General features: G+C 60.3%; 770 protein-coding genes, 16 tRNA genes, 3 rRNA genes, 3 pseudogenes and 1 riboswitch (2 of these 793 cut by a window edge). Of the genes and pseudogenes, 296 read left to right on the plus strand and 496 right to left on the minus strand.

Annotated elements, in window-relative coordinates; translation table 11 throughout:
* From fliT to AAGQ88_RS18735, 24 genes are all read right to left on the minus strand, one after another.
* Window positions 1-134: the start of a flagellar protein FliT gene (gene fliT, locus AAGQ88_RS18620; RefSeq protein WP_285425855.1), read on the minus strand. Its footprint begins 163 nt before the window's first position; the window shows 134 of its 297 coding nt (coding positions 1-134); the start codon lies at window positions 132-134; its stop codon lies off the left edge, out of view.
* A 10-nt stretch (window positions 135-144) separates the two neighbouring features.
* Window positions 145-540, minus strand: coding sequence for a flagellar export chaperone FliS (gene fliS / locus AAGQ88_RS18625; protein WP_093459678.1), 396 nt, complete (start codon window positions 538-540; stop codon window positions 145-147).
* A 123-nt stretch (window positions 541-663) separates the two neighbouring features.
* Window positions 664-2,100, minus strand: a complete 1,437-nt coding sequence (gene fliD, locus AAGQ88_RS18630) for a flagellar filament capping protein FliD (protein WP_342653209.1) — start codon at window positions 2,098-2,100, stop codon at window positions 664-666.
* 76 nt (window positions 2,101-2,176) lie between these two features.
* Window positions 2,177-2,557 carry a flagellar protein FlaG gene (locus AAGQ88_RS18635; RefSeq protein WP_342653210.1) on the minus strand — a complete coding sequence of 127 codons (381 nt, stop codon included), beginning with the start codon at window positions 2,555-2,557 and terminating at the stop codon, window positions 2,177-2,179.
* 73 nt (window positions 2,558-2,630) lie between these two features.
* Window positions 2,631-3,479, minus strand: coding sequence for a flagellin domain-containing protein (locus AAGQ88_RS18640; protein WP_342653211.1), 849 nt, complete (start codon window positions 3,477-3,479; stop codon window positions 2,631-2,633).
* 293 nt (window positions 3,480-3,772) lie between these two features.
* Window positions 3,773-4,906, minus strand: coding sequence for a flagellin (locus AAGQ88_RS18645; protein WP_342653212.1), 1,134 nt, complete (start codon window positions 4,904-4,906; stop codon window positions 3,773-3,775).
* 351 nt (window positions 4,907-5,257) lie between these two features.
* Window positions 5,258-5,500, minus strand: coding sequence for a hypothetical protein (locus AAGQ88_RS18650; protein ID WP_342653213.1), 243 nt, complete (start codon window positions 5,498-5,500; stop codon window positions 5,258-5,260).
* 9 nt (window positions 5,501-5,509) lie between these two features.
* The gene (locus AAGQ88_RS18655) at window positions 5,510-5,803 is read right to left on the minus strand and encodes a hypothetical protein (RefSeq protein ID WP_342653214.1); all 294 of its coding nucleotides are present in this window, start codon (window positions 5,801-5,803) and stop codon (window positions 5,510-5,512) included.
* Window positions 5,800-7,095: a 6-hydroxymethylpterin diphosphokinase MptE-like protein gene (locus AAGQ88_RS18660; RefSeq protein WP_342653215.1), complete on the minus strand. Its 1,296-nt coding sequence runs from the start codon at window positions 7,093-7,095 to the stop codon at window positions 5,800-5,802. The genes AAGQ88_RS18655 and AAGQ88_RS18660 overlap by 4 nt, the downstream gene beginning before the upstream one ends.
* 78 nt (window positions 7,096-7,173) lie before the next feature.
* Complete coding sequence (locus AAGQ88_RS18665) at window positions 7,174-8,106, minus strand: ketoacyl-ACP synthase III (protein ID WP_177182061.1); 933 nt, start codon at window positions 8,104-8,106, stop codon at window positions 7,174-7,176.
* 332 nt (window positions 8,107-8,438) lie between these two features.
* The gene (gene pseI, locus AAGQ88_RS18670; protein ID WP_342653216.1) at window positions 8,439-9,491 is read right to left on the minus strand and encodes a pseudaminic acid synthase; all 1,053 of its coding nucleotides are present in this window, start codon (window positions 9,489-9,491) and stop codon (window positions 8,439-8,441) included.
* Window positions 9,492-9,580: 89 nt separating this feature from the next.
* Window positions 9,581-10,651: a UDP-2,4-diacetamido-2,4,6-trideoxy-beta-L-altropyranose hydrolase gene (gene pseG / locus AAGQ88_RS18675; protein ID WP_342653217.1), complete on the minus strand. Its 1,071-nt coding sequence runs from the start codon at window positions 10,649-10,651 to the stop codon at window positions 9,581-9,583.
* Window positions 10,651-11,397 (minus strand): pseudaminic acid cytidylyltransferase, encoded by a 747-nt coding sequence (pseF, locus tag AAGQ88_RS18680; protein ID WP_342653218.1) that lies wholly within the window; start codon window positions 11,395-11,397, stop codon window positions 10,651-10,653. Before pseF ends, pseG begins: the two co-directional genes overlap by 1 nt.
* An 11-nt stretch (window positions 11,398-11,408) precedes the next feature.
* On the minus strand, window positions 11,409-12,575 hold the full coding sequence (gene pseC / locus AAGQ88_RS18685) for a UDP-4-amino-4,6-dideoxy-N-acetyl-beta-L-altrosamine transaminase (RefSeq protein WP_342653219.1): 1,167 nt from the start codon (window positions 12,573-12,575) through the stop codon (window positions 11,409-11,411).
* Window positions 12,572-13,573: a UDP-N-acetylglucosamine 4,6-dehydratase (inverting) gene (gene pseB / locus AAGQ88_RS18690; protein ID WP_285425840.1), complete on the minus strand. Its 1,002-nt coding sequence runs from the start codon at window positions 13,571-13,573 to the stop codon at window positions 12,572-12,574. Before pseB ends, pseC begins: the two co-directional genes overlap by 4 nt.
* A gap of 24 nt (window positions 13,574-13,597) precedes the next feature.
* Window positions 13,598-16,525, minus strand: a complete 2,928-nt coding sequence (locus AAGQ88_RS18695; RefSeq protein ID WP_342653220.1) for a TIGR00180 family glycosyltransferase — start codon at window positions 16,523-16,525, stop codon at window positions 13,598-13,600.
* A gap of 393 nt (window positions 16,526-16,918) precedes the next feature.
* Window positions 16,919-20,518 carry a glycosyltransferase gene (locus tag AAGQ88_RS18700; RefSeq protein WP_342653221.1) on the minus strand — a complete coding sequence of 1,200 codons (3,600 nt, stop codon included), beginning with the start codon at window positions 20,516-20,518 and terminating at the stop codon, window positions 16,919-16,921.
* A 123-nt stretch (window positions 20,519-20,641) separates the two neighbouring features.
* Complete coding sequence (locus tag AAGQ88_RS18705) at window positions 20,642-22,246, minus strand: flagellar hook-associated protein 3 (protein ID WP_342653222.1); 1,605 nt, start codon at window positions 22,244-22,246, stop codon at window positions 20,642-20,644.
* Between the two features lie 13 nt (window positions 22,247-22,259).
* Window positions 22,260-24,278, minus strand: coding sequence for a flagellar hook-associated protein FlgK (gene flgK / locus AAGQ88_RS18710; RefSeq protein WP_342653223.1), 2,019 nt, complete (start codon window positions 24,276-24,278; stop codon window positions 22,260-22,262).
* A gap of 10 nt (window positions 24,279-24,288) precedes the next feature.
* A complete protein-coding gene (gene flgJ / locus AAGQ88_RS18715; RefSeq protein WP_342653224.1) occupies window positions 24,289-25,560 on the minus strand; it encodes a flagellar assembly peptidoglycan hydrolase FlgJ in 1,272 nt (423 codons plus the stop codon).
* A gap of 10 nt (window positions 25,561-25,570) precedes the next feature.
* Window positions 25,571-26,680 (minus strand): flagellar basal body P-ring protein FlgI, encoded by a 1,110-nt coding sequence (locus AAGQ88_RS18720; protein ID WP_093459732.1) that lies wholly within the window; start codon window positions 26,678-26,680, stop codon window positions 25,571-25,573.
* Window positions 26,681-26,693: 13 nt separating this feature from the next.
* Window positions 26,694-27,407, minus strand: a complete 714-nt coding sequence (gene flgH / locus AAGQ88_RS18725; RefSeq protein WP_285425827.1) for a flagellar basal body L-ring protein FlgH — start codon at window positions 27,405-27,407, stop codon at window positions 26,694-26,696.
* Between the two features lie 120 nt (window positions 27,408-27,527).
* The gene (gene flgG, locus AAGQ88_RS18730; RefSeq protein WP_093459735.1) at window positions 27,528-28,316 is read right to left on the minus strand and encodes a flagellar basal-body rod protein FlgG; all 789 of its coding nucleotides are present in this window, start codon (window positions 28,314-28,316) and stop codon (window positions 27,528-27,530) included.
* Window positions 28,317-28,363: 47 nt separating this feature from the next.
* Complete coding sequence (locus tag AAGQ88_RS18735) at window positions 28,364-29,104, minus strand: flagellar basal body rod protein FlgF (protein WP_285425826.1); 741 nt, start codon at window positions 29,102-29,104, stop codon at window positions 28,364-28,366.
* A gap of 270 nt (window positions 29,105-29,374) precedes the next feature.
* On the opposite strand from AAGQ88_RS18735, the gene AAGQ88_RS18740 reads away from it, so the two are divergent.
* Window positions 29,375-29,554, plus strand: coding sequence for a hypothetical protein (locus AAGQ88_RS18740; protein WP_342655902.1), 180 nt, complete (start codon window positions 29,375-29,377; stop codon window positions 29,552-29,554).
* A 49-nt stretch (window positions 29,555-29,603) separates the two neighbouring features.
* Here the strand turns inward: AAGQ88_RS18740 and AAGQ88_RS18745 are convergent, their stop codons facing one another.
* The 7 genes from AAGQ88_RS18745 to AAGQ88_RS18775 all read right to left on the minus strand — a co-directional run bounded on the left by AAGQ88_RS18745 (window position 29,604) and on the right by AAGQ88_RS18775 (window position 36,810).
* Window positions 29,604-31,415 (minus strand): flagellar hook protein FlgE, encoded by a 1,812-nt coding sequence (locus AAGQ88_RS18745; RefSeq protein ID WP_342653225.1) that lies wholly within the window; start codon window positions 31,413-31,415, stop codon window positions 29,604-29,606.
* A gap of 275 nt (window positions 31,416-31,690) precedes the next feature.
* Window positions 31,691-33,016 carry a flagellar hook protein FlgE gene (gene flgE / locus AAGQ88_RS18750; protein ID WP_285425824.1) on the minus strand — a complete coding sequence of 442 codons (1,326 nt, stop codon included), beginning with the start codon at window positions 33,014-33,016 and terminating at the stop codon, window positions 31,691-31,693.
* Window positions 33,017-33,044: 28 nt separating this feature from the next.
* Complete coding sequence (flgD, locus tag AAGQ88_RS18755; RefSeq protein WP_285425823.1) at window positions 33,045-33,740, minus strand: flagellar hook assembly protein FlgD; 696 nt, start codon at window positions 33,738-33,740, stop codon at window positions 33,045-33,047.
* Between the two features lie 15 nt (window positions 33,741-33,755).
* Window positions 33,756-34,199, minus strand: a complete 444-nt coding sequence (gene flgC, locus AAGQ88_RS18760; RefSeq protein ID WP_342653226.1) for a flagellar basal body rod protein FlgC — start codon at window positions 34,197-34,199, stop codon at window positions 33,756-33,758.
* Window positions 34,200-34,202: 3 nt separating this feature from the next.
* Complete coding sequence (flgB, locus tag AAGQ88_RS18765) at window positions 34,203-34,610, minus strand: flagellar basal body rod protein FlgB (RefSeq protein WP_093459755.1); 408 nt, start codon at window positions 34,608-34,610, stop codon at window positions 34,203-34,205.
* Window positions 34,611-35,004: 394 nt separating this feature from the next.
* Window positions 35,005-35,832: a protein-glutamate O-methyltransferase CheR gene (gene cheR / locus AAGQ88_RS18770; RefSeq protein WP_285425822.1), complete on the minus strand. Its 828-nt coding sequence runs from the start codon at window positions 35,830-35,832 to the stop codon at window positions 35,005-35,007.
* 45 nt (window positions 35,833-35,877) lie between these two features.
* Window positions 35,878-36,810: a chemotaxis protein CheV gene (locus AAGQ88_RS18775; RefSeq protein WP_285425986.1), complete on the minus strand. Its 933-nt coding sequence runs from the start codon at window positions 36,808-36,810 to the stop codon at window positions 35,878-35,880.
* A gap of 77 nt (window positions 36,811-36,887) precedes the next feature.
* Between AAGQ88_RS18775 and flgA the strand changes: the two genes are divergently transcribed.
* From flgA to AAGQ88_RS18795, 4 genes are all read left to right on the plus strand, one after another.
* Window positions 36,888-37,649, plus strand: a complete 762-nt coding sequence (gene flgA, locus AAGQ88_RS18780; RefSeq protein WP_177182062.1) for a flagellar basal body P-ring formation chaperone FlgA — start codon at window positions 36,888-36,890, stop codon at window positions 37,647-37,649.
* A 160-nt stretch (window positions 37,650-37,809) separates the two neighbouring features.
* Complete coding sequence (gene flgM / locus AAGQ88_RS18785) at window positions 37,810-38,127, plus strand: flagellar biosynthesis anti-sigma factor FlgM (RefSeq protein WP_285425821.1); 318 nt, start codon at window positions 37,810-37,812, stop codon at window positions 38,125-38,127.
* A gap of 49 nt (window positions 38,128-38,176) precedes the next feature.
* Window positions 38,177-38,644: a flagellar protein FlgN gene (locus AAGQ88_RS18790; protein WP_285425820.1), complete on the plus strand. Its 468-nt coding sequence runs from the start codon at window positions 38,177-38,179 to the stop codon at window positions 38,642-38,644.
* 81 nt (window positions 38,645-38,725) lie between these two features.
* A complete protein-coding gene (locus tag AAGQ88_RS18795) occupies window positions 38,726-39,466 on the plus strand; it encodes a flagellar brake protein (RefSeq protein ID WP_285425819.1) in 741 nt (246 codons plus the stop codon).
* A 329-nt stretch (window positions 39,467-39,795) separates the two neighbouring features.
* Here the strand turns inward: AAGQ88_RS18795 and AAGQ88_RS18800 are convergent, their stop codons facing one another.
* Both AAGQ88_RS18800 and AAGQ88_RS18805 read right to left on the minus strand, forming a co-directional pair.
* Window positions 39,796-41,268 carry an MFS transporter gene (locus AAGQ88_RS18800; RefSeq protein WP_342653227.1) on the minus strand — a complete coding sequence of 491 codons (1,473 nt, stop codon included), beginning with the start codon at window positions 41,266-41,268 and terminating at the stop codon, window positions 39,796-39,798.
* A 230-nt stretch (window positions 41,269-41,498) separates the two neighbouring features.
* Window positions 41,499-42,740 carry a glutamine synthetase family protein gene (locus tag AAGQ88_RS18805; RefSeq protein ID WP_342655840.1) on the minus strand — a complete coding sequence of 414 codons (1,242 nt, stop codon included), beginning with the start codon at window positions 42,738-42,740 and terminating at the stop codon, window positions 41,499-41,501.
* 84 nt (window positions 42,741-42,824) lie between these two features.
* Between AAGQ88_RS18805 and AAGQ88_RS18810 the strand changes: the two genes are divergently transcribed.
* From AAGQ88_RS18810 to AAGQ88_RS18825, 4 genes are all read left to right on the plus strand, one after another.
* A complete protein-coding gene (locus AAGQ88_RS18810) occupies window positions 42,825-43,157 on the plus strand; it encodes a hypothetical protein (protein ID WP_342653228.1) in 333 nt (110 codons plus the stop codon).
* Window positions 43,158-43,189: 32 nt separating this feature from the next.
* A complete protein-coding gene (locus AAGQ88_RS18815; RefSeq protein WP_342653229.1) occupies window positions 43,190-45,058 on the plus strand; it encodes a CDP-glycerol glycerophosphotransferase family protein in 1,869 nt (622 codons plus the stop codon).
* Entirely contained in the window at window positions 45,055-45,459 is a 405-nt protein-coding gene (tagD, locus tag AAGQ88_RS18820) for a glycerol-3-phosphate cytidylyltransferase (protein ID WP_342653230.1), read from the plus strand. Before AAGQ88_RS18815 ends, tagD begins: the two co-directional genes overlap by 4 nt.
* Before the next feature lie 100 nt (window positions 45,460-45,559).
* Window positions 45,560-49,114, plus strand: a complete 3,555-nt coding sequence (locus tag AAGQ88_RS18825; protein ID WP_342653231.1) for a glycosyltransferase — start codon at window positions 45,560-45,562, stop codon at window positions 49,112-49,114.
* A 48-nt stretch (window positions 49,115-49,162) separates the two neighbouring features.
* On the opposite strand, the gene AAGQ88_RS18830 is transcribed toward AAGQ88_RS18825, so the two are convergent.
* A complete protein-coding gene (locus tag AAGQ88_RS18830; RefSeq protein ID WP_342653232.1) occupies window positions 49,163-50,179 on the minus strand; it encodes an AraC family transcriptional regulator ligand-binding domain-containing protein in 1,017 nt (338 codons plus the stop codon).
* A 190-nt stretch (window positions 50,180-50,369) separates the two neighbouring features.
* Here AAGQ88_RS18830 and AAGQ88_RS18835 point away from each other — a divergent pair, with 190 nt between their 5' ends.
* Both AAGQ88_RS18835 and AAGQ88_RS18840 read left to right on the plus strand, forming a co-directional pair.
* Complete coding sequence (locus AAGQ88_RS18835) at window positions 50,370-51,554, plus strand: acetyl-CoA C-acyltransferase family protein (protein WP_342653233.1); 1,185 nt, start codon at window positions 50,370-50,372, stop codon at window positions 51,552-51,554.
* Between the two features lie 14 nt (window positions 51,555-51,568).
* On the plus strand, window positions 51,569-52,420 hold the full coding sequence (locus AAGQ88_RS18840) for a 3-hydroxybutyryl-CoA dehydrogenase (RefSeq protein ID WP_342653234.1): 852 nt from the start codon (window positions 51,569-51,571) through the stop codon (window positions 52,418-52,420).
* A 119-nt stretch (window positions 52,421-52,539) separates the two neighbouring features.
* On the opposite strand, the gene AAGQ88_RS18845 is transcribed toward AAGQ88_RS18840, so the two are convergent.
* From AAGQ88_RS18845 to AAGQ88_RS18885, 9 genes are all read right to left on the minus strand, one after another.
* Window positions 52,540-54,921 (minus strand): RND family transporter, encoded by a 2,382-nt coding sequence (locus AAGQ88_RS18845; protein ID WP_285426321.1) that lies wholly within the window; start codon window positions 54,919-54,921, stop codon window positions 52,540-52,542.
* A 27-nt stretch (window positions 54,922-54,948) separates the two neighbouring features.
* Window positions 54,949-56,049, minus strand: a complete 1,101-nt coding sequence (locus AAGQ88_RS18850) for a YCF48-related protein (RefSeq protein WP_342653235.1) — start codon at window positions 56,047-56,049, stop codon at window positions 54,949-54,951.
* 512 nt (window positions 56,050-56,561) lie between these two features.
* Entirely contained in the window at window positions 56,562-57,521 is a 960-nt protein-coding gene (locus AAGQ88_RS18855; RefSeq protein ID WP_342653236.1) for an omptin family outer membrane protease, read from the minus strand.
* Window positions 57,522-57,817: 296 nt separating this feature from the next.
* The gene (gene pepN, locus AAGQ88_RS18860) at window positions 57,818-60,484 is read right to left on the minus strand and encodes an aminopeptidase N (protein WP_342653237.1); all 2,667 of its coding nucleotides are present in this window, start codon (window positions 60,482-60,484) and stop codon (window positions 57,818-57,820) included.
* A 32-nt stretch (window positions 60,485-60,516) separates the two neighbouring features.
* Window positions 60,517-61,347, minus strand: coding sequence for a DUF2797 domain-containing protein (locus AAGQ88_RS18865; protein ID WP_285426339.1), 831 nt, complete (start codon window positions 61,345-61,347; stop codon window positions 60,517-60,519).
* Complete coding sequence (locus AAGQ88_RS18870; RefSeq protein ID WP_093459806.1) at window positions 61,344-61,604, minus strand: DUF1315 family protein; 261 nt, start codon at window positions 61,602-61,604, stop codon at window positions 61,344-61,346. The genes AAGQ88_RS18865 and AAGQ88_RS18870 overlap by 4 nt, the downstream gene beginning before the upstream one ends.
* Before the next feature lie 29 nt (window positions 61,605-61,633).
* Window positions 61,634-62,506, minus strand: coding sequence for a rhomboid family intramembrane serine protease (locus tag AAGQ88_RS18875; RefSeq protein ID WP_342653238.1), 873 nt, complete (start codon window positions 62,504-62,506; stop codon window positions 61,634-61,636).
* Window positions 62,503-63,474: a metallophosphoesterase gene (locus AAGQ88_RS18880; RefSeq protein WP_285426326.1), complete on the minus strand. Its 972-nt coding sequence runs from the start codon at window positions 63,472-63,474 to the stop codon at window positions 62,503-62,505. Before AAGQ88_RS18880 ends, AAGQ88_RS18875 begins: the two co-directional genes overlap by 4 nt.
* The gene (locus AAGQ88_RS18885; protein ID WP_093459812.1) at window positions 63,474-64,364 is read right to left on the minus strand and encodes an NAD(+) kinase; all 891 of its coding nucleotides are present in this window, start codon (window positions 64,362-64,364) and stop codon (window positions 63,474-63,476) included. Before AAGQ88_RS18885 ends, AAGQ88_RS18880 begins: the two co-directional genes overlap by 1 nt.
* A gap of 181 nt (window positions 64,365-64,545) precedes the next feature.
* Between AAGQ88_RS18885 and AAGQ88_RS18890 the strand changes: the two genes are divergently transcribed.
* Complete coding sequence (locus tag AAGQ88_RS18890) at window positions 64,546-65,544, plus strand: DUF1853 family protein (RefSeq protein ID WP_342653239.1); 999 nt, start codon at window positions 64,546-64,548, stop codon at window positions 65,542-65,544.
* On the opposite strand, the gene AAGQ88_RS18895 is transcribed toward AAGQ88_RS18890, so the two are convergent.
* From AAGQ88_RS18895 to AAGQ88_RS18920, 6 genes are all read right to left on the minus strand, one after another.
* Window positions 65,507-66,790: an arsenic transporter gene (locus tag AAGQ88_RS18895; protein ID WP_342655841.1), complete on the minus strand. Its 1,284-nt coding sequence runs from the start codon at window positions 66,788-66,790 to the stop codon at window positions 65,507-65,509. The two genes, AAGQ88_RS18890 and AAGQ88_RS18895, sit on opposite strands and share 38 nt — an antisense overlap.
* The gene (locus tag AAGQ88_RS18900) at window positions 66,790-67,995 is read right to left on the minus strand and encodes an MFS transporter (protein WP_342653240.1); all 1,206 of its coding nucleotides are present in this window, start codon (window positions 67,993-67,995) and stop codon (window positions 66,790-66,792) included. The genes AAGQ88_RS18895 and AAGQ88_RS18900 overlap by 1 nt, the downstream gene beginning before the upstream one ends.
* Before the next feature lie 242 nt (window positions 67,996-68,237).
* A complete protein-coding gene (locus AAGQ88_RS18905) occupies window positions 68,238-69,578 on the minus strand; it encodes an MFS transporter (protein ID WP_342653241.1) in 1,341 nt (446 codons plus the stop codon).
* 282 nt (window positions 69,579-69,860) lie between these two features.
* Entirely contained in the window at window positions 69,861-70,766 is a 906-nt protein-coding gene (locus AAGQ88_RS18910; RefSeq protein ID WP_342653242.1) for a pyridoxal-phosphate dependent enzyme, read from the minus strand.
* A 548-nt stretch (window positions 70,767-71,314) separates the two neighbouring features.
* Window positions 71,315-73,354 carry an NADPH-dependent 2,4-dienoyl-CoA reductase gene (locus AAGQ88_RS18915; protein WP_342653243.1) on the minus strand — a complete coding sequence of 680 codons (2,040 nt, stop codon included), beginning with the start codon at window positions 73,352-73,354 and terminating at the stop codon, window positions 71,315-71,317.
* Window positions 73,355-73,606: 252 nt separating this feature from the next.
* Window positions 73,607-74,434, minus strand: coding sequence for an alpha/beta hydrolase (locus AAGQ88_RS18920; protein ID WP_342655842.1), 828 nt, complete (start codon window positions 74,432-74,434; stop codon window positions 73,607-73,609).
* A 508-nt stretch (window positions 74,435-74,942) separates the two neighbouring features.
* Here AAGQ88_RS18920 and AAGQ88_RS18925 point away from each other — a divergent pair.
* Window positions 74,943-76,034, plus strand: a complete 1,092-nt coding sequence (locus tag AAGQ88_RS18925; protein ID WP_342653244.1) for an SLAC1 anion channel family protein — start codon at window positions 74,943-74,945, stop codon at window positions 76,032-76,034.
* A 121-nt stretch (window positions 76,035-76,155) separates the two neighbouring features.
* Here AAGQ88_RS18925 and AAGQ88_RS18930 read toward each other — a convergent pair whose 3' ends face one another.
* The 3 genes from AAGQ88_RS18930 to AAGQ88_RS18940 are packed head-to-tail and all read right to left on the minus strand — an operon-like array spanning window position 76,156 to window position 79,745.
* The gene (locus AAGQ88_RS18930; protein WP_342653245.1) at window positions 76,156-77,790 is read right to left on the minus strand and encodes a GMC family oxidoreductase; all 1,635 of its coding nucleotides are present in this window, start codon (window positions 77,788-77,790) and stop codon (window positions 76,156-76,158) included.
* Window positions 77,787-78,329 (minus strand): sugar dehydrogenase complex small subunit, encoded by a 543-nt coding sequence (locus AAGQ88_RS18935; protein ID WP_342653246.1) that lies wholly within the window; start codon window positions 78,327-78,329, stop codon window positions 77,787-77,789. Before AAGQ88_RS18935 ends, AAGQ88_RS18930 begins: the two co-directional genes overlap by 4 nt.
* A gap of 15 nt (window positions 78,330-78,344) precedes the next feature.
* On the minus strand, window positions 78,345-79,745 hold the full coding sequence (locus tag AAGQ88_RS18940; RefSeq protein WP_342653247.1) for a cytochrome c: 1,401 nt from the start codon (window positions 79,743-79,745) through the stop codon (window positions 78,345-78,347).
* A gap of 594 nt (window positions 79,746-80,339) precedes the next feature.
* Between AAGQ88_RS18940 and AAGQ88_RS18945 the strand changes: the two genes are divergently transcribed.
* From AAGQ88_RS18945 to ilvA, 4 genes are all read left to right on the plus strand, one after another.
* Window positions 80,340-81,980, plus strand: coding sequence for a methyl-accepting chemotaxis protein (locus AAGQ88_RS18945; RefSeq protein WP_342653248.1), 1,641 nt, complete (start codon window positions 80,340-80,342; stop codon window positions 81,978-81,980).
* Window positions 81,981-82,206: 226 nt separating this feature from the next.
* Window positions 82,207-83,358 (plus strand): carbon-nitrogen hydrolase family protein, encoded by a 1,152-nt coding sequence (locus AAGQ88_RS18950; RefSeq protein WP_342653249.1) that lies wholly within the window; start codon window positions 82,207-82,209, stop codon window positions 83,356-83,358.
* A 3-nt stretch (window positions 83,359-83,361) separates the two neighbouring features.
* A complete protein-coding gene (locus AAGQ88_RS18955) occupies window positions 83,362-84,402 on the plus strand; it encodes an AraC family transcriptional regulator (RefSeq protein ID WP_342653250.1) in 1,041 nt (346 codons plus the stop codon).
* Between the two features lie 750 nt (window positions 84,403-85,152).
* Window positions 85,153-86,667, plus strand: a complete 1,515-nt coding sequence (gene ilvA / locus AAGQ88_RS18960) for a threonine ammonia-lyase, biosynthetic (protein WP_342655843.1) — start codon at window positions 85,153-85,155, stop codon at window positions 86,665-86,667.
* 391 nt (window positions 86,668-87,058) lie between these two features.
* Here ilvA and AAGQ88_RS18965 read toward each other — a convergent pair whose 3' ends face one another.
* From AAGQ88_RS18965 to AAGQ88_RS19125, 33 genes are all read right to left on the minus strand, one after another.
* Window positions 87,059-87,931: a DUF2242 domain-containing protein gene (locus tag AAGQ88_RS18965; RefSeq protein WP_285426807.1), complete on the minus strand. Its 873-nt coding sequence runs from the start codon at window positions 87,929-87,931 to the stop codon at window positions 87,059-87,061.
* A 262-nt stretch (window positions 87,932-88,193) separates the two neighbouring features.
* Entirely contained in the window at window positions 88,194-89,459 is a 1,266-nt protein-coding gene (locus tag AAGQ88_RS18970; protein WP_342653251.1) for a 3-phosphoshikimate 1-carboxyvinyltransferase, read from the minus strand.
* Between the two features lie 129 nt (window positions 89,460-89,588).
* Complete coding sequence (locus AAGQ88_RS18975; protein ID WP_342653252.1) at window positions 89,589-90,542, minus strand: NAD-dependent epimerase/dehydratase family protein; 954 nt, start codon at window positions 90,540-90,542, stop codon at window positions 89,589-89,591.
* Between the two features lie 147 nt (window positions 90,543-90,689).
* Window positions 90,690-90,766, minus strand: a tRNA-Asp gene (locus tag AAGQ88_RS18980).
* A gap of 130 nt (window positions 90,767-90,896) precedes the next feature.
* Window positions 90,897-90,973: transfer RNA gene (locus tag AAGQ88_RS18985), tRNA-Asp, on the minus strand.
* A gap of 65 nt (window positions 90,974-91,038) precedes the next feature.
* Window positions 91,039-91,114, minus strand: a tRNA-Val gene (locus tag AAGQ88_RS18990).
* Between the two features lie 187 nt (window positions 91,115-91,301).
* On the minus strand, window positions 91,302-92,081 hold the full coding sequence (locus tag AAGQ88_RS18995; RefSeq protein ID WP_342653253.1) for an SDR family oxidoreductase: 780 nt from the start codon (window positions 92,079-92,081) through the stop codon (window positions 91,302-91,304).
* Window positions 92,082-92,102: 21 nt separating this feature from the next.
* The gene (locus tag AAGQ88_RS19000; protein WP_342653254.1) at window positions 92,103-93,314 is read right to left on the minus strand and encodes an O-succinylhomoserine sulfhydrylase; all 1,212 of its coding nucleotides are present in this window, start codon (window positions 93,312-93,314) and stop codon (window positions 92,103-92,105) included.
* A gap of 21 nt (window positions 93,315-93,335) precedes the next feature.
* Window positions 93,336-94,844 (minus strand): amidophosphoribosyltransferase, encoded by a 1,509-nt coding sequence (gene purF / locus AAGQ88_RS19005; RefSeq protein WP_093469336.1) that lies wholly within the window; start codon window positions 94,842-94,844, stop codon window positions 93,336-93,338.
* 12 nt (window positions 94,845-94,856) lie between these two features.
* Entirely contained in the window at window positions 94,857-95,444 is a 588-nt protein-coding gene (locus tag AAGQ88_RS19010) for a CvpA family protein (protein ID WP_342653255.1), read from the minus strand.
* A 245-nt stretch (window positions 95,445-95,689) separates the two neighbouring features.
* Entirely contained in the window at window positions 95,690-96,373 is a 684-nt protein-coding gene (locus tag AAGQ88_RS19015) for an SPOR domain-containing protein (protein WP_342653256.1), read from the minus strand.
* A 3-nt stretch (window positions 96,374-96,376) separates the two neighbouring features.
* Window positions 96,377-97,663, minus strand: coding sequence for a bifunctional tetrahydrofolate synthase/dihydrofolate synthase (gene folC / locus AAGQ88_RS19020; protein ID WP_342653257.1), 1,287 nt, complete (start codon window positions 97,661-97,663; stop codon window positions 96,377-96,379).
* Window positions 97,660-98,580, minus strand: coding sequence for an acetyl-CoA carboxylase, carboxyltransferase subunit beta (accD, locus tag AAGQ88_RS19025; RefSeq protein ID WP_093469348.1), 921 nt, complete (start codon window positions 98,578-98,580; stop codon window positions 97,660-97,662). Before accD ends, folC begins: the two co-directional genes overlap by 4 nt.
* Before the next feature lie 285 nt (window positions 98,581-98,865).
* A complete protein-coding gene (locus AAGQ88_RS19030; RefSeq protein ID WP_285426815.1) occupies window positions 98,866-99,486 on the minus strand; it encodes a phosphoribosylanthranilate isomerase in 621 nt (206 codons plus the stop codon).
* A gap of 59 nt (window positions 99,487-99,545) precedes the next feature.
* The gene (truA, locus tag AAGQ88_RS19035; protein WP_342655844.1) at window positions 99,546-100,370 is read right to left on the minus strand and encodes a tRNA pseudouridine(38-40) synthase TruA; all 825 of its coding nucleotides are present in this window, start codon (window positions 100,368-100,370) and stop codon (window positions 99,546-99,548) included.
* Between the two features lie 192 nt (window positions 100,371-100,562).
* Window positions 100,563-103,349, minus strand: a complete 2,787-nt coding sequence (locus tag AAGQ88_RS19040) for a FimV/HubP family polar landmark protein (protein WP_342653258.1) — start codon at window positions 103,347-103,349, stop codon at window positions 100,563-100,565.
* Window positions 103,350-103,465: 116 nt separating this feature from the next.
* On the minus strand, window positions 103,466-104,476 hold the full coding sequence (locus tag AAGQ88_RS19045; RefSeq protein ID WP_342653259.1) for an aspartate-semialdehyde dehydrogenase: 1,011 nt from the start codon (window positions 104,474-104,476) through the stop codon (window positions 103,466-103,468).
* A gap of 99 nt (window positions 104,477-104,575) precedes the next feature.
* Window positions 104,576-105,139, minus strand: coding sequence for a DUF1285 domain-containing protein (locus AAGQ88_RS19050; protein ID WP_342653260.1), 564 nt, complete (start codon window positions 105,137-105,139; stop codon window positions 104,576-104,578).
* A gap of 10 nt (window positions 105,140-105,149) precedes the next feature.
* Complete coding sequence (locus tag AAGQ88_RS19055; RefSeq protein ID WP_093469367.1) at window positions 105,150-105,755, minus strand: DUF4823 domain-containing protein; 606 nt, start codon at window positions 105,753-105,755, stop codon at window positions 105,150-105,152.
* A 190-nt stretch (window positions 105,756-105,945) separates the two neighbouring features.
* Window positions 105,946-106,608: a TetR/AcrR family transcriptional regulator gene (locus AAGQ88_RS19060; protein WP_342653261.1), complete on the minus strand. Its 663-nt coding sequence runs from the start codon at window positions 106,606-106,608 to the stop codon at window positions 105,946-105,948.
* Between the two features lie 529 nt (window positions 106,609-107,137).
* Entirely contained in the window at window positions 107,138-107,935 is a 798-nt protein-coding gene (locus AAGQ88_RS19065; protein WP_342653262.1) for a TatD family hydrolase, read from the minus strand.
* 15 nt (window positions 107,936-107,950) lie between these two features.
* Window positions 107,951-108,307 carry a PilZ domain-containing protein gene (locus tag AAGQ88_RS19070; protein WP_037011754.1) on the minus strand — a complete coding sequence of 119 codons (357 nt, stop codon included), beginning with the start codon at window positions 108,305-108,307 and terminating at the stop codon, window positions 107,951-107,953.
* 41 nt (window positions 108,308-108,348) lie between these two features.
* Window positions 108,349-109,335 (minus strand): DNA polymerase III subunit delta', encoded by a 987-nt coding sequence (locus AAGQ88_RS19075; protein WP_342653263.1) that lies wholly within the window; start codon window positions 109,333-109,335, stop codon window positions 108,349-108,351.
* Window positions 109,328-109,972, minus strand: a complete 645-nt coding sequence (tmk, locus tag AAGQ88_RS19080) for a dTMP kinase (protein WP_285426822.1) — start codon at window positions 109,970-109,972, stop codon at window positions 109,328-109,330. The genes AAGQ88_RS19075 and tmk overlap by 8 nt, the downstream gene beginning before the upstream one ends.
* 19 nt (window positions 109,973-109,991) lie before the next feature.
* The gene (gene mltG, locus AAGQ88_RS19085; RefSeq protein WP_342653264.1) at window positions 109,992-111,269 is read right to left on the minus strand and encodes an endolytic transglycosylase MltG; all 1,278 of its coding nucleotides are present in this window, start codon (window positions 111,267-111,269) and stop codon (window positions 109,992-109,994) included.
* A gap of 3 nt (window positions 111,270-111,272) precedes the next feature.
* Window positions 111,273-112,091, minus strand: a complete 819-nt coding sequence (gene pabC / locus AAGQ88_RS19090; protein WP_342653265.1) for an aminodeoxychorismate lyase — start codon at window positions 112,089-112,091, stop codon at window positions 111,273-111,275.
* Complete coding sequence (gene fabF, locus AAGQ88_RS19095; RefSeq protein WP_093469629.1) at window positions 112,088-113,332, minus strand: beta-ketoacyl-ACP synthase II; 1,245 nt, start codon at window positions 113,330-113,332, stop codon at window positions 112,088-112,090. The genes pabC and fabF overlap by 4 nt, the downstream gene beginning before the upstream one ends.
* 107 nt (window positions 113,333-113,439) lie before the next feature.
* Window positions 113,440-113,676: an acyl carrier protein gene (gene acpP / locus AAGQ88_RS19100; RefSeq protein ID WP_016973676.1), complete on the minus strand. Its 237-nt coding sequence runs from the start codon at window positions 113,674-113,676 to the stop codon at window positions 113,440-113,442.
* Between the two features lie 186 nt (window positions 113,677-113,862).
* Window positions 113,863-114,600 (minus strand): 3-oxoacyl-ACP reductase FabG, encoded by a 738-nt coding sequence (gene fabG, locus AAGQ88_RS19105; protein ID WP_285426825.1) that lies wholly within the window; start codon window positions 114,598-114,600, stop codon window positions 113,863-113,865.
* 13 nt (window positions 114,601-114,613) lie between these two features.
* Window positions 114,614-115,552: an ACP S-malonyltransferase gene (gene fabD, locus AAGQ88_RS19110; RefSeq protein WP_285426826.1), complete on the minus strand. Its 939-nt coding sequence runs from the start codon at window positions 115,550-115,552 to the stop codon at window positions 114,614-114,616.
* Window positions 115,553-115,692: 140 nt separating this feature from the next.
* Window positions 115,693-116,700, minus strand: a complete 1,008-nt coding sequence (gene plsX, locus AAGQ88_RS19115) for a phosphate acyltransferase PlsX (protein WP_342653266.1) — start codon at window positions 116,698-116,700, stop codon at window positions 115,693-115,695.
* Window positions 116,701-116,704: 4 nt separating this feature from the next.
* The gene (rpmF, locus tag AAGQ88_RS19120; protein ID WP_003179396.1) at window positions 116,705-116,887 is read right to left on the minus strand and encodes a 50S ribosomal protein L32; all 183 of its coding nucleotides are present in this window, start codon (window positions 116,885-116,887) and stop codon (window positions 116,705-116,707) included.
* A 13-nt stretch (window positions 116,888-116,900) separates the two neighbouring features.
* Complete coding sequence (locus AAGQ88_RS19125; protein WP_093469643.1) at window positions 116,901-117,428, minus strand: YceD family protein; 528 nt, start codon at window positions 117,426-117,428, stop codon at window positions 116,901-116,903.
* Between the two features lie 106 nt (window positions 117,429-117,534).
* On the opposite strand from AAGQ88_RS19125, the gene AAGQ88_RS19130 reads away from it, so the two are divergent.
* Window positions 117,535-118,113, plus strand: a complete 579-nt coding sequence (locus tag AAGQ88_RS19130) for a nucleoside triphosphate pyrophosphatase (RefSeq protein WP_342653267.1) — start codon at window positions 117,535-117,537, stop codon at window positions 118,111-118,113.
* Window positions 118,114-118,179: 66 nt separating this feature from the next.
* On the opposite strand, the gene sppA is transcribed toward AAGQ88_RS19130, so the two are convergent.
* Genes sppA through rluC form a run of 3 tightly spaced genes read right to left on the minus strand, consistent with a single transcriptional unit; the run spans window position 118,180 to window position 120,815 of the window.
* The gene (gene sppA, locus AAGQ88_RS19135; protein ID WP_342653268.1) at window positions 118,180-119,181 is read right to left on the minus strand and encodes a signal peptide peptidase SppA; all 1,002 of its coding nucleotides are present in this window, start codon (window positions 119,179-119,181) and stop codon (window positions 118,180-118,182) included.
* Between the two features lie 7 nt (window positions 119,182-119,188).
* Entirely contained in the window at window positions 119,189-119,869 is a 681-nt protein-coding gene (locus tag AAGQ88_RS19140) for an HAD-IA family hydrolase (protein WP_342653269.1), read from the minus strand.
* On the minus strand, window positions 119,859-120,815 hold the full coding sequence (gene rluC, locus AAGQ88_RS19145) for a 23S rRNA pseudouridine(955/2504/2580) synthase RluC (RefSeq protein WP_342653270.1): 957 nt from the start codon (window positions 120,813-120,815) through the stop codon (window positions 119,859-119,861). Before rluC ends, AAGQ88_RS19140 begins: the two co-directional genes overlap by 11 nt.
* Before the next feature lie 715 nt (window positions 120,816-121,530).
* On the opposite strand from rluC, the gene rne reads away from it, so the two are divergent.
* Window positions 121,531-124,875, plus strand: a complete 3,345-nt coding sequence (gene rne, locus AAGQ88_RS19150) for a ribonuclease E (protein WP_342653271.1) — start codon at window positions 121,531-121,533, stop codon at window positions 124,873-124,875.
* A 75-nt stretch (window positions 124,876-124,950) separates the two neighbouring features.
* Here rne and AAGQ88_RS19155 read toward each other — a convergent pair whose 3' ends face one another.
* The 8 genes from AAGQ88_RS19155 to AAGQ88_RS19190 form a co-directional block, all read right to left on the minus strand.
* A complete protein-coding gene (locus AAGQ88_RS19155; RefSeq protein ID WP_342653272.1) occupies window positions 124,951-125,541 on the minus strand; it encodes a nucleotidyltransferase family protein in 591 nt (196 codons plus the stop codon).
* A 69-nt stretch (window positions 125,542-125,610) separates the two neighbouring features.
* Window positions 125,611-126,630, minus strand: coding sequence for a UDP-N-acetylmuramate dehydrogenase (gene murB, locus AAGQ88_RS19160; protein ID WP_342653273.1), 1,020 nt, complete (start codon window positions 126,628-126,630; stop codon window positions 125,611-125,613).
* Between the two features lie 46 nt (window positions 126,631-126,676).
* A complete protein-coding gene (gene kdsB, locus AAGQ88_RS19165) occupies window positions 126,677-127,441 on the minus strand; it encodes a 3-deoxy-manno-octulosonate cytidylyltransferase (protein ID WP_093469667.1) in 765 nt (254 codons plus the stop codon).
* A complete protein-coding gene (locus AAGQ88_RS19170; RefSeq protein ID WP_003174668.1) occupies window positions 127,438-127,623 on the minus strand; it encodes a Trm112 family protein in 186 nt (61 codons plus the stop codon). The genes kdsB and AAGQ88_RS19170 overlap by 4 nt, the downstream gene beginning before the upstream one ends.
* 17 nt (window positions 127,624-127,640) lie before the next feature.
* Window positions 127,641-128,636, minus strand: coding sequence for a tetraacyldisaccharide 4'-kinase (gene lpxK / locus AAGQ88_RS19175; protein WP_342653274.1), 996 nt, complete (start codon window positions 128,634-128,636; stop codon window positions 127,641-127,643).
* Entirely contained in the window at window positions 128,636-129,067 is a 432-nt protein-coding gene (locus AAGQ88_RS19180) for a biopolymer transporter ExbD (RefSeq protein ID WP_093469673.1), read from the minus strand. Before AAGQ88_RS19180 ends, lpxK begins: the two co-directional genes overlap by 1 nt.
* Window positions 129,064-129,738, minus strand: coding sequence for a MotA/TolQ/ExbB proton channel family protein (locus AAGQ88_RS19185; RefSeq protein ID WP_093469676.1), 675 nt, complete (start codon window positions 129,736-129,738; stop codon window positions 129,064-129,066). The genes AAGQ88_RS19180 and AAGQ88_RS19185 overlap by 4 nt, the downstream gene beginning before the upstream one ends.
* Window positions 129,739-129,833: 95 nt before the next feature.
* Window positions 129,834-132,050, minus strand: coding sequence for a DNA internalization-related competence protein ComEC/Rec2 (locus tag AAGQ88_RS19190; RefSeq protein WP_342653275.1), 2,217 nt, complete (start codon window positions 132,048-132,050; stop codon window positions 129,834-129,836).
* 153 nt (window positions 132,051-132,203) lie between these two features.
* Between AAGQ88_RS19190 and AAGQ88_RS19195 the strand changes: the two genes are divergently transcribed.
* Entirely contained in the window at window positions 132,204-132,725 is a 522-nt protein-coding gene (locus AAGQ88_RS19195) for a DUF2062 domain-containing protein (RefSeq protein WP_342653276.1), read from the plus strand.
* 147 nt (window positions 132,726-132,872) lie between these two features.
* On the opposite strand, the gene AAGQ88_RS19200 is transcribed toward AAGQ88_RS19195, so the two are convergent.
* The 3 genes from AAGQ88_RS19200 to AAGQ88_RS19210 all read right to left on the minus strand — a co-directional run bounded on the left by AAGQ88_RS19200 (window position 132,873) and on the right by AAGQ88_RS19210 (window position 135,376).
* Window positions 132,873-133,652 (minus strand): ABC transporter permease, encoded by a 780-nt coding sequence (locus AAGQ88_RS19200; RefSeq protein WP_093464120.1) that lies wholly within the window; start codon window positions 133,650-133,652, stop codon window positions 132,873-132,875.
* Window positions 133,649-134,581, minus strand: a complete 933-nt coding sequence (locus AAGQ88_RS19205) for an ABC transporter ATP-binding protein (protein ID WP_093464117.1) — start codon at window positions 134,579-134,581, stop codon at window positions 133,649-133,651. Before AAGQ88_RS19205 ends, AAGQ88_RS19200 begins: the two co-directional genes overlap by 4 nt.
* Before the next feature lie 171 nt (window positions 134,582-134,752).
* Window positions 134,753-135,376 carry a glutathione S-transferase gene (locus AAGQ88_RS19210; RefSeq protein WP_342653277.1) on the minus strand — a complete coding sequence of 208 codons (624 nt, stop codon included), beginning with the start codon at window positions 135,374-135,376 and terminating at the stop codon, window positions 134,753-134,755.
* 306 nt (window positions 135,377-135,682) lie between these two features.
* Between AAGQ88_RS19210 and AAGQ88_RS19215 the strand changes: the two genes are divergently transcribed.
* Window positions 135,683-138,127, plus strand: a complete 2,445-nt coding sequence (locus AAGQ88_RS19215; RefSeq protein WP_342653278.1) for an acyl-CoA dehydrogenase — start codon at window positions 135,683-135,685, stop codon at window positions 138,125-138,127.
* A gap of 54 nt (window positions 138,128-138,181) precedes the next feature.
* Here AAGQ88_RS19215 and AAGQ88_RS19220 read toward each other — a convergent pair whose 3' ends face one another.
* The 5 genes from AAGQ88_RS19220 to miaE form a co-directional block, all read right to left on the minus strand.
* Window positions 138,182-139,714 (minus strand): DHA2 family efflux MFS transporter permease subunit, encoded by a 1,533-nt coding sequence (locus AAGQ88_RS19220; protein WP_285426008.1) that lies wholly within the window; start codon window positions 139,712-139,714, stop codon window positions 138,182-138,184.
* 52 nt (window positions 139,715-139,766) lie between these two features.
* Entirely contained in the window at window positions 139,767-141,044 is a 1,278-nt protein-coding gene (locus AAGQ88_RS19225; RefSeq protein WP_342653279.1) for an HlyD family efflux transporter periplasmic adaptor subunit, read from the minus strand.
* Window positions 141,045-141,054: 10 nt separating this feature from the next.
* The gene (locus tag AAGQ88_RS19230; RefSeq protein ID WP_342653280.1) at window positions 141,055-142,551 is read right to left on the minus strand and encodes an efflux transporter outer membrane subunit; all 1,497 of its coding nucleotides are present in this window, start codon (window positions 142,549-142,551) and stop codon (window positions 141,055-141,057) included.
* Window positions 142,548-143,021, minus strand: coding sequence for a MarR family transcriptional regulator (locus AAGQ88_RS19235; RefSeq protein ID WP_093464101.1), 474 nt, complete (start codon window positions 143,019-143,021; stop codon window positions 142,548-142,550). The genes AAGQ88_RS19230 and AAGQ88_RS19235 overlap by 4 nt, the downstream gene beginning before the upstream one ends.
* A gap of 205 nt (window positions 143,022-143,226) precedes the next feature.
* Complete coding sequence (gene miaE, locus AAGQ88_RS19240) at window positions 143,227-143,835, minus strand: tRNA isopentenyl-2-thiomethyl-A-37 hydroxylase MiaE (protein WP_285426011.1); 609 nt, start codon at window positions 143,833-143,835, stop codon at window positions 143,227-143,229.
* A gap of 217 nt (window positions 143,836-144,052) precedes the next feature.
* Here miaE and AAGQ88_RS19245 point away from each other — a divergent pair, with 217 nt between their 5' ends.
* Window positions 144,053-144,928: a universal stress protein gene (locus AAGQ88_RS19245; RefSeq protein ID WP_342653281.1), complete on the plus strand. Its 876-nt coding sequence runs from the start codon at window positions 144,053-144,055 to the stop codon at window positions 144,926-144,928.
* Window positions 144,929-144,985: 57 nt separating this feature from the next.
* Here AAGQ88_RS19245 and AAGQ88_RS19250 read toward each other — a convergent pair whose 3' ends face one another.
* On the minus strand, window positions 144,986-145,459 hold the full coding sequence (locus tag AAGQ88_RS19250) for a DUF1289 domain-containing protein (RefSeq protein WP_093464099.1): 474 nt from the start codon (window positions 145,457-145,459) through the stop codon (window positions 144,986-144,988).
* 406 nt (window positions 145,460-145,865) lie between these two features.
* On the opposite strand from AAGQ88_RS19250, the gene acnB reads away from it, so the two are divergent.
* A complete protein-coding gene (acnB, locus tag AAGQ88_RS19255; RefSeq protein ID WP_285426013.1) occupies window positions 145,866-148,466 on the plus strand; it encodes a bifunctional aconitate hydratase 2/2-methylisocitrate dehydratase in 2,601 nt (866 codons plus the stop codon).
* Between the two features lie 85 nt (window positions 148,467-148,551).
* Here acnB and AAGQ88_RS19260 read toward each other — a convergent pair whose 3' ends face one another.
* The 4 genes from AAGQ88_RS19260 to AAGQ88_RS19275 all read right to left on the minus strand — a co-directional run bounded on the left by AAGQ88_RS19260 (window position 148,552) and on the right by AAGQ88_RS19275 (window position 158,679).
* On the minus strand, window positions 148,552-148,935 hold the full coding sequence (locus tag AAGQ88_RS19260) for a hypothetical protein (RefSeq protein ID WP_342653282.1): 384 nt from the start codon (window positions 148,933-148,935) through the stop codon (window positions 148,552-148,554).
* A 42-nt stretch (window positions 148,936-148,977) separates the two neighbouring features.
* Window positions 148,978-149,301, minus strand: a complete 324-nt coding sequence (locus tag AAGQ88_RS19265) for a hypothetical protein (protein WP_342653283.1) — start codon at window positions 149,299-149,301, stop codon at window positions 148,978-148,980.
* A 1-nt stretch (window position 149,302) separates the two neighbouring features.
* The gene (locus AAGQ88_RS19270; protein ID WP_342653284.1) at window positions 149,303-153,571 is read right to left on the minus strand and encodes an RHS repeat-associated core domain-containing protein; all 4,269 of its coding nucleotides are present in this window, start codon (window positions 153,569-153,571) and stop codon (window positions 149,303-149,305) included.
* 251 nt (window positions 153,572-153,822) lie between these two features.
* Window positions 153,823-158,679 carry an NAD-glutamate dehydrogenase gene (locus AAGQ88_RS19275; protein WP_342653285.1) on the minus strand — a complete coding sequence of 1,619 codons (4,857 nt, stop codon included), beginning with the start codon at window positions 158,677-158,679 and terminating at the stop codon, window positions 153,823-153,825.
* A 575-nt stretch (window positions 158,680-159,254) separates the two neighbouring features.
* Between AAGQ88_RS19275 and AAGQ88_RS19280 the strand changes: the two genes are divergently transcribed.
* The 11 genes from AAGQ88_RS19280 to AAGQ88_RS19330 all read left to right on the plus strand — a co-directional run bounded on the left by AAGQ88_RS19280 (window position 159,255) and on the right by AAGQ88_RS19330 (window position 173,100).
* Window positions 159,255-159,614, plus strand: a complete 360-nt coding sequence (locus AAGQ88_RS19280) for a hypothetical protein (protein WP_342653286.1) — start codon at window positions 159,255-159,257, stop codon at window positions 159,612-159,614.
* Between the two features lie 314 nt (window positions 159,615-159,928).
* Entirely contained in the window at window positions 159,929-160,888 is a 960-nt protein-coding gene (locus AAGQ88_RS19285; RefSeq protein ID WP_037013687.1) for a MoxR family ATPase, read from the plus strand.
* A gap of 4 nt (window positions 160,889-160,892) precedes the next feature.
* A complete protein-coding gene (locus AAGQ88_RS19290) occupies window positions 160,893-161,837 on the plus strand; it encodes a DUF58 domain-containing protein (protein ID WP_285426021.1) in 945 nt (314 codons plus the stop codon).
* Window positions 161,834-162,328: a DUF4381 domain-containing protein gene (locus tag AAGQ88_RS19295; RefSeq protein WP_093464081.1), complete on the plus strand. Its 495-nt coding sequence runs from the start codon at window positions 161,834-161,836 to the stop codon at window positions 162,326-162,328. The genes AAGQ88_RS19290 and AAGQ88_RS19295 overlap by 4 nt, the downstream gene beginning before the upstream one ends.
* Window positions 162,321-163,388: a VWA domain-containing protein gene (locus AAGQ88_RS19300; protein ID WP_342653287.1), complete on the plus strand. Its 1,068-nt coding sequence runs from the start codon at window positions 162,321-162,323 to the stop codon at window positions 163,386-163,388. Before AAGQ88_RS19295 ends, AAGQ88_RS19300 begins: the two co-directional genes overlap by 8 nt.
* An 8-nt stretch (window positions 163,389-163,396) precedes the next feature.
* Complete coding sequence (locus AAGQ88_RS19305) at window positions 163,397-165,115, plus strand: VWA domain-containing protein (RefSeq protein ID WP_342655845.1); 1,719 nt, start codon at window positions 163,397-163,399, stop codon at window positions 165,113-165,115.
* Complete coding sequence (locus AAGQ88_RS19310; protein WP_342653288.1) at window positions 165,112-166,794, plus strand: BatD family protein; 1,683 nt, start codon at window positions 165,112-165,114, stop codon at window positions 166,792-166,794. The genes AAGQ88_RS19305 and AAGQ88_RS19310 overlap by 4 nt, the downstream gene beginning before the upstream one ends.
* Window positions 166,795-166,981: 187 nt before the next feature.
* Window positions 166,982-168,223 carry an exonuclease SbcCD subunit D C-terminal domain-containing protein gene (locus AAGQ88_RS19315; protein ID WP_342653289.1) on the plus strand — a complete coding sequence of 414 codons (1,242 nt, stop codon included), beginning with the start codon at window positions 166,982-166,984 and terminating at the stop codon, window positions 168,221-168,223.
* The gene (locus AAGQ88_RS19320; protein WP_342653290.1) at window positions 168,220-171,867 is read left to right on the plus strand and encodes an AAA family ATPase; all 3,648 of its coding nucleotides are present in this window, start codon (window positions 168,220-168,222) and stop codon (window positions 171,865-171,867) included. Before AAGQ88_RS19315 ends, AAGQ88_RS19320 begins: the two co-directional genes overlap by 4 nt.
* Before the next feature lie 98 nt (window positions 171,868-171,965).
* Complete coding sequence (locus AAGQ88_RS19325) at window positions 171,966-172,469, plus strand: peptidylprolyl isomerase (RefSeq protein WP_285426026.1); 504 nt, start codon at window positions 171,966-171,968, stop codon at window positions 172,467-172,469.
* 70 nt (window positions 172,470-172,539) lie between these two features.
* Complete coding sequence (locus AAGQ88_RS19330; protein ID WP_342655846.1) at window positions 172,540-173,100, plus strand: glutathione S-transferase; 561 nt, start codon at window positions 172,540-172,542, stop codon at window positions 173,098-173,100.
* 3 nt (window positions 173,101-173,103) lie between these two features.
* Here AAGQ88_RS19330 and AAGQ88_RS19335 read toward each other — a convergent pair whose 3' ends face one another.
* From AAGQ88_RS19335 to AAGQ88_RS19375, 9 genes are all read right to left on the minus strand, one after another.
* Window positions 173,104-173,334: a hypothetical protein gene (locus AAGQ88_RS19335; protein ID WP_093464064.1), complete on the minus strand. Its 231-nt coding sequence runs from the start codon at window positions 173,332-173,334 to the stop codon at window positions 173,104-173,106.
* Window positions 173,331-173,522 carry a hypothetical protein gene (locus AAGQ88_RS19340; RefSeq protein ID WP_342653291.1) on the minus strand — a complete coding sequence of 64 codons (192 nt, stop codon included), beginning with the start codon at window positions 173,520-173,522 and terminating at the stop codon, window positions 173,331-173,333. The genes AAGQ88_RS19335 and AAGQ88_RS19340 overlap by 4 nt, the downstream gene beginning before the upstream one ends.
* 518 nt (window positions 173,523-174,040) lie before the next feature.
* Complete coding sequence (locus AAGQ88_RS19345) at window positions 174,041-174,223, minus strand: hypothetical protein (RefSeq protein WP_062390227.1); 183 nt, start codon at window positions 174,221-174,223, stop codon at window positions 174,041-174,043.
* Between the two features lie 189 nt (window positions 174,224-174,412).
* A complete protein-coding gene (locus AAGQ88_RS19350; protein WP_342653292.1) occupies window positions 174,413-175,579 on the minus strand; it encodes a lactonase family protein in 1,167 nt (388 codons plus the stop codon).
* A gap of 134 nt (window positions 175,580-175,713) precedes the next feature.
* On the minus strand, window positions 175,714-176,013 hold the full coding sequence (locus AAGQ88_RS19355; RefSeq protein WP_342653293.1) for a DUF5629 family protein: 300 nt from the start codon (window positions 176,011-176,013) through the stop codon (window positions 175,714-175,716).
* Window positions 176,014-176,137: 124 nt separating this feature from the next.
* On the minus strand, window positions 176,138-177,463 hold the full coding sequence (locus AAGQ88_RS19360) for an MFS transporter (RefSeq protein WP_342653294.1): 1,326 nt from the start codon (window positions 177,461-177,463) through the stop codon (window positions 176,138-176,140).
* Between the two features lie 85 nt (window positions 177,464-177,548).
* The gene (locus tag AAGQ88_RS19365; protein ID WP_342653295.1) at window positions 177,549-179,132 is read right to left on the minus strand and encodes an aldehyde dehydrogenase (NADP(+)); all 1,584 of its coding nucleotides are present in this window, start codon (window positions 179,130-179,132) and stop codon (window positions 177,549-177,551) included.
* Between the two features lie 200 nt (window positions 179,133-179,332).
* A complete protein-coding gene (gene araD1, locus AAGQ88_RS19370; RefSeq protein WP_093464049.1) occupies window positions 179,333-180,325 on the minus strand; it encodes an AraD1 family protein in 993 nt (330 codons plus the stop codon).
* A 134-nt stretch (window positions 180,326-180,459) separates the two neighbouring features.
* Window positions 180,460-181,776, minus strand: coding sequence for an MFS transporter (locus AAGQ88_RS19375; protein WP_342653296.1), 1,317 nt, complete (start codon window positions 181,774-181,776; stop codon window positions 180,460-180,462).
* Between the two features lie 219 nt (window positions 181,777-181,995).
* On the opposite strand from AAGQ88_RS19375, the gene AAGQ88_RS19380 reads away from it, so the two are divergent.
* Window positions 181,996-183,750, plus strand: a complete 1,755-nt coding sequence (locus tag AAGQ88_RS19380; protein WP_342653297.1) for an IlvD/Edd family dehydratase — start codon at window positions 181,996-181,998, stop codon at window positions 183,748-183,750.
* A 194-nt stretch (window positions 183,751-183,944) separates the two neighbouring features.
* Window positions 183,945-184,667: a FadR/GntR family transcriptional regulator gene (locus AAGQ88_RS19385; protein WP_285426036.1), complete on the plus strand. Its 723-nt coding sequence runs from the start codon at window positions 183,945-183,947 to the stop codon at window positions 184,665-184,667.
* 87 nt (window positions 184,668-184,754) lie between these two features.
* Here the strand turns inward: AAGQ88_RS19385 and AAGQ88_RS19390 are convergent, their stop codons facing one another.
* Together AAGQ88_RS19390 and AAGQ88_RS19395 are read right to left on the minus strand one after the other, a co-directional pair.
* On the minus strand, window positions 184,755-185,447 hold the full coding sequence (locus tag AAGQ88_RS19390) for a HAMP domain-containing sensor histidine kinase (RefSeq protein WP_342653298.1): 693 nt from the start codon (window positions 185,445-185,447) through the stop codon (window positions 184,755-184,757).
* Window positions 185,444-187,048, minus strand: a complete 1,605-nt coding sequence (locus AAGQ88_RS19395) for a response regulator (protein WP_285426038.1) — start codon at window positions 187,046-187,048, stop codon at window positions 185,444-185,446. Before AAGQ88_RS19395 ends, AAGQ88_RS19390 begins: the two co-directional genes overlap by 4 nt.
* 470 nt (window positions 187,049-187,518) lie before the next feature.
* On the opposite strand from AAGQ88_RS19395, the gene AAGQ88_RS19400 reads away from it, so the two are divergent.
* Both AAGQ88_RS19400 and mqo read left to right on the plus strand, forming a co-directional pair.
* Complete coding sequence (locus tag AAGQ88_RS19400) at window positions 187,519-189,159, plus strand: methyl-accepting chemotaxis protein (protein ID WP_342653299.1); 1,641 nt, start codon at window positions 187,519-187,521, stop codon at window positions 189,157-189,159.
* Between the two features lie 399 nt (window positions 189,160-189,558).
* Window positions 189,559-191,196: a malate dehydrogenase (quinone) gene (gene mqo, locus AAGQ88_RS19405; RefSeq protein ID WP_342653300.1), complete on the plus strand. Its 1,638-nt coding sequence runs from the start codon at window positions 189,559-189,561 to the stop codon at window positions 191,194-191,196.
* Window positions 191,197-191,353: 157 nt separating this feature from the next.
* On the opposite strand, the gene AAGQ88_RS19410 is transcribed toward mqo, so the two are convergent.
* A tRNA-Arg gene (locus AAGQ88_RS19410) sits at window positions 191,354-191,430 on the minus strand.
* A gap of 314 nt (window positions 191,431-191,744) precedes the next feature.
* Between AAGQ88_RS19410 and AAGQ88_RS19415 the strand changes: the two genes are divergently transcribed.
* From AAGQ88_RS19415 to AAGQ88_RS19425, 3 genes are all read left to right on the plus strand, one after another.
* Complete coding sequence (locus AAGQ88_RS19415) at window positions 191,745-191,978, plus strand: hypothetical protein (RefSeq protein ID WP_285426041.1); 234 nt, start codon at window positions 191,745-191,747, stop codon at window positions 191,976-191,978.
* A gap of 51 nt (window positions 191,979-192,029) precedes the next feature.
* A complete protein-coding gene (locus tag AAGQ88_RS19420; protein ID WP_342653301.1) occupies window positions 192,030-192,227 on the plus strand; it encodes a PA3371 family protein in 198 nt (65 codons plus the stop codon).
* A gap of 459 nt (window positions 192,228-192,686) precedes the next feature.
* Window positions 192,687-193,013: an Arc family DNA-binding protein gene (locus tag AAGQ88_RS19425; protein WP_093464019.1), complete on the plus strand. Its 327-nt coding sequence runs from the start codon at window positions 192,687-192,689 to the stop codon at window positions 193,011-193,013.
* Window positions 193,014-193,141: 128 nt separating this feature from the next.
* On the opposite strand, the gene mgtE is transcribed toward AAGQ88_RS19425, so the two are convergent.
* Window positions 193,142-194,584 carry a magnesium transporter gene (gene mgtE, locus AAGQ88_RS19430; protein WP_093464016.1) on the minus strand — a complete coding sequence of 481 codons (1,443 nt, stop codon included), beginning with the start codon at window positions 194,582-194,584 and terminating at the stop codon, window positions 193,142-193,144.
* A gap of 374 nt (window positions 194,585-194,958) precedes the next feature.
* Here mgtE and AAGQ88_RS19435 point away from each other — a divergent pair, with 374 nt between their 5' ends.
* Window positions 194,959-195,390 (plus strand): DUF4124 domain-containing protein, encoded by a 432-nt coding sequence (locus AAGQ88_RS19435; protein WP_342653302.1) that lies wholly within the window; start codon window positions 194,959-194,961, stop codon window positions 195,388-195,390.
* 41 nt (window positions 195,391-195,431) lie between these two features.
* Here AAGQ88_RS19435 and AAGQ88_RS19440 read toward each other — a convergent pair.
* From AAGQ88_RS19440 to ltaE, 7 genes are all read right to left on the minus strand, one after another.
* A tRNA-Arg gene (locus AAGQ88_RS19440) sits at window positions 195,432-195,508 on the minus strand.
* A 135-nt stretch (window positions 195,509-195,643) separates the two neighbouring features.
* A tRNA-Arg gene (locus AAGQ88_RS19445) sits at window positions 195,644-195,720 on the minus strand.
* A 107-nt stretch (window positions 195,721-195,827) separates the two neighbouring features.
* A tRNA-Ser gene (locus AAGQ88_RS19450) sits at window positions 195,828-195,918 on the minus strand.
* A 62-nt stretch (window positions 195,919-195,980) separates the two neighbouring features.
* Entirely contained in the window at window positions 195,981-196,169 is a 189-nt protein-coding gene (csrA, locus tag AAGQ88_RS19455; RefSeq protein ID WP_020290522.1) for a carbon storage regulator CsrA, read from the minus strand.
* Window positions 196,170-196,350: 181 nt separating this feature from the next.
* Window positions 196,351-197,583: an aspartate kinase gene (locus tag AAGQ88_RS19460; protein WP_093464006.1), complete on the minus strand. Its 1,233-nt coding sequence runs from the start codon at window positions 197,581-197,583 to the stop codon at window positions 196,351-196,353.
* 93 nt (window positions 197,584-197,676) lie between these two features.
* Complete coding sequence (alaS, locus tag AAGQ88_RS19465) at window positions 197,677-200,301, minus strand: alanine--tRNA ligase (protein WP_342653303.1); 2,625 nt, start codon at window positions 200,299-200,301, stop codon at window positions 197,677-197,679.
* A 156-nt stretch (window positions 200,302-200,457) separates the two neighbouring features.
* Window positions 200,458-201,462: a low-specificity L-threonine aldolase gene (ltaE, locus tag AAGQ88_RS19470; protein ID WP_342653304.1), complete on the minus strand. Its 1,005-nt coding sequence runs from the start codon at window positions 201,460-201,462 to the stop codon at window positions 200,458-200,460.
* 183 nt (window positions 201,463-201,645) lie between these two features.
* A riboswitch (FMN riboswitch) is annotated at window positions 201,646-201,935 on the plus strand.
* A 128-nt stretch (window positions 201,936-202,063) separates the two neighbouring features.
* On the opposite strand from ltaE, the gene AAGQ88_RS19475 reads away from it, so the two are divergent.
* Window positions 202,064-202,558 (plus strand): 6,7-dimethyl-8-ribityllumazine synthase, encoded by a 495-nt coding sequence (locus AAGQ88_RS19475; RefSeq protein ID WP_285423283.1) that lies wholly within the window; start codon window positions 202,064-202,066, stop codon window positions 202,556-202,558.
* Window positions 202,559-202,710: 152 nt separating this feature from the next.
* Here AAGQ88_RS19475 and astE read toward each other — a convergent pair whose 3' ends face one another.
* The 14 genes from astE to acs form a co-directional block, all read right to left on the minus strand.
* Entirely contained in the window at window positions 202,711-203,718 is a 1,008-nt protein-coding gene (gene astE, locus AAGQ88_RS19480; protein ID WP_285423284.1) for a succinylglutamate desuccinylase, read from the minus strand.
* Window positions 203,719-203,733: 15 nt separating this feature from the next.
* Window positions 203,734-204,024, minus strand: a complete 291-nt coding sequence (locus AAGQ88_RS19485; protein WP_093463991.1) for a topoisomerase II — start codon at window positions 204,022-204,024, stop codon at window positions 203,734-203,736.
* A 78-nt stretch (window positions 204,025-204,102) separates the two neighbouring features.
* Window positions 204,103-205,449, minus strand: coding sequence for an N-succinylarginine dihydrolase (astB, locus tag AAGQ88_RS19490; protein ID WP_342653305.1), 1,347 nt, complete (start codon window positions 205,447-205,449; stop codon window positions 204,103-204,105).
* 201 nt (window positions 205,450-205,650) lie between these two features.
* Window positions 205,651-207,129 (minus strand): succinylglutamate-semialdehyde dehydrogenase, encoded by a 1,479-nt coding sequence (gene astD / locus AAGQ88_RS19495; protein WP_342653306.1) that lies wholly within the window; start codon window positions 207,127-207,129, stop codon window positions 205,651-205,653.
* On the minus strand, window positions 207,126-208,151 hold the full coding sequence (astA, locus tag AAGQ88_RS19500) for an arginine N-succinyltransferase (protein ID WP_093463981.1): 1,026 nt from the start codon (window positions 208,149-208,151) through the stop codon (window positions 207,126-207,128). Before astA ends, astD begins: the two co-directional genes overlap by 4 nt.
* A 99-nt stretch (window positions 208,152-208,250) precedes the next feature.
* Window positions 208,251-209,282 carry an arginine/ornithine succinyltransferase subunit alpha gene (aruF, locus tag AAGQ88_RS19505; protein WP_285423288.1) on the minus strand — a complete coding sequence of 344 codons (1,032 nt, stop codon included), beginning with the start codon at window positions 209,280-209,282 and terminating at the stop codon, window positions 208,251-208,253.
* A gap of 185 nt (window positions 209,283-209,467) precedes the next feature.
* Window positions 209,468-210,688 (minus strand): aspartate aminotransferase family protein, encoded by a 1,221-nt coding sequence (locus AAGQ88_RS19510; RefSeq protein ID WP_342653307.1) that lies wholly within the window; start codon window positions 210,686-210,688, stop codon window positions 209,468-209,470.
* 595 nt (window positions 210,689-211,283) lie between these two features.
* Entirely contained in the window at window positions 211,284-212,267 is a 984-nt protein-coding gene (argR, locus tag AAGQ88_RS19515; protein ID WP_285423290.1) for a transcriptional regulator ArgR, read from the minus strand.
* 150 nt (window positions 212,268-212,417) lie between these two features.
* Window positions 212,418-213,182, minus strand: coding sequence for an ATP-binding cassette domain-containing protein (locus AAGQ88_RS19520; RefSeq protein WP_093463969.1), 765 nt, complete (start codon window positions 213,180-213,182; stop codon window positions 212,418-212,420).
* Window positions 213,183-213,203: 21 nt separating this feature from the next.
* On the minus strand, window positions 213,204-214,316 hold the full coding sequence (locus AAGQ88_RS19525) for a succinylglutamate desuccinylase/aspartoacylase family protein (RefSeq protein WP_342653308.1): 1,113 nt from the start codon (window positions 214,314-214,316) through the stop codon (window positions 213,204-213,206).
* A gap of 1 nt (window position 214,317) precedes the next feature.
* Window positions 214,318-215,016 (minus strand): ABC transporter permease, encoded by a 699-nt coding sequence (locus AAGQ88_RS19530; protein ID WP_093463963.1) that lies wholly within the window; start codon window positions 215,014-215,016, stop codon window positions 214,318-214,320.
* Window positions 215,013-215,702, minus strand: a complete 690-nt coding sequence (locus AAGQ88_RS19535; protein ID WP_285423292.1) for an ABC transporter permease — start codon at window positions 215,700-215,702, stop codon at window positions 215,013-215,015. Before AAGQ88_RS19535 ends, AAGQ88_RS19530 begins: the two co-directional genes overlap by 4 nt.
* Before the next feature lie 91 nt (window positions 215,703-215,793).
* Window positions 215,794-216,570 carry an ABC transporter substrate-binding protein gene (locus AAGQ88_RS19540; RefSeq protein ID WP_285423293.1) on the minus strand — a complete coding sequence of 259 codons (777 nt, stop codon included), beginning with the start codon at window positions 216,568-216,570 and terminating at the stop codon, window positions 215,794-215,796.
* Window positions 216,571-217,717: 1,147 nt separating this feature from the next.
* Window positions 217,718-219,673, minus strand: a complete 1,956-nt coding sequence (acs, locus tag AAGQ88_RS19545; RefSeq protein WP_285423294.1) for an acetate--CoA ligase — start codon at window positions 219,671-219,673, stop codon at window positions 217,718-217,720.
* A 451-nt stretch (window positions 219,674-220,124) separates the two neighbouring features.
* Between acs and AAGQ88_RS19550 the strand changes: the two genes are divergently transcribed.
* Together AAGQ88_RS19550 and AAGQ88_RS19555 are read left to right on the plus strand one after the other, a co-directional pair.
* Entirely contained in the window at window positions 220,125-220,391 is a 267-nt protein-coding gene (locus AAGQ88_RS19550) for a DUF2790 domain-containing protein (RefSeq protein ID WP_093463948.1), read from the plus strand.
* Between the two features lie 269 nt (window positions 220,392-220,660).
* Window positions 220,661-225,085 (plus strand): deaminase domain-containing protein, encoded by a 4,425-nt coding sequence (locus tag AAGQ88_RS19555; protein WP_342653309.1) that lies wholly within the window; start codon window positions 220,661-220,663, stop codon window positions 225,083-225,085.
* 101 nt (window positions 225,086-225,186) lie between these two features.
* Here the strand turns inward: AAGQ88_RS19555 and AAGQ88_RS19560 are convergent, their stop codons facing one another.
* Window positions 225,187-226,752, minus strand: coding sequence for a sigma-54-dependent transcriptional regulator (locus tag AAGQ88_RS19560; RefSeq protein ID WP_342653310.1), 1,566 nt, complete (start codon window positions 226,750-226,752; stop codon window positions 225,187-225,189).
* A gap of 274 nt (window positions 226,753-227,026) precedes the next feature.
* Here AAGQ88_RS19560 and phhA point away from each other — a divergent pair, with 274 nt between their 5' ends.
* From phhA to AAGQ88_RS19585, 5 genes are all read left to right on the plus strand, one after another.
* The gene (gene phhA / locus AAGQ88_RS19565; protein ID WP_285423297.1) at window positions 227,027-227,815 is read left to right on the plus strand and encodes a phenylalanine 4-monooxygenase; all 789 of its coding nucleotides are present in this window, start codon (window positions 227,027-227,029) and stop codon (window positions 227,813-227,815) included.
* 15 nt (window positions 227,816-227,830) lie between these two features.
* Window positions 227,831-228,199, plus strand: a complete 369-nt coding sequence (locus AAGQ88_RS19570; protein WP_342653311.1) for a 4a-hydroxytetrahydrobiopterin dehydratase — start codon at window positions 227,831-227,833, stop codon at window positions 228,197-228,199.
* The gene (locus AAGQ88_RS19575; RefSeq protein ID WP_342653312.1) at window positions 228,200-229,399 is read left to right on the plus strand and encodes an amino acid aminotransferase; all 1,200 of its coding nucleotides are present in this window, start codon (window positions 228,200-228,202) and stop codon (window positions 229,397-229,399) included.
* A 437-nt stretch (window positions 229,400-229,836) separates the two neighbouring features.
* Window positions 229,837-230,022, plus strand: coding sequence for a hypothetical protein (locus AAGQ88_RS19580; RefSeq protein ID WP_342653313.1), 186 nt, complete (start codon window positions 229,837-229,839; stop codon window positions 230,020-230,022).
* A gap of 249 nt (window positions 230,023-230,271) precedes the next feature.
* Window positions 230,272-231,486: an MFS transporter gene (locus AAGQ88_RS19585; RefSeq protein ID WP_342653314.1), complete on the plus strand. Its 1,215-nt coding sequence runs from the start codon at window positions 230,272-230,274 to the stop codon at window positions 231,484-231,486.
* Between the two features lie 48 nt (window positions 231,487-231,534).
* Here AAGQ88_RS19585 and arfB read toward each other — a convergent pair whose 3' ends face one another.
* Together arfB and AAGQ88_RS19595 are read right to left on the minus strand one after the other, a co-directional pair.
* On the minus strand, window positions 231,535-231,948 hold the full coding sequence (gene arfB / locus AAGQ88_RS19590) for an alternative ribosome rescue aminoacyl-tRNA hydrolase ArfB (protein WP_285423301.1): 414 nt from the start codon (window positions 231,946-231,948) through the stop codon (window positions 231,535-231,537).
* A 172-nt stretch (window positions 231,949-232,120) separates the two neighbouring features.
* On the minus strand, window positions 232,121-233,545 hold the full coding sequence (locus AAGQ88_RS19595) for an amino acid permease (protein WP_342653315.1): 1,425 nt from the start codon (window positions 233,543-233,545) through the stop codon (window positions 232,121-232,123).
* Between the two features lie 539 nt (window positions 233,546-234,084).
* Here AAGQ88_RS19595 and AAGQ88_RS19600 point away from each other — a divergent pair.
* Together AAGQ88_RS19600 and AAGQ88_RS19605 are read left to right on the plus strand one after the other, a co-directional pair.
* On the plus strand, window positions 234,085-234,222 hold the full coding sequence (locus AAGQ88_RS19600) for a hypothetical protein (RefSeq protein ID WP_177182133.1): 138 nt from the start codon (window positions 234,085-234,087) through the stop codon (window positions 234,220-234,222).
* Between the two features lie 70 nt (window positions 234,223-234,292).
* On the plus strand, window positions 234,293-235,267 hold the full coding sequence (locus AAGQ88_RS19605) for a leucyl aminopeptidase (RefSeq protein WP_342653316.1): 975 nt from the start codon (window positions 234,293-234,295) through the stop codon (window positions 235,265-235,267).
* A 58-nt stretch (window positions 235,268-235,325) separates the two neighbouring features.
* Here the strand turns inward: AAGQ88_RS19605 and rluB are convergent, their stop codons facing one another.
* The 6 genes from rluB to AAGQ88_RS19635 all read right to left on the minus strand — a co-directional run bounded on the left by rluB (window position 235,326) and on the right by AAGQ88_RS19635 (window position 240,283).
* Complete coding sequence (gene rluB, locus AAGQ88_RS19610) at window positions 235,326-236,540, minus strand: 23S rRNA pseudouridine(2605) synthase RluB (protein WP_285423304.1); 1,215 nt, start codon at window positions 236,538-236,540, stop codon at window positions 235,326-235,328.
* A 210-nt stretch (window positions 236,541-236,750) separates the two neighbouring features.
* Window positions 236,751-236,939 (minus strand): DUF1289 domain-containing protein, encoded by a 189-nt coding sequence (locus AAGQ88_RS19615; RefSeq protein WP_285423305.1) that lies wholly within the window; start codon window positions 236,937-236,939, stop codon window positions 236,751-236,753.
* 216 nt (window positions 236,940-237,155) lie between these two features.
* On the minus strand, window positions 237,156-237,947 hold the full coding sequence (scpB, locus tag AAGQ88_RS19620) for an SMC-Scp complex subunit ScpB (RefSeq protein ID WP_285423306.1): 792 nt from the start codon (window positions 237,945-237,947) through the stop codon (window positions 237,156-237,158).
* Between the two features lie 11 nt (window positions 237,948-237,958).
* Window positions 237,959-238,657 carry a ScpA family protein gene (locus AAGQ88_RS19625; protein WP_177182143.1) on the minus strand — a complete coding sequence of 233 codons (699 nt, stop codon included), beginning with the start codon at window positions 238,655-238,657 and terminating at the stop codon, window positions 237,959-237,961.
* 116 nt (window positions 238,658-238,773) lie between these two features.
* Entirely contained in the window at window positions 238,774-239,406 is a 633-nt protein-coding gene (locus AAGQ88_RS19630) for an L-threonylcarbamoyladenylate synthase (RefSeq protein WP_285423307.1), read from the minus strand.
* A 13-nt stretch (window positions 239,407-239,419) separates the two neighbouring features.
* Entirely contained in the window at window positions 239,420-240,283 is an 864-nt protein-coding gene (locus AAGQ88_RS19635; RefSeq protein ID WP_285423308.1) for a PHP domain-containing protein, read from the minus strand.
* A gap of 65 nt (window positions 240,284-240,348) precedes the next feature.
* On the opposite strand from AAGQ88_RS19635, the gene AAGQ88_RS19640 reads away from it, so the two are divergent.
* The 6 genes from AAGQ88_RS19640 (at window position 240,349) to AAGQ88_RS19665 (ending at window position 244,644) form a co-directional block, all read left to right on the plus strand.
* Window positions 240,349-240,957 carry a septation protein A gene (locus tag AAGQ88_RS19640; RefSeq protein WP_285423309.1) on the plus strand — a complete coding sequence of 203 codons (609 nt, stop codon included), beginning with the start codon at window positions 240,349-240,351 and terminating at the stop codon, window positions 240,955-240,957.
* 1 nt (window position 240,958) lies between these two features.
* Window positions 240,959-241,258, plus strand: a complete 300-nt coding sequence (locus AAGQ88_RS19645; RefSeq protein ID WP_285423310.1) for a YciI family protein — start codon at window positions 240,959-240,961, stop codon at window positions 241,256-241,258.
* Between the two features lie 150 nt (window positions 241,259-241,408).
* Complete coding sequence (locus AAGQ88_RS19650; RefSeq protein ID WP_342653317.1) at window positions 241,409-241,828, plus strand: translation initiation factor 2; 420 nt, start codon at window positions 241,409-241,411, stop codon at window positions 241,826-241,828.
* A 7-nt stretch (window positions 241,829-241,835) separates the two neighbouring features.
* Window positions 241,836-242,513, plus strand: a complete 678-nt coding sequence (locus tag AAGQ88_RS19655; protein ID WP_285423312.1) for a response regulator transcription factor — start codon at window positions 241,836-241,838, stop codon at window positions 242,511-242,513.
* A 247-nt stretch (window positions 242,514-242,760) separates the two neighbouring features.
* A complete protein-coding gene (locus AAGQ88_RS19660) occupies window positions 242,761-243,204 on the plus strand; it encodes a Spy/CpxP family protein refolding chaperone (RefSeq protein WP_342653318.1) in 444 nt (147 codons plus the stop codon).
* A gap of 102 nt (window positions 243,205-243,306) precedes the next feature.
* Window positions 243,307-244,644, plus strand: coding sequence for a HAMP domain-containing sensor histidine kinase (locus AAGQ88_RS19665; protein ID WP_285423314.1), 1,338 nt, complete (start codon window positions 243,307-243,309; stop codon window positions 244,642-244,644).
* A gap of 107 nt (window positions 244,645-244,751) precedes the next feature.
* On the opposite strand, the gene AAGQ88_RS19670 is transcribed toward AAGQ88_RS19665, so the two are convergent.
* Window positions 244,752-245,312 (minus strand): nitroreductase family protein, encoded by a 561-nt coding sequence (locus AAGQ88_RS19670; RefSeq protein ID WP_285423315.1) that lies wholly within the window; start codon window positions 245,310-245,312, stop codon window positions 244,752-244,754.
* A gap of 175 nt (window positions 245,313-245,487) precedes the next feature.
* Here AAGQ88_RS19670 and AAGQ88_RS19675 point away from each other — a divergent pair, with 175 nt between their 5' ends.
* Window positions 245,488-246,942: a TrkH family potassium uptake protein gene (locus AAGQ88_RS19675; protein WP_285423316.1), complete on the plus strand. Its 1,455-nt coding sequence runs from the start codon at window positions 245,488-245,490 to the stop codon at window positions 246,940-246,942.
* Between the two features lie 61 nt (window positions 246,943-247,003).
* Here AAGQ88_RS19675 and AAGQ88_RS19680 read toward each other — a convergent pair whose 3' ends face one another.
* Window positions 247,004-248,011 carry an AraC family transcriptional regulator gene (locus AAGQ88_RS19680; RefSeq protein ID WP_285423317.1) on the minus strand — a complete coding sequence of 336 codons (1,008 nt, stop codon included), beginning with the start codon at window positions 248,009-248,011 and terminating at the stop codon, window positions 247,004-247,006.
* A gap of 135 nt (window positions 248,012-248,146) precedes the next feature.
* On the opposite strand from AAGQ88_RS19680, the gene AAGQ88_RS19685 reads away from it, so the two are divergent.
* Window positions 248,147-248,458 (plus strand): DUF962 domain-containing protein, encoded by a 312-nt coding sequence (locus AAGQ88_RS19685; RefSeq protein WP_342655847.1) that lies wholly within the window; start codon window positions 248,147-248,149, stop codon window positions 248,456-248,458.
* A gap of 60 nt (window positions 248,459-248,518) precedes the next feature.
* Here AAGQ88_RS19685 and AAGQ88_RS19690 read toward each other — a convergent pair whose 3' ends face one another.
* The 6 genes from AAGQ88_RS19690 to recQ all read right to left on the minus strand — a co-directional run bounded on the left by AAGQ88_RS19690 (window position 248,519) and on the right by recQ (window position 256,045).
* Complete coding sequence (locus AAGQ88_RS19690) at window positions 248,519-249,337, minus strand: UDP-2,3-diacylglucosamine diphosphatase (protein WP_342653319.1); 819 nt, start codon at window positions 249,335-249,337, stop codon at window positions 248,519-248,521.
* 138 nt (window positions 249,338-249,475) lie between these two features.
* A complete protein-coding gene (locus tag AAGQ88_RS19695; protein WP_342653320.1) occupies window positions 249,476-250,375 on the minus strand; it encodes a bestrophin family ion channel in 900 nt (299 codons plus the stop codon).
* Between the two features lie 104 nt (window positions 250,376-250,479).
* Entirely contained in the window at window positions 250,480-250,776 is a 297-nt protein-coding gene (locus AAGQ88_RS19700) for a SelT/SelW/SelH family protein (RefSeq protein ID WP_342653321.1), read from the minus strand.
* Window positions 250,777-250,778: 2 nt separating this feature from the next.
* On the minus strand, window positions 250,779-253,007 hold the full coding sequence (locus tag AAGQ88_RS19705) for a LysM peptidoglycan-binding domain-containing protein (RefSeq protein ID WP_342655848.1): 2,229 nt from the start codon (window positions 253,005-253,007) through the stop codon (window positions 250,779-250,781).
* A 270-nt stretch (window positions 253,008-253,277) separates the two neighbouring features.
* On the minus strand, window positions 253,278-253,712 hold the full coding sequence (locus AAGQ88_RS19710) for a MarR family transcriptional regulator (protein ID WP_093463877.1): 435 nt from the start codon (window positions 253,710-253,712) through the stop codon (window positions 253,278-253,280).
* A gap of 206 nt (window positions 253,713-253,918) precedes the next feature.
* Entirely contained in the window at window positions 253,919-256,045 is a 2,127-nt protein-coding gene (gene recQ, locus AAGQ88_RS19715) for a DNA helicase RecQ (RefSeq protein WP_285423321.1), read from the minus strand.
* Between the two features lie 210 nt (window positions 256,046-256,255).
* Between recQ and AAGQ88_RS19720 the strand changes: the two genes are divergently transcribed.
* Window positions 256,256-256,843, plus strand: coding sequence for a YecA family protein (locus AAGQ88_RS19720; protein WP_285423322.1), 588 nt, complete (start codon window positions 256,256-256,258; stop codon window positions 256,841-256,843).
* A gap of 10 nt (window positions 256,844-256,853) precedes the next feature.
* Window positions 256,854-257,267, plus strand: a complete 414-nt coding sequence (locus AAGQ88_RS19725; RefSeq protein ID WP_342653322.1) for a YbaN family protein — start codon at window positions 256,854-256,856, stop codon at window positions 257,265-257,267.
* 1,121 nt (window positions 257,268-258,388) lie between these two features.
* On the opposite strand, the gene AAGQ88_RS19730 is transcribed toward AAGQ88_RS19725, so the two are convergent.
* Window positions 258,389-263,350: a retention module-containing protein gene (locus tag AAGQ88_RS19730; protein WP_342653323.1), complete on the minus strand. Its 4,962-nt coding sequence runs from the start codon at window positions 263,348-263,350 to the stop codon at window positions 258,389-258,391.
* A 421-nt stretch (window positions 263,351-263,771) separates the two neighbouring features.
* On the opposite strand from AAGQ88_RS19730, the gene AAGQ88_RS19735 reads away from it, so the two are divergent.
* Genes AAGQ88_RS19735 through AAGQ88_RS19745 form a run of 3 tightly spaced genes read left to right on the plus strand, consistent with a single transcriptional unit; the run spans window position 263,772 to window position 268,681 of the window.
* Window positions 263,772-265,127 (plus strand): TolC family outer membrane protein, encoded by a 1,356-nt coding sequence (locus tag AAGQ88_RS19735; protein ID WP_285423325.1) that lies wholly within the window; start codon window positions 263,772-263,774, stop codon window positions 265,125-265,127.
* Window positions 265,128-265,159: 32 nt separating this feature from the next.
* Entirely contained in the window at window positions 265,160-267,325 is a 2,166-nt protein-coding gene (locus AAGQ88_RS19740) for a type I secretion system permease/ATPase (protein WP_342655849.1), read from the plus strand.
* Window positions 267,326-267,337: 12 nt separating this feature from the next.
* On the plus strand, window positions 267,338-268,681 hold the full coding sequence (locus AAGQ88_RS19745; RefSeq protein ID WP_342653324.1) for an HlyD family type I secretion periplasmic adaptor subunit: 1,344 nt from the start codon (window positions 267,338-267,340) through the stop codon (window positions 268,679-268,681).
* A 139-nt stretch (window positions 268,682-268,820) separates the two neighbouring features.
* On the opposite strand, the gene pap is transcribed toward AAGQ88_RS19745, so the two are convergent.
* Both pap and AAGQ88_RS19755 read right to left on the minus strand, forming a co-directional pair.
* On the minus strand, window positions 268,821-270,323 hold the full coding sequence (gene pap, locus AAGQ88_RS19750; protein ID WP_285423327.1) for a polyphosphate:AMP phosphotransferase: 1,503 nt from the start codon (window positions 270,321-270,323) through the stop codon (window positions 268,821-268,823).
* 156 nt (window positions 270,324-270,479) lie between these two features.
* Window positions 270,480-274,817, minus strand: a complete 4,338-nt coding sequence (locus AAGQ88_RS19755; protein WP_342653325.1) for a DUF6543 domain-containing protein — start codon at window positions 274,815-274,817, stop codon at window positions 270,480-270,482.
* Between the two features lie 144 nt (window positions 274,818-274,961).
* On the opposite strand from AAGQ88_RS19755, the gene mnmC reads away from it, so the two are divergent.
* From mnmC to AAGQ88_RS19795, 8 genes are all read left to right on the plus strand, one after another.
* Window positions 274,962-276,938: a bifunctional tRNA (5-methylaminomethyl-2-thiouridine)(34)-methyltransferase MnmD/FAD-dependent 5-carboxymethylaminomethyl-2-thiouridine(34) oxidoreductase MnmC gene (gene mnmC, locus AAGQ88_RS19760; protein WP_342653326.1), complete on the plus strand. Its 1,977-nt coding sequence runs from the start codon at window positions 274,962-274,964 to the stop codon at window positions 276,936-276,938.
* Window positions 276,939-277,498: 560 nt separating this feature from the next.
* The gene (locus AAGQ88_RS19765; protein WP_342653327.1) at window positions 277,499-278,167 is read left to right on the plus strand and encodes an ABC transporter ATP-binding protein; all 669 of its coding nucleotides are present in this window, start codon (window positions 277,499-277,501) and stop codon (window positions 278,165-278,167) included.
* A gap of 1 nt (window position 278,168) precedes the next feature.
* Window positions 278,169-280,649 carry an ABC transporter permease gene (locus tag AAGQ88_RS19770; RefSeq protein ID WP_342653328.1) on the plus strand — a complete coding sequence of 827 codons (2,481 nt, stop codon included), beginning with the start codon at window positions 278,169-278,171 and terminating at the stop codon, window positions 280,647-280,649.
* On the plus strand, window positions 280,639-281,727 hold the full coding sequence (locus AAGQ88_RS19775) for a lipocalin-like domain-containing protein (RefSeq protein WP_342653329.1): 1,089 nt from the start codon (window positions 280,639-280,641) through the stop codon (window positions 281,725-281,727). Before AAGQ88_RS19770 ends, AAGQ88_RS19775 begins: the two co-directional genes overlap by 11 nt.
* Before the next feature lie 396 nt (window positions 281,728-282,123).
* Window positions 282,124-283,896, plus strand: a complete 1,773-nt coding sequence (locus AAGQ88_RS19780) for an N-acetylglutaminylglutamine amidotransferase (RefSeq protein WP_285426647.1) — start codon at window positions 282,124-282,126, stop codon at window positions 283,894-283,896.
* 3 nt (window positions 283,897-283,899) lie between these two features.
* The gene (ngg, locus tag AAGQ88_RS19785; RefSeq protein ID WP_342653330.1) at window positions 283,900-285,648 is read left to right on the plus strand and encodes an N-acetylglutaminylglutamine synthetase; all 1,749 of its coding nucleotides are present in this window, start codon (window positions 283,900-283,902) and stop codon (window positions 285,646-285,648) included.
* A gap of 104 nt (window positions 285,649-285,752) precedes the next feature.
* The gene (locus AAGQ88_RS19790) at window positions 285,753-286,940 is read left to right on the plus strand and encodes an osmoprotectant NAGGN system M42 family peptidase (RefSeq protein WP_285426649.1); all 1,188 of its coding nucleotides are present in this window, start codon (window positions 285,753-285,755) and stop codon (window positions 286,938-286,940) included.
* A 162-nt stretch (window positions 286,941-287,102) separates the two neighbouring features.
* Window positions 287,103-287,333, plus strand: coding sequence for a YheU family protein (locus AAGQ88_RS19795; RefSeq protein WP_093463826.1), 231 nt, complete (start codon window positions 287,103-287,105; stop codon window positions 287,331-287,333).
* 9 nt (window positions 287,334-287,342) lie between these two features.
* On the opposite strand, the gene csrA (AAGQ88_RS19800) is transcribed toward AAGQ88_RS19795, so the two are convergent.
* The 3 genes from csrA (AAGQ88_RS19800) to AAGQ88_RS19810 all read right to left on the minus strand — a co-directional run bounded on the left by csrA (AAGQ88_RS19800) (window position 287,343) and on the right by AAGQ88_RS19810 (window position 288,967).
* Window positions 287,343-287,540, minus strand: coding sequence for a carbon storage regulator CsrA (csrA, locus tag AAGQ88_RS19800; protein WP_285426650.1), 198 nt, complete (start codon window positions 287,538-287,540; stop codon window positions 287,343-287,345).
* A 206-nt stretch (window positions 287,541-287,746) separates the two neighbouring features.
* A complete protein-coding gene (locus AAGQ88_RS19805) occupies window positions 287,747-288,082 on the minus strand; it encodes a YnfA family protein (RefSeq protein WP_342653331.1) in 336 nt (111 codons plus the stop codon).
* A 69-nt stretch (window positions 288,083-288,151) separates the two neighbouring features.
* On the minus strand, window positions 288,152-288,967 hold the full coding sequence (locus AAGQ88_RS19810) for an SDR family oxidoreductase (RefSeq protein WP_342653332.1): 816 nt from the start codon (window positions 288,965-288,967) through the stop codon (window positions 288,152-288,154).
* A 513-nt stretch (window positions 288,968-289,480) separates the two neighbouring features.
* Here AAGQ88_RS19810 and AAGQ88_RS19815 point away from each other — a divergent pair.
* Window positions 289,481-289,639: a DUF3309 family protein gene (locus AAGQ88_RS19815; RefSeq protein WP_342653333.1), complete on the plus strand. Its 159-nt coding sequence runs from the start codon at window positions 289,481-289,483 to the stop codon at window positions 289,637-289,639.
* A gap of 96 nt (window positions 289,640-289,735) precedes the next feature.
* On the opposite strand, the gene AAGQ88_RS19820 is transcribed toward AAGQ88_RS19815, so the two are convergent.
* The 4 genes from AAGQ88_RS19820 to AAGQ88_RS19835 all read right to left on the minus strand — a co-directional run bounded on the left by AAGQ88_RS19820 (window position 289,736) and on the right by AAGQ88_RS19835 (window position 293,299).
* A complete protein-coding gene (locus AAGQ88_RS19820; protein WP_342653334.1) occupies window positions 289,736-289,978 on the minus strand; it encodes an acyl carrier protein in 243 nt (80 codons plus the stop codon).
* A gap of 205 nt (window positions 289,979-290,183) precedes the next feature.
* On the minus strand, window positions 290,184-291,842 hold the full coding sequence (locus tag AAGQ88_RS19825) for a cation acetate symporter (RefSeq protein ID WP_285426653.1): 1,659 nt from the start codon (window positions 291,840-291,842) through the stop codon (window positions 290,184-290,186).
* Window positions 291,839-292,150: a DUF485 domain-containing protein gene (locus AAGQ88_RS19830; protein ID WP_093463813.1), complete on the minus strand. Its 312-nt coding sequence runs from the start codon at window positions 292,148-292,150 to the stop codon at window positions 291,839-291,841. Before AAGQ88_RS19830 ends, AAGQ88_RS19825 begins: the two co-directional genes overlap by 4 nt.
* A 291-nt stretch (window positions 292,151-292,441) precedes the next feature.
* Window positions 292,442-293,299 (minus strand): glycine betaine ABC transporter substrate-binding protein, encoded by an 858-nt coding sequence (locus AAGQ88_RS19835; protein WP_342653335.1) that lies wholly within the window; start codon window positions 293,297-293,299, stop codon window positions 292,442-292,444.
* Window positions 293,300-293,799: 500 nt separating this feature from the next.
* On the opposite strand from AAGQ88_RS19835, the gene AAGQ88_RS19840 reads away from it, so the two are divergent.
* Window positions 293,800-295,404, plus strand: a complete 1,605-nt coding sequence (locus AAGQ88_RS19840) for a glycosyl hydrolase family 17 protein (RefSeq protein WP_342653336.1) — start codon at window positions 293,800-293,802, stop codon at window positions 295,402-295,404.
* A gap of 641 nt (window positions 295,405-296,045) precedes the next feature.
* Here the strand turns inward: AAGQ88_RS19840 and AAGQ88_RS19845 are convergent.
* On the minus strand, window positions 296,046-296,405 hold the full coding sequence (locus AAGQ88_RS19845; protein ID WP_342653337.1) for a hypothetical protein: 360 nt from the start codon (window positions 296,403-296,405) through the stop codon (window positions 296,046-296,048).
* Between the two features lie 239 nt (window positions 296,406-296,644).
* On the opposite strand from AAGQ88_RS19845, the gene AAGQ88_RS19850 reads away from it, so the two are divergent.
* The 3 genes from AAGQ88_RS19850 to AAGQ88_RS19860 all read left to right on the plus strand — a co-directional run bounded on the left by AAGQ88_RS19850 (window position 296,645) and on the right by AAGQ88_RS19860 (window position 299,808).
* Window positions 296,645-297,943, plus strand: a complete 1,299-nt coding sequence (locus AAGQ88_RS19850) for a serine/threonine protein kinase (RefSeq protein ID WP_285426659.1) — start codon at window positions 296,645-296,647, stop codon at window positions 297,941-297,943.
* The gene (locus tag AAGQ88_RS19855) at window positions 297,936-298,739 is read left to right on the plus strand and encodes a VacJ family lipoprotein (RefSeq protein WP_093463801.1); all 804 of its coding nucleotides are present in this window, start codon (window positions 297,936-297,938) and stop codon (window positions 298,737-298,739) included. The genes AAGQ88_RS19850 and AAGQ88_RS19855 overlap by 8 nt, the downstream gene beginning before the upstream one ends.
* Before the next feature lie 214 nt (window positions 298,740-298,953).
* Complete coding sequence (locus AAGQ88_RS19860) at window positions 298,954-299,808, plus strand: pirin family protein (RefSeq protein WP_342653338.1); 855 nt, start codon at window positions 298,954-298,956, stop codon at window positions 299,806-299,808.
* Between the two features lie 167 nt (window positions 299,809-299,975).
* Here the strand turns inward: AAGQ88_RS19860 and AAGQ88_RS19865 are convergent, their stop codons facing one another.
* Window positions 299,976-301,223, minus strand: a complete 1,248-nt coding sequence (locus AAGQ88_RS19865) for a patatin-like phospholipase family protein (protein WP_342653339.1) — start codon at window positions 301,221-301,223, stop codon at window positions 299,976-299,978.
* 13 nt (window positions 301,224-301,236) lie between these two features.
* Complete coding sequence (locus AAGQ88_RS19870) at window positions 301,237-302,169, minus strand: lipid A biosynthesis lauroyl acyltransferase (protein ID WP_342653340.1); 933 nt, start codon at window positions 302,167-302,169, stop codon at window positions 301,237-301,239.
* 145 nt (window positions 302,170-302,314) lie between these two features.
* On the opposite strand from AAGQ88_RS19870, the gene minC reads away from it, so the two are divergent.
* The 6 genes from minC (at window position 302,315) to AAGQ88_RS19900 (ending at window position 309,700) form a co-directional block, all read left to right on the plus strand.
* Window positions 302,315-303,061, plus strand: a complete 747-nt coding sequence (minC, locus tag AAGQ88_RS19875; RefSeq protein WP_342653341.1) for a septum site-determining protein MinC — start codon at window positions 302,315-302,317, stop codon at window positions 303,059-303,061.
* A 338-nt stretch (window positions 303,062-303,399) separates the two neighbouring features.
* Complete coding sequence (minD, locus tag AAGQ88_RS19880; protein WP_093463790.1) at window positions 303,400-304,212, plus strand: septum site-determining protein MinD; 813 nt, start codon at window positions 303,400-303,402, stop codon at window positions 304,210-304,212.
* Complete coding sequence (gene minE / locus AAGQ88_RS19885; protein ID WP_037013831.1) at window positions 304,212-304,466, plus strand: cell division topological specificity factor MinE; 255 nt, start codon at window positions 304,212-304,214, stop codon at window positions 304,464-304,466. The genes minD and minE overlap by 1 nt, the downstream gene beginning before the upstream one ends.
* A 129-nt stretch (window positions 304,467-304,595) precedes the next feature.
* Window positions 304,596-305,231 (plus strand): pseudouridine synthase, encoded by a 636-nt coding sequence (locus AAGQ88_RS19890; protein ID WP_342653342.1) that lies wholly within the window; start codon window positions 304,596-304,598, stop codon window positions 305,229-305,231.
* A gap of 799 nt (window positions 305,232-306,030) precedes the next feature.
* On the plus strand, window positions 306,031-307,320 hold the full coding sequence (locus AAGQ88_RS19895) for a M18 family aminopeptidase (RefSeq protein ID WP_093463786.1): 1,290 nt from the start codon (window positions 306,031-306,033) through the stop codon (window positions 307,318-307,320).
* Window positions 307,321-307,510: 190 nt separating this feature from the next.
* Window positions 307,511-309,700: a mechanosensitive ion channel family protein gene (locus AAGQ88_RS19900; RefSeq protein ID WP_285426665.1), complete on the plus strand. Its 2,190-nt coding sequence runs from the start codon at window positions 307,511-307,513 to the stop codon at window positions 309,698-309,700.
* Window positions 309,701-309,793: 93 nt separating this feature from the next.
* On the opposite strand, the gene AAGQ88_RS19905 is transcribed toward AAGQ88_RS19900, so the two are convergent.
* Window positions 309,794-310,702 (minus strand): glycine betaine ABC transporter substrate-binding protein, encoded by a 909-nt coding sequence (locus tag AAGQ88_RS19905; RefSeq protein ID WP_285426666.1) that lies wholly within the window; start codon window positions 310,700-310,702, stop codon window positions 309,794-309,796.
* 216 nt (window positions 310,703-310,918) lie between these two features.
* Here AAGQ88_RS19905 and AAGQ88_RS19910 point away from each other — a divergent pair, with 216 nt between their 5' ends.
* Window positions 310,919-312,955 carry an NADH:flavin oxidoreductase gene (locus tag AAGQ88_RS19910; protein WP_342653343.1) on the plus strand — a complete coding sequence of 679 codons (2,037 nt, stop codon included), beginning with the start codon at window positions 310,919-310,921 and terminating at the stop codon, window positions 312,953-312,955.
* 23 nt (window positions 312,956-312,978) lie between these two features.
* Here AAGQ88_RS19910 and AAGQ88_RS19915 read toward each other — a convergent pair whose 3' ends face one another.
* A complete protein-coding gene (locus tag AAGQ88_RS19915; protein WP_342653344.1) occupies window positions 312,979-313,758 on the minus strand; it encodes a pyrroline-5-carboxylate reductase dimerization domain-containing protein in 780 nt (259 codons plus the stop codon).
* Window positions 313,748-314,452 (minus strand): TetR/AcrR family transcriptional regulator, encoded by a 705-nt coding sequence (locus tag AAGQ88_RS19920; protein WP_342653345.1) that lies wholly within the window; start codon window positions 314,450-314,452, stop codon window positions 313,748-313,750. The genes AAGQ88_RS19915 and AAGQ88_RS19920 overlap by 11 nt, the downstream gene beginning before the upstream one ends.
* A gap of 280 nt (window positions 314,453-314,732) precedes the next feature.
* On the opposite strand from AAGQ88_RS19920, the gene AAGQ88_RS19925 reads away from it, so the two are divergent.
* Window positions 314,733-317,114: a hypothetical protein gene (locus AAGQ88_RS19925; protein ID WP_342653346.1), complete on the plus strand. Its 2,382-nt coding sequence runs from the start codon at window positions 314,733-314,735 to the stop codon at window positions 317,112-317,114.
* Window positions 317,115-317,273: 159 nt separating this feature from the next.
* Here the strand turns inward: AAGQ88_RS19925 and phnR are convergent, their stop codons facing one another.
* Window positions 317,274-317,993, minus strand: a complete 720-nt coding sequence (phnR, locus tag AAGQ88_RS19930) for a phosphonate utilization transcriptional regulator PhnR (RefSeq protein ID WP_342653347.1) — start codon at window positions 317,991-317,993, stop codon at window positions 317,274-317,276.
* 372 nt (window positions 317,994-318,365) lie between these two features.
* On the opposite strand from phnR, the gene AAGQ88_RS19935 reads away from it, so the two are divergent.
* The 9 genes from AAGQ88_RS19935 to AAGQ88_RS19975 all read left to right on the plus strand — a co-directional run bounded on the left by AAGQ88_RS19935 (window position 318,366) and on the right by AAGQ88_RS19975 (window position 335,372).
* Window positions 318,366-319,442 carry an ABC transporter substrate-binding protein gene (locus AAGQ88_RS19935; protein WP_342653348.1) on the plus strand — a complete coding sequence of 359 codons (1,077 nt, stop codon included), beginning with the start codon at window positions 318,366-318,368 and terminating at the stop codon, window positions 319,440-319,442.
* A 151-nt stretch (window positions 319,443-319,593) separates the two neighbouring features.
* On the plus strand, window positions 319,594-320,400 hold the full coding sequence (locus AAGQ88_RS19940; RefSeq protein ID WP_342653349.1) for an alkaline phosphatase family protein: 807 nt from the start codon (window positions 319,594-319,596) through the stop codon (window positions 320,398-320,400).
* Window positions 320,397-321,239, plus strand: a complete 843-nt coding sequence (locus tag AAGQ88_RS19945; protein ID WP_093463768.1) for an ABC transporter permease subunit — start codon at window positions 320,397-320,399, stop codon at window positions 321,237-321,239. Before AAGQ88_RS19940 ends, AAGQ88_RS19945 begins: the two co-directional genes overlap by 4 nt.
* Window positions 321,226-322,023, plus strand: coding sequence for an ABC transporter permease (locus AAGQ88_RS19950; protein ID WP_093463765.1), 798 nt, complete (start codon window positions 321,226-321,228; stop codon window positions 322,021-322,023). Before AAGQ88_RS19945 ends, AAGQ88_RS19950 begins: the two co-directional genes overlap by 14 nt.
* Window position 322,024: 1 nt before the next feature.
* Window positions 322,025-323,014 (plus strand): ABC transporter ATP-binding protein, encoded by a 990-nt coding sequence (locus AAGQ88_RS19955; RefSeq protein WP_342653350.1) that lies wholly within the window; start codon window positions 322,025-322,027, stop codon window positions 323,012-323,014.
* 185 nt (window positions 323,015-323,199) lie between these two features.
* The gene (locus tag AAGQ88_RS19960; protein ID WP_342653351.1) at window positions 323,200-323,853 is read left to right on the plus strand and encodes an HAD family hydrolase; all 654 of its coding nucleotides are present in this window, start codon (window positions 323,200-323,202) and stop codon (window positions 323,851-323,853) included.
* Window positions 323,854-324,030: 177 nt separating this feature from the next.
* Window positions 324,031-329,139, plus strand: coding sequence for an Ig-like domain-containing protein (locus tag AAGQ88_RS19965; RefSeq protein WP_342653352.1), 5,109 nt, complete (start codon window positions 324,031-324,033; stop codon window positions 329,137-329,139).
* A gap of 77 nt (window positions 329,140-329,216) precedes the next feature.
* Window positions 329,217-330,836 (plus strand): hypothetical protein, encoded by a 1,620-nt coding sequence (locus AAGQ88_RS19970; RefSeq protein ID WP_342653353.1) that lies wholly within the window; start codon window positions 329,217-329,219, stop codon window positions 330,834-330,836.
* A 33-nt stretch (window positions 330,837-330,869) separates the two neighbouring features.
* Window positions 330,870-335,372, plus strand: a complete 4,503-nt coding sequence (locus AAGQ88_RS19975) for a hypothetical protein (RefSeq protein WP_342653354.1) — start codon at window positions 330,870-330,872, stop codon at window positions 335,370-335,372.
* 60 nt (window positions 335,373-335,432) lie between these two features.
* Here AAGQ88_RS19975 and AAGQ88_RS19980 read toward each other — a convergent pair whose 3' ends face one another.
* From AAGQ88_RS19980 to AAGQ88_RS19995, 4 genes are all read right to left on the minus strand, one after another.
* Window positions 335,433-337,868 carry an autotransporter outer membrane beta-barrel domain-containing protein gene (locus tag AAGQ88_RS19980; protein ID WP_342653355.1) on the minus strand — a complete coding sequence of 812 codons (2,436 nt, stop codon included), beginning with the start codon at window positions 337,866-337,868 and terminating at the stop codon, window positions 335,433-335,435.
* Window positions 337,869-338,100: 232 nt separating this feature from the next.
* A complete protein-coding gene (locus AAGQ88_RS19985; protein WP_342653356.1) occupies window positions 338,101-340,182 on the minus strand; it encodes a hypothetical protein in 2,082 nt (693 codons plus the stop codon).
* A 66-nt stretch (window positions 340,183-340,248) separates the two neighbouring features.
* The gene (locus AAGQ88_RS19990; RefSeq protein ID WP_342653357.1) at window positions 340,249-341,574 is read right to left on the minus strand and encodes a hypothetical protein; all 1,326 of its coding nucleotides are present in this window, start codon (window positions 341,572-341,574) and stop codon (window positions 340,249-340,251) included.
* Between the two features lie 181 nt (window positions 341,575-341,755).
* Window positions 341,756-342,718, minus strand: a complete 963-nt coding sequence (locus tag AAGQ88_RS19995; RefSeq protein ID WP_342653358.1) for a zinc-binding dehydrogenase — start codon at window positions 342,716-342,718, stop codon at window positions 341,756-341,758.
* A 156-nt stretch (window positions 342,719-342,874) separates the two neighbouring features.
* Between AAGQ88_RS19995 and AAGQ88_RS20000 the strand changes: the two genes are divergently transcribed.
* Together AAGQ88_RS20000 and AAGQ88_RS20005 are read left to right on the plus strand one after the other, a co-directional pair.
* Entirely contained in the window at window positions 342,875-344,956 is a 2,082-nt protein-coding gene (locus AAGQ88_RS20000; RefSeq protein WP_342653359.1) for a carboxy terminal-processing peptidase, read from the plus strand.
* A gap of 247 nt (window positions 344,957-345,203) precedes the next feature.
* Window positions 345,204-346,997, plus strand: coding sequence for a bifunctional diguanylate cyclase/phosphodiesterase (locus AAGQ88_RS20005; RefSeq protein WP_285426708.1), 1,794 nt, complete (start codon window positions 345,204-345,206; stop codon window positions 346,995-346,997).
* A gap of 240 nt (window positions 346,998-347,237) precedes the next feature.
* Here AAGQ88_RS20005 and AAGQ88_RS20010 read toward each other — a convergent pair whose 3' ends face one another.
* The 4 genes from AAGQ88_RS20010 to AAGQ88_RS20025 form a co-directional block, all read right to left on the minus strand.
* Window positions 347,238-347,615 (minus strand): hypothetical protein, encoded by a 378-nt coding sequence (locus tag AAGQ88_RS20010; protein WP_285426707.1) that lies wholly within the window; start codon window positions 347,613-347,615, stop codon window positions 347,238-347,240.
* Complete coding sequence (locus tag AAGQ88_RS20015; RefSeq protein WP_342653360.1) at window positions 347,612-347,956, minus strand: helix-turn-helix transcriptional regulator; 345 nt, start codon at window positions 347,954-347,956, stop codon at window positions 347,612-347,614. Before AAGQ88_RS20015 ends, AAGQ88_RS20010 begins: the two co-directional genes overlap by 4 nt.
* Before the next feature lie 223 nt (window positions 347,957-348,179).
* The gene (locus tag AAGQ88_RS20020; protein ID WP_285426705.1) at window positions 348,180-348,629 is read right to left on the minus strand and encodes a YkvA family protein; all 450 of its coding nucleotides are present in this window, start codon (window positions 348,627-348,629) and stop codon (window positions 348,180-348,182) included.
* Between the two features lie 413 nt (window positions 348,630-349,042).
* Window positions 349,043-349,828, minus strand: coding sequence for an FKBP-type peptidyl-prolyl cis-trans isomerase (locus tag AAGQ88_RS20025; protein WP_285426704.1), 786 nt, complete (start codon window positions 349,826-349,828; stop codon window positions 349,043-349,045).
* Window positions 349,829-350,221: 393 nt separating this feature from the next.
* Here AAGQ88_RS20025 and AAGQ88_RS20030 point away from each other — a divergent pair, with 393 nt between their 5' ends.
* The 8 genes from AAGQ88_RS20030 (at window position 350,222) to AAGQ88_RS20065 (ending at window position 359,264) form a co-directional block, all read left to right on the plus strand.
* Window positions 350,222-351,271, plus strand: coding sequence for an ABC transporter substrate-binding protein (locus AAGQ88_RS20030; protein WP_342653361.1), 1,050 nt, complete (start codon window positions 350,222-350,224; stop codon window positions 351,269-351,271).
* A gap of 12 nt (window positions 351,272-351,283) precedes the next feature.
* A complete protein-coding gene (locus AAGQ88_RS20035; RefSeq protein ID WP_285426702.1) occupies window positions 351,284-352,210 on the plus strand; it encodes an ABC transporter permease in 927 nt (308 codons plus the stop codon).
* The gene (locus tag AAGQ88_RS20040; protein WP_285426701.1) at window positions 352,210-353,007 is read left to right on the plus strand and encodes an ABC transporter permease; all 798 of its coding nucleotides are present in this window, start codon (window positions 352,210-352,212) and stop codon (window positions 353,005-353,007) included. Before AAGQ88_RS20035 ends, AAGQ88_RS20040 begins: the two co-directional genes overlap by 1 nt.
* Before the next feature lie 443 nt (window positions 353,008-353,450).
* Complete coding sequence (locus tag AAGQ88_RS20045; protein WP_093463706.1) at window positions 353,451-354,911, plus strand: NAD-dependent succinate-semialdehyde dehydrogenase; 1,461 nt, start codon at window positions 353,451-353,453, stop codon at window positions 354,909-354,911.
* Window positions 354,912-355,060: 149 nt separating this feature from the next.
* Window positions 355,061-356,149 (plus strand): ABC transporter ATP-binding protein, encoded by a 1,089-nt coding sequence (locus AAGQ88_RS20050; protein ID WP_342653362.1) that lies wholly within the window; start codon window positions 355,061-355,063, stop codon window positions 356,147-356,149.
* A 516-nt stretch (window positions 356,150-356,665) separates the two neighbouring features.
* Complete coding sequence (gene gabT, locus AAGQ88_RS20055) at window positions 356,666-357,955, plus strand: 4-aminobutyrate--2-oxoglutarate transaminase (protein ID WP_285426699.1); 1,290 nt, start codon at window positions 356,666-356,668, stop codon at window positions 357,953-357,955.
* Between the two features lie 92 nt (window positions 357,956-358,047).
* Window positions 358,048-358,734 (plus strand): hypothetical protein, encoded by a 687-nt coding sequence (locus AAGQ88_RS20060; protein ID WP_285426698.1) that lies wholly within the window; start codon window positions 358,048-358,050, stop codon window positions 358,732-358,734.
* 38 nt (window positions 358,735-358,772) lie between these two features.
* Window positions 358,773-359,264, plus strand: coding sequence for a winged helix-turn-helix transcriptional regulator (locus AAGQ88_RS20065; RefSeq protein WP_342653363.1), 492 nt, complete (start codon window positions 358,773-358,775; stop codon window positions 359,262-359,264).
* 198 nt (window positions 359,265-359,462) lie between these two features.
* On the opposite strand, the gene AAGQ88_RS20070 is transcribed toward AAGQ88_RS20065, so the two are convergent.
* From AAGQ88_RS20070 to AAGQ88_RS20085, 4 genes are all read right to left on the minus strand, one after another.
* Window positions 359,463-360,173: a cupin domain-containing protein gene (locus AAGQ88_RS20070; protein ID WP_342653364.1), complete on the minus strand. Its 711-nt coding sequence runs from the start codon at window positions 360,171-360,173 to the stop codon at window positions 359,463-359,465.
* Between the two features lie 15 nt (window positions 360,174-360,188).
* On the minus strand, window positions 360,189-361,472 hold the full coding sequence (locus AAGQ88_RS20075) for an FAD-binding oxidoreductase (protein WP_342653365.1): 1,284 nt from the start codon (window positions 361,470-361,472) through the stop codon (window positions 360,189-360,191).
* Between the two features lie 59 nt (window positions 361,473-361,531).
* Window positions 361,532-362,239, minus strand: coding sequence for an HAD-IA family hydrolase (locus AAGQ88_RS20080; protein ID WP_342653366.1), 708 nt, complete (start codon window positions 362,237-362,239; stop codon window positions 361,532-361,534).
* Window positions 362,240-362,404: 165 nt separating this feature from the next.
* Window positions 362,405-363,352 carry a LysR family transcriptional regulator gene (locus AAGQ88_RS20085; protein WP_342653367.1) on the minus strand — a complete coding sequence of 316 codons (948 nt, stop codon included), beginning with the start codon at window positions 363,350-363,352 and terminating at the stop codon, window positions 362,405-362,407.
* A gap of 149 nt (window positions 363,353-363,501) precedes the next feature.
* On the opposite strand from AAGQ88_RS20085, the gene AAGQ88_RS20090 reads away from it, so the two are divergent.
* Window positions 363,502-364,929: an aldehyde dehydrogenase family protein gene (locus AAGQ88_RS20090; RefSeq protein ID WP_342653368.1), complete on the plus strand. Its 1,428-nt coding sequence runs from the start codon at window positions 363,502-363,504 to the stop codon at window positions 364,927-364,929.
* A gap of 55 nt (window positions 364,930-364,984) precedes the next feature.
* On the opposite strand, the gene AAGQ88_RS20095 is transcribed toward AAGQ88_RS20090, so the two are convergent.
* From AAGQ88_RS20095 to AAGQ88_RS20105, 3 genes are all read right to left on the minus strand, one after another.
* The gene (locus AAGQ88_RS20095; RefSeq protein ID WP_342653369.1) at window positions 364,985-366,709 is read right to left on the minus strand and encodes a GMC family oxidoreductase N-terminal domain-containing protein; all 1,725 of its coding nucleotides are present in this window, start codon (window positions 366,707-366,709) and stop codon (window positions 364,985-364,987) included.
* Window positions 366,710-366,724: 15 nt separating this feature from the next.
* On the minus strand, window positions 366,725-367,777 hold the full coding sequence (locus AAGQ88_RS20100; protein WP_342653370.1) for an ABC transporter substrate-binding protein: 1,053 nt from the start codon (window positions 367,775-367,777) through the stop codon (window positions 366,725-366,727).
* A gap of 210 nt (window positions 367,778-367,987) precedes the next feature.
* The gene (locus tag AAGQ88_RS20105) at window positions 367,988-368,905 is read right to left on the minus strand and encodes a LysR substrate-binding domain-containing protein (RefSeq protein WP_342653371.1); all 918 of its coding nucleotides are present in this window, start codon (window positions 368,903-368,905) and stop codon (window positions 367,988-367,990) included.
* Between the two features lie 121 nt (window positions 368,906-369,026).
* Here AAGQ88_RS20105 and AAGQ88_RS20110 point away from each other — a divergent pair, with 121 nt between their 5' ends.
* Window positions 369,027-370,106, plus strand: a complete 1,080-nt coding sequence (locus AAGQ88_RS20110) for a tartrate dehydrogenase (protein WP_342653372.1) — start codon at window positions 369,027-369,029, stop codon at window positions 370,104-370,106.
* Between the two features lie 105 nt (window positions 370,107-370,211).
* Window positions 370,212-371,138, plus strand: a complete 927-nt coding sequence (locus tag AAGQ88_RS20115; protein ID WP_342653373.1) for a glyoxylate/hydroxypyruvate reductase A — start codon at window positions 370,212-370,214, stop codon at window positions 371,136-371,138.
* Between the two features lie 218 nt (window positions 371,139-371,356).
* Here the strand turns inward: AAGQ88_RS20115 and AAGQ88_RS20120 are convergent, their stop codons facing one another.
* Window positions 371,357-375,190, minus strand: a complete 3,834-nt coding sequence (locus AAGQ88_RS20120; protein ID WP_342653374.1) for a bifunctional nitrate reductase/sulfite reductase flavoprotein subunit alpha — start codon at window positions 375,188-375,190, stop codon at window positions 371,357-371,359.
* A 693-nt stretch (window positions 375,191-375,883) separates the two neighbouring features.
* Between AAGQ88_RS20120 and nirB the strand changes: the two genes are divergently transcribed.
* Window positions 375,884-378,445 (plus strand): nitrite reductase large subunit NirB, encoded by a 2,562-nt coding sequence (gene nirB, locus AAGQ88_RS20125; protein WP_342653375.1) that lies wholly within the window; start codon window positions 375,884-375,886, stop codon window positions 378,443-378,445.
* Window positions 378,442-378,819 carry a nitrite reductase small subunit NirD gene (gene nirD, locus AAGQ88_RS20130; protein ID WP_285426685.1) on the plus strand — a complete coding sequence of 126 codons (378 nt, stop codon included), beginning with the start codon at window positions 378,442-378,444 and terminating at the stop codon, window positions 378,817-378,819. The genes nirB and nirD overlap by 4 nt, the downstream gene beginning before the upstream one ends.
* A 213-nt stretch (window positions 378,820-379,032) precedes the next feature.
* On the opposite strand, the gene AAGQ88_RS20135 is transcribed toward nirD, so the two are convergent.
* Both AAGQ88_RS20135 and AAGQ88_RS20140 read right to left on the minus strand, forming a co-directional pair.
* Window positions 379,033-379,109 (minus strand) — tRNA-Asp (locus AAGQ88_RS20135).
* A gap of 20 nt (window positions 379,110-379,129) precedes the next feature.
* Window positions 379,130-379,205, minus strand: a tRNA-Val gene (locus AAGQ88_RS20140).
* A 160-nt stretch (window positions 379,206-379,365) separates the two neighbouring features.
* Here AAGQ88_RS20140 and rdgC point away from each other — a divergent pair.
* Window positions 379,366-380,286: a recombination-associated protein RdgC gene (rdgC, locus tag AAGQ88_RS20145; protein ID WP_093463655.1), complete on the plus strand. Its 921-nt coding sequence runs from the start codon at window positions 379,366-379,368 to the stop codon at window positions 380,284-380,286.
* A 111-nt stretch (window positions 380,287-380,397) separates the two neighbouring features.
* Complete coding sequence (locus tag AAGQ88_RS20150) at window positions 380,398-381,363, plus strand: bile acid:sodium symporter family protein (RefSeq protein ID WP_342653376.1); 966 nt, start codon at window positions 380,398-380,400, stop codon at window positions 381,361-381,363.
* Window positions 381,364-381,533: 170 nt separating this feature from the next.
* Here the strand turns inward: AAGQ88_RS20150 and AAGQ88_RS20155 are convergent, their stop codons facing one another.
* Together AAGQ88_RS20155 and AAGQ88_RS20160 are read right to left on the minus strand one after the other, a co-directional pair.
* Window positions 381,534-383,408, minus strand: coding sequence for an MFS transporter (locus tag AAGQ88_RS20155; RefSeq protein ID WP_342653377.1), 1,875 nt, complete (start codon window positions 383,406-383,408; stop codon window positions 381,534-381,536).
* A 151-nt stretch (window positions 383,409-383,559) separates the two neighbouring features.
* A complete protein-coding gene (locus tag AAGQ88_RS20160; RefSeq protein ID WP_342653378.1) occupies window positions 383,560-384,705 on the minus strand; it encodes a TDT family transporter in 1,146 nt (381 codons plus the stop codon).
* A gap of 271 nt (window positions 384,706-384,976) precedes the next feature.
* Between AAGQ88_RS20160 and AAGQ88_RS20165 the strand changes: the two genes are divergently transcribed.
* The gene (locus AAGQ88_RS20165; RefSeq protein WP_342653379.1) at window positions 384,977-388,450 is read left to right on the plus strand and encodes a NahK/ErcS family hybrid sensor histidine kinase/response regulator; all 3,474 of its coding nucleotides are present in this window, start codon (window positions 384,977-384,979) and stop codon (window positions 388,448-388,450) included.
* A gap of 47 nt (window positions 388,451-388,497) precedes the next feature.
* On the opposite strand, the gene AAGQ88_RS20170 is transcribed toward AAGQ88_RS20165, so the two are convergent.
* The 4 genes from AAGQ88_RS20170 to cysK all read right to left on the minus strand — a co-directional run bounded on the left by AAGQ88_RS20170 (window position 388,498) and on the right by cysK (window position 393,378).
* Entirely contained in the window at window positions 388,498-389,352 is an 855-nt protein-coding gene (locus AAGQ88_RS20170; protein WP_285426680.1) for a DMT family transporter, read from the minus strand.
* Between the two features lie 425 nt (window positions 389,353-389,777).
* Window positions 389,778-391,043: an OprD family porin gene (locus AAGQ88_RS20175; protein ID WP_342655850.1), complete on the minus strand. Its 1,266-nt coding sequence runs from the start codon at window positions 391,041-391,043 to the stop codon at window positions 389,778-389,780.
* Window positions 391,044-391,279: 236 nt separating this feature from the next.
* Window positions 391,280-392,218 (minus strand): aspartyl/asparaginyl beta-hydroxylase domain-containing protein, encoded by a 939-nt coding sequence (locus AAGQ88_RS20180; RefSeq protein WP_285426679.1) that lies wholly within the window; start codon window positions 392,216-392,218, stop codon window positions 391,280-391,282.
* 185 nt (window positions 392,219-392,403) lie between these two features.
* On the minus strand, window positions 392,404-393,378 hold the full coding sequence (cysK, locus tag AAGQ88_RS20185) for a cysteine synthase A (protein ID WP_093463629.1): 975 nt from the start codon (window positions 393,376-393,378) through the stop codon (window positions 392,404-392,406).
* Window positions 393,379-393,505: 127 nt separating this feature from the next.
* Here cysK and AAGQ88_RS20190 point away from each other — a divergent pair, with 127 nt between their 5' ends.
* From AAGQ88_RS20190 to AAGQ88_RS20200, 3 genes are all read left to right on the plus strand, one after another.
* Window positions 393,506-394,582, plus strand: a complete 1,077-nt coding sequence (locus AAGQ88_RS20190; protein ID WP_342653380.1) for a DUF748 domain-containing protein — start codon at window positions 393,506-393,508, stop codon at window positions 394,580-394,582.
* Between the two features lie 227 nt (window positions 394,583-394,809).
* Window positions 394,810-395,655 carry a MoxR family ATPase gene (locus AAGQ88_RS20195; protein ID WP_285426676.1) on the plus strand — a complete coding sequence of 282 codons (846 nt, stop codon included), beginning with the start codon at window positions 394,810-394,812 and terminating at the stop codon, window positions 395,653-395,655.
* A gap of 27 nt (window positions 395,656-395,682) precedes the next feature.
* The gene (locus tag AAGQ88_RS20200; RefSeq protein ID WP_285426675.1) at window positions 395,683-396,861 is read left to right on the plus strand and encodes a VWA domain-containing protein; all 1,179 of its coding nucleotides are present in this window, start codon (window positions 395,683-395,685) and stop codon (window positions 396,859-396,861) included.
* A gap of 95 nt (window positions 396,862-396,956) precedes the next feature.
* Here AAGQ88_RS20200 and AAGQ88_RS20205 read toward each other — a convergent pair whose 3' ends face one another.
* From AAGQ88_RS20205 to AAGQ88_RS20230, 6 genes are all read right to left on the minus strand, one after another.
* On the minus strand, window positions 396,957-397,883 hold the full coding sequence (locus AAGQ88_RS20205; protein WP_342653381.1) for a biotin-dependent carboxyltransferase family protein: 927 nt from the start codon (window positions 397,881-397,883) through the stop codon (window positions 396,957-396,959).
* Window positions 397,880-398,584, minus strand: a complete 705-nt coding sequence (locus AAGQ88_RS20210) for an allophanate hydrolase subunit 1 (protein ID WP_342653382.1) — start codon at window positions 398,582-398,584, stop codon at window positions 397,880-397,882. Before AAGQ88_RS20210 ends, AAGQ88_RS20205 begins: the two co-directional genes overlap by 4 nt.
* Entirely contained in the window at window positions 398,581-399,333 is a 753-nt protein-coding gene (locus tag AAGQ88_RS20215; protein ID WP_342653383.1) for a 5-oxoprolinase subunit PxpA, read from the minus strand. The genes AAGQ88_RS20210 and AAGQ88_RS20215 overlap by 4 nt, the downstream gene beginning before the upstream one ends.
* A gap of 1,153 nt (window positions 399,334-400,486) precedes the next feature.
* A complete protein-coding gene (locus tag AAGQ88_RS20220; RefSeq protein ID WP_342653384.1) occupies window positions 400,487-401,011 on the minus strand; it encodes a DUF2937 family protein in 525 nt (174 codons plus the stop codon).
* 13 nt (window positions 401,012-401,024) lie between these two features.
* Window positions 401,025-401,798, minus strand: a complete 774-nt coding sequence (locus AAGQ88_RS20225) for a class II glutamine amidotransferase (RefSeq protein WP_342653385.1) — start codon at window positions 401,796-401,798, stop codon at window positions 401,025-401,027.
* 130 nt (window positions 401,799-401,928) lie between these two features.
* Entirely contained in the window at window positions 401,929-402,441 is a 513-nt protein-coding gene (locus AAGQ88_RS20230) for an MFS transporter (protein WP_342653386.1), read from the minus strand.
* Window positions 402,442-402,580: 139 nt separating this feature from the next.
* On the opposite strand from AAGQ88_RS20230, the gene AAGQ88_RS20235 reads away from it, so the two are divergent.
* Both AAGQ88_RS20235 and AAGQ88_RS20240 read left to right on the plus strand, forming a co-directional pair.
* Window positions 402,581-404,638, plus strand: a complete 2,058-nt coding sequence (locus AAGQ88_RS20235; RefSeq protein WP_342653387.1) for a S9 family peptidase — start codon at window positions 402,581-402,583, stop codon at window positions 404,636-404,638.
* A gap of 115 nt (window positions 404,639-404,753) precedes the next feature.
* Window positions 404,754-405,227 carry a cyclic nucleotide-binding domain-containing protein gene (locus AAGQ88_RS20240; protein ID WP_285422309.1) on the plus strand — a complete coding sequence of 158 codons (474 nt, stop codon included), beginning with the start codon at window positions 404,754-404,756 and terminating at the stop codon, window positions 405,225-405,227.
* Window positions 405,228-405,533: 306 nt separating this feature from the next.
* Here the strand turns inward: AAGQ88_RS20240 and AAGQ88_RS20245 are convergent, their stop codons facing one another.
* Window positions 405,534-405,821, minus strand: a complete 288-nt coding sequence (locus tag AAGQ88_RS20245) for a hypothetical protein (RefSeq protein ID WP_285422310.1) — start codon at window positions 405,819-405,821, stop codon at window positions 405,534-405,536.
* 107 nt (window positions 405,822-405,928) lie between these two features.
* Here AAGQ88_RS20245 and AAGQ88_RS20250 point away from each other — a divergent pair, with 107 nt between their 5' ends.
* The 4 genes from AAGQ88_RS20250 to AAGQ88_RS20265 all read left to right on the plus strand — a co-directional run bounded on the left by AAGQ88_RS20250 (window position 405,929) and on the right by AAGQ88_RS20265 (window position 408,143).
* Window positions 405,929-406,615, plus strand: a complete 687-nt coding sequence (locus tag AAGQ88_RS20250) for an MnmC family methyltransferase (RefSeq protein ID WP_342653388.1) — start codon at window positions 405,929-405,931, stop codon at window positions 406,613-406,615.
* A 58-nt stretch (window positions 406,616-406,673) separates the two neighbouring features.
* Complete coding sequence (locus AAGQ88_RS20255; protein WP_081565959.1) at window positions 406,674-407,045, plus strand: YajD family HNH nuclease; 372 nt, start codon at window positions 406,674-406,676, stop codon at window positions 407,043-407,045.
* A gap of 154 nt (window positions 407,046-407,199) precedes the next feature.
* On the plus strand, window positions 407,200-407,688 hold the full coding sequence (locus tag AAGQ88_RS20260) for an RNA methyltransferase (RefSeq protein WP_342653389.1): 489 nt from the start codon (window positions 407,200-407,202) through the stop codon (window positions 407,686-407,688).
* 83 nt (window positions 407,689-407,771) lie between these two features.
* A complete protein-coding gene (locus AAGQ88_RS20265) occupies window positions 407,772-408,143 on the plus strand; it encodes a DUF2892 domain-containing protein (RefSeq protein ID WP_342653390.1) in 372 nt (123 codons plus the stop codon).
* 130 nt (window positions 408,144-408,273) lie between these two features.
* Here the strand turns inward: AAGQ88_RS20265 and AAGQ88_RS20270 are convergent, their stop codons facing one another.
* On the minus strand, window positions 408,274-408,723 hold the full coding sequence (locus tag AAGQ88_RS20270) for a YcgN family cysteine cluster protein (protein WP_342653391.1): 450 nt from the start codon (window positions 408,721-408,723) through the stop codon (window positions 408,274-408,276).
* A 294-nt stretch (window positions 408,724-409,017) separates the two neighbouring features.
* On the opposite strand from AAGQ88_RS20270, the gene AAGQ88_RS20275 reads away from it, so the two are divergent.
* Window positions 409,018-409,611: a nitroreductase family protein gene (locus tag AAGQ88_RS20275; RefSeq protein ID WP_285422315.1), complete on the plus strand. Its 594-nt coding sequence runs from the start codon at window positions 409,018-409,020 to the stop codon at window positions 409,609-409,611.
* Between the two features lie 70 nt (window positions 409,612-409,681).
* Here the strand turns inward: AAGQ88_RS20275 and AAGQ88_RS20280 are convergent, their stop codons facing one another.
* The 8 genes from AAGQ88_RS20280 to AAGQ88_RS20315 all read right to left on the minus strand — a co-directional run bounded on the left by AAGQ88_RS20280 (window position 409,682) and on the right by AAGQ88_RS20315 (window position 418,968).
* Complete coding sequence (locus AAGQ88_RS20280) at window positions 409,682-410,614, minus strand: D-2-hydroxyacid dehydrogenase (RefSeq protein WP_342653392.1); 933 nt, start codon at window positions 410,612-410,614, stop codon at window positions 409,682-409,684.
* A gap of 132 nt (window positions 410,615-410,746) precedes the next feature.
* Window positions 410,747-411,040 carry a YcgL domain-containing protein gene (locus AAGQ88_RS20285; RefSeq protein ID WP_093463565.1) on the minus strand — a complete coding sequence of 98 codons (294 nt, stop codon included), beginning with the start codon at window positions 411,038-411,040 and terminating at the stop codon, window positions 410,747-410,749.
* Window positions 411,037-412,170 (minus strand): ribonuclease D, encoded by a 1,134-nt coding sequence (gene rnd, locus AAGQ88_RS20290; protein WP_342653393.1) that lies wholly within the window; start codon window positions 412,168-412,170, stop codon window positions 411,037-411,039. Before rnd ends, AAGQ88_RS20285 begins: the two co-directional genes overlap by 4 nt.
* A gap of 133 nt (window positions 412,171-412,303) precedes the next feature.
* Entirely contained in the window at window positions 412,304-412,963 is a 660-nt protein-coding gene (locus AAGQ88_RS20295) for a class I SAM-dependent methyltransferase (protein WP_342653394.1), read from the minus strand.
* Window positions 412,956-414,605 (minus strand): phosphoethanolamine--lipid A transferase, encoded by a 1,650-nt coding sequence (locus AAGQ88_RS20300; protein ID WP_342653395.1) that lies wholly within the window; start codon window positions 414,603-414,605, stop codon window positions 412,956-412,958. The genes AAGQ88_RS20295 and AAGQ88_RS20300 overlap by 8 nt, the downstream gene beginning before the upstream one ends.
* A gap of 263 nt (window positions 414,606-414,868) precedes the next feature.
* Entirely contained in the window at window positions 414,869-416,539 is a 1,671-nt protein-coding gene (locus tag AAGQ88_RS20305; protein WP_342653396.1) for a GMC family oxidoreductase N-terminal domain-containing protein, read from the minus strand.
* A gap of 155 nt (window positions 416,540-416,694) precedes the next feature.
* Complete coding sequence (locus AAGQ88_RS20310) at window positions 416,695-418,383, minus strand: NAD-dependent malic enzyme (RefSeq protein ID WP_342653397.1); 1,689 nt, start codon at window positions 418,381-418,383, stop codon at window positions 416,695-416,697.
* Window positions 418,384-418,668: 285 nt separating this feature from the next.
* Entirely contained in the window at window positions 418,669-418,968 is a 300-nt protein-coding gene (locus tag AAGQ88_RS20315) for a hypothetical protein (RefSeq protein WP_285422321.1), read from the minus strand.
* A gap of 220 nt (window positions 418,969-419,188) precedes the next feature.
* On the opposite strand from AAGQ88_RS20315, the gene AAGQ88_RS20320 reads away from it, so the two are divergent.
* A complete protein-coding gene (locus AAGQ88_RS20320) occupies window positions 419,189-419,431 on the plus strand; it encodes a DUF6555 family protein (RefSeq protein WP_342653398.1) in 243 nt (80 codons plus the stop codon).
* Here the strand turns inward: AAGQ88_RS20320 and AAGQ88_RS20325 are convergent.
* Window positions 419,415-419,540: pseudogene (locus tag AAGQ88_RS20325) on the minus strand (HepT-like ribonuclease domain-containing protein); the annotation flags it as partial. The gene AAGQ88_RS20320 and the pseudogene AAGQ88_RS20325 sit on opposite strands and share 17 nt — an antisense overlap.
* On the opposite strand from AAGQ88_RS20325, the pseudogene AAGQ88_RS20330 reads away from it, so the two are divergent.
* Window positions 419,539-419,678: pseudogene (locus AAGQ88_RS20330) on the plus strand (transposase domain-containing protein); the annotation flags it as partial. The pseudogenes AAGQ88_RS20325 and AAGQ88_RS20330 overlap by 2 nt on opposite strands.
* Before the next feature lie 30 nt (window positions 419,679-419,708).
* Here the strand turns inward: AAGQ88_RS20330 and AAGQ88_RS20335 are convergent.
* Window positions 419,709-420,665 (minus strand): AraC family transcriptional regulator, encoded by a 957-nt coding sequence (locus tag AAGQ88_RS20335; protein ID WP_342653399.1) that lies wholly within the window; start codon window positions 420,663-420,665, stop codon window positions 419,709-419,711.
* Between the two features lie 113 nt (window positions 420,666-420,778).
* Here AAGQ88_RS20335 and AAGQ88_RS20340 point away from each other — a divergent pair, with 113 nt between their 5' ends.
* The 5 genes from AAGQ88_RS20340 (at window position 420,779) to AAGQ88_RS20360 (ending at window position 426,828) form a co-directional block, all read left to right on the plus strand.
* A complete protein-coding gene (locus tag AAGQ88_RS20340; RefSeq protein ID WP_342653400.1) occupies window positions 420,779-421,702 on the plus strand; it encodes an alpha/beta hydrolase in 924 nt (307 codons plus the stop codon).
* A 768-nt stretch (window positions 421,703-422,470) separates the two neighbouring features.
* Window positions 422,471-423,595: a DUF6538 domain-containing protein gene (locus tag AAGQ88_RS20345; protein ID WP_342653401.1), complete on the plus strand. Its 1,125-nt coding sequence runs from the start codon at window positions 422,471-422,473 to the stop codon at window positions 423,593-423,595.
* Window positions 423,596-423,603: 8 nt separating this feature from the next.
* Window positions 423,604-423,999, plus strand: a complete 396-nt coding sequence (locus tag AAGQ88_RS20350) for a hypothetical protein (protein WP_342653402.1) — start codon at window positions 423,604-423,606, stop codon at window positions 423,997-423,999.
* A 470-nt stretch (window positions 424,000-424,469) separates the two neighbouring features.
* Window positions 424,470-425,684 carry an ImmA/IrrE family metallo-endopeptidase gene (locus AAGQ88_RS20355; protein ID WP_342653403.1) on the plus strand — a complete coding sequence of 405 codons (1,215 nt, stop codon included), beginning with the start codon at window positions 424,470-424,472 and terminating at the stop codon, window positions 425,682-425,684.
* A gap of 10 nt (window positions 425,685-425,694) precedes the next feature.
* Window positions 425,695-426,828 (plus strand): beta family protein, encoded by a 1,134-nt coding sequence (locus tag AAGQ88_RS20360; protein ID WP_342653404.1) that lies wholly within the window; start codon window positions 425,695-425,697, stop codon window positions 426,826-426,828.
* A gap of 35 nt (window positions 426,829-426,863) precedes the next feature.
* Here the strand turns inward: AAGQ88_RS20360 and AAGQ88_RS20365 are convergent, their stop codons facing one another.
* Window positions 426,864-427,433, minus strand: a complete 570-nt coding sequence (locus AAGQ88_RS20365) for a recombinase family protein (protein WP_342653405.1) — start codon at window positions 427,431-427,433, stop codon at window positions 426,864-426,866.
* Between the two features lie 532 nt (window positions 427,434-427,965).
* Window positions 427,966-428,220, minus strand: coding sequence for a helix-turn-helix transcriptional regulator (locus AAGQ88_RS20370; protein WP_342653406.1), 255 nt, complete (start codon window positions 428,218-428,220; stop codon window positions 427,966-427,968).
* A gap of 117 nt (window positions 428,221-428,337) precedes the next feature.
* Between AAGQ88_RS20370 and AAGQ88_RS20375 the strand changes: the two genes are divergently transcribed.
* The gene (locus tag AAGQ88_RS20375; RefSeq protein ID WP_342653407.1) at window positions 428,338-428,538 is read left to right on the plus strand and encodes a hypothetical protein; all 201 of its coding nucleotides are present in this window, start codon (window positions 428,338-428,340) and stop codon (window positions 428,536-428,538) included.
* Window positions 428,539-428,583: 45 nt separating this feature from the next.
* Window positions 428,584-429,132 carry a hypothetical protein gene (locus AAGQ88_RS20380; protein WP_342653408.1) on the plus strand — a complete coding sequence of 183 codons (549 nt, stop codon included), beginning with the start codon at window positions 428,584-428,586 and terminating at the stop codon, window positions 429,130-429,132.
* A 179-nt stretch (window positions 429,133-429,311) separates the two neighbouring features.
* Here the strand turns inward: AAGQ88_RS20380 and AAGQ88_RS20385 are convergent, their stop codons facing one another.
* From AAGQ88_RS20385 to dapA, 8 genes are all read right to left on the minus strand, one after another.
* Window positions 429,312-430,001 carry a hypothetical protein gene (locus tag AAGQ88_RS20385; protein WP_342653409.1) on the minus strand — a complete coding sequence of 230 codons (690 nt, stop codon included), beginning with the start codon at window positions 429,999-430,001 and terminating at the stop codon, window positions 429,312-429,314.
* 713 nt (window positions 430,002-430,714) lie between these two features.
* Window positions 430,715-431,386 carry a hypothetical protein gene (locus tag AAGQ88_RS20390; protein WP_342653410.1) on the minus strand — a complete coding sequence of 224 codons (672 nt, stop codon included), beginning with the start codon at window positions 431,384-431,386 and terminating at the stop codon, window positions 430,715-430,717.
* Window positions 431,376-432,179 (minus strand): hypothetical protein, encoded by an 804-nt coding sequence (locus AAGQ88_RS20395; RefSeq protein ID WP_342653411.1) that lies wholly within the window; start codon window positions 432,177-432,179, stop codon window positions 431,376-431,378. The genes AAGQ88_RS20390 and AAGQ88_RS20395 overlap by 11 nt, the downstream gene beginning before the upstream one ends.
* A gap of 343 nt (window positions 432,180-432,522) precedes the next feature.
* Window positions 432,523-432,612 (minus strand) — tRNA-Ser (locus tag AAGQ88_RS20400).
* Between the two features lie 92 nt (window positions 432,613-432,704).
* Window positions 432,705-433,418, minus strand: a complete 714-nt coding sequence (purC, locus tag AAGQ88_RS20405) for a phosphoribosylaminoimidazolesuccinocarboxamide synthase (protein WP_120125462.1) — start codon at window positions 433,416-433,418, stop codon at window positions 432,705-432,707.
* Window positions 433,419-433,467: 49 nt separating this feature from the next.
* On the minus strand, window positions 433,468-434,226 hold the full coding sequence (locus AAGQ88_RS20410; RefSeq protein ID WP_093463536.1) for an MBL fold metallo-hydrolase: 759 nt from the start codon (window positions 434,224-434,226) through the stop codon (window positions 433,468-433,470).
* The gene (bamC, locus tag AAGQ88_RS20415; RefSeq protein WP_285422325.1) at window positions 434,227-435,333 is read right to left on the minus strand and encodes an outer membrane protein assembly factor BamC; all 1,107 of its coding nucleotides are present in this window, start codon (window positions 435,331-435,333) and stop codon (window positions 434,227-434,229) included.
* A 17-nt stretch (window positions 435,334-435,350) separates the two neighbouring features.
* On the minus strand, window positions 435,351-436,229 hold the full coding sequence (dapA, locus tag AAGQ88_RS20420) for a 4-hydroxy-tetrahydrodipicolinate synthase (protein WP_093463532.1): 879 nt from the start codon (window positions 436,227-436,229) through the stop codon (window positions 435,351-435,353).
* Between the two features lie 312 nt (window positions 436,230-436,541).
* Here dapA and AAGQ88_RS20425 point away from each other — a divergent pair, with 312 nt between their 5' ends.
* Both AAGQ88_RS20425 and AAGQ88_RS20430 read left to right on the plus strand, forming a co-directional pair.
* Window positions 436,542-437,105: a glycine cleavage system protein R gene (locus AAGQ88_RS20425; protein WP_093463530.1), complete on the plus strand. Its 564-nt coding sequence runs from the start codon at window positions 436,542-436,544 to the stop codon at window positions 437,103-437,105.
* A gap of 9 nt (window positions 437,106-437,114) precedes the next feature.
* Complete coding sequence (locus tag AAGQ88_RS20430) at window positions 437,115-437,588, plus strand: peroxiredoxin (protein WP_342653412.1); 474 nt, start codon at window positions 437,115-437,117, stop codon at window positions 437,586-437,588.
* A 187-nt stretch (window positions 437,589-437,775) separates the two neighbouring features.
* Here AAGQ88_RS20430 and AAGQ88_RS20435 read toward each other — a convergent pair whose 3' ends face one another.
* Both AAGQ88_RS20435 and AAGQ88_RS20440 read right to left on the minus strand, forming a co-directional pair.
* Window positions 437,776-438,846: an AI-2E family transporter gene (locus AAGQ88_RS20435; protein WP_093463526.1), complete on the minus strand. Its 1,071-nt coding sequence runs from the start codon at window positions 438,844-438,846 to the stop codon at window positions 437,776-437,778.
* A 34-nt stretch (window positions 438,847-438,880) separates the two neighbouring features.
* Window positions 438,881-439,132, minus strand: coding sequence for a sulfurtransferase TusA family protein (locus AAGQ88_RS20440; RefSeq protein WP_093463524.1), 252 nt, complete (start codon window positions 439,130-439,132; stop codon window positions 438,881-438,883).
* 150 nt (window positions 439,133-439,282) lie between these two features.
* Between AAGQ88_RS20440 and AAGQ88_RS20445 the strand changes: the two genes are divergently transcribed.
* Window positions 439,283-440,719: a M48 family metalloprotease gene (locus AAGQ88_RS20445; protein WP_285422328.1), complete on the plus strand. Its 1,437-nt coding sequence runs from the start codon at window positions 439,283-439,285 to the stop codon at window positions 440,717-440,719.
* 74 nt (window positions 440,720-440,793) lie between these two features.
* Here AAGQ88_RS20445 and nadA read toward each other — a convergent pair whose 3' ends face one another.
* The 18 genes from nadA to AAGQ88_RS20535 all read right to left on the minus strand — a co-directional run bounded on the left by nadA (window position 440,794) and on the right by AAGQ88_RS20535 (window position 455,995).
* Window positions 440,794-441,852: a quinolinate synthase NadA gene (gene nadA / locus AAGQ88_RS20450; protein WP_285422329.1), complete on the minus strand. Its 1,059-nt coding sequence runs from the start codon at window positions 441,850-441,852 to the stop codon at window positions 440,794-440,796.
* 397 nt (window positions 441,853-442,249) lie between these two features.
* Window positions 442,250-442,325, minus strand: a tRNA-Lys gene (locus AAGQ88_RS20455).
* Between the two features lie 63 nt (window positions 442,326-442,388).
* A complete protein-coding gene (gene queC / locus AAGQ88_RS20460) occupies window positions 442,389-443,063 on the minus strand; it encodes a 7-cyano-7-deazaguanine synthase QueC (RefSeq protein ID WP_285422330.1) in 675 nt (224 codons plus the stop codon).
* Between the two features lie 16 nt (window positions 443,064-443,079).
* Window positions 443,080-443,727, minus strand: coding sequence for a 7-carboxy-7-deazaguanine synthase QueE (gene queE, locus AAGQ88_RS20465; protein ID WP_285422331.1), 648 nt, complete (start codon window positions 443,725-443,727; stop codon window positions 443,080-443,082).
* Between the two features lie 178 nt (window positions 443,728-443,905).
* The gene (gene ybgF, locus AAGQ88_RS20470) at window positions 443,906-444,733 is read right to left on the minus strand and encodes a tol-pal system protein YbgF (RefSeq protein ID WP_342653413.1); all 828 of its coding nucleotides are present in this window, start codon (window positions 444,731-444,733) and stop codon (window positions 443,906-443,908) included.
* A gap of 6 nt (window positions 444,734-444,739) precedes the next feature.
* Window positions 444,740-445,240, minus strand: a complete 501-nt coding sequence (gene pal, locus AAGQ88_RS20475) for a peptidoglycan-associated lipoprotein Pal (protein ID WP_093463507.1) — start codon at window positions 445,238-445,240, stop codon at window positions 444,740-444,742.
* A gap of 52 nt (window positions 445,241-445,292) precedes the next feature.
* Window positions 445,293-446,573, minus strand: coding sequence for a Tol-Pal system beta propeller repeat protein TolB (tolB, locus tag AAGQ88_RS20480; RefSeq protein WP_256214515.1), 1,281 nt, complete (start codon window positions 446,571-446,573; stop codon window positions 445,293-445,295).
* Between the two features lie 17 nt (window positions 446,574-446,590).
* Window positions 446,591-447,661 (minus strand): cell envelope integrity protein TolA, encoded by a 1,071-nt coding sequence (gene tolA, locus AAGQ88_RS20485; RefSeq protein ID WP_342653414.1) that lies wholly within the window; start codon window positions 447,659-447,661, stop codon window positions 446,591-446,593.
* Window positions 447,661-448,116, minus strand: coding sequence for a protein TolR (gene tolR / locus AAGQ88_RS20490; protein WP_177182142.1), 456 nt, complete (start codon window positions 448,114-448,116; stop codon window positions 447,661-447,663). Before tolR ends, tolA begins: the two co-directional genes overlap by 1 nt.
* Before the next feature lie 23 nt (window positions 448,117-448,139).
* Window positions 448,140-448,835, minus strand: a complete 696-nt coding sequence (tolQ, locus tag AAGQ88_RS20495; protein ID WP_074752669.1) for a protein TolQ — start codon at window positions 448,833-448,835, stop codon at window positions 448,140-448,142.
* Window positions 448,825-449,295 (minus strand): tol-pal system-associated acyl-CoA thioesterase, encoded by a 471-nt coding sequence (gene ybgC / locus AAGQ88_RS20500; RefSeq protein WP_093463495.1) that lies wholly within the window; start codon window positions 449,293-449,295, stop codon window positions 448,825-448,827. Before ybgC ends, tolQ begins: the two co-directional genes overlap by 11 nt.
* A 139-nt stretch (window positions 449,296-449,434) precedes the next feature.
* Entirely contained in the window at window positions 449,435-450,487 is a 1,053-nt protein-coding gene (gene ruvB, locus AAGQ88_RS20505) for a Holliday junction branch migration DNA helicase RuvB (protein WP_093463492.1), read from the minus strand.
* On the minus strand, window positions 450,488-451,096 hold the full coding sequence (gene ruvA / locus AAGQ88_RS20510) for a Holliday junction branch migration protein RuvA (protein ID WP_093463489.1): 609 nt from the start codon (window positions 451,094-451,096) through the stop codon (window positions 450,488-450,490). It abuts the gene before it with no gap.
* 114 nt (window positions 451,097-451,210) lie between these two features.
* A complete protein-coding gene (gene ruvC / locus AAGQ88_RS20515; protein WP_093463486.1) occupies window positions 451,211-451,735 on the minus strand; it encodes a crossover junction endodeoxyribonuclease RuvC in 525 nt (174 codons plus the stop codon).
* Between the two features lie 126 nt (window positions 451,736-451,861).
* A complete protein-coding gene (locus tag AAGQ88_RS20520; protein WP_093463483.1) occupies window positions 451,862-452,608 on the minus strand; it encodes a YebC/PmpR family DNA-binding transcriptional regulator in 747 nt (248 codons plus the stop codon).
* 128 nt (window positions 452,609-452,736) lie between these two features.
* Window positions 452,737-454,512 carry an aspartate--tRNA ligase gene (gene aspS / locus AAGQ88_RS20525; RefSeq protein WP_093463480.1) on the minus strand — a complete coding sequence of 592 codons (1,776 nt, stop codon included), beginning with the start codon at window positions 454,510-454,512 and terminating at the stop codon, window positions 452,737-452,739.
* Window positions 454,513-454,789: 277 nt separating this feature from the next.
* Complete coding sequence (locus AAGQ88_RS20530; RefSeq protein ID WP_093463478.1) at window positions 454,790-455,131, minus strand: ribbon-helix-helix domain-containing protein; 342 nt, start codon at window positions 455,129-455,131, stop codon at window positions 454,790-454,792.
* A 390-nt stretch (window positions 455,132-455,521) separates the two neighbouring features.
* Entirely contained in the window at window positions 455,522-455,995 is a 474-nt protein-coding gene (locus AAGQ88_RS20535; protein ID WP_093463475.1) for a Dps family protein, read from the minus strand.
* Window positions 455,996-456,433: 438 nt separating this feature from the next.
* On the opposite strand from AAGQ88_RS20535, the gene AAGQ88_RS20540 reads away from it, so the two are divergent.
* Window positions 456,434-457,039 carry a cold-shock protein gene (locus tag AAGQ88_RS20540; protein ID WP_285422334.1) on the plus strand — a complete coding sequence of 202 codons (606 nt, stop codon included), beginning with the start codon at window positions 456,434-456,436 and terminating at the stop codon, window positions 457,037-457,039.
* 59 nt (window positions 457,040-457,098) lie between these two features.
* Here AAGQ88_RS20540 and AAGQ88_RS20545 read toward each other — a convergent pair whose 3' ends face one another.
* Together AAGQ88_RS20545 and AAGQ88_RS20550 are read right to left on the minus strand one after the other, a co-directional pair.
* Complete coding sequence (locus tag AAGQ88_RS20545; protein WP_093463471.1) at window positions 457,099-457,305, minus strand: SlyX family protein; 207 nt, start codon at window positions 457,303-457,305, stop codon at window positions 457,099-457,101.
* The gene (locus AAGQ88_RS20550; RefSeq protein ID WP_342653415.1) at window positions 457,302-457,733 is read right to left on the minus strand and encodes an HIT domain-containing protein; all 432 of its coding nucleotides are present in this window, start codon (window positions 457,731-457,733) and stop codon (window positions 457,302-457,304) included. Before AAGQ88_RS20550 ends, AAGQ88_RS20545 begins: the two co-directional genes overlap by 4 nt.
* 997 nt (window positions 457,734-458,730) lie before the next feature.
* On the opposite strand from AAGQ88_RS20550, the gene AAGQ88_RS20555 reads away from it, so the two are divergent.
* The 3 genes from AAGQ88_RS20555 (at window position 458,731) to AAGQ88_RS20565 (ending at window position 462,998) form a co-directional block, all read left to right on the plus strand.
* The gene (locus AAGQ88_RS20555) at window positions 458,731-460,065 is read left to right on the plus strand and encodes an OprD family porin (RefSeq protein WP_285422336.1); all 1,335 of its coding nucleotides are present in this window, start codon (window positions 458,731-458,733) and stop codon (window positions 460,063-460,065) included.
* A gap of 173 nt (window positions 460,066-460,238) precedes the next feature.
* A complete protein-coding gene (locus AAGQ88_RS20560) occupies window positions 460,239-461,954 on the plus strand; it encodes a proline--tRNA ligase (RefSeq protein WP_093463464.1) in 1,716 nt (571 codons plus the stop codon).
* 87 nt (window positions 461,955-462,041) lie between these two features.
* Window positions 462,042-462,998, plus strand: a complete 957-nt coding sequence (locus tag AAGQ88_RS20565; protein ID WP_285422338.1) for a hypothetical protein — start codon at window positions 462,042-462,044, stop codon at window positions 462,996-462,998.
* Between the two features lie 4 nt (window positions 462,999-463,002).
* On the opposite strand, the gene dinB is transcribed toward AAGQ88_RS20565, so the two are convergent.
* On the minus strand, window positions 463,003-464,061 hold the full coding sequence (gene dinB / locus AAGQ88_RS20570; protein ID WP_342653416.1) for a DNA polymerase IV: 1,059 nt from the start codon (window positions 464,059-464,061) through the stop codon (window positions 463,003-463,005).
* 257 nt (window positions 464,062-464,318) lie between these two features.
* Between dinB and AAGQ88_RS20575 the strand changes: the two genes are divergently transcribed.
* The 4 genes from AAGQ88_RS20575 to AAGQ88_RS20590 all read left to right on the plus strand — a co-directional run bounded on the left by AAGQ88_RS20575 (window position 464,319) and on the right by AAGQ88_RS20590 (window position 468,999).
* A tRNA-Met gene (locus AAGQ88_RS20575) sits at window positions 464,319-464,395 on the plus strand.
* 257 nt (window positions 464,396-464,652) lie between these two features.
* A tRNA-Met gene (locus AAGQ88_RS20580) sits at window positions 464,653-464,729 on the plus strand.
* A 332-nt stretch (window positions 464,730-465,061) separates the two neighbouring features.
* A complete protein-coding gene (mprF, locus tag AAGQ88_RS20585) occupies window positions 465,062-467,707 on the plus strand; it encodes a bifunctional lysylphosphatidylglycerol flippase/synthetase MprF (RefSeq protein ID WP_342653417.1) in 2,646 nt (881 codons plus the stop codon).
* Window positions 467,707-468,999, plus strand: a complete 1,293-nt coding sequence (locus AAGQ88_RS20590; protein ID WP_285422341.1) for an AcvB/VirJ family lysyl-phosphatidylglycerol hydrolase — start codon at window positions 467,707-467,709, stop codon at window positions 468,997-468,999. The genes mprF and AAGQ88_RS20590 overlap by 1 nt, the downstream gene beginning before the upstream one ends.
* 104 nt (window positions 469,000-469,103) lie before the next feature.
* Here AAGQ88_RS20590 and AAGQ88_RS20595 read toward each other — a convergent pair whose 3' ends face one another.
* On the minus strand, window positions 469,104-471,002 hold the full coding sequence (locus AAGQ88_RS20595) for a potassium transporter Kup (protein WP_285422342.1): 1,899 nt from the start codon (window positions 471,000-471,002) through the stop codon (window positions 469,104-469,106).
* Between the two features lie 283 nt (window positions 471,003-471,285).
* Here AAGQ88_RS20595 and rimO point away from each other — a divergent pair, with 283 nt between their 5' ends.
* Window positions 471,286-472,611: a 30S ribosomal protein S12 methylthiotransferase RimO gene (rimO, locus tag AAGQ88_RS20600; protein WP_285422575.1), complete on the plus strand. Its 1,326-nt coding sequence runs from the start codon at window positions 471,286-471,288 to the stop codon at window positions 472,609-472,611.
* A gap of 115 nt (window positions 472,612-472,726) precedes the next feature.
* On the plus strand, window positions 472,727-473,182 hold the full coding sequence (locus AAGQ88_RS20605) for a GNAT family N-acetyltransferase (RefSeq protein ID WP_342653418.1): 456 nt from the start codon (window positions 472,727-472,729) through the stop codon (window positions 473,180-473,182).
* Window positions 473,183-473,507: 325 nt separating this feature from the next.
* On the opposite strand, the gene AAGQ88_RS20610 is transcribed toward AAGQ88_RS20605, so the two are convergent.
* Window positions 473,508-474,503, minus strand: a complete 996-nt coding sequence (locus AAGQ88_RS20610; RefSeq protein WP_342653419.1) for an alpha/beta hydrolase — start codon at window positions 474,501-474,503, stop codon at window positions 473,508-473,510.
* Window positions 474,504-474,666: 163 nt separating this feature from the next.
* Here AAGQ88_RS20610 and AAGQ88_RS20615 point away from each other — a divergent pair, with 163 nt between their 5' ends.
* The 3 genes from AAGQ88_RS20615 to tsaA all read left to right on the plus strand — a co-directional run bounded on the left by AAGQ88_RS20615 (window position 474,667) and on the right by tsaA (window position 476,642).
* Window positions 474,667-475,377 carry an rRNA pseudouridine synthase gene (locus tag AAGQ88_RS20615; protein WP_342653420.1) on the plus strand — a complete coding sequence of 237 codons (711 nt, stop codon included), beginning with the start codon at window positions 474,667-474,669 and terminating at the stop codon, window positions 475,375-475,377.
* Between the two features lie 67 nt (window positions 475,378-475,444).
* A complete protein-coding gene (locus AAGQ88_RS20620) occupies window positions 475,445-475,906 on the plus strand; it encodes a DUF1456 family protein (RefSeq protein WP_093463434.1) in 462 nt (153 codons plus the stop codon).
* 31 nt (window positions 475,907-475,937) lie between these two features.
* Window positions 475,938-476,642, plus strand: a complete 705-nt coding sequence (tsaA, locus tag AAGQ88_RS20625; RefSeq protein WP_342653421.1) for a tRNA (N6-threonylcarbamoyladenosine(37)-N6)-methyltransferase TrmO — start codon at window positions 475,938-475,940, stop codon at window positions 476,640-476,642.
* A gap of 297 nt (window positions 476,643-476,939) precedes the next feature.
* Here the strand turns inward: tsaA and fpr are convergent, their stop codons facing one another.
* The gene (fpr, locus tag AAGQ88_RS20630) at window positions 476,940-477,719 is read right to left on the minus strand and encodes a ferredoxin-NADP reductase (protein WP_002554680.1); all 780 of its coding nucleotides are present in this window, start codon (window positions 477,717-477,719) and stop codon (window positions 476,940-476,942) included.
* Window positions 477,720-477,841: 122 nt separating this feature from the next.
* Between fpr and AAGQ88_RS20635 the strand changes: the two genes are divergently transcribed.
* On the plus strand, window positions 477,842-478,768 hold the full coding sequence (locus tag AAGQ88_RS20635) for a LysR family transcriptional regulator (protein ID WP_285422347.1): 927 nt from the start codon (window positions 477,842-477,844) through the stop codon (window positions 478,766-478,768).
* Between the two features lie 56 nt (window positions 478,769-478,824).
* On the opposite strand, the gene AAGQ88_RS20640 is transcribed toward AAGQ88_RS20635, so the two are convergent.
* Window positions 478,825-479,193, minus strand: coding sequence for a diacylglycerol kinase (locus AAGQ88_RS20640; RefSeq protein ID WP_285422348.1), 369 nt, complete (start codon window positions 479,191-479,193; stop codon window positions 478,825-478,827).
* A gap of 101 nt (window positions 479,194-479,294) precedes the next feature.
* Window positions 479,295-479,942, minus strand: a complete 648-nt coding sequence (erdR, locus tag AAGQ88_RS20645; RefSeq protein ID WP_342653422.1) for a response regulator transcription factor ErdR — start codon at window positions 479,940-479,942, stop codon at window positions 479,295-479,297.
* A 226-nt stretch (window positions 479,943-480,168) separates the two neighbouring features.
* Here erdR and AAGQ88_RS20650 point away from each other — a divergent pair, with 226 nt between their 5' ends.
* The gene (locus AAGQ88_RS20650) at window positions 480,169-481,053 is read left to right on the plus strand and encodes a DMT family transporter (protein WP_342653423.1); all 885 of its coding nucleotides are present in this window, start codon (window positions 480,169-480,171) and stop codon (window positions 481,051-481,053) included.
* Window positions 481,054-481,065: 12 nt separating this feature from the next.
* Here AAGQ88_RS20650 and AAGQ88_RS20655 read toward each other — a convergent pair whose 3' ends face one another.
* On the minus strand, window positions 481,066-481,776 hold the full coding sequence (locus AAGQ88_RS20655) for a tRNA-uridine aminocarboxypropyltransferase (RefSeq protein WP_342653424.1): 711 nt from the start codon (window positions 481,774-481,776) through the stop codon (window positions 481,066-481,068).
* A gap of 237 nt (window positions 481,777-482,013) precedes the next feature.
* On the opposite strand from AAGQ88_RS20655, the gene AAGQ88_RS20660 reads away from it, so the two are divergent.
* Window positions 482,014-482,439: a quorum-sensing-regulated virulence factor family protein gene (locus AAGQ88_RS20660; protein WP_342653425.1), complete on the plus strand. Its 426-nt coding sequence runs from the start codon at window positions 482,014-482,016 to the stop codon at window positions 482,437-482,439.
* A gap of 9 nt (window positions 482,440-482,448) precedes the next feature.
* Here AAGQ88_RS20660 and AAGQ88_RS20665 read toward each other — a convergent pair whose 3' ends face one another.
* On the minus strand, window positions 482,449-482,640 hold the full coding sequence (locus tag AAGQ88_RS20665) for a hypothetical protein (RefSeq protein WP_342653426.1): 192 nt from the start codon (window positions 482,638-482,640) through the stop codon (window positions 482,449-482,451).
* Between the two features lie 465 nt (window positions 482,641-483,105).
* On the opposite strand from AAGQ88_RS20665, the gene AAGQ88_RS20670 reads away from it, so the two are divergent.
* The gene (locus tag AAGQ88_RS20670) at window positions 483,106-484,218 is read left to right on the plus strand and encodes an LOG family protein (RefSeq protein ID WP_342653427.1); all 1,113 of its coding nucleotides are present in this window, start codon (window positions 483,106-483,108) and stop codon (window positions 484,216-484,218) included.
* A gap of 33 nt (window positions 484,219-484,251) precedes the next feature.
* On the opposite strand, the gene recX is transcribed toward AAGQ88_RS20670, so the two are convergent.
* The 4 genes from recX to AAGQ88_RS20690 form a co-directional block, all read right to left on the minus strand.
* Entirely contained in the window at window positions 484,252-484,722 is a 471-nt protein-coding gene (gene recX, locus AAGQ88_RS20675; protein ID WP_342653428.1) for a recombination regulator RecX, read from the minus strand.
* 8 nt (window positions 484,723-484,730) lie between these two features.
* Entirely contained in the window at window positions 484,731-485,795 is a 1,065-nt protein-coding gene (recA, locus tag AAGQ88_RS20680; RefSeq protein WP_093463404.1) for a recombinase RecA, read from the minus strand.
* A gap of 85 nt (window positions 485,796-485,880) precedes the next feature.
* Window positions 485,881-486,381: a CinA family protein gene (locus tag AAGQ88_RS20685; protein WP_342653429.1), complete on the minus strand. Its 501-nt coding sequence runs from the start codon at window positions 486,379-486,381 to the stop codon at window positions 485,881-485,883.
* A 100-nt stretch (window positions 486,382-486,481) separates the two neighbouring features.
* A complete protein-coding gene (locus AAGQ88_RS20690; protein ID WP_256214505.1) occupies window positions 486,482-486,613 on the minus strand; it encodes a hypothetical protein in 132 nt (43 codons plus the stop codon).
* A gap of 260 nt (window positions 486,614-486,873) precedes the next feature.
* On the opposite strand from AAGQ88_RS20690, the gene mutS reads away from it, so the two are divergent.
* Window positions 486,874-489,441, plus strand: coding sequence for a DNA mismatch repair protein MutS (mutS, locus tag AAGQ88_RS20695; protein WP_342655851.1), 2,568 nt, complete (start codon window positions 486,874-486,876; stop codon window positions 489,439-489,441).
* A 241-nt stretch (window positions 489,442-489,682) separates the two neighbouring features.
* Window positions 489,683-490,006, plus strand: a complete 324-nt coding sequence (gene fdxA / locus AAGQ88_RS20700; protein ID WP_285422357.1) for a ferredoxin FdxA — start codon at window positions 489,683-489,685, stop codon at window positions 490,004-490,006.
* A 570-nt stretch (window positions 490,007-490,576) separates the two neighbouring features.
* Here the strand turns inward: fdxA and rpoS are convergent.
* From rpoS to AAGQ88_RS20740, 8 genes are all read right to left on the minus strand, one after another.
* Window positions 490,577-491,581, minus strand: a complete 1,005-nt coding sequence (gene rpoS, locus AAGQ88_RS20705) for an RNA polymerase sigma factor RpoS (protein WP_285422358.1) — start codon at window positions 491,579-491,581, stop codon at window positions 490,577-490,579.
* Window positions 491,582-491,685: 104 nt separating this feature from the next.
* Window positions 491,686-492,588 carry a peptidoglycan DD-metalloendopeptidase family protein gene (locus AAGQ88_RS20710; RefSeq protein ID WP_093463389.1) on the minus strand — a complete coding sequence of 301 codons (903 nt, stop codon included), beginning with the start codon at window positions 492,586-492,588 and terminating at the stop codon, window positions 491,686-491,688.
* 190 nt (window positions 492,589-492,778) lie between these two features.
* Window positions 492,779-493,414, minus strand: coding sequence for a protein-L-isoaspartate(D-aspartate) O-methyltransferase (locus tag AAGQ88_RS20715; protein ID WP_177182139.1), 636 nt, complete (start codon window positions 493,412-493,414; stop codon window positions 492,779-492,781).
* Between the two features lie 41 nt (window positions 493,415-493,455).
* The gene (gene surE / locus AAGQ88_RS20720) at window positions 493,456-494,205 is read right to left on the minus strand and encodes a 5'/3'-nucleotidase SurE (protein WP_342653430.1); all 750 of its coding nucleotides are present in this window, start codon (window positions 494,203-494,205) and stop codon (window positions 493,456-493,458) included.
* Entirely contained in the window at window positions 494,193-495,251 is a 1,059-nt protein-coding gene (gene truD, locus AAGQ88_RS20725) for a tRNA pseudouridine(13) synthase TruD (protein WP_342653431.1), read from the minus strand. Before truD ends, surE begins: the two co-directional genes overlap by 13 nt.
* Window positions 495,248-495,721 carry a 2-C-methyl-D-erythritol 2,4-cyclodiphosphate synthase gene (gene ispF / locus AAGQ88_RS20730; protein ID WP_285422361.1) on the minus strand — a complete coding sequence of 158 codons (474 nt, stop codon included), beginning with the start codon at window positions 495,719-495,721 and terminating at the stop codon, window positions 495,248-495,250. Before ispF ends, truD begins: the two co-directional genes overlap by 4 nt.
* Before the next feature lie 52 nt (window positions 495,722-495,773).
* Window positions 495,774-496,619 carry an S-formylglutathione hydrolase gene (gene fghA / locus AAGQ88_RS20735; protein WP_285422362.1) on the minus strand — a complete coding sequence of 282 codons (846 nt, stop codon included), beginning with the start codon at window positions 496,617-496,619 and terminating at the stop codon, window positions 495,774-495,776.
* A gap of 100 nt (window positions 496,620-496,719) precedes the next feature.
* Window positions 496,720-497,832 carry an S-(hydroxymethyl)glutathione dehydrogenase/class III alcohol dehydrogenase gene (locus tag AAGQ88_RS20740; protein ID WP_093463370.1) on the minus strand — a complete coding sequence of 371 codons (1,113 nt, stop codon included), beginning with the start codon at window positions 497,830-497,832 and terminating at the stop codon, window positions 496,720-496,722.
* A gap of 103 nt (window positions 497,833-497,935) precedes the next feature.
* On the opposite strand from AAGQ88_RS20740, the gene AAGQ88_RS20745 reads away from it, so the two are divergent.
* A complete protein-coding gene (locus AAGQ88_RS20745) occupies window positions 497,936-498,829 on the plus strand; it encodes a LysR family transcriptional regulator (RefSeq protein WP_342653432.1) in 894 nt (297 codons plus the stop codon).
* A gap of 45 nt (window positions 498,830-498,874) precedes the next feature.
* Here AAGQ88_RS20745 and ispD read toward each other — a convergent pair whose 3' ends face one another.
* The 23 genes from ispD to rpsB form a co-directional block, all read right to left on the minus strand.
* The gene (gene ispD / locus AAGQ88_RS20750; protein WP_342653433.1) at window positions 498,875-499,585 is read right to left on the minus strand and encodes a 2-C-methyl-D-erythritol 4-phosphate cytidylyltransferase; all 711 of its coding nucleotides are present in this window, start codon (window positions 499,583-499,585) and stop codon (window positions 498,875-498,877) included.
* 10 nt (window positions 499,586-499,595) lie between these two features.
* The gene (ftsB, locus tag AAGQ88_RS20755; RefSeq protein WP_093464171.1) at window positions 499,596-499,874 is read right to left on the minus strand and encodes a cell division protein FtsB; all 279 of its coding nucleotides are present in this window, start codon (window positions 499,872-499,874) and stop codon (window positions 499,596-499,598) included.
* 158 nt (window positions 499,875-500,032) lie between these two features.
* Window positions 500,033-501,319: a phosphopyruvate hydratase gene (eno, locus tag AAGQ88_RS20760; protein WP_093463361.1), complete on the minus strand. Its 1,287-nt coding sequence runs from the start codon at window positions 501,317-501,319 to the stop codon at window positions 500,033-500,035.
* Between the two features lie 171 nt (window positions 501,320-501,490).
* Entirely contained in the window at window positions 501,491-502,348 is an 858-nt protein-coding gene (gene kdsA, locus AAGQ88_RS20765; protein ID WP_093463358.1) for a 3-deoxy-8-phosphooctulonate synthase, read from the minus strand.
* 15 nt (window positions 502,349-502,363) lie between these two features.
* Window positions 502,364-503,995: a CTP synthase gene (locus AAGQ88_RS20770; RefSeq protein ID WP_093463355.1), complete on the minus strand. Its 1,632-nt coding sequence runs from the start codon at window positions 503,993-503,995 to the stop codon at window positions 502,364-502,366.
* Window positions 503,996-504,266: 271 nt separating this feature from the next.
* The gene (gene tilS, locus AAGQ88_RS20775) at window positions 504,267-505,601 is read right to left on the minus strand and encodes a tRNA lysidine(34) synthetase TilS (protein ID WP_342653434.1); all 1,335 of its coding nucleotides are present in this window, start codon (window positions 505,599-505,601) and stop codon (window positions 504,267-504,269) included.
* A 46-nt stretch (window positions 505,602-505,647) separates the two neighbouring features.
* A complete protein-coding gene (gene accA / locus AAGQ88_RS20780) occupies window positions 505,648-506,595 on the minus strand; it encodes an acetyl-CoA carboxylase carboxyl transferase subunit alpha (RefSeq protein ID WP_093463349.1) in 948 nt (315 codons plus the stop codon).
* A 115-nt stretch (window positions 506,596-506,710) separates the two neighbouring features.
* On the minus strand, window positions 506,711-510,232 hold the full coding sequence (dnaE, locus tag AAGQ88_RS20785) for a DNA polymerase III subunit alpha (protein ID WP_342653435.1): 3,522 nt from the start codon (window positions 510,230-510,232) through the stop codon (window positions 506,711-506,713).
* 225 nt (window positions 510,233-510,457) lie between these two features.
* Window positions 510,458-511,099, minus strand: a complete 642-nt coding sequence (rnhB, locus tag AAGQ88_RS20790; RefSeq protein ID WP_285422367.1) for a ribonuclease HII — start codon at window positions 511,097-511,099, stop codon at window positions 510,458-510,460.
* An 11-nt stretch (window positions 511,100-511,110) separates the two neighbouring features.
* A complete protein-coding gene (lpxB, locus tag AAGQ88_RS20795; protein ID WP_342655852.1) occupies window positions 511,111-512,250 on the minus strand; it encodes a lipid-A-disaccharide synthase in 1,140 nt (379 codons plus the stop codon).
* Window positions 512,250-513,026 carry an acyl-ACP--UDP-N-acetylglucosamine O-acyltransferase gene (gene lpxA / locus AAGQ88_RS20800; protein WP_093463337.1) on the minus strand — a complete coding sequence of 259 codons (777 nt, stop codon included), beginning with the start codon at window positions 513,024-513,026 and terminating at the stop codon, window positions 512,250-512,252. Before lpxA ends, lpxB begins: the two co-directional genes overlap by 1 nt.
* On the minus strand, window positions 513,023-513,463 hold the full coding sequence (gene fabZ, locus AAGQ88_RS20805; protein WP_093463334.1) for a 3-hydroxyacyl-ACP dehydratase FabZ: 441 nt from the start codon (window positions 513,461-513,463) through the stop codon (window positions 513,023-513,025). Before fabZ ends, lpxA begins: the two co-directional genes overlap by 4 nt.
* Before the next feature lie 107 nt (window positions 513,464-513,570).
* Window positions 513,571-514,626: a UDP-3-O-(3-hydroxymyristoyl)glucosamine N-acyltransferase gene (gene lpxD / locus AAGQ88_RS20810; RefSeq protein WP_342653436.1), complete on the minus strand. Its 1,056-nt coding sequence runs from the start codon at window positions 514,624-514,626 to the stop codon at window positions 513,571-513,573.
* 4 nt (window positions 514,627-514,630) lie between these two features.
* Entirely contained in the window at window positions 514,631-515,134 is a 504-nt protein-coding gene (locus AAGQ88_RS20815; protein WP_093463328.1) for an OmpH family outer membrane protein, read from the minus strand.
* Between the two features lie 46 nt (window positions 515,135-515,180).
* On the minus strand, window positions 515,181-517,553 hold the full coding sequence (bamA, locus tag AAGQ88_RS20820; RefSeq protein ID WP_342653437.1) for an outer membrane protein assembly factor BamA: 2,373 nt from the start codon (window positions 517,551-517,553) through the stop codon (window positions 515,181-515,183).
* Between the two features lie 75 nt (window positions 517,554-517,628).
* On the minus strand, window positions 517,629-518,981 hold the full coding sequence (rseP, locus tag AAGQ88_RS20825) for a sigma E protease regulator RseP (protein WP_342653438.1): 1,353 nt from the start codon (window positions 518,979-518,981) through the stop codon (window positions 517,629-517,631).
* 93 nt (window positions 518,982-519,074) lie between these two features.
* Window positions 519,075-520,265 (minus strand): 1-deoxy-D-xylulose-5-phosphate reductoisomerase, encoded by a 1,191-nt coding sequence (ispC, locus tag AAGQ88_RS20830; RefSeq protein WP_342653439.1) that lies wholly within the window; start codon window positions 520,263-520,265, stop codon window positions 519,075-519,077.
* Window positions 520,262-521,080, minus strand: a complete 819-nt coding sequence (locus tag AAGQ88_RS20835) for a phosphatidate cytidylyltransferase (protein WP_342653440.1) — start codon at window positions 521,078-521,080, stop codon at window positions 520,262-520,264. Before AAGQ88_RS20835 ends, ispC begins: the two co-directional genes overlap by 4 nt.
* Window positions 521,080-521,835 carry a polyprenyl diphosphate synthase gene (uppS, locus tag AAGQ88_RS20840; protein WP_093463314.1) on the minus strand — a complete coding sequence of 252 codons (756 nt, stop codon included), beginning with the start codon at window positions 521,833-521,835 and terminating at the stop codon, window positions 521,080-521,082. Before uppS ends, AAGQ88_RS20835 begins: the two co-directional genes overlap by 1 nt.
* Before the next feature lie 17 nt (window positions 521,836-521,852).
* Window positions 521,853-522,410: a ribosome recycling factor gene (gene frr, locus AAGQ88_RS20845; protein ID WP_093463311.1), complete on the minus strand. Its 558-nt coding sequence runs from the start codon at window positions 522,408-522,410 to the stop codon at window positions 521,853-521,855.
* The gene (pyrH, locus tag AAGQ88_RS20850) at window positions 522,407-523,150 is read right to left on the minus strand and encodes a UMP kinase (protein WP_011059526.1); all 744 of its coding nucleotides are present in this window, start codon (window positions 523,148-523,150) and stop codon (window positions 522,407-522,409) included. The genes frr and pyrH overlap by 4 nt, the downstream gene beginning before the upstream one ends.
* A 201-nt stretch (window positions 523,151-523,351) precedes the next feature.
* Window positions 523,352-524,215 (minus strand): translation elongation factor Ts, encoded by an 864-nt coding sequence (gene tsf, locus AAGQ88_RS20855; RefSeq protein ID WP_285422373.1) that lies wholly within the window; start codon window positions 524,213-524,215, stop codon window positions 523,352-523,354.
* Between the two features lie 186 nt (window positions 524,216-524,401).
* Window positions 524,402-525,142 (minus strand): 30S ribosomal protein S2, encoded by a 741-nt coding sequence (gene rpsB, locus AAGQ88_RS20860; protein ID WP_074752735.1) that lies wholly within the window; start codon window positions 525,140-525,142, stop codon window positions 524,402-524,404.
* A gap of 338 nt (window positions 525,143-525,480) precedes the next feature.
* On the opposite strand from rpsB, the gene map reads away from it, so the two are divergent.
* The 3 genes from map to dapC all read left to right on the plus strand — a co-directional run bounded on the left by map (window position 525,481) and on the right by dapC (window position 530,290).
* Entirely contained in the window at window positions 525,481-526,263 is a 783-nt protein-coding gene (map, locus tag AAGQ88_RS20865; protein WP_285422374.1) for a type I methionyl aminopeptidase, read from the plus strand.
* A gap of 51 nt (window positions 526,264-526,314) precedes the next feature.
* Window positions 526,315-529,014, plus strand: a complete 2,700-nt coding sequence (locus AAGQ88_RS20870; RefSeq protein ID WP_285422375.1) for a [protein-PII] uridylyltransferase — start codon at window positions 526,315-526,317, stop codon at window positions 529,012-529,014.
* 82 nt (window positions 529,015-529,096) lie between these two features.
* Window positions 529,097-530,290 (plus strand): succinyldiaminopimelate transaminase, encoded by a 1,194-nt coding sequence (gene dapC / locus AAGQ88_RS20875; protein ID WP_342653441.1) that lies wholly within the window; start codon window positions 529,097-529,099, stop codon window positions 530,288-530,290.
* 149 nt (window positions 530,291-530,439) lie between these two features.
* Here dapC and AAGQ88_RS20880 read toward each other — a convergent pair whose 3' ends face one another.
* Window positions 530,440-532,086, minus strand: a complete 1,647-nt coding sequence (locus AAGQ88_RS20880; RefSeq protein WP_285422377.1) for a Na+/H+ antiporter — start codon at window positions 532,084-532,086, stop codon at window positions 530,440-530,442.
* A gap of 230 nt (window positions 532,087-532,316) precedes the next feature.
* On the opposite strand from AAGQ88_RS20880, the gene AAGQ88_RS20885 reads away from it, so the two are divergent.
* The 4 genes from AAGQ88_RS20885 to AAGQ88_RS20900 all read left to right on the plus strand — a co-directional run bounded on the left by AAGQ88_RS20885 (window position 532,317) and on the right by AAGQ88_RS20900 (window position 535,476).
* Window positions 532,317-532,679 (plus strand): ArsC family reductase, encoded by a 363-nt coding sequence (locus AAGQ88_RS20885; protein WP_285422378.1) that lies wholly within the window; start codon window positions 532,317-532,319, stop codon window positions 532,677-532,679.
* Window positions 532,680-532,710: 31 nt separating this feature from the next.
* Window positions 532,711-533,745, plus strand: coding sequence for a 2,3,4,5-tetrahydropyridine-2,6-dicarboxylate N-succinyltransferase (dapD, locus tag AAGQ88_RS20890; RefSeq protein ID WP_093463290.1), 1,035 nt, complete (start codon window positions 532,711-532,713; stop codon window positions 533,743-533,745).
* Between the two features lie 124 nt (window positions 533,746-533,869).
* Window positions 533,870-535,075 (plus strand): cysteine desulfurase, encoded by a 1,206-nt coding sequence (locus AAGQ88_RS20895; RefSeq protein WP_342653442.1) that lies wholly within the window; start codon window positions 533,870-533,872, stop codon window positions 535,073-535,075.
* Complete coding sequence (locus AAGQ88_RS20900; RefSeq protein ID WP_342653443.1) at window positions 535,072-535,476, plus strand: SufE family protein; 405 nt, start codon at window positions 535,072-535,074, stop codon at window positions 535,474-535,476. Before AAGQ88_RS20895 ends, AAGQ88_RS20900 begins: the two co-directional genes overlap by 4 nt.
* Before the next feature lie 138 nt (window positions 535,477-535,614).
* Here the strand turns inward: AAGQ88_RS20900 and tcdA are convergent, their stop codons facing one another.
* Window positions 535,615-536,445: a tRNA cyclic N6-threonylcarbamoyladenosine(37) synthase TcdA gene (gene tcdA, locus AAGQ88_RS20905; RefSeq protein ID WP_342653444.1), complete on the minus strand. Its 831-nt coding sequence runs from the start codon at window positions 536,443-536,445 to the stop codon at window positions 535,615-535,617.
* A gap of 228 nt (window positions 536,446-536,673) precedes the next feature.
* Between tcdA and AAGQ88_RS20910 the strand changes: the two genes are divergently transcribed.
* The 7 genes from AAGQ88_RS20910 to AAGQ88_RS20940 all read left to right on the plus strand — a co-directional run bounded on the left by AAGQ88_RS20910 (window position 536,674) and on the right by AAGQ88_RS20940 (window position 546,415).
* Window positions 536,674-539,262: a glycosyltransferase gene (locus AAGQ88_RS20910; RefSeq protein ID WP_285422382.1), complete on the plus strand. Its 2,589-nt coding sequence runs from the start codon at window positions 536,674-536,676 to the stop codon at window positions 539,260-539,262.
* A gap of 285 nt (window positions 539,263-539,547) precedes the next feature.
* The gene (gene dapE / locus AAGQ88_RS20915) at window positions 539,548-540,699 is read left to right on the plus strand and encodes a succinyl-diaminopimelate desuccinylase (protein ID WP_342653445.1); all 1,152 of its coding nucleotides are present in this window, start codon (window positions 539,548-539,550) and stop codon (window positions 540,697-540,699) included.
* Window positions 540,699-541,508 (plus strand): putative RNA methyltransferase, encoded by an 810-nt coding sequence (locus AAGQ88_RS20920; RefSeq protein WP_342653446.1) that lies wholly within the window; start codon window positions 540,699-540,701, stop codon window positions 541,506-541,508. The genes dapE and AAGQ88_RS20920 overlap by 1 nt, the downstream gene beginning before the upstream one ends.
* Before the next feature lie 64 nt (window positions 541,509-541,572).
* Window positions 541,573-541,950: a hypothetical protein gene (locus AAGQ88_RS20925; protein WP_285422384.1), complete on the plus strand. Its 378-nt coding sequence runs from the start codon at window positions 541,573-541,575 to the stop codon at window positions 541,948-541,950.
* Window positions 541,951-542,729: 779 nt separating this feature from the next.
* Window positions 542,730-545,222: a glycerol-3-phosphate 1-O-acyltransferase PlsB gene (gene plsB / locus AAGQ88_RS20930; RefSeq protein ID WP_342653447.1), complete on the plus strand. Its 2,493-nt coding sequence runs from the start codon at window positions 542,730-542,732 to the stop codon at window positions 545,220-545,222.
* A 64-nt stretch (window positions 545,223-545,286) separates the two neighbouring features.
* A complete protein-coding gene (locus tag AAGQ88_RS20935; RefSeq protein WP_342653448.1) occupies window positions 545,287-545,685 on the plus strand; it encodes a YbaY family lipoprotein in 399 nt (132 codons plus the stop codon).
* Between the two features lie 40 nt (window positions 545,686-545,725).
* Window positions 545,726-546,415 (plus strand): DUF4197 domain-containing protein, encoded by a 690-nt coding sequence (locus AAGQ88_RS20940; RefSeq protein ID WP_285422386.1) that lies wholly within the window; start codon window positions 545,726-545,728, stop codon window positions 546,413-546,415.
* Window positions 546,416-546,569: 154 nt separating this feature from the next.
* On the opposite strand, the gene AAGQ88_RS20945 is transcribed toward AAGQ88_RS20940, so the two are convergent.
* Entirely contained in the window at window positions 546,570-549,650 is a 3,081-nt protein-coding gene (locus AAGQ88_RS20945) for an efflux RND transporter permease subunit (RefSeq protein ID WP_342653449.1), read from the minus strand.
* 5 nt (window positions 549,651-549,655) lie between these two features.
* Window positions 549,656-550,768, minus strand: coding sequence for an efflux RND transporter periplasmic adaptor subunit (locus AAGQ88_RS20950; protein WP_342653450.1), 1,113 nt, complete (start codon window positions 550,766-550,768; stop codon window positions 549,656-549,658).
* Window positions 550,769-550,874: 106 nt separating this feature from the next.
* Between AAGQ88_RS20950 and AAGQ88_RS20955 the strand changes: the two genes are divergently transcribed.
* On the plus strand, window positions 550,875-551,510 hold the full coding sequence (locus AAGQ88_RS20955; protein WP_285422389.1) for a TetR/AcrR family transcriptional regulator: 636 nt from the start codon (window positions 550,875-550,877) through the stop codon (window positions 551,508-551,510).
* 115 nt (window positions 551,511-551,625) lie between these two features.
* Here AAGQ88_RS20955 and AAGQ88_RS20960 read toward each other — a convergent pair whose 3' ends face one another.
* Window positions 551,626-552,408 (minus strand): class I SAM-dependent methyltransferase, encoded by a 783-nt coding sequence (locus AAGQ88_RS20960; RefSeq protein ID WP_285422390.1) that lies wholly within the window; start codon window positions 552,406-552,408, stop codon window positions 551,626-551,628.
* Between the two features lie 98 nt (window positions 552,409-552,506).
* On the opposite strand from AAGQ88_RS20960, the gene AAGQ88_RS20965 reads away from it, so the two are divergent.
* Complete coding sequence (locus AAGQ88_RS20965) at window positions 552,507-553,133, plus strand: energy transducer TonB (protein WP_342653451.1); 627 nt, start codon at window positions 552,507-552,509, stop codon at window positions 553,131-553,133.
* Window positions 553,134-553,183: 50 nt separating this feature from the next.
* Here AAGQ88_RS20965 and AAGQ88_RS20970 read toward each other — a convergent pair whose 3' ends face one another.
* From AAGQ88_RS20970 to ppc, 6 genes are all read right to left on the minus strand, one after another.
* On the minus strand, window positions 553,184-553,882 hold the full coding sequence (locus AAGQ88_RS20970; RefSeq protein WP_342653452.1) for an extensin family protein: 699 nt from the start codon (window positions 553,880-553,882) through the stop codon (window positions 553,184-553,186).
* 41 nt (window positions 553,883-553,923) lie between these two features.
* Window positions 553,924-554,796, minus strand: a complete 873-nt coding sequence (locus AAGQ88_RS20975) for a DUF72 domain-containing protein (protein ID WP_342653453.1) — start codon at window positions 554,794-554,796, stop codon at window positions 553,924-553,926.
* Entirely contained in the window at window positions 554,793-555,083 is a 291-nt protein-coding gene (locus AAGQ88_RS20980) for a hypothetical protein (RefSeq protein ID WP_093464167.1), read from the minus strand. Before AAGQ88_RS20980 ends, AAGQ88_RS20975 begins: the two co-directional genes overlap by 4 nt.
* 277 nt (window positions 555,084-555,360) lie before the next feature.
* Window positions 555,361-556,035: a tRNA (adenosine(37)-N6)-threonylcarbamoyltransferase complex dimerization subunit type 1 TsaB gene (gene tsaB, locus AAGQ88_RS20985; RefSeq protein ID WP_285422394.1), complete on the minus strand. Its 675-nt coding sequence runs from the start codon at window positions 556,033-556,035 to the stop codon at window positions 555,361-555,363.
* A 105-nt stretch (window positions 556,036-556,140) separates the two neighbouring features.
* Window positions 556,141-556,788 carry an adenylate kinase gene (gene adk, locus AAGQ88_RS20990; protein WP_093463235.1) on the minus strand — a complete coding sequence of 216 codons (648 nt, stop codon included), beginning with the start codon at window positions 556,786-556,788 and terminating at the stop codon, window positions 556,141-556,143.
* A gap of 286 nt (window positions 556,789-557,074) precedes the next feature.
* Entirely contained in the window at window positions 557,075-559,711 is a 2,637-nt protein-coding gene (gene ppc / locus AAGQ88_RS20995) for a phosphoenolpyruvate carboxylase (RefSeq protein ID WP_342653454.1), read from the minus strand.
* Between the two features lie 231 nt (window positions 559,712-559,942).
* On the opposite strand from ppc, the gene AAGQ88_RS21000 reads away from it, so the two are divergent.
* From AAGQ88_RS21000 to AAGQ88_RS21010, 3 genes are all read left to right on the plus strand, one after another.
* Window positions 559,943-560,287, plus strand: a complete 345-nt coding sequence (locus AAGQ88_RS21000; protein WP_342653455.1) for a pilin assembly protein — start codon at window positions 559,943-559,945, stop codon at window positions 560,285-560,287.
* 282 nt (window positions 560,288-560,569) lie between these two features.
* The gene (locus AAGQ88_RS21005; protein ID WP_093463226.1) at window positions 560,570-560,995 is read left to right on the plus strand and encodes a DUF4398 domain-containing protein; all 426 of its coding nucleotides are present in this window, start codon (window positions 560,570-560,572) and stop codon (window positions 560,993-560,995) included.
* Window positions 560,996-561,043: 48 nt separating this feature from the next.
* Window positions 561,044-561,826 (plus strand): OmpA family protein, encoded by a 783-nt coding sequence (locus AAGQ88_RS21010; protein WP_285422397.1) that lies wholly within the window; start codon window positions 561,044-561,046, stop codon window positions 561,824-561,826.
* 193 nt (window positions 561,827-562,019) lie between these two features.
* On the opposite strand, the gene AAGQ88_RS21015 is transcribed toward AAGQ88_RS21010, so the two are convergent.
* The 15 genes from AAGQ88_RS21015 to AAGQ88_RS21085 all read right to left on the minus strand — a co-directional run bounded on the left by AAGQ88_RS21015 (window position 562,020) and on the right by AAGQ88_RS21085 (window position 578,699).
* Complete coding sequence (locus AAGQ88_RS21015) at window positions 562,020-562,346, minus strand: hypothetical protein (protein ID WP_342653456.1); 327 nt, start codon at window positions 562,344-562,346, stop codon at window positions 562,020-562,022.
* Window positions 562,343-563,278, minus strand: coding sequence for an alpha/beta hydrolase (locus AAGQ88_RS21020; RefSeq protein ID WP_342653457.1), 936 nt, complete (start codon window positions 563,276-563,278; stop codon window positions 562,343-562,345). The genes AAGQ88_RS21015 and AAGQ88_RS21020 overlap by 4 nt, the downstream gene beginning before the upstream one ends.
* Before the next feature lie 128 nt (window positions 563,279-563,406).
* On the minus strand, window positions 563,407-564,684 hold the full coding sequence (locus tag AAGQ88_RS21025; protein ID WP_093463217.1) for a flavohemoglobin expression-modulating QEGLA motif protein: 1,278 nt from the start codon (window positions 564,682-564,684) through the stop codon (window positions 563,407-563,409).
* Between the two features lie 25 nt (window positions 564,685-564,709).
* Window positions 564,710-565,273, minus strand: coding sequence for a hypothetical protein (locus tag AAGQ88_RS21030; RefSeq protein WP_342653458.1), 564 nt, complete (start codon window positions 565,271-565,273; stop codon window positions 564,710-564,712).
* 25 nt (window positions 565,274-565,298) lie between these two features.
* A complete protein-coding gene (locus AAGQ88_RS21035) occupies window positions 565,299-566,030 on the minus strand; it encodes a TetR family transcriptional regulator (protein ID WP_342653459.1) in 732 nt (243 codons plus the stop codon).
* A gap of 242 nt (window positions 566,031-566,272) precedes the next feature.
* Window positions 566,273-567,775 (minus strand): lysine--tRNA ligase, encoded by a 1,503-nt coding sequence (gene lysS, locus AAGQ88_RS21040; protein ID WP_285422402.1) that lies wholly within the window; start codon window positions 567,773-567,775, stop codon window positions 566,273-566,275.
* Between the two features lie 105 nt (window positions 567,776-567,880).
* Window positions 567,881-568,976 (minus strand): peptide chain release factor 2 gene (gene prfB / locus AAGQ88_RS21045; RefSeq protein ID WP_143070291.1). Its coding sequence is split into 2 segments (ribosomal slippage): window positions 567,881-568,903 and window positions 568,905-568,976, totalling 1,095 coding nucleotides; the frame shifts between segments, so codons are not numbered across the junction.
* A gap of 116 nt (window positions 568,977-569,092) precedes the next feature.
* Entirely contained in the window at window positions 569,093-570,097 is a 1,005-nt protein-coding gene (locus AAGQ88_RS21050; RefSeq protein ID WP_285422403.1) for a PleD family two-component system response regulator, read from the minus strand.
* 45 nt (window positions 570,098-570,142) lie between these two features.
* Entirely contained in the window at window positions 570,143-571,153 is a 1,011-nt protein-coding gene (locus tag AAGQ88_RS21055) for a chemotaxis response regulator protein-glutamate methylesterase (protein ID WP_342653460.1), read from the minus strand.
* The gene (locus AAGQ88_RS21060; RefSeq protein WP_342653461.1) at window positions 571,150-573,507 is read right to left on the minus strand and encodes a hybrid sensor histidine kinase/response regulator; all 2,358 of its coding nucleotides are present in this window, start codon (window positions 573,505-573,507) and stop codon (window positions 571,150-571,152) included. Before AAGQ88_RS21060 ends, AAGQ88_RS21055 begins: the two co-directional genes overlap by 4 nt.
* Window positions 573,504-574,187, minus strand: a complete 684-nt coding sequence (locus tag AAGQ88_RS21065) for a chemotaxis protein CheW (RefSeq protein ID WP_342653462.1) — start codon at window positions 574,185-574,187, stop codon at window positions 573,504-573,506. Before AAGQ88_RS21065 ends, AAGQ88_RS21060 begins: the two co-directional genes overlap by 4 nt.
* On the minus strand, window positions 574,184-575,482 hold the full coding sequence (locus AAGQ88_RS21070; RefSeq protein WP_342653463.1) for a CheR family methyltransferase: 1,299 nt from the start codon (window positions 575,480-575,482) through the stop codon (window positions 574,184-574,186). The genes AAGQ88_RS21065 and AAGQ88_RS21070 overlap by 4 nt, the downstream gene beginning before the upstream one ends.
* Entirely contained in the window at window positions 575,479-576,015 is a 537-nt protein-coding gene (locus AAGQ88_RS21075; RefSeq protein ID WP_342653464.1) for a chemotaxis protein CheW, read from the minus strand. The genes AAGQ88_RS21070 and AAGQ88_RS21075 overlap by 4 nt, the downstream gene beginning before the upstream one ends.
* 9 nt (window positions 576,016-576,024) lie before the next feature.
* Window positions 576,025-577,647 carry a methyl-accepting chemotaxis protein gene (locus AAGQ88_RS21080; RefSeq protein WP_342653465.1) on the minus strand — a complete coding sequence of 541 codons (1,623 nt, stop codon included), beginning with the start codon at window positions 577,645-577,647 and terminating at the stop codon, window positions 576,025-576,027.
* Between the two features lie 335 nt (window positions 577,648-577,982).
* Window positions 577,983-578,699 (minus strand): tellurite resistance TerB family protein, encoded by a 717-nt coding sequence (locus AAGQ88_RS21085; protein WP_342653466.1) that lies wholly within the window; start codon window positions 578,697-578,699, stop codon window positions 577,983-577,985.
* 178 nt (window positions 578,700-578,877) lie between these two features.
* Here AAGQ88_RS21085 and AAGQ88_RS21090 point away from each other — a divergent pair, with 178 nt between their 5' ends.
* The 8 genes from AAGQ88_RS21090 to AAGQ88_RS21125 all read left to right on the plus strand — a co-directional run bounded on the left by AAGQ88_RS21090 (window position 578,878) and on the right by AAGQ88_RS21125 (window position 590,262).
* The gene (locus AAGQ88_RS21090; RefSeq protein WP_093463181.1) at window positions 578,878-579,792 is read left to right on the plus strand and encodes a LysR substrate-binding domain-containing protein; all 915 of its coding nucleotides are present in this window, start codon (window positions 578,878-578,880) and stop codon (window positions 579,790-579,792) included.
* 249 nt (window positions 579,793-580,041) lie between these two features.
* Entirely contained in the window at window positions 580,042-581,517 is a 1,476-nt protein-coding gene (locus tag AAGQ88_RS21095) for a gamma-aminobutyraldehyde dehydrogenase (protein WP_342653467.1), read from the plus strand.
* Between the two features lie 149 nt (window positions 581,518-581,666).
* Window positions 581,667-582,818, plus strand: a complete 1,152-nt coding sequence (gene ydcS, locus AAGQ88_RS21100; protein WP_342653468.1) for a putative ABC transporter substrate-binding protein YdcS — start codon at window positions 581,667-581,669, stop codon at window positions 582,816-582,818.
* 238 nt (window positions 582,819-583,056) lie between these two features.
* Window positions 583,057-584,106, plus strand: a complete 1,050-nt coding sequence (locus AAGQ88_RS21105; protein ID WP_342653469.1) for an ABC transporter ATP-binding protein — start codon at window positions 583,057-583,059, stop codon at window positions 584,104-584,106.
* A gap of 1 nt (window position 584,107) precedes the next feature.
* Window positions 584,108-585,058, plus strand: a complete 951-nt coding sequence (locus tag AAGQ88_RS21110; protein ID WP_342653470.1) for an ABC transporter permease — start codon at window positions 584,108-584,110, stop codon at window positions 585,056-585,058.
* Window positions 585,048-585,878, plus strand: a complete 831-nt coding sequence (locus AAGQ88_RS21115; protein ID WP_342653471.1) for an ABC transporter permease — start codon at window positions 585,048-585,050, stop codon at window positions 585,876-585,878. The genes AAGQ88_RS21110 and AAGQ88_RS21115 overlap by 11 nt, the downstream gene beginning before the upstream one ends.
* A gap of 213 nt (window positions 585,879-586,091) precedes the next feature.
* On the plus strand, window positions 586,092-587,516 hold the full coding sequence (locus AAGQ88_RS21120; RefSeq protein ID WP_342653472.1) for a gamma-aminobutyraldehyde dehydrogenase: 1,425 nt from the start codon (window positions 586,092-586,094) through the stop codon (window positions 587,514-587,516).
* A 322-nt stretch (window positions 587,517-587,838) separates the two neighbouring features.
* Window positions 587,839-590,262 (plus strand): PAS domain S-box protein, encoded by a 2,424-nt coding sequence (locus tag AAGQ88_RS21125; protein WP_342653473.1) that lies wholly within the window; start codon window positions 587,839-587,841, stop codon window positions 590,260-590,262.
* An 87-nt stretch (window positions 590,263-590,349) separates the two neighbouring features.
* Here the strand turns inward: AAGQ88_RS21125 and AAGQ88_RS21130 are convergent, their stop codons facing one another.
* The 3 genes from AAGQ88_RS21130 to AAGQ88_RS21140 form a co-directional block, all read right to left on the minus strand.
* Window positions 590,350-591,456 (minus strand): NADH:flavin oxidoreductase/NADH oxidase, encoded by a 1,107-nt coding sequence (locus AAGQ88_RS21130; protein ID WP_285422418.1) that lies wholly within the window; start codon window positions 591,454-591,456, stop codon window positions 590,350-590,352.
* Between the two features lie 105 nt (window positions 591,457-591,561).
* Window positions 591,562-593,277 (minus strand): single-stranded-DNA-specific exonuclease RecJ, encoded by a 1,716-nt coding sequence (recJ, locus tag AAGQ88_RS21135; RefSeq protein WP_342653474.1) that lies wholly within the window; start codon window positions 593,275-593,277, stop codon window positions 591,562-591,564.
* A gap of 63 nt (window positions 593,278-593,340) precedes the next feature.
* Window positions 593,341-593,883 (minus strand): YaeQ family protein, encoded by a 543-nt coding sequence (locus tag AAGQ88_RS21140; protein WP_093463158.1) that lies wholly within the window; start codon window positions 593,881-593,883, stop codon window positions 593,341-593,343.
* Window positions 593,884-594,238: 355 nt separating this feature from the next.
* Here AAGQ88_RS21140 and AAGQ88_RS21145 point away from each other — a divergent pair, with 355 nt between their 5' ends.
* Window positions 594,239-595,087, plus strand: a complete 849-nt coding sequence (locus tag AAGQ88_RS21145; RefSeq protein WP_342655853.1) for a TIGR02285 family protein — start codon at window positions 594,239-594,241, stop codon at window positions 595,085-595,087.
* Between the two features lie 175 nt (window positions 595,088-595,262).
* On the opposite strand, the gene AAGQ88_RS21150 is transcribed toward AAGQ88_RS21145, so the two are convergent.
* The 11 genes and pseudogenes from AAGQ88_RS21150 to ffh all read right to left on the minus strand — a co-directional run bounded on the left by AAGQ88_RS21150 (window position 595,263) and on the right by ffh (window position 606,692).
* Window positions 595,263-595,559 (minus strand): DUF3509 domain-containing protein, encoded by a 297-nt coding sequence (locus AAGQ88_RS21150; RefSeq protein WP_093463152.1) that lies wholly within the window; start codon window positions 595,557-595,559, stop codon window positions 595,263-595,265.
* A gap of 313 nt (window positions 595,560-595,872) precedes the next feature.
* Window positions 595,873-598,029: pseudogene (locus tag AAGQ88_RS21155) on the minus strand (transporter substrate-binding domain-containing protein); the annotation flags it as partial.
* A 171-nt stretch (window positions 598,030-598,200) separates the two neighbouring features.
* On the minus strand, window positions 598,201-599,610 hold the full coding sequence (thrC, locus tag AAGQ88_RS21160) for a threonine synthase (protein WP_093463149.1): 1,410 nt from the start codon (window positions 599,608-599,610) through the stop codon (window positions 598,201-598,203).
* A 142-nt stretch (window positions 599,611-599,752) separates the two neighbouring features.
* Window positions 599,753-601,057, minus strand: a complete 1,305-nt coding sequence (locus tag AAGQ88_RS21165; protein WP_093463146.1) for a homoserine dehydrogenase — start codon at window positions 601,055-601,057, stop codon at window positions 599,753-599,755.
* A 134-nt stretch (window positions 601,058-601,191) separates the two neighbouring features.
* Window positions 601,192-601,932: a bifunctional protein-disulfide isomerase/oxidoreductase DsbC gene (gene dsbC, locus AAGQ88_RS21170; protein WP_093463143.1), complete on the minus strand. Its 741-nt coding sequence runs from the start codon at window positions 601,930-601,932 to the stop codon at window positions 601,192-601,194.
* A gap of 168 nt (window positions 601,933-602,100) precedes the next feature.
* Entirely contained in the window at window positions 602,101-602,997 is an 897-nt protein-coding gene (xerD, locus tag AAGQ88_RS21175) for a site-specific tyrosine recombinase XerD (RefSeq protein WP_093463140.1), read from the minus strand.
* Between the two features lie 127 nt (window positions 602,998-603,124).
* Window positions 603,125-603,475 carry a 50S ribosomal protein L19 gene (rplS, locus tag AAGQ88_RS21180; RefSeq protein ID WP_008018567.1) on the minus strand — a complete coding sequence of 117 codons (351 nt, stop codon included), beginning with the start codon at window positions 603,473-603,475 and terminating at the stop codon, window positions 603,125-603,127.
* A gap of 43 nt (window positions 603,476-603,518) precedes the next feature.
* Window positions 603,519-604,271, minus strand: a complete 753-nt coding sequence (gene trmD, locus AAGQ88_RS21185; protein WP_093463137.1) for a tRNA (guanosine(37)-N1)-methyltransferase TrmD — start codon at window positions 604,269-604,271, stop codon at window positions 603,519-603,521.
* Between the two features lie 3 nt (window positions 604,272-604,274).
* On the minus strand, window positions 604,275-604,811 hold the full coding sequence (gene rimM, locus AAGQ88_RS21190; protein ID WP_093463134.1) for a ribosome maturation factor RimM: 537 nt from the start codon (window positions 604,809-604,811) through the stop codon (window positions 604,275-604,277).
* A gap of 5 nt (window positions 604,812-604,816) precedes the next feature.
* Window positions 604,817-605,068, minus strand: coding sequence for a 30S ribosomal protein S16 (rpsP, locus tag AAGQ88_RS21195; protein WP_003185073.1), 252 nt, complete (start codon window positions 605,066-605,068; stop codon window positions 604,817-604,819).
* Window positions 605,069-605,315: 247 nt separating this feature from the next.
* The gene (ffh, locus tag AAGQ88_RS21200; protein WP_093463131.1) at window positions 605,316-606,692 is read right to left on the minus strand and encodes a signal recognition particle protein; all 1,377 of its coding nucleotides are present in this window, start codon (window positions 606,690-606,692) and stop codon (window positions 605,316-605,318) included.
* Window positions 606,693-606,948: 256 nt separating this feature from the next.
* Between ffh and ccsA the strand changes: the two genes are divergently transcribed.
* The 3 genes from ccsA to AAGQ88_RS21215 all read left to right on the plus strand — a co-directional run bounded on the left by ccsA (window position 606,949) and on the right by AAGQ88_RS21215 (window position 610,638).
* Window positions 606,949-607,761 carry a cytochrome c biogenesis protein CcsA gene (ccsA, locus tag AAGQ88_RS21205; protein WP_093463128.1) on the plus strand — a complete coding sequence of 271 codons (813 nt, stop codon included), beginning with the start codon at window positions 606,949-606,951 and terminating at the stop codon, window positions 607,759-607,761.
* Window positions 607,762-607,773: 12 nt separating this feature from the next.
* Entirely contained in the window at window positions 607,774-609,012 is a 1,239-nt protein-coding gene (locus AAGQ88_RS21210) for a transporter associated domain-containing protein (RefSeq protein WP_285422423.1), read from the plus strand.
* Window positions 609,013-609,315: 303 nt separating this feature from the next.
* Window positions 609,316-610,638, plus strand: coding sequence for an MFS transporter (locus AAGQ88_RS21215; RefSeq protein ID WP_285422424.1), 1,323 nt, complete (start codon window positions 609,316-609,318; stop codon window positions 610,636-610,638).
* Window positions 610,639-611,035: 397 nt separating this feature from the next.
* Here the strand turns inward: AAGQ88_RS21215 and purT are convergent, their stop codons facing one another.
* The 4 genes from purT to AAGQ88_RS21235 form a co-directional block, all read right to left on the minus strand.
* Complete coding sequence (gene purT / locus AAGQ88_RS21220) at window positions 611,036-612,217, minus strand: formate-dependent phosphoribosylglycinamide formyltransferase (RefSeq protein ID WP_342653475.1); 1,182 nt, start codon at window positions 612,215-612,217, stop codon at window positions 611,036-611,038.
* 310 nt (window positions 612,218-612,527) lie between these two features.
* Entirely contained in the window at window positions 612,528-612,761 is a 234-nt protein-coding gene (locus AAGQ88_RS21225) for a DUF1289 domain-containing protein (RefSeq protein ID WP_342653476.1), read from the minus strand.
* Window positions 612,761-613,285 (minus strand): gamma carbonic anhydrase family protein, encoded by a 525-nt coding sequence (locus AAGQ88_RS21230; RefSeq protein WP_285422427.1) that lies wholly within the window; start codon window positions 613,283-613,285, stop codon window positions 612,761-612,763. Before AAGQ88_RS21230 ends, AAGQ88_RS21225 begins: the two co-directional genes overlap by 1 nt.
* A 72-nt stretch (window positions 613,286-613,357) precedes the next feature.
* The gene (locus AAGQ88_RS21235; RefSeq protein WP_342653477.1) at window positions 613,358-613,969 is read right to left on the minus strand and encodes a CoA pyrophosphatase; all 612 of its coding nucleotides are present in this window, start codon (window positions 613,967-613,969) and stop codon (window positions 613,358-613,360) included.
* Between the two features lie 159 nt (window positions 613,970-614,128).
* Here AAGQ88_RS21235 and AAGQ88_RS21240 point away from each other — a divergent pair, with 159 nt between their 5' ends.
* From AAGQ88_RS21240 to nagE, 7 genes are all read left to right on the plus strand, one after another.
* Window positions 614,129-614,680, plus strand: a complete 552-nt coding sequence (locus AAGQ88_RS21240) for an NUDIX hydrolase (RefSeq protein WP_285422429.1) — start codon at window positions 614,129-614,131, stop codon at window positions 614,678-614,680.
* A gap of 49 nt (window positions 614,681-614,729) precedes the next feature.
* On the plus strand, window positions 614,730-615,293 hold the full coding sequence (locus tag AAGQ88_RS21245) for a L,D-transpeptidase family protein (protein WP_342653478.1): 564 nt from the start codon (window positions 614,730-614,732) through the stop codon (window positions 615,291-615,293).
* A 230-nt stretch (window positions 615,294-615,523) separates the two neighbouring features.
* A complete protein-coding gene (locus AAGQ88_RS21250; RefSeq protein WP_342653479.1) occupies window positions 615,524-616,255 on the plus strand; it encodes a GntR family transcriptional regulator in 732 nt (243 codons plus the stop codon).
* Between the two features lie 43 nt (window positions 616,256-616,298).
* Window positions 616,299-617,405 (plus strand): N-acetylglucosamine-6-phosphate deacetylase, encoded by a 1,107-nt coding sequence (nagA, locus tag AAGQ88_RS21255; protein ID WP_342653480.1) that lies wholly within the window; start codon window positions 616,299-616,301, stop codon window positions 617,403-617,405.
* Complete coding sequence (locus tag AAGQ88_RS21260) at window positions 617,398-618,408, plus strand: SIS domain-containing protein (RefSeq protein ID WP_342655854.1); 1,011 nt, start codon at window positions 617,398-617,400, stop codon at window positions 618,406-618,408. Before nagA ends, AAGQ88_RS21260 begins: the two co-directional genes overlap by 8 nt.
* A gap of 40 nt (window positions 618,409-618,448) precedes the next feature.
* Entirely contained in the window at window positions 618,449-620,983 is a 2,535-nt protein-coding gene (ptsP, locus tag AAGQ88_RS21265) for a phosphoenolpyruvate--protein phosphotransferase (protein ID WP_342653481.1), read from the plus strand.
* 33 nt (window positions 620,984-621,016) lie between these two features.
* Window positions 621,017-622,702 (plus strand): N-acetylglucosamine-specific PTS transporter subunit IIBC, encoded by a 1,686-nt coding sequence (gene nagE, locus AAGQ88_RS21270; protein ID WP_342653482.1) that lies wholly within the window; start codon window positions 621,017-621,019, stop codon window positions 622,700-622,702.
* 126 nt (window positions 622,703-622,828) lie between these two features.
* Here nagE and AAGQ88_RS21275 read toward each other — a convergent pair whose 3' ends face one another.
* Window positions 622,829-623,140 carry a YqfO family protein gene (locus AAGQ88_RS21275; protein ID WP_342653483.1) on the minus strand — a complete coding sequence of 104 codons (312 nt, stop codon included), beginning with the start codon at window positions 623,138-623,140 and terminating at the stop codon, window positions 622,829-622,831.
* 6 nt (window positions 623,141-623,146) lie between these two features.
* Complete coding sequence (purL, locus tag AAGQ88_RS21280; RefSeq protein ID WP_342653484.1) at window positions 623,147-627,046, minus strand: phosphoribosylformylglycinamidine synthase; 3,900 nt, start codon at window positions 627,044-627,046, stop codon at window positions 623,147-623,149.
* Between the two features lie 214 nt (window positions 627,047-627,260).
* On the opposite strand from purL, the gene mltF reads away from it, so the two are divergent.
* A complete protein-coding gene (gene mltF, locus AAGQ88_RS21285; protein ID WP_285422444.1) occupies window positions 627,261-628,721 on the plus strand; it encodes a membrane-bound lytic murein transglycosylase MltF in 1,461 nt (486 codons plus the stop codon).
* A gap of 83 nt (window positions 628,722-628,804) precedes the next feature.
* Here mltF and tadA read toward each other — a convergent pair whose 3' ends face one another.
* Both tadA and AAGQ88_RS21295 read right to left on the minus strand, forming a co-directional pair.
* Window positions 628,805-629,287, minus strand: a complete 483-nt coding sequence (tadA, locus tag AAGQ88_RS21290) for a tRNA adenosine(34) deaminase TadA (protein ID WP_342653485.1) — start codon at window positions 629,285-629,287, stop codon at window positions 628,805-628,807.
* Window positions 629,287-630,660 (minus strand): multicopper oxidase family protein, encoded by a 1,374-nt coding sequence (locus AAGQ88_RS21295; RefSeq protein ID WP_342653486.1) that lies wholly within the window; start codon window positions 630,658-630,660, stop codon window positions 629,287-629,289. Before AAGQ88_RS21295 ends, tadA begins: the two co-directional genes overlap by 1 nt.
* 172 nt (window positions 630,661-630,832) lie before the next feature.
* Here AAGQ88_RS21295 and AAGQ88_RS21300 point away from each other — a divergent pair, with 172 nt between their 5' ends.
* On the plus strand, window positions 630,833-633,769 hold the full coding sequence (locus tag AAGQ88_RS21300; RefSeq protein WP_342653487.1) for a membrane-targeted effector domain-containing toxin: 2,937 nt from the start codon (window positions 630,833-630,835) through the stop codon (window positions 633,767-633,769).
* Between the two features lie 156 nt (window positions 633,770-633,925).
* Window positions 633,926-634,297, plus strand: coding sequence for a PH domain-containing protein (locus AAGQ88_RS21305; RefSeq protein WP_285422448.1), 372 nt, complete (start codon window positions 633,926-633,928; stop codon window positions 634,295-634,297).
* 89 nt (window positions 634,298-634,386) lie between these two features.
* Here the strand turns inward: AAGQ88_RS21305 and guaA are convergent, their stop codons facing one another.
* From guaA to AAGQ88_RS21325, 4 genes are all read right to left on the minus strand, one after another.
* The gene (gene guaA, locus AAGQ88_RS21310; RefSeq protein ID WP_285422460.1) at window positions 634,387-635,964 is read right to left on the minus strand and encodes a glutamine-hydrolyzing GMP synthase; all 1,578 of its coding nucleotides are present in this window, start codon (window positions 635,962-635,964) and stop codon (window positions 634,387-634,389) included.
* Between the two features lie 100 nt (window positions 635,965-636,064).
* The gene (gene guaB, locus AAGQ88_RS21315; protein WP_285422461.1) at window positions 636,065-637,534 is read right to left on the minus strand and encodes an IMP dehydrogenase; all 1,470 of its coding nucleotides are present in this window, start codon (window positions 637,532-637,534) and stop codon (window positions 636,065-636,067) included.
* A 126-nt stretch (window positions 637,535-637,660) separates the two neighbouring features.
* Window positions 637,661-638,209: a sugar ABC transporter ATPase gene (locus AAGQ88_RS21320; protein WP_285422462.1), complete on the minus strand. Its 549-nt coding sequence runs from the start codon at window positions 638,207-638,209 to the stop codon at window positions 637,661-637,663.
* A 70-nt stretch (window positions 638,210-638,279) separates the two neighbouring features.
* On the minus strand, window positions 638,280-639,065 hold the full coding sequence (locus tag AAGQ88_RS21325; protein WP_342653488.1) for a sulfite exporter TauE/SafE family protein: 786 nt from the start codon (window positions 639,063-639,065) through the stop codon (window positions 638,280-638,282).
* Window positions 639,066-639,260: 195 nt separating this feature from the next.
* Here AAGQ88_RS21325 and xseA point away from each other — a divergent pair, with 195 nt between their 5' ends.
* The 3 genes from xseA to leuA all read left to right on the plus strand — a co-directional run bounded on the left by xseA (window position 639,261) and on the right by leuA (window position 643,587).
* Complete coding sequence (gene xseA, locus AAGQ88_RS21330) at window positions 639,261-640,640, plus strand: exodeoxyribonuclease VII large subunit (protein WP_342655855.1); 1,380 nt, start codon at window positions 639,261-639,263, stop codon at window positions 640,638-640,640.
* 3 nt (window positions 640,641-640,643) lie between these two features.
* Window positions 640,644-641,486 (plus strand): peptidoglycan DD-metalloendopeptidase family protein, encoded by an 843-nt coding sequence (locus AAGQ88_RS21335; protein ID WP_093463060.1) that lies wholly within the window; start codon window positions 640,644-640,646, stop codon window positions 641,484-641,486.
* A gap of 415 nt (window positions 641,487-641,901) precedes the next feature.
* A complete protein-coding gene (gene leuA, locus AAGQ88_RS21340) occupies window positions 641,902-643,587 on the plus strand; it encodes a 2-isopropylmalate synthase (protein WP_342653489.1) in 1,686 nt (561 codons plus the stop codon).
* Window positions 643,588-643,675: 88 nt separating this feature from the next.
* On the opposite strand, the gene AAGQ88_RS21345 is transcribed toward leuA, so the two are convergent.
* The 23 genes from AAGQ88_RS21345 to trmJ all read right to left on the minus strand — a co-directional run bounded on the left by AAGQ88_RS21345 (window position 643,676) and on the right by trmJ (window position 663,533).
* Entirely contained in the window at window positions 643,676-644,083 is a 408-nt protein-coding gene (locus AAGQ88_RS21345) for a hypothetical protein (RefSeq protein ID WP_342653490.1), read from the minus strand.
* A gap of 119 nt (window positions 644,084-644,202) precedes the next feature.
* Window positions 644,203-644,640, minus strand: a complete 438-nt coding sequence (locus tag AAGQ88_RS21350; RefSeq protein ID WP_342653491.1) for a hypothetical protein — start codon at window positions 644,638-644,640, stop codon at window positions 644,203-644,205.
* A gap of 59 nt (window positions 644,641-644,699) precedes the next feature.
* Entirely contained in the window at window positions 644,700-645,491 is a 792-nt protein-coding gene (locus tag AAGQ88_RS21355; protein WP_342653492.1) for an amidohydrolase, read from the minus strand.
* Window positions 645,479-646,627, minus strand: coding sequence for a pyridoxal phosphate-dependent aminotransferase (locus tag AAGQ88_RS21360; RefSeq protein ID WP_342653493.1), 1,149 nt, complete (start codon window positions 646,625-646,627; stop codon window positions 645,479-645,481). Before AAGQ88_RS21360 ends, AAGQ88_RS21355 begins: the two co-directional genes overlap by 13 nt.
* A 119-nt stretch (window positions 646,628-646,746) precedes the next feature.
* Window positions 646,747-648,216 (minus strand): ribosome biogenesis GTPase Der, encoded by a 1,470-nt coding sequence (gene der / locus AAGQ88_RS21365; protein WP_093463045.1) that lies wholly within the window; start codon window positions 648,214-648,216, stop codon window positions 646,747-646,749.
* A 150-nt stretch (window positions 648,217-648,366) separates the two neighbouring features.
* Window positions 648,367-649,518, minus strand: a complete 1,152-nt coding sequence (bamB, locus tag AAGQ88_RS21370) for an outer membrane protein assembly factor BamB (RefSeq protein ID WP_285422469.1) — start codon at window positions 649,516-649,518, stop codon at window positions 648,367-648,369.
* The gene (locus AAGQ88_RS21375) at window positions 649,511-650,152 is read right to left on the minus strand and encodes a tetratricopeptide repeat protein (protein ID WP_285422470.1); all 642 of its coding nucleotides are present in this window, start codon (window positions 650,150-650,152) and stop codon (window positions 649,511-649,513) included. The genes bamB and AAGQ88_RS21375 overlap by 8 nt, the downstream gene beginning before the upstream one ends.
* Before the next feature lie 36 nt (window positions 650,153-650,188).
* Window positions 650,189-651,478 (minus strand): histidine--tRNA ligase, encoded by a 1,290-nt coding sequence (hisS, locus tag AAGQ88_RS21380; RefSeq protein ID WP_342653494.1) that lies wholly within the window; start codon window positions 651,476-651,478, stop codon window positions 650,189-650,191.
* Window positions 651,479-651,499: 21 nt separating this feature from the next.
* Window positions 651,500-652,609 (minus strand): flavodoxin-dependent (E)-4-hydroxy-3-methylbut-2-enyl-diphosphate synthase, encoded by a 1,110-nt coding sequence (gene ispG / locus AAGQ88_RS21385; RefSeq protein ID WP_093463035.1) that lies wholly within the window; start codon window positions 652,607-652,609, stop codon window positions 651,500-651,502.
* A gap of 3 nt (window positions 652,610-652,612) precedes the next feature.
* Entirely contained in the window at window positions 652,613-653,644 is a 1,032-nt protein-coding gene (locus AAGQ88_RS21390) for a RodZ family helix-turn-helix domain-containing protein (protein ID WP_342655856.1), read from the minus strand.
* On the minus strand, window positions 653,644-654,402 hold the full coding sequence (gene pilW / locus AAGQ88_RS21395; RefSeq protein WP_093463027.1) for a type IV pilus biogenesis/stability protein PilW: 759 nt from the start codon (window positions 654,400-654,402) through the stop codon (window positions 653,644-653,646). The genes AAGQ88_RS21390 and pilW overlap by 1 nt, the downstream gene beginning before the upstream one ends.
* A 26-nt stretch (window positions 654,403-654,428) precedes the next feature.
* Window positions 654,429-655,577 (minus strand): 23S rRNA (adenine(2503)-C(2))-methyltransferase RlmN, encoded by a 1,149-nt coding sequence (rlmN, locus tag AAGQ88_RS21400; protein WP_342653495.1) that lies wholly within the window; start codon window positions 655,575-655,577, stop codon window positions 654,429-654,431.
* Window positions 655,578-655,604: 27 nt separating this feature from the next.
* Window positions 655,605-656,030, minus strand: coding sequence for a nucleoside-diphosphate kinase (ndk, locus tag AAGQ88_RS21405; RefSeq protein ID WP_093463021.1), 426 nt, complete (start codon window positions 656,028-656,030; stop codon window positions 655,605-655,607).
* A 90-nt stretch (window positions 656,031-656,120) separates the two neighbouring features.
* Entirely contained in the window at window positions 656,121-656,321 is a 201-nt protein-coding gene (gene iscX, locus AAGQ88_RS21410; RefSeq protein ID WP_342653496.1) for a Fe-S cluster assembly protein IscX, read from the minus strand.
* A 13-nt stretch (window positions 656,322-656,334) separates the two neighbouring features.
* On the minus strand, window positions 656,335-656,676 hold the full coding sequence (fdx, locus tag AAGQ88_RS21415) for an ISC system 2Fe-2S type ferredoxin (protein ID WP_093463015.1): 342 nt from the start codon (window positions 656,674-656,676) through the stop codon (window positions 656,335-656,337).
* 3 nt (window positions 656,677-656,679) lie between these two features.
* Window positions 656,680-658,542, minus strand: a complete 1,863-nt coding sequence (gene hscA / locus AAGQ88_RS21420) for a Fe-S protein assembly chaperone HscA (protein WP_285422474.1) — start codon at window positions 658,540-658,542, stop codon at window positions 656,680-656,682.
* Window positions 658,543-658,588: 46 nt separating this feature from the next.
* Window positions 658,589-659,107, minus strand: a complete 519-nt coding sequence (gene hscB / locus AAGQ88_RS21425; RefSeq protein ID WP_285422475.1) for a co-chaperone HscB — start codon at window positions 659,105-659,107, stop codon at window positions 658,589-658,591.
* Between the two features lie 8 nt (window positions 659,108-659,115).
* Window positions 659,116-659,439 carry an iron-sulfur cluster assembly protein IscA gene (gene iscA, locus AAGQ88_RS21430; RefSeq protein ID WP_093463007.1) on the minus strand — a complete coding sequence of 108 codons (324 nt, stop codon included), beginning with the start codon at window positions 659,437-659,439 and terminating at the stop codon, window positions 659,116-659,118.
* A gap of 51 nt (window positions 659,440-659,490) precedes the next feature.
* Window positions 659,491-659,877, minus strand: a complete 387-nt coding sequence (iscU, locus tag AAGQ88_RS21435; RefSeq protein ID WP_093463004.1) for a Fe-S cluster assembly scaffold IscU — start codon at window positions 659,875-659,877, stop codon at window positions 659,491-659,493.
* 179 nt (window positions 659,878-660,056) lie between these two features.
* Complete coding sequence (locus tag AAGQ88_RS21440; RefSeq protein WP_093463000.1) at window positions 660,057-661,271, minus strand: IscS subfamily cysteine desulfurase; 1,215 nt, start codon at window positions 661,269-661,271, stop codon at window positions 660,057-660,059.
* A 44-nt stretch (window positions 661,272-661,315) separates the two neighbouring features.
* Window positions 661,316-661,807 carry a Fe-S cluster assembly transcriptional regulator IscR gene (iscR, locus tag AAGQ88_RS21445; RefSeq protein ID WP_285422477.1) on the minus strand — a complete coding sequence of 164 codons (492 nt, stop codon included), beginning with the start codon at window positions 661,805-661,807 and terminating at the stop codon, window positions 661,316-661,318.
* Between the two features lie 170 nt (window positions 661,808-661,977).
* Window positions 661,978-662,760, minus strand: a complete 783-nt coding sequence (gene cysE, locus AAGQ88_RS21450; RefSeq protein ID WP_285422478.1) for a serine O-acetyltransferase — start codon at window positions 662,758-662,760, stop codon at window positions 661,978-661,980.
* On the minus strand, window positions 662,760-663,533 hold the full coding sequence (gene trmJ, locus AAGQ88_RS21455; protein ID WP_342653497.1) for a tRNA (cytosine(32)/uridine(32)-2'-O)-methyltransferase TrmJ: 774 nt from the start codon (window positions 663,531-663,533) through the stop codon (window positions 662,760-662,762). The genes cysE and trmJ overlap by 1 nt, the downstream gene beginning before the upstream one ends.
* Before the next feature lie 237 nt (window positions 663,534-663,770).
* Between trmJ and suhB the strand changes: the two genes are divergently transcribed.
* Window positions 663,771-664,586 (plus strand): inositol-phosphate phosphatase, encoded by an 816-nt coding sequence (suhB, locus tag AAGQ88_RS21460; protein ID WP_093462988.1) that lies wholly within the window; start codon window positions 663,771-663,773, stop codon window positions 664,584-664,586.
* Window positions 664,587-664,625: 39 nt separating this feature from the next.
* Here suhB and AAGQ88_RS21465 read toward each other — a convergent pair whose 3' ends face one another.
* Window positions 664,626-665,561 carry a LysR substrate-binding domain-containing protein gene (locus AAGQ88_RS21465; protein WP_342653498.1) on the minus strand — a complete coding sequence of 312 codons (936 nt, stop codon included), beginning with the start codon at window positions 665,559-665,561 and terminating at the stop codon, window positions 664,626-664,628.
* Between the two features lie 135 nt (window positions 665,562-665,696).
* On the opposite strand from AAGQ88_RS21465, the gene AAGQ88_RS21470 reads away from it, so the two are divergent.
* Window positions 665,697-666,941 carry a cation:dicarboxylase symporter family transporter gene (locus AAGQ88_RS21470; RefSeq protein ID WP_342653499.1) on the plus strand — a complete coding sequence of 415 codons (1,245 nt, stop codon included), beginning with the start codon at window positions 665,697-665,699 and terminating at the stop codon, window positions 666,939-666,941.
* Between the two features lie 86 nt (window positions 666,942-667,027).
* Here the strand turns inward: AAGQ88_RS21470 and AAGQ88_RS21475 are convergent, their stop codons facing one another.
* The 8 genes from AAGQ88_RS21475 to queA form a co-directional block, all read right to left on the minus strand.
* Window positions 667,028-668,626, minus strand: coding sequence for an argininosuccinate lyase (locus AAGQ88_RS21475; protein ID WP_342653500.1), 1,599 nt, complete (start codon window positions 668,624-668,626; stop codon window positions 667,028-667,030).
* Window positions 668,627-668,691: 65 nt separating this feature from the next.
* Window positions 668,692-669,936 carry an OprD family porin gene (locus AAGQ88_RS21480; protein WP_342653501.1) on the minus strand — a complete coding sequence of 415 codons (1,245 nt, stop codon included), beginning with the start codon at window positions 669,934-669,936 and terminating at the stop codon, window positions 668,692-668,694.
* 219 nt (window positions 669,937-670,155) lie between these two features.
* Entirely contained in the window at window positions 670,156-670,701 is a 546-nt protein-coding gene (locus AAGQ88_RS21485; protein ID WP_093462975.1) for a glycine zipper 2TM domain-containing protein, read from the minus strand.
* A 115-nt stretch (window positions 670,702-670,816) separates the two neighbouring features.
* Window positions 670,817-671,728: a protein translocase subunit SecF gene (gene secF, locus AAGQ88_RS21490; RefSeq protein ID WP_093462973.1), complete on the minus strand. Its 912-nt coding sequence runs from the start codon at window positions 671,726-671,728 to the stop codon at window positions 670,817-670,819.
* A 9-nt stretch (window positions 671,729-671,737) separates the two neighbouring features.
* Window positions 671,738-673,606, minus strand: coding sequence for a protein translocase subunit SecD (secD, locus tag AAGQ88_RS21495; protein WP_093462970.1), 1,869 nt, complete (start codon window positions 673,604-673,606; stop codon window positions 671,738-671,740).
* A 62-nt stretch (window positions 673,607-673,668) separates the two neighbouring features.
* Window positions 673,669-674,004 carry a preprotein translocase subunit YajC gene (gene yajC / locus AAGQ88_RS21500; protein WP_002552468.1) on the minus strand — a complete coding sequence of 112 codons (336 nt, stop codon included), beginning with the start codon at window positions 674,002-674,004 and terminating at the stop codon, window positions 673,669-673,671.
* A gap of 55 nt (window positions 674,005-674,059) precedes the next feature.
* Complete coding sequence (gene tgt, locus AAGQ88_RS21505; RefSeq protein WP_093462967.1) at window positions 674,060-675,175, minus strand: tRNA guanosine(34) transglycosylase Tgt; 1,116 nt, start codon at window positions 675,173-675,175, stop codon at window positions 674,060-674,062.
* A 14-nt stretch (window positions 675,176-675,189) separates the two neighbouring features.
* Entirely contained in the window at window positions 675,190-676,269 is a 1,080-nt protein-coding gene (gene queA / locus AAGQ88_RS21510; protein ID WP_342653502.1) for a tRNA preQ1(34) S-adenosylmethionine ribosyltransferase-isomerase QueA, read from the minus strand.
* Window positions 676,270-676,377: 108 nt separating this feature from the next.
* Between queA and AAGQ88_RS21515 the strand changes: the two genes are divergently transcribed.
* From AAGQ88_RS21515 to AAGQ88_RS21525, 3 genes are all read left to right on the plus strand, one after another.
* Window positions 676,378-676,462 (plus strand) — tRNA-Leu (locus tag AAGQ88_RS21515).
* A 250-nt stretch (window positions 676,463-676,712) separates the two neighbouring features.
* Window positions 676,713-677,165 (plus strand): hypothetical protein, encoded by a 453-nt coding sequence (locus AAGQ88_RS21520; RefSeq protein WP_342653503.1) that lies wholly within the window; start codon window positions 676,713-676,715, stop codon window positions 677,163-677,165.
* Window positions 677,166-677,173: 8 nt separating this feature from the next.
* Window positions 677,174-677,731, plus strand: a complete 558-nt coding sequence (locus AAGQ88_RS21525; RefSeq protein ID WP_342653504.1) for a hypothetical protein — start codon at window positions 677,174-677,176, stop codon at window positions 677,729-677,731.
* A gap of 983 nt (window positions 677,732-678,714) precedes the next feature.
* Here the strand turns inward: AAGQ88_RS21525 and AAGQ88_RS21530 are convergent.
* Window positions 678,715-679,419 (minus strand): SOS response-associated peptidase family protein, encoded by a 705-nt coding sequence (locus tag AAGQ88_RS21530; RefSeq protein WP_342653505.1) that lies wholly within the window; start codon window positions 679,417-679,419, stop codon window positions 678,715-678,717.
* 98 nt (window positions 679,420-679,517) lie between these two features.
* Between AAGQ88_RS21530 and umuD the strand changes: the two genes are divergently transcribed.
* The 3 genes from umuD to AAGQ88_RS21545 all read left to right on the plus strand — a co-directional run bounded on the left by umuD (window position 679,518) and on the right by AAGQ88_RS21545 (window position 682,826).
* Window positions 679,518-679,949 (plus strand): translesion error-prone DNA polymerase V autoproteolytic subunit, encoded by a 432-nt coding sequence (gene umuD / locus AAGQ88_RS21535; protein ID WP_342655857.1) that lies wholly within the window; start codon window positions 679,518-679,520, stop codon window positions 679,947-679,949.
* Window positions 679,936-681,216: a translesion error-prone DNA polymerase V subunit UmuC gene (gene umuC / locus AAGQ88_RS21540; RefSeq protein WP_342653506.1), complete on the plus strand. Its 1,281-nt coding sequence runs from the start codon at window positions 679,936-679,938 to the stop codon at window positions 681,214-681,216. The genes umuD and umuC overlap by 14 nt, the downstream gene beginning before the upstream one ends.
* Window positions 681,217-681,329: 113 nt before the next feature.
* Window positions 681,330-682,826: a HEPN domain-containing protein gene (locus AAGQ88_RS21545; RefSeq protein WP_342653507.1), complete on the plus strand. Its 1,497-nt coding sequence runs from the start codon at window positions 681,330-681,332 to the stop codon at window positions 682,824-682,826.
* A gap of 39 nt (window positions 682,827-682,865) precedes the next feature.
* Here AAGQ88_RS21545 and AAGQ88_RS21550 read toward each other — a convergent pair whose 3' ends face one another.
* The 23 genes from AAGQ88_RS21550 to AAGQ88_RS21660 form a co-directional block, all read right to left on the minus strand.
* Window positions 682,866-683,837, minus strand: a complete 972-nt coding sequence (locus AAGQ88_RS21550; RefSeq protein ID WP_342653508.1) for a hypothetical protein — start codon at window positions 683,835-683,837, stop codon at window positions 682,866-682,868.
* Complete coding sequence (locus AAGQ88_RS21555) at window positions 683,822-684,520, minus strand: hypothetical protein (RefSeq protein ID WP_342653509.1); 699 nt, start codon at window positions 684,518-684,520, stop codon at window positions 683,822-683,824. Before AAGQ88_RS21555 ends, AAGQ88_RS21550 begins: the two co-directional genes overlap by 16 nt.
* Window positions 684,517-685,047, minus strand: a complete 531-nt coding sequence (locus AAGQ88_RS21560; RefSeq protein WP_342653510.1) for a DNA-binding protein — start codon at window positions 685,045-685,047, stop codon at window positions 684,517-684,519. Before AAGQ88_RS21560 ends, AAGQ88_RS21555 begins: the two co-directional genes overlap by 4 nt.
* Window positions 685,044-685,970 carry a hypothetical protein gene (locus AAGQ88_RS21565; protein ID WP_342653511.1) on the minus strand — a complete coding sequence of 309 codons (927 nt, stop codon included), beginning with the start codon at window positions 685,968-685,970 and terminating at the stop codon, window positions 685,044-685,046. The genes AAGQ88_RS21560 and AAGQ88_RS21565 overlap by 4 nt, the downstream gene beginning before the upstream one ends.
* Window positions 685,967-686,542 (minus strand): hypothetical protein, encoded by a 576-nt coding sequence (locus AAGQ88_RS21570; protein WP_342653512.1) that lies wholly within the window; start codon window positions 686,540-686,542, stop codon window positions 685,967-685,969. Before AAGQ88_RS21570 ends, AAGQ88_RS21565 begins: the two co-directional genes overlap by 4 nt.
* 10 nt (window positions 686,543-686,552) lie before the next feature.
* Complete coding sequence (locus AAGQ88_RS21575) at window positions 686,553-688,118, minus strand: phage tail protein (protein ID WP_342653513.1); 1,566 nt, start codon at window positions 688,116-688,118, stop codon at window positions 686,553-686,555.
* A 9-nt stretch (window positions 688,119-688,127) separates the two neighbouring features.
* On the minus strand, window positions 688,128-688,652 hold the full coding sequence (locus AAGQ88_RS21580; protein ID WP_342653514.1) for a phage tail protein: 525 nt from the start codon (window positions 688,650-688,652) through the stop codon (window positions 688,128-688,130).
* Window positions 688,645-689,820, minus strand: a complete 1,176-nt coding sequence (locus AAGQ88_RS21585) for a baseplate J/gp47 family protein (protein ID WP_342653515.1) — start codon at window positions 689,818-689,820, stop codon at window positions 688,645-688,647. The genes AAGQ88_RS21580 and AAGQ88_RS21585 overlap by 8 nt, the downstream gene beginning before the upstream one ends.
* Window positions 689,817-690,134, minus strand: a complete 318-nt coding sequence (locus tag AAGQ88_RS21590; RefSeq protein ID WP_342653516.1) for a DUF2590 family protein — start codon at window positions 690,132-690,134, stop codon at window positions 689,817-689,819. The genes AAGQ88_RS21585 and AAGQ88_RS21590 overlap by 4 nt, the downstream gene beginning before the upstream one ends.
* Complete coding sequence (locus AAGQ88_RS21595; protein WP_342653517.1) at window positions 690,131-692,104, minus strand: phage tail tape measure protein; 1,974 nt, start codon at window positions 692,102-692,104, stop codon at window positions 690,131-690,133. The genes AAGQ88_RS21590 and AAGQ88_RS21595 overlap by 4 nt, the downstream gene beginning before the upstream one ends.
* A gap of 171 nt (window positions 692,105-692,275) precedes the next feature.
* Complete coding sequence (locus AAGQ88_RS21600; RefSeq protein ID WP_342653518.1) at window positions 692,276-692,566, minus strand: putative phage tail assembly chaperone; 291 nt, start codon at window positions 692,564-692,566, stop codon at window positions 692,276-692,278.
* Window positions 692,563-693,072: a lysis protein gene (locus AAGQ88_RS21605; protein ID WP_342653519.1), complete on the minus strand. Its 510-nt coding sequence runs from the start codon at window positions 693,070-693,072 to the stop codon at window positions 692,563-692,565. The genes AAGQ88_RS21600 and AAGQ88_RS21605 overlap by 4 nt, the downstream gene beginning before the upstream one ends.
* Entirely contained in the window at window positions 693,069-693,593 is a 525-nt protein-coding gene (locus AAGQ88_RS21610; RefSeq protein WP_342653520.1) for a lysozyme, read from the minus strand. Before AAGQ88_RS21610 ends, AAGQ88_RS21605 begins: the two co-directional genes overlap by 4 nt.
* Entirely contained in the window at window positions 693,590-693,796 is a 207-nt protein-coding gene (locus tag AAGQ88_RS21615) for a hypothetical protein (RefSeq protein WP_342653521.1), read from the minus strand. The genes AAGQ88_RS21610 and AAGQ88_RS21615 overlap by 4 nt, the downstream gene beginning before the upstream one ends.
* Window positions 693,793-694,005, minus strand: a complete 213-nt coding sequence (locus tag AAGQ88_RS21620; protein WP_342653522.1) for a TraR/DksA C4-type zinc finger protein — start codon at window positions 694,003-694,005, stop codon at window positions 693,793-693,795. Before AAGQ88_RS21620 ends, AAGQ88_RS21615 begins: the two co-directional genes overlap by 4 nt.
* Window positions 694,005-694,457, minus strand: a complete 453-nt coding sequence (locus AAGQ88_RS21625) for a DUF2597 family protein (RefSeq protein WP_342653523.1) — start codon at window positions 694,455-694,457, stop codon at window positions 694,005-694,007. Before AAGQ88_RS21625 ends, AAGQ88_RS21620 begins: the two co-directional genes overlap by 1 nt.
* A gap of 3 nt (window positions 694,458-694,460) precedes the next feature.
* Window positions 694,461-695,576, minus strand: coding sequence for a DUF2586 domain-containing protein (locus AAGQ88_RS21630; protein WP_342653524.1), 1,116 nt, complete (start codon window positions 695,574-695,576; stop codon window positions 694,461-694,463).
* A gap of 11 nt (window positions 695,577-695,587) precedes the next feature.
* Window positions 695,588-696,268 (minus strand): phage virion morphogenesis protein, encoded by a 681-nt coding sequence (locus AAGQ88_RS21635; RefSeq protein ID WP_342653525.1) that lies wholly within the window; start codon window positions 696,266-696,268, stop codon window positions 695,588-695,590.
* Window positions 696,258-696,701 carry a phage tail protein gene (locus AAGQ88_RS21640; protein WP_342653526.1) on the minus strand — a complete coding sequence of 148 codons (444 nt, stop codon included), beginning with the start codon at window positions 696,699-696,701 and terminating at the stop codon, window positions 696,258-696,260. Before AAGQ88_RS21640 ends, AAGQ88_RS21635 begins: the two co-directional genes overlap by 11 nt.
* The gene (locus AAGQ88_RS21645) at window positions 696,698-697,159 is read right to left on the minus strand and encodes a head completion/stabilization protein (RefSeq protein ID WP_342653527.1); all 462 of its coding nucleotides are present in this window, start codon (window positions 697,157-697,159) and stop codon (window positions 696,698-696,700) included. Before AAGQ88_RS21645 ends, AAGQ88_RS21640 begins: the two co-directional genes overlap by 4 nt.
* Window positions 697,160-697,251: 92 nt before the next feature.
* A complete protein-coding gene (gene gpM / locus AAGQ88_RS21650) occupies window positions 697,252-697,968 on the minus strand; it encodes a phage terminase small subunit (RefSeq protein WP_342653528.1) in 717 nt (238 codons plus the stop codon).
* Window positions 697,965-698,987: a phage major capsid protein, P2 family gene (locus AAGQ88_RS21655; RefSeq protein WP_342653529.1), complete on the minus strand. Its 1,023-nt coding sequence runs from the start codon at window positions 698,985-698,987 to the stop codon at window positions 697,965-697,967. The genes gpM and AAGQ88_RS21655 overlap by 4 nt, the downstream gene beginning before the upstream one ends.
* Before the next feature lies 1 nt (window position 698,988).
* The gene (locus AAGQ88_RS21660) at window positions 698,989-699,921 is read right to left on the minus strand and encodes a GPO family capsid scaffolding protein (protein ID WP_342653530.1); all 933 of its coding nucleotides are present in this window, start codon (window positions 699,919-699,921) and stop codon (window positions 698,989-698,991) included.
* 163 nt (window positions 699,922-700,084) lie between these two features.
* Between AAGQ88_RS21660 and AAGQ88_RS21665 the strand changes: the two genes are divergently transcribed.
* From AAGQ88_RS21665 to AAGQ88_RS21675, 3 genes are all read left to right on the plus strand, one after another.
* The gene (locus AAGQ88_RS21665; protein ID WP_342653531.1) at window positions 700,085-702,148 is read left to right on the plus strand and encodes a terminase family protein; all 2,064 of its coding nucleotides are present in this window, start codon (window positions 700,085-700,087) and stop codon (window positions 702,146-702,148) included.
* Complete coding sequence (locus tag AAGQ88_RS21670) at window positions 702,075-702,938, plus strand: phage portal protein (protein ID WP_342655858.1); 864 nt, start codon at window positions 702,075-702,077, stop codon at window positions 702,936-702,938. Before AAGQ88_RS21665 ends, AAGQ88_RS21670 begins: the two co-directional genes overlap by 74 nt.
* A gap of 66 nt (window positions 702,939-703,004) precedes the next feature.
* On the plus strand, window positions 703,005-703,265 hold the full coding sequence (locus AAGQ88_RS21675) for an ogr/Delta-like zinc finger family protein (protein ID WP_342653532.1): 261 nt from the start codon (window positions 703,005-703,007) through the stop codon (window positions 703,263-703,265).
* 63 nt (window positions 703,266-703,328) lie between these two features.
* On the opposite strand, the gene AAGQ88_RS21680 is transcribed toward AAGQ88_RS21675, so the two are convergent.
* A complete protein-coding gene (locus tag AAGQ88_RS21680) occupies window positions 703,329-703,514 on the minus strand; it encodes a hypothetical protein (RefSeq protein ID WP_342653533.1) in 186 nt (61 codons plus the stop codon).
* A 104-nt stretch (window positions 703,515-703,618) separates the two neighbouring features.
* Window positions 703,619-703,912 (minus strand): helix-turn-helix transcriptional regulator, encoded by a 294-nt coding sequence (locus AAGQ88_RS21685; protein WP_342653534.1) that lies wholly within the window; start codon window positions 703,910-703,912, stop codon window positions 703,619-703,621.
* A gap of 141 nt (window positions 703,913-704,053) precedes the next feature.
* Between AAGQ88_RS21685 and AAGQ88_RS21690 the strand changes: the two genes are divergently transcribed.
* The 8 genes from AAGQ88_RS21690 (at window position 704,054) to AAGQ88_RS21725 (ending at window position 709,132) form a co-directional block, all read left to right on the plus strand.
* Entirely contained in the window at window positions 704,054-704,266 is a 213-nt protein-coding gene (locus AAGQ88_RS21690) for a DNA-binding protein (protein ID WP_342653535.1), read from the plus strand.
* A gap of 29 nt (window positions 704,267-704,295) precedes the next feature.
* Window positions 704,296-704,775, plus strand: coding sequence for a YmfL family putative regulatory protein (locus AAGQ88_RS21695; protein ID WP_342653536.1), 480 nt, complete (start codon window positions 704,296-704,298; stop codon window positions 704,773-704,775).
* A complete protein-coding gene (locus tag AAGQ88_RS21700) occupies window positions 704,772-705,134 on the plus strand; it encodes a hypothetical protein (protein WP_342653537.1) in 363 nt (120 codons plus the stop codon). Before AAGQ88_RS21695 ends, AAGQ88_RS21700 begins: the two co-directional genes overlap by 4 nt.
* 71 nt (window positions 705,135-705,205) lie before the next feature.
* Window positions 705,206-705,445 (plus strand): hypothetical protein, encoded by a 240-nt coding sequence (locus AAGQ88_RS21705; protein ID WP_342653538.1) that lies wholly within the window; start codon window positions 705,206-705,208, stop codon window positions 705,443-705,445.
* Window positions 705,442-708,228, plus strand: a complete 2,787-nt coding sequence (locus tag AAGQ88_RS21710) for a toprim domain-containing protein (RefSeq protein ID WP_342653539.1) — start codon at window positions 705,442-705,444, stop codon at window positions 708,226-708,228. The genes AAGQ88_RS21705 and AAGQ88_RS21710 overlap by 4 nt, the downstream gene beginning before the upstream one ends.
* A gap of 15 nt (window positions 708,229-708,243) precedes the next feature.
* Window positions 708,244-708,549: a hypothetical protein gene (locus AAGQ88_RS21715; RefSeq protein ID WP_342653540.1), complete on the plus strand. Its 306-nt coding sequence runs from the start codon at window positions 708,244-708,246 to the stop codon at window positions 708,547-708,549.
* Window positions 708,550-708,626: 77 nt separating this feature from the next.
* Window positions 708,627-708,890, plus strand: a complete 264-nt coding sequence (locus tag AAGQ88_RS21720; protein ID WP_342653541.1) for a hypothetical protein — start codon at window positions 708,627-708,629, stop codon at window positions 708,888-708,890.
* The gene (locus AAGQ88_RS21725) at window positions 708,887-709,132 is read left to right on the plus strand and encodes a hypothetical protein (RefSeq protein ID WP_342653542.1); all 246 of its coding nucleotides are present in this window, start codon (window positions 708,887-708,889) and stop codon (window positions 709,130-709,132) included. Before AAGQ88_RS21720 ends, AAGQ88_RS21725 begins: the two co-directional genes overlap by 4 nt.
* A gap of 334 nt (window positions 709,133-709,466) precedes the next feature.
* On the opposite strand, the gene AAGQ88_RS21730 is transcribed toward AAGQ88_RS21725, so the two are convergent.
* From AAGQ88_RS21730 to AAGQ88_RS21740, 3 genes are all read right to left on the minus strand, one after another.
* Complete coding sequence (locus tag AAGQ88_RS21730) at window positions 709,467-710,465, minus strand: site-specific integrase (protein WP_342653543.1); 999 nt, start codon at window positions 710,463-710,465, stop codon at window positions 709,467-709,469.
* Window positions 710,466-711,259: 794 nt separating this feature from the next.
* Window positions 711,260-712,105: an RNase A-like domain-containing protein gene (locus AAGQ88_RS21735; protein ID WP_342653544.1), complete on the minus strand. Its 846-nt coding sequence runs from the start codon at window positions 712,103-712,105 to the stop codon at window positions 711,260-711,262.
* Window positions 712,106-712,599: 494 nt separating this feature from the next.
* On the minus strand, window positions 712,600-713,343 hold the full coding sequence (locus tag AAGQ88_RS21740) for an SDR family oxidoreductase (RefSeq protein ID WP_342653545.1): 744 nt from the start codon (window positions 713,341-713,343) through the stop codon (window positions 712,600-712,602).
* Window positions 713,344-713,511: 168 nt separating this feature from the next.
* Here AAGQ88_RS21740 and AAGQ88_RS21745 point away from each other — a divergent pair, with 168 nt between their 5' ends.
* From AAGQ88_RS21745 to AAGQ88_RS21775, 7 genes are all read left to right on the plus strand, one after another.
* Window positions 713,512-714,408: a LysR family transcriptional regulator gene (locus AAGQ88_RS21745; protein WP_342653546.1), complete on the plus strand. Its 897-nt coding sequence runs from the start codon at window positions 713,512-713,514 to the stop codon at window positions 714,406-714,408.
* A gap of 221 nt (window positions 714,409-714,629) precedes the next feature.
* Entirely contained in the window at window positions 714,630-716,075 is a 1,446-nt protein-coding gene (locus AAGQ88_RS21750; protein WP_342653547.1) for an OmpA family protein, read from the plus strand.
* A 24-nt stretch (window positions 716,076-716,099) separates the two neighbouring features.
* A complete protein-coding gene (locus AAGQ88_RS21755) occupies window positions 716,100-717,719 on the plus strand; it encodes a hypothetical protein (protein WP_342653548.1) in 1,620 nt (539 codons plus the stop codon).
* Between the two features lies 1 nt (window position 717,720).
* Window positions 717,721-718,557: a hypothetical protein gene (locus AAGQ88_RS21760; RefSeq protein WP_342653549.1), complete on the plus strand. Its 837-nt coding sequence runs from the start codon at window positions 717,721-717,723 to the stop codon at window positions 718,555-718,557.
* A 170-nt stretch (window positions 718,558-718,727) separates the two neighbouring features.
* Window positions 718,728-719,390 (plus strand): hypothetical protein, encoded by a 663-nt coding sequence (locus AAGQ88_RS21765; protein ID WP_342653550.1) that lies wholly within the window; start codon window positions 718,728-718,730, stop codon window positions 719,388-719,390.
* 138 nt (window positions 719,391-719,528) lie between these two features.
* Entirely contained in the window at window positions 719,529-720,119 is a 591-nt protein-coding gene (locus AAGQ88_RS21770; RefSeq protein ID WP_342653551.1) for a DedA family protein, read from the plus strand.
* 82 nt (window positions 720,120-720,201) lie between these two features.
* The gene (locus AAGQ88_RS21775; protein WP_342653552.1) at window positions 720,202-721,191 is read left to right on the plus strand and encodes an ATPase; all 990 of its coding nucleotides are present in this window, start codon (window positions 720,202-720,204) and stop codon (window positions 721,189-721,191) included.
* Window positions 721,192-721,323: 132 nt separating this feature from the next.
* Here AAGQ88_RS21775 and cyoE read toward each other — a convergent pair whose 3' ends face one another.
* From cyoE to hmpA, 7 genes are all read right to left on the minus strand, one after another.
* The gene (gene cyoE / locus AAGQ88_RS21780) at window positions 721,324-722,214 is read right to left on the minus strand and encodes a heme o synthase (RefSeq protein WP_093462940.1); all 891 of its coding nucleotides are present in this window, start codon (window positions 722,212-722,214) and stop codon (window positions 721,324-721,326) included.
* Window positions 722,215-722,224: 10 nt separating this feature from the next.
* Window positions 722,225-722,557 (minus strand): cytochrome o ubiquinol oxidase subunit IV, encoded by a 333-nt coding sequence (gene cyoD / locus AAGQ88_RS21785; protein WP_093462937.1) that lies wholly within the window; start codon window positions 722,555-722,557, stop codon window positions 722,225-722,227.
* Window positions 722,558-723,190: a cytochrome o ubiquinol oxidase subunit III gene (locus AAGQ88_RS21790; protein ID WP_285422497.1), complete on the minus strand. Its 633-nt coding sequence runs from the start codon at window positions 723,188-723,190 to the stop codon at window positions 722,558-722,560.
* 3 nt (window positions 723,191-723,193) lie between these two features.
* Entirely contained in the window at window positions 723,194-725,212 is a 2,019-nt protein-coding gene (cyoB, locus tag AAGQ88_RS21795; RefSeq protein ID WP_285422498.1) for a cytochrome o ubiquinol oxidase subunit I, read from the minus strand.
* Window positions 725,213-725,215: 3 nt separating this feature from the next.
* Window positions 725,216-726,151, minus strand: coding sequence for a ubiquinol oxidase subunit II (gene cyoA / locus AAGQ88_RS21800; RefSeq protein ID WP_093462928.1), 936 nt, complete (start codon window positions 726,149-726,151; stop codon window positions 725,216-725,218).
* A gap of 469 nt (window positions 726,152-726,620) precedes the next feature.
* Window positions 726,621-727,130, minus strand: coding sequence for a disulfide bond formation protein B (locus AAGQ88_RS21805; protein WP_285422499.1), 510 nt, complete (start codon window positions 727,128-727,130; stop codon window positions 726,621-726,623).
* Window positions 727,131-727,557: 427 nt separating this feature from the next.
* Window positions 727,558-728,739, minus strand: coding sequence for an NO-inducible flavohemoprotein (gene hmpA / locus AAGQ88_RS21810; RefSeq protein WP_342653553.1), 1,182 nt, complete (start codon window positions 728,737-728,739; stop codon window positions 727,558-727,560).
* 290 nt (window positions 728,740-729,029) lie between these two features.
* Between hmpA and AAGQ88_RS21815 the strand changes: the two genes are divergently transcribed.
* The 5 genes from AAGQ88_RS21815 (at window position 729,030) to AAGQ88_RS21835 (ending at window position 732,647) form a co-directional block, all read left to right on the plus strand.
* Window positions 729,030-729,926, plus strand: coding sequence for a chemotaxis protein (locus tag AAGQ88_RS21815; RefSeq protein ID WP_342653554.1), 897 nt, complete (start codon window positions 729,030-729,032; stop codon window positions 729,924-729,926).
* Window positions 729,927-729,967: 41 nt separating this feature from the next.
* Complete coding sequence (locus tag AAGQ88_RS21820) at window positions 729,968-730,429, plus strand: GNAT family N-acetyltransferase (RefSeq protein WP_342653555.1); 462 nt, start codon at window positions 729,968-729,970, stop codon at window positions 730,427-730,429.
* Window positions 730,430-730,475: 46 nt separating this feature from the next.
* On the plus strand, window positions 730,476-730,802 hold the full coding sequence (locus AAGQ88_RS21825; protein ID WP_285422503.1) for a hypothetical protein: 327 nt from the start codon (window positions 730,476-730,478) through the stop codon (window positions 730,800-730,802).
* A 123-nt stretch (window positions 730,803-730,925) separates the two neighbouring features.
* Entirely contained in the window at window positions 730,926-731,675 is a 750-nt protein-coding gene (locus AAGQ88_RS21830; RefSeq protein WP_342653556.1) for a YkgJ family cysteine cluster protein, read from the plus strand.
* 9 nt (window positions 731,676-731,684) lie between these two features.
* Window positions 731,685-732,647: a GlxA family transcriptional regulator gene (locus AAGQ88_RS21835; protein WP_342653557.1), complete on the plus strand. Its 963-nt coding sequence runs from the start codon at window positions 731,685-731,687 to the stop codon at window positions 732,645-732,647.
* A 15-nt stretch (window positions 732,648-732,662) separates the two neighbouring features.
* Here the strand turns inward: AAGQ88_RS21835 and AAGQ88_RS21840 are convergent, their stop codons facing one another.
* The 7 genes from AAGQ88_RS21840 to AAGQ88_RS21870 all read right to left on the minus strand — a co-directional run bounded on the left by AAGQ88_RS21840 (window position 732,663) and on the right by AAGQ88_RS21870 (window position 739,519).
* Window positions 732,663-732,899: a hypothetical protein gene (locus tag AAGQ88_RS21840; protein ID WP_285422506.1), complete on the minus strand. Its 237-nt coding sequence runs from the start codon at window positions 732,897-732,899 to the stop codon at window positions 732,663-732,665.
* 113 nt (window positions 732,900-733,012) lie between these two features.
* Complete coding sequence (locus tag AAGQ88_RS21845; protein ID WP_342653558.1) at window positions 733,013-733,996, minus strand: fimbrial protein; 984 nt, start codon at window positions 733,994-733,996, stop codon at window positions 733,013-733,015.
* Between the two features lie 2 nt (window positions 733,997-733,998).
* Entirely contained in the window at window positions 733,999-734,754 is a 756-nt protein-coding gene (locus AAGQ88_RS21850) for a molecular chaperone (protein ID WP_285422508.1), read from the minus strand.
* Window positions 734,751-737,180: a fimbria/pilus outer membrane usher protein gene (locus tag AAGQ88_RS21855; RefSeq protein WP_342655859.1), complete on the minus strand. Its 2,430-nt coding sequence runs from the start codon at window positions 737,178-737,180 to the stop codon at window positions 734,751-734,753. Before AAGQ88_RS21855 ends, AAGQ88_RS21850 begins: the two co-directional genes overlap by 4 nt.
* 285 nt (window positions 737,181-737,465) lie before the next feature.
* A complete protein-coding gene (locus AAGQ88_RS21860; RefSeq protein ID WP_342653559.1) occupies window positions 737,466-738,209 on the minus strand; it encodes a molecular chaperone in 744 nt (247 codons plus the stop codon).
* A 61-nt stretch (window positions 738,210-738,270) separates the two neighbouring features.
* On the minus strand, window positions 738,271-738,855 hold the full coding sequence (locus AAGQ88_RS21865) for a fimbrial protein (protein WP_285422510.1): 585 nt from the start codon (window positions 738,853-738,855) through the stop codon (window positions 738,271-738,273).
* 334 nt (window positions 738,856-739,189) lie between these two features.
* On the minus strand, window positions 739,190-739,519 hold the full coding sequence (locus AAGQ88_RS21870) for a hypothetical protein (protein ID WP_342653560.1): 330 nt from the start codon (window positions 739,517-739,519) through the stop codon (window positions 739,190-739,192).
* Window positions 739,520-739,819: 300 nt separating this feature from the next.
* Between AAGQ88_RS21870 and AAGQ88_RS21875 the strand changes: the two genes are divergently transcribed.
* From AAGQ88_RS21875 to AAGQ88_RS21890, 4 genes are read left to right on the plus strand one after another with little or no spacing between them, the layout of a single operon-like run.
* Window positions 739,820-740,980, plus strand: coding sequence for an efflux RND transporter periplasmic adaptor subunit (locus AAGQ88_RS21875; RefSeq protein WP_342653561.1), 1,161 nt, complete (start codon window positions 739,820-739,822; stop codon window positions 740,978-740,980).
* A complete protein-coding gene (locus AAGQ88_RS21880) occupies window positions 740,977-744,105 on the plus strand; it encodes a multidrug efflux RND transporter permease subunit (RefSeq protein ID WP_342653562.1) in 3,129 nt (1,042 codons plus the stop codon). The genes AAGQ88_RS21875 and AAGQ88_RS21880 overlap by 4 nt, the downstream gene beginning before the upstream one ends.
* A 25-nt stretch (window positions 744,106-744,130) precedes the next feature.
* Complete coding sequence (locus AAGQ88_RS21885; RefSeq protein WP_093462886.1) at window positions 744,131-744,808, plus strand: heavy metal response regulator transcription factor; 678 nt, start codon at window positions 744,131-744,133, stop codon at window positions 744,806-744,808.
* Window positions 744,798-746,162 carry a heavy metal sensor histidine kinase gene (locus AAGQ88_RS21890; protein ID WP_285422514.1) on the plus strand — a complete coding sequence of 455 codons (1,365 nt, stop codon included), beginning with the start codon at window positions 744,798-744,800 and terminating at the stop codon, window positions 746,160-746,162. Before AAGQ88_RS21885 ends, AAGQ88_RS21890 begins: the two co-directional genes overlap by 11 nt.
* 150 nt (window positions 746,163-746,312) lie before the next feature.
* On the opposite strand, the gene AAGQ88_RS21895 is transcribed toward AAGQ88_RS21890, so the two are convergent.
* Entirely contained in the window at window positions 746,313-746,738 is a 426-nt protein-coding gene (locus tag AAGQ88_RS21895; protein ID WP_342653563.1) for a hypothetical protein, read from the minus strand.
* Between the two features lie 375 nt (window positions 746,739-747,113).
* On the minus strand, window positions 747,114-747,452 hold the full coding sequence (locus AAGQ88_RS21900; RefSeq protein WP_342655860.1) for a zinc ribbon domain-containing protein YjdM: 339 nt from the start codon (window positions 747,450-747,452) through the stop codon (window positions 747,114-747,116).
* A gap of 144 nt (window positions 747,453-747,596) precedes the next feature.
* Here AAGQ88_RS21900 and AAGQ88_RS21905 point away from each other — a divergent pair, with 144 nt between their 5' ends.
* Complete coding sequence (locus AAGQ88_RS21905) at window positions 747,597-748,025, plus strand: DUF1810 domain-containing protein (RefSeq protein WP_342653564.1); 429 nt, start codon at window positions 747,597-747,599, stop codon at window positions 748,023-748,025.
* A gap of 57 nt (window positions 748,026-748,082) precedes the next feature.
* Here the strand turns inward: AAGQ88_RS21905 and AAGQ88_RS21910 are convergent, their stop codons facing one another.
* The 6 genes from AAGQ88_RS21910 to pmbA all read right to left on the minus strand — a co-directional run bounded on the left by AAGQ88_RS21910 (window position 748,083) and on the right by pmbA (window position 753,457).
* Complete coding sequence (locus AAGQ88_RS21910) at window positions 748,083-748,970, minus strand: ZIP family metal transporter (protein ID WP_342653565.1); 888 nt, start codon at window positions 748,968-748,970, stop codon at window positions 748,083-748,085.
* 26 nt (window positions 748,971-748,996) lie between these two features.
* Window positions 748,997-749,608, minus strand: coding sequence for a superoxide dismutase (locus tag AAGQ88_RS21915; protein WP_342653566.1), 612 nt, complete (start codon window positions 749,606-749,608; stop codon window positions 748,997-748,999).
* A 1-nt stretch (window position 749,609) separates the two neighbouring features.
* Window positions 749,610-750,071, minus strand: a complete 462-nt coding sequence (locus tag AAGQ88_RS21920) for a hypothetical protein (protein ID WP_285422518.1) — start codon at window positions 750,069-750,071, stop codon at window positions 749,610-749,612.
* Window positions 750,072-750,112: 41 nt separating this feature from the next.
* Window positions 750,113-751,489 (minus strand): class II fumarate hydratase, encoded by a 1,377-nt coding sequence (locus AAGQ88_RS21925; RefSeq protein ID WP_342653567.1) that lies wholly within the window; start codon window positions 751,487-751,489, stop codon window positions 750,113-750,115.
* On the minus strand, window positions 751,482-751,877 hold the full coding sequence (locus AAGQ88_RS21930) for a FagA protein (protein ID WP_285422520.1): 396 nt from the start codon (window positions 751,875-751,877) through the stop codon (window positions 751,482-751,484). Before AAGQ88_RS21930 ends, AAGQ88_RS21925 begins: the two co-directional genes overlap by 8 nt.
* Before the next feature lie 233 nt (window positions 751,878-752,110).
* Window positions 752,111-753,457, minus strand: coding sequence for a metalloprotease PmbA (gene pmbA, locus AAGQ88_RS21935; protein ID WP_285422521.1), 1,347 nt, complete (start codon window positions 753,455-753,457; stop codon window positions 752,111-752,113).
* Between the two features lie 107 nt (window positions 753,458-753,564).
* Here pmbA and yjgA point away from each other — a divergent pair, with 107 nt between their 5' ends.
* Window positions 753,565-754,086 (plus strand): ribosome biogenesis factor YjgA, encoded by a 522-nt coding sequence (gene yjgA / locus AAGQ88_RS21940; RefSeq protein ID WP_093462861.1) that lies wholly within the window; start codon window positions 753,565-753,567, stop codon window positions 754,084-754,086.
* A gap of 119 nt (window positions 754,087-754,205) precedes the next feature.
* On the opposite strand, the gene tldD is transcribed toward yjgA, so the two are convergent.
* The 8 genes from tldD to mreB all read right to left on the minus strand — a co-directional run bounded on the left by tldD (window position 754,206) and on the right by mreB (window position 765,770).
* Entirely contained in the window at window positions 754,206-755,645 is a 1,440-nt protein-coding gene (gene tldD, locus AAGQ88_RS21945; RefSeq protein WP_342653568.1) for a metalloprotease TldD, read from the minus strand.
* Window positions 755,646-755,647: 2 nt separating this feature from the next.
* Window positions 755,648-756,499: a carbon-nitrogen hydrolase family protein gene (locus AAGQ88_RS21950; protein WP_342653569.1), complete on the minus strand. Its 852-nt coding sequence runs from the start codon at window positions 756,497-756,499 to the stop codon at window positions 755,648-755,650.
* A gap of 172 nt (window positions 756,500-756,671) precedes the next feature.
* Window positions 756,672-760,487, minus strand: coding sequence for a YhdP family protein (locus AAGQ88_RS21955; protein ID WP_342653570.1), 3,816 nt, complete (start codon window positions 760,485-760,487; stop codon window positions 756,672-756,674).
* A gap of 199 nt (window positions 760,488-760,686) precedes the next feature.
* Window positions 760,687-762,144 carry a ribonuclease G gene (rng, locus tag AAGQ88_RS21960; RefSeq protein ID WP_285422524.1) on the minus strand — a complete coding sequence of 486 codons (1,458 nt, stop codon included), beginning with the start codon at window positions 762,142-762,144 and terminating at the stop codon, window positions 760,687-760,689.
* Window positions 762,141-762,752 (minus strand): nucleoside triphosphate pyrophosphatase, encoded by a 612-nt coding sequence (locus AAGQ88_RS21965; protein ID WP_285422525.1) that lies wholly within the window; start codon window positions 762,750-762,752, stop codon window positions 762,141-762,143. The genes rng and AAGQ88_RS21965 overlap by 4 nt, the downstream gene beginning before the upstream one ends.
* A 105-nt stretch (window positions 762,753-762,857) precedes the next feature.
* A complete protein-coding gene (mreD, locus tag AAGQ88_RS21970) occupies window positions 762,858-763,349 on the minus strand; it encodes a rod shape-determining protein MreD (protein ID WP_037012599.1) in 492 nt (163 codons plus the stop codon).
* Entirely contained in the window at window positions 763,349-764,494 is a 1,146-nt protein-coding gene (gene mreC / locus AAGQ88_RS21975; protein ID WP_342655861.1) for a rod shape-determining protein MreC, read from the minus strand. Before mreC ends, mreD begins: the two co-directional genes overlap by 1 nt.
* Window positions 764,495-764,732: 238 nt before the next feature.
* Complete coding sequence (mreB, locus tag AAGQ88_RS21980; RefSeq protein ID WP_020292894.1) at window positions 764,733-765,770, minus strand: rod shape-determining protein MreB; 1,038 nt, start codon at window positions 765,768-765,770, stop codon at window positions 764,733-764,735.
* A gap of 207 nt (window positions 765,771-765,977) precedes the next feature.
* Here mreB and gatC point away from each other — a divergent pair, with 207 nt between their 5' ends.
* From gatC to AAGQ88_RS22005, 5 genes are all read left to right on the plus strand, one after another.
* Window positions 765,978-766,265 carry an Asp-tRNA(Asn)/Glu-tRNA(Gln) amidotransferase subunit GatC gene (gene gatC, locus AAGQ88_RS21985; RefSeq protein WP_093462841.1) on the plus strand — a complete coding sequence of 96 codons (288 nt, stop codon included), beginning with the start codon at window positions 765,978-765,980 and terminating at the stop codon, window positions 766,263-766,265.
* A 15-nt stretch (window positions 766,266-766,280) separates the two neighbouring features.
* Window positions 766,281-767,732 carry an Asp-tRNA(Asn)/Glu-tRNA(Gln) amidotransferase subunit GatA gene (gene gatA / locus AAGQ88_RS21990; protein ID WP_342653571.1) on the plus strand — a complete coding sequence of 484 codons (1,452 nt, stop codon included), beginning with the start codon at window positions 766,281-766,283 and terminating at the stop codon, window positions 767,730-767,732.
* 11 nt (window positions 767,733-767,743) lie between these two features.
* On the plus strand, window positions 767,744-769,189 hold the full coding sequence (gene gatB, locus AAGQ88_RS21995) for an Asp-tRNA(Asn)/Glu-tRNA(Gln) amidotransferase subunit GatB (RefSeq protein WP_093462835.1): 1,446 nt from the start codon (window positions 767,744-767,746) through the stop codon (window positions 769,187-769,189).
* 172 nt (window positions 769,190-769,361) lie between these two features.
* Window positions 769,362-769,736, plus strand: coding sequence for a septal ring lytic transglycosylase RlpA family protein (locus AAGQ88_RS22000; protein WP_093462832.1), 375 nt, complete (start codon window positions 769,362-769,364; stop codon window positions 769,734-769,736).
* Window positions 769,737-769,781: 45 nt separating this feature from the next.
* Window positions 769,782-770,834: a calcium/sodium antiporter gene (locus AAGQ88_RS22005; RefSeq protein WP_342655862.1), complete on the plus strand. Its 1,053-nt coding sequence runs from the start codon at window positions 769,782-769,784 to the stop codon at window positions 770,832-770,834.
* 124 nt (window positions 770,835-770,958) lie between these two features.
* Here AAGQ88_RS22005 and AAGQ88_RS22010 read toward each other — a convergent pair whose 3' ends face one another.
* From AAGQ88_RS22010 to ptsP (AAGQ88_RS22030), 5 genes are all read right to left on the minus strand, one after another.
* Window positions 770,959-771,900: an AEC family transporter gene (locus AAGQ88_RS22010; protein ID WP_285422527.1), complete on the minus strand. Its 942-nt coding sequence runs from the start codon at window positions 771,898-771,900 to the stop codon at window positions 770,959-770,961.
* Window positions 771,901-772,244: 344 nt separating this feature from the next.
* Window positions 772,245-773,804 carry an alkaline phosphatase D family protein gene (locus AAGQ88_RS22015; RefSeq protein WP_093462823.1) on the minus strand — a complete coding sequence of 520 codons (1,560 nt, stop codon included), beginning with the start codon at window positions 773,802-773,804 and terminating at the stop codon, window positions 772,245-772,247.
* Between the two features lie 379 nt (window positions 773,805-774,183).
* Window positions 774,184-775,917: a PTS fructose-like transporter subunit IIB gene (locus tag AAGQ88_RS22020; RefSeq protein WP_342653572.1), complete on the minus strand. Its 1,734-nt coding sequence runs from the start codon at window positions 775,915-775,917 to the stop codon at window positions 774,184-774,186.
* A 16-nt stretch (window positions 775,918-775,933) separates the two neighbouring features.
* Entirely contained in the window at window positions 775,934-776,872 is a 939-nt protein-coding gene (pfkB, locus tag AAGQ88_RS22025; RefSeq protein WP_093462817.1) for a 1-phosphofructokinase, read from the minus strand.
* Entirely contained in the window at window positions 776,872-779,733 is a 2,862-nt protein-coding gene (ptsP, locus tag AAGQ88_RS22030; RefSeq protein ID WP_342653573.1) for a phosphoenolpyruvate--protein phosphotransferase, read from the minus strand. Before ptsP (AAGQ88_RS22030) ends, pfkB begins: the two co-directional genes overlap by 1 nt.
* Before the next feature lie 318 nt (window positions 779,734-780,051).
* Here ptsP (AAGQ88_RS22030) and cra point away from each other — a divergent pair, with 318 nt between their 5' ends.
* The 6 genes from cra to AAGQ88_RS22060 all read left to right on the plus strand — a co-directional run bounded on the left by cra (window position 780,052) and on the right by AAGQ88_RS22060 (window position 784,845).
* Entirely contained in the window at window positions 780,052-781,047 is a 996-nt protein-coding gene (gene cra / locus AAGQ88_RS22035) for a catabolite repressor/activator (RefSeq protein WP_285422532.1), read from the plus strand.
* The gene (locus AAGQ88_RS22040) at window positions 781,044-781,829 is read left to right on the plus strand and encodes a TatD family hydrolase (protein ID WP_342655863.1); all 786 of its coding nucleotides are present in this window, start codon (window positions 781,044-781,046) and stop codon (window positions 781,827-781,829) included. Before cra ends, AAGQ88_RS22040 begins: the two co-directional genes overlap by 4 nt.
* Window positions 781,830-781,923: 94 nt before the next feature.
* The gene (locus AAGQ88_RS22045; protein ID WP_285422533.1) at window positions 781,924-782,352 is read left to right on the plus strand and encodes a low affinity iron permease family protein; all 429 of its coding nucleotides are present in this window, start codon (window positions 781,924-781,926) and stop codon (window positions 782,350-782,352) included.
* Window positions 782,353-782,444: 92 nt separating this feature from the next.
* Window positions 782,445-782,828, plus strand: a complete 384-nt coding sequence (locus AAGQ88_RS22050) for a Rho termination factor N-terminal domain-containing protein (RefSeq protein WP_342653574.1) — start codon at window positions 782,445-782,447, stop codon at window positions 782,826-782,828.
* Window positions 782,829-782,969: 141 nt separating this feature from the next.
* A complete protein-coding gene (locus AAGQ88_RS22055) occupies window positions 782,970-784,091 on the plus strand; it encodes a DUF3182 family protein (RefSeq protein WP_342653575.1) in 1,122 nt (373 codons plus the stop codon).
* Complete coding sequence (locus AAGQ88_RS22060) at window positions 784,075-784,845, plus strand: alpha/beta fold hydrolase (protein WP_093462800.1); 771 nt, start codon at window positions 784,075-784,077, stop codon at window positions 784,843-784,845. Before AAGQ88_RS22055 ends, AAGQ88_RS22060 begins: the two co-directional genes overlap by 17 nt.
* Window positions 784,846-784,924: 79 nt before the next feature.
* On the opposite strand, the gene AAGQ88_RS22065 is transcribed toward AAGQ88_RS22060, so the two are convergent.
* Window positions 784,925-786,136, minus strand: a complete 1,212-nt coding sequence (locus tag AAGQ88_RS22065; RefSeq protein WP_093462795.1) for a zinc-dependent alcohol dehydrogenase — start codon at window positions 786,134-786,136, stop codon at window positions 784,925-784,927.
* A gap of 201 nt (window positions 786,137-786,337) precedes the next feature.
* On the opposite strand from AAGQ88_RS22065, the gene AAGQ88_RS22070 reads away from it, so the two are divergent.
* Window positions 786,338-787,342 carry a 2-dehydropantoate 2-reductase gene (locus tag AAGQ88_RS22070; protein ID WP_342653576.1) on the plus strand — a complete coding sequence of 335 codons (1,005 nt, stop codon included), beginning with the start codon at window positions 786,338-786,340 and terminating at the stop codon, window positions 787,340-787,342.
* 198 nt (window positions 787,343-787,540) lie between these two features.
* Here the strand turns inward: AAGQ88_RS22070 and garD are convergent, their stop codons facing one another.
* The 8 genes from garD to AAGQ88_RS22110 form a co-directional block, all read right to left on the minus strand.
* The gene (garD, locus tag AAGQ88_RS22075; protein WP_285422539.1) at window positions 787,541-789,094 is read right to left on the minus strand and encodes a galactarate dehydratase; all 1,554 of its coding nucleotides are present in this window, start codon (window positions 789,092-789,094) and stop codon (window positions 787,541-787,543) included.
* A 29-nt stretch (window positions 789,095-789,123) separates the two neighbouring features.
* Complete coding sequence (locus AAGQ88_RS22080) at window positions 789,124-790,497, minus strand: MFS transporter (RefSeq protein WP_093462786.1); 1,374 nt, start codon at window positions 790,495-790,497, stop codon at window positions 789,124-789,126.
* A gap of 242 nt (window positions 790,498-790,739) precedes the next feature.
* A complete protein-coding gene (kdgD, locus tag AAGQ88_RS22085; protein ID WP_093462783.1) occupies window positions 790,740-791,651 on the minus strand; it encodes a 5-dehydro-4-deoxyglucarate dehydratase in 912 nt (303 codons plus the stop codon).
* A 359-nt stretch (window positions 791,652-792,010) separates the two neighbouring features.
* Window positions 792,011-792,760, minus strand: coding sequence for a FadR/GntR family transcriptional regulator (locus AAGQ88_RS22090; RefSeq protein WP_093462762.1), 750 nt, complete (start codon window positions 792,758-792,760; stop codon window positions 792,011-792,013).
* Between the two features lie 115 nt (window positions 792,761-792,875).
* Window positions 792,876-794,612, minus strand: coding sequence for an ABC transporter ATP-binding protein/permease (locus AAGQ88_RS22095; RefSeq protein WP_342653577.1), 1,737 nt, complete (start codon window positions 794,610-794,612; stop codon window positions 792,876-792,878).
* A 99-nt stretch (window positions 794,613-794,711) separates the two neighbouring features.
* The gene (locus AAGQ88_RS22100) at window positions 794,712-795,272 is read right to left on the minus strand and encodes a response regulator transcription factor (protein WP_074756039.1); all 561 of its coding nucleotides are present in this window, start codon (window positions 795,270-795,272) and stop codon (window positions 794,712-794,714) included.
* Window positions 795,269-796,528: an ATP-binding protein gene (locus AAGQ88_RS22105; RefSeq protein ID WP_093462759.1), complete on the minus strand. Its 1,260-nt coding sequence runs from the start codon at window positions 796,526-796,528 to the stop codon at window positions 795,269-795,271. Before AAGQ88_RS22105 ends, AAGQ88_RS22100 begins: the two co-directional genes overlap by 4 nt.
* Before the next feature lie 227 nt (window positions 796,529-796,755).
* Window positions 796,756-798,915 (minus strand): HET-C-related protein, encoded by a 2,160-nt coding sequence (locus AAGQ88_RS22110; RefSeq protein WP_342653578.1) that lies wholly within the window; start codon window positions 798,913-798,915, stop codon window positions 796,756-796,758.
* 371 nt (window positions 798,916-799,286) lie between these two features.
* On the opposite strand from AAGQ88_RS22110, the gene AAGQ88_RS22115 reads away from it, so the two are divergent.
* The 10 genes from AAGQ88_RS22115 to AAGQ88_RS22160 all read left to right on the plus strand — a co-directional run bounded on the left by AAGQ88_RS22115 (window position 799,287) and on the right by AAGQ88_RS22160 (window position 813,001).
* Window positions 799,287-800,003 carry an SIMPL domain-containing protein gene (locus AAGQ88_RS22115; RefSeq protein ID WP_342653579.1) on the plus strand — a complete coding sequence of 239 codons (717 nt, stop codon included), beginning with the start codon at window positions 799,287-799,289 and terminating at the stop codon, window positions 800,001-800,003.
* Between the two features lie 272 nt (window positions 800,004-800,275).
* Window positions 800,276-801,874, plus strand: a complete 1,599-nt coding sequence (locus AAGQ88_RS22120) for an ABC transporter substrate-binding protein (RefSeq protein ID WP_342655864.1) — start codon at window positions 800,276-800,278, stop codon at window positions 801,872-801,874.
* Window positions 801,875-802,158: 284 nt separating this feature from the next.
* A complete protein-coding gene (locus AAGQ88_RS22125; RefSeq protein ID WP_285422545.1) occupies window positions 802,159-803,787 on the plus strand; it encodes an ABC transporter substrate-binding protein in 1,629 nt (542 codons plus the stop codon).
* Between the two features lie 327 nt (window positions 803,788-804,114).
* Window positions 804,115-805,716 (plus strand): ABC transporter substrate-binding protein, encoded by a 1,602-nt coding sequence (locus AAGQ88_RS22130; protein WP_342653580.1) that lies wholly within the window; start codon window positions 804,115-804,117, stop codon window positions 805,714-805,716.
* A gap of 156 nt (window positions 805,717-805,872) precedes the next feature.
* Window positions 805,873-807,261, plus strand: a complete 1,389-nt coding sequence (locus tag AAGQ88_RS22135) for an OprD family porin (protein WP_342653581.1) — start codon at window positions 805,873-805,875, stop codon at window positions 807,259-807,261.
* A gap of 88 nt (window positions 807,262-807,349) precedes the next feature.
* Window positions 807,350-808,957, plus strand: coding sequence for an ABC transporter substrate-binding protein (locus AAGQ88_RS22140; RefSeq protein ID WP_285422548.1), 1,608 nt, complete (start codon window positions 807,350-807,352; stop codon window positions 808,955-808,957).
* A gap of 156 nt (window positions 808,958-809,113) precedes the next feature.
* Window positions 809,114-810,124 (plus strand): ABC transporter permease subunit, encoded by a 1,011-nt coding sequence (locus AAGQ88_RS22145; RefSeq protein ID WP_285422549.1) that lies wholly within the window; start codon window positions 809,114-809,116, stop codon window positions 810,122-810,124.
* A gap of 12 nt (window positions 810,125-810,136) precedes the next feature.
* Window positions 810,137-811,048, plus strand: a complete 912-nt coding sequence (locus AAGQ88_RS22150) for an ABC transporter permease subunit (RefSeq protein WP_285422550.1) — start codon at window positions 810,137-810,139, stop codon at window positions 811,046-811,048.
* 10 nt (window positions 811,049-811,058) lie between these two features.
* Entirely contained in the window at window positions 811,059-812,027 is a 969-nt protein-coding gene (locus tag AAGQ88_RS22155) for an oligopeptide/dipeptide ABC transporter ATP-binding protein (protein ID WP_285422551.1), read from the plus strand.
* Window positions 812,027-813,001: a peptide ABC transporter ATP-binding protein gene (locus tag AAGQ88_RS22160; protein WP_285422552.1), complete on the plus strand. Its 975-nt coding sequence runs from the start codon at window positions 812,027-812,029 to the stop codon at window positions 812,999-813,001. The genes AAGQ88_RS22155 and AAGQ88_RS22160 overlap by 1 nt, the downstream gene beginning before the upstream one ends.
* 226 nt (window positions 813,002-813,227) lie before the next feature.
* Here the strand turns inward: AAGQ88_RS22160 and AAGQ88_RS22165 are convergent, their stop codons facing one another.
* Together AAGQ88_RS22165 and AAGQ88_RS22170 are read right to left on the minus strand one after the other, a co-directional pair.
* Window positions 813,228-815,789, minus strand: a complete 2,562-nt coding sequence (locus tag AAGQ88_RS22165) for a sulfite reductase flavoprotein subunit alpha (protein ID WP_342655865.1) — start codon at window positions 815,787-815,789, stop codon at window positions 813,228-813,230.
* Window positions 815,790-816,234: 445 nt separating this feature from the next.
* Window positions 816,235-818,538: a TonB-dependent siderophore receptor gene (locus AAGQ88_RS22170; protein WP_342653582.1), complete on the minus strand. Its 2,304-nt coding sequence runs from the start codon at window positions 818,536-818,538 to the stop codon at window positions 816,235-816,237.
* A gap of 197 nt (window positions 818,539-818,735) precedes the next feature.
* On the opposite strand from AAGQ88_RS22170, the gene AAGQ88_RS22175 reads away from it, so the two are divergent.
* The 6 genes from AAGQ88_RS22175 (at window position 818,736) to AAGQ88_RS22200 (ending at window position 824,750) form a co-directional block, all read left to right on the plus strand.
* Entirely contained in the window at window positions 818,736-819,416 is a 681-nt protein-coding gene (locus AAGQ88_RS22175) for a Fe2+-dependent dioxygenase (RefSeq protein WP_342653583.1), read from the plus strand.
* Between the two features lie 2 nt (window positions 819,417-819,418).
* Complete coding sequence (locus AAGQ88_RS22180) at window positions 819,419-820,213, plus strand: tetratricopeptide repeat protein (RefSeq protein ID WP_342653584.1); 795 nt, start codon at window positions 819,419-819,421, stop codon at window positions 820,211-820,213.
* A 260-nt stretch (window positions 820,214-820,473) separates the two neighbouring features.
* A complete protein-coding gene (locus AAGQ88_RS22185) occupies window positions 820,474-821,661 on the plus strand; it encodes an alpha-xenorhabdolysin family binary toxin subunit A (protein ID WP_342653585.1) in 1,188 nt (395 codons plus the stop codon).
* A gap of 1 nt (window position 821,662) precedes the next feature.
* Window positions 821,663-822,661, plus strand: a complete 999-nt coding sequence (locus AAGQ88_RS22190; RefSeq protein ID WP_342653586.1) for an alpha-xenorhabdolysin family binary toxin subunit B — start codon at window positions 821,663-821,665, stop codon at window positions 822,659-822,661.
* Window positions 822,662-822,788: 127 nt separating this feature from the next.
* Window positions 822,789-823,934, plus strand: a complete 1,146-nt coding sequence (locus AAGQ88_RS22195) for an alpha-xenorhabdolysin family binary toxin subunit A (RefSeq protein ID WP_342653587.1) — start codon at window positions 822,789-822,791, stop codon at window positions 823,932-823,934.
* Between the two features lie 39 nt (window positions 823,935-823,973).
* On the plus strand, window positions 823,974-824,750 hold the full coding sequence (locus tag AAGQ88_RS22200) for a hypothetical protein (protein WP_342653588.1): 777 nt from the start codon (window positions 823,974-823,976) through the stop codon (window positions 824,748-824,750).
* A gap of 54 nt (window positions 824,751-824,804) precedes the next feature.
* Here the strand turns inward: AAGQ88_RS22200 and AAGQ88_RS22205 are convergent, their stop codons facing one another.
* Window positions 824,805-825,968, minus strand: a complete 1,164-nt coding sequence (locus tag AAGQ88_RS22205) for a type III PLP-dependent enzyme (RefSeq protein ID WP_093462711.1) — start codon at window positions 825,966-825,968, stop codon at window positions 824,805-824,807.
* 663 nt (window positions 825,969-826,631) lie between these two features.
* Here AAGQ88_RS22205 and AAGQ88_RS22210 point away from each other — a divergent pair.
* Window positions 826,632-827,882: a DUF2599 domain-containing protein gene (locus AAGQ88_RS22210; RefSeq protein WP_342653589.1), complete on the plus strand. Its 1,251-nt coding sequence runs from the start codon at window positions 826,632-826,634 to the stop codon at window positions 827,880-827,882.
* A gap of 122 nt (window positions 827,883-828,004) precedes the next feature.
* Here the strand turns inward: AAGQ88_RS22210 and AAGQ88_RS22215 are convergent, their stop codons facing one another.
* Genes AAGQ88_RS22215 through AAGQ88_RS22230 form a run of 4 tightly spaced genes read right to left on the minus strand, consistent with a single transcriptional unit; the run spans window position 828,005 to window position 831,505 of the window.
* The gene (locus AAGQ88_RS22215; protein ID WP_342655866.1) at window positions 828,005-829,171 is read right to left on the minus strand and encodes an ABC transporter ATP-binding protein; all 1,167 of its coding nucleotides are present in this window, start codon (window positions 829,169-829,171) and stop codon (window positions 828,005-828,007) included.
* An 11-nt stretch (window positions 829,172-829,182) separates the two neighbouring features.
* Entirely contained in the window at window positions 829,183-829,836 is a 654-nt protein-coding gene (locus tag AAGQ88_RS22220; protein ID WP_285422561.1) for an ABC transporter permease, read from the minus strand.
* Window positions 829,833-830,792 (minus strand): glycine betaine ABC transporter substrate-binding protein, encoded by a 960-nt coding sequence (locus AAGQ88_RS22225; RefSeq protein ID WP_342653590.1) that lies wholly within the window; start codon window positions 830,790-830,792, stop codon window positions 829,833-829,835. The genes AAGQ88_RS22220 and AAGQ88_RS22225 overlap by 4 nt, the downstream gene beginning before the upstream one ends.
* 26 nt (window positions 830,793-830,818) lie before the next feature.
* Complete coding sequence (locus AAGQ88_RS22230) at window positions 830,819-831,505, minus strand: ABC transporter permease (protein WP_342655867.1); 687 nt, start codon at window positions 831,503-831,505, stop codon at window positions 830,819-830,821.
* Window positions 831,506-831,865: 360 nt separating this feature from the next.
* Between AAGQ88_RS22230 and AAGQ88_RS22235 the strand changes: the two genes are divergently transcribed.
* Complete coding sequence (locus tag AAGQ88_RS22235; protein ID WP_285422564.1) at window positions 831,866-833,449, plus strand: peptide chain release factor 3; 1,584 nt, start codon at window positions 831,866-831,868, stop codon at window positions 833,447-833,449.
* 178 nt (window positions 833,450-833,627) lie between these two features.
* Here the strand turns inward: AAGQ88_RS22235 and ggt are convergent, their stop codons facing one another.
* From ggt to AAGQ88_RS22250, 3 genes are all read right to left on the minus strand, one after another.
* Window positions 833,628-835,295 (minus strand): gamma-glutamyltransferase, encoded by a 1,668-nt coding sequence (gene ggt / locus AAGQ88_RS22240; RefSeq protein WP_342653591.1) that lies wholly within the window; start codon window positions 835,293-835,295, stop codon window positions 833,628-833,630.
* A 176-nt stretch (window positions 835,296-835,471) separates the two neighbouring features.
* The gene (locus AAGQ88_RS22245) at window positions 835,472-836,371 is read right to left on the minus strand and encodes an NAD-dependent epimerase/dehydratase family protein (protein ID WP_342653592.1); all 900 of its coding nucleotides are present in this window, start codon (window positions 836,369-836,371) and stop codon (window positions 835,472-835,474) included.
* A 117-nt stretch (window positions 836,372-836,488) separates the two neighbouring features.
* A complete protein-coding gene (locus AAGQ88_RS22250) occupies window positions 836,489-837,397 on the minus strand; it encodes a DMT family transporter (protein ID WP_342655868.1) in 909 nt (302 codons plus the stop codon).
* A 139-nt stretch (window positions 837,398-837,536) separates the two neighbouring features.
* Here AAGQ88_RS22250 and AAGQ88_RS22255 point away from each other — a divergent pair, with 139 nt between their 5' ends.
* Window positions 837,537-838,427, plus strand: coding sequence for a LysR family transcriptional regulator (locus AAGQ88_RS22255; RefSeq protein WP_342653593.1), 891 nt, complete (start codon window positions 837,537-837,539; stop codon window positions 838,425-838,427).
* Window positions 838,428-838,831: 404 nt separating this feature from the next.
* Here the strand turns inward: AAGQ88_RS22255 and AAGQ88_RS22260 are convergent, their stop codons facing one another.
* Both AAGQ88_RS22260 and AAGQ88_RS22265 read right to left on the minus strand, forming a co-directional pair.
* Window positions 838,832-839,728 (minus strand): LysR family transcriptional regulator, encoded by an 897-nt coding sequence (locus tag AAGQ88_RS22260; protein WP_093462687.1) that lies wholly within the window; start codon window positions 839,726-839,728, stop codon window positions 838,832-838,834.
* A gap of 165 nt (window positions 839,729-839,893) precedes the next feature.
* Window positions 839,894-840,478 (minus strand): NAD(P)H-dependent oxidoreductase, encoded by a 585-nt coding sequence (locus AAGQ88_RS22265; protein WP_342653594.1) that lies wholly within the window; start codon window positions 840,476-840,478, stop codon window positions 839,894-839,896.
* A gap of 199 nt (window positions 840,479-840,677) precedes the next feature.
* Here AAGQ88_RS22265 and AAGQ88_RS22270 point away from each other — a divergent pair, with 199 nt between their 5' ends.
* On the plus strand, window positions 840,678-840,992 hold the full coding sequence (locus AAGQ88_RS22270; protein WP_093462681.1) for a putative quinol monooxygenase: 315 nt from the start codon (window positions 840,678-840,680) through the stop codon (window positions 840,990-840,992).
* Between the two features lie 6 nt (window positions 840,993-840,998).
* Here AAGQ88_RS22270 and AAGQ88_RS22275 read toward each other — a convergent pair whose 3' ends face one another.
* Window positions 840,999-841,763 carry a sulfite exporter TauE/SafE family protein gene (locus AAGQ88_RS22275; RefSeq protein ID WP_285422570.1) on the minus strand — a complete coding sequence of 255 codons (765 nt, stop codon included), beginning with the start codon at window positions 841,761-841,763 and terminating at the stop codon, window positions 840,999-841,001.
* 222 nt (window positions 841,764-841,985) lie between these two features.
* On the opposite strand from AAGQ88_RS22275, the gene AAGQ88_RS22280 reads away from it, so the two are divergent.
* From AAGQ88_RS22280 to argH, 4 genes are all read left to right on the plus strand, one after another.
* Window positions 841,986-842,909 (plus strand): LysR substrate-binding domain-containing protein, encoded by a 924-nt coding sequence (locus tag AAGQ88_RS22280; protein WP_342653595.1) that lies wholly within the window; start codon window positions 841,986-841,988, stop codon window positions 842,907-842,909.
* A 60-nt stretch (window positions 842,910-842,969) separates the two neighbouring features.
* Entirely contained in the window at window positions 842,970-843,314 is a 345-nt protein-coding gene (locus tag AAGQ88_RS22285) for a cupin domain-containing protein (protein ID WP_285422572.1), read from the plus strand.
* A 235-nt stretch (window positions 843,315-843,549) separates the two neighbouring features.
* Window positions 843,550-843,804 (plus strand): glutaredoxin 3, encoded by a 255-nt coding sequence (gene grxC / locus AAGQ88_RS22290; RefSeq protein WP_093462672.1) that lies wholly within the window; start codon window positions 843,550-843,552, stop codon window positions 843,802-843,804.
* A gap of 284 nt (window positions 843,805-844,088) precedes the next feature.
* Window positions 844,089-845,516: an argininosuccinate lyase gene (gene argH / locus AAGQ88_RS22295; RefSeq protein WP_342653596.1), complete on the plus strand. Its 1,428-nt coding sequence runs from the start codon at window positions 844,089-844,091 to the stop codon at window positions 845,514-845,516.
* 695 nt (window positions 845,517-846,211) lie between these two features.
* On the opposite strand, the gene mmsB is transcribed toward argH, so the two are convergent.
* The 3 genes from mmsB to AAGQ88_RS22310 all read right to left on the minus strand — a co-directional run bounded on the left by mmsB (window position 846,212) and on the right by AAGQ88_RS22310 (window position 850,236).
* Window positions 846,212-847,099, minus strand: a complete 888-nt coding sequence (mmsB, locus tag AAGQ88_RS22300; RefSeq protein ID WP_285426840.1) for a 3-hydroxyisobutyrate dehydrogenase — start codon at window positions 847,097-847,099, stop codon at window positions 846,212-846,214.
* Window positions 847,100-847,308: 209 nt separating this feature from the next.
* A complete protein-coding gene (locus AAGQ88_RS22305; RefSeq protein WP_342653597.1) occupies window positions 847,309-848,850 on the minus strand; it encodes a CoA-acylating methylmalonate-semialdehyde dehydrogenase in 1,542 nt (513 codons plus the stop codon).
* Between the two features lie 54 nt (window positions 848,851-848,904).
* Window positions 848,905-850,236 (minus strand): MFS transporter, encoded by a 1,332-nt coding sequence (locus AAGQ88_RS22310; RefSeq protein ID WP_285426839.1) that lies wholly within the window; start codon window positions 850,234-850,236, stop codon window positions 848,905-848,907.
* A gap of 294 nt (window positions 850,237-850,530) precedes the next feature.
* On the opposite strand from AAGQ88_RS22310, the gene AAGQ88_RS22315 reads away from it, so the two are divergent.
* The 6 genes from AAGQ88_RS22315 to AAGQ88_RS22340 all read left to right on the plus strand — a co-directional run bounded on the left by AAGQ88_RS22315 (window position 850,531) and on the right by AAGQ88_RS22340 (window position 856,611).
* Complete coding sequence (locus AAGQ88_RS22315; protein ID WP_342653598.1) at window positions 850,531-851,478, plus strand: LysR family transcriptional regulator; 948 nt, start codon at window positions 850,531-850,533, stop codon at window positions 851,476-851,478.
* Between the two features lie 273 nt (window positions 851,479-851,751).
* Window positions 851,752-852,603 carry a TIM barrel protein gene (locus AAGQ88_RS22320; RefSeq protein WP_093462660.1) on the plus strand — a complete coding sequence of 284 codons (852 nt, stop codon included), beginning with the start codon at window positions 851,752-851,754 and terminating at the stop codon, window positions 852,601-852,603.
* A 13-nt stretch (window positions 852,604-852,616) separates the two neighbouring features.
* Window positions 852,617-853,696, plus strand: coding sequence for a 2-oxoglutarate and iron-dependent oxygenase domain-containing protein (locus tag AAGQ88_RS22325; RefSeq protein WP_342653599.1), 1,080 nt, complete (start codon window positions 852,617-852,619; stop codon window positions 853,694-853,696).
* Between the two features lie 59 nt (window positions 853,697-853,755).
* On the plus strand, window positions 853,756-854,571 hold the full coding sequence (locus tag AAGQ88_RS22330) for an ABC transporter substrate-binding protein (protein ID WP_285426836.1): 816 nt from the start codon (window positions 853,756-853,758) through the stop codon (window positions 854,569-854,571).
* Window positions 854,572-854,734: 163 nt separating this feature from the next.
* Window positions 854,735-856,285 carry an amino acid ABC transporter permease/ATP-binding protein gene (locus AAGQ88_RS22335; RefSeq protein WP_342653600.1) on the plus strand — a complete coding sequence of 517 codons (1,551 nt, stop codon included), beginning with the start codon at window positions 854,735-854,737 and terminating at the stop codon, window positions 856,283-856,285.
* A 53-nt stretch (window positions 856,286-856,338) separates the two neighbouring features.
* On the plus strand, window positions 856,339-856,611 hold the full coding sequence (locus tag AAGQ88_RS22340; protein ID WP_342653601.1) for a Rho-binding antiterminator: 273 nt from the start codon (window positions 856,339-856,341) through the stop codon (window positions 856,609-856,611).
* 1,488 nt (window positions 856,612-858,099) lie between these two features.
* On the opposite strand, the gene recD is transcribed toward AAGQ88_RS22340, so the two are convergent.
* The 10 genes from recD to AAGQ88_RS22390 form a co-directional block, all read right to left on the minus strand.
* Window positions 858,100-860,187 (minus strand): exodeoxyribonuclease V subunit alpha, encoded by a 2,088-nt coding sequence (gene recD, locus AAGQ88_RS22345; protein WP_342653602.1) that lies wholly within the window; start codon window positions 860,185-860,187, stop codon window positions 858,100-858,102.
* Window positions 860,184-863,882, minus strand: coding sequence for an exodeoxyribonuclease V subunit beta (gene recB, locus AAGQ88_RS22350; RefSeq protein ID WP_342653603.1), 3,699 nt, complete (start codon window positions 863,880-863,882; stop codon window positions 860,184-860,186). Before recB ends, recD begins: the two co-directional genes overlap by 4 nt.
* On the minus strand, window positions 863,879-867,364 hold the full coding sequence (gene recC, locus AAGQ88_RS22355) for an exodeoxyribonuclease V subunit gamma (protein ID WP_342653604.1): 3,486 nt from the start codon (window positions 867,362-867,364) through the stop codon (window positions 863,879-863,881). The genes recB and recC overlap by 4 nt, the downstream gene beginning before the upstream one ends.
* Before the next feature lie 144 nt (window positions 867,365-867,508).
* Window positions 867,509-867,624: ribosomal RNA gene (gene rrf, locus AAGQ88_RS22360) — 5S ribosomal RNA — on the minus strand.
* A gap of 157 nt (window positions 867,625-867,781) precedes the next feature.
* Window positions 867,782-870,673 (minus strand): 23S ribosomal RNA (locus AAGQ88_RS22365).
* A gap of 256 nt (window positions 870,674-870,929) precedes the next feature.
* A tRNA-Ala gene (locus AAGQ88_RS22370) sits at window positions 870,930-871,005 on the minus strand.
* A gap of 26 nt (window positions 871,006-871,031) precedes the next feature.
* Window positions 871,032-871,108: transfer RNA gene (locus tag AAGQ88_RS22375), tRNA-Ile, on the minus strand.
* A gap of 64 nt (window positions 871,109-871,172) precedes the next feature.
* Window positions 871,173-872,709: ribosomal RNA gene (locus tag AAGQ88_RS22380) — 16S ribosomal RNA — on the minus strand.
* Together the 16S, 23S and 5S rRNA genes with 2 tRNA genes alongside form the textbook arrangement of a ribosomal RNA operon.
* A 582-nt stretch (window positions 872,710-873,291) precedes the next feature.
* On the minus strand, window positions 873,292-874,785 hold the full coding sequence (locus AAGQ88_RS22385; protein ID WP_342653605.1) for a CoA-acylating methylmalonate-semialdehyde dehydrogenase: 1,494 nt from the start codon (window positions 874,783-874,785) through the stop codon (window positions 873,292-873,294).
* A 67-nt stretch (window positions 874,786-874,852) separates the two neighbouring features.
* Complete coding sequence (locus AAGQ88_RS22390) at window positions 874,853-876,199, minus strand: aspartate aminotransferase family protein (protein ID WP_342653606.1); 1,347 nt, start codon at window positions 876,197-876,199, stop codon at window positions 874,853-874,855.
* Window positions 876,200-876,346: 147 nt separating this feature from the next.
* Here AAGQ88_RS22390 and AAGQ88_RS22395 point away from each other — a divergent pair, with 147 nt between their 5' ends.
* The 6 genes from AAGQ88_RS22395 (at window position 876,347) to AAGQ88_RS22420 (ending at window position 883,034) form a co-directional block, all read left to right on the plus strand.
* Window positions 876,347-877,267: a LysR family transcriptional regulator gene (locus tag AAGQ88_RS22395; protein WP_285424977.1), complete on the plus strand. Its 921-nt coding sequence runs from the start codon at window positions 876,347-876,349 to the stop codon at window positions 877,265-877,267.
* Window positions 877,268-877,465: 198 nt separating this feature from the next.
* Window positions 877,466-878,851 (plus strand): nucleobase:cation symporter-2 family protein, encoded by a 1,386-nt coding sequence (locus tag AAGQ88_RS22400; protein WP_342653607.1) that lies wholly within the window; start codon window positions 877,466-877,468, stop codon window positions 878,849-878,851.
* Window positions 878,852-878,935: 84 nt separating this feature from the next.
* Window positions 878,936-879,595 carry a TetR/AcrR family transcriptional regulator gene (locus AAGQ88_RS22405; protein ID WP_285424979.1) on the plus strand — a complete coding sequence of 220 codons (660 nt, stop codon included), beginning with the start codon at window positions 878,936-878,938 and terminating at the stop codon, window positions 879,593-879,595.
* Between the two features lie 30 nt (window positions 879,596-879,625).
* Window positions 879,626-880,228, plus strand: coding sequence for a YigZ family protein (locus AAGQ88_RS22410; RefSeq protein ID WP_342653608.1), 603 nt, complete (start codon window positions 879,626-879,628; stop codon window positions 880,226-880,228).
* A gap of 557 nt (window positions 880,229-880,785) precedes the next feature.
* Complete coding sequence (locus AAGQ88_RS22415; RefSeq protein WP_285424981.1) at window positions 880,786-881,472, plus strand: SDR family oxidoreductase; 687 nt, start codon at window positions 880,786-880,788, stop codon at window positions 881,470-881,472.
* A gap of 206 nt (window positions 881,473-881,678) precedes the next feature.
* Window positions 881,679-883,034 carry an 8-oxoguanine deaminase gene (locus AAGQ88_RS22420; RefSeq protein ID WP_342653609.1) on the plus strand — a complete coding sequence of 452 codons (1,356 nt, stop codon included), beginning with the start codon at window positions 881,679-881,681 and terminating at the stop codon, window positions 883,032-883,034.
* A 67-nt stretch (window positions 883,035-883,101) separates the two neighbouring features.
* Here AAGQ88_RS22420 and AAGQ88_RS22425 read toward each other — a convergent pair whose 3' ends face one another.
* Complete coding sequence (locus AAGQ88_RS22425) at window positions 883,102-884,193, minus strand: calcium:proton antiporter (RefSeq protein ID WP_285424983.1); 1,092 nt, start codon at window positions 884,191-884,193, stop codon at window positions 883,102-883,104.
* A 225-nt stretch (window positions 884,194-884,418) separates the two neighbouring features.
* On the opposite strand from AAGQ88_RS22425, the gene AAGQ88_RS22430 reads away from it, so the two are divergent.
* Complete coding sequence (locus tag AAGQ88_RS22430; protein ID WP_285424984.1) at window positions 884,419-885,372, plus strand: adenosine deaminase; 954 nt, start codon at window positions 884,419-884,421, stop codon at window positions 885,370-885,372.
* A gap of 123 nt (window positions 885,373-885,495) precedes the next feature.
* Here AAGQ88_RS22430 and AAGQ88_RS22435 read toward each other — a convergent pair whose 3' ends face one another.
* Window positions 885,496-886,188: a helix-turn-helix transcriptional regulator gene (locus AAGQ88_RS22435; RefSeq protein ID WP_285424985.1), complete on the minus strand. Its 693-nt coding sequence runs from the start codon at window positions 886,186-886,188 to the stop codon at window positions 885,496-885,498.
* A gap of 715 nt (window positions 886,189-886,903) precedes the next feature.
* Complete coding sequence (locus AAGQ88_RS22440; RefSeq protein WP_342653610.1) at window positions 886,904-888,112, minus strand: Bcr/CflA family multidrug efflux MFS transporter; 1,209 nt, start codon at window positions 888,110-888,112, stop codon at window positions 886,904-886,906.
* A gap of 229 nt (window positions 888,113-888,341) precedes the next feature.
* Between AAGQ88_RS22440 and AAGQ88_RS22445 the strand changes: the two genes are divergently transcribed.
* Window positions 888,342-888,701, plus strand: a complete 360-nt coding sequence (locus tag AAGQ88_RS22445) for a hypothetical protein (RefSeq protein WP_285424987.1) — start codon at window positions 888,342-888,344, stop codon at window positions 888,699-888,701.
* Between the two features lie 86 nt (window positions 888,702-888,787).
* Window positions 888,788-889,285, plus strand: coding sequence for a GreA/GreB family elongation factor (locus AAGQ88_RS22450; RefSeq protein WP_342653611.1), 498 nt, complete (start codon window positions 888,788-888,790; stop codon window positions 889,283-889,285).
* Window positions 889,286-889,480: 195 nt separating this feature from the next.
* Here the strand turns inward: AAGQ88_RS22450 and ettA are convergent, their stop codons facing one another.
* Window positions 889,481-891,145 carry an energy-dependent translational throttle protein EttA gene (gene ettA / locus AAGQ88_RS22455; protein WP_342653612.1) on the minus strand — a complete coding sequence of 555 codons (1,665 nt, stop codon included), beginning with the start codon at window positions 891,143-891,145 and terminating at the stop codon, window positions 889,481-889,483.
* Window positions 891,146-891,625: 480 nt separating this feature from the next.
* On the opposite strand from ettA, the gene AAGQ88_RS22460 reads away from it, so the two are divergent.
* Window positions 891,626-895,360: an EAL domain-containing protein gene (locus AAGQ88_RS22460; RefSeq protein ID WP_342655869.1), complete on the plus strand. Its 3,735-nt coding sequence runs from the start codon at window positions 891,626-891,628 to the stop codon at window positions 895,358-895,360.
* A gap of 225 nt (window positions 895,361-895,585) precedes the next feature.
* Complete coding sequence (gene glyA, locus AAGQ88_RS22465; protein WP_093469797.1) at window positions 895,586-896,839, plus strand: serine hydroxymethyltransferase; 1,254 nt, start codon at window positions 895,586-895,588, stop codon at window positions 896,837-896,839.
* 1,571 nt (window positions 896,840-898,410) lie between these two features.
* On the opposite strand, the gene yjiA is transcribed toward glyA, so the two are convergent.
* From yjiA to AAGQ88_RS22480, 3 genes are all read right to left on the minus strand, one after another.
* Window positions 898,411-899,388: a GTPase gene (yjiA, locus tag AAGQ88_RS22470; protein WP_342653613.1), complete on the minus strand. Its 978-nt coding sequence runs from the start codon at window positions 899,386-899,388 to the stop codon at window positions 898,411-898,413.
* A gap of 148 nt (window positions 899,389-899,536) precedes the next feature.
* Complete coding sequence (locus AAGQ88_RS22475; RefSeq protein ID WP_081566497.1) at window positions 899,537-899,734, minus strand: YbdD/YjiX family protein; 198 nt, start codon at window positions 899,732-899,734, stop codon at window positions 899,537-899,539.
* Window positions 899,735-899,760: 26 nt separating this feature from the next.
* Window positions 899,761-901,830 carry a carbon starvation CstA family protein gene (locus AAGQ88_RS22480; protein WP_342653614.1) on the minus strand — a complete coding sequence of 690 codons (2,070 nt, stop codon included), beginning with the start codon at window positions 901,828-901,830 and terminating at the stop codon, window positions 899,761-899,763.
* Window positions 901,831-901,980: 150 nt separating this feature from the next.
* Between AAGQ88_RS22480 and AAGQ88_RS22485 the strand changes: the two genes are divergently transcribed.
* The gene (locus AAGQ88_RS22485; protein WP_342653615.1) at window positions 901,981-902,349 is read left to right on the plus strand and encodes a PilZ domain-containing protein; all 369 of its coding nucleotides are present in this window, start codon (window positions 901,981-901,983) and stop codon (window positions 902,347-902,349) included.
* 138 nt (window positions 902,350-902,487) lie between these two features.
* Here the strand turns inward: AAGQ88_RS22485 and radA are convergent, their stop codons facing one another.
* Window positions 902,488-903,858 (minus strand): DNA repair protein RadA, encoded by a 1,371-nt coding sequence (gene radA, locus AAGQ88_RS22490; RefSeq protein ID WP_285424994.1) that lies wholly within the window; start codon window positions 903,856-903,858, stop codon window positions 902,488-902,490.
* Window positions 903,859-904,057: 199 nt separating this feature from the next.
* Here radA and mscL point away from each other — a divergent pair, with 199 nt between their 5' ends.
* A complete protein-coding gene (gene mscL / locus AAGQ88_RS22495) occupies window positions 904,058-904,507 on the plus strand; it encodes a large-conductance mechanosensitive channel protein MscL (protein WP_093469787.1) in 450 nt (149 codons plus the stop codon).
* Between the two features lie 160 nt (window positions 904,508-904,667).
* On the opposite strand, the gene AAGQ88_RS22500 is transcribed toward mscL, so the two are convergent.
* On the minus strand, window positions 904,668-905,444 hold the full coding sequence (locus tag AAGQ88_RS22500) for a ferredoxin--NADP reductase (protein ID WP_342653616.1): 777 nt from the start codon (window positions 905,442-905,444) through the stop codon (window positions 904,668-904,670).
* A 322-nt stretch (window positions 905,445-905,766) separates the two neighbouring features.
* On the opposite strand from AAGQ88_RS22500, the gene AAGQ88_RS22505 reads away from it, so the two are divergent.
* A complete protein-coding gene (locus tag AAGQ88_RS22505) occupies window positions 905,767-906,012 on the plus strand; it encodes a helix-turn-helix transcriptional regulator (RefSeq protein ID WP_093469783.1) in 246 nt (81 codons plus the stop codon).
* Window positions 906,013-906,158: 146 nt separating this feature from the next.
* Window positions 906,159-907,283, plus strand: coding sequence for a class I SAM-dependent methyltransferase (locus AAGQ88_RS22510; protein WP_342653617.1), 1,125 nt, complete (start codon window positions 906,159-906,161; stop codon window positions 907,281-907,283).
* 92 nt (window positions 907,284-907,375) lie between these two features.
* Here the strand turns inward: AAGQ88_RS22510 and AAGQ88_RS22515 are convergent, their stop codons facing one another.
* The 8 genes from AAGQ88_RS22515 to AAGQ88_RS22550 all read right to left on the minus strand — a co-directional run bounded on the left by AAGQ88_RS22515 (window position 907,376) and on the right by AAGQ88_RS22550 (window position 916,499).
* Window positions 907,376-907,558: a DUF2474 domain-containing protein gene (locus AAGQ88_RS22515; RefSeq protein WP_285424998.1), complete on the minus strand. Its 183-nt coding sequence runs from the start codon at window positions 907,556-907,558 to the stop codon at window positions 907,376-907,378.
* A gap of 58 nt (window positions 907,559-907,616) precedes the next feature.
* Window positions 907,617-908,624 carry a cytochrome d ubiquinol oxidase subunit II gene (cydB, locus tag AAGQ88_RS22520; RefSeq protein WP_285424999.1) on the minus strand — a complete coding sequence of 336 codons (1,008 nt, stop codon included), beginning with the start codon at window positions 908,622-908,624 and terminating at the stop codon, window positions 907,617-907,619.
* A 3-nt stretch (window positions 908,625-908,627) separates the two neighbouring features.
* Window positions 908,628-910,067, minus strand: a complete 1,440-nt coding sequence (locus AAGQ88_RS22525; RefSeq protein ID WP_285425000.1) for a cytochrome ubiquinol oxidase subunit I — start codon at window positions 910,065-910,067, stop codon at window positions 908,628-908,630.
* Between the two features lie 408 nt (window positions 910,068-910,475).
* Entirely contained in the window at window positions 910,476-911,405 is a 930-nt protein-coding gene (locus AAGQ88_RS22530; protein WP_342653618.1) for an alpha/beta hydrolase, read from the minus strand.
* Window positions 911,406-911,537: 132 nt separating this feature from the next.
* On the minus strand, window positions 911,538-912,479 hold the full coding sequence (gene choX / locus AAGQ88_RS22535) for a choline ABC transporter substrate-binding protein (RefSeq protein WP_342653619.1): 942 nt from the start codon (window positions 912,477-912,479) through the stop codon (window positions 911,538-911,540).
* Window positions 912,480-912,772: 293 nt separating this feature from the next.
* A complete protein-coding gene (locus AAGQ88_RS22540; RefSeq protein ID WP_342653620.1) occupies window positions 912,773-914,980 on the minus strand; it encodes a xanthine dehydrogenase family protein molybdopterin-binding subunit in 2,208 nt (735 codons plus the stop codon).
* 11 nt (window positions 914,981-914,991) lie between these two features.
* Window positions 914,992-915,978 (minus strand): xanthine dehydrogenase family protein subunit M, encoded by a 987-nt coding sequence (locus tag AAGQ88_RS22545; protein WP_342653621.1) that lies wholly within the window; start codon window positions 915,976-915,978, stop codon window positions 914,992-914,994.
* Window positions 915,975-916,499: a (2Fe-2S)-binding protein gene (locus tag AAGQ88_RS22550; RefSeq protein WP_342653622.1), complete on the minus strand. Its 525-nt coding sequence runs from the start codon at window positions 916,497-916,499 to the stop codon at window positions 915,975-915,977. The genes AAGQ88_RS22545 and AAGQ88_RS22550 overlap by 4 nt, the downstream gene beginning before the upstream one ends.
* 252 nt (window positions 916,500-916,751) lie before the next feature.
* Between AAGQ88_RS22550 and AAGQ88_RS22555 the strand changes: the two genes are divergently transcribed.
* The 3 genes from AAGQ88_RS22555 to AAGQ88_RS22565 all read left to right on the plus strand — a co-directional run bounded on the left by AAGQ88_RS22555 (window position 916,752) and on the right by AAGQ88_RS22565 (window position 921,260).
* Complete coding sequence (locus tag AAGQ88_RS22555) at window positions 916,752-918,044, plus strand: NCS2 family permease (protein WP_093469765.1); 1,293 nt, start codon at window positions 916,752-916,754, stop codon at window positions 918,042-918,044.
* Window positions 918,041-919,126 carry a tRNA (uridine(54)-C5)-methyltransferase TrmA gene (trmA, locus tag AAGQ88_RS22560; protein WP_342653623.1) on the plus strand — a complete coding sequence of 362 codons (1,086 nt, stop codon included), beginning with the start codon at window positions 918,041-918,043 and terminating at the stop codon, window positions 919,124-919,126. The genes AAGQ88_RS22555 and trmA overlap by 4 nt, the downstream gene beginning before the upstream one ends.
* 841 nt (window positions 919,127-919,967) lie before the next feature.
* The gene (locus AAGQ88_RS22565; RefSeq protein WP_285425006.1) at window positions 919,968-921,260 is read left to right on the plus strand and encodes an MFS transporter; all 1,293 of its coding nucleotides are present in this window, start codon (window positions 919,968-919,970) and stop codon (window positions 921,258-921,260) included.
* 128 nt (window positions 921,261-921,388) lie between these two features.
* On the opposite strand, the gene araD1 (AAGQ88_RS22570) is transcribed toward AAGQ88_RS22565, so the two are convergent.
* Window positions 921,389-922,384, minus strand: coding sequence for an AraD1 family protein (gene araD1, locus AAGQ88_RS22570; protein WP_342653624.1), 996 nt, complete (start codon window positions 922,382-922,384; stop codon window positions 921,389-921,391).
* A 136-nt stretch (window positions 922,385-922,520) separates the two neighbouring features.
* Window positions 922,521-922,746, minus strand: partial view of an L-rhamnonate dehydratase gene (locus AAGQ88_RS22575; protein WP_342653625.1) — the 3' portion only. Its footprint extends 950 nt past the window's final position; the window shows 226 of its 1,176 coding nt (coding positions 951-1,176); the start codon falls outside the window, past its right edge — the gene reads right to left on this strand; its stop codon occupies window positions 922,521-922,523.

Raw genomic sequence — 922,746 nt, forward strand, 5'->3', positions numbered from 1 at the left:
CCCTGACTGATCACTTCATCGACACAGGCACGGCAGGCCATATCGAGTTGGCCGATTGCCTCCCAATCGCGCTGAGCGAGAGCATCGACCAAGGCCTCACGGGTTTCTTCGATTCGCTTGAGTGCAGCACTCATGGTGATCTCCTTACAGCGCGGGTTGCTGTTCGCCGATCGCATCCCAACCTTCTTTGACGGTCGTCAGCAATTCGCTGACCTCGTCGAGGATGCGTGGATCGGACTTGATGTTGGCCTGGGCCAGACGCTTCATCATGTACACGTACAGATTGTCGACGTGAGCCAGTTCTTCTGCCTGCTTTTCCATATCCAGCCCTTCGCGCAGGCCACCGATGATCTCGATCGCCTTGCCGATGAGGACGCCCTTGGCCGGCACATCCTTGCGACCGATGGCGCCTTTGGCCTGGGCAATGCGATCCAGGCCGGCTTCCATCAGCATTTGTACCAGCCGATGCGGGGTCGCCACGGCGGTCTGGGCTTGTGAGTTGACCTTCTGATACTGCCGAAGGGCTGCCATACGGTTCATGTTCTTACCTCGCACAACTCGAAGTTTTCTATATTCAGGGTATCGACACGGCCCGAAAAAACTTTAAGGCCAGATGCCAAAAACCCGGCACTAGGGCCGGGTCCGGGTTTTCACTCCGCTCTGTCAGCTCTTCTGAGCGTTGAGCGTGTCGAAGAACGACGTGATGCTGTTGGCCGACGCCTTCAACTGACCAACCAGCAAGTCCATGGCGTTGTACTTAGCGGTCAGGGTCGCGGTCAGGGTCGTGACCCGCAGATCCAAGGCAGTCTGTTGATCCTGGAGATTGGACTGCTGCTTGTTGAGGCTGGTCTTGCGCGTATCGAAAATACCGCCGGTCTGGGTGTAGGGCGTGACGGCCGCGTTCATCCGCGCGAGCAGTCCGTTTTTGCCGTCGCCGGTGCCGCTGAACAACTGCTGCACGTCACCGGCCATGCCGTTGGTCATGGCGGTATCGAACTTTTTGCTGTCCAGGGTCAGCTTGCCGTCGCTCTGGCCGGTGGTGATACCCAGCTGCGAGAGCACCGTGACGTTACCACTTGCGCCAGAGGTTACCAGCTCATCACGCAGCGCAGCGAGAATCGAACGCGGCATCGAATCGCCAGTCAGTGCCGCCGGGGTCACGGTTGCACCGGTGGTCGGGTCCGGGGTGTCGCTGATCGTCGCCTTGGTCACCGCACTGACCGCACTCACCACCGCGTTGTATGAATCGACAAATGCCTGGAGGGATGCCTTTAACCCATCGGTGTTGGTGCTGACCGTGACGGTGGTGGTGGAATTGTTGCTGCCAGGCAGCAGCGTCATCGACACACCGCCCAAGGCCTTGTCGATGGTATTGCTCTTGCTGGTCACCGCCAGGCCGTTGATGGTCAGCGAGGCACTGACTGGCGGGTTGCCGATGTAGCCTGCCGAGGCCTTGTCGGTCGGGTCCAGCACAGCGGTGCCATCCATCCGCAGAGCGGTGATGCTGCTGGTGGTCTTGATTTCAGTGCCCGCACCGGTAATGGTCGAACCCAGCACCAGCCGCGATCCGTTGTCATCGGTGATGATGTTGGCACTGATAGCAGTGGTCTTAGTGTCGGCGTTGATCTGTTTGACCACCGACGCCAGCGTTGCGCCTGCAGGAATGGTGTAGGTCTTGGAATTGCCATTTTGACTGATGGTCAGGGAACCAGTCGGAATGGCACTCGTCGATCCGCCGGAGAACGCAGCGCTGGCAACGCTGGAACTGGTAGCGATGTTATTGACCTTGACCGCGTACGTACCCGGCACCGCGGTGTTGTCGGAGGTGACGGTCATTTTGGTGGTGTCGGAAGACGTCGCTGCATAACCGGCGAATTGCAGCGTGCTGGTGGTGCCAACAGGCGGCTTGATCAGCGTCTGGAATGCCGACAACGCCGATTGCAGCGTACCGATGCCGGACAACTGCGTGGTGACCAGTTTGGTCTGGGTGGTGATCTGCGTCTGCTTCGCCAATTTGTCGGAGTTGACTAGGGCACTGACGATATCGCCAATAGCCAGGCCGGACCCGAGGCCGGTTGAAGGGGTAATTGGACTAGCCATGTAAGTCTCCTTTCAGTTTGAGTCGGTCTTTTGACTGTTCACAGCTCAAAATAACCGCGTTCACGTTTCATGCCATTTAAACTTTTGCGTCAAACAACAGGCTGTGTGCGTTCTGCAGACTGTCGGCAATTTTCAGGGCCTCGGCGGACGGCAACTGGCGTACGACCTCACCCGTTTCACTGGCAATCACCTTCACGACGACTTTTCCCGACGCCTCATCGATAGAGAATTCAAGATTACGTCGCACCGACTGAACGAATTTTTCGATTTCCTGCACGGCGGTTTTCAACGCCTGCGAGTTATCTCCGGATCCTGAGTCTTTACTCGACGCCGTATCCGCCTTGCTGGCCGAAGCCGGAACAGTCACGACTTGAGGGACGGCAGCCGGCTTTTCCGCGGCTACAGGCACCGGTTGCACAGCAGCGTAAGACAAGTTCAGCTTTGCGCTAATATCCATGTCCACTCACCTCTCAAAGTAAAAAAGCGGGAGAGTACGCAAGCACACTCCCCCGCCAAAACTCATTCCGATATTACTGAAGCAGTTTCAGTACAGCGGAAGGCAGTTGGTTAGCCTGGGCCAGAACAGCAGTGGAAGCTTGTTGCAGAGTTTGCTGTTTGGTCAGGTTAGCGGTCTCAGCTGCGAAGTCGGTGTCCTGAATACGGCCCAGTGCAGCGGTGGCGTTTTCGTTGACGTTCTGCAGGTTGGAGATGGTGCTGCTCAGACGGTTTTGCGAAGCACCCAGGTTTGCACGGGTGGCGTTGATCGATGCAAGAGCAGCGTCAATTGCGGTGATCGCTTTGTCGATGTTGCCCGAAGCAGTGGCGCTGGTGCCCGAGATCGAGATCGAACCGCTGGCTACCGACAGCGAAGCGGCGTCGAACTTGGAGCTTAGTACCAGATCGATGCGGTTGGCCGAACCTACGTCCGAACCAACTTGCAGGGCCATGGTGCCAGCCGAACCGTCCAGCAGGTTTTTGCCGTTGAGGTTGGTCGACTTCGAGATACGAGTCAGTTCGTCCGACATCTGAGCGAATTCAGCGTTCAGGGCGGTACGGTCAGCAGAACCGTTGGTGTCGTTTCGTGACTGTACAGCCAGTTCACGCATACGCTGCAGAATGTTGGTGGACTCTTGCAGAGCGCCTTCAGCGGTCTGAGCCATCGAGATACCGTCGTTGGCGTTCTTGATTGCTACAGTCTGACCACGGATTTGCGAAGTTTCGCGGGTAGCGATCTGCAGACCAGCGGCGTCGTCTTTGGCGCTGTTGATTTTCAGGCCGGAAGACAGACGGGTCATCGAGGTTGCCAGAGCATCGGAGGACTTGCCCAGGTTCTTCTGAACAGCCAGGGAGGCAACGTTAGTGTTTACGCTTAAAGACATGATGAATTCCTCGTTGGTTGGGTGCTGCGGCTTTCCGGCCCTGGCAACCGCCGGGTGTGGCCTAGAGAACCTTCGTAATGTTTATCGTCGTGGTTGCAAGGAGCTTGAGGCCTTTTTGAAAATTTTTTGCCACCAGAGCGCCACCCCTGCTTTTGACGGGGGTTACACAACGTTTCGGCCCGACCTGCCCAAGCTTTAATCCAGACGCCAAGCCCTTTATTTCCAACGAGTTTTGCCAGGACGCGCCGATGGACGCGCCCCTTTCATGCATGACTCCTATTAGCGCCGAGGCATTACTGCAGCAGCTTAAGCACCGCCGCCGGCAGCTGATTGGCCTGTGCCAGGATGGCGGTCGAGGCTTGTTGGAGGGTTTGTTGTTTGGTCAGCTCGGCGGTTTCAGCTGCGAAGTCAACGTCCTCGATCTGCCCGCGGGAGGCCTCGGCGTTTTTCGTCATGTTTTGCAGGTTCTGAATCGCACTGGTCATACGATTCTGATTTGCACCCAAATCAGCGCGGGCAGCATTGATCTGACTGATCGCTTTATCGATGGACTGGATGGTGTACTCGATATTCTCGATGCGCGCCGCTTTGTTAAGGCTAACGTCCGTTGCCTGAGCGTCAGCCACGGTTTTTTCGGCATCAAATACTGCTTTTTTGGCAGTGTTCAGCGCGTCAAAATCAGCCTGGACCGGCGCCGCAATAGCCGCGAAAGTCGTTTCAGCCGTCACCAGGTCTGCCTTCGCAGTTGTCACCGCATCGGTCATCACCTGCGTCACGGAATTGCTATCGGTGTTTCTCGCACCGGTCCCATCGATTGACAGGGGGGTGTATTGGCCTTTGACGATTGCTTTGGAGCCACTGGTAGTAGCACTTGCTGCCACCGCTGGCCGATCCTCTCGGGCCGCAAAAATCGTCTCGCTGGAGAAGTCATCACTCAGCGAAAGACTGATTTTTTCCGTGGCACCAACATTCGCACCCACTTGAAAACTTAGCTCTCCCGCGCTGCCGTCGAGCAGATTCAATTCTGCCCCGAACGTTGTACCCTTGGCCGTTCGAGACACCTCAGCCGACAATTTTTGAAACTCGAGATTCAGAGCATCTCGCTCTTTCGGTCCTTTATCTCCGTTCGTTGCTTGCAGGGCTATATCGCGCATGCGCTGCAAATTATTCATGGTCTGGTCGAGCGCACCTTCAGCCGATTGAATAATAGAAATGGCAGCGCCTGCATTTCGCATTGCAGCGGTCATTCCGCGAACCTGAGTGGTGAGTCTAGATGCAAGCTGCATCCCCGCAGCATCATCCTTGGCGCTATTGATCCGCAACCCCGAAGACAATCGAGTCATTGCGGTACTCAATGAATCCGAAGAGCGGTTCAAGTTGCGTTGGACAGACAGCGACGCGATATTGGTATTTACGGTTAAAGCCATTTTGGATTCCCTCGTTGATAGAAACGGCAGGCTTTCAGCAAAGCGGGGAAGTCCATTTCTCCCGGAAAACCTACAACTTCTTTATCGACGAGCTCTCATCAGGCTTTAAATAAAACCGGACAGTGAAAGTGTGCCATCACGACAAATGCCGGATAAATAACCGGCTAACTACATGAACGACGGCGAAAATATTTATTTAATGAAAAAAGGCGGCGACAGGGCCTTTAACATTAAACCTATAAAACTCAGCGTAGGAATATTCTTTGATTAAGAATTGCGTGGCGCCAATACTGGTTGTGATGATCAAGCCGCCAACCGGTTTGAAAGATATATTAAAGCCGGAAGAAGTCCTTAATGAATCCGCCGCTTCGCAGGCTTCTGGACCAGTTCCCGGCCTTCGGCACATACGATGCAGCCGGGGGCCACGTCGCGGTTGATGACGCTGACGCCTTGGGCGGCTTCGTCCCGGTACTGATCAATCACCGCGCGCACCTGCAGATCACGCCCGTCCGGCAGCAGATTGCTGATTTGCCGCGAGGTGTAATCCAGCAGCCCTTCGCGACCCAGCACGGGAATGTCGAGTTGTTTACGCATGCAATGTCCTCATTGGAAGGGCGCGCCAGGCGCTGGCGCCGAAGGGTCCGGACCTACGAGCGCCACCCACTCATATTCCAGCCAGTCCGCGACGCCGATCCAGTCTTGCCGTTCCTGGCAGGCAAGTATCGCGCTCAACACCTGCGCCCACGCCTGCTGCGCCGGTAAAGGGCGCTGGACGATCAGGGGCATGGCGGCCTCGATGAGCTCGACCGTCTTGAGCGCCGCCTCGATGTCGCGGCCCAAGCGGAACAGCAACGCGCAGTGCTGGGCATCGCTGACGATGCGGGCTTCGGAAATCATGGCGCGGTCCAGTCCGGGTCGAATTCAGTGCCGACGATCAGTGCGCCGTCACGGCTGGTGTTGAAAAAACGAACCTCGGGGTGCTGAACGATATAGCGCTCGAGCTCGATCAGGTAGCTGCGAAAGTTGAGCTGGGTCCTGACCTTCTCGCCGCGCCCGTCGCGCACCCAGTGCCGGGATATCCCGACCTGCGGGCCGAGGTCGCCATCGTCCCAGCCGGTGTGGGTTTTGTCACCGGGGAAAGCAAAGTCCGCCCCGAACAAGGTGATCTGCGCGGCGCCCATCTTCACGGCCAGATCGATGGCCGGATGGATCACGCTCCCGGCCACGAACAGCTGCGCGCGCGGCACCTGCTGCCGAATCTCCGCGTACAGCGGGCTGCTCGAATATCCGACGTAACGCGGTCCTTGCCAACCGGCGAGCAGTTCGGCGTCGATTCTCGGCAGATACACCAGAGTCATGAGGGCCGAATCATCGGGCGGCAGGTGTCGCGAAGTGATGTTGTGATCGATGCTGACCACCACGTCCGGGACGATACCTTGCCTGCGCAGCGGGACCAGCGCGGTGTCCACGCAGATCAGCAGCGGCCGCTCCGGCAACTGACTCAGCGCTCGCAGGCGCGGCAAGTGCTGCTGCAGGCTGGGGCCCGTCGCAATGACGAACGCGTCCCGACCGGGTTGCGTGCCGAACAGACCCGCGACGTCCGGGTCGGACTCCAGCAGTTTCCTGCCCCGCTCCAGCAGTCGCCGGTTTTCGGGATGACGGGGATCGAAAGGCTGATTGTTGAAGCCGACATGCACCTCGCTCACCAGCCGGTCGCGGATGCGCGCATTGGCGTCGTCGCTGAGTACCAGCTCGGCAGGCAGTGCGAAGAAAGGCAGCCGGATTTCAGGATGGTCAGCCGCGTAATGCAGGCTGATGCGCGGGTCGTCGAGCCAGTCGTCCTGCTCCAGCGACTGCAGCACCAGCATGAACAAGGCGCCGTTGAGGATGTGGACGTGCACCTGATCGGCGGCTGTGGAGGCCAGCAACACACGCTGCAAATCCCCAAGACCAGTGCCGTAGACATGCAACTGCTGGCAGTCTGCCGGCAGGCTTGCCGCCTGTTGCTGCGCTTCCTTGATGCGGTCGTGTCGGCTGGTGAGCTGGATGCCGCCAACACTCAGGGTCGGACTGGGCCCCTCGAGCAGTTCGACGGAGAGCGTCAGGCTCTCTTCGGCGAGCAGACGCTGCATGACATGCGGCCAACGCTGCATCAGGACAGCACAGTTGCGCTGGAAAATGTCGCTCATCAAAGGCGTCCATTCAATGATCGGGCATGACACGAAACGGCGACCTGCCGGTCAGGTCGCCGCTCGGGATGACTCAGTTCACGGACGATAAAGGATCGCCGATCCCCATGACAACCCGACGCCGAAACCACTGACCGCGATGCGCTTCCAGCTGGAGTTGAGCACGTGCTTTTCGAGCAGCAGCGGAATGCTCGACGATACGGTATTGCCGGTCTCCAGCATGTCCTTGACGAATTTCTCGGGCGCCTTGCCGTCCTCGAAGCGACGCGCGACGGCGTCGACGATGGCGGCGCTGCCCTGGTGGATGCAGAAGGCATCGATGTCGCTCGATTGCAGCCCTGAATCACTGAGCAGCTCGTTCAGATGCGCCGGCACCTTGACCAGCGCGAAGTTGAACACCTGGCGACCGTTCATGAAGAACGCGCCATCGGTCGTCTTGAGGAATTCCGCACCCGAGCCGTCGGTGCCAAACATGGATTTGCCCAGCTGCCACGGCGCGTCTTCGCCCAGCCAGGTCGCCGTGGCGGCGTCGCCAAAGAGCATGGTGGTGTTGCGGTCTTCAGGGTCGACGATCTTCGAATAGGGGTCGGCAGTGATCAGCAGGCCGTTTTTCAGACCGGCGGCTTCCATGAAGCCCTTGATCGCATAGATACCGTAGACGTAACCGGAGCAGCCCAGCGAGATATCGAACGCGGCCACGCGGGTGGTCAGACCCAGCTTGTGCTGAACGATGGCGGCGGTGTGCGGCAGCCCTTCCTCGTCGCCGTTCTGAGTGACGACGATCAGCACATCGATGGCGTCGCGGGACAGGCCGGGGTTGTTGGCGAACAGCTGGTTCGCGGCTTCGACGCACAGATCCGAAGTTTCCTGAGCGTCATCCTTGCGTGGCAGAAAAGCAGAACCGATCTTGCCCAGGATGAACTCTTCATCCTTCCCGAATTTGGCACCCTGCGCGTAATTGTCAACGCCGGCTGCAGGCACGTAACTCGCTATGCTTTTAATGCCAATCATCATGGCTTCCCAATAAAAAACTGCTGAACATCACCCGGCGCCCAGAGGCGGGGCATTGAAAATCTGGGGCTTGAGGCCCGAAAAAAAGGCAACGGGAAAGCGACGGCGCGCCCAGAAAGTCTCTGGAATCAGCCTGATGCCTTCACTGCCTGCAAGCACGATACAGTGAAGATGCCCGTTATGACTCATAGGTCACCAAAAGTTTTACAAGCTTTTAGCTGACCGATGAGTGCTGTGCAAGGGCGGATTGGACTTCAGACAGGCAATTGACATGAAGATGTCACGCGATTGTGGCGCAAGCGCATTGCCCTACGGCGCAGGCCCATTGCGCGTCAGCCGATCGCATCCCAGCTCAGTGCCGTGCCGCGCAGCAACGCGTGCCGGGCCTTGCGACCGAGTACGGCATCGATGTGTTTGGGCGCAAGCCCCAGCCCCGGCCGGATGGCGCGCACATTGTCCTTGCTGAAGGCTTCGCCTTCGGCGATGTCGCGCACCACGTAGAGCGAACGACGGTATTGCAGCGACTTCTGTTCTGCCTGGGTGGCGCCGTACTGCACGTGACCCAGGCCTTGCCAGGCACGTTCGGTTTCAGTGACCAGGCTGGCCATTTCTGCAGGTTCCAGCGAGAAACTGGCGTCCACGCCGCCTTCGGCCCGGTCGAGGGTGAAGTGCTTTTCGATGACCGTCGCGCCCATCGCCACCGCGGCCACGGAGACGCCGACGCCCATGGTGTGATCGGACAGCCCGACCTGGCAGCCGAACAGCCCGGCCAGATGCGGGATCGTGCGGATATGGCTGTTGATCGGCGTGGCCGGATACGTGCTGGTGCACTTGAGCAGGACCAGATCCTTGCAGCCCGCTTGCCGCGCGGCGCGCACGCTCTCATCGAGCTCGGCGACGCTGGCCATGCCGGTGGAAATGATCATCGGCTTGCCGGTCGCCGCCACTTTGCGGATCAGCGGGATGTCGGTGTTTTCGAAGCTGGCGATCTTGTAGGCCGGCACATCGAGGCTTTCCAGGAAGTCCACGGCGGTCTCGTCGAACGGCGTGGAAAACGCCAGCAGGCCCAGCTCGCGGGCACGGGCGAAAATCGGTGCGTGCCATTCCCATGGCGTGTGCGCCTGCTCATATAACGCGTACAGCGACGTGCCCGCCCACAGGCTGTTCGGGTCCTTGATGAAGAACTCGCCTTCGGCGATGTCCAGCGTCATCGTGTCGGCGGTGTAGGTCTGCAGCTTCAGCGCGTGGGCGCCCGCCCTGGCCGCAGCTTCGACGATGCGCAGCGCCTGCTCCAGCGACTGATTATGGTTGCCGCTCATCTCGGCAATGATGAAAGGCGGGGCATCGGGACCGACCGTCCGCGATCCGATCTTGAATTGACTCATCGTCGCTCACTCGTGCAATGACGCTCGACCGGCAGCACGCCGGTCAGAAAAATATGTCGGGCAGTGCGCCGCGCGCCCTGCCCTGTCCGTCAGTTATCGGCAGCTGCGGCCAACGCATCAGCGATGCGTCTGGCCCCGCGACCGTCCACCAGCGCGCGGGAACGGTCGGCGTACGCCTGACGCAGCGCAGGATCATCGCGCAAATTCGCTACGGCCGAGGTCAGCCGCTGCGGCGCCAGGTCCTGGTGAGGGCCCAGATACAGGTGCACGCCTGCATCGGCGAGCAGTTGCGCATTGAGCTGCTGATTGTTGGCCACGGAAATGCAAAGGGTCGGCAAACCCAGCGCCGCTCGCTCCCAAGTAGTCCCGCCGCCTGCGCCAATGAACAGATCGGCCTGCTGCATCAGCGAAAAAAAGTCGCTGACCTGGGTGTACAAGCGCCAGCCCGGATGCGCGTCCACCCGTGCACTCATTGTCTGCCAGTGCGGGTTGTGCAGGCCGGCGACGAAATCCACCTGCAAATCGGCAAATCCCTGCAGCGCCAGCATCGTGGCATAGACCTGCCCCGCCGCATCGAAACCACCGAAGTTCACCAACACCCGCTCAACCTTCGGCCTGATCGGGATGGGTTCGCACTGAAACTCGTCGCGCATCAAGGCGAAACGCGGGCCGAGAAAGGTCTGGCATCGCGCGTCAATCCATCGGGCGTAAGGCGTGTCCAGCGCCTGAGCGGTGTAGTTCTGGTCCAGCAGTACATCGACCGCGTGCGGTCGGTTGGCCAGATCGTCGATCGCCATCAGCCGTCTGGCGAAGGGCCGTGCGGCATTTTCCCAGCGCGCGTCCAGCCCGTAGTGATCGACGATCAGCCAGTCGAATTTCGCCACGTCACCCACTTGCGCCGCGAGAGCGTCGATATCCTCTTGCCAGGGCAGGAAAGACTCGATGGTTGCGCCTTGCGACTCCCGCTCATAGCGTTCAGGCAGCGGATAGGTGATGAACGACTGCTCGGCCAACCGCTGAAGCAGATGCCCCGGCAACTGTCGACAGGCGAAGCGCACATCGGCGCCGTCGCAACGCAGCACGTTGGCCAGGGTCACGCAGCGGGCGATATGGCCGCTGCCGATGGTCATCGAGGCGTCGGCGCGGATCAGTACACGCATCAGTCCAGTTCTCCGCCAGCCTTGAGGGCTGCATAAAGGTATTCGGCGCGCAACCAGTCCTGCGGCTCATCGATGTCCTGCACCAGATGCCGGGGCAGGACCACCGGCAGGCTCAGGTCCGAGTAAACCGCGTCGCCACGTAACCAGGCCTCGCTGCGCCCCCAGTAGAACTGCGCCGCATCCTGGTAAGCGGCGGGCAAATCCTGCGAGCGCACGTTGCGAAACTCCGGGTACAACGCCTGCAGGCTGCCCTGCTCGTTGATGGTCAACGCGCGCTGCACCGGGAAGCCGAAGCTGGACACCGCAAACGCGAAGGACTTGTCCGGCGCGCCGTGCAACGCGTCCAGCCCCTGACGCAGAAAACGCGCTTGCAGCAACGGCGCTGTCGCGTAGAGGCAGCAGGTGTAATCGAAGCGCTGCTGCACCGTGCCAATGGCGTGCTGGATGACGGCGACGGTGCCGGTGTGGGCATCGGCGAGGTCGGCCGGGCGCATGAACGGCACCTCGGCACCGTAAGCGCGGGCGACCTCGGCGATGCGCTCGTCGTCAGTGCTGACGATGACCTGATCGAACAGGCCGCTGTTCAACGCCACGCGGATGGACCGCGCGATCATCGGTTCGCCGTTGAAGGGTTTGATGTTCTTGCCGGGAATGCGCTGGCTGCCGCCACGCGCGGGAATGACCGCCAGGGCGCTCCCGACCTTCTTTCCCTGCCAGAGTCGCTCGTGTTCGGTCAGCTCGCGCATGCGCATTCCATTCAGTCAGATTCGACCAACAGTCGCTTGAGCTGGTCGATCACAAAATCGTGTTGTTCGTCAGTCATCGCCGGAAACAGCGGAAGGCTGATGGCCTCGTGGTAATAGGCCTCGGCCTGCGGAAAATCGCCGGGGCGAAATCCAAGGTCGCGATAATACGGCTGCAGATGCACCGGGATGTAGTGAAGGTTGACCCCGACGCCCGCCTCGCGCAAGCCCTCGAACACTTCGCGGTGACTCAGGCGCAGGCGCGCAGTCTGCAGACGCACCACATACAGGTGCCACGCCGACTCGGCGTCGGGCTCGGACGTCGGCAGTTGCAAGGCAAGGCCCGCCAGTCGCGTCTGATAGCGCTCGGCAAGCTGGCGACGTCGGGCGAGAAACCCGTCGAGCTTGTTCAGCTGCGACAGACCGAGCGCCGCCTGCATGTCGGTGATGCGGTAATTGAAACCCAGCTCGATCTGCTGGTAGTACCAGGGGCCGTGGCTCGGTTGGTCCATGTGCGCCGGATCGCGGGTCATGCCGTGGCTGCGCAGGCGCTGTAAACGCTCGGCCAGCTCGGCGCGATTGGTCAGCACCAGCCCGCCCTCGCCAGTGGTGACGATTTTCACCGGGTGGAAGCTGAACACCGTCATGTCAGCGAACTCACCACAGCCCACCGGCCGTCCTGCGTACCGTGCACCGACTGCGTGGGAGGCGTCTTCGATGACCACGAAACCGTAACGACGCGACAGCGCCGCGATCTGGCGCATGTCGCAGCTCTGCCCGGAGAACGCCACCGCGACCAGCACGTTGGGCAGCGTTGCATCACGTTCGGCGGCCTCAAGCTTGAGCGCCAGCGCGTCCACGTCGATGTTCCAGGTGAGCGGATCGATGTCGACGAAATCGACAGCGGCCCCGCAGTAACGCCCGCAGTTGGCTGATGCAAGAAAGGTGTTGGGGCTGGTCCAGAGTCGGTCGCCCGGCCCCAGCCCCGCTGCCAGACAGGCGATGTGCAGGGCCGCCGTCGCGTTGCACACCGCAACGCCATAGCCCGCTTCACACCGCTGCGCCATCGCCGCTTCGAAACGTTCGATGGTCGGCCCCTGGGTCAGCCAGTCGGACTTGAGCACCTCGACCACGGCATCGATGTCCGCCTGATCAAGGCTCTGCTTGCCATACGGAATCATGGCTTGACGTCGGCATGCAGCTCGCCGATCTGGCGGACCGAGAGAAACTCGGGGTTGGTGTCCGAGCGATACTCGAAGTCATCACTCACCGCCTGACCTTTTTCGCCGGTGGCATCGGTGGCGAAATCGGTGTCCACGTTGTTGAAACGGATCGACGGCACGATGGTGTAGTGATCGCCGAACTCCAGCGTCATGCGCGCATCGTCCTGCGGCACCATCAGCTCGTGCAGCTTTTCACCGGGCCGGATGCCGACGATTTTGTGCGGCAGATCGGCGGCCATGGCCTGGGCCAGGTCGACGATGCGCACCGATGGAATCTTCGGTACGAACACTTCGCCGCCGTGCATGCGCTCGAAGCTCTGCATCACGAAATCGACGCCGTGATCCAGGGTGATCCAGAACCGGGTCATGCGCGGATCGGTGATCGGCAACTCGTGAGCGCCGCCCGCGATCAGTTTGTTGAAGAACGGCACGATGGAGCCCCGCGATCCGGCGACGTTGCCGTAGCGCACCACGGCGAAACGCGTCTGCTCTTCGCCGCCGATGTTGTTGGCGGCGACGAACAGTTTGTCGGACAGCAGCTTGGTGGCGCCGTACAGGTTGATCGGGCTGGCCGCCTTGTCGGTGGACAGCGCGATCACTTTCTTCACGCCGTTGGCAATGGCCGCCGCGATGATGTTCTCGGCGCCATTGACGTTGGTGCGGATGAACTCGGTGGGGTTGTACTCCGCCGCCGGCACATGCTTGAGCGCCGCCGCATGCACCACGTAATCAATGCCGCGCATGCCTTGCTGAAGACGCTCGGCATCGCGCACATCACCCAGAAAATAACGCATGCACGGCGCGTTGAATTCCTGTTGCATCTCGTATTGCTTGAGCTCATCGCGAGAGAACACCACCACGCGCCGGGGCTGATAACGCGCCAGCAGCGTGCGGATGAACTGGCGACCGAACGAGCCGGTCGCGCCTGAGATGAACACTGATTTACCGTTGAACATGACTGCGTCCTATACCCACCAGCATCAGGCTGGCAACTGCGCCCATGTCAATCGATCGGCACCACCGAGGACGAATGTCGTACCCTTTTGGGCCAGGTTCTGGTTGTAGGCCTGATCGTGGGCGAAGCTGTCGGCCCACTTGTCACGCAGCGCCGCCAGGGCCGCCGGCGCGTCTGGCACGATGCCCGAGTGAATGACCTGAACCTGCGGCGTCCAGACCGTCATATGCCCGGACTGACCGACTTTCAGGCACAGATCGACGTCGGCGAATGCACCGTCGAAATGCTCATCCAGGCCCTGGACTTGCTCGAACAGCACTTTGCGCACCATCAGGCACGCGCCCGAAACCGCCGAATAGCTCTGCTCCAGCGCCAGACGGTTGAGGTAGCCCGGCGCACTCATGGCCTGGCCTCTGAACGCTGCGCGGATGCCTTGCTGACCGCCTAGCACCAGACCGGCTTGAGTCACCAGGCCTTGGGCATCGGTGAGCTTGACCCCGACCACACCCACTTCCGGGCGCAAGGCCTGATTGAGCAGCGAGCCGATCCAGTTCGGGTTGACCACCTCGGCGTCGCCGGACAACAGCACTAGGTATTCGCCCTTGGCCTGTTGCGCGGCCAGATTGACCAGCGCGGTGGCGGTCGCCACGTTGTCGTCGGTGATGATGCGGGTACGCCCGCCAGGTTTCTGCTGGGTCTTGAGCCAGTTCAGCGTCAGCTCGGACACCTGCTGACCGGCCACCACCAGCACTTCGTAGGCGGTGTAGCGGGTTCGGTGCATGACGCTGTTAAGGCAGCGTTGCAGCGCGGTCAAGTCGTCGTAGGCCTGGACGATGATCGACACCTGAGGACGCTGGTTGTGGCGATAGTCCACCTGCCAGGTGCCCGGCAGAGCCGAACTGACCAGCGCCTGATAACCGCGGGTGTTTAAGTGACGCATCAGAGTCTGCCGCTCGTGATCGTTGTCTTGCACAGGCAACGCATCGCTGATCAGCAGCGGTTCATCCAGATGGGCAAGCCCGGCCAGGCCTTGCTGTTCGATGATGCGCAACAGCAGGTCGAACTCCAGGGCGTCGCTGTAATCGGCCGAGTAGCCGCCCACGCCGAGCAGTACTTCGCGACGAATCAGCCAGTGACGCGCCATCAGGGTCGGGGCACTTTGCAGCAGGTCCAGGTTGAAACCCGGACGCAATACATCGACCAGCGCGCCGTTTTCCAGGCGCTGGATTTCATCGACCGACACCGCATGCAAAGGCCCTGCACCGTGCAGCTCGAGGCCGGCACGCAGCAGGCCGGTCGGGGTGAACGCATCGCCAGCGTGGGCCAGAAGCAGCCAGTCGCAATTGAGCTGTCGAGCGCACTGGTTGAGCTTGTCCACATAATTGCTGGCGCTGACTTTGACAAAGTGCACGGTGTTATTGATCTGGGTCGCCACGGGCGGCTCGCCGATGGTCAGCACGACGATGCGGAAGGCCTTGGAGAAACCTTCGAGCAGGCTGTCCAGGGTCACCTGCAGCTTGTCCATGTCGTCATCCAGATCTAGCAGCAGCAGGCCGAACAATGGACCGCCGTTGTCGCCCGCCAGGTATTCGGTGATTGCCTGGACCTGCGCCGGTTCAGGGCTGCGCGTGGCCAGCCAGTTGAGCAAATGACCCGACTGCATGCCGTCGAGGGCTTGGCGGTGATCGAAGGCTGGCAGGCTCTGCAAACGCTGGTGCCAGTCCTGAACCAGCTGCGCGTCGACCTCCTCGTTCTGGATTAACAGCTCCTGTGCCAAGCTTTTGACGACGCGACGGTTGAATGGGTTGAGCGCCATCGCCGCCCACAGACGGTTGACCACGGTCTCCGGCACGTCGTTATCGTGACCTTGCAGCAATTGTTGCTGGCGAACCCAGACGCCTTCGAGCTGCTCCAGTTGCAGACCACCGGCCGGCAGGCCGTGGATCAGCAATTCAAAGTGGGTCAGCTGATCGAAAAACGCCTGGTTGTAGAACGGCATCTCGACGTATTGGCGCGGCTCGAAACGGCGCTCCGGCGTCGGCGTAGGCTCGGTCCAGTCGGAATGAAACAGACGTTCCAGGACCAGCGCGGTGCTGTTGCGCAGGCTGTCGGCGAGAGTTGCATAACTTTCGTTGACGAATGCCTCGGCCAAAGCCGGGTCAACGTCGGCAATACGCGATAACCGCTCGGCCAGCACGCCAGTGAAGCCGTCGCGCTCTTGCGTGGAGTGGGCATCCTGCCAGATCAATGCCTGGAAGATGCCGCGCTGCACGCCGCGATCGCGGGAGTCGGACTCACGCACTGCGTAAGGGATATCCAGCAGCCGCGCTTTGGCACGCGCCAGCATGTAGAACGCGTGGCCGATTTCCTGCCACTGCTCGCTGGCATCGTGCGGCAATACGCTGAACCACTCCTGCAGCAGCGAGGTGCGCGTAACGGCGTTGAACGGCGGAATGTATTGCGAGAAATATTCCAGCACGCGCTGCTGGCCGCTGGTAGCGCTGTAGTCTTCCTGAACCTTTTTGTCGCGACGCAGGTATTGCACGCCGGTGGCGCTGGCCTCGTACATCAGGCTGTAGCCGTGGCACAGGCCGTAATCGGGCTGGACCTGAAGAAAGTCCACCGCCTGAACCAGGGCGTCATGCACGATGAAGTCGCCGTCGCCTGCAAACAGCATAAAAGGCGTGGTGACATGTGACAGGCCATGGGCGACCCCGGCGGTCATCGCGCTGCTCGTGTACTGCGGCAGGTGCAAGTATTGAGTGGTAGCCGAGGCTTCATCGAGAAAGGCTGGCGCCGTGCTGGAACAATCCAGCACCAGCAATTTGCACGGTATTGTCCGGTAGTGCTGCAGCACCCTGCGCAGGTGGGCTGGCCGGTCCTGAGTGACGACGACGACGGTCAACGAGTCGTTGAGCGTGGACAGACGATCGATGGGCAAAACGTTGTTCATATCCGATTCCTTAAACCCGGCCAATTAGCCTCACGCAGAGAAAACAACATTGATCCGCAGTACGGACAACGCCGACCCAGATCGACAAGTCATCGACACAGGTATGCAGCCGACCGGGCGCCCGCCGCGCAAGCGGCTTGCAAAGGGGGCGCCAGAGAATTGGCTGACTGGGACGGGGTATTGCAGGAAACGCGCCAGCATTTAATCCGTTTGCCGGGCGCAGGCACTGGGTAGGCGTGGCGCTGGCGGGCTCAATCGCGCCGCGGCTGACTAAGCGGCTCGACAGTCAAGCTACAGGCGTGAGCGTGCTCGCGACGCTTGGATGCATTGCCCAGGCGCAGGCCCGAGCTGGCGCCATCGCGAGCACCCCTGCAAGGTTTGCCTTGAGGTCAATCAGTCGGCCAGCCAGCCGTTTACCCAGTGTTGCAGGTTGTCATCACGCAGCATGAAATCGCGACGTACCGCCTCGCGCAGCGCGTCGCCCTGCCGATAGCTGGCATCGGGGTCGGCCAGGTGGCTGCGAATCGCATCCAGCCACTCGGCGGTGCTGTTGGTGATGATTTGAGTGCGTGGCAGATAACCGGTATAGGCCGCTGTCTCGGTGCAAATCACTGGGTAGCCGCACGCGCCGTACTCCAGCAGCCGCAAGTTGCTCTTGCAGTCGTTGAAGATGTGCTGTTCGAGGGGCGCCACGGCTAGGTCCAGATTCAGGCTAGCCAGCTTCTGCGGATAGACCGCCAGGTCGACGATGCCATGGAACTCATGCACGTAAGGCCGCAGCACGTCCGGGCACATGCCGAAAAACACCCAGTGGACCTCGTCCGCCAGTTCGCGGACGACCTCGGCGATGATCTCCAGGTCGCCGCGGTGACTGGTGCCGCCGCCCCAGCCGACACGCGGCTTGCGGGCGGTGCGGCGCTGACTGCTCAGCCCTTCCCAGAGCGCAGGGGTCAGCATGTTGGGGACGACGCGGATGTCATCGTGCATCGACGACAAGGCGTCGGCCAACGGATGCGTGGACACCACCACCCGATCACACAGCGAGATGCCGCGTCGTACCAGACGCTCCATCTCCTTGCTGTCGGGCATGCCGCGGATGTGCTCGTTCTTCTTCGGTACATGGATGACGTAGTCATCGAGCTCGAAAATTCGTCGAGCATTGGAGAAGGTCTTCAGGCCGACGATTTCGTTGACCCGGTCCTCGCTGTAGCGACCTTGCAGGACCATGATGTCGGGCGCATGGCGTTCGACATCGATCATACTCGGCTGATTGTAGCTCACCTGTCCGACCACTCGGCCGGCCGACTCCAGCGCATCCAGCGGCTCGGTGACACGGTAGTGACCAATGGCCGAGGCGTTGATTGGCAGGGCAAGGATTTTTGGCAACTGTGGTTTGGAAAACGGAGTCCAGCCGGTATTCAGGCCCGGTTCGAGGCCGAAACTGGTAGCCCCCAGGCTGGTCAACGAAAGGTTCGGGTTGTAAGCCGGATCACGGGCCACCAACGGCAGCCAGCGCAGGTAGAAACGTTCTTCTTCCTCGGCCCGCAGCTGCAACCATTCAGGGCTGCGCACGGTCTTGGGCTGGGAACCCTGGGCAAGCAAGGCATGGGGCGTCCAGACCACCAGGTAACCCTGTTCGCGTATGCGCAGGCACAGGTCAACCGCATTCAGGCTCAGCGCAAAATCGGATTCACTCAAGCCGCCCAGGCTGTCGAACAGCGACTTGCGCACCAGCAGGCAATCACTGCCCACCGCGCTCAAATCATGCACTACCTGCAGACGCTGCATGTAGCCAGGCGCGTGCAGCGGCTCGCCGGAGAACGGAATCCCGGCCGGCCCATGCAAGCCCAGAATCAGCCCGGCGTGGATCACATCTCCGTCAGGGCCGAAGAGCTTGGCGCCTGTCACCCCGACCTCGGGCCGACGCGCTTGATTGAGCAACTCATCTAGCCAGTCGCCGTGGGTCACCACCGAGTAGGGGTTGAGCAGCAATAGGTACTCGCCCCGCGCGTCTTGCGCTGCGGCGTTATACAACGCGGCATTGCCTGCCTGTTCGGGCAGGCTCAAAACCCGCAGGCGACTGCTGTCCAGTTGTTCCATGGCGGCGAGCCAGGCCAGCGTGTCCGGATGTTCGCTGCCGTTATTGACGATCAGCAATTCGTAGTGGGAGTAGGCGGTCTTCTCCAGCAGGCTTTCGACACAGCGCTGCAGCGGCGGCAATTGGTCCTTGATGATGAGGATGATCGAGACCAGCGGCTGCCGGTCGTGGAGGTAATGGATACGATTGATCAACGGCAGATGGGCATCGCGGTCGATCAGATGCGCCACGCCACAGCGCTGCAGATGCGCCTGGATCACTTCCAGGCTCTGGGTCTGGACCTCGTCCAGCCCCAGCCATTCGGACAGCGAGAACTGCGATTCCACTGCCAGTTCGCTCAAGTGCCCGATGGCCTGGTCGCCATCGGCCTCGAACAGCCGCCACAGTACGTCGTGTGGCGCCAGCAGACCGAAGCGGCTGTCCAGCCCGCCCACTTGCAACAGGCTGTCGCGATCGAATGCCAGGCACCTGCCGATATAGGGATAGCTGCGCAGCAGATCCAGGTTGAAGTCGGGCTTGAACACCGGCTCGGCCGATTCGCCTTCAATCAACGCACCCTCATCGGTGTACAGGCAGCGCAATCGAGGGTTCATCGCCATCCGTTCAGCCAGCATCAGCAGCGCCGGCTTGACCAGACGATCACCGGCACGCAACAGGTAGATCCATTGGGCGCCATCGAGTTGCGGCAGCAGCGCATTGAGCTGGGCGAACGGGTCGCTCTGCAACGGCAAGCTGAAGACCCGGCCCTGCAGGCAGGGCTCCTGGCAGACACTGGACAGCACCAGGGTCAGCTCAGGCTGATACAACTGATCGTCCAGGCTTTGCAGGGTGATATTCAGACTCGACCGGCTGCCGGTCTGGTCGATGATCACCGGCACGATTTTCGGACGCGCTGGCCAGTGGGAAATGGTGTTGGGCAACTGCGCCTGCTGAACGTCGGTCAGAGTCCGGCAGGCCAGCCACTCGGCATACAGCTCGGCGAAGCTCTCGCTGCTGGTGCCCACTCGCCACGCCTGGGTGGTCTGCTTGGTGCCTAGGGCGCGGGACAGCGACAGCTCTTCCCAGACCCGGCCATCCATTTGCACACCGTTCAGGGGTTGGTAGCGCACCCAGCCCTTGCCCAGCGCCGGATCTCCGCTGCGCGCTTTGAGCATCTGAGTCAACCAGTCGCGCTCGGTGTCGAGCAGGTCTTTCATCACCTGTTGATGGCTCAGGCGACCTGGATGCAGACGCTCCACACCCAGCACATTGTTGAGCACGACAACGTTGCCTCGACGCATCATGCAGACGTACAGCGCAAGGTCGAGCAAAGCGGCGAAGCAGTGCCCGGGCTGGGTCAGCGCCGGCAGGAACTCCAGCAGGTCCTGGCGACGGAACAGTGCGCTGCTCAGGCCGCCAAGGAAGTTCAGAGGGAAGGTCTCGATGATCCCCAGCAAGTCTTCGCCCTTGAACACTGCACTGGTCGGTGACAGCGCGGTGTTTTCCAGGCGTGACGGGAGCTGGGCGTCGTCGGCGTCCCAGAACAGGCGCTGGGACAGCACCAGCGTCACGTCAGCGTGCGCCGCTAGTTGCTCGGCCTGCATGGACACCGACTGCGGGAATATCTGATCGTCGTCGCAGAGAAATTTGACGAAGTCGCCACGGGCCTGGGTCAGGCACTCGCGAAGGTTGCCGACAAAGCCCAGACGCTGCGGGTTGCGCTGGTAACGCATGGGCACCGCGCTGGATTTGGCGAATGTATCGAAGATCGCCGGGATGTGGTCACCACGAGAATCGTCACAGACCACTACTTCGATATTGGCGTAGCGCTGGATCAGCGCGCCTTGCAGCGCCCGCTGAAAGAACACGGCATTGAAGGCGGGAATGAGGATGCTAACAAGAGGAGCTGAATTCACGGGGATAAACTCATAGGCGGCAAACCGGGATGATGTTTTCACCCTGCCGAACCGCCGAAGATAACGGTTGGCGCGCTGCCCTGGCAGCACCGGAAAACGCCGGCACCGCCAGTGATCAGGCGCTTAGAGCTTGCTGAACAGGTTCAACGCGGACAGCTGGGTGAAGACCAGCTGAGACGCCTGCAGCATGGTTTTCTGCAGGGTCAGCCGCGCGATCGCATCAACCGGATCGGAAGCGGTGATGGTACCGGCCTCGGTGGTGCCATTGTCGATCAGGTTCTGGTTGGTCACCCCCTGGTCGGTGGACGTCCGAGCCCGGGCACCGCCATCGCTGGTGGCTTCCAGGATTTGGTCGGAGGCGCTTTTCAGGTTGCCGATGGTCGATGTCAGCGTGGCCTGGAGCTTCTGAGTGGCCACCGGGTCACCGTCAACCGGGCTGTTGAGCGCAGTAATCGCCGCCGACAACGTGTTAAGGATGTTCTGCGTCTGCTGGGTCGAGGACTGGGCGCTGAACGTATCGCCGTCCGCCACGGTGGGCGGGTTGCCACTGAGTGTGAACGTCACCCCCGCTGCCACCGCCTGGTTGGCCACCGGCGATCCGCTGAGACTGCCGGATGCCACCTTCTGGCTGCTGCCCTCTACGTAGGGTGCGGCGTACAGCTCGTAATCGCTGGAGCTGGTGAAACGCAGCACCGCGCCGCCGTTGGGGAACGTGGTGTTGAACGCGTCCTGATCGGTGACTGTCGATGAAGTGATGGCCGAGCTGCCTGGCGAATTGGTCGGCAGGCGCGCGGTGCTGACCGTGCTCGGCGTCACGGCTAGGGTGAAGGTGTGATCCTTGACCGCGTCATCGGCGTTGCCAGTGGTCGCACGCTGGGCATCGGTCAGGTTGATATTGAGGTTCAACTCCAGGCCGCGGAAACCGATGGCCTGGTTCGACGCACTGCTGGAGTCGAACTTGCCTGCCGAAGTCGCCTCGGCCGTCACGTCCTTGTTATCCTTGTCAAGGATCTGATACTGGGTGCTGCTCAGGAATGTGATCTGGTACGGCTGGCCTGAGGTGAACTTGCTGTCGTAGGTCGCCGCATTGCTGACGCTGCCGCCGGACAACGAAATTACGCCATCGTCGGCGCCAGCAGTCAGGGTGGCCGAGGTGCGCGTGGTGTTCACGGCCTGCTCGAATGCGTCCCAGCCGGTGGTGTTGCTAGCCATTGAAATACCGCTGCCGATGCTGAGCATATTGCGCGTCTGGTCGCCCTGGTAGCTGTAGGTGCCATCGGGGTTGATCGCGTACGGCGCAGTGGTGGATTTGGAACCGGAGAACAGATAGGCGCCGCTGGCATCCTTGCTGTTCATCAGGCCCAGGATCTGGCTCTGCACTTCCTTGAGTTCCGCGGCGTTGGCCTGGCGGTCCTTGTCGGTGTAGGTGGCGTTGCTGGCCGACAGCACCAGTTCCTGGGCGCGCTGGATGGCCGAGGTGATGGAGGTCATCGCCGTCTCGGTCTGCACCACGTTGGTATTGATAGTATCGATGTTGGATTTGTACTGATTGAGCATCGAGCCCATCTGCTGCAATTGCAGGACGCGCGCGGCGCCTACCGGATCATCGGCAGCGGTGTTGAGCTTCACCTGACTGGCGACTTCATCGCCGGTCTTGACCACGTTGGCGTAGGTACGCGAATAGTTCGAGGCGCTGGTTTCGTAAAACTGGGTCGTTGAAATACGCATGAATTACGACTCCTTAAAGACTGTTGATCAGCGTGCTGAAAATGGCCTGAGCCGCTTTGATGATCTGCGACGAGGCGGTGTAGTACTGCTGGTACTTGACCAGGTTGGCGGCTTCTTCATCCAGCGATACGCCGGAGACGCTGTCGCGCGCGGTCTTGGCCTGGGTCAGTACCGCGTTAGTCGCGGTCGCATCGTCCTTGCCTTGGGCCGCCTTGGAGCCGACGGTGGTGATCATGTTGCTGTTGGCGCCACTGAGGCTCATGCCCGTGCCAGTGATACCTCCTGTGCCCACGGTCTGCTTGGTCTGCAAACCCATGGCCAACTCTGCATTGCGGTTGTCCGAGGAGCCGGCGCCCGTCAGGTCGATGCTGAAGGTGTCGCCTGACTTTGGAAATCCGGCGATGGACAGGCTGATTTCGTAGGACTGCGCAGCACCGGTGGTACCAATCTTCAGCGAGACGGCATTGTTGGTGCCCTGGGTAATTACGCCAGTGATCGGGTTGCCATCCGAGCCCTTGACCGCCAAGCCGTTGGAGTCCAGCAGCGAGTAGGTCTGCGAGCCGTCGGCAGCCGCATCGCCCAATTTCAGGCGCATCGGCATCGAACCACTGATCCCGGTGCGCACGTCGGCGTTCACCGAGGTGGCCAAGGTCGGCTGAGTGAACGTGCCGGAACCTGAGTTGCTGGCCCCCACGGTGCCGGTCAACGGGGCGGCGACGGCAATGGTTTTCGGATCGGTCATGACGGTCTTGATGCCGTCCGCGCCGGTCTTGGTCGGGCTCAGGGTGAAGCTGTCGCCCTTGACCGAACCACCGTTGAACGCAAGCGAGAAACCGTCGATCACCGGCGCCGTGGTGTCGTTGGCATTGTAGCTGCCCATGTCCTTGCCGTCCGGCAGTCGCTTGACGTTGTACTGGCCAGCATCGTCGGTGAACGTCACCTGGTAATTGTTGGTGGTCAGCGCGCCCGAGTCGGTGATCGAGACCGCGAAGTTGCCGGAACTCTGCTCGTTGTTCTTGTTGGCGATGCTACGCTGGCTGACCAGACTCGGATCGTTGATGTCCTTGAACAAGGCGCTGCCATAGTTGCCGTTGGCGTCGATACCCTGCTGCAACTGCTGATTGACCTGATCGGCGGTAACCACTGCCAAGCGGCCCAGCTCGTTGGCGGCAGGCTGCAGTACATCACTGCGGTAGCGCAACAGACCGCCCAGCGTACCGCCGGTCACGACGCCCGATACATCGACATCGCTGTTCTGGTAGTTGAGCTTGAGCGCGTAGACGCTTGGGTCACTCGCGCTCGGCGAGGCTGTCAGCGTGTTGGCTTTGCCGCCGGTCACCAGCGGCTGGCCGGTGCCGATGTAGATGTCGTAGTTACCATTGGTTTCCACGACCTTGGCGCCCACCAGATCGTTGAGCTGGCGCACCGCTTCGTTGCGCGAATCGAGCAGCGTGTTGGGGGTGCCACCGGAGGCCTGCGCCTGGGTAATCTGCAGGTTCAGCGTGGCGATCGAAGACGCTAGGGAATTGACCTGACCGGCCACCGAGGTCATTTGGTTATTGATGCTCGCGTTCTGGTCTTTCATCTGCTGGGAGATGGAATTGAACTGAGCCGACAGCGCCGAGGCACTGGTCAAGAAGTTGGTCCGCGCAGCCGAATCGGTCGGCGTCTTGGACAGCGACTGCAGCTTGGTGAAGAAGTTGGCCAGCACGGTGCTGATACCTGTCGAGCTGTCCGACAGGATCGAGTCCAGTTTGCTGGCCTGGCCCAGATAAGCCTGGGCATCGGAATTGAGCGAAGTACTGGTCTGCAATTGGGTGTCGAGGAAGCCGTTGTAGATGCGGCGCACGTCGGACAACGTGGTACCGGTGCCGATGAAACCCACACCGATGTTCTGCTGCGCACCTGCAGTGGTCATGACCTGCTGACGCGAGTAACCGAGCGTGTCAACGTTGGCAGTGTTGTTGCCGATGGTGGTCATCGCTGCACTGCTGGCGTTCAGTCCCGAAAGCCCAATTGAAATCAGTGACATGGTTCAAACCTTATAAAGTCGTGGAAGAGCCCGATGCGGCTGCGTAGTTCTGGTAACTCTTCATCTGTTTCGCTATCTGAGAAATCTTGCTGGCATAGTCCGGGTCCGTGGCGTAACCGGCCTTTTGCAGCTCTTTCACAAACTGTTCCGGGTTATCGGCAGATTTCAGCGTGGCTTGATAGCGATTGTTGTTCTGCAGGAAGCTGACCAGATCGTGGAAGCTGCTGGCGTACGAGTCGTAGGAACGGAAATCCGCCGTTTCCTTGACCATCTTGCCGTCGCGGAACTCACTGGTGATTGCACGGGCTTCCGGACCTTGCCAGCCGGTCTGCGCCTTGATACCGAACAGGTTGTGGCTGCTGCTGCCATCGGACTGACGCATGATCGATTTGCCCCAGCCGGTTTCCAGCGCCGCCTGCGCCACCAGCACGGTCGGGTCGACGCCGATACGCGCGGCAGCATCCTTGGCCAGCGGCAGCATGGTGGCGACGAATTCGTCGGCATTGGCGAACGCCGCCTTGCCGGGTGCCAGCGGGGTCTGAACGCGACTGCGCACGAAGCTGTTGGCCTGGGCGCCAAATTCCGGGCCGATGGTCCAGTCGCCGTTACCCTGGCTGCCGGCGCGCTTGGCGGCTGCCACGGCGTTGGAGACGGCAATGCGATTTTTCAGGGTCGTCGCGCTGGTGGCCGCATCCTGACCGGCCGCCGTATTCGGCACGATGCCAGCCATGATGCGATCGCTGAGCTTGCTCGGCAGCGAGATGCGACGCGAATTGAGCGCCGCGACGTCGTTGTGCACGGCACCGTCAGTGGACGCTGGCGCCACCGAACGGCTGGCCCACAACGGACGCTGCGCAACCCGCGTGGCAAGGCCGGTCTGCGCCGGTGCCCCATCGGTTTTCGCGGCGGCATTGAGCTCGCCCGTGGCAGGCGCCACCTGAGCATTTTTGGTTTTGGAGAGCTGACGCATCAGCACGTCCTGCAGGCCGATGCCGCCGCCCTCGCGGGACATGCTGACTGAGAGCTGCTGGTCGTACATGTCCTGATACTGGCGGGTCGCGGCCGTGTTCATCGGGTTGTCCTTGGCCAACACTTCGTTGGCCGAACGCATGGCCTTGAGCATCTGGCTGACGAACAGCGACTCGAACTCCTGCGCCACCTTTTTCAGGTTCGCATCACTGTCACGATCGCCGCCGTTCTTCAGGGAGGCCAGGCGATTGAGGTCGGTGTACGCCCCCGAATCGCTGACTGTGCCTGCCGTTGAGCCAGTAGGAATACTCATCGCCCTTCCCTTAAATCACGATCAGATCGGCTTGCAAGGCGCCAGCCTGTTTCAGCGCTTCGAGAATCGCCATCAAGTCGCCAGGTGCCGCGCCGACCTGGTTGACCGCTCGCACAATCTCGTCCAGCGTGGTGCCCGGACCGAATTTGAACATCGGATGCATCTCCTGCTGCGCGTTGATCTTGGAGCGCGGCACCACGGCGGTCTGGCCGTTGGAGAACGCACCCGGCTGGCTGACGACAGGGTCTTCGGTGATGGTCACGGTCAGGCTGCCGTGGGTGACCGCAGCAGGCGAAACCTTGACGTTCTGACCGATGACGATCGTGCCGGTACGCGAGTTGATGATGACTTTGGCCGAGGTCTGACCCGGATCGATTTCCAGGTTTTCCAGCACCGACAGATAGTCGACACGCTGGTTCGGATCCAGAGGCGCCGTCACGCGTACTGAGCCGCCGTCCACAGCCTGTGCAACACCCGGGCCAAGCATGTCGTTGATCTTGTCGACAATGCGTTTGGCCGTGGTGAAGTCGTTGCGGTTGAGGTTCAGCGTCAGGGAATTGCCCTGGTTGAAGCCGCTCGGTACGGCGCGCTCTACCGAAGCACCGCCAGGAATACGACCCGAAGACGGAACGTTGACGGTGATCTTGGAACCGTCACGGCCTTCGGCGTCAAAACCACCGACGACCAGGTTGCCTTGTGCGACCGCATAGACGTTGCCGTCGATACCTTTCATCGGCGTCATCAACAGGCTGCCACCGCGCAGGCTCTTGGAGTTACCGATGGACGACACGGTGATGTCGATCTGCTGACCGGGCTTGGCGAACGGTGGCAGGTCGGCATACACGGCCACCGCTGCAACGTTCTTCAGCTGCACGGTGCCCGAGCCTGCCGGGACCTTGATACCGAACTGCGACAGCATGTTGTTGAAGGTCTGCAGGGTGAACGGCGTCTGGGTGGTCTGGTCACCCGTACCATTCAGACCCACCACCAGACCGTAACCGATCAACTGGTTGGTCCGCACGCCCGAGATGCTGGCGATGTCCTTCAGGCGCTCGGCGTGAGCGCCCAGCGCTGCGGTGAACAACAGCGCTGCCGCTATCAGTTGCTTGAACGTGATCATGGCTATCCCGGTATCAGAAAGGGAACAACGGGCTGAGGAAGAATCGGTCGAACCAGCCTGGCTGGCTGGAATCGGCGAAGGCTCCCGTACCGGAATAAGTGATTCGCGCATCGGCCACGCGAGTGGACGAAACGGTGTTGTCAGTGGCGATGTCGTCGGCACGGATGAGGCCTGCAATGCGCACCAGTTCGTCACCGGTATTGAGGGTCATCCACTTCTCGCCGCGCACCGACAGAATGCCGTTGGGCAAGACATCGGCCACCGTCACCGTGACCGAACCGGTCAACGTGTTGCTCTGAGCGGCAGTGCCGGCACCCTTGGTCGCGCGGTCGCCGCTGTAGCCGGCGTTCAGGCTCAGATCACCACTGCCCAGCGGGTTGTTGGTGTTCACGCCAGCGCCGAACAGCGAGGTCAGACCAATGCTGGTGTCGCTGGTCTTGCTGATGCTGGAGTTCGCAGCCTTGCTCGCCGCCATACGCTCGGACAGAGTGATGGTGATGATGTCACCGACCCGGTAAGCCTTGCGATCGCCGTAGAGGTTCTGCTCGAAACCGGCCTGATAGATCGAGCCATTATTGGCCGCCGACGGCAGCGGTGTTCGCGGCAACACAGGCGCGTAATAAGGGTCATTGGGTTTGGCCGAAGGCGCAACGCAACCGGTCAGCAGCGCGATACCGCAAAGCGGTGCTGCGAACAGGGAAAGCCGCAATACAGAAAGCCGTTTCATGACACTTAAAACCTCGCGGTGTAGCAGGCGTTTTCAGGCGCCCCGTCGGATTGATCAGGTGTTTCGTTGCAGGACATCAGGTGTTTCAGTTTCCGTTCACTTAGTCGCACGCGGCGCGACTTACAGGTTCTGGGTCACGTACTGCAGCATCGAGTCGGCGGTCGAGATCACTTTGGAGTTCATCTCATAGGCGCGCTGGGTGGTGATCATGTTCACCAGCTCTTCAACGGTGCTGACGTTGGAGTTTTCCAGGGTGTTCTGCTTGACCACGCCCAGACCGTTCAGGCCCGGCGTTCCCACTTGTGGCGCACCGCTGGAAGCGGTTTCCAGGTACAGGTTGCCGCCTTGCGACTGCAGACCGGCCGGGTTGATGAAGTCCGCGGTCTGGATGTTGCCGATGACCTGTGGGGTCGCGGCGTTGGCAGCGGTGGTGACCGACACGGTGCCGTCTTCGCCGACGGTGAAGGTCTGCGAATCCTGTGGCACGACAATCGCCGGCTCCAGCGCGTAACCGCTGGAGGTCACGATCTGGCCGTTCTGGTCCAGGTGAAAGGTACCGTCACGGGTGTAAGCCAGGGTGCCGTCAGGCTGACGGATCTGGAAAAAGCCACGACCGTTCACCGCCATGTCCAGCGGTTGGTTGGTGGTTTGCAGGCTGCCGGCAGTGAAGTTTTTCTGCGTGCCGACGATGCGCACACCGGTACCCAGCTGCAGACCGGAAGGCAGCTCGCTGTCCTGAGTGGACTGAGCACCAGGCTGACGCTTGATCTGATAGAGCAGGTCCTGGAATTCGGCGCGATCACTTTTGAAACCGGTGGTCGACACGTTTGCCAGGTTGTTGGAAATGGTCGTCAGGTTCATGTCCTGAGCGGCCAGACCGGTTTTCGCTACATAGAGTGCCGGAAGCATTCGTTAATCTCCTCGAGCGCCTGATTATCGGCGCAAGCTGTCAGTCATTAGCCCATTTGCAAGACGCGAGCCATCGACTCGTCATCCTGCTCGGCGGTCTTCATCATCTTGATGTGCAGTTCGAATTGGCGGGACAACGCCAGCACCGAGGTCATTTCCTCGACGGCGTTGACGTTGCTCGACTGCAGGAATCCGGACTCCACTTGCACGTTGGCATCGGCTTGCGCCGGTCTGCCATCTTTGGTGTGCATCAGACCGTCGGGGCCTTTTTCCATGTTTCCAAGGTCTGGCTTGACCAGCTTGATGCGGTCGATCTGAGCCATGACCTGAGGCGATTCACCCAAGGAGCGAACGCTGATCGTGCCGTCGGCGCCGATCTCGATCTGTTGCTGTGGCGGCACGGCAATCGGCCCGCTGTTGCCCATGACCGGCAAACCATTGCCATCACGCAACACGCCCAAGGCGTCAATGTTCATGCTGGAGGTGCGGGTATAGGCTTCGCCGCCGTCAGGTGTCTGGACCGCCATCCAGCCATCGCCCTTGACGGCAACGTCCAGTTCGCGGCCGGTATCGATCATCGAACCCTGACTGAAGTCGGTGCCCGGGCGCTCGCTCATCGCATAGGCGCGCGACGGCATGACCTCGCCAAACACCGGCATCGAGCGGGCCTGTTCAAGGTCACGCTGAAACCCGTTGGTCGAGACGTTCGCCAGGTTGTTGGCATGCGCCTTTTGCGCGATGGCGTTTTCTGACGCACCGCTCATGGCCACGTAAAGCAACTTGTCCACAGTCTTCCTCCTCCGACAGACGCTTGCCGCCTGTAGCTGTACTGCTGTGGTCATAGCAATAATCGAACCAGTTTTTCAGAGGCGCTACAAACGGCTGATTTTCCAGCAGTTACGGGCTGAAAAACCCATGCGGGCCCGCGCGGAAAATCCTGCGCGACGGCGGACCGCCGCTTTCCGGAAAATCCCGGTCGGTGGACGCCAAAAAACCTTCACGAGGAGCGATAATTGCAGCGCTTTGCTCACCGGCCTTTTTGCCAACAGGAAACTGTCATGCGTTTGCGTTTCGCCCTGTTCTTTTTCCTCACTGCCAGTTCGACTGCGGTCATGGCGGCACAAGCGCCCTATTACCTGTGGCAAGGCAAGGACCGGACGGTCTGTGCGCAGACCAGCCCCGGCAAGGGCTGGACCCGTGTGAGCAACGCGTTCGTCAAGGCCGACTGCTCGATCTGACGCCTGGGACCCACGCCGCACGACGGCGTCGGCCCGCGCGCAACCGGCTTCAGGTGGCGCGAATCAGCGTCTGCATCAATTCCGCCTCGGTGGACAGCGTCTTGGAGTTGGCCTGATACGCCGTCTGCGCCTGAATCAGCTCCACCAGTTCGTGGGTCAGCGCAACGTTCGAGCCTTCCAGCGAGTGGCTGACGATCGTGCCGAGCGTGCCGATCCCCGGCGTCTCGAAATTGGCGACGCCGGATCCGTGGGTCTCCACCCAGCGCGTGTCGCTGACCGGCTGCAGGCCCTGCTCGTTGGCAAAACTGGCGAGCATGATCTGGCCGATGTTGCGTCGCACACCGTTGCTGAAACCCGTGCTCATCATGCCGTTTCTGTCGATGGACAGATTGGTGGCCTCGCCTGAGCTGTGGCCGTCGACCACCACGCCGGAACTGCCCGTTTCACCCCGGTGCTGGCTCAGCTTGCCGAAGTCCAGAACGATACCGTCCGCGTTGCCCACTGCGCCGTTGCTGACCCAGCGACCGTCCGGCTTGTTGCTGACCAGGGGCTTGGCCGGCACCCAGCCATTGAGCGTCAATTGGTTGTTGTCCACCGACAGGCCCGGGCCGCCGAGCAGCGAGCGCAGCGAACCGTCGGCGCTGAACAGCATGCTGGCCGTCAACGCCTCAGTGCTGTCGGGATTTTGCGGATTGCGCCCATCGACCAACAGGTGCATTTTCCAGCTGTTGCTGCCGTCCTTGACGAAGTACTGAGTGATCTCGTGGCGATTGCCCAGGCTGTCGAAGATGCCATTGGTGAACGCCTTGTTGTAGGTGGAGATGTCGGACCGGTCGAATGCCGGGACCGCTCGCGGCATCAGCGCATCGGCCGGGTCGAGAAACGGGCCGCCGGCATCCCCCAACGGCAGCGCAACCGAGAGCGGACCCGCCGCAGGGCTCGGTGTCCAGCGCCCGTTGACCTGAATCGCTGGCTGCCACCTGTGCAACGACAGTTCGGTGTCGGAAACCACTTTGACCGCTGCGTCGACTCCGGTCAGGGAAAGGTTGCCTGCCGCCGAAGTCTGCAGTCCGATTTCCAGCGGCGTCGTGCTGTAGGGATCCAGCGGACTGACGCCGTCGACCAGAATGTACGAGGTCCAGTTGTTGTCTGCGGTTTTGACGAAGTACTGCTTGAGTTCGTGGTCCTGAGGCGGGACCGCTGGCTTGGCCGGCACCTGAACATACTGATTACCGTTGGCGTCGGTGCCCAGCACTTCCTTGACGGCAGGCACGCCGGCGTCCTGAATCGTCAGGCTCGACACACGGGTGTAGGTCTGCGGATTACCGGGATCGAACGCCGGCAGCGCATCCAGCGACGCGGCCGCTGAATCCAGCACCAGAGTCTGTTCCACTTTGCCGGTGGCTTTGGGCGCCATGCTCGCCGTGTCGATTTTCAGGTCGCTGCGCACCCCGCTGATCACCTTGCCATCCGGCGTCACGGCGTAACCCTGCAAGCGGCTGCCGTGAGTATCGACGACGAAGTTTTCGGCATCTTTGAGGAAGGCGCCCGCGCGGGTGTAGCTGGTGGCGCCGCCGTCGCTCATGACGAAAAATCCCTTGCCCTGAATGCGCATGTCGAGCGCCCTGCTCTGGCCTGCCATTGCGTCACCGGGCTTGAAGTTCTGCGAGATGCCGGCCACGCGCACGCCATCGCCACTGGCGGAGCGGCTGGCGCCGAGGGAAGACGAGGAGTAGACGGCAGAGAATTCCGCTCGCGAAGATTTGAAGCCGGCGGTGCCGACGTTGGCGATGTTATTGCCCGCCACTTCCATGCGCGTGTGCGCCGCATGCAAACCGGACACTGCGATATTGAATGACATGAACACTCCCTGAGTCGTGTTGAACGACACGTTCGTCAATGCATTGAATGTGCGCAGACAAACCGATGCCGCTGTGCAGCCAGACGGCAGCCTTCAACGGTATTGGTTTGCCAGCGATTCGAGTCTCGCATTAACGAAAGTAGGAATTTTCTAGTTAATCAGTGGGACCGCTCTCCATGTTTTAAGCGCCCTTCAAAGGGCAGCAACAGGCATACGGCAGGCAAAAAAAAGCCCCTCCGAAGAGGGGCTTGAGTACCGCAATCAATCGACCGTTATCAGGTCATCTGAATCGTGGTCTGCATGATGGTGCTTTCAGTCGAGATGGTTTTCGCATTCGCCTGATAGTTACTTTGTGCCTTGATCAGTTCAACCAGTTGGCCGGTCAGGTCGACGTTGGATTCTTCCAGCGCAGAACCGGTAATGTTTCCCAGCGTACCCGACTCTGGAGCACCGGTGACCGGGATGCCCGAAGCGTACGTTTCGCGCCACATGGTACCGCCCGCCGGGGCCAGGCCCTGGACGTTGGCGAATGTGGTCAGCGCCACCTGGCCGATCACGCGGGATTCGCCGTTGGTGTACGTGGCGAACAGGTTGCCGCTGGAGTCGACGTTCATGGCGCTGATCTGGCCGGTGTAGTTACCGTCCTGGCTCTTCGAAATCGCGCCTGCCGCAGCGTTGGTCTGAGTGGTCGCCAGCATGTTCAGTTTCATGTCCACCTGGGCAGCGCCGTTCTCGACCCACGTCGTGGTCGAACCTACGGTTTTGCTCTGGGCAGGCTGCCAGTCCTGAATCGTGAACGTACCGTCGGCGTTAACCGTCACACCGGCCGTGGAAACCGGCGCAGGCGTGGTGATCAGGTTGCCCGACTCGTCGAACTTCAGCTGAGTCTGATCCGCAGCAACAGCCGGCTCGGTGGTCGGATCGGACATGTTGCGACCGTCGATCAGGGTGTACATGGTCCAGGAGTTCGTGTCTGTCTTGCGGAAATACTGGGACAGGGTGTGCGCGTTACCCTGGCTGTCGTAGATCGGCGTGCTGTAAGTCGAGGTGTAAGTGGTGGTGTCCGCCGGATCGAACGCCGCGCCGGTGTTGATCGGCTCGGACGAGTTCAGGTTCGACTTGATGGTGATGTTGGCGGTGGTTTTCGGCGCCATGTTCGACGTGTCGACCTTGAGGTTGGTCAAAACGCCGGTCATCACGTTGCCATTGGCATCAACGCCATAACCCTGCAGGTTATTGCCGTTGGTATCGATGATGTTGCCGGCCGAGTCGGTGTGGAAGTTACCGGCGCGGGTGTACAGCTTCTCGCCGTTGTTGCTCATCATGAAGAAGCCGTTACCGTTGATCGCCAGGTCCAGATCGCGACCGGTGCCGGTAGTTAGAGAACCCTGAGTAAAGTTCTGAGTGACCGCTGCGGTATAAACACCGCTGCCAACGTTGGTGCCACCGGAAGTTCCACGAATGGATTGCGCGTACTGGTCGGCAAACTCCGCACGGGAAGATTTGAAGCCGACAGTCGCAACGTTGGCAATGTTGTTGCCCGTGACGTCGAGACTTTTGTTCGCTGCGTAGAGCCCACTAAGACCGATATTGAAAGACATCTTTAACTCCTGCGCCGTCTAGTCGGCTCTAGATTCCGATTTGTTGAACTTTGGACAAGGCAATGTTGGTGCCGTCGGCCAGGTTGAGGGTCATTGCGCTGCCTGCCGTCCCCATGGTGACACTGGTCACCGTTGCAGGCAGGTAAGTGCTCAAGCCAGTGTTCTTGCCATCCAGGCTACCGGTCGCCTTGAAGCTGTAATTGCCGGTGGCCAGTGTCTGGCCTGCTTCGTCCTTGCCGTCCCAGGTGAAGCTGGCGTTGCCGGCTTTCTGCTCACCCAGATCGATCGTGCGCACGACGGTGCCGGTGCTGTCGTAGATGTTGACCGAGGTCGCCGTGCTGGTCGAAGGCACTACGACCGAACCGGTCATGCCTTTGGTGGTATCGACGTGGGTCGAACCGGTGTCGGCGATCACCGAGCGGCCGACCAGCGAAGACGCCTGCAACGCTTGCGAGGACTGATACATGCCACCGATCGCGTCAACCGACGTGCTCAGGTTCTGCATGGTTTCCAGGCTGCTGAACTGCGCCAGTTGCGCCACGAACTCACTGTTGTCCTGAGGATCGAGCGGGTTCTGGTTCTGCATCTGCGTGACCAGCAATTGCAGGAACGAATCCTTGCCCAGCGTGCTTGCGCCGGTGCTGCTGTCGCCTGCCTTGCCGGAGGTGACGGTCTGCAGCGACTTGATGTAATCGCTGCTGGAGGTGTCGTTAGTAACGGTCATTGCATGAGCCCCTTATCACTGACCGAGGGTCAGGACTTTCTGCATCATTGTTTTAGCGGTGTTCATGATTTCCGCGTTGGTCTGGAACGAACGGCTGGCCGAGATCATGTCTGCCATTTCATTGACGACGTTGACGTTCGGGTAGTAGACGTAACCGTTCTTGTCGGCGGCCGGATGGTTTGGCTCGTAACGTGCTTCCAGGTTGGAGGCGTCTTCGACGATGCCGGAAACCTGGACACCGGTGCCGGCCTGGACCTGGTCTTCGAACAGCGAAGCACTGCCGCCGGACTCCTGGCCTTGGAAGACCGTCGCGAACACCGGGTGACGGGCGCGGTATGTCTGGTCCAGACTCGAGGACACGGTTTCGGCGTTGGCGATGTTACTGGCCACGGTGTTGAGGCGAGTGTTCTGGGCACTCATGCCGCTACCGGCAATATTGAAAACACTGGATAGAGACATGAATTACTCTCCGCGCAGGGCCGATACCAGCCCTTTGAACTTACTGTTGAGCAACGTGAAACTGGCCTGAAAACCAATGGCGTTTTCGGCGTAGTTGGCATTTTCGACCTGAGCATCGACGGTGTTCTGGTCCAGCGACGGCTGCGACGGCGTGCGGTACAGCAGGCTCGCGTCGCTGTCGGTCAGGCCTTCGGCTTCGATATGACGGTTGTTGGTCATGTTCAGGGCGAAGGTGCCTTTGTTGGCCTTGTCGCTTTCAGCGGCCAACACCTTGGAGAAATCCAGGTCGCGCGCCTTGTAGTTCGGCGTGTCGGCGTTGGTGATGTTGTTGGCCAGCACTTCGGCACGTTGAGCGCGGAAGTTCAGCGCCTTTTCGTGAATGCCCAGTGCGTTGTCAAAGCTGATGCTCATGTCGGGAACCTTTACCGGTTGACCAGATGTTCGTGACACAGAGATAGCAAGCGCCGTGCCAGATTCGCAAAGCGCCGTATTTCGGGGGCTGCAGGGGATGTCGATGGCGGAGATGCCAGAAAAGCGGCAAGCGATTTCCGCTGATGGCGAGGAAAGCGGCAAGGCTGGTGCCGTTTTTTTGCCGCTGAGGTGGCGCGTGGGCTGACGAGGGCAGGAAGATCAAAAACAAGCGCACAAGCGACTTGCGTCACCGCTTTTGATTCTGCCGAAGGCGCTGGAGCGCACTTGCTCTGGGCCGCATCGGACGATTTGCCCCGACGTCGCCAGAATCAACACCCAGAAAAACAAAAACCCCGACCAGGCGGGGTTTTCATCGAATCAAAATCGCAGCCCGTCACTTGGCCTGATAAATGATCCCGGGGCTGCACTGCACCATCTGATAATGGTCCGGCAAACCGTTCAGCGCTTCCGACGCGCCGAGGAACAGATAACCGCCCGGCTTCAGCGTCGCATGAATACGCAGCAAAATGTCCTTCTTTACCTCCGCCGAAAAGTAGATCAGCACGTTACGGCAGAACACAATGTCGAACTTGCCCAGCGCCGCATAACTGTCCAGCAGGTTGAACGAACGAAACTCCACTCGACTCTTGATCGGCGCCTTGACGGTCCAGCGCCCGGGCGTCTTCTGATCGAAATAACGCTGCAGACGATCAGGCGACAGCCCGCGCCCGATCGCCAGACTGTCGTACTCCCCCGTCTTGCAGTTGTTCAGCATGCTCCCGGACAGATCCGTCGCGACAATCTGCACACCCGACTTCAAGTGCCCCGGATTGCTGCGCTCGAACTCATCGATCGACATCGACAGCGAATACGGCTCCTGCCCCGACGAACAGGCCGCCGACCAGATGCGCAGGCGCTGGCCGGGGCTCGCCTTGATCTGCTCAGGCAAGACCTTGCTCTTGAGCACCTCGAACGGATACGTATCGCGAAACCACAGGGTTTCGTTGGTCGTCATCGCATCTACGACCTGTTCGCGCAGTCCGCTGCGCGGCTGGGTCTGGATTCGCTGGATGAGCTCGCCCAGCGACTTGATGCCCTGCTGTTCCATCAACTTGTTGAGCCGACTGGACACCAGGTACTGTTTATTTTCACCCAGCAAGATGCCACAGGCTTTTTCCAGGAAGACCCGGAACTGTTCAAAATCCAAATTACCTGTAGACATGCCGCCTCTCAAATCATGTGAACAGCAAGGAGGGAGGTTCCCTCCTCAGCTGATATCTGCCGCCCTGATACGATCTACCACTCTAGCTGCCAGATCGTCCGGCCGAAACTTGGCCAGGAAATCGTCCGCTCCGACCTTCTTCACCATTGCCTGGTTGAAAACGCCAGACAACGATGTATGCAAGATGATGTGCAGCTTCTGCATGCGCGGATCACTGCGGATCTCGGCAGTCAGGGTATAGCCATCCATCTCCGGCATTTCAATGTCGGAGATCATCATCAGGAATTCTTCTTCCGGTTTTTTCCCTTCGTCCACCAGCTTGCGCAAAAACTCCAGCGCCTGACGACCATCATTGAGCGCGGTCACTTCCACGCCAACGGTCTGCAGGCAACGCGTGACCTGCTTGCGCGCCACCGACGAGTCATCGACCGTCAGCACACGCAGGGACAACGCCTTGTGCTGCACTTCTTCGGTCACGACGCCGGCGGAAATGTTTTCTGAAACCGGTGCCACTTCGGCGAGGATTTTCTCCACGTCGATGATTTCGACCAACTGGTTGTCGATCCGCGTCACTGCCGTCAGGTAGTGGTCGCGACCGGTTCCCTTGGGTGGTGGATGAATGTCTTCCCAGTTCATGTTGACGATGCGTTCGACCGAGTGCACCAGAAAACCCTGAATCTTGGTGTTGTATTCGGTAATGATCACGAACGCATTATCGATATTGCCCAGCGCTGTCGAACCGGTCGCCATCGCCAGATCGAGGATGGGAATGGTCCCGCCCCGAATATTTGCCACTCCGCGCACAATCGGACTGGATTTGGGCATGTGGGTAAGTTTTGGGCACTGAAGCACCTCTTTTACCTTGAACACGTTGATCCCATACAACTGCTTGCCGTCCAGCCGGAACAACAACAGTTCAAGGCGGTTCTGCCCTACCAGTTGAGTGCGCTGGTTAACTGAATCCAAAACACCAGCCATGCACTGCTCCTCCCCAAATCGACCAATTGCGCGTTGCTGGATCAGCATACGGCACGGGCCTTGCTATTTACCCAATCATGAACAGACAAATGACAGTATCCCGACGCCTCGCCACTGCAACCCGCAGCTTTTTCTGCGTGCTGGCTGCCGTGTGTCTGCTTGGCACCGCCGGCCTGAGCCGTGCGGACAATGTGACGCTGCCTGAACAACTTATCGGCGTCACCCAGGGCTTTCTTGAATTCACCGTTGAAGACTATCTGGCTACCAGCCAAACCGCAGGCCGTTATGAAATCGAAGTCAAACAACTGGATCCGCGCCTGCGTATGCCGCACTGCGACAAGGATTTGACAGCCACCCTGGAAAGCCCTGCGCAGCCCATTGGCCGCGTCACAGTCAAGCTGCGTTGCGAAGGCAGTGCTCCATGGACGGTGTTCGTGCCTGCCCAGGTGCATCTTTATCGCAATGTCGTGACCGTGGTCCGGCCGATGAAGCGCGATGCGATCGTTGCCGAAGGCGATGTGGCGATGCGCGAACGCGACGTGGGCTTGCTGGGTCAGGGTTTCCTGGATTCGGTGGATCAGGCGATCGGGCAGAAACTTGTCCGACCAACGGTCATCGATCAGATTCTGACGCCCGTCCATCTGGAACAGCCGCAAATGGTCCGCAAGGGTGATCAGGTCGTCATCAGCGCACGCAGTGGTTCAATGAGCGTGCGCATGCCTGGCGAGGCACTGTCGGCAGGCGGTCTGAACGAGCAAATACGGGTGAAAAACCTTAATTCTCAACGCGTGATCAAGGCCAACATCGTCGCCCCCGGGCAGGTCGAGGTGCCTATGTAAAGGGTCGTAACCTCTGGCGCAACGCTTGCGCTTTTCCTACACTCGGAACCGTCATGTCCTATGCGAAGTCTATTCGAGACTGTTTTCGCACTGGCCCTAAAGTTATTCCGGGTTTGGCCGAAACCAAGGCAAGCGTCCTAGAACCCAGAGGTTTTCAATCATGGTCATCGACTTCAGTCGTTTGAATAGCTCCACTGCCGTTGGGGGTACGACACGTACCTCCGGCACGAAAGAAGCCAGCAAAACCGAAGCTCCGGCTGCGGTGAGCACTTCGACGAGCGTGAACGGTAGCGGTGAGGCAGTACATTTGAGCAGTGAAGCTCAACAGTTGCAGAAGATCACTGATTCGTTGCGTGATCAGCCAGTCGTCAACAGCAGCCGCGTGGCTGAGTTGAAGGCGGCGATCGCCGACGGCAGTTACAAGGTCGACAGCAACCGTGTTGCGAACAAACTGCTTAATTTCGAAGCCCAGCGCTAGCCCCCGGTCTGCGCAGGGGCTTCTGGACGCTTAAATCCCAGGGCATGCGATGCAAGACACTACTTTGCTTCAACTGATCACGGACGATATTGCGCCGACCCGGCATCTGCTGGAGATCCTGAAGGCCGAGTCACTGGCGCTTCATGGCCGCAATATGGTCGAAATGGAACACATCCTGGCGCAGAAACAGGCGCTGGTGATTGTCCTTGAGCAGCACGGACGCAGACGCACCCAACTGATGACGAGCCTGGGCCTGCCCGCCAACCGTGCGGGACTGGAAGAAGTGGCGAAGCATTCTTCGGTTGGCGAAGCGTTGTTGAAGTCAAGCGACGAACTCAGCGCGCTGATGAGCGAATGTCAGGCGGCCAACGAGCAGAACGGCAGCCTCATTCAGTTGCAGCAGCTCACGACGGCGCAGCAGCTGCGAATCCTCAATGGTGGCGACACGCCGACGCTGTACGACAGCCGGGGTTCGACGTCCGGCAGAGCCAGACCACGTCCGCTTAGCCAGGCGTAAGTTCTTGTATCAAGGCGCGCGACATGATGGCAAAATGCCTCGCGTCGCACGCTGTCGTTTTTTGCCTGGAGATGGAAAACCGTGAATGCCTTAAGCGCGGAAGATGTTCCGCAGCCCCCAAAGGTACTGACCACGCCTTTGGAAATTGCCGCCAACCTGCGGCTTCTGATGGAAAGCCATGATCCGCTGATCATCACTTTTCACGAGCGTAGCCAACGTTTCCAGAGTTATGTGACCGACGTTGACCGTGACAGCAACGAAATCACGCTGGATGAAATGATCCCGCGCGATGGAGAGCGCTTTCTGGCCAACGGCGAGGCATTCCGGGTCGAAGGCTTCCATGATGGCGTGCGTATCGCCTGGGAAGTCAAAGCGAAGATGGACGTCATCGATGATCCGCGCTGCTATCGCGGACCGATGCCTGAAGAAGTCGTTTATCACCAGCGCCGCAATGCCTTCCGCGCGGCCCTGAAGCTGGCGTCGCTGGTCGACATCGAAATCGGTGGCGACAAGCTGAAGTCGCCGCTGCGCGGCAAACTGCTCGACATCTCCGCGACCGGCTGCAAGCTGCGCTTCGAAGGCGATGTCTCTGAACGCATGCAATTGGGCCAAGTCTACGAGCGTTTCGTCGCTCACCTGCCCTTCGGCGCCATGACCACGCCGGTGGAGCTGCGTTATCTGCACTTCGAAGAGAAGATCAACACCACTTTTGCCGGTGTGCGCTTCCACAACATGAGTGGACTGGTGCAGCGTCAGGTCGAACGTTTCGTTTACCAGCTGCAGCGCGAAGCCCGTCGCTTCGACAAAGACGACGACTTCTGATTCAACCGGCCAGCGGGCGCTTGCGGCAAGCGCCTGCCCCTACCGATCACAACGCCTACCACCGGTCCCGCACTGCGCCGCAGCGATTGCGGTGACTGTCCATACCCCCGCATCAACGCCCTGCATGCCTTCGCGTCAGCCTTCGCGAGCAAGCTCGCTCCCACCAGGTTCGCGCAAGCATCGGATGCCAAGTCGGACGCTGGATTTCTGTGGCTCTCACCCGCTCGCGCAAGCATCGGATGACGGCAACACGCAGAACTTATGTGGGAGCGAGCTTGCTCGCGAAGAGGCCGGGAACCGGGCGGCGTTTGCAGCCGCCAGGTCTCGCGTCAGAGCGGGCGGTCGACGCCGACATCCCGCGATGCATCGTGAACCGCGTCGGGCCGGGCGTCTTGCGCGTCGGTGGTGACATCGCCATCGACCACCGCAACCGGCCGCACGACGCCTTCTCCTGACGGCACCACGCGTTCGGGGCCGGCTTCGGTTTCGGCACCGGGCTGCTCCGGTTCGGTCGCGTCGGTCGCGTCGGTCGCGTCGGTCGCGGTCTGCATCTGGTCCTGAACCACTTGCTCATCGACCCGAGGGTCAAGCGCCACGACCAGCGGCGAGCTGGACATGCTGTCCGGCATGGCGATGTGATGCAGCGGCGCATCCTCCACCTGGTGCAGGTTGGTGACGGCTTTGGGACGAATACGCAGCACCAGCACCAGCGCCGTGAAGCAGACGAAGGCGTACAGCATGTTGCTGCCGAACATCTTCATCAGCACACCCGAGACCAGCGGCCCGATACTGGCGCCCACGCCGTAGGTCATCAGCAACATGGCCGTCAGCGACACGCGGCGCTCGCCTTCGACGTGGTCATTGGAAAAGGCGACCGCCAGCGGGTAGAGCGAGAACTGCAGCAGCGACGCCACGAACCCGACCGCCAGCAACACCTCCATCGGCACGCTGGGGAAAATCGCCAATGGCAACGCGGCCAGCACCAGCAACCCCGCCACACCGCGAATCAGCCAGGCACGATCGTAGCGGTCCGACAACCTGCCCAACGGGCCTTGCACCAGCAGGCCTGCGCCGATGCAACTGGCCATGAACATACCGACATGTTCGGTGGACAGCCCCTGCTGCGCGGCATACAGCGGCGCCAAGCCATAAAACGAGCCGATGATCAGGCCGGCGCTCAACACCGTGGTCAGCGACTGCGGTACGCGGCGCATGAAGAACAAGGGTTCGAGCGGGGCCGGACGCATCGGCGCCGGGTGAATACTGCGGGTCATCGCCACCGGCACCAGGCACAGGGTGAAACACAGCGCCACCAGCATCAGCAGTTCGGGGCCCAGCTGCGGATGGATCACCAGGATCAGCTGGCCGAGCACCAGCCCAAGGTACGAGGCGATCATGTAGCCACTGAAGACTAGACCGCGCTGCTTGGGCGATGCCTGCTCGTTGAGCCAGCTCTCGATGACCATGTACTGGCACATCATCCCGAGGCCGACGATCATGCGCAAAAAGATCCACGCCGGCAGATAATCCACCAGACCATGCCCCAGAACGGCAGCGCCGACGATACCGGCGCACGTCGCATACGCACGAATGTGCCCGACCCGGCCAATCAGCCGGTGGCCGATCTTGCCGCCCAGCGCCAGACCGACATAGTTGGCGGCCATCAACGCACCGACCCACAGGCCATCGACCTGATCGGCCGCCAGACGCAAGGCAAGGTAGGTGCTCAAAAGGCCCGAGCCGATCAACATCATCAGCGAGGCGAAATACAGCGCTCTAAAGGACTTCCAGATTTGGCGCATCGGCTTTCCAAAAACGGGAAGCCCCCATCAGAGAGGATTCCCGAACCGCGGTTCTTGAGCCTGGGTGCTTCAGGCTGTGTGAAACCATCATGAACAAACGTCAGACGTCGCACAGAACACGCGATAAGGCCGCAAGCGCCCTACCTCGGGCGCTCTGATCGAGCCTGCTCGCCTGTTTCCAACGACGTACCACGTGCATCACTCCGAAGGAGCATGGCTCGCAATGGTGTTCACACATCCTGGGCCAATACTCGGCGCTCCCAGGGCGTGATTTCATCGAAGAAACTGGTCAGTTCCAGGGTCTTCGATGCGATGTAGCCTTCGATGAATTCGGTCCCAAACAGTTCCTTGGCCAATGGGCTGCGTTTCAGACGCTCCAGAGCGGCATGCAAGGTACATGGCAGGGAAAGATTATCCGGCACGTCAAACTCCCCTTGAATCGGCGCCGACGGTTCCAGTTTCTGCTCGATCCCGTACAGCCCGGCTGCAAGACTAGCTGCAATGGCCAGATACGGGTTGGCATCTGCACCGGGGAGCCGGTTTTCCACCCGTCGGGCAACCGGCGCGCTGGCCGGAATGCGAAGGCCGGCGGCGCGATTGTCGTGTGACCAACAGGCATTGTTCGGCGAGGCGAACGGATGGCACAACCGCTGGTAGGAATTGACGTTGGGCGCGAACAGCGCGGTGAAGTCCGCCATCGCCGCCTGCTGCCCGCCGAGAAAATGGTGGAATTCGGCGGTGGCCGCGCCCTGCTCGTCACTGAAAATAGTGTTGCCGGTCGCCGTCTCTACCACGCTCTGATGAATGTGCATCGAGCTGCCCGGCGTGTGCGCCAGCGGCTTGGCCATGCACACCACGGTCAGACCATACTTGAGCGCGATTTCCTTGAGCAGGTGCTTGAACAGGAACGTCTGATCGGCGAGCAGCAACGGGTCGCCGTGCAGCAGGTTGATCTCGAACTGGCTGACGCCCATTTCGTGCATGAACGTGTCGCGCGGCAGGCCAAGAGCAGCCATGCCCTTGTAGACCTCGCTGAAGAAGGGTCGCAGGCCGTTGTTGGAACTGACGCTGAACGCCGAGCGTCCTTCTTCGCGACGGCCGTCCAGCCCGACCGGCGGCTTGAATGGTTGAGTCGGGTCGCTGTTGGGTGCGAACACGAAGAACTCAAGCTCCGTCGCGACCACCGGCGACCAGCCATAGCGGGCGTAACGGGCGATTACCGACTTGAGCTGGCCGCGGGTCGAGAGACTGGAGCTTTCGCCGGTCAACTCGTCTGCATCGCAGATGGCCAGCGCACGAGGCTCGTCGCTCCAGGGCAGACGGTGAATCTGTTGCGGATCGGCGACCAGCGCCAGATCACCATCGTCGCTGCCGTAGAATTTTGCAGCCGGGTAGCCGCCCATGATGCATTGCAGCAGCACGCCACGGGCCATCTGCAGGCGCCGGCCTTCCAGAAACCCTTGCGCCGTCATCACCTTCCCGCGTGGCACACCGTTGAGGTCCGGGGTGACACATTCAATTTCATCAATGCCCATCAATCGCTGCGCGAGTGAATTGTGGCCATCGCTACTCATGACTCAAATCCTTTGTTTTTCTGGCAGACCGCACAGCGGCAAGGCGTACAAAATAAGCGTCAGTCGTTCGGAATATCAAGCGCATCCTTTCCGGCAGGCGCCAGGTTGGCCGAGTTCTTGCTTTTTAGCGTTGATGGTAATCAGGGCGCCATTTTCGTGACAGCCCTGAACGAGGCCGCGCGGCGTGAACATGGCAGTGTAACTGCACGTCCTGAACCCAGACACGGGATCGTGAGCGGCGCCTGGCACAGGCTAGTCATGGCCGCCATCGCCATGGTCAGCCGGCAGTTTGTTGTCACTGAATACGCTCGTTGAACAGCCTAGATTAATTTCCTACAGGTAACTGCATGTACGCCCAGCCACTGTCCGAAGAACTCACCGCCCATTGCCTGCAAGCCATCCCGACGGCGGTGACCTCGATCATCGAGATCGCCAGTGCCAACACGGCGCTGGCAAGCCGGGTCAAAGCGGCGTTTAAAGGGGTTGCATACACCCTGATCACTGTCGATCAGGCAGTCTTCGAGCAGGCCAAGGGGTTGTGCGAGCAGGCTGAATGCGTGGCTGCCAATCACTTTGAAGAGTCGTTTTTTCTCAAGCACAGCCACCACCAGTGCTGGATCCTCGGTGAGGCGCTGACCCAGGTCGCCGACCCATGGGCGTTTCTGGTCAACGTCAGAAAGCACCTGCCGGAAAACGGCAGCGTGATCCTGTGCATGCCCAACGCACAGCACTGGTCCTTGCAGGTAAAGCTGGCTGCCGGTGCCTTCCATTACCAGGATGTGGGTCTGCTGCATCGCTCCCACCTGCGCTGGTTCACCCGCGAGACGCTGTTGCAGCTGCTGGACGAAACAGGCTTCGAAATGACCGGCGGGCAACCGGTGATCAGCGCCAGCCCCTTGAGCGAAACCTTCCTGCCGCTGATCGGGCAGATCGCCAAGGCGGCAGAGCTCAACGTCGACATGGCCATTGCCGACGCCACCCCGACGCACTACATCATCAACGCCGTGCGCAAGGCGCCGCCCTTGGTCACGGGGGCGCCGCGTGCGCTGCTCAGCGACCAGGAGTTCGCCGTCGAAGACAGCAAGGCGCCGAAGAACGATAAGATCTGGGCGTTCCCGGTGTGCGCTTACGATCACCTGTTGACCGGCAACGACCGCGCGGTGTTCGAAGCCGTGCGCTACCGCACCGATATTCGCAAAGTGGTGCTGACCCGATCCAAAGACTTCTACCTGGAAGGCGAGAACGTCGTGGTCCTGCCACTGGCCAGCCGCGAGGGTCAGGAAGCACTCATCAGCGCAGGCTACATTTTCGTCAAGCACGCAGCGGCGGTTAACGCGCCTTATCCGCTGATTCCCGGCCTACATCGGGTGATCAACCTGTGGCACGGCATTCCGCTCAAGCGCATCGGCATCACGTCGCTGGATAACGCGCCCCTGCGCGACAACCTACTGCGTGAACACGCCCGGCACCATGCGGTCATTGCCTCCTCGAAAATGGACCAGTTGGCCATGACGGCCGCGTTCCAGCCACTGCCACTGGACAAGATCTGGATTACTGGCCTGCCGCGCAACGACGTGGTGCTGTGCCATGAAAACGCGCTGGCCGCGGATTTCGCCGATCAGTTGGCCAAGCTGCGCTTTGAGATAGACGGCCGTCGCCTGGTGCTGTTCGCCCCGACTTTCCGCAACGGCCAGGCCGCATCGTACTACGCCTTCACCGCCCAACAACGTGAAGAGATTCGCGCCTGCCTTGAGCGGCACAACGCAGTGCTCGGCATTCGCGAGCACATGGCCGACCGCGCCCATAGCTACAGCGCAGCATTGGGCATCGGCCAAGGTCCGTTCATCAGCTTGGATCGCGAGGAATTCGCCGAGATCGAAATCCTCTATCGCGAAGCGCACGCGCTGATCACCGACTACTCCAGCTGTTTTATCGACTTCATGCTCACCGGTCGCCCGCAGATTTCATTTGCCTATGACCGGGCCCGCTACGCCGGTCAGGAACGCGGCATGTTCTACAACCTGGAAGATGTGTTCCCCGGCCCCGTCTGCGAAGACTTCGCCAGCCTGCTCGCAGCGCTGGAAAGCACCCTGGCCGGCGAGGAGACCGAACACCCGCTGGTCTACGCGCACAAACGTAAGATGTTCTTCGAGCACCTCGATGACCGTAATACCAGTCGGCTGGTAGAGCGCATTCTGCTGGAGGCCCGCCCATGAAAACCGTGCTCACCTACGGCACCTTCGATGTCCTGCATGCCGGCCACATCCGCCTGCTGGCGCGCGCCAAGGCGCTGGGCGACCGCCTAATCGTCGGCCTGTCCACTGATGCCTTCAATGCGCTCAAGCACAAAAGCTCATTGCTGGACTTCGACAACCGACGCATCGTGCTCGAGGCGGTGCGCTACGTCGACCTGGTGTTCGCGGAGGGCAACTGGGACCAGAAGCTCGATGACGTGCGGCGCTTTGAGGTCGATGTGTTCGTGATGGGCGATGACTGGGAGGGCAAGTTCGACTTCCTCAAGCCTGAATGCGAGGTGGTTTATCTGCCGCGCACCCAGAGTATTTCATCGACGCTTATCCGCGAGGAAATCCGCGGCCTGCAGCCCCAGGCCGAGTAGACGACCCGGACGCGGCAGACGCCCCCTGCCCACCCACGCTAGGCACGACCGCCGCCCGTACCGACATGCCTTGCACCCTTTTATACCTGTGGATACCAAGATGAACTCTCAACGACTGGTCAGTGTCGTCGTAGCTGTTTGCCGCACCGAGTTTTTTGAAGCCGCGCTGCGCAGTGTGATCGAACAAACCCATGGTGCGATTGAAATCGTGATTTGCGATGACGCCACCGACGGTCTGGCCAGAACGGTAATCGAGCTTTACCAAGCGTCTTGCCCGTGGCCGATCCGCTACCTGCGTAACGAGCAAGCACAAGGCGCCAACCGATGCATGATTCGCGGGCTGGCCGCGGCCAACGGGCACTACATCAAGTTTCTCGATGGCGACGCGCTGATGGAGCCAGACTGCATCAAGGAGCTGGTCAAGGCACTAGAAATCCATCCCGGCGCGCGCCTGGCGTCCTCCCATCGGCGCTGGCTAGATGCCGATGACGCCCCACTCCCGGAAAACCTGGTCACGCGCCTGCGCTTCGGCGAACCCACAGTGCTGCGGGGGCGCGACGTGGTGGCGTTTCTGGGCGAATTCACCTGCAACTTCATCGGTGAACTGAACAGCGTGCTGTGTCGTCGCGCCGATTTGTTGGCACTGGGCGATGATCTGTTCTCGCTGCGTGACGAACAACTGCCGACACTGAGCAGTCTGGTGCTGTACGCCAGGTTGCTGCACGAAGGCGACCTGATCCTGCTGCCGCCGTCGCTGTCTGCCACCCGTATCGCGCCGCGGCATCTGACCGATCGGGGTATCGAAATCGCCGGAGCCAACACCGAATGCGTCCATCGCTTTCACCGATTGATTCGCGAGTCCGGCTGGGCCAGCGCATCCCTGAGCAATGGTTGGGTGGGTATTCGCGGGTTGGCGGGACGGGCGGAATTCAGCGACTTCAACCTGCTTGCACAGCTGGCCGCGCCTTTGCCGCAACGACTCAATCCACAACAGGTTCAAGCCTGGCAAAGCGCTCGCACGCCCGACGTGCGGTTGCACAATCAACTGGACGATTACCTGCTACGTGCCGGCGTGCCGTCGCTGCTTATCGTCCTGACCGACTTGGACAACGCGCCGCACAAGGTGCTGACCAGCCTGGAAAGCCTCGATCCACTGAGCGCCGTGGATGGGTCGTTACAGGTGGTGGTGCTGTCCAGTGCCACCCGTCTTCCCGACCATGCACTGGGATCACGGGTATCGCTGCTGACGATGCCGGCGCCGAACCTAGCGGCGGCACTGAACCGGGTCGCCGACGAATGTGCTTTCGAGTGGCTGATGGTGGTTGACGCGGGCAGCCGTTTCACACCGTTCGGCCTCACCGCCTGTGCGCTCAGCCTCATCGAGTCGCCCGAGACGCTGGCAGCGTTCGCCGACGAGATGCACCTGAACGCCAAGGGTGAACTCAGCTCGGCCCTGCGCCCCGATTTCAACCTCGACTATCTGCTCAGCTATCCGTTGCTCACTGCCGGTCACTGGCTGTTCAGCCGGTCGCTGCTGGTAAGCCTGGGCGGTTTCGATGCGCAGTTTACCGATGCAGCGCAACTGGACTTGATCCTGCGGCTGATCGAGCGCGAAGGCGCTGACCGGATCCTGCACGTCAGCGAGCCGTTGCTGATCTGCGAGCAACCCGTGGCCACCGCCAATGACCACGAACTGGCCACGCTGCAGCGTCATCTGAACGTCCGCGGCTATCCCCAGGCGACGGTGGTCCACACCCTGCCTCGGCGATATCACGTGCTGTACGGCCACACCGACCGACCATTGGTGTCGATCATCGTGCCGACCAAGGATCAATTGCCCTTCCTGCAGCGCTGTGTGGAAACCCTGCTGCACACCACGGCCTATCCAAACTACGAGCTGCTGATCGTCGACAACAACAGTGAGACACCCGAGGCCCTTGAATGGCTGGCGGGCATCGACGCGTTGAACTCGGAAAAGGTCCGGGTGCTGCGCTACCCCTACCCGTTCAACTATTCACGCATCAACAACGTCGCGGCCGCTCAGGCCAAAGGCGATTATCTGGTGTTGCTGAACAATGACACCGCGATCGTCCACGAACGCTGGCTGGACGAATTGCTCAACCACGCTCAGCGTCCCGAAGTGGGCGTGGTCGGCGCCAAGCTGCTGTTCCCTGGCGGTCGCCTGCAGCATGCCGGGGTGCGTCTGGGCATGGATGGCCCGGCTGGGCACCAGCACTTGGGCGAGCCGCAGTTCGTGCAGGGTTACATGCAGCGAGTGCAGGTCGACCAGGACCTGAGCGCGGTCACGGCGGCCTGCCTGATCGTGCGCCGTTCCATCTATGAAGAGGTGGGTGGCCTGGACGAAGATGCTTTCGTGGTTTCCTACAACGACGTCGATTTGTGCCTGAAGGTCGGCGCCCTGGGTTACCTCAATGTCTGGACGCCCCACGCGGTGCTGATTCACGAAGGCAGCGTTAGCCAGAACACTGTCGACACTGCAACGCAGCTGGCCAAGCATCGGCGTTTCACCGGCGAGCAATTGGCGATGTACCGCAAATGGCTGCCGACGCTGGCACGGGACAGCGCGTTCAACCGGCATTTGTCCTTCGACCTTCACGCTGTGGAGCTTGAGCTCAACATGCGGCTGGCATGGCCACCGGCAATCTGGCGGCCGGCGCCGTTGATACTGGCGTATGCCGGCGGTGCCTGGGCGGCGTCGGCCGAGCGGGTGAATGCGCCGTTCCAGGCCCTGCTTGGCCGCGGCGACATCGGCGGTCTGCTCAGCAGCAGCCATCTGTCGATACCGCAGGAAGCCCGGCTGGACCCGGATGTCATGGTTTTCCAGGCACGCCTGGACCTTGATCATATACAGGCCATCGCCCGCGCCAGCCTGCTGCCCAACGCCTTCGTGGTCCTCGACCTGAGCGATGTGCAGTTGGCATCGGACGACGCCGACGGCGATGCCTTCGCTTTCGATGTCGTGCGGCTCGACGCCCTGCAGAAGAGTCTGCGCGAGGTGAACCGGGTGGTTGCTTCGACCCCGTTGCTGGCCGACATCGCTCGAGAATACCATACCGACGTGCGCTTGCTGCCATCGCGCCTGCCCATCGAAGCGTGGGGCAACCTGTCTTCGTTGCGGGGGCAGGGCGACAAGCCGCGCGTGGGGCTGGTGAGTCAGCACTGGCAGCTGCAGGATCTGCACATGATCTTGCCGGTGGTCCAGGCACTGGCCGAGGAAGTGCAGTGGATCGTCATGGGCGACGTGCAGGGTGTACTGCGCCCCTACAGTCATGAATGGCATGAACTGCCAGCGCCTGAGCATTATCCGGCCGCGCTGGCCGGACTCAATCTTGATCTTGCGCTGCTGCCGGCCGTGGACAATCTGCTGAGTGCCTGCGGCCGCAATCTGGCCGTCCTGCAACTGGGCAGTTGTGGCGTACCGCTGGTGTGCAGCGACGTGCGCGCCTATCACGGGGATCTGGCAGTGACCTGCGTGCCCAATACGTTGTCGGCCTGGGTCAGTCTAATCCGCGCCCACACTGCCGATCTGGCCAGTGCGGCGCTGTTGGGCGATCAATTGCGCGAGCAGGTCCTGCGTGACTGGATGCTCGACGAAGCAGCCATGGAGGCATGGCGACAGGCATGGCTGCCGTAATCCGGATGCGCGCTGCCGGGGTGCCGGCTGTCCTTTGCAGTGAGCGAATCAAGCCTGGCGCGCCGCCTGTTTTTTACGATAGCCGCCCGGGCTTTCGCCCGTCCATTTCTTGAACGCCCGGTGAAACGCGCTGGGCTCCTGAAAGCCGACCAGCGCGGCGATGTCCACCACGCTCATGTCGGTTTCACGCAGCGTCTGCTGCGCGATGCCACGCCTGACATCGTCCTTGATGCCCTGAAACGCACAGCCCTCACGCTCCAGACGGCGCCGAAAGGTGGTCTGGCTGAGTTTCAGTTCATCGGCCATTTCCAGCAGGGTCGGCCAGTGACCGTAATGGCTGTTGCGAAGACGCTGATACACCTGCGCCGCCAGCCCGCGCTGATTGCGGAAGCGGATCACCAGCCACTGCGGCGCGGTGCGCAAAAACGATTTGAGCGAGGGCAGCGACTGCACCACCGGCAGTCGCAGGTAATGACTGGAGAACTCGATCTCGGTGCGCTGCTCGCCAAAACTCAGGTTGAATCCCCACAGCAGCGAGTCGTCGCTGAGTCGCTCGCGGTGCTGGCGAAACTGCGCGCGGTCAATGGTGATCCGTCGTCCGCCCAGCCAGCACAGCAGGCTGATCATCAGCAGCAGAAAGGTTTCTTCGCCAAAGCGTTGCTTGACCGGATCGTCGGTGCGGGTTTCCACGGCAATCACCGCTCGCTGGCCGCGCACGATGAGGCTGCCGCGAAAATCGCGCAGGAACAGGCCAAAATTGTTCAGGCACTGACGCAGCGCTTTTTCAAGGTTCGGTTCCTGGATGAGCGCCCGGCAGATCAAGGCGAAGCTGCCCAACGGCATGCCGTGCGAGTCGAGGGCGAAAAACTCATCGCCCAGCTCCTTGATCTGAATGAGCCACAGCGCTGCGAACGCGCTGGCCGACACCCTGGCGGCCGGATCATCGAGCAGGGACATGTCGATGCCCGCCGCTTCCAGCACCGATTGCAGGCGTAACGGTTCGTCCCGCAAGGCGTGCACCACCAACTGGACGAAGTAAATCGACACTGAATCCTTTTCCCGCATGAGCAGCTTTTCCTCTTATTGGTATGCGCCACTGGCCAGACCGTGATGGTAAAGAACGCCAGCTGATCTGGACAGTTTTGGCATAGGCCCGCTGCAAACGTCGATCTAGACTTGCCCGCAATCAGCCCTTGACCGAAATGCCGTCTGTCGGTGCTGCCCACCCTAAATACAACAGGTTTCAGGAGTCGACATGAGCACTACCGAAGTTTTCGTCGTCAGCGCGCTGCGCACCGCCATCGGTGGATTCGGCGGTTCCCTCAAGGATGTCTCGCCCATCGAACTGGGCACCCAGGTGAGCCGCGCTGCCATTGCCGGGTCGGGGCTCGCCGCCGAGCACATCGGCCACGTGGTCATGGGTCATGTCATCCCGACAGAAGTGCGCGATGCCTACCTGTCCCGCGTCATCGCCCTTGAAACGGGCCTGACCAAGGAAACCCCGGCCATGAACGTCAACCGCCTGTGCGGCTCGGGTCTGCAAGCCATTGTGTCGGCCGCCCAGTCGGTGATGCTCGGCGATGCCAAAGCGGTGCTGGCCGGCGGCGCCGAATCCATGAGCCGCGGCGCTTACATCATGCCGCAAGCCCGCTGGGGTGCGCGCATGGGCAACGTTCAGGCATACGACTACATGCTCGGCGCGCTGCACGATCCGTTTGCCAACATCCACATGGGCATCACCGCCGAGAACATCGCAGAGAACTACGGCATCACCCGAGCCGACCAGGATGCACTGGCGCTCACCAGCCAGCAGCGCGCGGCCCGGGCCATTGCCGAAGGCCGCTTCGCAAGTCAGATCGTGCCCATTGAAATCGCCAGCCGCAAAGGCACCGTGACCTTCGCTCAGGACGAACACGTGCGCGGCGATGTCACCGCCGAGCAGCTGGAAAAGATGAAAACCGCATTCAAGAAGGACGGCACCGTGACCGCCGGCAACGCCTCGGGCTTGAACGATGGCGCCGCAGCGCTGGTGATGGCCAGTGGCGACATGGTCCGCGAACAGGGCCTCAAGCCGCTCGCGCGCCTGGTCGCGTACGCGCACGCCGGGGTCGAGCCGTCGATGATGGGCCTGGGGCCGATTCCCGCCAGCCGCAAGGTTTTGGAACGCGCAGGCCTGACCGTCGCAGACCTGGACGTGATCGAATCCAACGAGGCATTCGCCGCCCAGGCCTGCGCGGTCGCCCGCGAGCTGGGTTTCGATCCGGAAAAGGTTAACCCTAATGGCTCCGGTATTTCGCTGGGTCACCCGGTCGGCGCGACGGGCGCCATCATCGCGACCAAGGCGATTCACGAGCTGCACCGGACTCAGGGCCGCTACGCACTGGTGACCATGTGCATCGGCGGCGGTCAGGGCATCGCTGTTATCTTCGAACGCGTTTGAGCGAGGAGCCTTCAATGAGCCTGCAACACATTGCCGTGATCGGCGCCGGCACCATGGGCAACGGCATCGCCCAGGTGTGCGCCGTCGCGGGTTTTGACGTGACCCTGGTGGATATTTCCGACACGGCGCTGGAGCGCGGTGTCGCGACCGTGCGCAAGAACCTCGAACGTCAGGTGAACAAGCAAACGATCGACAACGATAGTGCGAAAGCCGCCTTGCAACGCATTCAGACGACCACCGACTACGCGCAGCTGGACGGCGCGCAACTGGTGATCGAGGCAGCCACCGAGAACCTGGACCTCAAGCTGCGGCTGCTGAAGATGATCGCCAGTCATGTGGGGCGGGACTGCGTGATTGCCTCCAACACCTCGTCGCTGTCGATCACGGAGCTGGCGGCCAGCGTGGAGTTTCCGGAGCGTTTCATCGGGCTGCATTTCTTCAATCCGGTGCCGATGATGGGCCTGATCGAAGTCATCCGCGGCTTGCAGACGGCCGATGAAACCCACGTCGCCGCGATCAAGCTGGCCGAACGCCTGAACAAGACCGCGATCACGGCAGGTAACCGCCCAGGCTTTGTGGTCAACCGGATCCTGGTGCCGATGATCAACGAAGCGATTCTGGTGCTGCAGGAAGGCTTGGCGACTGCACAGGACATCGACGACGGCATGCGCCTGGGCTGCAACCAGCCAATCGGTCCGCTGGCCCTGGCGGACCTGATCGGCCTGGACACATTGCTGGCCATTGTCGAAGCGTTCCATGACGGCTTCAACGACAGCAAATACCGCCCTGCCCCGCTGCTCAAGGAAATGGTCGCCGCAGGCTACCTGGGACGTAAGAGCGGACGAGGTTTCTTCGTCTACAACTGACAGGCTGGGCGAAAAATACAGGTCGCCTGTACCGGACAATTACGGCATGCGCCTTGTTCTTCGCCCTCATAAAAAACCGCAGGCTGCGTACGGCCTGCGGTTTTTTTGTTCCCGGTCGATCAGTGCGAGAACAGCGAGTTGCCGACCTTGCCGGCCATCTTCTCCGGTTTGATGAGGAAACGCGCCAGCGCTGGCAACAGCCACAGGGCGCCGAACATGTTCCACAACAGCATGAACGTCAGCATCAGGCCCATGTCGGCCTGGAACTTGATCGCCGAGAAAATCCACGTGCACACACCGATCGCCAGGCACAGGCCGGTGAACAGCACGGCCTTGCCGGTCGATTTCAGCGTCTCGTAATACGCCTCCTGCAACGGCAGCCCCGCACGCAGGAAACTCTCCAGACGGCTGTAGATGTAGATGCCGTAATCGACGCCGATCCCCACGCCCAGCGCCACCACCGGCAAGGTCGCGACCTTGACGCCGATGCCCATGAACGCCATCAGCGCGTTGCCCAGCACCGAGGTCAATACGAGCGGCAAGACGATGCACAACGTCGCGGCCCACGAGCGGAAAGTGATCATGCACATCACGGCCACGCAGATGTACACCAGGATGAGAATCGTCAGCTCAGCCTGCTTGATCACCTCGTTTGTTGCGGCCTCGATTCCGGCGTTACCCGCCGCCAGCAGGAATTCCAGGCCTTCCTTGTTGTTCTGCTGCGCGAATTCCTGCACTGCATGCACCGCCCGGTCCAGGGTTTCTGCCTTGTGGTCGTTGAGGAAAATCAGCAGCGGCGCCAGCGAACAGGTGTTGTTGTAGAGCCCGTCCGCCCGGGAAATGGAGCTGTTGAGCACGTCCTTGTTGCGCGACAGCGACTCCCATTTCAGGTTGCCCTCGTTCATGCCCTTGATCACTTGCTTGGACACTGTGACCAGTGAAATGGCCGACTGCACGCCCGGCGTGTTTTCCATTTTCCACGACAACTCGTTGATCGCCGACAGCGTCTGAAAGGCAGAGCAGCCCTCGGGCGGTGTCTTGACCATGACCACCAGCACATCGGAACTGGTCGAGTAGTTGTTGATGATGAAGTTGTTGTCCTGGTTGTACCGCGAATCCGGCCGCAGCTCCGGCGCCCCTTGATCAAGATCGCCGATCTTCAGGTTGTGCCCGTACCAGAGGCCTGCGCCCAACGCCACCAGCGCCAGGATCACCGACACCCGCGCGACCTTCGGCGCGGCAAAGTTCGACAACAGTCGCCAGAAAGGATGCTCGCGTACGGCGTCCTGCTTACTGCGCACCACGGCCTTTTTGCTGATGCCGACGTAGGAAATCGCCACTGGCAGCAGGATCAGGTTGGTGAACACGATCACCGCGACGCCGATCGAGGCGCCAATGGCCAACTCGCGGATCACGCCGATGTCGATGATCAGTAACGTGATGAACCCCACGGCATCGGCCAGAATCGCGATCATTCCCGGCAGAAAGAGCTGGCGGAACGTGCGTCGTGCCGCCGTCAGGGCGTTCTCGGCGTCACTCGATTGCAGCGCAATGCCGTTGATCTTCTGCACGCCGTGGGAAATACCGATCGCGAAGATCAGAAACGGCACCAGCATCGAGTAAGGATCGAGCCCGAAACCCACGACATGCATCAGGCCCAGCTGCCAGATCACGGCGATCAGCGTCGTGCTCAACACGGCAATCGTGCTGCGCAGGCAGCGGGTGAACCACATCAGCAGCACCAGCGTGATCAGAAACGCGACGCCGAAGAACATGACGACCATGATCAGGCCGTCGATCAGATCACCCACTTTCTTGGCAAAGCCGACGATGTGGATATCGACGTTGGGATTCTGTGCTTCGTATTTGTCGCGGATCTTTTCTTCGAGCTGGTGGGAAAACTGGCGATAGTCCAGCGGCAACAGCCTGCTCTGATCGGCCGGATCCGGATAGAACTCCTGCAGCGGCACGTCGACGATGCTGGACTTGAAGTTGTTGGCGACGAGACGACCCACCTGCCCGGATTTCAGAACGTTATTGCGCAGCTTGTCGAGGCTTTCCTGCGAACCGTCGTAGCTCTGCGGGATCACCTCGCCACCGGCAAAACCCTCTTCGGTCACCTCGGTCCAGCGCACGCTCGGGCTCCAGAGCGACTTGAGGCCCGAACGGTCGACGCCGGAAATGTAGAACACCTCGTCGTTGATCTGCCGCAGGGTCTCCATGTACTCCTTGGAGAAGATATCGCCCTGCCGGGCCTCTACCGAAATCCGGACGGTATTGCCCAGGTTGGCCAGGTCGTTGCGGTGTTCCATCATGTTCTGAATGAACGGATGCCCGAGCGGGATCATCTTTTCGAAGCTGGTGGAGGGGCGCACCAGGGTGGCCTGCCAGAACAGGAAAATACTGACCAGCAGGCAAAGGCCGATCACTGTCGGCCGATTGTTGAAGATCAGACGTTCCAGCAGTGTCGGCTTGTCGTGATGCTGTTGAAGATTGGTCATGGGAAAGCGTCCTGGCCTGGTCGGTTCTTATTGTTGAGCGACATCGGCGCCCGTTGGCGAGGTGACGCGAACGCCGCCCTGTCCCACCAGAATCAGATTGCCCTTATCGTCTTCGGTCACGCCGGCAAGCGAAATACGGTCCGAGCGGTTCGAGACCGTGAAGCTCTCCCCATCGTCGGTACTGCGCATCACGCTACCGCCATTTCCTACGAGCACTATGGAGTTGTCCGGCAACAGCGAGGCGTTGGCGATACTGAATTCCAGCGGCCCGCGTTCGCCCTGCAGGGCAACGGGTTCCCAGTGACTGCCGAAATCCGTGGAGCGGAACAGGTTGCCGCGCAGACCATAGGCCAGCAACGTGTTGGCCTGCGAGGTGCCGACCACGCCGAACAGTGATCCCTGATAAGGGCCTTCGAGTTTTTCCCAGGTCTGGCCGTCATCGGGCGAGCGAAACATGCTGCCCTGCTCCCCTACGGCGAACAGTCCGGCGTCCTTCACGTAGGCAATGCCGTTGAGGTGGAACTGGTCTTCGTTATCGAGACGCTCGCCGATGTCCTGCCAATGCTGGCCGCCGTCAGTGGTTTCCAGCAATGCGCCGTAGGCACCCACAGCGAAGCCGGTCTGCAGATCTTTGAACCAGACGTCCAGCAATGGCGCTTCACGCTTGAGGTCTTCGAACTGTTTGCTCCAGGAAGCCCCGCCGTCATTGCTGGCGAGGATCTGCGCATCATGGCCAACCGCCCAGCCGTGCTGGTCGTCGACGAAGTAAACCGCTGTCAGCAACTGGCGCGTCGGCACTTTGGCCTGGGTCCAGGTTCTGCCCTCGTCATCGGAAAAGAGAATGTGGCCGCGATCCCCCACCACGACCACGCGCTTGCCGGCGTGGGTCACGTCCAGCAACAGGCTGCGGGAAGCTTTGGCGGATTCGAGGGCGAAAACAGCGGAATCACCGACGTTGGCGGGCGCATCAGTTGGCGTGCTGTCGGCTGCGAGCGCGGCGCCGCAGAAGGTCATTGAGATGAGCAACGACAACACCGTGCTCAGAGGCTTGCCCGTGTGCGACGTCCGGGAATCGTCACTGCCTCGAATGACCGCGGACCAAGTGCGCCGAATGACTGGCTCACGCATGGAGCTTCCCCTTCCTTTATTTTTATTAGGTTCTCCGCAGCCCCCGTCGAAAGCCGCAAGCGCTCTAGCTCGCGTACGACATGGCCCTGCCGAAGCGAACCCATCCTATCCAGCTTTGGAAACGTATGACAATCGACATGACGTTATCTTTTGTTAAGCAACGACCCGGTGATTGCAGCGTTATCACCAGGATTGATTGAGAACTCTAGACGCTGCAATTGGCTGTGGAGCAACATACAAGCGAAGCGCCACCTTTTGCGCTGCTTGCCCAGCTGAGAGTCAGACCCCCGTGGCCGCAATGATCGACGGGCAGGCTCATTGCGAGCACCTCTTGCCAGACCGAATCGGTTATCGCATCACGTTAAAGCCTGAAATGGGCGCCTGCGTAAGACTGGCCGTCTCGGGCGATGCATGGCCACTGTTCTGGCCATGCATTTGCGGCCGCGCGCGCCTGAGGATCTGACTGATGTCAGGGTCAGGCTTGCGAGGATTAGCGTAGTCAGAGTCGATCGTCAGAAAGCGTAACTGACCGCCAGCGTCGACAGGGTGGTGCGCGCAGACTGTCCGGCGACTTTGCCCGAATAGTGATCGGTTTGACCTTCCGCCCTGTCCTCTACCGCCATGCTGCCTCTGGATTCGGCGTAAACCTGGTGATCCACGCCGGCCTTCATCGACAACTGAGGGTTGAAGCGATAGGACAATGCCAAGGCAAAGCTTTGCATACGCCCCGAGTTTCCATCGTGGCGGGTGAAGGTAGTGTCGCGCAGATAATGTTGGTCGACATCCCGAGCTCTGACCCACTGACTGTGTTTGAAACGACCTTCCAGGCTCCAGTCTCGAAAATGCAACAGCCCTACCAGCCCGACATAAGGGGTGTCGTACGTCTGCTCATAGCCGATCCCTTTTTCGGCGTCCGGAAACTTTCCGGACATGTCACGATATCCGGCTTGGGAGGAATACGTGTAACGCCCGCCGCGTGAATCCCAGCCATATTGGCTGCGCTGGTAACCGATCGTGGCGCCGATGGCAGCGTGTTCATTTCTGAAGAGCCAGGCGGTGCCCGCAATCTCCGCCTGCCAAGCCTTTTCGACACGGGTATCAGGATGGTCGGAGTAATCACTCCAGCTCTTGTGGTCATCTTTCAACCAGTCGTAGTCCTTCATATGGCTGTTGCCCTTGGTGACGGCCGTCCAGCCACGCAGATCGAGGGAAAGCCACTGCGCCGGATAGTACGTCAGGCCCAGATGCAACGTGGGAACCTGCTTCATGTCCCAGTTCAACTGGCTCATCTTCTTGCCGTTGTCCGGGTCAAAAACCTTCTCGCGGGCCTGACCGTTCAACAGCCCGACGCCCAGATTCATCTCGATACTGCCCAGCTCAAACCGTTGCTCACCCGTAACCTGAGCGGTCGCCATCGCCTCATGAGCAAACGCGACCAGACCCAGCATCAACAGCGTTTTCCGTCCCTTCATCAACACTTCCGCACCTTTCATAAGAGGATGTGCGTTGCGCCAGCAACCTGCCGCAACAAAGCGTTTAAAGAATGAACGTCACTGAAGGATGTTTCTGCCGGCCCGCTCCTACCGTGTCGTATGAAAGCCAGACATTGGGTGATGGAAATTGCCTACAACAATTGATTGCCACGCAGTCCGTGGTGATGGTGCCGGGAGAAACCAGGAAGCGTTTTATAAGAAAAGCGGAAATGAAAACGCGCAAAAAAAGGGCCTTCCGCTCTCACGCAAGGCCCTTCTTACCCCCAGGTGATCGATCAATCAGCCAGGCTTTTGCTCACCACTTCATACACGTCAGGCGAGAGTTCACCGGATGCGCGGATGCGCTCCAGTTCGGCTTTCATCAGTGCCTGACGCGCGCTGTCGTATTTGCGCCAGCGGGTCAGTGGCGCCAGTTGACGGGAGGCGATCTGCGGATTGAAGCCGTTCAGTTCGATGACCAGATCGGCCAGGAAGCGATAACCCGAGCCATCGGCGGCGTGGAAGTTGATCAGGTTTTGCCCGGCGAATGCACCGATCAGGGCACGCACCTTGTTCGGGTTCTTCAGGGTGAAGGCCGAGTGCTGCATGAGAGCTTTCACACGATCCAGACCGCCCGGCAGCGTGCTGCCAGCCTGCACGCTGAACCACTGATCCATGACCAGCGCGTTGTCTTTGAAGTTCTCGGCGAACACCGCGAGCGCCTTGGCTTTCTCGTCCTCGAATGGCGAGTTGACCAGCACCGCAAGGGCAGTAAGGCGTTCGGTCATGTTGTCGGCGGTATCGAACTGGTCGATCGCGGCGGCCAGCACGTCCTGCCTTTCAGTGAGCATCAGGTAAGACAGTGCGATGTTCTGCAGCGCGCGGCGGGCAAAGTGCTCGGACTCGGCCACGTATGCGGTCGTTTTCGACAGCTCGCGGTTAGTCTGGTAGCGCTTCCACAGCGCGTCACTGAGGCCGTTCGCCAGTTGCTTGCGGGCAAACTCTCGGGCAGCGTGGATAGCATCGACGTCCGCCACTTCGCTGATCTCGATCAGATACGCCTCGCCCGGCAGGGACAGCATTTCCGCGACCATGGCCTGATCCAGGCTTTCATCCGCCAGCACCGTGCCCAGCGCGGTCACCAGTCGTTGATCCAGAACCAGTGGCTCGCCTTTCTGATGCTGGGCGATCAGTTCTTGCAACACTTGCACCGACAGTTGTTGACCGGCATCCCAGCGATTGAAACCGTCGCTGTCGTGCTGCATCAGGAACATCAGCTGATCGCGGTTGTACGGAAAGCTCAGCTTGACCGGTGCCGAGAAACCGCGCAGCAGCGAAGGCAGCGGCTGTTCGGCGACGTCGACAAAGGTGAAGGTCTGCTCGGCCTCGGTGACCGAGATCACGCGCGAATGCCCCGATGCAGCTGTCTCGCCCTGCAGGCGCAGCGGAATTTCGTTGCCTTGCTTGTCCAGCAAGCCCAATGAAACCGGGATGACGAAAGGCTTTTTGGCGTCGCCCGGCTGGCCTGGCGTGGTGGGCGCGGACTGGCGGAACGTCAGGCTGTAGGTCTTGACCGATGCGTCGTAGGACTCGGTCACCGCCAGACGTGGCGTGCCGGCCTGGGAGTACCAGCGCTTGAACTGGGTCAGGTCGACGCCGTTGGCGTCTTCCATCGCTTTGACGAAGTCGTCGCACGTCACGGCTTGACCGTCATGGCGCTCGAAATACAGATCGCTGCCTTTGCGGAAGCCCTCGGCGCCCAGCAAGGTATGAATCATGCCGACGACTTCCGAGCCTTTTTCGTACACGGTCAGGGTATAGAAGTTCGAGATCTCGATGAAGCTGTCCGGGCGAACGGCGTGGGCCATCGGGCCGGCGTCTTCGGCGAACTGGTGGGTGCGCAGGTAGGCAACGTCCTGGATGCGCTTGACCGTCGCCGAGTTCATGTCGGCCGAGAAGCCCGAATCGCGGAACACCGTGAAACCTTCCTTGAGCGACAGCTGGAACCAGTCGCGGCAGGTCACGCGGTTGCCCGACCAGTTATGGAAGTATTCGTGGGCGACAATGGCCTCGACGCGCTGGTGCGCAGCGTCAGTCGCGGTTTCGGCGCGGGCCAGCACGGCACTGGAGTTGAAGATGTTCAGGCCCTTGTTTTCCATCGCGCCCATGTTGAAGTCGTTGACCGCGACGATCATGAAGATGTCCAGATCGTATTCGCGGCCATACACCTCTTCGTCCCAGCGCATGGACTTCTTCAGGCTGTCCATCGCGTGCTGGCATTTGTCGATGTTTTCGGGCTCGACGAAGATGCGCAGCGTGACCTTGCGCTGGCTCATGGTGACGAAGGTGTCTTCGACGCACCACAAATCTCCTGCGACCAGCGCAAACAGGTAGGCGGGTTTCTTGAACGGGTCTTCCCAGGTCGCCCAGTGGCGGTCGTCGCCTTCAGGGCCCAGGTCGATCAGGTTGCCGTTGGACAGCAGGATCGGAAACGCCTGCTTGTTGGCAATGACCGTCGTGGTGAAGGTGCTCATCACGTCCGGGCGATCGAGGTAATAGGTGATCTTGCGGAAACCTTCGGCCTCGCACTGCGTGCAGAACATGCCGCTGGACTTGTACAGGCCCTCCAGCGCGGTGTTGGTTTCCGGGTGGATCTTCACGCTGGTGTCCAGGGTGAAGGTCGCGGATTCAGGCTGAATCGTCAGGCTGTCGGGCGTCAGCTGGTAATCGCCGGGCGCCAGGTCCACGTCGGCCAGCTTGACCGACAGCAGCTCCAGCAACTGGCCGTCCAGAACCAGCGGGGGCAAGCCGGCGCCTCGCTCGGGATTGCGACGCATGACCAACTGCGCATGCACCAGCGAATGGTCGTCGAACAATTCGAATGTCAGGTGCGTCTCGTCGATGAGGTACTCAGGCGCCTGATAATCCTTCAGGTAAATCATTTTCGGCTGTTCGGTGCGCATGATTCTGTCCTTATGCTTTTTCTGTTACACGGCTACTGGTGCACGGCAAGTTGATACGCCGTGTACTTGCGGATGTTGATCACGCCCGTGTCGAAGATCAGGTATTGACCCTTGACGCCCAGCAGCGTGCCTTCGGCGATGGGGTCTTTGTCCAGATTGAAGCTGACGATCTTGGTCGGATAAGCCTCGACCGGGTAACGGATCTGGATGGGCTCGACATCGTGCAGCAACTGAATCGCCTGCAGGCCGAAACGCGTTTGCAGCGCAGTCAGACCTTCGGCGCAGGACTCGAACAATTGCTGACGGATGGCACTGAGGTCAACCGATGGCGCATCGCCTTTAAGCAGCGCCCGCCAGTTGGTGCGATCCGCCACCTGGCTGCGAAACAGGTCCTCGACGAACCCGGACTGCTGACGGGTGGCCACACGCACGATCGGCAGGGCCTGACTGGCACCCTGATCCAGCCAGCGCGTCGGCAACTGCGTGGCGCGGGTGATGCCGACTTTGACGCCCGACGAATTGGCCAGATAGACCACATGGTCAGTCATGCAGAATTGCTGGCCCCACGAAGGATCGCGGCATGTGCCGTGTTCGTGATGGCATTTCTCGGGGCTCATGATGCAGACATCGCATTGCGCCAGCTTCTGCATGCACGGGTAGCAATAACCCTGGCTGAAGCTGGTCTTGGTCCGACGCCCGCAATGGCTGCAGTGAATGGCGCCCAGATACTCCAGCCGCACAGTTTTGCCGATCAGCGGGTTGACCGGAATTTCCGACTCACCCAGACGAAAAGCGTATTCAACGTTCGAGGCGTCCAGACGCGCCGACATTTTGTTAACGGATCCGCGGCCAATCTCAATCAATGGATAGCGTCCGATTTGAACAGGATGTTGGGCACCGGTGCGGATTTGGACGCGCATTCCTGCGGGCCCATGTAACCAATGCGCTGGTCTTCCGGCACATTGCGCACTTCCCAGGCGATGAGCGCCTGCAGCGACAGTTCACGTTGTTCCTGCGTCAGCTTGCGGCCATCGGACCACTTGCCGATTTCCACGGCCAGTTTCAGGCTCTCGTAGATGTCCGGGGTGATGTTTTCAATCATTTCTACAAACGAGGACATGGGTTTCTCCCAGAATTAAGCGGGCGATTTTAATGTGTACGGCGGGCCAATGCACCGCCCACAAGACCTGTTGCACAACCGATGATCAGTCCGCCGACATGGGCACCGTTGGCGATTTCGCCGAAACCGAGCAGGCTGATCAGGCCGGACATGCACAGCACCAGCCAGCCCAGCATCATCACCAGCACACCGCGCGGCAGACGATAAATGGGGTTTGGCGCTAGCCATTGAAAGAGCCAGCAGTGACCGAGCAGGGCGTAAAGCACGCCCGACAACCCGCCAAACAGGCTCGGACCGCTCCAGAAATACTGGCCGTAGTTGGAAAAAGCGGCGAATGCCAGCGTCAGACCGAGCAACTGCCAGCTGCCCTGACGCATTTCGATGCGCCGTCCCAGCTCCCAGAACCACAGCGCGTTCATGACCAGGTGCAATAGACCGAAGTGAATCAGCATCGGCGACACGACGCGCCACCATTGTCCCGCTGCCAGCGACACCTGAACCGGTGTGAACATGACGTAGTCGCCACTGACCCGGAAGTCGTTGAAGGTCAGCCAGCTGAGCGCTTCGAAATTGTCGCCCAGCAGCGTCACGCCCGCCACGATCAGGCACAGCAGCAGGATCACGCTGGTCACCGGGCTGCTGCGGACCTGAACCAGCGGACTCGGCCGGGTCAATCCCACCACTTCCCGACCGGGCGGCAACTGTGCAGTCGGGTCGCCCTGCGGGTATTGCTGATACAGCTGGCGAACGTCGTCGGCCAGTTGCGGCGCATCGGGCACCCACAGCACCTGCTCTCCCGCTTCCTCACTGACCCGATGAGGCACATTGAGGCGGCGAAGCAGTTCGACAAAACCGCTCAAATCGGTGTTGAGCGGCAGACGTAATACGGCAACCGGATTCATCGGGCAGTCTCCGGCCGCGTGACGTCGACCCAGACGAACTTGTTCGGGTCTATTCGGGTTTCCTGGTCCAGCCGGTACGCCACCAGCTTGCCGTACAGCACCGCGCTGTAATCCAGGCACGCCAGGTTGGGACGGATCGGCGCGGGAACGCCGCTGCGCCAGTAATGACCGACGAACAGCAACGGCTCGTCGACGCCATAACGCAGCAACGCGCTTTTTTCGCTGTCCGACAGCGGCCGTTTCGCGACAGGCTCCGGCAGCGCATCCGGCTGGAACACGACGTCACCATAGGTCTGCGGATCATCTTCCCAGAACTTGGTGCGGAACGAGGCGCGGGTCAGGCCATCGCCGCCGGTCAAGGTCATGCCATGGGGCAAACGCATGTCAGTCCCGCGCAGCAGGCGGTCGAACACCCCGCTGGCGAAACTGCCCGGAATGGCCGAGGCCTGCACGAACGCCTGATCGACCCGGCCGTCGCCGTGACGACTGCGCAGCGGCTCGATCAGACTGGCGTCCCAACACGCGTGCACCAGCCGAAAGCGCTCGGCGTCGATGAACAGCGGCAGTTCGTAGAACCATTTCAGGAAATCTTTCCAGTCACCGGGATGCTGCTCGAACTGAGCCAGCGTTTCACCCAGCAGACGCGCATGACGCGGAGTGTGTTCACGCACGAACTGCTTGCCGCTTTCCGGCGGCGCCGGCGTGCTCCAGCCCAGCGCGTTGAATTCATGGTTGCCCATGATGCAGAACGCCTGGCCGGCCTCAACCATGTCGTGAACGATGTGCAGCGCTTCGCGGATGCGAGGGCCGCGGTCGATGATGTCGCCCAGAAACAGGGCGATGCGTTCAGGGTGGCGCCAGACGCCAGCCTGAAAGCGGTAACCAAGGGTGTCGAGCAAGTGCTCAAGGGTCTGGGCACATCCATGCACGTCACCGATCAGATCGTAGCTACGCGCGGGATCGAGCATCAGTCGCTCCCGCCGCCAAGCCGACTGCCCCAACCGAGTTTGGTCCGGCAGACTTCGTAATAATTGTGATCGAGCGGGTGAATGAGTCGCAGCTTCTGGGGCTTCTTTTTCACGGTCACGGTGTCACCCGGCGCGCAGGTGAAGTGATTCTGTCCATCGCAGGAAACCTGTGGGTAAATCGTCATGTCCTTTGAGACAACGATTTTCAGCTCACTGTTTCCATCGACGACAATCGGCCTTCCCGACAGCGTGTGCGGGTACATCGGCACGATGACGATGGCGTCCAGCTTGGGGTGCATGATCGGCCCGCCCGCCGACAGCGCGTAGGCGGTCGAACCGGTGGGCGTGGCGACGATGAGCCCGTCGGCCTTCTGGCTGCAGACGAACTGCCCGTCGATGTAGATCTCGAATTCGATCATGCGCGTGGACTTGCCCGGGTGCAGCACCACGTCATTGAGGGCGTCGCCCTGACCGATGGCCTCGCCATGACGGCGCACTTCGGCCTGCAGCAGGAAGCGGTTTTCCACCAGATAGTGGCCGTCCAGCACCTCGGCGACTTTCACTTCCAGCTCATCGGGGCGAATGTCGGTGAGAAATCCCAGGCTGCCGCGGTTGATCCCCAGCACCGGCACATTGTGCTTGGCCAGCGCACGCGCGGCGCCGAGCAGGCTGCCATCACCGCCGACGACGATGACCATGTCGCAGACCTCGCCGAGCATCTTGCGCGAGGACGTCTGCAGCCCGTGCCCGGGCAGCACTTCAGCGATGGTGTCTTCGAGGATGACGTGCAGATGCCGCGATATCAGGAATTTCTTGAGTCGGCGAACGGTCTCGAGCACTTGGGAACTGCCCAGGCGACCAATGATGCCGATGTTACGAAATTGCTCCATGGGGCTCCCGCAGGTTCGATGCACGTCTATAAAGTAGGCGATTATGGGCGAAGGGGTCGGCAGCGGCAAACCAACAAACGTGATCGACCTGATGAATGCATGAGGTAATGCATGAGGTATTGAATACGTTTCGCATTCACCCCTGACAATCCACCTGGACGCGTCCTGCTATCCTCAGCCGATGACCCCATTCCCGACCCTCACCGCCCTGCCCCGTCAATTGCGCACGCCTGCGGTGCGTGACCTGGCGTGGGTGATCCTGTCACCGCCCATGCTTGCCGTCACCGAATGGCCGCAGCGCCACCCGCTGAGCGCCAGCGGCTGGGTGGAGGAACCGCAAGCGCTCGAGGCGTTTCTGCAACGACTGGATGACGACAGCAGCGCCTTGCAGGACTGGCTGGCGAAAAGCTCGATTCGTCGGCTGGGCCTGTATTACGAACGCCTGTGGCAATTCGCGATTGAGCATGCGCCAGGCGTCGAGATGATCGCTGCCAACCTGCCCATCCGCGTCGCCGGCCATACGCTGGGCGAGCTCGACATGCTGCTGCGTGATCGCGAAGGTGTTCATCACGTCGAACTGGCGGTCAAGTTCTACCTCGGCCAGGAAGACGCTGACGGCCACCGCACGGAAAACTGGCTGGGGCCGGGTTCTCACGATCGGCTGGACTTGAAGCTGGCGCACCTGAACAGCCACCAGTTGCCGATTTCCGCACGCGCTGAAAGCCGCCAGGCGCTGACCGCGTCAGGCATCGAGCCGTCGAGCGCCGAGGGGCTGAAAGCCGAACTGTGGCTGGGTGGCTACCTGTTTTATCCCTGGCCCGTCACCACGGCCTCGCCCGATGAGGCCGCCGAAGACCACGCCCGTGGACAATGGGTGCATCGAAAGGACTGGGCCAGCTTTGCCGCCAGCCGTGCGCAAGGGCGCTGGCAACTGCTGCCGCGTCCCGCCTGGCTGGCGCCGGCGCGGTACGAAGAAGCGTGGAGCCTCAGCCAGTTCGACGCGTGGCTGGAACGGCTCGATCCGCTGGCGCCGGCGCAGTTACTGGTGCGCCTGACCGAGCACGCCAACGGCCATTGGCTGGAAGCCGAGCGGCTGTTTCTGGTGTCGGACATCTGGCCTGCCCAGTGCGACGCTGTCGACGTCACACACTCAATCGCAGCACCAGCGCCGCCAGGGTAATCAACAGCACCGGCAGGGTCAGCACGATGCCGACGCGGAAATAATAACCCCAGCCGATGCTGACGCCCTTGCGCGCCAGCACGTGCAGCCACAACAACGTCGCCAGGCTGCCGATAGGCGTGATTTTCGGCCCCAGATCGCTGCCGATGACGTTGGCATAAATCATCGCTTCCTGCAGCGGGCCGTGGGCGTGGCTTGCATCGATGGACAACAGCCCGATCAACACCGTCGGCAGGTTGTTCATCACCGACGACAGCAACGCCGTGAGCACGCCGGTCCCCATCGCCGCGCCCCACAGACCGTGTTCGGCGAAGCGGTCCAGCCAGGTCGCAAGGTACGTGGTCAGGCCCTGATTGCGCAGGCCGTAGACGACCAGGTACATGCCCAGCGAAAAAATCACGATCTGCCACGGCGCGCCTCTCATGACCTTGCGCGTCGAGATCTGATGACCTCTGGCAGCCACGCCCAGCAGGATAGCCGCGCAGACCGCCGAGATGGCGCTGATCGGAATGCCCAGCGGCTCGAGGGCGAAGCACCCCACCAGCAGAATGCCCAATACCCACCAGCCGGTCATGAACGTGGCCCGGTCGTGAATCGCCGAGGACGGCTCGGCCAGTTGCGAGGCGTCGAACGTGGCCGGAATGTCGCGACGAAAGAACAACAGCAAGGCCGCGAGCGTCGCCGCCACGCTGACCAGATTGACCGGCACCATCACCGAGGCGTAGCGATTGAAACCGATGCCGAAGTAGTCGGCGGACACGATGTTGACCAGGTTCGACACCACCAGCGGCAGGCTCGCGGTGTCGGCGATGAACCCTGCGGCCATGACGAACGCCAGCGTGGTGCCCGGCGAAAAACGCAGTGCCAGCAGCATCGACATGACAATCGGCGTGAGGATCAGCGCGGCGCCGTCGTTGGCGAACAGCGCGGAAACCAGGGCGCCGAGCAGCACGATGAACGAGAACAGCCGACGACCCTTGCCCTGCCCCCAGCGCGCCACGTGCAACGCCGCCCAGTTGAAGAAGCCGGCTTCGTCCAGCAACAGGCTGATGATGATCAACGCGATGAACGTGCCGGTGGCGTTCCAGATGATGTGCCACACCTGCACGATGTCGGCCGGATGCACCACCCCGGCCAGCAGCGCCAGCACTGCGCCGAACGTCGCGCTCCAGCCCACACCCAGCCCTTTAGGCTGCCAGATCACCAGCGTGATGGTGACGAGAAAAATCAGGCCGGCGATCAGGATCAATGTCGGGTACTCGGCAGCAGGATTGCAAGGATGCCGAGCAGCGGCAGGAACGAACACAGGGTGTAGACGTAAACGATGCCGTGCAGGTCGGCGAGATGGCCGAGCAACGCGGCGCCGATCCCGCCGAAGCCGAACATCAGGCCGAAGAAGATGCCAGCAATCATGCCGACGTTCCCCGGCACCAGTTCCTGCGCATACACGACAATGGCGGAAAACGCCGACGCCAGAATGAAGCCGATGATCACGCTCAGGACGCTGGTCCAGAACAGGTCAGCGTACGGCAGCGCGAGGGTGAACGGCGCAACGCCAAGGATCGAGAACCAGATCACCGCTTTACGACCGATCTTGTCACCGATAGGTCCGCCGAAAAACGTGCCCGCCGCCACGGCTGCCAGGAACAGGAACAGGTGCAGTTGCGAACTGGCGACGCTCAGCTGAAATTTTTCGATCAGGAAAAACGTGAAGTAACTGGTGAAACTGGCCATGTAGAAGTATTTGGAGAACACCAGAAGCGCCAGCACCACCAGCGCCGACGTCACTCGCCCTTTCGACAGTCCATGGGCCGCGGCGTGACCGGCCTTGAGCCTGAACAAAGCCAGATGCGCCTTGTACCAGCGGCTGATCGCGTACAGCAGGCCCACCGAAAACAACGCCACCAGGCCGAACCAGGCGATGTGCCCTTGCCCGAACGGGATGATGATCGCCGCCGCCAGCAACGGCCCGATGGCAGAACCGCTGTTACCACCCACCTGAAAAGTCGACTGCGCCAGGCCAAAGCGTCCGCCGGACGCCAGTCGGGCGATACGTGATGCTTCGGGATGAAAGGTCGAAGAGCCGATGCCGATCAATCCCGCCGCCAGCAGAATCAGCGGGAAGCTTCCTACCGTCGCCAGCATCAGCACGCCCGCCAGAATGCACAGAGATCCGACGGGCAGCACCAGCGGATTGGGGTGGCGATCGGTGTAATAACCGACCCACGGCTGTAACAGGGACGCCGTGATCTGGAAGGTCAGGGTGATCAGCCCGACTTGGGTGAAACTCAGGCCATAGCTGGCTTTGAGCATCGGGTAGACCGACGGCAGAATCGACTGGATCAAGTCATTGAGCAGATGCGCCAGCGCCACGGCGCCGATGATGCGCAGCACCAGAGGGCTGGACTGGGGCGTTGCAGTGGTCGCGGTCGAAGGGCTGGTGACGGCCATCAGGGTTCATCCATCGAACGATTGATGTGCCGCGCGCATGGTCATTACAAAAGATGTCAGCGGCACAAGGGGTCGCCAATGTGCCATTTTTTGGGGCGCCGGTGCCATTTTTTGTTGCGCCGATGCCGACCGCCACACATTTTCAAAGGCGCAGACGTGCCGTAATGCACGCCCTCTGCGCCATCGAATACCACGAGGCTGACCGGCGCGCGGGCAAACGCGCGCCGGTCAGCTCCGTCCAATCACGCGGCGGGCTGCAATGCCGCTTTGGGCAGCAACGAGCCCTCAACGTCATGCAGCGAAACCTTCGAGGTTTCCGGCAATGCCAAGCCGCCTGCCAGCGCAAGCAGCGACACGACGATCAGGTAGAACGCGGGAGACAGATTGCTGCCGGTCACGCCGATCAACCACGTCGCCATCAAGGGCGCTGTGCCACCGAAGATGGTGTACGCCATGTTGTAGGTAATCGCCGAGGCGGTGTAGCGGGTACGCGTAGGAAAAGTCTCCGACAGCAACGCAGCCGTCACCACGCCACACAATACGGCGCCCACCGCCAGCAGCATGACGCCGATGATCGAGGCGATGAAGGAGCCGGAACTCGCCATCAGGAAGGACGGATAAACGACCACGATCAGCAGGACGCAGGTGCTGATCAGTGTCTTGCGTCGCCCCACCCTGTCGGAAAACGCCCCCGCCAGCGGGCAGATCGCTGCCGCGAACAGCAACGCGATCAGGGAAACCAGCAAGGCCGTCGCACGGCTGAGGCCTCCGGCGACTTGCAGGTAGGTCGCGAAGTAAGTCGTGAACATGTAGAACGACAGCGCGGTCAGCGACACGAATGCGCCCAGACAACAGATCGCCGCGCCGTGGTTGCGCAGGGTTTCCTTAAGCGGCGAGTGGGCAACGGCATGTTCTTGCGTCACCGCCTGAAAGGCCGGCGTCTCATCCAGTTTCCAGCGCAGATACAGGCCAACCAGCCCCAGTGGCGCGGCGATCAGAAACGGCAGGCGCCAGCCCCAACTGCTCATGGCCTCGGCAGACAGCGAAGCTTCGAGTGCGTAGGCAATGATGGCCGCGGCAGCGAATGCGGAAAAAGTCGAAACCGGGACGAAGCTGCCGTACCACGCGCGCTGGGTGCGCGGGGCGTGTTCCATGAGGTAGGCGCAGGCCCCCGCATATTCGCCGCCCGCAGAGAAGCCTTGGGCGCAGCGGATGATCGTCAGCAGAATCGGCGCCATCACGCCGATTGCGGCATACGTGGGCAACAAGCCGATGATTGTGGTGGCCCCGGCCATCAGCAGGATGGTGAACGCCAGCGTGCGTTTGCGGCCGATCTTGTCGCCCAGCATGCCGAAGAACACACCGCCCAGCGGCCGGAAGGCGAAGGCCACGGCGAACACCGCGAAGGTTTTCAGCAACGCGGCGCTGGCATCGCCGCTGGGGAAAAACTGTTGAGCAATGGTGGTGGCGAGAAAGCCGTAGACCGCGAAGTCGAACCATTCGACGAAATTGCCGATGGCGGCCGCAACGATGACTTTTCTCAAAGTGGCAGGGTCGACCTGCTCGATGGCTGGAGTTGTCATGCATACCTCGGCGCGCGTAGGAGAAAATCCGATTATCGATACAGCGCCTGAGTCGCCTTACTCCAGAAGAGTCGCCGACGTACTCAGGACCGACCTGTGGAGGTGTCTGTTCCGCAGGATTCGTGCCAGCGAAGGAGGGATGGACGTGGAGGCTTCATCGTCGGGCGAAAAAGGTGATGAAGTGAATTCGTGGGCGATGTGGTCGTGGAGCCTGCGCAGGTGCGGCGGATGTTCCACCGTTTGGCGGCTGAACGTGTGGGTTCAGCGAGCGTGGTTCTGGAATCAGCGTCGGCTCTCGTCTGTGAACCCTCGTTTGCCCTGGAGGCCGCCGGTGTGCACGAAGATCAGTTTCGAACCTTGGGCCAGTCGCCCCGCTTCAACCGCCTGCCGCAGCGCCAGCAACGCTTTGCCGGTGTACAACGGTTCGAAGGGAATGCCGCTTTGCAACTCACTTTCGGCGATGAACACCAGCAGTTCCGGATCGGTTCTGGCGAAGCCGCCTCGGCTTGCGTCGAGTAACTCGTAGGCCCGATCCGTCGAGGACCCGAGAATCTGCTGAATGTTTTGCGCGACGCCATGCCCCTCGGGCACCGCCATCGCGCCGTAGGCCTTGCGTCCCTGCGCTTCCGCCAGCACCAGGCCGGCCAGGGTCGTCCCGGTTCCGCAGGCCAGCCACCAACCGTCGTAATCGTCCCATCCGATATGGCCAAGCTGGCGACGCGCCTGAACCACGATGTCGGCACAGCCCGAAGCGCCATCCATCCCGCCTCCGCCCTCAGGAATAGGGTGAAGCTGCGGGTATCGCTGGCGCCAGGGCAGCCAGAAATCCGCTTCGTGACGCGCGCGATACCCGGCATACCCGAGCCAGTGCAGCTCCATGCCGAAGGCGTGCAGATCCAGCACCGTGGGGGTTTCGACGGGGTGACCGCGCAACAGGCCGACGGTGGCGAAACCGAAACGCTTGCCGGCCGCCGCCAGCGCATGAAGATGGTTGGAATGCGCCCCGCCAAGGCTGATCACACCCTCGGCCCCGGCATCATTCGCAGCGCGCAGGTGATGCTTGAGCTTGAACCATTTGTTGCCGCTGATGAGCGGGTCGATCAGATCCAGTCGCAGAATGGCGACGTCGACGCCGGACTTGCGGAGCCAGTCAAGATCAAGGCGGTGCAGCGGAGCATCAGGCAGCATGGCGTGGTACTTCAGACAAAGACGACAAAGTCTAACCTGCCCGGTTGCACCACAACCCAAATGCCACCGCTGAACCTGCAGGAGCGAGCTTGCTCGCGATGACGATATTCCGGTCACTGCATGTGCATCGGATGTACCGCCTCTTCGTGAGCAAGCTCACTCCCACAGGGGTCTCGGGCATTACCGAATTCTCCGGCCAGACCCAAATTCGGTAGGAATGAGCTTGCTCGCGATGACTGTATCCCGGTCATTGCATGTGCAGCGGACGTACCGGCCTCTTCGCGAGCAACCTCACTCCCACAGGCATCTCCGGGCATTCCCGAATTCTCCGGCCAGACACAAATTCGGTAGGAGCGCGCTTGCTCGCGATGACTGTATTCCGGTCATTGCATCTGCAGCGGACGTACCGGCCTTTTCGTGAGCAAGCTCACTCCCACAGGAGTCTCCGGGCATTCCCGAATTCTCCGGCCAGACCCAGATCCTGTAGGAGCGAGCTTGCTCGCGATGACTGTATTCCGGTCAATGCATCTTCACAGCCTTCCAAACCCTTACAGCTGCGCCGCCAGTCGCGATCCCTGGTTGATGGCACGCTTGGCGTCGAGTTCTGCGGCCACGTCGGCGCCGCCGATGAGGTGCACGCTCTGCCCCGCCGCCGCCAACCCGTCGTACAGCTCGCGCAGCGGATCCTGGCCGGCGCAGATGACGATGTTGTCCACTGCGAGCAGCTTTTCCTCGCCCTCCGCGCCGATGCGAATGTGCAGACCGGCGTCGTCGATCTTCAGGTACTCGACGCTGTTGAGCATTTGCACCTGCTTATTCTTCAGGCCCGTGCGGTGAATCCAGCCAGTGGTCTTGCCCAGGCCGTCGCCGACTTTGGAGGTCTTGCGCTGCAGCAGAAATACTTGACGCGCCGGCGCATGAGGATGGGGTTTGACGCCTGCAACGCCGCCGCGAGCCGACAGCGCGCCATCGATGCCCCACTCCTCCCAGAACCCGTCGCGATCCAGACTGGTGGCGACGCCCTGATGCACCAGAAATTCGGACACATCGAAGCCGATACCGCCTGCGCCGATCACCGCCACCGCCTTGCCCACCGGCTTGCGCTGCAGGATCACGTCGAGATAACTGAGCACTTTGTCGTTATCGATGCCGGGAATGGCCGGTGTACGCGGCGCGATCCCCGTCGCCAGAATCACCTCATCGAAGCCCTTGCCGACCAGATCGTCCACTGACACGCGCGTGTTCAGGCGCACATCGACCCCGGTGGTCTGCAGCTTGCGGCCGAAGTAGCGCAGGGTTTCGTAAAACTCTTCCTTGCCCGGAATGCGCTTGGCAATGTTGAACTGCCCGCCGATTTCACTCGCCGAATCGAACAGCGTCACCTCATGACCGCGCTCGGCGGCCACGGTCGCGGCCGCGAGCCCGGCGGGGCCTGCACCGATCACGGCGATTTTTCTGACCTGCGTGACGGGCAGATAATTGAGCTCGGTCTCGTGGCACGCCCGAGGGTTGACCAGGCAACTGGTGAGCTTGCCGCCGAACGTGTGGTCCAGACAGGCCTGGTTGCAACCGATGCAGGTGTTGATCTCATCGCCTCGTCCGGCGGCCGCCTTGTTGACGAAGTCAGGGTCGGCCAGGAAAGGCCGCGCCATCGACACCATGTCAGCATCGCCTTCGGCCAGCACTTGTTCGGCAACCTCCGGCGTATTGATGCGGTTGGTGGTGATCAGCGGGATCGACACCGAACCGCGCATTTTCGCCGTGACCTTGACGAACGCCGCGCGCGGCACCTTGGTGGCGATGGTCGGAATCCGCGCTTCGTGCCAGCCGATGCCGGTGTTGATCAGCGTCGCACCGGCCTGCTCGATCGCCTTGGCCAACTGCACGACCTCCTCCCAACTGCTGCCGCCTTCAATCAGGTCAAGCATCGACAAGCGATAGATGATGATGAAGTTAGCGCCGACGGCCTCGCGCACCCGACGCACGATTTCCACCGGCAGACGCATGCGGTTCTCGTAACTGCCGCCCCAGCGGTCCGTGCGATGGTTGGTGTGGGCGACGAGAAACTGGTTAATGAAATAGCCTTCCGACCCCATGATCTCGACGCCGTCATACTCGGCGGTCTGCGCCAGCGTCGCGCAGTGAACGAAGTCCTGAATCTGCTTCTCGATCCCCTCTTCATCCAGCTCTTTGGGCTTGAACGGGTTGATCGGCGCCTGAATCGCACTCGGCGCAACCTGCCTAGGGCTGTAGGCATAACGCCCGGCGTGAAGGATCTGCATGCAGATCTTGCCGCCCGCCTCGTGCACCGCCTTGGTTACGATGCGATGGTGATCGGCCTCCTCGGACGTCGTCAGCTTGGCCGCGCCGGAATACACACCGCCCTCGTCGTTCGGCGCGATGCCCCCGGTGACCATCAGGCCGACACCACCGCGTGCGCGCTCGGCGAAGTAGGCCGCCATGCGCTCGAATCCGCCGGGTTTTTCTTCAAGCCCGGTGTGCATGGAACCCATCAGGGTGCGGTTGCGCAGCGTGGTGAAACCCAGGTCCAGGGGAGCCAGCAAATGCGGGTAGTGAGCAGCGGCCATACAAAACTCCATCGAGCGTCATCACGGGGGCGCGAGCGTCTACTGCGCTCGTCGACTGCTTCAGGGACTTGAACTATAGCCCTGTTCATGACGCAAACAGTAAACAGCCCCCCCGGTCACGCTCAATGACCGAAAGTGACAACTTGATGATCGTAATGAACAGCAGAAAATCGGAGAGGTAGAACGAGGACGCAGCCAGGCTGCGATAAGGCAGGTGCGTTGGGCGCGTGTGCGCCCGCAGCGTAAAACGAATCAGCCCTGGACGAAGGCCAGCAAATCCTTGTTGATGACGTCGGCGTGGGTGGTCGCCATGCCATGGGGGTAGCCCGGATAGGTTTTCAGCGTGCCCTTTTTCAGCAGTTTGATCGCCAGGTGAGCCGAGTCGGCAATCGGCACGATCTGGTCATCTTCGCCATGCAGCACCAGCACCGGAACATTGATGGCCTTCAGGTCTTCGGTGAAGTCGGTTTCGGAGAACGCCTTGATGCAGTCGTACTGCGCTTTCGCGCCGCCGATCATGCCCTGACGCCACCAATTGTCGACGACACCGTCGAGGGTCTGGACGCCCGGACGGTTGAAACCGTAGAACGGGCCCGACGGCACATCGCGATAGAACTGCGCACGATTGCCCGCCAGTGCCGCGCGGAAACCGTCGAACACGTCCATCGGCAGACCGCCCGGGTTCTTTTCGGTCTTCAGCATGATGGGGGGCACCGCGCCGATCAGCACCGCTTTGGCCACACGCCCGTCTTTCCCGTATTTGGCGACATAGCGCGCCACTTCGCCACCGCCGGTCGAGTGACCGATATGCACGGCGTTCTTCAGGTTCAAGTGCGCGGCGAGTTCGGCGACATCGGCGGCGTACGTGTCCATTTCGTTGCCCGTGGCGGTCTGCGAGGAACGCCCGTGCCCGCGACGGTCGTGAGCGATGACGCGATAGCCCTTGGAGACGAAGAACAGCATTTGCGCGTCCCAATCGTCGGCGCTCAGTGGCCAGCCGTGGTGAAAGACGATCGGCTGACCGCTGCCCCAGTCCTTGTAGAAAATCCGGGTGCCGTCTTTGGTAGTAATGGTGTCCATGCGCATCGGGCCTTTTTCAGAAGGTGAGGTGCCAGCGGACTGGCTTGACTGTGCGAAGAGAGGCAGCGGCAAAGCGGCGGCGGCCGCGACGCCGAGGGTGCTGATCATCACCGCACGCCGGGTAAGACCATTCGAAAAGATGTTGTCGTCGGTCATCGCAAACACTCGTAGGGAATCCAGCCTTGAGGGGCAATCAGCGACGCGGCGGTCACTGTCGGACGCCGCAGGGTCACTGCATTTGAGCGAGCTGCAGATTAAGCGCGCCACGTGCCGTTCATCCATCATCCATGGAGTTAGCCGACCCACACGAAAGTATGAGCGCAAGGCCCGTCAGCCTGAAAACCTGCGCGTTGAACGGCCGCCTCAGCACGTAGCCACGGCGCGCCTACACCATCGTATGGCTTCAATTGCGAGGGCGTGCGAGTAGTTTGCACAGCGTGACCGATCGAACATCCAGCGCAGCGCCCGACCCGCTCGCCCTCTGCCACTTCCACTCAGGTGAACGCCCTTGGACACAACGACCGATGCGACAACCCGATCCGTCGACACGCTCAACGCGCCAGGCCGCAAGGATCCTGCCTTCACCGATCAAGACGTTCGCGCGTACGGTGCGCAGCCGACTGCCACCGTCGTTGCAAACGAGGGCAAGCTGACCTACCTGCCAGTGGCGCTGTTCGGGTCGGTGATGGGCCTTACCGGCTTGTCTTCCGCCTGGAAACTGGCCCACGACCTCTACGGCGTGCCTTCATGGGTGGGCAGAATCATCGGCGTTGTGGCAATCCTGGCGTTCGTCCTGATGAGCGCAGGTTATGCACTAAAGGCGACAACAGGCTTCAAGGCAGTGAAGGCCGAGTTCGAGCACCCGGTGGCAGGCAATCTGTTTGGCACCCTGTTCATCAGCCTGCTGCTGATCCCGATTCCGGTCGCCGATTACAGCCTGAAACTGGCGCAATGGATCTGGATGGTCGGCACGTTCGGGATGATCGTGTTCTCCTGGGTCATCGTCTCGCGCTGGCTGGGAAGACGCCAGCAACCCACTCACGCGACACCGGCCTGGATCGTGCCGGTGGTGGGCCTGATCGACATTCCACTGGCCGTGCCGGCCCTGAACATGCAGGGACTGGACGAACTGCTGATGTTTTCCCTGGCGCTGGGCCTGTTTTTCGCGATCCCGCTGTTCACGCTGGTCATGTCGCGGCTGATGTTCGAAGAACCTCTCGGCACTGCATTGCAGGCATCGCTGATGATTCTGCTGGCACCGTTCGCCGTGGGTTTCTCGGCTTACGTGACGGTGGTCGGCACCGTCGATCGGTTCGCCAGTGCGCTCTACATGCTGACGGTTTTCCTGCTCACGGTATTGGCGGGTCGCTTGCGTCATCTGGCGACGAGTTGCCCGTTCCGCCTGTCCTGGTGGGCCGTGAGTTTTCCGCTGGCGGCGGCGTCGGTCTGCGCGCTGCGGTATGCCGCGAGCACACCGAACCTGTTCACCCACGGCGTGGCGATTGTCTTGCTGATCGGGGTGACGGCACTGTTGCTGGCGATGGCGTTCAGAACACTGCGCGGGGCATTGCGCGGCGAGCTGAAATCATTGGTAGGGTGACCGCGAGGCAAATTGATAGCCGCGAAGCGAACCGCAAACGTGGCGTTCGCGGAGGAGGCACATCGAAAGGGCCGGGCACCTTGCATGAAGCTCACGCAAGGTGCCCGGCGATGTTGCCGTATCAGACTTCGCCCACCAGCACGTCGGCGATGCGAATGCTCAACGCAGCGCCCGTCAGCGTCGGGTTGACGCACGACGACGACGGCATGACGCTGGTGCCGGCGATGAACAGGTTCGGGTGGTCATGGGTACGGCAATCGCGGTCGACCACCGAATCCTTCGGATCGTCACCCATGATGGTCGTGCCCATGATGTGCTGACGGTTCTGGAAGCCAGTGTCCGTGCTCAGGATATCGGCGTCGAGCAGCTTGGCGAACTGTTTGAAGTCCTCCAGCGCTTTCTCTTTGCCAGCATGCCAGTAGTCCGGAACGCTGTAGTAGATTTCCGGGACCGGCAGCCCGATCGCATCGAACTTGGTCTTGCTCGGCGTGACGCGGTTTTCCGGCAGCGGCAAGGTTTCGAAATCCACCGCCCAGTTCAGCGAACGCGCCGATTGCAGACGAATCTGCTCATCGAGCTTGGAGCCCAGAACGCCCTTCGCGATCAGATTGGAGGTGATCTGCGAAGTCGGCACCGTGTTGCGCACCTTGATCTTGTAGCTCGGGAAGTCCTTGCGGAACTCGCCGTCGCGACTGTTCAAATAAACCAGCAACTGAGTCGGACCTTCGCCCGGCCACATGTCTTCCTTGGCCATGACGTTCATGCTGATGCCGGTGTGGTCCATCAGATTGCGGCCGACCTGATCAGAGGAGTTGGCAATGCCGTTCGGGTATTTTTCCGACGTCGACATCAGCAGCAGTTTCGGCGACTCGATACCGTAGGCGGCAAGCACGAAGTAACGGGCGGTCAGCTTGTGCTGCGACTTGTCCGGGCGCATGTACCAGATCGAGGTGATCTTGCCATCGTCACCGGCCTCGATTTTGTAGACCACCGAGTTCTCGAGCACTTTGGCGCCATGACGCTCGGCTTCGTCGATGTGCATCGAGCCGTCGTACTTGGCGGCAATCGGACACACCGGGTTGCAGTTGTTGTTGCCGGCACACGGCGGGCGCTTGCCGTAAGGGCGCGTGGCGCGGCCGTTGGGCTCCAGAATCGGGTTGTAACCGCCCTTGCTCAAAAGCTCCGACAGGCGCTTGAACATGTAGCTCGGCTTGAGGCCTTCCATCGGGTACGGAATCGAGCGCGGCGGGTAGGCTTGACCGCCCTGCCCGCTCTCGTCCTGACCGTCCACGCCGGACACGCCCAGCTCGGTTTCGGCGCGGGCGTAGAAAGGCTCCAGCTCGTCATAACTGACCGGCCAGTCACGGCCACGGCCATACAGCGATTTGAGGCGGAAATCGTTCGGCAGCATGCGCCACAACGAAGAACCGAAGTGCCAGGTGGTGCCGCCGACCACACGCAGGTACGAGGTGTTGTATTTGACCGGGCCGACCTGCTGCAGGTAGTCGCCATACGTGGATGGCGCGTGGGGCATGCTCGGGTAAGGGGAACCGGCGCCTTGCAGCTTGGCGTTGGCCAGCGACAACTTGACCGGGGCATTGCGGAACGTTTCCACGACATCACGACGGTTCACCCGAGGGCCGGCCTCGAGCACGATGACCGACTTGCCCGCTTTGGCCAGGCCAGTGGCGATCAGGCCGCCCATGACGCCGGAGCCGATGATGACCACGTCGGCATCGAATTGATCGCTGCTCATACTTTCGAATCCTGAATAGCTGCTGGTTTGGCGCCCCACGAAGCAGGGCCGCCACCGTAAGTGGGGATGGCGAGAATGCCGTGGGTAGGCTGGTACATCATGGCCAGCGAGTAGCTGATCAGTTCGGCATCGGCAGGCTCGCCGACAATGCCCAGATACCAGGCGGAAATGATGCTGGTGGCCGTGGCTTTCAGCGAAACGTCGGCATTGGCCTGGGCCAGATATTCATCGACGTGCTTGTAGCCCTGGGCGCCGATCAGCTGCTTGAGAGCGATGACGTTGGTCGAAAAATTGGGCGCACGCTTGTCCAGCGCCGCGTAGTAACGCGCGGCCAGCACAGCGTTCACCGGCCGACTCACCAGAAACTGCGACAGGCCGATGAAATCGTCGTTGGAAACCTCAGCGGCCATTACCGACTGCCATGGCATCACGCTGCCAACCAGCGCCGCCAGGCCCAACGTGATCGAGCCTCGCAGCAGGTTGCGGCGCGAGACGCCCGCCGAGCCCAGGTCTTGAACCGATACATTTTTTTGCGTCATTGAACTGTCCATTACTCAAGCTCCCTTGCGACGGCGGGAGATCAACGCCATCACGACCAGGCCGATCAGCACGCAGACGAGGATGATGGCCGGGATGGTGAACTTGGCGAGCACGGCGAGCGGCGCCTTTGGGCCGCCTTCACGGGCCAGCGCAACGTCGGCGGCCGTTACTGTCCGCTCGGCATTGCCGTAACGCGACAGCACGTAGTTGCTGACGTCGGCGATTTGCTGATCGTTGAGGCGATCCGTGAACAGTGCGTCTGGGCCGAAGGCAGGCATGTCGATCGCCACGCCGTCGACTTCGCGGTGCACGCCATACACGATGGCGGCGATCAGGTTGTCGCTGCGGCTGGTCGCGGTGTTGTGAAACAGCGACGGGTATTCCTTGTTGCCTTGACCATCGGCCTGATGGCAGTTGGCGCAGGTGCCGCTGAAGATGTGCCAGCCTGGATTGTCCTCAGGTTTACCGCCGCGCAGGGTCAGTTCGTCAGTCGATGCCTGGCCGAATTCATGGCGCGCCTTCGCTTCGCCCGTCTTGACCGGCTGAGTCTGCAACAGGTACGCCGCGATGGCTTTGAGGTCAGTATCACTGAGGTGCTGCAGGCTGTTCTCAACCGCCTCGGCCATGGGACCGGCTGCCTGAGCCTTGCCTTCGACGTGCCCGGTGCGCAAGTAAGCCACGATCTCGTCGCTCGACCAGGCGCCAATGCCACTGACTTTGTCGGAGGTGATGTTCGGCGCGTACCAACTGCCCAGTGCGCCGCCCGCCAGCGCCTTGCTGTTGTCGGCCGCCATCAGCACGTTGCGCGGGGTGTGACAGGTGTCGCAGTGCGCCAGCCCGTTGACCAGGTAATCGCCGCGGTTGACCTCTGCGGATTTGGCCGGATCCGGCGTGAAGCGTTTGTCACTGTGAAACAACGCGTTCCAGCCGATCATCGAGGCGCGGATGTTGAACGGGAAATCCAGCGAGGTTTTCCGGGTCGGCGTGTCCACCGGCTCCACTTCTTTCATGAAGTAGTCGTAGAGGGCCGCGATATCGCTGTCGGTCATTTTCGAATACGAGGTGTACGGCATGGCCGGATACAGATGCGTGCCATCGGCCGTTACGCCATCACGCACCGCACGCGCGAACTGGTCGGCGGTGTAGTTGCCGATACCCGCGGTTTTCGAAGGCGTGATGTTGGTCGAGTAGATGATGCCCATCGGCGAACTGAGCGGATAGCCGCCCGCGAATGATTTGCCGCCCGGCGCGGTATGGCACGCCACGCAGTCAGCCGCAACCGCCAGACGTTTGCCCGCCGAAGCGCTGCTTTCAAGCTCCTCGCCGAAGGCTGGAGCAGCCGCGGCGATCATCAGTGTGAACAATCCTGCAAAGGCATACCCCATGCTTTTTCCCTTATCAATGCGACGCGACATGAGTTCAACCCCAGGAAACTGCGTTCTCTGTTTTTTCAAGGATCTGGAAACATGCGAACACGCGGACGCCTGACCTCACTGGGTGCAGACCAAGAAGTACGATGTCGTATGAATTTTCACGAATATTTCACAGAATGTAACATTAAGCAACAAACAAAAAAGGCTATGTGCCATCTTTTATTTTTTGATCGAAGGCTCTAGCACGCCGCTTTGAGGATGATTCTCAACAAGCGCCCTCAGAGCAGTGTGAAAAGCGAAGTGAGGATATGAGGTTTTCTGTTACAGAGCGTGAGTGATTTAGGAACGTTTGTGCGCTTATTTCGTCGCGGGTCTCGAATTCTCGTTACTTATGCGGAAAATACCCCCTCAAATCGGGCTCCCTGCCCAGCGATACGCGGCGTCGAGTACCTGACAAAAGTCACTGAATGTCATTCGATACCACTCAGAGACAGCTGATCTAGAGCCTTTTCTCAAAGAAACATCCCGTAACCCTATAGCTGTAGACAAACCCGCCGATAGACATACGACAACTCGCCCCGTCTCTCCCGGAATCGGCGAAATTCCCCCTTTGAAACTCTGTCAGCAGGATGCCCCATGAGCTGGATCAATGATGCAAAACTCTCCACCAAGTTGATTACAGCCTTTGCGCTGTGCGCATTCATCACGCTGGGTGTCGGCGTATTGGGAAGTCGGGGGGTCAGCACACTTTCGGGAAGCCTGAAGTCGGTGTTTGAAAACAACCTTGTCTCGGTAGCCAATACCGCCCAGACAAAAACCAAGGCCGTCGGCCAGAGCCGTGACCTGTACCGCTTGTACATCGCCACCGCAGCCGGCCTGCCGCAGAGCGTGAAGGACGAATACATTGCGTCGATGAACGCCAACCAGCTGGCCAGCGAAAAGGCCTTCGCCGATTATCGCAAGACGCCGCTGGCAGACGATGAACGCGCCGCGGGTGACAAAATGGAGCGGGACTGGCCGGTGTATCAGGCCATGGTGCAGAAGTACGTCGGGCTCATGAGGGCCGGTGATCTGGAAAATGGTCGCAACCTGCTGCTCGGTGACCTGCAGAAAACCTACCGCGTGGTGATGGACGAATTGACCGTCATGGTCGACTCCAATGACCGTCAGGTCGGGGAAGGCGCCGAAGCGGCGGGCCAGCTGGAATCGTCGGCCAAGACCTCGCTGTACATCGGCATCACCCTGGCGTTCATCGCGGCCATCGTTCTGGGTCTGTTCATCAGCCGTCTGATCAGCCGCCCTATCGCCAGCGCAGTGGCGAGCGCCCGACGCATCGCGCAAGGCGACCTGACTCAGCACATCGTCAGCACCGGGCGCGACGAAGCCGGCCAACTGCTGACCGCGCTGGCCGAGATGCAGAGCAGCCTGAAATCCACCATTCAACAGATCGCCAGCGCGTCGGATCAGCTGGCATCAGCGGCAGAAGAGCTGACCGCCGTGACCGACAACGGCAGTCGCGGGCTGCTGCGCCAGAACGACGAAATCCAGCAGGCCGCCACCGCCGTGACGGAAATGACTTCCGCCGTGGAAGAGGTCGCCCGCAACGCCGTCTCGACATCCGAAGCCTCGAAAGCCACCAGCCTGCAAGCCAGCAACGGTCGCGATCAGGCGCGCAATGCGGTGTCGGCGATCAACAGCGCGACCACGGAAATTGCCGCGTCCACCACCATGGTCAAGGACCTGGCCGTGCAGGTGCGCGACATCGGCAAAGTGCTGGACGTGATCCGTGGCATCGCCGAGCAGACCAACCTGCTGGCCCTGAACGCCGCCATCGAAGCCGCGCGGGCTGGCGAGCAAGGCCGTGGCTTTGCGGTGGTTGCCGATGAAGTTCGCGCCCTGGCCGCCCGCACTCAGGCGTCCACCGGTGAAATCGAAGGCATGATCAACAGCGTGCAGACCAGCGCCGATCAGGCCGTGGGCGCGATGGGCAAAAGCCAGTCACTGGTCACCGACACCCAGGCGCTGGCGCAGGCAACCGGCCAGGCGCTGGAGCTGATCGCCGACGGCATCGCACAGATCAACGACCGCAATCTGGTCATCGCCACCGCGTCGGAAGAGCAAGCCAACGTCGCCCGCGAAGTCGACCGCAACCTGGTCAACATCCAGGACCTGTCGACCCAGACCGCAGCGGGTGCGCATCAGACCAACGCGTCGACTCAGGAGCTGTCGAGCCTGGCAGTCTCGTTCAATACGCTGGTAAGCCGCTTCCGTCTGTAACGGCGCAATACCGTACATGGACCGCAGCCGTACACGACGGCTGCGGTCTCGGCGTGTCATTCCATGCCACGCCGGCGTCAGGTCGCCAGACCGCACAGCCTTCTCTCCTCGCTCCCGCCTGCACGCCCGAATACCCAGCAAAACCTTTCTATAAGCCCCTGTTTGCCGTAGCCTTCGCACACCCCAATGCCACCCACGCGTCGTCAAAGGCAGCTCTCGTTTCTACATGCGCAAAGTTCTCGGCTCACTCACCGCAACCGTGCTGGTGATCCTTCTTGTCAGCTACGGCTTGTGGACCAGCAAGCGGCATGTCGGGCATTACCTGGCGGACTTGCGCATCCAGCTGGTGATCAACGACGGCCAGCCCGGTGAGCGCGGTAACTTGCTGGGCATCCAGCCCGAACTGTTCCCGTCCGATTACTCGAGCGTCAAGCGTCTGCACCGCAAGCTGGCGGCGTACCTTGAGCAAGCCCGCGAGCACGGGCTGATCAACGACAAAACCATCGTGGTGCTGCCCGAGCACGTCGGCACCTGGCTGTTCGCGATCAACGAGAAATCCCAGTTCTATCAGGCGACCACGCTGGAGGAGGCGTTGAACTGGCTGGCCTTCAGCAATCCGCTGCTGTTCGTCGACGCGATGTTCCATGCACGAGGACGCGACCGACTGCAAGACGCGCACCTGCGCATGAAGGCCAACAGCATGGCGCAGGATTATCAGGACGTGTTCGGCGGTCTGGCCCGAGAATTCGGCATCACACTGGTCGCCGGCTCGATCGTCCTGCCCAGTCCGCAGGTTAACAACGGGCAACTGCAGGCCGGCCATGGCGCGCTGTATAACAGCAGTCTGGTGTTCGGTCGCGACGGCGTGCCCCTCGGCCAGCCGCAACGGCAGCTGTTTCCCAGCGGTTATCAGCGGGGCTATATCCGCCCCGGCAAGGATGCTCCGCTGCGCGTGATCGACACCCCGGCCGGTCGGCTGGCCGTTCTCATCGGCAGTGACAGCTGGTATCCGGACAACTACGCACGCCTCAACGACAGCAGTGCCGAGCTGATTGCCGTGCCTGCGTTCGTCGCGGGCAGCAGCAGCTGGTCGCGCCCCTGGCATGGGGAAAAACATAATCCGCGAGCGGCTCATCTGGACCTGGGTCCGAAGCCGCTGACCGAAGGCGAAGCCTGGCGTCGGCTGGCGCTCACACCTGCCAGCACGGCAAAAGCGGGCATCAGTGTGTTCATGCGAGGGCAGTTCTGGGATCAAGGTGTCGCCGGACACAGTTTCGCCACACGTGGCGGGCAAAGCATCGCCGAACAGTCCATCACCGCAGCGCCCAAGGGAGCCCGACCCGGGCATGGCGCCCGCTTGATCAACCTGTGGCTGTGACCGATGAACACGCCTCGGGTTCGTCTCGGTGATCTGTCAGTCGGCTTCGTTCACAGCCTGGCGGACGCCGTTCGCAGCTTCGACCAGGACCCGCAGCCACTGCTCGATCAGTTCGGCCTGGACGCTGCCCGGCTGAGCGAGCCCGGTGCCCGGCTGTCGATTCCGCGCTACATGCGCCTGGGTCACGCCGCCATCGAGTTGACCGGCAAAGCGGGGCTGGGTTTGCGCATGGGACGCTTGAGCCATTTCAGTCAGGCGGGTCTGGCGGGCATCACCGCCGCTCAGGCTCCGACTGTCCGCGAAGCCGCACGCACGCTGATCCGCTTCGAACCCCTGTACGGCTCCAATTATCGAGGGCAGTCCAGTTTCCATGAAGACAGCACCGGCGCCTGGCTGCGTTTCTACTCCATCAGCCCGTACAACGGTTACAACCGGTTTGTGGTGGATTCGATCCTCAGTGGCTGGCTACAGCAGCTTTCCACGCTGTCGGGCAGCGCATTGCAGGCCGAGCGCCTGGAGATCGAATTCGAAGCGCCCACCTATGCGGCGGATTATGCGGGCCTCAGCGAACAGCCGGTGAGCTTTGCCGCCGGCGCCAATCAACTGCGCCTGGGCCTGCGCGAACTCGGGCTGCGCAATCCGGATCATGTGCCGAGCACCTGGCGGCATCTGCTGCACGTGTGCGAGCGCGAACTGGAGCAACTCACGCGAACGCGCGGGCTGCGCGAGCGAATCACCCAGATGCTGGGGCCGCTGTTGAATGGCGGGCGCGAGCCGGATCTGCAAGAAGTCGCCGCCCGGCTGAAGCTGCCGAGCTGGACGTTGCGCCGCAAACTGGCGGAAGAAGGTACACGCTTTCGCGCGATCCTCAACGACACGCGCCGGGATCTTGCGATGACCTACATAAGGGATACCGAACTGGCGTTCGGAGAGATTGCTTATCTGTTGGGTTTTGCGTCGGCCGAGGCCTTTCAACGCGCCTTCAAACGCTGGAACGGACAGACGCCGGGAGAGTTCCGCCGCAGCCAGCGTCATTCAGTCTGACGCATTCACCCACGCAGGCTTAAAGCTCGGTTGCGTCATCAGCGGGCTCGACGGGGTCGAGTTCGTAGGCCTGATACTCCAGCAGTTCTTCTTGGTAATCGTCCATCACTCAAGCCCTCGTGGCTGTTCTCTGTTGCTTCGGGAGTCGTGTTTGCGGGTCGTTTCAGCGACTGATCACTGCTGCGATCTCCACCCTAAAGCGCCCTCATGACTGAAAAATGAAGGCTTCTTGAACAGTAGACGAGGTCAATAGCAGAAAATTTACCGACACATCCCTGTCAAGGCTCTAGCGCGTGGCCTGTCGCCAATCCTCAATGTTTAGCCCACCGTTAAAATTCACGCAAGTGGTCAGGAAAAATCTGACGAAATAGCATTATTTGGCTGACTGTCGTGTAGGCGATTTCCCAGCGCAAGGTTGCTGGATGACGAAAGCAGTGCACGATTGCCACTTGACGGCATGGAACAGCTCGCCATAGTCTTCGAGCCATGAACGTAACCAAGCATTTCTTCGGCCAGATAATTATTACCGCCATTCCAGTCATGGCGGGTTAGCCGACGTTTGCACCCAACCCGCCCTCGAGGCGGGTTTTCTCTCTCTGTCTCCCGGGCCAAAAAATCGAACCAGGAGCCAGACATGATCATCATCCGCCCTACCCTCGCCGCCCCAGCCCTGTACCTGATCGATGCTTCGACCTCGACGGGGACCGCGCGATGAACCAACTCCTCGACGGCGTGCAGGCTCACAGTCACCTGCTCAGTGATTACGTGCGCAAAATCCTCACCTCCCGTGTCTACGACGTCGCCGTGGAAACCCCGCTGCAGGGCGCTCGTCAGTTGTCCGAGCGACTCGGCAACCAGGTGCTGCTCAAGCGCGAAGACCTGCAGCCGGTGTTCTCCTTCAAGATTCGCGGCGCGTACAACAAGCTGGCGCAACTGAGCGCCGAGGAGCTTGCCCGCGGCGTGGTCACGGCTTCGGCGGGCAACCACGCGCAGGGGCTGGCGCTGGCGGCCAGAAAGCTGGGCATCAAGGCCACCATCGTCATGCCCAAGACGACGCCGGAGATCAAGGTCGAAGGCGTGCGCTCGCGCGGCGGCAAAGTGGTGCTGCACGGCGACTCTTTCCCCGAGGCGCTGGCGTATTCCCTGAAGCTGGTCGAGGAAAAAGGCTACGTCTACATTCACCCTTACGACGACCCTGACACCATCGCCGGACAAGGCACGGTCGCCATGGAAATCCTGCGTCAGCATCAGGGCAAGCTCGACGCGATCTTCGTGCCGGTTGGCGGCGGCGGGCTGATCGCCGGTATCGCGGCCTACGTCAAATACCTGCGTCCCGAGATCAAGGTGATCGGCGTCGAACCGGACGATTCCAACTGCCTGCAGCAGGCCATGGCCTACGGCGAGCGCGTGGTGCTGCAGCAGGTCGGGCTGTTTGCCGACGGCGTCGCTGTGGCGCAGATCGGCCAGCACACCTTCGACATCTGCAAGGACTACGTCGACGAGGTGATCACGGTCAGCACCGACGAAATCTGCGCGGCGATCAAGGACATCTACGACGACACCCGCTCGATCACCGAGCCGGCCGGCGCGCTGGGCGTGGCGGGCATCAAGAAATACACCGAAGAATACGGCGTCACCGGTCAGACGTTCGTCGCCATCGACTCGGGCGCCAACGTCAATTTCGACCGCCTGCGCCATGTCGCCGAGCGCGCCGAACTGGGCGAAGGTCGCGAGGCGATCATTGCCGTGACCATCCCCGAGCAGCCGGGCAGTTTCAAGGCGTTCTGCGAGGCAGTCGGCAAGCGTCAGATCACCGAATTCAACTACCGCTACCACACCGACCGCGAGGCGCACATCTTCGTCGGCGTGCAGACCCACCCGGAAAACGACCCGCGCAAGGCGCTGATCGCCAGCCTGCGAGCGCAGGGCTTTCCGGTGCTGGACCTGACCGACAACGAACTGGCCAAGCTGCACCTGCGGCACATGGTCGGTGGGCATTCGGAACGGGTCAGCGATGAAGTGGTGCTGCGCTTCGAATTCCCCGAGCGGCCGGGCGCGCTGTTCAACTTCCTCAACAAACTGGGCGGCAAGTGGAACATTTCGATGTTCCACTACCGCAACCACGGCGCCGCCGACGGCCGCGTGGTCGCCGGTCTGGTCGTGCCAGAAGACGAGCGCCATCTGGTGCCGCAAGCGCTGGCGGAAATCGGTTATCCGTATTGGGACGAGAGCAACAACCCGGCGTACAAACTGTTTCTCGGCTGAGTCGCCATTGCGTACGCCCGGTGGGAGTGAGCCAACGGTCTTTAACGCCCCGTAAGTCTGCGGCGAACACCCCGACACCTTCCCGGCTAAAGCCGGTCCTACGAAAAGCTTGCGGCATCTGTAGGACCGGATATAGCCGGTACTACGAAAAGCTTGCGGCATCTGTAGGACCGGCTTTAGCCGGGAAGAGGCTGGTACATTCGCTGGATAGGCAGCGCCCGGAAGTCAGTCTTCGCGAGCAAGCTCGCTCCTACAGGTCCTGTGGCCGTTCCCGAAACCAGGCAGCGCCTGTAGGAGCGCGCTTGTCCCTGGGCCGCATCCGGACGATCGGCTGCGCAGCAGTCGTAAAACCGGTTGATGCGTTGTGCCCGTCAAACCGCATACATCCAGATCATTGCGCTGGCGCTGCCTCGGGCGCAGGATCGGCGGCGGGCGTGGCGTTGACTTCAGGCGCTGGAGCTGGTGCTGCTGCTGGGGCCGGCTCCGCTGGCGTGGCAGTCTCAGCCTTCAGTGGCTCAGGCTCTGCCGGGGCGGGCATGGTCTCACTGCCCTGATCCGCTGCTGTGGCAGACGGCGTGGCAGGCGTACTCAACGCTGCCGGAACTGGCGCAGGCGCGGCTGCCGGCGTGGCTTCAACCGGTTTCTGCTCATTCAACGCCGCGGCCTTGGCGGGAGCAGGTTCCGGCATGCCCAGATCGGTCTTGGGTTTTTCTTCGATGTGCGCAGCTTTCTTCACCTCCGGCGGCAGGAAGTTTTCCACCAGCGCGAAGAAACGGTCGTAGAACTTGGAGGACGCCACCGTCTCACTGGCCACCTTGACCATCGAGTCGTCCGTCGAGCCGATCGGCATCGAGACAGAGCCCAGCACGCCGACACCCAGGCTCGCCGAGTTGTTGACCTTCTTCAGCGCATAACGGTCCTGCAGGGCGTTGGCGAACATCGTTGCCTTGGCGTCCGTGCCACCGTCGGCAGCACACACCACATTGAAGCTGATCTCCATATGGGTTTCGCCGGTCTGCTGGAAGCTCTTGTGGCCGCTGATCATTTTCGGATCGCTGCTGGTGATGATGTATCCCTGGCTGAGCAACGCGCGCCGCCCTGCCTCGCACGTGGCAGCATCGGACACTGGATAGTTGCGTGAGAACGTACCGGCGTCGTCGAAGTTTTCATGCTCGTAGATAGCCTGCTTCTTTGACGAGCAGCCTGCGGCGGCCAGCAGGGTCAACGCCCAGCATGCGGTACGAAAGCTCAGTAATTTAGACATCGAACATCCCGGGAAAAAGGTCGACAGAATAGTGGACCGAAGGAAACGCCGGTAAGTCTGCAACAAGGCTGGCACCGGATCAACGCACAGTTTGCAACCGTGTGGATACATCGAACTTTTCGTCGGCGCGACTCGCCACGTGCACTCGACTGACGGGCGTTTCATGACTGTGGGCGTCTGACAACGCCGCAGCCCGGATATCGCCGGACGGAAGCGGGAATCGACTGACGGTCGTCAGCGACCTGCCTCCGCCCGATGCCGCTCAGACCTGACCGTGTTCGAGCTTCACGCCCAGAAACTCCAGCGCACGCCAGTAACCGGGATAGGTCTTGGCGACGCAATCCGGGTCCTGAATGCGAACACCCGAGACCTTGAGCCCGGCCAGCGCGAAACACATGGCGATGCGATGGTCCGAATGGGTGTCGATCAGCGCATGGCTGCTGGTGCCGGCCAGGCTCGGGTCCGACGCCACCAGCAAGTCGTCGCCCTCGACCGAGGCCAGCCCGGGACGCACTTGATTGAGCCCGTCATGCAGCGCCTGCACACGATCGCACTCTTTGACCCGCAGGTTGGCCAGATCGACAAAACGCACCGGCGTTTCATTGAAGGCCGCCAGCACCGCCAGCGTAGGAATCGCATCCTGCATCTGCGAGCCGTTGATCACCGCCGGCATCTTCGGGAATTGCGCGATCACGTCCATCGCCTTGGCATCAGGCTGGGTGAACGCCTGGGCAGCGACGCCCAGATCGATGTTGCCTGCGGTCAGGGCCTGCGCAGCCCACAGATAAGTGGCGGCAGAAGCATCCGGCTCGACGTGATAATCGCAGGCGGTGTAACCGGTCGGCGATACACGCCACAGCGCCTCATCGACGACTTCGACCTCAGCACCGAAAGCGCGCATGCAGGCGATGGTCAGATCGATGTAACCGCGAGCGCCGATCTCCTTGCCGGTCAGAGCCACTTCGATCGGCGCATCGCCGCACGCCGCCACCATCAGCAGTGCGGAAACGTACTGGCTGGACAGACCGCCGTCGATTTCGAAACGGGTGGCCTTGATCGAACCGTGGCCGTGGATGACTACCGGCGGGCAGCCCGTCGCGCTTTCGGCATGCAGCCCGCCTTTGCGCAATGATTCGAGCAGCGGACCGATCGGGCGCTTCTGCATGTAGTGGTCGCCGTCCAGCGTGACACTGCCGTTGACCGTGCAGACCGCCGCCGTGAGAAAGCGCACCGCAGTGCCCGCATTGCCCAGAAACAGCGGGCCTTCAGGCACCTCGAGGCGACCCGAACTGGTGACGACGAAACTGGTGTCGTCCGGCTCGTCAATGACCACGCCCATCTGCCTCAGCGCGTTGGACATGTGGCGGGTGTCGTCGCTTTTCAGCGCGCCACGCAGATGACTGGTGCCCTTGGCCAGCGCCGCCAGCAGCAACGCACGGTTGGTGATCGACTTCGAACCCGGCGGCGAGACATGCCCCGTCAACGGTACACCCGGTGGGATCACAGTGATGGTTTGGTTCATGCCCATGGTCCAGCTCTCCAAATTCGAAATCAGGCAGTGCGCAGCGCCGCGTTAAGCGAGCCGGCAATCATGTCATTTCTCGCCGCTCTGTGCAGCATCGCGTTGCCTTGCAGGCAGCGGAACATCGAACAGGGCTCATTGATGCCCCGGCGCACCCATGCGGTATTCCCTGCCGACCTGCATCAGGGCGCGCAGCGTATCGGTGTCAGGCTGATAACCCAGAACCTGCCTCGCCCGCGAGCAGTCCACGGTCAGCGAACCGCACAGCTGGGTATACAGATCGCCCTTGCCCGCGGCCTTGAGCATGACGGCCAGCAATGCGCCAGGCACCGGCAAGGCGAAGACGCGCTTGCCCATCCCCTGCGCCAACGCGCCGAGCATCTGGTGAGTCGACACGTCACTGCCATCACTGGCCAGAAACGTCTGGCCAGCTGCATCCGGATGCTGGCAGGCCAACGCAATCAAGGCCGCGAGATTGTCGACGGAAATGATGCTGCGCGCGTTGCGAACCAGCGCGAACGGACTGGGAATGCCTTTCTCGACCACCTTCAGCAGCGTCCTGAAATTGCCCGGTGCGCTTGCCCCGTACACGAGCGGAGGACGTATGATCACCCACTCCATGGTTGCACCGTCGAGCAACCGGTGCAGACCGATTTCAGCCTCCAGCTTGGAGCGCGCGTAGTCGGCGACCGGATGAGGCGTTGAGGTTTCGGAGAAGCGCTGAGTCCCGGACTCGTTGCCGTTGACGCCAATCGAGCTGATGAACACAAAGCGCTGGACGCCAGCCGACAGCGCTTCACGGGCCAGCTGCAGCGTCGCGTCGCAGTTCACCGCCTGATACAGATCAGCCGAGTCGCCCTGTTTATCGAGCACATGCGCCCTGCCGGCCAGGTGAACCACGCAGTCAATGCCGTTGAGCATCCCGCTGATGGCCTGCGGATCTGTGAAGTCGGTCGCGATGTATTTCACGCCGACCACCGAACCCTTGCCGCTGCGGCAGATGCCCGTGACGTCGTGGGATTGATCCATCAGCAGCTCACAGAGTCGAGTGCCGATGAATCCGCTGGCGCCTGTTACAAGTATCCGCATGATCGAGACTCGCTGTCCTTAAGTTGTCCGAATGATAAGCGCAGAAACCCTCACAGCGCCGATGGCTTTCTGTCAGGCACAAAAAAAGCGACGCTAAGGTCGCTTTTTTTGTCGCTTCAAGGAGTTCAAGGGCCTTGAGGCTATGTATGGCGCAGCGGACGGGACTCGAACCCGCGACCCCCGGCGTGACAGGCCGGTATTCTAACCGACTGAACTACCGCTGCGTGTCGCACAGATTTTCATCTGCTTAACTCTGTTGAAACGGGTTGAAACCTGTTTCGTATGACTCTGATCGATCGCCTTGGCGTTCAATCTCAAACCCGGCTCTGAAAACAAAACCCGATCTGTAAAATATGGCGCAGCGGACGGGACTCGAACCCGCGACCCCCGGCGTGACAGGCCGGTATTCTAACCGACTGAACTACCGCTGCGCAGTGTGGACTTATCGTCCTGCTGAATCTCAGTAACCTTCAGCGTGTCTTGCAACTCTCAACGATGGTGGGTGATGACGGGATCGAACCGCCGACCCTCTGCTTGTAAGGCAGATGCTCTCCCGGCTGAGCTAATCACCCTTTGCTTCGCTGAGGCCGCGAAATTTACGCAGGTGCCGAACCTAAGTCAATAGCCTGCTTGAAGTTTTTTTCAAAAAAGCGGTTTTCGCTGACTGACATGGAAAGCCAGGCCAGGAACGAAAAAGCGAGCCCGAAGGCCCGCTCTTGATTTCACTCGCAGCGTGCAGCGGGAAACTTGCCGCCACGCTCAATCCACATAAATCATCTTCTTGCTCATGCCGCCATCGACCACGAATTCCTGCCCCGTGACAAACCCGGCATTCTTCGACAACAGCCATGCCACCGCGGCGGCAACATCTTCCACAGTCCCTACCCTGCCGGCCGGATGTTGCGCGTGATCGGCGTCGGACAATGGCTCGGCGCGCCGCACAGACGGGTCGCGGGCATCGATCCAGCCGGGGCTGACAGCATTGACCCGAACCTGTGGGCCCAGGCTCATGGCCAACGCGTGCGTCAAAGCCAGTAACCCGCCCTTGCTTGCCGCGTAAGCCTCGCTGTCAGGCTCGGATTGACGCGCGCGGGTCGAACTCAGATTGACGATGCTTCCGCCGTGCGCCCGCAGATAAGGGGCGCAATGCTTGGCGAGCAGCATCGGCCCGCTCAGATTGACCGCCAGCACGCGGTTCCAGTGCGACAGATCAAGGCTTTCTAGGACCGTGTTATGGGGATCGGCCACCGCTGCATTGCACACCAGTGCATCCAGACGCCCGAACATGCCGAGCACTTCGGCGACGCCATCCACCACCTGTTGTTCGCTGGAGACGTCCATAGCGATGAACGAAGCATTCTCGCCCAGCACATCCGCCACGGCCGCGCCGCGCTGACGGTCTACATCGGTCAGAACGACCTGCCAGCCTTCGGTGACCAGCCAGGCAGCGATTGCCAGGCCAATCCCCCGAGCGGCGCCGGTCACCAACGCGACCCGGCCGTTATGCACGCCGGTCGCGCCCACCGTCCACTCATTCACAGGCGGCACTCACTGCGCGACTCACAGCGCAGCCAGGCCACGCGCGAGGTCCGCCTTGAGGTCGGCGACGTCTTCCAGACCGACCGCCACGCGGATCAGGCTGTCGCGAATACCGGCGGCCTCACGCTCCTGCGGCGACAGGCGGCCGTGAGAGGTGGTGCTCGGGTGGGTGATGGTGGTCTTGGTATCGCCCAGGTTCGCGGTGATCGAAATCAGGCGTGTAGCGTCGATGAAACGCCACGCGCCTTCCTTGCCGCCCTTGACCTCGAAACTCACCACGGCACCGAACGCCTTCTGCTGGCGCTTGGCGAGTTCGTGCTGCGGGTGACTCTCCAGACCGGCGTAATGGACACGCTCTACGCCGTCCTGCTGCTCCAGCCACTGCGCCAGCTCCAGCGCGCTCTGGCAATGGGCGCGCATGCGAATGTTCAGCGTTTCCAGGCCTTTGAGGAACAGCCACGCGTTGAACGGGCTCAGGCTTGGACCGGCGGTACGCAGGAAACCGACCACTTCCTTCATGTGCTCGCTGCGCCCGACAACCACGCCACCCATGGCGCGCCCCTGACCGTCGATGAACTTGGTCGCCGAATGCACGACCACGTCGGCACCCATGCGCAGCGGCTGTTGCAACGCAGGCGTACAGAAGCAGTTGTCGACGACCAGCAGTGCGCCCTTGGCGTGGGCGATTTCCGCCAGCGCGGCAATGTCGACCAGTTCGGCCAGCGGATTGGACGGTGATTCGACGAACAGCAACCGGGTATTGGACTTGATCGCCGCGTCCCAGCCCGACAATTCGGCCAGAGGGACGTAATCGACCTGCACGCCGAAGCGTTTGAAGTACTTCTCGAACAGGCTGATCGTGGAGCCGAACACGCTTTTGGAGACCAGCACGTGGTCACCGGCGCTGCACAGACTCATGACGGTCGCCAGAATGGCGGACATGCCCGTGGACGTCGCCACTGCCTGCTCGCCACCTTCCAGCGCGGCGATACGCTCTTCGAACGAGTGCACTGTCGGGTTGGTGTAACGCGAGTAGACGTTGCCCGGTTTGTCTCCGGCGAACGTCGCGGCCGCGTCGGCTGCCGTGCGGAACACGTAGCTGGACGTGAAAAACAATGGATCGCTGTGTTCGCTCTCCGGCGTACGGTGCTGTCCAGCACGCACGGCGAGGGTGTCGAAACCCACGCCGTCGAGATCGCTGTCCAGTCGACCGGCATCCCATTCCTGAGTCATGCCGCCTGCTCCTTGTCTGGATTAGTTGTTGTACAGATCGATGATCGCGCTGACCGCCTGAGTCTTTGCCTTGGAGGCGTCGTTACGCGCCTGCTCGATCCGGTTCAGGTAGTGCTCGTCGATGTCACCGGTCACGTACTTGCCGTCGAAAACCGAGCAGTCGAAATTATCGATCTTGATTTTCTTGCTGCCGCTGACCGCTTCGATCAGGTCGTTCAGATCCTGATAAACCAGCCAGTCGGCACCGATGAGGTCGGCCACGTCCTGGGTGGAACGGTTATGAGCGATCAGCTCGTGAGCACTCGGCATGTCGATGCCGTAGACGTTGGGGAAGCGCACGGCCGGGGCCGCGGAACAGAAATACACGTTCTTGGCACCGGCTTCGCGGGCCATCTGAATGATCTGCTTGCAGGTGGTGCCGCGCACGATGGAGTCATCGACCAGCATGACGTTCTTGCCGCGGAACTCGAGCTCGATGGCGTTGAGCTTCTGGCGTACGGATTTTTTCCGCGCTGCCTGTCCCGGCATGATGAAGGTGCGGCCGATGTAGCGGTTCTTGACGAAACCTTCGCGGAACTTGACGCCCAAGTGGTTGGCCAGTTCCAGCGCCGCCGTGCGGCTGGTATCGGGAATCGGGATGACCACGTCGATGTCGTGATCAGGACGCTCGCGCAGAATCTTGTCGGCCAGTTTCTCGCCCATGCGCAGGCGCGCCTTGTAGACCGAGATACCGTCGATGATCGAGTCCGGACGCGCGAGGTACACGTGTTCGAAAATGCATGGCGCGTACTTGGGGCTGGTGGCGCACTGACGGGTGTGCAGCTTGCCGTCTTCAGTGATGTACACCGCTTCGCCCGGCGCCAGGTCACGGATCAGGGTAAAGCCGAGCACGTCCAGCGCAACGCTTTCGGAAGCGATCATGTACTCGACGCCTTCGTCGGTGTGACGCTGGCCGAACACGATCGGACGAATCGCGTCCGGGTCGCGGAAACCGACGATCCCGTAGCCGGTGATCATCGCGACGACTGCGTATCCGCCACGGCAGCGGTTGTGCACGTCGGTGACCGCAGCGAAGATGTCTTCTTCGGTCGGCTGCAGCTTGCCGCGCACGGCCAGTTCATGGGCGAAAACGTTGAGCAGGACTTCCGAGTCGGAATTGGTGTTGACGTGGCGCAGGTCAGATTCGTAAATCTCCTTGGCCAGTTGCTCGACGTTGGTCAGGTTGCCGTTATGCGCCAGCGTGATGCCATAGGGCGAGTTGACGTAGAACGGCTGGGCTTCGGCCGAAGTCGAGCTGCCCGCTGTTGGATAACGTACGTGACCGATGCCCATGTGTCCGACCAGACGCTGCATATGGCGTTGGTGGAACACATCACGGACCAGACCGTTGTCCTTGCGCAGGAACAACCGGCCGTCATGGCTGGTCACGATACCGGCAGCGTCCTGGCCGCGGTGCTGGAGGACGGTGAGCGCGTCATACAGCGCCTGATTGACGTTCGACTTGCCGACGATACCGACGATGCCACACATGCGACACAACCCCTACTTAGTGGAACTGGATTTACCGAGCACTTCCTGCGGCGTTGTAGGCGGCAGGAGGTGATCCTTGAACGGAATATCAACAGGTACGCTGATTCCGCTGGCTAGCCACTTGCTGGACATCCCGAGAATCAGGTTTTTCGACCAGTCAGCGACCATGACAAATTGAGGGAGGAGCCGTGACTCCTGCCACCATTGATCCTGTTGTACCGGGCCCAGGCTCAACAGCCCTACCGCTACGACCACCAGCAAGCCCCCGCGCGCAGCGCCGAAGACCATGCCCAGAAAACGATCGGTCCCGGAAAGGCCGGTGACGCGAATCAGTTCCCCGATAAGAAAGTTGACCATGGCGCCGACCAACAGCGTGGCGACGAAAAGAATGGTGCAGCCCGCAATCACGCGTGCCGAGGGTGTTTCGATGTAGTTGATCAGATACTGGGCCAGCGAACCGCCAAACATCCAGGCCACGACACCTGCAATGATCCAGGTCAGCAAGGACAGTGCTTCTTTGACGAAGCCGCGCTTGAGACTGATCAGAGCGGAGATGGCGACAATTGCAATGATCGCCCAGTCAACCGGAGTAAATGACACGTTGCAGCCTACAGACTGATGAGGCGGCGCATTTTAGCAGAGCGCTCGCCCGGCGGTAAGCAGGGATTACGGATGGATGCCAATTAAGGCGAACTATTGGACTTTGCCGGTGGTCGATGCTCGCCAGACGGTGAGGATCAAGGTGCCTGTTTCAACCCTTTCCGGCTAAAGCCGATCCTACGAAAGCCGTGTATGCCTCCAGGACCGGCCTCTGCCGGGAAATTGTCATGGCTACCGACCGGGTCTTACTTACGCTCAGGCTGGAAACGCACAACGATGCCCTTGATCTTCTGCTGCTTTTCCAGGGTGTCGCGCAGGCGATCCGCTTCGGCGCGTTCGATGACCGGGCCGACGAACACTCGATTCACCCCATCGGAGGTGCGGATGTACGCATTGTAGCCTTGGGTGCGCAACGTTTTTTGCAGGTTATCGGCGTTCGCCCGATTGGACAAGCTGGCCAGTTGCACGGCCCAGGTCACAGACAGGCCATTGGTGTCGACGCGAGCCGGATCGGCGACCGGAGCGGCAGGCGCAGGCGCCGGGGTAGCAGGCTTGGCGGGTGTCTGAGCCGGCGCTTGCGCTGGAGCTGACGCGACCTTTGCCGGTGGCGCGGACACTGTCGGCCGGGAAGGCGCCGGGGCGATAGGCATTGAGGGCGGTTGCTGGGTGGCAGGTGCCTGGCTCGGCTGCGACAACTCTTCATCGGTCGGCACCGGTTCCTGCGGCAGCGGTTGCTGCTCAGGCACGTTCACCGGCTCGACTTTGATCTGAGACGCCGCCGGCGCCTGCGGAGCGGCTGGCGCATCCACCTGCACATGACGCGCTTCATCCTGTCGGGAAAACAGCATCGGCAGGAAGATCACCGCGATGGCGATGAGCACCAGCGCGCCCACCATGCGCTGCTTGTACGCCTTATCCAGCAAAGCCATGTGTCACTTCCTCCGTGACGCGCCCGCAAGCCATTCCAGGGCCTCGGCCACGCAGTAAAAAGACCCGAACAGAACGATTTCGTCGTCGGCAGTCGCCTGATTGCATTGCGCTTCGAGCGCCAGCGCGACACTGGCGTAGGACGTCACGTGCGCGCCAAGGTTCTGCAGCGCCTGCGCAATCTCTTGCGCAGGACGACTGCGCGGGGTCGGCAGGGGCGCAACCGCCCAGCTGCTGAAGCGATCAGCCAGTTCCGCCAGCACGCCGTCCAGATCCTTGTCATTAAGCAGACCGAATACTGCGAGACGATTGCCCGACACGGGACGCTGATCGAGACGTTGCGCCAGGAATGTGGCGGCATGAGGGTTGTGCCCCACGTCCAGCAGCACCTGCAACGGCTTGCCCTGCCATTGGAAGGATCGACGATCCAGCCGTCCTGTGACACGTGTGCCGAGCAATGCTGTGCGGATCGACGCCGCTTGCCAATCCAGCCCCGAGAGCAGATAGGCCTGCAGGGCCAGCGCCGCGTTCTGCATTGGCAGATCGAGCAACGGCAAGTGACGCAGTTCGACTCTCGCCCCATCGAGGCCAGTGCCGAACCAATCCCATGCAGTCGGGCCGATGGCCAGATCGAAGTCGCGACCGCGCAGCGAAAGCGGGCAACTCAGGGCATCAGCCTGATCCAGCAGCGGCTTCGGTGGATCGAGATCGCCACACAGCGCGGGACGCCCTTCGCGGAAAATCCCTGCTTTCTCGAACGCCACAGACTCGCGGGTATTGCCCAGCCATTCGGCATGGTCGACACCGATACTGGTCACCAGGGCCATGTCCGCATCGATCAGGTTGACTGCATCCAGACGCCCTCCCAGACCGACTTCGAGCACCACCGCGTCGAGACCGGCTTGTTCGAACAGCCAGAACGCCGCCAGCGTGCCCATTTCGAAATAGGTCAGCGAAATGTCACCACGGGCCTTTTCGATGACTTCGAACGCCACGCAGAGCTGCTCATCGGTGGCCTCGACGCCCTGCACTTGCACCCGCTCGTTGTAACGCAGCAGGTGGGGCGAACTGTACACGCCGACTTTCAGGCCCTGCGCCTCAAGCAACGCGGCGAGAAACGCGCACGTCGAGCCCTTGCCGTTGGTGCCGGTGACCGTGATCACGCGCGGCGCCGGCCGAGTCAGCCCAGCCTGCAGCGCCACCTGTCGCGAACGCTCCAGCCCCATGTCGATGGCAGAAGGATGCAACTGCTCCAGGTAGCTCAGCCAGTCGGCCAGGGAGCGTGCGGTCATACGTTCGCCGGAGCGGGTGGAACCACGATCGGCTCAAGTTTCGGCGCAACGAATTTAGGGGTCGGCAGGCCCATCATCTGAGCTAGCAGGTTGCCCAGACGCTGACGCAGCTCCTGGCGGTGAATGATCATGTCGATCGCACCGTGATCCAGCAGGAATTCGCTGCGCTGGAAGCCTTCAGGGAGTTTTTCACGCACGGTCTGCTCGATGACGCGAGGGCCGGCAAAGCCGATCAGCGCCTTTGGCTCGGCCACGATCACGTCGCCCAGCATCGCCAGACTGGCGGAAACGCCACCGTAGACCGGATCGGTCAGAACGGAGATGAAAGGCAGACCCTCTTCACGCAGACGGGCCAGCACAGCCGAGGTCTTGGCCATCTGCATCAGGGAAATCAGCGCTTCCTGCATGCGCGCACCACCGGAGGCGGCGAAGCAGATCATCGGGCAGCGGTTTTCCAGCGCGTAGTTGGCCGCCTGGACGAAGCGCTCGCCAACGATGGCGCCCATGGATCCGCCCATGAACGAAAATTCGAAGGCGCTGCACACCACCGGCATGCCCAGCAGCGTACCGCTCATGGAGATCAGCGCGTCCTTCTCGCCAGTCTGCTTTTGCGCGGCAGTCAGGCGATCCTTGTATTTTTTGCTGTCGCGGAATTTCAGGCGATCGACAGGCTCGAGGTCAGCGCCGATTTCTTCGCGACCTTCGGTGTCCAGGAAGATGTTCAGGCGCGCACGCGCGTCGATGCGCATGTGGTGGTTGCACTTGGGACAGACGTCCAGTGTTTTTTCCAGCTCAGGGCGATACAGCACCGCCTCGCAGGATGGGCACTTGTGCCAGAGACCTTCGGGTACCGAGCTTTTCTTGACCTCGGAACGCATGATCGAAGGGATCAGTTTGTCTACCAACCAGTTGCTCATGCTTTCTTTCTCCAGTACCGGTGGCTTTGAACGCGACGGCGGTCTGTGCCGTGCGCACGCCCTAACTTAATTCATCTGCGGTGTCGCGAAATGTCGTACAACGATCGGCGCCTGGCCTGACCTGCTGAACCGACACCCCGTCGCTCACCACCCTCAACTTCCTGCGCGAGACGCAGCACGTCTCGTTTACTCAATTCGGCCAGCCCCAAATCCGGGTGGCAGGCTAGTGGACGGCAACCGCCCGTTCGTCGTCACATCGGCAGCCACAGCTGCCGGAAAATTTGTTCAGGCGCTGTGCACCGCACTCATGAACGCGCGAATCTTGTCGTGGTCCTTCAAGCCCCTGGATCTTTCCACACCGCCGCTGACATCCACGGCGTAGGGGCGAACCTGCGCAATCGCCTGGGAGACATTGGCTGACGTCAGCCCGCCCGCCAGGATGATCGGCTTGCTCAGATGTTTTGGAATCAGTGCCCAATCGAAAGTTTCGCCGGTACCGCCGGGGATGCCCGCGACATAGGTGTCCAGCAGAATGCCGCACGCCTTGTGATAGAGCGCGCAACTGGCCGCGATGTCGTCTCCGGCCTGAACGCGCAGCGCCTTGATGTAAGGGCGTTGATAACCCTCGCATTGCTCAGGGGTTTCGTCACCATGAAACTGGATAAGGTCCAGCGGCACGACATCGAGCAGCGCCTTCAACGCCTCGCGCTCGGCGTTGACGAACAGGCCGACGGTGCTCACGAACGGCGGCAAGGCGGCGATGATTGCCTGCGCCTGCTCTATCGTCACGGCCCGGGGACTCTTGGGGTAAAACACGAATCCGATGGCATCGGCTCCCGCTTCGACGGCGGCCAACGCATCTTCTATGCAGGTAATCCCGCAGATCTTGCTGCGAACGGCTGACATGTGGTGAAAACCTCAAGCCCTTGGAAAGTCACGGATGGTAGCAAATGCAGCCCGGAACGTCAGCCGTCCAGTTCCGTGAAGCCTGTCAGAAAATGCGGACCGATGTAGCGCTCCGGCAAGGGAAACTCATCGCGGTACTCGACCTGCACCAGATACAGCCCGAACGGATGGGCCGTCACACCGCCTGTACGCCGAACGCGGCTCTGCAGCACTTCGCTGGCCCACTCTACCGGACGCTCTCCGGCACCAATGGTCATCAGCACACCAGCGATGTTACGCACCATATGATGAAGGAAGGCATTGGCGCGGATGTCCATGACGATCATCTTGCCGTGCCGGGTGACGCGCAAATGGTGAATCTGCTTGATCGGCGACTTCGCCTGACATTGCCCGGCACGAAACGCGCTGAAATCGTGAGTGCCGACCAGATATTCGGCGGCCAGCGCCATCCGCTCGACATCCAGCGGACGATGATTCCAGGTGATTTCCTGGCCCAGATGAGCCGGACGGATCTGATCGTTGTAGATCACGTAGCGGTAACGCCGGGCGATTGCCTTGAACCGCGCGTGAAAGTGCGCCGGCATGACTTTAGCCCAGGTCACGCTGATGTCATGGGGCAAATTAATATTGGCGCCCATGGTCCAGGCCTTCATGGTGCGCTCGGCCCGAGTATCGAAGTGCACCACCTGGCCGCACGCATGCACGCCGGCATCGGTGCGCCCGGCGCACATCAGCGACACGGGCGAATCAGCTACCCTGGACAGCGCATTCTCCAGCGTCTCCTGCACGGTCAGCACGCCGGTGGACTGACGCTGCCAGCCGCTGTAGCGCGAACCTTTGTATTCCACGCCCAGTGCGATCCTGGAAAAACCTTCGGCGGCCATTTCGGCTGCCGCTGTCTCTGCCACGGTGTCTGTAGTTGCCAAGTGCTTAAAGCCTGTCGATGTGCGCAAGGGCGGCCATTATACGGATGGCAGAAAAAGACGCCATCGACACCTGTCAGCACGACAGACCCACAACGCCCGCAAACGAAAACGACCGCCTGAGCGGTCGTTTCAAAGCAGTGCCGGCGCCTGTCAGACCAGCCGCGACAACATCTCCCGCGCTTCGGTCTTCTGGCCGTCATCCCCTTCAGCGACCACTTCGTCGAGAATATCCCGGGCGCCGTCGGCATCACCCATCTCGATGTAGGCACGCGCCAGATCCAGCTTGGTGGCTGCCTCGTCGGTGCCGGAAAGGAAATCGAACTCAGGCTCGTCGTCCGCCAGCAATGCATCGTCTTCGGTAAAGCTTGGGGCAGCATCGCCAGGCTTGCCAGTCGAAGGCTGCTCCAGGCTTTGCGACAAGCGCTCAAGCTCGGCGTTGACATCATCGATCTCGGACGCAAAGGCATTGGAAGCCTGCTCGGTTTCCATCTCGTCGGCCAGGGACAAGTCGAAATCGGCCGGCAGATCGATATCGTCTTCCACCGGCGGCGTGTTCGCGCCCAGATCGGCGCGCTCTTCGAAAGCCGGCAGGTCGCGCAGCTCATCTTCCATGCCGAGCAGATAATCATCTTCAGCCTTCAGCCCCGGCTGATCTTCGGCCAGATCCAGGTCGAAGTCCGCCAGATCAGTGGGCTCGTTGGCTGACGCTTCGGTCTGCTCGCGCAAGATCGCGTCGAAATCCAGATCATCGGCGGTCGAACCACCGAATGGCGCGTCGAGGTCCAGATCGTCGAGGCGGGAATCGCCAGCGGGTGTCGAGCGATCAGGCACCTGCGCAGGAGACGCAGCTTCCAGATCGTCCAGACTGAGATCGAAGGCCGTATCAAAGTCATCCGGCAACGGCGCCTGCGCAACCGGCTCGGCCACAGGAGGCACTTGCGGCGCTGGCGGTGGCTCGTCGTTGAGCAGATCTTCGACGTATTTCGCATCCATTTCCGCCGCCAAAGCCGCAGCCGCCGCAACCCCCGCAGCCGCAGCAGCAGCGGCCGCCATGGCTGGATAACGGGATTTGAGCTGCTCGACTTCAGCGTGGTTCTTTCCCGTGGCGATCAATTGCCGCTCCTGCGCGACAAACCCCGCCTGATTATCTTGCTGAGCGTAAATCTCCATGAGCTTCAAGCGCAGATCGCTGCGCTGCGGCTCTTCCCTGACGGCCTCTTCCAACAACGCCGCGGCCTGGTTGATACGGCCATAGGCAATGTGGATTTCAGCCTGAACGAGCGCGTCAGCCGGATGTTCGCGGACCGGCTCGCTGACTGCGGTCGGCGCCGGCGCCATCTTTACATTGGGCGGAGGAACCTCCAGACCCTCGAAGCTGCTTTCCGGTAAATCCATGTCGGAGGCGAAATCCGATTCCTCGGACAGCGCCCGTGCCATCTGGCGGTGCTTTTCGGCTTCGATCAGCGCATTGCGACGGCGCGCCAGCAGCAGTAACAGCAACAGCAGAACCAGCAGCGCGCCGCCACCGATCAACCCCATCAACATCGGGCTGGCGAGGATCTTGTCCAGCGCGCTGCGATTGTCCTCCGTGGCCGCAGGATCAGGCGCGACGGCCAGAGCCTGATCCGGCGTTGCGCTGGTGACCTTGGCGCCATCGACCGGCAGAGCGTCTTCCGGGGCGATTTCATTCGGCGGCTTGCCGGCTGCATCAGGCGCTGCGCTGTTCGGCACAATCTGAGCAGGCATTGCAGGATTGGCAGCATTGTTCGGGTTGGTGACGCTGTTCGGGCTGACAGTGCCGCCCGCATCAGGGCCTGGCGCAGGCACGGCAGCACCGGCGGCCTGCATCTTCGCCAACTGATCGTTTTTCAGTTCGATCAGGCGCTGCAGTTTATCGACCTGACTCTGCAGATCGCCCATGCGGCTTTTCAGTTCGGCATTGTCGCGGCGCGTGCTGTCCAGGCTTTCCTGGGTGACCGCCAACTGATTGCTGAGCTCGGCGTTGTCGCCGACCGCCCCATTGGCGCCGCGCTTGGCATTGGCCGAGACCAGACTGAGGTTGTCCTTGGCGTCGATCTGCGCCGGTGCAGCGCCCGTACGATTGCGACGGGTGGCATCAACCTGACGAGTGCCGCTGGGCAAGCGGCGACCTTCACGCCAGGCGCGGTTCTGCTCGGCGACCTCCGCCACGGCGCGGGGCTGAGGCAGCGCGGTCGCTTCCTGCGGCGACGGCAGACGCAGCACCTGACCTTTCTTCAGACGGTTGATGTTGCCGGCAATGAAAGCGTCCGGGTTGAGCGCCTGAATCGCCAGCATGGTCTGCTGGACCGTACCGCCATTACGCACGCGCTCGGCAATTTCCCAAAGCGTGTCGTTATTGGCAGTCGTGTATTGAGTGAATTTGGGCTCAGCGGCCGGGGCCGGGGCCGCTGGGGCGGGCGCCGGAGCTGGAGTTTGCGCCTCCGGTGCCTGAGCCGGTGCGGTGCTCGGCGCAGTGGAAGGCAGTTGCGCGGCGGCTGCGGCGGTTTGCGGCGAAAACTTCGGCGGATCCAGCAACAAGCTGTACTCACGCAGCGCCCGGCCGTTGGGCCAGAGCACCTGAACGAGAAACTTCACATAGGGATCGCGGATGGGCTTGCTCGAGGTGATGCGCAAAACGCTCTTACCGCCCGGATTGACTACCGGCGTGAACGTCAGGTCATCCAGGACCGCCGTACGGCCGACGCCTGCCTGAGCGAACTCTGCGGAGCTGGCCAGGCTCGGCACGACCTGCGAAGCGTTGAGATCCTGCACTTCCGTGAGTTCGATTTCAGCAAGCAACGGTTGATTCAGGGTCGACTTGACGGTCAAACCACCGAGACCGAGCGCCTGCGCCATCCCGGATGACAGCGCTGAAGCCGCAGCGATTGCTAAAACCAGTTTACGAACCTGAACCATAGCCCATCCCTTGTTTAAAATTTCCCCGGCAACCGAGAAGATAAAGCCTGCTAGGGCATCGAGCGTGTCAACACGCCGCAGCTAGAATGATTCTTTGAATTGTTGGCAAGTATCTTTTACGCAACATCTTTTATCAACAATTCAGCGACCTGCACAGCGTTCAGAGCAGCGCCTTTGCGAACATTATCTGACGTCACCCAGAAATTAAGTTCACAGACGTCGTCGATGCCTTGACGCAAACGTCCTACATAGACCGCGTCCTGTCCTACAGCATCGCCAACCGGCGTCGGGTAATCGCCCGCTTCTACCAGCTCGATGCCGTCAGCGGATTCCAGCGCCGCATTCACTGCCGCCAGATCGAGCGCCTCAGCGGTCTGCACCGAAACGCTCAGGCTGTCGCCAAAAAAGACCGGAACCTGGATGCAGCTCACGCCGACCTTGATTAAAGGCAGCGAGAGCAGCTCGCGCAACTCACTGACCAAACGTTTTTCCAGCGGCACGTGGCCGTCGGCATCCGGCACGCCCACCTGGGCGAGCAAGTTAAACGCCATTTGCCGGTCGAAGATCCGCGGTTCGAGGGGGCGCACGTTCAGCAGTTCGGCAGTCTGCCGCGCCAGCTCAGTCACCCCTTCGCGCCCCTGACTGGACACTGCCAGGCAAGCGGTGACGCTGACGCGCTCAATCTTCAGCAGGTCGCGCAGCGGCGAAAGCACCAATGCCAACGCCGCAGCGCTCGGGCTGGGGCAGGCAAGCTGAAGGGGTCTTGCCAAGGTGGCGAGCAAGGCGCCGTTGACTTCAGGCACCACATTGGGGGCCTGATCCACGGGCAAGCCGCCCGACAGGTCGATGACCGCGCAACCGGCGGCGACAGCGCGCGAGGCATAGCTGCGCGTGACTGCCGGGCCTGCAGCAAACAATGCGATGTTGACTTTACCGAACTCAAACGCGTCGACCTCGCGCACGCGAACATTCTTGCCGCGATACGGCACCGAGCTACCAGCCGACTCTGCACTGGCCAGCAGATACAGTTCGCCAATCGGAAAGTCGCGTTCTTCGAGGATCTGGACGATGGTTTCGCCGACAGTACCGGTTGCGCCGATCACGGCGATATCAAAGGACTGGCTCATGGAAAAACCTCAGAAAAATCGGGGGGCGGCACTTTAACCGCGTGGCGCACGCCAGGCAATTGAGCCATGAAACGGGTCGGCATCGCGGCAGCGCGCGGTTCAGGGTTCAAGACCGATGCGAAAGAACTCGCCAGCACTCCAGACGCCCAGCCAACGCTGCCCATCGATCTGGCGCACGACGGCCAGATCGACCAATTGATAAAAGACGTTGCGATGAATCAACGCCTCAAGGTTGGCGCGCACATGCACATAAGGGGCAGGCTCTTGCGTGTCGGGATCTACGCTGACGCGCATCGGATGTTCAAGACCGAGCTCGATGACGTCCTCGACATGGGTGGTGAAGGTCAGGACCTGAGACTCGCCTTCGCCCTGCACGTCCAGCAAGACCGCCACGAACGGCGCGTCGTCGACGGTGATGCCCACCTTTTCGACCGGCGTGATCAGGAAGTAGTCATCACCGTCGCGGCGGATGATGGTCGAGAACAGACGCACCATCGGCTTTCGACCGATCGGCGTTCCCAGATAGAACCAGGTGCCGTCACGGGCGATACGCATGTCGATATCGCCGCAGAAATCAGAATTCCACAGGTGAACGGGCGGCAGACCCTTGCCGGTCTTGGGGATTTGCGCCAATAGATCGTTGGCTTTGCCCGGACCACTCATACGTCTCTCCTCAGCGGGCTTCGACGCCCAAGAGACTGCGAGCGTAAGCCTGCATCGGTGGTCCTAGCAAATCTTCAGGTTTGGTGTCACGCAAGGTCAGCAGGCCACCACGGTTGTGAATGCGCGCCGAATCGATCAAGTAGCGGGTGTTGGTTTCGATCAGCATCAGTTGAATCACACCACTGTCAACGCCCAGACGGTCCACGACTTCCTGATCCGACCACTCATCAAAGGTGCCGATGCGATCGTCAGCCTTGGCGAAACGGGTGTAGAGCAGATAATGCGCGCCGGCGGCCCTGGCTTCATTCATCGCGTCATCAAGCCCTTCCGGTGCCCGGGCGCGACGGACCATGGGGAAATATTCGACGAAACCGTTGAAGGCCTCTTCGGCTACCACATTGGGACGTGGATACGCCCCGCCAGGCGGTGCGAAAGCGCCTTGCGCGATATAGATGTAGGAATCAGGTTGCAGACGGAAGTTGTTCAGACGACGAGTCGAGCTGTGATCCAGCAGACCTGCATCACTGAGCTCATCGTGGGCGCCCTGTGCCAGATCGCTGACGTGCATGCAGCCACTCAACGCCAAAAACGCCAGCAAAAGAACCAGGCTACGCATTATTTCCTCCAAAGTCCGGCGACGGAAAACCGGCGAATGGCTGTGTAATGCAGCTTTTGCGCCAGCTCGGGAAATGGGCAGCCGTTGGTTGCAGATTTACGTTGAGCCGCCACCAGCGAGCCCAAAGCGTGATGGCGTTTCATCGAATCCGTGGACTCGCCGCCCATGCTCAGCGGCGACTGACTGGCGATCAGTTGCCGGAGATTTCCGGCTTGAGGTCATGACCGGGCTCGACGTCGCGCTTGCGCTTGTTACCCATGCGCACGCCAATGTCCATCAGGAACTGGAAGAACCCTTCCTGGTCCTCCAGAACATTGCTCCAGAACGGCGAGTGGTACAGCGCAACAGCGCCATGCACCAGCGCCCAGGCGGCGCAGTAATGGAAATACGGCGGAACGTCTTCGAGTTTGCCTTCAGAGATGCGGCCCTTGATCAGCAAGGTCAGGTGCTCGAAGTTCGACGCGCGGATCTTGTGCAACTGCTCGACCATCTCGGGCACTTGATTGCCCTTGACCACCTTCTCTTCCAGACGGTCGAACAGACGGTAGCGCTGCGGATCTCGCATGCGGAACTCGAAATAAGCGCGGGACAGTGCTTCTTTGTCCTTATCGACGTCAGCAGAATGCAGCAACTCGTTCAGATCGCGCTCGTAGTCGAGCATCAGGCGCAGATAAATCTCCGCCTTCGATTTGAAATGTTTATAGATAGTGCCTTTGCCGATACCGACGGCATCCGCAATCATCTCGACGGTGACGCTGTCTTCACCCTGTTCAAGAAACAGCTTTAATGCGGTATCGAGAATTTCCTGCTCACGGCGCCGAAATTCACGGACCTTACGAGGTTCTTTCTGCATAGGAAGAGGCTGCGGGTTCAAAATCGAAGCCGCACATTATGCCTAACTTGCAGCAAATTGCACGGATCATCCGACCATATCGACGCTTCCTGACAACTTGGCGCCCCTCGTGATCAGGGAGTCCGAAGACCCTGCATCAATCGAGTCCCGGCTTTGTCGCTTTTGCCGTGGGCGGTTGCCAGGTTTTATCAAACGTGCGGCACTAATTCCCGCGAACTGCGCCGAACCATTCCCGTTCGCGCAAGATCAACGCACGATTGCGCCGGATACGAGAAGCTGGTGAGAATAAATCCCGACTGCCATGCTTTGAGCTATCAACAGCAGGTCAGGTATTCCAAAACTGTTTAAAAAACGTACAGCGGACGCTGGACGATGGCGGATTCTGATCGATACTTAACTTCGTCGATGCGGCATCTCCCCCAAGTGCCAGCATCGGTAAAGACACCAATGGATAGCGTGTCTTTGTTTTACTCCTAATGGTCTTAACCCGGATTCACCCCCCAGAACCCGGGTTTTTTTTGCCTGCGATTTACCGGCAGGCCGCTGCCTTCACTCTTGCCAGCGGGAACAGGCGCTTGAAGTTGGCACTGGTCTGTTCGGCGAAGCGCTCGTAACTCTCGCCTCGCAGCATCGCCAGAAACTCTGCCACCTCGCGCACGTACTCAGGCAGGTTGGGTTTGCCACGGTAGGGAATGGGCGCCAGATAGGGCGAATCGGTCTCCACCAGCAGCCGGTCGGCGGGCACTTTGCTGGCGACGTCACGCAAGGCATCGGCATTGCGGAAGGTCACGATACCCGAGAGCGAAATATAGAAGCCCAGGTCCAGAGCCGCCTTGGCCATGTCCCAGTCTTCGGTGAAGCAATGCAGCACGCCACCTTGCGGCAGAGCGGCCTCGCGCAAAAGCTCCAGGGTATCGGCGCGGGCGCCGCGGGTGTGAACGATCACTGGCTTGCCGGTGACGTTCGCTGCCTGCAGATGCAGACGAAACGACGCCTGCTGCAACTCTGCGGCCTCTGGCTCGTAGTGGTAATCCAGACCGGTTTCGCCAATGGCCACCACGCGGGGGTGGTTGAGTTCGCCAAGCAACCACTCAAGTCCCGGCGCTTCGCCCGGCTTCAAATCCAGCGGGTGAATGCCGACCGAGCAGTCGACATCGTCGTAGCGATCGGCGAGCGCTTTCACAGCACCCGCATTGTCGGCGCTGACGCCGATACACAGAAAATGACCTACGCCCCGCGCCCGCGCGGCCGCGAGGGCGTTATCGAGAGAGCCGTCGTGGGCGCTGAGATCGAGTCGATCGAGGTGGCAATGGGAATCTACAAGCATGGCGACAGGGGCAACTTACATCGTGTGGGTCGGACGGTCGGATTTGAGGGCTCCGGCCAGGTAGTTTTCAATCATGTTGCGGGCCGTGTTGTCGCCGTCGTTGAACTGCACGCCAACGCCGGCAGCCCGGTTACCCTGCGCGCCCTTGGGCGTGATCCAGGTGACCTTGCCCGCGACCGGAATCTTCTCCGGCTCATCCATCAGATTGAGCAGCATGAACACCTCGTCACCGAGCTTGTAACTCTTGCTGGTGGGGATGAACAGGCCGCCATTCTTGATGAACGGCATATAGGCGGCATACAGGACAGACTTGTCCTTGATGGTCAGGGACAGAATACCGTTACGTGGACCTGGACTCAGTGGCACGCTCATCTCGATTCCTCGGTAGTACTGATATCAGGCAGATGGCCAGTCTAACCCTGTCCGGTGAGACCTGCCCACTGCACCAATAACGCTTCGAGCAATAAAACCCGGTTCAGGTTCGCCTTGGACAGCACTTTCTGGCGCTGCAGGAGGACCCAGTCCTGGATCGCCAGCACGCTGCCCTGTGGCGATTTCTGCGCCAGGTACTGCAGCACTTTACGCATGTCGGACAGCCCGAGCCCGTCTTCATCCTGCGTCAATTGGTAGCGCAGAATCAGGTTCGACCAGTCGCAAAACCAGTCGAACAGCAGCAGCAAGGGTACATCCTTCCAGCCCTCGGCCAACTGCGTCGGCGATTGTTGCCCCTTGAGCAGCTTTTTCACGCCATCGACCACCAGCGCACGTTGCTCGCGCACACCCTGCGCCTGCAGGCTGACAGCCGCCAACGGTGAACCGGCGGCCAGCGTCAGCAGTTCGCGTCGCTCCTCTTCGGTACACTCCGGCAAAGCTTCTGCCAGCCAGGCGACACTCATTGCCTCACCCGGCAGTGGGCACGCCTGCTGCACACAACGGCTTTTGATGGTCGGCAGCAATCGGCTCGGCTGATGACTGACGAGCAACAGGACGGTATCGCCCGAGGGCTCTTCCAGACTCTTCAGCAAGGCGTTGGCGGCGTTGATGTTCATCGATTCGACAGGCTCGATCAGCACCACCTTGCGCCCGCCCATTTGCGAGGTCTGCACGACGAAGCTGACCAGATCGCGAACCTGATCGACCTTGATCGCCTTGTCCGCTTCTTCCGGCTCCAGCACGTAATTATCCGGATGACTGCCTGCTGCCAGCAGCGAGCAGGATTTGCAGTGACCGCACGCCTCAAGCCCCTGCGGCTGCTGGCAGAGCAGCAGGTACATGAGCCGTTCGGCGAGGGCACGCTTGCCAATGCCCGCCGGGCCATGCAGCAGATACGCATGAGCATGCCGGGGTCGGCCAGCCAGCTGCTGCCACAGGCTTTGTTGCCACGGATAGGCCTCAGCCATTGCGACGGACCGCCAGCAGGTCGAGCAGGTCCGGCACCAGCGCGTCGAGCGACACCTGCACCTGCGCCAGTGGCTGCGCGGCATCCACCAGACGATAACGCTCGGGCGCTGCCGCGGCGCGGTTCAAATAGGTATTGCGCACGGCTTCGAAAAAGGCCCGGCCTTCCTGCTCGAACCGATCCAGCCGACCACGGGCAGCCGCTCGCGAAAGGCCGATCTCGACCGGCAGGTCGAACACCAGGGTCAGATCGGGACGCAGGTCACCCTGCACGAAATCTTCCAGCGCCGAAATGCGCTGCACGGAAAGTCCGCGCCCCCCACCCTGATAGGCGTAAGTAGCATCTGTAAAACGGTCACACAGCACCACCGCGCCGCGCGCCAGTGCGGGGCGGATCACGCCTGCCAGGTGCTGGGCACGGGCAGCGAACACCAGCAACAGCTCGGTGTCGGCGTGCATGGTTTCATCGCTCGGCGCCAGAAGCAGCTCGCGGATACGTTCGGCCAGCGGCGTGCCGCCAGGCTCGCGGGTGAGCACCACGTCAACGCCCTGGCTGCGCAGGCGTTCGGCAAGATACTCGCGGTTGGTGCTTTTGCCCGCGCCTTCGGGACCTTCCAGCGTAATAAACAAACCAGTCACAGGCAGTCCTTAATCAGATTCATTGCGGGCTCTGCTCGCCTTTCGCAGCGTTATCAGCGGTGTCGGCAGGCGGATTCGACGGTTCTTTGGCAGAGGGCTCAGGCTGAGCGACTTCTGGGGAGCCGTGCTCAGACGGTGATGGCTCGGCAGGCGCTGACTCGGCAGGCTGAGCCTGTTGTGCCGGCACCTGTGGCGCCGGCGCTGGCTCGATTGCCGGCTTCTCGGCCGTCGGGACAGGGTCCACGCCCGGCGTCGGCGCAACAATTGGCGCAGGGCTTGACCGATAATCGGCGCGCCGCTTGAGCTGAAACTCCTTCACCGCTGCGTTATGAGCCTCCAGATCGGCTGAAAAGACATGGCTGCCATCGCCCCGCGCGACGAAGTAGAGGCTGTTGCCTGGCGCAGGATTCATGGCCGCGTGAATGGCTTCGCGCCCGACCATCGCAATCGGCGTCGGCGGCAGGCCGGAAATCACATAGGTGTTATACGGCGTGGCCTCTTTGAGGAACGCGCGGGTGATCTTGCCGTTGTATCGCTCGCCCAGGCCGTAGATGACCGTTGGATCGGTCTGCAGCAACATGCCCTGTTGCAAGCGTCGCACGAACACCCCCGCGATCTGTCCGCGTTCCTGCGGCACGCCCGTCTCTTTTTCGACCAGCGAAGCCATGATCAGCGCTTGGTAAGGATCGACGTAAGGCACATCTGCCGCACGCTGATCCCACTCTTGTGCAAGCACCTCATCAAGTCGGTTATAGGCCTGTTTGAGCAACTCGGCGTCGGTCATCCCGCGTACATAACGGTACGTGTCAGGAAAGAAACGGCCCTCGGGAAACACATCAGGGTGTCCCAGCTTCGCCATCAGTTCACTGTCGCTGAGGTTATTCAGCGTCTGCTCGAGCTTCGGTTGTTTCGCCAGCGCGGCACGTACCTGCCGGAAGGTCCAGCCCTCGACCAGCGTGACGCTGTATTGCACGACCTCGCCTTTTTGCCACAGGGCCAGCAGTGATTGGGCGCTCATGCCCGGCGCCATGCGGTATTCGCCGCTGTGCAGCGCCTGCCCCTGAAGGTTGAAACGCCAGTAAAGCCGCAACCAGAAGGCGTCCTTGATCACGCCATCGGCCTGAAGACGGTTCAGTACCCCGGTCGGCGATGACCCCGAAGGCACGTCAAGCAGGCGCTCCTGATTCAGGTTCAACGGTTGCTGCAGCGCGGTATGTTGTTGCCAGAAGGCCACACCCAGCGCGAGCCCCGCCAGAACTACTCCCGTTTCCAGCAAGACGAATAATTTTCGGATCACGAATCAGATATCCAGAAGCCCGCGAACAAGACTTTGCAGTTTACGGGTGAGCGGCCCGACGGGCCAGTTCAGTCGCTCGACGCCGCGTACAGGCCAGATGCCATAGACACTGTTGCAGACGAAGACTTCATCGGCTTTCTGCAGGTCGGACATCTGCAGATCGAGCTCCCGGGCGGGAATGCTCGTCTGCTCGGCAAGCGCCAGCAGCTCCGCACGCATCACCCCGGCCACGCCGCAACGACGCAGATCCGGGGTCAGCAGCACGCCGCCCTTGATCAGAAACAGATTGCTGAAGACACCTTCGATGACCCGCCCGCACGTATCGCGCATCAGGCCCTCAGCGTGATCGCTGTCCTGCCATTCGCCGCGGGCAATGACTTGCTCCAGACGATTGAGATGCTTGAGCCCGGCCAGCAACGGCTGCTCGGCGAGGCGGGTCTGACAGGCATAAAGCCGAACGCCCTGCTCCGCATTGCCCTGCGGGTAGGCCGGCAGCGGGCTGGCCTGAAGAATGCGCCGGGGCTGGGCGTCATGGCCCGGCGCGTAGCCGCGCAAACCATCGCCGCGGGTGACGATCAGCTTCATCACGCCCTGGCCCATCTGGCTGGCGAACGACCGACACTCGCGTTCGATCAGCGGCAGATCCAGGCGCAGGCCCAGACGCTTGCCGCCAAGCGCCAGACGCTCCAGATGCCGCTGCAAAAGCAATGGCTGCCCGGACTTGACCAGAATGGTTTCAAAAAAACCATCGCCGTAGGCCAATCCCCGGTCCTTCACGGACAGGGAATCTGCCGCGACGCCATCGACCCAGCACAATGTCATTCGGCAAACCGGCGGAAAACCAGCGAACCGTTTGTGCCACCAAAGCCGAAGGAATTGGAGATCACCACATCGATCGGCATCCGGCGCGGTTCGTGCGGGACGAAGTCCAGGTCACAGCCTTCATCCGGCTCATCGAGGTTGATGGTCGGCGGTGCCACCTGATCCTTGATCGCCAGCACGCTGAAGATCGCCTCGATCGCCCCTGCCGCACCCAGCAAATGACCGGTCATGGACTTGGTCGAGCTGACTGCCAGTTTGTAGGCATGATCGCCAAATACCGTCTTGATGGCGTTGACTTCAGCCAGGTCGCCAGCCGGGGTGGACGTGCCGTGGGCGTTGATGTACTGCACCTGCTCGGGCGCGACCTTCGCGTCGCGCAGCGCATTGGCGATGCAGCGGGCGGCGCCAGCGCCATCGTCCGGCGGCGAAGTCATGTGGAAAGCATCACCGCTCATGCCGAAGCCGATCAGCTCGGCGTAAATGGTCGCGCCACGCGCCTTGGCGTGCTCCAGCTCTTCCAGAACCAGCGCGCCCGCGCCATTGGAAAGCACGAAGCCATCACGGCCCTTGTCCCACGGACGGCTGGCGCGCGCAGGTTCGTCGTTGCGGGTGGACAGCGCTCGGGAGGCGCCGAAACCGCCCATGCCCAGACCGCACGCCGCCATTTCCGCGCCGCCGGCGATCATCACGTCCGCCTCGTCGTAGGCAATGTTGCGCGCTGCCATGCCGATGCAGTGCGTGCTCGTCGTGCAAGCGGTGGCGATTGCGTAGTTGGGTCCCTGCGCGCCCAGATGGATCGACAGGAAACCGGAAATCATGTTGATGATCGAACCCGGCACGAAGAACGGGGAGATCTTGCCGGGGCCCTGCTCATGCAGCAGCCGGCTGGTGTTTTCGATGTTGGTCAGCCCACCGATGCCCGATCCCATGGCCACGCCGACACGCTCGCGGTTGGCGTCGGTGATTTCGATACCGGCGTTGCGCACAGCCTGAAAGCTCGCAGCCAGACCGTATTGAATGAACAGATCGAGCCTGCGTGCCTCTTTGGGCGACAGGTAATCTTCGACCTGGAATCCCTTGACCGAACCGCCGAAGCGGGTGGTGTAAGCCGAAAGGTCCGTGTGCTCGATAAGGCCAATGCCACTCTGGCCAGCCAGAATGCCTTGCCAGGTGCTAGGCACATCCGTGCCCAATGGCGTAAGCATACCCATACCGGTGACCACGACGCGTCTACGCGACACAGGACTCTCCTTTTTTCTATTGACGAAATGCGGCCCTGTTTAAAGAAAAAACCGCACGCCAAGGGCAGTGCGGTTTTTCCAGGACAGCAAACTACGACTACAAAATCTTACGCCTGGTGGGCGGTAACGTAATCGATAGCAGCTTGAACAGTGGTGATCTTCTCGGCTTCTTCGTCAGGGATTTCGGTCTCGAATTCCTCTTCCAGAGCCATTACCAGCTCAACGGTATCAAGGGAGTCGGCACCCAGGTCTTCAACGAAGGAAGCACTGTTGGTCACTTCCTCTTCCTTGACGCCAAGTTGTTCGGCAACGATTTTCTTGACGCGCTCTTCGATGGTGCTCATACCGTGTTTTAACTCCTAGTGGACAAATTCGGGCAGCTGGCCGATGGGTAAGTGTATAGAAGAGGTTTTGCGCATTTCAAGCTAAACGCAATTCCCGATACGCCCATCAGCCCTCGACCCATTAATAGATTTCAGCTTTATAACGGATTTTAGACAGCCCGTATGACATTTTTTCGATACGGCTGGTCACATGTACATGCCGCCGTTAACGGGGATTGTAGCCCCGGTAACGTAGCCTGCACCTTCCGAGGCAAGAAAAGCGACCACGTGCGCAATCTCTTCGGCCTGCCCCAGTCGACCCAGAGGAATCTGAGCCGTCAGGGAATCACGTTGTGCCTCTGGCAGCTCGCGCGTCATATCGGTGTCGATGAAGCCCGGGGTGACCGAGTTCACCGTCACTGCCCGCGAACCGACTTCACGCGCCAGCGCGCGGCCGAAGCCTTCCAGACCCGCCTTGGCGGCTGCATAGTTTACTTGACCTGCGTTGCCCATGGCACCCACTACGGAGCCAATGCTGATGATGCGACCCCAGCGAGCCTTGGTCATGCCGCGCAGAACGCCCTTGGACAGGCGATACAGGCTGTTCAGGTTGGTATTGATGACGTCATGCCATTCGTCATCCTTCATGCGCATCATCAGGTTGTCACGTGTGATGCCTGCGTTGTTGATCAGGATCAACGGCGCGCCGACACGCTCCTGAATCTGCGCCAAGGCAGCCGAGACAGACTCGTCGCTGCCGACATCCAGCGCCAGACCAAAGCCTTCGATGCCGTTTTCCTTGAGGTAGGCGGTGATTTTTTCGGCGCCGGACTCCGAGGTCGCGGTCCCGACCACGATCGCGCCATTACGGCCCAGCTCCAGGGCGATAGCCCGGCCAATTCCGCGGCTGGCGCCGGTCACCAGTGCAACTTTACCCTGACTCATGCAGTTCTCCTTATCAGGCCAGCGCCGCACGGGTGGCGACGAAGGCATCTGGGGTATTGAGGTTGTGAGTGGCCACGCCGTCGGCGCAACGCTTGTTCAATCCGGCAAGCACCTTGCCCGGGCCGCATTCGACCAGTTGCAGGGCGCCATTGGCGGCCAGCGCCTGAACCGATTCGACCCAGCGGACCGGCTTGTAAAGCTGCTGCAACAAATCGGTTTTCAGTGTCTGGAGATCGGCAGCGACGCTGGCGCTGACGTTCTGTACCAGAGGAATCTGCGGCGCCTGCCAGTCGATGGCGGCGATCGACTCGGCGAAACGCTCGGCCGCCGGGCGCATCAGTTCACAGTGCGACGGAACGCTGACCGGCAGCGGCAGCGCGCGTTTGGCGCCCTTGCCCTTGCAGACCTCGATGGCACGATCGACAGCCGCCTTGGCGCCTGCAATGACCACCTGACCGGGCGAGTTGAAGTTCACCGCGCTGACCACATCGCCCTGCGCCGCTTCGGCACAGGCCGCGATGACGTCCGCGTCTTCAAGGCCGAGAATCGCCGCCATACCGCCCTGCCCTGCAGGCACGGCCTCTTGCATCAATTGACCGCGACGCTCCACCAGCCTGACCGCATCGGCGAGCGACAGGCTGCCAGCTGCGACCAGGGCGCTGTATTCGCCCAGACTGTGACCGGCGACGTAGGCAGGACGCGCGCCGCCTTCTGCCAGCCAGAGACGCCAGAGTGCAATGGACGCCGTCAGAATCGCAGGCTGGGTTTTGTCGGTCTGATTGAGGGTTTCTTCCGGGCCCTGCTGAGTCAGCGCCCAGAGGTCATAGCCCAGCGCATCGGAGGCTTCTTTGAACGTGTCCAGCACCAACGGGTACTGCGCGCCCAGCTCGGCAAGCATGCCGAGGGACTGCGAGCCCTGGCCCGGAAAGACGAATGCGACGGAAGCAGACATTGACAAGCCCCTGATTATTGTCGTCGAAAAGAACGCCCGGCGAGGCCGAACGCAAGATAATTCAAAGTGTTGCGACTGGTCAGTTGGATGACCAAGCAGTCACAGGGGTCACATTCTAGCGCAAGACGCAGACCCAGATTCTAGAGCAGCTCTTCCAGACGCCCATGCAGCCGTTCTGGAAGGTTTTCCTGGATTTCGATGAGCGCCCGCTGGATCGCGCTCTGAAACCCCTGCGCCCCGGCAGAACCGTGGCTTTTGATCACGATGCCCTGCAAGCCGAGAAAGCTCGCGCCATTGTGCCGAGCCGGCGCAAGGTCAGCCTTCAGGCGCTTGAGCAGCGGCAACGCCAGCGCACCGACGGCCCTGGACATCACGTTCTGGCGGAACAGGGTTTCGATACGATCACCAATCATCGTTGCCAACCCCTCGCTCGACTTGAGCAGGATATTGCCCACGAAACCATCGCAGACCACCACATCGGCCTCGCCGCGGTACAGGCCGTCGCCCTCGATGAACCCGACATAATTGAGGCCTAGCGCAGCCTGCAAAAGACTCGACGCCAGCTTGACCTGCTGATTGCCCTTGATGTCCTCGGTGCCCACGTTGAGCAAGGCCACCTTGGGCCGCGTCACGCCCAGCGCTTGAGCCGCCACAGATCCCATCACCGCGAACTGATAGAGGTTATCGGCGCTGCAGTCCACGTTCGCGCCCAGATCCAGCAACTGGCAGTAACCACGCTGAGTAGGGATCGCGGCCACCATGGCCGGCCGATCGATGCCCGGCAAGGTCTTGAGCACAAACCGCGACAACGCCATGAGCGCACCGGTATTGCCCGCACTGACACACGCCTGAGCCTGCCCGTCTGCCAGCAGACGCAATGCCACGCGCATCGAGGAATCCGGCTTGCCACGCAAGGCGACGGCGGGCCGGTCATCCATGGTGATCACTTCCGTGGCATTGACGACGAGCAGGCGCGATCGATCGACACCGGAATGGCGTGCGATGAGGTCTTCAAGTAGGGGAGCTTGACCGACGAGGGTCAGATGAAGCGAGGGTGTTGCGAGCAGGCAGGCAATGCTGGCCTGAACAATGCTGCGGGGACCGAAGTCCCCGCCCATTGCGTCGATCGCGATGACCGGAGCGGACAAGAAATTACTCGTCAGCGCCCTTGTCGATCACTTTACGGCCACGGTATACGCCTTCCGGCGAAACGTGGTGACGCAGGTGAACTTCACCGGTGGTTTTTTCTACAGACAGAGTGCTAGCCTCGAGAGCGTCGTGCGAACGGCGCATGTCGCGGGCAGAGCGGGATTTTTTGTTCTGCTGAACAGCCATAATTGATTAACTCCTAAACGTTTGGGTCACGCTTTAACTGCGCCAATACACTGAACGGGTTGGACCGCGTTACCTCGTCCACGCTCGGCTCGGGCTCATCGAGGCCCGCCGGCTGCTGGCATTCTTTCGGATCATGAGTTGGCACAATGGGCAAGGCGAGCAGAAGCTCATCCTCGATCAATGCCAGCAGATCCAATGGATCTTCGCCGAGTTCCAGCACGTCATAGCCTTTCGGCAACGACTGGGTATTTGCACCCTCCTTCACCACCGCGTAACTGCATTCGCTGTGGATCGGCAGGGTGACCAGCTCAAGACAACGCTGGCAAACCATTTTGACTTCGACGTCAATGTCGCTGTGGATAACCACGGCGCGTTGCTCGTCTCGTTCAAAAACGAATTTCGCCTGCACTGTACCGAGATTGTCAGCAAGCGGGTCGCAGAGTCTCTCCAAATCAGCCAGCGGCAACTCTCCTTCAAGAGTAGTGCCACGATCAGCTAATTTGCGCGGGTCAACGTGAGGTGGAATCGGGTCATTCAACATAGGCGCAGCATTCTAGGGACGAGCCCTGCGACTGTCAAAGGAAATTCAGGGCTGTTCGCAACCTGACCCTCTGATTACACTCGACTTTCATGTTTCGGAGAACCCCATGCTGCCTTTACTCCTTGCCTCCAGCTCGCCTTATCGACGTCAATTGCTCGATCGCCTGCGCTTGCCGTTCGTCTGCGCGTCGCCGGACATCGATGAAAGCCGCCAGCCCTCAGAGCCTGCCCGGACACTGGTCATGCGCCTGGCGCGGGAGAAAGCCATGGCGCTGGCCCACGATTATCCCGAGCATCTGATCATCGGATCCGATCAAGTGGCCGTGCTGGGGGAGCAGGTTCTTGGCAAACCGCACAGCTTCGAACGCGCCATGGAACAGCTCACTGCCAGCAGCGGCAAAAGCGTGAGCTTCCTCACAGGTCTTGCGCTGTATAACAGCAGCACCGGTCACTGTCAGGTCGACTGCATACCTTTTACCGTGCACATGCGCGCGCTCGATCAGGCAAGCATCAGCCGCTATCTCCATGCAGAACAGCCGTATGACTGCGCGGGCAGTTTCAAGGCAGAAGGCCTGGGCGTCAGCCTGTTCCGCAGCACCGAAGGCCCAGATGCGACGAGCCTGATAGGCCTTCCCCTGATCAGACTGGTGGATATGCTGACGGCCGAGGGCGTGCAGCTGCCCTGACCGATCGCCAACGCAAGCCACAAAAAAACCCGACCAATGGCCGGGTTTTTCTTTGGTGCAGACCGATCAGCGCAGCGTAGGGCCTTTGAAACCGGCCCACATGGCAATCTGTTCCGCCACACTGGAGCCAAGCTTCTTGGAGAAGCGATCGAATGGCGACTCCTCGACGGTGTAGTCGACCATCTCCTTCTCGCCGATGATCTCGCGCGCCACATAGCTCGCACTGCCCAGGCCGTCGACCAGACCGAGCCCCACCGCCTGCTCGCCCGTCCAGACAAGACCGGAAAACAACTCAGGATGTTCTTTGTCCTTGAGGCGATCGCCGCGGCCTGCTTTCACGCTGGCAATGAACTGCTGATGCGTGGTGTCCAGCACGCTCTGCCAGAAGGCGGTCTCATCAGCTTTGGGCGGCTGGAACGGGTCCAGGAACGCCTTGTGCTCGCCGGACGTATAAGTACGACGATCGACGCCAAGTTTCTCCATGGTGCCGACAAACCCGAACCCGGCCGCCGTCACGCCAATGGAACCCACCAGACTCGCTTTATCGGCGTAGATCTGGTCGGCCGCGCTGGCAATGTAGTACGCGCCAGAGGCACCCAGATCGGTGATGACGGCATATACCTTGATCTCTGGCTTCTTGGCGCGCAGACGACGAATTTCGTCATATATATAACCGGACTGGACGGGACTGCCCCCTGGGCTGTTGATCCGCAGAATCACACCCTTGGTCTTTTCGTCCTCGAAGGCCGCACGCAAGCTGCCGACGATATTGTCAGCGCTGGCCGCTTCGGTGTCGGCGATCATGCCTTTGACTTCGATCAGCGCGGTGTGACTGCTCTTGCGCGACGCGCCCTTTTCAAAATCCATCAGCGGCGAAAACAGCGCCAGCGCGCCGAACAGGTAAATGAAAGTCAGGGACTTGAAGAAGATTCCCCAGCGACGGGTGCGACGATGCTCCTGCACGTTGGCCAACAGCGTCTTTTCCAGGAGTTTCCAGCTTTTCGCATCAAGCTTGCTGTCACCCTCGTCTTTATCCTGCGAAGACGGTGACTTCCATTCGTCCGACATAGATCAATTACCCCAACAACGAAGATTCGGCGGTCCGCACACCCAACCAGGTGCGCAGCTCGGAAAAATGCCCGATCGCCAGGCGCGGTTCGTACTGGCGCAACGAGTCCAGAGCCTGCGCTCCGTACCCCACCGCCACCGAATCCATGCCGGCATTACGGGCCATCAACAAATCGAATGAAGCGTCGCCGACCATCAGCGCCTTTTCCGGCGGCACACCGCACTGCTGAAGAATCTCGTTGAGCATCAGCGGATCAGGCTTGCTGGCGGTTTCATCCGCCGCCCGGGTAGCGTCGAAGTAATCCTGCCAGCCGTGCGCCTTGAGCACGCGATCCAGCCCACGACGGGCCTTACCGGTCGCGACCGCGAGCCGATAGCCTTCGGCGCGGAACGCCTCCAGCGATTCGTGCACACCCTCGAACAGCTTCGAAGGCTCAACGTCCATTGCCATGTAGCTGTCGGCGTAGTGCTGGCGAAAATCGATCAGGTCATTGGCAGTGATTTCCGGATAGAGCGTACGAATCGCCTCCGGCAAACCCAAGCCGATGATCCCCTTGATTGCCGCCTCGTCACGCACAGGCCTTGCAGAGAGATTTGCGGCGGCTTGCATGGCATCGACGATGCGGCCTACGGAGTCGGACAGCGTGCCGTCCCAGTCGAAAATCAGCAGCTCGTAATCAGGGCGCACTCAATCGCTCCACAGTCTTGGCCCACATCTCGTCAACGGGCGCTTCGAGTTTCAGTTCGCCGCCATCGGGCAGCGGCACGGTCAAGGCATAAGCATGCAGGAACAGGCGCTTGCCGCCCAGATCGCGGATTTCCCGGGTGAAATCTTCATCACCGTATTTGCTGTCGCCAGCAATGCAGTGACCGGCGTGCAGCGCATGCACGCGAATCTGGTGGGTACGACCGGTTATCGGACGCGCCTCGACCATGGTGGCAAAGTCACCGAAGCGGCGCAGCACCTTGAACAGCGTCAGCGCCTCTTTGCCCTCATCGTTCACTTCGACCATACGCTCGCCGGAACGCAGGTTGCTCTTGAGCAACGGCGCACGGACCTGTTTCTGCGATGTCGCCCAGTGCCCGCGGACCAGCGCCATGTAGCGCTTGTCGACGCCGTCGCCGCGCAATTGCTCATGCAGATGGCGCAACATGCTGCGCTTCTTGGCAATCATCAGCAGACCCGAGGTGTCCCGATCCAGGCGATGCACCAGCTCGAGCTCCTTGGCATCAGGACGCAACTGACGAAAGGCTTCGATGACGCCGAAGCTCAGCCCGCTGCCGCCGTGAACCGCGATACCAGCGGGCTTGTTGAGGACGATCAGGCCTTTGTCCTCATGGACGATGGCGGCTTCGAGCCGCTGCAGCAGGCCTTGAGCGACCGGCACCGGCTCGTCGCGCTCAGGCACGCGCACTGGCGGGACGCGCACAATGTCGCCGGCCTGAAGCTTGTACTCGGGCTTGACCCGCCCCTTGTTCACTCGCACTTCGCCCTTGCGCAATATGCGGTAAATCAAGGTCTTGGGAACGCCCTTGAGGTACGTGATCAGAAAATTATCGATGCGTTGACCGGCAAGTTCCGGCGCAACCTCTACCAGCTGGACGCCGGGGGTTGGGGGGGTGATATTCGTCATGGCGCAAATCATAACAATTTTTTATGGATTTGAAGCACTTAATGATTGCTGCTATAGTCGCGAACGCCGCCAAAAGCGGCCTGGACAGCGGACAAACGGTATGACAGCCGGCCCTGACCAACGCAATTCACGAGGGCGCGAGGCCGCCCTACGGGGCTTTCGGTGACAACGGAAGATCAGCAGGCGTTACGAGCGCAGGTGACATGAGGCCTGAAACAAGCCCGATCGCGGAGTGAGTCACTCGCCATCGAGGCCCACGTTCAAGGCCAGTTCACAAGGTGCAGTCGCAGGCAATCTCTCCGGGCGAATGCTTCGGAAACCATGCCTTATTTGAGCCATGACGCGCGAACTTCCCATCGAAGATCGCGGTAAATGCAACCCGTTGCGGATTCAGCGCGCGGCAGCACCCGAATTATCAGGGATACGTGTGGGGTGGAGACGCACAACCGTCGGAATGTGTAGCAAAAGGCTTTATTCAAGACGCTTCATATCGTCCGCTACCGATGGTTGATTCCTCCTCCTGACAAAGCTTTTGCTGACAGGGTGTCATTTGTCACCACAGCAAGCAGGAAACGTCGTCGCGACTACGGCCCCGCTGGCCGAATATCGCTAGACACTGGAGTGTTAAAACACTCCTGACGCGCCCTGACACCGACCGTGAGAAGTCGTGTGTGCCGAACGCCGTTTCCGGCAGCCCGGAAACCGACGGTACTACATGAAAAGAATGCTGATTAACGCGACTCAACCCGAAGAGTTGCGTGTTGCGCTGGTAGACGGCCAGCGCCTATACGACCTGGACATCGAATCCGGGGCCCGCGAACAGAAGAAGGCCAACATCTATAAAGGCCGGATCACGCGCATCGAACCCAGCCTTGAAGCGGCGTTTGTCGACTTCGGCTCCGAGCGTCACGGCTTCCTGCCGCTGAAAGAAATCTCCCGCGAATACTTCAAGAAGTCCCCGGAAGGCCGCGTCAACATCAAGGACGTCCTGAGCGAAGGCCAGGAAGTCATCGTTCAGGTCGAAAAAGAAGAGCGTGGCAACAAGGGCGCAGCCCTGACCACCTTCATCAGCCTGGCCGGTCGTTATCTGGTGCTGATGCCGAACAACCCGCGCGCCGGCGGCATCTCGCGTCGCATCGAAGGTGAAGAGCGCAACGAGCTGCGTGAAGCGCTCAACGGCCTGATCGCCCCTGCCGACATGGGCCTGATCGTTCGCACCGCCGGTCTTGGCCGCAGCAGCGAAGAAATGCAGTGGGACCTCGACTACCTGCTGCAACTGTGGACTGCCATCAAAGAGGCCTCCCAGGACCGCGCCGCGCCTTTCCTGATCTACCAGGAAAGCAACGTCATCATCCGCGCCATCCGTGACTACCTGCGCCAGGACATCGGCGAAGTGCTGATCGACAGCGTCGAAGCTCAGGAAGAAGCACTGACCTTCATCCGTCAGGTGATGCCGCAGTACGCCAGCAAGATCAAGCTGTACGAAGACAGCGTTCCCCTTTTCAATCGCTTCCAGATCGAAAGCCAGATCGAGACCGCTTTCCAGCGCGTCGTCGAACTGCCTTCCGGCGGCTCCATCGTCATCGATCCTACCGAAGCGCTGGTGTCCATCGACATCAACTCGGCGCGCGCCACCAAAGGCAGCGACATCGAAGAAACCGCCCTGCAGACCAACCTTGAAGCGGCCGAAGAAATCGCCCGTCAACTGCGCCTGCGCGACATCGGCGGCCTGATCGTCATCGACTTCATCGACATGACGCCTGCCAAGAACCAGCGCGCCGTGGAAGAAAAGGTCCGCGAAAGCCTGGAAGCCGACCGTGCCCGAGTTCAGGTCGGTCGCATTTCGCGTTTCGGCCTGCTGGAAATGTCCCGTCAGCGCCTGCGTCCGTCTCTGGGCGAGAGCAGCGGCATCGTGTGCCCGCGCTGCAGCGGCACCGGCATCATTCGCGACGTCGAATCGCTGTCGCTGGCGATCCTGCGCCTGATCGAAGAAGAAGCCCTGAAAGACCGTACCGCCGAAGTCCGCGCTCAAGTGCCGATCCCGGTGGCTGCGTTCCTGCTCAACGAAAAACGCAATTCGATCACCAAGATCGAGCTGCGCACTCGTGCACGCATCGTCATCCTGCCGAACGATCACCTCGAAACGCCTCACTTCGAAGTGCAGCGTCTGCGTGACGACAGCCCTGAAGCGCACAGCCTGCAGTCGAGCTACGAGATTGCCGCGGCTGCCGCCGAAGTGGAAGAAGTCCAGCCGACAGCCGCCACTCGCACGCTGATTCGCCAGGAAGCAGCGGTCAAGACCGCGCCGGCCCGCGCCAACGCGCCAGTGCCAACCGAAACCGCTGCACCGGTCGCTCCGGCGCCTGTCGCTCATGAGCCAAGCCTGTTCAAAGGCCTGGTGAAATCCCTGGTCAGCCTGTTCGCGACCAAGGAAGAGCCTGCTGCCCCGGCCGCCGTCGTCGAGAAACCGGCCACCGAGCGCCCTGCCCGCAACGAAGAGCGTCGCAACGGTCGCCAGCAGAGCCGCAGCCGTAACGGCCGCCGCGATGAAGAGCGCAAGCCTCGCGAAGAGCGTGCGCCGCGTGCCGAGCGTGAAGAACGCGCACCGCGCGAAGAGCGTGCACCTCGTGAAGAACGCGCCCCTCGTGAAGAACGCGCCCCTCGTGAAGAGCGCGCTCCCCGCGAAGAACGTGCCCCGCGCGAGCCGCGTGAAGCCCGTGACGAAACCGCCGCACCACGGGAAGAACGTCAACCTCGTGCGCCGCGTGAAGAGCGTCAGCCACGTGCACCGCGCGAAGACCGCAAGCCGCGCGAAGAGCGCGTGCGTGAACTGCGCGAACCACTGGATGCCGCTCCGGCAGTCAATGTGCCGCGCGAAGAACGTCCTGAGCGCGCCCCGCGTGAAGAGCGTCAGCCACGTCCGCCGCGTGAAGAGCGTCAACCGCGCGCCGAGCAGGCTGCAGCGGCTGCCGAAGACGAAACATTGCTGAGCAACGAAGAGCAGCAGGACGATAACCAGGAACACGCCGAAGGCGATCGCCCTCGTCGTCGTTCCCGTGGTCAGCGTCGTCGCAGCAACCGTCGTGAGCGTCAGCGCGATGCCAACGGTGATGTGATCGAAGGCTCTGAAGGCAGCGAAGGCGGCCAGGAACAGGCCGCAGAAGTCCGTGACTCGGGCAACAGCACTGAAATCGCCGCAGGTCTGGCGGTCACCGCAGCCGTCGCTGAAAGCGTGATCAGCGCCCCGGCCGAGGCTGAAGCCCACCGTCAGGCAGAGCGCGCCAACTCGGCAGCCGAAACCTCGGCGGTTGAACCGGCCGAGAAAGCGCCTGAGCCTGTGGTGCAGGCGCCTGTCGTCGAAGCACCTGCCATCGAAAGGCAGGATGCACCGGTCAAACGTTCGGTCATGCCGGAAGTTGAAGTGGCTCAATTCGATGCGTCGCTGAGCCCGTTCGAGCGTCAGGTCAAAGCAGCTGCTCAGGCTGAGCAGGTCGATGCCCCCGCTGCGGAACAAGCGCCAGTCGCCGTTGAAGCACCGGCTCCTGTGGTAGAGGCCCCGGCCGCCGCACCTGTCGAAGCGCCGAAAGCCGCCGAGCCAGTGATCGAGAAGCCAGCCGCTGTCGCTCCTGTAGCCGAGGCGCCTGTAGCCGAAGCCGCTGTAGCCGAAACCCCAGTGGTCGACGCTCCCGTGGTTGAATCGGCTGACCAGACAGCAGCGCCGGAAATCGTCGCCGCACCAGTTGCCGTCGAAGCTGCAGCTGCTCCGGCGCCTGCCGCCGAGAAACCGGCACTGCCAATGGCCAGCACCGGTCGCGCGCCGAACGATCCTCGTGAAGTTCGCCGTCGTCGCCTGGAAGCCGAGCGTCTGCAGAAGGAAGCCGAAGCTGCCGCGAGCGCTGCACCTGTCGCTCAGGCAGAACCTGCCAGGCCTGCTCCTGCCGTCGAAGCCGTCTCCGCTCCAGCCCCGGCTGTCAGCGAAAACGTCGAGCCGGCCAAGGCTGTCGTGACTGAAAACGGTGAAGAACTGGAAGAGAACAAAGAGCCTAAACCGCTCGCGTAATCCTTCAGTCAACAAAAAGCCCCACCTGTGTGAGCAGGTGGGGCTTTTTTTATGGCAGCGATAAGGAAAACCCGGTTATTTGAAGACCAGCGCGGCAGGCACGTCCACATCCCACAGCACGCCTGAGTCTTCTGTATGGAGCTCTTTGACGTTCGCCCCTTGAAACAGACGTCGGGCGCCCTTCTCGCCTGTCAATGCCATCAATGAAGCACCGAAATGCCGACCAAAGCCCACCGGATGCCCGTACTTGCCGGCATGCACCGGGACGCTGATCGCGTCGTCCTCAAGCCTCGACGCAACGTACCGAAGGGTTTCGGGACTGATGAAAGGCATGTCGCCCAGGACGACGAGCCAGCCGCGATGATCAGGTTCGGCCGCGACGGCAGCGGCAATGCTGTCGCCCATTCCGGGCGAGTCCAGCACGACGACCTGACAACCGTGGCGCAGGGCGAGTTCGGCCACGCTGCAATAGTCGGGGCGGGTCAGCAGCACGATGGTGTCCGCGACGGTGCTGACGCTGACCAAAACCTGCTCGAGAACCGAGCGCTCGACCCCGTCACGCCCGGTGCATTGTGCCAGTAGCTTATTGCGATGGCTGCCGGCGACTTGACGAAAGCGGCTGCCCAACCCGGCGGCAAGCACGATGGCACACAGGGTTTCACTCATGCTTGACCTCTGTACTCGATGACAGACACGCCCTGACGGCAAAAACCACGGCAAAGCCCGGCCTGGACCTCAGTAGAGATTAGGCTCCATTTCCAGCGTCACGCCGAAGCGCTCGAGGACATCGGCCTGAATCCGCTGAGCCAGATTGAGCAGGTCGTGTCCGGAAGCTGAGCCATAGTTGACCAGTACCAGCGACTGCAAAGCATGAACGCCAGCATCGCCTTCACGAAAGCCTTTCCAGCCCGCTTGCTCGATCAACCAGCCCGCCGCCAGTTTGACCTGCCCGTCAGGCTGAGGATAAGTCACCAGACCGGGATGAGCCTGCTTGATGCGTGCAGCAACGTCGGCCGGCACCAGCGGATTTTTGAAGAAACTGCCGGCGTTGCCGAGCACTGCCGGGTCGGGCAGCTTCTCGCTGCGGATCGCACAGATCGCTTTGCTGACGTGCACAGGCGTCGGGTCCTTGATGCCCTGCTCCTCGAGGCGCTGGCGCACAGGCCCGTAATCCAGGTGCAGTCGGGCAGCAAAGGTCAACGCAAAGCGCACCCGCAGAATCATCCAGCGGCCGGTCTGATGCTTGAACACACTGTCGCGGTAGCCGAAGGCGCAGTCCTGTAGCGAAAATTCCCTCAACTCACCGTTGAGCCGGTCCATGGCGACCAGGCTGTGAAAAACATCTTTGATCTCGACGCCGTAAGCACCGATGTTCTGCATGGGCGCAGCCCCGACCGTGCCGGGGATCAGGCTCAGGTTCTCCAGTCCGGCGAGGCCTTGGGCGAGCATGTCCTGAACGAACGGGTGCCACGGTTCGCCTGCCTCTGCCTCGACGATGGCGCGATCGCAGTCCTCATGAACGATGCGAATGCCACGACTGGCCATGCGCAGTACCAGCGCATCGACATCACCGGTGAGCAACAGGTTGCTGCCGCCGCCCAGCACTAACAGGTCGATGCGGTTCTGCGCCGAATAGGCCAGCGCTTCACGCACATCCTCGTCGGTGCGCGCTTCGGCAAACAGGCGCGCACGCACGTCCACGCCAAAGGTGTTGTAGGGCTTGAGTGACACATCGGATTGCAGCTGCAGGGTCATGGGCGAACCTGCGTGTGGGGCAGCGAAACGGCAAAACCCATGCTCATCAGATCTCCAGCAAACGCCGCACGCGTTCCAGGTCTTCAGCGGTGTCGACACCCGCCGGAGGTGCTTCGAGGGCGTCCGCGACGTGGATACGCACGCCATGCCACAGGGCACGCAACTGCTCGAGGTTTTCGGTGTTTTCCAGCCAGCACGGTCCCCAGCTGACGAAGTCATGCAGGAAACCGGCGCGATAGGCGTAAATCCCGATGTGGCGGCGATACGGCACGCCTTCGGGCAACGTGTCGCGGCTTTTTGCCAGCGCATCGCGAGCCCACGGCAGCGGCGCACGACTGAACGTCAGGGCCAGGCCGTTGATATCGGAGCAGACCTTGACCACATTGGGATTGAACAGCGACGTCACGTCTTCGATGGGCTCGGCCAGCGTCGACATCCGGGCTTCGGGATGCGCAGCCAGGTTGTCGGCGACTTGATCGATCACCGCCGGAGGAATCATCGGCTCGTCACCCTGGACGTTGACGACGATGGCGTCATTGGCCAACCCCAGCAGCGCAGCGACTTCCGCCAGCCGGTCGGTGCCGGAGTTGTGGTCGTCCCGGGTCATCAGCACTTCGGCGCCGAACGCCTGACAGGCCTCGACGATGCGCGCGTCATCGGTCGCAACGACCACGCGCTCGGCGCTGCTTTTGCGCGCCTGCTCCCATACGTGCTGAATCATCGGCTTGCCGGCGATGGTTTTCAGGGGTTTACCGGGAAAGCGGCTGGAGCCGTAACGCGCGGGAATGACAACGGTAAACGGTGCGGTCATTTGTCCAGACGCTCGTCGGTGGTCAGGGTGCGCGCTTCGCTTTCCAGCATGACCGGAATGCCATCACGGATCGGATAGGCCAGGCCTGCGCCTTTGCTGATCAGCTCGGTTTTATCGGCGCTGAGCTTGAGCGGACCTTTGCAGATCGGGCAAGCGAGGATGTCGAGCAATTTGGTGTCCATAGGAAATCCTGAGCGAATCATGGCAGAAGACGGTTTAACTGCGAATCGAACCAACTGACGAAGGCAGCGGAAGGCACGGCTTCCACGGCCAGGTACCACCAGTCGGGGGCCGCGAAGGGTGCACACTTCACGGCGTCTTTCTCGGTCATGACGATGGGCAGCGCGGGCGTGAACGCAAGGGCCTCTGCGCTGAACACCGCATGATCGGCGAATGCATGGGGAACAGGCCGCCAGTGTAGTCCTTCAAGGGTTTTGAAGAAACGTTGCGGGTTACCGATTCCGGCGACCGCATGCAGCGCCTGGCCTTCGGGAAAGTGATCGACCGGGTGACGCTCGCCACTCAGCAGATTGACCAGCGCGCTGGGCTGCAACTGAAACGCGTAGCCGTCATCGCGATCATCCGCCGCGCCGTTGTAAAGCAGCGCGTCGACGCTCTGCAGGCGCTTGACCGGTTCGCGCAGCGGGCCAGCCGGCAGGCAGCGCCGGTTTCCCAGCCCGCGAGCGGCGTCGATCAGCACCAGTTCGAGATCACGGGCCAGCCGGTAATGCTGCAGACCGTCGTCGGAAAGAATCAGGTCCAGCGACTCCTGTGCCAGCAGGGCTCGCACCGCCCGAGATCGGTCCGGATCGATCATCAACGGCACACCCGTGCGATTGACGATCAACAGCGGCTCGTCACCCGCCTGGGCCGCGCTCTGCCCGGCGGACACGCGCCAGGGCAGGCTCGGCGGTGTGGCGCCGTAGCCGCGACTGACCACGCCGACCCGTAATCCGCGGCGACGGCAATAATCGATCATCCAGAGAATCAGCGGGGTTTTTCCCGTGCCGCCGACGGTGATGTTGCCGACCACGATAACCGGCACGGGGGCCTTGTAGATATCACCCTGGCCGGCGAGAAAACGCGCGCGCTTGCCGTCGACCACCCGCCGATACAGGCTTTCGAGCGGACGCAGCAAAGCCAGTGCCGGATGGCCTTTGTACCAGGCGTCAAGCAATCGGTCGGTCAGTGCCATCAGTTAGCCGATGCGGCCTCGACAGTGGTCATGCGCAAGTGAGCGAAACCCAGTTTGCCGGCTGCATCCATCGCCGTGATCACCGCCTGGTGAGGCGTCTTGCCATCGGCGCTGATCGACAACGGCAGATTGGTGTCGCCACCCGATTCTTTCTGCAGGGCGTCGATGAGGGTTTCCAGCTTGCTGTCCGCCAGCAGCGTGTTATTCACCGAATACACGCCATCGGCGTTGATCGTGATGTCCACGTGCTTCTTGTCGACATCGTCGGCCGACGCACCGGTCACTGCCTGGGGCAGGTCGACGCGCAACTGGGTTTCCCGCGTGAAAGTCGTGGTCACGACGAAGAACAGCAGGAGGATGAACACCACGTCGATAAGCGACACCAGATTGATGTCGATGGTCTCCCGGGGTTTGCGACGGCGGAATTTCACTTCTTCCTGCCCTCGCCACGCGCGGCGGCCTTGAGGTCAGGTTTGGCGCCGGTCAGATCGACATCGCGGTCGCCTTGCACCACTTCCACCAGTTTGATGGCTTCCTGTTCCATGCCGACCACCAGTTCGTCGACGCGGTTTTGCAGGTAGCGATGGAAAAAGATGGTCGGGATCGCCACGGTCAGGCCCGAGGCCGTGCAGATCAGTGCCTTGGCGATGCCGCCTGCAAGCATGCCCGCGTTGCCGGTCATGCCGGTGCTGGTGAACGAGCTGAAAATGTCGATCATGCCCAGCACGGTACCCAGCAGACCCAGCAGCGGCGCCATTGCCGCGATGGTGCCCAGCGTCGCAAGGTAGCGCTCCAGCTCGTGAATGACGCGGGCTGCGGCCTCCTCGATGCATTCCTTCATGATCTCGCGGCCATGCCGGGAGTTGGCCAGGCCAGCGGCGAGGATTTCACCCAGCGGGGAGTCGGCGCGCAGTTCTTTGAGCTTGTCGCCGCTCAGTTGTTTGTCTTGAATCCAGCGCCACACCTGACCGAGCAGATGCGGCGGTGTGATGCGGCTGGCGCGCAGTGTCCACAGGCGCTCGATGATGATTCCAACGGCGGCAATGGAACTCAAAATGATCGGTAGCATCATCCAGCCACCAGATTTGACCAGCTCCCACACAGCGACCACCCCCTGAAAAAAAGTGGCGCCACTCTAACATAGGCTCGCCGGATCGCGTCGTCGGCTGGGCAATCGCGGCGATGAATAACCGCACATCAGTCGCGCCAGAAGCGCTTGCTCTGGCGCTCCCCGCTTGCGTCCTGCCGAGCGCCCAGCTGCAGCGTGATGGCGCCCGATTCGGCACTGTCGTACACCCGCATGCCGGACCACTGATAGCGAGACATCACCAGCGGGTGCGGGTGGCCGAAGGCATTGTTGCGCCCTCGCGATATCAGCACGCTGTGGGCGCCGACCGCTCGCAGAAAAGCGCGAGACGATGAGCTGCGGCTGCCGTGATGAGGCGATTGCAGCCACTCGGCTCGCGCATCGAACCCATCGGCCAGCATGGCACGCTCGGCATCGACATCGATGTCGCCGGTCAGCAACAGCCGTTCGCCCTTGGCCTCGACTTTCAGCACGCAGGACGCCTGGTTGCCTGGCGCCGCGTTTTCCCAGATCCACGTGGAAAAAGTCACTTCATCCCACGTCCAGCTTTCGCCGTTACGACAGGACTCGGCCTGCAACTCGGCAGGTAAACGTCCTACGTCGCCTGCCAGTACCCGGTCGACCGACAGCCCCTCGAGGATCGCCGCGGCGCCACCGGCGTGATCGGCGTCGGCGTGGCTGAGCAGCATCACGTCCAGACGAGTGAGCCCGGCGCGCCGGATCGCGGGGAGCACCACTCGCTCACCGATATCGAATTCGCCGAAGCGCGGCCCGGCATCGTAGAGCAAGGTGTGCTGCCGGGTTCGCAGCACGATCGCCAAGCCTTGGCCCACATCCAGCTGCTGCACCTGTACCTCGCCCGCCGGCACAGTCTGCTGGGGAGGGAAAACGCACAACGCCAGCAACGGCCAACCCAGCAGACGCATGGGCACGCCTTCAGGCAGCAACAACACGAGCGCGCCAAGCAGGCTGATGGGCCAGATCCAGCCGGGCACCTGCGGGCCGGACCACGCCGGGGCGACTTCAGCCATGACAGCGAGAAAGCGGAACAGCCAGTCCATCGAGCCACCCGCCAGCCAGAGCAGCGGCTCACCGAAGACAGGCAGGGCCAGCAACAGCGTCCCGAGCAACGCCAGCGGGAGAACGAAAAGGCTGATCCACGGCACGGCCAGCAGATTGACCGCGGGGCCGCTGATGCTCACTGGCAGGTTCAGCGCCAGCAGGACCGGCAGCAGACCGACGGCGATCAGCCACTGCGCCCGGGTCCAGCTTTGCAGCCAGGTCCAGCGACCCAGCCGTCCGCCGAAAATCAGCATGAGAATGCCCACCGCGGCGAAGGACAGCCAGAATCCTGGCCTGAGGCTGACCAACGGCTCAGTGATCAGCACCAGATTCAGCGCAATCAACAAGGGCCATGTGACACCCAGATGGCGAAAGCGCAGCCGCCAGAGCAGGACTAGTCCGAGCATCACGCAGGCTCTCTGCACCGGCACTTCGAAACCGGCGAGAAACCCGTAGGCCAGCGCGCCGCCGAAGGCAACGATGCAGGCACAAGGCAACCAGGGCAGACGCCGTGGCCATGCTCCCCAACGGGCAAGCCCGGCAACCAGCCCGTACAACAGACCGGCAAGCAAGCCGATGTGCGTGCCGGAGATCACCAGCAGATGGATAGTGCCGGTGTCTTGCAGCACCTGCCAGTCCGCGGGGCTGAGGCCTGAGTCGTCGCCCAGCACCAATGCTGCCAGGCCGCCTTGCCGGCCCTGCGCATCAACTGCGAGCAAACGCTGTCGCAGGCCGTCGCGCCAGTTGCGTTGCGCAGTCGCGAGCATCTGCCCGTCGACCACAGTGCCGGTCGCGCCAATCCGCTGAGACAGCAGCCAGGCCTCATAATCGAATGCGCCAGGATTGACCAGACCGCCCGGTCGCTTGAGCTTGACCGCCAGCCGCCAACGCTCGCCACTGTTGACCGGCGGTCCGCCATACCAGCCCAGCCGGATCTGCTCGGGTAGCCGGGTCCGTCGGGATTCGGGCTGCTGCAGCTGAAAACGCACGACACCGTCGATGGTTTGCGGCAAACCGGCGACTCGGCCTTCCAGCCAGAACGTCTGGCCGTCATAGCGCTCGGGCAACCGGTCGTGCAGGGCCGACCTGGCCGAGAAGCACGCCCAGGCGAGGCCGAACAGAAAGAAGGCCAGCGGATACGTTCGAAACGGCAGCAGCATCAGTGCCACGAGCGGCATGACCAGCAATAACCAGACCGGCGGCAGCACGGGCAGAAACCGCAACAGCAGCAATCCCGTCGCAAGCGCGACCATCCCTGTGCGCATAAGGCTTTCCTTGTCATCGGGTGAAATCCACCTTCATGACTTAGCCCACCCACGCTCCCGCCGATTTATTAATTGTCACAAAGTCTGAATTTTCGCAGGTCACTATCCGTGCATACTTGCCCGAATTTTCCGCCCTCACTGCCGGATTCACGTATGCCACGCCATCTGTTCAAGCGCTACATGCCCGATCCGAACAGCATCCGGGAACACAAGTCCTTACGATTTCTCGGCACCCTCCTGCATGATCCAAACCTCTGGCACCTCAACCGTCACTCGGTTGCACGAGCCATGGGCATCGGCCTGTTCGCGGCACTGATGCCGATGCCGCTGCAGATGCTGCTGGCGGCGATCCTCGCCGTCTGGGTCCGCGCGAACATGCCGATCGCCGTCAGCCTGTGCTGGCTGACCAACCCGCTGACCATGCCACCGGTGTTCTACATCACCTACAAGATCGGCGCGTTGCTGCTGGGGCTTCCACCGCGCAGCTTTCCGGACGAACTGAGCTGGGACTGGATCAGCGGCCAGCTGACCACGCTGTGGCAGCCGTTTCTGCTGGGTTCCTTGGTCGCAGGCGTGGTCGCGGGTCTGGTGGGGTATTTCGGGACGATGGCGTATTGGCGCTGGTGGGTCGGGCGGCAGTGGAAAGCCCGCAAGCGCAAGCGTAACGCGCTGTAGCGCGTGGCTTGCCGCGCGGTCTGCTGCCTGGCAGCAGCAAACCGGATAGTGAGTCATTTCAGCGAAGCCGGCGTCATCGGGTTGATGGCCGGGCTTCGCTGATCGCGGGGCAAGTCACGCGCCTGGGCGATGCTCAGTGGCGGAACGTTACTGACGCATCCCGCGCCCGCTGACCAGCAACCGCGCGCAGCCCAGATACAGGACGATGGTGGCCACAACCATGAAGGCCAGCGCGATGCTGATCTTGATGTCGGACACCCCGAGGATGCCGAAGCGGAAGGCATTGACCATGTGCAGCACCGGGTTGGCGAGCGATACGGTCTGCCAGAACGGCGGCAGCAGGTTGATCGAGTAGAACACGCCGCCCAGGTAGGTCAGCGGCGTCAGCACGAACGTCGGGATGATCGAGATATCGTCGAAGTTGCGCGCAAACACGGCGTTGATGAAGCCCAGCAGCGAGAAGATCGTCGCCGTCAGCACCACGACCACCACGGTGACGCCCAAGTGATGAACCTGCAGATCGGTGAAGAACATCGACAGGATCGTCACGATCACGCCCACCGCCAGCCCGCGCAGCACGCCGCCGATGGTGTAGCCGATCAGGATCGTGTGTGGCGACACCGGCGACACCATCAGCTCCTCTACCGAACGCTGGAACTTCGCGCCGAAAAAGCTCGAGACCACGTTGCCGTAAGAGTTGGTGATCACTGACATCATGATCAGGCCCGGGACGATGTACTGCATGTACGTGAAGCCGCCCATGTCACCGATTTGCCGGCCGATCAGGTTACCGAAGATGACAAAGTACAGCACCATGGTGATCGCGGGCGGCAGCAGCGTCTGCGGCCAGATGCGCATGAAGCGACGCACTTCGCGATAGACGATGGTGTTCATGGCGATCAGGTTGGGGCGCAGCTCCGAACTCATACCGCCACCTTCGACAAGTTCTTTTCTACCAGGCCCACGAACAACTCCTCGAGGCGGTTGGTTTTATTGCGCAGGCTCAACACCTGAACGTTTTGCAGGGCCAGTTGACCGAACAGCGCGGTAATCCCCACGGTTTTGTCGACCTGCACTTCCAGCGTATGGCTGTCCACCAGCCGCGACGGGTATCCCGCCAGCTGCGGTGCGGTCTGCATCGGGTCCTTGAGGTCCAGCAGGAAGGTCTCGACGTGCAGCTTGTTGAGCAGCGTCTTCATGCCGGTGTTTTCGATGATCGTGCCGTGATCGATGATGCCGATGTTGCGGCACAACTGTTCAGCCTCTTCCAGATAATGCGTGGTGAGGATGATGGTAATGCCCTTCTCGTTCAGCTCGGTGAGGAATGTCCACATCGAACGACGCAGCTCGATGTCAACGCCGGCGGTGGGTTCGTCGAGGATCAGCAAGCGCGGTTCGTGAATCAGCGCGCGGGCGATCATCAGACGACGCTTCATGCCGCCTGACAACGAGCGCGACGGCACATTGCGTTTGTCCCAGAGGCCCAACTGCGTGAGGTACTGCTCGGCGCGTTCTTTGGCGATCTTCGGCGGGATGCCGTAATAACCGGCCTGGGTCACGACGATGTCGAAAGTCTTTTCGAACTGGTTGAAGTTGAATTCCTGCGGCACCACGCCGATCGAGCGCTTGAGCTGCGCCGGATTGCGGTCCAGGTCATGACCGAAGATGTTGACCGTGCCGCCGGTCTTGTTGACCAGCGTCGAGATGATGCCGATGGTTGTGGATTTGCCGGCGCCATTGGGGCCGAGCAATGCGAAGAAATCACCCTCGGCGACGTCCAGGTCGATGCCCTTGAGGGCCTGGAAACCGTTGCCGTAGGTCTTGGTTAGCTGCCGGATGGACAGAGCTGAACTCATGACTGAAAACACACCAATAGAAAGGAAAAAGGAAAGACTCACGAATACAAAAGTTAAAACCGCCGCGTCCGCTGAGGGGTTGCATGGGCGGCGTCGGCAATGTTGCTTGCCGACACCCCGCAAGTACAGCGAGATATATTGATAGTACTTATCAATGCAACGCGGTCAGCTTCAAGTCAGCGCGGTCATGACCGCCTTGCGGTACGCCTCGCGCTGCTGCAGACGCTCATACCAGGCTTTGAGATGAGGCAACTCGATGCGTTCAATCGGCATCTCGAACCAGGCATAAATAAAGCTGCCCAGCGGAATGTCGCCCATGCCGAACGCGCTGCCGGACAGGTAAGGCTGGGTCGCCAGGCATTTGTCGACGATGCGCAACATCCCTTCGATGGTGACCTTCGCGACGTTGATCTGCGCCCAGTCCTGCTGCTCGGCCGGTGTCCGCAGCACGCCCCAGAACACCGTCCGGAAAGGGCCGGCGAAGGTTGACGTGGTCCAGTCCATCCATTTGTCCGCTTGCGCGCGGGCCTTGGGTTCGGCCGGGTACAGCGCAGTCTGCGCGCCGTACTGGGCGGCCAGGTAACGAACGATGGCGTTCGACTCCCACAACACGAAGTCGCCATCCTCAATCATCGGCACCACGCCATTGGGATTCTTGCTCAGGTACTCAGGCTGATCGTTGACGCCGAACGCACCGCCTGCGTTGATCGACTCGTATTGCAGCCCCAGTTCCTCAGCGATCCACAACGCCTTGCGCACGTTGGAGGAATTCTTGCGGCCCCAGATCTTCAGCATGTTTTTTATTCTCCCGCGCTGGAAAACAGCAGTAAGTGGCTATACCGGCGGGCGACAGTCTAAACCATCGACGCCGGGGAACGCTGATTTCAAAGCAGCCGCATGGCCTGTGGGAACGAGCCGGTCGCTTCACCGCGCCCGACGGTTGCAACGCTGCCCGATGCGGGTGTTCGAGCCACACCCTCGCCTGCATCGGCCAGCCCTCGAACTCCCATGACAGCACGGGGTCACTATCGATGCGCGGGCCAGAGCGGCCGACTGCGTTGCCGATGGCGCTCGAAGCGTCATCATCAAGGAGGGCTGTTTATGCTGTTGTTGTGGATCGTTGTTCTGGTGATCGGCGTGGCGCTGTTGGCGCATCGACGTGTCGCCCCCTTTCCCGCGCTGGCTATCGTCGCGGTTTACCTGCTGGCGATGGGCGCCTTCAGTCATGCCCATGGCTGGATGATCATTCCCTGGTTGCTGTGGCTGGCCGTCGCGCTGCCGCTGGCTCTGCCGGACCTGCGCCGCAAACATTTCAGCGCGCCGATGTTCGCCTGGTTTCAGAAAGTGTTGCCGCCGATGTCCGAAACCGAGCGCGACGCGATCGATGCGGGCACGGTCTGGTGGGACGGTGAGCTGTTCAGCGGCCGTCCGGACTGGGACACGCTGCTCAGCTATCCGAAATCCCGCCTGACCGAAGAAGAACAAGCGTTCATCGATGGCCCTACCGAAGAGCTGTGCGCGATGGTCAGCGACTGGAAAATCGGTCAGGCCATGGACTTGCCCGCCGAAGCCTGGGCGCACATCAAGGCACACGGTTTCTTCGCCCTCATCATCCCGAAAGAGTATGGCGGCAAAGGCTTTTCGGCCTACGCACACTCGCAGGTGGCGATGAAACTGGCGACCCGCAGCGGCGACCTCGCCTCGACCGTCATGGTGCCCAACTCGTTGGGGCCAGCCGAATTGCTGCTGCATTACGGCACTGACGAACAGCGCAACCACTACCTGCCTCGCCTGGCGCGCGGCGAAGACATTCCGTGTTTCGCCCTCACCGGCCCATTGGCAGGTTCGGACGCGGGAGCGATGCCTGACACCGGCATCATCTGCAAGGGTCAGTGGCAAGGCGAAGAAGTCATCGGCCTGCGCCTGAACTGGGAGAAGCGTTACATCACGCTTGGCCCGGTCGCCACGCTGCTCGGCCTTGCGTTCAAGGCGTACGACCCTGAGCATCTGTTGGGCGAAGAAGAAGACCTGGGCATCAGTCTGGCGTTGATCCCCACCGACACACCGGGCGTGGAAATCGGTCGCCGCCACTTGCCGCTTGGCGCCGCCTTCATGAACGGCCCCAATTCGGGCAAGGACGTGTTCATTCCACTGGAATACCTGATCGGTGGGCAGGCCATGCTCGGCAAGGGCTGGATGATGCTGATGAATTGCCTGTCGGTGGGACGCTCGATCTCCCTGCCGGCGGTCGGCACCGGTGCCGCCAAATACACCAGTCTGGTGACCGGTCAGTACACGCAGATCCGTCAGCAGTTCAACGTGCCGCTGGCAGCCTTCGAGGGCATCCAGGAGTCGCTGGCTCGCATCGGTGGCAACGCCTGGCTGATGGACAGCGCGCGCATGCTGACTGCCAACGCCGTGGACCTCGGGGAAAAGCCGTCCGTGCTGTCGGCGATTCTCAAATACCACCTGACCGAACGCGGTCGCGAGTGCATCACCCACGCCATGGACGTGCATGGCGGCAAAGGCATCATCATGGGCCCGAACAACTATCTGGGCCGTTCGTGGCAGGGGGCGCCGATCTTCATCACCGTGGAAGGCGCCAACATTCTTTCGCGCAACCTGATGATCTTCGGCCAGGGCGCGATCCGTTGCCATCCGTTCGTGCTCAAGGAGATGGCCCTGGCCGGTCGTGAAGACCAGGACCGCGCGGTGGTTGAGTTCGACGGCCTGCTGCTGCAGCACATTGGTTTCGCCGTGCGTAATGCCGCCAGCACGCTGGTGCTCAATCTTGGTTTCGGCCACTTCGAACGCATGCCGGGGGACCGTCTGAGCCAGGGTTATTTCCGCGCACTCAACCGTCAGGCCGCGGCTTTCGCCATGCTCGCTGACCTGAGCATGATGCTGCTGGGCGGCGAGTTGAAGCGCCGCGAACGCCTGTCAGCGCGCTTGGGCGATGTGCTCAGTCATCTGTATCTGGCGTCGGCGGCGCTCAAGCGCTTCCACGACCTGGAGCATCCCGATGCACTGGTTCCTTTGTTCCGCTGGTCGATGGAGGAAGCGCTGGGTGAGTCGGAACGCGCACTCGATGAGCTGCTCAGCAACTTCCCGAACCGCGTGCTCGGGGCGATGTTGCGGGTCATCGTCTTCCCGTTCGGCCGGCGCCACAAGGGACCTTCGGACCTGCTCGACGCCGACGTCGCCGACATTCTCGGCCGCGCCAAAGGGGATCCGGCGCTGGAGTCGCTGCTCGCCGGCTGCTATCGCCCGACCTCGGCAGACGATCCTGTCGGCGCGTTGCAACACGCAAGCGACCTGCTCGGTGCCGCGAAAAGCCTGCACGGCAAACTGCATCACGGCGTGAAAAGTGGTCAGGTCAAAGCGGCGGGCGGCGAGCATGTGATCGATGCGGCGTTGAATGCCGGCGTGCTGCAAGCCGCCGAGGCGCAGACGCTGCGCGAGGCGGAAGCAGCACGGCGCAAGGTGATCGACGTGGATGACTTCGACAAGGAAGAGCTGACAGCGAGCGAAGGAAAAATCCGCTGAGCCTGTCCGTCGTCTGAGTGGCACAAAGGCGCTTCCCGAGTGGAAGCGCCTTTTTTAATGCCCGCCGCCAGGTCCGGCCTTGGCAGTAAACGGAGGTTTGGCCAGCCAGATGATCAGAATCAGCGTCAGGAATATCCAGCCCATCATGTAGAAGTAGTCAACGGTGGACATCATGTACGCCTGACTGGTGACCATGCTGTCGAGCTGCGCATAGGCCTGATTGCTCGCCCCACCCAACGTTTCCAGCGCATGCCGCGTCGTCGGCTCATAGCTGTTGACGTTCTCGCTGAGGTACGCGTGGTGCTGGTTGGCCCGGCGGATCCAGATCCAGGTCGTCAACGACGCCGCGAAACTGCCGCCCAGGTTCCGCAAGAACGTCGCCAGCCCCGAGCCGTCGGCAATCTGTGAGGGCGGCAGGTCCGATAGCAGAATGCTCAGCGTCGGCATGAAAAACAGCGCAATGCCCGCCCCCATGAACAGCTGCACCAGCGCGATGTGGGTAAAGTCGACCTGGCTTGTGAAGTCCGCGCGCATGAAGCAGCTCATGCCGATGCCCAGAAACGCCAGCCCTGCCAGCAGGCGCAGGTCGAACTTGTGCGCATATCGACCCACGAACGGCGAGGCCAGCACCGGCAGCACGCCGATCGGCGCCACAGCCAGCCCCGCGTAGGTGGGCGTGTAGCCCATTTGCGTCTGCAACCACTGTGGCAGGATCAGGTTGATGCCGAAAAACCCTGCATAACCGAACACCAGACAGATCGTCCCGACCCGGAAGTTGCGATAGGAAAACAGCCGCAGATTGACCACCGGATGGTCATCGGTCATTTCCCAGATCACGAACGCCGCCAGGCCAATGGCCGAAATGACCGTGCCGATGACGATGAAATTCGACTCGAACCAGTCCAGGTCATTGCCCTTGTCGAGCACGATCTGCAGGGCGCCCACACCAATGATCAGGGTGATGAGGCCCACATAATCCATCGGCTGACGACTGGTCTTGACCGGGCGGGCGGCCATTTGCGTGCGCACCACGAACGCGGCGAACAAACCGATCGGCACGTTGATGAAGAAGATCCACGGCCAGGTGTAACTGTCGGTGATCCAGCCACCGAGGATCGGCCCGGCAATCGGCGCCACCACCGTCACCATCGCCAGCAGTGCCAGTGCCATCCCCCGTTTCGCGGGCGGATAGACCGCGATCAGCAGCGTCTGCGTCATCGGATAAAGCGGCCCGGCGACGACGCCCTGTACGACCCGAAAACCCACCAGTTCAGGCATCGAGGTGGAAATTCCGCAGAGAAACGAGGCCATCACAAACAGCAGCGTGGCCCAGATGAACAGCTTCACTTCACCAAAACGCCGACTGAGCCAGCCGGTCAGCGGCAAGGCAATCGCGTTACTGACCGCGAAAGAGGTGATGACCCACGTGCCCTGCTCCGAACTCACCCCGAGGTTGCCGGAAATCGTCGGCAGCGCGACGTTGGCAATCGTGGTGTCGAGCACCTGCATAAAGGTCGCCAGCGACAGGCCTATCGTCGTCAACAACAGGCTTGGCGGCGTAAAAGAAGCGGGAGCGTTGTTACTCATCGCACATCCTTTGACACTCAAATGTCGCTCCGGCCAAGGCCGGAGCCATAGGTCAGCGCTGGGCCGTCTTGCCGGGAGCCGATGCGCTGTTTTCGTGGATCAGGCGTGCGATCAGCGTGTCGGCATCAGCCAGTTGCTTGACGTAGACGTCTGTGGTGAACGACGCCTGCTTGGGCGGCTGCTGCGCCAGGACCGGGCCGCTCTGGTCGTGCAGGTTCACATCGACGACCGTCGACAGGCCGATGCGCAAAGGATGCTGCGCCAGCTCGTCGGGATTGATGTGAATCCGCACCGGGACGCGCTGCACGATCTTGATCCAGTTGCCGGTGGCGTTCTGCGCGGGCAGCAGCGCGAATGCGCTACCGGTGCCGGCACCGACACTGTCCACCGTGCCGCTGTACTTGACTTCACTGCCGTACAGGTCAGCTTCGATGTCCACAGGCTGGCCAATGCGCATCTGGCCCAGCTGGGTTTCCTTGAAGTTGGCGTCGATCCACAGCTGATTCAGCGGAATCACTGCCATCAGCGCCGTGCCCGGCTGAACCCGCTGCCCCAACTGCACGGTACGTTTGGCGACATAACCGGTGACCGGCGCGATCAACGTACTGCGCGCGCTGTTCAGGTAGGCCTGACGCAACTGAGCGGCGGCAGCCTTGACGTCCGGATGCGACGAAACCTGCGTGTCGTCCACCAGCGCGGTGCTGGTCGCCAGTTGCTGCTGGATGTTGTTGAAGGCGTTCTGCGCACTGGTCAGGTCGTCCTTGGCGTGGGACAGCTCTTCCTGGGAAATCGCTCCGCCGGCGGCCAGATTGCGCCGACGGTTATAGTTGTCCTGAGCCTTCTGCACTTCGGCGCGCTGCGCGGCCAGCTGGGCTTTCATGCCGTCCACGTTGCTGTACAAGCCCCGGACCTGACGCACCACTTTACCCAGGTTGGCCTCGGCGCTTTGCAGCGCGACTTCCGCATCGTTCGGGTCGAACTGAACCAGAACCTGCCCTTCGCGGACCAGATCACCATCATCGGCGCCGATGCTGACGACGGTGCCGGTGACCTGCGGCGTGATCTCGACCACGTTGCCGTTGACATAGGCGTCATCGGTGCTCTCGTACCAGCGGCCGTACATCTCGTACCAGCCCCAGACGCCAAGACCGGCCAGCACCACAACCACCGCAAGGCCCACCAGCAGCCATTTGCGCTTGCGGGGATTACGGGCCGGCTGGCCTTGTTTGTTACCGGAGTCCTGCGAGTCCTTTGCGGCGTTCTGGGCATTCTGGCCCTGAGCGTCCTTTTGTTCGTTTGCAGCGTTGTTTTCGTTATCGGCAGTGGCCATGACGAGTACCTTAATGGGTCAGCGAAGCAGTTGACGGGACAGCCGGGGCGGCGTTTTCGCCGGGTCTGCTTTCTTCGAAGCCTCCCCCCAGGGCCTGCATCAACTGGATCGAGAGATCGATTCGTTCCGCGTTGAGATCAGCCAGTTGGCGCTGCGACTGCAGCAGTTGTTGCTCGACGCTCAGCACATCCAGGTAGTTGCCGATGCCGGACGAATAGCGCTGAGTGGCGGTGTTGAAGGACTTCTGAATAACGTCTGTCGCCTGCTGGCGCGCGTCGATCTGCGCACCGATCGCGCGCAACTGCCCGATGTTGTCGCTGACATCGCCCAAGGCGCGCACCAGGCTCTTGTTGTACTGCGCGACCGCGAGGTCGTAATCGGCATCGCGCGCATCAAGATCGGCGCGTCGACGGCCGCCGTCGAAGATCGGCAGCGAAACCGTCGGCGCGACATTGAAGAAGCGACTGGCCGAGCCGAACATCGCATCGCCCAACAGCGACTCCACGCCTGCCGACGCGCTCAGATTGAGGTTCGGGTAGAAGTTGGTCTTGCTGGCAACGATGTCCTTGCTCGCCGCCTCGACCCTCCAGCGCGCCGCCACCAGATCAGGACGACGACCCAACAGCTCGGCCGGCACCACCGATGGCAACGCCACCACAGCAGGCTTCAGAACATTGGGCCGAACGAGCTCTTCGCCGCGATCCGGGCCTTTGCCCATCAACACGGCCAACGCGATCTTCGCCGAGCGCAGGCGTTTTTCTGCATCGACCAGCGCCTCGCGGGAGCCGGCTTCCAGACTTTCGGTCTGCTGGTACTGGTATTCGCTGTCGATCCCGGACTTGAAGCGCCGTGCGCCCAGTTCCAGCAACTGGCGTGTGCGCTTGAGGTCTTCGGCGGCCAGATCGCGCACCACGTAGGCCTGCCCCAGATCGCTGTAGGCGCGTGCGACGTCGGCGGCGAGCGTCAATTGCGCCGCGCGCTGGTCGATTTCGCTGGCGCGGGCCTGGCCAAGGGCCGCTTCCCACGCGGCACGCTGTCCGCCCCACAAGTCGAAGTTGTAATTGAAGTTCGCACTCAGGCTGCGCAAAGTGCTGTAACGGCTGCCCTGCCCCAACGGGTCCTGATCGCGGGCCAGACGCGAGCGGCTGACACTGGCGTCGGCATCGACCGTCGGCATCCGGTCAGCGTCGGCGGCGTAGGCGGCGGCACTGGCCTGATGGCTGCGCGCAGACGCGATCTGCATGTCAGGGCTGTCACGCAGGGCCTCGGTGATCAGGCCGTTGAGTTGCGGGTCGCCCAGGCTGGTCCACCAATCCGGCCGAGGCCAGGCCGCGGCGGACAGATTGACGCCCTTGAGGCTTTGTCCGGCCTGCAACGTGTTAGCGTCCAGACCCACGCCTTCAGTGTCCAGGCCTTTGGAACTGGCACAACCGGCCAGCACCATCGCCCCGAAAATCAGGCTCAGAGAGGTGCGCAAGGCAGCGCCCTGTTTGCGTTGAATGTTCATCGTTCGGCAATCCTGGCGAGCGTGATGGGATCGGCCGAGGCAACCAGAATCTTGGTGAGGATCTTTTCCAGCATGGCCAGTTCGCTGTCGTCCAGCACGCCGACCATCTCGTTCATCGCCTGAGCGCCAATCTGCGGGAGCAGATCGGACAGCGCCTTGCCGCCCTCGGTCAGCACCAGCCGGATCTGCCGACGATCCACTTCCGAACGCGTGCGGGCGAGCAGGTCTTTCTGCTCCAGACGGTCCAGCATGCGGGTCATCGAACCACTGTCCAGCGAGAGCATGCGGCATAGATCCGCAGGCGCTTCGGCACCGAATCTGGCGATCATGATCAACACTTTGAACTGCTGGGCAGTCACGCCCTGCGGCTCAAGATGCTTGTCGAGGATGCGGTTTTTCAGTTGTTCAGTGCGGCCCAGAAGCATGCCCAGCAGGCTGTCCTGGAAATTTTCGGGGGTGAAATGCGCCATTGATAGTCACCAATTATCTGCCTAGGCAGTAAGTGAGTGAAAATATAACTGCCTAGGCAGCTAACACACAATGAAACATTTTTTAGGATGCAAAGTTTCAGACAAGCGTGCTTGCCGAATGCAGATTCGAGGGATGTCGCCAGTCACGCTGGCGCAGGGCGAATGGCGGACAGGCGCACGAAGCGCCTGATCAAAAGAGAAGGGTCTAAAACGCCGGCACGCCGCTATGGAAGCGGAAGTCTTCATCCGGGCTTTCGATGAGTTCGCGTTCGGCCAGGCGGATTTCTTCGATCTTGGCGTCCACGTCGGCCTCGTCGCCATAGGTGTAGGCCAGCTTCAGATAGTCCTGAAAGTGCCGCGCTTCGGACTTCAACAGGCTGGCGTAGAACTTCGACAGGTCCGCATCCAGATGTGGCACCAGCGCAGCAAACCGCTCGCATGAGCGCGCCTCGACGATGGCGCCGACGATCAATGCATCGGTCAGGCGATAGGGATTGTGGTTGCGCACCCGCTTGCGCAGCGACCCGGCGTAACGCGCCGAACTGATGTTGGCCATCGGAATGCCACGCTTTTTGATGATGCCGATCACTTGTTCGAAATGACGCAGTTCTTCCCGGGCCAGGCGCGACATCTTCGCCAGCAGGTCGAACTTGTCGTTGTACTGGAACATGAACTGAAAAGCGGCGCCCGCGGCCTTCTTTTCGTTGTTCGCATGGTCGATCAACAGAATGTCGAGATTGCGCAGGGCCGCCTGAACCCAACTGTCCGGGGTGGGGCAAAGCAGGAAGGCGTCGACTTCTGGATAAATCTGCATGAGTTCACAACTGACTGGCTGGGCAAGGCGCAGCATTATACGGGGCCTGCCGGGCAGAACCAGCCTTGGACGCATCAAAAGGCTGAACCTGATCAGCTCCCTGAGTGAGCGCAGGCATCTATAGTGAAATGGCAGGTGAAACGGCAAGTGAAAAAGGAAGAGTCAACAGGCGCCGATGACCGAAGGTTTCGGGACGCCTTTCAGGGGAGATCAGCTCATGCAATCGATTCGCAGGATTCTCGTCGTCATCGAGCCCGACGCCGAAACCGATCAGGCTGAAAGCCTGGCCATCCGCAGGGCCTGCCTGCTCGCCGATCACACTGGGGCGAGCCTGCATCTGCTGGTATGTGACAAACACTCCAACCATGCCGAGTTGCTGACGACGCTCAAGCACGACCTGCTCGCCGAGGACTTCAATGTCACCGCCCAGCAGGACTGGCATGAAAGTGTGCACCAGACCATCATCAACGTGCAGCAGGCCGAAGGCTCGGATCTGGTCATCAAACAGCATTTCCCCGACAGCCCCCTGAAGAAGGCGCTGCTGACGCCCGATGACTGGAAGCTGCTGCGCTACTGCCCGTGCCCGGTGTTGCTGGTCAAAACCGACCGACCGTGGAAAGGTTCGCCCGTGCTGGCAGCGGTCGACGTGGGGAATCCGGATGGCGAGCATTGCGCCCTGCATCACAGCATCGTTCAGTACGGCTATGACCTGGCCCGCCTTACGGGCATTGACCTGCATGTCATCACCGCTCATCCCTCCCCCATGCTGTCCGCCGCCGACCCGGTCTACCCGCTGTCAACGGACGTCGAAGCGCAATATCGCGAGCAATGCCGGGCGTTCCAGGCCGAATTCAACGTCGACGACAGCCACCTGCATATCGCTCAAGGGCCAGCGGACGTCTTGATTCCTCACACGGCGCATCATCTCAAAGCCGCGGTGACGGTGATCGGTACGGTGGGCAGGACAGGCATTTCCGGCGCGTTGATCGGCAATACTGCAGAAGTGGTGCTCGACTCACTGGAAAGTGACGTGCTGGTGCTCAAAAGCGAGGAAATACTCAAGCACCTGGAAGAGGCGCTGGCGAAGGGTTGATGGGCTGGCGACTGGCACAATCGCCGACAAGCGCGCCCCGCAGTGCATCTGGCGTGATCAAACCCCGCCCATGGCGTCCTTAAGAAAGCCTGGCGCGATATAGCGTTCGTAGTGCGCTTCGGAGAGCAGGAAAAATTCCCGATCAATGGCATCTCGCAATTCGGGCAGCGACCAGTCGCGGAATTCAGGCAGCAACACCATGCCGTAGGCGTCCAGCTGATTGATGACGCGCGCGCCGCGAGCGATCAACTGATAGGCCCAGCAGTATTCGGACTGCTGCGGCACGAAGCGGATCTTGCGTTGTTCCAGTTGCAGGCGCAGCTTGTGGGGATCGAACACTTCGACTTTTGCCGCCATGACCTGCACCAGCAGTTGCTCCAGGCGTAACCACACCGCTCGCTTTTCATCTTCGTTGTAGCCATTCCAGTGAATGACCTCGTGATGAAAACGCTTGCAGCCGCGACACACCAGGTCGCCGTAGACGGTGGAACACAGCCCCACGCAGGGCGTTTTGATGATGTGGTTGGGCATGGCGGGAAGACACGGCGGCGGACAAAACGAGCCCGCATGTTAGCCCTTTGTCTAACGCGGTACACCCCTGAAGATGTAGGGGCTAACTTACCTTTAGTTTTTTTTTGCCGTAGAATCACCGGGCCTTTTAAGGCGCCAATGTCCGTTGGAAGCTGTTTTCAAAGCGTCACGAGCACAGTCAGGGCTTTCCTTGAAAGCCTACCCCGCAGACGGTTCCACGACGCAGGCTCGCCTGCGTCCCCTCCGCCGAACCGCTCATGCAGGCGTAAAACTTTGAAAACAGCTTCTGTTGGAAATCGTCAGCTTCCTGCCAAGAAACTCAAAAAGTTTTGACATGCACGGTCGCGGACCTTTTCCGGATGAGCGTCCCGGACACCCATTTGGGACCACTGATGAGGGTAATACTGTGCTTGAAGCCTACCGTAAACACATCGAAGAGCGTGCCGCCCAGGGTATCGTGCCCCAGCCGCTTAACGCCGAACAAACCGCAGGCCTGGTCGAGCTGCTGAAAAACCCACCGGCTGGCGAAGAAGCTGTCCTGCTTGACCTGATCACCAATCGCGTTCCACCTGGAGTTGACGAAGCTGCCTACGTCAAAGCCGGTTTCCTCTCCGCTCTGGCCAAGGGCGAAGTCACTTCCCCTCTGCTGGACAAGAAGCGCGCCGTCGAGCTGCTCGGCACAATGCAGGGCGGCTACAACATCGTCACCATGGTCGATCTGCTGGACGACGCCGAGCTTGCGCCGGTCGCCGCTGAGCAACTGAAGCACACCCTGCTGATGTTCGACGCCTTCCACGACGTCGCGGAAAAAGCCAAGAACGGCAACGCACACGCTCAAGCCGTGCTGCAGTCCTGGGCTGACGGCGAGTGGTTCCAGAAGCGCCCGACCCTGGCCGAGAAAATCAGCCTGCGCGTCTTCAAAGTCACCGGCGAAACCAACACCGACGACCTGTCGCCTGCGCCTGATGCCTGGTCGCGCCCGGATATCCCGCTGCACGCCCTGGCCATGCTGAAAATGGCCCGCGACGGCATCGTGCCTGACGTGCAAGGCTCCATCGGCCCGATGAAGCAGATCGAAGAAATGCGCGGTCAAGGTTTCCCTATCGCCTACGTCGGTGACGTGGTCGGTACCGGTTCCTCGCGTAAATCGGCGACCAACTCGGTGCTGTGGTTCTTCGGTGATGACGTTCCTTACGTCCCGAACAAGCGCGCCGGCGGCTTCTGCTTCGGCAGCAAGATCGCTCCGATCTTCTACAACACCATGGAAGATGCGGGCGCACTGCCTATCGAATTCGATGTGTCGAGCATCAACATGGGCGACGTCATCGACGTGTACCCGTACGAAGGCAAAGTCACCAAGCACGACAGTGACGAAGTCATCACCACGTTCGAACTGAAAACGCCAGTATTGCTGGACGAAGTTCGCGCTGGCGGCCGTATTCCGCTGATCATCGGTCGTGGCCTGACCGGCAAGGCGCGCGCCGAGCTGGGCCTGCCGCCTTCGACCCTGTTCAAGCTGCCAGAAGTCCCTGCTGCCAGCACCAAAGGCTTCACCCTGGCGCAGAAGATGGTCGGCAAGGCCTGTGGCACCGACGGCATTCGTCCGGGCACCTACTGCGAACCGAAGATGACCACCGTCGGCTCTCAGGACACCACAGGTCCGATGACCCGTGACGAACTGAAAGATCTCGCGTGCCTGGGCTTCTCCACCGATCTGGTGATGCAGTCCTTCTGCCACACCGCCGCTTATCCAAAGCCGATCGACGTCAAGACCCACCACACGCTGCCTGACTTCATCATGACCCGTGGCGGCGTTTCGCTGCGTCCGGGCGACGGCATCATCCACAGCTGGCTGAACCGCATGCTGCTGCCGGACACCGTCGGCACCGGTGGCGACTCGCACACCCGCTTCCCGATCGGTATTTCGTTCCCGGCCGGTTCCGGTCTGGTCGCCTTCGCCGCTGCCACTGGCGTCATGCCGCTGGACATGCCGGAGTCGATCCTGGTTCGCTTCAAAGGCAAGCTGCAACCGGGCGTCACCCTGCGCGACCTGGTTCACGCGATCCCTTACTACGCGATCCAGAAAGGCCTGCTGACCGTCGAGAAGAAAGGCAAGAAAAACGCCTTCTCGGGTCGCATCCTGGAGATCGAAGGTCTGGAAACCCTGACCGTCGAGCAAGCGTTCGAACTGTCTGACGCATCGGCCGAGCGTTCCGCTGCCGGTTGCACCATCAAGCTGTCGAAAGAGTCGATCGCCGAGTACCTGAAGTCGAACATCACCCTGCTGCGCTGGATGATCGGCGAAGGCTACGGCGACCCACGTACGCTGGAGCGTCGTGCTCAGGCGATGGAAGCCTGGGTTGCCAACCCTGAGCTGCTGGAAGCCGATGCTGACGCTGAATACGCCGAAGTCATCGAAATCGATCTGGCCGACGTCAAGGAGCCTGTGCTCTGCGCGCCGAACGACCCGGACGACGCCCGTCTGCTGTCCAGCGTCGCTGGCGAGAAGATCGACGAAGTGTTCATCGGTTCGTGCATGACCAACATCGGCCACTTCCGCGCCGCGGGTAAGTTGCTGGATCAGGTCAAGGGCCAGTTGCCAACGCGTCTGTGGCTGTCGCCTCCGACCAAGATGGACGCCCATCAGCTGACCGAAGAAGGCTATTACGGCATCTACGGCAAAGCCGGTGCGCGCATGGAAATGCCGGGCTGCTCGCTGTGCATGGGTAACCAGGCACGCGTTGAGCCGAACTCCACTGTGGTCTCGACATCGACCCGTAACTTCCCGAACCGTCTGGGCGATGGCGCGAACGTTTACCTGGCTTCGGCTGAGCTGGCGTCCGTTGCATCGATCCTGGGTCGCCTGCCGACCGTCGAGGAATACATGGAGTACGCGGGCAAGATCGACAGCATGGCAGCCGATGTCTATCGCTACCTGAGCTTCGACCAGATCGCCGAATTCCGTGAAATCGCAGCCAACGCCAACATCCCGGTCGTTCAAGCGTAAGCACGTAATACCGCGTTGAAAAAGCCCCGCTTTGGCGGGGTTTTTTTATGGCTGACCTGGAAGATCATGCCTAATCAACGCACCGTTATTCAATATAAGTGCTGCAACTTTGGAAACTCAAGCTCGCAACAGTGATATCAAACGCCCACTCTGACTCACGAGCCTGTATACGAATATTTTCACCTTCTCTGGAAAAGTCGAAGAAAGCGAAACCTATATTCATCCAGTTGGAGATATTTATATCTTTGGCGCCGCTTCCCAAAAGATTTATCACGATTACATCATAGCTCTGCCCATACACACCCCATTTAGCGATCTCCAACGCAGGCCGTTGTTTGGTATGGATACTCATGCTGAACGTCCCTGCATCCTGCAACCCAAACTGCCCTATCCTCAGAAACTTGGACAGACCTTCGGGATATATCTTCTTTAGAAAAAAGTCATGGTAGATAAATTCGATTATATTCATGAAACGTCCTAAAAATGCGCCATTTAACATTTTACTACAGCGCTAGTCTCCAGGCTTTTCCCAATATCTAAGCAACTCCATCTCTCGTTCAAGGTCACTCATATCATCTTCCCCACGCTGATTATCAAACTTCCCAGCCACAATTCTCCGGACTTTAGCGAGACGCTGGGTTATCTGACCCTGGTCGATAAACCGCGTGGTTTCAAGCGCATATTCAATATCCGTTTCATCCGTAGGTGGAGCGGACGCTCTGTTGTAATAGTAACCGGCTATCTTATCCAACGAGATCAAAATATAGGCTACCTCTTTTAACAATGATATAGCCTCCCCACCGGAAAGCTCAATCATTTCATTCTTTTCAAGCATGCTACTTCCTTTTAATAAATTCTGGGTTGCTTAATTTTAGATCTCCCTCTACCGTCAGCTCAAGTCTGTGATATCGACGGTTCCTCACCCACTCTAGCAGTTCCTCAGGCGCATCAGTTTCCACATAGTCGCGACCTTTGTTATCTGCAATATGATATCTTTCTCTCACTGCGGTTTCGCTAAGTGGTTTATTGCTGGCAAGTTCAAGATAGACTCGATTATTGTCATGCGCTCTTATATACCCACTCTCCTCGATTCCTTTTAAACCTTTTCTACTTGTGTAGTGCCGTACCCGAACGCACGACCACCCCCACGGATCTACCCACCCTACCGGATTCGGCGCGTATCGGTACAGGTTCAGTCCGCCCGCCAATCCGATCGGGTCCGGGGTTGTAAAGCGGCCTATATCCGGGTCGTAGAACCTGAAGGTGTTGTAGTGCAGTCCGGTTTCACGATCAAGGTATTGGCCCTGGAACCGCAGGTTCTGGTTTTCGACGAAGTGGGCTTCGCGGGTTTCCCGGGCGGTGTTGCCCCAGACTCGGTAGCGCGCCTGCCATACAGGCTGGCCGTCGGCCTCGGTAAGTTGTTCCGGCAGGCCGTTAAGGTCGTTGTGGTAATAGCGGACGGTCTGGTGTTCGCCTCGGCCATCGACGCGGGCCAAGGGCTCGTGGCTTCCGTCGGCGTAGAGGTAAAGGGTCGGCAGGCTGTTTTGCGCTTCCTGCAGCAGGCGCAGACCGTCCCACGTGAATCGGGTCTCGCTGAGCACATGACCGGCGGGATGGAGCAACGTTTTGCCGATGCGTCGGCCCAGTGGGTCGTAGGTCATGCGCACGACATGACGGTCGGGGTTTCGCACTTCGATGAGGCGGCTTTCGGCATCGTAGACGAACCGCTGCAGGCCGCGCGCGGCGCTGCGTTTCTCGATCAGGCGACCGAAGCTGTCGTATCGGTAGCGTTTGTCCTCGTAAGACACGAGCCGGTTATGAGTGACCCGACCGTTGCGCGATGGCGGGCCGTCCATGAGGTTGGCCGCGGGATCGTAGGCGAATTGCTCCAGCAGCCCGCTCTGGCTGTCCTGAGTGGACAGGATCCGACCGCTGGCGTCGTACGCCAACAGGGTGCGGTGATGTCCATGATGTTGGTGATCGACCCGGCCGGTCAGATTGTCGATCAGGTCGTATTCGTAACCTTTCGAGCTGTCGGCTGGCAGCGGTCTGGGGCGGCTGATGTGCTGACGCGTGCGTGAGTGCAGCCGGCCGCTGCGATCGTAGGCGCTGCGCGTGTGGATCTGGCCTTGGGTTCGCATCACTTCGCGGTGCAGACGATCGCGCTCGAAATCGCAGATGACCTCACCGTCCAGGTTGATCTGGTGCAGGTGACCGCTGCCGTAGAGCAGCCGATTTATCCAGCGCCCATCGGGCGTGCGGGTCTGGATCAGGTTGCCGAGTTCGTCGTACCGATGATGAAGCGTGCCAGTGGCGGTGGTTTCGCTGAGCAGCTGACCCAGACCGTCGTAGCAGAACCCCACGCTCTGCCGATCGCCGTCCGGATCGGTAAAGCTGACTTCGACGAGATTGTCGAGTGCATCGTAGTCATACGCAGTGCGCCCATCGTCGGTCAGTCTGGCGACCAGCCGGCCAACAGCGTCTCGCTCCAGCACATGGACGATGGCTTCCTCGCCCGCTACCTGACGGATCCAGACCGGATTATCCAGCGCGTCGTAGCGGTAGTGGCGCTGGCCACCATCCAGGTTCTGCCAGGACGAAAGTCGGTCACCGGCGTCCCAGCCAAAGCGGTAGGTTTCGCCGTTCTCGTTGATCAGGGCATCCAGCCGGCCATAAGCGTCGTAGCGATAGTCGACCGCTCGTTCATGAGGATCCAGACGTCTTAGCAGCTGACCCCGCCGGTTGTACTGGTATCGCGTGAGGTCCCCGGCGGCGGTGACGTAGCCGGTGAGCAAACCGCTGTCGTCTCGCATGAAACGCTCGATGCGCCCGACCGGCGACTCGCGTTGCAGCAAACGTCCCTGAGCGTCATGGCAGTAATCAGTGGGCTCGCCAAATGCGTCGGTGATGCGGTTCAGAAAGCCGAGTCGGTCGTACTGAAACTCGGTCGTGTACCCCGAGCAGTCAGCGTAAGCGAGCAACTGCCCGAACGCGTTCCAGCGCAGCTGCTTGCTCTTGCCGCTGGCATCGATGATTTCGACTACCCGGCCATCCTCGTCGAAACGGTAGCGAGTCACCTGACCCAACGGGTCAGCTTCATGGGTGCGATTGCCGCGCGCATCGTAGCGGTAGTGCCAGTGATTGCCCGCCGCATCGGTTTGCGCGCGGGGCAGCGACCAATGCTCCAGCCATCGCGTTGACTCGGTGCGCCCGAGCGGATCTTTGGTCGAACTCAGGTTGCCGGCCTCGTCATAGCCGAATGTCCAGAGGCCAAGAGCAGGGTCGGTTGCGCTGATCAGCTGACGCTCATCGTTCCACACGAACTGCCACGTCTGGTCGAGGTTATCGGTGTACTCGGTGATCTGATGCTGACTGTTCCATCGGCGCACGCTGCGGCGATTCAGGCCGTCAGTGACAACGGTGCTGCCCGCACTCAAGTCGTACCCGAAACGATATGCGTCGCCATCATCGGTCCAGTGGTGAATCACCCGCCACTCGCGGGCATCAATCAGGGCCCATTCATAGAAACAGCGCAGCCCGGAGGGCAACTGGTGTTCAACCATGTGGCGCCGGGCGTCATAGGCGAAACGCCGCTGAACCTTGTCCAGCGAATCGTGCACTTCGCGCAGATTGCCCTCTGCGTCATAGGCGTAGCGGACCAGAACCGCGCCAGGTCCGTCATCGAACAGCCGCTCGACGTGGGCGATCCGCCCCGGCCATTGCGCCGAGTACACCAACCTGATGCGGACGATATCGAGCGCGTCATGCAAGTGCGCAAGGCGTCCCTGCGCGTCGTACACCATATGAATACGGTTGTCGTTGCGGTCTCCCAGTTGACTGAGCCGTAAGCATGTCGGCGCGACGAGGTTCGGCTCGAACAGCCGGTACACCCCGTCCTCGCTCTCGATCAGCAGTCGCCCGTCGGCATGCCGCCTGACCGCCAGCCCCTCGCCCGGACTGAATACCGCGCTGCCGGGCGTGATTGCGCCCATGTCGATTCGCCGCGCCTGTTCGTCGACATAGATCAGCCGCTCGCCGCCCTCCGCGAGTGGCTCGAGCTCTACACTCACCTCAAACGGCACGCTCCAGCCCGCGCCCAACAGCCCGTGGCGACGCTCATCCCGACTGCTGTAGAAGCGCTGCCACTGAATCGGCAACATGCCTGGCAGTACGAAATCCAGTTCCTCAGGCCCGCCGAGCACCTTGGCGCCCGTTGCCGCATGCACCGGGTTCGGCGAACCGGAAACCGCTCTACTCAATGCCTCGGCGACTGCCCCCACGGCATAGGCGTTGGCGGTGCCCAGCAACAGACAGGGCAGATTGCTCACGAATGCTGCCGGGCCACCGCGCAGTATCATCAGTGCAGAAACGGCCAGGCCGACGCCCGGCGTCTTGCCACTGCGGATGGTGCGCACGACCGCCTTGCCGCCACCAATGCGCACGTTCGGCGAAATTGATCCCGATGAAACCACTGTGGCGTCGCAGGTACTGCGATCGGCGCTGCGCACTGCGGGCTGGCCGTTGATGAACACCGAGCTCGAGCCCTCGGCCAGGTACTGCCCCGCCGTGCCGGGATGTCTGTCGCAAAGGATCTGATCATCCGGCAGCGGCGAGGCGCCGGGATCCGGGGTCGCCACGGTGGGTCGCCACAGCTCGGAGAAAAAGCCTTTGGCCACGTCCAGAAAAGTGCCCTCAGGCGCCGGGTCTTCAGGCAGGTCGTCAGGAGCAGAGGCAGTGGCGCCGGCGGCCCGCGCGGCTGGCAGTCCGTTAATGAAAACGTTGTGCGAGCCCGTTGAGATACGCGCACAGACGGTCGGCGGGAAAAGATCATTGGCCAGGTTTTCGCAAAACTCAGTCAGCTGGCTGTCTGCGCCAGTGAGGTGCATGCCAACCGTGACGGCGCCCCCAACGACCACACCGAGCACACAGGCGCCGAGGCCGGCTGTGGCGACGGTCGCCCCCGCAGCGGCGACGATCGCCGCACTCACCAGAGCACCGACTCCCACCGTGGCGAACACCTCGAGCGCGCCACCGAACACGTCGGCCATCACTGAACTATGGGCAAGGGCGTCACCCTGACGGGCAGCCCAAAGGGCGTCAGACATTCCGCGTTCCGCGCTGAGAAAAGCGCGAAATCTAGAGGCTAAAACCGCCGCTGTCTGAGCGCAGAAACACAAAAGGAGAGCGCTGCAGGTTTTTCCGAAAAGGACTACAACGCGCTGACTACAGGTCCTATCCGATGGGAGGAATCCCCTCACCTACAGCCTGGCGATGACCCTGCGGACGTCCTCATCGCCCCCAAACAAAAAGCCCCGCATCTCTCGATGCGGGGCTTTGGTGACGACTCAACCGAACTTTACACCACGACGGTTTGCCCGCTCATGGCCAGGTCCAGCAGCTCACGGTTGGCAACGGCGTACATCGCGTAGTCATTGCCACTGGCCGCACGCAATTCGACCAGCATCGCGCGCCAGCGCTCGACCATCGGCAGATGCTGCTCCAGCCAGAGGTTCAGACGCTCTTCCACGTCCGCAGGGCCGTTGGCCATTTGCAGAACGGACACCGTGATCGCTCGCTGTTGCCAGTCGATGTCATCACGGAAGGCCTCGCGTGCCAGCGCCTGCCAGTTGTTCTCCACCGGCAGGGCACTGATTTGCTGCAGGTACCAGGTCACGTCCAGCGAACTGCCCACCGCGAAGTACACCTTCGCGACATCGGCAGCGTTCTGGCCAGTGACATCCGACGCCTCGATGATTGGCAACAGCGTATACAAGTGGGTCGTGCCCGCGACCATGCGCGCCAGCAGTTCCGGCACGCCCGCATCGACGTACTCCTTGTAACGTTCTTGCCAGACTTCGCGAGTCGGCCCTTCCAGCAGTTCGTCCAGTTTCAGTCCCAGTGCCGCGATATGCGGACCGAAATGCGCCACGTCGCGTGCCGCATCCAGTTCGTTGCGACGGCTGCGCAGGAACCAGCGGGTGGCGCGACGGCCCAGACGCATCAGCTCATCCATCAGCGCCAGCTGGATCTCAGCCGGGACCTTGTAGTCCAGCGCTTCGATCTGACGGAACCAGTGCGGCAGATGGAAAATGTCGCGCACGATCACATAAGCGCCGGCCACGTTGGCAGCGCTCATGCCGGTCGACTCCTTGAGCCGCTGCACGAACGTGATGCCCATGTGATTGACCAGATCGTTGGCGATCTGCGTGCTGACGATTTCGCGTTTCAGGCGATGGCGACGCATGGACTCGGAGAATTTCGCACCCAGTGACGGCGGGAATGCCGTCTCCATGTCACGCGCCAGATAGTCATCATCCGGCACACGGGATTCGAGCAGCGCTTCCTTGAGGTCAATCTTGCTGTAGGAGATCAGCACCGACAGCTCGGCCCGGGTCAGGCCCTTCTTCTCGGCGATGCGTTCGGCCAACTGGTCTTCGGCAGGCAGGAACTCGATGGCGCGGTCCAGCTTGCCACGGGACTCCAGATCGCTCATCAGGCGCTTGTATTCGGCAATGCGCTCATAGGCACGACGTGCCGCCAGCGACAGGGCCTGGGTCTGCTTGTAGTTGTTGCCAAGCACCAGGTTGCCCACTTCATCGGTCATGCTTTCGAGCAGCAGATTGCGCTGCTTCTCCGTCATGTCACCGGCCTGCACCACTTCGTTGAGCAGAATCTTGATGTTCACTTCATGGTCGGAGCAGTCAACGCCGCCAGCGTTGTCGATAAAGTCGGTGTTGGTTGCGCCGCCCAGCAGACCGAATTCGACGCGACCCAGTTGGGTCATGCCCAGGTTGCCGCCCTCACCCACGACCTTGCAGCGCAACTGATTGCCGTTGACGCGCAGGGCGTCGTTGGCCTTGTCGCCGACGTCGGCGTGGCTTTCGGTACTGGCTTTGACGTAGGTGCCGATGCCACCATTCCACAACAGGTCCACTGGCGCCATGAGCAATGCGTGCATCAGCTCGGTCGGGGTCAGCTTGTCTGCAGTGATGTCGAAACGCTCCTTCATCTGCGGCGTGATGGTGATGCTCTTCGCGCTGCGCGGGAAGATACCGCCACCTTCGGACATGATGCTGGTGTCGTAATCGGTCCACGCCGAACGTGGCAGGTCGAACAGACGCTGACGCTCGGCGAAGCTGCTTGCAGGCTCCGGGTTGGGGTCGATGAAGATGTGCAAGTGGTTGAACGCCGCCACCAGCTGCAACTTGTCGGACATCAACAGGCCGTTTCCGAACACGTCGCCCGCCATGTCGCCGACGCCGATCACGCTGATGCTGTCCTGCTGAACGTTGATGCCGCGTTCACGGAAGTGACGCTGCACTCCCACCCAGGCACCTTTGGCGGTGATACCCATCTTCTTGTGGTCGTAACCGGCAGAACCACCGGAAGCGAATGCGTCGCCCAACCAGAAGCCGTAATCGATGGCGATGCCGTTGGCGATGTCGGAGAAAGTCGCCGTTCCCTTGTCGGCCGCCACGACCAGATAGGGGTCGTCGTCGTCATGACGCACAACGTTGGCAGGTGGCACCAATGCGCCTTCTTTCAGGTTGTCGGTGATGTCGAGCAGACCGGAAATGAAGATGCGATAGCAGGCAATCGCCTCTGCCTGAATTTCGTCGCGGGTGCCGGTGGTCGGCAGACGACGCGGCAGGAAGCCGCCTTTGGCGCCTACCGGCACGATGACCGAGTTTTTCACCTGCTGAGCCTTCACCAGACCCAGCACTTCTGTGCGGAAGTCTTCTTCGCGGTCGGACCAGCGCAGACCGCCACGCGCCACATTACCGAAGCGCAAATGGACGCCCTCGACCCGCGGCGAGTAGACGAAGATTTCGAACTTCGGCACCGGCTTGGGCAATTCAGGGATCAGACGCGGATTGAACTTGAAGCTGAAGTAGCTCTTGCTCTGACCATTGGCATCCGTCTGATAGAAGTTGGTGCGCATGGTCGCTTTGATGAGATCAAGGTAGCGACGCAGGATGCGGTCTTCGTTGAGCACCTGAACGCCATCAAGAGCCGTGAGGATCGCCTGCTCCAGACGCTGCTGCATGTCGTCCAGATCGCCGCCGGTCAGCTTGCGCGCCAGATAGAAGCGGGTCTTGAACAGACGCGTCAGCTCACGGGCGATGTCCGCATGGTTGTTCAGGGTGCTGGCGATGTAGCCCAGATCGAAGCCCAGACGAATCTGCTTCAGGTAGCGGGCATAGGCCCGCAGCAATGCGACGTCGCGCCATGGCAGGCCGGCGGTCAGCACCAGCCGGTTGAAGGCATCGTTTTCAGCCTCGCCGCGCACGATGTGGACGAAGGCATCCTGCAACGTGTCGTTGAGCTGTTGCAGGTCCAGCTTCAGACCCTCGCCATAGGTGAAGGCGAAATCGTGAATCCAGAACTCCCGACCGTTGGTGTGGCGCAGACGGTATGGGAATTCGCCCAGCACGCGCAGGCCCAGGTTTTCCAGGATCGGCAGCACGTCGGACAGCGCCAGCGGCGTGTCGGCGTGGTAGAGCTTGCAGTGCAACTGCGCCTTGTCGCCGGACAGAGGCTGATAAAAGCTCATCACCAACGGATTGCTTTCGGACAGGCTCAGCACATGCTGCATGTCCACAACAGCGGAATGCGCGGCGAACCGCTCGCGATAACCTGCCGGAAAGCCCTTCGGGAAGTCGGCCAGGACATTGGTGCCCTGAGCTTCGCCGAAGCTCTCGACGATCAGGCTGGCGTAGTCGTCCTTCCAGGATCGGCAGGCCTGAATGACCTCGTTTTCCAGCTGCTGCGGATCGATGTCCAGCGTGACCTTCGGATCTACGCGCAGGATCAGCTGCACGCGGGCCAGAACGGACTCGGAGAAGAAGGTCCAGAACTCGCAATCGCTGGCTTTCAGGCGCTCCATCAGCACTTGCTGGATCTTCTGCCGCACTTCGGTCGAATAAACGTCGCGCGGCACGTAGGCCAGGCAATAGCAGAAACGCCCGTAAGGATCCTTGCGCAGGAAGACGCGAATCTTGTTGCGTTCCTGGATCTGCACGATGGACATGACCGTGGTGAACAGCTCGTCCACCGGCGTCTGGAACAGGTCGTCGCGCGGCAGGACTTCGACCACCTGGGCCAATTCCTTGCCCAGGTGCGCCTTGGCATCGAAACCGGAACGACGCTCGACTTCGGCGACCTTGCGACGGATGTACGGAATGTTGCGCACGCTTTCGCCATACACCGACGAGGTGTAAAGGCCCATGAAGCGGCATTCCTTGATGACGTTGCCCTCGGCGTCGATCTGACGGATCGACACATAGTCCGGGTACGCCGGGCGGTGCACGCGGCTCGGGTGAGCGGCCTTGGCGAAGGACAGCAGCGTAGGCTCCTGCAGGTAATTCACCGCATACCCTTCGATGTGGAGGTCTTCGGCAGTGAGGCCGGCGCGCAGCAGCTTGGTCAGGCCGAGAAACGAAGACTGATCGTAGGTGAGCTGGCCACCCTCGCCGTCGCCATTGACGGTGAATTCCTCATAGCCCAGAAAGGTGAAATGGTTGTCGACCAGCCATTCCAGGAACACCTTGACCTCGGACTTCTCGTCCGGGTCGACGTTGTAGCCAATGCTGTCGATACCGGCCAGCAGCTCATGCAGCTTAGCCTTCATCGGCTCGAAATCTTCGACTGCAACACGCACTTCACCGAGCACCTGCTCCAGCTCGCGGGCCAGCACATTCAATTCAGCTGCATTGGCGCAACGGTCGATTTCCAGGTACATCAACGATTCTTGCAGAACGCCATCACCGCTGGTGCCCTTGGGCAGCAGCTCGACCAACTGGCCTCTTTCGTCCCGGCGCACGCTCAGCACGGTGGTCTGCAGCGTATGGATGCTGTAGCCCCGACGGTTCAGCTCGGTGCGAACCGAATCCACCAGGAACGGCAGGTCGTGATGCAGGACTTCAACGGCGGTGTGCGTCGATTGCCAGCCATGACGCTCGTAATCGGGGTTATAGACCCGGACTTGCGGCGTGGCGTGTTCGAAACGCTCGAGCAGGCGCCAGGCCGACAGGGTGCAACCGGCGAGGTCGGAGAGCCTGCGCTGGGTCAGTTCGTCGAGGGAAATGATGCCGAAGAATTGATCGGCGAACAGCGCCACTTGTGGCAGTGCCTGTTCACTGATGTGCTGAGCCAGTGCCGCTCGCAGTTGGTGCTGGAAGTCGGACTTGCTGGCTGCGGTGAAGAACGCCATCTGTGGTACTCCGCTTGGCTTGAGCTTTTATATAGGAGAGATGCGTGGTATCGGGGCCATGTGCCACGTTTGCGCCTGATCGATGATAGTCAGCAAAACGTGACAGCGAGCAGAGCGATTCGCTTTGCCTGAAGTACTAACGCCTGTCGTGTGTGCGTCGTCACATCGAATTGGCCCGGATGACGATCGACGCGGCGTCTGCCCAGGCAGGCTCGGCCGCGCGTCCGTTCATCTGCTGCGCAGCTTAACGAGAGCGACCCCGCACCTGCTTGCGGTGCTGCGACATATTCGGACATCAGCCTGCTGCCTGTTGTTTCCCTTTGAGCAAGAATGCCCCAGCGAAGAGTGGGTGTATGTAGACCGGTTCAGCGCAGATCGTCGAACGATGCGCCAGAAGTTGCAGGATATTTCCCACGTTCGTAGGAATTGCCAACTTTGCTTTTTTTATTCCTACGGTGCGCGTCCGCAAAAGTATCGGCCCCCGTCATCAGGAATCCGGTCGGGCCGAGCGCAAAATTTCTCCAGGACTGGCAAAATCATCGTCTGCCCACCACTTGAGCCTCAGGACCACGCCCATGCAAATCACCACCGACAGCTTCATCCATAACCCTTGCGACGAGGAAGAAGATGACATGGCGCTGGCCTGCTGCCACGGCAGCGATGGCGACCTTTTTTTGCTGGCGCGCTTCCCTGACGAAGACGAAGTGGACATCACCTTCCGCGACGACACCATTCATGTCGAACACCTCAGCGTCACGCTCGGCGCACAACGGCTGATGGTGGAAATCGACGCCGCGGACGCCAGACCCTTCGATGGCCAGACAATTTTTGAAATCCGCCACAGCACACCCGCCAGCGAACTGGCCGACCTGGATGCAACGCTGCGGATTATCCTGAGGGATGTCGGCACCTACACCAGCGAAATCAGCGCCTGAACGCTTCTGGTGCCAGCGCCCTCAGCCAGTGTTCGACCTCCTCGCTGAATCGCTTGCCACCGTCAACCGCCAGATAGCGGACAGGCAGCATGATGTCGGTATCCAACCGCCTTGACATCGAGCAACGCAGGTGCGGCAAAACGCCGATCTTCGCCGGACTTGTCAGGCAATTCTCATTTTCGCCTCATACATGGCCGAAATTGCCGAAAAAAGCCTGAGCCGGTTAGTCGCCGCCCCTCCGGATGGATTAAAGTAACGCCCCCAGCTTCGGCGCCCCTTGGCGCTGCTGCCTCCCCTGCCAGGAACTGTCATCGATGGAACATCGTGAAGCGTTGATCGCGCTGCGAACCTTTCTCTCTACTCAGATTCTGGGGCAGGAGAAACTGGTCGAGCGACTTCTGATCGCGCTGCTGGCCGACGGTCACATGCTGGTCGAAGGCGCGCCGGGTCTGGCCAAGACCAAGGCGATCAAAGAGCTGGCCGAGGGCATCGAAGCACAGTTCCACCGGATACAGTTCACGCCCGACCTGTTGCCCGCCGACATCACCGGCACGGAAATCTATCGCCCTGAAACCGGCAGCTTCGTGTTTCAGCAAGGCCCGATTTTCCACAACCTGGTGCTGGCCGATGAAATCAACCGCGCGCCGGCCAAGGTGCAGTCGGCGCTGCTCGAAGCCATGGCCGAGCGCCAGGTCAGCGTGGGCCGCAGCACCTATGACCTGTCGCCCCTGTTTCTGGTGATGGCCACGCAGAACCCGATCGAGCAGGAAGGCACCTACCCGCTGCCCGAAGCTCAGCTCGACCGCTTCCTCATGCACGTCAAGATCGGCTTTCCGGACGCCACGGTGGAGCGCAAGATTCTCCAGCAGGCCCGCGGCGAAGCGCTCAACGGCGAAACCAAGCCCGAGCGTCGCGTCAGCCAGCAGGCCATCTTCGCCGCACGCAAGGAAATTCTCGGCCTGTACATGGCCGACGCGGTCGAGGAATACCTGGTGCAGCTGGTCATGGCGACCCGCACACCGGCCAAGTTCGACGCTGAGCTTGCCGAATGGATCGGCTACGGCGCCAGCCCACGCGGCTCGATTTCCCTGGACCGCTGCGCACGCGCCCACGCGTGGCTGGCCGGGCGGGACTTCGTCAGCCCCGAGGACATCCAGGCCATGGTCTTTGACGTACTTCGCCACCGCATCATTCTGTCGTTCGAGGCCGAAGCCGCAGGCATCGATCAGGACCGTGTGATCCAGCGCATTCTCGACGTCGTTGCCGTCGCCTGACCCCATGCAACCCTACCTGATCTCCCAACCGGGCATCCGCATCAGCCTCGCCGAGCTGATCGAGATGCGTCATCGGGTGCGCGAAGTGCAGCTGTTTTCAACACCCAGCCAACGCAGCCCGCTGATCGGCCTGCATCACTCCAAGCTGCGCGGCCGAGGCGTCGATTTTGATCAGGTGCGCGTCTATCAGGCGGGCGATGACGTCAGGACCATCGACTGGCGGGTCACGGCCCGGACGCAGGAGCCACACACCAAACTGTTTCACGAGGAGCGTGAGCGACCCATCTTCATCATGGTCGAACAGAGCCGGCGGCTGTTCTTCGGCTCGGGGCTGATGTTCAAGTCGGTGCTGGCCGCGCAGGCCGCGGCGCTGGTGGGCTGGGCGGCGCTGGGCCACAACGACCGGGTCGGCGGCCTCGTGTTCGGCGACAATCAGCACTACGAAATCAAGCCACGGCGCAGCAAGCAGAGCCTGTTGCAGCTGCTCAACCGGCTGGTGCGGGTCAATCAGTCGCTGCACACCGAAGCAGTGGCCGATCGCGACACGTTCGGCGTCGCCCTGCGCCGCGCCCGGGAAGTGCTGCGCCCGGGCAGTCTGGTCATCATTCTGTGTGACGAACGTGCCCTGTCCGACTCGGCGGAACAACAGCTGGCGCTGCTGTCCCGACATTGCGACCTGTTGCTGCTGCCGCTGTCCGACCCGCTCGACCACGCCCTCCCTGCCGCGGGCCTGTTGCGCTTCGCCGACCGAGGCGCACAACTGGAGCTGGACACGCTCAATCCGGATCTGCGTCAGGCCTATCGGGCTCAGGGCGAGGCGCGTCAGGCGCGCTGGGAGCTGTTGGCAAAGAAACTGCGCGTGCTGTTGATGCCGCTGAGCACGCAGCGTGAAATGGTCGAACAGCTGCGCGAGTACCTCACAGGCGAACAACCGGTGAAACAAACATGAGTTCGCTGGACCAACTGCAACCGCTGATCCTCCCGGAGCCAGTGGGTTTCTGGCCGCCCGCTCCAGGCTGGTGGCTGCTGCTGGTCCTGTTGCCGGTGCTGGGCTACGGGTTGTGGCGGGCACGCGTTTGGCTGCCCAAAAGAGCCGCTGACGAAAACGCCGAACAGCCGCTCGATCCCTTGCGTCAGGCCGCGCTGATCGAGCTTTCGCAGATGCCCAAACCCTACGACGGCGCCCCTGCCGGTGCCTGGCTGCAGCAAATCAACGGCTTGCTCAAACGCCTGTGCCGCAACCACTACCCGTACAGCCAGAGCCACACGCTCAACGGCCGCAAGTGGCTGGCGTTTCTGGATAACCGCTGCCCGGCGGCGGGCCTCACGCGCTGGATGATCCTGGTCGAAGGCGCCTACAAGCCCGAATGCAAGCTTGACGACAAAGCCATCAACGGCCTGACCCAATCGGTCGAGACATGGATTCGCAAGCATGTTTGAGTTCGCCTGGCCGTGGGCCTTCGTCCTGCTGCCGCTGCCATGGCTGCTGCGCTTCGTGTTGCCGCCGGCAGACAGCGGCGAAGCAGCGTTGAAAGTCAGCTTCCTGAACGAACTCGAAGGCCTGGCCGGTCGCCGTGCCCGGGCTCATCTGCCGGGCTGGCGACGGCAGCTGCCCTTCGTCACGCTGTGGCTGTTGCTGCTGGTCGCCGCCGCTCGCCCTCAATGGCTCGGCGAGCCGTTGCCGGTTGCGGCCAGCGGTCGTGACCTGCTGGTTGCCGTGGACGTTTCGGGGTCGATGGATTATCCGGACATGGTCTGGCAGAACGACGAAGTCAGTCGTCTGACGCTGGTCAAGATGTTGCTCGGCGATTTTCTCGAGCACCGCCGGGGCGACCGCGTCGGCCTGATCCTGTTCGGCAGTCAGGCGTACTTGCAAGCGCCCCTGACCTTCGACCGCAAGACCGTTCGCGTCTGGCTGGACGAAGCGCGGATCGGCATCGCGGGCAAGAACACTGCCATTGGCGACGCCATCGGCCTGGCCCTGAAGCGTCTGCGCCTGCGTCCGGCGCAAAGCCGGGTGCTGATTCTGGTGACCGACGGCGCCAACAATGCGGGCCAGATCGACCCGGCCACCGCCGCGCGCCTGGCGGCCAGTGAAGGCGTGAAGATCTACCCGATCGGCATCGGCGCCGATCCGGACAAAGGCGCGACCAGCATTCTGGGGCTCAATCCGAGCCTGGACCTGGATGAACCGGCGCTGCGTGAAATCGCGGCAATCAGCGGCGGGCAGTACTTCAGGGCGCGGGATGGCGTGCAACTGGCGCGGATCGGCAAGGCGCTCGACACCCTGGAGCCTGTCGCGCAACAGCCGACCCGGGCGCGCCCCGCGTTAGCGCTTTATCACTGGCCGCTGTCGATGGCACTGGTTTTGAGCGTGTTGCTGGTCATCCAGGAACGCTGGCCGAACAACCCGCTCTCCCGACTCCTCGCCCGGCAACCGGTGCTCATTCAGGGCACGACGTGGCGCCAGCGCTTCAAGCGTCTGCGGAGGCACCGATGATCGCGTCCGTGCTGGTCCTCTGGCCTCACTGGCTGCGCCCCGGCTGGCTGATCGTGCTGCCTTTGCTGGGCTGGCTGCTTTGGCGACTGTGGAACCGGCAAAAGCGCGTCGGCCGCTGGCAGATGATTCTGCCCAGCGCCTTCCATTCGGTGTTGCTCAGCGGCGGCAGTGGGCGTGAAAGCAAGCTGCCGTGGATCGCCCTCGGATGTGGCTGGCTGCTGACCTTGCTTGCCTTGCTCGGGCCCAGTTGGCAGCGTGTGGAGCAGACCAGTCAGAAGCCGGTCGACCCGCTGGTGGTCATGCTTGAGCTGACCCCGGAAATGCTTGCTGCCGACAGTCCGCCCTCGCGTCTGGAACAGGCGCGACGCAAACTGCTGGACCTGCTGCAGGCCCGCCCTGATGCGCAGACCGCGATCATCGTGTATGCCGGCAGTGCGCATACGCTCGTGCCGCTGTCCGACGACCTGGCAACCAGCAAGAACCTGCTCGATGCGATCAAACCGTCGATCATGCCCGAGCCGGGTCAGCGGGCGGATCTTGCGGTGCGCAAGGCACTGGATCTGCTCAAGCAAGGCGCGCTGGGGCAAGGCCGGTTATTGTGGATCGGTTCGTCGCTCAGCGAGGCAGAACGCGAGGGCATTCGTCAGGCAATGGGCAACCACGCGCCGCCCTTGCTGATGCTGGGCGTCGGGACCGCCGAGGGCGCGCCGGTCACTCAGGAAAAAGGCGGCTTTCTGAAGGACGCTCAGGGCGGAATTCTCGTGCCGCGGCTGGACAGCCCGATTCTCAACGATTTCGCCGAAGCATCGGGTGGGCGCTACAGCCAGTTGCGTCTGGACAGCGACGACCTCAATGAACTGGGTCTGCTCGATGGCCCCAAAGGTCTGCTCGGCGAAGGTCAGACCCTGCAGCTCGACAGCTGGGCGGATCAGGGGTACTGGCTGTTGCTGCCTCTGCTCTGGCTGGCGGCCTGCGCGGGTCGACGCGGCTGGCTGTTTTGCCTGCCGCTGCTGCTGATGATGCCCCAGCACAGCTACGCGTTCGAGTTTCAGGATCTGTGGCGCCGCCCGGACCAACAGGGTCAGCATTGGCTGGAGCGGCATCGTCCCAGCGAGGCGGCGAAACACTTCGAAGATCAGCAATGGCAAGGCGTGGCGCTGTATCAGGCGGGCGACTATGCAGGCGCCGCCGAGCGTTTTGCCAAAGGCAACAGCGCCGCCGACCACTACAATCGCGGCAACGCGCTGGCGCAAAGTGGCGAACTCGAAGCGGCAGTGGATGCTTATGAACAGGCGCTGGAGCGGCAGGCGGACTTCCCCGCTGCGGCTGCCAACAAGGCGCTGGTTCAGCAGATGCTGGAAGAGCAACGCCAGGCCGCGTCACAGGAAACCGAGCGAAATAAAGCGCAGGGCGAGGAGAACAGCGACAATCCTCGCTCCGGCAACGCCGAGCAACAGTCGTCGAACCCGCAAACCCAGCCGAGCGGCGACGAGGACGATGATGCCCAACGCTCGCAGGACATGGCCACCGGGGCGCAAGCGACAGGCTCGGGACCGGATGCCGATGAGCTGACGCAGGCGCCCGGAAAACCTGCCGACAGCCAGATCAACGGCGAACAGAAACAGGCGCTCGAACAGTGGTTGCGGCAGATTCCGGACGAGCCGGGCGAACTGCTGCGGCGGAAATTCTGGTACGAACAACAGCAGCATCAGGAAAAGACCCGATGAGTCGAGTGCACACGTTGCTAATTGCCTGGTGGCTGTGCCTGTTTGCCGTCGTGGCGCAGGCCGACACCCCGGCTTCGGCGCTGCTGTCGAGCGTCGACCGCACGCGTGTCAACACCGGCGAAACCGTGGAACTGACGCTGGAAACCGACGACGCGACGGTGTTCGGCAAACCCGACATGAGCGCGCTGGAGGCTGATTTCGAGGTGCGCGACACGCGCCAGCTCAATAGCCTGACAACGTTGGAAGGCAACGTGCACGCCACCACGCGCTGGCTGATTACACTGATGCCGAAACACAGTGGCTCGATCGAGATTCCATCACTGAAACTCGGCGAGATGACCAGCCAGCCCATCACGCTGCAGGTGGTGGAGGTCGAGCCGTCGGCCAAAGGTGAACAACAGAAGCTCGACCCGGTGTTCATGGAAGCGAGCCTCGATCAGGACACCGTGTACGTGCAGGCGCAGGCGCTGCTGACCGTGCGGATTTATCATTCGGTGTCGTTGTTCGACGACAGCAACCTCACGCCTTTGCAGGTGCCGGATGCCCGGATCGAGAAGCTCGGCGACACCCGCACCTATGAAAAACAGATCAACGGCATTCGCCACGGCGTGATCGAAATGCGCTACGCACTCTACCCACAGCAGAGCGGCGACCTTGTCATTCCGGCCCAGGAATTCAGTGCGACGCTGGTGCAAGACACGCCGGACGCCGGCGCCGCTGCAGCGATACCGCCCGGCGCCATCGCCGGTGCTCCGAAGCCCGGACGGCTGATGCGCGTCACCTCGCTGCCCATGACCCTGAAGGTCAAGCCGCAGCCGGCCAACTACCCGGCCAACACGCCCTGGTTGCCGGCGCGCAGCATCAGCCTCAGCGAGAACTGGAGCCCGGATCCGGCGCACAGCCAGATCGGCGACTCTCTGACCCGCACCTTGCAGCTCAAGGCCCAAGGCCTGTCCAGCGCGCAACTGCCGCCGTTGCCGGCCACGGAAGTGAGCGCGCTGCGGCGCTACCCCGATCAGCCGCAACTGAGCAATCAGGCCGGCGAACGCGGCCTGACCGGGATGCGCGAGGAGCGTGAGGCACTGGTGCCGAACCGGCCAGGCGCCATCGACATCCCGGCGGTGGATCTGGTCTGGTGGAACACCCAGGAAGACCATCTGGAACACAGTGCCCTGCCCGCCCGCACGTTGCAGGTCAGCACCAATCCGGCGCTGGCGGTGGACATGCCGGTCAGCGACAACGGCGGCGCGCTCAACGGCGCCCCGATCTGGCCGTGGCAACTGAGCACGGTGCTGCTCACTTTCACCACGCTGCTGGGCTTCGGCCTTTGGTGGCGAGCACGCTGGCAGCCTGCGCTGACCCGAGTCGCGCAGGCCGGACCGAGTCCGCGCACGGTGCTTGACGACCTCAAACGCGCCAGCCTGGCCAATGATCCCCACGCGACGCGCCAGGCGCTGGATGCCTGGGCGCGCCAGCAACCTGAGACACTGGCCGACATGGCCGCACGCTTCGTGCCGCTGTCCGACGCACTGGATGGTCTCAATGGCGCCCTTTACAGTGAAACCGGCAAACTCTGGCTGGGCGAAGACCTGTGGCGGGCGGTGAAAGCGCTGCCCGCTGTGGAAAAACCGCAAGATCCCAACGGCGCCGACAGTTTGCCGCCGCTTTATCCAAAATGATTTTCATCGACAATTCACCGTCGATTCATCAGGTTGAGTTATGACCTGCGAGCGCGAACGCCTCGAGGCCGTGGCGGGCAGACGCCGAGCGGCTGTCGTCCGCACCGAAGCCTCGTCCACCCGCTCGCTCGCGCAAGGATCAGCGCCGGACTCGCCTACGTAAACCTATTCGAACCAAGGTATTCCAATGCGTCTGTTTCACACCTCCGACTGGCATCTGGGCCAGAACCTTCACGGTCAGGAGCGAGATTTTGAACACGCCAGCTTTCTCGGCTGGCTGCTGGCACGGCTGGCCGAACGCAAGCCGGACGTGCTGTTGATCGCGGGCGACATCTTCGACACCGTCAACCCGCCGGTCAAAGCTCAGGAGCGTCTGTATGACTTCATCGTCAGCGCCCACGAGCAAAACCCTCAACTGACCATCGTGATGATCGCTGGCAACCACGACTCCGGCTCGCGGATCGAGTTGCCTGCGCCGCTGATGCGCCGTCTGCGCACCCACGCCCTCGGTCGCGTGCTTTGGCTCGACGACGGCGTGCTCGACGTCGACCGCCTGTTGCTGCCGCTGACCAACGCCAAAGGCAAAGTGCTCGGCTGGTGCCTGGCGCTGCCGTTCCTGCGTCCTGCCGAGGTGACCGGTCCGACCCTGGGCGACAACTACCTGCGCGGCATCGGTCAGGTTCACGAAATGCTGATCGCGGCGGCCAACCAGAAGCGCAAACGGGGCCAGGCGTTGATCGCCATCAGCCACGCGCACATGGCTGGCGGGTCGGTGTCGGAGGATTCGGAACGCAGCCTGATCATCGGCAACGCAGAAGCCCTGCCTGCCAGCCTGTTCGGCGACAGCATCACGTACGTTGCATTGGGTCATCTGCACAAGCCCCAAAAGGTCAACGGTGAAGATCGCATTCGCTACAGCGGTTCGCCGATTCCCCTGTCGTTCTCGGAAATCGGCTACCGCCACCAGATACTCGAAATCGACTGCGAGGGCGACACACTCACCAGCGTCACGCCGCTGCTGATCCCACGTGCCGTCAATCTGCAACGCGTGGGCCCCGCGCCACTGGCCGAGTTGCTGCTGCAACTCAAAGAGATGCCTGACATCGATCTGCTTGCCGACGTTGATCGTCAACCCTGGCTTGAGGTGCGTGTACGCCTCGATGAGCCGCAACCGGACTTACGCAATCAGGTCGAGTCGGCGCTTGAGGGCAAGGCGGTGCGGCTGGTGCGCATCGCGGCGGAATACGCGGGCAAAGGCGCTCGCGATGAAGACGGCGAGCAAGACCTGATTGAGCTGGATCAGCTCACCCCGCAGGAGTTGTTCAGTCGTGCCTGGCTGGACAGCTACGGCAGCGAAGTCGACGAGCAGACCCTGCAAGACTTTGCCACCTTGCTGCAAGACGTCCAGCTGGAGAGCGAACAACCATGAAAATTCTCGCGATCCGTCTGAAAAACCTCGCTTCGCTGGCAGGCCCGTTCGAGCTGGATTTCACCGCCGAGCCGCTGGCCAGCGCCGGCCTGTTCGCGATCACCGGTCCGACCGGCGCAGGCAAAAGTACACTGCTCGATGCGTTGTGCCTGGCATTGTTCGGTGCGATCCCGCGCCTGAACAATGTCGGCCAGTCGAAAGTGCCGGAAATCGACGGCGACATCAGCACAAACGATCCGCGTAATCTGCTGCGTCGCGGCACGGGCAGCGGTTATGCCGAAGTCGATTTCGTCGGCGTCGACAAGCGTCGTTATCGCGCCCGTTGGGAAACCAACCGCGCCCGCGACAATGCCAGCAAAAAACTTCAGGCCAGTCGTCAGACGCTGACCGATCTGGACAGCGAACAGATTCTCAGCAGCCAGAACAAGACCGAGTACAAAAACCTCCTCGAAGCGCGCCTGGGCCTGAACTTCGAGCAGTTCACCCGCGCGGTCATGCTGGCGCAGAGCGAATTCAGCGCGTTTTTGAAAGCGGACGACAAAGAACGCAGCGAGCTGCTGGAAAAGCTCACTGACACGGCGATCTACAGCCAGCTGGGGCGACGCGCCTACAGCAAGAGCAAAGAGGCCGAAGAATCCCTGAAAACCCTTAATGCTCAGGCCGGTAATCTGACGCCGCTGGAGGATGAGCAACGCGTCGAGCTGGAACAGCAATTCAACGACGCCAGGCAGCAACTCACGCTGCATCAGGGGCAGTTGCGCCAGCTGGAGCTCAAACAGCAATGGCTCACTGAATTGAATCGCCTGCGCGACAGCCATCTGGCGGCGAGCGAACAATTGGCCAGCGCCCAGCAGACGTGGGACGCGCAGGCCGCTGAACGCCAGCGCCTGGGCCAACTCGAGCGCCTGGCGCCACAGCGGCATCTGTTCGGCCAGCGCACGAAACTCGACGGCCAGATCACCCCGCTTGCCGCACGCATTGGCGAGCACGCACAGCAACAGGCGCAGCGCCAAAACAGTCTCAGCGATCTGGAAACGCAGCTGGCCGACGCCCAGGTTGCGCTGCAACAGACGCAGGAATATCTGCACAACGCCAGGCCCGGCCTGAACGAAGCGTTTGAACAGCGGGCCCGGCTCAATCATCTGAACCAGGATCTGCAGCAAGCCGGTGAGCAGGCGCAACGGGCCGAGCAGGCGAGCACCGAAGGACAGATCGCCCTCGATCAGTGGGTCGAACAACAGCGGCAGGTCGAAGCGCGCTTGCAGTCGATTGCCGCGCAGTTGGAACAGAGCGCTTCACTGTCGGCGCTGAGCGAGTCGTGGAGCGCCTACCGGCCCCGCCTGCAACAGATCGTGCAACTGAGCGCGCGACTCAAGCAGGGCCGCGATGAACTGCCGCAACTGGAGGCGGGTTATGCGCTGGCCGAGCAGACCCTGAGCGAGCGTCGCACGGCGTTGCAAACGCTGTTCGACGAAGCCCAGGTCAAGGCCGACGCCGTGAGCCAGGAAGTCGAGCGTCTGACGCAGTCGCTGCACGACAATCGTCAGCAACACAGCGCCAGCGATGCGCTCGAACGCCTGTGGCATCGGCATCAGGAGGTCGCCAGCCGGTTGCAGCAGGTGCAGACGCAACAGCAGCACGCCACCGAGCGACGGGCGCAGAGCATTGCTCAGGGCCTGCAACTGAAGGGCGAGCATGAAGCCGCCGTGCAGGCGCTCACGCTCACCCTCGAACTGCTGCAACGTCAGCGTCTGGCACGCAGCGCCAGCGTCGAGCAGTTGCGTGCGCAGCTGCTCGATCAGCAACCCTGCCCTGTCTGTGGCAGTGAAGAGCATCCGTATCATCAGTCTGCCGAGCTGCTGGAGGCGCTGTCAGGTCATGACGACAACGAAGAGGCCAGCGCCCGGCAGAAAGTGGCTCAGCTCAGTGAAAAACTGGCCGAACTGCGCGCCGAAGTGGCCGAGCTGAACAACCAGCTCAAGCAGAGCAAACCGCAACAGGATCAACTCAGCGAACAGCTGCAGACACTGCGCCCGGAGCTGGAGGCGCACGCGCTGTACTCGCGCCTGCTGGAACAGCCTGAACACTTGCGCGGTGACTGGCTGAGCGAGCGCCTGCATGTATTGGCGCAGGAAATCCTCAGCGCCGAACAGCGCCAGACGCGCTTGCTCAAAGTTCAGCGCGACGCCGAGTCGCTTCAGCAGCAGGTTCAGCAAGCGCGCGAGGCGAGCCAGCAGGCGATGAAGCTGCTGGATGACCAGCAGCGCAACATCTCGCTGGACAACCAGGCTTTCGAAGCGGCGCTGCAGGAGTTCGAACCGCTGCTGCCAGCGGAGAGCCTGACGCCGTGGCGAGCGTCGGCCACCGACAGTTTCGTGCAACTGGACAACGACATCGCGCTGCGCAGGCAACAGCTCGATCAGCAGCGCGATGAGCAACAGGAACACAACGAGCGCGCGCAGAAAATCGAGCGCGAGCGGGTCGCTCAGCAAGCGCGTCAACAAGAGCACCAGACCCTGCAAGAACGCCTGGCCGCCAGCCAGCAACAGCAGCTCGCGGTTGAACGGCGCCTCGCCGAACTGCTCGGCGAACATGCCAGTCCCGACCGCTGGCAGCAGTCGCTCGAACAGGCGGTCGAGCAGGCCCGACAGGCCCAGACCTCAACGGCAGACGCCTTGCAACAGGCGCTCAGCGAGTTGATCCGGCTGACCGCCGAACTCGATGGCGAGCGCCAGCGCCTGCAAGGTCTTGAGCAGGAATGCGCCGACCTCGATCGGCAGATCGCCGAGTGGCGCAGCAACCACAACGAACTGGACGACGCGGCGCTCGAGGCGTTGCTTGGCTTGAGCGACGACAGCGTCAGTCAGCTTCGCCAGCAGTTGCAACTCAGTGAGAGAGCGCTGGAACAGGCCAGGGTTCTGCTTCAGGAACGCGACGCCCAGTTGCAGCAACATCAGGCGCAGCACAGTGATGCAGCGGACGCGGGGCAGTTGCTGGCCGCCCTCGCCGACGCGCAGGTCCAGGCGGCCAGTCACGATCAACTGTGCGCCGACCTGCGCGCGCGGATCAGTGAGGATGATCGTCGTCGCGCAGCCAACAACGAACTGCAGGCGCGTATCAAGGCCGCCCACGACGAGTATCTGCGCTGGGCGCGGCTGGCGACGCTGATCGGTTCGGCCGAGGGCGACAAATTCCGCAAGATCGCTCAAGCGTATAACCTCGATCTGCTGGTGCACCATGCTAATGCCCAGCTTCGGCAACTGGTGCGTCGCTATCGCCTGAAACGCGGCGGCAGCATGCTTGGCCTGCTGGTGATGGACACGGAAATGGGCGATGAACTGCGCTCGGTGCATTCGCTGTCCGGCGGGGAAACCTTCCTGGTGTCACTGGCGCTGGCGCTGGGCCTGGCCTCGATGGCGTCGAGCACCTTGCGGATCGAATCGCTGTTCATCGACGAGGGGTTCGGCAGCCTCGATCCCGAGTCCCTGCAACTGGCGATGGACGCACTCGATGGCCTGCAGGCCCAGGGGCGCAAGGTCGGTGTGATTTCTCACGTTCAGGAAATGCATGAACGCATACCGGTGCAGATCCAGGTCCGCCGTCAAGGCAATGGCCTGAGCACCGTCGAGGTCAGCAACGGTTGATCGATTTTTTTGACGCACGGACAGGTAAACTGATGTTTCTGTGCAACCCTATACCCACTGCGCGGTTGTCGCGCTGAATTTGATAGAAGGTAATACACGTGGCCAATTCCAAAGTATTTTTCGACATCACCGCCAATGACGAGCCATTGGGCCGCATTGTCATGGAACTGAATGACGACGTGGTGCCTAAAACCGCTGAAAACTTCCGCCAGCTGTGCACCGGCGAGCAAGGCTTCGGTTATAAAGGGTCTTCGTTCCACCGCGTGATCAATGACTTCATGCTTCAAGGTGGCGACTTCACCAACCACAACGGCACCGGCGGCAAATCGATCTACGGCAACAAGTTCGCCGACGAAAACTTCACCCTCAAACACACCAAGCCAGGCCTGCTGTCGATGGCCAACGCTGGCCCGAACACCAACGGCAGCCAGTTCTTCATCACCACCGTCGTCACCAGCTGGCTGGACGGCAAACACGTGGTATTCGGTGAAGTCGTCGAAGGCATGGACGTCGTCAAAGCCATCGAAGCACTGGGTTCGCAATCCGGTCGCACCAGCAAGAAAGTCGTCATCGCCGATTCCGGCGAAGTGAAACAAGACTGAGCACACGCCGTTGCCCTCCTCTGAGCCGGTGACGCCGACGCTGTACTCGTTCCGTCGTTGCCCATACGCCATGCGTGCTCGCATGGCGGTGGGTTACGCGGGGTGCGAGGTCGAGTTGGTTGAAGTCAGCCTGAAAGCCAAGCCTGCGCAGATGCTCGAGCGCTCGCCCAAAGGCACGGTGCCGGTGTTGGTCCTGCACGATCAGGTGCTGGAGCAAAGCCTGGACATCATGCACTGGGCGCTGGCCGCGAATGATCCGTCTGACTGGTTGCTGGCAAATGATCCTAGCGCCCGCCAACTGATCGCCGAGCTGATCGACGAGAACGACAACAGCTTCAAGGCTGACCTTGATCGCTACAAATACGCAGTCCGTTATCCCGAATTCACGCAGGAAGAGTACCGCCAGCGCGGTGAGGCATTTCTGCGCAGGCTGGAGTCACTGCTGGCCAGCCGCGACTATCTCGTCGCCGCCCATCTGTCGCTCGCCGATGTGGCGCTGGCGCCGTTCGTGCGCCAATTCTGCTTCGTCGACCCTGACTGGTTCTGGCAGAGCCCCTACCCTCGCGTGCAAGCCTGGTTGCAGCGGTTTCTCGCGTCGGAGCTGTTCATCAACGCGATGCACAAGCACTGATTGCTAAACGACCGCCCATTCGAAAATCGGAGAGAACAGCTCGCCATGCCGTGGCGGTGGGTTGCCGGCATTCAACTTCTGCGCCCGCTGCATTTCGATCGCCTCGGCCACTTCAGTCTTGAACTCCATGCTGCGCGCCACGCCGCCCACCGAACCCTCGCCGTGGCCCAGTAACGAGCAACCGTTGTTGATCAGGGCAAAGAACACGATCACCCAGAAGTTCGCCCCTTTCACGACGCACGCGCCTGGGTCTGGAGGGACGCGCGATCAAGTTCAACGAGGGCAGTCGGTGCCGACACCGATGAAGGTGCCTTCAGTTGTGGGTTCATGCTGGTGATGGTGACCACTGCGATGAATACAACATACAAAGCGATGGCGGTATAAGCGCCTTGTTTAAGTGAATGAAGGATGGCAGTGGCCATGTCAGTAGCTCCGGGATATGTCTGTTTCAGGCGCCCAGAATGCTTGAATGGCTCATTATTGAAAAACGATGTACAGCGATTCAAAAGATCGATTCGGTTAATGATATGCGAAGTTAATCAGACCGATAGATTCCGCCGTCACCTCATTTAATATGCCTGATCTTTTTGCGGTGCCATGCACTTGTTCTGGATAGCCGCTTCGCATTCGCGCACGTTGACGCACGTTAAATCCGGGCATAAAAAAATCCCCGTTGCTTATTCAGCGAACGGGGACCAAAGGGAGGGAATTCAACGCTTTCGCGAGCAAGCTCGCCTACATTTGACACATGGCCTGACACGCAATGGTCAGTGGGTCGCATCAACCTGTTCAAGCGAATTTGCTCGCGAAAGCGTTCGTGTTACTGCAAAGCTGTTTTACTGATCGGTGGCGCGTTCTTACAAATCCATTCCCCGGTATCGTGTACGTCTTTAACGGGGAATGGATTTACATCGAACAGGACTTTCATCAAACTTGCTTGTCATTGCTGGGTCTTGTGATCCAGAGCGGCGTAGAAGTTGGCGCTTTGTTGCAGGTACTTCGGAGTGTAGCTCTGGGTCGAGCTGATTTTTTTGTCGGTCACTTCAACACTGGCACTGGCAGGCAATGCAACAGTAGCGGAGATGGCGGACGCGGCGATGATGGAGAAGATATTGAAGTTCATGGCGTGTACCTCGGTGTCGATGTTTCGTTTCAAGTCTTGACCGTCGTGGCCGTGGAATGAAAGTTACGCCCGAGTCGCTTTCAGAAAAAATCTTTTCTGGCACTAGCCCTTATCACTTCAATTAATACATGGCTCCAGCCCTTGATTTTAAAGGGCTGGAGCCTGCGTCAACGTGTCACTTGTCACCCGTCAGCGGGTCAGGAAGCGGAAATCGGAAGGTGAATCGAAGTCGACTTTCTGCACGGTGTCACCCAGAAGACCCGTTTTGGCGTCAACCCGGACGGTCACGATCTGGTTGCTTTTCTGGTTGGCAATCAGCACGAAATGCCCGCTGGGGTCGAAGCTGAACTCACGCGGCTCCTTGCCCTCGACCGAACGGCGCTGGATTTCCTTCAGCTGGCCATTGCCCGAGTCGATGCTGAAGACCAGCAGCTCGTTGACCTCGCCACGGTTGGCGACGTAGAGGAACTTGCCGTCAGGCGAGGTGTGCAAGCCACCGGCGGCGCGGTACTGCTGGCCGTCCTTGTTCGCCAGATCGACCAGCTGAGTCCGCTTGAAGGCGCCATCGTGGTAATCGAACACAGCCACTTGCGCGCTCATTTCCATGGTCAGCCAGGCGTGCTTGCCGTCCTTGCTGAACAGCAGATGGCGCGGGCCGCTGCCGGGTGGCAAGTCAACGGACGGGGTTTTGGCCGGTTGCAGCGGCTGAGACTTTTTGCCGTCGTAGTTGAAGACGAACATCTTGTCGGCGCCCAGATCCATGGCAATCAGGTACTTGCCGTCCGGCGTCGGGACAGCCGAATGCACGTGGGACGAAGCCTGGCGTTCCGGATTGACCTTGCTGGCCTCGTGCGTCGCGGTCTGCGCGACAGGGCCAAGCTTGCCGTCCTTGCCGACCGGTACCACGGCGAGCGAGCCGCCCGGATCGGGATGCACGGCGTAGTTGGCGACGAACAGGAAGCGACCGTCCAGGCTCAGATTGGAGTGGGTCGGCTCCTCGCCTTTGCTTTCGATCTGATTGATGAACGAGACCGCATGGCTTTTCGGGTCGATGGAGAAGCTGCTCACCTTGCCTACCACGTCAGTCTGGCCGGGGCCATTTTCATTGACCGCGAACAGATGGCGCTGGTCCGGACTGAGGGTCAGCCAGGACGGGTTTTCGCTTTTGATCACCTGACGCGGCTTGGCGTCGAGCTGACCGGTCTGGGTGTTGAAGCCGAAGCGGTAGATGCCTTCGCTGGCGCCGGCGGTGTAGGCACCCACCAGCACGTCGTAGTCGGTCATGGTTCTGGCCTGAACGGAAAGGGCGGAAAGGCTGCTGGCAAGCACCAGCAAGGGCAATAATCTGGGCGTCATTGGGGCGATCTCTTGTTGGAGTTGTTGGCGCGCGGTCAGCGCAAGAATCAGGGCTATGACAGCGTTTTACGCGCAGTAGTTGCCGAGCAAGAACACGGCAGGCGCCTGGCTTGACACGCGCCTGCCGGAGGGCATCAGTCCTGCTCGTCTTCCTCATCCTCGTCACTGGCCGCAAAGGCATTGAGCACCACGATGCGATGATCGGCATTGCCACCGTTGATGACCCAGCTTTGCAGCGCTTCGTCGAACGCGGCGGCGTCGATCTGCGCCAGAGAAAACCGCCAGACCTTGCGCTCGCGGCCATCCATGCTTTCGATCTGCAGCATTTCGTCGAGTGAGAACTCGAAGGCATGCAGGCCGTCGATTTCCAGCATGCTGTGGAAGGTCAGTGCGGTTTGCAGCGCTGCGCGCAGGGTGTCTGATGATGAGGTCATGGCAGTGATTCGCGTAGGTGAAAGGGCGAATGATAGGCCAAAAGATGCCCCCGCGGCGTGCGCCCTCATCGTGTGCGAGCGTTCAGCCTGAACCCGCGATGCCGGGTTCAGGCCGATGCGGTGATCAATCCTGCACCGCTTCTTTCGCGTAGTAGCGCTTCGGAATGCCCCAGACAATCAGAGCGATCGCCAGCACACTCACGGCAAACAACGCGAACAGCGCCGGGGTTGCGGTGCCGGTCAGGTCTTTGATGCGCCCGACCATGAACGGCGCAATGATGCCGCCCAGCTGCCCCAGCGAGTTGATCAGGGCGATGCCGGCCGCCGCAGCGATGCCACTCAAAAACCGCGGCGGAATGGTCCAGAAAATCGGCATCCAGGCCACGATGCCGGTCATGATGATGGTCATGCCGATCATCAGCGGCAGCAGCTGGCCTGGAAACAGCGCACAGACCAGATACCCCCCGGCGGTCAGCGTCGCGCAGCTCGCCATGTGCCAGCGACGTTCACTGTGGCGGTCGGAACTGGCGCCGATCAACAAGTTGCCGATCACGGCGCCCACATACGGAATCACCGTCAGCAAACCGATGTTCATGGTGTCGGTCACGCCCGCGCTCTTGATCAGTTGCGGCATCCAGAACAGCAGACCGGTCAGGGCCATGACCAGGCACAGATAGATCGCCGACATGACGTAAGTAGTCGGGTGCTTCCAGATGTCTTTGACTTTCTGCGGCGTCGCTGGCGCGCTTTCTTTGGCCATGCGCGCGAGCACCACGTTTTTCTCTTCGGCGGTGAGCCAGGTGGCGTCCTCGATCCGGTCCTTGACCAGCCAGAACACCACGACGCCCAGCAGCACCGAAGGAATGCCTTCGAGCAGAAACAGCCAGCGCCAGCCCGCCATGCCCATCACGCCGTCGAAGTGTCCCAGGATCAGCCCGGCAATCGGACCGCCGACGATGCCGCACAAGGGGATGGAGCTTTTGAAGTAGGAATTGACCCGCGCCCGGCGTGAGCTCGGGTACCACTGGGTGAAGAAATACAGCACGCCGGGGACGAACCCCGCTTCCATCACACCGATCAGAAAACGCAGGGTGTAGAACCAGAACTCGGTCTGCACGAACATCATGCACGCCGACGCAATGCCCCAGGACACCATGATCCGCGCGATCCAGATGCGCGCGCCGATCCTGTGCAGCAGAACGTTGCTAGGGACTTCGAAAAGGAAATAGCCGACGAAAAACAGACTGGCGCCCAGGCCGTAGACTGTTTCGCTGAAACCCAGGTCGCTGGCCATCTGCAGCTTGGCGAAGCTGATGTTGACCCGGTCAAGGTAGGCGAACAGGAAACAACAGATGAACAACGGCACGATGCGCCAGCTCACCTTGCGGTAGATGCTGTCCTCGATCACATCGGCGTCGAGCCGTTCCAGCGGTATGGCATTGGCGGTCATGGGGCGCACCTCGTTTGTTTTTATGTGGGTGTCGGGTGGGTTGCGGTGATCGTTCCCCGCGCTGCGTAGGAACGATCACTTCGGGTCAGCCGATGGCGGCGATGGTATTCACCCCGTCCACCAGTCGCAGGATCCCCAGCGGATTGGCGTTTTTCAAGGCGTCGGGCAGTGCGCTGTCGGGGTAATTCTGGAAGCACACCGGCCGCAGATACCGATCGATCGCCAGCGTACCGACCGAGGTGCCTCGGGCATCGGACGTCGCCGGGTATGGGCCACCGTGGACCATCGAGTCCACCACTTCAACGCCGGTCGGATAACCATTGATGAGGATGCGCCCGACCTTCTGCTCCAGCAGGCCAGTCAGTTCGCCGAAACGCGCCATGTCATCACCCTCCACCAGCAGGGTCGCAGTGAGCTGACCATGAAGGCCCAGGAGTGCTTCGGTGAGCTGTGCCTGGTCGGCGACCTCGACAATGATCGAGGTGGGGCCGAACACTTCCTCCTGCAACAGTTCGTCGCCATCCAGCAACAGACTGACATCCGCTTTGAACAGCTGAGGATGGGCCTGATCGCCCGCCTGCTCGGCGCCGGCCAGATGCTCGATGCCCGCGTGTGCGTGCAGGGCCTTCAGACCGCGAACGTAACTGCTCAGCGTGCCGGCATTGAGCATCGTCTGCGGTGGCTGATCGTTGATCTGTGCCGCCAGGCGTTTCTGGAATTGATCGAACGCAGGCGAGCGCAGGCCGATGATCAGACCAGGATTGGTGCAGAACTGCCCGCAGCCCTGAACGATCGAGGCCGCCAGCTCCGACGCGATTCGCTCGCTGCGCAGCCCAAGCGCCTGCGGCAGGATGATGACCGGGTTGATGCTCGACATCTCGGCAAACACCGGGATCGGCTGAGGACGCGCGGCGGCCATGTCGCACAGCGCACGACCGCCCTTGAGCGACCCGGTGAAACCGACCGCCTGAATCGCCGGGTGCTTGACCAGCCACTCGCCGACACCGCCGCCATAAATCATGTTGAACACGCCCTTGGGCATGCCGGTTTTATCGGCGGCACGCAACAGCGCATCGGCGACCTGCTCGGCCGTCGCCATGTGACCGCTGTGGGCCTTGAACACCACCGGGCATCCGGCCGCCAGCGCCGAGGCGGTATCGCCACCTGCCGTGGAAAATGCCAGCGGGAAGTTGCTGGCACCGAACACCGCAACCGGACCGAGGCCGATGCGGTACTGACGCAGGTCCGGGCGCGGCGCGGGCTTGCGGTCCGGCAACGGCAGGTCAATGCGTGCGCCGTAGAAATCGCCCCGTCGCAGCACCTTGGCAAACAGGCGCATCTGCCCGGTCACGCGGCCACGCTCGCCCTGAATCCGGGCGGTGGGGAGCGCGGTTTCGCGACAGACCGTGGCGATGAACTCATCGCCCAGCGCGTCCAGTTCATCGGCGATGGCGTCGAGAAACTGCGCGCGGCGCTCTGCGCTGAGCGAGCGATAGGCGGGATAAGCCGACGCTGCGGCTTTGGCGGCAGCATCCACTTCTTCGACGGTGGCCTGATAAAAATCGTGGGGCAGGTTTTCGCCGGTGCTGGCGTCGACGCTGTAGACGATGATCGTGCCGGCAGCGCTGCGCGTGCCGCCGATGTAGTTGTGGCCAAGAATCTGGGTCATGAAAAGTACTCCGATAGCGTGTGATGCTGGCCAGGGGTTGTGAGAGCGTGGCTTGCCCCGCGATCTGGCGAGCAGCGGCCGCGAAACCAGCCGACACGCCGAGACAGAAACGCTCTACCGGATTTGCTGCCGGTTCCCGGCAGACTGCGGGACAAGCCTCGCTCCCACGCCCTTTGGGCAGAAGCGGATCGAGTGGTCGGTCAGAGCTGCTTGATGCCGCCGGGCTGGAACACGCCCTCGGCAGGCGCGATACCGTTCACCAACGGCGCCCCGAATTCACGCTGGCTGATCTCGAACTTGTCCCCCGGCTGGGTCTTGATGCCATCGGCGAACGACAGCGTCGCGGTGCCGAAAAAGTGCACGTGCACATCGCCCGGACGCAGGAACTGGGCATATTTGAAATGGTGATACTCAAGGTTTTCCAGGCTATGGCACATGTTGGCTTCGCCGCTGAGGAATTCTTTCTCCCACAACACCTGACCGTCCCGAAGGATGCGGCTGGTGCCCGCCAGATTCTGCGGCAGGTCACCCACGCGCAGCTCGGGCCCGAACGAGCAGGCGCGCAGTTTGGAATGCGCCAGATAAAGGTAGTTTTTGCGCTCCATGACGTGGTCGGAGAACTCGTTGCCGATGGCAAATCCGAGTCGATAGGGCTTGCCGTCGTGACCGATCACGTACAGCCCGCTCAGCTCTGGCTCTTCGCCTGCGTCTTCGGAAAAAGGCGGCTGCGGGAACGACTGACCCGGGCGGATGACAATGCTGCCGTCGCCCTTGTAGAACCACTCCGGTTGCACACCCGCCTGCCCCGCCGCCGGTTTGCCGCCCTCAAGGCCCCACTTGAAGATGCGCATGGTGTCGGTCATGGCCGACTCGTCATTGCCATGCTGGTGCATTTTGTCCCGGGCCGATGCGCTGCCCAGATGGGTCAGGCCTGTGCCGCTGACCAGCACGTGCGCGGGGTCCGGATGATCGAGCGGCGGCAGGATCTGCAGATCGGCACGCAGCTGGGAATAATCGTGGTTGTCGCCCAGACCGAGGCTGTCGACCTGTTCGGCCAGGGAGATTTTCTTGTCGATGGCCGCCAGCGCCAGATCACGCGTGCTGGTCGCGCCCTGGATTTCACGTACCAGCGCACCGTCCACCAGACCGACACGACGCTGACCATTGCCCAGCTCGAACTGTACTAAATGCATGGAATGTCTCCTTTTCAGATGGTGTGCACGGTCTCTCTAGGAGCGCGCGCTTGCTCGCGATAGCTTTTTGCCTGAGACATTTTCATGCCTGACTCAACGCCTTCGCGGGCAAGCGCGCCCCTACACAGGCCGCTTTAACGAGAACCGCGCGCGCTGGCGGCGAATTTCGATTCGGGCAAGACGGGCTTGCGTTCCAGCACGCGGTACACGACGCCGGTCAGAATCAATCCGCAGACCATGACGCCCGAGAGGAAATACAGGCCGGTGGCCAGATTGCCCGTGAGTTCTTTGAGCCAGCCGATCACGAACGGGCCGATGTAGCCGCCCAGGTTGCCCACCGAGTTGATCAGGGCAATGCCGGCCGCCGCGCTGGCGCCTGCGAAGAAACGTCCCGGCAGTGTCCAGAACACCGCCGTGCAGGAAAACAGCGAAAAGGCCACCAGACACAGCGCCGCCAGTTGCAGGACTGGCGTGCCGAGGAAGGCGCTGAGGAACAGCCCGATCGCGCCAATCACGTACAGAAACGCCAGATGGCCATAGCGATCATTGAGGCGGTCGGAGCTGCGCGGCACGATCAGCAGGCCGACGATGCCGAAGATGTAAGGCACCGCAGACACGAAGCCGGTCACCAGATCGCTGCCGCCAAATTGCTTGATCAGCGTCGGCAGCCACAGGCCCAGTCCGTAAATGCTCAGCGTCACCGGCAGGTAGAACAGCGCCAGCAACAGCACGCGCTTGTCCTTGAGTGCATGCAGCGGGTTGCCGTGGCGAGTCTGGCCGTACTCTTCCAGATCCTTTTTGAGTTCACCGGCGAGCCAGTCCTTTTCGACCGGGTCCATCCACTTCACATCCTTGGGACCGTCAGGCAGCCAGCGCAGCACCGGCCAGGTCAGCAGAATCGCCGGCGCGCCGATGCACAGGAACAGCCATTGCCAGCCGTGCAGACCGGCAACGCCCTCCATGCCCAGCAGGCCACCGGAAATCGGGCCGGTGATCATCATGGCGATAGGTTGGGAAAGGATGAACAGGCCAAGGATCTTGCCGCGATGGCGAACCGGGAACCACTGGGTGATGTAGTACAGCACGCCCGGGAAGAAGCCCGCTTCGGCCGCGCCCAGCAGAAAGCGCATGACATAGAAGCTGGTCGGACCCTGGACGAACGCCATGCCCATGGTGATCGCGCCCCAGGTGATCATGATCCGCGCGAACCAGCGCCGGGCGCCGAAGCGTTCGAGCATCAGGTTGCTGGGAATTTCGAGCAAAAAGTAACCGATGAAAAACAGACCGGCGCCCATGCCATAAGCCGCATCGCCGATGCCGACGTCCGCGCCCATGTGCAGCTTGGCAAAGCCCACAGCGGAGCGATCGACGTAGGCGATCAGGTACAACAGGATCAAAAACGGAATGAGTTTCAGGGTGATGCGACGAATAAGCCTGAGTTCCTGGCTCATGTAAGCGGTCTCCACGTTGTTTTTGTTATGGAAGCTTCGGGGATCGCCTCTGTCGTCGTGTGCGCCGTGCTGCTGTGATTGGCCTGACAGGGTCGTCCCTCGATTGGAAACGACTATATAGTAATACTATTTAAGGTTACAACTCTTCCACTCGGACGATTTTCGGCCTATTTTAGTCAGCACGCGGAGCCTTTAGTCTTACAATAAGAGTGCTGATTTATGTCCGATTCCTCATCTAATACCAACAAAAAACCAACCCTTCGTTCGGCCCAATGGTTCGGTACCGCTGACAAGAACGGCTTTATGTACCGCAGCTGGATGAAGAACCAGGGCATCGCCGACCACCAGTTCCAGGGCAAGCCGATCATCGGCATCTGCAACACCTGGTCCGAACTCACCCCCTGCAACGCCCACTTCCGGACCATCGCCGAGCACGTCAAGCGAGGCGTGATCGAAGCCGGTGGCTTCCCTGTCGAATTCCCGGTGTTTTCCAACGGCGAATCGAACCTGCGTCCAACCGCAATGCTGACCCGCAACCTGGCCAGCATGGACGTGGAAGAAGCGATTCGTGGTAACCCTATCGACGGCGTCGTGCTGTTGACCGGTTGTGACAAAACCACCCCTGCCCTGTTGATGGGCGCCGCCAGCTGCGACGTCCCGGCCATCGTCGTCACCGGTGGGCCGATGCTCAACGGCAAGCACAAGGGCAAGGACATCGGCGCCGGCACTATCGTCTGGCAGATGCACGAATCCTATAAGGCAGGCCAGATCAGCCTGGACGAATTCCTTTCCGCCGAAGCAGGCATGTCGCGCTCGGCCGGGACCTGCAACACCATGGGCACGGCGTCGACCATGGCCTGCATGGCCGAAGCGCTGGGCACGTCGCTGCCGCACAACGCCGCGATCCCCGCTGTGGATTCCCGTCGCTACGTGCTGGCACACATGTCCGGCATGCGCGCCGTGCAGATGGTCAATGAAGACCTGCGCCTGTCGAAGATCCTGACCAGGGAAGCCTTCGAAAACGCCATTCGGGTGAATGCCGCCATCGGCGGTTCGACCAACGCGGTGATTCACCTCAAGGCCATCGCCGGCCGGATCGGCGTCGATCTGGAACTGGACGACTGGACCCGCATCGGTCGCGGCACGCCGACGCTGGTGGACCTGCAGCCTTCGGGGCGCTTCCTGATGGAAGAGTTCTATTACGCCGGTGGCCTGCCCGCGGTGCTTCGCCGTCTGGGCGAAAACAACCTGATCCCCAATCCCGAAGCACTGACCGTGAACGGCAAGACGCTGTGGGAAAACGTGCAGAACTCGCCGATCTACGGCGATGACGAAGTGATCCGGGCGATCGACAATCCGCTGGTCGCCGACGGTGGCATCTGCGTGCTGCGCGGCAACCTTGCGCCACTGGGCGCAGTGCTCAAGCCTTCCGCCGCAACGCCCGCGCTGATGAAACATCGGGGCCGCGCAGTGGTGTTCGAGAACTTCGACATGTACAAGGCACGCATCAACGATCCGGACCTGGACGTCGACGCCGACAGCATCCTGGTGATGAAGAACTGCGGACCGAAGGGTTATCCGGGCATGGCTGAAGTCGGCAACATGGGCTTGCCGGCCAAGCTGCTCGCGCAAGGCGTGACGGACATGGTGCGGATTTCCGATGCGCGCATGAGCGGCACGGCGTACGGCACGGTGGTGCTGCACGTGGCGCCGGAAGCCGCGGCAGGCGGCCCTCTGGCCGTGGTGCGCGAAGGTGACTTCATCGAACTCGACTGCTCGACCGGCCGGTTGCATCTGGATGTTTCCGAGCAAGAGCTGTCGGCGCGTCTGGCCGACTGGCAAGCGCCACAGCAACTGCTGGTAGGAGGTTATCGTCAGCTGTACATCGATCACGTCATGCAGGCGGATCAGGGCTGCGACTTCGACTTCCTGGTCGGCATGCGTGGGTCGGAAGTGCCTCGGCATTCGCATTGATGCAGATCTGAGCAACGCCACTGACCTGTAGCAGCGCGCTTGCCCGCGATTGTGTCGTATCAGTCAATGCATCAGTGCCTGACAGAACGCATCGCGGGCAAGCGCGCTCCTACAGGTTGAGCGCGGCCAGATCGCAAACATTCTGCCAATGCTATGATGCGCGGCACTCACCGCTCAGGATCGCTCCCCGCCCCATGGATTACCGTAAGCCCTCCGACCGTAAAAGCATGCATTCGCGCATTGTCCAAGACATCGGCATGCAGATCGTTTCAGGCCGTTTCAAACCTGACGACAAGCTTCCTGCCGAAGCCCTGCTCTGCGAAGAATATGCGGTCAGTCGGCCAGTGCTGCGCGAAGCCACTCGCGTGCTGGTCGCCAAAGGGCTGGTCTATTCGCGACCCCGCGTCGGCACGGTGGTCAAGCCCCGCCGTGAGTGGCACATCCTCGACCCCGACGTGTTGCACTGGTTGATGCAAAGCTCGCCCCAGAACGAGTTTTTCACCCTGTTGACCAGCGTGCGCAGCATCATCGAACCTGCCGCTGCGGCTCTGGCGGCGCAGCACGCGACGCCGGACGAAATCGCTGCCATCGGCGAAGCCTATGAACGTATGGCGGCGGCACCGACCGTCGAGGACGTGCTGCAACCGGATCTGGACTTCCACAGTCGCATCGCCGACGCGACCCATAACGATTTGCTGGCGCACTTGTGCAACATGCTTTCACTGGCCCTGCGCGAGGCGCTCAAGCACTCCAACAAACGCCCGAACCTGCATGAGCTCGCGCTGCCGCGGCATCGTGCGATTCTCACCGCCATCGAAAACCGCGACGCCCTTGGCGCCCATCACGCAACGCTTGTGCAGCTGGATGATGCGCGCAATGCGCTGAACGTCGTGCTGGGGCAAAGCCTGAAGCTGTAGCGCCGCAAAAACACGCGTGCAGTCAGTGGACCGGTTTTAGCCCGCAAGCGTCTGATCGGTGGTCGACCTCAGCGAAGCGCCCCGCATTCAGGGCAGGTAGATGCTGAACAGGCCTCCGCCCAGTTCGCCGCCGTTGGCAATTTCAATATGACCGTGCACACCCTGGCGCTGGTGCTGGCGTGCGATGTTCGCTGCGAAATACAACCCCAGACCCGTACTGCCGCTGCTTTGATTGATGCCCAGCACATAGTCGCTCTGCTGTTCGATCATGTGCTCGGGGAAGCCCGGGCCGTCGTCGTTGACCGTGATGACCAATTGCTCACCGATTTGCCCTGCCTTGATCAGCACCTCACCGCGCGCGTAGCGGATAGCGTTGATGACCACATTGGAAATCACCGACCCCACCAGCTCGCGGTCGAAGAAACCCGGCAGGCCGAAGTCGTCAACCTCGAAACGGGCAGCGATCCCGCGACTGTCGAGCACCTCTTGATGCAGCGCCAGCTGAGCTTCGATGAAGTCGTCCAGCTCGTGATAATCCGGCCGCAACGGCAGCTGATTCACGCCCAGTTTGTACAGCCCGAGCAGCTGCACAAGCATGCCGTTCAGGTGCGCGAATTCGTAGTCGATCACGCCCTGTTCCGGCGTGCCGCGCTGAGCCTCGGGCAACTGCCGGATCCACTGCCCGTGCGCCTGAATCAGCGACGCCAGCGAATTTTTCATGTCGTGGACGGTGGAGGCGATCACCATCGAAAAGTCGAGCCCCGGTTGCTGATCCGTCATTCGCCGAATGCCCTGAGTCGCAGTTTCTGATATCGGTCGTATCGAGGGTCGGTGTCGGGCATTTTCCCGACCATCTTCAGACTGTTCTGACACTCTTGCAGGCTGGCCGTGTCCAGGTTCTGCACGCCCATGTGCAGCAGCGACTGAGCCATGTTCAACGCGATACTGATGTTCTTCGGTTGCAGCGCCAGCGCCTGACGGAACATGTCCTGGGCTTCCCCCAGTTTGCCCGCGCGGTAGCTGCGAATGCCCTGCATATTGAGATCGACCGCGGCCTTGCCGGCGCTGAGGATTTCCGGGTCATCGGTCTGTTTGGCGATGCTCTGCATCACGGTCGGATCATCGCCGTAGATTTCCGCACAGCTTTTCAGTACCCCGGCGCCAGCCGCTTCCTGGCCCAGCTGCTTGAGCTGCGACGCCACGGCAAGCGCGGCGTCGGCACTGAGAAACTGCTCCATGCCTTCCAGCCGCGCCATCGCCTGCTCGGTCAGCTTGGCGGCCATTTCCGGATCCGACGACGCCACGCTGGTCGCCTTCATCAGGCGCGCACGCACTTGCAGGCCGGCATCGTTGGTGTGTTCCTTGGCGACTTCGCTCAGGGTCTGGTTGATCTCCACGCGGGTGCGCGCATCCAGACCGCGCTCGCCGCCGCGACTGATCAAGGCCTGCGCCAGGCCCAGATTGGTTTCAGGGTCCTTGAAGCGGGAAAACTGCCCCTGCGAGACCGCCTGACGATAGGCCTTGGACGCGCCGTCGAAGTCCTGGTTTTCCAGGGCCAGCTTGCCCAGCAGACGCTGGCGGCGCACGGCATACGGCGACAGCCGCACGGCCTCTTCGAGCATCTTTTGCGCACGGCGGTTATCACCGCTGGCCATCAAAACGTCTGCCAGACCGTCGAACAACACGGGCATGGTGTTGAACGTGCGGATCGCCTCTTCGTAAACCGTCTGCGCCTCGGCATTGCGACCGCGCTTGAACAGCAGCTTGCCGAGCGCGGCGAATGCCCAAGGCTGCGGGCGGTCAGCGAGAATCGACTTGAGAAACGCTTCCAGCGGCTCGTGCTGATTGAGATCACGCAGCGCATCGGCTTTGTAGCGCAGACAGAGCGGCGCAAAACGAGGGTCCTGTTTGGTCAGGTTCACACACGCCGCCAGCACTTCGGCGGGCTTGCCGCGGTCAAGCGCCTGCAGGATCGGTTTGAGCAGATTTTTGCGCTGAACGATCTTTTCCAGCCGCTGAGCCAGACTGGCGCGGTTGAAAGGCTTGGTCAGATAGGCATCCGGCTCCCACTCCAGCGCACTCATGACCATGGCCTGGCTGTTTTCCGCCGTGACCATGACGAAGACACTTTCGTGGCTGATCAGCTTGTCGGTCATCAGGTCTTCAAGCACCTGCTGGCCGTTTTTCTTGCCGTCACCCAGATTGAAGTCGTGCAGGATAAAGTCGTAGCGCTTCTGCGAGCACATCTTCAGCGCTTGCTCACCGGTGTCAGCGGTATCCACTTCCTTGACGCCCAATTCACGCAGCATCGACCTGACCGAGCTACGGAAATCGGAGAAATCATCGACGATCAGAAAGCTTTTTTGGTTCCACGCCAGCATCGAGATTCCTGTCACGGGAGTAAAAATAGCCCGAAGGCGTTACACGAAAGATCGGCCAGCCAGCGCCCGTTTTTTGCGGTGCCGATGATAGCCAACATCAATTTGCCATCAAGCTATTTCACGCTAGCCAGGGCCTTTTTGCATGCGGCATGACGCCGCTCGTCCGGGTTATCGGCGGCACGACGGTAAAGCTTAGGTGATGAGCAGGGGAAAAAGCGATGCAACCACGGTGCCAGCACGCTTGCAGGTGCCTCGACTGATCCATCCGATCAACCCTGGAGAGCGGTGGTCGAAAATGACGTAACACCTTGATCATGGATCCAAAATCCTCGAAAACGACGTCAAATGACGACGTTCATCGTATGCGTATCAAAACGTGTAAAGTCCGTGACCCGCTCGCCGATACGCAGGCAATGCGGCACACAACTGATCTCAGCCGCCATGCCCTCCTCCCTGCCCGAGTACTGTCCATGTCCTGGCTGATCAATCTGAAATTGAAGTCCAAGCTCCTCTCGGCATTCTGCCTGTGCGCGCTGATCACTGTGGTCGTGGGCGTGCTGGGACAAACCGGCATCTCGCGTCTGTATGAATTGTTCGACGAAACAGTCAGCAACAACCTGCTCTCGATCACCAAGGTCGATTCCGTGAAAGCGAACGTGATTGCCACCAACCGCGACTTCTTCAAAGTCATCGGCCTGAGCGCGATCAAGGCCAGCCCCGACGAGATCAATTCGGCGCTGCAGTCGTTCAAGGAAAACCAGGTTCAGGCCGAAGCCGATTTCAAGGTGTATCGCGGCACGCCGCTGCAGCCAGATGAAAAAGCAGCGGGTGACGACTTCGAGCGCGACTGGGCCGCTTATATCAGCGCCGCGCAGAATACCCTTGCGGTGATCCAGACCGGCGACATCGAACAAGCCAGCAGGCTCGCCGCCAGCAGCGTGACGCCCAGCTATCGCAAGACCATGGGCGAGCTGAAAATCATCATCGAATCCAATGCCCGTCAGGCCAATGAAGCGACGCAAGCGGGCGTCGACACCAACCGCCGCGTGACCTTGATTCTGACCATCGGCTCGATCATCGCCGTGATCTGCGCCATCGCCCTGGGCCTGCTGGTCACGCGCATGATTACCCGGCCGATCTACCAGTCCGTTGAAAGCGCCGCGCGCGTTGCCAGCGGCGATCTGACCCAGTCGATCGCCATCGGTGGCCAGGACGAAACCGGGCAACTGCTCAAGGCGCTGTCGCACATGCAAGGCAGCCTGAAAGGCACCGTGCAGCAGATCGCCAGCGCATCGGATCAACTGGCTTCCGCCGCTGAGGAATTGACTGTGGTCACTGACGACAGCACCCGAGGCCTGCTGCGCCAGAACGACGAAATTCAGCAGGCGGCCACGGCCGTGAACCAGATGACAGCAGCCGTAGAAGAAGTGGCGCGCAATGCCGCCAGCGCATCGCAGGTTTCCGCGCAAACGGCCGAGGACGCACTCAAGGGTCAGCAGCAAGTGCAACAAGCTGTGTCGGCGATGAACAGCATGACCGTGGAAATCAACGATTCGACCCAACGCGTCGAGGCATTGGCCGGGCAGATTCGGGACATCACCAAAGTCCTGGACGTGATCCGTGGCATCGCCGAACAGACCAACCTGCTGGCACTCAACGCCGCCATCGAAGCCGCTCGCGCAGGCGAGCAAGGTCGCGGTTTTGCGGTCGTCGCCGACGAAGTTCGCGCCCTCGCCCATCGCACTCAGGTGTCCACCGGCGAGATCGAGTCGATGATCTCCCAAGTGCGCAACGGTGCCGACGAAGCCGTGCAGGCGATGGGCAAGAGCCAGTCGATTGCAGTGAACACTCAGTCGCTTGCCACCGAGGCGGGCCGGGCGCTGGAGCGCATCAGCGAAGGCGTCAGCCAGATCAACGAGCGCAATCTGGTGATTGCCAGCGCCGCCGAAGAACAGGCCCAGGTCGCCCGGGAAGTGGACCGCAACTTGGTCAATATTCAGGACTTGTCGGCACAGACCTCCGCCGGCGCCAACCAGACCAGCGCTTCGAGTCAGGAGCTGTCGCGCCTGGCAGTGTCGTTCAACACGATGGTCGGCAAGTTCACCTTGTAACCCCTGCACGGAGCCGGTTCAGAGGACCGGTTTTCCGGCAAATGCTGCGCAATGGCCACATGAGACAAATTGGCGTATTGACTAAATCGTCCTGTGATTTGTCGTAAATCACATTTCGGGTACAATCGCCGCCCCGCCGCAGACACCCTTGGACCTGATGACCGAGTCCTGTGGCGACTGATGTTTACTCAAGCTGCTGAATCCAATGATCGAATAAAAAGCCAGCACCGAGGGACATAGAACTGGAGGTCGACCGATTCACTGGCCTCCTGACCCTTCCTCCGCGTCTTCCGAGAGCGAAGCCTGTCTGACGTTTGCGCCCCACCCGGCGCCAGCTGTAACAGGACGTTGCGCAACGAATGCTGCAGGCGGATAACTTTCTATCTATTGGATGACTCAATGTTCAAGAAAACGAGCAAGGCCCTGCTGGGTCTGGCGATTTCGGCGACCTTCCTGCAAGCCCACGCTGCCGAGAGCAAAAAAGTCGACGTGCTGTTGATCGGCGGCGGCATCATGAGTTCGACCCTGGGTGTCTGGCTCAACGAGCTGGAACCGGGCTGGTCGATGGAAATGGTCGAGCGTCTGGACGCCGTTGCCGAAGAAAGCTCCAACGGCTGGAACAACGCCGGTACCGGTCACTCTGGCCTGGCCGAGCTGAACTACACGCCTGAAGACAAAGACGGCAAGGTCAACATCTCCAAGGCCATCGAAATCAACGAAGCCTTCCAGGTGACCCGTCAGTTCCTGTCCTGGCAAGTGCGCCAGAGCGTCCTGAAAAACCCGCCTTCGTTCATCAATACCACGCCGCACATGAGCTTCGTGTGGGGCGATGACAACATCAAATTCCTGAAAAAGCGTTACGACGCGCTGCAAGCCAGCCCGCTGTTCCGCCCGATGCAATACTCCGAAGACCCGGCGCAGATCGCCAAGTGGGTCCCGCTGATGATGGAAGGTCGCGACCCGAACCAGAAGCTGGCGACCACCTGGACGCCGATCGGCACCGACGTCAACTGGGGTGAAGTCACCCGTCAGTATGTGTCCTACCTGCAGACCCGCCCGAACTTCGACCTGAAGCTGTCCAGCGAAGTCAACGACATCACCCGTAACGAAGACGGCTCCTGGCACGTTGAATACAAGAACCTGAAAGACGGCACCACTTCCGGTACCGATGCCAAGTTCCTGTTCATCGGCGCAGGTGGCGGTGCGTTGAAACTGCTGCAGAAATCCGGCATTCCGGAAGCGCAGGAATACGCAGGCTTCCCGGTCGGCGGCTCGTTCCTGGTGACCGAGAACCCGACCGTTGCCATGCAGCACATGGCCAAGGCCTACGGCATCGCCTCCACCGGCGCGCCGCCCATGTCGGTGCCGCATCTGGACACCCGCGTACTCGACGGCAAACGCGTCATCCTGTTTGGCCCGTTCGCGACTTTCTCCACCAAGTTCCTGAAAGAAGGCTCCTACCTGGACCTGTTCAGCAGCATGACCACCCACAACTTCTGGCCGATGACCAAAGTGGGTATCGAGCAGTACCCGCTGGTTGAATACCTCGCCGGTCAGTTGATGTTGTCCGATGACGATCGCTTCAAAGCGCTGCAGGAATACTTCCCGCACGCCAAGAAAGAAGACTGGCGCCTGTGGCAAGCCGGTCAGCGTGTGCAGATCATCAAGCGCGACGCAGACAAAGGCGGCGTGCTGAAACTGGGTACCGAGGTCGTTTCTTCAAAAGACGGCAGCATCGCCGCTCTGCTGGGCGCTTCGCCAGGTGCGTCGACCGCTGCACCGATCATGCTGAACGTCCTGGAGAAGATCTTCAAAACCCAGGTGGCGACGCCAGAGTGGCAAGCGAAAATCCGCCAGATCGTGCCGAGCTATGGCACCAAGCTGAACGATTCGCCCGCTGCGGTTCAGCAGGAGTGGAACTACACCGCAGAAGTGCTGCAACTGGGCAAGCCTCCGGTCATCGACCAGAGCGTCGGCACCAGCACCGAGCCGTCCAAGCCGGCCGAAAGCAAGCCTGCGAACGACATGGCGCTGTAATCCACGCCTGATCGCCCTGCGTCGGCAATCGTCGCAGGAACGTCAAAAAAGCCCCGCCAGAGCAATCTGCGCGGGGCTTTTTATTTGAGCGCACAGGCATTGGCGCACCACGTCGAGAGGCGAGAATCGAGGAGGAATTCAAGGGGGGCATTCAGAATGGTGTCCCAGGCGGGGTTCGAACCTGCAACCTTCCCCTTAGGAGGGGGATGCTCTATCCAATTGAGCTACTGAGACACTGATGCTGACGCTCTGAATGGCGCCAGCGGGACGGCGTGCATGTTAACGGCAAGCCATTGTTTTGTCATGTCGTCATTGGCTTTTTAGGCTGTAGTCCGCCGGACGTTTGACGAGGCAAAAAATCGCGTCATGCAAAATGCAATGCGGCAGAATGCCCTCATTGCAAAACGCAACCCACATCGCTGCCATTACCTTGATAAACCATTGATTTAAAAGCATTTTTATTCTTAAAATGTTTGGCATGCAGACTGCATTATCCCTTCTCGCGCATTCCCACCCTTCAAAATCAATTTCAAGCGAAGGTACCCGAGATGAACATGACCCTCACTTTGCTGAACGCCGCCGCGCTCATCGCAATCGTCGCTTTCCATTTTCAGGATGATGGAAGCAAGGCTGAGAGTGTCGCCGTTCAGGCTCAACCGCATTACCTGGTGAAACAGGCACCTCGTTTTGCAGCAATGCCCGCTCATAATTCGCAGGCGATGCTCGCCAACGACAGTGACGAAGCCATTCCAGTGGACCGCTCCGAACGTTGGGTATTCTGATTCGTTGATCTGAACCGGGTTTGCCAGCAAAATTTTTTCTAGAGAACAGCCATGTCCAAAGCAGCGTTATCCTTTCTTATCCTCGCCGTTATGGCCGTCGCCGTCGATCAACTGCTTCCAGCTTCCACGGAAATGCTCTCAACTGCGGCTAAAGCAGCTGCCGGAGTGTTCGCGGTCTTGTTCGTCGCAGCGCTATTCGTAGGCCGGCGCATCAAGTTCGACCCAGTGCTGCGTCAGGCGAAGCCCTGAGCGAACGCTCGTTAGCGCTCCTGCAGACTGATTCAGAAGTACCCTCATAGATCCAAAACCTGGCGACTCGCGCACGTCGTCAATGGCCTTTTCCGGCGAAAGAAAGACCCTTCGTCTCTTTCTTGCCAGCCTTTTCGATATTTCCCGCATCGCCCTCTACGCTGAAGACAGATAGCCATCACGGCGCAAACCCGCGTCCTCTGCGGCTGTCGCGCAGGTAGATGGGCGTTGGGAACTTTGCAAACCAGAACGCATTTCTGATAATTGGTGCTGGCTAAAAGCCTTTATCTAGTTCAATATTTGTCACAGATTTGACGCCAAGGATCCGACGGATTGATGCATGATGACGGACCTTTATGCTGGTTGGTTGAACATTTTGCCAAAACGACAGTCAGACAGTGACATCTCGCGGCCTAATGCAAGAACCGCCTCCCTCTTTGAACTAAATCGGTTAAATATATGAGCCCTATGAAACAGGCCAATTATTCCAGTCGCACAGCTGACAAGTTCGTTGTCCGTCTCCCGGAAGGTATGCGCGAGCGTATTGCGGAAGTCGCCAAACAGCATCACCGCAGCATGAACTCGGAAATCATTGCGCGTCTTGAGCAAAGTCTGATTCAGGAAGGCGCTCTGGGCGACGAGCCAAGCCTGCGTCTGGACAGCCCGGAGCTTTCGCTGCACGAACGCGAGCTGCTGCAACGCTTCCGCCAGCTGGCGCACCGTCAACAGAATGCCTTGGTTTCGCTTATCGCTCACGACACTAGCCTGGCTAACGACGACGAATAAGTCGCGCAGCCAGAGACTTAAAAGCCAGCCTCGAGCTGGCTTTTTTGTGCCCGCTTTATTGATGGCTTAGTTCACGCCCCATAGAAACGAAAAAACCGCCTTGAAGGCGGTTCTCCTGAAGTAGCACGTTAAAGCAGAAACAATGTAGCCAGACCCAAAAAGATGAAGAAACCGCCGCTGTCGGTCATCGCAGTGATCATTACACTGGAACCCATCGCAGGATCTCTGCCAAGACGAGCCAGCGTCATCGGGATCAACACCCCCATGAAGGCTGCGAGCAGGAGGTTGAGCGTCATCGCGGCGGTCATCACGACCCCCAATGACCAGCTGTGATACAGCAGGTATGCGACAACCCCGATCACTCCGCCCCAGATGATTCCGTTGACCAGCGCGACGCCCAGCTCCTTGCGCATCAAGCGTGACGTATTCCCGGTACTGACCTGATCGAGCGCCATGGCGCGAACGATCATGGTGATGGTCTGGTTACCGGAGTTGCCCCCGATTCCCGCGACGATAGGCATCAGCGCCGCCAGCGCCACCAGCTTCTCGATCGAGCCTTCGAACAGCCCGATCACGCGCGAGGCGATGAACGCAGTGATCAGGTTCACGGCCAGCCAGGACCAGCGGTTACGCAGCGACCGCCAGACCGAAGCGAAGATGTCTTCTTCCTCGCGCAGACCGGCCATATTCAGGACTTCGGTTTCGCTCTCTTCACGAATGAGGTCAACCATTTCGTCGATGGTCAGACGGCCGATGAGCTTGCCGTTCTTGTCCACCACCGGCGAGGAAATAAGGTCGTAACGCTCAAACGCCTGTGCGGCCTCGTAGGCATCGCCATCCGGATGAAAGCTGACCGGATCGCTGGCCATGACTTCGGAAACCTGTTTTTCCGGATCATTGACCAAAAGACGCTTGATGGGCAGCACGCCTTTCAGCACGCCGTCGTAATCAACCACAAACAGTTTATCGGTGTGGCCCGGCAGCTCCTTCAGGCGCCGCAGGTAACGCAGAACGACTTCCAGGCTGACGTCTTCGCGGATGGTCACCATCTCGAAGTCCATCAGCGCACCGACCTGATCCTCATCGTAGGAAAGCGCCGAGCGCACGCGTTCGCGCTGCTGGCTGTCGAGGGCTTCCATGAGTTCGTGCACGACATCGCGCGGCAACTCCGGCGCCAGGTCGGCCAGCTCATCGGCGTCCATTTCCTTGGCAGCGGCGAGCAGCTCGTGATCGTCCATGTCGGCGATCAGGGTTTCACGCACCGAGTCGGATACTTCGAGGAGGATGTCGCCGTCACGCTCGGCTTTGACCAATTGCCAGACCGTCAGGCGGTCTTCAACAGGAAGCGCTTCGAGAATATAGGCAACGTCGGCGGAGTGCAGGTCATCGAGCTTGCGTTGCAACTCGACAAGGTTCTGCCGGTGAACGAGGTTTTCAACACGATCCTGGTGCTGGCCTTCCTGCCGATGAGTCAGGTCTTCGACGATGCGCTGACGCTGCAGCAGATCGATGACTTGAGCAAGGCGATCCTGAAGGCTGTCCTGCGTTTTTTTTACTTCAATTTCGGTCATAGGCGAACTCCACTCCCAGCAGTGGAACACGCCGGAAGATCAATCAGTCGATTCGTGATTGGTACAGCTTAATTCTGAGTTGCTACTGGGTAAGTCCATGGAGGTATTCCACAAGCCCCGGCGGGGCTGACGGGCGCAATCATACACCGCTTGCCGAGGCTTAAGGTTAAAAATTCAACGCGGAACAATCGCTTGCAACACAATGTTAACCATTGTCCGAGTCGCTACTGCTACGACGTCACATCCCGAGAAGAAAACACGCTCGCCGATGAATTCCCTCTTGGCTAACCTGCCCTCCCCTCGGCTAAGGAAGACGCCTCATGCCATTCCAAAATCCCAGACCCGTCCTCGCATTGCTGTTGCTTGCGCCCTCGATGAGCATGGCCGCAACGGTGAATCGATGTCAGGACGCCAGCGGCAACATCACCTTCACCTCGGCCAGCTGCCCTCCCGGTCATACGCGTGAATTGCAGGACGCCCGCGCCCCGCTGACCGGGACTGTTCCGACAGCAACCGAGATAATGTCGGGACCGAAGCCACAGCCACAGCCGCAGCGAGAACTGGTCATCGTCGGACAGCGCGATGACGGATGTGGAAACGTGTTGAGCGCTGATCAGCGTCGCAAGGCGATTATCAACCAACAGACGCCACCGGGCATGACGAAAAGAGACGTTGAGAGCCTTTTGGGCAAACCCGACAAGATCATCGGCCGCAATGCCGAAGTGCGTTACGTGTACGAAGAGAAGAAAGGACGCAGCCGGTACATCACATTCGATGAGAGCGGTTGCGTAAAAGGTAAACGCTGAAAAGCAAAAAGCCCGCATTTGCATGCGGGCTTTTCGTTTTATGGTGCACTCGACAGGATTCGAACCTGTGACCGCTCGGTTCGTAGCCGAGTACTCTATCCAGCTGAGCTACGAGTGCATGTGGCGCTTGATAAACCAGATCACCTCTGGTTGCTGCATTTTACTTCTGGAAGTGAGTGGTACTTCCGAAGACCTGTTGAAGCCAGGCTCTTTCTTAAAGCAGTTGTTCGTATCACTACCAACAACGCTTAAATGGTGCACTCGACAGGATTCGAACCTGTGACCGCTCGGTTCGTAGCCGAGTACTCTATCCAGCTGAGCTACGAGTGCATTTGTTGCCGCGCATTATAGGCCGTCAAATCTTTTGGTCAAGAACTTTTTCTAGTAAATTCAACAACTTACCGATCAAGCCAGATTACAACGTACTACGCAAATAATGGCGGAGAACGGGGGATTCGAACCCCCGACACCCTTTTGAGGTGTACTCCCTTAGCAGGGGAGCGCCTTCGGCCACTCGGCCAGCTCTCCGCAACACGGGGCGTATAATAACCACCCTTTTCCCCGTTTGCAAACCAAAAATTCAATAAAAATTAATGGCTTGGTTCCTGGTCCTTCTCTTTCTTGATGCGCAGGTAAATCTCTTCACGATGGACAGCCACTTCCTTGGGGGCGTTGACCCCAATTCGGACTTGATTGCCTTTTACGCCGAGCACCGTCACGGTGATTTCACCATCACCAATTATCAGGCTCTCTGCGCACCGACGAGTCAGAATCAGCATAACTATCTCCTCACGCCTTACATTCAAGGGACTACAGTCTGCACAACCAAAAGGCACCAGCCCGGCCATGACGGCATCAAGCCTGTGCCTGAGTATTGACTAGCGCCGGGAAAAAAACAGGTTTCTGGCGCAGATCAAAAACAAAAAGGGCGCGGTGTCGACCGCGCCCCTTTCAAAACCCTTACTCGCCCTGGCGGGGAGCGTCGAGTTCGAAGGCGGTGTGCAGGGCGCGCACGGCCAGCTCCAGGTACTTCTCTTCGATCACCACCGACACTTTGATTTCGGAGGTGGAGATCATCTGGATATTGATGCTTTCCTTGGCCAGCGCCTCGAACATGCGGCTGGCAACGCCGGCGTGCGAACGCATGCCAACACCGACGATGGAAACCTTGGCGATCTTGGTGTCGCCAACGACTTCACGGGCGCCGATTTCTTTCGCGGTGTTTTCCAGGACGGTCAACGCGGCCTGGTAGTCGTTGCGGTGCACGGTGAAGGTGAAGTCGGTGGTGTTATCGTGCGCAACGTTCTGCACGATCATGTCGACTTCGATGTTCGCGCCGCTGATCGGGCCCAGAATCTTGAACGCAACGCCCGGGGTGTCTGGCACGCCACGGATCGTCAGCTTGGCTTCGTCGCGGTTGAAGGCGATGCCAGAAATGATCGGCTGTTCCATGGATTCCTCTTCATCAATGGTAATGAGGGTGCCTGGACCCTCCTTGAAGCTGTGCAATACGCGCAGCGGGACGTTGTACTTGCCGGCGAACTCGACCGCGCGGATCTGCAGCACTTTGGAACCGAGGCTGGCCATTTCCAGCATTTCTTCGAAAGTGATCTTGTCCAGACGCTGAGCCTGGGACACAACGCGCGGATCGGTGGTGTAGACGCCATCGACATCGGTGTAGATCTGGCACTCGTCTGCCTTCAAGGCAGCGGCCAGTGCGACGCCTGTGGTGTCGGAGCCACCGCGACCGAGGGTGGTGATGTTGCCGTTTTCATCGACGCCCTGGAAACCGGCGACGACGACAACACGACCGGCCTTCAGGTCGGTGCGAATTTTCTGATCGTCGATCTGCAGGATACGCGCCTTGTTGTGCGCGCTGTCGGTCAGAATGCGAACCTGATTGCCGGTGTAGGAAACGGCCGGCACACCGCGCTTGATCAACGCCATCGCCAGCAAGGCAATGGTCACCTGCTCACCGGTGGAAACGATCACGTCCAGTTCGCGTGGAACCGGTTGATCGCTGATCTGCTTCGCCAGGTCGATCAGGCGATTGGTTTCGCCGCTCATGGCCGACAGAACGACCACCAGATCATCACCCGCATCGCGGAATTTTTTGACTTTGTCGGCCACCTGCTCGATGCGCTCTACCGAGCCCACGGAGGTGCCTCCAAATTTCTGTACGATTAAAGCCATCTCAAAGCCGCCTCAGCCCGTGAAGGGCGCCCGTTAAACATTCAAACCGCGAAGCGCCGCAGCCCGCGGGATAGCGGGCTGCGGTGGGTCGACTTAAATTCCCTGTTCGGCGAATGGAACGGCCAGCGCAAGCGCCGCGTCCAGGCCTGCGGCGTCGACGCCGCCGCCTTGCGCCATATCAGGACGACCACCACCTTTACCACCCACGGCGGCGGCCGCTTGCTTCATCAAATCACCGGCTTTGAGTTGGCCAGTCAGGTCTTTGGTGACGCCTGCCACCAGTACGACCTTTTCCTCATGCACCCCGCCGAGCAGGATCACTGCGCGACCGAGTTTGTTTTTCAGCTGATCAACCAGCGCCAGCAGCGCCTTGCCATCCTGACCGTCGAGACGGGCAGCGAGGACTTTGGCGCCCTTGACGTCCACCGCCTGGGCCGACAGATCGTCGCCCGCCGCGCTGGCCGCCTTGGCCTGAAGTTGTTCCAGCTGTTTTTCCAACAGGCGATTGCGTTCCAGGACAGCGGAAAGCTTGTCCAGCAGGTTGTCGCGATTACCTTTGACCAGGTTCGCGGCTTCCTTGAGTTGTTCTTCGGCACCGTTGAGGTAGGCCAGCGCCACCGCACCGGTCACCGCTTCGATACGGCGTACGCCCGCAGCGACGCCACCTTCGCTGACGATCTTGAACAGCGCGATGTCGCCGGTGCGGTTGGCGTGAATACCGCCGCACAGCTCGACCGAGAAATCACCGCCCATGCTCAGCACGCGAACGGTGTCGCCGTACTTCTCGCCGAACAGCGCCATGGCGCCCTTCTTCTTGGCGGTGTCGATATCGGTTTCTTCGGTTTCAACCGCGGTGTTCTTGCGCACCTCGGCGTTGACGATCTCTTCCAGCGCCTTGATCTGCTCAGGCTTGATCGCTTCGAAGTGGCTGAAGTCAAAGCGCAGGCGCTGACTGTCGACCAGCGAGCCCTTCTGCTGAACGTGATCGCCCAGCACCTGGCGCAGCGCGGCGTGCAGCAAGTGGGTCGCGGAGTGGTTCAGCGACGTGGCCTGACGCACTTCGGCGGCGACTTGAGTGCTGACAGTCGCGCCGACCTTCAGGCTGCCGGACACCTGAACACCGTGGTGCAGGAATGCGCCGCCGGTCTTGGTGGTGTCGCTCACGTCGAAACGCACATCGCCAGACGTGAGGTAACCGCTGTCGCCGATCTGGCCGCCGGACTCGGCGTAGAACGGGGTGCGATCGAGAATGACCACGCCATCTTCGCCTTCGCTCAACTGCTCGACCGCCACGCCTTCTTTATAGAGAGCAACGACGTTCGCGTCGCCCGCGGTGGCGCTGTAGCCGGTGAACTCGGTCGCCACATCGACCTTGACCAGACTGTTGTAGTCCACGCCGAAGGAGCTGGCCGAACGCGCGCGCTCACGCTGGGCGTCCATCTCGCGCTCGAAACCGGCCTCGTCGAGGGTCAGGTTGCGCTCGCGGGCGATGTCACCGGTCAGGTCCATCGGGAAACCGTAAGTGTCATAGAGCTTGAAGACGACATCGCCAGGCACGACGGTGCCTTTGAGCTCGGCCAGATCCTGCTCGAGAATCTTCAGGCCCTGCTCCAGGGTCTTGGCGAACTGCTCTTCTTCTGCTTTGAGCACGCGCTCGATGTGCGCCTGCTGGGACTTCAGCTCAGGGAAAGCTTCGCCCATCTCGGCGACCAGTGCCGCAACGATCTGGTAGAAGAAACTGCCCTTGGCGCCTAGCTTGTTGCCGTGACGGCAGGCGCGACGAATGATACGACGCAGCACGTAGCCACGGCCTTCGTTGGACGGCAGAACGCCATCGGCGATCAGGAAGCCGCAGGAACGAATGTGGTCAGCCACCACTTTGAGCGATGGTTGCTCTTCGTTGCTGCAGCCGATGGCCTTGGCCGCTGCGGCGAGCAGGCTCTGAAACAGGTCGATTTCATAGTTCGAGTGCACGTGCTGAAGCACGGCGCTGATCCGCTCCAGGCCCATGCCGGTGTCGACCGACGGCGCTGGCAACGGGTGCAGCACGCCATCGGCGGTGCGGTTGAACTGCATGAATACGTTGTTCCAGATCTCGATGTAGCGATCGCCGTCTTCTTCAGGCGAGCCCGGTGGGCCACCCCAGATGTCGGCGCCGTGATCGTAGAAAATCTCGGTGCAGGGACCGCACGGGCCAGTGTCGCCCATGGTCCAGAAGTTGTCGGACGCGTACGGAGCGCCCTTGTTGTCGCCGATGCGAACCATGCGCTCGGCCGGCACGCCGACTTCTTTGGTCCAGATATCGTAGGCTTCGTCGTCCGAGGCGTAGACCGTGACCCAGAGTTTTTCCTTGGGCAGGTTCAGCCATTTGTCGGACGTCAGGAAGGTCCATGCGTAGGTGATCGCATCGCGCTTGAAGTAGTCGCCGAAGCTGAAGTTGCCCAGCATTTCGAAGAACGTGTGGTGACGTGCGGTGTAACCGACGTTCTCCAGGTCGTTGTGCTTGCCACCGGCGCGCACGCACTTCTGGCTGCTGACGGCTCGCGTATAGGCCCGTTTTTCCTGGCCCAGGAAGCAATCCTTGAACTGGTTCATGCCTGCGTTGGTGAACAGCAGGGTTGGGTCATTGCCCGGAATCAAGGAGCTGGAGGCTACACGGGTGTGGCCTTGCTCTTCGAAGAAGCGAAGGAAGGCTTCACGGATTTCTGCGCTTTTCATAGGTTCTTCCACGGGAACTGCGGCCTGAGGCAAATGCATAACGTCATTCGACGTAGCGACGGCAAAGGGCCGCATTATATAGGCGTTGTACGTGCGGTACAGCGTGTTTATTCGATAGAAACAGGCAATTGGATTATCGGTCGTCTGCGTGTCCGGTCATCGCGCGCCAAATTCGGCAAATGCCGTCACCACCTTCTCCAGTTGCGCAGCTGAAACATCCAGATGCGTGACCATGCGCAGGCGCGGGGCCGCGCTCAGGACGATTCCACGCTCGGCACAGAAGGCCTTGAGCAGCTCTGCACGCTTGCCGATCTGCACGTACACCATGTTGGTGTGCACAGGCTCGACGTCGAAACCCAACTCGCCCAATGCTTTACCCAGGAACGCTGCGTGCGCGTGATCCTCGGCCAGGCGCTCGACCTGATGCTGCAGCGCATAGAGCCCTGCGGCTGCCAGCAGACCGGCCTGACGCATGCCGCCACCGACCATTTTGCGCAGCCGACGGGCCTTGGCGATGAACTCATCGGAACCACACAGCACCGAGCCGATCGGCGCGCCCAGACCTTTGGACAGACACACCGACACCGAATCGAAATGCTGCGTGATCTCGCGGGCATCGACGCCCAGCTTGACCGCGGCGTTGTAGAGTCGAGCGCCGTCCAGGTGCAGGCCCAGACCGTTCTCGCGGGTCACCCTGCGGGCAGCGGCCAGGTAATCCAGCGACAACACCTTGCCCTGCATGGTGTTCTCCAGCGCCAGCAGGCGGGTGCGCGCGAAATGGAAGTCGTCGGCCTTAATCGCCGCGACGACCTGCTCCAGGTCCAGCGAGCCATCGGGCTGATTGTCCAGCGGCTGGGGCTGAATGGAGCCCAGCACTGCCGCACCACCGCCCTCGTATTTATAGGTATGCGCCTGTTGACCGACGATGTATTCATCACCCCGCTCGCAATGCGCCATCAGGCCGAGCAGGTTACTCATGGTGCCGGTGGGGACGAACAGGGCAGCTGCGAAGCCCAGACGCTCGGCCAGCCAGGACTCCAGATGGTTGACGGTAGGGTCCTCGCCATACACGTCATCGCCCAGCGGCGCACGGGCCATGGCTTCGCGCATGCCTGCAGTGGGTTGAGTCACGGTGTCGCTGCGCAGATCGATAACGGTCACGGTCGAGCTCCCTGGAAAGTGGTCGATCCTCAGTTCTGAGGCTTGGACGCTCGATAATCAAGGCTTCGGCCAGCAATTCCAAGTTCTGCTTATAAGAAAAGCTGATCAAAACCATCAAAAAGGCTCCATGCACATTCTGAAAATCTGTGTTACAAACTGCACGCCGACGCAATGTGCCGTCGGCAACGTTCTCAGGGCGGGGTGCGATTCCCCACCGGCGGTAATGGCGCGCAAAGCGTCTAGCCCGCGAGCGCTCATGTTTTAGGTCGGCTCCAAAAGTCGGCGAGCGAAGGTCAGGCAAGGCAAAAAGCAGCGAGCAAGCGAAGTTGAGGGGCCTCAATGAGCATTGCGAGCTGCTTTTTAACGCAGCATGACCGAGCGCAGCCACTTTTGGTGCCGAGCTGGTGTGAGGTCAGCAGATCTGGTGTGATCCCAGAGCCGACGGTCATAGTCCGGATGAAGAGAGAACGGGATTGGCACCACAGGATCGTCTCGCAGCATGGTCGCGTGGGCATTTTGCCCGGACCGCTGACGACCCGTACCCTGGCATCCCCTTCGATCCAAAACGCCCTGTTTTTTTATTAAACAGGAGTCAGAACACATGCAACCCACCGCTATCCACGCTCACGAGCGCATCGCGTTCATCCAAGCCTGCTGGCATAAAGATATCGTCGACCAGGCGCGTAAGGGCTTTGTCGCGGAAATGGCCAACCATGGCTATGCCGAGAGCGATATCGATTTCTTCGAAGTCGGCGGCGCCTTTGAAATCCCCTTGCATGCCAAACTGCTGGCCAAAAGCGGTCGCTACGGCGGCGTCGTGGCGGCGGGTCTGGTGGTCGATGGCGGGATCTATCGACACGAATTCGTTGCGCAATCGGTGATCAGCGCGTTGATGCAGGTTCAGCTGGAAACCGAAGTGCCGGTGTTCTCGGTGGTGCTGACCCCTCACCACTTCCATGCCGGTGAAGAGCACCACAACTATTTCTTCAACCACTTCGTGCACAAGGGCCAGGAAGCGGCCAAGACCTGCGCCGACACCCTGAGCAAGCTGCGCGCAGTGCGCCGTTTGGGTGAATCGCAGAAAGCGGTGGGCTGAGGAAATGGCGGCGTCCCTTAGGACGCCGACATGACTGTGTAGAAGCGCGCTTGCCCGCGAATGCGGTGGGTCAGTGACAGATATCTGGCTGACACACTGCAATCGCGGGCAAGCGCGCTCCTAAAAGGGATCGCGTCAACCCGAGGCATGGCTCACACCAGCCCATCCCCGGTCGTCGGCACGATCAGAATCCCTGCTCGCAAACCATTCTTGACCTTCGGGTTGGGGAAGATGATTCGCGCGCCCTCCTCTTCCACCACCCAGCGTGAGTCGGCCAGGTCCTCGGCCAGCACGAACCCCTTGTCCAGCTTGGTGAAGTTCTCGATGTCGGCCGGCAGGTTCAGGCGAAAGGCGTCACTGTGCTTGATGATTTCGCGGGCGACGCTGAACAGCTTGAGCCCGTCGATCTGATCCCCCACCAGCGGCTCGGTGCCCCGAATCAGGTGTTCCAACGCGGCTTTCAATGGCGAGAGGTTGACCTGCTGGTTCTGCCCGAAAGGACGCGCCTTGCCCAGTTCCAGGGTGAAAGCCTCGGCCTCCAGCTTGTCGTAGGTATAGGCGCTGAACACAATCGACGGTTTGTTCTGCAACAGCACCGCTTCCATGCCCGCCCGATGTATCCGCACTAACTCACGGCGCGAATGCTGGCGCCCTTCCTTCCACGGATACAGGGCGAACTGTTCGATCTTCGAGCCGCGAATGGCGGTGTGCAGGTCGTAATGCAGTCGATAACGGTCCGGCAGGCTGAAAAAGCTCGCAGCCAGGCGCTCCAGCTCGCAGGCCCGCAGCGCTTCATTTCCGCTGCTTTGCTCGTGACGACCATTGAACAGCCGGTTGATGTCCTGCTCGATGTACCGCTCGCCGCGACGCATCGCTTCCGGGTTGCCGAACAGGAACAGTATTCGCGCACGTGGCTTGAGTTCACCGCGGGCGATGGCGTGGATCAGCTCGTCGAGCAGCTCGATCGGCGCTGTTTCGTTGCCATGAATGCCGGCAGACAGCAGCAGATCGGTGCCGTTGTCCCGAGCCTCGGGCGGACGGACTTCCAGCGCCCCTTCGGCGAGCCAGCGCAGGCGCACGCCGTCGACGGTCAGTTGAGTCTTTTCCGCGGGTTCGCGACCCGCCAGGGTCAGTTCAAGCAGTTTGCCGAGGGCGAGCATGGGACGAGCTCCTGATCAGTGATTGCAGTCAGGACCGTGGACGTGACCGTCTTCGTCGTCGCCGCTCATGTCGGCCGGTTCCATTTCCAGCTGCAGGCTGACGAGGTTGGTCGCCAGCGGGCGCAGCAACAGGTTGGCGTATTCGGCATCGCCTTCTTCAACGTCAACACCGATCAACAGTTGCCCGCGACCGTCCTGCTGAATCCAGACTTCTTTGCCCTGCCAGATAACGGCAAAACGTGTGCAGGAAGTTTCCAGCTGGGTGCCGTCGGTGTCTTCAAGGATCAAACGCAGGGCGTCGGTCATTTCAAAAGCTCTCTCTATAAAAGGCAAAAGCCGCGCTGGCTGACCCTGAGTCAGGCCCGGCGCGATGCTTCGGATACGTCAATTGATCTGGAAAGGATAGACAGCACCGAGCTTCAGGTGCCGGGTCAGTTCATCCAGTGCCGTTCGGCATTCGTCCAACAGCTGCGGGTCGGTGAGGTCGTTCTCGCTGAGGCGGTCGCGGTAATGCTTGTCGACCCATTGCGTGAGCGTGTCGTACAGCGGCGCCGTCATGATAACCCCTGGGTTGACCGCCGCCAGTTCCGTTTCATTGAGTGCCACGCGCAAACGCAGGCAGGCCGGGCCACCGCCGTTCTGCATGCTCTGCTTGAGGTCGAACACTTTCACTTCACGAACCGGGCTTTCGTCGGCAATCAGGCGCTGCAGGTAGTTCCAGACGCGCTCGTTGCCTCGGCATTCTTCCGGCACGATCAACAGCATCGAGCCGTCAGGGCGCGAGAGCAGCTGGCTGTTGAACAGATAAGAGCGAACGGCGTCTTCCACGCCCACTTCGCTGCGCGGCACGCAGATGGCCTGAAAACGCCCGCCGCGCCGCCCGAGCTTGTCGTGCAATTCGCTCAGCATGTGCTCGGTGTTGAGGAACGCGTCCTCGTGGTAGAAGAGCACTTCGCCATTACCCACGGCGATCACGTCGTTATGAAACACGCCCTGATCGATCACTGCGGGATTCTGCTGGGCGAACACCACGCCGTCGTCGCTCAGGCCATGCAGGCGCGCAACGGCCTGCGAAGCTTCCAGCGTCTGCCGGGCCGGGTACTTCTGCGGCGCGGGATAGCGGGTGTCGAAGGCCGAGCGGCCGAACACGAAGAACTCGACGCCGGCCTCGCCATAACTGCGGCAGAAACGCGTGTGGTTGGCCGCGCCTTCGTCACCGAACTGGGCGACGGCGGGCAAGGCGGCGTGATGGGCGAAGTGCTGCTGATCGGCGAACATCGCCCCCAATACACGACTGGTGGTCGGGTGTTCGATGCTGCGATGGTATTTGCAATTGAGGTTGGCAGCCGTGAAATGCACGCGACCATCGGCGGTGTCGGCGCTGGGGCTGACCGTCGCTGCGTTCGCGACCCACATGCTCGACGCCGAGCAACTGGCGACCAATAGCGGCATGGCCTGCTTCGCGGCACGCTCGATGACCTGTGCATCGGTGCCATCGAAGCCCAGCTTGCGCAGGCCTGCGATGTCCGGACGTTCCTGCGGCGCCAGCACACCCTGGGTGAAACCCATGTCGGTCAGGGCCTTCATTTTTGCCAGACCTTGCAGCGCCGCCTCACGCGGGTTGGAAGACTGCTGGCAATTGCTCTGCGACGCGACGTTGCCGTAGGACAGCCCACCGTAGTTGTGGGTTGGCCCCACTAGACCGTCAAAGTTGACTTCACAGGATTTCATCGGTGAGGCTCCGTGGATCTGTTTTTATAAACATCTATGTTCAGTTACACCACGGCGCCTGTAGGAGCGTGGCTTGTCCCGCGATCTGTCGCGAAGCGACAGCTAAATGGACGAATGCGGTGTTTCATGCAGACCGCAACCTCTGGGTTTACGACGGGTTCCCCGCCGATCGCGGGACAAGCCACGCTCCCACAGTCCAATTCAGCTGTTTCGACTCAACGTAATACCCGGCGTCAGGCTCGCAGGCAGCGCCAGCGTCCCGCTTTCCAGCGACGCCACCGGATACGCGCAGTAATCCGCCGCGTAATAAGCGCTGGCGCGATGGTTGCCCGACGCGCCCACGCCACCAAACGGTGCCGTGCTCGCCGCGCCGGTCAGTTGCTTGTTCCAGTTGACGATCCCGGCACGGCTGAGCAGCCAGAACTGCTGATAGCGCGCCTGAGAATCGGACAACAAACCCGCGGCCAGGCCGTACTGCGTGGCGTTGGCCTCGTCGATGGCGGCATCGAAATCAGCGTAGCGAATCACTTGCAGCAGCGGGCCGAACAACTCCTCGTCAGGCCGGTCGCTGACATCACTGACATCCAGAATACCGGGGGTCAGCAACGCCGACTGCGCCTGCGGCTGGGTCATCTCCAGCAACGCCACGGCGCCCGTCGCAAGCAACTGTTCCTGAGCCTCGAGCAGCGCACGGGCCGCCGCCAGAGAAATCACCGAGCCCATGAACGGCGCGGGCTGTTGATCGAACGCACCGACCTCGATCGTCGACGTCACTTCAACCAGCCGCGCCAGGAATGCATCGCCCCACGCGCCTTGTGGCACCAGCAGGCGCCGGGCGCAGGTGCAGCGCTGGCCGGCAGAGATGAACGCTGACTGAATGACGGTGTACACCGCAGCATCGACGTCGGCGACCTGATCGACGATCAGGGGGTTATTGCCGCCCATCTCCAGCGCAAGGATTTTGTCCGGACGCCCGGCAAACTGCTGATGCAGCGAGTTGCCGGTGCGGCTTGAGCCGGTGAAGAACAAACCGTCGATACCGGCGTTGGCCGCCAGGGCGATTCCGGTCTCGCGCCCGCCTTGCACCAGATTGAGAACGCCCGCCGGCAGCCCGGCTTCAATCCAGCATTGCACGGTCAGCTCGGCGACCTTGGGGGTCAGTTCGCTGGGCTTGAACACCACGCTGTTACCGGCCAGCAACGCGGGAACGATATGCCCGTTAGGCAGATGCCCGGGAAAGTTGTAGGGACCGAACACCGCGACGACGCCATGGGGCTTGTGGCGCAGGACAGCCGTCGCATCACCCAGCGGGCCGCTCTTCTCGCCGGTCCGTTCACGATAACTCTGGATCGAGATGGCGACCTTGTTGGCCATGCTGGTCACTTCCGTGGCCGATTCCCACAGCGGCTTGCCGGTTTCTTCACCGATGCAGCGGGCGATTTCATCGGCGCGGTTTTTCAGCGTGGCGGCAAACGCCTCGAGGACCGCAATGCGATCTTCCAGCGAACGGCTGGCCCAGGCAGGAAACGCCCCGCGCGCCGCTTCGACAGCCGCGTCGACTTGCCCGGCGGACGCGCCGTTGCCCGACCAGACCACGTTTTGCGTGACCGGATTCAGCGAATCGAACGCTTCACCCTGCCCGGCCTGCCAGGCACCTGCGATATACAAAGTCGTCATCAAATGCCCTCCCGAGCCGGAGACAGAGGCACGGCGCGCACTTGATCGCCGGCGTTCAGGCGCAGGCGCTTGGCGGTCTTCGGATCGACCACCAAAGTGCCGGCGGCAAAGCGCGCAGGGGCCGCGGTGATGCGGCAATCTTCGCGCTTGCGGTTGTGAATGAGAAACGGCGTGGCGTCATCGCCGGGCGTGCCGACCGCCAGCACCAGCGCCTGGCTGTCACGAACGGCGCGGATCTTGGTCGTTTCGCACTCGATCGCCGGTCCCGCGTCGAAAATATCGACGTAGCCCTGATAGCTGAAGCCCTCGGCCTTGAGCATGGTCAACGCAGGCTCGGTGCTGGTGTGCACACGACCGATGACGTTGCGCGCCGCCTCGGACAGGAAGCAGCTGTAGAGCGGGAATTTCGGCATCAGCTCGGCGATGAACGCGCGATTGCCAACGCCGGTCAGGTAATCGGCCTGGCTGAATTCCATCTTGAAAAAGTGCCGCCCCAGGCTCTCCCAGAACGGCGAATGGCCTTGCTCGTCGGACATGCCGCGCATTTCGGCGATGATCTTGGCGCCGAACAGCTCCGGAAATTCAGCGATGAACAGCATCCGCGCCTTGGACAATAGTCGTCCGTTCAGGCCGTTACGGAAGTCATTGTGCAGGAACAGCGAGCACAATTCCGAGTTGCCAGTCAGATCGTTAGCCAGAAACAGCGTCGGAATCTCGCGATAGATATTCAGTTCCTGTGAGGCGCTGACAGTCAGCCCGACGCGGTAGTTGTACCAGGGCTCGCGCAGGCCCACGGCGCCTGCGATGGCGGAAATGCCCACCACACGGCCGTCGTCGTCCTCGAGCACGAACAGGTAATCGGTGTCGCCCCGCTCGGCTTCGCCACGGAAGGTCTTTTCGGCCCAGCCGACCCGATGCGCCAGACGCTCTTCATTGGCCGGCAGCGTGGTCAGGCCAGCGCCTGTGCTACGCGCCAGATCAATGAGTGCCGGTAGGTCACTGCTGCGTACGGGACGAACAATCATGCTTTCTCCTCGAGCCGGCTTCGGTCAGAAGCCGGCGAACTCGCTAATCTGCGATACGGCGTCAGGCGCTGAACGCCTGGGGTCGCCGCCACTCAACGGTCAAACCGCGACGATACGGACGCTGGCACCCTCGCCGACACCCAGTGCCTCGGCGGCGGCCAGGCTGAGGGTCACAGGCTTGCCCGGCACCCAGTCCAGTTCCAGCATCACCGCGCGGTAGTCCTGCAACTGGCCATTGGCGACCAGATACGGGCGTCCGCCCTTCACCGCATCGCCGCTGTCGACGGTATCGACTTTCACCGGCACCACGCGGCTCTGAGCGATGGAGCGGATGCCAGAAACACGAGCATGCAGCGTCGGGCCGCCGTCGAAGATGTCGATGTAATGATCGGTCTCGAAGCCCTCGCGCATGAGGATGTCGAAGGTGATCTGCGCGCGTGGATGCACTTGCCCCATGGCCTCTTGGGCTTCGTCGGGCAGCAGCGGCACATAGATCGGGTAATGCGGCATCAGCTCGGCGAGGAAGGTCCGGCTTTTCAGGCCGCACAGGCGTTCGGCTTCGGCGTAGTTGATGTCGAAGAAGTTGCGACCGATGGCGTCCCAGAATGGCGAGTCGCCGTTGTCATCGCTGTAACCGACGATTTCGGTGACGACCGAATCGGCGAAGCGCTCGGGGTGACTGGCGACGAACAGCAGGCGAGCCCGGGAGTTGAGCTCGGACCACAGCGTGCCAACCAGCTCGGGCAACACGTAGAAACTGGTCAGCAGGCTGTTTCCGGTCAGATCGTGGCACTGCGAGAGCACGTGAATCTTGTTGTGAATCTTCAGCTCGCGGGAGGCGTGAACGAAGGTTTCGTTGCGGAAGCTGTAGAACGGCTCGGAGTATCCCGCCGATGCGACGATGCCCGAGCAGCCCACCAGACGCCCGGATTCGGTGTCTTCGAGCACGAAGAAATAGGTTTCTTCGCCATTGAAACTGACCTCGGCGGCGAAGGACGCTTCGGACGCGGCGATCTTGTCACCGAGGCGTCCAGCATCGTCCGGCAAGGACGTGACACCAATCGGGCTGTCCGCGGCGAGTCGTTGAACCTCGCTCAGATCAGCCATTTGCGCGGGGCGCATCACCAGCATGGTGTCACTCCTTGAGAAAAACAGGCCGGGGAAATCCGGCATGGAGAAGAAAAAACAAATCCCGAGATTGCTCGCCCTTGAAGGAGTGAGCTTGCTCGCGATGACTCTGTATCAGACAACATTGATGTATCTGACAAACCGCTATCGCGAGCAAGCTCACTCCTACAGGAGATCTATGGCGTCGATCAGGCTTGGGTCAACCTGGCTACAGCACGCTCGAAACGGTCCAGGCCTTCGGTGATGTCGGCATCGTCGATCACCAGGCTTGGCGCAAAACGCACGACGTCAGGACCGGCTTGCAGAATCATCACGCCTTCGTGCTCGGCCGCGTTGAAGAAATCCTTGGCCTTGCCTTTCCAGGCGTCGGTCAGGACACAGCCGATCAGCAGGCCCATGCCCCTGACCTGGCTGAACACGCCGTACTGCTCACCGATTTTTTCCAGGCGCGCTCTGAACAGGTCATGTTTGGCGTTGACGCCTGCCAGCACTTGCGGGGTGTTGACCACGTCGATGACCGCCTCGCCGACCGCACAGGCCAGCGGGTTGCCGCCGTAAGTGGTGCCGTGCACGCCGACCGAAAGGTGCTTGGCGAGCTTTTCGGTGGTCAGCATGGCCGCCATCGGGAAACCGCCGCCAATGCTCTTGGCGCTGGACAGAATGTCCGGCGTCACGCCGTAGTGCATGTAGGCGAACAGGTGGCCGCTACGGCCCATGCCGCTTTGCACTTCGTCGAAAATCAGCAGCGCATTGTGGTCGTCGCACAGCTTGCGCGCGCCTTGCAGGTATTCGAGTTCGGCCGGCAGCACGCCGCCTTCACCCTGAATCGGCTCAAGCACGACGGCGCAGGTATTGTCGCTGACGGCGGCTTTCAGCGCGTCGAGGTCGTTGTACGGCACGTGCGTGATGCCGGTGATCTTCGGACCGAAGCCGTCGGAGTACTTCGGCTGACCGCCCACGCTGACGGTGAACAAGGTACGACCGTGGAAGCTGTTGAGCGCCGCGATGATTTCGTACTTCTCGGTGCCGTACAGGTCGTGGGCAACACGACGGGCCAGTTTGAACGCCGCCTCGTTGGCCTCAGCCCCGGAGTTACAGAAGAACACGCGCTCGGCAAAGGTGGCGTCGACCAGCTTCTTGGCCAGACGCAGCGCAGGCTCGTTGGTGAAAACGTTGGAAACATGCCACAGCTTGTTGGCCTGCTCGGTCAATGCGCCGACCAGAGCCGGGTGTGCGTGGCCCAGTACGTTGACCGCGATGCCGCCCGAGAAATCGACCAGTTCACGCCCCGACTGATCCCAGACGCGGGAACCCTGGCCACGCACGGGAATGAACGCTGCGGGGGCATAGTTGGGGACCATCACCTGGTCGAAATCGGCACGTTGCACCGGTACTTGCTCAACGGACATCGGAGTCTCCTGAAGAGGAACGCCTGCCTGGACTGGCGAGCGATGGAAGGATTGTAAGGACTGATTTCGGTCCGGCCTTGCCGCCAAGCGACAACTTCTTATAGCGCCAAACCGGCTTTTTCCGCGGTTTTCGGCAATGCGACAAATTGCGTCGGAAAGGCGCAGTTTAAACGTTGGCGGCCCGATGTAGCAGCGTCCTGTCGATTTGAATTGCATCAATTCAGAAACTGCGCTGACACAGCACCTTGTAGGAGTGAGCTTGCTCGCGATGACGTCGCGTCAGACAACACTGATGTATCTGATGCATTGCTATCGCGAGCAAGCTCACTCCTACAGAGATCTCCGGATATTCCCGAACTCTCAGGGCACGCCCCACTCCCGTAGGAGCGCGCTTGCCCGCGAAGACTGAATTCCAGACGCTACATCTGCTCGGCATGCACCGGCCTCTTCCCGGCTGAAGCCGGTCCTACAGACGCTGCAAGTTTTTCGTAGGACCGGCTTCAGCCGGGAAGACGTCGGGTATTACGCCGTTGATCGAAGGGGCGTTAAAGACAGTTGGATCACTCCGACAGGAGAGATCCGGCGAGGCTTGAGATCACCCGCGCTCGGCAGGCACCGAGGACAGTTCGAACGGGCTGCTGCTGCGACGCTGGTTGCGGTCTTCGCGCGGGGTCGCGCCGAAGAAGTTGCGGTAGGCGCTGGAGAAATGCGGACCGGAAGAGAAGCCGCAGGACAGGCCGATCTGGATGATCGACTTGCTGGTCTGCATCAGCATCTGTCGAGCCTTGTTCAGACGCAGCTCAAGGTAATACTGACTGGGAACGCGATTGAGGTACTGCTTGAAGATCCGTTCCAGCTGTCGTCGCGAGACGCAGACATGCTGGGCGATCTCGTCAGTGGTCAACGGCTCTTCGATGTTGGCTTCCATCAGCAACACGGCCTGGGTCAACTTCGGATGACTGGAACCCAGACGGTTCTGCAGCGGGATGCGCTGGCGCTCGCCGCCTTCACGAATGCGCTCGACCACCAGTTCTTCGGAAACCGCCCCGGCGAGCTCCGCGCCATGGTCACGGGCCAGCACCGCCAGCAGCAGATCCAGCACCGACATGCCACCGCAGGCGGTCAGACGATCGCGGTCCCAGTCAAACAGATGACTGGTGGCGATGACCTTGGGGAAGCGCTCTGCGAAATCGTCCTGCCAGCGCCAGTGCACGGCGGCACGGTAACCGTCGAGCAGCCCCAACTGCGCAAGCGGATAGACGCCCGCCGAAAGACCGCCGATCACGCACCCTGCTCGCACCAATTGCTTGAGCGCGCCACCCAGTGCCGAAGACATGGGCGCGGGCGGCTCGTCGGCCAGCAGGAAAACTTTCTGACACCCTTCCAGGCGGCCCGTCCACGGCTCGCCCGGCAACTGCCAGCTGGCGCCTTCGACCGGCGGTTCGGCCTGCATGAACGACAGCTCGTAGACCACGTCGGGATGAACGCGCTGAGCGACACGCAGGGCTTCCTCGGCCAGCGCCAGAGTCAAGGCTTTGGTGCCGGGCCAGATGAGAAATCCGATTCGATGGGCAGTCATGGCGTGCAATCCGAAACGTGTCGCTGTTATGGGTCACACGCTCGGGCGTGCGAAGTGAATCTGTTGCATTCAGTTCATGGCGGCGTTTTGAATGACGCGCAGCATGAACTGTTCTGACACAAAACGCACCGTTGGCGACGGCAGCAATCTTTACTTCAGGCTACCGGACAAGAACTGCTGGAGACGCTCCGATTTCGGATTGACCAGCACCTGGCGCGGGTCGCCGCTCTCTTCCACCAACCCCTTGTGCAGGAAGATCAACTGGTTCGACACCTCGCGGGCGAAGCCCATTTCGTGGGTGACGACGACCATCGTGCGGCCTTCCTGGGCCAACGCCTGCATGACCTTCAACACGTCGCCGACCAGTTCGGGGTCGAGCGCCGAAGTCGGCTCGTCGAACAGCATCACCTCAGGCTCCATCGCCAATGCCCGGGCAATCGCCACGCGCTGCTGTTCGCCGCCGGACATGTGCCCTGGAAAGGCGTCCTTGCGATGCGCGACGCCGACCTTGCTCAAGTAATGCTCGGCCTTTTCCAGCGCTTCTTTCTTCGGCACGCCCAGCACATGAACCGGCGCCTCGATGACGTTTTCCAGCGCGGTCATGTGCGACCACAGATTGAAATGCTGGAACACCATCGACAGACGCGAGCGCATGCGCTGCAGCTGTTTCGGGTCGGCAGCCTTGAGCCCGCCGTCCTTGTTGGCGACCAGTTTGAGCTCCTCGTTGTTGAGCAGAATGCGGCCGGACTTCGGTTGTTCCAGCAGATTGATGCAGCGCAGGAACGTACTTTTGCCCGAGCCGCTGGAGCCGATGATGCTGATCACATCGCCGGCTTTGGCGGTCAGCGAGACGCCTTTGAGCACTTCGTGACTGCCATAGCACTTGTGCAGGTCCTGGACTTCCAGTTTGTTCATGGTTTGGGTTCTCACAAGTAATCAGTCACTGAGCAGGCGGCCGCTGCGCAACGGGGTGCGGCCTGCCACTTTGGCCATCCAGAAACCCGGCTGGGCGTAACGCAGTTTTTCGATGGCGAACAGCACGCCTGCGGTACCGGCGCACACCGTGGTCGCGCGATCGTTCAGCGGGTCGATGACCTCGAACAGCGGCTCGCCGGGCTCGACCCAGGCGCCCGCAGGTCGCAGGAAGGTCAGCACGCCAGGATGCGGCGCATAGATCATTTCGGTGCCTTCGAACGGCATACCTTCACAGGCTTCGTGGCCCGGCTGCGGCCAGTCGCCACTGATCAGGCCCTGCTCGGCGAGGAACGCCAGAATGCCCTCGGCGTAGGCTTCGGCCTCGTCCTTGCCGGTGTTGGACTGACCGCCCAGCTCCAGCGTCGTGGACATGCAGGCCAGAGGAATCTGGGCATCGGGAAACTGCTTGGCCAGGCGCAACCACGGCAGCGAACAGGCCTCGTCGAACGAGCTGCCGCCGGAATCCTCGGCCAGCAGACCGACACTCACGCCCAGATGGGCCGACAGCGAGCGCCACTGCGGCCAGTGCTGGGGCAAGGCGTACATGTGCAGCGAGGCGTCGGTGTCGCAATGCAGATCGAGCACGATGTCAGCGTTGCAGGCGTGGCTCAGCAGCACGCGCTGCATACCCGCCAACTCGCTGCCCGCGGCTGGCAACTGCGCGAGCACATCGGCCATCGCCTGACGAATCAGCCTGACGTTGGCGTGCGGATCATCGCCCAGCTTGCCTGCAAGCCTGTCTGCGACGGGACCGCTCAATTCGGTGAAATCGCGATTGAAGTTCTTGCCGCTGCCGTACTCGAATCGCCCCTGGTGATTGCCTTGCAGCAACTGGCCCAGACCGATCGGATTGGCCACCGGCACCAGCTCGACGACACCCTTGAGCAAGCCCTGTTCTTCGAGCTGCACCAGCCGCTGTTTCAAGGCCCAGGCGGTGCGCATGCCCGGCAGTTCGTCGGCGTGCAGGCTGGCCTGAATATAGGCTTTGCGCTCGCCATGGCCGAAGCGGAAGACCGTCAGCGTGCGCTGCGTACCCAGGTTGCCCCACGGCAGGCTGTGATCGATGCGTTGCATATCAGTGCTTCCTCGGCGCGAGATAGCTGAGCCAGCGGCGCTCAGCCAGCTTGAACAGTTTCACCAGAATGAATGTCAGGCACAGGTAGAACACCCCCGCGGTGATATACGCCTCGAACGGCAGGTAAAACTGCGCGTTGACGGTGCGCGCCGCGCCGGTGATGTCGATCAGCGTGACGATGGACGCCAGACTGGTGGTCTGCAGCATCATGATCACTTCGTTGCTGTACTGCGGCAACGCCCGGCGCAGGGCCGACGGCAGCAGAATGCGGCGATACATCTTGGCCTTCGACATGCCCATCGCGCGGGCGGCTTCGATCTCGCCGGGCGGCGTGGATTTCAGGCTGCCGGCGATGATTTCGGCGGTGTAGGCACTGGTATTGATGGCAAAGGCCAGGCACGCGCAAAAGGTGGCACTCGACAGCCATGGCCAGAGAATGCTTTCGCGCACGGCCTCGAACTGCGCCAGACCGTAGTAGATGAGGAACAGCTGCACCAGCATCGGCGTGCCGCGAATCACGTAGGTGTAGCTCCAGGCGAGCAGGTTGACCCAGGCGACTTTCGACACCCGCATCAGCCCGAGCGGCAGAGCGGCCAGCAGACCGAAGAACAGTGACAGCGCGAGCAGTTTCAGGGTGATCAACAGGCCGCCGAAATACAGCGGCAGGTTTTCCCAGACGACGTTGTAATCGAAAATCATAGCTCTGCCACCCTTACGCCGGCCGAATAGCGTTTTTCGATGCGGCGCAGTATCAGCAGCGAGACGCTGGTGATCACCAGGTACATGGCCGCGACTGCGAGGAAGAAGGTGAAGGGTTCACGGGTGGCGTCGGCCGCCTGCTTGGCCTTGAACATCATGTCTTGCAGGCCGACGACGGAAATCAGCGCGGTCGCCTTGGTCAGCACCAGCCAGTTGTTGGTGAATCCCGGAATCGCCAGGCGAATCATCTGCGGCACCAGGATGCGAAAGAATACGCGCGAGCTGCTCATGCCATAGGCCATGCCGGCTTCAGCCTGCCCTTTGGGAATGGCCATGAAGGCGCCACGAAATGTTTCGGAAAGGTAGGCACCGAAAATGAAGCCCAGCGTGCCGATGCCGGCCATCAGCGGGTTCAGGTCGATGTAGTCGTCATGGCCCAGCAAAGGGGCGACGCGGTTGAGCAGGTCCTGACCGCCGTAGAAGATCAGCAGAATCAGCACCAGGTCGGGAATGCCACGAATGACGGTGGAATACAGGTCGCCCAGCCAGGCCAGCCAGCGTACCGGCGACAGCCGCAATGCCACGCCGATCAGGCCGAGCACGATCGCCAGCGCCATCGAGCACAGCGCGAGCTGCAACGTCAGCCATGCACCGTCGAGGATGACGGCTCCGTAGCCTTTCAACATGTTGTTTGGCCCTCGAGCGCGGGATAGAAAAATGGCGCATTCAGAAGGTTTGAGAACCCACTGCCTGCGCCATTGGCGACATCAGATCGATTTACTGACCGTAGATGTCGAAATTGAAGTATTTGTCCTGGATGGCTTTGTATTTACCGTTGGCGCGAATGGCTGCAATGGCCGCGTTGATCTTGTCCAGATCCGCTTTGTCGCCCTTGCGTACGGCGATGCCGACGCCGTCGCCGAAGTAGTTGACGTCTGTGAAAGCCGGGCCGACGAACGCGTAGCCCTTGCCCGAATCAGTGTTCAGGAAGCCGTCCTGCAGCAGGGTGGCGTCGGCCACGGTGCCATCGAGACGACCGGCGCCGATGTCCAGGTAGATTTCGTTCTGGGAACTGTATGGCTTGACTTCAGCACCCAGCGGAGCCAGCACTTCCTTGGCGAACCGCTCGTGGATCGAGCCGCGCTGCACGCCGATGTTCTTGCCCTTGAGCTCGGTCAGGCCGTCGCTGACGACGGTGCCCTGCTTCATGACCAGACGGGCCGGCGTGTTGTAGTACTTGTTGGTGAAGTCGACGGATTTCTTGCGGTCTTCGGTGATGGACATCGAGGACAGGATGGCGTCGATCTTGCGCACTTTGAGCGCCGGGATCAGGCCGTCGAACTCTTGCTCGACCCAGACGCACTTGACCTTCATTTCTTCGCACAGGGCGTTGCCGATGTCGTAGTCGAATCCGACGATGCTGCCGTCCGGCGCCTTGGAGGCGAATGGAGGGTAGGCTGCCTCGATGCCGATTTTCAGAGGCTTTTCATCGGCGAAGGTCGGCTGAGCCAATACGGACAGCGCCAGCGCACCCAGCAGCATGAGCTTTTTCATTCTTGGAACTCCATCGGTAAAACGCGACAAATGGCAGTGAGCGAAACGCCCAATGTGCAGAAGGAATATCTGAATTGCGACGCGAGGTGCCGTTCGAGCTCAGCGCCCGACAGGCCTTCGGCGAGTGATCGGCATTTTAGCGGCAGGCTGAAAGTCGATATTTCTTCAATGCGACAACAAGTTACAGAAGCACAGAGAAACGCGATCAGCCTGATTGACAGCCCAAAAGGTTTATGCAAGGACTGCGAACGACAAACCTATCAACGAAGCAAGTAACGCGCCCATTATTGGCAAAGCCTTCTAATCCGGCAAGTCTAGCGTGGGAGCAGGTTTGTCCGGGTCGATGAAATGCGCAGTATTCGAGTGGAAATACCCCAGGGCGGGGCGCGGGATTACCGGGCCGGATGTGCGGTAACACATCGATATTTCCCGATCCTCAATCTGGCAAGTGTGAAGATCAGGAGCGCCTGCCTCACGGCAGACTGTTTCGCCTTCGGCGAGTTACTTGGAAAAGCACCCCAAGTAACCAAGGGTGCTTGCTCTCGGTTGGGCCCTTCCTTCGTCAGGGTTCCTTCACTCCGGCCTCGCTCCGTGGGCCCGCCGCCATCCGCCGTCCATGGCGGGGGGCGGCTCTCGCGGCATCCATGCCGCTCGGCCCACTCCACGAGACCTGCGCTCAGCCTGCACCCAGGTCGCGATGGCGGTGTTTGGGCATCTTGCGCATGAAGATCAAAAGCTGATCAAAGGCTTTCCGGCTGAAGCCGGTCCCACAGAAGCATCGCGTGCATCCAGGGGAGCGTTTCAGACCTTAGGACCGGCTTCAGCCGGGAAAGCCTCGGTGCGCACACCGGAAATCGATGGCGAACGAAACGGCGTCTTCCCGGCTAAAGCCGGTCCTACCTACCAAACGATGCATGCGCCCTGTAGGACCGGCTTCAGCCGGGAAGCTGTCGCTGTTGATGTTCTACGGGAGAGTTCGGACACCGCCAAACGCGATGTGAGTGAAGGAATTCTGACGAAGGAAGGGCGAAACCAGGAACGGGCATCCTTGGTTACCCTGAGTGGTGGGACGTTCGATTTGTGTACGTAACTCGCCAAAAGCGAAACGTCTGCCCTCAGGCAGACGCTCTCGCTCGTTGAATGACCGTCAGGCGGCGGTCATGGTCTTGTGGGTCTCGACCAGATGCGCGACTACGCCCGGATCAGCCAGCGTCGAGATGTCGCCCAAGGCGTCGTACTCGCCGGTGGCGATCTTGCGCAGGATGCGGCGCATGATCTTGCCGGAGCGCGTTTTCGGCAGGCCCGGCGCCCACTGAATGACGTCCGGTGAGGCAATCGGGCCAATCTCCTTGCGCACCCAGTTGCGCAGCTCGATGCGCAGCGCCTCGTCCGGTACTTCACCACCATTGAGCGTGACGTACACGTAAATGCCCTGCCCCTTCAGATCGTGCGGCACGCCGACCACTGCGGCCTCGGCCACTTTCGGGTGCGCAACCATCGCGCTCTCGATCTCGGCGGTGCCCATGCGGTGACCGGAAACGTTGAGAACGTCATCCACCCGGCCGGTGATCCAGTAGTAGCCATCTTCATCGCGGCGCGCGCCGTCGCCAGTGAAGTACATGCCACGGAAGGTCTTGAAGTAGGTGTCGACAAAGCGATCATGATCGCCGTACAGCGTGCGCGACTGACCTGGCCAGGAATCGAGAATCACCAGATTGCCTTCCGCCGCGCCTTCGATCAGGTTGCCCAGGTTATCCACCAGCGCCGGAATCACGCCGAAGAACGGCCGGGTCGCCGAACCGGGCTTGAGCGCAGTGGCACCCGGCAGCGGGCTGATCAGGATGCCGCCGGTTTCGGTCTGCCACCAGGTGTCGACGATCGGGCATTTCTGGTTGCCGACCGTGTTGTAGTACCAGTTCCAGGCCTCCGGGTTGATCGGCTCACCCACCGAACCCAACAGACGCAGGCTCGAACCGTCTGCGCCTTCGACAGCCTTGGTGCCTTCGGCCATCATCGCGCGGATGGCGGTCGGCGCAGTGTAGAGAATGTTGACCTTGTGCTTGTCGATGACTTTCGACATGCGCGTGATGTCCGGGTAGTTCGGGATGCCCTCGAACAGCAGCGTGGTCGCACCGTTGGCCAGCGGACCGTAGACGATGTAGCTGTGGCCGGTGACCCAGCCGACGTCGGCAGTGCACCAGTAAACTTCGCCCGGCTTGTAGTCGAACACGCGCTCGTGGGTCAGCGCCGCGTACAGCAGGTAACCGGCGGTGGTGTGCAAAACGCCTTTTGGCTTACCCGTCGAACCCGAGGTGTAAAGAATGAACAGCGACTCCTCGGCGCCCATCTCCTTTGGCGCGCAGGTGGTCGATGCCACTTCCAGCAGCGCGTGGTACCAGATGTCGCGGTGACGGTTCCACTCGATCTCGCCACCGGTGCGCTTGCACACGATGACTTTCTGCACACTGCTGGTTTCAGGGTTGGTCAACGCGCGATCGACGTTAGCTTTGAGCGCGGTTTTCTTGCCGCCCCGCAGCCCCTCGTCAGCGGTGATCACCACTTTGGATTTGCAGTCGATGATGCGGCCGGCCAGCGCCTCGGGCGAGAAGCCACCGAACACCACCGAGTGAATCGCGCCGATGCGCGCGCAGGCCAGCATGGCGACCACGGCTTCAGGAATCATCGGCATATAGAGGGTGACCACGTCACCACGGTGCACGTCCTGACCTCGCAGGGCGTTGGCGAACTTGCAGACTTCTTCATGCAGTTCGCGGTAGGTGATATTGCGGCTTTCGGAAGGGTCGTCGCCTTCCCAGATGATCGCAACCTGATCGCCACGTTCTGCCAGATGGCGGTCAAGACAATTGTAGGAAACGTTCAAGGTGCCATCGGCGAACCACTTGATGTCGACGCGATGGTCGTCGAAGGAGGTCTGTTTGACGGTGGTGAAAGGCTTGATCCAGTCAAGGCGCTGGGCTTGTTCACGCCAGAAGCCATCGGGGTTGACCACCGACTGCTGGTACATGGCCTTGTAGGTCGCCTCGTCAGTCAGCGTCTGGGCTGCCACTTCAGGGCGGACGGGGTACAGGGAAGCCGCACTCATCTTTCTTACCTCGGTGGAAATGTTGTTTTTGTATAGCGCCGTTGTATCCGCCGATGGCCGTAAAAGCCATTCGACGATGGTCTTACCGGATCAGAGCATAACGCCGAATTCCGCTGAAGTGCCCGGTTTTCAGCAAATCTTCATGCAGGCACTACGACCAAAGAACTAGACGATTGTAACCATCCGCCGCGAAAACACCGATTGTTGCCGATTCACTCAATAGTCTTTATCAGAATGGTTTCTATATAACCGTTGGGCAGCGGCATAGAATTCATTCCGCCAACACGGCAAATGATTGACAACTAACAGCCCCCCACACCGGCTTGCCAATCATGTCATCAAACCTGGTAATCAACTGGCTTCACGCAGAGCCCCACAAGGGTTCTGTGCACCCTGACGATCGCACTTCCTGCATCGCGGAGTTGATGAAGCAACTTAGAGGAAACATGTAATGAAAGCTGCAGTGGTTGTAATGGCTCTTTGTGGTTTCAGCGTCGCCGCAATGGCGCAGGACGGACCGAATGAAGTCTCCAGCCAGGCACAACCGGTCGAGCAATACACTTACTCGACTCATCTGGACATCGCGAAAGTCATCTCCGTTGACGAAGTGCCCAACGTCTGCGCCGTGGTCCCGCAACGCATGACTTACGAAGACTCTGCTGGCAAACGCCACGTCCTCGAATACCAAGTGATGGGCAACGGCTGCAGCAACGGCTGACCGACGCATCAACCCTCATGCCTCGCAGACAATCGTCGCGAGGCTTGATGCGTGGCGATTGCCCATTAACGTTTATTTTAAATATATATATGTAATACCCGGCGCTTCTTGAAATAACGAACATCTTCTGACATTAGTCGCCAGTCGTCACTGGGGACAGAAGGTTCGAGATTAAACAGGAAGCGCAATACATGAGTTCCAACATCCCCCGCGATACATCCGCCGACATCAGCGCGAGACTGCAACGTCTCAAGGCTGAGGACATCGTTGTGCTCAACGACATCACCGGCCCTCAATCCATCACTGTCTCTCTTGCCGATGTATTCAAACAGTATCTGGCGGCCGATCACGTCGTTGAGCAGACGCTGCACGACCGTGACTACCTGACGTTGATCAATCGCGGGCTCGCCGCCGACGAGACAGGCCGTTATATCAGTAGCGTGCTGTACGACGGCGATACAGACAAACCTGTTGACCCGCAAAGCCGTGTGACATTTTTCCGCACTGTCTGCCGCCTGGTCATTGAGCATAGCGTGCCGGGCACACTGGATGCGGCCTTGACCGAGATTCGCGAGAGCGCTTGCACGTACAAGACGTTTTCCCTGGCTGACCGGTTGTGGAGAACGTTGCCGCAGTTGCGCCGCGTTGGCGCTTTATGGGCCGCGGCGTTACTGCTGTACGACGAGTTAAACCATGGTGTGCCGACAACCGAGACGCCAGCCCTACCCCCGCCCCTCGATCTGCACGGTTATCAGGACCTGCATGCATTGATGAGCCACCTGCTGACCGAGGCGCCTGGAGACTCGCTCTGCGACAAGCTCCTGAACCTGCTGCCGATGGACCTGCTGAGGGTGGCCAGCGGTGAATTTCGCTGTGCCAGCCTCCAGGAAATCGCAGCAGGCGCGGACCTGGTTGCTGGCAGACAGGACAGAATGGCGTTTTTCCCCGGTGCTACCTTGACCCACCCGGCGAACCTCGCCCTTGATGCCGTGCTCAACTGCGCACCGTTTGCTGCCTTGCAAAACCAGCTAGTTGAGGCGCTGGAGTGGTACAACCCGCAGGACAAACGTCAGGCGTCGGACTCGATGGCGCGGCAGCTGACGATCCAGGCATTGATCGACTGCATTTATCCCATCCGTCAACGACGCATCGGCTACGTGCTGGACTTTCACCTGTTTGCCGAAGACAACGCCGACTGTTCGCTGTACGACTTACGCATCAATTTGACCAACAGCCTGCGCAGCACGCTGGGCTGCCGTCACGCCGACGCCCAGATCATCATGCAGTTGCTGGCAGCGCGCTTTGCGCCGGAGCTGCTGCTGACCGACGCATCCGACGATTTCCGCTACCAACCCGATCTGCGCTGGGCCAACCTGCGGCACGCCATGACGCTGGACCGCGCCGCGCCGGACACCCGCACATTCGCTGAATGGGAAGCGCTGCCAGCCGGTCTTGCTGCGCAGGCCGTCACGACGGAGGAGAAGCTGCACGTCGCCACGACGCAAGTTGAGGCCATCATCGTGTGGAATGTTTATCAGAACAACGTCAGCGAACATCCCCGGTACACGGCCGATGAAATCGCTCGCATGACCCGATACTTCGAGTCCGCATGTGGTCGACAGGCCCTCAATGATCTTCCCGACCGTCTTAATGAGGCTCGACGATTGCTGATAAAAGCGGGCATCGACCCGGACGCTGCCAGCACGTCCCCCCATGAAAAGAGCACCGAACTTGAAGCTTATCTGGACAATGGCACTGCGTATCGCCCTCCACATCCGCTGACACAGCCACTGCCCGATGCCACGTTGCAATTCAATCTGGCCTTTGATCGGTATTTACAGGAGGCCCGCCGCACCTACACAGACCTGATGACACTTTTTCTGGACGAACTGCCGGCGCGTCACCGCGATCGTCTGTCAGGTGCGGACATCGTCTGTTACGCGGTCGAATGGCGACAATATGTCGGCCCGGTGGAGGGCGCGGTTCCCTCGGTCGACAGCAGTCCTGCGAGTGACTGGCAGGCCTGCCGGGGCGGGCATGGCGGGTTGGTCCATGTCGCTCGACAGGGTGAGCACTGGGTGTACGAACTGTTCCCGGAACGCCACACATTTGAGTGCACGGCTGTCGATGCCAGTTGGGCCACGCGGCTTGATGATTCGAGCCTCGCCGCCGCAGCACTGAACGCCTTACTCGACCCGGATCATGAGCACTACAACGGCGTGCCTCTGCCCTATGTGAAATCCGGCCTGCCAAACGCCGTGCCGCTGTCCCGGGCCCCGGACACCGACAATCTGACGTATCTGGTACAGAGTTTCGTTGACCAGATTTTCTTGCACCACAGTCAGGCATTGCGCGACACCTGCAAAGGCGCTACCCGTTGGGAAGCCAACAAACGGCACCGCGAGTCGACCCCCGACGGGAAGTATGCGTGGAATCTGATCAGATCGGTGATCCCCCTCGTCGGGTGCTTTGACATCAATACCGGTGACGAGGCTCTCTCCTGCGTGACGGACGTTGTCGGAGAGGTCGCCACGGTGATGAGCATCGCCGGACGCACACTCAGCCCGCTGATCAAGCTGGGCAATAAAATGCGTCTCTTGTTGCGTCATCCGCCTTCGCCGGCCCGTCCACGCCAGCAAGCCGCGAAGTGGTTTGCCGGTCGGAAAGCCGAGCGCGTGAGCTTCGAACAACGGGTGCATGCTGTCCGCACCTCGGTGGTCACTGGCAAATTCACCCAGCGCAGCGGCATGTTCCAGCGCATCCCTGACACCGAGGCAACGGCCGACTATGCGTTGATGCTGGCGAAGGTGGATAACGTCAATCAGGTCCTCGTCCGAAACATCTCCGACGCCCAGAGCCCGGACTACCGCTGGTGCAATCCCCACGATCTGAAGCCTTACGGCCCCCGGCTCTACCTCGAGCCAGCGACCGGCATGAATGATCCAGCGGCCTTCATCACGACCCAGAAGTACTTGCGGCCAGGCCAGTTTCCGGGTGCGGTGCACCTGAATGAAATCGCCGGGCATGGGTACGACTTATCCGTAACCAGTGGCCGAAATATACGTGTGGCACGTCGGGAGCAAACGATTACCGACCTGATCATTGATGATGTCAGCTACCGCTTCGACGATCAGAAGCCTTCCAGCTTGTTACGAAAAGTCGAACTGCAACCTTCCAGTTCGGGGCTTGGAAAGTGGGAAAAGGTGCCCGCACATTGCGTGGTCCGCAGGGGGCTGGAGCAGGCAAGCTGCTCCGGCGCACTGGTCTTGCTTTCGACGACGCGTCCGGCGATCGACCCTGCGCTCGAGCCGCTCAAGCTTGGCGAACAGGCCAGTCACGCGTTCATGACCCGCCGCTTCAGACCTGCAGTCCGGTATACGCCAGTACGCGGCCAGGCCACCCCTCAAGAGACTCACCTGCTGGTCGACGACGGTAAGGTCAGCACCTGGATCGACGACGTGCCCGGGGGAGCAGGCGCATCCAGGGCGAAGACCGCCGGGCGCAAGACGCTCGCTGCCCTGCCCGAGGAAACAGCCCTCCACATGGGCATCGCCACGCCGCTGCAGTACCGCCCAACCGTCCAGGGCAGACTACTGAAGGACCAGACCCTGGGCCTGCCGGACAACCTCGATACCGCCTGGCGGGTACGGATCAATCAGGAACTGCCCGTGGTGCAACTGGATTCGATCTGCAAAACGGTCAATGATCAGCGTGAACTGCGCGCGATCAGGCTGACGTTCGAGGACGTTCAGTATCTGGCCGTTGAGGCCGACACCGGCCAGTTCTATAAAGCCACGGTGCGACCGGGAAGCACGCAACTTACCTTCGAGCGCATCACCTCCGATACCGAAATTGATGCTTACCTGACCCTGAGCGAGGGATACCGCCTTGGCGCGGGCCGACGCACTCTCGATCAGGACATGGATAACATTGCCCGTATGCTGTTTGAGCTGGAAAGCCCCGGCGTTGACATGCAGCGCACTTACCGCCCCTACAGTTCAATCATGGAAGGCTACGCGCGAAACATCCTCACTCAGGAGCATGCGCTCGAAAACTTCGTTACGCTGACCAAGAGCAGCATCGCAAACTTCAAGCCGCTGGCCGAGACGGAGCCGCTGACGCGTCAACACGTTGCAGGCGTGCTTGATCGGCTTCTGCCCGCCTCCACCTCCAGGCACCTTTGGGTTCCAGTGCCTGCCGCCGACATCGGCTTGATAGCGACCGGCGAGATGATCCGCAAACATCTGAACACGACCAACCTGGCGTTCCTTCTGGCTCAGACTTCTGACGGCAAACACCACGTCTTCTACGCACTGGCGGGCGGCAAACGGGGCAAGGGCCTGACGCTGCGAGCCCCCGAACCTCGTGAAGACGCCTCGGTCAGGTTCGTGGATGCGCGCGAACGTATGCGCGGTCAGGCTCCGGACCCGGCGTTCACCAGCCTGCCGGTCCTGCGCACTGCCAAAAAACTCAAGATCCGCGAGCATGACCGCTACCTGGATGCCGAGCGCCTGATCGTCACGGCGTTCAAACGGGACATGCCGGCGGACACGGCGATCAGCAAAATCCACTTCTTCACCCTGATGGATACCTGCAACTCGTGCGGAGGATTCGTTCTGCCGCGTCTGAAACTCGACTACCCAAAGGCCGATTTTTCGGTCAGTTACATCTTGCCCTATACCGCGCCGAGCTGAGCCGAGCTGAGCTGAGCTGAGCACCGAGCGTTGACCAAGTTGATCCGCGAACCTCAAGCCAATGCTTGAGGTTCGCGGGTTCAGCCTGTTTCGACGGGCCGCTACGAAAGATCTGACTTAGGACCCAGATGGTACTGGCGCAGCTTGTTGGCAATGGTGGTGTGTGACACCCCTAAGCGTTTGCCCAGCAAGCGGCTGCTCGGGTGCTCGGCATGGAGCCGCTCGAGCAGCGCTTTTTCAAAACGTCCGACAATGTCTTCCAGGCTCCCGTCGAGAGAAAAACCGTCCAAGGGCTGACGCTCACCATAGTCGGGGAAACGGATGTGCTGCGCTGTGATCACCCCGCCCTCGCACAAAGAAACCGCCTGAAACAATACGTTCTCCAGCTGCCGGACATTGCCGGGCCAATGGTATCGGCGCAGCCGGTCCAGCGCCTCGGGGCCGATCTTCGGAAGCGGACAGCCGATCTGCCGGCTGGCCTGATCGAGAAAGTGCTCGACCAGCGGCGCCAGTCCGTCCAGGCATTCGCGCAGCGGTGGAATGTGCAGCGACAGGACGTTCAGACGATGATAGAGGTCCTGGCGAAACTCCCCGCGACTGCACAACTCGGACAGGTCCACCTGCGTCGCGCAGATAACGCGTACGTCCAGATACACTTCTTCGTCGCTGCCTACACGGCGAAAGCAGCCGTCCTGCAGATAACGCAACAGTTTCGCCTGCAAGCGCGCGCTCATTTCCGCCACGCCGTCGAGAAACAACGTACCGCCTGCCGTCAGCTCCAGCAGGCCCAGCTTGCCCTCGGCCCGCGCGCCTTCGAACGCGCCCGGACCGTAGCCGAACAGTTCGGTCTCGGCCATGGATTCGGACAGCCCGGCGCAATTGAGCGCCATCATCGGCGACTGCCCGCGAGGACTGGCCAGATGACAAGCGCGCGCCAGCAATTCCTTGCCTGTGCCGATTTCCCCTTCTATTAATAGCGGCGCGTCCAGCGGCGCCATGCGCCTGGCCTCGCGCACCACGGCCGCCATGACCTTCGAGCTCTGGAAAATGCTGTCGAAGCCTCGCAGCTCCTGCTTGCGCACGTTGTAGATATGCTCGCCGACACGGTCGGCTCGGTGCAGGGTCAAGACTGCGCCGGCCATGGCCTCGCTGTCTTCGTGCTCGGACTGCAAAGGCGCGATGTCGGCGAGAAAAATTGCCCCTCTTATCTGAACCCGCAGCCCGTTGATCCGCGAGCGATTGGCGCGCACCAGTTGCGGCAGATCGAAGTCCTCGGCATAACGCGCCAGCGGAATTCCCGGCACCTCGTCGACACGTACGCCGAGCAGCTGCGCCGCGGCGCGGTTGGCGGCGACGATGGAGCCGCCCATGTCGATGGACAGCACCGGAAATTCCAGCGCGCCCAGCAGCGCATTGAGCTCCATGTGCCTGCGCTCGCTGGGCATCAATCCCACTCGCTTCACGCCGAACACGCCGGGAATCGTCTCGAATTTCGGAACGAGCGCCTGAAACTGAAGGTTGATCAGGTTCGGACAGCGCAAATAGATGGCATCGCCATGCTCGCCCCCGACTTCGCCTCCCGACACATTGACGCCGTAAGCAACAAGCAATTCGAGGATGTCGCGCAGAATCCCGACGCGGTTCTGGCAGTGCACTTTGATGCGCATGAAGATTCGGCTCTCTGATCAGGCGAATTTTTATAGTTGCGCAGATTTTACCGTCAAGAATACGTGACAGCCCAGCAACCTTCCGGCCTTCCCGCACGCAGATTTGCGACGAATTCCATGCAACCGTCAGGATTTCTTTACAGCCGGCACCTGCCAGCCATCCGGCTCAGCTTCCACAGGTTCCATTCGAGGCCCAAGGATCGGTTATCAATAGCCACAAGCAGTCGATCTGCACCCATCGCTCCAGAAAACAAAAGCCATTCAGGAGAGCAGCATGAGTACGAAGTACGTTGCCCGTGAGCCGGACGCAACAGGGTTTATCGATTATCCGCAGGCTGATCACGCCGTGTGGAACACACTGATCACACGTCAGTTGAAAGTCATCGAAGGCCGCGCCTGTCAGGAGTACCTCGACGGCATCGAGAAGCTGAATCTGCCCCATGATCGCATCCCGCAACTGAGCGAAATCAACCGGGTTCTGGAGGCCACCACGGGCTGGCAAGTCGCGCGGGTTCCTGCACTGATTCCCTTTCAGACGTTCTTCGAGCTGCTCGCCAGTAAACGATTTCCAGTGGCGACCTTCATACGCAGCGAAGAAGAACTGGACTACTTGCAAGAGCCTGACATCTTCCATGAGATATTCGGACATTGCCCGCTGCTCACGAACCCCTGGTTTGCAGAATTTACCCACGCGTACGGCAAGCTCGGTCTTGCAGCCAGCAAAGAACAACGCGTGTATCTTGCCCGCCTCTACTGGATGACGATCGAATTCGGGCTGATGGAAACGCCACAAGGGCGCAAGATATACGGCGGGGGGATCCTGTCCTCGCCCAAGGAAACAGTGTACAGCCTCTCGACAGCGCCAACGCACCAGGCTTTCGACCCGATCGAGGCCATGCGCACGCCCTATCGAATCGACATCCTGCAACCCCTGTATTTCGTGTTGCCGGACCTCAAGCGTCTGTTCGACCTCGCCCATGAAGACATCATGGACATGGTCCAGACCGCCACCCGCCTCGGCCTGCACGCGCCGCGTTTTGCACCTAAACCAGAAGCTGCCTGAACAAGGACATCCTTTATGACCACGTTGACCCCTTCATTGAATCAGGCTCACTGTGAAGCCTGCCGCGCTGACGCCCCGCAGGTCAGCGAAGCCGAATTGCCAGAACTGCTGCGCCAGATCCCGGACTGGAATATCGAGGTTCGCGACGGCGTGATGCAGCTTGAAAAGGTGTATCTCTTCAAGAATTTCAAATTTGCGCTGGCGTTTACCAACGCGGTCGGCGAAATTGCCGAAGCCGAAGGTCATCACCCGGGTCTTCTGACCGAATGGGGCAAAGTGACCGTGACCTGGTGGAGCCACTCGATCAAAGGGCTGCACCGCAACGACTTCATCATGGCCGCCCGCACCGACGAGGTGGCGAAAGGCGCCGAGGGCCGTAAGTAAATGCACTTTTCACAGATTCAGCGCGTACCCGATGATCCGATCCTGGGCTTGATTCAGGCCTACGCCAAAGACCCGAATCCGCACAAGTTCGATCTGGGCGTAGGCGTGTACAAGGACGCGCAAGGCCTGACCACCATTCCGCGCGCGGTCAAGCTGGCCGAGCAGCGTCTGGTGGATTCGCAGCCGACCAAGACCTACATCGGCGGCCATGGCGAGCCTCGCTTCGGTACGCTGATCTGTGAACTGGTGATGGGCGCCGACTCGCCGTTGATTTCAAGCAAACGCGTGGGCGCCACGCAGACCCCGGGCGGCACCGGTGCCCTGCGCCTGAGCGCCGACTTCATCGCCAATTGCCTGCCGGGCAAGGGCATCTGGTTGAGCGATCCGACCTGGCCGATCCATGAAACCATCTATGCTGCAGCGGGCCTGAAGGTCAGTCACTACCCGTACGTAGGTCGCGACAACACGCTCAACGTGGCGGCCATGCTCGAAACGCTGAACACCGTGCCGGAAGGCGACGTGGTGCTGCTGCACGCTTGCTGCCACAACCCGACCGGTTTCGACCTGTCTCATGACGACTGGCAACAGGTGTTGAAAATCGTCAAGCGCCGCAACCTGCTGCCATTGATCGACTTCGCCTACCAGGGCTTCGGCGACGGACTGGAGGCGGACGCCTGGGCCGTGCGCCTGTTCGCGGCCGAGCTGCCGGAGCTGCTGATCACCAGCTCCTGCTCGAAGAACTTTGGCCTGTATCGGGAGCGTACCGGCGCGTTGCTGGTCTGTGCCGACAACAGCGAAAAACTCGCGGACGTGCGCAGCCAGCTCTCGGCGACGGCGCGCAACCTGTGGTCGAATCCGCCGGATCATGGCGCCGCAGTGGTGGCTGAAATCCTCGGCGATCCAGAACTCAAAGCCTTGTGGGCCGATGAAGTGGAAGAAATGCGCAGCCGTATCGCGCAACTGCGTCAGGGTCTGGTGGAGGCATTGACGCCGCTGGGTCTGGGCGAACGTTTCGCTCACATCGGCGTGCAACGCGGCATGTTTTCCTACACCGGCATGAACGACCATCAAGTCGAACGCCTGCGCAAGGAACACAGCGTCTACATGGTCGCGGCCGGACGAGCCAACGTGGCAGGCATCGACGCAACCCGGCTCGACGCACTGGCCGCAGCGTTCGCGGCGGTGTGCACGGACGAATAATCAGGACATCCAAATGACCTCTTCCCGGCTGAAGCCGGTCCTACCGTAGCAACGCACAATCCGTAGGACCGGCTTTAGCCGGGAAGGCGTCAGTCGCCATACCGCAAAACTGATGTTGCACATACCGGCCTCTTCCCGGCTGAAGCCGGTCCTACCGTAGCAACGCACAATCCGTAGGATCGGCTTTAGCCGGGAAGGCGTCAGTCGCCTCACCGCGAAACTGATGTTGCACATACCGGCCTCTTCCCGGCTGAAGCCGGTCCTACCGTAGCAACGCACAATCCGTAGGACCGGCCTCAGCCGGGAAGGCCGGTCCTGCAAGGCACCTACCTACCCGGCGCGCGCCTGTTGTAGCGCCCTGTCCTCACTACATGACCAACGGCCAGCATTAAAAGTCTGATTGTCATGTCGCGTGCTGTATCCTCCCTGAGCGTTTTTTGGACGCGCTGTTCAAATCAGCAGAAAAACTTGTGAGGAGCGACGCTATGCATGAAATCCCAAACTTCCCCTTCCCAAGCCAATCGCAGCAAAGTGCAGCAGCCCGTCAGGAACTCGGTCAGCCGATCGAGATGCAAGCCAGCGGGAAACGTGATGACAGCAAGAAAGCCCAACGCCCACGCTGAAGGCTGATTTTCAGCCCCTATGCAAGAGCGTCTTCGAGGCGTACTTCCATAAGGGCTGAATCGTTCGATCAAGGTCAGTCCACACGACACACAAAAAAGCCGCCTGATTCAGTCCCGATTCAACCTTCTGCTGCCATGAGCGGGCTTGCCTCGTTATCATGTGATCTATCGCTTGGCTTCAAGCGTCTACGCTTCATTCTGTTTCGCCCCCGCTGTTCCCCTTCTGTCGTAATCGTGGATTAGATGCCCATGCCAGACGCTTCGAGCGCCTCCCCTCAACGCCCAATGGCCGTGACACTGCAAGTCGTTTCCATTGTGCTGTTCACCTTTATCGGTTATCTGAACATCGGCATTCCCTTGGCCGTATTGCCTGGCTACGTCCACACCGACCTGGGCTTCGGCGCCGTCGCAGCCGGGCTCGTGATCAGTGTTCAATACCTCGCGACACTGCTCAGTCGGCCCTATGCCGGCAAAATCATCGACAACAAAGGCCCCAAGAAGGCAGTCATCATCGGCCTGTTCGGCTGCGGCCTGAGCGGCGTGTTCATGCTGCTGGCGGGATGGCTGGACGCATGGCCGATGCTCAGTCTGATCAGCCTGTTCATCGGTCGGCTGGTACTGGGCAGTGCCGAGAGCCTCGTAGGCTCGGGCTCCATCGGCTGGGGCATCGGCCGTGTGGGGGCGGCCAATACCGCCAAAGTGATTTCCTGGAACGGCATCGCCAGTTATGGCGCACTGGCAATCGGCGCGCCACTGGGCGTGTTGCTGGTCAATGCCATGGGCATGTGGAGCATGGGTGTGAGCATCATGCTGCTCGCCGCGCTGGGTATTTCGCTGGCGTGGAAAAAGACCCCGGCGCCTATCGTGCATGGCGAACGGATGCCGTTTCTGCATGTGCTCGGCCGTGTCCTGCCTCACGGCACCGGTCTGGCATTGGGCTCGATCGGATTTGGCACCATCGCGACGTTCATCACGCTGTACTACGCAAGCCATGCATGGCCCAACGCGGTGCTGTGCCTGAGCCTGTTCGGCGCCTGTTTCATTGGTGCGCGTCTGCTGTTCGGCAACATGATCAACCGAATCGGCGGCTTCCGCGTGGCGATCGCCTGTCTGTCGGTGGAGGCGCTTGGCCTGTTATTGCTGTGGCTGGCACCCAACCCTAACCTCGCGCTGGCAGGTGCAGCGCTGACCGGATTCGGCTTTTCGCTGGTGTTCCCGGCGCTGGGGGTCGAAGCGGTCAATCTGGTGCCTGCGGCCAGTCGGGGCGCGGCGGTGGGGGCTTACTCACTGTTCATCGACCTGTCGCTGGGGATCACCGGCCCGGTTGCGGGTCTGGTGGCGTCAGGCTTTGGCTTCGCGTCGATCTTCCTGTTCGCGGCCCTGGCATCGCTGGGCGGGCTGGGGTTGAGCATCTATTTGTATAAGCAGGCCAAGGTCACGCGGGAAAAACCGGCGGCGGTGTGACGACGCAGGACTGCCAGACCGTCGGTCGAAGCAGTCCTGTCAACACGCTCAAAAATCCACTTTCCCCCGCCCTGCCTTGATCGACCCGCGCTTGGATTTGGATTCGAGTCTGCGCGTCTTCGAGCCCAGTGTCGGCTTGGTCGGCCGGCGCTTTTTCTCAACCTTCGCGGCACTGACGATCAATTCGCTCAATCGCTCCAGCGCGTCCGCGCGATTCTGCTCCTGCGTCCGGTATTGCTGAGCCTTGATGATCACCACGCCGTCGCCGGTGATGCGGCTGTCACGCAGCGCCAGCAAACGTTCTTTGTAAAACGGCGGCAGGGACGATGCGTTGATGTCGAATCGCAGGTGCACCGCGCTGGACACCTTGTTGACGTTCTGGCCGCCCGCGCCTTGTGCGCGAATGGCGGTCAGTTCGACTTCGTTGTCTGGCAGGTGCACGTTGTTGGAAATGATCAGCATGGGACTTGCCTGAGCCTATGAGGGGCGACTATCAAACCTGTGGAGCGACCCTGCTCACGAATGCGTCCGGTCGAATGATACTGATGTGCCTGACGTTACGCCTTCGCGAGCAAGCTCGCCCACAAGCGTTGCAGCCTGCTGAAAATCGCGGCGCACCCTGCGCCGCGTTCAGCTATTTGATGATCGACGTGCGCTGCGCCATGGACTCGCCGCTGGGCAGGCGTTTGTTCTTGATCACGTAAAACACCCGCATCACTACCAGCCAGACCGGAATCGCAAAGACCGAAACCCGGATGCCCGGAATCATCAGCATGATGCCCAGAATCAGCACCACGAAGGCCAGACAAATGTAGTTGCCGTACGGATACCAGAGCGCCTTGAACAGCGGTTGCTGGTCTTTGCGAGTCAGATGCTGACGGAATTTAAGGTGCGAATAGCTGATCATCGCCCAGTTGATCACCAGGGTCGCCACCACCAGCGACATCAATAGTTCCAACGCATTCTGCGGCATCAGGTAGTTGAGCAGCACGGCAATCAGCGTCACCGCGGCCGACACCAGAATGGCCCGTACCGGCACGCCGCGCCCGTCTACCCGTGCCAGCGACTGGGGTGCATCGCCCTGCTCGGCCATGCCGAACAGCATCCGTGCGTTGCAATACGTGCCACTGTTGTAAACCGACAGCGCCGCAGTCAGCACGACAAAGTTGAGGATGTGTGCAGCCACCGTACTGCCCAGCATTGAAAACACATGCACGAACGGGCTGCCGCTGTAAGCGTCACCGGAGGCGTTGAGGTCGGCGAGCAAGGCATCCCACGGTGTCAGCGACAGCAGCACCACCAGCGAACCGATGTAGAAAATCAGGATGCGATAGATCACCTGATTGATGGCCTTGGGGATGATGGTCCGGGGCTGGTCCGCTTCTGCCGCTGTGAAGCCCAGCATTTCCAGGCCGCCGAAGGAAAACATGATGAACGCCAACGCCATCACCAGCCCGCCGGCGCCGTTAGGGAAGAAGCCGCCGTGATCCCACAGGTTACTGACCGACGCCTGAGGTCCGCCGTTGCCGCTGACCAGCATGTAACTGCCCAGCGCGATCATGCCCAATATGGCGACGACCTTGATAATGGCGAACCAGAACTCGGCCTCGCCGAACACCTTGACGTTGGCCAGGTTGATGACGTTGATCATCACGAAAAACGCGGCCGCCGACGCCCATGCAGGAATTTCCGGCCACCAGTACTGCACGTATTTGCCGACCGCGGTGAGCTCGGACATGCCCACCAGAATGTACAGGACCCAGCAGTTCCAGCCCGACAGGAAGCCCGCGAAACCGCCCCAATACTTGTGTGCGAAATGGCTGAACGAGCCGGCGACCGGCTCTTCGACGATCATCTCGCCCAATTGACGCATGATCATGAAGGCGATGAAACCACACAGGGCATAGCCGAGGATCATCGACGGACCCGCCGATTTGAGAACGCCCGCCGATCCCAGGAACAATCCCGTGCCGATGGCGCCACCCAGGGCGATCAGCTGGATATGACGGTTTTTAAGACCACGTTTCAAGTCACCCGAATGGGACATGTGTTCACTCATTGCATAGTCACCTTGTTGTTCTTGTCTGTGACGGAATCGAACCCGACGCGCTCATGACGCGGCGGAATGGAAGACAGGGTGGGTAAACCCCGAGTCTGGTTGGCGGCCATGCGCCGATGGATCACAGAAAAAACGCGGCGCATTGTACACCCTCAGCGCCGCCGCTGGCCGTGAAAACCTGCGCATTCAGTCAGGCCAGGGCCGGTTGAATACGGGGCTCGGAAGTAAATGTCCGACTATTCGAAAGGAGGCGCTGAAGGAGAAATGTACAAAAACCGACACAAAACCGACGGAAAAAAAATTTCAGCAGAAACGCTTCAGCTCGGGCGTTGTTTTTTCTGCAAGTTTTTGTTTTCACAGGCCAATTGCCAGCACTTTCAGGGCAAATTCGCTTTTGCAACAGTCAGACTATTGAACTAGCTTTTTCCTCGCTTGCTGGCCAAGAAGGTCAGCGTGCTTCCTAGACGAGTCAGTCGCAGGCGCCGGCCAGACTGTTCTCGTCGCATTCGGCAAGTACGTCATTCTCAGGAGATTCACCTATGCAATCTGTGGAAAACACTCTGGAAGAAGAACTGCAACTGGACGACTGGTTTGAAGCACCCACTCATGATGCTGCAGTGGAGATGATGCAAGCTGACGCCGTGGTGGCGTTCGGCACCGCGATGTGGCCGTTCTAAGGCAACCGGGGGCGAGCGCGGCTGACGCGCTCGCCCTTTTTTGTTTTCAGCCTTCGCAAGGGAGCGCCCCATGACGGAACAGAGCAGCGCCATCGAGCATTTTCTTTATTACCTGCACCATCATCCAGCAGTCGCCGGCATGCCCTCGCCCAATGTGCTGCTTGCCCACACCGAAGCGTACAGCGCCATGGTCGGCGCCATCGTCGAAAGCCCGACGGCTCGCGACAGCTTCCACTTCAGCACGATGCCTCTGGACAGTTCGCCCATCGAGGAGCTGGCGCAAGCCATCACCCGCGCCGACCTGTACGTCCTGTTCTACGATGCTTCGACCCTGCCCAACCCGAGCGCGCAAGGCCCGGCGTTCATCCGTTCCTTGCAGACCGTGATGTCGGAACAGTGGAAAAAATCGTTGCTGTTCAAGGATTACGGCCTTTATTTCTACGACACCTTCAGCATCAAACCGGAGCGGATCGCCCATTTGAACGCCGCGCTCATCGACACCATGAATCAAGGCCAGACCTTGACCTTCAGCGATGCACGCGGCTCGCATTTCGACGCACCGCTGCGTGAGCTGAAGAAGTGGACCAATATCAACGGCGTCGGCAATTACGACCTGGCACCCGGTGAGATTGCCACCCACAGCGAGTCGATCAATGGCCAGGTGAAGTTCGTCGGTACCTTCCTCAGCACGATTCCGTTCGCGCGTAAGTACGGGGTCATCGAATCGCCGCTGGAACTGTGGATCGAAAACTCGACGATCACGCGCGTCGCAACGCAAGTGCCGGGGCTTGAGAAGGACTTCAACAAGTATCTGGATGCCAATCCGTCGAACCGGCGGGTCGAGGAGTTGGGCATCGGCACCAACGAGGGCGTCAGACAGTTATACGCGCGCAATGCCGGCTTCGAAGAGCGTCACTGTGGCCTGCACCTGGGACTGGGCGGCGGCGCCAAAGGCAGTCATCACCTTGATCTGATCTTCAACGATGGCGCGCTTGCGGTCGATCGCCGGGTCGTATTCGACGGCACCCAATACGTGAATCTGTAAACCGCGCGCAAAGAAAAACGCCAGTCGTTCGACTGGCGTTTTCATGTACACCCCAACCTTACTCGGGCTTGCGACGACCGAAGCCCGGACGCTGGCCAGAGCCGGCCGGTGCGCCACGACGCTTGCCCGAAGGCGTTTTGTCGTCAGCCAGCTTGATGCCAGGACGCGTGGTTTTCGGTTTCGCCGGGCGCTTGTTCATCTCGCTTGGACGTTCCGCCACTGGCGTGCCACGGCTGCTGTCTGTGCGGCTGTCGCTGCGACCACCGGCCGCCGGACGAGGCGAGCGCGCCGGGCGACTGCTGTCAGCCGGCTTGCGGGCTGGGCGTTCGCCATCGGCCATGCGCGGCTCACGGGCCGGACGTTCGGCAGGCGCTGCGTCCTTGGCCGGACGCAACTGACGAACGCGTTCGCCTTTGCCCAACGGACGCGACGACTGGCGCTGCAAGCGCTCCAGTTTATCCTTGGTCTTGGCGTTCATCTGCGGCATGGCGACAGGCTTGAGGCCCACTTCGGCGCTGAGGATATCGACTTCCTGCTGGGTCATTTCGCGCCAACGGCCCATCGGCAGATCCGAGTTCAGGAACACCGGACCGAAGCGCACGCGCTTCAGGCGGCTGACCACCAGACCCTGGGATTCCCACAGGCGACGCACTTCGCGGTTACGGCCTTCCATCACCACGCAGTGGTACCAATGGTTGAAGCCTTCACCGCCCGGCGCTTGCTGGATGTCCGTGAAACGCGCCGGACCGTCTTCCAGAATCACGCCGTTCTTGAGGCGCAGCAGCATGTCGTCGTCGACCTCGCCACGGACGCGCACTGCGTACTCGCGGTCCATTTCGAACGAGGGGTGCATCAGGCGGTTGGCCAGTTCACCGTCGGTGGTGAACATCAGCAGACCGGTGGTGTTGATATCCAGGCGACCGATATTGATCCAGCGACCTTCTTTAGGACGAGGCAGGCGGTCGAACACGGTCGGACGGCCTTCAGGGTCGTCGCGGGTGCAGATTTCGCCATCGGGCTTGTTGTACATGATGACGCGACGGACCGTTTCGGCTGCTTCTTCGCGCTTGATCACGCGACCGTCGACGCTGATGGCGTCGTGCAGGTCCACGCGCTGACCCAGGCTTGCCTGAACGCCGTTGACCTTGATGCGGCCTTCGCCGATCCACGCTTCGACGTCACGGCGCGAGCCGACGCCAATACGGGCGAGGACCTTTTGCAGTTTCTCGCCTGCTGGGCCGATCTCTTTGTCCTGCTTGTCTTGTTCACTCATCTGGGCACCTCCCGGTGTGTCGATCAGACCGTGCGCGAGTGGGCACGGCCTGTTGCCCTGCTCGCTGACCGAGGCGACGCTCGGCTGCGAAACGGGGCTGAAAACTGGAACCAGTGGCGAGTGCGGATCGCCAAAAGGTCGCGAATCATACGCTCATGTCACGCGTTGCGCATCACAGACTAGACGAAAACCCTGACCGCATGATCGCGATCACTTCTTTTTCCGTCGACCGGCACGCTTGAGCTTACTCAGGCGGGCCACCGACTCGGCCAATACCGCGCGTCTTTCGTCCTTGTCCATCTTCTTCCACGACTTTATTTCGCGCTTGCTGCGCCCACAACCGATGCAGATGTCGTCGTCGAATTTGCAGATGCTGATGCAGGGGTTTTTGCTGCTCATGAAAAGCCCTGAAGAGTGGATTTATCCGTTGTAGGAGCGCGTTTTCCCGCGAGGGCGGCATGCCCGTCACCCTTGTACTGGCCGACACGCCCAATCGCGAGCAAGCTCACTCCTACAATGGGCTGCGGATGAACATCCGAGACAGTTCTGTGGCGACCAACCGTATCGCGGGCAAGCACGCTCCTACAGGTCTACGGCATATTGAGCCTTGCCGCGTCACCGGGGATCTTCGTCGTCCGTTCGCTCATCTTCCAATTCAGACTCTTTATCGGCGTCATCGAGCAATAAATCGTCGAAGTCGATTTTCAGGCCGTGTTCCATCGTGTCCAGCTCGGCCAGCAGGCTGCGGAAGCTGGTTTCGTCGCGCGGCGCTTCCGGCTCCTGCTCCGTTTCGTCCGCAAGGCTGGCATCGGCCAGCGCCTGCAGATGCGCAGGCACGGGCGCGTCATCGAAATCAAGGACAGGCTCGGCCTCCATTTCCCGCAGATCGGCCAACGGCGGCAGTTCGTCGAGGCTCTTGAGGTTGAAGTGGTCGAGAAACGCCTTGGTGGTCGCGAACATCGCCGGCTTGCCCGGCACATCGCGGTAGCCGACGATCCTGATCCACTCGCGCTCCAGCAAGGTCTTGACGATGTTGCTGTTGACCGCAACGCCGCGCACATCTTCAATCTCGCCGCGGGTGATCGGCTGGCGATAGGCGATCAGCGCCATGGTTTCCAGCAGCGCCCGCGAGTAACGCTGCGGGCGCTCTTCCCACAAGCGACCGACCCACGGCGCGAACTTCTCGCGGATCTGCAGGCGGTAGCCGGTCGCCACCTCCTTGAGCTCGAACGCACGGTTATCGCACGACTTGCCCAGCAAGGTCAGCGCCTTCTTGAATACCGCAGGCTCCGGACGCTCACCTTCTTCGAACAGCTCATAGAGCCGCTCCAGCGATTGCGGTTTTCCGGAGGCCAGCAGGAACGCTTCGAGCAGCGGCGCGAGTTCGCGGGGTTCGTTCAGGTTCATCGATCAGCTCTTTATTCGGCTCGCGCGCGCACATGAATGACAGCGAAGGGTTCGTTCTGCACCAGTTCCACCAACTGCTCCTTGACCAGCTCAAGCACCGCCATGAACGTGACGACCACGCCCAGCCGCCCCTCCTCTGCCGTGAACAACTCGGCAAACGGCACGAAACCCGCGCCCTTCAGGCGCTCCAGCACATCACTCATGCGCTCGCGGGTGGACAGCGCTTCACGGCTGACCTGATGGCTCTCGAACATGTCGGCGCGCCGCAGGACCTCGGCCATGGACATCAGCAATTCTTCGAGCGCAACGTCCGGCAGCAGCTTGCGCGCCCGCGCTTCAGGCGCATCCAGCCTGGGCACCACGACGTCCCGGCCGACTCGGGACAAACCGTCGATGCCCTCCGCCGCGGCCTTGAAGCGTTCGTATTCCTGCAGACGACGAATCAGCTCGGCGCGCGGATCGTCCTCTTCCTCCTCAGCCGTCTCGGAGCGCGGCAACAGCATCCGCGACTTGATTTCGGCAAGCATGGCGGCCATCACCAGATATTCGGCGGCCAGCTCCAGGCGGACGGTTTTCATCAGCTCCACATAGCCCATGTACTGGCGAGTGATTTCCGCCACCGGGATGTCGAGGATGTTGATGTTCTGCTTGCGGATCAGGTAGAGCAGCAAGTCCAGCGGACCTTCGAACGCCTCGAGGAAGACTTCCAGCGCGTCCGGAGGAATGTAAAGGTCGACCGGCATCTGCGTGACGGCCTGACCGTAGACCATCGCAAACGGCAATTCCTGCTGAGCGTCGGCCTGAGGATCCAGAGATTGCGCGTCGGTCACTCGACTTCGACCCCGAACGGTGTCGGATCGCCACAGCCGACGCGTACGACTTGTGGATCGCCCTCGGCCAGATTGATCACGGTAGACGCCGAGATACCGCCCTCGCCCCCGTCGATGATCAAGTCCACCTGATGCTCGAGGACTTGGCGCATCTGCAGCGGATCACTCATCGGCAGTGTTTCGCCGGGCATGATCAGGCTGACACTCATCAGCGGCTCGCCCAGTTCCTGCAACAGTGCCTGGGCAATGGGATGCTGCGGCACTCGCAGACCGATGGTGCGACGCTTGGGATGCAACACCAGCCGTGGCACATCGCGCGTGGCGCCGAGGATGAAGGTGTAGGGCCCCGGCGTATGCGCCTTGAGCACCCGGAACGCGGCGGTGTCGACCTTGGCGAACAGCCCCAGTTGCGACAGGTCGCAGCACATCAGGGTGAAATTGTGCTTGTCGTCCAGCTGGCGCAGGCGGCGGATACGCTCCACCGCGGTCTTGTCGCCCATCTGGCAACCCAGCGCGTAGGAAGAATCGGTGGGGTAGACCACCAGACCGCCGGCCCGGATGATTTCCACGGCCTGTTTGATCAGGCGCGCCTGCGGATTGTCCGGATGGACCTGAAAAAATTGACTCACGGTATCTTCCTGTTCAGACGGCAGTAGGCTGGTCATTTTGTTTGAACCGACACCAAAGCGGCGGCAGATCCTCCGGCAACGGGCGATACACGCCAATTTCGGACCAGGCGCCTGGGGCATGAAAATCACTGCCGGCACTGACCAGCAGACCGAACTCTCGGGCCAGAATAGCCAGGCTGCCGACTTGATCGGCAGGCTGCAGACCATTGACTACTTCGATCGCATGGCCGCCAGCCTGAATGAAGTCGGCGACCAGTTTGCGACGTTTGCTGCGAGTGAAATCGTAATGCCAGGGATGGGCCAGGCTGACCCATGCACCCGCCGCGCGCAGGGTCGCCACGGTGTCTTCCAGCGTCGGCCAGTGCTGTTTGACGTCGCCCAGCTTGCCTGCGCCCAGCCATTTGCGGAACGCTTCGGCGCGATCTTTCACGAAACCTTCATTGATCAGGAAATCGGCGAAATGCGGTCTGGCCGGTGCATTGCCGCTGTCACCCAAGGCCTGCTGCACGGCCCGCGCACCTTCGAGCGCGCCAGGCATACCTTTCATCGCCAATTTGCGACTGATTTCTTCCGCGCGCAACCACCGCCCGGTGTGCAATTGCTCAATGGCATCGAGCAAAGGCCGGGCATCGACATCGAAGCCGTAGCCCAGCACGTGGATGGTGGCACCGCCCCAAGTGCAGGACAACTCGATGCCATTGATGAGCTGCATATCCAGCGCAAGCGCCGCCGCACGGGCTTCTTCGAGGCCTTCGATGGTGTCGTGATCGGTCAGTGCAAGCACTCTGACGCCGTTTTCGTGAGCACGTGCGACAAGTGCCGCAGGCGCAAGCGCGCCATCGGAAGCGGTGCTGTGGCAGTGCAGGTCGACATTCATAGGGGCGCTTTCGCAGTCATTGATGTTTGTTATTATGCCGTCACATCCAGCTTCTGGCTCTCACTGTGAAACAATTCATCGACTTCATCCCGCTTATCCTGTTTTTCGTCGTCTACAAAATCAGTCCCCAAGCCGTCGACATTCTTGGCCACAGCTTCATGGTAGGCGGAATTTTCAGCGCCACCGCGATGTTGATCGCCAGCTCCATCGTGGTCTACGGCATCCTTTATGTGCGTCAAGGCAAGCTTGAAAAAAGCCAGTGGCTGACCCTGATCGCCTGTCTGGTCTTCGGCAGCCTGACGCTGGCGTTTCACAGCGAAACCTTTCTCAAGTGGAAAGCGCCGGTCGTCAACTGGCTGTTCGCGTTGATTTTTGCCGGCAGCCATTTCATCGGTGACCGTCTGCTGATCCAGCGCATCATGGGCCACGCGCTGACCCTGCCGCAGGCGATCTGGACCAGACTGAACATCGCCTGGATCGTGTTCTTTCTATTCTGCGGCGCCGCCAACCTGTATGTGGCGTTCACTTATCAGGATTTCTGGGTCGATTTCAAAGTCTTCGGCAGCCTGGGCATGACCCTGCTGTTCCTGATCGGCCAAGGCATTTTCCTGGCCCGACACATCCACGACGCCGATGCGTCCACCCAGCCTTCAACAAAAAAGACCGAGGACTGAAATGCTCTACGCAATCGTCGCAACAGACGTCGCCAACTCGCTGGAAAAACGCCTGGAAGCGCGCCCCGCGCATCTGGAGCGCCTGACGGCACTCAAAGCCGAAGGCCGCATCATCCTCGCTGGCCCCAACCCGGCCGTCGACAGCAACGACCCGGGCGCGGCGGGTTTCACCGGCAGCCTGATCGTCGCCGAATTCGAATCGCTCGCCGCCGCGCAGGCCTGGGCTGATGCCGACCCTTACATCAAGGCCGGCGTTTACGACCACGTCGTGGTCAAGCCTTTCAAACAAGTCCTGCCGTAACCTGCCGCACCGTGCCCGGCTCCTTGAGACCGGGCATTGCGCACGCCCGCTTCTGATTGCTCATTATTCGCATCCTGCTGCCGATAACCTGCCAAATGCCCAATAAAAACGGTGCAGTTGCCAGGCGCCGCAAAAAAGTCAGGAGTTCAGATGCGTCCACGTCTGTGGTGTGTACTGACGGCCGCGCTGGCCGTTTCGGCAATCAGTTTCGATGTGCAAGCGGAGGAAACGAGCGACACCATCAGCCACGCACTGCCGCTGCCCAGCGCGGCGAGCCAGTTGACCGATCTGCGCCAGCGTCTGGCGGAAAGCGAGAAACAACGCGAAGAACTGACGCGGCAGATGCAGAATGCCGATGCCGAACGCGAAAGTATCCAGCTCGGTCGCCTGCGTCAGGAGAACCAAAGGCTTAAACTGCAGCTCAAAGAAGCTCAGTCGGTCATGCCTCCACGGGTGCTGACCGAGCAACAACAATGGTTCGTCACTGGGGCTGGCGTTGCAATGGCGGCCCTTCTGTGCGGTATCTTTGCCAGCGGCTGGCGTAGACAGCGTCGGCAATGGCTAAATTGAGTGAGTCATGAGCGAGCTGTTACTTATTGATGATGACCAGGAGCTCTGCGAGCTTCTGAGCAGTTGGCTGACCCAGGAAGGGTTTGTGGTCAGGGCTTGCCACGATGGCCAGAGCGCCCGCAAGGCACTGGCCGAATCCGCTCCGGCGGCCGTGGTTCTGGACGTGATGCTGCCCGATGGCAGCGGTCTTGAACTGCTCAAGCAACTGCGCACCGATCACCCCGACCTTCCGGTCCTGATGCTGTCCGCACGCGGGGAGCCGCTGGACCGCATTCTGGGTCTGGAGCTTGGAGCCGATGATTACCTTGCCAAGCCCTGTGACCCTCGGGAACTGACCGCACGCCTGCGCGCCGTCCTGCGCCGCAGCCACCCCACGGCAGTCTCTTCGCAGATCGAACTGGGCGACCTGTGCTTCAGCCCGGCCCGTGGCGTCGTCACCATCGACGACCAGGAATTCACCCTGACCGTCTCCGAAGCCCGCTTGCTCGAAGCCTTGCTCGGCCAGCCGGGCGAACCTCTGGACAAGCAGGAGCTGGCGCAGCTGGCGCTGGGTCGCAAACTTACCCTCTACGACCGCAGCCTGGACATGCACGTCAGTAACCTGCGCAAGAAGATCGGACCGCACGCCGACGGCCGCCCGCGCATCGTCGCGCTGCGCAGTCGGGGTTATTACTACGCGGTGTAGTTCATACGAAATAAATGCAGGAGCACGATTGCCCGCGATGGCGGTGTGTCAGCCACATTGCAATGTCTGACGAATCGCCATCGCGGGCAAGCCCGCCCCTGCAGGTAACTGCGCCGACATCGATCTGTCAGCCGCATCATGAATCCTCTTTACCCAAGCTTTACCCACACCTGACCTCGCTTGACCTTGATCTCCCTAAACTGGCCACAACCGGCACAGAGCCGGATTCGAGACAAGGAGATACACCATGCGCAAGACTCTGATGGCTTTGATGTTCGCTGCTGCCCTGCCTACCGTTGCAATGGCGATGCCTCCGGAAGGCGGCCCGATGGCAGGTCCCGGCGGTACTGGCTTCGATGGCCCAGGCATGCATCACCGTAAAGGTCCGTTCGACAAGCTGAACCTGACCCCGGAACAGCGTCAGCAGGTCGGCAAATTGATGGGCGACCAATGGCGCGGCCGCTCCGAGATCACCCACAAGTACCTGGCCAAGCTGTCGCCGGCTGATCAGAAAGCGATGCAGGATGAACTGGCTGCCAAACACGCGAAAACCCAGGCCGACATCCGCGCCATGCTGACGCCTGAGCAGCAGAAGACCTTCGACCAGATCCAGAAGGATCAGGCTCAGCGCCGGGCCGATCGTGCCGAGTTCGAAGCCTGGAAAGCGCAGAAAGCGCAAAAAACCCAGTAATTCGCGGTCACCGCTGCTGGCGCGGCATTACACTCCCTGACCCGACACGCTCTCCCCGGCGTGTCGGGTTTTCTGATTGAGGGGCGTGACCGAGGGCTTCAAGTGCGTTCATTGTTCTGGCGGATTCTCGCAAGCTTCTGGCTGGCGATCGCGTTGGTGGCGGGTCTGTCGATCCTGTTGGGCCATATGCTCAATCAGGATGCCTGGATTCTCAGCCGTCATCCCGGCCTGCATAACCTGCCGGAAAAATGGACTCAGCTTTACGAGAACGAAGGTGAAGGCGCCGCTCAGGACTTTCTGCAAGGCCTCAAACGCAAGTATCACATCGACGTCCAGGTGCTCAACGACAGCGGCGAAGCGGTGATTCCCGGCACGTTTCCCCCACGTGCGGCCGCCTTCGAAGCCCGTCAGAAGGACGATCCCCGGCAGCTGCCATGGCGTCGTCTGACCAGTGAATACACCAGCCCAAAGACCGAAGAAACCTACCTGCTGATCTACCGTATTCCACATCCTGAGCTCGATGCCTGGCACCGCGAAAGCCTGCTATGGCCGCTCAGCGCACTGGGCATTGCGTTGGTTGTGCTGACCCTGTTCAGCCTGCTGGTGACGTTGTCGATCACGCGTCCGCTGAGCCGTCTGCGGGGCGCCGTGCATGACCTCGGTCAAACCACCTATCAACAGAACAGCCTGGCCCAGCTGGCCAATCGCAGGGATGAATTCGGCGTTCTGGCCAACGATTTCAACCGCATGGGTGCGCGCCTGCAGAGCCTGATCGGCAGCCAGCGACAGTTGCTGCGCGACGTTTCCCACGAGCTGCGCTCGCCCCTCGCACGCCTGCGCATCGCATTGGCGCTGGCCGAACGGGCTGAACCTGCCGAGCGAGAAAAGCTCTGGCCGCGTCTGACGCGCGAATGCGACAGGCTGGAGGAGCTGATCGGTGAAATCCTGGCTCTGGCGCGACTGGATGCGGACATGGGCAGCGCCACGGCGATCGATCTTCCCGGGCTGCTGCATCACCTGAAAGCGGAAACCGAGCTGGGCAGCACAGACCAGACCGTCGCCGTTCAGGTGCAGGCTGATGTTCAACTGCAGGGTTGGCCGAACGTGCTCGAACGGGCGCTGGACAACCTGCTGCGCAACGCCCTGCGTTTCAATCCTGCAGGTCAGCCCATCGAACTGAGCGCGCGCAGCGAAGATGACACGCTGTTCATCAGCGTGCGTGACCACGGCCCTGGCGTCAGCGCGGATCACCTGGCTCAGCTGGGGGAACCGTTCTACCGTGCGCCGGGCCAGACTGCTCCGGGCTACGGTCTGGGTCTGGCCATCGCCAAACGCGCAGCGGAAAAGCACGGTGGGCATCTGCTGCTGGAAAATCATCCGCAGGGCGGCTTCATCGCCAGCATTGTCGTGCCACACGATCTGGCGACCGTGCACAGCTAACGGTCGGCCGTGGCTTGCTCGCGAACAGGTCCAGCCGGTGGTGACGAGGTGGCTAACGGACCGAAATCGCGAGCCCGCCTGCGACTGCGGAAATGCGCAGTGCCACCCTACCCCTGCCACTCGCTGACGAAGTCCACGACTTCAGGCTTCGCCGCCTCGCGCGGTGGGTTCAGCGGCGTGCCCAGATACAGGAACGCAACGACTTCTTCGTCCGCAGCCAGGCCCAGGCCTTTGGCCACATGCGGGGAGTAGGACAACTCGCCGGTGCGCCATACCGCGCCAACGCCCAGCGCATAGGCTGCCAGCAGCACGCCGTGGGCAGCGCAACCCGCGGTGATCAGCTGTTCGCTCCTGGGTACCTTGTAATGGTCTTGCAGCCTGGCGATGACGACCACCACCAGCGGTGCGCGCAAGGGGCCGGAGCGGGCCTTGTCCAGCGCTTTTTCATCGGCACCGCTGCCGCTTTCGATCAGCGCCTCGGCCAGCAGATTGCCCATTCGCTGACGCGCTTCACCTTCTACGGTGAGAAACCGATAAGGCCGCAACTGTCCATGATCGGGAGCACGCAAGGCGGCGCTGAAGAGGATTTCGCGTTGCGCCGCATCGGGTGCAGGCTCGATCAGCCGGGGGACGGACACGCGATTAAGCAATACATCAAGCGCTTCCATTGAATCGTCTCCTGAAATTTGATGGGGCATTGTAGTGCCGCAAACACATTCTTGAACTTCAATAACGAACAGCGGTGGCATTTACTTACAAGACACGCAGAAAGTGCCTCGGTTTACTTGGCTCTGCCCACGGGTAGAATGAGCGCCTTTCCATCACCTAGATCAGAGCGACTGCATGGCGTTGCCGACCCTTCGCATCATCGGTTTCATTATCGGCATCTTTCTCATCACCCTGGCCATCGCCATGGTCGTGCCAATGGCGACGCTGCTGATCTTCAACCGCACGGCGGACATGCCCTCGTTCCTCTGGTCCAGCATGATCACCTTCATCTGCGGCCTTGCGCTGGTGGGTCAAGGGCGGCCGGAACACGTCCACCTGCGGCCAAGAGACATGTACCTGCTCACGGTCAGCAGCTGGGTGGTGGTGTGCATTTTCGCCGCGCTGCCGTTTCTGCTGACCCAGCACATCAGCTACACGGACTCCTTTTTCGAAAGCATGTCGGGCATCACCGCCACCGGCTCCACGGTCCTCAGCGGGCTCGACAGCATGTCGCCCGGCATCCTCATCTGGCGTTCGCTGCTGCACTGGCTGGGCGGCATCGGCTTCATCGGCATGGCCGTGGCGATTCTGCCCTTGCTGCGCATCGGTGGCATGCGGCTGTTCCAGACCGAATCGTCGGACCGCTCGGAAAAGGTCATGCCGCGCTCGCACATGGTCGCCAAGTTCATCGTGCTGGTTTACGTCGGCATCACCGTGCTGGGCAGTCTGGCGTTCTGGTGGGCAGGGATGAGTCTGTTCGACGCCATCAACCATTCAATGTCGGCGATTTCCACCGGCGGTTTTTCCACCTCCGATCTGTCTCTCGCCAAATGGCCGCAACCGGCTGTGCATTGGGTGGCGATCGTGGTGATGATTCTCGGCAGCCTGCCCTTCACCCTGTACGTCGCCACCTTGCGTGGCCATCGCCAGGCGCTGTTCCGAGACCAGCAGGTGCAGGGCTTCATCGGCCTGCTGCTGGTCACCTGGCTGGTGATGGGCGTCTGGTATTGGGCGACCACCGATCTGCCGTGGTACGACGCGTTGCGCCATGTCGCGCTGAACGTGACCTCAGTGGTGACCACCACCGGTTTTGCGCTTGGCGACTACAGCCTCTGGGGCAACTTCGCGTTGATGCTGTTCTTCTATCTGGGCTTCATCGGCGGCTGCTCGGGGTCAACCGCGGGCGGCGTGAAAGTGTTCCGGTTCCAGGTTGCGTACATCCTGCTCAAGGCCAACCTGCATCAGTTGATTCATCCTCGGGCGGTGCTCAAACAGAAGTACAACGGCCATCGTCTGGACGACGAAATCGTTCGTTCGATTCTGACGTTTTCGTTCTTCTTCACGATCACCATCTGCCTGATCGCACTGCTGCTGTCGTTGCTGGGGCTGGACTGGATGACCGCACTCACCGGCGCGGCCAGTACGGTGTCTGGCGTCGGGCCGGGGCTGGGGGAAACCATCGGTCCGGCGGGCAACTTCTCGACACTGCCCGATGCCGCCAAGTGGATTCTGTCGGTCGGCATGCTGCTCGGCCGGCTGGAAATCATCACGGTGCTGGTGCTGTGCATCCCTGCATTCTGGCGGCATTGATACAACGCCGCCGGACAGAACACGGCAGGTCCTTGCAGCGCGTTCATGGAATCGAAGGTGACTAGTCGATCGCCTTACGCACCCGGTATTCGCCCGGCGTCTCGTCGAACCAGCGCCTGAATGCACGGAAGAAGTTGCTCGGGTCGGCGAAGCCCAACAGGTAAGCGATCTCCAGCAAGGTCATCTGCGGCTGCGCGAGGTATTGCTCGGCCAGTTCGCGTCGAGTGTCATCGAGCAGCGTCTGAAAACTGGTGCCCTCCTCCTGCAAACGCCGCTGCAAGGTACGTTGCGACAAGTGCAGGCTCTGGGCGACCGCCTCACGCTTGGGCTCCCCCTGAGGCAGCAGCCTGCAAATCACCTGGCGCGCTTGATGGGTGACGCGGTTGTTGGCAAAGCGGGCCAGGAACTCCCCGGCGAAACGGTCATGCAATTCAGCCATCGCCGCATTGGCCGTCGGCAAGGGGGCTTCCATGTCGGCGCGTTCGAACACCAGAGCGTCGTATGGCGCATTGAAGGTCAGCGGCGCGTGGAAGAACTTCTTGTACGGCTCGACATTTTTGGGCTGGTCACCCTGAATCAGTACCTGACGCGGGTGCAACGGACGGCCCGTCAGCCAGCCGCAAAACGCCAGTGCAAAGGCCAGCGAGGCCTCGGCGCTTTGCCGCGTCGGCGGCAGTCGATCGCCGTGCACGGTAAGAATCAGGGCGTAACCTTCCGGGATCAGCCGAAAACTCAGGTCGGCGCTGTCGGCAATGATGCGCTGATAGCGCACCAGACGCTCGAACCCCTCTTTGAGGGTCTGGCTGGACATCAGCGCATACCCGGCCACGCTGAACGACGCCGGCCTGACGACGCGAGCCATGTTCAGACCGATCGCCGGGTTACCCGACAGCTCGACGGCACGCTGCCAGAGGCGAGTCATGGAGTCCTGGGCAAATCGGGCGTCAGGGTTCTCGAGGTCGGCGTAGATCAGGCCCAGCTCACGGAACAGCGCCTGGCAGTCGAGCCCGTCCATCTCCAGAGACCTGACAATGCCCAGGGCCCAGCTCGAAGAAGTCGTTTTTTCCATGCGCACGTCTTCTTATTATGCTCAATCGCCCCCTGCGACTGATAGCCGAAGGATACTACGTTGGCACCCATTGTCACTGCCTCCAGCGAGGGCTGGACTAAACTGAGTCGACACAGCGCAGCCGAGCAAAGCCCCGTGGAAAACCTGAGAACGTTCGAGCGATTTGCCGATTTCTATCCGTACTACCTGCAAGAGCACCGCGACAGCACCTGCCGTCGCCTGCACTTCGTCGGCACCAGTCTGGTCATCGCGATTATGGCAATCGCGTTATTGAGCGCCAACTGGGTGTTGCTGTGGGTGTTGCCGTTGGCGGGATACACCTTTGCCTGGGTCGGGCATTTCTTTTTCGAGAAGAATCGACCTGCCACGTTCAAGCATCCGTTCTACAGCCTGCTGGGCGATTTCGTCATGTACAAAGACATGCTGATCGGCAGAGTGCCCTTCTGATGAAGGCGCCTGCCCTGAGCTGAGCGTTGCCCCCGATCATGAGCTGAACAAGTGCAGGCTTCAGACCGTCTCGCCCACGGCAGGCTCGATGACGCCAGCTTTTGCCTTCACGTGAGCATCGGCGAGCCTGAACAGTTCGATCGTGCCGTCCCAGTGCTCGATCAGCGCGGTGCACGACTCGACCCAGTCGCCGCAATTGAGGTATTCCACGCCGCCCACCTGACGAATTTCCGCGTGGTGAATTTGCCCGCAGACCACGCCATCTAGCCCGCGCTTCACGCATTCGTGAGCGATGGCTTCCTCAAAGTCGCTGATGAAATTCACGGCTGTCTTGACCTTGTGCTTGAGGTAAGCCGAAAGCGACCAGTAGCCGTAGCCGTATTTCGCCCGCCAATGGTTGAGCCAGCGGTTGAGGGTCAGGGTGAATTCGTAGGCGGAGTCGCCAAGAAAAGCCAGCCAGCGGTGATAGCGCGTGATCACGTCGAACTGATCGCCATGGATCACCAGCATCCGGCGACCGTCGGCGGTGGTGTGCACCGCCTCGTCCACCAGCTGGATGTTGCCCAGAATCAGTCTGGAATAGCGACGCAGGAATTCATCGTGGTTGCCGGTGACATAGATCACCTCGGTGCCGCGCTTGCTCATGGTCAGCAGGCGGCGGATGACGTTGGTGTGCGCGTGCGGCCAGTACATGCCGCCGCGCAGTTTCCAGCCGTCGATGATATCGCCGACCAGATAAATCCTGTCGGCCTGATACTGCTTGAGGAAGCCGGACAAGTGCTCGGCCTGGCAGTCCCGGGTTCCCAGATGCACATCGGATATCCACAAGGTCCGGACACGTTGTTTACGACTGGGTTTCACGTTCTCGGCAATGCTCATGGATGACCTCCACACTGGTTTCCCCAAGGGTGGACCGGGTCAGTGAAATGAACATGACGAGGCTGTTGAAATTTGATGACAAGGCCGCGATCGATCGAGGCAGCGCCAGCCAGAGGACTCAGCAGGTGCACACAGCCGTTACGTCAACACGAACTCCACCGGTTCAAGCAACGGCGGCAGCGGCTCGACGCCCAAGGCATCCAGCACGTCGCGCTCGACGACACGCACCAGCGCATCCAGCGGCAGGTCGTTCTCGTCATAGCCGAACGGGTCTTCGAGTTCGTTGCTGATCGCATCAAGGCCAAAGAAGGTATAGCTGACGATGGCGATGAAAAACGGCGTCATCCACCCCAGCGGTTCCGCCATCGCGAAAGGCAGCAGGATGCAGAACAGGTAGATCGTGCGATGCAGCAACAAGGTGTAGGGAAACGGCAGCGGCGTGGTCTTGATCCGGTCACAGGTGGTGAGCACGCGGCTCAGCGCGCTGAGATGACTGGCCAGCAACGTGTAGCGCCACTCGTTGATCTGCCCGCTGTCGGCGGCCTGCGAACACTGTCGCCCGACTTCGCGCAGAATCCGGTCACAGGGATTGGCCGCCCCGGCCGGCGGCATCTGGCTGAGCCACGGCCCGGCCGCTCGCTGGACATCCTGACGCCGGAGCATGGCGCCCAGTGCGTGAGCAAAGCCACACAGGTCACGCAGGATCGGTCCGCGCACACCGTCATCCTTCATCACCTGGGTTTCGCGAATGATCGACCGCGTTTCGGTGATCATTTCCCCCAGCGCCTTGCGTGCCTCGTACCAGCGGTCGTAGCAGGCGTTGTTGCGAAAACTCATGAAGATCGACAGCGACAGCCCCAGCAGCGTGAACGGCGTCGCGCTGACCTTGGCAAAGTAGTCCGGGTGCAGGTTTTCGATCAGGACGATGACTGCCGCCAGCAACGTGACCAGCAGGCTGCGCATGGCAATGCGCCGCGCAATCGAGCCCTTGAGCGCGAGCAGCACATTGACGAGGTTGGGATGAGGTCTGACGATCATGGAAGGGTCTACGGCCGACGAGCGCTGGGAAGGCAACTGAGCATAGGCGTGTTACGCCAGCAGCGTCCAATCGCTACTGGCAACCCCGTCATCGACGCGCTCGATCAACTGTCTTGATGGGCGCTGCGATCGTTGTGGCCCAGATTGCGGTCGGGGTCGATCTGGTCACGCACACGCTGTTTCAGGACTTTGGCTTCGGGAAACCCGCCATCGGCCTTGCGCTCCCAGATCTGCACGTCGTTGCAGGTGATGCGGAACACGCCGCCGGTGCCGGGGATCAGCGAGACTTTGCCCAGATCGTCAGAGAACGTACTGAGCAACTCCTGCGCCAGCCACGCCGCACGCAGCAGCCACTGGCACTGCGTGCAATAGGTGATGGCGATTTCCGGTTTCGTCGACATGGTCAATTGAGTCCTGCAAGCAGATCGCGGGCGGTTTGCTGTGGGCCGTCGTCGGACTCGTCGATCACCTCCTGCAGCAGCCGATGCGCCTCTTCGACGTTGCCTTCATCGATCAGCACCTGGGCTTCGTTGATTTTGCTCAGAGGTGCTTCGTCCAGATCCAGCAGATCGAAGCCGCCTTCGTCGTCCATGAAGCTGTCCAGGAAGGCATCGTCGATCAGATCACTGTTGCTTTGAACCACCACCGGCTCAGCCTCGAACTCGACATCCATCTGTGCAGGCGCTTCTTCTTCTTCGGCAAAATCACTGAGGAACTGCTCTTCGGGCATCTCGAAGACTTCCGGCAACTCGGTCAGGTTAGAGGCGAATGACGGATCCAGCTCAGGCTCGGCCTCCGGCGCCGGTTTGCGCGGGGCCGGGGTGTTTTCGAACGGATCGACCAGATCCCAGTCGGCGTCCATCGACAGGTCATCCAGATTGAGCTGGAAATCGTCGGCGGCAGGCTGAGGATTCAGCGCTGCCGCTGCATTCTCGTCGAGCTGCGCCTGCGGTTCCGGAGCGGCGGCTGCCGCGGCACCGGCGACCACTGCGGCAGCGACCGGCGCGGTCATGGCGGGCGACGCAGTTTCGCCAGGAGGCGCGGCGACTGGAGCCGTCTCGACGTGCAGTTTCGGATAGCGGCTGCGGATCTCCTGGAGTTTCTGCGCTTCGATGCCCTGACTCAGCAGGATCTGCTCTTCGCGGTCGAAGCCTTCGAGATCACCCTGCTCGCCCAGCAATTCAAGAACGCGCAAACGCACATCGGTGCGCAGGGGCTGCTTGTCCAGCGCGTCGCGCAGGATCGCCAGGGCTTCGGCGAACCGGCCATAGGCGATGTAAATGCTCGCGCCATCCAGCGCGTCGGTGGCGGCGCCTGCCAGACGCTGCCCGGCGGGCGCCGGGGTGGCCGGACGCGGCGCTGTCACCGCAGGCACCTCGAACACCGGCGTGACGGTTGCCTGGGCGGGCTTGATGATCGGCTCGACCGGCTCCGGCTGCAGGGCCATCTGGTCTTTGAGCTTGTTGCGACGGACCGACCAGGCCAACGCCAGCAACAGCAGAATCACTAACAGACCGGCCAGCAGGGTGGTCCACGGCAGACCCTCGTCTTCGACCGGTTGAACGGGCGCCGGCGCAACGACGACGGGTGCAGGTGCAGGTGTCGGCGCGGCGGCAGGGGTTGGGGTCGGCGCCGGCGCGGCCGTGACCAGACCCGGTTCCGGGGCGGGCGCGGCATCCGTACCAGCAGGCGCACCCGAGGCCGGCGTCACCGGTGCCGGAGCGGGCCGTGAAGCCAGTGCCTTGAGCTCGGCCAGCTGCGTTTGCAGTTCGATGATCTGCTTGTCCTTGTCGGCCTCCTCGACGGACGCCTCCTGAACCTGCTGCTTGAGATCTTCCAGCGGGGTATTGAGCTGCTGGTTTTCCAGCGCAGTGGCCGTCAGTTGCTCGTTGGCACCGGGTCGGGCGCCTGGCGCTCCCGAGCCGGATGCAGTCGGGGCGGACGCGACGTTAGACGCGTTCTGCCCACCGGCTGGCGCGCTGTTCGCGGCTTTGGGCTCGGCGGCACTGTCGGGCAACAGCAGGCTCTGGCCGACTTTCAGCTGACTGCGTTCGCCGTTGGGAAAGGCCTGCGGATTGAGGGACTGAATGCCGCTGATCAACTCGCTGGAGGAGACTTTGCTGCCGGGGGCCTGCATCTGCCGGGCAATGCCCGCCAGCGTGTCACCGGACACCACGGTGTACCGCTTGCCTTGCCTGGCCTGTGGCGGCGCGACCGGCAAACGCGAGTCGCTGTCCTTCGCCCCGGAGGCGGGCGATTGGGTTCGGCTGCGCGTCGCGGCGAGCCCGGAAGCCGAGGTCGGCGGGTCGAGGAGAACGGTGTATTCGTGCAGCTGGTCGCCGTTCGGGCGCACCAGTCGCACGACGAAATCCAGATAAGGCTCGGTGACCGCCTTGCGCGATTCGACATGGATCACGCTGCGGTTGCCACGCACCACGGGCGTAAAACGCAGATCGTTCAGGAAAAACACCCGCTCGACGCCCGCTTTGGCGAACGCCTCGGGCGAGGCCAGGCTGACAACGATTTCGTCCGACGTCAGACCGCCTGCTTCGATGAGTTCGATGTCGGCATTGAAAGGCTGCCCCAGCGCCGAATGCAGCGTGATCTCGCCCAGACCCAATGCCGCGGCCATTGAACTGTGGAGCAGCGAAGCCGAGGCGATCGCCAGTGTCAGCAACCCCGAGCGAAGACCCGACTGAACGCGATCTGGTGCAAAAGCCCCGCGCCGACTACCGGCCTGAAAACTCTTCAGCATGCGAACCCTTATAGAGAACAAGGCAGGCTTCCCTGCACTTTCGTTTACGCGCACGGACAGCGCGTCCGGCAGAATCAGTATGGGTGCAAATAGAACAGGATGTTTCGACAGGTTCAACGTATTTGTCGCGGGCGCCCGGCCCCGGCGTCAGGATTTTTCCAGATTGGCCAGAATTTTCGAGTGAACGCGCATGCACACACGCAAATCCTCTTCATCGATGCCGACGAACAGCTCGTGGCGCAGGGCGGTGGCAATGGTTTCGATCTTCTCGATCAGCGGCCGCGCGGTATCGCTGAGCACGATCTTTTTCGCGCGCCGGTCTTCCACCACTGCCTGACGACGAACCAGCCCCTGGTTCTCCAGACTGTCGAGCAGTCGGGCCAGGGTCGGCCCTTCCACGCCAACGCTCTGGGCCAGTTCGCGCTGGGTCGGCGGCTCTTTGAATCGCGCCAGATGCAGCAGCACCAGCCAGCGCGCCTGGGACAATCCCAGGTCAGCCAGTCGACGATCAAGCTCGGCGCGCCAGCCGCGGGAAAGATTGGCCAGCTGCATGCCAAAGCGGTGTTCTTCGGTTAACGGCATAGGTAACTCAATGGTTAAAGGCGATTCCTAATTAATAGGCAGCTAACCATGGACCTTCTATCGAGGCAAGCGTCTGGATGTGGTCTTTCGTCGCACAACGCTGTGCAGTCCGGTAAGCGGCAGGTTTGGCATGGAACGCGCTGCAGTGCATGAATGGGTCGCAGGCTGCAGCGCCCACCGCATTCATGCCCGTTCAGACATTGGCGTCAGACTTCGAATTCGGACTGCAATGCCGCACGCACGCAATACAGCACGCCTTCCGGCACGCGGCCGGTGAACAGCTCGGCAATCGCCGCGACCGGCGGCAGCTCACCCTCGCCATCGAGGAAGGCGTCCTGAATTTCGCTGAGCAGGTCTTCAGGCAGATCCAGCGCCTGATCGAGTGATAACTGCTGCTTGCCAATGGCTTCAGCAAGCATCGTGTAGACGTTTTTCTCCGAACATTGCAGTTGCCCGGCGATCTGCATCGGGGTCATGCCGGCTCGCGCCAGGCTGATCAGTTCGTGACGCAGGTCGGTGACGACCCGCGGCGCCGGAGCCGCGCCGCCGAGCACTTCCAGGAACGCCTCGCCGTAACGCTCCAGCTTGCGCGCGCCGACACCGCTGACCCGGCCCATTTCAGCCATGGTGCCTGGCTGGCTGCGCAGCATCTCCAGCAACGTGGAATCGGGGAAAATGACGTAAGGCGGCACGCCATGTTCTTCCGCCAGCTTGCGCCGCAGGGTGCGCAAGGCTTCCCACTGTTCGCGCTCCTCGCCGCGCACCAACTGACTGGCCGGGCTGCCGGACGCTTTCGGGGTCGTCTGCGGCTTGAGGTCGCGACGCAGCTGCAGCGTCACTTCGCCGCGCAGCAGCGGTCTGCACGTGTCGCTCAGGCGCAGGCCGCCGTAGCCTTCCAGATCGATGTCAGCCAGACCGCGCGCCACGAGTTGTCGGAACAACGAGCGCCATTCGCCTTCACTGCGGCTTTTGCCGACACCGAACACCGAAAGATGCTGATGCCCGAAACCCTGGACCTTGTCGTTTTCCTTGCCCAGCAGCACGTCGACCAGATGGCCGACGCCATAGCGCTGACCGGTTCGATAGATTGCAGAGAGCGCCTGACGCGCAGGTTCGGTAGCGTCCCAGGTCTGCACGCCGTCGACACAGTTGTCGCAGTGCCCACACGGGTTTGGCATGTCTTCGTCGAAGTAGGCCAGCAATGCCTGACGCCGGCAGCGGGTTTCTTCGCACAAGGCGAGCATTGCATCGAGCTTGTGATGCTCGACGCGCTTGTGTCGTTCATCGCCTTCGGAGTTCTGCAGCATCTGCTTGAGCATCAGCACATCCTGCAGGCCGTACGCCATCCAGGCATCGGCAGGCAGACCGTCGCGCCCTGCCCGACCGGTTTCCTGGTAGTAGGCTTCCAGCGACTTGGGCAAATCCATGTGCGCGACGAAACGCACGTTGGGCTTGTCGATGCCCATGCCGAAGGCGATGGTCGCGACCATGATCAGGCCTTCCTCATTAAGGAAGCGGCGCTGGTTCTCCGAGCGCGTTTCGATCGGCAGCCCGGCGTGATACGGCAGCGCCGGATAGCCGTTGTCGCTGAGGAACGCAGCGGTTTCCTCGACTTTCTTGCGCGACAGGCAATAGACGATGCCGGCATCGCTGCGCCGCTCGGAAAGGAACGCCAGCAATTGCTTGCGCGGCTGCTCCTTGGGAACGATGCGGTAGAAAATGTTCGGCCGGTCGAAGCTGGACAGAAAACGCTCGGCGTTCTGCAGGTGCAGGCGATTGACGATTTCTTCCCGGGTGCGCTTGTCGGCGGTCGCGGTCAGGGCGATGCGCGGGACGTCAGGAAACAGCTCGGCCAGTTGGCCCAGCTGCAGGTATTCGGGCCGGAAGTCGTGGCCCCATTGCGACACGCAATGGGCTTCGTCGATGGCGAACAAGGCGATCTTGAGGTTTTGCAGGAAGGCCAGCATGCGCGGCTGAACCAGGCGTTCCGGCGCCAGGTAGAGCATTTTCACTTCGCCCAGACGGATCCGGTTGGCAAGGTCGCGCTGTTGCTCGGGGGTGAGCGTGGAGTTCAGCGCCGCGGCCGAAACACCGAGTTCTTCAAGCGTCGCCACCTGGTCGTCCATCAGTGCGATCAGCGGCGACACGACCACGGCCAGACCGTCGCGCAGCAGGCCGGGCACCTGAAAGCAAAGGGATTTGCCGCCGCCCGTAGGCATCAGCACCAGCGCATCACCGCCACTGGCCACGCGCTCGATAATGGCACCCTGGCGACCACGGAAGCTGTCGTAGCCGAAGATGTCTTTAAGTACGCGTTGAGCCTGGTCGAGCATAGATACCCCGGATGGTGCCACTGCAGCGGGTGAAGATCGCTGAGCAAATCGCAAAGCGCGGCAGTATACCGGAGCGCTCCGGGCGATAGGACAACGCGTACGCCAACGGTCGATTTTTTGCGCAATACCGATTCCATGGCCCTCGCCGCTGGCGTCCTCGGCCCTCAGGGCCTAGAATTCAGCATCGTTTATTTCCAAGGTAGTCCGTCAATGTCCTTCGCTGAGCAATTACACCGCCTGCAAGCCTTCCTCGACGCCGATGAGCTGCATGACGAAGCGCTGGACTATGTAGCCGCCCACGGCTACCTGACCGCGCTGTCGATCTGTGCCGAAACCGTTCCGGACCGCGAATGGATCGACGCACTGTTCGCCGAACCGCCGCACTATGCGGATCAGGCTCAGCATGAAGAGATCGAATCCACGCTCATCAAGCTCAAAGAGCATATCGCCCGTCAGTTGGCGTCGGACGAAGAGTTCGAGCTGCCTTGCGATCTGGATCTGGGCGACGACCCGGATGATTCGGAACTGCGCGGCTGGTGCATCGGCTTCATGGAGGGCGTGTTCCTGCGTGAAGCGGCCTGGTTCGAAAACGACGAGGAAGAAGTCAGCGAGATGCTGCTGCCGATCATGGTCGGTTCGGGTCTGTTCGATGAGCAGCCTGAGTTCGCGGACATCGCCGCCGACGCCAACCTGATGGATGACATGATCGTGCAGATCCCGGAGGCGCTGACCGCGCTGTATCTGCTGCTGCACGCACCGGACGAAAAGCCCGCCATCCTCAAGCCCCGCCACCACTGAGTCTGCGCCTATGGCGCAGGGCAGTTCCGGTGATTCAACACCCCGCACGAGTCGTTCCAGGCTCGTGCGTTTTCTCTTGCAAGGCATTGGCTGGCTGAGCGTGGCGCTGGGCGTCGTCGGGATCTTTCTGCCGGTGCTACCGACCACGCCCTTTCTTCTGCTGGCCGCCGCCTGCTTCGCCCGCAGCTCTCCGCGTTTTTATCACTGGCTGGTCGATCACCCTCGTCTCGGTCCGTGGATTCGCGATTATCTGCAAGGCAACGGCATTCCCCTCAAGGGCAAGGTCTACGCGATCGGGCTGATGTGGCTCAGCATCGGATTTTCCTGCTGGCTGGTGCCATTGGTATGGGCGCGGGGCTTCATGCTGATCAGCGCGGTGCTGGTGACGGTGTATATCCTGCGGCAAAAGACCTTGCACCGCTGACTCTCCACCGGGCTCACCGGCCTCTTCGTGAGCAAGCTCACTCCCACAAATAGGTAGCACGCATTCCCGGATCCTGCGGCCTGACACACATCCCGTGGAAGCGAGCTTGCTCGCGAAGGCTGATTGCCAGCAGCTGCATCTCTATCGGATGTAACGCCAATTCGCGAGCAAGCTCACTCCTACACGGATCTGCGGGCATTCCCGAACTTTCCGGCCAGACACAAAACCCGTGGGAGCGAGCTTGCTCGCGAAGGCTGATTGCCACCCGCTGCATCTCTATCGGATGTACCGCCAATTCGCGAGCAAGCTCACTCCTACACGGATCTGCGGGCATTCCCGGATTTTCCGGCCAGACACAAAACCCGTAGGAGCGAGCTTGCTCGCGAAGACTGATTTCCAGACGCTGCATCTCTATCGGATGTACCGCCAATTCGCGGGCAAGCTCACTCCTACAAATAGGTAGCGGGCATTCCCGGATCCTGCGGCCTGACACACATCCCGTGGGAGCGCGCTTGCCCGGAAGACTGATTGCCAGCCGCTGCATCTCTATCGGATGTACCGCCAATTCGCGAGCAAGCTCACTCCTACACGGATCTGCGGGCATTCCCGAATTTTCCGGCCAGACACAAAACCCGTAGGAGTGAGCTTGCTCGCGAAGACTGATTGCCAGCCGCTGCCTCTCTATCGGATGTACCGCCAATTCGCGAGCAAGCTCACTCCTACACGGACCTCCGGGCATTCCCGGATTCTGCGGCCAGACACAAAACCCGTAGGAGCGAGCTTGCTCGCGAAGGCTGATTGCCACCCGCTGCATCTCTATCAGATGTACCGCCAATTCGCGAGCAAGCTCACGCCTACACGGATCTGCGGGCATTCCCGAATTTTCCGGCCAGACACAAAACCCGTAGGAGCGCGCTTGCCCGCGAAGGCTGGTTACCAGCCGCTGCCTCTCCACCAGCCACAGCGGCCTCTTCGTGAGCCAGCTCGGTTTTCCGGGTATTCGACTGCCCCCCACGAGACCGAGGCCTGACGGGCAGCTTCGCGTTTATCCCGTTCGCCAGCGGCAACACCAAGAAGCCAGACATTTGGTGCGGTGTTTCAGGCACACCGCAAGCCTTCCCTCACACCGTATCGACCTTCAACGAATGGTCCCCAAGCATTCCGTTGATGATGGCTGCGGCATCCGGGCCGCCGGCTACCACGCCGCCGGCACCGGGGCTGACGCCGTAGTGCTGGGCCAGATCCACGCCGGCAAGGTCGATGGTCTGCGTGATCGCGCCCCCGGCGACGCTGCTTATATCGATGGTTGAAACCAGGGATGCACCGCTGCCGCTGACGCTGAAATGCAGGAAGTTTTCCAGCGAGTTCGCGTCCCCGTGCTCGCCCTGGAGCAATTGCGACAGGTCCAGCTTGTCGAGGCCGAAATTGAAGTCGGTCACGGTGTCGTGCCCGGTGTTCCCCGCCTGCCACTGGAAGGTATCGTGCCCCGTGCCACCGGTCAGGGTGTTGTTGCCCGGTCCGCCGATCAGGATGTCATCGCCCGCTCCGCCGTTGAGCACGTCGTTGCCCAGGCCGCCGTTGAGCATATTGTTGCCGTGATCGCCTGTGAGGTGATCGTTGAAGTTCGAACCGATCAGGTTATCGATATTCACCAGCGTGTCGACGCCCGCCCCACCCGTGTGCTGCGGTCCGAGTTCGGCGGTACTGACCGTGACGCCCGCAGTGGCCAGCGAGTAGTTCGCGGTGTTGTTGCCCGCGCCGCCGTCGAGCAGATCGTTGCCCGACCCGCTGAACAGCATGTCATTGCCGTTATCGCCGAACAGCTCGTTGTTGCCTGGTCCGGCGACCAGCACGTCGTTGCCGTCGCCACCGTGCAGATGACTGTCCGCCGCGCCCACCAGCACATCGTCGCCCGTCGTCCCAAGCACGACCTGCCCGTCCTGATGGGTAATGTTCACCGCCGCGGTGCTGCTGCCGCCGTGGGGATCGGTGACGGTATAGCTGCTGTGGACATCGGGCGTGTTGTTGACCGCCGCGTAGTCGATCGTCAGGTTCAGGTTGTAGTGTTCCTTCACGCCCGGATCGGCCTGATTCACCACGATCAGCCGGTACACGCCATCTTCAGTGGCGGTAAAGCTGCCGCCGTCGGCAATGCCATGGTAGGCGCCTTCCTCGAACTTCCAGGCCATGCCCAGCACATCGTTGGTCAGGGAGTGGTCGACGGTGACTGTCTCGCCGGCCTTCAGATGGACGCTGTACAGGTCCTGTGCATTGGCGGGCGACCCATTGACCGCGCCCAGATAGCCGCTGATCACCAGCAGGGCCGTCGTCGCCGAATTGTTGAAAAAGTCACTGCGCTCCAGATTCTTCAGCTGATTGACCGCCTTGTTCTGGCTGCTGGCGAACGGAAGGGTCTTGAGCGACGTCGCGCTGAAATCACCACCCTTGGCGGTCCAGCCGGTGTCGAAACGGGTCGGCGTCGCGGTCAGCGGGCCGCCGTTGCCTGCTGCGTCATTGGCCGCCAGCGCCTGGCCAGGAATGAAAACGGTCGCGCCGCTCTGGTTGGTGATGACGTTGTCAGCCACGGCCACGGGCGCTTCGTACACCGGCGGCGGCACTACATGGATGTTCAGGTTGGCCGACGCCAGGTCACCGTCGTAGTCACTGAGCACGTAATGGATGTTTTCGGTCTGCGGCTGCTGCACGCCAGCCGCCGGGGTGTAGGTGTAAGCACCGGTGTTCATGTTCATCACCAGGGTGCCGCCCTGCTCGGTGGTGATGGTCAGGTTGTTGCTCAGCGGATCGAGCGTGCCGTGATTCTCGCCGCCTGTGGTGGTGACTCTGCCGTGATGGCTGAACGCTGTCGGATCGAACTGGTAAGTGGTGCCGTCCACGCTGATCGATTTGACGTAACCCTGATCCGCGCCGAACGTGCCCCCTTCCAGCAGACTGCCGTGCACCCCGCCCTGCACCGTGCCGCTGAGCACGACATTGAGCTGGCCCAGATCGGTCACGATCACTGCGTTGCTGTCAGTGGCCGTCGCGCCGTTGTGCGCGACCGGGTCCAGGTAGGTGCTGCTGACTTGCGTGCCGACGCCGATGGCGTGAGCGTTGATGTGATGGCTGTCGAGGAACTGTGTCCAGGCCGCTTCTTCACCGAGGCTGATGCCATCGCCACGGTCAGGGTCTGGCACGCTGCCCGGATCGGAGTGCTGCGGTGACGTGGTGGGGTTTCCGTCCGAGAAGAAATACGCAACATTCTGCGCGCCGCTGATCGCGCCTTTCTGGGTGAACGCCTGTTCGGCGGCAGCCAGCGCCGCGTCATAGTTGGTGCCGTTGCCCGCCGTCAGGCCGTTGACCATGGCTTTGGCCGTCGCCACATCGACCCATTCGTTGCTGCCGATGTGCGCCTGACTGTTGAAGGTCACCAGTTGCACGCGCACGTCGCCCAGTGCCTCGTATTTGTTCAGCAATTCGACGATCGCCTGTTTCTCAAGCCCCAGCCGGGACAAGCCGTTGACGCCCGACGCTTCGTTCATGCTCGCCGAAGTGTCGACGATCAGCATCAGGTTAGTGCCGGTCGATTCGCTGGTGACGGTGCGATCGATGCACGCGGCCTTGGGCTGGTCGTCGACGATGTTGACGACGATCTGTGCCGACGACGAATGCCCGAGCGAATCAGTGACGGTGTAGTTGAACGTATCGTGGATGACATTGGGCCCGTCGTTGGCGCCCGGCGTGGTTTGCGCCGGTGATGTGAGCGTGTAGGTGTAGCTGCCGTCGGCATTGAGGTGCAGCACGCCCAACGCGCCCTGGGCGGTGCCGTTATGCGCGCCTTGCAGGCTGAAGGTCAGCGCCCCTGTGCCGCCCTGCACTGAATCGGCGACCGTGCCGGTACCGGTTTCGGCCGTCGAGCCTGGGTGACTGCCGTTGACCTTGCCGGGCGCCAGATCCAGTCCGTCCTTGTGGGTATCCAGCGCGCTTTCATGAACGGTCACGTCGTGGTCATTGCACGCCACCGGCGGACAGGGCGGCGCCACATTGACCGTCACGGTTGTGGTGCTGGTGTCGCCGTCGGCGTCGCGAATCGTGTAGGTGAACACGTCCTGCTCGCCATGAGGGCCTACCAGCGCGGGGTTGCTGTGATACGTCGCGTTACCCTGATTGTCGACGATCAGCGTGCCGTACAGACCAGTGATCACCGTATTCAGGCCGCCGGACACCGGCGTTGACGTATGGTCACCGGCACGCACGCCGATGATCAGGCCGTTGGGGCCGGCACCGTCGGCACCTGCCGAGTCGTTGAGCAACAGGTTGCCGCTGACTTCGCCGCCCGCCGCGACATTGCCGATGTCGCAATGGGCCTGCGGCGTGTCGTCGACAATCCTCACCACCACGTTGCTGTTGGCGACGTCGCCATCGGAGTCCACCGCGTGCACGGGAATCCGGTCATTGACCGACACCCCGTTGCCCTTGCTGTGATCTTCCGGGGTGTTGAGCGTGTAGGTGTAATTCACCACGCCCGTGACCGGGTTGTAACCGAGGATGGTCAGCGTGCTGCCGGACGGTAATTGCGCCGTGTGCGGCGAGGTGATCGCCACGCCGTTCTCGATCACGTTGATGCCGCCCACCGTCAGCGTCTGCAGGCCGTCGGGTGCGGTGATCTTGATCGTGCCGCTTTGGGTGAGTGCGGCGGCATCCGGATGAGAGCCGCCTGGCAGATGCGATTCGTTGACCGTGCAATCGCCCGGCGCAATGATCACGCCGCTGTCATGTACCACATTGACGGTGATCGTCGTGGTGCTGGTGTCGCCATCGGCGTCACGGATCGAGTAAGTGAACACATCCTGCGCACCTTCCGGTGGAATGACGCCGGGCGTGCTGTGGTAATCGGCGTTGCCGGCGGCGTCGATGGTCAGCGTGCCGTAAAGACCATTGATCACCGTGTTCAAGCCGGTCGTGACCGGCGTTGAGGTATCGCTGCCGGCGCGCACGCCGACAATCAGCCCGCCCGAGCCCGGACCGTCGGCACCCGCCTGATCGTTGAGCAACACGTTGCCGATGACGTTGCCGCCTTCGAGCACATACCCGACATCGGCGACGGCGTGCGGCACATCGTCGACCACATGGACGATAACGCTGCCGTCGGCCACGTCGCCGTCGCTGTCCACCGCGTGAACGGGAATCTGCTCGTTGTTGATCGTGCCATCACCCTGATTGTGTGATTCCGGCGCGGTGAGCGTGTAGGTGTACGTGACCACGCCCGTGGTCGGGTTGTAACCGAGGATGGTCAGCGTATTGCCCGACGGCAGCGTGATCGATTGCTGCCCCGACATTGGAACGCCATTGCTGACAACCTCGATGCCGCCAATGGTCAGTGTTTGCAGCCCGTCCGGTGCGTTGACCTGAAACGTCCCGCTCTGGGTCAGCGCGGCGCCATCCGGCGCACTGCCGCCCTCCAGGTTGGCTTCGTTGAGCGTCACCTCGCTCTCACCCAGGGAAATGCCGTTGTCCGTCGGCGGTGGCGGTGGCGTGATGACGGGCGGCTGGCTGGCGTCGGGCGAGCCATCGTCCCGCCCGCCGATTTCGCCTTCCGGCACCAGAAACACTGGATTGAGCCCTTCGGTGGGGAAGCCGACCACCGGATTCACCACGCCACCGGTCTCGGTCAGCATCACATAGGAGTGGCCGCCACCAAGCGCGCTCGGCGAGCCGCCGGGATTGGCATTGCCCGCGGCGGGCGCATCGGTGACCTGGCTGGGGTCCGCGCCGGCGGCGATGGCTTGCTGCAGTTGCTGCACGTCGGTCAGTTGCGCCTGACTGGGCGCGGCGGCGTCCGGGGTATCGATAGGCGTCGCATGGTTGGCGAGGATCTGCGGCGTCAGCGGCATGCTGCTGTCGCGCCCCAGAGTCAGCTCGCCGCCGTCGGTGAGGTGCACGGCCACTGCGCCCGCAGGCCCGGTCTGGAGCTGCTCACCGGCGTAGAGCCTGTCGCCCTCGATGACCAGTCGTCGGGTTCCATCACCGGCCACCGCGAAAACGTCGCCCACCACTTTTTGCACCGTACCGATCAACCTGGCCATAGACACTCCCTTGCTGCAAATAACCGATCAAAAAATGTTACGAATCCAACAAAAACTGTTCGAACGGCGTACAGAAAAGGCCTTGAGCCATCATCAGACGACAATTTTATGTCGCTGAATCTTTTCAAGTTTTTTCTTCGAAAAACGACTTGATGGGCCGCCGTCAAATTTCCGCTGAAACGTGCACAAAATCTCTTAACCGCCCGTAATGCATTGAATACAGGCGAATCATGGATTTCACCATCGCCTGAAAATCCAAAAGGACATAAGTTTTTTTTGGAATAAGACATATGAAAAAAACGTCTGAGCTTTTCCGAAAGTTGTTCTTAGCTGTGATGTTACAAACCTGATACGGTTTTAAGCGAAGGAATCGCCGGTTTTTTGGCGTAGTAGCACGACAACATTTCACGGAGAAGTATTCATGCGCGATTTGACCCCGCTCTACAGTGCAGTTGTGTTGGCGGTCGCCTGCGCCCAAGCGCAAGCCATGTCCCTCAACCAGGCGATTCAGAACACCATCGACAATCACCCGGAAATTCACGCCAACGTGAACAACCGATTGTCCGCAGACGAAGATGTGAAGTTCGCCAAAGGAGGCTATCTCCCCACGGTTGATCTGATCGCCGCCTACGGCCGTGAACACACCGACAGCCCCAATACCCGGGGCTTCAACAACCACAACGAAGAGACCCTGAACTACACCCAGTCGGAACTGCGGCTGCGGCAAATGCTGTTCGACGGCTTCAACACCAAGAACGAGGTCGGCCGGACCCGCGAGGTCGTCAACTCCCGCGCGTATTACCTGCGCGGTACCTCTGAAAGCCTCGCCCTGCGCACTGTCGAGGTCTATCTGGAGGTGCTCAAGCGTCGCGAGATGCTCGATCTGGCAAAGAACAACCTGCAGGCGCACCTGCGCATCAACGACCAGATCGGCTTGCGCACCAATCGCGGCATCGGCAGCAACGCAGACGCCGATCAATCCAAGGCCCGTCGCGCTCTGGCCGAAAACAACTTCTACACCGCGCAAGTCGACCTGGCCGACGCCGAGGCGAACTTCTTCAGCGCTGTCGGCAGAATGCCGGATGAGCTGGAAGCCCCGCCGAGCATCAGGGGCGAGGTGTCTCCCAGCCTCAGCGCCGCGCGGCAAAGCATGCTGACCAACAACCCCTATCTGAAATCGGCGCAGGCCGACGTCAACGCCGCAGAGAAGCAATACGAAGTGGCGAAATCGCCTTTTTACCCACGCTTCGACGGCGAGCTTGCGGTCGGCGCGAACGACAACCTGCAAGGCGAGGAAGGCCACGACAACGAATGGCGCGCCGCCGTGGTGATGAATTACAACCTGTTCAACGGCAATCGCGACAAAGCCCGCCTGAATTCCGACTCCTACAAGACCGGGCAGGCCATGGACATTCGCAACAACGCCCTGCGCATGCTCAACGAGAACCTGGCCCTGGCCTGGAATGCGATGAATAACGCGCGCACCCAGACGCCGATCGCCCGCGAATACGCCGAGACCACCACCCGTGTGCGCGCTGCGTATCAGGATCAGTTCGGCCTCGGCCAACGCACCCTGCTCGACCTGCTGGACAGCGAAAACGAGCTCTACAACGCGGCCCGCCGCTACACCGAACTGCGCTACACCGAAGAATTCGCGATGTACCGGGTGCTGGCCACTGAAGGCGAGCTGTTGCGCAAAGAGCGCGTGGTATTGCCGGCTGAAGCGGTCGCCCTGACAGAAGTCAAAAGCGAAGCACGGCTGCCTGAACTGAAGTAGCGCGCAAGCGCCGGGAGAAGTCTGTGACGCGCATGGAACCGACACACATCGATCTGGCCCATCCGATCGACCCTCGTTCGAACTACGACGATCCGCTGCTCGACGGCCTGCTGATCCTCTGCAAACTGCACGATTGCAACGCCAGCCGCACCAGCCTCAGTGCTGGCCTGCCTCTGGCGCAGCATCGGCTGGGCGTTGAACTGCTTCCCCGTGCCGCCGCTCGCGCCGGACTGCAGGCGCGCATTCTGCGCCGCGATCTGGACGCCATCGACGGGCTGAACCTGCCCGTTTTATTGCTGCTCAAGGGCAACCGATGCGCCGTGCTGCGGCGCTGGGAAGAGGACGGGCGTGCGCTGATCCTGCCCAGCGAAGCCGAAGGTGGCGAGCAGCGGGTCACCCGCGAAGAACTGCAAGCGCTCTACACAGGGCAGGCATTGTTCGCCCGCCCGCGTCACGAACTGGAAAACCTGCGCGCGCCGTTGGTGCCCAGGGTCAACGCCTGGTTTCGTGACACCCTCAGACTGTCGCGCTGGCTCTACAGCGACGCGATTCTCGCCAGCCTGCTGATCAACCTGCTGGGGTTGATGGTGCCGCTGTTCGTCATGCAGACCTACGACCGCGTCGTACCCAATCAGGCGACGTCGACCCTCTGGGTGCTCGCCGTCGGACTGCTGATCGGCACGGCATTCGAACTGACTTTGCGTCTGGTGCGCGCGCGTCTGCTGGATCAGGCCGGGAAGAAAACCGACGTGATTCTGTCCGCCACGTTATTCGAGCGCATTACCGGAATGGCGATGAAAGCGCGCCCTGCCACCGTCGGCGGCTTCGCCCAGAGCATTCATGATTTCCAGGGCCTTCGAGAGTTTCTGACCGCCGTCACGCTCACCAGCATCATCGACCTGCCGTTCGCCGTGCTGATGCTGGCGGTGATCGGGTTGTTGGGCGGCTGGCTGGTGGTGATTCCGGTGGTGGCTTTTCCGATCACGATCCTGTTCGCCTGGATCATCCAGATGCGCCTGCGCGACACCGTCGAACGCAGCCTTGCGCTGGGCGCCGAACGTCAGGCCCTTTTAGTGGAAACACTCGGCGGACTGGAAACCCTCAAAGCCTGCGGCGCCGAAAGCGAACGCCAGCATAAATGGGAGTCGACCCACGGCGCCCTCACCCGCCTCGACAGCCACGCCCGGGACCTCTCGGCGCTGGCCAGCAACGGCACCTTGTTCATCCAGCAGTTCTCGGGCATGGCGACCATCGTCGCCGGGGTCTACATCATCATTGCCGGCAACCTCAGCGTCGGTGCGCTGGTGGCCAGCTATATGCTCGGCAGCCGCGTGCTGGCACCGCTGGGCCAGATCGCCGGGCTGATCACGCGCTATCAGCAGGCGCAGATCACCATGAAGAGCACCGATGCGCTGATGGCCCTGCCGCAAGAGCGCGAGCCTGGCCGAACGACGCTTCAACACACCCGGCTGGAAGGCGCGCTGCAGGTGGTCAACGCCAGTTTCGCCTATGGCGGCCCCGGTACGCCCGCTGCCCTGAGCGAGGTCACTATCAGCGTCAGACCCGGTGAGCGGATCGGCATCATCGGTCGCAGCGGTTCGGGCAAGAGCACCCTTGCCCGTTTGATGATGGGTTTCTACACCCCTGATTCCGGCCAGCTGTTGCTCGATGGCCTGGATCTGCGTCAGGTCGACGTCGCGGACCTGCGCCAGCAAGTGGGCTACGTGGCCCATGATCTGCCGCTGCTGGCGGGCAGTCTGCGGGACAACCTGACACTCGGCGCGCGTTATGTCAGCGACGCCAGAATGCTGGAGGTCGCTGAACTGACAGGCGTGACTGACCTTGCGCGCAACCATCCGCAGGGCTTCGACCGCCCTGTGGGCGAGCGCGGCCAGCTGCTTTCCGGCGGGCAGCGTCAAGCGGTCTTACTGGCCCGCGCGCTGCTGCTCGACCCACCCATCATGCTGCTCGACGAACCCACCAGCCACATGGACAACGGCAGCGAAGACGTCTTGCGCCAGAAGCTGTTCACGCTGATGCAAGGCAAAACCCTGCTGCTGGTCACCCATCGCATGTCGATGCTCAGTCTGGTGGACCGGCTGATCGTGATGGACAACGGCAAAGTGGTCGCCGACGGTCCCAAAGAACTCGTCGTCGAAGCGTTGCGCAAGGGCCGTACCGGCCCGGCCATGGTTTAAGGAGCGTCGCCCATGTCATCCGCTCACAGCTATTTTCACCCTGATCGCCAGGTCGATAACGAGTTCATGCCTGAGGTCGCAGGCGTCGCGGCGCAGGACTCACCCCGTGGCGCGCGCGTCACCGTGTGGATCGCCGCCGCGCTGATCATCACCGCGCTGGTGTGGGCCAGGTTTGCAGTCCTGCAAGAGGTCACGATGGGTGAAGGCAAGGCCATTCCGTCGAGCAAGGTGCAGGTGATCCAGAACCTGGAAGGCGGCATCGTCACGGAAATCTTCGTGCGCGAAGGGCAGATCGTGAACAAGGGCGACACCTTGCTGCGCCTGGACGACACGCGTTTTCTCTCGAACAAGGGCGAAAGCGAAGTGGACAAATACACGCTGATGGCGCAGGTCGATCGGCTGTCGGCGGAGGCCGAAGGCAGGCCGTTCAAACCCTCTGCCGAGGTGCTCGGCAGAGCGCCGCAGGTGGCGGCCGATGAACAGGCATTGTATGACTCTCGCCAGCGGCGCCTGGCCAGCGAGCAGCGCACATTGCAGGAGCAATTGCGCCAGAAGATGCAGGAAGTCGCCGAATTCCGCTCCAAGCAGGATCAGTATCGCAATCAGTTGGGCTTCATTCAGCAAGAGCTGAGCATGTCGGCGCCACTGGTGAACAGCGGCGCAGTGTCGCCAGTGGAGATCATTCGCCTCAAGGGCAAGGCGTCCGAGGCTCGCGGGCAAATGGATGCCACTTCACTGGCGATTCCACGCGCCGAAGCGGCGATCAACGAGATCAGAAGCAAGATCCAGGAATCCACCGACACCTTCCGATCCGACGCCACCAAGGACCTCAACGAAAAGCGTTCGGACCTGGCCAAAGCCAGCGCCACCAGCATCGCCATCGACGACCGCGTCACGCGCACCACCGTGACCTCGCCGGTCAAGGGCATCGTCAAGACCTTGAAAGTCAACACCATCGGCGGCGTGGTTCAACCCGGCAGCGACATGGTAGAAATCGTGCCGCTTGAGGACAACCTGCTGATCGAAGCCAAAGTCAGGCCGCAGGACGTTGCCTTTCTGCATCCGGGCCAGAAAGCCATGGTCAAGTTCAGCGCCTACGACTACACCATCTACGGCGGACTGCCGGCCAGACTGGAGCTGATCGGCGCCGACACGACCACCGACGACAAGGGCAACACGTTCTACCTGATCCAGGTACGCACCGACAAAAACCACTTGGGCAGCGATGCGAAACCGTTGCTGATCATCCCCGGCATGGTCGCGACGGTGGACATCATCACCGGCGAGAAAAGCGTAATGGACTACCTTCTCAAACCCGTCCTGAAAGCCCGCACCGAAGCACTGCGGGAGCGGTGATCCTGCAGACTCGTTTACGCCACAACCCCATGTAGGCGTAATCCGAGGTGATGAGGGTCGCGAATGCGCTGTCTGAGCCAGACCGCATTCGCGAGCGTCGTCACTTCCGATTGCCCCTGCAGAAATGGTGTTCCGTCAGTCACTTTTTCTTCTTGTCGCCCTTGGCGAACGCTGCCTCCAGCGCCTCGTTGATTGTGCGCAGGACTTTTACCCGGGCCCAGCGTTTGTCATTGGCTTCGACCAGCGTCCACGGGGCGATTTCGGTGCTGGTGCGGTCGACCATGTCGCCAACGGCCTCTCGGTATTGCGGCCACTTCTTGCGGTTGCGCCAGTCGTCTTCGGTAATCTTGTGCCGTTTGAAAGGGATCTTCTCCCGAGCCTGAAAACGCTCAAGCTGGGTCTTGTCGTCGATCGCGAGCCAAAACTTCACGACCACGATGCCCGCATCGGTGAGCTGCTCTTCGAAATCATTGATCTCGCTGTACGCCCTCAGCCAGTCCGCTTCAGAGCAGAAACCCTCGACCCGCTCCACCAACACCCGGCCATACCAGGAACGGTCGAATACGGTGAACTTGCCGCGCGCCGGGATCTGTCGCCAGAACCGCCACAGATAAGGTTGTGCCAGCTCGTCCTGGCTGGGCGCGGCGATGGGCACGATGTGGTACTGGCGAGGATCGAGCGCGCCGGCAACCCGCTTGATCGCCCCGCCCTTGCCGGCAGCATCATTGCCTTCGAACACCGCCACCAGTGCATGACGACGCATACGCTTGTCACGCATCAGGCCGGAAAGACGCGCCTGTTCGGTGATCAACTGCTCTTCGTAGTCGTCCTTTTCCAGCGCCAGCGACATGTCCAGATTGTCCAGCAGACTGCGCTCGTCGGTGTTGCTCGGCAGCGGGCCGAGGTTGACGAAATTGCTCTGGCCTTCAGGGGTTTTCAACGCGCTTTGCAGGCCTTCCAGCAACAGCCGGCCGACCGTCAGGCTGCGGTAGTTAGGGTCTGCGCCTTCGATCACGTGCCACGGCGCATAATCGCGACTGGTGCGGCGCAGGACGCGCTCGCCGAATCGCACGAACTTGTCGTAGGTTTTCGATTGCTGCCAGTCCAGCGGGCTGATCCGCCAACTGTGCAGCGGATCGTCCTTGAGGGTCTTGAGGCGCTGCTTCATTTGCTGTTTGGACAGGTGAAACCAGAACTTGAAGATCACGGCGCCTTCATCGACGAGCATTTTCTCCAGACGCTCCGCGCCGTTGATGGCCTGATCCAGTACCGGGTCAGGGAATTGCTTGTGCACCCGTCCCTGAATCATCTGGCTATACCAGTTGCCGAAGAACACGCCGATGCGGCCCTTGGGCGGAAGCTGTCGCCAATAGCGCCAGACCGGAGGATGAGCGAGCTCCTCATCGGTCTGCTGGTCGAACGTGCGCACCTCGATGTAGCGCGGGTCCATCCAGTCGTTGAGCAGTTTGACGGTTTCGCCCTTGCCAGCGCCTTCAATGCCGTTGATCAGCACAATGATCTGGCGCTTGGCTTGTTCGTGAAGTTCGTATTGCGCCTCCAGCAGCGCCTCGCGCAGTGCCGGAACTTCAGCGTCGTAGGTCTCGTCATCGATGGTGTGGCCGATTTCAGCGGATTCGAACATGCATGGCTCCCTTCATGATCACCCAAGACTAGCAGGCGTCTGGTATCAGTGAAGGTATGACCGCCAATCGCGTTCAGGGGTCAATCGCAACGAAAACCGGCCCGCCAGCGCGCCGGGCGACCGTGTACTCGGTCATCCGACACGCCGCGATGCGCCTTACCAGCCGGCGCGGTACAGGTCGGTCAGCTGGATGAGCATGGTGTGTTCATCCGCCTCACGCTGGGCGATCAACGCCTGCCCCTGGCGATGGTACTCGTCAGGATCTTCAGGGGGATGGTCCTCGAGCGCGGCCATCCGGGTCTGGACCACCGCCGTCGCCAGTTCCATGCCTGGCCCATGCTCGGCACGCAAGCGGGCATTCCATTGACGGTCAGCCACTGCGAACTCAAGAAACGCAGGGCCCTGCTCCGCCTCGAGCACCCGGCGTCGAGCGTCCAGCAGCGCGCCGTGATCGACAGCAGCCAGGCGCTCCCAGACCATGCGATGAGGCTGACCGGGCAGCGCCAGCTCGTCGGCCAGACCGATGCGGTACGCCATGCGCACCTCGGCGGCGTCGACGTTCATGCCCAGCCCTTCGCGGCGAAGGATTTCGGCGTCGGCGATGGCCTGAACCTCATTGAGCCGGAACAGCCGGCGAATCACCCCGAGCATGACCGGCGTGCGCTGAGCTTGCGCCACGCCGCGCAGCGCCTGCTCGCTGTAAACGAGCACTTGAATGTCGCTGAAGATCAGACGCGCGCCGTCCTGACAGGTCTGGTCGGCGCCGAACAGGCGATCGTTGGCGATAACCTCGATCTGCGCGCGCAAGGCCGCATCCGTCGCAACCGACTCCAGCACCGTGAGCACATCCCAGGCAAGCTCGGCGTGGAACAGGCGAAAATCCGCTGCCTGATGAAGACGCTGCAACAGCACCAACAGATGCGGCGCATCGCCCGCTTGTACCACCTGCGCCCAGGCGGCGCGCAGTCGATCGTTCAGGGCCGGTTCATCCGGCCTGATCCATAACTCCACTGACGCCACCGGCGCACGGGCACCGGATGTTGCAGGATGCGCATGGTCGAAATTGTCCTCATCGGAACTCTCGCTGTCGCTGCCCTCGGCCATGCCCTCCACCGGAAGCTCGCGGATGTCCTCGGGAAAGTCGTAATCCAGACGATAGCGATGGCCGAAGCCGGTGTCGTTGCGCCAGTAATTTTCCAGCGACTGATGCTCCAGCGGATTGTTGTACGCGTAGATCACCAGGTGACGGTCCGGATCGTGAGGGTTCTCGATGACTTCGTCGGGGATCTCAACGATATGATTGTCGCTGATGTCGAGCTCGTTGAGCCCCAGCGAATGAGCCCACTGCGGCCACTCAGTCAAGCCCGTATTGTTGATCCACAGCGTCGACAGGCGCAGGCGACCGGTGTCGGTGAACTGAGCCAGCGGACTGCTGGCCAGGCTCAGCGAGTCGAGGTCGGGGATGTCCATCAGCACATCCATCACCGCTTGATCGATGGTCCATGGCATGCGCTCCAGCGACAGGTGTTCCAACCGTTCCAGGCGAGGCAGGACGTCCGGGATGGCGAGGAAGCTGGCGCGCAGATTCAGGTGCGTCAGGGCCGGGAAGTGTTCCAGAAAGGCATTGGCGGCTGGCAGATCGGCGCTGACGTGGTTGAGATCCATGCGCCTGATGTCGGCGTAAAAATCGGGAAGCGCCGGCAGTTGCGGCAGGGTGATGTGCTCCAGCGTCAGCGAGCGCGGGCCACGCGGTGCCGCGCTGTGACTGTAGCGCCAGGCGCGTTCGATGGCTGTCGCCACGGTGCGTCGGGCCGGGCGCAGGTCTTCATTGATCAGCACGCCCGTGTCATCGGCTTCGACCCACGCCAGAAGGTTCCAGTACAGCGGCTGCCAGGCCTCGATTCGCTGACGGGTGGTCGCGAGCAAGTCAGCCAGCGGACGTTGTCGTCGGGCCATGTCGCGCACTTGCGCCGGCAGGTCGGGGCTCTCTGGATACAGCTGCGTCATTGCCTGCACCAGTTGCTGTTCCAACTCGCTCGGCGCCTCGTCCGGGATTTCGCTCGGCGCCTCGCCGAAGCCAGCGCCACGGCCGCTGAGCGGATAGCCGATGCGGCCGTCCGCCAGACGCATGGGCATGCGCAACGCACCGTCCGGCGTCCATTGCCCCAGCGTCCGGGCTGCCCAGGCCGGCTGCTGTTTCAGCCATTTGAACACGCGGCCTTTTAGCACGCGGGCATCGATGTCGGCATCGGCAAGGCCGATTGCCTGTCGTGCTTCCTGGGGCAACGCACGCAGGATCGCCGAGAACAGACTGCCCTCACGCCCGATGGATCTGCCCTGGCCATCACACGGCTGAAATGCATTCTTGCCGCGCACGAGGAGGCGACGTTCAGTCGACTGCTCTGGGCCAATGCTGTCGAGCAGCGCACCGTGCGCCGTGCCCTCGCGAATCTCCAGTCGCAGGTCATCGGGCCATCCGGCAAACAGTTCGACGCTGCGCAGAGTCAGGCGTTGAAGGTCAGGACTGGCATGGCTCGGCGCCAAAAAAAAACCCTCCAGCACGCGACTCATGCGGGTCTGACGCAGATGACCACGCACCTTGCCCGCGACCTCCAGCGCAATGCGCCCGCTCGTTTGCATTGCCAGACGCTCCTCGGCGGTAGCACTGGCGAGCAACTCGCGAGCCGACGCCAGGGTCAGCGAAGGAAAATCGCGCCTGAGCAGCGTCACCAGTGGGTCGCTGGACTGCTCGCTTTCGCGATAGGCCGCTTCGAAGGCATCGACGGATCGGGCCGCGTTTTCGCTCAGACGAAAGCGCTTGGCGCTGTCGATCAAGGCCGCCGGTGGCGTCTGATCGTTGGTGAGCGCGTGTCGGACCGTGGCGGCATCGACATCGGCCACCGCCATGATGCGCGTCAGGGTCTTGTCATCGAAATCGGCCAACGATGGGTGCAGACGGCGAAGCTCACTGATGCTGTCCCACAAGCGCAACTGACCGGTCGAATCAGTGACCGGCTGCATGCGCGCAATGAATGAAGGCGGTTCGACGGTCGCGGGTTTCGAGCCGCTGGCCCACTTGCCTGCCGCGCCCATGGCCGCCAGGAATGCGATGTTTTCCGCGACCTGGCTCAAGTGATCCAGCGCTTCGCTCATGTCGCCGTGCCGCCACGCATCGACGCCCTCGAAGGTGTCGACCAGCAGCTGGGCGCCAGATACCAGCAACATGGCTTCACCCAGCCCGGGCACGAAGAACGCGGCCAGATTCAGCGCATCCAGGCCATATTCGCGCCACTGGGCCAGACGTTTCAGACGAGTCCTGGCGTCCTCGTCTTCGGTTGGAACGGCCAGGACCCGCGCGTCGTCCTTGATGTGCAACATGCTTTGCAGGTAAAGAAATTCGCCGAGCGTGATGCCCAGCGGCACGGTCTGCAGGTCGAGATTGGCGTTGGGGTCGTCCTGGGTCGTGGCCACCAGTTGACGATGAAATCCCTTGCCACGCGCTACGCTGTGCACGCTTTGCGGGGCGAGGCGATCATGCAGGGAAGGGAAAAACGCGCCTTTGCTGCGCTGGGCGAGAAAGCGATCAAAGTAGCGTTGATAGTCTTCGTTGCGCAGCTTTGTCCTCAATGTCTGCATGAAGGCGTCCAGCGAGGCGTAGGACCGAAGGGGCGCTTCGGGCTCGCCCGGCAGATAGACTACGCAGCCAGTCGCGCCGGGCGCCTGCATCACCAGCACATCGCGTAACGTGAAGCCGAGCATCTGCAAGGTGAACAATTGCCCGGAAGATGTCTCACTCTCCAACGCAAGCAGTGCCTGATACGCCGCCTCGTCGATCAGGCCTTTCATGCGTGCGATGTGGGATTCAACCCTCAATGCCAGGCGATCCTTCTCGATCAGCAGTTGCTTGATTTCCTCGCTGCCGACACTGCCAGGCACATCCGCGCGCGCCACCGGATGCAGCACGTGGCGCAGGTGGCGCTGATACTGGCCGCCCACATCTACCTTTCGACAGAGCTCGATGAAACGCTCGGGGCTGACGTTCTGCCTGTTAAGGGGATCGCTTCGTGCCTGCAAGTGATCCCTGTCCGACAGGTTGCGGTAAATCAGCGAGGTGTTTTCCTGCGCCACCTGCGCCTGCTCGCTGACCTCGAAGTTCTGCAACGCGGCCTGCAACAGCGACTGGGTGGTCGAGCTTTTCGGTGCTGCGCGCCCGGTCAGCCAGTCGCGCTCGAAACTGACGTGGTAGAAATGATCGGCGTCGACATCCAGGCCCGGCCCGAACGCGTCTTGCAGCGCCTTGGCCAGTAACGGACGGGCGAATGCGGGCAGGTCGACGATGCGATCGAGCACCTGCCCTGCCGCCAGCGTGGCGCGACGGCTGCGGCCCATGTCTGACGCCAGGGCGTTGCGCATCTGCGGCGATGCGTTGATGAACCAGGCGGGCAAGGTGTTGTTGATGATGGTCGAGACTTGAGGTAACGCGGTGCTGTTCATGGTGACGTCCTTGTGAATGACTGAGTGTCGAACGTAATCAGGATTCACGCGGGCGCTGGCATACATAGTTATTCATTTCGTCGCGCTGTCTGCATTCACCGGGCGCTGGGGTAAAATCGCCGCCTTGCCTACCCCGAGCCGAACATGACCACCATTGACCACGCCCAGATTGACTGGGACGAGAACGGCAACCCCCATTCCAGGGTGTTTTGCGACGTGTACTTCTCCACCGAGTCAGGCCTGGACGAAACCCGCCATGTGTTTCTGACGCAGAACGCGCTGCAAGAGCGCTTCGCAGGGCTGCCTGACGGCGGTCGTCTGGTGATCGGTGAGACCGGCTTCGGCACCGGCCTGAACTTCCTCTGCGCCTGGCAGCTGTTTGCGGCGCAGGCTCAGGCGGGGGCGCGTCTGCACTTTGTCAGCGTCGAGAAATTCCCGCTCAGTCGTGACGATCTGCAAAGAGCCCTGGCGCTGTGGCCTGAACTCAAGCCCTTCGCCGATCAACTGTTGACGCAGTACGTGGCGATTCACGAGGGCTTCCAGCGTCTGGTGTTTGAAGGCGGGCGAGTGACACTGACGCTGTTGATCGGCGACGCGCTGGACATGCTGCCGCAGCTGGACGGCGAGATCGACGCATGGTTTCTGGACGGCTTCGCGCCTTCGAAAAATCCGGAAATGTGGACCCCGGAGCTGTTTGCCGAACTGGCGCGTCTGGCCGCTCCCGGCGCGACCATCGGGACGTTTACCAGTACCGGCTGGGTGCGCCGCGCGTTGAACGCTGCCGGCTTCAAGATGAAACGCGTGCCCGGTATCGGCCACAAATGGGAAGTGCTCAAGGGCAGCTTCATCGGCTGGCCCGACGACACGCCCGCCCCGCCTCGCGCCAAACCCTGGTTCGCGCGGCCGGTCCGGCATGGCGATGAACGCAAGGCGCTGGTGATCGGCGCCGGGCTGGCCGGTTGCGCGACCGCCGCAAGCCTGGCCGCACGTGGCTGGCAGGTCCAATTGCTGGAGCGTCATCAGAGCGTTGCTGCCGAAGCTTCGGGCAACCCGCAAGGCGTGCTGTATCTGAAATTGTCGGCCCATGGCACCGCGCTCTCGCGGTTGATTCTCAGCGGCTTCGGCCATACGCGGCGCCTGCTGGAGCGTTTGCAGCGGGGCGTCGACTGGGATGACTGCGGCGTGCTGCAACTGGCATTCGATGAAAAGGAACACGAACGTCAGGCACAACTGGCCCAGGCATTTACCCCTGACTTGCTGCAGGTGCTCGAGCAGTCGCACGCTGAAGCGAAAGCCGGTATCGCCCTGAAAAGCGGCGGCCTGTTCTATCCGCAAGGAGGCTGGGTGCATCCGCCTGCGTTATGCCGCCATCAGGCGCGACAGCCGGGGGTTGAATTGATCACCCATGGCGAGGCGCTTGAGCTGCGCCGCGAAGGCGAGGTCTGGCAGGCCTGGAATGGCGACCGGTTACTCGCCCAGGCGAAGGTGGTGGTGCTGGCGGGTGCAGCCGAGGTCAAGCGATTCCCGGCCAGCGCCGACCTGCCGCTCAAGCGCATTCGCGGGCAGATCACCCGGCTGCCGGAAACGCCGGCCAGCGCTTCGCTGCGCACGGTGGTCTGCGCCGAGGGCTACTTCGCGCCCGCGCGGCTGGGCGAACACACATTGGGGGCAAGCTTCGCGTTCAACAGCGATGACTTGACGCCCAGCCGTGCGGAGCATCTGGGCAACCTCGATCTGCTGCGGGAAATTTCCGAGGACCTGACGGACCGGCTGCAGGCCAGCGAAATCCCGGTGGAGGACCTGCAAGGCCGCGCCGCTTTTCGCTGCACCAGCCCGGATTATCTGCCGATCGTCGGGCCTCTGGCTGACCGGGAAGCTTTTTTCCAGACCTACGCCGTGCTGCGCAAAGACGCCCGCCAGGTGCCGTCCATCGAGTGCCCGTGGCTGGGCGGGCTCTACATCAACAGCGGCCACGGCTCGCGCGGCCTGATCACCGCCCCGCTGTCCGGCGAGCTGATCGCCGCGTGGCTGGACAACGAACCCCTGCCCCTGCCCCGCAGCGTGGCCGAAGCATGCCACCCCAACCGATTCGCACTGCGCAGTCTGATTCGCGGAAAGTAATCACCTCCGCGATACCGATGTGGGAACGAGTTTGCTCGCGAACAGGCCGGTGTGACTGGTTTGTTTAGTTTGGCTGGTGGAGATGCAGCGGCTGGCAGTCAGTCTTCGCGAGCAAGCTCGCTCTTACAGGATTTGTGTCTGGCCGGACAATTCGGGAATCCACGCGACATAACTGTGGGAGTGAGCTTGCTCGCGAAGAGGCCGTTACATTCGACGCAGATGCAGCGGGTGGCAGTCAGTCTTCGCGAGCAAGCTCGCTCCCACAGGATTTGTGTCTGGTCGGAGAATCCGGGAATGCCCGCAACATATCTGTAGGAGTGAGCTTGCTCGCGAAGAAGCCGCTACATCCGCCGCTGGTGCAGCGGCCGGTACATCCACCGCAGGTGCAGCGGCTGGCAAAGCGTTGCCTCAGCAGGACCGGCTTCAGCCGGGAAGAGGCCAGCGTGAGCACCCCGGGCGGTGTGCATCGGCAGCGGTACACGTGGGTACCTTTTCGCTGTTTACATCTCCCCCGAACAACCCGGTATCCTCCCTCTCATTCCCCTGTCAGGTGCATGTCGATGCTGCAAGTCCAAGGCGTGTTCAAAAGCTATGCCACGGCGCAGGGTCCGTTGGCGGTATTGCGGGGCGCGGATCTGCAGCTGGAACAGGGTGGCAGCCTGGCGCTGATGGGTGAATCGGGCAGCGGCAAAAGCACGCTGCTGCACCTGGTCGCCGGGCTGGATCAGGTGGACAAGGGCAGCATCGAGATCGCTGGCGAGCGTCTGGATCAGATGAACGAGGCGCAGCTGGCGAACTGGAGGCGCACACAGATCGGCCTGGTGTTTCAGCAGTTCAACCTCGTCGGCAGCCTCAGGGTCGAGGACAATCTGGCGTTCCAGGCGCGTCTGGCCGGACGCTATCAGCCGCACTGGCAAGCAGAGCTTGTCGAACGGCTCGGTCTGGGCGCCTTGCTCAAGCGCTATCCCGAACAACTGTCCGGCGGGCAGCAACAACGGGTCGCCATCGGTCGGGCGCTGGCGTCGCGACCCGGCCTGCTGCTGGCCGACGAGCCCACCGGCAACCTCGATGAAGCCACCAGCGATGAAGTCCTGCAATTGCTGCTCGACATCCTCGCGGACAGCCCGACCAGCCTGTTGATGGTGACGCACAGCCCCAGGGTCGCGGCGCGCCTGCAGCGTCAGGCGGTTCTGCATCTGGGACGCCTGCTCCCGGAAGGCGAACGCTGAGATGCCCGTTTTCTACTGGACGCTGAAGGCGCTGCTCAGCCATTGGCGCCGCCATCCCGTGCAGTTTTTCAGCGTGTTGACCGGTCTGTGGCTGGCCACCAGTCTGTTGACCGGCGTGCAGGCGCTCAATAGCCAGGCTCGAGACAGCTACGCCAAGGCCAGCCAACTGATCGGCGGTGAGCCGCAGAAAATTCTGGTGTCACCCAACGGCGCGAATTTTTCACAAGAACTGTTTGTCACGCTGCGCCGCGCGGGCTGGCCGGTCTCCCCCGCGCTCAGAGGGCGCGTGACACTCAAGGAAGCGCCGGACCTGCGCCTGACGCTGTTGGGCATCGAACCCGTGTCGTTGCCCGTCGACACCGCACTGGCCGGGCAGTCGCTGAGCACCGCGCAGATCGTCGACTTCTTCACGCCCCCCGGCGTCACCTGGATTTCCCCACAGACCCTGTCCGCGCTTGGCCTGCACGAGGGGCAAAGGCCGTTGACCGAATCGGGCCGCGCGTTACCGCCGTTGCACGCACAGGTGGACATGGCGCCGGGGCTGTTGCTGATGGACATTGGCTTCGCCCAGCAACTGCTGAACCAACCCGATCAGATTTCGCGACTCGTGCTGCCCAAGGACTTCGCCGACAACGCCCCCGCTCTGCCGGCCGCGTTGAACGGCGAGCTGGTCATTCGCAAAAGCGGCGAAGACAACGACCTGGGCCGCCTGACCGAAAGCTTCCACCTGAACCTGGATGCGCTCGGTTTTCTGTCATTCGTGGTCGGGCTGTTCATCGTCCACGCCGCCATTGGCCTTGCGCTGGAGCAGCGTCGCGGACTGCTGAGGAACTTGCGTGCCTGTGGCGTCAGTGCCCGAAGCCTGATCGGCAGTCTGATCGTCGAACTTGGCGTGCTGGCCCTGCTCGGCGGCATTGCCGGGGTGATCAGCGGCTATTGGCTGGCGAGTGTGCTGCTGCCCGATGTCGCCGCCAGCCTGCGCGGCCTGTACGGCGCCGAAGTGGCCGGGCATTTGAACCTGAGCCTCTGGTGGTGGCTGAGCGGGCTGGGCGTCAGTCTGCTGGGCGCCTTTCTGGCCGGCGCCAGCAGCCTGCTGCGCGCCGCGCGGTTGCCGTTGCTGGCACTGGCGAACGCGCAGGCCTGGCACGAAACCCACGCCACCTGGCTCAAGCGGCAGGGCTGGATTGCCGGAGTTTCCGCGCTGACTGCAGTGCTCGCCGCACTGTTTGGCAACAGCCTGGCGGCAGGTTTCGTGCTGATGGCCAGCCTGCTGCTCAGTGCGGCATTGGGGCTGCCTGTGCTGCTCAACGGCTTGCTCAATGGTCTGCTCGGTAAAAGCCGTTCCGTGCTGGGCCAGTGGTTTCTCGCTGACTGCCGCCAGCAGCTGCCGGCGTTGAGTCTGGCGTTGATGGCACTGTTGCTCGCAATGGCCGCGAACATCGGCGCTGGCAGCATGACCTCGGGGTTTCGACAGACCTTCACGCACTGGCTGGAACAACGCCTGAGCGCCGAGCTGTACATCAATCCGCAAAACCCGGCTCAGGCCGCGCCGCTGCAAAAATGGCTGAGCGAACAACCGCTGACGTCCGCGGTGCTGCCCAACTGGCAGGTTTCGCTGCAACTGCACGGCTGGCCGGCCGAGCTGTATGGCGTGATCGATCACCCGCACTACCGACAGCACTGGCCGTTGCTGGAGTCGGCAGAAGGCGATCCCTGGGCTCGACTGGCCAGCGAGGACGCGTTGATGCTCAGCGAACAGCTGGCCCGACGGTTGAAGGTCAGTGTTGGCGACGAGCTCAAGGTGCCTGCGCCGGACGGCGACTGGCCGCTGCGCGTGGTGGGCATTTACGCGGACTATGGCAACCCCAAGGGGCACATGCTGGTGAACGCCGAGCATTTGCTCAAGCACTGGCCACAACTGACGCCCAACCGTTTCAATCTGCGTATCGATCCACGGGCGATCCCGCAACTGCTACGCGTCCTGCACAACAAATTCACCATCGACGACAGCCGCATCGTCGATCAGATCCAGCTCAAAGCCTGGTCGCGCCAGGTCTTCGAGCGCACCTTCGCCGCCACCGCCGCCCTCAACAGCCTGACCTTGGGCGTGGCGGGCGTGGCACTGTTCATCAGTCTGCTGACCCAGAGCCAGAGCCGGCTCGGTCAGTTGGCACCGCTGTGGGCGCTGGGCGTCACGCGGCGGCAACTGATGTTGCTCAATCTTGCGCAGACCTGGCTGCTGGCGGTGCTGACGCTGGTGCTGGCGATTCCGTTGGGATTGTTGCTGGCCTTGTGCCTGGATGCCGTGATCAACGTGCAGGCATTCGGCTGGCGGCTACCCTTGCAAGTGTTCCCGATGCAGCTGTTGCGCCTGATGCTGCTGGCGATGCTCGCCACCCTTCTGGCCTCGGCGTGGCCGTTGTATCGCCTGTATCGCACCCGCCCTGCCGACCTGCTGAGGACGTTCGCCAATGAAGGTTAAGGCGCTGGCCGTGCTCCTCGTCTGCCTCTTGCTGAGCGCGTGCGACGACAAACCGGCTGAAGAAAAAGGCTTTGCCGGGCTGGCCGACGATGCCGCAAGTTACGCCCAGGTAACGCCAGGCAAGCGTTTCGCGTTTCCCGACGATCACGGCGCCCACGACGATTTCCGGATCGAGTGGTGGTACATCACCGCCAACCTGACCGATGCCGACGGGCAAGCGTTCGGCGTGCAGTGGACGCTGTTTCGCAATGCCCTGCCGCGCGCCCGAGACGCAGCGGGCGCGACCGCCGGCTGGAGCAATCGCAACCTGTGGATGGGGCATGCAGCGGTGACGTCGGAGGATGAGCATTACGCCGCCGAACGTTACGCCCGCGGCGGTGTAGAGCAGGCCGGAGTGAAGCTGGCGCCGTTCAGTGCCTGGATCGACGACTGGTCGCTGACCAGCGATGCCGCGCACGCCGATCCACTGGCGGACATGCACCTGCAGGCCGCAGGGCCGCAGTTCAGCTATCGCCTGCATCTGAAGGCCGACAAGCCGCTGGTGCTGCAGGGCAAGCAGGGTTTCAGTCAGAAATCCGAGGAAGGTCAGGCCTCGTACTACTACAGCCAGCCGTTCTTTCAAGCTGACGGCAGCGTCGAGATCGACGGCAAAACCTATCAGGTCAGCGGGCCAGCTTGGCTGGACCGCGAATGGAGCAGCCAGCCACTGACCGCCGATCAGACGGGCTGGGACTGGTTTTCCCTGCACCTGAACAATGGCGCCGAAGTGATGCTGTACCGAATGCGCAATACAAACGGCGAGCCGTACCTCACCGGGACCTGGATCAACAGCGACGGCAGCACCGAAATGCTCGCGCCCAGCGACATCGGACTCGAGCCCGAAGACACCACAGAGGTGGAAGGCCGCGACATGCCCACCCGTTGGTCGGTAAAAATCCCCGGCAAGGGCATCGATCTCTCGGTCGAGGCGCTCAACCCGAAGGCGTGGATGGACCTGCAGATCCCCTATTGGGAAGGCCCGGTGCAAGTGAGCGGAAGCCACGAAGGCGTCGGGTATCTGGAGATGACGGGCTATTGAGGTTCAGGGGTGCACACATGCCCTGCGCAAGTGGGCTTGCTCGGGGCCGCCGTCGGACGAATATTGAATTCCGGCCGCTGCATCTCCACAGCCTGCGTCGGCCTTTTCCCGGCTGAAGCCGGTCAGAGGGACGTCCGGCAGATATTGAAAGCTGTTCGTAGGACCGGCTTTAGCCGGGAAGGCGACGGGTGCAACGCCGTTGATCGAAGGCTGGGTTAAAGGCCGCTGGCTCACTCCCACAACATGCCGCACGCCTTGCCGGATGTGGCCTATGACGCAGTCCCCCCACGCCACTTATAACCGATCGTTCTAAAACTCTGGCAAATCCTGCCGGTCAGTCTTTGGGTAGCCGGACTTCCCGTCTACGTTCCCCAACGGAAAACCGGTAAGGATTATATGTGCGGATTAGCTGGTGAATTACGTTTCGACAATCAACCTGCGGACCTCGCCGCAGTAGAACGCATCACCCATCATCTGGCGCCTCGTGGCCCGGATGCATGGGGCTTTCATAGCCAGGGGCCGATTGCCCTTGGCCATCGCCGATTGAAAATCATGGACCTGTCTGACGGCTCTGCGCAGCCGATGATCGACAGCCATCTGGGCCTGTCACTGGCCTTCAACGGTGCGATCTACAACTTCCCGGAACTGCGTGCCGAGCTTGAAAGCCTGGGCTATCAGTTCCACTCCGGTGGCGACACCGAAGTGCTGCTCAAGGGCTATCACGCCTGGGGCGCAGACATGCTGCCCAAGCTCAATGGCATGTTTGCCTTCGCCATCTGGGAGCGCGACAACAACAGCCTGTTCATCGCCCGCGACCGCCTGGGCGTCAAGCCGCTGTACCTGTCGCGCACCGACAAGCGCCTGCGCTTCGCATCGGCGTTGCCCGCCCTGCTCAAAGGCGGCGACATCAACCCGATGCTCGATCCGGTGGCGCTCAATCACTACCTGAACTTCCACGCGGTCGTGCCGGCCCCGCGCACCTTGCTGGCGGGCGTCGAAAAGGTGCCGCCTGCAAGCTGGATGCGCTTCAGCGCCGACGGCAAGGTCGAGCAGAAAGTCTGGTGGACGCTGCCGTACGGCCCGCGCGCCGACGAAGCCAATCTGACCCTCGAAGACTGGCGCGACCGCGTCCTGGACAGCACCCGCGAAGCGGTCGCGATTCGTCAACGTGCGGCGGTCGACGTCGGCGTGTTGCTGTCGGGCGGCGTGGATTCGAGCATGCTGGTCGGTCTGCTGCGCGAAGTCGGTGTGAAAGACCTGTCGACCTTCTCCATCGGTTTTCAGGACGCCGGTGGCGAACGGGGTGACGAGTTCCAGTATTCGGACCTGATCGCGAAGCACTACGGCACCCGCCACCATCAGCTGCGGATCAAGGAAAGCGAAATCATCGAGCAGCTGCCAGCTGCGTTTCGCGCCATGAGCGAGCCGATGGTCAGCCACGACTGCATCGCGTTCTATCTGCTGTCCCGCGAAGTCGCCAAGCATTGCAAAGTGGTGCAAAGCGGTCAGGGCGCGGACGAGCTGTTCGCCGGTTATCACTGGTACCCGCAAGTCGATGGCGCGGCCGATCCTTATGCCGCTTACCGCGATGCCTTCTTCGATCGCAGCTACGACGAATACGCGCAGACGGTCGCTCCGCAATGGCTGACGGCCAACGACGCCGCCGGTGATTTCGTACGCGAGCATTTTGCGATGCCGGGCGCCGATGCGGCGGTCGATAAAGCGTTGCGTCTGGACAGCACCGTGATGCTGGTGGATGACCCGGTCAAGCGCGTCGACAACATGACCATGGCGTGGGGCCTGGAAGCGCGCACGCCGTTCCTGGATTACCGGCTGGTCGAACTGTCGGCCCGCATCCCTGCGCGCTTCAAGCTGCCCGACGGTGGCAAGCAGGTGCTCAAGGAAGCGGCGCGCCTGGTGATCCCGTCCGAAGTCATCGATCGCAAGAAAGGCTATTTCCCGGTACCGGGCCTCAAGCACCTTGAAGGCGACACGCTGAACTGGGTACGCGACCTGCTGCTCGATCCGAGCCAGGACCGTGGCCTGTTCAATCCGAACATGCTCGACAAGCTGTTGACCGATCCCGATGGTCAATTGACTCCGCTGCGCGGTTCCAAGCTGTGGCAGCTCGCGGCCCTCAATCTGTGGCTCAGCGAACAAGGACTCTGACCGATGAAAGCCAACGCTTCGATCTATAACCAGCGCCTCTTGCGTGGTCAGCCGCCGTCCTATGAGCGCCTGCAGGCGCGGCTCGCCGAGGATGGCAGCGCGATGGACGCCGAGCCTCTGGCCCTGCATTGCGGCTGGGGACGCCTGTTGATCGGGCATACCTATCCCGATCCTGCGACGCTGGCTGACGACCTGCTCAACGAAAAACCGGGGGAGCGCGACATCGCGCTGTATGTCGCAGCGCCCCAACAAGTGCTGGCACAGTCGCCGCAGCAGCTGTTCCTTGACCCGTCTGACACATTGCGCCTGTGGTTCAGCGACTACCGCCCTGCGCAGCGGGTGTTTCGCGGCTTTCGCATTCGCCGTGCGCAGAATCAGGACGACTGGACTGCCATCAATAACCTGTACATCGCGCGCGGCATGCTGCCCATCGACCCGAGCCTGCTGACGCCCCGCCATCTGGGCGGCCCGGTGTACTGGATCGCCGAAGATGAGAGCACCAATGCGGTGATCGGCAGCGTGATGGGACTCAATCATCAGAAAGCGTTCAATGACCCGGAAAACGGCAGCAGCCTCTGGTGCCTGGCGGTCGACCCGCAATGCACGCGGCCCGGTGTCGGCGAGGTGCTGGTGCGTCATCTGATCGAACATTTTCAGAGCCGCGGTCTGGCGTATCTGGACCTGTCGGTCCTGCACGACAATCAACAGGCGAAAAACCTGTACGGCAAACTCGGCTTTCGCAACCTGCCGACGTTCGCCATCAAGCGCAAGAACGGCATCAACGAGAAGCTCTTCCTCGGCCCCGGTCCGCAGGCGGAATTCAACCCTTACGCGCGGATCATCGTCGATGAAGCCCATCGTCGAGGCATCGAAGTGCAGGTGGACGATGCCGAGGCGGGCCTGTTCACGCTGATTCATGGCGGGCGCCGGATTCGTTGCCGCGAGTCGTTGAGCGACCTGACCACGGCGGTCAGCATGACGCTGTGTCAGGACAAGCGACTGACGCAGAAAGCCCTCAAAGCCGCCGGTCTTGAAGTGCCGGTCCAGCAGATGGCGGGCAATGGCGACGACAACCTCGCGTTCCTCGATGAACACGAGCGGGTGGTGGTCAAGCCGGTGGACGGTGAGCAGGGCCAGGGCGTGGCCGTGGATCTGCGCACCATCGATGACGTGCAGGCAGCGGTCGAGCGCGCTCGGCAGTTCGACAGCCGTGTGTTGCTGGAAAGCTTCCACGAAGGGCTCGACCTGCGCATCGTCGTGATCGGCTTTGAAGTGGTCGCGGCCGCCATTCGCCGTCCCGCCGAAATCATGGGCGATGGCCGGCACACCATCGGCCAGTTGATCGAAGCCCAGAGCCGCCGACGCGCCGCAGCGACGGGGGGCGAGAGCAAGATCCCGATGGACGACGAAACCCGCCGGACCGTGGAGGATGCCGGCTTCACGTTCGACAGCGTGCTACCGGCCGATCAGCGTCTGGCGGTCCGTCGCACCGCCAACCTGCACACCGGCGGGTGCCTGGAGGACGTCACCGCGATCCTTCATCCAGTGCTCAAAGACGCGGCTGTCCGCGCCGCCCGCGCCCTCGACATCCCGGTGGTGGGCCTGGACCTGATGGTCCCTGCCGCCGATCAACCGGAATACGTGTTCATCGAAGCCAACGAACGCTGCGGCCTCGCCAATCACGAGCCGCAGCCGACCGCCGAGCGCTTCGTCGATCTTTTGTTTCCCCATAGCTTGCCTGTGCACGGCTGAATAACAGCAGCGGCAAGCTTCAAGCCATAAGCTGCAAGTGAGGTCAGCGCGACCACTTGCGGCTTACAGCTTGAAGCTCGTAGCTGCTCCGATAGGAGCCTCCCATGACCACTGCAAAAAAAATCCTCGAACCGGATCTGAATTACCTGCAGAAAGTCCTGCTGGAAATGCTCGCAATTCCCAGTCCTACGGGCTTTACCGACACCATCGTGCGCTACGTCGCAGAGCGCCTGGAAGAACTTGGCATTCCCTTCGAACTGACGCGCCGAGGGACGATCCGCGCCACCCTCAAAGGTAAGCAGAACAGCCCGGACCGGGCCGTTTCCGCTCACCTGGACACCATCGGCGCCAGCGTGCGCGAGGTCAAAGACAACGGCCGGCTGGGCCTGGCACCGGTAGGTTGCTGGTCGAGCCGCTTCGCTGAAGGCAGCCGCGTCAGCGTGTTCACCGACACCGGTGTGATTCGGGGCAGCGTGCTGCCGCTGATGGCATCGGGGCATGCGTTCAACACCGCAGTCGACACCATGCCAATCAGCTGGGATCACATCGAGTTGCGCCTGGACGCCTACAGCGCCACCCGCGCCGACTGCGAATCGCTGGGCGTCAATATCGGCGACTTCGTGGCATTCGATCCATTGCCGGAATTCACCGACAGCGGCCACATCAGCGCGCGCCATCTGGATGACAAAGCAGGCGTTGCCGCCCTGCTCGCTGCGCTGAAGGCGATTGTCGACAGTGGCGCGGAACCGATGATCGACTGTCATCCGCTGTTTACCATTACCGAGGAAACCGGCAGCGGGGCAGCGGGTAGCCTGCCGTGGGACGTCAGCGAGTTCGTCGGCATCGACATCGCCCCGGTTGCCCCAGGCCAACATTCCAGCGAACACGCGGTCAGTGTGGCGATGCAGGATTCCGGCGGGCCTTATGACTATCACCTGTCCCGTCACTTGCTGCGTCTGGGTCAGGAAAAAGAGCTGTCGGTGCGGCGCGACCTGTTCCGCTACTACTACAGTGATGCCCACTCGGCGATCACTGCCGGTTACGACACCCGCACGGCGCTGCTGGCCTTCGGCTGCGACGCGACTCACGGTTATGAACGCACGCATATCGACAGCCTCAATACCCTGAGCCGCCTGCTGACTGCCTACATCATGAGCCCGCCGGTCTTTGCCAGCGATGCGCATCCGTCCAACGCCTCACTGGAAAACTTCAGTCATCAGCTGGAGCACGACGCGCAGATGGAAACCGACACCCGTGTGCCGTCCGTGGACACCTTGATGGGCCAGCGCTGATCGGCGCGCTTGTGGAAGCCCGCTCGCGCTGAGCGGGCTTCCTACAGTCGCTTCCTATAGTCGAACGTAACCGGTGTGGGAATCTGACTCTGCAGATGTAGCCTCGATTCTCGGGCCGAGTTAGCATCGCCGCCATCCGCCTCTGCGCACACCGAGAATCCCATGCTGATCCCTCACGACCAACTCGAAGCCGACACCCTGACGCGACTGATCGAGGATTTCGTCACCCGCGATGGCACGGATAACGGCGATGAGACGCCGCTGGAAACCCGGGTTCTGCGCGTCCGCCATGCGTTGAGCAAGGGTCAGGCGGTGATTTTCTTTGACCTCGACAGCCAGCAGTGCCAACTGATGCTCAAGCACGACGTACCGAAAGAATATTTCGAAGAGTGAACCCGTCGTCTACCTGCCAGCCCCCTGAGCGGCCAGTTGCTGCAGGCGTGCAGTGATCCGTCGGTAGACCTCGGCACGATGGATCTTCACGTGCTGCGGCGCATCGATGCCGAGACGAACCTGATTACCCGTGATGCCCAGAATCTGCACAGTGATGTCGTCGCCGATGGAGAACGTGTCTCCGATTTCCCTCGTCAATACCAGCATCTTTCCTACTCCCTTGGAGGTAACCAAGTCAGCAGGTTGACCCGCAGGCATCAGTGCATCAATGCGTACAGGACAAATCAGTAACGCCCTTCAAAGATTCGCGCACATGGCCGACAGACGATTCCTACAAATGGCCGCGTCGGCTGGACTTCGCGTGAAATCCGCCTTACAGACGTCGGATTTTTCCAGGCCCGAAAAGACTTGAGTCAAAGGGTCTGGGTCCAGCGAGGGCCCAGCAGAATGATGGTTGCGCCGATCACACAGAACGCAACACCGATCCAGTCGGAGCTCAAAGGCCGCGCGCGCTCGATGATCCCCAGCCAGGCAATCGAGGCAATGATGTAGATGCCGCCGTAAGCGGCATAGGCGCGGCCGGCAAACTGAGCTTCCACACGGGTCAACAGCACGGCGAACAGGGTCAGACTGACCAGCGCTGGCACGATCCAGAGCGCACTCTTGCCCTGTCGCAGCCACAGCCAGAAGGCGTAACAGCCGGCGATCTCAAACAGCGCCGCAAGGAAAAACCAGAGGTAGTTGAGCACGGGGAAATCTCTACAAAGGTGGCCAGAACGATGCCGGCCACCCTATCAGAAATGCCTGACTCCATGCCGTCACGAACTGACCGATCTGGCCTTCGCGCGCATCTTCTCGGCCATGGTTGCCATCTCGTCGTACAGCATCTGCGGATTTTTCTGCTTGAGCTGCCAGGCCATGCGCCCCTGTTCGTGAGGCAGAATCATGAACTCGCCTTCGGCCACTTGCCGGAAGATGTAATCGGCGATGTCACTGGCGCTGATCGGTGAGCTTTCCAGCAGCTTGCCGACTTGGGCCTTCATCGCAGGCGTCGGCCCGCGGAAGGAATCAAGCAGATTGGTCTGAAAGAAGGAGGGACACACGACGTGCACGCCGACCTCCGATTGACGAAGCTCGACCAGCAGGCTTTCCGACAACGCAACCACACCGGCCTTGGCAACGTTGTAATTGCTCATCGCCGGGCCCTGCATCAGCGCCGCCATCGAGGCGATGTTGATGATCTTGCCCTTGCTCTGCGCAAGCAACGGCAGGAACGCTTTGCAGCCTTTGACGACGCCCATCAGATTGATCGCGATCTGCCAGTCCCAGTCCTCGAGTGAAAGCTCGTCGAAGAATCCGCCAGAGGCGACACCCGCGTTGTTGACGATCACGTCGATGCCGCCGAACTTCTGCTCGCACGCCTGGGCCAATGCGGTCAACTGGCTGTAGTCCCGAACATCGCAGCGTTGCACGAAGCCTTCCCCGCCCGCCTCGCGCACACTTTTCAACGTCTCTTGCAGTCCGCTGTCAACGATGTCCGACAGCGCCAGTCGCCAGCCCTCACGCGCCCAGCGCAGCGCGATCTCGCGACCCAGTCCGGACCCGGCGCCAGTGATCATAATGCGATTTTGCATAGCAATTGCCTTGTCGGTTTCGAGGAAGTGGCCTCAGTTTAAACAGACAAATTGTCCGACAACCCCTTTATCAGCTCGCTGAATATGCAATGCAAACCGCCACCCGCCTGAGCGGATTTCGCTACGTCTCCTCAGCAACGGCGGGCGAACAAAGACAATAAGCAAAAGATGCAACGGTGAGTCGACGTAGAAAAGTGAGGATAACTGTTAGCTTGCTTGCTATTACTGCGGGTTCAGAACTTTCTGCGGACCCATCCGTCAATCATTAGTTCCGGACTCAAACCGCCTCTTACAAGAGGAGGTAAAGCGATTTAACATCATGGAAGCCACTCAGTAAATATTACAAACCTATGATTTTTAAGCTATTTTTTCTGTTGTTAATTTTTATTTCTCAAATTCAGAACCTTTTGATTATGCCGACAGTCGGATTAATCAGGCAGCACAACATTTCGCCAAGTTGGCAGAATCTTGTACTGCACGGCCATCTACCAAGTACACAAGAAGGAACTCGTCATGGGCATCGGCACAATTCTTATCATCATTCTGATCCTCCTGTTGATCGGCGGTCTTCCCGTCTTCCCACACTCCACAAGTTGGGGCTACGGTCCGTCGGGTATCATCGGTACGATCCTGGTGATTCTGTTGATTCTGGTGCTGCTCGGCAGGATATGACCTCCTGGCAACCAGTGAAAAAACCCGCCTTCGTGGCGGGTTTTTTATGAGGCTGGGATGAAGGTACAGCAGTACCGCGTAGGCAATCACCAAACGTCAGTCAGTCTTGGTTTTAACCATTAGGTCTATCACCTGTCCTACTGTCTTGAGGTCTTTGAACTCGGTGTCGGTAAGCTCAATACTCAAGAAGTCTTCTACCGTCATCAGGATTTCTTTGACATCCAATTCATCACCTAGGGCCGCGATTTTCGTGCTGTCAGTGACTGTAACGGGGTCTACCCCCTCCAACTTTTCCTCAACGATCTTTCTAAACTGCTGCATTGCTTCCTCACGGTCCATCGCACACCTCCTATAACGCTCATGCGCGCCTCTAAATATCACCCTGCCTGCGCCCCTGCGCAATTGTCAGAAATGACAGTGAAGGTCTCTATCTCTGGCATCGCCATCCTGCCTTTCAGCGAGTCCAATAATTCCGAACGCAGTGCGCAAAAACGAAAACACCCCGAACCAGTCGGGGTGTCTCTTTGCACAGGGCTACCTCAAATCAGTGAGAAACCGCCCCACTGGCGCCAAGGCCGGTCTGCGAACGCACGAACTGCGGGAAGAACAGCGCTCGCTCGCCCTCGGCCGCTTTCGACTTGTCGGTGATCGAGAAGAACCAGATCCCCACGAACGCGATGATGATCGAGAAGAACGCCGGGTACTCGTACGGGAAGATAGCCTTCTCGTGGTGCAGGATCTGCACCCAGATGGTCGGGCCGAGAACCATCAGCACCACGGCGCTGATCAGCCCCATCCAGCCGCCGATCATGGCGCCGCGGGTGGTCAGGTTTTTCCAGTACATCGAGAGCAGCAGCACCGGGAAGTTGCAGCTGGCTGCGATCGAGAACGCCAGGCCCACCATGAACGCGATGTTCTGACTTTCGAAGGCGATACCCAGCACGATAGCGACGATCGCCAGCGCGACGGTGGTGATCTTCGATACGCGGATTTCATCTTTCTCGTTGGCTTTGCCCGCCTTGATCACACTGGCGTACAGGTCGTGGGACACCGCCGATGCACCGGCCAGCGTCAGCCCTGCCACCACCGCCAGGATGGTTGCGAACGCCACCGCCGAGATGAAGCCCAGGAACAGACTGCCGCCCACTGCGTTGGCCAGGTGAACCGCCGCCATGTTGTTACCGCCCAACAGAGCGCCCGCTGCATCCTTGAACGCCGGGTTGGTGCTGACCAGCAGAATCGCGCCGAAGCCGATGATGAAGGTCAGGATGTAGAAGTAGCCGATGAAGCCGGTCGCATAGAGAACCGATTTACGTGCTTCCTTCGCGTCGCTCACCGTGAAGAAGCGCATCAGGATGTGCGGCAGACCGGCGGTGCCGAACATCAGCGCCAGACCGAGGGAGAACGCAGAGATCGGATCTTTCACCAGACCGCCCGGGCTCATGATGGCCTCACCTTTAGGGTGAACCTTCACGGCTTCGGAGAACAGGACGTTGAAGTCGAAGTTGACGTGCTTCATCACCATCAGCGCCATGAACGATGCGCCCGAGAGCAGCAGCACGGCCTTGATGATCTGTACCCAGGTGGTTGCCAGCATGCCGCCGAACAGCACATACAAGCACATCAGGATACCGACGAGCACGACCGCGACGTTGTAGTCCAGGCCGAACAGCAGCTGGATCAGCTTGCCGGCACCGACCATTTGCGCGATCAGGTAGAACGCCACCACCACCAGCGAACCGCAGGCGGACAGAGTACGGATTTCCTTCTGCTTCAGGCGGTAGGACGCCACGTCAGCGAAGGTGTACTTACCCAGGTTGCGCAGGCGTTCGGCGATCAGGAACAGAATGATCGGCCAGCCGACGAGGAAGCCGATCGAATAGATCAGGCCGTCGTAACCGGAGGCGTACACCAGAGCGGAAATACCCAGGAAGGACGCAGCCGACATGTAGTCACCGGCAATGGCAAGGCCGTTCTGGAAACCGGTGATCTTGCCGCCAGCTGCGTAATAGTCCGCTGCCGACTTGTTTTTCTTGGCCGCCCAGTAGGTCACGCACAACGTGGCGCCGACGAAGATCACGAACATGACGATCGCGGCAACGTTGAGCGGTTGTTTCTGCACAGCGCCAGTCAGGGCATCCGCCGCCCAGAGTGTCGGTGCAAAGGCCGCAAGGCCCAAAGCTGCAAACAGGCGCCTGATCATTGTTGTGCCTCCTTCAGGATCGCGTTGTTCAGCTCATCGAATTCGCCGTTTGCGCGACGAACGTAGATGGCGGTCAACACGAACGCGGAGATGATCAGACCCACGCCGATTGGCATTCCCCAGGTAATGGATGATGTGGCGCTGAGTTTGGCGCCAAGCACTTGAGGCCCGTAAGCGATCAGAAGGATGAAAGCGGAATAGAGCCCAAGCATGATCGCCGAGAGAATCCAGGCGAATCGTTCCCTTTTCGAGACCAGCTCCTTGAAACGGGGGCTGTTCTGAATCGAGAGGTAAATGCTGTCGTTCATTGTTTTTGTCCTCGCAGCACAGATTGATGTCACGTATTGCACTTTAGTCGGCTCTGAGCCGCACTCCAGACGACCTTAGTATTAGAACGACATTAGCTGATGTGCGCGGGACTGCACTTTCTGTCACCGGCGGAAAACCGGAGGCATGTTTGGCGCAAGTGGCGTATCCGGCAGGCCTGCAGGATTGAAGGTTGAGCGTGCTCCGGTTACACGGCGTCAGACCGGCGATAAAAAACCGCCTGGCGATCACTCACCAGGCGGTTCGGGTACAAATTAACTCTTTGTGGCGATTTACTTACCGGTCCACTCTTTCACGCGCTCAGGGTGCTTAGCGACCCAGTCCTTGGCGGCTGCTTCAGGCTTGGCGCCGTCCTGAATGGCGAGCATGACTTCGCCGATCTCGTCCTTGCTGGTCCACTGGAATTTTTTCAGGAAGTCAGCCACGTCCGGCGCTTTCTTGGCCAGGTCCAGGCTGCCGATGTTGTCGACGGTTTCTGCTGCACCGTAAACGCCTTTTGGATCTTCCAGGAATTTCAGCTTCCATTTGGCGAACATCCAGTGAGGCACCCAGCCGGTCACGGCAATGGATTCCTTCTTGTTCTCGGCGCGGGTCAGCTCGGCGATCATGCCGGCGCCCGAACTTGCCTGCAGTTTGTAACCGTCCAGGCCGTAGTCTTTGATGGCCTGATCGGTCTTGATCATGACGCCCGAGCCTGCGTCGATACCGACGATTTTTTTCTTGAAAGACTCATCGGTCTTCAAGTCAGCCACCGAGTTGGCTTTCACGTACTCCGGCACGATCAGGCCGATTTTCGCGTCCTTGAAGTTAGGGCCGTAGTCGGTGACCTTGTCCTTGTTCTTGGCCCAGTATTCGCCGTGGGTCACAGGCAGCCAGGCGGACAGCATCATGTCCAGTTTGCCGGTTGCCACGCCCTGCCACATGATCCCGGCAGCGACCGCCTGCAGTTTCACGGGGTAGCCCAGTTTTTCCTTGATCACTTCGGCGGCCACGTTTGTGGTCGCAACGCTGTCGGACCAGCCGTCCACATAGCCGATGCTCAGCTCCGGTTTAGTGTCGGCAAGGGCCAGCGTGGAACTGATGGCAAGCGCCAGAGCGGCACCCGCACCCAGGATTTTTCGCATCTTCATCTTTACTTCCCCGGTAGTCCTGAACCCGACGGTCGTCGGGAATCGTTAACGTTTTTTTTGTCCGCGGCCCGCGCCCGCATTTGGCGCATCGCAGGACATTCACGCTTCAACCACTTGCCTGCGCAGCTGCACACGCTGCGTTGACCAGCCGATCATCTGCCCCCACCGACCTTGTGCCTTTCCTGTCAGCGACACTCAAACAGGTGGAAACGACATCACCAGGCCATCAACGACAGACAGGTCGTAAAACGAGGAGCAGTCCGTCCGAAAATTGCATGGTTAATCGAATATCCCGCGTAACTCCCTTTGGCAAGAGCGTGGTCATCCCTTGATGGGCTGCGAGACAGTCGTCAGAACAGACGTTTGGCGTGCGTCGGCGATGACCGCAATCCGAGGTTTCACGGCCGGCTCACGGCGGATCGTGCGACGAGCCAAGCGCCTACAGATGTATCGGCGCCGTCTTGCTAGACTGCGGCCCTCTGCCCCCTCTCGGCTCGATCATGCCCGCCACCTCCCGCTCGCCTGTTGTGATCTACCTGTTCTCCTGTCTGATTGCGCTGATCGCGATGTGCGGCTACTGGTACGGCCTGGGCCGGCCCGTGGTTCTGCCGGATGCCGCGACGCCAACCCATAAACTGCAATGCGCCTCTTACACGCCGTTCGATAAGGATCAGTCGCCTTTCGATCAGCCGTACACCCTGCGCCCGGCACGCATGGACGCTGACCTCGCCTTGTTGGCGACGCGTTTCGAGTGCATTCGCACCTACTCGATGACAGGCCTGGAAGCGATTCCGGAGATCGCCCGCAGACACGGTCTGAAAGTCATGCTCGGGGCGTGGGTGAATGCCAATCCAGTGGACACGGCGAAAGAAATCGCGGCTCTGATCAAGGCAGCCAATGAGGCACCGGACGTTGTCACCTCAGTCATCGTCGGTAACGAAACCCTGTTACGCAAGGAAGTGACTGGCGCTCAACTCGCCCGGCTGATCGGGCAGGTCAAAGCCCAGGTGAAGCAGCCGGTCACCTATGCCGATGTCTGGGAATACTGGCTGCAGTACCCCGAAGTCGCGCCGGCCGTGGACTTCCTGACGATCCATTTGCTGCCGTACTGGGAAGATGACCCCACCGGTATCGATGACGCGCTGGCCCATGTCGCGCAGATCCGTCAGGTGTTCGGTCACACATTTGCGCCCAAGGACATCGTCATAGGCGAGACCGGATGGCCGAGCGAGGGGCGTCAGCGAGAAACGGCACTGCCGAGCCGGGTCAATGAGGCGAAGTTCATTCGCAGTTTCGTGGCGATGGCTGAACAGAACGGCTGGCATTACAACCTGATCGAAGCGTTCGACCAGCCGTGGAAACGTGAGGCCGAGGGCGCGGTGGGCGGTTACTGGGGGCTGTTCGATGCCGACCGCCAGGAAAAGGGCGTGCTGGCGGGGCCGGTTTCGAACTTGCCGTACTGGCCGCACTGGTTGGCAATCAGCGGCGCGATCGGCCTGCTTGCGCTGGCCATCGCAGGCCGGACCGCCCAGGCCCGCCAGGCGCTGGTGCTGCCGTTGATGGCCGCGTTCGGCGCTTGCTGCATCGCCACGTGGGGCGAACTGGCGCGCGTGAACAGCCGCTTCGTGGGCGAGTACATCTGGGCGGCGGCGCTGGTGGGCCTGAATCTGGTGGTGCTGGCGCATGCCGCGCTGTCCCTGTCGGAAAGAACCGGCTGGCGCGGTCGCGCCTTCAACGCTCTCGAACGCCGCGCGGGCTGGTGGCTGAGCGCAGCAGGTTTCGCGGCAGCAGTGATGATGCTGGCGATGGTGTTCGACCCGCGCTATCGCAGCTTTGCGACGCCAACGGTGTGGTTGCCCGCCCTCTTTTATCTGGTCCGGCCAGTGAGCGCGCCACGCCGGGAGATCGCTCTGCTGGCGTTCATCGTCGGCGTCGGCATCGTTCCACAGTTGTTTCGTGAAGGGCTGAGCAATCCACAGGCCTGGGCGTGGGCGGCGGCTAATGCCGTCATGACTCTGGCGCTGTGGCGCAGTCTGCGGCTCACACGCACGGTCGCGGCTACCGAAACGCCGCCGTTACCCAATCCAGAGCGTTCGGCGGGATGACGGCGCAAGGAACACATTGTGTTACCGATGGACCGATTCCAAATCAGAATGCGGGTAACACGGAAACAGAATAGCGGCGTCAAACGTGGGCTCCCAAAGCTGATCTTGTCCAAACCATTGATTTCAAAGACTTTGCAAAAGTTGGCACGGCACCTGCTATATCTTCTGCATAACAAGAACAAAATGTGAAAACCCAATAAAAATAAGATGAATCGGCTCTGACATAACAAGAACAACGGTACAGAGACGCAGCCAACAGATTTTTTTGGAGTAGATGTGCTTTACAGAGGCCTCAAGCCTCACAGCCCGACCGAGAACAATAAAACTACCTTCAGGTAGCGTCCAGAACGGGTTGGATACTTCGCCAAACGAAGGCATCGAAGCAGATCAGCGCTCAAAAAAATACGTTTGCTCTTGTGTCCCGGATGGGGACCACTGAAGACGCTGTAGAGGGACCGGTTGCCAAAAACAACAACAGACCGCCCTACAACAATAAAAAAGAGCACGTGCAACGATTTAAAGGGGAGCCTCGGCTCCCCTTTATGCTGTCTGGCGTTTGGAGTTGCTGCGGTCGGACGCGCCCCCGGGCAGATCGCCTGCAAGCACGGCGCCTGCGCCCTCCCGGCAGAATCAAAAGCGGATCACCGCGCTCGCACTAACCGCAACCCGGCAATCACCACCGCGAACACCGCCAGACTGGCCGTGTACAGCACCAGCGCCAACACGCCCAGCAGCAATCCCACTATGGCCAGCCCGCGGCCAAGGCCTCGCGGAATGACAAACGCGACCAGCGACACGATCAGCGCGCCCCAGCCGAACACGCCGAAATGGATCAACAGCCCCAGTTTCGCCCGCACAACACATTGCCATTGCGAAGCACCGTCGGCACACAAACCGACCCAACGCACCTCCTCCATCAATCCGTAGCGCAAGCCGTAACTGGCGGCCAGCCAGAGAGCCAGTGCAATGAACGCTAAAACCAGCGGCAAACGACGCGACACGGAACGCTCCTGACGGGAAAAACGACGCCCAGCATAGCCGCTGGCAGCACGGGATACGCACCTGTATGCATTAAAAGCACATACGCACACGCCATCCGAGCCAGAACGTGTATTGTCGCCTAGGATTTGTACGGGGCAGCGCGGTAAATAATGCAAAATGCCACTACGGCACTTTTCGCACTCCCCCTGTGTCATAGCCTGCGTATCTCAACAGCACTTCTTTCCCAAGGGATTCAGTCATGCTTCGTTTTCTACGCCTCGCCGCCCTCTCCGGCGGCCTGTTTTTGAGTGCGTCCGTGATGGCGGTCGACATCGACCCGTCCAGCTATGGCTTCCCCTTGACCAATCCGTTCGAAGCGACGATCGCCACGACCCCACCGGATTTGCGTGCCAAGGTGCCTGAAGACGCCGACATCGATCAGGACGATTACAGCCTGACGCTGCGCCCCGAGCGCGAGTTCACGCTACCGGACAACTTCTGGGCCGTTAAAAAACTGCGTTATCGCCTCGCCAAACAGGACCACCCTGCCCCGCTGATCTTCCTCATCGCGGGCACAGGTGCTCCTTACAACAGCACGCTCAACGAATACCTGAAGCGGCTTTATTACGGAGCCGGGTACAACGTCGTACAGCTCTCGTCGCCAACCAGCTACGACTTCATGAGCGCTGCCTCACGCTTTGCGACGCCAGGCGTGACCAAGGAAGACGCTGAGGACTTGTATCGGGTGATGCAGGCGGTGCGTGCCCAGCAGAATAAACTTCAGGTCACCGAGTATTACCTCACCGGTTACAGCCTCGGGGCGCTGGACGCGGCGTTCGTCAGTAAGCTGGACGAGACCCGTCGCAGCTTCAACTTCAAGAAAGTGCTGCTGATCAACCCGCCAGTGAACCTCTACACCTCGATCACCAACCTGGACAAAATGGTTCAGACCGAGGTTAAAGGCATCACCAACAGCACCACGTTCTATGAACTGGTGCTGCAGAAACTGACGCGCTACTTCCGCGAGAAGGGCTACATCGACCTCAACGACGCGCTGCTGTATGACTTCCAACAGTCCAAGCAGCACTTGTCCAACGAACAGATGGCGATGCTGATCGGCACGTCCTTCCGCTTCTCTGCCGCCGACATCGCGTTCACCTCGGACCTGATCAATCGACGGGGCCTGATCACGCCGCCGAAAACCCCGATCAGCGAAGGCACCAGCCTCACGCCGTTCCTCAAGCGTGCGCTGCAATGCGACTTCGACTGCTACGTCACCGAGCAAGTCATCCCGATGTGGCGTGCGCGCACTGACGGCGGCAGCCTGTTGCAACTGGTCGATCAGGTCAGTCTGTACGCGCTGAAGGATTACCTGAGCACCAGCAAGAAAATCGCCGTGATGCACAATGCCGATGACGTGATCCTCGGCCCAGGCGACCTCGGATTCCTGCGCAAGACCTTTGGCGATCGCTTGACCGTTTATCCCTACGGCGGTCATTGCGGCAACATGAACTATCGCGTCAACAGCGACGCCATGCTGGAGTTTTTCCGTGGCTAAACGTCTATTGCTTATCGCTGCCCTGCTGTGTGCAGGCGTGGCTCATGCCGACGACGCTCCCATCGTCTCCAAGGCCGCGCCAGTGCAACGCGTGGACAATCCGGACGGTTTCACCGAGCCGTTGAAGTCGCTGAAATTCAATCCGGGCCTCGACGCCCAGGAGTTCGAGCGCTCATCGCTCAACGCGTTGAATGTGTACGACCCGCTGGAGTCCTGGAACCGCCGGGTCTACCACTTCAACTACCGCTTCGACGAGTGGGTGTTCCTGCCTGTGGTCAACGGCTACAAGTACATCACCCCAAGCTTCGTTCGCACCGGCGTGAGTAACTTCTTCAGCAACCTTGGCGATATCCCCAATCTGGTGAACAGTCTGCTGCAGTTCAAGGGCAAGCGCTCGATGGAAACCACTGGACGCCTGATCATCAACACCACGCTGGGCATCGCCGGGCTGTGGGACCCGGCCACGAAAATGGGCCTGCCCAAGCAGAGTGAAGACTTCGGCCAGACGCTGGGCTTCTACGGCGTGCCTGCCGGCCCGTACTTCGTGTTGCCGATCCTGGGGCCGTCCAACTTCCGCGACACCGGTGGCCTGGCGTTCGACTTCACCGCCGAATCGCAGATCAACTTCCTCAACGTAGCACAGGTCAGTCAGGACCATCCTGAGCTGTACCTGCTGCGCGCGATCGACCGCCGCTACTCCACCAGCTTCCGATACGGGCAGATGGATTCGCCGTTCGAGTACGAGAAGGTGCGGTACGTGTACACCGAAGCGAGGAAGTTGCAGATCTCGGAATAACCCAGCCCCTTGCAGGAGCGCGCTTGCCCGCGATTGCAGTTTTTCCGGCACACCGATGCCGACTGACTGAACGCCGCCGCAGGCAAGCACGCTCCTGCAATGACCCCTCAAAACAATCTATAAAATCGATCGATCCCTCGCAAAAACGTCACCCATCCATCGCCTCAACAGGCATACCATAGGCGCCATTCCCACCTGTTCTGGAGTGAGCCTCATGACTCAATTTCGTAAAGTGCTGTCGATCCAGGCCGGCCAGCCGACTTCGGACGGCGCTGGCGTCAAACTGACACGGGTCTTTGGCGGCCCGGGCGTCGAACTCTTCGACCCGTTTCTGATGCTCGACGAATTCGGTTCGGATGAAGCCGACGACTACATCGCAGGCTTTCCGCCACACCCGCATCGTGGCTTCGAAACCGTGACGTACATGCTCGAAGGCCGCATGCGCCATGAGGACCACATGGGCAACGTCGGCCTGCTGCAAGGCGGTGGCGTGCAATGGATGACCGCCGCACGCGGCGTGATCCACAGCGAAATGCCCGAGCAGGAAGAAGGCCTGATGCGCGGTTTCCAGCTGTGGCTGAATTTGCCGGGCAAGTCAAAGATGGGCGACGCCGGTTACGACGACATCCAGCCCGAACGCATTCCTCGTGTCACGACGCAGAACGGTGTCGAGGTGATCGTGATTGCCGGTCAGTTCGACGACGGTCAGACCCGTCAGGCAGGCGCAGTGCAGCGGCCTGATACCGAACCGCATTACTTCGACTTCCATATGCCGGCAGGTTCGACCGTCAGCCCGCGTGTACCGGAAGGTCATCGAGTGCTGCTTTATGTGTACGAAGGCGAAGTGGAGATCGCCGGGCAGCCTCAGAAACTGGGCAAGAGTCGTCTCGCAAGGCTGTCGGAAAACGGCGAGCTGCAGCTGACGGCAGCAGTGGACACCAAGGTGTTGCTGATTGCCGGCAAACCGCTGCGCGAACCGATCGTGCAATACGGCCCGTTCGTCATGAACAGCCGCGAAGAGATCGAGCAAGCGTTGCGCGATTTCCGGGATGACAAGCTGACTGCATAACGACACCGCCTCTGTAGGAGCGCGCTTGCCCGCGATCTACCGCGCAGCGGTAGCAAAACAGGCGACCCGGTTGTCCCGAGTCATCGCATGCACTGGATCTGCTGCCGATTCCCGGCAGGTCGCGGGCAAGGTGAAACGCCAACCCGGTCGCTTCTACGGATTCGCTGTCAATCCAGACGCAAAAACTTCATCAGCTGTTCCTTCTGGGCCATCGCATCGCGTCGGCCCAGTTCGATCAGTTCGCTGCAATACCCCGACTCGAACAACAGATAACTCAGCACCCCTGCCCCGCTGGTCTTGGTCGCGCCCGGACCTCGCAGAAAAGTGCGCAAGGCCGCTGGCAGTTCCCGGCGATGCCGGGCAGCAATTTCATCGAGCGGCTGACTGGGCGAGATCACCAACACCTCCACCGGCGCCAGCGACTGAACCGGCGTGGGCTGCTCGGAAATTTGCGGCGATGGCTGATGAGGCATGTTCGGGGGCAGCATGCGGCTCAACAGATTCAAGCGCTCGAGCAATTCGATATCGCTTTCGAGGCTGTCGATGAACGTGCTGTTGAGCATGTGCCCGCTGATCTGCGCAAGGCTCGGCTGTGCGCCGCTCACGACCCGGTGAACGGGCTTGTTCGCGCCCGGTCCGCGCGGATTGCCGCTGACGCCCACGACCAGCACCCGATTGGCGCCCAGGTGCAAGGCCGGGCTGATGGGCGCCGACTGCCGCACGGCGCCATCACCAAAATACTCGTGCTCAAGTTTGACCGGGGCGAACAGCAAGGGGATCGCGGAACTGGCCAGCAGATGATCCACCGTCAGTTGCGTCGGCTGACCGATACGCCGATGGCGCAGCCAGGCGTCGATGGTGCCCTTGCCCTGATAAAAGGTGACGGCTTGCCCTGATTCGTAGCCAAACGCGGTCACTGCCACGGCGCGAAGATGCCGGTCGTTGATCGCCGCTTCGATGCCAGCCAGATTCAGCCGTTCGGTGAGCAGTTCCTTCAGCGGCGAGCTGTCGAGCAGCGCCACTGGCACCTGTTTGCGGCCGATCCCCAAGAGGCTGCGAACGAAAAACCGCGATGCCTGGCGCATGACCCCGGCCCAGTCGCTGCGCAAAACCTGATGACTGCGAAAGCTCTGCCAGAACAGGGTCAACTCGTGAATGGCGGTCCGAAAATGCGCCGCGCCGCTCGCCAGCTTGACTGCGTTGATAGCGCCAGCCGACGTGCCGACGATGACCGGGAAAGGGTTTTGCGCACCCGCGGGCAGCAGGTCGGCGATGCCCGCCAGTACGCCGACCTGATAGGCCGCGCGCGCGCCGCCGCCGGAGAGAATCAGGCCGGTGACCGACTCCGCGACGGCAGGTGCATCGCAAGCGCTGCGCACGGTTTGTTGTTCGATGGCGCTCGTTGTCATGGGCATTCAGCTCTGGGTATCAACCACGCTTTTTATACAGTTTCGGCTCACCGGGCGGTCGGCTCTTGAAGCGCCGATGCGCCCACAAATACTGTTCCGGGCATTCGGTGACGGCCCGCTCGACCCATTGATTGATGCGCAGGCAGTCGGCCTCGTCGCTTTCGCCGGGGAAGTCTTCAAGGGGCGGATGGATGACCAGCTTGTAGCCGCTGCCATCGTCCAGACGCTTCTGGGTGAACGGCACGACCCTCGCGCGTCCCAGGGTGGCGAACTTGCTGGTCGCCGGCACCGTGGCTGCCGGAATGCCGAACAGCGGGACGAAGATGCTTTGCTTGGCGCCGTAGTCCTGATCCGGCGCATACCAGATCGCGCGGCCTTTGCGCAGCTGCTTGATCATGCCGCGCACGTCCTCGCGCTCCACCGCGATCGCGTCCAGATTGTGACGCTCGCGGCCGCGGCGCTGAATGTAGTCGAACAGCGCATTCTTGTGCTCGCGATACATGCCGTCGATGGTGTGTTGCTGCCCCAGCAGCGCGGCGCCGATTTCCAGCGTGGTGAAATGCAGCGCCATGAGAATCACGCCTTGCCCGTCCTGGTGCGGCTGCTGGATGTGCTCCAGCCCTTCGACATGGGCAAGCCTGGCGAGGCGTTGCCTGCTCCACCACCAACTCATGGCCATTTCAAAAAACGCGATGCCGGTGGATGCGAAATTCTCCTTGAGCAGGCGTTTGCGCTCCGCTTTCGAGTACTGCGGGAAGCACAGCTCCAGATTACGCGCGGCAATGATCCGGCGATCTGTCGCAAAGTAGTACATGACCGCCCCCAGCATCCGGCCGATGGCCACCAGCATGCGAAACGGCAGCTGCACGACCAGCCAGAGCAGGCCCAGCCCCAGCCAGAGCGGCCAGTAGCGCGGATGAAGAAATTCGGCACGAAAACGCGGGCGTTCCATTACAGCTTCCGTCAGGGCAAAGGCGGGCATTCTACATGGGTTCGAGTGGATCGGTGACGCTTCGTCGGATGCGGCTCCCTTGCGGCTGGCGGGCGATCTCGTTATAAGTCTCGGCACTTTTAGCGACAAGCCGCTGTATGCCGACATGAGCCAAATCGAATTGCAAGATCAGGATCCCGTGTTTCAGTTGAAGGGCAGCATGCTGGCCATAACCGTGCTGGAACTGGCCCGCAACAACCTCGAAGCGCTGGATCGTCAACTGGCGGCCAAAGTCGCCCAGGCACCCAACTTCTTCAGCAACACCCCGCTGGTCCTGGCGCTGGACAAGCTGCCGCCCAATGAAGGCGCGATCGACCTGCCGGCGATGATGCGGGTCTGCCGCCAGCATGGCCTGCGCACCTTGGCCATCCGCGCCAACCGCATCGAAGACATCGCCGCGGCCATCGCCATCGACCTGCCGGTTCTGCCACCCTCCGGCGCCCGTGAAAGACCGCTCGATCCGACGGAAGGCGAAGTCCGGAAAAAGCCTGAAGTCATCGAGAAACCGCCTGAGCCTCTGGTCAAGCCGACCAAGATAATCACGGCTCCCGTGCGTGGCGGTCAGCAGATTTACGCCCAGGGCTCCGATCTGGTGGTGATTTCCTCGGTCAGTCCCGGCGCGGAACTTCTCGCCGATGGCAACATCCATGTGTATGGTCCGATGCGGGGCCGGGCGCTGGCAGGCATCAAGGGCGACACCAAAGCCCGTATTTTTTGCCAGCAGATGGTCGCCGAACTGGTCTCCATCGCGGGCCAGTACAAGGTTTCCGAAGACCTGCGCAGAGATCCTCTGTGGGGCGCCGGGGTACAGGTCAGTCTGTCCGGCGACGTGTTGAACATCACCCGTCTTTAACGGATACTGCGCCATTTTCAAAGCCACTCTGATTCGTCGCGAAAACGATGCAAAGGGAAAGGAAAACCGGGAAATTCGTTTGTTTTCTCGAAACATGAGCCCCAGCCGGGCTCTGGCTTCCACCGTTGCTCGCGTACCGTTGCGTCACGAGGGGCTATTCAGGGACTAGATTCGTTCGAAAAGTCGGCGAGCGAAGGTCAGGCAAGGCAAAAGCAGGCGAGCAAGCGGAGTTTAGGCCCCTAAATGAGCATTGCGAGCCTGTCTTTACCGCAGCATGAACGAGCGCAGCCACTTTACGGGCGAAGCTGGCCTTCCTTTTCCTCTAGGGGTGATTCACCTTGGCCAAGATTCTCGTGGTTACATCCGGCAAGGGTGGTGTGGGCAAGACCACCACCAGCGCCGCTATCGGTACAGGCCTCGCACTGCGCGGCCACAAAACAGTGATCGTCGACTTCGACGTCGGCCTGCGTAACCTGGACCTGATCATGGGTTGCGAGCGTCGCGTGGTATATGACTTCGTCAACGTGGTCAACGGCGAAGCCAACCTGCAGCAGGCACTGATCAAAGACAAGCGCCTGGAAAACCTGTACGTACTGGCCGCCAGCCAGACCCGCGACAAGGATGCCCTCACCCAGGAAGGCGTCGAAAAGGTCCTGATGCAGCTCAAGGAAGACTTCGAGTTCGTGGTATGCGACTCGCCGGCCGGTATCGAGAAAGGCGCTCATCTAGCGATGTACTTCGCCGACGAAGCCATCGTCGTGACCAACCCGGAAGTCTCCTCGGTACGTGACTCGGACCGCATGCTGGGCCTGCTGGCCAGCAAATCCCGCCGCGCCGAAAACAACGAAGACCCGATCAAGGAACACCTGCTCCTGACCCGCTATAACCCGCAGCGCGTCAGCGATGGCGAGATGCTGGGTGTCGAAGACGTCAAGGAAATCCTCTCGGTGACCTTGCTGGGCGTGATCCCGGAATCCCAGGCAGTGCTCAAGGCGTCCAACTCCGGCGTACCTGTGATCCTCGATGACCAGAGCGATGCTGGCCAGGCCTACAGCGACGCAGTTGATCGCCTGCTGGGCAAAGCCGTTGAGCACCGCTTCCTGGACGTAAAGAAGAAAGGATTTCTGGAACGTCTGTTCGGGGGTAACTAATGAGTATTTTTGACTTCTTTCGTGCCAACAAAAAGCCCAGCACCGCGTCGGTAGCGAAAGAGCGTCTACAGATCATCGTGGCGCACGAACGCGGCCAACGCAGCACCCCGGACTACCTGCCAGCCTTGCAGAAGGAACTGGTCGAGGTGATTCGCAAATACGTCAATATCGGCAACGATGACGTGCATGTCGCGTTGGAAAACGACGGCAGCTGCTCGATTCTGGAACTCAATATCACCCTGCCTGATCGTTGATCGAAAAGGCAGCCGCCACGGCGGCTCGGTTGCTCGCATCCTTGCACGGGATGCGGGTGAGCGAGCCGCCGTTGGCGTTTGCTACAGGACCGATTTTGTCCTGAGACTGTTTAGCTGCGAGGCTGTCTGATGCCGCTGTCCAACGTTCACATTCTCCATCAGGACACCGCCGTTCTGGTGGTGAACAAGCCTACCCTTCTGCTCTCCGTGCCCGGCCGGGCGGACGATAACAAGGACTGCCTGATCACCCGCTTGCAGGAAAACGGCTATCCCGAGGCGCGAATCGTCCATCGCCTGGATTGGGAAACCTCCGGGATCATCCTCCTGGCACGCGATGCCGATACCCATCGGGAACTGTCCCGGCAGTTTCACGACCGGGAAACCGAAAAAGCCTACACCGCGCTGGCCTGGGGACAACCTGAATTGGACAGCGGCAGTATCGACCTGCCCTTGCGTTATGACCCGCCGACCAAGCCTAGGCATGTGGTCGACCACGAATCCGGCAAACATGCGCTGACGTTCTGGCGGGTGCTGGAGCGTTACGACACCCATTGTCGGGTCGAGCTGACGCCGATTACCGGCCGTTCGCACCAGTTGCGGGTGCATATGTTGTCGATCGGGCACCCGTTGCTGGGCGATGGTCTGTATGCACATCCCGAGGCACTGGCGGCGTATCCGAGATTGTGTCTGCACGCGAGCATGCTGGCGTTCACGCATCCGGGGACGGGTGACCGGGTGCGGTTTGAGTGCCCGGCGCCGTTTTGATCGGTTTTTTGTTTCTTTGCATGATCGTTCCCGCGCTCCGCGTGGGAATGCCTGGCAAGACGCTCTGCGTCCAACTCGACGCGGAGCGTCAATCGATGCGTTACCACGCAGAGCGTGGGAACGATCAGCAAAAGCACCCCAAGTAACCAAGGGTGCTTGCTCTCGGTTGGGCCCGACTTCGTCGGGTTCCCTCACTCCGACGATGCTCCGTGGGCCCGCGCCGAACGGACATCCATGTCCTGACGGCGCTCTCGCCGCATCCATGCGGCTCGACCCACTCCACATCGCCTGCGCTCGGCCTGCACCAAAGTCGCGCTTTGTGGTATCTGGACGGTTGCGTCAAGAGTGATTCAGGCTGGAGCTAACGCTCCTCGCATTCTTCATTCGGTCATCGACCATCCGCACGCCCCGAAATGTAGGAGCGCGCTTGCTCTGGGCCGCACTCGGACGATCTGCCGGGAACCGGCAGCAAGACCGGTACATGCTGTATCTCAGGCATAACCGAGTCGTCTGGTTTTGCTACCGCTGCGCGGTAGATCGCGGGCAAGCGCGCTCCTACAGAATTAGCGTCATCCGAAGTTTTTGCTTTTGATCTTCATACCGAGAACGTTTGGACGACACAAAACGCGACTTGGGTGCCGGCTGAACGCAGGCGTCGCGGAGTGGGCCGAGCGTCATAAACTCAAGGCGCGTCGATACCGACGTCAGATATGCCCCCGCCATAAAATCCTACAACCACCAAGCTCGCTACCTCACTCAGAGGCCTGTAAACTCCCGCCATTGCTGTCTGGAGTAACTTATGCGCGAAGAGCTGAACCAAGGCCTGATCGACTTTCTCAAGGCCTCTCCCACCCCGTTTCACGCCACTGCAAGCCTGGTGCAACGTCTGGAAGGCGCAGGCTATCAGCGACTGGACGAACGCGAGCCATGGCACACCGAAACCGGCGGTCGCTACTACGTCACCCGCAACGATTCCTCCATAGTCGCCTTCAAACTCGGTCGCCTGTCCCCCCTGATCGGCGGCATCCGCCTGGTCGGAGCACACACTGACAGCCCGTGCCTGCGCGTCAAACCTCAGCCTGAGCTGCAGCGCCAGGGTTTCTGGCAACTGGGCGTCGAGGTTTACGGCGGCGCCCTGCTCGCCCCGTGGTTCGATCGCGACCTGTCCCTGGCCGGGCGCGTGACCTTCCGCCGCGACGGCAAGGTCGAAAGCCAGCTGATCGATTTCAAACTGCCCATCGCAACCATCCCCAATCTGGCGATTCACCTCAACCGCACCGCCAACGAAGGCTGGCCGATCAACGCACAGAACGAACTTCCGCCGATCCTGGCGCAGGTCGCGGGCGATGAACGCGCTGATTTCCGTGCGCTGCTGACCGACCAGTTGGCCCGTGAGCACGGCCTGAACGCCGACGTTGTCCTCGATTACGAGCTGAGTTTCTACGACACGCAAAGCGCAGCAGTGATCGGCCTCAACGGCGACTTCATCGCCGGCGCGCGTCTGGACAACCTGCTGTCGTGCTTCGCGGGTCTGCAAGCGCTGTTGAACGCCGATGGCGACGAAACCTGCCTGCTCATCTGCACCGATCACGAAGAAGTGGGGTCGACGTCGGCCTGCGGCGCCGATGGTCCGATGCTCGAACAAGTGCTGCAACGCCTGTTGCCCGAAGGCGACGACTACGTGCGCACGATTCAGAAATCGCTGCTGATCTCCGCCGACAACGCCCACGGCGTGCACCCTAACTACGCCGAAAAGCACGACGGCAATCACGGCCCGAAACTCAACGCCGGGCCCGTCATCAAGGTCAACAGCAACCAGCGCTACGCCACCAACAGCGAAACCGCCGGTTTCTTCCGTCACCTGTGCATGGCTGAAGAAGTGCCGGTGCAGAGCTTCGTGGTGCGTTCCGACATGGCCTGCGGTTCGACCATCGGACCGATCACCGCCGGCCACCTGGGCGTGCGCACGGTCGACATCGGCCTGCCGACGTTCGCGATGCACTCGATCCGCGAACTGGCTGGCAGCCAGGACCTGGCGCATCTGGTCAAGGTCCTCTCGGCGTTCTACGCCAGTGCCGAGCTGCCTTGACTGGCGGTCGCGCAGGGGGCCGGCATGGCCGCCTGCGCGGACCGCATTATCCAGATCGGCATCCGGTCCGCCCTGACGGCCGGGTGCCGCGATGCACGACCTTCGCAGCGCTGCTCACGGGCCAGCCCCGCGCCTGCACCTCAAGCGCACTACAATCCTATCGCCCGCCCGACTCGAGGTTGATGACCCGGTGACTGCTCCTCCCCGCTTTTGCACCCTGCCACGCCTGTTGCTGATCTTTCTGCTGGCACTGTTCCCCGTCGCCCTCACGCAGGCGGCTGGACTGCCGAGTCTGCTCAGTGGCCAGAAAGCTCAGCCGCAGGCGCAAGAGCCGTTGGGGCAGTCGCTGGATGAAGTGATCACGTCGCTGGAGAACGATCAGCAGCGCAGCAAGTTGCTGGAGGACCTGAAGAAGCTTCGCGATGCCACGCAGAAAGCCCAGCCCAACGCCGAGCAAGGCGTGCTGGGGCTGATCGGCAGTTCGTTTGCAGAGCTGGAGAAACAGTTTACCGGAGACGACAGCCCGCTCAGCCGCTGGGCCGATGAGGTGTCGCAGGCGCAGGACGAACTCGTCGCATTGATGTTGCCGGCCAATCAATGGTGGCCGATCATCTTCGGTTTCGCCGTGGTTCTTGCGCTCTGGAGCCTGTTGGCGGCGGCGCTGATCTGGCTCGGGCACAAGGTGCGGCTGCGCTTTGGCCTGTCCGAAGAACTGCCGCAACACCCACGCCCGTGGGACATGCTGCGCTTTGCGCTGCGCAAGCTCGGACCCTGGCTGGTGGCGCTGGTGATCACGGTGTACCTGAGTTATTCGCTGCCGCCGTCGCTGGGTCGTGATCTGGCGATGGTGCTCGCTTACGCGCTGGTGGTCGGCACGCTGTTTTCGGCCATCTGCGTGATTGCGTTCTCGCTGCTGGACGGTCCTCATCGGCATCAGGCGCTGTACATCCTGCGCCACCAGGCCTTCCGCCCGCTGTGGTGGATCGGCAGTTTCGCAGCGTTCGGCGAAGCGCTGAGCGATCCGCGTCTGGTGGCAAGCCTGGGCGTGCACCTGGCGCACACCGCCGCGACACTGGCGAACGTCATGGCCGCGCTGTCGACCGGGCTGTTCATCATCCGTTTCCGTCGGCCCATCGCTCACCTCATTCGCAACCAGCCCCTGGCTCGCCGCCTGAAACGACGCGCGTTGAGCGACAGCATCGAAGTGCTCGGCAGCTTCTGGTACCTGCCCGCGCTTGTGCTGGTGGGCGTGTCGCTGTTTGCGACGTTTTTCTCTGCCGGCGATACCAGCACGGCGTTGCGTCAGGCGCTGATCTGCACGGTGCTGCTGGTGCTGTGCATGGTGATCAACGGGCTGGTGCGGCGTTATGCGCAAAAACCGTCCCACGGCCACAAGCGTCATGCGCTGTATTCGGATCGTCTCAAGAACTTCTTCTACACCGTCGTGCACCTGCTCATCTGGCTGGTGTTCATCGAACTGGGGATGCGCGTGTGGGGCCTGTCTCTGATTCGGTTTGCCGACGGCGACGGGCATGACATCAGCCTGCGAATCATTGGCCTTGCCACCACGCTGATGTTTGCCTGGCTGGTGTGGATTCTTGCCGATACCGCGATTCATCATGCCCTTACCCGCTCGCGCAAGGGCCTGGCCAACGCCCGCGCGCAGACGATGATGCCGCTGATTCGTAATGTGCTGTTCGTGACGATTTTCATCATTGCGGTGATTGTCGCGCTGGCGAACATGGGCATGAACGTCACGCCGCTGCTGGCGGGTGCCGGTGTCATCGGCCTGGCGATCGGTTTCGGCGCGCAGTCGCTGGTTGCGGACCTGATCACCGGCTTGTTCATCATCATCGAGGACTCGCTGGCGATCGACGATTACGTCGACGTCGGCGGTCACCTGGGCACCGTCGAAGGGCTGACCATCCGGACCGTGCGGCTGCGGGACATCGACGGCATCGTTCACACCATCCCTTTCAGCGAGATCAAGAGCATCCAGAACTACTCGCGGGAGTTCGGCTACGCGATCTTCCGCATCGCGATCCCGTCGAACATGAACATCGACGACGCCTTGAAAATGATCCGCGACGTCGGCCAGAAGATGCGCACCGATCCGCTGCAGCGCCGCAATATCTGGTCACCGCTGGAGATTCAGGGCGTCGAAAGCTTCGAGTCGGGCAACGCCATTCTGCGTGCACGCTTCAAGACCGCGCCGATCAAGCAGTGGGAAGTTTCGCGAGCGTTCAATCTGTCGCTCAAACGCTACCTGGATGAAGCCGGGATGGACCTGGCGACACCGCGCCTGAACGTGCAGGTCAGCACCAGCGGCGGCAGCGTGAGTGAGTTGCGCGGGAAGAAAGACGGCGCGTCTGCTGACTGATGCACCGCACGAACTGTGGGAGCGAGTCTGCTCCCACAGGACCAAGCCTTGCCCCTGAATCAGCAGCAGGCCGCCCGCCCCTTTCTTACAGCATCAAGGGCTGGTTGCCGCCGTCTTGTTGCCTTCGGCCATCGCCACGAACCTCGCCTTGTTCTGCGCGTAATAAGCTGCGACGACTTTTTCCGGCGAGTTGCCTGGCTCCCGCGCCGCCGACATCATCGTCTGCAAGTCAGCCTGCGGGATGGAGTAATGGGAGAAGAACCGGGCCACTTTCGGGTATTGCTCGCTGAATCCCTTGCGGGCGACGACGTGAATCTGCTCGGTGCCGCCGAACAAATGCTCCGGGTCATCCAGATAGCGCAGCGGGTATTTGGCGAACATCCAGTGCGGACTCCAGGCGTTGACCAGTGACCATTTCCCGCGTTTGAGGTTGCGGTCCAGCTCGCTGAGCATGCCGCTTTCCGAAGACGCGACCATTTTGTAGCCGACGATCTTCTTGTCGTTGAGGACTTTCTCGGTCAGCTTGTACTGCCCGTTGCCCACCTCCGACGTCAGGATCTTGCCGTCGAATTGCTGCGCGATACCCGGCTTGTTCAGGTCGGCAAGGCTCGACACCTCGCTGGCCGGCACGATGTCCGGCACCGCCATGCCGATGCGGCCTTCATACAGCACGCCCAGATCTTCGAGCTTGTCCTTGTACTTGTCGTAGAAGGCCTTGTGCGTACCTGGCAGCCAGACCATGGGAATCAGGTCGATGTTGCCGTTGGCCATCGCTTGAAACTGGATGCCAATGTCGGCCATCACCAGCTTGACCGGCTGTTTCAGCTGATCTTCCAGAACGATGTTGGCCAGCTTGACGGCGATCTCCGTGTCCGACCAGTTCACCCAACCGATGCGAACCGGCGGCTGATCGGCGGCGTGGCTGAGCACGCTCACTGTCGTCAAAGCGATCCCTGCTAACCAACCAATACGTTTTTTCTTATACGGCGAATAAGCATCCATCGTGCATGTCCCCTGTCGTGTATGGGTGTTACTGGGTGCGGCAGTGAAAGTGTCGAATCGCCAGTCTCGGCCAGCTGTTCGGCCGATAGTAGCCACACGGTGCGTGTGGACGCAAGCGAAATGTACACAGCCGTCAACCATGCTTGACACCTATGTACATTCCACCTAGTTTTGCGTCAAACCAAGCCTGATGTTCTCTCCCAGGAGCGCACCACGATGTCCAGCGATCCGCTGTTGCAGCCCTACACGATCAAGCACCTGACGCTCAGAAACCGCATCATTACTACCTCCCACGAACCCGCTTATCCCGTGGACGGCATGCCCAAGGATCTTTACCGCGCCTACCACGTGGAGCGGGCGAAGGCAGGCGTGGCGCTGACCATGACAGCCGGTTCGGCCGCGGTGTCGCGAGACAGTCCGCCAGTGTTCAACAACGTGCTGGCGTACAAGGATGAAGTGGTGGGCTGGCTGAAGGACCTGACCGACGAGTGCCACGAACACGGCGCGGCGGTGATGATTCAGTTGACCCACCTGGGCCGCCGTACCCGTTGGGACAAAGCCGACTGGCTGCCGGTGGTTTCGCCCTCGCATCGGCGGGAGGCTGCACACCGCGCGTTCCCCAAGAAGCTCGAAGAATGGGACATCGAGCGCATCATCAAGGATTACGTCGATGCCGCCGAACGCATGAAAGCTGCCGGCATGGACGGTCTCGAACTTCAGGCCTACGGCCATTTGATGGATCAGTTCTGGTCGCCACTGACCAACGAGCTCGAAGGGGAATACGGCGGCCCGCTGGAGAATCGACTGCGCTTCACCTTCGACGTCCTGCGCGGGATCCGCCAGCGCTGTGGCGAGGACTTCCTGCTGGGCGTGCGTTACACCGGCGACGAAGACCTGCCGGGCGGCTTCGGCGCCCAGGAAGGCATCGCGATCTCGCACATGCTCAAGGACAGCGGGCTGGTGGATTTTCTCAACGTCGTCAAAGGCCACATCGACACCGACGCCGGCCTGACCGACGTGATTCCGATTCAGGGCATGCGCAACTCGCCGCACCTGGATTTTGCCGGCGAGATCCGTGCAGCGACCGGTTTTCCGACCTTCCATGCCGCGAAGATCCCCGACGTGGCGACCGCGCGTCATGCCATCGCCTCGGGCAAGGTCGACATGGTCGGCATGACCCGCGCGCACATGACCGACCCGCACATCGTGCGCAAGATCATCGAGAAGCGCGAAGAGGAGATTCGGCCCTGCGTCGGCGCCAACTATTGCCTGGATCGCATCTATCAGGGTGGCGCGGCCTACTGCATCCACAACCCGGCGACCGGTCGCGAGACCACCATGCCCCACGACATTCCCAAAGCCGCGACCCGGCGCAAGGTGGTGGTGATCGGCGCAGGCCCCGGCGGGCTGGAAGCTGCACGGGTCGCGGCCGAGCGCGGGCACGATGTGACCGTTCTGGAAGCGGCGGATCGGCCTGGCGGTCAGGTTCGGCTGACGTCGTTGAGCGAGCGACGCCGCGAGATGATCAGCATCATCGACTGGCGCATGGCGCAGTGCGAACGCATGGGTGTGAAGTTTCACTTCAACACCTGGGCCGAAGCGCAGACAGTGCTGGAGCAGGAGCCGGACGTGGTGATCGTCGCCACCGGCGGCCTGCCGGATACCGAGGTGCTCAGCCAAGGCAACGAGTTGGTGGTGTCGGCCTGGGACATCATTTCCGGAGACGTGAAGCCAGGCAGGAACGTGCTGATCTTCGACGACGCCGGGGATCATGCCGCGCTGCAGGCAGCCGAAGTGATCGCACAAAGCGGCGCTCATCTGGAAATCGTCACGCCCGACCGGGCCTTCGCGCCGGAAGTGATGGCCATGAATCTGGTGCCCTACATGCGCAGCCTGCAGGACCTGGACGTGGTGTTCACCGTGACGTACCGCGTGGAGTCAGTGCTCAGGCGCGACGGCAAACTGGTGGCGGTGTTCGGCAGCGATTACGGCAAGGTCAACAAGGAGCGCGTCGTCGATCAAGTGGTCATCAACCACGGCACGTTGCCGATGGACGAGTTATATTTCGAACTGCGTCCGCTCTCCAGCAACGGCGGCGCGGTCGAGCAGCATGACCTGATCGCAGGCAACGCGCAGCATCTGGTGACCAACCCCGAGGGGCGCTTCCAGCTGTTTCGCATCGGCGATGCGGTGGCTGCACGCAACACCCATGCGGCGATTTACGATGCATTGCGTTTGGTGAAGGATCTTTAGAAGCTTTGCAGGCGGCAAAGAGGTCACATCCCTCTGCGAGCGACCTCTGCGCCGGCCTGCACCGCCTCACCGATCTGCCGCTCGAAACCCGCATCCAGCAGGCTCTGCAACGCCGCTGCCGTCACGCCTTTATAGGCAACCAGCGAATCAATCATCGCCTGCGGGTCATGTTCGGCGAGCAACTGACTGGCCGACAGCACTACACCGCGCGCCGCCTGATGCGCGACATCTTGAGGAATGCCTGCCGCCATCGCCTGGTGTGTCAGTGCGGTCATCAACAACGCCGGAAACGCCGGTCCTGTCCCAGACAAGGCACTGAGATAATCGATGCAATCCTCTGTCGGCACTCTGCTCGTCGTGCCGACGCACGCCAGCACATGCTCAATGAAATCGACCTCTGACGCCGACAACTCCATCGCGCAATGCCAGGGCGTGAAGGACTGTCTGATTTCGACTGCGGCATTGGCCATGGCTCGAACAACGGCTCTCGCCCCTGTCGCCGCGCTGATGGTCTGCGCGGTCACGCCGGCCATCAAGGAGATCACCAGCTTGCCCGACGCATCGATTTTCAGCGCGCTGAATTGCTCAGGACGCACCGAAACAATCACGACATCGCTGGCGTCCACCAGCGCCTGATTGTCGCTGACAAGATGCGCGCCGGTGGAACCAAGCGGATGGCTGCCGGAGCGGTTCGACAGAAAGAGCTGCCCGGCGCTGACGAAGCCCGTTTCCAGCAGCGCCTGCGCCAGCGCGCCACCGAGCCAGCCGGTCCCGCCGATGATGCCGAGGGTTTCAGTTCGCACCGGCGCTCTCCTCGAAGGTTTCAGCCAGCGGCACGAATGCGCCCGGCTCTTTTTCGGCGTAACCGAAGGCGCCGTAGAAGCGGTCGAGCTCGCGCTTCTTCGGCGCCTTGCCGGTGAAGATCGCAACGTAGTGCGGGATGCGTCGGAAACGCTCGGTGATGTCTTCGGTGGTCTTCATCGAGATATAACCGATCTGCGTCAGATAAATCGTTCGGGCACGCGTGTCAGCGGCATCGGCGTCGTAGCCGAAGCGTCGGAACATCGCCGACAAGCCGTTGATCCGTGCGTCATCCGCCGCGGCGATTTCCGTGGCCACTTCCTCGGACTGCAAGGCCCAACTGCGGACCGCGAACTCGAACTGCGAATCGAACAGTTCAGGATTCAGCCAGCATTCGAAAACGTTAAGGATCGCTTCGGTGATGTTCTCTGCATAGCGTTCGGACTGCTTGAGCATGCCACCGGTATTTTTGTCTTTCCAGCGCGCCAGCAAGGCGGCAAGCAGTTGTTCGCGATCCTGAAAAAACCAGTAAAAACTGGTGCGTGAAAGGTTCAGTCGCTTGGCCAGTGGCATCACGCGAACCGCATCGACTCCGGATTCCTTCAAGGCTTCATAGGCGGCTTCCAGCCACCCATCGGCGGAGCCTCTCCAACCGGAGTCATGAGGCTTGCCTCGCTCCTTGCCTGATACCGACATTGCGTGTCGCCCTTACGTTGAGAATGAGTTAAGCGACTGTACGCGCATGATCTTTTCATGTACACCCCTGTACATTTGGGCGACATCCGCTCATGTCCGCATGGGATCACTCACCGTGAAAGCACAGGCCGAAGAACGCCATAAGGAGATCAAATGCTACGCCTGCTCATCCAAGTCAATACCGACCAACGGTAGCAAAACCTGTCATTTCTGACAGTAGTCAACTCCTGCAATCCGGCGCTCAATGACTCCTGGAATTTCCCGACAGGAGTCAACCGCCATGCGCTCAATTCCCTGGAATCCGTTTATTACCCCCGGTAGGCCCAACTCGCTGATCAACCTGGAAATCCCCGGCAGGGTGGGCCCTCTTCCCGAGCCACCGGCCGAGCCTGGACAGGAATTGTGGGGGATCAATCGCGGCGCTGCCCTGGATAACTTTCCGAACAATGGCTTGCAGCTGTACATCCCGGCATGGTCGGACATGAAAGCAGCCGACAGCGTGTCCGTGTTGCTTGATGGCCCGGTCGTCTCGACAGAGATCATTGACCTGACAGACGTCGGCCAGCGGGTGACGACCTTCGTCGATTCGGCGCGCCTCACCTCGGACAGACACACTCTTCAGTATTCCGTGAAGCGACAAAGCCAGGCCCCCGAAACCTCCGCTGCAATCGACATACTGGTCAAGCTCAATCGTCCCGGCGGAAAGGATCAGGACGGCGATACCCCTGGGCACTCGGCACTTGTGCTGACCCTGCCTGAGGAGATCATCAACGATGGCGTGGACGCCGATGACGCCGAGAAGGGTGTGCCGGTCAAGATTATGCCCTACCCCGAGATGACCGAAGGGGACCGTATCAAGCTCTCCTGGGGCGGAGAATTTGTGTACCACACGGTCACGGCTGAGGACGTAGAGGCTGGAAAAAAAGGCCAACCGATCGAGATCACGGTCGAGAAAGAGACCATTCTTATGGGGGGAGACTCAGACGCAATCGGCCTGGCCGTGACGTTCGAACTCTACGACGTGGTGCAGAACCGTTCGGAAGACTGGGCTGCCGAGAGCCGTGTTGTCGTTGACACCGACAACTCGCGGCTGGACGCACCGATCATCTTGGAAGCATACGACAACGTACTGAAGCTGGACGACCTGGAAGGCGGCCCGGTGACGGTGCAGGTCTGGGCGGTCACGGATCGCGAGCTGGAGCAACTCAGTCAGTCGTTGACGCCAGAACAGGCTTCACGATTGCAAGCGTCGAGGGGCAGAAAGACGCTCTCGCGCCTTCAGGCGCGCAAGGCCGACTTCGTCAAGGGCGACAGGATTGCGGTGACGTTGACGGGCACTACAGCCGAAGGCGCCCCGGTCAGCTATGACGCGCCGGTGATTACGATCGACCGCGTGCCGTATTCCTATGATGTGGAAATCCCTAATATTGTCATCCGAACGCTGGGGCAAACCCAGGCGGTGTTCTCCTATCGACTGATTCATGAGGACACTACCGAGTCGAAGTCCAGAGGGGCGTTCATCAGTGTGATCGGTGAAGCTGAGCGCATGCCCGCGCCGGTAGCCGATAATGCCGTTGGCGGCGCACTCAATCCGGACCTTCCCACTACGACCGTGACAGTCCCGTGGGATGACCGCATGAAGAAAGACGATCGAATCACTCTGAAGTGGATCGGCACCCGGCCCGATTTCACCATTTACGACCCGCAGTTAGAGCCGCATGACATCAGCGACGGGGAAGCGTCCAGCAAGCCAGCATTCATTTTCAAGGTAGACGGCATGCACCTCAAGGCGATCGAGGGGGGCACTCTGGAGTTGTATTTCATCCTCTCAAGATTCGTGGACGGCACAATCGTCTACCGTGAATCGGCCCGAGCCGAAAAATTGAACATCGGCGCTCCCCGCGCCGAGCTGCCAGCCCCCGAAGTTAAAGGGGTGGACGAGAACGGCGTGATAGATCCGGCATACGGCTCAACGGACCTGATCATCAAGCGCTATACGGGAATGGCCATTAACGATGTCGTGCGTTATCTGTGGCGGGGCAGCGAAGCCGGTGACGTGAAGGACTCGATCAACATTACAGGCAACAACGTGGGCGACGACTACGTCAAATTTACAGTGCCTGCAAACGCCATTTCGCTCAACGACGGCGGCACCGTCGAGGCCTCGTACGAGGTGACTCGCGCAGGCACCAAACGCACCAGTTACTCAGCAATTCTTGAGTTCAGCGTGGGTCCGGCCGTGGTATTGGACCCTCCCGTGATCAGCAATATCAAGGATTCGAAGGGTAACGAAATCCCGGACAGTCAGACTACCTCGGCTACCAGCGTAACGGTGAGTGGCACCGCGGCGCCTGATCATGATGTCGAAGTATTTGACCACAAAGACTCCAAGGGCAAGCTGACCGCCAACGCAAACGGGCAGTGGACTCTTGCAATGAATGACCTGGAAGTTGCAGATCATGCCATCAAAGCCAAAGCGCTGTATGGTGATGGCACAGAGACAGCGGTGCGCACCTTCACTGTAAGCGCCGTTACCCTTCGCCCGGTTATCACGACTATCCTGGACGCGAACGGGGACGACATCCCGAACAGCGGCAGTACCTCTGATCAAACCGTAACCATTGTTGGCGCTCTTATCCCGACTACCCCGACTCGGAAGTGAGACGCTGTGACATCCCTACCGTGCAGGAATGCAACGGATTGGTCGACACTGTGTCGGCCAATCCCAATGGTCAGTGGATCGCCAGGCTTGCGCTTGCTGACCGCTCCTTGCACCTCGTCTTAATATTGGGCAGCGAGAAGCCGTCGCCAGTGCGGCGGCTCACACCTCTGCGACTACTGCGCTTACGTGGATTGCATCGTGACGCCAGTACTCCAGATCGCAATCGATCAGTCGCCCGTGCTGGTCGTGGTTGACCCTGGCGATGCGAAGTCCGGGGCTGCCGATCGACACTTTCAGGGCAGCGGCGGCCTCGACCGGCAACGCCGTGGGCACGATCTCGAACCGCACCTGACCGTACAGAATGTCGTAGTGACGCGCGTACAACTCGGTCAACGACTGATCCAGGTCGAAGTCGAGGATCTGCGGGAAGTATTCGGGATTGAGGTAGTGCTCGACGTACAGCACCAATCGCTCATCGATCCGGCGCACGCGGCAGATCTGGATCACGCTGGACAATGCAGGCAGTTGCAGCAACTCACAGATGACGGCCGATGCCGGTTGCAGCCGCGCCGATAGCATTTGCGTGGCAGGCACTCGGCCCTGCTGTTGAACCATCGCGTGGAAATGACTGCGGCGCATCAGGTCGTAGGCCAGGCGCGGCGGCGAAATGAACCAGCCGCGACGCTCCTCACGGTAGATCAGCCCTTGCGCCTCGAGCTGCACCAGCGCTTCGCGCAGGGTGATACGCGTGGTGTCGAACACTTCGCTCAGCTTGCGCTCCGCCGGAAGCTTGCTGCCGGGCAATAACAGGCCATGCTCGATCTGTTCTTGCAAAGCGTTGCAAATGGTCGTCACCGCTCGGGGCACATCTTGGCGCATTTCGTTACCTATCTGGACTAGACCAGCGCTATTTCGGGGCAAGGTCTACTGCCGAACGGCCCGCTTCAGTGATCCACAGCGTAGGCAGCGTAGATGACTGTTGCGTGACAATCCAGCGCGATCTGATTGATAAATCAGGCATAAAAAAGAAATTAGCCTTTTTATATCAGCCACTTGGGCATGGTCTACGCTTGTTCGACAGCGATGCCTGATGCCTGCGCTTCACCCAGCAAAAGTCGGTCCATACATGAAAACGTCATGTAACTGGCCTAACTTGGCTCAGGTATTGCTGACCTAGACCAACCCCATCGCAACGCGCACTTCAACGACTTCGTCTTTCATAACTGTCGAGAAGTACCAAAGGAGCTTCGAATGAAACACCTTTTGCTGGCATCACTCCTGGGTTCGGCCATCGCGCTGAGCACATCGGCCATGGCCGCGGATACCGACCTCAAGACGCTTGAAGCCGCGGCCAAGGCCGAAGGCGCAGTCAACAGCGTGGGCATGCCCGATGACTGGGCAAACTGGAAAGGCACCTGGACCGACCTCACCGCCAAATACGGTCTGGTGCACATGGACACGGACATGAGCTCGGCTCAGGAAGTGGCCAAGTTCGATGCGGAAAAAGACAACGCCAGCGCCGACATCGGTGACGTGGGCGCCGCGTTCGGCCCTATCGCAACGACCAAGGGCGTGACTCAACCTTACAAGCCGACGACCTGGGATCAGATACCGGACTGGGCCAAGGACAAGGACGGTCACTGGGCACTGGCCTACACCGGCACCATCGCGTTCATCGTCAACAAGAAGCTGCTGCACGGCTCCGAGGTTCCGACCAAATGGGCGGACCTGAAAAACGGCAAATACAAAGTCACCATCGGTGATGTGAGCACCGCGGCCCAGGCGGCCAACGGCGTGCTCGCAGCGTCGATTGCCATGAAAGGCGACGAAACCAACATCGCACCCGGCCTGCAATTGTTCACTGAACTGGCCAAACAGAAGCGTCTGGGCATCAACAACCCGACCATTCAGACCATGGAAAAAGGTGAAGTGGAAGTCGGCATCGTCTGGGACTTCAACGGCCTGAGCTACAAGGCCAAGATGGCCAATCCTGACGATTACGTCGTGCTGATTCCTTCGGACGGTTCGGTGAAATCCGGCTACACCACCATCATCAACAAATACGCAAAACATCCAAACGCAGCCAAGCTGACCCGCGAATACATCTTCAGCGATGAGGGGCAGATCAATCTGGCGAAAGGCAATGCGCGTCCTATTCGTGCGGAAACCAACCTCAAACTACCCGCCGACATCGCGAAGAACCTGATTCCTTCCGAGCAATATGTCGCCGCCAATCCCCAGCCGATCAAAGATCCGGCCGCCTGGGAAAAGACCTCCAAAGCCCTGCCTCAGCAGTGGAACGAACAGGTCATCGTCGAGATGCAGTAAGCGTTACAACGGGCACGCGCGTTTGATGTAGGAGCGCGCTTGCCCGCGAGTGCGTCGTATCAGGTTCATACCGGGTGACCCACCCAACGCGTTCGCGGGCAAGCGCGCTCCGACAGCACAATGCGCATTGCCCTCTTCCCCCGGAGAGGCCATGAAACACAACGTCATCCTCATTCTGCTGGACGGCCTGAGTTACAGCGTGGCGCAGCATGCGATGGGGCATCTGCTGGCGTACCGGAATGCAGGCCGGGCCGCGCTGTACAAGCTTGAATGCGAGTTGCCGGCGCTTTCACGACCGCTGTACGAATGCATCCTGACAGGCGTTGCGCCCATCGACAGCGGCATTGTGCATAACCAAGTTTCCCGTCTCTCCAGCCAGCGCAGCATCTTCCATTACGCTGCCGCCGGCGGACTGAAAACCGCCGCTGCGGCCTATCACTGGGTCAGCGAGCTGTACAACCGCAGCCCGTTCATTGCCGGGCGCGATCGCCACACCGACGACGCCGATCTGCCGATCCAGCACGGCCACTTCTACTACGTCGACCACTACCCCGATTCCCACTTGTTCGACGATGCCGAGCACCTGCGCACCGCGCATCAGCCGAACTTTCTGTTTATCCATCCGATGAACATCGACGACGCCGGCCACAAGCACGGCCTCGACACCCCGCAATACCGCAACAGCGCGCGCTCGGCCGACATCATCCTGGCCGAGTACCTGCAGCGCTGGCTGGACGCGGGGTATCAGGTGCTGGTGACGGCCGACCACGGCATGAACAACGACCGCTCACACAACGGCCTGCTTCCAGAGGAACGCGAAGTGCCGCTGTTCGTCATCGGCGATGCCTTCAGCCTCGACCCTGATGCGCAACCGAAACAGACCCAGATCTGCGGAATCGTCTGCGAACTGCTCGGCGTGCCCCACGACAAACCTGTCTGCACCGAGGTGCTCAAGTGAATTCACAAAGTCGCGGCAAATGGCTGGGCCTGTTGTGCCTGGTGCCGTTCGCCCTGTTCTTCATTGCGTTTCAGCTCGCGCCACTGGCGTGGGTGGCGATCAACAGCCTTTATTCGGAAAGCGGCTGGGGCCTGGACAACTTCATCAAGGCGTTCAACTCGCGCTTTTATCGTCAGGCCATGCAGTACAGCCTGGAGATCAGCTTCTGGTCGAGTCTGATCGGCATCTTCATCGCTATCCTCGGCAGTTATTCGCTGCGCAAAGTGCCAGGGCGGCTGCGGGATTTCGTCAGCGCTTTCGCCAACATGACCAGCAACTTTTCCGGCGTACCGCTGGCGTTCGCGTTCATCATTCTGCTGGGCTTCAACGGCGCGCTGACGCTTATCCTGAAACAGGCCGGCATCATCGACGACTTCAACCTGTATTCGAAGACCGGCCTGATCATCCTCTATACCTATTTCCAGATTCCCCTCGGCGTGCTGCTGCTTTATCCGGCGTTCGACGCGCTGCGTGAAGACTGGCGCGAGTCGGCCTCGCTGCTGGGTGCGAGCGGCTGGGACTTCTGGCGACACATCGGCATCCCCGTGCTGACGCCTGCCTTGCTCGGCACGTTCGTGATCCTGCTGGCCAATGCACTGGGCGCCTATGCGACGGTGTATGCGCTGACCACCGGCAACTTCAACGTGCTGCCCATCCGCATCGCCGCGATGGTGGCAGGCGACATTTCCCTGGACCCGAATCTGGCCAGTGCGCTGGCCATGATTCTGGTAGGGATGATGACGCTGGTGACCATCGTCCATCAGTGGCTGTTGAAGAGGAGCTACCATGTCTCGCGCTGAACGCGGCCCGGTCGGGCTCTACCACCGCACGGTGGTGTACATCCTGTTTCTGATTCTGTTGGCGCCGCTGCTCGGCACCTTCGTGTACTCGATTGCCACCAGCTGGTCGGCATCGATCCTGCCCAGCGGATTCACTTACAAATGGTACGTGGCGCTGTGGAGCGACCCACGGTTTCTCATCGCGTTCGGCCAGTCGCTGCTGGTCTGCGTGGGCGCACTTATCCTCTCCGTGGTGCTGATCCTGCCGCTGCTGTTCGTGGTGCACTACCACTTCCCGAAGCTCGATGCACTGATGAACATCCTCATCCTGCTGCCATTTGCCGTGCCGCCGGTGGTGTCCTCGGTGGGCCTGCTGCAGCTCTATGGTTCCGGCCCCTTGGCGATGGTCGGTACGCCGTGGATTCTGATCGGCTGCTATTTCACCGTGGCGCTGCCGTTCATGTACCGGGCGATCACCAACAACCTGCAGGCGATCAATCTGGTAGATCTGATGGACGCCGCTCAGTTGCTCGGCGCCAGCACGTTCCAGGCGGCGTTTCGGGTGGTGCTGCCCAACCTGCGCAAGGGCCTGATGATCGCGCTGTTGCTGTCGTTCTCGTTCCTGTTCGGCGAGTTCGTTTTCGCCAACCTGCTGGTCGGCACGCGCTACGAAACGTTGCAGGTGTACCTCAACAACATGCGCAACAGCAGCGGCCACTTCAACAGTGCGCTGGTGATCTCCTATTTCCTCTTCGTACTGCTGCTGACCTGGGCGGCCAACCGACTGAACAAGGACAAAGACTGATATGAGCTTCGTCAGTGTCGAAAACCTGCAAAAGAACTACGCCAGCACAGCGGTCTTCAGCGACATCAATTGCGTGATCAACAAGGGCGAATTCGTCACCCTGCTCGGCCCGTCCGGCTGCGGCAAATCCACCCTGCTGCGTTGCATCGCCGGCCTGACGCCCGTCACCAGCGGCAAGATCTTTCTCGATGGCAAGAACATCGTCCCGGTCTCACCGCAGAAGCGTGGCATCGGCATGGTGTTCCAGAGTTATGCGCTGTTCCCCAACATGAATGTGGAGCAGAACGTCGCCTTTGGCCTGCGCATGCAGAAAGTCAGCGGCGATGAAACGAAGCAACGCGTGGCCGAAGTGTTGAAGCTGGTGGAACTGACCGATTTCGCCAAGCGCTACCCGCACCAGATGTCGGGCGGCCAGTGTCAGCGTGTGGCACTGGCGCGCTCGCTGGTGACGCGCCCTCGCCTGCTGCTGCTCGACGAGCCGCTCTCGGCGCTGGATGCGCGGATCCGCAAACACCTGCGCGAACAGATTCGAGCGATCCAGCAGGAGCTGGGCCTGACGACGATTTTCGTGACCCACGATCAGGAAGAAGCGCTGACCATGTCGGACCGCATCTTCCTGATGAACCAGGGCCGCATCGTGCAGAGCGGCGATGCCGAGACGCTGTACACCTCGCCGGTGGACGCTTTCGCCGCCGGTTTCATCGGCAACTACAACCTGCTGGAAGCCGAGGACGCCAGCCGCCTGATGCAGCGACCGATCGGCAGCCGGGTGGCGATCCGGCCCGAAGCCATTCAGCTCAGCCTCACAGGCCTGCTCGAAGGCGAGATCCTCAGTCACAGCCTGCTGGGCAACGTGATCCGCTATCGCGTCCAGGCTCACGGCGTCGAACTGGTGGTGGATGTGCTCAACCGATCGGCAAGCGACTTGCACCCGAACGGCCAGCGCGTCACCCTGAACATTGAACCATCGGCGCTGTGCGAAGTGGCTTAGACGCCACGAGACCTGTAGGAGCGTGGCTTGTCCCGCGATCGGCGGGGAACCCGCCGTAAAACCTGCGAAGGGATTCAGACTGACACACCGCATTCACTTGGGTTGCTGCCGGTTCCCGGCAGTTCGCGGGACAAGCCACGCTCCTACAGTTGATTGCGTGTAAATGATTTGAGAGGACAGCGGTAATGGCTTTAGCAATATTCGATCTGGATGAAACGCTGATTCACGGCGACTGCGCCAGCCTTTGGAGCGAGCAGATGGGGCGTCTGGGCTGGGTCGATCCCGAATCATTCATCAAAAAAGACCACGAATTGATGGAGGCTTACAGCAAGGGCGAGCTGGCGATGGAAGATTACATGGCCTTCAGCCTGGAGCCGATGATCGGCCGTACGCCTGAGGAAGTGGAGTTTCTGGTCGGGCCGTGGGTCGAGGACTACATCGAGCCGATCATCTTCAGCGACGCCACCAAGGCCATCGCCGAACATCGCGCTGCGGGTGACCGTATCCTGATCATCTCGGCCTCGGGCGTGCATCTGGTCAAGCCCATCGCCGAACGGATCGGCGTCGACGAGGTGCTGGCGATCGATCTGGACATCGCCCACGGCGTCTACAGCGGCAAGACCCATGGCGTGCTGACCTACCGGGAAGGCAAGATCACGCGGCTGATGGAATGGCTGGATCAGGAAGGCGAGAACCTCGAAGGCGCGAGTTTCTATTCGGATTCACGCAACGATTTGCCGCTGCTGCGCAAGGTCGATTTCCCCCACGCGGTGAACCCCGATGCGGTGTTGCGCGCGGAAGCGGAAAAGCACGGATGGCCGATTCATCGTTGGAAATAACCCCCGGAAACGGCAAAACTGATGGCTGTCTGCAGCCGGTCGTTCGGCTCGCAAGTGCACGCTTTACCTCAGGCAAAGCCGACCAGCGGTAGCAAAACCTGTCACTTCTGACAGTAGTCAATTCCTCCAATCCGGCGCTCAATGACTCCTGGAATTTCCCGACAGGAGTCAACCGCCATGCGCTCATTTCCCTGGAATCCGTTCGTTACCCCCGGTAGGCCCAACTCGCTGATCAACCTGGAAATCCCCGGTAGGGTGGGCCCTCTTCCCGAGCCACCGGCCGAGCCTGGACAGGAATTGTGGGGGATCAATCGCGGCGCTGCCCTGGATAACTTTCCGAACAATGGCTTGCAGCTGTACATCCCGGCATGGTCGGACATGAAAGCAGCCGACAGCGTGTCAGTGTTGCTTGATGGCACGGTCGTCTCGACAGAGATCATTGACCTGACAGACGTCGGCCAGCGGGTGACGACCTTCGTCGATTCGAGGCGCCTCACCTCGGACAGACACACCCTTCAGTATTCCGTGAAGCGACAAAGCCAGGCCCCCGAAACCTCCGCTGCAATCGACATACTGGTCAAGCTCAATCGTCCCGGCGGAAAGGATCAGGACGGCGATACCCCTGGGCACTCGGCACTTGTGCTGACCCTGCCTGAGGAGATCATCAACGATGGCGTGGACGCCGATGACGCCGAGAACGGTGTGCCGGTCAAGATTATGCCCTACCCCGAGATGACCGAAGGGGACCGTATCAAGCTCTCCTGGGGCGGAGAATTTGTGTACCACACGGTCACGGCTGAGGAAGTAGAGGCTGGAAAAAATGGCCAACCGATCGAGATCACGGTCGAGAAAGAGACCATTCTGAGGGGGGGCGACTCAGACGAATTCGGCGTGGCCGTGACGTTCGAACTCTACGACGTGGTGCAGAACCGTTCGGAAGACTGGGCTGCCGAGAGCCGTGTTGTCGTTGACACCGACAACTCGCGGCTGGACGCACCGATCATCTTGGAAGCATACGACAACGTACTGAAGCTGGATGACCTGGAAGGCGGCCCGGTGACGGTGCAGGTCTGGGCGGTCACGGATCGCGAGCTGGAGCAACTCAGTCAGTCGTTGACGCCAGAACAGGCTTCACGATTGCAAGCGTCGAGGGGCAGAAAGACGCTCTCGCGCCTTCAGGCGCGCAAGGCCGACTTCGTCAAGGGCGACAGGATTGCGGTGACGTTGACGGGCACTACAGCCGAAGGCGCCCCGGTCAGCTATGACGCGCCGGTGATTACGATCGACCGCGTGCCGTTTTCCTATGATGTGGAAATCCCTAATATTGTCATCCGAACGCTGGGTCAAACCCAGGCGGTGTTCTCCTATCGGCTGATTCATCAAGACAATACCGAGTCGAAGTCCAGAGGGGCGTTCATCAGTGTGATCGGTGAAGCTGAGCGCATGCCCGCGCCGGTAGCCGATAATGCCGTTGGCGGCGCACTCAATCCGGACCTTCCCACTACGACCGTGACGGTCCCGTGGGATGACCGCATGAAGAAAGACGATCGAATCACTCTGAAGTGGATCGGCACCCGGCCCGATTTCACCATTTACGACCCGCAGTTAGAGCCGCATGACATCAGCGACGGGGAAGCGTCCAGCAAGCCAGCATTCATTTTCAAGGTAGACGGCATGCACCTCAAGGCGATCGAGGGGGGCACTCTGGAGTTGTATTTCATCCTCTCAAGATTCGTGGACGGCACAACCGTCCACCGTGAATCTGCCCGAGCCGAAAAATTGAACATCGGCGCCCCCCGCGCAGAGCTGCCAGCCCCCGAAGTTAAAGGGGTGGACGAGAACGGCGTGATAGATCCGGCATACGGCTCAACGGACCTGATCATCAAGCGCTATACGGGAATGGCCATTGGCGATGTCGTGAGTTACCTGTGGCAGGGCAGCGAAGCCGGTGACGTGAAGGACTCGATCAACATTACAGGCGTCAACATAGGCGACAACGTCAAATTTACAGTGCCTGCAAACGCCATTTCGCTCAACGACGGCGGCACCGTCGAGGCCTCGTACGAGGTGACTCGCGCAGGCACCAAACGCACCAGTTACTCAGCAATTCTTGAGTTCAGCGTGGGGGTCGGGCAGCAACCTCTGTTGGATGCGCCGTCAGTGGCCGGCAGCGAAGACGACATCCTCGATGACGACATCCTTGAACTGGAAGAGATTCCCGATGGCGCGCAAATCGTGGTGCCACCGTGGGAAGGGATGACCGCTGGTGACAGCGTAAAGATTAACTGGCAAGACGATAAGGGGACGCCGCCTTACACCGACAGCGAGGACATTCTCGGCTCCGCTGTGGATAAAGACGTGATCTTTCCGATGACGCTGGCGGAAGTCCGTAAAAGCGTGGACAGCACCGTGACGGTGACCTACACCATGACGCCACTGGAAGGCGAAGATAAAGCATCACGGCCTTTGAGCTTCGCGGTGCAGGCAGCCGCAGCGCTGCCATTGCCTGCGCCCATCATCGACGAAGCGGACAAAAATACCTGTTCTCTTGACCCCGGCACTGTCGTCAATGGCGCCCATGTGACCATTGGCGCCGAAGCGCAGCTTAAACCAGAAGATGAAGTCACCCTTGACTGGGCAGGCCAGGCGGGAGACGGAAGCGTATCACCTGTCAAGAAAGCAACCGTTGCCGGCGAAATGAAGTTCGACATCGCTTACGCCACTGTCGCCGCCAACAACGGACACAGCGTGACACTGCATTACTCTGTGAAGCGAGCAGACGGAACCACTGAAGGCCCGTCGCCCGATGCTGTCTATGACATCAAGAGTACCGTTGGCGCAGGCCTGTTGAAGATCATGGGTGCTCGATTCAATCGCGGCAGTTACCGGGCCTCGGCAACACCGCGGCGCATCAGTGCATTCAACTCCACGACCGGGGCTGCATTGTCCGCCCAGTGGCAATATGAAGGCGACGGTGACGTATGGACTCAAGGCACCAGCTTTCGTGACACGCACCCGGAACTGGTTTTGCGTGTTCGCACCAGCGACGACTTGGTTGCCCTCAATCCGGCCAATATCATCGGCAGCGGCAATGACACCACCGTCGTGGGCGATGCTGCAGTGGTTGCCCATCGAGACACAAGTGACGTCATCGGATGGGGCAACCCTGCAAACGGAGCGCAGATCCCGCCTACTGTCATCACCATGGACGATATTGTTGAAGTGACCTGCACCCGCAGCGCTTACGCCGCTCGACGCCAGAACGGTTATGTCGTGGCGTGGGGCCTTGCGGCCGAGGGCGGCAGCCTTGCCGTACCTGCGCCGGGCCTTTCTGCCGCAGATTTCGTTCACATCGCCAGCAACAGCATGGCATTTGCCGGGATAAAAACAGCCGGGAATCTGGTTGCGTGGGGCGACGCGGCTTCGGGCGGGGCAATACCTGCCGAAATTTCCGTGCTGACGGACATCTCCCACATCGTTGGAGGAGGTACTGCATTCGCAGCGATCAGGCGCACCGGGGAGGTCGTCGCGTGGGGGCCGGCGGTTTCGAATACCGGTCCTATTGGCCCTGCTGACGTTGCCGGCCTGACCGATATCAGCGAGAGCTCGGCCGGTACGGTGCCGCCTGACATCGCCACCCTGACCGATATCATTGAAGTTTCCGGCAATTTCACAGCCTTCGCGGCCATGCGCGAAAATGGTCGCGTCGTCGCATGGGGCACCGCTGCAGACGGCGGGGAGGTGCCTGCGAACATCGCGGCGTTAACCGATATTGCCGAACTGGGATGCAGCACCGCGCGCGCGTTTTCGCTGATCAGAAAAAACGGGCAAGTGATGACGTGGGGTAATGCGACCCATGGTGGCGTCGTTCCCGAAGATATCGTGTCGCTGACCGATATCATCGAGGTCAGTGCCTCGTGGCAAGCATTCGCGGCCCGCCGTGGCAATGGCCATGTAGTCGCGTGGGGTCCGGCGACCCATGGCGGGGTGGTTCCTCAGGAAATCGCCCTGCTCAACGATATCGTTCAGGTTGTCGGTAACGCCATGGCCTTCGCCGCGCTGCGTCGCGACGGCACCGTGGTGGCCTGGGGAGACGCGACACTCGGCGGCGACACTGGCAGCGTAATCGCCGAGCTGCACGACGTTCGTGCGGTTTACGCAAACAGCCAATGCTTCGTGGCGTTAACGTCTGACGGCCGTATGGTGACGTGGGGCAATGCAGCGGGCGGTGGCGATAGCAGCGCCGTTCAGAGCCTGGTTCGCGGTAAGCTCTCCTATCAGGCTACCCTCACTTCAAAAAGTCGGACGCTGAAAGCCCGAGGCAAAATCGATAAAAAAGAGCCCCGCAGCAGAGCGACAGCCGACTGGAGTCAACCCACGGTCGATGAGGCGCAGGAAAACGGTTTTCTCGACCCTGGCACCGATCCGGATCGTCAGATCATCGTCCATGTACCGCCTGGTGAATTGAAGTATCTGGACCGAGTCAACCTGTACTTCGATACCGCATTGATCAACTTCGCGGTTGTCAATCGCAACGGTCCGGGATCAGGTCTGGATTTCAAGATCCCGGCGTCGGCGTTTTTCCCCTATGCCGAAACCATCGTTACGATCAGCTACGGCGTCGTTCCATCCGGTGAACAGGAGGAACAGCGCTCAGCGTCGCTGGACCTCCCCATCAGTGGCGGATTCGAAGCGGCTGCAACGATGGACCTGTCGTCGAAGCACTACATTGTGGCCGCAACCAAAGCGCCCTCGACGCTGCCTGATTTCGCTCAAATGACGCGTGTTGCGACATGGGGCGTCGCACCTTACACCTTTGATAGCAACGACAAAAAAGTCGCAACCGTGGACAGCGATGGACAAGTGACAGCGCTGGCAAATGGCGATTGCGAGATCTCTTGCACAGACAGTTTGGGTGCAACCCGCCGTTACACGCTCACGGTGAGCGGCATCAAGGTGGTTCATTTTCTCACGGACAGTACCGACTGGGCAGGTATGCAGGATGTCTGCGCTGCAGCGGGCGTCAGCCCGATCACGCTGGCGCAATTGAAGTCGTTGTGGACGACGTACGAGGGCGAGGTCCCGGTGAGCACTTACCTGGGCTGGCTCGATTACCCCTTCTGGACCGCTGACAGCGTCGGCGCCGGCACTTACGGCACTTATGACCTCAGTGGGTCAGATGTCAACGAAAACGCAAGCAGCGCCGACGCGTCACTGCCCCATCAGGCCGTGGGCATATCCACGGGTGCTGCGAAGTCCGGGGCGCCTGATTCAGGCGGCCAATGAGTTGATCTCACGCTCGAACCGTCCGGGTTGCAAGGACCCGGACGATTCGCGCAGCAACCCAAGGAGTTTTAACCGTCATGAAGACACTCACATTCAGCGTTGTGGCACTGCTGCTTTCGATGGCTCTCCAGGCAAAAGCCATCACCGGCCCGGAGACCGCTCAACTGCTCAATAACCGCTACCAGACCACCACCCAGACCTGCGCAGCCAACAAACCCGCCTGGTACTGCAGCGGCGTGTTGGTTAGAGCGCAGCTTCAGTCGCAAGCACCCAGGCAGTTGTTCTGGGAGCACGACAGCGCAGCCACGGCGCTAGGGGCCGAGGGCCTGATTTACCTGCGTCGCGATCTGAGCATCCGGGATACCCCCACCGCCAATGGCGCCGTATTCACTGATCTTTTCACCGCAGTGGGCGACGGCAAGTCGCTGGAGGTGCTTTGTGCCTACCCTTTCGCCGCGCAGCTAAGCAGTCATGCCGACTTCGGCTGCGCCCTGCCCGCCGGCGCTCGGCAATCCTCGACCAAGACCGGTTCCTGTGCCGGGCTGGGAGTCATCGACACTCAGTCTTGGCTGGCTCACTTTCAACAGACCGGCAATCAGGTGGAGGAGCAGTGTTCACTGGACGCGCTTGACCCGATCCAGTTCGCTATCAGCCTTACCGCACATGAAGGCCTGGGCAGCGAATGGTCGTCCAGCGCCAATCAGGTCCAGGTTAAAAACTGGGACGCCTCGAGTCCATCGAACGTGCCGGTGCAAGCGTTGTTCTACGACACGAGCCAGACAGGAGCACTGGCGGCAGCTCAAGCAGACCAACGTGATTTTTTCACTGCTACCGGACAATGGCTGCCGGTGGTGCGCATGGATCTGAGCGACGCATCCGGCAAGGTTTTCGGGTTCAATCTGCAGGACCAGCTTTACGTGGGTTACCAGGTCGCCGCAAGGCTCAACGCCCGATACGCCGACACGCGTGCCGAATGTCCGGGTGGACAGCCAGCGTATTACTGCAATGGGGTGTTGTTCCGCTCTAACGAGGCGACGAGCAGTTTCCATGCCTGGGATCCCAGCCCGGGCTCGACTCAAAATAACGGCGTTTCTTTTTCCTATGCTCGTCAAGACATCACCATCAACCAGCTCGTGTTCAGCCGCCCGTTTGGCTTTATTTTCAAGGAATCGGCTGCCCCAGTTGTCCATTCGGTCACCGTCCGATGCGCCTACCCGTATGACGCGGCCACAAGCGGCAGCCCCGACCCCTGCACGTTTCGCGACGCATGCGAAGCACTGGGCATCAACAGCGTAGCTGCATGGATGGCGCGATACGCGGCTACCCCCGGCAGGGGGTGTGCTTTTGAAGGATCCCGTGCAGCGCAATTTCAGTTGAGCGTGGAGGTACGGCATGAATTTCCCAATCGCATAGACTGGAACGAAATCATGCTTGCGGCCTGGCCGCAGGGCATTCCTGACCAACTGCCGCTCGAAGCGCTGTTCTACCTGTCAGGCAGCGGCGCGTTGCCCCACGCGCAATTCATCCAGAACGACTATTTCCAGCAAACCCAACGATTCCTGCCCATCGTCAAGATGAATCTGGCAGCACTCGATGGCGCGACTTTTACCTATTACCCCGCAGAGCAACTGGCACCCGGCGCGCATTCAATACGTCGAGGCCAACGCTACGAGAGCTCCGGCTCCGCTGACCATTAACGCCTCCGTGCCCGCTCAATAAGGATGCTCATCATGAAACGCTATTCACGCACCCTTTTCCCCCCACTGGGCCTCGACCACTCAACACCCACGCTGTCCCCGGTGTTGATCAGCGGCCTGGTCACACCCGTCAAATACGGTCAAGGCGGGGTCAACATCAGCATCGTCCAGGGCAACCCAAGCGGTGTGCTCGCCGCCGTGGACCCCTGGCGGCCCATGCAGGTGGGCGACCGTATCGACATCTATTGGGACGGCGTGCAGGTGGGCGGGCGCGACGTTATTGAAGCCGACATCAACGAACCCATGTATTTTTATCTGCGAACTGATCCGATCAAGCCCGACTGGGCTGAAAAAGTGTTCTACAGCCTGATCCGTGCCGGGTCGACCGTGGCGGAGGAATCCGAGCCGTTGCGCCTGCGGGTCAAACTCAACCGGCCGGCCGGCAAGGACAAAGATCCACATGACGAAGGGCACTCGGAACTCGCCGCGCCGCAACTGCCGCAGGACGTTATTGATAACGGCGTTGATGCTCAGTGGGCCAAGGATGGCGTCCCAGTGACCATTGCTGCGTACCCGGACCGGGCCGCTCGCGACACGGTCGACTTGCGGTGGGGCGTGGTGCGGATCCTCGCGGAAATCACCGAAGAGCAGGCTGCGGGCAATGACCCCATTGTCATTACCGTTGACCAGGACGCGATACTCGCGGCAGGCGACTCCACGAATCTGCGTGTGTACTACCAGGTATACGACGAGGTCATGAATTACTCCGAGGAATGGTCTAAGCAGACCTTCGTGCCGGTAGATGCCGGCGGCTGGAAGCTGGAAGCTCCCATCATTATGGAAGCCAATGATGATGGCGAGATCGATTTGGGCGATCTGGGCAGCGCGACCGTCACGGTGAAGATCCGTGTCACCGCAGACTCGTTCGAGCACGACGATACCGTGACCATGACATGGCTCGGCACCACGGCGGCAGGCGCCACGCTGAAGTACGACGAATCGGTCACCATCGATAACATTCCCGCAATCTATAACACCAGCGTGCCGAATGCACTCGTGCGCGAGCTTGTCAACGGGACTGCTCAGGCGTCCTATGTCCTGACTAAAGCCAACGGTGACCCGCCGCAGTCATCAAAACGGGCAAACGTGAAAATTATCGGAGTGGCGCCGCTGAAGATACCGCGGATTCTGGAACTGATTGGCGACGTGCTCGACCCGCATGCAGAACGCGCTCATGTAGAGATCCCGGTTTACGACGGCATGGCCAACGGTGATGTGATCATTCTGTTCTGGGAGGGCACCCGCGCTGATGGCACGCCCTATTGCTATGGACCCCGACACACCGTGTCCGGCAACGAGGTGGGCAACATCGTTTATATCCCTGTGACGAGTGAGCACATTGCCTTGCTCGAAAACGGCACAGTCGACGTCAGTTATCTGGTCTTAAACGATGCTTGGCGGGTGTCTGGTGTGCGGGAGTCGGAGCACCTGTACGTCAAGGTCGGCCAATACGTGAGTAACTTACCTGCGCCGATTATCGTTGAAGCACCGGACGGGGAGCTTGACCCCGAAGTGAACCCCGGGAATGTCACGCTACGGGTCAAGGCCGACACGGCCATCGACGATACGCTGACCTGGTATTGGCTCGGTCAGCCGGGCGCGGGCAGCGGCAGCGACTGGATCACCATCACCGGGATGAATGCAGGCGAACAGGTCGACTTCACCATTCTTCGATCACTGATCGAGCCCAACATCAATGACGAAGTGAGGGTGCTGTACACACTCAAGCGCGCCGCCACAGGCCTGTTCGAGTACTCGGCAACGCTGAACCTGGTGATCGGCAAGCTTATCGGCGAACTCCCCGCGCCTGTCGTCCTCGAAGCGGGCAAGGACAAGCCCCTCGACCCGATGGACGCTCTGAACGGCGTCACGGTTCAAGTCAGTTACGCCAGCATGGAGAAACAAGACGACATCACGCAAATCTGGCTGGGCAGTCCGGGAGTTGGCTCTCCGGCCGATCAGGAAGCGAGTGGGAGTGACAGCGGGCTGGTCAACTTCTCGGTTCCTGCGCAGGTGGTCGGGGCGAATATTGGCCGCGAGGTCAGCGTGTCCTATCGCGTCAAACGCTACACCGCGGAGAAGCCGTCCGAGCTATTGCGATTGCCCATACTGCCCTTTGGCAACCCAGACAAGGACCTCCCGCAACCGGTCATTACGCAGGCGAACAACCAGACGTTGACGCTAAACCTGGCGACGTTCGCCGGCAACGCCACCACCACCGTCGCCAAATGGCCCTTCAGTGCTGCGGGCCAGCGAGTCTGGTTGCGGCTTGAAGGTGAGAGCAGCAACGGCGGTCTCTACGCAATCACGCTACTGGATGGAGCCGTACTCACCAGCGCTCAAGCCTCTGACGGCCTGTCCGTCACCCTGCCGCGCACTGAACTGGAAAAGCTTGGCCAGGACACCGACCTGACAGTGATTTGCAACGTTGCCTTTGACGGTATCGCCAGTGAAAGCGGCGCAGTGCCTTTTCCACGGGTGGTGTACACCTTCAAACTGCACCATGACTGGGTCAGTCCGCAGATCATCAGCGTCAAGGACAGCAAGGGCGAGGTCAACGAAGGCGCAATCACGTTTGATACCTCGGTCGCCCTCACCGGCACGTCGACCCTTGAGGCTGAGCTCGAGATTCTCGACGACAAGACGCCTCTGACCAGCACCCGTGCAAATGGCAGCGGCGCGTGGAACATCGATCTGTCGGGGTTAAAGGTCAAGAACTACAGCCTTACGGCCCACGCGCTGGATGGCAGCGGCCTGATTTCGCAGCCCCGTCGGTTTGAAGTGGTCGCCAACCTGACGCCGACGATCACTCAGGCGGTCGGCTCCAACGGGCCGATCAGCAACGGCGGCAGCACGGTCGAAACCAGTATCACGTTGTCTGGCCAAGGCAGCCCCGATCAGCAGATCGAACTGTTTGAAGGCAAAGACTCCAAAGGCACGGCGCGTACAAACGGTGCAGGTGCCTGGTCGAGGACGCTGTCAGATTTGACGGTCGCCTCGCATGCATTCAAAGCCAAGGCATTATATGGGTCGCAGCCTGAATCGACGGAGTGGACGATTATTGTGACGCAGGCGGTCACGCCGACAATCAACAGCGTCAAAGACTCCAATACCGTTGAAATCCCGCCCGACGGCTTTACCGTGGACACCACGGTGGTGCTGAAGGGCAGTGCCAGCGCGAACCTGGAGGTGGAAATTTTCGACGGCGAAGATTCCAAAGGTAAAGCCAGGGCTGATGCGGGCGGACAATGGACGCTGGAGCTGAAGGGGTTGAGCGTGGCAGTGCATGCCATGATGGCCAAGGCCGACTACGCAAGCCATCCGGAATCACCGAAGCGCAAGTTCACCATCACCGCCGTCGTCACCCCGACCATCACCAATGTCGAGGATCCACAGGGCAACCCCGTGACCAATGGCGGCTCGACCTACGCCAATACGGTCACCGCCTCGGGCAAGGCCTCGATCGGTCAATCCGTAGAGTTGTTCGACGGCGGCGCGTCCAAAGGCACTGCCAGCGTGAACAGCAGTGGCGACTGGTCGCGGTCGGTGAGTGGCCTGTCGGTCGGCGCGCATAGTCTGACCGCCAGAGCGCTTTATGCGGATAATCCGGTGTCTTCAGCGTGGGCATTAAACGTTCAAGCTGCCACGGCGCCCACGCTCAGCGTACGCGACTCCCGAGGGGAGGTTGGTCAGGGAAGTAACATAACCGACACGACGGTAACGGTGTCGGGCACGGCTGTGGCCAACGAGCAGGTAGAGGTCTTCGACAATAACGTGTCCAAAGGCACGGAAACAGCGGGCGGTAACGGCGCGTGGAGTCGCTCCGTGGGAGTGCCCATCGGTTCCCACAGCATCAAGGCTGTCGGGAAATATGGCGACAATCCTTCATCGCCGACTCGCAGCTTCAACGTGGTATCGCCGATACCGGATTTCGTGCTGGATACATCGCCCGTGTCGCTGAATGGCAGGCTATACAGATCCAATACAGATCTGTCAGTGGATCCACAAACATGGCCAGCCAGTACGACAGCTGTGAGAGTACCGCGCAGCGGCGCTGCGCCATACTCGTACAGCTCAAGCAATCCGGCGATTGCCAAGGTAGGCAGCGATGGAAAGGTCTACTCAGTCAATAACGGCAGCGCAGCCATTACCGTGCGCGACAGCGCTGGACAATCGGGCAGTTACACGGTCGATGTGTCTGGCGTGGTGATTGTTTACACCTTAAGCAACTCCACCTACTCGCAGGCGAGAAAAGATGCCGCAGCAGTCGGTAAACGACTGCCGAACCTGAGTGAGCTGCAGGCGATCTATAACCAATTCGGCTATTTACGGTTTCCGCAGTATCCGGATAGGCTCTTCTCATGGTCGACGGATTCGGTAGGATTGAATCGAAACGTGATAAAAAATCTGAGGACCGGGGAAGAGGCCTCGGGTCCGATTGGGTTCGGCCATTACGCTAACTGTAACGCCATCTGAGAAGAAGGAATCGGCGTACCGCGAAAAACAGCGGTACGTCGATGGGGCGCTGCTGGAGAATCACCAGCTATACCGCAACCCCACATTCGCTCCGAACGGCTGTTCAATGTGCTCGCCATTGGAATAGTCGAAGTCAGCATGTAACTGCAGGCTGTCCGAGAAAGCCACCGCAACACCGGCACCCAACTCACCGCGCGAGCCGGACAAGTCGTTGTTGAACACGTTGTTGTTGACCTGAACTTCGTTGTTCTTCGCGAACTCGTGCACCCCCGCCACCCGTACATACGGCTGCACGACACTGCCGCCCTCCATCGCAAAGTTGCGTCCTGCGGTCACGCCCACTTTGCCCAGCAGCGAGCGGGTACGGTCCCCTTGCGCTTGCATGCCGTTGTCCAGGCCATAATCTTTGCCCTGAATCACCACGGCAGCCCATTGAGTGAAGGGCTCGACGAAGTAACCGTCGTCCAGTTTGACGTGGCGTCCGAACTCCACCGAACCGCCCAGGCCGTCGTTGTCATAATCGCCCTTGGCACGTGTGCCGTCGCTCATGCTGACTTTCGAGTCGTTGCGAAAGCGGTTGAGCTTGAGCACGCCGTCGAAATAGTAGCCGCTGGCCTGATCCAGCCAGGTGGTATAGGCACCCACGTAATAGCTTTTCACGGTGCCTGAGGTGCCACGGCTGATGTCCAGATCAGAAGTGCTGTGGCCGGCGAGCACACCGATCAGCCATTGACCGTCACCCATCGGCAGCGGCGCATCGGCACCCAGCGACAGGCCATGCTGCGTCTGCTGATAACCCACACCGGATGCTTCATCGACGTTGTATTTGTTGCCATAAGAGCGCACCCAGCCACCGGCTTTTCCACCATTGAATCGCAATTCGCCCATCCGGCTGCGCAGGGAGGTCAGCTCGCCGTACCAGACCGTCGGTGCGGTGTTGAACAGCGCCAGCACCGAGCGCGTGCCAGGACTGATCGTCGCTGTCCTCGGATCGAGATACCAGTCGGTCCCGCCCGCGCCGTTGCTCGTCGACGCCAGTTGGTAGGAATAAGTCCCCACGTCCACCGCGCGATCGCCCGCCAGGGCAAAGGTCGCATTGCCGCCCCCGGTCTGCACGACGGTCAAGGGCTGCGGTGAAGCCGGGTCGACGCCGGATCCTGCGATCTGCAAGGTATGGCTGCCCGTCGCAGAACCACTCACCACAAGGGTGTCATGCTGGTTGGTGGCGTAGTCGACATCCATGACAAAGGTGCCAGTACCCGACAGCGTGCCGACGTTCAGTTGATAGAACTCGTTGGCGCCACCGAACTTCACCGTGCCGGTGTCCATCACCAACGTGTTAATGCTGTTCGACGCGGTCATGTTCCAGATCGAAGGATCGCCCACGGTCAATTGATCGACATCGATCAGATTGCCGGTGAAGACCGAATCATTCTCCAGCGAGACGACACCGGTGCCGTCGCTGGTGATATCGCCCGTCATCCTGCTGGCGCTGAGGCTGATGTCATGCACGCCCGACACATTGCCGATCAGCGTCGAGCCGTTATTCATCGTCAAACTGCCGGTACTGCTGCCATCGGCAGTAATATTGCCGGCCAGGCTGCCCTGATCGAAAGTCAGGTCAGCGGTGCTGTCATTGGAAATATCGATATTGCCTTGCAAGTCACTGGCTTGCACCGTCACGGTGGCGGTGGCGTTGTCGGTCACCTCCAGCGCGTTGCCATTGCCGCCGGTGAGCGTGGTGCCGTTGAGCAGGTTGAGATTCGCCGTAACGGCCGCGTTCTGGCCTGATATCTGGATGGCGGCGCCGCTCGCGCCTTCGACATGAGTGCCCACGAGATCGACCGTTCCCGTGGCGCCGGGACTGCCCCGGTAGCTGATGCCGTTGAGCCCGCCGGTCACCGTGCTGTTGCGCAGGGTCATGTTCGAATTCAATGCCTGAATCCCATAACTGTTGGCCCCGGTGCCCTGAATGACCGTACCGGTTGCATCCACGCTGCTGTTAACGGACAACCTCATCCCGCCGGTGACACCCGTGACGCTCCCCCCATTGATGAGGAAGGTAGCCCCAGGGCCGCCTATCGTTTGGACGCCGTAAATGCCGAGGCCTTCGCCGCTCACCGAGGAGTTGGTCAACGTCACCAGCGCGGCGTCCGCTGTGAAAGCCGCGACGGTGCCGGTTGTGGTGATCGTCGCGCCGATGATGTTTGCCACCGAGCCCGCATTCAGGGTGATCCGCCCCGCAGAGCTCCCGGCATTGAGATTGAGCGTGCCGGCACCACTGCCTCCCAGCGAAAGAATCTGGCCACCCGCATTGACGGTCAGGGTTGCCCCTGTTGCCATGTTCCAGCTCTCTGGGGTATCGCCCGAATTGACGGTGACGGACTCGCCTGGCAGCAGGACACGACCCTGGGCAGCGGCGCTGATGCAAAGCGCGAGCGAGATGAAAGTTGAGGGTTTGAAATAGCGGGAATACAAAAGATGGGATGAGTTCATGTCAGCTCCATGGAATAAACGCCATTCCCGCGGAACTGCTTAGAAGCGCCGTAGGATGAGGGCGCGAAGACTACCTTCTTCAAATCTGCAACTATGTAGGATTTTTCCTAACGTTTTGAGCGTAGCATCCTACGATAATTAATTATTACCTCTCGTCTTTAAATCCGAACGCGAAAAAAAGGCAAGACCGCAAATATACAGTCTTGCCCAGGCCTGATAGCGCCTTGCTACCTCAAATTTTGCCCAATACAGGACGGGCCGAGCGGACGAAGGTCGGCGGGCATTTACCTCCCGCCGAGCGGATAGAGTTCGGCGGGCACGTCCCTCCCGCATTCACCGACGAACAGCGAATCAACAACGACCCCTCCATCGGGGGAACAGTATCCGAGGTGTACGTCAGCTTCACCGAACCGTTTCGGCCCGCAGGAAGCACATGCGTGTCGAACGGCTCGAATAGCTCAACGAACCCCTCGGTCGCCTCTTCCGCTGTGATCGTCTTGTCACGCTCGATAGGGACTCCTGCCGGCACGGTACCCTCTCTGTCGGTATAGGGCTGCCAACTGAATGTCAGCGTCTCCCCGCCCTTGAGCAGTGGAGCGTTGCCCGGCACGTTGACCGTCACGTGCTGGTCGGCGCCAATGAAGGAGTCGCAGTTGAGGATAAGCCCACCGCCGGGCAACGTGACCGCATCCGGAAACTCTGGCGCGGCCAGAATGATCGGCAGCGCCGCCGACACGTCCACCAGCGTGGGAACGCACGACTCGACATTGCCGCTGTCATCGACAAGACCCAGGGTGTAGAACACCGCCACTTCGGTACTGCTGGGCAGGTCCTTGATGTCGTCCCACTGCACCTTCAATGTATATGGACTGCCTGGCGTGCCCGCCACAGGGCTGAAAGTCCCGACGGGATGATCCAGCGAGTGCCAATAGAGAATGATTCGCTCTCCGGTTCCGATGGGGTCGTACAGGTCAAACGTCACGTCGACTGGAAGGTCTGCATCGTCGGCGGTCAGCACGTTATCCACTGGGTTCTGCCCGGTACCGCGTACCGTGACCCGTGGCAGGAGTGGGTTGACCGGTTTGGGTCGATCAGGGTTGACCGGGCCTGGCACGAAAAAGTCGACGGCGATGTTCGTGTCCGCCGAGTCGAACGTCCGGATGCCGCGCCTGACGTAATACTTGATCTGCGTGTCAACCTCGCCAGGCCCTGCACCATAGGCGGGCGCCAGTATGGTGGTGTAGGGGACGTTGAGGACGATGGGGTCCTGCGCGCTGGTCATCTTATGGACCACCGGAATTGGGGACGTGCCCCACGTCAGGATGAGCTCATCCCCTTCCAGCCAATTCTCATAAAGGGGAATCTCGACGAGGTTGTCCCCCAGCAGCACGTCATCCAGATTCAAAACCCCGTCGTCGTCAATGCGCGGCACCAACGGCGCTTCCAGCGGCGCGACAGGCAGCGGCTTGATGTAAAGCCCCGTCTCCGCACTGTCCGAGGTATTGCCACGGTTACCAGGCTTGTCAACCAACCGGCAGTACAGAAAAATCGTCCCGTCCTTCAGGTTATTGAAGGCTTCTGGAGGCACTTGCATCTTCACGGTGCCATCTGGCTCGCTGGGACCCAGCTCGCCGGTGAACACGGGGTCCGTCGGCGTCGTGTCCTCGTTATGCACATACAGTTCCAGAGAGTCACCCGGCTGTTTGTCGGTATAGGACGCAACAATGATTTCCACCCCGTTATGGGCGGCCAGGTATTCGGCGGTGATACCGTCCGAATCGATCGAGACATCGGAAAAAGTGAGTTTATCGGGTGACTGATTGTCATTAGGCGGGGTCTTGTCTATGAAAAAGGTCGAGACCTCAGAGCACGTCGTCGTCGCATTAAAAATCAAGGTTACCGAATACCTCAGCTCGAACTGCCCTTCCTCAGCAAAGTTGGATTTCGCCAGCTCCAATTCAATCGGAAAGTCTCCCGGGTGGCCGTCGCCCGGAACCGCAATGGGGTCTTGCGCGTTCTGCCAGTCACCGGAGCCCGCAGGCCTCCATTGAAACTGCAAGGTGTCTTCTTCACCCGGATTGGCATACTCAGGCCATAGGTCAATCTTGATCTTCATGTCCTTTTCCTGGTCCGCCCTGGGAACCAGCCCGGCGAACTGCACATCGCCATTCCACCAGTCCGGTGGCTGCGGCGCTGTCAACGTCACGATACAGTCTTCCGCTGCCTGCAATGTCAGGCGTTTTTTCTCCCGGCTGATAGCGCCTGCCAATGCGTACCTGAGAAGGTCGAACTTTTTCGATGATTTGCTGCTCATGCCATTTCTCCTTGAGTTGACGCTCGCCGCTCGAGCCCGGCGAGTCCTGATTCCCTGCTTGTGGATCTATCTACTGCCACGCCCCCACGCTCGAAACAGGCGCGCGAGAAAACTACAGCTCCTACGACAAAATTCGCATCCGCTCCCAGGAGACGTAACGCGTGGTGGCAGTGGCGCAACGGGCCCGCAGATCTCACCGCCCGGCAATTGCCGATTGATCTTCACCAGTCCCTCGTAGGAACCGCCCGACTGGCCGCCCACTTTCGTCAGGCGATAACTCGCCACGGCGGAGCCCTCGATGATGGGTTCGATGTACGGGATGAAAGGCTCCACGAGGATGTCCAGATAATCGTCTATGACGTTCTGCGCACTGATCTCGCGGGAAAAAGTCCCCTCGGTTCCGGCAATGGGGTCATTGCCATTTAACGTGCGATAGCCCTGCCAGTGCAGCGTGATCTTGTCCTGGTACTCAAACAGATTACGCACGAACTCGATCCTTACCCGGATGCCGTTCCAGGGCTCGTGCGCGCAATGGATGTAACCGTAGAGCGTGGCATCCGGGAACCGAGGCTCAGGCAGATCGCCCCCCGGCAAAGGCTTGAGCGTTACCGTTGCGGCGGTCTCGCGGGAAAAAGTCTGGGTTTCGTTACCGGCACGGTCGCGCACCTTGTAGGTCGCGTAGAAATCTCCGTCCCGGTCAGGTGCACGGATGACGCTGCCAGGTAGCACGATACGAATGTCGCCGGCACCTATTTCAGCCTGCGTCACTGTCTTGCTGGCCACAACATCAGAGGTGGGCGGGTTGTCCTGCGACCAGTAGAGATCGACGGTGTCACCGGCTTCAGCATCCAGGTACACAGGACTGGGCAGCCTCAGTTCGACCTCATCGTTGTGATTGGTCAGATACGCTTCATCGATGACGCCACCGGGCAGATCGGCAGGCAGCAACAGCGCAAGCAACTGCTGATCGTAACTGGGAGGACGGGTGTCGATCGTGACGGTGCGGCGCTCGGAAGACACGCTGGCATTATTACTACCGGTAACCACATACCAGACCTCATACACACCGTCAGGCTGCAGGAGATTCTTGTCCACCGCCATGGCGAATGGAAACAGCGCCGTATCCACCGGCCCATCGAATCGTTGGGTCGCCACGGGATCGCCGGAGGCAGCACCGCTCCAGAACAGCGTCACGGTGTCCCACTCATCCTGCCCCGCGTAACTGGGCCAAAGCGGGATCAGAACAACAAGGTCATCGAGTTGCGTTCCAGTGAGCACCAGGCCCTGCGGATCATTGGGATCGATGATCGCCGGAACCTGCGGCACCATCAGACTGAAATGTGCGGTGTCACCGTTTCGCCACGAGGACGTAGCTGTCCGATCCTTGGTCATGTGGTTCCCATCCCTGTCCGTGGAAACGCTGTCGGCCGGCACAGCGGCTTCGACAGCGCAACAGGTCTTCATTGAGAACCATTACAGCAGGCTTGGCTACTGTCAGAAATGACAGTTCCGGTCACCGCCGGTCGGATCCGGCGGCGTGTCAATCAGCCCTGTGTCCAGTGGGTGATGGTGATCACACCAGCGCCTCGTCGATCACTAGCACCACCTTGCCCGAGACCTGATTGGTGGCCAGCTCGGCGTAGGCTTCTTCGGCCTCGCTGATCGGGAAACTGCGAGCCAGTTGCGGCTTGAGCCGGCCCTCGGTGAACAGCGGCCAGACGTGCTGGCCCAGATCGGCGAGCAGGTCGGCCTTGAACTGATCGTCGCGGCTGCGCAGGGTCGAGCCGAGAATCTGGATGCGTTTGCCCAGCACTTGGGCGAAATCCAGTTCTGCCTTGCGGCCCCCCATCAGACCGATCAGCACCAGACGCCCGTCGGTGCCCAGCACCCTGAGATTCAGCGCGGCATAGTTGGCGCCGACCGGGTCGAGGACGACGTTGAACGGCGCGAAGTCGCTCAGGCCATCCAGGCTCTCGGTACGAACCACGCCACCCTGCGCGCCGAGGTCTTCGCAATATTTCAGACGGTCCGCCGAACCGACACTCACCCAGCAAGGGTTGCCGAACGCCTTGCACAGCTGAATGGCAGCTGAACCAACTCCACTTGCTCCGGCATGCAACAACACTTTTTCGCCGGGCTTCAGACCCGCCAGCTGGAACAGGTTCAGCCAGGCCGTCGCATAAACTTCCGGAATGCCCGCCGCTTCGTGCAGCGACACACCCTCTGGTACCGGTAAAACATGCCGTGCGTCGACGACCACTTCTTCAGCCATCGCCCCGCCCGCAACCAGCGCACAAACGCGGTCTCCGACCGACCAGGAGGTACCGGAACCCACTTCGGCAATGACGCCGGAGCACTCCATGCCAAGGATTTCCGTGACGCCGGGCGGTGGCGGATACAGCCCCGCACGCTGCAACAAATCGGCTCGGTTGAGCCCCGCCGCCGCGACCCTGATGCGAACTTGCCCTACATCGAGCGTCGGTGATGGCTGTTCAACCCATTCCACATGACCTTCAACGCCTTGCAATGCTTTCACGGTGCCTCCATAGTGAGTCTGGACTGAGTCCGATGTGCCTCCTGGCACTCGGGCTTTCTTGCATTATGCGACCGGGTTCCCCTCTGTCCGGGGCGGAACCGGCGACCTCAAAGACGGCCTACTATGCGTTATCAATTGTCCCCGCGTCGAATCAGCATGAAGCAATTTTTGCCCAGCACTACCCTTGCATTACTCCTCGGTCTGACCGCACTGCCCATGTCGGCCAGCACTTTCGCAGCCAACAGCTGGGATAATCTTCAACCTGATCGCGATGAAGTCATCGCCAGCCTGAATGTCGTGGAGCTGCTCAAGCGCCACCACTACAGCAAGCCGCCGCTGGACGACAAGCGTTCGGAAATCATCTATCAGAGCTATCTCAAACTCCTCGATCCTGCGCGCAGCTACTTTCTAGCCAGCGACATCGCCGAGTTCGACAAATGGCGCTTCCAGTTCGACGACTTTCTCAAGAGCGGCGATCTGAATCCGGGATTCACTATCTACAAGCGCTACCTGGACCGAATCAAATCGCGTCTGGACTTCGCGCTGGCTCAGCTGGACAAAGGCGTCGACAAGATCGATCTGAACACCAGGGAAACCTTGCTGGTGGATCGCAAGGACGCGCCTTGGCCCAAGAACGAAGCCGAACTCGACGACCTGTGGCGCAAGCGCGTCAAGGACGAGGTGTTGCGCCTGAAGATCGCCGGTAAAGACCCGGCCAAGATTCAGGAAACCCTGACCAAGCGCTACAAGAACCAGCTCGCGCGTCTGGGTCAGACACGCAGCGAGGACATCTTCCAGGCGTACCTCAACACCTTCGCGATGTCCTACGATCCGCACACCAACTACCTGTCACCTGACAGTGCGGAAAACTTCGACATCAACATGAGTCTGTCGCTGGAAGGCATCGGTGCGGTCCTGCAGAGCGACAACGACAACGTCAAGATCGTGCGCCTGGTGCCGGCCGGCCCTGCCGCCAAGACCAAGCAAGTGGCGACCGCCGACAAGATCATCGGCGTAGCCCAGGGCGACAAAGAAATGGTCGACGTGATCGGCTGGCGCCTGGACGAAGTGGTCAAGCTGATCCGTGGTCCGAAGGGCTCGGTGGTGCGCCTGGAAATCATCCCGGCCAGCAACGCGCCGAACGATCAGACCACCAAGATCGTGTCGATCACCCGCGAGGCGGTGAAGCTTGAAGAACAGGCCGCCAAGAAGTCCGTGCTGCACCTGAATCAGGACGGCAAGGACTACAAACTGGGCGTGATCGAAATCCCCGCTTTCTACCTCGACTTCAAGGCCTATCGTGCCGGCGATCCCGAGTACAAGAGCACCACGCGCGACGTGAAGAAGCTGCTGACTGAATTGCAGTCCGAGAAAGTCGACGGCGTGGTCATCGACCTGCGCAATAACGGTGGCGGCTCGTTGCAGGAAGCGACCGAACTGACCAGCCTGTTCATCGACAAAGGCCCGACGGTGCTCGTACGCAACGCCGACGGCAAGGTCGACGTGCTGGAAGACGAAAACAGCGGCGCGTTCTACAAAGGGCCGATGGCGCTGTTGGTCAATCGCCTGTCCGCCTCGGCTTCGGAGATTTTCGCCGGCGCCATGCAGGACTATCACCGCGCATTGATCATCGGTGGCCAGACCTTCGGCAAAGGCACCGTGCAGACGATTCAGCCGCTGAACCACGGCGAGCTGAAACTGACGCTGGCCAAGTTCTACCGTGTCTCGGGTCAGAGCACCCAGCACCAGGGCGTGCTGCCTGACATCGCTTACCCGTCGATCATCGACACCAAGGAAATCGGCGAAAGCGCGCTGCCTGAGGCGATGACCTACGACACCATCAAGCCTGCGATCAAGCCGGCAGTGGACCCGTTCAAGCCGTTCCTGGCACAGCTGCAGTCGCGCCACGACGTGCGTTCGGCCAAAGACGCCGAATTCGTGTTCGTCGAGCAGAAGCTGGCGCTGGCCAAGCAATTGATGAGCGAGAAGACCGTCAGCCTGAACGAGGCCGAGCGTCGCAGCGAGCACGCCGATGTCGAGAACAAGCAGCTGGTGATGGAAAACACCCGTCGCAAGGCCAAGGGCGAAGAGCCGCTCAAGGAATTGAAGAAGGAAGACGAAGATGCGCTGCCGGTGGACGACGACAAGACCAAACCGGAAGACGACGCGTACCTCTCCGAAACCGGACGGATCCTCATCGACTACCTGGGCTTGAGCGGTTCTGTGGCAAAGAAGTGAATCGTCAGGGCTGACGCGCTCTTCGCAGGAGCGCGCTTGCCCGCGATGGCGGTGTGTCAGCCGATGCACGTGTGCCAGGCAGACAGCGATCGCGAGCAAGCTCACTCCTACGGGTCTGCGCAGCGCTGACTGGACATGAAAGACGATAGATGATGGCAAATCGTCATCAAATGGTCATGAATCTGTCGTGAAATAGCGGGGCTTGGCGCCACAGTGCCAAGCCCCTTTTTCTTGCCCCGAGATTGCCATGACTGTGACTGAACAGCTGAGCGCACTGAGTTCAATTTTGACTCACAGCGACTTGCACAGCCTGTTCCAACCGATTGTGTCGCTATCGGATCGCCGTATCCTGGGCTACGAAGCCCTGACCCGCGGCCCATCCAACAGCGCGCTGCACTCCCCTGTCAGCCTGTTCGCCGTGGCGCGACAGGCCGGCCGCCTGAGCGAACTGGAACTGGCCTGTCGTGAATCGGCATGTCGGCGCTTCAGCCAGCAGAAACTCGAGGGAAAGCTGTTCCTGAACATCTCGCCCGAGTCGCTGCTTGAAGCCTCGCACCCGCCCGGCCGGACGCTGCAGTTGCTGCAGCGCTACGGCATTCCGCCGAATCAGGTGGTGATCGAACTCACCGAACAGACGCCCACGGATGATTTCGGCCTGCTTTACAACGCGCTTCATCACTATCGCGACATGGGCTTTTCCATCGCGCTGGACGATCTAGGCGCCGGCTATTCCAGCCTTCGTCTGTGGTCGGAGCTGCGACCGGATTACGTGAAGATCGACCGGCACTTCATCGATGGCATTCATCAGGACGCGGTCAAGCGTGAGTTCGTCGGCTCCATGCTCCAGATCGCGAAGGCCTCAAGGGCGCTGGTGATCGCTGAAGGTATTGAGCTGCAGGAGGAGCTGTCGGTGTTGATCGACATGGGCGTCGAGCTGGTTCAGGGGTATCTGTTGTGTCGCCCGCAGGAGACGCCGCCCCGCGACGCGCGCGCCCTGCTGCCAAAGATCGATCCCGCGGCGGCAACGCTCACGGAAGAAGGCAGCGACCTCACTGCGCTGCTCAACGAACTGCCCGCAGTGATCCAGACCACCCCGACCGCCACGGTGCTGGAAGCTTTCCGCAAACAGGCCAATCTGAACTCGCTGGCCGTGCTGGACGAACAGCAACAACCAATCGGCATCGTGCATCGTCATTCGCTATCGGACGTGCTGTTGCAGCCATTCGCCACCGAGCTGTATGCGCGCAAACCCATCAGCCGGCTGATGAGCGATGACTTCCTCGCCGTGGAGCTGAGTCAGTCGCTGCAGCAGGTCAGTCGGCTGATCACCAGCCGCGCCCGACAGCGGATCGAAGAAGACTTCATCATCATGCACAACGGCGTCTATCTGGGATTGGGTCGGGTGATCGATGTGCTCAAGCTGATCACCGAACTCAAGATTCAGCAGGCGCGCTACGCCAATCCGCTGACCCTGCTGCCCGGTAACGTCCCGATCCAGCAGTGCCTGACCCGTCTGCTGCAACAAGGCCGCGAGTCGATGATCTGCTACGTGGACATCGACAGCTTCAAACCCTTCAACGACCTCTACGGTTATGGGCGCGGGGACGAAGTTCTGCTGTGCCTGGCGCAGTGCCTGAACGACCGTATCGACCCGAGCCGGGACTTCGTCGGGCACATTGGTGGCGATGATTTCCTGATGGTGCTGAGCTCGGAAGACTGGCGCAAACGGCTGAACCTGTTGCTCGAGGATTTCCAGAATCAGTGTCGGCGCTTCTATCGCGCCGAGCATCTGGAAGCGGGCTGTTTCATCGCCCTCAACCGTCAGGGCCAGCGCCAGGAATTTGCGCTGCTGTCGCTGTCGATCGGGGTCGTGCACCTGCACGCGCAGGTCTGCAGCACCCTCGACGCCAGCCAACTGGCGGAACTGGCTTCACAGGCCAAACACCACGCCAAGGACGTCATCGGCGCCAGCATCCACGTCATCGACACCCTTGAGGCCGACGTCATGGCAGCGTTGAACCAGGCGATTTCCGCAAGCTGATCGCAACCGCCCGAATGAGCGCCTGGTCACGATAAAGGCGAAATACGCGCCGACAGTATGGGAGAACCCGCAACACCCGACGCCTTCCCGGCTGAAGCCGGTCCTACGAAAAACTCGCGGCGTTTGTAGGACCGGCTTTAGCCGGGAAGAGGCTGGTTAATGCTGCGCAGATGCAGCGTCTAGAAATCAGCGTGCGTGAGCCCAGCTTACTTTCCACCCGAATGGCATATGGCGCGCTTTTTACGGCTCGGGTTTTGCCGGTTCCGGATAGCCGAATTCGAAAACGCGCACGACTTCAGCAGCGTGCCAAGAGGCGGCTGCGACGCCGTCGGAGGGGCCTGAAAAGCGGCCCAGGCGTTCGGCGCATTCGAAGAAACCGGTGCGTGGCAGGCGGCTGGCGCCCTGGCTGATCACCAGCGAGCTGCGCAGCGGTTGTTCGGCGCGGGCGTCCAGCGCCGCCAGATGTTCGAGCGCGGCCGTCAGCGTCTGCATCGCCGGGCTAGGCAATTGCAGCCGTTCCAACAGTGCCCGGTAGGTCACCAGATGCCGTTGCCGACGCGCCAGGTCGAGCTCGGCGATCAGCCCCTCCCAGTGCTGACGGCTGATGCGCACGCTCATGATTCACCCCGCCAACCCGACACCCCCAGCTCCCACGCCAGGCTTCGTCGGATCGCAGCGTCAGGCTCGCGGCTGCCGTTTTCAATCAACTCCAGGTAGGACGGGCTGATGCCCACTGCCCGGGCCAGCCGAGCCAGTTCCAGACCTTTGGCCTGGCGCAGCACACCCACCTGATCGAACGGAGGAAGGTCATCGGAAGCGGCCGGACCGCCAGGCTGAGCAGCCGACGGCGCCTGCGGTGCGTCGGATATCCCGGCGGCCTTCAACAGCGCCTGATACTGCGCCCACGGCAACACCGCGTACTCTGGCTCTCCCTCGCGAGAAATAACCTGAAGATCCATACCACCCCCTGTAGGACAAAAAGATGCTTCGCGTAGTCTTTTTCTTCGTATGAGGGGCATCTTAACAGCGCAAAGCCCCCGCTTGCGTACGCTCAGTCGACACAGTTTTCTCAGGAGCGACGTTTTTCAAGGGAATGACGGCCATCTGCCGCAATCAGGCGGGATTTCCAGCGAGGGCGGCGACACCGATGGCATCGCCCTCTCCTCGCGACTCAGAACAGCTTCAGTCCTTCTTTTCCTGCTCGAGCATTTTTGGCGTGGCAGGCAAGCGCTCCACCACCGCCAGTTTTTCCGGGGTCTGCCGGTCGCGCCAGGCACGAAACGCGCTAAGCTCCGCTTCCAGGTTTTTCATCACCCAGGCAAGCACGGCGATGTCATCAAGCATGCCGAGTCCCGGTATCCAGTCCGGAATGGCATCCAGCGGGCTGAGGAAATACATGAGCCCGGCGACCACCGACAGAATCGCCTTGCCGCTGATCGCCCGGTATTCCCCGCGCCAGTACGCCAGGCACAGTGCCTGGAGCAGCTTCAGATCCTCCTTGAGCTTGCCTAACCGATTCCCTTCGCTGGCAGCCTTGCCGGCGACCGCGAACAGCAATGCCGGCAACCGGCCTGCCGCCATGAGCCTTTTGGCCATTGGCAGGTAACGAATCAGATTCCAGGGTGCTTTCATGTTCACTCCAGCGATATCGATAAAAATCGACCAATCGGTCAACCGCTTCTGATGAAACGCCCTGCTTGTCGGGCACTCGCTGACAGGCACACAAGGTTATCCACACAAATTGTGGATAACCTTGTGAACAGAGCCCGGTTTCGGCGCTGAAACGCCCGTTTTATAGGGCTCTGGCTTAAATCGCGCGTTTTTTACTCACACACATAAACGCAAATAATCGTTGACTCAGGCGCTTCAGGGGGCTAGCCGCAGGCAAGATCAAGCGTGTTCGAAGCCCCGACAAATCCCCGCTTTCGCCTATTCGCTGACGGTATTGGGACTGCCCTCACCCGGTCAGGTTCGATCTTTTTCGGCAAAAACAAAAATGCCCCGTCTGGACGGGGCATTTGTTCAAGCGGCAATCGAGGTGTCGATTACTTCTTGGCTGCTGGCTTGGCAGGTTCATCTGCCGGTGCAGTCTCTTCTTCGTCCGCGCCTGCGGCAGGGTCATTGGCGCCTGCAGCAGCAGGGTCCTTGATGCCCAGCAGTTCGAGGTCGAATACCAGCACCGAGTTGGCTGGAATCATCGGGCTTGGGCTCTGCGCGCCGTAAGCCAGTTCGCTCGGGATGTAGAGCTTGATCTTCTCGCCGACGTGCATCAGCTGCAGACCTTCAACCCAACCTGGAATCACGCCGCTGACCGGCAGATCGATCGGGCTGCCGCGCTCGACCGAACTGTCGAACACCTTGCCGTCAGTCAGCTTGCCTTCGTAGTGAACGGTCACGACATCAGTCGGCTTGGGCACAGGGCCGTCGGCTTTCTTGATGATTTCGTACTGCAGGCCGGAAGCGGTGGTGGTGACTTCCTTGCGCTTGCCGTTTTCTTCGAGGAACTTCTTGCCGGCCGCGGCCGACTCTTCGCTCATCTTGGCCATGCGCTCTTCAGCGCGCTTCTGCAGTTCGCCGAAGGCCGCTACCAGCTCTTCGTCTTTGAGTTTCTGCTCTTTCTTGCCGACGGCGTCTTCGATACCCAGCGCTACGGCTTTGGAATCCAGATCGTCCATACCTTCCTGAGCCAGGCTTTTGCCCATGTTCAGGCCGATGCCATAAGAGGCTTTTTGTGCCGGGGTTTTCAGCTCAACGGTGCTGGCTTGCTTGTCGCAGCCCGCGAGTACCAGACCGACCAGGGCAATCGCCGCTGCCAACCGATGCTGTTTCATCCTGTTTCCTTGTTCATGCGCCAATAGGGCAAACGAGTAAAGCCGCGAGCTTATCAGGCCGCCGCGATCAATGGCTACCGGCATGAGAGGGGGAAAAGGCAGATAAGTTCAGGTAACCAAAGGTTTTCTTGTCCCATCGAGAAAGCTGTTCAGTTTTGGTTCAGGCGCCGCGCGCGAAAGCCGATTGCGCGGGTCACGAATCGGCGGCTGAGCGAAACGCAGGAGATGCCGTTCGCGTTCACTAATTCGCAATAAAGCACTTTTCGACGGGGCATTTATGCCCGCTTCATTCATGGACAAGACAGTACATTAGGGCTGCATGGTCCCGCAGAGCGACCGACAACAAAACCTCCAGCTCGCTTGATAAATCTGCCCACCATCCGGAGTCTTTTCATGAGCAAACCCTGCAACGCTTTGAAGCTGGCGAGTCTGGCGCTTTTGATCGGTGGCACCCAACAGGCCTTCGCCGAGGACATCACGTTCGTGTCTCAGGGAGGGGCTTATCAGGAAGCGCAGAGCAAGGCGATCCTGGAACCGGCGGCGAAAAAACTGGGGCTGACGCTCAAACAGGACAGCTCGCCCAAGGCCTATCCGATCATCAAGACCCAGGTGGAAAGCGGCAAGGTCACCTGGGATGTGGTGGACCTGCCGACCGGCGACTGCGTGCGTGGTCAGCAGGAAGGCCTGTTCGAGAAGCTCGATCCGGCGCTGGTGCCCAATGCCGCGCAATTGCCCGCAGAATTGAAAGATGACTACAGCGTCGGCTACATCAGTTACTCCACCGTGCTGGCTTACCGCACCGACGCGTTCAAAGGCGACCACGTGCCGAAGACCTGGGCGGATTTCTGGGACACCAAAAAGTATCCCGGCCAGCGCTCGCTGCGTAATCTGCCGCGCCCAACGCTGGAAATCGCGCTGCTCGCCGACGGTGTGCCGGCAGACAAGCTGTACCCGCTGGACGTCGACCGCGCCTTCAAGAAGCTTGAGCAGATCAAACCGGACATCGCCACCTGGTGGACCTCCGGCGGTCAGTCGGCGCAGCTGATCAGCGACGGCGAAGTCGACATGATTCAGGCGTGGAACGGCCGCATCAGCGCGGTGCAGGCGGCAGGCGCGCCGGTCGCTTTCGATTACAACCAGGGCGTGCTGGAAACCAATTCGCTGTGCGTGCTCAAGGGCACCCCGCACAAGGACGCCGCCATGAAGTTCGTCAACGAAGCCATCGATGCGAAGTTGCAGGCCGCGCTGCCGATGATCATCGATTACGGCCCGCTCAATCCGGAGGCGTTCAAGACCGGCGTGATTCCTGCCGAACGTGAAGCCCGTCTGCCATCTTCGCCGCAGAATATTTCGCGTCAGGCCCTGTTGTCCGCGCAATGGTGGGCTTCGGATGCGGGCGTCAAAGCCGAAGAGCGCTGGCTGTCCTTCGTTCAGAAAAAGTAATGGGAGGCTCCAATGTCCAACGCTTATCTCGCCAAATCCCTGCCCGACTCCAGCGATCAGTATCCGCCACCGATGACCAATGAACAGGCATTGGTGCGCGAGGAGCGCAAGGAGCATGCCTCGATGCTGTTGCTGCTCGCCCCGGCGCTGGTGATGGTGGTGGTGCTGCTGATCATGCCGCTGTGCTGGCTGGCGTTTCAGTCGGTGCAGACCGAAGACGGCTTTTCACTGGCCAACTACCTACGCATCTTTCAAGAGTCCATTTATTGGGACACCTTCGCCCTGACGTTCAAGATCAGTTTTCTGGTGACGATCCTGTCGATCGTCATGGGCTTTCCCATCGCTTACGCGGCGTCGCGGCTGCACGGGTTCTGGGCCAATCTGGTACTGATCTGCGTGATCCTGCCGTTCTGGACCAGCGTGCTGGTGCGTTCTTACGCCTGGCTGGTGCTGCTGCAACGTCGTGGTCTGGTCAATCAGACGCTGATGGACCTGGGCATCATCGACCAGCCGCTGAACCTGATGCACAACACCACCGGCACCGTGATCGGCACGTTGCATGTGATGCTGCCGTTCATGGTACTGCCGCTGTATTCGGTGATGAAAAAGATCCCGCAGGATCTGATGCAGGCCTCGGAAAGCCTGGGCGCCAAGCCGTTTTATACCTTCCGCCGCGTGTTCCTGCCGATGGCTGCGCCGGGCATCATGGCCGGTTCCATTCTGGTGTTCGTGATCTGCCTGGGCTTTTTCATCACCCCTGAATTGCTGGGTGGCGGGCGCACGATCCTGGTATCGATGCTGGTGCAACGCAACGTCGAGCTCTATCACGCCTGGGGCGCGGCCAGTGCGGTCGGTCTGGTGCTGTTGTTCGTGGTGTTCCTGATTTTCTGGGGCATCAATCGCTTTATCCCCATCGAACGCATTCTGGGAGCACGCTGATGAACCTGCTTGCCAACCTGCGCCACCTGCGTCTGTCCCGCGTGCTGTTCACGCTGCTGGTGGCGGCGATTCTGCTGTACCTGATCATCCCGGTGCTGATCGTGGTGCCGATGTCGTTCTCCGAAGCGCGCTTTCTGCAGTTCCCGCCCAAGCAGTGGTCGTTTCACTGGTACGAGGCGTTCTTCAACAGCGTGGAGTGGATGTCGGCGGCCAAGGTCAGCCTGATCACTGCGTTCTTCACCATGGTGATCAGCCTGCCGATCGGCATGGCCGCCGCCTACGCGATCAATAATTCGAGCCTGAAGGTGGTGCGCACGCTGCAGATCGTTCTGCTGTTGCCGATGATGGTGCCGATCATCCTGATCGCCGCCGGGGTGTTTTTCGTCTATGCGCGGGTCGGCCTGATCAGCACGATGACCGGTCTTGTGCTGGCGCACATCATGCTGGCGCTGCCGTACGTGATCATCGCGTTACTGGCCGGGCTGCGTAATTTCGACATGTCTCAGGAGATGGTCGCGCGCAGTCTCGGGATGAACCGCTTTCGCGCGTTCATGGCCGTGACGCTCCCGCAGATCAAGCCCAGTGTGGTGTCGGCCACCCTGTTCGCGTTCATCACGTCGCTGGATGAGACGGTGGTCGCGCTGTTCATTTCCGGTGGCGATAACCAGACCCTGACCAAGCGCATGTTCACTGCCCTGCGCGACGAAATCGACCCGACGATCGCTGCCATCAGCTCCATCCTGATTCTGGCATCGCTGATCCTGGTGGTGATTGCAGGGCGCAACAAGCAGGGTTGATTGGCTGGCTTTACCTCTGATCGTTCCCACGCTCCGCGTGAGGATGCCGCCTGACGCTCCGCGTCAAGCCGGGGACGCGGAGCGTCCGGGGAAGCGTCCCCACGCAGAGCGTGGGGACGATCAATCCTGATTCTGGCATCGCTGATCCTGGTGGTGATTGCAGGGCGCAACAAGCAGGGGTGATTGGCTGGCTTTACCTCTGATCGTTCCCACGCTCCGCGTGGGAATGCCGCCCGTGACGCTCCGCGTCACGCCGGGGACGCGGAGCGTCCGGGGAAGCATCCCACGCAGAGCGTGGGGACGATCAAAAACACCCCAGCACAGCCTGCCGTCAATCCTCGCAATTCAGCATCAATCACCCGCCCAACCCTTGATCTCGGCATCGGCCGCTGGGCGCGGGTTTTTACAATGAGTCCATCCTTCGTACCCTCAAGGCCCTGATCATGTTGAAAAACCAGCTGCGTGACCCTTCCCTTCTCGTCGAACGTGCCTACGTCAATGGCGCGTGGATCGAAGCCGATGACGGCGCGACCCTCGATGTGACCAACCCGGCGGACGGCAGTGTCATCGCACGCGTTCCCGCCTTGCAGGCACAGGAGACTCGCCGCGCCATCGAGGCCGCCGAGGCTCGCTTCGCCAGTTGGCGCGAGGTGCCCGCCGCAGAGCGTGCGCGTTACCTTGAGGTGTGGTTCAAGCTGATCATGGACAACCAGGAAGACCTGGCCCTGATCATGACCGCCGAACAGGGCAAGCCGCTGGCCGAATCCCGTGGCGAGATTGCCTATGGCGCCAGCTTCGTCAAATGGTTTGCCGAAGAAGCGCGGCGTATCTACGGCGACACGATTCCAGCGCCCACCGCTGACCGTCGCATCCTGGTGCTGAAGCAGCCGATTGGCGTGGTCGCCGCGATCACGCCGTGGAACTTCCCCAACGCCATGATCACCCGCAAATGCGCCCCGGCATTGGCGGCGGGTTGCCCGGTGCTGGTCAAGCCGTCGGAAATGACGCCGCTGTCCGCGCTCGCCCTTGCCGTCCTGGCCGAGCGCGCAGGCATTCCGGCCGGTGTCTTCAACGTGCTCACCGGTCTGCCGGCCGGCGTGGGCGGCGAGATGACCGCCAACCCTGCGGTGCGCAAGTTGTCATTCACCGGATCGACTCGCGTGGGTCAACTGCTGATGAGCCAGTGTGCCGCCACCATCAAGCGCCTGAGCCTTGAGCTGGGCGGCAACGCGCCCTTCATTGTGTTCGACGATGCCGATCTGGACCTGGCCATTGCAGGCGTCATGCAGAGCAAATTCCGCAACGCCGGACAGACCTGCGTCTGTGCCAACCGCATCCTGGTGCAGGATGGCATCTATGACCGTTTCGCCGAGCGCCTCAGCGCTGCGGTGGCCGAGCTGAAAGTCGGTGACGGTCTGCAGAACGGCGTCACCATCGGCCCGCTGATCAACGCCGCGGCAGTGGATAAAGTCGCCCGCCACATCGACGACGCGCTGGAGAAAGGCGCGAGTATCGTCGTCGGCGGCGCGCCGCAAGGCGACGGCCTGTACGTCCAGCCGACCGTGCTGCGCGATGCCAGTGCCGACATGCTGCTGGCCAGCGAGGAAACCTTCGGCCCGGTCGCCCCGCTCTTCCGCTTCAAGGATGAAGCCCAGGCGCTGGCGCTGGCCAACGCCACGCCTTACGGGCTGGGTGCTTATTACTTCACGCAGGACATGCGGCGCGCCTGGCGCGTGGGCGAGCGCCTGGAGTTCGGCATGGTGGGCCTGAACACCGGAATCATTTCCATGGAAGTCGCGCCGTTCGGGGGCATGAAGCAATCGGGCACGGGGCGCGAAGGCTCCAAATACGGGCTCGATGAATTTCTGGAAGTGAAGGCCTGGCACATCGGCGGGCTCAACTGAGCCCACCCTGCGTTTACTGCTTCGCCCCCGCCGCCGGACAGCAGATCGTGTTTTTCCGGCGGCCCAAAACGGCACGAACCGGGCCTGCGCCTGTGTTCAGATGACATGCAGATCTTTCGGGCCAACCCCTTCTGCAAAGAGGACGCTCCATGAATTTCACTGAAGGTTTTGAATCGGTCAGCGTCAACAAGGTGTGCAAGCACTACGGCAGCCTCAAAGCGCTGAACAACGTCGACCTCAAGGTCGAGGCTGGGGAGTTCATGTCCTTGCTCGGCCCTTCGGGGTCAGGCAAGACCACCTTGCTGAGCATCCTCGGCGGCTTCATCCGGGTCAGCTCCGGCAGCATTTTCTTCGGCGAGCGGGACGTCACGCTGATGCCGCCGCACAAGCGCGAAATCGGTGTGGTGTTTCAGAACTACGCGCTGTTTCCACACATGACCGTGGGCGAAAACGTTGCCTTTCCGCTGCGCGCACGCGGGGAAAGTGCAGCCAAGAGTCGCGACCGCGTAAAAAGCGCACTGGCGACGGTTGAGCTGTCCGGTTATGAGGATCGCAACATCGCGGCGCTGTCGGGCGGGCAACGGCAACGGGTCGCACTGGCGCGGGCAATCGTGTTCGAGCCCAAGCTGATCCTGATGGACGAGCCGCTCTCGGCGCTGGACAAACAGCTGCGCGAGATCATGCAGATCGAATTGCGCGCGCTGCACAAGCGGTTGGGGGCGACGATGATTTACGTCACTCACGATCAGCGCGAAGCCCTGACCATGAGCGACCGGATTGCGATCATGCGCGGCGGTCAGCTGGTGCAAGTCGATACGCCCCGTCGCCTGCACGATCATCCGGCCAACGATTTCGTCGCAAGCTTCATTGGCGAAAGCACGCTGGTGCCGCTGCAACGTGGCGCCGACAACGGCCTGACCCTGGGCGCGACCACGCTGCGCACCACGCGGCCGGTGCCTGCTTCGGGTGATGTCTTCCTGGCCCTGCAATCGGAAAAGCTGCTGCTGGACAACGCAAGCTCCGGGCCTGAGTGGAACCGTCTGAGAGGCCGGGTTTCCGACATCGTCTTTCAGGGCGAGAGCCTAAAAGTGTTCGTCGACCTCGAAGGCGGCCCGACCGTCAGCCTGCGCCAGCCGAGCCACCATGAGGGCAATCTGAGCCTGCCGCCCATCGGCTCGCCCATGCTGATGCGCCTGCATCCTGAAGACACCATCGTCGTACCTCGCGCCGGGGTTTGATCGACGAGTTGAACCTGCGGCTAGACCTGTGGAGTGAGCCGGCTGCTTTCAAGGCCCCTTCGATCAACGGCGTAACACCCTACGCCTTCCCGGCTGAAGCCGGTCCTACGAAATTGCGCAACGTCTGTAGGACTGGCTTTAGCCGGGAAGAGGCCGGTGCATGCCGTAGAGATGTAACGTCTGGAATCCGGTCTTCGCGGGCAAGCGCGCTCCTGCAGATTCCGTGATTGCAGCGCCGCAAATCCCTGTAGGAGTGAGCTTGCTCGCGATTGGGTGTGCCTGATGTCCACTTTTCATCTGACACACCCCATCGCGAGCGCGCTCACTCCTACAACAGTTTCAGGCAGCCTCAAAGGGTGTGAGCCTTACCACAAACACCCCGCAGCGAAATATTCCGAAACACCCCCTCAAAACAGTCGATCACAGCGCTGGCCAGCCCAAGTTCAGCGCTTGTGATTCCGGGCAGTCCTTATGCTGATGGCATCACCCGCCCTATTGGCAATCACGGAGATCGAGATGAATTCTGCACTGACTGAAAACCAGCGCTTGCTGGCCCTGCGCGAACAACACGTGCCGCGCGGTATCGCCACCGCTCACCCGGTGGTCGCTGCGCGCGCCGACGGTGCCGAGCTGTGGGATGTCGACGGCAAGCGTTATCTGGATTTCGTGGGCGGGATCGGCGTGCTCAATGTCGGCCACAACCATCCTGACGTGGTCGAAGCGGTGCGCCGTCAGGTCGGTGAAATCTCCCACGCCAGCTTTCAGGTCGTTGCGTACGAAAACTATATTCAGGTCGCGGCGCGGCTGAACGCGATGATCGGCGGTGACGCGCATTACAAAAGCGTGCTGTTCACCTCCGGGGCGGAAGCGGTCGAGAACGCCATCAAGATTGCCCGCGGCTACACCAACCGCACGGCCGTCATCTCCTTTCGCGGCGGCTTCCACGGTCGCACCCTGCTGGGCGTGACGCTGACCGGCATGAGCCAGCCCTACAAACAGAACTTCGGCCCCTTCCCCGCCGAGATCTACCACGCCACTTACCCCAACGCCTATCGTGGGGTGAGCAGTGACGATGCGCTGGCCGAACTCGATGAGCTGTTCGCCACTGACGTCGCGCCCGATCGCGTGGCTGCGATCATCATCGAACCGGTGCAGGGCGATGGCGGTTTCCTTGCAGCACCCAAAGCCTTCCTGCAGGCCCTGCGTGAACGCTGCACCCAGCACGGCATCGTGTTGATTCTGGATGAGATACAGGCAGGCTTCGGTCGCACCGGCAAAATGTTCGGCTTCCAGCACGCCGACATTCAGCCGGACCTGGTGACCGTGGCCAAGAGCCTCGCCGGCGGGATGCCGCTGTCAGGCGTGGTCGGTCGCGCCGACATCATGGACGCCCCGACACCCGGCGGTCTCGGCGGCACATACGGCGGCAATGCAGTCGCTTGTGCTGCGGCGCTGGCGGTCCTTGATCTGTTCGAAAAGCAGGATCTGCTGAGCCAGGGTGAAACACTTGCCACGCAGCTGCGCGAAGGCTTGCAGGCGCTGCAAAAGCGCTATCCACGCATCGGCGACGTGCGCGGTCTGGGCTTCATGCTGGCGATCGAAATGGTGGCCGACGACGCTCGCCAGAGCCCGGATGCAGCCCTTGCGCAGAAGGTCATCGATGAGGCGCGCAATGCCGGTCTGCTGGTGATCAAGTGCGGCGTGCATCGCAACGTGGTGCGCTTCCTGGCACCGCTGGTGGCCACGCCGGCGCAAGTGGCAGAGGCCTTGCAGATGCTCGACAAGGCATTGGCTGCGGCCTGCTGAATACACGGCAACACCCACGGCCCGACCTGCATTGGCAGGCTCGGGCTCACGCTGCATCACAGGGATCCGTCAGCGCTGTTCAGGAGCAAAACATGAGAGTCACCCAGTACAAAGCGCTCGGGCTGTCCATCGCCACTGTGGTTGACCGCGAACGGGGCATCCTTGAAGGGCTGCGACCGCTGGCAGTGCAAAGCGAGGCGCTCACCAGTGACGCGCAATTGCTCAGCGCTTATCGACATGTGGCGCAGGAGCTGGCTGCAGCGCCGGTTCAGGTCAGTGCTACGGCATTCCATGGCCAGCTTTACCAACGTGTGGCGCAACAATTGCAAATCATTCCCGGCTGGGACGAAAGTGTTGCGTTTAGTAGCTCTTCGGCGCAGTGGCCGATTTTCGAAGACGCTCCAGGTGCGCTTCAGTACCTGAGCAAGTTTTACCGACTGATACTGATCGCCCCACCCCAGGGGATCGATGCGACGGCGCTGAGCAGGCGTCTGCCCATCGAGTTCGACGCGATCATCGAGCCGGGCGCAGACGACTGGCATGCCAGCCTCGCCAACGCCCTGCACCGTCTGGGTCTGGAACGATCAGAGCTGTTACCGGTGCGCAGTACCGAGAGTGACGACCCGTGGACCGACCGGGTGGACTTTCCGGTCTGCACACTCCGCCGCGGCCATGACCGGCCGTGGAACCATTCGCCTCAGGCAATGGACGGCAAGCGCTGTGAATACGCCAGTCTTGCCGACCTGGCCCATGCCCATCAAAAGGCATTGCACGCCTGAGACCGACAGCCCGGATATGACATTGCGAGGACTGATCAATGGACGCTGCAACGAAGCTGGACCGTATCGACATCAACATCCTGGTTCAACTGCAGAAAGACGGGCGCATGACCAACGTCAGCCTCGCCGAAGCCGTGGGTCTGTCACCCAGCCCTTGCCTGCAGCGGGTCAAGCGACTTGAAGCTGCGGGCTACATCAGCGGGTACGAGGCACACGTGAACCTGGCCAAGTTCGCCAACTCCGTGACGGTCTTCACCGAAGTGACATTGTCGGATCACAAACGCACCGACTTCGTGAAATTCGAATCGAGCATCCGCAACATCGACGAAGTGCTCGAATGCCATCTGATCAGCGGCGGCTATGACTATCTGGTGCGCTTCCTGTGCAGCAGCATCGCGCATTATCAGGAACTGATGGAATCGATCCTGGACAAGAATATCGGCATCGAGAAGTACTTCAGCTACATCGTGATCAAGTCACCAGTGGTCAAGAGCACGGTGCCGTTGAGGAGCCTTGTGCGGGCGGTTTGAAGTTTTGGATTTAGCAGAAAAGGGCCTGGATTGGCCCTTTTTCTTTGGGTTCTGCCTGACGCTGTAGCGGGCGTACATTCATTCGCGAAGCATGATCAAGGCCTTGACCCTCTACGGTTGTACCCACCCGACGCGAAACGAATCGCTCCCGCCGTAAGCCCCATGGGTGACGAAGGTCCATGCCTGATCGGCCGCCCTTCACGCCAGAATGCAAAACACCTTGCGCACGGTCTCCTCGCTGACCCACGCATTGGTCGCACCTTTAGGGACCACAACGGTTTCCCCGGCACGCACGCAATGACGGTCACCGCCTTGCGCGGTCAGCGTCACCGCCCCGTCGAGAATAAACATCAGCTCGCTGTAGCTCGGCTCAACCTGCTTGCGGGCATAGCCCTCGCACTGCCACAGACCAATGCGCAGATTGGCCACGCTGAACAACGTCTCACTCCAGGCCCTGGGGGCCGGCGTCAACAGCACGCTGGCCGCGGGCGGAGTGCTCGGTGCAAGCGTTCGTCCCAGATCGATTTTGATCGGCATGGCGGGCATGTCGGAACACGCCTGCAGTCCAGGAAAGGCCATGAACAGACGCCGCAACTGCCCGCGATGATGCCACCGCACCCGCACGCCGCGCGGCACAACGAAGCAGTCACCGGCGCTCAGTTGCAGGTCAAATCCATCACCTTGCAACCTCAGTTCGCCCGCCTCGACGATCCCCAGTTCAACCCAGGGAAAATCCTCGATCAGCAGGTTGGCACCGACACTGACGCTGCTGCCGGTGACGAATCCCTGCTGCGCCTCATGGAAATGGATCACCCGCCCTGCCGCCAGCGGATCGTCTTGCAGGGCGAACGCGGCGCAAGGCAGATCGCGGTCGGTGTGGGGCTGTGAATAGTGCAGAATCGGGGGCATGTGCTGAGTGCTCGCTCATCGTCCGATGACATCAAGAAACTGCTGCCAGCCTGCCGCCAGGCGAACGCCCGGCGCCCGGAAGGCATGCAGCGGAATGGGTTTGAACGTGTCGCCCGCCAGCAGGCCGAGCTCGACGTTTTCGCCGGCGGTCATCGCCGACAGTTGCTTGCCCATCCACGTGGACATCGCCACCCCGCCGCCGTTGTAGCCGATGGCGTAGTAGCTGCGCTCGTCGAGTTTTCCGGCATGCGGAAGGTAGTCCAGGGTCATCGCCACCAGACCCGACCAGCGATACGCGACCTTGTAATCGCGCAAAATCGGGAACACCACCGCCATGCTGCGCTGCAGGTCGTCGAACGCGCTTTGTGAGTCGTTCTTACCGAACGCGCCGCGCCCGCCGAAGATCAGCCGGTCACCTACCACGCGGAACCAGCGCAGCATGCGTTTGGTGTCGCCACAGACCTGCCCGCCGGGCATCAGCGTCGCAAGCACGTGTGCAGGCAGCGGCTCGGTGGCGATGATCGCGCTGCGAAACGGAATCAGCCGACGATGCAGGCTGTCGGTGACGCGGGTCTGATCCGAATAACCGTTGGTGGCATAGATCACCCGACGCGCGCTGACGCGGCCTTGCGGCGTCTGCACGATCACCCGATCGCCTTCACGAGTCACCCGCTGAGCCGCGCTGTTGATGAAAATCTTCACCCCGCGGTCCGTCAGGTGCCGGGCGATGCCACGGGCGTAATTCAGAGGATGGATACCGCCGGCCTTGGGGGTCAGCAGACCGCCGGCAAAAATCGTCGAGCCGGTCATTTCCCGTACCTGATCGGCCGGGATCATCACCGATGAAGCGCCGCCGGTTTCCCGCTTGATCCAGTTGGCGGTACTTTCAAGGCCCGCCAGTGCATGCACGTTGTGCGCAGCGGCGATGTGCCCGCCCATGTGCAGGCTGGCATCGGTCAGCCCCAGGGTTTCAACGGTTTCCACCAGGCTGTCCACGGCGGCGTAACCGGTGCGGTACATGTGCAAGGCGGTGTCGCGATTGTAACGCGCCATCAGGGCCGAAAAGCCTACGCGGAATTTTGGCGAAACCACCCCGCCGTTACGCCCGCTGGCGCCCCAGGCGAGCGTGTTGGCGTCGACGATCAGCGGCTCGCGGCCACTGTCGGCGATGTGGCGGGCTGCCGAGAGACCGGTGTAACCGGCGCCGATGATCACCACGTCACACTGCCGCTCACCTTCGAGCGATTGCAATGCCGGTGCGGGTTGGGCGGTGGCCGCCCATAAGCTCTGAACAGTCATGCCAGCCTCTGGGCTCAGGAAGAATGGCGCTCGCGATCGGGCGCGAGCGCCGACAGGGTTCAACCCAGTTCTTTTTCCACGGCGTCGGCCAGTTGCGCCAGCGAGGTGAAATGGTAGTGCGGCTCGGTACGCTCGGATTCCAGCGTGCCGCCGGTGCCTTTCTGGGCGAAGCGCCGCTCGATCCAGCAGGTCTGGTAACCCAGGCGCATGGCCACGCCGATGTCGTGATACTGGCTTTGCGCAACGTGGAGGATTTCTTCGAAGACAATGCCCTGCGTCGAGGCCAGCACGCCGCGTGTGTAGGCGAAGAACTGCGGATCGGGTTTTTCGAAACGGACATCGTCGACAGTGACGCGCACGTCGAACGGCTGGTCGAGCGTCTCGGCCATGTGGTTGAGTGCCCAGATCTGCGAGTTGGTGGTGGCCACCAGCTTGAAGTGTTTACGCAGGCGCTTGAGGGCTTCGACCGAGTCCGGGAAGGCCGGGAAATTTTTCACCGACTGAGCCAGGCCTTTGGCGTAGTCATCGTTGTCCGGCAGCCCCAGCTTGGCGGCGATGACGTGGTAGCAGCGCTCCAGATCGTCCGGCCACCAGCCCGAATCCGTGGAGGCGCGCGCTTCGCGATAGGCCTTGAGGATGTCATCGTCGCTGCAGGCTTTACCGGCTTCGCCGGACACTTCGCGCACATGGGCGAGGATCCCGGCTTCGAAATCGATCAGGGTACCGACGACGTCGAACGTCAGGGCTTTGAACTGCTTGAAAGACATAGGGCGCTCCGAAAGAAAGGTCGTGAGAGTGAAACGGGCTGGACAGGCCCATTATCTGCCCCGCTTCTCGCGCAATATTCTGTTTTGCCCTGCCCGTAAGGCATAACCTACTGTTTTTCCACTCGACGTGCCGCACCTGTGCTCAAGCGGGTTTTCAGGAGCGTTTCAAGGGGTGTTCTTGAGGACGGCGGCAAGACCCAGATGCGGGTAAAGCGCGTCGATGGCGAGCAGATCGGCGTGCATCTCTTCGATGATCCAGTCGCGCACCTGTTCGACCACCGGACGCACTGGACGACTGCCCGGCACCACCAGACAACAGCGTCGGGACGTGACCCGGACAGCATCCGTGGCAGGGACCAGCTCGCCTTTGCAGAGCGAGTTGGACACGACGTTCAACCAGCCCAGCGCAATGCCCTGCCCCAGTAACGCGGCCTGCACGACGACCGCGTAATCCGAGAACACCAGGGTGTTGTCCGGCCGGCCCGCGGTCTCGAAAGCGGCTGCCCAGCTGCGATCCTGATTGTCCATGCTGATGAGTGCCGGTACCCGCTTGCGACCCTTGCCCTGTACCACGTCGGCCAGGTATTGAGGGTTGCACACCGGCAGGACAATCTCCGGCATCACCAGTGAATCCGCGGCTTTCAGGCTGCCGGACTCCAGATAGCGCATCCCCAGATCGACATCCACCAACGGCCCGCCGATCCTTCCCGACATCAGTTGATAGCGCATGTCGACCGTGGGAAACCGTTCATTGAAGCGGCGCATGCGCGGCATCAGCCAATGCGTGGTGAACGCAGTGGACACCGACAGCGTCACGGTCTCGATGCCTGTGGCGCGCGCTTCGATTTCACTGATCGCCGACTCGATGGTGCTGAAGCCTTCCTGCACCCGACGATACAAAATGCTGCCGCTGTCGGTCAGTCGGGCGCCGCCCCGGACGCGTTCGAACAGCTGTACGCCCAGGTGCTCTTCCAGGCGCGACAACATGCGGCTGACGGCCGGTTGACTGACACACAGTTCATCGGCCGCCCGCGTGAAACTGCCACATCGCGCGGCCGCTTCGAAGACGAACAGGGAACTGGAGCTGGGGAGCTTGCGACGTAAATTAGACATGACCTGAGATTATGCTCAATTCAACTATTAGTAAATTGTCGGTGAAAAAAAACCGAGCCTACTCTTGCCAGCCAATGTGTCCGGCTCGCGACCCTCGTTTGCCCTGCCACACACCCTCGTTTCCCCTCTTCGAAGAGACCGTTGCTGATATGGATAACGCCCTGAAATTTTATATCGATGGCCGCTGGGTCGAACCCCATGGCAGCACCCGCCTGCCGGTGATCGACCCCGCGACCGAACAGCCATTCTGCGAGATCGCCATGGGCAATCTGGCCGATGTCGAAGACGCCGTGGCAGCGGCGCGGCGCGCCTTTCCAGCCTTTGCGCGGACGACGCCCGGGGAGCGCAAACAGTTGCTGCAACGCATCCTTGACGGGTTCATGGCACGTTACGACGAAATCGCCGAAGCCATCGTTCGCGAAGTCGGCGCGCCCACGTCGCTGTCCCACGACTGGCAGGCCGGCATCGGCAAATTCCACCTGGAACAGCTGCTGCGCACCCTCGACACGTTCGAATTCCAGAAGACCCGAGGCACGACGCTGATCAATCAGGAGGCCGTGGGTGTGGTGGCGTTGATCACGCCCTGGAACTGGCCGATCAACCAGATCGTCTGCAAAGTGGCGCCGGCCCTTGCCGCTGGCTGCACGATGGTGCTCAAGCCGAGCGAGATTGCACCGATCAACGCGCTGCTGTTCGCCGAAGTGCTGCACGATGCTGGCGTGCCGCCCGGCGTATTCAACCTGATCAATGGCGACGGCCCGAGCGTGGGCGCGGCGCTGGCAGCGCATCCGCAGGTGGACATGGTCTCGTTCACCGGATCGACCCGCGCCGGTGTCGAGATCGCACGCCTGGCCGCGCCGACCGTCAAGCGCGTGCATCAGGAACTGGGCGGCAAGTCGGCGAACATTCTGCTCGATGACGTTGATCTGGAGGCGGCTGTGACTGCCGGTGTGAACAGCTGTTTCGGCAACAGCGGCCAGTCGTGCAATGCACCGACCCGGATGCTGGTGCCTGCCGCGCTGCATGATCGCGCGGTGGAAATCGCTCGACGCGCCGCCCTCGCTCAACGGCCCGGCGCACCTGCCGCGGCACACACGACGATGGGTCCGGTGATCAGCGAACGGCAGTTCGACGCGATCCAGCGGATGATTGCCATTGGCATCGATGAAGGCGCACAACTGGTGTGCGGAGGCACGGGACGGCCGGCGCATCTGCCGACGGGTTACTACGTGCAGCCGACGATTTTCGCTCATGTCAGCCCGGAGATGACCATTGCACGGGACGAGATTTTCGGTCCAGTGCTGGTGATTCAGCCGTACGAAAATGACGCGCACGCGGTGCAGCTGGCCAACGACAGCGTGTTCGGCCTCGCCGCCTACGTGCAATCGTCCGATCTGCAGCGTGCGCGGGACATCGCCCTGCAGCTGCGTGCCGGAAGCGTCTACGTCAACTATCCCGCGTGGGACCCGGCGGCGCCGTTCGGCGGGTACAAGCAGTCGGGCAACGGCCGCGAATATGCCGAATGGGGACTGGAAGCGTTTCTGGAAACCAAGGGCATCGTCGGCTGGGGCCACTGATGTAAGACAAACCGCGCGCCCGGCTGCACGGGCGCGCGGCGTACCGTGAAATGCATCACAGGTGGGCGACTGCCTCGCTCATCTGCGCCACAGGGGTCTTGATCAGATCCGCCACGCGCTCGGCGATCATGATCGTCGGCACGTTGGTATTGGCGCACGGGATCGACGGCATCAGCGATGCATCGCAGACCCGCAGGGCGTCGACGCCTATCACCCGTGCATCGCCGGTCGTCACGGCAAGCGGATCATCCGCGTGCCCCATGCGACAGGTGCCGGACGGATGCCAGGTGCCACCGACGTTGCGCTGCACGAATTCGGTCAGCGCCTGATCGTCGGCCAGCAGTTTCTTGAGGGTCACGCCCTGAGTCACCAGGCCATGAACCAGCAGTGCCCGCAATGGACCGGCAATATCCAGCAGCACACTCAACACGCCGCGCTGCAAGGCATTGAACAGACCCGGCATAGCGACCTTCGCCACCCGCGGCGAGTAACTGGAGGCGAACACCACACTGCGCTCGTCACGCAGCGCATCACTCGATAACGCGCGCGCGCCGAATTGCAGCGCCTGCTTGAGCCGCTGCAGATCCCGAGGGTCAGAGAGCATCTCGAAATTCACCTGCGGCTCGTCGCCAGGATCGCTGGACGCCAAGCGCAGACGGCCCCGGGAGAAGGATTTGTTGACCCAGAAAAAAATCGTTCCCAACCGATAACCGATCGAATGCCAGCCTGAACGCGACAGGATCGCGCCGTGCATGTCACCCGGCACGGCGCCTTCCACGCCGGAAGAAAACCGCACGATGGCCTGCTCATGGTGTTCCTCAGGAAACGGTGTCCGGCCACGCCGGGTCAGCAACGCCGAAACCGCGATCGAAGGATGTTCCATCAGGTTGCCACCCACGCCCGGCCGGTCGGCGACCACTGGAATGCCCAGCGAACGCAGATCCTGTGCTGGGCCGATGCCGCTGCGCAGCAGGATCGCCGGACTGTGAATGGCCCCCGCGCAGACGATGACCTCCCGCGCCATCAGGGATTCGCGCTGTGCCGCTGCGTTGATGATCCGGGCACCGACGGCGCGACGGCCTTCGATCAGCACGCGATCGACCATGCAGTGAGTACGCAGGGTCAGATTGCTGCGCCGACGCACCTCGTCGGTCAGGTAGCACACGGAGGTGGGAATCCGTTCGCCCTGCTCGCTGACCCCGATTGCGCCGACGTATGTGCCATCTTCCCACGGCCCATTCTGATCAGGCTTGTGCGCCAGGCCTTGCGCGGCGAAGACCTGAATCACCTTGTTGACGAATGGCGACAGAAACTGCGCAGGCGTGCGACGAATCCGCACCGGGCCATCGCTGCCATGATGCGCTGCGTGCGACGGTCCGTTGAAATCCGTGTCGTTTTCCAGCTTGCGAAAGTACGGCAGGCAGGTGGCCCAGTTCCAGCCGTCGGCGCCAAGCTTCTCCCATGCGTCATAGTCGGCGGGGGCACCACGGTTGGTCATCAAGGCATTGATCGCCGAGCCGCCACCGAGTATCCGCGCCTGCTCATAACGCCGCGAGGCGTTCGCCCGCTGGCCCATGAACGCCGTCAGACTTTTCCAGATATTGCTCACGTCCAGATAGGCACGACCGGGATAACGGCTGCGGATCGCCGGCGGCATGGTCTGCGCCGAGATGTCCCGCCCCGCTTCGATCAGGCAGACCTGCACGTTCGGGTCCTCCGAGAGCCGCGCGGCGAGCACACAGCCCGCCGAACCGCCTCCGAGAATCAGGTAATCGATCATCGAAGGACCTCGCCGTTACTGAACGAACTTGAGCCAGCGATCCTTCGCCGCGATACCGGCCGGCGATGCCCACCATTCCTCGGACATCAAGGCTTGTCTGGCGGCGTTGTCCGGCGAGCTTGGCAGCTCCCTGGCACGTTGCTCGGTGATCTTCCCGGTGCCGAAGGCCGCAGGGTTGCCCGGGCCGTAATCGATGTACAGCGGCAGGTTGGCCTGCAGTTCGGGCGACAGCGCTTCGTTGATGAACTTCACCGCCGCCGCGTAGTTCGGCGCGTCCTTGAGGATGCACAGCTGGGTGTTCTGCAACAAGCCGTCGTTGTACGTGAAGGCGACGTCGGGATTGCTCTTCTGCACGGCACTGGCGCGACCGTTCCAGATCATCAGCATGTCGACCTCGCCATCGGCGAGCAACTGAGCCGACTGGCCGCCGGACGTCCACCACACGGCAATGTTCGGCTTGATTTGCTCAAGCCGCTTGTAGGCACGGTCGACGTCCAGCGGGTACAGCTTGTCACGCGGCACGCCGTCGGAGAGCAATGCCGCCTCCAGCGTACTCATCGGGTCGTTGCGCAACGCGCGGGTGCCGGGGAAATTCTTCACGTCCCAGAACTCGGCCCAGGTCTGCGGGATTTTCTTCAGGGTTTTCTTGTTGTAACCGATGACCGACGAATAGAACTCGTAAGCCACTGAATACGGCGTGCGGTATTGCGCTGGCATGTTTTGCACGTTGGGCATCTTGCTCAGGTCCAGCGGCTCGATCAGCCCTTCGTTGCCACCGCGAACGCAGTTGGACGGCGGCGTGTCGATCACGTCCCAGACGGGTTTTTTCGCATCGCCCATGGCCTTGACCATCGGCCATGCGTCGGGGGCGCTGTCCTGTTTGATGGTCATGCCGAGGGTCTTCGCGGCAGGGTCCAGAATGGCTTTGGTCTGGGCTTCCTGGTAGGCGCCCCCTTGGGAAACGAAGGTGATTTCTTCAGCCGCCAAGGCACTGCTCGCGCACGCCACCGAAAGACTCAACAGGGATAAGACGGAACCGAAAGCTGCAGCAACAGACAAGGTTTTCATGGCAAATCATCCTGGACGTAGATTAATTCGGCAGCTCAAAAAAACCTGAAAGACACCCTGCACTGTCGTGCGCTGCTCAGATTTTCTTTTTGTTGGACCGAGCGGGACATCTGGACGTTACAAGAGCATGACGCCGGCGGGCAATGCACGAATAGTCAGGACGAACATGTTGTGAGGTTATGCCGAAACCGAACCTTGTCTGCAGTGCAATCAGTCTCGTCGCACGGCCGCAAACGGCAGGCGCTGATTCAACGCGTGGCTCAGGTATCGCACGAACAGCGAGATGCGCTGCGGGATGTGAGCACGATGCGGGTACACCACGAAGATGTCACCACGCGGCGCCTGATGGTCGGTCAGCACTGCGCGCAGGCGCCCGGAATCCAGATGTTCCTGCGTGTCCCAGCGCGATCGGAGAATCAGGCCGTGCCCCTCCAGTGCGAGGCCGACGGCGACTTCGCCATCGTTGCTCGACAGCGTGCCTCTGACTTTGTGTGCGTATTCGCGACCATCCTTGTGAAAGCGCCAGATCGCGTAATCGCTGCCGAACTGGCGCAGTACGATGCAGTTGTGCTGCGCAAGATCGGCCACGGAGGTCGGCTCAGGCATAGCTTCAAGGTATCTGGGCGCCGCGCAGAGGATGCGTGGATTCTCCAGCAATCGCACGCCGATCAAACGTGAATCGGGAGGCTCGCCCATCCACACGCCGAGGTCGAACTGGTCGTCCAGCAGGCTGGGCGGCTGACTGCTGAGCTCGAGGGAAATCTCCAGTTCCGGATGCAGCCGGGCGAACTCCGAGACCACCGGCGCCAGATGTCGTCGGCCAAAACCGAGCGTGCCGTTGATTCTCAGACGCCCGCGCAGCGTCGGCTGACGACTGTTGAGCGCGCTTTCCAATTCCTCAAGCTGGCGCAGGATGGGCCGGCCACCTTCCAGGTACTGCGTGCCTTCCGGCGTCAGCGAAAGCCGGCGCGTGGTGCGCTGCATCAACTGCACCCCGAGGCGAGCTTCGAGTTGACTCAAGCGCTTGCTCACTGCCGGCAGCGATAATCCCAGTTGACGGGCCACTTCGGTCAGGCTGCCACGGCTGGCCACCTGCTGGAAGAAACTCAGGTCATCGATGGCGCTCATCGATTCTTTCCCCAAATCTAAGAATGGATTTCATTGAAGGCTAATTATTAATTTCAGAACACTGCATACACTCACTGGCATTGGCTTTCAATCCCAGCCTCTCAACCCAGGAGTCGAACCCATGAGCAAGGCCCGGTACAAAATCGCAGTCATCCCCGGCGACGGCATTGGCAAAGAGGTCATGCCAGAAGGCGTGCGCGTGCTCGACGCCGTGGCCGCCCGCCACGATCTGGACTTGCAATGGGACTGGTTCGATTTCGCCAGCGCCGATTACTACCTGGCCCACGGCAAAATGATGCCGGACAACTGGTTCGAGGTGCTCAAGGGGTATGACGCGATCTACTTCGGTGCAGTGGGCTGGCCCGACGTGGTGCCGGATCACATTTCGCTGTGGGATTCGCTGTTGCAGTTCCGTCGCGAATTCGACCAGTACGTCAACCTGCGACCCTGCCGCCTGATGCCCGGCGTGAAGGCGCCACTGGCCAATCGCAAGCCCGGCGACATCGATTTCTGGGTGGTCCGCGAGAACACCGAAGGCGAGTACTCAAGCGTCGGCGGCAAGATGTTCCCTGGCACCGAGCGGGAAATCGTCCTGCAGGAAACCGTCATGACCCGCGTGGGCGTCGACCGCATCCTCAAGTTCGCCTATGACCTGGCGCAAAGCCGACCGAAGAAACACCTGACGTCGGCGACCAAATCCAACGGCATTGCGATCACCATGCCTTACTGGGACGAACGCGTGGTCGAAATGGGCAAGCAATACCCGGACGTGAAAGTCGACAAGTATCACATCGACATCCTCACCGCGAACTTCGTCCTGCACCCCGACTGGTTCGACGTCGTGGTGGCGAGCAACCTGTTCGGCGATATTCTTTCCGACCTGGGTCCTGCGTGTACCGGCACCATCGGCATTGCGCCCTCGGCGAACATCAACCCGGAACGCAACTTCCCGAGCCTGTTCGAGCCCGTGCACGGCTCGGCGCCCGACATCGCCGGTAAGGGCATCGCCAACCCGATCGGACAGATCTGGTGCGGCGCGATGATGCTCGAGCACCTGGGCCATCCCGAAGCCGGCGCCGCCGTACTGGCCGCCATTGAAAGCGTATTGTCGATGGGCCCGGAAAACGCGCCGCTGACGGCCGACATCGGCGGGACCGGCAACACCGAAGCCCTCGGCAAAGCGATCGCCGCTGCGGTCTGAGCCTGAAAAAGCGCGCAATCTTCCGCTGACCCTGACGTTTTCGGAAGATTGTTTCGCAGCCCTCTGGCATCGTGACCAGACTTTCCCTGCGCTTGCGAGAACCCCATGGCCTTGCTGTTCAAAGTCGACGATGCCCGCGGCCCCGTCTGGCTCTCCCTGTTCCGGCAACATGCGCCGGACATCGACGTGCGGCTGTGGCCGGACACGGGAGAGCCCTCGCAGGTGCGTTACTTCGCGGCCTGGCAGCCACCGCAGAATCTGCACGAACAGTTCCCCCGTCTTGAGGTGATTTTCGCCACCTCGGCCGGCGTGGATCAGTTCGACCTTGGCGAGTTGCCCGAACACATCAAAGTCGTGCGCATGCTCGACCCCGGCATCGCCAGGGGGATCATCGAGTACGCCTGTTTCGCCGTGCTAAGCCTGCATCGCCAAATCCCGCTGTACCTGCAACAGCAGCGCGAACGGCAGTGGCAACTGCACCCGCTCGTCCCGGCCACGAAACGTCGCGTAGGGGTCATGGGCCTGGGCAATCTCGGCGCGGCCGTGCTCGAGAGCCTGCGCCCGTTCGGCTTTGAGTTGAGCGGCTGGGCGCGCTCCGAAAAAGACCTTCCAGGTGTGCGCTGCTTTGCCGGCAGCGATCGGTTACCGGCATTTCTGGCGCAGTGCGACGTGCTGATCTGCCTGCTGCCACTGACTGAAGACACCCGCGGGATTCTCAACGCGAACACCTTCGCGTCGATGCCCAAGGACGCGCAATTGATCAACCTCGGACGCGGCGGCCATCTGGTTGAAAGGGACCTGCTGGATGCCCTGGCAAGCGGGCAATTGAGCCATGCGATCGTCGACGTTCTGAACGACGAACCGCCCGCCCCCGACCATCCGTTCTGGCAACACCCCGCCATCTGGCTGACCCCACACATCGGCGCCAACACCTCGCCCGACAGCGCGTTCGACGTCCTGCTGGCAAACATCCGCCGTCACCAGCAAGGACACGCCATGCTGGGAGAGATCGCCCGGGATCAGGGCTATTGAGCGTCTCAGTAGGACGAGGTCTAGCCAGTCCCCAACGGTTACGCTCTGCGTCGGTAGGACCGGCTTTAGCCGGGAAGAGGCCTGTGTGCACGCCATCGATTTTGCGACTTGGCAACCGACGCCTTCCCGGCTGAAGCCGGTCCTACGGATTTGCGCGTCGCCAGCTACATTCCCTGTCATGGCGGTGGGCGTCAGATCGCTGGCGGACGTGCAGCCTCTCAATACACGTCCCGCAGGTAGCGCTTTTCCTGGGCCAGTGATCGCAGATACTCAGCGGCCCGTTCGCGATTTAAGCCACCGTGCTGGCTGACGATGTCGCGCAAGGCGTGATCGACATCCTTGGCCATGTGCGTGGCATCGCCGCAGATGTAGATCCGCGCGCCGTCCTGCAACCAGCGCCAGAGCTCGGCACCATGCTGGCGAATGCGGTGCTGGACGTAGATTTTTTCCGCCTGGTCGCGGGAGAACGCCAGGCTCAGGTTCGTCAGCAATCCGCTACGTTGCAGGTCCTCGAATTCGTCGCGGTAATAGAAATCCGTCGCCGCGTGCTGCTCGCCGAAGAACAGCCAGTTGCGCCCGCGATCACCGCGAGCCCGGCGCTCCTGAAGAAAGGCCCGAAACGGCGCCACGCCGGTGCCGGGACCGATCATGATCATGGGCACATCGCCGTCGGCCGGCGGGCGAAAGTGTTGCGTCGGTTGCAGGAAAATCGGCACCTCAGCCTGCTCGGCCCGATCCGCCAGAAAGGTCGACGAGACGCCCTTGCGTTTGCCGTAGCGCACCGCCGCCACAGTGAGGTGCACCGCATCCGGATGAACCTTTGGACTGGACGCAATGGAGTACAGCCGAGGCTGCAGCGGCCTTAAGTGCTCGAGCAGTTCCTGCCCCGACGCGCGAAGCGGAAACTCGCGCAGGACATCCGCCAACTGTCGCCCCCACAACCAGCTTTTCAGCTCATCCTTGAAGGGTTCGCTGAGCAACGTTTTCAACTCTTCGTTGCCGCTGCTTCGGGCGATGAACGCCAACGTCTCCGCGTTCGGCCGCGCGATTTCAAAGCGCTCGGTCAACGCCTGCCGCAACGAAACATCACCTGCCTCCGCGATTTGCACCGACCGGTCGCCTTCAAGCCGGGTCAGTTCAAGCACCTCGTCCACCAGCGCCGGGCAATTGCGCGGCCAGACACCCAGCGCATCGCCCGCCTCATACGTCATGCCCGAATCGCCCAGCGTCAGCGCGAACTGGCGAGTGTCCTTGCTCGCGCCATCTGCGTTCAGTCGACGATTGATCGACAAGCGGGCTGAGTGCGGGCGTGTCCGCGAAGGTTGATCGCCTGGCTGCTGCTCGCCCTCGCCCAAGGTGGCAAGGGGAAGGTCTAACGCCAGCGCCTGTTGCAACCCTGCGAACCAACGTTCGGCGTGCGGCTGGAAGTCGCTGTCGCAGTCGATTCTCGGCATCAGCGCCGACGCGCCCAGTGCCGACAGGCGTTGATCCAGCTTCTTGCCGTGCTGACAGAATGTTTCATAGCTCTGATCGCCCAACGCCAACACGGCGTAACGCAACGACTCCAGCCGTTCCTCTTGGGCGCAGAGCGTTGCCCAGAACGCCTGCCCGTTGTCCGGCGGGTCGCCATCGCCGAACGTGCTGGTGATCAGCGCGACAGTGGGCCGTTGGGCCAAAGCGGCGACCGGAAAATTGTCCATCGGCGAAAGCTGAACCAACACACCGCCAGCCCGCAACAGCGCGCCGATCCGCTTGGCCAGCGACTCGGCATTCCCGGTCTGCGAAGCCCACAACAGCGTGAGCAGCGGTGCTTCACCGAGCCGCTCCTGCGCCTCTTCCCGCGCTTGCTCCTGACCCTCGGCACCGGCCTGCACCAAGTCGATGAACCGATGACCGATCAACTCGATCTTGCGCAACGCCACCGCACAGAACTTGAACTCAGGCTGTTGTGAAATCGGGTCGATGGCGTCGCTGGTCACGGCGTTGATCGCAAGGTGCTCGCCGTACACGTCATTCCAGTGAAAGGGCGCAAAACACTCGCCGGGCCGCACGCGATCCGTGACCCGAGCGGGCAATATCGCCTGCCCGCGGGCCGATCGGATCTCGACCGCGTCTTTTTCCCGCACGCCCAGTGCAGCGGCGTCTTGCGGGTGAATCTCGATGAAAGGCCCGGGGTTGAGCCTGTTCAACGTCGCGACCTTGCCGGTCTTGGTCAGCGTGTGCCACTGATGCTGCAAACGACCGGTGTTGAGCACCCACGGGAAGATGGCGTCCGGCATCTCGGCGGGCGGCAGGTGGGGCCGCGGCAGGAACACTGCCTTGCCGTCAGGGGTGGCGAAAACCAGGGCGGGGCGCTGGCCCTGCGCGTCCACTTTCAGCGTCTGGCTGACGCCGGTGTTGAGGTAACGCAGCGGATTGCGCGTGCCCTGCGCGTCGGGCGCGCAAGGCCATTGCACCGGTTGGTCACGCAGTTGCGCATAACTGGCGCCGCGTATGTCATAGCCGGTGTCCGGATTCCATGCCCGCTTGATTTCCTCGAACACCTCCTCGGCCGACCCGTAGCTGAACGCCGACGCGAAACCCATTTCGCACGCCACGCGAGCGATGATCTGCCAGTCCGGCAGCGCCTGCCCCGGCGCATCGACCGCCTTGCAGGTCAGGCTCATGTTGCGTTCGGAATTGATCATCACCCCTTCGCCCTCGGCCCACAGCGCACCGGGCAAGAGGATGTCGGCGTAGCGGTTGGTTTCCGTGTCGAGAAAGGCATCCTGGGTGATCACCAGCTCGGCGGCCTGCAACGCCTCGATCACCGTGGCGCGGTTGGCGACGCTGGCCACCGGGTTGGTGCAGATGATCCAGCAGGCCTTGATTGCGCCGTCACGCATCTGTTCGAACAGGTCGATCGTCCCGCCGCCAGGCTCACGCCGCAGACTGCCTTGCGGTATCGCCCAGAGGTGTTCGACGAATGCACGATCGGCGTCGACCAGCAGCGAGCGCTGACCGGGAAGTCCCGGCCCCATGTAGCCCATCTCCCGCCCGCCCATGGCATTGGGCTGGCCCGTGAGTGAGAACGGACCGCTGCCGGGACGACAGATCGCCCCGGTCGCCAGATGCAGATTGCACAGTGCGTTGGTGTTCCAGGTGCCGTGGGTGCTCTGGTTCAGCCCCATGGTCCAGCAGCTCATCCAGTCTGGCGCCTGACCGATCATGCGCGCTGCCTGACGAATGTCGCTTTCGGCAAGGCCCGTGATCTGCGCCACTTTGTCCGGCGTGTACGCGGCCAGAAACGCAGGCATCGTCGCCCAGCCCTGGGTGAAGGACGCGATGAAACCGGCATCGACATCGCCGTTTTCATTCAATAAATAAAGCAGGCCGTTGAGCAGCGCCAGATCGGTACCGGGCCTGATCTGCAGAAACAGATGCGCTTTCTCTGCCGTGGCGCTGCGGCGAGGATCGACGACGATCAACTTCGCGCCGGCCTTGACCCGATCCATCATGCGCAGGAACAAGATCGGGTGGCAGTCCGCCATGTTGGCGCCGATCACGAAGAACAGGTCGGCCCGGTCGAAGTCGTCGTAGGAACCCGGCGGCCCGTCGGACCCCAGCGACAGCTTGTAGCCGCTTCCCGCACTGGCCATGCACAGCCGCGAGTTGGACTCGATGCGCGACGTACGCACAAAGCCCTTGGCCAGTTTGTTCGCCAGGTATTGCGCCTCAAGCGACATTTGGCCCGACACATAAAAAGCCAACGCATCGGGGCCATCGCGATCCAGGATCGTGCGCAGGCGTTGCGCCGTGTGGGTGATCGCCGCGTCCATGTCGGTGCGTACCGGGTCCTCATCTCGCTGACGGCGCAGGTAGGCCGCGTCCATGCGCCCCGATTCTGCAATCGCCTCGCCGCAGGTGGTGCCTTTGGTGCATAACCGGCCGCGATTGGCCGGATGCGCCTTGTCACCCGTGACCTTGATCACGCGGTTGTTCTCGACCTGCATGACGATGCCGCAGCCGACCCCGCAATAAGGACACACACTTCGTACGCTGTTGCTCGCCATAACCATTTCCCGAGGCCAAAAAAAAGACGCCCTGTTCTCTCCCGTTCAGATGAGCGGAGAGCACACGGCGCCTTTGTCGTGAAGATGGCAATCGGCGTTGACTGCCTGTCAGCTGGCAATTGCAAAGGACAGGCCAGCATGGTGCCGGAGGCTTTCGAGCGGTCGATTGGCGGGTGAGCTGGCGCGGGTGGCCTGAGATCAGGGCGCTGCGGCGTGGAAGCAAACCGGCCAGAGAACCGCGGATTTCAGCCTCGCAATGGGGCGAGCCGGACGAAAGCGCACCGTTTGCGTGCCAGTGTCTCCCGTTGCACAAGCGTGGCGCGTCCCGAGATCGGCGGGGAATCCGTCGTGAAAGGGGTGAGCGCGGTCAGCCTGACAGGCCCTTGATCAGGCCGATCGCCGTATCGCGGCAGATCCTGGGACGCGCCACGCGCCTGCACTCATCGTGAGATGTACGCACTGGCACACCCATTGCTTGATCACCTGCAAGTCCAGCCTGAATGCGTGGTTGGCAGCCCTGGTCGGTCAATGACGATCGTCCGCCCCACACGGCATTGGGCTCATCAGGTTGCGCCGACACTGTGGTCGAGCGACAACCCCTAAAAGAACAGGCAAAGGCGCCTGGAACCGAGAGGTTCCGGGCGCCTTTTTTTTGCTTTCAAAAAACCCGATTGGCTTAGGCCGGGACTCGATATGAACACCACAGTCGCCCCTTTTGACGATATGCAGACACTGATCGTGGTTGGCAACGGAATGGTCGGTCACCACTGCGTCGAGCAATTGATCGCCGCCGGTGCCCTTGAGCACTATCGCATTCACGTGTTCGGTGAAGAAGGCCAGCGCGCCTACGACCGCGTTCACCTGTCCGAGTATTTCGGCGGTCGCGATGCCGAATCCCTGGCGCTCAGTGATGCCGCGCTGTATCAGCAGGCCGGACTGACGCTGCATCTGGGCGTGCCGGTGCTGGAAATCGATCGGGCCCGCCGTGAAGTGATCACGTCCGCAGGTTGTTTCACCTACGACAAACTGGTGCTGGCGACCGGCTCCTATCCGTTCGTGCCGCCCATCGAAGGCGCCGAGGGAGACTCGCGGCTGGTTTACCGCACGCTGGACGACCTGGACACCATCCGCGCCGCCGCGCGTCATGCCCGACGTGGCGTCGTGGTCGGCGGCGGGCTGCTCGGCCTGGAGGCGGCCAATGCGCTGAAATCCCTCGGTCTGGAAGCCCATGTGGTGGAGTTCGCCCCGCGCCTGATGCCTGTGCAGCTGGATGATTTCGGCGGCGCAGCCCTCAAGGCACGCATCGAAGCGCTGGGCGTCGGCGTGCACTTGTCCCGCGCCACCCAGTCGATCACGCCTGGCGAGTCTTTCCGCTATCGCATGAATTTCGCCGGTGACGACTTTCTCGAAACCGACCTGATCGTCTTTTCCGCCGGCATCCGTCCGCAAGACGCCCTCGCCCGCCAGTGCCAGCTGGCGCTGGGTCCACGGGGCGGCATCGACATCGACGAACACTGTCGCACCAGTGACGCCGACATTTACGCGATTGGTGAATGCGCCGCCTGGAACGGCAGCGTCTTCGGCCTGGTCGCGCCGGGTTATCAGATGGCACGCAATGTCGCCGCACAATTGTGCGATCAGGACGCTGAACCGTTCTTCGGTGCCGACATGTCGACCAAACTCAAACTGCTGGGCGTCGACGTGGGCTCCATCGGCGATGCCCACGGCGCACTGACCGGCGCGCGCAACTACCGTTTTATCGATGAAGCCACCGACACCTATCGCCGGCTCGTGGTGTCCGCCGACGGCAAACAGGTGCTGGGGGCAGTGCTGGTGGGCGATAACAGTTATTACGACACGCTGCTGCAATACGCGCAGAACGGCATCAAGCTGCCGGCCGACCCGTCGAGCCTGATTTTGCCCCACAGCGACGGCGCGCCCACTCTGGGTGCCGACGCCTTGCCGGCGACCGCCACGATCTGTTCGTGCCATAACGTCAGCAAAGGGGCGATCTGCTCGGCCATCGACAGCGGCTGCAGCGACCTTGCCGGGATCAAGGCCTGCACCAAGGCGGCCACCGGTTGCGGCGGCTGCTCGGCCCTGCTCAAAAGCGTGTTCGAGCACGAACTGACCGCGCGCGGGGTCGCGGTCGACAAGAGCCTGTGCGAACACTTTGCGTTTACGCGGCAAGAGCTGTACGCCTTCGCTCGGGTCGAGACGATCGAGAGTTTCGAGGACATGCTGGCGCGTCATGGCAAAGGCCATGTGGGCTGCGATATCTGCAAGCCGGTCATCGGCTCGATCCTCGCCTCGTGCTGGAACAAGCCGATCATGGACCCGTCACTGGTACCGTTGCAGGACACCAACGACACGTTCATGGCCAATATGCAGAAGAACGGCACGTATTCGGTGGTGCCGCGCATTCCGGCAGGCGAAATCACCCCGCAGGGGCTGATGGCGATTGGCGCCGTGGCGAAAAAATACGATCTGTACACCAAGATCACCGGCGGTCAGCGCATCGACCTGTTCGGCGCCCAGCTGCATGAGCTGCCGGACATCTGGGCCGAGCTGATCGCGGCCGGCTTCGAAACCGGACACGCCTACGGCAAATCGACACGCACGGTGAAGTCTTGCGTCGGCAGCACGTGGTGCCGCTACGGCGTGCAGGACAGTGTGCAAATGGCGCTGAACATCGAGGATCGTTACAAAGGCCTGCGTTCGCCACACAAACTGAAATTCGCGGTTTCCGGTTGCACCCGCGAATGCGCTGAAGCGCAGAGCAAGGACATCGGCGTGATCGCCACCGAAAACGGCTGGAACCTCTATGTGTGCGGCAACGGCGGCATGCGCCCGCGACACGCCGAGCTGTTCGCCACGGACCTGGATGATCAGACGCTGATTCGCTACATCGACCGTGTGCTGATGTTCTACATCCGCACCGCCGACAAATTGCAACGCACCTCGGTATGGCGCGAGTCGCTGGAGGGTGGGCTGGATTACCTCAAGGCGGTGGTCATCGACGACAGTCTGGGTCTGGCCGCCGAGCTGGAAGCGCAAATGCAAGTGGTGGTCGATCGGTATGAATGTGAATGGGCGAACGCGCTCAAAAGCCCGGAGAAACTCAAACGCTTTCGCACGTTCGTCAATGACAAGGCGGCCGACCCCGACATTCATTTCGTCAAGGAACGCAGCCAGCGTCGCCCCGCGAGAGCCAGCGAACTCAACCTTATTCCCGTCCAGGAGACCGCACGATGAGTCAGGCCAACGCAGTGATGATGGATGCTCCACAGAGCAGGGTCTGGCGCGCCGTGTGCGGGCGTGATGACTTGGTGCTCAACTCCGGCGTCGTGGCCCTGGTGGGCAATACGCAGGTGGCACTGTTTTACGTCGCGTCGATCAGTGGCACGCCGCAGCTGTTTGCAGTCGACAACCGCGACCCGGTATCCGGGGTCAACGTGATCGGACGTGGCTTGATCGGGAGTCTTGGCGGCGATCTGGTGGTTGCGTCGCCGTTGTACAAGCAGCATTACCGTCTGGAAAACGGCACATGCCTGGAAGATGCGTCATTGAAACTGCGCACCTGGCCGGCGCGATTGAACGGCGATGTGGTTGAGGTGGACGTGGGGTGATGTTCGACCCTGGTCGGCGCGTCTTGTAGAAGCGTGCTTGCCCGCGATTGCGACAGATCAGCACCCTGAATGTTGTCTGTCACTGCGCAATCGCGGGCAAGCGCGCCTACCGAATGCGACGCGCCAAGGCATCAAAACGCAGGCACAAAAAAAGCGACCCTAAGGTCGCTTTCTTCGTCGTTTCGAGGAGTTCAAGGGCCTCGAAACTTAATATGGCGCAGCGGACGGGACTCGAACCCGCGACCCCCGGCGTGACAGGCCGGTATTCTAACCGACTGAACTACCGCTGCGCGTAACACCTTTCAACGAGTGGTGGGTGATGACGGGATCGAACCGCCGACCCTCTGCTTGTAAGGCAGATGCTCTCCCGGCTGAGCTAATCACCCTTGTCTCTCGGTGTGGCGCGCATTCTACGGAGCGATCAAACCTCTGGCAAGCACTTTTTCAAATAATTTTTATAATCCAACCAAAGGCTTACATCAGGGTTGGCCGCACGGTCGCGGCAGCGAATAATGCCCCCCTTTGTATAAAGGAGAGATGTACCCCATGTGGTTCAAAAACCTGCTTGTCTATCGCCTGACCCAGGACCTGCCATTTGACGCCGAGGCGCTGGAAACCGCATTGGCGACCAAGCCTGCACGTGCTTGTGCCAGCCAGGAGTTGACCACTTACGGTTTCATTGCCCCGTTCGGCAAGGGCGAAGACGCGCCGCTGGTGCATGTCAGCGGCGATTTCATGCTGATCGCAGCGCGCAAGGAAGAACGCATTCTGCCGGGCAGCGTCGTCAACGACGCACTCAAGGAGAAAGTCGAAGAGATCGAGACCGAGCAAATGCGCAAGGTCTACAAGAAAGAACGCGATCAGCTCAAGGATGAAATCATCCAGGCGTTCCTGCCGCGCGCCTTCATTCGTCGTTCCATGACTTTTGCCGCGGTCGCGCCCAAGCAAGGCGTGATTCTAGTCAACGCCTCCAGCCCCAAGCGTGCCGAAGACCTGCTGTCGACCCTGCGTGAAGTGGTCGGTTCGCTGCCGGTGCGTCCGGTCACCGTGAAAACCGCGCCGACCGCCGTGATGACCGAATGGGTCAAGACCGGCCAGACCGCCGAGAACTTCTTCGTGCTGGACGAGTGCGAACTGCGCGACACCCACGAAGACGGTGGCATTGTGAAGTGCAAGCGTCAGGACCTGACCAGCGACGAAATTCAGCTGCACCTGAGCACGGGCAAGGTCGTCACGCAACTGTCGCTGGCCTGGCAGGACAAGCTGTCATTCGTGCTGGACGATAAACTCAGCGTCAAGCGCCTGAAATTCGAGGACCTGCTGCAGGATCAGGCCGAACAGGATGGCGGCGATGATGCGCTGGGCCAGCTGGACGCCAGCTTTACCCTGATGATGCTGACTTTCGGCGAGTTCCTGCCGGAATTGTTCGAAGCCTTGGGCGGCGAAGAGATTCCGCAAGGGATCTGATTCCACCCACCTTCGTGCAGGAGCGCGCCTGGTCTGGGCCGCATTCGACGAATGCGGCCCAGACCAGGCGCGCTCCTGCAATCGTGAAACCCATAATAAAAGGAGCGAGCCATGCGTGCCCTGGCTGCGTTGAGTCGTTTTGTCGGTAATACCTTCGCGTACTGGGTGCTGCTGTTCGCCGTGCTGGCGTTCCTGTTCCCGACCTGGTTCATTAGTCTGAAAACCCTGATCGTGCCGCTGCTGGGGCTGGTCATGTTCGGCATGGGCCTGACCCTCAAGCTCGACGACTTCTCGGAAGTCGTGCGTCATCCGTGGCGTGTGGCGCTGGGCGTCGTGGCCCATTTCGTGATCATGCCGGGCGTCGCCTGGCTGCTGTGCCAGGTGTTTCATCTGCCTGCAGAAATCGCTGTCGGCGTCATCCTGGTCGGTTGCTGCCCGAGTGGCACGTCATCCAACGTCATGACGTGGCTGGCGAAAGGCGATCTGGCCCTGTCAGTCGCCATCGCGGCCGTCACCACCCTGCTTGCGCCGCTGCTGACGCCGGCGTTGATCTGGCTGCTGGCCTCGGCGTGGCTGCCGGTCTCGTTCATGGAGATGTTCTGGTCGATCCTGCAACTGGTGATGCTGCCGATCGTGCTGGGCGTGATCGCTCAACGCCTGCTCGGCGCGCGCGTGCAATTCGCGGTCGACGTGCTGCCGCTGATTTCGGTGGTGAGCATCGTGATGATCGTCTGCGCCGTGGTAGCCGCCAGCCAGTCCAAGATCGCGGAGTCGGGCCTGCTGATCATGGCCGTGGTCATTCTGCACAACAGCTTCGGTTTCCTGCTGGGCTACTTCACCGGCAAGCTGTTCAAGCTTCCACTGGCCCAACGCAAGTCGCTGTCACTGGAAGTCGGCATGCAGAACTCCGGCCTTGGCGCCGCCCTCGCCAGCGCGCACTTCTCCCCGCTCGCCGCCGTGCCCAGCGCGTTGTTCAGCGTATGGCACAACATCTCGGGCGCGTTGCTCTCGACGTATTTCCGGAAGATGGCTCCGGATGAAGAGCGTCCAGCGCAGCAAAAGCCTGCTGCGCATTAACGGACAGAGCGGCAAGTTGCATCGTGATGAGGGTGGGCCAAGCGCGGGACTGCTTCTTACCCACCTGACTCATTCGCAAGAGGCCGGGTCAGGCGATCGGTGATCATCGCCCCGCCCTGCCCCGCTGCCTCGAGCATGTCCGCCCACAGAGCATAAAGACATGGCAACGCTTAGCGCACGGTGCCTCTAAGTGCCGCCACGCGCTCGCGCACCAGCGCCGGTTGCGATTCTTCGCCGGTCAGGGCCGGTCCGGCCACCAGGGTGACGCGTGACCAGAGCCTGCGAAACACGCCTTTGTCCGGGTCACGGCTGAAGAAGCTGCCCCACAAGCCTTGCAATGCAAGCGGGATAACCGGCACGTCGGTCTCTTCCAGCACGCGGGTCATGCCGCTTTTGAATTCGTCGATTTCGCCCGTTGTGGTCAGTTTGCCTTCTGGGAAGATGCACACCAGTTCGCCTTCCTTGAGGTAGCCGGCAATGCGCTTGAACGCCTGGTCGTAGATGATCAGGTCCTCGCTGCGTCCGGCGATGGGGATGGCGCCTGCGGTGCGGAAGATGAAGTTGAGCACCGGCAGGTTGAAGATTTTGTAGTACATGACGAAGCGGATCGGGCGGCGTACCGAGCCTGCGATCAGCAGCGCATCGACGAACGAGACATGGTTGCAGACCAGCAGCGCCGCGCCCTCGTCGGGAATCCGCTCGAGGTCCTTGTGCTCCACGCGGTACATCGAATGGCTGAGCAGCCAGATCATGAAACGCATGGTGAATTCCGGAACGATCTTGAAGATGTACGTGTTGACCGCGATGTTCATCAGCGAGACGACGAGAAACAGCTGCGGGATCGACAGCTTCACCACGCTGAGGAAGACGATCGAAACGATGGCCGACACCACCATGAACAGCGCGTTGAGAATGTTGTTGGAGGCAATGACGCGGGAGCGCTCCTTCTCCGGGGTGCGCGACTGAATCAGTGCGTACAGCGGAACGATGTAGAAACCGCCGAAGATGCCAATGCCCAGAATGTCCAGCAACACCCACCAGGCCTGAGCGTAACCGAGAATGGCCAGCCAGTTGTTGGCCTGGACGTTTTGCGGAAAATCGCCCGAATGCCACCACAGCAACAGGCCGAAAACCGTCAGCCCCATCGAGCCGAACGGCACCAGACCGATCTCCACCTTGCGCCCCGACAGGCGCTCACACAGCATGGATCCTGCGGCGATACCGATGGAAAACACCGTCAGGATCAACGTGACGACGGTTTCATCGCCGTACAGAAACTCCTTGGCGTAGGCCGGAATCTGCGTCAGATAGATCGCGCCGACGAACCAGAACCAGGAGTTGCCGACGATGGAGCGTGAGACCGCTTTGGTCTGCCCCAGCCCGAGTTTGAGGGTGGCCCAGGATTCGCTGAAGATGTTCCAGTTCAGGCGCATTTCGGGGGACGCGGCGGCTGCGAACGGTATCGCGCGGCTGGCCAGGTAACCCAGGCAGGCAACCAGCACCATTGCGGTAGAGACGATTGGCGCATAGCTGTTGGCCGACATCATGATGCCGGCGCTGATGGTGCCCGCGAGGATCGCCAGGAACGTGCCCATCTCGACGAGGCCGTTGCCACCCACCAGTTCGTTTTCGTGCAGGTGCTGCGGCAGGATCGAGTATTTCACGGGCCCGAACAGCGCCGAGTGCGTGCCCATGGCGAACAGTGCAGCCAGCATCAGCGACAGGTGATCGTAGAGAAAGCCGACGGCGCCGACGACCATGATGGCGATTTCGAGCAGCTTGATCAGGCGGATCAGTCGGTCCTTGGGGTATTTCTCGCCGAACTGGCCGGCCAGTGCAGAAAACAGGAAGAACGGCAGAATGAACAGCAATGCGCACAGGTTGACGTAAATCGAGCGATCGCCGCCGACGTTGAGCTTGTAGAGAATGGCGAGGATCAGCGATTGCTTGAAGATGTTGTCGTTGAATGCGCCCAGCGACTGCGTCACGAAAAACGGCAGGAAACGCCGTTTGCCCAACAGACTGAATTGCGACTGACTCATCAAACTTCGTCCTGAATGACGCCGGGTTCGGCTTTGGGATTGGAAGGCGGGATTCCTGTCCGAGCCACATTGAAGACGTTGCAGGGATGAATGTACAGACCTCTTCGCGAGCAGACTCGGGCCACACTGGGCTCGCGCGCGCCATGAGACCGTGTCAGCCCTTCAACCCGGCAATGCAGGGCGACACGAACAATTCGCCGGTGTAGGCACCGATCAGCGTGCGCTTCGTGATCGCCAGCCAGAGCACGGTCAGGGCGACGGCCAGCAGGCTGCCGAGGGTCGAAAAGAATGCCAGGTTCAGCACTGCGCCCAGCTTGAGGGTGGTCAGGGCGAAGACGCCCAACGGAAAGGTGAACCCCCACCAGCCGAGGTTGAATGGCATGCCGTTGCGCAGATACCTCGCGGTGATCAACAGCGCCATCAACAGCCACCACACGCCCACGCCCCAGAGCAGAATGCCGGCGATCAGACCCAGTCCGGAGGCGATCTCGCCCACGCCTTGCAGACCATGGGCCGCAAACACGGATGGTGCGTCAGCGCCCAGCACCATCAGGCCCAGCGCGCCCGTGCTGATCGGGCCCAGCGCCAGCCAGCTCGATGCGGCCATGCTTTCGTGCGGCAATTTATGCAGCGCCATGCGCAGCAGCAGAATGGTCAGAATGCTGAAAGCCACCGGCACCGAAAGCGCCCAGAGCACGTAGCTGGTGATGAGCACGTTGAACTGGCTGTGCGCGTCGGGCAGATGCGCGGCGAGCAAGCCGCCACTGACCGCTGCGACTTCGGCCGCCACGACGGGCAACAACCATACGGCGGTCATCTGATCGATGCGATGCTCCTGACGCGTGAACATCATGAATGGAATCAGCACGCCGCAGGCCAGCGACAGCGCAACGTCCAGCCACCACAGCGCTTCGGCGAGCGGCAAGACCGCAGCGCCCCAGCGCGCCTGCCCGAAGAGGAGCAGACCGTTGATCAGGGTCGCCATGCCCATCGGAATCGTGCCGAAGAACATCGACACCGTGGAGTGGCCGAACACCCGCCGCGCTTCTTGGAAGAACAGGACCCAGCGAGCGGCATACAAAAAGCTGAAGGTCAGAAACAAGCCGATGTTCAAGAACCACAGCGCTTCGGCCAGCTGAAAAACCCCGGCGATGTTCACCGGCAACTGCGTCAGCACAGTGGACAGGATGCCGGTGCCCATCGTGGCGGCGAACCAGTTCGGCGTGAACTGGCGGATGACTTCCCGTGGGTGAGTCAGTTGGCTGAAGGGTCTGCGTGGCAGAGAGAGGATGTGATTCATGGTGCGCTCCGGTCCCCGTATGAGGTGGTATCCATGTTACGGCGCGCCCTGATATCGATTAAGCGGGTAATTTCTCTATACCTCATAGATTTCACAGATATGTGGTTCTCTTTCGCGGGCAAGCGCGCTCCTACATAGATCGTGCACACCGGCGAACCTGCGCCAACGCTCAGACCTTGGTCGAGACAGACGAACGTCATCCGGCATGCGAGACTGTCCCACCTGCAATGGATCGCAGTTGAAATCGATACCGCTTGAATCTGGAGTTCCCATGTCGCTGTCCAGCGGACTGATCGCTGCCGTCGCTCTGGCCTATATGGCCATCATGTTCGCCATCGCCTTCTACGGCGATCGTCGGCGCGCACCGCTGCCGCCTCGTTTGCGGGCCTGGGTTTACAGCCTTTCGCTGGCGGTCTACTGCACCAGCTGGACGTTTTTCGGCTCTGTGGGGCAGGCCGCCGAACAGCTGTGGTCGTTCCTGCCGATCTATCTGGGGCCGATCCTCTTGCTGCTGCTGGCGCCCTGGGTGCTGCAGAAGATGGTGCTGATCAGCAAGCAGGAAAACATCACCTCCATCGCCGACTTCATCGCCGCTCGCTACGGCAAGTCGCAATCGCTGGCGGTTGTCGTCGCCCTGATCTGCCTGATCGGCGTGTTGCCCTACATCGCGCTGCAACTCAAAGGCATCGTGCTGGGGGTGAACATCCTCATCGGCGCCGGCGCCGACGCTGCGGGCACCCGCGCTCAGGACACCGCGCTGATCGTCTCGCTGGTGCTGGCGCTGTTCACCATCGTCTTCGGCACGCGCAACCTCGACGCCACCGAGCACCATCGCGGCATGGTCCTGGCGATTGCGTTCGAATCCCTGGTCAAGCTGTTCGCCTTCATGGCGGTCGGCGCCTTCGTCACGTTCGGCCTGTACGACGGCGTCGATGACCTGTTCAGTCAGGCCATGCTCGCGCCTCGTCTTGAGGAGTACTGGAAAGAAACGGTCAACTGGCCTTCGATGGTCGTGCAGACCGGCGTGGCGATGATGGCGATCGTCTGCCTGCCCCGACAGTTTCACGTCACGGTCGTGGAAAACATCGAGCCCCAAGACTTGCGCCTGGCCAAATGGGTATTCCCCGCTTATCTGCTGCTGGCGGCGGTGTTCGTGGTGCCGATCGCGCTGGCCGGGCAGATGCTTCTGCCGGCTTCCGTCCTGCCCGACTCGTTCGTGATCAGCGTGCCACTGGCGCACGCGCACCCTGCTCTGGCGATGCTGGCGTTCATTGGCGGCGCGTCGGCGGCAACCGGGATGGTCATCGTGGCGAGCGTGGCCTTGTCGACCATGGTGTCCAACGACATGCTGCTGCCGTGGCTGCTGCGGCGCAAGACTGCCGAGCGCCCCTTCGAAGTCTTCCGCTACTGGATGCTCTCGGTGCGCCGGGTCAGCATCGTCGCGATCCTGCTGTTGGCCTATGTCAGTTATCGCCTGCTGGGATCGACCGCGAGCCTTGCCACCATCGGCCAGATTGCCTTTGCCGCGATCACCCAATTAATGCCGGCCATGATCGGCGCGCTGTACTGGAAGCCCGCCAACCGCCGGGGCGTGTTTGCAGGGCTGGCCGCTGGCGTCTTCATCTGGTTCTACGCCCTGGTATTGCCGCTGGCCGCGCACAGCATGGGCTGGTCATTGAGCAGCTTCCCGCTGCTGGCCTGGCTGCACAGTAACCCGCTGAACCTGCCGATCAGTCCGCTGACGCAGGGCGTGGTGCTGTCAATGGTGGGTAACTTCGCGCTGTTCGTCTGGGTGTCGCTGCTGTCGCGCACGCGGGTTTCGGAGCATTGGCAAGCGGGCCGCTTCATCGGCCAGGAGCTGCAGGCCCGGCCCAACAACCGTTCGTTGCTGGCCGTACAGATCGAAGATCTGCTCAAACTGTCGGCGCGTTTCGTCGGCGAAGAACGCGCGCAGCAGAGCTTCATTCGCTTCGCCTATCGCCAGGGCAAAGGCTTCAACCCCAATCAGAACGCCAACGGTGACTGGATCGCCCACACCGAGCGGCTGCTGGCAGGCGTGCTCGGCACTTCGTCGACCCGAGCGGTGGTGAAAGCCGCCATCGAGGGTCGCGACATGCAACTCGAAGACGTTGTGCGCATTGCCGACGAAGCGTCCGAGGTGCTGCAGTTCAACCGCGCCTTGCTGCAGGGCGCCATCGAGAACATCACCCAGGGCATCAGCGTCGTCGACCAGTCCTTGCGGCTCGTGGCGTGGAACGACCGCTATCTGGAGCTGTTCAATTATCCCGAAGGGCTGATCAGCGTCGGCCGGCCCATTGCCGACATCATTCGCTACAACGCCGAACGCGGGCTGCTCGGACCGGGTGAGGCGGAAGTGCACGTGGCCCGACGCCTGCACTGGATGCGCCAGGGCCGCGCGCACACCTCCGAACGCCTGTTCCCCAACGGCCGGGTGATCGAGCTGATCGGCAACCCGATGCCCGGCGGCGGTTTCGTCATGAGCTTTACCGACATCACGGCGTTTCGCGAAGCCGAGCAGGCCCTCAAGGGCGTCAACGAAAGCCTGGAGCAACGGGTTGCCGAACGCACCCGCGAGCTGTCGCAATTGAACCTGGCGCTCACCGAAGCCAAGGCCCATGCCGAAGCGGCGAATCAGTCGAAGACGCGGTTTCTGGCCGCTGTCAGCCACGATCTCATGCAACCGATGAACGCCGCGCGCCTGTTTTCCGCCGCCCTGCTGCACACCGATGACAATGTGCCTGACGAGGCGCGCACGCTGATTCAGCATCTGGACAGCTCGCTGCGCTCGGCCGAGGACCTGATCAGCGACCTGCTGGATATTTCGCGTCTGGAGAACGGCAAGTTCACCCCGACCATCACGCCGTTTGCGCTCAATAACCTGTTCGACACCCTGGGTGCGGAATTCAAGGCGCTGGCACACGAACAGGGCCTGAGTTTTCGCGTGCGGGGCAGCCGCTTGCGTGTCGCCAGCGACGCGAAACTGTTGCGCCGAGTGCTGCAGAATTTCCTCACCAACGCCTTTCGTTACGCCAAAGGCCCGATTCTGCTGGGCGTGCGGCGCAAAGGCGGTCAGTTGAGCCTGGAAGTCTGGGATCGCGGTCCGGGCATTCCGGAAGACAAGCGGCAAGTGATTTTCGAAGAATTCAAGCGTCTGGACAGCCATCAGACCCGGGCCGAAAAAGGCCTGGGGCTTGGGCTGGCGATTGCCGACGGCCTGTGCCGCGTGCTCGGCCACACGCTGGAAGTGCGCTCATGGCCGGGCAAAGGCAGCGTGTTCAGTGTCAGCGTACCGCTGGCCCGCGCGCAGACGTTGCCGCACCCGCTGGCCGCCGAACCCAAACGGGCAGAGCTCAACGGCACGCACGTGCTGTGCATCGACAACGAGGACAGCATTCTGATCGGCATGAACAGCCTGCTCAGCCGCTGGGGATGTCAGGTCTGGACCGCGCGCAACCGTGAGGAGTGCCAGACGCTGCTCGACGACGGCATCCGCCCGCACCTGGCGCTGGTCGATTACCACCTCGATCATGGCGAAACCGGCACCGAGCTCATGGCCTGGCTGCGCACCCAACTGGGAGAACCGGTGCCGGGCGTGCTGATCAGTGCCGACGGTCGCCCGGAGCTGATCGCTCAGGTGCATGCCGCGGGCCTTGAGTACCTGGCCAAACCGGTCAAACCCGCGGCGTTGCGGGCGTTGCTCAGCCGGCACGTGAGTTTGAACTAGCGCCGCAGGCCTTCGGCACGATCAGTCGCCGAAGGCCTGACGCTGCCTCACTTCACCTTGCGAAACACGAACACCAATCCCACCACGATCAGCACCATCCCGAGCATGCTCAACAGCGCCAGACGGTTGCCGAAGATCAGGTAATCCATGATCGCCGTCACGGCCGGCACCAGATAAAACAGGCTGGTGACGTTGACCAGATTGCCTTGGGCGATCAGCCGATACAGCAGGAAAGTCGCCAACACCGACACCACCAGCCCCATGTAGATCACAGGCACGTAGAACCCGATGCTGTGTTCGAAATGAAAAGGCTGGAACGGCACGAACACCGCGCACACCACGGCGCCGGCAAAGTACTGCACCGGCAGCGTACCGAGCGGATTGTCAGTGATCCGCTTCTGCATGATCGAGCCGCCGGTCATGCTCAACATGCCCAGCACGCCAAAGAGCATGCCCGCCAGCGATCCGCCATCGCCGATGCCCTGATAGACAACCAGCACCAGACCGGCCAGGCCCAGACACAGGCCGAACATGCGCGACCCCGAACGACTGCGCTCAACCAGCACCGCGGTCAGAATCGGTTGCACGCCCATGATGGTGGCCATGACGCCGGGCGCGACTTTCATGTCCAGCGCCAGCAAATAACAGATCTGATAAGCCCCCAGCAGCACGGCACCGGTTGCCAGGGCGTAACCCAGCGTGCGCCGGGTATCAGGCAGCTTGTAGCCCAGCGTCGGGATGAGGATCGCCAGCGCAATCAGCGCCAGCAGAAAACGAAAGAACAGAAATGCGAAAGGCGAAGCGTGGGTCAATCCCCACTTGGAGACGATCGCCCCGCTACTCCAGAGCAGGACGAACAGGGTAGTCGTGGCCATCGAGGCCAGGGCTTTATTGGCAAACATGGTTTCACCTGTGATTCAGACAAAATCGGACCCGGCACTGGCCGGATTCACGGATGTTTTGTTGGCGTTTTGCAGGCGTGGATCGAACGTTCGCGACGCTCGATCAGGCCAGCACGACCACGCCTGGCGGTGCGGCAACGCACACGACCGGGCTGTTCACAGGGGAAGGTGGGGGATAACGCGTCAGGAAGGCGACTTGCAGGCAACCGCACGGTTCAGCGACAGCGGACGCTGTGGCGTGGAACGCATCATGTGAGCGGGTTGCAGGCATCGTGATCGGCTTCTTGAGAGAAAGAGTCAAAAGGGATGACTCAGTGTTGCCAGACATTGCAACACCGAGGCCGACTATAACCAGCCTGCGATGCCTTGCGCAATATCGAATTCAGCCTTGCGCGTGCGATCGACGTGCGCACGCTTTCGTTCGCTCAGTCCAGCAGATTGAGCGGGTACTCGACCACCAGGTAAAGCCGGTCGATATCGGCGCCGCCCTGCGCATCGTTGCCCCGATGCGAGAGGTGCGACACGTTGAATGACAGGTCCTTGGCAGGCCCCGACTGCACGACGTATTTGAGGTCGATGTCGCGCTCCCAGTGGCGCCCACCCTTGCCCTGGATCGGCTGGTAACGGCCGGTCGACTCATCGAACGGCTGATAGACCGCGCCTTGTGGCGCGTGGGTCCCGTCGATGTCACTGCCGCGCACATAGCGCGTCATGAACTTGAGCCCCGGGATGCCGAACGCGCCGAAGTCCAGATCGTAGCGCGCCTGCCATGACTGCTCGTGGGCGCCGTTGAAGTCCGCGTATTTGATCGAGTTGGCCAGATAGATCGAGTCGCCGCCGACAAAATCGAACGGCGTATCACCGTCGATCTTTTGCCAGGCCAGGGTGAATCCCTGAGGCCCGACATGGTATTTCGCCGACAGGCTGTACGCGGTGTTGTTCAGGGCGCCCGCCTTGGCCGCGCCTTCATCGAGGGTGCGATAAAGATTGCCGTCCAGCAGCAGCGAGCGGTTATCGGACAGCACGCTCAAGTGATGCAGATTGGTGTAGTACTGCCGCCAGGTGTCGGTGAGTTGGGAGGCGTACACAGAACCGCCAAAGGGCGAATCGCCAGTGGTCTCGATACCTGCCAGGCTCAGCGCGCGCCCGTCAGTGCTGGCACCGTAGCCATCAAAGTCACCCTTGGCCGTCGAGGCGTTTTCATTCTTGAACGCCGTGAAGTGCCCGGCCACCAGCTTGACGCCGTCGACGTCGCGGCTGTCGAGAAAAAAGCCCGTTGCGTATTCCGGCTGCAGTCGCTTGTCGCCCGTATCGAGCACCGGCGTTTCCACTTCCATCTCGCCGAACTTCAAGGTCGTGCGTGACACCCTCAGTTTGATCGCGCCACCGGCGTCGGAGTAAGTGTCCGCGGCCCGTCCGTCGTCATCCAGCGGCAACAGCCCGGTCCCCGCTCGCCCTCGCCCGCTGTCGAGCTTCAGGCCATAAAACGCGTGCGCGTCCACGCCCAGACCGAGCGTGCCCTGAGTGAAGCCCGATTGCAGATTGGCGATGAATCCCTGTGCCCACTCCTGCCGGTAACTCTGCCCGGAATGGCCGGTCCGGTAGTCATTCTCGAGGAAGAAATTGCGCGCCAGCACATTCAGCGACGTATCGGCGAGAAACCCATGTTCCTCGTCAGCGGTGGCCGCCATCAGTTTGCAGGAACAGGAAAGTAGCGCGACGGTTAACAGGGTGAGTCGAGTTGCCATGGATCTGCCTTCATCGGAATGCCCCTGGCCGTCGTGAATGGCGGACAGCCGGAAGCGCTCGATGATCGGCGCAGCGCCGGTCGCTGGATTGAATGGGCGTGCTATTCGCCACGAAACAGGGCATTTCGGACAAAAAAAGCGCCGCGGCACACAGTGCGGCGGCGCTTTTCAGAGGTGGATCAGCCGAACAACCAGTACCCGAGCAGCGTCAGCACGACAACCGCAAGCACGGGGCGCAATACGCGGTACGCCTTGGGATTGGCGCGTTTGAACTGCTTGACCTTGCCGCTGAAGGCGTTGCTGAAACGCTTGCTGAACGCATACGCCTGATTGATCCCGCCGACTCGCTCGTCATCGGTATTCTGCGGGGCGGTCGCGCGCCCGAGAAAAGCACTGACGCTGCGGTTGACGGCGGTCATGAAGCGGTTGCTCAACGGCCTTTCGATGTCGCAGAACAGAATCACGCGCGTGACATCGGTTTCGTTCTTGACCCAGTGCACATAGGTTTCATCGAACATGACGTCTTCGCCATCACGCCAGGCATACACTTTGCCGTCGACGAAAATACGGCAGTCGTCGGAGTTCGGCGTCGACAGACCCAGGTGATAGCGCAGCGAACCGGCAAACGGATCGCGATGCGGGTTCAGGTGGCTGCCGCCGGGCAGGAGCGCGAACATCGCGCCTTTGACGTTGGGAATGCGGCTCACCAGTTCAACCGTCTTTGGGCACAGCGCCTCGGCGGACGGCAGCGGTTTGTCGTACCACTTCAGATAAAAGCGCTTCCAGCCTTTCTTGAAGAACGACCCGAAGCCCGCATCGTTGTCCTTGGCGGCGGCGCGTATATAGCCTTCGTCGAACAGGTGCATCGCTTCATCACGAATGATTTCCCAGTTATCGCGCAGCACATCGAGCTCGGGAAACTTGCTGCGGTCCAGATAAGGCTTGGACGGTACGCTGGAAAACAGGTACATCAGGGCGTTATACGGGGCAAACAGTGCGGAGTGATTCACGAACTGACGCAATACCGGCAGACGCGCCTTGCCGCGCAGATGCACGTAAAGCGTGCTGCCCACGAACAGCAGCAGAATCGCCACCTTGGCAGCGAAAGAAAGGGTCATCAAACTCTCCTTGGAACAGGCACATACACATCGTTGCGCTGAACAGCATTGCAGAACGCGGGCAGGATTCTAATCAAACTGCTGATCCCGCCAGATGACCTGAAACAACCATCCGGCGGGTGTGAATGGCGCCCATCATAAGCCTTCGCTGCTCCGGTAAAAAGCCGGAGCGTGCCGCAATGGGGTTATTGAGTCAGCTCCTGTTCAGTGAACAGGTCGCTGAACAGCATGCTCGACAGGTAGCGCTCGCCCGAATCCGGCAAGACGACGACGATGGTCTTGCCCTGCATTTCCGGCTTCTCGGCCATTCGCACCGCCGCCTGCATGGCCGCGCCGCACGAGATGCCGCACAGAATCCCTTCCTCCTGCATCAGCCGCAACGCCATGGCCTTGGCCTCCTCGTCGCTGACCAGCTCGACCCGGTCGATGATCGACAGGTCGAGGTTCTTCGGGATGAACCCTGCGCCGATGCCCTGGATCTTGTGCGGGCTTGGCTTGATCTCTTCGCCCGCCAGCTTCTGCGTAATGATCGGCGACCCCATCGGCTCGACGGCGACCGAGATGATCGGCTTGCCCATGGTGTGCTTGATGTAGCGCGACACGCCGGTGATGGTGCCGCCGGTGCCCACGCCCGCCACCAGAACGTCGATGGCGCCATCTGTGTCGTTCCAGATCTCTGGACCGGTGGTCTTCTCGTGAATGGCCGGGTTGGCCGGGTTTTCGAACTGCGCGGGCATGAAGAACGTGTCCGGATTGGCCGCCACCAGCTCCTCGGCCTTGGCGATGGCGCCTTTCATGCCCAGCGGCGGCTCGGTCAGCACCAGCTCGGCGCCGAGCGCCTTGAGCACTTTGCGCCGCTCGATGCTCATGGAGGCAGGCATCGTCAGCATCAGCTTGTAGCCGCGCGCTGCAGCCACGAATGCCAGACCGATGCCGGTGTTGCCCGACGTCGGTTCGACGATGGTCATGCCCGGCTTGAGCTTGCCGCTGCTTTCCGCGTCCCAGATCATGTTCGCGCCGATCCGGCACTTGACCGAATATCCCGGATTACGCCCTTCGATCTTGGCCAGGATGGTGACCCCGCGCGGCGCGATGCGATTGATCTGCACCAGTGGCGTATTGCCGATGGAATGGGCGTTGTCTGCGTAAATACGGCTCATGACCGGGTCCTTGTGCAGGTTTGGGAAAAGCCCAAAGCCTATGCCTTGGGCCCGTGTGGCGTCCAGTCGTAGCGAACCGATGACACTGCCGACAGTCAACAAATCTACGTAACCGGAGAGTGTCGTCATGAAACGTCGCTATAGCTGGCCGCTGTGGACAATCCTTGGCCTCATCGTACTGCTGATCGCAGTGCATATCGCGTTGCCTTACGTGGTGCGCAACTACCTCAACGACAAGCTCGCCGACATGGGCGACTACCGCGGCCAGGTGGCGGATGTGGATCTGGCCCTGTGGCGCGGCGCCTACAAGATCAACGGGTTGAACATCGTCAAGGTCGACGGCAAGGTGCCGGTCCCGCTGCTCGATGTGCCCGTCATCGACCTGTCAGTCAGCTGGCACTCACTCTGGTACGACCACGCCGTGGTGGCTGAGGTTGCGTTCGTCCGCCCCGAGCTGAACTTCGTCGATGGCGGCGCCAATAAACAGCAGACCCAGACCGGTGCCGGCACCGACTGGCGCGCTCAATTGAACAAGCTGCTGCCCATCACCCTCAACGAATTGAAGATTCAGGAAGGCAAGATCACCTTCAGTAACTTCAATTCGACGCCGAAGGTGAAAATCGAGGCCGACCGGATCAACGCCAGCATCTTCAACCTGACCAACGTCGTCGACACCGCTGGCAAACGCGACGCCCGCTTCGAAGGCAAGGCCCTGTTGCAAGGCGAAGCGCCGCTGGAGACCAGTGCGACCTTCGACCCGTTCAGCAATTTCGAGGACTTCGACTTCAAACTGCGCGCCACCAATCTGCAGCTCAAGAGCATGAACGACTTTGCCTCGGCCTACGGCAAATTCGACTTCAAGGCCGGCAACGGCGATGTGGTGATCGAAGCACAGGCAAAAAAAGGTCAGCTGAGCGGCTACATCAAACCGCTGCTGCGCGACGTGGACATCTTCAATTGGCAGCAGGACGTGGAGAATCAGAACAAAGGTTTCTTCCGATCGATCTGGGAAGCGGTGGTGGGCGCCAGCGAAACCGTGCTCAAGAATCAGGGCAAGAACCAGTTTGCAACCCGCGTGGAATTGAGCGGCAGCGTGCATAAACAGGATGTCAGCGCGTTTCAGGCGTTCTTGCAGATCTTGCGCAACGCGTTCGTGCAGGCGTTCAACACGCGCTACGACAGCGGCAAGAAAGAGGCGGATTGACCGCTATTGCGTCAGGGGGTGAGCCAGGTCGCTCCCTGAGCATGCAGTTGCGTAGGCGCGTTTTCTCAAGCGCGCGAAGCCGGTCAGACCGCGACCGGCCATTCAGCAACTGAATAAACCGTCTGCGTTCACAGTCGAACGAACGGCGCGTTATAGTCGCCGCATTCTTTCCGCTTATTTACGTCGTCCGGGCACGTTGCCCGTGCGCCAGGTTCGAGGATTTTCCGATGAAGTTCGAAGGCACCCAGGCCTATGTCGCCACTGACGACCTCAAGCTTGCCGTCAATGCCGCCATCACGCTGGAGCGACCGCTGCTGGTCAAGGGCGAGCCCGGCACCGGCAAGACCATGCTTGCTGAACAACTGGCGCAGTCCTTTGGCGCAAAGCTGATCACCTGGCACATCAAATCGACCACCAAAGCCCATCAGGGCCTGTACGAATACGATGCGGTCAGCCGCCTGCGCGACTCGCAGCTGGGTGTCGACAAGGTCCACGACGTACGTAATTACCTCAAGAAAGGCAAACTCTGGGAAGCGTTCGAGTCCGAAGAGCGGGTGATCCTGCTCATCGACGAGATCGACAAGGCCGACATCGAGTTCCCCAACGACCTGTTGCAGGAACTCGACAAGATGGAGTTCTACGTTTACGAAATCGACGAGACGATCAAGGCCAGGAAGCGCCCGATCATCATCATCACGTCGAACAACGAAAAAGAACTGCCAGACGCATTCCTGCGCCGCTGCTTCTTCCACTACATCGCCTTTCCCGACCGCCCTACATTGCAGCGGATCGTCGATGTGCATTATCCCGACATCAAGAAGGATCTGGTGAGCGAAGCGCTGGACGTGTTCTTCGACGTCCGCAAGGTGCCGGGCCTCAAGAAGAAGCCCTCCACCTCCGAGCTGGTCGACTGGCTCAAGCTGCTGATGGCCGACAACATCGGTGAGGCTGTGCTGCGCGAGCGCGATCCGACCAAAGCCATCCCTCCACTGGCCGGTGCGCTGGTCAAGAACGAGCAGGACGTGCAGTTGCTCGAACGGCTGGCGTTCATGAGCCGTCGCGGCAATCGCTGACACTGGGACAAGTGCGGGACAACCATCATGTTGCTCAATCTGTTTAACGAGATGCGCGCAGCGAAGGTGCCGGTGTCGGTACGTGAACTGCTGGACCTGATCAACGCCCTGAAACAGCGGGTGACCTTCGCCGACATGGATGAGTTTTACTACTTGTCCCGGACGATTCTGGTCAAGGATGAACGCCATTTCGACAAGTTCGACCGAGCGTTCGGCGCTTATTTCAATGGGCTGGAAAAGCTCGACGACCACCTGCAGGCGTTGATCCCCGAAGACTGGCTGCGCAAGGAATTCGAGCGCTCGCTGACCGATGAAGAGCGCGCGCAAATCCAGTCGCTGGGTGGCCTGGACAAGCTGATCGAGGCATTCAAAAAGCGTCTGGAAGAACAGAAAGAGCGCCACGCTGGAGGCAATAAATGGATCGGCACGGGCGGCACCAGTCCGTTCGGCTCGGGCGGTTACAACCCTGAAGGCATCCGCGTGGGTGACGCCGGCAAGCGTCAGGGCAAGGCTGCAAAAGTCTGGGATCAACGCGAGTACAAAAACCTCGACGATCAGGTTGAACTCGGCACGCGCAACATCAAAGTGGCTTTGCGGCGCCTGCGCAAGTTCGCCCGTCAGGGTGCGGCGGACGAACTGGATATCGACGGCACCATCGATCACACCGCGCGTGACGCTGGCCTGCTGAACATCCAGATGCGTCCGGAAAGACGCAACACCATCAAACTGTTGCTGCTGTTCGATATCGGCGGCTCGATGGATGCCCACGTCAAAGTGTGCGAAGAACTCTTCTCGGCCTGCAAGACCGAGTTCAAGCACATGGAATACTTCTACTTCCACAACTTCATTTATGAATCCGTGTGGAAGAACAACTTGCGCCGCACGTCCGAGCGCACGTCCACACAAGATCTGCTGCACAAATACGGCGCCGACTACAAGATCATCTTCATCGGCGACGCCGCCATGGCGCCCTACGAAATCACCCAACCCGGCGGCAGCGTCGAACACTGGAACGAAGAAGCCGGGTACGTCTGGATGCACCGCTTCATGGCCAAGTTCAAGAAGATCATCTGGATCAACCCCTACCCCAAAGACGCCTGGGGCTATACCACCTCCACTCATATCGTGCGCGACCTGATCGAAGACCAGATGTATCCGCTGACGCTGCGAGGGCTGGAGGAAGGAATGCGGTATCTGGCGAAGTAATGATGAGATTGTTGGGCGCTGGCTTACACGCGAACAGGCGGTGTCAACGACATCATCCTGACTGACACACCCTGCACCGGCGGGCGAGCGAGCGCCTAAAGGCTTCGACCTAGCTGTTGCAAACAGCCCACCTGCTCCCGATGCGCGACTTCTTGCACCACGGCCCTCATCCGCACCCCACTCCCCGGCAGTTTTTGCGCCAGCCGTGCCAGCGACAGCGGGGTCAGTGCACCGAGCCGGGGGTAGCCGCCGATGGTCTGGCGGTCGTTGAGCAGGACGATCGGCTGGCCGTCAGGCGGGATCTGAATGGCGCCGAGCGGAATGCCTTCGGAGATCATCGGTCTGCCCTGATAGACCAACTCCGGGCCCAGCAGGCGCATGCCCATCCGGTCGGCGCGGCTGTCCAGAGTCCAGTCGCTGTTGAAGGCATCGAACAGGCTCTGGCCACTGAACTGGCCGATCTGTGCGCCGAGAACGACGTCGAGCGCCCGCGCATCGTCGAGGTCCGGAATCAGGTGGGCGGGCAGCGAATGCAACTGGAAGGACGCGCCCGAGTAGGTCAGTTGATCGCCCTCACCCAGCGCTTTGCCGTAGCCATCCAGACCACCGAGCCCTTCGCGCCCGACTGTCGCACAGCTGCCTAACACATCGCTGGCATCAAACCCGCCGGGCGCCGCCAGGTAAGCGCGCGCCCCACATACGGGCTGAGTGAAACGCAAGTGCTGGCCTTTTCTGACGAAGAAACTGCGCCACGGCGTGACGGAGCGATCGTCGAGCATCACGCCCAGGTCAGCGCCGGCCAGCGCGAGGCAGCAATCGGCTTCGGCGATGAGCGTCAGGCCACCGAGGGTGACCTCGACAACAGCGGCGCCGAGCGGGTTGTTCAGCAGTTTGTTAGCCCAGGCCATCGACACCCAGTCCAGCGAGCCGCCCTGGGTCACGCCAAGATGGCGCACGCCGAAGCGGCCCGCATCCTGCAAAAGACAAAGCGGCGTGCTGCTTTTGACGGTCAGCCTGCTCATGTCAGCGCCTCCAGCGGGGTGTCGTCGCCGCCCAGACGAATGAATTCGGCATGGCTCACCGGCGCAAAACGCACGGTGTCGCCCGGTTGCATGAGGCTGTAGCCGTCGAGGGTGCGGTCGAACAACTTTGCCGGCGTGCGCCCCAGGATGTTCCAGCCGCCGGGGGATTCCAGCGGGTACGCTGCGGTTTGCCGCTCGGCAATGCCGACACTGCCTGCGGCGACACGCTTGCGCGGGGTCTTGATGCGAGGCGCAGCGAGGACTTCTTCGACCAGCCCCATGAACGCGAAGCCGGGCGCGAAACCGAGCGCGAACACTTGGTATTCGCGCTGGCTGTGACGCTGGATGACTTCATCCAACGAGAAGCCGCTGCGTCTGGACAACAAGGCCAGCTCAGGCCCGACGCTTGCGTCATACCAGACCGGCAACACATGCTGCCGGCCGCTTTGGCCGGCGTCAGGCGACAGATGTCGTAGCGCGGAGGCAATGACGGCGCGCGCTTGCTGTGGATCCAGCGCCAGCAGGTCGTAGTGCACCATCAAAGTCGTGTAAGAGGGCACCAGATCAATCAAATGCGCACCGAAGCCCTCCCGCAGACGCAGGCTTGCGGCCAGCATCCACGGCATGTTCGCCTCATCGATGACGTCGAACAGGCGCACCATCAGGCAATCGATCGCGACGACTTCAATGCGCACATTCATGACGCTGACGTCTTGCCCAGCGCCTGACGAATGCGCTGCACCGCAGCGATGGAGCTCGCGTTGTCGCCATGCACGCACAAGGTCTGCGCGTCGAGCAGCAGCTCGCTGCCGTCACTGGCAATCAAAGCTTCGCCGCGGGACAGTGTCAGCGCCTGGCTGATGATGGTTTCCGGGTCGTGATGGACTGCGCCAGGCAGGTTGCGCGACACCAGTCGACCGAGGGCGTCATAGGCCCGATCGGCGAAGGCTTCGAACCACAAGGTCACTCCGAACTCATCGGCAATGGCCTGGGCGGCGGCATTGTCGCGCATGGCCAGCAGCATCAGCGGCATCTGCGGGTTGTATCGAGCAATGGCCTCGACCACCGCCCGCAGCTGCGCAGGGTTGGCCATCATGTCGTTGTACAAAGCGCCGTGCGGTTTGACGTAGCTGACCTTCGTTCCCTGGGCACGGCACACGCCATCCAGCGCACCAATCTGGTAATGCAGCAGGTCCTGAATTTCCTGCGCAGAGCACACCATCGACCGACGGCCGAACCCCACCAGATCCGGATACGCGGGATGAGCACCGATGGTGACGTCATGGGCCACCGCCAGCGCGACGGTCTTGCGCATGACACTGGGATCACCGGCGTGAAAGCCGCAAGCGATATTGGCGCAATCGATGTAAGGCATGACCTCGGCATCCAGACCCATGGTCCAGGCGCCGTAGCTTTCGCCGATATCACAATTCAATAACAGGCCGCCCACGGGGTGTCTCCTGTGCGAATGAAAGTTGAGGACGAGGCTTGAGTTTACGCGTGGGAAAGATCACTTGGCAGCGCTGAAAACGGCCCGTCACCTGCACACGCATTCTTGAGCGGGAACCACCGACGCGTCCAACTAGTAAAAGCGAGCGGGCCAGATAAGAAAAAGTGAACGGTCGACATCCTGCGTGGGATTGAAGGTTGGCAGGCGGGATTCGCAGGACCGGCTTTAGCCGGGAAGGCGTCCGCCAGATTCCTACCTTGGCACAGCAATTGTAGGAGTGAGCTTGCTCGCGATCTGGCGCGCAGCGGCAGCAGAATCGGATGACGGGGTATGTCAGGCAGACTGCATGGCCGGGCTTTACGACGACTTCGTCGCCGATCGCGGGACAAGCCACGCTCCTAGGGGCAGTGCATCAAGCCTTCGCGAGCAAGCTCGCACACAGGTTTTGTGCTTGACCCAATACCAGGCAACGCCGCAGAAATCCTGTGGGAGTGAGCTTGCTCGCGATTAGGCCGATATGCTCGCCGGAGAGATATCGCGTGACCATCAGCCTTCGAGTTTTGTGCTCGACACGAACCTGGCAACCCCACAAATCCCTTGTAGGAGCGCGGCTTGTCCCGCGATCTGGCGCGCAGCGGCAGCGGAATCGGATGACGGGGTGTGTCAGGCAGACTGCATGGCCGGGCTTTACGACGACTTCGTCGCCGATCGCGGGACAAGCCACGCTCCTACGGGCAGTGCATCAAGCCTTCGCGAGCAAGCCCGCTCCCACAGGTTTTGTGCTTGACCCAATACCAGGCGACGCCGCAGAAATCCTGTGGGAGTGAGCTCGCTCGCGAAGGCTGGTTTCCAGCCTCTGCATCTCCACTGGCTGTAACCGGCCCCTTCCCGGCTGAAGCCGGTCCTACAGTCGCTACGAGCTTTTCGTAGGACCGGCTTTAGCCGGGAAGGCGTCTGCCAGATTCCTGCCGTGGCACAGCAACTGTAGGAGCGCGCTTGCCCGCGAAGGCTGGTTTCCAGCCTCTGCATCTCGACTGGCTGTAACCGACCCTTTCCCGGCTGAAGCCGGTCCTACAGACGCTGCGAACGGGGCGAGTGTTCAGAGCCGGCTCGCCCTGTTCATCAGCGATCAGAACGTCAATCGGCTCAGGGCTTAACGCCAGTCGCGATTGACCGGTCGAACGTGGTGTCGGCCAACGAAAAGCCAGTCGATGAACACCACAAAACTTTCGATCACCAGCGAGAACAGCAGCGCGCAGGCAAGGCCCCAGCCGATGACTTCCGGCGACAGCAGCACCTGCCATGTGTAGCCATTCCAGGTTTCCGCACGAATGTCAGGGTCGGCGGCGGTGAGGACGTGATAAGCGCGCGCGTACCACGGGCCCTGTAGCGCCAGCCACTCGTGGTCCAGCGTCTGAGTGCGCGTCAGCAGGTTATTGATGTTGTTGGCATCGGTGCGAAACACCGGGTCTTCGCTGCTGCGATAATGCTGGATCAGCGCCTGCACATCGCCGTTGAAGAAACGCTGCGCGGTCTCGTTGTAGCCGCGAAGGGCCTGCTGGGCTTCCATCAGATGCGCTTCTACCCGCTTGCTGTAATCACTGATGAAGCCGGGAATCTGCACGCCGATCAACAGGCCCGCCGTGAACAACACCAGTCGCAGATAGCTTCGCAGCATAGATCCCTCTCTTTCAGGTTCGCCCTTGGGCCACGCATTCGCCGCGGCGCCAGAGGCTCCAGTGACCTGGCTCGTAGCGATTCCAGGTCTCGTTTTCGGTCAGCGGCTCGGTGGCGATCACGGTGACCACGTCATTGGGCGTGGTTTCAGCCTGAAAATCGACGATCACATCGACATCCTTCAGGCGGGCCGGACCGAACGGCGCTCGACGAGTGATGTGCACCAGCTTGGTGGAACAAAAACAAAATAGCCAGTCGCCATCACTAAGCAGACCGTTGAACACGCCCTTGCTGCGGTATTCATTGCAGGCTTCGACCAGCGTCGGCAACAGCTGTTCGATCTCGACTGGTTCGGGGAACGCCTCGCGGATCCGGTTGAGCAGATCGCAGAATGCAGCCTCGCTGTCGGTATCGCCGACAGGCCGATAAAACGTGGCGCGGGGATGGAAATCCGCCAGCTGGCCGTTGTGGGCAAAGCACCAGTTGCGCCCCCACAGCTCGCGCACGAAAGGATGGGTATTGGACAGACAGACCTTGCCGACGTTGGCCTGGCGAATATGCCCGATGACCACTTCACTCTTGATCGGGTAACGCTGCACCAGCTGCGCCACCTCGGACTCGCTGCTGGCCGCGGGATCCTGGAACACCCGTAACCCGCGTCCTTCGTAGAAACCGATGCCCCAGCCGTCACGATGCGGACCGGTACGCCCGCCGCGCTGCATCAGCCCGGTAAAGCTGAACACGATGTCGGTGGGTACGTTGGCACTCATGCCCAGAAGTTCACACATGGTCAGGTCTCGGTACGCTCAACGGCGCATGGCCCTACTGAAGCGCGCTGCCTGCAAAAACGGGGATCTGGCAACCAACGCGCGATTTCGACGGATGGATCGTGCAGAAGCGGCACAACGGTGCCGCGCATTACAGCTTGGGTTCGACCCGATAGCGTCCGCCATTATTGCCGACTGCAGGCTTACTGGCCGGTGCGCTCGGCTCAGGGACGTATCGCCCGTTGCCTTCTGCGGCATACCGTTCATCCTGCTGCTTCTGTTCGGCAGCCGCTTGGGCAGCCGCGGCTTCGGCGTGGGCCTGACGGGCCTTTTTCTTGCGCAGAAACGGCAGGCGAATCAGTGCGAAGATGACATAAAGCCCCAGCGCGACAGCGCCGTAAGTGGCCAGATCAAGCACCGCTTGCCAGACGATGTTGCCGACCTTCAAGGCCAGGTCCAGCACGCTGATCGCCAGCGCCGGTGCGTAACGTTCCTTGACCGGATCGATGACAGTCGGGCAGAACAGCAGCACAGCGCCGATCACGCGCAAAGGTTCGCGCAGGTAGCGCCACATCCAGCCGGTCAGCTTGAACCACACCAACAGACAACCCAACGCAGCGAATGCGTAAAGGCCCCAGGCAATCAGATAGTCGTTGTCGGTCATGACGTCCGTGGTAAGGCAGGTAAAGAGGCGCTTATGATAACGACTTTTCGCACGCCTAGCTTCCCCGGCTTCAGTTATCGGGCTGCAGCGTCCTGACGCCGCGTCCCGCACCGGCCGACCCCACTTGAGAGAGCCCCGCATGCCATCTTCCCATAACACCCTGAGCGCCCCGGTTGCCCGCAAGGCCGACGGCGCCGATCCGTATGCCTGGCTGCAGAACCGCGACACCGATGAGGTGCTCGACTACCTCAAGGCAGAAAACGACTATCAGGAGCAGCAACTGGCCGATCAGCAGGCGCTGCGTGAAACGCTGTTCCAGGAAATCAAAGGGCGCATTCTCGAAACCGACCTGTCGCTGCCTTCGCCGTGGGGGCCGTATCTGTATTACACCCGCACCACCGAAGGCGACGAGTACGCACGCCATTATCGCTGCCCGCGCCCGGCCGACGACTCGCAGACGGTCGATGAAAGCGCCGAAGAGCTGTTGCTCGACCCCAATGCACTGGCCAATGGCGGCTTCTTTTCACTGGGCACGTTCAGCATCAGTCCGGACCATCAACGTCTGGCCTACAGCCTGGACACCAGCGGCGAAGAGGTCTATCAGCTGTACGTCAAGGAACTGAGCAGCGGCGAGGTCATCGGCCTGCCGTTCGAGGACTGCGATGGCAGCATGACGTGGGCCAACGACAGCCGCACGCTGTTCTTCGGCGAACTGGATGACACCCATCGTCCGCACAAGCTGTACCGCCACACGCTGGGCAATGATTTTGCCGATCTGGTGTTCAACGAGCCGGACGGGCGTTTCTTTCTGCATTGCTATCGCAGCAGTTCCGAACGTCAACTGGTGCTGGCGCTGGACAGCAAGACCACCAGCGAGGCCTGGGTGCTGGACGCGAGCAAGCCGGAGCAGGCGTTCGTCTGCATGGCCCCGCGCAGCGAAGGTCACGAATATTCGGTGGACCACGGTCTGGTCGACGGTGCGTGGAGCTGGCTGATCCGCAGTAACCAGGCGGGCATCAATTTCGCCCTGTTCCATGCGCCCGAAAGAGCGGCCGGCGTGCCGGAGCGCAACGACTGGCAGACGCTCGTGCCGCACAGCGAGTCAGTCATGCTCGACGGCTTCAGCCTCAATGCCAAAGGCCTGACCCTGAGCCTGCGCGAAGACGGTTTGCCCATCGTCGAAGTACACCCACAAGGCCTGCCGGCTTATCGCGTGCAACTGCCGGATGCGGCCTACAACCTTTATGTGCAGGACACCCTTGAATTCGAAAGCGACAAGATCCGCCTGCGCTATCAATCCCTCAATCGCCCGCCACAAGTGCGTCAACTGACCCTGGCGACCGGCGAGCAGACCGTGCTCAAACAGACGCCGGTACTGGGCGTCTTCGATGCCGATGCCTACGTCAGCCAGCGCCTGTGGGCGACCGCCGCCGATGGTACGCAAGTGCCGATCAGCCTTGTCGTCAAACGTGAACGGGTGGGTCAGACGGTTCCGCTTTACCTCTACGGTTATGGCGCCTATGGCGAGAGTCTCGATCCATGGTTCTCTCATGCACGCCTGAGCCTGCTGGATCGCGGCGTTGCGTTCGCCATTGCCCATGTGCGCGGCGGCGGCGAACTGGGCGAGGCCTGGTATCGCAACGGCAAGCAGGAGCACAAGCCCAATACCTTCAGCGACTTCATCGCCTGTGCCGAGCACTTGATCGCCGAGCAGCTGACGAGCGCCGAGCAATTGGTGATCAGCGGCGGCAGCGCGGGCGGCCTGTTGATCGGTGCAGTGGTCAATCAACGACCTGAGCTGTTCAAGGCGGCGATCGCCGAGGTGCCGTTCGTCGACGTGCTGAATACCATGCTCGACCCCGAACTGCCGCTCACCGTCACCGAATACGACGAGTGGGGCAACCCGCAGGAAGCCGATGTCTACCAGCGCATCAAGGCTTATGCGCCATACGAGAACGTCACGGCGCAGAATTACCCGGCAATGCTGGTGATCGCCGGCTATAACGACAGTCGGGTGCAGTATTGGGAAGCGGCCAAGTGGGTGGCAAAATTGCGCGACCGCAAGACCGATGACCATCTGCTCTTGCTCAAGACCGAACTGGGCGCCGGGCACGGCGGCATGAGCGGCCGTTATCAGGGATTGCGTGACGTGGCGCTCGAATACGGGTTTATCTTCAAGGTATTGCATCTGGCCTGAGGAACTCCCTCGCGGCCCTTTGTCATATCAGACACATCCCGGACAGCGTGTGGTCCGGGAGCCGTTTTCATGTAAGCAAACGCTTTTTCATCAAGACACTCACCAAGAACCTGCCATGCCCACACCGTCGTCACTGAACAATGAAATTCGCGAAATGCTGATGGATTGCGGTCTCTTCCTGGCATTGAGTCCCGCTGACTTTTCGGCCGCCGCGGGCTACTTCAGCATCAGCAGCATCGAAAAAGGCGAAGCCATCTTCAACGAGGGCGACGCGGGCACGTTCATGTGCATCATCCACTCGGGCACGGTGTCGGTGCAGAAGCTCAACGGCGACGGCAAGCCGGTTGAAACCGCGGTCTTGCGCAGCGGCCGGGCGTTCGGCGAAATGGCCGTCCTGGACGGCGAACGACGTTCGGCCAGTTGCGTTGCCGCCTCGCCCTGCTATCTGCTGAATCTGGGCAAGGACTCGCTCGACAAGATGCTTAACGACGCGCCCAAAGTCGCCGCGAAGATCATCCGCGCGATTGCGGTCGCCATGTCAAAGCGTCTGCGGATGATGGACGGACAGGTGTTGGCGCATCAGGAGTGACGCGCCGGTCTTGAGTCTGTCTGGCCGGAGAATTCAGAAACGCCCGTAAATCCCTGTAGGAGTGAGCTTGCTCGCGAATTCGCCGGTGTGTCTGGTGGAGATCTGACGGCAGGAAATCAGCCATCGCGAGCAAGCTCGCTCTCACAAACTTTGTAGCCTGGCTCGATGCCCGTGGGCGCCGCATTACCTTGTAGGAGTGAGCTTGCTCGCGAAGAGGCCGGCACCTTCACAGCCTCTGCACTGGCTGGAACACCGCCCTCACAAACACACCCGCTTGCGCAAAACTTTACCAAAGCGCCACGGCATTCAAGGGCTCGGCTTGGCCGGCGGCGGCAATCCCGGCAGCGGCTCGTCCTCTTTTGGCGGTCCTGGCTGAGGAATCTTCGGCAACAACGGCGGGTTGCCCTGCCCTCCCGCGCGCGGCACGGACGGCGGCGTGACTTGCGGGTAAGGCGTCGGCGTGGCGGTTCCGGGTGAGCCGGCCGTCGCGGCAATCGGCTCAGGGGTGTTGAGGATCGGCTGCAGATTTTCGGCATAAACCTGCGATGCACCCAGCATCGTCAAGACAATCGCCGCTAGAATGGAGCGCTTCATCGTTGGCCTCCACTGCCAATGTTCGCTGTTCCGCTCAGGCTACTCCTGCGCAACGCATCATGCTCAGACAAATTGACGCGTACGCCCAGCCTTCCCATGAGTTCTCCATGAAACGTTTCGTTCTGCTCGACACCACTCCGATCCCCGATAACGGCGGCGCCCTGTGCCTGTTCGAATACGGCGAGGATTTCGTGATCAAGATTCAGGGCGGCGACGGTGGCCAGTTGATGAACACGCGCATGCACGGATCCGAGGACGCGCTGGCGCAGATACCCTGTACCAAAGTCGCTTCGCGGCCCAACCCTCGAGTGCTGATCGGCGGCCTTGGCATGGGCTTCACACTGGCCTCGGCCCTCAAACATCTGGGCAAGAACGGCGAAGTGGTTGTCGCCGAACTGGTGCCCGGCGTGGTCGAGTGGAACCGTGGTGCCTTGGGCGAGAAATCCGGCAATCCATTGCAGGACCCACGCGCGAAGGTGCTCGTCCAGGACGTCGCGCAGGTGCTGAAAAGCGAGCCTCATGGCTTCGACGCCATCATGCTCGACGTCGACAACGGTCCCGAAGGCCTGACGCAAAAGTCCAACAGTTGGCTGTACTCGGCCGGTGGCCTGGCCGCTTGCGCCAGTGCCTTGCGCCCCAAAGGCGTGCTGGCGGTGTGGTCGGCCAGCGCTGATGCCGCCTTCAGCGAGAAGCTGCGCAAGGCCGGATTCAAGGCCGAAGAGGTCAAGGTCTACGCCCACGGCAACAAAGGCACGCGCCACACGATCTGGATCGCAGAAAAAGTCAAAGGCTGAGCCCGCAGCAAAGCGCTAGAATTCCCCCATTGCCAACGCACACGAAACAGGTGACACCATGAGTTCGGGAACGCCGACCAACACGTCCAAGCTGGACCGCATCCTTGCCGACGCCCAGCGCGATCGCGAAATGGGCTATCGCGACAAAGCCCTGCGCATGTACCCGCACGTCTGCGGCCGCTGCGCGCGGGAGTTTTCCGGCAAGCGCCTGAGCGAGCTGACGGTGCATCATCGCGACCACAACCATGACAACAACCCTCAGGACGGTTCCAACTGGGAATTGCTCTGCCTGTATTGCCACGACAACGAGCACTCTCGTTACACCGACCAGCAGTACTTTTCCGACAGCTCGCTGAGCACGCCCAAGGCCGCCAAAGCGACACACAACCCATTCGCCGCCCTGGCCGGTCTGATGAAGAAAGATGAATGAACCTGTCGCAGTGCGCTGGCCCGCGACGCGCTCGTTCAGCCGATACAACCTGGTCGCCTGATCCGGACAATCGCGGGCCAGCGCGCTCCCACGCGTTCGCTGAGCCCCGCCTTCCCGTATAATCCCGCGCTTTCTCTCAAGAGCACCCTCCTCCGTGGCCAACAAACGCTATGCCTGCATCGGCTTGTTCAACCCTAAATCCGCGGAAAACGTCGGTTCGGTGATGCGCGCGGCAGGTTGTTACGGCGTGGCATCGGTGTTCTACACCGGCAAACGCTACGAGCGGGCGCGGGACTTCGTGACCGACACCAAGAAAATCCATCAGGACATTCCGCTGATCGGCATCGACGACCTGAAAAAGATCATCCCGCTTGGCTGCGTGCCCGTGGCGGTCGAACTGGTGGACGGCGCACGGGCGCTGCCCGAGTACACCCACCCCGATCGCGCGCTGTACATCTTCGGCCCTGAAGACGGTTCGCTGGATAAAGACATTCGCGACTGGTGCGAGGACGTCGTGTACATCCCGACGACCGGCTGCATGAACCTAGCTGCAACGGTCAACGTGGTGCTTTACGACCGCATGGCCAAAGGCAACAACACCCGCTCCGGTCCGAAGTTTGGCCGGGAAACCGATCGCACCTGATCGGCAGGTGATGACAACGCATTGAACAGTTCGTGTTTGTGACAGTCAGCTTTAGGGACCTTACTCTTCATGGAGAACGCATCATGAGCGACACCCCGATCATTGAACGCATCGAACGTCCTTTGCATGATTACCCACAACAGAACGTCCAGGGCTGGGAGCGCATCGGCTCGCTGGCCGGCGGTGTGCTGATGATGGGCAAAGGCCTGCGCCGGGGCGGGATTTTCGGTCTGGTGCAGTTGGCCATTGGCGGTGCGGTGCTGGCGCGAGGCATCACCGGCCATTGCTCAGCCAAAGCCCTGCTGGACAAAAGCCGCAGCGAAATGGACGTGGCCCGTGCCCGGATCCATGAAGCCGGCGCCGAACTGAGCAAACTCAAGACCAAAGCCGAAGTCGCTGCAGAAGAAGCCGTGGTTCAGAGCATCGACGCCGTCAAAGGGCCGAAAGGCGTCTGAGCCAGGCTGACGAGCTGTCGACGCGGTGACTGACAGGCGCAGTGTCCGGGTCAGCCAGGCGTCAGCGGTGCGTGTCTGAAGTCTAGGCTTCGGACACAACCGCTGGCTGCTGCCAGGTGATGCGTCAGGATCAACCGGCGCGGAAAATCAGATAATCCTCCCAGTCGTCCTCGGCCACGCTCTTTTCGCTGAGCATGCGCCCTGACTGGGAAATCCCCTCTTTGTGAACCTGATCGCGGTCACCGCACACCAGATGGTGCCAATGCGGCAAATCCTTGCCTTCGCTGACCAGCCGATAACCACAGGTCGGGGGCAGCCATTTGAATTCATCGGCCTGACCCGGCGTCAACTGAATGCAGTCCGGCACCCACGTGCGGCGATTCGGGTAATCGGTGCACTGGCACGTCTGCAGATCCAGCAGTTTGCAGGCGATACGCGTGTAGTAGACGCTGCCGTCGTCCTCGTCCTCCAGCTTCTGCAGGCAGCACAATCCACAGCCGTCACACAGCGACTCCCACTCGACCGGATCGAGTTGAGCGAGGGTTTTGCGTGTCCAGAACGGTTCGACTTTTGCGGTCATGATGGCTGCGAGAACTGCTTTCGGGCGATGAAAAGGTCGCCAGTCTAGAGCTACATGGCAGCCGGGCCAAGCCTTGGCGACTGTCGGTCCCGCCAGCGGCGCCGCAAACAGGGCGCAGGCTTGTCAGCTGCCCTGTGGCGCAGTAGCTTTAGGCCCTCACTGGCTCCCTGCAAAGCCGGTGATCGCGCATCACCTCGGTTTCGACGATGCCTGCCGTCAACGGCCCATCTGATTGTTCTCACCCCGGCCGTTCAGCGGCTGGCGGTTTACTCAACTCTTCAGGATCAGACATACATGAGCGCCAACCCACGCGTTGCCGATTACGCCATTCACCCGCAGTTCACCGATCGATGGTCGCCTCGCGCCTTTACCGGTGAAAGCATTCCGCAGGAAACCCTGCTGAGCTTTTTCGAAGCCGCGCGCTGGGCGCCTTCGGCTTATAACTCGCAACCGTGGCGCTTTTTGTACGCCCGTCGCGACACCCCGAACTGGGAGCGTTTCCTTGGCCTGCTCAACGAGTTCAACCGCGGCTGGGCGCAGCACGCGTCGGCGCTGGTGATCATTATTTCCAAGACCACTTTCACAGCGCCCGGCGCCAGCGAAGAAACGCCCGCGCTCTGGCACACTTTCGACACCGGATCGGCATGGGGCCACCTGGCGCTGCAAGCAAGCCTGAGCGGCTGGCACACCCACGGCATGGCCGGTTTCGATCAGGAACTGACTCGCAAGGAGCTGAAAATCCCCGAAGGCTACGCGCTGCACGCCGCAGTGGCGATCGGCAAACTGGGGGACAAAGCGACGCTCGCCGAATACTTGCAAGCACGCGAAACCCCGAGCCCACGCCGCCCGCTGGCCGAACTGGCCGCTGAAGGGGATTTCACGCTGTAAGACGGCGTCCGGGCAGACCCAGCAGCGCGTTTGTCCGGGTCTGGCCGACCGTCGACAGTCCGTCGCCGCATCAATAGCCCTTCACGAAATCCACTTCGCCGCGCAGTGCTTCGCCTGCGCCGTAGGCCTTGAGGTTCTCGACGAATAACCGGGTCATCGCCACCGGCGAGGTGGGCCCGGAGCTGTGGCCCGTGAGCAGCAGCCCCCACGCCGTCCAGAAAGGATGGCGTTGCGGCAGCGGCTCCTGACGGCACACGTCGATCACCGCGCCCGCCAGATGACCCTCTTTCAGCGCATTGACCAGATCGGCGTCGACCACCGCTACGCCTCGCCCGACGTTGATGAACAGCGCCGAGGGCTTGAAGTGACTGAACAGGCTGGCGTCGTAGACGTCGTGGGTCTGCGGCGTGTTTGGCAGCAGGTTGATGACAAAGTCGACCTCTCCCACCAGGCGCGGCAGATCGCTCAGCGTACCGACTTCGACGAACGGCGCCTGGGTCCGGGCGCTGGACGCTACACCGTAGACTTCGACGCCAAAGGGCTGCAGAAACCGGGCGACGCTGACACCGACATCGCCAGTGCCGACGATCAGCGCCTTGCGCCCCGCCAGACTCTGGCTCGGACGATCATCCCACTTGCGCTCGACCTGACTGACCAGACGCGCCAACACTTCGCGCTCGTGAATCAGCATGTAGGTCAGCACGAACTCGGCCATGACCTGCCCGAAAATGCCGACGGCGCGGGTAAGCCGATACTCGCGATTCAGGCCGGCCGCCAGCAGCGGCGTGATCCCTGCCCAGGTGGATTGCAGCCATTTGGGTTTGTGGCCCTGGCGCAGCAGATTGGCCAGCAGATCAGGCTGACCCAGCCAGATCGGCGTCTGAGCGGCCATTTTCGACAGTTCGGCGGAGTCGCCGCTGCTCAGGACTTCGATCTCGGGAGCGGCTTTGCGCAGCAGTTCGGTGTAAATAACGTAATCGTGTTCGGCGATCAGAACGCGCATGGATTAAAACTCGAATAAACAGGACATGCGACCGCACGATGCGAAACCGGCTGCCTTGATGATCAGTGGCAGCCAGTCGCGCCGCGCTGCGGTCCGGTGTACCCCTGCGATGAATTGCAGGGTGGAAATCGGTCAGACCGGGTCGTTGCGACGTAATAGCTCTTCGGGCAAATGCTCGATGTATTCGTCCTCGGCCGGCGGCATCTGCAGGTGATAACCCTGCTTCTCGAGGTTGGCCAGTACGGTGTGAATGTCTTCGCGGGCCAGGGTGCGCTCAGGCGTCAGGACCAGATCGAAAGCGTGCTGCGGCTTGCCGAAAGCGCTCAGCAACTCGACCGGGACGCGCTCCAGCGCATCGCTCTTGAGCACGTAGAGGTACATTTCGTTCTTGCGCGGGCTGCGGTAGATGGAGCAAATACGTTTCAAGGCTGTTCTCCGGCGTTGGCCAGGCTGTCGAGCAGCATCTGGCCCATCAATTCGCGGCGCCAGCCACGCAGCGAATCGGGCAGTTGATAGGGACCGTCAGGGAAACCGGTCTTGAGCAATGCTTCGAGGGTCTTCTTGCGCAGCATCAGCTCCGGCGCCATGTCCAGGCGTTCGGCTTGCTGCTGGCCAATGGCGCGCAGGCTCTTGAGCACATTCGAAGCTTCGATCGGCAGCGGCTCGGGCAAAGCGGGCGGCCACAGATCGGGTGACACGCTGCCGGCTTTCTTGATCAGGTCGAGCAGAAACTCGCCATCCTGACGCACGGTCTTGGGATGCATGTCTTCAATTTTTGCCAGCGCGGCGAGATTATCCGGCTGGGTCTTGGCCAGCGGCCACAGCGACTGTTCGCGCAGGACCCGGTTGCGCGGCTGATTGCGCAGACGCGCCTGCTGCTCACGCCAGGCGCACAGTTCACGCAGCACTGCCAGTTGTGCCCGGGACAGCTTCCACGCCAGCTTGGCCTCGCGGTAAACCTGATAGGGATCGGTTTCGCGGCGCAGGTTGGCGACCAGCTCGGCGCCGTCCTCCAGCACCCAGGCATACTTTTCTTCGGACAGGCGCGGGCGAAGCAGGCTGTAGACCTCGGCCAGGTGCACGGCATCTTCGGCGGCATAGCTGATCTGAGTGTCCGACAGCGGACGCTGCAGCCAGTCTGAACGGGTTTCGCCCTTGGGCAGCTCGATGTTCAGCACTTCCTGCACCAGACGCGAATAACCCATGGAGAACCCGAGGTTCAGATAAGCAGCGGCCAGCTGAGTATCGAACAACGGCGCCGGCAGGCTCCCGGTCAGGCGCAGAAGAACTTCCAGGTCCTCACTGCAGGCATGAACGACTTTGATGACGTCGGTATTTTCCAGAAGCTCGGCAAGCGGTTTCCACTCGTTGATCAGCAACGGGTCAATCAGAAAGGCCCGCGAACCATCGCCGATCTGCAACAGGCCGGCAATGGGATAGAAGGTGTCGACGCGCATGAATTCGGTGTCGAGCGCTACGAACGGCAGCGTCTGCCACTGAGCGCAATGTTGGGCGAGGCTGTCGTCGTCGCGAATCCAGTGAATATCGATGGCCACACGGCTCTCCCTTGAAGAATGGCGCGCAGTATATATCGCTGAAAGCGTTTACCGGGCATCCGTCCTGCAAGTCTCGAACAACTTCATGTTCGATGTTTCTCGATCGAGCGCGTAATGGCGACCGTCCATCGGATCATCCACCCTGCTTGCGCAGGATGTAGACGCGTCGCAACCCGTAGCCTGGGAAGAAGTCGTGATGGTCGACTATCTGGAAACCCGCCCGCGCAAATTCTGACTCTATTTCGCTGCGGCACACGACGAACCGGTTCCGTGGGGGAACAGCCACATCGTGCTGGCTTCGTAGCTGACGGTTGCGGCGCCACGCTTTTAGGTTGCCATCGACCCATATCGATACGATGGCCGTATCACGGGTCACCCGGTGGAACTCGTCGAGCACTTCGGCGCGTTTATCGCCGTCGGCCAGATGATGGAACAGTCGCATGCAAAAGATGCAGTCGACAGCGTTCGCCGAAAGATCAATGGCAAAGGCCGAACTTTGGAAAGTTCGCACGCGCCTGCGCACCTCCTCCGAAGACTGCGCTTCGGCCCGTTGCAGCGTATCCACAGACGGGTCCGCGGCCAGAATCACGCGATTGGCATGCTCGGCCAGCACCGGCCAGAAACGCCCGGAACCGGCCGGCAGGTCAAGCACCAGCCCCGGCTCACCGGCATCGCGCAACGCTCGGCGGGCCAGTTGCGCATTGCGCCACAAACTCAGACGGCGTGCCAGTCCAGGCTCGGATGGCCGCTCACAGTGTTGCATGCGGGAAGGATCGCTCGCCTGGTCATTCATTGGCCAGTACCCCATCCGTATAAATTCCCCGGCAGCCGGCAAACATATCCAGCGCCGGGTTATAAACGCTGGTATTCACTTTCAACAGGCCCAGCATCGAGTGGAACAAGTTGTCCTGACTCAACGGGGTGTCGCGTTCTTTCTGCAAACAATGGGTATTAACGGCGAAGGATTGCTGATAATTATCGGAGAACCAGGCAATCATCGGCACATGCTTTTGTTGATCGGGCGCCAGCATGTAAGGTGTGCCATGCAGGAACAGGTTGTACTCGCCCAGCGACTCGCCGTGATCGGACAGATACACCATCGCCGTGTCCACTTTATTCTGATTGGTGCGCAAGATATCGATCAGGGACGCCAATACGTGATCGGTGTACAACAGCGTATTGTCGTAGCCATTAACGATACTTTCCCGCGTGCAATTATTCAGCGCGTTACTTTCACACACCGGCGTAAACTTCTCGAACTCTTTAGGGTAGCGCTTGAAGTATTCAGGACCATGGCTGCCCATCTGGTGCAACACGAGCACCGTGTCTTTGCTCAGGTTGTCGATGAAACTCTGCAAGCCCTGCAACAGGATTTCATCGCGGCATTCATTGTTCGAGCACAACACCGGGTCTTTCAGGTTACTGACGTCCTGCAGCGTCACGCGATCGCAAGTGCCTTTGCAGCCCGACTGGTTGTCGCGCCAGACGACATCCAGACCGGCGCGTTTGAGCACATCGAGCATGCCCTCCTCATTCTTCGCGGCACTGGCATCGTAGTCCTTGCGGCCCATGTTGGAGAACATGCAGGGCACTGAGACGGCGGTTTCGGTACCGCAGGAGTGCACATCGGTGAACGTCAGCAAGCCACGTTCTTTCTTCAACTGCGGCGTCGTATCGCGGCTATAGCCCAGAATGCCGAAGTTCTCGGCGCGGGCACTTTCACCAACGACCAGCACGGTAAGGGATTTGCGCTTGTGTTCCTGCCAGTCGCTGGCCAGTTTCGCATCCTGACCGATACTGACAAAAGGACGCTGAGCCGACTTCACCTGCTCCCCGAGGTAACCGATGGATGCACCGATGTAGTTGCTCGGCACGACCATCAAGCGCAGTTCATGGTGGTTGCGAAACAGCGAAGAAAGCCCTTGATAGTTCATCAGCGCGACGCCACCGATCACGCCGGCGCACGCCACGGCAACCAAGGCCTTGCTGACCAGTTCACGGGTCCAGCGGCGGTAATTGACCGGCAGTCTGTAGATGACGAGCGACGGTAACACGCCGAGAAACAGCAGGTACGCCCCAAACTTCAGCGACAGCAGATCACGCACTTCGGTCGCATTGGTTTCGGCGAAGTTACGAAACATGCCCGAATCAATCAGCACGCCATATTGGCTCATGAAATAGGTGACGCCCGCACTGATCATGAATAAAACAATCAATACCGGCTTTAATACTCTTTTGAACGCAAACAGGGTCAAAAATATATTGAAGGCACAGAACACCATGACCGCAAAAGCGCCACGCAACAAGAGCCCCTTACCATCAAAATTGGTAATGGAAAACAAGTGCTGCCAGAGTGTCAGGTTAAAAGCGACCAACAAAAAGACACTGGCGAGCACGGTCACGAGCTCAGGACGAACAGCTTTTACTTTGAGCATGGGAATCTGCTTTAGGTGAAGTGAGAACGTCGAACCCACAAATAAGGCTCTTTCGACGTTGCAAACTTTAGGCAGCGAGCCATCAATTTTTTGTGAAAAGGATGAGAACAAATGGTGCGGCTGAATATTCTTTCGAGTGCAGGCATTTTTTCAGGGACGAACAGTTCGCAGTCACGGCCGGCCGGGTGTCGTGGCGGGCACCTGAAGCTGCCCGCCGAGCGCGCAGAAAACGACGGCCGCATCGCCCGGCGACGGATAGGCGACTACAGGGAATGGGCGGGTCGTTCAGGTGCAGCGACGATGCCCGCCGACACGGTCTGCTCGTCGGTCAGCGCATCCTCGATGATCATCTGCGCCGCTTTCTCGGCAATCATCACCGTGGGTGAGCAGGTGTTGCCCGATGTGATCGTCGGCATGATCGACGCATCAACCACTCGCAAGCCGGGCACGCCGTGCACGCGCAGACGTTCGTCAACGACGGCGTCACGCCCCTGCCCCATCTTGCAGGTGCCCACCGGGTGGAAGATGGTAGTGCCAATCAGGCTGGCCGCTTCACGCAACTGCTCGTCTGTCTGCAGGCTGGCGCCGGGCAGATATTCAACGGGCTCGAAGCTCGCCAGAGCGGGCGCGCGGGCGATGCGGCGAGTAAGGCGAATCGCGTCCGCAGCGACTTTCAGGTCGGTTTCGTGGCTCAGGTAACGCGGGCGGATAACAGGCGCCGCATCGGCCAGCGCGGAACGGATCTCCACGGTTCCGCGGCTCTGTGGACGCAGGTCACACACGGACGCCGTGAACGCCGGAAATCCATGCAGCGGCTCGCCGAAGCGTTCCAGGGACAATGGCTGGACGTGGTACTCAAGGTTAGCCGTGGCTTGCTCCGGCCCGGAGCGGGCGAAGGCGCCCAACTGACTCGGCGCCATTGCCAGCGGTCCGCTGCGGTTGAGCGCGTAGCGCAGGCCCATGTTCATCTTGCCCCACAGACTGCCCGCCATCTGATTGAGGGTGTGGCCGTTGCTGACCTTGTAGATCAGCCGCAATTGCAGGTGGTCCTGAAGGTTCGTGCCAACGCCGGGCAACTCAAGGCGAACGTCAATGCCCAACTTCTCCAGCAAGGCGCGCGGGCCGATGCCTGAACGCTGGAGCACCATCGGTGAGCCGATTGATCCGCAGCACAAAATGATCTCTCGCCGGCTTCGCAACGTGCGCAGTTGCTTGCCGATGCTGGCTACGACAGCACTGGCGCGCCCCTTGTCGAATTCGATGCGCGACACTTCGGCGCCAGTGAGCACGGTCAGGTTGGGCCGTTGCAGGACCGGCCGCAAAAACGCCTTGGAGGCGTTCCAGCGCACACCGCGACGCTGATTCACTTGAAAGTAGCTGCAACCTTCGTTGTCTCCGCCATTGAAGTCCGGAATCGAGGGAATGCCGGTCTGCGCCGCCGCCTCGCGGAAGGCGTCCAGCAATGCCCAGGACAGGCGCTGCTGCTCGACGCGCCACTCGCCCTGCGCACCATGCACGTCAGAGCCGCCGGCGTAATGGTTTTCCGAACGCTTGAAAACTGGCAGCACATCCTGCCAGCCCCACCCCTTGTTGCCCTGCGCCGCCCACTCGTCGTAATCCCGCGCCTGGCCACGCATGTAGATCATCCCGTTGATCGACGAGCAGCCGCCCAACACCTTGCCTCGCGGGTAGTTCAATGCCCGCCCGCCCAGCCCTGGTTCGGCTTCGGTCTTGAAGCACCAGTCGGTGCGCGGGTTGCCGATGCAGTAAAGGTAGCCAACCGGCACATGTATCCAGGCATAGTTGTCCTGGCCGCCTGCCTCGAGCAGCAATACACGATGGGATGGATTCTGTGACAGTCGATTGGCCAGCAGACACCCGGCCGGGCCTGCGCCAACAATGATGTAGTCGTACAGCACACTGTCCGTCTGCATGGGTCCCTCATCGATGTTTTTGTTGTTATCGAAGGGTCATCCTGAAGTCTTTCGTGACAAAACAAAAGACCGCCGCATGTTGCCATGGGCGGTCTCTCGATACGTCGCAACGCTTTCAGCGCAGGCTCAATGTGCCCGCGAGTCAGAAAGGCCGCTTACACGGCGCTGCGACGGTAGCTGCGGTAGTTCGGCATCCAGAAGTTGCGCTCGATCGCCTCCACCAGCATTTCCTCGGTGGTTTCCAGCGCCACGCCTTCAGCCTGCGCCTGCTTGGCCACGGCCAGTGCGATCTTCTTGCTGACCTGCTGGATTTCCTTGAGCGGCGGCAAGACGGCGTCACCTTTACCGGTGACCATCGGCGAGCATTCGGCCAGCGCATTGGACGCTGCCATCAGCATTTTGTCGGTGATGCGCGTGGCTTTCGCCGCGACCACACCCAGGCCGATGCCCGGGAAAATGTAGGAGTTGTTGCACTGCGCGATGTGGAAAGTGCGATCGCCCACCGTCACCGGCGCAAACGGACTACCGGTGGCGACGAGGGCATCGCCGTTGGTCCAGGTCAGCACTTCCTGCGGGGTGACTTCCACCTTCGAAGTCGGGTTAGACAGTGGCATCACCAGCGGCTTGGCGCAGTGTTTGTGCATTTCGCGGATGACTTCTTCGGTGAACAGACCACGCTGACCCGACACGCCGATCAGCACGGTCGGCTTGCCGTGACTGACCACTTCCAGCAGGCCCGGATAGCCCTCGCCGCTCGACCAGCCGGCAACATCTGTCGCCTTTTGTGCCAGGTTTTTCTGGAAGTCCAGCAGGTTGTCCATGCTGTCGGTGAGCAGGCCGAAACGATCGACCATCATCACGCGTTTGCGCGCTTCGGCTTCGCTGAGGCCTTCAATCACCATCGCGGCGATGATGTGCTCCGCAATGCCACAGCCTGCCGATCCTGCGCCCAGGAACACCACGCGCTGCTGACCCAGGGTCTCGTTCTTGGCCTTGCAAGCGGCGAGCAGCGTGCCCACCGCCACCGATGCGGTGCCCTGGATGTCGTCGTTGAAGCAGCACAGCTCGTCGCGGTATTTCTCCAGCAACGGCATGGCGTTAGTCTGGGCGAAGTCTTCGAACTGCAGCAACACATCCGGCCAGCGACGCTGAACAGCCTCGATGAACAGCGCGATGAAGTCCTCATACTCCTTGCCGGTCACGCGCTGGTGGCGCCAGCCCATGTACATCGGGTCATCCAGCAGCTCTTGGTTGTTGGTGCCCACATCCAGCACGATCGGCAGCGTGTACGCCGGGCTGATACCACCGCACGCGGTGTACAGCGACAATTTGCCGATCGGGATGCCCATGCCGCCGATGCCCTGATCGCCCAGACCGAGGATACGCTCGCTGTCAGTCACCACGATGATCTTGATGCGATCTTTCGTGGCACTGCGCAGGATGTCGTCGATGCGATCACGCTCAGGGTAGGAAATGAACAGGCCGCGATGAGTGCGGTAGATCTTGGAGAATTCCTGACACGCCTGACCCACGGTCGGGGTGTAGATGATCGGCAGCATCTCGTCCAGGTGCGAATCCAGCAGGCGGAAGAACAGTGTCTCGTTGTTGTCCTGGATCGAACGCAGGTAAATGTGCTTGTCCAGATCACTTGCGCACTGCTGGTACTGGTTGTAGACCCGAGTCACTTGCTCTTCGATGGTCTCAACGTTCTGCGGCAAGAGGCCGACCAGATTGAAATCGATACGCTCCTGCGGCGTGAATGCGCTGCCCTTGTTGAGCAGCGGCATTTCCAGCAACGAAGGGCCTGCGTAGGAAATGTATAAAGGTCGCGAGGTCTTGGTCATTTTCGGTGATCGCCTTTTCTCTGTTTGCTCTATCAATTCGTGATCGAAAGGATGCCCCGGAGGTCGGTATTGCACGACGCTCGACGCAGGATCCGTCCGAAGAAATGGGGAGGTGAAAATCAGGGTGCCTATCTTACTCGCCTGAGGACGATTGCGACATTTTGTCACTGTCCCGATTGCGAAATGATGGCCAGAGAAAGGGAGGTTGAACAGTGAAACCGTTGTCAGCTGGAAACGCACGGCACCTGGCGGTCACTCGGTAAACGCCACATGCCGCGCGCGATCTTATTTGGCAAGGTAATACTGGAGGCAGTCACTCATGTAGCGTTCCTGAACGACCGAAACAGGCTGGTCAGAGTTGGCCTTGTACACGTTGTCGCCGATTGCCCTCGTCATCCGAGGCATCCACGGTTCCGGATGGGCGACGTTGTCGAAGCTCACCAGAAAATCCCGGCGAGAATGGCCCGACAACATGTTCTCCTGAGCCAGCCCCGCGACACTGCGACCCCACTTACAACGAGCGACGTAACGATCGTCCAGACTCGAAAAATCATCGTCGGCCATTACACACAGCGAAAAAGACATCAGCAAACCCATCTGAAATACGCATGACTTCTGCATCACAACGCCCGCCGAATTGGTCGATTACCCCTTGTAAAACACCGCCGTTGTGCCCGAGTTCAATAGGTTTTGCAGCGCAGGCAGGCGTCATTTCTGGCGTCAGAAACTAACCTTCGAAAACGCAGTGCTCAATGGAACTGGCGATAGGCCACTGAAGTCGCATTGATATCAAACGGAGATATCAATGCGAGTCCTGCGGGTTTACCGAATTCACTACAGCATCAACGGAAGGCCGTCAGACTTTCTGCAGCCGGACCACGACCTGAGCGAGGCGGACGCCTGGCATTACGCGTGCCTGCACGCAGGCATCGGCGTGCTGCACAACGCGCCCGCCGGGCAAGACGAACTCGTGACGCTGGTCAGACACGCAAAGCGATACGGTCTGGGCGAGGTGCGTTGGGAAGAAGTGATCAGCGAAGATCCTTAAGAAGAATCGCGCGGGTGAAGCGTGTGAAATCGTCAAGGTGCTGAGTGATGATGGCGACTGTGATGGGCAGTTGGAGGGTCTGGTATTCGTGAACGGCGATGTTCCGGAAACGAGCTGCGGCGATCATGAGCTTGATCCATCTGCGCGACTGGATGGGCGTGATTCTTACGCCTATCTGAAAGACCTTCTCACGCGCCTACCTACGCGACGGGCAGGTGAAAACGAAGTGTTGTTGCCGCATAGGTGGCGTCAGGGTAATCAAGATATTCTGGCTTTTTCAATCAGTTACGGTGTTCGTGGCACGGACAGCACCTGGAGACAAACCCACCGACCGTTTGAAAGCACGGCTAAACGCGGCCAATGAGCCGTACCCCAGTTGGCTGGCGACGGTTTCGACAGGTTGACGCTCTCGGCTCAAACTTAGAAAAGCCAAACGCATTCTCAAGTCTGTCAGATATCGAAGTGGAGAAACGCCTGTCGCCAGAAGAAAACGCTGTGCAAAAACGGAGCGCGATTGATTAGCTTCGTTCGCAAGCGTTGCCACTGTCCAATTTTGACCGGGATGCTGATGCATCATGAGAATAGCCCGGCCGAGTTGGGGATCTTGTAGCGCACTCAACCAACCCGTGGCGCTACCGCATCCGTCTGCCACCCAGCTTCGTACGATGAGCGCGGCAACCACTTCGGCGAGGCGCGCCAAAATGCCCATGTGCCCAGGTTGAAGTGTCAGTGATTCCCGCTCCATTGCGTCAAGCAAGGGGCGGATCTCGGGTGATGTCTCAAGGAGCGTGCTTACTAGCAAAACCTCCGGCATCGCAGCGACAAGAGGCTGCATCCCGCCAAGCTCCAGCTCCATGCAGCAGCTGAAAATAATCACATCTTGCTGTGAGTTCTTCTCATCGACGAAGACCTGTTCGCGGCGTTTATCCTCAATTGCAGCGTCCAAGACAAGCGGCTTTACATCTGAACTAAGCGTATCTTCAGCGAACACCATCGCATGGGGCCCTCCACGGGGGATAAGAACCGCATCCCCCGTATCTAGCCGATGCAGATACGCGCTCGGACCGCGTAGCCAGACTGGCCCACGTGCGACGAAATGAAATTGTGCTCGTCCTATTTCGTTGCAGAACCCAACCCCTAAAGCGTCAGGGATTTCTATTCGGCGAAATCGAACGCCGTAGAGACGCATGCCAATCAGCAATTGGCTGATCAGCTCGTTGGAGGAGGTTTGCATAAAAAAAGCCGCGCCGCTGGACGAATGATCATTAGATCAACCTCTTTGATCATAGACCGTCCTACACCACCTATCTAGGCTTCTCGTCTCAACCCTTGAGTCTGGAAGCAATCATGAATCTCTATCCTCTTACCCTGCTGTTACGTCGCGCTTGGCTCGTCGCGTTGTTAGCAGGCCTCTCGTCAATTACGATGGCGGCAGACAAGAACTACACAGTGACGGCACCGGATGGGGTCAAACTCGCGGTGCAGGAATCAGGAAACCCCAACGGCCTCACCGTTATCTTCATTCATGGCTTGCTCGGTAGTCGGCTAAATTGGGAAAGGCAGACGAGCAGTCCCGAGCTTCAACGCTTCCGGATGGTCACCTATGACCTGCGCGGCCATGGTCTCTCCGATATGCCCACAAATGTGGATGCATACACCGACGGGCGCCGGTATGCCGATGATTTGAATGCGGTGATCAAGGCAACGGGCAGCAACCGTCCGGTATTGGTCGGCTGGTCATTGGGCGGCGTGGTAATGTCTAATTACCTTGCCGCTTATGGTGACGCTGGTATCGGTGGCGTCATGTATGTCGACGGTGTAATCGAACTTAACGCTGCGCTGATTACTTCCCACCCCGATGTGTATGCCGGCCTGGCGTCTGACGATCTGAAGACCCATCTGCAAGCTGTACGTACTTTCCTTGCACTCTGCTTCCATACCCAACCAGACATAGCGACATCCGACCTGCTGTTATCGAACGCCTCCATGGCTTCCTGGACGATGACCCGCGCCACGCCTTCAATGACTGTCTCTGTCGCTGAGGGGTTGCCGAAAGCGGGCGTGCCTGTCTTGGTGCTTTATGGCGCAAAGGATGAGCTTGTCCAAGTGCAGCCCAGCATAGCCCGCGCCAAACAGCTGAATGCTCATATCCAAACGACGATATATGAGAACTCAGGTCATGCCCCATTCCTGGAAGAAGCTGCGCGTTTCAATCACGATCTGGCGAAGTTCATGGAGTTGGCTAACGCTGCAGCAAATGACCGAAGATGAACTCACGATAAAGGGTGACAAGCGCTAGAGCGCATAAGGGCGTGAAATCCTATTGGCCGCATTTTCATCTGTCAAAATGCACCCATCACAAACAAACCCAGCACAAGGCTGGGTTTGTTTGAGGGTTCATAGAGGAACAACACAATTTTCCCGCTCTGACACCTAAGAGTTAATTTTCTACAACATCTTGATATGTAATGGCGGAGAGATAGGGACGCTCAAAATCCATTATATAGCCAGTAGGTATATAGCCTATGGGTCGTTACATGCAACTTGCTACTAAAATGGCATGCACTGGTAGCCTCTGGCCATTACAATAAGTGAGGGCTTTTTGTTCGATTTCAAGCCTGACCCGTGATGAACTCAATAGACGATTCAGCCCATAACCACGAGGACAAGTGCCCGCAGCTTTGGCCACATTGGACTAGAATTACACACAGTCTCGACCCAGAGCCTCACCAGAAGGACCAGAACATCAGCAGAAAAGGGTAGTCTTAGTAGCCAAAGACGCTCAGGACGAGCAGCAGGAATGACAAATGACAGACGAAAAAAATGGCGATTTGTAGGTCAGGTTTTTTGCTAAAAACCTTACTACAGATCGCCATTTTCCAACCCTTATAACTCATTGATTCATAGGGCTTTTAATAATGGCGGAGAGATAGGGACTCGCCGAACACGATCAAAAAACCCGATGAATGCTCTGCCATCTAGGAAAAACCAGAATTTTACGTACAATCGGTACGTACAATTCAAGTCAGACAGCATAGCATGGCAAACAATCTCGAACTGCAAGGCGGCACCTACCACGTCCGGCTCGCCATCCCTGCTGATGTACAGAAGGCGTTCGGTAACCGCCGAATTCTTTCACAGTCGTTGATGACGGGCGTACACAAAGAGGCGCTTGATCGACGCTTGCCGATTTTGGCGAAATGGAAAAATCAGATAAAGATCGCTCGGGACGGCAAACCTCTGCCGGATGACTGGCAGGACAACATCAAGGCCGCAGTCGCAGAGCTAGACGCACGCAAACGGCTCAAAAAGCTCGAAATCATTGGGAAAACGTCGATTCCGTCAACGCTAACAGCATCCGAAATTGATACGTGGATTTCTAAGAACCCAGAAGCATTAGCACGTCTTGAGAAAGCCATTGAAGCCGCTGCTGAACGAGGCTTGCAGGGCGAGATTGACTTTCAGGATGCGTTGCATTTTGCTTTCAAAGCGGATATCGAAAAACGCTTCAACCAGAAGCATAAGTTGACGGCTGAACAGCAAAAAGACCTGATCGAGCTACTCAATGGCACCTACAAACCCAGATCGCCGATCACCAAAACTCGACTGGAAGCATTTAGAACATTCCGAATCGCTAGAAATGTAGAGCTGAAAACGATAGACCAGCAACAGTCGAAGCTAAGAAAACTGTCTTCGTTCCTAACTGATACTGGGCGGACCCTAGATTACGATGCAGTCACGTCTTGGCTTGAATCAATAAAGCTCTCAAGTAAGACGCTGACGCAGTATCTCCTTGCAGGAAGTGTTTTCTGGAAATGGGCCCTCAAACACGACACCTTTTGGAGAGAAGAATACAAGGACCGGGCCAATCCTTTTGAGAACCATGACCTTCCCAGGGTCCGAGGCAAGGACCGTGCCGAAGCGAGACGGAAGGACTACACCATCGAAGCGCTGGCAAACCTGCATGCAGAAGCGATGGCTGAAGGGAGGAAGGCACTCGCTGATCTCATATTACTTTGCATCTTTACGGGTGCGAGAATTGAAGAGCTTTGCACGCTCAGATCAGAAAATGTCATAGAAGTGGACGGGGTTCGCTGCCTCGACATCCCTGATAGTAAGACGGTTGCAGAGTTCCCATTCACCCAGCGATCACCAATTTGGTGAGTCGGCTGGTGGATGACTCCAAGGACGGATATCTGATCATCACTGACAGCATGAATAAGTACGGCGACCGGTCCGGAGCGTTGGGTAAGGAGTTCGGCAGGTTGAAGACACGGCTCGGATACGGGCGACAGCACGTATTTCATTCAATCAGGATCACCATGATCACTCAGCTTATCAGGGCTAGCGTGCCGGGGACGCTTATTGCAGAGCTGGTTGGGCATGAGACAGGGCTGGTGACGTTCGACGTGTACAGTCAAGGTGCATCCGCAGGCCAAAAACTGGCAGCTCTCGGCAGGCTACCAGCTTTACCCAGCGTGCAGGTCGCGGCCACGAAACATGGGCAGGCGCTCCCAGACAAAATCAGCGATGGGGTGGATTTGAATAGCGTTTCCAATGCGCGGTGAAGGGGACCCAAAGCACCCCTTTAGGCCAGAAAAAGGGTGGTAGCAAATCCCCTTCCCCCCCCTTACACCACCCCGCCCCACGGCACTTGCAGGCGTGGCTTGATGCCAAGGTAGAACGATCCGGCCAACGATGTTCCCATTTTGGTAACAACAGCTTGACGCCGATGAGCGCAGACGCTAGATTGTTCCCAAAATGGGAACACGGCATTGGTTATGAAGCTGTTAGGACTACAGAAATTAGCTCTGCTCAAAGGTGCGGACGACCACGTTGATCGTTGGTTATCCAGCTGGGTGAGTGAGATAAATCATGCCAATTGGAAGCAACCTGCTGACGTCTGCGAACAATTCCCATCGGTTACAACTACATCAAATGGAATGTACTGTTTCACGCTAGAGGATACCGGCATTCAACTAGGATTGAAGATAGCTTTTGCACAGGGAATTGCGATAATCACAGAGTTAAGTAAAAAATGATGACTACAACCACAGCAAAGATTATCAAAACTGAACAACAGTATTTCGAATACTTCGAAAAAGTTCAGGAACTTATTAACAAGCTTCCTGACCTCGGAACCGAAGAAAGTGAAACACTGGAGTTGCTGTCGGTTCTCATTGAAAACTATGAACTTCAAAAATACCCAGTAGAACCGCCCGACCCTATCGACGCAATTTTATTTAGAATGGCGGAGAAAGGATTACGGCAAACAGACTTGGTTCCTTATTTCGGAACTCGCAGCCGTGTATCAGAGATACTAAGCCGTAAAAGACCGCTAACTGTCCCAATGATTAGGGCACTTTCAATCGGGTTGGGTATCTCGGCCGATGTATTAGTAGGGCTGGAGAGAATAGAAACAAAAAAAGATGATCACACTATCGACTGGTCCAAATTCCCAATCAAAGAGATGATCACCAGAGGCTGGATAAGGAATGCGACAGAGAAATCAAAGCAGGCCGCTGAAGACATAGTTAGAAGTTTTATAAGCAGTGCCGGATTGCAGACAGAAAACGCTGCGTTCAGAAGAACCCTATCTGGCGATGCGTTAACTCAAACTACCACTTACACATTGCACGCATGGCTTGCCCGTGTAATACAAAAATCCCGTGAGCTTTCCGAAAACATAACGACGTACAACAACAAATCTGTAGACGAAGCGTTTATAAGAAAGGTAGTACAACTGAGTCCGGATGCACAAGGCCCCAAAGCAGCAGTAGATTTAATACGAAGCATTGGAATCTCAGTAGTTATTGAACCTCAACTCAAGGGCACCATGCTTGACGGGGCAGCATTGATGGATACTGACGGCACTCCCATAATTGCACTCACACTGAGAAACGACCGGCTTGACAACTTTTGGTTTACTCTAACTCACGAATTAGCACATATATGGAAGCACATAAAGTCGCCAGACGAAGTCATTCTGGATGATCTAGAACATTCAACAGACGACAAACGAGAAGCCGAAGCAAACAGAATTGCGCGTGATTCATTTATACCTAGATCGAAATGGAAAAGTTCAGACGCCTGTATGAACCCAAATAGGGACAACATAATCAGCCTTGGGAGAGAACTAAAGATACATCCGGCAATAATTGCGGGAAGGCTCCGAAAGGAGACTGGAAATTACAACCAATTTACCGATCTTGTCGGCCATGGCGAAGTTCGGAAACATTTCGAAAACACATAGGTACTTCGATATGAATCAGCATTATTATCCAGTTGTGCGGGCAAAAGGCGGTGAATTCGACGCCTTCAAACATATGCCATCGTCAGTTACAAATCGTTGCACTCCAATTTTAGAAATTCCGAAAATTTCTCAGAAGGAATACGAAACGGCTGCGAAGCACTCCGGTATGCCATATGAATACTGGATGGATAATAAAGCAAAGAACATCGCCGCGATCTTCAAAGGTGGTTCGCTCATAGTTGATGCGTCTCAATGGCAAGTTGACTTTACTACCGAGAGTGGGCATCACGTCTTGGGGTATATGAGCAGCCTCCTTGCCTCACTTGGCGTGCTGGTACATCCTGTGGTTGGTTACGCAAGGTGGGATTCGCCGGAATATCGCCAAAGCATTAGGGATATGTCTCTACAACCTAATGCTAATTTCGTGATCCGCCTAGACGAAATCGCCTTGGAGGATATGGCCGAGTTTGACCACTTCGAAAGCATACTTGATGACATCTGCACTTCGATTGACATTGAACGATCAGACACCAAGGTCATTATTGATATTGGAGATGTAACCAAGCTACCAATACTTGAAATTACAGAAACAATTACAGAATCCTATTTTAGTCTTGTAGGTATTGGCTTTAACGAAATAGTGGTGACCGCAAGCTCCATTCCCGACTCTATCGAGAAGGCGGTTAAAGATAGGGACTCGTCCGACACTGTGGTTCGAAAAGAAATGTTAGCTTGGAAAGGGTTCGTTTCGGCCAACCCTAAAGCAAACTTAAGTTTCGGAGACTATGGTGTTCGCAACCCACGCTCGTCAGACATCATTGCCCCCGACATGAATGTCAAAATAAGATACACCATTGAAAACGGGTTCTTTATTGTTCGGGGTCATTCGGTGCGCGGACCAAATGGTTACGCTCAAAGCCAAAGCCTATCTCGAGTAATAGTCGACTCAAAACATTATTTAGGATCAAATTTTAGCTGGGGTGACGCTCGGATACTTACGTGTAGCCAAGGGCTAATGGTAGGCAACTCCACAAGCTGGATTGCAATTGACACCAATCATCACGTCACGGCAGTCACTACAGAAATATTTGAATTTGCAACTACTGTCGCTGCGCAGATTTCGAATTCAAACATAACGTTCTAGGCATGCGTGTACGCCACCGAAATAGTTGAGCCCGTTCAAGGCTTGTTCCAATGGCGCTTAATGGTAGCAATACCTAGCTTCAACTCCGCAGCCGCTTGAGCTTGTGTCATACCTGCGATTCTCAGGCGTTTGACAGATGCGGTTGTGGATGTTGCAGCTGGTCTTCCGAGCTTCTTACCTTCCGCTTTTGCACGCTGTAGCCCCTGCTGCGTCCGCTCGATCAACAAATCCCGTTCGAACTCAGCAACAGCGCCCAGCACTTGCATCGTCATCTTCCCTGCCGCACTCGTCAGGTCTACACCACCCAAAGCAAGACAATGAACACGTATGCCATTCCGAGCAAGCTGTTCAACAGTCTGCCGTACATCCATGGCGTTGCGTCCCAGACGATCAAGCTTTGTAACAATCAGCACGTCCGAGGATTCCATACGATCCAACAGCTTTTGGAACCCCGGCCTTTCGTTGGCAGCAACACTACCCGAGACTATCTCCTCGATGACCCGACCGGCTTGGACATCAAAGCCTGCGGACTTTACTTCTAGAACTTGGTTTTCAGTGAACTGCGCTTGGGTTGAACAACGGGCATAAAGGAAAGTACGAGACATCAGAACTCCTTGGGATCATTTAAGGTGGTATCAATGTATAATAGCATCACAAATTACCGAAGGCTATTTTTGTGATACCAAATTCGGATGGTTTTTACCGCATCATTTATCGGTCGTTTTATGAGCCCAGTGGATGCGATCTGATACCTCTAGGACTGGCAGCCGCTCCACAGCCATTTGGATGTATTCAATTGAACTTTCAACTCATAGCGACTCACGACTATGCTGTATACAGTTCAATTGGAAGATACGGGCATGACTAGCAATGAGGTACTGGCTAAGTGGGGTCATAACTGGGCTTTGACAGATGGGGGCATTCAATGCAAGCAGTGCCGGAGCAGACAGGCATTAACAGACGCACAGCGAAGCTTTGACCACTTCGCCGGTTGTGCTAATCCAAAAGCCACTGAGAACCCATGGCTTACTTTGCTCTGCATCATCGAATCTGAGATAGGTTAGCGCCCACCCCACCGTCAGCATTGCGAAGATAGCGTCCAGACGAATATTTTGGATCGTCCGGACGCGAGAAAAACTAAAACCCCCTCACTTTCAACTGGCTTTCAAATTCCTGAATCAACTCGATGAAATCGCATTGCAGCACGGCACATAGGTCGCGGATTTGGATGATATCTAGACGTCGCACCCCTCTCTCAACATCGCTTATGAACGACTGGGGATGGCCGAGGGCTCGCGAACACTCACTCTGGGTCAAGCCTGCGGAAAGCCTGCGCGATCTCAAAATCGCGAGGAAGGACTCGTATTCGAGGCGGTAAATGGCTTTAGGCATAGGGCTGTCCGGTGAAAACAGCCTAACAACCTATAACTGCTTTTCAGATATCTGATTTTCAGATATGTTCTGCTGTCGATCGTGGCAATCAGCCACGACTACCCAAGGGCGCAACGTATGAAAATTTATCTGGGAATCTTTTTGGCCATTCTGAGCATACCGGTCGCTGGTTTAGCGGGGGTCGCGGCGATGCAATTCTCCTTCATATGGAATGTGCAGCAATTATTTGCAGTCAGTAGCTGCGTACTACTGGTGATGATTGTCATTTCAGTTCTTGTTTTTCGAGCAGGAATGCGAGCCAAGAAGTCAGTTGCCTGAATTTCCTTTTACATGAATATGGAAAACTTAATTTAAATGAATTACATGGATCGTATTATCACCATCAACAGGCCGTCACTGGTATCGCGGGCCTTACTTGTCGGCCTGCTATCAACTACACTTATCGATACTGCAAACGCCATTGACTATGACACAATGTCAAGCATTTACAACACACGTATTGAAGAGATGATGAACACCACGGGCTGGAATTTCGGTCAAGCGTTAGACACCAAGCAAATATTTATAGAATGGCGTCAAAACCAAGCCCGCGCGCAATTGAAATTCAGCGAGCCGGAAGTCTATCATGGAAAAATCAGCAAAATAACCGTTGATAACGGCAATGCTAACATAATCATCGACTCAGGAACCAATACGGCGGCAACGGTGATACTAGCCAATTATCAGGCGTGGCCTTGGAAATTGGTGAACCACAAGTGGGAAGTAGGTGGTTTACAGTCAAATCTGGAGTTTGCGGCAAATTTTGATGTAGGACAGGAACTATACTTTCAGTGCCGAAGAGTAGAATTTGTTTGGAGTGTATACCTGAATAACTGCTTGGCGTTCCCGCCAGAAGTTGCCAAAGATGGATGATTTGAAGCGTGCAGGTGTTAATACCTCCTGCACAGCATCATTGCCATGTGGCATCCCACGCGAGTAGTCCCACATTCGCCCCCGGTGCCACCACCCCTCACAAAAGCCTCTTTAAGCCTCTTTAAGCCTCTATAAGCCTCTACAAGCCTCTACAAGCCTCTACAAGCCCCTACAAGCCTCTACAAGCCGCACCAATGGCCAACCCCTCCCTCACCCAAAGGGTCTTGATTAATAGCAGTCCTAAGAGCCACAGAAGAGACAAGAGAACACGCCGATTGCGGAGACGTACTTTCAGTCAACATTGGCTTGCCATTGGCAACCCACTCTTTCAAATCAGACCTAACAGCCTTACAAGTACTGACAGCCGGAACACCTTCCGATTTCGTTTCGTTTTTGCCGATGTAGCTTAGCCAATCAAAAAATTTGTCCATGTCTCTCTCGTATGTAAGCGCCAACCCAAAGCACGAATCATTGGGTGTGATCACCTTGTAATCGTTCAAAAAACCTTTCTCCTGTAGCTGGTGTAGCAATCTGGCCAAGCCCCGCTTTGTACTGACCTTACCGTCTATAATAACTGCCATATGATAATGAACACCGTCTTGCGGGTCGTCCTCTCTCGCGCTTACACGCAAGGGAAGATAGCCATACTTTCTACTGTAGTGACCAGCCAAACGCGCACCAAAGGAGCGCATATCCATCTTAGCGGTGAAACGGACGCGAACATGAAAGCCCAGTGGCCGTTTGAGACGCTTGCTGGACTTATAGATCATCACATAAAGAGGCTCAATTATATTCACTCTGGACGGAGTGCTTTCACTACAGTTAATTTTCACTCCCATGAAACGGTCTTGGTTGTACGAACCTTTCATTCATACCCTCTTAAAATTTAGCTTAAAGCCGAACCAATCATCCTTTCTACATACTCCGAACAAAGACGACCTTCCTGCTTGATTTGATCTTAAAAGTTACATCAATAGAAATAATAATCCCCACCGTTAGCACCCACGCACAGCGCCAACCACATGGGTGAAACGTAGATACATTTGTTTGCAAGTGCCACGGGGCTAGGCGTATTTTCGACGAATGCCGATCAGATAACTAAAAAATGATTCTACATGAAAACGCCGAGGCTAATGCCATCAGGTTTTCACACAAGCTTACCATTCCAATACCGCTAACTAAACATTGAAAGCTAAAACATAGGAGACACGGCGTCGACACCCTATAAAATTGATACAACCTGATTGCGACCAACCCCTTCAGGGGTATGAGAACACAGCCGAGATGCCTTAGACGCTTCAATAGTGCGTCGAACGGGTAGTCATATCCGACCTCCCTCCAATGTGACGAACGAACAAAGCGACTTCGAGTGGGTGCGTGTCTGATGCCCGTCCGAGCAGATACGAAGGTAAGAATTCCAAAGACTAGTGCATACAGCTTCCAAGTACGGCGAGAAACGAAAAAGCCCCGCAGACTTTAATCCACGGAGCCCTTCCAATAGTTACCTAAAACCAGCAACCCTTCACTTTAACTTCCCAACAAATTCGCATCCACCAGCCTGTCAAGCAACAAAACCAACCCCCTACTTCGACGCTACAGTGACATAGTGGTCATGCACTATCTTGACAGACTCTTTATTGAAATAACCAAGAGCCTTAGGGTGCTCAAGCATTCCCCACGTAGTGCACGAATCGCATATACATAAGAGATAGGTTACTTTTATCGGTAAAAGCATACTTAATGTCTGGGTATACTTCTCCTTGGCTCTCGCAGGGCATGAATCCTGAATCAATCTGAATACAACACAAAACCCTGCAACCAATGAATATATTACATCGTGAGAGTCGCGATCCAAATCTGCTAACGCCTTCTTGGGAAGCCTTGATGCTTCAACATACTTTTGAATCATGCTAACCGCTTCTGCGGCCTTATAACTCACCCCAGAAATCGTTACCTCAAAGTCTCGGTACTCATTCAATGCTATTGTGGTAAAAGTAAAAAATGAACCTTCGAATGCTTTAACATCGCTTTCTTCACGTTCACGGGACATATCTTCACGCGACGTGCGGTACTGCGTAATTAGCAAATAGATTGTTATAAAGTTTAGAAGCGGGTTAACCACTCCCCCAGTAAAATCCCCGAAGGTCCCCCAATCCCCTTGCACATCAGAAAGTGCACCATGAAAGTTTCCAAAGTACAAACTCCACACTGCGACCAATAGCAATATGGAAACATATAGCGCGTTATACTTCATTTACGGACTGCAATATAAAGTGCTTAGTACGACCATCGCGAGCAAGCACTCGACGAACTCCAACTCTTACCGTCGCATCACTCCCTCGAGCGCCAGCAGTTAAATTTTCTGCTAAAATAATCTTAGATCGCTGTGACAAACTACCATGCACAGGAGAAAAACTTGTAGAGTCAGTCTCATCACCTTCCACAAAGCGCCCTGTCCCAGTCCTGATATTAAATCGACTTACCGACAACTCCAATTCCTCCTCTCGATTACTTACCTCAGAACCTGTCAGGTAATCATTAGTTGTTTCATTAAATGAAAGAATTGGCGTCTGACTCTTCAACAAGGTCACTTGATACCCTTGCCCAGTCACAGGATGGTGAATTCGCCTTAATGGCCGATCCAAACGCCCCAACAACTCTTCGGAATCATCCATATCGTCTCGCAACCAACGCCGAGCAGCTCTATTAGCAATTTGAGGGTTATGGCCAAGCGGACTACCAAGATGAAACTTAAGCAGTTCGATAAACCCCGCCGCACTTAGATGGTTAACGACACGAATCGCCTCAGCATCAGTGAACTCTAGCGTAAACTTCTGAATGTACGAGCCTCTATGCGCTTCTTTAAACTTTAAATCAAACCCAGACGTGGCAGGGGTTTGGGTTTTTACTTCTTTGTTGACGATAGCGTGTGTCGTTATGCACAACGCCTCCGCGAATCCACCCAAAGAATCGGCTCCGTAGTAGGCATCTAATCCATTGAAATTTGCCGATCCACTGTGATAGCGCGCATTGAGAGTAAAGATCATTAGTACTTCCTTGTTACTACTACTGAATTAGGACCGATTGCTTGCCCATGCACGCTGGTGTGCATACGAGCACCTGATGGCTATATGATGTCTCACGGAGATATGTATCATATTTTTGAACCAGCTGCTACGACCCTAAAAGCAAGCTGCTCCGATAAGCACCTGCGACGGCGCACAGGACGCGCACGGCTATAGGACATCCCATGAAAAGGGGCCAGCTTTGAGCGTTGACTACGGGATACGCTGGCATAGGTAGGGCAGTAGAATTTTACGTACAAACGCTACGTACAATCCAAAAACAAAAAAAGCCCCGAGACCTTAGTCTGCGGGGCTTTTCGAATGGTGGCGGAGAGATAGGGATTTGAACCCTAGGTACTGTCGCCAGTACAACGGATTTCGAATCCGTCCCGTTCGGCCACTCCGGCATCTCTCCAACGGCGCGCATCATAACAGCTCAGACGAAGAACGCGAACCCTTTTTGATGATTTTTTCGCGTTCTTTCAGATGCTTGCGGCATTTCCCGCGTCAGAGCGGTACGCCGAGACGCTGGGCGACTTCTTCGTAGGCTTCGATGACATCGCCGAGGCCCTGACGGAAGCGGTCCTTGTCCATTTTTTTCTTGGTGTCCTTGTCCCACAGGCGGCAGCCGTCGGGGCTGAACTCGTCACCCAGGACGATAGAGCCGTCGCTGAACACGCCGAACTCGAGCTTGAAATCGACCAGCAGCAGGCCAGCGTCGTCGAACAGCTTGCTCAGGACATCGTTGACCTTGAGCGACAGCTCTTTCATGCGCGCCAGTTGCTCGGCGGTGCCCCAGCCGAACGCGACAACGTGGGATTCATTGATGAACGGGTCGCCCTTGGCGTCGTCCTTCAGGAACAGTTCAAACGTGTACGGATTGAGCTTCATGCCCTCTTCCACGCCCAGACGCTTGACCAGGCTGCCGGCGGCGTAGTTACGCACGACGCACTCGACAGGGATCATGTCGAGCTTCTTGACCAGCACCTCGTTGTCGGCCAGCAGTTTGTCGAACTGGGTCGGGATACCGGCAGCTTCGAGTTTCTGCATGATGAACGCGTTGAACTTGTTGTTCACCATGCCCTTGCGGTCGAGTTGTTCGATGCGCTTGCCGTCGAACGCCGAGGTGTCGTTACGAAACAGCAGGATCAAGCGGTCAGCGTCGTCGGTCTTGTAAACCGATTTGGCTTTGCCGCGGTAGAGTTCTTCACGTTTTTCCATGATGGGCTCCGCTTGCTAAATAGTTGGGCTAGACGCCCCTTTTGGGACGCTAGGCGATTTCGCGCCAGTCGAGCCCTGAATCTTGATCGGCCAATTGTAGCCAGTCCGGGTCGCACCCAAGGGTGTCGACGAAACATTGCCGGGCCAGATGCGGCAGGTTGTTCTTGCTGCTCAGATGGGCCAGCACCAGATGCTGCAGGTCTTGCCATCCCAGCTCGCTCACCAGACTGGCCGCCTGGTGATTGTTCAAATGTCCGTACTCCCCGCCAACGCGCTGTTTCAGGAAATAAGGATAAGCACCTCGGGCCAGCAGGTCGCGACAGTGGTTGGACTCGATCATAAGGGCATCGAGCCCCCTGTAGCTGTCGAGCACCGACGGACAGTACGACCCCAGATCGGTCAGCAGACCAAAGCGGCGGCGGCCGTCATTGAAGACGAACTGCGTGGGTTCCAGCGCATCGTGGGCCACCGAAACCACATCGATACTCAGCCCGCCGATCTCCAGCCCTTGACCGCCGGTGAGCCTGAAACCCGCCTCGACCGGCTTGCGCATGCCTCGCAGCGTGCCATCGCTCAGGTACACCGGAACGTCGTAGCGCCGAGACAGCAAACCCACGCCATGCACATGATCGGCATGTTCGTGGGTCACCAGAATGGCGCTCAGTTGATGGCCGCTGACACCCAGCCGCTCCAGTCGCCGCTCGGTTTCGCGCAAGGAGAAACCGCAGTCGACCAGCACGTAGGTGTCATGACTGGCTACCAGCGTGCCGTTACCCCGACTGCCGCTGCCCAGAACCGCGAAACGCACTTAACCGAGGTTGTCTTGAATGACGCTCAATACGCGGCGAGCGATGTCGGTCGGCGCCACGGTATTGATGTTCTTCTCGACAGTCACCTGGACGTTCTCACCGACCTTGCTCAGGCGAACCTGATAACGCTCGGCGCGGGCTTCCTTCTCTTCCTTGGTCTCTTCGCTGCCGAACATGCGGCCGAAGAAGCCAGGCTTGTTCTCGGGCTTGTCAGCCTTTTCCGCCAGGTTGATGTAGTACAGACCCAGACTGCGGTTGATGTCCTCGACGCGCCAGTCACCCTGATTCAGCGCACGACCGACGCTCGACCAAGCGCGATCCAGGTCGGCGCCCAGGTTCAGGACCGGGTTGCCGCTGCCGTCTTCGCTGAGGGAAACGCGGCTTGGCGTGTCGAAATCGCGAGCGGCCAGCAACGACACCGAACCGCCTTTTTCGGCAGTCCGGGTCAGGCTCGCCAGCATGTCGTCGGTCAGGACCGAATCCAGGCCGACATTGGTGGTGCGCGACGGGAACTCGGGTTCGTCGTTGCTGCCTGCCGGGCGCTGAACGCTGACGACGTAGATTTCACTGGTGTTGCGCTGCACGCCCGGCTCGATGCGGACCCGCACGCGGGTTTCATTGCCGGCGGTGTCGCCCATGCGCTTGGCCACCGCTGCGGACAACTCGTCCGCACGCTGCCAGGTGGTGTTGAATTCACCGGTCTGCGGACGATCTTCAGCGATGCGGAAACCGTTGTCTTCAAAATACTGATGCGCGACCGGCCAGACTTCGGCAGGCGCACGCTGGGCCAGGATCCAGCGATTGTCGCCGCTCTTCTGCAGCGTGTAGTCGCCCGAATCCTGAACGGTGGACAACGGCTGCGGACGCGGCACGTTGAACTCGCCCTTCTGGGTATCGTCGGCCACGTTGCGCGGGATCGGCAGCAGCGGGTCCAGACGTTTGGCTTCCTGGACGCCTTCAGGCAGTTGCATCGGTGGTTTCTGGGTGGCTTCAAGGTAATCGCTGCTGCGATCGCGGAAGTAGCCATCCTGACCAAACAGCCAGCTGCAACCGCTGGTGCTGGAGATAATCAGGGCTAGTGCGGAAAGTCCGGCCAGTCGCTTCATTGCGTAGTGCTTCCTCATTAAACCAATACACCGGACTGGCGCAGGGCCTGACGCAGCGGCTCGTGGCAGGACTCGCTGAGCCAGGTGAGCGGCAGACGGATACCGTCCGGCATCAAACCCATCTCATGCAGGGCCCATTTCACGGGAATAGGGTTCGATTCGATGAACAGGTTCTTGTTCAGCGGCATCAGTTTTTCGTGGATCGCGCGGGCAGTGGCGGCGTCGCCAGCCATCGCGGCCTTGCACAGTTCGGCCATGTCGCGCGGGGCAACGTTGGCGGTGACTGAAATGTTGCCCTTGCCGCCGAGCAGGATCAGCTCGACCGCGGTCGCGTCGTCGCCGGAATAGACGAGGAAGTCGCTGCTCACGCCCGCCAGGATGTCCTTGGCGCGCTGCAGGTCACCGGTGGCTTCCTTGATGGCGATGATGTTCTTGACTTTGGACAGACGGATGACGGTCTCTGCGGACATGTCGCACGCCGTACGGCCTGGCACGTTGTAGAGGATCTGCGGAATGTCGACGGCTTCGGCGATGTGCTTGAAATGCTGGTACAAGCCTTCCTGGGTCGGCTTGTTGTAGTACGGCGTGACCAGCAGGCAGGCATCGGCACCGGCGTTCTTGGCGTTGGTGGTCAGCTCGACCGCCTCGCGGGTGGAATTGGCGCCTGTGCCGGCGATGACCGGAATGCGGCCTGCGACCTGCTGAACCACGCGGCGAATGACTTCAATGTGCTCATTGACGTCCAGCGTCGCGGATTCACCTGTGGTGCCGACGGCAACAATGGCGTTGGTGCCCTCTTTGAGGTGAAAGTCCACCAGTTTGCTCAGGCTGTCCCAGTCAAGACGACCCTGTGCATCCATAGGTGTGACCAGTGCCACCATACTGCCCGCAATCATGCAAACCGCTCCTGCCGGAAAAAGAGAGCGGTAATGGTACTGGCGCCATGATCCTTGCACAAGGCGAGCATTCCCCTGAGCGACGGTTTTCGCTACCCTTCGGTCTTTGATCGGTACTGGTCATCTGCCCGGCTCGTTCGACTGTTCGTTTTCGTCGTCGCAAACCCCGCCCCAGCGTCGTTATCGCTTGCCGTGACCGGCTCAATAAGCGATATACCGCAGTGGTCCGGATTGAAGTTGCAACGCCTAAGTTCGTCGAATCCGCCGCACAAGCCAATAATGTACCGACCGCTCATCGCTTAGGAATGCTGCATGTCGTCCATCCCCACAGTTCGCGAACAATTCCTTGTCATCAGTGCCCTTGGCGCCAACCCAATGGAGCTGACCAACGTCCTGTGCCGCGCCAGTCATGAAAGCCGTTGCTCGGTGGTCAGCTCGCGCCTCACTCGCCACGGCGAATGCAGCGCGTTGATCCTGCAGGTTTCCGGCAGCTGGGACGCCCTGGCTCGCCTAGAAGGCAGTCTGCCGAACCTGTCGAAGAAGCACGCGTTCACGGTCAACGTGGTGCGCAGCGCATCGCTCGAGAACCGGCCCGAAGCCCTGCCGTACGTGGCGTATGTCAGCTCGGCCTATCGCCCGGACATCATCAACGAGCTGTGCCAGTTCTTCATCGATCACCATGTCGAGCTGGAAAACCTGATCTGCGACACCTATCAGGCACCGCAGACCGGCGGCACCATGCTCAACGCCACGTTCACCGTCACTTTGCCGGCCGGGACCCAGATCAGCTGGTTGCGCGACCAGTTCCTGGACTTTGCCGACGCACTCAACCTCGACGCCCTGATCGAACCATGGCGCCCGCAAGCACCGATGTAAGGAATTCCAATGGCTGTAGAACTCGACCAACCCGTTGCCGACTTTCAGGTACAGGCCACCAGCGAGCAGGCAGTGACGCTGTCCGCGCTGAAGGGTCAGCAAGTGGTGATCTATTTTTACCCCAAGGACAGCACGCCAGGCTGCACCACTCAAGGCCAGGGCTTCCGTGACCATCACGCCGAGTTCAAGGCCGCCAACACCGTGGTTTTCGGCGTGTCCCGCGACAGCTTGAAGTCGCACGAAAACTTCAAGGCCAAGCAGGCATTCCCGTTCGAGCTGATTTCGGACAAGGATGAATCCCTCTGTCAGCTGTTCGACGTAATCAAGCTGAAAAAGCTGTACGGCAAGGAATACCTGGGCGTCGACCGCAGCACCTTCCTGATCGACAAGAACGGTGTGTTGCGCAAGGAATGGCGCGGCGTGAAAGTGCCCGGTCACGTGGCGGCGGTACTGGAAGCGGCCCAGGCACTCGATAAGGCCTGAGTCAGAAGCCGTCACCCACTGAGGGAGTGGGCCAACTGTCTCAACGCCCGCTCTGATCAAGGGTGTAACACGCCACGCTTTCCCCGCTAAAGCCGGTCCTGCGAAAAGCTTGCAGCGTCTGCAGGACCGGCTTTAGTCGGGAAGCGGCCGGTGCAGCTGGCAGAAATGCGGCGAGTCATTCTCCCTTCTACAGCAACGGCGCCACGGTCGGTTCGTTTCGCGGCCAGGCGTCCAGCACGGCTTTGCACAGCGTTGCCAGCGGGATCGCGAAAAAGATGCCCCAGAACCCCCAAAGCCCTCCAAACAGCAGCACCGCGCAGATGATCGCGACGGGATGCAGACTCACGGTCTGGGAAAACAGCAGCGGCACCAGCACGTTGCCATCCAGCGTCTGAATGATTCCGTAGACGGCCATCAGGTAAATGAACTGATCGCCCCATCCCCACTGAAACAGCGCAATGAAGGCCACCGGCACTGTCACCACCACGGCGCCCACATAAGGCACGACCACTGAAATGCCGACCAGCATCGCCAGCAGCGCCGAGTAATTAAGCCCCATGGTGACAAACGCGATGTAGGTCACCGCGCCGCAGATGAAAATCTCGATGACTTTTCCGCGAATGTAATTGGCGATCTGCCGGTTCATTTCCTCGGCGACCCGGGTGATCAACGTACGCTCGCGGGGCAGATACCCTCTCACCCAGCGGCCGATCATCCGACGGTCCTTGAGGAAAAAGAACACAAGAATCGGCACCAGCACCAGATAGATCATCATGTTGATCAACAGCGGCAGACTGGACAGCGAGAATGTCAGGGCCCACTGGCCGAACTTGCCGATCTCACCGCGCGCCACTTCAATGGCCTGCAACACCTGCTCATCGGACACCAGATGCGGATAACGCTCAGGCAGCAGCAACAGCAGCGACTGCCATTTGGCGAGCATGCCGGGCAGCTCGTTGAACAGGGTGATCAACTGATGCCAGAGCAAAGGCACCAGCACCAGCAGAAACAGCCCCAAAGCCCCCATGAACAGCGCAAAGACCAGCCCCACCGCGCCGCCTTCCGGCACATGCAGGCGTTCCAGCTGAGCCACCATGCCGTGCATCAGGAATGCCAGCACCAGACCGGCAAGCACCGGTGCCAGCATGCCGCCCAGGGTGAGGACGATCGTGAACGCCAAGACCAACAGCACCGCCAGCACCACGGCTTCCTCATCGGAAAAGTAGCGCTGAATCCAGTCGCGAAGCACTTTGAACATCAAAAATCCTTTGGGAGCGGTGGGATCGAAACTCTCAGGCCTTGCGCAGCCAATACCGATAGATGCCATCGACATCTTCTTCGTGCAACAGCGCATGACCGGACAACTTGGCAAAGGTGCGGAAATCACGCTGGGATCCTGCGTCCGTTGCAGTGACTTTCAGCACTGCGCCGCTTGCCAGACGATTGAGTTCCATTTTCGCCTTGAGCAGCGGCAACGGGCAGTTCAAACCACTGGCATCCAGTTCGGCATCACAGTGTGCGGGGCGCCCTACAGCGTCAGACATCGTTTCTCTCCGGGTAGGCACATTCGTTTACAGAGAAACTGCAAACAGAGCGAGGAAGAACATTCTTACAAGTTTGCAAGAATACCCCACTCTGGTCAGCAAGCCATTGAGCCAGCTACAGTAACGACTTTCTGCCTCAGAGTTTCGTGCATGACTTTTTTGCGCCCCACGCTGCTGACGCTCGCATGCCTGCTGGCTAGCCCTGCTTTTGCAGAAGATGACCTGCCGTCCCTTGGCGACGCCAGCTCCTCTATCGTCTCGCCTCAACAGGAACATGACCTGGGCCGCGCGTGGCTCGGACTGCTTCGCGCACAAGTCGCTCAGCTGTCGGACCCGCAATTGAAGGACTTCGTCGAGACGTCTGTCTATCGTCTTGCCGAAACCAGCCAGGTGCAGGATCGCCGACTCGAGTTCATCCTGATCAACACGCCCGAGATCAACGCCTTCGCGGCGCCCGGTGGCATTATCGGTGTCAACGGCGGCCTGTTCCTGCACGCCGAAACCGAAGGCGAATACGCCGCCGTCCTCGCCCACGAACTCGCTCACTTGTCGCAAAGGCACTTCGCCCGTGGGGTGCAGGCGCAGCAGCGCATGCAGGTTCCGGTGATGGCCGCGATGCTGGCGGGCATCGTCATGGCCGCTGCAGGCGCCGGCGATGCCGGGATCGCGGCCATCGCGGGCACACAGGCCGCCGCCATTCAGGAGCAGGCGCGCTTCTCTCGCCAGAACGAAGCCGAGGCGGACCGGATCGGCATTCTCAACCTGGAGAAGGCCGGTTACGACCCACGCAACATGCCGACGATGTTCGAACGTCTGGCGCGCCAGTATCGGTACGACGCCAAGCCACCGGAATTTCTCATGAGCCACCCGGTGACCGAGTCGCGTATCGCCGACACCCGCAACCGCGCAGAACAGGCGAGCCCCGGCGGCAAGGAAGACAGCCTGGCTTACCAGCTGATGCGCGCCCGCGTGGTGTTGATCTACGAAGAAACGCCGGGCATGGCCGCCAAACGCTTTCGGGCGCAGCTGGCCGAAAACCCGAAAAACGACGCAGCCCGTTACGGCCTTGCCTTGGCGCAAACCAAGGCAGGCCAGTTGAATGAGGCGCGCGAGACGCTCAAGCCACTGCTCGACAAGGCACCCGACAACATCACGTACAACCTTGCAGCGGTCAATCTCGACATCTCCAACAACCGCTTGCCCGACGCGCAGCAGCGAGTCGACCGGATGTTGAGCATCTACCCGGACGACTATCCGCTCAACCAGGCGAAGGTCGACGTCTTGCTCAAGCAGTCGAAGGCGCCCGAAGCACTGAAGTCGCTGGAAACCCTGCTCAAACGCCGCCCTGACGACCCGGACGTCTGGAATCAAGTGGCCGATACGCGCGGACTGTCGGGCAACACCATCGGCCTGCATCAGGCACGCGCCGAGTACTTCGCCCTGATGGGTGACTTCAAGCAGGCGATTCAACAGCTGGAGTTCGCCAAGCGACGTGCCAACAACAACTTCCAACTGGCCTCACGAATCGACGCGCGACAGCAGGAAATCATCGCTCAGGAGCGAGCGGTGAAGGAAATGATGAACTAGTAACAGCTCAAAGCTTTAAGCCTCAAGCCGCAAGAAAAACAGGCCCTCTTGCAGCTTGACGCTTGCGGCGGCTGTCAGGCATTCCCCGAGAGTTTCAGACGCGCCGCCTGGGTGAAATCCAGCATGCGCTGCAGCGGCCTCACGGCCTGAGGAATGACGGCCGGGTCGACGAAGATTTCATTGGTGCCCTCCCGCAGGCACTGCAGCGTACGCGCCAGCGTGTTCATCGCCATCCAGGGACAATGCGCGCAACTGCGGCAGGCGGCGCCATTTCCGGCGGTCGGTGCTTCGATGAAAATCTTGTCCGGGCACAGCTGCTGCATTTTGTAGAAAATGCCCCGATCGGTGGCGACGATGAACGTTTTGTTCGGCAGCGTCTGCGCCGCTTTGATCAGCTGGCTGGTAGAGCCCACTGCATCGGCCAGATCGATGACCGACTCCGGCGACTCGGGATGCACCAGGATCGCGGCGTCCGGATACAGCGCCTTCATGTCCTCCAGCTGCCGCGATTTGAACTCCTCGTGGACAATGCATGCGCCATCCCAGAGCAGCATGTCCGCGCCCGTTTCTCGCTGGATGTAGCGACCCAGATGCTTGTCCGGTGCCCAGATGATCTTTTCGCCGTTGTCCATCAGACTCTCGACGATCTCCAGCGCACAGCTCGACGTCACCACCCAGTCAGCACGGGCCTTTACCGCTGCGGAGGTATTGGCATACACAACCACAGTGCGCTCTGGATGTTGATCACAGAACGCGGTGAATTCGTCCACGCCGCAACCCAGATCCAGCGAGCAGGTCGCTTCCAGCGTCGGCATCAGGACGCGTTTCTCAGGGGTGAGGATTTTCGCGGTTTCGCCCATGAAGCGAACGCCTGCGACCAGTACGGTTTTCGCCGGGTGGTTCTTGCCGAAGCGGGCCATCTCCAGTGAGTCCGACACACAGCCGCCGGTCTCCTCAGCCAGCGCCTGAATGACCGGATCGCAGTAGTAATGCGCGACCAGCACGGCATCCTGCGCCTTGAGTTCGGCAGCAATCAGTCGACGGTACTCAGCTTCTTCTTCCGGGCTCAGTGGTTTGGGTTGTTTGGCGTCTAGATGCGCCTGTACCAGAAGGCGTTCAGAAATCTGTGTCATGTTCGCAGGCCCTGAATGCGCGTTAGCGCGAACGTCGAATTTACACCTGTACATCAGGCAACAATTGAGGCGGAGACCCTCACGGTCATGGAGTTTCCGGCCTTGCACACGCTTCATGGAGCGTGCGTCGCTAGTGATCCGCTGCACACTCCCCTCCCACATGACGATCGTTTGAGGATCGATGAAAAGGGTCGCGCAAAGCGGCGGCGAATGTACCATGCAACCTGTTGAGCGATCACTTACCGAGCGCCGCGTACGCCTGCGGGTGCTGCGGTGCAGTGCCGAAGTCCCGCTTCCCGGCAAGCCCCACACGAAAGGCCAATAAACGCTTCGGAAAATCGAGGGCAAAAAAAAACCCGAGAATTCACACTTTCGTGGACCTCTCGGGTTTTGAAGATGGTGGGTCGTGTAGGATTCGAACCTACGACCAATTGGTTAAAAGCCAACTGCTCTACCAACTGAGCTAACGACCCGCTTCGTGGTGGCGCGTATATTACTGATTTTTCTCAGTAATTCAACACCCGAATTCAAAAAAATTAAAAATATCTGGTTGGATCGGTCACACCGGCGGCTGCGAAGCCTTCGGCACGCAGGCGGCAGCTGTCGCATTTGCCACATGCACGGCCTTCATCGTCAGCCTGATAGCAGGAAACAGTGAGCCCATAATCAACGCCCAGGCGCGTACCGGCTTTGACGATGTCAGCTTTGCTGAGCATCTGCAGCGGCGCCTGAATGGTAAAGCCCTGCCCTTCCACGCCTGCTTTGGTCGCCAGGTTCGCCATCCGCTCGAACGACTCGACGAACTCGGGACGGCAATCCGGGTAGCCGGAGTAGTCCACTGCGTTCACGCCGATGAAGATGTCGCGAGCGCCCAGAACTTCAGCCCAACCCAGCGCCAGCGAAAGAAAAACCGTATTGCGCGCCGGAACATAGGTCACCGGAATGCCTTCGCCCGGTGTCTCAGGGACCGCAATGCTGCTGTCGGTCAATGCCGAACCACCAATGCCGTTCAGGTTGAGGCCGATCACCTTGTGCTCGACGACGCCCAGATCCTTCGCTACCCGCTCTGCCGCCTGCAACTCGGCGCGGTGGCGCTGACCGTAGTCGAAGCTCATGGTGTAGCAGCTGAAGCCCTCGGCTTTCGCCATCGCCACGACCGTGGCCGAATCGAGCCCGCCGGACAGCAGGATTACCGCTCTTTTCTCAGTCATCAGGTGTTCACTCATCTCAGCGCCCCGGCTCATCGTTCCAGAGGATTTTGTGCAGCTGCAGTTGCAGGCGCACCGGCAGATTGTCAGCGACGATCCAGTCCGCCAGATCACGCACATTCAGGTCGCGATGCACCGGCGAAAACAACACTTCACCGGCACGCCGATCCAGTCCGTACTGGATGATCTTCGAGACTGCCCAGTCGTAGTCTTCGCGAGAGCAAATGACGAATTTGACCTGATCGTTCGAGGTCAGCAGGTCGATGTTCTCGTAGCGGTTACGCGCGACCTCTTTGGAGCCCGGCGTCTTGAGATCGACCACGCGGCTGACCCGCGGATCGACCCGGGAAATGTCCAGCGCACCGCTGGTCTCCAGGGAAACTTCGTAGCCGGCATCGCACAGCCGCTTGAGCAACGGGATCGCGTTGGGTTGAGCCAGCGGCTCGCCGCCCGTGACGCAGACATAGCGCGGGCGGTATCCAGCGACCTGCTCCATGAGCGAGTCGAGTGTCTGGATCGTGCCGCCACTGAATGCGTATTCGCTGTCGCAATAACCACAGCGCAAAGGACAGCCGGTCAAACGCACGAAAACGGTAGGCAAGCCTGCCGTACGCGTTTCACCCTGCAACGAGTAAAAGACTTCAGTGATTCGTAATGTGTCTTGCATAGGGGCCACGGGCGTAACGGCTAAACAGGCCATCCGCCTCCGTCAGGCACTTTTGTGCACCCTGCGCTCGCAGAATCCACAGAAGCGTAATCAATACCGGAATTTCGGGTGCGAGATTCTAACGAAAAAAGCCGCGCAACGCGCGGCTTTCTTGAACCAGAGGTCAAATCGACAGCAGTCAGAGGCGCTGAAGGTCCCGCTGCGCCAGTTGTGCAGCCGAAGTACCGGGGTACTGGGCGACAACCTGTTGCAAGATGCCTTTGACCTTGTCGGTGTGACCCAGGCGGCGCTCGACATCGGCAAGCTTATACAGCGAGTCAGGTACCTTGGCGTGCTTTGGGTACAACTGGCTGACCTTGGCAAAAGCCTGACCGGCACCTTGAAGATCGCCTTTGGCCAGATTGACTTCACCCAGCCAGTACTGGGCGTTACCGGCGTACTGACTGTTAGGGTATTTACGCAGGAAAGCGGCGAATGCCTGGCTTGCCTTGTCGAAATCCTTGGCTTTGATCAGGTCGAAAGCAGCATCGTAGTAAAGCTTTTCTTTCGCCGGATCGCCCGGTTCGCTGCTGGCCTGGGGTGCCTGAGAGGCTCCACCAGAGGCAGGCGCCACGGAATTTCCGCCGGTATTGACTGCGCCGTCGGAAGAAGAATTGTTGGCAGCTGGTGCGGCAGCGCCGCCAGCTCCGATGCGGGAATCGAGGTCTTTGTAACGATCCAGCGCTTCCTGTTTCATCTGCTGGATATCGTTCTGCTGGACTTCGACGATTCCGCGCAAGCGCGAAATTTCATCCTGCATTTGTTGCAACTGCATGAACAGCTGACCTTGCGCCGAAGGTTGGGCCGTAGCCCCCCCTCCGGCGTAGGCGCCGGCCGTACCATAACCTGATGGCGGATAACTGCTGCCAGCAGAGCCAGAGTTGTCATCGACCACAGGAACCGCACCCATCGCTGCAAGAGGAAGGGTGAGAGCCAAAACGGTTAAAGCACGGCGGCACGTTCGCATGTCAAATTACTTACGCAGTTCGACGCGACGGTTTTGAGCCCAGGATTGCTCGTCGTTGCCGGTGGCAACTGGACGCTCTTCACCGTAGGAAACGATTTCCAGCTGAGCTGGCGAAACGCCTTGCAGAACCAGGTAGCGTTGAACGGCTTTCGCACGACGCTCGCCCAGTGCCAGGTTGTATTCGCGAGTACCGCGTTCGTCGGTGTTACCTTCCAGAACTACGCGAGCGCCGTTGGCTTTCAGGTCCTTGGCGTGAACGTCCAGAGCGCGCATGGCTTCTGGTTTCAGGTCAGAACTGTCGTATTCGAAGTAGAAAGTGGTGATTGCGCGCAGAGCAGCTTCTTCGCTCAGGGAGCCGTCAACGGCACCAGTGTTTGCGCCGTAACCAGCGTTTGGATCTACAGCAGCGCCTTCACCGGCATTGTCGCCGCCTTTGGACGAGCAACCTACAGCTACAGCCATGGCCAGAGCCAGCGCAGCAAATTTACCAAACTTCAGCATTTCCATCGTGAAACTCCTAATGAACCCCAGTGTGTTAAGTAAAACGTAAAGCGCCGCGTCAGTTCAGGTAAGGGGACCAGGAAGGTTCTCTGACTTCGCCTTGAGCGGTAGGAAGCGGGAGCCTTACGCGTCCATTAATGGACACGAGCATCAAGACTCCCCGGCCCTGCTGGCGGGTGGCGTAGATTACCATGGTGCCGTTGGGCGCAACAGTAGGCGACTCATCAAGGTTGCTGTCTGTGAGGATTTTTACGCTACCGCGCTGCAAATCCTGAGCCGCTACCTTGAAGTTGGTGAAACCATCTTGACGATGGATCATCACGAGCGTCTTTTCATCAGCCGACAACTTAGGGTTGGCGTTGTAGTTACCGATGAAAGTGACACGTTCGGCGCCGCCACCATTAATGCTGGTTTTATAGATCTGTGGCTTGCCGCCGCGATCAGAGGTGAAATAAAGCGTCGAACCGTCTTTACCGAAGAAAGGTTCGGTGTCGATGGACGAATCATTGGTCACACGCGACAACTGACGAGACGCCAGATTCATCACGTAGATTTCCGGGTTGCCGTCCTTGGACAGCACCATCGCCAGCTTGCTGCCGTCCGGAGACCAGGCCGGTGCACCGTTCAGGCCTTCGAAGTTGGTGATCTGCTCACGGCGGCCAGTATCGATGTGCTGAACGAAGATGCGCGGACGCTTCTGCTCGAACGACACATAGGCGATGCGTTTGCCGTCTGGGGCGAAGCGAGGCGACAGGATCGGCTCGCGCGATTGCAGCAGTGTCACTGCGCGGGCGCCGTCATAGTCCGAACGTTGCAGCGTGTAGCGGGTGTTGTTCGCCGCGAAACGCTCCGCAGTGACGTACAGCATGCGGGTGGAGAACGCGCCCTTGATGCCGGTCAGCTTTTCGAACGACTGGTCGGCGATGTAATGCGCCATGTCACGCAACTGATCATTGGTGCCGGTCACGTTACCGGTCAGAACTTGCTGCTCAGTGGCCACGTTGAACAGCGCGTACTGGACCTGAAGACGACCGCCAGCCGGCGTGATGCTGCCTACCATGACGTACTGGGCGCCCAGGGCTTTCCAGTCGCGGAAGATGACTTCGCTCGCCTGACTAGGCTGGCTGATCATGTTTTCCTTTGGAATCGGCGAGTAGTAGCCAGAGTTCAGCAAGTCATTGCCGATGATCTGAGCCATGTCTTCCGGCAGAACGCTGCCGCCCTGCAGGCCAAATGGCACGACTGCAATAGGCGTGGCGCGGTCACTGCCGCTTGTGACCAGAATGTTCTTTTCGTCGGCAGCGGCGAAACCCGCTGCGCAACAAAGAACGACAAGCAATCCTCGAAGAAGGTTAATCACAAGGCTAGGTCCTCAGGTGTGAATGTCATCTTGAATGAACGGTAAGGCGCGAAATCCGAAGGTTTCAGCCCCTGCATCTCTGTCAAACGACCAATGTTCTTGACCGCTGCTACTGCCGAACTGTCGAACGGACCATCGCCGCTGGACTTGCTCACGCTCACCGAAGTGATCGTTCCGTCCGGCAACATTGCGATCTGCAACACGACCGTCATGCCTTTGCGCGCCGAAGGTGGACGTGCCCAACCTTCCGCAGCCCGCGAGCGAATCAAGTCATCGAAGCTGCCCGCAACCTCGTCGCCCTGCTCATCGGCCAGCGCCTGTTGGCGTTCCGGCTTGTCGGAAAGCAGATCGGCCAATGCTTGCGCCTTCTTGTCTTCCGCCGATTTACGAGCAGCATCCTGGGCTTTCTTCTTCGCGTCGTCAGCAGCCTTTTTCTTGGCATCCTCAGCCGCTTTCTTCTTCGCGTCTTCGGCGGCCTTTTTCTTGGCGTCTTCTGCAGCCTGTTTCTTCGCGTCCTCGGCAGCCTGTTTCTTGGCTTCCTCAGCGGCCGCGCGCTTGGCGTCTTCTTCGGCCTTTTTCCTCGCGTCGTCTTCGGCTTTCTTCTTGGCTATATCAGCCAGTTGTTTCTCTTCAGCGGCTTTCTTGGCGTCGTCCGCTTTTTTGGCTTCGGCCTTCTTGGCATCGTCGGCTTTTTTGGCCTCTTCCGCTTTCTTGGCTTCCTCGGCCTTTTGCTCTTCGGCTTTTTGAGCGGCATCGGCTTTCTTTTGTTCCGCTGCCTTTATCGCCTCTTGCTCAACTTTTTTCTGCTCCATCTGCTCGACTTCAGTCTGTCGTGCAGCGGATTTCTTCGCCTCGCCAGCAAGCTTCTGGTTGGTCTGGGTGGTCGCCTGACTCTTGGATTTCAACTGATAGAGCGTTGCCTGAACAATAGGCTTCGCCTCAGGCAGCTCAGGTGTCATCGCGAAGCTGACGAACAACAGGCCAAAAATCAGGACGTGCAGTGCAACAGCCCAGACAGAGGGCCAGAAGTAGCTTTCCGAGGCAGACGGCTCTCGAATCGGCTGCATCAGGGCGCCTCGGTAATCAAACCAACGTTCCCGACTCCGGCCTTCTGCAACCCGCCCATCGTGCCCATGACGGCACCATAGTCGACGGTTTTGTCGCCACGAATGAACACCTGCGTCTGCTTGCCTGCCTCACGACCGGCCGCGATGATTTTGGTCACGGCGCTGGTCAGTTGCGGCAAGGTCATGGCCTTGTCCATCTGTTTGTCGGTATCGACTTCGCTGCCAAGGTTCCAGTAGTAGGTCTTGTCAGCCTTGATCGAAATGGTCAGGACCTGATTGTTGTTGTCCTGCGGCAAAGCCTCGCTGGAGACCTTCGGCAGATCGACTTTCACGCCCTGGTTAATCATTGGAGCGGTCACCATGAAGATGACCAGCAGCACCAGCATCACGTCGATGTAAGGCACCACGTTCATTTCGGCGACCGGCTTGCGTTTGCCGCGTCGGCCGCGAGCGATTAAAGCCATTGGGAAATACCTGCTTAGTCTTCGCTGGTGTGCACTTTACGGTGCAGGATCGCCTGGAATTCGTCGGCGAATGTGTAGTAACGGCCAATCAGGTTCTCACCGCGCGCGGCGAAACGGTTGTAGGCAATTACTGCAGGAATCGCAGCGAACAGGCCGATGGCGGTAGCGATCAGCGCTTCGGCGATACCCGGCGCCACGGTGGCGAGAGTGGCTTGCTGGGCAGTGGCCAGACCACGGAAGGAGTTCATGATCCCCCATACGGTACCGAACAGGCCGACATACGGGCTGGTGGAACCGACGGTCGCCAGGAACGGCAGGCTCTGCTCGAGCTTTTCTTCCTCGCGGGAAATGGCAACGCGCATGGCGCGAGCCACACCTTCCATCACTGCATCCGGGTCCACGCCTGGTTGCTGACGCAGGCGCGAAAATTCTTTGAAACCGGCACGGAAAATCTGCTCCACGCCCGAATCAGGATCAGGATTGCTGCCTGCCTGACGATACAATTTGGACAGGTCGATACCTGACCAGAAACGCTCTTCGAAGCTGTCCAGTGCCCGGCGCCCGGCGCGCAGCATGGCGCTGCGCTGAAAAATCATGATCCACGAGGTGACCGAGGCGGCCACCAGGATCAGCATGACCAACTGTACGACCACGCTGGCATTGCTGACCAAACTCCACATGGAGGAATGGTCGACGACGTTAGCTTCCACGCTGTATCTCCTGCTCTGAATGTGTACCCGCGCCGCCCTGACCGGCAAAGGCCGTGCGCAGAGCTTCGGGAATGGCCCGGGGTTTCAAACTATCGGCGCGCACACACGCCACCAAAAACTGCCCTTCGCAGAGCAGCACATCATCCGCAGCCCGCCTGACCTGTTGCTGAAAGCGCAGGCTGGCGCGGTTCAATTCGATCACTTCGGCGCTGATCAGCAGCTCATCGTCCAGCCGCGCCGGCTTGTGGTAACGAGCCTCGCTGGAATGGACGACGAACAACAGGTTCTCGACACCCGCCATTGCCGACTGGGCGAAACCCAGCTCGCGCAACCGCTCGGTACGAGCCCGTTCCATGAATTTCAGGTAATTGACGTAGTAAACGATGCCGCCGGCATCGGTGTCCTCGTAATAAACGCGACAACGATGTGCGAACGACTGAGCCCCGTTTTGCGCGCGCATACTCTAGTGCTTACTCCTCAGGTTGCCAATCCGGCCAGGCAACTGTTTTTCATCGTTTTTTAGCGCCAGACGGCAGGCCGTAATCCAGCGACTGCCCGTCTGACCATGAAACGTACGAATAAATCGGTCAGCGTCATCTTTATTCGTCATCTTCGACCAATTCATCGGCAACCGGCCGCTCCCCCATTCGCGAAGGAATGTTCAGCCCGAAATGCAGGTAGGCGTGACGCGTGACCATGCGCCCGCGAGGTGTGCGCATCATATAGCCTTGCTGGATCAAATAGGGTTCCAGGACGTCCTCGATCGTATGCCGTTCTTCGCTGATGGCGGCCGCAAGGTTGTCGACACCCACCGGCCCGCCATCGAACTTCTCGATCATCGTCAGCAACAGTCGCCGGTCCTGATGATCGAAACCGCGCTCATCGACATCGAGCAGATTGAGCGCCAGGTCTGCGATCGCCTTGGTGATCTGTCCTTTGGCGCGCACTTCGGCAAAATCGCGCACCCGGCGCAGCAAGCGGTTGGCGATACGCGGGGTGCCCCGTGCGCGCCGGGCAATCTCGAACGCACCCTCATCCTCGATGTGCAGACCCAGAATACCGGCCGAACGCGACACGATGGTGGCAAGGTCTGCGGTGCTGTAGAACTCCAGACGCTGAACGATGCCGAAGCGGTCGCGCAGAGGATTGGTCAGCATGCCGGCACGGGTCGTTGCGCCCACGAGCGTGAACGGCGGCAAATCCAGCTTGATGGAACGGGCCGCCGGCCCTTCACCGATCATGATGTCGAGCTGAAAATCCTCCATCGCCGGATAGAGCACTTCTTCAACGATGGGCGACAACCGGTGGATTTCGTCGATGAACAACACGTCGTGGGGTTCGAGATTGGTCAGGATCGCCGCAAGGTCGCCGGGGCGCTCGAGCACCGGACCGGAGGTGCTCTTGATGGACACCGACATTTCCTGGGCGATGATGTTGGCCAAGGTGGTCTTGCCCAGGCCCGGCGGCCCGAAAATCAGGGTGTGATCCAGCGCTTCGTTGCGCCCGCGGGCGGCCTGGATGAACAGCTCCATCTGCTCACGCACGGTCGGCTGGCCGATGTAGTCGGCCAGGCTCAGCGGCCGGATCGCACGATCCAGTTGCTCGTCACGGTCACGCCCGGTCGCGGCGATCAGACGGTCAGCTTCAATCACTTACAGCATCCCCTTGAGTGCGCGGCGAATCAGATCTTCGCTGCTCAGATTCTTGTCCTTGATGGCTGTGACCGCCTTGCTGGCTTCCTGCGGCTTGTAGCCCAGGGAAATCAGCGCGCTGACGGCATCGGATTCGGCAGTCGCCACCGGCGTCGGGGCCCCCGGCCCCTCGGACACCAGCGCGAAGGTGCCTGGCAACGCATCCCAGGCCTTGAAGCGATCTTTCAGCTCGACCAGCAAACGTTCGGCGGTCTTCTTGCCGACGCCCGGAACGCGAGTCAGCGCCGAGGTATCCTGAGCCTGCACGCAACGCACCAGTTCGTCGACTTCCAGCGTAGACATCAAGGCAAGCGCCAGCTTGGGACCTACGCCATTGAGCCGGATCAGTTCGCGAAACATCTCGCGATCGCGTTTCTCATAGAAACCGAACAGCAGATGAGCGTCCTCGCGGACCACCAGATGCGTATGCAGCGTCACGGTTTCGCCCAGATGAGGCAAACGATAAAGCGTGGTCATGGGCACTTCTACCTCATACCCCACACCGTTGACATCAAGCACCAGATGCGGCGGCTGTTTCTCGACCAACGCACCGCGTAAACGTCCAATCACGTATCAGATCCTTTCCGTTAGCCCGTCGCTGCGCTAGCCCACGCTCAACCCAGGCCGTCATGTTTGCAGGACTCACATGAGCCGCAAGTAAAAATTTATGAGCGAATGATGCTATCAGAGACGCAGCCGACCACCACGACTGCGTGCAGTATTGAGGCCGTGCGGTATCAGGCTGGAGCGGGTATGCGCATGACACAACGCGATCGCCAGCGCATCCGATGCATCTATCTGGGGCTTGGCGGTCAGTTTGAGCAAGTGCATGACCATCATCATCACCTGATCCTTGTTCGCGCCACCCGTGCCTGCCACCGCCTGCTTGACCTGAGTCGCGGTGTACTCAGCGATCTCCAACCCTTCCTCGGCACCCGCCACGATGGCTGCGCCCCTGGCCTGACCCAGCTTGAGGGCCGAATCGGCGTTTCGCGCCATGAATACCTTTTCGATCCCCATGGTCATCGGGCCATACGTCTGAATGACCTCGCGCACGCCGCGATACACGATCTGCAGGCGCTCATGCAGCAGCCCGCTGCCGGTGCGGATGCAGCCGGAGGCCACGTATTCGCAGCCACGCCCGGTATCACGCACCACACCGTAACCGGTGATTCGCGAACCGGGGTCGATACCTAAAATAAGAGTCATAACGCCTGCAGCTTGAGAGGTGACGCGCACGTTTGAACGCAGCATAAAGGCAGAAGCCGGAGGCCGATAGCGATGATCGAATCAGCGCTTCGTGCCTCCGGCCTCAGGTCCAGACAACAGTGACGGTCAGCCAAGCTGCTCCATCACATCATCCGGGATTTCAGCGTTGGAATAGACGTTCTGCACATCGTCCAGGTCTTCAAGCATGTCGATCAGTTTAAGGACCTTCTCCGCCATCTCCAGATCCAGAACGGCGCTGGTGGTCGGTTGCATCACGATTTCAGCGTCAGCGGCCTTGAAGCCCGCCGCCTCCAGCGCATTGCGCACGGCATAGAATCCGGCGAACGAGGTGAAGACATCGATGGAGCCATCCTCGTGCGTCACGACGTCGTCGGCATCAGCCTCCATCGCCGCCTCCATCAGCGCGTCTTCGTCAACGCCTGGCGCGAACGAGATCTGACCCTTGCGCTCGAACAGATAGGAAACAGAACCGTCGGTGCCGAGGTTGCCGCCACACTTGCTGAACGCATGCCGAACTGCGGCCGCCGTACGGTTGCGGTTGTCAGTCATGGTTTCGACCATCACCGCCACACCACCAGGGCCGTAGCCCTCGTAACCCAGCTCGACCATGTCGTCGGCATCGGCGGCGCCGGCACCGCGGGCAATGGCGCGATCAATGATGTCGCGGCTCATGTTCGCGCCGAGCGCCTTGTCCTGAGCCAGACGCAAACGCGGGTTCGACGCCGGATCGCCACCACCTTGCCGGGCGGCAACCGTCAGTTCACGAATCCACTTGGTGAAGATCTTGCCTTTCTTGGCATCCTGACGCTCTTTGCGGTGCTTGATGTTCGCCCACTTGGAATGACCAGCCATAACACGCTCCAAACCTTGAAACTCGCACGCCCTCTCGTCGAACCCGACAGAGAACGCTTCACTCGAATAAGTGCCTTTTTAGGGCCTGGGTGTGAAAGCGGGCCATCACTGGCCCGCTCTACCCGGTGTTACTCAGCCTTCGGCGTTTCGCGCAGGCGGATATGCAGCTCGCGCAATGCCTTGGCATCGACCGCGCCTGGCGCCTGAGTCATCACGTCGGCCGCGCTCTGGGTTTTCGGGAACGCGATGACTTCGCGGATCGACTGAGCGCCCGTCATCAGCATGACCAGACGATCCAGACCGAACGCGAGACCGCCATGCGGCGGCGCACCGTACTTGAGGGCGTCGAGCAGGAAGCCGAACTTCTCCTGCTGTTCGTCTTCGGCGATACCCAGCAGACGGAACACCGCCTGTTGCATTTCCTTGCGATGGATACGGATCGAACCGCCGCCCAGTTCAGTACCGTTCAGCACCATGTCGTAAGCGCGAGACAGAGCCGTGGCCGGGTTGGCTTCCAGTTCTTCAGGCGTGCACTTGGGCGCGGTGAACGGGTGGTGCAGCGCGGTGAAGCTGCCGTCGTCGTTCTCTTCGAACATCGGGAAGTCGACGACCCACATCGGCGCCCATTCGCAGGTCAGCAGATTGAAGTCGTGACCCAGCTTGATACGCAGCGCGCCCAAAGCCTCGCTGACGATCTTGAATTTGTCCGCACCGAAGAAAACGATGTCGCCATCCACGGCACCGACGCGATCCAGGATCACGTTCAGATTGGCTTCCGGGATGTTCTTGACGATCGGCGACTGCAGACCTTCGACACCTTTGGCGCGCTCGTTGACCTTGATGTAGGCCAGGCCCTTGGCGCCGTAGATGCCGACGAATTTGGTGTAATCGTCGATCTTGCTGCGCGGCATGCTCGCGCCGCCAGGTACGCGCAGGGCGGTCACGCGGCATTTCGGATCGTTGGCAGGACCGCTGAAGACCTTGAACTCGACGTCTTTCAGCTGATCCGCAACGTCTACCAGTTCCAGCGGGTTGCGCAGGTCTGGCTTGTCGGAACCGTAGCGGCGCATGGCTTCTTCGAAGGTCATGTGCGGGAAGTCACCGAATTCCAGATCCAGCACTTCCTTGAAGAGCTTGCGAATCATGCTCTCGGTAATGCCCATGATGTCGGCTTCGTTGAGGAAGCTGGTCTCGATGTCGATCTGGGTGAATTCCGGTTGACGGTCGGCACGCAGGTCTTCGTCACGGAAGCACTTGGCGATCTGGTAGTAACGGTCGAAACCGGCCACCATCAGCAGTTGCTTGAACAATTGCGGCGACTGCGGCAGCGCGAAGAAGCTGCCGGCGTGAGTACGGCTTGGCACCAGGTAGTCGCGAGCGCCCTCAGGCGTTGCGCGAGTCAGGATCGGCGTCTCCACGTCCAGGAAGCCGTTGCCGTCCAGGAAGCCACGGATGCTCGAAGTGATCCGCGAGCGCAGACGCAGCTTCTCTGCCATTTCCGGGCGACGCAGGTCGATGAAGCGATAACGCAGGCGGGTTTCTTCGCCGACGTCGGAATATTCGTTCAGCGGGAATGGAGGCGTTTCCGACTCGTTCAGCACTTCCAGCTCGTAACCCAGCACTTCGATCGCGCCGGAAGCCATGTTCGGGTTGACGGCACCGGCCGGACGGGCACGGACCTTGCCAGTCAGCTTGACGACGTATTCACTGCGAACACGGTCAGCGATGGCGAATGTATCCGCGCGATCAGGATCGAACACCACCTGCGCCAGCCCTTCACGATCGCGGATATCGAGGAAAATCACTCCCCCGTGGTCGCGACGGCGGTGGACCCATCCGCAAAGGGTAATTTCCTGACCTTCCAGGCTCTCGTTCAGTTGGCCGCAATAATGGCTGCGCATCATGATCGTGTGTTCACTTCTCGTAATTCGGAATTCGGTGGAGCTCTCGCCCGTCGCCAGTGCGCAATGGTGCAGGAGCCTTGGCATGCAGTTCAACCCGACGGTCAGTCCCTGCCTTCCAGAGTAAGGCGGGGGATTATATAGGGTTAATCAAGGCTGTGCAGCCGCACAGGCCGATACTGATCAAGAAGTTGCCCGGCATGAGGCTGTCTCACCGCCGGGCCTACCGCGAAACCGGGCTCGCCTTGGCGAACCCGTGGAATAGGGGGTCGTGCCGGATTCAGATCGGCGAGAGCCGAAAGCCCTCGGCATTGAGCAGATGCGCTACGCACACCACACGAATCAGGCCGCTGAAGTTTTTGACGCCGCCGTAACGCAAATGGACTTCACGGTCGATGAAGGACAGGACCGCATTGATCGAACAGTTATTGAACCTGGCGATTTCCGACAGGATGTCCCAATACACCTCTTCCAGCCGCAGGCAGGTGGCCAGCCCGTTCAGCCTTACCGAACGCGAATGCGGCTGAGCCAGATCCATGTTGAAAGTTTCTATGAAAGGGTCGCCCCGAACGTTCAAACATCGGTTCGACTCCCGGGGATCCTGCGCAATATTTTCACTCATTTAGTTGCCCTCGAATGCAGTGGTAGACAGCGTGTTGGAAACATCTGAAATCAAATCAACACGATGCCTATCAAGCCGTATTCCTCGGGGCTTAGCCAGCAGAAGCAACACCTGAAACACGTAGGACATCACCACAGTTTGATGGTGATTTTCGACACTTAAAAGGCGGGTAATTCCTGAAACTTAAGATGGTATTAAATATATATTTTTAACAAATTAAATGCGCAGAAAATCCGGCAACCAGGTGATGCCCGGCCACTCATATTCAACAGACTAAACGTTTCATTTTGTCGGTCAGCCAAGGGGTCTGGTCGAGCGGGGACGCATCTGCAGGAAGGGGGGTATCGATGGAATGCAGGCAGGCGACCGAAGCCGCCTGCCTGACGGGTATCACTGGTTTTCGAGCATCGCGCGCAGCATCCACGCGGTTTTCTCGTGAACCTGCATGCGCTGGGTCAGCAAGTCCGCGGTCGGTTCGTCACTGACTTTATCCAGCAGAGGGAAAATACTGCGAGCGGTCCGGGTGACGGCTTCCTGACCTTGAACCAGCGAACGGATCATGTCTTCGGCAGCCGGCACGCCCTCTTCTTCCTTGATCGAGGACAGACGTGCGTAGGTCGAATAGGTGCCGGGCGCCGGAAAGCCCAGCGCGCGAATGCGCTCGGCAATCAGATCGACCGCCAGCGCCAACTCGTTGTACTGCTCTTCGAACATCAGGTGCAAAGTGCGAAACATCGGCCCCGTGACGTTCCAGTGAAAGTTATGGGTTTTCAGATACAGCACATACGTATCTGCCAGCAGGCGGGAAAGACCGTCCACGATAGACTTGCGATCTTCTTCGCTGATGCCGATATCGATTGCCATGCTTAGTCCTCTTTATATGATGGTATTTGCCAAACAACTGCCGACCACTCTACCAAGACGCACAGGACTGCGCAGCCATCCATCCATATAACCCGCTGTCAATGTTGCCCACTGCTGGCATTCGGCACGGGTGAACGGCGGCAGACCATCGGAATTCTGCTCGATCCGCGCCTCGACGGCTCTGGAACACGGGTCGAGCTGGAAACCGCCAGATATGGACAAATAGCCACCATCTAACGCGGACGCTAGCGCTAAGCGCTTGATTTGAGTAGCTCTCGGCTTTGCTGTTAAATACAGATGTGTCGCAGCTGGACCTTATCTCGGGACAACTGTGCATAGGCTGGACCGACGCTCGTGCATCACGCCTCCCTTTTTTCAGAAGCGTACCGAAAATCACCAGCTATTTCCTTGCGATCCATCTTAATGTGAGTCATCAAAATGTTGAAAATAGTCCATCTGCTAACGGGCGCAGCTGCCCTGCTGCTGTCATTCATCCCTAGCCTGCGTAGTGAAGCGCTGTCTTCTTACCTGTCCCAACCGGATGCGCTGTACCTGGCGTTTTTCGGCCTCATCAACCTGGTGCTTGCGCCAGTGATCCCGTACTGGAACAAAGGTCCGCGTCATCAACTGCAAAATCTGGTCAGCGTCTTGCTCGTCCTGGCCGTGGTTCTTCAAATCCTCACGTTGCTCGTCCCTCTGGAAACGATCGCTGGACAACCGGCCGTTCTGGTCAGCCTGTTGGCCGTCGTGATCGCGGTTGCCGTGCATCTGGCCGTGAGCTTTTACAGGTCATCGCCTTCACCTGCGCCGCAGTCGCACGACCTGGGCAATCGCGACACAGGTACGGTGAAGTGGTTTAACACCTCCAAAGGCTTCGGCTTTATTTCTCGTGACTCCGGGGACGATATTTTCGTGCACTTTCGAGCGATTCGCGGTGAAGGCCACCGCGTCCTGGTCGAAGGCCAGCGCGTTGAGTTCTCCGTGATGAATCGTGACAAAGGCCTGCAGGCCGAAGACGTGATTGCTGCATTGCCGCGCCGCTGATCGCGACATCACAAAAAAACCGCGCTCAAGGGCGCGGTTTTTTTTGCTTCAAGCCCACATTAATAATGAGGGGGAGGCGCTTCTTCCTCGAATGCCTCGAACTGCCCGCCCATTTCTTCCTGACGCTTGATGAGGGCGGCCATTTGCAGTTGCAGACGCTCCATGCTGCGCTGTTGGGCGATGAGTACATCGTTGAGCGCCTGAATGGTGTCGTCCTGAAACGCAAGACGACTCTCCAGCTCCATCACACGGTCTTCAAGGTTCATGGCTGCTCCTGAGCAAATACGAATTCGCTCGTCAACACGGGTTTCAACCTGGACATGATGTCGGCCACCTCGCCTGTAGAATAAGGCGAGGCCGCCATTTTACCCCAGACAGGTGCAGGCCAGGCAGCATCCCCAATGTGGCGGACAATGACATGCATGTGCAGTTGTTTGACCACATTACCCAATGCGGCAACATTCATCTTATCTGCACTAAATAGCTCGCTAAGTATTTGCGCCAGCTGCGAGGTCTCTTTCCAGAGTTGAGTCTGTTCCGATTCGGAGAGCTCGAAGACTTCGCTTATATCCGCACGCCTGGGCACCAGGATGAACCACGGATAGTTTGAGTCATTCGACAGCAACAACCGACACAGCGGGAAATCGCCCACCGGCAAAGTGTCTTGCATCAAGCGCGGATCTAGTACGAACACGCCATTACTCCTGTTCAATGATGAGCTCGGCGGCGCACGCGGAGCGTCGAAATAAACCGTCAATTGCGGGCAGGATACTCGGGAAACCCGGGGGATTCACCCCGAGCACGCGCAATCGGAGCATTTTGCACGGATGGTGTTGATTCACGGTCATCGCCACCGGAATTTGCAGGGCGCACCGGTAACGTACGTTTTCGTACTGAGCGCACTGAGATGACGCAGCGAGAAACGGCGACCGCTGGAGAGCTCAATCGCCCGTAATACCGCTGTAATGCACGGTTTAGAAGGGTCCACCCATGACCGGAAATGATGAGTGCTGACTTTTCGGTCAAGAGTCTCGTTGACGAAGGCACGTCCGTACCAATTTCAGGCGATTTGTCGGCTCCATGCACCAAAACGACTCACTCTTGAAGCGACAGACCTTAGAGTTATCCGGGAATTACCCACTCGCTGTCGGTAACAGGTAACGTCAGTGACATTTTTCTCCTCTACCCTCAGCGAAACGTAACGGAAAAGCTTTTTTTCTCACATTTTTTTATCCATCAAAATCAGCGGTTTAGCCCAAACACTCAAAGTCATTGCACGGGTTTGAGGATTTTTTTTCAGGCGACCGGAACTTTGTGCACGGTTGTTGCTTTGTCACGGACAGGAACAGAAATGCTGGATCATTGAGATCGGCTTTCTGGTCAAGCAAAAATGGCGAGCATGCTTCTGGGGGCGTTCGGAATGGCTTGACCTCGATCACTGCGGACAGGGATCAGGCCTTCGAAGAGTACTGCGGTAGTTGTACGTCTTTAAATATGGAGCTGTTCAGTAGCGACATGGACAGAGCTGATTTGCGACATGGCCGTAAAGAAATTGAAAGGATAGGTTCGTAACTATCGCCAATAATGTCAGCGTGCTATAAGTTTCGCCGACACCAAAAAGAAAGAGCCGTTCAGATAAAAAAACAGGTGAACGGCGGTACTCTTCTTAAAACCAAAGGAGCAAAGTCACGATGAGAGTGATGAAGTGGAGCGCAATCGCCCTGGCAGTTACTGCGGCCAGTACCCAATTGGCATCGGCTGCGGCATTCGTAAGCGATCAGTCCGAAGCAACTGGTTTTGTAGAAGGCAGCAAGCTGGACGTCAAAGCTCGCAACTACTACTACAACCGTGACAAGAAAAACACTGGTGTAGACGACAAGGACTGGACTCAGGGCTTCTGGGGTAACTACAGCTCCGGCTACACCCAGGGTTTGATCGGTGTAGGTATCGACGCCTTTGGTTACGCAGGCTTCAAACTGGACGGCCAAGACCACTACTCCGGCTCTGGCAACCTGAGCGTTGACTCCCAAGGCCGTAACAACGACAGCTTCGGCAAAGCCGGTGGCGCCGTTAAGTTCCGCGTTTCGAAAACTGAGCTGAAAATTGGCGATATGCAGCCACAGGCTCCAGTGTTCGCAGTTGGCGGCTCGCGGCTGTTGCCACAAACCGCAAGCGGCATCACTCTGCAGAGCAGCGAAATCAAAGGCCTGGATGTAGAAGGCGGTCACTTCTACTCCGGCACCTCGCAAGACAGCACCAACCGCGATGGTCGCTTGGGTACGGCATACGGCCCGGCAGACCTGGACGTAGGCAGCGCTGACTATGCTGGCGGCAAATACTCCATCACCGACAGTCTGGCTGTGCAGTTCTATGCTGCGAAACTGGAAGACGTGTTCAACCAGTACTACGGCAACGTGAACTATGCTCTGCCACTGACTGATGATCAGTCCCTGGCTTTTGACTTCAACATCTACAACACCAAGGATACCGGCAGCTCCAAGCTGGGCGACATCAGCAACACCACTTGGTCCGCATCGGCTGCTTACTCGTTCCTGGCCGCACATACCTTGACCCTGGCCTTCCAGAAAGTTAATGGCGATGTACCTTTCGACTACATCTCCCTGAACGATGCTGGTCTGGTACGCGGCGGTGACTCGATCTTCCTGGCGAACTCGATTCAGTACTCCGACTTCAACGGTCCAGGCGAGAAATCCTGGCAGGCTCGCTACGACCTGAATATGGCTCCGTACGGCGTACCTGGTCTGAGCTTCATGACCCGTTACATCAGCGGTAAGGACATTGACGGTACTCATACTCCATCTAACAGCTTGTACGCAGGTCTGTACGGTGCGGATGGTAGCCACCACGAGACCAACCTTGAAGCTAAATACGTTGTACAGACTGGCCCTGCGAAAGACCTGTCGTTCCGTATTCGTCAAGCTTGGCACCGCGCTAACGCCGATCAGGGCGAAGGCGATGTAAACGAGTTCCGTCTGATCGTCGACTACCCGATTTCGGTCCTGTAATCGCGCTTTCTGACACTCGCTACAGAAAAAGCCCGGCCTCGTACCGGGCTTTTTCGTTTACGGAACATCAGGTATCCGACCGCCCGCGAAGCCCTCCCGCCCTGTACTCGACCGTATCACCACCGTACAATGCCAGGTCATTTCCCAGTCACAGCAACCGACAACGGCCGACCATGCGTACCAGTCAATATTTGCTCGCCACACAGAAAGAAACGCCTTCCGACGCGGTCGTGATCAGCCACCAGCTGATGCTTCGCGCCGGCATGATTCGCAAACTCGCTTCCGGCCTTTATACCTGGCTGCCCATGGGCCTGCGTGTACTGCGCAAGGTCGAGGCCGTCGTTCGCGAAGAAATGGACGCTGCTGGCGCACTGGAAGTATTGATGCCCGGCATTCAGCCGGCAGAACTGTGGCAGGAATCCGGCCGCTGGGAACAGTACGGCCCTGAACTGCTGCGCCTCAAGGACCGCCACGATCGCGACTTCTGCGCGGGTCCGACTCACGAAGAAGTGATCACCGATCTGGCGCGTAACGAGCTCAACAGCTACAAACAGCTGCCGATCAACATGTACCAGATCCAGACCAAATTCCGTGACGAGATCCGTCCACGCTTTGGCCTGATGCGCGGTCGCGAATTCATCATGAAGGACGCCTACTCTTTCCATGCCACCCAGGATTCCCTGCAGGAAACCTACGACCGCATGCATCAGGCGTACTGCAACGTCTTCACCCGCCTGGGTCTGAACTTCCGCCCTGTGGTTGCGGACAACGGCTCGATCGGTGGCGCCGGTTCTCACGAATTCCACGTACTGGCCGAATCGGGCGAAGACGATATCGTATTCAGCGACACCTCTGACTACGCCGCCAACATCGAGAAGGCAGAAGCGATTCCACGGGAAACCAGCCGCCCTGCCCCAACCGAGGAGCTGCGCCTGGTCGATACCCCGGATGCAAAAACCATCGCTGCGCTGGTCGAGCAATTCGGTCTGGCCATCGAAAAGACTGTCAAGACGCTGGTCGTCCACGCTGCGGAAGAAGGCAAGCTGATTGCGCTGATCATTCGCGGGGACCACGAGCTCAACGAAATCAAGGCCTCCAACCATCCACTGGTTGCCAACCCGCTGGTCATGGCTTCGGAGTCCGAACTGCGCGAAGCGATTGGCGCCGGTGCCGGTTCGCTCGGCCCGCTGAACCTGCCGCTGCCTTGCATCATCGATCGCTCGGTCGAGCTGATGAGCGACTTCGGGATCGGCGCGAACATCGACGACAAGCACTACTTCGGCGTGAACTGGGAGCGTGACCTGCCCGTGCCGGAAGTGGCAGATCTGCGCAATGTCGTCGAGGGCGATCCAAGCCCTGACGGCCAGGGCACGCTGATCATCAAGCGCGGTATCGAAGTCGGCCACATCTTCCAGCTGGGCACCAAATACAGCGACGCGATGAAATGCCAGGTACTGGGCGAGAACGGCAAGCCGGTCACCCTGGCCATGGGCTGCTACGGCATTGGCGTTTCGCGCGTGGTGGCGGCGGCCATCGAGCAGAACAATGACGAGAACGGCATCATCTGGAGCGACGCACTTGCGCCTTTCCAGATTGCGCTGGTTCCTCTGCGTTACGAAACCGATGCTGTTCGCGAAGCCACCGACAAGCTGTATGCGGAACTGACCGCTGCCGGTTTCGAGGTATTGCTGGATGACCGCGACAAGAAAACCAGTCCGGGCATCAAGTTCGCGGACATGGAACTGATCGGCATTCCACATCGCATCGTTGTCAGTGATCGCGGTCTGGCCGAGGGCAATCTCGAGTACAAGAGCCGCACCGAACCGCAAGCCCAGGCGCTGCCAGTGGCCGATGTGTTGTCCTTCATCAAGGGCCGCATCAACCGCTGAGTCGATGGCGCGTCCGCGTTGATGCGGGCGCGCCGTTGCGACCTGTTTTGTCCAGGCAAGTACCCCTTACCTGCAGCAAGAGATCTCATGTTCAAGCGAAAATCCTCAAGCCTGGCGGGCGCCGTTTTGTCCGCGAGTCTGTTCGTCAGCGGTTGCGCCAACCACCTGTCTCAACGCAGTGAGCATGAAGAGCGCGTCGAGCGCAAATTGCTCGACCACAGCTTTCAGGTCGACATCGGCGAGCCCAAGACACTTGAACTGCCGCAGCGTCGCATACGCATTCATGAACTCAAGACCTTCGACGTCACCGAGTTCGAAGTCACCCGCCATTACGATCGCTACACGCCGTATCAGCCGTGGCGCGAAATCTACGAAATCCCGCTGGGCGCAGTCGCAATCGTGGCAGGCGTCGGGGCAAACGTAGTGAACGTGGTCACGTTCGGCAGCCTTCCCGACAGCGTGACCAAAGACTGGCTCAGCTACGGCGTAGCCGGCATCAACCCGTTCATGAACGCCCCTTCGCACGGACGTGCGCAGCAGAACCTGGCGAGCATCGATGAAGTCCAGCTCGATCATCGGGTCGAGCATTCGAGCCTGCCATGGAGTGAAGCGCCGGTGGAAATCACGGCCGGAAAGGACATCAGCGAGCTGGATACCGATCGCAACGGCGTGTTGCGCATCAACCTGCTGGACAGCCCCTTCGCCGAGCAGAACCTGAGCCACGTCACCCAACTGACGTTCAAAGTGCAGGACGATCAGAGCAACGTGCAGGCGACAGCCAGCCTGCCGTTGAGCAAATCCCTGCGCGGCAAGCTGATCGAGGCGCACGATCTGATTTATGACGATCTGGAAGACGATGAAGTGAGCCAGTGGGTACACCGGATCAAGCGCCTTTCCGAGCTGGGGCTGGAGGAACAGGCCAGCGATCTGGAGCAGTCATTGATCGAGATGACACGCAACGATCCGCAACTGCAGCACGAATTCCTCAGGTCACTGGCCAAGGATGCCGGCCGCCTGGTAGCGGTTCCCGTCGGCAGTGAATGAGCGTCTAGCTGAATAACTCCAACTGTTCATGGGCGCCGCGCAGATCATGCAGGCGCACCCCGATCCCCAGCAGGCGCACCGGTTTTGCGCCCCGAGCAAAGGCCTGGGTCAGCAGTTGCTCGTAGCTGTCCAGATCGCGTCCCGCACCGGCCTGCTCCAGCGTCGTCTGGGTGAAGTCATGAAACTTCACTTTCACGAATGGCTTGCCAGGTCGATAAAGCGTGTCGATGCGCGCGATGCGTCCGTTCAGGTTCTCGAGCAAGGCGGGTAACTCCAACAGGCAACTGGCCAGATCAGGCAGATCCGTGTCGAACGTGTTCTCGACGCTGACCGACTGTCGGCGGTTGTCATTCTGCACAGGGCGCTCATCCACACCGTGTGCCAGATTCCACAGCCGCTCGCCGAACGAGCCGAACTCCCTCACCAACGACAACTTGCTCCAGTCACGCAGGTCCGTGCAGTTGACGATTCCCAGGCGTGCCAGCTTATCGGCAGTGACCTTGCCGACCCCGTGCAGCTTGGACACCGGCAATTGCGCGACGAACGCTTCGACCTGATCCGGAGTGATGACGAACAGGCCATTGGGCTTTTTCCAGTCACTGGCGATCTTGGCGAGAAACTTGTTGGGCGCGACGCCCGCTGAGACCGTGATGTGAAGCTGGCTGGAAACCCGCCGGCGGATGTCCTGAGCGATGCGCGTGGCGCTGCCGGAAAAATGTTCGCTGGCAGACACGTCCAGATACGCCTCATCCAGCGACAACGGCTCGATCAGGTCGGTGTAGTCGCGGAAGATGGTGTGAATTTCCTTCGACGCTTCTTTATAGGCGTCCATGCGAGGCTTGACGATGGTCAGGTCCGGACACAGAGAAATGGCGTGCCGCGACGACATCGCCGAACGCACACCATACGCCCGCGCCTCATAGTTGCAGGTCGCAATCACCCCTCGCCGGTCAGCTGAACCGCCCACCGCCAAGGGTTTGCCTGCAAGGTTCGGGTCGTCGCGCATTTCTATGGCTGCATAGAAGCAGTCACAGTCGATATGGATGATTTTGCGCTGCGGCATGACGTCGGTCGTAGGAAAACGGTTGTGCAGTATCTCACTCGCGTAAGCGTCTGACACTCTTCAGGGCAAATGACTTGCCGAAACCGATGCCTCCCAGCGCGTGAGAAGCGCGGCATACCGCGGCGCCGAGCCCCGCACGGCATGGCTTCAGCCGGCCGCCTGGCCCAGGCAGATCGCTAACCAATTGAAGAAAAAGCAGTTTTTTCCGATGATTGCTTGACAGGCTGGCGTTCCTCTGTAGAATGCCGCCACACAGACGCGGGATGGAGCAGTCTGGTAGCTCGTCGGGCTCATAACCCGAAGGTCGTCGGTTCAAATCCGGCTCCCGCAACCAAACATCAAAAAAGGCTACTCGAAAGAGTGGCCTTTTTTGTGCGCATCTGTTTTTCGAGCTGCGCCTCGACCTTTTTCATTCATACAAATGAAACATCATCGACGGATGATGGCGACCTGCCCTGCCGAGCCGTCGAGATAAAAGCCTTGTCCGATCGCCACTTAGGTGCGCCATCTGCGCAAACGCGGTTATTTTGTCGATCCTTGGCATTAAAGGTTGACACTTTATCGTTCGACTGTAGAATGCCGCCTCACAGACGCGGGATGGAGCAGCCTGGTAGCTCGTCGGGCTCATAACCCGAAGGTCGTCGGTTCAAATCCGGCTCCCGCAACCAAGCGTCTAAAAAAGGCTACTCGAAAGAGTGGCCTTTTTTTTGCCCTGACGAAAGGCCCTCGAACAGCACGCGTAAATGTTTGTCACATTCCGAAGTCGAGAGCGGTCGTCCGCATCGGCTTGTTACTGTATGTTGCCGGGCGCGACAGTTTTGCTCCCCTCTGCCGATATGCTGGCCAGCAACTGAACCTAGACTGAACAGTCACCGAAACGTAACTGCCGTATTCGCTCGTTAGACGTTGAAGCGCTAACATCCTGAATTATTTTTTGCGTAGGGATTGGTAACTTGGCTGTATACCCCCATCCTGTCGCGCACGATCCAAGGAGTGATTGATGCGCGCCAACCCGTCTGACACAAACGAAGCAGTCCCGGAGAGCCCGCCTGCGGCTCCCACCAGCCGACTGCGCGTACGCGAGCTGGTGAGCAAGTACCGTCAACCCATCGGGCTCGCCGTCACGATCATCCTGTTCGCCCTCGCCCTGATCGCCTGCCGCCACATGCTGACAGAGCTGGACATCTATGCTCTGCAGGACTCTCTGCTCAGTGTTCCGCTGCCCTCGCTGGGCGGCGCTGTGCTGGCAACTATCATCGGTTTCACCATTCTGCTGGGCTATGAATGGTCGGCCAGTCGCTACGCCAATGTCGATCTGCCTGCCAAAAGTCTGGTGATGGGCGGCTTCTGCGCGTTCGCTATCGGCAATGCAGTCGGCCTGTCGATGCTGTCTGGCGGTTCGGTACGTTATCGTCTGTATTCGCGCTTGGGCCTGGGCGCGGGCGAAGTTGCCCACATGACCCTGTTTGCCAGCCTGTCGCTGGGTTGTGCCCTGCCGCCTCTGGCCGCGCTGGCAACATTGAGCGATCTGCCGGCGGCCTCTCTCGCATTGCACTTGTCGGTCCCGGTGCTGGCAACGGCGGCCGTCGCCGTGCTTGCGATCAGCCTGATTCTGGGCGTTGCTGTGTACCGTCGGCGCCTGCCTGAACAAACCATTCCTCACAACCTGCTGGTCCGGGCGGGTCGTCGCACGCTGCGCTTGCCAGGCCTGCGCCTGACACTGATGCAGCTGGTGATCACGGCACTGGATGTCGCGGCAGCGGCTGCGGTGCTTTATCTGCTGTTGCCGTCCGCCCCGCCGTTCGGCGCGTTCCTGCTGGTGTATCTGTTGGCACTGGCCGCAGGGGTGCTCAGCCATGTACCCGGCGGTGTCGGGGTATTCGAAGCAATTCTGCTGACCGCCTTCGCCGACGAACTGGGCGCCGCGCCACTGGCGGCCGCACTGTTGCTGTATCGCCTGATCTACGTCGTGCTGCCACTGTTGATCGCGTGTCTGGTCTTGCTGTTCAGCGAGGCCAAGCGTTTCCTTTTTGCCCGCCAGGCCATGCGCGTGGCTTCCGGCCTGGGCGCGCCGATCCTGGCGCTGCTGGTCTTTCTATCTGGCGTGGTGCTGCTGTTTTCCGGCGCCACGCCGGAGATTGACACCCGCCTGGAGAGCCTCGGTTTTCTCATTCCCCACCGACTCATCGACGCCTCGCACTTCGGCGCCAGCCTGATCGGCGTGCTGTGCCTGTTGCTGGCTCAAGGCCTTCGTCGTCGGCTGTCGGCAGCATGGATGCTGACCACGATCCTGCTGTTCGTGGGCTCGATTCTGTCGATCCTCAAAGGCTTCGACTGGGAAGAAGCGAGTCTGCTGCTGTTGACCGCTTGCCTGCTGGCTATCTTCCGCCGTTCGTTCTACCGGCCGAGTCGTTTGCTGGAACTGCCGTTTTCGCCGCTGTATCTGGTCGCCAGCGTGTGTGTTCTGGGTGCATCGTTCTGGCTGTTGCTGTTCGCCTATCAGGACGTTCCCTACAGCCACCAGTTGTGGTGGCAGTTCACCTTGGACGCCGATGCCCCGCGCGGTCTGCGTTCGGCGCTGGGCAGTGCCGTTCTGCTGGTGATCGTCTCGCTGACCTGGCTGCTGCGCACGGCGCGTCCGCAGATCGTGCTGCCTGACGAAACCCAGCTGGCCAAGGCCGCAGAGATCATCAAAGCTTCCAGCCAGCCGGATGGCGGGTTGGTACTTACCGGCGACAAGGCCGTGCTGATGCACCCGGACGGCAACGCGTTCCTGATGTACGCCCATCGCGGCCGAAGCCTGGTGGCGCTGTACGATCCGATCGGCCCGACGCAACAACGTGCCGAGCTGATCTGGCAATTCCGCGACCTGTGCGACGTGCACCACGCGCGTCCGGTGTTCTATCAGGTGCGTGCCGAGAACCTGCCCTTCTACATGGACATCGGCCTGACCGCGATCAAGCTCGGTGAAGAGGCGCGGGTCGATCTGCACAAGTTCGACATCGACGCCAAAGGCAAGGAAATGAAGGACCTGCGTTACACCTGGAACCGGGGTGGCCGCGACGGTCTGTCACTGGAAATCTACGAAGTCGGCCAGGCGCCGATGGATGAGCTGAAAGTGATTTCCGACGCTTGGCTGACCGGCAAGAACGTGCGCGAGAAAGGCTTTTCCCTCGGCCGCTTCAGCCTGGATTACCTCAAGCATTTCCGGATTGCCATCATCCACTTCGAAGGCAAACCGGTGGCGTTCGCCAACTTGCTGGAGACGTCGCGCAACGATCTGGCGAGCCTGGATCTGATGCGCTCGCACCCGGATGCGCCGAAGCTGACCATGGAATTCATGATGGTCGGCCTGATTCTGCATTACAAAAAGGAAGGCTATGCGCGCTTCAGCCTCGGCATGGTGCCGTTGTCTGGCCTGCAGCCGCGCCGTGGCGCGCCGTTGACCCAGCGTCTGGGTTCGATGGTGTTCAGTCGCGGCGAGCAGCTCTACAACTTCCAGGGACTGCGTCGCTTCAAAGACAAATTCCAGCCTGACTGGGAACCCCGTTATATGGCCGTGCCCGCAGGACTCGATCCGCTGGTGGCACTGGCAGACACCGCCGCCCTGATTGCAGGCGGCCTGACTGGATTGGTGAAACGCTGATGATTCAACGCTACTGGCGCTTTTTGCTCGCTGCCCTGGTCATTCTGGTAGTGGCACTGGGTTTCTGGCTGTGGAACCGCCCCGCCGCACAACCGACACTGGAACGCCTCACGCTGGACGATGGCTCGGCGCTGCTGCGCGCAACGCCGTCTACCAAGGTCAAGACCCGCGTGGCACTGGCCGTGACCACTGAAGATGCACTGACCGAAAAGCAAGTTCTCGCGCTGAGCTATGACGCTTCCGCGCAGGTCATTCAGGTGGTGCTGCCCAAAGACGACTGCCAGTTGCAGGAGAAATCCTTCAACGCCGCGCTGCAGAAGCTCGATGGCGCACCCGACGTCGTGGCAGGTATCAGCGCCGGTGGCTCGGTCGCCTGGGACTGGCTCGCCCAGCAGAGCAACGACAAGGCCCAGGCCATCTCGGTGAACTTCGTCCTCAATCAGCCGGATTGCAAGGTCCCGGCGCCGAAGGCCGCGGCGCATGGCAAATGGACTGTGGCGTGGAACGACGGTCCGGACGACGAAACGGCAGTGTTCGTGCGTGACACCCCCAACGCCGAAACCAAGATCAGCGACTACGACATCAAGTATCCGCAGATCCTGAACACCGAAGTCCGTCATCTGCTGATCGCCGACGACGCCAACGGCGGCCTGAACATTCCGGTGGTGGAAGTGCCTTCGAGCCAGCCTTCGGACACTGTCACCCTGTTCCTTTCCGGCGACGGCGGCTGGCGCGATCTGGACAAAGACGTGGCGGGCGACATGGCGAAATCCGGCGGCTACCCGGTGGTCGGCATCGACACCCTGCGCTACTACTGGGAACACAAATCGCCAGAACAGACCGCGACCGACCTGAGCGAGCTGATGGCGCATTACCGGCAGAAGTGGGGTGCCAAGCACTTTGTCCTCGCCGGCTACTCGTTCGGTGCCGACGTGCTGCCCGCGATCTACAACCGCCTGCCGGAAGACGACAAGGCGCGAGTCGACGGCATCATCCTGCTGGCATTTGCGCGCAGCGGCAGCTTTGAAATCGCCGTAGAAGGCTGGCTCGGCGCCTCCGGCAAAGAAGCCGCCACTGGCCCGGAAATGGCCAAACTGCCGGGCGACAAGGTGTTCTGCGTCTACGGCGTGGAAGAGAAAGACGAAAGCGGGTGCACCGAAGCCACCGCCCCTGGCCAGAAGCAGCAACTGCCCGGCGGCCATCACTTTGACGAGGACTACCCTGCCCTTGCCAAGCGTCTGATCGCGGTGATCGACAAGTGGAAAGGCAAGGAAGCAGCCACCGCCGAGTAAATCCAGGGCACAAAAAAATCCCCGCACTCGTGAGACTGCGGGGATTTTTGCTTTCTGCACACCTGCCCGCTTCAACCGCAGGAATACCGGCGCCTTCTGACGGCTTACATCTCCACCTGCGTCCCCAATTCGATCACGCGATTGTACGGCAGCTTGAAGAAACGCAAGTTGCCATTGGCGTTTTTCAGCATGAAAGCGAACAGCCCTTCGCGCCAGCGCGCCATCCCGGCCAGTTTGGTCGAGACCACGGTTTCGCGGCTGAGGAAATAGGTGGTGCGCATCGGGCTGAAATCCAGATCAGGCAGATGGCACAGCTTCAGCGCGGCCGGGACGTCCGGTTCATCGATGAAACCGAAGTGCAGAATCACCCGGAAGAACCCTTCGCCGTAGGACTCGACCTCGAAACGCTGAGCGGCCGGGACACGCGGGGTGTCCTCATACACCACCGTCAGCAACACCACCTGCTCGTGCAGCACCTGGTTATGCAGCATGTTGTGCAACAGCGCGTGGGGCACGGCGTCGGGGCGGGCGGTGAGGAACACCGCTGTGCCTTGCACACGATGGGGCGGCTGTACGCGAATACTGCTGATGAAGATCGGCAATGGCAGCCCGCCTTCATCGATGCGATCTACCAGCAACTGCTTGCCGCGCTTCCAGGTGGTCATGAGAATGAACAGGGCGATGCCGGCGAGGAACGGGAAGGCCCCGCCCTGCACGACTTTCGGCACGTTGGCGGCGAAGAACATGCCGTCCACGAACAGGCAGCCCAGCAGAATCGGGATTGCCACCAGCGGCGGCCACTTCCACGCCAACAGCATGACCGAGGACACCAGAATCGTGGTGCAGAGCATGGTGCCGGTGACCGCCACGCCATAGGCCGATGCCAGCGCGCCGGATGACTCGAAGCCCAGCACCAGCAGAATCACACCGACCATCAACGACCAGTTCACTGCGCCAATGTAGATCTGGCCTTGTGCATCACTGGACGTGTGCTGAATGTACATGCGCGGGATGTAGCCCAGCTGGATCGCCTGCAGGGTCATCGAAAACGCACCGGAAATCACCGCCTGAGAAGCGATAATGGTCGCCAGCGTCGACAGCCCGATCAGCGGCAGCAGGGCCCAGCCCGGCGCCAGCAGATAGAACGGGTTGCGCACCGCTTCGGGGTTCTCGATGACCAGTGCGCCCTGGCCGAAATAATTGAGCACCAGCGCCGGCAGCACCAGCCCGAACCAGGCGCGGGAAATCGGCTTGCGACCGAAGTGCCCCATGTCCGCATACAGCGCCTCGGCGCCCGTCAGCGCCAGCACCACGGCACCCAGCACAGCGACGCCGATGCCCGGATGATCAATGAAAAAGCGCAACGCCCAGACCGGATTGACCGCGTGCAGCACTTCCGGTTGTTGGATGATCCCGTGAATACCCAGCGCCCCCAGCGTGACGAACCACAGCACCATGATCGGGCCGAACATCACGCCGATACGCGCCGTGCCATGCCGCTGGATCAGAAACAGCGCCACCAACACGATCAGGGCAATCGGCACCACCCAGTGGTCCAGGCCATCAAACGCCAGTTCCATGCCCTCGACCGCCGAAAGCACCGAAATCGCCGGGGTGATCATGCTGTCGCCATAGAACAAGGCCGCGCCGAACAGGCCGAACACGATCATGGTCGCCTGTAACCTGGGAAAACGTGCCGAGGCCCGGCGTGCCAGCGCCGTCAGGGCCATGATGCCGCCCTCACCGTCGTTGTCGGCGCGCAACACCAGTGCCATGTATTTGAAGGACACGACCCAGATCAACGCCCAGAAGATCAGCGACAGGATACCCAATACCGCGTCGTGGCCGGCCTGCACCCCGTAACCGCCGACAAAGACTTCCTTGATCGTGTAGAGCGGGCTGGTGCCGATGTCGCCGTACGCCACCCCCACCGCTCCCACCAACAGACTCAATGGTTTCGCTGAATGCTGCCCGGCTTCTGCCTGACTCGTTGCGTGACCCATTTACCACTCCTGAAACCATGACTCGAGCACCGCGACACGGCGCTGTGAGATTGACCTGCGCCGTACGGGTAAATTCCGATGCACCCGGCCGACGCGGGCCGCCGGGTTCAAGGCGCGAAGCATAGCGCAGCACTCGTCGTAATTCTCGGTTTAAGACTGGTCAATCGATCGACTCATCGATAGAATTGCGCACTTTTTGATCAGAGGCGCGCCAAGCGCCCAGTCAATGCCTCGGCCAGTCGCCCAGGCATACCTACGCCGAGGTTAGTCAATGTCCACCGTCATCACGCCTGCCGCCCCCAAGGTCGGGTTCGTTTCTCTGGGTTGCCCCAAGGCGCTCGTCGATTCGGAGCGCATCCTCACTCAGCTGCGCATGGAAGGCTATCAGGTCGTGCCGACCTACGAAGATGCCGACGTCGTGGTGGTCAACACCTGCGGTTTCATCGACAGCGCCAAGGCCGAATCGCTGGACACCATCGGTGAAGCGATCGCCGAAAACGGCAAGGTCATCGTGACAGGCTGCATGGGCGTGGATGAAAGCGTCATTCGTAACGTGCACCCCAGCGTGCTGGCCGTGACCGGCCCGCAGCAGTACGAGCAAGTGGTCAACGCCGTGCACGATGCCGCGCCGCCCAAGCTCGATCACAATCCGCTGATCGATCTGGTGCCACCGCAAGGCGTCAAGCTGACCCCGCGTCACTACGCATACCTGAAGATTTCCGAAGGCTGCAACCACAGCTGCAGCTTCTGCATCATCCCGTCCATGCGCGGCAAACTGGTCAGCCGTCCGGTGGGTGATGTGCTCGACGAAGCGCAGCGTCTGGTCAAGGCCGGCGTCAAAGAGCTGCTGGTGATTTCGCAGGACACCAGCGCCTACGGCGTCGACGTCAAATACCGCACCGGTTTCTGGAACGGCCAGCCGGTCAAGACCCGCATGACCGAGCTGTGCGTGGCCCTGAGTTCGCTGGGCGTCTGGGTGCGCATGCACTACGTCTATCCGTACCCGCACGTGGACGAGATCATCCCGCTGATGGCCGAAGGGAAAATCCTGCCGTACCTGGATATTCCGTTCCAGCACGCCAGCCCCAAGATCCTCAAGCTGATGAAGCGCCCGGCCTTCGAAGACAAGACCCTGGCGCGCATCAAGAACTGGCGCGAGCAGTGCCCGGACCTGATCATCCGCTCCACGTTCATCGTGGGCTTCCCGGGCGAGACCGAAGAGGACTTCCAATACCTGCTGGACTGGCTGACCGAGGCGCAGCTCGATCGCGTCGGCTGCTTCCAGTACTCGCCGGTCGAAGGTGCGCCAGCCAACCTGCTGGACGCTGCGATCGTGCCGGACGACATCAAACAGGATCGTTGGGATCGTTTCATGGCGCACCAGCAGGCCATCAGCGCCGCGCGCCTGCAGATGAAGATCGGCAAGGAAATCGAAGTCCTGATCGATGAAGTGGACGAACAGGGCTTCGTTGGCCGTTCGTTCTTCGACGCACCGGAAATCGATGGCAACGTCTTCGTGGAAAGCGACCGCGACCTCAAGCCGGGCGACAAGATCCTGTGCCGCGTGGTCGACGCAGACGAGTACGACCTGTGGGCCGAACCTGTCTGACACCTCCTCGGGCTGCACCCTGAACAACCCCGCCCTTTTCGAACGGCGGGGTTTGTTTTTTCTGGCTATCGTCATCACATTACCGATCGTCATCGTCAGAAGGAGACGCGGCAACATGACCCATCACTCGGTCATCTACCTGCCCAGGCAACACGATTACGAGGAACTCACCCAAGTCTGGGAAGCCTCGGTTCGCGCGACTCACGATTTCCTGCCGGATGACTACATCAAGCTGCTGCGCAATCTGCTGCGGACTCAATACCTGGGCGCCGTGAATCTGTTCTGCACGCGTGATTCGCACCTGCACATCACCGGGTTCGGCGGCACGACGCCGGGCAAACTGGAAATGCTCTTCATTGCCCCCGACTACCGCGGCATGGGGCTGGGCAAGAAACTGCTGGACTACGCGATCGAACACTTTCAGGTGACTGAGCTGGACGTGAACGAACAGAATCCGCAGGCGCTGGGCTTCTATGAGAAGCAGGGATTCGAGGTGGTCGGAAGGTCGAAAGTGGACGGGCTTGGCAGGCCGTATCCGATGCTGCGGATGCGGATCAAGTCAGTGCGTTAAGGCTTTACGCAACCCCATGTAGGCGTGAGCCAACTGTCTTTACGCCCCCGTGATCGGCTGCGCAGCAGGTGTAAACCAAAGGCGGCAATACGCCTGACACACAGCATCCACCGATTTTGCTGCCGGTTCCCGGCAGATCGCGGGCAAGCGACGCTCCTACAGAATTCGTGTCCGGGAGGAGAGTCGCGAATGCCTGGAGATCCCTGTGGGAGTGAGCTTGCTCACGATGGCGGCGGGTCAGTCACTTTATCGGTATCAGACATGCCGCCATCGCGAGCAAGCTCACTCCTACACAAAAGATGCTGCCTGCAAGATGGGCGTTGCGTTAACGCTTCAAGCTCTCCAGCAGTACCTTATTGAACTGCTGCGGGTCCTGGATCTGTGGGGCATGGCCCAGTCCGGCGAACTCGATCAACGTCGCGTTCGGGATGCGTCGGGCCACCGCCTTGCCCAGCTCCGGGTAATTGCCCAACGTCTTGCGCAACGCTTCAGGCGCAGCGTCCTTGGCGATGGCGGTGTTGTCCTTCTGCCCGATGAACAGCACCGTCGGCATTTGCAGTTTTTCGAAATCGTAGAACACGGGCTGATTGAAGATCATCCCGTAAGTCTGCGCAGACGCCCGAGCCACCTCCTCTTTGCCCTTGCCGTTGAACATTCCGGCCTGCATGTCGACCCAATGATCGAACTCCGGCCGCCATTCGTTGGCGTAATAGGTCGATTGCTGGTACTTGCGAATGCTTTCGGCACTGGTCTTCAGCTCACGGGCGTACCAATCATCAAAGCTGCGGTCCGGCACGCCTTTGGCCTTCCAGTCCTCAAGCCCGATGGGGTTGACCAGCAGCAACTGATCGACCTGTTGCGGATACATCAGGGCAAAACGCGTTGCCAGCATGCCGCCCATCGAATGGCCGACGACCGTGACGTGATCGATACCCAGATGGGTCAGCAGCGCTTGGGTGTTCTGCGCCAGCTGCTCGAAGGAATAGGTATAATCGGCCGGCTTGCTCGAACGGCAGAAACCGATCTGATCCGGCGCCACCACGCGATAGCCCGCCGCCGTCAGCGCTTTGATGCTGCCTTCCCACGTGGCGCCGCAGAAATTCTTGCCATGCAGCAGCACCACGCTGCGACCGTTGGGCGTGCCGGTCGGCTTGACGTCCATGTACCCCATCTGCACCTGCGCGCCCTGGGAATCGAAACTGAAGTTCTGCGCCGGGAACGGGTACTCGAACCCTTCCAGCTGCGGGCCATAGGATGGCGTCGGTGCCGCCAGCAACGGCAAGCTGATACTCATCAGCAACGCGGGTAACCATTTGGTCATGAACAAGCTCCAGGCAAAGGGACGGTTCAAGAGCAGACCTACGCCACTCTCGGAAAAATCCTTCGCATGGAGTCTGAATGAACGCGCATTTTCAATGTTGCCGCGATTAACGGTGCTTGCACGGGTACAATAGGCACCTTTCCTTTCTGTTACGGCTTTTCTCATGACTGACCCCATTCGCCTTTCCAAACGCCTTATCGAGCTGGTCGGCTGCTCTCGTCGCGAAGCCGAGCTGTTCATCGAAGGCGGCTGGGTCACGGTAGACGGCGTTGTCGTCGACGAGCCGCAGTTCAAGGTCGAGGATCAGGTCGTCGCGCTGAGCCCCGACGCGAAAGCCGTCACGCCCGAAGCGGTGACCATCCTGTTCAACGTTCCGGCAGGCATGACCCCAGACAAAGCGCTCGCGCTGGTCCGCCCCGATACGTTGTCCGCCGAGCACAGCGTCGGTCGGCGTCCGCTCAAGGGACACTTCCTGCGCCTGGAAGCCATTTCCACGCTTCAGGCCAACGCCAGCGGGCTGATGGTGTTCAGTCAGGACTGGAAAATCCTGCGCAAACTGACCGATGACCGCAGCAAGATCGAGCAGGAATACGTGGTCGAGATTTCCGGCGAAATGGTCGCTCACGGCCTCAACCGCCTGAACCACGGGCTGATGTACAAAGGCAAGGAACTGCCGAAGGTCAAGGCGAGCTGGCAGAACGAAAACCGCCTGCGATTCGCCATGAAGAACCCGCAACCGGGCGTCATTGCCCAACTGTGCGAAGCCGTCGGCCTGAAAGTCGTGGCGATCCGCCGTATTCGGGTGGGCGGCGTGTCCATCGGCAAGGTTCCCGAAGGCCAGTGGCGCTACATGACCGACAAGGAAAAGTTTTAATCCCTTCTTCTCAGCGCCGCGCGGACAGTCGCGCGCGCTCACACCGATTGATCAGGAAACACGCACCATGATGAACAACGATGTACTGCGTAGCATTCGCTACATGCTTGATATCAACGACGCCAAAGTGGTGGACATCATCAAGCTCGGCGGTTTTGAGGTCACGAAAAACCAGGTCGTGGCGTTCATGAAGAAGGACGAGGAAGAAGGCTTCGAGCCCTGCAGTGACGAGGTCATGGCCCATTTTCTCGACGGTCTGGTGTTCTTCAAGCGTGGCAAGGACGAAAGCCGTCCGCAATTGCCGATCGAGCTGCCGATGACCAACAACATCGTTCTGAAAAAGCTGCGCGTGGCCTTCGAGCTCAAGGAAGACGACATGCACGCGATCCTCAAGGCGGCAGAGTTTCCGGTGTCCAAACCCGAGCTGAGCGCCCTGTTCCGCAAGGCTGGGCACAACAACTACCGTCCGTGCGGCGACCAGTTGCTGCGTAACTTTCTGCGCGGCCTGACGCTGCGGGTCCGCGGTTGAGCCCTGGCGGACGCCCAATGAGCCTGCCGGCATGACTAAGTCCTACAACGTCTCGCCCATCGGCTTCGTGCGCTCCTGCTTCAAGGAAAAGTTCGCCATCCCACGCCAGCCGCAACTCGCGCCTGCCGCCCGTGGCGTGCTGGAACTGGTGGCGCCGTTCGATCAGGGCGATGCAGTGCAAGGACTGGAACAGGTGAGCCACGTCTGGCTGCTGTTTCTGTTTCATCAGGCGCTGGAGGACAAACCCCGGCTGAAGGTGCGGCCCCCTCGCCTGGGTGGCAATCAGTCGATGGGGGTGTTCGCGACCCGTGCGACCCATCGCCCGAACGGCATCGGCCAGTCGGTCGTCCGGCTGGAGAAAGTCGAAGCGGGCCGTCTGTGGCTTTCAGGCATTGATCTGCTGGACGGCACGCCCGTGCTGGACGTCAAGCCCTACGTGCCTTACGCCGATGTCATTGCCGACGCCCGCAACGGCATGGCGGCGGCCGCGCCGGATCTGATCCCCGTGCAGTGGGACGATAGCGCCCTGCTTCAGGCACGCGAGCATGGGTTGCGTCTCGGCGAGCCGCTGATGGAACTGATCGAGCAATGCCTGGCTCAGGACCCACGCCCGGCGTATCAGACGCCTGTGCCGGAGCGTCGATACGGTGCGCAGTTCTGGGATCTGGACGTGCGCTGGCATTATCCGCAGCCGGGGCTGATTCGGGTGCTGGAGGTCGTGCCCGCGTCTGTCTGACCCTCTGCACCCGACACCCTCTGCACCCGACCTGCCTGCAACCCGACGATCGCCCACAAAAAAACCGCCTGGTCCGTGACCTCCAGGCGGTTTTTTTGTCAGACACCAACCTTCAGTGTCCGCACTGACGTCTCCGCGAGCAAACTCGCCCCCACAACAGGCTTCGAGTGAAGCCAGAATGTTCAGCCACCTGTGAACCCTGTGGGACCGAGCGTACTCGGGAAGGGGCCACGTTTAACGCTGAACATCTTCAGTCAGAACAATATTCCGCGGGCACCATGGCCCGCAGAATCAGATTCACTTCTCGACGAATGCGCGCTCGATCAAGTAGTCACCCGGCTCACGCATGCGTGGCGAAACGGTCAGACCGAAGCTGTTCAACACTTCGCTGGTTTCGTCGAGCATGCTCGGGCTGCCGCACAGCATGGCGCGGTCGTCCTGCGGGTTGATCGGCGGCAGACCGATGTCGCTGAACAGCTTGCCGCTACGCATCAGATCGGTCAGGCGGCCTTCGTTTTCGAAAGGCTCGCGGGTGACGGTCGGGTAATAGATCAGCTTGTCCCGCAGCGCCTCGCCGAAGAATTCGTTCTGCGGCAGGTGCTCGGTGATGAACTCGCGGTAGGCGACCTCGTTCACGTAACGCACACCGTGGCACAGAATGACTTTCTCGAAACGCTCGTAGGTTTCAGGGTCCTGGATGACGCTCATGAACGGCGCCAGACCGGTACCGGTGCTGAGCAGGTACAGATGCTTGCCCGGCTTGAGGTCATCGAGGACCAGCGTGCCCGTCGGCTTTTTGCTGATGATGATTTCGTCGCCTTCCTTCAGGTGTTGCAGCTGCGAGGTCAGCGGGCCGTCGGGCACCTTGATGCTGAAGAACTCCAGATGCTCTTCCCAGTTCGGGCTGGCGATGGAATATGCGCGCATGAGCGGGCGCCCGTTTGGCTGCTGCAGACCGATCATGACGAACTGACCGTTCTCAAAGCGCAGACCTGGATCACGGGTGCACTTGAAACTGAAGAGGGTGTCGTTCCAGTGATGAACGCTGAGGACACGCTCGTGATTCATGTTGCTCATGGTACGTAGGAACTCCTGAATATTTGCTTGCGCCAGTCAAAGCGCCATTGCGCGATATTCTAGTGGCAGACACAATATCTGTTAACTGAATTATCAAGATATGGGTTATCGGTTATATAGATATGCGATTTACTCTCCGCCAGCTGCAAGTGTTCGTCGCCGTGGCCCAGCAGGAAAGCGTTTCCCGCGCCGCCGTGCAGCTGTCTTTATCGCAGTCTGCGGCCAGCACCTCCATCACCGAACTGGAACGCCAGTCCAGCTGCCAGCTGTTCGACCGGGCAGGCAAACGGCTGAGCCTGAACGCGACCGGGCGACAGTTGCTGCCTCAGGCGGTGGCCCTGCTCGATCAGGCCAAGGAAATCGAAGACCTGCTCAACGGCAAATCAGGCTTTGGCTCGCTGGCCGTCGGCGCAACACTCACGATCGGCAATTATCTGGCCACGCTGCTGATCGGCAGCTTCATGCAGCGTCATCCCGAAAGCCACGTGAAACTGCATGTGCAGAACACCGCCAATATCGTGCAGCAGGTCGCCCATTACGAAATTGATCTGGGACTGATCGAGGGTGATTGCAGTCATCCCGACATCGAAGTGCAGACCTGGGTGGAAGACGAACTGGTGGTCTTCTGCGCACCGCAGCATCCACTCGCCCGCCGTGGTCAGGCGACACTCGAGGAGCTGACCCGGGAAGCCTGGATTCTGCGCGAGCAAGGATCGGGGACGCGCCTGACCTTCGATCAAGCCATGCGTCATCATTTGAACAGCCTGAACGTACGGCTGGAGCTGGAACACACCGAGGCCATCAAACGCGCGGTTGAGTCCGGGCTCGGGATTGGCTGCATTTCACGCCTGGCCCTGCGTGATGCGTTTCGTCGCGGCAGTCTGGTTGCGGTGGAGACACCGGAGCTGGACCTGGTGCGCCAGTTTTATTTCATCTGGCACAAGCAGAAATATCAGACATCGGCTATCCGCGAATTCCTCGACCTGTGCCGCTCGCTCACCGCCAATGTGCGTCGCAGCGATGAGATAGTGCTGCCCAATATCGCCTGACGCGCGCCCTGTACTGGGGACGCGCTGCAACAGCCAGTGATGTTGTGAGGCGCGTGTCACCCTAGCAGAATCAAGCCCCAGACCACTGCGATCATGCTCAACGCCACGAACTGCGCGGCGCTGCCCATGTCTTTGGCATTCTTGGACAGCGGATGCCGTTCCAGGGAAATCCGGTCGATGGCCGCTTCAATGGCCGAGTTCAACAACTCGACGATCAACGCCAGCAGGCACACGGCGATCAGGATCGCACGCTCGCCGCGACTCACGTGAAACAGGAATGAAACCGGGATCAGGACGACGTTGAGCAGAACCAGTTGACGGAACGCAGCTTCACCTTTGAAGGCCGCGGTCAGGCCGTCGAACGAATAACCGGATGCATTGAGGATACGTTTCAGGCCGGTCTGGCCTTTGAATGGCGACGTCATAAAGAAGCTACTGAGCAATGAAGAGCGTGGAGGCTAGTGCGGCGGCAGTCAAAAAAGTGTGAAGGACTGCCGCACCTGCCAGAAAATGATGGGTGAGCCGATCAGCCAGGCGCGATGGACTCGAGTTGCTGCAGCAGCAGCGCGGCCTGAGTTCGTGTACGCACGCCCAGCTTGCGGAAAATGGCCGTGACATGAGCCTTGATGGTGGCTTCGGAAACGCTCAACTCATAAGCAATCTGCTTGTTGAGCAGGCCTTCGCAGACCATCGTCAGCACCCGAAACTGCTGCGGCGTAAGGCTGGCAAGGCCTTCGCTGGCGGCCTTGGCTTCGGCTGAAACGCTGACACTTTCATTCACCTGCGGCGGCCACCAGACATCACCGTCCAGGACCATGCGCACCGCTCTCTGAATGGTTTCGAGCGAGCTGGACTTGGGGATGAAACCGCTGGCGCCGAACTCACGGGATTTGACCACGACCGCTGCTTCTTCCTGCGCCGACACCATCACCACCGGGACTTGCGGGTATTGTCCGCGCAGCAGCACCAGACCCGAGAACCCATACGCGCCAGGCATGTTCAGGTCGAGCAGAACCAGATCCCAGTCGGACTTTTCAGTCAGACGCGCTTCCAGGTCAGCAATGCTTTCAGCTTCCACCAGCCGGGCATCAGGCCCCAGGCCCAGGCTCAAAGCCTGATGCAGAGCGCTACGAAACAGAGGGTGGTCATCGGCGATCAGGATTTCGTAGGTCATTTAATGATCCTGTTTATGAGTGAGCGCCGACGGATTCAGCCCCCACGATGGCATCCGAAAATGCCGGCCTGTAAACGCTGCGCCAACGCGGCGCATCAACGTCAAAACCAGACAGAACACGGCGCTCCAGTATTCGCGCGGCGCCAAGGATGCCCAGCGAATCCGGGGTGGTCAAGCTTCGCGCTTTACGGCAAAGTCTGCGCCCTTGATTCCTGCGAGTGCCACCATGCGAAAACACGCCCTGCGAGCGGACCTGCTCATGCTCCTGACCGCCATGATCTGGGGCTCCGGATTCGTTGCGCAGACGGCGGGCATGGACCACATCGGCCCCTACCTGTTTTCAGGTCTGCGCTTCGCGCTGGGCTCCATCTGCCTGGTGCCGTTGCTCCTTCGCCGCCCTGTCAGCGGCCCTGCCCCCGAGCCTCTGTTGACGCGTGGCCTGCTTCAAGGCGGCGTGATCATGGGTCTGGCGCTGGCGCTCGGGATCAACCTGCAGCAGGTCGGCCTGCTCTTCACCAGCGTCACCAATTCGGGGTTCATCACCGGGCTGTATGTGATTGTAGTTCCGCTTTTGGGACTGTTGCTGGGCCACAAAACGGGGATGGGCACATGGCTCGGCTGCCTGTTGGCGGTGGTCGGGATGTTCCTGCTGAGCGTGGGCGACAACTTTCAAGTGGCGTCGGGTGACTGGCTGCAACTGATCGGCGCGTTCGTATGGGGCGGTCACGTGATACTGGTCGGCATCTTCGCCAGCCGTCACGATCCCATCCGCCTTGCCTTCCTGCAGTTCGCCACCTGTTCGCTGGTGAGCCTGGTTCTGGCCTTGATTTTCGAACCCGTCTCCCTACAAGCCATCATCGGTGCAGCGCCGGCGTTGCTGTATGGCGGCGTGATCGCGGTGGGTATCGGCTACACCCTGCAGGTGGTGGCGCAGAAGGACGCCATTGCGTCCCATGCTGCGATCATTCTTTCGCTCGAAGCGGTATTTGCAGCGATAGCTGGCGCCTGGGTATTGGGCGAGGCGTTGCAGATGCGCGGTTACATCGGCTGTGCCTTGATGCTGGCGGGCATGCTGCTCGCACAACTGTGGCCGAGAAAGGCCACAGCCTGAGCGCCGCCGTTCCTACAGAAACGCTTTGAGGTGAGTGTGTGCAGCATCATCCGGATCAATCGGCAGCTGGAATTTCGCGCCCAGGTAGTGGGCGCTGAACACGTCCAGATAAGCATCCAGAACCGCTGCGGCCTGCTGGTCTCCCGCCAGTTCCAGGCATAAAGCGGCCACTTCCGCCGTGCAGAAATGGTCGTCACGCTTGGACCGACGCAGCCGATAGCGCGACGTTTGCTCAGGTTGAAGACTCAACACGGGCAAGTGGTTCAGATACGGACTTTTGCGAAACATCTTGCGCGCTTCCGGCCAGGTCGCGTCCAGCAGAATGAACAGCGGACGCTTGCCATCCGCAACCCGCACTTCGGTCACGACTCGCTCAGGCGCCACGAATTCGCCCGGAAACACAATATAAGGCTGCCACTGCGGATCGTTCAGCAGCGCCGGCAGCTTTTCATCCACGTCAACACGCGACCAGCCGAACGCCTCGGTGTCCTTGACCACGTCGGCGATCAACCAGCCGGTATTGGTCGGTTTGAGCGGTTCGGTGTCATACATCATCAGGCACACGGCCGAGCGTGCCGGGACCGTCGGCTTCCAGGCGCACAGGCAATAACTTTCAATGACCCGACAGTCGCTGCATCGGGGAGCGCGGGAGCCTCGGGCGATGAACGGCCGCGTGCTTCGGGCGAGCCTTTCGGCGCGCAGACGGGAAACGGCGTGGCTCATGAATGTGACCGCGCTGGCAAAATCAAAGGCGGGCAGAAAGGCAGCGGCACATTGGATATCCGGCAGGTAAAAAGTCGGCGCAGTCTATCAGAAGCGCCGTGTTCTCTGGTGCCCGCGCAGCCGACTCCCCTATACTGGCGGGCCCTGAAAGCACTCATGCCGCCAGTGAACGCCTTCGGATGTGACCGGTCCAACGGCCAGCCTTTGCACCACCCGTCCATGCACCAGGAGAATCCAATGCTGCGCTTCATCGCTCCCACTCTCACGCTTTTGCTCGTCGCTCCGCTGTGCGCCAATGCGGCGTCCAAACAGGATTACGAACTGAGCCAGATGCTTGAAAAAGTCGCGAAAGAAAGCAGCGCCGGCACTCCCCGCGCGATCAACGAAGACATTCTCGACGAGGGCTATACGGTCGATGGCAAGATGCTCATCAACCACCTGAGCGTGCAATCCGGTCAGGCTGCACAAATGCGCGAGAACCCGGATCTGGTCGGTCGCCAGCTGGGCACCAGCGTCTGCCGCAACGCCGGCTACCGCCAACTGATGGCCAAGGGCGCGACCCTGCGTTATGAGTTCAAGGAATACAAGACCGGCCGCGCGATCACCACTCAGCAAATCACCGCCGCCGACTGCGCTGCCAAGCCGCCTGTGAAGAAGAAGTAATTCCGCCTTTCAGTGACAGGATGCGCGCCGCTGCTGTTCTTCGGCGCGCAACTCTGCCAGCACCGCCTGCAGATAAAACGAGCGTCTTCCGCCCTGCTCCAGCCGCTTCACGCACTCTTGCTCGAGGGTGCGATGGTTATCGCGCGCCGCCTTGATCAACAAGCGATACAAGTTCTGATCGACTTCCAGCCTGATCTCCATTTCACACCCCTCCATGGCTCGTCCACACCCTCCGCTTGATGTGGGCAAACTCGATGACTGTCCGCAGACGCCACGGTGATACGAGTGGTGTCGGCGCTATCCAGGTTGCAATGACCCTTGCCTGCCATGATTTCAGTAAATCAGAGGGCAGACCGCACACCGGGCAGTCCGACGAATGGGATCCTGATGTGACCATTGCCAGCCCGGATGTTCGGGCACATCATCCATCCCATCCGGTTTGCACACCGTTACGTCTGATCACACTTGGCAAATCAACAGGGGTTGCCAGTGATTCGTGTAACTCGCACTGTGCTCTACCATCCAAGGACATCGCCAGAATCAGTGCGCCGCCCGCCGTCGCCAGGTGTTGCAGGCCATTTCGATGCGCGAGGCGCAGCGACGCACGAAGCGTCGTGCTCCTGATGAACAGTCAGGACCGATGATTTGCAAAAGGAGAACGTTTGAATGCCTTATGTACCCAATGACGCCCTATCTCTGCATTTTCAGGGCAATGGAATCGACCTCACCCGCAAGGTCGACGAACAGCTCGCCCAGATCGCTCCAAACAGCCCCAACCTCGCGCTCTATCGCGACATGATGCTCACGGTCCTGCGTATGGCTCAGGACGACCGCAACCGCTGGAACGCGAAAATCACACTGCAGGCTCTGCGCGAACTCGAAAACGCCTTCCGCGTGCTCGATCAGTTCAAGGGTCGTCGGAAGGTCACGGTTTTCGGCTCTGCCCGGACTCCGATCGAACATCCGATGTACGCCCTGGCCCGGGAGCTGGGCATGAAGCTGGCGGCATCCGATTTGATGGTCATCACCGGTGCCGGCGGCGGAATCATGGCCGCGGCGCATGAAGGTGCGGGCCTGGACTACAGCCTGGGTTTCAATATCACCTTGCCTTTCGAACAGCATGCCAATGCGACCGTGGACGGCACCGGAAACTTGCTGCCGTTCCATTTCTTCTTCACCCGCAAGCTGTTTTTCGTCAAAGAGGCCGACGCGCTGGTGCTGTGCCCTGGCGGGTTCGGCACGCTGGACGAAGCGCTGGAAGTGCTGACCCTCATTCAGACCGGCAAAAGCCCCCTGGTGCCCATCGTGCTGCTGGATGCGCCGGGCGGGACCTTCTGGGAAGGTGCCCTGACGTTCATCAGGAACGAATTGGAAGCCAATCGCTACATCCTGCCCACTGACATGAACCTGCTGAAACTGGTCTACACGGCGGACGAGGCCGTCGCCGAAATCAATCAGTTCTACAGCAACTTCCACTCGAGCCGCTGGCTGAAGAACTCATTCGTCATTCGCATGCATCACCCGTTGAGCGAACAAGCGTTGGCACACATGCAGCAGGCGTTCGCCGACCTGTGTCTGAGCGACGACTTTCATCAGCATGGGTATCAGAAAGAACACGAAGAGGAGCAGTTCAGCCATTTAACGCGCCTGGCGTTCAAATTCAATGGCCGCAACCACGGTCGCCTGCGCGAACTGGTCGATTACATCAACCTGAACGAGAACTGGGCGAAAACGGCTCAACCTCAAGTGCGTGACCTGGAGTCCGCAAAAATCCCCTGACCGTCAACCCGCATGATGAAGGCGGAGGACCGATCAGTCGTCGCCCCCGCCTTTGCCGCTCAACAGCTTGCCAATCAATTCCGGGGGAAATCCTCGGTAGCTCAGAAATCGCATTTGTTGACTCCGCTCACGCATATCGGCCGGCAACCGCCCGGCATACTTGCGGCGCCAGCATTCTTCCAGCTTCTCCCGCCAGTCGACTCCACATTCGCGAAGCGCCTGTTCGATATCATTGCGCTGCAGACCGCGCTGGCCGAGTTCTTCGCGAATACGCAAAGGACCGTATCCGGAACGGGCACGGTAGGAAACGAAGCTTTCGAGGTAACGTGATTCGCTGAGCAAACCCTCTTCCGTCAGGCGGTCAAGAGCTGCTTCGATCAATTCAGGAGGGGCGCCGCGCTGACGCAACTTGCGCGTCAGCTCGACTCGACCATGCTCGCGACGTGCGAGCAGGTCCATTGCGCTACGCCGTACTGCGACGGGCGTATCAAGCTCTACCGACATGACAGGAATCAGAGATCCGCGTCAGCTTCGATCTCAGCCACGTCGTCCTCGGCTACGCGAGAAGACTGGGCTTTGACGTCAGGAGCGGCAGTCAGCAGTTTCTCGCGAATCTGCTTCTCGAGGGTGGCGCCGATTTCCGGGTTGTCCTGCAGGAATTTCGCGGAGTTGGCTTTACCCTGGCCGATCTTGCTGCCCTGATAGCTGTACCATGCGCCGGACTTCTCCAGCAGGCCATGCAATACACCCAGGTCAATGATTTCGCCGTTACGGTAGATACCCTTGCCGTAGAGGATCTGGAACTCGGCCTGACGGAACGGCGGAGCGACCTTGTTCTTCACGACTTTTACGCGGGTTTCGCTACCAACGACTTCGTCGCCTTCTTTCACCGCGCCGGTGCGGCGGATGTCCAGACGAACCGATGCGTAGAACTTCAGCGCGTTACCACCGGTGGTGGTTTCCGGGCTGCCGAACATCACGCCGATTTTCATACGGATCTGGTTGATGAAGATGACCAGGCAGTTGGCGTTCTTGATGTTACCGGTGATCTTGCGCAGCGCCTGAGACATCAGACGGGCCTGCAGGCCGACGTGCATGTCGCCCATTTCACCTTCGATTTCAGCCTTCGGCACCAGCGCGGCGACGGAGTCGACGACGATCACGTCGATGGCGTTGGAGCGCACCAGCATGTCGGTAATTTCGAGCGCCTGCTCGCCGGTGTCCGGCTGCGATACCAGCAGGTCGTCGACGTTGACGCCCAGCTTGCCCGCGTACTCAGGGTCGAGCGCGTGTTCGGCGTCGACGAATGCGCACGTGGCCCCCATTTTCTGGGCTTCGGCGATCACCGACAGGGTCATGGTGGTTTTACCCGAAGATTCCGGGCCATAGATTTCAACGATCCGGCCTTTTGGCAAACCGCCGATACCCAGTGCGATATCGAGGCCCAATGAGCCGGTGGAGATAGCAGGAATAGCCTGGCGGTCATGGTCACCCATGCGCATTACGGCACCTTTGCCGAACTGGCGCTCGATCTGACCCAAGGCCGCAGCCAAGGCTTTCTTCTTGTTGTCGTCCATTGAAGTCCTCTCGTAATCGGTTAAGCCTGACGGCCGATATAACTGTATAAGTAGCCAGTATTATTCCACAGGGTTGAGCGCGCGCCTACCCCCGATTTGGTATTTCTCCACGAGCGAGCTGGATCAGCCCCTCTAGCGCGGCCTCCACCGTTTGTCGGCGCACGGCATCGCGATCACCGACGAACTGAAAGCGCCGAGCGATCAGTTGCTCACCGGCTCCCCAACAGATCCAGACCGTGCCGACCGGTTTCTCCGCGGAGCCGCCATCGGGACCTGCGACGCCGCTGACGGCCACCGAGAAATGCGAAGCGCTGTGGGCCTGCGCACCACGTGCCATGGCCTCGACCACTTCCCGACTGACGGCGCCAGCGCGTGCGAACAATTCTTGCGGCACGTCCAGCTGCCGGGTTTTCTGAGCGTTGGAATAGGTGACATAACCGGCTTCGAACCAGGCCGAACTGCCGGGAATGCGAGTGATGGCCTCGGCAATCCCGCCGCCGGTGCAAGACTCGGCCGTGCTGACCTGAGCGCCGACGCTCAAGAGTTGCGAGCCAAGCGTTGCGGCCAACTGAGTGATCTCATCCACAAAGGGTTCTCCGTATCGGTCAAGGCGTCCACGCTACACGAGCATGGTTGATGTGCAAGGCAGGACGCGGCGTTGACGGGGCCGCGCCCTGTCGAGGCATTTATGCAGGTTCCCGTTTCTCGGGACAGGGTTTTTTCACGGTTTCAATGACGGTTTCCCGCGGACGGCGCTTGGCCTCTTCCAGCGGAATGAACCGGCCATTGGTTGAGTCTCTTCCACGCTTGCGTTGCATATAACGATCCTTGTCTGAAATCCCGCCTGATTCGAGCGGTGCCTCGACATCCTAGACAGTCATTGGCGTCGTGTGTGGGTCCGGAAATGCCCGGTGACCAATAACCCGGAACTGCGGCTGGGAGTCACGCGTGGTAACCTTGCGGCCATCGCAAAAGCAATCGGATCTGACGTCGGACCACGTAGGTGGAATTCCACGCGTCACCCTTCATTTGCCTCAATCTCCCAACGAATTTGCCTAAATAACTGATGAATAAAGCAATTTCCGACCTCTCTTCGCACACGCCCATGATGCAACAGTACTGGAAGCTGAAGAACCAGCATCCTGAGCAGTTGATGTTTTATCGCATGGGCGACTTCTACGAGATCTTCTACGAAGACGCCAAGAAGGCGGCGAAGCTGCTCGACATCACCCTGACCGCCCGTGGCCAGTCGGCGGGGCAAAGCATTCCCATGTGCGGAATTCCTTATCACGCCGCTGAAGGGTATCTGGCCAAGCTGGTGAAGCTGGGCGAATCGGTGGTGATCTGCGAACAGATCGGCGATCCGGCGACCAGCAAAGGCCCGGTGGAGCGTCAGGTCGTGCGCATCATTACCCCGGGCACGGTCAGCGACGAGGCGCTGCTCGATGAGCGCCGCGACAACCTGATCGCGGCCGTGCTGGGTGATGAGCGCCTGTTCGGGCTGGCCGTGCTGGACATCACCAGCGGCAACTTCACGGTTCAGGAGATCAAAGGCTGGGAAAACCTGCTGGCCGAGCTTGAACGCATAAACCCGGTCGAGCTGCTGATCCCCGATGACTGGCCGCAAGGATTGCCTGCGGAAAAACGCCGAGGTGCGCGCCGCCGTGCGCCGTGGGATTTCGAACGCGATTCGGCCCACAAGAGTTTGTGTCAGCAGTTTTCCACCCAGGACCTGAAAGGCTTCGGCTGCGAAAACCTGACCCTGGCGATTGGCGCCGCCGGCTGCCTACTCGGTTACGCGAAGGAAACTCAACGCACCGCGTTGCCACATCTGCGCAGCCTGCGTCACGAGCGCATGGACGACACGGTGATTCTGGATGGAGCGAGTCGCCGCAATCTGGAGCTGGACACCAACCTTGCCGGTGGGCGCGACAACACGCTGCAGTCAGTCATGGACCGCTGCCAGACGGCAATGGCGACGCGCTTGCTGACCCGCTGGCTGAATCGCCCGTTGCGCGACCTTGCCGTACTGCAAGCCCGGCAGGAGTCGATTGGGTGCTTCCTGGAACGCTATCGCTTTGAAAACCTGCAGCCACAGCTGAAGGAAATCGGTGATATCGAGCGCATCCTCGCCCGTATCGGCCTGCGCAACGCCAGACCTCGCGACCTGGCGCGCCTGCGCGACGCCCTGGGCGCGCTGCCTGAATTGCAACGGGCACTGGCTGAGCTCGAAGCGCCTCACATTCAGCAACTGGCCACAACCACAAGCACTTACCCCGAGCTGGCCGATCTGCTGCAACGCGCGATCATCGACAACCCGCCTGCGGTCATTCGTGACGGCGGCGTGCTGAAGACCGGCTACGACGCCGAGCTCGATGATCTGCTGTCCCTGAGCGAGAACGCCGGGCAGTTCCTGATCGATCTGGAAACCCGCGAGAAAGCGCGCACCGGTCTTGCCAATCTCAAGGTCGGTTACAACCGCGTACACGGCTATTTCATTGAACTGCCGAGCAAACAGGCCGAACAGGCACCTGCCGATTACATCCGCCGGCAGACGCTCAAGGGCGCCGAGCGCTTCATCACGCCGGAACTGAAAGCGTTCGAGGACAAGGCGCTGTCTGCCAAGAGCCGCGCGCTGGCCCGGGAAAAAATGCTCTACGAGGCGCTGCTCGAAGACCTCATCGGCCATCTCGCGCCGCTGCAGGATACCGCCGCAGCCTTGGCCGAACTGGACGTCCTGAGCAATCTGGCCGAGCGCGCCCTGAATCTGGACCTGAACCGCCCACGCTTCACCGACGAGCCGTGCATGCGCATCGAGCAAGGTCGTCATCCGGTGGTTGAGCAGGTGCTCTCCTCACCGTTCGTGGCCAACGATCTGGACCTCAACGACAACACCCGGATGCTGGTCATTACAGGCCCGAACATGGGGGGTAAGTCGACCTACATGCGTCAGACCGCGTTGATCGTGCTGCTGGCGCACATCGGCAGCTTCGTACCGGCCGCGAGCTGCGAGCTGTCGCTGGTTGACCGCATCTTCACGCGCATCGGCTCGAGCGATGACCTGGCAGGGGGACGCTCGACCTTCATGGTGGAGATGAGCGAAACCGCGAACATCCTGCACAACGCTACCGACAAGAGCCTGGTGCTGATGGACGAAGTCGGCCGCGGCACCAGTACCTTCGACGGCCTTTCGCTGGCATGGGCTGCGGCAGAATGTCTCGCCCAGTTGCGCGCGTACACGTTGTTCGCGACGCACTATTTCGAGCTGACGGTGTTGCCGGAAAGTGAACCGTTGGTCGCCAACGTTCATCTCAACGCCACCGAGCATAACGAGCGCATTGTCTTCTTGCACCGCGTGCTGCCAGGACCGGCCAGTCAGAGCTATGGCTTGGCCGTGGCCCAGCTGGCGGGGGTTCCAGGCAAGGTCATCAGCCGCGCGAAGGAGCATCTGTTGCGCCTGGAGACCACCAGTCTTCCCCATGAGCAGCCCAGATCAAAGCCAGGCAAGCCGCCGGTACCGATGCAGAGCGACCTGTTCGCCAGCCTGCCGCACCCGGTGCTGGATGAGTTGTCGAACCTGAAAGTCGATGACCTGACACCGCGTCAGGCGCTGGAGTTGTTGTATTCGATGCAAACACGCATCTAACGGGATTGGTAACAAGCTGTTAGAATCCCGCGCGGTTTGGGACGCTGTGAGCTTTTAGCCTGGCTTCACAGCAATCCTGGCCGCGTTTGAACGCAGCGAACCAAGGTCGGACAACGCAGCGCAAGGTCGCCTTGCCTGCCGCGTTGCTCGACAAGCTGAGTTTTCACGGCCCGGGGGACTCCCGAACCTGGCAAGCCTGATTGAACGGCCTTGCTTCCGCCGCCTGAGGAGAGAATTAGAAATGACCTTCGTCGTCACCGACAACTGCATCAAGTGCAAGTACACCGACTGCGTAGAAGTCTGTCCGGTGGACTGCTTTTACGAAGGCCCGAATTTCCTGGTGATTCACCCGGATGAGTGCATCGACTGCGCGCTCTGCGAGCCTGAATGCCCGGCCAACGCGATCTTCTCCGAAGACGAGGTTCCGGCTGGCATGGAGAACTTCATCGAGCTCAACGCCGAGCTGGCTGACGTCTGGCCGAACATCACCGAGCGCAAGGATGCCCTGCCTGACGCTGAAGAGTGGGATGGCAAGACCGGCAAGATCGCAGATCTCGAACGCTGAGTGGTGCTGCTCGCGCAATGGCCCTTCGGGGCCATTTGCATTTCTGCAGGGCGACACCGCACTTTTCTGCAGACGAAAAAAGGGGCGGTATGACCCGCCCACATTTTTTCCATAATCCCTTTAATCCGTTTTCATCATCCTGATGAATCGCGTCCTGCGATGTCCTTGAGCAGTCTTCCTTGACCGCCTGTACCAATCCGTCGGTACAGTCCTGATATTAGTGATTTCTGAACGGTGGGCAAGGGTGCGCACTTTTCAAAACAATTCATCCTGCGAATAAGCCAGCTGATAAAACACAGGAAAATCAGCCGGATAAGTTTTACCCGTCACGCTTTAGCGATTTAGCCCGTCGCAAAAAAAGTCGATAACTGACAAGACGTGTGAGAGAAGTCTTACAACTAAAGTAAGTACAGCCCACAGTTAATAAAATATTAAAGTCGACATACATGTAGGAAAATAAACGTGAAGTCAGTGCCCGAAAAACATCAAATTGAAACATTAAAAAGCCCCGACTAATCGGGGCTCTGGATGATGCTAACTGGCTATTAGTTATAACAGGGCATCATGGGATCACTGAAACAATGACTCACTGGAAAGGCCGTTCTTCTCCAGAATTTCCCGCAGACGCTTGAGCCCTTCAACCTGGATCTGCCGGACACGTTCCCGGGTCAGACCGATCTCCAGCCCAACATCTTCAAGGGTACTGCTCTCATGGCCGCGCAGACCGAACCGCCGCACGACAACCTCGCGCTGCTTGTCGGTGAGCTCAGACAGCCATTGATCGATGCTCTGGGAAAGATCGTCGTCCTGCAGCAGCTCGCAGGGATCGGTGGGCCGATCATCGGTAAGCGTATCCAGCAGGGTTTTGTCCGAGTCCGGACCCAGCGAAACGTCGACGGAGGACACACGCTCATTCAGCCCGAGCATGCGTTTGACCTCGCAGACCGGCTTTTCAAGCAGGTTGGCGATCTCTTCAGGGGAAGGTTCGTGATCGAGCTTTTGCGTCAGCTCGCGGGCCGCACGCAGGTAGACGTTGAGCTCCTTGACCACATGAATCGGCAGGCGGATGGTCCGCGTCTGATTCATGATCGCGCGCTCGATGGTCTGACGGATCCACCAGGTGGCGTATGTGGAGAAGCGGAAGCCGCGTTCCGGATCGAATTTCTCGACCGCCCGAATCAGGCCGAGATTGCCCTCTTCGATCAGGTCCAGCAATGAAAGGCCACGATTGACGTAGCGTCTGGCGATTTTCACCACCAGCCGCAGATTGCTTTCAATCATGCGTTTGCGTCCGGCTGGATCGCCACTTTGCGACAAACGCGCAAAATGAACCTCTTCTTCCGGAGAGAGCAAAGGAGAAAAGCCGATTTCGTTGAGATACAGCTGCGTGGCATCCAGTGCCCGCGTGTAGTCGATGTACTTGTGCTGCTTGAGCGCTGCGGAGTTTTTGGTCTTTGCACGAACAGAAGGTGTAGCTGGCTTCTCATCCGTTGCAGAATCCAGGACGATCCCGTGCTCCATAAGGAGGACCTCGTCGTCTATGTCAAACTCCGGCGCTTCTTTGTTGAGAGCCATTGTTATAGTCCTTTGATGAGTTCGACCTCAAGCTCCAGTGGCGCCTTTTTCCGTGGCAGCACTTGAGCCTGTCCCCTCTACGGCAGGAACAGGCTGACAACCGATCAACGACGTGGCAAGAATTCCAGTGGATCTACAGGCTTACCCTGACGGCGAATCTCAAAATGCAGTTTCACCCGGTCAGTTCCGGTCGATCCCATCTCGGCGATTGTTTGCCCTGCCTTGACCTGCTGCCCCTCCCGAACCAACAGCCTACGGTTATGACCGTAAGCACTGACGTAGGTATCGCTGTGTTTGATGATTACTAATTCGCCGTAGCCCCTTAATCCACTTCCGGCGTATACCACTGAACCATCAGACGCGGCTAAAACAGGCTGTCCCAAATCACCAGCGATATCAATTCCTTTATTCAAACTACCGTTTGAAGAAAACTTGGCGATCAAAACGCCATTAGTTGGCCAGGCCCATCCGCTTGGCGAACGCGCCCCTGCAACCACCGGTGTATTAACCGGAGTTGTTGTTGAAGTTGAACCTGCCGGCGCTACAACGACCGGATTAGAGCCTACGGGCCGAGATATAACGGTTGTTTTCAGCGAACCTGAAGGCGACGAACTGGTGCTGCTGCTCGTGGAAGTCTGCGGCACGACGACCGGCGCTGCCGCAATGGCAGTCGAGCCAGAAGTCGAGCGTCCGTCGAAGCGAATGGCCTGACCGACATGAATGGTATAGGGCTCGGGGATGTTGTTGCGGGCCGCCAGCGCTTTCCAGTCCCAGCCGTAACGGAATGCGATCGAAAACAGCGTGTCACCACGCTTGACCACGTACTGACCGGTCGTGACCGGCTGCCGAACGGGAGCGGCCGGCTTGCTGCTGTTGCGGTCCACAACGCGCACGCCGCCCGACGGCGCGCTGGAGCAGCCGACCAGAAGGACACTCAGGGCAATGCCAATCACCAGACGCTGAAAACTTGTTGAAGAACTACGCTGCCGAATGACTGTGAGACTCACCCGTCACTCCCTTTACTGGTGACTGAATTAAAGCTGCCTGATGTGTCTTGAAAATGACAGGCAGCCATGGAAAAGCTGGTGTAGAACCTTCGTTGCGACGCTGCGGCAGACACCCTTTGTCTTCATCGCAAAACGCCAGCCTGTAGACCGGCGTCGCCTGCTGGAATTCATTGCAGCTGCAAAATAGCGCCTACGCCAGCGGCCCGTTGAGCAGCGGCACGAAACGTACGGCACCTAATACGTGCCGGGAGAAGCCATGCTCTTCGCGGATGATCAGCATCAGTTGCTGGACTTCGCCTGAACCCACCGGAATCACCAACCGGCCACCGGGCGCCAGTTGATCCAGCAGCGCCTGGGGGACATCGGTCGCAACCGCGGTCACGATGATGCCGTTGTATGGCGCGAGGGCCGGCCAGCCTTCCCAGCCATCGCCCCAGCGGAACACCATGTTGCGCAGGTTCAGCTCGACCAGCCGCTCCTTGGCACGATCCTGAAGCACTTTGATGCGCTCCACGGAAAACACCCGCTCGACCAGCTGCGCCAAAACGGCGGTCTGATAGCCCGAACCGGTGCCGATCTCCAGCACCTTGTCCAGCGGACCGGCCGCCAGCAGCAGCTCGCTCATGCGCGCAACCATATAAGGCTGGGAGATGGTCTGGTTGTTGCCGATGGGCAGCGCGGTGTCTTCATAGGCGCGATGCGCCAGCGCTTCATCGACGAACAGGTGCCGGGGCGTCTTGCGAATGACGTCCAGCACCTGAGTGTTGGAAATGCCTTCTTCGTACAACCGCTGAATCAGACGCTCACGGGTGCGCTGGGAAGTCATTCCCACGCCACGACGTAACAGGTCATCTTGCTCACGCGACATCAGGCCATTCCCTCCAGCCATGCGTTCAGGCTGTTGAAACCGTCCTGATAGGTCCGATCCAGCTGCAACGGTGTAATCGACACGTAACCCTGCATGACAGCGTGAAAGTCCGTACCCGGGCCGCCGTCTTCGGCATCGCCGGCAGCCGCGATCCAGTAGCCGGCCTTGCCGCGCGGATCGACCACGCGAACCGGCGCAGCTGCACGGGTGCGATGACCCAGGCGGGTCAGCTGAATACCGCGAACATGTTCAAGCGGCAGGTTTGGAATATTCACATTCAATACGGTACGCGGTGGAAGATCGAGCTGCTCATGGGCTTCGACCAAGAGCCGGGCATAGTGCGCGGCAGTTGCCAGGTTATCGGCCTGGCGCGACAAAAATGAAAACGCAAACGACGGACGTTGCAGAAACCGCCCCTCGAGGGCAGCCGCCACCGTTCCGGAATACAAAACGTCATCGCCCAAGTTGGCGCCCAGGTTGATCCCGGAAACCACCATGTCGGGTTCGTTCGCCAGCAGGCCGTTGAGACCCAGATGAACGCAATCGGTTGGCGTACCGTTGAGGCTGATGAAGCCGTTGTCCAGCGTGTGCGGGTGCAAGGGCCGATCGAGCGTCAGCGAGCTGCTGGCGCCGCTTTTGTCTTGATCGGGCGCGATGACCACACAATCGGCGTAGCCGGCGAGCGCGCCGTAAAGCGCAGCAAGGCCGGGTGCCGTGATCCCGTCGTCATTTGAAATCAGAATACGCATGAGCTGTCCGTCTGTCCTGTCGGCACCAGATCGACGAGTTCACGCACCAATGCGGTGGCGAAGCATCCGGACGGCAGGACGAATTCCAGTTGCAGAATGTCAGGCTCGGGATAATGCCACGTCAACCGCCCGATGGGCAGTCGCAGGATGCGACGTTCGTGTTCCATTCCCGCTTTTATCAACCAGTTACAGAGCGACGACTCGCGCTGGGCGATGCTGTTTTCGAGCGCTGCCGTGGCGCCCGAGGCTGGCGATTCCCCCTCGCCCCACTGCGGCCCGGTCGGGTGCAGGTCGAGAATCGCCAGCCGAGGATCGCTGCAGTCCGCTTCGGCAGCAGGAAAAAAACTGCGGCTGTCGGTGAACGCGAGCAAGTCGCCTGGCTGGGCCCGTTGCCAGCTTCCGTCGGCGACGCGCGCAGCCAGCACCTGATTGAACAGATAGCTGCGTGCGGTCGACAGCAGGCGCGAACGCACATTGCGCTGCTCCGGCAATGCCTGTCGCTCGGCGTAATGACGCGCTTCACCGAGATTGCCGCCCTCGTGACCAAACCGCTGGGCGCCGAAATAATTCGGGATACCGGCCAGCCGAATGGCCTCCAGTCGCGCGTCGAGCGCCGCTTTGTCAGCCTGAAGCTGCGTCAGACGCAAGGTGAATCCGTTGGCGGCGTGAGCGCCGCGTTGCAGCTTGCGTTTATGTCGCTTGCTGTCGAGAATTTTCAGCGTGTCGTTTTCGGCTGAGGACATGTCCGGGTCGGCCTTGCCCGGCAGTTGAATGCTGAACCACTGGCGGGTCAGCGCCTGGCGATCCTTCAAACCGGCGTAACTGACCGTGCGCAACGGCACGCCTGCGGCCCTGGCCAGTCGGCGAGCCGCCTCCTCGGTGTTCAGACCGCGCTTTTCAACCCAGAGCCACAGATGCTCGCCATCGCCGGACAACGGGATATCCAGCACTTCATCGACCTGGAAGTCTTCGGCGGTGGCTTTCAATACGGCGGTGCCCAACGCATCGCCATAGGCCTTCGGGCCCAGCAGTTCGAGTTCGGTCATGCGGCGATCAACAGTGCGACCGCGTGAACCGCGATGCCTTCTTCACGTCCGGTGAAACCGAGTTTTTCGGTGGTGGTGGCTTTGACGTTGACCTGATCCAGGTCGACCTGCAGATCTTCAGCGATCAGCGCGCGCATGGTGTCGATGTGCGGGGCCATCTTCGGCGCCTGAGCCACGATGGTCGCGTCGACGTTGCCGACTTTCCAGCCCTTGGCCTGCACTTGCTTGAGCACATGACGCAGCAACACACGGCTGTCGGCGCCCTTGAACTGCGGATCGGTGTCTGGAAAATGCTTGCCGATATCACCCAGAGCGGCGGCGCCAAGCAAGGCATCGCTCAAGGCGTGCAGCAGGACATCGCCATCGGAATGCGCGAGCAGACCGGACGTGTGCGCGATCCGCACCCCACCCAAGGTAATGAAATCGCCTTCAGCGAAACGGTGCACATCATAGCCGTGGCCAATACGCATAAAAAAACGCCCTGAAAAAGTCAGGGCGTGATTCTACCTACTTTGTCCGACATTAGCCCGCCAAGGCACGCGCATGATGTCGCAGATGATCCTCGATGAAGCTGGCGATGAAGTAGTAGCTGTGGTCGTAGCCGGGCTGCATGCGCAACTCCAGCGGATGGCCGACCGCCTTAGCGGCCTGCACCAGCACTTCGGGCTTGAGCTGATTGGCGAGGAAGTCGTCGCGATCACCCTGATCCACCAGCAAAGGCAGACGTTCGGTGGCCTCGGCGATCAGCACGCTGGCATCCCACTCGCGCCAGCGCGAACGGTCTTCGCCCAGATAACGCGAGAACGCTTTCTGGCCCCAGGCACAATCCATCGGGTTGCAGATCGGCGAGAAAGCCGAAACCGACTGGTACCGGCCCGGGTTGCGCAAGGCACACACCAGCGCGCCGTGACCGCCCATCGAGTGACCGCTGATGCTGCGTTTGTCCGAGGCCGGAAAGTGCGCCTCGATCAGGGCGGGCAATTCGCTCACCACGTAATCGTACATGCGGTAATGGCGGGCCCAAGGTTGCTGCGTGGCATTGAGGTAGAAGCCTGCGCCCAGACCGAAATCGTAGGCATTGTCCGGGTCACCTGGCACATCGGCGCCACGCGGACTGGTGTCCGGCGCCACGATGATGACCCCAAGCTCGGCCGCGATGCGCTGGGCGCCGGCTTTCTGCATGAAGTTTTCATCGGTGCAGGTCAGGCCTGACAACCAGTAAACCACAGGAAGCTTGCCGCCCTGCTCTGCCTGGGGAGGCAGATAGACCGCAAACACCATGTCGCAACCCAGCACGTCAGAGTGATGTTTGTAACGTTTATGCCAGCCGCCGAAGCTTTTCTGGCACGAGATGTTTTCCAGACTCATGGGATCGTTCCTCCCAGCCACACACTTCAAACCGCAGGCCGCAAGTCGGCACAATGGCGTGCTCTCTTGCGGCTTACCGCTTGCAGCTTGGGGCTGCTACTCAGAAGTGAATGACCGAACGGATGCTTTTGCCTTCGTGCATCAGGTCGAACGCCTCATTGATCTTGTCCAGACCCATGGTGTGGGTGATGAACGTGTCCAGCGGGATTTCGCCCGTCTGGGATTTTTCGACGTAGCTTGGCAGCTCGGTACGGCCTTTGACGCCACCGAACGCCGAACCGCGCCAGACGCGACCGGTGACCAGCTGGAACGGGCGAGTGGAGATTTCGTGGCCCGACGGTGCGACGCCGATGATCACCGACTCGCCCCACCCTTTGTGGCAGCATTCCAGTGCAGCCCGCATCAACTGCACGTTGCCAATGCACTCGAAGCTGTAATCCACGCCGCCATCGGTGAGTTCGACGATGACGTCCTGAATGGGCTTGCTGTGCTCTTTGGGGTTGATAAAGTCCGTGGCGCCAAGTTCGCGCGCCACATCGAATTTGGCCGGGTTGATGTCGATGGCAATGATGCGCGAGGCCTTGGCCATTTTTGCGCCGATGATCGCAGCCAGGCCGATACCGCCCAGGCCGAAGATCGCGACGGTCGCGCCTTCTTCGACTTTTGCCGTGTTCAACACCGCACCGATGCCGGTGGTCACGCCGCAGCCGAGCAGGCAGACCTTCTCCAGCGGCGCTTCCTTGGGAATCTTCGCCAGGGAAATTTCCGGTACGACGGTGTACTCGGAGAACGTCGAGCAGCCCATGTAGTGGTAAACCGGCTCGCCGTTGTAGCTGAAACGCGTGGTGCCGTCGGGCATCAGACCCTTGCCCTGAGTGGCGCGGACTTTCTGGCAGAGGTTGGTCTTGCCGGACTTGCAGAATTTGCACTCGCGGCATTCGGCGGTGTACAGCGGAATCACGTGATCACCCACTGCCAACGAGGTCACACCCTCGCCCACCGCTTCAACGATACCGCCACCTTCGTGCCCGAGAATGCACGGGAACACGCCCTCGGAATCGGCGCCGGACAGGGTGTAGGCATCGGTATGGCAGACGCCGGAAGCGACCGTGCGAATCAGAACCTCGCCGGCTTTCGGGGCCTCGACGTCGACCTCGACGATCTGCAGCGGTTGGTTGGGCGCGAAAGCAACGGCAGCACGTGACTTGATCATCATGATCTCCAGCGAAGTAAAAACGAACACGGAGTGTAAAGCAGTGCCGTTTGATTAATAATCCGACCGAAAGCAAAACATTACTGCTGTACGGGGATAATCGATGTTCGCCAATCGTTGGGAAGGTCTGGATGAATTCGTCGCCGTTGCTGAATGCGGGCAATTCACGGCGGCGGCAGAACGTCTGGGCTTGTCGTCGTCCCATGTCAGTCGGCAAATTGCCCGCCTTGAGGAACGTCTTCAAACGCGTCTGCTATACCGCAGCACCCGAAAGGTCGCGCTGACGGAAGCGGGACAAACCTTCCTTCACCACTGCCAGCGCCTGCAGGATGGCCGGGAAGAGGCATTGCGTGCCGTGAGCGACTTGACCAGCGAACCAAAGGGCCTGTTGCGCATGACCTGCGCGGTGGCCTACGGCGAGCGCTTCATCACGCCGCTGGTGACGCGCTTCATGGATGAACACCCTCAATTGCGCGTGGACATCGAGCTGACCAACAACACGCTCGATCTGCTGCATGAGGGCATGGACCTGGCGATCAGGCTGGGTCGGCTTCAGGAATCCAGGCTGGTGGCAACGCGTCTTGCGCCGAGGCGAATGTATTTCTGCGCTTCGCCGTCGTATCTCGAACGTTATGGACGGCCACACAGCGTGTCGGAATTGTCTCGGCACAACTGCCTCATCGGCAGTTCGGACAGTTGGTTATTGCAGCAGAACGGCCGCGAATTTTCTCAACGCGTGCAGGGAAACTGGCGCTGCAACAGCGGTCAGGCGGTGTTAGACGCAGCGTTGCAAGGGGTCGGGCTGTGTCAGCTGCCGGATTACTACGTGCTCGAACACCTCAAGAGCGGCGCATTGATCTCGCTGCTCGATGCTCATCAGCCGCCGAGCACTGCAGTGTGGGCGCTGTACCCGCAGCAGCGGCACCTGTCGCCGAAGGTGAGAAAACTGGTGGATTATCTGAAGACGGGATTGGCGTTGCGGCCGGAATATCGTTGAAGCGCCACGCTCCCACAGAAATCTGCGCTTACCACCGGCAGCTGATCAGCGGGAAAAATCACCCCGCCGCTGACGCAGCCATTCCAGGTCTTCCGGCCGGGTGACTTTGATGTTGTCCGCGCGGCCTTCGATAAGGCGCGGCGAGTGCCCTGCCCACTCGATCGCCGAGGCTTCGTCGGTGATCGACACATTCGAGACAAGGCCGTCGGCCAGCGCGCGATGCAGCGCGCCAAGTCTAAACATCTGCGGCGTGTAGGCCTGCCATATGAAGCTGCGATCCACCGTTTCCGCCACGCGACCACTGGCGTCGGCGCGCTTGAGGGTGTCTTTGGCGGGAACGGCGAGCAACCCGCCGACCGGATCGCCCGCCAGCTCCGCCAGTAGATGGTCGAGGTCCGAGCGCGCCAGATTCGGTCGCGCAGCATCGTGCACCAGGACCCAGTCATTGTCATCGGCGCCACTGGCGTGCAGATGAAGCAGCGCGTTGAGCACCGAATCCGCACGCTCCTTGCCGCCAGCGACTTGCTGTATCCGGGAATCCAGCGCGCAAGGCAAGGTAGGCCAATAAGGATCATCCACAGCCAGACTGATCACCAGGCCCTTGAGCCGGGGATGATCGAGAAAGCAAAGCAGGCTGTGTTCAAGAATCGTGAGGCCGCCCAGTTGCAGATACTGCTTGGGACGGTCTGCCGCCATGCGTGCGCCAACGCCCGCTGCGGGAATCACTGCCCAGAAGGCAGGAAGGGATCGAGTCATTACGCCAACATCACTGTGCCAACTGATAAAGGGTCTCGCCGTCCTTGACCATGCCCAGCTCGTGGCGGGCACGTTCTTCAACGGTCTCCAGGCCTTTTTTCAGCTCCAGCACTTCCGCGTCCATGACCCGGTTGCGCTCCAGCAAAGCTTCATTTTCGGCATGTTGATCGGCGATTTGCTGGGTCAGACTGGCCACCTGCGCAAGGCTGCCATTACCCACCCACAGGCGATATTGCAGACCAGCGAGCAGCAAAAGCAGAACGAGGAACAACCAGTTAGGACTGCGCATTGTGAATATCTGATACCCGGTGAAGAAGACAGCAAAATCGACCAATTCAAATGCCCAAGAGCCCGGCGGTCACCGGGCTCGTGGATCAGGACATCAGGACACGTGGCGATTTACGCGAAATGTCCTACAGCGCCTGCTGCCTTTTTACCATCTTGCACTTAACCGCGAAACTCGCTGCGGCCACGGTACACAGCTTTTGCGCCCAACTGCTCTTCGATGCGCAGCAGCTGGTTGTACTTGGCGATACGATCGGAGCGGCTCAGCGAACCGGTCTTGATCTGGCCTGCCGAAGTGCCCACTGCCAGATCGGCGATGGTGGAATCTTCGGTTTCGCCGGAGCGGTGCGAGATCACAGCGGTGTAACCGGCAGCCTTGGCCATCTGGATGGCTTCCAGCGTTTCGGTCAGGGTGCCGATCTGGTTGAACTTGATCAGGATCGAGTTACCGATCTTCTTCTCGATGCCTTCTTTCAGGATCTTGGTGTTGGTCACGAACAGGTCGTCGCCCACCAGCTGGATCTTGTCGCCGATCTTGTCGGTGAGAATCTTCCAGCCGTCCCAGTCGGATTCGTCCAGGCCGTCTTCGATCGAGATGATCGGGTGTTTGCTGACCAGATCGGCCAGATAGTCGGCAAAACCGGCGGAATCGTATTCGCCTTCTTCGCTCAGGGTGTACTTGCCGTTCTTGTAGAACTCGCTGGCAGCGCAGTCCAGCGCCAGGGTCACGTCGGTGCCCAGCGTGTAGCCGGCGTTCTTCACGGCCTCGGCGATGGCGTCCAGTGCGTCGGCGTTGGAGTTCAGGTTGGGCGCGAAACCACCTTCGTCACCCACGGCGGTGTTCAGACCGCGTGCCTTGAGCACGGCTTTGAGGTGGTGGAAAATCTCGGTGCCCCAGCGCAGGCCTTCGGCGAAGGTCTTCGCGCCCACTGGCTGAACCATGAATTCCTGGATGTCGATGTTGTTATCGGCATGCTCGCCACCGTTGATGATGTTCATCATCGGGACCGGCATCGAGTAGACACCTGGCGTGCCGTTGAGGTTGGCAATGTGCGCGTACAGCGGCAGATCCTGATCCTGAGCGGCAGCTTTGGCAGCGGCCAGGGAGACAGCGAGGATGGCGTTGGCGCCCAGGCTGGCTTTGTTTTCGGTGCCGTCGAGCTGGATCATCGCGTGGTCCAGTGCCTTCTGGTCAACCGGGTCCTTGCCCAGCAGCAGGTCGCGGATCGGGCCATTGATATTGGCCACAGCCTTGAGAACGCCTTTGCCCATGTAACGGCTCTTGTCGCCATCACGCAGCTCAAGTGCTTCACGCGAGCCGGTGGAAGCACCGGACGGCGCGCATGCACTGCCGATGATGCCGTTGTCGAGGAGCACATCTGCTTCCACGGTGGGATTGCCACGGGAGTCGAGAACTTCACGACCTTTGATGTCGACGATTTTTGCCATTGTTGTTAACACTCCAAGATTGACGAAAACGACGCAGCAGGGAAAACGATTCGGCGTCTCAGGGCTCTAGGACAACGGGCAGGCCCCAAAACGACAAATTTCCCGACCCATTGGTCGGGAAAATAACGAACGGCACTCTACCGGAGGGCTCGGCGCCGGTGAAGCGGGTTTTTAAGCCGTTTCGATCGTCGGGAAGGCCTTGACCAGATCGTCCAGCGCCTTGAGCTGAGTCAGGAATGGCTCGAGCTTGTTCAGACGCAGCGCGCATGGACCATCGCATTTGGCGTTATCCGGATCCGGATGGGCCTCGAGGAACAGTCCCGCCAGGCCCTGACTGATGCCGGCCTTGGCCAGATCGGTGACTTGGGCGCGACGACCGCCAGCGGAATCGGAACGGCCGCCCGGCATCTGCAACGCGTGCGTCACGTCGAAGAACACCGGGTATTCGAAGGCTTTCATGATGCCGAAGCCGAGCATATCGACCACGAGGTTGTTGTAGCCGAAGCTCGAACCACGCTCGCACAGGATCAACTGGTCATTACCCGCTTCTTCACACTTGTTCAGGATGTGTTTCATCTCCTGAGGCGCGAGGAACTGGGCTTTCTTGATGTTGATCACGGCGCCGGTCTTGGCCATCGCCACGACCAGATCGGTCTGGCGGGACAGGAAGGCCGGCAGCTGAATGATGTCGCAGACCTCGGCAACGGCAGCCGCCTGATCCGGCTCGTGCACGTCGGTGATCACCGGCACGCCGAACGTGCTTTTGATCTCTTCGAAAATGCGCATGCCTGCTTCCAGGCCCGGGCCGCGATAGGACGTCACGGAAGAACGGTTGGCTTTGTCGAAGCTGGCCTTGAAAACGTAAGGGATCCCGAGCTTCTCGGTCACCCGCACGTATTCCTCACAGACCTGCATGGCCATGTCACGGGATTCCAGGACGTTCATGCCGCCGAACAAGACCATTGGCTTATCGTTGGCGATATCAATGCCCTTGTCGGCGGAACCGACGCGGATGATTTTCTGTGCCATGTAATGAATTCCCTATCAGGCGTTCTTCTGATGTTGAGCGAGCGCGGCCTTGACGAAACCACTGAACAGCGGGTGGCCATCGCGAGGCGTGGAGGTGAATTCAGGGTGGAACTGACAGGCCACGAACCACGGATGATCGGCAGACTCGACCACTTCGACCAGCGCGCCGTCGCCGGAGCGACCGGATACTTTCAGGCCGGCTTCGATCAGTTGCGGCAGCAGCTTGTTGTTCACCTCGTAGCGGTGACGGTGACGCTCGACGATGACGTCGTTGGCGTAGCAATCGTGTACCAGGGAGCCCGGCTCAAGCTGGCATTCCTGCGCGCCCAGGCGCATGGTGCCGCCCAGATCGGAGGCTTCGGTACGGGTTTCGACTGCGCCGGTCGCGTCTTCCCACTCGGTGATCAGACCCACGACAGGGTGCCCGCTGGTGCGGTCGAACTCGGTGGAGTTGGCGTCTTTCCAGCCCAGCACGTTACGTGCGAACTCGATGACGGCCACCTGCATGCCCAGGCAGATGCCCAGGTACGGAACCTTGTTTTCGCGAGCGAACTGCACCGCAGTGATCTTGCCTTCGACGCCGCGCAGACCGAAGCCGCCCGGCACCAGGATGGCATCCACGCCTTCGAGCAGGCCGGTGCCCTGATTTTCGATGTCTTCGGAATCGATGTAGCGCAGGTTGACCTTGGTGCGATTGGTGATGCCGGCATGGCTCATCGCTTCGATCAGCGATTTGTAAGCGTCCAGCAGTTCCATGTACTTGCCGACCATGGCGATGGTGACTTCGTGCTCCGGATTAAGCTTGGCATCGACAACCTTGTCCCACTCGGACAGGTCGGCGCCGGCGCATTGCAGACCGAAACGCTCTACGACGAAATCGTCCAGGCCCTGCGAATGCAGGATGCCCGGGATCTTGTAGATGGTGTCGGCATCTTCCAGCGCGATGACCGCACGCTCTTCGACGTTGGTGAACTGAGCGATCTTGCGGCGCGACGAGACGTCGATGGCATGGTCGGAACGGCAGATCAGCACATCAGGCTGCAGGCCAATGGAGCGCAATTCCTTGACCGAGTGCTGGGTAGGCTTGGTCTTGGTTTCGCCGGCAGTGGCGATGTAGGGCACCAGCGTCAGGTGCATCAGCATCGCGCGCTTGGCGCCGACTTCGAAGCGCAACTGGCGGATGGCTTCCAGGAATGGTTGTGATTCGATGTCACCCACGGTGCCACCGATTTCCACCAGGGCCACGTCGGCATCGCCGGCGCCCTTGATGATGCGACGCTTGATCTCATCGGTGATGTGCGGAATCACCTGAATGGTCGCGCCCAGATAATCACCACGGCGCTCTTTGCGCAGGACGTGTTCGTACACACGGCCAGTGGTGAAGTTGTTGTTCTGGGTCATGGTGGTGCGGATGAAACGCTCGTAGTGACCCAGGTCCAGGTCGGTCTCGGCGCCGTCGTGGGTGACGAACACTTCACCGTGCTGGAACGGGCTCATGGTGCCCGGATCGACGTTGATGTAGGGGTCCAGCTTGAGCATGGTGACCTTAAGTCCCCTCGCCTCCAGGATGGCCGCCAATGAAGCCGAGGCAATGCCTTTCCCCAATGAAGAAACAACACCGCCCGTGACGAAGATGTAGCGCGTCATGAAAAACCCTAGAAGTCTGCGTTAAAGCGGTCAGAGCCGCCGGGGAAAGCGAAGGAAGGCCGAAGCCCCCGATGACCTGCGTGTCTCACAGTGCTGTTCAGAATCTGTTGCGCCAGAAAAAGCGACTGACCACAGGAAGGTCTGTCCATTGCTCGCCACATTTTGAGAATCGCCCAGTAAAGACTGGCTGGTAATCGGCAACTTGCATCGTTCCGAAAGGATCGACATAAGCTGTATCAAGAAGGGAGCGTAGTCTACCGGAAACGCCCTTTCAGCTCAAACTTTGGTCATTCGTCGGTGGTTGCCAGTGCAATCGCCAGTCGCCACGGGGCCCGGCGTCCAGTCCGGGCAAGTTGGCCACGGCCAATAATTGCTCACCGCGATACAGCAGCGGCAATCGGCCGCGCAAAAAAACCGGCACGCCTTTTTCGTTGAGCAGCCGCTTGAGATCCCGGCGCCCGCGGTCCGGCACATCGAAGGTCTCTCCGCCTTGCCGATAGTGCACGTGCAAGCCGCCAACAGGGGCCGAGCCGACGATCTGCAACATGCCGTTGCCCGGCAGGGTCAGCGGCTGCGAAGACAGCGACCAGTGCTGCGAGCCGGCAACATCCTTGAGCCAGATCCCGGACAACCACCAGATCCGTCCCTCGGCGCGATGCACCTGACCGTCGGCGAGGCGCCAGATCGGCCGGCCGTCAGGGCCTGCATCACGCAACGAATCCCAGCCTGCCCAGTGATCGGTATCCGGTAAACGGGTCAGCGGTGTCAGCCAGTGGCGTAAGGCATTGCGCTGTCTGGCGTCGGATAACATCTCCAGCGGTGCCAGTTCCAGCGAGGGCAGATCCAGCCACGGCCACGGACATGGCGTTTCGGCCTGAGCCAGATCTTGCTGCGCCAGCTCGACCAGCAATGCCTGCGCCTCAGCCAGATGTGCAGCGCTGCGGGTCATGCTGGCCACAGCCTGCGGCCAACGCGCCGTCAGCATGGGCATCACGTGATTGCGCAGGTAGTTGCGTGAAAAGCGGCTGTCATGATTGCTCGGGTCCTCGATCCAGCTCAGACCCTGCTCCCGGGCATACGCTTCAAGCGTTGTTCTGGACTCCTCGAGCAACGGACGAAACAGCCGGCCCTCCCCGACGATTCGTGCCTCAGGCATCGCCGCCAGACCACGCACTCCAGCGCCTCGCAATAATCGGAACAGCAGCGTTTCAGCCTGATCATCGCGGTGCTGCGCGGTCAGCAGCACTTCGCCGCGCTCAAGCACGTCATTGAAAGCGTCATAACGGGCATTGCGCGCGGCTTGCTCGAGGCTCGCGCCGGGCTTCACGGTGACATCGATGACCTGCAACGGTATGCCCAGAATCTGACAGACCTGACGACAATGTCCCGGCCAGGACTTGGCGACAGCCTGCAGGCCGTGATGAACGTGAATGGCAATCAAAGGGGGAAGGCGCTGTTGTTTCGAGAGATCCGACAGCAGATGCAGCAGGACGGTGGAATCCAGACCACCGGAGAAGGCGATGCGCCAAGCCGCTGCGTCGCGCCAGGGGGACAGGCGCGACAGCAGACGCTTGGATAAGTCTTTCTTGATGTCCGGCTTGGTCATGCGGGTCAACCTTTCAAGCTGGCCGGACCTCAGAAAAAGACTCCGGTTATACGCCGTAACTCATCAGGCGCTCGTAGCGGCGAGCCAGCAGCTCATCGTTACCGAACTTCTTGAGCATTGCCAACTGACTGCTCAACTCTTCACGAATCGATGCAGCGGCGGCGGCCGGATCACGATGTGCGCCACCCAATGGCTCGTTGATCACCTTGTCAACGATACCCAACCCTTTCAGGCGCTCGGCGGTAATGCCCATCGCTTCAGCGGCATCCGGTGCCTTCTCGGCCGTTTTCCACAGGATCGAGGCGCAGCCTTCCGGCGAGATCACCGCGTAAGTGGAATATTGCAGCATGTTCAACTGGTCGCAGACACCAATCGCCAGCGCGCCGCCCGAACCACCTTCACCGATGACGGTGGCAATGATCGGAGTCTTCAGGCGGGCCATGACGCGCAGGTTCCAGGCAATCGCTTCGCTCTGGTTGCGCTCTTCGGCGTCGATGCCCGGGTAGGCGCCCGGCGTGTCGATGAAGGTCAGGATCGGCATCTTGAAGCGCTCGGCCATTTCCATCAGACGGCAGGCCTTGCGGTAGCCCTCCGGACGCGGCATACCGAAGTTACGGCGAACCTTCTCGCGCACCTCGCGGCCTTTCTGGTGACCGATTACCATCACAGGCTGATCGTCGAGGCGGGCAATACCGCCGACGATTGCTGCGTCGTCGGAGAAGTGGCGATCGCCATGCAACTCGTCAAACTCGGTGAAGATGTGTTCGATGTAATCCAGTGTGTACGGACGACGCGGATGACGCGCCATGCGCGCGATCTGCCAACTGGTCAGGTTGCCGAAAATGCTTTCGGTGAGCGTATTGCTCTTCTCTTGCAGTCGAGAGATTTCGTCGCCGATGTTCAGCGAGTTGTCATTGCCTACCAGACGCAGCTCTTCAATCTTGGCTTGCAGGTCAGCAATCGGCTGTTCGAAATCCAGAAAATTCGGGTTCATAGGCATCCGTCTTGGGTCGACGGCCAAGAGGCCGGCCGGTTGATCCGTAAGCGCCATACCTTAAAGGAGCAGGCGCCTTTCGGTCGAGTTTAAAAAATTCTGAGCTGATCAGCGTTCAGCGATACTGCAGGAAGACGTTCTCTCGTCCGAACTGGTCACGCAGGGCCTGAATCAGGCTGTCTGCGGGATCGATCCGCCACGCTTCGCCAAACTGCAACAACGCCTTGGCCTCCTGCCCGGTGTAATCGAGCGTGATCGGACACGCTCCCCGGTGCTTCCTGCACAGGTCGCCCAGCCAGCGTAGACGATCGCCCTTGAGCGCTTCGCTATGCACGGTCAGACGCAAACTTTCGGCCAGCCCCGTACGCGCCTCTTCCAGGCTCATCACCCGTTTGGCACGCAAACGCAGGCCGCCGGAGAAATCATCGGAGCTGACTTCCCCCTCCACCACCACCATCGCGTCGGTCTGCAACAGCGACTGGGCCGAATGAAACGCATCGGCGAACAGCGAGGCTTCGATGCGTCCGGAGCGGTCATCGAGGGTGATGAAACCCATCTTGTCGCCCTTTTTGTTCTTCATCACGCGCAGCGCGATGATCAGCCCCGCGACGGTCTGAGTGTCCCGCGCCGGTTTCAGATCGACGATACGCTGACGGGCGAACCGTCTGATCTCACCTTCGTATTCGTCGATCGGATGCCCCGTGAGGTACAGGCCCAGCGTTTCCTTTTCGCCGCGAAGGCGCTCCTTGAGAGTGACCTCCTTGGCATTGCGATGGTTCGCATAAACATCGGCGTCCGCTTCGACGAACAAACCGCCAAACAGGTCGGCATGACCACTGTCGTGACTGCGCGCGGTCTGCTCGGCGGCCTGGATCGCTTCTTCCAGAGCCGCCAGCAGGACGCCGCGGTTGCGGTCGATGTTGGCTTGATACTGTTTGGGCTCCTCAAAGAAGAACGGGCCCAGACGGTCCAGCGCGCCGCTGCTGATCAGGCCGCCCAACGTGCGTTTGTTGACGCGCTTGAGGTCGATGCGCGCACAGAAGTCGAACAGATCGTTGAACGGGCCCGCCTGACGCGCTTCGGTGATCGCCTCGACCGGCCCCTCGCCCACGCCCTTGATAGCGCCGAGGCCATAGACGATCCGGCCTTCGTCGTTCACGGTGAACTTGAATTCCGAGTTGTTCACGTCCGGCGCGTCCAGGCGCAGCTTCATGGTCCGCACTTCCTCGATCAAGGTCACGACCTTGTCGGTGTTGTGCATGTCCGCCGACAACACGGCGGCCATGAACGGCGCCGGATAGTGCTTCTTCAGCCACGCGGTCTGGTACGAAACCAGTCCGTATGCCGCGGAGTGGGACTTGTTGAAGCCGTAACCGGCGAATTTTTCAACCAGGTCGAAAATGTTACCGGCAAGGTCCGGATCGATATTATTGGTCTTGCAACCTTCGATGAAGCCGCCGCGTTGCTTGGCCATCTCCTCGGGCTTCTTCTTGCCCATGGCGCGACGCAGCATGTCCGCACCGCCCAGCGTATAGCCGGCCATGACCTGAGCGATCTGCATCACCTGTTCCTGATACAGGATGATGCCGTAGGTCGGCGCCAATACCGGCTTCAGCCCCTCGTACTGGTAGTCGACGTGCGGGTACGACAGCTCGGCGCGGCCGTGTTTGCGGTTGATGAAGTCATCCACCATGCCCGATTGCAAGGGGCCCGGACGGAACAGCGCCACCAGTGCGATGAGGTCTTCGAGGCAGTCGGGCTTGAGCTTTTTGATCAGCTCCTTCATGCCGCGGGATTCGAGCTGGAACACCGCCGTGGTTTCGGCTTTCTGCAACAGGTCGTAGGTCGGCGCGTCGTCCAGCGGGATGAACGCGATGTCCAGCGGCTCCTCGCCCACCTTGGCGCGGTCGCGGTTGATGGTTTTCATCGCCCAGTCGATGATCGTCAGGGTGCGCAGGCCGAGGAAGTCGAACTTCACCAACCCGGCAGCTTCGACGTCATCCTTGTCGAACTGGGTCACCAGACCGCTGCCCTCTTCGTCGCAGTAAATGGCCGCGAAGTCGGTGAGTTTGGTCGGCGCGATCACCACGCCACCGGCGTGCTTGCCGACATTACGCACGACGCCTTCGAGCTTGCGCGCCATCTCCCAGATTTCAGCGCCTTCCTCGTCGGTCTTGAGGAAGTCACGCAGGATTTCTTCCTGTTCGTAGGCCTTTTCCAAGGTCATGCCGACTTCGAACGGGATCATTTTCGACAGGCGATCCGCCAGACCGAATGACTTGCCCTGCGCCCGCGCCACGTCACGCACCACCGCCTTGGCCGCCATCGAACCGAAGGTAATGATCTGGCTCACCGCATTGCGGCCGTATTTATCGGCCACGTATTCGATCACGCGGTCGCGGCCGTCCATGCAGAAGTCGACGTCGAAGTCGGGCATCGATACCCGCTCGGGGTTCAGGAACCGTTCGAACAGCAGGTCATATTGCAGCGGGTCCAGGTCGGTGATCTTCTGCACGTAGGCAACCAGCGAACCGGCACCCGACCCACGGCCCGGCCCCACCGGCACGCCGTTGTTCTTGGCCCACTGAATGAAGTCCATAACGATCAGGAAGTAACCGGGGAATCCCATCTGGATGATGATATCCAGCTCGAAATTCAGTCGGTCGACATAGACCTGTCGCTTGGCTTCATAGTCGGGTGTCGTTTCCTTGGGCCACAGCACCGCGAGGCGCTCCTCGAGGCCTTCGAACGACACTTTGCGGAAATACTCGTCGATGGTCAGGCCATCGGGAATCGGGAAGTTGGGCAGGAAGTGCTTGCCCAGCTTGACCTCGATGTTGCAGCGCTTGGCGATCTCAACCGTGTTGGCCAGCGCGTCCGGCAGATCGCTGAACAGCTCGGCCATCTCCTCGGCACTTTTGAGGTATTGCTGATCGCTGTAATTGTGCGAACGACGCGGGTCGTCCAGCGCCCGGCCCTCGCCGATGCAGACGCGTGTCTCGTGGGCTTCGAAATCTTCCTGCTTGATGAAGCGCACATCGTTGGTCGCCACCAGCGGCGCGCCGTGCCGATCGGCCAGGGCGACGGCAGCGTGCAGGTGCTCTTCATCGTTGATGCGATTGGTGCGCTGGACCTCGACATAGAATCGGTCCGGGAAAACGCTCATCCACTCTTTGAGCAGGTGGTCGGCCTCAGCCGGATTACCGCCCAGCAAGGCCATGCCGATTTCGCCTTCTTTGGCCGCCGACAAGGCAATCAACCCTTCGCTGGCTTCGGCGACCCACTCGCGCTCGATCACCACCAGGCCATTACGCTGACCATCCATGAAGCCGCGCGAGATCAGCTCGGTCAGGTTCAGGTAGCCTTTCGGGTTCATCACCAGCAGGCTGAGGCGGCTGAGCGGCGCCTCGCGATCACGACCCGCGAGCCAGATGTCAGCGCCGCAGATCGGCTTGATTCCCGCGCCCATGGTCGCTTTATAGAATTTGACCAGCGAACACAGGTTGTTCTGGTCGGTCACCGCTACCGCAGGCATGTTCATGCCGGTCAACGCCTTGACCAGCGGCTTGACCCGGACCAGACCGTCAACCAGAGAGTATTCGGTGTGCAGGCGTAGATGAACGAAAGAAGCCGGCATGGGTGATCCTAATAGCGCACAGAAAACGAAGGCCGGATTGTACCGGCCTCAGGAAAAACATTCGATAAGCCAACCGACCCTGTCAGCAGTACGAAGTGTGTTGCAGTGGACGTGAGAAACCTTCATCCGCCATTGGCCGGCGGTGAGGCTGTCCCAGTCGCTGAAATGCCTCTGGTCGGGACGGCCCACAGATTGAGCCGCTGCTGCGAAACGTCAGTGCCGGCATCAACTCAGCGGCAGCGAGGTAAAACCCGTGGCGATCATCATGTCCCGTGCCTCGTAAGCCGCACGTACCGGGGCAAAGGATCGCCGGTGAATCGGCGTAGGCCCCAGCCGCGCCAGGGCTTCCAGGTGGACCGGGGTCGGATAGCCCTTGTGCCCGCCAATCCCGTAACCGGGATACAGCAGCTCCATCTTCGCCATCTCGCGGTCGCGGCTCACCTTCGCCAGGATCGACGCGGCGGCGATGGCCGGGACCTGGGCATCGCCCTGAATGACCGGCGCGCTGGGAACCGAAAGCTGCGGACAGCGATTGCCGTCGATCAGTGCCAGTTTAGGAACGATGAGCAACCCTTCGACGGCACGCTTCATGGCCAGCATGGTGGCGTGCAGGATATTGAGCTCGTCAATTTCTTCCACTTCTGCCCGTGCAATGTGCCAGCACAACGCCTTTTCGCAGATCTCATCGAACAGTTTTTCGCGCTTGGCCTCGGTGAGTTTTTTCGAGTCGTTGAGGCCCAGAATGGGGCGTTTCGGGTCCAGGATGACAGCAGCCGTGACAACCGCACCACACAGTGGACCGCGACCGACTTCGTCGACACCGGCCACCAGATCCTCGACCAGGTTGAAGTCCAGACCCATTTGCATTGATTGCACACTCATTGTGAAGGTGACGCGCCGATCAGGTTCAATACTGCTTCCGCTGCCTGATTGGAGGCATTACGACGCAAGGTTCGGTGAATTTCGTCGAAGCCGGCGGTCTGCTCCGCGCCGTTGTCGAGCAATGGCAGCAGTGTCTGCGCCAGTGCCTGCGCGGTCGCAGCGTCCTGCAGCAGTTCTGGAACCAGCAAACGCCGGGCCAACAGATTCGGCAACGACACGTACGGACTTTTCACCATCCGCTTGAGTATCCAGTAGGTCAGCGGCGCCAGACGATAGGCAACCACCATCGGCCTTTTGTACAGCAGCGCCTCCAGCGTGGCGGTGCCCGAGGCAATGAGCACCGCATCGCATGCCGCCAGCGCCAGATGAGACTGACCGTCGAGCAGCGTCAGCGGAAGATTTCGCCCCTGCAGCAATTGCTCGATCTGCGCCCGGCGTTGAGGGCTTGCGCACGGCAGGACGAAACGGATGCCGGGCCGCAAGGCCAATAATCGCTCGGCGGTGTCGAAAAACAACGCGCCCAGGCGGCCGACTTCGCCTGCACGACTGCCAGGCATCAGCGCAACCACCGACCCGTCGCCCAGCCCGAGCTGCGCTCGAGCGTCGGCACGATCGGCGTGCAGCGGAATGGTGTCAGCCAGCGGATGCCCGACGAAGCGCACCGGAACGCCTTTTTCTTCGTAGAACCGCGCCTCGAACGGCAACAGCGTGAGCATAAGATCGCAACCTTCGCGGATCTTGAAGACGCGTTTCTGCCGCCACGCCCAGACCGACGGGCTGACATAGTGAACGGTCTTGATGCCCGCCTGACGCAGTTTGAGTTCGATATTGAGCGTGAAATCCGGGGCGTCGATGCCGATGAACACATCGGGCCTTGCATCGATCAGGTTCTGGATCAGCAGTTTGCGGCGTGCCATCAACTCCTTGAGTCGGCCCAGCACTTCGACGAGGCCCATGACCGACAGGCGCTCCATGGGAAAGCTGGACTGCATGCCCTGCGCTTCCATGAGCGGGCCGCCGACGCCGATGAACTGCACATCAGGGTGGCGCGCCTTGATTGCGCGCATCAGACCCGAACCCAGGATGTCGCCAGAGGCTTCTCCGGCGACCAGCGCTATACGCAAGGCACTCATGATTAACGGGTGATGCCGCGGGTCGAGGTCTGAATGGACTCAAGGAACAACGCGACTTCGGGGAACTGCGCCGCAGGTTCGGCCAGCTCGACGATCGCCTGCTCCACCGTCAGCCCTTGACGGTACACGGTCTTGTAAGCGCGGCGCAGCGCGTGAATAGCATCGTCCGAGAAGCCACGACGACGCATGCCTTCGAAATTCATGCTGCGCGCTTCGGCAGGGTTACCGAACACGGTGACGAACGCCGGAACGTCCTTGCCGATCGCGGTGCCCATTCCCGAGAAGCTGTGGGCGCCGATGTGGCAATACTGATGCACCAGCGTAAAACCGGACAGAATCGCCCAGTCATCGACGTGAACGTGCCCGGCCAATGCCGTGTTGTTGACCAGGATGCAATGGTTGCCGATGACGCTGTCGTGACCGATGTGAGCGTAGGCCATGATCAGGTTGTGATCGCCAATCGTCGTTTCGGCGCGATCCTGGATGGTGCCCCGGTGAATGGTCACGCCTTCACGGATCACGTTGTGATCACCGATCACCAGCCGCGTCGCTTCACCTTTGTACTTCAGATCAGGCGTGTCCTCACCCACCGAGGAGAACTGGTAGATGTGGTTGTTCTTGCCGATTTTGGTCGGGCCGCGCAGGATCACGTGCGGGCCTATCACTGTACCCTCGCCAATTTCCACACCGGGTCCGACGATCGACCACGGGCCGACCTCCACATTGTCGGCCAGCACGGCCGTCGGATCGATGATTGCGCGAGAGTCAATCAAACTCATAGCTTACGTTCCGCACAGATGATTTCGGCGGAGCAGACCGGCTTGCCGTCTACCGAAGCCTGGCACTCGAACTTCCAGATCTGACGCTTGCAGCTGATGAACTTGGCTTCAAGGATCAGTTGGTCGCCCGGCAGCACTGGCTGGCGGAAACGCAGCTTGTCGGAGCCGACGAAATAGTAAAGCGTGCCATCGGCCGGCTTCACGTCAAGCATCTTGAAACCCAGGATACCCGCCGCCTGCGCCATGGCTTCGATGATCAGCACACCCGGCATGATCGGATGCTGGGGGAAATGCCCGTTGAAGAATGGCTCGTTGATGCTGACATTCTTGTAGGCACGAATGCTTTTATTCTCAACATCCAGCTCCACCACACGGTCCACGAGCAGGAACGGGTAACGGTGAGGCAGATATTCGCGGATTTCGTTGATGTCCATCATTTCGAGAGGAAGCCTGTAGTAAAGATTGGGAGTGCGACTAACGCGGCACCCCTCTAGCAAATCAAGGAGGCAGTTATCGGCTGTGCACGCTTGATAAGAAAAAGGTATCAGCCATCAGATGACGCTTTACCGCCTGAGGTCACTGCCTCGACAATCTTTTCCAGCTGTTGCAGTCGTCGCGACATGTCGTCGAGCTGACGGATCCGTGCTGCACTCTTGCGCCATTCCGCAGCCGGCTGCATCGCCGTCCCCGAAGAATAGGAACCAGGCTCGGTGATCGAACGGGTCACCATGGTCATCCCGGTGATGAAAACGCCGTCACAGATGTCGATGTGCCCGACAAGCCCGACACCGCCTGCCAGCATGCAATGCTTGCCGATTTTGGCGCTGCCGGAAATTCCGACACAGGCCGCCATGGCCGTGTGATCGCCGACCTGCACGTTGTGGGCGATCTGAATCTGGTTGTCCAGTTTCACGCCATTGCCAATACGCGTGTCGTCCATGGCCCCACGGTCGATGGCGGTATTCACGCCGATCTCCACGTCGTCACCGATGGTCACGCCACCGATCTGCGCGATCTTCTGCCAGACGCCTTTTTCGTTGGCGAAGCCGAAGCCTTCGCCGCCGAGCACGGCGCCGGATTGAATCACCACCCGCTGCCCGATACGCACGTCGTGATACAGCGTGACGCGCGGAGCCAGCCAGCCACCCTCGCCGATCACGCTGCGTGCGCCGATGAAGCAGTGAGCGCCGATGGTCACGCCTGCCGCGATCCGGGCGCCGCTTTCGATGACGGCATAAGGACCGATGCTGGCGGCCGCGTCGACCACCGCATCGTCAGCGACGACCGCAGTGGGATGGATACCTGCCGCCGCCTTGGGTTTGGGATCGAACAGGTGAGAAATGCGCGCGTAAGCCAGATAGGGGTCGGCGACCATCAACGCGTCGCCCGCATACCCCTCGGCATCCGCCGGCTTGAGCAGCACGGCAGCGGCCTGTGTGGCGGGCAGGAATTTGCGATATTGGGGGTTGGCCAGGAAACTGACCTGACTTGGACCGGCCTCCTGCAAGGTGGCCAGTCCAGTGATCTGCTTGTCCGCCGGGCCACGCAACGTGGCGCCGAGGAACTCGGCCAACTGGCCGAGCGTGATGATCGCGGTCATGAATTTACTTCAGCTGGTTCATGCGCTCGATGACCTGGCGAGTGACGTCGTACTGAGGCTTGACATCAATCACGGCACCGCGCTCGAACACCAGGTCGAAACCGCCTTTCTTGATCACTTCTTCAACGGCTTGATCCAGCTTCGGCTTCAGTTGTTTCAGCATGTCACGGTCAGCAACAGCCTTGGCTTCGTTCAGTTCCTTGGACTGGAACTGGAAGTCACGGGCCTTCTGCTTGAAGTCCAGTTCCAGACGCTCACGCTCAGGCTGGGCCATCTTGTCGCCACCCGCGACCAGACGATCCTGAATGCCTTTGGCGCTGCTTTCCAGTGCCTTGAGCTTGGTCAGTTGAGGACCGAATTTCTTCTCTGCATCTACCGCGTATTTCTTGGCTGCGTCGGACTCGAGCAACGCCATCTGGTAGTTCAGGACTGCGATTTTCATGTCAGCAAATGCCGGGCCTGCTACCAGAACCGTCGCCAGCAATGCCAATTGGGTCAACTTACGCACGATGTAACTCCTACAGAATCCGTTGTCGTTTGCAGTGATCAGACCCTTAGAAGGTCTGACCGAGAGAGAATTGGAAGACCTGGGTTTCGGTGCTGTCGTCCGGCTTCTTGACCGGCATAGCCAGGGCGAAACTCAAAGGACCCAATGCGGTGATCCAGGTCACGCCAACACCGACCGAGCTGGCCAGACCGGAAAGGTCAGGGCCGTTACACTCGACCTTCTCGCCGTCGAGCGTGGTCTTCTGCGAGCCGCAGTTGGTGTTGAAAACGTTACCGACGTCCCAGAACAGCGAGGTACGCAGCGAACGCTGGTCCTTGATGAACGGAAGCGGGAAGAGAATCTCGGCACCGCCGGTGATCAAGACGTTACCACCGAACGGCAGCGGATCCTGATCCGGGTCTGCCAGGGTGCCACGGCTACCGCTACTCGGGGTACTGCGTGGACCCAGCGTGCTGTCCTTGAAGCCACGAACCGAGTTGAAGCCACCGGCGTAGTAGTTCTCGTAGAACGGCAGACCGGAAGTCGAACCGTAACCATCACCGTAACCCAGCTCCGAGTGCAGACGCAGGGTGTAATTGGTGGAGATCGGGTGGAACAACTGACCGCGATAATCAAGTTTGTAGAACGACAGGTCGCTGCCCGGAATGGTGGTTTCCAGCGTCAGGCTCTGGGAATGACCACGGGTCGGCAAGGTGCCTTTGTTCAAGGTCGATTCGGACCAGCCGACAGACGCTTTGAAGTTGGTGAAGCTGTCGCCTTCCTTGTCGATGAAGTCGAAGATCTCGTCGACGGTGTATTTACCGGTGCTCAGCTCGTCCTTCTGGACCGACAGGCCGAAGTTCAGGCGCGCCGTCTCGCTGATCGGGTAGCCCATGTTGATACCGGCACCCAGGCTGTCTACCGAGTAGCTGGCAACGTCGACGTCCAGGTCGTCGTAATCGGTCTTGCGGTAGAACGCGCTGTAACCCAGGCTCACACCGTCCGGCGTGAAGTACGGATCGACGTAGCTGAAGTTGTAGCGGGTCTGGTATTCACTTTTGGTCAGGCCGATGCTGACCTTGTTACCGGTACCCAGGAAGTTGTTCTGGCTGATCGAACCACCCAGGATCAGACCCGCACTCTGTGCGAAACCGACGCTGGCGGTGATCGAACCGGAGGCCTGCTCTTCCACTGCGTAGTTGACGTCCACCTGATCATCGGTGCCCGGCACCGCAGGAGTTTCGACGTTCACTTCCTTGAAGAAGCCCAGACGGTCCAGACGGGTTTTGGACTGGTCGATCAGGTAGGTCGAAGCCCAGCCGCCTTCCATCTGACGCATCTCGCGACGCAGTACTTCGTCCGCGGTCTTGGTGTTGCCACGGAAATTGATGCGGTTGACGTAGGCGCGCTTGCCCGGATCGACAGCGAACAGGATGTCGACGGTGTGATCTTCATCGTTCGGGGTCGGAACGCCGTTGACGTTGGCGAAGGTATAACCCTCGTTACCCAGACGACGGGTGATCAGCTCGGAGGTCGTGGTCATGACCTTACGGGAGAACACCTGACCCGGCTTGACCAGCAGCAGCGACTGGATCTGGTCTTCCGGAACCTTGAGGTCACCGCTCAGCTTGACCGACTTGACGCTGTACTTCTCGCCTTCATGAATGTTGACGGTGATGTACACGCTTTTCTTGTCAGGCGTGATGGAGACCTGAGTCGAGGCGATATCCATGTTGATATAGCCGCGGTCGAGGTAGTACGAACGCAGACGTTCCAGGTCGCCGGACAGTTTTTCGCGGGCGTACTTGTCGTCGTTCTTGAAGAAGGAAAGCCAGTTGGTGGTTTTCAGCTCGAACAGATCGACCAGATCCTGCTCGGGGAAAACGGAGTTACCCACCACGTTGATGTGCTGGATCGCCGCCACGGCGCCTTCATTGATGTTGATCTTGAGGCCAACGCGGTTGCGCGGTTGAGGGACGACTTCAGTGGCGACTTCTGCCGAATAGCGGCCTTGAGCTACGTATTGACGCTGCAGTTCGTTACGAACGCCTTCCAGGGTTGCACGCTGGAAAATCTCGCCTTCTGCCAGACCCGACTGCTTCAGACCCTTCATCAGGTCTTCAGTGGTGATCGCCTTGTTACCTTCGATCTCGATGCTGGAAACCGATGGGCGCTCGACCACGGTAATGACCAGGACGTTACCGTCGCGGCCCAGCTGGATATCCTGGAAAAACCCGGTTTTGAACAGCGCACGCGTTGCGTCGACCAGACGCGCGTCATCGGCCTGTTCACCCACGTTCAACGGCAACGCACCAAACACGCTGCCCGCGGAAACCCGCTGCAGGCCGTTGACACGGATATCGGAGATAGTGAAGGACTCGGCGTGAACTTCGGCGATCATCAGTACGGCAAGAACCGCAGTTAGCAGCAGACGTTTCATGAAGTCCTTTCTTATTCCAACTGGCAATAAACAAACTGCCGCAAAATGCGGCAGATTCACAATTCGGCGTAGCTTTTACAGTCGTCCCAGATCGTTGACCAGTGCGAGCAACATGACTCCAACCACCAGACTTATTCCGATCTGAACCCCCCAACCCTGCACCTTTTCCGACAGTGGTCGACCACGCGCCCACTCGATCAGATAAAACAGCAAGTGCCCCCCGTCCAACACTGGAATGGGCAGCAAATTGAGAACCCCCAGGCTTATGCTCAGATAAGCAAGGAAATTCAAGAAGTCACCTACACCTGACTGGGCCGAAGCGCCCGCCACTTTAGCAATGGTTATCGGTCCGCTCAAGTTTTTTACCGACAGCTCGCCGAACAACATTTTCTTCAGCGAATCGAGGGTCAGCACACTCATGGTCCAGGTACGCCGGGCACCCTCCGCAACCGCCGCCAACGGGCCATAACTGACCTCGCGCAGCATCTCCGGTGGCCAGTCCACGCCCTTCACACCGGCGCCAAGGTAACCCGTTGCCGCCTTGCCGTCGCCATGAGCGACGAGCGTGACGGGCACATCGATCTGAGCGCCATCGCGCTCCACGCGCAAAGAAATGCTTGTATCGGGGCGGACACGAACCCAGTCCACGACCTGCTGCCATTCGTCGAAAGGCTGACCATTGGCGGCCAACAGACGATCACCGGTTTTCAGGCCTGCTGCCTGTGCCGGGCCTTTTGGATCGAGCTCGGCAAGCACGGGTGCCAGCGCTGGACGCCATGGCCGGATGCCCAGGGAGCGAATCGGATCAGGCTCATCGGCGCCCTTGAGCCAGTTATCCAGCACCAGCGCATGTGCGGTTTCCACGTCGGAACCCTGGTCACGCACCTTCAGTGCGATGCTGCCGCTTTCACCCAGTCTGCGCACCAGCTGCAGGTTCACTGCCGCCCAGCCGGAGGTGGCCTGGCCATCTACTGAAACAATTTCCTGACCGGAAGTCAGGCCAGCCTTCTGCGCGATACTGCCGGTTTCGACACCACCAATGACCGGACGCACCTGCTGGCTGCCCAGCATCGCGAGTACCCAGAAAAATACAATGGCCAGGAGAAAGTTGGCGACAGGCCCCGCGATGACGATCGCGATGCGCTTGTAAACCGATTTGCGATTGAAGGACTGATCGACGAGCTCAGGCGGAACATCGCCTTCACGCTCATCGAGCATCTTGACGTAACCGCCCAGCGGGATGGCCGCAACGACGAACTCAGTCCCCTTGCGATCGTGCCAGCGCAGCAACGGCGTGCCGAAGCCGACGGAGAATCTCAACACCTTGACGCCACAACGCCTGGCCACCCAGAAATGGCCAAACTCGTGAAAGGTCACCAGCACACCCAAGGCAACCAGGGTGCCGACTATCATATATAGCGCGCTCATCACTGTTCTCCGGGTTCCGGTTTGACGGTGCGCTCAAGCACGCGCTGCATGCTCATACGCACCCATTGACCTGCGCCTGTCGGCACTTGCCGTTTATCGCCCATTTCGACCGAGCCACTGCTCCGCCAGCGATCGAGCCCGGGCATCGACTTCGAAAACCGTATCCAGCTCGTCCACTGCCACGACAGGCTCAAGATTCAACACCTCGTCGATCATACTCGCGATCTCCGGGTAACGGATGCGTCGGTCCAGGAACGCGGCCACCGCCACTTCGTTGGCCGCATTCAAGACCGCCGGAGCGCTGTTCCCGGTTTCCGCAGCTTGCCGCGCAAGGCGCAGGCAAGGGAAGCGCAATTCGTCCGGTGCCTGAAAGTCCAGCCGGGCAATGCTGAACAGATCGAGCGGCGCGACGCCCGAATCGATGCGCTCAGGCCAGGCGAGCGCATGGGCAATCGGCGTGCGCATGTCGGGGTTGCCCAGTTGCGCCAGCACCGAGCCATCCGCGTAGTCCACCATCGAGTGGATCACGCTCTGGGGGTGGATGACCACCTGGATCTTTTCAGGCGTGGTGTCGAACAACCAGCAGGCTTCGATCAGCTCGAGGCCCTTGTTCATCATGCTCGCAGAATCCACGGAAATCTTGCGCCCCATGGACCAGTTCGGGTGCGCACAGGCCTGCTCTGGCGAAACTTCTTCCAGCTCGGCCAGTGCCGTTTCGCGAAACGGACCGCCCGAAGCTGTCAGCAATATCCGCCGCACCCCCACCTGCGCAAGGCCATTGGCGTAGTTGCCAGGCAGGCACTGGAAGATCGCGTTGTGCTCGCTGTCCAGAGGCAGCAATACCGTGCCACTGCGGCGCACGGCCTGCATGAACAGCGCGCCGGACATGACCAGCGCCTCCTTGTTGGCCAGCAGAACCTTCTTGCCAGCCTCCACCGCCGCAAGCGTCGGGCGCAGACCGGCTGCCCCGACGATGGCCGCCAATACGGTGTCGACCTGCGGGTGAGCGGACACCTCGCACAGGCCGCCCTCCCCTACCAGCACCCGCGTGTCGAGGCCGGCCGCCCGCAAGTCATCCTGCAATTGCCGCGCAGCGACCGTGGTCGGGACCACGGCGAACTGTGGCGTGTGGCGAACGCACAACGCCAGCAGCTCTGTCAGACGGCTGAAGCCGGTCAGGGCGAAAACCTGGTAGCGCGAAGGATGACGCGCGATAACGTCCAGCGTACTCAGGCCTACCGACCCGGTAGCTCCCAGAACGGTGATCAGTTGGGGCTTGCTCACATCATGCCCCAATCTTTGGCTGCCCAGAGCAGCAGGGCGAAAACCGGAATCGCGGCGGTAAGGCTGTCGATGCGGTCAAGCACGCCGCCATGACCCGGCAGCAGGTTGCTGCTGTCTTTAACGCCGGATTTACGCTTGAACATGCTTTCGGTCAGATCGCCCACCACGGAGATCAACACCACGATCGCCGCGCACACCAGCGCGAACACGATCTCAAGAATGGACCATCCGCGGAAAATACCCACGACCGCTGTGATGAGCAGGCAGGCAGCGAGACCGCCGTAAAGGCCTTCCCAGCTTTTGCCCGGGCTGACTTTCGGGGCCAGCTTGCGCTTGCCGAACGCCTTGCCGGAGAAATAGGCGCCAATGTCGGCACCCCACACCAGAATCATCACCGAAAGAATCAGCCAGTTGCCCATCGGCGCCAGCTTGATGAGAACCAGTCCTTGCCAGGCCGGCAGTAGAATCAGCAGACCGATGGCCAGTTTGCATGCGGCGCTTGACCAGTGTTCGCTGGACTCGGGGTACGTCAGCACCAGCCAGGTCGCGGTCAACCACCAGAGCAAGGCCGCCACCAGGATCCATGGTGCGAGCCCGGGCAACAGATAAAGAAGAAACAGCAGCACCCCGACCACTGCCGAATACAGCACGCGGGCAGATTGAGCTTCAAAACCGGCCAGACGCGCCCATTCCCACGCCCCCAGCACCACTACGGCGCCGATGAACAGCGCGAAGCTGCCACCGACGAGCAGAAAGAAGCCGCACAGGGCGAGTGGCGCAAGGATCAACGCTGTGATGATTCGTTGTTTGAGCATTAAGCACGGGCTCCTGCTTCAACCTGCTCGCTGGTCTTCCCGAAGCGGCGTTGGCGAGAAGCGAAATCGGCCAGCGCATGGCGCATGGCTTCGTGTTTGAAGTCCGGCCAGAACAGGTCGGAGAAATACAACTCGGCGTAAGCCAGCTGCCACAGCAGAAAATTGCTGATGCGGTGCTCGCCACCGGTACGAATGCACAGATCTGGCAACGGCAGATCGCCCGTCGCCAGACAGGTCTGCAGCAGCTCCGGGGTGATGTCGTCAGGGCGCAGATGCCCGGCCTGGACCTCACGCGCGAGGCGCTGCGCGGCCTGAGCGATGTCCCACTGACCGCCATAATTGGCGGCGATCTGCAGGACAAAGCGGCTGTTCGCGGCAGTGCTGGCTTCCGCTTCGCGGATAGCAGCCTGCAACTCCGGGTGGAACCGCGAGCGATCACCGATGATCCGCAGGCTGATGCCGTTCTCGTTCAGGCGCCGGGTCTCTCGACGCAAGGCGGTGAAGAACAACTCCATCAGCGCGCCGACCTCCTCGGCCGGACGCTGCCAGTTCTCACTGGAAAAGGCGAACAGCGTCAGCACCTCGACCTTGGCCTCGGCGCACACCTCGATCACGGCGCGAACGGCGTCCACGCCAGCCTTGTGGCCTGCCACACCTGGCAGCAGACGCTTCTTGGCCCAGCGATTGTTCCCATCCATGATGATCGCGACATGACGCGGCACCGATGACGGCACAGCCAGCTTTGTCTTATCCATGAAAGCTTCCTGACCCCTTATACGGCCATCAGGTCCTTCTCTTTATCTTCCGTGGCCTTGGTGATCTGGGCCTCGAAATCCTTGATCAGCTTGTCGATCTCAGCGGTACCACGACGCTCTTCGTCTTCGCTGATCTCTTTGTCCTTGACCAGTTTCTTCAGATCGCCCAGCGCATCGCGACGGATATTGCGAACGGCTACGCGCGCATCTTCTGCGGCACTGCGGGCCTGTTTGGTGAAGCCCTTGCGGGTCTCTTCGGTCAGCGCGGGCATGGAGATCAGCAGCATCTCGCCCAGGTTGGTCGGGTTCAGGTTCAGACCTGCGCTTTGAATCGCCTTGTCGACCGCCGCGAGCATGTTGCGCTCGAACGCCACGACCTGCAGGGTGCGGGAGTCTTTGACGGTGACGCTGGCGACGCCGCTCAACGGGGTATCAGCGCCGTAGTAAGGCACCATCACGCTGCCCAGGATGCTGGGGTGGGCCTTGCCGGTACGAATCTGGCCAAACGCGTGGTGCAGCGATTCGATGGATTTCTGCATGCGCTCTTGAGCGGCTTTTTTAATGTCGTTGATCATTGTTCGCCTTCCTCGATCAAAGTTCCTTCCGCGCCGCCATGCACGATGTTCAGCAGGGCGCCGGGTTTGTTCATATTAAAGACACGCAGCGGCATCTTGTGGTCACGGCACAGGCAGATGGCCGTCAGGTCCATTACACCCAGCTTGCGATCCAGCACTTCATCGTAGGTCAGATGATCGAACTTCTCGGCATGCGGGTCCTTGAATGGATCGGCAGTGTACACACCATCCACCTTGGTTGCCTTCAACACGACGTCGGCGTCGATTTCGATCGCGCGCAGGCAGGCAGCCGAATCGGTGGTGAAGAACGGGTTGCCGGTCCCCGCAGCGAAAATGACCACTTCTTTGGAATTGAGGTGGCGCATGGCTTTGCGACGATCATAGTGATCGGTCACACCCACCATGGAGATGGCCGACATCACGATGGCCGAGATATTGGCGCGCTCCAGCGCATCACGCATTGCCAGGGCATTCATCACAGTGGCCAGCATGCCCATGTGATCGCCCGTGACACGGTCCATGCCAGCGGCACTCAACGCCGCACCACGGAACAGGTTGCCACCGCCGATCACCAGACCGACCTGAACCCCAATGCCCACCAGCTGACCCACTTCAAGCGCCATGCGATCCAGCACTTTAGGGTCGATACCGAACTCTTCCGACCCCATCAGGGCCTCGCCGCTAAGCTTGAGTAGAATGCGTTTATAGCGAGCTTGATAACCACTGCCCTGCTGAGCCATTGCGAATCTCTCCTGCGGCGTTAAAAAAAATCTGACGAGTCGACCAGCCATGTGCGGCTGCGCTAACTCTAGGCTACTACCTGAGGAAATTGCAGCCTCGTAAGCCACAACCCCTGAAAAACAAATTCCGCGTGCCGTTTTGACAAAGAGGCTGCGCGCGTGAGCGGGCAGCCTCTTTGGGGCGACAGTTGGAGAACCGTCTTATTGCTTGGAAGCAGCTACTTGAGCAGCAACTTCTTCTGCGAAGTTGTCGACTGGCTTCTCGATGCCTTCGCCTACTTTGAAGTAGGTGAACGATACGATTTCAGCACCGGCTTTCTTGGCCAGCTCGCCGACCTTGATTTCCGGGTTCTTGACGAACGCTTGCTCGACCAGGCTGGCTTCAGCCAGGAACTTGCTGATACGACCGGCAACCATCTTCTCGGCGATATCGGCAGGCTTGCCTTTGAGCTTGTCTTCGTTCAGCTGCAGGAAGACGTTCTTCTCGCGCTCGATCGCTTCGGCCGAAACGTCGGAAGGCAGCAGGAACTCAGGGTTGCTGGCTGCAACGTGCATCGCGATGTCTTTGGCCAGTTCAGCGTCGCCGCCTTTGAGGGCTACAACCACGCCGATCTTGTTGCCGTGCAGGTAGGAACCCAGAACGTCACCTTCAACACGCGCCAGACGACGAATGTTGACGTTCTCGCCGACCTTGGCAACCAGAGCGGTACGCTCGGTTTCCTGAGCTTCGATCAGTTGCTCGACGGTGAAGTCTTGCTGCTCGAATGCTTTTGCGACGCTGGAAGCGACGAAGGTCTTGAAGTCGTCCTGCAGAGCCAGGAAGTCGGTCTGCGAGTTGACTTCGATCAGGACAGCGCGCTTGCCGTTGTCCTTGATAGCGATGGCGCCTTCAGCAGCAATGTTGCCTGCTTTTTTGGCGGCCTTGATTGCGCCCGAAGCACGCATATCGTCGATGGCTTTTTCGATGTCGCCGCCGGCCTTGGTCAAGGCCTTTTTGCAGTCCATCATACCTTCGCCAGTACGCTCGCGCAGTTCTTTGACCAACGCTGCAGTAATCTCTGCCATTTCAAAATCCTCTTGGATAGGTCTTCAACCATTCCACCCGCTGGGCGGGCGTTCAAATTCTTGAAAAGCCATGGTGACCGCTGCACATGACATCAGGTCGATGGCAACGCCAGATGGTTTTCGAGGTGGCAAAAAGGGGGCCTAGCCCCCTTTTTGCGTACTGAGTAAACGCCAGGCGTTTGCTACTCAGCCTTCAACAGTTGCCGCTGGAGCTTCTTCAACGTAAACGTCGGTGCCGCCAGCAACGTTGTTGCGACCACGGATGACAGCATCAGCCATCGAACCCATGTACAGCTGGATGGCGCGAATGGCGTCATCGTTGCCTGGGATGATGTAGTCAACACCTTCAGGGCTGCTGTTGGTATCGACTACGCCGATGACCGGGATGCCCAGCTTGTTGGCTTCGGTGATAGCAATGCGCTCGTGATCAACGTCGATAACGAACAGAGCGTCTGGCAGACCGCCCATATCCTTGATACCGCCCAGGCTACGATCCAGCTTTTCCAGATCGCGAGTGCGCATCAGCGCCTCTTTCTTGGTCAGCTTGGCGAAGGTACCGTCTTCAGCCTGAACTTCGAGCTCGCGCAGACGCTTGATGGAAGCACGGATGGTTTTGAAGTTGGTCAGCATGCCGCCCAACCAGCGGTGATCGACGTACGGCGAACCGCAACGTGCTGCTTCTTCAGCGACGATCTTGCCAGCGGAACGCTTGGTGCCGACGAACAGGATCTTGTTTTTGCCCTGAGCCAGGCGCTCAACGAAAGTCAGAGCTTCGTTGAACATAGGCAGGGTTTTTTCAAGGTTGATGATGTGAATCTTGTTACGCGCGCCGAAAATGTACTTACCCATTTTCGGATTCCAGTAACGGGTTTGGTGACCGAAGTGCACACCGGCCTTCAGCATATCGCGCATGTTGACTTGGGACATGATAGTTCCTTGATAAGTCGGGTTAGGCCTCCACGTATCCCAATGACCAACCAACGGCTTGAGCCGAGGGCACCCAGGTCATCGTGTCGACACGTGTGTGGGTTTGAGCTTTCGGGACGTACCCCGTAAAGCGGCGCATTTTATATCACAAAAGCTCTGATAACGGAACCCGAAATAAGATCCTGTTTTTCAGACGCTTTTTCATGCTTCGCCGCGTCGATGGACACGGCCGCGGGCATGCATATAAGGAAGCGATGATAACCCGCCCGGCGACGGTCTGGTAGAATCGCGTTTTTCCGTGTTTTAGCTGCGGCCCTGCCGCGCCGAGAGAGCCTTGTATGACCGTTACCCTCAAAACCCCTGAAGACATTGAAAAGATGCGTATCGCCGGCCGTCTCGCCGCTGACGTGCTCGAAATGATCGGGGCGTACGTCAAGCCTGGCGTCACCACCGACGAGCTGGATCGTATCTGCCATGACTACATCGTCAATGAGCAGAAAGCCATTCCGGCGCCGCTGAATTACAAGGGTTTTCCGAAATCCATCTGCACCTCGATCAATCACGTGGTCTGCCACGGCATCCCGAACGAGAAGCCGCTCAAGGATGGCGACGTACTGAACATCGACGTGACCGTCATCAAGGACGGTTACCACGGCGACACCAGCAAAATGTTTCATGTGGGCAAAGTGCCCGAGTGGGCCGAGCGCCTGTCGCGTGTGACTCAGGAGTGTCTGTATAAAGGCATCGAGGTCGTCAGGCCGGGTGCGCATCTTGGCGACATCGGCGAGGTGATCCAGAAGCACGCAGAGAAGAACGGCTTCTCGGTTGTCCGTGAATACTGCGGCCACGGCATCGGCAAGGTCTTCCACGAAGAACCTCAGGTGGTGCATTACGGCAAGGCCGGCACCGGCATGGAGCTCAAGGAAGGCATGACCTTTACCATCGAGCCCATGATCAACCAGGGCAAAGCTGACACGCGCCTGCTTGGCGACGGCTGGACAGCCATCACCAAGGACCGCAAGCTGTCGGCGCAGTGGGAACACACCATTCTGGTGACCGCTTCGGGCTACGAGATCTTCACCTTGCGCAGCGATGACACCATCGCCCGCGTCTCGGCCTGATCCCACGTCTCTACCCAGTACGGTCGATATAGATAGAAGGAAAGCAGCTCGATGCCGCAGGTGGACCCAGATTTGTTCGATCGCGGCCAGTTCCAGGCCGAACTGGCGCTCAAGGCCAGCCCCATCCCGGCCTTCAAGAAAGCCATACGTCAAGCCCGCGAGGTGCTGGACCAACGCTTCAAATCAGGCCGGGAGATCCGCAGACTGATCGAGGACCGCGCCTGGTTCGTCGACAATATTCTGCAGCAGGCCTGGGACCAGTTCGACTGGAGCGAAGACGCCGACATCGCCCTTTTGGCGGTGGGCGGGTATGGCCGAGGCGAACTGCACCCCTATTCCGACATCGACCTGCTGATCCTGCTGGACAGCGCCGACCATGAGGTTTTCCGCGATTCCATTGAGCGTTTCCTTACGCTGCTGTGGGACATCGGCCTGGAAGTGGGTCAGAGCGTTCGCTCGGTGGACGAATGTGCCACTGAGGCCCGCGCTGATCTGACCGTGATCACCAATCTCATGGAAAGCCGCACCATCGCAGGACCCGAGCGACTGCGCCAGCGCATGCTGGAAGTCACCAGCACTGGCGAGATGTGGCCCAGCAAGGAATTCTTTCTGGCCAAACGCGCCGAACAGAAAACCCGCCATCACAAGTATTTCGATACCGAATACAACCTCGAACCCAATGTGAAGGGCTCGCCGGGCGGTCTGCGTGACATCCAGACGATCCTCTGGGTTGCGCGCCGCCAGTACGGCACGCTCAATCTGCACGCGCTGGCCGATCAGGGCTTTTTGCTGGAAAGCGAAAACGCGCTGCTGGCGTCGTCTCAGGAATTTCTCTGGAAGGTGCGTTACGCGCTGCACATGCTGGCGGGCCGCTCCGAGGACCGGCTGCTGTTCGACTACCAGACCAACATTGCACGCCTGCTCGGCTATCAGGACAGCGACGCAAAGCTGGCCATAGAGCGCTTCATGCAGAAGTACTACCGCGTGGTCATGAGCATCGCCCAACTCAGCGACCTGATCATTCAGCATTTCGAAGAAGTGATCCTTTCCGATGACGAGCACACCGTCACCGAATCGATCAACTCGCGCTTCCAGCTCCACGACGGGTATATCGAGGCAACCCACGCGAACGTCTTCAAACGCACGCCTTTCGCGATGCTGGAGATATTCGTACTGATGGCGCAACGCCCGGAAATCAAAGGCGTGCGTGCCGACACCATTCGCCTGCTGCGCGAACACAGGCACCTGATCAACGACGATTTCCGCAACGATATCCGCAATACCAGCCTGTTCATCGAACTGTTCAAGTGCGAGATCGGCATTCACCGCAATCTGCGTCGCATGAACCGGTACGGCATTCTGGGCCTTTATCTGCCGGAGTTCGGCCACATCGTCGGGCAGATGCAACACGATCTGTTCCACATTTATACCGTCGACGCCCACACGCTGAATCTGATCAAACACCTACGTAAGCTTCAATACACCCAGGTGTCGGAGAAATTCCCGCTTGCAAGCAAGCTCATGGCCAAGCTTCCCAAGCCTGAATTGATCTACCTGGCCGGCCTTTATCACGATATCGGCAAAGGTCGCGGCGGCGATCATTCGGAACTCGGTGCAGTGGACGCCGAAGCCTTCGGCATTCGCCACCACTTGCCGCAGTGGGACACGCAGTTGATCGTCTGGCTGGTGCAAAACCATCTGGTGATGTCCACCACGGCGCAGCGCAAGGATCTCTCCGATCCGCAAGTGATCCACGACTTCGCCCAGTTCGTGGGCGACGAGGTGCATCTGGATTACCTTTATGTCCTGACGATCGCCGACATCAACGCGACGAATCCGACGTTGTGGAACTCCTGGCGTGCCAGCTTGCTGCGTCAGCTTTACACCGAAACCAAACGCGCGCTCAAACGCGGTCTGGAAAACCCGGTCGACCGCGAGGAGCAGATTCGTCGCACGCAGAGCGCAGCGCTGGACATATTGGTGCGCAGCGGCACAGACCCCGACGATGTCGAGCAGTTATGGTCCCAGCTTGGCGACGATTACTTCTTGCGCCACACCGCGGGCGACGTTGCATGGCACAGCGATGCAATCCTGCAGCAGCCCGTCGACGGCGGTCCTCTGGTGTTGATCAAGGAGACGACGCAGCGTGAATTCGAGGGCGGCACGCAGATATTCATCTACGCGCCGGACCAGCACGACTTTTTCGCAGTGACCGTAGCGGCGATGGACCAGTTGAACCTGAACATTCACGACGCTCGGGTCATCACGTCTACCAGCCAGTTCACCCTTGACACCTACATCGTGCTGGACAGCGACGGCGGCTCCATCGGCGATAATCCCGAGCGGATCAAGACCATCCGCGAAGGGCTGACTGAAGCGCTGCGCAACCCGGACGACTACCCGACGATCATCAAGCGTCGAGTGCCCCGTCAGCTCAAGCACTTTGCCTTCGCCCCGGTCGTCACGATTTCCAATGACGCACAGCGTCCGGTCACCGTGCTGGAGCTCAGCGCCCCGGACCGTCCCGGCCTCCTCGCCCGCGTGGGCAAGATATTCCTGGAGTTCGATCTGTCTCTGCAGAACGCCAAGATTGCCACCCTGGGCGAGCGGGTCGAAGACGTCTTCTTCCTGACCGATGAAAACAACCAGCCACTGTCCGATCCCCAGCTGTGTCGCCGCCTGCAGGACGCGATCGTCCAGCAACTGAGCGTCAACCCGGAACCGGGCAGCGAACTGCGCATCAGCATCTGAACGCCCTGACGAATCGATTCAACAGCGCCTGAACATTCTGATGCGGAATGTCAGGCGCCCAGCTCCCTGAGACCCATTGCACATGAATAACGCTCTGCAGCAGCTTCAACCCTACCCGTTCGAAAAACTCCGCGCCTTGCTTGGCAGCGTCACGCCCAACCCTGACAAGCGCCCGATCGCCTTGTCGATCGGCGAACCCAAGCACACATCGCCCGAGTTCGTTGCAAAGGCGCTGGCCGACAACCTGGACCAGATGGCTGTCTACCCCACCACGGCCGGGATCCCTGCACTGCGTGAAGCCATCGCCAACTGGTGCGAGCGCCGTTTCAGCGTTCCGCAGGGCTGGCTGGACGCGAGCAAGCACGTGCTGCCGGTCAACGGCACGCGCGAAGCGCTGTTCGCGTTCACCCAGACGGTGGTCAATCGCAGCGATGACGGTCTGGTGATCAGCCCGAACCCGTTCTATCAAATCTACGAAGGCGCCGCGTTCCTCGCCGGTGCCAGCCCGCATTACCTGCCGTGCCTTGCAGAGCATGGCTTCAACCCTGACTTCGACGCCGTGCCGGCTGACGTCTGGAAACGCTGCCAGATTCTCTTCCTGTGCTCGCCGGGTAACCCGACGGGCGCGCTTATCCCCGTTGAGACGTTGAAGAAGCTCATCGCGCTGGCCGACGAACACGACTTCGTGATCGCCGCCGACGAATGCTACAGCGAGCTTTACTTCGACGAGGACGCCCCTCCACCGGGTCTGCTCAGCGCGTGCGCCGAACTGGGCCGTCAGGATTTCAAGCGTTGCGTGGTGTTCCACAGCCTCTCCAAACGCTCCAACCTGCCGGGACTGCGTTCAGGATTCGTCGCCGGCGATGCCGAGATTCTCAAGGCCTTTCTGCTTTATCGGACCTATCATGGCTGCGCGATGCCGGTTCAGACGCAACTGGCGAGCATCGCGGCGTGGAACGATGAAGAACACGTACGCGCCAACCGGACGCTGTACCGGGAAAAGTTCGATGCGGTGCTGGAAATCCTCTCTCCGGTAATGGACGTGCAGCGCCCTGACGGTGGCTTCTATCTCTGGCCGAACGTCGGCACCGATGACGCAGCATTCTGCCGCGACCTGTTTGTCACCGAGCATGTGACCGTCGTGCCGGGTTCTTACCTGTCCCGCGATGTCGAGGGCTTCAACCCGGGTGCCGGGCGCGTCCGCATGGCACTGGTTGCACCGCTCGCCGAATGTGTCGAGGCAGCCGAGCGGATCCGCGCATTCGTTCAACGTTGACCATTGTGCCGCCCTCAGAAACTTAAGGTGCGGTACATATGTAGTGCACTCGCGTTTCTTTCACACCGGATAATCGGACCTCCTTCAATCCTGCTCGAACAGGGAGGTCCACCGATGCGCCTCATCCACTCCGTCAAGACCTGCCCGCCCTATTTGGCCGGCCCCAGATTGGCCTCGTTAAGATCGAGCTCTGCCAGAATCTGGCCCAGCACATCGTCCCCGATCTGGTGATGACGATGCAGACGGTAAAGCTCCAGTCGTTGAGCACGCAGGGCATTGATGCGCATGCGCTTCTCCACTTGATCCATCTGAAACGCCAGTGCCTGGGCTTCGGCCGTGTCGTTGAACATCTCCAGCCGATGGCGGTACTCGGACATGATGCGCGACTTCACCTCGGTCGCCAGTACCGCCTGCGCGGCATCCGGAGACGTCGTGGCATCCGCCACCTCGGGATTTTCCAGTGCGTGGATCGCCGCTTCCGCCGTGCGTTTCCAGGCATCGCGCACTTCTCGCTTCAGGCGCAGATCGGGCTCGCTGGTAAGACCGCGCACCAGCAGCGGCAAGGCAATACTGGCCACCACCAGGGAGATGAGGATGACGCCGGCAGCAATGAATATCAGCAGGTCACGCTCGGGAAACTCGATACCCGCGCTGATCAGCATCGGCACCGACAGAGTACCGGCCAGCGTCACAGCCCCGCGCACGCCACCGACCGTCAACAACAGGGACGAACGGGTCGAGAGCTCCAGCGAGCCGTCGCCGCGTCCGCGCCAACGACGTATCCGGATCATCAGACGCCAGATGCTTTGCACCCAGACATAACGCAGCACGGCCAGCACCACGAAAATGGCCAGCACATCCAGGCAACGCCACAACAGCGTGGGCCAGAGCGTGACCTCGTGGACAGTGACCGCCGAGATAATGTCCGGCAACTGGAGACCCAACAGGAGGAAAATCAGGCCGTTGAATGCGAACTCCAGCAACGTCCATACGCTTCGGTTGAGCAGCCGGGTGCTGGTCTGTCGCGGCAGCAGGTCCACCCAGCTTTGCATCATTCCTGCGGCCACCGCCGACAGGATGCCGGAAACCTGCAGCCGTTCCGCCAGAACGTAGGCAGCAAACGGCAACAGCAACATGAATACCACGTGGGTCGCTGGATCATCCCAGCCGCGGGTGATCATCCAGCTGCGCATCCGCCCTACCAGCCAGCTGAGCGCGATGCCGACGGCCAGGCCGCCGCATGCGACGAGGATGAAATTGAGGCTCGCGTCGGCAATGGAAAACACGCCGGTAATCGCTGCAGCCAGCGCGAACTTGAAGGTCACCAGGCCAGACGCATCGTTCATCAGTGCCTCGCCCTGCAACATCCGCATGATCGGCGCGGGCAGGCGATCCTGAGCGATGGCGGACACCGCAACGGCGTCGGTCGGCGACAGAACCGCTGCCAGGGCAAAGGCTACCGGCAGAGGGACTGCGGGCAATAACCAGTGAATGAAATAACCGGCGCCTATGACCGTGAAGATAACCAGACCAACCGCCAGCGTCAGGATGGGGCCGCGGTAGCGCCAGAAGTCTCGCTTGGGCATGCGCCAGCCATCGGAAAACAGCAAGGGTGGCAGAAACAGAAATAGGAACAGCTCGGGATCCAGCGCCACGTGCAGCCCCAGCGTCGGCCAGGCGAGCAATGCACCCGCGGCGATCTGCACCAAGGGCAACGGCAGGGGAATGACACGGGCCAGTAATCGCGAGACACCCACAAGCGTCAGAAGGATAAGGACGGTATAGGCTGTCTGCATTGCGTGCTTCCCCGAGCGAGCGACTGATGACTGCCATCCAGTCGGCTGGATGCAGCGTCGAGGTGCCATATTAGCGGTTTAACATGACGCCTCGCCTTAACACTTAGGTCAGGGCCAGACCGCTGCAGGTCGGTTGCAATGCAGAAACCCTTGCCAGGCCGCGCCCAACCGGCTTGTACGTGGCATAATCCGTCACCGTTTTTTCCAACCATTGCAAAGGGGGCAAGCTCATGGCCGAAAATACCAACACATTGCACCTCTACGGAATCAAGGCGTGCGACACGATGAAGAAGGCTCGCACCTGGCTCGATGAAAAATCGGTGAACTACGATTTCCATGACTACAAGACGCTGGGCATCGACCGCGAACACCTGACCCAGTGGTGCAACGAGCACGGCTGGCAGACGGTACTGAACCGCGCAGGTACGACCTTCCGCAAACTGGACGAGTCGCAGAAAGCCGACCTGGACCAGGAAAAAGCGATTGAACTGATGCTCGCCCAACCGTCGATGATCAAGCGCCCAGTGCTCGATCTTGGCGGCAAAACCCTGATTGGTTTCAAACCCGAACTGTACGCTGCGGCTATCGCCTGATTGAGATAGCCCTAAATAACGAGGTATCTGCATGTCCACTTCTCTGTTCAGCCTGGCCTTCGGCGTTGGCACCCAAAATCGTCAAGGCACCTGGCTGGAAGTCTTCTACGCCCTGCCGCTGCTTGACCCTTCGGCTGAAATCGTCGCCGCAGTCGCCCCGATCCTCGGCTATACCGGTGGCAATCAGGCCATCAGTTTCAATACTGATCTGGCCTCGAAACTGGCTGAAGCACTGAAATCCGTCGATGCTTCGCAAGCCGCTCTGCTGACCCGTCTGGCTGAAAGCCACAAGCCGCTGGTTGCAACGCTGCTGGCCGAAGACGCTGCGCTGACGTCCACGCCTGAGGCGTACCTGAAGCTGCACCTGCTGTCCCATCGCCTGGTCAAGCCACACGGTCTGAGCCTGGCGGGCGTGTTCCCCCTGCTGCCGAACGTGGCCTGGACCAGCCAGGGCGCAATCGATCTGGCCGAACTGGCGCAGCGTCAGCTGGAAGCGCGTCTGAAGGGCGAGCTGCTGGAAGTGTTCTCCGTCGACAAATTCCCGAAAATGACCGACTACGTGGTTCCGGCCGGCGTGCGTATCGCTGACACCGCTCGCGTGCGTCTGGGTGCCTACATCGGCGAAGGCACAACCGTCATGCACGAAGGTTTCGTGAACTTCAACGGCGGCACCGAAGGCCCGGGCATGATCGAAGGTCGCGTGTCGGCTGGAGTGTTCGTTGGCAAGGGTTCCGATCTGGGCGGCGGCTGCTCGACCATGGGCACGCTGTCCGGTGGCGGCAACATCGTGATCAAGGTCGGCGAAGGCTGCCTGATCGGCGCGAACGCCGGTATCGGCATCCCGCTGGGCGACCGCAATACCGTTGAAGCCGGTCTGTACATCACTGCGGGGACCAAAGTGGCCCTGCTGGACGAGAAAAACGAACTGGTCAAGGTTCTCAAGGCCCGCGACCTCGCCGGTCAGCCTGATCTGCTGTTCCGTCGCAACTCGCAAACCGGTGCCGTGGAATGCAAATCCCACAAGTCGGCTATCGAGCTGAACGAAGCGCTGCACGCTCACAACTGACCGACTCGGGTGAGCGGGTTCATTGTGGGCAATTGCTCGACGAGGGACGGCAGATTCTGCCCGCCCCTGTCGGCTGATGCAGCCCGTATGAATTCGCTTGCACAGTGGAGAGAGCACGATTCTCATGTCCCTCATTTCCCCCTGGCGCGCTGACTTTCCTGCCCTCGACGCCCTCCAGCGGCAAGGACAGACGTATCTGGACAGCGCCGCCACCGCGCAGAAACCTCAAGCCCTGATCGACGCCATGGCACATTACTACGCCAATGGTGCTGCCAACGTTCATCGAGCCCAGCACCTGCCCGGCGCGATGGCGACTCAGGCCTTCGAGGATACGCGTCGCAAAGCGGGCGAATGGCTGAATGCGGGCGACAGCGGCCATGTCGTTTTTACGCACGGCACGACGTCTGCGTTGAATCTGCTTGCCTACGGGCTCGAACATCTTTTTGAAGCGGGCGATGAGATCGTCATCAGCGCGCTGGAGCACCATGCCAACCTGCTGCCCTGGCAACAGCTGGCAAAACGTCGACAGGCTCGGCTGGTCGTCCTGCCTCTGACGACGCAGGGCGTGATCGACCTCGACGCCGCCGCCACGCTGATCAGCTCGCGTACCCGCTTGCTGGCGGTCGGTCAGTTGTCCAATGTGCTCGGCACCTGGCAGCCGGTTGCTCAACTGATCGCACTGGCTCGCGCCCAAGGCGCCTTGACGGTCATCGACGGCGCGCAAGGCGTGGTTCATGGACGTCACGACGTCCAGGCCATGCATTGCGACTTCTATGTGTTCTCCGGTCACAAACTGTATGGCCCGGATGGTGTGGGCGTGCTGTTCGGTCGCCATCAGGCGCTGGCGCAGCTGCGACACTGGCAGTTCGGTGGCGAGATGGTTCTGCAGGCCGGTTATCTGGACGCAACCTTCCGTCCTGCTCCACTGGGCTTCGAGGCGGGCACTCCGCCTATCAGCGCGGTGATTGGCCTTGGCGCCACGTTCGACTACCTGAACGATGTCAATCAAACGGCGGTGGCCGAACACGAGGCGAGGCTGCACGATCTGCTGCGTGCCGGGCTGCTGTTGCGCGAAGGCGTTCGGCTGTTGGGTGATCCGAGTGTGGCGCTGGCAAGCTTCGTGATCGAGGGCGTTCACAATGCCGATCTCGCCCATTTGCTGACTGAGCAGGGCATCGCGGTGCGCGCCGGCCATCACTGCGCAATTCCGCTGATCAGCAGCCTCGGGCTTGCTGGCGCAATCCGGGTGTCACTGGGTCTGTACAACGACTCGGAGGATTTGGAGCACTTCTTCAACGCACTGGATCAGGCACTGGAGTTGCTGAGATGAACCTTCCGTCACTGGCGCAGACCGCGCTGGAAACCTTCGGCGCCCCGATGAGCTGGGAACAACGCGCACGTCTTCTGATGCAATGGGGGGATCGCCTGCCGCCCGTTGCCGACCAGGAAAAGTCCGACGAGCATCTGGTGGACGGTTGCGAGAGTAAGGTCTGGCTGCTCGGCGATATGATTGACGGTCATTGGCAGTTTCGCGCGGCCAGCGACGCGCGCCTGATTCGTGGTCTGGTCGCCCTGCTGCTCGCCCGGGTCAATGGCTTGTCAGCGCAGGATCTGCAACGGGTCGATCTTGCGGACTGGTTCAATCAGCTGGGGCTCAGCCGCCAGTTGTCGCCGTCACGCAGCAACGGTTTGAATGCGGTATTGCAGAAGATGCGGCAGTTGGCGGGTTGAATCGCGCCACCCGCGCCATGTCTGCTCATTGCGGGAGCGAGCGTGCTCGCATAAAGGCGGTACACCCGCTGTAGATTCAGTGTCCGGACCTCAGTCTTCGCGAGCGCGTTTGCTCCCACAAAGATCAAGGCCAGACATTCAAGACCCGGCGGCTTCTTGCGCCTTGACCCGATCCGCTGGACGCCGCACGCCCGCCACGATCTTTTCCACCGCTTTGGTGGCCGCCACCATGCCGAACGTCGCGGTGACCATCATCACGGCGCCAAAACCACCGGCGCAGTCGAGCTTCACGCCGTCACCGACAAAGCTTTTCTGCAAGCAGATGCTGCCATCCGGTTTGGGATAACGAAGCTGCTCGGTGGAAAACACGCACGGCACGCTGTAATGGCGGGTGACGGTGCGTGAGAACCCGTAATCGCGACGCAATGTCGACCGCACCTTGGAAGCAAGCGGATCATTGAACGTGCGGTTCAGATCGCAGACCTGAATCAGTGTCGGGTCAATCTGTCCGCCCGCGCCGCCCGTGGTGATGATCTGGATCTTGCGACGCTTGCACCAGGCAATCAGAGCGGCCTTGGCGTTCACGCTGTCGATGCAGTCCAGGACGCAATCGATGTTCGGCGTGATGTATTCGGCCATGGTTTCACGGGTGACGAAGTCGGCAACGGCGTGCACGACGCAGTCCGGGTTGATCTCACGCAGGCGATCGGCCATGACCTCGACCTTGGGCCGGCCGACGGTGCTGGTCAGTGCGTGCAACTGCCGGTTGCTGTTGCTGACGCAAACGTCGTCCATGTCGAACAGCGAGATTTCCCCGACGCCACAGCGAGCCATGGCTTCGGCCGCCCACGAACCGACGCCGCCGATGCCGACGACCGCCACATGGGCAGCGCGCAAACGCTCCAGCCCGTCGATGCCATACAGGCGGGCGATGCCAGCGAACCGCGGATCTTCTGTGCTCATGACCAATACCCCAAAAAACCGGCGCGCATTATAGGCCTTGCCTGAGTTTGGGACAGCTGTTTGGTGGGGGTGTTTGGTCTGAAAACCATCAGACGCTGCCTGTGCAAAACAACTCTCTGCAGAAACGGACTACATTTTCTTCAGAACAGAACTTCAACATTTGTCAGCTGCCCAAGGTCGTGCTGGCGGGCGTCCGTCAGTTTTTCCGTTCCCCGCTTGGAACCTGAAGTCCCTATGTCATCGCGTAAATTTGGTCTCAACCTGGTGGTCGTCGTGGCGATCGCCGCGCTCTTTACCGGTTTCTGGGCATTGATCAATCGCCCTGTCTCTGCCCCTGACTGGCCTGAACAAATCTCTGGGTTCTCTTATTCACCTTTCAGACTGGGACAAAACCCACAGAAAGGCGTGTATCCGTCTGACGACGAAATGCGCCAAGACCTGGAGCTGATGAGCAAACAGACTGACAACATCCGCATCTACTCCGTGGATGGCAGTCTGCAGGACATCCCTCGACTGGCCGAAGAGTTCGGCCTGCGCGTGACGCTCGGCATCTGGATCAGCCCGGACCTTGAGCGTAACGAGCGTGAAATCAATACCGCCATCGCGCTCGCCAACACGACCCGCAGCGTAGTGCGCGTGGTGGTCGGTAACGAGGCGCTGTATCGCGAGGAAATCAAGCCCAAGGACCTGATCGCGCTCCTCGACCGCGTCCGCGCAGCAGTGAAGGTGCCGGTTACCACCTCAGAGCAGTGGCACATCTGGGAGAAGTATCCCGAACTCGCGAAACATGTGGACCTGATCGCCGCGCACATCTTGCCGTACTGGGAATACATCCCCATGGACAAAGCCGGACAGTTCGTTTTTGACCGGGCACGCGAGCTCAAGCACATGTTCCCCAAGAAACCGCTGCTGCTGTCCGAAGTCGGCTGGCCGAGCAATGGGCACATGCGCGGCGGGGCCGATGCCACCCAGGCGGATCAGGCGATTTATCTGCGCACGCTGGTCAACAAACTCAACCGTCAGGGCTTTAACTACTTCGTGATCGAGGCCTTCGATCAGCCGTGGAAAGCCAGCGACGAAGGCTCGGTCGGCGCGTATTGGGGCGTTTACAACGCCGCCCGGCAACAGAAATTCAACTTTGAAGGCCCTGTTGTCGCGATTCCTCAGTGGCGGGTGCTGGCCATCGGCTCGGCGGTGCTGGCCATGCTCGCGCTGGCGCTGCTGTTGATCGACGGCTCGGCGCTGCGTCAACGCGGCCGGACCTTCCTGACCTTCATCGCGTTCCTGTGCGGATCGGTGCTGGTATGGATCGGCTATGACTACAGCCAGCAATACAGCACCTGGTTCAGCCTGCTCGTAGGATTTTTACTGGCGCTGGGCGCATTTGGTGTGTTCATCGTACTGCTCACGGAGGCTCATGAACTCGCCGAAGCGGTCTGGACGCACAAGCGTCGGCGCGAATTCCTGCCTGTTGAAGCGGATACCGCCTACAGGCCCAAGGTCTCGGTGCACGTTCCTTGTTACAACGAGCCTCCGGAGATGGTGAAGCAGACGCTCAACGCCCTGGCCGCGCTGGACTATCCGGATTTCGAGGTGCTGCTGATCGATAACAACACCAAGGACCCGGCCGTCTGGGAGCCCGTCAAGGCGCATTGTGAAATGCTCGGCGAGCGCTTCAAATTCTTCCACGTGGCGCCATTGGCAGGCTTCAAAGGGGGCGCGCTGAACTACCTGATTCCCCACACCGCGCCCGATGCCGAGGTGATTGCGGTGATCGATTCGGATTACTGCGTGGACCGCAACTGGCTCAAGCACATGGTGCCGCACTTTGCCGATCCGAAAATCGCGGTGGTGCAGTCGCCGCAGGATTATCGCGATCAACACGAAAGCGCGTTCAAAAAGCTCTGCTATTCGGAATACAAAGGGTTCTTCCACATCGGCATGGTCACCCGCAACGACCGCGACGCGATCATTCAGCATGGCACCATGACCATGACCCGCCGTTCGGTGCTCGAAGAGTTGGGCTGGGCAGACTGGTGCATCTGCGAAGATGCGGAGCTGGGCCTGCGCGTGTTCGAGAAGGGCTATTCGGCGGCGTACGCTCACAACAGCTTCGGCAAAGGGCTGATGCCGGACACCTTTATCGATTTCAAGAAGCAGCGTTTCCGCTGGGCCTACGGCGCGATTCAGATCATCAAGCGCCACGCCGCCAGCCTGTTGCGCGGCAAGGGCAGCGAACTGACCCGCGGCCAGCGCTACCACTTCCTCGCAGGCTGGCTGCCCTGGGTGGCGGACGGCATGAACATCTTCTTCACCGTCGGTGCATTGCTGTGGTCCTCGGCGATGATCATCGTGCCCAATCGGGTCGACCCGCCGCTGCTGATTTTCGCGATCCCGCCGCTGGCACTGTTCTTCTTCAAGGTCGGCAAGATCATCTTCCTGTACCGACGCGCGGTGGGCGTGAACCTGAAGGACGCGTTCTACGCCGCCCTTGCAGGGTTGGCGCTGTCGCACACCATCGCCAAAGCGGTGCTGTATGGCTTCTTCACCACCAGCATTCCGTTCTTCCGGACGCCGAAAAACGCCGACAGCCATGGCCTGCTGGTGGCCATTTCCGAGGCCCGCGAGGAGCTGTTCATCATGCTGCTGTTGTGGGGCGCGGCGCTGGGCATTTGCCTGGTGCAAGGCCTGCCCAGCAACGACATGCGCTTCTGGGTGACGATGCTGCTGGTTCAATCGCTGCCTTATCTGGCCGCGCTGATCATGGCGTTCCTGTCGTCGCTGCCCAAGCCCAAGGCAGCCACAGAGCCCGCTACAGCCTGAAACAATCGAGTGCTGTACTAAACGGCGGCCTTCGGGTCGCCGTTTTGCTTTAGAATGGCGGCCTTTTTCAGCTTCGCAGTGCAACAACGTGGCGCGCGGTTCGATCCGCAGCATGATCCCGTGGGTGCGAGCCGGCTTGCTTAGAGGCCGGTCAGACATCGATTTGGCGTCTGGCGGTCCGGCTTCGCGAGCAGGCTCACGCCCACAGGAATATCATCGGTTCATCGACCCACGATTTACCTGCCACGTTTGCACAGCCAGACAGTCTCTTTTTACGGACCTTTCATGACAGCCCCAGCCGACCTCTCGCCTACTCTGCAACTCGCCTGCGACCTGATTCGTCGCCCATCGGTCACGCCACTCGACGCCGATTGTCAGGCCGTGATGATGAAACGCCTGGGCGATGCCGGCTTCGCGCTGGAGCCGATGCGCATCGAGGACGTCGACAATTTCTGGGCCACCCACGGCACCGAAGAGGGTCCGGTACTGTGCTTCGCCGGTCACACCGACGTCGTCCCGACCGGCCCCGTAACGGCCTGGCAGAACGATCCGTTCAATGCACTCATCGACGAAGACGGGATGTTGTGCGGGCGCGGCGCGGCGGACATGAAAGGCAGCCTGGCGTCGATGATCGTCGCCACCGAGCGCTTCGTCGCCGAGTACCCGAACCACAAGGGCAAGATCGCCTACCTGATCACCAGCGACGAAGAAGGCCCTGCGCATCACGGCACCAAGGCTGTCGTCGAACGACTGGCAGCGCGCAAAGAGCGTCTGGACTGGTGCATCGTCGGCGAACCGTCGAGCACCACACTGGTGGGCGATGTGGTGAAAAACGGTCGTCGCGGCTCCCTCGGCGCCACCCTGACGGTCAAGGGCGTACAGGGTCATGTGGCTTATCCGCACCTGGCCAGGAATCCCATTCATCAGGCCGCTCCGGCCCTCGCTGAACTGGCGGCCGAGCACTGGGACGCGGGCAATGCGTTCTTCCCGCCGACCAGTTTCCAGATCTCCAATCTCAATTCCGGCACGGGCGCGACCAACGTGATTCCGGGTGATCTGACGGCCGTCTTCAACTTCCGTTTCTCCACCGAATCCACCGTCGAAGGCCTGCAGAAACGCGTGGCAGACATTCTCGACAAGCACGGCCTGGAATGGCACGTGGACTGGGCGCTTTCGGGCCTGCCCTTTCTCACCGAACCGGGCGCGCTGCTCGATGCGGTGTCGGCAAGCATCAAGAGCGTCACCGGTCGCGAGACCAAGGCGTCCACCAGCGGCGGCACGTCCGATGGTCGATTCATCGCCACTCTGGGCACTCAGGTGGTCGAGCTGGGCCCGGTGAACGCGACGATTCATCAGGTGAACGAGCGCATCCTGGCGAGCGATCTCGATGTACTGACCGAGATCTACTATCAGACGCTGGTCAAGTTGCTCGCCTGATGCTGACTTGTCCGATCTGCTCCGCACCGCTGGACTCAGCGGATAACGGCGTCGTGTGTCCTGTGGGACATCGCTTCGATCGCGCGCGCCAGGGTTACCTGAACCTGCTGCCGGTGCAGCACAAGAACAGCCGCGACCCTGGCGACAACCAGGCGATGGTCGAAGCGCGCCGCGACTTTCTCAACGCCGGTCACTACGCACCGGTCGCAAAGCGCCTTGCCGAACTGGCTGCCGAACGGGCGCCCGCGCATTGGCTGGACATCGGCTGTGGCGAGGGGTACTACACCGCACAAATCGCCGAAGCACTTCCGCACGGCGATGGCTACGCGCTGGATATTTCTCGCGAGGCAGTCAAGCGAGCGTGCAGGCGCGATCCCCGGCTGACGTGGTTGATCGCCAGCATGGCCCGCGTACCGCTGCCGGACGCCAGCATTCAATTCATCGCCAGCGTGTTCAGCCCATTGGACTGGGCCGAAGCCAGGCGCCTGCTTTCCCCTGGCGGCGGGCTCATGCGTGTAGGCCCGACCAACGAACACTTGATGGAACTGCGCCAACGCCTTTACGACGAAGTCCGTGACTACGCCGATGACAAACACCTGGCGCTGGTGCCCGACGGCATGAGCCTGCAGCACAGCGAAACCCTGCGTTTCACGCTGACGCTGCCCGACGGCCAGTCTCGCGCCAACTTGCTGGCCATGACGCCGCACGGCTGGCGCGCGAGTGCCGAACGCCGGGCGAACGTGATCGAGCAGGCCGCGCCCTTCGAGGTTACGGTGTCGATGCGCTACGATTATTTCGTGCTGCAATGATCCGCCTGCAACGTACACAGACTGAATCCGCGAATGGATTTTCCAGAACACTCACGAGGCATCCATGCGCCAACCCGATATTGAAATCTACCTGAAAGATGCCGACGTCGATCACAAAGCCATCACCACCTGGCTGACTGCTGACATCGGCCCGTGCAGCGAATGGGTCCAGAAAGGCCAGACCTGGAAGTGCAAGGCGGGCGACATTCCCGTGACCTGGATTCCCAAGGCTGTCGGCAAGTGGAACAGCTTGTGCCTGGACAGCGACAGGACGCCGTGGGAAGACGACATTGCCTGCGCCCGCGCCGCCTTCGCCGCGCTGAACGTCGAAGTTCGCTGCGCGCCGGGAACGTGGGTCGAGGAAGAAAACGAAGAGGACGCCGACCGCTGGATTCGCATCAGTGCCGACGGCGAAGAAGAGATCACCTGGCGCACGTCATAGACCTTGGCAACCCTTACAGCGCACCCTCTTCATATGAGGGTGCCTATGACCTGTGGCAGCGAGCCAACGTCTTGAACGCCCCTTCGATCAGCGACATAACACTGGACGCGTTCCCGGCTAAAGCCGGTCCTACGGAAAGCTCGTAGCCTCCGTGGGAACGGCTAGACCGGTCCTACGAAAAGCTCGTAGCGTCCGTGGGACCGGCTAGACCCGGTCCTACGAAATGTTTGCAGCGCCTGTAGGACCGGCTTTAGCCGGGAAGACGCCGGTGCATGGTGGGGAAATGCATCGGCTGGAAATCAGCCTTCGCGAGCAAGCTCGCTCCCACAGGGTTTGTGGTAGGCGCCAAACTTCGCAGCGCCGCGAAGCCCTGGTTGGCAGCGAGCCAACTGTCTTTAACGCCCCTTCGATCAGCGACATAACGCTGGACGCGTTCCCGGCTAAAGCCGGTCCTACGGAAAGCTCGTAGCATCCGTGGGACCGGCTAGACCCGGTCCTACAAAAAGCTCGTAGCGTCCGTGTGAACGACTAGAGCCGGACCTACGAAATGTTTGCAGCGTCTGTAGGACCGGCTTTAGCCGGGAATGGGTCGGTGCATGTTGTGGAGATGCAGTGGCTTTCCAACCGCCGACTTGGTGGCGGATGTACCCGCGTCTTGGTGAGCGAGCTCATTCCCACTGCAGGCCCTGCAATCTCACCTTGTGCCCAACTTTGCCCATCCCCGCCATATGCGGCAAACTGGCCGCCTCGTGGGCCCGGCCCCTTTCAGCAGAATTCGTATGACCCGCTCCCCGTTTCGTCGCCTTGTGTTTGGCACCCTGCGCCGCCTGCTGTACCTGTGGGTACGGTCGGAGACAATCAATCAGTCGTCGTTCACCCTCAATCTGGATCGCAGCCGCCCGGTGTTTTACGCGCTGCAAAACCCGTCGTTGAGCGATCTGGCGGTCCTTGATCGCGAATGCCGCAAAGCCGGTCTTCCGCGGCCTGTGCTGTCGGTGGTGGTGGGCAATCTCTCGGAACCTGCGGCGTTCTTTTACCTGACCCCGGAGCCTGACTGGCTCGGGCGTCAGGACAAACGCGGCGCACCGCCGACGCTTGAACGACTGGTCGGTGCGGTCAGCCAGAATGCCGCCGAAGACGCGCAGATCATTCCGGTGAGCGTGTTCTGGGGGCAGTCTCCGGACAAGGAAGACAGCCCCTGGAAACTGCTGTTCGCCGACAGTTGGGCCGTGACCGGGCGCCTGCGCAAGTTCATCACCATTCTGATTCTGGGGCGCAAGACCCGCGTGCAGTTCTCCGCGCCCATTCACCTGCGCGAGCTGGTCGACGAAAACAAAGGTTACGAACGCACTGTGCGCATGGCACAGCGTCTGCTGCGGGTGCATTTCCGGAATCTGAAAACCGCCGTCATCGGACCGGACCTGTCCCATCGGCGCAATCTGGTCAAAGGGCTGGTGGCGGACCCGCTGGTCAGGCAGGCCATTCTCGACGAGGCGGCGCGGGAGAAAATCCCTGAGGCCAAGGCCCGCGAAAAGGCGCTGCACTACGGCAACGAAATCGCCTCGGACTACACCTACACCGCCATCCGTTTCCTGGAAGTGGTGCTCAGCTGGTTCTGGAACAAGATCTACGACGGCATCAAGGTCAGTCATCTGGAAGGCGTGCAGAACGTCGCCCAAGGCAACGAGATCATTTATGTGCCGTGCCACCGCAGCCATATCGACTATCTGTTGCTGTCGTATCTGCTGTTTCGCAACGGCCTGACGCCACCGCACATCGCCGCCGGCATCAACCTCAACATGCCGGTGATCGGCAGCCTGCTGCGTCGTGGCGGCGCGTTTTTCATGCGTCGCACGTTCAAGGGCAATCCGTTGTACACCGCAGTGTTCAACGAGTACCTGCACACCCTGTTCACCAAGGGTTTTCCGGTGGAGTACTTCGTCGAAGGCGGACGCTCGCGCACCGGGCGCATGCTGCAACCGAAGACCGGCATGCTGGCCATCACGCTGCGCAGCTTTCTGCGCAATTCGCGAATGCCGATCGTCTTCGTGCCGGTCTACATCGGTTACGAGCGCGTGCTCGAAGGGCGTACCTACCTCGGCGAACTGCGTGGCGCGGCGAAGAAAAAAGAGTCGATTTTCGACATTTTCAAAGTCATCGGCGCGCTCAAACAGCGTTTTGGCCAGGTGTCGGTGAACTTCGGCGAGCCGATCCGGCTGACCGACTTCCTCGATCACGAACAACCGGACTGGCGCAGTCAGAGCCTTGGGCCACTGTTCAAACCCGCGTGGCTGAACGAGACCACTCATCGCCTCGGGGAGCGCGTCGCGCAGCATCTGAATGAAGCAGCAGCGGTCAACCCGGTCAATCTGGTGGCACTGGCCTTGCTGTCCACCCACAAGCACGCGCTGGACGATCAGGCGCTGGCCCGTGTGCTGGATCTGTATCTGACGCTGCTGCGCCAGGTGCCCTACTCGCCGCATACCACCTTGCCCGAGGGCGACGGTCGGGCGCTGATCGAGCATGTCAAAGGCATGGACCTGTTGTCCGAGCAAAAGGACGCGTTGGGCAAGATTATGTATCTGGATGAGCAGAACGCGGTCCTGATGACGTACTACCGCAACAACGTCCTGCACATCTTCGCGCTGCCCTCGCTGCTGGCCAGCTTCTTCCAGAGCTCGTCACGGATGAGCCGCGAGCAGATCCTGCGCTTCGCCCGTGCGTTGTATCCGTACCTGCAATCGGAGTTGTTCATTCGCTGGTCGCTCGACGATCTGGACGCCGTGATCGACCAATGGCTGGCAGCTTTCGTCGAGCAAGGGCTGCTGCGCTTCGAGAAGGACGTGTACCTGCGGCCGGCACCGAGTTCGCGGCACTTCGTGCTGCTGACCTTGCTGTCGCGCGCCATCGCGCAGACCCTCCAGCGTTTCTATATGGCGATTTCGCTGCTGCTCAACAGTGGCCAACACACCCTGACCGCCGAAGAACTCGAAGACCTGTGCACGATCATGGCCCAGCGCCTGTCGATCCTGCATGGCCTGAATGCCCCGGAATTCTTCGACAAGAGCCTGTTCCGCCACTTCATCCAAACGCTGCTGGATCAGGACGTCCTGCGCAAGGACGAGGCCGGCAAACTGGGCTATCACGAACTGCTCGGCGAACTGGCTGAAGGTGCAGCCAAACGGGTATTGCCAGCTGAAATCCGTTTGTCGATTCGTCAAGTGGCACTGCATCGCAATGACGAGGTCGTAGAAACAGGCCCGAGCGCCTAGACCCTGTTCAATGCCCGCGTGGCGGCGGCCCGATCCGGCGCTGCGCGATAAGGAGTTGCATCCCATGAAACACGTACTGCTGACCCTGATGGCTACCGTACTGGCAGCCTGCGCCAACGCCCCGGACAACCTGCCCGGCTCTGTCGACGGCGAGGTGTTTTACCTGCAACGCATGGCCCTGCCGCCTACCGCAACGCTGAAAGTCACCTTGCAGGATGTGTCCCGCGTCGATGCACCGGCCCAGACGCTCGCCAGCCAGAGCGGCCCGATCAAAGGCCAGGTGCCGCTGCCGTTCCACCTGACCTACGACCAGAAACTGGTTCAGCCGGGCCACACCTACGCCGTCAGTGCGCGCATCGAAGTCGATGGTCAGCCGCTGCTGGTCAGCACCGAACGCTACACTGTGGACCTGACCCTGGAAGAAAAGCCGCCGGTGAAGATCCGCGTGAATCCGGCGCACTAGTCGATCCCGATTTACCCAACATTTGAAAAGGACACGCCCCATGCTGCTTCGCTCTCTCTCGTTCACTGGCCTGTGCGCCGGACTGTTGCTGTCGGCCAGCGCCTTCGCGCTGTCGCTGGGTGACCTGTCGCAATCGGACGCGACCGGCGGCCTGAAAGACGCCTTGACCCAAGGCGCGCAGATCGCAGTGAAACAGCTGGGCGTGCCGGGCGGCTTCAGCAACAACAAGGATGTGCGCATCGAGCTGCCGGGCAATCTGGGCAAGGTCGCCAAGAAGATGAAGCAGTTCGGGATGGGCGCGCAGGTCGACCAGCTGGAAACCAGCATGAACCAGGCCGCCGAGGCCGCCGTACCGCAGGCTCAGGCGCTGCTGGTCGATGCCGTGAAAAAGATGAGCGTGTCCGACGCCAAAGGCATTCTGAGCGGCGGCAAGGATTCGGCGACCCAGTACCTGAACAAATCCAGCCGCGAGCAGATCCGCGCCAAGTTCCTGCCAATCGTCAAACAGGCCACGGACAAGGTTGGCCTGGCGCAGCAGTACAACTCGTTCGCCGGTCAAGCGGCGACCCTCGGCGTGCTGGACGCGAAGAACTCGAACATCGAAGGCTATGTCACCGAAAAGGCGCTGGATGGCCTGTTCGAGATGATCGCCAAACAGGAAGAAGGCATTCGCGCCAATCCGGCCGCGGCAGCGACAGGCCTGGCGAAAAAGGTCTTCGGCGCTTTGTAATGTGGGGCCAGTGCGGTCGGCGCGGTCGACCGACCCCACCTGCAGAAACGCTTGTTCGCTTAAAGTGATGTCGATGCCAGTCATCGCACAGCCCACCGCAATGGCGGGCAAGCGCGCTTTTACTCCTCAGCAGGAAGCCTGAGCCGCTTTGCGCTCACGGCGATTCCCCCTCCTCTTTCCTGACCCTGAACCACGCAGCGTACAGCGCAGGCAGGAACAGCAGCGTCAGCGCGGTCGCCACGATCAGGCCGCCCATGATCGCCACGGCCATAGGCCCGAAGAACACGCTGCGTGACAGCGGAATCATGGCCAGCACCGCAGCGAGGGCCGTCAGCACGATCGGACGGAAGCGCCGGACGGTGGCTTCGATGATAGCCTGCCAGCGCTGCAGACCGGCCGCGATGTCCTGCTCGATCTGATCGACCAGAATGACCGAGTTGCGCATGATCATTCCGGACAGAGCGATGGTGCCCAGCATGGCGACGAACCCGAAGGGCTGGCAGAAGATCAGCAGGAACAGCGTCACACCGATCAGGCCCAGCGGCGCCGTCAGAAAGACCATGAACGTCCGTGAGAAACTGCGCAGCTGGATCATCAGCAGGGTCAGCACCACAACGATGAACAGCGGCACACCGGCGTTCACCGAATTCTGCCCACGGGTCGAGTCCTCCACCGTGCCGCCCACTTCCAGCAGATAGCCGTCGGGCAATTGAGCGCGCACCGCCTCAAGCGTCGGCAGTATCTGATTGACCAGCGTCGCAGGTTGCTCCTTGCCATAGATATCCGCCCGGATCGTCACGTTCGGCAGCCGGTTGCGGTGCCAGATGATGCCCTCTTCGAAGCCGTATTCCAGCGTCGCGACCTGCGACAGCGCAACGCTGCTGCCATTGGCGGTGGGCACTGAAAGACTCGACAGACCGCCGAGTTCGTGGCGTTCCTGCTCGGTGCCGCGCAGCAGGATCTCGATCAGTTCGTCGTCCTCTCGATACTGGCTGACCGCTGAGCCCGTCAGCTGACTTTGCAGGAAGCGCGACAGGTCGGCGGTGGTGACGCCGAGCGCCCTGGCACGATCCTGATCGACGTTGAGGTAGACCACCTTGCTCGGCTCCTCCCAGTCCAGATGGACGTTGACCACGTGAGGGTTTTCACGAACCTTGAGGGCGACCTTGCGGGCCAGCGCGCGCACTTCATCGATGTGCTCGCCGGTGATTCGGAACTGCACCGGATAGCCGACCGGAGGGCCGTTTTCCAGCCGCGTCACGCGGGGCCGAAGCATCGGAAACTGCTCGTCCAGGGTCTGGATCAGCCAAGTGCGCAGGGCTTCGCGGTCCTCGATGGTTTTCGCCAGCACAACGAACTGGGCGAAGCTGGCGGCAGGCAGTTGCTGGTCCAGCGGCAGATAAAAGCGCGGCGAGCCGGTACCGACGTAGGCCACGTAATTATCGACGCCTGCATGTGCCTTGATCATCGCCTCAAGACGCTTCACCTGCTCGGTGGTGTTGCTCAGCGACGCGCCTTCGGCAAGCTTCAGGTCGACCATCAGTTCCAGTCGGCCAGAAGCAGGAAAGAACTGCTGCGGCACGAAACGGAACATGAAGATCGACAGCGCGAACAGCCCGATGGTCAGCACAATGACCGTCTTGCGTCGCCGCACGCACCAGCCCACCAATGACCGCACTCGCTGATAAAATGGTGTCGCATAAGGATCAGGCATGCCCGGTCCCGAGCCGTGCCTGGCAGCGTGCAGCCTGGCCAGATCCGGCAGCAGCCGCTCACCCAGGTACGGAACGAAGACCACCGCCGCCACCCAGGAAGCCAGCAGCGCGATGGTGACCACCTGAAAGATCGAACGGGTGTATTCGCCGGTACTGGACTGCGCCGTGGCAATCGGCAAAAAACCCGCTGCCGTGATCAACGTGCCCGTCAGCATCGGAAACGCAGTGCTGGTCCAGGCGAAACTGGCGGCCTTGAGCCGGTCGTAGCCCTGCTCCATTTTGATCGCCATCATCTCAACGGCGATGATTGCGTCGTCCACCAGCAACCCCAGCGCCAGCACCAGCGCGCCGAGGGAAATCTTGTGCAGGCCGATGCCCAGGTAATACATGGTGGCAAAAGTCATCGCCAGCACCACCGGAATGGCGAGCGCGACGACCATTCCGGTGCGCACGCCCAAGGAGAAAAAGCTTACCAGCAGCACGATGCCCAGCGCTTCGGCCAGCACCTGCACGAACTCACCGACGCTGGTTTTGACGGCGGCAGGCTGGTCCGACACTTTGCGCAGCTGCATACCGGCGGGCAGGTTCTGTTGCAAACGAGCGAACTCGCCTTCCAGTGCGCGGCCCAGCACCAGAATGTCGCCGCCGTCCTTCATGGCAACGGCAAGGCCAATGGCGTCCTCGCCCATGAAGCGCATGCGCGGTGCGGGAGGATCGTTGAAACCACGATGAACATCGGCCAGATCGCTGATGCGCAAGGTGCGATCGCCCACCCGGATCGGGAAGTCACGAATCTCGTCCACCGTCTGAAAACGGCCGGTCACGCGCAGTTGAACACGCTCGGCCGGCGTCTCGAAGAAGCTCGTGGCGACGACTGCGTTCTGCGCTTCAAGCGCCTGCTGCACCGCCTGCAACGGCAGGCCAAGCGTCGCGAGCTTGACGTTGGAAAGCTCGATCCAGATCTTCTCGTCCTGCAAGCCGAGCAATTCGACCTTGCCCACGTCCTTGACCCGCTGCAGCTGGATCTGGATGCGATCGGCATAATCCTTGAGCACGGCGTAGTCGAAACCGTCGCCAGTCAGTGCGTAGATGTTGCCGAAAGTGGTGCCGAATTCGTCGTTGAAGAAAGGGCCCTGCACGCCGGCAGGAAGCGTCTGACGTATGTCGCCGATCTTCTTGCGGATCTGATACCAGAGCTCCGGCAACCTGGCGGACACCAGCGAGTCGCGAGCCATGAACGTCACCTGCGACTCACCAGGGCGAGAGAACGAGACGATGCGTTCGTAATCACCGGTTTCCATCAGCTTCTTTTCGATACGATCCGTGACCTGACGCGACACTTCCTCAGCGCTCGCGCCCGGCCACAGAGTACGAATGACCATGGCTTTGAAGGTGAAAGGCGGATCTTCGCTCTGACCCAGCTTGGTGTAGGACAACGCCCCCACCACCGCCAGCAGAATCATGAGATACAGGACCATCTGCCGATTGCGCAGCGCCCACTCGGAAAGGTTGAAACGCATCCGTGCTACTCCTCGCCCGCCAGTTTGCCGGCCAGCTTCACCGGGCGATTGCTGCGATCGACCGGACGGACCTGCTCGCCGTCGTGCAGTACATGCACGCCAGCGGCCACGACCCAGTCGCTGGCCTGCAACCCACTCAACACCGGCACGGACTCCTGTCCATAAGGACCGGTCTGCACCGGCACGCGCTTGAGGGTGTTATCGCTTTGCAGGCGCAAGAGGTAGGTCACGCCCTTTTCTGCGGTCAACGCCGAGAGCGGCACCGACAAGGGCACGCTGCGCTCGGACAGAATGAACACACGCGCGCTCTGCCCCAGTTCAGCCGGGACTTTTCCGCCTGCAAAGGCGATCCGCGCGGCGAACGTGCGGGACCGGGGATCGGCGGCTGGGGAAAGTTCGCGAATGCGGCCGGCGAAGCGTTGCTCCTTCTGAGTCCACAACTCCACCGAAACCGGATCGCCGATCTTGAAACGACCGTAATTCTGCTCCGGCAGACTGATCGACACCTCGCGCTCACCGTCGGCGGCCAGGGTGAATACGGTCTGCCCGGCGGCCACCACCTGACCGACTTCCACCAGACGCTTGGCGATAACGCCGTCCTGTGAGGCACGAAGCACCGCGTAGCGGGTCTGATTGTCGGCGACGTTGAGTTCGGCTTTGAGCTGCCTGAGACGGGCATCGCCTGCGCGATAAAGATTTTCGGCGTTGTCGTATTGCGACTTGCTGACCATCTGCCGGTCCATCAGCGTCTTGTAACGGTCGCGCTCGGACCGGACCATTTGCAGATTGGCTTCGGCCGCTGCGACTTGCGCGCGAATGGCATCAAGCTGCAAGCGCACGTCCTGGGCGTCGAGTTCGGCAAGTGGCTGATCAGCCTTGACGCGCTCGCCCTCCTCGACCAGGCGCTTGCTGACTTTTCCGGGAATGCGAAAGGCCAGTTCAGGCTCGAACCGGGCGCGCACTTCACCAGGGTAACTGTCCATGGATTGGGACGACGGCAGCGGTTGCACCACCATGGCCGGACGCACGGTGGCCGGGGCTGACACGTCCTGACCGCATCCCGCCAGCACCGACACCAGGCTGACTGACACGACAAGGAACAAGGCATCGCGAATCATGGTGAGGCACCTTGGCAAGAGAGCTTGGAATAATTGTACTGGCGAGTATATTAAAAAATACCAAACTGAACAGTCTACTAATCCGAAGAATATGCCCGAAGAACGAATGACCGACCCGACATCCTCCGCAGGCCCCGGCCGCCCCAAGGATCTGGCCAAGCGCCAGGCGATTCTGGAAGCCGCGAAAAACCTGTTCGTACGCAATGGATACGCAAGCACCAGCATGGATGCGGTCGCCGCTGAGGCCGGGGTTTCCAAGCTCACGGTCTACAGCCATTTCAACGACAAAGAGACGCTGTTTTCAGCCGCCGTGGTTGCCCGCTGCGAGGAGCAGTTGCCTGAACTCTTCGTGGAAGTCGGGTCTCAGGAGCCCGTGGAAAAAGTGTTGCTGGGTATTGCGCGAGGATTTCAGACGCTGATCAACAGCCCTGAATCCATCGAACTGCATCGGCTGATGATCGCGCTGGGCACACAGGACACGACGCTCTCACAGGTGTTTTTCGAGGCGGGACCGCAACGCATCCTTCACGAGATGGAGCGCTTTCTGACGCGGGTGAACGACACCGACGGCTTGCACTTCGACTCACCGGCAAGTGCCGCCGGGCATTTCCTGAGCCTGATCAAAGGCGTGTGCAATTTCCGCCTGCTCATCGGTAATGGCGGCATCCCGGATGAGCAGACAGGTGAGCAGCACGTGCGGGAAGTGGTGGCGTTGTTTGTGAAGGCCTATCGCGCCGAATAGACACCGGCCGTTGCTGGCGCGCGCTTGCCCGCCAGGCCGCGTGTCAGCCAGCTCCCGTGGTTCTGACAAACGCAATCGAGGGCAAGCGCGCTCTTATACAGACTGGATGGGCCAATCAGGCCTTCAAAGCCTTCTTCGGATAAATGTCATACCGGCTGGATTTGCCGTCCAGCGCATAGCTCGGCTTGACGCCCTCGATGCAAGGCGCCTTGCGCGGGCGCTTGACCACCACCCGGTGGGTAGCCAGCGCCAAGGCCGCCTCCAGCAGGGCCGGCGCGTCCATGTCATCGCCTACCAGTGGCCGGAACAGCCGCATTTCCTTCTTCACCAGCGCGGTTTTCTCACGGTGGGGAAACATCGGATCGACATAAATCACCTGCGGTGGCTCGCCCTGCCAGTTGCGCATTAGCTCGATGGAATTGCCGGTGAGCAGGCGCATCTGGCCGATGATGCTGCCCACTTCAAGGTCTTGCGCTCCGCGCGCCAGACCGTCTTCAAGCAACGCAGCGATGATGGGTTGGCGTTCGATCAGGCTCATCTCGCAACCAAGGCTCGCCAGCACGAATGCGTCTTTGCCCAGGCCTGCCGTCGCATCCAGCACCGTTGGCCGCACGCCCGGTTGAATCCCGACCGCCTTGGCAATCATCTGCCCGCTGCCGCCCCCGAACAGCCTTCGATGAGCCGCCTTGCCTTCGATGAAATCCACTCGCACCGGGCCCGGAACGTCGTCGCCCAGTTGCTGCAATTGCAGCCCGTCGTCACTCACTTGCAGGGCAAAATCGGCTTCGGCATCCTCCATCGGCAGACCCAGGCGATCGGCCCACTGCGCAGCTTGCTGCTGCCCCTCGACGGTCAGGGATTCCACCCGGATGCGGCTGCCCGCTTGCTGCTCAGTCATTTTTTCCACACGCTCGAATTTTCTAAATGATCGGCAACCTCTGCCGATAACGAAAGTATCCGGCATTTTGCCAGACCCACGGCATGTACTGAGCGCTTATGTCAGACATTCAGCAAACATCCTCGATAGGTTATTTGACGTACGCAGGCGACTACAGCGTACGCAATACCGAAACCCTGAGCGGCGTCACGCAGCTCTGGCAGGATGCGTTTGCCCGTGCAATGGCCCAGCAGGTCGATGACAACGCGGGCACTTTGCCCGAGCACAGCCCGGTCGTCGCGACGGATGCCATGACTGGCGAGCCGATTGCGGGCGCAAAGACATTGAGCAAGATTGTCGAGCAGCGTGAGTGCCCGGTGGCAGACAAGGAAATCGCGCCGCCTGAGCCGCTGTTTCTGCCCATCGCCGAATTCGAATGGGATCTGGCCAAGCCCGCCGAGCCGTTCAGCGCCAGCGAAATGATCGAGCAACAGCGCAACCTGGAAATCGACAGCAACTGGGTGCGCCCGACCGTGCTCAACCCTTACGACGACAGCGTCGATCCCGGTCCCGGACCTCAGCCACGACCGCTGTTCCTGCCGATCGCCGAGTTCGAGTGGGACCTGGCCGACAAGCCTGCCACGCCCTACAGCGCCGAAGAAATGACCGAACAGCAACGCCATCTGGCGTTCGACAACGGTTGGGCACGACCGATTGTTCTGCAGAACCTGCGCATTGCCGCGTGACGAAGCGCCGCTCTTCATCACAGGAGCGCAGCTAGAGCATCACCTGATACTCACCGACACACCCGCCAGCGTCCCATGTCCACGTGAAAATGGTTACGGTGGGCCGCATTATAGTCCGGACCCAGGACTGTACTGAACTGCCGACAGGCGCCATCCCGGATCAGCCTCAGAAACTTCCCGTTATCGCCTTCATCTTTCCAGTCCCTGAGGACAGAAATGCGTCGCCCGTCCGCCAGACGAAAACCTGCGATGTCCAGCGCGTTCGCAGAAGCATGCTGACTGAGCCTGCCCTCGCTGCGGTTGTAGACATTGCGACAGGCGAAGCTGCCCAGATGATCGACCTGACTCACCCGTTGCCCGAACACCCTTTCAGCGGCAGGTTGCAGCGTGTGGAGATCGAACAGCGCGTAGGCCAGGGCCAGACGGCAGCTGGACAGAAAGCTGCTGCTCAATGCCACGTCACCGCCCTGGATACGCACAACATTGCTCAATGGACATTTGGCCTGCGGGCCACTGTCAGCCTGAAATGCGTAGCGCAGCGTCGACGTTTGTAACGCTTGTTCGCACAATGCCGGATCATCCTGCAGGCGCCAGAGTTTGAAAGCCGTCATCAGGTCAGGTTCGTCGCGCACGTTCAGCGGCGCCCAAGGGTTCCAGCGATCCGGCAGCGGGAGCCAGCCGCGCCAGACTGACACGAGCAGCGTTGCGCAGAGCAGCAAGAGGAGCAGCAACAGGGTCGATCCGCGCATGCAGTGTGATATCCCGGTCAGGAAGCGTCACTGTATCGACCTCAAAGCAGGCCGAGTTGCTCCACCTCAGGACCGCGATCCAGTTCAGGCAGGGCCGGCAGGCCAGGCAGCAATGTCGTCAACTGCTGATGAAAACGCCGGGCCAGTTCCGGGGCCCGAACGTTGTCGGGCGTGTGCAGAAACACATACGGGGTACGCCCTTCTTCAATCCAGCCCGCGACTTTCAGCGCCCATTGCCGAACGAAGCCATCGTTGGCCTCAAGCTGCGGATGACCGATGAAGCGAACCTGGGGGAACAGGGTTAACGCGGCAGGACGTGCCGGGACTTTTGGCTTCTTCGACTGCGCGAGCAGCACCGCCGGATCGCTGGAAATGCAGCTGAACAACGGCCGCGAGTCCAGACAGATGCGCTCGACACCGGCATCCAGAAGCAGCCGATTGAGCAGGCGCTCCTCCTCGCCTTTGTTGAAGAACGCCATGTGGCGAACTTCCACCGCCAGCGGCCTGCCTTGGAAGGCGTCGATGAAGGCGGCGAGTTCGCCCAGGCGGTCGGGCGTGAAGGTTGCTGGCAGCTGCAGCCAAAGCGGCTGGACACGCGGCCCCATCGGCGCGAGGAGTTGCAAAAAATCTTCGGCAGCGCCCAGGTGTTCACGCAGGTCGCCGCCGTGGCTTATTTCACGGGGAAATTTGGCGGTAAAGCGAAAATGCTCAGGCTGCGCCTGCACCCAGCGCTCGACGGTCGCAGGCGCGGGGCGTGCGTAAAACGTGGTGTTGCCTTCAACGGCGTTGAAGACCTGCGCATAGAGATGGAGGAATTCAGTGCTGCGGGCATCTTCGGGATACAACGATTGACGCCAGGCGTTTTCACTCCAGGACGGACAACCGATGTAGTAAGGCGGGTTGACGACGTTCAAACGTGAAGGTCAAGCCCCGAGACTTCAAGATCCCAGTCGACGAAGGTGGAAGTCGTCAGGTAGCTGCTCAGCGCGTGGGCGACACGGGTGCTCATGGCGCGCGGGAAGATGATGTCCTGCTGACGAGCTGGCACGTTTGCCGTGTTGCCGGTCTGACGCCGAGCCGATTGCGGGATCACTTCAACGTCGTCTATCACTTCCTCGAAAGTGCTGTCGACCGTTGCAGAGCCTTTCCGAGGCTTGCGCTTTATCGTGTACGAACGTTGTGACGGACCGGTGATTCGCATCATGCTTACTCGGCGTTATATAGTGGCAATTTAATCTCACGAAGCGCCCTGAAGCAAACTCGCGAACGATAACTAGACCACAGTTATTACAAAACGTTTAAAGCCACCGGGCAGAAAATGCCGTTTTGTCGCCGAACGGTAGTGATTGTTGTGACTTGAGTCGCAGATCCTGCGTGTTTACCGATTGAACAACGCAGGTTACCGCACTCGATCCGAGGCGTGTGCGGAGCTTGCCTCCAGCCGCAGAAGATCCCCCATTTCCGGAATGCGCGCGGCTTCAGCGCGCCTTCGGGGTCGCAACTTTGTCGCGCAGATAAACAGGTTGTGCATCATCGGCAACGATGGCCTCGCCGCGCTGCCAGGCGAACGCCGCCAGCGTCAGCAGATCTTCGGCATGCGGGAGCATGCTGGCGTCCTGTCCCGACAAACTCACGGGAATTCGTGATGCGTAGCCCCAGCCTGTGCCCGCGCCAAACCACTGGCCCGAAGCATCGAGCGGCAGCGCCGCCTGCTCGGGCGGCATGACCGCCTCCTCGCCTGCCAGACGCATCTCGCCGGCTGATTCGCGATAGCAGCCCCAATACACTTCGTCCATGCGCGCATCGATAGCCGCCGCAACCTGCGTTGCACCGTGCTCGCGGTAGGCGCGTTGCGCCAGCACCGCCAGATTGGAGACCGGCAAGACCGGACGATCAAGGCCAAACGCGAGCCCCTGCACCACGCCGATGGCGATGCGGACGCCGGTGAAGGCACCCGGCCCGCGGCCGAATGCAATGGCGTCAAGCGCCGACAACCCGATACCGGCCTGCGCCAGCAGTTCCTTGATCATCGGCAACAGTTTTTGCGCATGCAGGCGCGGGATCACCTCGTAGTGGCTCAGCACTTTGCCGTCGTGCAGCAAAGCGACAGAGCAGGCTTCAGTGGCAGTATCCAGGGCCAGCAAGGTCGTCATCGGGGTTTCCACGGTTATGCGAAGGAGGGTTTACAGGAAAAGGTGCCGCATTATAAACAACAACGGCCCGCAAGCGGGCCGTCGTTCACTGCGTCGATCGAGGGATCAGCCCAGTGCTTCATTCACCTTGGCGGTGATTGCTTCCACCGAACCGACGCCTTCGATACTGCTGAACTTCGGCGTGCCATCGGTGGCTTGCAGCTTCTTGTAGAACTCAACCAGCGGCTCGGTCTGCGCGTGATAGACCGACAGACGATGGCGAACGGTTTCTTCGACGTCATCCTTGCGCTGAACCAGCGGCTCGCCAGTGACATCATCCACGCCGGCTACTTTCGGCGGGTTAAATGTCGTGTGGTAAACGCGACCCGAACCTTCGTGCACACGACGGCCAGAAATGCGCTGGACGATTTCTTCGTCGTCGACTTTGATTTCGACTACGTGATCAATCGCCAGGCCCGCATTCTTCAGGGCTTCTGCCTGAGGGATGGTGCGTGGAAAACCGTCGAACAAGCAGCCATTGGCGCAGTCGGGTTGAGACAGGCGATCCTTGATCAGACCAATGATCAGGTCATCGGAAACCAGACCACCGCTGTCCATGACGCTTTTGGCCTTCAGACCCAGTTCGGTGCCCGCCTTGACCGCTGCACGCAGCATGTCCCCGGTCGAGATTTGCGGGATGCCGAATTTCTTGGTGATGAACGTAGCCTGAGTACCTTTACCGGCCCCGGGAGCTCCCAGCAGAATCACGCGCATTGTTGTGCTCCTCAATTTTTATAGAGATTTCGTCGGATTCGCCTAAATGGGGCCAATCACTTAAAAAAGATTTACTGACCCAACGGCCAAAGGCTGATCAAGATACACAGCCGATTCATGCCGCACAAGACGCCGAAAGTCGCAGCAACCCGCGAGAAACCAGTAGCTTGGCAACGATCGCTGCGTTGGTAAGACCCGGTGCAACTTCGCCGATGCGCAGCGTTTCCGATCTGACAGGCGCCGCGAGATGAAGGCCGTCGCCCTCACCCGCGTACGAAAAGTCGCGTCAGCCCGTATTGCGCAATCCGGCGGCAATACCCGCGACAGACACCAGCAGCGCCTGTACCAGAGGACTGTCCAGAGTCGCCTCCTGGCTGCGGGAACGCGCCAGCAATTCGGCCTGCAATAGATGAAGGGGATCGAGGTAAGTATTGCGCAGGCTGATGAACTCCAGCGTCTCGGGGCTGTGGGCCAGCAACTGCGACTGACCGGTCAGGCCGAGCACCACTTGGCAAGCCTGCGACAATAGGTCGCGTAAATGCGCACCCAAATGCTGCAGGCCTGGCTCGACCAGACGCTCGTCATAGAGCTGCGCAATGTCGCTGTCCGCTTTGGCCAGCACCATTTCCAGCATGTCGATACGCGTGCGGAAGAACGGCCACTGCTCACGCATCTGTGCGAGCAATTCGCCCTGACCACGGTCGAGCGCCTTGCGCAGCGCATCTTCCCAGCCCAGCCAGGCGGGCAGCATCAGACGGGTCTGGGTCCAGGCGAAGATCCATGGAATCGCGCGCAGGCTTTCAACACCGCCTTCGCGACGCTTGGCCGGGCGACTGCCGAGCGGCAGACGTCCGAGCTCCTGCTCAGGTGTGGCCTGGCGGAAATATTCGACGAACTCCGGATGTTCGCGCACCACGGCGCGGTAGGCAGCGACGCCGTCCGCCGCCAGTTCATCCATCACCTGCCGCCAGGCGGGCTCCGGCAAAGGCGGCGGCTGCAATGTCGCCTCGAGCACCGCGGCCAGATAGAGGTTGAGGTTCTGCTCGGCGATGTCGGGCAGGCCGAACTTGAAGCGAATCATCTCGCCCTGTTCCGTGGTGCGGAAACGACCGGCGACCGAGCCCGGTGGCTGCGACAGGATCGCCGCGTGCGCCGGGCCGCCGCCACGTCCAACCGTGCCGCCACGACCATGGAACAGCAGCAGTTCGACTTCCTGCGCGCGACAGATCTCCACCAGTTTTTCCTGCGCCCGATACTGTGCCCACGCCGCAGCAGTGGTGCCTGCGTCTTTGGCGGAATCGGAATAGCCGATCATGACTTCCTGCGGGCCATGCAGCCGCAGGCGATAGCCTGGCAGGCTGAGCAGATGCTCGATCACCGGGCCGGCATTGTCGAGGTCAGCGAGGGTTTCGAACAAAGGCACAACGCGCATCGGCCGCTGCAACCCGGCCTCTTTGAGCAGCAGTTGAACGGCGAGCACGTCGGAAGCCGCGCCTGCCATGGAAATCACGTACGACCCCAGCGACGCCGCTGGCGCAGCAGCCACTTCACGGCAGGTGGCGAGCACTTCTGCAGTGTCATCGGCCGGTTTGAAATGCCCCGGAAGCAGCGGCCGCTTGTTGCTCAGTTCACGCAGGAGAAAGTCGATGCGCGTCTCTTCGTCCCACTCGTTGTAACGCCCCAGGCCCAGATAGCTGGTGATCTCGGTCATGGCCGCGCTGTGACGCGTCGAATCCTGACGCACGTCGAGCTTGACCAGAAACAGCCCGAAGGTGACTGCGCGGCGAAGGCAATCGAGCAATGGACCGTCCGCAATCACGCCCATTCCGCACTCATGCAGCGACTGAAAGCACAGCTGCAGCGGCTCGAGTAATTCGCGATTGTCGTGCAGCACGCCCTCAGGCGCTGGCTGCGTCACGCTCAATGATGCATGGGCCCAGTTGCGTGTGGCGCGAAGACGTTCGCGCAGTTTTTTCAACACGCTGCGATAGGGTTCTGCGCTGTCTCCGGCGACCGCCATCAATGCAGGGCTGGCCTGCTGCATCGACAGCTCTGCGGCCAGTTGGTCGACATCGCGCAGATACAGATCCGCCGCCATCCAGCGTGCCAGCAGCAGCACTTCGCGGGTTACCGCTGCGGTGACGTTGGGGTTGCCGTCGCGGTCGCCACCCATCCACGACGCGAAACGGATGGGCGCGGCTTCAAGTGGAAGATGCAGCCCCGTGGCGGCATGCAGCGCATGGTCGGCTTTGCGCAGGTAATTGGGGATGGCCTGCCAGAGCGAGTTCTCGATGACGGCAAATCCCCACTTCGCCTCGTCCACCGGCGTTGGCCGCACGCGCCGGATTTCCTCGGTGTGCCACGCTTCGGCGATCAATCGTTGCAGGCGCTCGGTGATCTGCTCGCGCTCCAGCCGATTCAGATCGCGATGGTCGAGCGCTGCGAGCTGAGCGGCAATGGCGTCGTACTTCTGAATGAGGGTTCGGCGCGCGACTTCGGTCGGATGAGCCGTAAGGACCAGTTCGATCTCCAGCTTGCCCAACTGCCGCGCCAGCGCTTCCTGTCCGTGCCCGGATTGCTTCAGACGCTCCAGCAGCTCAGGCAATACCCGAGACTCGAAGGGTTGCGGCTTGCTGTCGTCGCGACGATGAATGAGTTGATACTGCTCGGCGATGTTGGCGAGGTTGAGAAACTGGTTGAACGCCCGCGCCACGGGCAGCAACTCATCTTCGCTCAGGCTCTCCAGATTGGAGCTCAGCTGCTCGGTGCTTTGGGTGGAGCCATGCCGCCCGGCCTTGGCGCTCTTGCGAATACGCTCGATCTTCTCGAGAAAATCAGCTCCGTGCTGATCACGAATGGTGTTGCCCAACAGCTCACCCAACAGGTGAACGTCCTCGCGCAATCGTGCGTCGATGTCTGCCATCCAGCCTTCTCCTTCAGCGTTTTTTATTCTGTTGCGACTCGATCCGGACGCCCGAACTGAACGCCCTCGCCTGTTTTGTCTCTATCTTTGTGTATAGAGCGACAATTTCGTGCACGGAAGCAACCCTTTGCCTGATTTCTGCCCGCAGCAAGCTAGTCTCATCAGCGAGCCTCACGAAGGCTCGATCACTCGCCTGAGCCCGCCACCACGCGGGTCTACGAAGAGGTCTTTATGAAAATCCGCGAGCTCGCAAAACACTGGGAACAGACCGCCAAGGGTCGCCTGACCAAAACCGGCTATACGATTCACCTGGACGTCGAAGCGGCGGCACGCCTGGCGGCGATTGCCGAAATGTATCCCAAGCGCACGCCTGAAGAATTGCTCGGCGAGCTGATCGGCGCCGCGCTGGAAGAGCTGGAAGAAAGCTTTCCGTATGTCCAGGGTCAACACGTCGTCGCGACCGACGAGGAAGGCGATCCGTTGTACGAAGACGTCGGCCCGACACCTCGTTTTCTTGCCTTGTCGCGTCGTCATCTCGAAGATTTGTCCGAACAGCAGGACACTCCGCAGCACTGATCACGACGTCGTTTTCAGACACCTTTCAAAGCGCACGCCGACCAGCAATGCCGGGCGTGACGTGCGTTTTTGTGCGCCAATTTTTCAGCGTCAAACTTACACCGACTAACAAAGCCACCGGGTTTGAGAAGCAAATTGTCTGAACTATTCAAAAATCGCGCAGGTCGGAGCAGTTAGCCATTACAGAAAAAGCCGACAGATGGCAGCGGATTTCAGGCCCTGCCATCCATCCGCACAGGCTCACCGCTGAATGGAAATAACCTAGTTTTCAGGAGTTACACAATGGAGTTGATCACCATGAATACCAGCACTGCCAAAACCACGTTCAACGGCCTGCGCGGGCTGAAACTGGCCGCGCTGGCACTGGGTACCAGCTTCCTTCTGGCCGGTTGCGCAGGCAATCCTCCAAGCGAGCAGTACGCAGTGACCCAATCTGCAGTGAATGCTGCAGTCAGCGCAGGCGGCACCGAATACGCAGCAGTCGAAATGAAATCGGCACAAGACAAATTCAAACAGGCCGAGCTGTTCATGCAGGAAAAGAAATACGACGAAGCTCGTAAATATGCCGAGCAAGCCGAGTGGGATGCCCGTGTAGCCGAGCGTAAGGCCCAGGCCGCCAAGGCTCAGAAAGCAGTGCAGGATGCTCGTCAGGGCGTCAACGAATTGCGTGAAGAAGGTCTGCGCCAGGCTCAGCCGGTCAGCCAGTAATCCCACGCACTTCAAGCATTGGCCATTGATTTAAAGGACGAAAATATTATGCGTAAACAAGTACTTATTCCTGCCCTGCTGGCTCTGAGCGTTGGTCTGGCTGCCTGCTCCTCGCAACCTAACGTGAACCTGGAACAAGCCCGCACCAACTACTCCGCGCTGCAAAGCAATCCTAAATCCACCGAGCTGGCGGCGCTGGAAACCAAGGATGCCAGCGAATGGCTCGACAAGGCCGACTCCGCGTATCGCAACCACGATGACGAGAAAAAAGTCGACCAACTGGCCTATCTGACCAACCAGCGCGTTGAGCTGGCCAAGCAGACCATCAACCTGAAGACTGCTGAAAACGATCTGAAAAATGCCGCTGCCCAACGCGCTCAAGCTCGTCTGGACGCCCGCGATGCGCAGATCAAGCAACTGCAGAACAGCCTGAACGCCAAGCAGACTGAACGCGGCACGCTGGTAACCTTCGGCGACGTACTGTTTGACCTGAACAAGGCCGAACTGAAATCCGCAGGTCTGGTGAACGTTAACAAGCTGGCGCAGTTCCTCCAGGAAAACCCTGATCGCAAAGTGATCGTCGAGGGTTACACCGACAGCACTGGCTCCGCCACTTACAACCAGTCGCTGTCCGAGCGCCGCGCTGATTCGGTGCGCATGGCGCTGATCAAGATGGGCGTGAGCATGGACCGCGTTGTGGCTCAGGGTTATGGCAAGGAATACCCGGTTGCCGATAACGCCAGCGCGTCGGGTCGCGCCATGAACCGTCGCGTGGAAGTGACCATTTCCAACGACAACCAGCCAGTAGCACCGCGTTCTTCGATGCAGTGATACGCTGGGCGCGGTGATGGATTAGCCGCTGTAAGTCAGAAGGCCCCGTTTGCGAATGCAGACGGGGCCTTTTTTTGTATGCGTGATTTGCGGTGCCGGTTCTGCTGCCGCTGCGCGCCAGATCGCGGGCAAGCGCGCTCTTACAGACGGGGCGTCGACCACGCATCACGCCGGAGGATTGGCCAATGATGCGTCACTGCAGCTTCTGCGGCGTCTCCTGCCCCATGCATCTCACGGCTTGTTTGCGTTCGTTCACCAGCACGCCCGTCAGCCCTTTCTGCTCGGTATCGAACAACACCATCACCCCGTCGATGCACTGGGCGACCTGGGGCGCTGGTTCCAGGGCGACTTTGTAGTCCTGCCCTGGAAGGGTCTTGAGCATGGTGAATTCGCTCAGCCGCAACGCGTCCTGAGGCCGGGCGAAGTGCAGATAGCCGTAGTACCAGAGCGTTCCTACTGTCAGAAAGATGCAGCCGATTCCTGTCAGGATCTGCGGGATCGCGTTGCGCTCCTCAGTCATCGCGCAGACTCTGCCGACGGCGTGGGCGATGTCGCAGAAGGCTTGAGATTTGCCTGCGGATCAGGGTAGTCGGGGACTTCGGCCAGACGACGCAGGCCGTTGAAGTGCTGTGGGTCATCCAGGTAGCGCACCATGACTTCGCGCCAGGTCGGATCGGCGAAGGTCTGTACATGCGGCCCGCGCGTGAGTTGCAGAACCCGCGGCGGCGGTGCGGCCTGATACAGACTGATGCCGTTGTGCAGCGGAATCTGGGCGTCGTCCAGGCTCTGGAACAGCAATATCGGCGTACCCTTGAGCTGGCTGATGCCATTGATGGCGCTGTCGCCATCGGGGATCACCCACGACAGCGGCCGCTTGAACGGCCAGGTCAGCCACGACGTGCCAAGCGTGTAGCGAGCGACTTCGCGGTAACTGGCAGGCACCCCATCGAGCACCAGCGCCTTGACCCGCGCCCGTTGCTGAGGATGCTCGGCCAGATAATGCACGCCCAGCGCCCCACCGATACTCTGCCCCAACACCACCAGCGGCTTGCCCTGCACCTGTGGCGCCGTGTTCAACCAGTCGAATGCGGCATCGATATCCTGATAGATCGCAGGCAGGCTGGGGTCGCCTTCCGAATGGCCGTAACCCCGATAATCGAGCAGCAACACTTGGTAGCCCTGCTCGGGCAGCCACCAACTGCCGCCCAGATGCCACGACATATTGCCGCCGTTGCCGTGCAGATGAAGCACCGTGCCTTTCACGGCGACGCCCTCTTTGACCGGCAAGAACCAGGCATTGAGCTTCTTGCCGTCCGCAGTGGTGAGAGTGAGATCACGGTAAGCCAGGTGCGCCTTGTCCGGGGTCAGCGGGACGTCGCGCTCCGGGTAGAACAGCAGTTCGCTGCAACCGGTGAGCCAGACGAACGTGATCAGAGCGACGAGGGTCTTCAAACGGAGTTTATCCTTGATCTTTCAGCTGTGAATGAACGTCTTCGCGCAAGCTGGCTGCCCACTGAGTGACGCGCTCAAAGGCGGGACTGGCTCGCGAAGGCGTCAGTGACATCACTGCACCGCTCGCGTTACAGGATATTCGAGTAATCCGCTTCGATCCGGTCCAGGCTCAAATGGTTCAGGAAGTTGGAGAAGCACATCCAGGCCGACAATGCATTCATGTCGCGGAACTGATCGGGCAGGTATTTGGGCGGCACCACCAGGCCCTCGTCCACCAACTGGCGCAGCGTGCGCATGTCCTCAAGCGTGGTTTTGCCACAGAACAGCAGCGGCACTTGCTCCAGCTTGCCCTTCCTCACGGCCAACTGAATGTAGTTGTAAACCATGATGAAGCCCTTCAGATAGGACAAGTCCTTGGTGAATGGCAGACCATTAGGGACAGAACCCCGGAAAACGCGGCTGGCATTGCCATAACTTTCCGACATGCCGAAGCCCTGTTCGCGATAGAACTCGAACACCTGGAGAAAATCCGCACCTTCCTCGGCCATATGAATCGCCCGGGTGCGGTTGGTGAGCTTGCGCAGGCGGCTGGGGTAGGACGCGAACCCGATGACTTCCATGAGGATCGCCAGCCCTTCCTGAGTGACCGTCGACGAGGGCGGGCCCTTGGCCAGGAAGGTGCAGATGGGCTGATTCAGGCCGTTCAGCGTCGTGCCCACGTGAACCAGCCCTTCATGGACCTCCAGCGCGCGCACGTCTCGCTCGTTGAACATCGCATCGCTGCGGATCTTGATGTAATCGGCCCCTGCTGCCGCATCGGCAACGATGCCGTCGGACTCGAACACCCGAATGGTTTCCTCGGCCTCGCCAAACGTGCGATTGAGCCGACTCTGCAGCATCGCCACGGCGTCCTTGGCGGTCAGGATCTTGGGCTCATCCTTGAGATCGCCTCGGCCGGCGATGTTGTTCAGGTAATCGGACAGCATCAGGCCGAGGTCAGCCAGGGTCGGGTCACCGGCGTGAAAGGCATCGGAGGCCGCGCCGTACAACTCCTGGGAAATCAGCCCGAAGTCCGGGGTGCCGCGCGCCTCCAGCATGCGGACCACCATGCGGTATTCCTTGCACATGCGCCGCATGATCTGCCCGACCGGGTTGAACTGCCCCAACTGCCGGGTGATGTCGCGCTCGATATTCTGGAATTCCAGCTTCAACGCGCCGGAGTCGAATCCCAGCGGGCGGTTCTCGTAATAGGCACGATCGATTTCAGGGAGTTGCTTGCCTTTGGCAGCGAGGAAATTCTTGCGGATGCTCTCGTCCCACTTCACCGCATCGAGTACGCGAATCGGCGTCTGCGCCAACACGATACGATCGGACAACGTGCGAATCGTCTGCTGGTATTCGTCCACCCACTACCCCTTTTTTACCGGTGCGCTATTTGGTCATGCGCTGATATTGCGCGGCCTTGAGGAAGACATCGGAGTTGGCGGTGTCATCCAGATAGGCAAATACTTTGTCCATGGACGTGCTGATCAGCACGCCGTCACCTTTCTCGGTTTCAATGGCCTGGCCCTCGAAAACCTTCTGCTCGACCAGTTGCTGCATGCGCTCCAGGTCCAGGTCATACACCACCAGTTCGTCGGCGGCATTATCGTTGTCGTTGTCGACCAGGTCGAAACCACCGATCACGTAGTTGGAGCCGTACTTTTCAGGCAACCGGCCGCAGATGTACCAGCGACCGCCGTGACGCGACACGGTGAAGGTGTACTCGTCCCGATTCTTGCGGTCGCCCTTGCGGTAACTGACCGCTTTGTACTGATTGACGCCCGCGCGGCTGATCTCCAGCTCCAGCGGCTCGCCCCAGGCATTTTTGCTGGTCCAGGTGCCGAGCAGCTTGGGCGGCGCGACTTCGCTGGATGGAACCGGATCCTTGAAAGTCACCAGGCATCCGCTCAACAGCGCGAACGACAAGGCGAGCAACACGCTCCAGACTTTCATCGGGTTCTCCTTGAATGAAGCGTTTTCAGGCGGCCGACGGCTTCGCGGTGCCCAGAACCAGATGCATCTGGCGAGTAAGAATAGCGAGCATTTCTTCATCTGCGTCGGGCTGAGGCCCGTTAAGCAAACCCTGATATTCCATCCGCCCGATAAGCCCCGTCAACACTTGGGCATCCAGTTGCGGTTGAGTCGAGCCCATGACCTCGAGAAACTGGGCGCTGCCTTGCAACAGAATCTGCTGATGCGCGCCCACCAGCGGCGCCAGACGCGGGTTGATGAGGGCTTCGAGACGAAACGCATGCTCAGCGATCAATTGATCGCGGCGGGTCAGCAGTTGATGACGCACGTACTCCATGGTCATGCGGGCGATCTCATCCGCCAGCCGGGCGCGGGCCTCGGCGCTGCCGTCATTGCGCGCGACCATTTCGCGCAACAGGGTTTCGGTGTTGGTCCACAGCTTGGCCATGTAGGCGGCGCTGCGCTCGACGTATTGGGCGAAGGCATCGGTGAGCAAGTCATCGATATCCTTGAAATAGTAGGTGGTGGCCGAGAGCGGCACTTGCGCCTCGGCCGCCACGGCGCGATGGCGTACCGCACGCACGCCTTCGCGAATGAGGATGCGCATGGCGGCATCGAGGATCTGCTGCCGGCGCTGTTCGCTGCCCTGTCGACTTGCCTTGCGGCCCTGATACTGAACACTCTGCGCGACTGCCGTGGCAAGACCAGCGGCTCCCTTGTGAGCGATCGTACGATTCACAACAGGTTTTCCTCTTTGAATGACTAGCAGGCGCGGAGCCTGTAGGAGCGTGGCTTGTCCCGCGATCGGCGGGGAACCCGTCGTAAACCCTGAGCACACGGTTTTCCTGATACACCGCATTCGCCGGTTTTGCGACGACTGCGTCGCCGATCGCGGGACAAGCCACGCTCCTACCGTTGGCCTGCGTGACTGTAATAGACAAAAAAAAAGCCGCCCTGCTCAGGCGGCTTGTTTTACAACGCTCAGGCTTGCGGCCGCATGTGCGGGAACAGGATGACGTCGCGGATCGATGGCGAGTTGGTCAGCAGCATGACCAGACGGTCGATACCGATGCCCTCGCCCGCTGTCGGCGGCATGCCGTACTCCAGCGCACGGACGAAGTCAGCGTCGTAATGCATGGCTTCGTCGTCGCCCGCGTCCTTGTCGGCCACCTGCGCCATGAAACGCTCGGCCTGGTCTTCCGCGTCGTTGAGCTCGGAGTAGGCGTTGGCGATTTCACGACCACCGATGAACAGCTCGAAGCGGTCGGTGACGCTCGGGTTTTCATCGTTGCGGCGCGCCAGCGGCGACACTTCGAACGGGTACTGAGTGATGAAGTGCGGCTGCTCCAGCTTGTGCTCGACCAGTTCTTCGAAAATCATCACCTGCAATTTGCCCAGGCCTTCGAAACCCAGCACCTTGGCGCCGGCTTTCTTGGCGATCGCGCGGGCCTTGTCGATGTCGTTCAGGTCGTCAGCGGTCAGGTCCGGGTTGTACTTGAGGATCGAATCGAACACCGACAGGCGCGCAAACGGCTCGCCGAAGTGGAACACCTTGTCGCCATAAGGAACGTCGGTGGTGCCCAGCACCAGCTGCGCCAGTTCGCGGAACAGCTCCTCGGTCAGGTCCATGTTGTCTTCGTAATCGGCGTAGGCCTGATAGAACTCCAACATGGTGAATTCCGGGTTGTGCCGGGTCGAGACGCCTTCGTTACGGAAGTTGCGGTTGATCTCGAAAACCTTTTCAAACCCGCCGACAACCAGACGCTTGAGGTACAGCTCAGGCGCGATCCGCAGGAACATGGCCATGTCCAGCGCGTTGTGGTGAGTCTCGAACGGCTTGGCCGCCGCACCGCCAGGAATGGTCTGCAGCATCGGCGTTTCGACTTCCAGGAAGTCGCGCTTCATCAGGAAGCTGCGGATGTGAGCGATGACCTGCGAGCGCACGCGAAAGGTCTCGCGCACTTCTTCATTGACCATCAGGTCGACGTAGCGCTGACGATAGCGCTGCTCGGTGTCGGTCAGGCCGTGGTGCTTGTCGGGCAATGGACGCAGCGATTTGGTCAGCAGACGAACGCTGGTCATCTCGACGTAAAGATCGCCTTTGCCGGAACGTGCCAGCGTACCTTCGGCAGCGATGATGTCGCCCAGGTCCCAGGTCTTGACGGCTGCCAGGGTTTCCTCGGGCAGCGTCTTGCGGTTGACGTAGACCTGAATGCGACCGGTCATGTCCTGGATCACCATGAACGAGCCACGGTTGAGCATGATGCGACCGGCAACCTTGACCGGGATCGCCGCCTCAGCCAGCTCTTCCTTGGTCTTGTCCGCGTATTGCTTCTGCAGGTCGTTGCAGTAGCTGTCGCGGCGGAAGTCGTTCGGGAAGGCCTGACCCTTGGCGCGCTCGGCAGCAAGCTTTTCCTTGCGCAGGGCGATCAGGGTGTTTTCTTCCTGTTGCTGGGCTTGCGGGTCGAGTTGTTGGTCGCTCATGTCTTTAGATTTTCCATCACAGGTTCGTTGCTTCTTGCCACGGGCAAGGGATCGCGGGGCGGCCGCGTGTAGAAACGCGCCGCGCCCGCAACAGTGGTGTCGCGATTACAGCCCCTGCTTGAGGCTCGCTTCCAGGTAACCGTCGAGGTCGCCGTCGAGCACCTTGTTGCAGTCGCTGCGCTCAACGCCGGTACGCAGGTCCTTGATGCGCGAGTCATCGAGGACGTACGAGCGGATCTGGTGACCCCAGCCGATGTCCGACTTGGTGTCTTCCAGCGCCTGGGACGCCGCGTTGCGCTTCTGCATTTCCAGCTCGTACAACTTGGCCCGCAGCATTTTCATGGCGGTGTCCTTGTTCGCGTGCTGGGAGCGCTCGTTCTGGCAGCTGACCACGGTGTTGGTCGGCACGTGGGTGATACGCACCGCCGAGTCGGTGGTGTTGACGTGCTGACCACCGGCACCGGACGAACGATAGGTATCGATGCGCAGGTCCGACGGGTTGATGTCGATCTCGATGCGGTCATCGATCTCGGGGGAAACGAACACCGCCGAGAACGAGGTATGACGACGGGCGCCGGAGTCGAACGGGCTCTTGCGCACCAGACGGTGCACGCCGATCTCCGTGCGCAGCCAGCCGAAGGCGTACTCGCCCTTGATGTGCACGGTGGCGCCTTTGATGCCGGCGACTTCGCCTTCGGACAGCTCCATGATGGTGGCATCGAAGCCACGCTTGTCGGCCCAGCGCAGGTACATGCGCAGCAGGATGTTGGCCCAGTCCTGCGCTTCGGTGCCGCCGGAACCGGCCTGGATGTCCAGGTAGGCGTTGTTTGGGTCCATCTCGCCGCTGAACATGCGGCGGAATTCGAGCTTGGCGAGGGATTCTTCGAGACCTTCGAGCAGCTCGACGACGTCGTTGACAGTGCCTTCGTCGTTTTCTTCGACGGCCATGTCCAGCAGTTCTTTGGCGTCAGCCAGACCGGAACTCATTTCGTCGAGGGTCTCGACGATCTGCGCCAGCGTCGAACGCTCGCGGCCCAGCGCCTGAGCGTATTCGGGCTTGTTCCAGACGTTGGGGTCTTCCAGCTCGCGGTTGACTTCGGTCAGGCGATCACTTTTGTGATCGTAGTCAAAGATACCCCCGAATGGACTGGGAGCGCTCGGACAGGTCCTTGATGGTGTTCAGGATCGGATTGATTTCCATGGTCGACAGGACTCGCAGGCGAAATTTTCAAAGCCGACGAGTATACCCCAGCCGCCCTTGGGATGGCAGTCCGTTGGGCAGGGGTTGCAGGGGTTGTCTGGCACTCGACGCGTCTTTTACCCCACCGCCACCTGATTACGCCCGTTGTGTTTGGCCGCATACAGTCCCTGGTCGGCGCTCTGGATCAACTGGCGGCTGTGGCTGCCGACCTGCGGAACGACGGTGGACAGGCCGATGCTCACAGTCAGGGTCGAGCCCTGAGTGGGTGCGTTGTGCGGGATGTTCATGGCGGCGACGGTCTGGCGCAGTTTTTCGGCCAGCAGCCGCGCGCCGCCCGGCGAGGTGTTCGGCAAGACCAGCGCGAACTCTTCGCCACCGTAGCGTGCAGGCAGGTCCGAGGGCCGGCTGCAACTGGCGCGGATGGCCTTGGCGACCTGACGCAGCGCTTCGTCGCCTTCCAGGTGACCGAAGCTGTCGTTGTACATTTTGAAGTAGTCGACATCGATCATCATCAGCGACAGCTGCGTCTGCTCGCGCGTTGCCCGGCGCCATTCCAGCTCAAGGTATTCATCGAAGTGGCGACGGTTCGACAGGCCGGTCAGGCCATCGGAGTTCATCAGCCGTTGCAGGACGAGGTTGGTGTCCAGCAGCTGCTGCTGACTGACGCGCAACGCGCGATAGGCTTCGTCTCGCTGCAACAGGGTCATGTAGGAGCGCGAATGATAGCGGATACGCGCCACCAGCTCGATGTTGTCCGGCAGCTTGACCAGGTAATCGTTGGCCCCGGCAGCAAAGGCCGCGCTCTTGATGAGCGGATCTTCCTTGGTCGACAGCACGATGATCGGGATGTCGCGGGTGGCAGGATTGTTGCGGTATTCGCGCACCAGCGTCAGGCCGTCGAGACCGGGCATGACCAGGTCCTGCAGAATGACCGTCGGCTTGATCTGGATCGCCTGGGCGATGGCCTGATGCGGATCGGCGCAAAAATGGAAGTCGATGTTTTCTTCGTGCGCCAGCCCACGCCGGACTGCCTCGCCGATCATTGCCTGATCGTCGACCAGCAACACCATGGCAGCGTTTTCGTCCGTGGCGTTTATCTCGTCCAGCTGCAAATCATGCATTCAGGGTCTCCTGGTCACAGGCGGGCTGTGAAATCACCTGGAAATTCATTGGGTGAAAACCTCTTTCAAGCGAGGCGCAATCGTGTCCAGCGAGCGAATCTCCATGGCTGCATCGATGGCCGCTGCCGCTTTGGGCATGCCGTACACCGCGCAACTTTGCTGGTTCTGGGCGATGGTCAGAAAACCCCGCTGACGCATCAGCTTGAGCCCCTGGGCACCGTCACGTCCCATGCCAGTCAACAGAACGCCCACTGCGTCACCGTTCCAATAGCTGGCCACACTCTCGAAGAACACATCGATCGAGGGCCTGTAAATCTCGTTCACCGGCTCGGCGGTATAGGCCAGCGTGCCGTTCTTCAACAGACGAATATGGTGGTTGGTACCGGCCAGCAATACGGTTCCACCTTGCGGCGGCTCGCCATCGCGAGCCAGCCTGACGGCAAGCCCCGAAGAGCTGCTCAACCACTGCGCCATGCCGGCCGCGAACACCTGATCCACATGCTGCACCAGCACGATGGCCGCCGGAAAGTCTTTCGGCAGGCCCTTGAGCAGCACTTCCAGCGCCGCCGGCCCGCCCGCCGACGATCCGATCGCGATCAGGCCCTGACGCTGCGCGGATGCACTCAACGGGGGCGGCGCCTGACGCACGCGACTGTCACGCTGGCCAATGAGCCAGCCTATATTAAGTATCTTGCGTAACAAAGGTGCGGCCGCATCCTTCGGGTCACCGGCACCGATCGCGGGCGTGTCCACCACGTCCAGCGCGCCATGCCCCATGGCCTCGAAAACCCGGTGAACATTCTGCTCGCGGTCCACGGTCACGATCACGATCGCGCATGGCGTTGCCGCCATGATACGTCGAGTTGCCTCTACGCCGTCCATGACCGGCATGATCAGATCCATCAGGATCAGGTCCGGGGTCAGTTCGGCGCAACGCTCGACCGCCTCTGCCCCGTTACTGGCGACCCACACAATCTGATGCGCCGGCTCGAAAGCCAGCGCCCGACGCAACGCCTCGACGGCCATGGGCATGTCGTTGACGATGGCGATTTTCATCCCTGCGCATCTCCTATCAACTCAACGACGGCGTCGAGCAGCGCATCGTCGTGGAAACTGGCCTTGGCCAGATAATAGTCGGCGCCGGCATCCAGTCCTCGGCGTCGATCTTCTTCTCGATCCTTGTACGACACCACCATCACCGGCAATGACTGCAACCGGCTGTCACGCCGCAGCAACGTCACCAATTCGATACCGTCCATGCGCGGCATGTCGATGTCAGTGATCAGCAGGTCGAAATCTTCGGCACGCAGCGCGTTCCAGCCGTCCATCCCATCCACGGCGACGGCGACTTCATAGCCGCGCCCCAGCAGCAGCTTGCGCTCCAACTCACGCACGGTCAGCGAATCGTCGACCACCAGCACACGCTTGCGCGCCTGGCTGTCGGCCTGACGATTGCGCCGGTCGATGCGCTCGAGGCGTCCGGTATTGAGCAGTTTTTCCACGGAGCGCAGCATGTCTTCGACATCGATGATGAGCACCGCCGACCCGTCGTCCAGCAGCGCGCCGGCGGAGATATCCTGCACCTTGCCCAGACGAGGATCCAGCGGCAACACCACCAGCGTGCGCTCACCGATGAAACGCTCAACGGCCACGCCATAGACCGCGTCGCGCTCGCGGATCACCACCACTTTAAGCACGTCTTCGCTGTGCTGAGCGGCTGGCCGGTTGAGCAACTGACTGGCCGCGACCAGCCCTACATGGCGCTCTTCATGCCAGAAATGCTGACGGCCTTCCAGTTGCACGATCTCGTCGGCCTGCACGTCACGCATGCGCTCGATGTGTGCAAGCGGAAAGGCGTAGGCTTCGCCGCCCACTTCAACCACCAGACTGCGCACCACCGACAGCGTCAGCGGCACTTCAAGATGGAAGCGGCTGCCTTCCCCTGCCCGCTGATCGAGCTCCACGCCACCGCGCAACTGACGAACCATATGTTGCACGGCGTCCAGACCGACGCCACGTCCCGAAACTTCGGTCACCTTGTCGCGCATGCTGAAGCCGGGCAGGAACAGGAAGCTCAGCAGTTCTTCCTCGCTCAACTGCGCTGCGGTTTCGGCCGGCGACAACTTGCGCTCGATGATGCTGCGACGCAGCCGCTCCAGATCGACACCGGCGCCATCGTCGATCAGCTCGACGACAAGCAGACCGGCCTGATGCGAGGCCTTGAGCTGGATCAGGCCCTCGGCGGGCTTGCCGCTGGCAATACGCTGTTCGGGCAATTCGATGCCGTGATCCACGGCGTTGCGCAGCAAATGGGTGAGTGGCGCTTCGAGCTTTTCCAGGACATCGCGATCGACCTGAGTCTTCTCGCCTTCGATCTGCAGCCGCACCTGCTTGCCCAGCGAGCGGCCCAGATCACGGACCATCCGCGCTTGCCCGGTCAGCACGTCGGCAAACGGACGCATGCGGCACGCCAGCGCGGTGTCGTAGAGCAATTGCGCGCGCTGTGACGCCTGCCAGCCGAATTCGTCGAGGTCGGCGGTTTGCTGAATGAGCAGATGCTGCGCTTCGCTGAGCATGCGCCGCGCTTCGTCCAGCGCCTTCTGCGCGTCCGGATCGACGTTGGCGTCGAGCAGCGCTTCGAGATTGTCCAGCGCCCGGCTCGCCCCGCTCTGCGACCGTTTGACCCGCTGCATGGCGGTCAGATAAGGCTTGAGCCGCTGGGTCTCGACCAATGACTTGCTCGACAGGTCCAGCAGGTTATTCAAGCGTTCCGCAGTCACTCGCAGGACGCGCTCGCCACCCTCGGCGACGCGGCGCTCGTTGCGCCGCTCCGCCTTCGGTGATGATTCGACTTCGGCTTCAGCCGGGGTCATCGGTGCAACGGGCGCGGCGGGCGGCTCGACCGGTGCCGGCCCATGCGCGGACTGCACCGAGGACACCAGCGACTGGGCATTGGCCAGCAGCAGGTCTTCCATCGACGGCGCAGGCGCCGGGGCAATGGCGGGCTTGCTGACCGCGCCGGGATCGACCAGCGCGTTCATCAGCGCCACATAGCCCTCGACATCGGCCTGGCCGACGCTGCTTTCGCCCGGCGTGGCGATGCGCATGAGCATATCGGTGCCCATCAGCAAGGCGTCGATGTGTTCGGCCTGCAGATGCAGACGGCCTTCCTGGGCGCCGACCAGACAATCTTCCATGACGTGGGAAACGCTGACGCCCGCATCGACACCGACAATACGTGCCGCGCCTTTGAGCGAGTGGGCAGCGCGCATGCAGGCTTCCAGCTGATCGGCCTGAGTCGGGTCGCGTTCGAGTGCCAGCAGGCCTGCGCTGAGCACTTGGGTCTGCGCCTCGGCTTCCAGCGTGAACAGTTCGAACAACGAGGCATCGCGCATCTGATCGGGCGTCATGTCAGGCTCCGGTTCACTGCCGACAACAGTTGTTCTTCGTCCAGCAGGCGCAGGCTGCGGTTTTTCCACTGCACCACGCCACGGGTGAATCGTGCATTGCCGTTGTGCGCCGGCGCCGATGCCGAATCCAGAAGACGGGCCTCGATCGCATGAATGCCATCGACCTCATCGACCGGCACCACCACGGGCCCGCCCTCGGCGGAGACGGTCAGCATGCGCGGCATGATCCGCGCGTTGACGGCGGGCGCGATGGACGCATCCAGCCCCAGCAGTTCGACGAACGACAGGCACGCCACCAGCGCGCCACGCACATTGGCAACGCCGAGCAAGGCGCGCGAGCGTTGATGCGGCAGCGAGTGGATCGCTTGCACCGGAGACACTTCGACCAGGCAACGCGTCGGCAGGCCGAGCCACTCCTCGCCCAGCCGGAAGACCACGATGGAGCGGGTCTTGACGTCGCTTGCCAGCTCCTCGCTGTGCATCGACACCCGTTGCTCCTGCGCCAGCGCGTAGCGGTCCAGCAGGCGCGTGGCGGCCGCCGAATACACCGAGCAGTTGCGGCAGTGAATATGCTCCACCAGCAGCGGGCAGGACCGGTCGCCATGAATGCCGATGCGGTTCCAGCAGTCGTCGATGGCCTGTGCGTCGTCGCTGACCAGCTCTGTGTGTACGCCGCTCATCGATTGTGTCCTTCTTTATTCACGCCCCGCGCGGCGCGTTCCTGCAAGCGACGCGCCCCGGCGCTGTCACCCTGAGCGGCCAGCAGCGCGGCCAGTTGCGCCAATGCTTCGGGGTGCTGCGGCTGCATGTACAGCGCTTTGCGGTAGAAACGCTGGGCTGCGGCCGCCTCGCCGGTCACTTCACTGAGCAGGCCTTGCCAGTAAAACACCGCCGCAATGGGCTCATGACGCCTGAGGTACTGCTCGCAAGCGGCTTTGGCTTCGGCGGTGCGGCCTTCATTGGCCAGCGCCGCAATGCTGCCCAGCAAGGCTGCGGCCTCGCTGTTCCCTGGCGACTGAACGTCAGCGGGTCGGGCGGGCGACAACGGCGCGAATGGCTTGAGGGTGCTCTGACTGCGCGCGGCAGGCATGACAGGTCTGGCAACGCGCGCAGGCGGTTCCACCGGCAGCGGCGGTCGTGCAGGCGCGGCAACGATGGCCAGCGGTTCGGGGCTCGCGTCATCGCGGCGTCGGAACGCAAACGACTGCGCGATACCGATCGACACCATGCCCATGCGCCCCAACAGGCTGCCCTCGGCAGGACCGATAAACAGCACGCCGTCGTCGCGGGTCATGCACTTGAGCGCTTCAAAACCCTGGCGCTGGGTGTCGACATCGAAGTAGATCAGCAGGTTGCGGCAGAACACGAAATCGTATGCCGACTGTGCCACCAGCAAGGTCGGATCCAGCAGATTGCCGGGCTGAAACACCACTTGTTCGCGCACCCGGTCCTGCAGACGGAAGCCGTCCTCGACCGGATCGAAATAGCGCTCGCGAAAGGTCAGCCGCTCACCACGAAATGAATTTTTGCCATACACGCCTCGACGCGCACGCTGGATCGAAAGCGGGCTGATGTCGATGGCTTCGACCTTGAACTGCGCCGCCTGCAAACCGGCGTCGAACAAGGCCATGGCGATGGAATAAGGCTCCTCGCCCGTCGAACACGGCAGGCTCAGGATGCGCAGCGGCCGGACGCCGCCGAGCTGTTCCAGACGCGCACTGGCGAGTTTGCCCAGGGTGGCGAAGGATTCCGGATACCGGAAAAACCAGGTCTCCGGGACAATCACCGCTTCGATCAGCGCCTGTTGTTCGTCGGGCGAGCGCTGCAACAGTTGCCAGTAAGCGTCATGGCCGTCGAGCCGGGAAGTGGTGCATCGCTGGCGCACGGCGCGCTCGATGATGGCCTCGCCCACCGACGCCACGTCCAGCCCGATGCGATCCTTGAGGAACGCGAAGAAGCGCGCGTCGCTGCTCATGGCGCGTCCTCAAATGGTTCGAGGCTCAGGGGCGTTTCGGGAAACAGCAATTCGCGCACCGCATCGCTGAGCAGATCATCCACGCGAATCCACTGCAGCAAGCCGAGCTCATCTTCGCGAACCGGCCCAAGATACGGCGCCTGACGATTGTCCAGGCCGTAGTGCTTGAACTCGTCCGGGGCGCAACGCAAAGTATCGGTCGCCTGTTCGAGAATCAGCCCGAGCCACTGCGGTGCACGTTCGGCATGCGCTCGGTAGTGCACCAGCACCAGTCGGGTACTGGTGCGCGACTGCGCTGCGTGCCCGAACGTCAGTGCACTCAGGTCAATCACCGGCACCACCGCGCCACGGTGGGCGAACACGCCGGCCACCCAGTGCGGCGCATGAGCGATGGGCTTGAGCACCAGACGCGGCAGCACTTCGGCGACGGCCGTGGCCTCCAGCGCATAGCGTTCCGCGCCGATGCGAAACAGCAGGAACAGCTTGTTTTTCGGCACGACCACGGCGCTGCGTTTGGCTGAATGCTCGATCATGGCCCGGACTCAGACCTTGAAACGCGACACGCCGCTGCGCAGCCCGACCGCCACCTGGCTCAGCTCGTCGATGGCAAAGCTGGCCTGACGCAGCGACTCGACCGTCTGGCTGCTGGCATCTCCCAGCTGCACCAGCGCCTGATTGATCTGTTCGGCGCCAGTGGCCTGCGCCTGCATGCCTTCATTGACCATCAACACGCGCGGCGCCAGGGCCTGGACCTGATGAATGATCTGCGAGAGCTGCTCGCCCACCTGCGTCACTTCGAACATGCCGCGACGCACTTCTTCGGAAAACTTGTCCATGCCCATCACACCTGCCGACACCGCCGACTGGATCTCGCGAACCATCTGTTCGATGTCGTAGGTGGCAACGGCCGTCTGGTCAGCCAGACGCCGCACTTCGGTAGCGACCACGGCAAAACCACGGCCGTATTCGCCGGCTTTTTCAGCCTCGATCGCAGCGTTGAGCGACAGCAGGTTGGTCTGGTCGGCCACCTTGACGATGGTCACCACCACCTGATTGATGTTGCCGGCTTTCTCGTTGAGGATCGCCAGCTTGGAATTCACCAGATCGGCCGCGCCCATGACCGAATGCATGGTCTCTTCCATGCGCGCCAGGCCTTGCTGGCCGGAGCCGGCGAGAATGGATGCCTGATCGGCAGCCGATGTCACCTCGGTCATGGTGCGCACCAGATCACGCGAGGTCGCGGCAATCTCACGGGAGGTCGCGCCGATTTCCGTGGTGGTCGCCGCGGTCTCGGTGGCGGTCGCCTGCTGCTGCTTTGATGTGGCGGCGATTTCAGTGACCGAGGTCGTGACCTGCACCGACGAACGCTGCGCCTGCGAAACCAGCGCGGCCAGTTCGGTGACCATATCGTTGAAACCGGTCTGCACCGAGCCGAATTCGTCATTGCGATCCAGCGTCAGACGGCTGCTCAGATCGCCGGTGCGCATGGTTTCGAGAATCCGCACGATGCGGTTCATCGGCGCCAGAATCGTGCGCATCAGCAGCAGGCCACAGGCAACAGCGGCCAGAATGGCGACCACGAGGGAGATCCCCATGCTGATTTTCGCGGTCAGAACGGCAGACGAGATATTGGCGGTCGCCTGATCGGCCACGGCCTTGTTGGCAACGATGAGGTCATTGAGTTGCTTGCGGCCCTGAAGCCAGATCGGATTGACCTGTCCATAGAATACGGTGCGGGCGGTGGCGTAATCGCCGGACTGATACGCCTTGAGCACGTCGCTCAACAGCCGCGCATACGTTTCTCGCTGTTTCTCGAAGACCCCGAAGTTGTTGCGATCGGTGTCGTCGAAGATGGTCTTCTTGTAGCCGTCGATCTGGCTTTGCAGGCGGTTTTCGAAGTCGATGTACTGATCTTGCTCGGCGCGGGTCAACTCACGCGCTTTGCCTTCACCGATCAATTCGAGCGTGCGGATATAACTTTCACCCCAGGCGCTGCGCACCAACGTACTGAAATAGACCCCCGGCAATGCATCTTCGCCAACCGCCTCTTCACTGTTCTGGATCGAGAGCAGCCGGGTGTATGACACGACCACCATCAGCAGCATGATGGCGATGATTACAGCGAAGCTCGCCAAGATACGTTGACGCAATGTCCAGTTCTTCACAGTCAGCCCTCAAGAGTTCAACACCGGCAAAACCGGGTTCAAGAAGCGGACCGACGAACGGCCCAAAGCGAGCGGAGTATAGCCTAGTGACCTACCAATTAACTGGGCTGTTTCCGACATAGATAACGCAAAAACGCACAGATATTAGGGAAATATCTGACAGGCTATCGGCGTGTGGGGAAATTGCTTGATGGCAATGAGAAAGGCATTACCCGAAGTGCTTGCACAGGTTGCGATCGCGCTGGGCCAGCCGGTCTCCGGAAGGACAACCGGCATTTGTCCGGATCCGGCTGCGACCCCGCGCTCTTGCTGCAACGGCGCTTGATAGATGCGAATTACTGCGCCTGGCGCACCTGAGCTTCCAGCTTGGTCTTTAGTTCAGGCGCGAGTTTCAATTGTTTGGCCAACTCATCCAGATAAGCGCGCTCCATGAAGTGCTCTTCGTCGACCATCATGACGCTGGCCAGGTACATCTCGGCAGCGATTTCTGGCGTGCGCGCGGACCGGGCGACGTCGACCGGATCCAGAGGCTTGTTCAACTCGGCGTGCAGCCAATGCTGCAATTCGCTGTCACCGGTGATGCGGGTGAACTCGCCTTCGATGAGCTCGCGTTCGCGCTCGTCCACATGCCCGTCGGCCTTGGCCGCCGCGACGAGGGCTCGCAGAATCGCCTCACTGTGCTGCTCGACCTGCGCGGGCGGAACGCGGTCGACTGTCTGCGGCGCAGCAGACTGGGCCACGCCCTGACTGGCCTGCCAGTTGCCATACGCCTTGTAGGCCAGTACGCCCAACGCCGCCAGACCACCGTAAGTCAACGCCTTGCCGCCGATCTTGCGAGCGCTTTTGTTGCCCAGCAACAAACCCATCGCACCGGCTGCCAGCGCGCCGCCACCGGCCCCGGAAAGCAATCCGCCCAGATTGCCGCCGCCCACTTTACCCAACAGGTCGCCAACACCCCCTTGCGCGCCTTTGCCCTGCACACCGGCCGCCTTGTTCTGCAGCAGGTCCTGACCGGATTTCAACAGTTGATCGAGCAAGCCTCGCGTGTTCATGAATCCACCTCGGTAGATGAGACAAAAAGAATCAGCTCGCAGAGTAAGAGGAAGTCGGCCACGCCTGAGCACCCGCTGTGCTTCTGAATGTTGCAACGAGTCTCTCAGCCGCTAGTCGTCCATCGGGAAAAACGATATACAGTGCCGAACACCTGAAAAAACGAATGAGCTGATCGCCATGATGACGCTGCGCCAGATTCGTCACTTCATCGCCGTTGCGGAAACCGGCTCGATCTCGGCCGCAGCGCAGGCGGTGTTCATTTCTCAATCGACGCTGACCCTGGCGATCCAGCAACTGGAAGAAGACATCGGCGTCAGCCTGTTCAGCCGACACGCAAAAGGCATGACCCTGACCCATCAGGGGCATCAGTTTCTGCGTCAGGCGCATCTGATCCTCGCGACGGTGGAGAACGCCAAACGCAGCCTGCAACACAGCGCCGATCAAGTGGCCGGGCAATTGGTCATCGGCGTCACCAGCCTGGTCGCCGGCTACTATCTGGCGGACCTGCTGACGCGCTTTCAGCGGGCGTACCCCAACGTCGACCTGCGCGTGATGGAGGACGAACGCCCCTACATCGAGCATTTGCTGGTCAGTGGTGAAATCGACGTCGGCGTGCTGATTCTGTCCAATCTGGAAGACCGCCACGCATTGCAGACCGAGGTGCTGACCCATTCGCCCCATCGCCTGTGGCTGCCCGCTCAGCATCCGCTGCTGGAGCACGACAACATCAACCTTGCCGACGTCGCCCGCGAGCCGCTCATTCAGCTGAACGTGGATGAAATGGGCGTGAACGCACAGCGAATATGGTCCCGCGCCGGACTTCAGCCAAATGTCAGTCTGCGCACGGCTTCCACCGAGGCCGTTCGCAGTCTGGTGGCCGCCGGCCTCGGCGTCTCGATTCAGCCGGACATGACCTATCGTCCGTGGTCGCTGGAGGGCGACATCATTGAAGCCCGACCCATCGCCGACCTGACGCAGACGCTGGACGTGGGCCTGGCATGGCGGCGTGGCACGGCGCGCCCGTCACTGGTCGACCCATTCCTCAGCGTGGCACGTGAACAGCCGCATCCGGGACGCAGGCCATCTATTTAATCGAACGCTGCATTCAGTATTTAGAATTTGTCGCGCTCTCGATGCGGCACTAGTCTCTGAAGCTTGGGAAGGGAGTTGTTTCCGGGTTTTGCGGCGCGCCACGGCGGGTGATCATCAGCTGATAGAGACAGCGCGGCAGATACAGCTTTTTTGAATGAATTCGCTCCACAAGGCTCAGCGTTGTGCCCGACATCAGCAGGCTGGATTCAGGCCATCAATGACAAGCATCGATACAAGGAAGCTCGAACCATGGCTGGCGCACCGACCCCGCACTCCGCAACGCCACAGCTGCTCACCTCGTTGCTCATCGACGGAGAGCTGGTGGCGGGTCAGGGGTTTGTCGAGCTGATCCTCAATCCCGCCACTGGCGAAGTGCTGACTCACATTGCGGAGGCCAGCACCGAGCAGGTCGAACAGGCGATTCTTGCCGCTCACCGCGCCTTTACCGGTTGGTCACGCACGACGCCCCAGCAACGTGCGAATCTGCTGCTCGGCATTGCCGACGCCATCGAACGCAACGCCGACGCGCTGGCGACACTCGAATCGCTCAATTGCGGCAAACCGTTGCACCTGGCGCGCCAGGACGACCTGAGCGCCACGGTCGATGTGTTCCGTTTCTTCGCCGGTGCCGTACGTTGTCAGACCGGCCAGCTGTCCGGCGAATACCTGCCGGGCTATACCAGCATGGTGAGGCGCGATCCGATTGGCGTGGTCGCCTCGATCGCGCCCTGGAACTACCCGATTATGATGGCTGCCTGGAAGATCGCGCCAGCACTGGCGGCAGGCAATACGCTGGTGTTCAAGCCGTCGGAACACACGCCGTTATCGATTCTCGCGCTGGCGCCGATGCTCGCGCAGTTATTACCCGCCGGGGTCATCAACATCGTCTGTGGCGGTGGCGAAGGGGTCGGCAGCCATCTGGTCAGCCACCCGAAAGTCCGCATGGTCTCGCTGACCGGCGATATCGTCACCGGCCAGAAAATCCTTCAGGCCGCCGCCCGGACGCTCAAACGCACTCATCTGGAGTTGGGCGGCAAGGCCCCGGTGATCGTCTGCAACGATGCCGACATCGCCGCCGTGATCGAGGGCGTGCGCACGTATGGCTATTACAACGCCGGCCAGGACTGCACGGCCGCGTGCCGCATCTACGCGCAGGCCGGCATCCACGACACACTCGTCGCTGAGCTCGGCGCTGCGGTCAGCAGCCTGCGCTTCGCCAGCAAACGCGACGCCGATAATGAAATCGGGCCACTGATCAGCACCCGTCAGCGCGACCGGGTGGCGAGTTTCGTCGAGCGCGCGCTGAGCCAGCCACACATCGAACGGATCACGGGCGCGGCCGTGCATTCGGGCCCGGGTTTCTTCTACCAGCCAACCCTGCTCGCCGGCTGCAAACAGGGCGACGAAATCGTTCAGCGCGAGGTGTTCGGCCCGGTCGTGACGGTCACCCGCTTCGACGAGCTTTCCCAAGCCGTGGACTGGGCCAACGATTCCGAATACGGCCTGGCGTCGTCGATCTGGACGCAGAACCTGGACAAGGCCATGCAGGTGGCCGCGCGCTTGCAGTACGGCTGCACATGGATCAACAGTCATTTCATGCTGGTGAGTGAAATGCCTCACGGCGGCTTGAAGCGCTCGGGCTACGGCAAGGACCTGTCCAGTGATTCGCTGCAAGACTACAGCGTCGTGCGCCACATCATGGCCAGGAGCAGCTACGAGCTGTAAGCGGCAAGCTTCAAGCAAAGCAATAAGAACAGCTGTACCTGCGATCTTCCGGCGACAAGTGAAAGGGCATGAGTGACGACCTCTCACCGCTTGAAGCTCGCAACTGATGTCTCTCTGCCCAAGAACATAAATAAACGAGGGGAAGCACCATGTCCGTACACAAGACCGCGCTCTTGAGCGCCATCATCACCGCGCTGTTCGCCAGTGGCACCGTACAGGCGGCCGAAACGCTCAAGGCGGTGGGCGACGGCGAAGGCCAGCTGGATATCGTGGCCTGGCCGGGTTATATCGAACGAGGCGAAAGCGACAAGGCCTACGACTGGGTCACCGGCTTCGAGAAGGAAACAGGCTGCAAGGTCAACGTCAAGACAGCGGCGACCTCCGATGAGATGGTCAGCCTGATGACCAAAGGCGGCTACGATCTGGTGACCGCGTCCGGCGATGCATCGCTCAGGCTGGTCGCCGGCAAGCGCGTGCAGCCGATCAACACTGACCTGATCCCGAACTGGAAAACCCTCGATCCGCGCCTCAAGGACGGGCCTTGGTACACGGTCAACAAGCAGACCTTTGGCACGCCGTATCAGTGGGGTCCGAACGTGCTGATGTACAACACCAACGTGTTCAAAACCCCGCCGGTGAGCTGGAGCGTGGTGTTCGAGGCGCAGGACCTGCCCGATGGCAAACCGAACAAAGGCCGCGTGCAGGCCTATGACGGCCCGATCTACATCGCGGACGCGGCGCTGTACCTCAAGACCGCGAAACCGGAACTGAAAATCGAAGATCCCTACCAACTGACCGAAACCCAGTACAAGGCCGTGCTCGACCTGCTGCGGGCGCAACACCCGCTGGTGCATCGCTACTGGCATGACGCGACCGTGCAGATGAGCGACGTGAAGAACGAAGGCGTCGCGGCCTCGAGCTCCTGGGGCTATATGGTCAACGGCCTGGTCGCCGACAAACAGCCCGTTGCCTCGACCATCCCGCAGGAAGGCGCCACCGGCTGGGCCGACACCACGATGCTGCACGCCGAGGCCAAGCACCCGAACTGCGCGTACAAATGGATGGACTGGTCGCTGCAGCCAAAAGTCCAGGGTGACGTCGCGGCCTGGTTCGGGTCGTTGCCGGTCGTCCCCGAAGCGTGCAAATCCAGCGATCTGCTGGGCGCCGAAGGTTGCGCGACAAACGGGTTCGACCTGTTCGACAAGATCGCCTTCTGGAAAACCCCGCAGGCCGAGGGCGGCAAATACGTGCCGTACAGCCGCTGGACGCAGGACTACATCGCGATCATGGGTGGGCGTTAACGCCTGACGCGCCCCTCTGTAGGAGCTGGCTTGTCCTGCGAACGGCGACGCAGTCGTCGTAAACCCGTTGAACGCGGTGTGCCAGAACGTCCGCGCGAGCCGGTTTTACGACCGGTTCCCGGCCGTTCGCAGGACAAGCCAGCTCCTACGGAGACGGGTATTTCCCGCCACACATTTGTCGTTTGTACCGGCCCGTTGCGGATAAACGCTCCCACAGCGGCCAACTGGAGTTCCACCCATGACCCTTGCAGTCCAGTTCACCAACGTTTCCCGGCAGTTCGGCGATGTGAAGGCCGTCGACCGGGTATCCATCGACATCAAGGACGGCGAGTTCTTTTCCATGCTGGGCCCGTCGGGTTCGGGCAAAACCACGTGCCTGCGCCTGATCGCAGGTTTCGAGCAACCCAGTGCGGGCTCGATCCGCATTCACGGCGAAGAAGCAGCGGGCCTGCCGCCCTATCAGCGCGACGTCAACACCGTGTTTCAGGACTACGCCCTGTTCCCGCACATGAACGTGCGTGACAACGTCGCCTATGGCCTGAAGGTCAAAGGGGTCGGTAAAAGCGAGCGCCTGTCACGTGCCGAAGAAGCCCTGAACATGGTCGCGCTGGGTGGCTACGGTGAACGCAAGCCGGTGCAGCTCTCCGGCGGCCAACGCCAGCGTGTCGCGTTGGCGCGTGCGCTGGTCAACCGCCCTCGCGTGCTGCTGCTCGACGAACCGCTCGGCGCGCTGGACCTCAAGCTGCGCGAGCAGATGCAGAGCGAGCTGAAAAAGCTGCAACGCCAACTCGGCATCACCTTCATCTTCGTCACCCACGATCAGACCGAAGCGCTGTCGATGTCGGATCGCGTGGCGGTGTTCAACAAAGGTCGAATCGAGCAGGTCGACACGCCCCGCAACCTGTACATGAAACCGGCCACCACCTTCGTTGCCGAGTTCGTCGGCACCTCCAACGTGCTGCGCGGCGAACTGGCGCAACAGTTGAGCGGCCAGCCCAGCGCGTTTTCGATTCGTCCGGAGCACATCCGCTTCGCCGAAGGCCCGGCTGCAGCACACGAGATCGAAATCAGCGGGCTGCTCCACGATATCCAGTATCAAGGCAGCGCCACGCGTTACGAGCTGAAACTGGACAATGGCCAGACCCTCTGCGTCAGTCAGGCCAACAGCCAATGGCTGGACCTGAGCGCGCAACATCAGCCGGGCCAGCGCATGACGGCACGCTGGGCGCGCGAGGCGATGATTCCACTGGCCGACGCGGCCGGCGAACCGCTGGTTGGGGCGCATTGAGATGAGCCAGACACTCGCCCATTCGGCGCCAGCGGCAGGACAATCGCCGTCGCGGCGCTTTTCCAGCCTGCTCTATCGGCGGCCCAATCTGTACCTGTCGCTGCTGCTGATTCCGCCGCTGCTTTGGTTCGGCGCAATCTACCTTGGCTCCCTGCTGACGCTGTTGTGGCAAGGTTTCTACACCTTCGACGACTTCAGCATGACGGTCACTCCGGACCTGACGTTCGCCAACTTTGCCGCGCTGTTGAGCCCCGCCAATTTCGACGTGATCCAGCGAACGCTGAGCATGGCGATCGCGGTGTCCATTGCCAGCGCCATCGTCGCCTTCCCGATCGCCTATTACATGGCCCGCTACACCACCGGCAAGACGAAGGCGTTCTTCTACATCGCAGTGATGATGCCGATGTGGGCCAGTTACATCGTCAAGGCCTATGCCTGGACGCTGCTGCTGGCCAAGGGCGGCGTCGCGCAATGGTTCGTTCAGCACTTGGGGCTCGAGCCGGTGTTGCAGGCCGTTCTGGGCATTCCGGGTATCGGCGGCAGCACCTTGTCGACCTCGAATCTGGGCCGCTTCATGGTCTTCGTGTACATCTGGCTGCCGTTCATGATCCTGCCGATCCAGGCATCTCTGGAACGTCTGCCGCCGTCGTTGCTGCAGGCATCCGCCGACCTGGGCGCCAAGCCGCGCCAGACCTTCATGCAGGTGATTCTGCCGCTGTCGGTGCCGGGCATTGCCGCCGGTTCGATCTTCACGTTTTCGCTGACGCTGGGCGACTTCATCGTGCCGCAACTGGTCGGCCCGCCGGGCTACTTCATCGGCAGCATGGTGTACGCCCAGCAGGGCGCCATCGGCAACATGCCCATGGCGGCGGCCTTCACACTGGTGCCGATCGTGCTGATCGCCATTTATCTGTCCATCGTCAAACGACTGGGGGCTTTCGATGCGCTCTGAGCCTGTGATCAAACAAGGCGATCAGGCCTCCTGGGGCCTGAAAATCGCCGCTTGGGGCGGGCTGGTGTTTCTGCACTTCCCGATCCTCATCATCTTCGTCTACGCGTTCAATACCGAAGACGCCGCCTTCAGCTTCCCGCCGCAAGGGTTCACCTTGAAGTGGTTCAGCGTCGCCTTTGGCCGGCCCGATGTGCTCGAATCGATCAAGCTGTCGCTGCAGATCGCCTGCGTCGCCACCTTGATCGCACTGGTGCTTGGCACGCTGGCTTCAGCGGCCCTTTACCGCCGCGACTTCTTCGGCAAGGACGGCATCTCGCTGATGCTGATCCTGCCCATCGCCCTGCCCGGCATCATCACCGGGCTTGCGCTGCTGTCGGCGTTCAAGACGCTGGGGATCGAACCGGGCATGTTCACCATCATCGTCGGTCACGCGACCTTCTGCGTGGTGATCGTCTACAACAACGTCATCGCGCGTCTGCGTCGCACGTCTCACAGCCTGATAGAAGCGTCCATGGACCTGGGCGCGGATGGCTGGCAGACCTTTCGCTACATCATCATGCCCAACCTTGGCTCGGCGTTGCTGGCCGGGGGCATGCTGGCGTTCGCGTTGTCGTTCGACGAAATCATCGTCACCACATTCACCGCCGGGCATGAGCGCACCTTGCCGCTCTGGCTGCTCAACCAACTCAGCCGCCCCCGCGATGTGCCAGTGACCAACGTGGTCGCGATGCTGGTGATGATCGTCACCATGCTGCCGATTCTGGGCGCCTACTACCTGAGCCGCGGCGGTGAAAGCGTGGCGGGGAGTGGCGGGAAGTGACCAACGTAAGGCCGCGTGACAGATCCCGCTCCCGGCCTGGAATTCATACAACTGTAGGAGCGTGGCTTGTCCCGCGATCGGCCGGGAACCGGTCGTAAAACCTGCTAATGCGGTGTGTCAGTAAAACCGCGGCGCCTGATTTTGCGACTGCTGCACAGCCGATCGCGGGACAAGCCACGCTCCTACATAGACTGAGTCATTCAGGAGAAACTCATGCAAACCAAACTGCTGATCAATGGCCAACTGGTCGCCGGTGAAGGTCCCGCGCAACCTGTGTTCAATCCGGCGCTGGGTCGGGTGCTGGTGGAGATCAATGAGGCGACTGAAGGTCAGGTCGACACGGCCGTGCGCGCTGCCGATGCCGCCTTCGAAAGCTGGTCACAGACTGCTCCCAAAGATCGTGCGCTGCTGCTGTTGAAGCTGGCCGATGCCATCGACGCCAACGCCGAGGAACTGGCAAAGCTGGAGTCGGAAAACTGCGGCAAGCCCTACCACGCCGCACTGAATGACGAGATGCCCGCCATCGCCGATGTGTTCCGCTTCTTCGCGGGCGCCAGTCGTTGCATGGGTGGCTCGGCCGCCGGCGAATACCTGCCCGGCCACACGTCGATGATCCGCCGCGATCCGGTGGGCGTGATTGCGTCCATTGCGCCCTGGAATTACCCGCTGATGATGGTCGCCTGGAAAATCGCCCCCGCGCTGGCCGCAGGCAATACCGTGGTGCTCAAGCCCTCGGAGCAAACCCCGCTGACCGCCTTGCGCCTGGTGGAACTGGCCAACGGCATCTTCCCCGCCGGCGTGCTGAACCTGGTATTCGGTCGCGGCCAGACCGTGGGCAATCCGCTGGTGACGCACCCGAAGGTGCGCATGGTCTCGCTGACCGGCTCCATCGCCACCGGCTCGCACATCATTTCCAGCACCGCCGACAGCGTCAAACGCATGCACATGGAACTGGGCGGCAAAGCGCCGGTGATCATCTTCGACGACGCCGACATCGACGCCGCCGTCGAGGGCATCCGCACCTTCGGTTTCTATAACGCCGGGCAGGACTGCACCGCCGCCTGCCGCATCTACGCGCAAAAAGGCATCTATGAAACGTTCGTGCAGAAGCTCGGTGAAGCGGTCAGCACGATCAAGGTCGGTCAGCAGGACGACCCCGAGACGGAACTCGGCCCGCTGATCACCGCGCAACATCGCGACCGCGTGACTGGCTTCGTCGAACGTGCCGTCGCTCAGTCCCACACGCGCCTGATCACTGGCGGCAAGTCCATCGAAGGCAACGGTTACTTCTTCCAGCCCACAGTGATCGCCGACGCCCAGCAGGATGACGAGATCGTCCGCCGCGAAGTGTTCGGGCCAGTGGTCTCGGTGACGGCATTCGAGGATGAAGCGCAGGTGCTGAGCTGGGCCAACGATTCGGACTACGGCCTGGCATCGTCGGTATGGACCCAGGACGTTGGCCGCGCCCATCGCCTGTCAGCCCGGTTGCAATACGGCTGCACGTGGGTGAACACGCATTTCATGCTGGTCAGCGAAATGCCCCACGGCGGGCAGAAGCTGTCCGGCTATGGCAAGGACATGTCGATGTACGGGCTGGAGGATTACACCACCGTGCGCCACGTGATGTTCAAGCACTGATGCCCCGCCGCTGACCCGGCCGGCAGGTCGGCAAGCCCGTACTCACAGGAAACCTTCCCTTGGAGGCGGGCTTGCCGTTCAACGGCCCAAGGCGTTGGATACACCACGCCGCACTGATTATAATTTGATATCAACGCAACCCCGAAGGATCCTCACGGTCAATCCAAATGAGCTGGAACGGATTTACCCGCGTGTTCTGATATTCGTCTGAATGCCGGATCGCTCTTCATACGCCCACTCGCCCATTCAGGCGGATATAAAAGGGTAGGCAAGTTTACAGCCAGCTTCGTACACTGTTCTCCCCTGACTGGAGCTTGCCTCATTGACCCTACATCCCGGCTTTCCCGCAGGCGACAGTGAGGCAGGCCGCGTTATTTCGCAGACCGACTGGACCACGACGCCCTTGGGGCCGATCGCGCAGTGGCCGGCAGCGCTGAAAATCCACCTCAACCTGATCCTCAATTCGCCAGAGTCGATGTACCTGCTCTGGGGACCCGAGATGCTGTTCTTCCACAACGATGCATACGCACCGGTGCTCGGGCCTCGGGGCGGAAACGCCATCGGCGCGCGCATCAACGAGTTGTGGGCCGATGTCTGGGAACAGGTGCGGCCCTATGCCGAGAACGCACTGCGCGGTGTGCCCTATCAGTGCGAAGATCTGCCGCTGACCATGGCGCGTTACGGCGAAGTCGAGCAGACGTGGTGGTCGTTCACCTTCTCGCCCGTGATGGACGAAAACAACGCCATCGTCGGGCTTCTGTGCATCACCAACGAAACGACCGAGCGCGTCAAGAATCAGGAGGCGCTCAAAGCCAGCGAACGACGTCGACTGGACTTGATTGCCGACCTCGAACGGCAGGTGATTGAACGCTCCCATGACCGCGGCCTGACCTGGCAAGTCAGCCCCGACCTGCTGTCGGTGATGGACGCGCAGTTCCGCTTCGAATCCAGCAACCCGGCCTGGCAACGCGTGCTTGGCTGGAGCGAAGACGAGCTGTCGGCATTGACCTTCAGCCGACTGGTTCATCCTGACGACGGCGAACGCAGCAAAATCGCTTTCGGCGCCCTGGCCGACAATCAGCCCGTCCTGAATGTCGAAAACCGCTATCGCTGCAAGGACGGCAGCTACCGCTGGTTGTCCTGGGTGGCGGTGCCCGAAGGCGGCAAGATGTATTGCAGCGCCCGGGACTTCACCGCAGAGAAACAGCAGGCCGACGCACTCGCGGCCCGCACCGCCGAACTCGATTGTCTGTGGACCATCTCGCCGGACCTGCTGGCGATGCTGGATTTCGACGGCCACCTTTTGCGGGTCAACCCTGCCTGGTCGGCGGTCCTGGGCCACGAGCCCCACGAGTTGATCGGCAGTTCCGTGCTGGACCTGACCCACCCGGACGACTTCAGCTCCAGCCAGGCGGCGCTCGCCCACACCATCGGCGACGTGCTGCCGTTGTTCGAGAACCGCTCTCGACACAAGGACGGCAGTTATCGCTGGATCGCCTGGACAGCGGCTTCTCACAATGGCGTGATTTTCGCACTCGGCAAGCACATGACCGCCGAGAAAGAACGCGCGGAGGCACTGCGCCTTGCCGAAGAAGCGTTGCGCCAGTCACAGAAAATGGAAGCGGTCGGTCAGCTCACCGGCGGACTGGCTCACGACTTCAATAACCTGCTGATGGGCGTCAGCGGCAACATCGAACTGCTGAAATCCCGGGTCGCCAACGGTCGCACGGAAAACCTGGGCCGTTATGTGAACGCGGCGATGGACGCGGCGCGAAGAGCGGCCGCCCTGACCCACCGACTGTTGGCGTTTTCCCGCAGGCAGACCCTCGATCCGAAGCCCACCGATGTCGACCAACTGGTGGATGGCATGGCCGAACTGATCAGTCGCACGGTCGGCCCCTCCATTGCGATGGATGTCATCGCCACGCCCGGTCTGTGGGCCACGCTGGTCGATCCGCATCAGCTTGAAAATTCCCTGCTCAATCTGTGCCTGAATGCCCGTGACGCGATGCCCGATGGCGGACAACTGCTGATCGAGACCGGCAACAAAACGCTGACCGCCGACCAGGCCCGCGAGCTTGAGCTGTCCGCGGGCACGTATGTGACGCTGTGTGTCAGCGACAACGGCAGCGGGATGAGCCCCGATGTCGTGAAACGCGCTTTCGATCCGTTTTACACGACCAAGCCGATCGGCATGGGCACCGGCCTCGGCCTGTCGATGATCTATGGCTTCGCGCGGCAATCCGGAGGCGGCGTACATATCCGCTCCACGCCAGGCAAAGGCTCGCAGGTCTGTATTCACTTGCCGGCCTACGTCGAGCAGACCGTTGTCGGGGTCAGCGAGCCCGAACCGGAGGCTCCGTTCAATCACGTCGCAGGCGGTGAAACATTATTGGTGGTGGACGACGAGCCGTCGGTCCGCGCGCTCGTGGCCGAAGTGCTGACCGATCAGGGTTACCGCGTGCTGGAAGCCGACACCGGGGCGGCGGCGCTGCAGATTCTGCAGTCCAGGCAGACCGTCGACCTGCTGGTCTCCGATGTCGGTCTGCCTGGCGGGATGAACGGACGCCAGCTCGCCGACGCCGCACGGACACTGCGGCCGACGCTCAAGGTGCTGTTCGTCACCGGTTATGCGGAAAACGCCGCGCTGGGGGAAGGTCGGCTGGAACCGGGCATGCACGTGCTGACCAAGCCGTTTTCGATTCCGGCGCTCAGCGAGCGGGTGAAAGGCTTGCTCGAAGGCTAAACGCAGCAGCGTGACGGGGCCGGCAGCAAAGGACTGAGTGGGCTGCCGACCCGTCGTGACGCTGCCACGACGTGCCGGCGTTCATCATCAGTCGCGCAGATCCGACTCATGAATCGGCTGATCCCGATGCGTCGCACGCTGATATTGCGCGGGCCACACAGCCTTGCGCCCGCCCAGGTCGTCATCGGCGTGCAGCGGCCAGTAAGGATCGCGCAGCAGCTCACGGGCCAGCAGGATCAAGTCGGCCTGCCCGGTACGCAGGATGGTATCGGCCTGATACGGCTCGGTAATCATGCCTACGGTCCCGGTGGCAATGCCCGACTCGTTGCGCACCCGCCCGGCAAACTCCGTCTGATAACCCGGCCCGACCGGAATTTCGGCGTTCGCTGCAGTGCCGCCCGATGACACATCAATCAAGTCAACGCCGAGGGTTTTCAGGCGCTTGGCCAGTTCAACCGTTTCATCCGGATTCCAGCCATCCTCGACCCAATCGGTGGCCGACACCCGGACGAACAGCGGTAACTCCTCGGGCCACACCTTGCGCACCGCTTCGGTGACCTCAAGGGTCAGACGAATGCGGTTCTCGAACGATCCGCCGTACTGGTCGCGACGCTGGTTGCTCAGCGGAGACAGAAACTGATGCAGCAGATAACCGTGGGCTGCGTGAATCTCCACGACCTTGAACCCTGCGGTCAGCGCGCGTCTGGCAGCGTCCACGAAGGCCTGGATGACGGTCTGGATCTGCGCCTCGTCCAACGGTGTCGGCGCGGTGTGCTGAGGGTCGAACGGGATTTTCGACGGTCCCCAGGGCGTCCATCCGCCTTGATCGGCCGGAATGCTGCCGTGCTTGCCGAGCCATGGACGCCACGTGCTGGCCTTGCGACCGGCATGCGCCAGCTGAATGCCCGCCACTGCGCCTTGCGCGGTGATGAAGCGGGTGATCCGTTGCAGCGGTTCGATCTGCTCATCGTTCCAGATGCCGAGGTCTTCGGGCGTGATGCGACCGTCACGGGTCACCGCCGCCGCTTCGGTAAAGATCAGCCCGGCGCCGCCCACGGCACGACTGCCCAGATGAACCAGATGCCAGTCATTGGCCAGCCCGTCGACGCAGGAGTACTGACACATCGGCGAGACCGCGATGCGGTTGAGAAAGGTGAGTTTGCGAAGGGTGTAGGGTTCAAGCAGCAGGCTCATGAGCACCTCTCAGGTCGATTCAAAGGATCCAGGCACTGTTCGTATTGAACCTGAAGCCTAGTCGACAACTGGAGAGAAGTTCGGGTTCCTGCCGCGTGACGGCGTTCAGCGCGGCGACAGATGCACCACCATCAACTGCACCGTTTCGTTGCCGCGAAACTCGTTCAGATCGAGCTTGTACGCCAGTTCGACCCAACGAATGGTCGGGTTCGGCCACACGTCCCGATCAACGCTGAACGCAATGCCTTCGAGCCTGACCGTACCGCACTCGGTCTTGAGCACCATCTTCAGATGACGCTCGCCGACCACCCGCTGCTCCACCAGCTGGAACACGCCGTGAAACAACGGCTCCGGAAAATGCTGCCCCCACGGCCCGGCGTTGCGAAGCGCACGCGCCAGCTCCAGATGAAATTCCTCCACCGCCAGCGTGCCATCGGACAGCAGCCGACCGGTCAGGTCTTCCTCGGTCAGTTGGCGTCGCACCTCGGCATCGAACGCGTCGGCAAACGCCGGAAAGTTCGCTTCCGGCAACGACAACCCGGCCGCCATGGCATGGCCGCCAAACTTGCTGATCAGCTCCGGGTGCCGGGCGGCGACCGCATCGAGCGCGTCACGAATATGGAAGCCGGGCACCGAACGCGCAGAGCCTTTGAGCACGCCCTCGCCCGCGCTCGCAAACGCGATGGTCGGACGGTGATAGCGCTCTTTCATGCGCGAGGCAAGGATACCGATGACGCCCTGATGCCATTCCGGCTCGAACAGACACAGGCCGAACGGCATCGACTCGACCGGCAGGTCCTTGAGCTGGGCGAGCGCCTCGCGCTGCATGCCCTGCTCGATGGATTTGCGGTCCTGGTTCAGCTCATCGAGCTTCACCGCCATCTCCCGTGCCTGCGCTTCGTCGTCGCAAAGCAGGCATTCGATGCCCAGGCTCATGTCATCCAGACGCCCGGCGGCGTTCAGTCGAGGGCCGAGAATGAAACCCAGATCGGTGGAAGTGATGCGCGACGGCTCGCGCCGGGCGACTTCCAGAATGGCGCGCAATCCGGGGCGCGCACGTCCGGCGCGGATGCGCATCAGGCCCTGATGCACGAGGATACGGTTGTTGGCGTCCAGCGGCACGACGTCGGCCACGCTTCCCAACGCCACCAGATCCAGCAATTCGCCCAGGTTGGGCTGAGCACGCCCGCCAGCCTCGAACCAGCCAAGGTCGCGCAACCGCGCACGCAGCGCCATCAGCACGTAAAAGATAACGCCTACGCCGGCCAGTGCCTTGCTGGGGAACGTGCAGCCCGGCTGATTGGGGTTGACGATGGCATCGGCGGCGGGCAGTTCGTGGCCCGGCAGGTGGTGGTCGGTGACCAGTACCTGCAAGCCAGCAGCCTTGGCGGCGGCGACCCCTTCGACGCTCGAGATGCCATTGTCCACGGTCATCAGCAGATCGGGTTGGCGCTGCAGTGCGACCTGGACGATCTCCGGCGTGAGGCCATAGCCGTATTCGAAACGATTGGGCACCAGGTATTCGACATGGGCGGCGCCCAACAGCCGCAAGCCCAGTACGCCCACCGTGCTGGCCGTCGCACCGTCGGCATCGAAGTCGCCCACGATGAGAATGCGCTGACGCTGCTGCAACGCCGTCACCAACAGATCCACTGCCGCATCGATGCCCTTGAGCTGCTGATAGGGGATCAGCCGCGCCAGGCCCTTATCCAGTTCATCCTGCGACGCCACGCCACGCGCCGCGTACAGCCGGGTCAGCAGAGGGGGCAGATCGCCCAGAAAAGGCAGGGTTTCAGGTAACAGCCGTGGTTCGATGCGCATGCGGGTTCCGCTGGTGTTCTGGTGTAGGAGCAGGTTCGGGGTCGGCACAGTCAACGATGGCGATCAGCCCCGTTCACCCGCCAGCCACTGCAGCTGTACTTCGTGTTGGCCGCGGTCGTCGGTCACGAAGATCGTGCCTTCGCTGATCATCACGTCCCACTTGATCACGCGCGGCATGTCCTTGGCCAGCGTCTCCAGCACTTCTTGCGGCACTGCGGCAATGTTGACGTTCTTCAGGGATTTGACGGCTGGAACGACCTTGCCTTCCCAGACGCGCAGACTGCCGTAGGCCAACAGGCTGGTGCGTTCGGTACGACGCGAGCACCAGGTCAGGCGCTCTGCGTCCGGCTGGCCGACTTCGATCCAGTGCAGCACACGATCATCCAGGCTTTTTTCCCACAAGGCCGGCTCGTCGACTTCCGACAGGCCACGACCGAACGACAGTTGCTCGCTGTACCAGAAAGCGTATGCCAACAGGCGAACGGTCATGCGCTCTTCGGTTTCCGAAGGGTGGCGGGCGATGGTCTGTTTGACGTTTTCGTAAACCCCGCGATCGAGGTCGGTGAGGTTCAGTTCGAATTTGTAGGTCGTGGACGGCTGGGCCATGAACGGGCTTCTAGAGACGGGAAAGGCGGCAAGTCTAACCGATGACGCCCCTTTGAACGATGGAACTCGATGAGCGATTGCAGCAACCGGTGCAAATTGCGTGTGGCAGACACTCGGCGCAGTGCTTTACTCAAGCCATCGTCACGAGTGTTAAACAAATGATCCACAACGCCGATACCTTGATGAGAGACCCTCTAACATGAAGTACAGAGAGTATCCCGTTGTCGGTGGCTGCCAGCGATCAGCCCAGAGGCCGCGTGGTCACGCCAGCTTCGGCTCCAGTCAGTTTTTTCGGGAATTGCATCGACGGATGGTCAATCGTTTTACGCAAGCGCGTGGCGCCGGATGCGCTGCGCTGCTTTTCATTTCGGTCATGGTCGGCATGCCTGCGACGGCCCAGGCCAAGGAGACGCTGACCTGGTTGCTGCGCGATTTCCCGCCGCTGACCATTTTCTCGGGGCCGCAGACCGGTCAGGGCGCCATCGACAAGCTGATGCCCGAACTGATCGCTCACATGCCCGAATACGATCACAAGGTCATGCACGTCAACCGCGCTCGCGGCACTCAGATGCTGCAGGACCCTGATGGCTTCGCCTGCGACCCGACCCTGCTGTGGACCGCCGAGCGCGAAAAGACCATTCTGTTTTCCATCCCGACGTACGCCACCCCCGGCAATGGCGTGACCATCGAGCAGAGAAATCACGCACTGTTCGCGCCCTTTCTGGACAATGACGGTCATCTGGACCTGGCCGCTCTGCTGGCCAGCGACAAGGTCAAGGTCGGCATCGTCGCCGAGCGCAGCTATGGGCCGGTCATCGACAAAATCCTCCGGGAAACGACCCAGTCGGACAACCTGATCCTGCATTACGGCAACGCCGCTGTCGGCAGCATGCTGGAGATGGAGCGGCTGGACCGGTTCCAGGCGATCATCAGCTACTGGCCGGAGGCTCGTTATCACGCGCAGCAGCAGGGGATTCCCTTGAGCGAGCTCGAATTCTTCCCGATCAAGAATGCCCCCAAATACCAGTTCGCCCACATCGGCTGCTCAAAAAACGATCAAGGGCGCGCAGCCATGCAGGTCATCAATCGGGAGATGCGCGTGCTACGGGTCACGAAGCTGATCGGGTTTTACGCTGAATGGATGGTGAAAAAGGAAGAATACCTGCGCGACGCGCAGACCTTTTTCGATGAAGGCCAGAACTGATCATTGCCCGACACAGGCAGCAGGCAAAAAGAAACCCCGAGCAGCGGGGAGACTGCTCGGGGTCAACCGTGGTCCATCTTGGACCCGTACGGCAGGCAACATAAACACCGGAGCACAATGCCTGCGCCTGCCGTAATTGATAGGAGCCTACCCAACCGATAAGGTTCCCCAGGCCTCAGACAAAAGGTCGACCGCCCGAGAACACGCCCGCTTGCGAGGCATTGCGCATTGCCGCGATGACACAAGGCTCGATGCGCCCTTCTGCCACCATCAAATCACGGTGCAAACCATCCACCACATCCGTCAACTGGCGTCGGTCGCTCAGTTGAGAGGCCGAAAACACACGTTCGATCACGATCGCACCGGCTGCATTTTTCAGCGTTACGAGACGCTCGCCGTTCACACCGGCAGCGCCAAGACTCGCCTGATAAGGGGCCAGTGCGTCGCTTAGCAACAAGCTGATATTTTCCATCCGGATCACCACTCAACAGTTTGAATGCAAAGGTGCTTATCAATGACCATTGGCAGAAGCGGAAAGTTCTTTGCGCCATGAATCGGGCAATGCGGCAACCTGAAGACTGGAGCATGCCTGCCGAATGTGACAGACAGACTTCACCCAGTCCAACGCCCGAGGCAGAGCGGTCGCGCGGGTTTGACGGTCAGTGGTCGGGCTCCGCCGCGCAATTTAGATGCTTGTCCATTCGCGTTAATAACTCGCGCGTGGACTCGCAGACTCTGTCCAGGGTTTGTGACACTGGCTGCCCCGCAAGCCGTGCCTGCTCCTTCTCCAGCAGTTCGATGATCGAGGCCATCGGCGCGTGGAATTCGTACCTCATTGTGGCAAGGAAGGTGCTGACGACCTGATCCGCCACCGCCGCGTTCTGTTGCGCCAGGAGCAATTCGCGCTCCAGACGCTTGCGCTCGGTGCAGTCGACCCAGCCACCCAGAAGCCCCTGCAACTGACCGTCCGCGCGATAGAACGGCACGCTCCACTGCATGGCTTCGATCTGCCTGCCAAACAGATTCATGCTGCGCTCGACCTGCAACGGCTTCTGCGTTTCTAGCAAGGTCATGTAATCGGCGTGCATATGGGCGGCACACTCCTGTGGAACGAGGTCGACATCAATCACGCGCCGGCCATTCATCTGCTCGTGACTGATGCGGAAAAACGCTTCGTAGCCGCGGTTGCAGGAAATCAGTCGCCCTTGCAGATCGCGCACGTACAGCGGATCGGGAATTCCGTCGAACAACGCTCGCTTGAACGCGAGCTGGTCGCTGAGCTGCTCTTCAGCGCGCCGCCGCCGATGAATCTGTACCTGCAGACGGCTGCGCCAGGCCAGCGACACCAGCCCCAACAACAGCACGATGCTTGCGCCCCAGTAAACCCAGGCAGGAAGACGCTGCCAGACCGAAGGTGGAGCGCTTACCGTGCCTAACCACTTCATGCGAATCGCACGCATCTCAGCGACCGGAAACTCCTCGAGCGCCTTGTTCAGAATGCCCAGCAACTCCGGCTCGCTCTTGATCACCGAGAAGCTGTCCGACGACCACTTTCCTTCCACGCTGCGGCCCACCTTCAACCGGTCCGAGGTATAGAGCCAGGCGCCCGCCTCGTTCTGGATGGTGAAGTGAGCATCGCCGTCCTCAACCGCCTGACGCGCCTCCTCGTAGGTCGGGACCAGCCGCAGGAGGATGTCCGGGTAGCTCGTTTGAACGTACTCCAGCAACGCATGCCGCGCCGGCAGCGCAAGCACCTTTCCCGACATCTGCGCCAGGCTGACAGGCGACGGGTCATTGGCTGGCACTAGAAACACCCAGTTATTGCCGCCGAATGCGTAAGTGAAATTCAGAAGGGTCTTACGCTCGGGCGTCTCGGCCAGCGTGGTGTTCATGTGCGCCGAACCGGATGTCAGCGTCTCAAGCAGCACACGCGTGGACGGCGCTTCTTCGTACACGAACATCAGACCGGTCATGCGCGAGATGCGTGACAGCAGGTCCACGTTCAACCCGACCCAGCGGCCCTTGTCATCCTTGTAGATGTAGGGCGGATGTTGCGTGGAAGCAACGACCACCTGCGGATGCTTGCGTATCCACAGTTGTTCGGCGGCATTGAAATTCAGGCGTTGACCGATCACATCGGTGCCCAGGCCTGACGTCCAGCGCTCCAGAATCTGATGACTCACCGACTCGTCCAGGCCTGCCATGGCGCGATTGATCAGTCCGGTCAGCCTTGAGTCGCGCTCACGCAGGGCGAACGAAAAGCCGCCCGGCGGGATCAGGCTGATGAACTTGATCTGCAAGCCCAGATACGGCCGCAGCACGCTGTAGGCTCGCACGATCAGTTCGTTGCCGATGACCGCGTCGGCTTCGCCATGGGCCAACGCTTCTACCGCACTGTACAGACTGGGGGCGAGCAGAATCTCGCTGTCAGGGTAAAGGCGGTGCGCCTGCTCGGAGTCGACATAGCCTTCGAGTAGCAGCACGCGCTTGCCCCTCAGCGAAGGAAGCAGGCTTGAGTCCGTGCCGCGGGCCACGACCACCGACTTGTCCGGCATATAAGTTTGGGTGAAGGTCAGGCCGGTGATGGCTCGCTCGTAACCGCTCGCGCCACTGAGCATATCGATCGCCCCGGATCGCAGCGCTGCCACTGCATCTTCGCGCTTGGCGAATGCCTGAACCTGAACGGGAATGGATAAACGGGCGCTGATCATGCTCAGGTAATCGGCGCTGATGCCCTGGTAGCGGTTGCGGTCGCTGGTGATGTCGATGGGCTCGTGGTCGGCAATCGATACCCCGACCCTGAGCACCTTGCGCTCCGCCAGCCAGCGTCGATCAGTGCCGTCGAGCACGAGTGGGCGCTGAGCCAGAAAAGGTTCGGCCAGCGCAAAAGGAAGATTCTCTATCGCATGACCGGCAGAGTTCCACGCGCATAAAAACAGCAGCAACGCGTGCCTGAGAATGGGGTGATGAATCGGCGCGCCTGGCGCCTTGAAGAATCGGTAATCGAAAGCCACTGGCTTGTCCGCGAAATGAAAAATACTTCGCAAGTGTGGCACGCACAAACAGTAAGGCCCGCCGGGTGGCGGGCCTTAAACTGTTACACGGGGATACCGTTACAGAGGCTTGCCCCGATTGCCGTGCTGACTGACGAAGGCCTGCATGGCCTTGAGGTCATTTGGCAGAACAGTGCAACGCTCGTCTCGCTCAAACAAATCAGACAAATGTGCAGGCAGCTCAAGCGCTTTTCCTACACCGGCTTTCTGCACGGCTTCCGGAAATTTCACCGGATGGGCCGTACCCAGCACCACCATCGGCGTGTCCAGGCTGCGGCGGCAGTCGCGTGCAGCCTTCACGCCAATGGCCGTGTGCGGGTCAAGCAGCTCGCCGGTGCTGGCGAACACTTCGGCGATGGTCTCGCACGTTTGCTCATCGCTGACGGCCAGGGAGTCGAACAGCTTGCGGGTTTCGGTCCAGCGATCTTCTTCGACGCTGAAGCCACCGCCCTGCTTGAAGCTGTCCATCAGGCCGGCGATCGCCGCGCCGTTACGGCCGTGCATGTCGAACAGCAGACGCTCGAAATTCGAGGAAACCATGATGTCCATCGAAGGCGACAGCGTGGCGTGCAGGGTCTCCTTGACGTACTGATTGCCGCTCATGAAGCGGTGCAGGATGTCGTTGCGGTTGGTGGCGACGATCAACTGGCTGATCGGCAGTCCCATGTTGCGCGCCAGGTACCCGGCGAAGATATCGCCGAAGTTGCCGGTCGGCACCGAGAACGCCACCGAGCGCGCAGGGCCGCCGAGCTGCAGCGCTGCGTGGAAGTAGTAAACGATCTGGGCCATGATCCGCGCCCAGTTGATCGAGTTCACCGCCACCAGACGCGTACCTTTGAGGAAGCCTTGATCAGCGAAGCTGTTCTTGACCATTTCCTGGCAGTCGTCGAAGTTGCCTTCGATGGCGATGTTGTGGATGTTGTCGCCGAAGATGGTGGTCATCTGACGGCGTTGAACATCGGAAACACGATTGTTCGGGTGCAGGATGAAGATATCGACGTTGTCGCAACGACGGCAGCCTTCGATCGCCGCCGAGCCGGTATCGCCGGACGTCGCGCCAATGATGACCACGCGCTCGCCGCGCTTCTCAAGCACATAATCCAGCAGACGACCCAGCAGTTGCAGGGCGAAGTCCTTGAACGCCAGGGTCGGGCCGTGAAACAGCTCCATGACCCATTCGTTGCCGTTCAACTGGCGCAGCGGCGCAACGGCGCTGTGGGTGAACACGCCGTAGGTCTCTTCGAGGATCTTCTTGAAATCGGCATCCGGAATGCTGCCGGTCACGAAGGGACGCATCACCCGGAAAGCGAGTTCGTGATAAGGCAGGCCAGCCCAGGAAGCGATCTCTTCCTGAGTGAAACGCGGCAGATTCTCCGGCACATAGAGGCCGCCATCACTGGCGAGCCCCGCCAGCAGCACGTCTTCGAAATTCAGGGCCGGCGCCTGGCCGCGAGTACTGATATAGCGCATAAATCAAACCTTCGGTTCGAGCCGCAAGCTTCACCTTGCAAGCTGCAAGTCAGCGCCCTGAGCGTCGACTTGCAAACTGCGGCTGAAGCTCACCGCGAAGTTGTTTTGCTTTCTTGCAGCTTAACGCGTGAGGCGAGCTGCTTCAGTTCAAATGTTCGACGCGAATCCGTACAACCGGTCCAGCGACATCCTGCAACGCTTCGAGCGCTTGAATCGCATCGTTCATGCGTTGCTCGACGACGCGATGGGTCAGCAGGATCATCGGCACCAGGCCGTCGTGTTCCTCGACTTCCTTCTGCATGATCGACTCGATATTGATGCCGCGCTCGGACAGGATGCTGGCCACTTGCGCCAGTACACCCGGATGATCCTTCGCCTGAATACGCAGATAGTAAGCGCTCTCGCAGGCCTCGATGGGCAGGATCGGATGAGCCGACAGAGAATCGGGCTGGAATGCCAGATGCGGAACACGGTTTTCCGGATCGGTGGTCAGGGCGCGAACCACGTCCACCAGATCGGCGACGACCGACGAAGCGGTAGGCTCCATGCCGGCACCGGCACCGTAGAACAGCGTGGAACCGGCGGCATCGCCGTTGACCATCACCGCGTTCATCACGCCGTTGACGTTGGCGATCAGCCGGTCGGCAGGGATCAGCGTCGGGTGTACGCGCAGCTCGATACCGCTCGGTGTGCTGCGGGCCACGCCCAGGTGCTTGATGCGGTAACCCAGCGCTTCAGCATAATTCACGTCGGCGGTGGTCAGCCGGGTGATGCCTTCGGTGTAGGCCTTGTCGAACTGCAACGGAATGCCGAACGCAATGGACGCCAGAATGGTCAGTTTGTGCGCCGCGTCGATGCCTTCGACGTCGAAGGTCGGATCGGCTTCGGCGTAACCCAGCGCCTGGGCTTCGGCCAGGACGTCCGGGAAGGTGCGACCCTTCTCGCGCATCTCGGTCAGGATGAAATTGCCGGTGCCGTTGATGATGCCCGCCACCCAGTTGATGCGGTTCGCAGACAGCCCTTCGCGAATGGCTTTAATGACCGGAATACCACCTGCAACCGCAGCTTCGAAGGCGACGATGACGCCCTTCTCGCGCGCCTTGGCGAAAATCTCGTTGCCGTGCACAGCGATCAGCGCCTTGTTGGCAGTGACAACGTGCTTGCCGTTTTCAATGGCCTTGAGGACCAGTTCGCGAGCGACGGTGTAACCACCGATCAGCTCGATGACGATGTCGATTTCTGGGTTGCTCGCCACGTCGAAAACGTCGGTCGTGGTCGGGGTACCGGTAATCTGGCAATTGGGGTTTGGCGAACGCATGGCAATTTGCGCCACTTCGATTCCACGCCCGGCGCGGCGGGCAATTTCCTCGGCGTTACGCTTAAGCACATTGAAGGTACCGCCACCGACAGTACCCAGCCCACAGATGCCTACTTTGACCGGTTTCACTATGAACTCCCCATAAAACGGCCGACGCGAGGCCGGCCGTGGAAACAGCCGCAGTGAACTGCGGCTCGCTGTTGATCAGACGCCAGAATGGCTGCGCCTGAATGTCCCTCGCAGGCAGCCCGCGAGAGGCAGGATTACTTGGCGCTCAGCGCCAGTTTGGCCACTTGCGGCGCTGGCTGATAGCCCGGAATCAGCTGCCCGTCCGCCAGAACGATCGCCGGCGTGCCGTTGACCCCGATGGACTGACCGATCTCGAATTGCCGGGTGACCGGGTTGTCGCACTTGGGCGCCTGAATGTTCTTGCCGTCGACCATGCGGTCCATGGCGCCGCGACGGTCCTTGGAACACCAGACGGCCTGCAGTTGTTCGTCACCCGGCGAGCCAAGGCCCTGACGCGGGAATGCGACATAACGCACTTCGATGCCGCGCTTGTTCAGCTCCGGCACTTCGCCATGCAGCTTGTGGCAGTACGGACAGGTGGTGTCGGTAAAGACAGTGATGTGGGATTTGGTCTCACCGATGGCCGGATAGACGACCATTTCAGCGGTGGGAATGCCGTTGATGGTTTTGGAGATCGCCAGACGCTCGACCTTCTCGGTGAGGTTGACCGGCTTGCCGCCCTGGATCTGATAAAGGTTGCCCTGCATCACGAATTGCCCATCGGCGCTGGCGTACAGCACACGGCCACCTTTGAGGTTGACCTCGTAAACGCCATTGAGCGGACTGCTGGAAATGCTCTCGACCGGGATTTCCAGATTGAGCGATTCCAGGGTCTTGCGAATGGCTTTGTCCGACGCCTCGTCGGCGTGGGCGAACAGGCTGAAGAAACCGGCAAGCGCTACAACGGCAGCACCCATAAAACGAGTCACGCGCATGAAAACTCCTCGAGCGGTGGGCAGACGAGCGGGATTGAAAACGGCAAACGGCAACGCGCCGGTCGGTTTTCGAGGCTCCAGTCTGCGAAACCGGCAAAGCCTATCACATAAGGCTCACGAGGCCGACGCTGACTGATGTAAGACACGTCGTAAAGTGCGGAGGATTGATTACCCGCGCGGGTGATGCTTCGCATGCATTTCCTGTAACCGTGCCCGAGCCACGTGTGTATAGATTTGGGTGGTGGACAGGTCGCTATGACCGAGCAGCATCTGGACCACGCGCAGATCGGCGCCGTGATTGAGTAGATGGGTCGCGAACGCGTGGCGCAGGGTGTGCGGTGACAGGGATTTGCCGATCCCGGCGACCTTGGCCTGGTGCTTGATGCGGTGCCAGAAGGTCTGCCGAGTCATCTGCTCGCCTCGCTGGCTGGGGAACAGCACATCGCTGGGCCGGCCGCCGAGCAGCTCCTGACGGGCGTCGCGCACATAGCGCTCGACCCAGACGATCGCTTCTTCGCCCATCGGCACCAGCCGCTCCTTGCTGCCCTTGCCCATGATACGCAGCACGCCCTGACGCAAATTGACCTGCTCAAGCGTCAGGCTTATCAGCTCGGTCACCCGCAATCCGCAAGCGTAGAGCACTTCCAGCATGGCGCGGTCACGTTGACCGATCGCCTCGCTCAGATCTGGAGCCGCCAGCAAGGCTTCGACATCGGCTTCGGAGAGGGATTTAGGCAAGGGTTTGCCCAACTGCGGCATGTCGACCTGCAGCGTCGGATCAACGGAAATGAGTTTTTCTCGCAGGAGATAACGATAGAACCCACGCGCTCCCGACAGGAACCGGGCACTCGAGCGAGCCTTGTAGCCGTTGTCGACTCGCCAGGCGAGATGGTCAAAAATCGCATCACGGCTGACGCTCATCAGGTCGATGCCCTTGTCCTGCAGCCAGCCGTTGAACAACGCCAGATCGCTGCGATAGGACGCACGGGTGTTATCGGACAGCCCTTTCTCCAGCCACAGGGCGTCGAGAAAGCGGTCGATCATGGGGTGGTCGATGGCGGGCATGGGTTCTGACTTGAGTGGTGAAAAGCGAGGGGCAGTGTTTCATACCTGCGAAGTCGGGACAAAACCAAATGCCAGACAACAAAAAAGCAGCCCGCAGGCTGCTTTTTTTTGCATCGGAAGACTGGGATTAAACCAGTTTTTCCTTGATGCGAGCTGCTTTACCGGACAGGTCACGCAGGTAGTACAGTTTGGCCTTGCGAACGTCGCCGCGACGTTTCACAGCCATGCTGTCGATCTGTGGGCTGTAGGTCTGGAAAGTACGCTCAACGCCAACACCGTTGGAGATTTTACGAACAGTGAAAGCACTGTTCACACCACGGTTACGCTTGGCGATTACAACGCCTTCGAACGCCTGCAGACGCGAACGGTCGCCTTCCTTCACTTTCACCTGAACGACAATGGTGTCGCCCGGGGCAAAGGGAGGGATCTCTTTGGTCATCTGCTCTGCTTCGAGTGCAAGAATGATTTTGTTAGTCATGCTGTGCTCCTAAGGTAAATCAGTCGGATCTACCATCGATACGTTAACTATCGTCCCGCTCGCGGAGGTATTCCGCCAGCAGCTTCTTCTCTTCTCCAGAAAGCGAGCGGCTTTCCAGAAGATCGGCGCGTCGTTCATAGGTCCGCCCAAGGGACTGCTGTAAACGCCAACGCCGGATGTGTGCGTGATTGCCGCTTAGCAACACGTCGGGAACACGCTGATCCGCATACACCTCAGGTCGGGTGTAATGCGGGCAATCCAGCAGACCATCCGTGAAGGAATCTTCCTCCGCGGAATCCACATGCCCTAAAGCTCCAGGCAGCAGTCGCGTAACCGCATCTATCAGGACCATGGCCGGCAGCTCGCCGCCAGACAACACATAGTCTCCAATCGACCACTCTTCATCGACATGAGCCTCAATAAAGCGCTCGTCAATGCCTTCATAACGACCGGCAATCAGGATAAGTGCTTCTTCCTGCGCCAGTTCGCGTACCGCAGACTGATCCAGCTTGCGGCCTTGGGGCGACAGGTAAATCACCTTCGCCGCCTCCCCCGCTGCTTGCCTGGCCTGAACCAGTGCATCTTCCAGGGGCTTGATCTTCATCACCATGCCAGGGCCACCGCCAAACGGGCGATCGTCCACAGTGTGATGCCGATCTGTGGTGTAGTCCCGCGGATTCCAACAAGTCAGCTGCAACAGCCCTTGTTTCACCGCACGGCTGGTAATGCCGTATTCGCTGATGGCGGAAAACATCTCGGGAAACAGACTGATCACTTCTATGCGCAGGCTAGCCATTGCTTAGAAATCCGCGTCCCAATCCACCTTCATCTCGCCTGCAACCAGATCGACTGCCAACACGCATTGCTCCGTATAGGGCAACAGACGTTCGCGATCATCCAGGCTGCCCGCGCAGGGCTTGACCACCATTACATCGTTCGAGCCGGTTTCCAGAAGATGATCGATCTTCCCGAGCAATTGCCCAAGGTGGTCGATGACCTTCAAACCCACGAGCTGGTACCAGTAATACTCGCCGTCGGTCAGTTCAGGGAACACGTTGCGCGGCACGCAGATCTCATAACCAGCCAGAAGACGAGCTTCTTCACGATCATCAAGACCCTTGAGCTTCGCGACCAGGAACTTGTCGCTCCCGCGTCCGCTGACCAGCTCAACCTGCTTCACATTGCCTTCGCGCTTGAGCGTCCAGGTTTTGTACTGCAACAGGTTTTCAGTCGGATCAGTAAAGGAATACACCTTCACTTCGCCGCGAACGCCATGAACAGAATAGATTTTGCCAATAACGATCAAATCATCGGCAACAACTGGCGTCGCGTTCATATTGCTCAGGCCGCAGCCTTGGCAGATTCCTTCAACAACTGAGCAACGCGCTCAGAAGGTTGTGCACCAACGCTCAGCCAGTAGGCAACGCGCTCTTGGTTCACGGACAGACGGATTTCCTGACCACGGGCAACCGGGTTGAAGAAACCTACTTGTTCCTTGTGCGAACCGTCGCGTGGGTTACGGCTGTCGGTCACAGTCAGGTGGTAAAACGGGCGCTTTTTGGAGCCGCCAAGGGCAAGACGGATTGTTAGCATTGAACAAAGTTCCTGTAGTCGGTGCTGCAAATCTAAGATGCACAGCGGGCATGGGTGCCCGAAAGGCCGCATATTCTAAGGAATATCCGGACTTTTGCAAATGACTTTTTCCGGCGCGAGCCGTCAGGCCATCAAGATTTGCCATGGAGCCGTCGTCGAGGACGGCGCGTAAGCGTCTGCCGAAGCAGACCAATGGGAGGGTTATCCCAAAGAAGGGCGCGCGGGAATGACTCCCGCGCGCTGCAAATCACATCTTGGGCATGCCGCCGCCGGGCAGCATTCCGCCCATGCCGCGCATCATTTTCGCCATGCCGCCTTTGGTCGAGAATTTCTTCATCATCTTCTGCATCTGCTTGTGCTGCTTGATCAGACGCCCGATGTCCTGCACCTGCGTACCCGAACCCATGGCGATGCGACGCTTGCGCGAGCCGCTGATCATTTCAGGGTCACGCCGTTCGGCTGGAGTCATCGAGTTGATGATGGCTTCCATCTGCTTGAACTGCTTCTCGGCCGCATTCTGGGCGTTGCCCATCTGGGACAGATTGACGCCGCCGATGCTTGGCAGCTTGTCCATGAGGCCGCCGAGGCCGCCCATGTTTTTCATCTGTTGCAGCTGATCGCGGAAGTCTTCGAGGTCGAAGCCCTTGCCCTTCTTCAGCTTCTTGGCCAGCTTGTCGGCCTTTTCCTTGTCGAGGGTCTGCTCGGCCTGCTCGATCAGGCTGAGCACGTCGCCCATGCCCAGGATGCGCGAAGCGATACGATCCGGGTGGAACGGCTCGAGTGCCTCGCTCTTTTCACCCATACCGATGAATTTGATCGGCTTGCCAGTGATCGCGCGCACCGAAAGCGCCGCGCCGCCACGGGCATCACCGTCGACCTTGGTGAGGATCACGCCGGTCAGCGGCAGCGCATCACCAAACGCCTTGGCGGTATTGGCAGCGTCCTGGCCGGTCATGGCGTCAACCACGAACAGCGTTTCGGCCGGCTTGACCGCTGCGTGCAGCGCCTGAATCTCGCCCATCATCTCGGCATCGATGTGCAGACGACCGGCGGTGTCGAGGATCACGACATCGATGAACTTGAGCTTGGCTTCTTTAATGGCGGCTTCAGCGATCGCTACGGGCTTCTGGCTGATATCGGACGGGAAGAACGTCACGCCGATGTCGTTGGCCAGGGTTTCGAGCTGTTTGATCGCGGCAGGACGGTAAACGTCGGCCGAGACCACCATGACGGTTTTCTTTTTGCGCTCTTTGAGAAACTTCGCCAGCTTGCCTGCGGTGGTGGTCTTGCCCGCACCCTGCAGACCGGCCATGAGGATGACCGCAGGCGGCGTGACGTTGAGGGTCAGCTCTTCGTTGGCCGCCCCCATCATGTCTTCGAGCTCGGCCTGAACGATCTTCACGAACGCCTGGCCCGGCGTCAGGCTGCGCGACACCTCGGTGCCGACTGCGCGTTCCTTGATGCGGTTGACGAAGTCTTTGACAACCGGCAAGGCGACGTCGGCTTCAAGCAGCGCCATACGCACTTCACGCAGCGTGTCCTTGATGTTGTCCTCGGTCAGCTTGGCCTTGCCAGTGACCTGGCGCAGCGTCTGCGAGAGACGATCTGTCAGATTTTCAAACATGCGCGATCCTTTGGATTCGTGATGAACCCCGGTTGATGCGGCCCGACCCGTAACGGCCCTGCCCCTGATACGTCGCGCGATGGCGGTACATATATATAGAGAGGAGCAGCGCTCGGCGAGCCTGTGGCTTGAGCAGGTCGCGGATTATAGCGAAGACTCCCGCGCACGGACACCACGGCGTCTGCTTCTGTGGTCTTTCGTGAAATGTCGGTTCTATGCCAAACTCAGCGGCTTTCGGGCACGCCCATCAGGATCTATGTTCCCCTTGTCACCGAGTTTGCTGTTCAGCCTCGCCGCCGCCGTCCTCTACGCCGCTGCGACCCTCTATCAAGGCATGCGTCTGCGCCAGGGCAAGAAGGCCGACAAATGGCTGCTTTGCCTCGTCGGCACGTTGGCCGTCGCCTGCCAGGCCAGCGCGTTGTTCGGCCAACTGGTCCGCCCGATCGGTCTGGGCCTGGACTTTTTCAGCGCCGCCAGCCTGATTGCCGTCGCCGTCATCATCGTGACGATGCTGGCCTGCATCCGCATCCCGGTTGAAATTCTGCTCATTCTGCTGTTCCCGCTCGGCCTGCTGACGGCGTTGATGGCGCAGTTCGCCCCGGCCGGTACGCTGCAGCCGATCGCCGCCGAACAAGGCCTGATCGGGCACATTCTGCTGTCGATTCTGGCGTATGGCATGTTCACCATTGCCGTTTTCCAGGCGCTGCTGCTGCTGTTGCAGAACCGTCAGCTCAAGAACAAGCACCCGTCGGGCCTGATTCGCAACTTCCCGCCGCTGCAGACCATGGAAAGCCTGCTGTTCGGCTTCCTCTGGGCCGGCTGGACCCTGTTGTCGATGTCGCTGATTTCCGGATGGCTGTTCGTTGAAAACCTGTTCGCGCAGCATCTGGTGCACAAGACCCTGCTGTCGATTCTCGCGTGGGTGGTATTCAGCGTGCTGCTGTGGGGACGCAATCGTCTGGGTTGGCGCGGTCACAAGGCCATTCGCTGGACGCTGGGCGGTTTCCTGCTGCTGATGCTGGCCTACTTCGGCAGCAAGCTGGTACGCGAATATATCCTGCACATCTGACAGGCGCTGATCATGGATAACCTGCCCTTAGGCACGATGCTCGCGCTGCTCGCCCTGCTCACGCTGTGGTCCGGGCTGTTCACGGCGGTGGAAGCGGCTCACCAAAACCTGCGCGCGACCGCCACCAAACCACGCTCCAGCGAACCGCCGAAGCCTGTGCTGGCGTTTAATCTGAACAGTCTGATTCTGGGCAACACGCTGCTCAAAGTGCTGATCACGGTGCTGGCGACCCTGCTGGCCATCAGTCAGTGGTATTTCCACGGCCCGCTGATCGCCTGGCTGGGCGTGGCCAGCGTGCTGGTGATCGCCACAGAATTCATCCCTCGCAAGCTGGCAGCGCGCCGGCCCGAAGCCATTGTGTTGCTGGGCAACAACGTGCTGCGTATCCCGATTCGTCTGTTGCAGCCACTGACCTGGCTGTACAAGAACATCGCCAAGCTGCTGTTGCGCCCGTTTCTGTCCAGGCGCCGCCCGGATACCGCCGATGACGACGACGAAATGGGCGTGACGGTCTATCAGGAAAACGAGAGCCACTTCGGTCGTGCTCATGTGATTTCCGGCATCCATGCGCTGGACAGCATGACCGTCAACGACATTCTCGTGCCGCGCAGCGAGGTCGATGGCATCAACCTGGACGAGACCCTCGAGGAAATCACTGACAAGCTGATCATCTCGCGGCACACACGTCTGCCCGTCTATCACAACGACATCAATCAGGTCGAAGGCGTGCTCAACACGCGCATGATCAGCCATCTGCTGCCGCGCGGCGAGTTGACCAAGGAAGCGCTGAAAGCCGCGTGCTATGAGCCGTACTTCGTCCCTGAAAGCACCCCTCTGCAGCTTCAATTGCTCAACTTTCACAAGCAGCAGCGACGCATGGGCGTCGTCGTCGACGAATACGGCGAAGTGCTGGGCATCGTCAGCCTGGAAGACATCCTCGAAGAAATCGTCGGCGAATTCGAAAGCGAGCAAGCCCTCGACAACCCGCACATCCATCCCCAGCCCGATGGACGACTGGTGATCGAAGGTGCGGCGTCGATCCGCGACCTGAACCGCAGCTTGAGCTGGCATCTGCCTTCGGACGGGCCAAAGACCCTCAACGGGCTGATTACCGAAGCGCTGGAAACGATTCCCGACAGCTCGGTGTGCCTGAAAATCGGTCCGTACCGACTGGAAACCCTGGAGACCGAAGACAACCGCGTCACCCGCGTGCTGATGTGGCAGAACACGCGGACCAAAGACGTCATTTAAAGGCGCGGCGCCTCGTCTGAAACACTTGTTTCCGCGCCCGCGCCCTTCCTATAATCGATTCGCTTACCCAGCCCCGCCGATCCGCGTGCTACCCGCACAGTGCGTGATCCGGCCAGTCACTCAGCCTGACGTCTCACGCGACCTCCTGGCGCCCGCTCCCATCCCGAGCATTGCCAAACGCCCTCGCCCGCATCCGGGCTAGTCTGTTCAGCGCTGTACCCAAAAATAATTAACGTTTGCCTCAGTGCGCGTACGAATCTTCGTTGCTCGCTGACAGGCAAGATGACTGCCAGGGATTCCCGCATGACAACCACTTCCGCTTACCAACCCAGCGACGAACGCGAGGCGCGGCCTGCCAACTCCGCTGCCCGCGTGGCGACCGCAAGCTTCATCGGCACCGCGATCGAGTTCTACGACTTCTATGTCTACGCCACCGCCGCTGCGCTGGTGATCGGCCCGGTATTTTTCCCGCAGACGTCCAGCACCGCACAAATGCTGTCTGCTTTTCTCACCTTCGGCATCGCCTTTCTCGCCCGCCCGCTGGGCTCCGCGCTGTTCGGACACTTCGGCGACCGCATCGGCCGCAAGTCCACGCTGGTGGCTTCGCTGCTGCTGATGGGCATCTGCACCACGCTGATCGGCGTGCTGCCGGGCTATGACGCGATCGGCTCATGGGCGCCGATTCTGCTCTGCGTCCTGCGCTTCGGCCAGGGACTGGGGCTTGGCGGCGAATGGGGCGGTGCTGCCTTGCTGGCGACCGAAAACGCCCCCAAGGGCAAACGTGCCTGGTTCGGCATGTTCCCGCAGCTGGGCCCCTCGATCGGATTCCTTGCCGCCAACGGCCTGTTTCTGACCCTGGCGATGACCCTGAACGACGAACAATTCCGCTCTTGGGGCTGGCGAATCCCGTTTCTGCTCAGCGCGGTGCTGGTGGTGATCGGCCTCTACGTGCGCCTGAAACTGGAAGAAACACCGGTTTTCGCCAAGGCCATCGCACGCCATGAACGCGTGAAAATGCCGATTGCCGAGCTGTTCGCTCAGTACTGGGCGCCGATGCTGCTGGGCGCGGCGTCGATGGTGGTGTGCTACGCACTGTTTTACATTTCGACGGTGTTCTCCCTCAGCTACGGCGTCAAGACACTGGGTTACAGCCGCGAAGCCTTCCTGGCGATGTTGTGTTTTGCGGTCCTGTTCATGGCCTTGGCGACGCCGCTCTCAGCGTGGGCAAGTGACCGATTCGGTCGTAAGCCGGTTCTGATCATCGGCGGCGTGCTGGCCATTCTTTCGGGCTTCCTGATGGAGCCGCTGCTCACCCACGGCACGACCTGGGGCGTGACGCTGTTCCTGTCCATCGAGTTGTTCTTGATGGGCGTGACGTTCGCGCCGATGGGTGCGCTGCTGCCTGAGCTGTTTCCTACTCGCGTGCGGTACACCGGCGCGTCTGCGGCTTACAACATCGGCGGCATTGTCGGCGCCTCGGTGGCACCGTTCTTCGCGCAACAGCTGGTTGAGATGGGCGGATTGAGCTGGGTCGGCGGATACGTGTCGGCAGCGGCTTTGATCAGCCTGATTGCCGTGCTGTGCCTGAAGGAAACCCGTCATGCGGATCTGGATACCATCAAGTAATGCTTGATGTGCAGGAGTGGGCAACTGTCTTCAACGCGCTCTTCGATCTACGGCGTGACACCTGACGCTTTCCCGGCTAAAGCCGGTCCTACGAAAAGCCCGCGGCATCGGCAGGACCGGCTTCAGCCGGGAAGAGGTCGGTGTGTCTGGCGGAGATCCAGCGGCTGGAAGTCAGTCTTCGCGAGCAAGCTCGCTCCCACAGGTTTTGTGGCCTGGCTCGATACCAGGCAGCGCCGCATTACCCTTGTAGGAGTGAGCTTGCTCGCGATTGCGGTGGATCAGGTACGTAGAAGTCGACTGACACACTGATATCGCGAGCAAGCTCACTCCTACAGAATTTTGCTACACACAAAAACGGCGCCACTGAGGGCGCCGTTTTTTGTGTCCGCAGGAAACCTTACAGCTGCACTTTCACGGCCATCGACGCGCGGGTTGCCTTGCGACGGGCCGCTTCGATCGATTCGTCGCGGGCCAGTGCGACGCCCATGCGACGCTGACCGTTGACTTCCGGCTTGCCGAACAGGCGCAGCGCGGTGTCGGGTTCGCTGAGGGCCTGTTCCAGGTTGGCGAATGCCGTCTGAGTCGACTGACCTTCAACCAGGATCACTGCCGAGGCCGATGGGCCGAACTGGCGGATCAGCGGGATCGGCAGGCCCAGAATGGCCCGCGCGTGCAGCGCGAACTGCGACAGATCCTGAGAAATCAGCGTGACTAGGCCGGTGTCGTGTGGACGCGGCGAGACTTCGCTGAACCAGACCTGATCGCCCTTGATGAACAGCTCGACGCCAAACAGACCACGGCCGCCCAAGGCCTCGGTCACGGCCTTGGCGACGCGCTCGGATTCCGCCAGCGCAACCGGGCTCATCGCCTGAGGCTGCCAGGATTCCTGATAATCGCCCTTCTCCTGACGATGCCCGACCGGTGCGCAGAAGGTGGTGCCGCCGACGTGACGCACAGTGAGCAAGGTGATTTCGTAGTCGAAATCGATGAAGCCTTCGATGATCACGCGGCCTTTGCCGGCACGACCACCTTCTTGCGCATAATCCCAGGCCTTCTGGACATCGGCTTCGGTCTTGAGCAGGCTCTGGCCCTTGCCCGAGGAGCTCATGACCGGTTTCACGACGCACGGGAAGCCCAGGTCTTCGACGGCCTTCTTGTAGTCTTCGAAGGTGTCGGCGAAATGATACGGCGAGGTCGGCAGGTCCAGCTCTTCCGCGGCCAGACGACGAATGCCTTCGCGGTTCATGGTCAGTTGCGCAGCGCGCGCGGTCGGGATCACGGTGAACCCCTCGGATTCCAGCTCCACCAGCGTCGCAGTGGCGATGGCTTCGATTTCCGGGACGATGTAATGCGGCTTCTCGGCTTCGATCACGGCACGCAGCGCGGCACCATCGAGCATGTTGATCACATGACTGCGGTGCGCGACCTGCATGGCCGGAGCGTTGGCGTAACGGTCGACGGCGATCACTTCAACGCCCAGGCGTTGCAGTTCGATCACGACTTCCTTGCCAAGCTCGCCGCAACCGCAGAGCAATACGCGGGTCGCGGTCGGCGACAGTGGAGTTCCGATTTGAGTCATCTCAGGTCCTCGTGGAGCAGATATCGAGGGCAGCCCGCCATGGGCGAGCAACCGCAGGGGAGAAAGGCGCGCAATTTACCACGAAGGCCGGGAAATGGGGCGCGGCGCCGGACGGGTGATCTGATGATTGCCCCTGTTCCGGCACCTACTCCTTGGCAAGGGACCTTGCGACGGAGCATGAGCAAGCATCGTTTCATTGTGGGAGTGAGCTTGCTCACGAATGCTGACATTCAGACGCAGAACATTCAGCGCCCATACCGGCGATTCGTGAGCAAGCTCACTCCCACAGATTATGTGCAGGTCACGGGGATCAACCCGAACCGGGCACCGAGAACATCATTCCGCTCGCCCGAGCGCGTTCGCCACACAGCAACAGCACGGCGCGGCGTTCGTCGTTGCTCATGCGGCTCCAGGCGGTGATTTCGGTGACCGTGCGCTGACAGCCGACGCAAATATCCGCCTCATCGAGCGCGCAGATACTCACGCAGGGCGAGCGCACCGGCTTTTCATGAACCGGGGTTTTTCCGGCGTGTTCGACAGACATCAATCTTCCTGAGGCGCGAGGTCGCGCGCATAACGCTGAGCGTTGTGGACGTAATGCGCGGCACTGGCTTCGAGCATCTTCTTCTGGGCATCGGTGAGTTCGCGGACGATCTTGCCGGGCGATCCCATGACCAGCGATCCGTCCGGGATGACCTTGCCCTCGCCGATCAGCGAATTGGCGCCGATGATGCAGTACTTGCCGATCTTTGCGCCGTTGAGGATGACCGAGTTGATGCCGATCAGCGTGTTGTCGTCCACCGTGCAACCGTGAAGCATGACGTTGTGGCCGATGGTCACGTTCTTGCCGATGGTCAGCGGCGATCCCATGTCGGTGTGCATGACGGTGCCGTCCTGCACGTTGCTGTTCTCGCCGATATCGATCAATTCGTTGTCGCCTCGCAGCACGGCGCCGAACCAGACGCTGGCATTGGCTTGCAGGCGCACGTTGCCGATCAGCGTGGCGGTCGGCGCGATCCAGCTTTGGGGATGAGCGTCGACGCGGGAATCCCCCAGACGGTATTTCATTTTATTTTCCTCATGTCTCGGCTCTGCGGCCGTGGGTCAGGCGCGATGCGCACACCGGGATGTCAGCATCGGTCAGGACTTCAGGGTTTGAATGATCGAGCGCTTGGGCGGCTCGTTCAGGCTGATATTGCTGTCGAACAGCACGTTCATCAGTTCCACGATCATGATCGCCGTCAGTCCCCAGATCTTGTACTCGCCAAAGCGGTAGCTCGGTACGTACCAACTGCGCCCCTGATAATCGATGCGATGGGTGTGTTCACGGGCGTCCTCACGAAAGAATGCCAGCGGAACACTGAAAACAGCGGCGATCTCGCCGTCATTGGGGCGGTATTCGACAAAATCGGGAATGACGCCGACATAGGGCGTGACCTTGATGCCGTGCTTGGAAATCAGCGGGCTCAGCGGACCGACCACTTCGACCAGCCCGGGCGGCAGACCGATCTCCTCTTCGGCTTCACGCAGCGCGGTGAACACCAGATCAGGGTCTTCCGGATCGCGCCGCCCGCCTGGAAACGCCACTTCACCGCCGTGGGTCGACAGGCCGCTGGCGCGCAGTGTCAGGACCAGTTCCGGGTCTTCGCTGCGGGTGATGGGCAAGAGCACCGCTGCCTCGGGGAAGCGTGCGTCCGTTTCCAGAGTGCCCGGCGTGTGGCTGCTTATACGGCGAAGTAGCTCGTCCAGCATGGGAAGTCTCGATCTGTTGCCTTCAAGGCATGATGCACCAAAGCGGCGAGCGGCCCAACCCTTTGTCGGACAAGAAGACCACCCGCACGCATGCGCCGCTTGCCGTCCACCCGCGCGACACTTCAAGATAGCCGCTGACTTCAGGAACCCGATCCGATCATGAAATTCTGCAGCCAGTGCGGCGAAAAGGTCATCCAGCGCATTCCCGAGGGCGACAGCCGCCTGCGCTACGTGTGCGAACACTGCCACACCATCCATTACCAGAACCCGAACATCGTCGCCGGCGTATTGCCGGTGTGGGACGGCAAGGTGTTGCTGTGTCGCCGCGCCATCGAGCCGCGCCTCGGTTACTGGACGCTGCCGGCGGGTTTCATGGAGAACGGCGAAAGCGTCGAGCAGGCCGCGCGCCGGGAGACGGTCGAAGAAGCCTGCGCTGTGCTCGAAGACCTGCACCTGTACACGATGATCGATGTGCCGCACATCAGTCAGGTGCACATTTTCTATCGCGCCAACATGGCCAGCGCGGATTTCGCCGCAGGCGTCGAAAGCCTTGAAGTGCAGTTGTTCGATGAGGCTGACGTGCCGTGGTCAGAGCTGGCTTTCCACACGGTCAGACGTACCCTAGAATGCTTCTTTCGCGACCGGCGGCATCAAGAATTCCCGGTGCATACCGATTGCCTTTCTGTCTCGCCCCCTCTTAAAACCACTTGATCAGATGATGACGCGCGCTGCCTGCGCGGGCTTCAGGGATATCGTGTAAATGCGTTGGTTGCTTGCCGTTCTATGTCTGTCGTTCGTTCCGCTGTCGCAGGCTGCGTTCACCCAGACCATCGTGCCAAAAGGGAGCGAGCAGAAGTTCGTCGACGGCAAGGTCGTCGACACGCAGGACATCTCCCATCGCACCATCGACAAGATCCTCGTGCTGAAATCCGCGCACCAGTTGCAGTTGATGAGCCAGGGCGAAGCGCTGAAGACGTACCGGATCTCGCTGGGTAAATCGCCCAAAGGGCCCAAGTTTCAGGAAGGCGATCAACGTACGCCCGAAGGTTTCTATTGGCTGGACTACCGCAAGACCAGCGATGCGTACAACCTGTCGCTGCACATTTCCTACCCCAACATCTCCGATTCCGCACGCGCCCGCCGCGAAGGCGTGAACCCCGGCAGCATGATCATGATTCACGGCACGCCGGTCGATGAGAACTACCCGGAGTGGTACTTCCAGACCCTCGACTGGACCAACGGCTGCATCGCCATGAAGAACAGCGACATCCGTGAAGTCTGGGACCTGGTCAAAGACGGCACGATGATCGAGATCCGACCGTAGCCACTTTGATACCACTCGACGCCCAGCGCGTCTGCCCCCTTCTTCAATACAGCCCCGTCGCCCATTCGCCGGAGAGTAGACGCTCTCTGGCAGTCTGAGTTCGTCCAATCGTCACCAGCCTGTGACCAAAAACGTCTGCACCTGATACCACTGCCGTTGACGTGGTATGCAAGTGGTATTACTTTCGACTGCATTCTCCGAACACAACTTCTAACGCCTTCGGAACCGACATGCATTCGATTCTTACCCTGCGCCCCGACGACAGCCTGCCGACGCCGCTCTATCTGCAGCTGGCGCGCAATCTGGAAGCGGCTATTCACGCCGGACAATGGAAGGCCGAACAGGCGCTGCCCTCCGAACGCAGCCTGAGCGAGACGCTGAACATTTCGCGGGTGACCGCCCGCAAGGCGCTGGAGATCCTGCTGGAACAGGGCCTGATCCGCCGCAGCCAGGGCTCGGGGACGTTCATCACGCCGCGTCTCGAGCAACCGCTGTCGCGTCTGTCCAGCTTCAGCGAAATGCTCCGGCTCAAGGGCTTCACGCCCAGCTCTCAATGGCTGGAGCGTGAAATTGCCCTGCCCACCCACGAAGAACTGATCCGGCTCAGCCTCTCTCCGACCGAAAAAGTCGCGCGGCTCAAACGTCTGCGCAAGGCCGATGGCATCGTCATGGCCGTCGAGTTCAGCGCCCTGCCCGCCGCGCTGCTGCCGGATCCCGAAGCCATCGGCGATTCGCTCTATGCGCATCTGGATGCGATCGGCCGCCCGGTCGTGCGCGCGCTTCAACACATCCGCGCGATCAACGCGTCTGCGGACATGGCCGCACGGGTCGGGATCGATACCGGCACGGCCATGCTGCTCATGACCCGGATCGGTTACCTGGCCGACAACACGCCCATTGAATTGACCGACACCTATTGCCGCGACGACTACTACGACTTCGTCGCCGAGCTGCGTCGGTAACCGTCGCGCCGTGCAGCGCGAACAACGTTTTAACGGAGCAAGCATGTCCGACTTCAACATCCTCACACCCGACGGCTGGATCTGCGGCCAGCTGCAGCACCGCAATGGCCGGGTGTCGAGCATTCAGGGCATTCCCTGTGATCCGGCGGACAACGACCTGCCGTACCTGCTTCCCGGCTTCATCGACCTTCACGTTCATGGTGGCGGCGGCAGCGACATCATGGAGGGCGCCGAAGGCTTCGCCACCATCGCGCGCACCCACTTGCGCTTTGGCACCACGTCGATGCTGGCGACAACGATGACAGCGCCTGCCGCCGAGATCCGTCAGATCCTGGGTCAGTTAGGTGAGTATTGCGAGCATCGACCGTCAGCCACTGCCCGGGTTCTGGGCGTGCATCTGGAAGGGCCTTACATCAATCCCGGAAAGCTCGGCGCACAACCTAACCATGCCCACGCGGCGTTGCTGGGCGAGGTGGAGGACTACCTGCGCCTGGCGCCCATCAAGGTGATCACCATCGCGCCGGAAATTGCCGGGCACGTCGAGTTGATCAGCGCCCTGGCGGCGGGAGGCGTGAGGCTGCAGATCGGGCATTCGCTGGGCAGCTACGAAGAAGGCGTGAAAGCCCTCGAAGCCGGCGCGACCAGTTTCACTCATCTGTACAACGCCATGAGCGCGCTGCATCACCGCGAGCCCGGCATCGTCGGTGCCGCGCTGGCTCACGCGCGCTATGCCGAACTGATCCCCGACTTGCTCCACGTGCACCCCGGCGCCATTCGTGTCGCGCTGAGGGCGATCCCGTGCCTGTACTGCGTGACCGATTCCACGGCCGCCACCGGCATGCCGGACGGGGAATACAAACTGGGCAGCCACACGGTGACCAAATGCCTGGGCGGCGTGCGTCTGGCGGACGGCACCCTTGCGGGCAGCACGCTGACGATGGATCAGGCGCTGCGCAATCTGGTGAAGATCGGCGTGCCGCTGGCAGAAGCCTCACAGCGACTGTCGCAATTTCCTGCGGAGTATCTGGGTATCGCGGATCGCGGTCGCTTGCAGACCGGAAGCTGGGCCGACGTGGTGTGCCTGGATCGTGATCTGAAACTGACTGGCGTTATGGTTGAAGGAGAAACCATTGAACTCGAAAATGCTTGAAGAAGCGCTGGCGTCCGCGCAGGTCGTGCAGCGACAGTTGGAAGTGCTGGAACCACGCCTTGTCGAAGTCGCGAGCCGCTTGCGACAGGTCGACCCGAAGGTGATTCTCTCGGTCGCGCGGGGCAGCTCGGATCATGCCGCCAGCTATTTCGCTTATCTGACGATGCAACTGACTGGCGTGCCCGTGGCGTCGCTGCCGATGTCGGTGGTGACGCTGCATGATGCGCCGATGAAGGTCAGCGGCCAGCCGGCCATCGCGTTTTCGCAGTCAGGGCAAAGCCCGGACCTGATCGGCACGCTGCAGGGTTTGCGCGCCCGCGGGGCGCTGAGCATCGCAATGGTCAACGTCGAAGACTCGCCCCTGGAGCACGCCTGCGAGTACGTGTTGCCCCTCAGCGCCGGGCCGGAAATCAGCGTGGCAGCCACCAAAAGTTTCATCGCGACCCTCAGCGCCAGTGCGCGGCTGGTTGCTCATTGGCAGCAGGACGCCTCGCTGCTGCAGGCCGGTCAAAGCCTTGCACGACGGCTGAACGACGCCGCCCGGCAGGACTGGTCTTTGGCCGTCGATGCCCTGCGGGACTGTCAGCGGCTGATGGTCATCGGTCGCGGGGTCGGGTTCTCCATCGCGCAGGAAGCGGCGCTGAAATTCAAGGAAACCTCGGGCATCCAGGCCGAGGCGTTCAGCAGCGCCGAGGTGCGCCACGGTCCGATGGCGCTGATCGACGAGCAATATCCTCTGCTGATCTTCGCCCTGCGCGGCGCTGAGCAACGTGGCCTGCTGGAGCTTGCCGATGACATGCGCAAGCGCGGCGCCCGGGTCTTGCTGGCTGCACCCGAGGACATTCCGTCCCGTGACCTGACACTCAGCTGCGCCGACCACCCGGCCCTCGACCCGATCCTCGCCATCCAGACTTTCTACGTCATGGCCGCGCGTCTGGCCGAAGCCCGTGGGCTGGACCCCGACCAGCCCAGGCATCTGAGCAAGGTCACACGAACCCGTTAAAATTCGAGCCGCTGTTGCGGACGCCAACCAGGACGATGTCATGCACAACAATAAACAAATGACGCTCAGTGCCCCGTTCAGTGGTGCCGTGATCACGCTGACACAGATTCCGGACCCCGTGTTCGCCAACGGCGCGATGGGCGATGGCGTGGCCATCGACCCTCTGGACGATGTGCTGCACGCTCCGTGTGCAGGCGTGATCATCAACATCGCGCGCACCCGCCATGCCATCAATCTGCGCGCTGACAACGGCAGCGAATGGCTGTTGCACGTCGGTATCGACAGCGTCGAACTGGAAGGTGAAGGCTTTGAGGCGCTGGTCAAGGAAGGTCAGCGTGTGACTGAAGGGCAGCCGCTGCTGCGCATTGATCTGGATAACGTGGCGCGCCACAGTCGCACGTTGATCAGTCCGCTGATCCTGCTCAACAGCGACCGGTTCACCTTGAGCCTGGCGCACACCTCAGGTCCGATCAATGTCGGCGAGCCGTTGATGACCATGACCGCGGTGGCCCGACATGAACAAGACAGCCCTTCATCCGATATTCGGGCCAGACAGGTGCGGGGCAGCATTCGTGTCGCTCACACTGGCGGACTGCACGCACGCCCGGCTGCACTGGTGCGCCAGACCGCGCGGCAGTTTTCCAGCCATGTCGAACTGCACTTCGCCGGGGCCAGCGCTTCCACCGACAGCGTGACAGGGCTTATGGGACTTGGCATCGCCGAGCAGGATGAGGTGGAAGTGGTGTGCCTGGGCCACGACAGCGAAGTCGCGCTGCAAGCGCTGCTCAAAGCGCTGTCGACGCCCTCCCCCGATGAAAAACTTTCGCCACCGGTCACAGCCGATCTGCCGCGCACTGAGCATGCCGAGCGCGAGCCCGGCGTCATGATCGGCGTCACCGCGTCTCCGGGCCTGGCGAGCGGTCCGCTGTTCCGCCTCGACACGATCGAACTGGGCGACGATCCCGGTGGCCATCGTCCTGATGAGCAACGGCAAATCTTCACCGAGGCGCTGGCGCAGGTGCGCGCCGACATCAGCGGCTCCCTCGATCACCAGAATCATGAGCAGAGCGCTATCTTCGCCACTCATCTGGCGATGCTCGAAGACCCGGCTTTGCTCGGCATTGCCCACGATGCCATCGACCTCGGTCACAGCGCCGGCCATGCATGGAGCGAGGCGGTGCTCAGGCAATGCGCGGTGCTGGAAAACCTCGATAATTCGCTGCTCGCCGAACGAGCCAACGACCTGCGAGACCTGCGTCAACGCGTGCTTCTGACCCTGCTGGGCGACGCCCGTGACGTCGAGGTGCCACCGGGCGCCATCGTCGTTGCCCGGGAACTCACACCTTCGGACTTGCTGATGCTGGCCGAATGCGGCGTCGGCGGAATTTGCCTGGCCGATGGCGGCGCGACATCGCACGTCGCCATTCTTGCCCGCGGCCAGGGCTTGCCGTGTGTTGTGGCGCTGGGCGCGACGCTGCTGGACGTGGCCATCGGGCAGGAAGTCGTGCTCGATGCTGACAATGGTCGCCTTGAACTGAGCCCCGATGAGGCGCGCCTGCGCGGAATTCAGGGCCTTCGCAGTCAGCGCTTCGAGCAGCGCCAGCTTCAGCAGCAACACGCGCACTTGCCTGCGCTGACGCAGGATGGGGTGAATATCGACGTCGCCGCGAACGTTGCCTCCCGCGCTGACGCCGAGAACGCCCAGCTCAATGGTGCCGACGGCGTGGGCTTGTTGCGCACCGAATTCCTCTTCGTCGACCGCAGCACCGCCCCTACCGAGGACGAACAACGGGCGGCCTATCAAGCCGTTCTCGATGCGATGGACACAAAGCCGGTGATCATCCGCACCATCGACGTCGGCGGCGACAAGCAGCTCGAATATCTGCCGCTGCCAGCCGAGGCCAATCCGGTGCTGGGGCTGCGCGGTATCCGCCTGGGCCAGGCCCGGCCTGAGCTGCTCGATCAACAGTTGCGTGCCTTGCTGCGGGTTACGCCGCTGGCGCGCTGCCGCATCCTGCTGCCGATGATTACCGAGGTCAGCGAGCTGCTGGCGGTGCGCGGGCGTATCGATGAACTGGCTCAGGCGCTGGGCCTGACGGAGCGCCCGCAACTGGGCGTGATGATCGAAGTGCCCTCGGCGGCGCTGATGGCCGAGCAACTAGCCGAACACGCGGATTTCCTCTCGATCGGCACCAACGACCTGTCGCAGTACACGCTGGCGATGGACCGGGACCATGCCGGCTTGGCAGCCCGGGTCGACGCCCTGCATCCTGCCCTGCTGCGGCTGATCGCCATGACCTGCGACGCCGCCCACAGCAAAGGTCGTTGGGTCGGCGTATGCGGCGCATTGGCGTCAGACCCGCTGGCTACGGCCGTGCTGATTGGCCTCGGCGTGCGCGAACTGTCGGTGAGTCCGCCAAACGTCGCGCAGATCAAGGCGCAGGTGCGCGAACTCGACACTCGCCATTGCCAGACACTGGCCCACCACGTGCTGAATCTGAGCGGTGCCGAAGCAGTGCGTGAAGCCTGCCGCACCTTCCAGACCCAAGTCGTGGCGCAGAAAAACATCGCCTGAATAACAAGAACGAGAACCTCAAGGAGAGACGCCGTGTATCAACACTTCATCGAAGGTCTGCAACGGCTGGGCCGCGCACTGATGCTGCCCATTGCGATCTTGCCGATTGCCGGCCTGTTGCTGCGCCTGGGCGATACCGACCTGCTGGACGTCGCGATCATCCATTCGGCCGGCAACGCGATCTTCAGCAACCTGGCGCTGATCTTCGCCATCGGCATCGCGGTCGGTTTCGCGCGGGACAACAACGGCACCGCCGGCCTGGCGGGCGCGATCGGTTATCTGGTGATGACCTCGACGCTGAAGGTGCTCGATCCGCATATCGACATGGGCATGCTTGCCGGGATCATCGCGGGGCTGCTGGGTGGCGCGATGTACAACCGCTTCAAGGACATCGCCCTGCCCGAATACCTGGCGTTTTTTGGCGGCAGGCGCTTCGTGCCGATTGTCACGGGGCTCTCGGCGGTGGTGCTGGGGCTTGTGTTCGGCCTTATCTGGCCGCCGGTGCAGGCAGGCATCAATGGTCTGGGCCAGTTGATGCTGGAAAGTGGCAGCGTCGGTGCGTTTTTCTTCGGGGTGTTCAACCGGGTTCTGATCGTCACCGGCCTGCATCACATCCTCAACAATCTGGTGTGGTTCGTGTTCGGCACGTTCACCGACCCTGAAACCGGGCGCGCGGTGACCGGCGATCTGGCGCGCTATTTTGCCGGTGATCCTCACGCCGGGCAGTTCATGACCGGCATGTTCCCGATGATGATCTTCGGCCTGCCGGCGGCGTGTCTGGCGATGTACCGCAATGCGCTGCCCGATCAACGCAAACTGATCGGCGGGATTCTGCTGTCGATGGCGCTGACATCGGCGCTGACCGGCGTCACCGAACCCATCGAATTCGCGTTCATGTTCCTGGCGCCCATGCTCTATGTGCTGCACGCCCTGCTCACCGGGCTGTCGATGGCGCTGACCAACCTGCTCGATATCCACCTGGGATTCACCTTCTCGGGCGGGGCGATCGACATGGCGCTGGGCTGGGGCAAGTCCACCAACGGCTGGCTGGTGTTCCCCGTCGGTGCGGCGTATGCGCTGATTTACTACGTCGTGTTCGACCAGTGCATCAAGCGCTTCAACCTGAAAACGCCGGGCCGTGAGCGGGTCGCCAGCGCGTCCGCCCAAGTGGCTAAAAGCGACCGGGCAGCCGCCTACATCAATGCGCTGGGAGGCGCTGAAAACCTGTTGAGCATTGGCGCCTGCACCACCCGCCTGCGGCTCGAAATGGTCGACCGCAGCCTGGCAAACGATGCTGACTTGAAAGCCCTGGGTGCGATGGCGGTGGTCCGACCTGGCCATGGCGGGAGCCTGCAGATCGTCGTCGGACCGCTGGCCGACAGCATCGCCGATGAACTGCGCGACGCCGTGCCGCTGAAGAGCAAGAGCCCTCGCCCCGCCACCGTCGATGCGTCGGCCACACAACAACCTGTCGATGCCGGACAGGCGGCACAATGGTTCAAAGCGCTTGGCGCAAAAGGCATCGTCTCGGTGGAGTGCGTTGCACTGACCCGCCTGCGCGTACAGTTGAAGGACGGACAATCCCTGGCGGCGAATCAGCTCGACGCTCTCGGGTGCCAAGGCCTGAGAAACCTCGGCAATGGCGTGTGGCATGTTCTGGTGGGGAATGGCGCTCAAGGGCTGAGCGAGGCGTTGCGGGGGATGGTGAAAGCCGGTTGATACATCGATCACATAACCGCATGTGATCTGTACGGAGCGAGCTTATTTGCGGGCGTCGGGTCAAGCACAGGTCAGTGTTCTCGCGAATGGATTCGCGGTGGCAGACGTTTGCGCTGACAGACAATCTCAGAAATCTTCCAGCCTCCACACTTCATAAGCCGGGGTTTCGTAGGGGTGGCTGCTTTTCAGGGCAGCCACGACCTGCTGGATCATCTGATCGGCGACGACAAGCTCGACCTTCCACTCCTGAACCTGCTCGATCTCGCCGGCCTGCCCAATGAACGGCTGGCTGCCGTCCAACGGGCGAAACTGGCCCTGACCGAGCACCTGCCATGAGCAGCTGTCGTAAGCGCCGATTCGCCCCGCACCGGCGGCGAACAACGCACGCTTGACCTCTTCCACATGGCTCGGCGGTACGAAGAAGGCGAGCTTGTACATCCCTTATCAGTTAACCCAGACGCGAGCATTGCGGAACATGCGCATCCACGCGCCGTCTTCAGCCCACTCATCCGGACGCCACGAGTTGTTCACTGCACGGAACACGCGCTCAGGGTGCGGCATCATGATGGTGACGCGACCGTCGCGAGTGGTCAGGCCGGTGATACCGCGCGGCGAGCTGTTCGGGTTGGCCGGATAGGTTTCAGTGACCTTGCCGTGGTTGTCGACAAAACGCATCGCCACGGTGCCGGACAAATCGCTTTCGAGCAGCGCTTCGGACGACTTGAACTCCGCATGGCCTTCGCCGTGGGCGATGGCGATCGGCATGCGCGAACCGGCCATGCCTTGCAGGAAGATCGACGCCGATTTCTGGATTTCGACCATGGCCACCCGCGCCTCGAACTGCTCGGAGCGGTTACGCACGAAGTGAGGCCAGAATTCGCTGCCCGGAATCAGTTCGCTCAGGTTGGACATCATCTGGCAACCGTTGCACACGCCGAGGGCGAAGCTGTCGCTGCGCTCGAAGAAGCCCTGGAAGGCATCGCGGGCACGGCTGTTGAACAGTGCGGATTTCGCCCAGCCTTCGCCTGCACCCAGGACGTCGCCATAGGAGAACCCGCCACAAGCGACCAGACCCTTGAAGTCGTTCAGGTCGACACGACCGGCGAGGATGTCGCTCATGTGCACGTCGACGGAAGCGAAGCCTGCGCGGTCGAAGGCGGCTGCCATTTCGACCTGACCGTTGACGCCCTGCTCGCGCAGCACCGCCACTTGTGGGCGAACGCCTTTCTTGATGTAAGGCGCGGCGATGTCTTCGTTGACGTCATAGCCCAGCTTCACGCTCAGGCCAGGATTGTCTTCTTCGAGCAACGCATCGAATTCCTGATCGGCGCAGTCGGCGTTATCACGCAGACGCTGGATCTGATAGCTGGTTTCAGTCCACTGGCGTTGCAGCAGGCGACGATCGCCTTTGAACAATTGCTCGCCATTGAGGCTGACGATCACTTCACTGTTGTTGACCGGCTTGCCGATCACGGCAACGCAATCTTCGCCCAGTCCGGCAGCGCTGAACTGCGCCAGCACCAGCGGTGTTGCGTCCTGACGCACCTGAATCACCGCACCCAGCTCTTCGTTGAAGAGGATCGCGGCGGCTTTTTCACGCTTGCCGGTGAGGGTGTCCAGTTCCAGGTCCAGACCGCAGTGGCCGGCGAATGCCATTTCCAGAGCGGTCGCCATCAGGCCACCGTCGGAACGGTCGTGGTAGGCCAGCAGATGGCCGTCAGCGTTGAGGCCCTGAATGACGGCAAAGAACGCTTTCAGGTCTTCGGCATCATCGACGTCCGGCGCAGCGTTGCCGAGCTTGCCGTGGGTCTGGGCGAGAATCGACGCGCCCATGCGGTTCTGGCCACGACCCAGATCGATCAGGATCAGGTCGGTCACACCCTTGTCCATGCGCAACTGCGGGGTCAGGGTCTTGCGAATGTCAGTGACCGGTGCGAAACCGGTGACGATCAGCGACAGCGGCGAGGTGACGGTCTTCTCGGTGCCTTCATCGCTCCAGCGGGTCTTCATGGACATCGAGTCCTTGCCCACGGGGATGGTGATGCCCAGCTCAGGGCACAGCTCCATGCCGACCGCTTTCACGGTGTCGTACAGACGCGCGTCTTCGCCCGGATGGCCAGCAGCGGACATCCAGTTGGCCGACAGTTTGATGTCGGAAATCTTGCCGATGCTCGACGCTGCGATGTTGGTCAGGGTCTCGCCGATCGCCATGCGGCCGGAAGCCGGCGCGTCCAGCAGCGCCAGCGGGGTGCGTTCACCCATCGCCATCGCTTCGCCGGTGTACACGTCGAAACTGGTGGCAGTGACCGCGACGTCAGCCACAGGCACTTGCCACGGGCCCACCATCTGATCGCGATTGACCAGACCGGTGATGCTGCGGTCGCCGATGGTGATCAGGAAGCTCTTGCTCGCCACGGCCGGGTGATGCAGCACGCGCTGAACGCTTTCTTCGATGTCCAGAGCACTCGGGTCGAAGTCGTCGCCCAGCTCGGACTCGCGATTGGCCGAACGGTGCATGCGCGGCGCTTTGCCGAGCAGGACTTCCAGTGGCATGTCCACCGGGCTGTTGCCGAAATGGCTGTCGGTGACGGTCAGTTGTGGCTCTTCGGTCGCCTCGCCGACGACGGCAAACGGGCAACGCTCACGTTCGCAGATGGCTTTGAAACGCTCGAAGTCCGGGGCGCTGACGGCCAGCACGTAACGTTCCTGGGATTCGTTGCTCCAGATTTCCAGCGGCGCCATGCCCGGTTCGTCGTTCGGCACGTTGCGCAGTTCGAAACGACCGCCACGGCCACCGTCGTTGACCAGTTCAGGGAACGCGTTGGACAGACCGCCCGCGCCGACGTCATGGATGAAGGCGATCGGGTTGGCATCGCCCAGCTGCCAGCAGCGGTCGATGACCTCTTGGCAACGACGCTCCATTTCAGGGTTTTCACGCTGAACGGAAGCAAAATCCAGATCGGCCGAGCTGGTGCCGGTCGCCATGGAAGAAGCGGCGCCGCCGCCCAGGCCGATCAGCATTGCCGGGCCACCCAGCACGATCAGCTTGGCGCCGACGGTGATTTCGCCCTTCTTGACGTGCTCTTCGCGGATGTTACCCATGCCGCCCGCCAGCATGATCGGTTTGTGGTAGCCACGAACCTCTTCGCCACGCGGGGTGGTGATCGATTGCTCGAACGTGCGGAAATAGCCAGTCAAGGCCGGACGACCGAATTCGTTGTTGAACGCAGCGCCGCCCAGCGGGCCTTCGATCATGATGTCCAGCGGCGTGACGATGCGCTCGGGTTTGCCGTACGGCTTTTCCCAAGGCTGTTCGAAACCCGGGATATTCAGGTTGGAAACGGTGAAACCGGTCAGGCCGGCCTTCGGCTTGGCACCGCGACCCGTCGCGCCTTCGTCGCGGATCTCGCCACCGGAACCGGTCGATGCGCCCGGGAACGGGGCAATCGCCGTCGGGTGGTTGTGGGTTTCGACCTTCATCAGGATGTGCACCGGCTCCTGCACCGCGCCGTACTGGCGAGTTTCAGGGTTCGGGAAGAACCGACCGGCAACGTTACCGACGATGACCGACGCGTTGTCCTTATAAGCAGAAAGGACACCTTCGTTGTGCATCTGGTAGGTGTTCTTGATCATGCCAAAGAGGCTTTTTTCCTGGCTCTGGCCGTCGATGTCCCAACTGGCGTTGAAGATTTTGTGACGGCAGTGCTCGGAGTTCGCTTGCGCGAACATCATCAGTTCGATGTCATGCGGGTTACGCGCCAGGCCGGTGAATGCGTTCACCAGATAATCGATTTCGTCTTCAGCCAGGGCCAGGCCCAGTTCGACGTTGGCCTTTTCCAGCGCAGCGCGACCGCCGCCCAGCACGTCGACAGCCGTCAGCGGCTTGGGCTCGGCATGGCTGAACAGACCGGCAGCGTCTTCCAGCGCGCCCAGCACCAGTTGGGTCATGCGGTCGTGCAGGCTGTCGGCGATCAGTTGCGCCTGAGCGTCGCTGAACTGGCCTTCTACATAAAAGGCAATGCCGCGCTCAAGGCGCTGGATCTTGGTCAGGCTGCAGTTGCGCGCGATGTCGGTGGCCTTGCTCGACCACGGCGAGATGGTGCCAAAACGCGGCAGCACCAGGAACAGACGACCGCGAGGCTCTTGAACCGGCACGCTCGGGCCGTATTTCAACAGGCGGGCAAGCACTTGCTGCTCGTCTTCGGTCAGGACGCCGTTGACCTCAGCGAAGTGGGCGAATTCAGCGTACAGGCCACTGACAGCGGGAACTTTATCGTTCAGCTGCTCAAGTAATTTCTTGTGGCGGAAGGCGGAAAGGGCGGGAGCACCACGCAGGATCAACATCGTCGGGACAGCCTCGGGGAAGGGGGTGTGCTTTGAGGCCGTGCATTCTAGCCTAAACCGGCCCTTTCGGCACCCGAAACGACGGCATCGAACGCAGCCGAATGTCGGTGCGAGGCTGTCGCCTAGACAAACGGGTAAAAAAACTGCTCGCCTATCAGACGCAGCTCTCGCTGTCGAGATATGGCGGTATGGCTCCTTTGCGTATACTGCACCGATGTTTTCCCAATCAGATTTCCGCCCACGCTGTGCCAAGTGGCTCATCGCAACCGGAATCTTCCTGCTGCTCGGCGCGTGTGTGGAGAAACCCAACACGCTTGAACGAGTCAAGGAGGATGGCGTTCTGCGCGTCGTCACCCGCAACAGCCCGGCGACCTACTTCCAGGATCGCAACGGTGAAACCGGTTTCGAGTACGAACTGGTAAAGCGTTTCGCCGAAGATCTGGGAGTGGAGCTGAAGATCGAGACAGCTGACAACCTCGACGACCTGTTCGACCAGATGAGTAAACCCGGCGGCCCGGTGCTGGCTGCTGCGGGCCTGGTCAGCACTGAAAACCGCGCCAGACAGGTGCGTTTCTCGCACTCTTATCTCGAAGTCACCCCTCAGGTCATTTACCGCAACGGCCAGTCTCGCCCCACTGATCCGGGCGATCTCGTGGGAAAGCGCATTCTGGTGGCCAAGGGCAGTAGCCACGCCGAGCAACTGGCGGCGCTGAAGCTCAAGTATCCGGGCATCAATTACGAGGAGTCCGATCAGGACGAAGTCGTCGACCTGCTGCGCATGGTGGACGAAGGCCAGATCGACCTGACGCTGGTGGATTCCAACGAGCTGGCGATGAACCAGGTGTACTTCCCTAACGTGCGCGTGGCCTTCGACCTGGGCGACGGTCGCGATCAGCGCTGGGCGGTGGCGTTGGGCGAGGACAACAGCCTGCTCAACGAGATCAACAGCTTCCTCGACAAAATGCAGAAGAACGGCATGCTGCAGCGGCTCAAAGACCGTTATTACGGGCATGTCGACGTGCTGGGTTATGTCGGTGCGTACACCTTCGCTCAGCACTTGCAGGAGCGCCTGCCCAAGTACGAGAAGCATTTCCAGTCAGCGGCCAAGGAAGAACAGGTCGACTGGCGCCTGCTGGCGGCCATCGGTTATCAGGAATCGCTGTGGCAGCCGAGCGTGACTTCGAAGACCGGCGTGCGCGGCCTGATGATGCTGACCCAGAGCACCGCGCAGGCAATGGGTGTTTCGAACCGGCTCGACGCCCGGCAGAGCATTCAGGGTGGCGCGAAGTACTTTGCCTACGTAAAGGATCAGCTGGATGACTCCATTCAGGAGCCTGATCGCACGTGGTTGGCGCTTGCGTCCTACAATATCGGCACCGGCCACCTGGACGACGCGCGCAAGCTGGCCGAAAACGAAGGCCTGAACCCGAACAAGTGGCTGGACGTGAAGAAGATGCTGCCGCGTCTCTCGCAGAAGAAGTGGTACAGCAAGACCCGCTACGGCTATGCCCGCGGTGGCGAGCCGGTCAGTTTCGTCGCCAACATTCGCCGTTATTACGACATCCTCACCTGGGTGACTCAGCCGCAGATGGAAGGCGGCCAGGTGGCGGAAGGCAGTCTGCATGTGCCCGGCGTCGACAAGACCAAACCGCCTGAAGAAAAGGCCCCGATGTAAGCTGGCCGCCATGCTCACTGTCGGCGCACGCGGCTCCTCAGGTTATTCGGCAATTGTCAGAGCCGAATCAGGCGCGCCCTTGATTATCCCTTCGCCCTTCTCATCCTGAAAAACTCGCTCAGCATCGTCCCGCACTCCTCGCCCAACACGCCGCCCTCGAACAGCACGCGATGGTTGAGAAACGGTTGAGTGAAAAACTGCCCCTGACTCTGCACCACACCGGCTTTCGGCTCCGTTGCGCCGTAGACCACTCGGCTGACCCGCGAATGCACGATCAGACCCGCGCACATGCTGCACGGCTCAAGCGTCACGTAGAGTGTGCTGCCCGGCAGACGATAGTTGCTGACAGCCTGTGCGGCTGCGCGAATGGCGACCATTTCGGCGTGGGCGCTGGGGTCGCTGCCACTGATCGGGCAATTGAAGCCACGACCGATGATCACCCCGTCATGCACCAGCACCGCGCCCACCGGCACCTCGCCCAACAACGCCCCTTCTGCCGCCAAGGCCAGTGCTTCTCGCATGAAATGCTGATCGCGGCTGCGATCGATAATTTGCGGCTGCCGCATTAAGAAACCTCGATAGCTGCCATAAGACCGGTCTCCATGTGATCGATCACATGGCAGTGGAACATCCACACGCCGGGATTATCCGCTACCAGCGCAACGCGTGCGCGCTCGTTTCGCCCCAACAGGTAGGTGTCGGTGAAATAGGGGATCACCGTCTTGCGGTTGGACGCAATGACTTTGAAGCTCATGCCGTGCAGGTGAATGGGATGCTGGTACTGCGTCATGTTTCTGAGCTCGAAGATGTAGCTCTTGCCCTTCTGCAGTTTGGCGATTGGCCGGTCGGCACAGGTTTTATCCGTGATGTCCCACGCCTTGCCGTTGATCTGCCACAGGCTTGGGGGCTGGCCGTTTTCAACGTTGACCGACATCGAGCCGGCCCACTCGAAATTGAAGTTGAGCTTTTCGGCATTCGCCAGATCAGGTTCAGGAAGCGGGTTGGCCGGCAGCTCAGGAGGCCATTCGCCCGGACTGTCGCCGTTGACGACCGATCGGAACGTGCCCAGTCGCACAGGACCATTACGCAGGGCAAGCGTCTGGCCGGCCGGTGGCGCCTTGATTGCCAGGCAAATGCGCATGCCCGGACCGAGCCAGTAATCCTTGCCCAACGGCCGCGGCTTCACCGGATTGCCGTCCAGCGCATAGATCATCGCTTCGGCGCCCGGCAGGTTGAGGCGATAGGTGACGGTGTTATCCAGATTGAGAATCCGCACACGTGTGATCTGTCCGGCCGGCAGATCGATCACGCCCTGAGGCACACCGTTGAGGGTCGAAAGCCTGCCTGCGGTGCCTTCCCGCGCGGCCTCACGGGTCACGCTGAAGTCCGTGAAAGCCCCCTGCTCGTCCACGTGCCAGCTTTTGAGGCTGACCACGCGTTCATGCGCAAACCCGGTGGGTTCGCGCTCCTCGACGATCAACGGCCCGATCAGTCCCCGGCCCAGTTGTTCACTGCTGCTGACATGAGGGTGATACCAATAGCTGCCTGCGTCGGGGACGCGGAACCGGTAGTTGAAATATTCGCCCGGTTTGACCGGCAGCTGCGACACATAGGGTACGCCGTCCATTTCCAGCGGCAGGCGGATGCCGTGCCAGTGGATGGTGGTCTCGACCGGCAGCCGATTGATGAAACGCACCCGTAGCCACTCGCCCTGCCGGATGCGCAGCTCCGTGCCGGGCGCCGAACTGCCGAACGCCCACGCCGGGGTCTTGTAACCGGGGACCAGTTCAACGTCCAGCGGCGCGGCGATCAGCTCGTAATCATGCCCTTCGCCCGGCCCGGCGCGACCGAGCCAGTACCTCGACACGCCACCGGCGCCCAACCCGACGACGGCAAGACCGGCCAGACCTCCGAGAATTTGTCGACGGGTAAAAGACATGTGCGCGCGAGCCTCAGAACCACAGATGACGCACCGGTCAGCCGATGCGGGGCGAACACGATACACCTGCGTTTACACAAAATTAAGGCTGAGGGGGGTGTAGTACATATTTAGTGCCAATTGAGTTCGGATTCGCGAGAAGCTTGCCCCTCATTCATCAAGGACGACGGATATGAACACCCTCAATGGACAGCCTCGCGACCTGAACACTCGCGATCGATCAATACTCATCAGCATGAGCCAGCGCCTCGTCGCGGCGTGCCCCGACATGCGCGAAATGGCGCGCGAGATTGCCCGGGAAATCCTGGCCAGGCATGGCAACCCAGATCTGGAGCCCGACCGTGTCTTCTGGCATCGATTCAACAGCGCCTCCAGCAGCGCCCGGACCTTTACCGGCTGGCAGCACGTTGATCCGCCCTGCGAGTCGATGACCCTGCCGCAGCTGGTGATGCGTCGGTTCAACCCCCACGATCAGGACAACGCCGACACCTTGCAGATGCTCAGCGGTTTTTACTCGGAAGGCCCGCAAGCGCAGGCGTTCGATGAGCGCAACGAGATCAGGATGCTGCCCTCCGACGCCCTCAACGACTTCTGGCAGGTGGATTTCAAGCGCCGCTTTCTGGCGAAGCTGCAGACCTATCAGACGCAAGAAGGCGACGACTTCCGCACGCTGAGCAAATCCACCTTCCTGGGCAAGGCCCTGCAAGACCATGCCGCGGGCTGGCTGACGGGTGATGAGCTCGAGCTGATTTTCCACACCGCCGGGCTTGAGACCGCCGGGCCGGTGACCGTCAGCGCGCTGCAGTCAACCTTCGTTCCTGCAGGGAAAACGCGCGTCTGCACGTTCGATGTGCTGGGTTACGAGGCCAGCGACATCCTGCGTATCGTGTGTGAGGACGGTCGGCAAATCCTGTACACGCCGGGCGAAGTGCAGGCCTTCCATGTCCTCGACACGCCGAAAGATCTGCACTGGTGGTTGCTGATGCAGAACAACCGGACAGAGCGTCGGGCGCGGTTCATGAGCCACTTTCCGCTCTCGGCGCACGGTCAGGCGAACGAAGCGGCTGGCCTGCTCAACGGTCTGGATCTGCTCTACAGCACCTGGGGCAGCGACCATCCTTCGGTGATCAACCAGAACAGCCGTGAGCTGGGCATCGATCCCTTCACCTGGCTGCGCGACTCTCACCAGGCCCGCATGCGCGCCGAAGCCGCCCTCTCCCTGCGCTCCAACGCCGAACTGCGCAGCCAGATGTGGCTGGGCTATCTCAAGGAGGTGGGTCGAATCGCCGGTCCGCTCGCGGCTCTCGACTGGCCTATCGCGCTGGCCGCCGTGGGTGCCGGTATTGCTGACATGGGCCTCAATATCGATCAGGCGGTCAACGGCCACACAACCGCGGAGCGTCAGGCGGGGGTAATCGGCGCCGCCACCGCAGCCATCGAGGCCCTGTTCGACAGCCTGTTCCTGCTCGACGCCAACGCAGCGGATATTGAAGCGCCAGGTCATGACGGCAGCCTCATCGACCCGACGCCAGAAGTTGAACAGGCCACGCCCTTGGCCCCGGTGGCAGACCTGACGGAGCTTGCGCCGGGGCCGGTCTATCCAGTTGAGTCAGACGGGCTGCTGGCACCTTTCGAAACGAACATGCTGCTGGATGGCTATGAACCAGCTCGGGCAGAAGGCCGAATGAAAGGAATTTGTCTGACGGAGCAAGGCGAAACATTCATTGAGATAAACGACTTTGCCTACGCCGTACGCTACGTAGAAGAAACCGGGGGCTGGGTCATCGTCGACCCGCAAAACCCGTTTTCCTTCTATCGCAACGTGCCAGTGCGACTTGACCCGTCCGGTGTGTGGAAAACAATCACGCGTCCCGGCCTGCAGGGCGGCGGCAAGATCTTCGGCAAACTGCGCTGGGGCCGCCCTGCGACCACGGCGCCGGCCACCTCCCGGGTTCCCGGCCCCTACGAAATCCCTGAGGCGTTGAAAGCGGATGTGGAAGACGGCGCGCTGCACGGCGGCCGTCTGGTCGACGAGGCCTACACATCGTTTGACCCGGATGCACCGGACCCGTACACGGAGTTCAAACGCCTCAGGCGCATTTTGTGTGCGGACGCGCAGGAGTTCTACACACGCTACGAACTCCCCGCGCGCCCCAATTCTGCCGCCATCGACGTGAGCGCACCGGTTGGTAAAACTCTGAAAAAGCTTCTGGAACGCACGCCGGGCGTTGTCTTCGGCGAAAGCCATTCAAGCCTGGGCAGCAAGAAATTTCTCATCGAGCAGATGCCGTTGCTGGCCAAACTGAAGGTCAAAACGTTGTACATGGAGCATCTGCTGACCGATTTTCATCAGGCTGATCTGGACACCTTCGCAGCCACCGGCAAGATGCCCGACAAGCTCGAAGAGTATGTAAACGCGCTGGACAAGGGCCATCACACCGATAAATCCGGTCAATACACATTCATGGCAGTCCTGAAGGCGGCCAACGAAAACCACGTGCGCATTCAGGCGCTCGACTGCATGACCAGCTACCGGCTTCAGGGGCTGGGCAAGGGCACAACGCTTCGCCAGCAGGTGATGAATTACTTCGCCAAACTGATCATTGACGCCGATCAGACGGCTAATGGCGGGAAAAAATGGGTGGCGCTGGTGGGCAATTCCCACGCCAATACCTACCTCGATGTGCCAGGCCTGAGCGAACTGGAAGGGACATTCGGCGTGAGAGTCGAAGACACGGGAGCGAGCGAAACGATTGCATTCGAACAGGATCCCGGCGCGCAAATGACCAACGAACTCGGCCGACCGGCCGGTCTGGTCAAAAGCGATTTCCGCTTGCGCGTACCGACCGCGCGCGCGACACCAAACGTGTCGGCCATCGAAGGGCGCCTGACCCGTGCCGGCATGTTCGCGGTCGAGCGTGCAGAAGACCGGTTGGTAATCGTGCATCGCAGCCAGGATGCCTCGGTGGTGCGCACACCGATCATGCTCGACGGCTCACATTTTTACATTGATCGACCAAGGTGGCCGCGCGTCAGCGGGCGACGTTTCGAATCGCTTCATGACCTCACCACCGGGCTGCAATTGATGGGCATGACGCTCATCGAGTGACGTCGCGGATCACAGCGCCGGACACCGCCTGAAGGGGTGCCTGGCGCTGAACCCGGCTGATTTTCCACGCCCTGCTCACACAGGTAGTATCAGCGAACGTCACCGCGATGCCCTTCGGCAACCGGGATGCATGGCCACTAAGAGGATATTCCACGGATGATCGACTTCAACAACAAAGGCTTCTTCAAACTCAAGCAGAACGACGAATACGCCGAGCGCGTCACTGCCCTGCTGCTGGACGGCGAGACCGTGATCGACTCCTACAAATCCATGCGCGATGGCGTGGTCTTCACCAACAAACGCATCATCGCCGTAAACGTGCAAGGCATCACCGGCAGCAAGAAAGACTTCACTTCGCTGCCATACAAAAACATCGTGGCCTACTCGGTCGAAACGTCGGGCACGTTCGATCTGGACTCGGAACTGGAGATCTACTTCTCCGCCCTCGGCAAAGTGAAATTCGAATTCACCGGCAAAACCTCCATCGTCGAAATCTCGAAGCTGATCTCGGCCCACATCTTTGGTTGAGCACGCCGCGCAGGCGAATCGGGGTGGAGGTTGTAGTCCGCCAGATACGACAAAGGCGCCTGCTGGCGCCTTTGTCGGGGTGGATCAGATCATTCCCACTCAATCGTCGCAGGCGGTTTGCTCGAGACGTCGTAGGTTACGCGGGAGATGCCTTCGATTTCGTTGATGATGCGGCCGCTGACGGTTTCCAGCAGTTCGTAAGGCAGGTGCGCCCAACGAGCGGTCATGAAGTCGATGGTTTCGACAGCGCGCAGGGCGACGACCCAGGCGTAACGACGGCCATCACCTACCACGCCCACGGATTTCACCGGCTGGAACACCACGAATGCCTGGCTGACCTTGTGGTACCAGTCGGCTTTGCGCAGTTCTTCGATGAAGATGTGGTCGGCACGACGCAGCAGGTCGGCGTATTCCTTCTTCACTTCGCCGAGGATACGCACGCCCAGACCTGGACCCGGGAATGGGTGGCGGTAGACCATGTCGTACGGCAGACCGAGTTCCAGGCCCAGACGGCGGACTTCGTCCTTGAACAGCTCGCGCAGGGGCTCGACCAGTTTCAGGTTCATCTCTTCCGGCAGGCCGCCCACGTTGTGGTGCGACTTGATCACGTGCGCCTTGCCGCTCTTGGCGCCAGCGGACTCGATCACGTCAGGGTAGATGGTGCCCTGAGCCAGGTACTTGATGTTGTGCAGCTTGCTCGATTCGGCGTCGAACACGTCGATGAACGTGCGGCCAATGATCTTGCGCTTTTTCTCCGGATCGCTTTCGCCCGCCAGATTGGTGAGGAACTGCTCTTCGGCGTTGGCGCGGATCACCTTGACGCCCATGTTCTCGGCGAACATGGCCATCACTTGCTCGCCTTCGTGCAGACGCAGCAGGCCGTTGTCGACGAACACGCAGGTCAGCTGGTCGCCGATGGCCTTGTGCAGCAGGGCTGCCACGACCGACGAATCCACACCGCCGGACAAACCCAGCAGCACGTTGTCGGTACCGACCTGAGCGCGAACCTGAGCGATGGCGTCTTCGGCAATCTTCGAGGGAGTCCACAGGGCTTCACAGCCGCAGATGTCGAGGATGAAGCGCGAAAGGATGCGACCGCCCTGCTTGGTATGGGTCACTTCCGGGTGGAACTGCACGCCGTAGTAGCCACGAGTGTCGTCGGCCATGCCGGCGATCGGGCAGCTTGGGGTGCTGGCCAGTACGTGGAAGCCTTCCGGAATCTCGGTGACCTTGTCGCCGTGGCTCATCCAGACGTCCAGACCGAAGACACCATCGGCGTCGACGTGGTCTTCGATGCCGTCTAGCACCCGGCTTTTGCCAACGACGTCCACGCGGGCATAACCGAACTCGCGCAGGTCCGAACCTTCAACACGGCCGCCAAGCTGCTCGGCCATTGTCTGCATGCCGTAGCAGATACCAAAGACCGGGACGCCCAGATCGAATACCGCTTGCGGGCAACGCGGGCTGTCGGCGACGTGTACGGACTCAGGACCACCGGCCAGAATGACGCCTTTTGGGGCAAATTCGCGAATCGCTTCGTCGTCCATGTCGAACGGATGCAGTTCGCAGTAAACCCCGATCTCGCGCACGCGGCGGGCAATCAGCTGAGTGTACTGGGAACCGAAGTCGAGGATCAGGATGCGGTGGGCGTGAATGTCGAGGGCCATAAGTCATTCTCGTCGAAAATCAGAAACAAGACGGGGCTGTGTTGAACAGCCCCGCTACACAATTCTTTGAAATGCGCCGAAACAACCGGCGCACTCCGGATCAACCTACGCGATAGTTCGGCGCTTCCTTGGTGATCTGCACGTCGTGGACATGGGATTCAGCCATGCCGGCGCCGGTGATGCGAACGAATTCAGGCTTGGTGCGCATTTCCTGAATGTCGGCGCTGCCGGTGTAGCCCATCGAGGAGCGCAGGCCGCCCATCAACTGGTGAACGATGGCAGTCAGCGAGCCCTTGTAGGCGACGCGGCCTTCGATGCCTTCCGGAACCAGCTTCTCGGCGCCTTCCGAGGAATCCTGGAAGTAGCGGTCGGAGGAGCCTTGCGCCTGGGACATTGCACCCAGCGAACCCATGCCGCGATACGCCTTGTACGAGCGGCCCTGGAACAGTTCGATTTCGCCCGGTGCTTCTTCGGTACCGGCGAACATCGAACCCATCATCACGCAGTACGCACCGGCAACGATGGCCTTGGACAGGTCACCGGAGAAACGGATGCCGCCGTCGGCGATCAGGGGAACGTCAGTGCCTTCCAGCGCGGAAGCCACGTTGGCAATGGCGCTGATTTGCGGTACGCCGACACCGGCCACGATACGGGTGGTGCAGATGGAGCCAGGGCCGATGCCGACCTTGACGCCGTCAGCGCCCGCCTCGACCAGCGCGCGAGCCGCAGCGCCGGTGGCGATGTTGCCGCCGATGACCTGTACGTCAGGGTAAGTCTGCTTGACCCAGCGAACGCGGTCGATCACGCCTTTGGAATGGCCGTGGGCGGTGTCGACGACGATGACGTCAACGCCGGCGGCGACCAGCGCACTGACGCGCTCGCCGGTGTCCTTGCCGGTGCCGACTGCAGCGCCGACCCGCAGACGACCCTGGTCGTCCTTGCTGGCCAGCGGGTAGGCTTTGGATTTCTCGATGTCCTTGACGGTCATCATGCCCTTGAGCGCGAACTTGTCGTCGACGATCAGGACTTTTTCAAGACGGTGTTTGTGCAGCAGATCGCGCACTTCATACTTGTCGGCGCCTTCGCGGACAGTGACCAGACGCTCTTTGGGGGTCATCACTTCGCGGACGGGCACGTCCAGACGGTTTTCAAAACGGATGTCGCGGGAGGTCACGATGCCGACGAGCTCGCCGTCGTGCAGGACCGGAACACCGGAAATGTTGTGCTGACGGGTCAGTTCGAACAGATCGCGAACCGTGGCATCCGCTTCGATGGTGATCGGGTCCTTGACCACACCCGCTTCGAACTTCTTGACCTTGCGCACTTCAGCAGCTTGCTGCTCGATGGTCATGTTCTTGTGGATGATGCCGATGCCGCCTTCCTGAGCCATGGCGATGGCCAGGCGGGCTTCAGTGACGGTGTCCATAGCGGCGGAAACGAGGGGGATGTTCAGTTCGATGCCACGGGTCAATCGGGTTTTCAGACTGACTTCGTTGGGAAGCACCTCGGAATAACCGGGCACAAGGAGAATGTCGTCGAATGTAAGGGCTTCTTGGCTGATACGCAGCATCGCTGGGCTCCCGAGCGGGAAAATGGAAGCGCGCCATTATACCCAGACAGGTGGCCTTGCTCAATGTAAAGATCAGCCTATTTGATAATCAGGTTGATCGACACGCTCTATCGGCGCAACTTGCATTCATAACCGGACTTTGACGAAGGACACCGGGCGATCCAGACGTTCGGCGAACTCTTCCAGAAAGCTGGCCTTGAACCCTGCCTCCAACCAATCGTTGAAGATGAACCCCAGGTTGGAAAACCCGCACGGGTCGAGGAACAGGAAGCCATTGATGTCGTCTTCGTGGCGGCATTCGGGGCACATGAAATTGTCCGTATGGCCGGGCATCCATTCTTCCAGGCTGTCGAACAATGCCTCACCGATCTCACGTCGGCACTCGGGGCAACCGGCCTCCTCCTTGAATCCCTGCTGCGGCGTATAAATGCAGCGCTTGAGGACAATCTCCAGGCCGTTGACCGGCTTGCCATACGGCAACGCGTCAGGATTTTCGACGATTCGCCGGGCGCCGGGCGCAATGGCATAGGCCATCCGGTTGAAGCTGCGGCCGCAGGTCGTCAGCGCCTCTTCCACCACTTCGCGCTTCACCAGCCAGCGCAAAATGGCTCGCGCTTTCGCTTCATGCCCGGGAAAGCTGGAAATTTGCGGGACGATGATGCTCTGCGTGTTCATGACAGGCCTGTCTGACGTTTGATCGGGGGCGGCAGCTTAATCCCGCTGCCGGCGACGTCAAGTGTGGCGCTCAACCGGCGAGGTATCGGCCGATGAGCGTGATACCGCTGATCAGCACCAGCCAGGTCACCAGTCGCACGAACATCTCACGCGACAGGCGCATGACCAGCCGACGTCCGATCCAGGACCCGACGATCATCGCCGGCAGCAGGCAAACGGCGAGGAGTAAAAGAGAAAGCTGCGCGTAGACGCCGGTGATCACGAACAGACTCAGGCGCACGATGGTGCTGCAACTGATCAGCGCGTTCTGCGTTGCGCGGGCCTGGTTCTTGTCGGTGAGCCGGCCGTTCAGGTAGATCGCATAGAGAAATCCGCCGCTGCCGAACAGGGCGCCGAACAATCCACCGACGGTACCCATCGGAATCGACCAGCCCGCGGACAGTTGAGTGGGGCGCACCTTCACCGCCAGGCTGTACAGCGAATAACTCACCAGAAACAGCCCCATCAATAAAAGCAGAACATCGGATTTGAGGTTGAGCAGGAACAGCACGCCCAAGGTGCAGCCCACTGCCATGCACGGCACCATGCGCAGCAATTCCGAGCGCACCACGGATTGTCGCGACGGCAGGAAATGGCTGAACGCGGCCAGGAAATCCAGCATGACCAGCAGCGGAATGATCCGCGAGAGCGGCATGAAATGAATCAGCACCGGCCCCGCGACCAACGCCGTGCCAAACCCGGCAATGGCGAACACCAGATAGGCAGCGATGACGCCGCCTTCTATGAAGAGCCAGTCGGTCGGGCTCAAACCCAACTCGATGAAGGCACCCGACAACTCGGTGAGGGTGGTGAACATTGTATTTCCGTAGCCGGGCAAAGTTGGCACAGCATACTGCAGGAGCGAGCTTGCTCGCGATTGTGTCGAGCCTGAGAATCAGCGGCTGCCTGATCCACCGCATTCGCGGCCGTGGTAACTCCCGACTGTTCCTACAGGGTCTGCGCCAGCCGCTGATACACGACATCGCCAGCTAATGCCTTTATCATGCCCGTCATGATCAAAGACCCCTTCGCAAGACTCGGCCTTGACCGGGAAGTCCTCACTGTCAGCCAGCTCAACGGCCGTGCGCGCGTGCTGCTGGAAGATGTGTTTTCCAGCATCTGGGTCGAGGGCGAAATCTCCAACCTGTCTCGCCCGGCATCCGGCCACGTTTATTTCACGCTCAAGGACACTGGCGCCCAAGTGCGTTGCGCGTTGTTTCGCAGCAATGCCGCGCGCGTGCGTCAGGCGCTGAAAGACGGTCTGGCGGTGAAGGTGCGGGGCAAGGTTTCGCTGTTCGAAGGCCGCGGCGATTATCAGCTGATACTCGATACGGTGGAGCCTGCGGGCGATGGCGCGCTGCGTCTGGCCTTCGACGCACTCAAGGAAAAACTCAGTGCCGAGGGGCTGTTCAGCGCCGAGCGCAAGGTCGCCCTGCCCTTGCACCCGCAGCGGATCGGCATCATCAGCTCGCCCACTGGCGCCGTCATACGCGACATCATCAGCGTGTTCCGACGTCGCGCGCCGCGGGTCGAACTGACGCTGATCCCCACTGCAGTTCAGGGCCGCGAAGCGATCGGTCAGATCGTGCGGGCGTTGAAGCTGGCGGACAGCCGAGGCTTCGACGCGCTTATCCTCGCGCGCGGCGGCGGCTCGCTGGAGGACCTCTGGTGCTTCAACGAAGAAGCGGTCGCCCGCGCCATCGACGCGTGTGTCACGCCCATCGTCAGCGCGGTCGGCCATGAAACCGACGTGTCGATCAGTGACTTCGTCGCTGACGTTCGCGCGCCGACCCCGTCGGCGGCGGCCGAGCTGTTGGCGCCGGACTCCAGCGACCTGCATCGTCGCGTCGACAGCCTGCAGCGCCGGCTCACCAGTCGCATGCAGGACCGCCTGATGCGCGAGCGGCTGCGGCTGGACGGCATTTCACGGCGTCTGCGCCATCCGGGTGAGCGTCTGCGTCAACGGGCCCAACGCCTGGATGATCTGGACATGCGCATGCGTCGGGCCTTCGAACAGCAGATGCACAAGCGACAAGTGCGCATCAGCCATCTCGAAAGCCGTCTGGCGGCGCAGCATCCGGGACGCACGCTGGCATTTCTGCGCCAACGCCTGGACGTGCTTGCCGAGCGCTTGCCGCGCGCGATCCGGGAAAACCTCAAGACCCGCCGCTTGCAATTGCAGAGTCAGGTCCAGACGCTGAACGTGGTCAGCCCGCTCGCGACCCTGGGCCGTGGCTATAGCATTTTGCTGGACGAACGCGGCAAGGCGATTCGCCAGGCGCAACAGACCCACACCGGCCAGCGCCTGACCGCAAAGCTTGCTGAGGGCGAATTGCAGGTCCGCGTCGAAGACAACCACCTGACGCCCGTCACCCTTTCTCTTCTGGACTGATCAATGCTGCCTTTTATTCTCCGTTCTCTGGCCAGCACGGCGCTGGCCCTGTGCCTGGCGCTGCCGGCCCACGCCGACAGCTATATTTCGCGACTGCTGAACAAGCCCGTTCCTGGCGGCGTCGCCGTGGTCGATCTGGGGCCGGCCGCGCAGGCACCGAAAGCCACGTGGCAAGGCAAACCGGTATTGGTCGTCAGGGATCAGGACGCCCGCTGGCTGGCGATTGTCGGCATCCCGTTGACGATCAAACCTGGCACGTCGCAACAGGTAAACAGCGGCGGCCGGAACCTGTCATTCACGGTCGGCAGCAAGAAATACCCCGAGCAGCGCATCACTCTGAAAAACCAGCGTCAGGTCAATCCAGACCCGGATGACCTCAAGCGCATCGAGCAAGAGCTGGATGTGCAAGTGCGCGCTTATCGCAGCTTCAGCCCCGGCACGCCGAGCAACCTGCTGCTGGATAAACCGGTCGACGGGCCGCTTTCCAGCAAATTCGGTGTACGCCGCTTTTTCAATGGCGAAGAGCGCAACCCCCATGCGGGTCTGGACTTCGCCGTGCCTGCTGGCACGCCTATCAAAGCTCCGGCAGCGGGCAAGGTGATACTGATCGGCAACTACTTCTTCAATGGCAACACGGTGTTCGTCGATCACGGCCAGGGGTTCATCAGCATGTTCTGCCATATGTCGAAGATCGACGTGAAGGTCGGCGATTCGGTGCCGCGTGGCGGCGTGGTCGGGCGCGTGGGTTCAACGGGCAGGGCCACAGGTCCTCATATGCACTGGAACGTCAGCCTGAACGATGCCCGGGTCGATCCGGCGATTTTTATCAACGCCTTCCAGCCGTAGCATCACAAACCTGTAGGAGCGCGCTTGCCCGCGAACGGGTTGTGCCAGTGCCATATGTGGGGACTGACACAACGCCATCGCGGGCAAGCGCGCTCCTACAACGGGATGTATTGCGCGGGACGAAATCACTCGGCAATAAAATCCTGTAGCGGTGCCTAATCCAGGCATAAATATTCATAAAACATGAATATTCGAATACTCCTCCCAATTTTTCCCAACTGCTTGCCACCTTTCACCCCAATTGGTTACGGTTGGCTTCATGAAAACCTCTCACACCCTCATTCTGCTGCGTCAACATCGCTGCCTCAGTCTCGTCAGCGCACGACTGCCTAGCTGAATCGCGGTGCCTCGCCCCCATCTTGTAAAACCGGCTGGCCGCCTTCTCTCGGCCCTCAATACAAAAAGGATTATTCACATGACCATGCTCAAAGATCCCTCGACGAAGTACCGCGCGTTTCCTGTCATCGACCTGCCCGACCGCACCTGGCCTTCCAAGACCATCACCGAGGTGCCGATCTGGTGCAGTTCCGACCTGCGTGACGGCAACCAATCGCTGATCGAGCCAATGGATTCGGTCAAAAAGCTGCGGTTCTGGAAGACCCTCGTTCAGGTAGGCGTCAAAGAAATCGAAGCGTCCTTTCCGGCGGCATCGCAAACCGATTTCGACTTTGTGCGCACCCTGATCGAAGACGGCCATATCCCTGACGATACGACGATTCAAGTGCTGACCCAAGGCCGCGAAGACCTGATCGCACGCACGTTCGAATCCCTGCGCGGGGCCAAGAAAGCCATCGTTCACCTGTATAACGCCACGTCGCCGTCGTTCCGTCGCATCGTGTTCAATCAGGACAAGGAAGGCATCAAGGCAATTGCCGTCAATGCCGCCAAGCTGTTCGTCAAATACGCCGCGCAGCAGCCTGAAACCCAATGGCAGTTCGAGTATTCCCCGGAAACCTTCAGCGCCACCGAACTGGATTTCGCCAAGGAAGTCTGTGACGCGGTGATCGAAGTGTGGAACGCCACTCCGCAGAACAAGGTGATCCTCAACCTGCCCGCCACCGTCGAAGTCGCCACGCCGAACATTTACGCCGACCAGATCGAGTGGTTCTGCCGCAACATCTCCCGTCGCGACAGCGTGATTATCAGCCTGCACACTCACAACGACCGCGGCACCGGCGTTGCAGCCACTGAGCTGGGCCTGATGGCAGGCGCGGACCGCGTTGAAGGCTGCCTGTTCGGCAACGGCGAACGCACCGGCAACGTGGATCTGGTGACGGTTGCGCTGAACATGTACACCCAAGGCCTGAATCCGCAGTTGGACTTTTCCGACATCGACGGCGTGCGCAAGGTCGTCGAAGAATGCAACCAGATTCCGGTTCACCCACGTCACCCCTACGTCGGCGATCTGGTTCACACCGCCTTCTCCGGTTCGCACCAGGACGCCATCCGCAAGGGTTTCGCGCAGCAGAAAGACGACGCCCTGTGGGAAGTCCCTTACCTGCCGATCGACCCTGCCGACATTGGCCGCAGCTACGAAGCGGTGATCCGTGTGAACAGCCAGTCCGGCAAAGGCGGCATCACCTATCTGCTGGAACAGGAATACGGCATCTCCCTGCCGCGCCGCATGCAGATCGAGTTCAGCCAAGTGGTTCAGGGCGAGACCGACCGCCTGGGCCTGGAAATGACCGCGCAGCAGATCTACTCGCTGTTCAAGCGTGAATACCTGCAGGCCAATAAGCCGTACGCGCTGGTCAGCCACCGTCTTCAGGAAGAAAACGGCCATAGCGCCGTCGAAGTGGAAGTGACCGGCAAAGGCGATGGCGAAAACAATCTGCGCTGGAAAGGCACCGGTAATGGCGCGCTGGAAGCGCTGGTTGCCGGCCTGCCGGTCAAAGCCGAGATCATGGACTACAACGAGCACGCCATCGGTGCGGGCACCACTGCCAAGGCAGCGGCGTACATCGAGTTGCGCGTCAACGGCGAGCGCGCCCTCCATGGCGTCGGCATTGACGAGAACATCACGACGGCCAGCTTCAAGGCCCTGTTCAGCGCCCTGAACCGTGCGCTGTTGCAGTCCGAAGCAGCGGCTGAGGCGGCTTGATCCCGCGCCTCGCCAGGGGTTAGCGGCACCCGAAAAATAAAGGCCCTGAAGCGAACACTTCAGGGCCTTTGCATTTGTACTGGAACGATCAGGCGGTGGTGTCGACGCTGCCTTTCATCAATTCAAGGAGCGAACCCTGGAGCGAGGTGATCTGCGCGTTGGTGTTCGCCATCTGCTGCTCGATGGCCATGGCCTGCTGAGCTTTTTCCTGATCGCTCGCCTTGCTGGCGTGCACCGCGGCCAGTTGCTGCTGCTGTTGCTGCAGCATCTTCTGCGCTTGTTTGATCTGCTCTTGCAACTGCTTGATCATCTGGTCGCGTGGCGTGCCGCCCTCTTCTGCCTTGCCAGCGCCCGACGCTTCAGGGGTCTGGTAGACATTACCGCGCAGATTCACAGTGGCAGTGGTCGCGTCCGTCTTGGTCGACTCATCGTTTTTGAAGCCAGCGGTGAAGGCACTTGCGTAAGGACTCAACGAACTGGTGTTGATGGTAGTCATGATGAACTCCTGTTTAGTGCACTTTGTATCGGCGGACTTACACAGAACTGAAGTTCATTGATCGACGCGCATGCGAACGCCCCATGGCCAGGCCACGGGGCGCGTTGCGGTGCGAGGTATCAGGCGGTGGTGTTGATGCTGCCCGACTTCTGCAGTTGCACCAGCGCAGCTTCCTGCGTGGCGAGGCTGGCGGTGGTCGTCGAGATCTGGCCTTGAATCGCCATGACGCGCTGCGACTTTTCCTCGTCAGACCCCTTGCTCGCCTGAGCCGCTGCCAACTGCTGTTCTTGCTCCTGCAGGCGTTTCTCGGTTTCCTTGATCTGCTGCTCGAGCTTCTCGATCGCCTGCTCGCTCTCGCTGGAGGAATCCGAACTGCCGCTGGCCCCGCCCGCAGCCGGTGCGCCGCCCGCGCCGCTCGATGCGGACGTCGAGGCTGCGGCTGCGGTGGTCGAGGTGTCGTCGCTGCTGCCAGTCGTCGCTGTCGTCGTGTCTTTTTTGACAGCAACGGTGAAGGTGCTGGAGTAAGCGCTGAGTGAGGAAGCGTTGATGGTGGTCATACCGATCTCCTGTTTTGGTACCACCGCTATCGACCGCAACCCCCGCAAACTCTATGAACTTAGTGTATCTCGAATGTATCAGCGTCGAGATATGCCGGGAATTTCAGACGGTACGCTGACAGGCTTTCCGCAGACAGACTGACTTGGAACACTCCATCGGCTTCACCGATGTTGAGCAGGCTCTCGCCCTGAAAGTCCAGCACCTGGCTGTCGCCGGTATAGGCGAAGCCCTTTCCGTCAATGCCGACCCTGTTCACCGCCGCGACGTAGCACAGGTTCTCGATGGCCCGTGCCGGCAACAAGCGGTTCCAATGCTGACGACGGGCGCCGGGCCAGTTGGCGGTGTACAGCAGCAGATCGGTGTCTTGCGCATCCCGGCTCCACACCGGAAAGCGCAGGTCGTAACAAATCAACGGACGAATCCGCCAGCCCTTGAGTTCGAACTGCACTTGCCGCTCGCCAGGACTGTAGTGCTCGTGTTCGCCTGCCATGCGAAACAGATGGCGTTTATCGTAGTGCAACAACTCGCCGTCCGGCCTCGCCCACAGCAGGCGGTTGCGATGGCTGCCGTCGGCGGCACGTATGATCACGCTGCCTGTCACCACTGCGTCCAGTCGCCGGGCCTGACTGAGCATCCAGGCGCTGGTCTCACCGTTTTCCGGCTCGGCCAGTCGCTCGGACTCCATCGAGAAACCCGTCGTGAACATCTCCGGAAGAATCACCAGATCGGCGCCATGCGCCTGCTCCAGCAACTCCTCGAAGTGGGCGTGATTGGCCTGGCAGTCGTGCCACGCCAGCGTGGTTTGCACCAAGGCGATGTTCAGATTGGGCAGGTTGCTCAGATCGCGCATAGTTTTTCCGCTGCCAGACGCAGCGTCTCCTCACGCTTGGGGAAGCACAGCCGGATAATGCGCTGGCCTTCAGGCGGGTTCTGGTAGAACACCGAAACAGGGATGCTCGCCACGCCATGCTCGCGGGTCATCCACAGCGACATGTCGACATCATTCAGGTCCGGACGGATATTCGAGTAATCGACCAGTTGAAAATAGGTGCCGGCCGCGCGGGTGAAGCTGAAACGCGAGGACTCGAGTCGGTCACAGAAAAAGTCTCGCTTGGCCTGATAGAACGCCGGCAACTCCTCGACATGCTCAGGGCAGGCCGCCATGAAATCGGCCAGCGCCCATTGCAGCGGTGTCACGCCACAGAAACCAACGAACTGGTGAATCTTGCGCATTTCAGCAGTCAGCGCGGGTGGCGCCACCAGGTAGCCGGTTTTCCAGCCCGTTACGTGGTAGGTCTTGCCGAACGAGCTGACCACGAAGGCGCGCTGGTAAAGCTCTTCATGCGCCAGCACGCTCGCATGTTTCACGCCGTCGAACACCAGGTGTTCATAGACCTCGTCGCTGACAAGGTAGATGTCGCGATCACGAATCAACGCTGCCAACTGATCCAGCTCGGCGCGTGTGATCAACGCACCGCTCGGGTTGTGCGGCGTGTTGATGATGATCATGCGGGTGCGCGGACTCAGCGCTGCGGTCAGTTGCTCCCAATCGATGGAGAAGTCGCCATCCTTGAGCTGCACATGCACGCAGCGACCTCCGGCGAGCTCCACGGAAGGTTCGTAGCTGTCGTAGCACGGATCGAAAACGATGACCTCGTCGCCCGCCCGAACCACGGTCTGGATCGCGCAGAAAATGGCATGGGTTGCGCCCGGTGTGATGGTGACCTCGCTGTCGGCATTCACGCTGCGCCCGTAAACGCGCGCGATCTTGGCCGCGACCTGCTCCCGCAGCGCGGGCAGTCCGGTCATCGGCGCGTATTGATTGTGGCCGTCCATTGTGTGACGGCAGAGGGCTTCACGCAGCGCGTCGGGCCCATCGAAATCGGGAAAACCCTGAGACAGATTGATCGCCCCGGTTTCCGCGGCAAGCTGGGACATCACGGTGAAAATGGTGGTGCCAACGTTCGGCAATTTGCTGGTGATCATAGGGTTTTCCTGCTCCACACCCGGCTCCTTGACGGCACGGGGACCCGCAGGATAGCCCAGATGTCGCGCACAAAAAAAGGCGCCATTGGCGCCTTTTTCCGAGAAAGTCCGTTACCGGATCAGCGCTTGTCCTTGCGCTTCTTCTCGGCTTTCTTGTGGTGCGACATCAAACGGCGCTTCTTGTTGACCTGACGGTCAGTCAGCGTGTTCTTGTTGCCTTCGTACGGGTTTTCCCCACCCTTGAACTCGATGCGGATCGGCGTACCGACCAGCTTGAGCACACGACGGTAGGTGTTTTCCAGGTAGCGCACGTAAGACTTCGGCACCTTCTCGACCTGGTTGCCGTGGATCACGATCAGCGGCGGGTTTGCGCCACCCAGGTGCGCATAACGCAGCTTGATCCGGCGACTGTTGACCATCGGCGGCTGGTGTTCGCTGACGGCGTCTTCGAGGATCTGGGTCAGACGGCTGGTCGGCCAGCGGGTGACGGCGGACTTGAACGACGCCTGCACCGATTGATACAGATTGCCGACGCCGGTGCCGTGCAGTGCCGAAATGAAGTGAATGTCGGCGAAGTCGACGAAGAACAGCCTGCGCTGCAGTTCGGTCTTCACGTAGTCACGTTCGCTCGGCTCCATGCCGTCCCACTTGTTCAACGCGATCACCAGGGCGCGGCCCGCTTCCAGTGCGAAGCCCAGCAGGTTCAAGTCATGGTCGACGACCCCTTCGCGGGCGTCCATCACGAAAATCACCACGTTGGCGTCTTTGATCGCCTGGAGGGTCTTCACCACCGAGAACTTCTCGACTTCCTCGTGGATCTTGCCGCGCTTGCGCACACCTGCGGTGTCGATCAGCGTGTACTTCTCGTCGTTGCGTTCGAACGGGATGTAGATACTGTCGCGCGTCGTGCCTGGCTGGTCATAGACGATGACCCGGTCTTCGCCCAGCATGCGGTTGACCAGCGTCGACTTGCCGACATTGGGACGCCCGATGATGGCGATCTTGATACCGTCTTTCTCGCTCGGGCCGGGAATACGCTTGGCTTCTTCACCCTCGGCGACGTCTTCGTCCTCGCCGTCTTCGGCTTCGTCCGCATCCTTGGGGAATTCGCGCAGCGCGATTTCCAGCATCTGGGTGATGCCGCGACCGTGTGCGCCCGCGATCGGGATTGCATCGCCCATACCCAGCGGCGCGAATTCGGCGCGGGCCATGTCAGGGTCGATGTTGTCGACCTTGTTGGCGATCACGTAGGAAGTCTTGTTGCGCTTGCGCAGGTGCTCGCCAATCATCTGGTCGGCGGCCGTGAAGCCTGCCTTGGCGTCAACGAGGAACAACACGACATCGGCTTCTTCGATGGCGAGCAGGGATTGCTCGGCCATTTTTTCGTCCATGCCGTGTTCGTCACCGGAAATACCGCCGGTGTCGATCAGAATGTAGGTACGCCCTTGCCACTTGGCCTCACCGTACTGGCGATCACGGGTCAGACCGGACAAGTCGCCGACGATGGCGTCGCGAGTCCTGGTCAGGCGGTTGAACAAGGTGGACTTGCCGACGTTCGGTCGACCCACCAGGGCGATTACGGGAACCATGCGGCTCTCCACTTCGTTATTTCAGAAAATACAAAAGCCGCTGCAAGGCAGCGGCCGGAGTTCGGAGCGGCACCCGAGGTGCCGTAGGCCCCGTGAAATCGGGGCCGCTCGAGGGAAGCCGCGACACGGCCCCTCAAGCATAGACAGCCACTACTTGATCGTCAGGGCTTCGAGCTTGCCGCTGTTACCGAAGACGTAAATGGTGTTGCCCGATACCAGCGGGCGTGCACGCAAGCCATCGCTGTCAATGCGCTCGCGCGCAACGAAGTGGCCATCGACCTGGCTGAGCAGGTGCAGATAACCTTCCATGTCGCCGACCGCTACGTAGCTGGAAAACACTTCCGGCGCGCCCAGTTGGCGACGTGCCAGCGAGTCGTTGCTCCACAGACCGGTGGAAGAACGCTCGTCGATGCCTTCGACCGTGCCGGTGGCCAGGGAAACGTAGACGCTGCCAAAGCCCTGGGCCACGCCTGAGTAGCTCGACGCATCACGCTGCCACAGCACGCGGCCGCTTTGCAGTTCCAGCCCGGCAACCCGCCCCTGATACGTGGCGACATACAGGGTATTGCCCGAGAGCAGCAGGCCGCCGTCGATGTCGACGACGCGATCCAGCTCGGAGCGACCTTGTGGAATCGCAACGCGTTGCTCCCACGCAGGCACACCGTTATTGATGTCGAGTGCCACGACCTTGCCCGTCGACAGACCGGCGATGGCCAGCTGATTGGTGACGATCGGAGCGCCCGTGCCACGCAGGGTCAGAACCGCGGGACTGCTTTCGTAGATCCAGCGCTGATCGCCGGTGGCAGCGTCGTAGCCGATCACGCGATCGTCCTGGGTCTGCGCGACCACGACATCACCGTTGGTGGCCGGAGCCGACAGCACTTCGCTGGTCGCTTTGGCTTTCCATTTCTGCTCGCCGGTGGCTTCGTCAAGGACGATGACTTCGCCACGCAGCGTGCCGAGCATGACCATGCCGTAGCCTACGCCGACCGCACCGGAGACCGGACGCTCGAGCTCTTTCTTCCAGACCACGTCGCCGTTGCTGCGGTTGATCGCCATGACCAGACCGTTGGCATCGGCGGCGTAGATGTTCTCGCCGTCGATCGCTGGAACCAGCATGTTGTAGATCTCGCCCTGACCGTCACCGACCGAACGACTCCACAGCTTCTGCAGGGACACTTCTTCCTTGAAATCGACCAGCTCGGCTGGAGGCAATTCCTTCTTGCTGTTGCTGCTGCAACCCGCGGCCAGAACGGCCAGAGCCAGCAATGCTGCATGTTTCCAACGAATCACGTCACGCATCCCCTTTCGCCAGATCGTCGAGCTTCATTTGCAGGCCACCCACTGCCGCTTCTTCGGAAAGCGCAGCTTTGGCCTTTTTGTAGGCAGCATAGGCGTCGTCGGTACGACCCAACTGAACCAGCAGGTCGCCACGCAGCTCTTCGCGGCTGGCAAGGAAGGCCTTGTCAGGCTGGCCGTCGAGCAGCTTCAGCGCGTCTTCAGCCTTGTTCTGTGCCGCGAGCACACGCGCCAGACGCTGGCGGGCGATTTCGCCCAGCGTTGCGTTGGCTGGCTTGTCGGTGACCGACTTCAGTTCGTTGGCTGCGTCATCCAGCTTGCCAGTGTCCACAGCGACTTTCGCCACGAACAGGCTGCCGTACTGGGCGTACGCCGTACCACCGAAATCGCTCTTCAGCTTGCCGGCAATTTCGGCCACGCGACCTGCATCAGCCTGGCCGCTGGGCGTCAGCGCGGTTTCCAGCAATTGCTGATACAGGGCCGAAGCACCTTGTGCCTGGTTGTTCTGATAGCGATGCCAGGCCTGCCAGCCCAACACCACGATAACCGCGAGCAGACCGCCGGTGACCAGGGGCTTGCCGTTACGCTGCCACCAGTCTTTTACCGCCGCCAGCTGTTCATCATCGGTACTCGACACCCCAATACTCCTATCTAATTCGGCTGTTTATCAGCTTCAACCCTGCACGATGCAGGCGGCCAGGTGCTCGGACAGAGCATCCCAGGCAATATTTTGTTGTTCACCCTGACCGCGCAGAGGTTTGACGCCCACCTCCTTGCGAGCCAGTTCCTCGTCACCGAGGATCAAGGCGTACAGTGCGCCGCTCTTGTCGGCCTTTTTGAACTGGCTCTTGAAACTGCCCGCGCCAGCATTGACCTGCAGACGCAGACCCGGCGCCTGATCACGCAGACGCTCGGACAACGCCAATGCTGCAAGCTCGGCGGCTTCGCCGAACGCACAGACGTAGACGTCGAGCGTACGGGAGATTTCTTCCGGCACCTGTTCCAGCGTCTCCAGCAGCAGCACCAGCCGCTCGATGCCCATGGCAAAACCGACGCCGGCGGTTGGCTTGCCGCCCATCTGCTCGACCAGGCCGTCGTAACGACCGCCCGCGCAAACGGTACCCTGAGCGCCCAACTGATCGGTCACCCATTCGAAAACGGTCTTGCTGTAGTAATCCAGGCCACGAACCAGCTTCGGGTTGATCACATACGGAATGCCTGCGGCGTCCAGACGCGCTTTCAGGCCTTCGAAGTGAACCCGGGACTCTTCGTCCAGATAGTCCGCCAGTTTCGGCGCGTCGACCAGAACAGCCTGGGTTTCAGGGTGCTTGGTGTCGAGCACACGCAACGGGTTGGTCTTCAACCGGCGCTGGCTGTCTTCATCCAGTTGATCGATACGGGCGGAAAGATAGGCAACCAGCGCTTCACGATAACGAGCGCGTGCTTCGCTGGTGCCCAGACTGTTGAGCTCAAGCTTGACCGCATTGCGGATGCCCAACAGGCCCCAGAGACGCCATGTCAGCACGATGAGCTCGGCATCGATGTCCGGACCGTCGAGGTTGAAGACTTCAACGCCAATCTGGTGGAACTGACGATAGCGGCCCTTTTGTGGACGCTCATGACGGAACATCGGACCGATGTACCAGAGTTTCTGGACCTGGCCACCACCGGTGATGCCATGCTCCAGCACCGCACGCACGCACGCAGCCGTGCCTTCAGGGCGCAGGGTCAGCGAGTCGCCGTTGCGGTCGGCGAAGGTGTACATCTCTTTTTCGACGATGTCGGTGACTTCGCCGATCGAGCGTTTGAACAGGTCGGTGAACTCGACGATCGGCATGCGGATCTGGCGATAGCCGTAGTTATCCAGCAAACGCGATACGGTGCCTTCGAAGTAGCGCCACAGCGGCGTCTGGTCCGGCAGGATGTCGTTCATGCCACGAATGGCTTGTAGAGACTTACTCACAAAAATTCCTTGGAAACTGGGTTAGCCGCGAACGATCAGCGCTGCGTCGGCCTGGGCCTTTTCGGCCGCTTTCTCACGGATCAAGCGCTCCAGCTCGTCCACGAGATTGTCATTGGTCAGCTTTTGCGATGGTTTGCCGTCGATGTAGATCAGGTTCGGCGTGCCACCGGTGAGACCGATATGGGCCTCCTTGGCTTCGCCCGGACCGTTCACCACGCAACCGATCACCGCGACATCCAGCGGGACCAGCAGATCTTCAAGGCGCCCTTCCAGCTCGTTCATGGTCTTGACCACATCGAAGTTCTGCCGCGAGCAGCTCGGGCAGGCGATGAAGTTGATGCCACGGGAACGCAGGTGCAGCGACTTGAGGATGTCGTAACCGACTTTGACCTCTTCAACGGGATCGGCGGCCAGCGAGATACGGATGGTATCGCCGATTCCTTCGGCCAGCAGCATACCTAGGCCGACGGCCGATTTCACTGTGCCTGAACGCAAACCACCCGCTTCGGTGATGCCAAGGTGCAAGGGCTGGACGATTTGCCTGGCCAGCAGGCGGTAAGCCTCCACTGCCATGAACACATCGGAAGCCTTGACGCTGACCTTGAAGTCCTGGAAATCGAGGCGGTCGAGGTGCTCGACGTGGCGCAGTGCCGACTCGACCAGCGCTGCGGGCGTAGGCTCGCCGTATTTCTTCTGCAGGTCTTTTTCCAGCGAACCGGCGTTGACGCCGATCCGGATCGGGATGCCGCGGTCGCGTGCCGCATCGACCACAGCACGCACGCGGTCTTCACGACCGATGTTGCCCGGGTTGATACGCAGGCAGTCGACGCCCAGCTCCGCCACACGCAGTGCAATCTTGTAGTCGAAATGAATATCGGCAACCAGTGGCACCTTGACCAGCTGCTTGATGCGCCCGAATGCCTCGGCGGCATCCATGTCTGGAACGGATACGCGGACAATGTCCACCCCGGCCGCTTCCAGACGATTGATCTGCGCAACGGTGGCGGCAACATCATTGGTGTCGCTGTTGGTCATGCTCTGTACAGCGATCGGCGCATCACCGCCAACCGGCACGGAGCCGACCCAGATTTTACGAGATTCGCGACGTTTGATCGGAGATTCGCCGTGCATGACTTATTGCCCTAGCTTCATGCGAGCCGTCTGGCCCGAAGTGAAAGGTGTGACGTCGACCGGCTGCCCGTTGTAGCTGACCTGTGCAGCGCGCGCCACGCCCAGGCGCACGGCCAGAGGCGGCTTGCCGCTGACGTCCACGCTGTCGCCGGAGCGCTTGAGGCCGCTGGTCAGCACCTTGCCGTTGCCATCGGTGACCTGGAACCAGCAATCGGCGCTGAACCGGATCTGAACCTGACCGAAACCGGCAGGCACCGGGGCCGCTTCCGTAGCAGCCGCAGCAGGTGCCTGAGCCGGAGCCGGCGTCGCCGCTACGGCAGGCGCGCCAGGCGTCGGTGCGGAGTGCGCAGGCACAGCCGGCGTTGCGGGCGTGCCATGGGCCGGCGCAGCCCCGGTTGCCGGAGCCGTTGTCACCGGTGCAGGCGTGTTCGGCGCGGTCGAAGTGGTCGGCGCAGAGGCGGAAGTGTCGCCGTTATTCAGGGGCAGCGGCTCGGGCTCGGCCTGGCCCTGAGCGACAGCCTGGTCTTCAGGTTCGTCGAGCGGATGAATCTGGGTGGTACCGTCGGCGCTTTCGACTTCGACGTGCTCCATGCCCAGATTGGTCGGCTCCTTGCCGCGCAGGGTGGCCTGATCCTGCCACCACACGAAACCGCCGCCGATCAAGGCGATGAGCAGCAGAAGACTGACGATTCGCAGGATGTTGTGCGACAGGCGCACCGGCTCTTCGATGCGACCAAGCGCATGAACATTGCTGCCCTTGCCGTCGGTGCCGGTGTACTGGTCGAACTCGTTGACCAGCGCGGCCTGGTCCAGACCCATCAATTTGGCGTACGCACGGATGTAGCCCCTGGCAAACGTGTGGCCGGGGAGCTTGTCAAAATCGCCTGCTTCCAGATAGCTCAGGGAAGTCACGGTGAGGTTCAGCCTCAAAGCCACATCTGGCAGCGACCAGTTTTTGCTCTCGCGAACCTGACGCAGTGTTTCACCAGGGTTCGAGCGAGTGGCTGCTACAACTTCGGGATGCGCCGCTTTCATCATTGCTCCGACAGGTATTGCTGATATTCCGGCGTACCGGGATAGAGTCTTTTTAGTAGCAGGCCATAACTGGCTGCCTTGTTGCGATCGTCATAGATCTTCGCCAGCCGCGTGCCAAGCAACAGACTACGTGCATTCTGCTCGCTCAACTGGCTGAAACGGTCGTAGTAGTCACGCGCCGGCACATAATGCCTGTCTTCGTAAGACAACTCAGCCATTTCCAGCAAAGCGCGCGGTTGTTGACGATCGAGTCGCAAGGCCTTGTCGAAATGCTCGCGAGCCGTTTCACGATCCCCCAGCATCAGGGAGGTCATGCCAAGGTTCTCGAATACCCGAGCCCGCTCGGCATAGAGGTTATCATCGGCAGCCTGCTCGAAGCGCTCATAAGCTTCCTTGTAACGCTTCTGCTCGTAGAGAAAGCCGCCGTAGTTGTTGAGGATCCGCGCATCCTTGGGACGGGCGGACAACGCCTTGGTGTAGTACTGATTGGCCAGTTCCGGCTCCATTTCAGCCTGGAACACCAGACCGAGGGCAGCATTGGCGTCGGCGTCGGAACTGTCCAGCTCCAGCGCTTTCTTCAGAGGCGCCTTCGCCCGCTCCATCTGTCCTTGCTGCAGGTAACCCAGCCCCAACTGCACATAAGCCTGACGAGCCTCTTCACGCCCCTTGCCTGTGCTCAGCGGATCAACGTTGCCGGTAGAAACACAGCCGACCAGCAATGTGGCAAGACACAGCAGCAGCGCAGCGCGCAGGGACATAGAGATCCTCTCAGTCAAATTCGCAGTCAGTTGCGGGCCGTGGCGACCTGAGCCCCTTCGGCCTCGGCGCTGAGTTCGCGCACGGCGATGTAGCGCTCGCTACGGCGGGTGCGATCCATCACCTGGCCGACCAGCTGGCCGCAGGCGGCGTCGATGTCCTCGCCACGCGTGGTGCGTACAGTGACGTTATACCCGGCGTGATGAAGCAGATCCTGGAAACGGCGAATCGCGTTATTGCTGGGACGCTCGTAACCCGAATGCGGGAACGGGTTGAACGGGATCAGGTTGATCTTGCAAGGGGTGTCCTTGAGCAGCTCGATCATTTCAACAGCGTGCTCAGGCTTGTCGTTGACGTCTTTGAGCAGGGTGTATTCGATGGTCAATACGCGCTTCTCGCCGAGGGCCGACATGTAATTGCGGCACGACTCGAGCAACACCTTGAGCGGGTATTTCTTGTTGATCGGCACCAGCTGGTTGCGCAGCGCGTCATTCGGCGCGTGCAGCGAAAGGGCCAGGGAGACGTCGATGTGCTTGGCAAGCTCATCGATCATCGGCACCACGCCAGAGGTGGACAAGGTCACCCGGCGCTTGGAGATGCCGTAGCCCAGGTCATCCATCATCAGATGCATGGCGGACACGACATTGTCGAAGTTCAGCAATGGCTCGCCCATCCCCATCATCACCACGTTGGTGATGGCACGGTCGATGGTGGCCGGGACACTGCCGAAGGATTTGTTGGCAATCCACACCTGGCCGATGACTTCGGCGGCGGTGAGGTTGCTATTGAAGCCTTGCTTGCCGGTGGAGCAGAAACTGCAGTCCAGCGCGCAGCCCGCCTGGGACGACACACACAAGGTGCCGCGTTTACCCTGCGGAATGTAAACGGTCTCGACGCAGCTGCCGGACGCCACGCGCACCACCCACTTACGGGTGCCGTCGCTTGAGATGTCCTCGCTGACGACTTCGGGACCACGAATTTCGGCTCGACGCTCGAGCTTTTCGCGCAGCGCCTTGCCGACGTTCGTCATGGCTTCGAAATTATCGACGCCAAAATGGTGAATCCACTTCATGACCTGACCGGCGCGGAAGCGTTTCTCCCCGATTGACTCGAAGAATTTTTCCATTTCCGGCTGGGTCAGGCCCAACAGGTTGATTTTGCCAGTTGTCTCAGTCATGGATTCACCCTCACTCGCAGCAGCAGCTTAGCGAGTGGTTACCTCGGTAGCAGCGAAGAAGTAAGCGATTTCGCGAGCGGCAGCGGCTTCGGAGTCCGAACCGTGGACGGCGTTGGCGTCGATGGACTCGGCGAAGTCAGCACGGATGGTGCCGGCAGCAGCTTCTTTAGGGTTGGTAGCGCCCATCAGCTCACGGTTGCGAGCGATAGCGTTTTCGCCTTCCAGAACCTGAACAACGACAGGACCGGAAGTCATGAAGGCAACCAGGTCACCGAAGAAACCACGGGCGCTGTGCTCAGCGTAGAAACCTTCTGCTTCGGCCTTGGACAGTTGCTTCATTTTCGAAGCAACGACACGCAGACCGGCGTCTTCGAAACGGGTGGTGATCTTGCCCACAACGTTTTTAGCAACGGCGTCAGGCTTGATGATCGAGAAAGTACGTTGAACAGCCATGGTGTAACTCCAGAAACAGTGATTGTTGCGAAAAATTAAACCCGCGAATTATACGCGGGTTCTGGTGTATTGCCTAACGTGCAAAGATGATCAGTCTATTTCATCGGCCCAGAGGGTCTGGACCGCTTCCAGTACCTTCTCGCCGACTCGACCGGATGTCTCGTCGAAATCCGGCAGTTGCCGGATCATCTGCTGCAGTTTGACGAAGCTGACCGAATAGGGATCGGTATCAGGATGAGCCTCGTGCAACTCTTCAGCGATGCGTTGTACGTCATTCCAACCGTAGCTCATGACAATCCCTCAGTCAGTGCGGCGCTTCGGCTGCATGGTTAAGCGAATATTTCGGAATCTCGACGGTCAGGTCTTCGGTGCCAACCTTCGCCTGACAGGCGAGACGAGACGTCGCTTCCAGACCCCAGGCACGATCAAGATAGTCTTCCTCCAGCTCATCGGCCTCCTCCAGCGAATTGAAACCCTCGCGGATGACGCAATGACAAGTGGTGCAGGCGCACACGCCGCCACACGCACTTTCCATCTCGATGTGGTGCTCGTGGGCCAGCTCAAGGATGGATATGCCCGGCTCGGCCTCGACCACCAGCCCGTCCGGACAGAACTCCTTGTGGGGCAGAAAAATGACCTGCGGCATCAGTTATTCCTCAATCTCATTCAGGTTGCGCCCCGACAACGCGGCTTTCACCGTCGAGTCCAGGCGGCGGGCGGCGAATGCATCGGTTACCTGCGACAGACGCTTGGTCTGCTGCTCGATAGCCGCGCCATCGGTGCCCTTCATCAATTCACGCAGTTCGTCCATCTGCAGCGCAATGACCATGCGCTCTTCGGCGTCGAGCAAACGCTCGCCGTCGGCTTGCAGCGCACCTTCCACGGCCTCGATCAGACGCTGGGCGTCGACCTGTTGCTCACGCAGAACGCGGGCCACCTTGTCGTCACCGGCATACTGGAAGGAGTCCTTGAGCATGCGTGTGATTTCGCCGTCGGTCAGGCCATAGGATGGCTTGACCTGAATGCTCGACTCGACGCCCGACGCCAGCTCGCGCGCCGAAACGCTGAGCAGACCATCGGCATCGACCTGGAAGGTGACGCGAATTTTCGCCGCGCCAGCGACCATCGCAGGGATGCCGCGCAAGTCGAATCGTGCCAGCGAGCGGCAATCGCTGATCAGCTCACGCTCGCCTTGCAGCACGTGAATCATCATCGCCGACTGGCCGTCTTTGTAGGTGGTGAATTCCTGAGCGCGCGCCACCGGAATCGTGGTGTTGCGCGGAATCACCTTCTCCATAAGGCCGCCCATGGTTTCAAGCCCCAGGGACAGTGGAATCACGTCGAGCAACAGCAGTTCACCGCCGTCACGCTTGTTGCCGGCCAGCGTATCGGCCTGAATCGCGGCACCGATGGCAACCACCTGATCCGGATCGATCTCGGTCAATGGCTGGCGCCCGAACAGTTCGGCCACCGCCTCACGCACGCGCGGCACGCGGGTGGAGCCGCCGACCATGACGACCGCCTCGATCTCTTCCAGCTCGATGCCACAGTCGCGAACCGCACGCCGACAGGCCTTCAGGCTGCGCGCGATCATCGGCTCGATCAGCGCGTCGAAAGCGGCGCGGGTCAGCACGCCGGACCACGAGCCATGAACGACGTCGACCGCGTCGGTGTCAGTCAAGGCTTCCTTGGCCGCACACGCAGTCTGCATCAGGCTGCGCTGAGCGGAAGGATCAAGATCGTCGGACAAACCGGCTTCAGCAATGATCCAGCTGGCGATGGCATGGTCGAAGTCGTCGCCACCCAGCGCGCTGTCGCCGCCGGTCGCCATGACTTCGAACACGCCGCCGGTCAGGCGCAGGATCGAGATATCGAACGTGCCGCCACCCAGGTCGTAAATCGCCACGACGCCTTCGGCATTCTGGTCCAGACCGTAGGCGACCGCCGCGGCCGTGGGCTCGTTGAGCAGGCGAAGGACCGTCAGCCCTGCCAGCTTGGCGGCATCTTTGGTCGCCTGCCGCTGGGCATCGTCGAAGTACGCCGGAACGGTGATGACCGCGCCGACCAGATCACCGCCCAGCGTTGCTTCAGCACGCTGACGCAACACTTTGAGGATGTCGGCCGAGACCTCGACCGGGCTTTTCGGCCCCTGGACGGTCTCGATGAACGGCATGTGCGACTCACCGCCGCTGAAGCGGTAAGGCAATTGCCCACCCAGATGCTTCACATCGGAGATGCCGCGACCCATGAGGCGCTTCACGGAGATGACGGTGTTGAGCGGATCGCTCGCGGCAGCATCCTTTGCCAACTGACCGACTTCGACGCGGTCGGCGTGATAGCGGACGGCCGAGGGCAGAATGACCTCTCCGTTCTGGTCAGGAAGCGGCTCGCTGATGCCGCTGCGCAGCGCAGCGACGAGCGAATTGGTGGTGCCGAGATCTATCCCGACGGCCAGACGGCGCTGATGAGGTTTTGGACTTTGGCCGGGTTCGGCGATCTGCAGTAGAGCCATTGCTTTTCTGATATCACTGGCGCGCCGCCCAGAAGGCGGCGCGGGGTTAATCGTCGAGGCGCTCTTCCAGCTGGCGCACTTCGTAGGAGAGCTTGTCGAGGAACTGCATGCGGCGCATCAGCCTTTCGGCCTGCTCACGCTGTGCAGCATCGTCCCAACAGGCCGCGAAGCTTTCGTTCAGTTCTTCCTGTGCAACCTTGAGCCGGCGTTTGAAAACGGCCACACCCTCCAGGTCCGCTTCATCCTGCAGATCCTCGAGCTCTTCGCGCCATTGCATCTGCTGCATCAGAAAATCGGGATCGTGCACGGTGACTTCCAGCGGAACCTCGCCCTTGAGGGCCAGCAGATAACGCGCTCGTTTCGGCGCGCTTTTCAAGGTCTGGTAGGCATCGTTCAGGCTTGCGGAGCGCTCCAGCGCAACACGCTGCTCAGACTCGGAAGCGTCGGCAAAGCGGTCGGGGTGCACGCTGCGCGCAAGTTCGCGATAACGCGAGGCAAGCGCGTCCAGATCCAGACGAAAACCCGGCTGCAAATCAAAAAGAGCGAAATGACAAGGAGTACCCACAATAAGCCTCAGACGTTGAAGCTTTCGCCGCAGCCACATTCACCGCGCGAGTTGGGGTTGTTGAACTTGAAGCCTTCGTTCAACCCTTCCTTGACGAAATCAAGCTCGGTGCCGTCCAGGTAGACAAGGCTCTTGGGATCGATGATCACCTTGACGCCATGTTGTTCGAACACCGTGTCTTCGCTTTCCGGCTGGTCGACGAACTCGAGCACGTAGGCCAGGCCCGAGCAACCGGTGGTACGAACGCCCAGACGAATGCCGTCACCTTTACCGCGCCCATCAAGGGAGCGACGCACGTGATTAGCGGCAGCTTCGGTCATGCTGATAGCCATCAGATCTCCTTACTTCACGCAAGTTACTTAACGCAGCTGGGTAAGACCTGCTTACAGCAGGCCTTTCTTCTGCTTGTAATCGTGAACGGCGGCCTTGATGGCGTCTTCAGCGAGTACCGAGCAGTGGATTTTCACTGGCGGCAAGGCCAGTTCTTCAGCCAGCTGAGTGTTCTTGATGGTTTCTGCCTCATCCAGCGTCTTGCCCTTCATCCACTCGGTGGCCAGGGAGCTGGAAGCGATGGCGGAGCCGCAGCCGTAGGTTTTGAACTTGGCGTCTTCGATGATGCCTTGCTCGTTGACCTTGATCTGCAGGCGCATGACGTCGCCGCACGCCGGAGCGCCAACCATGCCGGTGCCGACATCAGGATCTTCCGCGTTCATCTTGCCGACGTTGCGCGGGTTCTCGTAGTGGTCAATGACCTTTTCGCTGTAAGCCATGATTCGTTCCTTTCGTCATCAGGTGAGTCGCTCTCGCGACACTTCAACTACTGCGCTTGGTGATACTGCGTTGAAAACGGATGTCGATGCCTGACCAGAACCCTGGTTCTGCCCTTTACCCGTTTCGTCCTGCCTTCCCATCACTCGCTACGAAGTGCCGCTTCTGTGGCGACTTTGAATTAGTGCGCCGCCCACTCGATCTTGGAGATGTCGACACCGTCTTTGAACATGTCCCACAGCGGCGACAGAGCGCGCAGCTTGGTGACAGCCTCGCAGACTTTCTGCGCGGCGTAATCGATCTCTTCTTCGGTGGTGAAACGGCCGAAGGTGAAACGGATCGAGCTGTGTGCCAGCTCATCGTTACGACCCAGGGCACGCAGCACGTAGGAAGGCTCGAGAGAGGCCGAGGTGCACGCCGAACCGGACGAAACCGCCAGGTCCTTGAGCGCCATGATCAGCGACTCGCCTTCGACGTAGTTGAAACTGAGGTTCAGGTTGTGCGGCACGCGAGCGGTCAGGCTGCCGTTGACGTAGAGCTCTTCAAGGTGCTCGACCTGCTTGTAGAAACGATCGCTCAACGCTTTGATGCGCACGTTCTCGCTCGCCATGTCTTCCTTGGCGATGCGGAAGGCTTCACCCATGCCGACGATCTGGTGAGTCGCCAGGGTGCCGGAACGCATGCCGCGCTCGTGACCACCGCCGTGCATGGTGGCTTCGATGCGCACGCGCGGCTTGCGGCTGACGTACAGCGCGCCGATCCCTTTCGGACCATAGGTCTTGTGGGCGGAGAAGGACATCATGTCGACTTTCAGTTTCGACAGGTCGATTTCGACCTTGCCGGTGGACTGAGCCGCATCGACATGGAACAGCACGCCGCGCGAACGGGTCAGCTCGCCAATCGCAGCGATGTCGTTGACGGTGCCGATTTCATTGTTCACGTGCATGATCGAAACCAGAATGGTGTCGTCACGCAGAACCGCTTCGATCATGGCCGGAGTGATCAGACCGTCTTCGGTCGGGTCGAGGTAAGTGACCTCGAAACCTTCACGCTCAAGCTGGCGCATGGTGTCCAGGACAGCCTTGTGCTCGATCTTGCTGGTGATCAGGTGCTTGCCCTTGGTGGAATAGAAATGCGCCGCGCCCTTGATGGCGAGGTTGTCCGATTCAGTAGCACCGGAAGTCCAGACGATTTCACGCGGATCGGCGTTGACCAGATCGGCGACCTGACGACGTGCGTTCTCGACCGACTCTTCAGCCTTCCAGCCAAAAACGTGGGAGCGCGAAGCCGGGTTACCGAAATTGCCATCAACCAGCAGGCAATCGCTCATCTTCTGCGCAACACGCGGGTCGACCGGGGTCGTCGCGGAATAATCGAGGTAAATCGGCAATCTCATTGAATATCTCCTATCGGGCAGGCGCGCCGCGCGTTCATCTGCGTTCACTCAACGGCGGATGTTTCAATCTTGTCCAGTTGCTGCATCTTGCTACCGCAACGACGCAGGTCCTGGCGTTGGGCGACTTCCTGCACTTCACGGCGAGTGACGAGGTCGGCCAGGCTGATACCGCTTAGAAATTCATGAATCTGCTGGCTGAGATCGCACCACAAGTGGTGGGTCAGACAGGTGTCACCCGCATGGCAATCACCGAGCCCCTGACAGCGCGTCGCATCGACGGATTCGTTGACCGCATCGATGACCTGAGCGACCTGAATACCCTGCATGTTGCGGGACAGCTGATAGCCACCGCCCGGCCCACGCACGCTGGACACCAGATTGCTGCGGCGCAGCTTGGCGAACAGTTGCTCGAGGTAAGAAAGGGAAATCCCTTGCCGCTCGGAGATATCGGCCAGAGACACTGGCCCATGCTGCGCGTGCAACGCCAGATCAAGCATGGCAGTTACAGCGTATCGGCCCTTTGTAGTCAGTCGCATGACGTGTACCGCGGAGGTTCGGAATGAGAGCGAGTATGCTATTTCCGAGTATTTAAGTCAACTATAAGACCTAGTGAAACAGTCGGGATTACCCGCAAAAGCGCGGCGGCATGATAGCAAACGCCGGACTGAAATGGGATGCCCGCGTTTACTATACCGCGCCGCCCTTTTCAGTCCTGGACGACTTTGGTCTCAGTGCGTTCCTTGATGCAGTCGAACACTTCCTGGCGCAGCTCCGGAAGCTCTTTCTCCCGGTATTCGCAGCCAAGGCTCTTGAGCGCCTTGCCCATGTCTTCCATGCGCACATCCACTGCCTGAAGATGATCCAGCAACTGGCCGATCGCCCTGGCCACCGGGTCGGGCATGTCCTCGCTGACGCCATAGGCATCGAAACCCAGCTTCTCGGCTATGGCCTTGCGCTTGGCTTCGGCGTCATCGTCGGATTTGACGATGATGCGCCCCGGAATGCCGACCACGGTCGCACCTGCGGGCACGGGCTTGGTCACCACGGCATTGGAACCCACCTTGGCGCCAGCCCCCACCGTGAACGGCCCGAGCACTTTGGCGCCCGCCCCCACCACGACACCGGACTCAAGCGTGGGATGGCGCTTGCCTTTATTCCAGCTCGTGCCGCCCAGGGTCACGCCCTGATAAAGCGTCACATCGTCGCCAATCTCGGCGGTCTCGCCAATGACGATGCCCATGCCGTGATCGATGAAGAAACGCCTGCCGACCTTGGCACCGGGATGAATCTCGATACCGGTCAACCAGCGACCGAAATTGGAAACCATGCGCGCAGGCCACTTCAGGTCCTTGCGCCACAACCATCCGGATAACCGATGCAGCCAGATCGCGTGCATACCGGGATAGCAGGTCAGCACCTCAAACGCGTTGCGGGCCGCCGGGTCACGGTGAAACACACTTTGAATATCTTCTCGCAGGCGCTCGAACATCACTGATCCTTCCGCTTGTAGGGCTCACCGTTGGCCGCTTTCTGGGTTTCGGTGAGGATGCCACGCAAAATGCTCATTTCAGATCGATTGACAGCCGAGCGTCCGTAGAGCCGACGCAGCCGGGCCATCAGATGGCGAGGCTTCTCCGGATCGAGGAAGCCAATGTTTACAAGTGTGGCTTCCAGATGCTCATAGAATTTCTCCATCTCATCCATTGTCGCAAGCTCGGTGCTGCGTACCGAGTTCACCTCGAATTTTTCGACCTTGCTGGCCTGCCCTTCAACCGCCAGCCACGACATACGCGTCTCGTAACTCAATACCTGAACAGCGGCCGCAAGGTTCAGGGAGCTGAACTCGGGATCGGACGGAATATGCACGTGGTAGTGACAACGTTGCAGCTCTTCGTTGGTCAGTCCTGCGTACTCGCGACCGAACACCAGCGCGACTTCCTCGCCGAGTGCCGCGTGCTCCACGGTTTTGTTGCCGGCCTCGCGAGGGTCGAGCAATGGCCAGGGAATGCGGCGATCACGCGCGCTCGTGCCCATGACCAGGCTGCAGCCGACCAGCGCTTCTTCCAGCGTGGCCACGACCTGGGCGTTCTCCAGGATGTCGCTGGCACCGGACGCCCGGGCGTCGGCATCGTGGTGCGGAAACATCGCGGGATCAACCAGCACCAGACGCGAAAGCCCCATGTTCTTCATGGCACGGGCAGCGCCACCGATATTTCCCGGATGACTGGTGCCGACCAGGACGACACGAATATTTTGCAGCAATGGTGTGGTCTCGCTAGCAGGTGAAAAGGGGGACGAATCTTACAGAAGGGGCCGGGGCAACGCCACGAACCCTTGCGTATTGTGCGTTACATACACCCTTGCACGGCCGCAGACCAGCCCGTCTTTGTTCTCCTGTGCGCCGACCGGACGCATGGCAAAAGCTGCGCTCGCGCTGGAAATCATCGACAAGAACCCATAGAATGCCCGGCTCTCTTTAACGACCTAGGTGATACATCCATGCAGCCCATGCTGAATATCGCGCTGCGCGCCGCCCGCAGCGCCAGCGAATTGATTTTCCGCTCCATCGAGCGCCTGGATACCATCAAGGTCGATGAAAAAGACGCGAAAGACTACGTCACCGAAATCGATCGCGCAGCAGAGAAGACCATCGTAGACGCTCTGCTCAAGGCCTACCCTACTCACGGCATCCTCGGCGAAGAAAGCGGCCTGCACGAAGGCAGCGGCGAAGGCGCCGATTACCTGTGGGTCATCGACCCGCTGGACGGCACCACCAACTTCGTTCGCGGCGTTCCGCACTTCGCGGTCAGCATCGCCTGCAAATACCGTGGCCGCCTGGAACACGCCGTTGTTCTGGATCCGGTCCGTCAGGAAGAGTTCACCGCCAGCCGTGGCCGCGGCGCCCAGCTCAACGGTCGCCGTCTGCGCGTCAGCCCGCGCAAGAGCCTCGAAGGCGCGCTGCTGGGCACAGGTTTCCCGTTCCGCGAAAACCAGCTCGACAACCTCGAAAACTACCTGAACATGTTCCGTTCGCTGGTCGGCCAGACCGCGGGTATCCGCCGCGCTGGCGCAGCCAGTCTGGACCTGGCGTACGTGGCTGCCGGTCGTTTCGACGCGTTCTGGGAATCGGGCCTGTCGGAGTGGGACATGGCTGCCGGCGCCCTGCTGATTCAGGAAGCAGGCGGTCTGGTGAGCGATTTCAATGGCGGGCATGACTTCCTTGAAAAAGGTCACATCGTTGCGGGCAACACCAAGTGCTTCAAAGCCGTACTGACCTCGATCGCGCCATACGTGCCTGCATCGCTGAAACGCTAAGCGTCTCGCAGTAAAAAAACCGGCCCTGTGCCGGTTTTTTTATGGGCGCTGTAGCGCTTTGCGCCCACTCAATTCGCGCGACAGGTCGATGAAATTCTCCAGCGGCGGCAATTGATTGAAACTGCGACAGACCAGCGTGACCGGCGCATGCAGCCGCGGTCGGCCGCCGCTGATCCTGCAATAGACGACGCTGTCCTTGTGCACATCCTTCATTGAGGCAGGCACGATGGAAATTCCCGCCCCTGCGGCGACCAGGCTGACGTTGGTGAGCATGCGCTCGACTTCGAACGCGATCCTGGGATTGAACCCGGCGTTCTGGCAGGCCGTGATGAGGTTGGCGTACATGCCCGGCGCACCGGGACGACGCACGAGAATGAACGGCTCGTCCGCCAGGCTCGTCAGCGCAATGACAGGCATCGGGTCTTGCGCAGCGTGATCTGCCAGCAAACGATGCCCGACGGGCAACGTCAGCAGCATCTCTTCATTGAGCAGCCGATGAAACTCGATGCTTTGATGGCCGCCGACGGGTGCGCGCAGAATGCCCACGTCCACGCCGCCGTCGATGGCCGCCTCGGTCAGCTGCTGGGCGCTGCCCTCCTTCAGCGAAACGGCCACACCCGGAAAACGCTCGCGAAATGCTCGAATGATTTGCGGCGTCAGCGGATGCGCCGCTGCCGAGCTGGTGAAACCGATGCACAGTTGCCCTTCGATGCCATGCGCCGCGCGGGAGGCCTTGAGCGAACCTTCCTTGACTCGCGCCAGAATGTCCTGCGCCTCTTGCAGGAACACCAGCCCGCCCGCCGTCAGATCGACACCTTTGGGGTGGCGCTTGAACAGATCGAAGCCCAGCTCATCTTCCAGCGCACGAATCTGTTGACTGAGGGGCGGCTGTTGCATGTTGAGACGCGCAGCGGCGCGGGTGAAATGCCGCTCTTCGGCCACCATGACGAAATAGCGCAGATGACGAAGCTCCATGGTGGTCTGTCCCGCAACAAGGTTTTATGATTGCCGCCCGGTCGATGCGACATTGGCAGGCAAGCGTGCCCAATCCCCGAGGGGCTGGCAAGGCACGCCCATAACAATAAATACGCTGAAATTCCCGGGACACCGATGCCCACACGACTTCTGCACAGCGCCGCTCTGCAACTGCTTCTGGCCATTGCCTGCGGCGCGTTGCTGGGCCTTTTCGAGCCGCCGATTGCGGTCGAAATGAAACCCCTGAGCGATGGTTTCATCCGCATCATCGGCTGGATCATGCCGTTCATGATGTTTCTGCTGATTGCCTCTGGAGTGGCCAGCCTTCAGGTGAGGCAACGGGGGCTGGCCCGCAAGATTCTTGTTTATTTCCAGACGATGACGCTGCTGGCCCTGCTGCTCGGGTGTCTGATTGCCGAACTCCTTCAGCCCGGCGCAGGTATGGGAGCCGAGCCGTTGCAGATCCCGCTGGCGCCGTTGGAAAGCGAAACGGCGCGCACCGCTTTTTCCTGGTCTGCGATGGGCACGGTGCTCGGCCGCGCGGTCACACAGAATCCGATCCTGCAGATCATGCTCGCCGGCCTGCTGACTGGGGCATTGATCGCCCGCGCCAAAGGGCACCCAGCGGCCGACGCCTTGCGTAATCTGCTTGAGAAAACCGTGGCGGTGTTGTTCAGCGTGCTGAAACTGATACTCAGGTTTGCGCCGCTCGCGGCCTTTGGCGCCATTGCTTACACGATCGGCAAGTTCGGTCCGGCTTCCGCGATGCCGCTGCTGAAATTCGTGGCAGTGATGTATCTGGCCAGTGCCCTGTTCGTGTTGCTGATCCTGACGCCTGTCGCCCAGGCGTCCGGCGCCTCGATCTGGCAGCTGATCGTGTACCTCAAGGACGAACTGCTGCTGGTGACCTTTACCGGTTCTTCGGTTGCCGCACTGCCGGGCCTGATCGAGAAAATGCAGAATCTGGGCTGCAACCCGCAACTGGCCCGTCTGGTGCTGACGACGGGTTACACCTTCAATTTGAACGGCTCGAACCTTTATCTGATGGTGGCTGCGGTGTTTTTAGCGCAACTGTCGGGCGTTCATCTGAGCGGGGAACAGATACTGACCTTGCTGCTGATTACTCTGGTGACCTCACTGGGTTCGACCAGCATGGCGGGCTCGGCTTTCTTCACCCTCATCGCAACCCTCAATCTGTTTCATGCGATACCGCTGGAAAGTGCAGGACTTCTGTTGGGCGTGGAGCGCTTGATGAAGTGTCGCGTGCTCACCAACGTGCTCGGCAACTGCGTGGCGTGCCTGGCCATCGCGCGCTGGCAGAAGGCTTTGGATCGAGAAACCATGAGCGACGTGATCCAGCTTCCGATCCATCGGAGCTGAATGTGCAGGAGCGTATTTGGTGGGCGTCAGCCTGGTACGGGCGGCCCACTCCCATAGGCGCGCCGGCCTGCGGGAGTGGGAATGAGTCAACCCTTGGACGACAGCAGCTTCTCGAAAGCCCGGTCCAGATTGCCTTCGGCCTGCGTCAGTTTTTCCCTACGCTCCCGCAACCAGGTCTGATCCGCTTCCAGCGTCTTGTGGGCTTCGGCCAGCATTCGCTTGACCTCCTGCGGCTGCGGGCCACCGGTGCCCTTGCGGGTTTTGACCATGTCCTCCGGGGATAACGCAGCGCGGAACGTCGCCTCGTCCAGAGGCAGTGAATTGGGCTTCCATTCGTACTTGTCAGCCGCCTTCGCATACAGCTTCTGTGCATCGGCGTAGGGAAACGTCTTCGGCGTCAGGCCTTCGCTTCGCGCCTGTTCGACGATCATCGACGCAAAGCTGTGACCGATGCGGAACGGCACTTTCTGCGTGCGCTCCAACGTGTCGGCCAGCTCCATCGAGGTGGTCCATTCGTTTTCCAGCTCTTCCCGTGCGCGTTGCGGATTGACCTGTAGCGCGTCGAACACCGCGTCCATTGCCGCGAACATCTCTTTGGTGGAATCGAAGACGCCCAACGAGTCGAAGGCGAACTTGTAGTCGGTCATGCCGGTGGTCACATTGTGCGCACGCAAGGTCACGGTCTGCGCCAGCCCGACCACATCTGACGCACTCTCGCGGGCGCGCATCAGCAGTCCCGGATTGCGTTTTTGCGGCATGGCGCTGCTGGTGTAGGTTTTTTCTTCATCCAGCAGCAGCCAGGGACGAATCTGATGGTATTGCGTGTGAATGTCGCCAATCATCGCGCCCACGCGAATCGCCGAAGAAGACGCAATATTGGCCGCCTCGATCGGAATGTCGTAAGTCGACACCTGACTGGAATCCAGTGAGTTCTCGCGCACCCCGTCAAAGCCCAGCAACTGAGCCAGTCGTTCGCGATTCAGGGGGTAGGCCGAATTGGCAAGCACCGCCGTGCCCATCGGGCTCTGGTTCAGGCGCTGATACAGCTCGCGAATACGCTGACCGTCGCGATCGAATGCAGCCTCGAACGCCAGCAAATAGTGCGCGTAGCTGATCGGCATCGCCTGCACGCCATTGGTGTAGGCCGGCACGAGGGTATCGACGTTCTTGTCGGCCAGATCCAGAAGGCGCTTGCGCGTTGCATTCATGGCTTCGCTGTAGGCCAGCACGTCCGAGCGCAGTTTGGCCAGTCGGTACGTGGCGAGCATGTCCTGACGACTCCGACCGGAATGAATCAGCGAGCCCTCCGGGCCGATCTTGTCGGTCATGATCTGTTCGAGCTGGAGCACATCGCTTGGGCGTTTACCGTTGGGCTGATCCGCCTGATCGATGGCATAACGCACACCCGTGGCGATCTTCTGGCCCATTTCCGGCTTGACGATGCCCTCCTCGGTCAGCATGACGATCGAGGCTTTGTTGATCCGGTTCAGCCAGGAAAACTGACTTTCCGTCTTACTGCCCGCGGATTTCGATTTGTCGACCGTGGCACCGATTTTTGCCGCCTGCGCGGCGCACTGTTCCGTGGTCGCGCAGGGCAGCTCTGCGGTATTGGCCGCGTAGGCGCCGTAACTGTTGAACAGGGCGAAGGCGACAGCCAGGTGGATCAGGGTTTTTCTTGTTGGCATTGCGGGCTCCGTTGCGGCGATCGCCGAGAATGAGCGTTGTCGGGAAGTTGCTGAAATCAAAAGACTCAGAGCAGCGGCAGCGTGTAGCTGACGATGACGCGGTTCTGGTCAATGTTGTTGCCGCCGTTGCTGCGATAGCTGCCGTTGCGCCACGTCAACTCGAGGTTCTTGAGCACGCCGCTCTGGAACACATACGCAATGTCTGTGTTGCGCTCCCACTCGGTGCCCTCCTCGCTTGCGCGAGCAAAGTGGTCACCTTTGAGATAGCGAGTCATGAACGTCAGGCCCGGGACGCCGACGGTTGCGAAGTCGTAGTCATAGCGCGCCTGCCATGACCGCTCTTCGGGGTTGGCGAAGTCCGGCGAGATCATCACGTAGTTGACGAGGAAGGAGTCCGTGCCGGCCAGGTGCGGAAAACCTGTTTCGCCATTCATGCGTTGATAGGCCACGCCGAAACCGTGGCCGGCGATGCTGTAAGTGAACTTCGCGCCGACCGCCGTGTTGTCGATATTGGAGTTGCCATCTTTGAGGGAGCGCGCATACCGCAGATCACTTTTGATGGACTGTGATTCGCTCAGCGCCAGGTCATGCACCAGCGTGACGATGTGCTGTTTGTAGTTGTTCTCCAGGCCGCCGTAGTTATAAGACGTGGTGAGGCCTTTGGCCCAGTTGTAACTGGCACTGGCGAAATCGAAAGAATCACTTGGGCGCCCGCCTTTGATGCCCTTGGCTTCCGCTTCGATGTCTTCATGGCCGCTGTCATTGCGCTCGGTGTTGCTGGTCAGGCGACCGATATTGACGGTGGTGTCGGCAAGGTCTTTGGAGGTCAGCTGCGCGCCGCGAAACGTCTGTGGCAACAAGCGACCGTCATTGGGCAAGACAGTCGGCAGCCTGGGCATCAAGGTTCCCACCCGCAGCACGCTCTTGGAAATCCGGGCTTTGGCAGTAATCCCCGAACGGCCGTAGTCATCGGGAGCTTTCTCGTCACCGACAGGCAGCAGGCCGGTGTTGCGCCGGTCAGGTCCGGAGTCCAGTTTGAGGCCGAAAAGTCCGAGAGCATCGACGCCAAATCCCACCGTGCCGTCGGTAAAGCCGGACTCGTAATTAAGAATCAGGCCTTGGGCCCACTCGTCGCGTTTGGACTGGCTCGCGCCGTCTTGTCGGTAATCGCTGTTGAAGTAGAAGTTGCGAAATTCGAGGTCTGCTTTGCTGTCTTCGAAAAAGTCCGCTTCCGCGAAACCGGGAAAGGCGAGACTCAGTCCAAGGGCCGTAACAGAGGTAAGGCCGAGAGATACAGGGCTTTTATGCATTATTGTTCCCGCTTGGCGTATCTGTTTTTATTAGAGTTGTTGAGGCGGGCTGGCTTGAGAAACCCAGGCGTCCACCACAAAAAAAGCTTACGCGGCGGGTAATCAAATTTAAAATATATAGTTACTACCGACTCCAGACTTATCGGATATGGTCTTATTTCGGGCAAAAAAAAACACCCCGGTGAGGGGGTGTTTTTTCAGAATAGCCGGATGTGACGGTTATTGACCGGCCTGACTTAACTCCAGTTGACCGTCCTTGTTGACGGGGATCTGGCTGCCAGGGTCGCGATCCATACGTACCTGACCAACCTTGTCGTTCAACTTGTACTTCACGTTGTAGCCAACGACCTTGTCACTGATGTCGTTAACGGTATTGCAGCGGCTTTCAGTGGTGGTGTAAGTATCGCGGTTCTGCATGCCTTCCTGAACCTTGTTGCCCGCGTAACCACCGCCAACGGCGCCCGCCACGGTTGCGATTTTCTTGCCAGTACCGCCACCTACCTGGTTACCGAGCAGGCCACCCGCTACGGCACCGATAACGCTGCCCACAATCTGATGCTCATCTTTCACCGGAGCGCGATGGGTGACCGCGACATCCTTGCACACCTGACGAGGGGTTTTGATTTGTTCTTTAACAGGCTCGACGGCGAGTACATCGGCATACTCTGGGCCGCTTTGTTTTACGAGGCTATAGGTGGCCAAAGCACCACCGGCAGTCACACCGACAGCACCCAATACTGCACCAACTAGCAACGACTTGTTCACGTGAACCTCCTGACCATATTCAGCGCAATTGCTCGCGCTACTCCCAGCCTTGGAGCACAAAAAAAAGCGCGAGTTCACACTCGCGCTTTTTTAAGGGATGACCGGTCAGCCATCGTCAGGGACGATCGTCGACCTTCTCGGTCGTCACTGGTGGCAGCAGGTCTTCAGTGCTCAGGTTGAGCCAGATCAGTACCACGTTGGCGATGTAGATCGACGAGTAGGTACCGGCCAGAACGCCAATGAACAGCGCGACCGAGAAACCGTGCAGGCTGTCGCCACCGAAGATCCACAGCGCCACGATGGCCAGCAGCGTGGAGATCGAAGTCGCCATGGTCCGCAGCAGCGTCTGGGTGGTCGAAATGTTGATGTTTTCGATCAGCGACGCTTTGCGCAGCAGGCGGAAGTTCTCGCGGACACGGTCGAATACCACGATCGTATCGTTGAGTGAGTAGCCGATGATCGCCAGCACGGCGGCCAGCACGGTCAGGTCGAACGTCACCTGGAAGAACGACAGAATACCCATCGTCACCACCACGTCGTGGATCAGGGAAACGATGGCGCCGACTGCGAATTTCCACTGGAAGCGGAAGGCCAGATAGATCAGCACGCCACCCAGCGCGAGCAGCATGCCGATGCCGCCCTGATCGCGCAGCTCTTCGCCCACTTGAGGGCCGACGAACTCGACGCGCTTGACCGTTACCGGGTTGTCAGCGCCGGTGCGACGCAGCGCCTCGGCCACCTGAGCGCCCAGCTGCGGGTCCTCACCCGGCATACGCACGAGCAGGTCGGTGGTCGCGCCAAAACTCTGCACGATGGCTTCGTGATAACCCGAAGACACCAGCTCCTCGCGCACCTTGCCCAGATCGGCAGGACGCTCGTAGGTCAGCTCGATCAGCGTACCGCCGGTGAAGTCCAGACCGAAGTTGAGCCCTTTATGGAACCAGCTGAACAACGCCAGTACGGTGAGGAGCATGGTGATGGCGAACGCAACGTTGCGAACGCCCATGAAGTTGATGGTACGTTTCATGGCAGCCCCTTAAATCCACAACTTCTTGAAGTCACGACCGCCATAGATCAGGTTGACGATTGCACGCGTCACCATGATGGCTGTGAACATCGAGGTAAAGATCCCGAGCGACATGGTCACGGCGAAACCTTTGACCGGGCCTGTGCCCATGGCATACAGAATGCCGCCGACCAACAGCGAGGTCAGGTTGGCGTCGAGAATCGCGGTGTAGGCGCGGTCAAAACCTTCGTTGATCGCACGCTGCACGCTCATGCCGTTTGCCAGCTCCTCACGAATACGCGAGAAGATCAGCACGTTGGCATCGACCGCCATACCCATCGTCAACACGATACCGGCGATACCCGGCAGGGTCAGCGTTGCGCCCAGCAGCGACATCAGTGCCAGCAGCATGACCATGTTGAAGGCCAGCGCAACCGTCGCGATCAGACCGAAGAAACGGTAGATGGCGAGGATGAACAGCGAGACGAACAGCATGCCCCACAGGGATGCATGCACACCCTTGGTGATATTGTCGGCACCCAGGCTCGGGCCAATGGTACGTTCTTCGGCAAAGTACATCGGTGCCGCCAGACCACCGGCACGCAGCAGCAACGCAAGTTCCGACGACTCACCCTGACCGTTCAGGCCGGTGATGCGGAATTGCGCGCCCAGCGGCGACTGAATGGTCGCCAGGCTGATGATCTTCTTCTCTTCCTTGAACGTCTGAACCGGCACGTCCTTCTCGACGCCGTCCACAACCTGCCTGGTGTAGGTGGTGGTCGGTTTCTGCTCGATGAAGATCACGGCCATGCTGCGACCGACGTTGGCGCGCGTCGCGCGGCTCATCAGATCACCGCCATGACCGTCCAGCTTGATATTCACCTGCGGACGACCGTGCTCGTCGAAGCCAGCCTTGGCATCGGTCACCTGATCACCGGTGATGATCAAACCACGCTCGACCGCTGCTGCAGGGCGACCGCCCTCGCGGAACTCGAACATCTCAGTGGTGGCCTTGGTGTCATCCGGGCCTGCGCCCAGACGGAACTCAAGGTTGGCCGTCTTGCCGAGAATACGCTTGGCTTCGGCGGTGTCCTGCACACCCGGCAGCTCGACCACGATACGGTTGGCGCCCTGACGCTGAACCAGCGGCTCGGCCACACCGAGTTCGTTGACACGGTTACGGACGGTGGTCAGGTTTTGCTTGATCGAATATTCGCGGATCTCGGCGACCTTGGCCTGAGTCATGGCCAGGCGCAGGATCGGCATCTCGCCACGATCGCTCATGGTGATATCGAAATCGCTGTAATCCTTGCGGATCAGAGCACGGGCCTGCTCGCGGGAATCCGTGTCACTGAAGCCCAGCTGAATGGCGCCATTGTCCTGAGGCAGGCTGCGATAGCGCAGTTTTTCCTTGCGCAGCAGGCTCTTCACTTCGCCTTCGTAGACATTCAGACGAGCGCTGAGCGCCTTGTCCATGTCGACTTCAAGCAGGAAGTGCACGCCGCCGGACAAGTCCAGACCCAGTTTCATCGGCGTAGCGCCGATGCTGCGCAACCATTTTGGCGTGGTTTGCGCCAGGTTCAATGCAACGACGTAGTCGTCGCCCAGCGCCTTGCGCGCGACATCTTTGGCTGGCAGCTGGTCTTCCTGCTTGGTCAGACGCAACAAACCGCCCTTGCCATTCTCGGCCAGAGACGCGCCCTTGACCGCGATGCCAGCATCGGTAAGCGCCTTGCTTACGCGATCCAGATCAGCCTGATTGACCTGCAGCGCAGTGCTTGCGCCGCTGACCTGAATAGCCGGGTCATCAGGGTAGAGATTGGGTGCGGAATAAATAAAGCCGATCACTAGCACTGCCAGGATCAGGATGTATTTCCACAGAGGGTATTTGTTCAACATCACGCCGCCTGCTTAGAACGCGGGGCGCCTTGCGCGCCCCGTCGATTGGTAAAAGACTGGAATCAGATGGCTTTCAGAGTGCCCTTGGGCAGGGTGGCAGCGATGGCGCCCTTCTGGATCTTCAGCTCAACGGTGTCGGACACTTCGATAACAACGAAGTCGTCGGTCACTTTGTTGATCTTGCCGGCAATACCGCCGGAAGTGACGACTTCATCGCCTTTCTGCAAGTTGCCCAGAAGGTTCTTCTGTTCTTTGGCACGCTTGGCCTGTGGACGCCAGATCATCAGATAGAAGATGACCAGAAAGCCGACCAGGAAAATCCACTCGAAGCCCGAACCTGCGGGGCCTGCAGCAGGTGCCGCTGCATCCGCGAAAGCGGGAGAGATGAAAAAGCTCATTTAACACTCCAGTTGCATAATTTTAATAATAGGAAGCGGTAAGACCGGATGTCGCTCAGTCCAACGGCGGCGTGGCAAGCCCGCGTTTGGCATAGAACGTGTCGACAAAGGCGGCCAATGTACCCTGTTGAATAGCCTCGCGCAAACCAGCCATAAGCAGCTGGTAATGCCGCAAATTGTGGATCGTATTGAGCATGCTCCCCAGCATTTCTCCGCACTTGTCCAAGTGATGCAGATAAGCGCGAGAGAAGTTCTTGCAGGTGTAGCAATCGCAGGTCGGATCCAGCGGCGAGTCATCGTGACGATGAAACGCATTACGAATCTTCAGGACACCGGTGTCGATGAACAGATGACCGTTGCGGGCATTGCGCGTAGGCATGACGCAGTCGAACATGTCGACTCCGCGACGCACACCTTCAACCAGGTCTTCAGGCTTGCCTACACCCATAAGGTAACGAGGTTTGTCAGCCGGCATGCGTCCTGGCAGGTAATCCAGAACCTTGATCATTTCGTGCTTGGGCTCGCCCACCGAGAGGCCGCCGATGGCCAGGCCGTCGAAGTCGAGTTCGTTCAGGCCGTCCAGCGAGCGCATGCGCAGATTCTCGTGCATGCCGCCCTGCACGATGCCAAACAACGCGGCAGTGTTCTCGCCATGGGCGATCTTCGAACGCTTGGCCCAGCGCAGCGACAGTTCCATGGAAGTACGCGCGACGTCCTCGTCGGCCGGATACGGCGTGCATTCGTCGAAGATCATCACGATGTCGGAGCCCAGGTCGCGCTGAACCTGCATCGACTCTTCAGGGCCCATGAAGACCTTGGCACCGTCGACCGGCGAGGCGAAGGTCACGCCTTCTTCCTTGATCTTGCGCATGGCGCCGAGGCTGAACACCTGGAAGCCGCCGGAGTCCGTCAGAATCGGACCCTTCCATTGCATGAAATCGTGCAGATCGCCGTGAGCTTTGATCACTTCGGTGCCGGGACGCAGCCACAGATGGAAGGTGTTGCCCAGAATGATCTGCGCGCCAGTGGCCTCGATATCCCGGGGCAACATGCCCTTGACGGTGCCATACGTGCCGACCGGCATGAACGCCGGGGTTTCGACGACGCCACGCGGAAAGGTCAGACGACCACGACGAGCCTTGCCATCGGTGGCAAGCAGCTCGAACGACATACGACAGGTGCGACTCATGCTGGATCCTCTGGGGCCGAGTCCACCGGGTCATTACCCTGAGGCGCAGTCGGCGCGGGATTGCGGGTGATGAACATGGCATCCCCGTAACTGAAAAAGCGGTAACCGTGCTCCACTGCAGCCGCGTAGGCGGCCATGGTTTCCGGGTAACCGGCGAATGCCGAAACCAGCATCAAGAGCGTGGATTCAGGCAAATGAAAATTGGTGACCAGCGCATCGACCACATGGAACGGCCGGCCAGGGTAGATGAAGATATCGGTGTCGCCGCTGAATGCCTTGAGCACGCCATCCCGGGCCGCGCTTTCCAGCGAGCGCACGCTGGTCGTCCCCACTGCAACGACCCGCCCGCCGCGCGCACGGCACGCCGCGACGGCATCGACCACTTCCTGAGTGACTTCAAGCCACTCGTTGTGCATGTGGTGATCTTCGATCCGCTCGACACGCACCGGCTGAAACGTCCCCGCCCCCACGTGCAGCGTCACGAACGCAGTCTGGACGCCCTTCTCGGCAATCGCGTCCATCATGATCCGGTCGAAATGCAGACCCGCCGTGGGCGCCGCCACCGCACCGGCCCGCTGCGCGTAAACAGTCTGATAACGCTCGCGGTCGGCGTCATCGTCCGGGCGATCTATATAAGGAGGCAGCGGCATGTGGCCCACGCGCTCGAGCAACGGCAGCACCGGCTCGGCAAAACGCAGCTCGAACAACGCATCGTGGCGCGCAACCATTTCGGCTTCGCCACCGCCATCGATCAAGATGGTCGAACCCGCTTTGGGCGACTTGCTGGAGCGTACATGAGCCAGCACGCGATGCTGATCCAGCACGCGCTCAACCAGAATTTCCAGCTTGCCGCCCGAAGCCTTCTGCCCGAACAGACGCGCCGGGATCACCCGGGTATTGTTGAAAACCATGAGATCGCCGGGACGCAGATGCTCCAGCAGATCAGTGAATTGGCGATGTGCCAGCGCGCCGCTCGGCCCGTCGAGGGTGAGCAAACGGCTGCTGCGTCGCTCGGCCAGGGGATGGCGAGCGATCAATGCATCGGGGAGTTCGAAGGTAAAGTCAGCGACACGCATGATGGGGTTCGTCTAGCAGGGCCGGGAAGTTTAGCGGAAAACCTGAAAATTGACCATGAAACATGATTGACCAACGGTAGGCTCGTCTCTATACTTCGCCGCCATTGAGCCCTGATGGCGGAATTGGTAGACGCGGCGGATTCAAAATCCGTTTTCGAAAGGAGTGGGAGTTCGAGTCTCCCTCGGGGCACCAGCTCAACGAAGAAAGGCCTTGATATTCAAGGCCTTTTTTTTCGTCTGGCGTAAAAATGGCGTAAGGACATGCACCTGCGATGCTTTGCTCCCATACATTGCGTTTGATCAGCGCTCGAGCAGCCCCGCTGCTCACCGGAGCTGCCTCCGCTTCGATGCACCGCTGGCCAATTCTTGGCCTACCCCTTGCCCGTGTGCGCGCGATCTGAGTGGCTAATAATTGTACCTATAGTCCCGGCCTGAGTCTCATTATGACAACCCAAAATCTATTTGAAGTCTTAGAACAAGTTGAAGATGTAACCAACTTTCAAGTACGAGAATCTGAAGAGATGGAGGACATTGTTTTCTACGATTTCGCCTTCGACTTCTCAGATATCAAGTTTGTCGGACGGCAAATCGTAAGCCCTTTATTCACGCTCAACACATTTAATCTACATTTTGAGTACGTACTAAAGAAGGAAGCTACTAAGTTAAGCATTCTTGAGGCAGTCAACAAATATAACGCCGACAGGCCCTTACTCAAGGTAGCCCTAGCAAAATATAAAGGAAGAAAATTAGAGCTGAAATTTTCATCAGACTTTATATGTGACGATGCCAAGATTGTTCAGGGACAAATGGAGGCTCTGGTGAAAATCATGGCACCAACACCAAACGATTTTGTGCGCTACCTCACTCAGAAAAAGATCTTTTTGACGCAGGAGTGAGGTCGCAAATGGGCGTCGTCAATATCATCTTCGTATGCGCATCCTCCATATTGTATTACTGGATCGTCAGCTATTTTAAGGAACTGTCCTTAACCAAGGAGTGGGCGTATAACGTTGCGGTTCCATGCCTTGTCGCAACCACGTTTTTAATTAATTATATCAAAGACAAAATCTCCGAAAGAGACCCATCCAGCAAGTTGTGTAAAGCCACTAACGAACTGGCCTCACTGAAAGCGTCCTACGATTCAGACATAAAAAAGATTGAAAAGAACAATGAGGAATCGCGTAAAGCATTCGAAAAGAGGCACGAAAAGGAAATAAAAGCGCTAACGGCCGATATAACTCATCTGACGGGCAAGCTTTCCGTTAAGGATACGATAATCCACGGCATCAGGAACGGAATAACCACGGGGCTAATCAAACACGGCGAGACACCAGCACTTCTCCAGTACGTGAAAGACCTGGCCACGAATATTAACTCCGACCTCGACGTTAATACGCTGGCTCCTGTGTTCAACGACGAAACGAAGAAATACATCGAGATGTTTAAAAAAATTGAACAATGACCTTTCTACTGACCGCCAGACTAAGGGCGCAGGTAATTCGCCCATTTAGAGCTGGCTACTGATCGCGACCCTCTCAGGCAGATATCGACGAACGCATCAGATCGTCACGGCAGGCGGCTTGAGAGGTTTGAGCGCGCAGGAGAGATTCTGAGCGACTCCTGCACCTGCCATTCAATTTTTGGTTCAGCCATGGGAAAAGGGTAATTTTGGTAATCGCTCGTCGAAATTCGTTGGAAAACCTTTGAAATCAAGGGATTGAAGTGAATTGTTAAAGGTAATAATAGGGTAATTTCATAGTAATCTACTTACCTTTTGAAGGGGTTAGATTCTTACCTTTGAAAATCCATATAAAACAATCACTTAAAAAAAAATTACCTTTCTAATTACCCCAAATTACCTTTGCTGGTAATTGCTCAAAGCCACGCCCCATGAGGCTTGCAGCCCGGTTCTGACACCTCATTCCCGAAATTACCTTTTTCCCAGCCCTCAACTGGAAATGGCAGCGCGCCAGTATTTTTCGAGCCCCTTTTCAAGCATGCAGACTGAGCCAGATTGGGTTCAAAACTCATGCAGCGATTTGAAAGCCTTGAAATGCCCGCAATCCCGGCGCAGCCGCGGTTTTAGCGGCATGCGTCGGTTTGGGTGATCCCTCTCGACCCTCCGTTAATTAGGCCGTTCGTCAGCGTCACCGAATTCAAAAACCTGCGTAATCAGATGTTTTCAGATTTTTCACCCAGCAAAACCGGGCCTCGAGCCTCAAGGCGTGACATAGGCGTTCGAAAGTGAGAAACGCATCCGCGCTGCACTTCTGTTCAAAAGTTTGCAAACTGTGAAACGGCCAATGCCCTGCGAAGGCCCATTACCGGCGCGGCCTGCAGGTCGCTTTGCACTACAGCTGGATTTGCACAAAAAACGGACGTGGAGCCCGTCGGCGGGAGGGGGATAAGTGTTTTTTCCGGAGATTTTTTTATCCCGGGGCGAATTTACTCGTCCTGGGACTCTGGCACGATCAGCTCAGGGCCTTGGTTGCGAACATTGCCCACTGCCTTCCCAACGGTATGCCAGGTGAACTGCTCGGTGGGCCTGCAGCATTCCCTGGCAATCTCGGCGGCGCGTTCCGGGGTCGTCTCCGGGTCGACCCATTCGCGAGCGTGTTCCGGGCTCAACACCACAGGCCGGCGATCGTGAATGTCGACCATCCCCTGGTCTGAATCGGCGGTGATGATCACGAACCCGTCCTGCGGATCCGGCTCGAGCCCCTGGTGAACTTCGGCCAGCGCGGCGAAGAACATCGGGCCGCCTTCCTTCAACTTGATGAAGTACGGCTGCTTTTTCTTCGGATCATTCGGATCCTTGACCCATTCAAACCAGCCGTTCGCTGGGGCCAGTGCGCGACCGTTCGGCCATAGCTGTTTGAAGAACTTCCCGGTCATCGCCGTTTCGACCCTGGCATTGATAGGCGCCGGACGCTTGCCTTCACCTTTCGCCCAGAATGGCGACCAACCCCAACGCACCTTGTCGACGCTCAGCCCCTGTTCAGTGGGCCTGATGATTTCCACTCTGGTCGTGGGCGCGACGTTGTAGCGGTCGATCGGCCAAAGATCGTAGCCATTGATGACCAGCTGCTTCGGGGCCAGCTCTTTGAGGTAGTGATCCATCGGCTCGTAGATCGAGTAGCGTCCGCACATGCTGTCACCCGTCGAAATTTCCCATACATGAGATTGACCGCAAGCAACCCAGAACGTTTACTGTATGCACGTACAGTATAGGTTTTAAGGTGAACACCATGAGCGTGACCATACTCGGTCCCGTAGCGACAGGCGGACACACGCTGCCGCTCTACTCCTTTCACGTGCCAGCTGGTTTCCCGTCGCCAGCTGCCGATCACATCGAAAAGCACATTTCGCTCGATGAGCTTTTCGATATCCGTGCCCCACACGTGTACCTGGTCAAGATCGGCGGTGACAGCATGCAGGGCGCCGGCATCTATTCCGGCGACCTTGTGATTGTCGACCGAAGCCTGGATGCAAGCCACGGCGACATTGTGATTGCCGCAATCAATTCAGAGCCCGTCTGCAAGCGTCTGCACCGCAGTGAAAACGCGGTCATCCTCATGTCAGAAAATCCGAAATACCCGCCTCGGTATGTGATGGAAGGCGACGAGCTGGTGATCTGGGGTGTCGTCAAATACAGCGTCCGCGACCATGACAACGCCTGAACCGGTTTTCGCACTGATCGACTGTAATAGCTTCTACGCGAGCTGTGAGCGCGTGTTCCGGCCCGATCTGGCAAAGACGCCGATCGTTGTGCTTTCGAATAACGATGGCTGCGTGATCGCGCGAAGCTACGACGCAAAGCCGTTTGTGAAGATGGGTGCGCCCTACTTCCAGATCAAGGACGATCTGCGCCGCAATGGCGTTGTGGCGTTCAGCAGCAACTATGCGCTTTATGGCGACATGAGCGAACGCGTCATGACCATTATCGAGTCGATGGTGCCGGCGCTCGAGGTCTACAGCATTGATGAAGCGTTCGCGGATCTCACAGGCATACCTGGAGACCTGACGACGTTCGGCCGGCAGATCCGCGCTGCGATCTATAAGCGCACCGGTATCCCCGTTGGTGTCGGGATCGCCCGAACCAAGACCCTGGCCAAGCTGGCGAACCACACGGCGAAACGTCTCCTGGACATCACCGGCGGGGTCGTCGATATTTGCGATCCCTTCAAGCGTGACTGGACGCTGCGCAATACCGATGTAGGTGAAGTCTGGGGCGTAGGCAAGCGGATGAAGGCCCATCTGGAAGTGCTGGGCATTAAGACTGCGATGGATCTGGCGCAGGCCGATGCCTGGACGTTGAGGAAGAAATTCAGCGTCGTGATCGAGAAGACTGCCCGCGAGCTGGCGGGTACGCCATGCCTCGAGCTGGGCGAAGCCGAGCCACCCAAGCAGGAGATTTGCTGCAGCAGGATGTTCGGCACGCGGCTGACCACGATCGAACCAATCAAAGAGGCGGTGGCGACCTACACCCAGCGGGCTGCCGAGAAACTGCGTGCTCAGAACTCGTTCTGCAAGAAAATCCGGGTCAGCATCCGCACGGGCATGTTCAACCCGGAAGAAGCGAAATACGCCAACGGTGCCATGGTCGAGCTGCCTTACCCGACCAACGACGTGAGGCTGATGACCAAAGGTGCGACCGAGGCCGTGAATCGTCTGTTCAGGCCTGGCTTCAAGTACAGCAAAGCCGAAGTGCTGCTGATGGATCTGCGTCAGCCTGGTGAATTTACGGACGATCTATTCGCGCCGGCTCAACCCGTCGAAGCTGCGAAGATCATGGGCGTGCTCGATGAGATAAATTCGAGGTGGGGCCGCGGCACACTGCGCGTCGCTAGCGTGCCGACCAACCCCGGATGGGCCATGAGGCGAGACCTGATGAGTCAGAGCTTTACTACACGCCTTGACCAGCTATGGACCGTAAACAGCAACTGAACCCACCGCCGCTATAGTGGCTGTCTTACTCCCTGCGACGTCACGCAAGCAGCTCTTGGAATTTTGCGCTACGTTGCAGAATGGTTAAGCACAACGATCGAGAGGCGGGCGCAATGGAGAAGGAAAAGATTTTTTGCTGTTTATTTATTGGTGATAAAAAAATCTTAGGGCAATTGCTGCTGGCTAAAGACAAGTCGTTAGCTTCGCTAACAAGTAGACATCCGATTCCCTATGAAGAAAAACCGCATACGATTCTCGGAGAATCGATAGATCATAAAAAAATCACCTTGATTGATTGTGTAGGAAACCAGCCTGCGCTGGTTGGCGACTCAAGGTCAATGCAGTACAAACGTGACATTTTCCCACACTATACAGCGATAGGCTCAGTGCATATTTTGCCCGAGGCTAGTTCAATCACGTCAGTTACCTTTGAAGCTGAAGATATAGGTCTAATATTTGGGCATCGAGACGATATTGGCATGTTCGTTCCAAACCCAGAAGATCTAGCCAGCCTGATTAAAAAATCTAAGCATGGACAAATAGTGGAATTAGGAGAGCATCCTGTCGCATTCTATCAAGCAGGCAGAAGTCCTTCATTTGAGCAGGAACTATCGTTTGGCTCGCTTACGATAGATGCACTGTGGTCATATAAGGCAAACGACAGAACAGGGATTGAGCTCCCGATAAAGAATGTCGCAACAATAAAGTTTACAAACCCTTTAACATTCGATGAAATGATGGCCAAATTAAGCTCAATTTCGGATTTCATCAGTGTTGTTTCGGGAAGATTTCAAGAAGTAAGAGATATTGCGATAACGACTACTGACATACCGACAGATAGTTTGGACAGAGTGGATCTCCACTGGAGCCTAGCACCAACGTTAGGAACTGGTTTTGTGAGTACAGAGCGGGATGCACCGGTGACTGCCAGTTCTGCCCCACAAGAGCTGCCTAATGTGTTGAAGAATTGGCTTGAAAGGCACCACGAATGGCTACCAGCCAGGCTTCGAATCCTCAACTGGCAGAAGCAGGGCAGAATTTATGAAGATAACCGTCTTGTTGCCGCCGCTAACGCATTCGACATTCTCCCGAAAGACGTGTATCCGGAAATTGCAAAGCCATCGCAGGAATTATTAGAAGCTAAGTCGGCATGTAAACGAATTTTGAATAGCCTTCCAGCAAGCGAAGAGAAGGAAGGAGCATTGAACACCTTGGCGTATTGGGGAGGAATGACGCTCAAGAAAAAAATCATCAGTCGAGCGTCAATTGTGCAGCGTGCCCTTGCAGAACCTCTCAAAGATTTGGAAGCCATCTTGAAAACTGCTTGCGACGTTAGGAACTATTACGTACATGGAACAGACAGGATTGGCATTCATCATTTCGAAACATTACAACCGCTGCTAACCGACGCGTTAGAGTTCACATTTATCGCCTCTGACCTTATCGAGTGCGGTTGGGACATCAACCGGTGGATCAATAGGGGAATCTCAATATCGCACCCTTTATCATTTTTTTATCGCACCTATGAGGAAGATCTGAAAAACTATAATTTAGCCCAAGCAGCTGCGAAGTCAGAGAAAGAGCAGCGCAAAAAGGAATCAGATGACTGATATACAATCCTTCATTCTTAACCCGGTGCCTCGCTAGGACTAAAGCGTGACAAATTTTAATTTTGTGGATAAGAGCTTAGCAGCAACTGCATCTTCAATGAATGCAGCTGCGGTAGTTGGAGTCGGACTGGAACCATGCACATGACTAGAGATTTCTCCAGCCAAACGTTCAATAAGATCCAGCGTGTCGCAAAGCACTTGAAAGATGTTCACTGACTCCGACCCGACATGGTTTTTTGGAGCGATCATGCGCTGGCTGATTCTGGCCATGCTGTTCCGAAGCCCCTTGATCAGCTCCTGCATGTCGCCGCCAATTGCGGCGTTATGCTTCTGCCCGACAACCAGGTTGAAGTCCCGCCCAGTTGCCTGATGGAGGTCATCGAGCGCGGCGACGGTCGCTGTGCCTGCAGAATTGAGCTTGAGCGCGCCCAGGGCCTCGATCTTCTTGATGCCGCCTACTGTTTCAGTCGAGTGATGCTCGACCTGCTGGACATGCGACTGGTACTGCTCCTGGTTGGTGTGCGCCTCAACCTCGCGCTCAATCGCCTGGTCTCGAATCTTGCCGTCAGTCAACCGCGACCAGTTGCCGTCCGCGTCGACGCGCTGCTGAACCGCATCGCTGTGCTGCCATACCTGATCACCTTTCGGCACCTTCGGCAGGCTCAAGCCATGCGGCAGGATCGTCTGGATGTAGGGGTTGCTCGGTGATCCATAGGCGAAGCAGACGACGACCCGCGTGCCCTCCTCGGGAAAGCCATAGACGCCCATCTCTTCGCCGCCGGTAGGAACTGGCAGCGGCACGCCATGCAGGATTGGCATCTGCGGATCAGGCTCGCCGTCAGGACGCAGCACCTCGATGTCGACCGCATATCGCGGGCGGAAGTCATCGCATATGCCGGCGCCGGCGGGCGCATCTGCAATGCTGACAACCCTCGCGAATCGCGGCAGGTGATAGCCACCGGTCAGCTCAGGAAACTGGCGTTCTACGCTGCGTTTTATTGCGTCGTCCATCTGATCCCCATCTGAGTACCGCTGAGCGTGACGCTGGTGATGCGCTCGCCCTGGTTGATTGTTGCGCCTGGTCGAAGTCCTGGAAGAACCGAAATCATCGCGCTCTGGTTGCCCTGATAGCCGTCGAACAGCTGGACCGGCAGCTGCAGCGGTGCTCGAGCACCAAAGAAGCTGTCCTTCCAACTGCCCACAAACACGTCACCGTCACCCTGTTGTTGCCAGATAAAGTCCGGGACGTTGAACACCTGGGCGATGCTGTCCATCGCCTGATATCCCGCCGCAAGGCTGTAGAAAAATGGTGCCTTCACGCCGGCGTAAGGCTGGTCCGGAACCCGAAAGCGCAGGCCGGTCTTACTGCTGACCTCGGCCAGCACGGCGCGCAGGTCCACGTGCCGCAGATTCAGCGGCAGTGGATTGGCCAGCACGGCGGCCAGTTCCCGGCACAGCACGACTAGCTGCACGCTGTTGATCACGGTGCAGCGCTCAACATACCCAATGAAATGGCGCTGCAGCGTGCTCTCGTTGTAGCCGATATCAAACGTCACCAGGCCTTTGACCGGCGCCTCTGCCTTGATCGTGAACGTTGCCCGCCCCGGGCTTTTCAGATCCAGCCTGACGTCGTCCTTCACCAGCTGGTGAACAGATCCGCCGATCGACAGCACCTTGTGAAGTTTCTGGCTCACGATTTGCCGCCCAGGTAATCGTCGACGTTTTTCAGCACTGCCTCAAAACCGGTCAACTCCTGCGCGCCAGACGCAGCAGAACCGCCGACGCCTTCACCTGGTGCTGACTGGGCGTTGACTGCACTGGCCGCGCGCCGGTTCTCAACCTTCTCGGGATTCGACAGCTTCTCGGTGAGCGTGAACTGGATGATCCACTGCGACAGCGTGTCGTCTTCGCGGGCACTGACCCCCTCGGAAAACTGCACCTGGCGTATCCCGAACGCCTCGGCCGTGTCGTTGACGATCCGATAAGTGTGCGGCTGGCCACCGCCTGCCGTGCCCTCGGCCAGACGCATCAACGCGCGCAGCTGGTCGCTGTCCTTGTAGCGGATCATCAGGGAAACCGTCAGCGTCTTGGGCTTGAAGCCTTTGTGTGACGTGTCGGTGCTGCTGGTCTGGCCTGACATGTCGTCGCTGTCGATCTTGAGGTTCGCGGTCACCTTCATCCGAAAGCCTGTCACCAGCTGCCCGTCGAGTAACATTGTCATAGGCCGATCAGCTCCTGGACAAAGCTCAAACCCGCCTTCGAACCGACCAGCATAAGGCCGGACGACAGCACCCATTCATGCCCTGGCGCGTCGTCACCCTCGAGCAGCTGCTTACGCAGCTCAGCGGTATCACCCGGCCCGATCAGGCGGGCTTGCACAGTCGGCTGATCGTCACCGTTCTCGAGCAGCGCTTTGAGGTCGGTCAGCCTCTGATCCTGGTCAACTGCCTGCTGCGCCTTACGTTGGGCCAGTGAGGCAAGATCGGCGAGCGGCGAGCTGTCCGATGCATAGCTTTCCATCATTGCCAGTTGACCGTTGAACGACTGGGTGGCCGTTTTGACCACGGTGCAGCTCTCCAAAGGCATATCGGCCCATTGAGGCTGCATGCCGGCGGTCTGGATCTGCAGCTTCTCCGATTCCAGCTTCACCAGGTTGCGGGCTCGTCTCTCGGCGCGCTGCAGATCGGCGATCGGCAGCAACGCGTTGAATTTCGATAAAGCATTGGCCATGACATCAAAGCCAGTCCCGAGGAACAGCAGCACCAGGGCGTACTGCTCGCCCTGCGGCCGCGCTGCGTCAGTGGCATCGTCGAGTTTGGCTGCAAGGTGCTGCAGCACGTTGGGGGCCGACAGAAAGCGCTGGTAACCGGAGCCCTGCCCAACCCCGCTTTGGAACGGCGTCACCACGATGCACTTCGGTATTTCCCCAAACTGCGCATCGAGCGCAGCGCGACCGCTGGCCACAACGTTTTTGACCACCTCGCCGATCGTGCTTGGATCTGTTGTGGCCAGACCGTCGAGCCCGCTCAGCCGCAGACCTGTTTCCAGCAGGTTGCCGCGTGCCGCGTCCTTGGCGTCTTTCAGCAGGTCCATCCAGCCAGTGGCCTGCTCTGGCCATCGAATTGCTAAGGATGTCCAGCTCATGAAGGCTCCACTTCCCAGCGCACTGCAGCTATGGCCGGAAAATCAACAGCGGCATAGGCTCTGTCCAGGGACTGCTTTAGATCGGTCGCTTTTTTCAAGAAATGAAGTTTTAAGAGGTTGAAGTCTTCACCTACTTGCAGCAGTTGTACGGCTGTGTGGGCGCGAAACTGTTTATCCCCATCGTCATCACGACACGGAAATGAACTGTCCTTGCCGATCTGGATGACGGCGTTTAGATTCAGTTGGTCCTCGACTCGACTGTCGTAAAAAAAAGGATTCCCGAGGGCTGAAGACCAGAAGCCAGCAACTATCGCTTGTTCGCAGTGCAGGTTTATCTCGTCACGTTTCTCGGCATAAAGTATTTGTAGCCGTGTCGAATCATCAACCACGGGAGCCTTGGAGATCGGCAGCATCAAGCTCTGGTCGAAGACGATAGGTAAACCTCGTGACTGCCCCTGGAGCAAAGCCTCGTATGTTTCGTCGGTGATCGGTATGCAATCATCGGGACGATCGTGGTGCAGACCATCAACAAGGAAAGCGTGCAAAGTAGGACTGTAAAAATAACCTGACATAGTGGGCTCCCTAATAACCGATTGCGATGTAGTGGTAATTTGCAGATACCGTTGCGTTACCGCTGAAACCGCTTTTTGTTAGGGATCCCGGCGAAATGTTCATGACCTCGACTGAGGAGCCGACGTTTTCCCCAGAACTGACGTCCAGCACAAATGCACCATGGGGGAAGGAGATGGGAAACAAGAAGGGCGTGGGACTGGCTGAAATAGAAGCAATTCCCCACTGAATGATGAGCCCACCCATCCAAGTCGGAAACGCGATGTAACCGTTAGCGGAATACCGAATCAGAAAGCCCCATCGCAGTTTTTTCGGGGTGATGTATGCAGTGTCGTCCTCCCCTGCATCAGTCAAGACTTGGCTGGCTATCTTGGCACTCCCGGCAACAGACTCAGTCGCTTGGGTACTTGTGGTGATTAACGTAACGTCGGCCTCACCATTGAATAAGACGTTCCCGCTTACAGCCCCGCTTAACGTAATTTTTCTCGCCGTTGCAAGCTTGACCGCGACACCCACTGCGGTAACCCCTGAGACGATATTGGCGATCGCGTTCCAGATTGCGGTCCCTAACGACTTTACCGCCTTGGTGGTGGCCAGCACGGCACTGCTGTTCGTCTCCACGTCGTCGCTGATTGCATTCGGGATGTTGCCCAGCTTGACGTCTTCTTTGGTCGTCGCCCTGGCACGCAGCAGCTCGTAATCCCCGGTACGCAATGCCCACTGCTGTACCAACGGACCATTGATGGCTTCGACGGGGCGCCGATCGGTGATGCCTGCAGCAGCGATATCGGCGATCGGGACCAGGTAATGCTTCACGCCCAGCGAATCGCTATAGTCGGTCTTATCGGCACCGAAAACGATCGCCCAGCTGGCCACAACGTCGTTCAGCTCCCGCTGCAGGGCGACATCGAGCCAAGCCGTCGCCGGAAGTGCAGGCGGAACAACAGCAAGCGCTGCAGACCGGACCAGCCGGATCCCTTCGACATAAGCGGTGCCGGGCTTGAGCTGATAGGCATTCCCGACTTTTTCCAGCTGCAGCGAGCTGCCGAAGAAGCAGGCACGGCCGTAAACGTCGCGGTTGCTCAGGCGCTCGCGCTCATCGATGCCCGCCAGACGCACCGTGAAGTCGTGCTGCCAGGTGCTGGCATCGATCGTGATTCCGGTCAGTGCCTGGGCGCCATCGAATGCCACCAGGAAGTTACGGGTCAGGTTGTTGCCAATCTGCAGGGGCGGCACGTTTCGGCGCTTCTGCTGCACCGGAACATACGCGACAGCCAGCAGAACGTTCTCAGCCGTCTCGAGGCCGATCCAGTTGAAATCCCAGTCGCCGACATCGGAGCCGATCTGCGCGCTGTAGACCACCTGGTTCGGGTTCACATAGCCGGCGTTGTCCGGCGGCAACGGGTACGTGTAGACGATGTTCGCCGCTGCAGGCTTGGCCGCAGCCCGGTCGACAGGACCGCTCGGATCAAGCCCTGGAACATTGGCGAAGATGAAACGCGCGACCTGCAGCCCGGCATGGGCGGCTTGTTTCTGAGCAATCAGGCTTTCGCCGGCAAGGGTAATACTGGCACCCATGGGGTACTCCTACAGGCTGGCGACCAGCGTTTGCTGGTCGTCGTCAAAGTTGACCGCTGCGATCCGGAGCGGCACGGGGGTAAGGGTCAGGAACTCATAGCGGCGGCAGGTGCGCCCGTATTGCTGAATCAGCACGCGAAGCAGTTCCGGGTTCTGGGAAAGCTGCGAGTCTGTGAAGCGGAGCAGCACCACATCCCAGTCGAGCCCAGGCATGCGTTCGTCGATCTCGATGTAGCCGACGCCCAGCCGCTGCAGGATCCGCTTCATTCCTGCAGTGCTGCCGGCGTCTACCGCGTTGATGAAGGCGTATTTGACGCGCAGGCGGTAAAGCGCCTCGGGCTCGCCCTTGAACCGGGTGATGTCCCGCTGCCAGGCCAGTAGATCGAGAACAGTCAGGTGGCACGTTTCGGCATCCATCTGCAGCAGTGGCCAGCGCATCCAGCTCTCGGCCTGTTCCCACCATCGCTGCGCTGCCGCCTTGAGCTTGGTTGGCTCGGCGCCGTCGAGCCAGAAGGGCAATTCGAGCTTAATCACGCAGGTTCACCTCGAGGTTCTGGATCCGGGGAATGCTCAGCTCGGACACGATGTCGACATTGGCAAAGTGCAGCGACTCAAGGCCGGCGAATTCCTGGTGCAACTCCTCGCCCAGCCGGCTGAATGAAAACCTGGACTGGGGGAAAGTCAGCGTCGGCTGATAGTCCTTTGCCGTGCTCTCGCGAAACGCAGCACGGATGAACAGCTCTACGTCAGCCTTGAGCGCGGCACGCTGCAGCTCGGTCAACGTCGATCGCGGCCAGATATCCACCGCGATGTCGTTCAAGGTTTCAGGCATGACCATCACCAGCAGGTCGTCACCATGGCCGTGATTGCCCTCGTCTCGAATCTTCGCGTTGATCTGCAGCAGGTAAGCGTCGGCCGGCACGCCAGCCTCGAACAGCACATACGCATTCGCGCTGCCGGGGCCACGCGGGGCGCCGTGCTCGAAATACACGCCGTTTGGCTGTACGCCCGAGAAAGCTGCGATCAGAGCCCGGTACACAGCGTCGGTGTGCCACTGGTTGACCGCTGAAAACTGGTTGCGAACCCGTAGCCGCAGATCCTCGTCCAGCTCGGAGTCCGCACCAGGTGACGTCAGCCAGTCCTCAGTGTTCGTCACGGCGACGATGCCCGGTACCGGAACTGGCAGGACGGCGTAGTAACCCGGCGCCAGGTTGAACCCGCTGCCCTCCTCGATCGCCTCGACCGGGATCTGCAGCTGCAGCAGTCCTTCGGCGAAATTGCCGACTGCCGTGGTCACCAGTTGGTAGACGTGGCCGTTGATCGAGCTGGACTGCACCACCGTGCCGATCGGCACCTGCAGCGCGCCGCCTGACGCCGATCGGGTGAACAGAATCGTGCCCTGGGATTTCACGGCGCTTTTGCGGGTGACGTTGACCGCCCATGCCAGCATGTCGAGCCAGGCACCAGTCGCCGTCTTGACGAAGAAGTTCGGCAAAACGGTGTCGCTGACAAACGTCAGCAGCCACAGTACCGGCTTGGTCACCAGGGCAGTCACGACGCGCCAGAACGGCGAATAGCTGCTGGTGTTGGCCAGCTTGCTGCCTTGCGCGGCCACTTCGGCTTCCCATGCCTGGCGCAGAGCCGCGTCAGTCGTAGGAATGCCGGCGTCCGCCAGCGCCTGTTTGAAATCAACGTCACTCAAAGGGTTACCTCGATATCGCCGAATTTGAGGGTTTTGGCCGTGACCAGGTACTGGCCAGGCTCGAGCTGGGTGATCTTCGCGGTGCCGGGAACCAACCGGATGTCATCCTCGATCAGCAATTCCATCTGCTGGATGCAGTCGCGTTGCTTGAGCCGGTTACGCTCGGCAACAAGCGTCACCAGCAGCCCGCTTTCGCGGATCATGTGCGCGATGTCCTGCGCGATGCAGGCACGGTCCTCGACCGGCACAGGCTGACGACTGGCGTCCAGGGCGAAGTCATTGCCGACGATCAGCAGATCCACGTATTCGCTCATCCAGGCACCGCCATGCCGATCATGTTTTCCAGCTCCAGCGGGCTCATGGGCTTGCTGTTCTCGATCGTCATGTTCTCGATGTGGGTTCCGCGGTTCTGGGTCTGGCTGTTGTTGTTCTGAATGGCGCGCAGGAAGCCGCCCTGCGGCACGGCATTGGGTGCGGTCGGGGAAATGCTGGTGGTACTCGGGCGCAGTTGCTCCTGTGTTTGAGGATCAACGGCGGCAGACAGCCCGGCGACTTCCGGCACCTTGGGCAGCGCAGCAAAGGACGTCTCGATATTCACGCCTGGGATCTTGTTCAGCAGCTCAACCAGACTGCCGATCGCATCGGTGAAAATAGCGACGATCCCGTCCCAGGCAGCGCTGGCCATACCCGACCAGCCGCCCATCGAGCCAAACCAGTCGGACAGCGCCTGCAGCTGCTCGGAAACCCACTTGAAGGCAGCGGTCTTCATCAGCGCACTGGTCCACTGGTCCCAGTAGATGACGGCGGCGACCACCGCTGCGATCAGAGCGACGATGCCAACGACGATCCAGATCACCGGGTTAGCAGCCAGCGCCGCGTTCACCAGCCAGATCGACGCCTGCCACAGCAGCATTCCGGTGCGAACCAGCCCCATCCAGGTGTACATCACGACCAAGCCGGCGACGAACAGGGTCACCATCACCGTGTGATACAGGAACATCGCGATACTGCGCAGGCCCGTCCAGGTGAGGAGCTTCCAGGCGGTGACCAGGGAGAACCAGACCAGCCGGCTCAGACCTACAACGGTCGTTAGCGTGGCCAGCGCGCCGGCGAGCCCGAGTATCACCAGTGTGACAATGCCGATAACCCGGGTGATGTTGGGGAACAGCTGCGTCCAGCGCGTCAGGGTCTGGGCAATCCCGGTCAATCGAGACATCAGCGGCGTGAGCAGCGGAATCAGGGATTGGCCGAAGGCAATACGCAGCGCCTGCACCGCCGCGCCGAACTGCTGCCACGGATCGACCATTGCCTGGGCCATCTTCTCGGCGTTCTCCAGCCCGCGCACCTTGCCCAACTCTTCCAAACCGTTCTTGAATCGGTCGGTATCCTTGGCCAAGGCGGTGATCACGCGTGCGCCCTCGTTGCCGAAGGCATCCGTCAGTTTCTGGGCTGCGGTTGCGCTGTTCAGATCGCCCAGCTTGCCCTGCAGCTTGTCCAGGATGGTTTCCATCGGCAGCAGGCGGTCATTGGCGTCTGTGAATGTCAGCCCCAGTTTTTTCGCGCCATTGCCGACGTTTTCGAAGAATGACTTATAGAAACCGCCGGCATCGCCGCCTTCCATGGTGCTGCTCAGCGTGCCCAGGACGGCAAACTGCTCGGCAAGGCTGACGCCGGCAGACGTTGCGACCTGCCCTACTTCCTTGAAAGCATCCTTGAGCTGTTCGCCATCGGTGCGGAAGAGCTTCACAGCCAGCGCTGTCTGGCCCGTCAGCTGCTCGACCCACTGCACACGACCGATCGCGTCTGCCTGCCCTTTGAACAGGTTGTACATCGTGCCGACGTACGCTGCCGTGGTCTCGGCATCGGAATGCGTGGCCTTGGCCAGCAACGCACTGGCACCGGTCACTGCAGCGAGCTGCCCCCCGACCAATCCTTTGATCGCGCCGTCTACGGTGCGCGCGGAGGCTACGAACTCCTCGGCGCTGGCCGCGTAGTTAACGGAAAACTCTAGGGCCTTGGTGTTCAATGCCGCCAACGCGTCCTCGGCAACGCCCAAGGCACGCACGTTGCCCAGCGCCCGGTTCATCTCGAGCGCTGGTTCCAGCGATTCGGAAATGGCCACGCCGGCGCCCACCATCCCAGCGAGCCCGATGCCCACCTGTTTGATGTTCTTCTCGCCCTGGGTCGCCAGTTCGGAAAAACTGGTTTTCACCTTGCCCAGGGGCGCGCTGACCTTGTCGGTCAGGCTCAGGATGAAAGCCAAGCGGGCAGCGCGGTCAGCCATGGGTGTTCTATCCGTTCAGCGCGTGGGCAATGCCGTTTGCAACAGCGATTTCCATGCGGCGCCAGTGTTCGTCTTCAAGCCACTTGGCCGTACCCATGTTTTCGATCGAGGGTTCGGCACCAGGCAGCCAGCGATTCGTCAGGGCAACCAGCTGGCCCAGACTGTCGTTCGTCAGGCTTTCAGCGAGCCCGAGGACTTTTTTACGATTACGTCGACGTCAGGCGAATACTCCTCGAGGAGCGCGCCGGCGATGGTCATGGTGGTAACCGGATTGGCGAGCAACGGTTTCAGCGCTGCCTTCTGCTCTTGCTGCACAGTGCCCATCAGCAAGTTATTCGCCGGGGCGACCTTGTTGTTCTGGGTGGTGGAGTTGAAGTACTTCGTCACGTCAGCCGGCGTCAGGTGAAACAGAAACTCATCGCTACCGATTTCGAGGGTGATATCGCGGTTTACTTCGGTCATTTGGGTGTATCCGTTTGAGGGGTTGCGGTTGTACCTGGTGCGCGCATGCACACCTGGCGAATTTGGTCCTGCAGGCCGAGGATCATTTGCTTGCTCAAGGCGAGCTGGCTGCGAAGGGTGAAATAATCCTGTCGAGCGTCTGCTGCGAGTTCGGGGGTGGCTGCATCAGCCACGCCGGCGGCGCCGGTTGGGGCGGGCACTGCAGGTTTGCAGGTGGCACGGACTGACAGCCGCTTACGGCCGTCGTCAACATCGCGCTGGAGAGCAGCGTTTTGAGCGCTTGCAAGGTTCAGTTCCTCGGTACGTTTCAGGTCGATCGCGTCACGTGCTGCGAGCATTTCGCCGCTGATGCGAGCCGCGTCCCTCAATCCATCGCGCTCGGTGATTGCACTGTCACGCTCACGGATCGCGGTCTCGTATTGGTCCAGTGCCCAGTCGACGGCCAGCCAGATCACCAGTCCGAAGAACAGGGTTCGCAGCAGTAGCTGCAGCGGGCCGATGGTCATTTCAGGCACAGCTCCATTTCAGCGATCCGGCGGTTGTGCAGGCCCTGGACGAATTGCTTTCGTCCATTGGCCAGCGTCACGTAGGACCAAACCGGTGATCCATCCGGCGCATAGGCCAGCGCCTTGCAGCCCTCAGCGATCCGACCGGCATTGATCAAGCCCACGGCCCGGCTGGCGCAGGTGTTCTGCGTTCCGACGTTATGGCCATGGCTGCTCAGCGCATCGAACGTGTTCTGGCCGATCGCCTGATTGGTCAGGCAGTCCGCCAGGGCAAGCTGACCTTTTGAAACCACCAGGCTTTCCACCTCGGCGCAGCGCGCGTCGGACCAGTAATCACCCACCACCACCGGCGTAGGGCTGGTGTAGCGAGTGATGCCCTTGCACACCGTCGGCAGTCCGCTGGCCAGCTTGTCCGCATAGGCAACGTTTTGGCCGGTGCCTTCCCACTTGCCCAGGAATGCCGTAACCGTGCTGCTGGCCAGCACCAGGGCGCCGATCGCGATCTTGTGCCGTAGGCTCATCCCTTCACCTTCCAGTCGCGCAGCATCTGGCGGTACTTGGGCACTAGCAGAACGATCTGCAGCACCATGTAGAGCGCGGTCAGCATGTAGGCGACAGCCGACCAATCAACGGCGCCGGTCGCACCGGTGGCGGCTACGCCGATCGCGGGTGAGGCTTTGGCCAACGCCAGAGCGGTGTCCTGGGCGGCCTGATTCGCGCTCATCGCTGAACCTCTTTCTCGTAAATCGTCTGGCACGGGACGCAGCGAAGGATGCCGCCGAGCGCCTGGCGCGCAGCAGGAATCGCGTTCTCGCAGTCCTCGCAATGGGTACGGCTTGGCCCGGACGGCCGCTTGCGCGCAAGCTGGGCTTTGATGGCCTGCTCGCGCTGACGCAGCTCCAGCGCCTGGGCGCGGTCGAACGGGCAAACCATCAGGTCAGGCCCTCGATCTCGGAAGCGTCCAGGTAGGGCACGCCGTTGATCTTCACGAAGTCCGGACTGGTCACGTCAAACGGCAGCTTGTGCTTGTGCTTCTCGCCGCCCTTCTGATCGATGTTCAGCAGGCTGGACAGGCGCAACTTGCAGCCGAACGCCTCAACGCGCAGTTCCTCATCGCCCGCCTTGGCGAAAAACACCATGTCGAACGGATCGAGGGAGCGGAAACTGCCGGCGGTTTTAGCCGCCTCGATCAGCAGATTGAAATTGGTGGTGTCCATCTCGATTTCGCCTGCAGCAGCCACGTCACCGTCGACGTGCCCGTTCGGCACGCCTTTGGTCTGCGCGACTGCAGTGTTATCGGTGATGTCCAGGGTGCAGGTCTCGACATGGACCTGCAGATCGCCCAGGTTCACGTCGAAGTTCTTGCCGCCAATCTTTGCCGCCATGGGTTACTCCGTATCGTCAGTAGAAAGATCCAGCGCGATGTTCGCGGTCAGGTCTTTCGGGCAATTGAGGGGACGCAGCTTGATGTACGCCTCGACGGCGGTTTTGCTCGTCCAGGACAGAACGATGTCGCCATCCTTGGGCGGCTCGATCTCGCCGGGGAACACCTGGCCGGCGAACGTCGTCGACTTCGCCATGGCGCGCAGCGGCGCCATCAGGGCGTTGGTGTTCACGGCCATGCTGTTGGGGGTGTTGTTCAACCGACGGTCAGCGACACGACGGATCAACAGCGGTCGAATCTGGCGAGCGGCCTTGTCGGTCGTACGCAGGTACTCGATCACCTGGAAATCGCTGGCCGGCGCGTCGAGCATGTTGCCGTCGCCCCAGTACACGCCCGGATAGTCGGGGTAGGTCTGGCTGACAGAGAACCGGGCCTTGTCCAGTTCAGCGCGCAGCGCGGACTGCAGCGGCACGCCGTCCTTGTCTGACGGAACGTCGCCCAGGCCGAGCAAGGCCCCGGAAGCCACTCGCATCGGGCTGTCGGCAATGCTTGCCGCTGCGTTCGCCAGGCGTCCGGCCAGAACCCCGAGGTCATTGCCATGGAGCTGGGGAACGACGAGCACGCGCGGCGCCAGCAGATTGAGGGTGATTGCCTTCTGCGCGACCAGGTACTGATCCCAGGTCTGAGTCGCTTCGATGCCGCCGCTCGCGGCCATCACGAACACACGGCGACCATAGGTGTTGTTCAGGGCAATCGCAGCGTCGTGCATGTCAGAGAGTTCTGACCCTTCGTCGACCGGCGTGGTGATCACCACGGCTTCAACCGAGTAGCCCTGCTGCTGGGCTTTCTCCAACGCGTCCTGCCAGCCAGCTTCCGGGGCAACTGGCGCGGCCAGGCAGGCCCAACGATCACCACCGTTCAGGCGCGCTGCGGTAATTTGGGTTTTCAGATCGCTGGCCGGGATCCCCAGCTGGACGTCCAGATCGCTGTCGGTGTTCAGCGGGATGAGGCTGCCGACACCCTTCGGGCCGACGCCAATGAAAAGAAAATAGCGTTCAACCGAGGTCACAGCGCCCTGACTGAGATTGAGGTTGTTAACGCTGACTTTGCCGAGTGCCATGCAGTGCCTCGCTAGCGGGGAGAATTGAGGATTTGTTGCAGCACCTGGTTAACCAGCAGGCTGGTGTCCCGGTCGGTGCTCACGCCGAGGAACTGGCGTTTCGGCAGGGTGATGTCCCAGCTTTGCGCACCAGTGGTTTCGGTTTTCTGGTCATCCAGGATGCGAATCAGCAGACCCGCCTTGGCGTAGTTGACGTGTTCCTGAATCCACGCCACTGAGGGGCGGGTCAGGCTTTTCTTGCCTTCTTGCCGGACCTTGAAACCCAGACGGCGCAGACGTTTGGCCTGCTTTTCAGTCGCGGCCAGTCCCGGTGGGGTCTTGTTCCACTTACGCATCTGCGCAGCGGTGCGGCGCTCTGACACGCCGTTGTGCTGCTGGGCAGCAACCCAGCGGGTCAACGCGTTGCGCCATCCCAGCTCGGCTTCGTCAGCGCTCAGGCGGGTGACCATCAGCAGCTTGCCAAGGCCGGCTTCCATCTTCTTTTTGCCCTTGCCGTCGCCCTTACGGGGCGCGAACGGGGTGCCGTCGACGTTCTGCTGCTGACGAATGCGCTGGCGACTCATGCTGCGCACGCGCTTGGTGACGTTGTTCAACAGCCGGCGGCGCAGCTGGGGCGGCAGGCTCAAAAGTGCGAGCTGTTCCTGGACGCCCAGATAACCGCGCACGTCGAGGTCGAAGGTGCTACGCGCCATCGCCGGTCACCTCGCCACGCTCAGCCACCCACAGATCAAACGGGATGAACGACCAAGTCTTGCCGTAAGCGATGATTTCGCCGGCAGGATCCTCGGCCAGATACTGCGGTTCGCTGAACTCCAGCTTGATGTCCACATCCGCCAGATCGTCATCGAGCATGGTGATGTCGAACTGCGCCGGCTGCAGGTCATCGCGGTCGTCGTCGTTGGTTTCCAGCCAACTGCCCACCAGCGCCATCAGCCGTCCTGGGTGATCAGCGAAGCGCTCCAGGGCGATGGTCGCTGTGTAGTTCATGTCGCCCATGCGCATGCCCTGCTCGTCCGGCTTCCAGATCAGTTCCAGATTGACCTGATCCGTCCAGCTGTCGAGCTGCTCAGCGGCCACCAGCTGCCGCTCAATGAGGTAGGCGGTCAACGCCTTGAGCTTGATCACTGCAACGACACCGTGATGCGCCCACGACCCTGGAGGGACCGCACGGCTTGCTGGCTGAAAGCGAGAAATGTTTCCGCTCTTTCCGGCTGCTCTTTGCCGGTGTTCTCAGCGCTTTCACGGCGGCTGACCGTGGCGAACTGGGTCAGCAGGCTGGCTTTGGCCCGCGTGTAGACGGCGCGTTTGTACTGCGCCACTTGAAAGGAGCGCTCCGGCAGGACGGTGGTGTCTGCAGATTCAACGCTTGACACTCCAGCGCCCTGCCAGCGCGCTTTGCACCTGGCCACATCGATGTTGATTTCGTGCATGGCCGTCGTCAGCTCAGCGGCCAGCATCTCAACCAGGTATTCCGCAGGAAGGCGGTAACCCTTCTGAAACTCGGACACCGAGAGGTCGGGCCAAAAGCCGTCGTTCTCGATCGCCTGTTCCACAAAGGTGGTGGGTTTACCTGAAAAGCTCATTGCTGGCCGCTCGAATAGGGCGGGGAAACTGTTTCCGTAGGTCGGGCCATGAATGGTCGGCCTATGTCCACAATTCCCCGCTGGGGGGGTAGTCAGTTGGTTGGTTCGGCGCGCTTGAGCTGCCTTTTCAGGCCGAGGCGACAGTGGTCCATCCGGGTGCCTACGCCGATTTTTGAGTAGAGCAAGGTGGCGCGTTCGTAATGCTGCAGCGCGGTGTCGAACTGCTCGGCCTCTTGAGCACGGATCCCGATCAACTTGTGGTACTTGGCCGGGATCTGCTCGGGGAGCGTCCATTCGCCATCCACACGGGGCAGCAGATTCGACAGGTAAGGTTCCGGACTGCGCTGCGCGTGATATTCGTCGTATGCCCACTCAATCACGGCATCAGCGACGAAGGTCGGAATGTCGCGCTTGAAGCGTTCAGGCATCGGCTGACCCTGCGTCATCGCGAAATCCGCCAACTCCAGACCCTGTTCGAACTCCTGGACGTCGAACAGCCACACCAGCACTTGGACGAGCACCGAGTTTTCGAAATTCAGGCCCGAATCCCGGTAGCGTTGAACGTAATCCTGGTACTTGGGCAGCAGCTCTTCACGCTTGAGCTGCTGGCGCAGCTGCAGGCTCTTGATCGCACTGAGTCGTTCCAGATCGACAGCCATCGCGTCCAGCATCAGCTTCAAATGCTTCTTGGCGTTCGCAGGGCTCGACAGCGCCGTTTCAGACGAATACGCGGCAGGATTGGCACCGGCGCCGGCGTCCACTGGACCGTTTGCGATCACGCGGCGCTTATGCGCCAGTGCCAGGCTCATGCGGCCACCAGTTCGACGTTCTCGATCATCGCGAACTTTTCCAGCTGCTCGATCACATAGCCTTCGTTGCGGCTGTTGTAATCCTCGACGCGGGAACGTTTCGGATTGTCGACCGTTTGCTTACGCCAGCTGGAGTCCTGGAAGTAAATCGACAAGTTGTCGAAGCTGGTGACCACGACGGTGTCAGTCGGGAAAAACGGCACGCTGAAACTCGGCAGTCCGCCGTAGGTGGCGATGACCTGGGCGTCTTCGATGCGCTCTTTCTCAGTCGGCACATCGCCCTGTTTGGCGTAGAGCTTGGCTTTGTCAGCGGCAAGCAGGTCGCTGCCGATGATTGCGACCAGGTCGCCGCCATCGCGCAGGCGCTCGTCGACCATCTGTTTGGTGTCATGCACCAGAGCGTCGAGGTTCGCGTAGTCGCCGCCGGCGCCCAGCGTCACCTTGCCGGCCACTTTGCCTTCTTTCAGCACCTGCTCAGGGATCTGATCGCGGGCGATCTGCAGCCAGCCTTTGTTGACGTCCTGCAGCATGGGGAACGCGTCGAGGTCCGTTTCCACTGCGGCATGCGTGCCGTGGAATCCGACCATGATGCGGTCCAGCGCGATTTGTTTCTGCACAGCGGCGGAGTACTTCTGCGCGAACTCCGGAAACTTCGCCCAGGCGTCGATCTTCGCGTAGGGAATACCCACGTCGGATTCGGTCGACGACAGCTCGTAAGTGCTGTCATCCAGGGCCGAGACGTCCTTGGCTTCGCGATCGGTGGTTTTGGTGTTGGTGCGACCAGTTACCGGGCCGGAAACGCCCAGGAAGACCTTTTGACCCTTGATTTCGGACACGCCGATGACGTTGATCCGCTGCAGGAAGTCAGATTTGGCAGTGATCGCGTCGTTCAGCTCCTGGGCGATCGTCGGCTCGACGCTGAACATTTTGGTGGCCAGCTCGACGCCGTAGGTTTCGGCGACGTCCAGCTGCATCTGCGCATACATTTTTGCGCCAAGGACGCTCAAATTCTGGGACATGTCAGAGCACCCGCGCTTTCTTGGGATCTGCGGCGCCAGTAGTACGCTGCAGGTCACGGCCTTTAGGAGTGTTCAGCAGTTCACTGAACTGTTTTTCGAGTCGAGCCATGCTGGCTTCGAGTGCCTTGTTGCCGGCACCTTTGCGACTGAACTCGCGATCGGCCTCGGCAGTGCTGACGATGTCGTCAACAGCGCTTTGCACGTCATCGATCGGAGCTTGCTCTGGCTCGGGGGCTTCTTCGGCAGCAGGCTCAATCACCGCCTGAATGCCAGCGGCGACAACAAGCAGTTGAGCCAGCAGGGCTTTCAAGGCCGTAGCTGTAGCTTCATCCATTGGGGGTTTGCTCTCTTTGGGGTTTTCGGGGGTGTCGGTCGACGCAGCCGGCTGCTGTTCGTCAATGGCGAAACGTTTGAAAAGGCTGGTGAGCGTCGACACCAGCTTGGCCAGCTCGCCCTGGGGTTTCTCATCGCCTAATGGGCCAAGCTCAACCGAGGCGGCGTAGTAGGCGGTCTTGCCCGTTTTGTTCGAGAAGTACAGCTCTTGCGTACCGACGCTGGCAGGCTCGTCAGTGACAGCCATACCAGTCAGATATGCTTTACCGGTGCCCCGGAAGTTCGGGGTGATTTCGATGCTGCTGAACAGTTTTTGGCCTTGATCGTTGAGCCACAGCAGACGATCGTTTGGCTTCAGCTGCGCTTCGAGAGCGACTTGGCCAGGCTCAAGATCCTCGGCTTCCTCGAGCAGGCGAACAGCGAACACGGTGCCGTGTGAGCCGTGCCAGCGTTTGTGATCACACCAGATCACGGCCGTGTACAACGACGACTTGTAGGTCTCAGCGATATCGCGCAGTTCCTGGGGAAGGATCTCGCGACCATCGACGGTCGGGCCGCTAGTGGCGACGCGTTTCCAGTACGAAACAAGGGAACGGGGCATGGGCGTTAACTGCGCTCAATCGGTGATTTGAGGCCCCAAGATAGGGAGCCCGCGCCCCTCTAACAAACGGTTCTCCTGCGCTTATCTCCTATATTCGCGTTGTAGGTTATTCGCGGAAATTAACCCCGCGTTTCCAGCGTTTTCGCCGCATAGACTGCGGCCCATGTACTACTCAAACGAAGTCAAAGAAGCCGCCAAACGCCTGTTTCTGCGTCGCTGCAAAGCGAAGGAAATTCAGGCGCATCTCAACCTGCCCAACATCCGGATCGTCTACTACTGGATTCGCCAGGGCGGGTGGGAGGACATGCTTTCTGATGAGGAGCCGCTGACCGCTGTCAGCCGGCGGATCACCCTGTTGCTGGAGAAACAAACGACCCTGACCACCGGGGAACTGGACGAGCTGGACCGGCTGACTACGCTGCGCGAACGGCTGGCCAAGCAGTGCGCCAAACCCAGTCCGGCAGCGCCTGTCGAGCAGCAGGCCGACCCAGGCGCCCGCCGGGACGAAGCACGCGGCAACAGACGCGATCGGGGAGAACGTAGCGGCAAGGGTGGGCAAAAACGGGAAAAAGCCGCAAAGAACGACGTCAGCGAGCTGACGGAAGTGGACTTTCTCGACAAGTTCATCAGCAAGATGTACGGCTACCAGAAAGAGCTGTTCGCTGCGAAACAGAATCCGCTGACTGCGCGGATCCGCAACATCCTCAAGTCGCGCCAGGTGGGGCTGACGTACTACTTCGCCGGCGAAGCCTTCATGGATGCTGTGCTGACGGGTGATAACCAGGTGTTCCTGTCAGCCAGCCGTGCCCAGTCCGAAATTTTCCGCAGTTACATCATTTCCTTCGCTCAGGAATGGTTCGGGCTGGAACTGACTGGTAACCCGATCGTGCTCAGCAAGGACGGGAAACCGTGGGCAGAGCTGCGCTTTCTCAGTACTAACAGCAGCACCGCGCAGGGCCACCACGGCCATGTCTATGTCGACGAATATTTCTGGATTCAGAACTTCGAGAAGCTGAACACCGTTGCATCGGCGATGGCCACCCACAAAAAATGGCGCAAAACCTACTTCTCAACGCCCAGCGCGGTGTCGCACCAGGCGTACCCCTTCTGGACGGGCGAAGGCTTCCGCAGAAGCAAGCGCAAGGCTGCAAAGGAGCCGTGGCCAAGCGATCAACACATAGCCGCTGGTGCGCTGTGCCCGGATGGCCAGTGGCGCAAGATCATCACTATCCTGGACGCCATCGCCGGCGGCTGCGATCTGTTCGACCTCGAGCAGCTGCAGCTGGAATACGACGAAGACAAGTTCGAACAGCTCTTCATGTGCAAATTCATCGACAGCACGCAAAGCGCTTTCAGCCTGGCGGACCTGGAGCGCTGCTATTCCGACCTGTCGCTGTGGACCGACTACGATCCGACGCTCGACCGTCCCTTTGGCAACAGCCCCGTATGGATCGGCTACGACCCAAGCCGCACAAGGGACGATGCGACCTGCGTGGTCATCGCGCCGCCGCTTGAGACGGGCGGCAAGTTTCGGATCCTGGAAAAACACAGTTGGCGTGGGCAATCGTTCAAGTACCAGGCCGAGCAGGTGAAGAAGCTGACCGAGCGCTTCAACGTGCAGCACATTGGCATCGACACCACAGGCATCGGTTACGGCGTGTTTGACCTGGTGCGCGATTTCTACCCTCGTACCACCGCCATCCACTACAGCCTTGAAACCAAGAACACGTTGGTGCTCAAAGCGCAGGACACGATTCAAGGAAGCCGCATTGAGTGGGATGCAGGATGGAACGACATTGCGCAGGCTTTCCTGACGATCAAGCGCGGCACGACTGGCAGCGGGCAAGTCACCTACAGCGCTTCACGCACTGACGCTACGGGTCACGCAGACGTTGCATGGTCGATCATGCACGCGCTGGCCAACGAACCTCTCAACACCAACAAGTCGCGGCGCAGCCGCTACGCCCTTTCTGGATCAGCACCCAATGTCACGACGCAGAACAAAGCAGGTCGAAACCCCGGCGCGCAGGCCAACGCGCGCGTTTTCATTCGGAGCGCCGGAACAAGTCCTGTCGGACAACATCGGCCAATATCTCGGCGTGTTCGCCAGCGACGACGGCCGGATCTACACCCCGCCAGTCTCCCGGATCGGGCTGGCCAAATTGCTCAAGGCCAACGCACATCACGGCGCGATTCCAGGTTTCAAGCGCAATCTGTTGCTGCGTGAGTTCATTCCGTCTGCTGGCCTGTCGACGGCAACGATGAGCCGTACAGCGCTCGACTTCATGGTGTTCGGGGAAGCGTACCTGTACTGCCAGCCGAACGCGTTCGGCCAGGTGCTCGAGCTGCAGCACCTGCCGGCTATCAACATGCGTGTGAGGATCGAGGGCGGATTCGTCCAGTTGCAGCCAGGCGGAAAGGAGATTGAGTTTGCCGAGCATGAAATCGTCCACATCCTGAATTACGACGTGGAACAAAACATTTACGGCGTGCCGGATTATCTCGGCGGCCTGCAGGCGCTGCTGCTCAACGAAGCAGCCACACTGTTTCGCCGTCGCTACTACAGCAACGGCGCGCATGCGGGTTACATCTTCTACACCAACGACCCCGACTTGACCGAGGCAGACGAAGAACAATTGCGGGCTCAGATCAGTGCCAGCAAGGGCGTGGGCAATTTCCGATCGATGTTCGTCAACATCCCAGGCGGGACCGAGAAGGCTATTCAGATCATCCCGGTAGGTGACTTCCAGGCGAAGGATGAGCTGGAAAAGGTTAAGAACATCACCCGCAACGACGTCATCGCGGCGTGGCGCATGAACCCCGCGCTGGCCGGCATCATCCCGGAAAACAGCGCCGGATTCGGCGATATCGAAAAGATCGATCGGGTGTACACCAGCAACGAAATCAGGCCCATCTGTCAACTTTTCGACCAGGTGAACGATACCCTGCGCGCTGACAGGAAAATCAGCTGGAAAGATCCTACAGAAACAGCTGAAAACACTATATCTGGTGTTTAGTGAAGGGATCCAACCTAGAAAACATGGCAATATAGTGGCAAATCAGCTAGCCCTGGGGAGGGACACATGCGGATCTATTGCACCAGCTGCGAACACAAGGGACGTATCAGTTCCCGGGAAGAAGTTTCCCGAGTTTTCGTGAAGCTCTACTGCCAATGCCTGGACGCGAAATGCGGGCACACGTGGGTCGCAAACCTGACGTTTTCGCACACGCTCAGCCCTTCCGCGCAGACGTTTGACCGGATGTTGATTGATCGATTGAGGGATTTGCCCAGGGCGAAACAGCGGGAGCTGTTCGAGCAGTTGGGTTCGCAGGCAGTTGCGTAGATCCCGGATCGCCGACTTCCGCTCTGCCGGCGATCGACCTACGTGGTGTTGCAACAGATGTGTTTACGAGGCCGAACCTTCTTCCGGGTTTTGAGCCAGCAAATCCGTTAAGCGCTTCAGCTGAATACGTTCTCGCTCGTTCAGGCGCCGATAGCCTTCGATCAAGCGCCTTTCGATTTTCGTGAGGGCGTGCCACTCGAACTCGACAGCATCAACGTAAGCGTTACCAACCTTGGTGTTATCCAACATGCGTGATTCTCCGATTGTGCATAGCTGAATCGAAGATATCGGGCGAAGCGATGTTTATTGAATGGCGAAGGGGAATCGCGATGTGTCGGAAAATTCTTGTTCGGTCATTCCGAGAGCTTTGCTGCGTCGTCGGCCATTGCTTTGAGAAAGCGTCTGACGGCTGTTTGATCCTCAGGAGGAATGGTTCGGTATTGCCTGATTATCAAGTCTTCTGTATCGGTCAGCGCTTCGAGAGGCAGGGTAGCTCGCACCCCATGAAGGATGTAATTCGTATCGAAACCAAAGCGCGCCCCCGCTCTGCTGAGATAAGTGGCGGTCGCGTCGCTGTCTCCCCCTTCGTAATTGGCCTGAGTCCGCTTGGACACGCCCAACGCTTCCGCGAGTTGTTCTTGCGTCATTCCGCAACGCTTGCGCTCTTCTTGGAGCCTCGAACCTATCTGAACCGATTCCTGCAAAATTTTTCATCCACGATATTTACAAATGCACTAAAGTGCATCAAAGTGCATTTCACACCACATGAAATTGCACGGAACTGCACTATGCCTAACACCCCTATCACCGAGCAAGCCCGCCAGAAAGCACGTGAAGAACTGGAACGAAAAGGCCAGACCGCCAAGGGTTTCGCGGATCTGCATGAGTTGAACCCCAGCACCGTTTACGCGGTGCTGAGTGGCCAGAGCCATTGTCGCCGTGGGGAGGCACATCGCGCCGCCGTACTGCTGGGTATCAAAGACGGCGTGATTGCACAGTAATGGCCAAGCCATCCAAGGGACACCAGAACATGAAAATCCCGGTTCTAAGCACTTTGAGGGAAGTGGTCAGCACGATCATCTGTGCCTATCCCGGTGGCCGCGAATGCGCTGCAGCGCGCCTGGGCATGAACTTAAAGAAGTTCGATAACCACGCCTACGAGAACAACGGCGTTCGCCCGCTCACTGAGATTCAGATTCACCAGTTAGAGCAACTGACCCAATCGACGCACCTGCCCAACTACGTAGCGGCGCTGTACGGCGGCATTTTCGTGCCGGTCGCAGATCCGGAGTCTCTGGACAACGTGGAGCTTTACACCATGTCGGTGCAGGTGGCTGCCAAGCGCGGCACGGTCGATCAGATCATTGCCAAAGCGCTCGATGACGGAGAAATAAACCAGACCGAGGCAGACGCGATCCTGACGGCTCATAACCTGCACATGGCCGCTCGGCACGCAGAGGTTCTTGCTGCGATCGAGCTGCATCGCCAACGCCCGGAGTCAGCTCAATGAATTCGTCTGCAGCCCAGCACTACCAGGATGTTTTGAAGGCCGCGGCTCTGCGGTTTCTCGAGCGCCATCAGTGTGAACATTTGAGCAACGACCAGAAGCTTTTCGACCGCACGGTTCAGCACCTGGTGAACGACTTCGACCTGTTGACGAGCCGCGCTGAACAGGTGGCTGGTCTGGCCATCAACGATCTGAACGCGATCCGCGATCGGCAACGATTGGACGTGGCCACCAGCACCGCCACGCACTCAGTGATCATCGATCCGTGCACCGGCATTGCTTGGGCGGTCCCCGTCGCCCTGATCTACGAACGCATCATCAATACCCCGGATAACGGGCGCTTCCGCTTAGCCAACTCGTAACACCCCTTAACCAACGCCCTGCCCCGCTTTCTGTGGGTTTGGGTGAGCTGCGCCCGAATTCGAGGTTTTTGATGGGAAACGCACTGCAAATCACCGCCCAAATGCCAGCTGCAGAGGCCGAAGCGCTGCTGGCTGCCATGCGCCAAAGCTACAGCACAAGCCTCAATGAGCACTGGTACGCGGATGAATTTCGCTACGTCCCGGACCAAGAACGGCACAGCTCGATCCTCAAGAAGAAACCAGCGATGGCAGCGCAGAAACGCCTGATGGCCGCGCTGTCCCTCAGCCTCAAAGCAGTGAAGCAACCATGAGAGACGATCTACGTCACGACGTCCTGCAGCGCATCGAGTCCGATTACGGGCTAAAACATCGCGCTCCGACCAATTACATGCGGGGCGGCACGTGTCCGAAGTGCAATAAAAGGGAGCTGTACACCCGCTTTGACAGCCCTTGGCAGTTGATCTGCGGCCGGCAGGAAAAGTGCGGTCACACGCTTCACGTGAAGGAAATCTACGACGACCTTTTCGAAGACTGGAGCAAGCGCGCCCCTGCAACTGAGAACGTGCCTACGGCAACCGCTCGCGCATACCTGGAGTTTGCTCGCGGGTTCGACATCTCGCTGATCGCTGGCTGGTTTACTCAAGAGACCTTCTATTCCCCGGTCGACCAGGCCGGCAGTGCAACAGTGCGCTTCGCTTTGGAAAAAGGCGGCTACTGGGAAAGGCTGATTGACCGGCCAGCCCGGTTCGGAAAGATGAAGGCGCGCTTCAAGCCCGGCGAAAGCTACCGTGGCGTCTGGTGGTGCCCGCCCTGCGTCGACCTTCTGGAAGTCAAAGAAATCTGGATCGTAGAAGGCATCTTCGACGCTATCGCGCTGGTGCATAACGGCGTTTCCGCCGTATCGGCCATGTCGTCGAACGCCTTTCCCGAGGAATCGTTGAAGGCACTGCTACGCGATCGCACCGAAAAACTTCCAAGGCTGGTTTGGGCACTCGACAACGAACAAGGTGCGCACGCTTACACCCGCCGCTGGGTGCGTCAGGCGCGTGAAATGGGGTTTGTGTGTGAGGCGGCGCAGATCCCCCAGCGGGACGGCCGCAAGGTCGACTGGAACGATCTGCATCAACGCTGGGCATTCATTGAGGGTGACGAGAAACGAGCTGCACAGGTCAGTGCTGATCTGAAACAGGCTCGCCATCAAGGCGCGCTGCTGATCGCAGAAAGCGCCGCCGAAAAAGCGTTGCTGATGTACGACTGGAACAAGCGCGGCGAATTCCACCTCGGCTTCGGCAACCGCCTCTACTGGTTCAAGCTGGACATGGAGAAATACAACCGTGCCGTTCAGGACATCGAGGACAGCGAAACCCAGGAAGACCAGCTGCTGAACAATGCGCAAATGCGCGAGAAGGCGCTGCAGCAATCCGGCAGCGTTGTAGAAATCGCCAACTGCTACCCGCAAGCCCTCTACTTCCAGCGCAATGAGGTGACGGACGAATCCTGGTACTACATGCGCGTCGACTTCCCGCACGACGCCGGCAGCGTGAAAAACACCTTTACCAGCGGCCAGCTCGCCGCCGCCAGTGAGTTCAAGAAACGGCTGCTGGGCATGGCAGCCGGCGCGATGTACACCGGCAGCGGCCAGCAACTCGACAAGCTGATGAAGGATCAGCTGTACGGCATCAAAACGGTGTCGACCATCGATTACGTTGGCTACAGCAAAGAGTACGGTTGCTACATCTACGGCGACATCGCGGTCAAAGACGGCAACGTCTATCCAGTGAACAGCGAAGACTATTTCGAGTTCGGGAAGATGCGCCTGAAAACACTGCAGAAGGGTGTTCCGGTTCAGCTGCAGCGTGACCCCAAGGGCTACGACGAGGAGTGGCTGCGCCTGTTGTGGATCTGCTTTGGCACCCAAGGCATGGCGGCGTTGCTGTTCTTCTTTGGCTCGTTGTTCTGTGAGCAGATCCGCGCCCGCTATCAGTCGTTCCCATTTCTGGAGGCCACTGGCGAGGCTGGAGCCGGTAAGACCACGCTGCTCAACCTGTTGTGGAAGCTGCTGGGCCGTGAAGGGTACGAAGGATTCGACCCGATGAAGTCCACCAAAGCAGGGCGCTCCCGCTTGATGGGCCAAGTGTCGGGCATGCCAGTCGTGTTCCTGGAAGCCGATCGCCACAGCGAAGACAAAGCTCACGCCAAGACTTTCGAATGGGACGAGCTGAAAGACTTCTTCGGGGGCGGCACGCTGGCCACCAAAGGCGTGAAGACGGCAGGCAACGAAACCTACGAACCGCCGTTTCGCGGAACGATCGCGATCAGCCAGAACGCGGCAGTGGTTGCCCACGAAGCAATCATGACCAGGATCGTGAAGCTGCACTTCATCCGTCCGACGGTGACACCCGAGAGTCGTGCTGCAGCTGACAAGCTGAACGCCCTGGACGGAACGATCCTGAGCCACTTCCTGCTGCAGGCCGTGCGCAAGGAAACAGAGGTGATGGACGTGTTCTGTAAGCGGTTCCCGGAGCACGAAACCAAACTGCGCAAACTGCACACCCATTGCTTCGCTTGTGACACTCAATTCACGGGTGATGGTGCCTGCCGCAAGTGCGGTAACGGCTTGCGGGGCTACATCGGCGTCGAGCGGATCATCAAAAACCACGCTCAGCTGTTCGCCTTACTCGACGCCATTCGCCTGGTCGTCACCCTGTCAGAGGTTCAGGTCAGCTCGACGCGCCGGCAGATCGTTGAAATGGCGCTCGAGCGCCAGAGCACAACCAACGCCGATCACAGCGCCGTGGCCGAGTTCTGGCAGGTCTACGAGTACCTCGAATCGATCTATGACGAGCCCTTGGTCAACCACAGCAAGAATCCGGACGTCATCGCGATCAACCTCAACGAATTCGCCGAACGGGCCGCAGAGCACCGCCAGAAACTCGCTGACGTCACGACGCTGAAAGACCTGCTCAAAGAATCCCGCAGCCGCAAGTACCTGGACTACAAGGCCGTCGACAGCGCAGTGCGTTCGGCGCAGGCCATCAAAAACCCAATGGTCACGCGCTGCCCCACCGTCAAGTGCTGGATCTTCAAAGCCTGACCAGGAGCGCCATCGATGCAGATTCAAGTAATCAACTATTCACGCACTGACAAGTCGTCGGACCTTATCCCTTTCATCATCGCGAACCTGAAAGAGACACCCGACGGCCTGCCGATCGTGCATGCCGAGGCGTACGCCGTCGACGGTCTGGTGGGGATCCTCGAGGTGCGTGCGGTTCGAGGAGAGCGCGAAATTCTGGTGATGGGTTGTTCTCGGGCTCACATCCAGGGGGTTCTGGAGTGGAGTTCGTGCGACGACGAAGGGACGTTTGAATATTTGGTGATTCACTTGGTGCGAAAGACCAACGAATCACCGACTTGACGCCGGCACTAGCCGGTAAACGAAAGGCATCGAGGGGTGGCACCCCCTCGACGCCAACCACTACTGAGGACAACACGATGCAAGCACAGCACCAAAGCAGCGGCGAACCGAAGGCTACCACATTGCAGGACCAAGCCACGCGGTCGGCTCGACACCTGATGGCCATCCGGATCGTCGGCACGGCGTTATTTGATTACCAGGTGAGGAAGTCTGCCGATGCGCGGATCCGCCTCGAATGTCTGGCCACCATGGCCCACCAGCTCGGCGACCTTAGTGAGAAAGAAACCGCCGTTGTCGCCCAGCTGCTGGCCAGACCAACTTCTACCGGAGCATGTGTATGAACAACAATGAGGCGACGGCCGTGCCGGGGCCAAAGACGGTGACCACCCGCGATCGGCCGACAATGGCCAGCAAGCACCTGGATCTGCCGAGCATTTGTGACATCTGCGGCATGGCCAGGTCGACACGCAAGCACCGGTCATGCAGCCAGATTCGACAAGCACGTAAAAAAGAGGAATGGGCAGCGCTGATGGCTGAAAGGCTCGCCGCCCGATTAGCAAGGGAGCGGCGCTATGCCCGTTGAAGTAGAGATGGATACACCGGATCTGGTGGGCTCTATCCAAGAGCTCATACGCCAGCTTCAACGGCCTGCAGTTGCGGCAGAGCATGAGCTGTGGACATCGCAGGATGTCGCGTCTTATCTGAAACTGTCGGCGTACACAGTTGAGCGTAGGGTAGTAGTTCAGCCCGGATTTCCAGCAAGCGTGCAGCCCTGCGCCACAGGTGCGAAGGCAGCTAAGAGGTGGTTTGCTGGAGAGGTGATCACATGGGTCCGGCAGCACCGCGCCCGACTGCCGGCAGCAAGACGACCAAGACAAACAGCGTGACTGATAAGCCTGCGTATATCGCAGGCTTTTTCATCCCAGGCGTTGCGCCAATTCCGAAGCGGTGGCGTTGTAGTAAACCATCAATGACTTCAAGTCCTTGTGGCCCGTAATGCGAGCCAGGTCCAACACGTCGACTTTCCGAGCAAGGCGAGTGATAGCCTCATGTCGGGTGTCATGGAACGTCAGCCCGTTGATTCCCAGCTCATCCCGCACTCGCCTGAACATTGTGTCAGCAGACGCGGACTCAAGTCGAAACAGGCGATCGCTGGCCCCTTTGCCCGTGTATAGGGGAGTTAACAGTTCGACCGCTCTCATGCTCAGCGGAACGTTTCGGCTCGAACCGTTTTTGGTCATCGGCAGCCGAACGAACCGCTCCGGTAGGTTGACCCACTGTGCCGTCATCCCGAGGATCTCGCCTTGTCTCATCGCTGTTTCCAAAGCGATCAAGAACGCATACGCCAATTCCTGCAGCATTGTCTGAGGTGGCTGGCCATCTACATATCCGAGCCGATTAAGCAGAGCGCTTGTTTCACTCGGCGCGACACGGCGTTCACGATGGGGCATGTTGCTCGGGCGTTTGGCATCACGGACCGGATTAACCAGGCAGGTTTTCCACTCCGTTCTTGCGATCTCAAATACGGAGGACAAGAGCGTCATTTCTCGGCGGACCGTCGAGCTCTGAACCTTTGCTAATCGAGAGTCCCGCCATTGAGCGACCTGCTCTGAGGTAATGCGGCTCATCAACTCCCCCGCCCATTCCAATTCTCGATCGAAGCGATCGAGGCGCAAGACTTCCCAACGCTCTCCCGCCTTCGCAGGTGACACATCGCGCTTGTACCGCCGTAACGCTTCGGAAAGCGTCATAGATTGGGTGGTTCGCGACTTACCGTTCTGTGCGAGTATTTCAGCTTCACGGGCTGTCGCCCATGCGACTGCTGCAGCCTTGGTATCAAACGTTTGTGAGTCGCGAACGCCCAGCTTAGCAACCTCAGCTCGCCACCCGCCATTGCGTTTCCTGAATGACGCCATCGTGCCCTCCTGGCGTAAAAATGGCGTAAAGGCTATCACGCAGATGCAGTTTGATGCCGCAAACTGTCGTCTCGACTCTCTCCCAAACCCCAGCAAAACCGGGCATCGCACGGCTTTGCCGCTTCCAGCCACTTACTGTCGGGACTCTCCCGTGGCCCCCTCGGGGCACCAAACAGCAGCACCTTCAAGCGGTTACGTAGCTTGAAGAAAAAAAACCGGCCAGATTTGAGCCGGTTTTTTTGTGGGCGGGATTTGACCCCGCCGAGCGTCACGACATGCAAAGTGACATTTAAGGTATTGGCCTAGCGTAGAAGCTGTCAGAAAATTTGGCCTCCCCTTAACTCTGGTCTAGCCCCAATGCATGTAGAGCGCGTCCACCATATCGAATGCAGTGATCCGGACAACGCCGGCATGCATGAATATTATTATGAGTACGACATGTACTATTTTACGGATGGCCCACTCTCACTATCGGTTCGCTGCTATACCGACGAACCGGACGAAGGGTCTTTCATGGGTATCGAAGTTGACGGAGAAGCGCGCTCTCTCGAAGTGGCTGATCTCAAACGCCCCATGCTCCTTGAGGCAATGTCGCATCTCAGAACGGAGGGGAAGGTCACTTTTACCTGGTTCAGTGGCATAGGGTATGAGCCGATTAGAGTGAGCCTGATGGACTAAATCTGAAAACCAGCCCAGATATCACTGATTTCAGGGATTTAAATCCCAAGATGCAGATAGCGATCTAGATATAATGTCCGCTGCCCAGCGCTCCAGACTTCCCTCCCCCAAAAAACTCATGGGACTGGGAAGGACGTGACGATATAGGTGGACATGTTATTGAACTCTTCATATCGCACAATCACCCTAACCTTTGTCATAGGTATTGAAACATCAGGAGCTTCCCTCCTTACTCCCCAACCAACATTCCTCTTTAGATCCATCGTGAAGGCAATCTTTTGCCCCTTTAATAAGAAAGGAGCTTTCGAATACATTTGTATTTTTAGCTTATTATCGGCAAGAACCTTACTCACGGCCCATTCAGCGAGTTCGATACTGTCGAAAGTGGATACCACCTGAAGATTTCTCTGCTTTCTGAGGCGTCGCTGCAAGTGCTCCGACGTTTTAGCAACATGATGTTTAAGGGAATGCCCACCAACACTATTATTTGGAGCGTGCATCGGTTGTTCACTCACGATCAGTGTCATCCTCCCCGCCCGAACCGACGAAACCCTGAACGCGTTATAGAGCGAAGCCGTCGAAAGCGGGACCGCGAACTCAGCCGCGAGCCCGACGACTTGACCGCTGGCGCGGGATGCACCCACGACTTCGGCGGCCGTCATGCCCGCCTTGAACGCATACGAATCGGTTTCCCTGGCGGTCACCAATTGGTGCGCGCCGGCTGCCATTTGGTCGGCGGCGTGCAGCCCCATGGCAACGCATCCCACTTTGGTGATCATTGTGGGTTCCGGGACTGCGCACAGCACGCCGGCGCCGCCGAGCTCTATGATTCCTCCCACTAAGCGCAGGCTGCCAACGACTCGGCTCGAGAAAATCTCGTAGGGCGTGAGGGATTCGTTCTCCAGAATCGCGGCCATTTGGGCAAGACTAAGCGTGACGCGAAACTCGTCCTGATCGGGCAAAGGTCATTTCCTTATGAAGACCGGGTTTTAAATCCGTAGGTTATGAACATTGAGAACCACGACAGCGGCGCTACGCAGGCCTGCTCCAGGAAATCAACGTATCGAGATTAATTTTTGAGGAAGCGAAAACTAGCGTGGGCGTTTTGGATGAACAAGCCGAGCGGAGAAATTCGGAAATGCCTTACAGGCAAGGAAACTACTGGACTACAGGCTCAGCACTGAATGACGATCCGTGCCGTCGCTTCCAGGCACTTTGAGAGCAGAACTTAGCCGTCGCATTCTGCAGATTAAAGGAGCGACATTCCGGAAGACTATTGTGTCTGAGACCGGTGATTTATAAGAAAGCGTTGAAACGGAAGTTGTAATAACAGCGCTGCCTACCGCGTATATATTCGCCCCCACAGAAAACGCGAAAAGTTATTAATAACGTGATCTTCCTAAACTGCGAATGTGTTGCTGCAGGTTTTAAGTCTGCAGCAACATAATTCAGCGCATCAGAAGTCCTGCGCAGTAGGTCGCAGAACGATTTCGTTGATGTCGACATCGCCTGGCTGTTCGATGGCGAAGGCGATGGCGCGGGCGACGGAATCGGCCGGGATGGCTTGCTTGTAGAACTCGTTCACGGCATCAGCGCTTGGCTGGTGGCCGCTGCCCAGTTTCAACTCGGAATCCACTGCGCCAGGCTCGATGGTGGTGGTGCGGATCTTTGCGCCGACTTCATGGCGCAGGCCGTCGGAGATCGCGCGCACGGCGAACTTGGTGCCGCTGTAAACCGAACCGCCCGGGCTGAAGACCTTGATGCCTGCCACCGACGAGATGTTGATGAAATGGCCGGAACCCTGGGCTTCGAACTTAGGCAACGCGGCCGCGACACCGTAAAGCACGCCTTTTACGTTGATGTCGATCATGCGGTCCCACTCGTCGACGCGCAGCTCGGCGATGGGAGAGATCGCCATGAAACCTGCGTTGTTGACGATGACATCGATGCGGCCGAAATCTCTGATGGCGTTGTCGACCAGAGCCGATAAGTCTTCGCGACGGGTAACGTCCACCGTGTAGGCAGAAGCCTGACCACCTGTGGCTTTAATCTCCTCAACGATGACGTCCATACGCTCCTGACGACGCGCACCCAGTACGACTTTAGCGCCGAGGTTTGCCAGATGGCGCGCGGTCGCCTCTCCGAGGCCGCTGCTTGCACCGGTGATAACGACGACTTTGCCTTGAATGCCTTTGCTCATGATCAGTCTCCTGCAGATTGATTCGGGAAGTTGCTGAGAGCGAGTGTGCGATCAAACTTCGCTTCAGAAAATGGAAGAGTTAGGATTTGAGAATTCCATTTTCTGGAATACTGTCGCCATTATCCAACTCGCACCGAGGACTCCGCTGCAATGCTCAATCGCATGGAAATGCTCCGTATATTCTTGGTGGCCGTGGAGTCACCGACCTTTCGCGAAGCGGCGAACAGATTAGGCACATCGCCGCAGAAGGTGACTCGCGCGATTAAAGAGCTGGAACGCGCGTTCGCTGAGCCGCTGTTTCACCGCAGTACGCGACAGGCGCACGTTACTGCCTTCGGTTCGGAGATCGCGCAACAGGCCCGCCACACGCTGAACCAGTTTGATCAGTTGTTCATCGCGCACGCCCAGCCTCAGTCCAAGGGGATCGCAGGTCGAGTCGGCATCACAGCGCCCCACGCCATCGGCAAGCTTTACCTGGCAGGCTTCCTGAAATCCTTGATGCAGCAAAACCCAGGCCTGCGGATCGAGCTGAGCCTGGATGACGAGCTGACCGACGCAGTGGCCTCGCGCATTGACATTGGCATACGCGTCGGCGCAGTGCGGGACAGGCGCTACATCGCCCGCTCGGTCAGTCAGGTGCCGTTGAAGATCGTCGCGGCACCTGCTCTGATCGCTTCCACAGGTACGCCAGCAACTCTGGACGACCTCAAGGACCTGCCATTGTCGACGTTGATTGATCGCAACAATGGTCGCCCATGGCCGTGGTTTTTTGCGCAGAGTCAGACTTATCTTCCGCCCTCTCCCGCCTTCAGTTGCGACGATCCGGAAACCGAACTCGAGTTCGTCCTGGCCGGACTCGCATTCGCGCAAATGCCTGACTATCTGGCCGAGCCTTGGCTTAGTGACGGTCGGCTGGTGGAGGTACTGGCTGATATTGCGCCGCCGACGATTGATTTGATGCTTTACCGCACGCAGTCAGGTCCGGTGCCACCACGTGTCAGGCTGGTCTACGACCACCTCTTCAAGTGCTTGTCGCAACCGCGGCTGTTTCCTGGCCGGTCCTGATAAAACAGATATGAGCCGTTTTATGATCAGAACATGTCGCGACTGACGACTGGCGCCATATCAGTGGCTATTTGCCATTGAAACAACCCTCCTGCTGTGATGAAATCCCCGGCCGACAAATCGGATCCATCTGGAACCGCTCTATCTCAAGGACGAACACGGGCTTTACGGCCTGGCTGTTGCGTCCGCAGCAGTCTTGCGCATCACAAGGAGTGCGTTCAGTGAAGTATTTCCACCCCGGTAAACTGACGGTGCTGGCACTGGCGGTTACGCTGAGCAGTTGCGCCACGCTGAATCAGGCCGGCCGTGACTATGGCACCGCCATTGGTTGCGCTGGCGGTGCATTGTTAGGCGCAGGTCTGACTTACGCCGCGACCCGCGACGCCGGAAAGGCAGTGGCAGGCGGTGTCGTCGGCGGCGCGGCAGGTTGTGTGATCGGTCATGTGTGGCAAAACCGCCAGCAGGAACTTGAACGTATCGCCCGTGAAGAAAACCTGAAAATGCAGGTCGACACTCTGCAGGCTCAAGCGCCGGCGCAGAGTGGCAAACCGGCGACCACCACTGACGCGGGAATCGTTGCTCAGGTCGAAGACCAGGGCATGTTCCCCACAGGCAGCGATCAGTTGACCACCGACGGTCTGCGCCAGGTGCGCAAGCTGGCTAACGCTTTCAAGCCGGCGGACAGCCAGAACGGCGCTGCGGGTCAGGCGGTGCTGGTAGTCGGCCACACGGATGCCACGGGCACCGCAGAATTCAACCAGCAGCTGTCCGAGCGCCGCGCCCGCAGCGTGGGCAAGGTGCTGGCCGAAGCCGGCATCGCACCGCAGAATCTGTACTTTCAGGGTGTAGGCGCAGCCCGACCGTTGGCCGATAACACCACCGCCGATGGCCGCGCACAGAACCGCCGCGTGGAAATCGTTCAGCTTGAATCCACCGCGCTGCTTGAACAAAGGGTCAAACAGGAGCGCAGCAACCCGCGTTACCTCGCCCACGGAACACGCAGCCAGACCGTCACCAAAGTCAAAGAGCCGGTGGCGTCCAGCAACAAACCGGCGCCGGCCCCGGTTGAGAAAACTGTCGTCACCACTCCGGCGAATTTCATCGACTTCGGTGGCAGCCCCGCCAGCAGCGATACCAGCCAACTGGCGCAACTGGTCAAGCCAATGCAGTCCAGCGGTTTCGCCCTGATCAGCAAGGCAAACGCTAGCACCCCGGTCGCCAGCTGCGACGGCGACCGACCTCGGGTCATGGGTGCGGTCAAGAATCTTGTCAGCGGCCAGGAACTGGCAGAGCACGACACCTCGGAGTACCTGCCCGGCTACAACGGGAGAGTCTGGGCCAATGACGTCAACGGCAATCTGGTGACCATCACCCCGATTGCGGTACTGCGTAACAACGCGGAAGTCGCCAAACAACCTCGCGTGCAACTGGTTAAAGGTTACGACCAGAACAAGAAAGGCAAAGCCACCACTCTTAATGCCATCGCCAACACGTTCGAGGGACAAGACACCGTGCTTTATCGGGTCTTCGTCGATGACGCTCAGGCGCCGGTGAGCTGCATGGACGTCGTGCTAGAAAAATTCGGCAGCAAAGCGGTCGACGGCAAGTTGTTTTACGACAAGACCGGCGAAAGCTATGTCGCCAAATTTGTCCCTGTGCGCACCTGACGCAAGCAAAATTCGAGGAAAATCATGGAACAGTTTTCGATGGACAGTCTGACTGCGTTTCTTGCGCTGCACCGCGTGGCGGTGGGGCTAATCCTGACCACCATGGTCCTGATGGTTGCCATCAAGATCTGGTGGGCAAAGGTCAGCTACTTCTACATGAACGTCGCCTACGCCTTCCCAGTGATAGGCAGGGTGACAAGCTGGAGCCGCAAGGCGCCAATCAACAACGCGGATGGCTGGATGGACAGCGAGACGCGTCTGTGCGCCGACTACTATTCGTATTATCAGGAGCTGAATAAAAGCCCTGATTTCTATGACAAATGCCGGGACTATTTGAATAAAGTCCACGAGACAGGCCGACGAGAAAAAGGCTTTCTCATGTGGATGCTGATCATTGGTCTGATCTTCTTCGAAGCCGTGGGTTTCGCATATGTACTTGCGCCGTTCATGGTGCAGAACATCTCGGCGAACGTTGCGGGCATGCTGGCCTGGTTCACTGCCTTCCTGTTGTCGGTCGCCGCGGTGTTCTTTACCGAGATGGCCGGTCGTGAGATGCACCACAGCAGTCTGATCACCAAGATTCGCACTTGGTACGAGCAATCACGTACCCCGCGAGACCTGGAAGCCGACACCAAAGTCGACATCGATAACACCTATCGCGATGACGACGAACCCAACTATCTCAAAGTGCTAAACCGCACCGATCACAATGCCCGCGTCACGCCCAAGTACACGTGGACTACCGTGTGCCTGATTTACGTGCTGGCCATTGCCATCGGTGCGTTCGTCATACGCAACTACAGCCTCAAGTCGATGGAAGTCGACCTTGTCAGCAATCCAGACGCCTTCAGTCAGACCCAAGGGGCGAGCGGCAAACTGCCGGATTCACCTTTTGAACTGCCTGCTGAAAGCGTGGCGGAAAACCAGACGGCCGCACAGTCGTCGGCGCAGGACAAAATGGAAGCCATCCGTGCGGCTTCCCTGACGACCTACATCATCCTTTCGGTAATCTTCCTCGGTATTCAAGGCGTCGGGATCGTACTGTCGAACCGTTTCTCCTTCGCTGGCAAGCAATCAGGGCAGGCGTGGCATTACACCCGAGGTTTCAACAACGCCGAAGAATTCGCCGCGCACTTCCAGAATTTGCGCGAGCGCGTCGCCCGGGATGCCCAGGCCAAGTTGACGTCGTTGCAGAGCCGTCTGGCGAACCGAATTACCACATCAGGGCATGAGAGAGAGCATCTGCTCAAGGGCTTTGGTCATCGTAATTTCGATGCCTACGTCAGCAAGCGTCATGCGGACTTCCGCAAAAGCGACGACAGCCGCATCGAGCAGGAGCGCCTGCGTCGCCAGCAGCTCGGCGAAGGTCAGGCCGAAGCTCGCGCCAAGGCCAAACCGCAGGTCAGCACCGTTGCCTCCGATCCGGTGATCACGACTGCGTATGTTGAACCGCAAGCCCCCGTGGCCGCACCGAAAGCCATCACTGCGCTGGACCCTGACAATTTCGACGATCTGACCGAATTCGATGATGACGAACTGACGTTTTTGGCCGGTAAGTTTCAGGTCACGCTCGAACAGTTGAGAAAGGTTCAGAAGCTGCAACGCATGGCGGCCAAGGCCAGCCGGGCCACTCAGGAGCTTTGACATGAAATGGCGCGCCTTGCTGGCTTGCACAACCTTGCTGTTAAGCGCGCCGCTGCTGCAGGCCGCCGAGCGCAATGACCTGCCCAGTTGCTATGAGTTTGCCAAGCTGAGCCAGTATCGTCCGCAGCCATCGGGGCGAGAGCTGATCATCATCATTGATCAAACGGTGCAACTGCCCAAGGATCTGAAAGACTCCACCTACAGCCACGCGCTGCGCTACGTGAAACCCGGCGACAGCGTGCGGCTGTACCAGTTTTCTGCATACCTGCCCGGCAACTATATGAAACTGATGTATGCCGGGCAGCTTGAGGGAAGACTAGGCGACAAGGTACGGGACGATATCGGTATGAACAGCCTGCGCCAACTCGACGCTTGTCTGAGCAAACAGGTGGACTTCTTCCAGAAGAGTCTGGGCCAGAAAATGGTGGAAAGTTTCGCCAAGCCGGGAGAAGACATCGCCAAAAGCGAAATCTTCTTCAGCCTCAAGCAAATCGGCGACGACATCGCCACACGTCCTGCACCGGAAAAAGTGCTGTTGCTGGTCTCGGACATGCTCGAAAACAGTGACTTCGGCAGTTTCTACGCCAATAACCAGATTCGTGCGATCGACCCCTCCTCAGAGCTGAAGAAAGTCGAACAGAAAAAGCTGTTCGCCGATCTTGGGGGCGCGAAAGTCTATGTGCTTGGCGCGGGCCTGGTTCCCGGATCGATCAAGAACGGCTACCGATCCGGCAGTACCGTGCAAAAACTCGAATCTTTCTGGGGGGATTACTTGAGCCAGTCCAATGCTCATCTAGTCAGCTTCGGCGCCCCCTCGCTGACTGTCGACCTGCAGTAACTCCCGCCTTCTTCGCGCCGGTCTCGGATCGGCGCGAAGCTTGCGCCGACATTTCGGCGTTCGTTCGTCCCCCGCACTGCACAACCCTGAGTTCTCAACTAGCCTGAAAAGTGACTGATCCAAAGCGACCCGGCTGTACGCTCAACCTCGCTGATCGGATAAAAACAACAATGAAAGATCCCTATGCGTTCGGTTTCTATTGCGCCCTTTTCGCTCTCGCGGCGATGACCGGCGCGGTCTTCTACGAGTCCTACTCCGGCGCCGGCGACTCAGGCTCCGCCGCGGCATTCAGCGTCATCAATTCATGTTCCTCCCTGGTCCAGGCGCTGGCGGCCATCGGCCTGGTCGGGCTGGCGTTCAAGGCGTATCGAGCGTGGAAAAACGAGATCATCCACAACAAGGCGCTGAGCATTATCTGGGAAGCCAACGTGGCATTTCGCGAGATTGAGCTGAGTTTCAACGAATGGTTTTTTGGCCCCAACGCCGTGGAAAAAGCCAACAGCGAGGGCGCCCGGATCACCTCGCTGCTGGCCGCCAGTCCGTTCGGGGCGAGCCTGCGCAGCTTCAAGAAGCAGTGCATTCTGATCGACAAAGTCGTGATCAAGGACGACTGGCAATGGGTCAACCACGCCACTGAGCTGGACATGCTGGCGCGGGTGCTGAGCATGGACGCCTTCCGGCCCACCACCAAAGCGAAAGAAACCGCCAACATCATCGACTTCCTCTACTCCCGGGAAGGCGAAGCATTGAAACGCACTCAGAGTGAGTGGGAAATGCTCATGAAAGTCATCGAGAAAGACCTCGCAGCACTGGAGGCGCAATACAGCGCATAACGTCGGAAGGTTCGCAACACGCGGACAGAACTGATAACCGGCGGCTCCGGTCGAAAGGCGTGCGACACTGCCGCAACAGGCAGACACGCCGCCGGATGCTCCTGCGGTTTTTATCCTTCCGAAGGCCACCGCCACTCCATGTTCGACCACATTGACATCAATTACCTGCTCGCCAATTACGGCTACTGGGCAGTTTTCATCGGTTGCCTGCTCGAAGGCGAGACGATTCTGATCCTCGGCGGACTGGCCGCTCATCAACATGTCTTGCAGTGGCCGCAGGTCATGGTCTGGGCCACGTTGGGCGGGATGATCGGCGATCAGATCCTGTTCTGGACGGGACGCTACTTCGGCCCGCGCCTGATGCCGCGCCTGCACCGTCAGCAAGCCACTATCGACCGGGTCTCCGGGCTCATCGAGCGCTATCCGACGGCGTCGATCTTCTCTGTGCGATTTCTTTACGGCATGCGCCTGATCGGTCCTCTGGTGATCGGCGCCAGCCGCCTCTCACCGGTGCGCTTTTCGATCATCAATCTGCTGGGCGCGGCCGTTTGGGCCGTGCTGTTCGTCACAGCCGGGTACTGGGCAGGCGAATTTCTGGAGGACTTGCTCGGCAATCTAAAGCCCTATCGCCTTCCCATCTTCATCGGCGTTGTGGTGCTTGCGGCGGCCATTGCGACTTACCGACATTTCAGAGCCAAGGCTAAACGCGCGAAACGCCATCAGCCCTGACGGCACCCGCCGAAACAATTGCCCACACACTGGCTATTGCGCATCATGAGCGGCATGACCTCGGCAAGGATTCGGCCGCTCAATGAAAACCAGCAAGACGATCACCCGCGCATTCTGTGTAGAGCTGCAGCAAGAGCTCTCGATCGTTGCAGCGCGACGGGAGTTCTTCTCCCAAGAGCCGCCTCGCGCGCGTTTCAGCTTTCTGTGCTCAAGCGAAGCGTGTCGCGCGCGGGGCGTGAAGATCACCGGCGTTCGCTATGACGTAAAGCCGCAGGAGCACCCGACGTTCGTCGCCGCGCATTTTCGCGCCAACCCGAACTACGAGCACCACGCCGATTGCGAATGGGTCGATGACCCTCATTCGCCTGATGATCAGCCGGATCCGGCCGAGACCGAAGCGCAGAGCGCGTTGCGCAAGGTCAAGCGCAAGCTCGACGATTACATTGATGTGTTCGACCCAGCGCTCAAGGAAAGCGCCAAAGCGGCGCCGGCTCCGACAAAGTCCGACACGCCCGTATCAGAACAACCGACGCCTACAGCGGCTGCATCTGACGCGCCAAGAACCGCAAAGACCACTCCAACCCGCACCAATAACCTCGAGCGACTGGTGGACAGCTTCCGTCAGGCACAGGCGCAACTGAGCAAGGAAGAGTTCGCGCTGCTGACGTTGCGCATTCCGGGTCAGGGCGAGGTGTCGCTGAGATCGTATTTTCGTCATATCAAATTCGCCCAGCCCGGCGACGAGCGCCGAGTTCTGTATGGCGGCGGCCTGGTGGAGCGTTACGGCATCGGGTTCAAGTTCAAGTTCTTCGATCGGTTACAAGGCAAGTTGGTGACACTCTATGTTTCGCCCGCGCAGATGCAGGCGTATCGGTCGAGTCGCTACATCAGCGAGCTGTTGAGTCATGCCGATGAGGTCCGGTTTTTCACAGTCTTCGCGCTGGGGACCCTTGCGCTCAGCCCATCCGGGAAGAGCGTCAGTGTGCAAATCGACGACCTGCGTCATCTGGCGATCGTACTGGGGCCGACGAAGGAGCCGACCGATCCGCAAACCGCTACCGTCGCGGAGTAACGCGCGAATCGAGTGGTGCAGGCACGGCAGAATCAACGGCCTGGGCCGCCCGGTTCAAAGGTGAGCGCTGACCCATAAAAAAACCCCGCTGCTCTTGCGAGCAACGGGGTTTCGGTTGTTTCAGTCAGGCCATCAAGGTGCTGCGTATGTGACCAGCAGCTCTTTGGTTACCTGAAAGTCCAGCGACATCGCCACGCTCAAGGCGGTGATGGTGAAGATGGAGAACACGAACAGCTTACGTGCCCAAACGGAGTCATCTTTGGCTTTGTAGCCTGTCCACGCCATGTACAGCCAGTACATGCCCATGGCTGCCGCAACTGCCAGATAGTTGAGCCCGGCGTAACCGCCGAAGGTCAGCATCAAGGTAGCCAGCAGGAAAGCCAGGATGTAGATCAGGATGTGGCGCTTGGCGACCCGGATGCCACGCTTGACCGGCAGAACCGGAATCGAAGCAGCCAGGTAGTCGTTGAAGCGGAAGATCGCGATGGCGTACGAGTGAGGCATCTGCCACAGGCTGAACATCACCAGCAACGTCAGTGCCGCCAGGTCGAAGCTGTTGCTGACCGCAACATAGCCGATCACCGGTGGCATCGCGCCCGACAGGCTGCCCACCAGTGTGCCGTGAACGGATTTGCGTTTCAGGTACAGGCTGTAGAAGCCGACATAAATCACAAAACCGATCACTGCGCACCACGCGGCCAGCGGGTTGGCTTTGGTGTACAGCAAAGCGACACCGGCAACGCCCAACACCGTGGCGAACGCCAGGGCCAGTTTCAACGAAATCAGGCCCTGAACCAGTACGCGGTTCTTGGTGCGCTCCATCTTCACATCGATATCGCGATCGATGCAGTTGTTGAAGACGCAACCAGAGGCCACGACCAGCGAAGTCCCGATCATCGCAACCAGGAACAGACCGAAATCGATGTGTCCCTTGGAAGCCAGAAAAAAGCCACCTGCCACCGAAAGCACGTTACCGAAAATGATCCCCGGTTTGGTGATTTGGATAAAGTGCTTCAGTGACATCAGGTTTTCCTCAGTGCGCCATCATAGCGGTGTGGATGCTGAACATGATCCATACCGTCAAGCCAACCAGAAGAACGATAACCAGCGTGGCGAACGCGAATGCAACCACGTTGTTGCGCTGTGCCACCGAACGGTCCAGGTGCAGGAAGTACACCAGGTGAACCAGAACCTGCACGACCGCGAAGATCAGCACGATCCACAGTGTGGCAACTTTCGATACCGTCGGGAACATAACCAGACCGAAGGGAATCGCGGTCAGGATGATCGACAGTACGAAGCCGACCATGTACGACTTGAAGCTGCCGTGGCTGGAATCGTCATGGGAGTGATGTGAATTCGCCATTTAAATGGTCCCCATCAGATAGACAACGGTGAACACGCAGATCCAGACCACGTCCAGGAAGTGCCAGAACAGGCTGAGCATGCTCAGGCGGGTCTGGTTGGTGGCAGTCAGACCATTCTTGTTGACCTGGTACATCATGATCGCCATCCAGATCAGGCCGCTGGTCACGTGCAGACCGTGGGTACCGACCAGCGTGAAGAACGCCGACAGGAAGCCGCTGCGGTTAGGGCCGTAGCCCTCGGAGATCAGCATGTGGAACTCGTTGATCTCCATGCCGATGAAGCCCAGACCGAACAGGAAGGTCACGAACAGCCAGCCCAGCACACCGGACTTGTTACCTTTGTGCATCGCCAGCATGGCGAAGCCGTAGGTGATCGAGCTGAGCAACAGGCAGGCGGTTTCGCCCAGCACGTATGGCAGTTCGAAGATGTCGTGGCCTGCTGGACCACCGGCAACGTTGTTAACCAGCACTGCGTAAGCGGCGAAGATCGACGCGAACAGAATGCAGTCGGTCATCAGGTAGATCCAGAAGCCGAAGATTTTCATCTCGCCGGCGTCATGGTGACCGTGGTCATGCTCATGGTCATGACCGTGGTCGTGACCTTTAGCACCTTCAAATACTAAGTTCGACATTGTTTATGCCTGCTCCAGCTTGTTGACAGGAGTGTTTGCCTGGGCATTGCGGACCGAGGCCAGGATCTTGTGTTGCTCGCCTTCGATGCGTGCCACTTCCGAAGCAGGAACCATGTAGCCCTGATCGTCACGTGCAGCGTGGATGACGAAGTAAACGATGGTGCCAACCAGGCTGGCGATCGACAGCCACCAGATGTGCCAGATCATCGCGAAACCGAAGACGGTCAGCAGAGCACCCATTACCAGGCCGGTAGCGGTGTTGTTTGGCATGTGGATGTCGGAGTACTTGGCCGGAACCGGGTACGCTTCACCATCACGCTTGGCTGCATAGAACGCGTCGATCTCGTTTGCCTTCGGCAGTTCTGCGAAGTTGTAGAACGGCGGAGGCGACGAAGTGGACCACTCCAGGGTGTGGCCATTCCAAGGGTCACCGGTCACGTCACGGTTCTGCTCGCGGTCACGGATACTCACGTAGATCTGGATCAGCTGGCAGGCGATACCGACCATGATCAGCGCTGCACCCCAGAATGCGACGTGCAGGTACGGCGTCCAGTCCGGGTTGTCAGTGGTGTTCAGACGACGGGTCATGCCCATGAAGCCCAGTGCGTACAGCGGCATGAATGCCACGTAGAAGCCCGAGATCCAGAACCAGAACGCTGCCTTGCCCCACTTCTCGTTCAGCTTGAAGCCGAACGCTTTCGGGAACCAGAACGCGAAGCCTGCGATGTAACCGAAGACAGCACCACCGATGATCACGTTATGGAAGTGCGCGATCACGAACAGGCTGTTGTGCAGAACGAAGTCAGCACCCGGGATAGCCAGCAGAACGCCGGTCATACCGCCGATGGAGAAAGTAACCATGAAGCCCAGGGTCCACATGACTGGCGCGGTGAAGCGCAGACGGCCCTGGTAGATCGTGAACAGCCAGTTGAACAGCTTCACACCCGTCGGGATGGAGATCAGCATCGTCGCCAGACCGAAGAAGGCGTTGACGCTTGCACCCGAACCCATGGTGAAGAAGTGGTGCAGCCAGACCATGAAGCCCAGTACGGAGATCGCGCCGGAAGCGTAGATCATCGAGTGGTGGCCGAACAGGCGCTTGCCGGTGAACGTCGAGATGACCTCGGAGAAGACACCGAACGCCGGCAGAATCAGGATGTACACCTCAGGGTGACCCCACGCCCAGAACAGGTTCACGTACATCATCGGGTTACCACCCAATTCGTTCGTGAAAATGTGGAAGTCCAGGTAGCGGTCAAGGGTCAGCAGTGCCAGGGTGGCGGTCAGGATCGGGAACGACGCCACGATCAGAACGTTCGCCCAGGTGCAGGTCCAGGTGAAGATCGGCATGTCCATCAGTTTCATGCCAGGCGTACGCATCTTCAGGACGGTAACCAGGAAGTTAACGCCCGTCAGTGTCGTACCCAGTCCCGATAGCTGCAGTGCCCAGATGTAGTAGTCGACACCCACGCCCGGGCTGTAGCCCAGTTCAGACAGCGGCGGATAGGCAACCCAGCCGGTACGTGCGAATTCACCGACGCCCAGGGAAACGTTGACCAGCACCACACCGGAGATCAGCAGGTACAGACTCAGGGAGTTCAGGAACGGGAAGGCAACGTCGCGAGCGCCGATCTGCAGAGGCAGAACGATGTTCATCAGACCGGTGAAGAACGGCATCGCCATGAAGATGATCATGATCACACCGTGAGCGGTGAAGATCTGGTCATAGTGTTCAGGCGGCAGATAGCCGGGCGAACCCTCGGTGGCCAGAGCCAGCTGGGAACGCATCATGATGGCGTCAGCGAAACCACGCAGCAGCATGACCATGGCGATGATGATGTACATCACGCCGATCTTCTTGTGGTCGACCGAAGTCAGCCACTCGGTCCACAGGTAGGTCCACTTCTTGAAATACGTGATCAGACCGAGTACCGCAGCACCGCCAATAGCGATCATGGCAATCGTGATCATGACTATCGGTTCGTGGAACGGTATCGCGTCCAGACTTAATTTACCAAACATCGTTTACTCCTCTGCCTCAGCAGCTGAATGCTTACCCATGTCCATCCCTTCCATACCGGCCACTTCTTTCTTCTCGTGCTCAATCTTGCCCGGCTTCATACCTTCATACTTGTCGATGATGATCTGGAACAGGTTCGGAGTGACCGTGGAGTAGAGTTCAACGGGGTTACGTTCGCTAGGTTTGGCCAGAGCGGTGTATTCAGCCGTTGCCAGCTGTTTAGGTGAATTCTTGACTTCAGCAACCCAGGCGTCGAAGTCAGCCTGCGAGGTCGCGGTCGCCTTGAATTTCATGCCGGTGAAACCTGCGCCACTGTAGTTGGCGGAGATACCATCGAACTCGCCGTTTTCATTGGCGATCAAGTGCAACTTGGTCTGCATGCCGGCCATCGCGTAGATCTGGCCACCCAGTGCAGGGATGAAGAACGAGTTCATGACCGAATCAGAGGTGATGCGGAAATTGATCGGCGTGTTAGCCGGGAAAACGATCTTGTTGACGGTCGCGATGCCCTGTTCCGGGTAGATGAACAGCCATTTCCAGTCCAGCGCGACCACTTCGATGGTCACAGGCTTGACGTCGGATTCAAGCGGACGGTATGGGTCCAGCGCGTGGGTCGACTTGTAGGTGACGTAGCCAAGCACGATGATGATGGCCAGAGGAACCAGCCAGACAACCAGTTCAATCTTGGTCGAATGCGCCCAGTCAGGGGTGTAGGTTGCGCTCTTGTTGGAGGCGCGATACTTCCAGGCGAAGATGATGGTCATGAAAATGACCGGCACCACCACCAGCAGCATGAGCAGGGTAGCGGTGATGATCAGATCACGCTCTTGCACGCCGACATGGCCCTTGGAATCCAGCAGGGTGTAATCGCACCCGCTGAGCAGGAGCATGCTGAAAAGGGCCAAGAAGCCAAAAAACCTGGGGTACCTTTTTTTACTCATCTCACGACCTCTAAAAGCAGCTTTCGCATCGCAGTTGGGTTTCGACCGCCAACACTTCACCCTGCCAGGTGCTGGCAAATTTTTGGATTGAACAGGGGCCTGTCAGGAAGCGTATGGCCTCGTAACAAATCCGGGTTTAGCTGTGGTTTCTTATTCGAATGGTGGCAACCGCCTATGCGGACCAGATCCCTTGGCGCTGACATTCTGAATTTGACGCAGGAGGCCATTCGAACGGCGTCTACAAAGGCGTAAAAACGCTTTCCGACCTCGATTTCCGCCGTCCTTCAAGTGATGGGGGCGTTAAGTGGGGGCGATTGTAGATACGTAAAGTTTTATTGACTATGAGTTTCTGCGCAACAGTTAATTTCCGAATCTGTAAAAATGCGGTCTTATGTCGCACCTTGAAACAGGTCAAAAGCCCCGAAATTCTTAAGGATTTTAGGGCGATTTTTTATGCAACACTTTGTTATCAGCGCGCTTTCATCCGGTTACGAATGATACCCACCGGTACCAGAACCACTGTGAGAACGAAAGCCGCCAGCGCCCATTGTGCTAGCGAAAGTCCGAAAACTGGCGGATATGGCGTCTCACAGAAGCCTGCGACCTGAAATCCGAGCGGAAACAGCGACGCGAGCGGCAATCCATCGACAATGGGTTGCAGCACATCGATGCCGCAGCTCTCGGTCGGATGCGTCTGGATGTAAACGTGCCGCCCCGCCGCAACAATGCCGCCCACTGCACTCAGGGTCACCAGAACCTCGCAGATCGTCAGACTCAGTCGCCCCGGCATGGCAGCGCCGATAAACGCGAAGACGGCGATGAACAGCAACGCATACCGCTGAAGGATGCACAGCGGACAAGGCGCCTCGCCCAGCACCACCTGCATGTACAGCGCTCCACCGATCAGCGCCAGGCAGATGATGCCGAGCAGAACCAGAAACTGCTTCTCACGCCGCAGGTAAAACATCTCGTCAGTCATTCACATACCCTTTGAATTGGAGTCCATCCGGATCGACGGATGCGTATTGTTGCGGGCCGGGACAGTCCGGAAAGCCCGCAATTCTACCATCGTCGCATCGCCCCGCTCACTGCCGGATAATCCGGTCGCATGATGCTCATGCCAACACCATTCAGCGAGCCGAGCCATTTTTTCAGGCGCGATGTTGACCACGCCTGCATTACCCGAACATTAACGCTCCAGGCCGAGGGCCTGACGAGAAACCGCTCGCTGCAAAACCTTGTTCCCTAGCCTGCGCACACCGAAGCCTGCGACCGTTTGCCACAGCGACATCCGGACGCAGACTTTCTTCTTATATATAGAAGCGTGCGGCTTTTTGTCGCAGACGTGCCTGTGCCGCCGAACCTCCTTCTATATATAGAAGCGTGCGTCCATTTGTCGCAGCCAGTCACTCCAATGCCGATGCCGGACCGAAGAACTCGTAGCGCGCCTGCCCATCCGGTACGCCGGCAGCCTTCAATTGACGTTTCATTGCCGCCATGAAGCCTTTCGGCCCGAGGAAGTAGGCGTCGACGTCGCGATTCTCTGGCAGCCACTGCTCCAGTCGCGCCTGATCCAGCATGCCGATGGCGTGGGCTGCCGGACTCTTGCCGTCATCCTCCGAATAGCAGTAGAAGCGTTTGAGCTGAGGATGCTTGCTGGCCATGTCTTCGATCCAGTCACGGAATGCGTGCACCGATCCATTGCGCGCGCAGTGAATGAAGTGAATCGGACGCTCAGTGGCCACCGCCGCTTCGAGCATCGCTAAAGTCGGGGTGATTCCAACGCCGCCGCTGATCAACACCAGCGGTTTGTCGCTGTGCGCCAGGGTAAACTCGCCCGACGGGGTAAACAGATTGATGCTGTCGCCTACCTTCACATTGTCGTGCAGGTAGTTGGACGCCCGTCCGCCCGGTTCGCGCTTGACGCTGATGCGGTACTGATTGTTGCCCGCCAGTGCCGACAACGAGTAATTGCGGCGAATTTCCTCACCCTCCAGGAACAGCTGCATGCCGATGTACTGACCGGCCGTAAACGCAAGGATCGGCTGACCATCCGCAGGTGCGAAGTAGAATGAGGTGATCTCGGCGCTTTCCGCCACTTTGGCCACCACCTTGAATTCCCGCGCTCCGCGCCAGCCGCCGGGCGCCAGCGCCTTCTCGTCGTAGATGGTTTTCTCGGCGCCGATCAGGATCTCGGCCAATTGTCCGTAGGCTTTGCCCCAGGCTGCGATGACCTCATCCGTGGCGATTTCAGCGCCGAGCACTTCACGGATGGCCTCCAGCAGGCACTCGCCCACCAATGGGTAATGTTCCGGGAGGATCTGCAAGGCCACATGCTTGTTGATGATCTTTGCAACCAGATCGCCCAGTTGCTCAAGCTGATCGATGTGGCGTGCGTACATCAGCACGCCGTTTGCCAAGGCCCGAGGCTGGTCGCCGCTGGCCTGATGCGCCTGGTTGAACAATGGGCGCACCTGCGGGTATCGGGTGAGCAGTTTTTTGTAGAAGTAAGTCGTCAGCGCTTCGCCGCCGCTTTCCAGCAGCGGGACGGTGGATTTGACGATGGCACGATCCGAAGCAGTCAACATGATGAACTCCTGAGACTCGATTGATAACGAATACCTGTTACTTATCAGGAAGCGTGCCAAAATATTTTTTCACTAATATCAGTTAGTTACAGAATTTTAGTCATATTGACCACTCAAGTATTGTTGTCATTAAGACTGGTTGCAGGTCATTTCGACTACTCTCCGAAACCCGCCCTCATGAGCAAGCGCGTCAAAAGAGGTTAAAGCCTGACTTGAGCGGGTCGATAAACCGTCATCGAACGCTGTTTGCACCTCTACCGGCAAACAGACATGCATGACAGAAGGTTCATATGTCCAAAAACGTCCGCGCAGATTCACTCTCGCTTCTGCTGTTCACGTTACGCAGCGGAAAGCTGATGGCGATCAACCTGCTCAAGGTCAGCGAGATCATCCCCTGCCCTCCCCTCACGCGTTTGCCCGAGTCACACCCCCACGTGAAAGGCGTCGCCACGCTGCGCGGCAACTCGTTGTCGGTGATCGATCTGAGCCGCGCAATCGGTGAACGACCGCTGCTGGACCCGGACGGCGGCTGCCTGATCGTAACCGACGTCAGCCGCTCCAAGCAGGGTCTGCACGTCCAGGCCGTGAGCAAGATCGTTCATTGCCTGACCACCGATATCCGCCCGCCGCCCTTTGGCTCCGGCAACAAGTCGTTCATCACCGGCGTAACTCAGGTTGATGGCACGCTGGTGCAGGTACTGGATATCGAGAAAGTCATTCACGGCATCTCGCCTGCGCAGATCGTCGCCGAACCCGCCGAGCTGAGCGCTGAAGAGGTCGAGGTGCTGGCCAAGGCGCGGATTCTGGTGGTCGACGACAGTCAGGTTGCGCTGCAACAGTCGGTCATTACCCTGCGCAATCTGGGCATCGAGTGCCACACCGCGCGCAGTGCCCGCGAGGCCATCGATCACCTGCTCGACCTGCAGGGCACGGCTCAGCAAATCAACGTCGTGGTGTCCGATATCGAAATGTCGGAAATGGACGGTTATGCTTTCACTCGCACACTGCGGGAAACGCCTGACTTTCAGGAACTCTACGTACTGCTGCATACGTCGCTGGACAGCGCGATGAACACCGAAAAGGCCAAGGCCGCAGGCGCCAACGCCGTTCTGACCAAGTTCTCCTCGCCTGAGCTGACACGATGCTTGATCGAAGCCGCGCGCACGGTCCAAGCGCAAGGGATCTGAAACCTGCGCCTGACGATGCGTCCACTGCGCATTACTGGTTGATGCGACGCCCACTTGGCCAGCCACTCGACGTGCCTGAACTGCCTGGGACGTTACGACGATCAGACCTCACCGCCGCGAATGCCCAGGCCGTTCACCAACTGCTGGTGCTGGGCCAGGCACAGGGCGGCGGTCGGGTGCTGGATTTCAGTCAATGGCTCGACGCCTTCGACCATGATCCTGAGTGCGATCGACAGCTGTGTTTCGTGCTCGAAGATGCGCTGGGGATTGTTGCCGTCGCCCACTGTTGGACCAGCGCATTCATTCGCAATCTGGTGGTGCATCCCCGCGCCCGGCAGCGCGGAATCGGGCATTCGCTGCTCGACGTGGTGTTTGCGGCCTTCGCCCAGCGGCGCGAGGGCCATGTGGACCTGAAGGTGATGGAAAGCAACCTCGCCGCTCGCCGATTGTACGAGCGCGCCGGCATGCAATATGTGCAGCGCCGCGAACTCGAACCGCGCTAAGCCACTCCAAGTCGCAGTCACACCGATAACGACAAAGGAGAATGCTGTGAAGAAAATCACTGCCGCCCTGCTGCTCACCCTCACCGCTGCCGCAGGTCAGGCCAGCGCATCCAGCCCTGACGCCTGGAAAGACTTCAACAAAACCCTGGTCGACAGCTGCGTTGCGGCCAGTTCATTGAAGAACGCCAAGCCTGCGGGCGCCGATGCCGCGTTCGATGACAGCGTGGGCTACAACGCGCTGCTGATCAAAGGCCAGTACAAACAGGCGTTCATGAAGAATAAAACCGGCACTGAGCTCTGCCTGTACGACCGAAAGAACAAGAAAGCGCTGATCACTGAGTGGGATAACGTCACCACACTGCCCAAGAAATAATCCGACCGATGGCGCATAACTTGCTGCCATTTCCGCCAATTTGAAAAAGACCTGCCGGTGGTGACGGTTTTCCCCGCGCAGGTTTTGCTTCATTCTTTTTGGATTGGCGGACTGTTTCTTCCCATGGATACACAGTTTTCCTGCGTCGGCTGCGGCAAATGCTGCACCGATCATCACGTGCCCCTGACACTGGCCGAAGCCGCGCAGTGGGCGGCTGACGGCGGCTCGGTGATCATTCTGACCGAAGCATTCCTGGCCGATGGCTACGGTGTTGCACCGGAGCAGATCACTCACGCCACCCGGCGCTCGCACCCTGTCAGCAGCGGCAAAGCGCAGGCGCTGGTGGCCATCACCTTCGCGGCCTACAACGCTGGTCGTTGCCGAAATCTTGACGCTGATAACCTCTGCCGCATTTATGAGCGTCGCCCGCTGGTGTGCCGCATTTATCCCATGGAGATCAATCCGCACATTCCGCTTCGCCCGCAGGCCAAAGATTGTCCTGCCGACGCCTGGACACGAGGGCCGGATCTGATCGTCGGCGGCCAATTGGTTGACCGACAGCTGCTGGCGTTGATCGAACAATCGCGCCAGGCGGATCGCGACGATATCGCCCGCAAGCAAGCGATCTGCGTAGCATTGGGACTCCAGACCACGGCGCTCAAGGGCAACGGTTTCGTTGCCTGCCTGCCCGACATGGACGCTTTTGCGACAGCCGTTTCAAGCCTGCAGACTGGCGCACTGCCTGCAAGCGAAGCCACGTGGCGTTTCCGCGTGACAGGCGAGGCCGCGACCCTGCACTTGCAGCAAGCAGGCGCGCTACTGGAGACAGAAGAGGCGATGAGCTATATGTTCATCCCTTTGCAAAGCGCCTGAGATTCATTGATGAGAAGCGTCGCGATCGTGCTGTTCCCTGATGTCCAGTCGCTGGACGTGGCCGGTCCCCTGGATGTGTTCGCCGAGGCCAATCGTTACGTCGCACAAGGCGATGGCTACCGGATGACCACCGTCGGCGCAACGCCCTGCCCCATCGTCGCCTCCAACAGCATGCCACTGGGCGCGCAGTATTCCCTGACCGACGCGCCAAAAACCTTCGACATTCTGCTGGTTCCCGGGGGCCCGCTGCTTCCCGAAGGTGCCGAGATGCCCGAGCTGACCGCCTGGTTGCGCGAAGCCACACCGCTGGCAGGACGTTTCGGCTCGATCTGCACGGGAGCGTTCGTGCTCGGGCATGCCGGTCTGCTGGATGGAAAGCAGGTCACCACGCACTGGAGCCATGCGCAACAACTGGCCGATCTGTTTCCCGAAGCGCGGGTCGAACCCGACCGCATCTACGTGCGCGACGGCGCGATGATGACGTCTGCGGGCGTCACGGCAGGCATCGACATGGCGCTTGCGCTGGTCGCGCAGGATCATGGATCGGCGATTGCGCTGGCTGTGGCGAAACGTCTGTTGGTGGTCGCCCAGCGTCAGGGCGGACAGTCGCAGTTCAGTCCTTACCTGAGCGCCTCGGCAGACGATGACTCGCCCGTTGCAACCATCCAGCGTTACGTGATGGAGCACATCAGCGAACCGTTTTCGGTGGAACGACTCGCGCAAGTGGTGTCCATGAGCCCGCGCACGTTTGCGCGAGTGTTCGCTCGAGACGCCAAAGTCACCCCGGCCGAATTCGTCCAGCGAGCCAGAATCGACGCCGCCCGACACTTGCTGGAGGGCAGTGAAATGGTGATCAAAGCCGTGGCGTATCACTGTGGCTTCGGCAGCGCCGCGCGCATGCGCCTGATTTTCACCCAACGTCTGGGCGTCACGCCCACACAATACCGCGACAGTTTTCGCAAACAGGGTTGACTGGACGCCCGCGAATCAGCGCTTGCCCATCGAACGACGGGTGCCCGCCGGGGCTGCGCCTGGCCGCTTTTCGTGGCTGGATTTGTTGGACTTCTGGTAGTACGGCTGATCCTTTCTGGCCTGGGCAAGCTGCCCCGGTTTGAATGGAAAACTGAACGCCGGAATCGCTGGCCGGGCCTGCTCGGAAACGTCGTTGCCCTCGACCGGTTCGACGTCAAAGTCAGGCGCTGAGGTAGGTTCTGGGGTCGTCATGAAGGCTCCGGAAGCTTGAAGCGGTCGAGGAAAAAGTCGGGCGGCGCCCGAAGCCGCGCAGCATACCCGAATCATTCTGAGCCTGCCTCAGGCAGAAGACCGAATGCGCGCGCCTATTTGTAGAACAGATCGACCATCACTTCCGCAGAAAAGGGACCTGGCTGTGGCGTTTGCGTCTGCCAGATCAATTCGGCCTTGAAATCAGCGGTGGCGGAGTAATTCCCACCCAGCAGGTCATTCAAGTGAAACGGCTCGTTGTAGCGCACCGGCGTGTTGTCGTACGCGTTCGTGATGCGGATGCCGACGCTGTCGTTGTTGACGGGCACCAGCACGTCACCCGACAGCATGCCTGAAACCGGGGTGAGCCGCGCATTGAGGCTGAACGGCGAATCACACGTACGACTGGTGGCCAGGGCAAACCGCTGAAACGTCGCGACTTCGCCCACCCTCACGTTGGCGATCGCCACGTCACCGAAGTCGATCGTCTCCGGCATGACCCGCAGCTCAGCGTCACAGGCCACGAAGCGCAGCCCCGACAGGTTATTGATGAGGTAATTGAGGTTGCGGTCGGGCACTGGATTGGGGCCAGCTGTGCCGTCGACCTGAAACATCCTGTAGTCGCGCACGTCGCTGGCGATGCCGGATGGCGGGGTCGGCCCGTATTTCTCGATGAACACCGTAAAAGGCAAATTGAACGAGACAGCTGGGCAGCGGGTGCTCGCATCCTTGCAGGCGGGCGCCGTTTGATGCGTGGGAATGCGCCCGGAGGTCTGGAGGAAGTCGACCCCGCCGAGTGTCAGCCCTGCGCGAATGCCCTGACCGATCTGTATGTTCTCCGGGTTCAGATAAAGGAAGACGTCCTCGGGCCCGCCGACTTCTTCCTTAGCGCATTCGACCGCGACGCTCAGACGCTCGGAGCGCCAGACCGCCGTGCCATCCGGCAACGTGGCGGGAATCGCGACAGTGCTGCTCAAATCAGCGCGCAGGATGAATTCGCCAGCACCTTGGGTTGCGCAAGTCATGGCTGCGGCAGAGACAGGCAGCAACGCTGTCATCAGCAATATCGGACACCATCGGGTAACGAATCTGTACGTCATGGTCAGCACTTCCCTTTGAGTGAGTGAGAATCGGGCCTGCTCAGTGGTACGTTCAACGCGCCTTGCGCCGGCAACACGCCGCAGTAATCGCGCTGGCCGCCGTAGTCTGTCAGCGCCTTGAAAGACAGGTTTCGCTGCATGCCCGCGCCTGCGATGCGCACCGGAAGCGGCAGCGATATCTCCGAAAACGGTGGCAGGAGCTGGTAGTCGCTGATCTCAACGTCGTCGACACGCACGTTTTGCAGCGAGACGTGATACGGCGTCGGATTGCGCGCAGACAGTTCGCCGCCCGGTTGCCGCTGCCACGCCAGCATCTGCGCGGCGTCGGCGGGATCGCCAGGCAAACCGGCAGGCCGGTAAAACACGTTGATGCGCTGGCGCACGGCGATGCTCAATTGCTGCGCGGCCTGGCTGCGGCGAGGGATTTCCAGCACGAACAAATGCAGCAACGACTCACGGTCTGCCGGCATCCCGACGCCTTCATACAGCACGCGCAACGTCTGCTTACCCTGCGCGGGCAGCTGCGCCAGATGCGGCGTGACGACAAAAGGCAGGTCTGCCCGGTGCGACTCGGCTGCACGCCCATCGGCCAGCCAGGCCTGGATCAACACCTGAGCATCGCTGCGATTGCTGACGTCCACAGAGGCTTCCCCGAACCTGCCGTCGAACACCAGACGCGTGCCAGACAGCGAAACCGTCGCCTGCGCAACGGCGCTGGTGAACATCAAAACGGCGGTCATCAGACAGGCGGACTTCATTGGCACACCGCCTTGACGCGATCGTAACTGCGCTGCGGGTCCTTGGCGGGAAGCGTGAAAGACGCGCGACATTGCTGATCGGCCCATTTGACGACCAGTTCGCCGCTGTCGCGCTCACTCAGAATCAACGCGCGACCATTGGGGTCGACCGTCGCCAGCGGCTTGCCCTGTTCATCTTCGACGGTCGTGCCCAACGGCAGGCGACTGCCATCGGGGCGCACCAGCTCGAACTGGACCCTGCGGCCCACGGACGTCTGAAAGCTGACCAACGCTGCCGCTCCCCTTCTGGGCACGACCTGCGTGACGGCGTTCGCCAACTCCACATCAGCGCCCAGTTGTCGCGTATCCAGGCTGACCCAGTTGGTCCGGTAAGGCTGCGCATACGGCAGAATCGCAAAGCCGTTGTCGGAAGTTTCGACGTTGCTCGCGTTGCTCAACCGGGCGCCGCTCACGCCCTTGACCTGCACCAGCGCGAACGTCTCGCCCAGCGGCTGGCCGAGATTCACGCCGCCGGGATGAGCGACCACAGAACCCGCGGCGCCCATGCTGAACGCTTGGTAATCGCTGCCTTGCCCGTATCCCGCGTCGAAACGGCCGTAGGATGTCGTGGTGCTGAGCTTGCCGAAACCGGACGATCCGGAATTTCGATCGTGACCCGCTTGCACCGAGTAGAACGTGCTGCGGTCGTCGAACACCTGGCCGTTCAGACCCGACTGCAGGTTGTAGTTGCCCGAGCTGTCGTGCACGGCATTGAAAAACGCGCGAGATGATCCGGGACTGGTGCCAAGCGGCACGCTCAGGGTCAGCGCGACGCGATTATCGGTCTGATCCTGCCCATTGCGCTGAAATGTCTGATTGCGCTCAAGCGACAAGCTGTAGCTCACACTGCGCCAAGAGGCGTTCCAACCGATGTAAAGCTGCCGCGTCTTGTCGCCCCGGTCCCAATAGCGCTGTTCGGATCCGGTAATGCTCAGCGATGCCGAGTGCTCCGGCAACGCCTGGGTCAGGTTGAGCTCGACGCGATCGCGTGCACGACCCGCATAGAAGTTCTCGTGCGCCTGCAGTGCTTCGACATGCTCATCGAGGGTGCGATATTGCTCGGTCGAGTAACGGTAACCGGCTACCGCCAGCGTTGTGTGAGTCAGGTCCAGCGTATTGGCATAACGCACGCGAAGGCTTTTCCCGCTGTAACTCTGCTGCCGCTGCTTGCTGAGCGACTGGGTGACATCGAGCGAAAAAGCGCCCAGTGCGGTGTTCATGCCCGCGCCAATGTTTCCGGCCTGAAAGTCCTCGGCCATCTGCACGCCACCGGCGGCCGTCACCCGCTCGGTCAAACCGTAAACGAGCGTGCCGCTGGCAAAATCCGGTGATGCCCCGTCCTCGGTGTTGCTGTCGTACTGACCGGCCGCAAGGCTGTAGCGGACAGCGCCCTGGGGCACCATGATCGGCAGTGACGCGTAGGCTTGAACAAAGCTGCGCTTGCGTCCGTCGGCTTCGACGATCGTCACTTCCAGATCGCCGTTCGAGCCGCTGGGATAGATATCGGAGATTTCAAACGGCCCGGGTGACACGTTGCCGCTGTACAGCATGAAGCCGTTCTGGCGCACTTCAACCATGGCATTGGTTTCGGCGATGCCTCGGATGACAGGCGCATAGACGCGCTCGCTGTCGGGCAGCATGCCATCGTCGGACGTCAACGCTGCGCCAACGAAACGCACGCTGTCGAACACTTGCGAGTCGGTGAACGCTTCACCCAGTGTCAGTTGGCTTTTCAGCGCACTGACGTCGCGCTGAACGAAGGTCCTGTTGCTGCGAAAACGGTACGGTTGAGCATCTCCGTACGTAACCGAAGACTCATTGCGCAGCCGCCAGGCACCGAGATTCACGCCGTTGCGCAGGCCCAGATAATACTGATCCTGCGTCTGCTCATTACGCGTGCGGCGCGCGCCGCTGAAGTTGTAGTTGACGAAGCCGACGGTCTCGCCCTGATCCCACAATTCCGGAGACACGTATCCGCGCGCGCTGCGGGCCATCATCGCCTGCGGGACCGTGATGTTCAGGCGCAGGCTCGAAGGCTGATAATCGACCTGCGCAAACGCCACGTGTGTCATCAGATCGAAACAGCCGCTGCCCGGCGTTTCGGCCGTGTTCAGCGCGCTGACATCCACGCCGAACTGGCTGAGCATTTCCAGCGTCAGGCATGCCTCGACCGTGTCCCTGGCAGGGTTGTGGATGAAGTTGATATCGCGTCGACCGCTCAATGTGCGGTTGACGTAGACATCGACCCGATAGGTGCCGGGGACGATGCTGTTGCCTTGCAGAAAGGTCTCAAGGTCCGCCGGTTGATCGGTGCCCTGGATGAAAGCCGTATTGAACTTCACGCCGCTGGCAGCCCGGCCGTCGGCGACCTGATCGGTCATCGCCATCACAGACGAAGCTGTCGCAAGCCCGCCGGTCAGCGCCATGCACAGCGCCAAACGGCTGCAGTTGAATACCTTCGATGGCCCGCCTCTACAGAGGGTTGTACGGGGCCGTGCCGCGCTGCACACACATCCCTTGTTGTTCTGGTCTCGCCGTTCCATTAGCTGGTTTCACTCGTGTTCTGAGTTCCGATGCGCTGCCGAATCCTTTCTCGCAGGCGCACGACGCAGTAGCCGCAACGTATGTGCGGCGAAAATGAGGTACGAAAAATCCGACCGTGGTGTCAGTCGTCAGTCGGTACGAACGTCGGTCCTTTCGGCCTGAACAGTCCGGTCGGCCACGACTTGCGCGAGGTAAGGTTCCTGGGCGCCGAAGTCATTGATGCTGATGAACCTGAGCTCGACCGGTTTGCCGGAAGCGGCCGGGCGCATGGGCAGTTTCAGGCTCTGCAGCGGCGCCAGCATCTGGCTATCCGCCGAGAACAACGGCTTGCCCTGCTGACGCGCCTCAAGCTTGATCAGCGACACGTGATATGGGCTGCGATTGCTGACTTCCAACTGGCCGCCCTGTACACGCCATTGCAGCTCTTGCGCTGCTTTGAGTGGGTCGCCACGCATTCCCTGAGGGCGAAAGAAAAGTTTGATCCGCTGACGAATCGCGATCTGCAATTCGTTCTCCCGGGCAGTCTGCGGAATCTCCTGAACATTGAGCCAGAACACCGATTCCCGGTCGGCGGGCAGTCCCTCCCCGGCGTAGATGATCCGGATCATCTGTCGCGCATTGCCGGTCATTCGCGCCAGCGCCGGGGTAATCGCGAACGGCAGATCGGCGGGAGCGACCTTCTCGCTTTCCGCTTGCAGCCAGGACTGAGCGAGGATCTCGCCCGAGCCACTGTTGTGTACAACGAGGCTGACCTCCTTGTCTTGGGCCTGATAAATGACACGCGTGGTGTTGAGCACTATGCCCGCCTGCACCGGGACAGCCAGAAGCAGCCCCAGCCAGAGCGCCGAGCAACGGATGAAGATGGAAAACATGGTCAGACCGCCTGGAAATCCGGGGGAAGGCGGAGCGAGCAATGCTCGCCCGCCTGTTGCATCACTGATAGTCCATCACGAACGGCAGAAAGCCATCGGCGTTGCCGGGATTGGTCGCCGCACCGTTGAGGACATAGACAGCCCCGAAATTGATCTCGGCGGTAGCGCCGTCAGCGCCGTCCTTGATCAGCGGCGTATCGATGGTTTCGTTGCCGCTCAAGTCCATCAGCTGGTTGGAAGCGTTGAGCAGACCGATACCGACACCGTCGGCAGCACCGGTGGTGCGCAGCAGTTTCTGATCGAGGTTATCCAGGCCGCTGCCTTGGCGCGCCACGAAGCGCATATTGACGGTGTTGTATTGCGAAGCGCCGCCGGTGCAGTTGACCAGCAGCTGGATCGGCGAGGCGGTTTCCAGTTTATTGTCCGCGAACAGACCGATGTCGGAGAAGGACACGTTGCCCATGTCGACGTTGATTTCACCCGGGTTGGTGCCAGGGCTTGCACCCGTCCCGGCGCCGATGTCACAAGTGATGTTGGTGAGCGTGCCAGTGAAGACAAGTTTGCCGTTGTTGGCGGCGCTCGCGGTACTCGAAATGCCGAGTCCCAATGCGGTCACGATGGCCAGTGAAAGAGAGATATTTTTCATGCTAACGACGTTCCTTGTGTCAATTCGTGTGTGCCCAAGAGGACGGCGAGAACTATAAGCGCCGCTCTGGCTCGCGGCTGTCAGGCTATTTACCTTGCGCTTGCGGAAATGACAGTGGCGCACGAAAGAACTTTCCGTAGGACTTGGCAGCGCAGGGCTACAACTCACGCGTTACATGGCTTTGCACGACACCGCGTTAAAAAACAGTGGCTGACCTTTCACCTCAACGCTGTAGCCGTCCGGACACGCTCGACAGAGCGCGCGCACAAAAAAAGCCCCGATTCCATCGAATCGGGGCCTGTCAGGCGTTGCTCAAATAGTCGGGGCAGACCGCTTACTGGTAAGTCAGCGTGACGATGCCCGCGTGGGCACTGCGAAATGCGATGGTGGTTTCTTTATAACTGGCATAGACGGGGACGGCAGGCTTGCCGCACGCATTATCGCCAGCCATCAGGCCGATGGTCAGGGAGCCGCCTGCCGACAGGGTTTTCCATCCCGCGGCTGCGTCTGAGCCCGCCATCACTCGGGCCTCGCATGCGGCATTGACAAGGCTGCCGTGAAACATGAGTTCGTTTTGCGCGGCCCATGCGCTGGGGCCGGATACGGCACAAGTCCCGATAAACGCGATCGAAAAAAACATCGAAACTGTCTTTTTACTTTTCATCGCCACACTCCGGAATGAAGGCTCGTCCCTTATGAAGTTGAGTCGAGCCAGAGAACAACGTTCAGAATTCACGAAGCTTTATGTAGGAATTGTCCCCGTCACAGTAGAACTCGTTCATCGAAACTCGTGCCTTCTATCTGGGTATCGCCCTGCGGCATTCTTTCTTTACCCGACTTCATCCTCCGCCCTAATCCAGCTGACAATATTGACAGGTAGCAGTCATTTTGCTGACCGGGTGGAAGGGTTATAAAGGAGGCTCACACCCATCTGCCCTCACCCATTCGCTGGCGTCGTTTCTGTATGCACAAAAAGAAAACAACCGTGATAGCCGTGACCGCACTCGTTGCGCTGATTGCGATCGGCACCTGGACCTTCAATCGTCCCGTCGCGAAGAAAGCCAGCGCCCCGGTAGCGGTGCCGGTTCGTGTGATCACGGTGAAGCAGGAGGACGTGCCGCGATACGTCACCGGCATCGGTTCGGTGTTGTCGTTGCAAAGCGTGGTGATTCGCCCCCAGGTGGACGGCATCCTCACCCGGCTGCTGGTCAAGGAAGGGCAACAGGTCAAGGCGGGGGATCTGCTGGCGACCATCGACGATCGTTCAATTCGCGCGGCGCTGGAGCAGGCCAGGGCGCAACTGAGTCAGAGCCAGGCCCAGTTGAACGTCGCTCAAGTGGACCTCAAGCGCTACAAGCTGCTGACGGTCGACAACAGTATTTCCAGACAGCAATACGATCAGCAAGAGGCGCTGGTCGAGCAACTGAAAGCAACCGCACTGGGCAATCAAGCCTCGATCAACGCCTCTCAAGTACAGCTTTCCTACACCCAGATACGCTCTCCGGTGACAGGCCGGGTGGGGATTCGAAACGTCGACGAGGGTAATTTCCTGCGGGTCAGCGATGCGACGGGACTGTTTTCCGTCACGCAGATCGATCCTGTTTCCGTAGAGTTCTCGCTGCCACAACAGATGCTGCCGACGTTGCACGACCTGCTTGCCGCCAGCACGCCCGCCACGGTCGATGCGTACTTGGGTGAAGGCGCCAGCGGCACATTGCTCGGCCAGGGCAAACTGACGCTGATCGACAATCAGGTGGCGATGAACACGGGCACCATTCGCGCCAAAGCGGTGTTCGACAATGCCGCCGAGAAGTTGTGGCCCGGCCAGTTGGTGACGGTTCGCATCCAGACCGCCGTCGACCGCGATGCGCTGAAGGTCCCGCCACAAGTGGTCCAGCGCGGCATCGATCAGCATTACGTTTATCGGGTCAAGGGCGACAGCGTCGAAGTCGTGCCGGTCAAAGTGCTTTATCAGGACAGCGACCTGATGCTGATCAGCGGGGTCGACGTCAACGACGTGCTGGTCAGCGACGGCCAGTCGCGGCTCAAGAATGGTGCTCACATCGAAGTGGTCAAGGATGAGCCGGTCGATGCGCTGGTCGACGTGGCCGGGGCGTCGAAATGAAAGGCCGCGGCTCCCTTTCCGCCTGGTGCGTGAATCATCCTATTGCCACGGTCCTGCTGACGTTCGCGCTGGTGCTGCTGGGCTGTATCGCCTTTCCGCGCTTGCCGGTGGCGCCGCTGCCGGAAGCCGAATTTCCCACCATCCAGGTTAACGCGCAGTTGCCCGGCGCCAGTCCGGAAACCATGGCTTCCTCGGTGGCGACGCCCCTGGAAGTGCAGTTCAGCGCGATTCCTGGCATGACGCAGATGACCTCGAGCAGCGCGCTGGGCTCCACCAACCTGATCCTGCAATTCAGCCTGAACAAGAGCATCGACACCGCCGCGCAGGAAGTGCAGGCAGCGATCAATACGGCGGCCGGGCGCTTGCCCGCTAACCTGCCGACACTGCCGACCTGGCGCAAGGTCAACCCTGCCGACAGCCCGGTGTTGATTCTCAGCGTCAGCTCCAATCTGATGCCCGGCACCGAGCTGAGCGATGTCACCGAATCCCTGCTGGCTCGTCAGTTGAGTCAGATCGACGGCGTCGGACAGGTCAACATCACCGGTCAGCAGCGGCCTGCCATCCGCGTGCAGGCCGCGCCGGAGAAACTCGCGTCGATCGGTCTGACGCTGGCCGACCTGCGCGAGACCTTGCAGCAGACCAGCCTCAACCTCGCCAAAGGTGCGCTCTATGGCAAGGACAGCATTTCCACGCTGGCCTCGAACGATCAACTGTTCCAGGCCAAGGATTACGAGCAACTGATCGTTTCCTACAAAGACGGCGCCCCTGTTCACCTGCGCGATGTAGCCCGTGTCATCAACGGTTCGGAAAACGCCTACGTGCGTGCCTGGTCGGGCGAACAACAGGGCGTGAACATCGTCGTGTTCCGTCAACCCGGCGCCAATATTGTCGAGACGGTCGACCGCGTGCTCGGCGAGCTGCCGCGCCTGCAGGAAATGCTGCCTGCATCGGTCGACGTATCAGTGCTCAGCGACCGCACCAAGACCATTCGCGCCTCGTTGCATGAGGTGGAAATGACCTTGCTGATCGCGATCGCGCTGGTGATCGCCGTCATGGCGTTGTTCCTGCGTCAGCTGTCGGCGACGTTGATCGTAACGGCGGTACTGGGCGTGTCGCTGGTGGCCAGCTTCGCGCTGATGTATGTGCTGGGTTTCAGCCTGAACAACCTGACGCTGGTCGCGATCGTGGTGGCCGTCGGCTTCGTGGTGGATGACGCCATCGTGGTGGTGGAAAACATCCATCGGCACCTGGAAGCCGGTGACAGCATGCGTGACGCGGCGATCAAAGGCTCGGGCGAGATCGGTTTCACCGTGGTGTCGATCAGTTTCTCGCTGATCGCGGCATTCATTCCGCTGCTGTTCATGGGCGGCGTGGTGGGCCGGTTGTTCAAGGAGTTCGCCCTGACTGCGACGTCGACCATTCTTATTTCCGTGATGGTGTCGCTGACGCTGGCGCCCACCCTGGCTGCGCTGTTCATGCGGGCCCCCAAGCACAATCCGCATGCGACGCCCGGGTTTGGCGAACGCTTGCTCGCCCGCTATGCGCGAGGCGTGCGTTTCGCCCTCGCCCATCAGCGCCTGATGCTGGGTATCTTCGGCCTGACGCTGGTGCTGGCCGTCGCGGGTTATGTGCTCATTCCCAAGGGGTTTTTCCCGGTGCAGGACACTGGCATGGTGTTGGGCACCAGCGAGGCGGCTGCGGATATCTCCTACCCCGACATGGTAGAAAAACATAAACAACTGGCGAAAATCATCGCGGCGGATCCTGCGGTCAAAGCGTTTTCGCATTCGGTGGGTGTCAGCGGCAACAACCAGACCATCGCCAACGGGCGCGTCTGGATTGCGCTCAAGGATCGCGAAGACCGAGACGTGTCGGCCAGCCAGTTCATCGATCGCATCCGGCCCAAGCTTGCGAAGATACCGGGCATCGTGCTGTATCTGCGCGCCGGTCAGGACATCAACCTGAGCTCCGGCCCGAGCCGGGCGCAGTATCAATACGTGCTCAAGAGCAACGATGGCGCGCTGCTCAATGTCTGGACCCAAAAGCTCACTGAGAAACTCAAGACCCTTCCGGCGTTTCGCGACCTGTCCAACGACCTGCAACTGGGCGGCAGCGTGACGCATCTGGACATCGACCGCAGCGCCGCGGCGCGTTTCGGTCTGAGCGCCGCCGATGTCGATCAGGCGCTGTACGACGCGTTCGGTCAGCGTCAGATCAACGAATACCAGACGGACATCAACCAGTACAAAGTCATTCTGGAGCTTGAGCCCCAGCAGCGTGGCAAGGCCGAAAGCCTGAATTACTTTTACCTGCGATCGCCGCTGACCAACGAGATGGTGCCGTTGTCGGCGCTGGCCAAAGTGGGCGCACCGAAGATGGGCCCGCTGTCGATCAGTCACGATGGCATGTTCCCGGCCGCCAACCTCTCGTTCAACCTGTCGGCCGGCGTTGCGCTGGGCGACGCCGTCGTGTTGCTCGATCAGGCCAAGAACGAGATCGGCATGCCGGCTTCGATCATCGGCAATTTCCAGGGCGCGGCCCAGGCGTTTCAAAGCTCGCTGGCCAACCAGCCGTGGCTGATTCTTGCTGCGCTGGTGGCGGTGTACATCATTCTGGGCGTGCTGTATGAGAGCTTCGTTCATCCGCTGACGATCATTTCCACCCTGCCCTCCGCCGGGATCGGCGCGCTGCTGTTGTTGTGGCTGATGGGCCAGGATTTTTCGATCATGGGCCTGATCGGTATCGTGCTGCTGATAGGCATCGTCAAGAAGAACGGCATTCTGCTGGTGGACTTTGCCCTCGAAGCCCAGCGTCACCAAGGGTTATCGCCGCAAGAAGCGATCTACGAGGCGTGTCTGACGCGATTCAGGCCGATCATCATGACAACGCTGGCGGCGCTGCTCGGTGCTCTGCCGCTGATGCTCGGCTATGGTGTGGGTGCTGAATTGCGTCAGCCACTGGGCATCGCCGTTGTGGGCGGATTGCTGGTCAGCCAGGCGCTGACGCTGTTCACGACGCCGGTGATTTACCTGCAGCTTGAGCGAATCTTCCACCGCCCACGTCCGACCCCGACACCCAGCGCAACGAGCAAGCAACCTGCGGCCCTGATGACTGCTGAAAAGTAAGCAGCGAATAAGTGAGAGTGGACCCATGCGCGTCCTGATTATCGAAGACGAAGAGAAAACCGCGGACTACCTGCATCGCGGCCTGACCGAACAGGGATACACCACCGATGTCGCGCGCGAAGGCATCGAAGGTCTGCACATGGCGCTGGAAAGCGAGTACGCGGTTATCATTCTCGACGTCATGCTTCCCGGCCTGGATGGCTACGGCGTGTTGCGCGCCTTGCGCGCCCGCAAGCAGACCCCGGTGATCATGCTGACGGCGCGGGAGAACGTCGATGACCGGGTTCGCGGACTGCGCGAAGGCGCCGACGATTACCTCGGCAAACCGTTTTCCTTTCTAGAGCTGGTTGCCCGGCTGCAGGCGCTCACCCGTCGCAGCGGGGGGCACGAGCCGGTGCAGATCAGCATTGCCGATCTGTGGATCGATCTGATCAGCCGCAAGGCGACCCGCGCCGGCGCGCGCCTGGACCTGACGGCCAAGGAATTCTCGCTGCTCAGCGTACTGGCTCGCCGCCAAGGCGAAATCCTGTCGAAAACCTCGATTGCCGAGATGGTCTGGGACATCAATTTCGACAGCGACGCCAACGTCGTCGAGGTCGCGATTAAACGTCTGCGGGCCAAACTGGACGGGCCGTTCGAGCAGAAACTGCTGCACACGATCCGGGGCATGGGGTACGTGCTGGAGAGTCGTCGTGTCGAGTAATTCCATCGCCCTGCGCCTGAGCGGCATGTTTGCGCTGGTGGCGCTGCTGGTGTTTCTGTTGATTGGCTGGGCTCTGTATCTCCAGGTGGACAAAAGCCTGGGCTTGCTGCCGGAAGCCGAAGTCGATGCGCGCTACAGCGTGCTGGAGTCAGCGGTTCAGCGTTATGGCAATCCCGAGCACTGGGCCAAGATCAACGCCAAGCTGAAACTGCTGAGCGAGGAAGATAAACGCCTGCGGTTCTGGGTGGTCAGCGACAACCCGACCTATGAATTCGGCAACCCTGACGCCGACATCCGCACCTTCGCCAAGGGTCCGCTGGGCATGCGCGACCTGAACCTGAAGGATCACGATTACCCGTTCAAGGTGCTGGTCAGTCAGTTTCCGGCGAAGGATCAGCGTCCGCCGTTGCGTTTTCTGACGGCGATCGACACCGAAACCTTCTGGCAGACGCAGCATTCCCTGCTGATCGCGCTGATCAGTCTGGCCGCCATCGGCATCGTGCTGGCGTCGGCGTTGGGGTATTGGGTGGCGCGGATCGGTCTGAAGCCGTTGCATGACCTGTCGCTGGAGGCACGCAAGCTGGCGCCACCCCGCCTGAGCGGGCGCTTGCAGCTGTCGCCGTTGCCGCCTGAGCTCGATCAGTTCGTGACCTCGTTCAACTCGACGCTGGAACGGGTCGAGCAGGCGTATTCGCGGCTGGAGTCGTTCAACGCGGACGTGGCTCATGAGCTGCGCTCGCCGCTGACCAATCTCATCGGCCAGACGCAAGTGGCGCTGACCCGTGGGCGCTCCGCCGAACATTACTTCGAGGTGCTGCAATCCAACCTTGAAGAGCTTGAGCGGCTGCGTTCGATCATCAATGACATGCTGTTTCTCGCCAGCGCCGATCAGGGCAGCAAGGCGACGGAACTGAGCCAGGCGTCACTCGCCGCAGAGGTGGCGAAGACCCTGGACTATCTGGATTTCATCCTCGAAGACGCACAGGTGCAGGTTCAGGTGCGGGGGGATGCCAGCGCGCGCATCGAGAAAGCACATCTGCGCCGGGCCTTGATCAACCTGCTGCACAACGCCGTGCAGCACACGTCACCCGGGCATTTGATTGTCGTGGAGATCGCCGATGAAGGGGACCACGTCAGCATCGGCGTCACTAACCCCGGCGTTGAAATATCCGGCGAGCACCTGCCCCGGCTGTTCGAACGTTTCTATCGCGTCGACGCTTCGCGCAGCAACAGCGGCGCCAACCACGGCCTTGGCCTGGCCATCGTCAAGGCCATCGCCTTGATGCACGGCGGCACCGTCTTTGTGCGCAGCGCACACGGCGAAAATACGTTCGGGATCAATTTGCCAAGCTGATGCGGCGTCGCAAGCGCACGTTGTCCACTGCCAGCGCTACAACCGCAACCGTGCTGAGTAGCTGAAAACCATCCAAGGCAAGGTAGTGCCAGAACACCCATGCAGCAGATGCGACGAGGGTAGCAACCGTCAGCAGCAAGATTGAGTCCCTCACGCTACATGTCCCAAGAATCGATAGCTGGCCCTGTTAGATGTCGCGGTTTGGTACATACCTGGATACCGGTGCAGACAATGGGCGAGCCAATCAGCCATGAGGTCGACTTTTTGCGCAGTAAAGAGCACGTCCCTCAGCGTTGTGCCATTGCCAAGCGCTCTTCCGGTGGCAACGGCGATACTGCCAATCACCGCACCGGCGTAGAATGCTGCCGAGCACGCTCCGATCATCGCCAATTGCTCCAGCTTCGTGCCAGCGCGTAAAAGCTCACTGATCGTCACCCTCTCACCGAATTTTTCAATCTGGCCAAGCAGCGTGCTCGCTGTTGCAACTGCGCTCGTGACCGAGCCGAAAAGCGACTCAGGCGCAGGCAACCCCATGCCTTCCATGTTCTCTTTGAAATATTCATAAAAACTCGACATCCAAGCTATCCATCACCCAGCCCATTACAAGGCTGCAAGGCTATGAAAATTCGCGGGGACACAGGGATAGAAGAGCCACTGTGCCCGTAGGAAAAATCCGAAGTGTTGGAAGGATAAGACATGCAAACCTGGGAAGTTTGCCCGGCCTAAAGAATGCACCGTGGCATCCGACGCTTTCCCGGCTGAAGCCGGTCCTACGAAAAGCCCGCAGCGTCTGTAGGACCGGCTTCAGCCGGGAAGAGGCCAGTGGATGTTGTGGAGATGTAGTGTCTAGAAGTCAGCCTTCGCGAGCAAGCTCGCTCCCACCGGTTTTAGGGGTTGGCCGTGAATCCTGGGGATTGCGCGGACAGCTTTGCGGAGTCAGCAAACTGACGCTCAGCCCTTTTTGACGAATTCTGACTTCAGTTTCATCGCGCCGATGCCGTCGATCTTGCAATCGATGTCGTGGTCGCCGTCGACCAGGCGAATGTTTTTCACCTTCGTGCCCACTTTCACGACCAGTGAGGAGCCTTTGACTTTCAGGTCCTTGATCACAGTGACCGTGTCGCCGTCCTGCAGCGTGTTGCCGACCGCGTCCTTGATGACCTTCACGTCGTCGTTCACTTCGGCAGCGCCGTCGGCGGACCACTCGTGGGCGCATTCCGGACAGACGAGTTGCGAGCCGTCTTCATAGGTGTACTCGGAATTGCATTTTGGGCACGGCGGTAAGCTCACGGCGGATCTCGCATCAGGAAGAAATAGGCGCAGGATTATAAGGGTTTTTATCGGAGCGCGGGCAAGGCGCTTGAATCGGTCGGGAACAATGCGCGCTAAGGAAGTCATACCTTCATGAGCATCACCAGACCGCAGGAGGCTGAAATGAAAGACGATCATGATCTGCAACGTTTTCTGGATGCGCAGGAACCGGTTTTCGAGCGCGCGCTCGCCGAGTTGCAGAACGGCCGTAAGCGCAGCCATTGGATGTGGTTCGTTTTCCCGCAGCTGAAAGGCTTGGGCCATAGCGAGATGGCCCAGCGCTACGGGATTTCCGGTCGTGAAGAAGCGCTGGCCTATATTCAGCATGCTTGCCTGGGACCACGCCTGGAAAGTTGCGGGCGAGCGCTGTTGAAATGGCGACATCGCAGCGCGACCGAGATCATGGGCTCACCAGACGACATGAAACTGCGCTCGAGCATGACGCTGTTTGCCAGCGTCGCACCACAAGACCCTCTATTCAATGAAGTGCTCGATGCGTTTTTCGAGGGCAAGCCGGACAGCACGACACTCGCAAAGCTCGGCCAACGCTGAACGCAACCGTCCGCTGGCGCATGTTCGAATTGCAACGCCAGGCAGTCGCTGGCCAGCTCAGGCCAACGCGGTGTCCATCACCATCATGAGGCAGAAACCGACCAGCAGCCCGAAGCTTGCGATCTTGTCATGACCGTTGCGGCGGGACTCCGGGATGATTTCATGGGTGACGACCAGCAGCATCGCTCCCGCTGCCAGCGCAAGGCCGACGGGTAACAACAGCGCGGCGATTTCCACCAGCCAGGCACACAGCACGGCGAAGACCGGCTCCACCAGACCGGAAGCGGCGCCGATCAGAAATGCGTTCAGACGCGACATGCCAGCGGCCGCCAGTACCAGCGCAATCACCAGCCCTTCTGGCACATCTTGCAACGCGATGCCCATGGCCAAGCTGTCGGCATGGGCCAGGCCTGCGCCCGCCGAGACGCCCACGGCCATGCCTTCCGGAATGTTGTGGGCGACGATGGCGATGACGAACAGCCAGATATTGGAGGGAATGGCCGGTTTTTCCGCGACCTCGGACAGCTGTGGGCCCTGGGAAACCAGCGAATCCACGATGAACAGCCCGACAGCGCCAGCCAGAATGCCAGCGCTGATCAGGGCGCCCGCACCCCAGGGCGAGAAGCCCAGACCCTGAGCCGCGCTCAAACCTGGCACGATCAGGGAAAACGCCGTCGCCGCGAGCATGATGCCCGCGCCAAACCCCAGCAAGCCGTCGGACACCGCCACCGGCATCCCACGAATCACCAGCACCGGGACCGCGCCAAGGGCAGTGCCCAAGGCGCACAGCGCTCCGCCTTCCAGCGCCCTCAACATTCTGGGTTCAAGGCTCAGCCAGGACAGGCCCTGAGCGATGAGCAGCCCGGTGCCAGCCAGCAAAAGAATCGAACCAATGGCCAGACGCAACAAGCGTCCGCTGCTGATGGTGAGGAAATCCGAAGGCATAGATCGTCTACTTCTCGTGATGGGATTCAGGCCAGAGCGGCTGCGTATCGCTTGGCCACTTCGTCCCACTTCACGACGTTGTAGAAGGCCGCGATGTACTCAGGTCGACGATTCTGATAGCGCAGGTAATAGGCGTGTTCCCAGACGTCCAGCCCCAGGATCGGCGTGTTGCCGTTCATCAGCGGGCTGTCCTGATTACCGCTGCTTTCGACGATCAGCTGTTTCTGCGGCGTGACGCTCAGCCAGGCCCAGCCACTGCCAAAACGAGTCAGCGCGGCTTTGGTGAAGGCATCTTTGAATGCCTCGAAACCGCCGAGCTGCGTCTCGATCGCCTTCGCCAGTTCGCCCGACGGCAGACCGCCACCTGAAGGGCTCATGACCTCCCAGAACAGCGAATGGTTGGCGTGGCCACCGCCCTGATTGATCACCGCAGGACGCAGTTTTTCCGGCAACTGCGCCACGCTGGCGACCAGTTTTTCGATCGGCCAGTCGGCGTACTCAGTGCCGTCCACGGCTGCGTTGAGGTTGTTGATGTAGGTCTGGTGGTGTTTGGTGTAGTGGATTTCCATGGTTTGCGCATCGAGGTGCGGCTCAAGGGCATCGTAGGCGTATGGCAAGGCAGGCAAGGTATACGGCATATCAATGGACTCCAAAGGACAAAGTGCCGGCGGCAGCGGCGTTGCGCTGAAGCGCCGAACGTGAGTGTTCGCCGGTGCTGTTGAGCAGGCGATGGGTACGTGGGTATTCACCGTGTTCGCTGATGAAGCCCAACAGTTCGCTGTAGGTCTTGTTGCTGTGGCGGAAGGCGGCCTGACGCAACGCAGGCGCAAGGTTGGGGTTCTGGATCACGTGCAGGAGGCGTTGATGCGCGGAGCACAGGTACTCGGCGCTCTCCTCCGGCTGTTTCAGGCTCAGGTGCAGGTCCGCGAGGTTGTGGTGAGAAATCACGAATGCCGCCACCGCTTCATCGGGGTCGCCCCAGCGCTCGAGCAGGACTTGAGCAAGCGCCAGTGCTTGCAGATAGAGCTCGCGGGCGTCGACCAGATCGCCACGGTTGAAACAGCTATTGCCTTTCAGAATGGTGCTTTTCCAATGCTCCATGGCGTGCCTCCTCGATCGGTAGCGTGGGCGGTAGCAGACGGTCAGATTCCGCCGGCAGTGAGTTTTTCCGGGTTCAACAGGGTTTCCAGCCGAGCGCGGTCCAGATCGGTGTGCTCCAGCGCGACGTCGATGATCGGGCGACCTTCCTTGTAAGCGGTCTTGGCGATCTCGGCGGCTTTCTGATAGCCAATGATCGGGTTCAACGCCGTCACCAGAATCGGATTACGCGACAGCGCTTCCCTGAGCTTGGCCTCGTTGACCTTGAAGGTTGCGATGGCCTTGTCGGCCAGCAGGCGGCTGGAGGTGGCCAGCAGCTCGATGCTTTGCAACAGGTTGTGAGCGATGACCGGCAGCATCACGTTCAACTCGAAATTGCCCGACTGGCCAGCGACAGTGATCGTCGCGTCGTTGCCGATGACCTGTGCGGCGACCATCGCGGTGGCTTCCGGAATCACCGGATTGACCTTGCCCGGCATGATCGAAGAGCCCGGCTGCAGGCCTTCGAGCTCGATCTCACCCAGGCCGGCCAGCGGGCCGGAGTTCATCCAGCGCAGGTCGTTGGCGATTTTCATCAGCGACACGGCGGTTGCCTTGAGCTGGCCGGAAACGGCCACTGCTGTGTCCTGAGAACCGATCAGGGCGAACAGGTCCTTGCCCGGCACGAAGCCGACGTCGCTCAAGCGGCTCAGGTGCGTGGCGAAACGCGAGGCGAATTCCGGATGCGCATTGATGCCCGTGCCTACCGCCGTACCCCCTTGGGCCAACGCCTGCAGGCTTGGCAGCAGGTTTTCGAGGTGCTCGACGTTGGCTTTGACTTGCTGCGCCCAGCCATTGAGCACCTGGCTCATGCGCACTGGCATGGCATCCATCAGGTGAGTACGGCCGGTCTTGACGAACGGATGAACCTGCACGGCTTTCTGGTCGATCACCTGAATGAGGTGCGCCAGCGCCGGGAGCAATTGCTCGTGAATCGCCAAGGCGGCGCTGACGTGAATCGTCGTCGGGATGATGTCATTGCTGCTCTGACCACAGTTGACGTGATCGTTGGCGTTGACCGGTTCACCCAGTACCCGGCTGGCGAGCGTGGCGATCACCTCGTTGGCGTTCATGTTGGTGCTGGTACCCGAGCCGGTCTGGAAAACATCGACGGGGAAATGTGTCATGTAATCGCTGGCCAGCAGGTCTTTGCAGGCGGTGACGATGGCCTTGCTCTGCCCTTCGGAAATCTGCCCGAGTTCAAGGTTGGCCTGGGCGGCAGCGGCCTTCGCCAGCAGCAGCGCCCGGATGAACTGGCCAGGCATGCGCAACTGGCTGACGGGGAAGTTGTTCACCGCACGCTGGGTCTGCGCGCCGTACAGGGCCTCGGCCGGGACCTCAAGTTGGCCCATGCTGTCGCGTTCGATACGGGTATTACTCATCGGTGGATCCTTGCATCAGTTCAGCGAGAGAAATCGAGGGCAGCAACACGCAGGTCGCCAGTTGATGAGCGAAGGCCTGCCAGCGTTGGCGCTGATTAGAGGAATGCGAGAGGGCCTGCATGTCGTGGAGCGGACGCCAGGCCTGATCCAGACACAGGCAGCGCCAGTGCCATGGCAGCGCAGTGTCGCGGGCGGTATCGATCAGCAGACGGAACGTGCTTTCGACGATCAGCGCCTGGGGCGTTGCCGTAAAACGTGCCAGATAACGGCCTTCGGCCAGGTAATGCTGAATGACACGAGGCTCGTCGGGATCAAGGGCACAGCGAATCCGCAGACTCAACGCGCGCCAGTTTTCCAGGTGAGGCGACTCGTGCAGAACAGTACCCATGACCGAGGCTCATTTAGCGAATGATATTCATTATTAAATGAGTTCGAGAATCAAAACAACCCCGGCGTTTCGTAGTGTGGATTAGCAGGTGGACGGGCAGGAGCGTGGCTTGTCACGCAAACGGCGGGGAAACCGGTGCTGCATACAGCGAGCGCGATGGGGGCGAGTACACAAAAAAGGCCTGCACCGAAATCGGGGCAGGCCTTTGGATGACGCTGGTAACGCAGGAAATATCAGCTCCCTGCGACGGTCATCTTCTCGATCAGTACGGACCCTGTGCGAATGTTGCTGCGCAGTTCGAGATCGCTGCCCACAGCAACGATCTGCTTGAACATGTCCTTCATGTTGCCGGCGATGGTCACCTCCTGGACCGGGAACTGGATCTCGCCGTTTTCGACCCAGAAACCCGCAGCGCCGCGTGAATAGTCGCCGGTGACCATGTTCAGGCCGCTGCCCATCAGCTCGGTGACCAGCAGGCCGCGTCCCATGCGGCGGATCAAAGCCGCCTGATCTTCAGTGCCGTGAGAGACGAACAGGTTGTGCACGCCACCCGCGTTGGCGGTGCTCGGCAGGCCCAGTTTGCGGCCCGAATACGTGCTGAGGATGTACGACACCAGATCGCCGTTTTCGACGAACGGTTTGGCGTAGGTCGCAAGGCCGTCACCGTCAAACGCCGAACTGCCCATGGCACGCATCAGATGCGGACGCTCGTCGATGGTCATCCACTCCGGGAACAGCCGCTGACCGATCGCGCCTTCGAGGAAAGACGACTTGCGATACAGATTGCCGCCCGAGATCGCGCCGAGGAAGCTGCCAAACAGCCCGCCTGCCAGTTCCGCCGAAAACAGCACCGGCACCTCGCAGGTGGGGACGGGACGCGCGCCCAGCCGACTGGCCGCGCGCTCGGCGGCTTTCTTGCCGATGAGGGCTGCGTCCATCAGCAGTTCGCCCTGACGATTGACGTCGTACCAGTAATCGCGCTGCATCTGGCCTTCGCCTTCGGCGATCATCACGCAGCTGAGACTGTGACGGGTCGAGGCATAGCCGCCGATGAAACCGTGGCTGTTGCCGTACACGCGGCAGCCCTGATGCACGTTGAGCGTCGTGCCGTCGGCGTTCTTGATCCGGCTGTCGGCGTCGAATGCCGCCGCTTCACAGATCAGTGCGCGCTCGATGGCCTGTTCGGGGCTGATGTCCCAAGGGTGAAACAAATCGAAATCCGGTTGCTCCTTGGCCATCAGCGCGGCATCGGCCAGACCCGAGCTTTCGTCTTCTGAGGTGTGCTTGGCGATGGCCAACGCAGCGGCAACGGTTTCACGAATGGCATCCGGGCCGCTGGCGGAAGTGCTGGCCGAGCCTTTGCGATGGCCGACGTACAAGGTGATGCCAAAGCCCTGGTCCCGGTTGAACTCGACCGTCTCGACTTCGCGTTGGCGGACCGAAGTAGACAAGCCCTGCTCCAGCGAAACGGCAACCTCACACGCCGTCGCGCCCTGACGCCGGGCTTCAGCGACGATCTGCTCGACCTGTTGTTGCAGTGCCGGCAAGGCCTGTGGGCCGACGCTTTCTGATGCACTCATGACTTTCTCCATCAAATTCTGATTTCGGCAGATACCGAATACCGACTGGGCCGGACAACAGGCCCCTGACTGGTTATCATGGCGGCGTTTATTTGCGGACGTCCCCCATGGTTGATTCTTACGACGACTCCTTCGACGGAGAGAAAAGCAAAACCCAGATCAAAAAAGAGCTTCACGCTCTGGTGGATCTGGGCGAACGCTTGACGACATTCAAGCCCGATGTGCTGGCCAAGCTGCCTCTTACCGACGAGTTGCGTCGGGCGCTGGCCGATGCTCCCAAGCACACCGCGCACATCGCGCGCAAACGCCATATTTCATTCATTGGCCGGCTGATGCGCGATCAGAACCTGGATGAAATCCTGGTGCTGCTCGATCAGCTCGACGCCTCCACGCGCCAGTACAACGAGCGCTTTCATAATCTGGAACGCTGGCGCGACCGCCTGGTGTCCGGTACTGACGAGGTGCTCGAGCAGTTCGTCAATGAATACCCCGAAGCCGACCGTCAGCAATTGCGTTCGCTGATCCGCCAGGCTCAGCATGAGGCCAAGCAAAACAAGGCCCCGACCGCGACCCGCAAAATCTTCAAATACATCCGCGAACTGGACGAAACCAAGCGCGGATTGCGTTAAATCCACTGCACCACCTGTGGGAGTGAGCTTGCTCACGATTGCGTCAGTTCAGGCACTTTATCGTCTACTGACACACCGCCATCGTGAGCAAGCTCACTCCCACAATGCTTTATTCGACCTTATCCGCCTGTGCCACCCACGGTGATCGCATCGATCTTCAGCGTCGGTTGACCCACGCCGACCGGCACCGACTGGCCGTCCTTGCCGCACGTGCCCACGCCGCTGTCCAGCGACAGATCGTTGCCGACCATCGACACCCGGCTCATGCACTCCGGGCCGTTACCGATCAGGGTCGCGCCTTTGACGGGCACCGTGATCTTGCCGTCTTCGATCAGGTAGGCCTCGCTGGTGGAGAACACGAATTTGCCGCTGGTAATGTCGACCTGACCGCCGCCCAGATTGGCGCAGTAGATACCCTTCTTCACTGACTTGATGATTTCTTCCGGATCGCTCTGGCCACCGAGCATGTAAGTGTTGGTCATGCGCGGCATCGGCAGGTGCGCATAGGACTCGCGGCGACCGTTGCCGGTACGCGCGACACCCATCAGACGAGCGTTGAGCTTGTCCTGCATATAGCCTTTGAGCACACCGTTCTCGATCAGCGTGGTGCATTCGGTCGGCGTGCCTTCATCGTCCACGCTCAGAGAGCCGCGACGCCCGGCCAGCGTACCGTCATCGACGATGGTGCAGAGCTTGGAAGCGACCATTTCGCCCATTCGGCCGCTGTACGCGGAGCTGCCCTTGCGGTTGAAGTCACCTTCCAGACCATGACCGACCGCTTCATGCAGCAGCACGCCGGACCAGCCCGAACCTAATACCACCGGCAGCGTGCCAGCTGGCGCCGGGATGGCTTCCAGATTGACCAGCGCCTGACGCAACGCTTCGCGGGCATAGCCCATCGCACGGTCTTCGCTGAGGAAATAGCGGTAATCGGTACGCCCGCCGCCGCCGTGGCCACCACGTTCGCGTCGGCCGTTCTGCTCGACGATCACGCTGACGTTGAAACGCACCAGCGGGCGGACGTCCGCGGCCAGGCTGCCATCGGTCGAGGCCACGAGGATGCGTTCCCAGACACCGGCCATGCTGACCGACACCTGCTGGATGCGCGGGTCGAGCGCCCGGGTCGCGATGTCCACACGCTTGAGCAACTCGACCTTTTCGGCCCGCGTCATCACTTCCAGCGGGTTATCCGGCGCGTACAGCTGGGCGACATCTTGAGAGGTGAACGCCTGAACCCGGCCATTCTGCCCGGCGCGGGATATCGAGCGGGCAGCGCGGGCCGCCTGGCTCAGCGCGTCCGGCGTGATGGCGTTGCTGTAGGCGAAACCGGTTTTTTCACCCGACTGCGCACGCACGCCGACACCCTGGTCAAGGTTGAAGCTGCCTTCCTTGACGATGCCATCTTCCAGAGCCCACGACTCGGAAATCTGGCCCTGGAAATACAGGTCGGCCGCGTCGATCCCTGGACCGGCAAGCTCTCCCAGCACTGATTGCAGGCTGTCGATGCTCAGGCCGCCTGGCGCCAGAAGGTGTTCGCTGACTGAGGACAAGTCGCTCATATTCACTCCGGGGTGTTGGCAGGCCGCAAGGCGTCCTGCGAAAAAAATCGCCGGTGATTCGCTACCGGCATTCGCGCCCTGATGGACGCTTGCTCTTGACTGTCTCGTTCGGCCAGCAGCACGGCTTCACCCTGTGCCTGCTCGGCCAGCACGCGGCCCCATGGATCTATGATCGCCGCGTGTCCAAATGTTTCCCTGGGTCCTGGATGAACCCCGCCTTGCGCCGCCGCCAGCAGGTAGCACTGAGTCTCGATGGCTCGCGCGCGCAACAGGATCTCCCAATGCGCCGCGCCAGTGACGGCCGTGAAGGCCGATGGCGCGGTAATCAATTCAGCCCCTGCTTCGCGCAGCGCGGTGTAAAGCTCCGGGAAACGCAGGTCGTAACAGACCGTCAGGCCCAGTTTGCCAACCGGTGTATCGGCCACCACCACATGGCTGCCGTGGGCGTAATCGTCGGATTCGCGATAACGCCCGCGAGCATCAGCCACGTCCACGTCGAACAAGTGCAGCTTGTCGTAGCGCGCCACCTGTTCACCCCGATCATCGACCAACAGCGAACACGCCGTCACCTTGCCGTCAGGCTGACCGTCGGGCGGCAGCGGCAGTGTCCCGGCGACTATCCATAACTTGAGGTCGCGAGCGGCCCGTTTCAACCATGGCAGGATCGGACCTTCGCCCGAAGCCTCGGCACGGCCAATGGCTGCAATATCGCGCCGACCCATGGCGGCGAAGTTTTCCGGCAGCACCGCCAGCTTTGCGCCGGACGCCGCTGCGCGTTCCAGCAGCCCGCGAGCCTGAGCCAGATTGCCCTCGACATCGCTCTGGCTGACCATCTGAATCACCGCGAAGGACATAGGCGCTCCTTGATCGATAGAACTGCACTGTACTCCAAGCAAAGTCGATGAGCTCGCCCGGACGCTCGGTTTCATCGTAACTGCCCTACCCCTTCCCGACTGAAGCCGATCCTACTGCCAAGAGCGGCTTTGTATCCGGGAAAGCGTCGTGCGCTCTACCACTGCACTGTGATTACTGCGGTTTCTCGAACGGCTTATCGAACGTGATTTTAGGCTCTTTCCACGGCCCTTCGACCTTGTATTGCACGCTGGCGAAGCGCGCGACGCGATCGCCCAGCAGCTTGTCGACCAGAAACAGCGCGCCACCAATGGCCGGCGCACCGACAATCAATGCGGCAATCGGCAGGTTGTTGGTCACCGGCAGCGTCACCAGCAGCTTGGCATCGACCCGGTCCCGAACCATGTCCAGCGTACCGTTGAGCTCCAGATTGCTCGATGGCCCGATCAACGTGATCGGGTCACGCGTGACATACACCCCGTCGCTGGCCACCAGCAAACCTTTCACCCGGTCGTAACCCAGGCCCTTGCCGAGCAGATCGGAGAAATCGAGACGCAAGCGGCGACCGATGGAATTGAAATTGAGCAGGCCGAACACCCGCAACGCCTGGGCGCCGCCCTCCACCTCGACGAACTGACCGTTCTTGAGCGTGGCGTCGAGGCTGCCGGAATAGCGTTTCAGGCCAACCCAGGCAGGCGAGCCCGGCCAGCGGCCATCGGCATTCATTTCGAATTCCTGGCTGGTGACAGTGGGCGCGAAACCCCACGCCTTGAGCACGTCGGCCAGATTCTTGCCGGTCACCTGGCCCTTGAACCAACTGCCGGTGCTGCCGGGCGCGCCTTCCCAGCCGCCATTGCCCGACAACGCCATGCCTTTGAGGCCCAGATTCATATCATTGAGTTGAATGCCCGCTGGCGTAGAACGCACTTTGAGCGACCAGGCGCCGACCAGTTGGTCGCCCTGAAACAACTGCGTGACCTTGATGTTCATCGCCGGAATCTTGCGCGGGTCGACATCGGCCAGCGGATCCGGCGCGTTCTCGACCACCGCCGCGTTGGGATCCGGCGCAGGCAGGCGCACGTAGAGCAGATTGATGTCGATCGGCGTGGCTTTGCTGTCGGGCAAGGTCGCGGTGCCTTTGATCTTAGTGCTGTCCAGCGACAGCCCCCAACTGGTGTCGCTGCGCTTGAGCTGCACATTGGCCTGATCGAGGGTCGTGCCCATCGCCGTCAGCTTGCCGATCTGCAGATCGAGGCCACTGAGCAGTTGCTTGGCGCTGCCGCCGGGATCGTTGCCTGCGTAGCGCTCGGCCATGGCCTGCCACGGGGCGATGTCCAGCTCCGACAGTGAGCCACGGACTCTCAGCCCTTTGCTGTCCGGAACGATGGCGCCGCCTTCACCGAGGAACAGTTCGCCACGGCCATCGGCCAGCTTGCCCGCAGGCGCAGCGTAGGCCAGATTCGCCAGATTACCGTAGCCGACGCTGATTCGCCGTTCAGGACCCTGCAGGTTCATGCGCAGGTCCGTGTCGCGGGTGTCATCGGCGGTTTTTCCGAAGGGCGCCGGCAGGTCGACCGTAAGGCCTTTCAAATTCGAATTGATCAGCAACTGGCTGTCAGCGTCGTTGAGCAGGACTTGCAGTTGATATGGCAGCTCGCCCGAGACCGGCAACGGCTGAGTGACGCCCAGCCAGTCGGTCAGACGTTTGGTCGCGATCTGGCTGCTGGCGGTGATCCGCGTCACCGGCGCACCCGGTTTACCTTCGGCGAAAATCTCGGCGTTCACCGGTTTGTCGAACGCCACCGCCTTGATGCTCTTGCCGCTGAGCCCCTTGGCGTAGTCGAAACGGAAATTGCCTTTGAGCTGCGTCAGCTCCAGCACCGGATCAGCCAGCTTCAGACGAGCGCCGTCAGCGGTGAAGTCCACGGCCACCTTGGGCTCCTGCCCCTTGACCAGCGGGACATCCAGATTGATGTGGCCTTGCAGCGGCCCTTCGGCCTGCCATCCCGCGAAGGTCTGCCCGGTGCCGATCGGCGCCTCCTGCAGAATCTTCATGCCATCCTGCAAGCTGCCGTCGAAATCACCGTTGACCAATAGATGGCTGGTCTGTCCGGCCGGAACATGCGGGACATCCACGGCCACGTTGCGCACCTGCGTGCCAAGCAATTGCCCTTTGCTGGCACGGATGCGCACGCCGCTGTTTTCAACGAAGACATTGCCGTCCACGCCCGTCAGCTGCGGCCAGCCGGGCTGGAACGCAAGGTTGGCATTCTGCACCTTGAAGAACAGCGTGATCACGCGCGCGACATCGGCCGCGTCATGATTGATCGAGCCCTGATACTGGAAAAAACCTTCTTTGACGTCGCCGCTCAGGACCGCCGTGCGCAGCCATTGATCGACGCCCGGATTGAGCATCGCCGGCAGGTATTTGGAGGTGTATTTGCCATCGCCATCGACCATGCCCACGCGCAGGTCCATATAGTCTTCCTGATCGTGGTTGAAGTGCAGCCGGATCAGAAAATCGCTCGCGATCTTTCCTTCATCGCCAAGCACTTTGATGTACGGGGCGATCAAGGTGAAACCCTGATCGTCGAGCGCATAGGTCAGGCGCGCCTCGGCGTGGCGGTACTTCCATTCGTTCTTGAAGATCGGGTCCAGGTGCAGCATGAAGTCATCGGTGTTCAGCCTCAGTTCGCCCTGACCGAGATCACCGCTGATCGCGCCGCTGACATTTCCTGCCGCTGGCGCCCCGTGATAGGCGTCGAAACCCAGCTTGTCCAGGTTCGCGGCGAAGCTCACCCGCTTCGGCCCTTCCGCCTGCGGGCGATAGTCGAGCAGCAGGTTACGCACACCGCCGGTGAAGCGAAGATGGTCGAGCGCCACCATCAGTTTGTCGGGCAGCGGCGCCAGCGAATCGAGCAGTGGCGTGATCGGTGTCAGGTCGACGCGGTCCGCCTGCACGTGCCACAACTCCTGACTGTCGGCGGTGGCGGCGGTCTGCTGTAGCTGAAGGCGGCTTTCCCAGCGCTTGCTGTCCAGGTCCATCGCCAGCGAATTCACCGCGACATTGAAACCCTTGTCGTCACGCTGAAACCAGGCATTGAGCGCCAGATTGTCGATGGTCGAAGGCTTGCGATCCGCGAAAGCGCCCTTGAACCGGGGTGCGTTCAACCGCGCGACGGCGGTCTGCAGCATGCCCTTGCCCCACGTCATCCAGAACTCGCCGCCGGCCTTGAGCGTGTTGATCTTCCAGTCGCGGGTCAGGCTTTTCGGCAGCCAGTGCGACCAGTCACTCTGAGGCAGGCTCAGATACGCCTCGGCTTCGCCATCGCGCCATTCATGTGCGCGCACTTTTGACCGCACGTTCATGGACAGCGGCTGGCCGTCAGGCAAGGTCATGCGCGCGTCCAGCCGCTGATGCAGACTGCCGGTCTTGAGGCTCAGGCTGACATAAGTGAGGGTCAACGGGGATTGGTCGTAGGGTTGCAGCGTGATCTGGCTGTCGAACAACGACAGCTGAGCGATCATCTGCATCTGGGTCAGCACCTGTTCCGGATCGAACGGCTTGTCATCCTGCACCGGCAGGCCCTGCAACGCCCAGTGTCCGTCCTTGTCTTCCTTGAGGCCCAGCTGCAGCCCGTCGAGTTCGAGGCGCGCCAGGCGCACTTCCCGCGCGGTGATGCTGGCCCACAGATCAGGCACTGCCCGCACATGATCCAGACGCACCGCGCTGGCGCCCTGCCCGATCATCACGTCGCGCGCGACGAACACCGGCGCAAATCCGCTCCAGCTGCCTTCCAGGCGTCCGACGCTGATCGGCATGCCCAACGCGGCCTGCGCCTTGGTTTCGACGTCGGCGCGGTACTCGGCCACCATCGGCACCAGCTCGCGGCCGACGCTGACGTACAACGCGATCAGCACGACCACCAGGGCGCACAGGCTCAGTCCCCAGCGGGTCAATACCGCGAAAAACCGGGTCAGTCGCTCCATGCCGCCGAGCCTCCGCACAGCGAGCTTACACGTGGCGTCTGGCTCAACGGTGCAGATGTTGTGATGTCCGGGAGGTGCTCATTTGCCACGCAAGATTCTCTTTGAAGGGCATCCATGCCGTCGGCCTCTCTGGCCAGGTTCTCATTTTGACTGCCGCGCACGCGTCTGCGCGGGGCTTCATGCCATGTTTTGCGCAGAATCAGAGCAGTACAACGTCGTATTGTTCCTGGGAATACATGGTCTCGACCTGAAAACGAATGGTCCTGCCGATGAACACCTCCAGTTCGGCCACATTGCCTGACTCTTCGTCGAGCAGACGATCGACCACTTTCTGATTGGCCAGCACTCGATAACCCAGCGCCTGATAGGCCCGCGCTTCACGCAGAATCTCACGGAATATCTCGTAGCAGATGGTTTCCGGGGTTTTCAGCTTGCCCCGTCCCTGGCAACTGACGCACGGCTCGCAGAGCACCTGTTCAAGACTTTCGCGGGTGCGCTTGCGGGTCATCTGCACCAGTCCAAGCTCGGTGATGCCGATGATGTTGGTCTTGGCATGATCGCGCTCGAGTTGTTTCTCCAGCGTGCGCAGGACCTGCCGTTGATGCTCGCCATCTTCCATGTCGATGAAATCGATGATGATGATGCCGCCCAGATTACGCAGGCGCAGTTGGCGGGCAATGGCGGTGGCCGCTTCCAGATTGGTCTTGAAGATGGTTTCTTCGAGGTTGCGATGCCCCACGAAGGCGCCGGTGTTGACGTCGATGGTGGTCATGGCCTCGGCCGGATCGATCACCAGATAACCGCCGGACTTGAGCGGCACTTTGCGCTCCAGGGCTTTCTGGATTTCGTCTTCGACACCGTACAGATCGAAGATCGGCCGCTCGCCCGGATAGTGCTCCAGGCGATCGGCGATTTCGGGCATCAGCTCATCGACGAACTGGGTGGTCTTCTGGAAGGTTTCGCGGGAATCGATGCGGATCTTTTCGATCTTGGGGCTGACCAGGTCACGCAGCGTGCGCAGCGCAAGGCCCAGGTCTTCATAGATCACGCTGGCGGGGCTGATGGTCTTGATCTGTTCGCCGATCTGGTCCCACAGGCGACGCAGATAGCGGATGTCCATCATGATTTCGTCAGCGCCGGCACCTTCTGCTGCCGTGCGCAGGATAAACCCGCCCTTCTCTTTGATGCCTTCTTTGGCCACGCAGTCGCTGACGACCTGCTTGAGACGTTCGCGCTCGGCTTCGTCTTCGATCTTCAGGGAAATGCCGACGTGGGCCGTGCGAGGCATGTACACCAGATAGCGGGACGGGATCGACAGCTGGGTCGTCAGCCGCGCACCCTTGCTGCCGATCGGGTCTTTGGTGACCTGTACCACCAGACTCTGACCTTCATGGACTAGCGAACTGATGGTTTCGACGGCCGGCCCTTCACGCATTGAGATTTCAGATGCATGAATGAACGCAGCGCGGTCCAGACCGATGTCGATGAACGCCGCCTGCATGCCAGGCAGCACGCGCACGACCTTGCCTTTGTAGATGTTGCCGACGATACCGCGACGCTGGGTCCGTTCGACGTGAACCTCTTGCAAAACCCCGTTCTCAACGACGGCCACGCGCGACTCCATCGGCGTGATGTTGATCAGAATCTCTTCACTCATGGCGTGTCACCTTCCAGACATTGCCAACAGGGTATGCCGAAACGCTGAAGCATTTCTGCGGTTTCGCACAACGGAAGGCCCACCACTGCGGAATAGCTGCCACTGAGGTTCTCGACGAACACGGCGCCCAGCCCTTGGATGCCATAACTGCCCGCCTTGTCGCAGGGTTCGCCGCTGGCCCAGTATGCCCGCGCTTCCTGCTCGGAAATGGGACGGAACCGCACGCGGCTGCTGACCACGCGGGTTTCGCAATGCTGCTCGTCCACCACGGCGACGGCGGTCAGGACATCGTGTTCGCGATTGGAAAGTGCCGCGAGCATGGCTAGCGCCTCGGTTTCGTCCGCAGGCTTGCCGAGAATCCGCCCATCGAGCACCACGGCGGTGTCGGCCCCGAGGACGCAAGCCGTCGAGTAAGCGGGATCGTTGGCGAGCTGCAGCAGACCGGCATCGGCCTTGCCGCGAGCAAGGCGCTCGACGTAGGCGGCGGGGGTTTCGTCTTTGAGCGGGGTTTCGTCGATGTCGGTGCCAAGGGTCTTGAACGGCACGCCGATCTGCGTCAGCAACTCACGACGACGCGGGGAGCCAGAAGCGAGAAGAAGTTGGGGCATGGGACGTCTCCGTGTCAGTGATCTTCAGCTTAGGCGTTGCGTGAAAACAGGTGACGCTTGCTCTGAGACATCGCTCCCACAGGAGGCTGCGCGCAGTCTGCTGTTTCAGTTGATCTTCAAACGCAAGCGTAGTCCGCGCAGGCCGTAGCTGACCCACGGCCACAGCAATGCGCTGACCAACGCCGGCAGCACCAGCGCAAGCGTCGGCTGACGGTTGCCGGTCAGCGCGCTCAGCCACAGCTGAACCAGTTGCGCGAGGCCGAAAATCACCAGAATCACCAGGCATTGCTGCCACATCGGGAACATGCGCAACCGTTGCTGCAGCGACAACACCAAAAACGTGATGAGCGTGAGAATCAGTGCATTCTGCCCAAGCAGCGTTCCGTACAGCACGTCCTCGGCCAGCCCCAGCATCCAGGCGGTCACCATGCCGATCTTGTGCGGCAGCGCGAGGGCCCAGAACGCCAACAGCAGCGCGAGCCACAGCGGGCGGAAGATTTCCATGAATTGCGGCAGCGGCGAAACGCTGAGCAGCAGGCCGATGACGAAGGTCAGCCAGACCACCCAGCCGTTTCGGGCCGGAGCGTGACGAGCCATTATTCTTCCCTCTCGCGGGGCGCTGCAGGCGCAGCGGCGGGCGCGGCCGGTTTAGGCGCCGCAGGCTTGGTCGCAGGTTTTGCGGGCGGTTTGCTGGCCGGCGGCTTGGCGGACGTCGCCGCCGGGGCCGTGGCCGGCGCTGCAGCCGGCGGGGTCGCACTGGCGGGTGCAGCCGAGGTGCCGTGCCCCGCAGCCGCGGGCTTGGGTACCGTGGCCGGAACCACTGGCTTGTTCGGTGTGGCGGCAGGTGCAGCACCCGGCACCGTCGCCGACGGCACGGCCGACGGATCGGCGGATTGACGGTCCAGCGATTCCTGCTGCTGGGCGGCGTCGGCGGCGCGCTCTTCCGGCGAGCGCCCATCGGAAAACACCAGCAACAGATAACGGCTGCGATTCAACGCCGCTGTCGGCACCGCGCGAACGATGGCGAACGGCTGACCGGAATCGTGAATCACTTCCTTGACCGTTGCCACCGGGTAGCCCGCCGGGAAGCGCTGCCCCAGACCGGAGCTGACGAGCAGGTCGCCCTCCTTGATGTCCGCGGTGTCGGCCACATGGCGCAGTTCCAGACGCTCCGGATTGCCGGTCCCGCTGGCGATGGCGCGCAGGCCGTTGCGATTGACCTGCACCGGGATGCTGTGGGTGGTGTCGGTCAGCAGCAGAACGCGCGAGGTATACGGCATCAACTCGACAACCTGCCCCATCAGCCCGCGCGCATCAAGCACCGGCTGGCCCAGCACAACGCCGTCGCGCTCACCTTTGTTGATGATGATGCGGTGGGTGAAGGGATTGGGGTCCATGCCGATCAGTTCGGCCACTTCCACTTTTTCGTTGACCAATGCCGAGGAGTTCAGCAACTCGCGCAGGCGCACGTTCTGCTCGGTCAGGGCAGCCAGTTTTTGCAGGCGGCCTTGCAACAGCAGGTTCTCGGTCTTGAGTTTTTCGTTTTCGGCGGCAAGCTCGGTGCGGCTGCCGAACTGGCTGGCAACACCCTGATACAAACGCTCCGGCAGATCGGCGATCCAGTAGGACTGCATCAGCACCAGCGACATCTGACTGCGAACAGGCTTGAGCAGCGTGAAGCGTGCATCCACGACCATGACGGCCACGGACAGGACGACCAGCACCAACAGGCGAACGCCCAGCGACGGGCCCTTTGAGAAAAGCGGTTTAATAGGCCGCTCCTTCCAGGGATGCTTGTGTTTGGCTGTGCTTATTCATGCGACATGAAACCGGCCTGGTGCGGATTGATGGAAGTACAGGGTGTCAGACTTGCAGCATCGCGCCTTCAATACAACAGCAGGACGTCAACAGGTCGGACACGAACAGGCAGCACCGTTAAGTGCCGCCCGTTACGCTCATCATGGTAGCGTTTCCGGCGAGTTATTCGCTGGAGAGCAGGTCCATGGTGTGCTTGTCCATCATTTCCAGCGCACGGCCACCGCCGCGCGCAACGCAGGTCAGCGGGTCTTCGGCCACGATGACCGGCAGACCGGTTTCCTGAGCCAGCAGCTTGTCCAGATCGCGCAGCAACGCGCCGCCGCCGGTCAGCACCAGACCGCGCTCGGCGATGTCGGAAGCCAGTTCAGGAGGCGACTGCTCCAGCGCGCTCTTGACGGCCTGAACGATGGTCGCAAGAGATTCCTGCAACGCTTCGAGCACTTCGTTGGAATTCAGGGTGAAGGCACGTGGCACGCCTTCGGCCAGGTTACGGCCACGAACGTCGACTTCACGCACTTCGCCGCCCGGATAGGCCGTACCGATTTCCTGCTTGATGCGCTCAGCGGTGGATTCGCCGATGAGGCTGCCGTAGTTGCGACGCACGTAAGTGATGATCGCTTCGTCGAAACGGTCGCCGCCAACACGTACGGATTCGGCGTACACCACACCGTTGAGCGAGATCAGGGCGATTTCAGTGGTACCACCGCCGATGTCCACGACCATTGAGCCGCGAGCCTCTTCGACCGGCAGACCGGCACCGATGGCGGCAGCCATGGGCTCTTCGATCAGGAAGACTTCACGTGCACCGGCACCCAGAGCGGATTCGCGAATGGCGCGGCGCTCGACCTGGGTGGATTTGCAAGGAACGCAGATCAACACGCGAGGACTGGGTTGCAGGAAGCTGTTTTCGTGCACTTTATTGATGAAATACTGAAGCATTTTCTCGCACACGCTGAAATCGGCGATCACGCCGTCTTTCATCGGACGAATGGCAGCGATGTTGCCCGGGGTACGGCCCAGCATACGCTTGGCTTCCATCCCGACAGCAACAACGCTCTTCTGATTTCCGTGGGTCCGAATGGCCACAACCGATGGCTCGTTCAGGACGATACCGCGCTCACGCACGTAAATAAGGGTGTTGGCAGTGCCCAGGTCGATGGAAAGATCGCTGGAAAACATGCCACGCAGTTTCTTGAACATGGGAAAGGGACCCTAGGGAACGCGTGGGTAAAAAAGTGCGGCAAACTCTAACAACGACAGGGATTTTGGGCAAGGAGCCAATATGCTAAATTGGCTGTTTTTCCGAGCGCTACCCTCGACGATCGCGGCCTTATGACCGTCTGAAGGGCGTAGTGTTCCGCAATCTGACGTACGGCTCATTCCGTGCGCATTCCACTGGAGAACCCCATGGCGCTTGATCGCTCCGACGTGGAAAAAATCGCTCATCTGGCCCGACTGGGCCTCAATGACGCCGATATCCCGCGTACTACCGAAGCACTGAACAGCATTCTCGGGCTGGTCGACCAGATGCAAGCAGTCGACACTACCGGTATCGAACCCCTTGCGCACCCGCTTGAAGCGTCGCAACGCCTGCGTGAAGACGCGGTCAGCGAAGCCAATCACCGCGATTCCTATCAAGCCATCGCACCAGCGGTCCAAGACGGCCTTTATCTGGTTCCGAAAGTCATCGACTAAGGGAATGAGCCTGCAATGCATCAAATGACTCTGGCAGAGATCGCTCGCGGACTCGCCGATAAAAAGTTTTCCTCCGAAGAACTGACCCGCAGCCTGCTGCAGCGCATCGCTGAGCAGGACCCCAAGGTCAACAGCTTCATTACTGTCACCGAAGACCTGGCCATCACCCAGGCCCAGGCCGCTGACGCCCGGCGTGCCGCAGGTGAGACCGGCGCATTGCTGGGCGCTCCACTGGCGCACAAGGATCTGTTCTGCACCAAGGGCATCCGCACCAGCTGCGCGTCCAGAATGCTCGACAACTTCAAGGCGCCATATGACGCCACAGTCGTTGCCAGGCTCGCCGCTGCTGGCACCGTGACGCTGGGCAAGACCAACATGGACGAATTCGCCATGGGTTCGGCCAACGAGTCCAGCCACTACGGCGCGGTGAAAAACCCTTGGAACCTCGAACACGTACCCGGTGGCTCGTCCGGCGGTTCGGCCGCGGCCGTTGCTGCTCGCCTGTTGCCTGCCGCGACTGGCACCGACACCGGCGGCTCGATTCGCCAGCCCGCCGCGCTGACCAACCTCACCGGCCTGAAGCCGACGTATGGCCGCGTCTCGCGCTGGGGCATGATCGCTTATGCGTCCAGCCTGGATCAGGCAGGTCCGATGGCGCGTACCGCCAAAGACTGCGCGCTGTTGCTGCAAGGCATGGCCGGCTTCGATATCAACGACTCCACCAGCATCGATGAGCCGGTGCCTGATTACAGCGCCGGCCTGAATGGCTCGCTGCAAGGCCTGCGCATCGGCGTGCCGAAAGAATATTTCAGCGCCGGTCTGGATTCGCGCATCGCCGATCTGGTCATGGCCAGCGTCGAGGAGCTGAAAAAGCTCGGCGCCGTGGTCAAGGAAGTCAGCCTGCCGAACCTGCAGCACGCGATTCCTGCTTACTACGTGATCGCGCCAGCGGAAGCCTCTTCCAACCTCTCGCGTTTCGACGGCGTGCGCTTCGGCTATCGCTGCGAAGACCCGAAAGACCTGACCGACCTGTACAAACGCTCCCGCGGCGAAGGCTTCGGGCCTGAAGTGCAGCGCCGGATCATGGTGGGTACTTACGCGCTGTCCGCCGGTTACTACGACGCGTACTACCTGCAGGCGCAGAAGATCCGTCGGCTGATCAAAAACGACTTCATGAACGCATTCAAGGACGTCGACGTCATCCTGGGCCCGACCACGCCGAACCCGGCCTGGAAGATCGGCGCCAAGAATGCCGACCCGATCGCTGAATACCTGGAAGACTTCTACACCATCACCGCCAACCTGGCCGGCCTGCCTGGCCTGTCGATGCCCGCCGGTTTTGCCGACGGTCTGCCGGTGGGCGTGCAATTGCTGGCGCCGTACTTCCAGGAAGGCCGCCTGCTGAACGTCGCTCATCAATACCAGCAAGTCACTGACTGGCATCTGCGTTCACCTGCAGGCTTCTAAGGAGAAGACACATGCAATGGGAAGTCGTCATCGGGCTGGAGATTCACACCCAGCTCACCACCCAATCGAAGATTTTCTCCGGTAGCGCCACCACGTTCGGCTCCGAGCCCAACACCCAGGCCAGCCTCGTCGACCTGGGCATGCCGGGCACGCTGCCGGTGCTGAACAAGGAAGCCGTGCAGATGGCGGTCAAGTTCGGCCTGGCCATCGATGCCGAAATCGGCCAGCACAACGTGTTTGCCCGCAAGAACTACTTTTATCCGGACTTGCCGAAGGGCTATCAGATCAGCCAGATGGAATTGCCGATCGTCGGCAAGGGTCACCTGGACATCACCCTTGAAGACGGCACCATCAAGCGCATCGGCGTGACTCGCGCCCACCTTGAGGAAGACGCCGGCAAGAGCCTGCACGAGGACTACAGCGGCATGACCGGTATCGACCTGAACCGCGCCGGCACGCCACTGCTGGAGATCGTTTCCGAACCGGACATGCGTTCGGCCAAGGAAGCGGTCGCCTACGTCAAGGCCATGCACGCGCTGGTGCGCTATCTGGGTATCTGCGACGGCAACATGGCCGAAGGTTCGCTGCGCTGCGACTGCAACGTTTCGGTCCGCCCGAAAGGCCAGGTCGAGTTCGGCACCCGCTGCGAGATCAAGAACGTCAACTCGTTCCGCTTCATCGAGAAGGCGATCAACAGCGAAATCCAGCGTCAGATCGACCTGATCGAAGACGGTGGCAAGGTCATTCAGCAAACCCGCCTGTACGACCCGAACACCAACGAAACCCGCGCCATGCGCAGCAAGGAAGAAGCCAACGACTACCGTTACTTCCCCGACCCTGACCTGTTGCCGGTGATCATCGAAGACGCGTTCCTGGAGCAGACCCGCGCCAGCCTGCCAGAGCTTCCGCCGCAGAAGCGCGAGCGCTTTCAGTCTCAGTTCGGTCTGTCGCTGTACGACGCCAGTGTGCTGGCTTCCAGCCGCGAGCAGGCGGACTACTTCGAGAAAGTGGTCGGCATTGCAGGCGACGCCAAACTGGCGGCCAACTGGGTCATGGTCGAGCTGGGTTCGCTGCTGAACAAGCAAGGCGTGGAAATCGACGAATCGCCGGTCAGCGCCGAGCAATTGGGCGGCATGCTGCAGCGCATCACTGACAACACCATCTCCGGCAAGATCGCCAAGATGGTCTTCGAGGCGATGGCAAACGGCGAAGGCAGCGCGGACGAGATCATCGAGAAACGCGGCCTCAAGCAAGTGACCGACAGCGGCGCCATCGAGTCGATTCTTGACGACATGCTGGCCGCCAACGCCGAGCAGGTCGAACAGTACCGCGCCGCCGACGAGGCCAAGCGCGGCAAGATGTTCGGCTTCTTCGTCGGCCAGGCGATGAAGGCCTCCAAAGGCAAGGCCAACCCAGGCCAGGTCAACGAGCTGTTGAAGCGCAAGCTGGAAGGCTGACGCATACCAACCCGATCCGGAACTTCCTTGGTCGGGACCGGCCAAACTCCTCGATTGTTCCCATGCTCCGCGTGGGAACACATCCTCGGACGCTCTGCGTCCGTTTTTGTGACGCGGAGCGTCACGCGCGGCATTCCCACGCGGAGCATGGGAACGATCAAGGACTGTACCCATGTGGCGGCTACTCAGCACATGCGCTCTGCTCTCCATGCTGGCCGGTTGCGCCAGTGAAAGCATCATCGATCCACACGGCTACAACGCCACCGGCGGCGCCTCTTATTACGGCTCTCGCCACCAGGGCAAGCGCACCGCCAGCGGTGAACGCTTCGACCAGAATTCCTTGACCGCCGCCCATCGCCAGCTGCCATTCGGCACGCGCGTACAGGTCACCAACCTGGACAACGACCGCAAGGTTGTCGTCCGCATCAATGATCGCGGTCCGCACACGCGCGGGCGGCTGATCGATGTATCGCGTGCAGCCGCCGAACAATTGGGTATGCTGCGCAGCGGAACCGCCCAAGTGCGGGTACAAGCCCTCGACGACTGACAGGTGCCCTGAATTCTCGCCCTCTCCAACCTGCCACTGCCCACGCTGATCGAGCTGGTCTGTGGCCTTCTGCTGATGATCATCGGCGCCGAGCTGTCCGTGCGGGCTGCCGTGGTGCTGGCTGCCCTGCTGAAAACCCGTCCGCTGTTTCTCGGCCTGACCGTCATTGCGCTGGGCAGCAGCGCGCCGCAGATGGCGGTCGGTTTGCAGGCTGCGCTCACTGACAGCACCGATATCGCGGTGGGCAGTGTGATCGGCAGCAACATCTTCAATGTGCTGGTGACCCTGGGTTTATCGGCGCTGATCATTCCACTGCGCGTGGCGCGACAACTGGTGCGCGTCGACCTGCCGCTGATGATCGCCGCCACGGCGCTGGTCGCGGCGCTGGCCTGGAATGGCGTGCTGAGCGCGCTGGATGGCGTGCTGCTGTTGCTGGGCATGGCGGGCTATCTGTTTATCGTGCTGCGCCAGTTCGCCCACGGCGTACGTCATGTCGCCGCCACCGACGCGGCGCCGCGCCGGCGGATCTGGCCGATCATCGGCCGCTTGGCCCTGATGTCCGGCGGTCTGGCGCTGCTGATTCTGGGCAGCCACCTGCTGGTCGGTGCCGCCGTGGTGGTGGCGGAGGATCTCGGCCTGTCCGAGCGCGTCATCGGCCTGACCGTCATTGCAGTGGCGACGTCTCTGCCGGCGCTGATGACCTCGCTGATCGCAGCCTTGCGCGGCGAGCGCGACATCGCGGTGGGCAATATCATCGGCAGCAACCTGTTCAACCTGCTGGGCGTGCTCGGGGTGACGGCGCTGATTTCGTCCGGCCCCCTGTCGATTTCGCCCAATGCGCTGGATTTCGACCTGCCGGTGATGCTCGGCGTCGCCTTCCTGTGTCTGCCGCTGTTTTATTCGGGATACCGGATCACCCGGCTGGAAGGGCTGTTGCTGCTGGGTCTGTACGCGGTTTACGGCCTGCACATCGTTTCGTTCGCGACCGGTATGCCTCTGGCTGAACGCCTTGAGCGGCTAATGGTGCACTACGCGCTGCCGGTGCTGGGCTTGAGCGTGCTGATCAGTACGTTCAGGGCCTGGCGTCGGCAGCATTGAGGAACGGCTCGGTCGCGTGGCAGGAGCGCGATTGCGCTGCGCGGCGATCCGACAATTGCGGCGCATCAAGCAACGTCATGGCGCATGCGCGCAGGCCCACTCTTCACCTCGACGGCGATAGTCGCTAGATCCAGCCGCCCCATTGCAAGATGAAGATGCCGATGTTGGTCGTCACGGCGGCGGCCAGCGTGGTGATGACGATGATTGACGCCGCCAGCTCGTGGTTGCCGTTGGCAGCGCGCACCATCACGAAGCTGGACGACGCCGTCGGCGCGCCGAAATACAGAAACAGAATCCCGAGTTCGGCATGCCGGAAGCCAAGCAGCCATGCCCCCAGCGTACACACCAGCGGCAACCAGACCATTTTCATCATGCTGGCGCTGATCGCCAGCCCGCCACTTTCCCGGAGCGACTTGAGCGACAGCGTGCCGCCGATGCACATCAGCGCCAGCGGCAATGTCATCTGAGCCAGATAGCTGCCGGAGGTGTCGAGCCATTTGGGCAGCGGAATCTGAAAATACGCGAACGGCGTGGCGGCGACGATGCTGATGATCAACGGGTTCGCCATCACACTTTTGGTGATGCTCCACGGGTCGGACTTTATCACCGGGCTGTAGACCGCCAGCACCACTGTCGACAGCGTGTTGTAGAAGAGAATGACCAGCGCAGCGAGGATCGCCCCGAGGGAGATGCCGTAATCCCCGTACATGCTGGCGGCGAGCGCCAGGCCGATGACGCCATTGTTACCGCGAAAGGCGCCCTGTGTGTAAGTCCCGCGTTCGACGAACGGCACCCGATAAATCGCCCAGCCCCAGACCAGCGCGAAGCCTGCGAGCGTTGCCACGATGAAATAGATCAGCACGCCCGGCTGCAGCGCTGAATGAAGGTCCGCGTGGATGATGCCCAGGAACAACAACGCGGGCATCGTGCAGTTGAACACCAGTGCCGATGCGGTATGGATGAAACCGTCGTTGATCCATCCGACCCGTTTGAGCAGCACCCCCAGAAACAGCATCGCGAAGACCGGTGCCGTGATGTTCAGGGTTTCCAGAAAAATTGCCAGCATGCACACCAAACCCTGAGCTGTCGTTAGGTGGCTAATGATAGGCCAGGGAACGGCTAAGTGTTACCGAGAATTGCAAAGTGATCGTACAACCACAGGAGGGAGCCGTCACATCGGCCCGTGCGGAAGTGTGGAAGTGAGCAAGCTTGCGAAGACTGACGCCGGGCCGGCGAATCTCCACAGCATTCACCGACGACTTCCAGGCTAAAGCCGGTCCTACAGACCGCAAACTTTTCGTAGGACCGGCTTCAGCCGGGAAAGCGTCGGGTGTAAGGCCGTAGATCGCAGGCGGCGTTAAAGACCGTTGGCTCATTCCAAAGGTCTCACCCATTCATTCAGCGCCTGGCTCAAACCTGCGCAGGCACGAGCTTCTTCTCGAACACCGATACGCCATCCAGATCCCGCAGAGTCACGGTCATTTCGCCGCTCTGACCGTCGATGTTCACTTCGCCAAAAAACTGAAATCCGGCAAAGGGCGACGTGTTCTGCGCAGGCGGCGCTTTCTGGAACACCAGTTCGGGACCAAAAGTCTTGTCCAGCGGATTGGGCCCGTAACTTCCTGCGTTGAGCGGCCCGGCGACGAACTCCCAGAACGGATCGAAATCCTGGAACACGGCCTGATCCGGATGGTAATGATGCGCGGCGCAGTAGTGCACATCGGCGGTCAGCCAGACGGTGTCGCGGATCTTCTGCTGACGCATGAAACCGAGCAGCTCCGCGACTTCCAGCTCGCGACCTTTGGGCGCGCCGTTGTCAGTGTTCGCGATCGCTTCCCAACGCATCACGCCGGGGCTGATCTCACCGTCCGGCACGCCGAGGCCGATCGGCATGTCGGCGGCTATGACCTTCCACTGCGCCGTGGAACCCTGCAATTCGCGCTTGAGCCAGTCGAGTTGTTCACGCCCCAGAAAGGCCGTGGTCGGTCCGGGCTTGTCGGCCAGGTTGGCATCGTTGCCGTCGCGATAGCTGCGCATGTCGAGCACGAAGACGTCGAGCATCGGCCCGTAGCTGAGCTTGCGATAGACGCGCCCCCCGTTGTCGGCACTCTGCAAACGCATCGGCGCGTATTCGAGAAACGCCTGGCGGCCTCGCGAGGCCAGCAACTGAATGTCCTTGACCTTGTACCGGTCATCCAACTGCTTGCTTGGCGACCAGTTGTTGCTCACTTCGTGGTCGTCCCACTGCCAGATCTGCGGCACCTCGGCGTTGAAGCGGCGCAGGTTTTCATCCATCAGGTTGTAGCGGTAGGCGCCGCGATACTCATCGAGGGTCTCGGCAACCTTGCTCTTTTCTTCGGTGGTGATGTTGCGCCAGATCCTGCCGCCTTCGGTGACCACTTCGGCAGGCACCGGCCCATCGGCGTAAATGGTGTCGCCGCTGTGGATGAAGAAGTCCGGCAAGCGCAGGCGCATGGCTTCGTAGATGCGCATCCCGCCAATGTCCGGATTGATGCCGAAGCCTTGGCCGACGGTGTCGCCGCTCCAGACGAAACGAATGTCGCGGCGCGTCTGCGGCACGCTGCGCAGATGACCGAACCAGGGCTCGCTGGCAACGCCGGTCTGGGCGTCTTCGAAGAACACGCGATAGAAAATGGCTTGATCAGTGGGCAGGCCGGTGAGTTCGACGCGGGCCGTGAAGTCGGTGCGCTGGTCGGCGAGCAGCGAAACCGCGCGGCGCGGCTGGGTGAACATGCTGCGCGTGTCCCACTCGACCACCATCCGCGACGGACGATCGCTGCGGCTCCAGACCATGGCACGATCGCCAAGCAGATCACCCGACTGCACGCCGTCGGTCATTTTCGGGCGGTCTTTCACCGAAGCGATCACCGCAGGCGCCAGCCCCGGTAAAAGCAGACCGGCACCGGCGGCCTGGATGATGCGGCGGCGGGTCAGGTCGAACTGAGTCATTTCTATCCCCCTCAAGCAAATGGCAAAAGAGGAACCTAACAACGCAATGTTGGGGGAATGTGACAGCGACGACGCATTGGAGGTACGCATCACCTGTGGGAGTGAGCTTGTCCGCGAAGCAGGCGTGTCCGGTGGAGATGCAGTGGCTGGAAGTCAGTCTTCGCGGGCAAGCGCGCTCCTACGGGAGTTGGGTGTGGCCGGAGAGTTCGGGAATAACCGGCGATCTCTGTGGGAGTGAGCTTGCTAACGAATGGGCCGGTACATCCCACACAGATTTAGCGTCCATCACACAGCCTTCGCGAGCAAGCTCACTCCCACAGTTGAATGTGATCCTCTGTAGGAGCGCGCTTGCCCGCGAATATATCCGTCCATTCGGTCATCAAGCGCCAGCAGGCACCGCATCCAGTTCCACGACTTCCGGGCGTTTGAGTAACGCGTACAGAACGCCGGTCACCACGCTGCCGGCGACGATCGCCAGCAGGTACAACAACGCGTGGTTGATCGCATTCGGGATCAGCAGCACGAACAGACCGCCATGGGGCGCCATCAGCTTGCAGCCGAAGAACATCGACAGCGCCCCCGTCAGCGCGCCGCCTGCGATGCTTGCGGGAATCACCCGCAGCGGGTCCTTGGCGGCAAAGGGAATCGCACCTTCGGAGATGAAGCACAGGCCGAGCACGAACGCCGCTTTGCCCGCTTCCCGCTCGCTCTGCGCGAACTTGCGCCGGGCCAGTAGCGCGGCGATGCCCATGCCGATCGGCGGCACCATACCGGCCGCCATGGTTGCAGCCATCGGCGCCCCGCTGCTCGACGCCAGCAGCCCGACCGAGAACGCATACGACGCTTTGTTGATTGGCCCGCCCAGATCGGCGCACATCATCGCACCGAGCAGAACCCCCAGCAGCACGGCATTGGCAGTGCCCATGGTGTCGAGGAAGTGAGTCAGGCCCTCGAGCATGTCCGCCACCGGCTGGCCGACGACGTAAATCATCACCAGCCCGGTGAACAGGCTCGCCAGCAACGGGATGATCAGAATCGGTTTGAGCGCCTCGACGCTGGCCGGCAACTTCGCATAGCGATTGACCGCCCAGGCGCTGTAGCCGGCGAGAAACCCCGCCACGATCCCGCCGATGAAACCCGCGCCTAGCGTGCTCGCCAGCAATCCACCGATCATGCCGGGCGCAAGGCCTGGTCGATCGGCGATGGAATAGGCGATATACCCGGCCAACAGAGGCACCATCAACTGAAACGCCGCACCGGCGCCGATCTGCTTCAGCGCGGCGGCGAGGCTGCCGGGCTCATCCGCGGCGTGAATGCCGAACACAAACGACAGCGCGATCAGCAAACCCCCTGCCACCACCATGGGCAGCATGAACGACACACCGGTGAGCAAATGCTTGTAGACGCCTGTCTTTTCCTTCTTCGCAGGTGCCTTTGCCGCTGATTGCGAGGACTCGACTTCGCCCTCGGCCAGGGCTTTTTTCAGCGTGGCTTCCGATTGCTTCAGCGCGACGCCGGTGCCGCAACGATAAATGCGCTTGCCGGCAAACCGCTCGGTCGCCACTTCAATGTCGGCGGCCAGCAACACCACGTCGGCATCGGCGATGGCCTGCGCGGTGAGCGGATTACGCGCCCCCACCGAGCCTTGTGTTTCGACATCCAGCACGTAACCCAGCTTCTTGGCTGCCTGCTGGATTGCCTCAGCGGCCATGAACGTGTGGGCCACGCCAGTCGGGCATGCCGTGACCGCCACCAACCGAGGCTGAGCGCCGGTGCCGGTTGAGACCGGACCCGCCACGGCAGTGTGCACGGTCGCCAGTTCAGCCGCGGAACGCAGAAACCCGTCGACGTCCTGCAACGCACGCGAAGGCGTGGCCTGGTACAGGCGTTTGCCAGAGAAACGGTTGAGGTCGAGCGGGCCGGTGTTGACGACCAGAATCCAGTCAGCGGCGTCGATGTCGGCGGCCGACAACTGCTTTTCCGGATGGCGCGGATCGTGAATCTCCACGCAGGTTTCCCAACCCTGACGCTGCGCAGCCGCATCCAGCAGACGCGCGCTGAGGACGCTGCTGATCTTGCCGTTCGGACAGGCCGTAACGATGGCTAACTTCATCACACTTCCTCTCTTGTCATGCGGTCAGGGTGCGTACGCTGACGCCGCTTTCCAGCCGTTTGAGCTGCACAGTGTCGTTGATGCCGAAGCCGATCTGGGTCACCGCCATCGCCGCGATGGCCGTCGCCGTGCGCAAGGTCTGCTCGGGCTTGTGGGCGCTGAGCAGGCCGTGAACCATTCCGGCGAGCAGCGAATCTCCTGCGCCGACCGTGCTAGCCACGCTGACCTTGGGGGGCAATGCCTGAAGCGCGACGTTTGCGCTGAACCAGTGCACGCCTTCCGAGCCTTGAGAGATGACCACGTGTTCGATGCCCCGCTGACGCAACGCAGCGGCGGCCTGCGCCTGGGCCGCAATGGAGATGATCGGCGCATCGAGCGCGTCGGCCAGCTCCTCAGTGTTGGGCTTGATCATCCAGGGCGATGCCTCCAGCCCCGCGCGCAGCGCTTCGCCGCTGGTGTCCAGCGCGACTTTCAGGCCCAGCGCATTGAGGCGCAGCAACAGGTTTTTGAGCCACTGCGCATCGACGCCACGGGGCAGACTGCCCGCCACGACGACAACGTCGAAATCGCTGGCAATCTGTTCGATGCGGGTCGCCAGCGCCTGCTGCGCCTGCTCGCTCACGACCGGGCCTGGGCCGTTCAGGTCAGTGATCCGGCCGCTGCTTTCGGCCAGTTTGATGTTGCTGCGGGTCTCGCCCGGCACCCGCACGAACTCATCGACGAACCCGCGCCTGGCGAACAGCGTTTCGAACGGCTGCTGGTTGTCGACGCCCAGAAAGCCCGCAACGGTCAGCTCATGCCCGAGATCGGCCAGCACTTGAGCGACGTTGATGCCTTTGCCCGCCGCGTGGCAGAGCATGGCTTCGCTGCGGTTGACCTGGCCGACGTGCAGCGGGCCCAGCTGGACGGTCAGGTCCAGCGCCGGGTTCATGGTCAATGTCAGAATTTTCGCCATTACAGCCCCTCCACGAGGGCACGCACTTGCGCCGCGCTGCCGACCGCCAGCGCGGCCTGCGCCAGTCGCCGGGCATCGGCCACATTCAAATCACGGACGCAGGCTTTGACTTCGCCCACACTGCGCGCCGCGACACTCAATTCATCCACGCCCAGCCCCACCAGAACCGGCACGGCCAACGGGTCGGCCGCCAGTTCGCCGCACACTCCGACCCATTTGCCATGGGCGTGGGCTGCGCGAACGGTGATGTCGATCAGTTGCAGGACCGCCGGGTGCAAGCCGTCGGCCTGGGCGGACAGGGTCGGATGCCCCCGATCGATGGCCAGGGTGTATTGCGTCAGGTCGTTGGTGCCGACGCTGAAAAAGTCCACTTCCGCTGCCAGCACCGGCGCCAGCAACGCCGCCGACGGCACCTCGATCATGATCCCCAGTTGCAAATCGCTGACCGGGATCTGCGCACGCAGCCGCTCGGTCATGTCCCGGGCCTGGCGCCACTCCTCGACCGTGCCGACCATTGGAAACATGATCCGCAGCGGCCGGTTATCGGCAGCGCGCAGCAACGCCCGCAGTTGGCTTTCCATGATGTCCGGCCGTTGCAGGGTCAGGCGTATGCCGCGCACGCCGAGAAACGGATTCTCTTCCTTGTCGATCGGCCAGTACGGCAGCGGCTTGTCGCCACCGACATCCAGCGTGCGCACCACCAGCGGTCGCCCTTGCAGGTCGTCGAGCACACGCCGGTACTCGGCCTCTTGCGTCGCCTCATCGGGCGCGCTGCTGTGCGCCATGAACAGCAATTCGGTGCGCAACAGGCCGATGCCTTCGGCGCCCTGCTCCACTGCCGCCGGCGTGCCTGCGCTGTCGCCGATATTGGCGAAGACTTCCACGGCGTGACCGTCCCGGGTGATCGCCGGCTCCATGCGCAATGCGGCCGCAGCCTTGAGCCGCTGATCGCGGGTGTCGCGGTCGAGCAAAGCGCGTTGCAGCGTCGGCTCATCCGGGGCGACGTCGAGACGGCCACGCTGGCCATCGATCAACAGCGTCGTACCGGACTTGATCAGCAGCACCGCATCGCCCGCGCCTACCAGCGCCGGAATACCCAGCGCCCGCGCCACGATGGCGCTGTGGGCCGTGGCGCCACCTCGCGCGGTGAGAATGCCGGCCACCCGCACCGGATCAAGCCGCGCCACATCGGAAGGCCCGACTTCATCCATGACCAGGATATACGGCTCATTGGGTTCGACCAGGTCGTCGACGCCGCAGAGCTGCGCCAGTACCCGGCGTCCGACGTCACGCAGGTCGGCAGCTCGCTCGGCCAGCAGTACATCTTTGAGTTGTTCCTGTTGCCGAGCGGCGTCGTCGATGACGCTCATCCACGCCGCCGCCGCGCTCTCGCCTTCCTTCATCCGCAGAGAAACGGCGTCCACCAGTTCCGGGTCGGCGAGCATTTCCTGGTGCGTGACGAAAATTTCCCGAATGGCTTTCGCGGTGCTCCGCTCAATGAGCTGTTCGATGTCAGCACGCACCTGAGCCAGCGCTGTGTGTAGCCGTTCGCGCTCGACGCTGTAGGATTCGCCCTGCAGCGGGTACTCGAACACCGGCAGCACGTGCACATGGGCGGGTCCCACGGCAATGCCCGGCGCGGCGGCGACGGCCTGGATCTGCGCGCCAGCGGCGGGCGCGGCTGGTGATTTCTCGATGACCGCGGACATCGGCTTCGGCGCGCTGTGGGTCGCGAAAGGCTCGACCTCTTCGCCCAGCCCTTCGAGAACCGCGCCGACCAGTGCAGGCAAGGCATCGGTCGCGATCTTCGGCTCGACGATGAACTCAAGCAGCTGCCCACGGCGCACGCCCAGGCTCAGCAATTTGCTCAGGCTTTTGGCCGACACCGGGTTCTCGACGGCGTCCACCACGCGCACGCGAATGTCGCCTTCGAACCCTTTGGCCAGTTGCGCAAGGATCTTCGCCGGGCGGGCATGCAGGCCGTGGGCGTTGGCCAGTATCACCCGCTCGCTCGGCCAGTCTGGCGGAACGTCGCCACCCAGCGCCTGGAGCACGGCACGGCTGCTGGTGGCCTGCCCCAGTTCATGACCCCGACCTTCGATCAACAATGCACAAAGGCGCTCGAGCAACGCCTGATGGGATTCGCCCAGGCTGGCGAGGCAGAACAGCCCGGTGAGTGGCTGGCCCAGATGACGCATCGGCTTGTCCGGCGTGACGAACGCCAGGCCCGGTTTGTTGACCATCTGCTCACTGTGCAGCCACCACAATCCCTCGCCCAGGGGCAACGGCTCGACTTGCTGCAAGACGGCAGCGAAACCGTTGTTGACGCACTCCGCGCGGCGCAACAACCTGGCGCCGCGCCACACCAGCTCTTCGAAATCGTCCACCGAGGCGCCGAGGCTGATCATCTGCGCATCCAGCGCCAGTTCCTGCGGGGCACCTTGCAGCAGGCCGAGCAACGCTTCAGGCGTTTTCGCCTGGCGCAGGGCTTCGCCCAGGTCGGTCTCGCCCAGAGCTCGGGTCAGTAATTGCAGCAAGCGCAGATGTTCGTCGGATTTCGCCGCGATGCCGATGGCCAGATATACGGTTTGCCCCTCGCCCCAGTCCACACCTTGGGGAAACTGCATCAGACGCACACCGGTGGCGAACACCTGATCGCGGGTCTGTGGCGTGCCGTGGGGGATCGCGATGCCTTGACCGAGGAAGGTCGAACCCTGCTGCTCGCGCGCTTGCAGGCCCTGCAGATAGCCTTCGGCGACCAGTCCGTCTGCGACCAGTCGATCGGCCAGCAGTTGCAGCGCGGCGGGCTTGTCCGCGGCCGACTGATCCATGGAAATTTGCTCAACGGTGAGTTCGAGCATGCCGTTCTCCTGTGCCGCGCACGGTGCGCGTGATTCTTGTTGTAGACCGGGCATCGTGACCGGGCGCTTCAATCGACATCGGTACGGACACCGAAGTTTTACCTGTTTTCAGCAATAAACACGCATGCTGAATCGTTTAATCTGATTCGCCGCGCACGTTACTCGATAATCTCGGCAGTTTGAAGCTCAGCTGGTCGAATGATGTAGGAAGAATCCTCAAAAACCCTGTAGCTTCAATCCTGACGACGGTCTGCTGTAATGATGCCCACGAATGGGTGAAAATCTCGGCACCTGCCAACGACAAAAGGAATGTTCGGCTTGAAACTCAGTGATATTGCGCGTCTGGCGGGTGTCTCCGTGACCACGGCCAGCTACGTGATCAACGGCAAGGCCGAACAGCAGCGCATCAGCAATGCAACGGTCGAGCGTGTGCGAGCGGTGGTCGAGGCGCATGGCTTCCGCCCCAACCCGCAGGCGGCGGGCCTTCGCAGTCGCCATACACGCACTCTGGGGTTCATCCTGCCCGATCTGGAAAACCCCAGCTACGCGCGCATCGCCAAGCAACTGGAACAAGGCGCTCGCGCTCGCGGCTACCAGTTGCTCATCGCCAGTTCCGACGATGATCCCATCAGCGAATTGCAGTTGTTGCAGCTGTTTCGTGCCCGGCGCTGCGATGCATTATTCGTCGCCAGTTGTCTGCCCGCCAGCGACGACAGCTATCGGGCGCTGCAACAGCAAGGTACCCCGGTCATCGCCATCGACCGGGAAATGGACCCGGCGCACTTCTGTTCGGTAGTCAGCGACGACCACGACGCCAGCCAACAACTGACCCGCAGCCTGCTGGAAACCCGGCCACAGCACATTGCCCTGATCGGCGCACGGCCGGAACTGAGCGTCAGTCAGGCGCGGGCCGGAGGTTTCGAAGATGCGCTGGAAGGCTTCACCGGCTCAGTCATCATCGAACACGGCGAGGCCTTCAGTCGCGCATGCGGCCTGCAACTGGCCAGCGATATGCTGGACCGGCTCGGGTACTTTCCCGATGCGCTGATCACTACGTCTTACGTTCTGTTGCAGGGCGTCTTCGATCTGCTGCATCAGCGTCGGCTCAATCCCGATCAACTGCATCTGGGGACATTCGGTGACACGCAGTTGCTCGATTTCCTGCCGCTCCCGGTCAACGCCATGGCCCAGCAGCATCATCTGATCGCAGAAAAGGCGCTCGCGCTGGCGCTGTCGGCGGTCGAGCAGGATCAGTACGAACCCGGCGTGCACGCCATCGTGCGGACCTTCAAGCAGCGCATTCACGAGGCCTGAGCGTGGAGCTCATCGACACCCACACGCACCTGGATTTCGACGACTTCGACGCCGATCGGGCAAGCGTGCTCGACCACTGCCGGCGATTGGGCGTGGAGCGTCTCGTGGTGCTTGGCGTCTATCAGCGCAATCTGCAACGGGTGTGGGATCTGGCGTTGCGCGAGCCAGCGGTTTACGCCGCGCTGGGCTTGCACCCGATTTACCTGGACGAGCATCGCCCGGAGCATCTTCAAGACCTGCGCGACAGGCTGGCGCATCTGGCCGGGCATCCCAAACTGTGCGCCGTGGGCGAGATCGGCCTGGATTACTACGTCGAATCGCTGGATCGCCAGCAGCAACAGCGCCTGTTCGACGCCCAGTTGCAAATGGCCGCCGACTTCGACCTGCCGGTGCTGCTGCACGTGCGTCGCAGTCACGCCGACACGATTGCCGCGCTCAAGCGTTTCAAGCTCAGACGCAATGGCATCGTCCATGCGTTTGCAGGCAGTCGGGAGGAAGCGAAGGAATACATCAAGCTGGGTTTCAGGCTCGGGCTCGGCGGCGCTGCAACATGGCCTCAAGCCCTGCGCATGCACCGCGTCATCGCCGAGCTGCCCTTGAGCAGCGTGGTGCTGGAGACCGATTCTCCCGACATGGCGCCTGCCATGTACCCCGGCCAGCGCAACAGTCCCGAGCATTTGCCCGACATCTGCGTGGCGCTGTCCGAATGGCTTAACGTGACGCCACAGCAACTGGCACAGGTCAGCTCCGACAACGCCAGGGATGTCTTCGGCTGGACCTGACGCGCCGCTTGCCCGATTTAATTTTGTAAGAAGAAATTTCAACAACCTACTATGGTCATTTGGATATCTCTTTCCAAAGTTAAGGACACCGGTAATGACATTTTCCAAGTTCGCACAGGCATTGTCGAAATGGACCGGCAGCCCTCGGACCTTTCTCGTCGCTGTGTTTCTGATCTGCGTGTGGGCGGCGACCGGGCCGCTGTTTCATTACAACGACACTTGGCAGCTGATCATCAACACTTCCACGACCATCATCACTTTTCTGATGGTGTTCCTCATTCAAAACACTCAAAACCGCGACACCGATCAACTGCACATCAAGATCGATGAGCTGCTGCGCGTCACCAAAGACGCACAGAACGCCGTACTGAGCCTGGACAATCTCGACCAGAAAGAGCTGCACGAACTGCGCAAGAAGTACAAGGCGATGGGCGACCGAGAAGAAGCGGATCACACCAAACCGTTCCCCGAATGCGAAGCCGATGCGGCGCGGCAAATGGCTGGCGAGACCTCTGACCATTGATCAGCGCCGAGGAACTACGTGGCTTGATGCTCTTCATACGTCATGAGCGGCGCAGCACGCGCGCCGCATCGAAATGAAATGGGAGACTGAAAATGCCCACACAAAACAAAGACAAGTACACCACTGAACAGAAGCGCAAAGCCGCGCACATCGAAGACAGCTACGAATCCAAAGGCGTGTCCAAAGATGAAGCCGAAGCGCGCGCCTGGGCCACTGTGAACAAACAATCCGGCGGCGGCGAAAAGAAAGGCGGCTCCGGGACGAAAAAGTCCGCCAGCGCCAAAACCCGCGACCGTAAGGACTCGGCCAAACGCGCGGTTGCCGCCAAGCAAGGCGCCCCGCGCAACACCGGCGGACAGTCGCTGGACGCGCAGACCAGGGTCGATCTGATGCAGCGGGCCCGAGGCCTGAACATCTCCGGTCGTTCGACGATGACCAAGCAGGAACTCATCAGCGCGATCCGCAAAGCGGCTTGACGCTGCCGGTGAATCTGGAGATGCGTCTGGCTTGCCGATGCAGCTCGATCACATCGAGATCGGCGGCAAGCTGGACTCAATACTCCGTTGCATTGTCTCGGTTGCATCGTCGCCACACGCGCGCCAACAGGGAGTTCGCCCATGAGCGGATCACGCAGCACTGTTAAGTCTGAAGTTGTTCTGCTGGCCACCCACAAAAAACTCGCCACCCACGAAACCGTTGTTCAACAAGACCTTGGCGACCGTATCGCCAGGCTGTTGGGCGCAACGTTCGCAGGCGCTTACGACCCAGCCCTGCACAAGGATCACGCGCTCTATTACATCCCTTCCGACACGCTGATCGGCAAACGGCAAGGCGAAGCGCTGAACATTCGCACGGTCGACGATTTCTTCGGTGGATTGATCGATTACCCGTTCATGGCAACCAAAGCCATTTCCCATCCTTTGATCACTGACGCGACTTCGCGGCCCGAAGGCTGGTCCGATCGTTTCTTCGAAGACGCAGCGGACGCCGTACTGGCCGGTTTCAGCGTGTTCAATGAGGCCGATGCCAGGCGCGCAGGCCGTCTGCTGCTCAAGGACGGTCCCGTGCGCGTCAAGCCAGTGCTGGCGACGGCAGGACGCGGCCAGCGGGTTGTGACGTCCGAAGCGGAACTGGACGCCGCCCTCGCCCAGCAGGACATGCGGGAAGTGGAAGAATGGGGTCTGGTGCTGGAGGAGGACCTGACCGGCGTCATCACCTACAGCGTCGGACAGGTTCAGGTCGCCGGCATGACCGTCAGTTACCACGGCACCCAGAGCCTGACAGAAGACAACGCGGGCGAAACCGTCTATGGCGGCTCGCAATTGTGGCTGGTGCGTGGCGACTATGACGCGTTGCTCAAACTCGACCTCGATCCGGACGTGCGTCGCTCGGTGACGCAGGCGATGTGTTACGAGCGCGCGGCGCTGGACTGTTTTCCTGACTTCCTGGCCTCACGCCGCAACTATGACATCGCCCATGGCACCAACGCGCGGGGCCAGGTCTGTTCCGGCGTGCTGGAGCAATCGTGGCGGATCGGCGGTGCGAGTCCAGCGGAGGTCGAGGCACTGGTCGCCTTCGCGGCAGATCCGCAATTGCAGCGCATTTCAGCCTCCAGCCATGAAATCTACGGGCAAGCCACGCTGCCCGCCGATGCTCATGTTCTTTACGAGGGCGACGATCCGGATGTCGGCCTTATCAGCAAATTCACACAGGTCCAGCCTTATGACCGTACGCAGTGAAACCATCGACATTCGCGTCAGCGACGACCACATCTCCGGCACGATCCTCACGCCGGGCGCCAAGATGCCCGGCATTCTTTTCGTCCATGGATGGGGCGGCAGCCAGCAGCGCGATCTGGCGCGAGCCAAGAACATCACCGGTCTGGGATGCGTGTGCCTGACCTTCGATCTGCGTGGACACGAACGCACCCATGAAATGCGTGCGTCGGTTTCCCGCGAGCACAGCATGGAAGACTTGCTGGCGGCGTATGACAGACTCGCGAGCCATCCCGCGGTCGACAACAACGCCATCGCCGTGATCGGCAGCAGTTACGGAGGTTATCTGGCGACCATCCTCAGCGGCATGCGCCCGGTGCGCTGGCTGGCCCTGCGCGTGCCGGCGTTGTACTGGGATGCCGATTGGGACATGCCCAAACAAGCACTGGACCGCGACAAGCTGGCCCATTACCGACGCTCGGCGGTGACTGCGGCGGATAACCGGGCGCTGGCTGCGTGCAAGGACTTCAAGGGTGATGTGTTGCTGGTCGAATCCGAACAGGACGACTATGTGCCCCACGCGACGCTGATGAGCTACCGAACGGCCTTTGATCTGGCGCATTCGCTGACCTACCGGCTGCTCGATGGCGCTGATCACGGCCTGAGCAGTGACACCAGCCAGCACGCCTACACGACGCTGTTGACCGACTGGATCAGTGAAATGGTCATCGGCTCGCGTCTGGTGGATTATCCGCACCACGCCGCATCGTATTCCTGAAGCCGTGACGCAGCCGACCTGCGGAACAAACCTCCCGCAGGTCGGCTGAATGCAGCGGTGCATTCAACCTCGGCCCGCCTTACAGCTGCGCATCATTGACGGAAGGATCCACCCGGCTGTCAAAGCCTGGGGTAAGAATGACCTTGCGGCAGTCCTCCTCGCGCTTGTCGAAGATGGCGTACCCTTCGGCCGCCTCTTCCAGCGACATCCGGTGCGTGATGATCGCTTCGGGCGCCAGCCTGCCCTCTTCGATGTGCTCAAGGAGCTCAGGCAGATAACGATGCACGTGGGTCTGACCCATTTTGAAGGTCAGCCCCTTGTCGAACGCGTCGCCAAACATGAAGCCGTGGATGAACCCGGCATAGACACCAGGCACGCTGACTGTGCCGCCGCGCCGCACGGCTGCGATGCATTGACGCAACGCCTTGCCGCTGCTGCCTTCGAGCTTCAGCGTGGCAAGAATGGTTTCCGTCGTGCTGCCTTTGGCCTCGAAACCCACTGCGTCGATGACCCCGTCCACCCCGCGCATGCCGGGGGTCTGGCGAATGATGGTATCGGCCGGGTCATCGTCTTCATCGAAATTGATCGGGATCACGCCGTACGTGAATTGCGCGTACGCCAACCGGTACGGGTGATGATCGACCATGAAGATCTTCTCGGCACCGAGCATTTTCGCACAGGCTGCGCTGAGTAATCCCACCGGACCCGCGCCATAGATGGCAACACTGGAACCCGCCTTCACGCCAGCATTCAGTACGGCCTGCCAGGCAGTGGGCAGAATGTCGCTCAGGAACAGCACCTTCTCGTCCGCCAGTGTGCCCGGCACTTTGAACGGCCCGACGTTGCCTTTGGGCACGCGCACGTACTCGGCCTGGCCGCCCGGCACGCCACCATACAAATGGCTGAAGCCGAACAACGCCGCGCCCGGTGGAATGGACTTTTTGTTGAGGATTGCTCCGCGCCCTGTGTTGGTGGTTTCACAGGCGGCGAACGCATCCATCTGGCAAAAGAAGCAACTGCCACAGGCAATCACGAAGGGAATCACGACCCTGTCACCCGGTTTGACGGCGGTGACCTGTGGCCCCACTTCTTCCACGATCCCCATGAACTCATGACCGAAGATATCGCCCTGCTCCGTCGCCGGTATCTTGCCCCGGAACAAGTGCAGGTCAGAGCCGCAGATAGCCGTGGCCGTCACCTTCAGCAACACGTCATCGGGTTCCTGAATGATAGGGTCTGCAACGGTCTCGACACGCACATCGTGAGCGCCGTGGTAAGTCAGTGCACGCATGAACTTCTCCTTGTCTGGCAAGCAAACCACCCAGAGTTACGGCTTCTGAGGGACATGAAATAGGGATCAGCCGCGCGCGGACGAAGTTCGTGACAAGTGACCAGCGGACGCGTGGCTGCCGTAGAATCCTCGGCATTACAAGTCGATTCAGGCGATATTGCTCGCCTCGTCCAACACCGTTTCCGCATCACGGGAGTCATCATGGGTTTTCCCTCAACGCGCATTTGCATTGCCGGCGCGGGTGCCATCGGTTGCACGCTGGCCGCGCGCATCGCGCTGACCGGGCGCCCGGTCAATGTGTTCGCCCGCGGTCGCACACTCGCGGCGCTGCAGCGCAATGGCATTCATCTGCAAGACCTGCAGGGTCGCCATCACGTGAAGGTCAATGCCAGCGACAGCGCTGCCGAGCTTGGCGAGCAAGACGTGCTGTTCCTGTGCACCAAGGCGCCGTCGCTGAGCGGGCTGCTGCCCAACATTGCTCCGCTGATTGGCCCCGAGACGCTGGTGGTACCGGTCATCAACGGGGTTCCGTGGTGGTATTTCCATGGCGAGGGCGGCCGTTTCGAAGGCAATCGGGTGCACGCCGTGGATCCGGACGGCAGCCTCACCGACACGCTCGATTTCTCCAGGCTGATTGGTTGCGTGGTGTTCATCACCGCGCAGAGTTCGGCGCCTGCCGTGGTGAAGACCCATAACCCGTATCGCATCATTCTCGGCGAACTGGACAATCAGCTGACGCCGCGCCTGGAAGGCCTGCGAGCGCTGATCGAAAGTGCCGGAATCGAGGCGCAGGGGACTGACCGGATACGCGATCAGCTGTGGACCAAGATCATCGCCAACCTGACATCGAACCCGGTGTCAGTGGTCACGGGCGCGACGCTTGAGCAGATTTACGGTCATGCGCAGATGCGCGAACTGGCGCTGGCGACGTTCAATGAAGCGATGCAAGTGGCGGCGGCTTACGAGGCGAAGCTGAGCATGGAGCCGACGACATTCATGCAGTTCGGCGCCAGCATGGGCGCTGTTCGCACCTCGATGCTGCAGGACTTCGACAAAGGACTGCCGCTTGAGCTGGCGGCGATTGGAGACGCGGTTCTTGAACTGGCCGAGAAGGTGAACTTACCGATGCCGATCACCCGAAGCGTGCTGACCCTGGCGCGTTTCTGCGCAGAGCATCCACACCATAAGGAGCATGGGCGGCATTAAGGCCTGACAGACGGCAGATGGAAGATATTGCAGGAGTATTTGCACGAGCGTGACTTGTCTCGCGATTGGCTGCAGGGCAGTCGCTGACCATCCAACTTATCCGGCACGTCCACTCTGCCGGGGTCACAACGACATCGTGCCGTTCGCGGGACAAGCCGCGCTCCTACAGGATGCGGCTTGTTCGCTGAGAGGGTTGAATCAGGTAATCGGTGCCGGGTTGAACAGGGTGATGTCGTTGTGCAGACGATAGTGCTCGGTCCAGGTCTTCTTCTTGCCGCTGGCGACATCAAGATAGAAATGGAACAGCTCCCAACCCAGGTCCTCGATACTGGCGCGACCGGTGGCAATGCGCCCGGCATCGATGTCGATCAGGTCAGGCCAGCGATGGGCCAGTTCGGTCCGGGTCGAAACCTTGACCACCGGTGACATCGCCAAGCCATACGGCGTACCGCGGCCGGTCGTGAACACATGCAGGTTCATGCCGGCTGCCAGCTGCAGCGTGCCGCAGACAAAATCGCTGGCCGGTGTGGCACAGAAGATCAGGCCTTTGCGATTGACCCGCTCGCCAGGGCCAAGCACCCCGTTGATCGCACTGTTGCCGGATTTGACGATCGATCCCAGGGACTTCTCGACAATGTTCGACAACCCGCCTTTCTTGTTGCCCGGCGTGGTGTTGGCGCTGCGGTCCGCTTCGCCCTTGGCCAGATAACGGTCGTACCAGTCCATTTCGCGCACCAGTTCTTCGGCCACTTGCGTGGTCTCGGCGCGGGAGGTCAGCAGGTAGATCGCGTCACGCACTTCGGTCACTTCCGAAAACATCACGGTCGCACCAGCGCGCAGCAGCAGATCGGAGGCGTAGCCCAGGGCAGGGTTGGCGGTGATGCCGGAAAATGCATCACTGCCGCCACACTGCATGCCCAGAATCAGCTCGGACGCCGGCACGGTTTCGCGACGACGCTGATCGAGCTTTTTCAAACGGGTTTCGGCCAGTTCCATGATCTGCTCGATCATTTCATTGAAGCCGTGCTTGGAATCCTGCAGGCGGTACATCCACTCCTCGCTCAGATCGACCGAGGGGTCGTTCTGATGCATCACCTGGTCGGCCTGCAGTTTCTCGCAGCCGAGACCGATGACCAGCGCCTCGCCACCCAGGTTCGGGTTGCGCGCCAGATTGCGCACAGTGCGGATCGGGATGTACGCGTCCTTGGCCGTGATCGCCACGCCACACCCGTAGGTGTGAGTGATTGCCACCACGTCATCGACGTTCGGGTACTTGGGCAGCAGCTCCTCGCGGATACGTTTGACGGCGAAGTCCAGCACGCCGGTGACGCACTGCACCGTCGTGGTGATGCCCAGGATATTGCGCGTGCCGACGGTGCCGTCGGCGTTGCGATAACCTTCGAACGTGAAGCCTTCCAGCGGCTCGCCCTTGCCCGGCACCTCGGTGGACAGCGGCAAGCTGTCCAGCGGCGGCGCGCTCGGCATGCGCAACTGATCTTCCTTGACCCAACTGCCGCGCGGAATTGGCTGCAGGGCATACCCGATGGTCTGCCCGTAACGAATCACCGGACCGCCCTCAGGAATGTCCACAGTGTTGACCTTGTGGCTCTGCGGCACGTTATCGATGGTCACCAGACCATTGTCGAATTCTGTCCCCGCCGGAACGCCCTGGTCATTGACCACGACGACAACGTTATCGCGCTCATGCAAGCGGATGTAACGTGGCGAGTCGGCATGTTGAATCAAGTTCATCACGGTTTTCCTCAGTTTTTCGCTTCAGCTCAGCTTTTGGCTTGGGAAACTTCGCCTATTTCGCTGGCTCGCAATCCACCCTGCGCTGGGGTGTCTTTCAATTCCACACGTTTGATTTCGCCCACGATGAACACGTAGCTGATCACCGCCACCAGCGCGTTGGCGCCGACGAACACCAGTGCCCATTTGAAAGAGCCGGTGGAGCTGATGATGTAGCCGATGACGATCGGGGTGGTGATCGATGCGATGTTACCGAACATGTTGAACAGACCGCCGCTAAGACCTGCGATTTGTTTCGGCGATGCGTCGGACATGACCGCCCAACCCAGTGCGCCAACGCCTTTACCGAAGAAGGCCAGTGCCATGAAGCCGACCACGACCCATTCGATATCCACATAGTTGCAGGTCACGATGGAAGTGGAGAGCAGCAGGCCGCCAATGATCGGCGCCTTGCGCGCAAACGTCAGCGATTTGCCGCGACGCAACAGGTAGTCGGAAATGATCCCGCCGAGTACACCACCGATGAAGCCGCAGATCGCAGGCAACGAGGCGATGAAACCGGCCTTGAGGATGGTCATGCCGCGCTCCTGAACCAAGTACACCGGGAACCAGGTCAGGAAGAAGTAGGTGATGCCGTTAATGCAGTATTGGGCCAGGTAGATGCCAAGCATCATGCGGTTGGTCAGCAGTTGCTTCACGTAGTCCCATTTCGGGCCACCGCTTTTGCCTTTGCCCTGATCGTTATCCATGTCGACCATGCCGCCGTTGCTGGCGATGTGGTCAAGCTCTTCCTTGTTGATCATCGGGTGAGCGCGCGGGCTGTGAATGACTTTCAGCCAGATCAGCGAGAACAGGATGCCGATGCCGCCCATGACGATGAACACATGCTGCCAGCCGAAGGTGAACACGATCCAGCCCATGATGGGCGCGAACAGCACGGTCGCGAAGTACTGCGCCGAGTTGAAGATCGCCGAAGCCGTGCCGCGCTCGGAAGTCGGGAACCACGCAGCGACGATGCGGGCGTTGCCCGGAAAGGACGGCGCCTCGGCCAGCCCCACCAGAAAGCGCAGCATGAACAGCGCGACGATGGCGGTGGAAAGACCGAATTCACCGACATAGCCTTGCAGCACGGTGAACAGCGACCAGGTGAAGATGCTCAATGCGTAAACTTTTTTGGAACCGAAACGGTCAAGCAACCAGCCGCCAGGGATCTGACCGGCGACGTAGGCCCAACCAAAAGCGGAGAAGATGTAACCGAGAGTGACGGCGTCGATGCCGAGGCTTTTCTGCAGACTGGAGCCAGCGATGGCGATGGTGGCACGGTCGGCGTAGTTGATTGTGGTCACCAGAAAAAGCATGAGCAGAATCAAATAGCGGACGTGCGTCGGCTTGGATTTTTGCATGTTCGAAACTCCCACTAATTATTTTTTTGCGCGGGTTAAACGATCTTTTATGTGTGTGCTGCTCGCCTCTGCCCCTAAATCCAGATGCGATTGAAGCATGTGTCACGGTGACGCCTGGGGTAAAACTCACGCACAAGCGGCCTTGCCTGCGCGAACTGCTCGAAAGATTCGGTACGTGGGAAAACAAGGCCCCGACGGCAAAAAACCGCTGATCGCTCAGCGGTTTTGCGAAGGGTCAGCGCTTACTGCTGGCCTTGCTTGTCCATCAGTGCAGCGAGCATTTCGAACTCTTCTTTGGTCAGGTCAGTCAGCGGAGCGCGGACTGGACCTGCGTCGTAACCGGCGATTTTCGCGCCCGCTTTGACGATGCTCACCGCGTAGCCGGCTTTGCGGTTACGGATGTCCAGGTATGGCAGGAAGAAGTCGTCGATCAGCTTGCCGACAGTGGCGTGGTCGTCCTTGGCGATAGCGTGGTAGAAGTCCATCGCCAGCTTCGGTACGAAGTTGAAAACGGCCGAGGAGTAAACCGGCACGCCCAGCGCCTTATAGGCTGCTGCGTAAACTTCAGCGGTAGGCAGACCGCCGAGGTAGGAGAAACGATCGCCCATGCGGCGACGGATCGAAACCATCAGCTCGATATCGCCCAGGCCGTCTTTGTAGCCGATCAGGTTAGGGCAGCGCTCGGCCAGTTGCTCCAGCAGCGCAGGGGTCAGGCGGCAGACGTTACGGTTGTAGACAACAACACCGATCTTGACCGATTTGCAGACCGCTTCAACGTGAGCGGCAACGCCGTCCTGGCTGGCTTCGGTCAGGTAGTGAGGCAGCAGCAGCAGGCCTTTGGCGCCCAGACGCTCAGCTTCTTGAGCCATCTCGATGGCTTGACGGGTAGGACCACCCACGCCCGCCAGAATCGGCACGGACTTTTCGCAGGTGTCGACGGCAGTCTTGATGATTTCAGAATATTCGCCGCTGGTCAGGGAGAAGAATTCGCCTGTACCGCCCGCAGCGAAGAGTGCGGAAGCGCCGTACGGGGCCAGCCACTCAAGACGTTTGATATACCCAGCGCGATGGAAATCGCCCTGAGCGTTGAAATCGGTAACCGGGAAGGACAGCAGACCGTGGGAAAGGATGGACTTCAGTTCTTGTGGATTCATTATTCGAACACCCTGAGAAGCTAATTGTATGAATGGATCACCAGTCCTGCGCTGATGTCGTAAGTCATCGTACAACTAGGAATGACATCTCTCAATAGGGGCTCGATAATTTAATTGGCGAGGAGATGAATGGTGATCCTGGCGAAAGTCCTGATCTCACGATCGTTTCAGACTGAGGGAGCGCGCCTCCCCGCGATCTGCCGTTCAGCGGTAGCAACCTTGATAACCCGATCTGTCTGGAACGACGCGGCGCCTATTCACTGCCGCTGCGCGGCTGATCGCGGGCAAGCGCGCTCCTACAGACAGCGTAAGAGCACGACGATTTGCATGGCGGACGCAGAACATCAGGTCATCCGACCTCAAGCGCGCTGCGATTCTGCCTCTTCATGAGCATGACGCAGGCGTTCGCGGCTGTTGGTCAGGTGCAGGCGCATGGCGGCGCGGGCGGCGTCGGAGTCCTGGCGGGCGATGGCATCGTAGATTTCTTCGTGCTCGCGGCTCAGGCGATTCATGTAGTGCTGGTGATCGTCATGGGCCAGACGCGCAGAATTCAGGCGCGTGCGCGGAATGATGCTGGTGCCCAGGTGATTCATGATGTCGGTGAAGTAACGGTTGCCGGTGGAGAGGGCAATCGCCATATGGAACTGGAAATCTGCCCCCACGGCATCGCTGGCATGCGCCGCGCTTTCATTGAGCGCATCGAGGGCTGCGCGCATGTCGGCCAGTTGTTCGTCCGAACGACGCTGGGCTGCCAGGCCGGCGGATTCGACTTCGAGGCTGATGCGCAGCTCAAGAATCGCCAGCACGTCGCGCAGTGTCACGATAGTGGCTGGATCGATGCGGAAACCGCTGGGGCTCGGCGTATCGAGAACGAAAGTGCCGATGCCGTGGCGTGTCTCCACCAGACCGGAGGCCTGCAAACGTGAAATCGCTTCACGCACGACGGTGCGACTGACGCCCTGCTCTTCCATGATCGCGGACTCGGTAGGCAGCTTGTCGCCGCGCTTGAGTTCGCCGTTGCGAATGCGCTCGGAGAGTTCGGTTACCAACTCTTGCGCGAGGCTGCGGTGCTTTCTGCGGGCGCGAGGCGGAGCACTCTGATTTTCCATATCCAACATGCATCTCTAAATCGGTGAAAGATTCATCATAGCTCACCGGGTTGTACGATCACATAACAAACCCGGCGAGTTCGTAGGTTTTTGCGGCACTTTGGCGTCAGCGACCTCAAACCACGCTTTCAGTCTGCGGCTGCTCACGCAACTGGCCGCCATCGATGCGCAGGTGGCGACGATGGAAACGCTTCAGACTGCTGCGATGCCCGATGCTCAGTAAGGTCAGACCGGGCAACTCATCGAGCAGGGCCTGATACAACGCCGCCTCGTCTTCCTCGTCCATCGCCGATGTCGCTTCGTCCAGATACAGCCAATCGGGCGCGAACAGCAAGGCCCTCGCAAACGCGACCCGCTGTTGTTCGCCTGGAGACAGCATGCGCTGCCAGTGATTGCTCTCGTCCAGGCGCGAAACCAGATAGTTCAGGCGGCAGGTTTCCAGCACCTGGGCAAAGCGCTCGGCCGGGTACACTTCGGGCGCTTGTGGATAACTCAAGGCCTCGCGCAACGTGCCGATGGGCAGATACGGTTTCTGCGGCAGGAAAAACGCGCGTTTCGCCGGCAGCCGAACTGCACCGTGACCTTCGTTCCAGAGCCCACCCATGGCGCGCAGCAAGGTACTTTTACCGCTGCCGGAGCGGCCGCTGAGCATGACCTTCTCGCCAGCGGCTATGTCGATATTGGCGTTATCGAGCAACTGCCGGCCGCCCACCAGCGACAGCGCCAACCCTTCCAGATGCAGACCATTGCTCTCATGGCTGACCTTGATGTCCGGCACGCGCGCCTCGTTTTCATCCATGGCCTGGCGGAAGCTGAGTAGACGATCACAGGTCGCGCGCCACGATGCCAGCTGCGTGTACGCGTCGATGAACCAACTGAAGTTCTCTTGCACGTTGCCGAACGCCGAGTTGATCTGCATCAGCTCGCCCAGCTCGATCTTGCCGGCAAAGTAGCGCGGCGCGGCCACGACGAAGGCGAACACGATGGCGATCTGTGAATAGCCCGCAGTGAAGAACGTCAGGCGCTTCTGCACCTTCATGATGGTCCAGAAGTTGCTCCAGACCATGCCGAACCGCGCGCTCAGACGCTGATTCTCGTTGGCCTCGCCATCGGACAGCGCGATGCTTTCGGCATTCTCGCGAACCCGCACCAGCGAGAAACGCATGTCGGCCTCGTAGCGCTGTTGCTGGTTGCTCAGGACGATGAGTCGCTTGCCGATCAGATGCGTCAGCCAGCTGCCGACTGCGGCGTAGAGAAGCGCGGCCCAGAACATGTATCCGGGAATCGTGATGCCGAACAGTTCGATGCTGCCGGAAACGCCCCACAGAATGACCGAAAACGACACCAGACTGACCACGGTCCGCAGCAGACCAAGGCTCAGGCTGAGAGTGTCGGACGTGAAGTTGTTCAGGTCTTCGGACAGGCGCTGGTCAGGGTTATCGGTGTACCCGCCCTGCTCCAGCCGGTAGTAATTCTTGTGCGAAAGCCATTTGGTGAAATGCTTTTCGGTCAGCCAGCGACGCCAGCGAATCGTGAGCATCTGCGTGAGGTACAGGCGATAGACCGCGCCGAGAATGGCGATGGCAGCGATGCCGCAGAAATACAGGATCAGGTGAGTGAACGCTCCAAGATCCTTGTTCTGCAGCGCGTTGTAGAAGTCCCGGTACCAACTGTTGACCAGCACGGAGATGAACACGCTGAACAACGACAGCGCGATGACGGCAATCAGCAAGACCCAGGCCATGCCCTTTTCTTCGCTGCGCCAGTAGGGCGTGACCAACTTCCAGACCCTGGAAAAGAAACTTCCGGTCACAGCGTCGTTGACCCTGGATTCATCGATATCAAAATTCATGGTGAAGGCTCGGCGGCAGGCATTGAATGGCGTTGGCACCAATGTGCCAGACGCCACTGACGGTCTTCCATGAAGAAATCTTTATGAAGCGATCCATGCTTAACGACGGACCGGTCGCTTCTGCAGCTTGCGTTGAAGCGTGCGCCGATGCATGCCCAGAGCCCGCGCGGTAGCCGAGATGTTGCCTTCGTGCTCGGTCAGCACGCGCTGAATATGTTCCCACTGCAAGCGGTCCACCGACATCGGGTTTTCCGGCACGAGGGTATCCAGATCGGCATGCTCGGAGAGCAGTGCCGCCAGCACATCATCGGCATCGGCCGGTTTGCACAGGTAGTTGCAGGCGCCGCGCTTGATCGCTTCGACAGCGGTAGCGATGCTCGAATAACCGGTCAGTATCAGGACCCGCATTTCCGGGTCCAGTTCCAACAGCTTGGGCAGCAACACCAGGCCGGAGTCGCCCTCCATCTTCAGGTCGACAGTCGCATAGTCGGGAATGTCCTGCTGCGCGAGGGTCAGCCCTTCCTCGGCGGAGCTGGCGGTACTGACCCGGAAGCCACGGCGGGCCATGGCGCGCGCCATCACGCGGGTGAAGGTGGCATCGTCGTCCACCAGCAACAGGTGCGGCAGTTCTTCGCCTTCGACCTGGATTTCATCAGTCATGCTTCATCTCCTGTTGCGTTCCGGGGTAGACGCAGCTCGGTGAGCGTGCCGCCTTCCTCGTGAGGATAGAGTTTCACCGAGCCACCTGCGCGAGTCACGCTGGCCTTGCTCAGAAACAGGCCCAGACCGAAGCCTTTGCCTTTGGTGGTAAAAAACGGTTTGCCAATCTGTTCGGCGACGGCCAGCGGCACGCCGGCCCCATGATCGCGGATGCTGATGCGAATCTCCGAAGCGTTCCAGTCCAGGTTCACTTCCAGCCCCTCCGGGCAGGCGTCTGCGGCATTGTTCAGCAAGTTCAGCAGCGCCTGGGTCAGATCGGGCGGCGGCGCGACCATCGGTACCTCGCCCTGCCCCAGCCGCTGGAAACGATAGCTGGCTTCGGGGCGCATCAGGTGCCACCGATTGAGTGCCTGATCCAGCCAATGCGTGACGGTCTGTTCCTGGACTTTCAGACGGCGGTTGGCCTCGGCGGCGCGCACCAGTTGCTGCAGCGTCTCCTTGCACAGCTTGACCTGATCCTGAAGCACCGAAAGATCTTCCTGCAGCGCCGGATCCTTGTGGTCCTGTTGCATCTCCTTGAGCAGCACGCTCATGGTCGCCAGCGGTGTGCCCAGCTCATGGGCCGCGCCTGCGGCTTCAGTGGCCACGGCGAGCAGCTGCTGATCGCGGGCGCCTTCTTCGCGGCGCAGCGCACGCATCTGCTCCTGACGGCGCAATTCCTCCGCCATCCGCGCCGCGAAGAAGGTAATCACCCCGGCAGCCAGCGCGAAACTCAGCCACATGCCGTAGATCTGCATTTTTTCGCGGGCGATGGCGAAGGCTTCGACCGGGTAGAAGTTGGCCAGCATCAAGGTGTAAAGCGCCAGAGCGATGCCGGAAAGAATCAGCGAGTACCGCCACGGCAGCGTGACGGCGGCGATGGTCAAGGGCACCAAGTAATAAGAAACGAACGGGTTGGTCGACCCGCCGGAGAAATACAGCAGCGCGCTGTGGATAAACAGGTCGAAGGCCAACTGCACGGCGTATTCGAGCTCGGTCACCGGCCAGGAAGTACGCAGCCTTATCGCGGTCAGCAGACAGACGATGGCCGAACACCCCAGCGTGATATCCAGCTGCAGCCACGGCAGATGCAACAGATCGAACAGGTAGGCGAAGCCGACCGAGCCGGCTTGAGCGCCCAGGACCAGAATCCGGATGAATGTGAGCCGCCAGAGGTTCTGACGGGTTGCGGAAAGCAGTTGTAAAGGGGCGAGCATGAGCTCTCCTGATGAGCGCTCCAGGCGAATCGAAGCGAGTATAACCAATGCGGCGCAGGTTTCCGTCAAAGTGCGTCAAAGCGCCACAGCTGTTGAACTGCCTGCGGCGCCAGTGTGCGAAAGGATCGGCCACATGACCGCAAAGGCATCCTGCCGACGTGTCGACCGACACGGCCGAGACAGGATGCCGAGTGCTGCGGTGGATGGTCGCTTGGTCCGGGTCAGGTTCAGATGAGCTTAAGGTACTTGAGCACGTCCCGGGTCAGCTTGCCAGCCGGCGTCAGCGAGTTGATGATCCACAGCGGCGAATTCTTGTCCAGTAACTCGCCTCGCAGAAACATGAGATATGCCTTGCCGTCTTTTCCCATTTGATCGACTGCGGCACGTCTGGCACCGCAGATGGCCTTGTAAATCTCGAACAGCTCAGTCTTGGACTGGCTGCGGCGCAAGTCAGCGGGATTGCCAGTCGCCCACGCCGCGATTTCTGCGTCTTGCCAGTGACTGTTTTGCGGATGGCAAAAATACGCACTTGCTACTCGAACCGGGTCCGCGCTGCTGTCCCCTTCCCAGTAAGCCACCATCGCCGCAGCCACTTGCCCGACAGCGTGTGATGCCAAAGAACCTGCGAGCAGATGCAGCGGGTGTTCAGTGTGATCTTTCGCCAGCTGTGAGTGCGTGGGATCCGTAGAACCATTGTCATGTGGATCCTGTCCGTAGCGGGTTTGCCAATCATCAACGCGCTCGCCGAATTGCTTGAGCATATCCGTCATCACGATGCCCACGGCATTACCCACGACGACCGCAGGCCCTTGCAGATAGAGGGCGCAGCGCTGCAGAAACTCGACGAAGGGCAAACCCACCCACTCGTCACGAGTATCCAGATAAGCCTTGAATATCTCCAGATACCGGGGGTTGTGATGCTCCTCGAGCAAGATCATCAGAATCTGCTCGCGAGGACTGCGCTCTCCGGGTTTCAGTGGCTGGTAGGTGACATCTTCAGTGGAAAACAGTACCTCTCCCAAAGGACCGGCCACGCTGGCAAGGACATCGGTCGCGCCGAACATTCCGGTTACCAGTGGCAAACCGGCTTTGCAGTCCGCCGGGGAAGTCCATGGCACCACGGCTTCATGGCCTGCCTTGATCAGACCGAGCTCGACGAAATTGGAATGAGCGAAGAAATCCTCCAGGACATGCAGCGCCGACCCGAAAGCGCGTAAACCCTGTGCGTTTTTCTTTTCCGTCATGGCGATTCGAAGCTCGCTCTGCATGAAGCTCAAAGAGCGCCCGATGTATCGCTTCATCGATGTGTCGTAATCCACTTCCAGCAAGGGACTTCCGGGCATGACCAACGGCTCGAAATCCGGGTCGCGCGTGGTGGGATCCGGCGCACGGGTATCGATGGTCTTGGGATTGTCGATGTGCTCGCTCGGGCGATACACACCAAGCTTGTCCGGAGTCACTGTGAACAGGTGCGCACTGTTGTGACGCAACCAGTTGAAACGCTTGATGGACAGCACGTCGACGATTCGGGTCAGGGCGTCGCGGGACAGCACGTCGGGGAAGTTCTTCGGCATGCTCGCCGCGCGAACGATTTTCGGATCGAGCAATTGTGAGTAGTCACGCAGCCAGTTGCCGAAGTAAATGGCCTCGAGCTCGACGTCGCGAAACCCGAATGGCTTGAGTACTTCTTCGATTTGCAGGTGGGTCATTTTGCCGCCGTCGCCATCGCCTGCCTCGAACGCTTCGCGGTCAGGGTGCACGTGCGCTGCATCGGCCCTGTCGTAGTCGGCGCGGCATTTCTCGATGATGCGCATGCGCGCCATGTCCCAGTCCATCTGAACGTCGAACATCTCTTGACCGGGGCGCAAGCGATAGCGCGCGATCGTCACGCGCGGCGAAGAGGTTTGCCCGAGCACTGCCATCCAGAACGCAAAGCGCACGCCTTCCTCGCCTGCGGCATCAGAGGCTGATTGTCGGTTGCCGCCGGCGCGTGGATGGACGTCACGGCGCAGGATGTTGTCGACGTGATGGCCAGACTCGTGAAGCAGGATATCGAGCAACGTCGTGTCATGTGCGTCGTCAAGGGCCAGGCTCACCGCCTTGCGGTTGATGCGGATGACACGCTCGCGGTTGTCATAGTCGGCGACTGGACCGCCCGCGGTGACGATGATCGGCGGGCTGACAATCCGCCCGGCCAGCAAGTCCTCGCGAAACTGCAGGCAGGTGTCCGGACCAATGTCGGTGCCGAAAATGGTGGTCAGGATACGCACGAAGGCGTCGGCTGAACGGGTTGCGGCGACCTGGGTCAACAGGTCCAGCGCGAATGAGCTGTGGAGATGCTCGTTGAGCGGATCTTCCGGGGGAGCGGTTGCGTATTGATAAGCCACGATGAATTCTTCCTTGAGTAATAGAGATGCGCTGGCCTCTGCCTGAAGTGGAGGGCCGTTCCGTGCGCTGTCATGTCAGCGGGTAATCGCGAGGTGGATTGTCAGCCAGCACTGCGAATTCGCAAATCAGTCAAATCAACGGCTTGCGTAGGAGAGCGGGAATCGTGCGGCAGGGAAAACGCAGCCTGTGCCTGCGAAACGGGAGGCCCGAAAAGCGAAAGCGCTCGATCCCGATTGATGGCCTTTGCGCCCGTCGCCAGGCATCTGCTGCGGCACGCCGGAACAAGATCCCGGGATTACAGTCTCATTGGCATCCGTCCGACAAGCCATGTCGAATGCGCAACGGACGGCTCGCCAAACAAGGAGTTTTTATGCTCAGCCTTCGCCCCACCGCCACACTTTTCACCTTGGGCGCCCTCGCTCTGGCCAGCGCCCCGGTCATGGCCGATGAGGTCCATTACAACCAGGTTTCCGTGCGTGCCGAAGTCAATCAGGAGGTCCAGCGCGACCTGATGACCGTCACGCTTTACACCGAATCTCAGAATTCCGATCCCGCCAAACTGGCCGCCGGTATCACCGAAACCCTGAACAAGGCGCTCGGCGACGCACGCAAAGTCAAGGAAGTGACCATTCGCCAGGGCAGCCGCAACAGCTATCCGATCTATGACGACAAAGGTCAGAAAATCACCGGCTGGCGTGAACGCGCTGAACTGCGGCTGGAAAGCGCCGATTTCGCAGCCTTGTCGAAATTGACCGGCGACCTGCTGGGCGGTGACATGAAAATGGGCGGCATGGACTTCTCCATTTCCGACCCGGCCCGCAAAGCCAGCGAAGACACCCTGCTCAAAGACGCCGTCAGCGCCTTCAAGACCCGCGCGCAACTGGTCACCGACGCACTGGGTGGCAGTGGCTACAAACTGGTCAACCTGAATCTGAACACGTCGGGTTACCCGCAGCCGTACCTGCGTGCGCCGGTCATGATGATGAAAGCGGCACGCGGCGACGCAGCGCCCACACCGGATGTCGAAGCCGGCACCAGCCAGGTCAGCGTCACTGCGGACGGCGTGATCGAGGTCGCGATTCCCTGATGCAAAACGGCGGCAGCTCTGGCTGCCGTCGGTTCCTCCCTTCCCCTCACGCCGACGCCGTGCGCTTCTCGCAGAACGCCGTTGCCTGGCTTGCCCTTGCCCTAGCCCTTGCCCTTGCCCACTAAGACAATCGCCGACTCGCACCTCGCTCAGTCATAAGGTTAGAACGTCGCGTGCCTTGTCGAGCCGATAAACGGTACGGCATGCTCTGCGGTCTATCATCAGCCCGATGACTCAGGCATTACATGAATGCCACACTTTATGAGGTTCACATGGAGAAAACCTTCAAGCCCCTGCTTCTGGCGGCGGCAATCGCGCTGAGCGCACCCTCCGTTCAGGCCGCCAGCACGCTGGTGTACTGCTCCGAGGCCAGTCCCGCCGGTTTCGACCCCAGCCAATACACCAGCGGCACCGAGTTCGATGCGTCAGCCGAAACCGTGTTCAACCGGCTGACCCAGTTCAAGCGCGGCGGCACGGATGTGGAACCCGGGCTGGCAACCCAATGGGAAGTGTCCGACGACGGTTTGACCTACACCTTTCACCTGCGGCCCGGCGTGAAATTCCACACCACGGACTATTTCAAACCCACCCGCGACTTCAATGCCGACGACGTTTTGTTCACCTTCAACCGGCTGCTCAACGCCGATGATCCATTTCGCAAGGCCTATCCGTCCGAGTCGCCCTACTTCACTGACATGGGCATGAACACCACGATCAAACAGGTCGAGAAAGTCGACGAGCAAACGGTCCGCTTTCATCTGAACAACATCGATGCCGCGTTCATCCAGAACCTGGCGATGAGCTTCGCGTCCATTCAGTCCGCCGAATACGCCGCGCAGTTGCTGAAAGAAGGCAAGGCCGGCGACATCAATCAGAAGCCGGTGGGCACCGGGCCGTTCGTGTTCAAGCGTTATCAGAAAGACGCCCAGATCCGCTACGTCGGCAACAAGGAATACTGGAAGCCGGAAGACGTCAAGCTCGACAACCTGATCTTCTCGATCAATACCGATGCGGCCACGCGTCTGCAGAAGCTCAAGACCGGCGAATGCCAGATCAGCGGCTACCCGCGCCCGCAGGATATCGAAGAGGCGCAGAAGGACCCGAACCTGAAGGTGCTGAGTCAGGCGGGCTTCAACCTGGGTTTCCTCGCGTACAACGTGACGCACAAGCCGCTGGATCAACTGAAGGTCCGCCAGGCGCTGGACATGGCCATCGACAAGCCGGCGATCATCAAAGCGGTCTACCAGGGCGCGGGGCAGTTGGCACAGAACGCATTGCCACCGGCGCAGTGGAGCTACGACCCGGCGATCAAGGACGCGCCCCACGATCCCGAGAAAGCCAAGCAACTGCTCAAGGAAGCGGGCGTTGCCCCAGGCACGCAGATCAATCTATGGGCGATGACCGTACAGCGCGCGTCCAACCCGAACGCGCGCATGTCGGCGCAGATGATTCAGTCTGACTGGGCGAAGATCGGCATCAAGGCCAACATCGTCAGTTACGAATGGGGCGAGTACATCAAGCGCGCCAAGGCCGGCGAGCACGACGTGATGATCTACGGCTGGACAGGCGACAACGGCGATCCGGACAACTGGCTCGGCGTGCTCTACAGCTGCGCGGCGGTCAACGGCAGCAACTACGCCAAGTGGTGCAATACCGGTTACGACAAGCTGGTAACCCAGGCCAAGCTGACCAGCAATCGCGACGAAAGGATCAAGCTGTATCAGCAAGCGCAGAACATCCTCAAGAACGACGTGCCGATCACGCCGATCGCCAATTCCAAGGTGTTCCAGCCGATGCGCAAGGAAGTGCAGGACTTCAAGCTGAGCCCGTTTGGCCTCACGCCCTTCTATGGGGTGAGCCTCGCCAAGTAGCACCGGCGAAAAGCAACAGCGAAGTAACACTTATGATACAAGCGGGTGCATTCGCAACGGCGCAATGCACCAGAAAAGCGCAACAAAAATATCGATATGCGACACGCAAACGTTCAACAGCGTCAGGAATTATAGTTTTGCGACATTCCTGTACGTTCGTGCCACTCTTTGACACTTCGTTGGCGCCAGCATCTTGCTTTGGGTATGGCGCCTGCATAAGTATCCTCGGGATCGGCCCAAAAGGCCGTACCCTCAATTAAAAAATGACAACAACTGAGGCCACCATGCTCAAAAAAGCGGTCATTCCGTTTCTTCTCGGCGCAGGTTTGATCGCCAGCGCTCCCTTCGCTCATGCAGCATCGAATCTGGTGTTCTGCTCCGAAGGCAGCCCCGCTGGTTTCGACCCAGGTCAATACACCACCGGTACCGACTTCGACGCTTCGGCCGAGACCGTTTTCAACCGTTTGAGTCAGTTCGAACGTGGCGGCACCGCTGTCATTCCTGGCCTGGCCACCAGCTGGGACGTGACCCCGGATGGCCTGACCTACACCTTCCATCTGCGTGAAGGCGTCAAGTTCCACACCACGCCGTACTTCAAACCGACTCGTACCTTCAATGCCGACGACGTGCTGTTCACGTTCAATCGCATGATCAACAAGGACGATCCGTTCCGTAAGGCGTACCCGACCGAGTTCCCGTACTTCACCGACATGGCGATGGACACCAACATCACCAAGATCGAGAAGATCGACGAGCACACCGTCAAGATGACGCTGGGCACTGTCGATGCCGCCTTCATCCAGAACCTGGCGATGAGCTTCGCGTCCATTCAGTCCGCTGAATATGCCGCCCAGTTGCTCAAGGAAGGCAAGGCCGAAGACATCAACCAGAAGCCGATCGGCACTGGCCCGTTCGTGTTCAAGAGCTACCAGAAAGACTCCAACATCCGCTTCACCGCGAACAAGGACTACTGGAAGCCTGAAGACGTCAAGATCGACAACCTGATTTTCGCCATCACCACCGACGCTTCGGTTCGTGCACAGAAGCTGAAAAAGGGCGAATGCCAGATCACCGCTTATCCACGTCCAGCGGACCTTGCGCCACTCAAGGCCGATCCTGCGCTGAAGATGCCTGATCAGGCTGGCTTCAACCTGGGTTACATCGCCTACAACACCCTGCCGACCATCAAAGGCGATTCCAAGCCGAACCCGCTCTCCAAGCTGGAAGTTCGTCAGGCGCTGGACATGGCGGTCGACAAGAAAGCGATCATCGACGCGGTCTACCAGGGCGCGGGCCAACTGGCCGTCAACGCCATGCCGCCGACCCAGTGGTCCTACGACACCACCATCAAAGATGCGCCGTTCGACGTCGCCAAAGCCAAGGAACTGCTGAAAAAGGCAGGCGTGGCTGAAGGCACCGAAATCACCCTGTGGGCGATGCCGGTTCAACGTCCGTACAACCCGAACGCCAAGCTGATGGCTGAAATGCTTCAGAACGACTGGAAGAAGATTGGCATCAACGCCAAGATCGTCTCCTACGAGTGGGGCGAGTACATCAAGCGCGCCAAGAACGGCGAAAACGGCGCGATGCTGATTGGCTGGAGTGGCGACAACGGTGACCCGGACAACTGGCTCGGCACCCTGTTCGGCTGCGACGCGGTCAACGGTAACAACTTCGCCAAGTGGTGCGACAAGCCGTTCGACACCTTGATCCACCAGGCCAAGGAAACCACCGATCAGGCCAAGCGGACCGAGCTGTACAAACAGGCTCAGCACTTGCTCAAAGACGCTGTCCCGATGACGCCTATCGCTCACTCGACTGTTTATCAGCCGATGCGCAAGGAAGTTCAGGACTTCAAGATCAGCCCATTCGGTCTGAACTCGTTCTACGGCGTGAGTGTAAGCGGTAAGTAATTTATCCATATGACTTCACGGTCGCGTTACCTTCGGGTATCGCGACCGTGTCGTTATGTGCGCACGATCTGAATGAAAATGAATATCGTTAGATGCGTAATTGATTGCAGTAGGATCTTGCCTACTAACAATATTCACTTTTCCTACAAACATTGAAGTATTCGTCACTGTTTACTGTGCGGCCAGACAGACATACCTTCTGACGCCCGCACCTGATATTTGTCGTCTATCTGAACGGCGGGGTTATCCCTGAACGTCAAATCCATTTGCGCAAACGATTGCCATGGGTTTTCCGGTCATTTCAGGTTATTCACGATAAGGATTGTCATGCGCAAAACTATTGTTGTTCCGTCGCTTTTAACTGTTGGGCTATTAGCCACTATTCCTGCGGTCCTGGCCGACACGAAAAGCCTGGTGTTTTGCTCCGAGGGCAGCCCCGCCGGTTTCGATATCGCGCAGTACACATCGGGCACCGACAACGATGCAGCAGAACCGATCTACAACCGCCTGGTCGAGTTCGAACGCGGGGAAACCAGCGTCGTGCCTGCTCTGGCGACGCGCTGGGACGTATCGGCGGACGGGCTGACCTACACGTTTCACTTGCGCGAAGGGGTGAAGTTCCACAGCAACAAGACCTTTACGCCAACGCGCGACTTCAATGCCGACGATGTTCTGTTCACCTTCAATCGCATGCTGCAAAAGGATCATCCATTCAGGGTCGCTTACCCGACGGAATTTCCTTACTTCACCAGCATGGGCCTGGATAAAAATATCAAGTCGGTTGAAAAGTCCGGCCCGATGACGGTCGTCTTTACCTTGAACAAAGTCGACGCGGCATTCATCCAGAATATGGCGATGAACTTCGCCTCCATTCTGTCGGCAGAATATGCTGACAAACTGATGGCATCGGGTAATGTTCGCGATATAAACCAATCCCCTATTGGTACCGGACCATTCGTATTTCAGCGTTATCAGAAAGACGCGCAGATCCGTTATGTGGCCAACAAACAGTTCTGGGATCCGGCGAGAGTGAAGATCGATCAATTGATTTTCGCCATTAATACCGACGCATCGGTGCGGGTGCAGAAACTCAAGCGCGATGAATGCCAGGTCACGTACAACCCAAGGCCTGCCGATGTGCAGGCGCTGAAGGCCGACAAGCAGTTGAAGGTCATTGAGAAGCCCGGCTTCAACCTGGGTTACATCTCCTACAACGTGCGGCATGCGCCACTGGATAACCTGCAGGTTCGCCAGGCGCTGGACATGGCCGTGAACAAGCCGGAAATCATCAAGGCGGTGTATCAAGGCGCCGGACAGCTGGCGCAGAACGCCATGCCGCCGACGCAATGGTCCTTCGATGACACCGTCAAGGACGCGCCCTACAACCCTGAAAAAGCACGCGAGCTGCTACGCGCGGCGGGCGTGAAGGAAGGGACTGAACTCACGCTGTGGGCCATGCCTGTCCAGCGCCCTTACAACCCCAACGCCAAGCTGATGGCGCAGATGCTTCAGGCGGACTGGGCGAAGGTGGGCATCAAGACGCGCATCGTCAGCTACGAGTGGGGCGAATACCTCAAGCGCAGCAAAAACGGCGAGCACGACATCTCCCTGATCGGCTGGACCGGCGACAACGGCGATCCGGACAACTGGCTCGGCACGCTGTACAGCTGCGCGTCCATCGGCGGCAACAACTACTCGATGTGGTGCGACGAGAAATACGACGCGCTGATCAAGGCCGCCGTGGCCACCGCTGACAAGGACCAGCGCATCGGGCTTTACCAGCAAGCCCAGCATTACTTGAAGCAACAGGTCCCCATTACGCCGATTGCCCACTCGACCGTCAGTCAGCCACTGCGCGCCGAGGTCCAGGAATTCCAGGTGAGTCCGTTCGGTCGCAACAACTTCTCGGGCGTCAGCATCACCGAATAACCAGAAAAAAAGGCCAGGGGCGATGTTCGCCCTTTGGCACCGCTTTACCCGCATTCAGCGGACAGGAGCAACAAAGGCCCACGAGGCCGAACCATAAAGCGGGCTAAACCATAAAAAGCCCGCCTCTATAAAAGCAGTAAACGGGAGCTTCAAAACGTGAAAAAAGCCAGCACCGCTGTATTCGCCTTTTCCGCCATCGCGTTGAGCGTCGCGGCCCAGGCAGAGCCAACCAGTCAGGCGTTTGTACCGACCACATTGGCCACCACCAACGCCCAGAGCGAAGCGAAGGGTTTCCTGGAAGATTCGAAAATCACCGGATCGACCAGAAACTGGTATGCCAACGAACTGTTGCGTCGTGGCGGCACCTTCAGCCGCAGCGAGAACGGTGTCGTGGTCGATCGCGATCCACGCCGTATCAACTGGGTGCAAGGCACCATCGTTGATTACAGCTCGGGCTTCACCCAAGGCACGGTTGGCTTCGCAACGCAGATGGCGGTCTACAACGCCGTCGCGCTCGACCGTGACAAGGATGACTTGATGGGCGGCAGCAACCGTACCCTGACCAAAAACAACGGTGATCCGGTTGGCCAGTGGAGCAAGCTGGGCCTTGGCAACATCAAGGCACGCATCTCCAACACCACCCTGACCGCAGGTCGTCAGTCCCTAAATACACCGGTGCTGGCTTACATCGGTAACCGCGCGCTGCCTTCGAGCTTCGAGGGTGTGAGCATCCTCAGCGAAGAATTCAACAACCTGTCGTTCACTGCCGGCAGCTTCGACCGCGTGTCTCCGCGTTCCGAACAGAGCCTGACCAAGTTCCGCTCCGAGTACACCGCCAACGCGAACATCGAAGCCGACCGTGTGGACATGGCCGGCATTGACTACAAACCGTTCAACAGCCTGACCACCAGCTTCTACGCGTCCAATGTTCAGGACTTCTGGCACCAGTACTACTTCTCGTTCCTTCATGAGCTGGGCGATACCGACGTACTGGGTCTGTCCACCAACCTGAACTACTACAAGACCAAAGATTCCGGCTCGAAGAAAATGGGCCCGATCGACAACGACACCTACTCCCTGTCGTTGACCGCAACGCACAAGGCGCACAGCTTCAGCGTTTCGTATCAGGAAGTGAACGGCGACACCTATTTCGACTACGTTCACGACAGCAACGCCATCTTCCTGGCCAACTCCCTGCTCTCGGACTTCAACGGACCGAACGAGAAGTCGGTGCAACTGAGCTACCTGCTGAACATGGCCGACTACGGCGTGCCTGGCCTGAAGTTCAACATTTACCAGGCGCGTGGCTTTGGAATCGACGGCTCTCACTACAGAGGCACAGCCTACGATGAGACCGGTCTCGATGGCACTGTCGCTCACTATGAATACGGTATCGGTACGTCCTACACAATGCAGTCGGGCCCGCTCAAAGCGTCGACCATGCGCGCGACATATACCACTCATCGAGCAAACTCGACCGCGCAAATCGACGGCAGCATCAACGAGTTCCGTCTGGTGACAACCATTCCGTTCAACATTCTGTAAATCAAAACCGACCGGTGCTTCAGGCGTTTCCCCAAGGGCCTGAAGCACCGGTCTACTCATGGCTTCATCACTTGCGGAGGGCGTTTACGTGAAATCGACATTCAAACTCGCAACATTACGCAACGCGGTCGCACTGGCGCTGTTCAGCGTCGCGGTCGGGGTTTCGGCCAAGCCTCTGGTGGTCTGCACCGAAGCCAGCCCGGAAGGCTTCGACACCGCGCTTTACACCACCGCCGTCACGGCCGACGCTGCGGCGGAAACCATTTACAACCGTCTGGTGGACTTCAAGCCCGGCACCACTGACATCGAGCCTGCGCTGGCCGAGAGCTGGGACATCAGTGAAGACGGCCTCAGTTACACGTTCCACCTGCGCAAAGGCGTCAAGTTCCACACCACCGAATCCTTCAAACCAACCCGCGACATGAATGCCGATGACGTGGTCTGGAGCTTCCAGCGTCAGCTGGACCCGAACCATCCGTGGCACAACCAGTCGCAGGTCGGCTATCCCTACTTCGAAAGCATGGGCTTCAAAGAACTGCTCAAGAGCGTCGAGAAGGTTGACGACAACACCGTCAAATTCACCCTGACGCGTCGCGAAGCGCCATTCCTGGCCGACGTCGCGATGGCGTTCGCATCGGTTTACTCGGCTGAATACGCCGACCAGTTGCTCAAGACCAACAAGACCGATGAGCTGAACAGCCACCCGGTCGGCACCGGCCCGTTCGTCTTCCAGCGTTACGCCAAGGACGCTCAAGTGCGCTTCAAGGCCAACCCGGACTACTTCCGCGGCAAGCCGCCAGCCGACACGCTGGTGCTGGCCATCGCCACCGATAACAACGTGCGCCTGCAGAAACTCAAGGCGAACGAGTGCCAGATCGCGCTCTACCCCAAACCTGACGACATCCCGAGCATCAAGAAGGATGCAAATCTGAAGGTCGATGAGCTGGAGGCGATGACCACCGCCTACATCGCGATGAACACGACCCACAAGTACATGAGCGACGTGCGCGTGCGAAAAGCCATCGACCTGGCCTTCGACAAAGAAGCCTATGTCAACGCGCTGTTCGGCAAAGGCAACGCGCTGGTGGGGGTCAACCCGTATCCGCCGACGCTGTTGGGTTACAACAAGGACCTGAAAAACCCGGCTCACGATCTGGACAAGGCCCGCGCCTTGCTGAAAGAAGCCGGCGTGCCCGAAGGCACCGTGTTGACCCTGTTCACGCGTAACGGTGGCGGTCCGACCAACCCGAATCCGATGCTGGGGGCACAGATGATGCAGGCGGATTTAGCGAAAGTCGGCATTAAGTTAGATATTCGCGTCATGGAATGGGGCGAAATGCTCAAACGCGCGAAAAACGGCGAACACGACATGGTGTCGGCAGGCTGGGCAGGTGACAATGGCGACCCTGATAACTTCCTGACCCCGAACCTGAGTTGCGAGGCCGCCAAAAACGGCGAAAACTACGCGCGCTGGTGCAATCAGAAGTTCCAGACGTTGATCGATCAGGCCCGGGAAAAAACCGACCCGGCCGAACGTGCCGCGCTCTACGAGCAGGCTCAAGCGGTCTTCAATCAGGATCAGCCATGGATCAGCATGGCGCACACCAAGATGTTCACTGCAATGCGCAAGAACGTAGAGGGCTACCACATCAGCCCTCTCACCACTAATAACTTCGCTACCACCCAAGTGAAGTAGAAGAAGAATCCGGCGGGCTCCTGGCTTGGAACGAAACGTTTTGACGCGAAGGTGAGGCTGTTTGAACGCAGCATCACCGAGTGTCGGACGTTTCGGACCCAGCCTGACAGAGACCCGCAGGAACACGCCTAACCGGCAGATGAGGTACACGAGAAGATGTTTAGTTTTATCGCTCGCCGAGTGGGGTTACTGATACCCACCTTCTTCGGCATCACCTTGCTGACCTTCGCCTTGATTCGTCTGATTCCAGGCGATCCAGTCGAAGTCATGATGGGTGAACGCCGGGTCGATCCGCAAATGCACGCCCAAGCCATGGAACGTCTTGGCCTGAACAAACCCCTTTATGCGCAATACATCGACTACGTCGGCAAGCTCGCCCATGGCGATCTCGGCGAGTCGCTGCGTACGCGCACGAGCGTGTGGACGGAATTCACATCGCTGTTCCCGGCAACACTGGAACTGTCGATTGCGGCGCTGATATTCGCTGGCATCCTCGGGCTTCTGGCCGGGGTTATCGCGGCCCTCAAACGAGGGTCCCTGTTCGACCATGGGGTCATGGGTGTCTCGCTTGCGGGATACTCGATGCCGATCTTCTGGTGGGGCCTGATTCTGATCATGTTCTTCTCGGTGACGCTGGGCTGGACCCCGGTGTCCGGGCGTATCGACCTCTTGTACGACATCGAGCCGAAAACCGGCTTCATGCTGATCGATACCCTGCTCAGCGATGAAGAAGGCGCATTCATGGACGCACTGCGTCACCTGATTCTGCCGGCCATCGTGCTGGGCACCATTCCGCTGGCGGTCATCGCCCGGATGACCCGCTCCTCGATGCTCGAAGTGCTGCGTGAAGACTACGTGCGTACCGCGCGGGCCAAAGGCCTGTCGCCGGCTCGCGTGGTGTTCGTGCACGGCCTGCGCAACGCGCTGATCCCGGTGCTGACCGTTTTCGGTCTGCAAGTGGGCACGCTGCTCGCCGGTGCGGTACTGACCGAAACGATCTTCTCCTGGCCGGGTATCGGCAAATGGCTCATCGAGGCCATCGGCGCCCGCGACTACCCTGTCGTGCAGAACGGCATCCTGTTAATCGCCTGCCTGGTGATTCTGGTCAACTTCGTGGTGGACATCCTCTACGGCTTTGCCAACCCACGCATTCGTCACCAGCGCTGAGATCACTTTTTTATGAGCACACCTACTCCCGTAGTAGCAGTCGATCAAAGCCTGCTCTACCCGTCCGTATACAAAGAGTTCTGGCAGCATTTCGCCAAGAACAAAGGCGCAGTGGCCGGTCTGGCATTCATGCTGCTGATCGTGTTCTGCGCCATCTTCGCGCCATGGGTCGCGCCTCACGACCCGAGCGAGCAATACCGCGACTTCCTGCTCACCCCGCCGGTCTGGCTGGAAGGCGGTCAGTGGCAGTTCCTGCTGGGCACCGACGAACTGGGCCGCGACCTGCTGTCGCGACTGATCCAGGGCTCGCGCCTGTCGCTGCTGATCGGTCTGTCGTCGGTGGTGATGTCGCTGATTCCGGGGATCCTCATGGGTCTGCTGGCCGGCTTCTTCCCCAAAGTGCTTGGCCCGACGATCATGCGCCTGATGGACATCATGCTGGCGCTGCCATCGCTGTTGCTGGCAGTGGCCATCGTCGCGATCCTCGGCCCTGGCCTGATCAACACCGTGATCGCCATTGCGATCGTCTCGCTGCCGTCGTATGTCCGTCTGACCCGTGCTGCGGTGATGGGCGAACTGAACCGCGACTACGTGACCGCTGCCCGTCTGGCCGGCGCCACGTTGCCGCGCCTGATGTTCATCACCGTGCTGCCCAACTGCATGGCGCCGCTGATCGTTCAGGCAACCTTGAGCTTCTCCTCGGCAATCCTCGATGCCGCGGCGCTGGGCTTCCTGGGTCTGGGTGTGCAACCGCCGACGCCTGAGTGGGGCACCATGCTCGCTTCGGCCCGCGACTACATCGAACGCGCCTGGTGGGTGGTGAGCCTTCCGGGTCTGACCATTTTGCTCAGCGTGCTGGCAATCAACCTGATGGGCGACGGTCTGCGCGATGCGCTGGACCCGAAACTCAAGAACGCCGCCTGAGGACGTCCGAATGCCACTTTTACAAATCAAGAACCTCAACGTTCGCTTCGGCGATGCCAACGCCACGCCGGTTGTCGATGGCCTGGACCTGGCCGTGGACAAAGGCGAAGTGCTGGCGATCGTCGGTGAGTCGGGCTCGGGCAAATCCGTGACCATGATGGCGCTGATGGGCCTGATCGATCATCCCGGCATCGTCACTGCCGACGCCTTGACCTTCGACGGCAAGGACATGCTCAAGCTCAACCCGCGTCAGCGTCGCCAGATCGTCGGCAAGGACCTGTCGATGGTGTTCCAGGACCCGATGACTGCGCTGAACCCCAGCTACACCGTCGGTTTCCAGATCAAGGAAGTGCTCAAGCAGCACCTGGGCCTGTCGGGCAAAGCCGCGCATCAACGTGCGCTGGAACTGCTGCAGAAGGTCGAGATTCCGGGCGCCGCGCAGCGTCTGGATGCTTACCCGCACCAACTGTCCGGCGGCATGAGCCAACGTGTCGCGATCGCCATGGCGATTGCCGGCGAGCCGAAGCTGCTGATCGCCGACGAACCGACCACGGCACTGGACGTGACCATTCAGGCGCAGATCATGGACCTGCTGCTGGCGCTGCAAAAAGAGCAGGACATGGCGCTGGTGCTCATCACCCACGACCTGGCGGTGGTTGCCGAAACGGCGCAGCGCGTCTGCGTGATGTATGCAGGCCAGGCGGTTGAAGTCGGTCAGGTCCCCGGCCTGTTCGACGTCCCGGCCCATCCGTACAGCGAAGCGCTGCTAGCGGCGATCCCCGAGCACAGCATGGGCGCCGCGCGCCTGTCGACGCTGCCGGGAATCGTGCCCGGTCGTTACGACCGCCCAAGCGGGTGCCTGCTGTCGCCGCGCTGCCCGTACGTTCAAGACAAATGCCGCCAGCAACGCCCGGCCCTGGACCCTAAAGCCCAGAGCCTGGCGCGTTGCTTCTTTCCGCTGAATCAGGAGGTGGCGTGATGAGCGAAATCGTACTGACCGCCCGTGACCTTACTCGTCACTACGATGTATCCCGTGGTCTGTTCAAGCCACACGCAACCGTTCGCGCCCTCAACGGCGTGTCGTTCGAACTCGAAGCCGGCAAGACCCTGGCCGTCGTGGGCGAATCAGGTTGCGGCAAATCCACCCTCGCCCGCGCTTTGACCTTGATCGAGGAGCCGTCGTCGGGCTCGCTGAAAATCGCCGGCCAGGAAGTGGCCGGCGCGACCAAGGCACAACGCAAGCAACTGCGCAAAGACGTGCAGATGGTGTTCCAGAGCCCGTACGCATCGCTGAACCCGCGTCAGAAGATCGGTGATCAACTGGGCGAGCCGCTGCTGATCAACACCAGTCTGTCGGCGGCCGAACGTCGCGAGAAAGTCCAGGCAATGATGAAACAGGTCGGTCTGCGGCCTGAGCATTATCAACGTTATCCGCACATGTTCTCCGGTGGTCAGCGTCAGCGTATTGCGCTGGCCAGGGCGATGATGCTGCAGCCGAAGGTGCTGGTGGCGGACGAGCCGACCTCCGCGCTGGACGTGTCGATTCAGGCGCAGGTGCTGAACCTGTTCATGGATCTGCAGCAGGAATTCAACACCGGTTATGTGTTCATTTCGCACAACCTGGCGGTGGTGCGTCATGTGGCGGATACCGTGCTGGTGATGTACCTGGGCAGGCCTGCGGAAATGGGGCCGAAGGAGGAGATTTATAATCGCCCGCTGCACCCGTACACCCAGGCGCTGCTGTCGGCCACACCGACCATCCATCCGGATCCGTCGAAGCCGAAGATCAAGATCGTCGGCGAGCTGCCTAACCCGCTCAATCCGCCTTCGGGCTGCGCGTTCCACAAGCGTTGCCCTTACGCGACAGAGCGTTGCAGCACCGAAGTCCCTGAACTGCGCACGGTGGACAACCGCCAGGTCGCGTGTCATTACGCGGAGCAGTTCGTGGCGTAACGTGCTGCTGATTGCTGTGTGAGCAAAGGCCGTTGCGTGTGAGCGCAACGGCCTTTTTTGTTCCAGTGCTGCGCCCCGGAATAAGGGGATTGTCGAATGTTCGGAGGTGGTCGGTTTTACGACTGCTGCGCAGCCGATCGTCCGAGTGCGTCCCGGAGCAAACGCGCTCCTGCAAGGGTTATGTGGCGCTGACGGATCTCGGGAACGGGCCACAAGACCTTGTGGATCAATACACGTCCCGCCGATACCGTCCTTGCTCGATCAGGGTCTGTACGCCCTCTTCACCCAGCAAGGCGTTCAATGTCCCATCGACGCCTGTGGCCATGCCCTCGAGACTGCCGCAGATGTAGATGACGGCGCCCTCGGCCAGCCAGCGACGCAGCTCTTCAGCGGCCTCGCGCAGGCGATCCTGAACATAGATTTTCTCGGCCTGATCACGTGAAAACGCCAGGTCCATGCGCGCCAGATCGCCTGACGCCAGCCAGCCTTTCAACTCACTGGCGCAGTGAAAATCATGCGCGGCGTTGCGCTCACCAAACAGCAGCCAGTTGCGCCGCTCGCCTTGAGCGATGCGAGCTTTGAGCAGGCTGCGCAAGCCCGCAAGCCCGGTGCCGTTGCCGATCAGAATCATCGGAACCGACTCGCTCGGCAGGTGGAAAGCGCTGTTGCGACGCACCCGCAGACTGACCGAAGCCCCCACGGCCGCATGCTCGGTCAACCAGCCGGAGCCCAGCCCGATGCTGCCATCCGGGTGCCGTTCCTGCCGCACGATCAACTCCAGCGAGCCGTCTTCGGGCATCGACGCGATCGAATACTCGCGCATCGCCAACGGCACCAACGCATCTACCAGCGCCTGCGCATGCAGACCGACCAGATGACTGCGACTGGCCGGCAACTGGCGACTGAGCAGCGCCTGGCCGAGCGTCTCGTTCAGACCCTCGACCTGAACCGGCGTATCTGCCGCGATGCCGAGCCCGGCAAGGAAGTGCTCGACTGCCGCCTGCGCGTTACGCGGAAGTACCTCGACCAGATCGCCGGCTTCCCACCGCGTACCGGACGTCGACGTCAGGCGCAGCAAGAACACCTTGGAGCCGACACTGCCGACGTTGAGCCAGTCGCGCTGACTCAACGTCCAATGCTCGTACTCGGGGGCTTTCCAGGTTGCGGATGGCGTCGATCCAGTCAACTCGCCCAGCTGCTGCTGCCAGTGTTGCAAAGCAGCGCTGTCGCCACTGTCCACTTCGACCGGCGCGAACAATGTGCTGCCGCCGCGCTCGGCCAGCCAGCCGTGCAGGCGCTGGGCAAAACCGCAGAAATGCTGATATTGCCGATCGCCAAGGCCCAGCACCGCGTAGTTGAGCTTTTCCAGCGACAGCGGTCGCCCTAGCAGCTTGCGCTCAAAACCGCGAGCGCTGTCGGGAGCTTCGCCGTCGCCGAAAGTGCTGACCACAAACAGCGCGTTACGGCTCTGGTTGAGGTCTTGCTCGGTCATGTCCGCCAGAGGCTGCACGCGCACCGGCAGCCCCGCCGACTGCAGTTGTCCGGCGGTCTGCCAGGCCAGTTGCTCGGCGAACCCACTCTGGCTGGCGAAACCGATCAACCAGGCCGGGCCCTGACTGCCATAGGCCGCCGTGCTGCTCGCCACCTCGCCACGGGCCGCACGGATCTCGCGTTTCTTGCGACGACGATCCAGATACAACAGCCAGCCCGTGATGAAAAACAGCGGCATCAACAGCGCCGCGACCGTGATGATGATCCGCCCGGTCAGGCCGAAGTAGCTGCCGGTGTGCAATGCGTAGTTACTGACCAGCAATTGCGCGCCGACGCCTTTGTCCGCGTAACGCGACACGGCCTTGAGCTGCCCGCTGACAGGATCGAGCGTCATCTGGTTCAGCGCGCGCGGATGCGGTGCGTCCTTGAGAAGGTAGAACACCGTCGCCATCTGTCCCGGCGCCTGTGGCATGCGCAGGTTGTAGGTCCTCAGGTCCGGCCCGGCCGTCTTCTGGAGGGTCTGCCAGATCGCGTCATAATCGGGGACAAGCGCCTCGACCGGCGCAACGTCCTTGGCAGCAGGCCCTGGACGCTGACCACCGCCACCACGACGTTGCTCACCCGCGACAGGCGGGTCGCCGATCAGCTTGGTCATGCCGTTGTTGAACCAGTCGTAAGACCACATCAGGCCGGTGACGGCCAGCAGCAGATAGACGATCAGACACCAGGTGCCGAAAACCGAATGCAGGTCCCAATTGAAACTGCGTCCCTTCTTCGCCCAGTCCAGCGTCAACCACACGCGCCAGTTCAGCGCCTGGCGCGGCCAGCGCAGGTACAGCCCTGACAGGCAGAAGAACACCAGAATCAGAGTGCAGGCCGCCGTCACTTGTTTGCCGTACTCGCCGGCAGCAAGGAAGCGGTGCAGGTTGAGCACGAAACCGAAGAAATCCTGGCCTGTTGCGTCCTCGGTGAATGCTCCGGTGTAGGGGTCGAAATTGTGCATCTGGCCCCGACGCTCGCCCGGTGCGGGCTTGAACCAGACTTGAGCGATCCGGTCACTGTCGACCTCGACGCGGAACATCGAAACGGTGTCATGGCCCTGCGCCTCGACCTTGCGGACCATGTCGGCCAGCGAAAGCTGATGATCGCCCGGCTGGACGAACAGGGTCTCGGGGTTGAGTGCGTCGATGATCTCGTCTTCGAACGAATAGATGGCCCCGGTGATGCCCATCAGGGCAAGGACCAGACCTGCCGTGATGCCGAAGAACCAGTGGACTTGAAACAGGACTTTCTTCAACACCCTCGATCACCTCGATAACCCGCTACGGCCCGCATTATGCGCAGAAACGGCATGTATTCTCATCTGTGGCTGATTCTTAATGCAAAACTGCGGGAGTCAGCATGCTCACGAAAACATCGGTTCAGGCGCTGCAAATTCCGACGACTGCTCCGACCCTTTCGCGAGCAAGCTCGCTCCTACAGGAGATGAATCTGTCCTGACACACCGCAGTCGACCGGCTCGCGCAAGACTTGCGGGAGTGAGCCAAATGTCCTTAAAGCCCTCTGCGATCAACGGCGTAACGCCCGACGCCTTCCCGGCTAAAGCCGATCCTACGAAACTTGCAGCGTCTGTAGGACCGGCTTCAGCCGGGAAGAGGCCGGGGCATGCCGTGAGGTGCAGTGGTTGGCAATCAGCCTTCGCGAGCACGCTCGCACCCACAAAGGCTGGATGCGTTTTCAGATCAGAAGTGGAAGCTGGTGGTCAGCAGGGCTGTGCGACCTGCCGCCTGGTTGGCGAAGTGCGCCGCGTACGCCTTGTCGTAATACGTTTTGTCGGTCAGGTTCTGCACGTTGAGCTGCAAGTCGACATTTTTGGTCAGCTTGTAGGAGGCCATCGCGTCGTAACGGGTGTAGGACGGCACGTACACGGTGTTGGCAGTGTCACCCCAGACTTGATCGACGTAGAAGGCGCCACCACCGACGGTGATCTTCGGCGTCACGTCATAAGTCGTCCACAGGCTGGCGCTGTTCTTCGGTGTATTTGGCATTTCATTGCCTTTGGACGGGTTTTCACCCGGCGTTACAGCACCTGTGCGCGTACCCGCCCGGCCTGGATCGACCAGTTCGCTCTTCAGATAGCTGTAACCGGCGAAGACCTGCCATTTATCCGTGATCTTGCCACTTGCGGACAGCTCAACGCCGTCGACGCGGCTCTCGCCAGCGTTCTGATAGGTGTTGTTATCAACCAGGACCCGGGTGTTGGTCTTCTCGGTGCGGAACACTGCAGCGGTCAGCGACAGACGATTGTTGAGGAAGTCCCACTTCGTGCCGAGCTCATAGTTCTTGGTAGTTTCCGGCTCAAGATCACTGACCGTTGTGCTGATATCGGAAACCAGTCCGTTACCCTCGATACCCTCGTTCAGCATGCCGCCAGGAGGCGTCGCCGACGTAGCGAACGACGTATAGATGCTGCCGTTATCCAGCGGTTTCCAGACGATACCCGCCTGCCAGTTCCAGAAGTTGCTGTCGTTCTTGCTATGAGCCGTTGCTGCCGTGGCGCTGGTGGTCTTCGCCGTGGTATCGAAACTGTCGAAGCGCGATCCCAGGTTGACCTGCCATTGCGGGCTCAGCTCGATGGTGTCGAACGCATAGACCGAACGGGTGAAGCCAGTCGTGTTGGTGCCGTTATAGTTACGCGCGATGGTGCCGCCGTACGTGTCGTTCGGGTTCGGATTGCTCAGCGAAGTACAGTTGCCCGGCACGTTGTTTCCGGTACCTGTCGGCGAGCAGTTTTGCAGGCCGCTGGTGCTGTAGGTGTAACCACTCACCTGGCTCACTTCGCGGGTCAGTTCCAGACCGGTGGAGTAGCTGTTCTTCAGGCCCATCAACTGGAACTGACCAAAGAGGTCGGTCTGGTTGGTGGTGGTTTCAGTGGTCGAAACCCGGGCATTGGCGCGACGCCATACGGTGCCGTAGCGGTTGACGTTGCGCTGACTGTCGTCCGGCTGGGTGACGATGTAATCCTGACCGACGCTGCCGTGGCGGAAAGTGTTTTTCAGCGTCATGTCTTCGTTGAAGTCATGCTCGAAACTGATGGTCGCGATGTCGCTGCGCGTCTTGCGGAAATCCCGGTCTTTAAGACCATAAAAGTTGTTGCTGTCGCCGCCGTCGTCCGGTTTGTCATGCACGTGGGCCGTCGCGGTCGCCGAGCCATAGCCGTAAGGAATGCCCGAATCCGGCAGATCGTCGCTTTCGACGTGGTAGAAACTGAGGTTCAGACGATTCTCGGTCCCCAGGCCGAAGGTCACCGACGGTGCGACACCCCAACGGTCATAGTTGACCGAGTCGCGCCCCGAGACATTCTGCTCGTGACTCATCAGATTCAGGCGGAACGCTGCGCTGTCAAGAAACTTGCGGTTGACGTCCAGGGTATAGCGGCGGGTTTGATCGGAGCCGTAGGTGAATGCGCCGTTCGTGAAGTCTTCAGCCTTCGGCAGCTTGCTGACCAGGTTGATGCTGCCGCCTGCAGAGCCGCGGCCACCCATGGCCGAGTTCGGGCCTTTGCTGACCTCGATCGACTCGATGTCGAAAATTTCGCGGGACTGCGCGCCGGTGTCACGCACGCCGTCGATGTAGGTGTCGCCTTGCGCATCAAAACCACGGATGAACGGACGGTCGCCCTGCGGGTTGCCACCCTCGCCTGCGCCGAAGGTGATACCCGGCACGGTGCGCAATGCGTCCTGCAGCGAGGTTGCGGCGGTGTCTTTGAGCACTTGTTGCGGAATCACCGTGACCGAGCGCGGAGTGTCCGTCAGCGGCGCGGTGTATTTCTGCGAAGCACTTTTCTCCGTGCGGTAATCGGTGTTGTCCACTGCATCGCTGTTGATGCTGGTCGCGCCGAGCGAAATCGCGTTACCGTTTGCCTTCTCAGCCTCTTCGGCAGCGTGTGCGATCTGCGATGCAGACATCGCGGTGACGGCCATTCCTATTGCGGAAGCGAGAAGCCGAGGTGAGCTGACGGACGGTTGTAATGCGTGGCGCGACATTGGAAGTTCCTTCCCCAAGGAGTGTTGAGGCGGCGGAATATAGTTGAGACTGATTTCTATTCGCAGAAAACTTACATTCTTTACATTTCCGCATTACGTTTTTCCTCCGCTCATCCGTCTGCCTGAATCAGCAGGGTTTTACACAGTCAATAAGAATCACTACCATTCGCCCTCTTTCGATCCAGAGTCGCGACGCCATGCTGTTACACATTCCCGGCCTGTTCACCCCTGAGGAAGTGCTGCGCATACGCGAGGCTCTCACGCAAACCGAGTGGGCGGACGGCAAGATCACCGCCGGGCATCAATCGGCAAAGGCCAAGCGCAACCTGCAACTGCCCGAAGGCCACCCGCTGGCGGTGGAAATCGGCACGGCCATGCTCGAACGGCTCTGGCAGAACCCGCTGTTCATGTCCGCGGCGCTGCCCCACAAAGTCTTCCCGCCCTTGATCAACTGCTACACCGGCGGCGGCAGCTTCGATTTCCACGTCGACAATGCCGTGCGGCAAAGCAAAGGCAGTGTCGAACGCGTGCGTACCGACCTCTCGTCGACGCTGTTCTTCAGCGAGCCCGAGGACTACGACGGCGGCGAACTGGTGATTCAGGACACCTTCGGCACCCGGCAAGTCAAACTGCCCGCCGGCGACATGCTGCTCTACCCTGCCACCAGCCTGCACAAGGTCAACGCCGTCACCCGCGGTGCGCGTTACGCCTCGTTCTTCTGGACGCAAAGCCTGGTCCGCGATGACGGCCACCGCACGCTGCTGTTCGAGATGGACAATGCCATCCAGCAACTCAGTCGCGACGTGCCTGATCATCCATCCCTGATTCAGCTCACCGGCACTTATCACAACCTGTTGCGTCAGTGGGTCGAGGTTTGACGATGGGCTGGAATCTGCGACGTGAGGAAGTCCTCGATGGCGAGCAGTTGCGCGCGATGCTGCAGGAAAATCCGGCGAGCGCGGCGCGGGCGATCCTGATCGCTGCGCAGCAGAACATCGTCGATGCTCAGGCGTTGCTCGGGCAGATCCTGCTCGACGGAAGCGGGATCGAGCAAGATGCGGCGCTGGCGCTGACCTGGTTCCAGATCGCAGCACGCAACGGCCACGTGATGTCGCACAACATGCTGGGGCGCTGCCATGAACATGGCTGGGGCTGCGAACCCGACGCCGTCAAGGCTGCCGAGCATTACCGGGTTGCGGCGGAATCCGGGCTCGACTGGGGCTTTTACAACTACGGCAACCTGCTGGCAACCGGGCGCGGCGTCAACAAAGACCAGGCACGCGCCCTCGCCTGCTATCGCAAGGCTGCACAGGTGGGCCACGCAAAGTCGATGAACCTGCTGGGGCGCTACCTTGAAGAAGGCGTGTGCTGCGAACAGGATCTGGCAGGCGCTTACGACTGGTATCGGCGTTCTGCCGAGGGCGGCGACTTCCGCGGACAGTTCAGTCACGCCGCAGTGCTGGCCGAACAAGGCCGGGTCGAGGAAGCCATCGAATGGCTGGAAACCGCGTTAAGCATCGGCAACCTCAACTTTCTGCGTGTCAGTCGCCAGGTGCTGCTCTCTTCCCGGCATCCCGAAATCCGTTTACTGGCGCAGGATTACCATGCAAAAGCGGCACACCTGGGGGACGAAACGGACGCTGCCAAATATCGTGACCTCTTGAATGGAATATAACGGCCAATTGTAAGTTCCATTTTCGAAATCCAGCTCTGTAAAGCGCGTCAAACACCACGAAAGTACGGGTTTCAGGGGAGTTGCCGGGCGCAACTTCTCAGTGACTGGAATTCTCCTACAGACTTAAGCCAGTTTTCCACTTTGACCTCTGCAAAAGCACAACTTACTCTCCTGTTCGTGCAGACAACTTTACCCGCCTGCATCCGGAGCGTTGACGAACTTCGGAAAAAGTAACGAGACATCATTAAAGGACTAATGATATGTCACAAGCAGAAAACGACCTTTCAACCGATGCGGCCACAGACCCCGTGGCACTTTTCAGTTCATCCGTTGCAACGCCTGAGCGCGATGCTCGGGATTCTGGGCTGTTATTGACCAAAGACCAGGTCAAAAAACTTAAGAAGTATGAAATAGCCGGACTGGCGCTTCCGACCGACCTGAAGGATGTTATTGCCTATCTGGGCTATGAGTCCGGGGCTGGCAGCGGTCTGGAAGCGAGGGACTTTCAAGAAACGTTTCAACTCGTGAACGGCCACGCCCGACTCTGGAATCCACTGCGCACGGATATGCTGACCGTCAATGACGAACTTGTGGTATTCGCTGGATCAATGCAGGTCTATGGCGAAAGCATGAACGACGTATTCAAAGATATCGCCACACTTGACCTGATCGAAAAACACAACATCAAAACACTTCAGGACCTGCGCAACGTCGAAATGGAGCTAGGGACCAAGTTTCCCGGCATCGAAAAAACCGACCGCGAAGACCTGGGTTATTACCTCAAAGAAATACTTGAAAAAGTTAATAACCGACAGGACGAAGCATTCAACATTAAACGGCGGCTGGACGCATTCGGCAAGCAACTGGCCGAAGACGTCGGCCCGGCCATCAAGCTCAAACTGTCTTTGATTGACAACAACTCTCTGGGCAGCGAAATCAAAGCGCTGCAGGTAAAAATCGATAACCGCGCGACGGATATCGAGGAGAAGAACAAAGAATACAAAGAGCTGGTGAAGCAAGCCATCGGCGCGGTGGTCGGCAATTTGATCATGATGATCTACTCCAGCGTCGAGGCTGAGAAGATCCGAAAGGAACGCAACAAGCTATCGGAAGAGCAGGAAAAAGACCTTGCGCTGATGGCGCAGAAAAACAAGATCCTGGCAGCGTTGGGCCGTGTCCGCATGGACTTTCAGAACCTCGATCTGATTGTCATCGATGCCGACATCGCCACTAAAAACCTCATCAGCGTCTGGAACTCGCTCAGCACATTCATCGCCGCTTCCGCCGAAGAAGTCAAAAAAATTGAAGACGGGCTCTCCCTGCGCAGATTCCGCAACCAATTCAATCTGGTGGTCAAGCCCTGGGAAACCATCGAGGTCGATGCCGAAAAACTGCGAGACGTGTTCGCTGCAGCCGACCGCGAATTCAAAGAAGAATACGGAGTTTAAAATGAACAATATTTCTCAATTTCCAAGTGCCATCGACTACCCGACGCTGAATCCGCAAGCGGTTCGAGAGACGAGAAGCAAAGCCAATGCTGCGACCGTTGAAGTCAAACGTCTATTCATTCAGACACAGTACCTTCCTTCTCTGCACAGCCGCGTCTCTGAACAGAATGATGCGCTGTGTACCGCTGACTCTGAACTTCGCGAGACCGTTCAATCACTGAACACTAAAATGGGTATTCAGATTGACACGATCCGAGGGCTTCAATCCGAGCTACGCGATGCGCCTGAATCTGACCATGAAGATATCATTGAAGACATCACCCTTCGGGTTCAAGAGGTCATGGAAACTGTGAGCCAAAAGGAGCGGGCGCTCAAAGAGCTTATTCCTGCCATGGCCGCTCCACTCGATCGCATGGCCACGGGGAAATACGTCACTCAGCTCGAAGCAGAATTGACGCGCTTGCCGGCAGAAGTCCTCGAAATCAAGGCGCGTCAGGACGCGCTGGAAACGAAACGCAAGGCGCTGACTGACGCGATGGCGCTGATCGAAGCCAAGGGCTTTACCCAAGTCGCAAAAGAGGCAGCGTTGACCACTCAGGAACTGGCCAAACTGGGAATGGCTCCGCCTGAGGTGCAGGCAGTACAAGCGGCTATTGATCTGGCCACGCAGGTCCTGGAGCGGGCCGAGAGCCTGATCAATTATGTGAGCATGATCGAAGCCCGTGACACGCTGCGTAAACGGATCAACGATCTTGTCGACAGCACGTCTGAGAAGACCGAAGAACTGCGTCTGGCGACGTCGAAAAAAGAACTGATCACCGAGTCCCATCATTTCGACGATCAGCGAGCGCAGTACGTTGCCGAGTTCGAAAAATGCATCATGGCCACCGCCTCATTTCTGAGCACTCACAGCACGGTCAACTGTGCTGATCAGGACAGTGTCGCTCAGTTTGGCGCGGACGTATTGTCGCTCGCGAAGCATCTGAAGGTCATGGCCTGACTTCATCCGCTCATGCGCAAAGTGCGGCCGGGAAGTTCAAGGATGTTCGTCCCGGCCGCATCCCCGGGAGTGTACGGGTTATGACTGCGCTCTGCGTCGCCCCTTATCCCATTAAAGGATTAACAACATGAAATCATCCGACCCCTTGGATGACGCCCCCATTCGCGATGAGAGATTTGACTTGGCAGAGCGACTGCCCGGGCTTTTGATTTCTGCCGCAGCTGGGACGTCAGAAGACGTCTTTCGCGCGCCTGGGCTTATTCTTACAAAAGCACAACTGGTTGATCTGAAGCGGTATGAAACCCGCGGCCTCGCACTTCCGACGTCGCTCAGCGATGTCATTGTTTATCTCGGCTACGCCACCGGCGCGGGCTCGAATCTAGAAGCCCGGGACTTTCAGACGACTTTCAATCATATCCATCAACATGCCTCGCAATGGAACCCGCTTCGCACCGACCTGATGAACGTCGGCAGCGAACTCTGGGTCTTCGCCGACCAGATGATGACTCACGCCAGCGGCGTTCGACAGCTGTATGACGAGGTCAAAGCTAAGCCTTCCGGAAACGTTGATCCGCAAGATTTGGCGGACGTCCTGCAGTACATCCAGCAAGTTGCTTCGCTCGTGCTCCAGCGTCGAAACGGGACAGAATCACTCAAGCGCCGACTCGATGCTTTCTCCAAAGAGTTGTCCACTGCAGTGATGCCCCAGGTGCAGCTCAAGCTACGAAGCATCGACACCAGCCACTTGCAGCCCGACATTCAAGCCCTGATCGACACCATTGAAAGACGGGGCGCTGACATCGAAGAGAAGCAACGGGAATACAAAACGCTGGTGAAGAAGTCGTCACTGAACATTTTTGCCTTGCCGGGATTAGGCCTCTATTACAGCGACGAAGCCGATAAAGTGCGCAATCAGATCAGCGCACTGCGTCAGCAACAGGAGGCCAGCGTTGTTCGGCTTGAGCAGAAAAACAGGATTCACGCCTCACTTCATCGTGTTCGCTGTGACTTGCATGATCTGTCACGGGTCATTCTCGATGCAGACATCGCCACTCAAAACATAGTCATTGTGTGGAACGGCCTGCACACCTACCTGACTCACTCGATTGAGGAAACCGGAAGAATCGAGGACGCACTGTCCCTGCGCCGCCTGTTGAACGCTTTTAACCTCGTGGCCGAGCCTTGGGGTCAAATAAAAAGGGACGCGGATACATTACTCAACGTTTTCAAAGAGGCCGATCAAGCCTTTCGCAAGAACTACGGACATCAGTAGCAATCCCGATTTCACCCGCAGCGCCATGGAGGGCGAATAATGACCACGCATCTTATCGAATACGACGACATGGCCTATCTGGGCTTCAACATGGGCTACCTGAAAAAGCTGCCCGAATACATTGAAGCCTTCAAGATCACGCTGGGGCTGGTGCCGGAAGCCGAATATGGCCGCTACGACGAACCGGCAATGGATCAGGTCGTCACCCTGGCGGAGCAAGGCAGCTCACTCTGGACCGCCAGCGCAACGCAGATACGTTCAATCCACCAGGACACCAAAAAGAGTTTGGCGCAGATAATCCTCATATTGGATAGCAACGCGCTCGACAGCCGACTTCCACCGCTTATCAAGGAGCTGCTACGCCATAAAGCAGCCTTCGAGCGCCAGCAGGTGGAATGCGATGGCATCATCGAATGCGCGCAGCAGACAACTCCTCGATTCATGGACTTCATGACCTTGAGGATGTATGAACATGCGAAACGCAAAGGACTGCTGGTCACAAGCACGTCGAGCAACGCACCGGATACGCTGGTCAGCGCGTTGATGGACGAGAGCAGCCTGGCTTCGGCGCGCAACAAACTGGAATGGCATCGCCGCGCGTACAACTCGGCACTTCTCTCGGCTGGAAATATGGGCGCTTACTGCTCGCGCCTGTCGTGTCTCTTGACCGCGACCGTCGAGGATATTCAGGCGATCAAGGCCGACCTGTCACCTCGACAACTGGCGGTTTCCTGTCAATCAGCGGCCAGTTCAGCGCGCGAAGCACTGCGCCTGATCGATTACACACACGACCTCATTCTTCGATTCCGCTTCTGAACCGGCAAAAAAAAACGGCACCGCGATGGGTGCCGTTTTTCGTAACAGCGATCATTACACGTAGTAGGACTTCAGCGGCGGGAAGCCATTGAACTCGACTGCGCTGTAGCTGGTGGTGTACGCGCCGGTGGACAGCCAATACAGGCGGTCACCGATGGCCAGGTTCAGTGGCAGACCGTACTTGTAGTTCTCGTACATGATGTCGGCGCTGTCGCAGGTCGGGCCGGCGATGACGACTTCTTCGACTTCACCTTTCTTCTCGGTCCAGATCGGGAACTTGATCGCTTCGTCCATGGTTTCGATCAGGCCAGAGAACTTGCCCACATCGGTGTAGACCCAACGCTCGACGGCGGTGCGCGACTTACGTGCAACCAGCACGACTTCGCTGACCAGAATGCCGGCGTTGGCAATCAGCGAACGGCCCGGCTCCAGAATGATTTCCGGCAGATCGTCGCCGAAATCTTCTTTCAGGAAACGGATGATTTCTTCTGCGTACGTTTCCAGGCTGTTGGTACGGGTGATGTAGTTGGCCGGGAAGCCGCCGCCCATGTTGATCAGCTTGAGCTCGATGCCGTCTTCTTCCTTCAGGCGCTCGAAGATCACTTTGACCTTGGCGATCGCGGCATCCCAGACGCTGATGTCGCGCTGCTGGGAACCGACGTGGAAGGAGATGCCGTAAGGCACCAGACCCAGGTCGCGGGCCAGGATCAGCAGGTCCATGGCCATGTCGGTCTGGCAGCCGAATTTGCGCGACAGCGGCCAGTCGGCGGTGGTCGAACCTTCGGTCAGAATGCGCACGTAGACTTTCGAACCCGGTGCTGCCTTGGCGATGTTGCGCAGGTCAGCTTCGGAGTCGGTGGCGTACAGGCGCACGCCCTTGTCGTAGAAGTAGCGGATGTCCTTGGATTTCTTGATGGTGTTGCCGTAGCTGATGCGCTCCGGGCCAACGCCGCGACCCATGACCTTGTCCAGCTCGTAGATCGACGCGATGTCGAAGCTCGATCCCTTTTCCTTGAGCAGATCAATGATCTCGACAGCCGGGTTGGCTTTGACGGCGTAGTAAACCTTGGCGAATTCGAAACCGGCGCGCAGGTCGTCGTACGCCTGGCTGATCATCGACGTGTCGATGAGTACGAAAGGGGTTTCTTGCTTGTCGGCGAACGCCTTCATTTTTTCGAAGGTGCTCTTTGCGAAATAATCTTCGACCTGAATCGACATGCGGGGACTCCTGTTGGCAAACGGTAAAAAACAATGGGTGCGAGGGCCTGGCCCTCATGAACGTCCTCCGTATCCCCACTTTGGTTCGCCTACTTCCCAAGGCCGATCGCCGAAAGCAAAAAAAGCCATGGGAAGCGGGTTCCCTTGGCCTTGCTGTCTCGTCGTCAGTACTTGAGCCGGATGGATCGTTTCCAGCATGGACGTTCGGCGCGAACTTTAGGACCTGAGGGGTTCAAGATCAACAAAAAATGTCGCTTTTATGCCCGTTTTTGCCGAGCGGGCATTGGCCACATCTCATTCACCCTGTAGTAACCGACCGATGTGACAGGGTGATGTTCCCAATGAAGGCCAATTTCAGCAGCTAGGCAGACTGGCGCCCGAATGTTCCGAGGTTTTGAGGCTTGCGCTTGCGGTGCGGGAGCTGTCGCCAGCCATTCGGCTTGCGACGGCGATCAGCAACACGCCCTTTCAAAGATCTGACATTGATCAGCGGTAGGATTACCTTCGATCAATCGGCAATTAAAACAGCCACGGCTACTTCGAAATATGCTCACCACTGTTAGTTCTGACAGTTGTCCACACCTGGCCGTACGAATACTCTGAATAAGGAAATCAGATGAAGATTAATTAATGTTCTGTCCGCTAACGGACGAGGGCTATGCCATGGATCGCGCCTGTATAAAACCCTGTTTCCTCATAATGGCTTTACCGGCCATTTTTATATTCACTGAAGTTCACGCCGGCGTCGGCAGCGACACGGTATGGCAGATGAGATATTACTATAATCGAACCCTTGAAGACTGCGGCGCCGGTCGGCCACTGGATCAATGTTCCGGATTAAGAATGCGCGGTACTGACAGCATGAAGTCTTTCGAGCCATGGGACCCCAGCCCTGCGTCCGTCAACAGCAAAGGCGTATCGATGTCATTTACCCGTCAGGACATTAAATATCAGGACTTGGGACTCAGGAAAAATAACGGGTTTGTATTGAAACCCAATGATTTCATCTCCGACTCAGAAAGAAAGATCGATACGTTGTGCTTTTTCCCCATTGACGCATGGACCGACGACCGCAATGACGCTGGCTGCAGCGACAACCGTACGACAGCTGAAGTAGAGAAAAGCTGCCAGAGTATGGGCGTCGACTCCGCAGCGCAGTGGGTGGAGAATTACAAAAAAGTTGGATTCAATCATCAGAAGCAATGTGGCTTTGAAATCAAAGGCCGAGAAGATGACGCGCAGGCTTTCTGGCAGGGCGTCCGAGCGCGGCAAGGAATAAAGGACCGTTACGACACAATCCAGACGCAAACCGAAATCAGGGTACCTACCTGGAAAGACGACGAAGATGCGCAACTGCCCATTCTCGCGTTTATCTACACGCCCACCGACAGAGTCAGAGATATAAAAGGCCTGCGCGAGGCCAAGGATGACCAGTTGCGTTATTACAATAAAACTGGCAAATGGGTACCGGTGGTCAGGGTTGATCTGCCGAGGAATAACAACCAGGAAGCCGTGTTCACTTACTACGATGCGGATCAGGCAGCGCCCATTCCGACCGTTGAGAACAACTGCAAAAGTTACATTGAAAACGCCACATGGGAACGCCGCGAAGATCCCTACCTGAAAGGTAATCCCTGGTCGCTGATGATCAAACCCACCGAATGCGGGAAGAAGATGAACAAAGCTCAACAGCATGCGGCCTACGCCGAGCTGTTCAGCAAGTATGCAAGCGACCCGCGCTGGCAGCCGGACAACGGCAGCATGGAACGTCAGTTCGTCTGCCATCTGGAATGGAGCGGTGATGACCGCGGCAAAAAGATATTCGCACGCGATAAGCCCACTTGGAATCTGGAACCCAGCCGCCCTGTGGCCTCATGGGATGAGGTCTTCAAACAAGGCTGCAATCCGTATTGAATAAAACATTGCGGTTGCCGGGTGCACACCTGTAGCAGCGCGGCCTGCCGGCGGTAGCCCATCGAATGAAAGCTACCGTCGACAAAGCGGACTTCTGCAGGCTTTCGCCCGCGATCAAAAAATCAAGAAGCCGCCTGCTCCGCCACTTCCGCTGGGGAAACGATGCTGGTCTTCTTCCCGCGGGACTGGCCGGAGCTCAGGTAGGCGGCGATCGACTCCTGGGTCACTTCACCCAGGAATACGTTTTCGGCATCCAGTACCGGTAGCCAGGAGCGGTTGAATTCGTACATGCGCGACAGGAGGATGCGCAGGTGTTCGTCGTAGGCCGCCGTGGCGTTGAACGGGCGCAGGTATTGCTCGCAGGTGCCGCTCTGGCGGTGCAGGTCGCGGCGCCGCACGTAGCCCATCGCTTTGTTCTCGCCATCGGTGACCACGACGTACCGGCGATCCTGTTCGTCCATGATTTCCAGAGCGTCGGCCACTGGCGTTTCCGGGCTGACCGATGGCGCGTTGTCGGCGGCGTCTTCGGCCTTGACCAACAGCAGTCGCTTGAGCGTGCTGTCCTGCCCCACGAAGTTGCTGACGAAATCGTCCGCCGGGTGCGCCAGCAGGGTGTCCGGGTGGTCGATCTGCAGCAACTTGCCAGCGCGGAAAATGGCGATCTTGTCACCCAGTTTGATGGCTTCGTCGATGTCGTGGCTGACCATGATCACGGTCTTGTTCAACGCACGTTGCATCTCGAAGAACTCGTTCTGGATCATCTCGCGGTTGATCGGGTCGACCGCGCCAAACGGCTCGTCCATCAGCAGCAAAGGCGCGTCGGCCGCCAGCGCACGGATCACGCCGATGCGCTGCTGCTGACCACCGGACAGCTCGCGCGGATAGCGATGCAGATATTGCTTGGGCTCCAGCTTGATCATGCTCATCAGTTCACGCGCACGGTCGTGGCATTTCTGCTTGTCCCAGCCGAGCAGCTTGGGCACCACCACGATGTTTTCTTCGATGGTCATGTTCGGGAACAGGCCAATCTGCTGGATCACGTAGCCGATGTTGCGGCGCAGGGTCACTTCATCCAGGCCGGTGGTGTCTTCGCCGTTGATCAGGACTTTGCCGGAGGTGGGCATGATCAGGCGGTTGATCATTTTCAGCGTCGTACTTTTGCCGCAGCCGGACGGGCCGAGGAACACACAGATCTCGCCTTCGTTGACGGTCAGGCTCACCGAGTCGACGGCTTTGACTTCTTTGCCGTTGCTTTGAAAGGTCTTGCTGAGGTTCTGCAGTTCAATCATTTGTTTAGCGATCATTTGAGCAATCCTTTTGGAGTCAGCGAGCGTTGTAGCCATTGCAGAAGCAGGTCGGCGAAGATGGCCAGAATGCTGACCAGTACGGCGCCGACGATCAGCATCGACATGTCGCTGCGGCTGATGGAAGCGAGGATGAGTACGCCCAGACCGCCAGCGCCGATCGTGGCGGCAATGGTCATGACGCCGATGTTCATGACCACGGCGGTGCGCACGCCGGCGAGGATCACGGGCACGGCGATCGGCAGTTCGACCATGCGCAGGCGCTGGCCGAAGGTCATGCCGATGCCTTTGGCGGCCTCGCGGATACCGGGTTCGACGCCGGTCAGCGCGAGATAGGTGTTACGCATGATGGGCAACAGCGAATACAGGAACACCGCCGTGATCGCCGGCATCGGGCCAAGCCCCTGGCCGAACTTGGAGTAGAACGGCAGCAACAGGCCGAACAGGGCGATCGACGGGATGGTCAGCAGCACCGTGGCGCTGGCTTGCAGCGGGCCGGCCAATACCGGGAAACGTGTCATGAACACGCCCAGCGGCACCCCGGCGAGGATCGCCAGCGACACCGCGATGCCCACCAGCGCGATGTGTTGCAAGGTCAGGTGCATGACCTGATTCCAGTCCAGATGGGAGAAGGCGCTGAGGAAGCTCATAGTTTCTCCTCTCGTTGTTTTTCTACCGGCGTCTGCCTGATCGGCACGCTTTCGGCGGAAGGATTGATCGGGTGGCTTCGCAGGAAGTCAGCAGCCACGACGGTAGGACTTTCGTGATCGACGTCGACGCGCGCGTTCAGATCGATCATCGTCTGGTTGTCCAGCAGCGCGGCCAGCGGTTTGAGCTGTTCGGCCAGTTGCGGGTGCTGGTCCAGGTACTCCTTGCGGATCACCGGTGCGGCGGTGTAATCGGGGAAGTAGTGCTTGTCATCGTCCAACACCTTGAGCTTGAACGCATTGAGGCGTCCGTCCGTGGTGTAGACCAGACCTGCGAACACTTGCCCGTTGCGCAGCGCGGTGTAGACGAGACCGGCATCCATCTGACGAGTGTTTTCACGGCTCAGGTTCATGTCGTAGTGCTTGACCATGCCCACCAGCCCGTCGGAACGGTTGGCGAATTCGGTGTCGAGCGCGACGATATGACTCTCCTTCGCCTCATCCTTGAGCAAGGTTGTCAGTTGGGAAACGTTGTTGATCTGTGGATACGCTTTGGCAACCTTGTCCGGCAGCGCCAGCGCGTAGGTGTTGTTGAACTTCGAGGGGGACAGCCAGACCAGGCCCTTTTTAGCGTCCAGATCCTTCACGCGCTGATAGGTCTGTTCGCTGTCGAGCTTTTCATCGACATGGTTGTAGGCCACCAATGACACGCCGGTGTATTCCCAGAGCATGTCCAGCTGGCCGGATTCCTGCGCACTGCGCGCAAGGTTGCTGCCCAGCCCCCCGGTGATCTGCACCTGATAGCCCTTGTCGCGCAGGTATTGCGCGGTCAGTTCGGCAAGGATGGTTTGCTCGGTGAATACCCGGGCGCCGATGCGCAGGACAGGCATTTCCGCCGCCTGGGCGAACCCCGCCAGCAGCAGGCCCGCGCCTGCGATGAGTGTGCATAACTTCTTCATTCCAATTCCTTCTTCAGCGCGGCGGCTCAGCGAGCCAGGCCACGTTCCAGCCAGAGGCGACTCGCCAGGGTCACGGCGCCGTCGAGCAACAGGGCGAGCAGCGCGGTACACGCAGCGCCCAGCACGAGCTGTGGCTGGTTGTTCAGGGCAATGCCGGGGAAGATCAGGCTGCCAAGGCTGTTGGCGCCGATCAGAAACGCCAGCGGTGCGGTGCCGACGTTGATCGCCAGTGCCACCCGCACGCCGCCGACGATGATCGGCACCGCATTGGGCAGCTCGACACGCCACAGCACCTGACGAGGCGTCATGCCGATGCCGGTGGCCGCTTCTTTGAGAGAGCCCTGGACGTTTTTGAGGCCTTCGTAGGTGTTGCGCACGATCGGCAGCAACGAGGCGAGGAACAGCGCGAAGATCGCAGGTCCGCTGCCGATGCCCAGGATGCCCAGAGCAATGGCCAGAACCGCAAGAGGAGGAACGGTGTTACCGATGTTGAAGATCTGCATGAAGCGTTCGGCGCGGCCAACCATGTTCGGTCGGCTCAAGACAATGCCAGTCGGAATTCCGACCACCAGTGCCGCCAGCATCGATGCAAGTACAAGCACCACGTGGGCTTGCAGGTAAAACAGCAGATCATCCTGATACTGCTTGAGGGTACTGATGCCGATCCACTGGATCAGCAGGGCCAGAAGCACGACGACAATCGCACCTCCCATTAGCCCCTTGCCATAGCGATTAGCCACAGGCGGACTCCTTATTTCAGTCGGCGAACGTCTGGCGCGCGACGGGCCTGTTCAGGCCGTCAGCGAACGTTCGCGAAGAGCAGCGGGTGGATCGCCGGAAAGGGTGAAGCTTCGGCGAAGACACAAGCCATGAGCGCAGCTTCGTCAAGCTAACTTGCTGATTTTGCAACCCTTGGCGCTTTGCATTGCCTGGGAATGGACGTCTCCACAACCGCAAAGGTTCCCACGTGAGATGCTATCTGGCCACCCCTGATTGACTGAACGGTTCGGTTATTGCATTCAGTTGGGCTATAATCGCCGCCCTTTTTTGAATCACCTTTCGGGCGATTTCCCATGACCAGACAGGCCGCCGAAGTCGCGAAACGCCGCACTTTCGCCATTATTTCCCACCCGGATGCGGGTAAGACGACCATCACCGAAAAACTGCTGCTGATGGGCAAGGCCATTGCCGTCGCCGGTACGGTGAAGTCCCGCAAATCCGACCGTCACGCGACATCCGACTGGATGGAGATGGAAAAGCAGCGCGGCATTTCCATCACCACCTCGGTCATGCAGTTCCCGTATCGCGACCACATGATCAACCTGCTCGACACCCCGGGCCACGAAGACTTCTCCGAAGACACCTACCGCACGTTGACCGCGGTTGACTCGGCCTTGATGGTGCTCGACGGCGGTAAGGGTGTAGAGCCCCGCACCATCGCACTGATGGATGTCTGCCGCCTGCGCGACACGCCGATCGTCAGCTTCATCAACAAGCTGGACCGCGACATCCGCGACCCGATCGAGCTGCTCGATGAAATCGAAGCGGTCCTGAAGATCAAGGCTGCTCCGATCACCTGGCCGATCGGTTGCTACCGCGACTTCAAAGGCGTTTACCACCTGGCTGACGACTACATCATCGTCTACACCGCCGGCCATGGTCATGAACGCACTGAAACCAAGATCATCCAGAAGCTGGATTCGGACGAAGCCCGCGCGCACCTGGGTGATGAGTACGACCGTTTCGTCGATCAACTGGAACTGGTTCAGGGCGCTTGCCACACGTTCGATCAGCAGGAGTTCCTTGACGGTCAGCTGACCCCGGTGTTCTTCGGAACGGCGCTGGGCAACTTCGGTGTCGATCACGTGCTGGACGCCGTCGTCGACTGGGCCCCCCTGCCGCTGCCGCGGGTCGCCAACGAGCGCACGGTGGAGCCGGTGGAAGAGAAGTTCTCGGGCTTCGTGTTCAAGATCCAGGCGAACATGGACCCCAAACACCGCGACCGCATTGCCTTCATGCGCATCTGCTCGGGCAAGTACGACAAGGGCATGAAAATGCGCCATGTCCGCACCGGCAAGGACGTGCGCATCGGTGACGCGCTGACCTTCTTCTCCAGTGAGCGTGAACAGCTCGAAGAGGCCTACGCCGGCGACATCATCGGTCTGCACAACCATGGCACGATCCAGATCGGCGACACCTTCACCGAAGGCGAAGCACTGGGTTTCACCGGTATCCCGCACTTCGCGCCAGAACTGTTCCGTCGCGTGCGTCTGAAGGATCCGCTCAAATCCAAGCAGCTGCGTCAGGGTCTGCAGCAGTTGGCCGAAGAAGGCGCCACTCAGGTGTTCTTCCCGACGCGCAGCAACGACATCATCCTGGGCGCCGTCGGTGTGCTGCAGTTCGATGTGGTCGCCAGCCGCTTGAAGGAGGAATACAAAGTCGAATGCGCCTACGAGCCGATCACCGTGTGGTCAGCCCGCTGGATCGACAGCAGCGACAAGAAGAAGCTTGAGGAATTCGAGAACAAGGCCGTGGAAAACCTGGCAGTCGATGGCGGCGGTCACTTGACCTACCTGGCGCCGACGCGGGTCAACCTGAGCCTGATGGAAGAGCGCTGGCCGGACATCAAATTCCGCGCGACCCGTGAGCACCATTAAGGGCCATTGAGCCATAACGGCTGGTGATCGTTCCCACGCTCCGCGTGGGAATGCCGACCGTGACGCTCCGCGTCATCTACTGAGGGACGCGGAGCGTCCAGGATGCATTCCCACGCAGAGCGTGGGAACGATCATTCAATGGGTGACCAACGCCTTTGCCCTGAGAGCGAAACGATAGTTACTTCACCACCATCCCCACGCCTCGCCCGCGCGGGTCGGACGCCGTTTCGACTTGGGTGCCGTTGATCCTGATCGCCTGCACGTTCCCCATCGACCAGCCTTGATCCTTGATCGTATACCCCATGGCCTTCAGCTCGTTGGCGACAGGTTCAGGCATCGGGGCAAATTTCTCGGTGAAAATCGTGTCCTTCGGCAGCAATTGATGATGCACGCGCTGAGCCGCGACGGCGTCTTTCAATGGCATGTGGAAATCGTAAATGTTGTTCAACACCTGAAACACCGTGGTGAAAATTCGCGAGCCGCCCGGAGTCCCCAACACCAGCGTGACGGCGCCGTCGCGGGTGACCAGGCTCGGGCTCATCGATGACAGCATGCGCTTGCCCGGCTCGATGGCGTTGGCATCGCCTCCGACCACGCCGAAAGCATTCGCAACGCCCGGCTTGGCACTGAAATCATCCATTTCATCGTTCATCAGAAAGCCCGCGCCTTTGACGACGACGCCGCTGCCGTAATCCCAGTTCAGCGTGTACGTATTGCTGACCGCATCGCCTCTGGAATCAACGATGGAAAAGTGCGTGGTCTGGTGCGATTCAAGCCCTGCCTTGACGTTTTCGGTGGGTGAAATGGCGTTCGGATTCACCTCATGGGCGCGCTGGACGAGGTAGGTATGGTCGGTCAACTGGCTGACCGGCGCCTGGGAGAAATCGGGGTCGCCCAGATAGTTGGCGCGGTCGGCGAACACGCGCTTTTCGATTTCCGCGAGCAGGTGAACATAGCGCGCCGAATTGAGCGGCACGCCTTTGAAATCGTCGCTCAGCTGTTGCTTGATGCCGATCAGTTGCGCAAGCGCGACACCGCCTGAGCTCGGCAGCGGCGCTGTGTACAGGGTGTTGCCGTCGAAATTGACGCGCAACGGTTTGCGCCACACCGCTTTGTAATCGGCCAGATCCTGCCGGGTGATCAGCCCGTTGTCGTTCTGCATCTGCGCAACCAGCAGGTCAGCGGTCTCACCTTTATAGAACTCGTCGGCGCCTTTGTTTGCGATGCGCTCAAGGGTCTTGGCCAGCTCGCGCTGACGGAAGATTTCACCCGCCCTCATGTTGCCGAAATAGTCGCCGAAATTGGTCTTGCCGTTCAGTTGCTTGATGGCTTCGGCGCCGTACAGGTATTGCTTGTCCGCCACGGTAAAGCCGTTCCTGGCGTAGCCGATCGCCGGCGTCAGAAGCTCGGCCCATTTCAGCTTGCCAAACTTGCGATGCGCCTCCCACAGGCCCATGACCGTACCGGGCACCCCGCTCGCTCGCGCGCCCACCAGGCTCATGCCTGGAATCACCTCGCCCTTGGCGTCCAGATACATGTCGCGCGAAGCGGCCTTGGGCGCGGTTTCGCGGTAGTCGAGAAAGTACGGCTTGCCTTTGATGAACAGGGTCATGAATCCGCCGCCACCAATGTTCCCGGCCTCGGGATAGGTCACTGCGAGAGTGAAGGCGGTGGCGACGGCGGCGTCGACTGCGTTGCCGCCTTTCCTGAGAATCTGTGCGGCGACTTCAGCGCCGTATTGGTCCGGTGCCGCAACGGCGCCGCCTTCCAGCGCGATGGCATAAACCGGTGAACTGGCGGCAAAGATCACCGCCAGGGCGAGGGTTTTCAGGGTCACGACTCGCATAAGGCATCCTTTGTAAGCGGGCGGCGACAGCTTGTGTCAGACGGGCTGTCCAGTGGCTGTCGAGACTAACGGTATGACTCCTCATTAATGATGAAACTTCCCGCAAACGCAAACGGCCACCCGAAGGTGGCCGTTATCCTGCGTAGCGCTCACAACACGCTTTGAAGATCGCAGGATCAGGCTTTGATCATGTCGTGCTCGATCCAGTCGATCACCGACGTGCGTTTCGGCACCCAACCCAGCAATTCCCGGGCATGCTTGCCACGCACGCGGCTGTTGGAACCCAACCCGTAATTGGCCATCTCGTAGCCCCATTCGGCTTCGGCGTCCTTGAGCGGCCAGTCTTGCGCCGTGCCGAGCCCCATGGCCTTGGCGATCGCGTTGCTCATGTCGAGGAAGGATGCTTCGCCGCTTTCGACGAAATAGAACGTGCCTGCCGGATTCTTTTCCAGCGCCAGCGCGTAAACCTCGACCACATCGTCGATGTGAACGTTGGACCAGATATTGCCGCCCGTTCCGACGTGGCGCACGATCCCGCTCTTGCGCGCCTGTTTGACCAGACGTGGCAACTGCACGCTGTCACGATTGACGCCCAGGCTGTGGCCGTAAATGAGGGTGTTACACAGGACAGCCGAGCGTACGCCGTCTTTGGCGGCGGCCAGGACCAGATCATCGATGGCGACGCGAGCAGCCTTGTCCGGGGTCGCGGCGGGCAGTTGGCCTTCGTAGTAAATCTTGTCACTGCCTTTGCCGCCCGATGCGTCGCCGACAATGCTCGAACCACTGGTATGCAGGAAGGGTTTGTTCGACCCTTTCAGGCCTTCGATCAGAGCTTCGACCGCGCCGCGATGGTCGCTGCTCGCCGCATTGATAACGCCATCGGCCTTGCGCGCCTGTTCGATCAGCATGTCCTTGTCGTCCAGCGTGCCCACCACTGCAACGATGCCCAGCGCCTTGAGTTCCTGCGCCTGCTCGGCACTGCGCACCAGACCTGTGACGTGATGGCCTTTCTGGACCAGGCCGGTTGCGATGGAGCCACCGATAAAACCTGCGGCGCCGGTAATGAAGATGTTCATGGGGTGACTCCCGTTGGCTGTGAATGATGGACTCAGTATCGACCGATGATTCGGTACGAAAAAGAGAGGTCAGCCCAAAAGAATCTTGCGCACAGGTCACGAATCCCCAGTCTGCCGTCACCCCGGCAGCCGCCGCTCCCGACGCAGATTCAGCGCCAGCACGCTGCTCAGCACCACGATCGAACCCACAATGACCATTGCCGACGGCATTTCACCCAGCAGCGCCGAGGCGATGGCAATCGCCATGGGCGGTGTCAGGTACAGACTCATGGAGGCGCGGCTGACCTCCATGTGCTGCAACACATAAGCCCACGCCAGATACGCCAGCGCGCTGGGGAAAAAGCCCAATACCCCCACGGCAACGTTGACCCGCATTGGCGCATTGAGAATCTCGCCCCACAACCCCGGCAGGTAGACGAGCAGGAAGACCGTCCCCGCCCAAACCGTGAAACAAACCATCGTCAGCCCGTCATAACGATGGCTGTAGCGCTTTTGCAGCGAGAAATACACGCTCCAGGAAAACGCCGCGAGCAACACCAGCAGCCCGCGCACGTCGATGTGTCCGAATCCGCGATCGCCGGTGATGACAATGGCCACGCCCACCAGCCCCCACGCCACGCATGTCCAGCGCCATGCACTCACCCGCTCCTTGAACACGAAATGCGCAAGCAGCGCCGTGAACAGCGGCATCGATTGGATCAAGACGCTAGAGGCCCCGGCGCTGACCCCGGCCTGACCGAAGTTGAGTGCGATGTGATGCAGGCTGACGGCGAAGAAGCCGAGCACAGCCAGCAGCGGCAAATCCTTGAGCCGCGGGAGAGAAATGCGCAGCGACGACGCGATCAGCGCCATGAACACCGAGGCGATGAGAAACCGCAGCAGCGCCAGATGACCCGGGTCGTAGCCTTGCAGACCGATGCGAATACCGGTGGGCGAGAAACCCCAGCATGCCACCACGAAAACGGTCGCCAGCGCGACCTTCAGGCCCTGCCAGCGCAGCCTGGCCAAGCCTGGATCAGCGGCCATATTCACCGGTTCGTTCGCGACGCTCATTTCGATCCTCCTGCCGAACGGCCCAATGCCTGCTCGTGCAGAGGAGTATCGAAATAACTTATGCTCACCACAACCGAACAATAATGACTCAACCATTCACTTTTGGTGACGCATGGAATTGGCCCAGATTCGCATGTTCAAGACGGTTGCCGACACCGGCAGCATCGCCCGCGCCGCCCAGGTTCTGCATTGCGTTCCATCCAACATCACTGCCCGGATCAAGGCACTGGAATCGGAACTGGGCACCGAGCTGTTCTTTCGTCAGGGACGCGGTTTGCGCATCAGCCCGGCAGGCGAGATTTTCCTGACCTACGCCGGGCGCATGCTCAGCCTGGCGGACGAAGCCAGGCGCGCGGTGCATCCCGATGCGGCGCCGTCCGGCCCCTTGCGCATCGGCGCCATCGAATCCTCAGCCACCTCGCGCTTGCCGCGCCTGCTCGCCAGATTCCATGCGCGTTTCCCGCAGGTCTCGCTTGAGTTGACCACTGGCACCGGGCCGCAATTGCTTGAGGCAGCCCTGAACCAGAAACTCGACGGCGCGATCGTCGCCATCGACGTCAAACGTGCGCGCCTCAAGCGCATCTCGATGTACCGCGAAGACCTGGTGCTGATTGCCGCCGAATCCCTGGGCCCGATCAACAGCGCCGCCGACCTGCAGGGCAAATCGATTTTCATGTGGCCGGAAGGCTGCCCGTACCGTGCGGCACTTGAGCGATGGCTGCTCAACCATGGCCAAGCGCATCCAATCATCAGCATTGCCAGCTATGGCACGATTGTCGGCTGCGTGAGCGCAGGCGCGGGCGTCGCGCTGGTGCCCAAAGGCGTCTTCGAGCAGTACCGGAAAGGCTCAGGCTGGGTGGGCTATGAATTCCCTGAGCTGACGTCCATCGACAACCTTTTCTACTGGCACGAAAACGCCGAACACCACCCGGCGAGGGACGCGTTCGTGGAGATGTTGAAAGCGGAATTCAGCGCCGTGAGCCCAGGCCCCTTCCCGGCCTAAGCCGGTCCTGCTAACGCAACGCGCAATTCTGTAGGACCGGCTTTAGCCGGGAACAGGTTTGTTTTCCTGCCGCAAAATTGATGGCGCACATACCGGCCTGTTCCCGGCTGAAGCCGGTCCTACCTACCCACCTACGCGCGTATCCTGTAGGACTGGCTTTAGCCGGGAACGGGTCTGTTTTCCTGCCGCAAAATTGATGGCGCACACACCGGCCTGTTCCCGCCTGAAGCCGGTCTTACCAAGGCAACGCGTAATCTGTAGGACCGGCTTTAGCCGGGAACCGGTTTGTTTTCCTGCCGCAAAATTGATGGCGCACACACCGGCCTGTTCCCGGCTGAAGCCGGTCCTACCAAGGCAACGCACACCTCCTGTAGGAATGGTTAAGGCCGCCTGCGCGGGCTGTCTCAGGCTGCGTAATTCGCCAGCTTTTGCTGGATGAAATCCAGAAAGCACTGGATTCGCAGCGCCAGTTGCGAGTTGCGGTAATACACCGCGTGAATTGGCTGCCGATAACCGCTGTTGGATTCCGGCAGGATGACTTTCAGGCGGCCCAGGCGGATGTCTTCGTGGGTCATGAAATGCGACAGACACACGATCCCTTCGCCCGCCAGAGCCAGTTGACGCAGGGTCTCGCCACTGGACGCAGACACCGTCGGCTGGATGAACAAACGATCCCCGTCGGCGTGGCGCAGCGGCCAGTGGTTGAGGGTTTCGGTCTGAGTGAAGCCCAGTAACGAATGCTCGCTCAGCGCCTGAACGCTCTTCGGCGTGCCATGCTTTTTCAGGTATTCGGGGCTTGCCAGAATATTCAGCGGGCTGGTGCCCAACGCGCGAGCGTGCAGCGTTGAATCTGCCAGCACGCCGATCCTGATCGCAACATCGGTGCTCTGTTCCAGCAGGTCGATGATCAGATCGTTGCTGTTCAGCTCCAGCTGGATATCCGGATACAGCGCCCGAAATTCCGCCACATACGGAACGATGGAATGCAGCATGAAGGGCGACGCCGCATTGATGCGCAAGCGACCCGACGGTGTCTGCTGGCGCAGCGACATCCGCTCTTCCAGCTCTTCCATCTGCCCCAGTATCTGCTTGGCCCGCTCGAGGAAAAACTTGCCTTCCTCGGTCAGGTCCATGCGCCGCGTGGTGCGGTTGATCAAGGTGGTGCCCAGTTTGCTTTCCAGCCGCGACAAAGTGCGGCTGATGGCGGAGGGCGTCTGACCGACTTGTTCGGCTGCTGCTGAAATCGAGCCGCTCTCAATCACTGAAACGAACACCTGTAACTCATCGGATCTGGCTTTCACTGTTGACCTCCGCTCAAAACAGCCTGGATATTAGCCCTGTTTCAAGCAAAAGCCACAGATCGCCGCTGCCGTCCACTGCGCAGAAACGCCCTGAGTGCGCCACCGAATGCGCGGCTGGCCCTGCGCTTGCGGGTCGGTCGTGCCGAGTGGATTGCGCGATGTTCCTCAGACGCCGAACACCGATGCCAGGTGCGCTTCGTAGCGTTTCACGTCGGCGTCGATCTGCGGCACCTTCATCACGTCGACCGCCAGAAAGGTCGGCAGACCGGTCATGCCGAGAAACTGATTGGCTTTGTGGAACGGGAAGTAAACGGCGTCCACGCCCTTGGCTTCGAAGAAGTCGGTCGGGTCGTCGAACGCTTGCTGCGGCGCGTTCCAGGTGGCCGAAATCATGTACTGCTTGCCGTGCAGCAATCCGCCGCTGCCGTATTTCTGCGAGCTGGCGGAACGGGTGCGGCCGTCGTTCGCGTAGAGGCTGCCATAGCCCTCGGTGAACACCTCGTCGACGTACTTTTTCACCGTCCACGGCGCGCCCATCCACCAGCCCGGCATTTGCCAGACGATGACGTCGGCCCAGAGGAATTTCTGCACTTCCTCGGCGACGTCGTAACCCCCGTCGATGAAGGTTTGCTGCACGTCAAAACCGGCGCGATCCATGAACGCCAGGCCCGCGTCGTGCAACGTTGCGTTGTAACGGCCTTCAGAATGTGCGAATTGCTTGCCGCCGTTGATGAACAGAATCTTTTTCATGAAAACCTCGTCGTTGCCCAACCTCAGAGCCGCTGAGGAAGCGTCTGAACCGGGCGTCATAAATGGGAATGGACGGCAGGATAACGATGCAGGACGAGACAGAAAAGTAGGTTCGCAGCAAAGCTCATTTGCGCTGAAGTCACGAATGAACGAAGGATTGTTGTCTTAGAATTCGTGCACTTCCATTCGAGGACACACCATGAGTGATCTGCACGGGTTCATTCTTCACGCCCAGACAAAACCTGAAAAATCCGCGGAATTCGAAGCGCTGTTCAGCGGCTACGTCGCCGCAAGCCGCAGTGAAGAAGGTTGCATCGAGTACCACATGCTTCGGGATCAGCAGGACCCGACGCTGTTTATCTTCTACGAGATCTGGCAATCGAAGGCCCATCTGGACGTGCACTCGGGGCTGCCGCACATGGCCGAATTCTTCGAGAAGCGCATGGAGTATCTGGCGCGGGATTTTGAAATACGCCGCGTCGAGATGATCAGCCCGTCTTCGGCTGTTCGCTGATCTCTGCTAACCCGCAACGATCAGATGAGCGCCCAGCAGCGCCATGCCGATAAAGAAAACACGCTTGAACAACAGAGCGCTGATGCGTTGGCGCAGCCACTGCCCGAACACCATGCCAAGCAATGCCGGGATCAGCGCCAGCAGCGAAGCGCCCATCTCGGCGCCGCCCACGGCACCGTTCCAGAACAACCCGGCGCCCAACGCCAGAGTGGACACGGTGAACGACAAACCCAGCGCCTGAACCAGCTGATTGCGGTCCAGCCCCAGCCCCTGAATGTAGGGCACGGCTGGAATCACGAAGACGCCGGTGGCCGAGGTGATCAGGCCGGTGACCACACCACACAGCGGCCCGAGCCATTTCTCTGCGGCAGGCGGCACGTGCAGCGTGGGCAGGAACAACCCGCACAGCGCGTATGCCAGCAGCGCAACGCCCAGCGCCCGGCTCATGCCGTGACCGCTTCCAAGTCCCAGCGCGTACGACCCCACTACCGTGCCGACGACGATCATCAGCAACAGCGGCCAAAGACGTGCGCACAAACCGCGCAGGTGCCCACCCGCCGCCAGTTGCCAGAGATTGGTGAACGTTGAGGGAATCAACAGCAATGCGGCTGCCTGTGTCGGCAACATAGCCACACCCAGCAGCCCCATCGCCACTGTCGGCAAGCCCATGCCGATCACGCCCTTGACCGCACCAGCGAGCAGGAAGGCCACCATGACCAGCAATGACAGGCCCCAACCGATATTTTGATACAGCGCTAGAAAGGTATTCATGGGCATAGGGTGAGCGAATCGGGCAGGCGTTTAAATCTGCAATATATTGAGGCAGACTTCGGCGTGGACGTAGGCACACTCCATCTGCTGCCGGGCATTCATCCGCGCACAGGCGAGCTGCAACCTGAATCTGCTGTGATCCTCCGGAACGGGCTTCCCCTCTCCGGACGCTCAGGATGTCCGATGTGATCCCTCGCCTACAGAGACTTATCGAGCCGCGCCATGCATTTCGACCTGACCGACCTGAAGCTCTTCCTGCATGTTCTTGATGCGGGCAACATCACCGCCGGTGCGGCTCGCAGCCACCTGTCACTGGCCTCGGCCAGCGCGCGAATTCGCGGGCTGGAAACCTCGCTCGGCGTTGCGCTGCTGGAGCGCGGTCGTCGAGGTGTCACGCCCACATCGGCAGGCAAGGCGCTGGCTCAGCACGCCCGGCTGATCCTGCAACAGGTCGAGCGCATGCAGGCTGATCTCACCGATTACGCGCAAGGTTTCAAAGGTCAGATACGCCTGTTGTGCAACACCTCGGCGCTGAGCGAGTACCTGCCGGAGCGGCTGGCAGCGTTTCTCGTCAGCCACCCCAACATCGACATCAACGTCGAAGAGCAGCCCAGCCTGCGCATCCTCCACGCAGTGCGCCAGGGCGCGGCAGAGCTGGGCATCATTTCCAATGCCGTCGACGCCAGCGATCTGCAAACCCTGCCCTTCTGTGCCGATCCGTTGATGCTCGTCACGCCCGCCGGGCACCCATTGGCCGGACTGGCGAGCGTGCGTTTCGGGCAAACACTGGCTTACGAATTCGTCGGTCTGGGCGCCAACAGCGCCATGGCCATCTACCTGGAAGAGCAGGCGCTGCATTTGGGTCGTCGGCTGAAAACCCGCGTGCGCGCGGAAAGCTATGACGGCGTGATGCGCATGGTCATGGGTGGCGCGGGGCTGGGCATCGTGCCGCTCGCGGCGGTCGAGCGATTTCAGCAGGCGGGAAAACTCAGCGGCGTTGCGCTGAGCGATGACTGGGCCGATCGCAAGCTGTTGCTCTGCGCGCCAGACTTCAACGCCCTGCCGGAATACGCGAAAGCGCTGGTGCGCACGCTGAGCGGGCAGACTGCGTTTCTGGGCACCTCAATGTCGAGCCCAGACAACTGACCGTCGCGGGACCTCCATAAGGTGAGCGGGCGCAACATTCGCCACTCAACCGGAGCTGAAATGAACAAGCCGATCACCGTACTTCGCGACACCACCCCCCTGCCCGTCGTCGACGCCTGCAAATGGGAGCGCATTGGCGGCGACCCGCACACTGTCAACCTCAACGCCTACACCAGCGACGATGGCACAAAGATCATGGGCACCTGGATATGCACGCCAGGCAAGTGGCTGGTCGAGTACGTGAAATGGGAATACTGCGATTTTCAGGAGGGCTACTGCATCATTACGCCGGAAGGTCAGGCGCCTATTCACCTGAAGGCCGGTGACAAGTTCATCGTCGAGCCCGGCATGAAAGGCACGTGGGAAGTGGTCGAAACCGTGCGCAAGTATTTCGTCTTCGCCTGAAAATACGCCCCGTTCCGCCGACCTCATGAACAGGCCGGCGGCGGGAGTCTCTGATCCCCGCCTTCGCCAAACGCTGAATCATCCATCCGCTCTATCGACTTCATAAATGTTTTTGTCGCTCGACTTTTCTCGACACCCGCTAAGATGACAACCGTAATAAATGCCCGAACAACCTCGCGGCATTTGCGATCGCATCCAGGGCTGCTGCACAGGCCCGACCACGGAGCTCATTGTCATGTCTGAAGTCACCCTCTACACCACCAACAGCTGTCCTTACTGTGTCGCCGCCAAGAACCTGCTCAAAGCCAAGGGCGTGGAGTACACCGAGATCAACGTCCAGACGTCGATGGAACAGCGCAACATCATGATGGCGCGCAGCGGCCGTCGCACCGTGCCGCAAATCTTCATCGGCGACCATCATGTCGGTGGCTTCGACGACATGGCGCTGCTTGAGCGCAAAGGCGAACTCAACGCGTTGCTGGCGGGGTAAACGGCCCGTTCGCCAAGCCTCATTTCTCGGAGCGAGCCTGCTCGCCCCGTCGGCGTTCAGGTCGTGAAGATTCACTGGATGTACCGGCCAGTTTGTCCGACGCTGAAGTCGTTCATGAACGTTCCCGCAGCCGCGTCCACTTGACGGTGAAATGGCAGGTTTCCATTTCTGCCAAGTGGACTTGCCATTTGTAACATTTCCCCGCAAGCGCGTTTTTCCTAGCATCCTCCGACGTCGTCGACGCCTGGTTCGCCAGCCACCACGTACTTGAGGAGAGAATGCATATGTCTGATGCCACCGAGCGTCTATGGGGCGCGCGCTTCAAATCGGCGCCTGCCGAGGCCATGGCCAACCTGTCGCGCTCGCCCAGCGTTTACTTCCGCATGACGCCGTATGACGTCGCCGGCTCCAAGGCCCACGCCCACGAACTTGAGCGCGCCGGGTTGCTGGACGCTGAAGAAACGCAGCGCATCATTGCCGCATTGCAGTCGATCGACGAAGACTTTGCCGCAGGCAGGGTTCAGCCCATTGCCGCTGACGAGGACGTGCACACGTTCATCGAGCGCCTGCTCACCGAACGACTGGGTGCGCTGGGCGGAAAACTGCGCGCCGGACGCTCGCGCAACGATCAGACCGCCAACGACATGCGGCTGTTTCTCAGGGATCAGATTCGCGTGCTGACGCTGTCTATCCTTGATCTGCAGAACGCACTCGTCGAGCAGGCCGAGGCGCACATCGATACCATCGCGCCGGGCTTCACGCATCTGCAACAGGCGCAACCGATTGTCTTCGGTCACCACTTGATGGCCCACGCTCAGGCCATTCATCGCGACCTTCAGCGGCTGCAAGACTGGGACCGACGCTTCAGCCTGTCGCCGCTGGGCGCTGCCGCGCTGGCAGGTTCGGCCATCGCCCGCGACCCGCAGCGCTCGGCGGCGGAGATGGGCTATCAAGGCCCGTGCGAAAACTCCATCGACGCCGTTGCCAGCCGCGATCACGTCGCCGAATTCCTGTTCTGCGCCAGCATGCTGGGGATCAACATTTCGCGCATGGCGGAAGAGTTCTGCGTCTGGACATCGCGGCAATTTCGCTGGGTCGAACTCGACGATGCCTACGCCACGGGCAGCTCGATCATGCCGCAGAAGAAAAACCCGGACATCGCCGAACTGGCGCGCGGCAAGTCGGGCCGGCTGATCGGATCGTTGACCGCCATCCTCTCGGTTCTCAAGGCTCAGCCGCTGTCCTACAACCGTGACCTGAGCGAGGACAAACACGCCATATTCGATGCCGTGGACACCTTGAATCTGGTGTTGCCAGCGTTCGCCGGGATGGTCCTTACGATGAAGGTGCGCAAGGAAGAGTTGCTGCGTCAGGCGCCACTGGGATTCACCCTGGCGACCGAGGTTGCTGATTGGCTGGCCGTGCGTGGCGTACCGTTCAAGGAGGCTCACGAGATCACCGGGCAATTGGTGCAGCTGTGCGAAGCGCAAGACATCGGCCTGGAAGACCTGACACCGGAAATGCTGGCGCAGACCGATGCACGTCTGACCCCGGAGGTGCTGGAAGCCCTGACGCTGGAGGCGGCATTGACCGCGCGCAATGGCTGGGGCGGCACGTCACCGGTGCGAGTGGCCGAACAGATCCAGCGCTTCAAGCAGCATCTGACGAGCCACGAACAGTGGGCCAAGGACTACAGCGGCCCGCGCGGCTGATCAAATCTGGCAGGGCACAGGTTTTTACGACGACTGCGTCGCCGATCGCGAGCAAGCTCACTCCCACAAGTTCTGCGCTCGACACAAATCCCTTGTAGGAGCGTGGCTTGCCCGCGATCTGGCGCGAAGCGGCAGCAGAATCGGGTAACGCGGCACATCAGGCAAACCGCATGGCCCGGGTTCACGACGACTGCGTCGCCGATCGCGGGACAAGCCACGCTCCCACAGGTTTTGCGTCACGTCTTCGCGAGCAAACGGCCCACAGGTAGTGCTTTGACACCAATTCTGGCAACGCCACAAATCCTTGTAGGAGCGTGGCTTGCCCGCGATCTGGCGCGAAGCGCCAGCAGAATCGGATGACGCGGTGCATCAGGCAAACCGCATAGCCCGGATTCACGACGACTGCGTCGCCGATCGCGGGACAAGCCACGCTCCCACAGGTTTTGCGCTCGACACAAAACCTGACAACGCCACAAACCCTTGTAGGAGTGCGCTTGCCCGCGATCTGGCGCGCAGCGGCAGCAGAATCGGATGACGCGGTGCATCAGGCAGTCCGCATAGCCCGGGTTCACGACGACTGCGTCGCCGATCACGAGCAAGCTCACTCCCACAAGTTCTGCGTCACGTCTTCGCGAGCAAGCGGCCCACAGGTTTTGCGCCACGTCTTCGCGAGCAATCTCCCATCCTGATACCCATCAGCCCTTCTTGATGTACGCCTCGACCACCGCCGAGAAATCCTTGCCGCCATCGCCGCGTAAACTCATCGCCTGATACAACTGCTGCGCGATGGCTCCCAGAATGACGGGCTGGCGGGCGACCCTCGCCGCTTCGGTGGCGAGGCCCAGGTCCTTGAGCATCAGCTCGGCGCCGAAGCCACCGGTATACCCTCGCGAGGCCGGGGCGGTTTCGACAATCCCGGGCCACGGGTTATACATTTCCGAACTCCAGCAACGCCCGGTGGAACTGTTGATGATGTTGGCCAGAATCGCCGTGTCGATGCCCAGTCGATCCCCCAGGGCCATGGCTTCGGCAACGCCAATCATGGAAATGCCCAAGAGCATGTTGTTGCAGATTTTGGCGATCTGCCCGGTGCCGACCTCGCCGCAGTGCACGATGTTGCGCCCCATCTGCGCGAGAATGGGCTTGAGCACGGTGAAGTGCTCAAGACTGGCGCCCACCATGAACGTCAGCGTCCCGGCCTGGGCGCCGCCGGTCCCGCCCGACACAGGTGCATCGCCGACGACCACGCCTTGTCTGGCCGCCGCGGCGGCGACGTCCCGAATGGTCTGTGGATCGATCGTGCTGCAATCGACGGCGGGAACGCCGGAAGCGATCCCGGCCAGCACGCCATCGTCGTTGAGGTAAACGGCCCGTACATGAGCCGCGGCGGGCAGCATGGTGATCACCAGTTCCGCGCCTTGTGCCGCGTGTTTCGGCGACTCGCTGATGCGACTGCCCAGTTCGGCGAGCTCCGCCAGCACCTGGGTGTTAAGGTCAAACAGGTGCAATTGATGACCGGCCCGAATCAGGTTCCGCGCCATAGGCGCGCCCATGTTGCCCAGACCGATGAATGCGATTTTCATGGTGTCATTCCTTTTTCAGATTCAGCTCTGCGTGTGAATCACCTTGCCCGCGCCACTGCGCCAGCCGCGTGACACCGATCGCTGTGGGGGCGAGCCTGGTCAGGGCCGCGTCCGGATCAAGACGTTTGCCCGGACACCGCCGCGCTGTCGGCTGACAGAACGATTCGCGAGCCAGCTCGCCCCTACACGATCAAGTCGCAGCACCAGACTCAGCGCAAGTTGATCGTCGTGTTCACGCCGTCGTTCACGCTGTCGTCGTCGAACCAACGGCTGGTGACGGTCTTGGTCTGAGTGTAGAACTGCACCACCTGTTTGCCGTACGGGCCGAGATCGCCGAGTTTGGAGCCGCGCGAGCCCGTGAAGCTGAAGAACGGAACAGGCACAGGGATGGGAATGTTGATGCCGACCTGACCGATGTCGATTTCATTCTGGAATTTACGCGCCGCAGCGCCGCTCTGGGTGAACAGGCCGACGCCGTTGCCGAACGGATTGGCGTTGACCAGCTCGATCGCCTGATCCAGCGTGTCGACCTCCAGCACGACCAGCACGGGCCCGAAGATTTCCTGAGTGTAGATCTGCATCTGAGTGGTCACGCCGGTGAACAGCGTGGGGCCGACGAAGTTGCCGTTTTCGTAGCCCGCGACCTTGATGTCACGGCCGTCCAGCTCCAGCGTGGCGCCCTCTTTCACGCCGCTTTCGATCAGATCGAGAATTCGCTGTCTGGCGCGCCGGGAGATGACCGGCCCGACGTCGGTGCCAGGCTCGCTCCCTGCATTGACCTTGAGCTTCTGCGCCAGCGCCTTGAGGTCGGGAATCCACTGTTTCGACGCCCCGACCATCACCACCACCGACGTTGCCATGCAGCGCTGGCCAGCGGCGCCGAAACCTGCACCCACCAGCGCGTTGAGGGTCTGCTCGCGATTGGCATCGGGCAGGACGACCGCGTGGTTCTTGGCGCCCATCATCGATTGCACGCGCTTGCCATGCCGACCGGCCAGTTCATACACGTGGGTGCCGACAGCGGTCGAACCGACGAAGGAAATTGCCTTGATGTCCTTGTGCGTGCAGATCGCGTCAACCACCTCCTTGCCGCCATGAACCACGTTGAGCACGCCGGCGGGCACACCCGCTTCCACTGCCAGTTCCACCAGCAACATGGTCGACATCGGGTCCTGCTCTGACGGTTTGAGCACGAAGGTGTTGCCGCACGCAATGGCCATCGGAAACATCCACAGCGGAATCATCGCCGGGAAGTTGAACGGCGTGATGCCCGCGCAGACGCCGATGGGCTGGCGCAGCGTGTACGTGTCGACCCCGCCCGCCACGTTTTCGGCAAACTCACCCATCTGCAGCGTGCCGATCGAACACGCGTGCTCGACCACTTCCAGGCCGCGGAAAATATCGCCTTCGGCATCCGCGAGGGTCTTGCCCTGCTCGGCACTGAGTACCTCGGCAATGCGTTTGGAGTGCTCGCGGATCAGCGCCTGAAGCTTGAGCATGATGCGCATGCGTGCGCCGATCGGCGTGTCGCGCCAGGTCTTGAAAGCCTTCTGCGCGGCGGCCACGGCGGCATCGACTTCAGCGCCAGTGGCGAAAGGCACTTGGGCCAGGACTTGCTGGGTCGCCGGATTGATCACATCGAGCCATTCGCCGGTCTGCGATTCAACCCACTCGCCATCGATCAGCATTTTTACGCGGGCCACGTCGGTCGGGCTCCGGGCAGGTGAAACGTTGCCAAGTGATACGTTCATTTCAGAATGCTCCATTCGAGCGGCGGCCTTGCTCGACCGCCGAAAGCTCATGATTCAGGCCGAGGGGGTGCGAACCGGATCGCGCTTCATCAGCGCGGTGCAGACCAGCGCAATCAGCGCCATTGCGATCAGGTAAGCGATCACGTAATGCGGCTCACCGCCGCCCATGGCCAGCAATTGCGTGGCGATCATCGGCGCAAAGCCGCCGCCCAATACGCCGGCCAGTTGCACCGACACCGAGATGCCGCTGTAGCGGATCTGCGCAGGGAACTGGCGGGCGAACAACAGCGATTCCGGCGCGTACAGGATCGGAAAGACCACACCGACCGCGAGCACCATCGCCCACCAGACAAGCACAGGGTCGCGGGTGCCCAGCATGGCGAAGAAGGGGTAGACAAACGCGCAGAGCAGCAACAGGCCGGCGAAATACAGACGCTTCTGCCCAACCCGGTCAGAAATGTGTCCGCACAACGGCATGGTCACCAGCGACAACGCAGCACCTGCAGTAATCGCGCCCAGCACGTCGGCGCGGGGAATCTGCAACTGGTTGGCGGCGTAAGCGAGGGCGAAGGTCACCGACATATAGAACCAGGCGTTCTCGGCCGTGCGCGCACCGATGATCGTCAGGGTTTCTCTGGGGTGATCGCGAAATACCTTGAACAGCGGCACCTTGACCGAGACGTTATCCTTTTTCAGTTTCTCGAAATCAGGTGATTCGGGGACCTTGAGGCGAATCAGCCAACCCACGCCCAGCAGCACGACGCTGGCCAGAAACGGGATGCGCCAGCCCCAGCTGAGCATGTCCGCTTCGGGCAGTCTGGCGACCATCGCCATCGCCAGCGAAGCCAGCACCAGTCCGGCGCCCACTCCAGTTTGCGGCAGGCTGCCATAGAAGCCTTTCTTGCCCTCGGGCGCATGCTCGACGGCCATCAGCACCGCCCCGCCCCATTCGCCTCCAACCGCCATCCCCTGCAGAAACCGCATCGCCACCAGGATGACCGCTGCCCAATAGCCAATCTGCTGATACGTGGGAATCAGGCCGATGATGATCGTGGGAATCCCCATCAGCATCAGGGTGAACAGCAGCATCGACTTGCGGCCGATCTTGTCGCCGAAGTGGCCGAACACGATGCCGCCCAACGGCCGCCCGAGAAAACCCACCGCGTAGGTGGCGAAAGCGGCGAGCACGCCGATGATGGGGTCCAGTGCGGGAAAGAAAATCTTGTTGAAAATGAGCGCGGCGGCGGTGCCGTAGAGGAAAAAGTCGTACCACTCGATGGTCGTGCCGGCCATGCTCGCGGCGCCGGCAAGCCGGTAGGATTTAGCGTGACGGGTGGCCGTGCCGGCAGCGAGTGCGCCGGTGTCCGCCGTTATAGCGTTCTTCATAAACTCCTCCGCTTATTTATTGTTGTGCAGGGTGTTATGGCGTTGGGTTGTTGCGATTTTGAGTGGGGCGCATGTCTCCGCATTTCTGATGACGGCTGTTGGAGCGCGTGCCCGCGAATGATGTCTGCCAGAAACTAATTCAGCGGCTGACATTCCCCATTCGCGGACGAACGCGCTTCACAATGCCTATGTTTTGCCGGTATCAGTGCAAGCGCTGTTGGCTTGGATTGCACCGTGCTTCGGAGTATAGATGTGCAAACTTCTAACAAGAACGCGCATAAAAGCAGGTTCAACATGCAAAAAAACATCACGTCCCTGAGCGCGTTGAATTGGGATGACTTGAAGTTTTTTCTGGAGGTTGCACGCACGCGCAAAGCCAGTTCCGCAGCGAAACGCCTGGCGGTGGACTACACCACCGTGTCGCGACGGATCAGCTCACTGGAGGCCTCGCTCGGCACGCTGCTGTTCGAAAAGTCGCGTAACAATGGCTTCGTGTTGACCCCTGAGGGCCAGCGTCTTCTGGGCTCGGCGGAGTCCATCGAAAGTACGCTGCACATCGCCTGCGAACAGGTTTCCGGCTCGGGCGTGGCCCTCTCAGGTCACGTGCGCATGGGCTGTACCGAAGGTTTCGGGAGCTTTTTCATCACGCCGCAGCTGAGCCACTTTACCGACCATTACCCGGCCATCTCGGTCGACATCCTGCCGTTGCCGCACTTCATCAGCCTGTCCAAGCGCGAGGCCGACATCGTCATCGCGCTTGAGCGTCCGGAACACGGCCCCTACGTGTGCTGCAAACTGTGCGACTACACCCTGCGGCTGTATGCGACCCAGAATTATCTGGACAGCCACGCGCCCATAAATACGGCCGAAGACCTCGCCAATCATCCGTTTATCAGCTACGTCGATGACCTGGCGTTCAGCTCGGAGCTGCTGTACTTGAGCAACCTGCTGCCCGGCGCCCAGGCCCATTTGCGCAGCACCAGCGTGATCGCTCAGTACGTCGCTGCGCTGCAGGGCCGGGCGCTGGCGATCCTGCCGTGTTTCCTCGCCGCCCAGGACCCACGCCTGCTGCCAGTACTGGAAAGCGAAGTGAACATCACGCGTCAGTTCTGGATGTATTGCCGCGAAGACCTGCGCAAGCTCAAGCGGATTACCCTGCTGTGGGATTACATTCGCCAGACCACCGAGCAGAACCAGGCGTTCTTGCGGGGGCAAAGCCGGGCCATGACGTTTGTCGACTGATGATTTGCAGGGTCTGGGCCGCATCACGGCAGGTCTGGACTGGCCCTCGCCGGCATAGTTTAGAAATCTCTGAACTATGCATTTGAGCTTTCCTATTCTTTCCGTTCATCGGCCGATTCTAAGATCGCCTCCAATAAAGGAGCCCGTCCAGTAGAGACACGGCCCGAAGATTGCCTTTTCTGATGTGACTGCCGCTGTACCCGTTTCGGCCCGTGTGCCGTGGCGACGCTATGTCATGTGTCAGTCGCAAGACGCAATCTTTGGGGACGTTCGATGAAACTGGAAATCTTCCGCACGATGTGGGGCTACACCGCCAGCAAGGCTCAGGCGCTGGATGAACTGCTGGAGGCCGGGTTCGACGGCATGGAAGCGCGCCTGCCACTGACGCCTGTCGAGCGGGCCGAATTCGGCGCCTTTCTGCGCGCCAACCAGCTGCCCTACATCGCGACCGTCTTCACCGCCTACGACGTCCTGCCCGAACAATCGGCCACCACGGCCGAGCATCTCACCGATCTGGAAAAGAAACTCGACTGGTCCACGGAGCTGAATCCGCGTTTCGTCAACGTGCTGGCCGGCAACGACCGCTGGCAGTTGCCCCAGCAAGTCGACTTCTTCGGCCAGGCGCTGGAGCTGGCGCGCAAACATGGGCAGACGGTCACCTTCGAAACCCACCGCGCCCGCTCGCTGTTCAACCCGTGGGTGACGCTGGAACTGATCCGTCAGTTGCCGGACCTGCGCTTCACCAGCGACATCAGCCACTGGATCGTAACGTGCGAGCGCCTGCTCGATGATCCCGAAGATGATCTGAGCGCCTTCGTCGAGCGCGTCCATCACATTCAGGCTCGCGTCGGTTACGACCAGGGCCCGCAAGTTCCGCATCCCGCCGGGCCGGAGCGCGCCCGGGAACTGGCCTTCCATCAGCAGCACTGGGAAGCAGTCTGGAAATCCCAGCAAGCGCGCGGCTACCAGGTCACGACCCTGACCCCGGAATTCGGCGCGGACGGCTATCTGCATCACTTGCCTTTCACCAATGTGCCGGTGGCCGATCTGTGGTCGCTGAACGTGTGGATGGGTCAGGCCGAGCGCGAACACTTTCAGCGCTTCACTCACACAACAAGCCGATAAGGAGCGTTTCGCCATGCCGGATCAGCCTCAAGCGACGACCCCGAAAGTCGCCAACTTCAACAGCATCCCGGTGGTCGACATCGCCGGTCTGTTCAGTGCGGACATCGCCCGGCGTCAGGCCGTGGCCGATGAGCTGGGCAAGGCCGCGCGCGAGGTGGGCTTTCTGTACATCAAGAACCACGGCATCGAGCAATCGCTGATCGACGGCCTGCGTCAGGCCGCGAAAGACCTTTTCGCCCAGTCGCTGGCGTACAAGATGCAGCATTACATCGGCACGTCGCGCAGCCATAAGGGCTTCGTACCCGAGGGCGAAGAGGTGTACGCCAAAGGCAAGCCGGATCACAAGGAGGCTTTCGACATCGGCTTCGAGGTCGGCGACGACGATCCGCTGGTGATCGCCAAAACCCCGCTGATCGGCGCCAACGAATGGCCGGACCTGCCGGGTTTCCGTCCCGCCGTCGAAGCGTATTACGCGGCCGTATTCGCGCTGGGGCGTCGGCTGTTCGACGGGTTCGCACTCGCGCTGGGGCTTGAAGAGGGCTATTTCGAGGCGATGGTGACGCGCCCTCCTTCCAAGCTGCGGCTGATTCACTATCCCTTCGACGACGCCGCGCAAGACGCGCCCGGTATTGGTGCACACACCGATTACGAGTGCTTCACCATGCTGCTGGCCGACAAGCCCGGCCTTGAGGTGATGAACGATCTCGGCCAGTGGATCGACGCACCACCTGTCGACGGCGCGTTTGTGGTCAACATCGGCGACATGCTTGAGGTGATGACCGCTGGTACGTTCGTTGCTACGGCTCATCGGGTACGCACCGTCAGCGAAGAGCGCTATTCATTTCCGCTCTTCTTCGCCTGTGACTTCCACACCCAGATCAAGCCATTGCCTGCCTTTGTAAAGGAGGGGGTCGGCAATGGAAGCACCGAATACGAAGCGATCACCATCGGTGAACACATGTTCGGCCAGGCGCTGCAGACCTATCAATACCTGCGGCGCAAGGTCGAGAGCGGCGAGCTCAAGCTGTACGAAAAGGCGCGCAAGCCATCGAGCTTCGGCCACCTGAAGAATCAGGCACAGGACGCGTCCTGATGCTCAACAAGCTGTCAACACACACCGTGCCTTACCTTCCTGACGTGGAGTCACCGACGATGCGCAACACTTTGAACACTGCTGTCCGCTTGACCGTTCTGGCCAGTGCCGTGCTTGGCGCGAGCGTTTTCGGGACATTGGCTCACGCCGCCACCACCGTGACACCCGGCCAGTTCAAAGTCGGCATGGAAATCACCTATCCGCCGTTCGAATCCTATGACGAGAAGAAAAACGTCGTCGGTGCCGACCCGGACCTGTCGCGCCTGCTGGCCAAGCACATGGACCTCAAGCCAGAGTTCGTCGACACCAAATTCTCCAGCCTGATCCTGAGCCTCAACGCCGGTCACTACGATGCCATCATCTCCGGGATGTACATCACGCCCGAGCGTCAGACCCAGGCGCAAACCATCGCCTACGCCAAGACCGGCGCCGCGATCATGGTGCTCAAGGACAGCCCCGTTAAACCCAAGGTGCCGGAAGACCTCTGCGGACTGAAAGTCGGTCTGGAAAAAGGCACTACCTGGGTCGCCCAGTTCAACAAGCTGTCCACCGAATATTGCGTGCCGAACAACAAGGGCGCGATCTCGGTGAGTGAGTTCCCGTCCGCCCCTGAAGTGACCCAGGCGCTGCTCTCCGGCAACGTTCAGGCGCAAGTGGAGATCGATGGCGCCGCTGGCATGATCGCCGAGCGCACCAAAGGCCGCGTGGTGGTCAGCACCGAGCACTCGATTTACCAGCAGACCTTGGGCATCTATGTGAAGAAAGGCAACGACGAGCTGTATCAGGCACTGCTCAAAGCCTTCGAAGAAACCAAGAAATCCGGTGAATATGCAGCGCTGCTGAAGAAGTACAACCTGGAAGAGCCGAGCAATTAAGGGCTGACGCTTAACCCCTGTAGGAGTGAGCTTGCTCGCGATGGCGCTTGGTCAGACATATCAATGTTGACTGATTCAACGCCATCGCGAGCAAGCTCACTCCTACAGAAATCGCCCTGGATAGAGATTTCCCCGCTGGGCCCGGCCCCGCTGAGGTGTGTGTATGCAATTCGAATGGTCCTACTTTTTTTCTCTGTTCTCGGTCTCGGACTTCTGGGAATCCTGCATCACCGTCATCGAGCTCAGTGCGCTGGGCTGGTTCATCGGCATGCTGTTGGGGTTTCTGCTGGCCTCGGCCAAGCTGTCGGCCGCGCGCTGGATCAGCGTGCCTGCGTCCATTTATATCTGGTTCTTCCGCAGCGTTCCGTTGCTGGTGCTGGTGGTATTCACTTACAACCTGCCGCAGATGTTTCCGATTACTCGCGACGTGCTGTCGAACCCGTTCTATTCCGGCCTGCTGGCGTTGGTGGTCACTGAAGCGGCCTACATGGCGGAAATCCACCGGGGCGGGTTGATCTCGGTCGCCAAGGGCCAGAAAGAAGCAGGCCGGGCGTTGGGCGTCGGCCTGATCGGCATGCAGCGTCTGATCGTGATCCCACAGGCGTTCCGTATTTCCCTGCCGACCCTCATCAACGAATACATCACCGTGGTGAAACTGACCTCGCTGGTGTCAGTGATTTCCCTCACCGAGTTGCTCACCGTCGGCCAGCGCCTGTATGCGCAAAACTTTCTGGTCATGGAAACGCTGTCGGCTGTGGCGGTGTATTACGTGATGATCGTGACCGTGTTCGGCTGGCTGTTTCACTGGCTCGAACAGCACCTGGAACTGAATAACCGCAAGCCACAGACGCTGGATGACGCGGCCCTCACACGCTTGCGCGCAAGCCTGGTGGCCCAGCCGGCCAAAGTGCGCCAGGCCGATACCGGCCCAGGTTCCGCCCCGGCCTTGCAGCTGGTGAACATCCATAAACGTTACGGGCAGCATGAAGTGCTCAAGGGCATTAATCTGGACGTGAACGCTGGCGAGGTGATTTCCATCATCGGCCCGTCTGGCTCCGGCAAGACTTCCTTGATTCGCACCATCAACAGCCTGGAAACCATCGACAAGGGCGAGATCATCCTTTTCGGTGAGGGGTTCATCCACGCCGGCGACAGCCCGAACGCCCCGCAGATCCGCCGTGGCGTGCAACGCATCGGGATGGTCTTCCAGAACTTCAACCTGTTTCCCCATCGCACCATTCTCGACAACGTGACCCTGGCGCCGCGCTATCACGGCCGCGACAAAGGCATCAGCGAACAACGCGCCCACGCGCTGCTCGACAAGGTCGGCCTGCTGGCGCACGCGCAGAAATATCCGCATCAACTCTCGGGCGGCCAGCAACAACGCGTGGCGATCGCGCGTGCCTTGGCGATGGATCCGCAGATCATGCTGTTCGATGAACCCACCTCCGCGCTGGACCCTGAGCTGGTCGGCGACGTGCTGAAGGTCATCGGCGACCTGGCGAAAGAAGGCATGACCATGCTCATCGTCACCCACGAAATGGACTTCGCCTTGTCGATCTCCGATCGAGTGATTTTCATGGAGAACGGCGTCGTGCAAGTCGACGCGGCGCCGCAGACCATCCTCGCCGATCAGTGCGGCGAGCGGGTGCGCAAGTTCATGGGCCTGGACGGCACACTCAATCAGCAGGCGCCCGTGCGCAAGGAGGCCTGAGCGACTATCGTGGAGCATTCACGATACAAGCATCTTGCCGCCGGGAGTCTGAAATGGACCGTTATCAACCGCTCAACTGCGATCTCTATGATTACCTTGAGATCGCCTGCATGCACGGCTATCGGCTGAAGGTCGAGCTGGTCGACGGCACGACCTTCGAGGCCCGGCCGACCACCACCCGAACGGCTCCGAGCAAGGAAGAATTCCTGCAATTCGCCGACAGTCTCGACGAGGTACGCCTCGACCAACTGGCCGCCATCACCCCGCTGAATGAAGGCGCCAGCTTCGGGCGTGTCGAGTTGGGCAATGCGTTTTGCTCAACCTGAACGCACAACTTCAGAACACCTCAATCCCTGCAGGAGCGAGCTTGCTCGCGATCGGCGACGCAGTCGTCGTGAACCCGGGCTACGCGGCCTGCCTGATGCACCGCGTCATCCGACTCTGCTGCCGCTGCGCGCCAGATCGCGGGCAAGCCACGCTCCTACAAGGGATTCGTGGCGTTGCCAGAATTGGTGTCAAAGCACTACCTGTGGGCCAGCTTGCTCGCGAAGACGTGACGCAGAACTTGTGGGAGCGTGGCTTGTCCCGCGATCGGCGACGCAGTCGTCGTGAATCCGGGCTATGCGGCCTGCCTGATGCGCCGCGTCATCCGATTCTGCTGCCGCTGCGCGCCAGATCGCGGGCAAGCCACGCTCCTACAAGGGATTCGTGGCGTTGTCAGAATTTGCGTCGAGCGCAGAACCTGTGGGAGTGAGCTTGCTCGCGATCGGCGACGCAGTCGTCGTGAATCCGGGCTATGCGGTCTGCCTGATGCACCGCGTTACCCGATTCTGCTGCCGCTGCGCGCCAGATCGCGGGCAAGCCACGCTCCTACAAGGGATTCGTGGCGTTGCCAGGTTTTGTGTCGAACGCACTAGCCGTGGGAGCGTGGCTTGTCCCGCGATCGGCGACGCAGTCGTCGTAAACCCGGGTCATGCGGTCTGCCTGATGCGCCGCGTCATCCGATTCCGCTGCCGCTGCGCGCCAGATCGCGGGCAAGCCACGCTCCTACAAGGGATTCGTGGCGTTGCCAGGTTTTGTGTCGAACGCACTAGCCGTGGGAGCGTGGCTTGTCCCGCGATCGGCGACGCAGTCGTCGTGAATCCGGGCTATGCGGTCTGCCTGATGCACCGCGTTACCCGATTCTGCTGCCGCTGCGCGCCAGATCGCGGGCAAGCCACGCTCCTACAAAAGATTTATGGCGTCGTCAGAATTTGTGTCGAACGCAAAACCTGTGGGAGCGTGGCTTGTCCCGCGATCGGCGACGCAGTCGTCGTGAACCCGGGCTATGCGGTCTGCCTGATGCGCCGCGTCATCCGATTCTGCTGCCGCTGCCGCTGCGCGCCAGATCGCGGGCAAGCCACGCTCCTACAAAAGATTTATGGCGTCGTCAGAATTTGTGTCGAACGCAAAACCTGTGGGAGCGTGGCTTGTCCCGCGATCGGCGACGCAGTCGTCGTGAACCCGGGCTACGCGGTCTGCCTGATGCACCGCGTTACCCGATTCTGCTGCCGCTGCGCGCCAGATCGCGGGCAAGCCACGCTCCTACAAGGGATTCGTGGCGTTGCCAGAATTGGTGTCAAGCGCAGAACTTGTGGGCCAGCTTGCTCGCGAAGACGTGACGCAGAACCTGTGGGAGTGAGCTTGCTCGCGATCGGCGACGCAGTCGTCGTGAATCCGGGCTATGCGGCCTGCCTGATGCGCCGCGTCATCCGATTCTGCTGCCGCTGCGCGCCAGATCGCATCGCTCATGCAGGTATCCCGAAGAGGGTGCCTTACAACGCCAGCATCAACCCGCTCAGGCGCTTGACCTTGCGCCGCAAGGCCTCTTCGAAGACGCCGTGACGCGGCTCGATCAGGCTGAACCAGTTCTTCGCCCGCGTGATGCCGGTGTAGATCAACTCCTTGGTCAGCACCGGGTTCAGCGCCTCGGGCAGGATCAGCGCGGTGTGGGCAAATTCTGAACCCTGAGATTTGTGTACCGTCATCGCATACACCGTTTCCACATCGTTGAGTCGGCTCGGCAGCACGAAACGCACGCCACCGGCGCCGTCATTGCGCGGGAACGCCACGCGAAGCGCCTGACGATTCTCCTCGGGCGCTCCCTCGGGCAGCCGCAGCGCGATGCCGATGTCGCCGTTCATCAAGCCCAGGCCGTAATCGTTGCGCGTCATCAACACCGGACGGCCTTCGTACCATTGCTGATCGCTTTCGATCAGCTGGGCGGCAAATAACGTTTGCGTGATGCGTTGATTCAGCCCTTCGACGCCCCACGGCCCTTTACGCACGGCACAGAGTAACTGAAACGCATCGAAGGCAGTCAACACCTGGCGCGCCCACTCGACACAGCGAGGGTCGTCGATCGAGGTCAGATCCTGCGGCCGCTGCGCGTGCATCACGGCCAGATAATGGCGATAGCCTTGCGGCCCATTGCCGTGGCCGTCGAGCAACAGGCGTGACAACGCACGGTCATGCTCGCCCTTGAGCGCCAATGAATACAGATCCTTGTAGCCGCCATTGACCAGAATCGCACGGGCGTCCTGATCCTCTTGCTGATTGACCAGTCTGGCCAGTTGACCAATGCCGCTGCCTGCAACGAAACGGCGGGAATGGCGCAACATCACCACTTGTTGAGCAAGTGCGTGTTGCACGTCGTCGCCCTGCTGCAAGCCGCTTCTGCTCAGGTCCTCACCACTGACCGACTCCAGCCACGCCTGCGTCTGCGGGCTGTACATTCCCGCTTCGGCGTCGCGGCACAAATCGCCCAGCACGGCACCGGCCTCGACCGAGGCAAGCTGATCCTTGTCGCCGAGCAGCACCATGCGCGCATGCGGCGGCAGGGCGTCCAGCAGATTGGCCATCATTTCCAGATCGATCATCGACGCCTCATCGACCACCAGCACATCCAGCGGCAGCGGATTGCCGGCGTGATGACGGAAATGCCGCGTGCCGGGACGACTGCCCAGCAAACGGTGAACGGTGGTCACATCGCTGGGGATTTTCTGCCGCACCGCTTCGGCCACTTGCAGCGACTGAACCTGATGGCTGATCGACTCGGTCAACCGCGCGGCCGCCTTGCCGGTCGGCGCTGCCAGACGAATGCGCAATGGCTTGCCGCTCTCCACTGCCGGCGACTGGAGCAGCGCAAGCAGGCGCACGACGGTGGTGGTTTTCCCGGTTCCCGGGCCACCGGTAATGATGCTGAACGCGCCGCGCGTCGCCAGCGCGCAGGCCAGTTTCTGCCAGTCGATCAAGGCGTCGGCGGCATGGTTCGCCGCTCCGAACAACGCGTCCAGACGCTGGGCAAGATCAACTGGTGCAGGTTCGGCCTGCGCCAGACGACGATGCAGCGCCGCGTCGATCCTGCGCTCATAGGTCCAATAGCGGCGCAAATACAGACGCCGATCGGATAACACCAAGGGTTTCTGCGCGGCGGCATCGGAACGATCGTCAGCCAGCGCAACCAGCTTGCTGCCGGCAAGTGCCTGACACCAGGTCGCGCCATCCAGCGCCTTGAGCAGCGTCGAGGGCAGCAGCATCGGCGTCGACAACACATCGCCTTCCGGCGGCAGCGACAGTGCGAAGTCCGGTTCCTTGAGCGTCTCGTGCAGGTCCAGACACACATGGCCGTGGCCTAACTGATGACTCGTGAGCGCCGCGGCCAACAGCACCAGCGAGTCCGCCGCCGGATCCAGATCGGCCAGAAACGCCACGAACGCCTTGTCCAGCGCGCGCAGCCAGCCGCGCTCGACCCAGCGCTCGAGTAACAACAGCAGATCCTCGACGCGGCTCAGTGGTTTGAGCGACGCGAGGCTGTCGGCATCCAGCGCGGTGGGCAGCAGATGGGCAAACGTGCGGTTCATGCGAATTCTCCAGACAGCACATCGTCTTCAAGCGCGGCGCGTCCCTGAAACAGCCGGTCAAGCCCTTCGATCAGTTCGCGCGGCGGGCGGGTAAACCAGGCGCCTTGACTGGCTGCAAGACTGCCGCGCACAAACAGGTACACCGCGCCGCCCATGTGCAGGTCGTAGTCATAATCGGCCAGCCGCGCCTTGAGCTGACGATGCAACGCCAACAGATAAAGCACGTACTGCAGGTCGTAGCGGTTTTCCAGAATCGCGCTTTCCATCGCCGCAGCGGTGTACGCATCGTCGTCGACGCCCAGCCAGTTGGATTTGTAATCAGCCACGTAATAGCGGCCTTGATGCTCGAACGTAAGGTCGATGAAGCCCTTGAACATGCCGTTAAGTGACACCGTCTCCGCCGCCGCGCGAGGAGCGCCGTCATGGGTATAGCGGCGCACCAGCGCATCCAGCCGCGCCACGTCGACTTTCGAGCAGGCGAACCAGAACTCCATTTCCACCCGATACTGGTTCGGCTGATCCAACTGGCTCAGGGCGACCGGCTGATCAGCCTCACCCAGACGCAGCGGCATGCTCAGCAAATGCTTGAGCCAGTCAGTCAGCGTATTGATCCAGCCTTTCCAGTCACGTCGGTTACAGCGCTGGGCAACGACCTTTTCCAGCGCCTGAGAGTCTGCTGCGGCGTCGGCGAAACCTTTCTCGCCGGCCCACTCCAGCAAGCCGTGCAGGAAGGTGCCGGGATTGGGCCCACGGGGAAACCGATGAATGTCGCCGCCACTGGCTGGCGTTTCACGGGGGGCGTCGGGATCGAGTCGCTCGTCATCGAACAGCTTCTGCGCTTGCGGGCTGTCGGGCGATTGATCGCCGCTGTCGGTGATGATGTCGCCAATGCGCAGCGCACTGTAGGACGCAATCCACCAGTTCTCTCGAGCACTGCGTCGAGGCAGGCGCGGTTTTCTCAACGCGGCTTCGCTGCGCGGCGCACTGAAGGTTTCGGCGGTAGGTTCAGGCATCGGCTCGACATGCACCGTCGGCTGATTTTCGGCCAGCGACCGCAGCCACGAACCAAGCCCGGCCGACTCAGCCAACGGCTCGCCGCCGCCCAGCAGATAACCCAGCGCCGAACGATGCAGAATCGAGCCATTGGCATTGCCGCGCTTGAGGTCGGCGACGCCCAGCCAACACGCGTGTTGGGCCCGCGTCAGTGCCACATACAGCAGGCGCAGATCCTCGGCCAGACGCTCCTCGTCAGCCTGCTCGATCAACGCGGCCGTCGGCTTGAGGCTGATCTGCGCATGCCCGTCGGCGTCATGAAAGTGCAGCGGCAGGCGACTGCCATCGACCGGTTTGGTCGAACAAATGAAGGGCAGGAACACCAGTGGGTATTCCAGGCCTTTGGACTTGTGGATGGTAACAACCTTGACCAACTGCTCGTCGCTCTCCAGACGCAGTATCTGCTCTTCTCCAGCCTGACCGGACAACGCCAGATGTTCGCCCAGATGGCGGATCAGCGCCTGTTCGCCATCAAGTTCAGCGGCGGCCTGCTGCATCAGCTCGGACAAGTGCAACAAGTTGGTCAGCACTCGCTCGCCATCGCTGCGCTGGACCAGCGCTTGAGGCAGTTTGAAGTCGTGAAGCAGACGCCGCAGCATCGGCAACACCCCTTGCGTGCGCCAGATTCGCCGGTAGTCGCGAAACTGCATGACGCGGTTTTCCCACGCCAGTTCGTCTTGGTTGAGCAGCTCCAGCTCCGCCAGCGGCAGATCAAGCGTGATGCAGGCCAACGCAGCGCGCAGCGTACGCTCGGCGTCCGGCTCGGCGCAGGCTTTGAGCCAGGCCAGAAGATCGTGAGCTTCCTGAGCGGCGAACACCGAGTCCTTGTCAGACAGATAGACGCTGCGAACCCCTCGCGCGGACAGCTCGCCGCGCACCGCCTGGGCCTCTTTGCCATCGCGCACCAGAATCGCGATGTCCGCAGGCAACACACCCTTCAACGCCTCGCCAGTCCTGGCAAATCCGGCGCGGCCCTGTTGACCGGCATTGAGCAGGCGCACGATCGCGCTCGCGCAACTCGCCGCCATCTGCTGCCGATAGACTGCGCCGGAAACCGGTTGATCGCTCTCCAGTTGCCAGACATTCAGCGCCGCAACGACGCTGTCATCGAGCTGAAAAATCTCTTTGCGGCCTTGCGAACCCACTGCCTGGAACGGCACCGGATTGTCGTGCGCACGGCGAAACAGAAAAGCTCCACGGCCGCTAACGCTTTGCTCCGCACGGGCGAACACATGGTTCACCGCCTGAACCATCGCGTGGCTGGAGCGGTAGTTGGTACCGAGCGTGTGCAAGCGCCCCTCGGTCGCATAGCGCGCACGCAGGTAGGTGTAGATATCGGCGCCACGAAACGCGTAGATAGCCTGTTTGGGATCGCCGATCAGGAACAGTCCGGTGCTTTCGTCGTTGGCTTCCAGGCGATAGATGCTGTCGAAAATCCGGTATTGCACCGGATCGGTGTCCTGGAATTCGTCGATCAGGGCAACCGGGAACTGCTCGCGAATCAGGGTGGCCAGACGCTCGCCGCCCGCCCCACGAAGCGCTGCATCGAGACGCAGGAGCATGTCGTCGAAGCCCATTTCCGCACGGCGTCTTTTCTCTTCCTCGAAACGCGCGCCAACCCATTGCGCGGCATGCTCGAGCACAGCGGCATCGGGCGTAGGCAACGTATCGAGCGCGACTTTCAATTCCACCATCGCTTCAAAGGCCGGGTGTGACGGAGGGTTGTTCTTCCAGGCTTCGGCGATGCCGTCGGGCGTCAGGCGGGTGAAGCCGGTGCCCAGGTCGAGCTGCTCCTGTTCCTCATCATTGGCCCAGGCAATCAGTTTGTCGAACCAGGGCCTGAAATAACGCTCCTGCATCTTGCGTCCGTCGACCACCTTGCAGTTCACGCCGTCGATGCAGATCGCGTGCAGTTCAGCGGCCCAGTTGGCCCACGGCGATTTCAGGATCTTCAGCGTTTCGCGGCGCTCCTGGATCGACTGCTCGATCAGCTGAGTGGGCGTCTGCGTGACCGTGGCGCGTTCGCTGCCGAACAGTGCGCGCACGCGAGGCAACAGCGACGCAGGTCCGCCCCAGTTGTCACGCACCCAGTTGAGGGCGTCGCCGCTCATGGGATAGCAGAACTTGCGCCAGTAATCGCGCAACACTTCGCCGAGCAGATCGCTGTGGTCGGTTTCCAGGCTCTGGGTGAACAGGCTTCCACTGTCGAAGGCATGCTCGCGCAACATGCGCTGACACCAGCTGTGAATGGTCGAGACCGCCGCTTCGTCCATCCATTGCGCGGCGATGTCCAGTCGGCTCGCGCATCCGGCCCATTGCTCGGCGGCAAACTCGTTGCGCAGTTCAGCGATCAGCGCATCGGGCGCCTCGATCTCCTGACGGAAAAAACGGGCGGCTTCGGCCAGGCGTGTGCGGATACGATCGCGCAGCTCCTTAGTGGCTGCGTCAGTGAAGGTCACCACCAGAATCTGCGGCGGCAGAAGTTCCTGGCCGAAACCGGACATCTCGCCGCCGTGCCCCAGCACCAGACGCAGGTAAAGCGCAGAAATCGTGAAGGTCTTGCCGGTCCCGGCGCTCGCCTCGATCAGTTGGCTGCCCCGCAGCGGAAAACTCAAGGCCAGCGGTTGTTGTGCGTTGCTCATGCTGCGGCCTCCTCACTGGACAGCGATTGCCAGGGCGCCTCATAAACAGGCTTGTACAAAGACTCACACCAGCCCACGAATTCCTCGGAGTCCAGCAGGGCATCGAAATCCGGGAACTGCCGTGCAAGCGCGGTGCTTTGCGCACGCTCGCCTTGAGTGGTCTGACCGTCACCTTCGTACGTTTTGCGCGCGGCAGCCTGCGCCTTCGCTTCATCGCTCTGCCCCAGCCACGCAAAAGCGGTCTGCACCGCAACCGGCAACGGTCGCTGCATGCCCTGCTGCCAGGCCAGCAACAGGTTGTCGAGGGTACGGCGGGCCGTGTCCCGGTCAAGCGGCGACAACAGCAGCGTCTCGTCACTGGCCACCAGTGCGGTGGTCAGCGGCAGATCGCAGGCGCACGCCACCAGATGATTGACCCACGGCCTGATCAGGCGATGCCATTTGCGACTCTTCTTGCCGCCAATCGAATTCGGGATCGCAGAGACGGCCAGCAACTCGCCCTGAGCATTCCGATAAAGGCCGTCGAGCCAGCCGTCGAGCTCGACGCCTTGATGCTCGTAGGCAACCGGCAGCGCACTGTGCAGCCGCTCAGGCCATTTGAAGAGCAGCTCATGATAACGGCGCACCAGATCCGGCAGCGGTTCGATCAACTCATCCTGAAGCAGCGTTCCGAAACCTGCCATCGGCAGCAGCCCGCTGCTCTGCAAGCGGGTGGCTTGCGCTCTCAACGACTCATCGACGCTGTCAGGCTCGATCAATGCGGCTTGCAGCAAACTGTCGCTCAAGCCATAGCGCTCAAGCGCGTCGAGCACGAACGGCTCTTCATCGGCCAGCGGCGCCTCGGCGACCTCAAAGAATATCTTCAAGCGCTGACTGAAAAAATGTTTGACCGGGTTTCGCAGAAAATCCTGCAGCTGCATCAGGCTCAGCGGCTCTTCTTGCACATGTTTTGCCAGCATCCTGTCGTTTGCCGCCTCCGTCGCGGCCTCATGGAGGACCTGCCATTCCCGGGCAAAACTGAAGAACTCCAGGCTCTCCTGAAAATACTTGGCGCTGAACGGCTGCAGCGGGTGCTCAAGTGTCAGTGCGTGCAGCAACTGTTGCCCAGGATCGCGTTTCTTGGCGTCCTCGGGTTCGACAGCCCCCTCCAGCCTCCAGCCACTGGCAAGATGATCGCGCAGCTGTCCGATCAGCACCGACGCCGGCCGTTCAGAATTGTCGCGAATGCTGCGTCCCACCCAACTGATATAGAGCTGGTCACGCGCAGACAGCAGCGCTTCGAGCAACAGATAGCGATCATCTTCCCGACGGGAACGGTCGCCCGGGCGGTAGTCGCTGCCCATGAGGTCAAAATCCAGCGGCGGCTGCGCACGTGGGTAATCACCATCGTTCATGCCCAGCAGGCAGACCACTTTGAAGGGGATCGCGCGCATGGGCATCAAGGTGCAGAAGTTGACGGAGCCGGCCAGAAAGCGCTGAGAAAGCCGGCCTTGATCCAGGCCCGCCAGCCAAGCCTCACGCACGACGGTCAAGGGAAGTATCTCGACCAGATCGACTGTTTCACAGGTCTGCAGCCAGGTTTCGCGCAACGTCTCCAATTGGCCGAGCAAATAGTCGTCGTGCTCGCTCTCGGCACTGAAGAACAGCTGCATCAGGGCCTGTAATCGTTCGCCCCAGACTTGCGGCGAGGCAGGCTGCGAAAGCTCGTTATGGGCGACTTGCAGCGCATCGATCAACGCAACCAGCGGCCCGATCAAGGCCGCGTCGAGTCCGCCGATTTCATCGTACGGCTCGATCTGGTCATAGGCCTGCCCCGCACCGACTGCATAGCCCAGCAACATGCGGCGCAGACCGAAATGCCAGCTGTTCTGCTCCAGCGCCTCAGGTAAACCCAGACCTTCGCGTTGCCTGGCATTGAGCCCCCAGCGCACGCCTGCTCCTTCGATCCAGCGATGCAAAGTCGGCAGGTCACGCTCGTCGATCCCGAATCGAGCTCGCAAGGCGGGCACGTCCAGCAGATCCAGAATCTCGCTCACCGGGAAACGGCTGTCGGGGATCTTCAGCAAATGCTCGACGGCAATGAGCAGCGGATCACGACCGCGCTGGCCCTGGTCTGCCAAGGTAAAGGGAATGAAGCGCTTGTCGTCTCGATCCAACTGGCCGAAAACGGCGCGGATATGAGGCGCATAACTGTCGATGTCCGGGACCATGACGATGATATCGCGCGGCCGCAGTTGTGCATCATTGCTGAATCGTGCGAGGAGTTGGTCGTGCAACACCTCCACCTCGCGCTGCGCACTGTGAGCGACATGAAAGCGAATCGAGCGATCGACCTTGATGTCGACCGCAGGCCACAGCTCCCGCGTTTCGCTCAATGGCCTGAGCTCGAGAATGTCATCCTGCAACTGATTCAGCATCGAGCGTGGCTCGTTTTCGCTGAACAGGTCGATGCGCCCGTCCCGGAAGATCGACCTGTAGCTGTTGGGGTCATCGTGGCTGTCGAGCAGGTTGATGTAATCGCGCCCCTGTTTACCCCACGCCGCCAGCAGCGGATGAGCGTGCTGGTGCAATGCGTCCGGATTCAGCACCACAGGCATGCCGGCCTTTCTCGACTGACGTTTGTATTCATGTCGCAGCAGGTCCTTGTCCGCCACGATATCGGCCCAGTGGTGACGGCACGGGTTATGTACGCACAGCAAAACCTGGCTGAATCGCGCGAGGCCCGCGAGCGCTTCCAGCGCCTGTGCCGGAAGCGAAGAGATACCGAATACGATCACCCGGGCGGGCAAAGCCGCAGGTGCCGTGGTCAGGCTGTTGATACGTTCGATGTACCGCTGATGCACACCGGCCCGACTCTGGGCCATGCCTTCGGCTCCAACATCATGGAGCAGCGCACGCCACAATTCCGCTTGCCAGCAGTTTTCGGGCTTGAGCGGTGTGACGTCGCCCCTGACGTTTCTGAGTTGATGCCGGCCCGCAGCCCAATCTTCCAGCCAGTCTGCGCGATAAACCTGATATTGGTCGAAGAGGTCTGCGAGCCGCTCGGCCAACTGGTAGCGCTTGCGCAGATCGGTATCAGCGGTCAGAAATCGCTGCAATGGCTCGAAGTGCGGTTGATCAATGAGCGCAGGCAAAAGCCTCATCAAACGCCAGGTCAAAGGCGCCTTGTCCAGCAATGACGTCTCAGGAATCTGCTCCTTACCCAGCACCGCGCGGTACAGCTGCCACATGAAGCTACCCGGCAGTTGAACATCGATTGCCGCGGCGATACCGCATCCACCTTGGTCGTCATCCTGAGGGTCTTCAGCGAGTGCGAGCTTGAGCCATTGTGCAATCCCGTTGCTCTGCACCAGGGCGACTTCGTTCTCCAAGGGCGTGAGCGGGTAACGCCGCATCCATGACACCACGAGACTGCGCAGTTCATCCAGGCGGTTGCCATGAACCACCATGAACCCCGGATTAAGGTTGGACGTCACCGGCATAACTGCTTCCTTGGCGTTTGAAGAGAGAGAAGACTAACAGAGGACGGGTGCATCGCAGACAGGGACTGCACGATGGAGGCTGAGGTTTTTCACGCGCAAAAACAAAACCCCATCTGCTTTCGCAAATGGGGTTCTGGAATTTAATCTTGACGATGACCTACTCTCACATGGGGAAACCCCACACTACCATCGGCGATGCATCGTTTCACTTCTGAGTTCGGGATGGGATCAGGTGGTTCCAACGCTCTATGGTCGTCAAGAAATTCGGGTACCGAACCGTGGCCAGGGGCCGCGCTTCAGCTAATCAGGTATGTGATCAGGTGTTTCGTGCTTGTGTGCTGCAAACTTTCGGTGCGTGTCGTCTTCACAGTCACCGCAATCTGTGCTCGTCCGAGTCGCAGATTGCTTGGGTGTTATATGGTCAAGCCTCACGGGCAATTAGTATTGGTTAGCTCAACGCCTCACAGCGCTTACACACCCAACCTATCAACGTCGTAGTCTTCGACGGCCCTTCAGGGAACTCAAGGTTCCAGTGAGATCTCATCTTGAGGCAAGTTTCCCGCTTAGATGCTTTCAGCGGTTATCTTTTCCGAACATAGCTACCCGGCAATGCCACTGGCGTGACAACCGGAACACCAGAGGTTCGTCCACTCCGGTCCTCTCGTACTAGGAGCAGCCCCTCTCAAATCTCAAACGTCCACGGCAGATAGGGACCGAACTGTCTCACGACGTTCTAAACCCAGCTCGCGTACCACTTTAAATGGCGAACAGCCATACCCTTGGGACCGGCTTCAGCCCCAGGATGTGATGAGCCGACATCGAGGTGCCAAACACCGCCGTCGATATGAACTCTTGGGCGGTATCAGCCTGTTATCCCCGGAGTACCTTTTATCCGTTGAGCGATGGCCCTTCCATACAGAACCACCGGATCACTAAGACCTACTTTCGTACCTGCTCGACGTGTCTGTCTCGCAGTCAAGCGCGCTTTTGCCTTTATACTCTACGACCGATTTCCGACCGGTCTGAGCGCACCTTCGTACTCCTCCGTTACTCTTTAGGAGGAGACCGCCCCAGTCAAACTACCCACCATACACTGTCCTCGATCCGGATGACGGACCTGAGTTAGAACCTCAAAGTTGCCAGGGTGGTATTTCAAGGATGGCTCCACGCAAACTGGCGTTCACGCTTCAAAGCCTCCCACCTATCCTACACAAGCAAATTCAAAGTCCAGTGCAAAGCTATAGTAAAGGTTCACGGGGTCTTTCCGTCTAGCCGCGGATACACTGCATCTTCACAGCGATTTCAATTTCACTGAGTCTCGGGTGGAGACAGCGCCGCCATCGTTACGCCATTCGTGCAGGTCGGAACTTACCCGACAAGGAATTTCGCTACCTTAGGACCGTTATAGTTACGGCCGCCGTTTACCGGGGCTTCGATCAAGAGCTTCGCGTTAGCTAACCCCATCAATTAACCTTCCGGCACCGGGCAGGCGTCACACCCTATACGTCCACTTTCGTGTTTGCAGAGTGCTGTGTTTTTAATAAACAGTCGCAGCGGCCTGGTATCTTCGACCGGCATGAGCTTACGGAGCAAGTCCTTCACCCTCACCGGCGCACCTTCTCCCGAAGTTACGGTGCCATTTTGCCTAGTTCCTTCACCCGAGTTCTCTCAAGCGCCTTGGTATTCTCTACCCAACCACCTGTGTCGGTTTGGGGTACGGTTCCTGGTTACCTGAAGCTTAGAAGCTTTTCTTGGAAGCATGGCATCAACCACTTCGTGTTCTAAAGAACACTCGTCATCAGCTCTCGGCCTTGAAACCCCGGATTTACCTAAGATTTCAGCCTACCACCTTAAACCTGGACAACCAACGCCAGGCTGGCCTAGCCTTCTCCGTCCCTCCATCGCAATAACCAGAAGTACAGGAATATTAACCTGTTTTCCATCGACTACGCTTTTCAGCCTCGCCTTAGGGACCGACTAACCCTGCGTCGATTAACGTTGCGCAGGAAACCTTGGTCTTTCGGCGTGGGTGTTTTTCACACCCATTGTCGTTACTCATGTCAGCATTCGCACTTCTGATACCTCCAGCAAGCTTCTCAACTCACCTTCACAGGCTTACAGAACGCTCCTCTACCGCATCACCCGAAGGTGATACCCGTAGCTTCGGTGCATGGTTTGAGCCCCGTTACATCTTCCGCGCAGGCCGACTCGACTAGTGAGCTATTACGCTTTCTTTAAAGGGTGGCTGCTTCTAAGCCAACCTCCTAGCTGTCTAAGCCTTCCCACATCGTTTCCCACTTAACCATGACTTTGGGACCTTAGCTGACGGTCTGGGTTGTTTCCCTTTTCACGACGGACGTTAGCACCCGCCGTGTGTCTCCCATGCTCGGCACTTGTAGGTATTCGGAGTTTGCATCGGTTTGGTAAGTCGGGTGACCCCCTAGCCGAAACAGTGCTCTACCCCCTACAGTGATACATGAGGCGCTACCTAAATAGCTTTCGAGGAGAACCAGCTATCTCCGAGCTTGATTAGCCTTTCACTCCGATCCACAGGTCATCCGCTAACTTTTCAACGGTAGTCGGTTCGGTCCTCCAGTCAGTGTTACCTAACCTTCAACCTGCCCATGGATAGATCGCCCGGTTTCGGGTCTATTCCCAGCGACTAGACGCCCTATTAAGACTCGCTTTCGCTACGCCTCCCCTATTCGGTTAAGCTCGCCACTGAAAATAAGTCGCTGACCCATTATACAAAAGGTACGCAGTCACCCAACAAAGTGGGCTCCCACTGCTTGTACGCATACGGTTTCAGGATCTATTTCACTCCGCTCTCCGCGGTTCTTTTCGCCTTTCCCTCACGGTACTGGTTCACTATCGGTCAGTCAGTAGTATTTAGCCTTGGAGGATGGTCCCCCCATGTTCAGACAAGGTTTCTCGTGCCCCGTCCTACTCGATTTCATTGACAAGAGATTTTCGCGTACAGGGCTATCACCCACTATGGCCGCACTTTCCAGAGCGTTCCGCTAATCTCAAATCAACTTAAGGGCTGGTCCCCGTTCGCTCGCCACTACTAAGGGAATCTCGGTTGATTTCTTTTCCTCAGGGTACTTAGATGTTTCAGTTCCCCTGGTTCGCTCCATGCACCTATGTATTTAGTGCAAGGTACCTAGGTTATCCTAGGTGGGTTCCCCCATTCAGACATCTCCGGATCACAGTCTGTTTGCCGACTCCCCGAAGCTTTTCGCAGGCTACCACGTCTTTCATCGCCTCTGACTGCCAAGGCATCCACCGTATGCGCTTCTTCACTTGACCATATAACCCCAAGCAATCTGGTTATACTGTGAAGACGACATTCGCCGAAAGTTTGCATTCACAAACTTTACCTTAGCCTGATCACCACCAGTGAAAGTGGATCACAGTCTATCTTTCTATCACATACCCGAATTTTTAAAGAACGATTCTGACAAAGATCAGAAATCAACATTCCGCCTTCTTGCGAGGCAAATGCTCATTTCTAAGCTCTACACAGGACAACTGTCTGTACCGCGGTACCACCGAACACCGGTAATGGTGGAGCCAAGCGGGATCGAACCGCTGACCTCCTGCGTGCAAGGCAGGCGCTCTCCCAGCTGAGCTATGGCCCCGTATCGCTACAGGGTGCACCGGTAATTGGTGGGTCTGGGCAGATTCGAACTGCCGACCTCACCCTTATCAGGGGTGCGCTCTAACCAACTGAGCTACAGACCCAATCGTCTTCTTCAATGAATCAAGCAATTCGTGTGGGAACTTGCGAAGAAGCTGAGTCTTCGATTAAGGAGGTGATCCAGCCGCAGGTTCCCCTACGGCTACCTTGTTACGACTTCACCCCAGTCATGAATCACACCGTGGTAACCGTCCTCCCGAGGGTTAGACTAGCTACTTCTGGTGCAACCCACTCCCATGGTGTGACGGGCGGTGTGTACAAGGCCCGGGAACGTATTCACCGCGACATTCTGATTCGCGATTACTAGCGATTCCGACTTCACGCAGTCGAGTTGCAGACTGCGATCCGGACTACGATCGGTTTTGTGGGATTAGCTCCACCTCGCGGCTTGGCAACCCTCTGTACCGACCATTGTAGCACGTGTGTAGCCCAGGCCGTAAGGGCCATGATGACTTGACGTCATCCCCACCTTCCTCCGGTTTGTCACCGGCAGTCTCCTTAGAGTGCCCACCATAACGTGCTGGTAACTAAGGACAAGGGTTGCGCTCGTTACGGGACTTAACCCAACATCTCACGACACGAGCTGACGACAGCCATGCAGCACCTGTCTCAGTGTTCCCGAAGGCACCAAACCATCTCTGGTAAGTTCACTGGATGTCAAGGCCTGGTAAGGTTCTTCGCGTTGCTTCGAATTAAACCACATGCTCCACCGCTTGTGCGGGCCCCCGTCAATTCATTTGAGTTTTAACCTTGCGGCCGTACTCCCCAGGCGGTCAACTTAATGCGTTAGCTGCGCCACTAAAATCTCAAGGATTCCAACGGCTAGTTGACATCGTTTACGGCGTGGACTACCAGGGTATCTAATCCTGTTTGCTCCCCACGCTTTCGCACCTCAGTGTCAGTATGAGCCCAGGTGGTCGCCTTCGCCACTGGTGTTCCTTCCTATATCTACGCATTTCACCGCTACACAGGAAATTCCACCACCCTCTGCCCTACTCTAGCTTGCCAGTTTTGGATGCAGTTCCCAGGTTGAGCCCGGGGATTTCACATTCAACTTAACAAACCACCTACGCGCGCTTTACGCCCAGTAATTCCGATTAACGCTTGCACCCTCTGTATTACCGCGGCTGCTGGCACAGAGTTAGCCGGTGCTTATTCTGTCGGTAACGTCAAAATTGCAGAGTATTAATCAGCAACCCTTCCTCCCAACTTAAAGTGCTTTACAATCCGAAGACCTTCTTCACACACGCGGCATGGCTGGATCAGGCTTTCGCCCATTGTCCAATATTCCCCACTGCTGCCTCCCGTAGGAGTCTGGACCGTGTCTCAGTTCCAGTGTGACTGATCATCCTCTCAGACCAGTTACGGATCGTCGCCTTGGTGAGCCATTACCTCACCAACTAGCTAATCCGACCTAGGCTCATCTGATAGCGCGAGGTCCGAAGATCCCCCACTTTCTCCCGTAGGACGTATGCGGTATTAGCGTCCCTTTCGAGACGTTGTCCCCCACTACCAGGCAGATTCCTAGGCATTACTCACCCGTCCGCCGCTGAATCAGGGAGCAAGCTCCCTTCATCCGCTCGACTTGCATGTGTTAGGCCTGCCGCCAGCGTTCAATCTGAGCCATGATCAAACTCTTCAGTTCAATACTGCAATCGGGTTTTGAGAAAACCCTATAAACTTGGCTCAGCAATCGTTGGTTAAACCATGATTTCTCGTGGAGTAACTTGCGTTGCTGATAATCTTGCGACTTCAGTCTTACGACACAAGCACCCACACGAATTGCTTGATTCAGTTGTTAAAGAGCGGTTGGTTAAGAGCCTTTCGCCTCAACCGAGGCGCGCATTCTACAGCGTCCTCATCATCTGTCAAGCGGTTATTTTCAGAAGTTTTCAAAGTTTCCTTTGCAACTTCAACCACTTGCGCTTCGTTCGACTTGGCGTCTCACGTCAGCGGGAGGCGAATTCTACAGCGTTACAATCTGCTGTCAACCACCTTTTTCACCGCTGCCGATTCAGTGACCTGAATCGAAGCCCCTCCGCGCTGCTTACTTCGTCTAACTCGTTGAATCTCAAGGAGTTTTCCGTTTCGCCTGCGCCGGAAGTGGGGCGAATTATAGAGACATTGAGAGGGGCGTCAACCCCTAATTTCATTAAATTGTCATATCGGTCAAAAATCAGCTGATAAGCGAAAAGGCGAACCTTGCAGCCCACCCCTTCGCGCGTAATTAAAGACTTGGGAAAGCAAACTGCGAAGCCTCGTGGCTGGCCCGCTGCGGCCAGCGCTGGGTGATGGCCTTGCGACGGGTGTAGAAACGCACGCCATCCGGACCGTAAGCATGCAAGTCGCCGAACAGAGAACGTTTCCAGCCGCCAAAGCTGTGGTAAGCCACCGGCACAGGCAACGGCACATTGACGCCGACCATGCCTACCTCGATCTCATCGCAGAACAGCCGGGCGGCCTCACCGTCGCGGGTGAAGATGCAGGTGCCGTTGCCGTATTCGTGATCGTTGATCAGCTGCATCGCCTGCTCAAGACTGTTGACCCGGACGATGCAGAGAACCGGACCGAAGATCTCTTCCTTATAGATACGCATCTGCGGGGTGACCTGATCGAACAAGCATCCGCCCAGGAAGAAACCCTCTTCGTGACCTGAAACAGTCAGACCCCGACCGTCGACGACCAGCTTTGCACCCGCCGCCACGCCGTCTTCTATATAGCCGCTGACTTTATCCCGATGCTGACCGGTCACCAGTGGTCCCATGTCGAGGCCACAGCTGGTGCCTGCGCCAATTTTCAACGCCTTGATCTGCGGAACCAGTTTGGCTACAAGTGCATCAGCAACCTGATCGCCCACGCAAACGGCGACCGAAATAGCCATGCAGCGCTCGCCGCACGAACCGTAGGCCGCGCCCATCAATGCACTGACCGCATTGTCGAGATCGGCATCTGGCATCAGCACCGCGTGGTTTTTGGCGCCGCCGAGTGCCTGAACACGCTTGCCGCGCGATGTCGCTTCCTTATAGATGTACTCGGCGATCGGCGTGGAGCCGACGAAGCTGAGCGCTTTGACCTCTGGCGCCTCGATCAGTGCATCGACCGCTGTCTTGTCGCCGTGCACGACGTTCAGGACGCCCTTGGGCAAACCTGCCTCATGCAGCAACTGAGCGATCAGCAGCGTCGAGCTTGGATCGCGCTCGGACGGCTTGAGGATAAAGCAGTTGCCACAGGCGATCGCCAATGGGTACATCCACAGTGGCACCATGGCCGGAAAGTTGAACGGTGTGATTCCCGCCACGACACCCAGCGGCTGGAAGTCGGACCAGGCGTCAATGTTCGGGCCGACGTTGCGGCTGTACTCACCCTTCAGAATCTCGGGCGCGGCACTGGCGTACTCGACGTTTTCGATCCCACGCTTCAATTCGCCGGCAGCATCTTCCAGGGTCTTGCCATGTTCTTCACTGATCAACTGAGCGATGCGCGCTTCGTTCTGTTCCAGCAGTTGCTTGAAGCGAAACATGACCTGGGCGCGTTTGGCAGGTGGCGTGTTGCGCCATGCCGGGAAAGCCGCCTTGGCCGAATCGATCGCCTGCTGCACGGTTTCGCGACTGGCCAACGGGACCTTGTGAATCGCCTGTCCGGTGGACGGATTGAACACGTCGGCGGTGCGACCGGTGTCGCTGACCAGTTCGCCGTGAATCAAGTGTTGAATGTTGCTCATGGGTTAACTCCGCAAAAGGGTGCTCGCAGGCGCAGCCTGAGCCGCGCCTGTTGATAAGTCAGGTAGGTCAGTCGATCTGGTTGAGCGCTTCGCCGACCGCATCGAACATGCGGTCCAGATCCTGAGGTTTGCTGTTGAACGTTGGCCCGAACTGCAGCGTGTCACCACCGAAGCGGACATAGAAACCGGCTTTCCACAGTTTCATCGCGGTCTCGAACGGTCGAACGATTGCGTCTCCATCGCGGGCCGCAATCTGAATCGCACCTGCCAGGCCGTAGTTGCGAATGTCGATGACATTTTTGCTGCTTTTAAGACCGTGCAGCGCATTCTCGAAATGCGGCGCGGTCTCAGCGACTTGCTGCACCAGATTTTCACGCTTGAGGATATCCAGCGCCGCCAGCCCCGCAGCGCAAGCGACCGGGTGTGCGGAATAGGTATAACCGTGGGGAAATTCGACCGCGTATTCAGGAGTCGGCTGGTTCATGAACGTCTGGTAGATCTCGCTACTGGCGATCACTGCGCCCATCGGAATGGCGCCATTGGTCACCTGCTTGGCGATGCACATCAGGTCAGGGGTCACCCCGAAACTGTCTGCGCCGAACATCGAGCCGGTACGACCAAAGCCCGTGATTACCTCGTCGAAGATCAGCAGGATATTGTGCTGGTCGCAGATTTCACGAAGGCGTTTGAGGTAGCCCTGTGGAGGCACGATGACGCCAGCAGAGCCAGCCATGGGCTCGACGATCACGGCTGCGATGTTGGAAGCGTCGTGCAGTTCGATCAACTTGAGCATCTCGTCTGCCAGCGCGATGCCGCCCTGCTCTGGCATCCCCCGGGAATACGCGTTGCTTGCCAGCAATGTGTGAGGCAGATGATCGACATCCATCAGTTGACCGAACATCTTGCGGTTGCCGTTGACGCCGCCCAGGCTGGTGCCCGCAATGTTCACGCCGTGATAACCCCGGGCGCGCCCGATCATTTTCGTCTTGGTCGCCTGACCTTTCAGGCGCCAGTAAGCGCGAACCATCTTGACCGCTGTGTCGGCACACTCCGAACCCGAGTCGGTATAGAACACATGATTCAGGTTGCCCGGCGTCAACTCAGTGATTTTCTCAGCCAACTGGAATGACAACGGATGGCCGAACTGGAAAGCGGGCGAGTAATCGAGAGTACCCAGTTGCCTGGACACGGCTTCCTGGATTTCCTTGCGTGTGTGACCCGCGCCGCAGGTCCACAGACCTGAGAGGCCATCGTAAATCTTGCGCCCCTTGTCGTCAGTCAGATAGCTGCCTTCGGCAGCCACGATCAGTCGCGGATCACGCTGGAAATTGCGATTGGCCGTGTAGGGCATCCAGTGAGCATCGAGTTTCAACTGACTGGCCAGCGACATATCGGACGATTCGGGCATGTTCATCGGAATAACCTCACAAGGACGTGGGTGGCCTGTCTTCATTCCCTTGAAACAGGATCGGGAAGCAGTGCCGGTTGCAGCTACGTTGCCACGGGCATAAAGTCTGGAAAATCCTGCTTTTATGATCTTTAGTTGGCTGACTACTAAACTATGAGTACTCGACGTTCCGATCCGCTGGCACAAGTCAGTGATTTTGATATCCGCCTGCTGCGCATCTTTCGCAGCGTCGTCGAGTCGGGCGGTTTCTCCGCAGCCGAAAGTGCGCTGGGGATTGGCCGATCCGCGATCAGTCAGCAAATGAGCGATCTCGAACAACGCTTGGGACTTCGTCTCTGTCAGCGTGGGCGAGCGGGGTTTTCCCTGACAGAAGAAGGTCGTGAGGTGTATCAGTCATCGCTCCAGCTGCTCAGCGCACTCGAGAGTTTTCGTACGGAAGTAAACGGTCTTCACCGACACCTTCGAGGCGAGCTGAACATCGGCCTGACTGACAATCTCGTGACCCTCCCTCACATGCGCATCACCCACGCGCTTTCACAGTTGAAAGAGCGCGGGCCGGACGTGCACATCAATATCCGGATGATCGCCCCCAACGAGGTCGAGCAAGGTGTGCTCGACGGTAGCCTGCATGTGGGTGTCGTGCCTCAGGCCAGCGCGCTGTCGGGTCTGGAGTACCAGCCGCTGTATAGCGAACGCTCGCTGCTGTATTGCGCAGTGGGTCATCCCTTGTTCTATGTGGATGACGCCCAACTGGACGATGAGCGGATCGCGGATCAGGAGGCAATCGCTCCGACATTTCGACTTCCTGCAGAGATCCAGGCGCACTATCAGGCGCTCAAATGCACGGCCAGTGCTTCGGATCGGGAAGGCATGGCATTTCTCATCCTGACGGGGCGTTACATCGGCTACCTGCCAGATCACTACGCGACATTCTGGGTTCAGCAAGGCCGACTGCGGCCGCTCAAACCGCGCACGCGCTTTTATGATCTGAGTCTGGTGACCGTCACCCGCAAAGGGCGTCGCCCTCATTTGGTGCTGGAGAGCTTTCTTGAAAGTCTGGCTGCGACACGATGAGGCCTGCGAGCGCGAACAGCGTCAGCAGACAGTGCCATCGAGATGACGCCTTTATTAGATAACTAATTGAAATAGCTGGTAATAACGAGAGTCGTGAACCGACTACCTGATCATTTGGACAGGTTTTTGCAATACGAGTCAGGTTGGCGCCGTTCATGCCGCGTCGACTTGGCCCACCACAGAAACCGAGAGCACGACATGCAGCCTGATGCGCCAGAGAATAACGACCTGATCTACGGACTGAATGATCGTCCCCGCCCGGCGCCCGCCACACTGGCTGCGATTCAGCATGTGCTTGCGGCATTCGTCGGCATCATTACACCGCCATTGATCATCGGCTCAGCCTTGGGCCTGGGTGCGTATCTGCCCTACCTGATCAGCATGGCACTGATGGTTTCTGGTGTAGGCACATTCATCCAGGCGCGTCGTCCGTTCGGAATCGGCGCCGGCATGATCTGCCTCCAAGGCACCAGCTTTGCGTTCCTGGGGGCAGTGCTGTCAGCAGGCTTCATGGTCAAGGCGCGCGGCGGCAGTCCGGAGGACATCATGGCTATGGTGTTCGGGGTGTGCTTCTTCGGTGCGATTGTGCAAATCGTGCTTAGCCGGTTCATCGGACAGCTTCGTCGGGTCATCACGCCGCTGGTCACAGGCATCGTCATTACATTGATCGGCGTGAGCCTGATCAAGGTCGGCGTCACGGACCTGGGCGGTGGCTTCAACGCACCGGATTTCGGCGAGCCGCGCAACCTGCTGCTCGGTACGTTCGTGCTGCTCGTAATCATCCTGCTCAACCGTTCGAATACACCCTGGATTCGCTTGTCAGCCATCATCATCGGCCTGGCGGTCGGCAGCATCGCGGCCTGGTTTTCCGGAAAGCTTGCGCCGCAGGCCATCGGCGACGTTGCGCTGATCAGTGTTCCGATCCCCTTCAAGTTCGGATTCAGCTTTGACTGGGCAGCTTTCCTGCCCGTTGCGCTGATTTATCTGATCAGCAGCATTGAGACCGTTGGCGACCTGACCGCCAACTGCATGCTGTCTCGCGAGCCCATCAAAGGCCCCAGCTATATCGCTCGTTTGAAAGGCGGCGTGCTGGGCGATGGCGTGAGTTGCATGATCGCGGCGACATTCAGCGCGTTCCCCAACACGACATTCGCCCAGAACAATGGAGTTATTCAACTGACGGGCGTGGCCAGTCGGTACGTGGGTCTCTACATCGGACTGATCCTGTTTTTGCTCGGACTTTTCCCTGTCATCGGCGCGATTCTTCAGCAGATTCCCAAGCCGGTGCTGGGCGGGGCGACGCTGGTGATGTTCGGCAGCGTGGCCGCGGCGGGTGTGCGCATCCTTGCCCAGTCGCCGCTGGACCGACGCAGCATGTTGATCATCGCCACTTCGTTCGGTGTCGGGCTGGGTATCGCCGCCCAACCGACGTTGCTCCATCATTTGCCGCAATTGGTGCAGAACCTGTTTGACTCCGCGATCACCAGCGGCGGGCTGACCGCGATCGTCATGAGTCTGTTGCTGCCGGAGAAGAAGGAGGCCAGCGCTGAAAAAAAGCAGGAACTTGAAGCGTTCGAGCATTAATTTGCATCGCAGGCGCTTGTCGGATCGACGCGGGTGCGTTATCTGTTCACCGCGTCGCACACAATGATCCGTCTGGAAACGCACATGACCCTTGAAGTCCCTGCTCACAGCGCCAGCGCCACGAAACCGGCCAGCCGTATTCGTCAGAAGAACGAAGAAGCGATCATGAAAGCCGCCGAGGACGAGTTCGCTCGCCACGGTTTCAAAGGCACCAGCATGAATACCATCGCGCAGAACGCCGGTCTGCCGAAAGCCAATCTGCATTATTACTTCACCAACAAGCTGGGGCTGTACATCGCGGTCTTGAGCAACATCATTCAGTTGTGGGACAGCACGTTCAACAACCTGAAGGTCGACGATGACCCGGCTCAGGCGCTGACTCAGTACATTCGCGCCAAGATGGAGTTTTCTCGCCGCCAGCCGCAGGCGTCGCGGATCTTCGCCATGGAAATCATCAGCGGTGGCGAGTGCCTCAACGAATATTTCAGTCAGGATTATCGACAGTGGTTTCAGGGCCGGGCGGCTGTGTTCCAGGCGTGGATCGATGCCGGAAAAATGGACCCCGTGGACCCGGTGCATCTGATTTTCCTGCTGTGGGGCAGCACTCAGCACTACGCGGATTTCGCCACTCAAATCTGTCAGGTGACAGGCCGCAGCCGTCTGACCAAGCAAGACATGGAAGTGGCAGGTGATAACCTGATTCGCATCATTCTCAAAGGCTGCGGGCTGACGCCGCCAATCTGAAGCCTCAACGAACGCCAGCTGGACACATCGATGCCCTCAACCCTTATCGGTCCATGCGAATTTCGCGAAGAGATTCGCAAGAGCCGCTTCATCACCCTCGCCGCGCCTATAAACAGCCCCGCCGACGCGCAGGCGTTCATCGAACAGCACAGCGACTTGAACGCCACGCACAATTGCTGGGCCTGGAAACTCGGCGCGCAATACCGCAGCACCGACGACGGCGAACCGGGCGGCACTGCCGGCCGACCGATTCTGGCGGCTATCGAATCGCAGGATTTCGATCAAGTGGTGGTGCTCGTCATTCGCTGGTATGGCGGCATTCAACTGGGTACCGGCGGGCTTGCCCGGGCCTACGGCGGCGGAGCGAACAAGTGCTTGCAACAGGCTGACCGTCGCGCCTTGGTCAATCGGGTTGAAGTGACGTTTGACTGTTCGTTCAGCGAATTGGCGTTGGTGAAATTGCGCCTTTCTGAACTCGACGGGCGGATGGAGGGAGAAGACTTCACCGCCGTCGGTGTGGACCTGAAGGTTGCGCTGGCCCCCGAGCACATAGACACCTTTCAACGTCAGCTTTCGGATATCAGCCGTGGGCGCATCGTGCTGCATCGGCCTGACATCGACCGACATATCTGAACACGTTGCCCACATCTACTGTGCACCTGCCTGTGGACAAGCTGAGCACATCCCGGCGCAGGCCTTGATCCACATGGGCTGCACAGTGATGATCATTTTTTGATCAATCGCACCCTGCGCAGAATAATTCGGCCGGAAAACAGTGAGTTAGGTCGCCTTATCACGACTAGATCCTAGGGCGAGGTCGCTTATACCGCGGTTTTCAGCTTGCGCACATTAACTGTGGAGCATCCTGTGGATAACACGTGCAAGGTTGTCCACAGCCCCGGGAATACCTCGCCTGCACGGGTTTGGTCATTTTTCATACAAATTAATTGAACCTTTGTGACAATCGCTTACAGCCCCGTCGGGCAGGGCCTCCAGCAGCGTCAGTCGACTGTCGAGAGCTTCCTTCAGGAAAATGTTTACTCACTGACCGCCAATCCATCTGTTACGTTGCGACACCTCAGCTTCACCTCATGGAAGCCGACTGACGCGAGCCAGAAAAACCAAATTCCTTCTGGCGTGCGCGGTCCACTCTGAGAGCACAGTGGTTTCGTTCTTCAAGGAGTTTAAATATGTCTGCCAAGAAAACTGCACTGATCATCGGTGCGTCTCGGGGCCTGGGCCTGGGACTGGTAAAGCGCCTGACCGAACAAGGTTGGGACGTCACTGCGACCGTCCGTGACCCGCTCCATTCGGACGCCTTGAAGGCAGTACCTGGCGTCCACGTCCAGACACTGGATATGGACGAGCAATCCTCGCTGGAAGTGCTGACGCACAACTTGAAAGACCAGACCTATGACCTGCTGTTCGTGAACGCCGGGATCAGCGGTCCGAAACATGACAATCCCACCGACGCCACTGCGGGCGAGCTGGGCCAGCTGTTCCTGACCAATGCTGTCGCGCCGATTCGACTGGCCAAGCGCTTCGTCAACCATATCCGTCCAGAGACCGGCGTCATCGCGTTCATGAGTTCGGTCCTTGGCAGCGTAACCATGCCGGATGCACCGGAAATGGCCCTGTATAAAGCCAGCAAAGCCGCGTTGAATTCGATGACCAACACATTCGTGACGCAACTGGGTGAAAACAAGCCCACCGTTCTGTCGATGCACCCGGGCTGGGTCCGCACTGACATGGGTGGCGAAGGTGCGGACATCGACGTGCAGACCAGTGTCAACGGCATGGTGGAGCAGCTCGAGCGTTTTGCGGGCAAGGGTGGACACCATTTTGTGAACTACAAAGGTGAGACGATTCCCTGGTAATCGTTGCCGATTGGACGGAGCGGTTCAGTGCTTAAGGGCCGCTCCCCTTCAAAAATGGCGGTGCTCAACGCTTGATCGAAGTGCGCACCCCTTCTAGAATTCCCACCCTCGCCACGCGCATCATCCGACGCCGTAGCGACCCTGGATCAGCAGACAGGGCAAAACTGAGCTGGCGACCTGAACCCACTTTCAGAGGAGCCGGCACCATGCCCGCGATCCGTATCTGGTTGAAAAATCCCCTCGCTGTGTTCACTGCCAACGATCTCGACGCCCAAGGTGGCGTGGTCGTGGAAAACGGCGTGATCGTCGAAATGCTTGCCACAGGCCAGGCGCCCTCGCAGCCTTGCGATGAAATCTTCGACGCCCGCGAACATGTGCTGCTGCCGGGCCTGATCAACACGCATCATCACTTCTATCAGACGCTGACCCGCGCATGGGGTCCGGTGGTCAACCAGCCGTTGTTTCCCTGGCTCAAAACCCTCTATCCGGTCTGGGCGCGTCTGACGCCGGAAAAGCTGGCGCTGGCAAGCAAAGTGGCGCTGGCGGAACTGTTGCTGTCCGGTTGCACCACTGCCGCTGACCATCATTACCTGTTTCCCGACGGGCTGGAAAACGCGATCGACGTACAGGTCCAGAGCGTGCGGGAACTGGGCATGCGGGCGATGCTCACGCGCGGCTCGATGAGTCTGGGTGAAGCGGACGGTGGCCTGCCGCCTCAGCAAACCGTGCAGCAGGGGCATGTGATTCTCGAGGACAGCCAGCGTCTGATCGAGACCTATCACGAGCGCGGCGACGGCGCCCGGATTCAGATCGCCCTGGCGCCCTGCTCGCCGTTTTCCGTCACCACGCAAATCATGACCGAAAGCGCGGCCCTGGCCGAACAGCTGGACGTGCGGCTGCATACACACCTGGCCGAGACGCTGGACGAAGAAGACTTCTGCCTGCAACGGTTCGGCCTGCGCACAGTGGATTATCTGGAAAGTGTCGGCTGGCTGGGCCCACGCACCTGGCTCGCTCACGGGATTCACTTCAATGAGCAGGAAATCGCCCGACTGGGCAACGCGGGCACGGGTGTCTGTCATTGCCCGACCTCGAACATGCGACTGGCTTCCGGCATCTGCCCGACACTGGATCTGATCGCCGCCGGCGCGCCGCTGGGTCTGGGCGTGGATGGATCGGCGTCTAACGATGCATCCAACATGATGCTCGAGGCCCGGCAGGCGCTGTATCTGCAACGACTGCGCTACGGCGCTGAACGGATCACACCGCAATTGGTGCTGGGATGGGCGAGCAAGGGGTCGGCGCGGCTGCTGGGGCGCAGCGATATCGGCGAACTGGCGGTCGGAAAACAAGCAGATCTGGCGCTGTTCAAACTCGATGAACTGCGTTTCTCCGGCAGCCATGACCCGGTCTCGGCGCTTCTGCTGTGCGGCGCGGACCGGGCAGATCGCGTGATGATCGGCGGTCAATGGCGCGTGATCGACGGCCAGGTCGAAGGGCTGGACGTCGCAGGCCTGATCGCCGATCACCGACAGGCAGCGGCAGCATTGATCCAGGGTTGATGGCGGAAACCTTGAAGCCGCTGCAGATTTGCCAGCGTTCGCAATCGCTGGCAAATCGGCCGCGTCGTCACAGCCCCAACAGCGACAGCATCACGAACGTGGCAAACAGTACGAAGTGAGTCATGCCTTCGATGGCGTTGGTTTCGCCGTCGTTGAGGTTGATCGCACTGACCAGCAACGTGACGAATATCATCAGCGTCTGGACCGGCGTCATCGCCATCTGGAACGGCTGACCGGTATAGAGCGCCATCGCTTCCATGACCGGGACCGTCAGGATGACCGTCGACAGCGAAGCCCCCAGTGCGATGTTGACCACCGACTGCATGCGGTTGGCCAATGCCGCGCGCAAGGCCGTGAGAATTTCAGGCGCCGCCGAGATCGCGGCCACCAGGATCGCCGTCATTACCGGCGGCGCGCCGCTGCCCTCCAGCCCCAGATCGACGGTCTTGGACATCACCTCGGCCAGCGCGCCGATCACGACGACGCCAAAGACCAGCGTACCGATCGAAAACGCCAGGTTGACCGGCTCACTGTGCTGCTCGGGCTGGTCCTTGCGGCGTTTCTTATCCGGGTAGCTGTAACTGAAAAAATAACTGTGCGGCCCCACCTGCATGCGCAGGAACAGGCCGTACAGCACGATCATCGCGCCGATGGTGAATGCCGAGTAGACCTTCCAGTTGGATTCGGGAATGAACTCCGGCACGACCATCGACACTGCCATCGCGGTCAGGATCATTACGCTGTAGGACCGCGCGGAGTCATCGTTGTAGGACTGCTCGCCATGCTTGAGCCCGCCCATCAGCGCGGCCAGTCCGAGAATCCCGTTGATGTCGAGCATGACAGCCGAGTAAATCGTGTCGCGTACCAGCGTCGGCGAAGGCTCGTTGCTCATCATGATTGCCAGGATGACCACTTCCACCAGCACTGCCGACAGCGTCAGGATCATCGTGCCATAGGGATCGCCGACCTTTTCCGCCAGCAATTCGGCGTGGTGAGCGACGCGCATCGAGGCACAGATGATGAACCCCACCAGCGCCACACCCGCCAACAACGCGACCGTGTGCCCATTACTGAGCAGAACGTGTTCCAGCGGATAGGCGATGCACGTTGCGATGATCGCCAGTAGTAGAAATTTTTCCTGCTTGAGAATCGTGCCCATCGCTGCCTTTATCCCTGCGACCGATGCCGCACGTCCATGAAGTATTCCGGATTGAAGCCGTTGAGAGTGCTGATTGTAAATAAAGGTTTCACAGCGACGCCCGGATGTTCGGAGGTCTTTTGTCGCACCCCCTTGCCGCAGGTATGAACCGTCCGGTCAGGTTTTTACCCAGTCTGGCCCGATGAATCTGTAGAATGCCGACATTGCACCTGATGAGAAACGCACATGTACGACTGGTTGAACGCCCTGCCCAAGGCAGAACTGCATCTCCACCTGGAGGGTTCGCTAGAGCCGGAATTGTTGTTCGCGCTGGCTGAGCGCAACAAAATCGCCCTGCCGTGGAACGACGTCGATGCCCTGCGCAAAGCGTACGCCTTCAACAACCTGCAGGAATTTCTCGACCTCTATTATCAAGGCGCGGACGTGCTGCGCACGGAGCAGGATTTTTACGACCTGACCTGGGCTTACCTGGAACGCTGCAAGGCGCAGAACGTGATCCACACCGAACCGTTCTTCGACCCGCAGACCCATACCGATCGGGGTATCCCGTTCGAAGTCGTGCTCAACGGCATCGCTCACGCGCTGAAGGATGGCAAGGAAAAACTGAACATCAGCAGCGGCCTGATTCTCAGCTTCCTGCGTCATCTGAGCGAAGAAGAAGCCGAAAAGACCCTCGACATGGCGCTGCCCTTCCGCGACGCATTCGTGGCAGTGGGTCTGGACAGTTCTGAGCAGGGCCACCCGCCCAGCAAGTTCAAGCGTGTGTTCGACCGCGCACGTAATGAGGGCTTCCTGACCGTGGCTCACGCAGGTGAAGAAGGCCCGCCGGAATACATTTGGGAAGCGCTCGATCTGCTGAAAATCCAGCGGATCGACCACGGCGTACGTGCGATCGAAGACGAGCGCCTGATGCAGCGGATCATCGACGAGCAGATCCCGCTGACCGTCTGCCCGTTGTCCAACACCAAGCTCTGCGTGTTCGACGACATGAGCCAGCACAACATCCTCGACATGCTCGAGCGCGGGGTGAAAGTGACCGTCAACTCCGATGACCCGGCGTATTTCGGTGGGTATGTCACCGAGAACTTCCATGCACTGCACACGCATCTGGGCATGACCGAAGCACAGGCGCAACGCCTGGCGCAGAACAGTCTGGACGCCCGCCTGATCAAACCGTGATCGTCACAGGTTAGAGATGGCCACAGATTGCCGGTCGCGCACGTAAACCTTGCCCGCGCCGGCAAGCTGGATCGACGCCCCCTCGACACGCCCTTTACGCAACTGCCTTGCAGCAACAGTCGGCTAGGCCGCCGCGGCAATGCGGTTGATTTCACGCTGCCCGTTGGAAGACACCTGCAGCGTACTGGCCTCCTCGGTCGCCCGCAGCCAACCCAACTGCAGGAACAACTGCAGAAGTCCGGCGCCCAGCGCACCTCCAAGATGCGGACTGCTTTCATTGCAATCAGCGCATGCGCAAACGGTCTCCCGTCGTCGGTGGGCCAGTGCCGGAACGAAAATGCCGCGCTCGGCAAATCTGGAAACGCCCACGCTGGTGACTTCCAGGCGCTGCTCGGATTGCTCGATCCAGCCGGCGCCCAACATCCGCTGATACAACTCGGTCGCCATCTCACCGCCCAGGTGATCCGAACAGACGCGAGCCCTGCGCAGTGGCAACGGCGGCAACGGTTGCGCGAGGCTGCGGTTGATCAGCTCGGCGCTGACCATCGACGCACTGACCAGCGCCTGAACCGCCACGCCTACTTCCGGCGCGGCCAGTCTGAAGAAGCGCTTGCGCCCGCGCACTTCTTGACGCAGCAATCCACCAGAAGCGAGTCGCGCGACATGCGCACCTACGGAGGCGGTCGACAACCCGACCATCAGGGCCAGTTCGTCAGCGGCGCGTGACGTTCCGTCCATCAGCGCCCACATGATCGCGCTGCGTTTGGGATCGGCCAGTAACGCGGCGATCTGGCTGATGCAAGGTACGTGTTCCATGTCTTCACTCCCTGTTGAACATTCATCTGTTGCGATGACCCGGCAATATCGTCTCGAACGAAAAACCACGGCGTGAGATCACTGTTGTAATCCACGCCTGATCGCTATCGATACACGGGTCCAACCATAATGGTCGTCCGGAGCGCGCTGGGGCCTTGATCTGCATCAGCCAAGGAGAATTCCGAATGTCAGAATTCGCCCGCATTACAGCTCCGGAATAAGGATCATCACAGTTACGAACGGTGTTCTGTTAAATCGGATCGACTGCGGCCGCATAGTATAAGCCGTACCTTCGCCAGATAATTAAGCGGGACGGCTCGGCCGCAAGAGGATGTAAGCCGTCCTGACGAACGTTGTGCAAAGCTTGCCCGTTACAGATGTTAATGCAAGCGGCGATACGGCCACATAACCGTTCAAAACCGGGCGTCAGAAGGCATTCCTCGAAAATCTGAAAATGTCGCGATGGCAAATGCCTACAACCAAAGGTCAAAAAACTTTCAAGAAATAAATCTCTCTGAGCGTGCATGATTTCGGCACCAGCAACTGATCGACAACAGCCCACTTTATTGATCAGTATTTTTATGTAAGAAGTTTCTACTTTTTAAGTAGTAATAAGCTGCAAAGGGAGTTTGTTTTTTCTACTCACCGAACACGTCCGGACCGGTGTTGATTGTTGGCGAGGGAATCGGCAACGCTGTGCGCGTTGCCGATGGGCTCAGATGCGGACGTCTTCGCGTTGCACCAACGCATCACGCTTTTGCTGAGCGCGACGAGTGATCGTCGCGAGGCCTGCCGCCAGAACGCCGCAAAGGGTAATGACGGCGGCCATCGGCACCGCCGTGCCATCGTGCAACACGCCGACCAGGGCCGCGGCGCCTGCCGCCACGCTGAACTGCAGACAACCGAGCAGCGCCGACGCGCTTCCGGCACGCTTGCCCTGCCCGCTCATCGCACAGGCTGAGGCGTTGGGAATGATGCAGCCCAGGCTGGCGATATACACGAACAGCGGGATCAGCAGCGGCCAGAGCTTTTCGGTGTGCATCGACGCAATTCCGAGCAGCGTCAGTGCGGCGGCCAGATAGATCCAGACCGTTCTGGACAACAGCCAGGCCGGCCCGTAACGACCCACCAGGCGGGCATTGACTTGAGCGATCAGGATGAAGCCCGCCGCATTGGTGCCGAACAGCCAGCCGTAGTGTTCTGCCGGCACGCCGTAGAGCTTGATGAACACGAACGGCGAACCCGCGATGTAGGAGAACATGCCGGCCATGGCAATCCCGCCGGTCAGCGCGTGGCCGAGGAAAATCCGGTCGCCGAACAATCGCCAGTACGAACCCAGGGCACCTGACAACGGCAGACGTGGATGATCAGCCGGCATGCTTTCCGGCAATCCCTTGAACACCGCGGCGGCGGTGAGCGCGCTGAACACCGTGAGCGTCAGGAAGATGGTCTGCCAGCCGTAGACGTTCACCAGCAGGCCGCCCAGCATCGGCGCCAGAATGGGTGCAAGCCCCATGACCAGCATGAGCTGCGAGAACACTTTCGCCGAATCCACGGGCGAGCACTTGTCGCTGACGATCGCACGCGACAACACCATCCCGGCGCAGCCACCCAGCGCCTGGACAAACCGCGCGGCGATCAACCATTCAAGGCTTGGGGCGAGCGCGCAGGCAAGCGATGCCAGGGTGAATAATCCAACGCCAAACAGCAGCGGAATTCTGCGGCCGAAGCGGTCGGCAATCGGGCCGTAGACCAGTTGGCCGATGCTCAAGCCCAGGAAATAGGAGGCCAGGGTCATCTGGACGTGTTTTTCGTCCGTGCCAAAGGCCAGGGCGATGGCTGGGAAGCCGGGCAGATAAAAGTCGATGGCCAAGGGGCCGAAAGCGCTGAGTGCGCCGAGGATCAGGATCGTTCTGAGGTTCATCAATCTTCCTAAACGGTTTGACGCAGCGCGACAGTTTACCAACGTTGAATCTTCTCAGGCCCGCCGTACGGAAATTACTAAAAGTTTTTTCAGAGTGGGCGCCATCAGGCGGAAAGGCGGAACTTATCGCGCCTGACCGGGCATCGGTTAATGGATTTCCTACAGCGCTTTTACAAATAACTCACAGATCCGCTTCTAAACTTTTTCCATAAGTTCGAGGGTTACGGAAATGAATGCGCGCTGGGCAGTGCTGTGGTGTGTGGTGGTTGTCGCCGGATGTCAGTCTACCCACGACCAGTTATTGGCCGAAGGTTACCCGCCGGCGTTTGCCGATGGTTTTCAGGATGGCTGCGGCAGTGGGCGGCAATCGGTGGACATCATGAAGGGGCAGTATAAAAAGGATGTTCCGCGCTATCTACGCGACACGATTTACGCGCAAGGGTGGAGCGACGGATTCCGTCAGTGTCAGGCGCAGTTGGAGAATCGCAATATTCAGGATCAGGGCCGCGACAGTATCTGGAATGACCGCGACCGGGCCTGGGAACAGCAGAAGACACAGGACGCCGCCAAGGCCTATCGCTCTCACTGACGTGCAGGTCGTTGGCGGATTGATGAGGAAACTATCCACGTGTCGGCACGGCCCAACGTTCATGAGTCTTGAACAGGGAGCACATCATGAGTAGGGCCTTCGTCAATGAAGATCACGCCGCCGCGCAGGCGAGTCAGCCGGTTGAACGCCAGGTCAGCGGCAATCCCAATTACGTGACCGCCAACGGACTTGCCCAACTGCAGACGCATGTGGCGACGTTGCAGGCGCAGCATGGCGAGCAGACATCGCGCGGAGAAAGTGCAGACAAACAGCGCTTGGCCGACATCGAACGTGACCTGCGTTATTTCAATCAGCGTCTGCACAGCGCTCAAGTGGTGACGCCAGCGATCTCCACGGAAAAAGTACAGATTGGCAGCTGGGTGACGTTTGCTGATGAACACGATCACTCACAGCGTGTGCAGCTGGTGGGCGAGGATCAGGCCGATGCCGCCAGCCAGTTGATCAACTGGGCCTCGCCCTTGGGCAAAGCGTTGCTGGGCGCAGAAGTGGGTGATGAAGTCACCTGGCAGCGTCCGGCGGGGAATCAGATTATCGAGATTCTGCAGATCGAGGCGGATACGTGACTTGGCAGAGGCCTTGTCGGGGATGTTGATTGCCGGGTGTGGGCGTCTGCTGCGGTGTGTGGCAGGCGATAGCGCTTTGTCGGATACGAACGTCTTCGCGAGCAAGCTCGCTCCCTCCGAGATTGGGGGTCAGCCCATATTCCGAGGTAAAAAAAACGGAGCCCTGAGGCTCCGTTTTTTCGTGCGCATCGCGGATCAGGCGAGTTTTTTGTGGCGTACGCGGTGCGGTTGGGTGGCGGCGTCGCCCAGGCGTTTCTTGCGATCGGCTTCGTACTCGGTGTAGTTGCCTTCGAAGAACACAGCCTGCGAATCATCTTCGTACGCAAGGATGTGAGTCGCCACGCGGTCAAGGAACCATCGATCGTGGGAGATCACAATGGCGGCGCCCGGGAAGTCCAGCAGCGCTTCTTCCAGCGAACGCAAGGTTTCGACGTCGAGGTCGTTGGACGGTTCGTCGAGCAGCAGGACGTTGCCACCCTCCTTCAACGTCAATGCCAGGTGCAAACGACCGCGTTCACCACCGGACAGGTCCTTGACGAACTTCTGCTGATCGCCGCCCTTGAAGTTGAAACGGCCCACATAGGTGCGCGACGGAATTTCATAGTTGCCGATCTTGATCATGTCGGAACCGTCGGAAATCTGGGCGAACACGGTTTTGCTGCCGTCCAGGTCGTCACGGCTCTGGTCGACGCAGGCCAGCTGCACGGTTTCCCCGATTTCAATGGAGCCCGAATCCGGTTGCTCTTTGCCCATCAGCATGCGGAACAGGGTCGACTTACCGGCACCGTTACCGCCGATCACGCCGACGATGGCGCCTTTAGGCATGGCGAACGACAGGTTGTCGATCAGCACGCGATCGCCGTAGCCTTTGCTGACGTTCTTGAATTCGATGACCTTGTCGCCCAGGCGCGGACCGGCCGGGATGTAAATCTCGTTGGTCTCGCTGCGCTTCTGGAATTCCTGCGACTGCATTTCTTCGAAGCGTTGCAGACGGGCCTTGGATTTGGACTGACGGGCCTTGGCGCCTTTGCGCACCCATTCCAGTTCTTCCTTCATGGCCTTTTCATGAGCCGATTGCTGCTTGGATTCCTGGGCCAGACGATCGGACTTGGCTTCGAGCCAGCCGGAGTAGTTGCCCTCGTAAGGAATCCCGGCGCCGCGGTCGAGTTCCAGAATCCAGCCAGCGACGTTATCCAGGAAGTAACGGTCGTGGGTGATCGCAACTACGGTGCCCGGGAAGTCGTGCAGGAAATGCTCCAGCCAGGCGACGGAATCGGCGTCCAGGTGGTTGGTGGGTTCGTCGAGCAACAGCATGTCCGGTGCGGACAGCAGCAGACGGCACAAGGCCACGCGGCGCTTCTCACCGCCGGAGAGGTGTTCGACCTTGGCGTCCCAGGCTGGCAGACGCAGCGCATCGGCGGCGACTTCCAGTTGACGTTCAAGGTTGTGACCGTCGCTGGCCTGAAGAATGGCTTCGAGCTTCGCTTGCTCAGCGGCGAGCTTGTCAAAATCGGCATCAGGCTCGGCGTAGGCCGCGTAGACCTCATCCAGTCGAGCCTGGGCGTCCTTGATCACGCTGACCGCTTCCTCGACCACTTCACGAACGGTCTTGGTCGGGTCCAACTGTGGCTCCTGGGGCAGATATCCGATGTTCAGTTCCGGCATCGGGCGCGCTTCACCGTCGAACTCGGTGTCGACACCGGCCATGATCTTCAGCAGCGTGGATTTACCCGACCCGTTGAGGCCAAGGACGCCGATCTTGGCGCCCGGGAAGAATGACAGTGAGATGTTTTTCAGGATTTCCCGCTTCGGCGGAACAACTTTGCTCAGCCGATGCATGGTGAAGACGTATTGAGCCATGGAATGAAAACCTGGTTAGGACTGTGAATAAAGGCGCGAGCCGAGTCGCAACAATCGCTTTTTTTAGCTTCGCAACTTGCCGTCGGGCGATTCCGGGCCTTGAATTGATCAATACTTGACCGCAACAGCTGCGGCAAACTTCCGAGCACCGGTATTAAAGCTGGAGCAATGTTTGCAAGCGTCGAGTCAGGCGTACAGAAATCGGGCGCAGCGCGCGTCGCGCAAAGCTACCCGAATGCTGTCGACAGGGCAAACCGTGCGGCCCAATGGGGCTGGCACTTAGCCACAAGTCAAGGCATGCTAGCCGCCCTTTGGGCGTCGAGCATATAGTGCATTTCGCACACGCTGATTCAGTCCGGCAGTCAGGATCACAGTTTGTCCACACCAACACCCACTTCACCCTTGCGCCCATCGAGAAGCGCGACGGCAGTGCCTTTTCGAGGCTCGCTGAAAGGCGCGCTCGCGGTGCTGGTGCTGCTGATGCTTGCGCTGCTGCTCTGGCAACTGGTCGAGCAGTTCCAGCAGACTCAAGAGCGTCAACATCAACGCGCGGTGGATTACAGCATTCAGCTGACCGACCGGCTGAGTCTGAACATGGCGCTCAATGCCCAGGTTGCGCTCAATCTGCTGGACGATGCCAAAGGCCCGCCTCAGAACGCCGATCAGAAGGCATCGATGCTGGCTCATTTGCGTCAATCGATGCCGGGCCTGGACAGTGTCGTGTGGCTCGACGCCGATGCGAAGGTCACTGCAGACACTGACCCGGCGAGCAGCGACGCCAGCTTTTTGACTCAGATGCTGCCGTCCATCCAGGGACGCACCTACTATTACGCAGACGCCAGAGACAGTGCGTCTTTTTACCTGTTCGTTCGTCAGCCCGGCGCCAGCAACGACCGCTACTGGGTGCTGCGCCTCAATCCGACTGCGCTCCGAACCCTGACGCGCCAAAGCGATCAGGACTATCAGCCAGCGTGGCTGTTGGAAAATCGCGACAATCAGCGGCAGATTTATCGTGGCGGTGCACAAGATGCGCAGCTGACCGACAGCAACATTCAGACTGTGCTGCTCGAACCGCTGACCAACAGCGACTGGCAGCTGCGTGGCCTCTACGACGCCTACAAGACCCGTCAATCGCTGATCGCGCCGTTGATCGGCAAATGCCTGATTGCCCTGCTCTGCTCCATCGTTCCGCTTTTCGCGTTGCGCAGTCTGCGTCGGCGCCAGTTGCAGTTGCACGAAAGCCGTCGTCGCTACAAAGACATCTTCGAAGGCACCGGCGTCGCACTGTGCGTGCTGGACCTGTCCGGCTTGTCCGAATACCTGAAACACCTGCAGCTCTTCAGCAGCGAAGATTTGAGGGCACGCCTGCTCAAGCACCCGGATCAGCTGGAAGGCCTGCTGCATCAACTGCGCATCGCCGAAGTCAATCAGGTCGCGGCGCAACTGCTGCAAGCCGAATCGGCGGAGAACGTCTGGCAGCAATTGATTGAAGGATGCCCACGCTCCCGGCAAGGCATAGGCCTGCAGATACTGGAGGCGGTGCTCGATGGCCGGCGTCAGCTGGAACTTGAAATCCTCCTGCCGGACGCCGGCGGCAACGATAAGCATCTGTGGCTGGTGGTGCGTTTTCCCGAGCATGCCGAAGATTTCAATGCGGTCATCCTGAACATCAACGACATCACCAATCGCAAGCAGACCGAGCTCTCGCTGCAGGAGCGGGAAGGCTTCTGGTCCGACGTGGTGCGCACCGTTCCCGATCATCTGTACGTCCAGGACGTCACCAGCCGTCACATGATTTACAGCAACCATCATCTGGGCCACACCCTGGGTTACAGCCGAGATGAGCTGCAGCAGATGGGCGAGTATTTCTGGGAAATCCTGCTGCATCCGGAAGACACCGATCAATACGAATTCTTGCGTCTGGCGCGCACCGAAGAGGGCCGCAGCGACCTCACGCAGTGTCAGTTGCGCTTTCGGGACCGGCAGGGCCGCTGGCGTCGCTTCGATATTCGCGAACAGGCACTGGCGCCGGACAAACACGGCAAGGTCACTCGCATCATCGGGGTGGCCAAGGACATTACGGAGCAGATCGAAGCCAGCCAGTCGTTACGCGACAGCGAGCAGCGCTACCGGATGCTCGCAGAAAGCATCAGCGACGTGATCTTTTCCACCGATCAGAGACTTCAGCCCAACTATGTCAGCCCTTCGGTCAACGCCGTATTGGGCTACAGCGCCGACTGGATTCTGGAGAACGGCTGGAACTCGATCATCGCCAATCCGCAGCAACTGGTTGCACTTCAGGCGCTGCTTCATCGCATCGGCAAGTCGCTGTCGCAACCCGAAGCGCTCGCCGAATTGCGCACAGAGATCGGCACCCAGTTGTTCCTTTTCGACTGCCTGCGTGCCGATGGGCGCAAGATTCCGGTGGAATTGCGCCTGGTGCTGGTGTGGGACGAATTCGGAACCTTCGAAGGCGTTCTCGGCGTCGGCCGTGATATCAGTCAGCAGCGCCGCGCGGAAAAAGACCTGCGCATGGCGGCCACGGTTTTCGAGCACTCGACCTCGGCGATCCTGATCACCGACCCCGCCGGCTACATCGTTCAGGCCAACGATGCGTTCAGTCGCGTCAGTGGTTATGCCGTTTCGCAGGTGCTCGACCAGTTGCCGATCATGCTGACGGTCGAGGACCAGCAAGAAGCGCACATGAGCTACATCCTCAAACAACTGCATCAGCGAGGCAGCTGGGAAGGTGAGCTGTGGCTCAAGCGTCGCGACGGCGAACATTATCCGGCCTGGGTCGGCATCACCGCGGTGTTCGACGACGAAGGCGATCTGGCCAGTTACGTGTGCTTCTTCAGTGACATCAGCGAGCGCAAGGCCAGCGAGCAACGCATTCATCGCCTGGCCTATTACGACGCCCTGACCCACCTGCCCAACCGCACGCTGTTCCAGGATCGGCTGCACACTGCGCTGCAGCAGGCTGAACGGCAGAACGCCTGGGTCGTACTGATGTTTCTGGATCTGGACCGCTTCAAGCCGATCAACGATTCGCTGGGCCATGCCGCTGGCGACCGGATGCTCAAGGAAATGGCCTCGCGGCTGCTGGACTGCGTGGCCGACGATGACACCGTCGCGCGCATGGGCGGCGACGAGTTCACCTTGTTGTTGCAACCTGGCGCCTCGCAGCAGGCCGCACTGACCCGTGCCATTCATGTGGCCGAGCAGATTCTCGCCAGTCTGGTGAAACCGTTCGTGCTGGAAGGCCGGGAGTTCTTCGTGACCGCCAGTATCGGTATTGCGCTCAGCCCGCAGGACGGCAACGAACTGAGCCAACTGATGAAGAACGCCGACACGGCGATGTACCACGCCAAAGAGCGCGGCAAGAACAACTTCCAGTTTTATCAGGCCGACATGAACGCCAGCGCCCTGGAGCGTCTGGAACTGGAAAGCGATCTGCGTCATGCATTGGAGCAGGAAGAATTCACGCTGTACTACCAGCCGCAGTTCAGCGGCGATGGCAAGCGCCTGACCGGTGCCGAAGCGCTGCTGCGCTGGCGCCATCCGCGTCGCGGTCTGGTGCCGCCGGGGGATTTCATTCCGGTGCTCGAAGAGCTCGGTCTGGTGGTCGAGGTGGGCGAATGGGTGCTCAAACAGGCGTGCCAGCAGCTGCGCGAGTGGCATAAGGCGAAAGTCCGGGTGCCAAAAGTGTCGGTGAACATTTCGGCGCGGCAGTTCTCCGACGGTCAGTTGGGCACGCGCATCGCCAACATCCTCAAGGAGACAGGTCTGCCGCCTGCCTGCCTGGAGCTGGAACTGACCGAAAGTATCCTCATGCGGGAAGTCAGCGAAGCGATGCAGATCCTGGCGGGGCTCAAGCGCCTCGGCCTGAGCATTGCGGTCGACGACTTCGGCACCGGTTACTCGTCCCTGAACTACCTCAAGCAGTTCCCGATCGACGTGCTCAAGATTGACCGCACTTTCGTCGACGGCCTGCCGTCGGGCGAGCAAGACGCTCAGATCGCCCGCGCCATTATTGCGATGGCTCACAGTTTGAACCTGGCCGTGATCGCGGAAGGCGTGGAAACCCACGAGCAACTCGAGTTCCTGCGCGAACATGGCTGCGACGAAGTGCAGGGCTACCTGTTCGGTCGCCCCATGCCGGCCACCCGCTTCGAAGCGCAGTTCAGCAATGACGCGCTGTTCATGCTCGATTAGAAGCAGCTCCCCCCTCTGTAGGAGTGAGCTTGCTCGCGATTGCGGTCGTCCTGACAGAAATGCGGGGACTGATACACCGAATCGCGAGCAAGCTCACTCCTACAGGTGCCGCGTCAGTCTGAATGAAAACCGCTTGTCCAAGACATGACTGGCTTTCATATGCCAGATAAAACCCGATGTTGTAGAATGCCCCCCTTTTCTACTGCCCGATCCCCGAGGACCGCCATGTTCAGCCGTAATTTGACTATCGCCAAGTACGACTCCGACCTGTACGCCGCTATGGAACAAGAAGCCAAGCGCCAGGAAGAGCACATCGAGCTGATCGCCTCGGAAAACTACACAAGCCCCGCTGTCATGGAAGCCCAGGGTTCGGTGCTGACCAACAAATACGCTGAAGGCTACCCAGGCAAGCGTTACTACGGTGGCTGCGAATACGTCGACATCGTCGAGCAACTGGCCATCGATCGCGCCAAAGAGCTGTTCGGTGCCGACTACGCCAACGTTCAGCCGCACGCCGGTTCCCAGGCCAACAGCGCCGTTTACCTGGCCTTGCTCAACGCTGGCGACACCATTCTGGGCATGAGCCTGGCCCACGGCGGTCACCTGACCCACGGCGCCAGCGTGTCCTCCTCGGGCAAGCTCTACAACGCAGTTCAGTACGGCATCGATGGCAACGGCCTGATCGACTACGACGAAGTCGAGCGTCTGGCGGTCGAGCACAAGCCCAAGATGATCGTGGCCGGTTTCTCGGCGTACTCGCAGATTCTGGACTTCCCGCGTTTCCGCGCCATCGCTGACAAGGTCGGCGCTTACCTGTTCGTCGACATGGCCCACGTGGCCGGTCTGGTCGCCGCTGGCGTCTACCCGAACCCGGTTCCATTCGCGGACGTGGTGACCACTACCACCCACAAAACCCTGCGCGGCCCACGTGGCGGCCTGATCCTGGCGCGCGCCAACGCCGAGATCGAGAAGAAGCTGAACTCCGCTGTATTCCCGGGTGGCCAGGGCGGTCCTCTGGAGCACGTCATCGCCGCTAAAGCGATCTGCTTCAAGGAAGCGCTGCAGCCAGAGTTCAAGGCTTACCAGCAGCAAGTCGTGAAAAACGCCAAGGCCATGGCGGGCGTGTTCATCGAACGCGGTTTCGACGTGGTGTCCGGCGGGACCGAGAACCACCTGTTCCTGCTATCGCTGATCAAGCAGGACATCTCCGGTAAAGATGCTGACGCCGCGCTGGGCAAAGCCTTCATCACCGTGAACAAGAACTCCGTGCCTAACGATCCGCGCTCCCCGTTCGTCACCTCCGGCCTGCGCTTCGGCACCCCGGCTGTGACCACTCGCGGCTTCAAGGAAGCAGAGTGCAAGGAGCTGGCGGGCTGGATCTGCGACATCCTGGCTGACCTGAACAACGAAGCGGTCATCGACGCCGTTCGTGAGAAAGTCAAAGCCATCTGCGCCAAGCTGCCGGTTTACGGCGCGTGATCTGACGCAGCAGCAGTTGCATGAAAAAGCCCGGCTCCAGAGCCGGGCTTTTTGTTTCAGGGCGCACTTTTCGTAGGAGCGCTTGGTCCTGGGACGCGGTACATCAGGCAGACCGCATGCGCAGGTTTTGCGACGACTGCGTCGCCGATCGCGGGACAAGCCACGCTCCCACAACTTCGCAACGCCACAAATCCCTTGTAGGAGCGTGGCTTGCCCGCGATCTGGCGCGCAGCGGCAGCAGAATCGGATGACGCGGTGCATCAGACAGACCGCATGCGCAGGTTTTACGACGACTGCGTCGCCGATCGCGAGCAAGCTAACTCCCACAAGTTTCGCAACGCCACAAATCCCTTGTAGGAGCGTGGCTTGCCCGCGATCTGGCGCGCAGCGGCAGCAGAAATGGATGACGCGGTGCATCAGACAGACCGCATGGCCCGGGTTCACGACGACTGCGTCGCCGATCGCGAGCAAGCTCCTCCCACAAGTTCTGCACTCGACACAAATCCCTTGTAGGAGCGTGGCTTGCCCGCGATCTGGCGCGAAGCGGCAGCAGCATCGGATGACGCGGTGCATCAGACAGACCGCATGCGCAGGTTTTACGACGACTGCGTCGCCGATCGCGGGACAAGCTCACTCCCACAACTTCGCAACGCCAAAAATCCCTTGTAGGAGCGCGGCTTGTCCCGCGATCTGGCGCGCAGCGGCAGCAGAATCGGATGATGCGGTGCATCAGGCAGACCGCATGCGCAGGTTTTACGACGACTGCGTCGCCGATCGCGGGACAAGCCACGCTCCCACAGGTAGTGCGTCAAGTTCGCGAGCATGTTCTCTCCTATAAATTCTGCGCTCGACACAAAACTTCGCAACGCCACAAATCCCTTGTAGGAGCGTGGCTTGCCCGCGATCTGGCGCGCAGCGGCAGCAGAAATGGATGACGCGGTGCATCAGACAGACCGCATGGCCCGGGTTCACGACGACTGCGTCGCCGATCGCGAGCAAGCTCCTCCCACAAGTTCTGCACTCGACACAAATCCCTTGTAGGAGCGTGGCTTGTCCCGCGATCTGGTGCGCAGCGGCAGCAGAATCGGATGACGCAGTGCATCAGGCAGACCGCATGCGCAGGTTTTACGACGACTGCGTCGCCGATCGCGAGCAAGCTCACTCCCACAAGTTCTGCACTCGACACAAATCCCTTGTAGGAGCGTGGCTTGCCCGCGATCTGGCGCGCAGCGGCAGCAGAATTGGATGATGCGGTGCATCAGGCAGACCGCATGCGCAGGTTTTGCGACGACTGCGTCGCCGATCGCGGGACAAGCCACGCTCTCACAACTTCGCAACGCCACAAATCCCTTGTAGGAGCGTGGCTTGCCCGCGATCTGGCGCGCAGCGGCAGCAGAATTGGATGATGCGGTGCATCAGGCAGACCGCATGCGCAGGTTTTACGACGACTGCGTCGCCGATCGCGGGACAAGCCACGCTCCCACAACTTCGCAACGCCACAAATCCCTTGTAGGCGCGTCACGTCTTCGCAGGCAAGCGCTCGTGCAAGGTTACGCAGTGCGCATGAGGACTCAGCCAGCCGCCACTTTGGCGAACCCTTCTCGTATCTTTTCTTCCGGCAAGTCATCGGCAATGAACACGATCACGCTTTCGCGTTGTTCATCGGGCGCCCACTCCACGTCGAAGTCGAAGCCATACAGTTTCAGCACGCCCTGAAACACCAGCTTGCGGTCTTCGCCCGCGATGTTGAGGACGCCCTTGTAGCGCAGCAATTGCCTGCCGTGGTCTTCCAGCAGCGTGTTCATGAACTCACTGAGCTTGTCGATATCCAGCGCCTTGTCGCTGCGCAGGACCAGGCTGCTGATGCGGTCGATCGATCGGCCCGCTGGCGCCGCAGGGCGCAAAATCATGCCTCCGACGTCGGCATTGAGGTTGAACCCACGCACATCCAGCAGTTCGGCCAGATCGATCTTGCCATGCTCGACCACGCGTATCGGCGCGCGGCGGTTGATTCGTGTCAGGCGCTCGCTCAGGGCAGTGAACGTGGCCTCGTCTACCAGATCGGTCTTGCTCACGAGCAGGCGGTCGGCAAATCCGATCTGCGCCTGGGCGATGGTTTGTTCCAGATGAGTGTCGGCATGGGCCGCGTCGACCAGCGTGATGATGCCGTCGAGTATGTAGCGTTCGCGAAGCTCTTCATCGATGAAGAACGTCTGGGCAACAGGCGCCGGATCGGCCAGCCCGGTGCATTCGATCACCAGCCGGTCAAAGGAAATAGCGCCGCTGTCCAGCCGCTCCAGCAGCAGAACCAGTGCCTTGGTGAGATCGGTGTGGATGGTGCAGCACACGCAGCCGTTGGACAGGGTCATCACTTGCACGGGCTCATTGCCGAGCAATTGGGTGTCGACGCCCGCGTCGCTGAATTCGTTTTCGATCACGGCGATCTTCAAGCCGTGCTCTTCCTTGAGCAGGTGACGCAGCAACGTGGTCTTGCCTGCGCCTAGAAAGCCACTCAGCACCGTGACGGGAATGGGTTGCGAAACGGTCATGCCGACTCCTGCAATCAGATGCGCGCCGACGCACGCTTGTAGCGCGAATGGGTTCGCGAGGCGTCGGCACAAACAATAAAAGTATCCAAATGAAAACGCGCCACGACAAGCGTGGCGCGTCAGTCAAACCTGTCGACAGCCTAAGCCATCAACAGCACTTGGGCCCACCCTTGCCACCGTAGCGTGCGTCCTGACGTTCGCGAAAGAACGCTTCGTACGACATCACCGGCTTGTCCGGGTGTTTGTTCTGCATGTGCTCGACGTAATTGTCGTAGTCAGGCATCCCGACCATCAGACGCGCGGCCTGGCCGAGGTACTTACCCAGACGACTCAGATCATTGAACATACGCAGCTCCTCGCCTCACAGCGCACTCAGTGGGTTTTCGGGAAGGCCTGGAATGGCGCTTCCTTGTCGGTACGCTCTTTCTTGACCCACGCCGCGCGACCCACTTTGATCGCGTAGAACAGGATGCTCAACACCACGAACAGGAACAGCGTGGTGAGTGCCGCGTTGGTGTAGGCGTTGAAGATCACGTGCTGCATCTGCTCCATGCTCTTGGCAGGCGCCAGCACCTGACCGGCATCGGCCGCCGCGCTGTACTTCTTCGCCAGCGCCAGGAAGCCCACCGCCGGGTTGGAATCGAACAGCTTGATGAAGCCTGCGGTCACGGTGCAGATCAGCAGCCACGACGCGGGCAGGATGGTCACCCAGGCGTACTGCTGGCGTTTCATCTTGATCAGCACGACCGTTGCCAGCATCAACGCGATCCCGGCGAGCATCTGGTTGGAGATGCCGAACAGCGGCCACAGTGTGTTGATGCCGCCCAGCGGATCGATCACGCCCTGATACAGCAAGTAGCCCCACAACGCGACGCAACCACCGGTGCCGATGGCGTTGGCGGTCCAGGACTCAGTACGTTTCAGCGCCGGTACGAAACTGCCGAGCAGGTCCTGCAGCATGAAACGACCGGCGCGAGTACCGGCATCCACGGCCGTCAAGATGAACAGCGCTTCGAACAGAATCGCAAAGTGGTACCAGAACGCCATGGTGTTCTGGCCGGGGAAAGCCTGATGGAGGATCTGCGCGATCCCGACCGCCAGCGTCGGCGCACCACCGGCACGGGCCAGGATAGTGTTTTCACCGATGTCCTTGGCCGTTGCAACCAGCTGATCCGGGGTGATCACGAAGCCCCAACTGCTGACCATCTGCGCGACCGCGTTGACGTCCGTGCCGACGATGGCCGCCGGGCTGTTCATCGCGAAGTACACACCGGGCTCGATGACCGACGCGGCCACCATGGCCATGATCGCCACGAACGATTCCATCAGCATGCCGCCGTAACCGATGTAGCGCGCGTTGACTTCGTTATCCAGCAGCTTGGGCGTAGTGCCCGAAGAGATCAGCGCGTGGAAGCCCGACACCGCACCGCAGGCGATGGTGATGAACAGGAACGGGAACAGCGTGCCCTTCCAGACCGGGCCGGAACCGTCGGTGAACTGGGTCAACGCCGGCATTTTCAACTCGGGCGCGAGGATCAGAATGCCGATCGCCAGAGCGATGATGGTGCCGATCTTCAGGAAAGTGGACAGGTAATCACGGGGCGCAAGCACTAGCCAGACTGGCAGCATGGCGGCGACGAAGCCATAACCGACCAGCATCCAGGTGATCTGCACGCCAGTGAAGGTGAACAGCGGCGCCCATTCAGGGCTGGCCGCGACTTGACCGCCGATCCAGATCGACAGCAGCAACAGCACCACGCCGACCACAGAGATTTCGCCGATGCGACCCGGGCGGATGTAGCGCATGTAAATGCCCATGAACATCGCGATCGGGATGGTCGCCATGACCGTGAACATGCCCCACGGGCTTTCCGCCAGGGCCTTGACCACGATCAGCGCCAGCACCGCAAGGATGATGATCATGATCAGGAAGCAGCCGAACAGCGCAATGGTGCCGGGAATCCGGCCCATTTCTTCGCGGACCATGTCGCCGAGCGAACGGCCGTTACGGCGAGTGGACAGGAACAGGATCATGAAATCCTGCACCGCACCGGCCAGCACCACGCCGGCAATCAGCCAGAGCGTGCCGGGCAGGTAGCCCATTTGCGCGGCAAGCACCGGACCGACCAGCGGGCCCGCGCCAGCGATGGCGGCAAAGTGGTGGCCGAAGAGGATGTGTTTGTTGGTGGGAACGTAATCGAGCCCGTCGTTGTTGAGCACCGCGGGCGTAGCCCGGGTCGGGTCGAGTTGCATGACACGTGTTGCGATGAACAGGCTGTAGTAGCGATAGGCGACCAGATAAATGGCCACCGCAGCCACCACGATCCAGAGTGCGTTGATCGCCTCCCCGCGACGCAATGCAACTACCCCCAGGGCACAGGCCCCAAGAATCGCAACAATCAGCCAGGGCACATGGCGCAGCAGACTATTATTATTTTTCATTTTTTATTTCCAGCTGAGTGGACTTATTTAGAGCAGCAAAAAGAGTTTAGCGCTGCTGAAGCGAAAGGCCACCCCCCACGATGGTCTGACGCCGGTTTTGTCCTATAGTCAACTCAGCTATGGCCAAGCACGCACCGGAGAAGTCGGCTCATGACAGCATCCCACGAAGACCGTCGGCGCTTTAAACGCATCTCGTTTGACGCCAGGACTGAACTGACCCAAGGCGATAAAAGCTGGCCCGTTCACTTGATCGATCTCTCGCTCAAGGGCCTGCTGATCGAGCGGCCTTCGCCCTGGCTTGGCGACCCGGACAAATCATTTATTGTGGACATCCACCTGAACGTCGATATCGACGTGCAGATGGAAGTGCGCCTGACCCACGACGACCATAACCATCTTGGCTTCGTGTGCGAGCACATCGGACTGGATTCGGTCACCCATCTGCGCCGGCTGATCGAACTGAATCTGGCCGATCACGACGAGCTGGAGCGAGAGTTGGCGGCGTTGATCGAGGTTTGACGGTAGGCCGAAATCCAATCCTCTGCAGGAGCGCGCTTGCCCGCGATTCGATGGCGGACCCGACCCATTAGTCGCGGCTGCACGAATGTTTTCTCGGGCAGGCGCGCTCCTGCAATGTTTCTTGTCGCGTACTCCGAATTACTCCTCGAACAACGCATCCAGCGCCTGATCCAGTCGAGTCACGCCGATCACGGTCAGGCCCGGCGGCGACTCTTTTGGCGCGTTGCCTTTGGGCACGATTGCCCGTTTGAAGCCATGCTTGGCCGCTTCCTTGAGGCGTTCCTGTCCACTGGGCACCGGACGGACTTCGCCCGACAGTCCCACCTCGCCGAATACCAGCAAATCCCCCGGCAGCGCGCGGTTGCGCAGGCTGGACATGACGGCTGCCATCAACGCGAGGTCAGAGGCGGTTTCCAGCACCTTCACCCCGCCCACCACGTTGAGAAACACGTCCTGATCATGGGTCGGAATACCGCCGTGCCGGTGCAGAACCGCCAACAGCATCGCCAGCCGGTTCTGATCAAGGCCGAGCGTGACGCGACGCGGATTGGACAAGTGGCTGTCATCGACCAGCGCCTGGACTTCGACCAGCATGGGCCGCGTGCCTTCCCAGGTTGCCATGACTACGCTGCCGGCGACTTCTTCCTGCGCCCGGGTGAGAAAGATCGCCGAGGGATTCGAGACCTCTTTCAGCCCCCTGTCGGTCATGCCGAAGACGCCAAGCTCGTTGACCGCGCCGAAACGGTTCTTCACTGCGCGCAACAGGCGCAGGCGACCGTCTGACTCGCCTTCGAAATACAGCACGGTGTCGACCATGTGCTCCAGAACACGCGGGCCCGCCAGCGCGCCTTCCTTGGTCACGTGACCAACCAGAAAAATCGCCGTGCCGCTCTGTTTCGCGTAACGCACCAGCAACGCCGCGCTTTCCCGAACCTGCGACACGCCGCCGGGCGCCGATTGCAGTTGTTCGGTGAAGATGGTCTGGATCGAGTCGATCACCATGACCTTGGGCTGCTCGATGCGCGCGGTCGCAATGATGGTTTCGATGCAGGTTTCGGTCATCACCCGCAACTTGTCCTGGGGCAGCCCGAGGCGCCGGGCGCGCATGGCGACCTGCTGCTGCGATTCTTCGCCGGTCACGTACAACGCAGGCATGCGCTCGGCAATGGCGCACAGGGTCTGCAACAGGATCGTCGATTTGCCAATGCCCGGATCGCCGCCGATCAGCACCACCGAACCATCGACCAGGCCGCCGCCCAGCACACGGTCAAGTTCGGTCGAATTAGTGGAGAACCGCGGAATTTCCTCGACGCTGACCTCGGCCAGGGTCTTGATCTGCGCCTGTTGCCCGGTCCAGCCCGCGCGACCGCTTGGGGCCGCCGCCGTGCTGCTGTCGATGACCGTTTCGACCAGGGTATTCCAGGCGCCGCATTCGCCACATTGCCCGGCCCATTTGGGAAAGGTCGCGCCGCACTCGGTGCAGCCATACATGCGCTTGGCCTTGGCCATGAAACCCCCGACGCGAAAAAAGGGGCAATGATAACCCATGCCTCAAGTCGCTGCGTACGACACCGGCGCAGGCCACTTTTTTGGGGGATTCAATAAAACTAACCGGGCATGAGCCGGTCGATTGCAGGGATTACGCGGGATGCAGATAGCTGACATACACTGCATCCACAACACTCATCTGTAACAAAGGAATACACCCATGAGCGTACTAAGCGAGTTCAAAGCCTTCGCCGTCAAAGGCAATGTGGTCGACATGGCCGTCGGTATCATCATTGGCGCGGCATTCGGCAAGATCGTTTCGTCGTTCGTCGGCGATGTAATCATGCCGCCCCTGGGGCTGCTGATCGGCGGCGTGGACTTCAGCGATCTGGCCGTGACCCTGCGCGCTGCCGAAGGCAATGCCCCCGCTGTGGTTCTGGCCTACGGCAAGTTCATCCAGACCGTGGTCGATTTCATCATTGTCGCGTTCGCGATCTTCATGGGCGTCAAGGCGATCAACCGTCTGAAACGCGAAGAGGCCAAGGCTCCTACGCTGCCGCCGACTCCCAGTAAAGAAGAAGTGCTGCTGGGCGAGATCCGCGACCTGCTCAAGGAGCAGAACAACAAACCCGCCGCGCCGATTCAGGTGACGCCAGACCGGTTGGTCTAAGCAAAGCGCCTGGCCATAGCCCGCGCGGCATGGCGGGAAACTCTGGGAAGGAATTCATTCGCGGTGCGGACCGTCAGACGCCAGGTCTTTGGCAGGATGTCACGGCGTCTGGTGAATGAATTCGCTTCCACAGCGACGCGTCCGCCAGCCGATACCCGCCCTACCAATAATTCTCGACTGCGATCTGCCCCGGCTTGCGGGTCAAGGCCAGGCGCATGTCACGGGTCTTGAGCACTGCACGGGTGTCCTCGATCATCTGTGGATTGCCGCAGATCATCACGCGCGAATGCTCCGGGCCAAGCGTTATCCCGGCAGCCTGTTCCAGCTCACCGGTTTCGATCAACGTCGTGATACGACCATGCAGCGCGCCGGGAAGCTCCTCGCGAGTGACGGTCGCGATGAACCGGAACTTGTGCGCGTATTCGGCCAGATAGTCGCGCTGGGTCAGCTCAGCGATCAGTTGCTGATACGCCAGCTCCTTCGCCTCACGAACGCTGTACACCAGAATGATCCGCTCGAATTTTTCCCACACTTCGAAGTTCTGAAGTATCGACAGGAACGGGGCCACGCCGGTCCCGGTGGACAACATCCAGAGATCGCGGCCATCGGTAAATCGATCCAGCGTCAGGTACCCGACCGCCTGCTTTTCCACCATCAGCGTGTCGCCTTCGCGCAGCCTGCTCAGCTCGCTGGTGAACTCGCCGCCCGGTACGACAATGGAGAAAAACTCGAGAAACTCATCAAACGGCGAAGAGACGACTGAGTACGCCCGCCATACCGTGCTGCCGTCGGCCTTGGTCACGCCCAGTCGTGCGAATTGTCCGGCGGTGAAGCGGAAACCAGCATCTCGCGTTGTACGAAAGGTAAACAGACTTGGCGTCAGCGGGGTAACGTCCAGCAGCGTTTGCCGGGTGAATTTCTCTGCACTGGCAGTCATGAGGGCGCTCCTGGCTCCTGTCATTCCAAACGGACGTCCAGTTTCCCGCAAACCGACGCGGATAAACACCGCAGGTTTGTAGTGGTATCACGAAGCGCCCGCCTCGCTTTTAAGATTGTTTGGCTATTGGGGCTATCGCGCCAAGCTCTCAGCAACCTGGCGTGCGTCGTAACCCGTTGATTCGATGAGGGGTCGCTGGAGCGAGTCGGACAGGTCAACATGTCCCGGCGCCAGACTGCGATGGATGCGTGTATCGCGTCCTTATTTTCTTCCTAGACTTTGATCACATGGACGAAAGCGCGATCCGGCCTGGAGGCTGATGATGGAAGACATGATGGCTGCAACCTCACGCATGGAGGTCGTGAGTGCTGAGCACGACGGCCTCACCGTACGAGAAGTCGAAGTACTGAAATGGTCCGCCGAAGGCAAGACAGCAGCGGAAGTCGCGATGATTCTGGAGTTGAAAACCCGCACCGTGAACTATCACATCGGTCGCGCCATTCAAAAGTTCGGCGTTGCCAACAAGACCTGCGCAGTGGTGAAAGCAGCCCGCAGAGGGCTGTTTTGAGGCACGCGGCCCCGACTGGAAAAACCTCGGATACGAACGCACAGAAAACACGTAAAATCGGCGCTTTTCGCGAGCCCGATCACTGCGGCGCTTACGTGACCCACGCCGATTTCTGATTGCGTCCTCAACGATGGATTTTTCCGCTCATGCCCCTGCTTACCACGCCCTTTGCCCAGCTTGACCTGATCCGCCAGCCGGAGCAGTCGGACGAGCCTTTGCAGGCTTTCGATGCCGCTGACGAATACTTGCTCAATCATGTGGCCGAACATGGGCTGACGCTTCAGACCCGCGTGCTGGTGCTCAATGACAATTTCGGCGCACTGGCCGCCAGTCTGGCGCCCCACGCGGCAGTGTTCAGCAGCACTGACTCGTTTCTGGGCGTGCAGGCGCTCGAGAAGAATCTTGTGCGCAACGATCAGGCCTACGATGCCGTGCCGGTGATTCCTGCGAGCGAACCGCTGCAGGGGCCCTTCGACTGGGTATTGATCCGCGTCCCGAAAACCCTTGCCCTGCTCGAGGAACAGTTGATTCGTCTGCAAGGCCAGCTGGCGCCGAACGCCAAAGTGGTTGCGGCAGGCATGATCAAGCACCTGCCGCGCTCGGCGGGCGAGCTGATGGAGGAATACATCGGGCCGGTGCAGGCATCGCTTGCGGTGAAGAAGGCGCGGCTGCTGTTCTGCACACCGCAAGACAAGCCATTCCAGGCTTCACCCTTCCCCACCCGTTACACGCTGGACGATCCGAAGATCGAGTTGATCAACCACGCCAACGTCTTCTGCCGCGATGGTCTGGACATCGGCACCCGTGCGTTTCTGCCCCACTTGCCCAACAATCTGGGATCGGCGCGGGTGGCTGACCTGGGCTGCGGCAATGGCGTGCTCGCGATCGCGAGCGCGCTGGCGAACCCGGATGCCCATTACACGCTGGTGGACGAGTCGTTCATGGCCGTGCAATCGGCCCGGGAGAACTGGGACCTGGCGCTGGGTGAGCGACCTGCGGTGATCCGGGCCGCCGATGGGTTGGCGGGCCAGGAAGCCGATTCGCTCGATGTGGTGCTGTGCAATCCACCATTCCATCAACAGCAGGTCGTGGGCGACTTCCTTGCCTGGCGGATGTTCCAGCAAGCGCGCTCGGCGCTGGTAACTGGGGGATCGCTGTACATCGTCGGCAACCGGCATCTGGGCTATCACAGCAAACTGGCACGGCTGTTCAGGGGTGTCGAGCAAGTGGCGGCGACGCCCAAATTCGTCATTCTCAAAGCGCGCAAGTAATCTCGACTGCAGGCACAGCGTCTGGCCAGACGAATGAATGGCCGGCCATTAAAAAAACCGCCGAGGCGGGTTTTTTAATGCGCAAGACGCGCTCAGTGAGTCTTCATCCCGGCGGCCGTCATGAACATGCGCAACAGGGTGGCGACGATGAACAGCGCGAAGACGCTCCCGGCCCAGATGATCGCCAGCCAGCCCAGTCGCTTCCACAGCGGCGTGTTCTTGGCGGGATCTTCTTCGTGGGCAGGTTTATCGTGAAAAGATTCTTTGCCAGACATCACAGGACCCTCGTCTCAAATCCCGCGCCGATGCAGCACGCATCGGCGCGGACCGTACTCAGTGGTAGCCGTCTTCGTGGGTCACCTTGCCGCGGAACACGTAGTAGCTCCAGAAGGTGTAACCCAGGATGAACGGGATGATGAACAGCGTACCGACCAGGATGAACCCCTGGCTTTGGGGCGGCGATGCGGCGTCCCAGATCGAGATCGACGGCGGCACGATGTTCGGCCACAGGCTGATGCCCAGACCGCTGTAACCGAGGAAGACCAGTACCAGCGTCAACAGGAACGGCGTGTAATGCGCGTTGCGTGCCACCGCTTTGAACAGGCCATACAGGGTCAGCAGCACCAGCGCCGGAACCGGCATGAACCAGAACAGGTTCGGGATGCTGAACCAGCGATCGGCGATGTCCTGATGCGCCAGCGGCGTCCACAGGCTGACGATCGCCATCACGACCAGCAGAACGATTGCCAGCGGACGCGCCAGGTCGTGCATGGCCTTCTGCAGGTCACCTTCGGTTTTCATGATCAGCCAGGTGCAGCCCAGCAGCGCGTACGCCACGATCAGTGCCAGACCGCAGAACAGCGAGAACGGCGTCAGCCAGTCCAGCCCGCCGCCGGCATAAGCCCGGTTTACCACCGGAATGCCGTCGATGAATGCGCCCAGCGCCACGCCCTGGAAGAACGTCGCCACCAGCGAGCCGCCGATGAACGCCTTGTCCCACAGATGACGCTTGGCATCGGTGGCCTTGAAGCGGAACTCGAAGGCCACGCCGCGGAAGATCAGGCCGATGAGCATGAAGATCAGCGGCAGATACAACGCCTCGAGGACGACCGAGTACGCCAGCGGGAACGCGCCGAACAGGCCCGCACCGCCCAGCACCAGCCAGGTTTCGTTGCCGTCCCAGACAGGCGCGACGGTGTTCATCATCACGTCACGGTCGGTTTTGTCCTTCATGAACGGAAAGAGGATTCCGATCCCGAGGTCGAAGCCATCCATGATGACGTACATCATGATGCCGAAGATGATGATCACGGCCCAGATCAGTGGAAGATCGATACCCATGGCTCAGTTCCCCTCACGCAGGCTGGAAGGTTCGCCTTCGCCGTCGCCTTCATGGGCGGCGGAGAGAGGACGTGCGGGTGTGCGCTGCTGGCCAGGCCCGCCATGCGGCGTATCATCGCCTTCATGGGTTTTCGGCCCTTTGCGCACCAGACGCATCATGTAGCCGAAGCCAGTACCGAACAGCGCGAAGTACACCACCACGAACAGCACGAGGGTCAGACTCATCTGCCCGACGCTGTGGTTGGACGATGCATCGGCGGTGCGCATCAGGCCGTAGACGACCCATGGCTGACGCCCGATTTCAGTGGTGAACCAGCCTGCCAGCAGGGCGATCAGACCGGACGGCCCCATGCACATCACCAGCCTCAGGAACAGCCGGTTGCTGTACAACCCGCCGCGCCAGCGCAGCCAGGCGCTCCACAGACCGACCGCAATCATCAGCATGCCCAGGCCAGCCATCACCCGGAATGACCAGAAAATGATGGTAGAGTTAGGGCGGTCTTCTGGTGGAAACGATTTGAGCGCCGGAATCTGTTTATCCAGGCTGTGGGTCAGGATCAGGCTGCCGAGATAAGGAACCTCGATCGCGTACTTGGTCCTTTCCTCTTTCATGTCCGGAATGCCGAACAGGATCAGCGGGGTCGGTTCGTCACCGACGTTTTCCCAGTGCCCTTCAATGGCGGCAATCTTGGCCGGTTGATGTTCCAGGGTGTTCAGACCGTGGGCGTCGCCGACCATCGCCTGAATCGGCGCGACGATCAGCGCCATCCACATGGCCATCGACAACATGCGACGAATGGCCGGGTTATCGCGACCGCGCAATAAATGCCATGCCGCCGAAGCGCCGACGAAGAAAGCGGTGGCGACGAACGCGGCAATTGCCATGTGCGCAAGGCGGTAAGGGAAAGACGGGTTGAAGATGACGGCCAGCCAGTCCACCGGCACGACGCGACCGTCGACAATGTCGAAACCCTGAGGCGTCTGCATCCAGCTGTTGGAGGCCAGGATCCAGAAGGTCGAGATCAACGTGCCGACCGCGACCATCGCAGTGGCGAAGAAGTGCAGCCCACGACCCACGCGGTTCCAGCCGAACAGCATGACACCCAGGAAGCCCGCTTCGAGGAAGAAGGCGGTCAGCACCTCATAGGTCAGCAATGGGCCGGTGATCGCTCCTGCGAAGTCGGAGAATCGACTCCAGTTGGTGCCGAATTCATACGCCATGACCAGCCCGGAGACCACGCCCATCCCGAAGTTCACGGCAAATATCTTGGACCAGAAGTGGTAAAGGTCGCGGTAGGTATTGTCGTGGGTTTTCAGCCACAGGCCTTCGAGCACGGCAAGGAAGCTCGCCAGACCGATGGTGATGGCAGGGAACAGGATGTGAAATGAAACAGTGAATGCAAACTGAATTCGGGCGAGATCGAGTGCCTCTAAACCGAACATAGGTCTTCCTCTATCAGGTGAAACCGGCTTCAGACCTCGGGGCCTGCAGCATCTGCCCCCACGGATTTATTGAGTGCGACGTTGTGCGTGTGTTCTTTTTGGTTCGCGCTCAGGTTGTTGACGCGGGAGTTGTGTCAAGCGGCCCGGTCAATCAATACGTGTAAAGACATTGATTCAGGTCAACCGACCCTCAAAGAGTAGTCTCATTTTGTCACATGCTCCGCGTGGTCTTTTGTCGCGTGGCGAGTTGCCTCACCTTCAGATGCAGAGCAGTTCGCGTGTGATCGGATCAGTTGAGTGTTCTGGCAAGGATCGCACGGCGCCCGACACGCAGGGCTGCCGAGCGGGCCGGGCGATTTCGCCGGGGCGATCCGGCTGCCGTGAGCCGTCTTCCCCCGAGGTGATTGCCTACAACGGCGAACGAATAAATCCCAGCAAAGCCGAGACAAGTCGCCGGTAGAGATCGTCGACCTCCGGCGCCAGTCCCTTCGCCCTCAGGCTGCCGTGCACCAGCCCCGGCCCCGCATCGAATTCAGTCGTGACGCCCGCTTCGCGCAGGGCGCGCTCGTAGCAGACGCCGTCGTCGCGAAGCGGATCGAATTGAGCGACGGCGATAAATGCTGGCGCCAGACCGCGAAAGTCCGTCGCCTGCAGCGGCATGGCGTAGGATGAACGCTCGCCCTCCTTCATGTAGAGCTGATCATAAAACGCCAGCTCAGCGGTGCTGAGCAGGGGCGCGTCAGCGCATTCGGTACGCGAAGGCAGGTTATCCGCGCCGCCCAGCGCGGGATAGATCAGGGCTTGACCCACCGGCTGGCGGTCGCCGGCATCACGCAACGCCAGGCAGACGGCGGCTGCAAGATTGCCGCCCGCACTGTCTCCGGCAATGGCCACCCGACGCGGATCGATATCCAGCCGTTGGGCCTGAATCTGCACCGCATGCCAGACTGCCAGGCAATCGCCGAAACCGGCCGGGAACGGATGTTCCGGCGCCAGACGGTAATCCACCGCAATCACCACCGCATTGAGATCGGCTGCCAGCGCGGCGGTCAGGAAGTCATGGGAATCGAGGTCACCCACCACCCAGCCACCGCCATGCAGGTAAACCACGCACGGCGCTGGGTGCTCGGGGGAAAGAAGATGCGGCCGATAGCTGCGCACGGGCACGCCAGCCAAGGTGAAATCCCGGACCTCCAGCCCTTCCGGGCGCGCCGGGGTGAAGGCTTCGCACATGCGCGAATAAGCACGGCGCTGGTCATTGAAATCAGGCGCGTCGCTGCTGAAGCTCAGCGTTCGCGCAATGAAGTCAGCCATGGCGGTTGAAAGTCGGTAAGGCATGACAGCGCTCCCCTCAGCGTTGAACCGCTCAAGCGCAGCCGACAAACGCACGAAGCAGTCCGGCCTGTTGGCAGTCGTCTCTGAGGACGCTGCCGACAGGCCGGACTGCCAGGTGATCAGCCAGTGCGCCGCTTATTTATTGACGGCAACTTGTACGGCGGTCACTGCGTCCTTCCCGTCAAACGTGGTGACGCCATCGAGCCAGCGGCGCATGTCGTCCGGATGATCCTTGAGCCACTGTTTGGCAACATCGTTCGGCGCCTTGCGGTCCATGATCGGCACCATCATCTGACTCTCTTGCGCCGCCGTGAATTTCAGATTGCTCATCAGTTTACTGACGTTCGGGCAACGGGTCGCGTAATCCGGGGCGGTCACCACTGATACGGTCGCGGCGCCTTCGTCCGGGCCGAACACGTCTTCGCTGCCGGTCAGGTAGGCGATCTTCATGTTGATGTTCATCGGGTGCGGGGTCCAGCCGACGAATACCACCCATTCGTTACGCTTGATCGCACGCTGAACCGCGGCCAGCATGCCCGCCTCGCCGGATTCGACCAGCTGGAAACCGCCGAGCCCGAACTGGTTCTTATCGATCATGCCTTTGATGTTGGCGTTAGCGCCGGTGCCAGGCTCGATGCCATAGATCTTGCCACCGAGCTTGTCCTTGAATTTGGCGATGTCGGCGAAGGTTTTCAGCCCGCCCGCGGCCACGTAATCCGGCACGGCAAGCGTTGCCTGGGCATCGCTCATGCTTGGGGCGTCGAGGACTTTCACCTGATTGGCGGCCACGAACGGCGCGATGTTCTTGTCCATCGCCGGTTTCCAGTAGCCCAGGAACACGTCGAGACGATCGTCACGCAGGCCCCCGAAAACGATCTGCTGGGCGGCGCTGGTCTGTTTGACGTCGTAACCCATGTTCTCCAGCAAGACCTGCGCGACGGCGCTGGTGGCGACCACGTCGGTCCAGTTGACCACGCCCATGCGCACGCTCTGGCACTTGGCTGGCTCCGCCGCCAGCAATACGGTGCTGCTCAGCATCAACACACCGCAACTGATGTGACGAATAAATCTCTTCATGCGTGCTCCTCGGGTCGGCTCGTTATTTTATTCAGCTCTTTGCGGCAGTTTTCTAAGGCTTCAAGACCCACGGCAATTCGAATGTTGCCGCGTAGATGCAAATTACGCAGCAGCCCCCTGCACGAAGCGCACCAGCGCGACCTGTGCTTGCACTGGGGCGACATTGAATGAGCAGTGAGGATGAGCAGATTGCAGGATCGCACCTGCCCGCGGCTGGTACACATCAGGCTTCCCTCTATAAGCCTGATGCGTTGCAGACGCGGGCCGGTGCGTGCCTGTGCAAGACGCTGCGATTACAGCACTTTATCCAGCGTAATCGGGAACTCCCGAACCCGCTTGCCGGTAGCGTGGAAGATGGCGTTGGCGATCGCGGCAGCCACACCGACGATGCCGATTTCGCCGACCCCTTTGGAGCCCAGGTCGTTGACGATGCTGTCGTTCTCCTCGACGAACAGCACATCGATGTCGCCGATGTCGGCGTTCACCGGGATGTGATATTCGGCCAGGCTGTGGTTCATGAAGCGCCCCAGGTTGTGATCGGTCTGAGACTCCTCCTGCAGGGCCTGACTGATGCCCCACACCACGCCGCCGAGTATCTGACTGCGCGCCATCTTCGGATTGACGACCCTTCCCGCCGCCACTGCACTGACCACGCGGTTGACGCGAACGGTGCCCAGGTCTTCATCGACCCGTACCTCGACGAACACTGCCGAATGGGTCGCGGTCGCGTAGCCTTCGCGTTTCTCGTCCGGTTCGCAGTCGATCTGAACGTCGAGCACGTCATGCGAGGAGTCTCGGACGATGTCGGCGTAGGAAAAGCGTTGGTCGTCGATATGCAGATAGCCGTCGCCAAAACCCACGTCTTCCATGTCCACGACAGCGTATTGCGGATTGGCCATACGCACGGCGTCGAGCAGCTTGGCGCGCAATGCGCGGCAGGCCTGCTGGACCGCGGAACCCACAGACGAGACCGTGAAAGAGCCGCCTTGAAGCGGCGCCGTCGGCAACGACGAATCGCCCAGCACGAAGGTGACGTCCTGCGGCATCACGCCTGCCGCTTCGGCCGCGATCTGCGTCATGACCGTGTAGGTTCCCGTCCCGATGTCGGTGGTCGCGCTGCTGACGGTCAGTTTGCCATCGCTGTCGATGCTGGCCTTGGCGCTGGCCTTCATCTGCATGGCTTCCCACACGCCGCCCGCCATGCCCCAACCGACCAGTTGGCGACCTTCGCGCATGCTGCGTGGCTCAGGATTACGCTTGCTCCAGCCAAATCGTTCAGCACCCTGCTCATAGCAGGCGCGCAACTCTTTGCTGGAATACGGCTTGTCTTCGTTGCCGTTGCGCTCGGCGAAATTGACCACGCGCAGTTGCACCGGATCGATGCCCGCCGCGCAGGCAAGCTCATCCATGGCGCACTCCAGCCCGATCATGCCCGACGCAGCGCCCGGCGCGCGCATGTCCAGCGGCGTATAGACGTCCAGCGGCGCCAGTTTATAAGTCAGCTGCACGTTGTCGCACTGGTAGAGCATTCCGCTCCATGCCACCACGTGCTCAGTGAAATCCTCGAACCGCGACGTCTGGCCGATCACATCGTGTCCGACGGCGACCAGTTTGCCGTCAGCCGATGCACCCAGGCGCAGGCGTTGCAAGGTGTTGGGGCGGTAGCCGAAGGTGAACATCTGCTGGCGGGTCAGCGTCAAGCGGACCGAACGCTTCAGGTGCAAAGCCGCCATCACGGCCAGCGGCAACTGATATTGGGGACGCAGGCCGGAACCGAATGCGCCGCCGACAAACGCTGCAAAGATCCGGATCTTGTCCTTGCCCAGGCCGAATACCTTGTGCAGATAGTCCTGACAGTTCTGTGGGCCTTGGGTCTTGTCGTGGATTTCCAGGCAGCCGTCGTCGCGGTACAGCACGGTGGACGCGTGAGGTTCCATCGGGTTGTGGTGCTCGTTCGGCGTGGTGTAGTGGGCGTCCATGGTCACCGCCGCACTGGCGAAACCGGCCTGAAAATCGCCCCGAGGCTTCGGCGTTTCGGCCGGGGCAGTGTGGGCCGTTTCCTTTACGGCGATCAGATTGGTCTCATGGCCATCGACCTGGTATTCGATGCGCACCAGCGACCCGGCGTAGCGAGCCAGTTCGAGCGTATCGGCGACCACCAGCGCCAGAGGTTGGCCGCTGTAGAGCACGCGGTCGTTGTAAAACGGCCGGAACGGCGAGCCTTCTGCTGAATCGGCGTCGGTGTAGTCCTTGTCGTAACTGGCGATGTGCGGACGATTAGTATGGTCGAGCACCGCAACCACCCCCGGCACCTGCATGGCCGCGGAGGTATCGATGCTGACGATTCGTCCGCTGGCGATGGTGCTGGAGACCACGCTTGCGTACAGCAGGCCCAGTTCCTGGTATTCGCCGGCGTAACGTGCCTGTCCGGTGACTTTCAGCAGACCGTCGACGCGGTCCATCGGTTGCCCCAGCGACGACGTGGTTCCAGGTGGAGACATTTTCGCGTTCATCAGGATTGCCCTCCCACAGCGGCATCGCTCAAGGCGCGCACGATCGCGCGACGCGCCAGCTTGATCTTGAAAGCGTTGTGCGCGAGCGGCTGAGCATCGCGCAGCATGGCATCGGCCACCGCGACGAAATTCTCACGGGACACCGGCTTGCCCACCAACAGCTGCTCGACGGCCTTGTCGCGCCACGGCTTGTGCGCAACGCCGCCCAATGCCAGGCGCGCATCGCGGACCACATCGCCATCCAGCTCCAACGCTGCGGCGACAGAGACCAGGGCGAAGGCATAGGACGCGCGGTCGCGGATTTTCAGGTAATGACTGTGTTGGGTGAACCTCGCCGGTGGCAGCTCGATGGCGGTGATCAGCTCATCGTCGGCCAGTTGGTTGTCACGTTGCGGTGCGTCCTCGGGCAGACGATGGAAATCTGCGAATTCGATGGTGCGTTTGCCTGCGCGGCCTTCGACGTGAACCACCGCTTCCAGCGCCGCCAGCGCCACGCACATGTCCGAAGGATGGGTGGCGACGCATTCGGCGCTGGCGCCAAGGATTGCGTGAATCCGGTTCAAGCCGTCTTTGGCGGGACAACCGCTGCCTGGCTCGCGTTTGTTGCACGGCACGCTTGCGTCGTAGAAGTAGTAGCAGCGGGTGCGCTGCAAGAGGTTGCCGCCAGTGCTTGCCATGTTGCGCAATTGCGGCGACGCACCGGCCAGGATCGCCTGGGACAGCAACGGGTAGCGCTGCTCGATCAAGGGATGCCAGGCCAGGTCAGCATTGCTGACCAACGCGCCGATCATCACTCCGCCGCTGGCCGTCTCGCGCACTTCCTTGAGCGGCAGCCCGGTGATGTCGATCAGATGCTCGGGGCGAGCGATGTTTTCCTTCATCAGATCCAGAAGGTTCGTCCCTCCCGCGATGAAACGACTGGCCGGCCCTGCGAGGTTGATCGCCTGGCTGACGTCTTCTGGCTTGCTGTAGCTGAATGGATTCATTGGCCACGTCCTCCCTGGTCCGGCGCCGCCCTCATCTGTGGCAACACCTCTTCGACCGCCGCGCGAATGTTGCTGTAGGCGCCGCATCGGCACAGATTGCCGCTCATCAATTCCTTGATTTCATCGTCGGTGCGCGCACGACCTTCATTGGCCAGGCCCACGGCCGAGCAGATCTGACCCGGCGTGCAATAGCCGCACTGAAAAGCGTCATGCTTGATAAAGGCTTGCTGCATCGGGTGCAGCACATCACCGCTGGCCAGACCTTCGACAGTGGTCAGCTCGGCGCCATCGCACATCACCGCCAGTGTCAGGCAGGCATTGATGCGTTTGCCATCGCGCAACACGGTGCACGCGCCGCACTGGCCGTGATCGCAGCCTTTCTTGGTGCCCACCAGATCCAGCTGATCACGCAGCAGGTCCAGCAGGGTGGTCCAGGGCTGTACTTCCAGTTGTCTGGTCTGGCCGTTCAATGTCAGGGCAATGGTGTGCTCTGCGAAGGCCTGTTGGTTCGTCGCGCTCATGGGGAAACCTCACGGTAGGTACTCGTTCAGCGCAGTTGATAGCCATGTGATGCTCTGCGTCTTAAGGGGTACGACTTGCGGGTTTTGGCAAACGTTCACGGTTTGTGATGAGCGTGCGGGATCGCGGGGGACGCTGGTATGATGCGCCGCTTTTTGCAAGTGGCAGAATTTGTGCAAGCCGTTTCGGCTAGCTGTGCTTTGCTGTTTTAGTCGATTACATAAATGACGCGGAGCGTCACCGGGGAGCCATACATGCTGGAGCGGCTGTTTCAACTCAATGCACATAACACCAATGTGCGCACCGAAATTCTGGCCGGGGTCACGACCTTTCTGGCCATGGCCTACATCCTGTTCGTGAACCCGAGCATTCTCGGCGAGACCGGCATGGACAAGGGCGCCATCTTCGTCGCTACCTGCCTTGCCGCCGCCATCGGTTCCACAGTCATGGGCCTGATCGCCAACTACCCGATCGCACTCGCGCCGGGCATGGGTCTGAACGCCTTCTTCACCTACACCGTCGTGCTGCACATGGGCCACACCTGGCAAGTGGCGCTGGGCGCGGTGTTCATTTCGGCCGTGATGTTCTTCCTGCTGTCGATCTTCCGGATCCGCGAATGGATCATCAACAGCATCCCGCTGCCCCTGCGTTCGGCGATCGCCGCCGGTATCGGCCTTTTCCTGGCACTGATCGCCCTGCACAACGCCGAAATCGTGGTCAGCAACCCGGCGACCATGGTTGGTCTGGGCGACCTGGCCAAGCCGGCGCCGATCCTCGCCGCGCTCGGTTTCGCACTGATCGTGGCACTGGACGCCCTGAAAGTGCGCGGCGCGGTGCTGATCGGCATTCTCGCCGTCACCGTGATTTCCATCGTGCTGGGTTTCTCGCCGTTTGGCGGCGTGATCTCGATGCCGCCATCGCTGGCGCCGACCTTCCTGCAGCTGGACATTCCGGGCGCCCTGAACATCGGTCTGGTGAGCGTGATCTTCTCGTTCCTGTTCGTTGACCTCTTCGATAACTCGGGGACCCTCATCGGCGTCGCCAAGCGCGCGGGGCTGATGGGCAAGGACGGTCATATGCCGAAAATGGGCCGCGCCCTGATCGCCGACAGCACCGCCGCCATGGCAGGTTCGCTGCTCGGCACATCGACCACCACCAGTTACATCGAATCCGCGGCCGGCGTCAGTGCAGGTGGCCGTACCGGTCTGACAGCCATCGTCGTTGCCGTGCTGTTCCTGCTGGCGCTGTTTTTCGCACCGTTGGCCGGCAGCGTTCCGGCGTTCGCCACGGCGCCTGCGCTGTTGTTCGTTGCGGTGCTGATGACCTCGGGCCTGGCTGAAATCAACTGGGACGACATCACCGAAGCCGCGCCGGTGGTCATCACCGCGCTGGCGATGCCGTTCACTTACTCCATCGCCAACGGCATCGCCTTTGGTTTCATTTCCTGGACAGTGATCAAGCTGTTGTCGGGACGCGGCCGTGAGCTGAATTCGGCGCTGGTCGTGCTGTCGATCCTGTTCGTGATCAAGCTGGGCTTCTATCCATGAGTTCTACGTTCGACCCTTCGAGCTACACCCTTCAGCTCGATGAAAAAGCCGACCGTCTGCGTGAATTGCTGGCGCCGTTCGACGCGCCGCAACCTCAGGTGTTCGATTCGCCGCGCGAGCATTACCGCCTGCGCGCCGAGTTCCGCCTGTGGCGCGACGACGGCAAGCGGCACTATGCGATGTTCGCTCCCGGCGACAAGCACACGCCGATCCTGATCGATGATTTCCCGATCGCCAGCCAGCAGATCAACGCGCTGATGCCTGTGCTGCGCGAACGCTGGGAAGCCAGCAAGACGCTTAATCACAAGCTGTTCCAAGTGGATTTTCTGACCACGCTGGCGGGCGACGGCATGATCACGCTGTGCTACCACCGCCCGCTGGATGACGCCTGGAAGCTGGAGGCCGAACAACTGGCGGCGGATCTAGGCGTCAGTGTCATCGGTCGCTCCAAGGGCCAGCGCCTGGTGGTCGGTCGCGACTACGTGACCGAAGAGCTTGAAGTCGCGGGCCGCACCTTCAGCTATCGCCAGCCGGAAGGTGCGTTCACCCAGCCCAACGGCACCGTGAACCAGAAGATGCTGAGCTGGGCCTATGAAGCGCTGGGCCAACGTGACGATGACCTGTTGGAGCTGTATTGCGGCAACGGCAACTTCACCTTGCCGCTGGCGACACGGGTGCGCAAAGTCCTCGCGACGGAAATCAGCAAGACGTCGGTCAATGCAGCGCTGAGCAACCTGGCGGACAACGCGGTGGACAACGTCACGCTGGTGCGTCTGTCCGCCGAAGAGCTGACCGAGGCGCTCAATGACGTGCGTCCATTCCGCCGTCTGGCAGGGGTCGATCTGAAAAGCTACGAGTTCGGCAGCGTTTTCGTCGATCCGCCCCGTGCAGGGATGGACCCCGACACCTGCGAGCTGACCCGACGGTTCGAGCGCATTCTGTATATCTCCTGCAACCCGGAAACCCTGGCCGCCAACATCGCTCAACTGCACGACACCCATCGGGTGGAGCGCTGCGCGCTGTTCGACCAGTTTCCGTATACGCACCACATGGAATCGGGCGTGTTGCTGGTTCGGCGCTGATCTGCTGTTCCAGTGTCATATCCGCACTCTGGGAGCGAGTTCGCGACTGGCCGTGTCAGGTGCATCGATGTTCAATGCACCGACGCCATCGCGAGCAAGCTCGCTCCTACAAGGTTTGTGTCTGTCCGGAGATACGTGTGGGACTGAGCTTGCTCGCGATGGCTGATTTCCAGACGCTGCATCTCTACAGCATTCACCGGCCTCTTCCCGGCTGAAGCCGGTCCTACGGACGCCGCGAGCTTTTCGTAGGACCGGCTTTAGCCGGGAAGGCGGCGGGTGTAACGGCGTTGATCGAAGGGTGCATTAGAGACAGTTGGCTCACACGTACGCGAATCTCCGGCCCTTGCCGAATGTTCCGGCCAGACACAAACCCTGTGGGAGTGAGCTTGCTCGCGATGGCTGATTTCCAGACGCTGCATCTCTACAGCATTCACCGGCCTCTTCCCGGCTGAAGCCGGTCCTACGGACGCTGCGAGCTTTTCGTAGGACCGGCTTTAGCCGGGAAGGCGGCGGGTGTAACGGCGTTGATCGAAGGGTGCATTAGAGACAGTTGGCTCACACGTACGCGAATCTCCGGCCCTTGCCGAATGCTCCGGCCAGACACAAATCCTGTGGGAGTGAGCTTGCTCGCGATGGCTGATTTCCAGACGCCGCATCTCTACAGCAGTCACCGGCCTATTCCCGGCTGAAGCCAGTCCTACAGGGTTGGGCCATGTCCATGCGCTATGCACAGGCCGTATATCCCGCCGCTTTCATCATTAAATTTCTGACAGTAAGCGGCACACATCTGCTTACAGGTGTATAACACTCGGCCGTCTTTCGATTTGATGGATGTCCTGCCTTGAGTTCCGAATCGCCTGCCCCAGCTTCAGAATCCTCCTCTGAAAGCGTCATTCGCCAGCCTGGCTTTTTCGCTTTTCTGACGGCCCGCCTTGCCGCCGTGTTCGCCATGCAGATCCAGGCCGTGGTCGTCGCCTGGCAGGTTTACGACATGACGCGTAGCCCGATTTCGCTGGCGTATGTGGGTCTTGCGCAGTTCATTCCCATGTTGCTGTTGCTCATGCCCGCAGGCGACCTGATCGACCGTTATGACCGCAAGCTGATCCTGACCATCAGTTGGAGCGTGCAGGCATTTTGCAGCCTGATGCTGATGCTGTTCTCGGTCACGCATCACCAGGACACCCGCCTCATCTACGCCACGCTCGCCCTGTTCGGCTGCGCCCGGGCCTTCACCGGCCCCGCCCTGCAGAGCCTGTTGCCGCAGGTCGTGCCTCGGGAAAAACTGGCGTCGGCGATTGCCACCAACAGCATGATCATGCGCATCGCCACGATTGCCGGCCCTCTGGTGGGCGGTGGCTTGTATGCCGCCGGTGGCGGCGGGCTGACGTATACGGTGTGCATGGCCAGCTTCATCGCCGGCGTGCTGTTGCTGACCCGGGTACCGGTGCTGTACGCCGGGAAGAAGCAGATCCTCGAATCCACGGCGTGGAAACGCTTCACTGCCGGCATCGCGTTCATTCGGTCGCGCCCGATCATTCTGGGGACCATCTCGCTGGATCTGTTCGCCGTGTTGCTGGGCGGCGTGGTAGCGCTGCTGCCGATCTATGCGCACGAAGTCCTGCATCTGGGTCCGCAGGGGCTCGGGGCCTTGCGCAGCGCGATGAGTCTGGGCGAAGTCGCGACCGGCCTGTACCTGAGCGTGCGGCCGTTCGACCGTCACGTCGGCATGGTCATGTTCATCGCGGTGGCGGTGTTCGGTCTGGCGAACCTGGTGTTCGCGCTGTCCACGCTGTTCTGGCTGTCGCTGCTGGCGCTGATGATCGCCGGGGCAGCGGACATGGTCAGCGTGTACATCCGCTCGACGCTGGTGCAGTTCTCGACGCCCGATGACATGCGTGGCCGGGTCAACGCCGTGAACATGCTGTTCATCGGCTCTTCCAACGAACTGGGCGAATTCCGCGCCGGCAGCAGCGCAGCGCTCTGGGGCGCAGTGCCCGCAGCGGTGATTGGCGGGCTATGCACGCTGGGCGTGGTGGGGACGTGGATGGTGGGCTTCAAGGCGCTGCGTCAGGTGAATCGCTTTGCGGATGCCTCGCCCGCCGAAGTCACTGAGAAACAGACTGCACGAGTCTGACAGGACCGTCGAACGCAGCCGATCCGTAGAGCGCGCTCGTCCACAATACGGCCGTGGCGCCGATGAAGCGGGACGCTGCTGATCCCGGCACCCCGTGATGCATGACATCACGGGGCCCTTCGCCTCCCTTAAAGCGCTTTGATCTGACCGATTGCCACCGGATGCGGGCCTTCGCCGATGCCGTTTTCAAGCGGCGCCCCGAACGCCTCCAGGCTGATCTGAAAGCGGTCTGCGGGCTGCGTCTTCACGCCATCGGCGAATGACAGCGTGGCGGTGCCGAAGTAATGAATGTGCACATCGCCAGGGCGCAGAAACTGCGCGTACTTGAAGTGGTGGTATTCGAGGTTCGCCAGGCTATGGCACATGTTGTCTTCGCCGCTGAGAAACTCCTTCTCCCAGATCACCTCGCCGTTGCGAATAATGCGGCTCATGCCCGCCAGATGTCGGGGTAACTCACCGATGCGCAACTCGGGCCCGTACGCGCAGTAACGCAGCTTGGAATGAGCGAGATAGAGGTAGTTGCGCCGCTCCATGACGTGATCGGAGAACTCGTTGCCCAGCGCGTAGCCGAGTCGATACGGCTGGCCGTCGTCACCGATGACGTACAGGCCGGTCAGCTCAGGCTCCTCGCCCGCGTCTTCTGCGAACGGCGGCACCGGAAAGTCGCCGCCCGGACGCACGACGATGCTGCCGTCGCCCTTGTAGAACCATTCGGGCTGCGCGCCGATCTGGCCATGATCCGGCTTGCCGCCTTCGATGCCCCATTTGAAGATCTTCATGGTATCGGTCATGCCGGCTTCGACCTGACCGTCATGCTGATGCATCTTGTCCCTGGCCGACGCGCTGCCCAGATGGGTCAGACCGGTGCCGCTGATCAGGCAGTGGGCAGGATCTTCGTGATCCAGCGGTGGCAGGAGCCGGCCACTCTGCAGCAGCGGCGCGTAGTCAGGACCCGGCTCGGTGCCGCGGCCTTGCACTTCAGCTTGCAGACTTCGCCGGCTGCGAATCGCCGCCAGGGCGAGTTCGCGAGTGCTGGTCGTGTTGCGGACGACATCGATCCGCGAACCTTCCACAACGCCGACCTGGCGCTGTCCCTGTGGGTTTTCAAATTGAATCAGGCGCATGGTCTGAAACTCCGAAAAAGTGTGAACGATGTAAACCTGTGGGACGAACGCCACCCATGCGTCGGATTCAACGTCTTCTTCGCGAGCAAGCTCACGCCTACAGGTCTGCGTCGTCGCGTTGGGCTGGCGATCGACATCACTCGATGATGTTGAACTCGCTCAGGTATTCGTCGGAGATTTCCAGGCCCAGGCCCGGCGTGTTGTCGTCCAGCTGGATGTAGCCGTTGACCGGCTGCGGCTCGCCTTTGAACACGTAGTAGAACAGCTCATTGCCGACCTCGACGTCGAACACGGGAAAGAATTCGGCCATCGGCGACGCGGTGGTAGACATGGTCAGGTGGTAATTGTGCATCTGGCCTGCG

The sequence above is a fragment of the Pseudomonas sp. F3-2 genome (assembly GCF_038804275.1).
Taxonomy (GTDB): domain Bacteria; phylum Pseudomonadota; class Gammaproteobacteria; order Pseudomonadales; family Pseudomonadaceae; genus Aquipseudomonas.

Coding starts and splice junctions, on each gene's coding strand:
- fliS (WP_093459678.1), bottom strand. CDS start 540: ATGAACCGTATGGCAGCCCTTCGGCAGTATCAGAAGGTCAACTCACAA.
- fliD (WP_342653209.1), bottom strand. CDS start 2,100: ATGGCTAGTCCAATTACCCCTTCAACCGGCCTCGGGTCCGGCCTGGCT.
- AAGQ88_RS18635 (WP_342653210.1), bottom strand. CDS start 2,557: ATGGATATTAGCGCAAAGCTGAACTTGTCTTACGCTGCTGTGCAACCG.
- AAGQ88_RS18640 (WP_342653211.1), bottom strand. CDS start 3,479: ATGTCTTTAAGCGTAAACACTAACGTTGCCTCCCTGGCTGTTCAGAAG.
- AAGQ88_RS18645 (WP_342653212.1), bottom strand. CDS start 4,906: ATGGCTTTAACCGTAAATACCAATATCGCGTCGCTGTCTGTCCAACGC.
- AAGQ88_RS18650 (WP_342653213.1), bottom strand. CDS start 5,500: ATGCGTAAACAACTCGACATTCCCGTGCTGGGTCGCGAAGGGCTGCTG.
- AAGQ88_RS18655 (WP_342653214.1), bottom strand. CDS start 5,803: ATGATTTCCGAAGCCCGCATCGTCAGCGATGCCCAGCACTGCGCGTTG.
- AAGQ88_RS18660 (WP_342653215.1), bottom strand. CDS start 7,095: ATGAGCGACATTTTCCAGCGCAACTGTGCTGTCCTGATGCAGCGTTGG.
- AAGQ88_RS18665 (WP_177182061.1), bottom strand. CDS start 8,106: ATGATTGGCATTAAAAGCATAGCGAGTTACGTGCCTGCAGCCGGCGTT.
- pseI (WP_342653216.1), bottom strand. CDS start 9,491: ATGAGTCAATTCAAGATCGGATCGCGGACGGTCGGTCCCGATGCCCCG.
- pseG (WP_342653217.1), bottom strand. CDS start 10,651: ATGCGTGTACTGATCCGCGCCGACGCCTCGATGACCATCGGCAGCGGC.
- pseF (WP_342653218.1), bottom strand. CDS start 11,397: ATGCGCGAGCTGACCGAACACGAGCGACTCTGGCAGGGAAAGAAGGTC.
- pseC (WP_342653219.1), bottom strand. CDS start 12,575: ATGATTCCGTATGGCAAGCAGAGCCTTGATCAGGCGGACATCGATGCC.
- pseB (WP_285425840.1), bottom strand. CDS start 13,573: ATGTTCAACGGTAAATCAGTGTTCATCTCAGGCGCGACCGGCTCGTTC.
- AAGQ88_RS18695 (WP_342653220.1), bottom strand. CDS start 16,525: ATGAACAACGTTTTGCCCATCGATCGTCTGTCCACGCTCAACGACTCG.
- AAGQ88_RS18705 (WP_342653222.1), bottom strand. CDS start 22,246: ATGCGTATTTCAACGACCCAGTTTTACGAAACCAGCGCCTCGAACTAT.
- flgK (WP_342653223.1), bottom strand. CDS start 24,278: ATGTCACTGATTTCAATTGGGCTTTCGGGACTGAACGCCAGCAGTGCA.
- flgJ (WP_342653224.1), bottom strand. CDS start 25,560: ATGAGTATTCCTACTGGCTCAACGGCAGGCACAGTCAGCGATTCGGGG.
- AAGQ88_RS18720 (WP_093459732.1), bottom strand. CDS start 26,680: ATGATCACGTTCAAGCAACTGATAGCGGCAGCGCTGTTGTTCACCGCA.
- flgH (WP_285425827.1), bottom strand. CDS start 27,407: ATGAAACGGCTTTCTGTATTGCGGCTTTCCCTGTTCGCAGCACCGCTT.
- flgG (WP_093459735.1), bottom strand. CDS start 28,316: ATGCTTCCGGCACTCTATGTAGCGAAAACCGGTCTGGCCGCTCAGGAC.
- AAGQ88_RS18740 (WP_342655902.1), top strand. CDS start 29,375: ATGCGTTTGCGTTTCGCCCTGTTCTTTTTCCTCACTGCCAGTTCGACT.
- AAGQ88_RS18745 (WP_342653225.1), bottom strand. CDS start 31,415: ATGTCATTCAATATCGCAGTGTCCGGTTTGCATGCGGCGCACACGCGC.
- flgE (WP_285425824.1), bottom strand. CDS start 33,016: ATGTCTTTCAATATCGGTCTTAGTGGGCTCTACGCAGCGAACAAAAGT.
- flgD (WP_285425823.1), bottom strand. CDS start 33,740: ATGACCGTTACTAACGACACCTCCAGCAGCGATTACATCAAGTCGCTG.
- flgC (WP_342653226.1), bottom strand. CDS start 34,199: ATGTCTCTATCCAGTGTTTTCAATATTGCCGGTAGCGGCATGAGTGCC.
- flgB (WP_093459755.1), bottom strand. CDS start 34,610: ATGAGCATCAGCTTTGACAACGCACTGGGCATTCACGAAAAGGCGCTG.
- cheR (WP_285425822.1), bottom strand. CDS start 35,832: ATGTCTACAGGTAATTTGGATTTTGAACAGTTCCGGGTCTTCCTGGAA.
- AAGQ88_RS18775 (WP_285425986.1), bottom strand. CDS start 36,810: ATGGCTGGTGTTTTGGATTCAGTTAACCAGCGCACTCAACTGGTAGGG.
- flgA (WP_177182062.1), top strand. CDS start 36,888: ATGAACAGACAAATGACAGTATCCCGACGCCTCGCCACTGCAACCCGC.
- flgM (WP_285425821.1), top strand. CDS start 37,810: ATGGTCATCGACTTCAGTCGTTTGAATAGCTCCACTGCCGTTGGGGGT.
- AAGQ88_RS18790 (WP_285425820.1), top strand. CDS start 38,177: ATGCAAGACACTACTTTGCTTCAACTGATCACGGACGATATTGCGCCG.
- AAGQ88_RS18800 (WP_342653227.1), bottom strand. CDS start 41,268: ATGCGCCAAATCTGGAAGTCCTTTAGAGCGCTGTATTTCGCCTCGCTG.
- AAGQ88_RS18805 (WP_342655840.1), bottom strand. CDS start 42,740: ATGACGGCGCAAGGGTTTCTGGAAGGCCGGCGCCTGCAGATGGCCCGT.
- AAGQ88_RS18815 (WP_342653229.1), top strand. CDS start 43,190: ATGTACGCCCAGCCACTGTCCGAAGAACTCACCGCCCATTGCCTGCAA.
- tagD (WP_342653230.1), top strand. CDS start 45,055: ATGAAAACCGTGCTCACCTACGGCACCTTCGATGTCCTGCATGCCGGC.
- AAGQ88_RS18825 (WP_342653231.1), top strand. CDS start 45,560: ATGAACTCTCAACGACTGGTCAGTGTCGTCGTAGCTGTTTGCCGCACC.
- AAGQ88_RS18830 (WP_342653232.1), bottom strand. CDS start 50,179: ATGCGGGAAAAGGATTCAGTGTCGATTTACTTCGTCCAGTTGGTGGTG.
- AAGQ88_RS18835 (WP_342653233.1), top strand. CDS start 50,370: ATGAGCACTACCGAAGTTTTCGTCGTCAGCGCGCTGCGCACCGCCATC.
- AAGQ88_RS18840 (WP_342653234.1), top strand. CDS start 51,569: ATGAGCCTGCAACACATTGCCGTGATCGGCGCCGGCACCATGGGCAAC.
- AAGQ88_RS18845 (WP_285426321.1), bottom strand. CDS start 54,921: ATGACCAATCTTCAACAGCATCACGACAAGCCGACACTGCTGGAACGT.
- AAGQ88_RS18850 (WP_342653235.1), bottom strand. CDS start 56,049: ATGCGTGAGCCAGTCATTCGGCGCACTTGGTCCGCGGTCATTCGAGGC.
- AAGQ88_RS18855 (WP_342653236.1), bottom strand. CDS start 57,521: ATGAAGGGACGGAAAACGCTGTTGATGCTGGGTCTGGTCGCGTTTGCT.
- pepN (WP_342653237.1), bottom strand. CDS start 60,484: ATGCGCACCGAACAGCCGAAAATGATTTACCTGAAGGATTATCAGGCG.
- AAGQ88_RS18870 (WP_093459806.1), bottom strand. CDS start 61,604: ATGTCCTCGTTTGTAGAAATGATTGAAAACATCACCCCGGACATCTAC.
- AAGQ88_RS18875 (WP_342653238.1), bottom strand. CDS start 62,506: ATGAATCCGGTTGCCGTATTACGTCTGCCGCTCAACACCGATTTGAGC.
- AAGQ88_RS18880 (WP_285426326.1), bottom strand. CDS start 63,474: ATGCTCGATCCCGCGCGTAGCTACGATCTGATCGGTGACGTGCATGGA.
- AAGQ88_RS18885 (WP_093459812.1), bottom strand. CDS start 64,364: ATGGAGCAATTTCGTAACATCGGCATCATTGGTCGCCTGGGCAGTTCC.
- AAGQ88_RS18890 (WP_342653239.1), top strand. CDS start 64,546: ATGACCCCATTCCCGACCCTCACCGCCCTGCCCCGTCAATTGCGCACG.
- AAGQ88_RS18900 (WP_342653240.1), bottom strand. CDS start 67,995: ATGGCCGTCACCAGCCCTTCGACCGCGACCACTGCAACGCCCCAGTCC.
- AAGQ88_RS18905 (WP_342653241.1), bottom strand. CDS start 69,578: ATGACAACTCCAGCCATCGAGCAGGTCGACCCTGCCACTTTGAGAAAA.
- AAGQ88_RS18910 (WP_342653242.1), bottom strand. CDS start 70,766: ATGCTGCCTGATGCTCCGCTGCACCGCCTTGATCTTGACTGGCTCCGC.
- AAGQ88_RS18915 (WP_342653243.1), bottom strand. CDS start 73,354: ATGGCCGCTGCTCACTACCCGCATTTGCTGGCTCCCCTGGACCTGGGT.
- AAGQ88_RS18920 (WP_342655842.1), bottom strand. CDS start 74,434: ATGGACACCATTACTACCAAAGACGGCACCCGGATTTTCTACAAGGAC.
- AAGQ88_RS18930 (WP_342653245.1), bottom strand. CDS start 77,790: ATGAGCAGCGATCAATTCGATGCCGACGTGGTCATCATCGGCTCCGGC.
- AAGQ88_RS18935 (WP_342653246.1), bottom strand. CDS start 78,329: ATGACGCAAAAAAATGTATCGGTTCAAGACCTGGGCTCGGCGGGCGTC.
- AAGQ88_RS18940 (WP_342653247.1), bottom strand. CDS start 79,745: ATGTCGCGTCGCATTGATAAGGGAAAAAGCATGGGGTATGCCTTTGCA.
- AAGQ88_RS18945 (WP_342653248.1), top strand. CDS start 80,340: ATGAGCTGGATCAATGATGCAAAACTCTCCACCAAGTTGATTACAGCC.
- AAGQ88_RS18950 (WP_342653249.1), top strand. CDS start 82,207: ATGCGCAAAGTTCTCGGCTCACTCACCGCAACCGTGCTGGTGATCCTT.
- AAGQ88_RS18955 (WP_342653250.1), top strand. CDS start 83,362: ATGAACACGCCTCGGGTTCGTCTCGGTGATCTGTCAGTCGGCTTCGTT.
- AAGQ88_RS18965 (WP_285426807.1), bottom strand. CDS start 87,931: ATGTCTAAATTACTGAGCTTTCGTACCGCATGCTGGGCGTTGACCCTG.
- AAGQ88_RS18970 (WP_342653251.1), bottom strand. CDS start 89,459: ATGGGCATGAACCAAACCATCACTGTGATCCCACCGGGTGTACCGTTG.
- AAGQ88_RS18975 (WP_342653252.1), bottom strand. CDS start 90,542: ATGCGGATACTTGTAACAGGCGCCAGCGGATTCATCGGCACTCGACTC.
- AAGQ88_RS19000 (WP_342653254.1), bottom strand. CDS start 93,314: ATGACTCAGGAATGGGATGCCGGTCGACTGGACAGCGATCTCGACGGC.
- purF (WP_093469336.1), bottom strand. CDS start 94,844: ATGTGTGGCATCGTCGGTATCGTCGGCAAGTCGAACGTCAATCAGGCG.
- AAGQ88_RS19015 (WP_342653256.1), bottom strand. CDS start 96,373: ATGGCTTTGCTGGATAAGGCGTACAAGCAGCGCATGGTGGGCGCGCTG.
- folC (WP_342653257.1), bottom strand. CDS start 97,663: ATGACCGCACGCTCCCTGGCCGACTGGCTGAGCTACCTGGAGCAGTTG.
- accD (WP_093469348.1), bottom strand. CDS start 98,580: ATGAGCAACTGGTTGGTAGACAAACTGATCCCTTCGATCATGCGTTCC.
- AAGQ88_RS19030 (WP_285426815.1), bottom strand. CDS start 99,486: ATGTCAGCCGTTCGCAGCAAGATCTGCGGGATTACCTGCATAGAAGAT.
- truA (WP_342655844.1), bottom strand. CDS start 100,370: ATGGCCGCCGAAGGTTTTTCCAGGATCGCACTGGGCGTGGAATACAAA.
- AAGQ88_RS19040 (WP_342653258.1), bottom strand. CDS start 103,349: ATGGTTCAGGTTCGTAAACTGGTTTTAGCAATCGCTGCGGCTTCAGCG.
- AAGQ88_RS19045 (WP_342653259.1), bottom strand. CDS start 104,476: ATGAGCCAGTCCTTTGATATCGCCGTGATCGGCGCAACCGGTACTGTC.
- AAGQ88_RS19050 (WP_342653260.1), bottom strand. CDS start 105,139: ATGAGTGGTCCGGGCAAAGCCAACGATCTATTGGCGCAAATCCCCAAG.
- AAGQ88_RS19055 (WP_093469367.1), bottom strand. CDS start 105,755: ATGCGTAGCCTGGTTCTTTTGCTGGCGTTTTTGGCGTTGAGTGGCTGC.
- AAGQ88_RS19060 (WP_342653261.1), bottom strand. CDS start 106,608: ATGCAGAAAGAACCTCGTAAGGTCCGTGAATTTCGGCGCCGTGAGCAG.
- AAGQ88_RS19065 (WP_342653262.1), bottom strand. CDS start 107,935: ATGCTTGTAGATTCCCATTGCCACCTCGATCGACTCGATCTCAGCGCC.
- AAGQ88_RS19070 (WP_037011754.1), bottom strand. CDS start 108,307: ATGAGCGTGCCACTGAGTCCAGGTCCACGTAACGGTATTCTGTCCCTG.
- AAGQ88_RS19075 (WP_342653263.1), bottom strand. CDS start 109,335: ATGGCTGAGGCCTATCCGTGGCAACAAAGCCTGTGGCAGCAGCTGGCT.
- pabC (WP_342653265.1), bottom strand. CDS start 112,091: ATGACATTGTGCTGGGTCGATGGCGTCGCGGCAGATTCCCTGTCCGTG.
- acpP (WP_016973676.1), bottom strand. CDS start 113,676: ATGAGCACCATCGAAGAGCGCGTCAAGAAAATCGTTGCCGAACAACTT.
- fabG (WP_285426825.1), bottom strand. CDS start 114,600: ATGAGTCAGGGTAAAGTTGCACTGGTGACCGGCGCCAGCCGCGGAATT.
- fabD (WP_285426826.1), bottom strand. CDS start 115,552: ATGTCTGCTTCCGTCGCATTCGTCTTTCCGGGCCAGGGCTCGCAGTCC.
- rpmF (WP_003179396.1), bottom strand. CDS start 116,887: ATGGCTGTTCAGCAGAACAAAAAATCCCGCTCTGCCCGCGACATGCGC.
- AAGQ88_RS19125 (WP_093469643.1), bottom strand. CDS start 117,428: ATGTTGAATGACCCGATTCCACCTCACGTTGACCCGCGCAAATTAGCT.
- AAGQ88_RS19130 (WP_342653267.1), top strand. CDS start 117,535: ATGCTGCCTTTACTCCTTGCCTCCAGCTCGCCTTATCGACGTCAATTG.
- sppA (WP_342653268.1), bottom strand. CDS start 119,181: ATGTCGGACGAATGGAAGTCACCGTCTTCGCAGGATAAAGACGAGGGT.
- rluC (WP_342653270.1), bottom strand. CDS start 120,815: ATGACGAATATCACCCCCCCAACCCCCGGCGTCCAGCTGGTAGAGGTT.
- rne (WP_342653271.1), top strand. CDS start 121,531: ATGAAAAGAATGCTGATTAACGCGACTCAACCCGAAGAGTTGCGTGTT.
- AAGQ88_RS19155 (WP_342653272.1), bottom strand. CDS start 125,541: ATGAGTGAAACCCTGTGTGCCATCGTGCTTGCCGCCGGGTTGGGCAGC.
- murB (WP_342653273.1), bottom strand. CDS start 126,630: ATGACCCTGCAGCTGCAATCCGATGTGTCACTCAAGCCCTACAACACC.
- kdsB (WP_093469667.1), bottom strand. CDS start 127,441: ATGACCGCACCGTTTACCGTTGTCATTCCCGCGCGTTACGGCTCCAGC.
- AAGQ88_RS19170 (WP_003174668.1), bottom strand. CDS start 127,623: ATGGACACCAAATTGCTCGACATCCTCGCTTGCCCGATCTGCAAAGGT.
- lpxK (WP_342653274.1), bottom strand. CDS start 128,636: ATGGCACTGACCGACCGATTGCTTGACGCCTGGTACAAAGGCCATCCG.
- AAGQ88_RS19190 (WP_342653275.1), bottom strand. CDS start 132,050: ATGCGCACAGGGATGGTCGCGCTTGCGACGGGATTGCTGCTGTTGCGG.
- AAGQ88_RS19195 (WP_342653276.1), top strand. CDS start 132,204: ATGCCACGCCATCTGTTCAAGCGCTACATGCCCGATCCGAACAGCATC.
- AAGQ88_RS19200 (WP_093464120.1), bottom strand. CDS start 133,652: ATGAGTTCGGAGCTGCGCCCCAACCTGATCGCCATGAACACCATCGTC.
- AAGQ88_RS19205 (WP_093464117.1), bottom strand. CDS start 134,581: ATGAGTTCAGCTCTGTCCATCCGGCAGCTAACCAAGACCTACGGCAAC.
- AAGQ88_RS19210 (WP_342653277.1), bottom strand. CDS start 135,376: ATGCTGAAGATCTGGGGCCGCAAGAATTCCTCCAACGTGCGCAAGGCG.
- AAGQ88_RS19215 (WP_342653278.1), top strand. CDS start 135,683: ATGCTGTTGTTGTGGATCGTTGTTCTGGTGATCGGCGTGGCGCTGTTG.
- AAGQ88_RS19220 (WP_285426008.1), bottom strand. CDS start 139,714: ATGAGTAACAACGCTCCCGCTTCTTTTACGCCGCCAAGCCTGTTGTTG.
- AAGQ88_RS19225 (WP_342653279.1), bottom strand. CDS start 141,044: ATGGCCACTGCCGATAACGAAAACAACGCTGCAAACGAACAAAAGGAC.
- AAGQ88_RS19230 (WP_342653280.1), bottom strand. CDS start 142,551: ATGAACATTCAACGCAAACAGGGCGCTGCCTTGCGCACCTCTCTGAGC.
- AAGQ88_RS19235 (WP_093464101.1), bottom strand. CDS start 143,021: ATGGCGCATTTCACCCCCGAAAATTTCCAGGACAGCCTGCTGGGCATG.
- miaE (WP_285426011.1), bottom strand. CDS start 143,835: ATGCAGATTTATCCAGAAGTCGACGCCTTCCTGCTTTGCCCCACCCCG.
- AAGQ88_RS19245 (WP_342653281.1), top strand. CDS start 144,053: ATGCAATCGATTCGCAGGATTCTCGTCGTCATCGAGCCCGACGCCGAA.
- AAGQ88_RS19250 (WP_093464099.1), bottom strand. CDS start 145,459: ATGCCCAACCACATCATCAAAACGCCCTGCGTGGGGCTGTGTTCCACC.
- AAGQ88_RS19260 (WP_342653282.1), bottom strand. CDS start 148,935: ATGAATATAATCGAATTTATCTACCATGACTTTTTTCTAAAGAAGATA.
- AAGQ88_RS19265 (WP_342653283.1), bottom strand. CDS start 149,301: ATGCTTGAAAAGAATGAAATGATTGAGCTTTCCGGTGGGGAGGCTATA.
- AAGQ88_RS19270 (WP_342653284.1), bottom strand. CDS start 153,571: ATGTCTGACGCCCTTTGGGCTGCCCGTCAGGGTGACGCCCTTGCCCAT.
- AAGQ88_RS19275 (WP_342653285.1), bottom strand. CDS start 158,679: ATGGCGTTCTTCACCGCAGCCAGCAAGTCCGACTTCCAGCACCAACTG.
- AAGQ88_RS19280 (WP_342653286.1), top strand. CDS start 159,255: ATGCAAATCACCACCGACAGCTTCATCCATAACCCTTGCGACGAGGAA.
- AAGQ88_RS19285 (WP_037013687.1), top strand. CDS start 159,929: ATGGAACATCGTGAAGCGTTGATCGCGCTGCGAACCTTTCTCTCTACT.
- AAGQ88_RS19290 (WP_285426021.1), top strand. CDS start 160,893: ATGCAACCCTACCTGATCTCCCAACCGGGCATCCGCATCAGCCTCGCC.
- AAGQ88_RS19295 (WP_093464081.1), top strand. CDS start 161,834: ATGAGTTCGCTGGACCAACTGCAACCGCTGATCCTCCCGGAGCCAGTG.
- AAGQ88_RS19300 (WP_342653287.1), top strand. CDS start 162,321: ATGTTTGAGTTCGCCTGGCCGTGGGCCTTCGTCCTGCTGCCGCTGCCA.
- AAGQ88_RS19310 (WP_342653288.1), top strand. CDS start 165,112: ATGAGTCGAGTGCACACGTTGCTAATTGCCTGGTGGCTGTGCCTGTTT.
- AAGQ88_RS19315 (WP_342653289.1), top strand. CDS start 166,982: ATGCGTCTGTTTCACACCTCCGACTGGCATCTGGGCCAGAACCTTCAC.
- AAGQ88_RS19320 (WP_342653290.1), top strand. CDS start 168,220: ATGAAAATTCTCGCGATCCGTCTGAAAAACCTCGCTTCGCTGGCAGGC.
- AAGQ88_RS19330 (WP_342655846.1), top strand. CDS start 172,540: ATGCGTGCTCGCATGGCGGTGGGTTACGCGGGGTGCGAGGTCGAGTTG.
- AAGQ88_RS19340 (WP_342653291.1), bottom strand. CDS start 173,522: ATGGCCACTGCCATCCTTCATTCACTTAAACAAGGCGCTTATACCGCC.
- AAGQ88_RS19345 (WP_062390227.1), bottom strand. CDS start 174,223: ATGAACTTCAATATCTTCTCCATCATCGCCGCGTCCGCCATCTCCGCT.
- AAGQ88_RS19350 (WP_342653292.1), bottom strand. CDS start 175,579: ATGACGCCCAGATTATTGCCCTTGCTGGTGCTTGCCAGCAGCCTTTCC.
- AAGQ88_RS19355 (WP_342653293.1), bottom strand. CDS start 176,013: ATGACCTCATCATCAGACACCCTGCGCGCAGCGCTGCAAACCGCACTG.
- AAGQ88_RS19360 (WP_342653294.1), bottom strand. CDS start 177,463: ATGACCGCCAATGCCATACCGCTGGAACGGCTCGACGCCGATGTGATC.
- AAGQ88_RS19365 (WP_342653295.1), bottom strand. CDS start 179,132: ATGACCCAGATTCTTGGCCACAACTACATCGGCGGCACGCGCAGCGCT.
- araD1 (WP_093464049.1), bottom strand. CDS start 180,325: ATGCATTTAGTACAGTTCGAGCTGGGCAATGGTCAGCGTCGTGTCGGT.
- AAGQ88_RS19375 (WP_342653296.1), bottom strand. CDS start 181,776: ATGAGCCAGGAACTCAGGCTTATTCGTCGCATCACCCTGAAACTCATT.
- AAGQ88_RS19380 (WP_342653297.1), top strand. CDS start 181,996: ATGTCCGATTCCTCATCTAATACCAACAAAAAACCAACCCTTCGTTCG.
- AAGQ88_RS19385 (WP_285426036.1), top strand. CDS start 183,945: ATGGATTACCGTAAGCCCTCCGACCGTAAAAGCATGCATTCGCGCATT.
- AAGQ88_RS19390 (WP_342653298.1), bottom strand. CDS start 185,447: ATGACGGATCAGCAACCGGGGCTCGACTTTTCGATGGTGATCGCCTCC.
- AAGQ88_RS19395 (WP_285426038.1), bottom strand. CDS start 187,048: ATGCTGGCGTGGAACCAAAAAAGCTTTCTGATCGTCGATGATTTCTCC.
- AAGQ88_RS19400 (WP_342653299.1), top strand. CDS start 187,519: ATGTCCTGGCTGATCAATCTGAAATTGAAGTCCAAGCTCCTCTCGGCA.
- mqo (WP_342653300.1), top strand. CDS start 189,559: ATGTTCAAGAAAACGAGCAAGGCCCTGCTGGGTCTGGCGATTTCGGCG.
- AAGQ88_RS19415 (WP_285426041.1), top strand. CDS start 191,745: ATGAACATGACCCTCACTTTGCTGAACGCCGCCGCGCTCATCGCAATC.
- AAGQ88_RS19420 (WP_342653301.1), top strand. CDS start 192,030: ATGTCCAAAGCAGCGTTATCCTTTCTTATCCTCGCCGTTATGGCCGTC.
- AAGQ88_RS19425 (WP_093464019.1), top strand. CDS start 192,687: ATGAGCCCTATGAAACAGGCCAATTATTCCAGTCGCACAGCTGACAAG.
- mgtE (WP_093464016.1), bottom strand. CDS start 194,584: ATGACCGAAATTGAAGTAAAAAAAACGCAGGACAGCCTTCAGGATCGC.
- AAGQ88_RS19435 (WP_342653302.1), top strand. CDS start 194,959: ATGAGCATGGCCGCAACGGTGAATCGATGTCAGGACGCCAGCGGCAAC.
- csrA (WP_020290522.1), bottom strand. CDS start 196,169: ATGCTGATTCTGACTCGTCGGTGCGCAGAGAGCCTGATAATTGGTGAT.
- AAGQ88_RS19460 (WP_093464006.1), bottom strand. CDS start 197,583: ATGGCTTTAATCGTACAGAAATTTGGAGGCACCTCCGTGGGCTCGGTA.
- alaS (WP_342653303.1), bottom strand. CDS start 200,301: ATGAAAAGCGCAGAAATCCGTGAAGCCTTCCTTCGCTTCTTCGAAGAG.
- AAGQ88_RS19475 (WP_285423283.1), top strand. CDS start 202,064: ATGCAACCCACCGCTATCCACGCTCACGAGCGCATCGCGTTCATCCAA.
- astE (WP_285423284.1), bottom strand. CDS start 203,718: ATGCTCGCCCTCGGCAAACTGCTTGAACTGACCCTGGCGGGTCGCGAA.
- AAGQ88_RS19485 (WP_093463991.1), bottom strand. CDS start 204,024: ATGACCGACGCCCTGCGTTTGATCCTTGAAGACACCGACGGCACCCAG.
- astB (WP_342653305.1), bottom strand. CDS start 205,449: ATGAAATCCTGTGAAGTCAACTTTGACGGTCTAGTGGGGCCAACCCAC.
- astA (WP_093463981.1), bottom strand. CDS start 208,151: ATGATTGTTCGTCCCGTACGCAGCAGTGACCTACCGGCACTCATTGAT.
- aruF (WP_285423288.1), bottom strand. CDS start 209,282: ATGCTGGTGATGCGCCCCGCGCAAATGGCTGATCTGAGCGAGGTTCAA.
- AAGQ88_RS19510 (WP_342653307.1), bottom strand. CDS start 210,688: ATGTCCGTTGAGCAAGTACCGGTGCAACGTGCCGATTTCGACCAGGTG.
- argR (WP_285423290.1), bottom strand. CDS start 212,267: ATGACTGCCCATCGAATCGGATTTCTCATCTGGCCCGGCACCAAAGCC.
- AAGQ88_RS19520 (WP_093463969.1), bottom strand. CDS start 213,182: ATGAACAAACTGGAAGTCCAGGACCTGCACAAGTGCTATGGCAGTCAC.
- AAGQ88_RS19525 (WP_342653308.1), bottom strand. CDS start 214,316: ATGCAACGCATCGATCACAGCCTGCCGTGGGGCAACCTGGGTACGCAG.
- AAGQ88_RS19530 (WP_093463963.1), bottom strand. CDS start 215,016: ATGATTTTCGATTACAACGTCGTCTGGGAAAACCTGCCGCTGTATTTC.
- AAGQ88_RS19535 (WP_285423292.1), bottom strand. CDS start 215,702: ATGTTGAAAGGCTACGGAGCCGTCATCCTCGACGGTGCATGGCTGACG.
- AAGQ88_RS19540 (WP_285423293.1), bottom strand. CDS start 216,570: ATGAAAAAGCTCATGCTGCTGGGTGCGCTGGCGCTGTCCGTATTGGCT.
- acs (WP_285423294.1), bottom strand. CDS start 219,673: ATGAGTGCGGCTTCCCTGTACCCCGTCCGCCCTGAAGTGGCAGCCCAG.
- AAGQ88_RS19550 (WP_093463948.1), top strand. CDS start 220,125: ATGAAAGCTGCAGTGGTTGTAATGGCTCTTTGTGGTTTCAGCGTCGCC.
- AAGQ88_RS19560 (WP_342653310.1), bottom strand. CDS start 226,752: ATGCGCATCAAAGTGCACTGCCAGAACCGCGTCGGGATTCTGCGCGAC.
- phhA (WP_285423297.1), top strand. CDS start 227,027: ATGAGTACGAAGTACGTTGCCCGTGAGCCGGACGCAACAGGGTTTATC.
- AAGQ88_RS19570 (WP_342653311.1), top strand. CDS start 227,831: ATGACCACGTTGACCCCTTCATTGAATCAGGCTCACTGTGAAGCCTGC.
- AAGQ88_RS19575 (WP_342653312.1), top strand. CDS start 228,200: ATGCACTTTTCACAGATTCAGCGCGTACCCGATGATCCGATCCTGGGC.
- AAGQ88_RS19585 (WP_342653314.1), top strand. CDS start 230,272: ATGCCAGACGCTTCGAGCGCCTCCCCTCAACGCCCAATGGCCGTGACA.
- arfB (WP_285423301.1), bottom strand. CDS start 231,948: ATGCTGATCATTTCCAACAACGTGCACCTGCCAGACAACGAAGTCGAA.
- AAGQ88_RS19595 (WP_342653315.1), bottom strand. CDS start 233,545: ATGAGTGAACACATGTCCCATTCGGGTGACTTGAAACGTGGTCTTAAA.
- AAGQ88_RS19600 (WP_177182133.1), top strand. CDS start 234,085: ATGCAATCTGTGGAAAACACTCTGGAAGAAGAACTGCAACTGGACGAC.
- AAGQ88_RS19605 (WP_342653316.1), top strand. CDS start 234,293: ATGACGGAACAGAGCAGCGCCATCGAGCATTTTCTTTATTACCTGCAC.
- rluB (WP_285423304.1), bottom strand. CDS start 236,540: ATGAGTGAACAAGACAAGCAGGACAAAGAGATCGGCCCAGCAGGCGAG.
- AAGQ88_RS19615 (WP_285423305.1), bottom strand. CDS start 236,939: ATGAGCAGCAAAAACCCCTGCATCAGCATCTGCAAATTCGACGACGAC.
- scpB (WP_285423306.1), bottom strand. CDS start 237,947: ATGAACCTGAACGAACCCCGCGAACTCGCGCCGCTGCTCGAAGCGTTC.
- AAGQ88_RS19635 (WP_285423308.1), bottom strand. CDS start 240,283: ATGAATGTCGACCTGCACTGCCACAGCACCGCTTCCGATGGCGCGCTT.
- AAGQ88_RS19645 (WP_285423310.1), top strand. CDS start 240,959: ATGCTCTACGCAATCGTCGCAACAGACGTCGCCAACTCGCTGGAAAAA.
- AAGQ88_RS19650 (WP_342653317.1), top strand. CDS start 241,409: ATGCGTCCACGTCTGTGGTGTGTACTGACGGCCGCGCTGGCCGTTTCG.
- AAGQ88_RS19655 (WP_285423312.1), top strand. CDS start 241,836: ATGAGCGAGCTGTTACTTATTGATGATGACCAGGAGCTCTGCGAGCTT.
- AAGQ88_RS19660 (WP_342653318.1), top strand. CDS start 242,761: ATGCGCAAGACTCTGATGGCTTTGATGTTCGCTGCTGCCCTGCCTACC.
- AAGQ88_RS19670 (WP_285423315.1), bottom strand. CDS start 245,312: ATGGAAGCGCTTGATGTATTGCTTAATCGCGTGTCCGTCCCCCGGCTG.
- AAGQ88_RS19675 (WP_285423316.1), top strand. CDS start 245,488: ATGGCGTTGCCGACCCTTCGCATCATCGGTTTCATTATCGGCATCTTT.
- AAGQ88_RS19680 (WP_285423317.1), bottom strand. CDS start 248,011: ATGGAAAAAACGACTTCTTCGAGCTGGGCCCTGGGCATTGTCAGGTCT.
- AAGQ88_RS19690 (WP_342653319.1), bottom strand. CDS start 249,337: ATGAGCATTGCCGAGAACGTGAAACCCAGTCGTAAACAACGTGTCCGG.
- AAGQ88_RS19695 (WP_342653320.1), bottom strand. CDS start 250,375: ATGATCGTCAGACCTCATCCCAACCTCGTCAATGTGCTGCTCGCGCTC.
- AAGQ88_RS19700 (WP_342653321.1), bottom strand. CDS start 250,776: ATGTCGACGAAACCGGAAATCGCCATCACCTATTGCACGCAGTGCCAG.
- AAGQ88_RS19705 (WP_342655848.1), bottom strand. CDS start 253,007: ATGGCCGCGGCATTGGGTCTGGGCGAGATCACGCTGCATTCGGCGCTG.
- AAGQ88_RS19710 (WP_093463877.1), bottom strand. CDS start 253,712: ATGCCGTTAACCGAAGAACACCGCTTTGGCATGCAGCTGGCCAATCTT.
- recQ (WP_285423321.1), bottom strand. CDS start 256,045: ATGCTCGACCAGGCTCAACGCGTACTTAAAGACATCTTCGGCTACGAC.
- AAGQ88_RS19720 (WP_285423322.1), top strand. CDS start 256,256: ATGTCCTTCGCTGAGCAATTACACCGCCTGCAAGCCTTCCTCGACGCC.
- AAGQ88_RS19725 (WP_342653322.1), top strand. CDS start 256,854: ATGGCGCAGGGCAGTTCCGGTGATTCAACACCCCGCACGAGTCGTTCC.
- AAGQ88_RS19730 (WP_342653323.1), bottom strand. CDS start 263,350: ATGGCCAGGTTGATCGGTACGGTGCAAAAAGTGGTGGGCGACGTTTTC.
- AAGQ88_RS19735 (WP_285423325.1), top strand. CDS start 263,772: ATGCGCGATTTGACCCCGCTCTACAGTGCAGTTGTGTTGGCGGTCGCC.
- AAGQ88_RS19740 (WP_342655849.1), top strand. CDS start 265,160: ATGGAACCGACACACATCGATCTGGCCCATCCGATCGACCCTCGTTCG.
- AAGQ88_RS19745 (WP_342653324.1), top strand. CDS start 267,338: ATGTCATCCGCTCACAGCTATTTTCACCCTGATCGCCAGGTCGATAAC.
- pap (WP_285423327.1), bottom strand. CDS start 270,323: ATGTTCGAATCCGCTGAAATCGGCCACACCATCGATGACGAGACCTAC.
- AAGQ88_RS19755 (WP_342653325.1), bottom strand. CDS start 274,817: ATGAACAGCACCGCGTTACCTCAAGTCTCGACCATCATCAACAACACC.
- mnmC (WP_342653326.1), top strand. CDS start 274,962: ATGACCACCATTGACCACGCCCAGATTGACTGGGACGAGAACGGCAAC.
- AAGQ88_RS19765 (WP_342653327.1), top strand. CDS start 277,499: ATGCTGCAAGTCCAAGGCGTGTTCAAAAGCTATGCCACGGCGCAGGGT.
- AAGQ88_RS19770 (WP_342653328.1), top strand. CDS start 278,169: ATGCCCGTTTTCTACTGGACGCTGAAGGCGCTGCTCAGCCATTGGCGC.
- AAGQ88_RS19775 (WP_342653329.1), top strand. CDS start 280,639: ATGAAGGTTAAGGCGCTGGCCGTGCTCCTCGTCTGCCTCTTGCTGAGC.
- AAGQ88_RS19780 (WP_285426647.1), top strand. CDS start 282,124: ATGTGCGGATTAGCTGGTGAATTACGTTTCGACAATCAACCTGCGGAC.
- ngg (WP_342653330.1), top strand. CDS start 283,900: ATGAAAGCCAACGCTTCGATCTATAACCAGCGCCTCTTGCGTGGTCAG.
- AAGQ88_RS19790 (WP_285426649.1), top strand. CDS start 285,753: ATGACCACTGCAAAAAAAATCCTCGAACCGGATCTGAATTACCTGCAG.
- AAGQ88_RS19795 (WP_093463826.1), top strand. CDS start 287,103: ATGCTGATCCCTCACGACCAACTCGAAGCCGACACCCTGACGCGACTG.
- csrA (WP_285426650.1), bottom strand. CDS start 287,540: ATGCTGGTATTGACGAGGGAAATCGGAGACACGTTCTCCATCGGCGAC.
- AAGQ88_RS19810 (WP_342653332.1), bottom strand. CDS start 288,967: ATGCAAAATCGCATTATGATCACTGGCGCCGGGTCCGGACTGGGTCGC.
- AAGQ88_RS19815 (WP_342653333.1), top strand. CDS start 289,481: ATGGGCATCGGCACAATTCTTATCATCATTCTGATCCTCCTGTTGATC.
- AAGQ88_RS19820 (WP_342653334.1), bottom strand. CDS start 289,978: ATGGACCGTGAGGAAGCAATGCAGCAGTTTAGAAAGATCGTTGAGGAA.
- AAGQ88_RS19825 (WP_285426653.1), bottom strand. CDS start 291,842: ATGATCAGGCGCCTGTTTGCAGCTTTGGGCCTTGCGGCCTTTGCACCG.
- AAGQ88_RS19830 (WP_093463813.1), bottom strand. CDS start 292,150: ATGAACGACAGCATTTACCTCTCGATTCAGAACAGCCCCCGTTTCAAG.
- AAGQ88_RS19835 (WP_342653335.1), bottom strand. CDS start 293,299: ATGAAGATGCGAAAAATCCTGGGTGCGGGTGCCGCTCTGGCGCTTGCC.
- AAGQ88_RS19840 (WP_342653336.1), top strand. CDS start 293,800: ATGCCCGCCACCTCCCGCTCGCCTGTTGTGATCTACCTGTTCTCCTGT.
- AAGQ88_RS19850 (WP_285426659.1), top strand. CDS start 296,645: ATGCTTCGTTTTCTACGCCTCGCCGCCCTCTCCGGCGGCCTGTTTTTG.
- AAGQ88_RS19860 (WP_342653338.1), top strand. CDS start 298,954: ATGACTCAATTTCGTAAAGTGCTGTCGATCCAGGCCGGCCAGCCGACT.
- AAGQ88_RS19865 (WP_342653339.1), bottom strand. CDS start 301,223: ATGCCCATGACAACGAGCGCCATCGAACAACAAACCGTGCGCAGCGCT.
- AAGQ88_RS19870 (WP_342653340.1), bottom strand. CDS start 302,169: ATGGAACGCCCGCGTTTTCGTGCCGAATTTCTTCATCCGCGCTACTGG.
- minC (WP_342653341.1), top strand. CDS start 302,315: ATGAGCCAAATCGAATTGCAAGATCAGGATCCCGTGTTTCAGTTGAAG.
- minE (WP_037013831.1), top strand. CDS start 304,212: ATGAGTATTTTTGACTTCTTTCGTGCCAACAAAAAGCCCAGCACCGCG.
- AAGQ88_RS19890 (WP_342653342.1), top strand. CDS start 304,596: ATGCCGCTGTCCAACGTTCACATTCTCCATCAGGACACCGCCGTTCTG.
- AAGQ88_RS19895 (WP_093463786.1), top strand. CDS start 306,031: ATGCGCGAAGAGCTGAACCAAGGCCTGATCGACTTTCTCAAGGCCTCT.
- AAGQ88_RS19905 (WP_285426666.1), bottom strand. CDS start 310,702: ATGGATGCTTATTCGCCGTATAAGAAAAAACGTATTGGTTGGTTAGCA.
- AAGQ88_RS19910 (WP_342653343.1), top strand. CDS start 310,919: ATGTCCAGCGATCCGCTGTTGCAGCCCTACACGATCAAGCACCTGACG.
- AAGQ88_RS19920 (WP_342653345.1), bottom strand. CDS start 314,452: ATGTCGGTATCAGGCAAGGAGCGAGGCAAGCCTCATGACTCCGGTTGG.
- AAGQ88_RS19925 (WP_342653346.1), top strand. CDS start 314,733: ATGCGCTCAATTCCCTGGAATCCGTTTATTACCCCCGGTAGGCCCAAC.
- phnR (WP_342653347.1), bottom strand. CDS start 317,993: ATGCGCCAAGATGTGCCCCGAGCGGTGACGACCATTTGCAACGCTTTG.
- AAGQ88_RS19935 (WP_342653348.1), top strand. CDS start 318,366: ATGAAACACCTTTTGCTGGCATCACTCCTGGGTTCGGCCATCGCGCTG.
- AAGQ88_RS19940 (WP_342653349.1), top strand. CDS start 319,594: ATGAAACACAACGTCATCCTCATTCTGCTGGACGGCCTGAGTTACAGC.
- AAGQ88_RS19950 (WP_093463765.1), top strand. CDS start 321,226: ATGTCTCGCGCTGAACGCGGCCCGGTCGGGCTCTACCACCGCACGGTG.
- AAGQ88_RS19955 (WP_342653350.1), top strand. CDS start 322,025: ATGAGCTTCGTCAGTGTCGAAAACCTGCAAAAGAACTACGCCAGCACA.
- AAGQ88_RS19960 (WP_342653351.1), top strand. CDS start 323,200: ATGGCTTTAGCAATATTCGATCTGGATGAAACGCTGATTCACGGCGAC.
- AAGQ88_RS19965 (WP_342653352.1), top strand. CDS start 324,031: ATGCGCTCATTTCCCTGGAATCCGTTCGTTACCCCCGGTAGGCCCAAC.
- AAGQ88_RS19970 (WP_342653353.1), top strand. CDS start 329,217: ATGAAGACACTCACATTCAGCGTTGTGGCACTGCTGCTTTCGATGGCT.
- AAGQ88_RS19975 (WP_342653354.1), top strand. CDS start 330,870: ATGAAACGCTATTCACGCACCCTTTTCCCCCCACTGGGCCTCGACCAC.
- AAGQ88_RS19980 (WP_342653355.1), bottom strand. CDS start 337,868: ATGAACTCATCCCATCTTTTGTATTCCCGCTATTTCAAACCCTCAACT.
- AAGQ88_RS19985 (WP_342653356.1), bottom strand. CDS start 340,182: ATGAGCAGCAAATCATCGAAAAAGTTCGACCTTCTCAGGTACGCATTG.
- AAGQ88_RS19990 (WP_342653357.1), bottom strand. CDS start 341,574: ATGACCAAGGATCGGACAGCTACGTCCTCGTGGCGAAACGGTGACACC.
- AAGQ88_RS20000 (WP_342653359.1), top strand. CDS start 342,875: ATGAAGCAATTTTTGCCCAGCACTACCCTTGCATTACTCCTCGGTCTG.
- AAGQ88_RS20005 (WP_285426708.1), top strand. CDS start 345,204: ATGACTGTGACTGAACAGCTGAGCGCACTGAGTTCAATTTTGACTCAC.
- AAGQ88_RS20010 (WP_285426707.1), bottom strand. CDS start 347,615: ATGAGCGTGCGCATCAGCCGTCAGCACTGGGAGGGGCTGATCGCCGAG.
- AAGQ88_RS20015 (WP_342653360.1), bottom strand. CDS start 347,956: ATGGATCTTCAGGTTATTTCTCGCGAGGGAGAGCCAGAGTACGCGGTG.
- AAGQ88_RS20020 (WP_285426705.1), bottom strand. CDS start 348,629: ATGAAAGCACCCTGGAATCTGATTCGTTACCTGCCAATGGCCAAAAGG.
- AAGQ88_RS20025 (WP_285426704.1), bottom strand. CDS start 349,828: ATGAAACAGCATCGGTTGGCAGCGGCGATTGCCCTGGTCGGTCTGGTA.
- AAGQ88_RS20030 (WP_342653361.1), top strand. CDS start 350,222: ATGAGCAAACCCTGCAACGCTTTGAAGCTGGCGAGTCTGGCGCTTTTG.
- AAGQ88_RS20035 (WP_285426702.1), top strand. CDS start 351,284: ATGTCCAACGCTTATCTCGCCAAATCCCTGCCCGACTCCAGCGATCAG.
- AAGQ88_RS20040 (WP_285426701.1), top strand. CDS start 352,210: ATGAACCTGCTTGCCAACCTGCGCCACCTGCGTCTGTCCCGCGTGCTG.
- AAGQ88_RS20045 (WP_093463706.1), top strand. CDS start 353,451: ATGTTGAAAAACCAGCTGCGTGACCCTTCCCTTCTCGTCGAACGTGCC.
- AAGQ88_RS20050 (WP_342653362.1), top strand. CDS start 355,061: ATGAATTTCACTGAAGGTTTTGAATCGGTCAGCGTCAACAAGGTGTGC.
- gabT (WP_285426699.1), top strand. CDS start 356,666: ATGAATTCTGCACTGACTGAAAACCAGCGCTTGCTGGCCCTGCGCGAA.
- AAGQ88_RS20060 (WP_285426698.1), top strand. CDS start 358,048: ATGAGAGTCACCCAGTACAAAGCGCTCGGGCTGTCCATCGCCACTGTG.
- AAGQ88_RS20065 (WP_342653363.1), top strand. CDS start 358,773: ATGGACGCTGCAACGAAGCTGGACCGTATCGACATCAACATCCTGGTT.
- AAGQ88_RS20070 (WP_342653364.1), bottom strand. CDS start 360,173: ATGCCCCCGATTCTGCACTATTCACAGCCCCACACCGACCGCGATCTG.
- AAGQ88_RS20075 (WP_342653365.1), bottom strand. CDS start 361,472: ATGACTGTTCAGAGCTTATGGGCGGCCACCGCCCAACCCGCACCGGCA.
- AAGQ88_RS20080 (WP_342653366.1), bottom strand. CDS start 362,239: ATGTCTTTCAAGCAGTTCAAAGCCCTGACGTTCGACGTCGTCGGTACC.
- AAGQ88_RS20085 (WP_342653367.1), bottom strand. CDS start 363,352: ATGTCTAATTTACGTCGCAAGCTCCCCAGCTCCAGTTCCCTGTTCGTC.
- AAGQ88_RS20090 (WP_342653368.1), top strand. CDS start 363,502: ATGGATAACGCCCTGAAATTTTATATCGATGGCCGCTGGGTCGAACCC.
- AAGQ88_RS20095 (WP_342653369.1), bottom strand. CDS start 366,709: ATGATCGATTACCTGATTCTCGGAGGCGGTTCGGCGGGCTGTGTGCTC.
- AAGQ88_RS20100 (WP_342653370.1), bottom strand. CDS start 367,777: ATGAAAACCTTGTCTGTTGCTGCAGCTTTCGGTTCCGTCTTATCCCTG.
- AAGQ88_RS20105 (WP_342653371.1), bottom strand. CDS start 368,905: ATGAGCGCCATCGATGACCTGAGTTTCTTCCAGCAGGTGGCCAGCCGT.
- AAGQ88_RS20110 (WP_342653372.1), top strand. CDS start 369,027: ATGAGCAAGGCCCGGTACAAAATCGCAGTCATCCCCGGCGACGGCATT.
- AAGQ88_RS20115 (WP_342653373.1), top strand. CDS start 370,212: ATGGCCTTGCTGTTCAAAGTCGACGATGCCCGCGGCCCCGTCTGGCTC.
- AAGQ88_RS20120 (WP_342653374.1), bottom strand. CDS start 375,190: ATGGCGAGCAACAGCGTACGAAGTGTGTGTCCTTATTGCGGGGTCGGC.
- nirB (WP_342653375.1), top strand. CDS start 375,884: ATGAACACCACAGTCGCCCCTTTTGACGATATGCAGACACTGATCGTG.
- nirD (WP_285426685.1), top strand. CDS start 378,442: ATGAGTCAGGCCAACGCAGTGATGATGGATGCTCCACAGAGCAGGGTC.
- rdgC (WP_093463655.1), top strand. CDS start 379,366: ATGTGGTTCAAAAACCTGCTTGTCTATCGCCTGACCCAGGACCTGCCA.
- AAGQ88_RS20150 (WP_342653376.1), top strand. CDS start 380,398: ATGCGTGCCCTGGCTGCGTTGAGTCGTTTTGTCGGTAATACCTTCGCG.
- AAGQ88_RS20160 (WP_342653378.1), bottom strand. CDS start 384,705: ATGAATCACATCCTCTCTCTGCCACGCAGACCCTTCAGCCAACTGACT.
- AAGQ88_RS20165 (WP_342653379.1), top strand. CDS start 384,977: ATGTCGCTGTCCAGCGGACTGATCGCTGCCGTCGCTCTGGCCTATATG.
- AAGQ88_RS20170 (WP_285426680.1), bottom strand. CDS start 389,352: ATGTTTGCCAATAAAGCCCTGGCCTCGATGGCCACGACTACCCTGTTC.
- AAGQ88_RS20175 (WP_342655850.1), bottom strand. CDS start 391,043: ATGGCGGCCACCGCTGACGAGGAACATGGGTTTCTCGCCGATACGTCG.
- AAGQ88_RS20180 (WP_285426679.1), bottom strand. CDS start 392,218: ATGACCCTTTCTTTCGCTGCCAAGGTGGCGATTCTGCTGCTGTTCGTG.
- cysK (WP_093463629.1), bottom strand. CDS start 393,378: ATGAGCCGTATTTACGCAGACAACGCCCATTCCATCGGCAATACGCCA.
- AAGQ88_RS20190 (WP_342653380.1), top strand. CDS start 393,506: ATGAAACGTCGCTATAGCTGGCCGCTGTGGACAATCCTTGGCCTCATC.
- AAGQ88_RS20195 (WP_285426676.1), top strand. CDS start 394,810: ATGAAGTTCGAAGGCACCCAGGCCTATGTCGCCACTGACGACCTCAAG.
- AAGQ88_RS20200 (WP_285426675.1), top strand. CDS start 395,683: ATGTTGCTCAATCTGTTTAACGAGATGCGCGCAGCGAAGGTGCCGGTG.
- AAGQ88_RS20205 (WP_342653381.1), bottom strand. CDS start 397,883: ATGAGCAGGCTGACCGTCAAAAGCAGCACGCCGCTTTGTCTTTTGCAG.
- AAGQ88_RS20210 (WP_342653382.1), bottom strand. CDS start 398,584: ATGAATGTGCGCATTGAAGTCGTCGCGATCGATTGCCTGATGGTGCGC.
- AAGQ88_RS20220 (WP_342653384.1), bottom strand. CDS start 401,011: ATGCTGCGAAGCTATCTGCGACTGGTGTTGTTCACGGCGGGCCTGTTG.
- AAGQ88_RS20225 (WP_342653385.1), bottom strand. CDS start 401,798: ATGTGTGAACTTCTGGGCATGAGTGCCAACGTACCCACCGACATCGTG.
- AAGQ88_RS20230 (WP_342653386.1), bottom strand. CDS start 402,441: ATGACCGACAACGACTATCTGATTGCCTGGGGCCTTTACGCATTCGCT.
- AAGQ88_RS20235 (WP_342653387.1), top strand. CDS start 402,581: ATGCCATCTTCCCATAACACCCTGAGCGCCCCGGTTGCCCGCAAGGCC.
- AAGQ88_RS20240 (WP_285422309.1), top strand. CDS start 404,754: ATGCCCACACCGTCGTCACTGAACAATGAAATTCGCGAAATGCTGATG.
- AAGQ88_RS20245 (WP_285422310.1), bottom strand. CDS start 405,821: ATGAAGCGCTCCATTCTAGCGGCGATTGTCTTGACGATGCTGGGTGCA.
- AAGQ88_RS20250 (WP_342653388.1), top strand. CDS start 405,929: ATGAAACGTTTCGTTCTGCTCGACACCACTCCGATCCCCGATAACGGC.
- AAGQ88_RS20255 (WP_081565959.1), top strand. CDS start 406,674: ATGAGTTCGGGAACGCCGACCAACACGTCCAAGCTGGACCGCATCCTT.
- AAGQ88_RS20265 (WP_342653390.1), top strand. CDS start 407,772: ATGAGCGACACCCCGATCATTGAACGCATCGAACGTCCTTTGCATGAT.
- AAGQ88_RS20270 (WP_342653391.1), bottom strand. CDS start 408,723: ATGACCGCAAAAGTCGAACCGTTCTGGACACGCAAAACCCTCGCTCAA.
- AAGQ88_RS20275 (WP_285422315.1), top strand. CDS start 409,018: ATGAGCGCCAACCCACGCGTTGCCGATTACGCCATTCACCCGCAGTTC.
- AAGQ88_RS20280 (WP_342653392.1), bottom strand. CDS start 410,614: ATGCGCGTTCTGATCGCCGAACACGATTACGTTATTTACACCGAACTG.
- AAGQ88_RS20295 (WP_342653394.1), bottom strand. CDS start 412,963: ATGAATGACCAGGCGAGCGATCCTTCCCGCATGCAACACTGTGAGCGG.
- AAGQ88_RS20300 (WP_342653395.1), bottom strand. CDS start 414,605: ATGCTCAAAGTAAAAGCTGTTCGTCCTGAGCTCGTGACCGTGCTCGCC.
- AAGQ88_RS20305 (WP_342653396.1), bottom strand. CDS start 416,539: ATGCAGACGGACAGTGTGCTGTACGACTACATCATTGTTGGCGCAGGC.
- AAGQ88_RS20310 (WP_342653397.1), bottom strand. CDS start 418,383: ATGACCAAGACCTCGCGACCTTTATACATTTCCTACGCAGGCCCTTCG.
- AAGQ88_RS20315 (WP_285422321.1), bottom strand. CDS start 418,968: ATGTCTTTTTCGCTGTGTGTAATGGCCGACGATGATTTTTCGAGTCTG.
- AAGQ88_RS20320 (WP_342653398.1), top strand. CDS start 419,189: ATGCGAGTCCTGCGGGTTTACCGAATTCACTACAGCATCAACGGAAGG.
- AAGQ88_RS20335 (WP_342653399.1), bottom strand. CDS start 420,665: ATGCAAACCTCCTCCAACGAGCTGATCAGCCAATTGCTGATTGGCATG.
- AAGQ88_RS20340 (WP_342653400.1), top strand. CDS start 420,779: ATGAATCTCTATCCTCTTACCCTGCTGTTACGTCGCGCTTGGCTCGTC.
- AAGQ88_RS20345 (WP_342653401.1), top strand. CDS start 422,471: ATGGCAAACAATCTCGAACTGCAAGGCGGCACCTACCACGTCCGGCTC.
- AAGQ88_RS20355 (WP_342653403.1), top strand. CDS start 424,470: ATGATGACTACAACCACAGCAAAGATTATCAAAACTGAACAACAGTAT.
- AAGQ88_RS20360 (WP_342653404.1), top strand. CDS start 425,695: ATGAATCAGCATTATTATCCAGTTGTGCGGGCAAAAGGCGGTGAATTC.
- AAGQ88_RS20365 (WP_342653405.1), bottom strand. CDS start 427,433: ATGTCTCGTACTTTCCTTTATGCCCGTTGTTCAACCCAAGCGCAGTTC.
- AAGQ88_RS20370 (WP_342653406.1), bottom strand. CDS start 428,220: ATGCCTAAAGCCATTTACCGCCTCGAATACGAGTCCTTCCTCGCGATT.
- AAGQ88_RS20375 (WP_342653407.1), top strand. CDS start 428,338: ATGAAAATTTATCTGGGAATCTTTTTGGCCATTCTGAGCATACCGGTC.
- AAGQ88_RS20380 (WP_342653408.1), top strand. CDS start 428,584: ATGGATCGTATTATCACCATCAACAGGCCGTCACTGGTATCGCGGGCC.
- AAGQ88_RS20385 (WP_342653409.1), bottom strand. CDS start 430,001: ATGAAAGGTTCGTACAACCAAGACCGTTTCATGGGAGTGAAAATTAAC.
- AAGQ88_RS20390 (WP_342653410.1), bottom strand. CDS start 431,386: ATGAAGTATAACGCGCTATATGTTTCCATATTGCTATTGGTCGCAGTG.
- AAGQ88_RS20395 (WP_342653411.1), bottom strand. CDS start 432,179: ATGATCTTTACTCTCAATGCGCGCTATCACAGTGGATCGGCAAATTTC.
- purC (WP_120125462.1), bottom strand. CDS start 433,418: ATGGAAAAACGTGAAGAACTCTACCGCGGCAAAGCCAAATCGGTTTAC.
- bamC (WP_285422325.1), bottom strand. CDS start 435,333: ATGAAGCGACTGGCCGGACTTTCCGCACTAGCCCTGATTATCTCCAGC.
- dapA (WP_093463532.1), bottom strand. CDS start 436,229: ATGATTGCGGGCAGTATGGTGGCACTGGTCACACCTATGGATGCACAG.
- AAGQ88_RS20425 (WP_093463530.1), top strand. CDS start 436,542: ATGTCGTCCATCCCCACAGTTCGCGAACAATTCCTTGTCATCAGTGCC.
- AAGQ88_RS20430 (WP_342653412.1), top strand. CDS start 437,115: ATGGCTGTAGAACTCGACCAACCCGTTGCCGACTTTCAGGTACAGGCC.
- AAGQ88_RS20435 (WP_093463526.1), bottom strand. CDS start 438,846: ATGTTCAAAGTGCTTCGCGACTGGATTCAGCGCTACTTTTCCGATGAG.
- AAGQ88_RS20440 (WP_093463524.1), bottom strand. CDS start 439,132: ATGTCTGACGCTGTAGGGCGCCCCGCACACTGTGATGCCGAACTGGAT.
- AAGQ88_RS20445 (WP_285422328.1), top strand. CDS start 439,283: ATGACTTTTTTGCGCCCCACGCTGCTGACGCTCGCATGCCTGCTGGCT.
- nadA (WP_285422329.1), bottom strand. CDS start 441,852: ATGACACAGATTTCTGAACGCCTTCTGGTACAGGCGCATCTAGACGCC.
- queC (WP_285422330.1), bottom strand. CDS start 443,063: ATGACTGAGAAAAGAGCGGTAATCCTGCTGTCCGGCGGGCTCGATTCG.
- queE (WP_285422331.1), bottom strand. CDS start 443,727: ATGCAAGACACATTACGAATCACTGAAGTCTTTTACTCGTTGCAGGGT.
- ybgF (WP_342653413.1), bottom strand. CDS start 444,733: ATGCGAACGTGCCGCCGTGCTTTAACCGTTTTGGCTCTCACCCTTCCT.
- pal (WP_093463507.1), bottom strand. CDS start 445,240: ATGGAAATGCTGAAGTTTGGTAAATTTGCTGCGCTGGCTCTGGCCATG.
- tolA (WP_342653414.1), bottom strand. CDS start 447,661: ATGCAGCCGATTCGAGAGCCGTCTGCCTCGGAAAGCTACTTCTGGCCC.
- ybgC (WP_093463495.1), bottom strand. CDS start 449,295: ATGCGCGCGCAAAACGGGGCTCAGTCGTTCGCACATCGTTGTCGCGTT.
- ruvC (WP_093463486.1), bottom strand. CDS start 451,735: ATGACTCTTATTTTAGGTATCGACCCCGGTTCGCGAATCACCGGTTAC.
- AAGQ88_RS20520 (WP_093463483.1), bottom strand. CDS start 452,608: ATGGCTGGTCATTCCAAGTGGGCGAACATCAAGCACCGCAAAGAGCGT.
- aspS (WP_093463480.1), bottom strand. CDS start 454,512: ATGATGCGCAGCCATTATTGCGGCCAACTGAACGAGAGCCTGGAAGGT.
- AAGQ88_RS20530 (WP_093463478.1), bottom strand. CDS start 455,131: ATGAGTGAAAATATTGCGCAGGATCCCCGGGAGTCGAACCGATGTTTG.
- AAGQ88_RS20535 (WP_093463475.1), bottom strand. CDS start 455,995: ATGGCAATCGATATCGGCATCAGCGAAGAAGATCGCAAGTCTATCGTG.
- AAGQ88_RS20540 (WP_285422334.1), top strand. CDS start 456,434: ATGTTGAAAATAGTCCATCTGCTAACGGGCGCAGCTGCCCTGCTGCTG.
- AAGQ88_RS20545 (WP_093463471.1), bottom strand. CDS start 457,305: ATGAACCTTGAAGACCGTGTGATGGAGCTGGAGAGTCGTCTTGCGTTT.
- AAGQ88_RS20555 (WP_285422336.1), top strand. CDS start 458,731: ATGAGAGTGATGAAGTGGAGCGCAATCGCCCTGGCAGTTACTGCGGCC.
- AAGQ88_RS20560 (WP_093463464.1), top strand. CDS start 460,239: ATGCGTACCAGTCAATATTTGCTCGCCACACAGAAAGAAACGCCTTCC.
- AAGQ88_RS20565 (WP_285422338.1), top strand. CDS start 462,042: ATGTTCAAGCGAAAATCCTCAAGCCTGGCGGGCGCCGTTTTGTCCGCG.
- dinB (WP_342653416.1), bottom strand. CDS start 464,061: ATGCCGCAGCGCAAAATCATCCATATCGACTGTGACTGCTTCTATGCA.
- mprF (WP_342653417.1), top strand. CDS start 465,062: ATGCGCGCCAACCCGTCTGACACAAACGAAGCAGTCCCGGAGAGCCCG.
- AAGQ88_RS20590 (WP_285422341.1), top strand. CDS start 467,707: ATGATTCAACGCTACTGGCGCTTTTTGCTCGCTGCCCTGGTCATTCTG.
- AAGQ88_RS20595 (WP_285422342.1), bottom strand. CDS start 471,002: ATGGGTCACGCAACGAGTCAGGCAGAAGCCGGGCAGCATTCAGCGAAA.
- AAGQ88_RS20605 (WP_342653418.1), top strand. CDS start 472,727: ATGACCCATCACTCGGTCATCTACCTGCCCAGGCAACACGATTACGAG.
- AAGQ88_RS20610 (WP_342653419.1), bottom strand. CDS start 474,503: ATGACCAAATGGTTACCCGCGTTGCTGATGAGTATCAGCTTGCCGTTG.
- AAGQ88_RS20615 (WP_342653420.1), top strand. CDS start 474,667: ATGACTGACCCCATTCGCCTTTCCAAACGCCTTATCGAGCTGGTCGGC.
- AAGQ88_RS20620 (WP_093463434.1), top strand. CDS start 475,445: ATGATGAACAACGATGTACTGCGTAGCATTCGCTACATGCTTGATATC.
- tsaA (WP_342653421.1), top strand. CDS start 475,938: ATGACTAAGTCCTACAACGTCTCGCCCATCGGCTTCGTGCGCTCCTGC.
- fpr (WP_002554680.1), bottom strand. CDS start 477,719: ATGAGCAACATGAATCACGAGCGTGTCCTCAGCGTTCATCACTGGAAC.
- AAGQ88_RS20635 (WP_285422347.1), top strand. CDS start 477,842: ATGCGATTTACTCTCCGCCAGCTGCAAGTGTTCGTCGCCGTGGCCCAG.
- AAGQ88_RS20640 (WP_285422348.1), bottom strand. CDS start 479,193: ATGACGTCGCCATTCAAAGGCCAGACCGGCCTGAAACGTATCCTCAAT.
- erdR (WP_342653422.1), bottom strand. CDS start 479,942: ATGACCTACGAAATCCTGATCGCCGATGACCACCCTCTGTTTCGTAGC.
- AAGQ88_RS20650 (WP_342653423.1), top strand. CDS start 480,169: ATGCGAAAACACGCCCTGCGAGCGGACCTGCTCATGCTCCTGACCGCC.
- AAGQ88_RS20655 (WP_342653424.1), bottom strand. CDS start 481,776: ATGAGCCACGCCGTTTCCCGTCTGCGCGCCGAAAGGCTCGCCCGAAGC.
- AAGQ88_RS20660 (WP_342653425.1), top strand. CDS start 482,014: ATGCTGCGCTTCATCGCTCCCACTCTCACGCTTTTGCTCGTCGCTCCG.
- AAGQ88_RS20665 (WP_342653426.1), bottom strand. CDS start 482,640: ATGGAGATCAGGCTGGAAGTCGATCAGAACTTGTATCGCTTGTTGATC.
- AAGQ88_RS20670 (WP_342653427.1), top strand. CDS start 483,106: ATGCCTTATGTACCCAATGACGCCCTATCTCTGCATTTTCAGGGCAAT.
- recX (WP_342653428.1), bottom strand. CDS start 484,722: ATGTCGGTAGAGCTTGATACGCCCGTCGCAGTACGGCGTAGCGCAATG.
- recA (WP_093463404.1), bottom strand. CDS start 485,795: ATGGACGACAACAAGAAGAAAGCCTTGGCTGCGGCCTTGGGTCAGATC.
- AAGQ88_RS20690 (WP_256214505.1), bottom strand. CDS start 486,613: ATGCAACGCAAGCGTGGAAGAGACTCAACCAATGGCCGGTTCATTCCG.
- fdxA (WP_285422357.1), top strand. CDS start 489,683: ATGACCTTCGTCGTCACCGACAACTGCATCAAGTGCAAGTACACCGAC.
- rpoS (WP_285422358.1), bottom strand. CDS start 491,581: ATGGCTCTCAACAAAGAAGCGCCGGAGTTTGACATAGACGACGAGGTC.
- AAGQ88_RS20715 (WP_177182139.1), bottom strand. CDS start 493,414: ATGACTTCCCAGCGCACCCGTGAGCGTCTGATTCAGCGGTTGTACGAA.
- surE (WP_342653430.1), bottom strand. CDS start 494,205: ATGCGTATTCTGATTTCAAATGACGACGGGATCACGGCACCCGGCCTT.
- truD (WP_342653431.1), bottom strand. CDS start 495,251: ATGACCGAACTCGAACTGCTGGGCCCGAAGGCCTATGGCGATGCGTTG.
- ispF (WP_285422361.1), bottom strand. CDS start 495,721: ATGCGTATTGGCCACGGCTATGATGTGCACCGTTTCGCTGAAGGCGAT.
- fghA (WP_285422362.1), bottom strand. CDS start 496,619: ATGAGTCTGGAAAACATCTCGTGCCAGAAAAGCTTCGGCGGCTGGCAT.
- AAGQ88_RS20740 (WP_093463370.1), bottom strand. CDS start 497,832: ATGATCAAGTCACGTGCTGCCGTTGCTTTCGCGCCCAACCAACCGCTG.
- AAGQ88_RS20745 (WP_342653432.1), top strand. CDS start 497,936: ATGTTCGCCAATCGTTGGGAAGGTCTGGATGAATTCGTCGCCGTTGCT.
- ispD (WP_342653433.1), bottom strand. CDS start 499,585: ATGACTCGATCCCTTCCTGCCTTCTGGGCAGTGATTCCCGCAGCGGGC.
- ftsB (WP_093464171.1), bottom strand. CDS start 499,874: ATGCGCAGTCCTAACTGGTTGTTCCTCGTTCTGCTTTTGCTGCTCGCT.
- eno (WP_093463361.1), bottom strand. CDS start 501,319: ATGGCAAAAATCGTCGACATCAAAGGTCGTGAAGTTCTCGACTCCCGT.
- kdsA (WP_093463358.1), bottom strand. CDS start 502,348: ATGGCACAGAAAATCATCCGCGTCGGTTCCGCCGACAAGGGCATTGAT.
- AAGQ88_RS20770 (WP_093463355.1), bottom strand. CDS start 503,995: ATGACGCGCTACATCTTCGTCACGGGCGGTGTTGTTTCTTCATTGGGG.
- tilS (WP_342653434.1), bottom strand. CDS start 505,601: ATGACCAAGCCGGACATCAAGAAAGACTTATCCAAGCGTCTGCTGTCG.
- accA (WP_093463349.1), bottom strand. CDS start 506,595: ATGAACCCGAATTTTCTGGATTTCGAACAGCCGATTGCTGACCTGCAA.
- dnaE (WP_342653435.1), bottom strand. CDS start 510,232: ATGCCGGCTTCTTTCGTTCATCTACGCCTGCACACCGAATACTCTCTG.
- rnhB (WP_285422367.1), bottom strand. CDS start 511,099: ATGCAAATGGGTCTGGACTTCAACCTGGTCGAGGATCTGGTGGCCGGT.
- lpxA (WP_093463337.1), bottom strand. CDS start 513,026: ATGAGTTTGATTGACTCTCGCGCAATCATCGATCCGACGGCCGTGCTG.
- fabZ (WP_093463334.1), bottom strand. CDS start 513,463: ATGATGGACATCAACGAAATCCGCGAATATCTGCCTCACCGTTACCCG.
- lpxD (WP_342653436.1), bottom strand. CDS start 514,626: ATGACCGCGATCATCACGCTCGGCCAGTTGGCCGAGTTCCTCGGCGCC.
- bamA (WP_342653437.1), bottom strand. CDS start 517,553: ATGAAACGTCTGCTGCTAACTGCGGTTCTTGCCGTACTGATGATCGCC.
- rseP (WP_342653438.1), bottom strand. CDS start 518,981: ATGAGCGCGCTATATATGATAGTCGGCACCCTGGTTGCCTTGGGTGTG.
- AAGQ88_RS20835 (WP_342653440.1), bottom strand. CDS start 521,080: ATGCTCAAACAACGAATCATCACAGCGTTGATCCTTGCGCCACTCGCC.
- uppS (WP_093463314.1), bottom strand. CDS start 521,835: ATGGATAAGACAAAGCTGGCTGTGCCGTCATCGGTGCCGCGTCATGTC.
- frr (WP_093463311.1), bottom strand. CDS start 522,410: ATGATCAACGACATTAAAAAAGCCGCTCAAGAGCGCATGCAGAAATCC.
- pyrH (WP_011059526.1), bottom strand. CDS start 523,150: ATGGCTCAGCAGGGCAGTGGTTATCAAGCTCGCTATAAACGCATTCTA.
- tsf (WP_285422373.1), bottom strand. CDS start 524,215: ATGGCAGAGATTACTGCAGCGTTGGTCAAAGAACTGCGCGAGCGTACT.
- rpsB (WP_074752735.1), bottom strand. CDS start 525,142: ATGTCCCAAGTCAACATGCGCGATATGCTGAAGGCCGGTGTGCACTTC.
- map (WP_285422374.1), top strand. CDS start 525,481: ATGACCGTTACCCTCAAAACCCCTGAAGACATTGAAAAGATGCGTATC.
- AAGQ88_RS20870 (WP_285422375.1), top strand. CDS start 526,315: ATGCCGCAGGTGGACCCAGATTTGTTCGATCGCGGCCAGTTCCAGGCC.
- dapC (WP_342653441.1), top strand. CDS start 529,097: ATGAATAACGCTCTGCAGCAGCTTCAACCCTACCCGTTCGAAAAACTC.
- AAGQ88_RS20880 (WP_285422377.1), bottom strand. CDS start 532,086: ATGCAGACAGCCTATACCGTCCTTATCCTTCTGACGCTTGTGGGTGTC.
- AAGQ88_RS20885 (WP_285422378.1), top strand. CDS start 532,317: ATGGCCGAAAATACCAACACATTGCACCTCTACGGAATCAAGGCGTGC.
- dapD (WP_093463290.1), top strand. CDS start 532,711: ATGTCCACTTCTCTGTTCAGCCTGGCCTTCGGCGTTGGCACCCAAAAT.
- AAGQ88_RS20895 (WP_342653442.1), top strand. CDS start 533,870: ATGTCCCTCATTTCCCCCTGGCGCGCTGACTTTCCTGCCCTCGACGCC.
- AAGQ88_RS20900 (WP_342653443.1), top strand. CDS start 535,072: ATGAACCTTCCGTCACTGGCGCAGACCGCGCTGGAAACCTTCGGCGCC.
- AAGQ88_RS20910 (WP_285422382.1), top strand. CDS start 536,674: ATGTCATCGCGTAAATTTGGTCTCAACCTGGTGGTCGTCGTGGCGATC.
- dapE (WP_342653445.1), top strand. CDS start 539,548: ATGACAGCCCCAGCCGACCTCTCGCCTACTCTGCAACTCGCCTGCGAC.
- AAGQ88_RS20920 (WP_342653446.1), top strand. CDS start 540,699: ATGCTGACTTGTCCGATCTGCTCCGCACCGCTGGACTCAGCGGATAAC.
- AAGQ88_RS20925 (WP_285422384.1), top strand. CDS start 541,573: ATGCGCCAACCCGATATTGAAATCTACCTGAAAGATGCCGACGTCGAT.
- plsB (WP_342653447.1), top strand. CDS start 542,730: ATGACCCGCTCCCCGTTTCGTCGCCTTGTGTTTGGCACCCTGCGCCGC.
- AAGQ88_RS20935 (WP_342653448.1), top strand. CDS start 545,287: ATGAAACACGTACTGCTGACCCTGATGGCTACCGTACTGGCAGCCTGC.
- AAGQ88_RS20940 (WP_285422386.1), top strand. CDS start 545,726: ATGCTGCTTCGCTCTCTCTCGTTCACTGGCCTGTGCGCCGGACTGTTG.
- AAGQ88_RS20945 (WP_342653449.1), bottom strand. CDS start 549,650: ATGCGTTTCAACCTTTCCGAGTGGGCGCTGCGCAATCGGCAGATGGTC.
- AAGQ88_RS20950 (WP_342653450.1), bottom strand. CDS start 550,768: ATGATTCGCGATGCCTTGTTCCTTGTCGTGTCAGTCAGCCTGGTGTCG.
- AAGQ88_RS20955 (WP_285422389.1), top strand. CDS start 550,875: ATGACCGACCCGACATCCTCCGCAGGCCCCGGCCGCCCCAAGGATCTG.
- AAGQ88_RS20960 (WP_285422390.1), bottom strand. CDS start 552,408: ATGACTGAGCAGCAAGCGGGCAGCCGCATCCGGGTGGAATCCCTGACC.
- AAGQ88_RS20965 (WP_342653451.1), top strand. CDS start 552,507: ATGTCAGACATTCAGCAAACATCCTCGATAGGTTATTTGACGTACGCA.
- AAGQ88_RS20970 (WP_342653452.1), bottom strand. CDS start 553,882: ATGCGCGGATCGACCCTGTTGCTGCTCCTCTTGCTGCTCTGCGCAACG.
- AAGQ88_RS20980 (WP_093464167.1), bottom strand. CDS start 555,083: ATGCGAATCACCGGTCCGTCACAACGTTCGTACACGATAAAGCGCAAG.
- tsaB (WP_285422394.1), bottom strand. CDS start 556,035: ATGACGACCTTGCTGGCCCTGGATACTGCCACTGAAGCCTGCTCTGTC.
- adk (WP_093463235.1), bottom strand. CDS start 556,788: ATGCGCGTGATTCTGCTGGGAGCTCCCGGGGCCGGTAAAGGTACTCAG.
- ppc (WP_342653454.1), bottom strand. CDS start 559,711: ATGGCAGACATCGACGCACGATTGCGCGAGGACGTTCACCTGTTGGGT.
- AAGQ88_RS21000 (WP_342653455.1), top strand. CDS start 559,943: ATGAAAATCCGCGAGCTCGCAAAACACTGGGAACAGACCGCCAAGGGT.
- AAGQ88_RS21005 (WP_093463226.1), top strand. CDS start 560,570: ATGGAGTTGATCACCATGAATACCAGCACTGCCAAAACCACGTTCAAC.
- AAGQ88_RS21010 (WP_285422397.1), top strand. CDS start 561,044: ATGCGTAAACAAGTACTTATTCCTGCCCTGCTGGCTCTGAGCGTTGGT.
- AAGQ88_RS21015 (WP_342653456.1), bottom strand. CDS start 562,346: ATGACTGAGGAGCGCAACGCGATCCCGCAGATCCTGACAGGAATCGGC.
- AAGQ88_RS21030 (WP_342653458.1), bottom strand. CDS start 565,273: ATGAAAGTCTGGAGCGTGTTGCTCGCCTTGTCGTTCGCGCTGTTGAGC.
- lysS (WP_285422402.1), bottom strand. CDS start 567,775: ATGAGCGACCAACAACTCGACCCGCAAGCCCAGCAACAGGAAGAAAAC.
- AAGQ88_RS21050 (WP_285422403.1), bottom strand. CDS start 570,097: ATGCATGATTTGCAGCTGGACGAGATAAACGCCACGGACGAAAACGCT.
- AAGQ88_RS21055 (WP_342653460.1), bottom strand. CDS start 571,153: ATGAAAATCGCCATCGTCAACGACATGCCCATGGCCGTCGAGGCGTTG.
- AAGQ88_RS21060 (WP_342653461.1), bottom strand. CDS start 573,507: ATGACGCCCGATCAGATGCGCGATGCCTCGTTGTTCGAACTGTTCACG.
- AAGQ88_RS21065 (WP_342653462.1), bottom strand. CDS start 574,187: ATGAGCGGCGTACACACAGAGCTGGTCAGCGACGACGCACAGGCCATC.
- AAGQ88_RS21070 (WP_342653463.1), bottom strand. CDS start 575,482: ATGAGCAGCGACGCGCGCTTCTTCGCGTTCCTCAAGGATCGCATCGGG.
- AAGQ88_RS21075 (WP_342653464.1), bottom strand. CDS start 576,015: ATGATCGAGCATTCAGCCAAACGCAGCGCCGTGGTCGTGCCGAAAAAC.
- AAGQ88_RS21085 (WP_342653466.1), bottom strand. CDS start 578,699: ATGAACACGCGAGGCTTGCTCGATCAACTGTTGAAATCCGGTCAGGAC.
- AAGQ88_RS21090 (WP_093463181.1), top strand. CDS start 578,878: ATGATGACGCTGCGCCAGATTCGTCACTTCATCGCCGTTGCGGAAACC.
- AAGQ88_RS21095 (WP_342653467.1), top strand. CDS start 580,042: ATGGCTGGCGCACCGACCCCGCACTCCGCAACGCCACAGCTGCTCACC.
- ydcS (WP_342653468.1), top strand. CDS start 581,667: ATGTCCGTACACAAGACCGCGCTCTTGAGCGCCATCATCACCGCGCTG.
- AAGQ88_RS21105 (WP_342653469.1), top strand. CDS start 583,057: ATGACCCTTGCAGTCCAGTTCACCAACGTTTCCCGGCAGTTCGGCGAT.
- AAGQ88_RS21110 (WP_342653470.1), top strand. CDS start 584,108: ATGAGCCAGACACTCGCCCATTCGGCGCCAGCGGCAGGACAATCGCCG.
- AAGQ88_RS21115 (WP_342653471.1), top strand. CDS start 585,048: ATGCGCTCTGAGCCTGTGATCAAACAAGGCGATCAGGCCTCCTGGGGC.
- AAGQ88_RS21120 (WP_342653472.1), top strand. CDS start 586,092: ATGCAAACCAAACTGCTGATCAATGGCCAACTGGTCGCCGGTGAAGGT.
- AAGQ88_RS21130 (WP_285422418.1), bottom strand. CDS start 591,456: ATGAGCCTGCTGCTTGAACCCTACACCCTTCGCAAACTCACCTTTCTC.
- recJ (WP_342653474.1), bottom strand. CDS start 593,277: ATGCGCATCGAACCACGGCTGTTACCTGAAACCCTGCCTTTTCTGGGC.
- AAGQ88_RS21140 (WP_093463158.1), bottom strand. CDS start 593,883: ATGGCCCAGCCGTCCACGACCTACAAATTCGAACTGAACCTCACCGAC.
- AAGQ88_RS21150 (WP_093463152.1), bottom strand. CDS start 595,559: ATGGAAAATATCAGCTTGTTGCTAAGCGACGCACTGGCCCCTTATCAG.
- thrC (WP_093463149.1), bottom strand. CDS start 599,610: ATGCGCTATATCAGTACTCGCGGCCAGGCGCCGGCCCTGAATTTCGAA.
- dsbC (WP_093463143.1), bottom strand. CDS start 601,932: ATGCGCGTGACTCGTTTTATGGGTGCTGCCGTTGTAGCGCTTGCCGGT.
- xerD (WP_093463140.1), bottom strand. CDS start 602,997: ATGCCCGCCATCGACCACCCCATGATCGACCGCTTTCTCGACGCCCTG.
- rplS (WP_008018567.1), bottom strand. CDS start 603,475: ATGACTAACAAAATCATTCTTGCACTCGAAGCAGAGCAGATGACCAAA.
- trmD (WP_093463137.1), bottom strand. CDS start 604,271: ATGGCTAGCCTGCGCATAGAAGTGATCAGTCTGTTTCCCGAGATGTTT.
- rimM (WP_093463134.1), bottom strand. CDS start 604,811: ATGAACGCGACGCCAGTTGTTGCCGATGATTTGATCGTTATTGGCAAA.
- rpsP (WP_003185073.1), bottom strand. CDS start 605,068: ATGCTAACAATCCGTCTTGCCCTTGGCGGCTCCAAAAAGCGCCCGTTT.
- ffh (WP_093463131.1), bottom strand. CDS start 606,692: ATGTTTGAAAATCTGACAGATCGTCTCTCGCAGACGCTGCGCCAGGTC.
- ccsA (WP_093463128.1), top strand. CDS start 606,949: ATGTTCCCCTTGTCACCGAGTTTGCTGTTCAGCCTCGCCGCCGCCGTC.
- AAGQ88_RS21210 (WP_285422423.1), top strand. CDS start 607,774: ATGGATAACCTGCCCTTAGGCACGATGCTCGCGCTGCTCGCCCTGCTC.
- AAGQ88_RS21215 (WP_285422424.1), top strand. CDS start 609,316: ATGACAACCACTTCCGCTTACCAACCCAGCGACGAACGCGAGGCGCGG.
- purT (WP_342653475.1), bottom strand. CDS start 612,217: ATGACTCAAATCGGAACTCCACTGTCGCCGACCGCGACCCGCGTATTG.
- AAGQ88_RS21225 (WP_342653476.1), bottom strand. CDS start 612,761: ATGTCTGTCGAACACGCCGGAAAAACCCCGGTTCATGAAAAGCCGGTG.
- AAGQ88_RS21230 (WP_285422427.1), bottom strand. CDS start 613,285: ATGAAATACCGTCTGGGGGATTCCCGCGTCGACGCTCATCCCCAAAGC.
- AAGQ88_RS21235 (WP_342653477.1), bottom strand. CDS start 613,969: ATGCTGGACGAGCTACTTCGCCGTATAAGCAGCCACACGCCGGGCACT.
- AAGQ88_RS21240 (WP_285422429.1), top strand. CDS start 614,129: ATGAAATTCTGCAGCCAGTGCGGCGAAAAGGTCATCCAGCGCATTCCC.
- AAGQ88_RS21245 (WP_342653478.1), top strand. CDS start 614,730: ATGCGTTGGTTGCTTGCCGTTCTATGTCTGTCGTTCGTTCCGCTGTCG.
- AAGQ88_RS21250 (WP_342653479.1), top strand. CDS start 615,524: ATGCATTCGATTCTTACCCTGCGCCCCGACGACAGCCTGCCGACGCCG.
- nagA (WP_342653480.1), top strand. CDS start 616,299: ATGTCCGACTTCAACATCCTCACACCCGACGGCTGGATCTGCGGCCAG.
- AAGQ88_RS21260 (WP_342655854.1), top strand. CDS start 617,398: ATGCTTGAAGAAGCGCTGGCGTCCGCGCAGGTCGTGCAGCGACAGTTG.
- ptsP (WP_342653481.1), top strand. CDS start 618,449: ATGCACAACAATAAACAAATGACGCTCAGTGCCCCGTTCAGTGGTGCC.
- AAGQ88_RS21275 (WP_342653483.1), bottom strand. CDS start 623,140: ATGTACAAGCTCGCCTTCTTCGTACCGCCGAGCCATGTGGAAGAGGTC.
- purL (WP_342653484.1), bottom strand. CDS start 627,046: ATGTTGATCCTGCGTGGTGCTCCCGCCCTTTCCGCCTTCCGCCACAAG.
- mltF (WP_285422444.1), top strand. CDS start 627,261: ATGTTTTCCCAATCAGATTTCCGCCCACGCTGTGCCAAGTGGCTCATC.
- tadA (WP_342653485.1), bottom strand. CDS start 629,287: ATGCGGCAGCCGCAAATTATCGATCGCAGCCGCGATCAGCATTTCATG.
- AAGQ88_RS21295 (WP_342653486.1), bottom strand. CDS start 630,660: ATGTCTTTTACCCGTCGACAAATTCTCGGAGGTCTGGCCGGTCTTGCC.
- AAGQ88_RS21300 (WP_342653487.1), top strand. CDS start 630,833: ATGAACACCCTCAATGGACAGCCTCGCGACCTGAACACTCGCGATCGA.
- AAGQ88_RS21305 (WP_285422448.1), top strand. CDS start 633,926: ATGATCGACTTCAACAACAAAGGCTTCTTCAAACTCAAGCAGAACGAC.
- guaA (WP_285422460.1), bottom strand. CDS start 635,964: ATGGCCCTCGACATTCACGCCCACCGCATCCTGATCCTCGACTTCGGT.
- guaB (WP_285422461.1), bottom strand. CDS start 637,534: ATGCTGCGTATCAGCCAAGAAGCCCTTACATTCGACGACATTCTCCTT.
- AAGQ88_RS21320 (WP_285422462.1), bottom strand. CDS start 638,209: ATGAACACGCAGAGCATCATCGTCCCGCAAATTTCCAGCTTTCCCGGG.
- AAGQ88_RS21325 (WP_342653488.1), bottom strand. CDS start 639,065: ATGTTCACCACCCTCACCGAGTTGTCGGGTGCCTTCATCGAGTTGGGT.
- xseA (WP_342655855.1), top strand. CDS start 639,261: ATGATCAAAGACCCCTTCGCAAGACTCGGCCTTGACCGGGAAGTCCTC.
- AAGQ88_RS21335 (WP_093463060.1), top strand. CDS start 640,644: ATGCTGCCTTTTATTCTCCGTTCTCTGGCCAGCACGGCGCTGGCCCTG.
- leuA (WP_342653489.1), top strand. CDS start 641,902: ATGACCATGCTCAAAGATCCCTCGACGAAGTACCGCGCGTTTCCTGTC.
- AAGQ88_RS21345 (WP_342653490.1), bottom strand. CDS start 644,083: ATGACTACCATCAACACCAGTTCGTTGAGTCCTTACGCAAGTGCCTTC.
- AAGQ88_RS21350 (WP_342653491.1), bottom strand. CDS start 644,640: ATGACCACCATCAACGCTTCCTCACTCAGCGCTTACTCCAGCACCTTC.
- AAGQ88_RS21355 (WP_342653492.1), bottom strand. CDS start 645,491: ATGCGCGATCTGAGCAACCTGCCCAATCTGAACATCGCCTTGGTGCAA.
- AAGQ88_RS21360 (WP_342653493.1), bottom strand. CDS start 646,627: ATGATCACCAGCAAATTGCCGAACGTTGGCACCACCATTTTCACCGTG.
- der (WP_093463045.1), bottom strand. CDS start 648,216: ATGGTTCCCGTAATCGCCCTGGTGGGTCGACCGAACGTCGGCAAGTCC.
- bamB (WP_285422469.1), bottom strand. CDS start 649,518: ATGCGTGACGTGATTCGTTGGAAACATGCAGCATTGCTGGCTCTGGCC.
- ispG (WP_093463035.1), bottom strand. CDS start 652,609: ATGCACGGCGAATCTCCGATCAAACGTCGCGAATCTCGTAAAATCTGG.
- AAGQ88_RS21390 (WP_342655856.1), bottom strand. CDS start 653,644: ATGAAAGCGGCGCATCCCGAAGTTGTAGCAGCCACTCGCTCGAACCCT.
- pilW (WP_093463027.1), bottom strand. CDS start 654,402: ATGTCCCTGCGCGCTGCGCTGCTGCTGTGTCTTGCCACATTGCTGGTC.
- rlmN (WP_342653495.1), bottom strand. CDS start 655,577: ATGACTGAGACAACTGGCAAAATCAACCTGTTGGGCCTGACCCAGCCG.
- ndk (WP_093463021.1), bottom strand. CDS start 656,030: ATGGCTGTTCAACGTACTTTCTCGATCATCAAGCCTGACGCCGTTGCT.
- iscX (WP_342653496.1), bottom strand. CDS start 656,321: ATGAGCTACGGTTGGAATGACGTACAACGCATCGCTGAAGAGTTGCAC.
- fdx (WP_093463015.1), bottom strand. CDS start 656,676: ATGCCGCAGGTCATTTTTCTGCCCCACAAGGAGTTCTGTCCGGACGGG.
- hscA (WP_285422474.1), bottom strand. CDS start 658,542: ATGGCTCTACTGCAGATCGCCGAACCCGGCCAAAGTCCAAAACCTCAT.
- iscA (WP_093463007.1), bottom strand. CDS start 659,439: ATGGCTATCAGCATGACCGAAGCTGCCGCTAATCACGTGCGTCGCTCC.
- iscU (WP_093463004.1), bottom strand. CDS start 659,877: ATGGCTTACAGCGAAAAGGTCATTGACCACTACGAGAACCCGCGCAAC.
- AAGQ88_RS21440 (WP_093463000.1), bottom strand. CDS start 661,271: ATGAGATTGCCGATTTACCTCGATTATTCCGCGACGACCCCGGTCGAC.
- iscR (WP_285422477.1), bottom strand. CDS start 661,807: ATGCGACTGACTACAAAGGGCCGATACGCTGTAACTGCCATGCTTGAT.
- cysE (WP_285422478.1), bottom strand. CDS start 662,760: ATGTTCGAGCGCCTGCGAGAAGATATTCAAAGTGTGTTTCACCGTGAC.
- suhB (WP_093462988.1), top strand. CDS start 663,771: ATGCAGCCCATGCTGAATATCGCGCTGCGCGCCGCCCGCAGCGCCAGC.
- AAGQ88_RS21465 (WP_342653498.1), bottom strand. CDS start 665,561: ATGGAGCTTCGTCATCTGCGCTATTTCGTCATGGTGGCCGAAGAGCGG.
- AAGQ88_RS21470 (WP_342653499.1), top strand. CDS start 665,697: ATGCCCACACGACTTCTGCACAGCGCCGCTCTGCAACTGCTTCTGGCC.
- AAGQ88_RS21475 (WP_342653500.1), bottom strand. CDS start 668,626: ATGCCAACAAGAAAAACCCTGATCCACCTGGCTGTCGCCTTCGCCCTG.
- AAGQ88_RS21480 (WP_342653501.1), bottom strand. CDS start 669,936: ATGCATAAAAGCCCTGTATCTCTCGGCCTTACCTCTGTTACGGCCCTT.
- secF (WP_093462973.1), bottom strand. CDS start 671,728: ATGAAACGTACCATCAACTTCATGGGCGTTCGCAACGTTGCGTTCGCC.
- secD (WP_093462970.1), bottom strand. CDS start 673,606: ATGTTGAACAAATACCCTCTGTGGAAATACATCCTGATCCTGGCAGTG.
- yajC (WP_002552468.1), bottom strand. CDS start 674,004: ATGAGCTTTTTCATCTCTCCCGCTTTCGCGGATGCAGCGGCACCTGCT.
- tgt (WP_093462967.1), bottom strand. CDS start 675,175: ATGTCGTTCGAGCTGCTTGCCACCGATGGCAAGGCTCGTCGTGGTCGT.
- queA (WP_342653502.1), bottom strand. CDS start 676,269: ATGCGTGTCGCTGACTTTACCTTCGAACTCCCCGATGCATTGATCGCT.
- AAGQ88_RS21520 (WP_342653503.1), top strand. CDS start 676,713: ATGACAACCCAAAATCTATTTGAAGTCTTAGAACAAGTTGAAGATGTA.
- AAGQ88_RS21525 (WP_342653504.1), top strand. CDS start 677,174: ATGGGCGTCGTCAATATCATCTTCGTATGCGCATCCTCCATATTGTAT.
- AAGQ88_RS21530 (WP_342653505.1), bottom strand. CDS start 679,419: ATGTGCGGACGCTACTCGATCTACGAGCCGATGGATCACTACCTCAAA.
- umuD (WP_342655857.1), top strand. CDS start 679,518: ATGAGCGTGACCATACTCGGTCCCGTAGCGACAGGCGGACACACGCTG.
- umuC (WP_342653506.1), top strand. CDS start 679,936: ATGACAACGCCTGAACCGGTTTTCGCACTGATCGACTGTAATAGCTTC.
- AAGQ88_RS21545 (WP_342653507.1), top strand. CDS start 681,330: ATGGAGAAGGAAAAGATTTTTTGCTGTTTATTTATTGGTGATAAAAAA.
- AAGQ88_RS21550 (WP_342653508.1), bottom strand. CDS start 683,837: ATGGACGACGCAATAAAACGCAGCGTAGAACGCCAGTTTCCTGAGCTG.
- AAGQ88_RS21560 (WP_342653510.1), bottom strand. CDS start 685,047: ATGACAATGTTACTCGACGGGCAGCTGGTGACAGGCTTTCGGATGAAG.
- AAGQ88_RS21565 (WP_342653511.1), bottom strand. CDS start 685,970: ATGAGCTGGACATCCTTAGCAATTCGATGGCCAGAGCAGGCCACTGGC.
- AAGQ88_RS21570 (WP_342653512.1), bottom strand. CDS start 686,542: ATGTCAGGTTATTTTTACAGTCCTACTTTGCACGCTTTCCTTGTTGAT.
- AAGQ88_RS21575 (WP_342653513.1), bottom strand. CDS start 688,118: ATGGGTGCCAGTATTACCCTTGCCGGCGAAAGCCTGATTGCTCAGAAA.
- AAGQ88_RS21590 (WP_342653516.1), bottom strand. CDS start 690,134: ATGAGCGAATACGTGGATCTGCTGATCGTCGGCAATGACTTCGCCCTG.
- AAGQ88_RS21595 (WP_342653517.1), bottom strand. CDS start 692,104: ATGGCTGACCGCGCTGCCCGCTTGGCTTTCATCCTGAGCCTGACCGAC.
- AAGQ88_RS21600 (WP_342653518.1), bottom strand. CDS start 692,566: ATGACCGAAGTAAACCGCGATATCACCCTCGAAATCGGTAGCGATGAG.
- AAGQ88_RS21605 (WP_342653519.1), bottom strand. CDS start 693,072: ATGACCATCGGCCCGCTGCAGCTACTGCTGCGAACCCTGTTCTTCGGA.
- AAGQ88_RS21610 (WP_342653520.1), bottom strand. CDS start 693,593: ATGAGCCTACGGCACAAGATCGCGATCGGCGCCCTGGTGCTGGCCAGC.
- AAGQ88_RS21615 (WP_342653521.1), bottom strand. CDS start 693,796: ATGAGCGCGAATCAGGCCGCCCAGGACACCGCTCTGGCGTTGGCCAAA.
- AAGQ88_RS21620 (WP_342653522.1), bottom strand. CDS start 694,005: ATGGTTTGCCCGTTCGACCGCGCCCAGGCGCTGGAGCTGCGTCAGCGC.
- AAGQ88_RS21625 (WP_342653523.1), bottom strand. CDS start 694,457: ATGGCGGCAAAGATTGGCGGCAAGAACTTCGACGTGAACCTGGGCGAT.
- AAGQ88_RS21630 (WP_342653524.1), bottom strand. CDS start 695,576: ATGGCACTCGGCAAAGTCAGCGTTAACAACCTCAATCTCAGTCAGGGC.
- AAGQ88_RS21635 (WP_342653525.1), bottom strand. CDS start 696,268: ATGGCGCGTAGCACCTTCGACCTCGACGTGCGCGGTTATCTGGGCGTC.
- AAGQ88_RS21645 (WP_342653527.1), bottom strand. CDS start 697,159: ATGAGCTTTTCAGGTAAACCCACCACCTTTGTGGAACAGGCGATCGAG.
- gpM (WP_342653528.1), bottom strand. CDS start 697,968: ATGAGCCTGGCACTGGCGCATAAGCGCCGCGTGATCGCAAACGGTCCA.
- AAGQ88_RS21655 (WP_342653529.1), bottom strand. CDS start 698,987: ATGTCCCAGAATTTGAGCGTCCTTGGCGCAAAAATGTATGCGCAGATG.
- AAGQ88_RS21660 (WP_342653530.1), bottom strand. CDS start 699,921: ATGCCCCGTTCCCTTGTTTCGTACTGGAAACGCGTCGCCACTAGCGGC.
- AAGQ88_RS21665 (WP_342653531.1), top strand. CDS start 700,085: ATGTACTACTCAAACGAAGTCAAAGAAGCCGCCAAACGCCTGTTTCTG.
- AAGQ88_RS21675 (WP_342653532.1), top strand. CDS start 703,005: ATGCGGATCTATTGCACCAGCTGCGAACACAAGGGACGTATCAGTTCC.
- AAGQ88_RS21680 (WP_342653533.1), bottom strand. CDS start 703,514: ATGTTGGATAACACCAAGGTTGGTAACGCTTACGTTGATGCTGTCGAG.
- AAGQ88_RS21685 (WP_342653534.1), bottom strand. CDS start 703,912: ATGACGCAAGAACAACTCGCGGAAGCGTTGGGCGTGTCCAAGCGGACT.
- AAGQ88_RS21690 (WP_342653535.1), top strand. CDS start 704,054: ATGCCTAACACCCCTATCACCGAGCAAGCCCGCCAGAAAGCACGTGAA.
- AAGQ88_RS21695 (WP_342653536.1), top strand. CDS start 704,296: ATGAAAATCCCGGTTCTAAGCACTTTGAGGGAAGTGGTCAGCACGATC.
- AAGQ88_RS21700 (WP_342653537.1), top strand. CDS start 704,772: ATGAATTCGTCTGCAGCCCAGCACTACCAGGATGTTTTGAAGGCCGCG.
- AAGQ88_RS21705 (WP_342653538.1), top strand. CDS start 705,206: ATGGGAAACGCACTGCAAATCACCGCCCAAATGCCAGCTGCAGAGGCC.
- AAGQ88_RS21710 (WP_342653539.1), top strand. CDS start 705,442: ATGAGAGACGATCTACGTCACGACGTCCTGCAGCGCATCGAGTCCGAT.
- AAGQ88_RS21715 (WP_342653540.1), top strand. CDS start 708,244: ATGCAGATTCAAGTAATCAACTATTCACGCACTGACAAGTCGTCGGAC.
- AAGQ88_RS21720 (WP_342653541.1), top strand. CDS start 708,627: ATGCAAGCACAGCACCAAAGCAGCGGCGAACCGAAGGCTACCACATTG.
- AAGQ88_RS21725 (WP_342653542.1), top strand. CDS start 708,887: ATGAACAACAATGAGGCGACGGCCGTGCCGGGGCCAAAGACGGTGACC.
- AAGQ88_RS21730 (WP_342653543.1), bottom strand. CDS start 710,465: ATGGCGTCATTCAGGAAACGCAATGGCGGGTGGCGAGCTGAGGTTGCT.
- AAGQ88_RS21740 (WP_342653545.1), bottom strand. CDS start 713,343: ATGAGCAAAGGCATTCAAGGCAAAGTCGTCGTTATCACCGGTGCAAGC.
- AAGQ88_RS21745 (WP_342653546.1), top strand. CDS start 713,512: ATGCTCCGTATATTCTTGGTGGCCGTGGAGTCACCGACCTTTCGCGAA.
- AAGQ88_RS21755 (WP_342653548.1), top strand. CDS start 716,100: ATGGAACAGTTTTCGATGGACAGTCTGACTGCGTTTCTTGCGCTGCAC.
- AAGQ88_RS21760 (WP_342653549.1), top strand. CDS start 717,721: ATGAAATGGCGCGCCTTGCTGGCTTGCACAACCTTGCTGTTAAGCGCG.
- AAGQ88_RS21765 (WP_342653550.1), top strand. CDS start 718,728: ATGAAAGATCCCTATGCGTTCGGTTTCTATTGCGCCCTTTTCGCTCTC.
- AAGQ88_RS21770 (WP_342653551.1), top strand. CDS start 719,529: ATGTTCGACCACATTGACATCAATTACCTGCTCGCCAATTACGGCTAC.
- AAGQ88_RS21775 (WP_342653552.1), top strand. CDS start 720,202: ATGAAAACCAGCAAGACGATCACCCGCGCATTCTGTGTAGAGCTGCAG.
- cyoE (WP_093462940.1), bottom strand. CDS start 722,214: ATGTCACTGAAGCACTTTATCCAAATCACCAAACCGGGGATCATTTTC.
- cyoD (WP_093462937.1), bottom strand. CDS start 722,557: ATGGCGAATTCACATCACTCCCATGACGATTCCAGCCACGGCAGCTTC.
- AAGQ88_RS21790 (WP_285422497.1), bottom strand. CDS start 723,190: ATGTCGAACTTAGTATTTGAAGGTGCTAAAGGTCACGACCACGGTCAT.
- cyoB (WP_285422498.1), bottom strand. CDS start 725,212: ATGTTTGGTAAATTAAGTCTGGACGCGATACCGTTCCACGAACCGATA.
- cyoA (WP_093462928.1), bottom strand. CDS start 726,151: ATGAGTAAAAAAAGGTACCCCAGGTTTTTTGGCTTCTTGGCCCTTTTC.
- AAGQ88_RS21805 (WP_285422499.1), bottom strand. CDS start 727,130: ATGACTGACGAGATGTTTTACCTGCGGCGTGAGAAGCAGTTTCTGGTT.
- hmpA (WP_342653553.1), bottom strand. CDS start 728,739: ATGTTGACTGCTTCGGATCGTGCCATCGTCAAATCCACCGTCCCGCTG.
- AAGQ88_RS21815 (WP_342653554.1), top strand. CDS start 729,030: ATGTCCAAAAACGTCCGCGCAGATTCACTCTCGCTTCTGCTGTTCACG.
- AAGQ88_RS21820 (WP_342653555.1), top strand. CDS start 729,968: ATGCGACGCCCACTTGGCCAGCCACTCGACGTGCCTGAACTGCCTGGG.
- AAGQ88_RS21830 (WP_342653556.1), top strand. CDS start 730,926: ATGGATACACAGTTTTCCTGCGTCGGCTGCGGCAAATGCTGCACCGAT.
- AAGQ88_RS21835 (WP_342653557.1), top strand. CDS start 731,685: ATGAGAAGCGTCGCGATCGTGCTGTTCCCTGATGTCCAGTCGCTGGAC.
- AAGQ88_RS21840 (WP_285422506.1), bottom strand. CDS start 732,899: ATGACGACCCCAGAACCTACCTCAGCGCCTGACTTTGACGTCGAACCG.
- AAGQ88_RS21845 (WP_342653558.1), bottom strand. CDS start 733,996: ATGACGTACAGATTCGTTACCCGATGGTGTCCGATATTGCTGATGACA.
- AAGQ88_RS21850 (WP_285422508.1), bottom strand. CDS start 734,754: ATGAAGTCCGCCTGTCTGATGACCGCCGTTTTGATGTTCACCAGCGCC.
- AAGQ88_RS21855 (WP_342655859.1), bottom strand. CDS start 737,180: ATGGCGATGACCGATCAGGTCGCCGACGGCCGGGCTGCCAGCGGCGTG.
- AAGQ88_RS21860 (WP_342653559.1), bottom strand. CDS start 738,209: ATGTTTTCCATCTTCATCCGTTGCTCGGCGCTCTGGCTGGGGCTGCTT.
- AAGQ88_RS21865 (WP_285422510.1), bottom strand. CDS start 738,855: ATGAAAAATATCTCTCTTTCACTGGCCATCGTGACCGCATTGGGACTC.
- AAGQ88_RS21870 (WP_342653560.1), bottom strand. CDS start 739,519: ATGAAAAGTAAAAAGACAGTTTCGATGTTTTTTTCGATCGCGTTTATC.
- AAGQ88_RS21875 (WP_342653561.1), top strand. CDS start 739,820: ATGCACAAAAAGAAAACAACCGTGATAGCCGTGACCGCACTCGTTGCG.
- AAGQ88_RS21880 (WP_342653562.1), top strand. CDS start 740,977: ATGAAAGGCCGCGGCTCCCTTTCCGCCTGGTGCGTGAATCATCCTATT.
- AAGQ88_RS21885 (WP_093462886.1), top strand. CDS start 744,131: ATGCGCGTCCTGATTATCGAAGACGAAGAGAAAACCGCGGACTACCTG.
- AAGQ88_RS21895 (WP_342653563.1), bottom strand. CDS start 746,738: ATGTCGAGTTTTTATGAATATTTCAAAGAGAACATGGAAGGCATGGGG.
- AAGQ88_RS21905 (WP_342653564.1), top strand. CDS start 747,597: ATGAAAGACGATCATGATCTGCAACGTTTTCTGGATGCGCAGGAACCG.
- AAGQ88_RS21910 (WP_342653565.1), bottom strand. CDS start 748,970: ATGCCTTCGGATTTCCTCACCATCAGCAGCGGACGCTTGTTGCGTCTG.
- AAGQ88_RS21915 (WP_342653566.1), bottom strand. CDS start 749,608: ATGCCGTATACCTTGCCTGCCTTGCCATACGCCTACGATGCCCTTGAG.
- AAGQ88_RS21920 (WP_285422518.1), bottom strand. CDS start 750,071: ATGGAGCATTGGAAAAGCACCATTCTGAAAGGCAATAGCTGTTTCAAC.
- AAGQ88_RS21925 (WP_342653567.1), bottom strand. CDS start 751,489: ATGAGTAATACCCGTATCGAACGCGACAGCATGGGCCAACTTGAGGTC.
- AAGQ88_RS21930 (WP_285422520.1), bottom strand. CDS start 751,877: ATGGGTACTGTTCTGCACGAGTCGCCTCACCTGGAAAACTGGCGCGCG.
- pmbA (WP_285422521.1), bottom strand. CDS start 753,457: ATGAGTGCATCAGAAAGCGTCGGCCCACAGGCCTTGCCGGCACTGCAA.
- yjgA (WP_093462861.1), top strand. CDS start 753,565: ATGGTTGATTCTTACGACGACTCCTTCGACGGAGAGAAAAGCAAAACC.
- tldD (WP_342653568.1), bottom strand. CDS start 755,645: ATGAGCGACTTGTCCTCAGTCAGCGAACACCTTCTGGCGCCAGGCGGC.
- AAGQ88_RS21950 (WP_342653569.1), bottom strand. CDS start 756,499: ATGTCCTTCGCGGTGATTCAGATGGTCAGCCAGAGCGATGTCGAGGGC.
- AAGQ88_RS21955 (WP_342653570.1), bottom strand. CDS start 760,487: ATGGAGCGACTGACCCGGTTTTTCGCGGTATTGACCCGCTGGGGACTG.
- rng (WP_285422524.1), bottom strand. CDS start 762,144: ATGAGTGAAGAGATTCTGATCAACATCACGCCGATGGAGTCGCGCGTG.
- AAGQ88_RS21965 (WP_285422525.1), bottom strand. CDS start 762,752: ATGCCCCAACTTCTTCTCGCTTCTGGCTCCCCGCGTCGTCGTGAGTTG.
- mreD (WP_037012599.1), bottom strand. CDS start 763,349: ATGGCTCGTCACGCTCCGGCCCGAAACGGCTGGGTGGTCTGGCTGACC.
- mreB (WP_020292894.1), bottom strand. CDS start 765,770: ATGTTCAAGAAACTGCGTGGCATGTTTTCCAGCGATCTTTCCATCGAC.
- gatC (WP_093462841.1), top strand. CDS start 765,978: ATGGCGCTTGATCGCTCCGACGTGGAAAAAATCGCTCATCTGGCCCGA.
- gatA (WP_342653571.1), top strand. CDS start 766,281: ATGCATCAAATGACTCTGGCAGAGATCGCTCGCGGACTCGCCGATAAA.
- gatB (WP_093462835.1), top strand. CDS start 767,744: ATGCAATGGGAAGTCGTCATCGGGCTGGAGATTCACACCCAGCTCACC.
- AAGQ88_RS22000 (WP_093462832.1), top strand. CDS start 769,362: ATGTGGCGGCTACTCAGCACATGCGCTCTGCTCTCCATGCTGGCCGGT.
- AAGQ88_RS22010 (WP_285422527.1), bottom strand. CDS start 771,900: ATGCTGGCAATTTTTCTGGAAACCCTGAACATCACGGCACCGGTCTTC.
- AAGQ88_RS22015 (WP_093462823.1), bottom strand. CDS start 773,804: ATGACTCAGTTCGACCTGACCCGCCGCCGCATCATCCAGGCCGCCGGT.
- AAGQ88_RS22020 (WP_342653572.1), bottom strand. CDS start 775,917: ATGAAGTTAGCCATCGTTACGGCCTGTCCGAACGGCAAGATCAGCAGC.
- pfkB (WP_093462817.1), bottom strand. CDS start 776,872: ATGGCGAAAATTCTGACATTGACCATGAACCCGGCGCTGGACCTGACC.
- ptsP (WP_342653573.1), bottom strand. CDS start 779,733: ATGCTCGAACTCACCGTTGAGCAAATTTCCATGGATCAGTCGGCCGCG.
- AAGQ88_RS22045 (WP_285422533.1), top strand. CDS start 781,924: ATGACATTTTCCAAGTTCGCACAGGCATTGTCGAAATGGACCGGCAGC.
- AAGQ88_RS22050 (WP_342653574.1), top strand. CDS start 782,445: ATGCCCACACAAAACAAAGACAAGTACACCACTGAACAGAAGCGCAAA.
- AAGQ88_RS22055 (WP_342653575.1), top strand. CDS start 782,970: ATGAGCGGATCACGCAGCACTGTTAAGTCTGAAGTTGTTCTGCTGGCC.
- AAGQ88_RS22060 (WP_093462800.1), top strand. CDS start 784,075: ATGACCGTACGCAGTGAAACCATCGACATTCGCGTCAGCGACGACCAC.
- AAGQ88_RS22065 (WP_093462795.1), bottom strand. CDS start 786,136: ATGCGTGCACTGACTTACCACGGCGCTCACGATGTGCGTGTCGAGACC.
- AAGQ88_RS22070 (WP_342653576.1), top strand. CDS start 786,338: ATGGGTTTTCCCTCAACGCGCATTTGCATTGCCGGCGCGGGTGCCATC.
- garD (WP_285422539.1), bottom strand. CDS start 789,094: ATGAACTTGATTCAACATGCCGACTCGCCACGTTACATCCGCTTGCAT.
- AAGQ88_RS22080 (WP_093462786.1), bottom strand. CDS start 790,497: ATGCAAAAATCCAAGCCGACGCACGTCCGCTATTTGATTCTGCTCATG.
- kdgD (WP_093462783.1), bottom strand. CDS start 791,651: ATGAATCCACAAGAACTGAAGTCCATCCTTTCCCACGGTCTGCTGTCC.
- AAGQ88_RS22090 (WP_093462762.1), bottom strand. CDS start 792,760: ATGGAAAATCAGAGTGCTCCGCCTCGCGCCCGCAGAAAGCACCGCAGC.
- AAGQ88_RS22095 (WP_342653577.1), bottom strand. CDS start 794,612: ATGAATTTTGATATCGATGAATCCAGGGTCAACGACGCTGTGACCGGA.
- AAGQ88_RS22100 (WP_074756039.1), bottom strand. CDS start 795,272: ATGACTGATGAAATCCAGGTCGAAGGCGAAGAACTGCCGCACCTGTTG.
- AAGQ88_RS22105 (WP_093462759.1), bottom strand. CDS start 796,528: ATGCTCGCCCCTTTACAACTGCTTTCCGCAACCCGTCAGAACCTCTGG.
- AAGQ88_RS22115 (WP_342653579.1), top strand. CDS start 799,287: ATGCTCAGCCTTCGCCCCACCGCCACACTTTTCACCTTGGGCGCCCTC.
- AAGQ88_RS22120 (WP_342655864.1), top strand. CDS start 800,276: ATGGAGAAAACCTTCAAGCCCCTGCTTCTGGCGGCGGCAATCGCGCTG.
- AAGQ88_RS22125 (WP_285422545.1), top strand. CDS start 802,159: ATGCTCAAAAAAGCGGTCATTCCGTTTCTTCTCGGCGCAGGTTTGATC.
- AAGQ88_RS22130 (WP_342653580.1), top strand. CDS start 804,115: ATGCGCAAAACTATTGTTGTTCCGTCGCTTTTAACTGTTGGGCTATTA.
- AAGQ88_RS22145 (WP_285422549.1), top strand. CDS start 809,114: ATGTTTAGTTTTATCGCTCGCCGAGTGGGGTTACTGATACCCACCTTC.
- AAGQ88_RS22150 (WP_285422550.1), top strand. CDS start 810,137: ATGAGCACACCTACTCCCGTAGTAGCAGTCGATCAAAGCCTGCTCTAC.
- AAGQ88_RS22155 (WP_285422551.1), top strand. CDS start 811,059: ATGCCACTTTTACAAATCAAGAACCTCAACGTTCGCTTCGGCGATGCC.
- AAGQ88_RS22160 (WP_285422552.1), top strand. CDS start 812,027: ATGAGCGAAATCGTACTGACCGCCCGTGACCTTACTCGTCACTACGAT.
- AAGQ88_RS22170 (WP_342653582.1), bottom strand. CDS start 818,538: ATGTCGCGCCACGCATTACAACCGTCCGTCAGCTCACCTCGGCTTCTC.
- AAGQ88_RS22175 (WP_342653583.1), top strand. CDS start 818,736: ATGCTGTTACACATTCCCGGCCTGTTCACCCCTGAGGAAGTGCTGCGC.
- AAGQ88_RS22180 (WP_342653584.1), top strand. CDS start 819,419: ATGGGCTGGAATCTGCGACGTGAGGAAGTCCTCGATGGCGAGCAGTTG.
- AAGQ88_RS22185 (WP_342653585.1), top strand. CDS start 820,474: ATGTCACAAGCAGAAAACGACCTTTCAACCGATGCGGCCACAGACCCC.
- AAGQ88_RS22190 (WP_342653586.1), top strand. CDS start 821,663: ATGAACAATATTTCTCAATTTCCAAGTGCCATCGACTACCCGACGCTG.
- AAGQ88_RS22195 (WP_342653587.1), top strand. CDS start 822,789: ATGAAATCATCCGACCCCTTGGATGACGCCCCCATTCGCGATGAGAGA.
- AAGQ88_RS22200 (WP_342653588.1), top strand. CDS start 823,974: ATGACCACGCATCTTATCGAATACGACGACATGGCCTATCTGGGCTTC.
- AAGQ88_RS22205 (WP_093462711.1), bottom strand. CDS start 825,968: ATGTCGATTCAGGTCGAAGATTATTTCGCAAAGAGCACCTTCGAAAAA.
- AAGQ88_RS22210 (WP_342653589.1), top strand. CDS start 826,632: ATGGATCGCGCCTGTATAAAACCCTGTTTCCTCATAATGGCTTTACCG.
- AAGQ88_RS22215 (WP_342655866.1), bottom strand. CDS start 829,171: ATGATTGAACTGCAGAACCTCAGCAAGACCTTTCAAAGCAACGGCAAA.
- AAGQ88_RS22220 (WP_285422561.1), bottom strand. CDS start 829,836: ATGAGCTTCCTCAGCGCCTTCTCCCATCTGGACTGGAATCAGGTCATG.
- AAGQ88_RS22225 (WP_342653590.1), bottom strand. CDS start 830,792: ATGAAGAAGTTATGCACACTCATCGCAGGCGCGGGCCTGCTGCTGGCG.
- AAGQ88_RS22230 (WP_342655867.1), bottom strand. CDS start 831,505: ATGGGAGGTGCGATTGTCGTCGTGCTTCTGGCCCTGCTGATCCAGTGG.
- AAGQ88_RS22235 (WP_285422564.1), top strand. CDS start 831,866: ATGACCAGACAGGCCGCCGAAGTCGCGAAACGCCGCACTTTCGCCATT.
- ggt (WP_342653591.1), bottom strand. CDS start 835,295: ATGCGAGTCGTGACCCTGAAAACCCTCGCCCTGGCGGTGATCTTTGCC.
- AAGQ88_RS22245 (WP_342653592.1), bottom strand. CDS start 836,371: ATGAACATCTTCATTACCGGCGCCGCAGGTTTTATCGGTGGCTCCATC.
- AAGQ88_RS22250 (WP_342655868.1), bottom strand. CDS start 837,397: ATGGCCGCTGATCCAGGCTTGGCCAGGCTGCGCTGGCAGGGCCTGAAG.
- AAGQ88_RS22255 (WP_342653593.1), top strand. CDS start 837,537: ATGGAATTGGCCCAGATTCGCATGTTCAAGACGGTTGCCGACACCGGC.
- AAGQ88_RS22265 (WP_342653594.1), bottom strand. CDS start 840,478: ATGAAAAAGATTCTGTTCATCAACGGCGGCAAGCAATTCGCACATTCT.
- AAGQ88_RS22270 (WP_093462681.1), top strand. CDS start 840,678: ATGAGTGATCTGCACGGGTTCATTCTTCACGCCCAGACAAAACCTGAA.
- AAGQ88_RS22275 (WP_285422570.1), bottom strand. CDS start 841,763: ATGAATACCTTTCTAGCGCTGTATCAAAATATCGGTTGGGGCCTGTCA.
- AAGQ88_RS22280 (WP_342653595.1), top strand. CDS start 841,986: ATGCATTTCGACCTGACCGACCTGAAGCTCTTCCTGCATGTTCTTGAT.
- AAGQ88_RS22285 (WP_285422572.1), top strand. CDS start 842,970: ATGAACAAGCCGATCACCGTACTTCGCGACACCACCCCCCTGCCCGTC.
- grxC (WP_093462672.1), top strand. CDS start 843,550: ATGTCTGAAGTCACCCTCTACACCACCAACAGCTGTCCTTACTGTGTC.
- argH (WP_342653596.1), top strand. CDS start 844,089: ATGTCTGATGCCACCGAGCGTCTATGGGGCGCGCGCTTCAAATCGGCG.
- mmsB (WP_285426840.1), bottom strand. CDS start 847,099: ATGAAAATCGCATTCATCGGTCTGGGCAACATGGGCGCGCCTATGGCG.
- AAGQ88_RS22305 (WP_342653597.1), bottom strand. CDS start 848,850: ATGAACGTATCACTTGGCAACGTTTCACCTGCCCGGAGCCCGACCGAC.
- AAGQ88_RS22310 (WP_285426839.1), bottom strand. CDS start 850,236: ATGAAGAACGCTATAACGGCGGACACCGGCGCACTCGCTGCCGGCACG.
- AAGQ88_RS22315 (WP_342653598.1), top strand. CDS start 850,531: ATGCAAAAAAACATCACGTCCCTGAGCGCGTTGAATTGGGATGACTTG.
- AAGQ88_RS22320 (WP_093462660.1), top strand. CDS start 851,752: ATGAAACTGGAAATCTTCCGCACGATGTGGGGCTACACCGCCAGCAAG.
- AAGQ88_RS22325 (WP_342653599.1), top strand. CDS start 852,617: ATGCCGGATCAGCCTCAAGCGACGACCCCGAAAGTCGCCAACTTCAAC.
- AAGQ88_RS22330 (WP_285426836.1), top strand. CDS start 853,756: ATGCGCAACACTTTGAACACTGCTGTCCGCTTGACCGTTCTGGCCAGT.
- AAGQ88_RS22335 (WP_342653600.1), top strand. CDS start 854,735: ATGCAATTCGAATGGTCCTACTTTTTTTCTCTGTTCTCGGTCTCGGAC.
- AAGQ88_RS22340 (WP_342653601.1), top strand. CDS start 856,339: ATGGACCGTTATCAACCGCTCAACTGCGATCTCTATGATTACCTTGAG.
- recD (WP_342653602.1), bottom strand. CDS start 860,187: ATGAACCGCACGTTTGCCCATCTGCTGCCCACCGCGCTGGATGCCGAC.
- recB (WP_342653603.1), bottom strand. CDS start 863,882: ATGAGCAACGCACAACAACCGCTGGCCTTGAGTTTTCCGCTGCGGGGC.
- recC (WP_342653604.1), bottom strand. CDS start 867,364: ATGCCGGTGACGTCCAACCTTAATCCGGGGTTCATGGTGGTTCATGGC.
- AAGQ88_RS22385 (WP_342653605.1), bottom strand. CDS start 874,785: ATGAGCAACATTCAACACTTGATTCACGGCGAACTGGTCAGCGACACC.
- AAGQ88_RS22390 (WP_342653606.1), bottom strand. CDS start 876,199: ATGAACATGCCCGAATCGTCCGATATGTCGCTGGCCAGTCAGTTGAAA.
- AAGQ88_RS22395 (WP_285424977.1), top strand. CDS start 876,347: ATGAGTACTCGACGTTCCGATCCGCTGGCACAAGTCAGTGATTTTGAT.
- AAGQ88_RS22400 (WP_342653607.1), top strand. CDS start 877,466: ATGCAGCCTGATGCGCCAGAGAATAACGACCTGATCTACGGACTGAAT.
- AAGQ88_RS22405 (WP_285424979.1), top strand. CDS start 878,936: ATGACCCTTGAAGTCCCTGCTCACAGCGCCAGCGCCACGAAACCGGCC.
- AAGQ88_RS22410 (WP_342653608.1), top strand. CDS start 879,626: ATGCCCTCAACCCTTATCGGTCCATGCGAATTTCGCGAAGAGATTCGC.
- AAGQ88_RS22415 (WP_285424981.1), top strand. CDS start 880,786: ATGTCTGCCAAGAAAACTGCACTGATCATCGGTGCGTCTCGGGGCCTG.
- AAGQ88_RS22420 (WP_342653609.1), top strand. CDS start 881,679: ATGCCCGCGATCCGTATCTGGTTGAAAAATCCCCTCGCTGTGTTCACT.
- AAGQ88_RS22425 (WP_285424983.1), bottom strand. CDS start 884,193: ATGGGCACGATTCTCAAGCAGGAAAAATTTCTACTACTGGCGATCATC.
- AAGQ88_RS22430 (WP_285424984.1), top strand. CDS start 884,419: ATGTACGACTGGTTGAACGCCCTGCCCAAGGCAGAACTGCATCTCCAC.
- AAGQ88_RS22435 (WP_285424985.1), bottom strand. CDS start 886,188: ATGGAACACGTACCTTGCATCAGCCAGATCGCCGCGTTACTGGCCGAT.
- AAGQ88_RS22440 (WP_342653610.1), bottom strand. CDS start 888,112: ATGAACCTCAGAACGATCCTGATCCTCGGCGCACTCAGCGCTTTCGGC.
- AAGQ88_RS22445 (WP_285424987.1), top strand. CDS start 888,342: ATGAATGCGCGCTGGGCAGTGCTGTGGTGTGTGGTGGTTGTCGCCGGA.
- AAGQ88_RS22450 (WP_342653611.1), top strand. CDS start 888,788: ATGAGTAGGGCCTTCGTCAATGAAGATCACGCCGCCGCGCAGGCGAGT.
- ettA (WP_342653612.1), bottom strand. CDS start 891,145: ATGGCTCAATACGTCTTCACCATGCATCGGCTGAGCAAAGTTGTTCCG.
- AAGQ88_RS22460 (WP_342655869.1), top strand. CDS start 891,626: ATGCTTGCGCTGCTGCTCTGGCAACTGGTCGAGCAGTTCCAGCAGACT.
- glyA (WP_093469797.1), top strand. CDS start 895,586: ATGTTCAGCCGTAATTTGACTATCGCCAAGTACGACTCCGACCTGTAC.
- yjiA (WP_342653613.1), bottom strand. CDS start 899,388: ATGACCGTTTCGCAACCCATTCCCGTCACGGTGCTGAGTGGCTTTCTA.
- AAGQ88_RS22475 (WP_081566497.1), bottom strand. CDS start 899,734: ATGTTCAATGATCTGAGTCGTCTGGGTAAGTACCTCGGCCAGGCCGCG.
- AAGQ88_RS22480 (WP_342653614.1), bottom strand. CDS start 901,830: ATGAAAAATAATAATAGTCTGCTGCGCCATGTGCCCTGGCTGATTGTT.
- AAGQ88_RS22485 (WP_342653615.1), top strand. CDS start 901,981: ATGACAGCATCCCACGAAGACCGTCGGCGCTTTAAACGCATCTCGTTT.
- radA (WP_285424994.1), bottom strand. CDS start 903,858: ATGGCCAAGGCCAAGCGCATGTATGGCTGCACCGAGTGCGGCGCGACC.
- mscL (WP_093469787.1), top strand. CDS start 904,058: ATGAGCGTACTAAGCGAGTTCAAAGCCTTCGCCGTCAAAGGCAATGTG.
- AAGQ88_RS22500 (WP_342653616.1), bottom strand. CDS start 905,444: ATGACTGCCAGTGCAGAGAAATTCACCCGGCAAACGCTGCTGGACGTT.
- AAGQ88_RS22505 (WP_093469783.1), top strand. CDS start 905,767: ATGGAAGACATGATGGCTGCAACCTCACGCATGGAGGTCGTGAGTGCT.
- AAGQ88_RS22510 (WP_342653617.1), top strand. CDS start 906,159: ATGCCCCTGCTTACCACGCCCTTTGCCCAGCTTGACCTGATCCGCCAG.
- AAGQ88_RS22515 (WP_285424998.1), bottom strand. CDS start 907,558: ATGTCTGGCAAAGAATCTTTTCACGATAAACCTGCCCACGAAGAAGAT.
- cydB (WP_285424999.1), bottom strand. CDS start 908,624: ATGGGTATCGATCTTCCACTGATCTGGGCCGTGATCATCATCTTCGGC.
- AAGQ88_RS22525 (WP_285425000.1), bottom strand. CDS start 910,067: ATGTTCGGTTTAGAGGCACTCGATCTCGCCCGAATTCAGTTTGCATTC.
- AAGQ88_RS22530 (WP_342653618.1), bottom strand. CDS start 911,405: ATGCCTTACCGACTTTCAACCGCCATGGCTGACTTCATTGCGCGAACG.
- choX (WP_342653619.1), bottom strand. CDS start 912,479: ATGAAGAGATTTATTCGTCACATCAGTTGCGGTGTGTTGATGCTGAGC.
- AAGQ88_RS22540 (WP_342653620.1), bottom strand. CDS start 914,980: ATGTCTCCACCTGGAACCACGTCGTCGCTGGGGCAACCGATGGACCGC.
- AAGQ88_RS22545 (WP_342653621.1), bottom strand. CDS start 915,978: ATGAATCCATTCAGCTACAGCAAGCCAGAAGACGTCAGCCAGGCGATC.
- AAGQ88_RS22550 (WP_342653622.1), bottom strand. CDS start 916,499: ATGAGCGCGACGAACCAACAGGCCTTCGCAGAGCACACCATTGCCCTG.
- AAGQ88_RS22555 (WP_093469765.1), top strand. CDS start 916,752: ATGCTGGAGCGGCTGTTTCAACTCAATGCACATAACACCAATGTGCGC.
- trmA (WP_342653623.1), top strand. CDS start 918,041: ATGAGTTCTACGTTCGACCCTTCGAGCTACACCCTTCAGCTCGATGAA.
- araD1 (WP_342653624.1), bottom strand. CDS start 922,384: ATGCGCCTGATTCAATTTGAAAACCCACAGGGACAGCGCCAGGTCGGC.